General features: G+C 56.9%; 651 protein-coding genes, 11 tRNA genes, 6 rRNA genes, 1 other RNA gene and 5 pseudogenes. 393 read left to right on the forward strand and 281 right to left on the reverse strand.

Features of this window, described 5'->3' with window-relative positions; genetic code table 11:
• Nucleotides 1-374: 374 nt before the first annotated feature.
• Entirely contained in the window at nt 375-1,076 is a 702-nt protein-coding gene (locus CCHOA_RS02100; RefSeq protein ID WP_123926232.1) for a FadR/GntR family transcriptional regulator, read from the reverse strand.
• Between the two features lie 763 nt (nt 1,077-1,839).
• On the opposite strand from CCHOA_RS02100, the gene CCHOA_RS02105 reads away from it, so the two are divergent.
• Entirely contained in the window at nt 1,840-2,418 is a 579-nt protein-coding gene (locus tag CCHOA_RS02105) for a gluconokinase (RefSeq protein ID WP_245992171.1), read from the forward strand.
• Between the two features lie 417 nt (nt 2,419-2,835).
• Here the strand turns inward: CCHOA_RS02105 and CCHOA_RS02110 are convergent, their stop codons facing one another.
• The 6 genes from CCHOA_RS02110 to CCHOA_RS02135 form a co-directional block, all read right to left on the reverse strand.
• On the reverse strand, nt 2,836-3,570 hold the full coding sequence (locus tag CCHOA_RS02110; RefSeq protein WP_164472350.1) for a TetR/AcrR family transcriptional regulator: 735 nt from the start codon (nt 3,568-3,570) through the stop codon (nt 2,836-2,838).
• A gap of 78 nt (nt 3,571-3,648) precedes the next feature.
• Complete coding sequence (gene glpK, locus CCHOA_RS02115) at nt 3,649-5,157, reverse strand: glycerol kinase GlpK (RefSeq protein WP_123930655.1); 1,509 nt, start codon at nt 5,155-5,157, stop codon at nt 3,649-3,651.
• 452 nt (nt 5,158-5,609) lie between these two features.
• Nucleotides 5,610-6,011, reverse strand: a complete 402-nt coding sequence (locus CCHOA_RS02120; protein ID WP_123926240.1) for a hypothetical protein — start codon at nt 6,009-6,011, stop codon at nt 5,610-5,612.
• Nucleotides 6,012-6,206: 195 nt separating this feature from the next.
• Nucleotides 6,207-6,758 (reverse strand): DUF1707 SHOCT-like domain-containing protein, encoded by a 552-nt coding sequence (locus CCHOA_RS02125; RefSeq protein WP_123926243.1) that lies wholly within the window; start codon nt 6,756-6,758, stop codon nt 6,207-6,209.
• Between the two features lie 367 nt (nt 6,759-7,125).
• The gene (locus tag CCHOA_RS02130; RefSeq protein ID WP_123926246.1) at nt 7,126-8,904 is read right to left on the reverse strand and encodes an acetyl/propionyl/methylcrotonyl-CoA carboxylase subunit alpha; all 1,779 of its coding nucleotides are present in this window, start codon (nt 8,902-8,904) and stop codon (nt 7,126-7,128) included.
• A 491-nt stretch (nt 8,905-9,395) separates the two neighbouring features.
• Nucleotides 9,396-10,271: a sulfurtransferase gene (locus CCHOA_RS02135; RefSeq protein WP_123926249.1), complete on the reverse strand. Its 876-nt coding sequence runs from the start codon at nt 10,269-10,271 to the stop codon at nt 9,396-9,398.
• A 961-nt stretch (nt 10,272-11,232) separates the two neighbouring features.
• Between CCHOA_RS02135 and CCHOA_RS02140 the strand changes: the two genes are divergently transcribed.
• Complete coding sequence (locus CCHOA_RS02140; RefSeq protein WP_123926252.1) at nt 11,233-12,297, forward strand: Cj0069 family protein; 1,065 nt, start codon at nt 11,233-11,235, stop codon at nt 12,295-12,297.
• Nucleotides 12,298-12,618: 321 nt separating this feature from the next.
• On the opposite strand, the gene CCHOA_RS02145 is transcribed toward CCHOA_RS02140, so the two are convergent.
• The 5 genes from CCHOA_RS02145 to CCHOA_RS02165 form a co-directional block, all read right to left on the reverse strand.
• Nucleotides 12,619-13,242, reverse strand: coding sequence for a hypothetical protein (locus CCHOA_RS02145; protein ID WP_123926254.1), 624 nt, complete (start codon nt 13,240-13,242; stop codon nt 12,619-12,621).
• Nucleotides 13,243-13,403: 161 nt separating this feature from the next.
• The gene (locus CCHOA_RS02150; protein WP_123926257.1) at nt 13,404-14,015 is read right to left on the reverse strand and encodes a Maf family protein; all 612 of its coding nucleotides are present in this window, start codon (nt 14,013-14,015) and stop codon (nt 13,404-13,406) included.
• A gap of 518 nt (nt 14,016-14,533) precedes the next feature.
• Nucleotides 14,534-14,779, reverse strand: a complete 246-nt coding sequence (locus CCHOA_RS02155) for an acyl-CoA carboxylase subunit epsilon (protein WP_123926260.1) — start codon at nt 14,777-14,779, stop codon at nt 14,534-14,536.
• Between the two features lie 206 nt (nt 14,780-14,985).
• Nucleotides 14,986-16,617, reverse strand: a complete 1,632-nt coding sequence (locus CCHOA_RS02160) for an acyl-CoA carboxylase subunit beta (protein WP_123926263.1) — start codon at nt 16,615-16,617, stop codon at nt 14,986-14,988.
• Nucleotides 16,618-16,915: 298 nt separating this feature from the next.
• Nucleotides 16,916-18,550, reverse strand: a complete 1,635-nt coding sequence (locus tag CCHOA_RS02165; protein ID WP_123926266.1) for an acyl-CoA carboxylase subunit beta — start codon at nt 18,548-18,550, stop codon at nt 16,916-16,918.
• A gap of 637 nt (nt 18,551-19,187) precedes the next feature.
• On the opposite strand from CCHOA_RS02165, the gene CCHOA_RS02170 reads away from it, so the two are divergent.
• The 5 genes from CCHOA_RS02170 (at nt 19,188) to CCHOA_RS02190 (ending at nt 24,149) form a co-directional block, all read left to right on the forward strand.
• Entirely contained in the window at nt 19,188-20,240 is a 1,053-nt protein-coding gene (locus tag CCHOA_RS02170; protein ID WP_164472351.1) for a biotin--[acetyl-CoA-carboxylase] ligase, read from the forward strand.
• A 177-nt stretch (nt 20,241-20,417) separates the two neighbouring features.
• Complete coding sequence (locus tag CCHOA_RS02175; protein WP_123926273.1) at nt 20,418-21,257, forward strand: hypothetical protein; 840 nt, start codon at nt 20,418-20,420, stop codon at nt 21,255-21,257.
• 268 nt (nt 21,258-21,525) lie between these two features.
• Complete coding sequence (locus CCHOA_RS02180; protein WP_245992172.1) at nt 21,526-22,779, forward strand: 5-(carboxyamino)imidazole ribonucleotide synthase; 1,254 nt, start codon at nt 21,526-21,528, stop codon at nt 22,777-22,779.
• A gap of 135 nt (nt 22,780-22,914) precedes the next feature.
• Nucleotides 22,915-23,424, forward strand: coding sequence for a 5-(carboxyamino)imidazole ribonucleotide mutase (gene purE, locus CCHOA_RS02185; RefSeq protein ID WP_123926278.1), 510 nt, complete (start codon nt 22,915-22,917; stop codon nt 23,422-23,424).
• Between the two features lie 242 nt (nt 23,425-23,666).
• The gene (locus CCHOA_RS02190) at nt 23,667-24,149 is read left to right on the forward strand and encodes a YdcF family protein (protein WP_245992173.1); all 483 of its coding nucleotides are present in this window, start codon (nt 23,667-23,669) and stop codon (nt 24,147-24,149) included.
• A gap of 103 nt (nt 24,150-24,252) precedes the next feature.
• Here the strand turns inward: CCHOA_RS02190 and CCHOA_RS02195 are convergent, their stop codons facing one another.
• Nucleotides 24,253-24,504, reverse strand: a complete 252-nt coding sequence (locus CCHOA_RS02195) for a hypothetical protein (RefSeq protein ID WP_123926284.1) — start codon at nt 24,502-24,504, stop codon at nt 24,253-24,255.
• 85 nt (nt 24,505-24,589) lie between these two features.
• On the opposite strand from CCHOA_RS02195, the gene CCHOA_RS02200 reads away from it, so the two are divergent.
• Nucleotides 24,590-25,903, forward strand: a complete 1,314-nt coding sequence (locus CCHOA_RS02200) for a protein adenylyltransferase SelO family protein (RefSeq protein WP_123926287.1) — start codon at nt 24,590-24,592, stop codon at nt 25,901-25,903.
• A 264-nt stretch (nt 25,904-26,167) separates the two neighbouring features.
• On the opposite strand, the gene CCHOA_RS02205 is transcribed toward CCHOA_RS02200, so the two are convergent.
• From CCHOA_RS02205 to CCHOA_RS02225, 5 genes are all read right to left on the reverse strand, one after another.
• A complete protein-coding gene (locus CCHOA_RS02205; protein ID WP_123926290.1) occupies nt 26,168-26,992 on the reverse strand; it encodes a carbohydrate ABC transporter permease in 825 nt (274 codons plus the stop codon).
• A 6-nt stretch (nt 26,993-26,998) separates the two neighbouring features.
• Nucleotides 26,999-28,087: a carbohydrate ABC transporter permease gene (locus CCHOA_RS02210; RefSeq protein ID WP_123930658.1), complete on the reverse strand. Its 1,089-nt coding sequence runs from the start codon at nt 28,085-28,087 to the stop codon at nt 26,999-27,001.
• 873 nt (nt 28,088-28,960) lie between these two features.
• Nucleotides 28,961-30,280, reverse strand: a complete 1,320-nt coding sequence (locus CCHOA_RS02215) for an ABC transporter substrate-binding protein (protein ID WP_123926293.1) — start codon at nt 30,278-30,280, stop codon at nt 28,961-28,963.
• 858 nt (nt 30,281-31,138) lie between these two features.
• Nucleotides 31,139-31,846 carry a TIGR03089 family protein gene (locus CCHOA_RS02220; RefSeq protein ID WP_123926296.1) on the reverse strand — a complete coding sequence of 236 codons (708 nt, stop codon included), beginning with the start codon at nt 31,844-31,846 and terminating at the stop codon, nt 31,139-31,141.
• 329 nt (nt 31,847-32,175) lie between these two features.
• The gene (locus CCHOA_RS02225; RefSeq protein ID WP_206425813.1) at nt 32,176-33,762 is read right to left on the reverse strand and encodes an LCP family protein; all 1,587 of its coding nucleotides are present in this window, start codon (nt 33,760-33,762) and stop codon (nt 32,176-32,178) included.
• Nucleotides 33,763-34,017: 255 nt separating this feature from the next.
• Here CCHOA_RS02225 and CCHOA_RS02230 point away from each other — a divergent pair, with 255 nt between their 5' ends.
• From CCHOA_RS02230 to CCHOA_RS02245, 4 genes are all read left to right on the forward strand, one after another.
• A complete protein-coding gene (locus CCHOA_RS02230) occupies nt 34,018-35,295 on the forward strand; it encodes an SDR family oxidoreductase (protein ID WP_164472352.1) in 1,278 nt (425 codons plus the stop codon).
• A gap of 25 nt (nt 35,296-35,320) precedes the next feature.
• A complete protein-coding gene (locus tag CCHOA_RS02235) occupies nt 35,321-36,229 on the forward strand; it encodes a glycosyltransferase (protein ID WP_123926302.1) in 909 nt (302 codons plus the stop codon).
• A gap of 622 nt (nt 36,230-36,851) precedes the next feature.
• Complete coding sequence (gene manB, locus CCHOA_RS02240; RefSeq protein WP_123926305.1) at nt 36,852-37,946, forward strand: mannose-1-phosphate guanylyltransferase; 1,095 nt, start codon at nt 36,852-36,854, stop codon at nt 37,944-37,946.
• A 690-nt stretch (nt 37,947-38,636) separates the two neighbouring features.
• Entirely contained in the window at nt 38,637-38,903 is a 267-nt protein-coding gene (locus CCHOA_RS02245; RefSeq protein ID WP_245992222.1) for a WhiB family transcriptional regulator, read from the forward strand.
• 135 nt (nt 38,904-39,038) lie between these two features.
• Here CCHOA_RS02245 and CCHOA_RS02250 read toward each other — a convergent pair whose 3' ends face one another.
• Nucleotides 39,039-39,503, reverse strand: a complete 465-nt coding sequence (locus CCHOA_RS02250) for a hypothetical protein (RefSeq protein ID WP_123926308.1) — start codon at nt 39,501-39,503, stop codon at nt 39,039-39,041.
• Nucleotides 39,504-39,718: 215 nt separating this feature from the next.
• On the opposite strand from CCHOA_RS02250, the gene CCHOA_RS02255 reads away from it, so the two are divergent.
• The 11 genes from CCHOA_RS02255 to secA all read left to right on the forward strand — a co-directional run bounded on the left by CCHOA_RS02255 (nt 39,719) and on the right by secA (nt 56,546).
• Entirely contained in the window at nt 39,719-40,201 is a 483-nt protein-coding gene (locus CCHOA_RS02255) for a DUF3499 family protein (protein ID WP_123926311.1), read from the forward strand.
• 246 nt (nt 40,202-40,447) lie between these two features.
• On the forward strand, nt 40,448-41,863 hold the full coding sequence (locus CCHOA_RS02260; RefSeq protein ID WP_123926314.1) for a phosphomannomutase/phosphoglucomutase: 1,416 nt from the start codon (nt 40,448-40,450) through the stop codon (nt 41,861-41,863).
• Between the two features lie 109 nt (nt 41,864-41,972).
• Nucleotides 41,973-43,010: a hypothetical protein gene (locus CCHOA_RS02265; protein ID WP_123926317.1), complete on the forward strand. Its 1,038-nt coding sequence runs from the start codon at nt 41,973-41,975 to the stop codon at nt 43,008-43,010.
• Nucleotides 43,011-43,587: 577 nt separating this feature from the next.
• Entirely contained in the window at nt 43,588-44,829 is a 1,242-nt protein-coding gene (manA, locus tag CCHOA_RS02270; RefSeq protein WP_123926320.1) for a mannose-6-phosphate isomerase, class I, read from the forward strand.
• Between the two features lie 351 nt (nt 44,830-45,180).
• Entirely contained in the window at nt 45,181-45,573 is a 393-nt protein-coding gene (locus CCHOA_RS02275; protein ID WP_123926324.1) for a DUF4259 domain-containing protein, read from the forward strand.
• Between the two features lie 147 nt (nt 45,574-45,720).
• Nucleotides 45,721-46,350: a dTMP kinase gene (locus tag CCHOA_RS02280; RefSeq protein WP_123926327.1), complete on the forward strand. Its 630-nt coding sequence runs from the start codon at nt 45,721-45,723 to the stop codon at nt 46,348-46,350.
• A gap of 401 nt (nt 46,351-46,751) precedes the next feature.
• Nucleotides 46,752-47,426, forward strand: coding sequence for an MtrAB system response regulator MtrA (gene mtrA, locus CCHOA_RS02285; protein ID WP_123926330.1), 675 nt, complete (start codon nt 46,752-46,754; stop codon nt 47,424-47,426).
• 571 nt (nt 47,427-47,997) lie between these two features.
• Nucleotides 47,998-50,349: an MtrAB system histidine kinase MtrB gene (mtrB, locus tag CCHOA_RS11090; RefSeq protein WP_342769440.1), complete on the forward strand. Its 2,352-nt coding sequence runs from the start codon at nt 47,998-48,000 to the stop codon at nt 50,347-50,349.
• On the forward strand, nt 50,346-52,199 hold the full coding sequence (gene lpqB, locus CCHOA_RS02295; RefSeq protein WP_245992174.1) for an MtrAB system accessory lipoprotein LpqB: 1,854 nt from the start codon (nt 50,346-50,348) through the stop codon (nt 52,197-52,199). The genes mtrB and lpqB overlap by 4 nt, the downstream gene beginning before the upstream one ends.
• Before the next feature lie 547 nt (nt 52,200-52,746).
• Complete coding sequence (gene hpf / locus CCHOA_RS02300; protein WP_123926333.1) at nt 52,747-53,433, forward strand: ribosome hibernation-promoting factor, HPF/YfiA family; 687 nt, start codon at nt 52,747-52,749, stop codon at nt 53,431-53,433.
• 473 nt (nt 53,434-53,906) lie between these two features.
• Nucleotides 53,907-56,546: a preprotein translocase subunit SecA gene (gene secA, locus CCHOA_RS02305; protein WP_377739393.1), complete on the forward strand. Its 2,640-nt coding sequence runs from the start codon at nt 53,907-53,909 to the stop codon at nt 56,544-56,546.
• 216 nt (nt 56,547-56,762) lie between these two features.
• Here the strand turns inward: secA and CCHOA_RS02310 are convergent, their stop codons facing one another.
• A complete protein-coding gene (locus CCHOA_RS02310) occupies nt 56,763-57,713 on the reverse strand; it encodes a hypothetical protein (protein ID WP_123926336.1) in 951 nt (316 codons plus the stop codon).
• A 553-nt stretch (nt 57,714-58,266) separates the two neighbouring features.
• On the opposite strand from CCHOA_RS02310, the gene CCHOA_RS02315 reads away from it, so the two are divergent.
• Together CCHOA_RS02315 and CCHOA_RS02320 are read left to right on the forward strand one after the other, a co-directional pair.
• The gene (locus CCHOA_RS02315; RefSeq protein ID WP_123926339.1) at nt 58,267-58,683 is read left to right on the forward strand and encodes an HAD family hydrolase; all 417 of its coding nucleotides are present in this window, start codon (nt 58,267-58,269) and stop codon (nt 58,681-58,683) included.
• Between the two features lie 19 nt (nt 58,684-58,702).
• Nucleotides 58,703-59,218 carry a DUF6912 family protein gene (locus CCHOA_RS02320; protein ID WP_123930675.1) on the forward strand — a complete coding sequence of 172 codons (516 nt, stop codon included), beginning with the start codon at nt 58,703-58,705 and terminating at the stop codon, nt 59,216-59,218.
• Between the two features lie 323 nt (nt 59,219-59,541).
• Here the strand turns inward: CCHOA_RS02320 and CCHOA_RS02325 are convergent, their stop codons facing one another.
• The 3 genes from CCHOA_RS02325 to aroA all read right to left on the reverse strand — a co-directional run bounded on the left by CCHOA_RS02325 (nt 59,542) and on the right by aroA (nt 64,343).
• Entirely contained in the window at nt 59,542-61,488 is a 1,947-nt protein-coding gene (locus tag CCHOA_RS02325) for a chloride channel protein (protein ID WP_342769441.1), read from the reverse strand.
• 247 nt (nt 61,489-61,735) lie between these two features.
• The gene (gene rsgA / locus CCHOA_RS02330) at nt 61,736-62,743 is read right to left on the reverse strand and encodes a ribosome small subunit-dependent GTPase A (RefSeq protein WP_123926343.1); all 1,008 of its coding nucleotides are present in this window, start codon (nt 62,741-62,743) and stop codon (nt 61,736-61,738) included.
• A 199-nt stretch (nt 62,744-62,942) separates the two neighbouring features.
• Complete coding sequence (gene aroA, locus CCHOA_RS02335; RefSeq protein WP_123926347.1) at nt 62,943-64,343, reverse strand: 3-phosphoshikimate 1-carboxyvinyltransferase; 1,401 nt, start codon at nt 64,341-64,343, stop codon at nt 62,943-62,945.
• A 167-nt stretch (nt 64,344-64,510) separates the two neighbouring features.
• On the opposite strand from aroA, the gene CCHOA_RS02340 reads away from it, so the two are divergent.
• Nucleotides 64,511-65,296: an SOS response-associated peptidase gene (locus CCHOA_RS02340; RefSeq protein ID WP_123926350.1), complete on the forward strand. Its 786-nt coding sequence runs from the start codon at nt 64,511-64,513 to the stop codon at nt 65,294-65,296.
• A gap of 115 nt (nt 65,297-65,411) precedes the next feature.
• Here CCHOA_RS02340 and CCHOA_RS02345 read toward each other — a convergent pair whose 3' ends face one another.
• Nucleotides 65,412-65,930: a YbaK/EbsC family protein gene (locus CCHOA_RS02345; protein ID WP_123926352.1), complete on the reverse strand. Its 519-nt coding sequence runs from the start codon at nt 65,928-65,930 to the stop codon at nt 65,412-65,414.
• Between the two features lie 439 nt (nt 65,931-66,369).
• Here CCHOA_RS02345 and CCHOA_RS02350 point away from each other — a divergent pair, with 439 nt between their 5' ends.
• The 4 genes from CCHOA_RS02350 to CCHOA_RS10610 all read left to right on the forward strand — a co-directional run bounded on the left by CCHOA_RS02350 (nt 66,370) and on the right by CCHOA_RS10610 (nt 68,035).
• Nucleotides 66,370-66,978 carry a sigma-70 family RNA polymerase sigma factor gene (locus tag CCHOA_RS02350; protein WP_123926355.1) on the forward strand — a complete coding sequence of 203 codons (609 nt, stop codon included), beginning with the start codon at nt 66,370-66,372 and terminating at the stop codon, nt 66,976-66,978.
• Nucleotides 66,975-67,241 (forward strand): mycothiol system anti-sigma-R factor, encoded by a 267-nt coding sequence (rsrA, locus tag CCHOA_RS02355; protein WP_123926358.1) that lies wholly within the window; start codon nt 66,975-66,977, stop codon nt 67,239-67,241. The genes CCHOA_RS02350 and rsrA overlap by 4 nt, the downstream gene beginning before the upstream one ends.
• 308 nt (nt 67,242-67,549) lie before the next feature.
• Complete coding sequence (locus CCHOA_RS02360) at nt 67,550-67,744, forward strand: hypothetical protein (protein ID WP_123926361.1); 195 nt, start codon at nt 67,550-67,552, stop codon at nt 67,742-67,744.
• Nucleotides 67,745-67,867: 123 nt separating this feature from the next.
• The gene (locus tag CCHOA_RS10610; protein WP_164472353.1) at nt 67,868-68,035 is read left to right on the forward strand and encodes a hypothetical protein; all 168 of its coding nucleotides are present in this window, start codon (nt 67,868-67,870) and stop codon (nt 68,033-68,035) included.
• Here CCHOA_RS10610 and CCHOA_RS11175 read toward each other — a convergent pair.
• The 3 genes from CCHOA_RS11175 to CCHOA_RS02370 all read right to left on the reverse strand — a co-directional run bounded on the left by CCHOA_RS11175 (nt 68,011) and on the right by CCHOA_RS02370 (nt 70,180).
• On the reverse strand, nt 68,011-68,085 hold the full coding sequence (locus CCHOA_RS11175) for a 50S ribosomal protein bL37 (RefSeq protein WP_377739391.1): 75 nt from the start codon (nt 68,083-68,085) through the stop codon (nt 68,011-68,013). The genes CCHOA_RS10610 and CCHOA_RS11175 overlap by 25 nt on opposite strands.
• Before the next feature lie 124 nt (nt 68,086-68,209).
• The gene (locus tag CCHOA_RS02365) at nt 68,210-68,470 is read right to left on the reverse strand and encodes a WhiB family transcriptional regulator (RefSeq protein WP_123926364.1); all 261 of its coding nucleotides are present in this window, start codon (nt 68,468-68,470) and stop codon (nt 68,210-68,212) included.
• A gap of 729 nt (nt 68,471-69,199) precedes the next feature.
• Nucleotides 69,200-70,180 (reverse strand): diacylglycerol/lipid kinase family protein, encoded by a 981-nt coding sequence (locus tag CCHOA_RS02370; RefSeq protein WP_123926367.1) that lies wholly within the window; start codon nt 70,178-70,180, stop codon nt 69,200-69,202.
• Between the two features lie 247 nt (nt 70,181-70,427).
• Here CCHOA_RS02370 and CCHOA_RS02375 point away from each other — a divergent pair, with 247 nt between their 5' ends.
• Nucleotides 70,428-70,922 (forward strand): hypothetical protein, encoded by a 495-nt coding sequence (locus tag CCHOA_RS02375; protein ID WP_123926370.1) that lies wholly within the window; start codon nt 70,428-70,430, stop codon nt 70,920-70,922.
• 168 nt (nt 70,923-71,090) lie between these two features.
• Here CCHOA_RS02375 and CCHOA_RS02380 read toward each other — a convergent pair whose 3' ends face one another.
• Both CCHOA_RS02380 and CCHOA_RS02385 read right to left on the reverse strand, forming a co-directional pair.
• Nucleotides 71,091-72,614, reverse strand: a complete 1,524-nt coding sequence (locus tag CCHOA_RS02380) for an Rv3212 family protein (protein WP_123926373.1) — start codon at nt 72,612-72,614, stop codon at nt 71,091-71,093.
• Nucleotides 72,611-73,954 carry a DEAD/DEAH box helicase gene (locus CCHOA_RS02385; protein ID WP_123926377.1) on the reverse strand — a complete coding sequence of 448 codons (1,344 nt, stop codon included), beginning with the start codon at nt 73,952-73,954 and terminating at the stop codon, nt 72,611-72,613. Before CCHOA_RS02385 ends, CCHOA_RS02380 begins: the two co-directional genes overlap by 4 nt.
• Before the next feature lie 488 nt (nt 73,955-74,442).
• On the opposite strand from CCHOA_RS02385, the gene CCHOA_RS02390 reads away from it, so the two are divergent.
• The 8 genes from CCHOA_RS02390 (at nt 74,443) to CCHOA_RS02425 (ending at nt 89,265) form a co-directional block, all read left to right on the forward strand.
• The gene (locus CCHOA_RS02390) at nt 74,443-74,673 is read left to right on the forward strand and encodes a DUF3107 domain-containing protein (protein WP_123926380.1); all 231 of its coding nucleotides are present in this window, start codon (nt 74,443-74,445) and stop codon (nt 74,671-74,673) included.
• A gap of 240 nt (nt 74,674-74,913) precedes the next feature.
• Nucleotides 74,914-75,822: a DUF3152 domain-containing protein gene (locus CCHOA_RS02395; protein ID WP_245992175.1), complete on the forward strand. Its 909-nt coding sequence runs from the start codon at nt 74,914-74,916 to the stop codon at nt 75,820-75,822.
• A gap of 208 nt (nt 75,823-76,030) precedes the next feature.
• The gene (locus CCHOA_RS02400; RefSeq protein ID WP_123926383.1) at nt 76,031-76,882 is read left to right on the forward strand and encodes a TIGR02569 family protein; all 852 of its coding nucleotides are present in this window, start codon (nt 76,031-76,033) and stop codon (nt 76,880-76,882) included.
• 364 nt (nt 76,883-77,246) lie between these two features.
• Nucleotides 77,247-80,729, forward strand: a complete 3,483-nt coding sequence (locus tag CCHOA_RS02405; protein WP_123926386.1) for a UvrD-helicase domain-containing protein — start codon at nt 77,247-77,249, stop codon at nt 80,727-80,729.
• On the forward strand, nt 80,719-84,519 hold the full coding sequence (locus CCHOA_RS02410; protein WP_164472354.1) for an ATP-dependent helicase: 3,801 nt from the start codon (nt 80,719-80,721) through the stop codon (nt 84,517-84,519). The genes CCHOA_RS02405 and CCHOA_RS02410 overlap by 11 nt, the downstream gene beginning before the upstream one ends.
• Before the next feature lie 250 nt (nt 84,520-84,769).
• Nucleotides 84,770-85,795 (forward strand): potassium channel family protein, encoded by a 1,026-nt coding sequence (locus tag CCHOA_RS02415; protein ID WP_123930685.1) that lies wholly within the window; start codon nt 84,770-84,772, stop codon nt 85,793-85,795.
• Between the two features lie 55 nt (nt 85,796-85,850).
• Nucleotides 85,851-86,786, forward strand: a complete 936-nt coding sequence (locus CCHOA_RS02420) for an NAD(+) diphosphatase (protein ID WP_123926393.1) — start codon at nt 85,851-85,853, stop codon at nt 86,784-86,786.
• Between the two features lie 403 nt (nt 86,787-87,189).
• Nucleotides 87,190-89,265 (forward strand): ATP-dependent DNA helicase UvrD2, encoded by a 2,076-nt coding sequence (locus CCHOA_RS02425; RefSeq protein ID WP_123926396.1) that lies wholly within the window; start codon nt 87,190-87,192, stop codon nt 89,263-89,265.
• Between the two features lie 123 nt (nt 89,266-89,388).
• Here the strand turns inward: CCHOA_RS02425 and CCHOA_RS02430 are convergent, their stop codons facing one another.
• The gene (locus tag CCHOA_RS02430) at nt 89,389-90,459 is read right to left on the reverse strand and encodes a hypothetical protein (RefSeq protein ID WP_123926399.1); all 1,071 of its coding nucleotides are present in this window, start codon (nt 90,457-90,459) and stop codon (nt 89,389-89,391) included.
• Nucleotides 90,460-90,713: 254 nt separating this feature from the next.
• Here CCHOA_RS02430 and CCHOA_RS02435 point away from each other — a divergent pair, with 254 nt between their 5' ends.
• Nucleotides 90,714-91,241: a M48 metallopeptidase family protein gene (locus CCHOA_RS02435; RefSeq protein ID WP_123926402.1), complete on the forward strand. Its 528-nt coding sequence runs from the start codon at nt 90,714-90,716 to the stop codon at nt 91,239-91,241.
• 242 nt (nt 91,242-91,483) lie between these two features.
• Here CCHOA_RS02435 and CCHOA_RS02440 read toward each other — a convergent pair whose 3' ends face one another.
• Together CCHOA_RS02440 and CCHOA_RS02445 are read right to left on the reverse strand one after the other, a co-directional pair.
• Nucleotides 91,484-91,885: a hypothetical protein gene (locus CCHOA_RS02440; RefSeq protein WP_123926405.1), complete on the reverse strand. Its 402-nt coding sequence runs from the start codon at nt 91,883-91,885 to the stop codon at nt 91,484-91,486.
• Nucleotides 91,886-92,419: 534 nt separating this feature from the next.
• The gene (locus tag CCHOA_RS02445) at nt 92,420-93,940 is read right to left on the reverse strand and encodes a zinc-dependent metalloprotease (RefSeq protein ID WP_123926408.1); all 1,521 of its coding nucleotides are present in this window, start codon (nt 93,938-93,940) and stop codon (nt 92,420-92,422) included.
• 220 nt (nt 93,941-94,160) lie between these two features.
• On the opposite strand from CCHOA_RS02445, the gene CCHOA_RS02450 reads away from it, so the two are divergent.
• Nucleotides 94,161-95,222: a YlbL family protein gene (locus CCHOA_RS02450; RefSeq protein ID WP_123926411.1), complete on the forward strand. Its 1,062-nt coding sequence runs from the start codon at nt 94,161-94,163 to the stop codon at nt 95,220-95,222.
• 31 nt (nt 95,223-95,253) lie between these two features.
• Here the strand turns inward: CCHOA_RS02450 and CCHOA_RS02455 are convergent, their stop codons facing one another.
• Complete coding sequence (locus tag CCHOA_RS02455; protein ID WP_123926415.1) at nt 95,254-95,724, reverse strand: hypothetical protein; 471 nt, start codon at nt 95,722-95,724, stop codon at nt 95,254-95,256.
• 536 nt (nt 95,725-96,260) lie between these two features.
• On the opposite strand from CCHOA_RS02455, the gene CCHOA_RS02460 reads away from it, so the two are divergent.
• Nucleotides 96,261-99,302 carry a UPF0182 family protein gene (locus tag CCHOA_RS02460; RefSeq protein WP_123926418.1) on the forward strand — a complete coding sequence of 1,014 codons (3,042 nt, stop codon included), beginning with the start codon at nt 96,261-96,263 and terminating at the stop codon, nt 99,300-99,302.
• A 236-nt stretch (nt 99,303-99,538) separates the two neighbouring features.
• Nucleotides 99,539-99,612, forward strand: a tRNA-Met gene (locus CCHOA_RS02465).
• Nucleotides 99,613-99,783: 171 nt separating this feature from the next.
• On the opposite strand, the gene CCHOA_RS02470 is transcribed toward CCHOA_RS02465, so the two are convergent.
• From CCHOA_RS02470 to CCHOA_RS02485, 4 genes are all read right to left on the reverse strand, one after another.
• Nucleotides 99,784-100,338 carry a hypothetical protein gene (locus CCHOA_RS02470; RefSeq protein WP_123926421.1) on the reverse strand — a complete coding sequence of 185 codons (555 nt, stop codon included), beginning with the start codon at nt 100,336-100,338 and terminating at the stop codon, nt 99,784-99,786.
• A gap of 176 nt (nt 100,339-100,514) precedes the next feature.
• Nucleotides 100,515-101,300 (reverse strand): CE1759 family FMN reductase, encoded by a 786-nt coding sequence (locus CCHOA_RS02475; protein ID WP_123926424.1) that lies wholly within the window; start codon nt 101,298-101,300, stop codon nt 100,515-100,517.
• 302 nt (nt 101,301-101,602) lie between these two features.
• Nucleotides 101,603-102,787, reverse strand: a complete 1,185-nt coding sequence (locus CCHOA_RS02480) for a CE1758 family FMN-dependent luciferase-like monooxygenase (RefSeq protein WP_123926427.1) — start codon at nt 102,785-102,787, stop codon at nt 101,603-101,605.
• 127 nt (nt 102,788-102,914) lie between these two features.
• A complete protein-coding gene (locus tag CCHOA_RS02485) occupies nt 102,915-103,463 on the reverse strand; it encodes a MarR family winged helix-turn-helix transcriptional regulator (RefSeq protein WP_123926430.1) in 549 nt (182 codons plus the stop codon).
• Nucleotides 103,464-103,859: 396 nt separating this feature from the next.
• Here CCHOA_RS02485 and CCHOA_RS02490 point away from each other — a divergent pair, with 396 nt between their 5' ends.
• Entirely contained in the window at nt 103,860-104,741 is an 882-nt protein-coding gene (locus tag CCHOA_RS02490; protein WP_123926433.1) for a S1 family peptidase, read from the forward strand.
• Nucleotides 104,742-104,946: 205 nt separating this feature from the next.
• On the opposite strand, the gene CCHOA_RS02495 is transcribed toward CCHOA_RS02490, so the two are convergent.
• Nucleotides 104,947-105,999 (reverse strand): ABC transporter substrate-binding protein, encoded by a 1,053-nt coding sequence (locus tag CCHOA_RS02495; protein WP_123926436.1) that lies wholly within the window; start codon nt 105,997-105,999, stop codon nt 104,947-104,949.
• Between the two features lie 421 nt (nt 106,000-106,420).
• Between CCHOA_RS02495 and CCHOA_RS02500 the strand changes: the two genes are divergently transcribed.
• The 7 genes from CCHOA_RS02500 (at nt 106,421) to CCHOA_RS02530 (ending at nt 115,374) form a co-directional block, all read left to right on the forward strand.
• Complete coding sequence (locus tag CCHOA_RS02500; protein ID WP_123926439.1) at nt 106,421-107,827, forward strand: hypothetical protein; 1,407 nt, start codon at nt 106,421-106,423, stop codon at nt 107,825-107,827.
• A 181-nt stretch (nt 107,828-108,008) separates the two neighbouring features.
• Nucleotides 108,009-108,371 (forward strand): hypothetical protein, encoded by a 363-nt coding sequence (locus tag CCHOA_RS02505; protein ID WP_123926441.1) that lies wholly within the window; start codon nt 108,009-108,011, stop codon nt 108,369-108,371.
• Nucleotides 108,372-108,946: 575 nt separating this feature from the next.
• On the forward strand, nt 108,947-110,443 hold the full coding sequence (locus CCHOA_RS02510; RefSeq protein ID WP_123926443.1) for a methylmalonyl-CoA carboxytransferase subunit 5S: 1,497 nt from the start codon (nt 108,947-108,949) through the stop codon (nt 110,441-110,443).
• A 315-nt stretch (nt 110,444-110,758) separates the two neighbouring features.
• Nucleotides 110,759-112,330, forward strand: coding sequence for an acyl-CoA carboxylase subunit beta (locus CCHOA_RS02515; protein WP_123926445.1), 1,572 nt, complete (start codon nt 110,759-110,761; stop codon nt 112,328-112,330).
• 154 nt (nt 112,331-112,484) lie between these two features.
• Entirely contained in the window at nt 112,485-112,781 is a 297-nt protein-coding gene (locus CCHOA_RS02520) for a hypothetical protein (RefSeq protein ID WP_123926448.1), read from the forward strand.
• A gap of 128 nt (nt 112,782-112,909) precedes the next feature.
• The gene (locus CCHOA_RS02525; protein ID WP_123926451.1) at nt 112,910-113,269 is read left to right on the forward strand and encodes a biotin/lipoyl-containing protein; all 360 of its coding nucleotides are present in this window, start codon (nt 112,910-112,912) and stop codon (nt 113,267-113,269) included.
• A 776-nt stretch (nt 113,270-114,045) separates the two neighbouring features.
• Nucleotides 114,046-115,374: a S1 family peptidase gene (locus CCHOA_RS02530; RefSeq protein WP_123926454.1), complete on the forward strand. Its 1,329-nt coding sequence runs from the start codon at nt 114,046-114,048 to the stop codon at nt 115,372-115,374.
• 262 nt (nt 115,375-115,636) lie between these two features.
• On the opposite strand, the gene hisN is transcribed toward CCHOA_RS02530, so the two are convergent.
• Nucleotides 115,637-116,479: a histidinol-phosphatase gene (hisN, locus tag CCHOA_RS02535; protein ID WP_123926457.1), complete on the reverse strand. Its 843-nt coding sequence runs from the start codon at nt 116,477-116,479 to the stop codon at nt 115,637-115,639.
• 157 nt (nt 116,480-116,636) lie between these two features.
• Nucleotides 116,637-117,509, reverse strand: a complete 873-nt coding sequence (locus CCHOA_RS02540) for an inositol monophosphatase family protein (RefSeq protein ID WP_123926461.1) — start codon at nt 117,507-117,509, stop codon at nt 116,637-116,639.
• 38 nt (nt 117,510-117,547) lie between these two features.
• Here CCHOA_RS02540 and prfB point away from each other — a divergent pair, with 38 nt between their 5' ends.
• The 6 genes from prfB to ssrA all read left to right on the forward strand — a co-directional run bounded on the left by prfB (nt 117,548) and on the right by ssrA (nt 123,752).
• Nucleotides 117,548-118,657 (forward strand): peptide chain release factor 2, encoded by a 1,110-nt coding sequence (prfB, locus tag CCHOA_RS02545; protein WP_123926464.1) that lies wholly within the window; start codon nt 117,548-117,550, stop codon nt 118,655-118,657.
• A gap of 201 nt (nt 118,658-118,858) precedes the next feature.
• A complete protein-coding gene (gene ftsE, locus CCHOA_RS02550) occupies nt 118,859-119,578 on the forward strand; it encodes a cell division ATP-binding protein FtsE (RefSeq protein WP_123926468.1) in 720 nt (239 codons plus the stop codon).
• A gap of 267 nt (nt 119,579-119,845) precedes the next feature.
• Nucleotides 119,846-120,742 carry a permease-like cell division protein FtsX gene (gene ftsX / locus CCHOA_RS02555; RefSeq protein WP_123926471.1) on the forward strand — a complete coding sequence of 299 codons (897 nt, stop codon included), beginning with the start codon at nt 119,846-119,848 and terminating at the stop codon, nt 120,740-120,742.
• Between the two features lie 313 nt (nt 120,743-121,055).
• Nucleotides 121,056-121,547, forward strand: a complete 492-nt coding sequence (smpB, locus tag CCHOA_RS02560) for an SsrA-binding protein SmpB (RefSeq protein WP_123926474.1) — start codon at nt 121,056-121,058, stop codon at nt 121,545-121,547.
• Nucleotides 121,548-121,788: 241 nt separating this feature from the next.
• A complete protein-coding gene (locus CCHOA_RS02565) occupies nt 121,789-123,051 on the forward strand; it encodes an ECF transporter S component family protein (protein WP_123926477.1) in 1,263 nt (420 codons plus the stop codon).
• Nucleotides 123,052-123,377: 326 nt separating this feature from the next.
• Nucleotides 123,378-123,752: a transfer-messenger RNA gene (gene ssrA, locus CCHOA_RS02570) on the forward strand.
• Nucleotides 123,753-123,894: 142 nt separating this feature from the next.
• Here ssrA and CCHOA_RS02575 read toward each other — a convergent pair.
• Nucleotides 123,895-125,068, reverse strand: a pseudogene (locus CCHOA_RS02575) (IS1249 family transposase).
• A 267-nt stretch (nt 125,069-125,335) separates the two neighbouring features.
• Between CCHOA_RS02575 and CCHOA_RS10615 the strand changes: the two are divergent.
• The 5 genes from CCHOA_RS10615 to CCHOA_RS02590 all read left to right on the forward strand — a co-directional run bounded on the left by CCHOA_RS10615 (nt 125,336) and on the right by CCHOA_RS02590 (nt 133,288).
• The gene (locus CCHOA_RS10615; protein ID WP_164472355.1) at nt 125,336-125,491 is read left to right on the forward strand and encodes a hypothetical protein; all 156 of its coding nucleotides are present in this window, start codon (nt 125,336-125,338) and stop codon (nt 125,489-125,491) included.
• Between the two features lie 21 nt (nt 125,492-125,512).
• Nucleotides 125,513-125,818, forward strand: coding sequence for a hypothetical protein (locus tag CCHOA_RS10760; protein WP_206425814.1), 306 nt, complete (start codon nt 125,513-125,515; stop codon nt 125,816-125,818).
• Between the two features lie 66 nt (nt 125,819-125,884).
• Nucleotides 125,885-126,106 carry a hypothetical protein gene (locus CCHOA_RS02580; RefSeq protein WP_123926480.1) on the forward strand — a complete coding sequence of 74 codons (222 nt, stop codon included), beginning with the start codon at nt 125,885-125,887 and terminating at the stop codon, nt 126,104-126,106.
• A gap of 715 nt (nt 126,107-126,821) precedes the next feature.
• Nucleotides 126,822-129,965, forward strand: coding sequence for a PD-(D/E)XK nuclease family protein (locus tag CCHOA_RS02585; RefSeq protein ID WP_123926483.1), 3,144 nt, complete (start codon nt 126,822-126,824; stop codon nt 129,963-129,965).
• Nucleotides 129,962-133,288: a UvrD-helicase domain-containing protein gene (locus CCHOA_RS02590; protein ID WP_164472356.1), complete on the forward strand. Its 3,327-nt coding sequence runs from the start codon at nt 129,962-129,964 to the stop codon at nt 133,286-133,288. Before CCHOA_RS02585 ends, CCHOA_RS02590 begins: the two co-directional genes overlap by 4 nt.
• Nucleotides 133,289-133,718: 430 nt before the next feature.
• Here CCHOA_RS02590 and CCHOA_RS02595 read toward each other — a convergent pair whose 3' ends face one another.
• The gene (locus CCHOA_RS02595) at nt 133,719-134,372 is read right to left on the reverse strand and encodes a hypothetical protein (RefSeq protein ID WP_123926489.1); all 654 of its coding nucleotides are present in this window, start codon (nt 134,370-134,372) and stop codon (nt 133,719-133,721) included.
• A 68-nt stretch (nt 134,373-134,440) separates the two neighbouring features.
• Nucleotides 134,441-136,231, reverse strand: a complete 1,791-nt coding sequence (gene treZ / locus CCHOA_RS02600; protein WP_123926492.1) for a malto-oligosyltrehalose trehalohydrolase — start codon at nt 136,229-136,231, stop codon at nt 134,441-134,443.
• Nucleotides 136,232-136,518: 287 nt separating this feature from the next.
• Between treZ and CCHOA_RS02605 the strand changes: the two genes are divergently transcribed.
• The 3 genes from CCHOA_RS02605 (at nt 136,519) to CCHOA_RS02615 (ending at nt 138,142) form a co-directional block, all read left to right on the forward strand.
• Nucleotides 136,519-137,169, forward strand: a complete 651-nt coding sequence (locus CCHOA_RS02605) for a YigZ family protein (protein WP_377739400.1) — start codon at nt 136,519-136,521, stop codon at nt 137,167-137,169.
• A gap of 121 nt (nt 137,170-137,290) precedes the next feature.
• Nucleotides 137,291-137,521 carry a hypothetical protein gene (locus tag CCHOA_RS02610; RefSeq protein ID WP_123926498.1) on the forward strand — a complete coding sequence of 77 codons (231 nt, stop codon included), beginning with the start codon at nt 137,291-137,293 and terminating at the stop codon, nt 137,519-137,521.
• Nucleotides 137,522-137,740: 219 nt separating this feature from the next.
• Entirely contained in the window at nt 137,741-138,142 is a 402-nt protein-coding gene (locus CCHOA_RS02615; protein WP_123926501.1) for an RNA-binding S4 domain-containing protein, read from the forward strand.
• 86 nt (nt 138,143-138,228) lie between these two features.
• On the opposite strand, the gene CCHOA_RS02620 is transcribed toward CCHOA_RS02615, so the two are convergent.
• The 4 genes from CCHOA_RS02620 to CCHOA_RS02635 form a co-directional block, all read right to left on the reverse strand.
• Entirely contained in the window at nt 138,229-139,242 is a 1,014-nt protein-coding gene (locus CCHOA_RS02620; protein WP_245992176.1) for a GTP pyrophosphokinase, read from the reverse strand.
• Nucleotides 139,243-139,375: 133 nt separating this feature from the next.
• Nucleotides 139,376-141,937, reverse strand: coding sequence for a malto-oligosyltrehalose synthase (gene treY, locus CCHOA_RS02625; protein WP_123926504.1), 2,562 nt, complete (start codon nt 141,935-141,937; stop codon nt 139,376-139,378).
• Between the two features lie 358 nt (nt 141,938-142,295).
• On the reverse strand, nt 142,296-143,039 hold the full coding sequence (locus CCHOA_RS02630; protein WP_123926507.1) for a hypothetical protein: 744 nt from the start codon (nt 143,037-143,039) through the stop codon (nt 142,296-142,298).
• A gap of 673 nt (nt 143,040-143,712) precedes the next feature.
• Entirely contained in the window at nt 143,713-145,338 is a 1,626-nt protein-coding gene (locus CCHOA_RS02635) for a BRCT domain-containing protein (protein WP_123926510.1), read from the reverse strand.
• A 771-nt stretch (nt 145,339-146,109) separates the two neighbouring features.
• Between CCHOA_RS02635 and CCHOA_RS02640 the strand changes: the two genes are divergently transcribed.
• Nucleotides 146,110-146,838, forward strand: coding sequence for a hypothetical protein (locus CCHOA_RS02640; protein ID WP_123926513.1), 729 nt, complete (start codon nt 146,110-146,112; stop codon nt 146,836-146,838).
• A 355-nt stretch (nt 146,839-147,193) separates the two neighbouring features.
• Here CCHOA_RS02640 and glgX read toward each other — a convergent pair whose 3' ends face one another.
• Nucleotides 147,194-150,109, reverse strand: coding sequence for a glycogen debranching protein GlgX (gene glgX / locus CCHOA_RS02645; RefSeq protein ID WP_245992177.1), 2,916 nt, complete (start codon nt 150,107-150,109; stop codon nt 147,194-147,196).
• 636 nt (nt 150,110-150,745) lie between these two features.
• Complete coding sequence (locus CCHOA_RS02650) at nt 150,746-151,375, reverse strand: TetR/AcrR family transcriptional regulator (protein ID WP_123926516.1); 630 nt, start codon at nt 151,373-151,375, stop codon at nt 150,746-150,748.
• A 582-nt stretch (nt 151,376-151,957) separates the two neighbouring features.
• On the opposite strand from CCHOA_RS02650, the gene CCHOA_RS02655 reads away from it, so the two are divergent.
• The 17 genes from CCHOA_RS02655 to pyk all read left to right on the forward strand — a co-directional run bounded on the left by CCHOA_RS02655 (nt 151,958) and on the right by pyk (nt 170,338).
• On the forward strand, nt 151,958-152,644 hold the full coding sequence (locus CCHOA_RS02655) for a hypothetical protein (RefSeq protein WP_123926519.1): 687 nt from the start codon (nt 151,958-151,960) through the stop codon (nt 152,642-152,644).
• A 549-nt stretch (nt 152,645-153,193) separates the two neighbouring features.
• Nucleotides 153,194-154,213: a biotin synthase BioB gene (gene bioB / locus CCHOA_RS02660; RefSeq protein ID WP_123926522.1), complete on the forward strand. Its 1,020-nt coding sequence runs from the start codon at nt 153,194-153,196 to the stop codon at nt 154,211-154,213.
• 313 nt (nt 154,214-154,526) lie between these two features.
• The gene (bsaP, locus tag CCHOA_RS02665; RefSeq protein WP_123926525.1) at nt 154,527-154,784 is read left to right on the forward strand and encodes a biotin synthase auxiliary protein BsaP; all 258 of its coding nucleotides are present in this window, start codon (nt 154,527-154,529) and stop codon (nt 154,782-154,784) included.
• Between the two features lie 229 nt (nt 154,785-155,013).
• The gene (locus tag CCHOA_RS02670; protein WP_123926529.1) at nt 155,014-155,655 is read left to right on the forward strand and encodes a hypothetical protein; all 642 of its coding nucleotides are present in this window, start codon (nt 155,014-155,016) and stop codon (nt 155,653-155,655) included.
• Nucleotides 155,656-155,932: 277 nt separating this feature from the next.
• Nucleotides 155,933-157,246 (forward strand): histidinol dehydrogenase, encoded by a 1,314-nt coding sequence (hisD, locus tag CCHOA_RS02675; RefSeq protein ID WP_123926532.1) that lies wholly within the window; start codon nt 155,933-155,935, stop codon nt 157,244-157,246.
• Between the two features lie 74 nt (nt 157,247-157,320).
• Nucleotides 157,321-158,457 (forward strand): histidinol-phosphate transaminase, encoded by a 1,137-nt coding sequence (locus tag CCHOA_RS02680; RefSeq protein WP_123926535.1) that lies wholly within the window; start codon nt 157,321-157,323, stop codon nt 158,455-158,457.
• A gap of 377 nt (nt 158,458-158,834) precedes the next feature.
• On the forward strand, nt 158,835-159,449 hold the full coding sequence (gene hisB / locus CCHOA_RS02685; protein ID WP_123926538.1) for an imidazoleglycerol-phosphate dehydratase HisB: 615 nt from the start codon (nt 158,835-158,837) through the stop codon (nt 159,447-159,449).
• Nucleotides 159,450-159,647, forward strand: coding sequence for a hypothetical protein (locus CCHOA_RS02690; RefSeq protein WP_123926541.1), 198 nt, complete (start codon nt 159,450-159,452; stop codon nt 159,645-159,647).
• Between the two features lie 3 nt (nt 159,648-159,650).
• Nucleotides 159,651-161,330, forward strand: a complete 1,680-nt coding sequence (locus CCHOA_RS02695) for an MFS transporter (RefSeq protein WP_245992178.1) — start codon at nt 159,651-159,653, stop codon at nt 161,328-161,330.
• Nucleotides 161,331-161,607: 277 nt separating this feature from the next.
• Nucleotides 161,608-162,246 (forward strand): imidazole glycerol phosphate synthase subunit HisH, encoded by a 639-nt coding sequence (gene hisH / locus CCHOA_RS02700; protein WP_123926544.1) that lies wholly within the window; start codon nt 161,608-161,610, stop codon nt 162,244-162,246.
• A 120-nt stretch (nt 162,247-162,366) separates the two neighbouring features.
• Nucleotides 162,367-163,131 carry a bifunctional 1-(5-phosphoribosyl)-5-((5-phosphoribosylamino)methylideneamino)imidazole-4-carboxamide isomerase/phosphoribosylanthranilate isomerase PriA gene (gene priA / locus CCHOA_RS02705; protein ID WP_123926547.1) on the forward strand — a complete coding sequence of 255 codons (765 nt, stop codon included), beginning with the start codon at nt 162,367-162,369 and terminating at the stop codon, nt 163,129-163,131.
• A 238-nt stretch (nt 163,132-163,369) separates the two neighbouring features.
• Nucleotides 163,370-164,155: an imidazole glycerol phosphate synthase subunit HisF gene (gene hisF, locus CCHOA_RS02710; protein ID WP_123926556.1), complete on the forward strand. Its 786-nt coding sequence runs from the start codon at nt 163,370-163,372 to the stop codon at nt 164,153-164,155.
• A 161-nt stretch (nt 164,156-164,316) separates the two neighbouring features.
• Nucleotides 164,317-164,706, forward strand: a complete 390-nt coding sequence (gene hisI / locus CCHOA_RS02715; RefSeq protein WP_123926559.1) for a phosphoribosyl-AMP cyclohydrolase — start codon at nt 164,317-164,319, stop codon at nt 164,704-164,706.
• A gap of 460 nt (nt 164,707-165,166) precedes the next feature.
• The gene (locus tag CCHOA_RS02720; protein ID WP_123926562.1) at nt 165,167-165,853 is read left to right on the forward strand and encodes a TIGR02234 family membrane protein; all 687 of its coding nucleotides are present in this window, start codon (nt 165,167-165,169) and stop codon (nt 165,851-165,853) included.
• A 139-nt stretch (nt 165,854-165,992) separates the two neighbouring features.
• Nucleotides 165,993-166,814, forward strand: a complete 822-nt coding sequence (gene trpC, locus CCHOA_RS02725) for an indole-3-glycerol phosphate synthase TrpC (protein ID WP_123926564.1) — start codon at nt 165,993-165,995, stop codon at nt 166,812-166,814.
• 250 nt (nt 166,815-167,064) lie between these two features.
• Complete coding sequence (lgt, locus tag CCHOA_RS02730) at nt 167,065-168,033, forward strand: prolipoprotein diacylglyceryl transferase (RefSeq protein WP_206425835.1); 969 nt, start codon at nt 167,065-167,067, stop codon at nt 168,031-168,033.
• A gap of 670 nt (nt 168,034-168,703) precedes the next feature.
• On the forward strand, nt 168,704-170,338 hold the full coding sequence (pyk, locus tag CCHOA_RS02735) for a pyruvate kinase (protein WP_245992179.1): 1,635 nt from the start codon (nt 168,704-168,706) through the stop codon (nt 170,336-170,338).
• Nucleotides 170,339-170,776: 438 nt separating this feature from the next.
• Here pyk and CCHOA_RS02740 read toward each other — a convergent pair whose 3' ends face one another.
• From CCHOA_RS02740 to CCHOA_RS02750, 3 genes are all read right to left on the reverse strand, one after another.
• Nucleotides 170,777-172,048, reverse strand: coding sequence for an amidohydrolase (locus tag CCHOA_RS02740; RefSeq protein ID WP_123926570.1), 1,272 nt, complete (start codon nt 172,046-172,048; stop codon nt 170,777-170,779).
• A gap of 443 nt (nt 172,049-172,491) precedes the next feature.
• Nucleotides 172,492-173,910, reverse strand: a complete 1,419-nt coding sequence (locus CCHOA_RS02745) for a nucleobase:cation symporter-2 family protein (protein ID WP_206425815.1) — start codon at nt 173,908-173,910, stop codon at nt 172,492-172,494.
• Nucleotides 173,911-174,477: 567 nt separating this feature from the next.
• Nucleotides 174,478-174,987, reverse strand: a complete 510-nt coding sequence (locus CCHOA_RS02750; protein ID WP_123926576.1) for a type IIL restriction-modification enzyme MmeI — start codon at nt 174,985-174,987, stop codon at nt 174,478-174,480.
• A gap of 1,500 nt (nt 174,988-176,487) precedes the next feature.
• On the opposite strand from CCHOA_RS02750, the gene CCHOA_RS02755 reads away from it, so the two are divergent.
• The 3 genes from CCHOA_RS02755 to rrf (CCHOA_RS02765) all read left to right on the forward strand — a co-directional run bounded on the left by CCHOA_RS02755 (nt 176,488) and on the right by rrf (CCHOA_RS02765) (nt 181,905).
• Nucleotides 176,488-178,011, forward strand: a 16S ribosomal RNA gene (locus CCHOA_RS02755).
• Nucleotides 178,012-178,462: 451 nt separating this feature from the next.
• A 23S ribosomal RNA gene (locus tag CCHOA_RS02760) occupies nt 178,463-181,581 on the forward strand.
• Nucleotides 181,582-181,788: 207 nt separating this feature from the next.
• Nucleotides 181,789-181,905, forward strand: a 5S ribosomal RNA gene (gene rrf, locus CCHOA_RS02765).
• The 16S, 23S and 5S rRNA genes sit together here, the layout of an rRNA operon.
• 831 nt (nt 181,906-182,736) lie before the next feature.
• Here rrf (CCHOA_RS02765) and CCHOA_RS02770 read toward each other — a convergent pair.
• The 3 genes from CCHOA_RS02770 to CCHOA_RS02780 all read right to left on the reverse strand — a co-directional run bounded on the left by CCHOA_RS02770 (nt 182,737) and on the right by CCHOA_RS02780 (nt 188,270).
• Nucleotides 182,737-183,396, reverse strand: a complete 660-nt coding sequence (locus CCHOA_RS02770) for a DUF3239 domain-containing protein (protein ID WP_123926579.1) — start codon at nt 183,394-183,396, stop codon at nt 182,737-182,739.
• Nucleotides 183,397-183,503: 107 nt separating this feature from the next.
• Complete coding sequence (locus CCHOA_RS02775) at nt 183,504-185,153, reverse strand: DNA repair helicase XPB (RefSeq protein WP_245992180.1); 1,650 nt, start codon at nt 185,151-185,153, stop codon at nt 183,504-183,506.
• A gap of 342 nt (nt 185,154-185,495) precedes the next feature.
• Complete coding sequence (locus tag CCHOA_RS02780; RefSeq protein WP_164472357.1) at nt 185,496-188,270, reverse strand: helicase-associated domain-containing protein; 2,775 nt, start codon at nt 188,268-188,270, stop codon at nt 185,496-185,498.
• 54 nt (nt 188,271-188,324) lie between these two features.
• Here CCHOA_RS02780 and CCHOA_RS02785 point away from each other — a divergent pair, with 54 nt between their 5' ends.
• On the forward strand, nt 188,325-188,540 hold the full coding sequence (locus tag CCHOA_RS02785; protein ID WP_123926586.1) for a hypothetical protein: 216 nt from the start codon (nt 188,325-188,327) through the stop codon (nt 188,538-188,540).
• A gap of 599 nt (nt 188,541-189,139) precedes the next feature.
• Here CCHOA_RS02785 and CCHOA_RS11000 read toward each other — a convergent pair.
• Nucleotides 189,140-189,784, reverse strand: a complete 645-nt coding sequence (locus tag CCHOA_RS11000; protein ID WP_123926589.1) for a resuscitation-promoting factor Rpf1 domain-containing protein — start codon at nt 189,782-189,784, stop codon at nt 189,140-189,142.
• Between the two features lie 689 nt (nt 189,785-190,473).
• On the opposite strand from CCHOA_RS11000, the gene CCHOA_RS02795 reads away from it, so the two are divergent.
• Nucleotides 190,474-190,863, forward strand: a complete 390-nt coding sequence (locus tag CCHOA_RS02795) for a cold-shock protein (RefSeq protein ID WP_123926592.1) — start codon at nt 190,474-190,476, stop codon at nt 190,861-190,863.
• Nucleotides 190,864-191,527: 664 nt separating this feature from the next.
• Here CCHOA_RS02795 and CCHOA_RS02800 read toward each other — a convergent pair.
• On the reverse strand, nt 191,528-192,145 hold the full coding sequence (locus tag CCHOA_RS02800) for a DUF2771 family protein (protein ID WP_123926595.1): 618 nt from the start codon (nt 192,143-192,145) through the stop codon (nt 191,528-191,530).
• Between the two features lie 118 nt (nt 192,146-192,263).
• Nucleotides 192,264-193,151, reverse strand: coding sequence for a glutaminyl-peptide cyclotransferase (locus CCHOA_RS02805; RefSeq protein WP_245992181.1), 888 nt, complete (start codon nt 193,149-193,151; stop codon nt 192,264-192,266).
• Nucleotides 193,152-193,883: 732 nt separating this feature from the next.
• On the opposite strand from CCHOA_RS02805, the gene CCHOA_RS02810 reads away from it, so the two are divergent.
• Both CCHOA_RS02810 and CCHOA_RS02815 read left to right on the forward strand, forming a co-directional pair.
• Nucleotides 193,884-195,368, forward strand: coding sequence for an NCS2 family permease (locus CCHOA_RS02810; RefSeq protein WP_123926597.1), 1,485 nt, complete (start codon nt 193,884-193,886; stop codon nt 195,366-195,368).
• Nucleotides 195,369-195,791: 423 nt separating this feature from the next.
• Nucleotides 195,792-196,649 carry a TrmH family RNA methyltransferase gene (locus tag CCHOA_RS02815; RefSeq protein WP_245992182.1) on the forward strand — a complete coding sequence of 286 codons (858 nt, stop codon included), beginning with the start codon at nt 195,792-195,794 and terminating at the stop codon, nt 196,647-196,649.
• A 137-nt stretch (nt 196,650-196,786) separates the two neighbouring features.
• Here the strand turns inward: CCHOA_RS02815 and CCHOA_RS02820 are convergent, their stop codons facing one another.
• From CCHOA_RS02820 to serC, 3 genes are all read right to left on the reverse strand, one after another.
• Nucleotides 196,787-197,662: a DUF6928 family protein gene (locus tag CCHOA_RS02820; RefSeq protein WP_123926603.1), complete on the reverse strand. Its 876-nt coding sequence runs from the start codon at nt 197,660-197,662 to the stop codon at nt 196,787-196,789.
• A gap of 66 nt (nt 197,663-197,728) precedes the next feature.
• A complete protein-coding gene (gene sepH, locus CCHOA_RS02825) occupies nt 197,729-198,916 on the reverse strand; it encodes a septation protein SepH (protein ID WP_123926606.1) in 1,188 nt (395 codons plus the stop codon).
• Nucleotides 198,917-199,479: 563 nt separating this feature from the next.
• A complete protein-coding gene (gene serC, locus CCHOA_RS02830) occupies nt 199,480-200,622 on the reverse strand; it encodes a phosphoserine transaminase (protein ID WP_123926608.1) in 1,143 nt (380 codons plus the stop codon).
• A gap of 387 nt (nt 200,623-201,009) precedes the next feature.
• On the opposite strand from serC, the gene CCHOA_RS02835 reads away from it, so the two are divergent.
• The 3 genes from CCHOA_RS02835 (at nt 201,010) to CCHOA_RS02845 (ending at nt 204,788) form a co-directional block, all read left to right on the forward strand.
• Nucleotides 201,010-201,945 carry an aldose 1-epimerase family protein gene (locus CCHOA_RS02835; RefSeq protein ID WP_164472359.1) on the forward strand — a complete coding sequence of 312 codons (936 nt, stop codon included), beginning with the start codon at nt 201,010-201,012 and terminating at the stop codon, nt 201,943-201,945.
• 506 nt (nt 201,946-202,451) lie between these two features.
• On the forward strand, nt 202,452-203,750 hold the full coding sequence (locus tag CCHOA_RS02840) for a citrate synthase (RefSeq protein WP_164472360.1): 1,299 nt from the start codon (nt 202,452-202,454) through the stop codon (nt 203,748-203,750).
• 678 nt (nt 203,751-204,428) lie between these two features.
• A complete protein-coding gene (locus tag CCHOA_RS02845) occupies nt 204,429-204,788 on the forward strand; it encodes an FKBP-type peptidyl-prolyl cis-trans isomerase (RefSeq protein WP_123930697.1) in 360 nt (119 codons plus the stop codon).
• Nucleotides 204,789-204,966: 178 nt separating this feature from the next.
• Here CCHOA_RS02845 and CCHOA_RS02850 read toward each other — a convergent pair whose 3' ends face one another.
• The gene (locus CCHOA_RS02850) at nt 204,967-206,187 is read right to left on the reverse strand and encodes an NAD(P)-dependent malic enzyme (protein ID WP_123926618.1); all 1,221 of its coding nucleotides are present in this window, start codon (nt 206,185-206,187) and stop codon (nt 204,967-204,969) included.
• Nucleotides 206,188-206,465: 278 nt separating this feature from the next.
• Nucleotides 206,466-208,136: a carboxyl transferase domain-containing protein gene (locus CCHOA_RS02855; protein ID WP_123926621.1), complete on the reverse strand. Its 1,671-nt coding sequence runs from the start codon at nt 208,134-208,136 to the stop codon at nt 206,466-206,468.
• A gap of 248 nt (nt 208,137-208,384) precedes the next feature.
• Here CCHOA_RS02855 and CCHOA_RS02860 point away from each other — a divergent pair, with 248 nt between their 5' ends.
• Nucleotides 208,385-209,248 carry an aldo/keto reductase gene (locus tag CCHOA_RS02860; protein WP_123926624.1) on the forward strand — a complete coding sequence of 288 codons (864 nt, stop codon included), beginning with the start codon at nt 208,385-208,387 and terminating at the stop codon, nt 209,246-209,248.
• 251 nt (nt 209,249-209,499) lie between these two features.
• Here the strand turns inward: CCHOA_RS02860 and CCHOA_RS02865 are convergent, their stop codons facing one another.
• Nucleotides 209,500-209,649, reverse strand: a complete 150-nt coding sequence (locus CCHOA_RS02865) for a transposase (protein WP_164472361.1) — start codon at nt 209,647-209,649, stop codon at nt 209,500-209,502.
• A gap of 351 nt (nt 209,650-210,000) precedes the next feature.
• A complete protein-coding gene (locus tag CCHOA_RS11180; protein ID WP_377739264.1) occupies nt 210,001-210,408 on the reverse strand; it encodes a transposase in 408 nt (135 codons plus the stop codon).
• A gap of 374 nt (nt 210,409-210,782) precedes the next feature.
• On the opposite strand from CCHOA_RS11180, the gene CCHOA_RS02875 reads away from it, so the two are divergent.
• The 5 genes from CCHOA_RS02875 (at nt 210,783) to CCHOA_RS02895 (ending at nt 219,236) form a co-directional block, all read left to right on the forward strand.
• Nucleotides 210,783-213,416, forward strand: coding sequence for an HAD-IC family P-type ATPase (locus tag CCHOA_RS02875; RefSeq protein ID WP_123926630.1), 2,634 nt, complete (start codon nt 210,783-210,785; stop codon nt 213,414-213,416).
• 755 nt (nt 213,417-214,171) lie between these two features.
• Nucleotides 214,172-214,516, forward strand: a complete 345-nt coding sequence (locus tag CCHOA_RS02880) for a DUF485 domain-containing protein (protein WP_123926633.1) — start codon at nt 214,172-214,174, stop codon at nt 214,514-214,516.
• A 2-nt stretch (nt 214,517-214,518) separates the two neighbouring features.
• A complete protein-coding gene (locus CCHOA_RS02885; RefSeq protein ID WP_123926636.1) occupies nt 214,519-216,171 on the forward strand; it encodes a solute symporter family protein in 1,653 nt (550 codons plus the stop codon).
• Nucleotides 216,172-216,669: 498 nt separating this feature from the next.
• Complete coding sequence (locus CCHOA_RS02890; protein ID WP_123926638.1) at nt 216,670-217,443, forward strand: hypothetical protein; 774 nt, start codon at nt 216,670-216,672, stop codon at nt 217,441-217,443.
• Between the two features lie 389 nt (nt 217,444-217,832).
• Nucleotides 217,833-219,236, forward strand: coding sequence for a cation:proton antiporter (locus CCHOA_RS02895; protein WP_123926642.1), 1,404 nt, complete (start codon nt 217,833-217,835; stop codon nt 219,234-219,236).
• A 135-nt stretch (nt 219,237-219,371) separates the two neighbouring features.
• On the opposite strand, the gene CCHOA_RS02900 is transcribed toward CCHOA_RS02895, so the two are convergent.
• Entirely contained in the window at nt 219,372-219,644 is a 273-nt protein-coding gene (locus tag CCHOA_RS02900) for a hypothetical protein (protein ID WP_123926644.1), read from the reverse strand.
• 430 nt (nt 219,645-220,074) lie between these two features.
• Nucleotides 220,075-220,147, reverse strand: a tRNA-Arg gene (locus CCHOA_RS02905).
• Between the two features lie 311 nt (nt 220,148-220,458).
• Between CCHOA_RS02905 and CCHOA_RS02910 the strand changes: the two genes are divergently transcribed.
• From CCHOA_RS02910 to CCHOA_RS02920, 3 genes are all read left to right on the forward strand, one after another.
• Nucleotides 220,459-220,758, forward strand: a complete 300-nt coding sequence (locus CCHOA_RS02910) for a cg0963 family protein (protein WP_123926647.1) — start codon at nt 220,459-220,461, stop codon at nt 220,756-220,758.
• A gap of 254 nt (nt 220,759-221,012) precedes the next feature.
• Nucleotides 221,013-221,768 carry a precorrin-6A synthase (deacetylating) gene (cobF, locus tag CCHOA_RS02915; RefSeq protein WP_123926651.1) on the forward strand — a complete coding sequence of 252 codons (756 nt, stop codon included), beginning with the start codon at nt 221,013-221,015 and terminating at the stop codon, nt 221,766-221,768.
• 144 nt (nt 221,769-221,912) lie between these two features.
• Nucleotides 221,913-222,299, forward strand: coding sequence for a hypothetical protein (locus CCHOA_RS02920; protein ID WP_123926655.1), 387 nt, complete (start codon nt 221,913-221,915; stop codon nt 222,297-222,299).
• Nucleotides 222,300-222,520: 221 nt separating this feature from the next.
• Here CCHOA_RS02920 and CCHOA_RS02925 read toward each other — a convergent pair whose 3' ends face one another.
• The 3 genes from CCHOA_RS02925 to CCHOA_RS02935 all read right to left on the reverse strand — a co-directional run bounded on the left by CCHOA_RS02925 (nt 222,521) and on the right by CCHOA_RS02935 (nt 225,006).
• On the reverse strand, nt 222,521-223,030 hold the full coding sequence (locus CCHOA_RS02925) for a dihydrofolate reductase (RefSeq protein WP_123930703.1): 510 nt from the start codon (nt 223,028-223,030) through the stop codon (nt 222,521-222,523).
• A gap of 162 nt (nt 223,031-223,192) precedes the next feature.
• Nucleotides 223,193-224,005: a thymidylate synthase gene (locus CCHOA_RS02930; protein ID WP_123926658.1), complete on the reverse strand. Its 813-nt coding sequence runs from the start codon at nt 224,003-224,005 to the stop codon at nt 223,193-223,195.
• Nucleotides 224,006-224,235: 230 nt separating this feature from the next.
• Nucleotides 224,236-225,006, reverse strand: a complete 771-nt coding sequence (locus tag CCHOA_RS02935; RefSeq protein ID WP_123926661.1) for a 3'(2'),5'-bisphosphate nucleotidase CysQ — start codon at nt 225,004-225,006, stop codon at nt 224,236-224,238.
• A 199-nt stretch (nt 225,007-225,205) separates the two neighbouring features.
• On the opposite strand from CCHOA_RS02935, the gene CCHOA_RS10875 reads away from it, so the two are divergent.
• Together CCHOA_RS10875 and CCHOA_RS02945 are read left to right on the forward strand one after the other, a co-directional pair.
• The gene (locus CCHOA_RS10875; RefSeq protein WP_245992227.1) at nt 225,206-230,725 is read left to right on the forward strand and encodes an Lhr family ATP-dependent helicase; all 5,520 of its coding nucleotides are present in this window, start codon (nt 225,206-225,208) and stop codon (nt 230,723-230,725) included.
• A 162-nt stretch (nt 230,726-230,887) separates the two neighbouring features.
• Nucleotides 230,888-231,727 (forward strand): DNA-formamidopyrimidine glycosylase family protein, encoded by an 840-nt coding sequence (locus CCHOA_RS02945; RefSeq protein ID WP_123926664.1) that lies wholly within the window; start codon nt 230,888-230,890, stop codon nt 231,725-231,727.
• A gap of 88 nt (nt 231,728-231,815) precedes the next feature.
• Here the strand turns inward: CCHOA_RS02945 and CCHOA_RS02950 are convergent, their stop codons facing one another.
• The 3 genes from CCHOA_RS02950 to CCHOA_RS02960 form a co-directional block, all read right to left on the reverse strand.
• Nucleotides 231,816-232,340: a YdeI/OmpD-associated family protein gene (locus CCHOA_RS02950; protein ID WP_123926667.1), complete on the reverse strand. Its 525-nt coding sequence runs from the start codon at nt 232,338-232,340 to the stop codon at nt 231,816-231,818.
• Nucleotides 232,341-232,421: 81 nt separating this feature from the next.
• Nucleotides 232,422-232,892: a TM2 domain-containing protein gene (locus CCHOA_RS02955; RefSeq protein ID WP_164472362.1), complete on the reverse strand. Its 471-nt coding sequence runs from the start codon at nt 232,890-232,892 to the stop codon at nt 232,422-232,424.
• Nucleotides 232,893-233,217: 325 nt separating this feature from the next.
• On the reverse strand, nt 233,218-235,575 hold the full coding sequence (locus CCHOA_RS02960) for a glycogen/starch/alpha-glucan phosphorylase (RefSeq protein WP_281273278.1): 2,358 nt from the start codon (nt 235,573-235,575) through the stop codon (nt 233,218-233,220).
• A 728-nt stretch (nt 235,576-236,303) separates the two neighbouring features.
• Between CCHOA_RS02960 and CCHOA_RS02965 the strand changes: the two genes are divergently transcribed.
• The gene (locus CCHOA_RS02965) at nt 236,304-236,675 is read left to right on the forward strand and encodes a YccF domain-containing protein (protein WP_123926673.1); all 372 of its coding nucleotides are present in this window, start codon (nt 236,304-236,306) and stop codon (nt 236,673-236,675) included.
• A 405-nt stretch (nt 236,676-237,080) separates the two neighbouring features.
• Here the strand turns inward: CCHOA_RS02965 and pgi are convergent, their stop codons facing one another.
• On the reverse strand, nt 237,081-238,721 hold the full coding sequence (gene pgi / locus CCHOA_RS02970; protein WP_123926676.1) for a glucose-6-phosphate isomerase: 1,641 nt from the start codon (nt 238,719-238,721) through the stop codon (nt 237,081-237,083).
• Between the two features lie 620 nt (nt 238,722-239,341).
• On the opposite strand from pgi, the gene CCHOA_RS02975 reads away from it, so the two are divergent.
• Nucleotides 239,342-240,841, forward strand: coding sequence for an NAD-dependent succinate-semialdehyde dehydrogenase (locus CCHOA_RS02975; protein ID WP_123926679.1), 1,500 nt, complete (start codon nt 239,342-239,344; stop codon nt 240,839-240,841).
• Between the two features lie 495 nt (nt 240,842-241,336).
• Nucleotides 241,337-241,603, forward strand: coding sequence for a hypothetical protein (locus CCHOA_RS02980; protein WP_123926682.1), 267 nt, complete (start codon nt 241,337-241,339; stop codon nt 241,601-241,603).
• A 96-nt stretch (nt 241,604-241,699) separates the two neighbouring features.
• On the opposite strand, the gene CCHOA_RS02985 is transcribed toward CCHOA_RS02980, so the two are convergent.
• Entirely contained in the window at nt 241,700-242,002 is a 303-nt protein-coding gene (locus CCHOA_RS02985) for a chorismate mutase (RefSeq protein ID WP_123926685.1), read from the reverse strand.
• Between the two features lie 228 nt (nt 242,003-242,230).
• Here CCHOA_RS02985 and CCHOA_RS02990 point away from each other — a divergent pair, with 228 nt between their 5' ends.
• Entirely contained in the window at nt 242,231-244,876 is a 2,646-nt protein-coding gene (locus CCHOA_RS02990) for a UvrD-helicase domain-containing protein (protein ID WP_123926688.1), read from the forward strand.
• A 432-nt stretch (nt 244,877-245,308) separates the two neighbouring features.
• On the opposite strand, the gene CCHOA_RS02995 is transcribed toward CCHOA_RS02990, so the two are convergent.
• Complete coding sequence (locus CCHOA_RS02995) at nt 245,309-246,049, reverse strand: M23 family metallopeptidase (RefSeq protein WP_123926691.1); 741 nt, start codon at nt 246,047-246,049, stop codon at nt 245,309-245,311.
• A gap of 486 nt (nt 246,050-246,535) precedes the next feature.
• Between CCHOA_RS02995 and CCHOA_RS03000 the strand changes: the two genes are divergently transcribed.
• From CCHOA_RS03000 to CCHOA_RS03015, 4 genes are all read left to right on the forward strand, one after another.
• Entirely contained in the window at nt 246,536-248,479 is a 1,944-nt protein-coding gene (locus tag CCHOA_RS03000; RefSeq protein ID WP_123926694.1) for a cell division protein PerM, read from the forward strand.
• A 131-nt stretch (nt 248,480-248,610) separates the two neighbouring features.
• Nucleotides 248,611-249,195 carry a phosphoribosylglycinamide formyltransferase gene (gene purN, locus CCHOA_RS03005; protein WP_123926697.1) on the forward strand — a complete coding sequence of 195 codons (585 nt, stop codon included), beginning with the start codon at nt 248,611-248,613 and terminating at the stop codon, nt 249,193-249,195.
• Nucleotides 249,196-249,671: 476 nt separating this feature from the next.
• Nucleotides 249,672-251,231: a bifunctional phosphoribosylaminoimidazolecarboxamide formyltransferase/IMP cyclohydrolase gene (gene purH / locus CCHOA_RS03010; protein ID WP_123926701.1), complete on the forward strand. Its 1,560-nt coding sequence runs from the start codon at nt 249,672-249,674 to the stop codon at nt 251,229-251,231.
• A 576-nt stretch (nt 251,232-251,807) separates the two neighbouring features.
• On the forward strand, nt 251,808-252,656 hold the full coding sequence (locus CCHOA_RS03015) for an HpcH/HpaI aldolase/citrate lyase family protein (protein WP_123926704.1): 849 nt from the start codon (nt 251,808-251,810) through the stop codon (nt 252,654-252,656).
• Nucleotides 252,657-252,945: 289 nt separating this feature from the next.
• On the opposite strand, the gene CCHOA_RS03020 is transcribed toward CCHOA_RS03015, so the two are convergent.
• The 6 genes from CCHOA_RS03020 to rpmB form a co-directional block, all read right to left on the reverse strand.
• Nucleotides 252,946-253,617: a TetR/AcrR family transcriptional regulator gene (locus CCHOA_RS03020; RefSeq protein WP_123926707.1), complete on the reverse strand. Its 672-nt coding sequence runs from the start codon at nt 253,615-253,617 to the stop codon at nt 252,946-252,948.
• A gap of 261 nt (nt 253,618-253,878) precedes the next feature.
• Complete coding sequence (locus tag CCHOA_RS03025) at nt 253,879-254,829, reverse strand: putative nucleotidyltransferase substrate binding domain-containing protein (RefSeq protein WP_164472363.1); 951 nt, start codon at nt 254,827-254,829, stop codon at nt 253,879-253,881.
• Nucleotides 254,830-255,311: 482 nt separating this feature from the next.
• Complete coding sequence (gene rpsR, locus CCHOA_RS03030; protein WP_123926713.1) at nt 255,312-255,560, reverse strand: 30S ribosomal protein S18; 249 nt, start codon at nt 255,558-255,560, stop codon at nt 255,312-255,314.
• 15 nt (nt 255,561-255,575) lie between these two features.
• Nucleotides 255,576-255,881: a 30S ribosomal protein S14 gene (rpsN, locus tag CCHOA_RS03035; protein ID WP_123926715.1), complete on the reverse strand. Its 306-nt coding sequence runs from the start codon at nt 255,879-255,881 to the stop codon at nt 255,576-255,578.
• Nucleotides 255,882-255,884: 3 nt separating this feature from the next.
• Nucleotides 255,885-256,049: a 50S ribosomal protein L33 gene (gene rpmG, locus CCHOA_RS03040; RefSeq protein WP_006063179.1), complete on the reverse strand. Its 165-nt coding sequence runs from the start codon at nt 256,047-256,049 to the stop codon at nt 255,885-255,887.
• Nucleotides 256,050-256,052: 3 nt separating this feature from the next.
• Entirely contained in the window at nt 256,053-256,289 is a 237-nt protein-coding gene (gene rpmB, locus CCHOA_RS03045; RefSeq protein WP_123926718.1) for a 50S ribosomal protein L28, read from the reverse strand.
• A gap of 1,640 nt (nt 256,290-257,929) precedes the next feature.
• Here rpmB and CCHOA_RS03050 point away from each other — a divergent pair.
• From CCHOA_RS03050 to CCHOA_RS03075, 6 genes are all read left to right on the forward strand, one after another.
• Entirely contained in the window at nt 257,930-258,202 is a 273-nt protein-coding gene (locus CCHOA_RS03050; RefSeq protein WP_123926721.1) for a type B 50S ribosomal protein L31, read from the forward strand.
• A gap of 69 nt (nt 258,203-258,271) precedes the next feature.
• A complete protein-coding gene (gene rpmF / locus CCHOA_RS03055; protein WP_123926724.1) occupies nt 258,272-258,445 on the forward strand; it encodes a 50S ribosomal protein L32 in 174 nt (57 codons plus the stop codon).
• Between the two features lie 499 nt (nt 258,446-258,944).
• Entirely contained in the window at nt 258,945-259,637 is a 693-nt protein-coding gene (locus CCHOA_RS03060) for a response regulator transcription factor (protein WP_123926727.1), read from the forward strand.
• Nucleotides 259,637-261,166, forward strand: coding sequence for a HAMP domain-containing sensor histidine kinase (locus CCHOA_RS03065; protein WP_123926730.1), 1,530 nt, complete (start codon nt 259,637-259,639; stop codon nt 261,164-261,166). The genes CCHOA_RS03060 and CCHOA_RS03065 overlap by 1 nt, the downstream gene beginning before the upstream one ends.
• A gap of 886 nt (nt 261,167-262,052) precedes the next feature.
• Entirely contained in the window at nt 262,053-263,357 is a 1,305-nt protein-coding gene (locus CCHOA_RS03070; RefSeq protein ID WP_425453756.1) for a S1C family serine protease, read from the forward strand.
• 371 nt (nt 263,358-263,728) lie between these two features.
• The gene (locus CCHOA_RS03075) at nt 263,729-264,310 is read left to right on the forward strand and encodes a MogA/MoaB family molybdenum cofactor biosynthesis protein (protein ID WP_123926733.1); all 582 of its coding nucleotides are present in this window, start codon (nt 263,729-263,731) and stop codon (nt 264,308-264,310) included.
• 362 nt (nt 264,311-264,672) lie between these two features.
• On the opposite strand, the gene CCHOA_RS03080 is transcribed toward CCHOA_RS03075, so the two are convergent.
• Both CCHOA_RS03080 and CCHOA_RS03085 read right to left on the reverse strand, forming a co-directional pair.
• Nucleotides 264,673-265,395 (reverse strand): SAF domain-containing protein, encoded by a 723-nt coding sequence (locus CCHOA_RS03080; protein ID WP_123926736.1) that lies wholly within the window; start codon nt 265,393-265,395, stop codon nt 264,673-264,675.
• A 144-nt stretch (nt 265,396-265,539) separates the two neighbouring features.
• The gene (locus tag CCHOA_RS03085) at nt 265,540-266,136 is read right to left on the reverse strand and encodes a 5-formyltetrahydrofolate cyclo-ligase (protein WP_164472364.1); all 597 of its coding nucleotides are present in this window, start codon (nt 266,134-266,136) and stop codon (nt 265,540-265,542) included.
• Nucleotides 266,137-266,592: 456 nt separating this feature from the next.
• On the opposite strand from CCHOA_RS03085, the gene CCHOA_RS03090 reads away from it, so the two are divergent.
• From CCHOA_RS03090 to CCHOA_RS03110, 5 genes are all read left to right on the forward strand, one after another.
• Nucleotides 266,593-267,501 carry a UTP--glucose-1-phosphate uridylyltransferase gene (locus tag CCHOA_RS03090; RefSeq protein WP_123926742.1) on the forward strand — a complete coding sequence of 303 codons (909 nt, stop codon included), beginning with the start codon at nt 266,593-266,595 and terminating at the stop codon, nt 267,499-267,501.
• A 439-nt stretch (nt 267,502-267,940) separates the two neighbouring features.
• Nucleotides 267,941-269,206: a molybdotransferase-like divisome protein Glp gene (gene glp / locus CCHOA_RS03095; RefSeq protein WP_123930712.1), complete on the forward strand. Its 1,266-nt coding sequence runs from the start codon at nt 267,941-267,943 to the stop codon at nt 269,204-269,206.
• A gap of 41 nt (nt 269,207-269,247) precedes the next feature.
• Complete coding sequence (locus CCHOA_RS03100; protein ID WP_206425816.1) at nt 269,248-269,979, forward strand: GNAT family N-acetyltransferase; 732 nt, start codon at nt 269,248-269,250, stop codon at nt 269,977-269,979.
• A 259-nt stretch (nt 269,980-270,238) separates the two neighbouring features.
• Entirely contained in the window at nt 270,239-271,837 is a 1,599-nt protein-coding gene (sepX, locus tag CCHOA_RS03105; protein WP_123926747.1) for a divisome protein SepX/GlpR, read from the forward strand.
• Nucleotides 271,838-272,026: 189 nt separating this feature from the next.
• A tRNA-Ala gene (locus tag CCHOA_RS03110) sits at nt 272,027-272,102 on the forward strand.
• Between the two features lie 112 nt (nt 272,103-272,214).
• Here CCHOA_RS03110 and CCHOA_RS03115 read toward each other — a convergent pair.
• From CCHOA_RS03115 to CCHOA_RS03125, 3 genes and pseudogenes are all read right to left on the reverse strand, one after another.
• Nucleotides 272,215-273,390: an IS1249 family transposase gene (locus CCHOA_RS03115; RefSeq protein WP_123926750.1), complete on the reverse strand. Its 1,176-nt coding sequence runs from the start codon at nt 273,388-273,390 to the stop codon at nt 272,215-272,217.
• Between the two features lie 645 nt (nt 273,391-274,035).
• Nucleotides 274,036-275,093, reverse strand: a pseudogene (locus CCHOA_RS03120) (DUF3644 domain-containing protein).
• A gap of 179 nt (nt 275,094-275,272) precedes the next feature.
• Entirely contained in the window at nt 275,273-275,458 is a 186-nt protein-coding gene (locus CCHOA_RS03125) for a hypothetical protein (RefSeq protein WP_123926753.1), read from the reverse strand.
• A 518-nt stretch (nt 275,459-275,976) separates the two neighbouring features.
• Here CCHOA_RS03125 and CCHOA_RS10880 point away from each other — a divergent pair.
• Nucleotides 275,977-277,338 (forward strand): DNA polymerase, encoded by a 1,362-nt coding sequence (locus CCHOA_RS10880; RefSeq protein ID WP_245992184.1) that lies wholly within the window; start codon nt 275,977-275,979, stop codon nt 277,336-277,338.
• A 69-nt stretch (nt 277,339-277,407) separates the two neighbouring features.
• Here the strand turns inward: CCHOA_RS10880 and CCHOA_RS03135 are convergent, their stop codons facing one another.
• The 5 genes from CCHOA_RS03135 to CCHOA_RS03155 form a co-directional block, all read right to left on the reverse strand.
• Entirely contained in the window at nt 277,408-278,373 is a 966-nt protein-coding gene (locus CCHOA_RS03135; RefSeq protein ID WP_123930715.1) for an Abi family protein, read from the reverse strand.
• A 305-nt stretch (nt 278,374-278,678) separates the two neighbouring features.
• Nucleotides 278,679-278,918, reverse strand: a complete 240-nt coding sequence (locus CCHOA_RS11185; RefSeq protein WP_123926755.1) for an integrase core domain-containing protein — start codon at nt 278,916-278,918, stop codon at nt 278,679-278,681.
• A gap of 646 nt (nt 278,919-279,564) precedes the next feature.
• Nucleotides 279,565-279,735: a transposase gene (locus tag CCHOA_RS03145; RefSeq protein ID WP_281273297.1), complete on the reverse strand. Its 171-nt coding sequence runs from the start codon at nt 279,733-279,735 to the stop codon at nt 279,565-279,567.
• A 349-nt stretch (nt 279,736-280,084) separates the two neighbouring features.
• The gene (locus CCHOA_RS03150) at nt 280,085-281,527 is read right to left on the reverse strand and encodes a dynamin family protein (protein WP_123926761.1); all 1,443 of its coding nucleotides are present in this window, start codon (nt 281,525-281,527) and stop codon (nt 280,085-280,087) included.
• Entirely contained in the window at nt 281,524-283,425 is a 1,902-nt protein-coding gene (locus CCHOA_RS03155; RefSeq protein ID WP_123926764.1) for a dynamin family protein, read from the reverse strand. The genes CCHOA_RS03150 and CCHOA_RS03155 overlap by 4 nt, the downstream gene beginning before the upstream one ends.
• A 400-nt stretch (nt 283,426-283,825) precedes the next feature.
• Here CCHOA_RS03155 and CCHOA_RS03160 point away from each other — a divergent pair, with 400 nt between their 5' ends.
• From CCHOA_RS03160 to CCHOA_RS03185, 6 genes are all read left to right on the forward strand, one after another.
• Nucleotides 283,826-286,171 carry an Hsp70 family protein gene (locus tag CCHOA_RS03160; protein ID WP_123926766.1) on the forward strand — a complete coding sequence of 782 codons (2,346 nt, stop codon included), beginning with the start codon at nt 283,826-283,828 and terminating at the stop codon, nt 286,169-286,171.
• Between the two features lie 139 nt (nt 286,172-286,310).
• Nucleotides 286,311-287,621, forward strand: a complete 1,311-nt coding sequence (locus CCHOA_RS03165) for a hypothetical protein (RefSeq protein ID WP_123926768.1) — start codon at nt 286,311-286,313, stop codon at nt 287,619-287,621.
• A 44-nt stretch (nt 287,622-287,665) separates the two neighbouring features.
• Nucleotides 287,666-289,660, forward strand: a complete 1,995-nt coding sequence (locus tag CCHOA_RS03170) for an Hsp70 family protein (protein ID WP_123926771.1) — start codon at nt 287,666-287,668, stop codon at nt 289,658-289,660.
• A gap of 571 nt (nt 289,661-290,231) precedes the next feature.
• On the forward strand, nt 290,232-290,918 hold the full coding sequence (locus CCHOA_RS03175; RefSeq protein WP_123926774.1) for a hypothetical protein: 687 nt from the start codon (nt 290,232-290,234) through the stop codon (nt 290,916-290,918).
• Nucleotides 290,919-290,941: 23 nt separating this feature from the next.
• A complete protein-coding gene (locus tag CCHOA_RS03180; protein WP_123926777.1) occupies nt 290,942-291,610 on the forward strand; it encodes a hypothetical protein in 669 nt (222 codons plus the stop codon).
• Nucleotides 291,611-291,839: 229 nt separating this feature from the next.
• The gene (locus tag CCHOA_RS03185) at nt 291,840-292,382 is read left to right on the forward strand and encodes an RNA polymerase sigma factor (protein ID WP_164472366.1); all 543 of its coding nucleotides are present in this window, start codon (nt 291,840-291,842) and stop codon (nt 292,380-292,382) included.
• A gap of 108 nt (nt 292,383-292,490) precedes the next feature.
• Here CCHOA_RS03185 and CCHOA_RS03190 read toward each other — a convergent pair whose 3' ends face one another.
• Nucleotides 292,491-292,772, reverse strand: a complete 282-nt coding sequence (locus tag CCHOA_RS03190; protein ID WP_123926783.1) for a hypothetical protein — start codon at nt 292,770-292,772, stop codon at nt 292,491-292,493.
• 601 nt (nt 292,773-293,373) lie between these two features.
• Between CCHOA_RS03190 and CCHOA_RS03195 the strand changes: the two genes are divergently transcribed.
• From CCHOA_RS03195 to CCHOA_RS03210, 4 genes are all read left to right on the forward strand, one after another.
• On the forward strand, nt 293,374-294,435 hold the full coding sequence (locus CCHOA_RS03195; protein ID WP_123926786.1) for an ABC transporter substrate-binding protein: 1,062 nt from the start codon (nt 293,374-293,376) through the stop codon (nt 294,433-294,435).
• Between the two features lie 36 nt (nt 294,436-294,471).
• Nucleotides 294,472-296,205: an ABC transporter permease gene (locus CCHOA_RS03200; RefSeq protein WP_123926789.1), complete on the forward strand. Its 1,734-nt coding sequence runs from the start codon at nt 294,472-294,474 to the stop codon at nt 296,203-296,205.
• A gap of 26 nt (nt 296,206-296,231) precedes the next feature.
• Nucleotides 296,232-297,395 (forward strand): ABC transporter ATP-binding protein, encoded by a 1,164-nt coding sequence (locus CCHOA_RS03205; protein WP_123926792.1) that lies wholly within the window; start codon nt 296,232-296,234, stop codon nt 297,393-297,395.
• A gap of 677 nt (nt 297,396-298,072) precedes the next feature.
• Nucleotides 298,073-299,725 (forward strand): glycerophosphodiester phosphodiesterase, encoded by a 1,653-nt coding sequence (locus CCHOA_RS03210; protein WP_164472367.1) that lies wholly within the window; start codon nt 298,073-298,075, stop codon nt 299,723-299,725.
• Nucleotides 299,726-299,844: 119 nt separating this feature from the next.
• On the opposite strand, the gene CCHOA_RS03215 is transcribed toward CCHOA_RS03210, so the two are convergent.
• Together CCHOA_RS03215 and CCHOA_RS03220 are read right to left on the reverse strand one after the other, a co-directional pair.
• The gene (locus tag CCHOA_RS03215; RefSeq protein WP_123926798.1) at nt 299,845-300,450 is read right to left on the reverse strand and encodes a hypothetical protein; all 606 of its coding nucleotides are present in this window, start codon (nt 300,448-300,450) and stop codon (nt 299,845-299,847) included.
• Between the two features lie 565 nt (nt 300,451-301,015).
• The gene (locus CCHOA_RS03220) at nt 301,016-301,588 is read right to left on the reverse strand and encodes an NADPH-dependent FMN reductase (protein ID WP_123926801.1); all 573 of its coding nucleotides are present in this window, start codon (nt 301,586-301,588) and stop codon (nt 301,016-301,018) included.
• Nucleotides 301,589-301,747: 159 nt separating this feature from the next.
• Here CCHOA_RS03220 and galE point away from each other — a divergent pair, with 159 nt between their 5' ends.
• The 4 genes from galE (at nt 301,748) to CCHOA_RS03240 (ending at nt 305,729) form a co-directional block, all read left to right on the forward strand.
• Nucleotides 301,748-302,761 (forward strand): UDP-glucose 4-epimerase GalE, encoded by a 1,014-nt coding sequence (gene galE, locus CCHOA_RS03225; protein WP_123926804.1) that lies wholly within the window; start codon nt 301,748-301,750, stop codon nt 302,759-302,761.
• A gap of 155 nt (nt 302,762-302,916) precedes the next feature.
• A complete protein-coding gene (locus CCHOA_RS03230) occupies nt 302,917-303,333 on the forward strand; it encodes a DoxX family protein (protein WP_123926807.1) in 417 nt (138 codons plus the stop codon).
• Complete coding sequence (locus tag CCHOA_RS03235; protein WP_164472368.1) at nt 303,320-304,123, forward strand: zf-HC2 domain-containing protein; 804 nt, start codon at nt 303,320-303,322, stop codon at nt 304,121-304,123. The genes CCHOA_RS03230 and CCHOA_RS03235 overlap by 14 nt, the downstream gene beginning before the upstream one ends.
• Nucleotides 304,124-304,472: 349 nt before the next feature.
• On the forward strand, nt 304,473-305,729 hold the full coding sequence (locus CCHOA_RS03240) for an alpha-amylase family protein (RefSeq protein ID WP_123926811.1): 1,257 nt from the start codon (nt 304,473-304,475) through the stop codon (nt 305,727-305,729).
• A gap of 149 nt (nt 305,730-305,878) precedes the next feature.
• On the opposite strand, the gene CCHOA_RS03245 is transcribed toward CCHOA_RS03240, so the two are convergent.
• Nucleotides 305,879-307,450 carry a dolichyl-phosphate-mannose--protein mannosyltransferase gene (locus CCHOA_RS03245; protein WP_164472483.1) on the reverse strand — a complete coding sequence of 524 codons (1,572 nt, stop codon included), beginning with the start codon at nt 307,448-307,450 and terminating at the stop codon, nt 305,879-305,881.
• 95 nt (nt 307,451-307,545) lie between these two features.
• Here CCHOA_RS03245 and rsmI point away from each other — a divergent pair, with 95 nt between their 5' ends.
• From rsmI to metG, 3 genes are all read left to right on the forward strand, one after another.
• On the forward strand, nt 307,546-308,466 hold the full coding sequence (rsmI, locus tag CCHOA_RS03250) for a 16S rRNA (cytidine(1402)-2'-O)-methyltransferase (protein ID WP_123926814.1): 921 nt from the start codon (nt 307,546-307,548) through the stop codon (nt 308,464-308,466).
• A 172-nt stretch (nt 308,467-308,638) separates the two neighbouring features.
• Nucleotides 308,639-310,630, forward strand: a complete 1,992-nt coding sequence (locus CCHOA_RS03255; protein WP_123926817.1) for a BCCT family transporter — start codon at nt 308,639-308,641, stop codon at nt 310,628-310,630.
• Between the two features lie 570 nt (nt 310,631-311,200).
• A complete protein-coding gene (gene metG, locus CCHOA_RS03260) occupies nt 311,201-313,048 on the forward strand; it encodes a methionine--tRNA ligase (protein WP_123930721.1) in 1,848 nt (615 codons plus the stop codon).
• Nucleotides 313,049-313,268: 220 nt separating this feature from the next.
• On the opposite strand, the gene CCHOA_RS03265 is transcribed toward metG, so the two are convergent.
• Nucleotides 313,269-313,982 (reverse strand): TetR/AcrR family transcriptional regulator, encoded by a 714-nt coding sequence (locus CCHOA_RS03265; RefSeq protein ID WP_123926820.1) that lies wholly within the window; start codon nt 313,980-313,982, stop codon nt 313,269-313,271.
• A 483-nt stretch (nt 313,983-314,465) separates the two neighbouring features.
• On the opposite strand from CCHOA_RS03265, the gene CCHOA_RS03270 reads away from it, so the two are divergent.
• From CCHOA_RS03270 to CCHOA_RS03295, 6 genes are all read left to right on the forward strand, one after another.
• Entirely contained in the window at nt 314,466-315,311 is an 846-nt protein-coding gene (locus CCHOA_RS03270; RefSeq protein WP_123926823.1) for a TatD family hydrolase, read from the forward strand.
• Between the two features lie 702 nt (nt 315,312-316,013).
• On the forward strand, nt 316,014-316,940 hold the full coding sequence (locus CCHOA_RS03275) for a ubiquitin-like domain-containing protein (RefSeq protein WP_164472369.1): 927 nt from the start codon (nt 316,014-316,016) through the stop codon (nt 316,938-316,940).
• A 559-nt stretch (nt 316,941-317,499) separates the two neighbouring features.
• Entirely contained in the window at nt 317,500-318,630 is a 1,131-nt protein-coding gene (locus CCHOA_RS11005) for a resuscitation-promoting factor (RefSeq protein WP_123926829.1), read from the forward strand.
• Between the two features lie 155 nt (nt 318,631-318,785).
• A complete protein-coding gene (gene rsmA / locus CCHOA_RS03285; RefSeq protein WP_123926832.1) occupies nt 318,786-319,700 on the forward strand; it encodes a 16S rRNA (adenine(1518)-N(6)/adenine(1519)-N(6))-dimethyltransferase RsmA in 915 nt (304 codons plus the stop codon).
• 305 nt (nt 319,701-320,005) lie between these two features.
• A complete protein-coding gene (locus CCHOA_RS03290) occupies nt 320,006-321,007 on the forward strand; it encodes a 4-(cytidine 5'-diphospho)-2-C-methyl-D-erythritol kinase (protein ID WP_245992186.1) in 1,002 nt (333 codons plus the stop codon).
• 319 nt (nt 321,008-321,326) lie between these two features.
• Nucleotides 321,327-323,132 carry an ABC-F family ATP-binding cassette domain-containing protein gene (locus tag CCHOA_RS03295; protein WP_123930726.1) on the forward strand — a complete coding sequence of 602 codons (1,806 nt, stop codon included), beginning with the start codon at nt 321,327-321,329 and terminating at the stop codon, nt 323,130-323,132.
• Between the two features lie 291 nt (nt 323,133-323,423).
• Here CCHOA_RS03295 and CCHOA_RS03300 read toward each other — a convergent pair whose 3' ends face one another.
• The gene (locus CCHOA_RS03300; RefSeq protein WP_123926835.1) at nt 323,424-324,254 is read right to left on the reverse strand and encodes a CAP domain-containing protein; all 831 of its coding nucleotides are present in this window, start codon (nt 324,252-324,254) and stop codon (nt 323,424-323,426) included.
• Between the two features lie 770 nt (nt 324,255-325,024).
• On the opposite strand from CCHOA_RS03300, the gene ppk2 reads away from it, so the two are divergent.
• The 4 genes from ppk2 to CCHOA_RS03320 all read left to right on the forward strand — a co-directional run bounded on the left by ppk2 (nt 325,025) and on the right by CCHOA_RS03320 (nt 329,009).
• The gene (ppk2, locus tag CCHOA_RS03305) at nt 325,025-325,939 is read left to right on the forward strand and encodes a polyphosphate kinase 2 (protein ID WP_123926838.1); all 915 of its coding nucleotides are present in this window, start codon (nt 325,025-325,027) and stop codon (nt 325,937-325,939) included.
• Between the two features lie 362 nt (nt 325,940-326,301).
• Complete coding sequence (locus tag CCHOA_RS03310) at nt 326,302-327,357, forward strand: 3-hydroxyisobutyryl-CoA hydrolase (RefSeq protein WP_123926840.1); 1,056 nt, start codon at nt 326,302-326,304, stop codon at nt 327,355-327,357.
• Nucleotides 327,358-327,631: 274 nt separating this feature from the next.
• On the forward strand, nt 327,632-328,618 hold the full coding sequence (locus tag CCHOA_RS03315) for an acrylyl-CoA reductase family protein (protein ID WP_123926843.1): 987 nt from the start codon (nt 327,632-327,634) through the stop codon (nt 328,616-328,618).
• On the forward strand, nt 328,611-329,009 hold the full coding sequence (locus tag CCHOA_RS03320; RefSeq protein ID WP_206425819.1) for a GntR family transcriptional regulator: 399 nt from the start codon (nt 328,611-328,613) through the stop codon (nt 329,007-329,009). Before CCHOA_RS03315 ends, CCHOA_RS03320 begins: the two co-directional genes overlap by 8 nt.
• Before the next feature lie 320 nt (nt 329,010-329,329).
• Here CCHOA_RS03320 and CCHOA_RS03325 read toward each other — a convergent pair whose 3' ends face one another.
• Nucleotides 329,330-330,979, reverse strand: a complete 1,650-nt coding sequence (locus CCHOA_RS03325) for a peptide chain release factor 3 (protein ID WP_123926849.1) — start codon at nt 330,977-330,979, stop codon at nt 329,330-329,332.
• A gap of 985 nt (nt 330,980-331,964) precedes the next feature.
• Between CCHOA_RS03325 and CCHOA_RS03330 the strand changes: the two genes are divergently transcribed.
• Together CCHOA_RS03330 and CCHOA_RS03335 are read left to right on the forward strand one after the other, a co-directional pair.
• A complete protein-coding gene (locus tag CCHOA_RS03330; protein WP_123930729.1) occupies nt 331,965-333,392 on the forward strand; it encodes a glyceraldehyde-3-phosphate dehydrogenase in 1,428 nt (475 codons plus the stop codon).
• 228 nt (nt 333,393-333,620) lie between these two features.
• Nucleotides 333,621-333,824: a hypothetical protein gene (locus tag CCHOA_RS03335; RefSeq protein WP_123926852.1), complete on the forward strand. Its 204-nt coding sequence runs from the start codon at nt 333,621-333,623 to the stop codon at nt 333,822-333,824.
• A gap of 208 nt (nt 333,825-334,032) precedes the next feature.
• Here the strand turns inward: CCHOA_RS03335 and pth are convergent, their stop codons facing one another.
• Nucleotides 334,033-334,629, reverse strand: a complete 597-nt coding sequence (gene pth, locus CCHOA_RS03340; RefSeq protein ID WP_245992187.1) for an aminoacyl-tRNA hydrolase — start codon at nt 334,627-334,629, stop codon at nt 334,033-334,035.
• Nucleotides 334,630-335,175: 546 nt separating this feature from the next.
• Nucleotides 335,176-335,829: a 50S ribosomal protein L25/general stress protein Ctc gene (locus CCHOA_RS03345; protein WP_123926855.1), complete on the reverse strand. Its 654-nt coding sequence runs from the start codon at nt 335,827-335,829 to the stop codon at nt 335,176-335,178.
• A gap of 763 nt (nt 335,830-336,592) precedes the next feature.
• Here CCHOA_RS03345 and CCHOA_RS03350 point away from each other — a divergent pair.
• Complete coding sequence (locus tag CCHOA_RS03350; RefSeq protein WP_123930736.1) at nt 336,593-336,913, forward strand: hypothetical protein; 321 nt, start codon at nt 336,593-336,595, stop codon at nt 336,911-336,913.
• A gap of 471 nt (nt 336,914-337,384) precedes the next feature.
• On the opposite strand, the gene CCHOA_RS03355 is transcribed toward CCHOA_RS03350, so the two are convergent.
• The 3 genes from CCHOA_RS03355 to CCHOA_RS03365 form a co-directional block, all read right to left on the reverse strand.
• Nucleotides 337,385-338,362 carry a ribose-phosphate diphosphokinase gene (locus CCHOA_RS03355; protein ID WP_123926858.1) on the reverse strand — a complete coding sequence of 326 codons (978 nt, stop codon included), beginning with the start codon at nt 338,360-338,362 and terminating at the stop codon, nt 337,385-337,387.
• 245 nt (nt 338,363-338,607) lie between these two features.
• Nucleotides 338,608-340,101 (reverse strand): bifunctional UDP-N-acetylglucosamine diphosphorylase/glucosamine-1-phosphate N-acetyltransferase GlmU, encoded by a 1,494-nt coding sequence (gene glmU / locus CCHOA_RS03360; protein WP_123926861.1) that lies wholly within the window; start codon nt 340,099-340,101, stop codon nt 338,608-338,610.
• A 653-nt stretch (nt 340,102-340,754) separates the two neighbouring features.
• A tRNA-Gln gene (locus CCHOA_RS03365) sits at nt 340,755-340,826 on the reverse strand.
• 420 nt (nt 340,827-341,246) lie between these two features.
• Here CCHOA_RS03365 and mfd point away from each other — a divergent pair.
• Nucleotides 341,247-345,143, forward strand: a complete 3,897-nt coding sequence (gene mfd / locus CCHOA_RS03370; protein WP_164472371.1) for a transcription-repair coupling factor — start codon at nt 341,247-341,249, stop codon at nt 345,141-345,143.
• A 162-nt stretch (nt 345,144-345,305) separates the two neighbouring features.
• On the opposite strand, the gene CCHOA_RS03375 is transcribed toward mfd, so the two are convergent.
• Entirely contained in the window at nt 345,306-346,421 is a 1,116-nt protein-coding gene (locus CCHOA_RS03375) for a trypsin-like serine protease (RefSeq protein WP_123926864.1), read from the reverse strand.
• A 313-nt stretch (nt 346,422-346,734) separates the two neighbouring features.
• Here CCHOA_RS03375 and CCHOA_RS03380 point away from each other — a divergent pair, with 313 nt between their 5' ends.
• Nucleotides 346,735-347,532 (forward strand): MazG nucleotide pyrophosphohydrolase domain-containing protein, encoded by a 798-nt coding sequence (locus CCHOA_RS03380; protein WP_123926867.1) that lies wholly within the window; start codon nt 346,735-346,737, stop codon nt 347,530-347,532.
• A gap of 302 nt (nt 347,533-347,834) precedes the next feature.
• On the opposite strand, the gene CCHOA_RS03385 is transcribed toward CCHOA_RS03380, so the two are convergent.
• On the reverse strand, nt 347,835-348,236 hold the full coding sequence (locus CCHOA_RS03385; protein ID WP_123926870.1) for a hypothetical protein: 402 nt from the start codon (nt 348,234-348,236) through the stop codon (nt 347,835-347,837).
• Between the two features lie 537 nt (nt 348,237-348,773).
• On the opposite strand from CCHOA_RS03385, the gene CCHOA_RS03390 reads away from it, so the two are divergent.
• The 7 genes from CCHOA_RS03390 (at nt 348,774) to CCHOA_RS03420 (ending at nt 356,200) form a co-directional block, all read left to right on the forward strand.
• On the forward strand, nt 348,774-349,562 hold the full coding sequence (locus CCHOA_RS03390; protein WP_123926873.1) for a lytic transglycosylase domain-containing protein: 789 nt from the start codon (nt 348,774-348,776) through the stop codon (nt 349,560-349,562).
• A 594-nt stretch (nt 349,563-350,156) separates the two neighbouring features.
• On the forward strand, nt 350,157-351,434 hold the full coding sequence (eno, locus tag CCHOA_RS03395; RefSeq protein ID WP_123926876.1) for a phosphopyruvate hydratase: 1,278 nt from the start codon (nt 350,157-350,159) through the stop codon (nt 351,432-351,434).
• Nucleotides 351,435-352,060: 626 nt separating this feature from the next.
• Nucleotides 352,061-352,771, forward strand: coding sequence for an FtsB family cell division protein (locus CCHOA_RS03400; RefSeq protein WP_123926879.1), 711 nt, complete (start codon nt 352,061-352,063; stop codon nt 352,769-352,771).
• A 183-nt stretch (nt 352,772-352,954) separates the two neighbouring features.
• A complete protein-coding gene (locus tag CCHOA_RS03405) occupies nt 352,955-353,545 on the forward strand; it encodes a DUF501 domain-containing protein (RefSeq protein ID WP_123926882.1) in 591 nt (196 codons plus the stop codon).
• Nucleotides 353,542-354,522: a Ppx/GppA phosphatase family protein gene (locus CCHOA_RS03410; protein WP_123926885.1), complete on the forward strand. Its 981-nt coding sequence runs from the start codon at nt 353,542-353,544 to the stop codon at nt 354,520-354,522. The genes CCHOA_RS03405 and CCHOA_RS03410 overlap by 4 nt, the downstream gene beginning before the upstream one ends.
• Before the next feature lie 268 nt (nt 354,523-354,790).
• Nucleotides 354,791-354,867 (forward strand) — tRNA-Leu (locus CCHOA_RS03415).
• A gap of 166 nt (nt 354,868-355,033) precedes the next feature.
• Nucleotides 355,034-356,200, forward strand: coding sequence for a helix-turn-helix domain-containing protein (locus CCHOA_RS03420; protein ID WP_123926888.1), 1,167 nt, complete (start codon nt 355,034-355,036; stop codon nt 356,198-356,200).
• Between the two features lie 9 nt (nt 356,201-356,209).
• On the opposite strand, the gene CCHOA_RS03425 is transcribed toward CCHOA_RS03420, so the two are convergent.
• The gene (locus CCHOA_RS03425) at nt 356,210-356,440 is read right to left on the reverse strand and encodes a hypothetical protein (protein ID WP_123926891.1); all 231 of its coding nucleotides are present in this window, start codon (nt 356,438-356,440) and stop codon (nt 356,210-356,212) included.
• A gap of 148 nt (nt 356,441-356,588) precedes the next feature.
• On the opposite strand from CCHOA_RS03425, the gene CCHOA_RS03430 reads away from it, so the two are divergent.
• A complete protein-coding gene (locus CCHOA_RS03430) occupies nt 356,589-357,476 on the forward strand; it encodes a Bax inhibitor-1/YccA family protein (RefSeq protein ID WP_377739184.1) in 888 nt (295 codons plus the stop codon).
• A 777-nt stretch (nt 357,477-358,253) separates the two neighbouring features.
• Here the strand turns inward: CCHOA_RS03430 and CCHOA_RS03435 are convergent.
• The 3 genes from CCHOA_RS03435 to CCHOA_RS03445 all read right to left on the reverse strand — a co-directional run bounded on the left by CCHOA_RS03435 (nt 358,254) and on the right by CCHOA_RS03445 (nt 360,296).
• Entirely contained in the window at nt 358,254-358,745 is a 492-nt protein-coding gene (locus CCHOA_RS03435) for a hypothetical protein (RefSeq protein WP_123926894.1), read from the reverse strand.
• 126 nt (nt 358,746-358,871) lie between these two features.
• Complete coding sequence (gene greA, locus CCHOA_RS03440; protein WP_123926898.1) at nt 358,872-359,399, reverse strand: transcription elongation factor GreA; 528 nt, start codon at nt 359,397-359,399, stop codon at nt 358,872-358,874.
• Nucleotides 359,400-359,819: 420 nt separating this feature from the next.
• On the reverse strand, nt 359,820-360,296 hold the full coding sequence (locus tag CCHOA_RS03445; protein WP_123926902.1) for a DUF4307 domain-containing protein: 477 nt from the start codon (nt 360,294-360,296) through the stop codon (nt 359,820-359,822).
• Between the two features lie 404 nt (nt 360,297-360,700).
• On the opposite strand from CCHOA_RS03445, the gene mca reads away from it, so the two are divergent.
• The 4 genes from mca to CCHOA_RS03465 all read left to right on the forward strand — a co-directional run bounded on the left by mca (nt 360,701) and on the right by CCHOA_RS03465 (nt 364,037).
• The gene (gene mca / locus CCHOA_RS03450) at nt 360,701-361,591 is read left to right on the forward strand and encodes a mycothiol conjugate amidase Mca (protein ID WP_123926905.1); all 891 of its coding nucleotides are present in this window, start codon (nt 360,701-360,703) and stop codon (nt 361,589-361,591) included.
• Nucleotides 361,592-361,893: 302 nt separating this feature from the next.
• A complete protein-coding gene (locus CCHOA_RS03455) occupies nt 361,894-362,154 on the forward strand; it encodes a hypothetical protein (RefSeq protein ID WP_123930745.1) in 261 nt (86 codons plus the stop codon).
• 136 nt (nt 362,155-362,290) lie between these two features.
• On the forward strand, nt 362,291-363,061 hold the full coding sequence (locus CCHOA_RS03460; RefSeq protein WP_123926908.1) for an isoprenyl transferase: 771 nt from the start codon (nt 362,291-362,293) through the stop codon (nt 363,059-363,061).
• A 451-nt stretch (nt 363,062-363,512) separates the two neighbouring features.
• Nucleotides 363,513-364,037 (forward strand): flavodoxin domain-containing protein, encoded by a 525-nt coding sequence (locus CCHOA_RS03465; protein WP_123926911.1) that lies wholly within the window; start codon nt 363,513-363,515, stop codon nt 364,035-364,037.
• A gap of 468 nt (nt 364,038-364,505) precedes the next feature.
• Here CCHOA_RS03465 and coaA read toward each other — a convergent pair whose 3' ends face one another.
• Complete coding sequence (gene coaA / locus CCHOA_RS03470; RefSeq protein ID WP_123926914.1) at nt 364,506-365,453, reverse strand: type I pantothenate kinase; 948 nt, start codon at nt 365,451-365,453, stop codon at nt 364,506-364,508.
• Between the two features lie 389 nt (nt 365,454-365,842).
• On the opposite strand from coaA, the gene glyA reads away from it, so the two are divergent.
• Complete coding sequence (gene glyA, locus CCHOA_RS03475; protein ID WP_123926917.1) at nt 365,843-367,144, forward strand: serine hydroxymethyltransferase; 1,302 nt, start codon at nt 365,843-365,845, stop codon at nt 367,142-367,144.
• Nucleotides 367,145-367,451: 307 nt separating this feature from the next.
• Here the strand turns inward: glyA and CCHOA_RS03480 are convergent, their stop codons facing one another.
• Nucleotides 367,452-368,261, reverse strand: a complete 810-nt coding sequence (locus CCHOA_RS03480; RefSeq protein ID WP_123926920.1) for an alpha/beta fold hydrolase — start codon at nt 368,259-368,261, stop codon at nt 367,452-367,454.
• Nucleotides 368,262-368,786: 525 nt separating this feature from the next.
• Between CCHOA_RS03480 and CCHOA_RS03485 the strand changes: the two genes are divergently transcribed.
• Nucleotides 368,787-369,482, forward strand: a complete 696-nt coding sequence (locus CCHOA_RS03485) for an LGFP repeat-containing protein (protein ID WP_123926923.1) — start codon at nt 368,787-368,789, stop codon at nt 369,480-369,482.
• A 246-nt stretch (nt 369,483-369,728) separates the two neighbouring features.
• Nucleotides 369,729-370,262, forward strand: a complete 534-nt coding sequence (locus CCHOA_RS03490) for a GNAT family N-acetyltransferase (protein ID WP_123926926.1) — start codon at nt 369,729-369,731, stop codon at nt 370,260-370,262.
• Nucleotides 370,263-370,420: 158 nt separating this feature from the next.
• Here CCHOA_RS03490 and CCHOA_RS03495 read toward each other — a convergent pair whose 3' ends face one another.
• Nucleotides 370,421-372,001, reverse strand: coding sequence for an MDR family MFS transporter (locus CCHOA_RS03495; RefSeq protein WP_123926929.1), 1,581 nt, complete (start codon nt 371,999-372,001; stop codon nt 370,421-370,423).
• Nucleotides 372,002-373,187: 1,186 nt separating this feature from the next.
• On the opposite strand from CCHOA_RS03495, the gene CCHOA_RS03500 reads away from it, so the two are divergent.
• The 4 genes from CCHOA_RS03500 (at nt 373,188) to CCHOA_RS03515 (ending at nt 377,792) form a co-directional block, all read left to right on the forward strand.
• Nucleotides 373,188-373,964: a ZinT/AdcA family metal-binding protein gene (locus tag CCHOA_RS03500; RefSeq protein WP_164472372.1), complete on the forward strand. Its 777-nt coding sequence runs from the start codon at nt 373,188-373,190 to the stop codon at nt 373,962-373,964.
• Nucleotides 373,965-374,950: 986 nt separating this feature from the next.
• The gene (locus CCHOA_RS03505; RefSeq protein WP_245992189.1) at nt 374,951-376,144 is read left to right on the forward strand and encodes a metal ABC transporter solute-binding protein, Zn/Mn family; all 1,194 of its coding nucleotides are present in this window, start codon (nt 374,951-374,953) and stop codon (nt 376,142-376,144) included.
• A 162-nt stretch (nt 376,145-376,306) separates the two neighbouring features.
• Complete coding sequence (locus CCHOA_RS03510) at nt 376,307-376,996, forward strand: metal ABC transporter ATP-binding protein (protein WP_123926935.1); 690 nt, start codon at nt 376,307-376,309, stop codon at nt 376,994-376,996.
• On the forward strand, nt 376,977-377,792 hold the full coding sequence (locus tag CCHOA_RS03515) for a metal ABC transporter permease (RefSeq protein WP_123926938.1): 816 nt from the start codon (nt 376,977-376,979) through the stop codon (nt 377,790-377,792). The genes CCHOA_RS03510 and CCHOA_RS03515 overlap by 20 nt, the downstream gene beginning before the upstream one ends.
• Before the next feature lie 163 nt (nt 377,793-377,955).
• On the opposite strand, the gene CCHOA_RS03520 is transcribed toward CCHOA_RS03515, so the two are convergent.
• From CCHOA_RS03520 to glpX, 4 genes are all read right to left on the reverse strand, one after another.
• Nucleotides 377,956-378,975, reverse strand: coding sequence for a methylenetetrahydrofolate reductase (locus CCHOA_RS03520; protein ID WP_123926941.1), 1,020 nt, complete (start codon nt 378,973-378,975; stop codon nt 377,956-377,958).
• Between the two features lie 656 nt (nt 378,976-379,631).
• A complete protein-coding gene (locus tag CCHOA_RS03525) occupies nt 379,632-380,132 on the reverse strand; it encodes a hypothetical protein (RefSeq protein WP_123926944.1) in 501 nt (166 codons plus the stop codon).
• A 387-nt stretch (nt 380,133-380,519) separates the two neighbouring features.
• Complete coding sequence (locus CCHOA_RS03530; RefSeq protein ID WP_123926947.1) at nt 380,520-381,923, reverse strand: class II fumarate hydratase; 1,404 nt, start codon at nt 381,921-381,923, stop codon at nt 380,520-380,522.
• A gap of 562 nt (nt 381,924-382,485) precedes the next feature.
• Entirely contained in the window at nt 382,486-383,508 is a 1,023-nt protein-coding gene (glpX, locus tag CCHOA_RS03535; protein WP_123926950.1) for a class II fructose-bisphosphatase, read from the reverse strand.
• 656 nt (nt 383,509-384,164) lie between these two features.
• Here glpX and CCHOA_RS03540 point away from each other — a divergent pair.
• Nucleotides 384,165-384,800 carry a DUF4245 domain-containing protein gene (locus CCHOA_RS03540; protein ID WP_123926953.1) on the forward strand — a complete coding sequence of 212 codons (636 nt, stop codon included), beginning with the start codon at nt 384,165-384,167 and terminating at the stop codon, nt 384,798-384,800.
• Nucleotides 384,801-385,281: 481 nt separating this feature from the next.
• On the opposite strand, the gene CCHOA_RS03545 is transcribed toward CCHOA_RS03540, so the two are convergent.
• Nucleotides 385,282-385,560: an exodeoxyribonuclease VII small subunit gene (locus CCHOA_RS03545; protein WP_123926956.1), complete on the reverse strand. Its 279-nt coding sequence runs from the start codon at nt 385,558-385,560 to the stop codon at nt 385,282-385,284.
• A 34-nt stretch (nt 385,561-385,594) separates the two neighbouring features.
• Nucleotides 385,595-386,848 (reverse strand): exodeoxyribonuclease VII large subunit, encoded by a 1,254-nt coding sequence (xseA, locus tag CCHOA_RS03550; protein ID WP_123930751.1) that lies wholly within the window; start codon nt 386,846-386,848, stop codon nt 385,595-385,597.
• 457 nt (nt 386,849-387,305) lie between these two features.
• On the opposite strand from xseA, the gene CCHOA_RS03555 reads away from it, so the two are divergent.
• Nucleotides 387,306-388,280, forward strand: coding sequence for a 4-hydroxy-3-methylbut-2-enyl diphosphate reductase (locus CCHOA_RS03555; RefSeq protein WP_123926959.1), 975 nt, complete (start codon nt 387,306-387,308; stop codon nt 388,278-388,280).
• Between the two features lie 406 nt (nt 388,281-388,686).
• On the opposite strand, the gene CCHOA_RS03560 is transcribed toward CCHOA_RS03555, so the two are convergent.
• From CCHOA_RS03560 to CCHOA_RS03575, 4 genes are all read right to left on the reverse strand, one after another.
• The gene (locus tag CCHOA_RS03560; protein WP_206425820.1) at nt 388,687-389,955 is read right to left on the reverse strand and encodes a DUF6542 domain-containing protein; all 1,269 of its coding nucleotides are present in this window, start codon (nt 389,953-389,955) and stop codon (nt 388,687-388,689) included.
• Between the two features lie 316 nt (nt 389,956-390,271).
• Nucleotides 390,272-391,924, reverse strand: coding sequence for a DNA recombination protein RmuC (locus CCHOA_RS03565; RefSeq protein WP_123926964.1), 1,653 nt, complete (start codon nt 391,922-391,924; stop codon nt 390,272-390,274).
• 459 nt (nt 391,925-392,383) lie between these two features.
• Entirely contained in the window at nt 392,384-392,548 is a 165-nt protein-coding gene (gene metS / locus CCHOA_RS03570) for a methionine/alanine import NSS transporter subunit MetS (RefSeq protein WP_123926966.1), read from the reverse strand.
• Between the two features lie 90 nt (nt 392,549-392,638).
• Nucleotides 392,639-394,252: a sodium-dependent transporter gene (locus CCHOA_RS03575; protein WP_123926968.1), complete on the reverse strand. Its 1,614-nt coding sequence runs from the start codon at nt 394,250-394,252 to the stop codon at nt 392,639-392,641.
• A gap of 419 nt (nt 394,253-394,671) precedes the next feature.
• On the opposite strand from CCHOA_RS03575, the gene ychF reads away from it, so the two are divergent.
• On the forward strand, nt 394,672-395,751 hold the full coding sequence (ychF, locus tag CCHOA_RS03580) for a redox-regulated ATPase YchF (RefSeq protein ID WP_123926970.1): 1,080 nt from the start codon (nt 394,672-394,674) through the stop codon (nt 395,749-395,751).
• A gap of 240 nt (nt 395,752-395,991) precedes the next feature.
• Here the strand turns inward: ychF and CCHOA_RS03585 are convergent, their stop codons facing one another.
• A complete protein-coding gene (locus CCHOA_RS03585) occupies nt 395,992-396,810 on the reverse strand; it encodes a DNA alkylation repair protein (protein WP_164472373.1) in 819 nt (272 codons plus the stop codon).
• A gap of 731 nt (nt 396,811-397,541) precedes the next feature.
• On the opposite strand from CCHOA_RS03585, the gene ahpC reads away from it, so the two are divergent.
• The 3 genes from ahpC (at nt 397,542) to CCHOA_RS03600 (ending at nt 401,583) form a co-directional block, all read left to right on the forward strand.
• Complete coding sequence (gene ahpC / locus CCHOA_RS03590) at nt 397,542-398,105, forward strand: alkyl hydroperoxide reductase subunit C (RefSeq protein ID WP_123926974.1); 564 nt, start codon at nt 397,542-397,544, stop codon at nt 398,103-398,105.
• Between the two features lie 574 nt (nt 398,106-398,679).
• Complete coding sequence (ahpF, locus tag CCHOA_RS03595) at nt 398,680-400,233, forward strand: alkyl hydroperoxide reductase subunit F (protein ID WP_123930754.1); 1,554 nt, start codon at nt 398,680-398,682, stop codon at nt 400,231-400,233.
• A gap of 393 nt (nt 400,234-400,626) precedes the next feature.
• Nucleotides 400,627-401,583 (forward strand): S1 family peptidase, encoded by a 957-nt coding sequence (locus CCHOA_RS03600; RefSeq protein ID WP_123926976.1) that lies wholly within the window; start codon nt 400,627-400,629, stop codon nt 401,581-401,583.
• Between the two features lie 362 nt (nt 401,584-401,945).
• Here CCHOA_RS03600 and CCHOA_RS03605 read toward each other — a convergent pair whose 3' ends face one another.
• Both CCHOA_RS03605 and CCHOA_RS03610 read right to left on the reverse strand, forming a co-directional pair.
• Complete coding sequence (locus CCHOA_RS03605) at nt 401,946-402,878, reverse strand: DUF808 domain-containing protein (protein ID WP_123926978.1); 933 nt, start codon at nt 402,876-402,878, stop codon at nt 401,946-401,948.
• 395 nt (nt 402,879-403,273) lie between these two features.
• Nucleotides 403,274-403,996 (reverse strand): DUF4232 domain-containing protein, encoded by a 723-nt coding sequence (locus CCHOA_RS03610; RefSeq protein WP_123926980.1) that lies wholly within the window; start codon nt 403,994-403,996, stop codon nt 403,274-403,276.
• A gap of 112 nt (nt 403,997-404,108) precedes the next feature.
• On the opposite strand from CCHOA_RS03610, the gene CCHOA_RS03615 reads away from it, so the two are divergent.
• From CCHOA_RS03615 to CCHOA_RS03650, 8 genes are all read left to right on the forward strand, one after another.
• Entirely contained in the window at nt 404,109-404,750 is a 642-nt protein-coding gene (locus CCHOA_RS03615; RefSeq protein WP_245992190.1) for an NUDIX hydrolase, read from the forward strand.
• Nucleotides 404,751-405,329: 579 nt separating this feature from the next.
• Complete coding sequence (locus tag CCHOA_RS03620) at nt 405,330-406,940, forward strand: peptide ABC transporter substrate-binding protein (protein WP_123926982.1); 1,611 nt, start codon at nt 405,330-405,332, stop codon at nt 406,938-406,940.
• A gap of 744 nt (nt 406,941-407,684) precedes the next feature.
• Nucleotides 407,685-408,611, forward strand: coding sequence for an ABC transporter permease (locus tag CCHOA_RS03625; RefSeq protein ID WP_123926984.1), 927 nt, complete (start codon nt 407,685-407,687; stop codon nt 408,609-408,611).
• A gap of 70 nt (nt 408,612-408,681) precedes the next feature.
• The gene (locus tag CCHOA_RS03630) at nt 408,682-409,599 is read left to right on the forward strand and encodes an ABC transporter permease (RefSeq protein ID WP_245992234.1); all 918 of its coding nucleotides are present in this window, start codon (nt 408,682-408,684) and stop codon (nt 409,597-409,599) included.
• A 101-nt stretch (nt 409,600-409,700) separates the two neighbouring features.
• Nucleotides 409,701-411,359, forward strand: a complete 1,659-nt coding sequence (locus CCHOA_RS03635) for a dipeptide ABC transporter ATP-binding protein (protein ID WP_245992236.1) — start codon at nt 409,701-409,703, stop codon at nt 411,357-411,359.
• An 843-nt stretch (nt 411,360-412,202) separates the two neighbouring features.
• Nucleotides 412,203-412,841: an ECF transporter S component gene (locus CCHOA_RS03640; RefSeq protein WP_123926990.1), complete on the forward strand. Its 639-nt coding sequence runs from the start codon at nt 412,203-412,205 to the stop codon at nt 412,839-412,841.
• 762 nt (nt 412,842-413,603) lie between these two features.
• A complete protein-coding gene (locus CCHOA_RS03645) occupies nt 413,604-415,253 on the forward strand; it encodes an ABC transporter ATP-binding protein (protein WP_123926992.1) in 1,650 nt (549 codons plus the stop codon).
• Nucleotides 415,254-415,347: 94 nt separating this feature from the next.
• A complete protein-coding gene (locus tag CCHOA_RS03650; protein ID WP_245992191.1) occupies nt 415,348-416,241 on the forward strand; it encodes an energy-coupling factor transporter transmembrane component T family protein in 894 nt (297 codons plus the stop codon).
• A 405-nt stretch (nt 416,242-416,646) separates the two neighbouring features.
• Here the strand turns inward: CCHOA_RS03650 and CCHOA_RS03655 are convergent, their stop codons facing one another.
• Nucleotides 416,647-417,954, reverse strand: coding sequence for an MFS transporter (locus CCHOA_RS03655; RefSeq protein ID WP_245992237.1), 1,308 nt, complete (start codon nt 417,952-417,954; stop codon nt 416,647-416,649).
• A 375-nt stretch (nt 417,955-418,329) separates the two neighbouring features.
• Nucleotides 418,330-419,193 carry a trypsin-like serine protease gene (locus CCHOA_RS03660; protein WP_123926996.1) on the reverse strand — a complete coding sequence of 288 codons (864 nt, stop codon included), beginning with the start codon at nt 419,191-419,193 and terminating at the stop codon, nt 418,330-418,332.
• 244 nt (nt 419,194-419,437) lie between these two features.
• On the opposite strand from CCHOA_RS03660, the gene CCHOA_RS03665 reads away from it, so the two are divergent.
• Nucleotides 419,438-419,719 (forward strand): hypothetical protein, encoded by a 282-nt coding sequence (locus tag CCHOA_RS03665; RefSeq protein WP_123926998.1) that lies wholly within the window; start codon nt 419,438-419,440, stop codon nt 419,717-419,719.
• A gap of 14 nt (nt 419,720-419,733) precedes the next feature.
• Here CCHOA_RS03665 and CCHOA_RS03670 read toward each other — a convergent pair whose 3' ends face one another.
• The 3 genes from CCHOA_RS03670 to CCHOA_RS03680 all read right to left on the reverse strand — a co-directional run bounded on the left by CCHOA_RS03670 (nt 419,734) and on the right by CCHOA_RS03680 (nt 422,687).
• Nucleotides 419,734-420,582: a formate/nitrite transporter family protein gene (locus CCHOA_RS03670; protein WP_164472374.1), complete on the reverse strand. Its 849-nt coding sequence runs from the start codon at nt 420,580-420,582 to the stop codon at nt 419,734-419,736.
• 609 nt (nt 420,583-421,191) lie between these two features.
• On the reverse strand, nt 421,192-421,734 hold the full coding sequence (locus tag CCHOA_RS03675; RefSeq protein ID WP_123930763.1) for a ribonuclease FAU-1 family protein: 543 nt from the start codon (nt 421,732-421,734) through the stop codon (nt 421,192-421,194).
• A gap of 218 nt (nt 421,735-421,952) precedes the next feature.
• Nucleotides 421,953-422,687 (reverse strand): Rv1157c family protein, encoded by a 735-nt coding sequence (locus tag CCHOA_RS03680; protein ID WP_245992192.1) that lies wholly within the window; start codon nt 422,685-422,687, stop codon nt 421,953-421,955.
• 829 nt (nt 422,688-423,516) lie between these two features.
• Between CCHOA_RS03680 and CCHOA_RS10625 the strand changes: the two genes are divergently transcribed.
• The gene (locus CCHOA_RS10625; protein ID WP_164472375.1) at nt 423,517-423,669 is read left to right on the forward strand and encodes a hypothetical protein; all 153 of its coding nucleotides are present in this window, start codon (nt 423,517-423,519) and stop codon (nt 423,667-423,669) included.
• 610 nt (nt 423,670-424,279) lie between these two features.
• The gene (gene typA, locus CCHOA_RS03685; protein WP_123927002.1) at nt 424,280-426,196 is read left to right on the forward strand and encodes a translational GTPase TypA; all 1,917 of its coding nucleotides are present in this window, start codon (nt 424,280-424,282) and stop codon (nt 426,194-426,196) included.
• A gap of 553 nt (nt 426,197-426,749) precedes the next feature.
• Here typA and CCHOA_RS03690 read toward each other — a convergent pair.
• Nucleotides 426,750-428,786: an OPT family oligopeptide transporter gene (locus tag CCHOA_RS03690; RefSeq protein WP_123927004.1), complete on the reverse strand. Its 2,037-nt coding sequence runs from the start codon at nt 428,784-428,786 to the stop codon at nt 426,750-426,752.
• A gap of 902 nt (nt 428,787-429,688) precedes the next feature.
• Between CCHOA_RS03690 and CCHOA_RS03695 the strand changes: the two genes are divergently transcribed.
• The 16 genes from CCHOA_RS03695 to dapD all read left to right on the forward strand — a co-directional run bounded on the left by CCHOA_RS03695 (nt 429,689) and on the right by dapD (nt 451,832).
• Nucleotides 429,689-432,040, forward strand: a complete 2,352-nt coding sequence (locus tag CCHOA_RS03695) for an ABC transporter substrate-binding protein (protein ID WP_164472376.1) — start codon at nt 429,689-429,691, stop codon at nt 432,038-432,040.
• Nucleotides 432,041-432,588: 548 nt separating this feature from the next.
• Complete coding sequence (gene mshB / locus CCHOA_RS03700; RefSeq protein WP_123930769.1) at nt 432,589-433,569, forward strand: N-acetyl-1-D-myo-inositol-2-amino-2-deoxy-alpha-D-glucopyranoside deacetylase; 981 nt, start codon at nt 432,589-432,591, stop codon at nt 433,567-433,569.
• A 530-nt stretch (nt 433,570-434,099) separates the two neighbouring features.
• A complete protein-coding gene (locus tag CCHOA_RS03705; RefSeq protein ID WP_123927008.1) occupies nt 434,100-434,540 on the forward strand; it encodes a hypothetical protein in 441 nt (146 codons plus the stop codon).
• 362 nt (nt 434,541-434,902) lie between these two features.
• Nucleotides 434,903-435,226: a ferredoxin gene (gene fdxA, locus CCHOA_RS03710; RefSeq protein ID WP_123927009.1), complete on the forward strand. Its 324-nt coding sequence runs from the start codon at nt 434,903-434,905 to the stop codon at nt 435,224-435,226.
• 602 nt (nt 435,227-435,828) lie between these two features.
• Nucleotides 435,829-436,956, forward strand: a complete 1,128-nt coding sequence (gene dapC / locus CCHOA_RS03715) for a succinyldiaminopimelate transaminase (RefSeq protein WP_123927012.1) — start codon at nt 435,829-435,831, stop codon at nt 436,954-436,956.
• Between the two features lie 949 nt (nt 436,957-437,905).
• Nucleotides 437,906-438,826, forward strand: coding sequence for a pseudouridine synthase (locus tag CCHOA_RS03720; protein ID WP_123927015.1), 921 nt, complete (start codon nt 437,906-437,908; stop codon nt 438,824-438,826).
• A gap of 189 nt (nt 438,827-439,015) precedes the next feature.
• Nucleotides 439,016-439,531: a GtrA family protein gene (locus CCHOA_RS03725; RefSeq protein WP_123927018.1), complete on the forward strand. Its 516-nt coding sequence runs from the start codon at nt 439,016-439,018 to the stop codon at nt 439,529-439,531.
• Nucleotides 439,532-440,626: 1,095 nt separating this feature from the next.
• The gene (locus tag CCHOA_RS03730) at nt 440,627-441,649 is read left to right on the forward strand and encodes an autoinducer 2 ABC transporter substrate-binding protein (protein ID WP_123927021.1); all 1,023 of its coding nucleotides are present in this window, start codon (nt 440,627-440,629) and stop codon (nt 441,647-441,649) included.
• Between the two features lie 227 nt (nt 441,650-441,876).
• Complete coding sequence (locus CCHOA_RS03735; RefSeq protein ID WP_123927024.1) at nt 441,877-443,400, forward strand: sugar ABC transporter ATP-binding protein; 1,524 nt, start codon at nt 441,877-441,879, stop codon at nt 443,398-443,400.
• Complete coding sequence (locus tag CCHOA_RS03740) at nt 443,400-444,392, forward strand: ABC transporter permease (RefSeq protein WP_123927027.1); 993 nt, start codon at nt 443,400-443,402, stop codon at nt 444,390-444,392. Before CCHOA_RS03735 ends, CCHOA_RS03740 begins: the two co-directional genes overlap by 1 nt.
• A 146-nt stretch (nt 444,393-444,538) precedes the next feature.
• Nucleotides 444,539-445,510: an ABC transporter permease gene (locus CCHOA_RS03745; RefSeq protein WP_245992239.1), complete on the forward strand. Its 972-nt coding sequence runs from the start codon at nt 444,539-444,541 to the stop codon at nt 445,508-445,510.
• A 9-nt stretch (nt 445,511-445,519) separates the two neighbouring features.
• Complete coding sequence (locus CCHOA_RS03750) at nt 445,520-446,569, forward strand: LacI family DNA-binding transcriptional regulator (RefSeq protein ID WP_123927029.1); 1,050 nt, start codon at nt 445,520-445,522, stop codon at nt 446,567-446,569.
• Nucleotides 446,570-446,577: 8 nt separating this feature from the next.
• Nucleotides 446,578-447,540 (forward strand): sugar phosphate isomerase/epimerase family protein, encoded by a 963-nt coding sequence (locus tag CCHOA_RS03755; RefSeq protein ID WP_123927033.1) that lies wholly within the window; start codon nt 446,578-446,580, stop codon nt 447,538-447,540.
• 718 nt (nt 447,541-448,258) lie between these two features.
• Nucleotides 448,259-448,948: an L-ribulose-5-phosphate 4-epimerase gene (locus CCHOA_RS03760; protein WP_123927036.1), complete on the forward strand. Its 690-nt coding sequence runs from the start codon at nt 448,259-448,261 to the stop codon at nt 448,946-448,948.
• A gap of 37 nt (nt 448,949-448,985) precedes the next feature.
• Complete coding sequence (locus tag CCHOA_RS03765) at nt 448,986-450,716, forward strand: FGGY-family carbohydrate kinase (protein WP_123927039.1); 1,731 nt, start codon at nt 448,986-448,988, stop codon at nt 450,714-450,716.
• Nucleotides 450,717-450,851: 135 nt separating this feature from the next.
• Entirely contained in the window at nt 450,852-451,832 is a 981-nt protein-coding gene (gene dapD / locus CCHOA_RS03770; protein ID WP_123927043.1) for a 2,3,4,5-tetrahydropyridine-2,6-dicarboxylate N-succinyltransferase, read from the forward strand.
• 1,335 nt (nt 451,833-453,167) lie between these two features.
• On the opposite strand, the gene CCHOA_RS03775 is transcribed toward dapD, so the two are convergent.
• The 9 genes from CCHOA_RS03775 to wecC form a co-directional block, all read right to left on the reverse strand.
• A complete protein-coding gene (locus tag CCHOA_RS03775) occupies nt 453,168-455,171 on the reverse strand; it encodes a glycosyltransferase family protein (protein ID WP_164472377.1) in 2,004 nt (667 codons plus the stop codon).
• A gap of 173 nt (nt 455,172-455,344) precedes the next feature.
• A complete protein-coding gene (wecB, locus tag CCHOA_RS03780; RefSeq protein ID WP_206425823.1) occupies nt 455,345-456,559 on the reverse strand; it encodes a non-hydrolyzing UDP-N-acetylglucosamine 2-epimerase in 1,215 nt (404 codons plus the stop codon).
• Nucleotides 456,496-457,854 carry a UDP-glucose dehydrogenase family protein gene (locus tag CCHOA_RS03785; RefSeq protein WP_123927052.1) on the reverse strand — a complete coding sequence of 453 codons (1,359 nt, stop codon included), beginning with the start codon at nt 457,852-457,854 and terminating at the stop codon, nt 456,496-456,498. Before CCHOA_RS03785 ends, wecB begins: the two co-directional genes overlap by 64 nt.
• 49 nt (nt 457,855-457,903) lie before the next feature.
• Entirely contained in the window at nt 457,904-458,557 is a 654-nt protein-coding gene (locus tag CCHOA_RS03790) for a hypothetical protein (RefSeq protein ID WP_123927056.1), read from the reverse strand.
• Nucleotides 458,557-460,836, reverse strand: coding sequence for a glycosyltransferase family 2 protein (locus tag CCHOA_RS03795; RefSeq protein ID WP_123927059.1), 2,280 nt, complete (start codon nt 460,834-460,836; stop codon nt 458,557-458,559). Before CCHOA_RS03795 ends, CCHOA_RS03790 begins: the two co-directional genes overlap by 1 nt.
• A complete protein-coding gene (locus CCHOA_RS03800) occupies nt 460,829-461,137 on the reverse strand; it encodes a hypothetical protein (RefSeq protein ID WP_123927061.1) in 309 nt (102 codons plus the stop codon). Before CCHOA_RS03800 ends, CCHOA_RS03795 begins: the two co-directional genes overlap by 8 nt.
• A 151-nt stretch (nt 461,138-461,288) precedes the next feature.
• Entirely contained in the window at nt 461,289-463,484 is a 2,196-nt protein-coding gene (locus CCHOA_RS03805; RefSeq protein WP_206425824.1) for a glycosyltransferase, read from the reverse strand.
• Between the two features lie 2 nt (nt 463,485-463,486).
• Nucleotides 463,487-464,413 carry a hypothetical protein gene (locus CCHOA_RS03810; RefSeq protein WP_123927067.1) on the reverse strand — a complete coding sequence of 309 codons (927 nt, stop codon included), beginning with the start codon at nt 464,411-464,413 and terminating at the stop codon, nt 463,487-463,489.
• Entirely contained in the window at nt 464,413-465,675 is a 1,263-nt protein-coding gene (gene wecC, locus CCHOA_RS03815) for a UDP-N-acetyl-D-mannosamine dehydrogenase (protein WP_123927070.1), read from the reverse strand. Before wecC ends, CCHOA_RS03810 begins: the two co-directional genes overlap by 1 nt.
• A 675-nt stretch (nt 465,676-466,350) precedes the next feature.
• On the opposite strand from wecC, the gene CCHOA_RS03820 reads away from it, so the two are divergent.
• Together CCHOA_RS03820 and CCHOA_RS03825 are read left to right on the forward strand one after the other, a co-directional pair.
• The gene (locus CCHOA_RS03820; protein ID WP_164472379.1) at nt 466,351-467,127 is read left to right on the forward strand and encodes an ABC transporter permease; all 777 of its coding nucleotides are present in this window, start codon (nt 466,351-466,353) and stop codon (nt 467,125-467,127) included.
• Between the two features lie 14 nt (nt 467,128-467,141).
• Nucleotides 467,142-467,969 carry an ABC transporter ATP-binding protein gene (locus CCHOA_RS03825; protein WP_123927077.1) on the forward strand — a complete coding sequence of 276 codons (828 nt, stop codon included), beginning with the start codon at nt 467,142-467,144 and terminating at the stop codon, nt 467,967-467,969.
• Nucleotides 467,970-467,996: 27 nt separating this feature from the next.
• Here CCHOA_RS03825 and CCHOA_RS03830 read toward each other — a convergent pair whose 3' ends face one another.
• Nucleotides 467,997-469,793 carry a heparinase II/III domain-containing protein gene (locus tag CCHOA_RS03830; RefSeq protein ID WP_123927081.1) on the reverse strand — a complete coding sequence of 599 codons (1,797 nt, stop codon included), beginning with the start codon at nt 469,791-469,793 and terminating at the stop codon, nt 467,997-467,999.
• Nucleotides 469,794-470,171: 378 nt separating this feature from the next.
• On the opposite strand from CCHOA_RS03830, the gene CCHOA_RS03835 reads away from it, so the two are divergent.
• From CCHOA_RS03835 to CCHOA_RS10785, 4 genes are all read left to right on the forward strand, one after another.
• Nucleotides 470,172-471,821 carry a glycosyltransferase family 2 protein gene (locus tag CCHOA_RS03835; RefSeq protein ID WP_123927084.1) on the forward strand — a complete coding sequence of 550 codons (1,650 nt, stop codon included), beginning with the start codon at nt 470,172-470,174 and terminating at the stop codon, nt 471,819-471,821.
• A 2,202-nt stretch (nt 471,822-474,023) separates the two neighbouring features.
• Nucleotides 474,024-475,376, forward strand: coding sequence for an AAA family ATPase (locus tag CCHOA_RS03840; protein ID WP_123927087.1), 1,353 nt, complete (start codon nt 474,024-474,026; stop codon nt 475,374-475,376).
• A 155-nt stretch (nt 475,377-475,531) separates the two neighbouring features.
• A complete protein-coding gene (locus CCHOA_RS03845) occupies nt 475,532-475,987 on the forward strand; it encodes an RloB family protein (RefSeq protein ID WP_123927090.1) in 456 nt (151 codons plus the stop codon).
• A gap of 304 nt (nt 475,988-476,291) precedes the next feature.
• A complete protein-coding gene (locus tag CCHOA_RS10785; protein ID WP_123927093.1) occupies nt 476,292-480,743 on the forward strand; it encodes a hypothetical protein in 4,452 nt (1,483 codons plus the stop codon).
• A 673-nt stretch (nt 480,744-481,416) separates the two neighbouring features.
• Here CCHOA_RS10785 and CCHOA_RS03855 read toward each other — a convergent pair.
• Together CCHOA_RS03855 and CCHOA_RS03860 are read right to left on the reverse strand one after the other, a co-directional pair.
• Entirely contained in the window at nt 481,417-482,850 is a 1,434-nt protein-coding gene (locus CCHOA_RS03855) for an amino acid permease (RefSeq protein ID WP_123927096.1), read from the reverse strand.
• Between the two features lie 592 nt (nt 482,851-483,442).
• Entirely contained in the window at nt 483,443-484,372 is a 930-nt protein-coding gene (locus tag CCHOA_RS03860) for a DapH/DapD/GlmU-related protein (RefSeq protein ID WP_123927098.1), read from the reverse strand.
• Nucleotides 484,373-484,878: 506 nt separating this feature from the next.
• Between CCHOA_RS03860 and dapE the strand changes: the two genes are divergently transcribed.
• The 5 genes from dapE (at nt 484,879) to CCHOA_RS03885 (ending at nt 491,160) form a co-directional block, all read left to right on the forward strand.
• Nucleotides 484,879-486,051, forward strand: coding sequence for a succinyl-diaminopimelate desuccinylase (dapE, locus tag CCHOA_RS03865; protein ID WP_123930774.1), 1,173 nt, complete (start codon nt 484,879-484,881; stop codon nt 486,049-486,051).
• 842 nt (nt 486,052-486,893) lie between these two features.
• Nucleotides 486,894-487,670, forward strand: a complete 777-nt coding sequence (locus CCHOA_RS03870; protein ID WP_123930777.1) for an LOG family protein — start codon at nt 486,894-486,896, stop codon at nt 487,668-487,670.
• A gap of 324 nt (nt 487,671-487,994) precedes the next feature.
• A complete protein-coding gene (locus CCHOA_RS03875) occupies nt 487,995-488,480 on the forward strand; it encodes a hypothetical protein (protein WP_123927101.1) in 486 nt (161 codons plus the stop codon).
• A gap of 974 nt (nt 488,481-489,454) precedes the next feature.
• The gene (locus tag CCHOA_RS03880; protein WP_123927104.1) at nt 489,455-489,622 is read left to right on the forward strand and encodes a DUF3117 domain-containing protein; all 168 of its coding nucleotides are present in this window, start codon (nt 489,455-489,457) and stop codon (nt 489,620-489,622) included.
• 662 nt (nt 489,623-490,284) lie between these two features.
• Entirely contained in the window at nt 490,285-491,160 is an 876-nt protein-coding gene (locus CCHOA_RS03885) for a methyltransferase domain-containing protein (protein WP_123927107.1), read from the forward strand.
• A 338-nt stretch (nt 491,161-491,498) separates the two neighbouring features.
• On the opposite strand, the gene CCHOA_RS03890 is transcribed toward CCHOA_RS03885, so the two are convergent.
• The 3 genes from CCHOA_RS03890 to glgA all read right to left on the reverse strand — a co-directional run bounded on the left by CCHOA_RS03890 (nt 491,499) and on the right by glgA (nt 495,959).
• Entirely contained in the window at nt 491,499-492,998 is a 1,500-nt protein-coding gene (locus tag CCHOA_RS03890; protein WP_164472380.1) for a glycoside hydrolase family 32 protein, read from the reverse strand.
• Nucleotides 492,999-493,530: 532 nt separating this feature from the next.
• Nucleotides 493,531-494,289 (reverse strand): acetolactate decarboxylase, encoded by a 759-nt coding sequence (budA, locus tag CCHOA_RS03895; RefSeq protein ID WP_123927112.1) that lies wholly within the window; start codon nt 494,287-494,289, stop codon nt 493,531-493,533.
• A 485-nt stretch (nt 494,290-494,774) separates the two neighbouring features.
• On the reverse strand, nt 494,775-495,959 hold the full coding sequence (gene glgA, locus CCHOA_RS03900) for a glycogen synthase (RefSeq protein WP_123927115.1): 1,185 nt from the start codon (nt 495,957-495,959) through the stop codon (nt 494,775-494,777).
• A gap of 470 nt (nt 495,960-496,429) precedes the next feature.
• Between glgA and glgC the strand changes: the two genes are divergently transcribed.
• Complete coding sequence (glgC, locus tag CCHOA_RS03905) at nt 496,430-497,647, forward strand: glucose-1-phosphate adenylyltransferase (RefSeq protein ID WP_123927119.1); 1,218 nt, start codon at nt 496,430-496,432, stop codon at nt 497,645-497,647.
• Nucleotides 497,648-498,116: 469 nt separating this feature from the next.
• Here the strand turns inward: glgC and CCHOA_RS03910 are convergent, their stop codons facing one another.
• The gene (locus CCHOA_RS03910; RefSeq protein WP_123927122.1) at nt 498,117-498,767 is read right to left on the reverse strand and encodes an O-methyltransferase; all 651 of its coding nucleotides are present in this window, start codon (nt 498,765-498,767) and stop codon (nt 498,117-498,119) included.
• A gap of 283 nt (nt 498,768-499,050) precedes the next feature.
• On the opposite strand from CCHOA_RS03910, the gene sigE reads away from it, so the two are divergent.
• From sigE to tatB, 3 genes are all read left to right on the forward strand, one after another.
• Nucleotides 499,051-499,695, forward strand: a complete 645-nt coding sequence (gene sigE / locus CCHOA_RS03915) for an RNA polymerase sigma factor SigE (protein WP_123927125.1) — start codon at nt 499,051-499,053, stop codon at nt 499,693-499,695.
• Nucleotides 499,696-500,447: 752 nt separating this feature from the next.
• Nucleotides 500,448-500,894, forward strand: coding sequence for an anti-sigma factor family protein (locus CCHOA_RS03920; RefSeq protein WP_123927127.1), 447 nt, complete (start codon nt 500,448-500,450; stop codon nt 500,892-500,894).
• 331 nt (nt 500,895-501,225) lie between these two features.
• Nucleotides 501,226-501,927, forward strand: a complete 702-nt coding sequence (gene tatB, locus CCHOA_RS03925) for a Sec-independent protein translocase protein TatB (protein WP_123927129.1) — start codon at nt 501,226-501,228, stop codon at nt 501,925-501,927.
• A 320-nt stretch (nt 501,928-502,247) separates the two neighbouring features.
• Here the strand turns inward: tatB and CCHOA_RS03930 are convergent, their stop codons facing one another.
• The 3 genes from CCHOA_RS03930 to CCHOA_RS03940 all read right to left on the reverse strand — a co-directional run bounded on the left by CCHOA_RS03930 (nt 502,248) and on the right by CCHOA_RS03940 (nt 506,020).
• Nucleotides 502,248-503,384: a P-loop NTPase gene (locus CCHOA_RS03930; protein WP_123927132.1), complete on the reverse strand. Its 1,137-nt coding sequence runs from the start codon at nt 503,382-503,384 to the stop codon at nt 502,248-502,250.
• A 390-nt stretch (nt 503,385-503,774) separates the two neighbouring features.
• The gene (locus CCHOA_RS03935; protein ID WP_123927135.1) at nt 503,775-504,353 is read right to left on the reverse strand and encodes a DUF1003 domain-containing protein; all 579 of its coding nucleotides are present in this window, start codon (nt 504,351-504,353) and stop codon (nt 503,775-503,777) included.
• A gap of 389 nt (nt 504,354-504,742) precedes the next feature.
• Nucleotides 504,743-506,020, reverse strand: a complete 1,278-nt coding sequence (locus CCHOA_RS03940; RefSeq protein ID WP_123927138.1) for a magnesium transporter MgtE N-terminal domain-containing protein — start codon at nt 506,018-506,020, stop codon at nt 504,743-504,745.
• A gap of 860 nt (nt 506,021-506,880) precedes the next feature.
• Here CCHOA_RS03940 and CCHOA_RS03945 point away from each other — a divergent pair.
• Nucleotides 506,881-507,396 (forward strand): annotated as a pseudogene (locus CCHOA_RS03945) (YflT domain-containing protein); the annotation flags it as partial.
• A gap of 311 nt (nt 507,397-507,707) precedes the next feature.
• Here CCHOA_RS03945 and corA read toward each other — a convergent pair.
• The gene (gene corA, locus CCHOA_RS03950; protein ID WP_123927141.1) at nt 507,708-508,766 is read right to left on the reverse strand and encodes a magnesium/cobalt transporter CorA; all 1,059 of its coding nucleotides are present in this window, start codon (nt 508,764-508,766) and stop codon (nt 507,708-507,710) included.
• Between the two features lie 401 nt (nt 508,767-509,167).
• Here corA and CCHOA_RS03955 point away from each other — a divergent pair, with 401 nt between their 5' ends.
• On the forward strand, nt 509,168-509,878 hold the full coding sequence (locus CCHOA_RS03955) for a type 2 periplasmic-binding domain-containing protein (protein ID WP_123927144.1): 711 nt from the start codon (nt 509,168-509,170) through the stop codon (nt 509,876-509,878).
• Between the two features lie 39 nt (nt 509,879-509,917).
• Nucleotides 509,918-510,106: a hypothetical protein gene (locus CCHOA_RS03960; RefSeq protein ID WP_123927147.1), complete on the forward strand. Its 189-nt coding sequence runs from the start codon at nt 509,918-509,920 to the stop codon at nt 510,104-510,106.
• 530 nt (nt 510,107-510,636) lie between these two features.
• Here the strand turns inward: CCHOA_RS03960 and CCHOA_RS03965 are convergent.
• The 3 genes from CCHOA_RS03965 to CCHOA_RS03975 form a co-directional block, all read right to left on the reverse strand.
• Nucleotides 510,637-514,419 carry a multifunctional oxoglutarate decarboxylase/oxoglutarate dehydrogenase thiamine pyrophosphate-binding subunit/dihydrolipoyllysine-residue succinyltransferase subunit gene (locus tag CCHOA_RS03965; RefSeq protein WP_123927150.1) on the reverse strand — a complete coding sequence of 1,261 codons (3,783 nt, stop codon included), beginning with the start codon at nt 514,417-514,419 and terminating at the stop codon, nt 510,637-510,639.
• A gap of 599 nt (nt 514,420-515,018) precedes the next feature.
• Nucleotides 515,019-519,434 (reverse strand): ABC transporter ATP-binding protein, encoded by a 4,416-nt coding sequence (locus tag CCHOA_RS03970; RefSeq protein ID WP_123927153.1) that lies wholly within the window; start codon nt 519,432-519,434, stop codon nt 515,019-515,021.
• A gap of 588 nt (nt 519,435-520,022) precedes the next feature.
• The gene (locus tag CCHOA_RS03975) at nt 520,023-521,102 is read right to left on the reverse strand and encodes a hypothetical protein (protein ID WP_123927156.1); all 1,080 of its coding nucleotides are present in this window, start codon (nt 521,100-521,102) and stop codon (nt 520,023-520,025) included.
• Nucleotides 521,103-521,844: 742 nt separating this feature from the next.
• Here CCHOA_RS03975 and CCHOA_RS03980 point away from each other — a divergent pair.
• Nucleotides 521,845-522,711: a (2Fe-2S)-binding protein gene (locus tag CCHOA_RS03980; protein WP_123927159.1), complete on the forward strand. Its 867-nt coding sequence runs from the start codon at nt 521,845-521,847 to the stop codon at nt 522,709-522,711.
• Between the two features lie 294 nt (nt 522,712-523,005).
• The gene (locus tag CCHOA_RS03985; RefSeq protein WP_123927162.1) at nt 523,006-523,737 is read left to right on the forward strand and encodes a hypothetical protein; all 732 of its coding nucleotides are present in this window, start codon (nt 523,006-523,008) and stop codon (nt 523,735-523,737) included.
• Here the strand turns inward: CCHOA_RS03985 and CCHOA_RS11190 are convergent.
• The gene (locus CCHOA_RS11190; protein ID WP_123927165.1) at nt 523,734-523,994 is read right to left on the reverse strand and encodes a winged-helix domain-containing protein; all 261 of its coding nucleotides are present in this window, start codon (nt 523,992-523,994) and stop codon (nt 523,734-523,736) included. The genes CCHOA_RS03985 and CCHOA_RS11190 overlap by 4 nt on opposite strands.
• Nucleotides 523,973-524,464: a hypothetical protein gene (locus tag CCHOA_RS03995; RefSeq protein ID WP_123927168.1), complete on the reverse strand. Its 492-nt coding sequence runs from the start codon at nt 524,462-524,464 to the stop codon at nt 523,973-523,975. Before CCHOA_RS03995 ends, CCHOA_RS11190 begins: the two co-directional genes overlap by 22 nt.
• Nucleotides 524,465-524,793: 329 nt before the next feature.
• Between CCHOA_RS03995 and CCHOA_RS10635 the strand changes: the two genes are divergently transcribed.
• Together CCHOA_RS10635 and CCHOA_RS04000 are read left to right on the forward strand one after the other, a co-directional pair.
• Complete coding sequence (locus CCHOA_RS10635) at nt 524,794-524,964, forward strand: hypothetical protein (protein WP_164472383.1); 171 nt, start codon at nt 524,794-524,796, stop codon at nt 524,962-524,964.
• Nucleotides 524,965-525,598: 634 nt separating this feature from the next.
• Entirely contained in the window at nt 525,599-526,882 is a 1,284-nt protein-coding gene (locus CCHOA_RS04000; protein ID WP_123927171.1) for an MFS transporter, read from the forward strand.
• A gap of 128 nt (nt 526,883-527,010) precedes the next feature.
• On the opposite strand, the gene CCHOA_RS04005 is transcribed toward CCHOA_RS04000, so the two are convergent.
• Nucleotides 527,011-528,057 carry a hypothetical protein gene (locus CCHOA_RS04005; RefSeq protein ID WP_123927174.1) on the reverse strand — a complete coding sequence of 349 codons (1,047 nt, stop codon included), beginning with the start codon at nt 528,055-528,057 and terminating at the stop codon, nt 527,011-527,013.
• Between the two features lie 414 nt (nt 528,058-528,471).
• The gene (locus CCHOA_RS04010; RefSeq protein ID WP_123927177.1) at nt 528,472-529,536 is read right to left on the reverse strand and encodes a hypothetical protein; all 1,065 of its coding nucleotides are present in this window, start codon (nt 529,534-529,536) and stop codon (nt 528,472-528,474) included.
• A gap of 1,239 nt (nt 529,537-530,775) precedes the next feature.
• Here CCHOA_RS04010 and CCHOA_RS04015 point away from each other — a divergent pair.
• Complete coding sequence (locus tag CCHOA_RS04015; protein ID WP_123930783.1) at nt 530,776-532,977, forward strand: DEAD/DEAH box helicase; 2,202 nt, start codon at nt 530,776-530,778, stop codon at nt 532,975-532,977.
• Nucleotides 532,978-533,497: 520 nt separating this feature from the next.
• On the opposite strand, the gene CCHOA_RS04020 is transcribed toward CCHOA_RS04015, so the two are convergent.
• From CCHOA_RS04020 to putP, 3 genes are all read right to left on the reverse strand, one after another.
• Entirely contained in the window at nt 533,498-533,980 is a 483-nt protein-coding gene (locus tag CCHOA_RS04020; protein WP_123927180.1) for a DUF2269 domain-containing protein, read from the reverse strand.
• Nucleotides 533,981-534,230: 250 nt separating this feature from the next.
• Nucleotides 534,231-535,925, reverse strand: a complete 1,695-nt coding sequence (locus tag CCHOA_RS04025; protein WP_123927184.1) for an HNH endonuclease family protein — start codon at nt 535,923-535,925, stop codon at nt 534,231-534,233.
• A 258-nt stretch (nt 535,926-536,183) separates the two neighbouring features.
• Nucleotides 536,184-537,773, reverse strand: a complete 1,590-nt coding sequence (gene putP, locus CCHOA_RS04030) for a sodium/proline symporter PutP (RefSeq protein WP_123927187.1) — start codon at nt 537,771-537,773, stop codon at nt 536,184-536,186.
• Nucleotides 537,774-539,865: 2,092 nt separating this feature from the next.
• On the opposite strand from putP, the gene CCHOA_RS04035 reads away from it, so the two are divergent.
• The 3 genes from CCHOA_RS04035 to CCHOA_RS04045 all read left to right on the forward strand — a co-directional run bounded on the left by CCHOA_RS04035 (nt 539,866) and on the right by CCHOA_RS04045 (nt 545,616).
• Complete coding sequence (locus CCHOA_RS04035) at nt 539,866-544,236, forward strand: DEAD/DEAH box helicase (RefSeq protein ID WP_123927189.1); 4,371 nt, start codon at nt 539,866-539,868, stop codon at nt 544,234-544,236.
• The gene (locus CCHOA_RS04040; protein ID WP_123927192.1) at nt 544,233-545,132 is read left to right on the forward strand and encodes a hypothetical protein; all 900 of its coding nucleotides are present in this window, start codon (nt 544,233-544,235) and stop codon (nt 545,130-545,132) included. The genes CCHOA_RS04035 and CCHOA_RS04040 overlap by 4 nt, the downstream gene beginning before the upstream one ends.
• A gap of 289 nt (nt 545,133-545,421) precedes the next feature.
• Nucleotides 545,422-545,616 carry a PspC domain-containing protein gene (locus tag CCHOA_RS04045; RefSeq protein WP_123927196.1) on the forward strand — a complete coding sequence of 65 codons (195 nt, stop codon included), beginning with the start codon at nt 545,422-545,424 and terminating at the stop codon, nt 545,614-545,616.
• Nucleotides 545,617-545,704: 88 nt separating this feature from the next.
• Here the strand turns inward: CCHOA_RS04045 and CCHOA_RS04050 are convergent.
• The 3 genes from CCHOA_RS04050 to CCHOA_RS04060 form a co-directional block, all read right to left on the reverse strand.
• Nucleotides 545,705-546,941 (reverse strand): IS3 family transposase gene (locus CCHOA_RS04050; protein WP_425453751.1). Its coding sequence is split into 2 segments (ribosomal slippage): nt 545,705-546,586 and nt 546,588-546,941, totalling 1,236 coding nucleotides; the frame shifts between segments, so codons are not numbered across the junction.
• A gap of 268 nt (nt 546,942-547,209) precedes the next feature.
• Nucleotides 547,210-547,282, reverse strand: a tRNA-Arg gene (locus CCHOA_RS04055).
• A gap of 683 nt (nt 547,283-547,965) precedes the next feature.
• Entirely contained in the window at nt 547,966-549,519 is a 1,554-nt protein-coding gene (locus CCHOA_RS04060) for an alpha/beta fold hydrolase (RefSeq protein WP_123927199.1), read from the reverse strand.
• A gap of 569 nt (nt 549,520-550,088) precedes the next feature.
• Between CCHOA_RS04060 and trpB the strand changes: the two genes are divergently transcribed.
• Nucleotides 550,089-551,318: a tryptophan synthase subunit beta gene (gene trpB, locus CCHOA_RS04065; RefSeq protein ID WP_123927202.1), complete on the forward strand. Its 1,230-nt coding sequence runs from the start codon at nt 550,089-550,091 to the stop codon at nt 551,316-551,318.
• Nucleotides 551,319-551,656: 338 nt separating this feature from the next.
• Complete coding sequence (locus CCHOA_RS04070; RefSeq protein ID WP_123927205.1) at nt 551,657-552,229, forward strand: DJ-1/PfpI family protein; 573 nt, start codon at nt 551,657-551,659, stop codon at nt 552,227-552,229.
• Nucleotides 552,230-552,626: 397 nt separating this feature from the next.
• On the opposite strand, the gene CCHOA_RS04075 is transcribed toward CCHOA_RS04070, so the two are convergent.
• The 5 genes from CCHOA_RS04075 to CCHOA_RS04090 all read right to left on the reverse strand — a co-directional run bounded on the left by CCHOA_RS04075 (nt 552,627) and on the right by CCHOA_RS04090 (nt 558,190).
• On the reverse strand, nt 552,627-553,286 hold the full coding sequence (locus CCHOA_RS04075; protein WP_123927208.1) for a LutC/YkgG family protein: 660 nt from the start codon (nt 553,284-553,286) through the stop codon (nt 552,627-552,629).
• Nucleotides 553,287-553,289: 3 nt separating this feature from the next.
• Nucleotides 553,290-554,879 (reverse strand): lactate utilization protein B, encoded by a 1,590-nt coding sequence (locus CCHOA_RS04080; protein WP_377740087.1) that lies wholly within the window; start codon nt 554,877-554,879, stop codon nt 553,290-553,292.
• Nucleotides 554,880-554,902: 23 nt separating this feature from the next.
• The gene (locus tag CCHOA_RS04085) at nt 554,903-555,688 is read right to left on the reverse strand and encodes a (Fe-S)-binding protein (protein WP_123927215.1); all 786 of its coding nucleotides are present in this window, start codon (nt 555,686-555,688) and stop codon (nt 554,903-554,905) included.
• Nucleotides 555,689-556,123: 435 nt separating this feature from the next.
• On the reverse strand, nt 556,124-556,300 hold the full coding sequence (locus tag CCHOA_RS10790; protein WP_206425825.1) for a hypothetical protein: 177 nt from the start codon (nt 556,298-556,300) through the stop codon (nt 556,124-556,126).
• Between the two features lie 219 nt (nt 556,301-556,519).
• The gene (locus tag CCHOA_RS04090) at nt 556,520-558,190 is read right to left on the reverse strand and encodes an L-lactate permease (protein WP_123927218.1); all 1,671 of its coding nucleotides are present in this window, start codon (nt 558,188-558,190) and stop codon (nt 556,520-556,522) included.
• Between the two features lie 916 nt (nt 558,191-559,106).
• Between CCHOA_RS04090 and argS the strand changes: the two genes are divergently transcribed.
• The gene (gene argS / locus CCHOA_RS04095; RefSeq protein ID WP_123927221.1) at nt 559,107-560,759 is read left to right on the forward strand and encodes an arginine--tRNA ligase; all 1,653 of its coding nucleotides are present in this window, start codon (nt 559,107-559,109) and stop codon (nt 560,757-560,759) included.
• A gap of 141 nt (nt 560,760-560,900) precedes the next feature.
• A complete protein-coding gene (gene lysA, locus CCHOA_RS04100) occupies nt 560,901-562,370 on the forward strand; it encodes a diaminopimelate decarboxylase (RefSeq protein WP_123927224.1) in 1,470 nt (489 codons plus the stop codon).
• Between the two features lie 463 nt (nt 562,371-562,833).
• Here lysA and CCHOA_RS04105 read toward each other — a convergent pair whose 3' ends face one another.
• Nucleotides 562,834-563,211, reverse strand: a complete 378-nt coding sequence (locus CCHOA_RS04105; RefSeq protein WP_123927227.1) for a hypothetical protein — start codon at nt 563,209-563,211, stop codon at nt 562,834-562,836.
• 573 nt (nt 563,212-563,784) lie between these two features.
• On the opposite strand from CCHOA_RS04105, the gene CCHOA_RS04110 reads away from it, so the two are divergent.
• Together CCHOA_RS04110 and thrB are read left to right on the forward strand one after the other, a co-directional pair.
• On the forward strand, nt 563,785-565,110 hold the full coding sequence (locus CCHOA_RS04110) for a homoserine dehydrogenase (RefSeq protein ID WP_123927230.1): 1,326 nt from the start codon (nt 563,785-563,787) through the stop codon (nt 565,108-565,110).
• Between the two features lie 115 nt (nt 565,111-565,225).
• Nucleotides 565,226-566,149 (forward strand): homoserine kinase, encoded by a 924-nt coding sequence (gene thrB / locus CCHOA_RS04115; RefSeq protein WP_377740028.1) that lies wholly within the window; start codon nt 565,226-565,228, stop codon nt 566,147-566,149.
• 339 nt (nt 566,150-566,488) lie between these two features.
• Here the strand turns inward: thrB and nagA are convergent, their stop codons facing one another.
• The 4 genes from nagA to CCHOA_RS04135 form a co-directional block, all read right to left on the reverse strand.
• Nucleotides 566,489-567,661 (reverse strand): N-acetylglucosamine-6-phosphate deacetylase, encoded by a 1,173-nt coding sequence (gene nagA / locus CCHOA_RS04120; protein ID WP_123927236.1) that lies wholly within the window; start codon nt 567,659-567,661, stop codon nt 566,489-566,491.
• A 377-nt stretch (nt 567,662-568,038) separates the two neighbouring features.
• A complete protein-coding gene (locus CCHOA_RS04125) occupies nt 568,039-568,899 on the reverse strand; it encodes a class II fructose-bisphosphate aldolase (RefSeq protein ID WP_123927239.1) in 861 nt (286 codons plus the stop codon).
• Nucleotides 568,900-568,968: 69 nt separating this feature from the next.
• Nucleotides 568,969-569,982 (reverse strand): 1-phosphofructokinase family hexose kinase, encoded by a 1,014-nt coding sequence (locus CCHOA_RS04130; RefSeq protein WP_123927242.1) that lies wholly within the window; start codon nt 569,980-569,982, stop codon nt 568,969-568,971.
• 305 nt (nt 569,983-570,287) lie between these two features.
• A complete protein-coding gene (locus CCHOA_RS04135; protein WP_123927245.1) occupies nt 570,288-571,190 on the reverse strand; it encodes an SIS domain-containing protein in 903 nt (300 codons plus the stop codon).
• Nucleotides 571,191-572,037: 847 nt separating this feature from the next.
• Here CCHOA_RS04135 and CCHOA_RS04140 point away from each other — a divergent pair.
• Nucleotides 572,038-573,150 carry a LacI family DNA-binding transcriptional regulator gene (locus CCHOA_RS04140; RefSeq protein ID WP_123927248.1) on the forward strand — a complete coding sequence of 371 codons (1,113 nt, stop codon included), beginning with the start codon at nt 572,038-572,040 and terminating at the stop codon, nt 573,148-573,150.
• Nucleotides 573,151-573,273: 123 nt separating this feature from the next.
• On the opposite strand, the gene CCHOA_RS04145 is transcribed toward CCHOA_RS04140, so the two are convergent.
• Together CCHOA_RS04145 and CCHOA_RS04150 are read right to left on the reverse strand one after the other, a co-directional pair.
• Nucleotides 573,274-573,945: an SA1002 family membrane protein gene (locus CCHOA_RS04145; RefSeq protein WP_123927251.1), complete on the reverse strand. Its 672-nt coding sequence runs from the start codon at nt 573,943-573,945 to the stop codon at nt 573,274-573,276.
• A 138-nt stretch (nt 573,946-574,083) separates the two neighbouring features.
• Entirely contained in the window at nt 574,084-575,799 is a 1,716-nt protein-coding gene (locus CCHOA_RS04150) for a long-chain fatty-acid--CoA ligase (protein ID WP_123927254.1), read from the reverse strand.
• A 314-nt stretch (nt 575,800-576,113) separates the two neighbouring features.
• On the opposite strand from CCHOA_RS04150, the gene CCHOA_RS04155 reads away from it, so the two are divergent.
• From CCHOA_RS04155 to nucS, 18 genes are all read left to right on the forward strand, one after another.
• Nucleotides 576,114-577,118 carry an ROK family protein gene (locus CCHOA_RS04155; RefSeq protein WP_123927257.1) on the forward strand — a complete coding sequence of 335 codons (1,005 nt, stop codon included), beginning with the start codon at nt 576,114-576,116 and terminating at the stop codon, nt 577,116-577,118.
• 1,159 nt (nt 577,119-578,277) lie between these two features.
• Nucleotides 578,278-580,359: a transcription termination factor Rho gene (rho, locus tag CCHOA_RS04160; RefSeq protein WP_123927260.1), complete on the forward strand. Its 2,082-nt coding sequence runs from the start codon at nt 578,278-578,280 to the stop codon at nt 580,357-580,359.
• A gap of 5 nt (nt 580,360-580,364) precedes the next feature.
• On the forward strand, nt 580,365-581,438 hold the full coding sequence (gene prfA, locus CCHOA_RS04165) for a peptide chain release factor 1 (RefSeq protein WP_123927262.1): 1,074 nt from the start codon (nt 580,365-580,367) through the stop codon (nt 581,436-581,438).
• 178 nt (nt 581,439-581,616) lie between these two features.
• Nucleotides 581,617-582,540 carry a N5-glutamine methyltransferase family protein gene (locus tag CCHOA_RS04170; RefSeq protein WP_123927265.1) on the forward strand — a complete coding sequence of 308 codons (924 nt, stop codon included), beginning with the start codon at nt 581,617-581,619 and terminating at the stop codon, nt 582,538-582,540.
• Nucleotides 582,541-582,721: 181 nt separating this feature from the next.
• Entirely contained in the window at nt 582,722-583,372 is a 651-nt protein-coding gene (locus CCHOA_RS04175) for an L-threonylcarbamoyladenylate synthase (RefSeq protein ID WP_123927268.1), read from the forward strand.
• A 2-nt stretch (nt 583,373-583,374) separates the two neighbouring features.
• On the forward strand, nt 583,375-584,580 hold the full coding sequence (locus CCHOA_RS04180) for an MraY family glycosyltransferase (RefSeq protein WP_123927270.1): 1,206 nt from the start codon (nt 583,375-583,377) through the stop codon (nt 584,578-584,580).
• A gap of 173 nt (nt 584,581-584,753) precedes the next feature.
• Nucleotides 584,754-585,176 (forward strand): Cg1360 family ATP-synthase-associated protein, encoded by a 423-nt coding sequence (locus CCHOA_RS04185; protein WP_123927273.1) that lies wholly within the window; start codon nt 584,754-584,756, stop codon nt 585,174-585,176.
• A 1,116-nt stretch (nt 585,177-586,292) separates the two neighbouring features.
• A complete protein-coding gene (gene atpB, locus CCHOA_RS04190) occupies nt 586,293-587,102 on the forward strand; it encodes a F0F1 ATP synthase subunit A (RefSeq protein WP_484027555.1) in 810 nt (269 codons plus the stop codon).
• Nucleotides 587,103-587,493: 391 nt separating this feature from the next.
• Entirely contained in the window at nt 587,494-587,739 is a 246-nt protein-coding gene (locus CCHOA_RS04195) for an ATP synthase F0 subunit C (RefSeq protein ID WP_123927276.1), read from the forward strand.
• A gap of 152 nt (nt 587,740-587,891) precedes the next feature.
• Nucleotides 587,892-588,470 carry a F0F1 ATP synthase subunit B gene (locus CCHOA_RS04200; RefSeq protein WP_123927279.1) on the forward strand — a complete coding sequence of 193 codons (579 nt, stop codon included), beginning with the start codon at nt 587,892-587,894 and terminating at the stop codon, nt 588,468-588,470.
• Between the two features lie 5 nt (nt 588,471-588,475).
• Complete coding sequence (locus CCHOA_RS04205; RefSeq protein ID WP_123927283.1) at nt 588,476-589,294, forward strand: F0F1 ATP synthase subunit delta; 819 nt, start codon at nt 588,476-588,478, stop codon at nt 589,292-589,294.
• A gap of 536 nt (nt 589,295-589,830) precedes the next feature.
• Entirely contained in the window at nt 589,831-589,959 is a 129-nt protein-coding gene (locus CCHOA_RS11010) for a hypothetical protein (protein WP_281273280.1), read from the forward strand.
• A 53-nt stretch (nt 589,960-590,012) separates the two neighbouring features.
• The gene (gene atpA, locus CCHOA_RS04210; RefSeq protein WP_123927286.1) at nt 590,013-591,656 is read left to right on the forward strand and encodes a F0F1 ATP synthase subunit alpha; all 1,644 of its coding nucleotides are present in this window, start codon (nt 590,013-590,015) and stop codon (nt 591,654-591,656) included.
• Between the two features lie 59 nt (nt 591,657-591,715).
• On the forward strand, nt 591,716-592,693 hold the full coding sequence (locus tag CCHOA_RS04215) for a F0F1 ATP synthase subunit gamma (protein WP_123927289.1): 978 nt from the start codon (nt 591,716-591,718) through the stop codon (nt 592,691-592,693).
• 3 nt (nt 592,694-592,696) lie between these two features.
• Nucleotides 592,697-594,142, forward strand: coding sequence for a F0F1 ATP synthase subunit beta (gene atpD, locus CCHOA_RS04220; RefSeq protein ID WP_123927292.1), 1,446 nt, complete (start codon nt 592,697-592,699; stop codon nt 594,140-594,142).
• Between the two features lie 13 nt (nt 594,143-594,155).
• Nucleotides 594,156-594,530 carry a F0F1 ATP synthase subunit epsilon gene (locus CCHOA_RS04225; protein ID WP_123927295.1) on the forward strand — a complete coding sequence of 125 codons (375 nt, stop codon included), beginning with the start codon at nt 594,156-594,158 and terminating at the stop codon, nt 594,528-594,530.
• A 747-nt stretch (nt 594,531-595,277) separates the two neighbouring features.
• Nucleotides 595,278-595,736, forward strand: a complete 459-nt coding sequence (locus tag CCHOA_RS04230; protein WP_123927298.1) for a DUF2550 domain-containing protein — start codon at nt 595,278-595,280, stop codon at nt 595,734-595,736.
• A gap of 355 nt (nt 595,737-596,091) precedes the next feature.
• On the forward strand, nt 596,092-596,859 hold the full coding sequence (gene nucS / locus CCHOA_RS04235; protein ID WP_123927302.1) for an endonuclease NucS: 768 nt from the start codon (nt 596,092-596,094) through the stop codon (nt 596,857-596,859).
• 231 nt (nt 596,860-597,090) lie between these two features.
• Here the strand turns inward: nucS and mce are convergent, their stop codons facing one another.
• Nucleotides 597,091-597,549: a methylmalonyl-CoA epimerase gene (gene mce / locus CCHOA_RS04240; protein ID WP_123927305.1), complete on the reverse strand. Its 459-nt coding sequence runs from the start codon at nt 597,547-597,549 to the stop codon at nt 597,091-597,093.
• Nucleotides 597,550-597,703: 154 nt separating this feature from the next.
• Between mce and CCHOA_RS04245 the strand changes: the two genes are divergently transcribed.
• From CCHOA_RS04245 to CCHOA_RS04285, 9 genes are all read left to right on the forward strand, one after another.
• Nucleotides 597,704-598,024 (forward strand): thiamine-binding protein, encoded by a 321-nt coding sequence (locus CCHOA_RS04245; protein ID WP_123927308.1) that lies wholly within the window; start codon nt 597,704-597,706, stop codon nt 598,022-598,024.
• Between the two features lie 140 nt (nt 598,025-598,164).
• Complete coding sequence (locus CCHOA_RS04250; RefSeq protein WP_123927311.1) at nt 598,165-599,037, forward strand: tetratricopeptide repeat protein; 873 nt, start codon at nt 598,165-598,167, stop codon at nt 599,035-599,037.
• Between the two features lie 463 nt (nt 599,038-599,500).
• Entirely contained in the window at nt 599,501-600,856 is a 1,356-nt protein-coding gene (locus CCHOA_RS04255; RefSeq protein ID WP_123927314.1) for a Na+/H+ antiporter family protein, read from the forward strand.
• Nucleotides 600,857-601,225: 369 nt separating this feature from the next.
• A complete protein-coding gene (locus CCHOA_RS04260) occupies nt 601,226-603,148 on the forward strand; it encodes a TIGR03773 family transporter-associated surface protein (RefSeq protein WP_164472385.1) in 1,923 nt (640 codons plus the stop codon).
• Nucleotides 603,145-604,986: a metal ABC transporter solute-binding protein, Zn/Mn family gene (locus tag CCHOA_RS04265; RefSeq protein ID WP_123927321.1), complete on the forward strand. Its 1,842-nt coding sequence runs from the start codon at nt 603,145-603,147 to the stop codon at nt 604,984-604,986. Before CCHOA_RS04260 ends, CCHOA_RS04265 begins: the two co-directional genes overlap by 4 nt.
• Nucleotides 604,987-605,622: 636 nt before the next feature.
• Nucleotides 605,623-606,774 (forward strand): choice-of-anchor M domain-containing protein, encoded by a 1,152-nt coding sequence (locus tag CCHOA_RS04270; protein ID WP_164472386.1) that lies wholly within the window; start codon nt 605,623-605,625, stop codon nt 606,772-606,774.
• Between the two features lie 207 nt (nt 606,775-606,981).
• On the forward strand, nt 606,982-607,986 hold the full coding sequence (locus CCHOA_RS04275) for a metal ABC transporter ATP-binding protein (RefSeq protein WP_245992195.1): 1,005 nt from the start codon (nt 606,982-606,984) through the stop codon (nt 607,984-607,986).
• A complete protein-coding gene (locus tag CCHOA_RS04280) occupies nt 607,980-608,870 on the forward strand; it encodes an anchored repeat-type ABC transporter permease subunit (protein ID WP_123927327.1) in 891 nt (296 codons plus the stop codon). Before CCHOA_RS04275 ends, CCHOA_RS04280 begins: the two co-directional genes overlap by 7 nt.
• Before the next feature lie 283 nt (nt 608,871-609,153).
• On the forward strand, nt 609,154-612,801 hold the full coding sequence (locus CCHOA_RS04285; RefSeq protein ID WP_123927330.1) for a choice-of-anchor M domain-containing protein: 3,648 nt from the start codon (nt 609,154-609,156) through the stop codon (nt 612,799-612,801).
• A 175-nt stretch (nt 612,802-612,976) separates the two neighbouring features.
• On the opposite strand, the gene glgB is transcribed toward CCHOA_RS04285, so the two are convergent.
• From glgB to CCHOA_RS11015, 3 genes are all read right to left on the reverse strand, one after another.
• Nucleotides 612,977-615,193: a 1,4-alpha-glucan branching protein GlgB gene (gene glgB, locus CCHOA_RS04290; protein ID WP_123927333.1), complete on the reverse strand. Its 2,217-nt coding sequence runs from the start codon at nt 615,191-615,193 to the stop codon at nt 612,977-612,979.
• A gap of 265 nt (nt 615,194-615,458) precedes the next feature.
• Nucleotides 615,459-617,504, reverse strand: a complete 2,046-nt coding sequence (locus tag CCHOA_RS04295) for an alpha-1,4-glucan--maltose-1-phosphate maltosyltransferase (protein WP_123927336.1) — start codon at nt 617,502-617,504, stop codon at nt 615,459-615,461.
• A gap of 772 nt (nt 617,505-618,276) precedes the next feature.
• A complete protein-coding gene (locus tag CCHOA_RS11015; protein ID WP_281273282.1) occupies nt 618,277-618,411 on the reverse strand; it encodes a hypothetical protein in 135 nt (44 codons plus the stop codon).
• Nucleotides 618,412-618,487: 76 nt separating this feature from the next.
• Between CCHOA_RS11015 and CCHOA_RS04300 the strand changes: the two genes are divergently transcribed.
• From CCHOA_RS04300 to CCHOA_RS04330, 7 genes are all read left to right on the forward strand, one after another.
• Complete coding sequence (locus tag CCHOA_RS04300) at nt 618,488-619,330, forward strand: ABC transporter ATP-binding protein (protein WP_206425836.1); 843 nt, start codon at nt 618,488-618,490, stop codon at nt 619,328-619,330.
• Between the two features lie 107 nt (nt 619,331-619,437).
• Complete coding sequence (locus tag CCHOA_RS04305; protein WP_123927341.1) at nt 619,438-620,727, forward strand: class I SAM-dependent methyltransferase; 1,290 nt, start codon at nt 619,438-619,440, stop codon at nt 620,725-620,727.
• A 405-nt stretch (nt 620,728-621,132) separates the two neighbouring features.
• Nucleotides 621,133-621,927, forward strand: a complete 795-nt coding sequence (locus CCHOA_RS04310; protein ID WP_123930792.1) for an electron transfer flavoprotein subunit beta/FixA family protein — start codon at nt 621,133-621,135, stop codon at nt 621,925-621,927.
• Nucleotides 621,928-622,253: 326 nt separating this feature from the next.
• Nucleotides 622,254-623,216 carry an electron transfer flavoprotein subunit alpha/FixB family protein gene (locus CCHOA_RS04315; protein WP_123927344.1) on the forward strand — a complete coding sequence of 321 codons (963 nt, stop codon included), beginning with the start codon at nt 622,254-622,256 and terminating at the stop codon, nt 623,214-623,216.
• A 169-nt stretch (nt 623,217-623,385) separates the two neighbouring features.
• Nucleotides 623,386-624,576, forward strand: a complete 1,191-nt coding sequence (locus CCHOA_RS04320) for a cysteine desulfurase family protein (RefSeq protein WP_123927346.1) — start codon at nt 623,386-623,388, stop codon at nt 624,574-624,576.
• Nucleotides 624,577-624,929: 353 nt separating this feature from the next.
• Complete coding sequence (mnmA, locus tag CCHOA_RS04325; protein WP_123927349.1) at nt 624,930-626,048, forward strand: tRNA 2-thiouridine(34) synthase MnmA; 1,119 nt, start codon at nt 624,930-624,932, stop codon at nt 626,046-626,048.
• A gap of 319 nt (nt 626,049-626,367) precedes the next feature.
• Entirely contained in the window at nt 626,368-627,552 is a 1,185-nt protein-coding gene (locus CCHOA_RS04330) for a uroporphyrinogen decarboxylase/cobalamine-independent methonine synthase family protein (RefSeq protein ID WP_123927351.1), read from the forward strand.
• An 88-nt stretch (nt 627,553-627,640) separates the two neighbouring features.
• Here CCHOA_RS04330 and CCHOA_RS04335 read toward each other — a convergent pair whose 3' ends face one another.
• On the reverse strand, nt 627,641-628,324 hold the full coding sequence (locus tag CCHOA_RS04335) for a 3'-5' exonuclease (protein WP_123927354.1): 684 nt from the start codon (nt 628,322-628,324) through the stop codon (nt 627,641-627,643).
• Nucleotides 628,311-628,463, reverse strand: a complete 153-nt coding sequence (locus tag CCHOA_RS10645) for a hypothetical protein (protein ID WP_164472387.1) — start codon at nt 628,461-628,463, stop codon at nt 628,311-628,313. Before CCHOA_RS10645 ends, CCHOA_RS04335 begins: the two co-directional genes overlap by 14 nt.
• A gap of 174 nt (nt 628,464-628,637) precedes the next feature.
• Here CCHOA_RS10645 and ligA point away from each other — a divergent pair, with 174 nt between their 5' ends.
• Nucleotides 628,638-630,719: an NAD-dependent DNA ligase LigA gene (gene ligA, locus CCHOA_RS04340; protein ID WP_164472388.1), complete on the forward strand. Its 2,082-nt coding sequence runs from the start codon at nt 628,638-628,640 to the stop codon at nt 630,717-630,719.
• A gap of 64 nt (nt 630,720-630,783) precedes the next feature.
• Here ligA and CCHOA_RS04345 read toward each other — a convergent pair whose 3' ends face one another.
• On the reverse strand, nt 630,784-631,443 hold the full coding sequence (locus CCHOA_RS04345) for an ACT domain-containing protein (protein WP_123930798.1): 660 nt from the start codon (nt 631,441-631,443) through the stop codon (nt 630,784-630,786).
• Between the two features lie 818 nt (nt 631,444-632,261).
• Between CCHOA_RS04345 and gatC the strand changes: the two genes are divergently transcribed.
• From gatC to CCHOA_RS04390, 9 genes are all read left to right on the forward strand, one after another.
• Complete coding sequence (gatC, locus tag CCHOA_RS04350; RefSeq protein ID WP_123927357.1) at nt 632,262-632,564, forward strand: Asp-tRNA(Asn)/Glu-tRNA(Gln) amidotransferase subunit GatC; 303 nt, start codon at nt 632,262-632,264, stop codon at nt 632,562-632,564.
• Between the two features lie 252 nt (nt 632,565-632,816).
• On the forward strand, nt 632,817-634,334 hold the full coding sequence (gatA, locus tag CCHOA_RS04355) for an Asp-tRNA(Asn)/Glu-tRNA(Gln) amidotransferase subunit GatA (protein ID WP_123927361.1): 1,518 nt from the start codon (nt 632,817-632,819) through the stop codon (nt 634,332-634,334).
• Nucleotides 634,335-634,803: 469 nt separating this feature from the next.
• A complete protein-coding gene (locus CCHOA_RS04360) occupies nt 634,804-636,288 on the forward strand; it encodes an MFS transporter (protein WP_123927364.1) in 1,485 nt (494 codons plus the stop codon).
• A 68-nt stretch (nt 636,289-636,356) separates the two neighbouring features.
• Nucleotides 636,357-637,388, forward strand: coding sequence for a 6-phosphofructokinase (locus CCHOA_RS04365; RefSeq protein ID WP_123927367.1), 1,032 nt, complete (start codon nt 636,357-636,359; stop codon nt 637,386-637,388).
• A gap of 520 nt (nt 637,389-637,908) precedes the next feature.
• Nucleotides 637,909-638,406 (forward strand): META domain-containing protein, encoded by a 498-nt coding sequence (locus tag CCHOA_RS04370; protein ID WP_164472389.1) that lies wholly within the window; start codon nt 637,909-637,911, stop codon nt 638,404-638,406.
• Nucleotides 638,407-638,670: 264 nt separating this feature from the next.
• Nucleotides 638,671-639,489, forward strand: a complete 819-nt coding sequence (locus tag CCHOA_RS04375) for a VanZ family protein (RefSeq protein WP_123927373.1) — start codon at nt 638,671-638,673, stop codon at nt 639,487-639,489.
• Nucleotides 639,490-639,592: 103 nt separating this feature from the next.
• Nucleotides 639,593-641,098 carry an Asp-tRNA(Asn)/Glu-tRNA(Gln) amidotransferase subunit GatB gene (gatB, locus tag CCHOA_RS04380; RefSeq protein ID WP_123927376.1) on the forward strand — a complete coding sequence of 502 codons (1,506 nt, stop codon included), beginning with the start codon at nt 639,593-639,595 and terminating at the stop codon, nt 641,096-641,098.
• Between the two features lie 1,087 nt (nt 641,099-642,185).
• Nucleotides 642,186-643,463, forward strand: a complete 1,278-nt coding sequence (locus CCHOA_RS04385) for a YkvI family membrane protein (RefSeq protein ID WP_206425826.1) — start codon at nt 642,186-642,188, stop codon at nt 643,461-643,463.
• Nucleotides 643,464-643,749: 286 nt separating this feature from the next.
• Entirely contained in the window at nt 643,750-644,844 is a 1,095-nt protein-coding gene (locus tag CCHOA_RS04390; RefSeq protein ID WP_123927379.1) for an aldo/keto reductase, read from the forward strand.
• Nucleotides 644,845-644,977: 133 nt separating this feature from the next.
• Here the strand turns inward: CCHOA_RS04390 and CCHOA_RS04395 are convergent, their stop codons facing one another.
• On the reverse strand, nt 644,978-645,784 hold the full coding sequence (locus CCHOA_RS04395; RefSeq protein WP_123927382.1) for a LysE/ArgO family amino acid transporter: 807 nt from the start codon (nt 645,782-645,784) through the stop codon (nt 644,978-644,980).
• A 232-nt stretch (nt 645,785-646,016) separates the two neighbouring features.
• Between CCHOA_RS04395 and CCHOA_RS04400 the strand changes: the two genes are divergently transcribed.
• The 4 genes from CCHOA_RS04400 to CCHOA_RS04415 all read left to right on the forward strand — a co-directional run bounded on the left by CCHOA_RS04400 (nt 646,017) and on the right by CCHOA_RS04415 (nt 649,995).
• A complete protein-coding gene (locus CCHOA_RS04400) occupies nt 646,017-646,949 on the forward strand; it encodes a LysR family transcriptional regulator ArgP (protein WP_123927385.1) in 933 nt (310 codons plus the stop codon).
• 414 nt (nt 646,950-647,363) lie between these two features.
• The gene (locus tag CCHOA_RS04405) at nt 647,364-648,218 is read left to right on the forward strand and encodes a GmrSD restriction endonuclease domain-containing protein (protein WP_123927388.1); all 855 of its coding nucleotides are present in this window, start codon (nt 647,364-647,366) and stop codon (nt 648,216-648,218) included.
• Nucleotides 648,219-648,494: 276 nt separating this feature from the next.
• Nucleotides 648,495-649,310 carry a DoxX family membrane protein gene (locus CCHOA_RS04410; protein WP_164472390.1) on the forward strand — a complete coding sequence of 272 codons (816 nt, stop codon included), beginning with the start codon at nt 648,495-648,497 and terminating at the stop codon, nt 649,308-649,310.
• 214 nt (nt 649,311-649,524) lie between these two features.
• Entirely contained in the window at nt 649,525-649,995 is a 471-nt protein-coding gene (locus tag CCHOA_RS04415; RefSeq protein ID WP_123927394.1) for a hypothetical protein, read from the forward strand.
• Nucleotides 649,996-650,496: 501 nt separating this feature from the next.
• Here the strand turns inward: CCHOA_RS04415 and ilvD are convergent.
• The 3 genes from ilvD to CCHOA_RS04430 all read right to left on the reverse strand — a co-directional run bounded on the left by ilvD (nt 650,497) and on the right by CCHOA_RS04430 (nt 655,421).
• Complete coding sequence (gene ilvD / locus CCHOA_RS04420) at nt 650,497-652,347, reverse strand: dihydroxy-acid dehydratase (protein WP_123930801.1); 1,851 nt, start codon at nt 652,345-652,347, stop codon at nt 650,497-650,499.
• A 344-nt stretch (nt 652,348-652,691) separates the two neighbouring features.
• Nucleotides 652,692-653,255, reverse strand: coding sequence for a PH domain-containing protein (locus tag CCHOA_RS04425; RefSeq protein ID WP_123927397.1), 564 nt, complete (start codon nt 653,253-653,255; stop codon nt 652,692-652,694).
• A 213-nt stretch (nt 653,256-653,468) separates the two neighbouring features.
• Nucleotides 653,469-655,421, reverse strand: coding sequence for a mechanosensitive ion channel family protein (locus CCHOA_RS04430; RefSeq protein ID WP_123927399.1), 1,953 nt, complete (start codon nt 655,419-655,421; stop codon nt 653,469-653,471).
• A 1,065-nt stretch (nt 655,422-656,486) separates the two neighbouring features.
• Between CCHOA_RS04430 and CCHOA_RS04435 the strand changes: the two genes are divergently transcribed.
• The 13 genes from CCHOA_RS04435 to CCHOA_RS04495 all read left to right on the forward strand — a co-directional run bounded on the left by CCHOA_RS04435 (nt 656,487) and on the right by CCHOA_RS04495 (nt 677,459).
• Entirely contained in the window at nt 656,487-658,358 is a 1,872-nt protein-coding gene (locus CCHOA_RS04435) for an acetolactate synthase large subunit (protein ID WP_281273284.1), read from the forward strand.
• Nucleotides 658,359-658,371: 13 nt separating this feature from the next.
• On the forward strand, nt 658,372-658,914 hold the full coding sequence (gene ilvN, locus CCHOA_RS04440; protein ID WP_123927406.1) for an acetolactate synthase small subunit: 543 nt from the start codon (nt 658,372-658,374) through the stop codon (nt 658,912-658,914).
• A 570-nt stretch (nt 658,915-659,484) separates the two neighbouring features.
• Nucleotides 659,485-660,498, forward strand: coding sequence for a ketol-acid reductoisomerase (gene ilvC, locus CCHOA_RS04445; protein WP_123927409.1), 1,014 nt, complete (start codon nt 659,485-659,487; stop codon nt 660,496-660,498).
• Between the two features lie 707 nt (nt 660,499-661,205).
• Complete coding sequence (locus tag CCHOA_RS04450; protein ID WP_377740092.1) at nt 661,206-662,189, forward strand: cation diffusion facilitator family transporter; 984 nt, start codon at nt 661,206-661,208, stop codon at nt 662,187-662,189.
• A 90-nt stretch (nt 662,190-662,279) separates the two neighbouring features.
• Nucleotides 662,280-664,220, forward strand: a complete 1,941-nt coding sequence (locus tag CCHOA_RS04455; protein WP_123927415.1) for a GmrSD restriction endonuclease domain-containing protein — start codon at nt 662,280-662,282, stop codon at nt 664,218-664,220.
• Nucleotides 664,221-664,864: 644 nt separating this feature from the next.
• Nucleotides 664,865-666,700 carry an MBL fold metallo-hydrolase gene (locus CCHOA_RS04460; RefSeq protein WP_123927418.1) on the forward strand — a complete coding sequence of 612 codons (1,836 nt, stop codon included), beginning with the start codon at nt 664,865-664,867 and terminating at the stop codon, nt 666,698-666,700.
• Between the two features lie 371 nt (nt 666,701-667,071).
• On the forward strand, nt 667,072-668,664 hold the full coding sequence (gene serA / locus CCHOA_RS04465; RefSeq protein WP_123927421.1) for a phosphoglycerate dehydrogenase: 1,593 nt from the start codon (nt 667,072-667,074) through the stop codon (nt 668,662-668,664).
• A 291-nt stretch (nt 668,665-668,955) separates the two neighbouring features.
• Entirely contained in the window at nt 668,956-670,647 is a 1,692-nt protein-coding gene (locus CCHOA_RS04470; protein WP_123927424.1) for a hypothetical protein, read from the forward strand.
• A gap of 327 nt (nt 670,648-670,974) precedes the next feature.
• Nucleotides 670,975-671,922, forward strand: a complete 948-nt coding sequence (locus CCHOA_RS04475; protein ID WP_123927427.1) for a type III secretion system chaperone family protein — start codon at nt 670,975-670,977, stop codon at nt 671,920-671,922.
• Between the two features lie 68 nt (nt 671,923-671,990).
• Nucleotides 671,991-673,010 (forward strand): 3-isopropylmalate dehydrogenase, encoded by a 1,020-nt coding sequence (locus CCHOA_RS04480; protein ID WP_123927430.1) that lies wholly within the window; start codon nt 671,991-671,993, stop codon nt 673,008-673,010.
• Between the two features lie 511 nt (nt 673,011-673,521).
• Nucleotides 673,522-675,387, forward strand: coding sequence for a DUF294 nucleotidyltransferase-like domain-containing protein (locus CCHOA_RS04485; RefSeq protein WP_123927433.1), 1,866 nt, complete (start codon nt 673,522-673,524; stop codon nt 675,385-675,387).
• A gap of 186 nt (nt 675,388-675,573) precedes the next feature.
• The gene (locus tag CCHOA_RS04490) at nt 675,574-676,239 is read left to right on the forward strand and encodes an exonuclease domain-containing protein (RefSeq protein ID WP_123927436.1); all 666 of its coding nucleotides are present in this window, start codon (nt 675,574-675,576) and stop codon (nt 676,237-676,239) included.
• 422 nt (nt 676,240-676,661) lie between these two features.
• Entirely contained in the window at nt 676,662-677,459 is a 798-nt protein-coding gene (locus tag CCHOA_RS04495; RefSeq protein WP_123927438.1) for a fumarylacetoacetate hydrolase family protein, read from the forward strand.
• A 495-nt stretch (nt 677,460-677,954) separates the two neighbouring features.
• Here CCHOA_RS04495 and CCHOA_RS04500 read toward each other — a convergent pair whose 3' ends face one another.
• Nucleotides 677,955-679,094: an isochorismate synthase gene (locus tag CCHOA_RS04500; RefSeq protein ID WP_123927441.1), complete on the reverse strand. Its 1,140-nt coding sequence runs from the start codon at nt 679,092-679,094 to the stop codon at nt 677,955-677,957.
• A gap of 540 nt (nt 679,095-679,634) precedes the next feature.
• Between CCHOA_RS04500 and gltX the strand changes: the two genes are divergently transcribed.
• The 3 genes from gltX to CCHOA_RS04515 all read left to right on the forward strand — a co-directional run bounded on the left by gltX (nt 679,635) and on the right by CCHOA_RS04515 (nt 681,571).
• Nucleotides 679,635-681,107, forward strand: coding sequence for a glutamate--tRNA ligase (gene gltX, locus CCHOA_RS04505; RefSeq protein ID WP_123927444.1), 1,473 nt, complete (start codon nt 679,635-679,637; stop codon nt 681,105-681,107).
• A gap of 281 nt (nt 681,108-681,388) precedes the next feature.
• A tRNA-Gln gene (locus CCHOA_RS04510) sits at nt 681,389-681,460 on the forward strand.
• Nucleotides 681,461-681,498: 38 nt separating this feature from the next.
• Nucleotides 681,499-681,571: transfer RNA gene (locus tag CCHOA_RS04515), tRNA-Glu, on the forward strand.
• A 1,145-nt stretch (nt 681,572-682,716) separates the two neighbouring features.
• Here the strand turns inward: CCHOA_RS04515 and CCHOA_RS04520 are convergent.
• Nucleotides 682,717-683,448: an IclR family transcriptional regulator gene (locus tag CCHOA_RS04520; protein WP_123927447.1), complete on the reverse strand. Its 732-nt coding sequence runs from the start codon at nt 683,446-683,448 to the stop codon at nt 682,717-682,719.
• Between the two features lie 260 nt (nt 683,449-683,708).
• Between CCHOA_RS04520 and leuC the strand changes: the two genes are divergently transcribed.
• The 3 genes from leuC to CCHOA_RS04535 all read left to right on the forward strand — a co-directional run bounded on the left by leuC (nt 683,709) and on the right by CCHOA_RS04535 (nt 686,523).
• Nucleotides 683,709-685,115 (forward strand): 3-isopropylmalate dehydratase large subunit, encoded by a 1,407-nt coding sequence (gene leuC / locus CCHOA_RS04525; RefSeq protein WP_123930804.1) that lies wholly within the window; start codon nt 683,709-683,711, stop codon nt 685,113-685,115.
• 112 nt (nt 685,116-685,227) lie between these two features.
• Complete coding sequence (gene leuD / locus CCHOA_RS04530; RefSeq protein WP_123927450.1) at nt 685,228-685,824, forward strand: 3-isopropylmalate dehydratase small subunit; 597 nt, start codon at nt 685,228-685,230, stop codon at nt 685,822-685,824.
• A 267-nt stretch (nt 685,825-686,091) separates the two neighbouring features.
• Nucleotides 686,092-686,523: a hypothetical protein gene (locus CCHOA_RS04535; RefSeq protein WP_123927453.1), complete on the forward strand. Its 432-nt coding sequence runs from the start codon at nt 686,092-686,094 to the stop codon at nt 686,521-686,523.
• A 72-nt stretch (nt 686,524-686,595) separates the two neighbouring features.
• Here CCHOA_RS04535 and CCHOA_RS04540 read toward each other — a convergent pair whose 3' ends face one another.
• Nucleotides 686,596-687,600: an NUDIX hydrolase gene (locus CCHOA_RS04540; protein ID WP_123927456.1), complete on the reverse strand. Its 1,005-nt coding sequence runs from the start codon at nt 687,598-687,600 to the stop codon at nt 686,596-686,598.
• 512 nt (nt 687,601-688,112) lie between these two features.
• On the opposite strand from CCHOA_RS04540, the gene CCHOA_RS04545 reads away from it, so the two are divergent.
• Together CCHOA_RS04545 and CCHOA_RS04550 are read left to right on the forward strand one after the other, a co-directional pair.
• Entirely contained in the window at nt 688,113-689,117 is a 1,005-nt protein-coding gene (locus CCHOA_RS04545) for an NAD(P)H-dependent glycerol-3-phosphate dehydrogenase (protein ID WP_245992197.1), read from the forward strand.
• 42 nt (nt 689,118-689,159) lie between these two features.
• A complete protein-coding gene (locus CCHOA_RS04550; RefSeq protein ID WP_123927458.1) occupies nt 689,160-690,254 on the forward strand; it encodes a D-alanine--D-alanine ligase family protein in 1,095 nt (364 codons plus the stop codon).
• Nucleotides 690,255-690,447: 193 nt separating this feature from the next.
• On the opposite strand, the gene CCHOA_RS04555 is transcribed toward CCHOA_RS04550, so the two are convergent.
• The gene (locus tag CCHOA_RS04555) at nt 690,448-691,407 is read right to left on the reverse strand and encodes a DUF3515 family protein (protein WP_123927461.1); all 960 of its coding nucleotides are present in this window, start codon (nt 691,405-691,407) and stop codon (nt 690,448-690,450) included.
• Between the two features lie 179 nt (nt 691,408-691,586).
• Here CCHOA_RS04555 and CCHOA_RS04560 point away from each other — a divergent pair, with 179 nt between their 5' ends.
• From CCHOA_RS04560 to coaD, 7 genes are all read left to right on the forward strand, one after another.
• Complete coding sequence (locus tag CCHOA_RS04560) at nt 691,587-692,624, forward strand: thiamine-phosphate kinase (RefSeq protein WP_123927464.1); 1,038 nt, start codon at nt 691,587-691,589, stop codon at nt 692,622-692,624.
• Nucleotides 692,625-692,627: 3 nt separating this feature from the next.
• On the forward strand, nt 692,628-693,341 hold the full coding sequence (locus CCHOA_RS04565) for a uracil-DNA glycosylase (protein WP_123927467.1): 714 nt from the start codon (nt 692,628-692,630) through the stop codon (nt 693,339-693,341).
• A 108-nt stretch (nt 693,342-693,449) separates the two neighbouring features.
• Nucleotides 693,450-695,408, forward strand: coding sequence for a DAK2 domain-containing protein (locus CCHOA_RS04570; protein ID WP_123927470.1), 1,959 nt, complete (start codon nt 693,450-693,452; stop codon nt 695,406-695,408).
• A gap of 181 nt (nt 695,409-695,589) precedes the next feature.
• Nucleotides 695,590-697,719, forward strand: coding sequence for an ATP-dependent DNA helicase RecG (locus CCHOA_RS04575; RefSeq protein WP_123927473.1), 2,130 nt, complete (start codon nt 695,590-695,592; stop codon nt 697,717-697,719).
• 79 nt (nt 697,720-697,798) lie between these two features.
• Nucleotides 697,799-698,029 (forward strand): biotin/lipoyl-containing protein, encoded by a 231-nt coding sequence (locus CCHOA_RS04580; protein ID WP_123927477.1) that lies wholly within the window; start codon nt 697,799-697,801, stop codon nt 698,027-698,029.
• A 110-nt stretch (nt 698,030-698,139) separates the two neighbouring features.
• A complete protein-coding gene (locus CCHOA_RS04585) occupies nt 698,140-698,748 on the forward strand; it encodes an RsmD family RNA methyltransferase (protein WP_123930812.1) in 609 nt (202 codons plus the stop codon).
• Between the two features lie 29 nt (nt 698,749-698,777).
• Nucleotides 698,778-699,263 carry a pantetheine-phosphate adenylyltransferase gene (gene coaD / locus CCHOA_RS04590; protein ID WP_123927480.1) on the forward strand — a complete coding sequence of 162 codons (486 nt, stop codon included), beginning with the start codon at nt 698,778-698,780 and terminating at the stop codon, nt 699,261-699,263.
• Nucleotides 699,264-699,610: 347 nt separating this feature from the next.
• Here the strand turns inward: coaD and CCHOA_RS04595 are convergent, their stop codons facing one another.
• Together CCHOA_RS04595 and CCHOA_RS04600 are read right to left on the reverse strand one after the other, a co-directional pair.
• Nucleotides 699,611-700,537 (reverse strand): DUF368 domain-containing protein, encoded by a 927-nt coding sequence (locus CCHOA_RS04595; protein WP_123927484.1) that lies wholly within the window; start codon nt 700,535-700,537, stop codon nt 699,611-699,613.
• A gap of 188 nt (nt 700,538-700,725) precedes the next feature.
• Nucleotides 700,726-700,799, reverse strand: a tRNA-Leu gene (locus CCHOA_RS04600).
• 159 nt (nt 700,800-700,958) lie between these two features.
• Here CCHOA_RS04600 and polA point away from each other — a divergent pair.
• Nucleotides 700,959-703,739 carry a DNA polymerase I gene (gene polA, locus CCHOA_RS04605; RefSeq protein ID WP_425453753.1) on the forward strand — a complete coding sequence of 927 codons (2,781 nt, stop codon included), beginning with the start codon at nt 700,959-700,961 and terminating at the stop codon, nt 703,737-703,739.
• On the opposite strand, the gene CCHOA_RS11020 is transcribed toward polA, so the two are convergent.
• The 3 genes from CCHOA_RS11020 to CCHOA_RS11100 are packed head-to-tail and all read right to left on the reverse strand — an operon-like array spanning nt 703,736 to nt 706,152.
• Complete coding sequence (locus CCHOA_RS11020) at nt 703,736-703,870, reverse strand: hypothetical protein (protein WP_281273287.1); 135 nt, start codon at nt 703,868-703,870, stop codon at nt 703,736-703,738. The genes polA and CCHOA_RS11020 overlap by 4 nt on opposite strands.
• Before the next feature lie 33 nt (nt 703,871-703,903).
• On the reverse strand, nt 703,904-704,941 hold the full coding sequence (locus CCHOA_RS04610; RefSeq protein ID WP_123927488.1) for a ThiF family adenylyltransferase: 1,038 nt from the start codon (nt 704,939-704,941) through the stop codon (nt 703,904-703,906).
• A complete protein-coding gene (locus CCHOA_RS11100) occupies nt 704,938-706,152 on the reverse strand; it encodes a molybdenum cofactor biosynthesis protein MoaE (protein ID WP_342769447.1) in 1,215 nt (404 codons plus the stop codon). The genes CCHOA_RS04610 and CCHOA_RS11100 overlap by 4 nt, the downstream gene beginning before the upstream one ends.
• A gap of 268 nt (nt 706,153-706,420) precedes the next feature.
• Between CCHOA_RS11100 and CCHOA_RS04620 the strand changes: the two genes are divergently transcribed.
• On the forward strand, nt 706,421-706,687 hold the full coding sequence (locus CCHOA_RS04620) for a MoaD/ThiS family protein (RefSeq protein ID WP_123927491.1): 267 nt from the start codon (nt 706,421-706,423) through the stop codon (nt 706,685-706,687).
• A 47-nt stretch (nt 706,688-706,734) separates the two neighbouring features.
• Here CCHOA_RS04620 and CCHOA_RS04625 read toward each other — a convergent pair whose 3' ends face one another.
• The 9 genes from CCHOA_RS04625 to CCHOA_RS04660 all read right to left on the reverse strand — a co-directional run bounded on the left by CCHOA_RS04625 (nt 706,735) and on the right by CCHOA_RS04660 (nt 720,628).
• Nucleotides 706,735-708,771 carry an ATP-binding cassette domain-containing protein gene (locus tag CCHOA_RS04625; protein ID WP_123927494.1) on the reverse strand — a complete coding sequence of 679 codons (2,037 nt, stop codon included), beginning with the start codon at nt 708,769-708,771 and terminating at the stop codon, nt 706,735-706,737.
• 265 nt (nt 708,772-709,036) lie between these two features.
• Complete coding sequence (modA, locus tag CCHOA_RS04630; protein ID WP_245992198.1) at nt 709,037-709,870, reverse strand: molybdate ABC transporter substrate-binding protein; 834 nt, start codon at nt 709,868-709,870, stop codon at nt 709,037-709,039.
• 345 nt (nt 709,871-710,215) lie between these two features.
• On the reverse strand, nt 710,216-710,974 hold the full coding sequence (gene narI / locus CCHOA_RS04635; protein WP_123927500.1) for a respiratory nitrate reductase subunit gamma: 759 nt from the start codon (nt 710,972-710,974) through the stop codon (nt 710,216-710,218).
• A gap of 14 nt (nt 710,975-710,988) precedes the next feature.
• The gene (gene narJ / locus CCHOA_RS04640; RefSeq protein ID WP_206425827.1) at nt 710,989-711,669 is read right to left on the reverse strand and encodes a nitrate reductase molybdenum cofactor assembly chaperone; all 681 of its coding nucleotides are present in this window, start codon (nt 711,667-711,669) and stop codon (nt 710,989-710,991) included.
• A gap of 22 nt (nt 711,670-711,691) precedes the next feature.
• The gene (gene narH / locus CCHOA_RS04645; protein ID WP_123927503.1) at nt 711,692-713,290 is read right to left on the reverse strand and encodes a nitrate reductase subunit beta; all 1,599 of its coding nucleotides are present in this window, start codon (nt 713,288-713,290) and stop codon (nt 711,692-711,694) included.
• Entirely contained in the window at nt 713,290-717,015 is a 3,726-nt protein-coding gene (locus CCHOA_RS04650; protein ID WP_123927506.1) for a nitrate reductase subunit alpha, read from the reverse strand. Before CCHOA_RS04650 ends, narH begins: the two co-directional genes overlap by 1 nt.
• A 207-nt stretch (nt 717,016-717,222) precedes the next feature.
• Nucleotides 717,223-718,551, reverse strand: a complete 1,329-nt coding sequence (locus CCHOA_RS04655; RefSeq protein ID WP_123927509.1) for an MFS transporter — start codon at nt 718,549-718,551, stop codon at nt 717,223-717,225.
• Between the two features lie 593 nt (nt 718,552-719,144).
• Nucleotides 719,145-719,291, reverse strand: a complete 147-nt coding sequence (locus tag CCHOA_RS10650; RefSeq protein ID WP_164472391.1) for a hypothetical protein — start codon at nt 719,289-719,291, stop codon at nt 719,145-719,147.
• A gap of 83 nt (nt 719,292-719,374) precedes the next feature.
• On the reverse strand, nt 719,375-720,628 hold the full coding sequence (locus CCHOA_RS04660) for an MFS transporter (protein WP_123927512.1): 1,254 nt from the start codon (nt 720,626-720,628) through the stop codon (nt 719,375-719,377).
• 302 nt (nt 720,629-720,930) lie between these two features.
• On the opposite strand from CCHOA_RS04660, the gene CCHOA_RS04665 reads away from it, so the two are divergent.
• Entirely contained in the window at nt 720,931-721,425 is a 495-nt protein-coding gene (locus tag CCHOA_RS04665; RefSeq protein WP_123927515.1) for a molybdopterin-binding protein, read from the forward strand.
• Between the two features lie 45 nt (nt 721,426-721,470).
• On the opposite strand, the gene mobA is transcribed toward CCHOA_RS04665, so the two are convergent.
• The 4 genes from mobA to moaA form a co-directional block, all read right to left on the reverse strand.
• Nucleotides 721,471-722,055, reverse strand: coding sequence for a molybdenum cofactor guanylyltransferase (gene mobA / locus CCHOA_RS04670; protein ID WP_123927518.1), 585 nt, complete (start codon nt 722,053-722,055; stop codon nt 721,471-721,473).
• Nucleotides 722,052-722,531, reverse strand: coding sequence for a cyclic pyranopterin monophosphate synthase MoaC (moaC, locus tag CCHOA_RS04675; RefSeq protein ID WP_123927521.1), 480 nt, complete (start codon nt 722,529-722,531; stop codon nt 722,052-722,054). The genes mobA and moaC overlap by 4 nt, the downstream gene beginning before the upstream one ends.
• 340 nt (nt 722,532-722,871) lie before the next feature.
• Nucleotides 722,872-724,113, reverse strand: a complete 1,242-nt coding sequence (locus CCHOA_RS04680; protein WP_123927525.1) for a molybdopterin molybdotransferase MoeA — start codon at nt 724,111-724,113, stop codon at nt 722,872-722,874.
• 131 nt (nt 724,114-724,244) lie between these two features.
• A complete protein-coding gene (gene moaA / locus CCHOA_RS04685; protein WP_123927528.1) occupies nt 724,245-725,429 on the reverse strand; it encodes a GTP 3',8-cyclase MoaA in 1,185 nt (394 codons plus the stop codon).
• Between the two features lie 948 nt (nt 725,430-726,377).
• Between moaA and CCHOA_RS04690 the strand changes: the two genes are divergently transcribed.
• On the forward strand, nt 726,378-727,982 hold the full coding sequence (locus tag CCHOA_RS04690; RefSeq protein ID WP_123930825.1) for an aspartate:alanine exchanger family transporter: 1,605 nt from the start codon (nt 726,378-726,380) through the stop codon (nt 727,980-727,982).
• A 272-nt stretch (nt 727,983-728,254) separates the two neighbouring features.
• Here CCHOA_RS04690 and CCHOA_RS04695 read toward each other — a convergent pair whose 3' ends face one another.
• Nucleotides 728,255-729,100, reverse strand: coding sequence for a methyltransferase domain-containing protein (locus CCHOA_RS04695; RefSeq protein ID WP_123930828.1), 846 nt, complete (start codon nt 729,098-729,100; stop codon nt 728,255-728,257).
• 274 nt (nt 729,101-729,374) lie between these two features.
• Between CCHOA_RS04695 and rpsA the strand changes: the two genes are divergently transcribed.
• Nucleotides 729,375-730,838, forward strand: coding sequence for a 30S ribosomal protein S1 (gene rpsA / locus CCHOA_RS04700; RefSeq protein ID WP_123927531.1), 1,464 nt, complete (start codon nt 729,375-729,377; stop codon nt 730,836-730,838).
• Between the two features lie 608 nt (nt 730,839-731,446).
• Here the strand turns inward: rpsA and CCHOA_RS04705 are convergent.
• The 3 genes from CCHOA_RS04705 to CCHOA_RS04715 form a co-directional block, all read right to left on the reverse strand.
• Nucleotides 731,447-732,346: a DUF4862 family protein gene (locus tag CCHOA_RS04705; protein WP_123927535.1), complete on the reverse strand. Its 900-nt coding sequence runs from the start codon at nt 732,344-732,346 to the stop codon at nt 731,447-731,449.
• Between the two features lie 691 nt (nt 732,347-733,037).
• On the reverse strand, nt 733,038-734,528 hold the full coding sequence (locus CCHOA_RS04710; RefSeq protein WP_123927538.1) for an MFS transporter: 1,491 nt from the start codon (nt 734,526-734,528) through the stop codon (nt 733,038-733,040).
• A gap of 184 nt (nt 734,529-734,712) precedes the next feature.
• Complete coding sequence (locus CCHOA_RS04715; protein ID WP_123927541.1) at nt 734,713-737,007, reverse strand: sialidase family protein; 2,295 nt, start codon at nt 737,005-737,007, stop codon at nt 734,713-734,715.
• A 1,462-nt stretch (nt 737,008-738,469) separates the two neighbouring features.
• Here CCHOA_RS04715 and CCHOA_RS04720 point away from each other — a divergent pair.
• Nucleotides 738,470-740,536, forward strand: a complete 2,067-nt coding sequence (locus CCHOA_RS04720; protein ID WP_123927544.1) for a glucose PTS transporter subunit IIA — start codon at nt 738,470-738,472, stop codon at nt 740,534-740,536.
• 346 nt (nt 740,537-740,882) lie between these two features.
• Nucleotides 740,883-741,503, forward strand: coding sequence for a dephospho-CoA kinase (coaE, locus tag CCHOA_RS04725; RefSeq protein WP_123927547.1), 621 nt, complete (start codon nt 740,883-740,885; stop codon nt 741,501-741,503).
• Nucleotides 741,504-741,713: 210 nt separating this feature from the next.
• Here the strand turns inward: coaE and CCHOA_RS04730 are convergent, their stop codons facing one another.
• Nucleotides 741,714-743,339: a glycoside hydrolase family 183 protein gene (locus tag CCHOA_RS04730; RefSeq protein WP_123927550.1), complete on the reverse strand. Its 1,626-nt coding sequence runs from the start codon at nt 743,337-743,339 to the stop codon at nt 741,714-741,716.
• Nucleotides 743,340-743,530: 191 nt separating this feature from the next.
• Here CCHOA_RS04730 and uvrB point away from each other — a divergent pair, with 191 nt between their 5' ends.
• The 3 genes from uvrB to thrC all read left to right on the forward strand — a co-directional run bounded on the left by uvrB (nt 743,531) and on the right by thrC (nt 748,083).
• Complete coding sequence (gene uvrB / locus CCHOA_RS04735) at nt 743,531-745,636, forward strand: excinuclease ABC subunit UvrB (RefSeq protein ID WP_123927553.1); 2,106 nt, start codon at nt 743,531-743,533, stop codon at nt 745,634-745,636.
• A 259-nt stretch (nt 745,637-745,895) separates the two neighbouring features.
• Complete coding sequence (locus tag CCHOA_RS04740; RefSeq protein ID WP_123927556.1) at nt 745,896-746,336, forward strand: universal stress protein; 441 nt, start codon at nt 745,896-745,898, stop codon at nt 746,334-746,336.
• A 295-nt stretch (nt 746,337-746,631) separates the two neighbouring features.
• A complete protein-coding gene (thrC, locus tag CCHOA_RS04745) occupies nt 746,632-748,083 on the forward strand; it encodes a threonine synthase (protein WP_123927559.1) in 1,452 nt (483 codons plus the stop codon).
• A 145-nt stretch (nt 748,084-748,228) separates the two neighbouring features.
• On the opposite strand, the gene CCHOA_RS04750 is transcribed toward thrC, so the two are convergent.
• The 4 genes from CCHOA_RS04750 to CCHOA_RS04760 form a co-directional block, all read right to left on the reverse strand.
• Nucleotides 748,229-750,550, reverse strand: coding sequence for a HelD family protein (locus CCHOA_RS04750; protein ID WP_425453757.1), 2,322 nt, complete (start codon nt 750,548-750,550; stop codon nt 748,229-748,231).
• 390 nt (nt 750,551-750,940) lie between these two features.
• A complete protein-coding gene (locus tag CCHOA_RS04755) occupies nt 750,941-751,924 on the reverse strand; it encodes a DoxX family protein (RefSeq protein ID WP_123927565.1) in 984 nt (327 codons plus the stop codon).
• A gap of 12 nt (nt 751,925-751,936) precedes the next feature.
• On the reverse strand, nt 751,937-752,083 hold the full coding sequence (locus CCHOA_RS10655) for a hypothetical protein (RefSeq protein WP_164472392.1): 147 nt from the start codon (nt 752,081-752,083) through the stop codon (nt 751,937-751,939).
• Between the two features lie 440 nt (nt 752,084-752,523).
• Nucleotides 752,524-753,126, reverse strand: coding sequence for an MBL fold metallo-hydrolase (locus tag CCHOA_RS04760; protein WP_123927569.1), 603 nt, complete (start codon nt 753,124-753,126; stop codon nt 752,524-752,526).
• 303 nt (nt 753,127-753,429) lie between these two features.
• Here CCHOA_RS04760 and uvrA point away from each other — a divergent pair, with 303 nt between their 5' ends.
• Nucleotides 753,430-756,291, forward strand: coding sequence for an excinuclease ABC subunit UvrA (gene uvrA / locus CCHOA_RS04765; RefSeq protein WP_123927572.1), 2,862 nt, complete (start codon nt 753,430-753,432; stop codon nt 756,289-756,291).
• A 349-nt stretch (nt 756,292-756,640) separates the two neighbouring features.
• Here uvrA and CCHOA_RS04770 read toward each other — a convergent pair whose 3' ends face one another.
• Nucleotides 756,641-759,184 (reverse strand): hypothetical protein, encoded by a 2,544-nt coding sequence (locus tag CCHOA_RS04770; RefSeq protein ID WP_123927575.1) that lies wholly within the window; start codon nt 759,182-759,184, stop codon nt 756,641-756,643.
• Between the two features lie 368 nt (nt 759,185-759,552).
• Between CCHOA_RS04770 and CCHOA_RS04775 the strand changes: the two genes are divergently transcribed.
• The 8 genes from CCHOA_RS04775 (at nt 759,553) to CCHOA_RS04810 (ending at nt 769,005) form a co-directional block, all read left to right on the forward strand.
• Nucleotides 759,553-760,131, forward strand: coding sequence for a hypothetical protein (locus CCHOA_RS04775; protein WP_123927577.1), 579 nt, complete (start codon nt 759,553-759,555; stop codon nt 760,129-760,131).
• A 530-nt stretch (nt 760,132-760,661) separates the two neighbouring features.
• Nucleotides 760,662-761,240: a translation initiation factor IF-3 gene (gene infC, locus CCHOA_RS04780; protein WP_123930831.1), complete on the forward strand. Its 579-nt coding sequence runs from the start codon at nt 760,662-760,664 to the stop codon at nt 761,238-761,240.
• A 224-nt stretch (nt 761,241-761,464) separates the two neighbouring features.
• Nucleotides 761,465-761,659 (forward strand): 50S ribosomal protein L35, encoded by a 195-nt coding sequence (gene rpmI / locus CCHOA_RS04785; protein ID WP_123930834.1) that lies wholly within the window; start codon nt 761,465-761,467, stop codon nt 761,657-761,659.
• A 168-nt stretch (nt 761,660-761,827) separates the two neighbouring features.
• Entirely contained in the window at nt 761,828-762,211 is a 384-nt protein-coding gene (rplT, locus tag CCHOA_RS04790) for a 50S ribosomal protein L20 (RefSeq protein WP_123927580.1), read from the forward strand.
• Nucleotides 762,212-762,450: 239 nt separating this feature from the next.
• On the forward strand, nt 762,451-763,284 hold the full coding sequence (locus tag CCHOA_RS04795) for a TrmH family RNA methyltransferase (protein ID WP_245992200.1): 834 nt from the start codon (nt 762,451-762,453) through the stop codon (nt 763,282-763,284).
• 210 nt (nt 763,285-763,494) lie between these two features.
• Nucleotides 763,495-764,532, forward strand: coding sequence for a phenylalanine--tRNA ligase subunit alpha (gene pheS / locus CCHOA_RS04800; protein ID WP_123927583.1), 1,038 nt, complete (start codon nt 763,495-763,497; stop codon nt 764,530-764,532).
• A 112-nt stretch (nt 764,533-764,644) separates the two neighbouring features.
• The gene (pheT, locus tag CCHOA_RS04805; protein ID WP_123927586.1) at nt 764,645-767,164 is read left to right on the forward strand and encodes a phenylalanine--tRNA ligase subunit beta; all 2,520 of its coding nucleotides are present in this window, start codon (nt 764,645-764,647) and stop codon (nt 767,162-767,164) included.
• A 368-nt stretch (nt 767,165-767,532) separates the two neighbouring features.
• Entirely contained in the window at nt 767,533-769,005 is a 1,473-nt protein-coding gene (locus CCHOA_RS04810; RefSeq protein ID WP_123927590.1) for an LssY C-terminal domain-containing protein, read from the forward strand.
• Between the two features lie 368 nt (nt 769,006-769,373).
• Here the strand turns inward: CCHOA_RS04810 and CCHOA_RS04815 are convergent, their stop codons facing one another.
• On the reverse strand, nt 769,374-770,297 hold the full coding sequence (locus CCHOA_RS04815) for a sortase (protein ID WP_123927593.1): 924 nt from the start codon (nt 770,295-770,297) through the stop codon (nt 769,374-769,376).
• 320 nt (nt 770,298-770,617) lie between these two features.
• Here CCHOA_RS04815 and CCHOA_RS04820 point away from each other — a divergent pair, with 320 nt between their 5' ends.
• From CCHOA_RS04820 to rrf (CCHOA_RS04885), 14 genes are all read left to right on the forward strand, one after another.
• Nucleotides 770,618-771,235, forward strand: a complete 618-nt coding sequence (locus tag CCHOA_RS04820; RefSeq protein WP_123927596.1) for a hypothetical protein — start codon at nt 770,618-770,620, stop codon at nt 771,233-771,235.
• Nucleotides 771,236-771,403: 168 nt separating this feature from the next.
• Nucleotides 771,404-772,447 (forward strand): N-acetyl-gamma-glutamyl-phosphate reductase, encoded by a 1,044-nt coding sequence (gene argC / locus CCHOA_RS04825; protein WP_123927599.1) that lies wholly within the window; start codon nt 771,404-771,406, stop codon nt 772,445-772,447.
• Between the two features lie 246 nt (nt 772,448-772,693).
• A complete protein-coding gene (gene argJ / locus CCHOA_RS04830) occupies nt 772,694-773,854 on the forward strand; it encodes a bifunctional glutamate N-acetyltransferase/amino-acid acetyltransferase ArgJ (protein WP_123927602.1) in 1,161 nt (386 codons plus the stop codon).
• A 118-nt stretch (nt 773,855-773,972) separates the two neighbouring features.
• A complete protein-coding gene (gene argB, locus CCHOA_RS04835; protein ID WP_123927604.1) occupies nt 773,973-774,908 on the forward strand; it encodes an acetylglutamate kinase in 936 nt (311 codons plus the stop codon).
• Between the two features lie 127 nt (nt 774,909-775,035).
• Nucleotides 775,036-776,286, forward strand: coding sequence for an acetylornithine transaminase (locus CCHOA_RS04840; RefSeq protein WP_377740082.1), 1,251 nt, complete (start codon nt 775,036-775,038; stop codon nt 776,284-776,286).
• A gap of 49 nt (nt 776,287-776,335) precedes the next feature.
• A complete protein-coding gene (gene argF, locus CCHOA_RS04845; protein ID WP_123927607.1) occupies nt 776,336-777,319 on the forward strand; it encodes an ornithine carbamoyltransferase in 984 nt (327 codons plus the stop codon).
• Between the two features lie 85 nt (nt 777,320-777,404).
• A complete protein-coding gene (locus CCHOA_RS04850; RefSeq protein ID WP_123930843.1) occupies nt 777,405-777,911 on the forward strand; it encodes an arginine repressor in 507 nt (168 codons plus the stop codon).
• 433 nt (nt 777,912-778,344) lie between these two features.
• Nucleotides 778,345-779,544, forward strand: coding sequence for an argininosuccinate synthase (locus CCHOA_RS04855; protein ID WP_123927611.1), 1,200 nt, complete (start codon nt 778,345-778,347; stop codon nt 779,542-779,544).
• A 172-nt stretch (nt 779,545-779,716) separates the two neighbouring features.
• Nucleotides 779,717-781,159, forward strand: coding sequence for an argininosuccinate lyase (gene argH / locus CCHOA_RS04860; RefSeq protein WP_123927614.1), 1,443 nt, complete (start codon nt 779,717-779,719; stop codon nt 781,157-781,159).
• 191 nt (nt 781,160-781,350) lie between these two features.
• On the forward strand, nt 781,351-781,533 hold the full coding sequence (locus CCHOA_RS04865; protein ID WP_123927617.1) for a Trm112 family protein: 183 nt from the start codon (nt 781,351-781,353) through the stop codon (nt 781,531-781,533).
• A gap of 183 nt (nt 781,534-781,716) precedes the next feature.
• Entirely contained in the window at nt 781,717-782,982 is a 1,266-nt protein-coding gene (gene tyrS / locus CCHOA_RS04870) for a tyrosine--tRNA ligase (protein WP_123927620.1), read from the forward strand.
• Nucleotides 782,983-784,089: 1,107 nt separating this feature from the next.
• Nucleotides 784,090-785,613 (forward strand): 16S ribosomal RNA (locus CCHOA_RS04875).
• A 448-nt stretch (nt 785,614-786,061) separates the two neighbouring features.
• Nucleotides 786,062-789,180 (forward strand): 23S ribosomal RNA (locus CCHOA_RS04880).
• Nucleotides 789,181-789,387: 207 nt separating this feature from the next.
• Nucleotides 789,388-789,504: ribosomal RNA gene (gene rrf / locus CCHOA_RS04885) — 5S ribosomal RNA — on the forward strand.
• A gap of 156 nt (nt 789,505-789,660) precedes the next feature.
• Here rrf (CCHOA_RS04885) and CCHOA_RS04890 read toward each other — a convergent pair.
• Nucleotides 789,661-790,829 (reverse strand): annotated as a pseudogene (locus CCHOA_RS04890) (IS1249 family transposase).
• Between the two features lie 524 nt (nt 790,830-791,353).
• On the opposite strand from CCHOA_RS04890, the gene CCHOA_RS04895 reads away from it, so the two are divergent.
• From CCHOA_RS04895 to bioD, 14 genes are all read left to right on the forward strand, one after another.
• Nucleotides 791,354-792,625, forward strand: coding sequence for a tetratricopeptide repeat protein (locus tag CCHOA_RS04895; RefSeq protein WP_123927623.1), 1,272 nt, complete (start codon nt 791,354-791,356; stop codon nt 792,623-792,625).
• Nucleotides 792,626-792,775: 150 nt separating this feature from the next.
• Nucleotides 792,776-793,762, forward strand: a complete 987-nt coding sequence (locus CCHOA_RS04900; protein WP_123927626.1) for an HAD-IIA family hydrolase — start codon at nt 792,776-792,778, stop codon at nt 793,760-793,762.
• A 332-nt stretch (nt 793,763-794,094) separates the two neighbouring features.
• The gene (locus CCHOA_RS10660) at nt 794,095-794,268 is read left to right on the forward strand and encodes a hypothetical protein (RefSeq protein ID WP_164472393.1); all 174 of its coding nucleotides are present in this window, start codon (nt 794,095-794,097) and stop codon (nt 794,266-794,268) included.
• Between the two features lie 63 nt (nt 794,269-794,331).
• Complete coding sequence (locus tag CCHOA_RS04905; protein WP_123927629.1) at nt 794,332-795,156, forward strand: TlyA family RNA methyltransferase; 825 nt, start codon at nt 794,332-794,334, stop codon at nt 795,154-795,156.
• A 214-nt stretch (nt 795,157-795,370) separates the two neighbouring features.
• Complete coding sequence (locus tag CCHOA_RS04910) at nt 795,371-796,315, forward strand: NAD kinase (protein ID WP_245992248.1); 945 nt, start codon at nt 795,371-795,373, stop codon at nt 796,313-796,315.
• Between the two features lie 65 nt (nt 796,316-796,380).
• The gene (gene recN / locus CCHOA_RS04915; protein ID WP_123927635.1) at nt 796,381-798,096 is read left to right on the forward strand and encodes a DNA repair protein RecN; all 1,716 of its coding nucleotides are present in this window, start codon (nt 796,381-796,383) and stop codon (nt 798,094-798,096) included.
• Between the two features lie 57 nt (nt 798,097-798,153).
• On the forward strand, nt 798,154-799,347 hold the full coding sequence (steA, locus tag CCHOA_RS04920; RefSeq protein WP_123927638.1) for a putative cytokinetic ring protein SteA: 1,194 nt from the start codon (nt 798,154-798,156) through the stop codon (nt 799,345-799,347).
• A 5-nt stretch (nt 799,348-799,352) separates the two neighbouring features.
• A complete protein-coding gene (locus tag CCHOA_RS04925) occupies nt 799,353-800,348 on the forward strand; it encodes a copper transporter (RefSeq protein WP_123927641.1) in 996 nt (331 codons plus the stop codon).
• Nucleotides 800,349-800,385: 37 nt separating this feature from the next.
• Nucleotides 800,386-801,066, forward strand: a complete 681-nt coding sequence (locus tag CCHOA_RS04930; protein WP_123927644.1) for an NUDIX domain-containing protein — start codon at nt 800,386-800,388, stop codon at nt 801,064-801,066.
• A 166-nt stretch (nt 801,067-801,232) separates the two neighbouring features.
• Nucleotides 801,233-802,204 carry a tyrosine recombinase gene (locus tag CCHOA_RS04935; RefSeq protein ID WP_123927647.1) on the forward strand — a complete coding sequence of 324 codons (972 nt, stop codon included), beginning with the start codon at nt 801,233-801,235 and terminating at the stop codon, nt 802,202-802,204.
• Nucleotides 802,205-802,662: 458 nt separating this feature from the next.
• Nucleotides 802,663-803,535: a ParA family protein gene (locus tag CCHOA_RS04940; protein WP_123927650.1), complete on the forward strand. Its 873-nt coding sequence runs from the start codon at nt 802,663-802,665 to the stop codon at nt 803,533-803,535.
• Nucleotides 803,536-803,588: 53 nt separating this feature from the next.
• Nucleotides 803,589-804,407, forward strand: a complete 819-nt coding sequence (locus CCHOA_RS04945; RefSeq protein WP_245992249.1) for a segregation and condensation protein A — start codon at nt 803,589-803,591, stop codon at nt 804,405-804,407.
• Nucleotides 804,408-804,762: 355 nt separating this feature from the next.
• Nucleotides 804,763-806,208, forward strand: coding sequence for an adenosylmethionine--8-amino-7-oxononanoate transaminase (locus CCHOA_RS04950; RefSeq protein WP_123927652.1), 1,446 nt, complete (start codon nt 804,763-804,765; stop codon nt 806,206-806,208).
• A gap of 74 nt (nt 806,209-806,282) precedes the next feature.
• Complete coding sequence (gene bioD, locus CCHOA_RS04955) at nt 806,283-807,014, forward strand: dethiobiotin synthase (RefSeq protein ID WP_123927655.1); 732 nt, start codon at nt 806,283-806,285, stop codon at nt 807,012-807,014.
• Nucleotides 807,015-807,281: 267 nt separating this feature from the next.
• Here bioD and CCHOA_RS04960 read toward each other — a convergent pair whose 3' ends face one another.
• Entirely contained in the window at nt 807,282-808,781 is a 1,500-nt protein-coding gene (locus CCHOA_RS04960) for a peptide MFS transporter (RefSeq protein WP_123927658.1), read from the reverse strand.
• Between the two features lie 131 nt (nt 808,782-808,912).
• On the opposite strand from CCHOA_RS04960, the gene CCHOA_RS04965 reads away from it, so the two are divergent.
• Nucleotides 808,913-809,806, forward strand: a complete 894-nt coding sequence (locus CCHOA_RS04965) for a sulfurtransferase (protein WP_123927661.1) — start codon at nt 808,913-808,915, stop codon at nt 809,804-809,806.
• A 75-nt stretch (nt 809,807-809,881) separates the two neighbouring features.
• Nucleotides 809,882-810,514, forward strand: coding sequence for an SMC-Scp complex subunit ScpB (gene scpB / locus CCHOA_RS04970; protein WP_123927664.1), 633 nt, complete (start codon nt 809,882-809,884; stop codon nt 810,512-810,514).
• Between the two features lie 223 nt (nt 810,515-810,737).
• On the opposite strand, the gene CCHOA_RS04975 is transcribed toward scpB, so the two are convergent.
• Complete coding sequence (locus CCHOA_RS04975) at nt 810,738-811,916, reverse strand: low temperature requirement protein A (RefSeq protein WP_123927667.1); 1,179 nt, start codon at nt 811,914-811,916, stop codon at nt 810,738-810,740.
• A gap of 824 nt (nt 811,917-812,740) precedes the next feature.
• Here CCHOA_RS04975 and CCHOA_RS04980 point away from each other — a divergent pair.
• Together CCHOA_RS04980 and der are read left to right on the forward strand one after the other, a co-directional pair.
• A complete protein-coding gene (locus CCHOA_RS04980; RefSeq protein ID WP_123927669.1) occupies nt 812,741-813,652 on the forward strand; it encodes a pseudouridine synthase in 912 nt (303 codons plus the stop codon).
• Nucleotides 813,653-814,090: 438 nt separating this feature from the next.
• Complete coding sequence (der, locus tag CCHOA_RS04985) at nt 814,091-816,427, forward strand: bifunctional cytidylate kinase/GTPase Der (RefSeq protein ID WP_123927672.1); 2,337 nt, start codon at nt 814,091-814,093, stop codon at nt 816,425-816,427.
• Between the two features lie 163 nt (nt 816,428-816,590).
• Here the strand turns inward: der and CCHOA_RS04990 are convergent, their stop codons facing one another.
• The 4 genes from CCHOA_RS04990 to CCHOA_RS05005 form a co-directional block, all read right to left on the reverse strand.
• Nucleotides 816,591-816,956, reverse strand: coding sequence for a hypothetical protein (locus CCHOA_RS04990; protein WP_123927675.1), 366 nt, complete (start codon nt 816,954-816,956; stop codon nt 816,591-816,593).
• A 201-nt stretch (nt 816,957-817,157) separates the two neighbouring features.
• Nucleotides 817,158-817,231 (reverse strand) — tRNA-Pro (locus tag CCHOA_RS04995).
• Between the two features lie 311 nt (nt 817,232-817,542).
• Nucleotides 817,543-817,935, reverse strand: coding sequence for a YchJ family protein (locus CCHOA_RS05000; protein WP_245992201.1), 393 nt, complete (start codon nt 817,933-817,935; stop codon nt 817,543-817,545).
• Nucleotides 817,936-818,072: 137 nt separating this feature from the next.
• Entirely contained in the window at nt 818,073-819,257 is a 1,185-nt protein-coding gene (locus tag CCHOA_RS05005) for a bifunctional alpha/beta hydrolase/OsmC family protein (RefSeq protein WP_123927681.1), read from the reverse strand.
• A 494-nt stretch (nt 819,258-819,751) separates the two neighbouring features.
• On the opposite strand from CCHOA_RS05005, the gene secA2 reads away from it, so the two are divergent.
• The 5 genes from secA2 (at nt 819,752) to CCHOA_RS05030 (ending at nt 826,516) form a co-directional block, all read left to right on the forward strand.
• Nucleotides 819,752-822,061: an accessory Sec system translocase SecA2 gene (gene secA2, locus CCHOA_RS05010; protein ID WP_123927684.1), complete on the forward strand. Its 2,310-nt coding sequence runs from the start codon at nt 819,752-819,754 to the stop codon at nt 822,059-822,061.
• Nucleotides 822,062-822,340: 279 nt separating this feature from the next.
• The gene (gene odhI, locus CCHOA_RS05015) at nt 822,341-822,772 is read left to right on the forward strand and encodes an oxoglutarate dehydrogenase inhibitor Odhl (RefSeq protein ID WP_123927687.1); all 432 of its coding nucleotides are present in this window, start codon (nt 822,341-822,343) and stop codon (nt 822,770-822,772) included.
• Between the two features lie 512 nt (nt 822,773-823,284).
• Entirely contained in the window at nt 823,285-824,022 is a 738-nt protein-coding gene (gene ftsR / locus CCHOA_RS05020) for a transcriptional regulator FtsR (protein ID WP_123927690.1), read from the forward strand.
• Between the two features lie 481 nt (nt 824,023-824,503).
• Nucleotides 824,504-825,046, forward strand: coding sequence for a MerR family transcriptional regulator (locus CCHOA_RS05025; protein ID WP_377739711.1), 543 nt, complete (start codon nt 824,504-824,506; stop codon nt 825,044-825,046).
• A 558-nt stretch (nt 825,047-825,604) separates the two neighbouring features.
• Entirely contained in the window at nt 825,605-826,516 is a 912-nt protein-coding gene (locus tag CCHOA_RS05030) for a DUF4132 domain-containing protein (protein ID WP_164472394.1), read from the forward strand.
• 356 nt (nt 826,517-826,872) lie between these two features.
• Here CCHOA_RS05030 and CCHOA_RS05035 read toward each other — a convergent pair whose 3' ends face one another.
• The 5 genes from CCHOA_RS05035 to gndA form a co-directional block, all read right to left on the reverse strand.
• Nucleotides 826,873-827,787, reverse strand: a complete 915-nt coding sequence (locus tag CCHOA_RS05035) for a 3-methyladenine DNA glycosylase (RefSeq protein ID WP_123927699.1) — start codon at nt 827,785-827,787, stop codon at nt 826,873-826,875.
• A 135-nt stretch (nt 827,788-827,922) separates the two neighbouring features.
• A complete protein-coding gene (locus CCHOA_RS05040; protein WP_123927702.1) occupies nt 827,923-828,993 on the reverse strand; it encodes a hemolysin family protein in 1,071 nt (356 codons plus the stop codon).
• Complete coding sequence (locus CCHOA_RS05045; RefSeq protein ID WP_123927705.1) at nt 828,993-830,372, reverse strand: hemolysin family protein; 1,380 nt, start codon at nt 830,370-830,372, stop codon at nt 828,993-828,995. Before CCHOA_RS05045 ends, CCHOA_RS05040 begins: the two co-directional genes overlap by 1 nt.
• Before the next feature lie 410 nt (nt 830,373-830,782).
• Entirely contained in the window at nt 830,783-832,072 is a 1,290-nt protein-coding gene (locus CCHOA_RS05050; RefSeq protein WP_123930849.1) for a DEAD/DEAH box helicase, read from the reverse strand.
• A gap of 648 nt (nt 832,073-832,720) precedes the next feature.
• Complete coding sequence (gndA, locus tag CCHOA_RS05055; protein ID WP_123927709.1) at nt 832,721-834,172, reverse strand: NADP-dependent phosphogluconate dehydrogenase; 1,452 nt, start codon at nt 834,170-834,172, stop codon at nt 832,721-832,723.
• A 387-nt stretch (nt 834,173-834,559) separates the two neighbouring features.
• Between gndA and CCHOA_RS05060 the strand changes: the two genes are divergently transcribed.
• Complete coding sequence (locus CCHOA_RS05060; RefSeq protein ID WP_123927712.1) at nt 834,560-835,039, forward strand: PaaI family thioesterase; 480 nt, start codon at nt 834,560-834,562, stop codon at nt 835,037-835,039.
• Nucleotides 835,040-835,078: 39 nt separating this feature from the next.
• Here CCHOA_RS05060 and CCHOA_RS11025 read toward each other — a convergent pair whose 3' ends face one another.
• Nucleotides 835,079-835,213 carry a hypothetical protein gene (locus tag CCHOA_RS11025; protein WP_281273290.1) on the reverse strand — a complete coding sequence of 45 codons (135 nt, stop codon included), beginning with the start codon at nt 835,211-835,213 and terminating at the stop codon, nt 835,079-835,081.
• Between the two features lie 434 nt (nt 835,214-835,647).
• Here CCHOA_RS11025 and CCHOA_RS05065 point away from each other — a divergent pair, with 434 nt between their 5' ends.
• The gene (locus CCHOA_RS05065; RefSeq protein ID WP_123927715.1) at nt 835,648-836,280 is read left to right on the forward strand and encodes a class I SAM-dependent DNA methyltransferase; all 633 of its coding nucleotides are present in this window, start codon (nt 835,648-835,650) and stop codon (nt 836,278-836,280) included.
• A gap of 225 nt (nt 836,281-836,505) precedes the next feature.
• Here CCHOA_RS05065 and CCHOA_RS05070 read toward each other — a convergent pair whose 3' ends face one another.
• From CCHOA_RS05070 to CCHOA_RS05095, 6 genes are all read right to left on the reverse strand, one after another.
• Entirely contained in the window at nt 836,506-838,167 is a 1,662-nt protein-coding gene (locus CCHOA_RS05070) for a bifunctional hydroxymethylpyrimidine kinase/phosphomethylpyrimidine kinase (RefSeq protein WP_123927718.1), read from the reverse strand.
• A gap of 96 nt (nt 838,168-838,263) precedes the next feature.
• Nucleotides 838,264-838,914: a thiamine phosphate synthase gene (gene thiE / locus CCHOA_RS10905; protein ID WP_123927721.1), complete on the reverse strand. Its 651-nt coding sequence runs from the start codon at nt 838,912-838,914 to the stop codon at nt 838,264-838,266.
• A gap of 77 nt (nt 838,915-838,991) precedes the next feature.
• On the reverse strand, nt 838,992-839,819 hold the full coding sequence (gene thiM, locus CCHOA_RS05080) for a hydroxyethylthiazole kinase (protein ID WP_123927725.1): 828 nt from the start codon (nt 839,817-839,819) through the stop codon (nt 838,992-838,994).
• Nucleotides 839,820-840,313: 494 nt separating this feature from the next.
• Nucleotides 840,314-841,192: a pyruvate formate-lyase-activating protein gene (gene pflA / locus CCHOA_RS05085; protein ID WP_123927728.1), complete on the reverse strand. Its 879-nt coding sequence runs from the start codon at nt 841,190-841,192 to the stop codon at nt 840,314-840,316.
• Between the two features lie 178 nt (nt 841,193-841,370).
• Nucleotides 841,371-841,622, reverse strand: coding sequence for an autonomous glycyl radical cofactor GrcA2 (gene grcA2 / locus CCHOA_RS05090; RefSeq protein ID WP_123927731.1), 252 nt, complete (start codon nt 841,620-841,622; stop codon nt 841,371-841,373).
• A 236-nt stretch (nt 841,623-841,858) separates the two neighbouring features.
• Nucleotides 841,859-843,952 (reverse strand): pyruvate formate lyase family protein, encoded by a 2,094-nt coding sequence (locus CCHOA_RS05095; protein WP_123927734.1) that lies wholly within the window; start codon nt 843,950-843,952, stop codon nt 841,859-841,861.
• Nucleotides 843,953-844,268: 316 nt separating this feature from the next.
• Between CCHOA_RS05095 and CCHOA_RS11030 the strand changes: the two genes are divergently transcribed.
• Complete coding sequence (locus CCHOA_RS11030) at nt 844,269-844,397, forward strand: hypothetical protein (RefSeq protein ID WP_281273291.1); 129 nt, start codon at nt 844,269-844,271, stop codon at nt 844,395-844,397.
• Nucleotides 844,398-844,994: 597 nt separating this feature from the next.
• Here CCHOA_RS11030 and CCHOA_RS05100 read toward each other — a convergent pair.
• On the reverse strand, nt 844,995-846,425 hold the full coding sequence (locus CCHOA_RS05100) for an NAD(P)/FAD-dependent oxidoreductase (RefSeq protein WP_123927737.1): 1,431 nt from the start codon (nt 846,423-846,425) through the stop codon (nt 844,995-844,997).
• A gap of 1,962 nt (nt 846,426-848,387) precedes the next feature.
• On the opposite strand from CCHOA_RS05100, the gene CCHOA_RS05105 reads away from it, so the two are divergent.
• On the forward strand, nt 848,388-848,711 hold the full coding sequence (locus CCHOA_RS05105; protein WP_123927740.1) for a hypothetical protein: 324 nt from the start codon (nt 848,388-848,390) through the stop codon (nt 848,709-848,711).
• An 804-nt stretch (nt 848,712-849,515) separates the two neighbouring features.
• On the opposite strand, the gene CCHOA_RS05110 is transcribed toward CCHOA_RS05105, so the two are convergent.
• On the reverse strand, nt 849,516-849,746 hold the full coding sequence (locus CCHOA_RS05110; RefSeq protein WP_123927743.1) for a hypothetical protein: 231 nt from the start codon (nt 849,744-849,746) through the stop codon (nt 849,516-849,518).
• 57 nt (nt 849,747-849,803) lie between these two features.
• Here CCHOA_RS05110 and CCHOA_RS05115 point away from each other — a divergent pair, with 57 nt between their 5' ends.
• Nucleotides 849,804-850,196 carry a hypothetical protein gene (locus tag CCHOA_RS05115; RefSeq protein WP_123927746.1) on the forward strand — a complete coding sequence of 131 codons (393 nt, stop codon included), beginning with the start codon at nt 849,804-849,806 and terminating at the stop codon, nt 850,194-850,196.
• On the opposite strand, the gene CCHOA_RS11035 is transcribed toward CCHOA_RS05115, so the two are convergent.
• Nucleotides 850,193-850,327: a hypothetical protein gene (locus CCHOA_RS11035; RefSeq protein ID WP_281273292.1), complete on the reverse strand. Its 135-nt coding sequence runs from the start codon at nt 850,325-850,327 to the stop codon at nt 850,193-850,195. The two genes, CCHOA_RS05115 and CCHOA_RS11035, sit on opposite strands and share 4 nt — an antisense overlap.
• A 338-nt stretch (nt 850,328-850,665) precedes the next feature.
• Nucleotides 850,666-851,529, reverse strand: coding sequence for a replication initiation protein (locus CCHOA_RS11195; protein WP_377739722.1), 864 nt, complete (start codon nt 851,527-851,529; stop codon nt 850,666-850,668).
• 176 nt (nt 851,530-851,705) lie between these two features.
• Between CCHOA_RS11195 and CCHOA_RS05125 the strand changes: the two genes are divergently transcribed.
• Nucleotides 851,706-853,304 carry an SAM-dependent methyltransferase gene (locus CCHOA_RS05125; protein WP_164472395.1) on the forward strand — a complete coding sequence of 533 codons (1,599 nt, stop codon included), beginning with the start codon at nt 851,706-851,708 and terminating at the stop codon, nt 853,302-853,304.
• A 204-nt stretch (nt 853,305-853,508) separates the two neighbouring features.
• Here the strand turns inward: CCHOA_RS05125 and CCHOA_RS05130 are convergent, their stop codons facing one another.
• Nucleotides 853,509-854,258 carry a DedA family protein gene (locus tag CCHOA_RS05130; protein ID WP_123927752.1) on the reverse strand — a complete coding sequence of 250 codons (750 nt, stop codon included), beginning with the start codon at nt 854,256-854,258 and terminating at the stop codon, nt 853,509-853,511.
• A 160-nt stretch (nt 854,259-854,418) separates the two neighbouring features.
• Entirely contained in the window at nt 854,419-857,370 is a 2,952-nt protein-coding gene (locus CCHOA_RS05135) for an FAD-binding and (Fe-S)-binding domain-containing protein (RefSeq protein WP_123927755.1), read from the reverse strand.
• A gap of 430 nt (nt 857,371-857,800) precedes the next feature.
• On the opposite strand from CCHOA_RS05135, the gene CCHOA_RS11040 reads away from it, so the two are divergent.
• Entirely contained in the window at nt 857,801-857,932 is a 132-nt protein-coding gene (locus tag CCHOA_RS11040; RefSeq protein WP_281273293.1) for a hypothetical protein, read from the forward strand.
• A gap of 581 nt (nt 857,933-858,513) precedes the next feature.
• Here the strand turns inward: CCHOA_RS11040 and CCHOA_RS10665 are convergent.
• From CCHOA_RS10665 to CCHOA_RS05145, 3 genes are all read right to left on the reverse strand, one after another.
• Nucleotides 858,514-858,678, reverse strand: coding sequence for a hypothetical protein (locus CCHOA_RS10665; protein WP_164472396.1), 165 nt, complete (start codon nt 858,676-858,678; stop codon nt 858,514-858,516).
• 59 nt (nt 858,679-858,737) lie between these two features.
• A complete protein-coding gene (locus CCHOA_RS05140; protein ID WP_123927758.1) occupies nt 858,738-859,439 on the reverse strand; it encodes a YceI family protein in 702 nt (233 codons plus the stop codon).
• A 94-nt stretch (nt 859,440-859,533) separates the two neighbouring features.
• Complete coding sequence (locus CCHOA_RS05145; RefSeq protein WP_245992202.1) at nt 859,534-859,890, reverse strand: hypothetical protein; 357 nt, start codon at nt 859,888-859,890, stop codon at nt 859,534-859,536.
• Between the two features lie 306 nt (nt 859,891-860,196).
• Between CCHOA_RS05145 and CCHOA_RS05150 the strand changes: the two genes are divergently transcribed.
• The gene (locus tag CCHOA_RS05150) at nt 860,197-860,595 is read left to right on the forward strand and encodes an RNA polymerase-binding protein RbpA (RefSeq protein ID WP_123927761.1); all 399 of its coding nucleotides are present in this window, start codon (nt 860,197-860,199) and stop codon (nt 860,593-860,595) included.
• Nucleotides 860,596-860,761: 166 nt separating this feature from the next.
• Here the strand turns inward: CCHOA_RS05150 and CCHOA_RS05155 are convergent, their stop codons facing one another.
• From CCHOA_RS05155 to CCHOA_RS05175, 5 genes are all read right to left on the reverse strand, one after another.
• Entirely contained in the window at nt 860,762-861,583 is an 822-nt protein-coding gene (locus tag CCHOA_RS05155; protein WP_123927764.1) for a polyprenol monophosphomannose synthase, read from the reverse strand.
• A 123-nt stretch (nt 861,584-861,706) separates the two neighbouring features.
• Nucleotides 861,707-863,248 carry an apolipoprotein N-acyltransferase gene (gene lnt, locus CCHOA_RS05160; RefSeq protein WP_123927767.1) on the reverse strand — a complete coding sequence of 514 codons (1,542 nt, stop codon included), beginning with the start codon at nt 863,246-863,248 and terminating at the stop codon, nt 861,707-861,709.
• Between the two features lie 149 nt (nt 863,249-863,397).
• Entirely contained in the window at nt 863,398-863,988 is a 591-nt protein-coding gene (locus CCHOA_RS05165) for an FxsA family protein (RefSeq protein WP_245992203.1), read from the reverse strand.
• A gap of 89 nt (nt 863,989-864,077) precedes the next feature.
• Nucleotides 864,078-867,698: a cobaltochelatase subunit CobN gene (gene cobN / locus CCHOA_RS05170; protein WP_123927771.1), complete on the reverse strand. Its 3,621-nt coding sequence runs from the start codon at nt 867,696-867,698 to the stop codon at nt 864,078-864,080.
• A 269-nt stretch (nt 867,699-867,967) separates the two neighbouring features.
• Nucleotides 867,968-869,467, reverse strand: a complete 1,500-nt coding sequence (locus CCHOA_RS05175; RefSeq protein WP_123927774.1) for a lipase family protein — start codon at nt 869,465-869,467, stop codon at nt 867,968-867,970.
• A gap of 43 nt (nt 869,468-869,510) precedes the next feature.
• On the opposite strand from CCHOA_RS05175, the gene CCHOA_RS05180 reads away from it, so the two are divergent.
• From CCHOA_RS05180 to CCHOA_RS05195, 4 genes are all read left to right on the forward strand, one after another.
• Entirely contained in the window at nt 869,511-870,779 is a 1,269-nt protein-coding gene (locus tag CCHOA_RS05180) for a precorrin-3B synthase (RefSeq protein WP_123927777.1), read from the forward strand.
• 213 nt (nt 870,780-870,992) lie between these two features.
• Nucleotides 870,993-871,661, forward strand: a complete 669-nt coding sequence (locus tag CCHOA_RS05185; RefSeq protein ID WP_123927780.1) for a precorrin-8X methylmutase — start codon at nt 870,993-870,995, stop codon at nt 871,659-871,661.
• 113 nt (nt 871,662-871,774) lie between these two features.
• Nucleotides 871,775-873,358: a precorrin-3B C(17)-methyltransferase gene (gene cobJ / locus CCHOA_RS05190; protein ID WP_123927782.1), complete on the forward strand. Its 1,584-nt coding sequence runs from the start codon at nt 871,775-871,777 to the stop codon at nt 873,356-873,358.
• 336 nt (nt 873,359-873,694) lie between these two features.
• Nucleotides 873,695-874,096, forward strand: coding sequence for a hypothetical protein (locus CCHOA_RS05195; protein WP_123927785.1), 402 nt, complete (start codon nt 873,695-873,697; stop codon nt 874,094-874,096).
• Nucleotides 874,097-874,265: 169 nt separating this feature from the next.
• Here CCHOA_RS05195 and CCHOA_RS05200 read toward each other — a convergent pair whose 3' ends face one another.
• From CCHOA_RS05200 to CCHOA_RS05215, 4 genes are all read right to left on the reverse strand, one after another.
• Nucleotides 874,266-875,003 (reverse strand): cobalt-precorrin-6A reductase, encoded by a 738-nt coding sequence (locus CCHOA_RS05200; RefSeq protein WP_123927788.1) that lies wholly within the window; start codon nt 875,001-875,003, stop codon nt 874,266-874,268.
• Nucleotides 874,991-875,764 (reverse strand): precorrin-4 C(11)-methyltransferase, encoded by a 774-nt coding sequence (gene cobM, locus CCHOA_RS05205; RefSeq protein ID WP_123927791.1) that lies wholly within the window; start codon nt 875,762-875,764, stop codon nt 874,991-874,993. The genes CCHOA_RS05200 and cobM overlap by 13 nt, the downstream gene beginning before the upstream one ends.
• Nucleotides 875,765-875,953: 189 nt before the next feature.
• A complete protein-coding gene (gene cbiE / locus CCHOA_RS05210) occupies nt 875,954-877,258 on the reverse strand; it encodes a precorrin-6y C5,15-methyltransferase (decarboxylating) subunit CbiE (protein WP_123927794.1) in 1,305 nt (434 codons plus the stop codon).
• 31 nt (nt 877,259-877,289) lie between these two features.
• Entirely contained in the window at nt 877,290-878,462 is a 1,173-nt protein-coding gene (locus CCHOA_RS05215) for a M24 family metallopeptidase (protein ID WP_123927797.1), read from the reverse strand.
• Between the two features lie 129 nt (nt 878,463-878,591).
• Here CCHOA_RS05215 and CCHOA_RS05220 point away from each other — a divergent pair, with 129 nt between their 5' ends.
• Entirely contained in the window at nt 878,592-879,326 is a 735-nt protein-coding gene (locus tag CCHOA_RS05220) for a S1 family serine peptidase (RefSeq protein WP_123927800.1), read from the forward strand.
• 322 nt (nt 879,327-879,648) lie between these two features.
• Here the strand turns inward: CCHOA_RS05220 and CCHOA_RS05225 are convergent, their stop codons facing one another.
• From CCHOA_RS05225 to CCHOA_RS05255, 7 genes are all read right to left on the reverse strand, one after another.
• Nucleotides 879,649-882,522 carry a DEAD/DEAH box helicase gene (locus CCHOA_RS05225; protein WP_123927803.1) on the reverse strand — a complete coding sequence of 958 codons (2,874 nt, stop codon included), beginning with the start codon at nt 882,520-882,522 and terminating at the stop codon, nt 879,649-879,651.
• Nucleotides 882,523-882,604: 82 nt separating this feature from the next.
• Nucleotides 882,605-885,994 (reverse strand): DEAD/DEAH box helicase, encoded by a 3,390-nt coding sequence (locus CCHOA_RS05230; RefSeq protein WP_123927806.1) that lies wholly within the window; start codon nt 885,992-885,994, stop codon nt 882,605-882,607.
• Between the two features lie 157 nt (nt 885,995-886,151).
• Nucleotides 886,152-887,168 (reverse strand): twin-arginine translocase subunit TatC, encoded by a 1,017-nt coding sequence (gene tatC / locus CCHOA_RS05235; protein WP_245992204.1) that lies wholly within the window; start codon nt 887,166-887,168, stop codon nt 886,152-886,154.
• A gap of 212 nt (nt 887,169-887,380) precedes the next feature.
• Complete coding sequence (tatA, locus tag CCHOA_RS05240) at nt 887,381-887,665, reverse strand: Sec-independent protein translocase subunit TatA (RefSeq protein WP_123927809.1); 285 nt, start codon at nt 887,663-887,665, stop codon at nt 887,381-887,383.
• A gap of 380 nt (nt 887,666-888,045) precedes the next feature.
• Complete coding sequence (locus tag CCHOA_RS05245; protein ID WP_123927812.1) at nt 888,046-889,029, reverse strand: helix-turn-helix transcriptional regulator; 984 nt, start codon at nt 889,027-889,029, stop codon at nt 888,046-888,048.
• Nucleotides 889,026-890,114, reverse strand: coding sequence for a helix-turn-helix transcriptional regulator (locus CCHOA_RS05250; RefSeq protein WP_123927815.1), 1,089 nt, complete (start codon nt 890,112-890,114; stop codon nt 889,026-889,028). Before CCHOA_RS05250 ends, CCHOA_RS05245 begins: the two co-directional genes overlap by 4 nt.
• 238 nt (nt 890,115-890,352) lie before the next feature.
• Entirely contained in the window at nt 890,353-892,932 is a 2,580-nt protein-coding gene (locus tag CCHOA_RS05255) for a hypothetical protein (protein WP_164472397.1), read from the reverse strand.
• Here CCHOA_RS05255 and CCHOA_RS05260 point away from each other — a divergent pair.
• Entirely contained in the window at nt 892,886-893,500 is a 615-nt protein-coding gene (locus CCHOA_RS05260; RefSeq protein WP_123927821.1) for a hypothetical protein, read from the forward strand. The genes CCHOA_RS05255 and CCHOA_RS05260 overlap by 47 nt on opposite strands.
• Before the next feature lie 115 nt (nt 893,501-893,615).
• Here the strand turns inward: CCHOA_RS05260 and CCHOA_RS05265 are convergent, their stop codons facing one another.
• From CCHOA_RS05265 to CCHOA_RS05290, 6 genes are all read right to left on the reverse strand, one after another.
• A complete protein-coding gene (locus tag CCHOA_RS05265; RefSeq protein WP_123927824.1) occupies nt 893,616-895,067 on the reverse strand; it encodes a proteasome accessory factor PafA2 family protein in 1,452 nt (483 codons plus the stop codon).
• A 56-nt stretch (nt 895,068-895,123) separates the two neighbouring features.
• On the reverse strand, nt 895,124-895,291 hold the full coding sequence (locus CCHOA_RS11045) for a ubiquitin-like protein Pup (protein WP_123927827.1): 168 nt from the start codon (nt 895,289-895,291) through the stop codon (nt 895,124-895,126).
• Between the two features lie 91 nt (nt 895,292-895,382).
• Nucleotides 895,383-896,960 carry a depupylase/deamidase Dop gene (dop, locus tag CCHOA_RS05275; RefSeq protein ID WP_123927830.1) on the reverse strand — a complete coding sequence of 526 codons (1,578 nt, stop codon included), beginning with the start codon at nt 896,958-896,960 and terminating at the stop codon, nt 895,383-895,385.
• Between the two features lie 11 nt (nt 896,961-896,971).
• Entirely contained in the window at nt 896,972-898,654 is a 1,683-nt protein-coding gene (locus CCHOA_RS05280) for an AAA family ATPase (protein ID WP_123927833.1), read from the reverse strand.
• Between the two features lie 301 nt (nt 898,655-898,955).
• Entirely contained in the window at nt 898,956-899,792 is an 837-nt protein-coding gene (locus CCHOA_RS05285) for a tRNA (adenine-N1)-methyltransferase (protein ID WP_123927836.1), read from the reverse strand.
• A gap of 142 nt (nt 899,793-899,934) precedes the next feature.
• On the reverse strand, nt 899,935-901,314 hold the full coding sequence (locus tag CCHOA_RS05290) for a M18 family aminopeptidase (protein ID WP_123927840.1): 1,380 nt from the start codon (nt 901,312-901,314) through the stop codon (nt 899,935-899,937).
• A gap of 255 nt (nt 901,315-901,569) precedes the next feature.
• Here CCHOA_RS05290 and CCHOA_RS05295 point away from each other — a divergent pair, with 255 nt between their 5' ends.
• Both CCHOA_RS05295 and CCHOA_RS05300 read left to right on the forward strand, forming a co-directional pair.
• On the forward strand, nt 901,570-902,469 hold the full coding sequence (locus CCHOA_RS05295) for a RecB family exonuclease (protein ID WP_123927842.1): 900 nt from the start codon (nt 901,570-901,572) through the stop codon (nt 902,467-902,469).
• A gap of 444 nt (nt 902,470-902,913) precedes the next feature.
• The gene (locus CCHOA_RS05300) at nt 902,914-904,023 is read left to right on the forward strand and encodes an alcohol dehydrogenase catalytic domain-containing protein (RefSeq protein WP_377739751.1); all 1,110 of its coding nucleotides are present in this window, start codon (nt 902,914-902,916) and stop codon (nt 904,021-904,023) included.
• 200 nt (nt 904,024-904,223) lie between these two features.
• On the opposite strand, the gene aspA is transcribed toward CCHOA_RS05300, so the two are convergent.
• The 6 genes and pseudogenes from aspA to CCHOA_RS05330 form a co-directional block, all read right to left on the reverse strand.
• Entirely contained in the window at nt 904,224-905,780 is a 1,557-nt protein-coding gene (aspA, locus tag CCHOA_RS05305) for an aspartate ammonia-lyase (RefSeq protein WP_123927845.1), read from the reverse strand.
• A 504-nt stretch (nt 905,781-906,284) separates the two neighbouring features.
• Nucleotides 906,285-907,130 carry an ATP phosphoribosyltransferase gene (gene hisG, locus CCHOA_RS05310; RefSeq protein ID WP_123927848.1) on the reverse strand — a complete coding sequence of 282 codons (846 nt, stop codon included), beginning with the start codon at nt 907,128-907,130 and terminating at the stop codon, nt 906,285-906,287.
• A gap of 105 nt (nt 907,131-907,235) precedes the next feature.
• Complete coding sequence (locus CCHOA_RS05315) at nt 907,236-907,499, reverse strand: phosphoribosyl-ATP diphosphatase (protein WP_123927851.1); 264 nt, start codon at nt 907,497-907,499, stop codon at nt 907,236-907,238.
• A 246-nt stretch (nt 907,500-907,745) separates the two neighbouring features.
• Nucleotides 907,746-908,489 (reverse strand): HAD family hydrolase, encoded by a 744-nt coding sequence (locus tag CCHOA_RS05320; protein ID WP_206425829.1) that lies wholly within the window; start codon nt 908,487-908,489, stop codon nt 907,746-907,748.
• Between the two features lie 978 nt (nt 908,490-909,467).
• Nucleotides 909,468-910,637, reverse strand: a pseudogene (gene mshC / locus CCHOA_RS10915) (cysteine--1-D-myo-inosityl 2-amino-2-deoxy-alpha-D-glucopyranoside ligase); the annotation flags it as partial.
• A gap of 273 nt (nt 910,638-910,910) precedes the next feature.
• Nucleotides 910,911-911,738 (reverse strand): undecaprenyl-diphosphate phosphatase, encoded by an 828-nt coding sequence (locus CCHOA_RS05330; RefSeq protein ID WP_123930868.1) that lies wholly within the window; start codon nt 911,736-911,738, stop codon nt 910,911-910,913.
• A gap of 656 nt (nt 911,739-912,394) precedes the next feature.
• On the opposite strand from CCHOA_RS05330, the gene CCHOA_RS05335 reads away from it, so the two are divergent.
• Together CCHOA_RS05335 and CCHOA_RS05340 are read left to right on the forward strand one after the other, a co-directional pair.
• The gene (locus CCHOA_RS05335; RefSeq protein WP_123927857.1) at nt 912,395-913,513 is read left to right on the forward strand and encodes a hypothetical protein; all 1,119 of its coding nucleotides are present in this window, start codon (nt 912,395-912,397) and stop codon (nt 913,511-913,513) included.
• A 176-nt stretch (nt 913,514-913,689) separates the two neighbouring features.
• Complete coding sequence (locus CCHOA_RS05340; RefSeq protein ID WP_123927860.1) at nt 913,690-914,808, forward strand: quinone-dependent dihydroorotate dehydrogenase; 1,119 nt, start codon at nt 913,690-913,692, stop codon at nt 914,806-914,808.
• Nucleotides 914,809-914,960: 152 nt separating this feature from the next.
• On the opposite strand, the gene CCHOA_RS05345 is transcribed toward CCHOA_RS05340, so the two are convergent.
• The 4 genes from CCHOA_RS05345 to CCHOA_RS10920 all read right to left on the reverse strand — a co-directional run bounded on the left by CCHOA_RS05345 (nt 914,961) and on the right by CCHOA_RS10920 (nt 920,332).
• Entirely contained in the window at nt 914,961-915,365 is a 405-nt protein-coding gene (locus CCHOA_RS05345) for a hypothetical protein (protein ID WP_123927863.1), read from the reverse strand.
• Nucleotides 915,366-915,700: 335 nt separating this feature from the next.
• Nucleotides 915,701-916,249 (reverse strand): YbhB/YbcL family Raf kinase inhibitor-like protein, encoded by a 549-nt coding sequence (locus CCHOA_RS05350; protein ID WP_123927866.1) that lies wholly within the window; start codon nt 916,247-916,249, stop codon nt 915,701-915,703.
• Between the two features lie 113 nt (nt 916,250-916,362).
• Entirely contained in the window at nt 916,363-918,387 is a 2,025-nt protein-coding gene (locus tag CCHOA_RS05355; RefSeq protein ID WP_377739986.1) for an ABC transporter ATP-binding protein, read from the reverse strand.
• 40 nt (nt 918,388-918,427) lie between these two features.
• Nucleotides 918,428-920,332: an ABC transporter transmembrane domain-containing protein gene (locus CCHOA_RS10920; RefSeq protein WP_206425771.1), complete on the reverse strand. Its 1,905-nt coding sequence runs from the start codon at nt 920,330-920,332 to the stop codon at nt 918,428-918,430.
• A 343-nt stretch (nt 920,333-920,675) separates the two neighbouring features.
• Between CCHOA_RS10920 and CCHOA_RS05365 the strand changes: the two genes are divergently transcribed.
• Nucleotides 920,676-920,761, forward strand: a tRNA-Leu gene (locus CCHOA_RS05365).
• A gap of 260 nt (nt 920,762-921,021) precedes the next feature.
• On the forward strand, nt 921,022-922,608 hold the full coding sequence (locus CCHOA_RS05370; protein ID WP_123927872.1) for an SDR family NAD(P)-dependent oxidoreductase: 1,587 nt from the start codon (nt 921,022-921,024) through the stop codon (nt 922,606-922,608).
• The last annotated feature ends 138 nt before the right edge of the window (nt 922,609-922,746 follow it).

Here is a 922,746-nt window from a genome sequence, read left to right on the forward strand (position 1 = left end):
ACGCATCGCTGTGCTTACAGCTGGTGCCTGCACACCCAGCAGGGGATCCAGGCACCCTAGTTGTCACGGTGCTCCGCAGTGATCTCTTGGGAAACGAGGGAACACAATATTGGGCGGTGGCTGAAAAGAGGATGATGCTCTTTTCAGCCACCGCCCAATGACTTGGTTTGGCTTGTGTTGGTTGCTGAGTGCAAAGCCTTTTGTGCTGCGGCGATGTTGCCTGCTGTGGAAGGTGGCTGCTCAAGCTGTTGCCTTCCGCAGCATTGCTTTAGGACAGGACTAGATTTTCCTACAGGACTAGATTTTCCTGTGGCCGGTGCTTCCTAGCGGGGCAGCCGACAGGGGAAAACACCAGTTGGTTTTCTCGCAGCGGGCTACACGTCGGCAAGCGCCTGGGTGACTTCGGTGAGCAGGGCACGGGAGTGCATTTCTGCTGCTGCCCGATCGCCGCGTTGAATCGATTCTGCGACAGCATCATGCCGATCAAGGGCTTCTGCCGCAGGATGCGCCGGCTGCAGACCGAATTGGGTGCGGCCTTTTAACACTTCGGCGACTGCCGGTGCTAGCGCTGAAAACATCTCATTGCGGGAGCTGCGCAGGATAAGAATGTGGAATTCAATGTCGAGGGTTAAGAATTCGCGACTATCGCCGCGGCCTGTCTCCCCGAGGCGGCGCAGCTTCTTCGCGATCGTCAATAACTCTTCGCGTTCTTCTTCCGTGGCGTGATCAGCCATTGCCGCCGCAGCCACAGGCTCTACCGCGATTCGCAGTTCGGTGAGGCTGCGCAGCTGGTGAGGAAGTTCTTCCGCATTACCCAGCCGGTGGGCAATCACTCGTGGATCAAACACTGACCATTCTGATTGGGGAAGTACCGTAATCCCTACCCGCCGGGAGGATCGCACCATGTGGACTTGTTCGAGTGCCCGCATCGCTTCCCGGGCAACCGTCCGGGAGATCCCGAAGCGATCACAAATATCGTTGAGGGTAAATGTTGAACCCTCCATATAGGTGCCGCTGACGATATCTGACGCGAGCTGGTCGAAGACCCGGGTAAGCAGTGTGGAGTTTTCGGTCATGGTATCGCCTCGCAGGAATGTACATTGGGGGCAGCTATCGCACTGGGAATCTTCGTGGCGAGTCGCAGTGGTGCCTCACGTGTTGACGGTTGCGCGCGAGTCTGCTGCTGTGCTGCAGCGCAGAATCTGTGCTCAACAGGAGATTACCTTATCGGTGCGATCATTGACGATTATTCCAAGAAAGGTATGACGTTTTGACCTGTGCAAACGCCGGTGGGGGTGGAAACAGGGGCGCTGGTGCGAGCTTTGATATTACCAATGTGGACAAAGGCTGGTATCCTCAATTGTGGACATTCTTGGGTGATGGTTCATCGGCCGCTGCAGCCTGCAAGGTTAGTATGAGGCAACACGGCAGTTCCCGTCCGTCAGGTTCCAACCTTGCAACTTACAGCATGAGTGCTGCGGGCAGCTGCAGTAGGGCACTGGCATCCTGATATAGGTTCACCAACTCGTTGGTTCAAGCCAAGATATTCCTTGTGGCATCATCGGTGGGGATGTATTATTCCCGCAGCTACGAAGCTATCGACCAAGGTATTTCTTGGCGCCACGGTATGCTATTGCGCGCAGCCTGTTGGGCCAACAGTAAATCTTCACCAAAAATATCCGTCACTAGCAACATTTGTTGGTGGCGGGGAAGGATCCGGTTACCGCAACCGCGGATGCAGGAGTAGGGAACCACACCCACGACATGTCATATCGTGCTTGAGCGTTGCGTAACCCTATGATCGCGCATCCCCAACTCGGGAAGGAGGCGTCGATTCCCGTGACTGTGACTCAGCCACGGCGAGGACATTTGTCGCTTGCCTATTCCCAGCAACCCACCCACTATGTGTGCATGGGGATCTCCGGGTGCGGTAAATCCACCATCGGACAAGCCTTCGCCGACTCAATCAATGGAATATTTGTTGACGGCGACGATTTTCATCCGCGCGCCAACATTGCCAAAATGTCTGCCGGTATTCCGCTGACTGACCAAGACCGCTGGCCGTGGCTGGCCAGCATTGTTGACTATTTGGCCGCATCAACAGCCCAACAGCAGCAGGTAGTCGTCGCCTGTTCGGCGCTGAAACACGCCTATCGGGAACAGCTGCGGCAAGCCCCCGGCAATGTGGTGTTTATCCATCTGGAATTGCATAAAGATACGGTGCGGGAACGCATGAGTCAGCGCATGGGGCACTTTATGCCGGTGTCGCTGCTATCGAGCCAATTAGCAACCTTGGAACCGTTGCGCGATGACGAATGTGGCATCACTGTGTTCAATGATGCGGATCCATCAACAGTGGTACAAACCATCCATGAGCAGTGTGCTGCAGAGCTGGCCATTAATCCTCGGCTGACCTAGCTCGTCAGGTTCCGCCGCCGGGTACAGCGTGCATCGCCGCTGCCGCGGCACCAGGGCGACACATCATATGAGCCTGCCGCAAACGTTAAGGCGCATGGTATCAGCGGCGTGCCACCATCCCGCTGAGGCGCGATGAGCAGACAGGTACCCGTCGTGGGGTGTGTGAGCCAGCTCCCCGCCGAACAGCCTGTGCAGTGGGATGCAACACCGCGATAGGGCTAGCAACCGGTGTCGTCACCAGTGACGCAAACCTCACGGCCAATCCCAGACGTGCATGCCGCTGAATCCGGCCAGATCATTATTCGAAGCAGCACTGCTGGCAACCTGGCATCTTCGCCTGGGTCTGGCAGGCTGTAGCGCTAACGAAGACTACTGCTGTAGCGATGACGAAGACTACGGCTGCAGCGATAACGAAGACTACTGCTCGTCGGAAGGCTGTGACGGTTTTCGAAAACGCAGCGGATCCTGGCGAAGCTCCGGAGGAAGCCGATCGGCACAAAACGCCGCCAGCGACGGCAATTCCGGCCAGTGATGTTCCAGTGACGTGATGAGGAAATCAACCTTCCGCTGCAAAAACGTTCCATCCACCACCTCCGGCGGTAATTGGCGAGCCGGCTGATGGCCTTGTGCCACTAGCCGGGTCCGTGCCCGCCCCGTTTCCGCCGCGGCCCAAGACCGTTCCAACCCCTGCTTCCACCGGTGCGTGCCGAGCACCATATCACCCACCAAATCGGTTGCAAACCCTGCCTGCGCTGCTGAGATTCCACGTTTCGTCAGTAGATTCGCAAGATAGGCGGCGTTCGTATCAAAAGCGGCGAATGCCCCCGGAATATTCACCAACGCCTCATTAAATCCGGGATAGGTTTCGCACAGTCGCCAAGTCTGTGCGGCGAAACGGCGCAGCACATCCTGCCAGGTTCCCTCATCGGGCACCGGCACAATCGTCCGGGCAATCTGCTCAATGGCGAGCAACACCAGATCATCCTTACTAGAAACCAGCCGATACAGTGCAGACGACCGCACCCCAATATGTTTCGCAACCGCTGCAACGGTCACCTGCTGCAAACCAATCTCCAGGGCAGCAACCCCTAAAGATTCGTCATCAAACACCGGTTTCCGGCCAATTTTTCCTGATCGTTGTGAGATGTTCACACTGTGCTCCCAAGTGGTGATTTCGCGGCGTGCTCGCTGTGGCAGATAGGACGGACGTAAGCCCAAACCAGTGCCCCGCTACGGCTCCGCGGAACGTCCCTGCTCCACCCAGTCGAAACTTCGTGCAACCCCCTTCGACCAGCGTGCAAACGCACTATCCCGATCGGGTGCATCCTGTGGATAATAGGTTGTTGCTGCCCGCCACAAACCGCGGATCTCCGCGAGATCGGCATATACCCCAACCCCCAAACCCGCCGCATAGGCCGCACCTAGTGCGGTGGTTTCCGTTACCTGCGGCACAATCACCGGGCACTGCAACTGATCGGCTTGGAACTGCATCAGCAAACTATTGCCCACCATGCCACCATCAACCTTGAGCGCCTGCAATTCCACCCCCGCATCCTGATTCATCGCCGCAACCACCTCCCGGGTTTGAAACGCCACCGCCTCCAGTGCCGCCCGGGCAATATGTGCCTTACCATGAAAGCGGGTGAGACCGGCGATAATTCCACGCGCATCAGGTCGCCAATACGGTGCCAACAATCCAGAAAACGCCGGTACAATCACCATCCCGCCCGAATCGGGAACACTGCGAGCAAGCGCTTCGATCTCTGCGGCGGAATCAATAATCCCCAGATTATCTCGCAGCCACTGCACGAGGGAACCAGTCACCGCAATCGACCCTTCCAGGGCATACACTGCCGGTTTGCCGGCCACCTGATAACACACCGTGGTGATTAGCCCATGCCGGGAATGCTGAATCGACTCACCGGTGTTCAGCAGCAAAAAATTGCCGGTGCCATAGGTGTTTTTCGCCTCCCCCGGGCGCAGACACGCCTGCCCAAAAGTGGCAGCCTGCTGATCGCCCAAAATACCGGCAATCGGTACACCACGAAACGGGCCTTCCACCGTGACTTCCCCAATGATTCCCACCGACGGCACAATCGTCGGCAGCATTGCATCTGGAACACCCACTGCTGCGGTCAATGTCGAATCCCACGATAAGCTCGCCAAATCCATCAGCATGGTGCGGGATGCATTCGTCACATCGGTGACATGATGCTTGCCGCGGGTGAGTTTCCACACCAGCCAGCTGTCGATCGTTCCCGCTAACAGTTCACCGCGTTGCGCCCGCAGCCGTGCACCCGGCACCGAATCAAGAATCCAGCTCATCTTCGGCCCGGAAAAATAGGGGGACACTGGCAAACCGGTGTGCGCAAACATGGCACTGTCGAAATCGGTGATCCGTTCCGCAGTGCGTGTATCTTGCCACACAATCGCCGGATGGATTGGCTCCCCGGTGGTGGCATCCCACACCACCGTGGTTTCCCGCTGGTTAGTGATGCCCAGGGCGGCGATATCACCTGCCCCGAAATCGGTTTGCGCCAGCGCATCAGCCATGACCCGCTTCGTATTCGCCCAAATCTCTAAAGGATCATGTTCCACCCAGCCGGCTTTCGGCATGAGCTGGGCATGTTCCATCTGGGAGATAGCTGCTACTTCACCACTGCGGTGAAAGAGCATGCACCTGGTGGAGGTTGTGCCCTGATCAATAGCGGCGATGATCGGCGCATGGCTGCGAACCATCCGCTGCAGCCCTTGCGAAAACGACCTACCCAACCGTCCAGCCGCACCAGTGGGCTGATGCTTAGCCATAACCCCCACCTTTCACCAACATGTTTACTAACTCACACGCCACCGATTTATCAGTTCACCGACCTCGGTGGAACAACTGCTACCCCTCGTCTGTCCCTGCTCACCGACCTGATGAGGGGATCGCCAAAAGTAGCAAGCTGAGCAATGCGGCACTTCTGATATCTCTTAGTAGGTAGTACAAGCCTTACGGATCGCCTCGTCGTATCGGTGACATTATTGCCGATGAGGCTTTCCACGACCCGGCTACCAAGCCAGGGCACCAAGGTTTGTTCAGCAACGCCAACCTTTCAACCATCAAGCGGTGAAGCGATGCAGCAACGAAACAAGTGAAGCAAAGCCCCAAACGCTGCTGCGGCGAAGCACGTCACCCAGGCAACGTGGGGTTATCCAGTTTGGCCGTCAACTGCGGCGCGTTGCAGATATCCGGTGATCCACCGCAACACGGTGGCTTTCCCTTCGTCGGCAGCATCCTGATAAGTTTTTCGCTCCAGATCGTCTGGATTAGGCACAAGTGCGGTGGGATCACCAACCGGATAGCCGCACACTTTATAGCTGCCATCGGCCTGTTCTTCAGCAACAACCAATGCTGCCATGTCGATCCACGTCTGCTCACACACCGCCCAGGTCAGGCGGCTACCGGTGTGCCAATCCTCGGTCGCCTGGCGCACCGCATGGTGTTGATCGCCCCCCAACAACGTAGTCAGCAGTGGGCGATCGTCGATTCGATCATCATCGTGCAGCGGACGTAGGTAAAACCGTCCCCCATTGAGTTCTGCAGGTTCCATAACCACCAATTCTAGAAAACCCCGCCATTGAACGCAGGCCAATTGCTGTGATTGATACCTTCTACAGCGCAAACGTTGCGCTATTCAGCGCTGGCCTGAAGTGCCCCGCAGCCGGTTGGCAGGTTTACAACAGCTGATCAATAATCGCAGTTTCAGCAGCATGAGGCGTCTGATGCATCCGCAGACCTAGCCGGGTTACATTCGGTGGCCACCAGTGTTGAAAGGATCAAACGCGTCACGTGGCTGGATAAGCTGATTGAGCTGTTGTTGACCGCGTTCCAGTAGTCCAGGTGGTTTCTGATACCACGAGGCCGGTCCAATTTTTAAGATATAGAACATAATCCACAAGATTGGAATCAGTAAAATGGCCAGGCTGGCACCTGGAAAATTCAGACCGCCAATAGTGATAAGTCCAATGGTGCCAATAAGACAGATCCCAAGGCGCTTTGCACCCCCGGAAGCATTGGAACGGATCACAGTAGGGAAGGTGGCTGTCCCAGTTGCGGCCTGCACCGGGCTAGAAGAGTCCCGTTTCGCCACCGCCTTGGTGGAAAACGCCTGCCGGGGGATATCGGTAAACAAGCGGCTGATTTCACCGCGGGTGGTTGCCTGCCATGCAGCCGAGGTGCGTTCGTCATACTCGTCGAGCGTTAAGTAGCCCGCAAGTTGGAGTTCTTGCAAACATTCCAACGCTTTTTGCCGGTCTTCATCGCAAATTCGTAATTCATGATTACTTTGGGGCGTCATATCTTGACTCTACCATCAGCCCGCGGGGGTACAGCAGAGAAACATTATTGCTGTCGCTGCCCTGTGAACAAGCACCTTGCTCGCTCACCGGGGTGCTGTACAACCCTTCCAAAATTGATTGTGACATGGGGTTATTGGGTAGCGCTTGCGGGATAGTGAGCTATCAGTATCAGTGGCGCCGGTGCAACAAGGACACTGCCCCGCAGTCCGTGAGGTGTTGACCAGAGGACTGTGGGGCAGTGTTGCAATATTGTTCAGTTGTGATGGCCACCATGAATCGGCGCACTCGCCACTATTAGGCATCTCCACAGGTGAAGCCTGGAGCGGTGTGCCCCCAGCGCGTGGCGCGGGTGGCCGGTCAGAGGTGCTACTTGATCTCCATGAGGACAGCACCCTTGTTCACACCGTCGCCGGCGGTTGCCGCCAAATCAGTGACCGTACCGGACTTGTGTGCCTTCACCGGGTTTTCCATCTTCATTGCTTCCAGCACGACCACGGTGTCACCTTCGTTGACTTCCTGGCCTTCTTCCACGTTCACCTTGATGATGGTGCCCTGCATCGGTGCGGCAACTGCGTCACCGGAGACGGCTTTCTTCGCCCCGCCCCGCTTCTTGCGGGACTTCTTCTTTGCGCCACCTGCGCCGCCACCACCGAGTGCAAGATCGCCTGGCAGTGCAACCTCGACGCGACGACCATCGATTTCGACGACAACCTTCTGCGACGGGGTGGCTTCTTCGGCTTCCTCGTCCTCGTTCGGATCAACGTAGGCAGGAATTGGGTTTTCCCACTCTTCTTCAATCCACTTGGTGTACACCGAGAAGCCGTTTTCGTCACCGACGAAGGCCGGGTTTTCCACAATATGGCGGTGGAATGGGATAGCGGTTGGCATGCCTTCGACGATGTATTCATCCAGTGCCCGCTTTGCCCGCTGGAGGGCTTCTTCACGGGTTTCACCAAAGACAATAAGCTTGGCGAGCATCGAGTCGAACTGGCCGCCGATGACCGAGCCTTCCTTCACACCAGAGTCCATGCGAACACCCGGGCCGGACGGTTCGACATACTTGGTGATGGTGCCTGGTGCTGGCATGAAGTTCGAGCCGGCATCTTCACCGTTGATACGGAATTCGAACGCGTGGCCGCGTGGCTTCGGATCCTCCTTGATATGCAGTGGGCGACCCTCTGCGATGCGGAACTGTTCACGCACCAGATCAAGTCCGGTGGTGACTTCCGTCACCGGGTGCTCCACCTGCAGACGAGTATTCACTTCGAGGAAGGAGATCAGCCCGTCGTCGGAAACCATATATTCCACGGTGCCGGCACCATAGTAGCCAGCTTCGCGGCAGATCCGCTTGGCCGACTCGTGCAGCTTAGTGCGCTGTTCATCGGTGAGGTATGGGGCTGGTGCTTCCTCGACAAGCTTCTGGAAACGACGCTGCAACGAGCAGTCGCGGGTACCCGCGACCACCACATTGCCGTGCATATCTGCGACAACCTGGCACTCGACGTGGCGGGCCTTGTCAAGATAGCGTTCCACGAAGCATTCACCACGACCGAACGCGGCAACCGCTTCACGGGTAGCGGATTCGTACAGATCCTTTACCTCATCCATGGAGTGGGCGACCTTCATGCCGCGGCCACCGCCACCAAAGGCTGCCTTAATAGCAATCGGCAGACCGTGCTCTTTCGCGAAGGCCACCACTTCGTCGGCGTCTTTCACCGGCTCCTTCGTACCTGGAGCCATCGGTGCTTCAGCACGCAACGCGATGTGACGGGCGGTCACTTTGTCGCCAAGATCACGAATTGACTGCGGTGATGGGCCAATCCAAATCAGGCCAGCATCGATCACAGCCTGTGCAAAGTCCGCGTTCTCGGAGAGGAAACCATAGCCGGGGTGAATCGCGTCAGCACCAGACTTCTTTGCTGCATCAAGAATTTTGTCGAATACCAGGTAGGATTCGGCCGAATTCTGGCCACCTAAGGCAAACGCCTCATCAGCCATCGCAACAAACGGTGCGTCCTTATCCGGTTCGGCATACACCGCCACCGAGGCAATGCCCGCATCCTTTGCGGCACGGATCACGCGAACCGCAATTTCGCCGCGGTTGGCGACCAGTACCTTGCTAATTGTTTTGGTTTCGACGGTCACGAACGACCCCTCCTCGAGGTTGTGAACTTCTTCGTTTGGTTTTTACATGAACAAAAAACCACGCCGCTCACCTGCTAGGAATGGCAACGGTGATAGCCAACTGCCGAGTTGAGCCAAACCCGCCACTGCGGCGGGGTACCGGCTCAACCGGTGCGCTGGGGATCCAGCACTGAAGCAGCTACCAGCGTGCTGTTGCGGTGAGTTGTGCAATTTAGTGTAGGTGGGCAGGGAACCTACTGGTGGGCAATTGGCAAATCGCTGCGGTGAAGCAATACCAGCCGTTACCCCCATTCGCACTATGCGAGGGGTGCGAGCCAACCAGGAGTTTTGCGCACATGTTCCTCAACTATTTTGGCACAGTGCCGTGCAGGAATGGCGGTAAAAAGAAATTTTTGTGTCCGATACGGGGGTGTATCGGGTGGGAGGGGTGTCATTGTGGCCGATCACACCCCCTCTTGAACTACGTCCAAGAGGGGGTGTGAAGGGGGAGATTATTGTTCGACATCGATCGGCATGCGCACCATATTGCCCCACTCAGCCCATGCACCGTCATAGTTGCGGACATCTTCGCGGCCGAGCAAGTGGGTTAGTACAAACCAGGTCATCGAGGAACGTTCACCGTAGCGGCAGTACACCACTGGGGGCTTGGAATCCTCTAACAGTGGGCTGTACAGCTTTTCCAGTTCTGCGCGGGAACGGAAACGGCCATTGGGATGGGTGACCAACTGGGTTGGGACGTTGCCGGCCTGCGGAATATGGCCATGGCGCATCGTAATCAAGCCGTCGGTGTGAGCAAGATCAGCGGCGGGATCGCCGGCATATTCCTCCGGGGAACGCGTATCGACGAGCGAAAACTCGCCCAAATTATTTCGCAGTTCATCGACGAAGATACGGTGGGTGTGGTCGTCGCGTTCCGGCACTGGATATTCGGAGCGGGGGAATTCCGGAACAACATATGAGGTGTCCCGTTCTTCCGCCATCCAAGCATCCCGGCCGCCGTCCAGCAGTCGCACGTCGCGGTGGCCGAACAGTTGGAAAATCCAGACGGTAAACGCCGCCCACCAGTTGGTGCGATCCCCATAAACCACTACGGTGTCGTCGGGGCTGATGCCGCGTCGCATCATCAGCTCGGCGAATGCGGCGCCATCGATAAAATCGCGAGTCACCGGATCGTTGAGCTCTGTTCGCCAATCGATGCGCATAGCGCCTGGGATATGCCCGATGTCATACAGTAGTGCGTCAGCATCTGATTCGATGACCTTTAATCCAGGAGTGCCCAGTCGAGCGGACAGCCATGCTGCGCTGACCAGGCGTTCTGGATGGGCGTATTCCGCAAATGTCGGATGTGGATCAAAGGGGATAGGCATAGGGTTCTTTCTGCAAACGTTCAATTGCCTGTGAAACACGCCACGATGTGAATTGGGTGGGGTGATAGGCACAGCGACCCCAGGTTAGTTTATTGCGCCATAGCCGTGCGCCTTATGCCGCACGGATCACACTACTTCCTGGGCGCATAGCAGTTCACTTACCCCCGGTGAGGGGGTGCTAAGTCCATCGTCACACATCGGCGCAGGTGCAGGTAGTTGGCAATCTGATTCCGTCAAGTGTGAAGCAATCCCGCGGCTCGCGAAGGTGAGATGGGCTGTAGGGTCTAGGTCCGCCTGGGGCAGGGCAACGGTGTGGCTGTTCACTTTGCTGAGTAAACAGCGGCTGCGCGGCAGTAAGCGGGCTCGCCTGGTCGCAACAAGGTGGTTGGGGCGGGGAACCTGCAGCAGATGGGTAAAGGGGGTGAAAGTGTGTGCTGCGATGGCTTGCCTGGGGTTGAAAAGATTCGTGGTCAAGCGATGCTGACTTACCAGCACTGATAGGCATTGGGTATTGCAGTAGTTGGCGATTGCCCCCGTTAGGGGTGGGATGGTTGATGTCGAACCCACCGTTGTTCGACCTGGTAGTGATCGCCTGCCGCTCGATAGTCGAAATCGTGGCGATGTGCGCGGTGAGTTCGTTTCGTTGTTCTTGACCTGCGGCAACGGTGTTTTAACTGGGTTTTCCTCGATGTGCAGTTACCCCCATATCGGGTGTAATGGTGTTACTTTCGCCACTAACCAATGGAACAGGCGAAGAGATCACTTAGCCTAGTTGTGGGTGACCAACCGGGATCTGCCATCCAAGCCGTGTCAGAGCTCTGGTCACACCGAAGACGTAAAGGTGCTAGCCCGCGACAGGATATGCGTTGGCAGATGCTATTGCTGTTCCGATTGTGGTGGCACCTGGTGCATGAGATGCACACGAAAAAATCGACAATCCAATACCAAGGAGCACCACCGAATGAAGAAAGCCATCGTAGTTTTCGAGGTCGAAGGCGGCAGTGACAAGTATTTCGACGGCCACCGCAAAGACACCATGCCAATCGTCAACGCCATCAAAGACAAGGGCTGGCATGCGGAGGTCGTCTACTATCGCCCCGAGTGGAGCGAAGCCCTCTACGAGTATGTTTCGCAAAACTTTGACGCCTACATCTCGCGGGTTAACCCGGGCAACATTCCCGGTGGTGAAAAGGGCTACTTTGAGCTGCTGACCAAGCTCAGCGACGAAGGTGGTCTGGTCGGTATGTCCCGCCCCGACGAGATGATGTCCTACGGTGCGAAAGATGCACTGGTGAAGCTCGCTTCCACCGATCTCGTTCCGGAAGACACCTACGCCTACTATGAGGTGGAAGACTTCCACAAGACCTTCCCGAAGTCCATCTCCTACGGTGAGCGTGTGCTCAAGCAGAACCGTGGCTCCACCGGCTCCGGTATTTGGCGCGTCCAGCTCGTTGACAAGGAACTGGCTGCCTCCGTGGAACCAGGTACCGAACTGCCGCTCGATACCGAACTGAAATGCACCGAGGCAGTCGATAACCACACCGAGATCCGTAAGCTCGGCGAATTCATGGACTTCTGTGATCAGTACATTGTGGGCGACAACGGCATGCTCGTCGACATGCGCTTTATGCCACGCATCGTCGAAGGTGAAATCCGTATTCTGCTCGTCGGCCCGCACCCAGTGTTCGTGGTACACAAGAAGCCTGCCGCCGGCGGCGACAACTTCTCGGCAACCCTGTTCTCCGGTGCACAGTACACCTACGACAAGCCAGAGGCATGGCAGGATCTCGTGGACATGTTCGCCGAAGCACGTCCGGTCATCGCTGAGAAGCTCGGCGGCGACAACATTCCGCTGATCTGGACTGCTGACTTCATGCTTGACGATGCACCAGACGGTGGCGACACCTATGTGCTTGGCGAAATCAACTGCTCTTGCGTCGGGTTCACCTCTGAACTCGACATGGGAATCCAGCAGCTGGTGGCTGAAGAAGCCATCAAGCGGGTGGAAACCAAGCACGGCGCATAAAAAAATCTGCCAGGCCGGCATGATCTGCTGCTGACAGGTAACCGTAGCGTCAGCCACCATCTGGTCAGCAGCTTCACAACTTCACCTCACCAGTTACACCCTCGTAGACTGCGGCAAACAACCGTGCTGAAGGAAACGAGGGTGTACTGCGATGGGAGGGACAGGCAATACCGTCGGTGCGCACGGGAAACCACACAAACCACGGGAATATTGCTTGTCGTTGCTGCTTGCTGCAAACACAAAGCAGTACTTTCAACTGCCTGGCGTTGCCCAGCTGTGCGGCTGGCAAATGGGGATGTGCACAGTTGCTGTGTGTGGTTACTAACGGTGAAGGTGTAAAGCCTGCTCGATGGCTTTGGCCTGCTTCGCTTTTGCTGCATCGTCTAAATAGTCGTTGAGATTATTCGCCTGCCACAAGCTAGTGATCGCGCCGCTGCTGTAGTCGAACTCCACAATCCAGGCAGTGTTGTAGATGCTTGCTGCGGTAAATGCGGCGTAGTAGCGACCATTGCCGGACTTGTAGGCGTGCACCGGCGAGCCGTAGGTATTCGTCGCTTCGACAAAAGTCGATTCTGTCGAGATCCCCTCCGGGGTGCGCGGCAGCCGAATGCGGCACAGGACGTCACCATCGAAATAGTAGTAGGCCTGCCGGTATTCAAAGCGGGTGAGTACCCGCCCTGTTTCGTCGAGGATACGCTCGCCCTCAATGGGGAAGTTCAGTGCAATCGCCCGCGCCTGTGCCATAGACAAGTTCAAGGTGAGGCCATTGACAATCACTGAACCATCACCGGGAGCAACGATCATAGGCCACAAAGGGCTCGGGGTAGCCAACGGCGCGTGCACCGTTTCCCGGAGGGGAAACAGTGCCGGCACAGTGGAAACCAGATTAATAAGCAGCCCGAATGCGGTCATGAGACCGGCAATAATCGTTAACAGCTGCTGCATAGCAATTATCCTAGCAATCACTTACCCGTGTCATGGTGCCTAACGCGGCACTGGTATGTCTCCCGGCAAGCCACATCGGCAGGAGGGGGGCAGCAGGTGTGCAAAGTTTCTGACACAACCCGCTGGTTCGGGATTATTCGGGTGTGCGAACGGTGTAGCGGCTATTTGTCCGGTGTTGCTGGCGGAAGGAAATCAGCCACTGAATATCCCGCCGCGTAGAGCGCCTGCCGAATCAGCTGCAGGGAAAGACCAAGAGCCCCTGCATAATCGCCGATAATCTGGTCAATAAACCAGCCACCCATGGCCTCTAGGGTGAACGCCCCAGCACTGTTTAACGGCTCCCCAGAGGCAGCGTAGCGTTTAATATCGGCATCGCTCACCTGACCAAAGTGGATCTGGGTGCGTGAAGTGAATGTCTTCGTGGTTCCATCCGGTGTGCGGATGCAATGGCCACTGAGCAGGTCTGCTTTTCTTCCCCGCTGGAATTGCCAGCGCTTGACGGTCTCCTCGTAGGTGAGGGGTTTGCCTTGCAGTTCGCCGTCTATAAGCAGCATAGAGTCGCAGGCGATGACCACATCATCTGGATAGTCGTCAGCAACACTTGCAAGTTTCGCCTCCGCTAACGCTTCGACGACTTGTGCCGGAAGAAGGTCGGAAAGGGTAGCCAGCAGCGCATCCTCATCAACCTGGGGCGGGACGATGACTGGGTTTGCCCCGGCGGATTCCAATAGTGCTTTCCGCGAGGGAGATGTTGAAGCTAAAACGAGTCGCACAGCACCCTAGTCTAGTCGCTTCTCGTTAGGTGCTGTGGTGCAGCTCCGCGTGGGCGGGCGAACCGAGTCGCCCGCGTGAGGGAGTGTCGGGGACGGGCACCCGAGGAATGCGGATCCTGGTTTTGGGGCAGACCCGGTGGGAAATACGAACACCACCTCGGCTACCGCTTGTGTGGGCTGTGATGCGTCAATAGAAAACGCGGACGAATGCTGTGTCTTAATAGCCAAGCGATATGGGAGCCTGCTGCAATAAGGTGCAGGCATCCTGCCAAGGTGGTGTGAATTCAGTTGTGTTGCGCGCAACCTCCCCTGCCTGCTGCCAGCAGGGGATAGTAGCCCCCCGACCGGAAGTGAACCTGCAGCCAAACCGCTGCCGCATCACTAGCGCGTTGTTTGGCGAGGTTGCGGGGATTTTGGCTGGTTGCATGAGCAACTTAGCGACTCATCCCAGGAAATACGACGAGCCGGTCAGCGTATCGGGGCGATCTTCCCTGCTCACGCAGCGGTGAGAATGACGACTAGTAAAACTCGACATTCCTAAACGCAGACGGGTTGTAGGCAATATTGCTGTGGTGCTTTTCAGAGAAGTTGCCCCACATGTTGCGTTCTCGATTATCTTGTTCGGCTTGCGCTGCAGAGGCTGCCAGCGAAGCAAACAAAACAGTCAATGCCGCGACCTGCGTGTCGTCAGGGTTACCGGAAACCACAGTGAGCAGTGGAGGCGCAGGCTTCGTGGCCTCCGGGGTGGCGGTCGTGTCAGACATAAAAGAGTCCTTGCAGCTTTCTAGAAAACATATGAGGAAGAAACTTCAAAAAGAGCAGGCGTGAACAGTGTCGCTGTACTGCCCCCGCATACCAGCAGATAGCCAGTAGCTATCTCCGGAAAACACCACAGCGTGGGGCTCTCGCCGATATGCGGGGATCGCAGTGTTGTGCCTCGTTCAATAGGCGTTTCACACCGAGCGAAGCATTACAGCGGAATGTTGCCGTGCTTCTTGGCCGGTACATTGACCACCTTGCGGTCGAGCAGCCGCAGGCCTTCGATAATCTGGCCACGGGTCTCTGAAGGTGGAATAACCGCATCCACATAGCCGCGTTCGGCAGCCATATATGGATTGACGAGGGTTTCTTCGTATTCCTTCTGGTATTCCGCCAGCACCTCTGCCGGGTCTTTGCCCTGCATCGCAGCTTCCTTGATTTGCTTGCGGTAGATGAACCCGACAGCACCAGCGGCACCCATCACAGCAATCTGTGCGGTTGGCCATGCCAAGCAAATGTCAGCACCCATATCCTTCGAGCCCATCACGCAGTAGGCGCCACCATAAGACTTCCGGGTGATAACGGTGATCTTGCCGACTGTCGCTTCAGAGTAAGCAAACAGCAGCTTCGCGCCACGCCGGATAATGCCGTCATATTCTTGGCTGGTACCAGGCAGGAAGCCAGGCACGTCCACCAGTTCAACAATAGGAATGTTGAAGCAGTCACAGGTGCGGATAAAGCGGGCAGCCTTTTCCGAGGCACGGATGTCCAAACAGCCAGCAAACTGCATCGGCTGGTTGGCGACGAAGCCAACCGAGCGACCCTCAATACGGCCAAAGCCGATGATGATATTTTCCGCGTAGCCTTCTTGAATCTCGAAGAATTCGCCGTCGTCCACCAGCCGGTTGATGACTTCGTGCATGTCATACGGCAGGTTCGGGGAATCGGGGATGATCGTATCGAGTTCCAGATCAGATTCGGTGATGTTGTCCTGAATGGAGCCTTCCATGATGTCGGCTTCCATCCGAGGGGCTTCCGCCCGGTTGTTCTGCGGCAGGAAGCCGATCAGATCACGAACCCAGTCAAGTGCATCGGCATCATCGCTTGCCGTGTAATGCGAAGTACCCGACAGGCTCATGTGGGTGGATGCGCCACCAAGTTCTTCCTGGGTGACGTCTTCACCAGTGACAGTCTTAATCACATCAGGGCCGGTGATGAACATCTTCGAGGTCTTGTCGACCATGATGATGAAGTCAGTGAGTGCAGGGGAGTAGACGTGTCCACCAGCACAAGCGCCCATGATCAGGGAGATCTGTGGGATCACCCCGGATGCGAGGGTGTTGCGGTAGAAGATTTGCGAGTACAGACCAAGGGACACCACACCCTCTTGGATGCGGGCGCCGGCACCTTCATTGATACCAATCAGCGGAACACCGGTTTTCAGTGCCAGATCCATGATCTTGACGATTTTCTCGCCGTACACTTCACCAAGTGCGCCGCCAAAGACAGCGCCATCTTGGGAGAACACGCACACTTTGCGGCCATCGATGGTGCCGTAGCCGGTGACCACACCGTCGGTGACGGGGCGGCGGGCATCAAGTCCGAAGTTCTTCGAACGGTGCCGGGCGAGGGCATCGATTTCGACGAAGGAACCGTCGTCGAGCAGATACTCGATGCGTTCCCGCGCAGTTTTCTTGCCCGCATCGTGCACACGCTGCACAGATGCTTCACCCATTGGGGCGAGGGTTTCTTGAATGCGACTCCGCAGATCGGCAAGCTTGCCGGCGGTTGTCGACAGGTCTGGTTTTTCTGTCTCGGCAGAATTATTCACAGCAGTCGTCATGGAAACTAATTTTAGGGTCTTTCGCGCAGGATGTGCATGGGGTTTGCGGGAAAAGGTGGAAAAATTCCGCACAACCGGGGGAGTCCACCCCCCGAACGGGGCGTGAGAGGACTTTGTCAAGTTCAATAGCGCACCCCACGATCGCCCCTACTTGAGGGGAACGATGTGGGGTGTGGCGCCACAGTGGAGGAGCTGTCGTTGCTGGCAACACAGCCACATACCCACTTGCTGCCGCCGAGGTATTTGCTCCTGGTAGTGCGGATGCGGTGGTGTTGCGCTGCAGACCTCACAGGCTGGGTTACAGCGGAATATTGCCGTGTTTGCGGGCAGCGCGCGGAACCTTTTTATCTGCCAGGAGTCGTAGATTGCGGGCAATTTGTCCGCGGGTTTCGCAGGGGAGGATCACTGCATCGATCAGGCCGCGTTCGGCGGCAAGATACGGGTTGAGCATGTGATCTTCGTATTCCCGCTCGAATTGGGCGAACAGCGCCTCGGTGTCGTGTCCTTGATCGGCGGCTTTCTGTAAGGCTTTGCGATGGATAAACCCAACTGCACCCTTGGCGCCCATCACTGCGATCTGGGCAGTCGGCCAGGCGAGATTCACATCCGCACCCAATCCTTTCGACCCCATGACACAGTAGGCGCCACCATAGGATTTCCGCAGGATCACAGTAATTTTCGGAACGGTTGCTTCCGCGTAGGCGTAAAGCAGCTTTGCGCCGCGGCGCAAAATACCGCCGTATTCTTGGCCGGCACCTGGCAGGAATCCGGGCACATCGACCAGCATCACAATCGGGATGTTGAAAGCATCGCAGAAGCGAACAAAGCGGGCCGCTTTTTCTGAAGAGTCAATATCCAGACAGCCGGCATAGTGCATCGGCTGGTTGGCGACGAAACCTACGGATTGTCCTTCGACCCGTCCAAAAGCAATGACCACATTCGGCGCCCGGTCTTCTTGGATTTCTAAATATTCGCCGTCATCGGTAAGGCATTCGATAATTTCCCGCACATCGTAGGGCACCTGTGGTGAGTCGGGGATAATGCCGTCGAGGCGCAGATCGTCAGCGGTGAGATTGTCGTCAATGCTGCCGTCTTCTGGGTCAAATACCTCCCGTGGGGCGATGAGCCGATTGTTGGCGGGAAGGAATCCCAGCAGGTCTTGCACCCATTCGAGGGCTTCCTCTTCGCTGTCGGCGGTGTAGTGGCTGTTGCCAGCTGTCGACATGTGGGTGGAGGCGCCGCCAAGTTCTTCCTGGCTGATGATCTCACCGGTGACGGTTTTGATGACGTCAGGGCCGGTGACGAACATTTTCGAAGTGTTATTCACCATCACGGTGAAGTCGGTAAGTGCTGGGGAATAGGCGGAACCGCCAGCACATGGCCCCATAATCACCGAGATCTGCGGAATCACCCCGGAGGCGTTGACGTTGTGGCGGAAGGTTTGAGCAATATAGTCCAGGGATACGGCGCCGTCTTGGATGCGGGCACCCGCCCCCTCGTAGAGGCCAATAAGGGGACGTCCGGTGGTGAGGGCAAGCTCCATAAGCTTGGTCATTTTCTCGCCAAACACCTCCCCAAGGGCGCCCCCGAAAATGGTGCCGTCCTGGGAGAACACGCATACTTCCCGGCCGTCGATGGTGCCCCAGCCGGTGATAATTCCGTCGGTGGCCGGCCGGTTTGTGGACATGTTAAACGCCTGAGTCCGGTGCCGTACTAGCTGGTCGGTTTCCACAAAGCTGCCTTCGTCGAGCAAAAACAGCACGCGTTCCCGGGCAGTCATTTTTCCTGCGGCGTGGACTTTTTCAACCGCCGTCAAGCCTGCCGGGAAGTTTGCTTCCGCGCGGCGGGCTTTCAAATCAGCAATCTTGCCTGCCGTGGTAGCAATTGCCGGAAGTGCGGCGACATCGATCATTGTTTGTGTCGGTGGTGTCATGTCAGCGAACTGTAGCGGGCTATTTTTCCAACCGACAACATTTCGCTTATGTGAAATAAGTCACTTAATAAAAACTGGTTTATATGCAGTAACTATACGGTGATGCATCCATTAGTGCGACACCGTATCTGCAGCGTACAGGCATGTATCGGGTGAATACATAATTGTATGAAAAATGGGACGAAGGTGCTTGTGGTAGTGCAAAATGTCGGCGGTGTCGCGCAAATTATTATGCATACAAGAATGTATTGAACAGAATTTGGCATACCGGAAAATGCATTATTGTATTTACTCGTCTGTCGTTTTCCCGCCAAGTGGGTGTGGTGCGCACAGGCAAGCCTGTTTACTGAATCGTGCATCTGCCGGCGATCTCCGGTGTTGTTGCCTGCTGCCGGGATGCAGTGTGCTTGCGCCTTACCCACCTGCGGATTCTCGCAGGCGTTGTCACTATCCGGGGGAGGAACCGCAATGGGGAGAAACATTCGGTGGCAGGCCGCGCAACAGTGGCAAGGCCCCTACCAAGGTAAAGAGCAGGTTGCTGTGGTGTGGCACGCCGTACGGTACCTCGTTGGCGGAAGGTGGGCGGTACCGGATTCGATGCTTCATGCAATGCTGCGTCGCACTACAATGGGCTGCTATGACTTCCCGCAGTCCGCTTGATGCAACACGACTCCGCCAGCTTGCCGTCGATAAGGGGAAACTCGCCGATGTGGTGGTGACATCCGCAACGGGGTCGACAAACACTGATCTGGCCGCTGCCCTTGCTGGTGGCGCGAGCACCTGGACTGCCCACGTCACCGATCATCAAACAGCCGGCAAAGGACGTCACGGTCGTCCCTGGGTGGCACCCCGATACAGTCAAGCCACCCTGTCGCTGGCATTGCGTCCACCACAATCAGCACTCCACCGGCTAGGCCTACTGCCGCTGGCCGCCGGACTCGCAGTAATCGACGCTGTTCGGGACATGGTTGCCGCCACCACGGTGCTTGACCCTGGCGGGCAATCCCCAACCAGCGGACATTGGGCAATACCAACAGCCCACGACAAGGCCGAAACTAGTGCTGCAAGCAGTCAAGCTGCGGGGAGTACCCAGTCCCCGCGGCTGCCCGGCGATGATCTTCCCACCACCGGGCCCGCCAACGGAATATATGCCCCTGACACCACCGCCCCCGATGCGGCGCAATACGGCCCGTTAGGCAACCTCATCCCTGTACTGAAATGGCCAAATGATGCCCTCATCGGCGGCCGGAAAGTCTGCGGGATCCTCGCCGAAGCAGTCAGCCTCGGCCAACACCCTGCCATCGTCGTCGGTCTCGGCCTCAACGTCTCACTCACCGCCAACGAACTTCCGGTCGCCCACGCCACCTCCCTCGATATTGCTGCCGCCGAACTCGGCTACGAACTGCATGTTGACCGAACCATGCTGGTAGCCGGCATTTTGCAGCATCTTGTAGCGCGATGTGAACAATTCCAGTACGCCAACCCCACCCTGCTCGGGGACTATCGGCGCGCCTGCGGAACTATCGGCACCCGGGTACGAGTCCACCTCCCGGGGGAGCGAATCCTAGAAGGAATGGCCACCGGGGTTAACGACACCGGGGAGCTGATCGTCGTCGACGATCACGGTGCCGCTACTGCAGTCGCCGCCGGTGACGTCAGCCATCTGCGGCGCGCAAAGCACCCCAAATAGTTACCGAAAACATCCCGCGCGACCACCACAACTCGACTAAAAAAACAGCAGCTAGACAGCAGCACCACTGCAGATCGTCCAGCGAAGATCTGCTCACAAAAACTACGCACCACCACCCGCGCGGTAGGCCACATTCATTCCCATAGCTACACCTGGCAAGGGCACAGAAACACCACCATGCATCACCCCGCAGACCATCCTGAACACCCCCGGCGCTTACCCGCACACCGCTGGGAAGACGGCCTGTTCCCGGAATACGACCACCACAACACCTCCCAGCCAGCAGGCGGAACACCCCACCGCGACCACGCCCTTCCACCATCACCCCAAATCATTCCAAGACAGGCCGGGAAGCAGCCCAGCACACCCGACCGATACACCCCCGCCGACTATCCACCCAACAGCTCCACTACGGGCACCACACCCCACCACCGACAAGACCCAACCACTCGGGAAGTAACCCGGCAGATTCCGCGGCCAACCCCGCCGCCGCACTATGCTGCCGGCGCGCCGGGAACCCCAGTACCGCCGTCGGCAACAGCAATCAGCCGTCTTCCCGGGCAGCGGATGGTGTATGTCGATCTGTGTGCCCCGTTACACACGCTCACCTTCGATGTGTGCAAACTTATTGTCGTTACCGGGGTGGCTTGGATGGCTATCGGCGCAGTTGATCGGCAGCCGCCGCTGATCAATGTGCCGCCCTACACCCACAATCTGCTCGTGGTGCTGTGGCTGATCGGGGTGCTGTTCACGTTTATTATTCCGCTGATACGTTCCCGCCGGCGACGGCTGATGGTCACTGATGATCAGTTAATACTGCACAACTATGGGGGTGTGTCGGGTCGGGATGTGATTCAGCTGCGCGAAGTCAGCCAAATCTCCCGGCGGCGAAAGACTCTCTATCTGCAATTCGGTGTGGATGGGCGCACCGTCGCTATTGAGCAGGTCGCACAGGCGAAACAGGTGGCTGCTGTCCTCACTGACCGGATCACTGCTGTATCCCGGTGGGTGTATTAGTTGCAACCGCTGGTCACTACACCGTGAAAAGTTTAGGTACGACAGTTTCCTTGGGGTGCGCTGCAGCTGGTGGTGGACAGGGAAAATGAGCGTATCGGACGTATGAGTGTCGTGCCGGCACAGCCGATATCGCATGCTTTTACAACCCAATGCCACCCCCAACGATGAACTCGCCCCGGCAAGACTGTCGAAGGTGGGCGCGGTAATACTGGGCAAGGGGTGGAGAGAATACTCCCCCAAATGGTGTATGACCGATATAGTAGTGCCTGTGAATGCAGCGCAATCAGCACCATCAGCCACCACCCATAGGGCGCTTGACGTGCCCCCAGGAACCCCTATTGTGACCATTTTGGGCGACGGCCAACTTGCCCGCATGATGCAAACTGAGGCGATCGAACTTGGTATCGGGGTGCGGTTGCTCACCGCTAGTCGGGACGCTTCCGCGGCGCAAGTAGTTGCCAACCCTATTATTGGGGACTATCGCCAAGTCGATGATGTGCTGGCTGCGGCCGCTGGCAGCGACGTGGTCACCTTTGATCATGAGCATGTGCCTGTAGCAGTCATGGATGCGCTGATTGCAGCCGGTCATACGATTCACCCCAGCCCGCAAGCATTGCAATATGCGCAAGATAAAACGCTGATGCGTCGCAAACTCGCGGAGCTTGACCTTCCCGTTCCGGCGTTTACCATCATCGATGATCCAACCCAAGTAGCCCCGTTTTTCAACCAAGTCGCTGGCCGTCTGTGTATCAAAACAGCCCGGGGCGGTTATGACGGCCACGGGGTGTGGTTTCCTGCAACAGTGGATGACGCCACCGACCTGGTGCGCAAACTCTTAGCCGACGGCAACCAAGTGTTGGCGGAAGAACGGCTCACCCTCACCCGGGAATTATCGGTGCTTATTGCGCGCCGCCCAAGTGGTGAGATGGTGACTTGGCCGGTGATCGAGTCTGTGCAACGGGACGGGATTTGCCACTCGGCGATCGCTCCGGCACCACACCTTGCCCCGCAGCTTGCTGAACGTGCTGTGGAGATTGCCGAAACAATCGCCACCCAGCTTGGGGTGACTGGTGTGATGGCGGTGGAATTGTTTGCCTTCCTTGACCATAATGGCGCCGAGACCGTGAGTGTCAATGAGCTTGCAATGCGGCCGCACAACACCGGCCACTTCACCCAATTCGGTAGTGTCACCAGCCAGTTTGAGCAGCATCTGCGGGCCTGCCTTGATTTACCGCTGGGATCAACAGCGAAAACGCACGAAACAACCTGCATGGTCAACGTGCTTGGTGCGGACACTGCCCCGCACTGCAGTGTGAAGGATGCTTGCGCTGCTGTGTGGCAGCGTTATCCGGCCGCGAAAATCCACCTCTACGGCAAACAGTGGCGACCGGGTCGCAAACTTGGCCACGTCATCATGGCCAGCGACAGTGCCGATCCGCAACAGCTCTTGGCGGATGCGACCGCGGCGGCGCACTGTATCCGCACCGGTGAATGGAATACCACAACATCCGCGACGGGCTAACGAAAGCCCTGCCGGCAACATCAGGATCCTCACGCCAGTATCGCGCCGTGAATTGTCCACATATTGCCCCATGTGGCGCCTCTGGTGTCTGGGGTGACCACCGCACTTTTGCCCCGAAGAAAGGTTGACTCTGCTATGTCACAAACCCCGCTTGTTGGTCTCATTATGGGATCTGATTCCGACTGGCCAACTGTTGAACCGGCAGCCAAGCTGTTGGCGGAATTCGCTATCCCCTTCGAAGTTGGGGTGGTGAGCGCCCACCGCACCCCAGAGAAAATGATTGCCTACGCTCAAGGTGCTCACACCCGTGGCGTTGAATGCATCATTGCCTGTGCCGGTGGTGCGGCGCATCTTCCGGGGATGGTCGCAAGTGTCACCCCGCTGCCGGTGATTGGTATTCCGCGGGCGTTGAAGCACTTCGATGGACTGGATTCGCTGCTGTCAATTGTGCAGATGCCTGCCGGTGTCCCGGTAGCTACCGTCAGCGTTGATGGGGCACAAAACGCCGGACTGTTGGCTGCCCGCATGCTAGGTGGTTCCCATCCGGAAATTCGGCAACGCATGATCGACTATCAGGCTTCCCTGGCAGCAGCAGTGGAAGAAAAAGATGCTGCGCTGCGCCGCAAACTCGTCGGCGAACACTAATTCCCGCATCAACTGTGGTGCATCTGCCCTGGGTCTGTGGTGCATCTGTCCCCGAAGCGGTAGCGGAGCTGCTGTGAGCCACCGGGGTTGTCGGTGGGTTTCCGCCCCGGTCGCTGGATTGCGCTGCCACGGGGTAGTCACGCGGCAAGAACCCATCAGTTGTTGCATACAGTAGTATCAACAAGCAGCAAAGTGAGTTGTTGATGGGTGAAGTGACGCGCCCAAAGGAGCCTGATATCACCGTGCACACACCAACACAGCCCGCCGACACGGTAGTGATATTAGGGTGCCGGCTGGTCGATGGGGTTCCCGGTGCCGCGCTTGCTGCCCGGCTTGCCGCCGCCTTACCGCTCATCGGCCGGCAAACCTGTGTGGTGGTCTCCGGATCGGGGGAAGCACCCGCAATGGGGCGCTGGCTGCGCGACCACGGGGTGGATCCGCAGCAAATTATTGAAGAACCCAATGCGACTTCAACGAATGAAAATCTAGAATTCACCCGAGCATTGCTGGGCTGCTGCAACAAATGGACAGTTGTTACCAGCGATTTCCATGTGCCGCGGGTGAAAATGTGGGCGTGGCATCATGGCTATGACGTGCAACTCGTGTGTGCGAAAACGCCGCCGGCACGCATCCCCTACCTGTGGGGGAGGGAAGTGCTTGCCTTGATTCATTCGACGCTGCGGGTAGTATGGCGCCGCCTCATGCAGCAGCTTCGTGGCCGGTAACTTGCCCCCAAAAACCATGTTGGTCACCAACGGGGTCAGCCACAAAAATAGGGGCGTGTCCGCTGTTGCCGGCTTTGCCGACAAGCGCAGTGTTACGGGGCAGCTAGTTGTCTTCTGCTGGAGTGGGGGTTTCCACGGGTAGCTGGGTGCGCGGCGGTCGGGTGGCCCGGTACAACACTACGGTTGCAATAACCAACACCAGTGCCAGCAGCGCCGGCCACACCTGCGGTTCTGGGCGCAGCACATTGAACACCGCCTGCACAGAAGCAACCATGGCGAAGAAACTTACAAACCCCACCAAGGAGTCACGCAGCAACTGTCGACGGGTGCTGTGCGGATGCTCTTTGGGTGCCATACCAGCACATGGTAGCGCAAAGACCACCAGTACAGACATCGGCCGCCGCTCGCGTGAAACAGAGACTCGATTATGCTAGGCAGTTATGCTCGGACAAGGATTCGCCACCGACAATCCCCACCTGGTTGTCCCCACCACAGTGACGAGCTTTCCCCACCTGATGCCGGTGATTATCAACGACACCTTTAACCAATCCGTCGATACGATCACCCAGTGGCTCTCCCAGCCGGGGTATGCCACCGCCTATGCGGGACATCAGTTTGGGCATTTCGCACCACTGCTTGGGGACGGGCGGGCAGTCCTCCTCGGGGATATCGACACAGCAACCGGACGTCTGGAAGTACAAGCCAAAGGAGCTGGGCGTACCTATTTTTCCCGCCGGGGCGACGGGCGACTGCAGCTCGAACCGGCACTTCGCGAATATCTCTTCAGCGAATGGATGCACGCCCTCGGGGTACCCACCACCAGATCACTTGCCGTGTTGACCACCGGTGAAACAATCCATCGCGACACTGCCCAACCCGGTGCCTTGCTAATTCGCCTTGCCCAATCCCATGTGCGGATTGGCACAGTGGAATATGCTGCCCGTCACTCACCTACAGTGCTGGCTGATCTTGTGCAGCACACTGCAGACGTTTTAGGGCTCGACCCGCACACCTCGCCGGCAACAGTAGCCATCGACTTGTTGAGGGAAGTGTGCCGGCGGCAAGCAGCACTGCTGGCTGCCTGGATGCGCTACGGGTTTGTGCACGGGGTAATCAACACCGACAATGTTGCATTAAGCGGGGAAACCCTCGACTACGGGCCGTGTGCCCTCATTGACCGTTTCGACCCGCAGGCGGTGTTCTCCCGGATTGATACCGCCGGGCGATATCGATATGGGGCGCAGGCACACATAAACCAATGGAATCTCATGGTGTTAGCGCAGGCGTTGTCGCCGCTCGCCCCAATGGAACGCCTCACCGCGGTGCTTGCCGAGTTTGCCAGCCACTATCACGACTGCTACTTCGCCCAGATGCGACAAGCCCTTGGGCTTGCGGCAAGCAGCGAAGCTGACGAACTCGTCGCCGACTTTGTCACGTTGTTGAGCCATAAGCAACCGGACTATCACGAAACGCTGCAGCAGCTAGCCGCCACCCCGGAAGCGTTACCGTCGTGGCTTGCCCCCTGGGGTAAACGATGGCTGGCAGCAGACCCAAATCTTGCCCTTATGCGGAACAACTGTCCCCAGTTTATTCCTCGTCATTATGTGCTCGCGGAGATTATTGCTGCGGCAGTCGCAGGTGATTATGAACCCTTCCACAAGGCTGTTGCCCGTGCACAACACCCCTATACCGGTGCTGCAACGCCACCGCCGCCCCCAGGAGTGCCGCCGACGCAAACCGTTTGTGGCATCTAGTGCTGTGTCCCATCGCCTCCTGGGATGGTGGTGCTGCAAAGCAAAAAAACAGCACCAGGTGGGGAAGCGAACAACATCGTTCCCCAACGGGGTGCACACCACTGTTGCAACCGTGAAGAGCAAAACCACAAGCGCACTACCATCATCCATGCGCAGTATCACCAGGGTGCCGCGGCAAACGAAACCGGTTGACCCACACTTGGCGTCACCGGTCCGCTTTAGCCGCACCGCTGCTACCAGCCAACACAGGGTGGCGCTGTGTGGTTACTCTTTCACCCCGCCGGCGGTCAGCCCGGCAACAATTCGCCGCTGGAAAAGCAACACCATGATCACCAACGGCACCGTCACCAGTGCACCAGCCGCCATCACCGACGTGTAGGGATATTCAAACGAAGACGGGCCGTTAAAGCGGGCGATCGCCACAGTCACCGGCTCGGTCGCAGGATTCGACAGCTGCTTGGCGAGCATAAACTCATTCCACGAGGCGATAAAGGCCAAAATAGCGGTAGTAAACAAAGCTGGCGCCGCCAACGGCAGCAAAATCTTGCGGAACGCCTGCGACCGGGTCGCGCCGTCGACCCGTGCCGCCTCCTCCAGCTCCCAGGGGAGTTGACTGAAAAAACTTACTAATGTGTAAATCGTCAACGGCAACGCAAATGAAATATTTGGAATGATCAGCGCCCGATAGGTGCCAATCCATTCCAGATCAGTAAACAGTTGAAACAGTGGCGTGACCAGCGCAATACCCGGGAACATGGAAGCCGCCAGCACAATACCGGTCACAAACCCTTTCCCGCGAAAATCCAACCGGGCAAGCGCATAGGCGGTAAATACCCCCACCGCCACCGCAATCACTGTGGTGGCCGCACCAATGATCAGCGAGTTGATAATCGCCGAGAGAAAATCATTGCCTTCATCGGTGGCTAATGCTTTGTGAAAATTTTCCAGCGTCACATGGGTTGGCCACGGAGTGGTGTCGAACGTAAAGTCGGGATCCCGCAAGGCGGTGACCACCATCCAATAAAACGGGGCAAGCCCCCACACCAAAATCAGCAGCACACCAGCATAGGTTTTTATCGTTTTCAGCATCGCAGCTTAACTCCCCTGCACAGTGGTGGTCGATGAGGTGGTTTTATTTGCCGCTGACGAATGATCGGCGACAGCTGATGCAGCCGGTGCAGCTGAACCCCCAACGGTTGCCGCAGCCTGGCCTTTCTTGCCCCGGCTGGTGGGGGTGGCGGGTAGACGAGACGTTGCCCGCACATCAGCGCCGAGGAACCGGATCATGATGAACGCAACCGCGAAAATCATGAGGAAAATCAGGGTGGAAAGCGCCGACGCGGAATTAAAGTTGTTTTGTCGCATATCTTCCACCACCAGCATTGAGATCGTCGCAGTCGGCGAATTCGACGAGGAAGAGATCATAATCAGCGGCAGATCATACATGCGCAACGCATCCAAGGTGCGAAACAGCACAGCCACCATCAACGCTGGTTTCACCAACGGCAAGGTGATCTTGGTGAGGATCTGCCAGCGGTTTGCGCCATCAACCCTCGCAGCCTCGTACACATCCTGCGGAATCATCTGCAAACCGGCCAAAATCAGCAGCGCCATAAACGGCGTTGTCTTCCACACATCGGCGATAATCACCGCAGTACGTGCCGCCCACGGATCAGTAGTCCAAGCAATCTGGGTTCCCAACAGGGCGTTTATGATTCCCTGTGGGGCGAAAATAAACTGCCATAGTTTTGCAGTCACCGCGGTTGGGATCGCCCACGGCACCAGCACGGCAGCCCGCAGCAATGCCCGGCCGGCGAACTCTTTGTTCATCACCGTCGCCATCCAAAAACCCAAGAGGGTCTCGAGGGTGACGGTGACAATCGCGAAGAAGAATGTGATCCTTACAGCCGGCCAAAAGTCGGTCGACAGCACTCCGGGGGCGCAGTCAACATAAACTCCTGGATTGCCGGGCTGTTCGCAGGACTGGGTGAGCCAGTACACATAGTGGCGAAGGCCAGCAAAGCCGCCCTCCTCGAAGAAACCGGTAGTCGGATTGAACGCCATGTTCGATTGGAAGGACAAATAGATTGCCCGCACAATCGGATATCCGATGACGATTGCTAGCACGATCATTGCCGGGGCGATAAGCAGCATCGCGGCACGGGATTGTTTTGCTCGTTGCATCATGTTCCTGATTCGAATCAGGTGGTGGAAAATTCAGTTCACAGGTGGTGTCGCAGCAAAGCCTAGGATCATCACAACCAGACGTGCAGTCAACGGAAAAAAGCTTCCCGAATGGCACTGGTGTCTTGGATTGCTTGAGTTCGATGAACCCATTGAAGCGGCGGCCTTGCACCACCGCCTGGTGGTATCGCACCACCAAACGGTGGGCTGATATGACAGCTAGTGTAACTGGCTGTCTGATCGACTGGGGAATGCACCGGCAGCACTGTTGCCTATGTTTGCCAGTAGCACACCAAGGACTGCCCCTGCAGGTGTGACCCAGCATGAGCCAGGATCTAACTGGTGTGGCCGAAACCTGCGGCAGCCTACCTGCGCAAAAACCGGGCGACAGCGAATGCCAACACAAGGGGAGTACGTAGCAAGGTGGTGGGTACGCCGATAGCGACACCTGCGAAGTGGCACAGCACCTGCCAAATGCCAATTCAGCAGACAGACACAACCAGGTGGCTGTTGCAAAGTCGCCCGGAAGACGGCTAGGTGCACCGCCTACAGGGGTATCAAGCAGCAGGTTTTCATGAGGGGATAACAGTCGGTAAGCCGCCCCGCACGACAACACTCCAGCAGCAGTGCAGCGATCCATCGCCTGTGAGAAAACACTGTGCAGCTGTTGCCACACAGAGGACGTATCGAGCTACAGCAGCCTGCTGGAGTGAGAAGAAGAACACTTGTCCACCGGCCAGACCCGCAACAGGATTGATCCGCTGCGGATAACGACCGGCGCAAGCCAACAGCCGGTGACTGGCAGAGATAGCGACACTACCTCTTGTGAAACACGGTCACCGGCTGCGCAAGGACAGCGCTGTCACTGAAGGACTACATGCCAGCCTGTTGGATAGCAGCCTTCATGTCGTCGGCAGCTTCATCCACGGTCTTGGTACCCTGCAGCGCCGCATAGGCGTTATCCTGAATAGCCTTCGAGATCGCCGGGTAGAACGGGGAGACCGGACGTGGCACCGCGTTTTCTAGGGAAACCTTCAACGCCGGCAGATACGGGTATTCGGCAATCAGCTCAGGATCGTCATAGACCGATGCCAGCACTGGCGGGAAGGACTGTTCAGCGAACCACTTCTGGTTGTCTTCGTTGGTGATGAACTCAATGAAGTCGCGAGCAGTCTGCTTATGCTCCGAGTAGACGTTGATGCCATTGTTGTAGCCACCGAGGGTGGAAACACCAACACCGTCCTTTGCAACCAGTGGCTGCACCTCGAACTTGCCCTTCACCTGCGACGAGTCATTGGTTTCTGCCATCTCATACATGTATGGCCAGTTGATAGCGAATGCCACGTTGCCTTCCAAGAAGGACAGGTGCGTGGTTTCCTCATTAGCGCCGGTGGAAGCTTTGGCGATCACACCGTCGTTGTAGGCGTCAACCATGGCGTTGAGGCCGGCCTTTGCTGCATCGGAATCAACCTCTGGAGTCTTGCCGTCGCTGCCAACAATGTGGCCGCCCCAACCTTCGATGAAGCCTGCCGTGTTCACCGTCAAGCCTTCATACTGCTTGAGCTGGGTGAGCAAACAATCATCGCCTGCTGGAAGCGTGGCACAGGCTGCCGCAAGTTCGTCGAAGTTCTTTGGCTCTTCCGGAACCAGTTCGGTGTTGCGGAACAGCAGCTGGCCGTTGGTGTTCTGGGGAACGGCATACAGCTTGCCGGCGTAGGTTGCCGAATCAACAGTTGGCTTGAGCAGCTTAGAGGTGTCCACTGCCAGATCACCCTCGAGGGGGGCGAGCCACTTTTGCGCCGCGAACTCGGCAGTCCACACCACATCGAGTGCCATGACATCGTATTCGCCCGAGTTTGCCTGCAGCGACTGCACCAAGGTGGAACGCTGATCGTCGGCCTCACCAGCAAGTTCCTTTAAGGTCACTTCCTCGTCAGGATGTTCCTTATTCCATGCTTCGATGATCGGCTTGAGCTTGTCGGTGTCGTTTTTGCCCATAGCAAAGGTGATCGGGCCGCGACCTTCACCGGCAGCATCAGACTTCGCAGCCGAGCTTTCCGTCGACGAAGCGCTTGCCGCAGAGGTGCTGCTGGAGTCGGAAGAGCCAGAGTCGCCGCAGGCGGTAAGCAGTGCAGCGGTTGCCAGTGCGGTAGCACTCAAGGCGGTTAAGGTTTTGGCAGTGTGCTTGGTCATAAACAACACTTCTCTCTGAGTTGTAGAACAATGTATGAACATATCTGGTCGCCGTCCTGCATTTTTAGTAAGGACGTGGTGACGCACATACTTGTCACGCGGGTTTTCTTTCGCGGCCGATGTCCCCGCAGGAGTCTTTCCGCTTGTGCACACTATTAGCTCGTGGCACTGAACTGTCGGCCGTGTCACCGTGGTGGCCTGCACAACAGTGACAGGTGTCGCGTGACGTTCACCGCGATTCTACCGGGTGAGCACCAGTGAGATAAGACCTTTGCAGAAAAAGGCGCAACTGTCAGACAACCACTGGTTTGCCGGTATCTGCTGGTGCTTGCGGACACAATCACGATTGGGCAGGCGTATTGCTGGCTGGGCGGAGTTTCGGTCGGGCGGTGTGTGCGATCCGGTCGGGCTGTGTTTGCCGCTGGTAGGGGACCTTGAGAAACCCCGCTACACAGGGCAATCCAACCAGAGCAGCGGTGCGGTGTAGTCGCCTGTTTAGCGTCAGGGTGCTTAGCACCAGGAGAATGTTCCTCCAGGTTGGGCAGGGCAGCATCAGTGGGGAGAGCCCGTGGGGTTACCTGACGAGTCAATGTACTGCGTCCAACGAATAGCACGATTGATGGTCACAGTAGCTATTGATGTACGCAGGTTCCGCAGCCGGTGCTAGAGCAATCTTTGGGGGGTGGCTAGATCCTGCCCTTGAGAAAAACGCTCCCGTAATGACTGCGGCAGGTTCGATACCACGCGCCTGAAGGTCAGAACGATACTGCATCTGCCGGCTGCGCGAAGCTGCACAGGGTGTCGATTGGCGGTGAAATCACCCTGCAAGAGTTCCTAGCCTGGTTCGCAAGTGCAGGCTTATGGTGTCTTGCTGGGCGCGTCGCCGGTGCCGCGTAACACTGCGCGTTCTTTGCTTGCAATTGTTTCCATGCGGGCAATGCTAACTGGTGGAGTTACCAGTACGGCCGATCCGCCGACACTCAACGGTTCAAGTACTGCACTGTTGAGCGATGCAAGATCGGTAAATCCAGCGCTGATCAGCCGAATCCCGGTGGGAAGATCACTAGATACCAGGTCGGAAAGGCGTTGCGATGCTGCGGTGAAACTGTCCCCGTAGGGGCGGATTGCCGGTCCGAAATCAAGAAAATCCTCCGGCAGTTCGCCGCCGGTTTCTTCCACGCCCCGGCCGAGGGGATCATCGGTGACAATCACGATCTCTGGGGGAGCATCGTCGATGGTGATATCGGCATAGTTAGTGGCGCGCGCCAGATTGGTAAACACTACCGGGGTGGTGTTGACTTCCTCGTCGCCAGGGAAATGCAGTGTTACCCCTGCCGCCAGTGCACCGAGTGCGATCACAACGGGCTGCCAGCCAGAGGGAAGATCGATGACGATGCCATCGCCGGGGGTGAGATCGAATTCTTCCCGCAGCATATTGGCGACTTTCGCCGTCCAATTGTCGAGGGTGATTGCGGAAAATTCGACTCGCGTGTCGGCACTGTCGTTATACACGGTCAGTCGTGGAATTGCTGGATCGGTGTGAAGAAGATCGTCGAGCAGCTGCATAACATGTAAGCGTAACTGTAGCTACACACCTATGCCGACAGGTGGTAGCCCCTTGGGTGCCTTGTGGGCATCGGCGCCCGGCGGAAAACAGTGTGTGAGATCGCGACCGGGGTGTCGTTGTTATGTGCCAGGTTGTGCACCTGTCGCCGGGGGTTCAAGTTAGCCGGTTTTGCCAGAGGTATGAGATTGTCGGTTTCGCTTTGCTGGTGAGACACGTGGTCTACAACGAAAACAACCATCCCAGGCGCAGGCGCAGTGGGGTGGGTCACTTGCTCTGGTGCTGGGATGGTTGCTGGTGCAGTTCTTCTAGTGTTGCTTCGCCGGTGTGTCTAGTAGACGCATCGTGGCCCGTCGCCGCCAGCATCGATCACTGCAGGGGCGTCGTCGACGGCTTCTTCACCGGGCTGTCCGACGACAGCGGGGGGAAGCTCATATTCCGTGTCGGCTTTCGGACCGACATAGTCGCCGTGCACCACTACTACAGCCTCACCGGGTTCGAGGGAATCAGATTGGGTGATGGGCAGGGAACCTAACAGTTTGGCGAGCTGTTTCACTTCCCGATCATCCGGGTCGGCGGCCACAATCTGGCTGCGGTCGTAGAGACCTTCTGGGGCGTTGCTGATATCCCCGATCGGATAGTTGTCGTCGGCGAGATATTGCGCCACCCGCGCGGCTAACCCAGTTGCCAGCGATGCGTTGAGGGTGTGCACAATCAGTGGTTTCTTGCCGTCATCTGCAGCAGTGTCGGCGGGTTCTTCGGTTGCTTCCGGTGCGGCTGTTGCGGTGGAAAGCAGGGTGTCGAAGAAGTCGTGAACTTCCTTAGTGTCGACGGTAACCACCGATTCGCCATAGTCACCCACCCCGTCAATGGAGGTCACCGGAATGGTGGTGAACTTCACTCGACCGCCGGCCAAGTTTTGCAGCTGGTTAGCAAACGACATAATGTCCCAGCCTTCGTCGATAATCACCGAACGGCGGATCGCGTCGGCCAGCTGCGCGAGGGTGGCAGTATTCGTTAACGTGCCGTTGGACAGCATCTTGTTCACCAGGGACGCCATGTAGGCCTGCTGCCGGGTGATCCGGTCGAGGTCGCCGCGGGGCAGACCGTGCCGCTGCCGAACATAGGACAGCGCATCAGGACCATTGAGGGTTTGCCGTCCGGCAGGGAAGTTCGCCTGACTGAATTCGTCTTGGGTGGGTTCCAGCAGACACACTTCCACACCGCCGACCGCATCGGTGAGGAGCACGAATCCGAGCAAACCGATTTCGGCATAGTGGTCGACAGTCACCCCAGACAGTCGGGAGATCGCCCGAATCAGGGCGGCCCGTCCCGCTTCAGTGGATCGGGCGATGAGTTCTTTTTGGTCGGTGATGCCTTGTTCTAACAGCTGGGTTTGTTTCGCTGCTTTATATGCGGAGTAGACACCGTTGATTTTCATGTTGCCCATCTGCGGGTCGTGAATATAGGTGTCCCGCGGAATGGAGATAGCTGTTGCCGAGGAGCCATCATTTGGCACCCGGATGAGCATCAACGTGTCGGTGTTGTCGTTTTCTTCATCCCCGGCGCGCAGCATGGCGATTTCTTCGGGGGTGAGGGGGTTGCCTTGGGCGTCGGCTCGGGAATCGGATCCGACGAGGAGAATATCGGTGGCACCGTCGGTTGCTTGGCCGTGTTTGGCGACTTTTTTCTCACCTGAGGTGCCGGCAATAGCGTCGCCGAGGGCAAGTGATGAGGCGCTGGCGACGTCGTTGCCGATGCGGCCGACGGTGGCGTAGCCGACAGCGGAGAGGGTGATCATAAGCAGCGCGAGGACGGTGAGGATGACCAGGACGATGGTGGGTTGGGACTGGCGTGCCGGGTTGGCTGGCAGGGGGAGTGACTGCACCTGCCGAGCCTTGCGGGTTTGTGGGTCCACCAGTTTCTCCTCATTGTGGGCGGCGTTTGATATGTCTGCGGTTGCCCGCAGGTAGAGAACGGTTGTTAAGAGTACTCGGATTGTGGCGGTGTGTGCTATTGCCGTTGCGGTTTGGGTGGGTGGTGGCAGTGGATGGTTTGGGCTGTTGGTGGGAAACCGGTGCTTAGGGTTTGTTGGTGGTTGGGTTGTCCGGTGGAATGCGGATGGCAGGGTTTACGATGGTTGGCAGATGTGAGGCTGGAAGGTGGCGAAACTGTGACTGCGCAAGATGGTGCTGTGGCTGAGCGGGCGGCTGCGGGTGGGCGTCCGATTCGGGTGATGATTGTGGGGACTGGCCAGTTGTCGCAGGCGATGCAAGCGCTGGCGCCAACCGATGTGGTGGACCTTACTGTGCTTGGTCGGGCAGAGTTGGATCTTGCTGATGCGGCGGAGGTTGCTGCATATGGGGGGTTTGCGGCGGCGGATGTGGTGGTGTGTACGGCTGCGTTTACCCAGGTGGATGTGGCAGAAGATGCTGCGCAGCGGGAGCAGGTTTGGGCGGTGAATGCGTCGGCGCCGGGGTTGATTGCGCAGGCTTGTGCGGAGGCTGGTACGGCGCTGGTGCATGTGTCGACTGATTATGTGTTTGGTTCCCGGCCGCTGCCGGAGGAATTAGCCGCCCCGGTGGGGGTGGATTCGCCGCCCCCTTCGCCGCAGGATCCACAGGTGCGGCAAGTGGTGGATGGGTTGGCGTTTGCATCTGCTGATCCGGTTGATCCGGAGGCGGTGTATGGGATTTCGAAAGCCGCCGGTGAACAGCAGGTGTTGGCTGCTGATCCGTGGCATGTGGTGGTGCGGACGGCGTGGCTGCTTAGCGGGGAGATGCTGCCAGGGGTGCGGGATTTCGCGTCGACGATGTGTCGTCTTGCCCGGTCGGGGGTGTCTCCGAAGGTGGTGGCGGATCAGTGGGGTTCGCCGACGGTGGTGACCGATTTGGCGGTGGCATTGTGGCAGCTGGTTGGTCGGGTGGCGCTGGTGCGAGCCTGTGGGTTGCCGGATTTGATGGATGCACCGGTGTGTGCACCCGATGCTGGTCGTGGGATGCCAGTTGCAGATTGTTCGCAGGCGGAACATAAGCCGCGGATTGTTGCGGCGTTGGCGGCGATGCCGCCGCAGCGGCTGGCACGACTAGCGTGTCTGGTGGCACCGGGGATGGGCGACCGGGAAGCAGCACAGGTTGGGGATCAATGGGTGCGAACACAGTGCTTCGATGAGCTTGCTGAACAGCTCGCGGCAACAGGTGGAGTGTTGCATGCGGCGGGCAGTGAACCGGCGACTTGGTTTCATGTGGCTGCTGAACTGTTTGCGGCGTTGCCGGGGCATGCGGCAACGGTGGTGCCGTGCACCACTGCGGAATATCCGACGGCGGCGCCGCGGCCAGCGTTTTCAGTGCTTGATTCGGGCAAGTTGACCCAGCTTGGGATCACCCCACCGGGCGGCTACCGCGGACAAGTGTCGCACCTGGTGGGGGTCGCGCCTCGTCCGCTTGGCTGATCGTGCCCGCTACACTGTTGATCTTGTGAACACCCCAATTGCTGTTGCGACAGTCACTTTCCATCCCGGCCGGCATTTTCGTACGATGCTGCAATCGCTTGATGCTGCCACAACCGGGGAGACGGTTGCGGTGATTGCCGATAACGGGGGACAGGCAGCACAGCTCGCCGCCCAGCTGCAGGATGCCGTGGAGCAGGGGCTTGCGGTCGTCCTCGACTCGGGGGGCAATATTGGCTATGGGGCGGCTATGAACCGGGCGCTGGCGCAGGTGGTAGCCCTGGCTAAGCAGGGGAGTGTGCGCGGTGACTATTGTGTGCTCACCAACCCGGATGTCACCTTTGATCCTGGCTCGATCGATGCGCTACTTGACTGCGCTCGTCAGTGGCCTGATGCGGCGGCGATCGGTCCGGCGATTCGGGATGTGGATGGAAGCCGCTATCCGTCGGCGCGAACCATTCCAACCTTGCGGAACGGTATTGGTCACGCATTATTTGGGTCTGTGTGGCCGAATAATCCGTGTACCCGCGCCTATCAGGGACGTGATGTGCTGAGCGCCGTGGAGCCGGTGACGTGCGGATGGCTGTCCGGGTCGTGTTTGTTGGTGAATCTGGAGGCATTTACCCGAATTGGCGGATTCGATGAACGCTACTTCATGTATTTAGAAGACGTTGATTTGGGTGATCGTTTTCAGCGTGCCGGATATGTCAATGTGTTTTGTCCGGCGGCGACAGTGGCACACGATCGTGGCCATGTGGCGAAGAAATATCCGGCGGCGATGCTGCCGGCGCATCACCGGTCGGCCTACCGTTTCCAAGCTGACCGCCATTCGGGACTTGTGTATGCCCCGCTGCGGGCAGCGCTTGCCGCAGGCTTGGCGTTACGGTGCGGCATTGCGATTTTGGTGACGAAGCTTCGCCGCGGGCAACACCACTAATCGAGCAACACCCCAAATCGGGGAACATCACCAATACTGCCCGTTTCAAGTAACACTGCCAATACTGTGCATTCGCTGGGCGCTGCGCGCACTAGCAGCCCGGTAGGTTGCAGGCTGCGGTCCGCCCGCCGAGATGCGGCGACGGCGCCCAGATGGGTAAATGACGATGGAGGTGGCAGTGGGATCTTCTGTCAGGTCGGTGCTGGTTGGTGTTGATCGATACTGCAGGCTGCCGCTGGTAGCTGTGCTGGCAGCAGCAGTTTTGGTTTCTCTGCGGTGGTTGCACAGCATCGATTTGGCAGGGATTGTTTCTGTGAGATCGGCCACCAACCAGCGTGTGGATGGCGGTGTATGGGGCTGCGCTTTGCAACAATAGAGCGAATATTCCGCGCCATGATGATGCCGACACACAAGCTGAGCGGGGCAACACGCTTTCCTTCCTTCAGCTTGGGGAGCGTCGCCGCGCCGGGTTTCGCCGCCAGTTATTTATCAGGGTGGTGTTGCCTGCTGTGCGTGCGGGCACCGGTTGTTGGCGTTGTCGTCGACAGGACAGCGCGAGAAAACATATTGACGTTTGTGATGGTTTCGGGGGTTTCCGAAGCCTGTGGAAAAGTGAGTCGTTGTGAACCACACCTTCGCCGCCGAGCGGCGCGATATTGATGCAGTCATTCTTGTCGGTGGCAAAGGCACCCGGTTGCGGCCGTTGACCTGTCACACCCCAAAGCCGATGCTGCCGGTCGGCGGTGTGCCGTTTTTAACGCATCTGCTTGCACGGATTCGTGCAGCGGGGATCACCCATGTGGTGTTGGGAACAAGTTTTCAGCGGGAAGTGTTCGAAGAGCACTTTGGGGATGGTGCTGATCTTGGCCTGGAGATCGACTATGTCTTTGAGTCGAAACCGTTAGGCACCGGTGGTGCGATCGCGAATGTGGCCGAGAAGCTGCGGCACGACACGGTGGTGGTGTTTAACGGCGATGTGCTTGGCGGCACGGATTTGCAGTCGATCATTGCTCATCACCAGCACAGTGCTGCTGATGTGACGCTGCATCTGGTGCGGGTGACTGATCCGCGTGCCTATGGGTGTGTTCCAACTGACAGCGACGGGCGGGTGTTGGAGTTTTTGGAAAAAACCATGGATCCGCCGACTGATCAGATTAATGCTGGCTGTTATGTGTTCCGCCGGGAGATTATTGAACAGATTCCGCGTGGCCGGGTGGTGAGTGTGGAACGGGAAACCTTCCCAGGTTTGCTGGCTGCAGGAAAGCATCTGCAGGGGTTTGTGGATAATTCCTATTGGCGGGATATGGGCACACCGCATGATTTTGTGCGTGGATCCTCGGATCTGGTGCGCGGTATTGCACCATCGCCGGTATTGGCAGGCAAAACCGGGGAGTGTTTGGTTGATGACACCGCCGGGGTGAAAGATGGGGTGCTGCTGCTTGGCGGCACTGTTGTTGGGCGCGGATCAGAGATCGGTGCCGGCTGTCGACTCGATGACACCGCCGTGTTTGATGGGGTGACTATTGAACCGGGGGCGATTATTAAAAATTCGATTATTGCCTCCGGGGTGCATATTGGTGCCAATGCGCGGATCTATGACTGTCTGATCGGGGAGGGGGCACAGATCGGTGCCCGCTGTGAACTGCGCAAAGGTATGCGGGTGTGGCCAGGGGTGGTTATCCCCGATGGTGGCATTCGCTTCTCGACGGACGCCTAGCCAGACGGGGTGGGGCGATGGCCGCCGCTATGGGGGCGTGTGGCGCAATGATTGCTGCCCGGTCGTGGCGGTGACACGCCGCACAACGCCACACTTGGGGTAGGTGCCCCTTCCTAACACAAGATGTAGTACCCCCGTTAAATACACCCGCTTTGTGGTGTGTGTGACGGATGTGAAATCTGTGATTTCGTGTGAGCGGACGAAGTGGCGTGAACAGCAATTCTTCTGCAGGGCGCTTGACGGGAAATAGGTATTGCGTGTCTAATCACTTCAGTCAAGCCTTTCGCCGCACCCCAACACCTAGGGGTGTAGGCGTTGTTGCTAACACAAGCAGTGCAGGCGAGGTGGCCAAGGGTAGGTGACCGCCAACCTTTGGTCGGCGGGAAGGCGTATGGAAGGAACCTCTCGCCGCCCCACGGTCAGCAGGCCGCGGTGCACAGTTGCCTGCCGCGTATTCTCGCTGCTGGCGGATATGGCCCCAAGGTGCCTGTTCACCATGTGTACGGACGCCTGTAGCGCTGTTGCTGATGGCGACAGCGGCAAGCGCATCGCTATGCTGGCCGACACTTGTTGGCGTTGCCGCACTGATATTTTTTCAACCCGATCGTGATGAAAGGAGAGCCCGTGGAAGATCTCGCTGGCGATACTCCCCGCCGTGCAACCCGCGCCGAAGCCCCGGATGCTACTCCAGTGGCACTGCGTCAGCTGCCGATTGAAACGATCATTCACTCGGTTGAACATGAATGGCAAGAATATGCACTGTGTGCACAAACCGACCCGGAAGCCTTCTTCCCGGAAAAAGGCGGTTCCACCCGGGATGCGAAACGGATCTGCCAAAAATGCAGTGTGCGTGACGAATGTTTGGAATATGCCCTCGCCACCGAGCAGCGCTTCGGTATTTGGGGTGGCCGTTCTGAGCGGGAACGCCGCCGCGACCGGCAGCGCCTCTTAGGCTAGAACCTTCAACCTTCGAGCTTGCAGCTCGTCTGGCCTGCGTCTGTTGGTTGGAGGTGGAAGACCCCACCAAAGTGAGGACTTTGTAAACAGGATCAGCAGGGCAGCTTCAGCAGGGGAGCAGTCCGGGGAAAGGCGCTAATTCCACCACGGTTGAAAATCGGGCAAAATATCGCGCTCGTCCAGGTTTAAATAGGTGGCGATCAGTTGCGCCAACACCGGCTCTAGCAGCTCAACGAGCAGCTGCGGATCGCGGGCTCGTCGAACCAGCGGTGCCCGAAACACCACAATATAGGCGCCCACCGTATTGCCTTGCGCATCAATCGACGGCGGGATAAGTCGGGCAATGGGCACTGCCCCGTCGGCAACAATAGTGTCGGCGAAATACACCTCGTCCGGGTTTAACCGCATTCGCGGAATCCAATCCACTGCCACCGCTAAACCGGACACATTATCCCGATACGCTTCAGTGAGCGATAAATAGGTTTGCGCAACAAGCCGGTGAAACGCGGTTGCTCTGCTTACCGCGGCGGGAACCGCCGGCGGCAACAGCACGCCACGTTGGCCGCGGCCGTGCCGATCCCGAAACACTCTGTTACGCATAGATAGTCAGCTTAACGCGTTGCCTGCGGCAATCGGGGCAGGCATGCCCAGGCTTTTCCAGTAGGGGTTACCACGCTCTCAGTGCGGCATCGTGGGACAACAATCACCCGCCGCCTGCCCACCACCCCCAGGTGATCTGGCAGGGCAAGCCGATTGACCGGGTATCGGTTCGGCATGATCGGCATCTTGCCCAAGAGTCGGTATCATAACGCTTCGTGAGTCGTCCACGAATCTGTTGCCGTCCCGGGTGTGCGCAGCCCGCTGTTGCCACTTTGACCTATTCGCAACCCAAACAGATCGCTACCCTGCGCCAGCTTGTCAGCAGCAGCAACGGCCACAGCTGGGATCTCTGTATCGATCATGCAGCAGTAATTCGTGCCCCTATCGGTTGGACACTGCGGGATCCACACGGATTTGCCACCCCAACCCCGCCGCAGCAGCGAACAAACGCTGCCACTGGTGCCGCCACACCCGGGAGCACACTGCGCCCCGGGGGGCGGAAATCTTCCCTCAGCGACCCACTAACAGAGCTCGACGAGATCAGCTATTCGCAGCCAAAAGCAGGGCCGGTACCGCCGCCAAAAGGTCCCGGTGCCCCGCATCCCGCCCAGCGTCCCCGCACCCGGCGCGGCACCCAGCGTGGCCATTTATATGTGGTCGAACCACAGCCATCAGCCGCCGAGGAACCACTCGACTGACACCGTGAGCAGTGGCGTCGCGGCACCCTTGGCCACGGCCTGATCGGCACAGTCGAGTTCTGCTGCGGCAGGCGGCTGCGCAAAAAACACCCACCCCGGATTACACTGTGTGCAGGATGCAGTAAACAACCCGCCCCGGCGGGGGTTTCCGCGTACGCATCCGCCCCGCGCCGGTGACCGTTGAGGTGTACCCACCACCCCAGCTGTCGGCGACCCTTGTGTGAAGAAAGAACTGCTGAAGAACCTATGACCGCCCGCACCCGTGACCTCGTCGACAAGATGGTAAAAGCCTACGATATTCGTGGGCTGGTCGATACCCATCTTGATGCTGCTGTCGCCTATGAGGTCGGCAATACCTTTGCCACCATCATGGCCGATGAAGGCTGCACCACCATTGGTATCGGCTACGACATGCGGCCATCCTCGCCGGCATTGGCAGCCGCGTTCGCCGACGGGGTGACAGCAGCAGGCAGCGACGCTGTGATGTTCGGCCTGTGCGCCACCGACGAGCTGTATTTCGCCGCCGGCGCCTACCATATTGCCGGTGCCATGTTTACCGCCAGCCACAATCCGGCTGAATATAACGGCATCAAACTCTGCCGCCCAGGAGCGGTACCAGTATCCACCGACAGCGGATTAGCTACCATCGCCGAGCAGCTCGTCACCGGGGAAACCATCACCGCCCCGGTTCCCGGAACACGCACGACGCGCGATATTTTGCCGGACTATGTGGCCAAGCTACGCGAACTGGTCAACCTTGCCGACCTACCATCGATCAAGGTCGCAATCGATGCTGGCAACGGCATGGCCGGGCACACCGCCCACGCCGTGTTCGCCAACACCCCAGTGGAAGTGCTGCCATTGTACTTCGAATTAGACGGCACCTTCCCCAACCATGAGGCCAACCCACTTGATCCGATGAACCTGGTCGACTTGCAGCAATTTGTGCGCGACAGCGGCGCCGATATAGGGCTGGCCTTCGACGGCGACGCGGATCGCTGCTTTGTCGTCGACGAACAGGGACGCCCCGTCTCCCCGTCGGTCGTCACCGCGCTCGTCGCAGTGTCCTATCTAACGAAATATCCGCAAGCCGCAATCATTCACAATCTCATCTGTTCGCAAACCGTGCCGGAAACCATCGTTGAACATGGCGGCCGGCCGGTCCGCACCCGGGTTGGGCACTCCTATATTAAAGCGACAATGGCCGAAGAACAGGCAGTATTCGGCGGGGAACATTCGGCACACTACTATTTCACCGAATTCTTTAATGCCGACTCTGGCATGTTGGCGGCACTGCACGTGCTGAACGTGCTTGGTGCCAGCGGCGGCACCCTGTCGGCGCTGGTGGATCAATATCAACGCTATGTTGCCTCCGGGGAAATCAACACCCGGCTTGCTGATACCGCGCAGCGCGACGAAAAAATAGCGGCTGTACTGGACACATTCCATGATCGTATCGCCACCGTTGACCGGCTCGACGGGGTGACGGTTACTCTCACCGAACCAGGCTGCTGGTTTAATCTGCGCGGCTCGAATACTGAACCGCTGCTGCGCCTCAATGCGGAAACCCCCAGCCAAGCACAAACCGACACCCTAGTCGCCGAGATTTTCGCGATTATTCGCCCAAACAAGGACGATTCGACTGGAGCTGCGGCACCCTAGATCACTGCTGTACAAACCAAGGACTGCTGGTTGCACCCGCAGCGCGGTAGGGTGGGGGCAACATTCCCGTCGGGCACTTGTCAGCCCCGCAACAGAAAGTGAGCATCCGATGGACACTCCTGCCACGCAACCGACCGGCATTGCCGCCAGTATGGCTGCCGCCCTTGCCGCAGGATACGATCCACTCGCTGTGCACTTTTATGACCTTGCCCACGACGGGGCACGCATCCGCAGTTTGGCGCAGCAAGTAGCAGACGGCGAATTCAACAGCCTGTACAACACGCATCCCCGCAGTGTGGTGATTCTCACCGACACCCTCACCCATCGGCAGGCCGCACAGCTAGCTGCAGCATTGCGGGAACCTCATCCGTTGCCGATCGAAATCGTTGAGCAACTCCCTGAATATGTAGGCCCGCTCGACATTGTCTGCCTTGTGAGCAATAGTGATACGCCACAGCTCATCCAGGCGGCGCGTCGCGCCGGGGAAGTGTCTGCACAGCTCATCATTGCTGCCGCCGGGGAGACGATGCTTGCCCTTGAACCGCCGCGGGAAACAGTGAGCGTGGCGCTACCGCCAACCTCGTCAACTGTCACCCCGGTGTTTGTCGCAGCAGTAGTCGACACGGTGCTGGCCAGTATTCGGGAAGAATCAGCGCTTCTTGCCGCCCGCCTTGAGGACTGGGCGCAGCGAGTCGATGACGAAATCACCGCCTGCTCTCCTGACCGGGATCCACTGGTGAACCCTGCCTGCCAGCTATATGCCGCCATAGCGCAGCGCTGGTCACTGCACACCGCAACCAGCCACTGTGGACGCAGTGTTGCCCAACTTGCGGCGACACTGTGTACAGATGCGGGGCTTGCCGCCAGCTTTGGCGACGCCACGGTGATCGCCAACAATATCGCGCATCTTCCCGCACCGGCACGCGACATTTTCTATGATCCTGAGCTTGACGGTGACGACCAATCGCACAGCCTCCCCCAGCCGATCGTGATCGCCTGGGGTGACACGAAACCACCCGCCGCACCAATCACGGTGCGTGCGGAAACCATCGACGATCAGCAGCTGTCTCGCCTCGATGTTGCCTGTCGCCTGCTGATCCGGCTGCAAGCCGCCCTCATCGTCGGTCCGCCGAAAACAACCCGCTAGACACTGCGGTTGACCTGCCGCCCGCACCGCTTGCTGTGTGGCGGCCACCCCATCGAGTGTGCAAACCATCGCAGGTGCGCAAACCTTACGGCGTCTACACCCGCAAAAACGCAGCACAAGCCCCAGCACCCCCCCTGTCCTATCCTCACCAGCTGCTTCCCCGGTGCACCACCGAGGAAATGAGAACGAAAGTGGTGCGGGATACGCATGCTGTAGCGTGCCTTCACCTGGTGTTTTTTGATTTTAAACGCTGATGTGTCCCGGCAGGCCACACCGCTAGTTTGACCCAGTGTGGTGGCCAAACAGGCGGTGATCCTCTGCGGCGTCGCAGGTGGGCACATGGCCTTACAACACATTGTTCCTGGTCTGCATCGAAATGCTGGGGCAGTGGGGAAGTTGTCAGCAGGTTTTACGGTGGATGTTAGGTGCCTATTAGGGCAACTAGCTACCATGGTCGATATGGTTTTTTCCGCACCTGCCCGACAGCCGGTGGGTGCAACAATACTGTCGCTGCAAACCGACTGCGGGGACAGCCTCCAGACATCGATGAGTACCCCCAAGGAGCAGTGAGCGTTCAATGCGTGTTCTTACCCCAGCGTTGCGGTCCTATCCGTGGGGTTCAAAAACCCTGCTCGCAAACCTGCGCGGCAGTGCAGCATCGGCGGTGAAAGAAGCCGAGCTGTGGTACGGCGCCCACCCGCAGGCACCATCAACCCTGGTTGATACCCCGCTCGACGAGGTAATCGCCAGCGATCCGCAAGGACAACTCGGGGCGGATGTGGCGAAAATATTCACCAACGAACTGCCGTTTCTGTTGAAACTGCTCGCTGCCGACGAACCGCTTTCCCTGCAAGCCCACCCCACCAAAGCCCAAGCACAGGCCGGCTTCCAAGCAGAAACCGCAGCAGGGATTGCGATGACTGCCGCTGATCGGAACTATCGGGATCCCAACCATAAGCCGGAAACCATTATTGCCCTCACCGAATTTTCGGCGCTGGTAGGTTTTCGCCCCCTTGCCCGAACCCGTGAATTATTTGCCGAACTTCGCTGCCCCGCATTAGCCCACTATCTTCCGCTGGCCAGCGCTGATGATGCCAGTGCAGAAAGTGAAGCCAGTGCACTGCGGGCACTGTTTACCACCTGGATCACCATACCGACCGCAACCCGCCGGGAACTGGTGGCCGCAGTCATCCAAGCCTGTGAAACACTCGTCGAGCGGGCAGCTACCGGCGACACACCACCGGCCTGGATGGTTGAGGTTGCAGCAAGCCTCATCAGTATCAACGAACGCTACCCAGGTGATGTGGGGGTGCTGGGCGCGATGCTGCTCAACAAAGTCACCCTTGCCCCAGGTGAAGCGCTCTTTTTAGGGGCCGGTCAGCTGCACGCATATGTACACGGACTCGGGGTAGAGATCATGGCCAATAGTGACAATGTGCTGCGCGGCGGGCTGACTTCCAAACACGTCGACGTGCCCGAATTGGTGAAAGTCTTAGACTTCCATCCCTTAGCAGACCCCTATATTCATCCCACAGAAACTGCTGGCCTTACCACCTATCCGGTGCCAGTCGAAGAATTCACTATCAGCCACTGCCGGCCATCCGCCACCCCCACACAGCAACTCACTATTGCTGAGCCGGGTCCGCATGTGATGGTGTGCACAACCGGTGCGATCACTATCACCACCGCCGCGAATGAACGTGTCACACTTGCCCCAACTGAGGCAGTGTGGATTCCTGCCAGTGACGGTGAGTTTAGCGTCGCCGGCCACGGCGAAGGATTCCTGGCAGGGGTGCCAGCAGCCGCCGACCGGAGCTAGCAGATAGGGCAATGATTGATAGTGGCAATGCTTGAAAGTATTGCCCTGTCTATGGGAAACGAATGCGGCAGGATACCCACTACCGTGCCACTTTGAGATACGCGATGTGTCGCAACTCGTTTTTTCCCACAACTTCAGGCACAGTTATGGCCAGGTGGCCGCCGCTATGAGCGAATCATTCTGTAGACTACAACGTTGGATTCGCCGCCATCTCGTGTGCGGATCACATCGCCTAATCGCAGATGATCTGTGCTGCCAGCTGCACGAAGTGTCAGCTGACACGCAAGAACATGCTGCATGTCCAGTTTTGCCCTGCTGTGGCTCATGCCGCGCCGATCGAGGAGCACACCCATGGAACCCTGGGATGAGGAAATCTTCCAAGAAGAAGTCGTCGTCGATTTTCTTGACGAACTTTCCGATTTGGAAGAAGACGACATTGTGCAAGCAGTCGACGATGCGCTGGTCACCACGGTGAAAGATCCGCATGTCACTGCTGATGATCTGTTGGTGGGGCAGGCGGCAGCAACCATCACCGCTATCTGGTCAGGGGCACCCTATTCGGCCGGTGACGTGGTGGAAGAATATCCCTTTATTCGCAGTCTTACCGATCAGGCAACGGATGCAATGCAGCAGCTTGCGTTCACCATTTTGGAACAGGTCGACACCGACAGCGACCTGGATTCCTTCCTCGAAGCACTCACCGGTGCGGAGGTACTTAGCGACTCCACCGGCGACGACGCCTAGCATTCCGCCGAACAAGCAGGCACCTGCGGCATTGCCCACACTGAAGCGCACACCGCCCCTAGGATGAGATTGGGTGCAGGGTTTGCTGAGGCTGCCGCAGGTTTTGTGGCAGCCGCGGTGGACACACGATAGGAAAGAGATCTTGCGATGATTGTGGCGATTGAAGGGATCGACGGCGCTGGTAAACACACGTTGGTGACAGCTCTGCAGCAGCGAACCAACGCAACCGTGCTGAGCTTTCCCCGCTACAGCGAATCTGTTCCAGCGCAGCTTGCCCAACAAGCCCTCTATGGCGGTATGGGTGATCTGGTCGACTCGATCTATGGGATGGCCACCATGTTTGCCCTTGATCGGCATGGCGCCAAGTCACTGATCGAACCGTTTTGCACCGGCCAGTCCCGTGCCAATGAGGTGATTCTCCTTGACCGCTATGTCGCCTCGAACGCGGCCTATTCCTGGGCACGCGCTCAAGATGCTGCGCTGGTTGATTGGGTGGGGAACTTAGAGTTCACCACACTGGGGTTGCCGGTGCCAGATTTTCATATTCTGCTGGGTACACAAGCTGATGTTGCCCGGGAACGGGCCTTGCTGCGTGCCCAAGACGATAGCCACCGGCAGCTTGACGCATATGAGCAAGACAGCATGCTGCAGGAACGAACTTTTGCCGCCTATATGGCGCTTGCCGAGCAGCACTGGCAGTCACCGTGGGAGATTGTGCGCAGCGACGAGGATCCCGCGCAAGTCGCCGATCAGCTGGTCGCTGCATATCACCTGTAGCAGGGATGCCACCGACCCTCGGCGTCACTTTCAGGGGCAGTAGTAATTCGCCATTGTGCTGCAGAATCCCTGCAGTATGTGCAACCTTGGCGGTGGTGTGGTTACGGTGTTGCTTCCCACTAGGCGGTGCACGACCCGCGATCGGCTAGCAGGCGAGATCCCCTGGCGAGGTTGGGGCGGTAGATACGAAAGGGGAGGGCATGTAACATCCCCGGTCGCAGCGGTGATACTTCCTATAGTGCCCGGCATACCGACTATGATCAGGTGCAGCTAGTGTGCTGTGCAAAACAGCAGCCGGCAATGATGCACCTGCAGCTGCGGTAGGTTTAAGGCAGATTCGCTGCACCGGTAGAGGAAACTTTGCGCGGTGTGGTGCTCGGTTCAGTGGTAAAGGAAGACTAGTGGCCCACAAAATTCTCGTTGTCGATGACGATCCGGCGATCTCTGAGATGCTCACGTTGGTGCTGGAAGGCGAAGGGTTTTCCACTGTCGCCGTGCTTGACGGCGCGGAAGCGGTGAGCGTGTTTGAACGGGAAAACCCTGATTTGGTGTTGCTGGATGTCATGCTGCCGGGCATGAGCGGTATCGATATTTGCCGGACGATTCGGCGAACCTCCCCGGTGCCGATTGTGATGCTGACCGCCCGCACCGACACTGTTGATGTGGTGGTGGGGCTGGAATCTGGGGCGGATGACTACATCAACAAACCGTTTAAAGCCAAAGAACTCATCGCCCGGATTCGGGCATGTCTGCGGCGCCAGGATCCGCCACCGGCAGAAGTGCTCACTGTCGGTGACCTGGAGATCGACGTCCCCGGCCACCAGGTCAAGCGGGGCGATAAAGAGATTCCGCTCACCCCACTCGAGTTTGAATTGTTGCATGAGTTGGCGCGCAAACCCCGGCAGGTGTTTTCCCGCGAACAGCTGCTGGAAAAAGTGTGGGGCTATCGTCACGCAACCGACACCCGGCTGGTGAATGTGCATGTGCAGCGGCTGCGGGCAAAGATTGAGAAAGATCCGGAAAACCCGCAGATCGTGCAGACTGTGCGAGGCGTGGGGTATAAAACCGGCTACTAAACAGACAGGATTCTGGCGTGAAGCAAGCGCAATAATCGATACTTCTACCACCGTTGTGATGAATCGGCGGATCACCACCACAGTGTTAATCACTGCGTCAGCGTCGTGGCGCTAGCGTTTATTCTTCCTGATGCACGGGTGGTGCACCTGCCAGCGTCTTTGGTGATCGTTGCTTCCCCGGCAACAGTGTTTAGCTGTTGGCGGGGAAGACTGTTATTCGGCGCTAGTGTGTTGCAAACTCGTTCCACCTGAGTTTTGCCACCTGCTGTCGATAATGCAGCATCCGGAAAGCATGGGGCGGTTCCATGTCCTGGGGGGAACAATCATGCTGCGCTGTCTCGCGGGGAATCTTGGGACAGTTGTGATGCGCGTTGGGTGAATATACAGCGTGGCAGCAGCAAGGGAAGTCTGCGTGGAAGGCTGCGGATGTCTACACCAGCGCTGCAAAGAATCTGCTGCAGGCAGGTTGTGGAAAAAAATCGTTGCTTGCCTGCTGCCTTCGGTAGTATTCCATCCAGCAATTGGTGTGATGGAACGACAGTGAAGGCGAGAATCAAACACTGTGAACCGGGTGGCTCGAATTCTGCAAGTACAGCTGCAGCGAATACGGCATTTAAGCCGGACGTCTCTGCAATGGCGGGTGGTCGGTTCGGTGTTTACCACCTCATTGGTGATGATTGTTGGCCTCGGGCTGGTGCTGGTGTGGTTTGTTTCCCAGCAGCTCATCGACACGAAGCTGCAAATCGCCTCCAACGAAATTGAACGGGCACGTATCACCGTTGAACAGCAGGTGGAGGCCACCGACAGTTCCAATAGTTTGCAGGTGCGGCTTAATTCGGCACGGGCGGCATTGACTAATAAAACTTCCAGCAGTACCACGGGGGAGGCGGCGGCAGTCTATGAGCCGGTGGTGCAGGTCACCAACACTGATGGCAGTGTGGTGGCTTCCCCGGAGGGGTATCGTATCCCTGAAACGCTGCGGGAGGTGGTGGCGCAGCAACAGGTGGCCTACCAGTTTACGACTGTCACCCGCAACGATGGCAGCCTTGCCCGGTCGCTGATTATTGGCAGCCCCACCCAGTCAGACATTCCCGGGTTGGAAGTGTATTTGGTGCTTCCGCTGGAGAATGAAGAATCGACCTTGTCGCTGATTCGGCGACTGCTTGCAGTGGGGGGTTTGCTGCTGGTCGGATTGTTGTTGGCGATTACGTTTTTGCTGACTCGACAGATTATTCAACCGGTGCGTTCCGCCTCCCGGATTGCGCAGCGTCTCACCGCCGGGCATCGTAAAGAACGCATGCAGGTCAAGGGTGAAGATGAGATGGCCACCCTGGCGCGGAGTTTTAACACCATGGCCGAATCGTTGTCGCAACAGATTCAACAATTGGAAGAATATGGTGATTTGCAGCGGCAGTTCACCTCTGACGTGTCCCACGAGCTACGCACTCCGTTAACGACAGTGCGGATGGCTGCGGATGTGATTGCCGATAACAGGGAAGAGCTTGATCCGATCACTGCCCGCGCCTCAGAGTTGATGATTCGGGAATTGGATCGTTTCGAAGCTTTGCTGGGGGATTTGCTGGAGATTTCTCGCCACGATGCGGGGGTCGCTGACCTCAACGAGGAACAAGTCGATATCACTACTGCGATCGTCTCTGCGTTCTCGCAGGTGCAGCATTTAGCGAAAGAACTCGGTGTGCCGGTGTATTTTGCGCTGCCTTCAACCCCGACGGTGGTGCGCTGCGATATTCGCCGGATTGAACGGATTTTGCGGAATCTGTTAGCCAATGCGATTGACCAATCGGAAGGTCACCCAATTTTGGTGCGGCTCGCCGCCAATGATCAGGCCGCAGGTATCACGGTCAGCGACAACGGGGTGGGATTGAAACCTGGCCAGGAAGCACTGGTGTTTAATCGTTTCTGGCGGGCTGACGCTTCCCGGGTGCGGCATTCTGGCGGCACCGGTTTGGGATTGTCCATCGCACATAATGATGCGTTGCTGCACGGCGGCACTTTGGATGCGAAAGGTGAGATCGGGGTGGGATCCACCTTCCGGCTCATTGTGCCGCGGGAACCAGCCGGCCATGTGGATCGGGATCCGCTGCCGCTGACGTTGCTGCCAAGTTTCACCGATGACAGTGTTGAACATTATCGGGAAGGCCTGGAGGCGGGTCTGTTGACCACCGATCCGAGTTGGCGGATCCGAAACTATGGGGACACCACTGGAAACCCTGCACTCACGGCGGGAACCATCGCTGGGCAAGACGCCGATGTCACCGAGGATCTGCAGCTGGATAACCAGCCACCATCGGCAGCAAACACTATAGCTGACGAAGCAGAGCAGCTAATTGATGCTGCGGACAGTAACGCCGCAGCGCATGCTGAACGCAGTCGCACGAATGCCACTGCGGCTACAGCCAACAGTCCAGCCGAGGGTATCGCGTCAACTACGACAACAAGTGATACTGTGCCAACCACTCCAGCCGCCGCTGTAGTCAGCACAGCACCAGTGGAGGTTGCTGCGCCGCCAGAGCCCCCATCACAGCCCACATCTCACAACCGGGGCGGTGAGGATACCACGCAGACTCCTGTGGATCACCGCCAGTTGTACGAACAGTCACCGGCGGAAAACAGTGCCGAAAACCAGCACGGCTATCCGGCAGCATTCCCAACCCCGGCTGATTTAGCGACACCACAATCGGACAGCGGAACCACAGCACGGGAAGCGATGCGGCATATTCCCGAAGATGAACCGGTCACCGAAGAAGAACTCGCCGCCTTCGACGATTTCGACGACTTCGGCGATATCGCCGATGCCGACGATGCCGACATTATCGCTGAGCGAAGTGATCAACACCGCAGCCCGCAACAGGCAGCAGAGCAATCTACACCGGCAACACCACCGACAGGAGACCACCAATGAGCATGTCCCAACAGCGCAGCAACGGTGGCACCGGTGACGTAGCCGCAACAGTGCATACACCTCAACCAGCCTGGTTGCCTCAACCACGCCCCCGGCGGGAAACACGACCGCTTGCCATCGGCGCAATAGTAGCCACCCTGGCGCTCGGGATTAGCGGTTGCGGATCACTGCCCGGCGACTCCAATCCGCAGGTGCTGCGCACGTTTGAAGCATCCACCCCAACAGAAGTAGAACTCGCCCCCAAACCCGGTCAAGAACCCGACCTGCTGCTGCGGGATTTTTTCACTGCCAGCGCTAAACCAGCCCAAAAACATCAAGCTGCCCGCGCCTATCTCACCGACACGGCGGCTGCCGCTTGGGATGACACCACCGGCACCCTTATCGTCAACCGCATCGACCTGATCAGCGAACCCGGCGCCTCAGCAGACTCCATCACCTACAGTGTGCGCGGTGATGTCGTCGGACAGTTAGGCACCGGCGGGGTGTTCACCCCCCAAAAACTCGACTATGAGGCACAAATCGAACTCGTCAAAGCAAACGGCGAGTGGCGAATCTCCACCCTGCCCGCCGGGGTAGTGATGGAACGCAACGAGCTCCGCAACCGCTACACCCCCCGCGATCTGTTCTTTTTCAACCCCACCGGAAAATGGCTCGTCCCCGATCGGCGGTGGGTCTACGACGGCCAATCCAATCTCGACACCGCCTTGCTGTCTCTGCTCATGGAAGGACCTCAACGCCGGCTCGCGCCGGGGGTGCTCGATGATGTGCCGGCGGAAGCCGTGTTCGCCGGCTATGAACAGGGGGTGTACCGTTTCACCGGATTTGAAGACCTCGACGCTGATGCCCGCCACCGATTCTCGGCACAAGTGGTGTGGGTGCTGGCACGAGCTAATATTCCAGGGCCGTATCGCATCGAACTCGACGGTGCACCGGTTGTGCCCGGCCAACTGGGGCTCACTGTTGATGACGTCGCGGAATTTAACCCTACGGCAAAACAAGCCACCATCGCGCCGCTGTATGCGGTCGTCGAAGGAGCCCTCAACATTATTGAAGGGGAACAGCTCAGCCCAGTACCCGGACCGCTAGGTGGATCCAAACAAATCCAATCCGCTGATGTTTCAGCTACCGGCGGGGTGGTGGCAGCTGTGCTTGGTGACCCCGGCGATGCGCTCGCCCCGGTGCGGTTGGAACTAGGGCCGCTTGGGGATGCCACCCAAACTATTCAAACAGCCCGGTCGCTGACCCGGCCGTCATTTGAACGGGATGCTACAGCGTTGTGGACTGTGGTGGATTCCCGCACCATCACCCGCATTGCCCGCTCCACCGCCACCGGGGAAGTTTCCCAAATCGAAGTTGATACCACCGCCTTATTCGACCCGGCTGGCCAAACTCCTGCCGCAACGAGTGAACAGCCACCGATTACTGCCCTGCAGCTTGCGCCCTCTGGGGTGCGGGCGGCATTTATTCGTGACGGTCGGCTCTATGTGGCAACAGTCGCCCGCCCCCAGGTCGGGCAGCGGGCATTGATCGATGCGGTGGAAGTATCTGGGCCAAATATTGCCGGATCAGCGAAAAGTGTCGACTGGACCTCTGACGGCGCCCTGCTAGTTGGTACCGCCAATGCGCTGTCACCAGTGTGGATCGTTGCCATCGATGGTTCGGCGCAAACCCCTCTGCCAAGTGGCAACATCACCGCCCCGGTGGTTGATGTGGCCGCTAGTGTGTCCACCTACTATCTCACCGACGCGAACGCTATGCTGCAGCTTCCCACTCAAAGCAGTTCTGCTTCTTTCTGGCGGGAAGTTCCAGCAGTGCTCGGCAGAAGAGCAACCCCCATCATCGCTGAATAACCACTTCGAAAGCGACCACGGACTGCCCCCGGAAGACGACCATAACCTACACCGGAAACGTCGAATTATCCTGCTATGAACAGGATCAACAGTGGGATCTTGCCAGGTGTCGCAGCAGTGCTGCCAGCGCAGCTAGGAGCACTGCCAGCCCTTTTGCGCCAACACCGGTGGGGCGGGTGCGGTGAGCCGTGCACCAAAACCAGTCCTCAGACGTATGTGCACGGCACACCCACACCACGAAAAGCCCCTGAATAGGGGTGATGAGGGGGGTGATGACCTGCCTGATTCCCACAAATCAACGAAGAGCGGGTACCCCCACCTGCACGTTTAGAAAATCTGCCACGACCCCCTGCTACACGAGCCGGTCGCCCGCTAAACTTGTCAGTGGAAGTCCCCGCCACCACAACTCCATCACAATCCCCGCCGACATAGTTGTCGTCCGCGATAGCAGTCACAACGATCAGCGGTGATGATGGTGATGATGACCGCCGTGACAGAAATCCCTCTGTCGTTGGCGCTGGTGGCCAGTACCGGGAGGTAGAAGCACGTGACCACACCTGCTGAGAACACATCCGCCCTGCGTCCGGAAACCAAGGTTTCCATTACCGGCCGCAATGTCGAGGTTCCAGACCACTTCGCTGAGCGCGTTCACACGAAGCTGGCAAAAATTGAACGACTCGACCCGACGTTGACGTTCTTCCACGTGGAATTGCACCACGAACCAAACCCACGCCGCGGCGCCCAAACTGACAAGATTCAGATCACCGCCACCGGCAAAGGTCACATTGCTCGCGCAGAAGCGAAAGAAGATTCCTTCTATGCAGCGCTGGAGACTGCCCTCGACCGCATGGAACGCTCCCTGCGGAAGGTGAAGGTTCGCCGGAAGATTGCACGCTCCGGGCACCGCACCCCAAAGTCGTATGGCGAAATCGCTGCCGAAGTGCTGGCGCAAGAACGTGAAGCCGCACAGAAATACGATCAGCAACCAGAATCAGCTGATCCGTATGAGGCAACCATTGAAGAGCAAATGCCTGGGCAGATTGTTCGTCGCAAGGAACACAGCGCTATCCCGATGAGTGTGGATGATGCACTCTCTGAGATGGAACTGGTCGGCCACGACTTCTATCTCTTCGTCAACGAAGAAGATGGACGCCCCTCGGTGGTATACCGTCGTCACGCATTCGACTATGGTCTGATCACCTTGGCGGACGGTCCGGCAACTAACGAAAGCTAGCATTTGTGCCTGCTGCAGTATCGCACCAGTGCTTTGCTCAATATTTCGGAAGCACGCGACTACTGCATAGCCGCCGCAGCTGCTGAATCATTTCCCAACCCCGCACAGGGCACGGAAAAAACATTGACTGCTTACCAGTGTTTTCTTCACCTGTGCGGGGTTGCTGTTGTTGTGCTCGCTGCTTCTGGTTGTCTCCACATCACAACTGGCAGCGGGTAGTGATGTTGCTGGCTTGGCTAGTGGTAAAACCGGCGCCGACGCGTACAATGATGGGGTATGTTTACGCCGCCCACAGGGGTGGTGTGTACCCTGCATAACGATAATGTTTGTGATCATCTCCTCACACGTCTGCGAAAACGCCGCATTACAACGGTTGTTAGACGGTGACGCTGCAGCAAGGCTGCGCCGCAACGGAGGAGATTCGATCCAGCTTGCTAGCAACCGGTAAAAAAGGTGGACGTCTCGTGTTCCGTATGCTCAATGTTCTCAGAGTGGGTGAAGGCCGTGCTGTGAAACGGCTCGGCAAAATCGCCGACCAGGTGATCGCACTGGAGTCGGAGTATGCCGCCCTCACCGACGATGAACTCAAAGCAAAGACGGTGGAGTTTAAAGACCGGATCGCCAAAGGGGAAAGCGTCGACGATCTCCTGCTGGAGGCGTTCGCGGTTGCCCGGGAAGCTTCCTGGCGTGTCCTGGATCAAAAGCCCTACAAGGTGCAGATTATGGGTGGTGCCGCCCTGCACTTCGGCAGCGTTGCCGAAATGCGCACCGGTGAAGGGAAAACCCTGACCTGTGTGCTGCCGGCCTATCTCAACGCGCTGGAAGGCAAGGGTGTCCACGTTGTTACCGTCAACGACTATCTGGCGAAACGTGACTCGGAGTGGATGGGTCGTGTTCACCGCTTCCTAGGGTTGACCACTGACGTGATCCTGGGTGATATGACCCCGCCGCAGCGGCGGAAAGCCTACAACGCTGATATCACCTACGGGACGAACAATGAGCTCGGGTTCGATTATCTGCGTGACAACATGGCCAAGTCGCTTGACGACTTGGTGCAGCGCGAGCATTATTTTGCAATCGTCGACGAGGTCGACTCGATCCTGATCGATGAGGCGCGAACCCCACTGATTATTTCCGGACCTACCGACTCAAACTCGGAGTGGTATCACGCCTTCTCCGATATTGTGCCGCGGATGAAACCAGAGATTCACTACGATGTGGATCACCGTAAGCGTACTGTCGGTGTGCGGGAAGAAGGGGTGGAGTTTGTCGAGGCTCAACTGGGTATCGACAACCTGTACGCACCAGAGAACTCCCAGCTGGTGAGCTATCTCAACAACGCCATTAAAGCGAAAGAGCTGTTCACCCGCGACAAGGACTATATTGTCCGCAACGGGGAAGTGCTCATTGTTGACGAGTTCACCGGTCGTGTGCTGCCCGGTCGCCGCTACAACGAAGGTATGCACCAGGCGATTGAGGCAAAAGAAGACGTCGAGATCAAAAACGAAAACCAGACGTTGGCCACCATCACCCTGCAGAACTATTTCCGTCTCTACGACAAGCTGGCGGGTATGACTGGTACTGCAGAGACTGAAGCCTCCGAGCTGCACCAGATTTACAAACTTGATGTGGTGCAGATTCCAACAAACCGGCCGAATCAGCGGCAGGACTTGGATGATCTCATCTACAAGACGCAGGAAGCCAAGTTTGCAGCGGTTGCTGAAGACATTGCCGACTGTGTGGATCGTGGCCAGCCGGTGCTCGTTGGTACCACTTCGGTGGAACGCAGCGAATATCTTTCCCAGCTGCTGACCCGCAAGGGGATTAAGCACCATGTGCTCAACGCGAAGCATCACGAGGAAGAAGCTGAAATCGTTGCCCAGGCTGGTTTGCCGGGAGCAGTAACGGTGGCTACGAACATGGCCGGTCGTGGTACCGATATTGTGCTTGGTGGCAACCCGGATATTTTGGCTGATATCAACCTGCGCGAACGTGGCCTTGATCCGGTGGAAACCCCGGAAGAATATGAGGCTGCGTGGGATGAAGAAATCGCCAAGATGAAGGATCGTTCCCGCAAGCTTGCTGAAAAGGTGCGTGAAGCTGGCGGGTTGTATGTGCTCGGCACGGAGCGCCATGAGTCACGGCGTATCGATAACCAGCTGCGTGGTCGTTCCGGCCGGCAGGGTGATCCGGGTACTACTCGCTTCTATCTGTCGATGCGTGACGAGCTCATGGTGCGGTTCGTTGGCCAGTCCATGGAAAACATGATGAACCGGCTGAACGTGCCTGACGATGTGCCGATCGAAGCGAAAATGGTCACCAACGCGGTGAAGGGTGCACAAACCCAGGTTGAGCAGCAGAACTTCGAAATGCGTAAAAATGTGCTCAAGTATGACGAGGTCATGAATGAGCAGCGCAAGGTTATCTACCGGGAACGCAATGAGATCCTGCAGGGTGCCGATGTGGCTCCCCAGGTTCGCAACATGATCGATTCGACGATTACTGCCTATGTTGCTGCGGAAACCGCCGACGGCTATGTCGAAGATTGGGACATGGACAAATTGTGGCATGCCCTCGAGTCGCTCTATGGTCCGTCGAAGCCGTGGCAGGAACTTCTCGAATCCGACGAGGTGGGTTCCCGTGGTGAACTTCCGGCTCAGGCATTGCTCGATTGGCTGCTCGCTGATGCGAATGCGCAATACGATGAGCTGGAACAAGGGGTCACTACCTTAACTGGTGACGAAGAAAACATGCGCAATTTGGAGCGCACCACGATTTTGTCGGTGGTGGATACCAAGTGGCGTGAGCACCTCTATGAGATGGATTATCTGAAAGAGGGGATTGGGTTGCGTGCCATGGCGCAGCGCGATCCACTGGTGGAATACCAGAAAGAAGGCGGCGACATGTTCAATGCCATGAAAGACGCCATCATGGAAGAGACGGTGCGCAACCTGTTTACTGTCCGCAAGCAGATCCTGCCTGCGATCCAAGCCTCCGGTGAGCCGGATGTGAACCACGACGGGGTGGTTGACGATAAGGATCTCAACCCCACCGAACCTGATGAGGGGCCAGATCCTGACAAGTTGCGTTACAGCGCACCTGAGGAGGCCTAGGAACGCCCCTCAACGAGGAGTTGCTGCACAGATACAGCCGCGAAAACAATCCTTCGAAATACTCCTCGCTGTTTCCCTGCACCCCACAGGTGACGTGCTGCTGGAACCTTTTCCAGCTGGACATGCCTGTGGGGTTTGGTGTTTGTGTACAGGTAACGCAGCAGAGTATCTCCACGGTAGCCCGCGGTGGGATGCGGCTTGTCGGATAAGTGTTTATTAGGCTACAAGTCGCAGTCCTGGTGTTGAGGCCTTGGCCTGCGGCATTGTGTCGGCGGTGAATGTGGCCGGCTGTGCGGTGGAGGCGTAGGCGGAAGCTGCAAAGATCAGCTGCAGGTTCGTGATCATCCAATGTGTTCCCAGCCGGTGGGCTTGGATCATATCTGGGGTGAATTCCACCCCGGCATGGCTGTATGGTCTCATCGGCTGGTCGTCACTTTTGATCCGTCGGCGTGGTGACTTGTGCCGGTTCGCGCCGGTTTCGTTGTGTTGTGCTGGGAATGTATCTGGGTTGTTGGGTGGGCAATAGATTGCGGTGGCAGTGTAGCCGCCGCACCAATTCCCGGCTGATAGTGAGCCGACTATTTGGACAAGCTCAATGTGATGCTGTTGTTGCTGCTGTTCAATGTGCACGCTCCGCAGCCGGATAGGGCCTGACAGGTATTGGTGTTGCTGGTGACGGCGAGCAATATGGCTGCGAACTGTTGGAGCGATGAGGGTGCCGCGCAGCTGCGCTGGGGTGCGTAAACCGGCTGCTGCTTCACAAGCGATTATTAATTGTGCCGCGAGTTGTCGATACTCGGCCGCGGTGAGCACATCGTCAGTGTTCAGCGGGGAGCCTTGTGGTGCTGTCGCCTCGTCCTTGGCGCTGACAAGATGCAACCGGCTGGCAGAACCATCCTGGGCGTGGGTGGGTGGTGTGAAGGAAGTTGCTGATGGCAGATTGGTTGCAGCGAGCACCCGCGGCCGGGATCGATCCTGTGGGGAGGCGATCGGAATACGGGTTTGTAACAAGGCGCAGCCTGGAATTGGTTGCCACGCTGGAGTGTCGAATTCCTGCTTGTCAGGTAGCCGGGAATCGCTAACGATCGCAGGTGGCAGTAGGGACAATGGTGTTGTGCCGGAGCTGGCCGCGGAGGCGGTATCACGCTGCGGATGCGGGGTGGACATTGTTTCGGGATCAAGCGTGCTGACCCGTGCTGTTGCGGGGGTGAAGCGTTGGTGCCCCGGTGGGCACCGCAAGGTGTTTGCTGCTGTTGGTGGGGGAGGCAGTTTACTTGTTTGCTGCGGCGGAAATGGCTGTGGCCTGCGGGTTTTGGTTGGTGTCAGGGTGGGGTTTCCCGACTGCTTGCGGGATGTTTGCAAGGGGCAGGTTACTGGGGTGAACGTGTTGCTAGTCATAGTGTCTAGGACTGTGCCGCCGCCGAGCAGGGTTCCCGCTGCATTTTCTTCCTGCTTGCCACTACACTAGAGCGGGCAGCATTGGTGACCCGTTACCGTGTGCTTGCTGTGGGAATAGTGACAACCCACCACAGTGGCGCATAGAGCAATATGTTTACCCCGCCAAACGTGCCCTTTTCTCAAAAGCGGCTGGTTGCCGCGAAAAAGTGGGGTTCCACTTCGGTGTTTGACGCTCGTCGGGAAATGTTGTCACGATGCGGCCGGTACACATTGAGTTAACTTTTGATACAAGCGGATGATGAAAAAACCCAACACACAGCAAATGAAATTACGTGGCCTGATCGTCGACTATTGCGGCGTACTCGATATGAGCGAAGAGGATGCCCGCCGCTGGCGGGAGCTGTTGAAAGCACTGCAGCAGATCGGGGTGAAGGCAGCTATTTTGTCGAATGACCCAGGCGGCCCTGGTGCGGAACATATTCGCCTGTGGCAGGAACAAGGCTATGTGGAAGCTGTCCTGTTGTCCGGGGAGATCGGCGTTGAAAAACCTGCACCGGAGGCGTTTGAGCAGGCTGCGGCAGCAATCGATGTGCCGGCCAACGACTGTGTGCTCGTCGACGATTCGATTTTGAATGTGCGGGCTGCCGTCGACACTGGTCTGGTCGGGGTGTACTACCAGCAGTTTGACCGGGCAGTCGTCGAAATCACCGGCCTGTTCGGCTATGAAGGTGACCTGTAAAGCGATGGCAGGCCAAACAATGCGGGTGTATATTCCAGCCACCTTTAGCCGGCTGGCGACCTTGCACGACACCGGAATGTTGCCGGCTGCTGGCGGCTGGGGTTTCGCGGCCACCAAGGCGCTGCATGACTTCTTCACCTCTGGGGAGGATGAAGAGATCGAAATGGTTGCTATCGATGAGGCAGCCCGGGCAGTGTTCCGCCTGTTGCAAACCGAATCGGACTATGCACCGTTGCGGCGGGTGGTGATTGCCGCCGATTTGCCCGAATCCCAGGTTGTTCCCGCCCCGGAACACGGGGAGGCGGTAGTGCAGCTTTCCCCGGCAACGGTGTCATTGGATCAGATTGCGTGCATATTTATCGATCATGAGGCAAGCGAACCGCTGGTAGAAAAAGCGATTGCTGCTATTGATGCGGCTGATCTGGGCGACGAGGATGCCGAGCTGGTGGTCGGTGACGCCCTGGAGCTGCTGATGGGCTGGTATGTGCCAGCGGAACTTGATGATCTCATCGCCACCTATGTCACCGGTGCATAGCAGTTAGCTGTCGCGGTGCAGTGTTGCCGGTGCCGGGCAGGCGGTTCAATGCTGCCGGCGGTACCGCAGCGGCTGATGCTAGCCCCCGATTTGCACAGCTGCCGGTGAAACACCGGGTGCTGCCCAACCGGTGGCGCGGTATCCTTCTTGCCGCTTGTCAGCAATCACGCTACTGGTAGTGAGATGTTCCAGGTTATGCGGTTGATTGAGGATGGTCGTTGTTGCCGGATCGTTACTGCATCGAGACGATCTGTGCCGGCCGCCAGGCACCAATACCGGGTTCCTGTCGTTTTTCTGCTGTTTTCCTTTTGGCGGGGTGTGGTTTAGCTGGATGGGGTTGTTGGGGGCTGTTGGTGTTTGGCAGCAACTTCTTCCGGTGTCGGTGGTTGCGGATGCGCATCGGGGTGGCTTCCCAAGGGGGTACCGTCGGCGGCAGTCGTCGGATCCGTATCAATATCGTGATGTGCCACATCCGGATGAATCCGACCGTCGTCGCCGGTGTGGTGTGCGGTCACCGGCTCGTCACGGTGGAGTGTGCCAGTCCACGCCGCCGAGGTAAATGCCGGTAGGTGCAGGTCTTTATCTAAAATGATCCCTAAAATTCTTACTGCGAGGGCGGCGGCGATCACGGTGATAAACATCGCCAAATAGCCTTGGGCGGGCATGTCGGTAAATTCGACGGCGGCGAGCATTCCAAACATTGGTGCGGCCATCGTCGTTGAGAGAAACGCTGCCGCCCCCATGAGGGCAAACGCGGCAACCGGCACACTGGGGAGTAGTGGATGCAGCACCGTGCCAATAATGCCGCCACAGAGTGCCCCAAGAGAGAACGCGGGGATCAAGGTGCCGCCCACAGTGCCGGCACGAAAACACGCAATAATCGCTACTGCCCTGATAACAGCGAGAAATATCAGCATCCACAGCGCCATATGGTCTTGCAGGATTTGTTCGGCTGCCCACCGCCCAGAACCGGATACGCCCGGAACAAAGTGGGCTGCAACAGCCAGCCCAAGGAACACGATCGGCATTTCCCATAAAATATTTGCCCCTAAGGGGCGTGCCGCGGCGGCTTTGCGGGCCGCTAACCCAAAGCCGTGCCCTAATAGGCCGGCGACCATCCCAACGGTGACTGCGGCGATAAGCATCGGGGAGGATTCGTTTAACGCCACCCCGGTAAAAATGGGATGCGGTTGAAGTATCAGGCCGGCTGTTGCCACCGCCGTCGCGGAAGTCAACATGGTGGTGACAATGGTGCGGGTAGACATCTCTAGGAGGAGCAGTTCAAGCGCGAATAGGGCGCCGGCCAGGGGAAGATGGAAGCTGGCAGCAAGTCCTGCCCCGGCCGCAGACGCCACTAAAATACGGCGTGCCTGGGCGTCAAGATGGAAACTGTGCGCCAACCGACTGGCAGCCAACCCACCCAGGAGTCGGGGTGCGTTTTCCCGCCCCACCGGTGCACCTGCTGCCACGGTAATGACCTGGGTGAATGCCGATAGGAGTGTTTCGATAATCGGCATCGGGGTGCCTTGCATAGCACCTGGAACTGACACTGCTGGCCGGCCGAAGCGTTTGAGGAGATACCACACCCAGGAGCCGACCAGTCCGACCAGGAATAAGGTGACAGACAGTCGCATCGGCGAGACGTGGGAGCCTAAAAATATCGACGAATAATGTGTTGCCCCATAGAGGCGCTGCTCAACTGCCAGCACTGTCCAGTTCAAGGCGGCGGTAAGGAGCCCGGTGCAAATGCCAGCTAAAATCGCGAAAAACGAGAGCCGGTTTAAGGGGGTTTCCGCGATCGGGGTGCGGATCTGTGGGCCGCTTACCGGTGAAGCACCCGACATTGCTGCAGTATTCGATGCCGCAGTGGCATTGTTGGCGCCGGTTTGGCGACGATCGGTTGAGGTCGATGCTTGCGCGGTGCCTGTGGTGGGTTGCTTGGTCGCGGCAGCAGTGGTTGCCTCTGGTTGGTTGACCGCAGTGGTGGGGGAGCCTGCCGGTGGGGTTTTTGTCCAGGTGCCGGGCATACCGGGCACCCGTTGCCAGTGGGTGTGCTGCTTGTTGGATACGGTGGCACGGCGGGCTTTGCGGGCTTTCCGCCGTGCCCGCCGGCGGGCAATTCGTTTGATAACCGGCGCCCGCTGGTCAGGGGTGGCAATCCGCTCAAGGTGATCGTCGCCGATGCGGCGTTCACCCAGCGGTTGTGCTTGCTCATCGCCGGGCCGGACATGCCCTGTCCCAATCCACCAACCCACTGTGATTCCCACCACCTTGCGTGCTGTAAGCATTTGTTACCGATACTCAGGCTACTGCACCGCCGGGGTGTGGCGCTGGGAATCGTTTCCGGATGCCGGCAACTAGCAGCCCACTTGAAAATCAGCGTGCGGCAGCAATGAATGTGGGGCAACCTAAGGGTGAACGGGGAAGTTGCGCGAACAAGGCTGCAGGGGCGAACAGACACACTAGACCTGGCCGATGATCAGCAGACAGGTGGGCAAACACCGTTCGTCGGTGGGTTCACAGCTCCCAGTCGTCGGTGTTTCGCAACACGGTCAAAATGCGTCGGATAGCTTCCACCCGCTGCTGGGAGGCGCCGGTGAGTTCATCGAAGGCACATTCCGGATCGCTGGGCGGACCGAGATGGGTGCAGCCACGTGGACAATGTTCCGCTGCTTCACGCAGATCATCAAAGACTTGCACCACTACATCGGCATCAACCCCGGCTAGCCCAAAGGATCGAATTCCGGGGGTATCAATAATCCAGCCGCCGTCGGGAAGCGGCAACGCCACCGACTGGGTGGAGGTGTGGCGACCTTTGCCCACCCCGCTGACGGCACCGACAGCCCGTTTCGCATCAGGTACCAGCCGGTTAACCAAGGTGGATTTCCCCACCCCGGAATGGCCAATACATGCCGAGGTGCGGCCGGTGATAACTGGCAGCAGCGCCGCGAGGGATTCATCCCGGCCGGCAGTGACGGCACGCACCTGCAGGGCGGAAAAATAGTCAATAAATGATTGTGGATCCGCCAGATCGGTTTTGGTAATGACCAGAACCGGCTCGAGGCCGCCGACAAACGCTGCGACCAGTGCACGTTCCACAAAGCCGGTGCGGGGCGGGGGATCGGTGATTGCACACACAATCAACAATTGTTCGGCGTTCGCGATCACAATCCGCTCATAGGCGTCATTGTCGTCGGCGGTACGCCGCAGCACTGTTGACCGGGGCTGAAGTGTCACAATGCGCGCCAATGTTCCGGGAGCACCGGAAACATCACCAACAACCCCCACCCGGTCACCAACCACAATCGATTGGCGGCGTAAATCCTGTGCCCGAACACACATCACCACATCTTCGGGGGAGGTGGCATCATCTAACACCACCCCGTAGCGGCCGCGATCTTTCGTGACCACCATCGCCTGATGGGCATCATCATAGTTAGGGCGGCGTTTCGTTCGCGGCCGGGAGCGTTTCCCGGGGCGGATACGGACATCGGATTCGTCAAATTGGTGAATATTACGACCCATAGGATTAAAGCACTACACCTGTCTTGACCTGTCTGGAAGCAATTCTTGTTACCTGGTGGGATAAGGATACGTTCAATGTGGTTTTTTTAGTTGCGCCGCGGTGGGTTTTCCTGCAGTTGTGCCGCAGTGTTGCGGAGAAGCAGTTCAGCCACTGTGGCTGCACCGGGCTTGATGCAACATTGTTGCCGGCGGCAGCTGGTTACTTGCCGGAGATCATCGCCTGCCAGATCGCTGGGAAGTCAGCAATGGTTTTTGCAGTGGTGGCAATGTTGTAGATCTCAACGCCCTCCACAACAAGCCCAATGATCGCGGCAAAGGTGGCCATGCGATGATCCGCATAGGTGTGTAACGCGGCTGCATGGAGTGGCTGTGGGGTGATTGTCAACGAATCTGCGGTGGTGGTACATGATCCACCCAGGCGGACAATCTCATTGGAGAGGGCTTGCAGGCGGTCGGTTTCATGGCCGCGCAGATGCCCAATGCCGGACAGGGTTGATGGTGTGGACGCGAGGGTACACACCGCCGCCAGGGTGGGGGTGAGCTCACCTAAGTCGGATAGATCCACCGTGATACCGGTGAGATCCGACAACTTGGCCGGTCCGCTGAGCGCCAGCGAGCCGTGGCCACAGTGTGGGTGAGTGGATTGCAGTGCGGTTGCTAGTTCGGCTTGTGCCGCGATCGGCACCGGGCTGGTTGGATCTTCGGCGGGCAGAAACACGGCTGTGCCACCCATGCGGGTAAACAGCTCAATAAAAGCCGCACCCGGCTGGGTGGTGTGCACCGGCCACTGGTTGATGGTGACTGTTCCACCGGTGACCATAGCGGCGGCAAGAAACGGTCCAGCATTGGACAGATCCGGTTCCACGATCCAATCGTGTGGGTGAATTGGTTGCGGCTCCACCCGCCAGGTGGTGCCGTCAACTGCTACTTCACAACCGGCTTCGGCCAGCATGGACACGGTCATATCGATGTGGGGCTGGCTAGGCAGGTTCGCCCCCACATGGGTGATCGTTAACCCTGCTGGGAAGCGGGGTGCCGCCAGCAGCAAACCGGACACAAATTGGCTTGATGCTGATGCGTCAACGGTCAACCGGCCACCGGCTGGGATACCGGCACTCGTGTCGACCGTAAACGGTAGCGCATTGCCGGTGACGTGCGCCCCCAAATCCCGCAGTGCGTCACACATTGTTTGCATTGGCCGCAGCCGGGCAGACTCGTCGCCGTCAAAATGCACCACATCACCAGTTAGTGCGGCGATCGGCGGCACAAAACGCATCACGGTTCCAGCTAGTCCACACTCCACCGATCCGCCGCGCAGCGGGCCGCCGGTGACCCGCCACACTGGTGGCTCACCGGCATGAGTGGCCGGCTCTTCGTCGATGGTGGCCCCCAGCGTGCGCAGCGCATCCATCATCAGCTGAGTGTCGCGGGCAGCAAGCCCACCAGTGATCGTGGAGGTGCCGTCGGCTAGTGCAGCTAACACCAAAGCCCGGTTGGTGATTGATTTACTCCCCGGCAAATGCACGCTAGCCGTAATCGGCCGGGATGCATGGGGGGCAAGAAAGCGGGAACCGGTGTCGGCTGAGGCGTGCGCAGTCATACCGACTATCTTAAGCCACGTGGCACACCTGCCTGCACCGGTGGTAGCACACTTACCTGCACCGGTGGTATTGGTCGGTGCAAGCAATACCCACCGCATCGGGTGGCAGCCGGGAGGTGTACCAATCCTGGGTGGGAGCGTTCCCCCTGCGTACACTAGAGCTCATTATGTGTGGCCGATTTGTGTTATTTACTGTTGACGAACCGCTGCTTCGCGACGCTGGTTTTCTCCTCGGCGGCGGGGATCGTGTGGAATCTTGTCCGTCACCGCGGATCAGCGCCCCGCAGGGGCTGCCGCCAGCCCGCTACAATATAGCCCCCACGCAGGCGATTGCGGCAATAGTTCCCGCGGAAACCACTGTCCAAACACTGCTCGAAGGCGCTCCACTGGTGGCCGACACTGATGCTATGGCTGCGGAATATTATTGTGTGCCTGCCCGCTGGGGGCTGCTGCCCAGCTGGAAAAAGGACACCTCCCCGCCGGTGTTATTTAACGCCCGCGGCGAGACTGTCGCATCGAAACCCTCATTTCGGGCAGCGTTCGCCCGGCGCCGCTGTCTCATCCCGATGGACGGCTACTACGAATGGCAGAAAAAACAACCCTATTTCGTGCATCTGCCAGCTGCTGCACGGCCGCAGCGGCTTTTTGCGGCCGGCCTCTATGAAACCGGACTTGACCGATTGTCGGCGACAATTGTCACCACTGCAGCCGATACGAGTATCAGCTGGTTGCATGATCGGATGCCGGTGATGCTCACCGCCGAAACTGCCGCCGCATGGATCGCAGGCGACCCGGCAACCGCCCAAACAATCATCGACAATCCACCATCGCAATTGTATGAATCCTTACGTATTCGGCCGGTGGGTACTGCCGTGGGCAATGTTCGCAATCAAGGCGCGGAGCTGCTTGCACCAGTGCCCGATCCGCGTACAGGGCATGGTGCAGCTGACTGATTATCGCCAACCACGGGCAGGTTCCGTACTACAACGCCCACCCTGGTAGGAAGCGACTGGGAGTCCACGACGGTGACGAAAAGCCCCCACACAGCAAAGGGCGGGTGGGTGGGGGTTATCCTCCATGAACTGCAATATCGGCGATGGAACCACCGCTTGCCGCGACAAGATCCTGCGGGGCAAGCGCGACATCCATGCCCCGTTTCCCGGCGGAAACACACACGGTTGCAAATGAGCACGGCAACGTATCAAACACCACCGGCAGCTGCTGTTTCCCACCAAGTGGGGACACCCCACCGGGGATATATCCGGTAATTCGGGCGGTGGCATTCGCGGGCGCGAGCGCAGCCTTCGACCAGCCAAACACTTTTGCTGCAGCTTTCAATGACACTTTGTCGGTGACCGCGACACAACACAGCCCATATCGGGGATGTGGATCAGTGGTGACTTCCACGAGCAGCAGCGTTTTCATCACCTGTTGCGGCTGAAAACCAAGCCCGGCGAGCTGTTTGGCAGCTTGGGCGCCAAAATGATCATCGCCGGCAACAAATTTGTGAGTTGAATACTCCACATGAGCTGCGGTGAGGACGCTCAGTGCTGGAGTAGCTGCTGCTGTTTTGCGGGATTTCGCCACAATCCACCGACCTTCCCCTGGGGTGCTGCTGTTTGCCCGTTTCGGGCAAAAGCACAGTGTACCCCTCTCAGCCTGAACGCATCACTTCGCCCACATCACTGAGCAGACCCCCGCAACCGAACAGTGACACCTTGAACACACCACAACTGGGGTAATGCTGTTTTCACTGCCACCCGCTCCCTTTGCCGGCCTCGCCAGAAGTCGATCGTCGCAGCATGGTCTGTGCGTGAAATTGCCTCTGTTGTGTTGCCAACAAGCGACCAAGGTAGAAGGTTTCCCACCCCGCTGGGATAAGGTGGAAGCACTACCGTGTTGCTGCTGCAACCATCGGCAATGATGAAGGGGATGCTGTGCGTCCTGTCTACCAATCGCGAGCCGGTGGCATGCTGCTGCGTACACGAAAAAACCTATGCCCGTGCCGTCAAGGAGGTGACCGAATATGCCGAAGCCGCCCACCCCGGAGCAGCAGCGCACCTTTGAAGAGCAAGCACTTCCTTTGCTAGACCAGCTCTACAGCGGTGCGTTGCGAATGACCCGGAACCCCGCTGACGCGGAAGATTTGGTTCAAGACACGTATATGAAGGCGTTTCAAGCCTTCGATTCGTTCACGCCAGGAACCAACCTGAAAGCGTGGCTTTACCGGATTATGACGAACACCTTTATATCGTCCTACCGGAAAAAGAAACGCCGCCCCACCCAAACCAGTGCCGACGAAATCACCGATTCGCAGATGTTCTCTTCGTCGTCTCATCAGGCAGTGGGGTTGGAATCCGCAGAGATTGAAGCGCTAAAAAACCTGCCCGACCAGCAGATCGCTGCCGCGTTTAACGAGCTCAGCGAAGATAATCGGATGGTGGTGTGGTATTCCGACATTCAAGGATTGCCATATAAAGAAATCGCCGAAATCATGGATACACCGATCGGAACGGTGATGTCGCGCCTGCACCGGGGAAGAAAACAGCTCCGGGAATTGTTACGAGAAGTAGCACGTGACAAAGGAATCGCGGTTGATGACGACATCAGCGGTGGAAAGGGTGAGAAGCAGTGACGAATCCCGAATGTGGATGTAACTGTCAAGAAGTCTATGAAGCACTCTACGAGTTAGTGTATGAGTCCGTCAGTGAGACTCGGCGGGTGCAGCTGGTAGCCCATATCAACGACTGTCCGGGCTGTTTGGAAAAAATTGGTCTCGAGCAGGAAGTCGCCTCCCTGCTGCGGCGCTGCTGCTGCGAACCAGCGCCGCCAACATTGCGGGAAAAAGTGTTACTTCGACTGCAGATCGCCCGCAGTGAGATTACTTGGACTCACTAAGTCCGGTTTTGCCCTGCCACCGCAGTCTGCGATTTCGCGGGGCGGGTTGGTAAACATCATTGCCCACGAGTCGATGCCCGATGGGTTGGCTCTGGAATATGGTGACGGTGATTGATAGATATCCTGTCGCAAGACCAGTAGTCCCGCTTGAGTTCACCTCGTTGCGGTGTAGCGGAAACTAGCCCGCGGGGACTGACTGAGCGGGTCTGTGGGAATCGGGTCGTGTGAGCACACGGGGCGGAATATCCCGCCAGCGACGACCAGCGTAAGCGACAAGGCTTGCTGAATAGTTACGCATACTGTTAGCGATGAAGATCGCTGTGTCGGCAAGCTGGCTGAACAACCTTGGCGACTCGGCTTATTCGAACTTGACCAACTACTCCGGTGAGCTGCTGCCGTTATTACACACCGTGAACTTCCACGATCCTGTATTCACGTGGCGGCGGGAATCGGATGAGAGCCGCGGCGAAGTGGTGCAGGCGCAGGGAAGTGTTGCGCACTGATGAGTGAAGCTGAATCCTACTGCTGCAGCAGAGTGAACTGGCTGTCCAACGGGAATCCTGCGGGCAGCTAACCCGCGTTGAGCAAGATTGGTATGCATTGTGCGGGCAGCTCCATCGAACATCATGAGCATATTGCAACCCTGGGCGGAAACTGCCCTGGCAGGAAGGGCTGCAGGCACCACGAGAACCCTGTCTAAGGTAGTTGCCCCAAGCGAAAACCCCATCAACGACCAAAAAGTCGATGATGGGGTTTCCTCAATGATCACTTATGCGTTGGGGCGACGACCGTGATTAGCTTTGCCCTTGCGACGATCCTTGCGCTTGCGTCCACGCTTGCTCATGGCGACTCCTTGCTGTGAAAATTTGGGAATACAGTTTGTATAGGAAGTCTAGCGGGGCGAAGGGCGAACAACCAATTTGTGTTGCCAGTTGAGCACCGCACCGGCTTCGTTGCCGTCGACGGTATTAGACAGTGGTGGCTGTCCGGGTGCGGTTGCGGTTCTTGCGACGCTTCAGGGCGCGACGCTCATCCTCGCTCATACCGCCCCAAACGCCAGCATCTTGGCCGGACTCTAATGCCCAAGCAAGGCATTCGCTGGTCACTGGGCAACGGTTGCAGACCTTTTTCGCCGATGCGATCTGAGCTAAAGCCGGGCCGGAGTTACCGACCGGGAAGAACAGTTCTGGGTCTTCGTCGCGGCAAACTGCCTTATGGCGCCAATCCATGAGATCTCCTTGTAATGATTTGTGTGCCTGCACTGTGCAGTGCAGCGAATTGATATTGAATATTTTTGAAAAACAGGCAAGACAGTACATGCCCCACCGTGGCGGGGCGGCCGCTGACTACATGCGAGTAACACTCGCAGCAGAAAGCGACAACCGTGATGCCAGAGATAAGCAGCAATAAACGGATTTTCCACTGATTGCCAGCTCGTTGCGGTGGTGCCAGGCGGGCACACTGTGGACGATGTGTTCATCGCTGATGCGGTGATGTTCAGCGATGTCACTACAGCGCATGCTAAAGCTAACTCACTGCGGTGGATGCGAGTCGAAAACTGACGGAAAAAACTGCCAAATGTTCAACTCAAATGATCCGTGTGCGGGCGCCACCAGTTGTTGTCTGTAGTGAAACGGGTGTTTCGTCATATTTAGACAACGTGCAACAGGGGAGCCACTGCAGTGCGTCAAACAGCTTCAGGGCAACGAGTCGTTGGTTGCTTGATAATCCCGAGTGTCAATAACAACCAGATGGTCTTAATTGACACTCTCTTGTAGGAGATCAAGGGCTTTGGGTGTGATCGCAGGCGGGTAGCGAAACTGTAATGCAGCGAAGAAATCTGCAGTTAGGGCGCTATTTTCGCGGCTTCACACCGGGCAACCAGTGATCCAACAAGTAGATATGGTGACACGATTAACCTGAAATTGCTAGACCTTTTCGCGAAAAAGTGTCAAAGGTCACAGGTTGGTGTTGGATTTTGGAGAAATTACATCAATGACGTCGTGGTAAGACTGCACATCAAGTTTCTTCGCTTCCCCGCAGGCTTCCCCATCTACCTGCCATTTCAACGGTTCACTTGCTGTGAGTACGAGGGAATCAATATCGTCAACTCGAATTTCTCGCAGATCGATGCGGAGCAACTGCCAACGGCGCCGGCCGACGCCAAGAGCGTGAGCAAGTGCTGCCGCACCACCGGGGCCATCAATGTCGCGCAGCGCATACAACGACAATCCAGCCGCAACATTGGCACCCGGGTTGAGGATCACCGGCAGCGGACCGGCATACGTCCAAGGATTGGTATTCGAGACCATGACTACCGGAAGTTGCTGGCTAGTATGAGTTTTCCCATCGCTGTGGGCGGTAAACGAAATCGTTGGTTTATGCCGCCGCATCCGTAACCAGGCACCCACCGCAACGAGCAGATAGGCACCAGGTGTGGCCTTTAACTTCTTTTTCCGCAGCAGCTCCATGCGGTCGATGACCTCAGCGTCAATCCCAAACCCGGTGTTGACACAGAACCAATGATTTTCCACCCGGCCAAGCGGCAGGCGCCGATACTGGTTTTCGGCGATGAGTTCCGCGACCATGTTGGCGGCGGCTACTGGATCGTTAGGAAACCCGAGCGCCCGGGCAAACACATTCGCCGAACCGGTAGGGATTACTGCAATCGCGGGAAGCTCCTGAGGGGCGCGGCGCTGCTGGAGGCTCTCGCCTAACAAACCATTGATGACTTCGTTGACTGTGCCATCCCCGCCCACAGCCACAATAAGATCGAAATCATCACGGCTTAGTCCGCGACAAATATCTCGGGCATGTCCGGCATAGTGAGTGTGCTGTGAGTGCAGCTCGGTGACCTGCATGAGGGGAGCGATGATCGCTCGCATCACATCGTTGGTTAACGACGTCGAATTCGGATTGGACAGCATCAGGCAACGCACCCTATCGCAGTGTAGTCGATTTCCTGGCCGTAACAACGGTTGCGCAAGTTCCGTAACACAACGGTTGCTCAAGTTCAGGTCATCGACAGCAGCGTGAGCATTTGGCTGATCTGTTTGGAATACCAACGTGCTTCTGCTTGATAGTCGTTGGGGTACGGGCGTTGCAGCGCCTTTCCTGCAGCGGCATCACCGAGATGTTGGAGGTTCGCTCCGCGTAGGCCACAGCAGGCCGGTAGAATGCGGTGTTGTGACTGCAAAACGCGCCAATGAGCATCTATCACCTGGAGAGAATTCCACAGCATCCAGCCCTTGGGTTCCAGCCCCTGTGCGGATCGCTGGTCAAATAGCTGTCGGTGAATCTCTCGTGGTGATGATTTATGCGCTGGTATTGATCGTGCGTGATGTGCTCGGCTACCGGGATCCGGCGGCCGTCTTTGCCTCCGGATACGAATCACGGGCCGCCTGGTTGGGGATTGGCACTGCTATCTGTTTGTTGATCATGTTCGGGGCTGTCGCCTGGGCTGGCTGGGCGTATTGGCACGGCAAGCGAATCGGTCGCGGTCTCGTGTTCTTTGCCAATATTTTGTTCCTGCCAGTGGCCTACTATATTGCCCAGGCAGGTGCCTGGATTCCTGCCATTATCGTCGGCCTAATCGCGGTGATCACCATCGGATTGCTTGTCCACCCCGCCGCAGTGGGATGGATGCAAGCCCAATATCCAACGCGAAACTCGCAGACTTAAAAAAATTTCGCCACTGCACAGTCCACATCGGTTCCGCGTCATTGAAAAACCGGCAGGTGGACGCATCCGTCATTCGGCAACCCACCAGTACTGACCTCATCGCAGCAACGCTGATGATTGCGCAGCGGGCAGTACTGGTTTTGCTTTCTCTGCACGCCACCGGGGCGTCTAAAACTCGGCGATGAGACCAAAGAGTTCGTTGCCGCGGCGCTCCACCAGGGTGCGGCCAACTAATCCAAGATGCACATCGCCCTGATAGTCGCCCCGGTCAATCGCGATATGGCGAATCGCCTCATTGGAATAGCCGCGCAGCATCACGAGCCCATCCCTGGTGGGATACACCACAGAGCCGTCAATATCGATCGGATTGCCGATCGCATCGTCGACGCTAAACATCAACTCCAGCGTAGATGGCAGGAAAAAATTGAGATGCTTCCCGTCATATAACGTCATCGCATGGGCGATATCGTTTGCATCCGGGGAGTACACGCCACCAGGTGCATCGGCCGTGATGCTGGCATGAGCCAGCGGTGGGATGGCGGTCGTCGCCACCTGGTCACCATCTTGGGAGTAAATAGTCACCGGGGTAGTTTCGGTATTGCCGTTAGTAACTTCGGCAACCGCCACCCGATCTTCGGCAATAGCCACCACATGGCTTGGTTGTGCAAGCGGCACTGAACTGTAAAATTCCGGTTCCCGGGAATCTTCCGGATCACGCGCTACAAGGCGCAGCCACCAGCTGCGGCCATCCCTTCCGATTCGTGCCTCACCGGTGGGTTTCGTCGTTTCCTCATCCGCGGAAAAATCGGGACTGCACGACTCCACCACAGCGAGCAGATCCCCACGGGTGAGCGCCGAATCGATCGTGCAATCAGCGGTGGGTTGCATCCCCGGTTCCTGCGGGGCGATCGGATCACCATATTCCACCGTGCGCACCATATCTGACCGCCACAATTCCACCCGCTCAGCGTCAATACTGCCGATCGCAGCATGAGAGCGGATCAGTGCAGGATCGGCGGCGGCATTATCAAACCGGGTTGCCCGGTAGCGGCCGCTGTCGCTGCGCAGCGCGGTGATTTCGCTACACCCCGCGGCAGTGCGATAACCAGCGACAACCGAGTTGAAGCCGCTGATCCCCAGCAGGCACAGATCGTGATCCCGGTGGTAGGCATACACAGTGGACCCGTCGCGGGGATCCAATGCCCGAAACCCATGCTTGTCGGCAGCCACCACCACACCGGCGTCGGCATCCACCTGCGGAACTAGTGGGAAGGTCACCCCATCGATTGGGGTAGACCACGCTTCACTGAATGTTCGTGGCACAGTGGAAAGCTGTGCCACATCAGTCAGCGGGGCGGCGGCAGGTGCAACATCGGTATGCCGAATCGGAGCATATATGGCGGCAACAACAATGGTGGTGGCCGCCAAAACACTTAGCACGCCAGCAGCAATCCAGTCGCGGCGCGAAGTGGGACGCAGCGTCGCTGGGATGGATGGGCTTCGCGGGGTGGAGGCAAATTCACCTTCTTGAGGTGCCCCATGATCGTCACCGGGGGAGCGGCTGTGATCATCGACAATTCTGTCAGCTTGCTGCGGTGAGTCTGTTGGAGTTGCAAGGGGGTCGGTGAACTGATCCGCGGGGAAAACAGTTCGCTGTGGCAGATGGTCGTCAGCATCATCAGTTACGGTCATGAGCGGCGGGAACCCCGCTTTTGACCGGCACCTTCCCGCGCCCGGGAAGACGATCGATGTTTCCCGCTCACACCAGACTTCCCGCCAGACTTTCGCGGCATACCGCCGCTGAACACTGGCACCGGTTTGCCGACCTGACTTTGCACATGCTGCGGAATCTGCAGCGCCTCATGCAGCTCCGGGGAGGTTGAAAACCATTCGGGAAGCTCGTCAATTCCCAACTGCAGCTCATCATTAATCGACTGCCACAGGCGCACCTCGTCAAGACCCACCAAAGTTACGGCTGTACCGGAGTTCCCGGCCCGGCCAGTGCGGCCAATCCGGTGCACATATGTCATTGGATCCAGTGGCACCTCAAAATTGATGACATGGGTGACATCATCAATATCGATACCGCGGGCAGCGACATCGGTCGCGATTAAAATAGAAAATTCCCCCTGATGGAATCCGCGCAGCGACTTCTCCCGCGCCGATTGATCCATATCGCCATGCACCATACCAACCCGGAAACCCAGTTCGGCAAGATCATTGGCTAAATAGCCACAGCTGCGTTTCGTTTTCACGAAAATAATCGTCCGGCCTCGCTGTTTGGCCTGCAGCACCCGGGCAACCACCGCCAGCTTGTCCAGCTTATGTGCCTGAAACACCACCTGTTTGGTGGTTGCATGAACCTGGTCTGCCCCCTGATCCTCTGCGCGAATCTGGGTAGGTTGCTGCATAAAACCGCGGGCAAGCTGAATGATTGCCGGCGGCATCGTGGCCGAAAACAGCATGGTTTGATGCTCATGGGTGAGGGCTTCCATCAGCTTTTCCACATCAGGAAGAAAGCCCAAATCCAGCATTTCGTCGGCCTCATCAAGCACCAGCACCGCGACCTGGTCAAGCCGCAGATCGAAACGCTTGTAGAGGTCGAGCAGACGGCCGGGGGTGCCGACGATCACATCGACCCCTTTGGCCAACGCTTCAGTTTGTTCCTCATAGGGGCGGCCACCGAAGAAGGTGACAATCGTCAGCGGAGTGTATTTCGCCGCCATGGTGAGGTCGTTGCCAACCTGAATCGCTAACTCGCGGGTGGGGACTACTACGAGTGCGCGTGGTGTGCCATCGAGTTCCGCCACATCGGCGTCGTCAAACACGCGATCGATGAGCGGAATCCCGAACCCGAACGTTTTGCCCATACCTGTGCGAGCCTGGCCAATAAGATCCTGGCCGGTCAGTGCAATCGGCAAGGTGAGCTGTTGGATCGCGAAGGTTTCCACGATCGACTGTTCAGCAAGGGCGTCCACAATTTCTTGGGCGACACCGAGCTCGGCAAATGTGGGCTGACTGTTGTTCGGCACATCTCTATATTAGTCACAGGCCATCGGTGGCGTGTTCGACAGTGAAACTAGTGTGCATTTAGCGGGTGACTTGGTAGCAATAGTGCACCGGACATTCAGCTCGTTGGCGGGGTTTGTGCTGGGAGGGTTGCTTTCGGATTCCTGGCTCAGCCAAGGGCGTTATAGTGGCCGAAGCTGGGCTAATCGCGGTGAGTAAGCGGTGTGCGATAGCCTGGAGTGCGACTTGCACACGACACACCGTGGGCTTGGATGGTTTGCGGTGCATCCACACAGGCAGACTGCCCAACGTTAGCCTCCGGTAGTGCTGTGTGTGCTGGAGTCGTGTCCAAGGCCGGCCACGGCCACTAGCAGTGATGACCTGTGATGGCGACTGTTGGAAGGGGGCGACAGATCCCGTGTATTGGGAGGCTGTCGCTGGTGGTGCGACCTGGACAGGCAACACGATGTGTGCCAACGCTGTTTGGGATTGTTTGAGAAAGTAGGCAGTAATGATTGATATCAAGATTGGCTTTGTTGATTCGGCTCGCGATATTACGGTGACCACCAGCGATGACCGGGAAACTGTGTTGGCTAAGGTTCGTGAAGCGCTCGAGCGCAAAGAAGGACTGTTGGAGCTTGCGCAGGAAAAAGGCCAGCTGCTGCTGGTGCAGGCGCAGTCCATCGCTTATGTTCAGATCGGTGAATCCGCCCATGGGCGGGTTGGGTTTGCTGTGAACTAGGTTTCGTCGGCTGCCCGCTTTGCTTCCGGCTTGACCGGTGTGGCCGGGCAAGCACTCTATCCGCGCAGTGTGATGGGGTGTCGCGCAGCGATGCTGTCGGCAGGAAGAAAAGGGGCGCGGTGATGATGTGCCGGTGCTTCTATGGTTGGGTTTTTCGTGCACCGGACGCTGTGCGAGGGTAGGTTTACGTCGCCGCTGGGATGATCCTTGTTGGCGACGACAGCGGTGAGAGGTGGCAGGGTGAAAGACGTTTCGAATGAGCCGTTACTGGTGCGGTTTGCCCGCAGTTATGGGTGGCGTGCCTACGCAATTCCTGTGCTGCTGGTCATCACTGTGTGGGTGGTTGTTGATGTGGCCCGCGGTGGCATGGCCGAAGACAGCCCCCCGGCGGCAACGTCCCCGAGTTCTGCTGTGCAAGTGGAAACCACCGCCGCGCAGCCGGTGGATTCTGGCAGGGGGCCAGGGCCTGATCCGGCAACCTACGAGTCTCATATTTCCCGGGAAGTTGGGGAACTCCCACCGGGTGGACCCTACACGGAGCAGGGCACTGGCCGATATCATCTTGCCGGAAAGGCGGGGCCGAAAATTGGGGTGGGTGCGACGCAGACGTTCACCTACACCGTCGAAGTGGAAGAAGGAATTGCCGCCAGTGAATATGGTGGCGATGATGCGTTTGCCGCGCTGGTGGATGCCACATTAAATGATCCGCGGGGATGGACGCACGATGAACAGTTCGCCTTCCAACACGTTGACGGCACCCAGCCGGTAACCCCTGATTTACGAATCCAATTGTCTTCGATCGCCACCACCCATGCTGCCTGTGGCCATGACATTGCCATGGAAACGTCCTGTTTTACTGCGGTAGGCAATCGGGTGATTATCAATGAGGCCCGCTGGGTGCGGGGTGCGATCACGTTCGCCGGGGATTTGGGATCCTACCGGCGCTATCTCATCAATCATGAAGTTGGGCATGGAATCGGCTACGCCAACCATGTGCCCTGTGGTGGGGAAGGGGCATTGGCGCCGGTGATGATGCAGCAAACATTGTCATTGTCGAATTCTGTGCTGCACAGCATTGATCCGAATGAGGTGTACGACGACGATGACCGGCAGTGTCGATATAATCCGTGGCCTTTCCCGAATCCGTAACCTGCCAGCATAGGGAGGCGGGCTAAATGCTGATGCCGGCAGCTTTGCTGGCGGGCGGTGAGTAGCTGTAGTGCAGCGGTGTCTGTGCTTTGTTGTGAGGGACGAAAACTCTTGGAGCTAACGCACATCGGTGCGAGTCTTCGACCACTGCCCATCGACCATGGAATGCTAGCTGTGCGCTGCCCATTGCCGGTAGAATGAGCAGATTATGTCAGTCATTGTGCCGAGTGCAGTCGCCAGCGCTTTTCGGGTGGATCCCGCCCACCAGCGTCAACTGGGCATTGCCTGGGACTATGGGGTGCAGGCAGGGCCGGTTGTGGTGCAGCCGCTGCGTGATGATTCACGTGCCCTGATTGCTGCCCAAATTCGCGCCGAATTGGAATGTGATGCGCTGCGGATCTCTACACCGATCCGTGCAACCAATGGGCTCTATCATGTGGCTGGCTGGCGGGCATCCCGATATTTGCCGGGGGATGTACTGACTAATGTTGATGCGGTAGTGCAAGCCGCAATCCTGCTGGATAGCGCCCTCGGTGAGGTAGCTGGCGCGTTACCGAAAGGCACCGGCATTGATCGGAGCCGGGCGGATGCGGTGTTTTTAGTTGCTGACCAGCTTGCTTGGCGACTGGAACAGCAGCTCGACGCCAGGTTGCACACGTTCGCCGCTGTTTCTGAACAGCTGCCTGGCGAAACTGTTGCGCTGATTGACCAGTTAGCGGCTGCGATGCAGCCGATTGATCGTCCCGCTCAAATCGTGCACGGCGATATGCTGCACACCACCGTGTTTGCGCCGCGGCAGCGGCCAGGTATCACCACCATTTATCCGCTGTTCCACCCAGCTGGCTACAGTGCAGCGGTAGCGATAGTTGATGGACTGGTGCAAGGAATCGTCGATCCGGGCATTATTGATCGGTTTTCCACGATCCCAGACCTTGACAAACTCTTGGTGCGGGCGGTCGCCTATCGGCTCTTGATTAGTCAACTGTTGTCTATCACTGATGCACGAATCCGTGGTCGACTCACTGCGGCAGCGACCATCGTGTTGCAGCAGGTGGGGTAAATAAGCAAGAGCCTGGGCGGTGGGCAGTGCTGCTCGCTGGCGGGGTGTGGTGGTAAGCCGTGGAGTTACTCATGCTTGAGGCTGGGAAGCGACGAGTATCGTGGCTGGGGTGCGGCGGGAGAAAAAGCCTGCATTCAGTGGTGGTGGCGTGGTGTTGCATGTTCGATCTTTTTGCGCGGTTGACCAGTGCTGACGCTTGAATGAGGGGGTGCTCTTCGAGAGTGTTGTGGATGGGGTTCGCTAGGCTTTCGACACGAGAAGATTCCATCACCGACGGTGCGGGATCTACCCCGCATGGTGTGGGGGGTTTGGCTGATGGATCGATATTGCGGCGCGGTCAGGTGCACAGAAGGGACAGGTTCGTATGGCGATACGAAATAGCCAGCAGGAAGCAGGGCGCGGCACAGGGTCGGTGGTTGTGCGGTTACATCCGAGCACCCGTGCCCAGGCGGAGCAGGATGCTGCCAATGATGCCGCACAACCGGCGGCATCTGGTTATGTGTGGCCAAAGCCAGTGCAGGCTTTACTTGCGGGGGATACCGGCCGGATACAACTTAATGGGGTTGCTGGCAGTGGGAAAACCACACTGTTGGAGCAGATAGTTATCGCCCGTCTTCAGCAGGGGGTGCCTGCCAGCTCGATCACAGTGATTGCCGGAAGTAAACAGCAGGCGGCGGCGATGAAGCAGCGTCTGCATGCGGCAGTGCCAGATCACTATGTTGGTGGTGATCATCTCGTCCGGTCGGTGCATTCCTTGGCGTTTGCCATTGTGCGGGCGGCAGCTGCGAAAGCTGGCCGACCGTTACCCCGGTTGATGACCGGTGCCGAACATGATGATGCGCTGCGGCAGCTGCTGCAGGGGCAGCTGGCCGAGGGCGGCCAGCTGTGGCCGGAAAATCTGCGACCAGCATTGGCAGTCACCTCCTTTGCCCGCGGTCTGCGGGATTTGCTGCTCCGTGCCGCTGAACGTGGCATGAGCGCGCCACAGCTCGCCGAGCTGGGACGTGTTCACCACCGGCCGCTGTGGGAAGCCGCTGCTGCCACCTGGGAAGAATTTCATGGGGTACTCACCCTGGCAGATAAGCACCTCATGTCTGCGGCTGAACTCACCAGTAGTGCTGTTGCTGCCTTGCGTGCAGATGCGGATCTGCTCACCGACGTGGCGGCACAAGCAGAAATATTACTGGTTGACGATGTGCACAATATTGATCCAGCAAGCGCTACACTGCTGCGTCTGCTGGCGGCACACGCCCACACGGTCGTGTTCGCGGGGGATCCGCAGCAGGCAGTGTTTCGCTTCCGCGGCGGATCCGCGGAACTTTTGCGCTCCGATCCGGCGTTCACCACAGTTCAACTCGGTGAACCGCAACGCCAGCCGGCGCATACCCAGACCGTGATCGTGCCCGATGCGATGACGCATGCCAGTGTGATCGCACACGAACTACGCACCGCCCACTATGAACAAGGGGTGCCATTTTCCGAGATGGCAGTAATTGTTCGCTCCACCGCAGAAACTGCCGCGCTACGGCGTCGTCTCGCAGCTCTAGAGATCCCGCTGCAGCAAGACGCCACCGACATTACTATCGCCCACCAGCCGCTGACGGCAGCCCTGCTGTTGGTGATGGAAAGCCTGACGAAACCGCTCACCTTCCACGCCATCGAAACACTTGCGTTAGGGCCGCTTGCCCGCGGTGATGCGGTCAGTTGGCGGCGGCTCCAACGAGCCCTGGTTGCCCCTGCTCACCTCCACCATTGCAGCCCCCGACAGCTGCTGCTGACGCTTGTTGCGGGGGACACGGTTGCAAGTGATCACAGCACTGGAGGCACCCCACCGGCGGAGGCAGCAACTCGTGGCCCTGATCTGTTTTCCGCCGCGGCACCCCAATCCGCGACCGGCACAAGTGAACTACCACTGGCGCTCTCGGCGGCGAGCATCGATGCGATCATCGAGTCGTTTACCAGCAGTGAACAGCTTATTGTGCAGCGGCTGCGGCGCATCATGCAAGCCGGACACAATGCTTACCAGCGGGGAGAAAGCGTGGAGGCGATCCTGTGGGAGATTTGGGCTGCCGCCGATGTTGCCAATTCGCTGGCGGAACATGCGCTGCGCGGCGGCAGCCGTGGCGCGCGGGCACACCAAGACCTCGATGCGGTGATGACCCTATTTGATATGGCCGGTGACTTTAGTGAGCATCGCACCGGGGCGGGGCTGCAAAGCTTCGTTGAATGGATCTCCGGGCAAGACCTGCCAATCGCCGGCCGGGTGCGCCAATCTGCCGTCGACGCTGTACATCTCGTCAATGCCCACGCCACCGTTGGCCGGCAATGGGACACGGTGATCGTGGCACAAGTCCAAGAGGGAACCTGGCCTTCCTATGGGATTACCGGCACCCTCTTTGCCCAAGAAGAACTCGTTGACCTGCTCGACTTCGGCGTACCACCGGCACAATATATTGCCCGCAGTGCGGAACGCATCAAGGAAGAACGCCGCCTCTTTCATCTCGCCTGCACCCGCGCAACCCGCAGCCTTATTGTCACCGCAATTGATGCGCCAGAGTCTGATCCAGTCTATGAAGTGAGCCGCTTTATCGATGAGGCTGACGCACGTCGCATCACCCAACAAGACTTGCCCGGGCTTCGCACAGTCAGCCCGCCCACCCTGGTGGCGGAACTTCGGCGAACCCTTTGCGACGAGACGGCCCCGGATACACTTCGGCAAGCAGCAGCCTGCCAACTGCACCGGCTTCACAAGGCTGGGGTTGCCGGCAGCGACCCAACAACATGGTGGGGGCAGGCAAGCATCGACGACCCCACCCATGCTGCAGCAGTAGTGCAAGGCCAACTTGCCCTCGCCCACGCCACCGGGATGCCATTGAACCAACTTCCCACAGGCCTGGTGCAGCAAGCCACCACCAGCATGCCCCCTGCCGCACCCGACTATCTCACCACCCGGCTTTCCCCCTCACTGGTCGAAACAGCAGTCACTAATCCGCTTGCCGCCCGACTGCGCGGTATCGAAGACGACGACGCCGACCTGTATCACTTACGGAAAGGGAATTTTGTGCACGCGGTGGCGGAAATCGCCGCCGTCCAACCACTCACCGATGATGACATCGTCACCCTCAGTGAGCTGTTCACCACTTCGGTAAACCCACCAGCCTGGCGGATAGCAGCTGAACGAGCCGACATTCAAGGCCAGTTGTATGCGCTGCGCCGGGCACTCGCATCATTGGATGCTGTCACTGCTGCTGCCGCCCCCGAGGTGCACTGTAACGTCACCCTGCACCCCCACACGGTTGCCTCCCAACTGGCAGCACTTGCCCCACCGGAAGATCTTGCTCAAGCAGCCAACTCCCCGGCGGTTGTCGCACCCCAGGCAACCGCGATCACTATCACCGGGCGAATCGACCGGCTCATCCGCACCGACGCCGATGAATACATCATCATCGACTTCAAAACCGGACAGGCGGTCACCTATGAACAAGCCAGCAGACACCTGCAGCTTGCCACCTATCAGCTGGCACTCGTCAACGGTCAAGTACAGGCCACCGACCTTGCTGGCACAGCTCAGCCACAGTGGGCTATCACCTCCGCGAAACGGGTGCAGCCCCAGCAAATCGACGTTGCCAAACTCGTGTTTCTCACCGCGGGCAAAGACAATCCCGTAGCCCGTGAGCAGGCACGACTCGACCCAGCCCAACTCGGCGCTATCAACGATACGGTGACCGTCATCGCCTACGAGCAGGCGGCAAACTATGCACTGTGCACCGATGCAGGCAATGCTGGGCATTTCGAGCAGGTGTTCACCGACCTTGCGCAGCAGCGGAGCACCACCCATGTCCAATAAGCCTGTGCCGCTGACCACCCCCGATATCGCCGCCACCCCGCAGGAGACCGCCACCATGAACCAGCCGCAGGAATCGCCGCAGCCGGTGATCACACCGGAGCAACTCGCAGCACTACTTGGCCAACAGTATCCACCCACATCCCAGCAGGCTGCGATTATCGGCGCAGACACCGGTCCGTTGCTCGTCGTAGCTGGGGCGGGGGCTGGGAAAACCGAAACCATGGCTGCCAGAGTTGTGTGGCTTGTCGCCAACGGCATTGTTCATCCCGACGAAGTCCTCGGGCTTACCTTTACGAAAAAAGCAGCACAGCAGCTCTCCCGCCGTATCCGGCAACGGCTCGCACGTCTCCAAATCGCCCCGGGGCTGCGCACCATCGACCCGGCTGGCAAGATCGCAAAAGCCTTGGCAGCCAGCGCCCCGGAAGTGTCCACCTATGATGCGTTCGCCGGAAATATTGTCGGCGAATTTGGACTCCTTGCCGCCATTGAACCTGCCCGGCGACTTATCACCGACACCGAACAGGTCATGATCGCCCGCCAGGTTGTGCAAGACTTCACCGGAGAGCTCACCCAGTCGGTGAAAGCCGCAACACTGGCCGACACCGTCCGACAGCTCGCCAACGGACTTGATAGTCATCTCATCAGCGAAGCCAAACTCACCGAAGAAACCAGGGCGCTGATCGATCTTATCGAGCAGGCGCCGCGGGCACCCCGGCAACGGGAAGCGTTAAACAAGACGCTGCAAGAGATCATCGACCGGCAGCAGCAACGCCTCGAACTGTTGCCGCTGGTGCAACGCTACCGGCAGCGCCTCGACGATTTGGATGTCACCACGTTTTCCCAACAACTTGCCCAAGCAGCTCACCTGGCGGCAACCTATCCGCGTATCGGCGAACAACTTCGCCGCCGCTACCGGGTGATTATGCTTGACGAATATCAAGACACCTCCCACGCGCAACGAGTACTGCTTCGCAGCCTATTTGGAACCGGTGACAACAGCCTTACTGTGACCGCAGTCGGTGACCCGATGCAGGCCATCTACGGCTGGCGCGGAGCAACCGCAAGCAACCTGGCGAACTTCGTCTACGATTTTCCCAGCAGCAACAGCGACGGCACCACTTGCCCCGCCCCGAAAGCAGAACTCACCGTCTCCTGGCGAAACCCAAACACAGTCTTGGACTGTGCAAACCTGGTCAGCAATGAAATTTTAGGCAGCCCAACCAACCCCGCCCGGCCAGTACAGCCGCTCACACCACGACCCGACGCCCCCGCCGGCGATGTGGATATTCGTCTGCTGGCAGACGCCGAAGGTGAAGAACAAGCCATTGTTTCCTGGGTAGCATCCCGCTACCAGCAAGCATTGGACGAAGGCCATGCCGACGAATTTTCCTGTGCCATTCTTGTCCGCACCAACAAAGCCGCCCCACCCCTTGCCACAGCCCTTGCAGCTCACAACATTCCCTGCGAAATCGCTGGCCTGGCAGGGCTGCTGTTTGTTCCCGAAGTAGCCGATGTGGTGGCGTTTGCCACCATGCTTGTAGATCCCGGCATGGACAGTGCCACACTGCGCATCCTGCTAGGGCCTGCCGTCGAAATCGCCCTAGAGGATCTCACCGCACTGCTGCAACGCGCCCGGAATCTGCAGGGTCGCAGCCGCATCCCGGGCGAAGATACCCAAGCAGGTGACAGCCTCGAGGAGCTCGCCGACCACTGGTTGTTACATGCCCCGTGGCGTGATCGTACAGGCGCTGATCAACCCCATATTCAGCAGCTTGCCCGCCAGCTTGCTGCCGCGATTACACAGGAGCCTGCCCCGCGCGCCGGGTTAGCTGATGCGCTAGCCGATTTAGGGGAACGCGACCGCTACACCAGTGGTGGGGTGCAGCGTTTAGAGCGGATGAGTGCGATGCTGCGTCAACTTCGTGCCGTAGCGAGCCGTTCCACCATTGTTGACACCCTCGGGGAAATCATTCGACTCACCGGGCTGCGAGTAGAGATTTATGCCCGCAACCATCCAGGCGCACCAGGCTCTAGCGGTGCGGCACATGTGGATCAGCTGCTAGCTGAAGCAGCCCGATATCAGGAAATTCCTGGCGCAACCTTACGCGGCTTCTTGGAATATTTACGTCTTGCTGAAGAAGCCGAAGGTGGGCTGCGCAGCGGTGAAATCACCCCCGCACCGGGTCGCGTCCAAATCATGACTGCGCACAAAGCAAAAGGGTTGGAATTTGCGCATGTTGTGGTGGCGCAAGCCGACGGGAATAACTATCCCAGTGAATACTTTTTGACTAAGGCACACAACACGTGGCAGAAAACCGTCACCGAGTTTCCACCGAGCCTGCTGGGGGAAGACAGTCCAACACACCACGATGAAGCGTTACCGCAGCTGATACTCGATCCGGACATGAACCGGAAAGAAATCGAGCAAGCCTTAGAAGAGCATCAGCTGGAAATGAAACAGCATCTGGCGGAGGAAGCAGCCCGCTTGCTGTATGTGGCGATCACTCGGGCTGAACAGGATCTGCTGGTTACCGCGTATCGGCAAACGAAACGCAATAGGCCGCTGGGGTTTTCCACCCTGGTCGATACGATCACCAGCACCTATCCCGAGTTGTTGCGCTACGAGGCGCCAGTTGCCGGAAGCGACACTGCCACCAGTTGCACGGATGATCTCCACCATGAGGCCGAATCGGTGCAGCGAACTGCCGCAGAGCTGGAGTTATTCCAACGCTGGCTTGCCGCCCCGCTGCTTGGTACACCACCTGAACCGATTGCAGGAGTCCGCGACAGCGCGGCAGCCATGGGGGTGTATCCGGCGGATCATTTGCAGCAGCGGCGCGCCGGCATGGTGCAAGGCCGCGCAATCTATGATTCCCTCGCCGCAGCATGCCCGACTGCGTCGGAAGATCCAGTCGATGCTGAGCAATCAGCTACCACTGCTGCTCGGTTGGTATCTGATCCCGGGAACGCGGTAGCAGCGCCGCATGCTGCCCCGGAGGACGAATCACTGGTTGCCGGCGACGATGCGGCAGCACAGCTAGTGAACTTGTGGCAGCAGGAGGTTACTGCGCTCATCGCAGAACAGCAACGGCAACAACAAGCCACAGTTGAGTTGGAATTTCCGTCCGATGTCACAGCCTCAGACATGGTGGCGATGGCCAGCAACCCGGACGCGTATGCCCGGCGGTTAGCGCGTCCGGTGCCGTTTCAACCGAACCGGTTTGCCAAACGAGGCACCGCATTGCATCAATGGTTGGAGGAACGCTTCGACGGGCAAGGCATGTTAGATTTCGATGATCTGCCCGGTACCGGCGAGTTTGATCCACAAGGCGAAGAACTCGCCCAGTTAAAGGCTGCGTTTCAACACAGTCCTTGGGCAAGCCGGCAGCCCGCGTTTGTGGAGGAACCTTTTGCCGTGGTGATCGGTGACACGGTGGTCCGCGGCCGGATCGATGCGGTGTTCCACACCGGTGATGATCCCACGGCTGGATGGCAAGTTGTGGATTGGAAAACTGGCCGGGTGCCAACCGGTGCCAAACGCGAACAGGTGGCAATCCAGCTGGCGGTATATCGGGTGGCGTGGGCAAAGCTGGTATCGGAAAAATACGGGGTGGATATCCCTGCAGACAGCATTGATGCCGGTTTCTACTACATCGGCGCGAATGAGTTTGTAGCGCCGAGTACACTACCGAGTGAACACACACTGGCACAGCTGGTGGCACATACTGCATCGCGTGCAGTTGCTGCTATCGCGGCTAGCGATGCCGATGCTGCTGAAACGTTGGATTAGCCGGCAGCGGTGCTGCCCCAAGTTCTCGAGCAGGACGATGCAGCAGGTTTTCACCTGTCTGCTTGACTTAAGGAGCAGTATTGGTTGCATCGTGGGCTTGCTGCCGTCTTGGTGGAGCGGTGCGGTGTGTGCTGAGGGATGAAGCAGGATCGCTTAGCGATCATAACCGCCGCAGCAGGAGGTGAGCAGCTTGGCGAAACGGTCAAACACGTTCCGGCATCGGTTTGAAACTGAGCAGGAACTCAATGAAATGCCTGACCATGCGCTGCTCAATATTGTCTCAATTCCCGAGTCGCGCACCGCATCACCGTGGGTGTTGATTGCGCGACGGGTGGTCTATGCGCTGATTTTGATGGCGGCTGTCGCCTTATTGACCTATTCCGATGCCGATGGCTACACCGAGGATCTCACCTTCGTTGATGCGGTGTATTATTCGGCTGTTTCGCTGTCGACAACCGGATATGGCGACATCACCCCGGTGACACAGCATGCTCGTCTGATCAACATTATTATCATCACCCCGATTCGTATTGCTTTCCTTATTCTTTTGGTCGGTACCACATTGTCGGTGCTCACCGAGGAAACAAGAAAAGCATTACAGATTCAGCGTTGGAGGAAACGGATGCGCAACCACACGGTGGTGGTCGGCTTTGGCACCAAGGGACGTTCAGCGGTGGCGGCGTTGCTGGCAGATGGCACCCCAACTTCGCAAATTGTGGTGGTCGATACCGATAAAGAATCGCTGGCGCAAGCTTCCTCGCAGGGGTTAGTGACAGTGCATGGTTCGGCGACGAAAGCCGATGTGTTGAAACTTGCTGGGGTGACCCGGGCTCGTGCGGTGGTGGTGGCACCAAATATGGATGATACTGCCGTGTTGGTGACGTTGTCGGTGCGGGAAATCGCCCCGTCGGCGACGATTGTTGCCTCTGTGCGGGAGTCGGAAAATCTGCACTTGTTGAAACAGTCGGGCGCTGATTCGGTGGTGATTTCTTCGGAGACCGCTGGTCGCATGCTGGGTCTTGCCACTGTGACCCCATCGGTGGTGGAGATGATGGAGGATCTGCTCAGCCCCGATGAAGGTTTCTCAATTGCTGAGCGGCTTGTCGGCGAGGATGAAGTGGGGGCGAATCCACGACATTTGGCTGACATTGTGCTTGGTGTGGTGCGTTCCGGTGAGTTGTATCGGATCGATTCCGCGGAAGCGGAAACGGTGGAACCTGGTGACCGGTTGCTGTTTGTTCGCCGCGTATTTCGGGAAGATCTCCAAGGAAAATAGGTGACGCGTCAGGTCACAGTTCATTATTCATCGCAAAGGCAACACAAGATTTTCCATGGTGCAGTTTTCCCATTGCGCAATATTGTCCGATGCCCCGCAGCAGGCGGCGTTATTATGCGCCGGCACGCCTCCGGCTATTGACGATCCCCGCTGGCAGCATCGCGGCGTTGTCACCGACGGCGATCACGTTTGGATGGTGCCTTCCGATCGGCCGGTAGCACAGTTGACGGTAGCAGATCTGCCGATAGTAGATGCGCAATCAACTTACGGTGCCACCACATCCGGTATTGCGTTTGTACAGTTTGCGACGGATCCAGCCACAGTGGTGTGGACTTGTGCTGTGGATTCGACAAGGCCGCTGCCAGCTGCGCTTGCTACAGCGACTGCTGTTCCGGTGCGGTCACTGTTTACCGCTGCTGACAGTGGTTTGGTGTCGGCGATTGCTCGGGCGGTGGGGCAGGTTACTACCGTGCGGCGACAACTGTTCCATCCGCGCACAGGGGAGGAGCTGCGATGGGATGGCACCGGCTCGGTGGCGGTGACAGCTGCAGGGGTGGGGTACTATCCGCGCATTAATCCGGCGGTTATCGGGTTGGTGTTTCATCCCGACGGGAACCATATTCTGCTGGCGAAACACGCCCGCAGAGCGAGCTATTTTTCGACGATTGCCGGGTTCGTTGAACAGGGTGAGACTGTTGAGCAGGCCTTTGTACGTGAGGTTGCGGAAGAAGTTGGGCTGGTAATCGGTAGCCCACAATATCTTGGTTCGCAGCCATGGCCGATGACGAATTCGCTGATGTTGGCGATGCGGGCTCGGGCGGTGACCACCGGACCGATGCATTTTGCCGACGGGGAGATTGCTGCAGCACAGTGGGTGTCACGGGACATGCTGCGTGATGCTGTGTTGCCGATTGCTGCCCCGGGGTCGGTGGCGCGCACCATGATTGATGGTTTCCAGGATGGAACCATTACTGCACCTGCTGTGGACTAAACGCAGTAGCCGAATATCACCCACACCAGTTTGTGATGCTTGGCACAGGTGTTGCCGCTGTGGCAACCACGCCAATACCACAAGGCCGGTGATTGAGCGTGCTGCCTGCCAGGGATCGATGCGGAATAATCACCAGGGTGTTCGACCGATTGTGGTGGGTAAGAACACTGGTATGCCGTAGTGTTGGCGGGGATGTGCGGGGTGTTTTCTACAATGGCTGGCACTACCGGCAGCCGGATTTCGGCGGGATACACACCTTAGCAGGTGGCGCCGATTGCAGTGTTTGTGCTGGCGGGGCGTTCGCACAGCCTGGGCGTTACCTGCAGTGGTGTTCACGCTGTTACGGTGAGCTGCGGTGGGTGATCCGGTTGGGGATCAACAACAATGTGAGGAGCAGCCAAGCATGGCAATATCGCTGGAAGATCTGGATGCGGATCAGCGGATCGCAGCCGAAGCCCCCCGCGGGCCGGTGTGTATTTTAGCGGGTGCCGGCACCGGGAAAACCCGGACGATCACCTACCGGATTGCTTCGTTGATCGATAAAGGGATGGTGTCGCCGCAGCGCATGCTGGCTGTGACCTATACCCGGAAAGCCGCCCAAGAGATGCGCGATCGGCTGCAGTCGATGGGGATTCAGGGTGGGAATATTGCCACGTTTCACTCGGCAACGCTGCGCCAATTAACCTATTTTTGGCCGCAGATTTTTGGTGATTTGCCGTGGAAGCTGGAACCAAATCTGTATCCGCTGGTGCGGCAAGCCTGCGGCTATGCTGGTATCGCCCAGTCGCAGACAGCGGTGCGGGATGTGCAGGCGGAGATCGGGTGGGCTAAAGCCTCCCTGATTGGACCGGACGAATATGCCCGCAAAGTTAGCTCGTTTGGTCACACCCCGCCGGTGCCACCGGAACAGTTAGCGAAGGCCTACAAGTTTTATGAGGATCGGAAAACCCGTCCCGAGGGCATGATTCTTGACTATGACGATTTACTGATCCATACTGCGGCGGCATTGGAACATTCCCCGGCGGTGGCCGAAGAGTTCCGCAACCAGTATCGGTCGTTTACTGTCGACGAATATCAGGACGTTACCCCCCTGCAGCAGCGGGTGTTGCGTGGTTGGCTCGGGCAGCGGGATGATTTGACGGTGGTGGGGGATGCGAATCAGACAATTTATTCGTTTACTGGGGCTACCCCGGATTTTCTGCTGAATTTTGGGCGGGATTTTCCGCAAGCCACCATTGTGCGGCTACAGCGGGATTATCGTTCCACCCCGCAGATTACTGACTTGGCGAATTCGGTGATCGCCCAGGCGAAAGGTCGGGTTGCTGGAACCCGCTTGCAGCTGCAGGGGATGCGGCCATCAGGTAGTGAACCGGTGTTTTCGGCGCATGCCACACAGGCGCAAGAAGCTGAATATGTGGCAGCAACCATTGAGCAGTTGTTGGCGAAGTCGGTGAAACCGGAAGAAATCGCGGTGCTGTTTCGGACGAATGCCCAGTCAGAGGCCTACGAGTCGGCGTTGTCGCGGCGCAACATCACCTATCAGGTGCGGGGTGGGGATAGTTTTTATCAGCGCCCGGAGATTATCACTGCTATCAATGCGCTGATTGCGATGGCGAAAGATCGTCGCATCCCTGCCCAGCCGGATGCGGAGACGCTAACCCGGTTGGTGGATAAAACGTTGCGGGATGCCGGGTTGAGCCGGAAAGAACCAGACGGGTTTGGGGCAAAAGAACGCTGGCGGGCGTTGCAGGCATTGCATACATTGTGTCAACAGATTATTGATACGAAACCGGGAACAACCCCGTTTTCGTTGGTCACCGAGTTGAAGCGTCGCGCGGAGGCGCAAGCCCATCCCACTGGTGCGTTTGTGACCTTGGCAAGTATTCACTCGGCGAAAGGGCTCGAGTGGGATGTGGTTTTTCTGGTCGGATTGGTGGAAGGGAATCTGCCGATCCGGCAGGCAATCCAGGCTGGCGACTATCACATTGAGGAAGAACGACGACTGCTATATGTTGGTGTGACTCGTGCCCGGGAACAGTTGTATTTGTCGTGGGCGCTCGCCCGGGAAGAAGGTCAGCAGGCCAGCCGTAACCGTACGCGGTTTTTAGACAATATTGTCGATGAAGCCCCGCAGCGTGCCGGTGGCAAACAGTATGGGCGACGCCGAAAGAAGCTTACCCATTGCAAACAGTGTGGCCTGCAGTTAGCAACCCCTGCGGAACGGATTGTGGGGCGGTGTGAACAGTGCACCGGAGACACCACCACAGAGGTCATCGATGCGCTGCGAACATGGCGTCTCAACCTGTCGCGAGCTAATAATGTTCCTGCTTGGACAGTGTTTACCGATGCGACATTGCTTGCGTTGGCGGAAGCTTTACCATCGAGCGAATCGGATTTGCTGGCCATTAGCGGTATTGGGCCTATGAAGGTGGCCGAATTTGGCGAGGATTTGATTGCCTTGTTGCAGCAGTTCCGATAGCGGGGCTAAGACTGCATCATCTTGCTGATGTTTTGTTCGCCTGCACGCTTGCGGGGAAACCGGCAAGGTAAGCGGTGCTGACGGCAAGGTACCGGCCAGCAAGAGCATGACTACGATGGACTGCTAGTGCCTCGGATGGGTGTGGCCGGCGGCAATCCCTAAATCCCAAGCCGGTGGCGGGTAGCTTAAACAATAGGGGCAGCGGGGATGACGCTGCACGGTCGTGCCGGAGACATGCGGCCGCCTGAGCTGGACGGTGAAGCAGTCACCGGCAAAAAGCGGACTGCCATACAGCGGCACCTGTTGTTGGTCTTTCCACCCATAACCGCCACCGGCAGCCGGGTGGTGTTGCTGTTGGAGTGGTTCGGATTGGTGCCAAGCATCGCGCTGCAGTGTGGAAATGACCGCCGCCGCAGTAGTAGCTGCTGTGTGGGCGATAAGGATTGGATCGGGGGCTATCGCAGTGCGGTGATACTGCTGCACTGTTTGCGCCCACAGGGGATCTTGGTCGAGTTGGTGCAGCAGCACACAGGTGGGACATGGTCCAGCACCATGCATCATCACCGGGCCTATGATGCCGCAGTCATCGATCATGGCGACTGGGATCGTTGTGCCACCGCGCCGGGAAAGTGCAAAGCCACTGGTGACCACGTGATGCCAGGAGTCGATAAACAACAGTGGAATATGTGGTGAAATATGGCTAATAAATTGCCGCAGCCGCTGCCCCGGGCGGGGAGTGGTAACTTCCACTGCTTGTTCGTTGCACAGCTGCTCGATGGCGGTGGCAAGCGGTGAAGTGCCGACGAGCGCGACCTGCAGGGCAGCTGGGGGATGGTGAATCAACATTCCGCTGCGCTGCAGATCGCCCACTAAGGTGGTGGCTTGTTCCGTGGGAATGCCAGTGCTACCAAGATTGTCGATCAGCACAGTTAACCGTTGTGGCTGCTGGCAACGGCGAAACAGGGCGGCCACGTGTTTCGCCAACTGTGCACTGCCCACGTCAAGCACCACACACCCGCGGGGAGATATCCCAAATTGCACCAGTCCTGCTTCCCGCCAAAACACTGCCGTCCCTGGCCGCAGGGTGTACCAGTCTGCAGTTGATGCCGGTAGGGGATTGGGCTGCTGATTGGCTGTGTTTTCTCTCCCGCCCGCTGGATGGTCACTGGTGTTGTCGCCTCCAACCTCGACCATGAAACCTCCTCACACCGATCGGATACGTATGCATCAGTGTTCGACTGGGCAGGTGACCAGGTTGGTTCCACGTTGCATCACAGCCCCCGGTGTTGTCCCCGGCAGCAACACGTTGCTGCAGTCTTAGCGGCCAACAAGGGCCAGCAGTTGTTAGGATTTCACCCCACTGCCATGCAGTGTGCTGGACACCCTGTTTTCAAGGAATTTGGTTGACCCACATGACGGGGTGGGATGATGCATTACACTGCACCGTCATGGAATATGCGACACAGCCCGATGATCCGTTTTCGGCCATTGCGGTGATTCGATCCTCGAAACGGCGGAAAACTTCCGCCGCGCGGCTGGTCGGCGGACGGCTGGAGATCCGGATTCCAGCCCATCTATCCCATGTCGATGAGCAGCGTATTGTGCAGGAACTTGTCGGTAAAATGCGCCGCAAACTTGCCAGTCCGCTGCAATCTGATGAGCAGCTTTTCGCCCGTGCGCAATATCTCAACGATGCTGTGTTGGAAGGGCGCGCCCGGGTGGTGTCGCTGACCTGGGTGGATAATCAGCACAGTCGGTGGGGCAGTTGTTCGACTGCTTCGGGTAGGATTCGGATCTCTCGGCGGCTGGCTATTGTGCCGCAATATGTGCTCGACAGTGTTATCGTCCACGAGCTGGTGCACACGTTTATTCCCGATCATTCACCGGAATTTTGGCAGTGGGCCAACAGGGTTCCCCATGCTGAGCGTGCCCGGGGATTTTTAGAGGCTTATCAACGGTTTGGGCATGGCCAGTAGTCCTTCAAAACACTGCCCTGATGCAGTGCCAGCAGCAAGTATGAATAAGGCGACGATCTAGCTTGTGCAACCGCAAGCGATACCAGGTGCCCAGGGTGTGTGTATCCGCGGTATGTTTCGCCATCATTGCGTCAACCGGTGTGGGAGGAGTGCTGTTCTTCCTCCCCGCGGGGCGATGGTGCCCTACCGCAGCTTATTCCAGTTGGTGAGCGGTTTGACGCGAGACTAACGAGCCTCAGCCACTACTGCTTGTTCGTCGTGGTGGCTGTGGGATAGTGCAGCATGCGCACCAGCGGGGCACGACCATCGGCAAATTCCACTGGTTCGGCGGTTACAGTAATACGGTCGTCGCCTGTCAGATGGGTAAGTGCCACATTGCTGCCGGGCGGGCAGGCGCTAATTTCGTCAGGGGCAAACCACACTACTTCCGGGCTGCTGCCGTCGTCCGGGATCAAGCCTAGTGCGGTGTAGGTTTCCCATCGATGGACATTGTTGTTGATGCTGTAAAACTGTTTGCGGGAAAAACCCCTGGCAACCCCATCCTCCCAGTTGTTGTACTGGCAGAACACGTAGGCATCTTTCACTTTCTTGGAGAGCACCTCGTTGAGGGTGAGTTCGGAGGAGGTTTCGATGGCTGATTTCAACCGGTCCGCGTCGGTAGATTCAGATTCGGTGCTGCAGGTCGACAGCGATAGGCATCCCGAGAGTGAAAATACCAAGATGGATTGCAATATTGACATCGGCATTCATCCTCCAAAGACAATGCTGTGATCGTTGACTGTAGGTAATGGTTTATTTTATCGGGAAGCAATCTCTCCGACTGGCGGTTTCACCCCTGAGCATCCAGGTGGAGTCTGGCAGTGTGGTGGCTGGTTCCAGGTATCGCGGGATGCTGATCGTCGCATCCGGTGGGGGCAGGCGGCTGCTGAATACGCAGGTTGTGCCGCACAAAGAAGGACGCCCACCACCGATATTTGCCTCAAGGTCAGTGGGCTGACACTGCCTGGCAGGTATCGATGGTGGGTGATGGCTAGCGGGAAGCAAGAGTGTAAGGCAGCGACACTGCGTCCATAGTGTGCGAACTATTGGCTGCTCACGTGCGAGAAACGGGGTACCAGTGCACGTGGTGCGTCGCTGTGGTGGGATGCACGGTGTGTGGGGTGGCACCCCGCCTGGAGTTAGCGTTCGTCGGAGGTGTCGTCGATGTCGTCCTTGCCGGTATGGTCTTTGTCAGTGTCATCGTCGGCCGGTTGCGCCGTATCGCTGTCGGCTGCGGTGTTGTTTGTCGATCCGCCGTCGATGTCTTCGAGGGAGGCACCGCTGGCAAGCATCGCTTCAAGTTTGTTGATTTCTGCGATCGGATCGAATTCGTCGCCTTCAGCCGCGTCAAGGAGCTGGTCGATGAATGCGGCAGGCTTTTCGATATCGTCCGCATCAGGCAGAAAATCAGGATGATCCCACACTTGATCACGACGCTGACTGCCGACAGCAACCGTGATTCGCCGCCACAATTCGGTTGCCTGCTGGATCCGTGGTGTGCGGATTTCAATGCCGCCGATTGCTTCGAATGCCTTATCGGCTGAACCGCCGGTGGCGCGGCGGCGCTGCCAGGCTTCGATCACTACCCGTGTGGCGGGGATCCGATCGACGAGGGCATCTTCGACAACAAAGTCGACCCATCCTTCAACAAGGGCAAGCAGTGTTTCCAGGCGGGCGGTTGCCGCCGCGTTCCGGGACCGAATCTTTGGGGAAAGATCGATCGACTGGAAGGATTGCAGCGCTTCTTGAATATCTTGCGGATCGCCAGATTCCAGGTTGAGCGACCGAGCCGCATCTTCAATATGGGAGGTGTCGATGGTGAGACCTTGCGCATATTCCTCCACGGAGGAAACAATTTGTTCCACCAGCCAGGGCACATGGGTGAAGAGTCGTTGCCGGGCAGCTTCCCGGGCGGCGACATAGACCATGACGTCACGCCGGTCGAGGTGTAGCTGGTCGGCCGCTTGTAAAATATGTGCCGGCAATAGCGCCACCATGTGTTTCGGCGCGACCGGCAGCCCCATGTCATTGCCGGAGAGAACGGCTTGTCCGAGTTCGGCGAGGGCTTCGCCGACACGCAGCCCCGCGGAATGGCTCGACATGCGACCCATCATCGCCATGATGGGGCCTACAAATTCGCGAGCTTGTTCCGGCATTTGTTCCAGCTGGGCTTCGTTCATGCGCGCCTCAATCGGGGTGACGAGACGTTTCCAGGTGGGCAGGGTGCGTTCCATCCACTGGATTTCATTCCAGCATTCCACGACCGCCCCAGATGCGGGAATATCGGTGGTGCCGCTGAGCCACAGCTCCGCTAAATTCACCGCTTCTTGCGCTACTTTGACCTGTGCCGCTGGGATGGTTTGCTGCCGGCCGAAGGTTTGCCGGGCAACTTTTTCCGCGATCTCATAGTTTACCGGCTCGCCTGGTTCTTGCTGTTCCATGGCTTGCCCCATGCCGGTGAACATTTGCCCGAATTGGGAGAAAATATCGCCGAGCGAACCTGCTGGACCGCCGGCAGCGCCCGGCTGGAAACCGGCCGGGTTAAAACCTGGACCGCCGAAGAAAAACGAGGCAAACGGCGGCTGCTGGTTGGGGTCGAGATCGTCGTTGTCATCGTCATCATCGCGGGGTGGATGAAAGCCGAATCTATTACTAGCCATACCAAGTAATCTACCGAGCAGCCCGGTGACGCTGCCAGTATTTCCCGTGTGCTGTCAGCGAACACCGGATTGCGCGGGAACGCTGAGGCGGCTTGCGCGTCGCCGATTTGTGCATAACTGCCTGCTTGCAGCCGGGAAACACGGGGGTTGCTGGCAGGATGAGTGCTTGCCCGGTGAGCATGATGCGTCGACAGTTTTTCACTCCGGTATGGTGGTGGTCGTGAATCGACGTCTGCGAACTTTGTTTTTCGGGGCCATCCCGGTGATGGTCAGTGCCGCGTTAGTGGGGGCGGATACGTTGCCGGTGTTTGGTGACTCGCTGCGTGTTCCCTATGCGGCTGAAGGGCCAGGTCCGGTGTTTAACACCCTCGGCGATTATGACGGGGAGAAGATTATTGACATCTCCGGGTTGCCGGTGGATCCCACCGATGGGGCGCTTGATATGACGACTGTGTCAGTGGCGCACAATATGACGTTGCCGCAAGCCTTCACCCGTATGCTCACCACCGATGACACGTTCGTGCCGTTGGATGTCATTATTCCGCCTGGACAGACTGCTGAAGAGGTCCAAGAAACCAACGAGCGGGAGTTTTCCTCTTCCGAGTCGGCTGCCACGATGGCTGCGTTTCGCCACTTGGGGCTGCCGCTGACGACGGTGGTGGAAAAAACTGTGCCAGGCTCCGGTGCCTCCGGGGTGATTAACCCAGGGGATGAGATTGTGGCTGTTGCGGGGCAACAAGTGACCAGCCCTACTGCTGTGACTGAGCTGGTGCGTGCCCAGCAACCTGGGCAGCTGTTGACGGTGACGGTGAAACGCCACGACACCGGGGCAGTAGAGGATGTCCAATTCACGTTGGGCAAAGACACCAATCATGGGGACACACCCTTGGCGGGGATGATGCTGGTTGCGGAACCCGCCGATGGGGCACGGGTGAACTACAACCTTTCCGGGGTGGGGGGACCTTCCGCGGGGCTGATTTTCTCCTTGGCAGTGGTAGATAAACTTGAGCCCGGTTCGCTCACCGGAGGGCACAAGATAGCTGGCACTGGCACCATGTCACCAGATGGCACAGTCGGACCAATTGGGGGCATTGCCCATAAAGTGCAGGCGGCAAGCGACGCCGGGGCGGAATTGTTTTTAAGCCCGGCAGAAAACTGTGCGGAAGCCGTCTCCCGCTATGACGGGCCGATGACAGTGGTTCGGGTTAGCTCGTTAGAAGACGCAATCGGCGCTATTGATGCGTTCAAACGCGGCGATACGCTCGATACCTGCAGCCGGTAGCTGCACGTTGCTGCACGCGACATGGTGACAGTTAGCGGAATGTTGCCTGTAGCGCTTCGATCAGTTCCGGGGCAATCGACTGCCCACCGCGCAGCCGCTGCTCGGCGGGGACGCTGTCGTCCAGAATTTTCAACAAGGTTGTTGAATAGCCGTTGCGCAGCACTCCCACGATGAGAAGCGCCGGATGGGAAGCAAGCTCCCCCGGTTCGCTAAATCGGATTCGTTGCGCCAACAAGGCGCCGCCCACTAGCGGTGGCCAGACGATCTCCGCAATAAACTGCCCCGGATCGTTTGCTGCAGCAAAATCCTCGATCGGCGTGATTGTCAACGGATCGTTGTGTATCTTGTGCTGCTGCAGATTCTCTGGCAGATCAGCAGACGCGATCGCAGCAAACAGCATCCGCTCATCAGCGTCGGATGCCTGCTGGAAAAAATCTAATGCTTCAACGGCTGCGGCGTTGAGTGCTTGCTGCGTATATGCGTGACCTTCGACAGAACTCATAAGGTTGCAGTGTATGCGCACGGCTATGGGGCGTGGTAGCAGGTGGGAAAAACCCACCCCTTGGTGTGCTTGTTCCCGCCACGGTGATACACCCGATGCAACTGACAGCAGCACGCCTGCAGGGAACGATCCCGACCAGTGCATCGTTGAAGGCAACAGACCCTTGGGATTTCGGATATCCGGCTGGCACCCGCTGAAAAAATACTGGGCAACAGTACTTCAGGTGTCTGTTTTCTTCCGTGGCCGATACAGTAGGGGAAACGCCTGTGGAACGTGACACCAAAAAATGAGGCGGCACAGCAACGCTGAAGCACTGTCACTGCTGTGGCGACTGGCCGCATCATGCAACCGGTGTGCACATCAGACACACAGCGACCGTTCATCGTCGACGCGGACTGCACAATCAAACTTCCGCACCTGAACAACGGGAAAGAAGTTTGCCTGCACCCTGTCGCAGTTTTTCAAACCGCGATGCGTCGAAAGCCACTAATCATAGGCTTTGTCGCACAGCGAATGATAAGGAGTGAATATATCGCATGGCTGAACCAAACAGGCCGCCCATAGTGCCTGGCCTGCCGCAACGCCGCCCACCAGTCAAACTCGTATCCTTGCTGACTGTGCTTGCCGCAGTGGCATTCCTCACCCCAGTGCTTATCGGATTTATCACCGACTGGCAGTGGTTTAGCGCAGTCAACTATCAAGGGGTGTTCACCAAAGCACTGCTGCTGCGTTTGAGCACCTTCGTGGTGTTTGCGCTTGTCGCCTATCTGGTGGTTGGTGCCGCCGGTTGGCTTGCCTACCGGTCAAGGCCAGCGGATCGGCCAGGGTTTGAACCCGGTTCGCCGCTGCACGCCTACCGTGACTCCATCGATCAGTCACTCAAACGCATCCTGCTCGGGGTGCCGCTGGTAGTTGCTATCGGTGCTGGCCTTGTCGGCCAAGCAAACTGGACTCGCGTCGCAATGATGTTCAACGCGCAAGACTTCGGCGTCACCGATCCACAATTCGGGCGGGATCTCGGGTTTTACGCGTTTATTCTGCCATTTTTGCAGCTAGTTGCCGCCAGTTTCAGTCTGCTGCTGGGGGTTGCGTTTATTGTTTCGCTCCTCGGACACTATCTGTTAGGTGGGATTCGCGCCGGGTCGATCGGGCAAGGGAAACGGGGCACGTTGTCGAAGGCTGCCCGCACCCAGCTGGCGGTGATCGCCGGACTGTGGATGCTGGTGAAGGTGTTTACCTACTGGTTAGATCGGTACGCGCTGCTGTCGAATGAGCATCTTCTCGGCCGGGATCAGGCTTCGTTTACCGGCGGTAACTACACCGATATTAATGCTGTGCTTCCGGCGAAGATCCTGCTGATGGTTATTGGTGCTGTCGTGGCGGTGACCTTTTTTGCCACAGTAGTGTTGAAAGATTTACGAATCCCGGCACTGGCGACCGCCCTCATGGTGCTTTCTTCGCTGGTGATTGGGGCTGCCTGGCCGGCTGCGGTGGAACAATTCTCGGTGAAACCAAACCGGGCAGAAAAAGAAGCCGACTATATTGCGCGAAATATTGCCGCCACCCGGTTTGCCTACGGGCTCACCGATGAGAATGTGACCTATGAATTGGATTGGGGTGCCGGCGGGGCAAGTAACGAAGCAGTCGCCAACGATCGGGCGACCTTGTCCAATATTCGTCTGCTCGACCCGCAGGTGCTGGCAGCAACCTTCACCCAGCGGCAGCAGTTGAAAAACTTTTATGGGTTCCCGAAGAAACTCAACATTGACCGCTACACCGTCGATGGGGAATTGCGGGACTATGTGGTTGCAGCCCGGGAAATCGATCCGAATGCGCTCACCGATAATCAGCGCGACTGGATCAACCGGCACACGGTGTACACGCACGGCAATGGCCTGATTGCAGCCCCTGCCAATAAGGTTGACGAGGTTGCCCGCGATGTTGGATCAACCCGTGGTGGCTATCCGATCTTTATTGTCTCTGATTTGCAGACCCTTGAGCGGCAGGCGAAAGACCCGAAGGCTGAGAAGCTCGGCATTGATGTGGAACAGCCGCGGATTTACTACGGTCCGGTGATTTCTTCGGGTAACCCGGCGCAAGACTATGCCATTGTGGGCTCCAAATTGGACGGTAAATCGCTGGAGTATGACACCGATTCGACAACCTACACCTATGAGGGTGAAGGCGGAGTTGGTATCGGTAACCTGCTGCAACGTGCTATCTATGCCGGCCGCTATCAGGAGCTCAACATGCTGCTTAGCGACCGGATTGACGATAATTCCAAGATTATCTTCAACCGTGATCCCCGCTCCCGCGTGGAGAAAGTCGCCCCGTGGCTGACCACCGATTCGACCACGTATCCGACGGTAATCGACGGGAAAATCAAGTGGATTGTCGACGGTTACACCACCCTTGATTCGCTGCCCTATGTGAAGTCTGCGCAGTTGGAGAAGGTTACAGCGGATGCGTTGAATACTTCGGGACTGAATCAGAATGTGTTCACCCCAAAGATTGGCTACATCCGCAACTCAGTGAAGGCTGTGGTTGACGCCTATGACGGCACGGTGGAACTGTATGCCTTCGACGAAGATGATCCGGTGCTAAAGGCTTGGGAAGGGGTTTTCCCGGAGACGGTGAAGCCGCGCAGCGAAATCTCGCCTGCCCTGATGGATCATCTGCGCTATCCGGAAGACATGTTTAAGGTGCAGCGGGAAATGATCGCGAAGTATCACGTCGATGATGCCCGGGAATTCTTCACTTCGGATAAATTCTGGTCGGTGCCAACCGATCCGACTATGGAAGGCCAAAACTCGAATCTGGCGCAGCCGCCATACTATGTGGTTGCGGGCGCCCCGGAAACTGATGAGGCTTCCTTCCAGCTCATCACCCCATTCCGCGGGTTTGAACGGCAGTTCTTGGCGGCGCATATGACTGCTTCTTCGGATCCTGACACCTATGGCAAGATCACTGTCCGGGTGCTGCCGACTGATACGCAAACCTTCGGTCCTGCCCAGGCGCAAGATGCCATGATGTCTTCTGACCAGATTGCCCGTGACCGATCCTTGTGGCAGGCCACCAATGACATCACCAACGGGAACTTGTTGACGTTGCCAGTTGGTGGCGGTGAGATTCTCTACGTTGAGCCGATCTACACCAAGCGCAAGGGGCAAGAATCAGCGTTCCCGAAGCTGCTGCGGGTGCTTGTCTACTACAAGGGTTCGGTCGGCTATGCTCCGACGATCGCTGAGGCGCTCACACAGGTGGGTATTGATCCAAAGGCTGCAGCTGACTTGCAGGAGGCTGAGCAGTCAGCGGGCGACTTGTCGCCGGGAACGCCGCCTGCGGCAGCACCTGGTCCGGCAGCGGGTCTGGAAGCAGTGCCCAGCGGAAACGCTGAGGAAGCGTTCAAGCGTCTGCAGGACGCGTTGGCGAATCTGCGAGCCAAACAGGGTTCGTCTTTCGAGGAGTATGGACGTGCCCTCGACGAGTTGGATTCAGCGGTGCGCAACTACCAGCAGTTGACGGGCAATCCACAGCCGGCAGCGCCGGCTGAGCAGCCTGCCCCGGCCGCATCCTAGGGCGAGCCAGCTGCATCTCATCTCCTGTGTCTGGTGACTGAATGACTTAAGTTGCCGTGGCGTGGGTACGGCGGAGAGCCCCGATGTTCGGGGTTCTCCGCTTCTTCTGTGGTTGGGGTGGTGGCTCGGTACTCGGTGGATGAACAGGTGATTTGCATCGATGAGGGTGGGTCTATATAGTTATCGGAGTCAGTTCAGCTGTGAGGCTGATTTGATTTAAGTGCATATGCACCCATCGCGGGGTGGAGCAGCTCGGTAGCTCGCTGGGCTCATAACCCAGAGGTCGTAGGTTCGAATCCTGCCCCCGCTACTACATTTGGATTACCCCCTCTCATCTGAGAGGGGGTTTTCTTGTTTTCCTACGGCATGGCGGATTCTAGTGGTCGTTGCAACAGTCGTCTTGGATTAGTTTAGCCAGGCATCTTCATGCTGTCACGGGCAGCCTTGTGCGGCGGCACCGCTGATTGCTGGTGCAGGCGACCTAGTCATTGGGATAGGTGTCCTTACAGTGAAGAAACGCTTCGTCGCTCACCTGTCGGCGGGTCGAAGGGTAGTCGGCGCCTTCTGGTGCAATATAGCCGACGATCAGCTGGCCGGGTTCGGCGGCGTCAGCCTCAGCGTAGGTCAGCGCTATCTCGGGTACCCTTCCGGTTGCCGACTTCCTGGTTTCCGGGGAGATAATCATCAGCTCGTGGGGGGATTGTGCATCGGGAAGATTGAGGGGTTCATCGACGGTACTTCCCGCACCAAGGGTGTGCGGAGTGATCGTTGTTGGGGTGGCTATGGCGGGATCAAAGGAGATAACTCCGAGCTGCGGGTTGGGGGATCCATCACCAGGATTTGCGCCCACGAACCGGATCCCGGTGACGCTGAGTCCACAGGGATTGATGTGGATTTCCCAGTCGCCGTTTTCGGCGGTGCGCACACCCACGGCACCGAAAGAAGGCGGAGCATCTTTGAACGAGACACAACCGCCCAGTGCTGCTACAGCAGCCACAATAATTATTGCTTGGCGGATTGTTTGGAAAGCTCGCATAGTGGCCACCCTATCAGGGCTATGGGGTCGGCACCCGGTGCCATCTCCTTGCAGAAACGCTGATATCACTGCTGGGGTTTCCTTCCGGTGCTGTACGCGCATCGCTTCACCCCGGGAGATGGTGCCACTGATGTATTTGTCCTTGGCACAAGGGATGGTTTTCACCCCTGGTTTACTTATTTGAGCAAGTCGTCCATGGGAACAAAATCTTCCAAATCAGGTCGCAGTGTCCCTTTCGTGCCGTCGCTGCGCAGCAGTTTCACGGTGGAACCTTTCCCGGTGGTGTACCCGCCAACCCCGAAGTCATTCGTTGGGGTGGCTATGCCAACTTCCTCTTCGACAACTGCAATCTGCGCTAGATGGGCAGGCAAGGCAGGCGGGTTGGAACTTGCCGCAGTGGGGGCAAATTGGTGGTCGGCGATAGTGGGGAGTTTCCCGTGGTCGAGACTGTGGCGAAGCTGGGCGACGGCGAGATCGACACGGCTGGCCAGCACAGTGCCATGAGCATCATCGGAGGAGGCAAACACTGCCACTGGCAGGGTGAGTGCCCGCATGGCAGCAAAGAGTGGCCGCATGGCCATCTCGAGCATCATCGAGTGGCGACTCGAGCCACCGGTTGCCCCGAGGAGTACCGGGGTGCCCGCGATCCGGTCATTGCCTATCACATCAGCAAATGCTTTAAACAATCCTCCGTATGATCCGGCATAGGTGGGGGTGAGGGCGATAATCCCCGTGGCATCCGCCACGGTATCTAGTGCTGCCTCTAATGCTTGGGAGGGCACCCCGGTGAGATGCATGTCAGCGATATCATGCGCCAGATTGCGGATGCTGATTGTAGTAATGGTCGTTTCGGTGGTATCGAAACGTTGCGCAATAGCTTTCCGGTAGCGCTGCTCGAGCAGGGCAGTGCTGGAGGTTTCCGACATGCCGCCTTGGATGATGACAATGTGCTTGGTGCTCATAGTGTTCTACCGGTGCTTTCTGCGAAGTGTCTAAACAAATTTGGATAGTGTATCGCGCACGGTTTCGGGTGTGCGCTGGTGCTGATGTTGGGAAACGATACAGGGAACAACAGTAGATAGTCGGTGGCGGTGAGCCCTGCGATCAGAGGGAAGGGACGCGGGTGTGGTGTTGCAGCAATGCCACCGGTGACACGTGTGCTACCGGTGAGCAGGGTCATACGTTGGCGGTTACCAGGCCGCTTCCTGCAAGGAAAGAACAGGCTGCCAGGGCAGCGCCTGGCAGCAGTGGTTATTGCAATTCGTTAGCGCTTGGGTTGTTCTGCCTGGTCATATTCAGTTGGGCGGAGCCCCGTCCAGTTGTCACCAGTTTCAAAGCGGTAAGTATCCGAGTGCACTTTGCCATGGGCGGCCAGCTGCTCGTCGCGGGCTTCTACCAGTGCTGCATGGTGCGGGGCGGTTGTTGCCTCTTTGCCGAATTTCTCTGCCGCATATTCCTTCAATGCTGGTGCAACCGTGTTGCCGAGCATGTGAATCTGCTCGTTGACTGCTGCCGGTGGCAGACCGGCATGGTCAACCAGGAAGAGGATCCGCTGCAGCGGGCCGTAGGCGTCCATGAATCCGATATAGCGGTCGATGACATCCTGCGGGGTGCCGACGGTGAGTGGGGTTTCCCGCATGAACTGCTCGAGGGAAGGTCCGTGGCCATACACCGGAGCATTGTCAAAGTATGGGCGATATTCGTCCATTGCTTCCTGCTTGCTGTCACGCATCCACACTTGACCACCAACACCGACGATCGGGGTGGCGTCGCTCCCGTGATAGTGGGCGAAACGCTCCCGGTAGAAGTTGATCATCGACAGGGTGTGTTCCGGCTTCCAGAAAATATTGTTGTGGAAGAACCCGTCACCATAGTAGGCGGCCTGTTCGGCAGTTTGCGTCGAACGGATCGAGCCATGCCACACAAATGGTGCAACATCATCGAGGGGACGTGGGGTAGAGGTGAAGGACTGTAGTGGGGTGCGGAAGTTGCCTTCCCAGTCGACGACATCCTCGTGCCACAGCCGGTGCAGCAGATGATAGTTCTCCAGGGAGAGGTTGATGCCTTGGCGAATATCTTTGCCGAACCAGGGATAAACCGGGCCGGTATTGCCGCGACCGAGCATCAGGTCGACGCGGCCGCCGGCCAGATGCTGCAGCATGGCATAGTCTTCCGCGATTTTCACCGGATCATTGGTGGTGATCAGTGTGGTTGCGGTCGACAGCAGCAGGTTGCTGGTTTTTGCGGCGATAAACCCGAGCGTCGTTGTCGGCGACGAGGAAACAAATGGCGGATTGTGATGTTCCCCGAGGGCGAAGACATCGAGTCCAGCGGCTTCGGTTTGCTCGGCCATATCGACGATCTGTGCGAGGCGCTGTGCCTCGGTGGGGGTGGTGCCGGTGGTGGGGTCTTCGGTGATGTCGGAGACGGTGAAGATTCCTACGTCCATGGTTGTTGCCAAACCTTTCGCGATGAGGGGATGAAGTTGCGCTTGTGTACTGGTTGCTTTTCCGGGTTGTGCAACCACATAATTACTTGCGTGAGCAAATAATAACGCATATTGATTGCGTGCGCAACTATCTGGTTTGGGGCTTGGTCTCCGGGTTCTTTAACTGCTCCGCTAAATGTGCATTGACCTTGGCAAATGCAGTAATTTCGGCGGCGGGAAGGCAGTCGATGAGATATTGTTGCACCAAGGCGGAAAGTGTCGTGTGTAGCTGTGGAAGCAGCTTCGCGCCTGCGGCTGTCAACGTCAGCTGCACAGCGCGACGATCAGTCGGTGAAGGGGTCTTTACCACATAGGATTTCTGCTCCAGGCGGGCAACAGCCCGGGATAACCCTGATATCGACGTGGTGGATAAAGCCTGCACACAAGACATGGCTAACGACTGTTCGGAGGCGCGTGCCAAATTTTCCAACACATCGCACTCGCTCAAGGAGACACCATGTTCCCGTTGCAAGGTGGTATCGAGCATCGACTCCAGCAAACCGGCGCTAAATAAGAAATCACGCCACATGTCAGCGGGTGCTGCACATGCGAAAGCGTCCGGCGAGTCTGCCGTAGTCGGCACATCGGGCTGATTTGGCGATTGGGGAGTTGCAGGGGTAGGGGAAGCATCGCTCATAGTACGGGGTATTCCATTCGCTTCGGATAGCAGATCAACAACCGGTATGCGGCCGCAAAGCGGCAATCCGGCGCCCTTCACATTAGCGGATTAGTTGCTCCAGCAACGATTGTGTGGATCTGTGCTGTAGAGCACGGCTGTTGAACTGCACCCATCGCGCCGCTGGTGGGAACGGACAAAAATAGACGAAGCGGTGTGACGATGTTGGGGAATGGGAACCGCGGCAGTGCCGCCGACAGTCTTAACGCACACCGTGCGACAGCAACTACTACCTGTCGGCACTGTGCGTGAAGACCAGACAATGGGCGGCTCGTCGCACAAGATCATGTGAGCAGGGCTTGGACACTGTACTGGCCAAGTGGAAGGTCAGTGATGAAGTGAGGGGGAAACAATTCCATGGAGCAGCGCAAACCAAACGCCACCATACTGGTGCTCACCGTTATGGCGTTGTTGTTGTCGACTGGGGTGATCAGCACTACAACCTATACGGTGCGGGCAAGTATTCGCCTAGCAGCACCGATCGGGACACTGCCGCCCCCAGTCGACGAGGTAGAACCGCAGATCACCACAACAGCCGCACCAAGGCAGAGTGACGTCCCTCAACAGTGGGGTACGCACAAACCTGAACGCGATAAACGGATGACCTACCAAAACTCGAAAAAGTGGCAGCATCTGCTGCATCCTGAAACCATCACCCCTGGTGCCCGGCTGGTGACCGAACATGGTGCCTGTTCGGCGGGAATCTTCGCCCACGACACGAGCCGTGAATATATGATTTGGGCAGGTCACTGCGGTGAGCTGAACGAAACTGTCTATGTCGAAGACGGCGCCGGGCAGTGGCGAAGATTCGGTACAGTGGTGGAACGGGAATCAGACGGCCACCAGGTCGATTTTGGAATTGTGGACATCACCGACACGACCGTGCCGTGGTCATCACAGATCGGTTTGGAATATGAGGGTGCTGGCACCCTCACCGGCGAAGAACTCGACCGTCAACAGCCCTCAATTTGCCGGCTTGGTTACCGCACCGGATTAGCATGCGGCGACTTTGGGAAAATCCTCAACGAAAATATGTTTAGTGCCTACGCGTCAGCTGATCACGGGGATTCGGGCGGGGCTGTGTTTGCGGTCAACAACGACCGGATGTATCCCGTCGGAATGACAAGTTTCCGCATTGATGATCATCCCGATCAGGGGTTTTATCAACTGGTAGCCCCGGTATTGCAGCGCTACAACTTAGCGGTGTACTCCCTGGGCATCCCGGCCGGGCAGGAGTAAACATTACCGTCGGTATCGGCGTTCCATCCGCTTCACCGCCGACACCGACTGTGGCTGAGCTAACGCAAGGTGTGTATAGCCATTGGCAGGTGTGGTGAACCTTGCAGACGGCAGGTTTTCTCGCCGGTACACAAAACACCACCCCTGGCCGAGAGTGCCAGCAGACCATGAAGTCCAGTAGGCGATCAGGTGCGGCAGCGAAGAGCTATTGTGCGCCGAATTGTGCCGAGAGCTCTTCGAGCAGGCGCTGGCTAGAAAACAGGTTGGCGCCAATCGGGTCAACTGCAAGAGCCGCGATCGTTGGCCGTTCCTCCTCGTTGTCGACCGCATTCACTTCGTCACGCAGGGCAGCATCGACTTCACCATTCGGGGCAAGCAGGAGAATAGTGCCGTGTTTCGCAGTGTTGACCAGTGCCGCGGCATCCACAATACGGCCTTCGCCAGTGTTTTCAGGCAGCTCGAACTTCACATCCCGCAGCAGCGCAATCATCGGATCATCCTCCCCGAGCACAGTGAAGCCACCGGTGGTGGGAGCAACTGCCACAATTGGGGCTGCTGGAGACACTACGCCAGCAGCGGTGGTGCCAACGAGCTGATGAAAATCGGCGACAGCACTGGTCGCTTCGGTGATCTTTCCGGCCGGGTTAGCCACCGTCGTCATCAGGTTTTGCCAGGACGCCCCTTCTGCATCGGCGATAATCAAGGGGCGATCCCCGGCCACTTCTTCCACTAGTGGTGTGTTTGCGGCCGCAAACTGGGCGGTAGTGATCACCACATCGGCTGCAGTGTCAGCCGCAGCTTTTCCACGATCAGCAGCGGTAAGTATTTCCGTGTTTGCGGCAGCTGCTTGTTGTTCCACATCGCGGTTGAGCTGTTCACCTTCCCCGGTGACTATCGCCACCACTGGTGCGCCATCGGCAAGCAATGCAGCAAGTGTTTCCCCACCTAAGGCGATAATCCGGGTGGGCTGGGCGTCCAAGGTGACTTCGATCCGTTCACCAGTTGGGGATAAGGTGCCGATAGTGCGTGGCCAGGATTGGCCAAACCCTGACTCTTGACGACGCTGCTCTGATTTCACCCGGGCTTCTTCAGCTGCTGACTTCGCCGCCGCTTCCGCCTTGGAAGCTGCCACTGAGGCACGTTCTTCCACCGACGGGCCTTCGACAGTGTTTTGAGAACAGCTTGCTAGTAGTGCCGCAGTGGTGGCAGCAGCAACAACAGCAAAGCGATGGGAGCGAGTAAATCGTTTTTGATGCATTGTCTTATTGCACCATGTAAGTCCTGCATTACCAACCCCGCCGGCGGGAATGCAGCATCATTGATAGTCGGATCACCACTGAACGGTGATCCAATGATTTCCTCCGATGTGGAATGACCGCCACATTGCACGTTGCAAGAGGTCATTGAGCAGTGCGGTCTCTTCCAGCAGTCGTGCAGTAGTTAGGCAACAGGGGGGGGTGTGACACTGCTACCAGAGTTTGGCCAAGGTGATCTGCGGGCACACTGGTTGCCTAGCTGGTCGGATGGAACTTGCGTGGCGTAATGGCTAGGCAAGGGTAGTGGGGAACAAATAAGGTCAGGCAAGAGGAATGCGTCTGTTATTCACACCAGGTGTAACTACCGAAACATCGGGTAGGTGGGTGACAGCCACTGGAGGGAAATTCGCTAGATTGGCATATATGTTCCCCATCCGCGAGCCGCAGCCCACCGCCGCCGAACCATCATCTGGCAACACCCCGCCGAGGTTGGTGCTCCCGGAATGGACTGATGGGTCAACAAGTCGCTTTGTGGTACGCATGCTCAGCGATGCAGCATTCGACACCAAGGTTGATATCGGGTTGCCGGTTGCTCATTGGCGCCAAGATTTTCCGCGGGTGCTCACCGCTTTAGCGGCGCTGCCCTATGAATCCGAAGTGCCCTTTGCCACTGAGTTTTTACACTATATCCACACCACCAGTGCATTGCCGCGGCGAGAGGAAACCGATCCGTTCCAGCCGTATGTGCTTGGTGCCTATAACACTCCCACTGCCCGCTATGTGGCAGAGAAGTCACAGCCGGCAGTGTTGGAACGACTTGCCAACCTTGCCGCAGTCGACCTGTCACAGCAAACCGTGGCGGCGCAACAAGCCATGCAGACAGTGGTTGATCATCCTTCACTGCTTGCGATGGAAGGGGTGAACATTGTCGTTATTGGTGGTGACGCGGCATGTTCACCGGCTGCCGTGTTAGCCGCCTGCGGGGCCCGAGTGCATGTGGTGAGCCGCCATGCGGCACCCCGCATTGCCGGGGAATATGCGCGACTTGTTGCCGATGTGCTGCTTGATACCGACAGTATTGTCGAATATATTGCTGCCCTTCCAGGGCCGGTGCTGATCGTCTCTACGGTGTATGCACCCGGTTCGCAACATGTGCATCTGGCGGTAGCCCTCGACGCCATTATCGCCCACGTGGTTGGCCGCCGCAGTGATGTCACCGTGTGTATTCCCGGTTCACCAACTGAAAGCTACACCACCGTGGAAGGGAAACCGACCGGTGCTGTGCTGGTTGCCCAAGGGCCAAACTATGCAGTAGCCAAATTTATTGAACGTGCCCGCCTCTTGCTGCTCGCCGACGCACACTATCAAGCCACCTGTGAAACCCCATCGGGGAACGCATCAGGATATCCAGCGAACCTGGATGGGGTCGCAGGTAGGTTAGATCCGATTACTGGTGGTGCACCGGCTAAAAGGGGAGCACGTGTTATCCGCATGGTGTTGCCGCCGACGTTAAGTAGTTCTGTGCTTCGTGACCGAAGGATCGAAAAAGCACTGGCAGCCGCCCCACGGGTTGGTATTCATCCAACAACAGTTCCGGACACGCAATGTGCCGCGGCCGCATTGCTAGCCGTCGGCTGGTGGCAAGCAACCCAACACCCACGCCCAGCATTTCCGCCACGACTATCAGTCGCACCAGAATTCGCGATCCATGGTGGACTGTGGTTTAGCAGGTTGCCGGTGACCTGGCGGCTCGTGATCGGCATGGTGAAAGCAGCGTTGCCCACACCACGGAAAGTCAAGGGACGCAGCACAAAACGAAAAGTTTTTTGAGCAGGATCTCAACAGATAGGTGCTAAAGGGCGCTAGGCTGGAATACACCCGCTGAACACCTGTGCAGAGCATCACCCCAGTGGGCGCCTGACTTGTGGTTGGTCACCTGCGGTTTGCCCTGCACACCGTGGATCAGTCTGGTTTGACCTTGCTAGAAAAAAAGAAGAAAGAACGGTGCCTCATGAAGCACAAGCTTGCCCGTTTCACCGTGGCGGCCACTGCCGTCGCAGCCCTGACCACCGGTGCGATCACCCCAGCACACGCCGAAGATACCAACGCCTCGTCGTTGAACACCACCCTGTCTGGCGACAGTAACAGCAGCTCAGCTGCCTCCCCAGCGGAAGTTATCCTGCTGGTGCTGCTCGGCAGCGTCGGTGCGGCTGTCTTCGCTGAAGGGCTTGTCTCTATTTTGAATGCGCCATTTTGTGGTGCAAACCCTGACCGCTGCCCAAACAGTCTGGTAGCGGCGCTGTCCTCGGGTGCTTCCTCCCAAATCGATGAGGCTCGTGCCCGGGTTCCACAGGTAGCGATTCCGCGCCGCTAACCCTGTGGTTATGCTCCTTTACCGGTTGCCGCCGGCGGGGAGGTTTGCCGCACAGCACCCATATTGCACACCGCACGTAGCTGTCGTTGTTCACATTTCGTTGTCATCCCTTGGCAAAGAGTGCAACAACGTCCGCTGCGTGCGGTGTTGTTGTCTCAGACCTCCACCTGTCCCTGCTGTGATCGCCGTAAGTGGTAGGCCACGTGGGGCAAGGGGTTCTGCGGTAAGTTCCCTCATCCGCCGCACCGTTTCGCGTCCTTCCACAACCAGCCTTGGTGCCCTCACACAATTGAGTTGGATGCCGAATTGGTCACAACATTGCGCGATCGGGCATGAAACCACATTGATCGACGCAATGTTAAGTGCGATATTGTTCACTATTTTTCCCTGCCGCTGCAGGTTAGCAGCCCCTTAGTAGGGAATGTCCCCAGTTCTTGAACATTGTTTCTAGCTTGGGCTATGTCCGGCCGGGCGACAATGTGAGGTGGATTCGGGCAGAAGCGGAATGAATCGGAAGATACATTGTGTTGGTTTTTCGGATGCAATGCACGGTTGCACGGTATAGGTTGGAGTGCATGAGCCCGCGAACAATCGGAGTAACAGAAGTCGCGCTCCGCGACGCCCACCAGTCCCTGTTTGCCACCCGTATGGCAATGGAAGACATGGTCGGAATTTGTGAAGACATTGACAAAGCCGGATTCTGGAGTGTGGAGTGCTGGGGTGGCGCCACCTTTGACGCATGTATCCGCTTCCTTAACGAAGACCCGTGGAAGCGCCTGCGCACCTTCCGGGAATTGATGCCAAACTCCCGCCTGCAGATGCTGCTGCGTGGACAGAACCTGCTCGGCTACCGTCACTATGAGGACATGGTCGTCGACAAGTTCGTCGAAAAGTCCAAGGAAAACGGCATGGATGTGTTCCGCGTTTTTGACGCGTTGAATGATCCCCGCAACCTGGAGCACGCGATGGCCGCAGTGAAGAAGGTCGGCGGTCACGCCCAAGGCACGATCTGCTACACCACCTCCCCGCTGCACACCGTGGAAGGCTACATTGAGCAAGCCGGCCGCCTGCTGGATATGGGTGCTGACTCGATTGCCCTGAAAGACATGGCTGCCCTGCTGAAGCCGCAGCCTGCCTACGACATCGTCAAAGGCATTAAAGACAAGTACGGCCAAGACACCCAGATCAACGTGCACTGCCACTCCACCACAGGTGTGACCCTGGTGACGTTGATGAAAGCCATTGAAGCTGGCGCGGATGTGGTCGACACGGCAATCTCCTCGATGTCGCTTGGCCCTGGCCATAACCCCACCGAATCATTGGTGGAAATGCTCGAAGGCACCGGCTACACCACCGATCTCGACATGGATCGTCTCATCACGATTCGGGATCACTTCAAGCAGGTGCGGCCGAAGTATGCCGAGTTTGAATCCTCCACCCTGGTGGACACCAACATCTTCCTCTCCCAGATCCCAGGCGGCATGCTGTCGAATATGGAATCGCAGCTCAAAGCCCAAGGTGCTGGCGACCGGATCGACGAAGTGATGCGGGAAGTGCCAGTAGTTCGTAAGGATGCCGGCTATCCACCACTGGTCACCCCATCGTCCCAGATCGTCGGTACCCAAGCGGTGTTCAACGTGCTGATGGGTCGCTACAAGGTGCTCACCGCAGAGTTCGCTGACCTGATGCTTGGCTACTACGGCGAATGCATCGGTGAACGCAACGAAGAACTCATCGAGCAAGCCAAAGCACAGACGAAGAAGGAACCGATCTCGGTGCGTCCAGCGGATCTGCTCGAACCGGAATGGGATCATCTCGTCGAGCAGGCACAAGCCCTTGAAGGGTTCAACGGCACCGATGAAGATGTGCTCACCAATGCGCTCTTCCCTTCGGTGGCACCAGGATTCTTCCAAACCCGCGACGAAGGACCGAAGTCGGTGGGCAAGACTGCCGAGCAGCTTGCTGCTGAGAAGAGCGCTGCAGACTCCTCCTCGAAGGCTGTCCGCGAACCGATCACCTACAAGGTGACCGTCGGTGGCCGCAGCCAGCAAGTCAAGGTCGAGCCAGCCTAAACGGTTCGGCTCGGTTCGACCGAGTCACTACGACCCGCTATGTGGCAACCAAGGCGCCCCTGCTGATCACCGACGCTGTAGCTTCATCGGTTGGATGATTGGAAACGGTGGCACCCCATTCCCGCCAGGTGATGCCTGGCGGGAACCCGCCGCACACCAGGCATAGCGCTTGCGGACACCAGATGGCCGCAAGATTCCGCCACCAACGGGAAACTCCCCGCAGCAGCCCCCACCATATTGCTGAACGTCGTTGTGGCAGCAGATTTTTGACTTATCGCAACATATCCCTGATAGCAAGGAAGTTAAGGACAACTCATGGTAGCGACCCCGCCACCCCCACCTTCAATGGAAGAACGTCTCGAACAACTCGCCGAAGCACGCCACAAGGTTGAACTTGGCGGCGGCGAAGAAAAACTGCAGAAGCATCGCGACAAGGGCAAGCTCACCGCCCGGGAACGTGTCGCAGCACTGGTCGATGAAGGCACCTTCCAAGAAGTTGGTGCTTTCGCGAAAAATCGCACCACCCACTTTGGGATGGATAAAGCCGACCTGCCAGCCGACGGTGTCGTCACCGGCTCGGGTGCAGTGTTTGGCCGCCCCATCCATGTCGCCTCCCAGGACTTCACCGTCATGGGTGGATCTGCCGGTGAACGGCAAAGCCAAAAAGTCGCGGCAATGATGCAAGCCTCCGCCACCACCGGCACCCCGTTTGTGTTTATCAACGACTCCGGTGGAGCACGTGTGCAGGAAGGTATCGACTCACTGTCCGGCTACGGGCAGGTGTTCTACCAAAATGTGATGCTTTCCGGTTTGGTGCCGCAGATCTCGATTATTGCTGGCCCCTGTGCTGGTGGGGCTGCCTATTCACCAGCATTGACTGACTTTATTATTCAAACCCGGGCGGCGAAGATGTTCATCACCGGCCCTGGGGTGATCAAGTCGGTCACCGGTGAAGACGTCACCGCAGACCAACTCGGTGGCGCGGATGCACACATGGCGAAAGCCGGCAATATTCACTTCGTTGCCGACGATGATGAGCAGGCAATTCTCATCGCCCAGAAGCTGCTGAGCTTCCTCCCACAGAACAACACTGAAGAACCGCCGATCGTGGGGGACGCCGACGAGATCGTCGAACCCGATGTGAAGATGCGCGACATTGTGCCGGCCGAAGGCAAGAAGGGCTACGATGTCCGCGACGTGATCGAGCGCCTCGTTGACCACGGCGACTTCCTTGAAGTGCAGGCCGGCTACGCCCAAAACCTAGTGGTTGGGTTTGCCCGGATCACAGGTCGTACCGTTGGTGTGATCGCCAACCAGCCGGCAGTGATGTCTGGTGTGCTCGATATCAACTCTTCCGACAAGGGCAGCCAGTTCATTCGTTTCTGTAACGCCTTCAATATTCCGCTGCTCACCCTGGTGGATGTGCCCGGCTTCATGCCAGGTGTCGCCCAAGAGCACGGCGGTATTATTCGGCACGGCGCGAAGATGCTGTATGCCTACTCGGCGGCATCGGTGCCGAAGGTAACTGTGGTGCTGCGGAAAGCCTACGGTGGCGCCTATTTGGCAATGTGTTCGAAGGATCTTGGTGCCGATCGGGTCTTTGCTTGGCCAACCGCAGAGATCGCCGTCATGGGTGCCGAAGGTGCGGTGAACGTCGTGTTCAAGCGGGAGATCGACAATGCGGAAGACCCCGAGTCCCGCCGCAACGAGTTGATCACCGAATATCGGGAAACCTTCTCCACCCCATATATGGCTGCGTCCCGCGGCCTGGTTGATGACATCATCGACCCGGCGGAGACCCGCTTGAAGGTTGCCTACGCCCTGGAAGTGTTGGCGAATAAGCGTGTCGCCCGGCCGCACAAGAAGCACGGCTTGGGTCCGGTATAAGCCGAACGCGTGTTGCTCGTCGACCGCCCCGGTGCGGGGCAGGGCAGCAAACCTGCAACCATTTGCCTCTATCGGGGCTGGTCGACAATTCTGTTTGTTTGAAGTTTTTCACTTGCGCATGTTGCGTATTACAAGTCTGTTAAAGGAGACGGCTATGGGTGAGACCAACGAAGTGTCGGTCGATCTGCAATCGCTCGTCAAACAAGTGGAAGCTGACCGGGCCGCCCTTGCCAAACTACGTACTCAAGTATCTGCCCTGGAGCGTGAAGTCGCCGCCTTGAAAAAGCGCGCCGACGTCGAAATTCCGGAAGATGTGCTGTTGGCGATCTCCGCCGCAGTATCGGCATACTTGGGCAACAAAGGCAAGATTCGTGCCGTGCACTTCCATCGTCATCGTACTTGGGCAATGCAGGGTCGGCAGGCAGTGCAGTCCCGAACCAGCCCCCGCTAACGAACTGTTCTTTTATCGTTTCCAGTTACCTTTCCCGGCAACAGCCATGCATAGTAAGCCGCGAGCCGCCGGTGGTTATGTGGTAACTGAAACACCCGATCACACTCCAAGGAAACGAGTACACCCCTATGAAACTCAAAGTGACTGTCAACGGCGTTGCCTACTCCGTCGACGTCGAGGTCGAAGAGGAGCAGCGTTCCCTCGGCACCATCATCACTGGTTCCCGCTCCTCGAGCATGACCGAACCGGCTACCGCATCCGTGCAGGGTGTGGCAGCAAACGCGGTGGTGGCACCATTGGCAGGTTCCGTGTCGAAGGTGCTGGTGAGCGAAGGTGACGAAATCACCTCCGGCACAGTGCTGCTGGTTCTCGAAGCGATGAAGATGGAAACTGAGATCACCGCCCCATCCGACGGTGTTGTTTCGGCAATCAACGTCGCCCAAGGCGATTCGGTGCAAGCCGGCCAGTCTCTCGTCGAGATCGACTAGTCTGCCAGGTTCCGTTTTCCACCACTGCACGGTTTTTCGTAATCCTGTTTCCGGGTACCCCGGTGGTGTCGTGTCACACGATGCGCGACACCCCGGGGTAGTGGTGGTTGTGGGGAAGCCGTAAATCTGGCGTCGTCGTGCTAGCGAAGCTTGAATAGGCGGCGAAAAAATCGTTGCCGAGGTTTTCCTTGGGGCGGTGGCACAGGTGCGGCTGGGGGAGTGGTTGGCGCAGGGGTTTGCCGCCGGTGCACTTCGCAGCCAATAGTTGGCCGTTGCCACTGCGGGTGAGCAAGTATTCCCAAGGCATAGACCAGCTGCCCCATACGGGGGTGTATCCACTGATTGGTTGAGTGCACCAATCATGGGTGAGCAGGGACTTTTGTGGGCTGGTGGCGGGGAAAAGTCACAGGAATATTGCGATCGGTACAGCCGTGGCGCACCACAGTGGGGAAAGTGCAACAATAAAAGCTCTGCACTCCCACCAGTCACATCAGTCACGGATCGCAGCGCATTGGATTGTGCGCGAGCAGGCCGTGCGTGTGACCCGCGCTGGAACGGTAACCCCTGGTCCTGCTGCGGATGGGCCAGGGGGAGGCAAGGCCTCGGAGCCTATGCCGCGCAGACAATCCTTTTTCAGTCCTCCTGTCCGTCCCTGTCGCTGACCTGTATTCGGCAACGAACATGCACACTCCAAGCATTGTTTCTGGTAACACGTTCACCATCTGGTCAGTCGACAACCCAAGTTAAAAGAAGTGGTCGCCGCTACCGACATGTTCATGACCTTCCCGAAATCGTTGCGCCGGATATCCACTGTGCCGCTGCTCGCTGCCGCACTGTGTGTCACGCTGCCTGCCACGGCAACAGCAACCCCGGCCGCTGATCCGCCCCCACCCCCACCCCCAATGACTGCACCGGTTGGGATGATTGCCCCACTTGGTACTCCAGGTGTTGATCCAGTCCAACTGGCATACGATGCGCAGCAGCAATTCTTTGCCGGCCTCCAGCCGCACATCGATGCTGCAGTGCAACAGCTTGCAGCAGCCCAACACGCCATCGACAGTGTCGCCGCTGAGCTCACCCAGCCAGTTGTGACCCCTTATGGCGGGATTGGTCAAGGGATCCCGAAAACCGCCAGCCCACAGCCATCCAATCCGGGCAACATTACTGCCACCACTGATGCGAATGTAGCCCCTCAACGCCGTCTCGAGGAGTCAGCGAAACCAGCGGTGCCGCAGCCGGCAACCACCCCGGATAAGCCGCTGGTGGTGGATGGGGAAACCTTGGCGAATCTCCCAATTCGGCCCCGTATCGACGGGCCAAACCATCACTGGAAAACTGATCCCCTGTCGATGCTGCTTGCCGCACATCCAGGTCCGGTGCTGCAGCGGATCGCCGGATCCTATTTTCACGCCCCCGATGTGCCCCACGAAGCCTATGTTGCCGAAGGCAATGATCGGATCCTCATGGGGCCATCCACACCACTGTTTATCGACGATGCGGTGTGCACCTTGGGGGTGGCAGGCTATGACAGTGAAGGCAACAAAATCGGCATCACCGCCGGACACTGCGGCAAACCCGGCAGTGAAGTGGTCTCTGCGGACTCGTGGCCAATGGGCACCGCCGGCTATGTGGTTGCCCAATCAGCCAAGCATGACTATTCGGTGATTCGTTTCGAAGACAAGGTTGATGTGGCCAAAAGCTACAACGGGTTAACCATTGACACGCTTGGTTGGGACGACAAACCGCAAATGGTCTGTAAATACGGGGTCGCTACCGGCTGGACCTGCGGCCCGCAGTTCCTTGCCGACCAGCGCACTTCACTTGCTCAATACTGTGCGAACACCGGCGACTCCGGGGCGCCAGTATTTATCGGCAACAAACTCATCGGGGTGGTCTCTGGGGGGCTTGCACCAGGGAACAGTTTCGCCTGCGTCAGCCCGCTGCAAGGGCCACTCCACGCCCCGGCGATTACCCACTCCATTGATGCGATTGTCAACGACATTAATACCCATCACGGCTATGGTGCCGGTTTTACCCTGCCCACCGATGACGGATTAGATCCGCGAATTGTCACCCCTGACGCCGCTGATGACAACCGCAACTAAACAATGGTGAGCACAGGCCAAAAAAACACACAGGCCAGCACCTGAAACACCAGTGCTGTTAGCGATGCGACGACACGCTGGCCTGTGCTGCGTTACCCCCTGTGTATCGGTGCCAGCAGCCAAATAATTGAATGAAAAAGAAAAACCCATCATGGATCCGGGGAGCAGCTCCGAGTAGTTCAGAGCAGCTCAACAGCCGTGTCCATGATGGGTTTTGTCATGCTCACCGCCCAGCGGAGGCAGCCGGCTGTGTGCGGCACGATTAATTACCGGCAAAGCGGGCAAGCACCTGCTCGTGCAGCAGCCCATTGGTGGCCAACGCACTGCCGCCATGCGGGCCGGGTTTGCCTGCAATATTGCTAAACGTGCCGCCTGCTTCCCGAACAAGAATGTCTAACGCGGCTAGATCCCACAGGGAAACCTCTGGTTCCAATGCAATATCGACTGCCCCTTCGGCGAGCAGACAATAGGAGAAGAAATCCCCGAACCCCCGCAGCCGCCAAGTGTCGTTGCTTAACCCGACAAACGCCTCCCCAAGATCCCGGGCAAACCAGCCCTCCAGGGAGGAAAACGACACTGAGGCATCGCTTAACGCTGACACTTGTGAAGTGGTAATCTTCCGCGGTGCCTCGTGGGCGAACGTGGTGTACGCACCTGCACCAGCGCTGGCATACCAACGGCGGGCAAGAGCCGGTGCACTGACCACACCAACCTGTGGCACCCCGTCAACAAGCAGCGCAATCAACGTTGCCCACACCGGCACCCCACGGACATAGTTCTTTGTACCGTCGATGGGATCAATAACCCACTGCCGCCCGGCAACTATAGCTTCCCCACCGAACTCTTCCCCCAGAATCGGCTCATCCGGGCGATGTTCGGCCAGGATTTCCCGGAGTGCTGTTTCGCAGGCAGTATCCGCGTCACTGACCGGGGTCATGTCCGGTTTCGCAGACACCCGCAAATCACTCGCTAAAAACCGTTGCAGAGTAATTGTGTCAGCCGCGTCGGCCAGCGCTAGTGCGGTGGCTAGATCAGCAGCGAAGGGATGCCCGGGAAGAACACCTGCAGCAGGCTGACTGTGGTCGGCGGAATGTGAAGAGGTCATAGCGACAACAAGCTCCTAGCGGGAGAAGAAAACGATGAACAAAGCGGCACACAAATCAACAACACCACCATCAAGTATCCCAGTACAGTGCAACGGCTAAGAGGTTTGCGCCGGCAAAGCCGCAAGCCCGCTACCGGGAACGCAGTGACAGGTTCGCTCAGCTGACCTGTGCAGCGGCGGCCTGCAGCACGTGCACCATGGTGGCAACAGTCTGCTCATTCCCAGCAACCTTCCACGTCACCGGTCCTACTGTCACTTCACCGGTGGTGCCGCCCACACCTTCCACCAGTGCCCGACCTGGCAGCCAATCCCAGTCGTTGACCGAATGCTGCATCCAGCCCCCGAGGCGACCTTCGGCGATACCAGCCAAATCCACACTGGCAGCCCCGGCGATGCGTAAACATGCAAACTCGGCAACAACCTTCGACCAGGGGGTTAAAAACTCTGGACGTTGCATAAACGTCGGATGCAAATAGGTGCCGATTGAAACGGTGCCAGCCGCCGCGGCAGTCAACGCCGGCAACGGTTTTCCGTTTCGCAGGGTTGCCTTGCCGGGTGCTTTTACCCAGGTTTGTGACGGCACTGGGCGATGAACTGCACCGATGAGCAGATCAGTCGGATCGTGCGGATCACCCTCCACCAGAGCTAGGGCAGAACACCAATAGTCGGAAAAATTCGTGAAGTTATAGGTGCCATCGACTGGATCGATTACCCAGGTGCGTCCCGAATCGGCGGCAGCCTGTGCCCCTTCTTCCCCCAGCAGCCCATCGTTTGGCCGCAACGCCTGCAATGCGGTGGCGACAAAATATTCACTCGCCTTATCCGCTTCGGTGACCACATCAGAGATCGAAGTTTTATATTCCACGGTCAAACCCTGCTCGCGGAGGCGATGCGCCATCTGTCCGGCGGTGCGCACCAACCCTTCCGCCAAGGCCGCATCATCGCTTGAGCGATGTTCGGCAAGGAAAGAATCAAGCACCGTGCGTACCTGGTTGTGCAACGCTGGGGAGAATACTTCACGCGGGTCCATGTCACTATCATGCCCGGAAATCGGTAGCATTGACCACTGTGCACCCCGATGTTTTGGCAGATATTACCGACCTTGAGAAGACGCTAACCGCTATTGAACAGGTAAAAAACCCTGATCAGCTGGCTGAAACCATTCGCGAATTGGAAGAAAAAGCCAGCGACCCCTCATTGTGGGATGATCAGGAATACGCCCAATCCGTCACCAGTAAACTCTCGGCTGTCCAAAATGAGGCGCAGCGGCTGCGTGACTTTCGGCAGCGTCTCGAGGATCTACCGGTGATGTATGAGCTTGCCGCCGAAGAAGGTGAAGGCAGCGAACTCGCCGATGAGGAACGACGGGCACTGCGCCGGGAATTAGAGGCCTATGAGGTCAAAACGCTCCTTTCTGGCCCCTATGATGCCCGCGAAGCAGTGGTAAATATTCGCTCCGCCGCCGGTGGGGTGGATGCTGCTGACTGGGCAGAGATGCTGCTGCGCATGTACACCCGCTGGGCGGAACGCCAAGGACACAGCGTGGATCTCTATGACGTGTCCTATGCGGAAGAAGCCGGCATTAAATCTGCGACCTTCGTCGTCCACGGCGACTACACCTATGGCACCTTGTCAGTGGAGCAAGGTACCCACCGCCTGGTGCGGATCTCCCCATTCGACAATCAGGGGCGCCGCCAAACCTCCTTTGCGGAAGTTGAGGTGCTGCCAGTGGTGGAAACCGCCGACCATATCGACATCCCCGATAGCGATATTCGTATCGACACCTATCGTTCATCAGGTCCTGGCGGCCAGTCGGTGAACACCACCGACTCGGCGGTGCGCATCACCCACCTGCCCACCGGAACAGTGGTCACCTGTCAAAATGAAAAGTCCCAGCTGCAAAACCGGGCATCAGCAATGCGTGTCCTGCAGGCGAAACTCTTAGAGATCAAACGGCGGCAAGAACGCGCCGAAATGGATGCGCTCAAAGGCGACGGCTCAAACTCGTGGGGCAACCAGATGCGCTCCTATGTGCTGCACCCCTATCAGATGGTGAAAGATCTGCGCACCAACTATGAGGTCAACGATCCCCAGAAAGTTTTAGGTGGCGACTTGGATGGATTCATCGAAGCCGGCATCCGGTGGCGGGTGGCGGAAGAACAACAAGACAGCCGCTAACATACGCTGCTGCTAGCAGTGACGATCTGCGGCGATACCACACACCAGATTAGCCATCCCCCAGTTCTTTTTGCTGCTGTGCAGTAGTCGGCGGTGGCATCCGGTCACCGCATCACCTCCGCGCCGGTGGGGGAGTCGTGTCCGTCATGATGCGCAGCCGGATCGAACAATGTTCCCGGCGTTCTACTAGGGTTGACTACCGTGATCACCTTCGACCATGTAACGAAAACCTATAAAGCTGCCGCCAACCCGGCGCTTGATGATGTTTCGGTGACGATCGACAAAGGTGAGTTTGTGTTTCTCATCGGCCCGTCCGGGGCAGGGAAGTCCACCTTTCTCCAACTGCTGACCCAACAGCAGCGGCCATCGGCGGGAACGGTGACTGTGGCGGACTATACCGTCGGGAATCTTTCCGGTCGGGAAGTCAACCGGTTGCGGCGACTCATGGGGCTGGTCTTTCAAGATTTCCGGCTGCTGCCGAAGAAAACCGTCGCCGAGAATGTGGCATTCACTCTAGAAGTACTCGGCAAAAAACGCGCCGTTATTGACCGTGCAGTCCCAGAAACCCTGGAACTTGTCGGGTTGGCGGGCAAAGCAAACCGCTATCCGCAAGAGCTGTCCGGCGGGGAACAGCAGCGTGTCGCCGTCGCCCGCGCCTATGTCAATCGTCCACTGATTTTGCTGGCCGATGAACCAACCGGCAACCTCGACCCGGATATGGCCGACGAAATTTTGCAGCTACTGGCAGCAATCAATAAACAAGGCACCACGGTGGTGATGAGCACCCACAATGTGCAAGCAGTCGATGCGATGCAGCGGCGGGTTATCGCCTTGCACAACGGCAAGATTGTGCGTGATGATGCGGTTGGTGGATATCATGCGGCCACCACACCACCACCGCCAACAGGCGGCAACCTATAAACACCGACACCAATCAACATCGACACCGGTTTACCTGCCAAGACACCAGCAAAACGAGACGACATACCAAGCCAGCCCGGCACAACACTGCGCTGCAGCTCACGGGAGCTGAACAAGCATCAGTGAGCTTCAAACAAACGCACCGCCTCCAGCACCAGCCCCAAGGTGCCAACACCACGGCACAGCATAGCGTGCACATCCACAGCCACTACAGCATCAAATAGCATCCACACCAACCACCAACAACAGAAGCGAGACCACCAGCAGATGCGTTACGTCTTTCGGGAAGCGATCACCGGCCTGCGCCGCAATCTCACCATGACCATTGCCCTGGTGATCACCACGGCAATCTCGCTCGCATTGCTGGCGACCGGCATCCTGGTCACCCACATCACCGCCGACACCAAAGCGCTCTATCTCAGTCGCGTCGAAGTGATGATTGAACTCGACGAAACCATCTCCCGCGAAGATGAAGACTGCAGCTCACCTGCCTGTCGGGAAGTCTTCAACACCCTGCAGCAAACCCCCGGGGTTGAGACGGTAACCTTTGCAAACCAGCAGGAAACCTATCACCGTTTCGCGGAAGTGTTTGCCGACGCCAACCCTGCACTCGTCCAAGAAACCACCCCGGAGGCATTATTTGCCGCCATCCATGTTCGACTCGCCGACCCCCTCGACCCCAGCCCACTGGAAGCAGTCAAAGACCTGCCGCAAGTCGTGTCAGTGATCGATCAGGGCGCAGAAGTTGTGCATGCCACCACCAACCTTGATTCGATCCGCAACGCCACCTTTGTTGTGGCACTCTTTCAAGCAATCGCCGCATTGCTGCTCATTGTGAACATGGTGCAAATCGCGGTCGCGGCGCGCCGGGACGAAGTCACGATTATGCGAATGGTGGGCGCTTCGGCGGTCTACACCAACATGCCGTTTGTCCTGGAAGCTGTCGCTGCGAGTCTGTTGGGCACTCTTGTCGCAGTGGGCGGACTATTGGCGGGGAAAACATTCGTTGTTGATGCCGCCTTGCAACCGCTCTACGAGGCGCGCCTGGTTGCCCCGTTGACTACGAATGATATTTGGGCAGTCGCCCCGCTTATTGCCTTAATCGGCATTGGTTTTGCCGCGTTGACCGCACAACTTACGCTTGCTACGCGGGTGCGGTTGTAAACGCACAACATCTGCCAAGTACAAGACAGCAGGTGCACGAGTACAAGACAACAGGTGCAACAGTACGTACCTCCTTGATCAACGTGGTGTCTACCTGCGGGAACACTGTCTAAGCGATCCCTTGAACGATGTGAGCACCCACCTACAGGCACAACGCTAACCGAAGCTGCACCAAGCAAGGGGAGGGACGTGCGAAATGAGCGCTGGGACGTGGGCAGACTTTCGCACATCCCGCGGAGCAGGGCGTGGATCCTCCTGGCGGTTGCTGTAGCTTCCCCCAGCTGGGCATGTTGCACTACAGTGGTAAACCGTTATGGCGAAGAAAAAGAAGAACATTTCCGCGAACCCGGTCGTGGCAACAAACCGGAAGGCACGGCACAACTATCAGATCCTCGACACCGTCGAGGCTGGCATTGTGCTTGTCGGCACGGAGATCAAAGCAATTCGGGAAGGGCAGCTGTCCTTAGCCGATGCCTTCGCCAACATTGATCAGGGCGAAGTGTGGCTGCATAACCTCTATATTCCAGAATATTCCCACGGCTCGTGGACGAATCACCGGCCGCGTCGCACCCGCAAACTCCTGCTGCATCGCCGCGAGATCGACTCGCTGATGGGTAAAGTCCGGGACGGTAATCGGACACTCATCCCGCTGTCGGTGTATATGAAAAACGGTCGCGCCAAAGTGGAACTTGGGCTTGGTGCAGGTAAGCAGGACTACGATAAGCGGCAGGATATTAAACGCCGTACCGAGGAACGAGAGATCACCCGGGAGTTGGGGCGCAAGATCAAAGGTATTCGCGCATAGCACCTTCAACTTCATCCCTGCATCGGTGCACCCTGATGAGTGCGCCCTGTTGCCAGGGCAATGCCGGCATACTTGGCAGCACACATCCCTGGCAAGAGCAGCAAGCATCTTCCGATAATGGGCAGCGTCGCACTGCTTTTCTCCTGCACTGCGCGTGGCAGATCACTACACTGGGGCGCAACGATCACCGATCCCCCAGTGGTGGTTTGCCGCACAATTGCTTGCAAGGAGTGGTACGCAAATGGCTTTGCCGCACGAACACGAAAGATCAGAGGAACACGGTTCCCCGAGTGCCGCGGAGTCGAAGCAGCCGGGAAGACAACCAAATCCGGGCAATGAACTACAGCGTTTTGTCCTTGACCATCCGACCGTGGGGGAGATCTGTTTCTACTACGGCACCGATCAGGCTATTCGTGCCATCGATCGTGGTTGGCCGGTAACAGACGATGATCCTGCCAAGCCTGCCGCCGGAACAGGCGAAAACACACAGCACACCAGTGATCGGGCGCAATCTGCGGATCGTGCAGCTGGCACTGCACCGGCTGCGGAACAACCATGCCACGCCCTTGGGGAATCTGCAGCATTCCTCACAGCTGAGGGGCAAACCATCATTGATCGGGCACGTGCCGACGAGTTATGTGCAGCAGCCACCGCGTACCGGCAGCAGGAAGAAACCAAGAGCGACAATGCACACCGATCGTTGAAAACACGAATCAGCAGTCTCGACTGGCGACAAGTGCTTAGCGCCGGATACAGCAGCATCGTCACTATCAATAACCGGGTGGTGTATCGGGATCTCGGATCACCTACCAACCGCATCGTGGTCCATCCGTCCCTGCCGGCTGGGAAACTGCCGCTCGTCGCTGAACGGAAGCCGTCAGATCCAAAATATCGGATGCAAATCCACACAACTGTGCGCGGGCAGATCACCATGGTGCTCGTCCAAGTTGATCCGGCGGAAGGATGGCTCACACTCCAAGCACCACCGGCAAGCATATCCGCCAAACGTTTGAAAGCCATGGAAGAAAGCCCCGTCAAGGCGTTTGTGATTCCGGTCAGTCAAGGGATTGGGAAAGTCGGTTGGCTTTTGCTTGCCGCCGTCTTGGGGCCGCTTGTTGGCAAATTCCTGGCCTGGATTGGATCATTCCTTCCCGATATCGAAATTCCTTGGCCTGATATTCATTGGCCGCAGTGGAATGTTCATCTTCCTGACTGGCTGCATTGGGATATTCCCTTCCCGGAGTTCTCCCTCCCGGACTGGTGGCCAGCAATCACCCCGCCCGACTGGCTTGTTTGGCTGCTTGACCATGAAGATTATTTCAAGCCATTGATTATTGGGCTGATAGTGGGCGGATTGATGTTCCGCAACGTATACAAGTCCAGGAAGACTAAAGACCGATGGCAGCAGGCAACAACCGAAAGCCGGAGTCAAGCGAGTAGCCCAGGCGATCCGGAGGATAACTCAAGAAGAAACAATCCACATCCAGGTTCCACGGAGCAATAACTAGCAGATCGGTATAGCACGAACACACATCCATCTTTGATCGTTGGTGCCCGCTGATCCTTTTTTGGAAAAGGAATCACAGACCGTCACAGTTGTAGGTTCCAGCAGTGGAAACTGGCCGCAGCAACCCATCACGGTGGGGTGACGAGGGTTTCCTAGCGCGGCATCTTTCGTCCAACGCATATCAGTGATAGTATGAATATTCCTGTGGCAACCAGTGATCTATGCAGTTTTGGTAACTCGAGCAATTCGATCGACTGCATGAATACTGCTGGTTGCGGTGCACAACCGCCCACTACAGGAGCCCCACAATGTGGAGGCACAATGGGGTCGACATGGTTTCGACTTCGTTGATTGAGCCAGGGGAAGCGTGCCGGTGCAGGCTAGAGACCACCGTAAGCGTCGTAGCAACTTGATAAGCGCCGAGAAGACTCAGCGCGACTACGCCCTCGCTGCCTAATCAGCGACGCGTGTCTGTCGGTCCGGGTTCGTCCCTGACCCGGTAACCGGCATCGACTAAGGGACTTGCCGTGACGTTTGGCTTCAAGGGCGTTGCGGGACTTTCACTTGAAGCTGGGCTCATCATCCGGAACGTGTTCGACCGAGCCGGAGAGTCGAGTAGAGATCATGCGCGAACTGCGCACGGAGAAGCCCTGGCGAGGTAACGAAGGACCCGGGTTCAATCCCCGGCGGCTCCACTTTCACCCCCTACCTGAAACACCAGGTAGGGGGCTTTTTTATGCCCAAAAATTTAGTGTCCCCAGGGGGTTAAGGGACAAAATGTGTGTCTGGGGGGGGTTAAGGGACAAAATGTGTGTCTGGGGGTGGGGGTGGCTGTGGGGGTTAGATCGTTCCTTTTCTGATCCCGATGGAGTGCGTGTACTCGATGTCGATATGATTGTCGTACAGCGCGGGGCGTCCGGTTTGATGGTTTGCTTCGTTGTTGTTGACTGGGGTGAGGGTTTCTACTTTAGCGAGTGAGTCTTTGCCCCAGTTTTGTTGTTTCGCGATGATGTGGGGATCAAGCGGATCTCGGGTGCGAAAGTGGAGCCACCAGTCGATATTGGTTCGTTGACGTTCTCCTTTTCTACCGTGGTGTTGTCTGGCGATGAGTTTTAAAGGCCCGTTGATACCGCCTTCGAGGCAGTTGGTTGTGGAGGCGAACGCCTCAGGGTTCTTCGCGCTGGGATGGGGGGTGAGGTAAGCGAAGAGTTTGCCGTCTTTTGCCAGGTGGTAGAGCCTGTAGAACGCGCGTCGGGCGCGTTGATGGGTGAAGACTTTTTTTCTTTTTCCCGGTGAGGGGGTCGGTGATGGTGGTTTTTTCGTTCATCCAGCTGTTGCAGTCTTGTGAATTGGTGGAGGTAGTCGATCCATTGGTCAGCTTGTTCACGGTTGTGATGCGGGTGAGCTGGAGTGCGAGTTGGTAGATGATGGTGCCTTGGGGTGTGCGGGGTCGGCTGGTGATATCGCGTCGTGTGTTGCGTTGGACGTGTACGAGACAGCGTTGGATAGGGGTCTGTGGCCAGCATGAGGTCATCGCTGTGTAGGCGCCGTTTCCGCCGTCAATGACTGCCATAAGTGGCGGGGTGATATCACGGATGAGTTGTGTGTAGTCGTAGGTGGTTTCTTGCTTGCACCAGCGCCAGGCCAGGACGTAGTCACGGGTTGCTGCGATGAGGAGACAGCCGCCGTTGAGGTAGGTTCCGTCGAGAAAGATTTGATCGTAGACGGGGTGGTTGTGTGGTTGGGGCACGCTGATCAGCCACAGTGGCTGGAAGTGGCGGTGAACTGTTTTCGGGGATGTGCCACGAGCAGCGGCGATGTCGGCGATGCTTTTATTGCTCGTCAGGTGGGAGATGAACTCATTCATCCAGGTTCGAGCGGTGATATCGGGCCGGGTTTTACTTGTAGAGGCACCGCAGTGGATACAACGCCATCGTGTGGTGCCTTTTGTTGTTGTGCCGTTTTTCTTTGTGGGGTTACCGCAGATACTGCAGCGGGGACGATTGGTTGACATAACCCTGAAGCCAACAGGATCCATACCATGGGGTGGTGGTGCCGTCAAGGGTTATGGAGAAAAAAGAGGGGAATAAGCTTTCTAGGCTTATTATTTTGTTGTCATTGCTGTTCAGGTGGTAGAAATCGGCGGTTTGAGACACACTTTTTGACCCTTAAGCCCCCCCAGGAGGGATCATGTCAGAAAATACCCCGCCCTTAGAAGCTGATGACCGTGCGCTAGAAGCGCCCCCAGGAGGGCACACCCCAGGAGGGTGCTAGCGGCTCTATGACGGTTGATGACTATCGGGAAGCGTTGAACAAGGCCAACGCTGAAGCTGCCCGCTACCGCACCGAATGTAACGAGCTACGCAAGGACGCGGAAGCATACCGTGAGCTTAAGGAATCTGAGAAAACAGAGCTTGAGCGGGCGCAAGGCCGGTGAGATGAACTCGAGCAGCGGGCGGTGAAAGCAGCATGCGAGCTGAAACTAGCTCACGTGTTGCGCGCCTACGGGATCACCGACGAAAACGCGGACCTGTTCGGCGATGACCCAGAACGTTTCGAGGAACGGGCGGAAAAGATTGCTGTCTTGCAGGCGGCACACACTGAACAGGAGGGCGGGAAGCCGCCGAGGGAAATTCCGGTTGCTGATATGAAGCCAGGAGCATCACCCAGCAGGCAAGCTGGTTCACCTTACGATGTGCTGCCAGGCTGGCAACCGTCGAGGCCTATTGGCTGCAAGGTTCAGCACAAACAAGTAACCATCTAGATCACCCTTTTACCGTGCGACATGCCGACACGGTAAAAGGGGTTTTCGTTTTGTAGGAGAAGAACAATGAAAACAACGAAGGTGCATTTTAATCCTGCGCAATATATTACCGGGAAAGCGGCGGTCGATATTGAGGATGGCTCGGTGGTGATGATGGCGAAGGTGCTGGAAGATCGTAACCCGGTGATGAAGCCTGCTGTGGCGGGAGAGTTCCCTATTGGGGTCGTTGCCCAGGATGTGAAAAAGCCAAGGCGGAGTCTGTGGCCACCGATGCTGCGGGCAAGGTGAAGAAGTCAACAGACGGCGCTAATCCTTTTGTCGGTGTGGCGCTGACGGCTCACAAGAATGGTTTTGCGACGATTGTCCTGGCCTAGCGGCGGGATTGTGGAAGCAGTAATTGATTCTTGAAAGGACCAATGTTCATGAACGCATTAACGTTCCCGCTTGAACCGGCTGGGGTTCAGGATGGGCGTATGAGTTTTGATCTGCTGATGAAGCACCCCGAGTATGTGGCGCGTCTGGATCACGTGGTCGCCACCTACCAGGACTCCCAGCGCGGCACCGCACGGCTTTCGTCTAGTCGGAGCAGGCTACATGGCGGGCAAACGTGACAATGGTGCAGGCCAGGCGCGTCGGTGTTCGAACGGTTGCTGCGAAGCGCATCAGTGTTGTGCGAGCGGTTCGATACGGTGGGGTGGAAATGATTGAACGCGTTGACGCAGCATCCCGCAGGTAATCGGCATCGTTGCTCACCACCATTTGCCTTGAGAAAAACAAAAAATTGAACAGTGACGGTGCCACACTAGAAGGAATGAGCGTCAAACATGTTGGAAGCGATACCGCCCGGGTGGTAAACGCACATGCCAGACCTAACAAGTCCGAGTCGCGTTGCCGTAGTTACAGCTGTGGGTGAGAAGTCTTGCAGGCACGGTAGCATTCCGCACCCGGTGTGAGGTTGTACTTGTTGTTGCAGGTAGGTAGATCAAGTTTGTGAAGGACAGTGATGAAAGTATTTTTTTCTTACCATGCTGACGGGGCGCAGTGGTCGCAGACTCCGTCGCTTGAAACAGTGACTTTGGGACAGTTTGGTCTTGCTGATCTGCTGTGTACTCGCCTGGGGTGTCAGCGACCGTCGAATTCTATGGGGGTGCGCATTGCTGCACTGCGCCAGGCGATTGATCATGTGCTGAACACCTTGCCGCAGTCGACTGCGGCACAGTGGTGTGCTGACTCATTTCGGGTAGCCCCCTGGGCAGCAGCATCAAGTATTTTGCGACTCCGTGACTTGCTTGTTGAGGCTGGCTGGGATGCCACCGAGTGGCTTGCGGATAAGCAGAAATCAGGAGCCGATGAGCTGCAGCGTCTGACTGCTGTCGCCGAGATTGAAGTTGCAGCGAAGACGCTGGCTGATAAGCGGGTACCGCAGGCGGGGACGGACACGGTGGTCAGTCTGTATGGCTACCCGGATCAGCTGCAAACCATTGTCGGTCTGCTGCAGGACATTAGCCAGTCCGGTATGCCGTGGCCGCTGGGCATCGAGTCAATCCATGTGTTGCACGATAGACATCTTCTGCCGCCGACGTGGCTGAAGATCCTTGATCTTCTCTCCGAATTGGGTGTGACGGTCAGTGATGGCGGCACAACAGCTTCCGGTACACAGAATGGGTGTGACACCACCGGCAGCGACAGTGGGTTGCATGGAGGATCTTCGTCGGCCGCCTCGAAGCTGCTGGTTGTTAACACCGCCAACGAGTGGGATGCTGCGCAGGCGACTGCCGCAGTGATTGATTCTATTGCCAGCGAACACCAACCCTATCTGGTGTTAGCTGGACAGTCGACCAAAACCCTCGACTACTATCTTGCTCGGCGTGGCCTGCCGCAGGTGGGGGTCGGTAACAGCGATAGCCCTGCTGCGATTCAGCAGCTCATTACCACGTTTTTGGCCGCTTGTGTTTCCCCACGGCATATCCTTGACGTTGTTTCGTTGTGTAACCTGCCGATTGCGGATGGTCGGGTGCTGACTGCTGCACCAAGCGGTCAGCTTGAACGTGTCGACGCCGAGACCGCTGTGGGAGAGCAGCATCTCGACGAGACAGAAATCTTTGATTCGGCGATTACGGCTTCCTCTTCTGCAGCAGGGGATAGTAACACAGCAGAAGCCGATGAGCTATGGCGAAAGTATTACACCGACAGCATCTACCTGTTTCCGCCGAAGCTGCGCATCCTCATCACGCGGACATTGGCGAACACCCCTGGTTTTGGCGGCGCAGCATGGAACGAGGCATTAACACTTGCCCGGACACACTATGCCCAGAGTCCGCGTGCAGACGAGTATCACGAACTCATTGACACCTTTGATCGCTTTTTCAATACCGAACTGGTGAAGCCGGTCGATCAGGCAGCAGATCCTGCCGCCTACACGTATCCGGCAAATGACCTCATCGATCGGCTTTCCTGGTTGCGTAAACGGGTGCAGCGCTTTGTGTTCGCCAACAGTCAGCTGTTTGCTCTGCTGACTGCGGTTGACGATCTAATTGCTGTGCTCAACAGCGTGGGCGGTGACGTTTCGCTCAGTGAGCTCAACCAGATTATTGGCACACTCTCTAGCACGCTCGGGCGCGGCGGGGTGGCGGCGCAAGCAACCGAGGACGGTGGCTACGCCACTGATCCGGCGACAGCCGCCAGCAACACTGGCACGGTGATTTGGTGGCTGGCGCAGTCACCGCCAACCTCCACCCCGGCAGTCCTGCGCAGTGTCGAGAGAAAAGTGCTGGAAGAGCGTGGATTGTTTGCCACCGATGGGGAATTTCTGCAGCGCCTCACCCATGCGGCACGCCTTGCCGCACTCCAGCGTGCGAGCCGAATCATCGCTGTCACCAGCGACATTTACGATCTTCCACACACTAGCCCCGATCCGCTGCTCACCTTCCTGGCGTTAGCGAACACACCACACCCACAGCACGGTGACGATATTCTCAAGCCCTTCACCGTGCACTACAGTGACCTGTGCGCGGAGCGGAACACTGTTGACACCACCCCTGGCCAGCAGGACGATCCTTCCTCGAATCTGCCTGCTCATAACACCAAGCGTTGGGAAGCGCTCATCGACACCACCAACTGGCGGAAGCCGGAGGCACAAGTCTTCAGTAGCAATGTGGATGCTGAACAAATGAGCATCACACCACGTGGCTTCGTCCCCAACACCAAGCTTAGCCACTCGCAGATGGAAACCATTGCGAAAAATCCGCTTGAATGGCTCATCACCAAGCAGCTCAACGTGAGCCGTGGCAGTCTTCGCAACCTTGCCCACGAAAACACCTTTATCGGCACCGCACTGCATGCGATTGCCGAGAAGCTCGTGGTCGACCAGCTCTACCAGCCAGGTGAGGTAGTCGACAAACAAACAATCGAACGCGTCTTCGACACGGTTATCGCCGAACAACTCGCCGACTACACCCACCCCGATAAGACCCTCAGCCGCAACGCGCTGCGAACAGCAGCAGTCGAGAGCCTGCACAGTTTCTTCCATGACCTCGCCGAGATGAACATGGTCATCACCGATGTGGAAGAAGACTTCACGATGACACTGTCAGACAATGACGCCGACTACCCGCATCTTCAAGGACTCACCTTGGGGGGTCGCATCGACGTCACTATCCGCACCGCCGATGGGCGCCCAGGGGTCATTGACCTGAAATACTCAGGAAGTAAGACAAAGATCCCGAATCGCGTCAAGGCGGGTGCTCTGCAGACTGCAATCTATAAGTATGCACTCGCTGAGAAACACGACACGCACAACGAGACCATTGGAACACAGGACACCGGCACCACGAGCAAGTCGGCCACGCTCGATCCGGTGGACATTCCCAGTGCCTTTTTCGGGCTGAAACAAAACGAGTGGTGGTCAAGCAGTCAGGAATTCCCCGACACCCTTACCGTGGAGAAAACCGATCGAGAAATCATCGAAGCAGCACGCAACCTGGTCGACTATGTCGCAACATGTTTTGGACATGGTGTGGCACCGATCGCTATCACTGGGGAAACCAGCCACAACGGCAGGCCGGTGTTTTCCCTCAGCGAGAAAGACAACAAGCCCGAATATCAAGCAACCCGCCAGCTTCTGCGTTTAGAAGGAGATTTCTCATGAGCCGCGCCACCTTCACCGTTATCAACGCCTCTGCTGGGTCAGGCAAAACTCACAGCATCACCGACCTGATTGCTGACCGGCTCGCCGGAAAAAATGGCACAGCATTGAACCCCACAGAGCTCATCGCCACCACGTTCACCAAAGCAGCAGCAGCTGAACTCGTGGAACGCATCCGGCAGAAACTCCTCGACCAGGGTCTCTACGAGCAGGCTGCCGGATTAGAAACTGCCTTGATCGGCACTGTGCACTCAGTATCGGGGCGGTTGATCGAAAAGTATGCGATCGAGATGGGTTTGTCCGCGGATCTCACAGTGCTCGACGAGGCCGCTGCAGACCGTGTCATGACAGTCGCAACCAGCGATCTGGTCGCTAAGGCCTACAACGCCAACAAAAAACTGCTCGACAAATTCGAGATCCCCCTCGAGAAACAGACTAACAGCCACGGAGCCGAGTCGTTCCAAAAAACCATCGAAGACATCATCAAGTCAGCACGAAATAGTGCCCTGACACCTGAGGATCTCGAAGCATCGAGGAAAGCGTCGATCAAAGAATTTCACGAAATCCTCGACGACCTGGCGAAACATAGCGGCCAATCACCGGATGTCGACTTTCACACGCATTTCCGGAGGGTTCTCGAAGACGTTTCGCAGCAGCTGACAGAGGTCGCAAAGGAGATCGATCCGGCCAAGTCAACCTCTGATCGATTGGGTTTTACCTTTACCTCGCGTAATAGATCCACCGTCAGTGCACTGCGCGAAGACTTACAAAAATTTTTAGAAGAGCTTGACCCATGGTTGAGCACAGCCAGCTACCGGGCGCTGTTCGAACTGGCCACCAAGGGTAAAAGCTTGTTTTCCAAATTGAATGCCAAATGTATTCCTGATCTTCTGAAATACATGGATCTGGCACCAACGGTAGCAACGAGCAAGAATGCCCGCCGGGATACACAAGATCTCATCTCCGTGCTGTTCGATACTGCGTCCCGCTGCCTGGAAGCTTATGAAAACTACAAGCAGGCGATGGGCTTCCTCGACTTCAATGATCAGCAGATTCACGTACTAGAGCTGCTGCGCACATCGACGTCTGCGCGCCGCGACATCGCGGACACTTTCAGCCTGTTGGTTGTTGACGAATTCCAGGACACCTCCCCGATTCAGCTTGCCTTCTTCCTCGAGCTGTCGACACTGCTCGACGAAGTGATTTGGGTCGGCGACCCGAAACAAGCCATCTACGGTTTCCGTGGTTCAGAAGCAGAACTTATGGGCAATACGATCACTGCGCTTGAGGGTGTCACCAAGAAAACACTTACCGAGTCGTGGCGTTCCCGGCAGAATCTTGTCGACTTCAGCAATGCAGTGTTTTCGCGAGCATTCCCCGGCCAAGATGTCCGCCTGAGCGTTCCGGAAGCCCGCAAGGAACAATACGGCGATGATCACGGTGAGCTGTGTGTGTTAGAACTGCCCTCAAGAAACGCCAAACATCGCACCGCCGAGTATCTCAGCGAGCTCTACGCCCAGGAGGGTGACCTAGCTGAGCGCAGTGTCGCCATTCTTCGGCGATCTGATGACAAAGACGGCAGCTGGTCGCAAGCTGCGACCAATCACGGTTTCCGAGTGACGAATTCCAATACTGGATTGCATTCCCGCGAAGAGCGTCTACTGCTTGCTGCGTGTACTTTTGTTGCTGATCCGAGCGACAAGCTTGCCGCCCTGGAACTCATTGACTTGATGCATGATCATCCCGCACATAGTGACTGGTTAAAACAACTCACTGCTGTTGCCAGCAGCGATGAAGCCCGCGAACTTATCACCCAGTGGACTGTTGGTGCTGCGAGCGGTGCGATCAGTGAGCTGGTGAAGGTTCGCGCCCAGCAGGCCAGCAGCAACCTGGTTGATCTGGTCAAACACATCAGTGTTGTGGTGGGCCTTCCCGACCGGATCGCGGCTTGGACGCTACCGGAGCGGCGCTTCGAAAACGTGACCAAATTTGTTTCTCGTGCCCGCGAATTTGCTGAGCAGCAGCAGTCCCAAGGACAACCAGCAACGTTGGCAGGCTTTGTGCAAGCCGTCGCCAGTGATGAGGTAGCCCTCGGCGAGAAAACCCCACCCACTAAAGGGCTGCTCCATATCGGTACCGTGCACAGTGCGAAAGGTCTCGGCTGGGATGACGTGATCTATGTCGCGGAACAATCCGACAAATTCGACGGCAGCGGGCTGTTTACAACCAGCAGCGGCTTCGACATCGACAACGTTCTCGCAGGTAAGCAACTGCGCTACTATCCGCAGCTTAACCTGGACAAAGATGGCAAAGCATGGTTGTTAGCGCACGCCTACATCGCACCGCACTATGTTTCCGCGCAGGAGGAGGAACTTCGCCTCGCCTATGTGGCTGCAACCCGCGCGAAGCGGCGACTTGTTATTGCGTTGCCAACGCCGGGGAAGACTGCCTGCGCTGATGGCATCATGCTGGCGTCGAGCTTGCACAACGTAGATGCAACCGCTGCCGCACACACCACACTCAGAATCGATCCCGAGAATGGAGTTCTCGAAATATCGTCTCCTGCCGATAGTTCTGCGACTGCAGGCACGACAACTGACTCCATTCCTTGCCGACACGTTGTTAGGAAAGAGATGAACGAAGAAAAAGTCCTTCTCCCAGCTCCCGATAGCGGCAACAAGCCGTCAGCGTACATTGGAAAAACACCAATGAGTGACGTGTCGACGCGAGCGTTCAAACCGTACTCAGCCCAAGCCTCGGCAGTGGAAAGCTCGAAAGAGCTCAAAGCAACCACCGAGATCCGTATCATCGCCGACCTTGGTGCACCACTGGTTGACAAAGGTGGCCAACATTGGAATCTGGTCGGCGACACAGTCCACGGCTATCTCGCCTGCCCCTATCAGAAGCTAGACCATGCGCAACAGTGCACTGTGGCGCAGCGTCTTATCGATAACCATCAGGTGGGTCATATTCTCACCGCTGAGCAGGTTGTTCTTGCAGGGCAGCGCTGGCTGCAGTGGTTAGACAGCACCTATCCGGGTGCGAAGGTCGTGACGGAGGCGCCGTTTAGCTGGGTCAACGACGATCAGCAGCATATGCAGGGTTGGATCGATGAGCTGTTGTATCTCGCTGACGGATCGACGGTGTGCATCGACCACAAGACGTATCCGGGAGACGATCCCATCGGTCACGTGCGTCGGAAATATGTCGGCCAAATGCAGACCTATCGTCAGGCGCTCACTGCGCTCACTGGCACTGCGCCGCAGTCGATGCTGATCCATTTGCCGCTGCTTGGAAAAGTGATTGAATTGGTCTTCAAAGCATAGGTTTTTAACCAGCCATTTCAGCATCTTCGCTCTCGGTGCACATCTCCCGTTGTGACGTTTCCACTAGACGGTAGCGTCACAACGGGATTGTTGTTTGTGTAGCAAGCATGTTCACCTGATTGCTGCCTGCTATCTTCAGACAATGCGCAGCGGATGTCGATACTCAAGATCCCCACTGGTTGCAGCGGTACGCCGCTGGCATGAGGGGTCGTTTCCTCATGGCACAGTGATGTTTACTATTACCTGCGATCACCTAGTTGGCGACGAAAACCTTCCAGACACCAGGCAAAAAACACTGTCGGCGGGTGAGGGGATAGCAGCCGCATGTCTGGCTTCCTTTGGCGGATCTGCAGTCTGTGTGGTGCAGGACTTTCTTAGTGCCGGCGCCGATGGGAAGGGTGGCGCTGCCGCAACGGTGTGCGCAGGATATTTAGAGGAATTTGCCGTCACGGCGGGTGGTTTGACGTTGGTGTTTCCGTTGTTCCCGGCGGTTGCGGCGACGGCGCATCATTGCTTCTGCCCGATACTGGTTGGTGGTGGTTGTGGCGAAAAATCCGATCACCGCAATAATCAACATGGTCAGTCCACCGATGGGATAACACCAGCGCAGGGCAAAGCCGGCATGCAGGTCGAATAAGGTGAGGGCGATGACGGTGTCAATCGTCCACACCAGCCCCGCAGCAGCAGTGACAATGAGCCATTTTCGCACTGGTCGGATTGATAGTGAGCGGGCGACGAGGGTGAAAAGACCGAGGGTGGCGGCCGCACCGCAGTGCACGAGGGTTTGCGGCCAGCTCAGTGTGCTGTCGGTTTGGAAGGTTTTATACAGCAGCATAAACACGATCCAGGCGCCGGTGGCGAGCATGAGCAGGTTGAGTACCTTGTCGGCACCTTGTCTGCTGGAGCGGCGAAACAGCAGTGCCCCGCCGGCCAGCACAATCCCTGCCAGCAGATAGCCGGCAATCCACGGCCAGTTGACAGTGTGTGCGGACGCTGACTGGTCTTGGGCGATCGACACGCCAAGCATCAGCACACTCATTGCCACTGCAAGCACCGCACAGGCGGTGAGAAATTTCTCTCCCATAACAGCGCCTTAGTGTAGGCAGCAGTGGTGCAGTGTGCCGGGTGACGCGCGGAATCTCGGTGGGGATCTTAGGTCAGTGCAACACCAGGGGCTGGGGTGGCGGCGGTGTTCACACTGGTGTCTATGAGGGCGAATCCCCATCCGTCCAACAGGGTGGAGGCCTCTTCAACGGTCGGATTGGTGAAGGAATAGATGAGTTTTCCGCCGACCGGCACCCGGTGCGGGGTGGGCGAATAGTTGCCGACGAACGCAACATTGTCCCGTTCAATACTTACCCAGTCAGGTCCATGGTTGATGGTGACATCGCTGAGCCATGGCCGGGCAAGCTGATAGCTGCGCCGCAGGGAAAGGAGTTGTTGGTAGGCGGCAAACACTTGCTGTTGGGCGGGGGAGAAGTCCCAATCGAGTTTTGCTGAGGCAAAGGTTGCCGGATCGCTGGGGACGGGAACTTCAGCCGTGTCCCAGCCGAAGTGGCGGAATTCGCGGTGTCGTCCCTCGTCGGTGAGCTGGTTTAATCGTTCATCGCTGTGAGAGCAGAAGAAGGGGAATGGGGTGGTGGCGGCGAATTCTTCCCCTTGGAAGAGCATCGGGGTGTATGGGGAGCAGAAAATAGTTGCCGCTTTCAGAACGAGCTGTTCTTGCGTGAGATGCATCGATGGACGATCGCCTTGCGCCCGGTTGCCGGTTTGATCATGAGTGGTGGTGTAGGTGACAAACGCACTTGCCGGGGTGGCGGTGGTGTCCACAGGTGCGCCATGGGTGCGTCCCCGGAAGGTGGAATATCGCCCATTGTGGTAGAACACTTGCCGCAACGTGGTGGCGAGTACTTCCGCTGTGCCGAAGTCGGCATAGTAGGCGTGTCGTTCCCCGGAGACTAGCGTGTGCAGCGCATGGTGAATATCGTCATCCCACTGGCCAGCTAAACCGAAGCCGCCGCCGGCGCGCCCGTTGGTGAGGGTGGGATCGTTTTGATCAGATTCGGCGACGAGGAATTTGTGGCAGCCGGTGGTGGCTGTGATTTCGTCGGTGAGGCGCTGCATTTGTTTCAGCAGATGGTTTGCCCCCGGGTCGGCGTAGGTTTGCACGGCGTCGAGGCGTAGCCCGTCGATGTGATAGTCGGTAAGCCACATGTGGATGGCGTCGAGAATATAGCGGCGTACTTCGTCGGAGTGGGGTCCCCACAGGTTGACGACTTCGCCCCAGCCGGTGTTGCCGCCGCCGGTGTAGGGGCCGAATTGGCCGGTGTAGTTGCCGTCGGGGCCGAAATGGTTGTACACCACATCAAGCATGACGGCGATGCCTTTGTTGTGGGCGGCGTTGACGAGTTGTTTCAATCCGAGCGGTCCGCCGTAGCCGGCGTGGACGGCATGCCAGCTCACGCCGTCGTAGCCCCAGTTGCGTTGCCCGCCGAAGGGTTGCACCGGCATGAGCTCGATGACGGTGACGCCGAGGTCGGCGAGATAGTCGAGTTTGTCGATTATGCCGGCAAAGGTGCCTTCCGGGGTGAAGGTGCCAACGTGGAGTTCGTAAATCACCTGGCCGGGCAAACTGACGCCGCGCCAATGCTGGTCGGTGAAGGTAAATGCGTGCGGGTCGAGCACTTCACCGAGTCCGTGAACCCCGTCGGGAAGACTGTGGGCGCGGGGATCGGGAAGTGGTTCGGAGCGTTTTCCATCCCGCACGATCCGATACCCGTAGCGGTCGCCGGGGGTTTTCGTGGGTTCTGCGATCCACCAGTTGCCGGGGAGTTGCTGCATGGGCAGGTCGGTGCCGTTGAGGTGCAGTTCTACTTCGTCGGCGTAGGGTGCCCACACCCGGTAGGCGGTGTGATCGGGAATCGATGCGGGTTGCTCACTCATAACGTTCAAGGCTAGCGCGGTGGCAAGTACATCCCGACTGGTTGTGACCGGTACCACGACTGGTGTGGTGGTGTTGCACGACATCGATGGTGCGGACTTGGCGTTTTGGGTTGGGTTTTGGACTTGGGGCAGTGTTTGGTCCTGGGGCTAGTGTGGATGGCTCTGCAGCTCGTTTGCGATGTTGGTGTTGCTGTTGCTGGGGCTGGGTGGCAGCCACCTTGGCGGCTGGTGTGGAGTATCGGGTTGGGAAAGCGACCCGCTGAAAACGAACTAGACTGATGATTACTATGTATTTGCTTCCCGCCGATGAGGTTTGCCGCTTCGAGTTTGAGCGGAAAAAGTCGCGTTTTATCACCTATGCTGCGCGCGTCGAGGATGAGGCGAGCGCCCGGGCGTTTATCGATGAGATTAAACATCGCTACCCGGATGCCCGGCATCATTGCAGTGCGTATCGCTACCAGGTTGCGGATGCCCAACCGGTGGAGCGTTCCTCTGATGATGGGGAGCCTTCCGGTACAGCTGGGGCACCGATGCTGGAGGTGTTACGTGGGGCAGCGTTGTTTAATGTGGCGGCTGTGGTGGTTCGCTATTTTGGCGGGATCAAGCTGGGCACTGGGGGACTGGTGCGCGCCTATGGTGATGGGGTTATCGGGGTTTTAGCGCAGGTGAAACGGCAAAAACGGGTGTTGCAGCAGCTGGTGGCTGTTGATCTTGCCCACACTGTGGCCGGCAAAATTGAGGCGGATTTGCGGGCAGCAGGGTTTCATATTGCTGATGTCACCTATGGGGCAACAGTGACACTTGTCGTGGCATGCGATCCAGGCCGTGTTGCGGCGCTGATCGCGCAGCTTGCCGCCTGCACGCAAGGGGAGGCGGAACCGGAATTGATTGACACTACCTGGCTTGAACTTCCGGCTAGCGCTGCTGATTTGCCGTAACGGTGGGCAGGACGGTTTAAGCAAAACACAATACAACCGGATGGTTCCCGCCGTCTGCTGCTGCACAGTGGATAGGTGGCAAGGCTTCCGCCGTGGTGCTGCCCGGGTAGAATAGCGAACTATGACTTTGCAGCCTCGTCCCCATAATCCTATTGAGCAGCGCAAACAAGCCGTCCGCCGATATGCCCGTACCGGGGTGATCGGGGTTGGTGCCTCGCTGGTCGGTGGCGGGGTGTTGGCGCTTGCCGGCGGGTTGAGCTGGTTGCTCATCGGTCTGGTGTTTGCGCTAGTAATCGGCGGGGTAAATGCTTATCGCATTAACAAGATCATCAACCACGTCGACGAATACTAGGAACTTTTCATTCCAGTATGTGATGATTCTTCCCGCTTCGCGGACGGCACTGCAGTGTTTCTTGAGTGCCAAGTTTTCCATCACCAACCCCGCATCCCTGTTGTTTGCCGCAGATGACCCTCATCGGCGGCAGCGGTGCAGGGTTTCCTTCAAAAAAAAGGGGGCAACCCACCGCATTTTCGCCCCGTGGGCGGATGCGGCAAAGGGCTAGGAGCAGCAATGACCGATCCAACAACGACACCACCAGTGCCGGCGAAACCTGCCCGTATTGACCAGTGGGTGTGGGCGGTGCGGTTAGTGAAAACCCGCTCTGCTGCCAGTGACGCCTGCAAAGCTGGACATATCAAACTCAATGGGAAACCGGTGAAACCTTCCCAGCAGGTGAAAGCCGGTGACCAGGTGCGGGTGTGGGTTCATCACCGGGAACACCACGTCGAGGTGGTGCATCCGATTCTGAAACGTGTCGGTGCACCGGTTGCCCGCACCTGCTATATCGACCACACCCCGCCACCACCGCCCCGAGAAGTCTTTGCCAGCCTCCCGCAACGCGATCGTGGCTCCGGGCGGCCAACAAAGAAACAGCGGCGCGAAACCGATCGGCTGCTCGGCCGCCGCGGCTAGACGAACACACCGGCACCCCACAGCAGTAGGATCGTAAACACGTTTTGCCCACCGTGACAGGGCAGACCCCGCACCGCAGGGGAAAGCTACGCTTCGCCGGTTTCGACTGCATCTGCCTCGCGCAGCTGCGCCAACCTGTTCGGCAACCGGTCGGCGCGGGCTTTCGGCCGCATACCCGTGTGCGCTGTGCGATCAATATGGGCCTGCCCAAACATTTGCAACAGCAAATCGTCAATCAGTCGCACCTGGCCGGGCACGAACCGGTAGCCAAGTGCCTGCTGCACCTGATAAATCCGGCTATCGCTTAACAGCTCCCGCAGCCCCCCAACAGTAGTAATACCGTTGAGCGACAAAATCTCCTCCAGCCACGGATAATATTCCGACTTGGAACGAGGAAAACGATTCCCCAACAGCATCGCCAACACACCAGGAAGCGTCTCCGCAGACAACAGCACATCCTGGTTCGCGGAACTCGCCCCTTCTTGGATCGCCGCAATCTGGTCAAACTGCTGATCGGCAAGCTCAATAAGCCCCGCGGTGAGCGTAAATGCCCGATCGATCCGCGGATCCAGCGTGCCCTCCCCGCGCTTATAGCGAATATCATGCTCGAACTCTGCCCACGCATGCTGCAGCACCGTGCGAATCTGCACCTCAAACACTGCACCCTCGTAGGCGTCAAGCCCCTCCACCGGTTCATCAATGGAACAAATCAGATGATGACTGCCGTAGCCAAACCCGCCAGAAACCCGGGTTTGTGCAGTTTTATCAATCGATTTGATCACCGAAAACGTTTTCCGCAGCACCTCAATGACCTGCGGGATCTCTGTGGAGCAAAAGGTAGTGATCCGCACCCCAATAATGTCGTTGATCTCATTCCACGGATCGGTGTACATCGGCAGCCCCTGCGCGTCGACAGCTTTCGCCTTCGTGCGCAGCGACCGCCACGTTTTCACCCGACACGTCACCCGATCATAGGTAACCCCAGCATCAACCAACACATCCTCGATGGTGTCGGTGAAATCCTCCCGGGCACTGGGGTGGGCACGAATCCACTCATGGTACAAATTCGCCAACGTGGCAATAGCATGCGGTGTACTCACACCCACCTCCAAAAGCCTTCACATTTTCGACAGGACTTCCGCCGTGCAGCAGTGTAGAGGGTCAACCCCCACACCCGCCATAGCGCAGCACCAGCAGAGCGCCGAACCCTTCCTTTCTTATCCGCAGTATTGCTTACTCATCTGCGGTATCCAACCGCACCATGAGAGCCACCGGCAGCAGCTGAAATAGGATCGCACAGTCAATGGTGCCCTCATAGACAGTACCGGTGAGCTGATCACACCAGCGTCCGGCAGGAAGGCTCACTGTCGTGTTCCCCCATCCGCCGAGACGTGCCAACGCTTGTGGACGCCGCACACTACACGCAATCACCTGCGGTACCCCTGTGTCCACGGCGCAGCGGGCAAACCCAACCACTTGCGCATCTGCCGGTCCAATAGCAAACAACGGCTGATAGGCGCCTTGCATAAACACCGCCGGCAGGGCGCGTCTCACCTTTAGCGCGGCAAACGTCACCAACTGTTTCACCGCATCAGGTGCCTGCGTAAGAAGCGGCCACCGCCCATGCTCCGGGGTGGCTTGGAACCGAGCAACTACCGTTTCACAACAACCCTTGTCATCACCCTCGACCAGCTGCATGCCCACCCGGATCGCAGGCGCATCCTCTGGGGCGATGAGACCAGCAGCATCGATTCGGCAATCCTGCTCAACCACCGACAACGCAGCTGCCCGCTCGTCATAGTTGACCGGGCGCCGATTATCCGGATCGACAAGACTGTGATCAAAAAACTCGGTGCCCTGATAAATATCCGGCAACCCCGGGGCACACAGCTGCAGCAGCTTCCGGCCTACCGATATCATCTGCGCTGCAGGAACAAGCCCATCCACATAGTCGGCAATAACTTCAGTGACCGGACCGTGCAGCAACTGCCCCAACCAGTCAAGATGTGCCTGCTCAAAATCGGAATCCACCGCCGTCCACGTCGAATGCACCCCCGCTTCCCGGATCGCTTTGACCGCATAGGCGTTCATCCGTTCCGCAATATCTTGCACCGCTGTCCGATCAGCAGGCCACAGACCCAACAGATTCTGCAACAGAAAATAGCCGGTGGCCTTATCTGGTGGCGGCGACACCGCCATCACCGTCTCCACCATATTGATAAACGCCTCCGGATCATCCGTAAACGCCACAATCCGAGCCCGCACATCCTCACTACGCTTCGTGTCATGCGTCGACAAGGTGGTCATCGCCTGCGGCCACAGCCGCAACCGTTCCTTCTGCAACAAATGAAACTCTGCCGGACCTACCCCAAACCGTCCCGGAGCCCCACCAACCTCCTGCAACGCCACCAGCCGACAAGCCCGATAAAACGTGGTGTCCTCCACGCCTTTAGCCATGACCGCACCACACACCTGTGCAAACCGTACACTCGCCTCCCCGCCTGCGATGAGTGCTGCAGCGATAAGATCTAAAGCGTCGCGCCGGGAAGGAAACGCCCGAGTCATCTCGGCAATAACACTGGAACGCACCCGAGACAAAGAAATATAGTCCGCCCGATACACAGGCATCGCCGCCACCAGTTCGACAATGGTGTCTTTGAGCTGTTCGTCGCTGACCGACCGGCCGGCAGTTGAGAAATTATCCCGGCGACAAGCCCGGGCAAGCCGGGTAACTTCGGCAGCGAGCTCTTCCGCTGCAACTTCCCGTTTCAACGCCTGTTCGAGCGCCTGCACCGCGGCACCATCCCACGGGGAACCCGATAATGCCAGCGCCTGCATCGATAACGGCGACTCTGCTTCGCGGGAGATGAAAATACCATCAAATTCGCGCAGCGCATCATAGCCAGTTGTGCCGTCCACGTTGAGACGCGGATCCAATGGCTCATCGACAGATAAAATCTTTTCAATTACCAGCAGCCGCTCATCACCAATGACTTCCCGCAGCCGGCGCAAATACTCAAACGGATCGGCAAGCCCGTCGGGATGATCGACTCGTACCCCGTCGATGAGATCCCGGGCAACGAGTTCCCGCAGCAGTCGATGAGTATGTTCAAACACCTGCGGAAGTTCCTGACGAATACCGGCGAGATCATTCACAGAGAAAAAACGCCGATAGCCGATCGTGCCGGAGTCCCAATTCAACAGCTGATAGCTTTGCTGGTGCAACGTCGCCTGTGGACTTTCGGCTTTCGTGCCGGGGCGAATAGGAAACACATGTTCGTGATATCGCAACACCGGCTGGTCGGCGACCGTGTCGAAGGTGACCGCATCGATCCCGTCAGCGCCGAGCACTGGCAGCCCAAGTTTGCCACCTGCGCCGTTGTCTTCCCGCCAGTCAATATCAAAATACTGTTCGTATTCAGAGTCGGTTCCAAAGGTCAACACATCCCACCACCACTGGTTCCGCCATGGTTCGGCGACACCAACATGGTTAGGCACGATGTCAATAATCACCCCCAGGTTATGCTGCCGAGCGGTAGCCACCAGTGCGGTGAACCCTTCCATTCCCCCAAGCTCCGGATTGATCGTCGTCGGATCGACAACATCGTAGCCGTGGCTCGATGACGGGGGAGCGGTACAAATCGGCGACAAATAGATATGAGAAATCCCCAGCTTCGCCAAATAGGGGATTACCGCTTCGGCATCGGCAAAAGTAAACCGATCTGCCGGCGAACCAGCTGCCGGCCCGCGCAGCTGCAGACGATAGGTGGCAGTCAAAACTTGTTGTTGCTTCATGGCGAGCTACTCCCTTGCCCGGTGGTGTGTGGCGCGCCGTGGGGCATCTTGAACGACTCACAAATACCTACACAGCTGTGTGAGCTGGCGTACCGCAATCCTGCAGGAACTGGCAAAAGGTTGTGATCACACCACCGCAGATTGATTTGCTGTGACACACAGCGAAGCGGCACCCTTGCATGTTGATAGCCGAGTGCTTCCGGTTATCTGCCCCGCGCCTGGCTGGGTTTAAGCATAAAAGAAAACCATCACCCCGGCAGGGAAACCACAATGTTGCACACAGTCCTCAATTTGCCCACCATCGCTGTTGGCGGCTTGGCACTGGTTGGTAAGCGGCCGCCACCTATGGCGGATTCGGTTACCGTCTACCGTCGACGTGTTGCGGATGCCTACGTCGCAGCACCTGCGGTCCGCTGGTGGTTTGCCGACCACGAAGTTGTTGTACGACGTTTCCACCAGCAGGACACAACTGTGCAGGGAAACCAGACAAATATTTCATCGGCATACCGGTGATGGCAGCAGGGCCGGCTGAGTGTGCCAAGTGTGCAGCAAAATCCAACACTTCTTGATTGAGCTGTCCTGCGCCGACTGTAAACACCACGCCCTGTTGTGGGGCAAACCAGCGGGGCTCATCGTGTAGCACCTGCGCCAAATAGGTGTTCATGCGGTGAAACAGTCGTGGATGGGTAAGCCACTCAGAGGACATCCCGTTACTGCTGCGAACCTGGAGTCCTGGCAGTGCAGTGCCCGCCAAATAGTGCAGTGGGCGCACCTCAAAGGGCTGCTCATCGTCGGCAGTTGCAGCTGCTAACACTTCGGCGGCGACAATATTCCACAAATTTGCCACCCCACCGGCAAGTAGATCGCAAGAACTATAGGTGAGCAGTTGACCATTTTGGACAAACGCGCAGCGGACATGCATGTTTAATGCCAGTGAGGCTGCTGGTGCAACCTGTGCAGATCCCCCCTTTGCTTGCAATGCTTGCCGGGTGGTCAACAGCTTCGGGATGATCTCCCGGGCGGTGCACCCTGCAGTACTGATGGATGTTGAGGTGGCACTGCGGGTGTCGCTGGAATGGTGTTCTCTGGTGTGTGATGACATGATCGCTCACTGTCTTTCGCAACGAAGAAGCTCCACGGTCACTGGATAAACCCCGGCGGTATTTCCACACCGTTGGGGCTGTCGTCACAGGATGGCTCCCTGTGTTGACGGAACAGCAAAACCTTGCAAACCTGATGTGCTGTGGAGCTCCCAACGAGTACACCTTGCTACGGTTGAACGATCATCACCGGCCGCGGTGTTGGGGTGTGGCAGGCCGGGCACATTCCCACAACGCACCCGCCAAGTGTGATGCAACATCGATCCACACTGTGTACAACACTGCCGCCTACAAGCGATGAACCCCAATCGGCAAGGACATCAGGCGTTCCGTCGAATTCAGCACTATGTTGGGGTGCTTTCTTCCCAAGTGAAAGCCGCCACCAACTTGGCAAGTGCTGTTGACAGTGTGGTTAGACTAGCCCGCGCGATGAGATGGTTCCATGGAACGTTCCACAATTGTGTGTTAGTTCACCTGACAGGGGTATTGAAGTGCTACAAAACAGGGGTAGTAAAGGTGATACTAGTCGTGTGGCGGGGTGTATTGTTTGCGGCCTGCCGCATCGGCGACCCCAAGATGCAAGACTCACCCTGCGCCCGCGCCAGCCAGATGCGCTGCAAATATTTACAACCCTATGCGGCGCCTGGTGACTACGGCAATTGCCAATAATGCAGGCTAAAAAGGCGGCTCCAAATCGGCAGGGGTCGGCGGCTGACTTATCCCCAAGGCGGCATACAGCTGTTCATCCGTCCAGATCTCAATATGTTGCCCCTGGCTTTGATACTGCTCTGCTTTGGTGACTTTGGAAGTCTTGGATGGCCAAGGGCCTGCCACCAGCAGCGTGGTTTTCTTTGTCACATTCTGCTGGCCGACCGCGCCCCGCTTGGCAAGAGCCTGCATAATGTCGTTTTTCCCAATGAGCGCAAAATCGCCAGAGAGCACCACATGTTGTCCATAAAACACATCTTCCGGGTCGGCATCGGGGTTCGGCTCCGGGATAACCAGTTTTTCCCGGTTCCCCTTCCAGTAGGCACGCTTGCCGGCCTGCGCAGCAGTCGAGCTACCCCGGGAACGCGCCGCCGTGCCACCCTTTGGCGAAGAATTCTGCGAATCTTTTCCACTGGCTGTTGTCGCGGATGATTCCGTTGCCCCAGATGGTGATTTTGTAGTGGACGAAGCACCAGTGGTGGCTTGACGATTGCGGTCTTGTGGTGCGGTACTTGCCGCCACCTCTCCGTAGGCGACTTGGGCATCGGCAAGAGTGAGCATTGCGACCTGATTTTCGCCATGCAGACGACCTGGCAAAAAGCCTGCTGCCCGCACCATACTGGCTAAGTCCATCACTGGCGCATCAAGAGTCGTATCCTGTGGTGCGGCGGCAGTTGCAAGCACCGCCTGATCGTGTTGTTGCCGCATCCAACTTGCCGCGATATCAGCAATCGTATTGATCCTTTGTGCCGGATCGGTGTTGTTGCGTAGTCGCAATTCGACGAGCATATCGGCAATCGAATGGGGTGTTGCTTTTGTCGCTGTTGCGGCCGCATCGTTTTGTAACGCTGCTGCGGGCGGACGGTAGTCACCGGCCGGTCCGGCAGCAAGGCCACGTAAACACACACCTTCCATTGGGGCAATAGCGACCCGGAGCCGTTTTGCTGTCAGCTTCAACCGGCCACAGGTTTGATACAGCGAATCGGCGATGAGTAACCCTTGGCGGTGTTGAGAGTCAGCGTCGGAAGCAGCAGTAGCGGGGTGCTGTTCGCTGCCGACCCGTTGTGTTTCCTGCACGAGTAACTCCACTGCTTCAGTGAGCGTGCGTTTATCGACAGCATCATCGCCACGCAAACTAAACCGGTGAATAGTGCCTACCGTGCCGTCAATCATTGCAGCAAAGCTAATCGAGGTGGCATGCGCCCAATCCGCGGGCGGGGCCTGCACATCCAGAATCACCCCGGTGACTCCAGCTGTTTCGCCACCAGTGACCGAATCCACACTTTCCCCAGCGAGAATCCGTTGCATAGTGGCGGCAAACGCGGTCGCTTCCTCGGTTTGTTGAGGCGCAAATCGCACCAGCACGGTGGAGGAGGTCTCACCACCAGCTGCGGTGCCAGCTGATGATTGCTCAGTCGTCTGTGCATGCTGCGCAATGGTGAGTATCACCTGCTGTGGGAGCGGGTGTGCCGCTGGAACATAGCGAACAGCCGCAATATCAGGAAGCGGAATCAGCTGGTCGCATCGCCCTAAAGAGCGTCCCAACAGGTCGGGGGACAGCTGTAGGTGTTGTTGTGTCAATGTCAGATGCATTCCCAATGCGGACACCATGGACATCAGGCCTAACCCACTTTCTGTGACGACGTGTTGGAAAGCGAAGAACCAACCTTATCCGGCAGCAAGCGACACGATAGCGCTCACTGATCCCCGATCTCCTGGAAATGCTGCGCCCCAGCTGTGTTGGAGGAACCCATGACCGAAGATATACCGAATATGGCCGCTGCTGCCGATAGGTGAATCTAGCTTACCCGCTAGCTTGCCGAGACAGCAGGATATCCCGCTTGGGCAGGAAAAGGATGTACCGTATCGCTGCTGCTGGTTGTCGTTTCTGCAGGGTTGATTGCTAGACTGCACACACCGTATCCAACCCACCAAACCTGTCGATTGTTCGCCTGTGCGGCCGCAGCAGACGTGTTCATCTCGGAATGTTGGTCGGTGTCTGCCCCGGATGGTTGTTTACCTGCACTAGCAGACATCAAGTGCCACTGATTGACAATTGCGTGGGTTGGTCACCATGGATACCGTATTTGCGCAGTATGCAACCTATCAATGCGAATACCTGCCAGGCTCGCGCTGACCAGCTGGTAATGATGCTCCGGCAAGTCGGTGTGGGCGTGCAGGTGTGTAACACCGGTAGGGTGAACTGCGGATGGTACCCATGTCAGCACCATGCATGTCGCAGGGCTTCGCCAAGTCAGTATTATTTGGTCTCCTGTGGCTGTTGCTGATACCACTGCAATATGGCGTGCGGACCGATTCCGTGACGGCTAGTCACATATTGCTAACCCTAGGAGTGATGACCACTTGTATCGCCTGACCCGTTCGAAGAAGACGCTTGTTGCGGTTGCTGCTGTATTGCCATTGACGTTGGCTGCCTGCAGCGGTGGTGACAATGATGACAACGCAACTGATACTGCCACCTCTACCGCAACGTCGACGTCGACGACCACCTCGACGACGAAGACGAGCACCAAGTCTTCCTCTAGCACAACTGAAAAGGAAGACAAGGACAAGGATAAGAAGAAGGATCCGAAGCCGGAAGAGTCCACTGCTGCTGCAGAAGAAGTAACCGTGACGCAGACTGCGACAGCCACGGTTGTTGAAGAAGTTCCGTTGGACACGGCTAATCCGCTAGCCCCGCCACAGATCGAGCCTGCGCCGGTGCAGCCTTTGGGCGGCCCAAATGAGGCCACCCCGGAGATCGAAAATGATCTGCGTAACCTGCTGGCTAGCTCGCTGACCGGACCGGATATTCAAGCCGTGTTCATCAACACCTTCAACAACACCTGTGATGCTGCCCTGGCTGAAGTTGGTGGCCGGGATGCGATCACTAACAAGGTGCGTGCTGAAGTGCCGCCACTGCCGATCCCACCAAACATGGGTGCCCGCGTTGATGCGATCAACAACCTGGTTGTCAACGGCGATGAGGCGACCGCCGAGGTGACGGTGACTGCTAATGGTGAAACCCGCACCGATTCGCAGTACTTTGTGCGGCAAGGTGGCCGCTGGCTGCTGTGCGGACAAAACGCCTAGTTTGAACACTGCACAGGAAGCCGCAGGCGGGGTGCCGCCACAACGCACCCCGGTGCCATCGATGTGGTAGGACACATCAGGTTCGCTGATCGGCTCTGACTGACATATATAACCGCCAACTGACCCCTTCATCTGGAAGGGATGAGTTGGCGGTTGTTGTGTTTTGAGAAAGCCGGCAGTACTGCTGTTGGCTGCTGTGCCGATTATCGCAAAAACCGGAAGACGCCAACCTCGCCGTTCCAGGCTTTGGAGTCTTCCGGTTTTTCTATCACTTACCGAGCTTCACCAGTGGTGAATCTTTGACGATGTCGCTTGAAAAAAGTATTTACTACCGGTGTTTTTCCCGGATGTGGGTTTAATACTCGGGCTGCTGCTCATAGTCGTCGGTGAATTGCGACGGTGGCTGCGGAGTTGCGGCCGGCGGGTTTGGGGGACTATCCGGCGAATCAGCGGCAACACGTTCAGCGGCTGGTGCGGCCGGTTGCTGTGCTGCAGCGTGTTCGTCGGGTTTCGTGTCCTGGTTGATAAAAGGCTGCGGTGCAGTGCCGGCGGGCACTCCAGTAGTAGCGGGGAAGGTTACCGAATCTGACTGTGCACTATGCCACTGGTCAGTATCTGGTTCTGGATGATGAGCAGCGGTTTGCGCTGTCACATTCGCATTCACAGCACTGGTGGCGATCTCTGCGGAGGAGATCACCGGTGCTGCCGTATTGTCTTCCCCTTGGCCGGGAAGCACATGAGTTCCACCGGCAGACAACCCGGTGCGCTGCAATGGATCAGCGCTTCCTTGCAGTGCATCAGTAGCAGGGGTCGCTGCGCTGTCACGAGATTCTTCGCCGCTGGCGGCTTCTCCAGGGGAGGAAACCCCTGCATCTAATGTGGTGCTGTCTGCGGTGAGATCATCGGCGCCGGAAGCCATCGATCCTGGGGCAGCTGTCACTAGTTCTTCCTCGCGGGAAACTGTGCTGTGATCGTTGGCATCGCCAGCAGTTGCAGCAGAGACACCACTTGGATCGTCGCCGCTGACAGGAGTATCAGTAGTGGCGGGTGCAGCCTGCGCAGTGGATGAGTCAGTAGCAGTGGCATCATCGTGTGCTGCAGTTGCCGCTAGCGATGGTGGGGGAGCGATCTGCTTTAACAGCATTGTTGCCCGACCTGGCACCACCACATGGCCGCCAGCATCAATGATTGCCTCAGTCAAGGGGTACCCGGTTTCCTCGGTGGTGTCGACAATCACTCGCCACTTCGCGCCAAACTTCGCCTCCGGAAGTGTGAAGTCGATGGGATCATAGTGGGCGTTAAAACACATGAGGAAGGAATCGTCGACAATCCGCTGACCACGCTCATCTGGTTCGGCAATCGCATTGCCGTTGAGATAGACCATCAGCGACTTGCCGAAGGTGAAATCCCAGTCTGATTGGGTCATTAATTTGCCCGATGGCACCAGCCAGGCGATATCGCGCTTGACATGGTCATCGTCGCCGAGCGGACCGCCCGCCAGGAACCGCCGGCGGCGGAACACTGGATGGTTTGCCCGAATCTTCAACAGCCGCTTGGTGAAATTAATCAACGTCTGATTATCTGCGGCCTGTTCCCAGTCCATCCAGGCTAGCGGTGAATCCTGGCAGTAGACATTGTTGTTGCCATCTTGGGTGCGAGCCATCTCATCGCCGTGGGCAATCATCGGGGTGCCCTGGGAAAGTAGCAAGGTGGTGAGAAAGTTTCGCCGCTGCTGTGCCCGCAACTGGGCGATTGCCGGATCATCGGTGGGGCCTTCCACACCACAGTTCCAGGAACGGTTGTGCGATTCCCCGTCGCGGTTACCTTCCCCGTTCGCATCGTTGTGCTTTTCGTTGTAGGACACCAGATCGTTGAGGGTAAACCCGTCGTGTGCGGTGACAAAGTTAATACTTGCCGTTGGGCGGCGACCATTATTGGCATACAAATCGGAGGAACCGGTCAACCGGGAGGCGAATTCACCGAGCGTTGCTGGTTCACCCCGCCAAAAATCCCGAACCGTATCGCGATACTTCCCGTTCCATTCCGTCCACAGTGCTGGGAAGTTCCCAACCTGGTAGCCGCCTTCGCCAATATCCCAAGGTTCCGCAATGAGTTTCACCTGGGAGACGATCGGATCCTGCTGGACGAGATCGAAGAAGGCGCTGAGCCGGTCGACATCGTGAAGTTCGCGGGCAAGGGTGGATGCCAAGTCGAATCGGAAACCGTCAACATGCATCTCAGAAACCCAATACCGCAGCGAATCCATGATCAGCTGCAAGGTGTGTGGATGACGCACATTTAAGGAGTTACCGCAGCCGGTGTAGTCCATATAGTGCACTTTGTCGTCGTGGACGAGACGGTAGTAGGCGGCATTGTCGATACCGCGGAACGCAATAGTTGGCCCCATATGGTTGCCTTCGGCGGTGTGGTTGTACACCACATCCAAAATAACCTCGATGCCCGCCTCGTGGAACGTGCGCACCATCCCTTTGAATTCGCTGACTGCACCACCGGGTTTGGAGGATGCGGCATAGTCCTGGTGGGGTGCTAAAAAGCCAAAGGTGTTGTAGCCCCAATAGTTGCGTAAACCAAGTTCACGCAAGCGGTCATCCTGCAAGAATTGGTGTACCGGCATCAGCTCAATGGCGGTGACTCCAAGATCTTTCAGGTAGTCGATAATCACCGGATGTGCCAGCCCCGCATAGGTGCCGCGGAGTTTTTCTGGAATATCCGGATGCGTCATTGTCATGCCTTTGACATGCGCTTCATAGATGACGGTTTTGTCGTAGGGGATCTTCGGTGCGCGGTCATTCGCCCAGTCAAAGAACGGGTTAATAACCACGGAGGTCATGGTGTGTCCGAGGGAATCTTCCTCGTTGCGCTTCGACAAATCATAGGGATCGTTGATGTCGTAAGAAAACAGCGAAGGGTGTCCGTCGAATTCGCCGTCGAAGGCTTTCGCATACGGGTCAACCAGCAGTTTATTCGGGTCGCAGCGGTGTCCGTTTGCTGGATCATATGGCCCGTAGACTCGGTAGCCATAGCGTTGCCCCGGGGTGATCCCTGGCAGGTAGCAGTGCCACGTGTGGGCGTCGACTTCCTCGAGATTGATTCTGGTTTCGTTGTTGTCTTCATCAAGCAGGCACAGCTCTACTTTCTCGGCGATATCGGAGAAAATGGAAAAGTTGGTGCCCGCTCCGTCATAGGTGGAGCCCAATGGGTAGGCCGATCCTGGCCACACCTGTATGACATCAACGGCATCATTACTCATGACCAATACTCTAGCCTAAAACCTTCATTTTTACCCTGACGAAACATTTGCCGTCGGCGGCAGAAACATTGTATGACCTGCTAGTTTTGTGAGCAATAGTGGTGAGGAAAGTGGCCTTGTAATGGTATTACTTACCGGATGGTGTTGCGCAGAAAACCTTCACAGATAGGTGGAAAACTTAGTCACTGACTGAGGCGATGCTGGTCGGTTTTCCGTCCTGGTGAGGCGCGGTGTTGCATACTTTGCGCCCGTATCCTTGGCGTCTCAATACGTGGGATACAGCCCCGAACAGTCTGTCCCCAGTGAAACATTTTCTGGATGGGCTGTAGACGAACAATTCCGGTTGCGTAATCTGTGGAAAACTCGCGAGAGGAGCCATTGTGCCTGCAGCTTGGTCGAATTCGGCGGATCTGAGCCGCGGTGTCCCTCACCCCTGCATGAGGTGGGCAGCGCACTGCATCCCCTAGCGGCTGAACCGGGGTATAAGGAAGGAATCAATACAGCGCCGACCACTGCGCACCTCTGCGCTGTCGAGCGCCAGACTATGCCCCGGGTTGGTTCCAACGAGCAGAGGAGGCATACCTTAACCGGCTAGGACAGTTACCACAGTGCTTGGTTGCTGCAAGTCACCTGCTCCTACTGCAACGCGGCGGTGCCGGTAACAATCATCTTCACGCCTTGCGCAAACTGATCCTCGACACTTGCAGCATCAGTAGTATTCGGGGTGCTTTCACCCGTTGCCTTACAAAGCTGGGCAACCGCTTGCTCATGAGACACCGCCCCAAAGGCGAAATGCACCAGCGTTGCCGCACACATTCCTTGCAGTGCCGGATCGGAGGCAACCTTGTCTAACGTTGAGAGAAACGCCTGTTCCAAATCAGTTCGTAACTGTGGCTTCGATAATGCTGCAAGTACGAGCTCGGCACCATCACGGTGCGCCAACAATGTTGATCGCAACCGCAGGCTCAGTTCCAAGGGGTCGGTAGCAGAATGTAGCGGAATCGCAATTTGTGGATGATTCGTCTGCATTCGACGAACCAGCTGCTGTTTTTCTTCACTATCGGGCAGTTGCGGATAAATCACCGGGGCCAGCAAAATAAGGCCTAGTTCGGCAATAAGTTCCTGCTTGGAAGGGAAATGCCAGTAGAGTGCGCCGGGAGCGACGGAGAGCTGCTTGGCAAGACGTCGCATCGTCATGTCGCTGAGACCATAGGTGTCGAGAATCTCGATGGCGGCTTGTGAAATAATCTCCCGGGTTAATTGCACGATTTAACATTAGCTGAGTGGGTGACTATTAGGGCGAAGGTGTTGGAAAAACTTTCCCCACACTGCTGCAGCTGCTATCCATTGCGTGGCAAGCACGAACTTGACCCATCGGCAGGCAGCACTCTTGCTGTCCAGGGCGACAATCTACCCGCATTTGAGGGGGTCGAGCAGTGGGCTAACCGTGAGAAGCCGCTGAGATTTTGGTTGCTAAACGGTATCAATTCTTATGCCCCCAGTTGGCTGCCCACAGCTGGCAGAAGGGGCAATAACGGCTTGCATCAAGCGATACTGTTGCTAAGCAATACTGCAATGAGCAGCAGAAATGGTAACAAATGGGGCAAGGAATAGTGCCTAGTTGGGAATATCTAGGTGTGCCTACCGACTCGTTGCTTGTTGCGGATACGTGCTATTGCCAGCGAAATAAGCGCGCTAGAATACGTGTGCCTGCTGATTGCTGCCATGAAAACTTCGACATTGCCCGACAACTGTGGAAGTCAAGGCGCTGGCAGGTGACAACGTTTCCGTTTGCACGTTACAAACGATGGTGTGCGTTGCACCCATCCTGAAGGAGAATGTACATCCATGCGCACTTTCGGGTCTGTGAAGAAAGCCCTGGTTATCTCGGCGATGGCGGTGCCGCTGGTGCTCACCGCCTGCGGATCCGATGACGAGGCTGCAACCACCACCACAGCTTCGAGCACGTCAACGACCACCTCCACTGAGACGAAGTCCAAAGACAAGGACAAAACCACCAAGTCGGAGAAGACCTCCACTGCGGACAAAGACGATGATGTCACCGTCACCGAAACCGCCACCGAAACTGCCACCGAAACCTTGAGTCCGGAGGAACAAGAGCAGTACAGTGAAGAGCTCAAGCAGCAAATTGAAGCTGCAAAAGCAGCGGTGAAAACCGTCGAAAACGGTGCGCCGGCCGACCAAGCCCTGGTCGATGAACTTCTCGAGCTGGAACGCAACGTCAACTCGCTCGACCCGAATGTTGATATCCGCGAATACTTCTGTGCAGCGGATCGGGAAGCCCCAGAAACGCAGCAGGTTCTGGAGTCCCGCGTATTGCTGCTCAACGCAATCCGGAACACCGGTCAAGAAATTCCTGCACCAGAAATTGAACTCAACGACGTCAAGGTCGACGGCGATGTTGCTTCCGGTACTGTGACGGTTTCGGTGAACCAACCGAACTCCTACCCAGTGTCTACACCGCAGGCCTTCAAGAAGGAAGACGGCAAGTGGCGCGTATGCACCTTGAAGTAAGCACATTTGTGTGAACACTAGACTGCTAACAAGCTTCAACATAGTGGCGGGCTAGCAGCGTAACGACACAAGCAGGCCAGCGGACACCTCTTAAGCGGGGTAGCCGCTGGCCTGCTTTGAACTACCAAATTCATTACATCGATACGCAACACCACCAGCAGACGGTCGCTCACGGGCCGATCGCTGGTGGTGTTGTCGTATGGTGTGTCCCAGTGGAGCGATTGTGGTCTGCTACAGCAGACTGCTGAAAACCCAGGTGAGGGTGGTTACTGCTGGAACAAGTTTGCGGATCGATGGGTAGTCTGCATTTTTGTTCCACGGTGTTGTTGCAGAATATTGTTCACCGGGGTAGCAGGGGAACTGGAGCTGTAATGGCTGTGTCTGGTGGGGAGGAGCGGTGATTTTTCACTATTTCGGCGCATTTCCACAACACTGTTCAGTATTGGACTATATGCTGGTTGAACGATGGTCAGCATTGTGGTTGAACACTGCCCAGCCACGGATGCTGTTTTACAAACCACCTCACCTGCGAAGCTTTTAGGAGTATTGATGACGACTACCACTGGCGAAGACACTCCCGACATCCTCACCCGTGCCCGCGCGAAAGTGCTCGACCGTGGTGAAGGGCTGTCGAAGGATGGAGTCCTCGAAGTTCTGCAACTGCCAGATGACCGAATCGAAGAGCTCCTCGCTTTAGCCCATGAAGTACGGTTGAAGTGGTGTGGTGAAGAAGTCGAACTCGAAGGCATTATTTCGCTGAAAACTGGCGGCTGCCCCGAAGACTGCCACTTCTGTTCCCAATCTGGTTTATTCCAGTCACCGGTGCGCAACGCCTGGCTGGATATCCCGGCATTGGTCGATGCCGCGAAACAGACCGCGAAAACTGGGGCAACCGAATTTTGTATTGTGGCAGCGGTGAAAGGACCCGACGAGAAGCTGATGGATCAGCTCATCGAAGCAGTTGGGGCAATCCAACAGGAAGTCGACATCAACGTTGCTGCATCTGTTGGTATTTTGACGCAAGAGCAAGTTGATCGCTTAGCGGCAGCAGGGGTACATCGCTATAACCACAATCTGGAGACTGCCCGATCCTTCTTCCCAAATGTGGTGACTACCCACTCTTGGGAAACCCGTCGTGACACCCTGCAGATGGTGAAAGAAGCCGGAATGGAAGTCTGCTGCGGTGGCATTTTGGGGATGGGCGAAACCCCCGAACAACGCGCCGAGTTTGCTACCGAACTTGCCGAACTTGATCCTCACGAAGTGCCGATGAACTTCCTGGATCCCCGCCCCGGAACCCCGTTCGCCGACAAGGAAGTAATGCCAGCTGCAGAGGCATTGAAATGTATCGGCGCCTTCCGGTTGGCGCTGCCGAAGACAATTCTGCGCTTCGCCGGTGGTCGGGAACTCACCCTCGGCGACTTAGGTGCGGAGCAGGGCATGCTTGGCGGTATCAATGCGATTATTGTCGGCAACTACCTGACCACCTTGGGGCGTCCACAAGAACGTGACCTCGACATGGTGGGTAAGTTGCGGCTGCCAATCAAAGCTTTGAACTCGACGGTGTAACAACCGTAGCTGGATACCGTCGCCGCCGGTAGCATGCCGCCGAAGGCGACGGTTTCGGTAGGTTTTCCCCGCGCAGTCAACCCGTGCCGGGGAAGACCTGTTATTGGAAGAATGCATAGCTATCGGCTGCCGGGTCGCTGCCGTATTGCGCCTCGACTAGGCGATGTTTGCGGTGTGCAGTAGCTTTCGGGCAGCCTACACGCGATGTGCTGTGCAACCCTTGCATGTGTTGCAACCAAATACTGCAAAGCCCAGTTCATGATCCGCTGCTGGGCACACTACAACCCTGTTGGGAAAAGAAAAGGAAGTTGTTGTGAAGCGCACTGATTCCCAAGAATTAGCAGCTGCGCTGCTCACCGGGGAGCGGCCAGTATTTCACCCCAATACTGGCCAGGAAATCGCCAAGGGAGAAACTATCCACCTGTCGCCATCGGCGCGTGCAGGACTCGAGGCGCCACGGTATTGCCAAATATGTGGACGCAGAATGATCGTGCAGATCCGACCAGATGGGTGGCAAGCCTATTGTTCCCGCCATGGGGAAGTGGACTCCAGCTATCTCGACCAACGCTAAAACGTCTGTCCCGCATCGTCTTGCCCCTGCCGTCGGGTGGGTAAGCGGGTTGTAGCTGTGTCGTGCTAGGGGTGCGTCATGTGGCAGGGGTGCAGGTGGGGTGGCGGTGTGTCCGTGGTGTGGGCTGGCGTGCGCCCATCCTTGCGGACTTGGGCAACAGCGACCGCTGTACCGGGGAAACCCTGCCAAAGCCGCCAACTGTGGCAGGTATTTGTTAGATTGGCTAGCTATGACAAAGGCAGCAAACACCACCTCGTGGTGGTATCGGGCATGGCACACCGATCTCGGTGTTTGGCGAAGCACCATCATCGGCAGCGTTTTAGGTGCTGTGATCTTGGGGCTGATAGTCGGCTGGTTTCGGCCAACCTATCTCGTCACCCCAGGGGAACAGGGCGAATTTCGGGTAATCGATGATCCACTGACGCAGCCGGAATTCACCGCCACGGTGTGGTGTGTGCTGTTGGCGTCGATCTTGGCTGTGGCTATCGCCGGGCATTTGTGGTTTTGGGCGGCGGTCCGGCCAGTGATGCCATTGCGGATCGTGGTGTTAGGGCTGTTTGCAACGCTGCTGATTGTCACCTGTGCCCAGATTGGCAGTGAACTGCATTATCCACTGCCTGATATCACCGATCTTGCACCCACCGCAGAAGTTGCAGTTGCTGCTCCGTTCCAGATCGGTTTGGGTTCCTATTTTGTGGCCGGATCCATCGGTGGTCTGGTGTATTTGCTGCTCGTGGCACTCGTTGGCGAAAGCCCCCGGGTGGTGCGGCGCCATGCCGGAGAAGAATCAGCAACCCCGCCACAAATACTTGCCGAAACGTCGCCAGCAGCGACCAATGCAACGCCGCGAACGTCAGCAGTCCAGGGGTAGTGTTTTCGCCCCTCATAGGTGGCTGCGCTGCAAGCAGATTGCAAACCCTGCGCTAAGCCGTAACCCGTCATCGTCTTGCCTAGCAAGCCGCTGGCGGGTTTGTTGCTGTGGCACTGTGCTGTGCGGCTGTGAAATATACTGATTGTTTCATCAGGTGAGACGGATTTGTGGTGTTTCACCAGTTTTGTCTCACGGCGCGGTGAGCCACAGTACACTGGGGCAGGTTACTCACGGTGTGTTGCATGCGCAGCCCGGAAGGCACAGGAAAAAGATTGCAATGTTGTCGCTTGTAGATTTGACTGAGAAAACCCCAACCACCAGCGAACTGCGGCGGGTGTTACCGCGCGGCGAGGTGGATGTTGAGACCGTCACTGCGACTGTTGCCCCGATTGTGTCGGCGGTGCGGGAACGGGGCGCTGCAGCTGCGTTGGAATTTGGGGAACAATTCGACGGGGTACGTCCGGCCGCACTGCGGGTACCTGCAGAAGTTATCGCCGATGCGGCGGCATCACTTGATGAGGAAGTGCTGGCTGCCCTCACCGAGGCGATTGCCAGGGTTCGTCTTGTTCACGAGGCAACCAGGCCGCAAGGCACCACTGTCACAGTTGCCCCCGGTGCCACCGTGGAAGAACGGTTTATCCCCGTATCCCGGGTTGGGCTGTATGTGCCTGGTGGCAATGCAGTGTACCCATCGTCGGTGATTATGAATGTGGTGCCTGCCCAAGCAGCCGGGGTTGATTCGCTGGTGGTTGCCTCCCCACCGCAGGCAACACACGGCGGCTGGCCACATCCAACAATTCTTGCTGCCTGTCATCTGCTCGGGGTGGAAGAGGTGTGGGCTGTCGGTGGTGCACAAGCAGTGGCGCTGCTCGCCTATGGCGATGACACCGGCGAAGATGTGCTGGAGCCGGTGGATCTCATTACCGGACCTGGCAACATTTATGTCACCGCCGCGAAACGGCTATGCCGATCAGTGGTGGGCATCGACGCGGAAGCCGGCCCCACCGAGATTGCGATTCTCGCCGATGAAACCGCGGATCCAAAACATGTTGCCTATGATCTCATCAGCCAGGCGGAACACGATGTGCTTGCGGCAAGCGTGCTCATCACTACCAGCCGGGAACTGGCGGAAGCCGTCGACAGGGAAGTGGCTGATCGTTACCACATCACCCGCAACGCCGACCGGGTGAGTCAAGCGTTGACCGGCCCGCAATCTGGCATCGTGCTGGTGGGTGATCTAGCAACAGGGATCGCGGCAGCAAACGCCTATGCGGCGGAACATTTAGAGATCCATACGAAAGACCCGGAGACTGTTGCCCAACAAATCACCAATGCTGGTGCGATCTTTGTCGGCACCTATGCGCCAGTCCCATTGGGGGATTATGCGGCAGGCAGCAACCATGTGCTGCCCACATCCGGCTCGGCGCGGTTTAACTCCGGGCTGTCAACGCACACGTTTGTAAAAGCTGTGCATGTTGTCCAGTATGACCAGCAGGCTTTGCACGATATTGCCGATACTGTCACGACCTTAGCTGAAGCGGAAGCACTTCCCGCCCACGGCGAATCCATCACTATTCGTTTCGCACAGTAGCGGCTACCCTGCGTATCCAGCACAGCATGGTGCCCATCCCTTCAACCCAGCAGAAAGCGATAACAACGTCGACTATGGCAGCACAATCGTCCACCCCTGGTGCAGAGATTACGGTAGCGGATCTGCCGCTCCGGGAGGATCTGCGCGGCAGCCACGCCTACGGGGCACCACAATTAACCGTCCCGGTGCGGTTGAACACTAACGAAAATCCTTACCCGCCATCGGCCGCGCTAGTTGCAGACTTATGTGCTGCAGTAGAGCAGGCAAGTCATACGCTGAACCGTTATCCGGATCGGGACGCGGAGGCGTTGCGTGCCGCCCTAGCTGACTATGTGTCACAACAGACAGGATGCGCGGTGAGTGCGGCGAACCTGTGGGCAGCAAACGGCTCTAACGAAGTGTTGCAGCAATTGTTGCAGGCGTTCGGCGGGCCTGGCCGGAAAGTCGTAGGGTTTGTGCCGTCCTATTCGATGCATCCGATATTGTCGGCTGGAACCTTGACGGAATTTATCGGGATTCCGCGCAAGGAAGACGACTTCACCATCGATATGGATGCAGCGCTTGCCGCAATCGACGCCCACCAGCCAGCTGTGGTGTTTATTGCCACCCCAAATAATCCGACCGGGGTCGTCACGCCACTAGCCGACATTGCCCGCATTGTGGAGCGCACCCCTGGCATTGTGATTGTCGACGAAGCCTATATGGAGTTTTCCGATTCGCCGTCGGCGGTGGAACTTATCGCATCGTATCCGGCGAAACTTGTGGTGAGTCGCACAATGAGTAAGGCTTTCGACTTTGCGGGGGCGCGGCTGGGCTATTTTGTGGCGAGCCCCGCTTTTGTGGAGGCTGTCATGCTGGTGCGGCTGCCATATCATTTGTCGACGCTGACCCAAGCAGTTGCGTTAGCCGCCTTAACACACAGCAGCGAAACCTTGGCAACCGTGGCTACGATCGCCACCGAACGGGATCGGGTCATGGATGCGTTGGTTGCCCAGGGATATGTGGTGCATCCAAGCGAAGCGAATTTTGTGTTGTTTGGCGGCTTCCACGATCAGGCGGCGGTGTGGCAGCAATTCCTCGACGAGGGTGTGCTCATTCGGGATGTGGGTGTCGCCGGCCATCTGCGGGCAACAATCGGGTTGCCGGAAGAAAACGACGCACTGCTTGCGGCGGCAGCCGCCATCGCCCCAACGGTGCTCACCAAGGCGTAAATCGGCACAGCAGCGGGACGGGCACCCGCCCGTGAGGGTGCCAGTTGTTCACTCTGGTGTAGTTCGGTCTGGTTTGCCCCAGCACCTGGTGTGGGATGGCAGATGGCACGACGAGTCCTGCACCCAGTTATGCCGTAAACAATGCCTATCCGGGGCTATATGGTAGACGCGATAACCTGTTGCCCGGTAGGTTGAACCAATGCCCATGGTGCAACGATGCGGTATGCCGGTAGACACTGCACTGTGTGTGCGGTGAGTTGCAGATGATGCACTGTGCTGCCGCTTGCATGAGTTTCATTTTTTGATTTCCGGCTCCTGCGATGCTTTTCCTGCAAGGTGGTGTCGCCGGTGGTGGGGAGAGGATCACAACAACGATCATGGAATCGCACACAACAACCCGGGTTGGTGAGGTGCGCCGCACCACGGGCGAATCAGACATTACTGTGCGCATTGATCTGGACGGTTCGGGGCGCTGCGATATTGCCACCGGTTTGCCGTTTTTCGACCATATGCTGCACGCCTTCGGGGTGCATGGGTTATTCGATCTCACCGTGCAAGCCGCCGGTGATATTGCGGTCGATGCCCACCACACCGTCGAAGACACTGCGATTGTGCTCGGCCAAGCACTGCGCCAGGCGCTAGGGGACAAGGCAGGTATTCGCCGTTTTGGTTCCTGTCAGCTGCCCATGGATGAAACCTTAGTGGAGGCAGTCGTCGATGTTTCCGGTCGGCCGTACACAGTGTTTCGGGGGGAGCCCGATGCGATGCAAGTGGCGGTGATCGGTGGCCACTATGCGACGGTAATCAATCAGCATTTCTTCGAATCATTAAGTTTTCATGCGCAGCTGGCGCTGCATGTCATTGTGCATTCAGGTCGTGATCCGCACCATATCACCGAGGCTGAATATAAGGCGGTGGCGCGGGCAATCCGGGCGGCGGTGGAACCCGATCCGCGGGTAGTGGGAATTCCGTCAACGAAAGGGGTGCTGTAGATGGTTACTGCGGCTGCTGAGGCGACAAGTTCCGATAGTTGGTTGATTTATCTGCTGTTTATTGCGGCAGGGTTCCTGGTTGGTGGCGCGTGGGCTGCATGGCAGCAGCGCATCATCTGGTTGACGGTGGTCACCGCGGTGGTGGCTGCAATCGTCGCCGGGGTGGCGCTGACCTGGCTGATCGGGGAGGTTGCATAGCTCGTGGCCAAACCCTTGCACACCGTGGCTGCCGCCGGATCCCAGTCGTTGTTGAAAACCCCGGGGATGCTGAAAACACTGCTGGCGGTTGCTAGCGCCTTTGGTTCCTGGTCGCTGCTGCTGCCGGTGGTGCCGCTGGCCGTGATCCAAGCCGGCGGCTCGGAGACCCTGGCTGGTGGCACCACTGCGGCTTTTATGGCCACCACTGTGGTAACCCAATGGTTCACCCCGCAGCTGGTGCGCCGCTTCGGCTATATTGCGGTGATGGTAGCCAGTGCGTTCATTTTGGGCGGGCCGTCATTTCTTTATGCGTTTTCGGTCGATCCGCTGCCGGTGCTGCTGATCTCTGCGGTGCGGGGTGTGGGTTTTGGGGCGATCTGTGTGGCGCAGGCTGCGCTTATTGCGGAACTCGTTGTTCCAGCGCTGCTGGGGAAAGCCTCTGGCACATTAGGGTTCGTGATCGGTCTGGTGCAAATGATCATGCTGCCGGTGGGGCTGTATTTAGCCGAACATGTCGGCTTCACCTTCACCTATGTCACCGCGTCGGTGGTGGCACTTGCTGCAACTGCACTCTGTATCACCTTGCCGAAGGTGGCGCCGGCACCGAAACATGATGTGGCGAATGCTGGCGGGTTGCCGCCGGTAGCCACCTGGAAACTCATCACCATTCCCGCGTTGGCGGTCGGCACCTTCGCCATGGGATATGGGGCGGTGTCGTCCTTTGTGCCGGCAGCAATCGGCCAAGCTGATCCAGCGCGGGGCGCCACCATTGCCGGTATTGTGCTGGCGGTTGCCGCCGGTTCACAGATGCTGTGCCGCTATGCGGCAGGACTGATTGCTGACCGGCGCGGCATGGCTGGGGTCACCACCTTCCCGTCGCTGATTGCCGGGGTGGTTGGTTTGGCGTTGATGGCACTGATTTTGGGGTTTGGTATCTCCCCATGGTGGATGATTGTTGCGGCCGCCCTCTTCGGTGGCGGCTTCGGGGCGGTGCAAAACGAAGCACTATTGATGATGTTTGCTCGGCTGCCCCGTTCCCGGGTTACTGACGCATCAGCCCTGTGGAACATGTCCTATGACGGGGGCACCGGGATTGGGGCAGTCGCACTTGGGGTGGTTGCCGGATCGTTAGCCTATGCGGGAATGTTCGGGGTTGCCGCCGGCATTATCGCCTTCGGCCTATTTAGTGTGTGGATTGATCGGCAACTTGGTCGGCACCGTATCGCGGAACGCAATAACACCCGTGCCCGGCTGCGACAGGTTCCCGCCGCCCGGAAAGCCTACTATGGGGCGAAAGCTGTGGGTCGTGCCTCCAAGAAACCGGTGCATTTTGCCGGTGATCTGGCGCGAAGCACGAAACGTGTCGCCGAAACTGGGGTAAAACTCGTCCCCATCGGACACACCAGCAAACCCGGTCAGACTGGTGACACGGCCGACACCGGCACCGAAACAGTGGAAATCCGGAATGCGAAAAAAGCCAAAGCAAAACAGCAAGCATTCCGGCGCAAAGACCGCAAACTGCGGCAGCAAACAGGCAGCATCGGGCAAGGGGCAGCCACCGATTCCACGAGTAGCGGCGACGCCTCCCGGGCGGAACAATCGGCAGCCCGGCGTGCTGCCGGCCGCAGCGGCCGGGCGGAACGAAAATTCCTCCGCCGCTTCGACCACGGCGACAACCGCTAGAGTGCGCCTGGCTGCCGGTGCATCGCCGCCCAACCCCACATCGTTGCCAGTGATCACCCTCACACAATAGGAGGTATCCCCAAAAGACCAGGCATGTGCCGACCGGCTCGCCTACAATTTGGGCGAACCCTGAACGCTTCGCCCGCCGCAATGTTACTGTGGCCGACCCGTGATGATGTTGGCGCCGCCTGACATCCAGTCGCTTTAACCCAACGTGGCCGGCGCCGCATCGTAGGAATTCAGCAACCCGTGAACGTTTTCACTCAAAGGAATCTGGATGACGAAACCAACCGTTGCCCTGCTCGACTATGGGGCAGGCAACCTTCGATCCGCCTACCGGGCACTGGTGCGCACCGGTGCTGAGGTAACAGTCACCAGCGACCCGGATACAGTCCTGGGCGCCGACGGGCTTGTTGTTCCCGGGGTGGGGGCGTTTGCCGCCTGTATGCAAGGGCTGCAAGCTATTTATGGGCCACGGCTGATCGGCCAACGGCTGGCCGGTGGCCGGCCAGTACTTGGGATCTGTGTCGGCATGCAGGTGATGTTCACCACCGGTGATGAACATGGCATCACCGCTCGCGGCTGTGACCAGTGGCCCGGCCAAGTGGAACGGCTACACAGCGATCGGCTACCCCACATGGGTTGGAACACGGTAGAACAACCCGCCGACTCCACGATGTTCGCTGGAATCGACCACGATGCACGCTTCTATTTCGTGCACTCCTATGGGGTGCGGGAATTCCCTGCCGAAACCGACGACATTATCGCCCCACCGAAAGTCGCGTGGGCATCCCACGGCGGTGACCGATTCGTGGCCGCAGTCGACAACGATGCGCTGTGGGCATGCCAATTCCATCCGGAAAAATCTGGCGAAGTTGGCCTGCAGCTGCTCACCAACTGGGTTGGAATCCTGTAGCAACCACACCCAGCCCCTGCAATAAGAACACCCCGACGCTTTGCGCAGCATCACGTTCTTCGACACCATCCGCCCCACCAGGTGCATACCACCAGACCTGCACAGAGAGCGAACATTATCATGACGAGCGCATTTACCATCCTGCCGGCGGTCGACGTCGTCGGCGGTCAAGCCGTCCGCCTATCCCAGGGCGAAGCCGGCAGCGAAACCATCTACGGCACCCCGCTTGAGGCGGCGATCCGCTGGCAAGAAGCCGGCGCCACTTGGTTACACTTCGTCGATCTTGACGCCGCATTTGGCCGCGGCTCCAACCATGAACTCATGGCAGAAGTTGTCAACCAGCTCGACATTGCGGTGGAACTCACCGGCGGAATCCGCGACGATGCCAGCCTTGAAAGAGCATTAGCGACCGGCTGTGCACGAGTCAACATTGGCACCGCCGCCCTTACCAACCCGGATTGGACAGCCCACGCAATCCGCACCTACGGGGATCGGATCGCCATCGGTTTAGATGTAAAACTCATCGACGGACAATGGCGGGCGCGCGGCAACGGTTGGACCACCGACGGCGGCGACCTGTGGGAAGTGCTCGAACGTTTCGATTCCCAAGGGGTATCCCGGCTGGTCGTCACCGATGTGGGACGTGACGGTATGCTCACCGGACCAAATATTGCGCTCCTGCGTGATGTGGCAGCCGCAACCGATGCTCGCGTTACTGTCTCCGGGGGGATCGCCACCCTTGCCGATGTGGTTGAAAGCGCCCAATATTTGGACGAAGGAATCGACTCGGTGATTGTGGGCAAAGCGCTCTACGAAGAACAATTCACCCTGCAAGAAGCCCTTGCTGCAGTCAGCGGAATCCACAATCCGGCCGGACACTCCTAACTAGCAGGTGCAGCGCACAACAACCCCCAACCGGCACCTTAGCCGCCTGCTGTCAGTCGCACCACAACCGCTCAGCGGCACCCCACCACCAGCAACCACCCACCCTCTTCCACCTGACACCGATTGCCACCAACGGTGACAACCACTCCCACAGCCAACAGATGGACATACTCCATCCGCAACCTATCGGCTGCGGTGTGTAACCGGAAAAAACCAACAGAAACCCACATCAATCATCATGAGTCTTGCAGTGCGTGTCATCCCCTGTCTGGATGTTGACAATGGCCGAGTAGTCAAAGGCGTCAACTTTGCAAACCTCGCTGACGCCGGTGACCCGGTAGAGCTCGCCGCCCGCTACGGAACAAGCGGCGCGGATGAACTCACCTTTCTCGACGTATCCGCCTCCACCGCGGGACGCGGAACCATGCTCGAGGTGGTGCGGCGAACCGCCGACACAGTATTTATTCCCGTGACGGTCGGCGGCGGTGTGCGCAGCGTCGATGATGTGCGAACACTGCTGCGCGCCGGGGCGGATAAGGTGAGCGTCAATACGGCAGCAATCGCCGATCCGGGGGTGCTGCAAGCAATGGCACAGCAGTTTGGTTCCCAATGCATTGTGCTTTCCGTTGATGCACGGCGGGTACCAGCTGGGGGGAAGCCGCAACCATCTGGTTTTGAAGTCACCACCCATGGCGGCACCCGAAGCGCCGAAATAGATGCCCTGTGGTGGGCGAAAAAAGCTGCCTCACTTGGGGTGGGGGAGATCCTGTTGAATTCGATGGATGCTGACGGCACAAAACAAGGCTTCGACACGGAACTGATTACCGCCTGCCGGGCAGCAGTCGATGTGCCGATTATTGCCTCTGGTGGGGCCGGCGCTGCCACCGATTTTCCACCGGCGATTGCCGCCGGTGCGGATGCAGTACTTGCCGCATCAATATTCCACTTTGGGGAAGTTAGCATCGCCGAAGTCAAAACGTGCCTGCATGATGCCGGCTATCCGGTTCGTACCACTCTGGCATAGGTGGGTGCACCGGGCAGCCGCAACGAGTAGCGGCGCCTATTCACACCGCCAAGCCTCAGCCCCAGGCGGCCCAGGTGCAGTCGGTGCTGGAGTAACCATTGCGGCAGGATGGCCTGCAATGCCAATTGAAACTTTTTTACGCGAAGAAATGGTTGATAATCATGCCAGTATTCGACGGTGACCTACAGCCAGCTGATGCCCTTCTCGATCCGGCGATCGCCAACTTGGTGACCTTCAATGAGCAAGGTCTCGTGCCATGTGTGGTGCAAGATGCCACCAGCAAACGGGTACTCATGATGGCCTGGATGGATGATCATGCCTTGGCATACACCTTGGCGACGCGTCGCGGCACTTACTATTCCCGGTCGCGGCAAGAATATTGGGTGAAAGGTCTGACTTCAGGAAACACCCAATATGTGCGGCAGGTGGCTGTCGACTGTGACGGCGACACGGTGCTGTTGACCATCGACCAGCAAGGTGGGGCTTGCCATACTGGTGCCACATCTTGTTTTGACACCGCCACATTGCTCACCGACCCGGCTGGCCGCTAGCAGCCGATACCAGTGCCCAGCCGGTGGGTGGGCGAGTGGCTGCGCCCCTATAAAGTATGCACGTTGTACTACTACCTCAAGTCCCATTCCGAATTGTGAGATCGCAGCACTAACCAATCGTTGGAAGCGGCCGTGTGGGGCACCGGTATCAGCGATGGTGCACACACCTGGAGACCTGTATTGGGCATGAATTCTTGGTGGATCACTACTTTGTTGCCTTTTTGGCGCATCCAGCGTGGTTGCGCTGCTGCAGCTGCACGCCCACTGTGGTGGATACTATGGCTTTCTTCTTTGGCTGTTTGGGTTGCACGTCGCCGCCCTGGGAAGAAGCTCGAAGCCGGGCACTGGAAAGGCGGCGAAGTGCGCTTGGTTTTTGGAAGCCGTATAGAATTGATCCATTGTTGTTGATATCGCTAACCGGTATCGCACCCTGCCGGGTCTGTGTAAGGAGCGTCACGTCATGCAAGCATCTTCCTCATCATCATCGCGGCATCGGCTAGGGATTGTGATGTTGGCAGTCGGGGCGCTGCTGTTGTGGATTGCTTCACGCCTGCCGTGGGTGACAGTTACCGCATTTGACGATAAGGCTGGGGATGTCACCCGGGTACTTTCCGGTGGGGCGTGGGCAACAGAACTGACTGGTGTCGCACTCGGGCTTACCGCGGCATGTGTGGCGTTACTTGTGGTTCGCCCGGCTGCGAAACGTGTTGTTGCACTCTTTTCTGCGATACTCGCCGGCTGGATTTCCTGGCGGCCGATGTCCATGCTGGTTGCTGGGGCGGATCCGCAACGGGCAAAAGATCTCTTGGTGCACGGTCTTGCCACCCAGAAAACCACCGATCCACAGCTGCTCAATGCTTGGGCTGACCTGCAGACTGTGGAGACTCACCAGCTAGGGCCTGTAGTGGCGTTGCTCGGTGCTGCTGCGGCGCTGGTTGGCGCCGTGGTGTGTAGTCGACAACCGCGCACCCCGGCGGTAGTGACTGATCGTTTTGAGCAGCGCAGCGCGGAGCAAACAGTGTTGGATGATTTAGCGCAAGCACCCGATTCGCCCCGTTTGATGTGGGATGCGTTGGATCACGATGTTGACCCAACCACTGTGCACACCAGCGACGAGCAGTCGAATACAGCACCGAGAAACCCGTAAATAAGCTGGCGATTGCTAACATCGCTGGCATGGTGGTGGTGGACGGAAATTTTTATATCTCGTGCCCAGATCTTAAAGTAGGTGCTGTGCCACCACATGTGCCTTTTCAGACAGGTCGGTCCACCGAGGGGATGCCAAGATGATTGACGTGTTCTCACAGATCATCGCTGGGGTGAGTGCCGATGTGGCGGAACGGGAAGCGGCGATCAGTTTCGCCGATATGAAGGCGATGAGTAAAGCGGTCCCACCACCGCGGGATGTGGTTCGTGCTTTGGGGGCGCAAGGCTGCGGGGTGATCGCCGAGATTAAACGTGCCGATCCGCTGACTGGATTGTTGGCCGACATTGAACAGCCTTCCGCATTGGCTGAAGCCTATGTCGCCGGTGGGGCGCGGATGATTAGTTGTCACACTGAACGTCGCCGTTTTGCTGGTTCATTAGAAGATATGGCGGCAGTCCGGCAGGTCGTTGATGTGCCGATTATGTGCCGAGATTTTATTGTCGACCCGTATCAAATTCATGAGGCTCGCTATTTTGGTGCCGACATGGTTCCGTTGCTGGTGAGCGTGCTGGATGAGCCGCGGCTTTCTGCGTTGCTTGACCGGATTGAATCCTTAGGGATGACTGCCCTGGTGGAGATCCAAACTCCGGATGAGGCGAGTTTGGCGATTGCCTGCGGGGCGAAAGTGATCGGGATTAACGCCCGAAATTTGCGGACGAGGGAAGTCAACCGGGGGATTTTTGCTGATATTGCCCCCGGGTTGCCGGAGGAAGTCATCAAAATTGCACTTTCTGGGGTGCGCACCTCGCGGGATTTGATGAGCTATGCCGGGGCGGGTGCCGATGCGGTAGTCATCGGTGCGAATTTGGTGACCAGTGATGATCCTGCGGCGATGTGCCGTACTTTGGTTGCGGCTGGGATGCATCCATCCTGTCCTTCGGCGCGAAGTTTCCAACACTAGCCGTCGCGGCATATCCCTGGTTACCAGGCAAGCATGTGCGGGTTTTCCTCGTGATCTTTGCTTGTGGCCTTGGTCAGATGTTTCCCGATTTTCGGGGCGTTACCGTGGCGGTGTTTGCCCATGGTGCATACCCTGTGTGCCGGTGACGGTGCGGTGGTCGGTTGCTGGAGTGTCCGGGTTTGGCATGCTAGATGGTCCTGCTGTGTTTGATTGTGGCAGGGTGCATCTACAATGGCGCGTTATGGATTCTCTGCTACTTGCTGCGTTGCCATCCCCACCTCAGGGGGTGTGGTATTTCGGCCCTATTCCTATTCGCGCCTATGCGCTGTGCATTATTGTCGGGGTGATTATTGCCGCTGGGTTGACTAAGTATCGCTACCAGAAGCGGGGTGGATTGGGTGAGGTTGTTCTCGATGCGGTCATCGTCATTGTGCCTGCTGGCATTATTGGTGGGCGCGCCTATCATGTGGCCACAGATCATGAGAAATATTTTTGTGACGGCTGTAATCCGTGGGATGTGCTGAAAGTTACCAATGGGGGATTGGGGATTATTGGGGCGGTCGCTTTTGGGGTGTTGTGTGTGTGGATCATGATGCGGCGGAAGGGGTTGCCGCTTGCCCCGTTGGCTGATGCGGCTGCTCCGGGGATTGTGCTGGCGCAGGGTATTGGCCGGCTGGGGAACTGGTTTAACCAGGAACTTTATGGTCATCCGACGAATCTGCCGTGGGCGCTGGAGATTTATCAGCGGGTGCGTCCGGATGGTTCGTTATCCACCATGTATGGGCATTCCACCGGACAGGTGATTGCCACGGTGCATCCAACGTTTTTATATGAGCTGGTGTGCAATGTGCTGTGCTGCGTGGTGTTGATCGTGCTGGATCGACGACTCACCTTGGGGCATGGGCGCGTCTTTGCGCTGTATATGGCCGGCTATGGGCTGGGACGTTTTGTGGTGGAGTCGTTCCGCGCCGACCCAGCAACACTGGTGTTTGGTCTGCGGATTAACACAATCACCTCAGCGTTGCTGGTGGTGGCAGGTTTGCTGTTGTTTGCACTGTTGCGCCGCGGGCGGGAAACCCCGCTGGAGGTTACCCCACCGACGAGTCGGGCGGTGGTACAGCTGCGCAGCAGGGCGGAATCTGCTGCTGCAGCAGGTGCGGCGGCTGGTCGTCGGGAGGGGCGACCAAATGATGCAGGTATTGGTGATGGTACCCCATAAGGGGTAGCGCGGATCAGGGGTACTTGTTGTGGCCACCAGCCTTGCCGGTTGTTCCGGTTGTGCTGGTGGCCATTTTGTGTCGCCGGCAGGGCGGCGGGTGGGGCGGGGGTAGGAATAGCTGGCCGCAACCGGGGATGAGTGGCGCCCTGCGCGGATGGGTGGGCGTTTCACTATGCGGTGCGTTGCTGTGGGGGTGAAACCCTTGGGTAGCCGTTGGTGATCTGCTTGGCCACCGCTGCCGCATCGGTCGTTGTCCTGCCAATGTTTTATCGAGGATCTTCGTTGTGCAGGCGTTCCCTCAAGGGATGCGGAAGATGCCATACCCAGGGGGCATCTGGTCGGTATGTGGCGCGAACGATTGATGCCGGGGGCGGTGTGCGGCCGGAACATGCAACCCGGCGGGCTCCGATTGGGGAGCTGAGTTGGTGGCGGGGAAGGGTTGTTGGTCGGGTGTCTGGGGCTGATGTGGGAAATGTGACGAATACCGCCAATTGTGGTGTTGTTGCTCTTTCCCACAACAAAAATGTCCGATTTCTTTTGATTGTGCCTGCTCGGGCATATGTCTGATGGGTGTTGTTCGTCACGCTTTCTGCTGCGCAGCAGCATATGGTCGCACCTTTTCGGTGGGGTGTGTGGCAAAACCCAGGGTGATAGGTCTACATTGGAAATCGTGGAAAGACGAACGAAGATTGTATGTACGCTAGGTCCTGCGGTGGCAAGCAAAGAAGCCATCGTGGAACTAGTCGAATCGGGCATGGATGTTGCCCGTCTCAACATGTCGCATGGCGACTACAGCGACCATGAGCAGAACTATCAGTGGGTGCGGGAAGCCACCGACGAAACCGGACATGCGGTCGGTGTGTTGGCTGACCTGCAGGGCCCGAAAATTCGCCTGGGTCGGTTTACCGACGGGTCGACGTTCTGGGCGACCGGTGAACGGGTACGCATCACCGTAGATGACGTGCCAGGAACCCACGACCGGGTCTCCACCACCTACAAGGGATTGGCTAAGGATGCCAAACCAGGCGATCGCCTGCTCGTCGACGACGGCAAGGTTGGCCTGGTCTGTGTTGAGGTTGACGGCAACGATGTTGTGTGCGAAGTCACCGAAGGCGGTCCGGTCTCTAACAACAAGGGTGTATCCCTGCCGGGCATGGACATCTCTGTGCCGGCGTTGAGCGAAAAAGACAAAGAAGACCTCGAATTCGCACTGAATTTGGGCGTGGACTTCATCGCCCTGTCCTTTGTGCGTTCACCAGCCGATATTGATCTCGTCCATGAAGTGATGGATCGGGTTGGTCGCCGTGTTCCGGTGATTGCCAAGCTGGAGAAGCCAGAAGCCATCGACGCCCTCGAGTCGATCATTTTGTCCTTCGACGCGATCATGGTTGCCCGTGGCGACCTTGGTGTGGAAGTTCCCCTGGAGCAGGTGCCGTTGATGCAAAAACGCGCCATCCAGATTGCACGGGAAAACGCGAAGCCGGTGATTGTCGCCACGCAGATGCTGGATTCGATGATTGAGAACTCGCGTCCTACCCGTGCGGAAGCCTCCGACGTGGCAAACGCGGTGCTCGACGGCGCGGATGCGGTCATGCTTTCCGGGGAAACCTCGGTTGGCCAGTGGCCACATCTCACCGTGAAGACGATGGCTCGTATCGTGCAAACTGCCGAGTCTTCCGGTGAAATTCCGCCGCTGAATCACATGCCACGCACCCGCCGTGGGGTGATTTCCTACTCGGCACGCGATATTGCGGTGAACTTAAACGCCCGCGCACTGGTGGCGTTCACCTCCTCCGGTGACACCGCGAAGCGTCTTGCCCGTCTGCACTGCCATCTGCCGCTGCTCGTGTTCACCCCGGAACCGGCAGTCCGTTCACAGCTGGCACTCACCTGGGGCGCCGAAACCTTCCTCTGCCCAACGGTGGAAGACACCGACGACATGATGGAACAGGTCAACAAGGCACTGCTGACCATGCCCGAGTATGAAGAAGGCGATTTGATGGTCGTGGTTGCCGGTACCCCACCAGGAGTTCCCGGTAACACGAACATGATTCGTGTGCACCAGCTTGGTGAAGTGGTCAGCGCCCACTATCACGCCAAGAAATCGGAGGGCTGCTGTGGTGGTAAGAACCATGGCACCGACACCACCGCTGCGCCGGTAGCTGAGGACACTGCTGCGGCTGCACCAGCAGCAGCCAATGCGGAAGCTTCCGCGCCTTCCACCATCAGTGGCGATTTGGGCTTGAAAGACGCTGCTAAAGCCAAGCAGGGCGGCAGCTGCGGTTGCGGCTGCAAATCGAAGTAATAAGTCCTCAATCCGGATGCTGGCTGCGTCGGAAACGATGAGCAGCCAATAATGGCCAAGCCACGGTGATCCGCAGGACACAAGGATCATCGTGGTTGCACTTCGGCACCGGATGGTTTTGCTGTGATGCCACCGGCACCAACTTGGTTGCCGGTGGCATCACGCTATTGTGCAGCCTCCACTGCCCTCCCTAAGGCAACCTGGCGGACACAGGAACTCGCTGCGCGGCGGAATACTGTGCCCACTGTGCTGGGATTGCCGTGGTCACCAAGCTTCCCTGGCAGGATCGGATGAGACCGGCCAAAGCAAGACAACGCCATCGCTAGATGCCAAAGCGCCACCTGTCCGCAAAACGCTAAATCTTCACGACGGCATGAAAGTCCTCTGGGGGGGGGGACAACTGTGCGGCACATCGTTTCGCGAACGTAGTCTGTTGTGCTATTGCGGATTGGCGACATAGGTGAGGATGGCGGCTGCTGCCGCCTGGGTACAGGCCTGCACACTCGGCTCATAATCGGGTAAAAACGTTCCCATATGATTTCCCGGAATCACCTGCTCAAGCTGACCTTGGGCGGCCGCCGCATGCCACTGTGGCCGGGGGGTAACCCCCACCGTCCAAAACAGATACGGCGCCCCAAAAGCCTGCGGAATAAAGGGGAAATCTTCGCTGGCAGTCCACCGGGTCGCAGTTACCGAATCTTGGCCAAACAACGCATCAAATACCGGCCGAACCGCACTGAAGACGGTTTCATCATTGTCGGTAAGTTCCCCATGGGCGAACCAGGAAAACGTGGGCTCCTGCACACATCCAGAGGCGACACATTCCGCCCGCACCACCCGCTCAATAGCGGCATACACGGTGGCCTTGACCGCGTCATCGTAAAACCGACAGTTCAACGTCAACGTAGCCGTGCCGGGAATAGTGTTATTCGTGTGCCCCGACTGGAGGGTGCCGACACTGATGACAGCAAAATCTTCCGGGGAAATCTCCCGGGCAACGATAGTTTGCAGCCGCAGAATGATCATCGCCGCCACCACGGTCGGATCAATGGAATGATGCGGCATTGAACCATGCGCCGACTGGCCAAAAATCGTAATCGTCACCGAATCGCAGGCAGCCAACGCCGCCCCTGGCATGGTCATCACCTGACCGGCAGGTCCTGGCACAATATGTTGGCCAAGGCACACATCAGGGGCGGGGATGATGTCCTGCAAACCGTCGGCCACCATCGCTGCCGCCCCGGTAGAGTCCTCTTCGGCGGGTTGAAACAGCATGACCACTGTGCCATGCCAATCGGCGCGATGCTCGTCGAGGATAGCGCACGCCCCCAATGCCGCGGTGGTGTGCATGTCGTGGCCACAGGCATGCATCACTTTTGTGGGATTACCATCCTTGCCGATCGCCACTTCTTGGGAAGCAAACGGCACCCCGGTGATCTCTTCGACGGGCAGTCCATCAAAGTCGGCGCGAAACAGTACTGTTGGACCTTTACCGTTGCGGAACACTGCAACGAGACCGTGGCCGCCGATATTGCGGGTTATCTCGCAATCAAACCGTTCCAAATATTCCGCGATCGTTGCCGCTGTGTTTGCCTCCTGCCCGGAAAGCTCCGGATGGGCATGCAACCACTGATAGCAAGCCTGTTGGAACGACAGATCTGCCCGATGATGCTGCACCAGCTCTGCAACGTGTGTCCTGCGTGTGTGCACCTTGCACCGTCCCTCTTCTTTGACAACAATATGCTGCCCCGCATGCCGAGCAACAGCAAACAATGGGCAATAATCCCTCTGGCTAGAACACTTCTACCTACCAGCTAGACACCTCATCTGCGGCAAACAACTGGCGTATCAGGTATCTGCTGCACACCCCACAGGTGTGAGGGAGGCTAGTGTCGCCGAACAACCAGTGTAGTGGGGTGGCACACAATTCGGTGGCCTGCCGGCAAACTTTTCCGAACCTGCCAGGATGCGTGCTATTTCAAGCAGCGGGAAAAGCAACGACAGTGCGCGAAATATGCAAACACCTCAGGTGAGCGCCCAATATTGGGCACATGCCTGCAGGGGCACCTGAGGTGTAACAGTGTGGGTTGTCGATTGCCTGCTGCAAGCAAACACCCTATTGGGCAAATGGCAGCAGCAGCGGCTTGTTTCGGCTAGCTGCTGCGGGATGCTGGATCGTTCTTATACATCGAGGCATCCGCATAGGCAGTGTCGGCTGTTGCCAGCTCACGGCCAGCATTCGCCGGCACCCGACGGGTACCGAAGAAGAACAAGTTGAGCAAGATGGCAGCCAATGCACCGGTGGTAATACCGGAGTTGAACATAGTCGTAAACCAGCTTGGGAACTCCTGGAATAGGTCGGGATACATCACCGGCAGCAGACCGATCGTCACTGAAACGGCGATAACGATGAGCGAGTTTTCATTGATTTCCAGCTTCGACAAGGTTTTCATGCCACTGGCGGCAATCATGCCGAACAAGGCGCCGGTTGCCCCACCGAGCACAGGTGTGGGAATAGCGGCAATGACCGCCCCCAGCTTGGGCAGCAACCCTAAGAGAATCAAAATTGCGCCACATCCAGCGACAACATAGCGGGAACGCACCCGGCTCATCGCAAGCAGCCCAATATTTTGGGCAAACGCCGTGTAAGGGAAGGTATTAAACACTCCGCCGAGCATGGTAGAAAAACCATCCGCCCGTAGCCCATCAGCAATCTGCTGCGGGGTGGTTTTCTTCTCCACGATTTCCCCGGCGGCAAGGAAGTCACCGGTTGCCTCCACGAGGGTGACAAGAGCAACGAGAATCAGAGCAATCACCGCAGACGGCGGGAACTCTGGCAAACCGAAATGGAATGGGGTTGCCACACCCAGCCACTGTTCGTCAGCTACCCCGGACAAATCCACTTTGCCGGCGAACGCAGCCACAATCGTGCCCACCAGCAGTCCGATGAGCACCGAAGTTCGAGCCATCGCCGGTGGCGCGAACCGTTCCACAACCAACACCACTGCGAGCGTGAAAAATCCGAGCGCAATATTGCTCATCGAACCGGCATCGGGCGCGTTGCCGCCGGCAATATTCGAGGCAGCCACCGGGATGAGCGACAGCCCAACAATAGTGATCAAGGTGCCGGTGACCAGCGGTGGAAACATCCACAGAATCCGGGCAAAAATGGGGGCCATCAGCATCATGAACAACCCGCACGCAAGTACGGAGCCATAGATTGCTGCTGGCCCATAATTTTGGCCGATGATAATCATCGGCGGCACTGCCGTGAACGTACAGCCCTGCACAATTGGCAGGCGGGCTCCGAAACGCCAAAAGCCCACACATTGCAAAATAGTGGCGATACCTGCCACGAGAAGATCGGCGGTAATCAAATACGGCAAATCACTGGGCTGCATTTGACCGGCTTGAATCATAGCCCCGCCAAGAACTAGCGGCACAGCTACCGCACCTGCATACATGGCAAGCACATGCTGAAAGGCCATTGGCCATAACACTTTCCCGGGTGGAATCTGATCCACCGGGCTCACTGACGATTGATCGGCGCGTTGCGCGGTTGCTTCTGACACGATTTCCTTCACACGCGGCGGAGCCCCCACCGGGATCTCCGAAGAATCAATATTTTGGCTGGTAGAAAACTCTGGGAACCGCAAGGCGCCCCGATACTGCACCATCACTTCTGGTCGAGTGTCACCTCCCCGCAAGAAAGGGGGCGGGACTCACGGGCACACCCTTTGCGCCAACTTAGCGCTGCGGAATCAACCCACCACCTTGCAACATAACAATGATTTCAGCAGCAGTGCAGTACCACCCAAGAAGTATTGACCGGGGAACAGCGAAAAACCAATTCCGGCACCAGCAGTGCCACCCGTTCGGGCAAACAGCAAGCAATATTGCTCAAGCCACAGCTAAAAACAGCCGACTGTGCCCACCTGGCACAACGCTAAACAAGCAGCCGAACACACCAACCGCATAACCAAGTTATCCAGACTCGCCAGATTCCTTGCATGACGCAGCCCTCGCATAGCAAAACCCGGTGAACCGCTACACAAGGAGCGATTCACCGGGTCGGGATCGCGACCAACTAACTCAACGCCGTTGGTGAACCCAACGTCGAGTCGTTGAAGGAAGAAGTCTTACTCTTCTTCCTCGTCGTCTTCGTCTTCAACCTCAACTTCGGCGAACAGGAAGAAGTCCTCGACACGGTCGGGAAGCTCGGTAACCGGGAACGTTTCAGTCTCAGAGTCGTCAGCCAAAGACAGCTTGCAGATATTAGCGAAGTCAGTGACGACCACCAGGCTTGGGTTGTCGGCGCTTTCTGGAATATCTACGAGCAGGGAGTTCAACGATTCGACGAGATCGGTACCTGGTTCTACAGCACGGCCGATCACCTTTGCTGGCCAGAGAATATCTACCGGATTCTCCAGGCCGGAGGAATTTAACGATGCAGCTTCGTCAATAGCAGTTTGCAGATCTTCATCACTGACGTTGTAGCAGCTCAGCAGGCCGGTGAAGAACTGGCGACGATCAACTTCGGTGCTCTCGTTTTCAGCATCGAAGGTGTCTGCCCGTCCAGCCCACAATTGGGAGAAGTCCATCAGACGCAGTGCCGCAGCTTCTTTATCAGTGGTGTATTCAATACTCATGACCGCCAGTGTACCGATATTGCTCTTCGTATGTTGCTTGGCTCACATCGGCTGGTGGGTGCTCGGAGCTAAACAGTGTCTTGTTCGGGCAATTGAACTGGGGGAGTGGGCGCAACTGCTAGGAGAAACTGTGCGCATCCTAACAGTGGGTGACGGGGGCATGGGCTGCGAATAGCCAGGCGCACTGTACGGGTAAATCTCGAAATGCTTTATTCCTCTCACACGGTAAGAAGCCGCCGACATTGTGCAAACCCTGGTGCTGGCCCACCGAGCCTGGTCTCGTTGACAGACCAACAATCAACACGCCGATGGTAGAGACGCCGGGTCGTCGAATAATACGAGGGTCGTCAACAACACCAACTCGTAGAACAAGAAAATATTGCAAATCCTAGCCCGCCAATTGTCCGCTGAGACCGTCTCAAGAAGTTCGGGTGCCGGGGCTGTACCACCCTGTTGCGCTCCACGTCCCGGTGGAACCGCACTTACGCAGTCTTCACAAGCGAGGATTGCGCAGAGGCTATTCACGATCTGACCGAGCACGAATAAGGCAAGGAAATAACGCAAGATCCAGAGCCGAACGGTACCGGAGGTTGGCAACAGACGCTGCATGAGTTCTCGCAGCCCGCTACAAACCTCACCGCAATAGGCATGGAGAGGTGAGGGAGGTGCCTGGGGGCAAGGTTCCTACCAGCTTCCTACGCCTATATGATGCAAAGTGCACGCAAAGTATCGTCAAAAAATAGCCTTTTACCTGGCGATTTGTGAACGCTAGGTTACGTCTGTATCTTTATTTGAGTCAGCGCGACCGACAGCGCCCCTCAGAACGACAGGTTCTGATTGTGTGGCGATAGGAAAACGACCCTGACAATCAAGCCGATGACAATGATCCAACGAGTTGGTTGGTGAAGTTGCTTCGTGCGCATGATGTGTGAGAACTCGATAGTGTGCCAATGTACTTCTATGTTTTATAGTGCCAGTGGCCATGGTGTTCGGTGTTGTGCCGGACTGGTAATGGTTGTTGGTGTGATCATGGATGCTTTCTTTGCTTTGGTGATGATCATGCTGGTGTAGACCGGGGATTTGCTAGTCCCTGAGTGTTGTTGTTGGTTCGTGGTGGACGATCATAGTGTTCACGTGGGAGCAATGATGATTAGCTGGATGATTGTTTTTATCCAATGGCATGAAAGTGTTGTTTGGTTGAAACATGGTTATGGTTGATTGTCATGTTTGATGTGGTGTGGCCTTCCTCGTCGGGAACCTGCTGCAGAATCCTGCCTGTGTTGCATGCATGGTGTATGTGTGTGGCGTATGGGTGGGTGCGTGATGGTTGATTTTCATCTATTTTTATATATTTTTTTGCAACAATTGTTGTTGCCATGGCAGCTCTGCTTGTTGATCGGGTTGGGGTTGTTGTGGTGGCTGGTTGTTTGTTTTTGCTAGTTTTAGGCTTTCCAGCCTTTGTGCCTTGATGGTTCAGTGTTGTGCTGATTGTTTTGGTTTTTAATGGAGAGTTTGATCCTGGCTCAGGACGAACGCTGGCGGCGTGCTTAACACATGCAAGTCGAACGGAAAGGCCCTGCTTGCAGGGTACTCGAGTGGCGAACGGGTGAGTAACACGTGGGTGATCTGCCCCGCACTCCGGGATAAGCCTGGGAAACTGGGTCTAATACTGGATATTCACTGCCTTCTAGGTGGGTAGTGGAAAGTTTTTTCGGTGTGGGATGAGCCTGCGGCCTATCAGCTTGTTGGTGGGGTAATGGCCTACCAAGGCGGCGACGGGTAGCCGGCCTGAGAGGGTGTACGGCCACATTGGGACTGAGATACGGCCCAGACTCCTACGGGAGGCAGCAGTGGGGAATATTGCACAATGGGCGCAAGCCTGATGCAGCGACGCCGCGTGAGGGATGACGGCCTTCGGGTTGTAAACCTCTTTCGGCAGGGACGAAGCGTAAGTGACGGTACCTGCATAAGAAGCACCGGCTAACTACGTGCCAGCAGCCGCGGTAATACGTAGGGTGCGAGCGTTGTCCGGAATTACTGGGCGTAAAGAGCTCGTAGGTGGTTTGTCGCGTCGTCTGTGAAATTCCGGGGCTTAACTCCGGGCGTGCAGGCGATACGGGCATAACTTGAGTGCTGTAGGGGAGACTGGAATTCCTGGTGTAGCGGTGAAATGCGCAGATATCAGGAGGAACACCGATGGCGAAGGCAGGTCTCTGGGCAGTAACTGACGCTGAGGAGCGAAAGCATGGGTAGCGAACAGGATTAGATACCCTGGTAGTCCATGCTGTAAACGGTGGGCGCTAGGTGTGGGGGTCTTCCACGACTTCTGTGCCGTAGCTAACGCATTAAGCGCCCCGCCTGGGGAGTACGGCCGCAAGGCTAAAACTCAAAGGAATTGACGGGGGCCCGCACAAGCGGCGGAGCATGTGGATTAATTCGATGCAACGCGAAGAACCTTACCTGGGCTTGACATACACGAGATCGCTGCAGAGATGTAGTTTCCCTTGTGGTTCGTGTACAGGTGGTGCATGGTTGTCGTCAGCTCGTGTCGTGAGATGTTGGGTTAAGTCCCGCAACGAGCGCAACCCTTGTCTTATGTTGCCAGCACGTGATGGTGGGGACTCATGAGAGACTGCCGGGGTCAACTCGGAGGAAGGTGGGGATGACGTCAAATCATCATGCCCCTTATGTCCAGGGCTTCACACATGCTACAATGGTCGGTACAGCGCGCTGCGAGCCTGTGAGGGTAAGCGAATCGCTTTGAAAGCCGGCCTCAGTTCGGATTGGGGTCTGCAACTCGACCCCATGAAGTCGGAGTCGCTAGTAATCGCAGATCAGCAACGCTGCGGTGAATACGTTCCCGGGCCTTGTACACACCGCCCGTCACGTCATGAAAGTTGGTAACACCCGAAGCCAGTGGCCTAACCGTTTTTGCGGGGGGAGCTGTCGAAGGTGGGATCGGCGATTGGGACGAAGTCGTAACAAGGTAGCCGTACCGGAAGGTGCGGCTGGATCACCTCCTTTCTAAGGAGCTTATATTTTTTTTGTGTTTATTTGAATCGGTGTGGACTACCGCTGCAACTGTTATGTTGGGTTGTGGTGTTGGTGTGATGGTCACTGTGTTGAGGCTTGAAGAAAGCGGTTGATGATGCTGGTGTGCTGCTGCAAACCTCGTGTTTGCGGTGGTGGTAAACAGTGTTGTGGTTGATCGGGTATGTTGGTGCGCTGTTGGGTGTCTCGGGTGTTATGCCCGTGGCATTGTTGGCATGCTTATGTCTGCTGCAACAGGATGCTGGTCTTGGTGGCTGGTGGGTGTTGTGGTGTGGGTGAGTGTGTGTGTTGTGTGTGAACTGTATAGTGGACGTAGAGCATCTTTATTTTTTGCGTCTATCAGTGCCTTTGAGCCAGACCGCTGCTGTGTTTGTTGGTGGTGTGGTGTGGGTGCTGGTAGTGATTGTTGATTCTTGTTTGTTTGTGTTCTGGTTTTTTAGGGCACACGGTGGATGCCTTGGCATGCTGAGCCGATGAAGGACGTGGGAGGCTGCGTTAAGCCTCGGGGAGTTGTCAACCGAGCGTTGATCCGAGGATGTCCGAATGGGGAAACCCGGCCATGGTTATGTGTGGTCACCTGCAACTGAAGACTTGTGTATAGGTTGTGTGGAGGTAACGCGGGGAAGTGAAACATCTCAGTACCCGTAGGAGAAGAAAACAAGAGTGATTCCGCTAGTAGTGGCGAGCGAACGTGGATTTTTGGCTAAACCGTGATTGTGTGTGATACCCGGCAGGGGTTGCATGATCCGGGGTTGTGGGGTTTATAACGTCTGTTATCTGCCGGTGACGGGTCTGTTGTTGGTGCTGTTAGTGGAAGTGGTGTGGAAACGCCTGCCGTAGAGGGTGAGAGTCCCGTACATGAAAGCAGTTGCCTGATGGATGGTTATTTGTCCCCGAGTAGCAGCGGGCTCGTGGAATCTGCTGTGAATCTGCCGGGACCACCCGGTAAGCCTGAATACTCAGTGTGACCGATAGCGGATTGAGTACCGTGAGGGAATGGTGAAAAGTACCCCGGGAGGGGAGTGAAAGAGTACCTGAAACCGTGTGTCTACAATCCGTCAGAGCCCTTTTTTGGGGTGATGGCGTGCCTTTTGAAGAATGAGCCTGCGAGTCAGCGGCATGTCGCGAGGTTAACCCGGTTTGTGGGGTAGTCGTAGCGAAAGCGAATACTAACGAGTGTGTTGTAGTGGCATGTCCTGGACCCGAAGCGGAGTGATCTACCCATGGCCAGTGTGAAGCAGCGGTAAGACGCTGTGGAGGCGCGAACCCACTTAGGTTGAAAACTGAGGGGATGAGTTGTGGGTAGGGGTGAAAGGCCAATCAAACTTCGTGATAGCTGGTTCTCCCCGAAATGCATTTAGGTGCAGCGCTACGCGTGTTTGCCGGAGGTAGAGCTACTGGTTGGTTTAGCGGGACTATCATCTTAGCGACATCAGCTAAACTCCGAATGCCGGTGAAACGGTTCGTGTAGTAGTGAGACTGCGGGGGATAAGCTTCGTAGTCGAGAGGGAAACAGCCCAGATCGCCGGTTAAGGCCCCTAAGAGTGTGCTAAGTGGAAAAGGATGTGGGATCGCCCAGACAGCCAGGAGGTTGGCTTAGAAGCAGCCATCCTTGAAAGAGTGCGTAATAGCTCACTGGTCGAGTGGTTCCGCGCCGACAATGTAGTGGGGCTCAAGCACACCGCCGAAACCGCGGCAGCAGCATCTTATGTAAGGTGTTGTTGGGTAGGGGAGCGTCGTATGCTGCGTTGAAGCTGCCGGGTGACCGTGTGGTGGAGTGTATACGAGTGAGAATGCAGGCATGAGTAGCGAATGACGGGTGGAAAACCCGTCCGCCGGATGATCAAGGGTTCCTGGGTGAAGCTAATCTTCCCAGGGTGAGTCGGGACCTAAGGCGAGGCCGACAGGCGTAGTCGATGGATAACGGGTTGATATTCCCGTACCCGTGTGTATGCGAAAAGTGGTGACGCGATGATACTAACTGCCCGTCGCATCCTTCACGTCAGTCTTTTTAGGCTGGTGGTTGTGGTGTGTTCGCGTAGGACCTGAGTTGTTGGTAGCCAAGTGATGGGGTGACGCAGAGTGGTAGCCGAGCCAACGGTTGGAAGTGTTGGTGTAAGCGTGCAGCCCGTGGGATAGGGAAATCCGTTCCACATTATATGGGTGAGGCGTGATGCAGACCCACATGTTGTGGGGGAGTCGGTGTGCCTGTGCTGTCGAGAAAAGCCTCTAGCGAGTGTATGCATGGCCCGTACCCCAAACCGACACAGGTGATCAGGTAGAAGATACTAAGGCGATCGAGAGAACTGTGGTTAAGGAACTCGGCAAAATGCCCCCGTAACTTCGGGAGAAGGGGGGCCGCTACGGGTGCCACTGCCTTGCGTGGTGGTTGCGTGTGGTGGCCGCAGAGAATAGAGGGAAGCGACTGTTTACTAAAAACACAGGTCCGTGCGAAGACGATAAGTCGATGTATACGGACTGACGCCTGCCCGGTGCTGGAAGGTTAAGAGGACCTGTTAGATCTGTTTGGGTCGAAGCGGAGAATTTAAGCCCCAGTAAACGGCGGTGGTAACTATAACCATCCTAAGGTAGCGAAATTCCTTGTCGGGTAAGTTCCGACCTGCACGAATGGCGTAACGACTTCCCTGCTGTCTCAACCACAGACTCGGCGAAATTGCAGTACGAGTAAAGATGCTCGTTACGCGCGGCAGGACGAAAAGACCCCGGGACCTTTACTATAGCTTGGTATTGGTGCTTGCTACGGTTTGTGTAGGATAGGTGGGAGATGTTGATCGCATGACGCTAGTTGTGTGGGAGTCGTAATGTGAAATACCACTCTGATCGTAGTGGGTATCTAACTTCGGCCCGTGATCCGGGTCAGGGACAGTGCCTGGTGGGTAGTTTAACTGGGGCGGTTGCCTCCTAAAGAGTAACGGAGGCGCCCAAAGGTTTCCTCAGCCTGGTCTGTAATCAGGTGGTGAGTGTAAGTGCACAAGGGAGCTTGACTGTGAGACTGACAGGTCGAGCAGGTACGAAAGTAGGGACTAGTGATCCGGCACCGGCTTGTGGAAGCGGTGTCGCTCAACGGATAAAAGGTACCCCGGGGATAACAGGCTGATCTTCCCCAAGAGTCCATATCGACGGGATGGTTTGGCACCTCGATGTCGGCTCGTCGCATCCTGGGGCTGGAGTAGGTCCCAAGGGTTGGGCTGTTCGCCCATTAAAGCGGCACGCGAGCTGGGTTTAGAACGTCGTGAGACAGTTCGGTCTCTATCCGCCGCGCGCGTTGAAACGTGAGGAAGGCTGTCCCTAGTACGAGAGGACCGGGACGGACGTACCTCTGGTGTGCCAGTTGTTTCGCCAGGAGCATTGCTGGTTGGCTACGTACGGGAGGGATAACCGCTGAAAGCATCTAAGCGGGAAGCCTGTTTCGAGATAACGTTTCGTTTGAGGTGTCCGGGAGATGACCGGGTTGATAGGCCAGGGTTGTAAGCGCTGTGAGGTGTTGAGATGACTGGTACTAATTCACCGATACCAAACACAACCACCCTTTTCCGGTGTTGTTTCACTGTTGATGGTGATGGCCGGGTTAGGGTGTTGCGAGGGTTGATGATCAACAGCCGTAAAAAACATCCCAAGGTTTTGGGTTGATGAGTGTTCTACGTCCACTGTGCGGTGTCACACACAGCACGGTCGAGCCAGCCTATTGGGTTGGTTTGATGGCTGATAATGGTGTTTATAATAGAGTTTGTCGGTGGCGATAGCGGTGGGGAAACGCCCGGTCCCGTTCCGATCCCGGAAGCTAAGCCTACCTGCGCTGATGGTACTGCACACGGGAGTGTGTGGGAGAGTAAGACACTGCCGACTTGTTTCGTAGAAGGGGTGTGTGTGTTGTTTGCTGGAAAGCAGACAGCATACACACTCCTTTCTTTTTTATGTGTGGTGTGTGGGGTGCTGTGTGTGGGGGTTGGGGTTCTAGGTTTTTGCGGGGTCTATCTGTTGGGGGAGTCTGTCGGGATGCAGGGGTGAACACTCATTAAATAGGTTTGCACTCAACGGCAACGCTCGCAGTTACCAGACCTTGTTCTCTTTGATACTGGCAATATGCCGAAACTTCGGTAACGTTGCTCCGAATCTTTGCTGCCGGTGTGTGGCGTAAACGTTGGCTAATTTGTCCGGGTGTTTACCCCTCCCGGTGTTATGGCGCGTTTCTTGCGGTAGCTGGGAAGAACTTGAAATACGCAGTAGTGCAGCCAGCGATCTTTGCAAACCACAACAGGAATTGTGAGAATCGCCGTCATCGTTGCACTCTTTCGCCTCCTATCAAGTCGGTGATCCTGTGCGTTGCTTGGGGAAGGCAGTGGACTCTCCTCAGAAGCGCATTTGGCAGCTATCGCCTACCTACTACACTGTGCCTTTTTCATACTGTCAGATTGTCTGGCCGTGAGCAGTGCAGTCATGTGGCGCCTGTGCTACCGTCCTCGTTCTCATCTCGTAATGAGCAGAGGCATGTCAGTGCCGCTCGTTGGCATCCACCAAGTGCAGAGCGGATTACCTTGTGCTGCTGGATCCCAGGCCAATGTTTTGGCGCGATAAACGGGCAGTTTTCTGAATATCGCGATATAGCAAACGCCAGTGATCGAGAGTAATCATCGACCACTGGCGTTCGTTGTTTTCTAGGATGTGCGGTTGCGCCCGTTAGAGCACGCGCAAGGTTTCTTTGTGCTGCTTCATATCTTCGTAGTGACGAATACTTGATTTCAGCTTGCGCCATTTTGCTTCGCTGATCGCGCCTGCACAGCGGCGGATAACACCGTGTTCTGGTGTCGCCCAAGCAATAGGCATGAGGGTCATTTCTGCCCAATGATCGCGGTTTTTCAGCACTGCGCGCCGACCGGGTACAGCAACGACCGGCACCCGCTCACCGACTTGCAGCTGGTGGCCTGGCAAATGGCGCACAGTACGAGTCGCTAGTGCTATCCGGGGTGTGCCATGGGCAACATCAGTTGCTGCATCAACTAACCCTGCAATGGTTACCGTGTCATCGGCATGACATTCAACGATCACGGCCGGACACAGCGGATAAGTGTCATAGATATGTTGCGGGGAACCAACTTTTTTCGGAATAACCACGGCGATCGCCATAAATACCAGGCCAACAGCGGCGAAGGCGATCAGCGCCATAGTGCCGCCGGCGGTCTTCCCGGTCGACCACCAAAAGTAGGCGCCGACCGCGACAAAAAGTGCACCCAGACCAACTGCTGCATATTGCAGCTGTTTGGGATCACGATAGTATTCGTCGTATTTCCGGTTGTGTGCGTCGTTGACGGTAATCGTAGGGCGGGCTGGCTGATTCATAGGGTTATCGGTTTTCTTTCCTGGTTTGATAATCGTGCGCACGTGCTTGCCGTGGCAATGCAACAAGTCCTTGCTTGGCGGTTACCGCGTTGATCCGGGCTTGGCTGCTACAGCTCGTCGATGTCGACGTATCGGTAACTGTAACCCTGTTCGGCGAGAAATCGCTGCCGATTCGCGGCGAACTGTGCGTCCACGGTGTCCTCAGTGACAATGGTATAAAACTTTGCGGTGTTGTTGTTCCCGCTTTTTGGTCGCAAAATCCGGCCGAGACGTTGTGCTTCTTCTTGCCGGGAACCGAATGTTCCCGAGACTTGGATCGCGACGCTTGCTTCCGGCAAGTCGATGGAAAAGTTCGCCACCTTCGACACACACAGCGTGGTGATGGTACCGGCCCGGAATTCGGCGAAAAGTTGTTCGCGACGCTTGTTTGTGGTGCGCCCATCGACGAGGGGACAGTCAAGTTCGGCAGCTAGCTCTTCGAGCTGGTCCACGTAGGCGCCGATGATCAGCGTTGGTTCATTGGCGTGCAAGGCAAGAAGTTTCCGAAGGGCACGGGTTTTCTCAGCGGCACCGGCGGCGATCCGGTAACGGTCGCGGAGGTCGGCGTTGAGGTAAATGTCTTGTTCGTCGTCGAAGAAACTCACCCGGACTTCGCAGCAGTCGGCGGTGGCGATATAGCCTTGTGCCTCGATAGCTTTCCACGGTGCTTCATAGCGTTTGGGACCGATGAGTGAAAACACGTCGGATTCCAGTCCGTCTTCCCGAATAAGGGTGGCAGTCAGTCCGAGGCGTCGCCGGGACTGCAGATCGGTGGTGAGTCGGAAAATGGGGGCGGGCAGCAGATGGACTTCGTCGTAGATGATCAGCCCCCAGTCGCGGGCGCTAAACAGGTCGAGGGCACGGAATTCGCCCCGGGTTCGCCGGGTAATGACTTGATAGGTTGCAATAGTGACGGGTCGAATTTCTTTTTTGTCGCCGGAATATTCACCGATTTCGTCTTCGGTAAGGGTGGTTCGTCGCAGGAGTTCCGCCCGCCATTGGCGGCCGGCGACCGTGGTAGTCACCAGGATGAGTGTGGTTGCTTGTAGCTCGGCCATGGTGGCTGCCCCAACCATGGTTTTTCCTGCCCCGCAGGGCAAAACGACGACACCTGAACCGCCGTCGACGAAGTGTTTACAGGCTTGCACTTGATAGTCCCGCAGCTGCCAGCTGTTGGTGGTGGTGTCTAACGCCATCGGGTGGGCTTCGCCGTCAACATAGCCGGCTAAGTCTTCGACTGGCCATTCGATGGCGATCAGTGCCTGTTTGAGGCGTCCACGTTCGCTGGGATGCACCCGGCAGGTCACCTCGTCGATGCGGGTTCCCAGCATTGGGGTAATGGTGGGATCGGCGGTGACTTGTGCGAGCACGTCGGCGTCGCGACTGGTGAGGATGAGGCCATGCGCGGGATGTTGTTCGAGCTGCAAATGTCCGTAGCGGTCCATGATTGCTACGAGTCGGCGCAGCAGGTCTGCTTCGAGGGCGAAGCGCGAGTAGCGGTCGAGACAGTCCACGAGCTGTTCAGCGTCGTGGCCGGCGGCGCGGGCATTCCACAGTGCCAGTGGGGTGATTCGGTAGGTGTGGAAATATTCGGGGGCGCGTTCCAACTCGGCAAAGGGGCTCAGCGCGATTCTTGCGGCTTCGGCGGCGGGGGCGTTGATGTCCAGCAGCACGGTGAGATCCGGTTGGACAATCAACGGTGCAAGGTGTGGATCCACGACAGGCTCCTGGGGGTTGGTGTGCGGTAACAACTCTTTGCCGGCCACTGCAGGGTGAACTTGGTTGGGTATCCGATGGTGCTTTTGGTGCCCCAAAGTGCCCTGTGCTGTCCCTTTGATGCTGAGGGCAGTACAGAGTTGTGACCGAAACGGAAAAGCTCGTGCCACCGGCGGTAACAGCTGGCTGTGCAAAACATTCATTATTGCACGTTTCCCCTGTGCGCCGCGGTGCCGGGGATTTGCCCCATATCGCTTCGGTGAGGATTAGTGACGGTGCGGCCCCAAGGTGCGTGGAGCCGGTGGGTGACCGGCGGCAGCGGTGGGCATAAGTTCAAGGGGGTGTTACGGCAGAACGGTCACGTCCCGGATCCGGGAGAGCAGCACCGACAGGGAGGTGCCGTCGGGTGCATGGCCGGTGACTGCACCGTGTTGGATTTTTTCCACGATGAGGTGCTTGGTGTGGATGAGCCCTTGCCGGTTCGCGACCGTCAACACAATGGTTTTGCCGGTGTGCACATGTTCCCTGAGCAGCGCAGCGATCTCTATGAGACTGAGCTGTTCGCCGGTGTGGTTACCGCTGCTACCAGACAGCACATGGTCGAGACTGGACTGTTTGACCGTGTGCTCCCCTGGGCGGGAGGTGATGATATGCCGGTCGGGGGTGTTTGGGGTGGTTGCTGGTGACACCGGTGGGGTTGCGGCTGGTTGCGGCAGGTTTCGTGTCGGCGGGGTTGTGCTGGCCCCCGGGTTAGTGTGAGTGCGGCTGTGGGTCATCGATCCGCCTGGGGTGTCATCGTCGAGGATTTCCACCCAGGTGCGAATCGCTGCTGCGGTGAGGGTGGTTTCCGGTGACCAAAATATCGGGTCAGGTGCGTCCAGCTCATCATGGGCGGAAAGCGGCGGAGTGGTGAACCGGTGCTGGCGGTCGAGCGGATCAAGGTCACAGTGTTGGGGGCGGCTGCGGGGTGTTTGCTGCTGCAGACTGCGGGCAACATCGTGGAAGATGATCCGTACCGTATCCGGGATCGGGGTCATGCTGTGTTCAGTGAGCTGGCGCAACAGCAGCAGTGGATCGTGGCCATGCCGGGTAGCACGGGAAACGGAGGCGACAGTAATCCGATAGGTGGCTGCAATACCAAAGGTTTCCACCTCAGCTACGGTGGTGACCAGTTCGGCTGCAGACCCGGTGAGCGGCCCTGGGGCGATGATGCTGCGATCGCCTTGCACAATAAACTGGGTGATAGGGGTGGGCAGATGGGTGGCGAACGCGGCCGCAAGATCACCCCCTTCAGCCCAGGTGTAGAGTACGCTCGTGGCCGTGTTGTCGGCGATCAGGCCTACGGTTTCTCCCGCTGCCAATATGCCGCTGATCAGTGCGGGGGTAATCCAGGTGGCGGTGGGTTGGATTGCCCGCATCGTGCGGGCAAGCAGCACCGGATCAAGTGGGGTGCCTGGAGGGAACGTGGCGATAGTTGCCAGGAGTGCCGGCCGAAAAAAATGTGGAAGTTTCCACGGATGGGTGCGAGTGTCAGCGCCGGGAAAGGTTTGATACGTCTCCCGGGGATGGAAAGGCACCCACTGGGATTGCTGCTCCGCGGGGAGGTCTGCAAGCACCGTCGGCGAGGGCACATCAATTGTGGAGCTGCGCATCCAGCGTTGAATCAGGGTGGCGAGGCGTTGCGCCAAGGGCAGAGAACACACCGCGGCGGTGGCTTCGTTGCCGCCCAACAGTGGTTGTTTCGCGGTGCCGCCACAATCCCCAGTGCCCAAAATGAGACTGCCTTCAATGAGCGCCAGCCGCAGCAGTTCCTGGGTTTGCTCAGCAGACGATAATCCGGCAATGGTTTGCCGCAGCTGTTTGATGTTTTTCACCCCGAAGCCGGTGCGCTGCGTTTTGATTGGTTCGGCACGCAGCACCGCAGCAATACTGTTCACCCATTGGACAGTGCCCAACACGTGGGCAAATGCTTGCGCATCAACATGGCGCAACAGTTGATTCCTGGTTGCCGTGTCTCCAGATGCCTGCTGCTGCGTGGTGGCAGCAGTCGCCGGAAAGCCGTCGGACATGGTCGAAGGAGCAGGTAAAAACCGGTAGTCAAGGCGCATGCCCGCCGCCAGTGGCGGATCAGGATAGGTGGCCATCACCGTTGCGGTACCTGGTTCCAGGCGCACCGACTGTTCCCCGATACGCAGCAATAATCCGCTGTCGATTAATTGTTTGACCGGATGATCCGCCGGCGCATCCGGGCGGGCACCAGTTGATTTCCCATCGGATCCGCTGCTGCTCAGCGCGGTAAGAATCCGCTGCTGTTTAGCAGAAAGACCAGCCACCATGTCGGTGATCTCTGGCAGGGTCAACCCCGCGGAGGCGATCTGTCCGGCGGCGGCAGGCAGCGTCGACAAAATACCGGAATGCGTGCGCACCATGGCATCGTCGCAATGCGCAACCGTGACCGTCCCCATCAAAGTCGAAGGGGTATCGTCGGCTGTTTTCGCCAGTGCCCCGGGGGAAGTTTCTGCCGGGTGAAAAATGGTTACCTGTCGTGCCGTATCCACAGTCCAGGCCACTGCCGCAACCGGATCCGTCAGCGGCAGCTGAATCGGCTGCAGAGCGATGCGACGAATACTCAACTCGTCAAGTGGACGATCGACGCGGCGTGCCGGCGGTAGATCAAGCACACGGCCGGAACCATCATCGACTGGATACCATCCGCTAGTATCCGGACCCCACACCAGCCCGGTGCCGATCAGTGACCACAACCCATATCGGAACACTTCCCGGGACACTGGGCTCTCCGCGGGGCTTTGCGCCACAAGATAATCCAACACTGCCGCAACTGGCACATCCTCGAATTCGCCGCCGTGAAACACCACCGCCTGCAGCACAGCCAATTCCAGGGGGGAAAGCTGTTGAATATGTTGCTCAAACGAGGCGAAGTTCATGATCTCAAGCGCCAATGAACGCGGCCGGGTTGGCAACGGAAACCGGGCATTGTGTTGGTGAAAGCTACACATGCGTTGGCGGTGCCCGGTGTCGGTGGCACACACCCACGGTGTAAACGCTGCAACAGGATTCGGGTGAGGAGTGCGGGGGGAGGTAACCATGGTGATACTCATCTTAGTTCGCCAATAAAGGTGACTTTTCCCCGGTGTGTTTGAGACAATACGTTCATGTCGAAATCTGTGAGCAAAAATGGCTATGTTGATCCGGCTTGGCCGACCCATATCAGCGACAGTGACGGGCACTATGTGACCGAACTGGTCAATAAAACTACGGGTGCAAACTCGCCGTATGGTGACGATTTCCCCTTCCCCCTGCCAGCCGACCAGGTTGGCTATGTTCACCCCTATACTCGGGTGAATGGTCGTCCTGCTGTCGGCGGGTAACCCCCGCACCAGCCGGGTAGTGTGCCGGCATCGTTTTCCCGTATCCACGTCGCCCACATGGATCGATCAGTCCCCCGTAGCGTAAGGGGCACGGGAGGAAACGGCGACGGGACAGCTGATTGTTCCTGGATCGTTCCGGTCGAAAAAACTCTGCAATATGCACCCCGATAACAGCGCAGAACCACACGATGGTGTGTTCCGCTGTTGTCGGGGTGCAGTCCATTTCGGCCACCAGCCACCCCTCATTCCGGGAGCATGGCAGCCCGGTACGGCTAATCCACACCACCGGATTGCTGCAGGGCGGGAAAAGTCAGCATAAGTTCAGATGTGCCGCAGTAGCGTGGCAGCTAACAGGTGGAGTTGCGGGAAACCATGCTCACCGACACCACTTTCACAGCGCAGATCACCCGCAGCAGGTTCTAGCCGGCAGTAAAACGGGAAGACCGGTTTTCCACGTACTTGATGGCCGGTAATGCAGAAATGCGAAACGCCGCCACCGCGGATTACGGTGACGGCGGATGCTTCGTCGTGTTCGTATAACGTTCCCCGGGTAGCCGGGGACATTACGGAAGTACGTAAGACAGTTAGCTATTGGCTGTTTAGCGGGCGTTTTGGGCGGCGTCGCGGATAGCGTCACGGGCACCCGCGTAGAAGCTGACGAGCTGTTCCCGGTTGGCCTTGTACAAGGAGTGAACGTTCTCCGAGATGGGGGTGCCTTGATCCGCGAGATGCTGGCTGATGAGTTCATAGACGGCGTCGACTGCTTCACCATCGGCGTCAACAACAGGAGCCTCTACTTGCTGCGGGGCAGGAGCAGGAACCGGTGCCTGATCGCTCAATGCGGATGAACCTTGATCGGCTGCGGCAGGTGCAGGACGGGACTCGGCCGGTGCGGAAAGACCCAGGCGGCGGGAGCAGGCAGGCCATGCGCCCCAACCCTGACCGGCAAGCACCTTTTCGGCGATCTCAATCTGCTGCAGCCGGGTTGCCATATGTGCCTGGGGGGCATATTTGCCGCCACCATACGCTTGCCAGGTGCCCTGCGAGAACTGCAGGCCGCCATAGTAGCCGTTACCGGTGTTGATACCCCAGTTACCGCCAGCTTCACATTGGGCAAGACGATCCCAGTCGGACAGAGGAGCTGCACCTGCCTGTGGGGCGAGGGAAACAGCAGCGGCCACAGCAAGTGCAGAAGTGGCGATCTTTGGGGCGTGGGAACGTTGTTGGCGGGCGTGACGTGCCATAGGGGAATTCAGATCCTTTCGGGAGCCGAAGCGAAACTACCGGCAATCCAGTTAAACAATCTTGCAGATAACGGTGACCGGGGGTTTGATTCAACCATCATCAACACACCAACGACAGGTGGCAGTCTCCTTGTTCGGCGGCTGCCGCCAACCAATAATGGCAAGTGGTGTGTGTAGTACATGCTTGATGCATATGACTTAGGCGTGCAGAAGCCCGCCAAACCTGTTCACCAACATAGCCGTTGATAACGAAAGTGTCACGCGATGGTGACCAAAAAACAACAGCAACGCCAGCATGGCATGAAAAGCCGCAGGTCACATGGCTATGTCGGGCGATGATCTTATGTTGTTATCTATGTCACAAACGTTGGTGTGTGCTGGTGTTAGCCAGTGCACAGCCGTGGAATTTGCAAGGTTCGCTATAATAACAGTTTCGTTTTCCTGCCGCTGCGTGGCGATAGACAGCCTGTCGTAGCAGGTTTCGGTAGTAGGCCGGCAACAGTACAGGTTCCAGCCCACACTGCAGCAGGAATAGAACACTGCCCTGCGGAAGTTATATCCGGTGGGACGATCGCCGCCGCACCATTTCAAGCCTTGGCGCCGTGAAACAACAAGACGAGCGCTACGGCTTTAGCGGTGGCAAAGAACAACACATAAACAATCAGCATGATTAGATGCGGAGGATCACCATGCCAGTAGGAAAGGTACTGTGGTTCGACCAGGATAAAGGGTTCGGTTTCGTAACCAATCCTGGCGACGACGATGTATATGTCTCCCGGGATGTGCTCCCAGACGGGGTGCACGAACTCGTCCGGGGACAGAAAGTAGAATACGACTTCGTCGCTGGGCGACGCGGACCGCAAGCATTACGAGTAAGCCTGGTCGACACCCCTAAGATTGCTCGGAAAGCACTGCATAAACACGAACCCGAACAGCTAGCCAGCATGATCGGCGACGTAATACTTATCATGGAGAACAACATTCAGCCCGATCTGCGGGCGGGACGTTGGCCAGATAATAAACACGGCAAGAAAATCGCCGAAATTCTTAGAGCAGTCGCCGACGAACTCGAGATCTAACACCTCTACTGCACGCCAACATCCGGGAACTGCACCTCAACCAGGTCACCGGAAAAACCACGTGGCGCAGGCGGCGGTGTTTGATCCTCCCACCATTGCCGTCTGTACAGCGTTGAAGCAACCAAGCTGGAACGCGATTCTGCAGTCCACCGTGTACCACCTGTGGTGCACAACAATCACCCATCGCATCCGTAAACGGTGCGACACACGGTGGCGGCAGTGGTGGGGTGCAACGGCGCACCGTGTTACTTCGTGAAAAAAATTTTCACCAAGCGGGGCATCCCAACCGGTTGCCACAGTGTGAAACGCTAGGCGCGGACGACAGCCGCGAGCACAAAAAAATAACCTCCCACCGTGGCGCCGGCTAATACCGGCGCTCGCGCAAATTGTTGTTGCGGTGGGAGGTTTTTCGTTGCCGGCTACCCTGCGGCAGCAAGCAGTTAGGCGATATCAATGGGACAGCGCTTGCGAGGTCGTCTACCCGGTCGAATGAGAAGTGTGCTTTTTTTTTAATGGCGGCAAACAGCGCTGCGCGCCGCTGAGTGACGCACAGAGCAGCGTTCGAGCTGGCCTTGCAACCCGCCGGGCGTAGTTTTCCACGGGCGGGGTGAGAGCTGAAAGCCATCGGGAGTGTTGTGCGATGTGCCGCCAGAATCGCGATGAACTATTCCGACGAAGTGGCTGAGGAAGGCGTGGCAGATGCGGGTGTTCTATCCGTTTCCGGCGCCGGAGACGAGACTGCACCATCGAACTCGGGAAGTTCATCAACGGTGTGCAGCGCCCACGTCACCGAGTAGGGTGATTCTTCCCCTGCATCGTTAACTCCCACGATCACCGCAGTCACCTCGGCAACCAGCAGGGTTGGGCGGGCTTCATTGTCGGCAAGTGGTTCAACTGATCCAGGGATATTGACTGCAGCAATTTCGCCGGGAGCAAACACCTGCTCGGAAGAAGCAGCTGGATTGTCATAAAGCAACAACAGCTTCCACTCTGAATCCTTAACCTCCCGGGGAACCTTTAATGAGGCAGTTTCCTCCACTTTGATTGGCACAATAGTGGGATCCTGCACCGCACAGTCGGCGCCCAGCTCACACACTGCATAAGGGGACAACACGGTTTCCCCGTCATCGGTGGTGACTGTGACTTCCATGGCAGAAATATCAGTTGGGCGTGAATTCCACCAATGTTGGAATCCCACGGATGCAACCACCACCACAATGACTGCCACCAGCAAGATCATCAACTGGGTGAGGTTGTTGTTAGTTCGCTGCTTTGCCGCCATACACGCATCCTTGAGTTGGGTTGGGTCGATCAACGACTCACTAGAGTACTGCACACACAATAGCTGCAACACAGGCCGTCAACGGTTGGACAGTGTCATCATCGTTGACAACTGGTCATCACTCGTGGGCAGGCTCCTCGGTGAAACGCACACGATACAGTGTTGGCCAGAGCTTTCCTGTGACATAGAACTCGTCACTGCCGCTGATACTGGCGACCCCGTTTGCGACCGCGTTGTTATTGTGTTGCACCGACTCGGGGTAGAGGCTGCTGATGTCCGCCACCCCAGTGACTTCTCCGCTTGCTGGATCAATCGTCACCACATATGGGGTCAGCCACACATTGGCTCGCACTATGCCGTCGGTGCAGTCCAGTTCGTTGAGCTGATCGATCGGCTCACCGGCCAGGGTGACGGTGAAAGTACGCAGCTCGGCGAAGGTTTCCGCATCGCGGACAACCAGGGTCGATGTGCCATCCGAGGTCAGCAGTGTGTGTGAAGTCTCGTCATAACACACGCCCCAGCCTTCGCGGGGATTGTCCACCGTGGAGCGCACCGTTAAGGTTTCTAGGTCCCGCAGATAAGCAATATGGTTACGCCAGGTAAGTTGCCAAATCCCGGCTGGAGTAACTGCCACGCCTTCGCCGAACTCATCATCAGCTAACGCTACTTGCACCTGTGGCGCCGCACCGGGGGTGGTGCGTTGAATGGTGGATTTTTCATACAAGCCACTGCCAATGACAAGCATTTGCCCGTCAGTATCAAGTCCTTGTGTAAACAGCTCAGCGTCGAAGGGATAGCGTTGCACAACCTGCGGGTATTGATTGACATGCTGGGCTAAACGTTGCTCCTGGGTGGCTAAATCAGGTCGGCTTTCCTGCGCGGATGAGGAACTTGCTGCCGTGGGGAATTCAGCTACAGTCAGGGCGTTGGTACAGCCGGATGTTGCAGCGGCTATACCCGCCACAGTAAACAGTAGTGACGTCAATATTCGGCGAGTGTGCTTCACAAGATCCCTTCCCCATTACGGCGCGGAGGCAACAGCATGCACAGTGTAGCTGAGAGCATTGCACAGGTTTGTGCAAGGGTTTCTCACAGCCGCAACCTTGTGCGAGCATCATCGGTGGGATGGGGTGGCAGCGTGCAGCAGTGCACTAACCCCAACCGGGGCAACTTGTTGCCGGTCAAGTTGCAGATCGTATCCGACCAATGAGACAGTAGCCCTGCAACGTTCCATGCGTCATACCCGTCGAACGTGGTGCCTGCCATACGGGGAGATACCCTCGCCTGGTGTGAGGTTGTACCCCCGTGGAGCACGTCGAGCCCTTTGCAGTGTTATCAGTATTTTCACAGCATGTGTGCAGAGTGCTGAGGTTAAAGCAGATCCTGGTGGTCTCGGTTTCCGACAGGTGCTGCTTGGTTACGACGAGTTTTGACGCACGGGACACAGGCCAGCTTTTAAGGGGCGGCCTGTTGCAACGAGCAGTACTCCGTGTGCCACCATGCACCAGCATCTTTTTTCTGGCTACACAGAAACACTACTCGGGGAACAACATTTCAATAGTGATGCTGTTGCAAACGTCAGCAGACAACCACAGCTAACTGCGGTAAACAGAATCGACCCTCCCGTCGAAACCCTTGCGTATTTTTCTCATCGCCGGGTTTTCATTGGAGGAAACCCTGCCCCGCAGCTAGTCCCAACGCTGACCGGCAGCCGTTGAAGCAACAATATGTGAAGGCTATGAACGCGAAACAACGAAGTGGTTCGGCAACCGCCGCACCGGCTACACCAACCGGTGGACTGGATCGGTACTTTTCCATTACCCAACGAGGCTCCACAGTCGGCACCGAAATTCGTGCCGGCGTCGTGACCTTCTTCGCGATGGCCTACATCGTGATTTTGAACCCGCTCATTTTGGGCACCATCGCCGACGTGGATGGGAATTCCCTCGGCACCGCGCGGGTTGCTGCGGTCACCGCACTCGCCGCCGGTGTCATGACCATCGGATTCGGACTTATTGCCCGCTATCCTTTCGGTATCGCCACCGGGCTGGGGATTAACACCCTGGTGGCTGTCACCCTCGTCGCCACTAAAGGACTGACCTGGCCTGAAGCCATGGGCCTGGTGGTTATCGACGGTATTGTCATTGTTATTTTGGCCGCCTCCGGGTTCCGGGTGGCGGTCTTTAATGCTATTCCGCACGATTTGAAAACCGCTATGGGCGTCGGCATCGGCTTATTCATCGCGATGATTGGCCTGGTGGACGCCGGCTTTGTGCGCCGACTTCCAGACGCCGCAAACACCACCGTGCCGGTGGGGCTTGGTATTGGCGGCTCGATCGCCTCCTGGCCAACCTTTGTGTTCTGTGTGGGGCTGGTCCTGTGCGGCATCCTGGTGGTGAAACAAGTCCGCGGCGGGCTGTTTATCGCCATTGTTGCCAACACCATTTTGGCGATGATCGTCCAGGCACTTACCGGCGCCGGACCGTCGTTCGTCGACGGCAAACCAAATCCTGCCGGCTGGTCGCTGGCTGTGCCGGAGCTCCCGGACGGTTTAGGTTCGCTGCCGGATCTTTCCCTGGTTGGCCAAGTCGACCTGCTGGGCGCTTTTACCCGCATCGGGGTGCTGGCGGCTTCACTGCTGGTGTTTACCCTGGTGCTTGCGAACTTCTTCGACGCAATGGGCACCATGACCGCTCTTGGTCGGCAAGCGAACCTCACCGACGCTGAGGGGAATCTACCCGATATGAAACGCGCCCTGATCGTTGAAGGTGTCGGCGCAATCGTGGGTGGTTCTGCTTCCTCATCATCCAACACGGTGTACATCGACTCTGCGGCAGGTATCGCTGACGGTGCCCGCACCGGGTTGGCCAACGTAGTTACCGGTTTGCTGTTTTTGGTTGCGATGTTTTTCACCCCGCTCTATGAGATTGTTCCCATTGAGGCGGCCGCCCCAGTACTCGTCGTAGTCGGGGCGATGATGATGGCACAAATCAAAGACATCAACTTTGCCGACTTTTCCGTGGCACTGCCAGCATTCCTCACCATCGTGGTCATGCCGTTTACCTACTCGATTGCCAACGGTATCGGCATCGGCTTTATCGCCTGGGTGTTGATGGCAACCGCCGCCGGACGGGCGAAACAAGTCCACTGGCTGCTGTGGCTAATCAGTGCTCTGTTCCTGCTGTACTTTGCGATCGATCCAGTCTTGGGTGCGATCAGTTAACCAGTAGGTGTTGAGGGCAAAACATGAGATAGCATCTGCCCCCGTCTGAAGATAGTCGCTGCCTGAACGACACCGGCATGGTGACCTGCACACCCCTCTTACACAGGGATGGTGTGTGGTCATCATGCCGGTGTTTGTTTTTTCGGCAAGATAGATAAGGGACAGGGCGCCGTGCACACCACTTGGCGGCGCGCCGGGCATGGCAGGGGAAGCAGGCTAACCCCTGCACGTTGCGGATAGTGAAGTTGTGGCCGCACCGGTGGCGCGGTATGTTGTACCGCTCCAGTGTTGTCAACGACGCCAACGGGCATGCGTTTGGATTGTCGCTTGGCACAGTTGTGCGGTGCTTCGCCGGTGGATCCGCAGTGCAGCGATGCCTTGTGGCCTGTCGGCTTGGTGTGTGCGGTGGCATACAATAGCGTTGTGCTTGCCCCGATACCGATTGATGATCCGCTGGATCCTCGCCTGGATGATATTCGTTCACTCAACAGCTCTGACCGTCGCCCTGATCTTCCTGGCGGGAAAGGGCTCGTTATTGCGGAAGGAACCCTCGTTGGTGGCAGACTTCTGCAATCCCGCTGTGCGCTTAGCAGTGTGGTAGGTGTGCCGGGCAAACTTGAGCGGCTCCTGGCTGACCCTGTTGCCGCCGCGAAACTCACCGAAGCTACGGTGCCGGTGTATTCCGTGTCCCGGGAAGTGTTGGCGCAAGCTGTGGGCTTCGATGTGCACCGGGGTTTATTGATCACCGCGCACCGGCCGAAGGCACTTGATCCGGCCGACATTATTGCCACTGCCCGTACGGTGGTGGTGTGTGAAGGGGTGGGGGATCACGAAAATATTGGTGCAATTTTTCGGAATGCGGCAGGACTTGGGGTCGATGGGGTGCTATTTGGGGCGGGATGCGCCGATCCGTTGTATCGCCGTTCGGTGCGGGTTTCGATGGGGCATGTGCTAACTATTCCGTTTGCTCATTTTCATCCTCGTCCCACTACTTGGCAGCGGGACTTGGCCGGGTTGACTGCCGCCGGGTTTCGGATTGTGTCATTGACACCGAACCCGCAGATGCCGCTGCTGCGCGAGGCACTCGTCGATAGCGATGGGGCACCGTTTGCCAAGATTGCGCTGATGGTAGGGGCGGAAGGTCCGGGGTTGAGTGAACATGCGATGCGGGCATCAGATATTCGTGCCCGAATCCCGATGGCGGCAGGAACTGACTCGCTGAATGTCGCAACGGCTGCCGCTATTGCCTTGTATGAGCGGCAACGCAGTCTTCTTGGGTAACCAGGTAGTTGACACTCACCCCGAATACTGTGTGCAGGGGAATCGGCGTGATCGTGCGCAGAGGTGGGAAAACACGCTATCGCAGCGCCACGGGCTGCCACGTGCCTGCTGACAACCTTACGGGCGTTGGCTTGTTCCTACCGTTTGCGATGCTTCCAGGCCTGATACAGCGATCCGGCGATGCTTCCCACCACAGCTGATGCCTGTTTCACCCCGCTGACAAGTGTGTCTTTGATAGGCAGGGAAGTATTCGGGACTTCCTGCAGGGGACGTTCATAGTCGTCGTAGTCGCGGTCGGCGGGATGAAGCTGAAGTTTTTTCGCCGATGATTCGATAAGGTGTTCCATCGAATGTTTCGCGCGTGGGGCGGCAACTTTCGGTTCTGGCCGACCGTCGACGGCGAACGCGGACACAAACAGGGATGGCCCTTGGGCGTCGACGGTGAATCCGAGCCAATGCTGATGGGCGGCGGTGACAAAATCGGTTGGTGCAAATGGCAAATCGAGGGGATCATCCGACGGCGGGGAGACTTCACCGGCCCACAGTGGCTGTTCAAAAGGTTCGGGAAGGCCGACATCTTCATACACCCGGTTGCGTTTCGCGGCGAACAGTCGCTGGGGTTGAAGATCCCCGCCGGCGGCGGAAAAATGTGCACAGCCGGCATAGCCGGTGGTGGTGTTCACTGCGAAAATGTAGACGTCTTCCGCCGGTAGTGAATGCAACAGTCGTGGGTCGATCGTGGAAAGCTCAAGGATGTCGTCCCGGACGGTCTGCACCATGGTGACGTGCGGATAGCCGGCAATATAAAACTCGTCCGCGGAGGCTGGCACCGACCGGTTGAGGGGGAATTGGCCAATGGGGGTGATCGGCCAGCGGGGATTAAGCTGGGCGAGATATTTTCGCCCGAATCCGCGGTCAGCATGGGTGCCTGAGGTCACGGCTGCTAAGGGCTGGTCGGTGTTGACAAACCACAGGGTGACCACTGTGCCCGGGTTTGGCATCCGTGAGGTCATTGCTATCGTCAGCGCCTTTCTAAGGGAACACGTGCCAAGCAGGGAGGAACCCTGTGGCGAAAAACATTAGCGGCGGGGTGGTTTCTTCGGACGAACACCAAGAAGAATATCTTCCCAGTTTGGTGTTTCGGCACGCCGTTTGCGGCGTTGTTGTCCAGCGGACTCCCCGGTGTCGGGGATGAGAAGATCTTGGCCTTTCACCGTTTTGGTGGAGGTGTTGCGTGGCCGCAATTCGGTGACATTGGCGGGGGTGTCCGCAGCGGTTTGTTCAGCTGCAGCGCTATCGGTGGCTGCTGCATCGGGAGTGTGCAGGTGGGGCTCTGGTTGCCGCTGTTCGGTGGGACGTTGCATCAGCCGGGCAGCTTGCGGGGTGAGTTCCCCTAATATGATGGCGGCCTGTTCATCGCTGATCGGCTGGCTGGTGGTTGGGGGTTCGGTGATAGTGCGTGCCAGAGGATTATTTGGCAGGGCTGCAAGGGTGGCGCCTTCATGGTCTTGGAGCACCCATTGGGCAGGCTCGTCGGTGTTACCAGCCCAGGTAACTGTGGTGACCCAGCGTTGTTCCACATCGGTGAACGCATCCCAGTGGCCGTCTTCCGGGGTGAGGTGCAGCCCAACGAGATAGGTGTCAACGACTTCTTGGAGGGTGAGCCGAGCCGGGCCGTCGCCGCGCACCGGCAGGGCAAGTTTGGCTTTGCCGAGTTGGTTTTTCCGCTGGCGCAACACTGGTACAGCAAAAGCTTTGATCCGTTCCGGGGAGACCCCGGCACGTGCCGCCACATCGCTGACCCGTTCACCCCGCCGAATACGTAACTGGATTTCCCGCGGGCTGATATTTAACGGCATTCGCGGGTCGCGTGCGCGCCCCGTCCGGGGGGCTGGTGCAGGATTGGATGGTTCAGGGGTGGAACCAGCTGGTGCTGGAGCTGTTTCGCTGCTGTGTGCGGGAGTGTTCGGTGTAGGCGAAGTGTCCCCGCTAGCAGCGTCCGCCCCGGTGGCAGCAGGAGTGTCGGTGGTGCCTGCAGTGGGGTCAGGGTGACCGGCGGCAGTATCCACCGCCAGGAGTGTGCGAATCTCGTCGGTGATGGGCAGCACAAACTGCTGTGGTGGCGCCGCTGGTGGGGCATCATCACCGCTGTTATCACTGGTGTGTGGTGCGGCGGCGGTGTGTGAGGTGTCGTCATCAGCGGCGACAGGGGTGAGCACCAGCTGTTCCGCAGTCGACGACTCGGCGATAATTTTCAGCTCAACCATGGTCACTTCAGCTCCTATCAGCAGCGGGCGATAGTCACAAGCACGCCGTGCACACGAGTGCGTGCAACATGCGGTGACAGTGGTGTCATCGCCGAAGCGGGACGCAACTGCATGTCCAGGGCAGTGTTGCTGGCGGCTAGCTTTTTACTGTATCGCAATTTGGGCTACATGTACGCCGACGGCGCGCCACGGGGGCAATGTGTCCACCCGGATATTTCCCTGTTCCCGCCGGGATGCGGACTGGTTTGCGCCGGAACACTCTATTCGGTGGCAGGGAAGAGCCGTGATCTTGCGGTGCAGAGGCAGCCCAACACTGCTGCAGGTGAGATGGCGGCAGCAGTGCGAAAGAATAGCGCATTCGAAGCTGTGCTGAGTGTGGTGCACAACCTGCACAGCGCAGTATTTACCAGGTGATTGCAGCGAAACGGTGCACGTGCAGGGATGCCCCCGCACGTGCACCGGGATATGTTGCAGGATCAGCACTGTGATGGGTGCAGCACGCAGCCAGCAAAGTCACCTTGTACAGAAGGGATCATCGTCGGTGGCATTGCAGCAATCGGTGACTAGCTGCGGGTGGCCTGCGCGGCACCGGCCTCGATGACCGCATCGATGCATTTGGTCAGTGCAGCAATATCAGCCGGGTCGATTGCCGGGAACATGCCGACACGCAGCTGGTTGCGGCCAAGCTTGCGGTACGGTTCCACATCGACAATACCGTTTGCTCGCAGCACCTTCGCTAACTGTGCGGCATCGATTTCGTCGGCAAAGTCGATGGTGCCCACAACCAGTGAACGGTTGGCTGGATTGCTCACAAACGGGGAAGCGAGTGGATGCTGCTCCGCCCAGTTGTAGAGAATCGAGGAAGATTCCGTGGTGCGCTCCACCATGCCAGGCAGCCGACCGTGCGCATTCATCCACTGCACCTGGGCGTCCATCATGAGCAGGGTGCCCACCGCCGGGGTGTTGTAGGTTTGATTTTTGCGTGAGTTTTCCACCGCAGTCTGCAGGTTGAGGAACGCCGGAATAAACCGATCGCTGGCGTTGATGTGGGCGATGCGTTCAATCGCAGCCGGACTCATCGCCGCAAACCACAGGCCACCGTCGCTGGCGAAGCATTTTTGCGGCGAGAAATAGTAGACATCGGCTTCCCGCAGGTCGACCGGCAAACCGCCGGCACCTGAGGTGGCGTCGATCACCACGAGTTGATCGTCGGCGCCGGTTGGACGCTCCACCGGCACCATCGCCCCAGTGGAGGTTTCATTATGTGCCCAAGCAATCACATCGCAGCCCTCCATGGCCTGCGGGGCAGGGGCATGTCCAGGATCGGCGGCCACAACACACGGTTCCTCTAACCACGGGGCTTTCGCCGCAGCAGAGGCAAACTTTTGAGAAAACTCGCCGAAACTTAAATGCCCCGAGCGTTTTTCGATCAAACCAAAGGTTGCAGCATCCCAAAACGCGGTAGCACCACCCAAGGAAAGCACAATCTCGTAGCCTTCCGGCAGGGAGAACAATTCAGCCAGCCCTTCCCGCAGGGAGCCCACCACATTTTTTACTGCCGGCTGCCGGTGAGAGGTGCCCATGATGGTGCGGGCACCCTCATTGAGGGCAGTGAACTGTGCTTCCTGGGTTTTCGACGGCCCGCACCCGAATCGGCCATCGGCAGGCAACAAGGACGGATCAAGCTGCAACAATGCTTCACTCATGGATTTTTGGCTACCTTCTGTTAGTGGTGGCGATACAAACGACTATCCCCGCACGTTGTCAGCATCTGCATCCAAGAAAGCACATGTTCTGCTGGCCGCGACGGATAGTGACTAATACTCAACCACAACTTCGCTGTTGCTACCGGGAAATAGGCAGGTGGTTTTGCTGGAGATGCACTTTGAAAACGTGCCTGGATTCCCTCTCGAAACGGGCTGCGAAATAGCGATTGTCCAGCTGGAATATGGCCACGTTGGAGGCGGGGATGGGGCAATGGCTACAAGGAGTAGGCGCAGGGATTGACGTGTGCAAGGCCACAGTGATGTTTACCTACTCGCGGACGAAAGCCCTAGGCGATGCCCCCATCGGCGGGACTACTATCCAAGAGTATGAGCCATGAACAACCCAACCAGATCGCTGATATTGCTCTTACTGCCGGCGACTATGCTGCCAACATCAACCCCTGCGGGGCGGGGCTGCGCGCCTTGACCTATCAGGGGCGATCCCTAACCGAAACTTATCCGGTGGGGGCGAAACCGCCGATGAAAACAGGATGCGTGCTTGCCCCTTGGCCGAATCGCACCGCCGATGGGGTGTTTGATTTCCGCGGCACCCTCTATCAACTGCCTGTTAATGAGCCTGCCCGCAACAATGCGATTCACGGCTTGGTGTTTGCCAAGGACTTCACCGTAGTGGAGCACACCACTGATGCTGTTTCGCTTACTACCACTGTTGACGAACCGTGGCCGTGGCCAACTACGATCACCATGCGCTACCAACTCGCGGCGGAAACCGGGCTGACTATTACCGCGACCGCGACAAACACGGGCAACACCGCCGCCCCATATGGCATTGGTCTGCACACCTATCTCAACGCTCAAGGTGCCGCAGTAGACGACTGTGCGCTCACCATGCCTGTTCAAGCCCGCATTCCAATGGATCCAACACGCTGTTTGCCTTGCGGTCCGGCGATCCCGGTAGGCGAAGATCGCCTCGGATCGTTTGACGATCGGCTGCTGCGCGGAGTGTGGATGGACTATCCCTTCCATCCGCTGACCCCAAATGAGGCTGGTGAATATGTGTACACGCTGCATCATGAAGGCCGCGGTGTGCAGCTGATTTGTGACCACAACTATCGCTGGGTGCAAGTATTTACCGCCGATCCGGACCATGGCCAGGCGTTCCCTGATCGGGGCAGGGCGGTTGCAGTAGAGCCGATGACCTGTCCACCGAATGCGTTGCGCACCGGAGAAGATCTCATTGTGCTGGAACCCGGGGCGACGACGACTGCTGTCTGTCGAATGGTTGCCTACGAGCGGGGGTAGTGAGGAGGTGGCTGTCGGCTGCCTGTGGGGGAGGGTAAGTCCTGTGATGGCCACCCTGTCGGCGCTGAGAGTGCCTGCTATCACTTCTTGTTTTCACCAGGTAGTAGGCCTCATGGTGCGATCATTTCTGCGGCTGCCTGCCGGCTGGGGTGGGGCGGGCGGCGGGGGGAGGGAGCAGAAAAAAATGTGTACTTAAATATGTTTTCTCGGTCACAGGCTTTGCTATCATAAAACGCATGCATCACGGCCAGGCAGCTGGCACGACCTCGTGCCATACTGCAATGTATTGCCGATCTGCCTGAGGTTTATCGCCGTGCCGTATGACCCCTGACTGCTGTGTGGCTGCCTCATATCTGCTCATTGCAACATGAGGCCGGCCATGGTGGAAGTTTGCGCCAAGCAGCGCAACAGCAACCACTATCGAGCACTGCAGCTTTGCGCGAGACTTTATCTTCAGCCAGCGCAGGGGAAGTAAAACGAATACCCATTACTTGGAAAGGGACACCGTGGCTCACGAGAACAAGGACAAGGCCGTACTGCACTACCCTGGTGGCGAGTTCGAAATGGACATTATGCGCGCCACCGAAGGTAACGACGGTATTGTGCTCGGCAAACTGCTGAGCGAAACCGGCCTGGTCACCTACGACCCAGGCTATGTCAGCACCGGTTCCACCGAATCGAAAATCACCTTCATTGATGGCGACAAGGGCATTCTTCGCTACCGTGGCTATGCCATCGAAGACCTCGCTGAGCATGCCACCTTCAACGAAGTCACCTACCTGCTGATCAAGGGTGAACTCCCCACCCAGGAACAGCTGGAAAGCTTCAACTCGGAAATTCGGCACCACACCCTCATCGATGAGGACTTCAAACGCCAGTTCCGGGTGTTCCCCCGCGACGCCCACCCAATGGCTGTGCTCGCTTCGTCGCTGAATATCCTGTCAACCTATTACCAGGACACTCTGGATCCGCTGAACGAAGAAATGCGGGACAAGGCGACTGTGCGGCTCATGGCGAAGGTGCCGATGCTGGCGGCTATGGCGCACCGCGCCCGCCACGGGGAGCCATGGATGTACCCGGATAACAATCTCAACGCCCGGGAAAACTTCCTGCGCATGATGTTCGGCTTCCCGACGGAAGAATACGAAATCGATCCGGTGATGGTGCGTGCCCTCGACCAGCTGCTGATCCTGCATGCCGATCATGAGCAGAACTGCTCCACCTCGACGGTGCGTATGGTTGCTTCGGCACAGGCGAATATGTTCGTCTCGGTTGCAGCTGGTATTAATGCGCTGTCCGGTCCGCTGCACGGTGGCGCGAACCAGGCTGTGCTGGAGATGCTCGACGATATTAAGGCCAACGGCGGTGACGCTAGCGAATTCATGACCCGGGTGAAGAACAAGGAGCCTGGTGTTCGTCTCATGGGCTTCGGGCACCGCGTCTATAAGAACTACGATCCGCGTGCTGCAATTATTAAGAAGACTGCTCACGAAGTGCTCGAGCACTTAGGTGGTGACGAGCTGCTTGATATTGCGATGAACCTGGAAGAGATTGCGTTGGCCGATGATTACTTCATCTCCCGCAAGCTGTATCCGAACGTTGACTTCTACACCGGCCTCATCTACCGGGCTATGGGCTTCCCGACTGACTTCTTTACGGTGCTGTTTGCGATGGGTCGTCTGCCCGGCTGGATCGCACAATACCGGGAGCTTATCGAGAACCCGAAGTCGAAGATTTACCGTCCACGCCAGATTTACACCGGTGAAGCGCTGCGTCCTTTCGTACCGCGTTCCGAGCGTGGCTAATCCACGAATCGCCAAGCCTGTCAGTATGCCGAAAACGCATACGATAGCGCAGCGCTGAGGGGTTGTTCCTGCGGCGCCAAACATGCGCGCCGCGGGAACAATGCTCTTTTCAACCCCATCGCCCCTGCACTGGGAGGCAAACGACTGATGTTTGCCCGACAGCTGCTGGTGGTGATGGGGTTTTTGTTTCCCTGAACACTTGGCGAGCAGCCTGTACCGGTAGTAGGAAGCTGCACCACTGTCTGTATCTGACACGAAATGCACCACGAGACACCACCCGCACAGCATCCTGTGGCTGGGTCGCCGGCACCTCACCGTGCTTCGGTGTTGTGTTTGCTCGCCCGGTATCGACGGGTAGTGGAAAGCTCGAATGGCTTGCCTATCGACCCCAACACCCCGGATCAGACTGGGCGATTTGTTACACTGGCTCGTTGAAGCGTAGCTGTGGCAACCCTGGCAGCACGGTTGGAAACACCAAAAAACTTGGTGTAACTGCCTTGTCGTCTTGTTTCCTGCACCGCCGCCGGACGGCGGAAGGAGTGGTGGCAATCACGCCAGGATGGTGTGTTGTTTGAAAACAATTCACCGCCACAAACCTGCATCAGGATCTGCTGGTGGGGATTGTGGTTGATGGTCTGCAGCTACATGACAACAACCCAGGAAGTGGTGACACGACTAATGGAGATTCCCGCATACGAACCGCAGCAAGGCCCTGCCCCAGAAGATCTGGTGATTGAAGATATCGTCGTCGGCGACGGTGCTGAAGCTGCCCCGAGCGCGGTAGTGAACGTGCACTATGTTGGCTACGACTACGCCACCGGGGAGAAGTTTGATTCTTCCTATGATCGTGGACAGTCCATCGAATTCCCGCTGAGCAACCTTATTGCCGGCTGGCAGGAAGGCATCCCCGGTATGAAGGTGGGCGGACGTCGCAAGCTGGTTATCCCACCAGAGGCAGCCTATGGTCCGGCCGGCACCCCGCATCCGCTGGCCGGACGCACGTTGGTGTTCTTTATCGATTTGATCGGCACCCACTAACAACAACGCCCTGATCCCGGCTGCTGTGCAACGGCAGCCAGCCGGGAACACAACAACAACTCATCCCTGATTGTTCCTTTTGCTTGGCTGCGATATACCTTGCTTTGGGAACAATCAGGGATTGTTGCGTTTGCACGACGCGGTGGCAGCACTGTGCGGTGCAACCCCTTGAGCGAACCTATTTCGAGGCGAGGGCAGCTGCCCGCACAGCAGCAGATACTGCCGGGGCCACCCGCCCGTCGAGCGGGGAGGGCACAATGTGTTCCACATCTAATGCTTCGGCGGCCACATTGGCGATTGCCCGGGAAGCGGCAAGTTTCATCGCCGGGGTGATTTGTTTCGCGCCAGCAGCCAAAGCCCCGTGGAAAATACCGGGGAACGCCAGCACATTATTGATTTGGTTGGGCAGATCGCTGCGGCCGGTGGCAACAATTGCTCCATATTTGTAGGCCAGATCCGGGTCGATCTCCGGGTCGGGGTTAGCCAGGGAGAACAGGATCGGATCGGCTGCCATGGATTGCAGGGCAGCCTCCCCCACATGGCCGCGGGATAATCCGATAAACGTGTCCGCCCCGCGCAAGGCTTCAGCAACACCGCCGGTGATTCGCCGCGGGTTGGTGATCGCTGCCATCTCTTGTTTGATCTGAGTCAATGGGGTGCGATCCGGGTGAATGATGCCGCGGGAGTCAAGCATGATGACGTCGCGCACACCGGCATGGATCAGCATTTTCGCGCAGGCCACCCCGGCTGCACCCGCCCCGGAGATGACCACCTTTAAATCTTTCAACCGTCGATTCAGTAGCTGGCAGGCGTTGCGTAGCGCGGCGGTGATAACAATGGCAGTCCCATGCTGATCGTCGTGCATGACAGGAATATCGAGGGATTCGATAAGTCGTCGTTCAATCTCAAAGCAGCGTGGTGCAGAGATATCTTCTAAGTTGATTGCCCCAAACGAGGGCGCCATCGCCTCAATGGTGTGCACGAGATCATCCACATCGGTGGTGTCAAGCACAATGGGGATAGCGTTGAGCCCGGCGAAGCGGCCAAACAGTTGCGCTTTGCCTTCCATCACCGGCAGGGCAGCTTTCGCCCCAATATCACCCAGCCCCAACACTGCTGTTCCGTCGGAGATAATCGCCACGTTTCGTCCTGCCCAGGTGTATTCCCGGGCACGTTCGGGTTCTTCGTGGATTGCTTCACATACCCGGGCAACCCCCGGTGTGTAGGCGATCGACAGGTCCCGCACGGTCTCTAGGGGGCGGCGGGAGTGTGTTTCGATTTTGCCGCCTTCGTGGGCGGCGAAAATCTCCGCATCGTGCAAATCAGCGAAACTATGGCTGGGGCTGGTTGTTGTGTTGCTTGGTTTGCTGTTTGAGGTGTGTGGCTGCTTGTCAGTCATCGTCGCTTCTTTCCTCGCAGTTGCTGACATCCATGGTCAGATCCTGGATGCATTGCCGCCATAACACCACAACGATCCAGGCAATTGCTTAAAAAGCATAGAACCCTCGCATTCACCGGTCGGCAGGGTTAGCCAATAGTGTGTGCGACGTAACAGCGAAATATCGGCGTGTGTGGGCACCGTTTCACCCCGGTGGCGGCTGTGGCCAACACGCCGGAGAATGCGGTGAAAACGCGGGTGACGACGGCTGCTGCCAACCGGCTTGTAGGGGCTTATTGTTATACGGTGTCCTCCGGGGTGTCGGTGTGAAAACCAGCAAGCTGTTCGTAGCGTGCAAACCGTCTTGCCCGTCCAGCCGTTTCCGGGTGGGCGTGCAGTTCCACAAGCGTGTCGTGGATAACATCCAACACCCGGGCGATAAACGCATCTGGTTCGTCGCTGGCGGAAGGATATTCGGCAATAATCGCATCGGCTATGCCGGCTTGTTGTAATGCTGCCGCCCCAACCTGTTGGCGTTCCATCATTTCAGCGGCATGGTCAGTATCCCGATATAAGATCGCCGATGCACCTTCCGGGGGAAGGGGAGAAAGCCAGGAATGTTCACACACAAGTACTTTGTCAGCAGGCATCATTGCCAGTGCGGCACCACCACAGCCTTGGCCTAAAATAACTGACACTGTCGGCACATCGAGATACACCATCTCCCCGAGCGTTCGGGCAATAGAACCGGCCATGCCTTGTTCTTCAGCTTGGGCTGACATCTCCCCGCCGGGGGTGTCAATGATAGACACCAAAGGCAGGTTGAGTTCGTGGGCCAACTTGATACCCCGACGTGCCATCCGCAGCGCAGCAGGACCTAGCCAGTCGTCACCGACCGGCGGCTGGGTGGCACGATTTTGCCCGATGAGCACCACCGGTCGGCCACCGATACGGGTAAGCAGCACATTGACGGCGGTGGAACGGCGCCCATCCCCGGAGCCTGAAAGTGCTATGGATTGATCGGCGAGCGCAGCAATGATCTCTTGTAGGCCGGGACGATCATCGCGCCGGGTCTGCAGAATCGACTCCCAGGTTGTGTCGCTGCATTTGTTCACCAACGCTGGACGATCGCTGGTTGTTGCGGCCTGTTCAATGGTGTGAGCGGTACGCGGCAGTGCTGTTGCACCTGGATGGCCTTTAACGGCAACTTGTTCCACTGCTGTGTGCCGCCCAATCAGGTCAGTATCGATTGCTGCACAACCAATCGTGTCTTCCCGGGAGTCGCCGAACCCATCGTCGGCAGGAAGCAGCACATCGATGATTTTTTCCATGGCGGCGCGCAACATTTCCGGGGAGACGACCCCGTCGATCACACCGACGCGGGCAAGGTTTTCCCCTGATTGCACTCCTTGCTCGATGGATTCGCCAGTGACTAGCTCCACCACGCGCGGACCTAAGAAACCAAGGAGTGCATCTGGTTCGGCGAAGGTGAAATGCCCCGCCGACCCCCACGATGCCATCACCCCGCCAGTGGTGGGATTGCGCAGATACACCAAAAACGGCAGATGTTCATCCTTGTGCTTGTAGACCGCGGTGGTAATCGACACCATGAGGGTAAACCCGAGGGTGCCCTCTTGCATCCGGGTGCCACCGGATGCAGGGGCGATGAGCAGCGGTAGCTTATCGGCGGTTGCCCGGTGAATAGCAGCAATAATTCGGTGTGCAGTAGCTTTCCCGATGGATCCGCCGAGGAAGGAAAATTCGGAGACAATACACGCCACGCGACGCCCATCGATGGTGCCGCAGCCGGTCAACACTGCCTCATCACACCCGGATTTTTCCCGCGCCCGCGCTAAGATTGCAGCGTAGTCGGCGGAGATCTCCCCATAGTCCGGTGGGGTGTCCCATGAGATGAAACTGTCAGTGTCAAGGGTGCGTGCGATTAATTCCCGGGCATGTAAGTGACTCATATGTTTAACGTAGCCGCCAACAGTGTCCTCAGGTGCTGTTTTTCACGTTACCGCCCCCAAAGTGTGGCAGGACAAATGCAACCCGCTCAGGATGGTCAATACCTTTAAGTGCATTGCTTTCGCACATGCGTCACAGTGCACGGCGACCGTGAACCACACACAACATCTACGCGGAAGAACCCATGATCCAGTGGGGCGGGTCGGTGAAGATCTGACATGATCGCGAGGAAACGTGTTGAATAGGAGTCATGACTGAAAATAAGCAACTTCATGTGACATTGTCTGATGGCACTATCGTGCCGCAGCTCGGATTCGGCACCTACAAGATGCGCGGCGACGAGTGCTACAAGGCTGTTCGCCACGCCATCGAGGTGGGCTACCGGCACATCGATACCGCGTCGCTCTACAAGAACGAAGAAGAAGTCGGTCGTGCCATTGCTGATGCGATCAAGGCCGGTGACGTGGCGCGCGACGAGCTGTTCATCACGACGAAACTGTGGCATGACTCCCACGGTCGACACGAGGCCGAACAAGCCTTCCAGGTTTCGAAAGAAAAATTGGGACTGGACTATATTGACCTCTACCTGATCCACTGGCCGGTTCCGCATTTGGGCAAGTTTGTTGAAACCTGGGAAGGACTAATTAACCTCCTCGGCTTCGGCACTGTACAAACCATAGGTGTCTCCAACTTCTACCCGGAGGCAATCGACGAGCTGATTGCGAAAACAGGGCACACACCAACCGTCAACCAAGTCGAGCTACATCCTGGCTTCTCGCAGGCTGAGCTGCGGGACTATCACCGCCACCACAATATTGCGACCACCGCGTGGTCGCCGATTGTTCGCGGCTCGGTGTTTGATCATCCGACAGTGGAGAAGATCGCCGAGGCGACCGGGCGCACACCGGCACAGATTGTGCTGCGCTGGCATATGCAGCTGGGCAATATTGCGATTCCGAAGTCGGCTACCCCAGAGCGTATTGCAGAGAACTTTTCTATCTTCGACTTTGAACTCACCGATGAGCAGATGGCCGCGATCACCGCTCTCGACAGTGATGACACTGTTACTGGGCGTTTTGGCCCCGATCCTCGGGAATTCGGAAACGACTCATAGTTGGGTGCGATTGTTGCCAGCGCTGAGCGCGGAAAAGTCACTCCTTACTACGTTCCTCGGCTATTTGGGGTTATTAAAAAGCGATACGTACCACCAATCCACTAGTGCATGGTGATTGCAGTAGGCAATTGTGGTGGAACACGGAAAAATAGTGCCCCGAGGCTGTTGATGGCGATGAGAGTTTGCTGGATCTTCACTGTTTAGAGTGCGTCCAGCCATCCCCGGAGTTGTCCGGCATGGAGCAACGATCTTCAGATGTAGTGGACTAGGCTCTGGAACCCTAGGGCGGTACCCCGTAGGTGTTCCAGCCGGCCATTGATCGCTTCGACGGGACCGCTCGATAGCTCATGATTGAGGTACGCCAGAATATCCTCGCTGTACTTGTTCGTCGTCCTTCCCAATACCCGCAGCTCATCTCAAGCCTTTCGGTACCCCGGAGGCGATCGAGTCAATGACGTCTGCCATCAAATGCTTGTCGCGGTTGCGATCTCGCAAGCTTCTTTGCAGCCACAATCTTCCTCGTGACTGACCAGATGATCTCCACACATTGGTGACGCTCATCAACAAACAACCCCTCAAGCAGGGTGACCTGTTTTGCACTTGAGCAGTGGTGCCCGGGGCAGTAGTGGTCGCTGTTTACGATAGAGCACATCACCCTTCCGTCCCCTGTGCGCTGAACGTTTGCTGCTGCACGCGTTGCCTGGTTTTTGTTGATTTGTTCCCAGCGAGGTGTACCACCTGGAAGGGATCCATCACCTTAACAGTGTTACGGTAATTGTGTGTTGCAGGCATTGGCATAGCCTTCTGAATCCATCCATGGCCACGACCTCCACCTGGGTACGGAACTGCTCGCCGCGTGCTTGTAACCACTGGCCACTCACCTCGGTACTCCTGCCTGGCAGCATGTCCAACAGTCGTGCTGCTACCCAAGTGTGCTGGTCACTGATGGCCGCATCGGTGAGGGTTACCCCCAGGTCAAAGGATCGAACCAGGTTGTCCGCGATGTCGGATACTCGTTTCTGGTGTGTGTGAGGCTGCTTGTCGAGGAGGTCGACTGTGGGGATCTGCTCGTCGTGGTGATGGTCGGTGTAGACCAGCTGTGGATCCCCGTTGGAGATGGCGTCGACGGTAGCTGGGATGGTGATCGTAGTACCAGCGATCCAAGGTCCTTACTTCCTTGTGGTTGCTGGTCTTGCGATGTACATCCTGCCTGGAACAAGTACCGTCTTCGTGTCTCGTTGTGTTGGTGGTGGGGGCGCAGTAGACCTGGGGTTTTTCAGGGATCTGCTACTAGGTGTCGCACCCCAGGGTTGGGGTAGGTTTTGTACCCCCATGCACTCACTTTTGTGCAGAGCCACTTAAAGCTTGCCGGTTCGAATATCCAGAGCACCCCAGCGCGAGTAGGCGGTGGGGTACGGGGCACCTGCGAGGATGACAACTTTTCCGCATGCTCGTGCAGGGAACGCCCCTAAAAACCTCTTGCCACGATCAGGTAGCTTCAAGGGCACCATTTAAAATAGTCACCATGCCGGAGATGACAGTTCAGCAAGCTACTTTTACTACACCCCGCACTGGGCTGACCAAGCAGCAGGTGGCTTCCCGCACCAAGCAAGGCCACGTCAACGTTGCCGTAAGAAAAACCGGTCGCCGCACTGTCGATATTATCCGCAGCAATGTGTTCACCCGGATTAATGCGATCTTGGGCGTGCTGTTAATTATTGTCATCGCCACCGGCTCACTCATTAACGCAGCGTTCGGCTTGTTGATCGTGGCAAACTCGGCTATCGGTATTATTCAAGAAATACGGGCTAAGAAAACACTCGATAAATTAACCATTTTGGCCGAATCGAAGATCAGGGTAATCCGTGACGGGCGCGTCGACCAGATTGAGCGCGACGAAATTGTCATCGATGACCTGATCGATATCGGGCCTGGTGACCAACTCGTTGTTGATGGCTTTGTGACAGATGCTGATGGGTTGCGTATCGACGAGTCGCTGCTGACTGGCGAATCAGATTCCATTGTGAAAAACCCGGGCGATCCACTGTTGTCGGGTTCTTTTGTGAAGGCGGGCTCCGGCAGCTATCAGGCGACTGCTATCGGCTCAGATGCATATTCGGCCAAGTTGATTGCCGAAGCGGGGAGGTTCACGCTCACCGGCTCACAGTTGCAAGAGGGGATCAACAAGATCCTCTCCTATATTACTTGGCTGCTCATTCCCACTGGTGTTTTGACGATTTGGTCGCAGTTGTCCCGTTCCGGGGCGCCGCTGAAAGAGGCGGTGTTGTCGATGGTTGCAGCGTTGGTTCCGATGGTGCCTGAAGGCCTGGTCTTGATGACGTCGATCGCGTTCGCAGTGGGTGTGGTGCGCTTAGGGAAACATCAAGCACTCATCAATGAGCTTCCTGCTATCGAGGGACTTGCCCGCGTTGATACGGTGTGTGCCGATAAAACGGGAACACTGACCGAAAACACCATGGTGGTAGATCGGATTGTCAGTGTTGCTGATCCGCATCAGGCTCCTGTTGCACTGGTAGGTCCTGGGACAACTGAACTGCCAGTCGCTGAGATTATTGCGGCAATGGTGCTGGCCGATAGCCACCCCAATGACACGATGCAGGCCATTGCAGCGTTTACACATTCGTGGGTGGATTCGCCTGGCCTTGTGGTGGGGGAGACGAAAGAACAAGCTCCGTTTGATTCGTCGTTGAAATGGTCTGGTATTAGTACCGGTCTTGCCGGATCCTGGGTGTTAGGGGCACCAGATGTGCTGCTGCGCCGGGACGATGAGGTTGCGGCGATTGCTGAAGAAATTGGTGCGCAGGGGTTGCGGGTGCTGGTTGTCGGCTTTGTTCCGGATGGTTTGGCGGCGTTACGCGAGACGCCGGGGGATGCTGCCTGTGATTTGGTGTCGCCACAAGCACTGGTGGTGTTGGCGCAAAAGGTCCGTGATGATGCGGAAGCTACGTTGGACTTTTTCGCCCGCGAAGGGGTGGAGACGAAAATTATCTCCGGCGATAATGCGCGCTCAGTTGCGGCGGTTGCTCGCAGTGTGGGGTTTGGTAAGCCCCTGCGGCGGGTGGAACTTTCTAATTCTCCTGCACCGCACGTGGTGCCTCCTGCACACGACTTTGATCATGGTGCTGTTACTGCGCAATCGCAGGCTGGTCGATCCCGTGGCACGAAGACCTCATCCGAATACATACAACATTGTGCAGATAATCTTGGGGCAGCTGAGGATATCGCTGCGCTTGATGCGCGTGATCTGCCGGCGGCAAGCGATCCGCGTTTTGCAGATCTGGTTGAGCGTCATTGTGTGTTTGGTCGGGTGACGCCGCAACAAAAACGCGATATGGTGCTGGCCTTGCAGGAGCGCGGCAAACAGGTCGCAATGACTGGTGACGGGGTCAACGATGTGTTGGCGCTGAAAGAGGCGAATATTGGTGTTTCGATGGGCTCTGGTTCGCCGGCAACCCGGTCGGTGGCTCAGGTGGTGCTGCTCGATAACAGTTTCGCCACGTTGCCGTTGGTGGTCGCGGAGGGGCGGCGAGTTATCGGCAATATTGAGCGGGTCGCTAACCTGTTTTTGACGAAAACTATCTATTCGGTGGTTTTAGCGCTGGTTATTGGGGTGTTGGGGATGAGTTTTCCCTTCCAGCCGATTCATGTGACGATGGCGGGCTGGTTCACGATTGGGATTCCGGCGTTTGTGTTGTCGCTGGCTCCGAATCATGATCAGGCAAAACCAGGCTTTGTTTCGCGGGTGCTGCGGCTGTCACTGCCGGCAGGCATCACGATTGGGGTGCTCACTGTGGTGTTTTGGGTGATGCACAATCCGGGTGAAGGCGTAAATCCCCTTCTGGAGCGGCAGGCGGCAACCGCTACCTTGTCGGTGATGCTGGTGATGGCAGTGTGGGTGGTGGCTGTGGTGGCGCGGCCGTATCGACCGTGGAAAATTGGTCTGATTTTGGTGTCTATTGCGGCTTATGTGTCGATTTTCATTACTCCGTGGACGGCGAAGGTGTTGCTGCTGGATCCGTCGAATATGCCATTGATGTGGCAGGCGCTGCTGTTTGGCGGCTTCGGGGCGATCATTATTGAGGCGTCGTGGTGGATTGGTGCTCGTCGTTGGGGAAGGCCTGCAGTGTGGGATCGCGCCGCCGGGTAGCCATATAAGGAGGGTGGAGTGTTCGTACATAGAACTGGAGGGGCGCAATAGCTCTTCGCGACGCAGCCATACGGCGGGCAGTATCCCCGCCAGCGGGGAAGTGGGGTAAACCGGGGCTTGGGGGCTGGGTGTCGGATAGGTTGTAAGAGCGGGGAGCGGGGGAGGACACGGTTTCTTTTTTTAAGGATTGCGTCGTCGTCGCCGGTTTCGCAGGGGTGTGGGTGGGGGCGTTTAGGGGTGCTCGTCAGACGGGATTGCTGAGTTTTTTGGGCGGTTTTCGGAGGGCTGTGCGGGGTGGCATTGAGGGAAATATAAGTCCCCATTTACGGATCCGCAGTAGGGAAAGTAGCTGCCCAACTGGGATGAGTACTTACCTTGGGGGTGAAATGAGCAGACTTTTTGGCCCATACCCATCTGTATCCACACTGCAAAAGGGGGCGTGTGCCCGCTTATAGCCCTAATGTGGGGGTAATTTGATGCATTGTTGTCGCTGTGGTGCAAGCCACACTGTAGGGTAGTGATTTGTAGTTGTGAGGTGCGACACTCCCTGCGGTGATGCCGATCACTCTGTGTGATTGCTGTGGAACGCAGGGAAGTCGCACCCCCACATGCCACACCCCACCAATGAAAACGATCCCGACGATACGAGTCACCTGTAGCAAACACAGCAACCCATATCGCCGCCATCAGGTGGGGTACGAAACGACACACACCCGATGTGTTTCGATAAACCCCAATGCGAGAGGTGATGGACGATGAGTGCAGCTCCACCCCCCGGCGTCCGGCGGCGCCAACCCACCGCGGCCGAATTCCGCGAAATGCAACACGACCCCGAATTTTTGGATCTGAAAAAATCCTTCCGGTCATTCGTGTTCCCAATGAGTATCGCGTTCTTCCTGTGGTACGTGCTCTACATCCTGCTGGCGATCTACGCCACCGACTTCATGTCCAAGCCGCTATTTGGCCACGTGAATGTCGCTTTAATCATGGGGGTGCTGCAATTCGTCACCACGTTTGCGATCACCGCCATCTATATTCGCTTCGCCAACGCTTCGATTGAGCCGAAGTCCACCGCGATCCGTACCCGAATGGAGGGCTAGTGATGGCACCATCTACCGCAATCTTGTCGGCTGCTGCCACCAGCAACACCGGCAACCCGTTGTTGAATATCACAGTGTTTGCCGTCTTTATTATCGTCACCATGGCGGTGGTGATGCGCGCCGGGAAAACAACCTCCGAAGCCAGTGACTTCTACACTGGTGGGGCAAAGTTCTCCGGGCGGCAAAATGGTTTGGCTATTGCCGGTGACTACCTGTCGGCGGCGTCCTTCCTCGGCATTGTTGGTGCAGTTGCGCTGACCGGCTATGACGGATTCCTCTACTCGATTGGTTTCTTCGTCGCCTGGCTGGTTGCCCTGCTGCTCGTCGCCGAGCCACTGCGCAACACTGGTAAATTCACCATGGCTGACGTGCTGAGTTTCCGGCTCAAGCAGCGCCCAGTGCGGCTTGCTGCAGCGTTTGGCACCTTGGCTGTTTCACTGTTCTATCTCATCGCGCAGATGGCCGGCGCTGGTTCGCTGGTAGCGGTGCTGCTCGACATTCACGATGAAAAAGCCCAAGCAATCGTGGTCGTTGTCGTCGGTATCATTATGATCGCCTACGTGCTGCTTGGCGGCATGAAGGGCACCACCTATGTGCAGATGATCAAAGCTGTGCTGCTGGTCTCCGGTGTGGTCATTATGGCTGTGCTTATCTTCCTCAAGCTTGGCGCACTGAACTCCATCTTTGATGCGGCGATCGCAAACTTCGGCAGCTCCGAATATGCAGCAAAAAATGGGCTTGACGGTTCAGCGATCCTCGACCCAGGTCTGAAATATGGCAAGACAGCCACCACGAAGCTCGACTTCCTGTCCTTGGGGTTGGCGCTGGTGCTTGGTACTGCTGGTCTGCCGCACGTGCTTATGCGCTTCTACACGGTGCCGACTGCAAAGGAAGCTCGCCGCTCAGTGACCTGGGCGATCGTGCTCATCGGTTCCTTCTACCTCATCACCTTGATCCTCGGCTACGGTGCTGCTGCACTGGTAGGCCCGGATCGGATTCTTGCCGCCCCCGGTGGCGCGAACTCGGCAGCCCCACTGCTCGCCCTCGAGTTGGGTGGCTCCTGGTTCATGGCAATTATCTCCGCGGTGGCCTTTGCAACCGTGCTTGCCGTGGTCGCTGGCTTGGCGATTACCGCCTCCGCGTCGGTGGCCCACGATATTTACCACTCGATCATTCGCAACGGCCAATCCACCGAAGCCGAACAGGTGCGGGTTTCCCGAATCACTGTGGTGGTCATCGGTGTGCTGTCGATCATCCTGGGTATTTTGGCGATGAGCCAAAACGTTGCCTTCCTGGTGGCGTTGGCGTTCGCAATCGCCGCCTCGGCAAACCTGCCCACCATCTTGTACTCGCTGTATTGGAAGAAGTTCAACACCACTGGTGCGCTGTGTTCCATGTACACCGGTCTTGGTCTGGCACTGCTGCTGATCATCTTCTCCCCAGCAGTCTCCGGCGACGCATCCTCGATGTTCCCGAACCACGACTGGCACTTCTTCCCGCTGCGCAACCCGGGTCTGGTATCCATCCCAGGTGCATTCATTGCAGGCTTCATCGGCACCATGATCGGAAAGCCTGATAACTTCGACGATCTGCAGGCCGAAATGGAAGTTCGTTCCCTCACCGGTGTCGGTGTGGAAGCGGCAGTCGACCACTAATATTTGCTGCCAGACGGCGGCAGACCCGGCGGCAAGGCAAGTTCGATGATCCTTTCCCCGCAGGAACCCCGCCACTAGGCATCACTAAAAAAACTCACCGCCCGCGGCAGCTGGTATCCCACCAGCTGCCGCGGGCGAGCTATAACCGTTGGCTCAATCTGCTTGAAAAAACGAACCTTTCAGTTCCCAAGCCAAGATTGAGCCAACGGTTTTCTCTTGCTTCTTTCGGGCTTGAGTGCTCCAGCAAAGATCCAGCGTCAAAGTGATGCGGCCGCTGGCGATCATGTCACAGCTGGAAATCATTCCACCGGCACCGCTTGCGGATGTTGCAACCAGCAGACCAAATCCGATTAGTTGAAGAGATCACAGACGAAACTTTTTTTCAGGAAAAGTTGATGGTGCGTTCGGTCACCGGGGAGTCAACACAGTAATATGCACGGAGTGAACAGCAGCGTTGTTACGTCCTTCCCGCGTCGAAGGTTGCCCCACCAACTGCGGATGAGTGTGCTTACGGTTGGCTGTGTTGCTGTCCTCACCGGGTGCGGCAGCACCTCGGAAGCACAAGGGGAAGCCGAGAGCAGCGATGTGGTGGTCACCACCGACGGGCCGCGGGTTGCGGCAACCAGCCCAGCCCCAATCGCGAAAGGCTGGTTCGAAACAGTCGGCGACAACACCGGTGGTGCCCAAATGACCTATCTGCGACTTTCCGACGGATGGCATGTGGGGACCGCGAACGAGCGGCTGCCCCGGCCGGCACTGTCACTAGCAAAACTGTTTATCGCCGACTATGTATTTCAACACGGCAACGACGAGGAGATCGCCGCCGCCGTAGAGATGATCGAAACATCAAACGACGACATCGCCGACGAGCTGTATGTCACCTTCCCGAAAGCGATCGACGCGACCGCAAAACGCTACCAATTGCAGTCCACCAAAGGTGATTCCCGCTGGGGATATTCGCTGACCAGCACCTATGATGTGGTGCGGTTTATCGCCATCAAACTGCAAGACGATCCCGCTTCGCCGATTATTGATGCCATGCGGCATTCCGCCCCATATGCCGCTGACGGCTACCGGCAAAACTTTGGCACCGCCAACGTCGCCGGGGTGATCGGCACCAAGTGGGGCTGGTCAAATGATCGGGACTATCACGCTTCGGTGAGTTTCGGGGAAGACTTTGTTGTCGCCGCCTCCCAGCCGGGTGGACCGGCTGACTTAACCAAACTCGTCACCACTCAAATACAACGCATCGACGAGATGGAACCGCGCTAAGCCAGAACAATCCCTCGTTGACACGGCGAGTGTCGCCGATAGTTCACGCGGCAAACTATGAAAAGTCACGCGATGTCGCTGGTGGCAGTGCCGCTACCGCAAGCCCTGCGACCATGCAGGTGATCCTCGTTTGGTCTGGTACATTTCCCAGGTAAGTTTTCTGCTCCCAACCACACTGGGCTTAGCAACCCCTACTGCAACCTGGCAGGTGCACCCATGAGCTGTGGGAACCACGCTCAAGGCACATATCACGCAGGCTACAGACCGTGGCGGAACAGAAACAAGGGGTGGCTGTTGGTGCAGTGCACAGGGGAACACGAAACCTTGTTGCACCACCTGCACATGTTCCCCACAAACAACAATTCGGTGACTGGAACAGTTGGGAACATATGAATGACACGATGATATTGGCGGCAGGAGCCATCGAGGCAGATGTGATCGTCTCCCTGATGTGGATTACGATCGCTGCCCTCGCCTCCCCGCTGCTAAGCTTCGTCACCGGCAAACGCATCCCCGGTGTGGTGTTTATGCTGGTGCTTGGGGTAATTATTGGTCCGGAAGTGCTGGACCTTGCAGAGATGAACGCCTCCATTGGGCTGCTGCGTGACCTTGGCCTTGGAATGCTGTTCCTTCTTGCCGGCTGGGAGATCGAACCCGACAAAATGCGCGGCCGTTTCGGCACCTCCTCGCTGCTGACCTGGGTTATCTCCCTGGTTGCGGCGTTTGCTACTTCAGTTGCGGTCTACGGGCCTGACGAACTCCTGCGCAGTGTCGTTCTAGCGATTGCGGTGTCTTCCACCGCGATGGGTACCCTGCTGCCGGTGATTAAAAACGCCGGCCGGGATGGTACTGCAGTTGGCAAAGGTGTACTCGTGCACGGGGCGATCGGCGAACTCGGTCCTGTGTTCGCCATGACACTGCTGCTGTCTACCCGTGCGACGTGGATGACTCTCATTATTTTGCTGCTCTTCCAAGCAGGAGCGTTGCTCGTCGCCTTTGTTCCGAGAACCGTCTCCCGGCTGGTGCCGTGGGTGGGGCGGGCGGTTCGTGACGGGGCATCCCACACCAGTCAAACCGTCATGCGGGCAGTGATCGTACTGTTGACCACCCTGATGGCGATGGCTGCCGTGTTCGAGCTGGACGTGGTGCTCGGGGCGTTTGCGGCCGGCATTATTCTGCGGGCACTCGTCCCTGCCCGCGCCCGGAAAACAACGGAAGCCCGGCTAGATGTGATGGGGTACGGATTTTTCATCCCCGTGTTCTTTATCACCTCCGGGATGTCGATCAAGCTCGATGCCGTCTTCGACTATCTGTGGGCACCGTTTGTGGGCATTATCCTCATCGGTATTGCCCGCGGTTTGCCGATCTTCCTCATGGAGAAGTTCACCAACACCGGCTCCGGGCTGCAGTCCACCCGGGACAAACTTGAACTCGCCCTCTATTCGGCAACTGGCCTCCCAATCATTGTGGCTGTCACCGATATTGCAGTTTCCCGGAATCTGCTCAACGAAACCCAAGCATCCCTGCTGGTGTGCTCCGGGGTCGGCACAGTCCTGTTGTTCCCGCTGCTGGCTGCAGTGGTTCACGACCGCTTCCCCGGCGATGATGATGCGCAAGACTGCCCCGTGGAAACAGAAAAACAGGCGCAGCAAGACCATGTGTCCTATAAGCAGGAAGTCGTGCGGGAAAAAATCGCCGAAACAGTAAAGAAAATAGATGCCAGCCAAACCCCGCGGCAGCGGCCAAAATCCACTACTGTCACCGACGACGAAATCACTCTCGACAAGGATTAGTGTCCTGTAAAGATAGTGGTGTTTTTTTCCACCCCGGTATTGCCTGCCGTCTTGCAACACGCACGCGCCCTCAGCGAGGGGGCGAATGAGGTTGTGAGGCGGCATTATTCATGCCTGAAATTGGACTGTTATCCATCAGTCAACGGTGTCGACCGCCATCGCAGAAAGGTGGATAGGCAGATACCTGTGCAGATCGCTGGCACGCAGCGGGAATATGTCGCGCGGCTGCACGATGTTGTTCTTTTCCTGCACCCCAGATGCGCTAAAATCATGTCTTTCAGCTTGCCGCTCCAGGCGTTGAATTGCCTCGCCCCGTGTGGTGATGTGCACGAAGAGCCTTGCATTCCAAAGGGACTCATCGTGAATGAGACAACTACACTTCAGGATATCCTCGGCAATCCGGTGCACGACCCAGGGATCCCACAGCCGGGGCAATGCCGGTGGAAACCCTCCGCTTGATACTTACACCGCACAGGTCGATACAACGGTGTAACGCCGCTGCCGCTTTTGGGGTAGTGCAGATACTCGTTTTCTCGTTTGCTACGCCAGCCTTAGGCGCGGCGCGCTCTTCAGCCCATGTGTGGTGCACAGGCACATCCCCGACCATCCACGTCACACGCAGCCGCGACGCATCCGAGGCTAAACCTCCCTGGGGGATAAGGACACGCTGCTTGGAAGCGACGTGATCTGGGCGCGGAGACCGCTGTCCTGGCAGCAAATCGGTCTACTGCCTGAAAAACGACAACATCCCGGCCAAATCACTTGAAAAGGCCGGGATGTTGTGTGTTGGACTCGTTGCCTCAGCAGCCGCTGGACTGCTGAGGAACAGTTGCAAATGTGCCCCAGAGAGGAATCGAACCTCCGACACCGGCTTTAGGAGAGCCGTGCTCTATCCACTGAGCTACTAGGGCAACGGTTTACACAGATAATGCTGATACAAGGCTGCGGTACAGCGGCAAATATCCAGCTGCTTGCCCGCAACGCCGAGTGTCGGCAGTGAAACCGGACAACAGTCTACAGGATTACCTGCAGCAGGAGCCAACCTTATCGTGGGGGGATGGATGGCGGTGGGAAAACATGGATGAATCGGCGAATTCCCTGCGAAGCATCCCGCAGCGGCCTAGGCTGGAACCATCACCTGTGTTCACCGCGGTGTGCAGCATTGTCTCTTGGCGAACACAATCCCGGTGACTTTTGTACGCTTGCTGGAAGGACTCTTGCAATGGCACCACTAAAGCCCACGTTTACCGATGTTCATGGCCGTAAAGTTGCGGCGCAAATGACCCACGAGGGGCGCACGTCCCGGTTGACGATCAACGAGCTGGACGAAAATGGCGAGCCAACGTTGCTGCTGTGCCTCAACAGCTACGATGCAACGCTTTTGGCACGGGCCTGCAACCTGTTCGTGAAGCACAATTTCTCGGTGAACTTCACCGACGTCAACATGATGCTTTCCCCCGAGGATAAGGCGCAGATTCTCGGCGATGAGGAAGAACTGCCACGCGATAAAGATACGTGGTGATTTTCTAGCGAGGTGGGTTGAAACCCTGCTAGCTCTCAAGTCCCGCTGTTGTTGACTGTGTGCAGACAACATGGTTCGGGTGGGGCTGTTACGCCGTTGGATGCAACGAGATATTGTCGTTGTATCCGGCGGCGTAGTGTTGTTTTTGATCCTGGTTGCCAGCGGGTGTGGGGGACTGCCCCTGGGGAAGCTGGCAGCGTGGATGGTGTCGCAAGTGACACAGTTGAGTATTCGTCACATGGGAGGAACCGCAGATGCATTGTGAGCTTATAGGGATGGGGGCTGGTTCCCCCGGTCATATCACCCTCGACGGGGTGGCCTGTTTGCAGCAAGTCGATGGGATTATCGCCTTGGACAAAGGGGATACGAAACATGACCTATTAGCGGTGCGGGAAACGATTTTACAAACCCATGCCCCGCATGTGCCGTTAGTGACTGTTGCCGATCCGCCCCGTGACCGGCATCCGGAGAACTATGAGCAGGAAGTGATCCGGTGGCATCATGCCCGTGCTGAACTGCTATATCGCACTATTGTGCAGCGTTTTGGGGTGGAATCCCGGGTGGGTTTTCTAGTGTGGGGTGATCCGGCGCTCTACGATTCCACGTTGCGGATTATTGACCATATGCGGACGGTGGCCGATGCTGAGATCACGGTGACGGTGTATCCCGGTATTACAGCAATTGCGGCGTTGACCGCAGCCCATGCGATCGTGCTCAACCGAATTGGTGAGGCCATTCATGTCACAACCGGGCGGATGCTTCCTGCGACGAGTAAGGAAGATCGACGCAATTGTGTGGTCATGTTGGATGGTGGCACAGCCTTTACCGAGGTGGCAGGTCCTGATACCTATATTTATTGGGGAGCCTATCTTGGCACCCCACAGCAGGTGTTACGGCAAGGCTATGTGGCCGATGTCGGGGAGGAAATCACCGCATTAAAGGCGCAGCTGCGGGAAGAACACGGCTGGATCATGGACACCTATTTGCTGCGGGAAATTCCAGCCAGCTAGGCGTTTGCCGATTGTGCGCTGCTGGGTGCACGGGCGGGGGAGATGCGCCCTTGTCAGAGGAACTTGCAGGGCTGGTTGTGTTGCGGCTGCTAGTGTTGTTCGGATGCTTTTAGAAGGAAGTTTCCGGTTGGAAGAGGTGTTGTTGTGACATATCATGCCCGCGGGTCTCGTGGTCGTGCCCCGATTCGTGTGTTGCCCACTGTGGTGCAGTGGATAATTACCGTGCTGGCTATTGCGGCTGCGGTGGGGCTGTTTGTGCAAGCAACCCGCCCAGACGCCGCCCCAGAACTCATGTTGGGTGCGTGGGCTACTGCCAGTATTGCGGGATGTTGTCTGCTCACCGCAATCGGCATGGTATGTATTGACGGGATGCGTCGGCTTGCCTTATTGGCAAGTCCATTGGCGTTGATCACCGGTGGGCTGATTGGTTCAGCGTTTACCACGTTGGCGTGGATTGTTGTGCTGTTCGGTGCGTTGTGGCTGGCGGTGGCGTTAGTGCGGGAAGGTTCCACACCGTACTATCTGCGCTAAACCACCCCCTACTCTTCGGTGCAATCACACCGACTCCTATTCGCTTAAAACCGGTGGATGGTACTGCGAGCAGGCTGGACTGCAGGGCGCGGCCAACGATGCGGGGGATAGACACAATCCGCGGTGCGGCAGGTCTTACCCGGTTCTTTGTGTTGTGTGTCAGAAGGCGTCAAGCAGTAGCCTATCCCAAGCTTATTGTGTGGACAGGCGCGACGAGCATGCTAGCGGGGGAGTTGATAGTGCATGATCTGATAGCGCACACTTCGGGCAGGATCGTGGGAAAGCTGACCGGTGTCGCTGCTAAGCCACGGGGATTGCGCAACAAGCTCGGCAGCCGCCGGCACAGGTGGGGCAGTGACTGCGGTTGTGCCGAGTACTTCGCCAAGTTCGGTGTCGATCTTCGTAATCAGAACATGGGTGCACTGTGCCAAGAGTGCTGCATACACTTGACCGCCGCCAATGACCCACACAGTGTCACGGGACGGCAGTGCTGTGGTGACGGTTGCCCCAGTCGACCAGTCCCCGGCTGGGGTCGTGGAGAGGACAAAATTTTCCCTCCCGGGGAGGGGACGAAACCTCGCCGGTAATGATTCCCAGGTGCGTCGCCCCATCAGCACAGGATGACCAAGGGTGGCGTGTTTGAAATGTGCCAAGTCTTCCGGCACATTCCACGGCATGGTGGTGCCGTCACCGATCACCCCATCGCGGGACTGTGCCCAAATCGCATGCACACCAGGGGTGGCATTAATGGTGGCGTAGTCAATATGGTCGGCGGCGGCGACGGTCACCGGGATTCATCCTCACTTGTTCAAGGTGTACACCGATCGAGAAGCTACAGCTGAGCTGGTGCATCTGTTGTTGGGCAAGGAATATCCCAACAGCGGTGGTGGTTTTTACACCGCAACCTGGCCGCGGATCGGCGGATGCGGATCATAGCCGCTGATCACAATATCGGAAAAGTCGTAAGAAAACAGGTCAGCTGCTTTGTTGAGCTGCAGCTGAGGATAGGGGCGTGCCGTCCGGCTCAGCTGCAGGGTGACCTGGTTGCGATGATTATCGTAAATATGGCAGTCGCCGCCGGTCCAAATAAATTCACCGACTTGCAGACCGGCCTGCTGTGCCAACATGTGGGTCAGCAGCGAATAGGAAGCAATATTAAACGGCACCCCAAGGAACATGTCGGCGCTGCGCTGATACAACTGCAGCGACAATTTGCCGTCAGCAACATAGGTTTGAAACAGCAGATGGCATGGTGGCAATGCCATCGCATCAATAGCGGCCACATTCCAGGCGGAAACAATCTGTCGGCGGGAATCCGGCTGGTTGGTGATCTGCTCAAGTAACCCGGTGATCTGATCAATATGGGTGCCGTCCGGGGTCGGCCAGCTGCGCCACTGCACCCCATAGACGGGGCCTAGTTCGCCGTGTTCATCAGCCCACTCGTCCCAAATGGTGACGTTGTGGTCGTGCAGATATTTGATATTGGATTCGCCGCGTAAAAACCACAGCAGTTCACCGACAATGGAATGCATATGCACTTTTTTCGTGGTGATCAGCGGGAATCCGGCGGTTAAATCAAACCGCAGCTGCCGGCCAAACACACTGGTCGTGCCGGTGCCGGTGCGGTCTTGTTTATGAATCCCGTTGGCCATAATATCGGCGAGAAGATCCTCGTACGGGGTGGGGATTGCTGCAGGGGTAACCATAATGGTTTCTACCTTAACTGGTCTGTCAATTAAGCCCACCCCCAATACGCGTGTTTCCCGCAGGCGGAGCGGCGTCCGCTGGGGTGGTAAGGGGCGGCACGGTGTGCACGACAGGGATGCGAAAACCCGCCGCTGGAAGCACCTGGCGCGGCAGCGGCAGGAGGAAAGGTTTTCATTCACCAGCGGCGGGTGGTGCAACAGTGGTTGCGAAAAGAACTCCAGCAGCCGATCTAGTCGGTCAGCGCATAGGTGCCGTGTTCTTCTTTAAAGTCGGCGATGTGCTGCAAGATTTCTTCCGCCAGTTCAGGGCGGCAAATCAACAAATCAGGCAGATAGGGGTCGCGGTTGTTGTAGGTGATCTCTGAGCCGTCGAGGCGGGAACAGTGCAAGCCGGCTGCTTTGGCGACACCGACTGGTGCGGCGGAATCCCACTCGTATTGGCCGCCGGCGTGAATATAGGCGTCCGCATCACCGAGCAGCACATACATTGCTTTCGCCCCGGCGGAACCCATGAGCTCCGGGGTGAACCCCATCTGTTCACACACATGGTAGGCAACCTTTGGTGGCCGGTTGTGGGAAAGCACGATGCGTTTCGCCAACGGGCCGGTCACAGCTTTCGCCTCATCGGCGTGAAATACCACTCCAAGGTCGGGCAGTGCCACTGCGGCAGTTTTCGGTTTGCCGTCTTCGACCAAAGCGATGTGCACCGCCCAGTCCTGCCGGCCGGTGGCAAACTCTTTCGTCCCATCGAGCGGGTCAATGATCCACACCCGGGACTTCTCGAGGCGTTCAAGATTGTCGGCAGCTTCCTCAGAGAGGAATCCATCTTCTGGCCGGTGCTGCTCTAACACCCGGGCGATCCAGTTTTGTGCCAGCTCATCGCCGGCGTCCCCGAGGAAGCGTCCCCGCAGCACACCGACATCACGGACACCTTTCAAAATGTCGCCGGTTCCTTGCGCCAGGCGAGCGGTGAGATTGGCATCATCGACATGGTTGGTCATGGTTATATCATTGTAGTGACCGTTGGAAGGCACTTCCACCACATGCCCCGCTGCGGCGGCGGTGGCGACCCGGCGATGGGGGAAGCACGTCGCCCCCAAAACACAGGTTTTGTCACATAGTCACGACTGATTTTGCCGTCTGGTTTCCGCCCGCCGGGCAGGATTGTTGTCGATCCCTATTCATGGTTTTATGGAAGCCATGGCTGACGGCTCTCAGGTGCTTGAAAAGTTCACCCCAGCAGTACGAACCTGGTTTCGTGACGTATTCGATTCCCCCACAACAGTGCAGGTGGAAGCCTGGAATGCGGTGTCGCAGGGGGCGAATACTTTGCTGGTGGCGCCCACCGGGTCGGGCAAAACGTTAGCCGCGTTTTTGTGGGCACTCAACGAGCTCGTTGCAAAGCCTGCCCAGCAGGTGCTGCGGGATCCCTCCACCCCCGCGCAACCACTCCCCGCTGACGCACCTGGCGCCGGGGTGAAAGTGCTCTATATCTCACCGTTGAAAGCACTCGGTGTCGATGTGGAGCATAATTTACGTGCCCCACTGGTGGGGATCACCCATACTGCGGTACGGCTGGGGCAGCCGGCACCCAACATTTCGGTGGGGGTGCGCAGCGGCGACACCCCGGCGAAAGAACGCACCCGGCAGGTGAAATATCCGCCAGATATTCTCATCACCACCCCAGAGTCGCTCTATCTGATGCTCACCTCCAAAGCAGCTGCCAGCCTGGCAGGGGTGACCACTGTCATCATTGATGAGATTCATGCGGTGGCAGCCTCGAAACGGGGGGTGCATTTGGCGTTGTCACTTGAACGCCTCGAGCTGCTCGTCGGCAAACCAATCCAACGCATCGGCCTGTCGGCGACAGTGCAACCCCTCGAAGCGGTCGCCGGATTCCTCACCGGCGATAGGGAAGTGACGATTATTGCCCCACCGGCACACAAACAATGGGATGTGGCTGTCCGCGTCCCCGTCGCGGACATGGCTGACCTGCCAACCCCGGAACCGGCATCCACCATCGGCAATGCGGTCGTCGACGATCAGCTGACAGAGGTGGCCGGTAGTAATCCTGGTGATTTGCAACACCACTTAGCTCTGCAGCGGCAACAACCATCAGCAGACCCAGACGATCACCCGGCGCATACTGTCGAAGATGCAGGAAATGCTCCGCACCGATCTGATGCTGACGCCAGTTTCGACACTGCACCAGATGTGCCCCTGCATCCCCGCGCCCTGCAACCGGCCACCGACCAGCCGCAAACGAATCTCAGCGACCTGTTTACCTTCCCCAATGCAGAACCATCCGCCGGTGATGCTACCGACGCTGCTGCGGAACCCGCCGAAACAGCCGACAGCGATGTCACCCCGCTTGGGGAACTGCTGCACCAGCAGCTGGCAAATTTCACCACCTTCCCCCCAACCGGTGCCGCCACCTTTGGCAACACTGTGCCCCATGCCGGGGAACATGCGCTCACCAGCGCGGCCACTGCCACCAGCGCCGGCGGATCAATCTGGCCATTTATTGAAGAAAGTATTTTCGCAGAAATCATGGAGCAGCGTTCAACGCTGATTTTCGTGAATTCGCGGCGCACCGCTGAACGGCTCACCAGCCGAATCAACGAAATCTATGCGCAACACTATGATCCCGCCTCACTGCATCTGCCCGGTCGCCGACCACCAGCCCAAGTCATGGTTGCCGCCGACGAAATCGGCAAAGCCCCCACCGTGATTGCCCGTGCCCATCACGGCTCAGTCAGCAAAGACGAACGCGCCGAAATCGAAGCACAACTCAAAGCCGGCGAACTGCGCTGTGTTGTCGCCACCTCCTCCCTCGAACTGGGAATCGACATGGGCGCAGTCGATTTGGTGATTCAAGTGGAAGCACCCCCCAGTGTGGCTGCCGCACTGCAACGGGTAGGGCGCGCCGGGCACACCGTCGGGGCAGTATCTCGCGGTTCGGTATATCCCAAACATCGCGCCGACCTGGTGGCTACCACCGTCACCGTGGAACGGATGCTTCGCGGCGATATCGAGGCAATCCATATCCCCACCAATGCGCTGGATGTACTCTGCCAGCAGACTGTTGCCGCCGCCAGCCTAGGACCGCTCGACATTGACCAATGGTATGGGGTGGTGTGTCGCGCCTACCCTTACCGCACCCTTGCCCGGGAAGTGTTTGATGCCTGCATCGAACTGGTCACCGGCCAATATCCTTCCACTGATTTTCGCCAGCTGCGACCCCGGCTTATCCACGACGAAACCACCAACCAGCTCATTCCCCGCCCCGGCGCGCAGCGGCTTGCCGTCACCTCCGGGGGAACAATCCCCGACCGGGGCATGTTTGGGGTGTTTCTGCTGGGCACCGGCGAATCGGGGCGGCAGCCGCGACGGGTTGGCGAACTCGACGAAGAGATGGTGTATGAATCCCGGGTTGGTGACGTGTTCACGTTGGGGGCAAGCTCGTGGCGTATTGAAGACATCACTAAAGATCAGGTGATTGTTACCCCTGCACCGGGGCATACTGGGCGGCTACCGTTTTGGTCAGGGGAGCAGGCTTCTCGCCCCTATGAGTTGGGGTGTGCGGTTGGTGCGCTGCGGCGGGAAGTAGCCACCGATCCGCAGCGGCTTGCTGCGACACCGCTTGACTCGTGGGCGAAAGAAAACCTCACCCGATTTATCAGCGAACAGCAGGATGCGTGCGGCATGGTGCCCGATGAGCAAACCCTGCTTTTTGAGCGGTTCCGCGATGAGGTTGGCGATTGGCGGATCGTGTTTCATACCCCGTTTGGGCGGGGAGTGAACGCCGCCTGGGCGTTGCTGGTTGGTCAGCAGATTAGTGAAACCACTGGGATGGAGGCGTGGCCGCAGGCCGCCGATGACGGGATTGTGCTGCGCCTGCCCGATTCTGCGGAGCCACCGTCGGCGGAGTTGTTTGTGCTCGACCCGGAGACTATCGCCGATGCTATTACCGAACTGGTTGGTTCTTCGGCACTGTTTGCGTCCCGGTTCCGGGAGTGCGCTGCCCGGGCGTTACTGTTGCCGAAGAAGAATCCGGGTGCCCGTGCCCCGCTGTGGCAGCAGCGGCAACGCGCGGCACAACTGTTAGATGTGGCCCGCAAATATCCCACATTTCCGATTATTTTGGAAACAGTCCGTGAATGTGTGCACGACGTGTACGATGTGGATTCGCTGGTGGCGGTGCAGCAGCAGCTTGCGCAGCGCGCTATTCGGATTGTGGAAGTGACGGTAGAACAGCCCAGTCCGTTTGCCGCATCGCTGCTGTTTAACTACACCGGCGCCTTCATGTATGAGGGGGATTCGCCGCTCGCGGAGCGGCGGGCGGCTGCTCTTGCGCTTGATCCGACACTGTTGGCGAAACTGTTGGGGAAAAATCAGCTTGCCCAACTGTTGGATGAGCAGATCATCGACGAGATCGATGCCCAGCTGCGCCGGAAAAGTCCGGATCGGCGTGCCCGCACCCCGGAAGAATTCGCCGACACGTTGCGGCTGGTCGGACCGGTGCAATTGGATGATTTGCCGCAGATGGTGAGTTTTCGCGCCACCGAAACCAGTGCCGCCGACGGCCTGGTCGCCACTCCCGCGAATCCACATGCCGCTTCCATATCGTCTGATCCTGAACTCGACACGGCCGCAGCAGGCACCGATCATGCTGACTTTGATCAGTCCAATCGGGAAGACACCGCGCAGCGTCTAGCAACAGTGCTCACTACCACGCTGGGCTCCCGGGTGATGCGGGTACGCATCGGCGGCCGCTGGTATTTAGCGCAAAGCGCGGACGCCCCGCTGCTCCGCGACGGGCTGGGTGTTCCTGTTCCCCCGGGGGTGCCGTGTCAGCAGGCAATCATCCCCGATGCGCTGCAGCAGCTGCTGCGGCGGTTTGCGCAAACCCGCGGCCCGTTCACCCTTGCCGATGTCACCGCCAGTTTCGGGCTAGCGCCTGCGGCCGCCCACACGGTACTTGCCGGCCTGGTCGCCGCCGGGGATCTGCTGCAAATGCAGGTGCGGCAGTCGCAAACCGCGGAGGAATATATTGCCCCGCAAGTGTTACAGCTCATTCGGAAACGCTGCCTAGCGCACGCCCGCGCACAGATCGAACCTGTCTCTCAGGCTGCCTATACCCGTTTTCTCCTTGGCTGGCATGGGATTGAAGACATTAATCAACAGCCCACCGGGGTGGGGGTTGACGGGGTGTTTGCGGTGATTGAACAGCTTGCCGGGGTGCGGATTCCGGCGAGCTGTTGGGAAACCTGGATTTTCCCCTCCCGGGTGGTCGACTATGACCCTGCCATGCTTGACGAACTCACCCGCGCCGGGGAAGTGCTGGTGGTGGGGTGTGCCATGGCGGCAGCGAAAGATCCGTGGATTATGCTGCTGCCGGTGGATTATGCGGCCCAGTTGATTACTGAACCTGATTGGGAAGGGCTCACTGATCGACAGTTGGCGATTGTGAGCGTGCTCGCATCCGGTGGGGGATTCTATTTCCCGGCGATTCAACAAGCCCTCGAGCAGGGGGTGGTGGTGGATCATCGCACCATTGGTGCTCCCGCTAGCAGTAGTGTTGGCGATGAGCCGGTTGATTTGGATGCGCTGGTGGCTGTGCCGTATCCGGTTGATGATGCCAGTCTGCGGGATGATTTGTGGGTGCTGATCGGTCGGGGGATTGTCACCATTGACGGATTTGCCCCGTTGCGCGCCCATTTAGCTGGTGCCACGGGGGCGGCGGCCGCCCACCGGGCGAAACGAACACCGGCCCGCAGCCGGCTGCGGATGGGACGCACCCGGTTTAGTCAGCTGTCGCAAACTCGTCGCACTACCACCCCACCGGATGCGGTTGGCCGGTTTGCGCTGACCCCTGCCGCCGATCCGGATCCGACCGCCCGATCGGTGGCGCACGGCGAAGCCTGGCTTGACCGCTACGGGGTGGTCACCCGGGGCTCTGTCACCGCTGAGGAAGTCACCGGCGGTTTTGCGCTTGCCTACAAGGTGTTGGATCGTTTTGAAGCGGCCGGCAAAGCGATGCGGGGCATGTTCATCGACTCGTTGGGTGCCGCCCAATTCTCTACGCCGGCGATTATTGACCGGCTGCGGGCCGCCGGTGACAGCCCAGATGTGGCCGGATGGCCCTCAGGTGCTACCAACCCGGTGGTGTGTGTATTGGCGGCAAGCGATCCGGCAAACCCCTATGGGGCGGCGCTGCCCTGGCCGGAGACGGCACACCGTCCTAACCGGGCAGCTGGGGCAATAGTGGTGATCGCGGACGGCCTGCTTGCCGCCCACCTCACCCGGGGTGGAAAAACGTTGACCCTGTTCCCGGATCAGTTACCCATCACCCCTGCAGCGACTGCCACCCTGGTGGTGGAAGCATTAGTTACCGCAGTACACAAAGGGCATATGAAAAAATTTGCGGTAGAAAAAGTGGGTGAACATAGTGCGCTTTCCTCACCGCTGCTCGATGCGCTTCAAGCCGGCGGGGCAACACTGCATCCGAAAGGGGTGATCATCGGCGGCAGCAGAGGACACACCAGCACCGCCGACCATTCCACCGGGCCGCGCCGCGGAATTCGAGCCACCACCGTACTGCACACCTCCGACACCGACCCCAGCCTTGCGACGGATCCGCGGCTTGACCCAAACAGCCGTTATATTCCACCCGGTGGCGGATATCGGCGCGGCAGAAATGGTCCAAATCGTCGCTAACACCACCCCATCCAAACCTGCACCCACCGCCTGCTAAAGCAGCATGGGCACACCACTGGTGGTGTTTCCCCACTAGTCAAATCTTCGCAGCAATGCAGCAACCTGCAGCCCCCGCAACCCAGCTCGGGTAAGGGGGCTGCACTACCCGGGAAGGATCCACTCATGCCGGAAGGTGATTCCGTCTATCAGCTGGCAAAACGCCTCCACTTTTTAACCGGACGGCAAGTCACCCACACCAGCCTGCGGGTACCCCGCTATGCCACCACCTCGTTTACCGGCAGCACCTGCACGGAAGTGTGGCCACTTGGCAAACACCTGTTTATGGCTTTCGGGGAACACATTTTGCACACCCATCTGAAAATGGAAGGCACTTGGGCTATCCATCCGGCCGGCACCCGGTGGCGCAAACCTGGGCACACTGCCCGGGTGGTGCTGCGGGTCACTGGGGAACCGGATTATCCCAGCGACATTGAAATCGTCGGCCACAGCCTGGGGCTCGTTGATGTGTTTCCAACCGCTGAATATCGGGAAAAAATGGGCTATCTTGGCCCTGACTTGTTAAAAACAGCATGGCTCAACGGCGGCCGGGAAGAAGCCATTCGGCGTCTCGCGCTGCGCCCCGAGCGCAGCATCGGCGCCGCATTATTGGATCAGAAAAATCTTGCTGGTATCGGCAACGAATATCGGGCAGAGATCTGCTTTTTAGCAGGGGTGCATCCCACCGCCGCAGTCGGCACCGTGAATCTGCCACAGATCGTTGATCTTGCCCGGCGCCTCATGTGGGCGAATAAAGATTCCCCAAACAGGGTCACCACCGGGATCCGTGGTGCCGGCGAGTCGAGCTATGTGTTTGGCCGCTACAGCAAACCCTGCCGTCGCTGCGGAACCTTGATTGAAAAAGCCATGCTTGGCGGGGTTGATGCCGGTGGTGACGAAGGCGAATTAGAACGCGTCATCTGGTTTTGTCCACGCTGCCAGCCTTCACCGGAGACACCCCGCTAGCACACCCGTACTCCAAAGCTATCCGCGGGTTCGCCGCAGCCATGATCCGGGAAACGCCTAAGACTTCGGCGTTTTTTCCAAAGTGGCGCTACTGGCCTGCGTCAAGGCGCAGTTTGCCGCCGACCGCAATCGTCGGATCGGTGCACGAGGAACGGTCGAAACAACACGGACGACGGCTGCCTTTGCGCATTTTGTCGACAGCCACTGCAATGCGTTTTGCCCGGGTTGCCGCCACTTTCGTCGAAGAGATCCACCGCACCCACTCCCAGCGGGCGCGCGGTGTTATCGACTCCCAAGTCGCAGAAATCTCCTCGGCTGCCGCGAAAGCCGCAGCAATATCGGCGTCGAGTTCAGGTTCTGGCCAGGTGTCACTAACGACCACTGTGATCTGGGCAACATCACCCACCGAAAGCGTGACCGCCTCCGGGAGGAAGACAAAATGTCCACGTAACCCGTCTGGTTCAACGATCCCGTCCCAGGTGAGACCATCGACGGTAAACCGGGCCGCAACCTGTCCGCGTGTAGGCATGGCTGAAGAAAGCTCCTCGCTACATCGGCCTAAGCGCTTGCCTGCGGCTACCGCAACAGCAATGTTGCCAACGATCGAGTTCATAGCATCACCTGCCGCATCCTATTTCGATGTCATAGCAGGTAACCATGGCACGGACGCTCACGCAACGCCAACTGCAAGCGGTTAGACCAGATCCGGGGCCTGGATGATTTTCACCAAATCCACGACATTCCAGATAAACAGCGCGAGATACAGGAAAATACTGATGAACGCGCCCAGGATGGTGATTTCGAACAGCAGCGCGACGACAAGCAGTGCAAGTTTGCCAAAGCCAGCTGCAGTTTGCCCGAGGTAGAAGTTGTGCGCCCCGAATCCGCCAAGGAAAATCCACCACAACACAGCGTTGAGGCGTTTTTTAGGCTGCACCCCGTAGGCGTAGGCAGATCCTGGTACGCCAGGTGCTACAGCACCCGGTTGCGGCAGCTGCTGAGCATAAGGCTGCACCGCTGACTGCGGATAGGGATTTCCTGCAGGTTGTGCTGCAGCAGACCACTGTTGTGCCGGTTGCGGGGTAGTACCCGGCCACTGCTGGGCTGGCTGTTCTGCTGGCTGTTCCCAAGGAAACGCATCGGAATTATTTGCAGGCGAGGTCACGGAGTTCTCCAAAGAATGTCGGGGCTTGCAACACCACACCTGGAACCAGATGTTGGCGGGACTCACATGGCGGAGTTCGCACGAATCAGATAGTCGCACGGATGCTGGGTCCAAAATATCATAGTAGCTACCAGACACCTGTCAGGTATGAACGTTTCGAACACTTCGAACAACGGGTGCGGCGCTATCGCTGGTGGCATACAAAACAACAGGGGCAGGACGATACGTATTATCGTCCTGCCCCTATTCGGTGACCTCACCAAGCTAGCGAGTAGCCGCCTTCAGCGGGCGGTAAACAAAGCAGCGAGCGGGTGAAGTTTTCGCGTTACTTCTTCGGCTTGATTGGCGTCGGCTCAATCTTCCACACTTCCCGGGCATAGTCCGAGATCGTCCGGTCGGAAGAGAAACGACCAGAGTTGCAAATGTTTGTCCAGCACATCCGTGCCCACTGCAGACGATCAGCGAAGTAGTCTTCAGCCATGTTGTCGCGGGTTTCCCGATATGCAGCAAAATCGCCAAGCACATAGTACTGATCCGGCTTCTCCCAAGAATTCTGCTCCAGCAGGCTGGCGTGCAGATCGTGGAAAATACCGGTGCCATCGTCGGTGAACGTGCCATCGACCAGGCTGTCGAGTGCGCGCTTGAGCCCCGGGGTTTCCTGGTAGGTTGCCTGCGGATTGTAGTGTGCACGCAGCTCCGGGAGTTCCTCGACCTTGGCGCCGAAAATGTAGGCGTTGTCGTCGCCGACAGCTTCCAAAATCTCGACATTGGCACCGTCAAGTGTGCCCAAAGTCAGGGCACCATTCATCATGAACTTCATATTCGAAGTACCTGATGCTTCCTTGCCTGCGGTAGAGATCTGTTCGGAAACATCGGCGGCCGGAATAATATGCTCTGCCGGGGAGACGTTGTAGTTCTCCACGAAGACGACTCGCAGCGTCTTCGAAACCTCCGGGTCATTGTTCACCAATTCGCCAATGGCGTTGATGAACTTGATAATGGCTTTGGCTCGCACGTAACCCGGGGCAGCCTTCGCACCGAAGATAAAGGTCCGTGGGGGAACCTGTTCGCCTTCCTTCACCCGGTAGTACAGGTCGATGATGTAGAGCGCATTCATCAGCTGCCGCTTGTATTCGTGCAACCGTTTGATTTGCACATCGAAAATGGAGCTGGTGTCGATATCTTCGCCCAACCATTCGGCAAAGGCTTGCTTGTTCGCATCTTTAATCTCCAGCAGACGCTGCATGATTGCATCATCGTCGCGCAGATGCTCGAGTTTTTTCAGCTCATCAAGGTTGGTTACCCACGCATCGGATCCGGAAAGCTCGGTGAGCATAGCCGCCAGCTTCGGGTTACACATTGCCAGCCAGCGGCGCGGGGTGACACCGTTAGTTTTGTTGTTGAACTTCTCTGGCCACACATCGTGCCAGTCTTTCAACGTTTCCGCCTTAATGATCTCCGTGTGGAGGGCAGCCACACCGTTGATCGAATATGCGGCATAGCAGGCAATCCACGCCATATAGACGTTGCCGTCCTTGACTGGCGCCATATAGTCAATTTTGCCCTGGTCATAGCCAGCTTCAGCCATCTCCAGGCGGAAGCGACGATCAATCTCTTGGACAATCTCCCACACCCGGTGGAACAGCTGCTGGAAGATCGACACGTTCCACTGTTCGAGGGCTTCGGCAAGCACCGTGTGGTTGGTGTAGGCGAAGGTTTCCTGCACCACCTTCCAGGCTTGTTCCCAACCCAGGCCATGCTCGTCCATCAGTAGACGCATCAACTCTGGGATGGCGAGCACCGGGTGGGTGTCGTTGAGCTGGATACAGTTGAATTCGCCGAACTTCGTCAAATCATCGCCGTGATGCTCGATGAAGTTGTCAATCATCTCCTGCAGCGAGGCGGAGACGAAGAAGTACTGTTGGCGCACGCGCAGGACTTTCCCTGCATAGGTGGTGTCATTCGGGTAGAGCACCCGGGAGATGTCCATGACCGCTTCACGTTCGACGATCGCGTCGGTGAACCGCTGCGAGTTAAACGCGTCATAGTCGAATTCTTCGACCGGTTCTGCCTTCCACAGCCGCAGGGTGCCAACATTGTCGGTGCCATAGCCGGTGATTGGCATGTCATACGGCACTGCCCGCACCACCATGTCGTCGAAGGTGACTTTGCGCTGCCAAGTGGAACGACGAACGACGAAGGGGTAGCCGTTTTCCATCCACGCATCTGGGGATTCGGTTTGGTAGCCATTGTCGAAGATCTGCTTGAACAGCCCGTAGCGGTACAAAATACCGTAGCCGGTCACCGGCAGATCCTGGGTGGCACACGAATCAAGGAAGCAGGCAGCAAGACGCCCCAACCCGCCGTTGCCGAGGGCAGCATCGTTTTCTGCCTCCAGCACGTCGGTGAGGGTACGGTCGGCATCGTCGACGACGTTGGATACTTCGTCAACCAAGCCGAGGTTGGTGAGGTTATTCAGCAGGGCACGACCCATGAGGAACTCGGCCGAAAAATAGTGCTGTTGCCGGGTGGCGCGGTAAGCCTGCACGGTGGAATACCAGTTATCGGCAAGCTGCTCCATAACTGCGGTGGACAGTCCGGTCCAATATTTAAAGTCAGTAGCAGCATTCGGTGGCATACCGGCGGCAGCCCGAACATGCCCGGGGATGGAGTTTCCGATCACGAATATCTCTCCTGTGTAGACAATTGAAGTATCTCGGTCGCAGCTGTGACGACATCTGCGATAAGGGTATAGCTGGATTCTATACAGCTATGCTGGTGCGCTGCTGGATCCAACACCCGGCGTCCGGGTGGGATAAGCCTTGGCCGGTAACAGGCGCACAGTTTCGTTGCAGCTATACCGGATCTCTGCACAAACATCTTCCAAAGTACTATCTTTAGCTGCTGGTGTTCTAGTTATTGACACCGAATTTCGCTGGTGAATACCTGGCAACACCGCGTCGGTAACGCTAGCCCCAGAATGCTGGAAGGCGCCCTGTCTGCTCGTTTGGTTTGCTCACCCCCGACCACACCGTGACTCAACTGCACGCTGCCAGCACCACCCTTGTTGTGAGGTAACGACTCGGGATGCGGTCGTAACCGGGCAGCGATGATGATTCACTTGGCAAACAGCCCTATATTGACCCTGGATTCTTGGGTGCGGGGCAGGGCTGGGTAGCTGTCATTACGGGTCATCTGCAAGTACTAACCCCGGCGGGGAGCTGCTGACGCTGATGGGAACAATTTGCTCCTTGCGGGAAGAAGATGCACGCCCTGCCGGGGTAGTGGGGGTAGTGGGTGACAATGCTGGTGGGCGGGGTCGTTGTGGGAATAACCTGGTCGGCCAGGAGAACGTGATTCTGCCCACTAATACAGGGTGGGTGTCGGTCCGGTGGGGTTAGAGTCAAGGGTATGAAAACAATCCTTAATCTGTTGTGGCTGGTCACCGGTGGTCTGTGGTTGTCGTTGAGCTACGCGCTGTTCGGTCTGCTGGCTTGTATTCCTATTATTACCGCCCCGATTGGTGTCGCTTCGCTGCGAATGGCGCGCTATGCACTGTGGCCGTTTGGCCGGCGGATTGTGGAGCGGACTAGTGATAATCCGGTGACACTAATCGCTAATGTGATCTGGTTTCTGTGTGGTGGTATGTGGCTGGCTTTGGGGCATCTCACCACTGCCTGCGCACAGGCGGTGACAATTGTCGGTATCCCGTTGGCGATCGCGAATGTAAAGATGATTCCGGTGACGTGTTTCCCCTATGGCAAACAAGTCGCAGAGCAATAGTCCTGGGTGCGCGGGCAGCACCCTTACGCCCCGCGTGGTTTGGAAGATTCGCTGGAATGCTGCGAGGTCACCTTCCACAGTGGGGGCATCATTGCGTCGCCGTGGAGCGAGCGTCGCGGAAGGGATCTGCTCGGGGTGATAGCGGCAACAACTGTTGCTTGGGGTGCCGGGGCAGGGGGCACTGCAACAGTCGGGTGCACTGGTCGAAAAAGCCGAAACCATTGTCACCGGCTGCTGCCTCGGCTGCCTGCTGCAGCAGGTAATGGTGAGTATGGTGCCGCACGCTGTGTTGCTTGGCGTTGAACAATTTTCATAAGGGTTCTTCAACGACCACAACCCCGCGGCCATCCTCGAAACGAGGTCTGCCACGGGGTTGTAGTTCTCACCTGCTAGCGGAGGCGTAACTTAGCGGCGGGAACGATACAGTCGAATGAGATTATCGGTAGAGCTATCACCCGAAGCAACATCCTGGGCGCCAGTCACTGCCGGCAGCAGGTCGCCGGCCTGCTTCTTGCCAAGCTCCACACCCCACTGGTCGAAGGAGTTGATACCCCAGATAGCGCCTTGCACAAAGGTGATGTGCTCATAGAGGGCGATGAGCGAGCCGAGCACAAACGGGGTGAGTTCATCAGCCAAAATGGTGGTGGTTGGCCGGTTACCTGGCATCACCTTGTGGTTGATGAGTTCAACCGGAACCCCTTCAGCGGCGATCTCTTGCGCATTCTTGCCGAAGGCAAGCACCTTGGTTTGTGCAAAGAAGTTACTCATGAGCAGATCGTGCATGCTGCCGGTGCCGTCAGCAGTTGGCAGATCTTCCTTGGGACGAATAAAGCCGATAAAGTCCGCTGGAATCAGCCGGGTGCCCTGATGCATAAGCTGGAAGAAGGCATGCTGTCCGTTGGTGCCTGGTTCACCCCAATAGATTTCACCCGAATCGCAGGTTACTGCGGTACCGTCGTGGCGCACATGTTTGCCGTTGGATTCCATGGTGAGCTGTTGGAGATACGCCGGGAACCGGCCAAGATCCTGCGAATATGGCAGCACAGCGTGGGTTTCGGCACCGTAGAAGTTGGAATACCACACACCGAGCAGACCCATGAGGAGTGGAATATTTTCCTGCGGGGCGGCGGTTCGGAAATGTTCGTCCATGGCGTGGAAACCGTCGAGGAATCGCATAAAGTCCATCGGCCCGATCACTGCCATCAGGGAGAGACCGATTGCGGAATCCACCGAGTAGCGGCCACCAACCCAGTCCCAGAACCCGAACATGTTCTCCGGGTCGATACCGAACTCGGCAACCTTTTCCGCGTTCGTGCTCACTGCGACGAAATGCTTGGCAACTACCGATTCATCCCCGTCGAAGGCATCCACCAGCCAGCGTTTTGCGGCGTGCGCATTCGCGAGCGTTTCCTGGGTGGTAAACGTCTTTGATGCAACAATAAACAAGGTGGAAGCCGGATCGAGGCCGTCTAAGGCCGCAACCATGTCGGCAGGATCGACGTTGGAAACAAACTTGGCTGTGATCCCTGCGGTGGCATAGCTGCGCAGTGCTTTCACCGCCATCGCCGGTCCGAGATCGGAGCCGCCAATACCAATATTGACTACTGTTTTAATAGTGTGACCGGTTGCCCCCAGCCATTGGCCGCTGCGAAGAGCGTGACAGAAGTCCCGCATCCGGGAGAGCACATCATGCACATCGGCGGCAACATCTTGGCCGTCGCAGGTAAATTCTTGCTCCACAGGAAGCCGCAGAGCAGTGTGCAGCACAGCCCGATCTTCCGTGTTGTTAATGTGGCGGCCGCTGAGCATTGCCTCCCGCTGGGCTGGCAGATCAGCAGCCTCACTCAACGCGATGAGCTTGTCAACAGTGTCAGCGTCGAGCAGATTCTTCGACAGGTCGACGGTCAGTCCGGCTGCCTCATAGGTGAAGTGTTCAGCACGCCCCTCATCGGCGGCGAACAAATCCCGCAGAGTAGTGTCAGCGAGTTTGCCGTGCTGGTCTTTCAACGCTTGCCAAGCAGCAGTAGTGGTGATGTCGTCAGCCATGTGAGGTCTTTCAATCCTTTGAAGTGGACACGAGGTTGTCTACAGAGTGTGCATAGTCACCGCCCCACCGCCAAGGAACCAGATATTGCGGAGGTTTCGCAGTCGGTTGCTTAGGCGGTTGAGGTGACCAACACCAATGAGTTCAATAATGACGGTTGCGTCAGCGATCTTGGTTCGCGCCCCACCGCATACAAACCAACTGGGCACAAAGCACAGCAAGCCCGGTGGGGGAATCAGGATCAGCAAGACGAACCTGGTTGAAGTTGTTGAAGAAAAAATTGTGCAACGAAAACGCGGTGAGTCGCTGTTGTGAAGTTGGACAACGCCGCGCGCGTAGGGAATCAGTGGCTGACACATGCTGCACGACAACCTTAAACCGTGGAAGGAGCCTTCCGTGGCACAGGGGAGCAGCCGATGCTGTGTAAATCCCATGACTTCCAGTATGGATGTTGGGGAGGCAGCATGCATCCGGTCAAACCACTGTATTCAATCTAGCCTGTCGTGTTGCTCGGTGCCCGCCGGGAAACGTGTTCGGCTGCACGAATAGGAGGCTGATGCAAGAAATCTCACATTCAACTGCCCGCTGCACGAACACCGCATCCTCAGGCATAGTGGAAGTTATGACTGAACAAGCTTTGCCCAATTTTGACGACGATGCAGTGGCAGCGCTGCTGCAAGAAACCCCAACGGGGCTTTTTATCAATGGTGCATTCGTTGATTCCAGCACCGGCACCACATTTGCGGTCACCAACCCGTCTGATCGGTCAACAGTGGCGCAGGTTGCGGCGGCAAGTCTCGCGGACGCCCGCTCTGCCCTCGACGTGGCGGTGCAAGTGCAAGACCAGTGGGCTGCCACACCTGCCCAGGAGCGGGCAGATATTTTGCTTGCCGCCTACCGACTCTTACATGAGCATCTTGACGAATTAGCAGTGTTGCAATCGCTCGAATTGGGTCGGGCGTTGAAAGATTCCGTCGCGGAAGTTCGCTATGCCGCTGAGTTTTTCCGCTGGTTTGCCGGGGAAGCCACCCGTATCACCGGCGATTATCGCCATAATCCGGCGGGGAATGCGCGCATTGTGGTCACTCGGGCGCCAGTCGGTCCGACTTTGGCGATCACGCCCTGGAATTTCCCACTGGCCATGGGGGCACGAAAACTCGCCCCGGCACTGGCTGCTGGCTGCACCATGTTGATTAAGCCCGCGTCGAAAACTCCGCTGACAATGCTGTATTTAGCAAAGCTGATGCGGCAGGCGGGGCTGCCCGACGGGGTGTTGGCAGTCTTGCCAACTGATCATGCTGATCAAGTGTCCTCGCTGCTCGACGATGCGCGGCTGCGCAAGTTTACTTTTACCGGTTCCACCGCAGTCGGTCAGATGCTTGCTGCGAAAGCCGCGAACCACACGATCGCCACCTCGTTGGAACTTGGCGGTAACGCCCCCTTTGTGGTGTTTGCCGACGCTGATCTGGACACTGCAGTTGAGGCCGCGAAAGTGGCGAAGATGCGGGGTGCCGGACAGGTGTGTATTGCTGCGAACCGGTTTATTGTGCACGAATCAGTGGCGGAGGAATTCGCTGCCAAAATCACGGCGGTGATGGAGGCGATGACCGTTGGCCGGGGTACGGAACCGGATACCGATGTCGGCCCGCTGAGCGGCGATGACCAGCTGGAAACTGTTACTCGTCTCGTAAAGGATGCGAAAGCACACGGGGCGAAGGTGCATTGTGGCGGCGACCCACAGCAGCTTGGCGATCTTGCCCAGCTTGGGCCATATTATCCGCCGACAGTGTTGAGCAATATTGGTGATCACGCCGACATTGCGCAGGAAGAAATTTTCGGACCGGTCGTGGCGATCTACACCTTCAGTGATGATGAGCAGGCCATTGCTATGGCTAATGACACCCAGTTTGGGTTGGCTGCCTACGTGTTTAGTGAAAATCTCGAGCGGGCATTGTGGGCTGCTGAAAAGGTTGCGGCAGGAATGGTCGCAGTGAACAAAGGGGCACTGTCTGATCCTGCCGCCCCGTTTGGTGGGGTGAAAGAATCCGGGCTTGGCCGGGAAGGCGGTTTGGAAGGTATTGATGAATTCCTTGAGACTAAGTTCATCTCGTTGCCGCTCTAGGCGGTGCCGTATCCGCCCCAAGCAGGAGGGGGGAAGGTAGCCAACGGACACGGGGCGAAGTCCGGTTGGCACTTCTCAAATCTGCAAGTGCCAATCCACCACCATTGTTGGCGCAGCGTGTTCTGGCGAATTGATTTTCCCTGACGAAGGGAAGCTTTGGAAGGTGTATCCACAGTCCCCGTTAGACGTATATGGAGGTTGCCTCCAGCTGCACACGAGGTGCACAGCTGCACCGCTGCGTTGCTGGCCGGATATGGGTTCGACGAAACTCTGGACAGGGCACGGTGGTGATTCACCGTGCCTGCACCTGCTGATGTGGCGACGTTTGCTGGCAGTTTTGCCCTTGTGCCCACTTTGCTGCGGGGCATCAGGGCATGACGCTGCAGTACAAACGCTGTGGTGAGGTCAACGGGGGTGTGCTGATCTTGCCGCGGGAAGCAACGTGGCGCATATTCCGCCCGCCAACAGCGGTGCTGATATGCAACAATGCGAAGTATGACCGCATCACCGCTTCACGATTGGAAGATCCCTGCCGAGTTGGCGACACAGCTGGAAGAGAGCGCGCAACGGCACGGCACCACGCCAGGAGAACTCGTCGAACATGTATTAGCAGAGTTTATCCGTATCGAGCGGGTGGCACAGTTAGCGAAAACCCAGCACACGCAACCTTCGGCAGGCTTTACCACGTGGCGTGATGCGATCAGTTTCGAAACGTTAACGAGCCTCGATCCGGCGATAGTGGTTGAGGAAACCGGCCAGTAACCAGCGGTGCTGCGGCGATATTGCACAACGCTAGTGAAAACCGCCGCAAGTGTGGGCAAACTGGCGCGAAGCCGCGCCAACCGTGTTCCTCGACTGCTACAGCTTGCCCCGTCCTAGACGCAATAAGATCCCAGCGAGTGCTGGCCCTTCGTCGCCCAGGGCAGCCCGGTATTGGTTGATCACTGCTAATTCCCGGTTGTGCACCAGCCGGGTGCCACCAGAGCCCATGCGGGTTTTGCCGATAGCTTGGGACACCTTACTGCGGCGCTGTACGGCTTCGATGATGATGTTGTCGAGCCGGTCGATTTCCTCCCGGTAGCGGCGGATTTCCTGATCGGACAAGGGATCATCGGTGCCGGTGGGCATACGAATTTCTAGCTGTTCTTCCTGCTGGCTCATAGCCAGTATTGTGCCACTTTCGGCCGCTTATGGGTAAGCCTTTCGCCCGGCATTGTGGGAAGAGCCGCTCATTGGTGATGGAAGTCGGCAATGAGGCAATGCTGCTGTGCATAGCACGCGATAGTTCACCGCTGCTGGTGGGGTGCAATACAGCCGTTGTTGTTCGATCGATGTGCGGGGCGGTAAGGGGCAGGAGGTGCACAGCGTGAACTAGAGTGGATAGCCATCATGGCTGATTACAATTGCGCACCTTCCCCATTTGCCCGCCGACGCCGCGACAATGCTGAGCCGTCACGGTCACAGTCGCCGTTTGCTGGAACCACCCAGACGACAGGAGCTGATCCTGCCCAGTTACTTGACCATCTCAATCCGCAGCAGCAGGCTGCTGTCACCCACATCGGGGCACCACTGCTGATTGTGGCTGGCGCCGGTTCCGGGAAAACTGCTGTGCTTACCCGGCGGATTGCATATCTGCTGCAGGCACGCGGTGTGGCACCGTGGGAAATTTTAGCGATCACCTTCACCAATAAAGCCGCCGCCGAGATGCGGGAACGCGTCGAAGAATTGATTGGCCCTGCCGCCCAGCAGATGTGGGTAATGACGTTTCACTCGACCTGTGTACGGATTTTGCGGCAGCATGCGTCGCTGGTTCCCGGGTTGAACTCGAACTTCACGATCTATGACACTGATGATTCGAAGCGGCTGGTGACTATGATCGCGAAAGATCGCGGGGTCGATCTGAAAGCGCACACGCCGCGAGCCCTGTTGAGCATTATCAGTAACTGGAAAAATGAGCTCATCACCCCGGAGGGTGCAGCTGTTGCGGCCAGTGCCCAAGGCAGCAATGCGACAGAGCAGGTCGCCGCAGAATTGTATGCGGATTTTCAGCAGCAGCTTCGGGCGGCTAATGCTGTCGACTTTGATGATCTCATCATGTGTGTGTACACCATTTTTCGGGATCATCCGGAAGTTGCGGAATATTACAGGCGCCGATTCCGCCATGTGTTAATTGACGAATACCAAGACACGAACCATGCCCAATATCAGCTTGTTGCGGCATTGGTCGGTGATGAATCTTCGGCGGGTATTCTGCCGAGTGAGCTGTGTGTGGTCGGCGACGCCGATCAGTCGATTTATGCGTTTCGTGGTGCGACGATTCGCAATATTGAAGAGTTTGAGCAGGATTATCCGCATGCGACGACGATTGTCTTGGAACAGAATTATCGCTCTACGCAAACCATTTTGGATGCCGCGAATGCTGTGATTGCCCAGAATCCTGGTCGGCGGGACAAAAAATTGTGGACCGCTCTTGGCCAAGGCGAGCGGATTGTCGGCTGGGTTGCCGACAATGAGCATGACGAGGCACGTTTCGTGGCCGGGGAGATCGACAAACTTGTCGATCGGGGTGGCCGCTACGGCGATGTTGCGGTGATGTATCGGACGAATAATAATTCCCGTGCGTTAGAAGAGATCTTTATTCGCAGCGGGATTCCCTACACGGTGGTGGGGGGAACACGGTTTTATGAACGCAAAGAAATCCGGGACATTATTGCCTATTTGAAAGCTGTGTTAAATCCGGATGATACGGTGAGTTTGCAGCGGATCATTAACACTCCTCGGCGGGGGATCGGGGATAAAGCGCAAGAGGCGATTGCAGCCTATGCGGCAAGTCACCAGCTGAGTTTTGGGCAGGCGTTACGGACGGCAGCCGACGGCGGCATTGAGCTGCTGGGGACTCGGGCGGTCAAAGCTGTGTGGAAGTTTGTGTCTTTGCTCGATGAACTGCGGGAGTTTGCTGCGACAGCAACTGACGATGTGACCGGTTACCAGGATCTTGGCGGGCTGATTGAGGCGTGCTGTGAACAAAGTGGGTATCGTGCGGAATTGGCGAAGTCGAATGATCCGCAGAATCAGACCCGGTTGGAAAACCTCAACGAGCTGGTGTCTGTGGCACGAGAGTTCACTACCGAGCAGGCACTGTTGCAAGCCTATGAAGATATGGATGCAGCAAATCCCGCAGTAGATGACGCTGCAGCAGCTGATGTTTTCGCGCCCGATCTTGCCGATGATGATTCTGTGGCAGACGGCATGCAGCCACACCAAAGTGTTGGCGATGCTGCTGTGATCGGGTCAGAACTCGGCGGGGCAGATCCGGTGGCAGGACTCGATATTGGGACACCAGAGCCTGGCTCACTGCAAGCATTTTTGGAACGGATTTCCTTGGTTGCTGATGCTGATCAGATTCCTGATTCGGCAGAAGGCCAAGTGACGTTGATGACGTTGCACACTGCTAAAGGGTTGGAGTTTCCGGTGGTGTTTGTGGTCGGCTGGGAAGATGGCCAATTCCCGCATAGCCGTTCCCTTGGGGACCCGGTGGAGCTTGCAGAGGAACGACGTCTCGCCTATGTGGCGATTACTCGGGCGAAACAGCAGTTGTATCTCACCCGTGCGGCGGCGCGAAGTTCGTGGGGTGCCCCAACACATAATCCGCCTTCGCGTTTCTTGCAAGATATTCCAGAGGAGCTTATTAACTGGCGGCGAACCGGTCCGGTGCGTGGTTTTGGGGGTGCCTGGAGTGATCGGTCAGCAGGTTTTTATGGTGGTCAATCGCGTGGTAGTGCAGGAACAGGGCTGGGTTCCGATGGCTATGGCAGTGGCAGGTCACGGAATAGTTCAACAATCCCGCAGGCACAGAAAGGGCCGGCGTTGGTGTTGACTGTGGGCGATATGGTCAATCATCAAAAACACGGGCTTGGCAAGGTTGTTGAGGTGGAACAGATTGGTGCTTTGAAAGCGGCACAGATTGACTTCGGCAACGGCAATAAGCAAAAAATTGTGTTGATGCCGGGCATGGATTTCTTAGAGAAGCTGTAATTTCCCTCAATTAACCTTGACCAGACGGCGGCAGCTGTTTCGCATCGAATATGCCGTCACCGGTGTGGGGACACCGGTGACGGCATCAGGGCTGGGGTGATGATGGATCGTTCACTGGCGCCGATATGGCTTCGGGCTGCTATCTGCGGTGGACGAGCACGGGCATGATGGTTGGGGAGTCGTGAGGCGTGACACTGTGTTCGGGTGAAGCTTTCTTGCATGCCCTGAGGGGGGTGTTTGCGTGCCCTCCTGGGGGGTTGCTGGGGTTTTGCAAGAGGATTAGCAAAGCTGTGAGTACAACGAGAACGCCACAGCGGGCGGTTTGGAAGGCCTGCTGTGGCGTTGCTTCAAGCGTGGGTGGGGATAGCGCTAAAAGTATCCCTTGGTGTGGATCGCGTCAGTGAGAATCTGTGTGGCGCGATTGGAGCGGTATTACAGGTTGATGCCGCGTTCCGCGAGCCACGGAATCGGATCGATTGGGGCGCCTTGGGCGGGGTGTACCTCGAAGTGCAGGTGCACACCAGTGGAGAAACCTCGGGAGCCCATGCCGGCGATTTTTTGGCCGGCGGACACGTGCTGACCGACAGCGACGTCAATGGTTTCCATGTGGCCGTAGACGGTCACCGTGCCGTCTTCGTGCAGGATTCGCACCCACTGGCCGAAGCCTTGTGCCGGGCCGGCGTCGATGACGGTGCCGTCTTCGGCGGCAACAATTGGGGTGCCGAGAGCATTGGCAATATCGACACCGTTGTGCATCGCACCCCAGCGGGCGCCGAATCCGGAGGTGAATACCCCTTCAGCGGGTCGGACTGTGGCAGGCATGCGTGCCTGGAGGTCTTCGGCGACCTGCTCAGCGTGGGCGTCGACGGCTTTCTGCAGTTGCAGTGCAAGATCTTCGACTGGTTTGAATTCTGGGATGGCCAGAATCTGGGGGACAGCGGTGTCGGTGAACTGCTTGATTGCATCGAAGGCAGCGTCTTGGCTGGCCAGCTGCAGCTGCGGGGCGTTCGCCGGTGGGGTGGGTGCATTTTGTGCAGTAGCTACTGCTGCACCGCCGGCACCGGCACCAGTGACGGTACCGGTAGCGATCGCTACCAGTGCGACCCGGTTTTTCACCGGGGAAGTGTGCTTACGGTGAGCGCCGCCGCGTGCCCGCTGTCCATGTGCAGTCATCGTCCGCAAGAACCCTTTCGAAACGTCTGTAAATCGTTGTCTTATGTGTAACGTTGCCAACTGTTATATGTAGTGGTGCTGGTCAGGCGGTCAAACTGGGCAGTGTGTGTCAAGCTGGCGTGAAGCATTGCTGACAGGTTGCTGAACAATTGGGTACCGCGGCGCATTCGCTGTCATGTGGTGATGACCTCTGGTGCTGCTGACCTATTTACTTTTGCACTCAAACTGTAATCAGTTCGTAATGATACGAGGTATGAGACTAGCGGGCAGTGGGGACACGTGCAACAACTTCTGCAACCTGAGTTGGATATATAAGTAACCTGAAACGGATTGTTCCGTCACATCAGTCACATGGGTTTCGCCCTTGGGGTGGTGCAGTGGTTCCGTTTTCTTTTGGGGACGGGGGTGGGAAGTGTGCTCTGCAATTGATTGCATGCCGGTGTGGCAAGGTGGTGATTTTCCTGGTTTCTGGCAAGGTGGTGTGTCGTGAGTAGAAAGACAAGTCCGCAGGCACGAGCCAGCCATTCGACCCGTCCGGCACGTATTGGAAGGTCCGCGCGGCGGTCAGCCACGAAGCGGGGGCAGGCCCCTGCCGGCGGGGGTAAAGCGAAGGTTGAAGCTGCGGCGACGTTACCGTCCCGATTGTGGCGTTTAGCTCCAGCGTTACTTGCCCCTAGTGTGATTCTTGCCACACTTGTGGTGATGGTGTCGTTCGGCTTACTGCAAGTGATGCATCAGGGGTTTGTGCCACTGCCGGCAACCATTGGTCAATTGTGGCTTGCCGCGCATCTGGTGCCGGTCTCTTCTGATCGGGCAACGTTAGGGGTGTTGCCCATGCTGCCAGCGGTGATCCTGATGTGGTTTATCGCCCGCCAGGTGCGGCTTGTTACGAAAGACCGCATTGGGATGGGGGAATTGGTCATGCTGGCGGTTGGCACACCGGCTGTACCAGCGGTGCTGACTGCAATCGCCACATTTATGGTGTGGGATGCATCCCCAGTGTTTCCGGTCGTCCCACCAGCAGTGGTGCCGGCCGTGGGGCAGACCATTTTGGTCTACTTGGTGGGGTTGGTTTGCGGTATTAGTCCGCGTCTGGCGCGGGCATTGTGTCGCCGGTTGGGGATTGCGCAAGCAGTTCCACAAGCCGCCACGGTGGCCGCCGAATTTCTGCGTTATCTCCTCATTGCCGCAACCGTCGTATTAGGCATCACGATGGTCTGGCATCTACCGCAGATCGTTGAGCTTAGCGGGTCATTCCACAGCCGGTGGGCAATAGCCGGCATCGCGTTGCTTTCCCTGCTCTATGTGCCAAATGCGATTATCGCTACAGCAAGTGTGCTGCTTGGCTCCGGTCTCGAGTTCGGTGACGCGACGATTTCGCTGTTTGCGGTGACCTTGGTGCCGTTGCCGCCGTTGCCGCTGTTAGCAGGGCTGCCAGCCACCGCGCCCTGGTGGTTCCAATTCCTGCTTGTGCTCCCCGCAGTGGCAGCGGGTTTTGCTATTGCCCGCTATCTGCGCCGCGGCGGTGGATCTGTTGTGGTGTTGCTCGTGGCGAGTGCACTGGCAGCAATCGGATTAGGGGTGCTCATCGGTTTCGCCGGCGGCGAAGCCGGGGTGTACGGCTATGCCGGTGCAATGCAAGGTCTCTCGATGGGGCTTGCGGCACTGTGGATGGCGGCGGTGAGTATTGCCGCGTGGCTGGTGTACAAAGTCGCCGCCTGGTGGCGCAACCGGCGCAGTGGGGACAGCGATGAATCCACGGACACTCCGGGGGTGGAGCGGGAGGACAGCGAACCTGGTACATCCGCTGCGGCTTCTCACGATCCCGCAGCAGACGAGACAACCCCCACTGATGGTGCGGTAAGCGCTGCAGTAGCTGACACTGCCACGACAGATTCTGCTGCGGTCGCAGACACTCCTCCGACAGACACCGAAGCATCGACAGATTCCCCTGCGGCGTCAGCTGCGGCTTCAGACGCTGCTGAAAAACTAGAAACGCAGGCCGAAACGGAAAAAAGGCTCGCTAGCGACGCTGCAGCAACACCTGCACGACCCGCTGATGGTGCGAACACTGCATCTGAAGCTGCGGCTTCCACTGTGAATACCCCTGTTGAACCCGCCATGCACGCGAAGCAAACCGAGGATGAGCAGGCCTTGAACAAGGGGGACACCGCTGTTGCTATGGAAGCTGTATCGGATCTTGACACAGCCCCTACGCCTAGTAGTGATTTAGTACCTGAACCTCGTACCGATACAGCGGCACCCTTGCCACCCGTCGTCGAACAGGTTGTAGCCTCCGATCCGGCAATCCTGGAAGATGCTGCGGAAAACACCACCGCAGCAGGACAAGTTACACCACCGCAATCATCCCCAACCGACAGCGTCGACAGCAGCCAGGCAGCGTCGTCGAAGGAAGATCACCAGCAGTAACTGGCAACACGGTACTGTTGTTTCCGCTGAGCTACTGCCAGTGGAACGTGTCGGCAGCGCCGCCACGCGGCAGGTCACCCGGGTTGGGCACGCACCCCAGGTGCTGCACTGTAGTGGGTGCACCGCATACGATGACACTTGTGGAAGCACAATCAACACCAACACCAATTGTTGTTCTCGCATCGGGGGTCGGCTCCCTGCTGCAAGCCATTATCAATGCGCAGGGCGCCAGCTATCAGGTGGTTGCAGTGGTCTGTGATCGGCAATGCCCGGCAGTTGACATTGCCGCAGCGCACAATATTCCGGCACAGGTTCATCCCCTCGTCCCTGGCGCGGATCGGGATCGTTGGAATGAACAATTAGCCGATATGATCGCCGCATATTCACCACAGCTCGTGGTCTCTGCAGGGTTTATGAAAATCCTTGGGTCCGCGGTCATCAACAGGTTCCCCCGGTCGATTATCAACACGCACCCGGCACTGTTGCCTAAATTTCCCGGCGCCCACGCCGTACGCGACGCCCTGGAGGCGCAAGCCACCGAAACTGGTTGCACTGTGCACATCGTGGATGAAGGCGTCGATACCGGTCCGGTGATCGCCCAACGAGTCGTGCCCATTGTTCCCGGGGACACCGAAGCCAGTTTGCATGAACGCATCAAAACCGAAGAGCGTGCACTGATTGTAGAAGTGCTCAGCGGCGATATCTCCTGGCAGTAGCCATAACCAACCCTGGTGCACATCAACAAAAAACAGCAGCCTATTACTGAGGGCACTGCAGGTAAGCTACTGGCAATCGGGTAGGTGTGGTACTAGTTCGTTGCCGAAAAGAGCGACAACGCAGCCTGGTTGCTCTGCGGGATGGGTTGTTATCTCCAGGGGGTTATCCGCCAGGGTGGCTGTGCGCAATACCTGGTGTAAGCACAATGGTGCGCCGCGGGCTAGTACAGCGGAGTGTTGGATGTCCCCCTCACCTGTGGGGGATTTCGGTTGTATTCGGCGGGAAAACACACTGATCAGTGCCACGCTTTTCCTGGTTGGTCGCTACACTCAACCGGGAAGCGAACAACTGCTGTCAACTGGTTGATGTCAATCAACGTCTGCCGCCCAGTTGTCCTTCATTTAGCGTTTCTTGCGTCCCTGTTGCTTTTCGCAACGTTGCTGCTCAACGTCAACTGTGAGGTACTAAAACCACTATGAGTGATGAACTCAAGCCCATCTCCCGCGCGCTGGTGAGCGTGTACGACAAAACCGGCCTCGTGGGATTTGCCCAAGGTCTCGCGGACGCTGGCATTGAAATTGTGTCGACGGGTTCTACCGCTTCGACTATTGCCCAAGCCGGGATTCCGGTTACCGCTGTGGAATCGGTAACCAATTTCCCTGAATGCTTAGACGGCCGGGTAAAAACCCTCCATCCGCGGATCCACGCCGGTATTTTGGCTGACACCCGCCGCGCTGACCATGTGGAACAGCTCGCCGAGCTTGACGTTGCCGCATTCCAGCTTGTCGTCGTCAACCTGTATCCGTTTGCTGAAACGGTGGCTTCTGGTGCGGATGTGGACGACTGCGTGGAGCAGATCGACATCGGTGGACCGTCGATGGTTCGGGCGGCTGCGAAAAACCATCCCTCGGTGGCTGTGGTTGTGGAGCCTGGCCAATACGAGCAGGTGTTAACTGCGGTAGCTAACGGCGGCTTCTCCCTGGCGGAACGGCGCAAACTTGCGGCGAAAGCATTCCAACACACTGCCGCCTATGATGTGGCTGTTGCCAGCTGGTTTGTGGAACAAACCGACGATGACACCATGGTGCTGCCGCAGTGGCTAGGTGCTAGCCGGAACAAGATTCATGACCTTCGCTACGGGGAGAACCCGCATCAGCGGGCAGCACTGTATGCTGATCCGGCCGGCGGCGGGGTAGCTGGGGCATCCCAGCTGCACGGCAAAGCGATGTCGTACAACAACTATGTTGATGCCGACGCGGCGTGGCGTTCCTGTTGGGATCATGACAAGCCGTGTGTAGCGGTGATTAAACACGCCAATCCTTGCGGTATTGCTGTAGCCGATGAATCCATTGCTGCAGCACATGCAAAGGCACATGCCTGCGATCCGGTGAGCGCATTCGGTGGGGTGATTGCGGCAAACCGGGAAGTCACCGCGGAGATGGCCACCCAGGTTGCGGAGATCTTCACTGAGGTGATTATTGCCCCAAGCTTCAGCGAAGAAGCGTTGACGATTCTCACCGCGAAAAAGAATATCCGTATTCTGCAGGCCACCCCTCCTGCGGAACACGGCTATGACTATAAACATGTCTCCGGTGGGATGCTGGTGATGGATGAAGACGCCATCGACGCCGAAGGTGATGATCCTGCCGACTGGGAACTGGTGGCCGGCAATCCTGCGGATGGGGCGACGCTGGCAAATCTGAAGTTTGCCTGGCGGGCGGTGCGTGCAGTGAAATCGAACGCAATCCTGCTGGCGAAAGATGAAGCTACGGTCGGGGTAGGGATGGGACAGGTCAACCGGGTTGATTCGGCTCGTCTGGCAGTGACCCGGGCAGGTGCCGAACGTGCCGCCGGTGCCGTGGCCGCCTCTGATGCGTTCTTCCCATTTGCTGATGGCTTCGAAGTGCTCGCCGAAGCTGGGGTGACAGCTGTTGTACAGCCAGGTGGATCGATCCGCGACGAAGAAGTCGTTGAAGCAGCGAAACAGGCTGGTGTCACCATGTATTTCACCGGCACCCGCCATTTCTTCCACTAATCCACCCAGCACAGCCAAAGCGGGTCGTGTACCTGCGACGCGGCTGGGCGACGACTGAAAACATCGGCGGCAGTGAAAACAATCCATCACTGCCGCCGGTGTTTTGGTTTTTGCAAGCATGCGATAAGTATGCGGGCTGGGTATGGCCACACCGGAACGAAAAGGCTGGTTGCAATACATGCGGGAACTCAAAAAGGCTGGTTGCGGCAGCTGTGCACACCCGTGCCTCTTGCTAGGTCCACCAAGGGGCAGGTGGTTGCTCGTCAGGTATGTCACGGCGATACTTCACAGTCGCCATGGGGGTTTTCCTGCCAATTAGACAGCCCACACTGCCCCAGGTCGCACCAAACCTGCAGTAGTTGGCAGCATCGGGCAACACATGGTGTTGCTTCCGGTATGCAAGTAGCACACGCCCAAAGCGGATATGCCTTGCACAAACGCAGACCGAAGCAGTCCACGGTGGTGATATTTTGGTCTCTTCATGTGCAACCAGTCCTTGCACAGCGTGCAGTCTTTGATCGCCCAGTTTGCTGGTTTGCTGCTTTTGACTGCCTATTCGCACTAGACTTGGGCTCTATGACTGTTTCGCCTCTGCCACAGCTCCCACCGGGACCCGCCTGGCTATTTGCCCCTATCAACAGACCGGAACGCATCCCGAAAGCGGTTGAGCGTGCCGATACTGTCATCATCGACCTTGAGGACGGCGCCGGCGATCTAGATCGGGACGCTGCCCGGCAGCTGCTGATCGACACCGATTTGGATCCGGCAACCACCATTGTGCGGGTGGTCGGCCCCGATCATCCTGGGTTTGCCGGTGATGTGGCGGCACTGAAACAGACGAATTATCGCTATGTGATTGTCCCGAAAGTCATTGATCATATTCCAGCAGTACTTGACGACTATCAGGTCATTGCTCTTATTGAAACCCCGCAGGCAGTACTGCATGCCGCCACGATTGCGGCGCTGCCTAATGTGGTGGCGCTCTATTTAGGTGCCGAGGATCTCATCCAATTTTTGGGCGGCACCACCTCCCGGTTGTTGCGCGATGAAGGCTGGGAACATGACCGACCAGGTCCATATCGGGCGGTGATAGCCCACGCCCGGGCACACATGCATCTTGCCGCCGCAGCACACGGCAAAGCTTCTATTGACGCGGTGAAAGCAGACTTCCGTGACGAGCAGGGCAATTTTGAGGAAGCCGCCGACGCTGCCCGGAGTGGGTTTTATGCCACCTGTGTGATTCATCCAGCCCAGGTGCCAGTAGTGCGCCGGGCGTATCAGCCACATCCCGCGCAGCTGGACTGGGCGCGCCGAGTGGTAGCAGAGTCGCAACATCATCCCGGAGCATTCCGTCTTGATGGAGATATGGTGGACGCGCCGCTGATTGCGCAAGCTCATCGACTAGTTGCCCGCGCACACCGCTAACACCATGCTGGGTTAGCTGATCGCCTCCACCACAGCCATCCAACAGCCAGACAGCATCCCTATCAGCAACCATAAATCGCGTGATGTCCCCTGTGGGGTCCGGCCGATTGAAGATGCATCTGTGCTTATTCTGTGGTGATACCCAAGCCCGCCCGTGCAAAAGTGGGTCGGTGGGGAATTAGGTGGCAGGCAAGCAAAAAAAGAAGCAGCGCCTGCTTGAAGTAAGCCGAGTGTTGTGCAATGGTTGCCGCACACACTTAAGGTGCACGGCATCGAAGATGGCAGGGTTTTACGCTAAGGAGTTTGCTACTTCCGCAAGCATCGCCAAGGTGCGACTGACCCGATCCTTCGGTAATTCTGCATCGAGTGTCCGCAGCGCGGCGTCAGCCACGACCACAGCCACTTCGGGAATGCCGTCACCTTGATAGGGGGCTATCCCATTGTTCGGGCGCATCTCAGTGACGGACTGTGCCAAATAAAATGGCAAATCCAGCCGTGGATCACCGTCGCCGACAATCATCGCCGCAAGCTGACGAAATGAGGCTTGCAGCTGGGCGCGTGCATCCATATATGGTTGCAGCTCCTCGCTGTGTGCGACAGGAAGCTGAAAGAGTCGACCAACATTCCACCGGGTCGAATACAAAAGCCGTGATTCGGCGGCAACCAGCGCCCATAACCGCAGCGGTGCGGAGGCCTCGAGCGTGAATAATGCTTGAGCAAGTCGCTGCGCAGGATCGATCATCGATGACAGCAGTGTCACATAGATTTCTGTTTTCGACGGGAAATGATAGTAGAGACTGGCCTGTCGGATCCCTACTGCCTCGGCGATTTGATGCGTGGAAGTGGTAGCAAATCCTCGAACAGTAAACAGCTCAGCGGCAGCATCAAGAATCTCCTCGCGGGCGGTGTCACCGCGCCGGCGAGGGCTTTGTTTGCGTGGGCGTCCTACCGCTCCTGCCATAGTGTTCTTTCTGCTGTGAGATGGTCGCAACCGCCTGAGGTAATCCACCGCCGAGGGCTTTGTCATCACCGGTGCTGGTGGGTGATATCCGGCAAGCCGCTGTAGTGCTAACAAAACCGGCCGGCGGCTCGCCGTTGTGTCGTTGATTCTACCTGGCAGGCGGGTGCAAGTCCGCATCAGCAACGCAGTCCTGCAGTCCGTCGCAGCCAGTGGATCAAGGCGCGCGGGTGGCTTGCCGTGGTGGGGGATATCTTCACACAGCTAGCTACTGGTTTCGATGGATGGTGTCGATGGTGTGCTGGTGAGTACCGCAGCAATGATGGTGCTTAAATTTCGGCAGCTTGCCCCATACATGGATCGTTCCAGCTGCGGGACCATTGCATACGGTTCGGGGAGATCTGCCACCCCTTCCGCAAACCGGGAAAACACCAACTGCAAACCGGCAACAGTACACTGCTGCAGGCTTTCAGCTGTGGCGGCAGTAATCACGCCAGCCTGCACCCCGGCGTCAATACGTTCACTGTGCCGGGTGGTCGGGGATCCGGCGGCAGCAGCAATATAGCGGGCTAGGTCACTCAGTGGAGTGATGAGATGTCCGCGCACATCGACAATGGAATCACTCGCCGGCAGCAGATGGTGGGCTTTCAGCTGTGGCGGCCGAGAACGAAGCACTGCAGCTTGCAGCAGTGCCCTATCGTGTAAGGCAGCCAGCACGGCAGGGGTCATCCACGATCCTGCGTCAAGCATCATGCACAGCTGATCAATGTGTTTGTCAGCTACCGCCTGGGCAAGCCGACTCTGCCACGTTTCCCGGGTGCCGATTGTTGTCGCAGAAGAAGGAGAATGCACCGCAAAACCCGCCTCCCGGAACGTATCTGCTAGCAGATGATCGGCTGCTTCGGCCGCGGGAACCGTATCGGCGACATTCAGCCAACAGATCTCAGCGGTGGGTATTCCCAGCCCCTGCCCGAACAATCCGGTGACAATCCGCTGGCATTGCCCCTCGCCGGTGTAGCTTGCCTGGGCGGCAGGGGAGTGCACTAGGCCAGTGACCACCTCTGCGAGCCAACTGGCAAGCGGAACAGCTGGTTCATCATGTGCGATGGCGCGGCGCAGCAGAAGCAGCGACTCTGTGGCGATCTCGTGGAGCATGCCAGGGGTGGTTGCGTCATGTGCTTGCAACCGTAATTGCTCTAATGAGTCATGTAGCATGACATGTTTCTTCCAATGATGAGGCAGGGATACAACCACTTGCTCAGCGGTGGGGTGTGCACACCATAAGTGCAACGGTCGTGCACCCAGTTGGCTTGCAGGTGGCTGCTTGGGAAAAACCATCTTCAGTACTGTTGTTGCTATGCGAACCTCTTCGCGAGGACGTCTGACCCGCGCGCCGAGAAGCAAATGGTATCGGCATCTAGTGTAACTGCGTGCGGTAGGAGAACCTACCCATAGCGGCCACCCCTGGCTACCGCCGCCTGCAGGTGAGCGGATAAAAAACCACCACCCGGTGATCTTCCTTGCTGTCGCAATGACAACCGGGAAAACACCGGGTGGTGGTTATGCTGTGTTGTGCGCCTGCGGCGCACCTTGTGCGTCGATAGCACGTTAATGCCGAACCGGCGAAAACCTTCTGCCTCACCCCTCTTAGTTCCTCACGGAAAGTGGGGAACTAGGAGGAGGTGAAGAACAGTGATTTAGCGGCTGGTGAACGGCAGGAGTGCCATCTCGCGGGCGTTCTTCACCGCGGTGGCGACCTCGCGCTGCTGCTGCGGGGTCAGACCGGTGACCCGACGAGAGCGGATCTTGTGACGGTCAGAGATGAACAGGCGAAGAGTTTCGGTGTCCTTGTAGTCCACCTTTTCAATACCCTTTGCCTTCAATGGGTTTTTCTTTGGTCGGCGGGACTGCTCCATCCGCGCCTTACGATTAGGGGTGCGCTTCATTTGGGTACTCCTCGCTTACCAGCTGGACTTACGGACACCGGGCAGTTCGCCACGGTGAGCCATCTCACGAACACGAACACGGGACAGGCCGAACTTGCGGAGGTAACCGCGCGGACGACCATCGTGGGAGTCGCGGTTGCGGACACGAACCGGGGAGGCGTCGCGTGGCTGACGGTTCAGCTCATACTGTGCATCCAGACGATCCTCGTCAGAGGTTGCCGGATTCTTGATGATTGCCTTCAGCTCATTGCGGCGTTCAGCGTAGCGAGCGACGATTTCCTTGCGCTTCTCGTTCTTGGCGATCTTCGACTTCTTGGCCATGAATTAACGCTCCTCGCGGAATTCGACGTGCTTGCGGACTACCGGATCGTACTTCTTCAGCGTGATGCGATCAGGATTATTGCGCTTATTCTTGCGGGTGACGTAGGTGTAACCGGTGCCAGCCGTAGACTTCAGCTTGATGATTGGGCGAATATCGTTACGAGCCATGTGTTACACCTTCTCTCCACGTGCGCGGATCTGAGCAACAACGGACTCGATGCCGTCGCGGTCGATGACCTTCAGACCCTTGGTAGACACGTTCAACGTGACAGTCCGGCCCTCAGAGGGCAGGTAGAACTTGCGGCGCTGTACGTTGGGATTCCAACGACGGTTGGTGCGCCGGTGCGAGTGCGAGACGGACTTGCCGAAACCCGGCTTGCGTCCCGTGACCTGGCAAATAGCCGACATAGGTTTTCTTTCTCCTAGCCGCCCAGTCAAAGTGCACAATCAACACAGCGAAACGAGGGGGTGACATCCCCCTCGGGCATACCGTGGCATTTTCTTTTCCGTACTGCGCACTGGTTGACGGCCAGTGGTGACTTGCAGCAGGGTTCACGCTTGACGGGCGTGAAAACTTGGAAGAAAACGTACTGTTCAGACAGTAGTGATTGCATGTTGGTGGGCGATAACGAATGCTTTCGACAACAGCAAGGGGCTAGCATACCGTGGAATTCCTGGTTTGCCTAATCTTGGGGTGAGTGTTGGGCACCCGAGCGTCACACAAGTACGGCTTGCTGCTTTCGCAAAGAATCATCATTTGCCCATGCAATACCGGCGAGGTTTCTTCGTATCTCGCAGATCATACTGCAATCACGCACGCGTGCCGCGTCCCGCGTTAGGCGAAGCAACCAGCGGGCAAAAAGTTAGCAACTGCTGCATGGGTGCGAACAGTACTCATGCCGGCAGGGGTTCCTTGGCTCATGCTGACAGGGGTCTGCAGTATCGGCTGATCGTCACAGTTTTGTTGTTGTGCTTGCAGTGCAGGTTGGTTGTTGTGTGGGTGTGCGAAAACCAGTAAGGATCGCTTGCCACCAAGCGCTCGCCACTGGGCAAGGGGAGCAACAAATAACCGACGGGGTTAATAGATAACCGACGGGGTTAATAGATGAGGGAACCCTTTGCCGATGGTTGGCGAAACAGGACTTATCGGCAGTCTTTTAGCAAACGGTAGAGAGCCATGTGGATTTGAGAGAGCCATGTGGATGTGAAAGTGTCACCACAGGTGCAGGAATAGATTGGGATAGTTAAGGTCTCTCCCGCACTGTGTGCTGCGCTGTGCGGGCGTGCTGGAGTGTGGCAAGTTGTGTCGTGTCGCTGCCTGATTGTGGTGGATGTGCCCGGTATGCTCTACGGGACTGCAGTGCGCAGGCGATGACAGGCTCTTCAGTGGAACAACAGGTAATTCTGGTGGAGGATTACCGCAGGCACGAGTTCGATGGTTTGATGCGGGACTCCTGGGGGGGGGAGAGATCCGCAGGTGAATCAGTGAAAGTTGAATACTTTTGTGGCTAGTGGGGAATATAGTGGCCGAACTTTGCAATTTTCGCTGCGAAGTTCTAGGCTTGTTTGGTCTAAACCGTGAGGTCACTTTGCTGTGCCCACGAAGCCGCCAGGACTACACTGCTCGCGGCAGCGTGAAGTCAGCAGGTTGATTAACGGATTCGGATGTTTCCGCTGTAGGATTCAGCGATGCAATGGTGTGGCCGCGCCCACCCTGATCTAAATGCGAGCATTTAGAAAACGTTTGGCGGGCCTCGCGTTTGAAGATGGATCCTCGAACATAACGCCGCAAACTGCTTGAAAGAGTGGATTTGAGCGTTATGCGGACTCTTCTAGCTGCTGGGTTAGCTACCCCGCGGTGAACAGTTCCTAGACGTGAAGAATTCTGCTCCACAGAAGCCGGGTGCTTGGTGGGGTGGATTTTTCGTGACTGGCGAGCACTGAACACCGCAAGACTAGTCAGCATGCTGGGATTGTTTTAGCCGAGGAGTCCGGCAGCGCGCTAGCACGCCGTACAACACACAAAGCACCTGATGTAAGGGATGAAGATGAAGAAGGATATCCACCCTGACTACCACCCGGTAGTCTTCCAGGACGCGGGCACGGGCCACCAATTCCTCACCCGTTCCACCGCGACCTCCCAGCGCACCGTGGAGTGGGAAGACGGTAACGAATACCCGCTGATCGTCGTGGACGTTACCAGCGAATCGCACCCGTTCTGGACTGGCGCACAGCGCGTTATGGACACTGCCGGTCGCGTCGAGAAGTTCCAGCGTCGTTACGGCAACCGCGCTCGTCGCGCGAAGAAGGCCGACGCCTAATAACTCCCCGTTCGTCGAATCGTTTGTTCACCACAGTTGTGGTGACACCACAAGTCCAAGGAGACAATCATGGCAGTTCCAAAGCGTCGTATGTCGCGTGCCAATACCCACCACCGTCGCTCCCAGTGGAAGGCTGACAATGTCGCCCTGCAGGAAGTCACCATCGACGGTGTTGCTCACCGGATCCCTCGCCGCCTGGTCAAGGCTGCACAGATGGGTCTCGTAGAAGTTGAGCAGTTCTAACGCTTAATTACTGGTAAACGACCGCTAGCGGGAACTACCTGTTGGTAGCCCCTATTTGCTTGCGGTCGTTTTCCGTTGATAGGGAAGTTTGCCTATCGCCTCAGCGCCGCAGTATCGCCGAAATCCACCATGCTGGATCCACAGGCGGACTGCGGTTTTTTCGCTTTCATGATTGCCTACACGGGCAATTGCGCCAGTAAAGGAAGCCGGTGGCTTTTGAAAACCCAGTGCGTCAAACTGCTGTCTGGCTATCCGCAGGGTACGAACGTTGTGCACCGGAAGCATTGTTGCTGAAAATGTCCTCAATGCAGCATAGATACCCGGTGAGGTTTTTCCCCTGAATTGGTTCAAGGGGACAATGTGGGCAACTTGGGCGTTGTACTGTTGTGACAGCAAGCTATCGCGGCCGACTTTCAGGCGCAGAGGAGGGTTTTCTTTTGTGACTGCGGCTGGTCGATAGCGATATGACCCTTACACCCAAGGTAGGAATAGAACAGTGATGAAGATTCTTGTTGTCGACGATGAACAGGCGGTGCGTGAATCGCTGCGTCGTTCACTGTCGTTTAACGGCTACGAGGTCAGCCTCGCCGAAGATGGGCAGGCTGCTTTAGAAACCATCGAACGGGAACAACCCGATCTGGTGATTCTTGACGTAATGATGCCGAAGGTAGACGGCCTAGAAGTATGCCGAAAGCTGCGTTCTACCGGTGATGATCGGCCGATTCTTATTTTGACCGCCCGGGATAGTGTGTCCGAGCGAGTTGCCGGTTTAGATGCCGGCGCCGATGATTATCTGCCGAAACCCTTCGCCCTGGAAGAGTTGCTTGCCCGGGTTCGTTCACTGCTGCGGCGGGCAGCGGCAGAAGCTATGAGCTCCGGGGTGGCGCAAGAATTAGTGTTCCAAGATTTGCGTCTGAACCCTGACACGCGTGACGTGTATCGCGGGGAACGGAATATCTCGCTGACCCGCACCGAGTTTGCGCTGCTGGAACTGTTGATGTCGAATCCGCGGCGCGTCCTGTCGAGGACCGCCATTTTGGAGGAGGTGTGGGGCTATGACTTCCCAACTTCCGGTAACGCTTTGGAAGTCTATATCGGCTATCTGCGTCGCAAGACAGAACAAGATGGCGAATCCCGGCTGATTCACACCGTCCGCGGTGTTGGATATGTGCTCCGTGAGACTGCCCCGTGATGCTGCGCCAACCAGGGCAGGCGCGCAACCCGAAAGCAGCACCTGCACCTGCCGAGTCAACGGAGCAGCAGCGCCTTGATCAATTTGTGAGCGCGAATTCCCGGCGAACCACATTGCGGTGGCGGCTGATTAATGTCACCGCCTCGATGGTGGCGTTAAGTGTGCTGCTCATTACGGTGGTGGCATATTTCAATGTCACCAATTCGCTGGCGCAAGCGGTGGATCGGTCCCTGGATGAGAAGGCGACAAGTCTGCTGAACAATGCAGCAAATCCGGCGTTTCTTGCCAATCCTGCTCGGCAGATTGCCGAGTTTAAGGTCTACAACCCGGATTTGTTGGTGTCGTATTTCCCGCCCGGATCAGTGACCCCTATCGGAGATTCCTTTCCGCTGCTCGACGAAGTAGCAGTGCTGCATGGCTCGGAAGAGATGACGATCCGATCCGATACCGATGAGCGGATCCTTGCCAAACGCAACGATCTTGACGCGGTGGTGATCCTTTCCCAAGATATGCAACAAACCCATGCGTTGATTCATTCATTGGGGATTGTGCTGCTGCTCATGGGCTCACTTGGCATGTTGGTTGCTATTGCCGCCGGTTTGGCGGTGGCGACCGCTGGGTTGCGGCCGATTCACCGGTTGCGGCAGGCATTTGAATATGTGGCCGAAACTGATGATCTGAACCCGATCGAGGTGGTCGGTGACGATGAGATCGCCGATCTTGCCCGCTCGTTTAACACCATGCTGGAAGCGTTGGCGGCCTCCCGACGCAGGCAAACCGAGTTGGTGGCTGATGCCGGTCACGAGTTGAAAACTCCGCTCACTAGTTTGCGCACCAATGTTGAGCTGTTGATGATGGTTTCCCGCGATAGTGGGAACGATATTTCGGCGCAAGACCGGGCTGATCTTGAACGTGACCTCATGGCGCAAATTGAGGAGCTATCCCAGCTTATTGGCGACCTCGTGGATTTGGCGCGAGAAGACGGCAAACAGCAGCTCGAACACAAACCAGTCGATGTCACTGAGGTGGTTGACAACGCCCTGGAGAAGGTGCGGCGTCGAAGGTCCGATGTGGAATTTACTCATCGTCTTGAGCCGTGGTTTGTAGTCGGGGACGATTTTGGGCTTGGTCGGGCATTGCTCAACCTGATGGATAATGCGGCGAAATGGTCACCCTCTCAAGGGGTGGTGCGCATTGAGATGACCCGTATTGCCCTGGATCAGATGGAGATTACGGTTGCCGACTCCGGTCCGGGTATTCCCGTGGAGGAACGGGAGAAAATCTTTGAACGGTTCTATCGCGCGTTGCCGCACCGTTCCATGCCTGGCTCTGGGCTAGGGTTGGCGATTTGTCGGCAGGTGATTGACCGTCATGGGGGAACCGTGGTGGCAAAAGAATCTGATGATGGTGGCGCGTTGATGGTGGTGACGCTGCCGGGTGCGCCGACCTTGGAACAGTTGGATGATCCACCAAAACCTAGCGGTGAGCGGCGTACCCCGCTGCAGGTGCGACCCCAATTCGGACGATAATTTTCCTCACTTCTGCTGGTGTAGCTCTAACTGCAGCAACACACCGGGTTGTGTGGGGTGTTGCGGTATCCGGCACAGGGGGAAACCGGTATTGGCGCCGCTAGTGTGTAGCCCCGGGTAGGTGCAATGTTGCTGCCACCTCCCGGGGCTGCAGCGTGTCTGGGAGGTGCTTAGGCAGTGTGTGGCTGCTCATGATCACTGGGCTGGGGTGCTGATACGCTAAGCAATCGTGCCCAGCACCAAAGGTGTTTTTGCACCGTCTGTGCCCAGGACACCGGGTTGGCGCAGGCCAACCTGTGGCACCATGGTGGTGGCCGCCGGTTCACTGATCAACCCACACAGTGATGCAGTGCAGCGTCAAACCTTGGACTACAGTGCAGCGTCAAACCTTGGGCTGCTGCGCATCGTGGTGTGGGCAGGATTGGGCGTTGCCAGGAAACTTCCAGGGTGCTGTGGGCTAGTTTTAGGCTGATACGCGCAGACATCCCAGTTTTAGCGAGCAGACTATAGCGTTATGAACGAAAACATGAACTCACATTCCACTGATCCGCAGCGTCGCGCCGACACAACCGCCGGCAACCCGCTTCCCCCATCGTCGACTAGCCCCTATCAGGGAGTGCCAGCTGATTGGCAAACACCAGTCTATGGCGCATCCGCTGGTCGCCATGATGCTGCTGATGATCACACCCAAGAATTTGCGGCAGGCGTAGTGCATCCAGTAACTCCTGCCGGGGCGCAGCCGGGAGCAAATAGCGACTATTCACCGCACCGAAACAGCAGTGCCCCGGACGGTTTTGGCACCACCTATCAGGGGTCGGCCACGCAACACCTGGCAGACTCGCAGCAGGGTGCTCACCAATTGACGGATACGCACCCTACCGGTCGCATCCCCCAGCCGTCGCCGGCACCAGCGGCCGCAGTTCACGCTTGGGGTGACGATACACAAACACTACCGCAGCATCCGTTCACCAATGAGACACATACCGGCGCATCCCCGTTGGGGGCGGCAGGAAACTATGCCGCTGCCAAGCACGGATCTGATCTGCCGCCGGCAGGGGTGGCCGTAACCACACGTAAAGCACCAAAACAGGTTGGGCTTCGCTCCGCGCTGGCAATGATGCTCGTTGGTGCGGTTGCTGCCGGCACTATCACCGGTGTTGTCGTAGGGGAGATGACCCACACCGCAAACACCCCGGTGGTGTCTTCCTTGGCGACGAATAATCAGGCCGCACTACCGGCAGCAAACAGCCACAGCGGTGACACTTCGGTCGAACAAGTCGCCGATGCTGTGTTGCCGTCAGTGGTCTCTATTCGGGTGGCGACCCGGGACGCAATCGAGGAAGGATCTGGTTCGATCATCTCCTCTGACGGGCAGATTATGACCAATAACCATGTGGTGGGGGCAGCCGGCAGCGGCAATGCTCAAATCGCTGTCACCTTAAACGATGGACGCACCTATGCGGCTGATTTTGTTGCCGGCGACGCCGAGACCGACATTGCGGTGATCAAACTGCGGGATGCCACCGACCTTCCAGTGATCCAATTCGGCGATTCTGATGCGTTAAAAGTTGGGCAGGAAGTTGTGGCGATCGGCTCACCACTTGGCCTTTCGGCAACTGTCACCAGCGGTATTGTTTCCGCGCTGCATCGTCCCGTCCGGGCTGGATCATCCCGTGGCCAATCATCGCTGATCGACGCAATCCAAACCGATGCGGCAATCAACCCTGGTAACTCGGGCGGGCCGCTGGTTGATATGCAAGGCCGGCTCGTGGGCATGAACTCGGTGATCGCCTCGAACGCTGGACCTACCGGACAAGCCGGCTCCATCGGATTGGGGTTTGCTATCCCGGCGAACTATGCCCGCCGAATCGCGCAACAACTCATCGACACCGGCCGGGTGGAACAGCCCTTGATGAAAGTCCAACTTGATCCGCGTGCCACCCTGAAAGGTGCCGTGATTGCCGAAGTTGACCCCACCGGGCCTGCCGGTGAAGCCGGTGTGCAACCCGGTGAAGTTGTGGTCAAGGTTGACGATCGGGTCATTGACTCCACAGATGCACTCATTGCCGCGGTGCGATCCCACGACTTCGGTGACACCATTGTGCTGTCGCTGATCAACCCTGACACCGGTGAAGGCAGGGAAGTGTCTGTGACCCTCACCAAGGAAAACTCCTCCGATAATCCGGCCTAAGTGGCAGAGGGTTGCAACCAGCCGGCAACAAACAATAATTCCCGGCAAAGGCGACAATCAGATGATCCCAGCTGATTGTCGCCTTTTTGCTGTGCGCAGTTGCGCACCGTTGCTGCCACTTCCGCGATGGCTGCAGCTTTTGGTGATGGTTGCTGCCTGCGCACCAGATGTGCCGCATCAGACGACTTGTCCTAGCCACACCGCGTGGAATGCGGTAGGTGGTGCGAAACCAGGCCACAGAATTCCGCGTTCGTTAGTCACAGTGTGAGACGGTCGCATACACTTGCAAGCAACACCATCCGCGTTTTGAAGAATCATCCAATCCGGACGTGATCAGTACATGCTCAGCGCGAAGTGAAGGGATCAACACCATGGACATCGCCACGAATGCACGGCAGCTTGATTTAAATATTGGCGAACCGGATGCGGAATTTTTAAAAGCCCAAGAACAACAACAGCACCAGGTTGCCCCCACCCCTTCGGTCACACCGCGGCGCGCCATGGTTGTGCTGGTCAACGACGGGGTGCTTGTCCACGGCGATGATACACCCCGCCTGGTTACCGAACTCCTTCAAGAAGACAATTTTATTGTTGACGCGGTGGTGCGGGTAGACAGCAAAAAACGGGCAATCCGCCAAGCAATCGAAACCGCTGTGGTTGGGGGTGCTGATCTTGTCCTCACAATTGGCGGCACCGGCGTGGGGCCGCGGGATAAAACCCCTGACGCAACCCGGGCGGTACTCGATAAAATCATTCCCGGGATCGGGCAGGCGATACGTTCCTCCGGATTGGGCTGTGGCGCGATCGATGCTTGCTGCTCCCGGGGAATCGCTGGGGTGTCAGGGTCGACTGTGATCGTCAACCTTGCCTCGTCACGGGCTGCAATTCGCGACGGCATGGCCACCTTAGGTCCGCTCGTGCATCACACCGTCGACCAGTTGCAACAGTGGTAGCCCGAAAACGGCGGCGGGCAATCCGGCCGTGTGACAGCCCAAACTATGATCCCACCGCTGATCGAGACAGCTATCTTGTCCCACCCACCACGCCACGCATGGACCAGCACCAGGCTGACTTGCAGCACACCGCTAGACAGATGCCGGCGACTGCCGGTTCAGCGGAAACACCTCATGCAAGCAGATCCAAGGCTTGCCCATCCGGCAAAGGATCAGCTGACACGACCGCGGGCGGAGTGGGTTTTTCCGAGGAATTTTGGCTTGAACAGCTGCCCCCTCATTGGGGAAGCTACCGCAATCGTTAACCCTCAAGGGACATAGGTCGGGAAAACCCCTGAAATCACACACCCTACACAGGGGCATTACTGCTGGTCTTTCGGGGTGGCCTGTGACTGCACATCAGGTGCACCATGGGCACGCGGCCCGGTCACTAGCACCCCGAGTGGGCCTTCCACGTTCGCTGCCGCAATCGCCTGCGCCGCCGGCGCGTCAGCAACCACCACCGCAACCCCTTCCCGATTCGCTGTAGGCGACTGTTGCGCCAACAACACCCGAACTGCTGTGGCAATCACCGTCCCTGGCTGACTTGCCCCCACCCCAGTCACCACGGTCACCGTATCCCCGTGCTGCAGCAAACCGGTAACACCATCAGCCGAAAGCACAATCGGTACCATCGTCGGGGACTGCCAAGCAGGATCATGCAGCGCATTGACTGCCTCCATTCCCACCAGTCTGGTTTCCACAGGAATCTCCCGCGGTTGAAAAGCGGTCGCCGCAATTCGCCCCACCACCGCTGACTTTTGTCGAAATGCACCCGCCGGAACAAACGCCGGTGGCACCGGGGTAAGGGTGACCTGGTCTTCCTCGATTGTCTCCCCGGCGCGAATCGCCTCAGCCACCACCACTATTGCCGGATCAGTGTGTGTGACACGCGAAAACCACATCACCATTGAAATCACCACAAGAACTACGGCAAATAATCGCCGCACCGCCCGGCGGCGACGCCAAGAAGGCTGCAACACAAACAACACAACACGCCCAAGTGGCGTATCCGGTGACACAGAAGCAGGAAAAGACCAGTGCATAGCCTGTTAGTCTGAACGTGGGATACCACCGGTTCCCCAGCAAAAACCAGTCCCACATCCGCGGGAACCGTCCTCCATAGTCCGTGGTGTTCCAAATGCGCTGCAGTGCACTTGTTGGCTACAGAGTCGCCGTAGACAGAAACTCTAGGATTTCGTGAAAATATTCTGCGGGGTCACCACCACATCGACTGTAGCGTCATGTGAAGCTTGCGGCAGCGTCGGCAGTAACTCCTCGCTAAATACTGCCGCCACCGTGGTTACTGCAGCATCCAGCGCCACCAATGTGCGATCGTAGTAGCCCCCACCCCGGCCTAGTCGACCGCCAGCAGCAGTCGCCGCCAACGCAGGAACCAGCAACACTGTGCTGTGATCATGCAATCGTTCCGGGCAGATCGCAGGATGCTCAGGTGAAGGTTCCCGCAAACCATGCGCCCCAATAATCAGCTCGTCCGGCGATGTCACATAACAAAAATCCAGATGATGGTCTTCCCGACAGCGCGGCACAATCAGGGGACGCTCACCAAGCAGCAGTGCAAACCAATCCGCACCAGGTTCTTCCCTAGTAGGAACATACGCCCCAATAGCAGCACCCGGAGGCGCATACTGTGCCAACACGGTTTGGATATTCCCCCACAGCGCTTCTTGCTCTTGCCGATGTGCACCAAGTGCAGCGTTCACCCGCCGCTGCTGTAACAGCCGTCGGCGAAGACGCCATTTCTCATCGTCAAGACCAGTGATCATGTCAGCATTGTAGACAACCGCGGCGCACCAGGAATAGCAGTGCGTCACTTGTCGCGGGAAGCGCCTTGCTAAACCAGGTGGGGTGGAGCGAATGTGCGGTCGGTAGTGTTGGGTACACATCGGCGGTTGCAGAGTTCCTCCTCCATATCATCTGCTGCCCGGGGGGTCGATCCTGGATGTGGTTGCGCCTATTCTTGCAGCAGAAACCTGACAACGCCCTTGACCGGTGCAGTAACAGCCACAGACGGGAAACGGGAGTGTCATACCAACGGCAACGGCAACACGTTGCTGCACTAGGTTGCCGGTGGTGTGTGGTGATGCGTGCTTACTGTGCAGTTTTACTTCAGGAGTGCTGTGAGAACGGGTGTCCCCAGTCGGGTAAGGCAACCAACAATATTCCCGGTTGCGGATAAGGCAACCGGAACGATAAAAAACAGCAGTGTAGAGTTTTCAACTATGTCTCAAACGCGCGAAGTTTCTTGTCCGGTTCGCACGGTCATCGTGCCAGCAGCTGGCCTTGGTACCCGTTTTCTTCCGGCGACTAAATCCGTCCCTAAAGAACTCCTACCTGTTGTTGACACACCCGGTATTGAACTGATCGCGGAAGAAGCATCCGCCCTTGGGGCAAGTCGGCTAGCGATTGTGACCGCCGCCCGCAAAGCCGGTGTGTTGGGCTATTTCCATACCGACGAACAGCTCGAACATGCCCTGGAAAACAAAGGCGATAGTGCAACGCTTGCCCGGGTGCGGCGGGCGGCAAGCCTCGTCGAACCGGTGGCGATTATGCAAGACGAACCGTTAGGGCTTGGCCACGCTGTGGGGTTGGCTGAAGCAGTCCTCGACGATGATGAAGACGTCGTCGCCGTCATGCTGCCTGATGATCTTGTTTTGCCAATGGGAGTAATGGAGACCATGGCGCAGGTGCGTCGCGAATATGGCGGCAGTGTGCTGTGCGCTTTCGACGTCCCCCGCGATGAAGTGTCGAACTATGGCGTATTTGAAATTGCCGAAACAGACACCGGTTCGGTGAAACGAGTGCTGGGCATGGTTGAAAAACCGGTCGTAGAAGATGCACCATCGACGTTTGTGGCGGCAGGACGCTACCTTCTGGATCGTCAGATTTTTACAGCACTGAAAGAAATCACCCCTGGCAAAGGTGGGGAACTGCAGCTCACCGACGCAATTGAGCTGCTTATTGAGCAAGGTCATCCGGTGCACATTGTCGTGCACGATGGAAGCCGCCACGATCTGGGCAATCCTGGCGGATTCATTCGGGCTTGTGTGGATTTCGGTTTACAGCACCCTGACTATCAGCTAGGTTTGCGTCGCTATTTACGGCAACGACTCGCAGAAGAAAACGACTAACAACAAACACCTGCCTGGTTTTCTTATCGGTTGCGGCAAGTGCAGCGGCTAGCCGGCGGCACACTTCACCGTGGCAACCGTCTGCACATGGCGTTGCCCATTAAGCTAGGGGCATCAATCTCATCCAGCACAACTCCCCCGATCGGATCTCCTTGCCGTCGAAGGCTTGGGGGCTGACCGTCTTGCCTGCGGTGTGATTGGGGTGCAAGCAAGCTTGCGCAATGATGGTTCAGCCAACTTTCTGCCAAGCCGTGGCTTGGCAACCGTGTGTTGCTGCTGGTAGCTGCGAATAATCTTCGGTGGTGTGCCAGTGAAGACTGCACGGGTCAGTTAATGATCCACACGGCCACATGGCGAGCCCTGAGAGTGTTCCTGGTGCAGAGGGCGGCGCAAGAGAAAGAAGTTGGCGAAGCAACAACAGAAAGTGGGTGCACAGCAGATGCGCAGTGTTGATCATCAACGCGAACTGATTCGCCATGCGGTAGTCAATCCGGAACCTGTCCGCAGAGCGATCGGATCGGCACTTGGTCTGCTCTGCGCGGAAGAAGTTGTCGCCACCCGGCCGATGCCAGTGTTTACCCAGGCGGCGATTGACGGCTATGCGGTGCGGGCGGTGGATGTTGGTGGGGAACGCCCCCTGGCGGAAAACCCCACCGAACCAGTGGATCCGCAAACCGTGTCGCTGCCTGTTGTTGGCCAGGTTGCTGCTGGTTCAAGGGAACCGTTACGGCTTGCCCCAAAACAGGCAATCCGGGTAGCAACCGGTGCCCCGCTGCCAGCATTAGCTGATGCCGTGCTGCCGCTGGCTTGGTCTGATCAAGGCGTGCAGCGGGTCACCCCGACGCAACCGGTGAAAAGCGGGGAGTTTATTCGCCGGGTCGGTGACGATATTCAACCAGGGGATGTGGCGGTATCGGCGGGAAGCCTCATCGGTCCGGCGCAAATCGGGCTGCTTGCTGCTGTCGGGCGGTCGAAAGTGTTGGTGTATCCACGTCCACGGGTCACGATTTGTTCCGTTGGTCGGGAGCTTATTGACATTGATCGCACACCTGGTCTTGGGCAAATTCTTGACGTCAACTCGTATGCGCTTGCCGCGGCTGCCCAGGAAGCTGGCGCGGAAGTGTTTCGGCTAGGCATTGCTGCCGGTGAACCGGATCGGCTCAAAGAGATGCTGCTGGCTGCGGCACAAAACAGTGAAGTGATTGTGCTTGCCGGTGCTGTCGGTGGGGAAGGAGCAATTCAAATCCAGCAGGTGATTGCCGAAATCGGCAACCTTGACACCACCCGGGTGGCGATGCACCCAGGATCTGTGCAAGGTATCGGCATGATCACCAAGCCGCGGGTTCCCGTCTTTTTGCTCCCGAGTAACCCGGTGTCGGCACTGGTGGTGTTTGAAGTGTTTGTCCGCCCGCTGATCCGGCTAGCGTTAGGCAAACGCAACGCAGAGCGGCGTATTGTGCAAGCCCGCACCGTGACAGCGATCGATTCCCAGCCGGGGCGGCGCGGCTATCTGCGGGCCAGGCTTATGCGTGATGCCCAAACCGGTGACTATCTGGTGGAATGCCTGTCAGGGGTGGATGGTGCGCCAGCTCATCTGCTTGCCGGGATGGGGGAAGCCAACGCTCTCATCCGAATTCCGGAAGAGGTGACTAGTGTGAAACCGGGCGAAGAGGTGGACGTGTTATTTATTACTGAAGCCTGGTAGTTTGCCGACGGAGTAACTGGTGCAAGCTAGGAAGTTCGAAAGTGTGGGGTTGTGCTGTGGGATTATTTGGGCAATGGTTTTCCCGGCTGATTCCCCGGGCTGAGCATGTTGCTGGACGGATCGGGCCGGTTACTACTTCAACCGGCGATGTGATCAGTCTGCGGCCGCTGGCACTCAGTGACGCGAATTGGTGGTGCAGCACCCGGTTGCGGGAAGAACACCGCCTCCGCCCAGTTGAGCCGACCGCCCCGCAAGGTTGGGTTGCGGCACACACACCCCGGGCATTCTATGACCGTTTCGTTGCGGTACAGGCTGCGCGCCGGGATGGAATATGTAACGCACTAGTAATTGAACAAAACGGCACACCGGTCGGCGAGGTCACGCTCGGCGGTATTGAACGGGGTGCATTGCAGCGCTGTTGGATCGGCTATTGGGTGGCTGAACATGCTACTGGTTGTCATGTGGCAACGATCGCGGTAGCACTCGCGACCGATATTGCATTTCACCAGCTTGGGCTGCATCGCGTCACCGCAACCTATTTAGAGAACAATCCTGCCTCTGGGCGGGTGCTCACCCGGAACGGGTATCGGGAGGAAGGCTTCTTAGTCGCCAATATTCACATTAACGGCCAGTGGGAGGATCATTTTCTGATGGCGCTTACTGCCGACGAATTCGACACCACGGCGATTGCTCGCCTCCAGGAGGCGGGGATAGTCCTTCCCGGCGTGCCGTCACCGGGCGATGACGAAGAAACCGTTACAGTGGATCAATAATCTGTATCTGTCGTCTATAGCAGTAGGTTGTGCTTGTCGCGCAAGAGCGGGTGCATCGGGTATCGCATCACCGGTGCCGTCATGCACGGCTGGGGTCGTGTCGGGATACACCGCTAGTTGGGCACTTGTTGGCTCGGTTCGCCGTTGGATAGGTGGCGCTGCCGCTGCCGACGATATTGATGCAGCTTGCTTGCAAGCGAAAACCCTACTGTTTCGACACCGCAATAGTTTGTTGACCAGCAACCCAGGAGGATCCACTATGACCGGCACCATTGTTATCGGGCTCATCATTGTGTTGTGGATTTTCGTCCTCGCCCCGTTGGCGCTGCGCAGTCAACGGCCAGTGACCCGCACCGGCGATGCTCTGGAAGGTGCCACAATCGTTGTTGATGGTGGACAAACGACCTTGGCAACACCACGTCGGCCACGACTCCAGCAGGGGCAACCGCTACGCCGGTCAGCAGTAGACGCCACAACAGATTTAGACCTTGTCGACGGGGAACTTGTCGCGGCAGAGACCGCACCGTCTGCGACCCACGCCACCCACCAGACTGCCGCATCTACCTCCGCTGCAGCAACGAGCGACGATGACGTCTACCAGGCGCAGGGACGGGTACCGTTTGCGCGCCTATTCCGGCGCCGCAACGCAACCAGCGACGAAGCAGCCTATGTCGATACTGAGCTTGTTACACCTGACGAAGACACAGCCGATCCAAGTGACGTGGAACGGCTCGACGATCCAGCCGCAGCCCGGAAACGACTCGACGCGTTCACCGCGGAAAACCTTGACGACCTCAGTCAGCCTGACTTCCATCCACACGCCTTCCACGAAGATGGCCACACCTATAAGCTGGAGGAAAGCTATCTCACCCCGGCAGATTTGTTCCATCCCCGGGCACAATACGACACCGAAGTAGATGAGACCACCGCTCCAGCAGATACTGCAAGTACCGTTGCCGACAGTGCGGCAGCCAGTGCAACAGCACCGGTAAACCCACAAGATGCGGCAGATAGCCCCGGGGAGAAAACAGCTGCAGCAGAGGACAGTCCAGTACTTACCTTGGTAAACAGCAGCGTTGACGATGATGCTGCTGCTGCAAGCAACGATAACGACGACAATGCAGATGTCGCAGATGCAGATGTCGCAGAGACATCTGAAGAAGCGACCGCAGCGCTTGCGAACGCCGATACAGACACGCCCTCCGCGGTGCACGACGCGCATCGTGGTAAGGACACTGCAGTGTCGACAGCACCGGCAACTGTTGCCGACGACAGCGAAACTGACAGTGCACAGGGCGATCGATCCACCGCAGCACAATGGGGATTACGGGCCGAACCGGTCGACCTCACCGAGGAAGATTATGCATTCGCGGCACGCCGTCGCGGCCGCGGCACCTTCGACCCGGAGGCAGAAGCCGCCCGCAATGCGCTCATCTACAAGCGCCGCCAGCAAATGCTGATTGGACTCGTTACCTCGACGGTACTCGCACTATTGGTAGCGATCATCGCCGGCGGCTGGTGGTGGAGCCTGCCCGCAGCAGTAGTCGTGCTGACGATCAGTTACCTATTCGCTTTGCGGCGTACCGCCCGAGTAGAACACGCCAGATTACAACGTCGAATTGAACAAATTCGCCGTGCCCGACTCGGGGTGCGTGCGGCGGCACCCGAATATGCCGACCTCCCGGATCGACTCCGCCGCCCCGGTGCAATCGTCGTGGAAACAGACGACGAACATCCCGATTTTTACCAGCTTCCCACCATGCAAGCCCCCTGGGCTGAAGAGCAGGACGAAACTACCGACAACCAGGTTGCACCGGTGGTAGATATGCATCGCTGGCAAGAACGCCAAGTAAGCTAGCCCTCCAGGTTTTTGGTGTTGACTCCTACACTTGTGTTGCCCGCCGATGGCGGGACAACACCTATTTCAGCCACGAAAACTGTGGGCAACCGTCCTATTTGGTGGTCTATTCACGGCGGAGTAACATAACCACTCGTGCACAGATTTCGTGCCAATTGGAGAATTCGCGCCGGGTTCGGCGCCCATATTGGGGCTATAGCGCAGTTGGTAGCGCGCCTCGTTCGCATCGAGGAGGTCACGGGTTCGATTCCCGTTAGCTCCACCAACTAGATGCTGGTTTGGATACAATCCGAGCCAGCATCTTTTTTCATGCCCGAGGGAGGGTTTTCGGGTTAAGGGACAAAATGTGTGTCTGGGGGTGGGGGTGGCTGTGGGGGTTAGATCGTTCCTTTTCTGATCCCGATGGAGTGCGTGTACTCGATGTCGATATGATTGTCGTACAGCGCGGGGCGTCCGGTTTGATGGTTTGCTTCGTTGTTGTTGACTGGGGTGAGGGTTTCTACTTTAGCGAGTGAGTCTTTGCCCCAGTTTTGTTGTTTCGCGATGATGTGGGGATCAAGCGGATCTCGGGTGCGAAAGTGGAGCCACCAGTCGATATTGGTTCGTTGACGTTCTCCTTTTCTACCGTGGTGTTGTCTGGCGATGAGTTTTAAAGGCCCGTTGATACCGCCTTCGAGGCAGTTGGTTGTGGAGGCGAACGCCTCAGGGTTCTTCGCGCTGGGATGGGGAGTGAGGTAAGCGAAGAGTTTGCCGTCTTTTGCCAGGTGGTAGAGCCTGTAGAACGCGCGTCGGGCGCGTTGATGGGTGAAGACTTTTTTCTTTTTCCCGGTGAGGGGGTCGGTGATGGTGGTTTTTTCGTTCATCCAGCTGTTGCAGTCTTGTTTGCATTGGTGGAGGTAGTCGATCCATTGGTCGGCTTGTTCACGGGTTGTGATGCGGGTGAGCTGGAGTGCGAGTTGGTAGATGATGGTGCCTTGGGGTGTGCGGGGTCGGCTGGTGATATCGCGTCGTGTGTTGCGTTGGACGTGTACGAGACAGCGTTGGATAGGGGTCTGTGGCCAGCATGAGGTCATCGCTGTGTAGGCGCCGTTTCCGCCGTCAATGACTGCCATAAGTGGCGGGGTGATATCACGGATGAGTTGTGTGTAGTCGTAGGTGGTTTCTTGCTTGCACCAGCGCCAGGCAAGGACGTAGTCACGGGTTGCTGCGATGAGGAGACAGCCGCCGTTGAGGTAGGTTCCGTCGAGAAAGATTTGATCGTAGACGGGGTGGTTGTGTGGTTGGGGCACGCTGATCAGCCACAGTGGCTGGAAGTGGCGGTGAACTGTTTTCGGGGATGTGCCACGAGCAGCGGCGATGTCGGCGATGCTTTTATTGCTCGTCAGGTGGGAGATGAACTCATTCATCCAGGTTCGAGCGGTGATATCGGGCCGGGTTTTACTTGTAGAGGCACCGCAGTGGATACAACGCCATCGTGTGGTGCCTTTTGTTGTTGTGCCGTTTTTCTTTGTGGGGTTACCGCAGATACTGCAGCGGGGACGATTGGTTGACATAACCCTGAAGCCAACAGGATCCATACCATGGGGTGGTGGTGCCGTCAAGGGTTATGGAGAAAAAAGAGGGGAATAAGCTTTCTAGGCTTATTATTTTGTTGTCATTGCTGTTCAGGTGGTAGAAATCGGCGGTTTGAGACACACTTTTTGACCCTTAAGCCGGGTTTTCCCTTCTAAACGCAGGGGGTTGCGGGGGAGTGGAGTGGTGGGTGAGAGCGTTATAGCAGTGGCTTTGTGGGGCGTTTGGGGGGCCGTGGCGAGAGATCGGAAGCCGGATTTGGTAGATGCTCAGGGCAGCCGTCAAAAGGTTTGGTTGTAGCGTCAAAAGGTTCAGCCGGTGGCGTCGAAAAATTCTATTTATCAGGACTGCTAAGACCCAGTCGATAGAGTATGCGGGGAAGCATTGCTCCGCTCAGACGATACTCGATAACACACTGGGTGCATTTGCCCTGGCGACGTGAGTTTCCCGCGATAGCAAGCCAAATCTCTTTTCGCCCCTGTTTCCGTGCCTCGACTGTTGGTCGGGGTTTTCGTGTTTTCGGGCAGCCTTTCGCGGGTTGTGGCGGGGCTGCCGGACCGTGGTTGCGCCCAGTTATTGCTGCGCGAGTGGGGGCATCAAAAGATATGGGCAGGCGTCAAAAGGTGCTAATTGTCAGTCTCGTCTTCTTTGAGGAACGGTTCCTTACCCAAGAACGTCGTATATCCTTCCTCAGTACAAATCGCATCCACAATCTTGTCGAGCAGTTTTGGTGTATAAACAAATTGTTTGAATGCTGGAGAATAGAGACAAAACGTATCTGAGTTGGGCAGACCCTTCCTTTCTCCAGATTTTGCAGGGCCAAGTCCCCACTTTTTCCTCAGTTGTGTGAAATCGTTTAACATAAACCTAAAGGGGATACGCGCCTCCACTTCCTGTGCGATCTTTTTCGGGAGCATTTCGTCTCCATGCACAACGTTGCGGTACTTTTCAGCAATAATTACGCTTCTGTCCCCACCTAAGAGTTCAAGTTTTTCCTCTTCGTTTAAGTCGTGGGTGTTAACAAAAGTTAAAGCCATGTCAGCGCGAGTTTTGGGGCCTTTGACTGGTATGAGCGCAAGACGATAAGAAAATTTTTCATCGCTTGTCACTTCATCAGGGAGCTCGGCGATGAACTCGCTTATATAGTTTAGGGTGGCGCTGGGGATGCCGCGCCTCATCTCAGCCATAAAGTCATACTCGGCAGGTTGCAACGAATGAATAAAGATCGGAATCTTCAGTTCGCTCCCTAAAGTAAAATCGTTTCCAAAACGTCGTATGAGTTCATACTCGTAGTTAATGATGCATGCATGAGCCTCAGGTGCAGTGACCACTAGTCGGTTGTCTTCAAAATTGTGTTCAATCCTGTTGTGTAGCCCAATGAAGAATTCCAGATTCTGTCTGATGGGGCTGTTCTGGGTGTATTGCTCTTTTAGGCAACGGTTCAGATCCCATGTTTTTCGTGATCCGTCGGCATTCTTCTGATAGTGTCGATTTTTTGATAGTAAATCTGGCGGTCATTTTTCATTCGCGAGGCAAGAAGAAGGTTTTGCCATGCAAGATGCAGGTGGACTATGAAATCACTGTTACTGCGACGGTCTCCAGGGCGATTGTAAAAATCGATCGCAACCAAGGCCTGACGGCGAGATTCTTCAAGAAGACGACGCCATTTAGGAAGTCCGGGCATTTATTGAACCTCCGAGTTGATGGTGAATAGTTCGCACCGGCTGGTGTCTGCGTTGAGCGAGTCACGGGCGCTATCGAGATACGCGTCGAACTCATCGCGTAGCCGGTTACGCTCGATGCGGTATTGATCATCAGCCTCGTCGGCTTTGCGTCGCCACTGCCGGGCTTCCTGTTTGTTTTTTATTCTTGAGCGGTGCTGCTGGCTTTGCAGGCTGCTTTGATAGCAGTGGCTTTTTTGGCCTGGTATTCACGGATTTGCGCATCGAATGTGGCTTTGAGATCCAGACGGGCAGCCTCAATGAGGGCTTCTTGTTGCAGGAAGAAACTGGCGTTACGTTCCTGCACGTCAACCCCTAGCTCATCCATCTGCGCATCAAGGACATCTGCGAACCCGCGCAGGTCTACATGGGAGGCCGTGACGTTGACGCATTGCGGTCCAGCAGATCCCTGATCTGCTACTGGCCCATGTGGGCGCCGTCATCGAAGAACCCTGCGGTGAGCAGATAGGACTCTCGTAGAGCCTGTTTACCAGCCTTCATGCTGAAGGCAGCTTTTTTGATTCGTAGTCTGCCGCTCTTGTTGCGTAGGCGTTTAACGCTGCTTTCGAGCGCACTTGACTTTCCACATATTAGGGCCGGTAGTTGAAGCCTCATGGGTGGCGGTGTCACATGGTGTGGACTGCAGCCCTCGGCCTACCGTTGTCATTGGACGGTGTATCCAAGGCGTTGAAGTTGAACGCAAGGAAACTATCCACCGGTAAGGATTTGATTAATTTCTTCTCTGTTCCCGCTAAGTCCTCACTGCTTAACAACGGCCTGACCCGAAACCTCCCCGGCCACGCGCCAGACAAATGAGAACAGTTCAAGACCTAAAACGCAAGGGACGTGGAAGCAGAAGTAGCACTGCACGCCAAACTCTCACCATTCCCTCTGCCTGAGCTGGTGTGGCGCGAGTACTGGGACGGTCAAACCATTAACGACCGACGCATCCACCTGGATTTAGATTTGGCCAATGCGGCGATTGAGTTGAATAAGCAGGTGCGGGAGAAGAACCTTGCCCGCTCCAGCGAGCTGACGGGGTTGAATAATCCAAATTCGCCGTTGCAGCTCAAAGATTGGGTCAACCGACGCGGCATCACCATGGCCACTATGGGTAAGCAGGAAATCCAAGACACCCTCACCGCCACCACTGACTTCATCGTGGAAGAAGTGCTCGCGCTTCGGCTGGAGTTGTCGAAGTCTTCGGTGCGTAAGTACGAGGCGATGACCACCAGCGCTTCACCTGTTGATAGTCGGGCGCGGGGGTTGATGCAGTTTCACGGGGCAGCCCGCACTGGCCGCTGGGCAGGCAGGTTGATCCAAGTGCAAAACCTGCTGTGCACCTACCTTCCTGATCTTGATGCTGCACGCGCCCTTGTGAAGCAACGCAACCAGACCGCACTGGAAATGCTGTACGACTCCGTACCTTATGTCCTCAGCCAGCGCATCCGCACTGCATTCACTCCAAAAGACGGGTGCGAGTTCATTGTTGCCGAGTACTCGGCTATCGAAGCCCGCGTGATTGCCTGGCTCGCTGGTGAAGACTGGAGGCTGGATTTGTTTGGGCGGGGTGAGGATATTTACTGTCAGTCTGCTTCCCAGATGTTCGGTGTTCCTATGGAGAAACATGGGGTGAATGCGCATTTGCGGCAGAAGGGGAAGATCGCAGAACTCGCCTGTGGATACGGCGGCTCCATCGGCGCTTTAGAAAACATGAGAGCCCTCCGCATGGGCTTGAATGCTGAGGAGTTGCCGGGGTTGGTGAGTGCGTGGCGGGAAGCCAACCTCTCGATCGTGAAGTTCTGGTGGACCATAGACCAAGCAGCCCAGCAGACGCTGACTAGCGGACGTCCCGCCACGACTCATGGCATCACTTTCACCCGTGAGGCCGGAATCCTCTTCTGCGCACTCCCGTCAGGGCGTCGCTTGGCCTACCCCGGAGCCACCATCACCACTAGCAAATTCGGACGCGACGTCATCACCTACCAAGGGCAGAACACTGCTAAGCGCTGGGACTGGATCGAGACCTACGGACCCAAATTGGTGGAGAACATTGTCCAAGCAACCGCTCGGGATTTATTGGCCTATGCGATTCAGACCGTGGAGGCCAAGGGGTGGCCAGTGGTCATGCATGTTCACGATGAACTCATCATTGAGGTTCCCAAAAGCCACTGTGACGGTTGCGCAGGTCGCGTCGGCTTTGTGTGAGGTGCCGGCCTGGGCTGCTGGTTTGCCGTTGGATGCGGATGGTTACCGGTGCGACTACTACATGAAGGATTAGATAGTGAGGTTGAGGAAGTTGTTCTTCCAGTCATCGGGGAATCCCATTTCGTCGATGGTGTTCATCGGGAGTGGGGCGTAGGCAGTGTCGATCAGATCGATGACTTTGTGCATCCATGTGCTTCGTGGGGAAGTTGAGCGCAGTAAGAATCCCATTATGAGCAGTGTCCCGTAGAGTCGTTCACTTTGCCCTTTGGGTAAAGAAGACAATAGCGAGATGGTCTTCAAAGCGTTTGTTGAGGCTGGAGTGAAGTAACGATTCCAGAGTCTGGCGTGGTGTGCGCAGGTATTGCGTACTACTGTCAGTTGTTCGCACCACCTAGCTAGTGGGTCTTGAGAGTAGTAACTCTTTTTGTGTTTTGAAACGAGTTTGCCTGGGTCAACGATACAACCAAAAGATTCTGAGATGCGACGTTGATCTGCAATGAACAAACCGTCGAAGAGTTGAGATAGATCAGAAAAATCTAGAACATCGGCCAACACCCAAAATGGATAATCATCGTAATGCGTGCTGTAGTGAGCGATCGCATGGTTACGTTTCTTAGCTCGTTCAACACGCCTCATTGCGGTATCTAGCCTAGAAGTATGGTCGAAGGAATCTCGGAAAATAAGAGGATCTCGGTAAGAGAGCTCGCCTTTACTGAGGAGGAGTTCACCGATGCGTGCTCGTAAAGCAACTTCGATACGTTCCAGTCCATCATGGACGAGAGTGCGGAGTTTGCGGTCGAACTCGTAAAGAGCCACCACATCTGTAAACGAAGTACCTTCGATGAAGTCGTCTAGACGCTGTGGATTCTTAGGGTCAACGTCATCAGGCAATACCCGATAGCCGTACCAGTACCCGGATAGGCGGTAATAGCTGACATTTTTGAGCCACTGCCGAGCGGCAGGCTCATCCAGTGCCATCCCGCGCTCTGTGAGAATAGAAAGCTGCTCCTCGACTGTGCTAGCTCGTTTCATCATTCTCGACACGAGACGCTCCTGGATAGAAATCCAGCCCGTACTCACACCATAAGAGGTGAAGCCGGGCTGAACGATTGATTCAAAGTTAACTCGTGCTAGGCGTCTCGTCAAGTACTACGCCGGCTGAGGCGGAGTGAAGGGGAACGACTCTGAGGTAGAGAGACCACTCTAGTCAGTGCGTGAAGGCTCGTGGTGCAGATATTCGTGCGAGGGTTATAAACCGGCCCGCCTGGAATGAGGGGTCCCCGTTTTTAGGTCCACTACGTTTTAGAGGATCTCACTATTTTCAGCTAGCTTTGTTCATGCTAGCGAACTCCGCAGGGGTGCGATACCCCAGGGAAGAATGCCGGTGATAATTGTTGTGTTCCGCACGAAAATCCGCGATGAACACACGGTAGCTCCAACAGTGATCCGAAATCATGCCTGACCAGGCATTCGTAGCGTCTACGGCGATGAAACGACTCGACCACACCGTTATTCCACGGACTACCCGGAAGAGATGAATGCTTCTTCCCGCCCGGGTTCCACACAACTGTGTCAACCATGAAAAGATACACCCCAAGGCCCGTTATCCATACGCAGCACCTCGGGTGTGCCACGGTGAGCGAAAACTTTTAGGCTTACTCCTGGCATAACCGGTCAGCTGTAATACACCGCTAAAACCAGGTCACGCAGTGATTCACGGGTGAACTCACCTGTCATCGACGCGATTGTACAAGTCTTTCCATCGCTGGTTGTGTGGAACTTACAAATCGATACTCCACACCTGATTCGGTGCTGTGGGACGGCCTGGTACCGGGGTAATCCCTTGGCCTAGACGACGTCGGATCCAACACTGGGGCGGGTAAGTCCTTAACTAGCAACCACAGCCGCCTCAACTTTTTTGATGTTGATGGTCATACCGCAGTCGTGTTTTCAGCCTGAGCCTGAGCACGTTTGAACCCATGACACGGGTGCTTGAGTGAATAGTTTTCAAGGGTGGGGCGTAGCCCTTTATTTGGGTCATCAACGGTCTCTTTACGCTTGACCCGGCGAAACACGCTCCGTGAGATCCCGACAATACTGCAGGCCAGCCGCTGCGAATAGCCTTTTGCGTTGGTCAAGTGTTCTACTGCCCGGCGTTTGGAAGCCGGGGTTTAAGAATTTTTCCCTCCGCGATTTGCATGTTAAGCGTCGATCCGCAATATCTGTTCAGCGACGATACGCCCCAAGTGTTGCGTTTTCGTCGTTCAAGGGTCTTGAGCTCTTGTCATAGCCTTTCGTGTCCATGCCGTTGTATTTTTTGCGCCAGTTGTACAGGGTTGCTTCCGATACGCCCAATTCGGCGGCGATTTCAACAGTGCTCATCCCGGTAGAGGCGATCTTCGCCTGTGCGCTGTCGTTTGCGGACGATCTGTTTTACGGGGAACGGGTTTTACCGGTCGCGAGGTTCCCTTAGAGGGAGAGGGGTGATGAGGCTTTTCGGTGATTGTAGTGCCGAAAAACCGGATGGTTCCTATCAAGTTTCATGGCACCAAAAACGGGGTACCGGTCATCGGGATCTGATGGGTTGCGTGACACTGGGATTAGGGTCGAAACGTTGGCGAATACCAGCTGATCTGTGAGGATTGTCGGGGTGTAGGTGCAGCCGTTGTTTATGGGGGCTAACGTACTGTTGACAGCGGCCTTGCAAATATTAGCGCTGGAGGCTTTCGTGCAGGAAAATCCACTCTTACTCATGAGTCGATGAAAGAGACAGGAGCTGTTCGATGAGGAGTTCTTCCATAGGGGAGCAGAACCCTTGGCGCAGCTGGGAAAGTTCCCGATAGAGCACTGTGGTATCAGCGTCTGCGAAGTGCTGGGAGGTGTCAGGGGTGAACAGGTGCAGCTTGCTGCGCAGGATTGTGGTGGCCAGTGTAACTACTGGGGACGTGGGTTGTTGGCTGGCAAGGCTTTGATAGGTGTCGAAAATAGCCAGGGGCAGGGCTTCTGCACTGGATGTGAGCTGCCGTTGCAAGGTCTGAATGCTGCTGCGCTGGGCAGGGAATTGATAGGGAAGTTGGCGCAGCAGATCGCGGGCGCGTTGTGCGCGGTGGAGGCGTGCCACAGGTAAGAGCTGTGTTTCGATTGTGGCAGTAAGCCTGTCAAATTGGGATTGTTGACACAGCCAGGTGCTCAACGCTGCGGCACCCTGCGGGGCGATATGTCGGCCGCGAAGGAGTCCGTAAATGCCGAGCTTGTCGACGAGTGTGTGTAGCTGTTGTATCGAGCCGGCAGCTTGCTGTGCTGAGGTGGACGAGGTTGCCGGCTGGTGCGTGGCAGAATTGCCGAGTAGGTGTTCTAGCAGTTCAAGGTCGTCTCGTTGGGTGTAGGTGGCAAGCTGCTGGGTGATGTGTTCGGTCAAAGCGCCGGTGTGGCCGGTTTCAGCGAGCAGCCCGGCGACGGGAATGATGGTGGCTAGCTGGTGGGAAAGAGTGTGTGCAAGGCTGGTGGCACATTGTTGAGCTTGACTAATGGGGTCGATTTCGCCTAAGGCTGCCGTACCGATCATGTCGGCACGGGAAAGAATACCGAGGGTGGAAAGTGGGGTGAACGACAGGTCGGCAAGGAGCGCGAGTTCATCGGCGCGTTCGTTGACGTCCAACAGCAGCAGTGCCGCGTCGGCGTGGACGCTTGCCCGCCGTGATTGGGTGATGCCTCGTTCGATGGCTTCTTCGGTGCGGGTGTGGCTGGCCGAGTTGACGGTAAATAATCCGGGGGTGTCGATCAGTGTGTAGTCCCGCAGTGTGGCAATGGGCATAAAGCGTTCTACCCAGGTGATTTCGTGCGCCGGGTAGGGGATGGTGGTGCGGGTTATCGCGGTGGTTGGCAGGCTGTGTTGCTGCCCGTTATGTAAGGTGACCACTGCCCGATCGGGGGCACCATAGTGAAACATGCGCACCATGTTGGTCGTTTCCAGGACTCCTGTTTCAGATACTGGTGCGCCGATGAGTGCGTTGACAAGGGTGGATTTCCCGGATTTCACCCGGCCGAGCACCACGATGCGCGGTGGACTGTGCAGGATTTTCAGTGCTGGTCGGCAGGCGGCTGCGATGGTCGGCGAGAGCCCCATGAGGTCGGTGATGTAGCGTTCCACCCGGTGTTCAACCGCGGTGATGGCAGCATGGTCGGTCATGATGTGGGTTTCCTGGGGTGCTGCGCGGATTCGGCTGGGGTTAGTGTGGCTTCGTTGAGCTGTTGGAGCAGCGAGGAGGTAAGTTCCAGCTGCTGGTTGACAATGGATAGCCCTTGTTCATAGCGGGCTTGTTGCTGTGCCCGGGTGGTTTTGGTCTGGTGTTGCTGGTGGCGGAGTGTGATGATTGCTTGCTGTAGTTCGTCGGTGCGGGCTTGCAGCACATCCCGGTGGTGGAGCACGATTGCTGATCGGGCATGGGTGATGAGCAGTTCTTGAAGATGGTTGCCGAAGCGTTTTGCGGCGATTGCTGCTTCATGTAGCCACTGGTTGAGGGATTGTTTTCCTTTGCGGATAGCTTGAAATCCGAGATTGATTGCAATCCAGCTGGCGCCGGTGATCAGCCCCAAGCCGGTAAACGATACCGCGGTGCCGATCATCGCCCCGATTGCGGAGCCGCCGGTAAACCCCATCATGAGCAGCATCGGATCGAAGAGGCTGAGTTTTCGCGGCGGCAGTTCAGCGGTGGTGAGCTGCTGGTCGGCGATCTCTGCGGTGATGCGTTGGTTGAGTGCTGTTGCTTGGCCTGGTTCCGGGAAGCGGGTGGCAATAATGTTGGTGACCAGGGTGTGCTCCATGGTGGCAAGACTGGTGAGTACAGCCTGTTGAAAATCGGCTTCGATCCGGCTGGTGTAATACTGTGGGTTGGTACGTAAAACTGCCACCCCTTCCCGGTCGATGTGCTGCTGCCAGCGGCGGCGTACCGCATCGACTGCTGCGGCTAGTTGCTGATCAGAGGTGGTACGAAGCTGGCTTAAGTCACGTTGCAGCACATGGTCAAAGCTGGCAGCGGTGCGGGTTGCTTGGGCAAGTTCAGCTTGCAGGGCTGTTTCCTGTGCAGGGGTGGAGTCATTGGCGGCAAGCTCTGCGAGCTGCTGTTGATATCGGTCGGCGACCAGTGCAAGGGCACTGTGGCCGATCCGCAGCGCCCGCCGGGCGCTGAGTAGGGCTCCTTGGGCAAGCTGGGCATTGATGATTTCGCGGAGCGTATCGATTCGGCTGAGCCGATGGTAGGTTGCGGCTGTTTCCGGGTCGGTCGCGGTTAGGGCTTGTATTGCGAGCATCCCTGATACCCCGACGACGGGAAGGTCACGGCCGATGGTGCGGCGCACAATGGCAGCGTTTTCTTCCACGATTGTCTGCCATCCGGTGGGGTTGCGGTCGATGCCGGTGACAGCCACGATCACTGCATCGTTTTCTGCACTGGCTTTGGTGATCAGTTCTAGTTCAGGGGCGGTGATCGGAGTATCTGATTGGCAGACGATCACCAGAACAGTTGCGCGGTCGGCGGTGCTTGTTGCGACGAGCCCAGGTTGGGTGGCTACCCCACCGATTCCTGGCGTGTCGATCACTGCCACCTGTGGGAGGGCGTGGTGTTCGACTGCCACGGTGGCGCGCAGCGGCAACGTGGCTGTGGTGGGCGGCGCTGCTTCAGGTTGGTCAAACGCCGGGGCGACGAGCAGTGGTTGTGTTTGAGCAGTGGGGGCGATGTGCGAACCGGTGGCGGTGATGAGCCGGGTGTGTTCAGCGCGTAGCGCGGGACTGGCGGCAACCACCGCGATCGGAATGGTGGTGTGGGTAGTAACTGTGGCGGGGGTCGCGGCAACACTGCCGACTAGCGCATTGACTAGGGTGGATTTTCCGCGGCCGATCTCCCCGGCGACTACCACCAGCTGCTGTTGGGGACGGGCTTCGAGCTGTGTGCGCATTGCAGTGATGGTTGCGCTAAACGCCCCGAACGCTGCTAGCAGGCGGGTGATGTGGGCAACCCGGGTTTCGACCGCCTGTTCAAGGGCGGCGATGGTTGCCGTTGGTGCAGGGTTCACCTGTGGTGTGTTCACGACAACCTTTCTTTGCGCTAGCGAATGTGTTGCCCACTGATCTTAGCGGTCACAGTCCATCGGCGGGTGACGTTGTATTCTTGCCGGTGATCCGGCTGGTTTTGGTGCCGGTGGCGGTAACCGTTGCCGGTGTTGTTGCCGTCTAACCCCCGCAGAGGCGGCAAATGGGTGTCGCTGGCACCGGCTGTGGATCGGCAACGATATGCGTTTGAAACAACTCTGGGCATCAACCCTGCTGGCATTATCCGAGGTGAGCCCCCCAATGGTGGATGCTTGCAGTAGGTGGTGAGAGCTTTCTCCAGCAGCTGGCAGGAGTGATGCTCGGGTTTACAATGGCGTGCAACGATACACGAGTGTTGTCGTAACGCTCAGGCTTGGTGTTGGTTTCCCGGGGAGGTGAATGGTGTTGTCGCAATGGGAGCTGGCGATTGATATTGGTGCTGCAACGGTTGCGGCGGCACACACAACCGCCCCTGGTGTGGTGCAGGTGTTGCCGCTGGGGCATGCCAGTGACACGATGCCTGCCGGGGTGATGCACACCGACACTGGTATCGAGGTGGGGTTTGCTGCCCAACACAACGCATTGGCCAATCCGGATCGCTATGTGGCAGATCCTATTCGGTGGATGCCGCATGGCAGCTACCCGATAGGGGATTGTTCTTATCCTCTTGCCCCGGCGTTGGAGCAGATTATCGCCGCGGTTGTTGCTGCCGGGCAACGCCATCACAATGGGCAGCTGCCCGCCCGCATTGTGGTGACCCACCCGGTGGAATGGGCGGATGATGAGGTGCTTCGGCTCGTTGCTGCGACCCGTCAGGTGGTGCCAGAGGAAGTAGCGGTCGATACAGTCGCCGAACCGGTTGCGGCCTGTGCCAAATATTGTGCCGACCATTCTTGTGTGGTCGGCACCACCTTGGCGATTTTCGACTGTGGTGCGGGCAGTCTTGATGTGGCAGTGGTGAAGATTACAGATTCCGGTACTAGTGTGCTGGCTGCCCGCGGTGATCGCAGCTTGGGTGGGCGAAGCTTTGATGCGCTGCTGGCCGCCTGGGTGCACAATCAGCTTGCCGCCGATGTCGTTGACGCATCCGCGTCTTCCCCGATGGCGGCGCCGCGGTTGCAACAGGAGATAACCAACGCCAAAGAGCTGTTATCGACAACCGCAGAAACCACGCTCACGCTTGCCCGGGTGCCGACGAACACACCACTGCAGCTTTCCCGGGAAGAGCTCGAGACGGTTCTTGCGCCGGCTGTGCGGCGGGCTGGTCGACTGCTGCAGGAAACACTCGACGATGCACAGCCTGGTGGGGATGCGGTGGTGGATGCGGTGCTGCTAGTGGGTGGTTCCACATTGATACCGTTAGTGCGCAACCATGTGGAACAGCTGCAGCCAGTAGTCCGGTTCGATGATCCGATGAGTGTGGGAGTCTGCGGAGCGCTACAACGTTCTGCCGCACAGCAGCCACCGCCAGCCACCACGGCTGCATTTGCTGATGTACCACTGTTGCAGTACGAATCAACCAACCCAGGAGACCAGCAGCGGGAGGATGATCAAGCAGAAGATCAACGCCTGCGAGAAGGTACTGCAGCCCAATGTTCCCAGGCATCGGCGACAGCAGTGCACACCAAGACACCGGGGCTGTCGCCAAATCCTGTGCCGCCACCTGCCGTGGCTTATCACACAGGTGATGGGCTTGGATCCGCCCCAGCTGAGCCGTTGACACACCACATGCCGGGGTCGGCGTCCACCTCCCAGCTCTCTGGGCAATCGTCGCCACCTGCTGGGCAAACCCCGGCAGCGGGGCTATCTTTCGGTGCTGCCGCCTCGTCGCAAACGTTGCACACCCCGTCCCCCCGTGCCGCTACTGCACGACCGGGGCCGTCGACTCCCTTGCGGACAATGGTCGATCAGCTGCGCATCGCGCAACAGCAGGAGGCTACCACCACTTCCCGAAACTGGTTTGTGGCCTCCAGTGTGGTGTTGCTGCTCTGTGTGCTGCTGGCCATCGCTGTGGTGGGATATCAGCATGCCCAAGACCGTGCAGAATCTGCGGCTAGCCCGCCGGCACCTTTGTCCACCCCCAATCCACTGCTGGCAGGCCTTGTGCCCCTCTGGGATCCCGCAGCGCTCCACGATGTGGTGGTTTCCCGCATTGATCAACGCTATCTCGCGAATCCGGCGCAGTTTGCAGCCTTGGAGGAAACATTTAGTCATCTTCCACCAGGTTTCGCCTATCGGCTTGGGGGATGTCTCACCTTGGCTGATGTTGATCCAGCCAACCCTATCGTGCACACCACCGCAGGGATTTTCGCCCTTGACCCGGCACCCCTTTCTCACCTGCCGGCAGCATCGGAAGCCGCAATACCTGCCGAGCGGCAGCTGCTGTGCCGGATGAACCTTGCCGGGTTTGCTAGCGAAACTGTGACTATCACCGTCGACCGGGTCACCATGCTGGAGGCGCTGGTTGCTGCTGAACAATCCGCTGAACGGTTCGCGATCCGCCGCGGCGGCCACACGAGTCGGCCGGTAGCCGATCCAACGAATCTTCACCAGTCGGCACAAACCATTGATGTTGACACCGCGCGACTTACCGGTCCGCTGCCGCCGGATGCATCGATTCTGTTTTTTGCACATCAGCGCTGGCAGGTGGTGCTTCCCGTCACTGACACCGTCATTTTTCCAGCCTGGTTACAGGATGAATCCCCGCAAGATCAGCTGAAAACACTTCGCAGTATTGGCCTGTAATCCGAGCAAACTGCAGCACCGTTGATCTGCTGCCGGCAGCAGCACTTCCCTCTTTCATCACACCAGCTATTCGATAAATATCAATCTAAGATAAGGGTTTGTGTAAAGTGCGCTAAAAGTCGCATGGAATAATACTGGTATGCATGTTCACGTAACCCGCCATCATCTTGCTCGCGCCACCGCTGTGGTAGCCGCATCGGCGCTGCTGATGGCTGGTTGTTCCACCGGCGATTCAGTCTCCACACCGGCTGCAAGCAGCCCGGTAGCCGCCTCCCAGGAGCAACTCACTCCCGCCCAGCATGCCTTCGTTGATTTGCTCACCACCGATGATCTCACTGCGGCGGATGAGCAGGCCTATGCGGCAATGCAACAGGTGGTGTTGCTCTCTGATGTTGATGACAACATCACCACGCAACTGTTTGCCCCGATCGTCGGTGGCGCAGAGATTGCCGACTTGGGCTGGTTTTTCGACGGCGCTTCGTTGACGCCGGTCGCCGATGACATCACCTTGGTGACTATCAATCAGGGCGTCGGGTCGGTGGAGCCTGCCCTCGACGGGGATCCCAACTATCGTGGTGTCAACCTTGAAACGCTGCATTTCACCTCTGAAGCGGCAGCAACCCGTGCAATGGAGCTGCTGCAACCTGCCGCCATCAATCTCAGCCGGCCGATGGAAGGTGCCATAGAGCAGCCGATCAATCCGCGGCTGGAAGGCTACGATAAAGCTTTGCAAATTAGGCTTGGGGATCAGTATTGGACAGCAGTGTTTGTGCAAGTTGGTCGGGTGATCAACATCATCAACATGGGGACGAAATCGACAGCAGACTTCGCTGACTTGATCAACGCCGATATTGCGGCGATCACCGCCGGCTCCAGGGCGGCACAGCAGCGTCCACTGCTGGCACCGCAAGAACCACGACTGGGCAAACTGACCGGTACCCGATCGACGATGCCGTATTCCCAAGGGGTGCTGCAGGCGTTGTTGACATTGCCGTTTGTGGACGCGTCCGCTGCGGCAGCAGCATTCGACGATGTGGCGCTGGTGCAAGCTGAAGGTAATCGCACCGGGGGGATTGTGCTGCGTTTCGCCAGCGCTGATCAGGCACGTATCTTTGCCGACCGAATCAACCAGCCGCGGGAAGAGCTTGTGCGTCCCTTGACGGTGCCGAATGCGGATGCAGACGATCGCTGCATTGTGGCCCAGGTCAGCAAATATTATCGGGTGATTTGCACCAGCGTGTTCGACGAGATGGTGGTGATCAACGACGCCGAATCCCCAGCCTTGGAAACTTTGACTGAACCACCAACGGATGCGCAGCTCAGCGACATTGCGCAGGAGCGCATTGCCCAAGCGAAAGATTTGCGGCAGGCTGTTGCAGTCACTGGCTATCTTGCCGAGTTGCAAAACACCTCACCTGCTGGGGTGATCGATAACCGCTGGCCACGCTAGTGACAAGACAGCAGTAAACGGTGTTGGCAGGAGCAGACGCGAGCATGGCGCAGCCTTGGGGTGTAAGCATCGATATTGGTTCAACTAACACTGCCGGCGCCTATTGGGATGCGGATTCGGCGGAAGTGCGCCCACTGCGGCTTTCTCAACACGCACAAACAATGCCTTCGCTGGTGGTGTGCACCAACACTGGTCAATGGTTGTGTGGTGCGGCTGCCGTAGCAGCCCAATTCGATCCCACGGCAACCGTGGTCACCAGCCCTAAACTCCTGCTTGATACTGCGCATCTTCGCCGCGATCCTACCGGTTATCCACCGCATTCCGCTGGCGAACCAGGCCTTGGGCTGCAACGCTTCCAACCAGATGCTGCTCTGTCACCGGCGACAATTGCGAAAAAGGCCACAGCTGCACTGCTGCGCCACATTCTTCACATTGCCGCCCAGGCGCATGGGGGAATAGCCCCATCAGTGCTCATCCTCACCCATCCCATGAGCTGGCCTGATGAGCTCATCAACGACTATGTGCATATTGCAGCCTCTGTGACCAGTGCGCTAGTGGTTCCGGTTGCAGAACCCATTGCCGCCGCCTACCACTATCAGACCACCCAGGTTGCTGCCGCACCCCGCCGCTGTGCGGTGGTTGATATCGGCGGCGGCACGCTTGATGTGGCAGTCATCGACCGTGATCCCCAAAGCGGTGTGATGACGGTGATCGCCACCGGTGGGGAAGCGATCGGTGGCCGGCGCATCGATCAGCAAGTGTTTACCTGGCTGGAATCAACCCTGCTACGACAAGGCCACCCGACCGCGGATCTGGGCAGGACACCGTCGCCGGCACAACACGAGGGAGTGGTGGCGCAGTCGGATACTGCAGCGCATAATTCGGCCGACTCGCTTGCCCTATGGGCAGCAATCACAACCGCGAAAGAAGTGCTCTCTGATGCGGCGCAAGCCCATATTGCCGTGCCGGGGGATCAGCCACGGACCGTGCAGCTCACCCGCGACGAGTTCAGTGCATTAATCACTCCGACAGTGCAGCGAATGGTTGAGCTCACCGGGCAGGTGCTGCAAGACGCGAATGATCTCCGCCCGGTAGATCCTGCGGGTGAAACCGATTTTCAACTGTTCCTTACCGGCGGCGTGTCGCGTATCCCTGCCGTGCAGCGGCAGCTGGCATCAATCGCCCCGATAGCCACCCTGGATGATCCGAAAACTGTTGTGGCCCGAGGTGCGCTTCCCTACGTGTTGGAACAAGTGTTGCCACAGCAGCTAGCCACCAGCGACCACGCGGTAGATTCTGCACTGGCGCAGGTTGTCACCCGGTGGCATGCGGCAACATCACCGGCAAACACCACCGTCGCTGCCACTTCGGCGTCAACTCCCGCAGCGGCGGCCACAGCAGCCTTGGCGCCGCATGGATTTTCTGTGCGACGGCGACCGCGTATGCTTCGGCGACGGCGGCTAGTCGGTTATTTGGGAGGTATCGCATTATTGTGTGGGGCAGGCCTGTTGGCCTGGGGTATAGCCGCCGAAAAACCGCCAATATCGACAACTGCTAATAACGATTGGCGAAAATCCGCCACGCAGGAAGCCCAACCGACCGGCGACCCTAGCCCGGACTATCGTTCCGTGGCACAACTTCGCGCAGTGTTTCCGCCCGCTTTTGCACAACGTTTGCAAGACTGTGCCCCAGTGGCGAACACGGACAACTATGCGACGGCGGTGATGCTGCACTGTGACTATCACACAATCGATGACCAGTTGATTGCGGTCGAAATTATTGGCGATGCTGCCACCCGGAATCGGATCGCCAGCAGTACCCGAGCAATCCGCGGTGGGCTAGGCACCCATGCCTCCCCGTTGCCGGATTTGGGGCGAGATATTCGCGTACTCGGGGTGGAAGGCGACATTATTGAATCACTGCCGTTAGGGATCATGGTCGATATGGATCGACCCCAACCCCTTGCAGTGATGGAGGACATCGCGGCAATGCTCACCGCGGATACGGCGTCTTCATCGCTTTCGCCGGAGCATCACTAAACAACAGGCACTTAAGTTCCCGCGTCCTGCCTGCACCCTAGCCGACGAAGCGACATCGCTTTATTGCCTGGTAGCTGCAATAGTTTCCGGCGCAACACCCAATTGCTGTCGCCGCATTTTTTCACGGAAGCCCCCCGACCGATGCTCCTTCCGACACAGACCTTCCGGCACAGACACTCCGGCACAGATACTGCGTAACACTGCTGCAGCGGTCGGCGCCATCCAACCATGCCCCCGGCTGCCGCGATATGCCATCGGCCAACAAGGAGCCGGCCAGTCGTTCATTCGGCAACGAAGCCCAAGTATCGAAAGTCTTGGTGTAACCACTTGGGTGGGTGGTTGCGTCCAACCCTGCAGACGTATTCCGCTGCTTTTCCGAACAGCAACGGCAACTCGGTGGCAAGGCACCACCAGCAATACCAGTCGAAACTATCGGATGCAGCCGTTGCCCGGTGAGACGTTGCCGTTTCGGAATACCACCACTTGGTTCGGTGCTGTCGTTAGACCATGCCACAGCCGTGGAATTGTTGTTTCATTTTGCCGTCACACAGATCGCCGGAAGGGGTGCGCTATGACATTGCAGATACCAACGCTGTCACCGACTCCTCCCCGCATCAATCTTGATGTGACCTTGCCGGGTGACCTGCCTGCGGTAGAAGGCATATTCCACAATAGTTTCCCCTGGGATTTGCAATGGTGGCGGCCACGGGCAGGACAACCGAGCCGCCTGCAAAGTGTGGTTGCGGCTTTACACGAACACGCCACATCGTTGCGAATTCGCCATCCGCACACCACTGCCCGAATCCTGCAAGCCGCCGCCTTATCACCTCAAGTCAGCCCACACAGCTGTGCACACAGCGATATCAGCAGTGAACGGGCTTGTGCTGATCTGATCTATCAATTCGACTGTGGACACGGGGTGATTGCGTGCACCGCCACACCACTGCTACCAGGACAAGTGCGTTTCGCCCAAGCCACGTTACGGCTGCCACCGGCAGTGGTAGTGACCGAAGTGAATACGTTCACCAACACGGTGCAGCTCACAGCAGTCGATGATCCGTTTGGGCAACAACATCGGGTGGAACTGTCAACTTTTCTCCACAGCTGGCAGGCCACCCGTTTCACCATGATCATTATCGCCGCGAATACTTTCGATTCCGTACACTGCGAAGGTGAACAACCTCTCTGGGGGCATCATCGACGGTGGCCGGTAGCTGGGTATCGTCCGGTGTGTTTTCCAGGAGAGGTAGGTGCGTGATGAGTGAAGGAGCAGTGCTCGATATGACAGAGTTATCCAAACTCTTTGCACAAATCAATCTTGAATCTGCAACATTTCAACGGCTGCTTGACGCAGCCGTAGCCGCAGATGCGCCAATCGACGACGATTTGGTGCCCGATCCAAATGAAATCATCGAGGTCGACGAATCCGACGATTTTGACCTGTTGGCTTCGCTCGCCGAGGACATTCCCAGCGAAGAGCGCACCGCAAGTGATGATCAGGTGTACTCCGGCAGTGAAGCTCCTGTGGAAACCACCGGTGACCATGCCTCTGATCCGGATCAGTGTGATATTGATACCGACCCATTAGCCGGGGCTGCACCACAGTCAGCACTCCCGGAAGCCGGCTCAACCTGGCCGATAGCTGAAGTGGATTTATCTTATGCGGCAGCAGATTCATCATTTGCCGCCGATCCGGGAGCACAATTTCGTGAAACCCTCCCCGAGTTCCAAGACTCTTCACCTGCTGCGGGCACCATTCACACACCAGACGCCGCGGCAGATCCGTCGTATTACTCGGCCACGCTCATGCCATCTTCAGACATCTTCGACGATGGTTCCATACACACCGACACCGCCTTCTTTGACGGTGAGATAGCACCTAGCTTTGAACGTGAACCCTTTGCATGGGATCACGACAGCGGGGGCGAAGGTTTACCGCCGATGTCATAAGCAGTGCACACTTTTTACTGCATATTAGCCCCCAAGAAGTTGTGACTACTGTAAAAAATCTTTCACCTTTTCCTGTTGATTTTGTCTCCCTCAGGCAAGCCGGTGACCGCTGGCAATCCCTAGGCGGAGAAAACCACAACCTGCGAATGCAACAGCATCGATGGTTGCGATAACGGGCGGGAAAGAAGGAAGCTTGGCAGTTGAGCACATGTTCCAAGATTGCGAGCCCATGACCGACAAAGAGCTGATCGAGCGAGCTGCCGCCGGCGACGAGCGTGCTTTTACTGCGCTTATTCAGGCGTACCGCGACATCATCTGGCGTATCTGTTTGGCACATATCCAAGACCAACATGATGCCGAAGATGTTTTTATGGCAGCGATTACCAAGGTTTGGGCTAACCTGCACCAGTTCCAAGGACGCTCGTCGTTTTCTACTTGGGTGTATCGCATCACTTCGAATTGTGCGATTGATCATCATCGGAAATTCTCGAAGCAGCGAGAACAAAGTCTTGATGAGGCAGTGTTCAACGATCCGCTGTTACAGGATCGCGGCTCGAGTACGGAAGCGCGGGTGGAAGATTTAGAGCTTGCAAACCGGGCATTGTCGCTGCTGAGTCCCGCCAGCCGGGAAGCAATCATCCTTTTTGAGGTGGCGGGGCTGAAAGTGAAAGAAATCGCAGTCCATCAAGGAATTTCTGTCACAGCATGCAAGCAGCGTTTGCGGCGGGCGCGGTTGAAGATGGCGACGGTACTCGACGAGATTGAGGATTAGCGCACCTAAAAAATTGCAATGCTCAAGGTTGTTGACTCGGGGGTTGCGGGGTAACGGCACGTCAATGTGGAACCGAGGGGAGCGGTTTTCGTCGCTTGCACGATGCGTTCATTTTGGATTGTGGAAAATCGCAGCCGGCCGATAACTGCGCGGTGTTGCAGCGTTTTTGGTATTCGACCAAGAGCGAGCAAAATAAGCAATATCTTTTTGCAATGCGATGGTGATGCCGTTTTCGGAAATCTCGCACAGGACAAATATGCAGTAGAAGCCTGGAATGTCTGATGGTCGAATGCTGGTGCTGTCGGCTTGCAGGAATCGAATTCGACTCACCGTAAACGTCCACGACTTCGAATAAACCTCCCAATGACGAGTGAGCACCCGATTAGTCACTCACTGGATAGGTTATTGACTGGTGTGTTGAGCGCGGATAAACGGTTTCGTAGGGCTCTGCCGGATGGGTTTACCAGTAAAGCTGGTGTGTTGTGCGCCACTGGGTGTTAGCTACTCCACGACCGCTGTGAGCTGTGATTGTGCCTGTTGCGCTGCATAAATTAGTTTGGCCTAGCCATGAGAGTGGAATAGCTGCAGGGTATGTCAAGGGTGTAGTGAAGTGTAGTTCCGGTGAGAATTGGAGAAAACAAACGCTGCCAATCACGGGTGAGTAGCGCGTGCGTGGGGGTACCTGTCAGGGGGCTAAACCGGCAGCTCACAGCCGCCTCAAGGGGGAGTTTTCCAAGATAGTCGGGGGTAGTTGAGGGGGTTCAAGTTTTTATGAATATTATCTCAGTGTTCGGCAGGGTGAAGCGCTCCACGGGGCAGCGTTACGATTCGTGCAACAATAGATGACCAGTGGTTTTCCGATATTTTATTAGATTGTTGCCGGCCGTAATTTTCTCCAGCATTCTATTGACCGCCTTCTGACAGGACAGTTACGCTTGTCGCGCAGGAATAATCCTGTGGTCTACAACACGACAGCACAGAGGTGTCGAATATGAAAAAGCTTTCTCTCCTGGTTACATCACTCGGCGCTTGCGCCCTGGCCTTGGGTGCTTGTTCAGCGCCAGAGGGGTCACAGGATGCAGCTGGTGGTGCAGCAGCTGGTAGCGCCGACAAACTGACGATCGCTTGCTCCCAGCAGGAAGACTTCTGCCAAAAGATGACCAGCGCTTTCCAGGAAGCCTCCGGCATCAACACCACCTATGTTCGTCTCGGCGCGGGTGAAGTGCTTGCCCGTCTCGGCGCCACCCAGGGCGAATTCGATGTTTGGTCTGGCGGCCAAGCTGAAAACCACCTGATCGCCGCAGATAACGGATGGGTTGAAAACTATGTTTCCCCGAACGCTGCAGCATTGCCTGAAAAATACAACAATGCCGCGGGCGTCTGGTCTGGTTTCTACACTGATTCGATTTCCTTCTGCTACAACAAGGAAGAACTTGACCGGCTCGGCGTTGATGCACCGAAGTCTTGGGAAGATCTCCTTAATCCAAAGCTGCAGGGACAGGTCGCAATGCCGCACCCAGCAACTGCAGGGGTTGGCTACATGGTGCTCTACACCGTCAACCAGGTCAATGGTGGCGACAATGCAAAGACCCTTGACTATCTCAAGTCGCTGAACAGCAATATTCTGCAGTACTCGAAGTCGTCGGCAACCTCCACCGAGATGGCTGGCCGGGGCGAAATTGCAGTCGGCTTGGCACTGGATTCCGACTGTGCAAAGGCCAAGGATGCAGGGTTCGACAATCTTGAATACTCCTACCCGGCAGAGGGAACCGGTTATGAAGTCGGATCGGTTTCCGTACTCAGCGGTGGCAAGAACAAGGAAGCAGCCAAGCAGTACATGGATTGGATCTTGAGCACCGACGCACAAGATCTCTACTCGGATGTTCCTTCCTTCGCTGCCCCAACCAACCCTGATGCGAAACTCGGCGACAATGTGCCGCCACAGTCCGACATTAAGACGGTGAACTGGGACGTGAAAGAAGCAGCCGCAAACCGGGAAGGGCTGATTGGCGACTTCGAAAAGGAAATCTCGAACCGCTCTTCCGCCAAGTAACTAACCCCGTCAATTCTGGTCAAGGTGAGGACAACTATGTCTGTAGCGACACAAGCAGCGACCGCCCCGCAGACCACACCACCCCCGAAAAAAGGCGGCAAGCAGAAGAAAGTGGCAAAGGATCCAAAGCTGGCGATCCTTGCTACTGTTGTGCTGCTGGCGCTGGTGATGGTGGTTGGTCTGCCGACGGTGAAAATTATTACCGCCGGGCTTAGCCCGGTTGGGGTGCAGGCCTTTCTCGACACGTTCAGCTTAAGTGGTGGCGCGTTTTTTAACTCCATCATTTTAGGGACGCTCGTCGGCCTGCTCGGCACGTTTATCGGTTTCATCACCGCTTTCGCGCAGGTGCGCCTCGAGTTCCCTGGCAAAAAAATTGTGCACTGGATTTCTTTGCTGCCGGTGATCTCACCGCCGTTTGCAATTGCCACGGCAATTGTGACGCTGTTTGGTCGACGGGGCATTATCACCCACCAGCTGTTCGGCCTTGATTTCGATATCTATGGCCTGCACGGTCTGGTTATTGTGCTCACCATGACCTTCACTCCGGTTGCCTATATGAACATTCGGGGTATGTTGGCCAACCTGGATCCTAGTCACGACGAAGCAGCGGAATCTCTCGGCTACTCCGGGTTGGGGATTCTTTTTAAGGTGACCATCCCTATGGTGCTGCCGGCTCTGCTGACCTCCTTCCTTATTCTGTTCGTGGAAGGACTCGCCGATTTGGCGAACCCGCTGGTGCTTGGCGGTAACTATAAGGTGCTAGCCAGCCAAATCTATTTTGCTGTTGCCGGTGAAGGAAACGTCGCGAAAGCCGCAGGTATCTCGGTATCACTGCTGCTTCCATCGTTGGTGGTGTTCTTTATTCAACGGTATTGGGTTGGTCGTAAATCCGTGGTCACAGTCACTGGTAAACCAGCTGGCCGGCCACGGATGGTCACTGACAAAGCAGTGAAAATCCCGGTGCTGATCTTCATGTTCGCCTGGGTCGGTCTCATTGTGCTGATGTACCTGTCAGTATTTATTGGTGGATTCACCAAGATCCTCGGGGTGAATAACACCTTCAGCCTGGAGCACTACGAATTTGTGTTTAACCTCGGCTCGTCGGCAATTGTCACCACCTTGTGGATGTCGCTGATTGCTGCTCCGATCGCCGCACTGCTGGGTTTGCTCATTGCATGGCTGGTAGTTCGCTACTTCAAGCGTTTCGCCGGACTTGTTGACCTGTTCGGTATGCTCGGCAGCGCCATCCCCGGCACTGTGCTTGGTCTTGGTTTTGCGCTGGCCTACTCGGTACCAACCTGGTTCTTAGGGCATCAAATTCTGCCTCCTCTGGCGGGCGGTACCGCTGTTGGCGCCGGTGCGATCGCAATTATCATGGTGTTTATTGCCCGTGGTATTCCAACCGGTCAACAGGCCAACATTGCAGCTCTGCGGCAGATTAATCCGCAGATTGAAGAAGCAGCCGTATCTCTTGGTGCCTCGCAGACAACCATGATTCGGAAAGTCACCTTCCCGCTGCTGGTGCCCTCCATGGTCAGTGCCATCACCTTCGCTATCACCAAGTCGATGACGGTGATTACTGCGATTATCTTCATTACCACCCCGCAAACCAAGGTGATGACCGCCCAGATCCTCGACGAAGTGGATGCTGGTCGGCTGGGTAACGCGTTTGCATACTGTACGTTGCTGATTGTGCTGGTGCTTATTGTCCTTGGTATCACTTCGCTGTTTATCAAGTTCTTCACCAAGAATCTCGCTAACACCAAATAATTCGGGAAAGTCGGTGCTTTTTCATCATGTCTCTTACTTCTCACGCCACCCAGCAGCCGGCAAGCCTTGAGCTGCGCAATATCTCTAAGGTGTATCCCACGAAAAAAGGCAATGTCACTGCAGTCAGTGATGCCAATTTGGTGATGGAACCTGGCGAATTTGTGACGTTGCTTGGCCCTTCCGGCTGCGGGAAAACCACCAATCTGCGGATGATTGCAGGCTTCGAATCGCCAACTACCGGTGAGATCCTGCTCGACGGCGTCGATATTGTGAGCGTCCCGCCGGCGAAACGTCCGATGTCGATGGTGTTTCAGTCGTACGCGCTGTTTCCCCACCTGTCGGTGCGGGAAAACGTAGCGTTTGGCTTGCAGCTTGATCGGAAGTTGTCAAAGGCTGAAATTTCCAGCCGGGTTGATTCGGCAATGGAAGCGATGGGCATCCTCGAGTATGCCGACCGCGGTCCGCATGAGCTTTCCGGTGGTCAGCAGCAGCGTGTTGCGCTTGCTCGCGCACTTGTGATGGAACCTCGGGTGCTGCTGTTTGACGAGCCGTTGTCGAACCTCGACGCGAAGTTGCGCGATCAAATGCGCTTCGAGATTCGCCGGATCCAGCAAGAACTGGGGATCACTTCGGTGTTTGTGACCCACGATCAGGACGAGGCCATGACCATGTCCGACAAGATCGTGGTGATGTCCCGTGGTCGTGTTGAACAGGTCGGCACCCCGCAGCAGGTGTACCGTCAACCACGCAGTAAATTCGTGGCCGAATTCCTCGGCTCGGCGAACTTTTTACCAGTGCAGGTCAGCGCTCCCGAGGCTGTCACGACACCGGCAGGAAACCCGGGATTCCGCTGTGCAGTGACCTTACGGGATCGTACTTTTGCAGTCGCTGCTGCTGATACGGTCACCGGACCTGCCGCTGAGTTGATGATTCGTGCCGAGGATCTGCGGCTGGCTGACCAAACCGGGGAGCATGATGAAGCACACTGGTATATCGACGGTCTGGTTGCTTCCTCAGCATTCCACGGCGATGCAATCAACTATGTTGTTGACACGGTTGACTACGGTCAGTTGAAAGTAAAGGTTTCCGGCACTGCCGACATGGTGCCTACCGGTAAGGCAGTCACGGTGGTTGTGGATCCTGCTCGAAGCTGGATCATTCCACCAGCCCCGGCTGCCGCCACCAGCTAGGTGTTGGTTGCCGCACAGTACCGCATAAGGTTTTCCGCTGGTGGGGTCTAGTTCCTGCTGGTGGCAGAGGTGAAGCATAATCCAGCCGCAGGTGGGCGATAGTTCGACGTAGCCGTGCCGCCCCCCTGCACTCTGGGCAGCCATTTGCGAACACCAACAAACCCGTCGATACGTTTCGTATCGGCGGGTTTTGCATTGTAATGCTAAACCCAGCTCTGTGCAGCTACTTGTGGAACACGGTGATTTTTGTGTTTTGGCAATATCGGAAATTGCAACCCCTCAGATGCTGGGATGCTGGAGTATAGCGAAAAAACTAGCGCGGCCTCAAGGAGTGTTGGTCGTGCACGCAGCAAGTACTGATCAGTGTGGTATTTCATGGCAAAATTTGCTGCGCATCCACGTGCAGCGGTGTATAACAACAATATTGTGAGGGGGTATTGTTATTCTTTCTTCACTACGGAATTTACGGTAGTGGGGAAGCATCGTCGAGAGGAAATGTGGTGATACCACGAACCATAATTCATCGGCTGCGAACAGTGATGATTGGCGGACTTCTCGCCGCCGTTCTATGTATCGCACCTGCCGCTGTAATTCCTGCCACCGCAGCAGCAAGCTGCCCCAGTTATCATGCAATGCACGATTCACTGGTCAACGCATTGCCAGCACACAATACAGTGATGACGATCCGTCATCGTGGCTACTATGACGACACTGTTGCCGAAAACAGTTTGCAAGGATTTCGGGAAACCTTTGCGCAATGTTTGCCTGGCTTGGAAACCGATGTCCAACTCACGAAAGACCGACAGCTTGTCTTATTTCACGACAACCACATAGGACGGATGTTGGAGGCCAACTTCGATCCGGAGGCGCGCACCGGCCCGAATCCGGCAGTGGCTGATCTCACCCTCGCTGAGCTACGTGCTAACACGCTCCTCACCACCGCTGGAACCCGTTCGAACCAGGTCGTGCCGACCCTTGATGAGCTTATCCAAACAGCGATCGACACCAACGGCCCGTCACTGATGTTTCTTGATCTCAAATCAAAAGACACCGTGGCGCCGGTGCTTGACCGGCTGAAGTATTTTTCCACGCTGCATCCTGATGCGCATTTGGAAAAACGAATCGTGCTCAAACTGCACACCGAATGGTTTCCCCGCTACTCCGACTGGATTTCGGTGGTAGACGGCGCTGGTTTGAGCTATCACCCGATGGCGAATCCGGTGATGACGCCACTGGCAGCGGCACAGATCAACACAGGCAGCTATGTGGATTATCCCGATAAGGAATACACCACCAATGCTGCCCGCTCATGGGCATTGTGGTCGGAAGCGCCACGCGAAGAAGTCCCACTGGTAGAAGTGCTGTTGAAGGATTCCCAGGATTTTAAACATACAACAGCGAAATCATCCCTGATGGGCAGCTACAATGCCCCGACCTCGTTGGAGGAAGGCAACGGGGTGGAAGGCACCATGGCGGAGATGATCACCATCGCCCACGCTCGTGGCAAAACCCTGGGATTGTTTTCCCCTGTGCCGGACTATGTAGCGTGGCGTCATGGTCCTGTTGCTGGCTACACCGTCCCGAATGTGAAAACAGATCGCCCAGCAATTGATGTGCAACACGCGTTTTCAAATGCTGATGGCTCGTGCTGCTATCAGCTGAAGGATTTGTTAAGCAACCGCCCTGAGGCACATGAAGCAGCTGATCTGCGGAGCAACCTGGACTGGGCATACGACGCCGGCGTACGAGTGTTTACCAGCGACGACACCGATTCGATTGATACCCACTTTCACAGTCGTGGCCTGCTGGAATCCGAAGCTCGTCCGGTAACACATACCGCCCCAGAGGGGATGCATTCAGCGCTTGCTGCGGCCATTGAAGGGGCAACCCCACTGGACTATTCCGATGTGAAATTGAAAGCGTGGAATGGTGGATCATCACCAACCTGGCAAGGGCAGGTGTGTATCTGGTCGAATGAAAACAACGGGGCCTGGGCGATCGCATGCAACTACACGTCGTCGGGATACACCGCCACGTTACGCATCACCACTTCGCCGACGGTACCCGGAGCGATGCGTATCCAAGACACCCGGAATTTTCAATGCCTCACAGCTGGTAAACCTGGGCAAACAGCAGTAACTTGGACCGATCTTTGCGATGATCGTCGTGCCCAATGGTTCCGCACGAAAGACAATCAATATAAAGATTATCGCGGAACATATCTCACCCTGTCCTGGCAAAATCTGTACTCGCAAGGTAAACCCTATGCGTGGCTGTTTACCAGTAACACTCCTTCCGGCTCGTGGTCGGCTTGGAATTTCCGGCGCTAACACAGTCAACAAATACTCCTGCCGTGCACACCTACCGTGTTGGACACTTCAGGTATGCACGGCAGTGCTCTGTGCACTGGCGCACTGTGTTCTTGGGGAATTTGTCGTAAGGAGCCGTATTATTTGCGCAGTGTAAAGCGTGCGAGTTGATCGAATTCAAACACCCCAGCTGCACGATTCTGCGTAACGCTCACCAGATGCAGATCATCGATGGTGTGTGACACAGGGAATCCGCTGGGTGTCATTGCTTGGTCGATGGCACTATCTGGTCCTTCCGCGATGCCGTATGCCAAGGACATGTGGGCGCCATAAGGGGCGGCGGGCAGTACACAGCCCACTGCGGTGCAGGCATTGCGAACAGTGGTGACAAGCTGATCCCACTGCCTGGTCACGGTTGCCACTGTCTCCACAGCGTAGGGGCGAATCACTGGTGCTGCGAAGGTGAGATCCAGCGCCGCTACCGTGGCAGTTGCCTGATGGAGCGTATCGATTAATGTATCCACCTGCGATTGGCTGACGGTGTGTAAATTCCAGTCGAGCAATTGAATAGTCGCATGGAAATAGGGCACCGGTTGGATCGCAATAGAGTCGATGGCGGCTAGTTGGGCTGCGGTGTCTGCCATTGCCCGGCTCAACGGGCTGTCAGCGGCGGGAACATGGTAGACGTGTAACTGCCCATCGAGATGATCCCATTCGGTTGATGGTGTGCCAAAGAAACGCTGCATGAAAACCTCACACTGGAAACTGGAATACGGAGTAGTACAACCGTCAAAGGCCTATCGTGATGCCGCCATCGAAGAATGCGGCCCTGTGGGTAACCTGCGCTCGAAGGGGTAGCCGCAGTTAGCGTGACCGTTGATTGTGGTTGCGGGGTTGTTGCTGGCCGCCAGGTGTCAACACTGCATCCTGGGTAAGCCTGCGGTGATTGACTGGTAGCGACAGCTGATGAGTATTACTGCTCCAATATGCTATCTGGCATGGCACCGAAGTGTTGCTATCGGCTGTATTTGGCGCAAGTTAGCCGGTGAATTTTTTGGCTGCTAGCAGCGCCTTAAGAAGGAAACGAGGGGGTGCGTTGTTCACACATCTTCTTCGATCGTGGATTTTTCGGTCGGTGGTCTGCTGGCTGTTCCGCGTGGTGTGGGCCGAGTATTTTCTGATCATCACAGGCGAATGGTCGCTGTTGATCACATGGCACCATGCGGCAGGCCTGTGGCCGCCCTTGAAACAGGGCAACCACAGGCCTGCCGGTTGCAGATCTTACCCGCGAGTTAGATCAAAGTATTGGGGCTATTTTGCTGCTTGTGCAGCGGCAACCAGCGCCCGAAGCTGGGCTGTGAGTGTTTGGCGCTGGCTGTCGCGTGGCGCAGGCTTATGGTCGGCGAAATCATCAGCGAAGGTGAGCAGCACATCTTCGCCGGTGTGCGCCATCCCGACCCGGTTGACCACATCATGCCAGTGCTTCAGTGCGGTGGAAGCACCGGTGGAACCGAAGCCAACAAAACTTACTGGCTTTTCCTGCCATTCCACATAGATGGAATCGAAAGCATTTTTCATGGTGCCCGGGATCGACGCATTATATTCCGGGGAGATAAAAACGAATCCGTCAAATGCTTTGACGGTTTCCGCCCAGCGGGCAACCTGCGGATCAGGATATTGGCCGTCGCGTGCCTTCGGTGGCAGTTCATCAGTCAGCGGTGGCACCGGGTGGTCTTGCAGATCCACAATGGCGAAAGTAGCCGACAGTGAATCCGTATCAACAAGATCGCTTGCAACTTGGTGTACCCATTGGCCAATTGCCGGGGAGGTGCGCTTATCGCGGATGGATCCCACGAAAATACCAATATGTGGTGTTGTAGTCATAGCGCCACTGTAACGGAGACTTGCGCAATCTTCTCTATCTAGGGGTGCCGGGTAGCTATACTGGTCACGGTGTCCGCAGCGTGCTGGCACTGATTAAAGCAGGTGGTCGGGGTTGCGGTACCGACAGCACGAATAGAACTGATTGGTGGAATACACACTATGAGCAAAGTACTCATCACTGGTGGCTGTGGGTTTATCGGCTCGACGATTGGTTCGGCGTTAACCGACGCGGGTCATTCGGTGGTGGTGCTCGACAATTTCTCTACCGGGCGGAAAGAATTTGCCTTGGATCGTCCCTGCTATGAGGGGGACATTGCGGATCCTGTGATACTTGATCAAATCTGTGCAGATCATCCTGATATTGATGTGGTGGTGCACTGTGCGGCTTCGATTGTGGTGCCGGAGTCCGTTGCAGATCCGATCGGTTACTACAACAACAATGTGCTTGGAACGCTGCGCCTGGTGGAACATTTGCTGCAGCATGGGATTACTCGGATGCTGTTTTCTTCATCGGCGTCGTTTTACGGCCCAGCCCCAGATGGGGAGGTTACAGAGACTTCCCCGATTGCGCCGAGTTCACCCTATGCCCGGACGAAAGCACATGTGGAAGCAATGCTTGCCGATGTCTGTCAGGGCACTGATTTCCGTCTTATTTCGCTGCGATATTTCAACCCCATCGGAGCGGATCCGCAGCTGCGAACCGGATTGGCGTTAGCCAACCCGTCGCATGCGTTGGGCATGCTGATTACCAAAGATCGGCTCGGGGAGCCGTTTACGGTGACTGGTACTGCTTGGCCGACGCGGGATGGGTCCGGGGTGCGGGATTATGTGCATGTGTGGGATTTGGCGCAAGCCCATGTCAAAGCAGTGGAACAGTTTGACACTGTCGTCACCGGCCCAGATGGTGCTGCCCGGTCGCGGGCAATCAATTTGGGGACAGGGGCTGGCACAACAGTGTTTGAACTCGTTGATGCGTATCGATCGGTGACCGGATCTGCGATTGCGGTTCAGTCCGGTCCAGCCCGGCCAGGTGATGTGGCTGGTGCTTATGCCTCAACACAGCGGGCAGCTGCGGAGCTTGGTTGGCGTGCTCAGCATTCGATTGAAGATGGTATTCGAGATACGTTGGCTTGGTTTGCGCATCGTGGCAGGGTGTTGCCGGAATTCGCCTAGTGTGGCTGGCTGCCGGCGAGGTGGTTGTTTTTCGTGGTTGCATTAGGTGTTGTTGACGGTGTTTTCCGACAACGGCTCGCTGCAGCTATTGCCTGTCAGGGTTGCTTTGCCAAGCTGATAGGGGCTGTGCTTGCTGCTTGCTAGGATTGGTGACCATGGATACACCGGCTGTGCGCGATGGGGCGCTCTTACTGTTTCGCGCCATCCTTGGGGTGGTGTTTTGCGCCCATGGTTTTGAAAAACTGTTTATTGTCGGTCCTGCTGCGACGACGCAATATTTTCAAGGGTTAGGCATTCCTCAGCCGGGTCTGATTGCTTGGTGTACTGGGGCGGTTGAACTGCTCGGTGGGGCGCTGCTGGTGATTGGGCTGCTGTCGACAGTGGTGGCCGGTTTGTTGTGTGTCATTGTGTTGGGGGCGTTATGGTTCCAACATGCTGAGCACGGGTTTTTTATTGCCAGCGGCGGGTTTGAATATGTGCTGGTGCTAGCAGCCGGGCTGATCATGATTGTGGTGTTTGGCCCTGGCCGTGTTTCCGTAGACGGATTGGTGTATTCCCGTGATCGACTGTGATGCGGTGCAGGTTGCACTGTCGGCGCGGTTGGATGGGGAACCCTACCAGCCGCATGATGATGTGCTTGACGCGCACGTCTCCGGGTGTGCGGCTTGTCGTGAATTCCTTGATCAGGCAGCTCATTTTAAACGACTGTTGGCGTTGCAACAGTGGCAGCAACACCACACTGATCAATCCCCTGCGCGGGCCGGGGAAACGCTTGGAGCCGGTGCCGGTGAGCAGGCAGCGTTTTCCCCGATCACCCCGGCCGCAATGTATCCTGCCCCGGATTTGTCGCAGGCAATTTTAGCTGGGGTGGATGAGGTTGCCCGCGCCAGAGCTTCCCGGGCCACGCTGTGGCTGGCCTTGGGGCGTATAGGGCTGCTGATCATTGGCTGTATTTGTGTGACTTGGGCGGTGCTGATCCTTGGGTCGACGGTGCACACTGTGGAGGGGATTGAGGTGGTCGATCCTGCCCGAGTTGACGCCACTACCCGCGGGCAATTAGCAGCCTCCTTGTTGGTGGATGCGGCAGCGGTGCGACTAGCGATGGCATGTGGCTGCTGGTTTACCGCCTGGCGGCCGTCGTTAGCATTCGGGGTGCTTACTGTGGTTGCCCCGTTGACCGCGTTTAGTTTTGGGTTCACTACCCGGGATGTGGTGTTAGGGTTTGCCGGTTCGCAGGATGTTGCTGGGTTGTTGCTGCTGCTGTGTACCACCATTCTGTTGGGACTAGTGGGCATGTATGCCAATAGTGGGCATGGGGTGTGGCGCCGCTGGTGGCGGGCAGCAAATGCCCAACCTGAATAAGTGCCGAGCCGGGGAAGTGGCTTGGTTTGCGCCGCTTTAGCTTTGCTTTTTTCTTGCAAAAGAAAACGCCCGTTTGGGGGTTGGTTTGTGGCGTATTGACCGTTGCCAGGAAACTGTTGCCAAGGTGAATGCTGCCTGGCGGTACTATCGAAGCTGTGTGAAAGCACGTGGCTGCTTTTGCTGCTTGCTGCCGGCACGTGGCTGGAAGCTAACAGGTTGTTTGCGGCAGGCAGGATAGGTCACATCGGCCAGGAAGATCAACAGCAAAAGATGCTGTTTCGCCCTTTTAGTGCTGGCCGGTGCTGCGGTGACACTACACAACAATGAAAGCTGGTGGCTGAGAAAAACTATGAGTGACGTGGGACGCACACCAATTGCCTGGCAGGTGTATCCGCTGGGATTTACCGGAGCCCCGGTGCGGCCAAACGGTCCGGAGGAACGTCAATGTGTTCACCGGCTTGGCCACCTGAATGAGTGGCTTGACTATGTCGTCGAGATGGGCTGCAACATGCTGATTTTGGGTCCTATCTTTAGCGCCGATACCCACGGCTATGACACCCTGGATTTCTTTGCAATCGATCCGCGCCTAGGCGATGAGCAAGATTTCGACGCGTTGGCGCAAGGCTGTTCCGAGCGCGGTATTCAGCTGGTGCTTGACGGGGTGTTTAACCATGTGGCGGCCAGTCATGAGCTGGTACAAACCGCGTTAGCACACGGGCAGAACTCGTCGGAAAGTGAGCTTTTTCGTATCGATTTTGCCGCGGATCCTCCCCGCCCGGCGGTGTTTGAAGGCCATGAATCATTGGTGAGTTTCAACCACGACAGTGCCGCGGTTGCTGATCTGGTGGTGGAGGTGATGTGCTATTGGGCGGCGAAAGGTGTGGCCGGCTGGCGCCTCGACGCGGTGTATGCCATCGATCCGGATTTTTGGCCGGGCGTGTTGGAACGGGTGCGGGATCAGTATCCGGATGTGTTCATCTTCGGGGAGATGATTCACGGTGACTATGTTGACTATGTGCAGCGTTCCACCATTGACAGTGTCACCCAATATGAACTGTGGAAAGCCTGCTGGTCGGCGTTGCGGGATGAAAACTTCTTCGAGCTGCAGTGGACGTTGCAGCGGCATAATGCGCTGCTGGAGACCTTTGTGCCCATCACCTTTGTGGGCAACCATGACACGTCCCGAATCGCCAGCCAGGTAGGTGATAGTAAAGCGGTGCTAGCGGCCACCCTGCTGTTTACGCTGCCTGGTCATCCGGTGGTGTATTACGGCGATGAACTGGGTTGGCATGCGCACAAGGAAGAAAAGCTGGGCGGCGACGATGCTGTGCGGCCAATGTTTCCGGCGAATCCGGCACAGATCGAAGAACACAACCAGTGGATGTTGTCGTTGTATCGGGAGCTTATTGCGTTGCGCCGGAATTTTCCGCAGGTCACCAACGGGCGAGTGTATGACGACGAGGTGAGCAATACCCGCCTGGTGTATCACGTGGACGATGCGCACGGGCAGCGGGTGTTCGATGTGGAACTTGATGTCACTGAGCGTCCCACCGCCCGGGTGTGGGTGGACGGTGAACAGCGTTTTTCCTGGGAAGCTGCCTGCTGATCGCGTCCACATTGGTGTTATCGACCACGTTGTTGCCCCGGTGATGGCTGTACCTGTCAGGGGGTGGGGGTGCGGCCATCACCAGGCCGGTCGTTTGTGGCAGCGTTCTTGCCGATGATTGCCCGGGGTGGGGCTCGCTGCTGCGGCGGCTAGCGCCAGGTTGGCAGGAACATCAGCACGTCGAAGAGCTCATCGGGGATGAGGATTGCGTAGAAGATCGGCACATAGACGATAAAACACCATATGACGAGGGCAAGATAGCTGGCGGCAAGGAGTTTGCCGACGGATTTACCGCGAATCTGGTAGGTGTCCCAGCTGGCGACCCGGGTGGTGACTTGGGCGAGCAGCATAATAGTAAACAGCACCATCGGTCCGGCATAGAAGAAATACATTTGCCGGTCGTAGACCATCACCCAGGGCAGAAATGATGCTGCCCAGCCCACAAGCGGGAGAACCAGTTGGGTGTCGTGGCGGCGCCACAGCAGGTAGCAGGCAATGAGCACCACAGGAACTGTCATCCACCAGATGCCGGGGGTGCCGAAGAGATAGATCATTTTACGGCAGGTGCCTTGTGCACAGTCGATATCGGTATCGGAGTAGTAGAGCACGGGGCGGGCGGCGACGAGCCAGGAAAATGGTTTCGAATCCCACGGGTGGTGATGCCCAGAGGAGCTGGTGATGGAACTGTGGAAACTTAAAACTTGCCGGTGGTAGTCAAGAAACGAGGCCACCGGTTCGGGCAGCCACCGCAGCACGCTGGTGTCGTCGATGGCGCCGGCATTGATTTGATGCCGATAGACGGTGGTTTCGCCGGCAAACCAGGCGCGAAATGACCACAGATAGACCAGGACGGGCACGATCACCAGGCTGATAAATGATTTCCAGGAATCTTTCACCAAGGTGGTGACTACTGGGCGGGGTTCCCCAGCCTGGAAGCGGAGCACCATATCGGCGGCAACAATGTAGATGCCGAAAAAGGCCATATAGTACAGCCCCGACCATTTCACGCTGAGTGCACAGCCCAGGGCGATACCGCAGGCAAACCGCCACCAGCGCCACCCAAAATTCGGTCCGAGCTGCCCGGCCGGTACCATCGGCAACCCGGTTATCGTGCCGCCGGTGCCGGTAGGGTCGGCGGCGGTGACTGGGGTGTGGAGGATGGTCTGGTAGCGGTCGGTGACCGCCTGCCGGTCGCGCAGGAGACAATAGGTGGCCACGATCACTGCGGTGACAAGGAAAATATCGAGCAGTGCAAACCGGGATTCGATGAGCAGCACCCCGTCGCAGCAGGCCAGAACACCGGTGATGATGCCGGCGAGGCGTTGCCCGGTGAGTCGGCGCACGAGCAGCATCAGCAGCGCCACCGTGATAATGCCGGCGATAGCCCCACTGATTCGCCAGCCGAATGCGGTGTAGCCGAAGAGTGCCTGCCCGATCGCCATGAGCTGTTTCGACAATGGTGGATGCACCACCAGTCCAAACCCGGGATTGAGTTCCACCCCGCCGGTGAGGAAATCCTGCGCGGAGGTCACCATATTCCAGGCCTGTGGCACATAGTGTTTCTCGTCGAAAATTGGGGTGCCATAGTCGGTGACGCGCCCTAACGCGACAAGCCGGGTAAACGACACTATCGCCAGGATCAGCACATAGGCGAGCGTTTCCCGCCGATTGGCGGTGACCGGCGGCAGGGTGCGGCGTGGTTTCGCTAACGCTGTCGCGATGCTACGGGCAAGGGGTGCCGGTGCATTATCGGGGGCGGGGGCAGTGGTGTGGCTGGTCACAAACGAACATTCTAGGGTGTGCCACACTAAAGAGTATGAACACCACCACCGATGCTGCTGTTTGCCCCGCCAATCCGATCTTCACCCCGTCGGCTCTTGCCGCGGTAGCGCTGCCCGCCACCGGGGTGGCGGTTGTGGGTACACCGCTTGGCAATAAATATGATGTCACCCTGCGACAGGCGGCAGTACTTGGCCGTGCCCAAGTCATTGCCGCGGAAGACACGCGCCGGGTGCGGTCGTTGGCCGCGGCGATCGGGGTGAGCATTACCGGGACGGTGATCTCGAATTTTGACCACAATGAAGATCAGCGTAAAGCGCAACTGTTAGCGTTGGCGCGCACAAACCTTGTTGCAGTAGTCACCGATGCCGGGATGCCGGTGGTTGCCGACCCTGGGTACACGTTGGTGGCTGCCGCCCACGATGCTGGGATTCCGGTTACAGTGATCCCCGGTCCCTCCGCGGTCACCACTGCATTAGCCGGGGCGGGTCTTCCCGCCGGGGGGTTTCGTTTCGTCGGGTTTGCACCCCGCAAACCCGCGGCCCGCACCGCCCTGTTTCAGAGTCATATCGGTGCCGGTGATGCGTTGGTGGTGTTTGAATCACCCCATCGGATCGCCGCTACCCTCGCAGTAGCCCGGGAAGTATTCGGCGACCAGCAGCCGGCGGCAGTGTGCCGGGAGCTGACGAAAACCTATGAAGAATATCGACGCGGCAGTCTCGCAGAGCTGTGCCAGTGGGCTGCCGCCGGGGTGAAAGGGGAAATCACCCTGATTATCGGCCCTGCTGCAGCAGTTGATGAGGAAGATCCGGCAAGCCTGGTGGCGCAAGCTGAGTCGCTTGTCGCGGAAGGAATGAAACTCAAAGCCGCCTGCCGACAAGTGACCGAGGGCACAACTGTGTCAAAAAATGATTTGTATGACGCTGTGCTCGCAGCCCGTAATGAAATCGTTACATAACTGTGATCGGTAGGGGAGGCGGACATGCCGCGGCTTACGGTGTTGCCTGCTGAAACTTCCCGCAGCGCACAGCCTTACACCTTCGTTACCTGACGGGGGTTCACAGGGGGTAGCGTGTCAAACCGGTTACCTGCTAGTTGCACTTAGCCATCATTGTTGCCACGTTGGAACTATGGCAGATTCTCAACAACCGCAAGATCCACAGTCGCCGCCGGGACAGTATCCCCCGGCGGCTTCCACTGATCCGACCGATACGCTGCACACCGCTGCAGCAGCAACCCCGGCAGGAACAACCACCGCCGAGGCGGAAAACGGTGACAGCGAGACGGTACACGTTTTCGCCGATCCGGAAGTCACCGCCACTGAGGCGCTGGCCACCATGCTGGCCAACCCCAATGCGGTCGCCGCATCCTCGGGGGCGGAAGAAGAACCTATTGAACTGGCTGGTGAACAATCCAACCTGCCGATCGCTTGGGCAGTGGTCGGACCGGCCATGGCAGTCGTCGTAGCGATTGTCGCCTGGGGACTGTTTGCCCCCACGAATTTCTCCGATTTCGCCTCCGGCGCACTCACCGGCGTCATCGATAACTTAGGCTGGGCATTCACCCTGTTTGGCACCGTATTTGTGGTGTTCATGTTGGCGGTGGCTTTCTCCCGCTTCGGCTCCATCAAACTGGGCCGCGACGATGAAGCCCCCGAATTTAGTAACGTGTCCTGGTTTGCGATGATGTTTGCCGCCGGTATGGGCATCGGTTTGATGTTCTACGGCACCTCCGAGCCGCTGTCGCACTATCGTGCCGGAGTACCAGGTATTGGTGAACAATCCGTTGGCGGCGCCATGGCAACCACCCTATTTCACTGGACACTGCATCCTTGGTGCATGTATGCCCTCGTGGGGCTGGCGATTGCCTACTCCACCTTCCGCATGGGACGCAAACAGCTCCTGTCGAGCTGTTTCGTGCCGCTGATCGGGGAGCGTCGCGCAAACGGTCTCGTTGGGGCGATTATCGACATTTTGGCGATTGTTGCCACCATGTTCGGCACCGCCTGCTCGCTCGGCATTGGCGCCACCCAGATTCGCGCCGGGTTGGCGAAAGTCGGGCTCATTGAAATCCAGCAAGACAGCTTCACCCCTGGTCTTTCCAACCCGAATAATGTGTGGCTGCTGGTCATCATTGCGGTGCTCACCATCTGCTTTGTGATCTCTGCAGTCACCGGTGTGTCCAAGGGTATTCAATACATCTCAAACGCCAATATGGTGTTGGCAACCCTGCTTGCGGTGTTTGTCTTCGTCCTTGGCCCAAGCGTCTATATTCTCAACATGATCCCCACGTCGCTGGGGAACTATCTTGCCTCCTTCTTCGAAATGACTGCCCGCACCGCGGACTCTGCTAACGGGGAAGCCGGACCATGGCTCAGCGGTTGGACAATCTTCTACTGGGCGTGGTGGATCTCCTGGTCACCATTTGTGGGCATGTTCTTAGCGCGCATCTCCCGGGGACGAACCATCCGCGAATTCATTGTGGCTATTGTCATCGTGCCGTCAGCGGTTTCGGTGGTATGGTTTTCCATCTTCGGTGGCACTGCGATCTTCCTTGAGTCCCACGGCGGCTCCATCTACGGTGATGGCGACGCGAAACGTCAACTCTTTGATCTGCTCTACACCCTGCCTGGTGGCACGATTGCTGCGTTTGTGGCAATGATTTTGCTCGCCACGTTCTTTATCACCTCAGCCGATTCGGCTTCGACAGTGATGGGTTCTATGAGCCAAAACGGGGCACTTACCGCCAACCGGTTCATCACCGCCCTGTGGGGTATCGGGGCTGCCGCAATCGGAATTGTGCTGCTGTTTACCGGTGGCGCTGACACGTTATCGAATCTGCAAAACGTCACCATTATCGCCGCCAGCCCATTCCTCTTCCTGCTGGTAGTGCTTATCGTGGCTGTTGTGAAGGATCTCTCTAATGATCCGCTCTACTTAGATCACAAGGCACAGCAGCGCTTTGCGATGAAACTCGCCCGGGAGGCACGCATCCACCAAGAACACCTGGCGCGGCAGCAGCAGCTCGCCCAGCTTCGCCGTGGACTGAAGAAGCTTCGCCACCCCGGTGAGCTTCGCCTGCACGGGCCGCTGCGGCAGGATCATCCAGAGCATCACAGCTAATCCCAGCGGCAGCAAGGAATATCCTTCCTGTATTGGAAGCGCACGCTTGCTGCACTGCGAGTAATACTGCACCCGCGGTGCGCAAGCACAAGCACAACGCGGCTTTTCGCCTCACCTCGCTTCAGCGATGAGCTTTGCTCCCCTTGCTACAGCAGCGAAACACTGCGCCGCCGTCGTCTAAACCACAAGGTGAAGACGACGGCGGCGCAGTGTTGTGGATAGCGGACGGGCAGTCGATCCACACCAGAACCCAACAACCCTGCGTGCAAACCGTCAATAGAGTTCACTGGCCACGTTGCTGCGGCTACCGGTTTTGCCCCGGTACCATTGCGCGCCGCCAGTGCTGCGATGCCAGGATTGCCCTCATGGCAGGGTTGCCGCACCGCCCACCGATCAGCGCACGCGGCAAGCCCCCGCAGGGGCTGGCGAATCCGGGGCGCCCAGAATAACTCTGCCGTTTACAAGTGACCTGCGGGAATAGTCGGTGCGGTGGTGTAAATTCCAGGCAACACGGTGACCCATTGGGGCCGCATGTCGAAACAACAGCCGGTATTAATTATGCTGGAAGCCATGTCTAACCCTGTGCTTACCGCTGTTGCCTGGCCATACGCTAATGGACCCCGTCATATCGGCCACGTTGCCGGATTTGGGGTGCCATCTGATGTGTTCGCACGGTTCCGGCGAATGTGCGGTGAACAGGTGTTGATGATCTCCGGGACCGATGAGCACGGCACCCCGCTGCTGGTGCAGGCAGAGAAAGAAGGCGTAGCGGTACAAACCCTGGCTGACCGCTACAATCGGCAGATCGTCGAAGACTTAGCAGGGCTGGGACTGTCCTATGACCTGTTTACTCGCACCACCACCCGGAATCATTACGCGGTAGTACAAGAGCTGTTTCGCGGACTGTACGAAAACGGGTACATGAAAAAAGAAACCACGATGGGGGCGATCTCCCCGTCGTCGGGACGAACCTTACCTGATCGCTATATTGAAGGAACCTGCCCGATTTGTGGGGCTGACGGTGCCCGCGGCGACCAGTGCGACAATTGCGGCAATCAGCTTGACCCGGCTGACTTGATTGATCCGGTGTCGAAAATCAATGGGGAAACCCCGGAATTCCGCCGCACCGAACATTTCCTGCTCGACCTTCCAGCCCTTGCTGATGAACTGAAATCTTGGCTAGAAACCCGCCAAGACTGGCGTCCCAATGTGTTGAAGTTTTCCCTCAACCTGCTTGCTGATCTGCGGCCACGGGCGATGACTCGCGATATTGACTGGGGTGTCCCGGTGCCGATCGACGGCTGGCAGGACAATGAGGCAAAGAAACTCTATGTCTGGTTTGATGCGGTGGTCGGCTATTTGTCGGCGTCGATGGAATGGGCGTGGCGCTCCGGAAATCCGGATGCGTGGAAAGATTTTTGGACGAACCCGGATGCGTTGTCGTTCTACTTTATGGGCAAAGACAACATCACCTTCCACTCCCAGATTTGGCCGGCCGAACTACTCGGATATCAGGGCAAGGGTGCCCATGGCGGTGCTGCTGGTGAATTCGGTGAACTTCAGCTGCCAACCGAAGTGGTGTCGAGTGAATATCTGACGATGTCCGGATCGAAGTTTTCCTCATCCAAAGGCATTGTGATCTATGTCAAGGATTTCTTGGCCGAATTTGGTCCTGATCCGCTGCGCTACTTTATCTCGGTGGCCGGACCGGAAAACACCGACACGGACTTCACCTGGGAAGAGTTCGTTCGCCGGGTGAACAATGAGCTGGCCAACGGCTGGGGCAACCTAGTCAATCGCACCGTGTCGATGGCACACAAAAACTTTCAGCAGGTACCAACACCAGGAACGTTCACCGAAAGTGATCGTCGTCTTCTGCAGCTTGCCGAAGACGCCTACCGCATCGTTGGCGACAATTTGCGAGCCAGCAAGTTCAAAGCCGGAATCACCCACGCGATGCATGTGGTGGGAGAGGCGAACGCCTATATCGCTGAGCAGGAACCGTGGAAGTTGGCGAAAGACCCCGATCAGCAGGAGCGTCTCGCTACGGTGCTCTATGTGGCGCTGCAGGTCGTCAGCGACTGTAACACGCTACTCACCCCGTATCTGCCGCATATTGCCCAGCAAGTACACGAAACCTTAGGCCGTGACGGGGTGTGGGCTGCGAAACCAGAGATTCGCGAAGTCACCGACGACATGCCATGTCACCCGGTTGGCGTTGGGCTGCCAGAAGCTGGTCGCAGCTATCCGATTATTACCGGTGATTACACCAACCAGCAGGCGGTGTGGCGGCGCACTGAAATGGTGCCGGGTACCCCGTTGGCGAAGCCGCAGCCGTTGATCGCAAAACTCGATCCAAGCCTGGCCGAAACAGGAACTACTTGGGCGCCGGTAATCGCCGACGATGAAGATGACTAGCATAGCGCGAGCACCAGTGTGCTAGCGGCGGGAACACCCCCCCAAGCACCGGCACTGATTGTGGTCAGTTGGCCGGTGCTTGCTGTTCGATGCAGGGGGTGTTGAGCAGCCAACTGTGTGACTTTCCCCTGTGGTCGCAGCGTGCTGCGAAAATCGCCGCCGCCATCGGCCGGGCGCTGGTTAGAAGCACCAACCAGTGCCGCAGCGACGCTGGTACCAGCTAGCTACCAGAGCTGCCCTGGGATGACTGGGCAGCAGTGATTGCCTGCGAGTTTGCTAAACCTTGTTCGCTTAAATGCCGAGGAAACACGGTGTCGGCGAGGCCACTGATGACAAACTCGACTTCTTCTTTGACTAGCGCATAGCCGTTCGCCGGGGACAAATGGGGAAATAGCTTCAACAGGTAGCTGTCATCGATGCGGGTGCCACCAGGGGTTTCCGACTCGCCGGACTTCTTCAACCCTTCCGTCACCACCGAACCCATGACGGTGATTTTGCTGATGAGATCCACAGCAAATTGGAAACGGGGCAGGGGCACATCGTCGGCCACTGCGGCGAGTTGGGTGAGGAGCTGTTCAAAATAGTGGCGCACGGCAAGATGTGTGGTGGGGACAGTGATGAGCGCCTGCGCGAGCCCGCTGTGCCGGTCGCACATTGTCCAAAAATGTTCCGCAAACTGTGACAGCTGCGCACTCCAGGGCAGTGCCGCATCAGGCAATGGCATCGATGCGACCGCCCTTTCGACACACAGATATGCCAGATGTTCATGGGATTCAACTACCCGGTAAATACTTGGTGCGCGCACCCCCAGATTCCTGGCAACACCGCTAATCGAGAACTGATCCAAACCTAAGGCGAAGGCTTCTTGAATGACGTCTTCAAGGGTGAACCGTTTCCGCGGACCTGGGTGGGGCGTGTCAAAAGTATCAGGCACGAGTTACAGCAGCTTTCACTTCATCGAGGAACACGGGGCAAGAAGGTGGGGGCATGGTATGTGCAGCAGCGACGCCACAGCCAGCAGGGCAACACTGTTATCGCTGCACCACAGCCCAGCAACGATCACCAGTATGGCAGGCGATTGTTGCTGCAACTTATTGTTGGCAACCCTTTCCGCTGATGGTAGCAATCTTTTTCATTAACAGGCGAACAATCGGATGCTTCCCCCACACCGACAACCCACGAAGCAGGGCAAACCACCTGTTGGTAGGCGATATTTCGCAGATAAGTGGAGATGGAACCCCGCAGGGACATATCAACCCTGCCCAAGACGACACCCGCTGCGGAGAGATGCAACGTCTGTCAGCGCCCTTGGGCCACGGGGTGCTAGCGGCGGGTACACCGGGGAGGCTTGCTGGGCCGGTCGGCACAGGTGGGCACTATTTCTGCTCTGCGAACGTTTCCGCCTAGGATTACCGGTATGTGTGCTGCTCGAAAAAAGCGGGAACCTGCGCAACCTGCCCGCAAGCTACCTGGCCTTATCGATGCGCATACGCATCTGACTTCCTGCGGGGCGTGGGAGCCGGAAGCGGCGAAACCATTGCTGGAGCGGGCCGCAGACGCAGGTGTCACCAATATTTGTACTGTCGGTGACGGATTCGACGAATGTGTTGCGGCAGTTAACCTGGCTCGCCAATTCGATGAACTTGTTGCGGCGGTCGCTATTCACCCCACCCGGGCAAAGGAACTTACCGACGAGGTGAAAGCAGCGCTTGCAACATTGGCTAAGGATCCCAACGTGGTGGCCATCGGGGAAACAGGCCTAGACACGTATTGGATCGACAAATCCGAAGACTGTGCAGATATTGACACCCAGCAGCAAGCCTTGGCCTGGCACAATGAGTTGGCGATAGCAACTGGTAAAACCTTGATGATTCACAATCGGGAAGCTGACGAGCTCCTGCTTGATGCACTCGCTGATCTGCCCCGTGCCCGGGAAGTGATGCTGCACTGTTTTTCCTCCCCGTTGGAAGTTGCAACTGAAGCAATTGCGCGCGGCTATGTGCTGTCATTTACCGGCAATGTCACCTTTGCCGCCAATGATGAGCTGCGGGAAGTAGCAAAACGCGTGCCGCCAGGACAGCTGCTGGTGGAAACCGATGCACCATATATGACCCCGGTGCCGCATCGTGGTTTCCGCAACGAACCGGCAATCATTGGACACACCGCATTATGTTTAGCTGAAGTGCGGCAGGAACCTGTTGAAACACTCATCGGGCATGTGCGGGAAACCTATGCGCGAGTATTTAACCTCACCCTTCAGTAACCCTAGGTGGGGGTAAAAACAGGATAGTGCAGAGCCCTTTGCGAAATGGAGCAAAACTGCAGCATCGTCGACTGTGGTGCTGCACATTTGCACCCTAATGGAATGCTGGACAAGCTGGTGTTTTGTCCCCCAAAACCATCGACAGTTGGCAGTAGTGTGCCCTAGCATTGCGGATGGAAAAACATTGTTGACAACAGTGCGCATCGAGCTGGGTGTGTCACAACATCGTCGCTTCCATGCCGAAGTCGGTCACTGTGGGCGCATGTTCCGAACAGTAGCCACGATGGGCAGATGGAGCGGTTGTAAGTGAGTGAACGCTGTGGGAGCGTTCCCGCGAACGGCCGGTCATTTGGCGAATAGCTATGAGTCACCTGGCTCACTGCTCTTGGTGGAGACACCTTCGGTAGGCACGTCGATACCTCCCTTGGTCACCGAAGCGGTATGCGGCTGCTGCACAGATCCGGGCTGCGGATGGCAGTAGCTGGCTGGTTGCTGGAGCTGGTGTGGCAGGTGATGCGTCGATGTGACACACACTGGCACATCGTTTGTCCACTGACAGATTCGGGACACATTGGTAGCTGCGCCCAACCTGGCAGTGGTCACCGCTGCGCGCCTGGCTGCGCACCATGAGCCGTGAGCTGTCCACTATTGGGCATGCATGTTGTTGTCAAAAAGAGCGACATACTCTGGAGGAACTCGATCGTGACTGGACGACACAGCCAGGCGCACTGGCGTCAGCTCAACGGCACGACGAGTATGCCGCTACGAGTTGGTACCGGTGGAATGCTCGTCACTCTTGCGCTAAGCGGGATGATGGTGCTCACCGAGAAAAAAGAGATCGAACTCGTACAAGACGGTCACACCCGGCGGATTGTCACCATCGGTAATACTGTGCATCGGGCACTTGCCCAGTCGGGGGTTAAACTCACTGGCCAAGATGTGGTCTCCCCGGCGTTGGATCATCGGATCCACAACGGTATGCGGGTCACAATTGAGCGGATCCCGGCAAGTTTCCAACAGTTACACTCCCCAGCGCGTGCCGGGCATGCTCCCCAGTCGCAGGTGTTAGCTGCCGGCAGCGGTCAAGCGTTGCAGGTTTCCCAACAAGCAGTGACCCCAGAGTCATGGCGTGATGTGCGAGCTTCGTTGCTGCGCCAGTTACCAAGTGCGGTGATAGTGGCGCAAGAGCTAGCCCCAGAGTCGCTGATTGCCCAGTCGGAAGTGCATGAGCCTGCTACAAGCAATGATGCCGACACCGTTGCAACAACCCCTGCTGCACCGCAGGATGAAACCACACCGGTAAACCCGGCACAGGGACAGATTGTGGCAGAGGTGCATCCTGTCACCTCCCCGGCACCTGCCGAAGAAGCTTCCCCGCCGGGAACAGCTGTACCTGCGCCGGAACCGGAACCTGCTCCACAACCGGTTGAAGTTGCACCACCGGCTCCCGCTGCAGTCCCTGCACCTGATCCGGCGCCGGCTGTAGTAGCAGCTGTTCCGGCGGGGAATTGCCAGTCAGGTGTGACAGTGGTGACCTTCGGGGAAAATGGCGGCAACGCTGCTGAAGCTGCTGCAGCGCATGCAGCTGCCGCGCAGCAGGCGGCACTGAATCAGCTTTACTGTCGCTAGACCATTGGTGGCAGCTGGCACCTCGAATCTCAAGTCAGTTGCGGTGACGGGAAGGTGGACGGCTGATGCTGCGTTGCAGTATCAGTCGTGCGCAACCTATTTACCACAGCTGCCAGCACACCTGGCACAGGTCATCATGCTGTGAAGGCCGCTGTGTCCTGGAGCGTATCGACTGTGCACTGCGCACTTGCACTGCTGGTGTAACACACAATCAGTACCCCCACTTGAGGGCTTTTTCCGGGGTGGATGCGACACCGCAATACTGATGTGGCCGCTGTGAACAATGAAGTGATCGTGGCACTGTCACAAACCGGTAACAAACCGGTAGTGTCAGGTGGTTGGAGGACTCGATTCCGACGCAACCGAGCAACCGGTTGCGCCGCTGTGAGTCTTTCACGGTGAACGCCGCAGGCTACTTGACCTAGCCGCACAGTGGTCGACACCGCACATCGCACCGGTTGTGATTGCTGGCTGGCGCTGTGCACTATCAAATGCTGTGAGAAGCCACTGTTGTCGTCGCTTTCCCACTCGCTGTTGTTTTTAAGGAGTATCCCAGCCTATGGGCACCAACCACCCCTTGAGTCTGCATCGTCTCAACAACACCAGTAGCGTGCCGCTGCGGGTGGCGACCTCATCCATGCTGGTGACGCTGTTAATCGGTGGTGGACTGACCATCGCTGAGAAAAAAGACGTTGATATCGACATCAACGGCCAGATACTGCACACCACAGCGCTGCGGCAAACTGTGCGGGAAGTCCTTGCAGCCAACGGCATCGAGCCAGGGCCAGGCTATCTCATCACCCCGCCACTCGACACTGTTGTGCACGACGGTGACAACATTGTGGTTCGGGCAACCCGAACCGTCGGCCTGGAGGTTGACGGCACCGAGCAGACGATCGCCACAACCGCTCTAACCGTGGGTGAGCTGGTCAATGAACTTCAACTCGACGCTGTAGATACAGTGTCCTATCCCGATTCGGCAGCGATCCCCGTATCCGGGCTTACGGTGAAAGTCACTACCCCGAAACCTGTGACGATCATCGTCGATGGGGTGCCACAAACCGTGCAGGTTGCCGGTTCTACTGTGGCTGAAGTGCTCGCCGGTGCGGGGATAGCCATCGATGGTGATGATCTGGTAACTCCTGCACGAAACGCTGAAGTCACCGCTGAGACGGTCATTGAGGTGGTGCACCGCACTGTTGATTTAGTGGAAACCACCACTGTGATCCCGGCACCTGTCGTCATCGTGGAAGATCCCACGCTTGACGAGGGGGAGGAAATCACCGAAGCGGCTGGAAAACCAGGCACTCGCCGCCAGGTCACGCAAACCGTGACCGAGTCAGGCCGCCAAGTGGGATCCACCGTGCTCAGCGATGAAGAGATCTCTGCGCCACAGCCCACCACTATTCGGCGGGGAACCAAAGTTGCTGCGCCGAGTGTGCCTTACGGACGCTGGGATCAGCTCGCTGAATGTGAAGCAAGCGGCAATTGGTCGATTAACACCGGCAACGGTTTTTCCGGTGGTCTCCAGTTCACCCCGTCGACGTGGCTCGCTTACGGTGGTGGCGCCTACGCCCCAGAGGCATGGATGGCTAGCCGCGAGGCGCAGATCGAAGTCGCCGAAAAGGTACTGGCCGGGCAAGGCTGGGGTGCATGGCCAGCATGTACCGCGAAGTTTGGCTGGCGGTAGCTGCAAGGTTGCACAATTCCCGGTGGAGGGATGCGCAACCAGTGTTTCGCTCCAATGTGGTGTGGTGAACTATCCCTGATGTTGTCGGCCGCTATTTGGTGACGGTGCTGCGCTCACCAATGTGGTGTGGTGTTGCCAGCGGACTACACTAGGCGATTGTGAATAACCATTCGGTGTCGTATCTAGGTCCTGCAGAGATCCGCCAGCTTGCGCAGCAGCTGGACAAAACTCCTACGAAAAAATGGGGTCAAAACTTTCTGCACGACCCGAATACGATTCGGCGTATTGTCGCTGCTGCTGAACTTGACCCATGCATGCATGTACTGGAAGTGGGACCTGGTTTAGGATCACTCACCCTGGGTCTCCTTGATGCGGTGGAACACGTCACCGCAGTAGAGATTGATCCAGTCTTGCAACAGCAGCTACCAGCAACGGCCGCGCAATTTGCCCCCGCACAAGCCGATCATCTCACGGTAATCGGCTGCGACGCATTGCAGCTCACCCCGCAGGATCTTGCCGCGGCAGGAATACATCGCTCACCGGATGCGCTGGTCGCCAATTTGCCCTACAACGTGGCGGTTCCGGTTATTCTGCATCTGCTTGCCACCTTCCCCAGTATTTCGCGGGTGCTGGTGATGGTGCAAAAAGAGGTCGCTGACAGGCTTGCTGCGAGTCCTGGTTCGAAAATCTATGGGGTGCCCAGTGTAAAAGCGAGCTTTTATGGCAAAGTGACGCGGGCAGGGGTGATCGGGCGAAGCGTATTCTGGCCGGAACCAAATGTTGACTCCGCGCTGGTGCGTATTGACTGTTTTGAGCCAGCAGCGCAGCCTTGGCCGATTGACGAAGCGCATCGTAGCGCAGTGTTTCCGCTGGTTGACGCAGCGTTTGCGCAACGTCGCAAAATGCTGCGGGCTGCCCTGAAACCCATGTTTGGCTCTGCTGATGCGGCTGCAGCGGTGCTTGAACGCGCCGGGGTTGATCCGGCGAGTCGGGGTGAGGACATTCCGGTGGAAGGCTTTGTGGCGATTGCTGCCGCGATGGCAGATCATAAGCCAGCCAACAATTCGTAGCCTCATCTCGGCCAAAACGCAAGAGTAGCGGCTGAGAACGTTGGATGTGTTACGCAGCAACAGTGTTGCTGTGCGTCTTTGGGCTGGTGGTGGCTCGTGGCCACCTCATAGCTGTGTCATCTTCTCGTCACTGCTGTTCATGCTGCTTACTACTTTTGATGCTGCTAGTGGAATGCTTGGGGCGGCGGGGTCAGGTGTACTGCGGTCGCTGTTTAGGGGTGGCGCCGGTGGACGGTTCCGATAACACCGGTGGCACTGCGGCAGTGGGCGGGTGGCAAGTATAGTGTTCGGATGTGGACCTAGATGTGAAGGATCTTGAAACTCGGCACACGCCGGTGGCGCGGATTGCTGCGAGAGCACAAGCAAAAACAAATCTGCTCCTGGCTGTGGGGGCGCTTGGTGCTGATGGTTATCATCCTTTGACTACGGTGTTTCATGCGGTTGAATTGGCGAACACGGTGACGCTGACCGCCTATTCGCCGCGGCAGGTGCCTTGGCATCGGGGTGATTCCCGGGTGCTGGGGTTGCGCGTGCGCGGGTTGCACGCGCATAAGGTTCCTAACGATTCGTCGAATCTGGCATGGCGGGCAGTGGATCTGGTTACCGCGGAGCTTGTGCAGCGGGGATATGATCCGTCCACGTTGCCAGCTGTGGTCATCGAAATCACTAAACAGGTGCCTACTGCTGGGGGTATGGCTGGTGGATCAGCCGATGGGGCAGCGGCGATCAAAGCTGCGGCACAGTTGTTTGCTGACGGTCTGCTTGCTGAGGAACGCTCTACGTTGTTGGCGATGTGTGCCATCCTCGGGGCGGATGTGCCGTTTTCTTTTGTGGGACGCACTCAGTTGGGTACTGGGCGGGGTGATGAGCTTGTGGAGATGATGGTGCGGGGACGTTATCACTGGGTGATGGCTGCCCAGTCTGATGGGTTGTCCACTCCGGCGGTGTTTCGTCGTTTCGATGAAATGACCCCACCCCGTGATTCGCTGGCGAGCGTGGATGTGACAGCGATGGCGCAGGCGTTACGCAGTGGTGATCCTGCCGCACTTGCCCCGCTGTTGCACAATGATTTGCAGCCGGCGGCGTTATCTTTGATGCCAAAGTTGCATAGTGTGCTGGATGCTGGGCGCAGCGCTGGTGCATTGGCCGGTATTGTGTCCGGTTCGGGTCCTACTTGCGTATTTTTATGTCGTGATGCCCAGCACGCCCAGGATGTTGCCGAAGAGCTGCACGATACGGGCAAAGCAATGGTGGCGGTGGCAACTTCGGGACCGGCCGCCGGGGCAACACTCGTCACAGAGGAATAATCGCGCTGTTTCCTTTGCAGGTTTGCATCGGTATCTGGCAGCACAACGATGGTTCCTTCCTCCTGCTGGTTCTTCCTGTCCACTCGAAAACTTAGCGAGTGAAGCTGTTGTTGCCGCTTATTGTGGCGCCGATTAGCGGCGGCGACTCAATTTTTGTAGATCCTGTGCGTTCTTGCGGTGATGCTGCTGGCCGCCCTGCAGGGGTGTGCTGTTTTATTCCACCGGGCGGCAGGGGTCGGTTGCGGCTGCTCACCAGCAGATTGGGTGCTGTTGCGCTGCTGTGGGGCAAGTGTTGCTTTCCACCCACTATCATGGTGGGGTGGTCAATTATGTCAACCTGGAACAGGTCAGCAAATCTTACGGGTTACAAACCCTGCTGGATTCCGTCTCTCTTGGGGTGCAATCGGGGGATCGAATCGGGGTGGTGGGGTTAAACGGCGGTGGAAAAACCACGTTGTTGAAGCTCCTCACCGGTGAGGACACTCCTGATAGTGGAAGGATTTCCTTTGCCAGCGGGCTCGCTATGGCTTATGTGACCCAGGGCGCTGAGCTCGCCCCAACGGCAACGATCGCTGAAGTTGTGCTCGCCCCGCTGGGGGTAGCAACCTATGAGTGGGCGTCGAATGCGAAGATTCGGGCAGTGTTGCATGGCCTTGGGGTGGCAAACCTTGGCCTGGAAACCCCGGTTGGTTCGTTGTCCGGTGGGGAACGTCGCCGAGTGAATTTGGCGGCCGCACTGGTGCAAGACATTGATTTGCTGATTTTGGATGAGCCGACCAACCACCTGGACGTCGAAGGGGTGCAATGGCTAGCTGATCATCTGCTGCAGCGCAATTTGGCGCTGGTCGTGGTCACCCACGACCGCTGGTTTTTAGATACTGTCGCTACCCGCACCTGGGAAGTACACGATGGGCAGGTCGACACCTATGAGGGGGGCTACAATGATTGGATTTTCGCCCGTGCGGAACGTGCCCGACAGGCTGATGCGGCGGAACAGCGGCGTCGTAATCTAGCCCGGAAAGAACTTGCCTGGCTGCGGCGTGGGGCACCGGCCCGCACCAGTAAACCCCGCTACCGGATTGAGGCTGCCGAAGCGCTTATTAGTGATGTGCCGCCGCCGCGTAACGCTGTCGAGTTGATGCAGTTTTCCAAGTCGCGGCAGGGCAATGTGGTCGTGGAGCTAGAGGATGCCACAGTCACCTCCCCGGATGGGCGGCTGCTGTTAAACAATCAAACGTTTCGTCTTGCCCCAGGGCAGCGTATCGGCCTGGTGGGGGTCAACGGGTCGGGGAAAACCACATTGTTAAAAACGCTTGCCGGCGAATATCCGCTCGATAGTGGCAAACGCATCGAAGGCCGAACTGTGAAACTTGGGTGGCTGCGTCAGGAATTGGATGATCTTGATCCGGAACGTCGCCTGCTTGATGCGGTGGAGGATGTGGCCAGCTATGTGACGATCGGGAAGAAAGAGATCTCGGCATCCCAATTGGCTGAACGTCTCGGGTTTAGTGCGAAACGGCAGCGCACCCCGATTGGTGATCTTTCCGGTGGGGAGCGGCGCCGCCTGCAGCTGACCCGGGTGATGATGGCGGAGCCGAATCTGCTGCTGTTGGATGAGCCGACAAACGATCTAGATATTGATACGCTGCAGGAATTAGAGTCGCTGTTGGACGGCTGGCCGGGCACTTTGGTGGTGATCTCCCACGACCGGTATCTCATTGAACGCTGCTGTGATGACACTTATGCACTGTTCGGGGATGGGAAACTGACCCATTTGCCGCAGGGGATTGAGGAGTATTTGCAGCGTCGCGCCGCCACTGCTGAAGTGTCGGCAAAACATCGCATTGCGGTTGCTGACGCGCCGGAGGCTGGTTCAGCGGAGAAGAAGCAGCATGCTGCGAAGCGGCGCAGTTTGCAGAAACAACTGACTTCGCTGGAGCGGAAAATCAGCAAATTGCAGACGCAGGAAACCGAGTTGCATGAGCAGATGGCTGCAGCAAGCGCCGAGATGGACACCGATCGGTTAACTGATCTGAACCGCGAGTTGCTGGCGCTTGGTGATCAACGCGATTCTTTAGAGATGGAGTGGATGGAGATCGGCGAAGAACTCGATGCGCTTCAATAATCTGCTCTCCTGGTGGATAGTACCCTGCCCACTGGTAGATAGTTTTCTGCGCGAGAGCCGGTTTGTGCTTCTAGCTGGTAGCGCCCCAGCAGCCGCACGGTGCAACCCCCAGCAGTCTGTGCAAAGGATCCATTGCAGGTAGGCAGCTAAGTAGACAGCCCACCCCAGCAGTTTGGGGTGGGCTTTGCCACATCTACATCAATATCTGCGTGCTCAACGGGGCAACCAGAGTCCTTGAGGGGGACGAGGGGAGCTTTCTGATGCTGATGTGCAGCCAAGGGGTGTGGCAGGCTATCCGCGCAGGCGAATATCGAAGAACCATTCCCCGCTGAGCGGATCACGATACACCCCGATGCCGGCATGGGTGAAGTCGTCGGAGAGTAGCTGTTGGCGAATATTGCTGGAGTCACGCAGCCATCGCTCAAACTGCAGCTGGGGGGCGTGGCGGGAGGTGTCCCGGGCAACAAATTCGTAACCGTGCCGGGAGCCGTCCCGGTTACCACCGGTGGGGCGAACATTCCATGCTTCTGGACCTTCCCGGTGGAAGGAGTCAGCATCCAGCGAGCCTTGTTCGGCGACTGCTTGCCCTATTTGGGTTGCCCACTCGGTGGCGCTTGTTGCCAGATAGGTATCTTCAGCTAGCGCTGGACGGTCGAGCTGTTGGCGGGCTTCGTTGATCTCCTGGAGAATGTGCTCGGCTGCTTGCTGTTCGCTTAAGCCTTCTAATCCGGCAGTTGGGGTATCCCGCAGCCCGTCATTGTTGCCAAGTTCAATCTCAATGACGGAAGGGCCGGTCTGTGCTGGTGTCCCGGCAAGCACTCCAGCATTCGAGGGGGTGGATGGATGGTTTGCACGTGGAACCGTCCCACTGGTTTCCCCGGTGGTGGGGGAGGATTGTTGCAACACCACTGCCAGTACGGCGGCGAGTCCTACCGCAGCACCGAGCCCCAAAATAATGGGGGATATGGGTTGTGGTTGGGCGGCTGCATAGGCGGCCGGTTGCGCAGGTTGCGCATGCGCCTGATGGGCAGTAGTAGTGAGCGACGTTGACGCCAGCGCTAACGCGAGCAGCGTTGCCCGACGGGAGCGGCGAGAGTTACGACGAATCTTCAACGTGATCACCTATCTGTCGAATCCTTCCACCTGGTGGTGCATTTCCTTGGACTGCGCAATCCACCCGGCTACCCGGAACCTTTCAAGTCCCGGTGGGGCGGACAAGCACCGCAGTGAAGGTAAAATTCACCTGTACTAAATTGCAGTGTACCTGGGGTAAGCCTGACCTTTTGTAGGAAAATGCAGCGGAGTTATCGCAAGAGGGCAGCAGTGGCGGGGCAAGGCAGTAAGTTTCAGGCCTTGCACCGCGTGCAGCCCCTTTTTGTCACAGCCTCCTGGGGGTGGTAGCCAAGTAGTGAAGCAGGAAAGGTGATACGTTCGCGCCTTTCGGGTGTGAGTGTTCTCACCAGCAGGTTTATCTATTGCTATGACGGGGAAGTCGATAAACATACTGGTGGTTAGAGTCGTTGACTGCCGTTGGGGCGGCCCCGCATTCCGTGACTGTGGATGACGATATGATGCTACCAATGTGACCCAGCTTGCAAAGTAGCAAATATGTGTGTTCCGTTACGAAATGGGGGAATGTGGCGGTAGCTGACGCCAAATAGGGGGAGTGCACCCGCCACAAAGGAAGCGCTGTGTTTACCTGGTACTGCAAGCAATCCTTACCTTGGTAGGCGATCGCGATCGCCGCCAGCTGCCGGAACGTATGGTGATTACCGGGGTGATGGAGTGGTGCCGAGTGGTCGGTCTGTCCGCAGCCGTGGGGAGCTGGCGGGGGCAAAGCCGGACATTCATTGTTGCTCTGACAGCCGGTCGTGGGGGTAGGGTGAGAATCTATGGGTAAACACCAAGAAACCACACCGCCAGTATCACCCACCGCCCAGCCTAAGCTGGATAAGAAGGCCTACGAGAAAGAACTCAAACGCCTCCAGGCCGAGCTGGTCGACATGCAACAGTGGGTGGTTGAAACCGGCGCCCGTTTGGTCATCGTGATGGAAGGCCGCGACGCCGCGGGGAAGGGTTCCGCTATTAAGCGCATCACCCAATATCTCAACCCGCGTACTTGTCGCATTGAGGCGCTTCCGGCACCGAACTCGCGGGAAAAAGGCCAATGGTATTTCCAACGCTATGTAGAACGGCTGCCCACCGCCGGTGAGATCGTCATTTTCGACCGCTCCTGGTATAACCGGGCAGGTGTCGAGCGTGTGATGGGATTTTGTACCTCCCAGGAATATCGTCGCTTCCTACATCAGGCCCCAATCTTTGAACGTCTCCTCGTGGAAGACGGCATTATGCTGCGGAAATACTGGTTCTCGGTGTCGGATGAGGAACAGGTCAAACGCTTTACGTCCCGGCGGGAAGATCCGCTCCGCCGGTGGAAGCTGTCCCCGATGGATCTGCAGTCCATCACCCGCTGGGAGGACTATTCCCGGGCAAAAGATGAGATGTTTATTCACACCGACATCCCCTCAGCGCCGTGGTACACCGTGGAGTCTGAGGACAAAAAACGATCCCGGATCAATGTGATCTCGCATCTCCTTTCGACCGTGCCGTATGAAAAGATTGATCGGCCGATGCCAGAGATTCCGGAACGTCCAGACTCGCAAAATGACTACGAACGACCACCGCGGGAAGACTTCCGCTATGTTCCAGATGTTGCCGCCGATTTAGAGCGCAAGCCACAAAACGCGAAAGCAAAGACGAAGAAAAAGTCGAAGCACAGCGCAAAGAAGTCGCAGCGCAGCAAGTAGGTCGCACCGCGATCTGGCCGGAAGCTGCCTATCAGCATGCTTTGCGTATCGCTAGCCGGCAGTGTCGGGCAGCATTCGTGTAACCAGGGTGTTTGGCAACGCACTTGCTGCCTGGTTTTCCCAGCTGCGCCTATCGTAGTTGGCGTCCTGTGAGTCACAGCAGGGTAACTGCTGTGCGATCACACTTATTCGCGATCACACTTTTTACAGCAATGCGCTACCCACGATGCTCGGGTAGCGCATTGCTGCGCTTTCAGGGCGACACCAGTGCTGCGATAGGTCATTGTGGCAGTGGCTAGCACCAGGGGGGATTTTTCACCATTGCCCGCCGGTTGTGGTCGAGATATGTCACACTGTGAAGTATGAGGCACGCAACACACGATCATCTGGTTTATGTTTCCACACTCAACACCACCGGTATTTTGGCGGTCAATCGCCCCAAGGCACTCAATAGCCTCAACCTGGCGATGGTTGAGACCATTACTAACGCCCTTGACGCGTGGCGGGACGACGACTCGATTCACCGGGTAGTGATTACCTCCACGAGTGAAAAAGCATTCTGTGCGGGTGGGGATGTGCGTGCTGCACGAGAAGGTATCCTGGCCGGCAATAGTGATGCGGTGGATCAATACTTCAACGAAGAATATGAGATGAACGCAGCGCTTAGCGCCTTTCCGAAACCTATTGTGGCGGTGATCGACGGCATTGTGATGGGCGGCGGGTTAGGGATCTCGATGCACGGCTCCCACCGGGTGATCACTGAGCATGCAACTGCCGCCATGCCGGAGATGCTCATCGGGTTTATACCCGATGTGGGATCGACCTATATGCTGCCGCGAATGGCTGGCCCCGGTGGCACACCATCGCTGGCAGTCGCCCAATTTATTACGTTGACCGGTTATCGCATGTCGGCCGCTGACATGCTCTACAGCGGGCTTGCCACCGACTTTGTGGCAAGCAGTGACGTGATGGCGTTTATTGACATGGTGGTGGCTGAATCGCTTGATGAAGCATTAGAACATTATGCCGGGCCTCGCCCCACTGACTCGTGGATGAAAACCCACCGTGACGCCATCGAGGAAGTTTTCGGCGAACAAGAGTTTGCCACGATCATCGACAATCTCAACCGATGCGACGATCATGAATTTGTCACCACCGTCCGGGAGCTCATCGAATCGGCAAACCCAACCTCGCTGGTTGCCGCAACACTACTAACCGCCGCCAACGCCACAGTGTCTTCGGTGCGGCACGCGTTAGATAATGAGTTTGTTGTCGCTGCGACCCTTATTCGCAGCCCGAACTTTGCCGAAGGGGTGCGGGCAGTGTTGGTGGATAAAACCAGGGATGCCACATTTAGCCCTGCCACAGTGGCTGAGGTTGATCCAGCACCCTTCCATGAACTGCTGTCGACCAATTAATACTTTGCCGCCACACTGCTTGGCTGCTGTGTATTGTCGCCCCCGGCGATCATTACGCATGCGGCTACCACGCCTCGACTGTGCGTATCGCCGCAGCGAGCGGCTACCTGCTCCAACTTGTCAACGCTAGAGCACAGCTGGCTGGTCGGTGACCATCAACGTCAGCGAACACGACATAGTTTGCAAACAAGATTGCAAACAATCTGGGGGTAACCACCCTGCTCGGTTCCCCCTTGCCGGGGTAGCAGGCGGTAAGTCGGCTACATTTATGGCTATGGGTCAATCAATTCTTGTGGCACGCGATGACAACGGGCAAGCACACGCGACAACGGTGTCGACACCGGAAGATGGCTGGGGCGACGACGGTGTGTTGCTGCGGGTCAAGTATTCATCCCTGAACTACAAGGATGCGCTAGCGCTTGCCGGCAACCCAGGGGTGATTCGCCAGTGGCCACTCGTGCCCGGAATTGATGCTGTCGGCGAAGTCGTGGAAGATCCCACCGGACGGTTCACTCCAGGGGAGATGATCACCGTCAACGGTGGCGGTTTAGGCGAACGTCGCCACGGCGGATACACCGATCTTGTGCGCATCCCGGCCGAAGCCGCAGTACGGTTAGGCGATATTAGTCCGCTCACTGCCGCCCAACTTGGCACCGCCGGCTATACCGCCGCACTGGCAGTACTTGCACTGCAAGAATCAGGCGCTTTAGCGCTACAGCTCCCAATTGCAGTCACCGGTGCCACCGGTGGGGTTGGTTCTATTGCCTGTGTGTTGCTTGCCGGATTAGGGGTCAAAGTGCATGCGCTCACCCGCCGCCCCGAGCAATACGGCGACTATCTTCGCGAACTGGGGGTTGCTGAGGTGATTGACAGTGCCACCCTGCCGACAACACCAAAACCACTCGAACGTGCCCGCTTTGCGGGGGCAGTTGATAGCGTAGGTGATACTCAGTTAAGTTATCTCCTAGCCGCAACTGCCGACAATGGAACAGTGAGCGCCTGCGGATTAGCGCAAGGAGCTACACTGCACACCACGGTAATGCCGTTTATTCTGCGCGGTGTACGACTGCAGGGGATCAACTCGGTCACCCAACCGCTGCACCGTCGCGAACAGGCCTGGCAGTTGTTGGCATCCTCAGGCGCGGCAGCAAACGTTGCCAGCTTCAGCGAAACAATCCCGCTGTTAGCGGTACACAAAGCCGGTGAACAGCTGCTCGCCGGCACCCGACATGGTCGACTGGTGGTGGATATTCATGGCTAATCGCAGCAGACGTGCTGGGGTGGAAAATTTTCACATGAAAATTAACCCCCTCGCCGAGACCGCAATCTTTCAGCAAATCCACGATGCTGTGGTTGACGGGGTCGCCACCGGGGCACTCGGCGCCGATGACCCACTGCCGTCAGTGCGCTATGTGTCGCAACAATTCAACGTCAACCCGGCGACGGTGAAAAAAGCCTATGATCTGCTCGCCGAAGAAGGGATTACGGTCACCGAACCCCGCTCCGGAACCCGAATCGCCCGCAGTCGTCCCGCGAATCGACGTCACGAAGTCGCTGAACAATTGCAGCGTGCCATTTACTATGGGCGGGCAATCGGATTAGACGCAGACACCCTAACTGACATGTTCAACGAGGCTCTGACAACACCCTAGCCCGATACTTGCGCGCGGCACAGCGCATCACCTGGCCGCTGCACCAAACACCTCCGGACGGCACAGGCGCGCTGGGATGATCCCCACATCAAGTGGGATGTCCGAACCGCACGACCGCCACGAGCGGTGGATAGCAAATTCACTGCAACACACGCGGGCGGCGACCTGGACTGTCGCGTGCATCAGTGCGGTCACCCTTGCAAACTGGTCGCGCCAGCCTGGTGAGAACCCCGGTCGGTGGATAGCTCCACACCAATGCTCCCCCTGGTGTATCCCGGCTGTGAACCAGGCAAACAGGGGGAGCAGTCTCGTCGTTGAGCCTAGTTGTCGGCGACCAGCGGCTCCAACGTGAACTCGGGATGTTCCTTCTCAATAAACGCTAAACGCCACTTATCGCCAAACAGTGCGATAAGCTCCCCGTCGCTGCGGGTAAACACCTCGACGCCGCGTTGCTTCGACAATGCCGGCACTGTTTCGGCGTCGGTGCGACGCGCCACCGAATACGGCACCGGATCAGTGACGGTTTGCACATTGTATTCATTCGCCATACGGGCTTGCATCACTTCGAACTGCATCGGGCCTACTGCAGCCATCACCGGATTCGCATCACCACGCGCATCATTGCGCAGCACCTGCACCACACCTTCCGCGGCCAGCTGCTCAAGGGCCTTGCGGAACTGCTTGTATTTACCCAACGATTCTGCCCGTAACGTGCGAAAATGCTCCGGGGCGAATTGTGGCATCGGTGGATATTGCACTTTCCGGCCAGCATAAATCGTATCGCCCGGGGCTAACGAACCGGCATTAACCAAACCGACAATATCGCCCGGATAGGCGGTCTCCACGGTGGAACGGGTACGCCCAAACACGGTGAGCGCATATTTTGTGGAGAAACTCCGTCCCGACTGGGCGTGGGTTACTTGCATGCCGCGATCGAACTCGCCGGAAACAATCCGCATAAATGCCAGCGAGTCACGATGGTTTTTATCCATCCCCGCCTGCACCTTAAACACGACACCAGAAAACTCCCCGGTAACGGCACGTTCCTCGTCAATTGCGGTGGTTGCTGCAGCCACCACCGCTTCGTCAGCAGTGCGCGGGCCGGGGGCAGGGGCAAGTGTGCATAAGGTATCTAGAATCTGGTGCACGCCAAAGTTCAACATGGCGGAAGCGAAAATCACTGGTGAAGTTGTGCATTCAAGGAAGAGTTCCTGATCATGCACCGCACCATCCATGGCCAATAGTTCAGTTTCTTCCGCTGCTACCGCAAACGCCTCGGGTTCTTCACTGGCTGCCTGCTCCGGGGTGAAGTGTTCCTCCGGGGCGATCGTGGAACCACCAGCGGTACGAATGAAGTGAATATATTCGTCAATCGTTCCCTCGTCGTCGAGCCGCACCAACCCCTTAAAATCGCCGGCCTCGCCGACCGGCCAAAACAGGGGAGTGGGTTGCAGCCCAATCTCGGCAACAATCTCATCCATCAGCTCCAGTGGGGCTTTGCCTGGCCGGTCCCACTTGTTGATCACTGTCACAATCGGCAAACCCCGGGCTTTACACACGCGGAAGAGTTTTAATGTTTGCGGCTCGAGACCTTTCGCACCATCAATAAGCATCACAGCGGCATCCACCGCGGTAAGTACCCGATAGGTGTCTTCGGAGAAATCAGAGTGGCCAGGGGTGTCGACGAGATTGATCACATAAGGTTCGCCCTCGTGGCCTGCTGGGGCATATTCGAATTGCAGCGCTGACGATGCAATCGAGATGCCGCGATCCTTTTCCATTTCCATCCAGTCGGACACTGTTGCTTTGCGACCAGCTTTCCCGTGCACCGCACCAGCTTCAGTAATGACATGTGCATGCAACGCTAGCGCTTCAGTCAGGGTGGACTTACCAGCATCGGGGTGGGCAATCACCGCAAATGTGCGGCGACGGGATGCCTGCGCGGCGGTGTCTTGGGAAGTGGTTTGCATCAAACTATCCAACTCATTGCTCGGTTTATTCTTCGAGTGCCGCCGGCCCTTCCACATCCGATCACGGTTCAAGTTGCTGAGCGGCCAGGTGAACTGGTGTACCGACAGGTGATCCGATGCGCCGGGAGGGGTGGCGGGTTGCCGATCCGGAAATAAGAAAAGGATTCGGGGGCAACGTTTATGTCCCGCTACAGCGACAAGCAAGGAAGCCCACAACAGCCACACAGCATTATCGGCCCGCTTTACACAGCCGCAGGAGACACAAAATCCGGCCTTTATCTTTGCAGGAACCAACGCAAAAGAGAATTCTTACCTGTGCAGCATCGAAAATCTGAGTGAGTGTTCTGCCAGGTTTGCGACAGCTACACCAGGTTGTGCTCTGCTGGCCGGCGTTGCGGAGCATGATCGTGCGCGGCCAACCACCAGTGAGGGCAATGGTTGTTACTCCACAAGGTGCGCATGTACCGGGATGCACCGTGTGGTGTTGCGAGGGGAACCCTCAACACCGGACAGCGCCGGCAAACCCAGCCCACCGGTTTGAAGCGTCGCGGTTTGGTGGAATACTGCATCACCCCGCAGCTGGCGTTCCACAGTGTTGATACTATCTTTTCATCTTCCCGCAGACGGGGGTAGGCAAGAGATGTTTCGATACTGGGTTGAGTAGGGATAAAACAAATGGTTAGCAGCCGGAAAATCCGGATGCTTGCAATTGTTGGGGAATTGTTTCGATCACACATCGCACACGCAAAAGATTACCGACTAACCATGGTTGGGGGTAATGCGGGCAAGGCGGCCACGCAGAACAGATTCGGCCGTTATGTTAAGTAACGGTGCCGTGCTTGCAAGCCCCCACAGCACGCAATCGGTGGTGGTGTTCGGCGCGACAAAAACCAATCCGGCACAGGGAAGCCACACCATCGGCAACACTTGTGCAACATCGCGAAACACAGTGAAGGAATCATCCGTGAGCGAACCAACTGACCCAATGGGAAACTTTCACGACAAAATCGATCTGGCAGAACAGATGCTGCCACTGCTCGGGCAACTTCACCGGGAGAAGAATGTTGTCACTTCCATCTTTGGGCGCCTGCTAGAAAACGTCACCGCGATCGACATCATCAAATCGCATCGATTTGCCCGTCGACTGCTCGATGAACCGTTGCCGTTGAAAGAAACTCTGCCGATTGTGCAGGCGTTGACTGCAATGGATATCTCCACCGCCAGCATCGACATTGCCCGCCTGGCACAACGCTATCGCGGGGTGGACGAACCACTGGAACGCTTCTTGGAACAAGAACTTGCTGACATTATCGGGGTGAAACCGGAACAAAGCTCCACCGATGTAGTGCTTTACGGGTTTGGTCGTATCGGCCGACTCCTTGCCCGCATCCTGATCGGCCGGGAAGGCCGCGGACTTGGGGTGCATCTGCGGGCAATCGTGGTGCGGAAAAAGTCTGCAGACGATATCGACAAACGTGCATCGCTGCTGCGCCGCGACAGTGTGCACGGGCCTTTCAACGGCACCATCACTATCGATTACGACAATGACATCATTTGGGCAAACGGCACCCCAATTCAGATGATCTACTCTGATGATCCGGCCAGCATTGACTACACCGCCTACGGAATCAACGATGCTGTTGTGGTCGATAACACTGGCCGCTGGCGTGACGAAGCAGGGTTGCGCCAACACTTGCAGTCCACCGGGGTTGCGAAAGTCGTGCTCACTGCACCGGGCAAAGGCAATCTGAAAAATGTGGTGTATGGCATCAACCACGACATCATTGATGATGACGATGAAATCATCACTGCCGCATCCTGCACCACTAACGCCATCACCCCAGTGTTGAAGGTCGTCAATGATCGCTACGGTGTGCAATATGGGCACGTAGAGACCGTTCATTCATTTACCAACGACCAGAACCTGATCGATAACTTCCATAAAGGCCCTCGGCGCGGCCGTGGTGCCACTTTAAACATGGTTCTCACCGAGACAGGGGCTGCGAAAGCCGTGTCGAAGGCGCTGCCGGAGTTGGAAGGCAAACTTACCGGTAACGCGATCCGGGTGCCCACCCCGGATGTGTCCATGGCGGTGTTGAACCTGACCCTGGATAAGCCTTGCGATGCGGAAGAGATTAACACGTATCTGCGGAATGTGTCGCTGCAGAGTGATCTGCGGCAGCAAATCGGTTATATCAAATCCCCTGAGGTGGTTTCCACGGATTTTGTGGGAACCACTAACGCCGGGATCGTCGACGGGCTGGCAACGATCACCCAAGGCAACCATGTGGTGCTCTACGTTTGGTATGACAACGAGTTTGGCTATTCAAATCAGGTTATTCGGATCGTGGAGCATATTGCTGGCGCCCGGCCGGTGGTTGTGCCGAAGCGGGAGTCGATCGAAAACCTGTAAGTGATCTGCTGCGGCGTCGTGTGTGCAGCTGATTGGCTACAACAGCCAGGTGTGTTCATGGTGAACATGCCTGGCTGTTGTCGTGGTGGTTGAGCGTGCCGCAGTGGGGTGCAGTCGGTTGTGTGGTCGACTGTTGGTGGCAACGCCGGGCAGGCTGCGGGTATGAGCAGCGCTTTCAAGTGTAAAGGCAAGCCCAATATTTGCTAGGTAATGCTACACTTACTGCTCGTGGGTAAGAAGAAGGATGCCGCGAAAAAGGTCGCGAAAGCACGAAAAAAGCTTGCCAGCGGGCGCTGCAAGGGGAAGTGCTGTAAATCTGCCCCACGCTGCCTCGGATGCCCAGTAGTAGTGCATCGCTTGCAGAAATGGGATGCGAGCACGTTGAGCGATAAACAATTCGCGAAAGTCCTTGCAGCAGCCCGGAAGAAATAAGGCGCACGATCAACGATCTGCGCCCATCAACGACGAGTATCGCCGCCGGTATGAAACGTTATGTGCAGCCAGCGTGAAACACGGTTTACCGCCACGCAAGACACAGTCATATACGAGGATGATTGTGAGCAGCTATCTGCACCAGCTACTAACAAGACGGCGAGCGCCCCGCCGATGCGGCGTTGACCAGACGGGGACTGCAGCACGCTTAGCGGGCGTGAATCTCGTTTTGAGCGACCTGCAGGCCTTGCGTAATCAACAACTCCACTGCATCAGCAGCATCGGCAACAGTCACGCTGAGTTCTGCAGCAGCAGCGCTCGGAAATGGCCGCAGTACATAGTCTGCTGGATCCTGGCGTCCCGGTGGTCGCGAAATCCCCACCCGAACCCGGTAATAGTCCCGTGTGCTGAGCGACTGGCTAATCGATTTCAAACCATTATGGCCGCCGTCGCCGCCCCCACATTTGAGTTTGATGCTGCCAAACTCTACATCGAGTTCATCGTGCACCACGATCACATGATCGGCTGGGATTTTGAAAAACTGGCAAAGGCTCGCCACCGGCTGCCCGGAGCGGTTCATAAAACTCATCGGTTTTGCAACTACTACTTTGTGCACACCGATCCGGATCTCGGCAACCTCCGCGCCGGCACGTTTTTGCAGTTTAAACGTTCCCGGCATGGGGACAGCCTGGTCGACGAGTTCGTCGGCAACCATGAAACCAATGTTGTGCCGTGTTGTCGCGTAACGTTCGCCAGGATTACCTAATCCCACCACCAAAATTGGTGCCTCTGCATCAAAACTCACGCCCGCTATTGTCGCACACACCTGCCTGTACTGCTAGCAAGCCCTAGGTTTGGCAACAGCATGCGGATGTGTCCGAGTCCTGCTGCCAGCACAGGGGGATCCGTGAGCCAGCAATAGCTGCTACTAAGGGATGCCACTGCCGTAGTTGTTTTCGAAGCATTGACGCACTAGATACGGTGTCCGTGTTGCAAGTGTGTTCATGGGGGAACGTGCACAGACGAGGGCTGCTACCGGAAGCAGGAGGCAGCATTGTCGTGACAGCTCTGGAGGGGTGAGCTTTGCGATGGAGTTGATGAGCTGCCAGAGAAATGCCAAACACCACCTACTGATTCGCAGCCACCACGATAGAAAACATACGCCGCGGCGCAGTAATGGAGTGGGGATGGAAGGTAGGTGGTGCAGCAACTACTGACGCCTCACCGATGGCCGTGGCCTGCTGTGGCAGGACACGGCGACGGTGCAGTTGGTCGGGCAAGAACCTGCCACAGGTGGCAAGTTCTGCCGGTCAACCACATCGGATCAGGCTTCCAGTGTAAGGGGGCGGAATTACTCTTCGTCAGCGGATTCTTCAGCGGCTTCAGCTTCGCCTTCAGCTGCTTCGCCTTCGCCCTCTTCGCCTTCTTCACCGGAGTCTGGTTCAGGCAGTTCTTCTTCAACCGGCTCAACAACGTTGATGATGAGGGTTTCCGGATCGGAGACCAGGGTGCACTCTTCCGGCAGCTCGATGTCGGCGGCGGTGATCTGAGCACCGATCTCCAGGCCTTCAACGTTGACCACGAGCTCTTCCGGAATGGAGAGCACGTCAGCCTCAACGAGGATGGTGTCTGCATCCTGCATGAGCATAGCGCCGGCTGCGATTTCGCCTTCGTAGGTGACCGGAATGTCAACCTCAACCTTTTCGCCGCGCTTAATAGCGAGCAGGTCGGCGTGGTCGATTTCGAAGGTGATGACGTTTTGATCAAGGTTCTTGATCATGGCGAGCTGCTTGTCGCCTTCGATGTCAACCTCAACAACAGCGTTGACACCATGGTTACGAACCACAGCAGTGAACTCGAGGCGATCAACGAGGATGTGAACAGGTTCGAATTCGTTGGCGTAGATCACCACAGGAACCAGGCCGGCACGACGAGCGCGACGGGCGGCACCTTTACCGAATTCATTGCGGGGCTGGGCAGCAAGCGCCAGAGCTTTGTTCGACATAGCTGTCTCTTTTCTTTGTACAGGTTTCATGCATCATCCACGTTGTAGCGTTGCATCACCAAGTGGTGAGGCGGCTGGCGGCGTGATGCGGTCTACAGGCTCAAGTGGTGCACTAATCCACCACTGGGGGTGCGATCCGAACAGTCACCGGCTGACGAACGAAGGAATGCGGCGTTTTTTCGGGTAAACATGAAAAAATCCTGCGATCCTCGACCGGCAGTGGTGCAGTATCGCATCTCGTCGAGTCTTCGCAGGCTTGTCGTCCAGGCCACACAGTGTGCGGCTGGAATAGCTACACAATAAGAGTTTTGCAAAAACGAATCGCGTCGATAACGGCGCAATCTTGTACCCTTCCTACGTTTCGCTTTGCAGCTTGACGTGTGGGGGAAGATTTCGCCCTCGCCGAGACTTGGGAAAGTATAGCGTATTCGGCGGTTGCGCTACTAATCAGATGGTGGTGCCGGGAGGAGCACTACTTATCAATTGGATTGACAGCCCCAGTGAGGGAGTCGGGCTTCGGCGGCTTTCGGCGGCACTGCTTCGAGCATTTTTTGGCGATCGCTCGCACACAATCGCTGTCCCCACTTCGTGGGGGTGTAGAGCGCAGCTGCCGGCATGTGTGAAAAACACGCCGAGGCTGCGGTTTTGAGAGTAGATTAAAAGTCTTAGAGTCAGTCGCTGCAGTGGGCTGCCAAACCACGGCGTTTCGGCAGGGTCTGCGGCGGACAAGGTAAAAACAAGGAGTGAATGCCTTATGGGTGATATGCGAACAACGGTGAAAAAAGCTGATGAGGTGTCGACAGCTTCCATGGTGATCACCGGACTGGTCGGCGGCTGGTTGGTGGCACGTGAAACCGGGATTCGTCCACTTGGCGGGGCCGTGTTGGCGGCATGTGGCGCATATTCCGCCCGCAGCTGGTTGGCAAAAACAGATATTCCAACCACTGCAGCGCTAGTTGGCACATATGTTGGCGCCTTTGGTTTGTCACATCCACTGGCAAAGAAAATCGGACCGTGGCCGGCGGTAGCCTTGGTCACCACAGTTGCCTCTGGTGCAGCTTGCGTGCTCAGCGATATTAAGTAGTATCGCAAAGCTCCGCTGACAGCAGGTTTCGCCTCGGTTATCTGCGGGAGTGGAATAGCGACAGCCCGGTTGGCAACGTTGGGTGTGCCGCCGCTGCAGGCAAGAGTAGATCGATTCTCATCGACCCGGATCATTATCTGCAATCATGCAGACATTGATCCGGGTCGATGGTTTTTTCTTGTGGTGGTGTGTGCAATGACTTGTTGGCAGACTGCCTGCGGAGTTGTTGCAGTAAAGAGTTGCAGCGGTCGGTCGAGTCACGGCGTGCTGTTGTGGCGCGGACCTGGTTGTGTGGTGGAAAGAACTGGTCGGTACACCAAGCTGTAGCGCAACGGTGTGCAACGCAACGATCCATGGCAGGGAAAAGGCTTAGCGCTAGGGGCTATCCCGGCCATGGATCGGTGTGTATTGCGGCGAACAATCTTTGCTGTCAGTTCATGTGTTTTCCAACAGCTGGTGCAACCCGGTCTGCTAGGCGGAACCTTCAAACAGGGTGGTTACAGAACCGTTTTCGAAAATTTCGTGAATTGTCTTCGCCAGCAGCGGGGCAATCGACAGCACTGTGAGATTGTCCCAGCCTTCCTTCGACTGCGGCAGCGTGTCGGTGGTGATTACTTCTTTCGCACCACATTGGGAGAGTCGTTCCCGGGCAGGTCCGGAGAACACCCCGTGGGTGGTGGCAATAATGACGTCGACCGCACCAGCTTTGCGCAGCACACCGACTGCACCAGCAATGGTGCCACCGGTGTCGATCATGTCGTCCAGCAGCACACAGGTGCGTCCCGCAACATCACCAACTACCCGGTTCGAGGTCACCTGATTGGCAACATCGACACTGCGTGTCTTATGCACGAACGCCATGGGGGCGCCACCGAGGGCGTTTGCCCATTTTTCGGCGACCTTCACGCGGCCGGCATCCGGGGAGACCACACACACGTTATCAAGGCTGTAGTTGGCCTTAATGTGCTCCACCAGAATCGGCATGGCATGCATGTGGTCGACCGGGCCGTCGAAGAAGCCTTGAATCTGGTCGGTGTGCAAATCCACGGAAACAATCCGGTCCGCACCAGCAGTTTTTAGCAGATCAGCGACCAGTCGGGCAGAGATCGGCTCACGGCCGCGGTGCTTCTTATCCTGCCGAGCATAGGGATAGAACGGCAAAATAGCGGTGATTCGTTTCGCGGAACCACGCTTGAGCGCATCAATCATGATGAGCTGTTCCATGAGCCATTTGTTCAGCGGCTGCGGATGTGATTGCAGCACGAAGGCATCCGATCCACGCACCGACTCTTCGAAGCGAACAAAAATTTCACCGTTGGCGAAGTCACGGGCTGTCGTTGGGGTGATTTCGACGCCAAGCTCTTGTGCCACGGCCTCGGCGAGCTCCGGGTGGGCGCGACCGGTAAAGAGCATCAAATTCTTCTGATTCTCAATCCAATGAGCAGTCATGTTCTGCTGGGATCCTAACTGTGTGGGGCAACAATAATGTATGGGGTGTGTGTCGCGCTGCACCTGCTTCTCTACAGTCGACCACCGGCCGATAGGTTGATGCTGTTGCAGCGCTGACATGCGGGAAAAGGAACCTATTGCGCGGCGTTGCAGCAGAGCCGAGAACGCATCTGCGGGTGGGGATTGGGGTGCCCCACCGATGATGCTGGTTTTTCACCTCGTTGCAGCCGCGGCGGAACAGGGGATTATTCAGTTGCGGGAGGGGGTGTGCCGGTCGCATCACAGGCGGCGGCAGCTTCCGCGGCAGGAGTGCCGGGACGATTATTCTTCACCCAATCTTCGATGATGCGCTGTTTACCGGCGGAGACCACCAGTGCCCCCGGTGGGACATCATGTTTGATGACCGTGCCGGCACCGGAATAGGCACCGTCACCGACCGTCACAGGTGCGATAAACATCGTGTCCGAACCGGTGCGGACATGGGACCCGATGGTGGTGTGATGCTTATTGACACCGTCATAGTTGACGAACACCGACGATGCACCAATGTTGGAATGCTCCCCGATGGTGGCATCCCCGACATAGGTGAGATGGGGAACTTTGGTGCCTTGGCCAATCGTGGCGTTTTTCGTTTCCACGAATCCGCCGAGTTTGCCGTCGGCGGCAAGCTTGGTGCCGGGACGGAGATAGGTGTAGGGGCCGACCTGGGCGCGGGCACCAATCGTGGAGTCGGTTGCCGTGGTGCGAATCACTGCCGCGTCGTTATCGACGGTGACATTGGTCAGGGTGGTATCCGGGCCGATGACACATCCAGTGGCAATCGTGGTGTTGCCGCGAAGCTGACAGTTCGGGGCGATAACGACGTCTTGCTCGATGTGCACATCAACGTCGATAAACACACTGTCGGGATCGACCATGGTCACACCTGCTCGCATGTGGTGTTCGCGGAGTCGACGGTTGAATTCTTTGTTCATTGCGGCCAGCTGTACCCGGTCGTTGACCCCGGAGACTATGGCGGCGTCGTCGATGCGATGGGCGCGAACAAGTTTGTTGAGGTCGCGGGCGATGCCAACGACGTCTGTTAAATAGAATTCGCCTTGCGCATTGTTGGTGTCGAGTTGGTTGACTGCGGCGCCGAGGAGTTCAGCGTCGAAGGCATAGACGCCGGAGTTGATTTCGTTGATGGATTTGATTGCAGTGTCTGCATCTTTTTCTTCAACGATTTTGGTGACTTCGCCGTCGTGGGTGCGCACGATGCGTCCATAGCCGGTGGGATTGTCGACGGTGGTAGTCAAAATAGTGACTGCTGCTTGTGGTCGGGTGGTGTGTTCAGCGACCAGTGAAGTGAGCGTGGCGGCGTCGATCAGTGGCACATCGGAGGTGGTGACGATAATGGTGCCGCGGAAGTCGCGGAGTGCTGGTGCGGCGAGTGCGGTTGCTACCGCGTCACCGGTGCCGTTTTGTTCTTTTTGTACGACGGTTTGAATGCCGGCCACCCCGTAGTCGTCGACGAGGCGTTGGTTGACACTGTCGATTGTTGCTTGCACCTGTTGCCGGCAGTGGCCGGTGACCACCACAACATGATCGGGGTGGGTGCCGCAGGCGGCGTGTAGCGCATGCTCAAGCATGGTTCGGCCGGCTACTTCGTGCAGCATTTTTGGTGTTTGTGAGCGCATGCGGGTTCCAGCCCCGGCCGCCAAGATGACGACGGCAAGGTTGGACTGCGAGGGATTCGTCATAAGTGTTTTCGCGTCTTTGTGTGTGACAACAAGCGGACGGTTACGCCCTTTCATGGTGAGGTTGGGTTTTCATGTCGCCGGCCGGGATGTGATGATCGCGGTCGTCGGTGGTAATACCAACTCGTATGGAAGGGTGAACTGTCAATTAAACTACCGCACTCGCGGGTGTCATGGTGTGCACTGGGCACACAACATGGGGGTGACCCATGATGGGGAAGCGGTTTGTTCAGGTGTGGTGTTTGGTGGTGGGTTTCTTGCGGGGAGGCGCACGCTGGTGCGGCGACCGAAGGTTGTTGCAGGCAGGTTGGTGGCTGTGGGTGGGGCTGGCAGAAGGTGGGTGTGCAGGAGACGATGGTGTGATGGTGGTTTCGGTTGCTGGTGGGGTGCGGGGTGTGGTTGTACCCAGCGGTGGGGGTTGCTGCCACCAGATGGGGGTAGCGCGGGGGTTTGGCTGGGCTCGTTTCGGGCTTGCCAGGTTGGGTGCATCCCACTGGGGTGGTCAGTAGGGTGGGGCGGCCGGCCGGGTGAGGTTTTGTGCTGCTGGTTGGGAAGGGGGGGTAACTGTTGATTCCAGCGGAGCAAAGAAATATAACTACAGCCCAAGGCTGCGGTGTGGCGCTGCCTTGGGCTGTAGTTGCTTGTATAGTGTGTTGCTTCCCCGCCAGGACTCGAACCTAGAAAGCTGGTACCAAAAACCAGAGTGTTGCCAATTACACCACGGGGAATTGTTCGCAGTTCACGACATTTGTGGTGCCGTGTGTTGCGTAACGATCGATAATCATAGCCGACGATTCGCAGGGTGCAAAACACTTCCTGTTGCGGTTGGAGATTGCCTTTCGGTGGGGTGGGGCTAGGAGGCGGTTAACGGTGCGTATTGCAGGGGTGTGGTTGCCGCAGGTGGGTGAGTGGTTGATGGGTGTTGGTGCCGATGGTTTTCGGGGGTTGCTGGCTGTGTGTGCACGGTGGGCGCTAGGGTGGGGGGTTGTGCATTGATGGTGGTGCATGAAATGTTGCCCCTGTGATCGCAGGCTGCGGACGCCGGCATTGTTGGTGGATCGATGCCGCGGTTGGGATGGGGTTTTTCGCGTGTTGTTTTCTCCGCCGCAGGCGGGGTAATTGTGTGGTTGGGGAGTTGAAGATCAGTGATGGCGCAACAGGTGCAGCAACCAGGTTCGGCGACGGCTGTAAAAGGACCGTTGGCGGGGGTGGCGAGCATGTTGGCGCGCACCCCGGCGATGACAGCAGTGTTGTCGCAGGTGGCGGCGGGGGATGCGCATGTCGCCTGTGTGGAGTCGGCGCGCCCCTGGCTGGTGGCGGGGCTGGCGACGGCAGGGCCGGTGTTGGCGGTGGTGCCAACCGGTCGGCAGGCGGAGGATTTCTGTGCTGAACTGCAGGCGATCATTGGTGATTCGGTAGCGGTGTTCCCTGCCTGGGAAACCTTGCCCCATGAGCGGATGAGTCCGTCGAAGGAAATTGTGGCGCAGCGGGCAAAAGTGTTGCACCATTTGGCGGACTTGTCGGTGGTGGTTGCCCCGGCGCGGGCATTCTGCCAGCCGCTGTTAGCAACAGTGGAAGGCCGGGAACCAGTGACGATCACCGTGGGTGAGGAGCCAGGGTTGGAGCCGCTGGTTGCAGCATTGGTGTTGCGTGGCTATCGGCGTGCCGACCAGGTCACCGAACGCGGTGATGTCGCGGTTCGGGGTGGCCTTGTGGATGTGTGGTCGCCGGTCGATGAATCCCCGGTGCGGGTGGAGCTGTTTGGTGACGAAATCGAATCCATTACCCCGTTTAGCCCAGCTGATCAACGCACGTTTACCGACGGGGAAGCGATCACCACCGTGGAGTGTTATCCCTGCCGGGAGCTGCCGGTTACCGAATCGGTGCAGCAGGCGGCAGCCGCGTTGCAGGAAACGTTTACCGGCAATCCGGCTCTGCTGGAATTGACGAGTAAACTTGCCGCCGGCCAGCCGGCTGATGGTATGGAGGCGTTACTGCCGGTGCTCACCGATGCGCCGCTGGTGACGCTGCCGGCGCTTTTGCCGGAAGGATCAATTATTGCCACCATCGATCCGGCGCGGATTGTCACCCGGGTCAATGATTTAGCGGCAACCGATGAAGAGTTTCTCGCTGCCGGCTGGGAGGCGGCCGCGATGGGGGCGACCGGTCCGCTGGCAGCCGACGGTCTCGATGTGGCGGCATCTTCGTATGTGTCGGCGGCAGCGCTGGTGGCCGCCGCGAAACAACACCAGTGCCGGCTCGTCGCAGTGAATCCGGTGGGGATGAGCGCCCAAGCCTTCGTCAGCGGTGTCGATCAACTCACCTTGCCGGCGGTGGCTGCCCCCACCCGGCAACAGCCCACCGATATCGGCAACGCAGCGCTACAAGCGGTCAGTAAACAGCTTGCCGGCGGTGGCATGGCCGCCCTGATCACCCCCAACCGGGCAGTTGCGAACCGGCTGCGCAGCCACCTGTTAGACCACGGGGTGGCCGCGAAACGAGTAAGTAACCGGGCGGCGCCAAAACCTGGGGAAGTCGCCATCTATACAGCGCTGACCCACCACGGTCTGGTGTGGCCGCTTTCCGCCACAGCTACGGTCACCAGCCTTGAGGCGGCCGACACTGAACACCTCGTCACCGGCTTGCAACCCACGCACACACCCCAGGCGACCGCCGATCCTGACCTATTCGAAGCTGAGGCACCCCAACCCGGTGACCAGCCAAGGCAACAACCTGCGGCAACAACAGCAGACTCTGCCGCCGATACCGCTGCGCAACCAGGCTCCGCTACCGCCAACAGTGTGCTGCTGCTTACCGAAACTGATCTCACCGGCAACCGGGTTGGTGACATTGCGGGACGCCGCCGACGGCGGGCGAAAAAACGCAACAAAGTCGACCCGTTGGCGCTCCAGCCCGGCGACTATGTGGTGCACGATGCCCACGGCATCGGTCGTTTCATCGAACTCACCGAACGAACCATCACCACCGGTGAACAAACCTCCCGGCGCGAATATGTTGTTCTTGAATACGCCTCCAGTCGACGAGGCGCCCCACCAGACAAGCTTTTCGTCCCCATGGATCAGCTCGACATGCTTTCCCGCTATGTCGGCGGCGAAACTCCACACCTGTCGAAAATGGGTGGTGCCGACTGGAAAAACACGAAGAAAAAAGCTCGTGCCGCGGTGCGAGAAATCGCCCACGAACTCATCGAACTCTACGCTAAACGACAAGCCGCCCCCGGCCATGCCTTCGCCCCCGACAGCCCATGGCAGCGGGAACTCGAAGACAACTTCCCCTACCTGGAAACCGAAGACCAGCTCACCGCCATCGAAGACGTGAAACACGACATGGAGCAGCCCACCCCCATGGATCGGGTTATCGTCGGCGACGTTGGCTACGGCAAAACCGAAGTGGCGGTGCGGGCTGCGTTTAAATGCGTGCAAGACGGTCGCCAAGTCGCCGTCCTGGTGCCCACCACGCTGCTCGCCCAGCAACATGGCGCCACATTTACCAGCCGCATGGCCGGATTCCCAGTCAATATTGCTGTGCTATCCCGGTTTACCTCCACAGCAGAAGCCAAACGCATCAAACAAGGACTCCACGATGGCAGCATTGACATTGTGGTCGGCACCCATCGACTCCTGCAGACCGGTATCTCGTGGAAAAACCTAGGATTGGTCATCGTCGACGAGGAACAACGCTTCGGTGTTGAGCACAAAGAACACATCAAAGCATTGCGCAGCCATGTTGATGTGCTTACCATGTCCGCCACCCCAATCCCTCGTACCCTCGAGATGTCTATGGCGGGAATCCGTGAAATGTCCACTATTCTCACCCCGCCACAAGACCGCTACCCGGTGCTCACCTATGTTGGGGCGCAAGAAGACAAACACGTTGCCGCGGCGATTCGTCGCGAACTACTGCGCGACGGACAAGTGTTCTATATTCACAACAAAGTGAAATCCATCGACGCCCAAGCGGCGAAACTTCGCCAACTGGTTCCGGAAGCACGTATCGTCGTCGCCCACGGCCAAATGGGGGAAGACGTGTTAGAAAACACGGTGCAAGGATTCTTCGACCGGGAATATGACGTGTTGGTGTGCACCACCATTGTTGAGACCGGCCTCGATATTGCCAACGCCAACACCCTCATCGTGGAAAACGCCCACCACATGGGGTTATCTCAGCTTCACCAGTTGCGTGGTCGGGTCGGCCGCGGACGGGAACGGGCATACGCCTACTTCCTCTACCCGAAAGGTCAAGTCCTCTCCGAAGCGTCCTATGATCGGCTTGCGACCATCGCTCAACATTCCGATTTGGGGGCAGGTATGGCTGTGGCGATGAAAGACCTAGAGATGCGCGGTGCCGGCAATGTGCTTGGCGCGGAACAATCCGGACATATCGCCGGGGTCGGATTCGACCTGTATATCCGCCTAGTTGGTGAAGCCGTCGAAGCGTTGAAAGCCGTTGTCGCCGGCAAACCGGTTGATGCGACCGTACAGGGGCCGAAAGAAATCCGGGTAGATCTTCCCGTTGACGCCCATATTCCGGAATCCTATATCGGTGCCGAACGGCTCCGCCTGGAAATCTATCGGGCATTGGCGGAATCCCACGACGATACTGCTATTACTGCAGTCATCGAAGAGATGGTTGACCGATTCGGTGCTTATCCGGACGAAGTTGACCGGATGCTTGCCCTTGCCCGGCTTCGGAACCATGTGCGACGTGCCGGCGTGGCCGATGTCCTTGTGCAAGGCAGCCGGGTGAAAATGCATCCAGTGCAGCTTGCCGACTCGAAACAGGTGCGCCTTGCCCGGCTGTATCCGGGGGCAACATATCGTGCCGCCGCGCAGGCGATCAATATTCCACTGCCGAAAACGGGTCGCAATGTGCTCGATCCGATGATGCGGGATGTTGCCCTAGTCCAGTGGGTAGCAGATGTAGTTTCTCAATTGTTTGATCTGCCAGCCATTAATGTTTCCGGCGGGGCGACACCACCACCAGCGCCACCAGCTGGCAAATCCCGGGAGATTAGCGTCGGCTAAGCCACCAGCAACGCCCCCAATAACCACAATTAGCACAAACCAGTTTGTTAACACCCCAAAGAAAAGACCCCGCTGCCACAATACCGTTGTGGCAGCGGGGCCTATGCATGAGGAATGTACGTCGATCCGGCGTCGGCGATATTGCCGAGCGGGATCGGCAGGCTATTGGCTAAACCGCAGATTCTTCCAGTCTTTCAACACCCCGGTGAGGGTTTGCACCTGCAGCTGCCGCACACCAGTCGCATCTCTTTGCCCAGTCGATAAAATGCCCACTGGATAAATATGGTTGTTATCTACCGCAAATACCGGTCCGCCCGAGTCGCCGGGGGCAGCATCAGCGTTAAACAGCACCATGCCGGCACGATTGAATCCCACAAACTTCCCACAGGCCAGCCCGCTGGCACGACCAAGGTGACACAACCAGGTTTCCCCGGCTACGAGCATATCCGGGTTGAGTGGACGATCAATTTGGGTGAGGCCGTGCAGAACCGGGCCGCGGGTGGGAACAGTTGGCAGCACATTATCGACCGGTTGGCCTTCTTGATTGGTGGCCGACAAAAAATCGTCACTTAATTGGATCAGGGCATAGTCGACCACACTATTGGTGTAGCGCTGTGTTTCCTGCACCCCGATGCGGCGGGTGAGCACCCCGGCACCACGTTCCAGTGCATAAATATTGGGGGTGGTGGGGTGATCGTTGTTGCCGGCCGGCCCTAGTCCGCAGTGACCGGCAGTTAATGCATACAGCAATTCTTGCCCGGTGCTGCCGGTGGCGTGCAGCAGCCAACCCGCGGAACAGGCACGAGTTTCCGTGGAGGTGTTGATAATGCCGACACCTGGCCCTAGCTGGGGTGCGGACTGCAACCATCGCCAGTCGGTGAAATTTTCATAGTGGCCAAGCTTGTCGCGTTCCGCGAGAAACTCCGGTGCAGCACCGAGCGGCTGATCATAGGTGGGGATCCGTACCGGAATACTGGCGCCTGCATCCGATGGGGTCGATGGGGCATAGGTGCCACTTTGTGACGATCCAGCGGAAAAACTGTCAAAAATCCCTGCCCCGGCAGTGGGGGCGGCGGCGGTGGTGAGCAGTGTGGCGGTGCACACAGCGGCCATGACCGCCCGTCGCTGCTGACGGATACGTTGCAGATAGGAAACCATGATGCTCCGATCGGGGAGAAGGGCGAACCACACTACCGGTGACAGGCCGCCACTACCAGCAGCATTGCCTGTGACACCGTCACCGGTGAGCAGACAGAACAACGCCCACAGATTCGACAACGGTGCAGTCCGTATTCATCCAGCATTGTACTTGCCCAACGCCCTGATACCCCCGGCATGTGACTGGAAGCATGCACCCGCGCGGCATGTCTGGCGTGTGGTGATCAGCACAGGGCTGCCTGACGAGGCGTGATCTACCTGGGGTCGCGGCGCTAACTGCTCAATATTCCATGCATCGGTTGCAGGCTGACCTCATATAGTCCTAGCGCAGGAGGCACCAGCATGCGCACCCGCAACCTTGCGACCATCAGCGGCGACTGGTGTACAACTCACCTGGTTTGCCCGCATCCTTGCGATACACTCACACAATATTATGCCGATGTTGTTTACCATTGCCGAAGATGAAACCACCCTGCCTATCGCATGCCTGGAAGCCTGCCTGGGGCGTTCGGTGATCCTTGACCAGCGGCTCAGTCGGCTAGCGCCGCTTGTTACCCCGTTGGCTGACAACCTGGTAATCAGCCCCTCAGCAGCACTCACCCCACTAGCGGCTGCCCCAGCCACCGAATCTGCAGTCGCAGCAGACACGGTCATCATTTGTGGAGAGTCAACCGGGACCCGTGCTTCTACTGCTAACAACACCCCTCAGCAGGCGGTAGCCGCGAGCCCCTCCAGCAGCAGGGGATCCACATTTCAGCAACAAGTAAGCCACCATATGGTTTGTGATTATCGGGACGCCGCCACTGCGGGGGAAGATCCCAGCTGTGAGGTGGGAGATCCACAGCATTGGTGTTGTCCAGCAGCGCAAGCAGTCGCCGTCATGGCTCGTGCCCACACCATCGGCGGCTGGGAACAACAACAAACCCACCGCAGTCTCATCCCTTATCTGCAGGAAGAAACCGGTGAGCTGATCGCCGCCATCACGCAACTTGTCGAACAGGATCCAGCAACGGAACAAGACCTCGCCGGGGAACTCGCAGATCTGCTCCTGCAGGTGCTGTTTCACGCCGAAATCACGCGGCGACGCGGTGAGGCAAACTTCTTCACGCTGTGCGAACTCTTTATTGAAAAACTCCGCACACGGGCGCCGTATCTATTTGATGGCACCAGCCACCGTGTTGATCCGGACATTCAGGACGCAATCTGGCAGGAGGCGAAGCAGCGCCGCTGACATTGTGCACCCGCTACAACTGGGCAACAGAAAAGCTGGACAATGCGATTTGAAACACCTTCATATACTGCTGGAGCAAGCGGTGTGCCAGGAAGGAGATCTGTATCCGCAAGTGGCTCTAATTTACGAGGCGGTGCAGGAGCCCCGGCGGTGAAACGTTGCCGATGCTAGCCGGGGCGATGAACACAACACCCCACCGCGTCGAAAGATAGCGCGGCTTAGGAAAGTAATAGCCCTGGGGCGCTTCAGTAACGGGTGGGGTGAGCAACCTGTGCTCACAGGTATCAAAGCAGAAGCGCCTACTAGGATGAGAACGCCAGCTGCAGTGGGCGGATGTATTCCTCTAATCCCGATGAACCAAACAGTGGGGCAGGTTCTTTCTTCACGAGACCACAAGCTTTCAGTTCGTCAATTGCTTCATTGCTGAGCCGGTCGGTGAGGACAGCCCCGGTGAACTTGTCACCGAGTAAGGACTGTACTGAGTTCAGTGCAGAATTCGCGATCATCTTCCGGAATGCTGATTCGGTGACCAGCGGTGCACCTGTGTTATCGCGGAGCGGGCTACCGTAGGCCGCTTGGGTAACAACCTCAATTGCTTGGCAGCGTTCCGGCGACGGTGCGGTTGGAGTTTCGGCAGCCTGCGCCGGTGCAGCAAGCGTGAAAGCGAGCGTGGCGGCAAGCCCAAGGGAGGCAAGATGCTTCATGGGAGATGATCAACTTTCTGGAGAACAATATGCGGGGGTCGGGAACGGGTCATACTCCCGCCCATAAACGTTATAGTGTAGCGAAAAACCGAAACTATTGGGACAGGAGTGAAGAATGTGGCAAGAGGGGCAAGTAGTGTTCGCCCTTCATCGCCCCGGAATCCAAGAGAAGCAACCCATGGGGGCAACCCTGCTGCCTCGCCATTGCTGCCGCAACACTCGAAAACTACTACTGATACAGCAGGTCGCGCCGGGTGGTTCGCGGCTACCTTGTCAGCAGAGCGCGCGGCGGCGCCACAACAGGAAGGAGACCGGGGGAAAGGCCGGTGGTGGACGGTTCAACAGTGCTACCGGGGCTAGGCAGTCGAAGAAGGGTTCGCAGGTTCAGCGCTCGGCTGTGGCGCAGCGCTTTCGGGGGAAAGATGGAGCACTGCTGAACTCCCCGACATCGGTTTTGGAACGACCCGAGTGGGGCTTGCCAGGACGCATTTGCACGGAAACTTTCCTGCCGCAGCTAAGTCTGTAACATGGACGTCCATGGCGGGCAGGATAACGAAAACCTTGGGCGGTTGTGCAGTGATATCAGTTGCGGCAATCGTCTGCGTAGTGGCGCTCGTCGGCTGGATGGTCACCGCGAACTATGTTGAGGCGCCGGTGGTAAGTCGCAAACCTATTCCTGCAGATGTGCCACCAGCAGCCGGCGCCCCATTACCGCCTGTTAATGTGGAAGCGCCTGGTCGAACCGCTGACCAGTTCACGTTTTGGAGTGAGCCGATAGCCGCGGCAACCCATATTCCGGTTCCGGCGCTAAATGCCTATGCCAATGCGACCACGATTGCTGCTGCAGCGTGGCCAGCCTGTCATCTCAATTGGACAACACTTGCCGGCCTTGGCTACGTGGAAACCCGACACGGCAGTTACACCGGCAACTTGTTGAAACCTGCCCATATTGACGAGTTTGGGCAAGTCACCCCGCCGATCATCGGGGTGCCTCTCGATGGATCACCAGGATTTGCCCGCATTGAAGACACCGACGGTGGGGAATATGACGGCGATGTCGAGTTCGACCGGGCGGTAGGGCCGATGCAATTTATTCCTAGTTCGTGGCGACTCTATGGTCGTGACGCGAACGGGGATTTTGTTGCCGATCCCAACAATATCGATGACGCTGCCCTGAGTGCGGCGAATCTGCTCTGCGCCAAAGGGCATGATTTGGCCACCCCGGAAGGATGGTCAGCCGCGATTCGCTCCTACAACAATTCCGTGGAGTATCTCATCGACGTGCGCAATGCTGCCGCGAACTACGCCATCGGTCAGCGAGCTTAAGGAAACGCAAACGCCCGGTACGCGACGTTCCTCTGAGGTGGTGGGAATGTTCGGGTGAGGTGGTGGGGAAGGTTGGGGCTTTCCGGTCGGACTTGTCATAGTGGCAGGCGAGCCGGGGATATGAACCGATGATAGTTGGTGCGGAATGTCAAGCGGTCATTCTTTTTCGTAGAACGCGGTGATGCTGGCCGGAGTGTGTCTCGCCACGTGGAGTCAAGCCACGCCCGGATATGTCCGATTTTGTGCCCAATCGGGCATTGGAGGCCGGATTTTTTCCGTTCGGAAATGTGGGATTGTTTACACTTTTTTGTTTGCGACGCGGCCAGGGTGGCTGTAGATGATCCAAGAAATACTCCTTGAGCAGGCATTTTGCTGGGAACTTCTCGGGATGGTCATTTCTTTGCATCGTCCGATCGGAAATCTGTCACCGCTAGCCCCTGCCATAGCGGGCCGAAACGTGGAACAATGGTGCCTAACGATGTGCTGCGCGACCGCCGCCGGTGGTTAGTGTGGCGCATACAACCCCCGTTGTGACGTGATGGCAGTTATCACGCCGCAACACCATAAACGTCTTGACGTTATAAGGAGACTCCTGTGGCAGATATCAATGCCGTTTTCGCTCGTGAAATCCTCGACTCCCGCGGTAACCCCACTGTGGAATGTGGTGTTTACCTCGACGATGGATGTGACGGCCGCGCTGGTGTTCCTTCGGGCGCATCGACTGGTGTTCACGAAGCACACGAGCTGCGCGACGGTGGCGACCGCTACCTCGGCAAGGGCGTGCTCAAGGCTGTGGAAAATGTCAACGAAACCATTTGCGACGCCATTGTCGGAATGGAAGCTGACGACCAGCGTGCAATCGACCTGGCCATGATTGAACTTGACGGTACCCCGAACAAGTCCAAGCTGGGTGCGAACGCCATCCTCGGTGTTTCCATGGCAGTTGCTCGCGCAGCTGCTGAATCCGCAAACCTGCCACTGTTCCGCTACATTGGTGGCCCAAATGCGCACGTCCTGCCAGTTCCGATGATGAACATCGTCAACGGTGGTGCACACGCCGATTCTGGTGTTGACTGCCAGGAATTCATGATCGCCCCCATCGGTGCTCCAAGCTTCGCAGAAGCACTGCGCATGGGTGCAGAGGTCTACCACTCCCTGAAGTCTGTGATCAAGGCGCAGGGTCTGTCCACCGGTCTCGGTGACGAAGGTGGCTTCGCTCCTTCGGTTGACTCCACGGCAGCTGCGATCGATCTCATCATCGAAGCCATCGAAAAGGCTGGCTTCAAGCCGGGTGAAGATGTTGCGATCGCGCTCGACGTTGCTTCTTCTGAGTTCCACGAAGATGGTGTGTACCGCTTCGAGGGCAAGGAACTGTCCAGCGAAGAGATGGCCAAGGTTTACGAAGAACTCGTTGCTAAGTATCCGATCGTCTCCATCGAGGATCCACTGGATGAGGATGACTGGGAAGGCTGGGCAAAGCTCACCGAAATGATCGGTGACAAGGTACAGCTCGTCGGCGATGACCTGTTTGTGACCAACCCAGAGCGTCTCGCCCGCGGTATCAAGGAAGGCGTTGCCAACGCTCTGCTGGTGAAGGTCAACCAGATCGGTACCCTGACCGAGACCTTCGATGCTGTCGAACTTGCTCACCGCAACGGCTACCGCTGCATGATGAGCCACCGTTCCGGCGAAACCGAAGACACCACCATTGCTGATCTGGCTGTGGCACTGTCTTGTGGTCAGATCAAGACCGGTGCTCCTGCCCGCTCCGAGCGTGTTGCCAAGTACAACCAGCTGCTGCGCATTGAGCAGATCCTTGGCGATGCTGCTGTCTACGCTGGCCGTGACGCATTCCCACGTTTCCAGGGCTAGTTTGCACTGCAGCTAGCATCGGCTCTGTCCATCGCCTGGTGTGACAGACAGTTGTTAGCCTTTTGGATGTAACCATAAGTTTCGCCGCCATTCGCTTGGAATGGCGGCGAAACTGTTGTTGTCTCTGCGGTATCCACTGGCGCAGTAGTGATGCGACCTGCATGATGCCGCCGAAAGTACGTACCCCACGGTATGGAGTAGCTTCCCATTCCGGTGGGGTGTTTTGCGTCGGTACCTCCGGTGGCCGCTGGCTTCAATGCCTATGGGGACAGACGTTGAACTGCACGTCTCTTCACGGTATCAATCCTGAAAAAAGCTGCACGCCTTGCGCTAACTGGGGAAATTTAATGGTCCCCTACGAGACCCGGGGCTTACACAGGGCATGTCGACCCAACACCGGGGGCAGAACCGTCTCCCGCACGAATCTTCTCCGGTGCCTGGCTTTGGCATAACGCTGCTGCTGCCAGGTGAGTTGGCCACTTCAAGTAGTAGCCGTTTACCTGGCTTTCACGGTGGAGTGAAGGTGGTGAAACTGCAATAGTGAGCTGCGCGATGAGCAGGTGTAACGATGTGGCAGGGTGTCACTACTGTGGCAGATGGGGTGTTTGCAGTAGAATCTGTCTACCATGGCAGCACTTCCCGGATCCCGTCCACGACGTCAAGTACCCGTGGCGCACAGGCGAGTGGAAGCAGCGCCGCAACGACCGAAAAATGGGAAAACTGCGCAACGGCAAGGATTCAACGGGCTGCACATCGCCGTGCTGATGGTCTGCCTATTGGTGATCGTCCTGATGCTGAATAATCCGTTGCAAAATTATTTCGAGCAACGCGCCGAAATCCAACGGTTGACCGCGGAAAAAGTGCGGAAAATCGAGCAGAAAGAACAATGGCTCGCCGATATTGAACGCTACAAGGACGAGCACTATGTGCAGGAGCAGGCGCGGCTGCGGCTAGGGGTCATTGCCCCCGGCGAGCGGGCGTATCGCATCATTGCACCACCTGTGGCAGCACCACCAGCCGGGCCGGTCACCCCCAATGGCACACCAACTGATGAGCTTGGCCCATGGTGGCAGGTGATGTGGGATTCGATCGCCGATCCGGAAAGTGCACCAGTACTGCCACAAGAACAAGCAGATACTGCCCCAGACTCGGAAACTACTGGTAAGCAGCCTGGCGAGCAAGCAGGAGTTCCCGCAGATCAACCCCCGGTAGAAGATCTGCAAGACGGCTTGCCAGCAGTGACCATCCCAGATCCTGCAGAACAAAGCATCGATGAACCGCTGCCACCGGAACCACTGCCCGCCGGTGATGATCAGTCCCCGGCGGCGGAAGGATAACACTGTGTTCACCTGGTTTGGCTGTATCGCGTCACGCAGTTGACGGATATGTGTATCCCAGTAGAGGTTGCACTCCGGTAGCAGGCGGCCGACGCTCGGCGAGTACAGCACGCTACCATGAGAAGCCAAGACACACGGTGAATAGGTGTGCCGTACCCACTTCAAAGGAAATAGGAAACTTCGGTGACTCAACCACAGCCCCGCCCAAAAAGTCAGCCCGCCAGCCCGGAAGATCTAGCTCTCGTTGCCGATCAGCTCGGCCGTGAACCCCGTGGTGTAATCGGCATCGCCTATCGCACACCCGACGGGGTACCTGCGGTAGTGACTACCGCCCCGAAACTTGCCGATGGCACCCCGTTTCCGACGCTGTACTATCTCACCGACCCGCGGCTGACAGCAGAAGCAAGCCGGCTGGAAGTCGCTGGTGTGATGAAGGTGATGACTGCCCGGCTGGCAGATGACCTTGAGCTTGCCGCCGACTATCAAAAAGCACACGAATATTTCCTTGCCGCGCGCAATAGTGTGCACGATTTGGGAACCACGTTTTCTGGCGGCGGTATGCCTGATCGGGTGAAATGCCTGCACGTATTAATCGCCTACGCGTTAGCTGAAGGCGCTGGGCATTTCCGACTCGGCGATGAAGCGGTGGCGTTGGCTGCAGACCACGGCGGGCTACGGGGGACTGCAGTGCCTAATGACTGGCCAACCATCGACGATTTGGGAATTGATCTAGCGCAATTCGACTTCACCCATGCTGAAGGTGGTGCGCGATGACCCGGTTGGCGGCTGTCGATTGCGGCACCAACGCGATTCGACTGTTAGTGAGTGAATACTCCGGTGGCAAAGTACGCGATATTCACCGTGCACTGTCTATCGTGCGGCTGGGGGAAGGGGTTGATGCAACCGGCCGTTTCACACCAGAGGCGATTGCTCGCACCCGGCAGGCGCTGGAACGATATGTCGAAATTATGCGTATCGAACGGGTTGAGCATGTGGTGATGGTGGCCACTTCGGCAACGCGTGATGCGCAAAACCGTGCCGAGTTTTTTGCAATGACCAGTGAACTCCTTGGTCAGATCCAACCGGGTGCCCAGGCAGAGGTCATCACCGGGGAACGCGAAGCAGCGCTGTCGTTTGCCGGCGCGGTCGCTGATTTGCAGCAGGCACAGGCGCCGTATTGTGTGATTGATCTGGGGGGAGGATCGACGGAGTTCGTCGTCGGGGAAGCAACTGGCCAGATCCTTGGTGCCTATTCCGCCAACATGGGTTGTGTGCGGCTAACTGAACGTATCCTGCGCGATAATCCGCCAACCAAACAGCAGCAGGATGCCGCCCGGCGCTATGTGCAGTCCTGTTTGGACGAGGTTGAGGCGAAAGTTGATATTGCCAAGGCGAAAACCTTTGTTGGGTGTGCCGGCACGTTCACCACGTTGTCGGCGATTGCCCAAGGGTTGGAAAGCTATGAGACTGCGGCAATTCATGGATCCGTGCTTCGCTTCCCGGCTTTAGATGTGTTGGCTCAGCGAGTGATTGAAGAAACCAGCGAAAAGCGGGCTACGAATCCAGTGGTGCATCCCGGTCGGGCTGATGTGCTGGGTGGCGGCTCGGTGGTGGTGCAAGAGATTTTGCACCGCATCGAGGCCTTAACTGGGGTGCAGGAGATTATTGTCAGCGAAAAGGACATTTTGGATGGGCTGATCCTCGAGCTTGTCGCCTCCTTGCAAGATCGTGAGGCGACTTCTGCTGAGTAAGTCACACACGCTGCTGTGACTGCCAGGAGTCATATCTAGGCGGTATGGTCTGTTTGCTAGCGGTTGTCACCTGTCGATGGGTTAGGACTATATCGCGGTGATCTTTTCGGGTGCTGAGGTGCGCCTAGTGGATTATGCTGGTTGAACGTTGGGATCAGCGCGGTGGGCAGGGCTGTACCGGATTGTTGGGTCTGGGGCGGTAAAACCAAGGGGGATTTTCCTTGAAGTTTGCTCCATCATCGACGCACCGCGTAGAATGACCTTTCGCGCCCCTATAGCCCAATTGGCAGAGGCAGCAGACTTAAAATCTGCCAAGTGTCAGTTCGAGTCTGACTGGGGGCACCACAATTCCATGAAGATCAACCCTCCCTGGGGCAGGTTTGGTGCTGTAGCGGCATCCACTACCTATCCCGGGGAGGGTTTGTGGTTTATATCAGGGGTGGCACCACCGACACGTTTCGCTTAGGCTATCATTACTAAAGTTAGTGTGCCCTCATGATGTGGAGTTGTTGTGGTGGAATATCAACGGTCATTACTGTTGTACTGCTTTGCCGGCCAGGCCTGTGTCACTGTTGGCGATCAACGCTATCAGCTCTCCAGCGGGCAACTTTGCGTCACCAGCGGGCCTGCGGTGCAAACCGGGGATGGGCTAATTCTTCCAATCTGGTATGACACACTTCCGGAAATCCCTACGACTCGAGTGATGACACTGCCGGCCGCTTGGCGATATGTGATGGTTGCCGAATTTGCTGCCAGTTTGCAGGCACCAATCGGCGCTGCCAGTTTATCGGCACCTATTGAACGGCTTCTCGTTGATCCGGCGGTTGCACCACCAATGCCGACAGCTGCTGCTGCCCAATCAGTGGCCGCGCAGCTTCTAGATAATCCTGCCTGCCAGTTGAGTCTGTCAGATTTCGCTGATCAGCACGGACTTTCCCCACGAACGCTACAGCGCCAATTTCTCCAGTCCACAAACCTTTCCTTTAGTCAATGGCGCACCGCTGCCCGAGTGGCAAGCGCGGCAGCATTACTCAGCCACGGATTTTCAGTGGCGGTTACAGCCGATATGGTTGGCTTCCAAGCTACCTCTTCACTCACCCGGGCTTTCCACCGGCAGACCGGTTGCGCCCCTTCACTGTATTGTGCCGGCAGTAGTGTCACCTTTGAGCACATTCCGCAGATTCCGGCGACGGCCGTGTGCGCCCAGCAGGCGAAAATGGATGAAACCTGGTGGATCTATCGCGGATCGGCAACCTTAACCAGTGGAGACTATTGCCGTTTCCTCACCCGAGGCGATCTCGTCACGCTACCGGCGGAAAGTGATGCCCACCTTGAAGTAGCGGCAGGTTCCATTGCCCTGCCGCTAGGTGGGGTCGCAGCTGTTGACGAAACACCTGATTTAGCAGCGGTAGTGGCCAGGTTCACCCCGGCGCTGGCGGTAGCAGCCCTCCAAGGAGCAACCGGTGGCAGTGTGCTATCAATCGCGCAACGGTTGAACTCTGCCCGGCAGATGCTGCGCGCCGGGCAAGCCCCCGCACAGGTTGGCCAAGCACTCGATTTTCCTTCGGTGCACGCCTTTGCCCGGGCATTTCGACTGGTACACGGAACCACCCCACGCGGCTATCAGCAGCACCATCAGTTCGTTGCGGCGACCAGCCAGTCAGTAGCAGCAGGATAGATTGTCCCGTTACAGCGCCAATCCGGCAGCTCCGGTGAAAACGCGCTGCAGAACACCGCTTCCGGTGGCCAGTCGGCCTCCTGCCACCAACATTCGTGGTGCGTCTTCGGTGCCGTACACCGTTGACTTTGCTGCCGAAGAGTGTGCCCGTCGGTGCAGATTGGTGCCCCACTCTTCAAGATCTGCAGCAGGGGCGGTGGTTTGCGGAACAATTTGTCTAGCCTGGTCGTTATACTCCATGAGGTCGCGCATTAAGTGTCCCCGACAGCAACAGACGCACATGTCGTGTTGCAGACGAGGTTGCTCGCATCGGGCAGCATAATCGCGACGGTTTCTTGCGTAAGAGAACCATTCTTGCGCAGTAATGATGAAAGGATCGCGACTACCTGTGCGTAGTAGTAACCCAGTTTTTAGTTCTTTGACCACTGACGCTCGTCAGCACGGCACTGCCGCATGGCCAGTGAACACCACCCCGAGTGCCACGACTTGGCAGTCCGGGGCGCAGGCTGTTGCTGCCGGACAGGCAGCCAACTGGGGGCAGCAGATGCCACCACAGCAGCCGATGGTGTCACCCGCCGAGCAGGCCAGCCGACCCATCACGGTCGACGATATTATTACCAAAACCGGTATCACCCTTGCAGTGATTGTGGCCATGGCTGTGGTGAACTTCGGTATCACCTTGTTTGTTTCTGCTGGGCTCGGGATGATCCTCACCGGGGTTGGTGCCATCGGCGGTTTGATTACCGTGATGGTGTCGGCGTTCGGCAAGAAATACGGTTCCGCCGCCGTTACGTTGATCTATGCGCTCTTTGAAGGCTTGTTTGTTGGCGGTATCTCCTTCATGTTCGCCAACATTGAGGTTTCCGGTTCGAACGGATTCTCCATCATCTTCCAGGCTGTGCTGGGAACCCTCGGCGTGTTCGCCGGCATGCTATACGCCTACAAGTCAGGTGCCATCAAGGTCACCAATAAGATGCGCCGGTTTATCACTGGTGCTCTGATCGGTGTGCTGGTGCTGGCTATCGGCAACCTGTTGAGCTCGCTGCTCATCGGATTTAATCCGCTGACCAACGGCGGTCCGCTGGCCATCGTGTTCTCGCTGGTGTGCATCGGTTTGGCTTCGCTGAGCTTCCTCACCGACTTTGATACCGCTGATCGGCTGGTTCGCGCCGGTGCCCCCGCCCAATACGCTTGGGGCGTGGCATTAGGTTTGGCAGTCACCCTGGTGTGGCTCTACACCGAGATTCTGCGTCTGCTCAGCTATCTGCGCAACTAACCGCCGTTGTTGGCCGCGTGAACCCTGCCCTAGAAGGCATGAAGGTTCACCCCAACCGTCAAGGGGAACCTTGGCATAAAGAGGCATACACAACTGCATATATTGTTCAACACCACCGTTGGTTGATTTTTGCACTGCTGTGCGGCAACAACCGACGGTGGTGTTTGTTATGGGGCGAAAGTGTTGTTGGCGCTCAACATCTCATATGCAACAACCGCCGGGCACCTGTCAGTAGGGGAGGGCTCTGTGCGCCCTGTCCGGGGGCGGCTGAGGGGCTAAAAAAGATCGATACATCGCAGGCCAGGCGTTTCGCGCTTGGAGTTGCAGGGCCAAGATGCGTTGCAGCGGGGGAGTTTATTAGCTAGCGGCAACGGGAAGATTGCACGATTACGGAATTGTGGTGCATTTACAGCCGGCAACAGCAGCAGGGGAGCACCATCCAAGTCAGCACGCTGCTGTATGGACAGCGGCCTGCTTTATCTGGTTTGCAGCCAGGCGTGCGAAGAGAAGACTAGCCTGGGGAACAAACAGCGACAGGCAGAAAAAATCAGCGATGCGCAGTAGCCGATGCGGTGGTGAAATAGCTGTGAGCCCGGCGGGTAAGAAAACATCTGTTTTCCTGCCCTCCGGGCTCACGGATTCTGGTGGCGCTGGCGGCACGGCTGTGGAGCGAACACGACCAGAATGGTTTACTACATCCTGTCCGCGGCCAACCTGCTGGGTTGCGGCACCGAAAAAATGTCGTATTCCACCGGTGGTTGAACTACCAGGGGTGTTTTAAGGCTGCACGACCTGACCGTCAACCATCACGGTCTGGAACAGCAGCTGGCTGGACTGTGGATCCACATCAGGCTGAGCCAACACAACAGCGACATTTTCAGTGCGAACAATTTCACCAGAGGCGCAGTCTGGTTCACAGGTGTTCGTCACCCGGGTGCCGGTGCCGCGCGCATTGAGCTGATCAAGGCTCGTCCAGGTGATGTTCTCCAGGCGATCGTTATTGTCAGCACAAGCCAGCGACAGTGAGGTCGGCGGATCGGTGGGCTTGCCAACACAGTCGATGTACTTCGGGGTTCCCAGCGAGGTGGAGTCCGCCTCAACCGCAGTTGCTGTGGTTGTGGTGGTTGCGGTAGCCGTTGGGGCATCCACCAAGGTGGCGGTCTTGACCCGCTCAGCGGCCGGTGCATCATTCTCATGGGGTGGTGAGCAAGCAGTCAGCGCGGCCGCAGCAATCGCAGCAGCAGCGGTGAACGAGACGATCTTTTTCATCAGAGTGCGTTCCTTGAAAGGGGGTAACAAAGGGATACAACAAATCGTCGCGAACGGAAGCACAACCAACACAACGTAGTGGGCTGTTGCAGTGAGCAACGATGCATGCGTTCGGCAGGCGGAGTATTAACTCTGCTGTGCCCGCATTGTAGCATACTTCTGCGAATCATACGGTTCAGCAGAAACAATTGTGACGGTAATAACGTTGCCATTTGGTGCGGTGTATTCGCAGGTGTCGCCCTCCCGGGCGCCGAGCACCGCTGCACCAAGCGGGGACTGTTCCGAATAGGTTTCCAGATCCTTGTTGTCGCTAGCCGCGGCACGGGTACCGATGAGGAAGGTTTCCTTATTGGATTCGTCGTTGTTGTAGTAGACGTGGACGACTGAACCGACGTGGGCTACGCCCTCTTCGGCGGCGGCACGTTCAGTGGTGGAGTTGGTGAGGATCTTCGTGATCTGAGCGATCCGAGCTTCCTCTTCCACCTGCATTTCGCGGGCTGCATCGTAGCCGGCGTTTTCTTTCAGGTCGCCTTCTTCGCGGCGTTCGTTAATTTCGGCTGCCACCACTGGCCGGTGCGCGATCAGCGCATTCAGCTCTTCTTCCAGCTTGCGCTTGGTTTCCGGGGTGATGTACTGCTTCTGCGGCTCAGTCATGATGAAAGGGTTTCGTCCTTATTCGATATGTGTTGTTTTCGCGAATGTGACACGGTAGTGGCGCCTGATGGAAGTTATCGACCATGATCTGTGGCGTCCACACCCCCGACACAGGGGTGACGGGCGGCAGCATCCATGATGCAACCGGTGCCGACAAGTGATCGTGTGTGTTAGCAATCTCCTGGATGTCCGCAAGTCCAACCCACCTGGAAGGGAATTCTTCTGGCGGTACAGGACACGGATCTGCGGCGAACAGATCACCGCAGTGAGCACGCACGACACCTGGCACAATAATGGTGGAATAGTAGCATAACCCGGTCAAGCAGCACCGTGTCCTACGCCTCAGCCTGTCGCCAGCCACCGCTTGGTAGCCGGCGGGAGCAACGATGCATAAAGGTCGGGAACTTGCGCCGGTGGTTGCTATTGGTGGGCGACACCGTTGGTAGGTTCGGTGAGATAGCTGGGAATAGTCGACGAACAGCCATACATTTTTGCGGCAACCGCAGGCTTTCTGGTCGGAATAATAATCTCAAAACGTTCGAGGGACGCGTCAGATGCCCCAATGAGAAACTCCCGTCGGCCGACCTCATCCTTGTCATAGGACAAGGCGGTAACAATGCAATAGGCCGGCAGTGACGGATCTTTCCGAGACACGTCAACGGCGACTCGCATCTCATCATCGGCTACCCGCTCAAATTCGGCCAATGTCGGGGTGACATTGATTTGGGAGGATTGATAAAAATATCGGCCGATAACTACCACTGCGACGATGGCAATAACCACCGCGCCGATCGCCACCATTTTGCTGCCCCAGTTGCCACCTTCTGGCACCCCCACCCGTCGGGCACTGCTGGATTTCGAGGAGTAGCGGGCGCGCCGTGTTGGTTGTTCGCTCATCACGCTTGGGGCTCTTTCAATCGAAGGTGGTGTTGCAACTCAAGGAATTGTTCTCATTGTGGCAAAACTGCTCCGAGAACAAAAGCACACAACTGGCAAAGGATCTGTGCAGCAGGTGCCGTGTGAGCCAACCTTAGCAAGGCTGATGCGTCCAGAGACAGTATGCTGCGGGTGCGCTGGTACACGTCTTGCCGGTGCTTGCATGCTGGTCTGGTTGTTGCTCACATGATGATTGGGAGCAGGATGGTGGCATAACTTACACTTGGGCAGATATCAGCACCTGGTAGTGCAGAGGCGGGGACAGCAGTATTGCGACATCGTTGCAACAGTGTTGCTGCTGGTACACCCTGCCAGGATCACTGCTGTGTGGTCGCATCCCCCGATGGAGAGTGAAGGAATCGTTCATGGCCGGATACCGAATCTTAGCTGTGCATGCCCACCCCGATGATGAATCATCGAAGGGCGCAGCCACCATGGCTCGCTATGTTGCGGAAGGCCATCGAGTGATGGTTGCCACCATGACCGGTGGGGAGGCAGGTTCGATCCTCAACCCGGCGATGGATCGACCTGGCGTGTTGGAAAACATTACAGCTATTCGCCGGGAAGAAATGGCGAATGCGGCCAAAGCGTTGGGCATCGAGCATCGGTGGATGGGATTTATCGACTCTGGTTTGCCGGAAGGTGACCCGCTCCCAGAGCTTGCGGAGGGCACGTTTGCCACGTTGCCGGTTGCGGAAGCAGCAGCCCCATTGGTGGCGCTGGTGCGGGAATTCCGTCCACACATCATCATCACCTATGACGAGCATGGTGGATATCCGCACCCGGATCATATCCAAACCCACAAGGTGAGCATGTTTGCCTTTGATGCTGCCGCCGATCCGGACTATCACGATCCTGCCGGGGCAGATATTGGTGCGCCTTGGGAGGTTTCGAAAATGTATTACACCCATGGGTTCGTCCCGGAGCGGCTCAAAGCCTTCCATGAAGGACTGCTTGAGGCAGGGTTGGAATCCCCATTTGCTGCCTGGTTACAGCGATTTGCTGACAATCAGCGGGAGGATGTAGGTGCCCGGGTGACGACCAAGGTTCGCTGTGGCGCCTATTTCCCGCAGCGTGACGATGCGCTGCGGGCACACGCCACCCAGATTGATCCGCATGGATTCTTTTTCGCAGTGCCTTTGTTGGTGCAGCAACAGCTGTGGGATACCGAAGAGTTCGAACTTGCCCGGTGGCGTGGCCGAGAGTTTCCGCTGCCGGAGGATGAACTGTATGCCGGCCTGCCGGAGGCTAAGTAGCTGTCGCTACTGTGACGCTGCAGCTGACGAGGAGATATCTTGCTTCCTGAAGCCGCACACAGCTGCTTGCAGTTGCAGCCTCATTTGCACCTGTTGCGGCACGTTACAGGTGCGTGGGGTGTGTGAGACGGTGGATGTGTGGGGCTGCGGCAGCGTGCTGCGAGCAGCAGGAATGTGGCGAGTCCCAGCGGTGTCGCACCTGCGGTGAACCAGCGGCAGTACAGTGATTGGGAAGAACACCACTCGTCTCCGAGTGGGAAAAACGGTTAGGGTGATCTGTTGTGGTCAATGATCTTGTATTTATGGTGCTAGCCCAAGGCGATCCGGGTGTGCCATCGGGTTCCGAGTTCGGTAAAGCCTCCCCGGTAGGGCTGTTTGTGCTGGTTGTGCTGATTGTCGCGGTTGGATATCTCGCGTTTGCACTGACCCGGCGGATGCGGCGAATGAATCGTCGCCGCGCATTTGCTGAGGCAAACGGGCTGGATGTGTTTGATGAGCAGGCACTCGACCAAGCAATGCGGGAGGCAGGATTAGCCGACGTCGACAAGAAACGGTGGCTGTAATCTTCCCTCAGCGGTTCGTGATTTGACCGTTTTCAGCGTTACTGGCCGGTTTCCTTGCGTGGCCGCTGCCAGCTAGGGACGATGATTTCTTTCCAAGCCTGTCAGACCGGGCGGAAGTTAGCTACACTTTTTACCCGTGGACTTGTTGCCTAAACTCGCCTATCCGGCCTATGAGAACGCCCTTCGCCGCCAGTTGCGGGGGCGAAAGATCCCGAAGCATGTCGCGGTGATGTGTGACGGTAATCGGCGCTGGGCAAAAGAGGCAGGGTTTACTGACACCAGCCATGGGCATCGGGTGGGGGCGAAGAAAATCGCCGAGATGGTTGGCTGGTGTGAAGAAGCCGGTGTCGAACTTGTCACCGTGTATTTGTTGTCGACTGAGAATCTGCAGCGCAGCGAACATGAACTGCAGCTTTTGCTCGACATTATCTGTGATGTGGTTGATGAGTTAGCTGACGGTGAACTGCAGTGCACGGTGCGACTTGTCGGCCATCTTGATTTGTTGCCGCCGGGTATTGCTCGCCGCCTGGCGGATGCTGCCGCATCGACTGAAAACCATGCTGGGCTCGTGGTGAATGTGGCTGTCGGCTATGGGGGTCGCCAGGAAATTGTCGACGCGGTGAAAGATCTTGTTGCCGCGGAGATTGCAGCCGGAACTTCCGGTGAGGCGTTGGTTGATGCGATTACTGTTGAGGCGATCGCCAGTCATCTCTACACCTCTGGGCAGCCTGATCCCGATTTGGTGATTCGCACCTCCGGAGAACAGCGGCTGTCAGGATTTCTGCTGTGGCAGGCAGCCTATTCGGAGATTTGGTTTACCGACACCTACTGGCCGGCGTTTCGGCGGATTGATTTTTTGCGTGCGCTGCGATCCTATGCGTCGCGGAGTCGCCGCTTCGGGAAATAGCCGGCTGCAACCCCTCAACTCCCCGGATGCGCCAGGGGATGGGGCTCCAAGCGGGGTCTGCCGGGGGTTTCCACACAGAGTCCGCCGGGGTTGCTCGCCGGCTGTTGCTATAGCTGTCACATTGATGCGATTGGAAGACCTCGCAGCTGCTGGTGCGCAGGATGGTGCCGTTGGTGACCTGAAGGTGAAATCGACGGGGTGATAAGTGCAGCATTATCACGAAACACAGACTTTTCACCTGCAGGTTTGGAAAGTTGCCTGGGGCGATGGAAGCATGGTCTTCGCAGCGGGATCTCAGGTCACACCATTCGGGGGTGGCATCTGGTGTGCCGCCACACTTGCGATGGTCACGCACAGTTTTCGGGTGGATTGTTCACAAACGAGGATTGTCCATAGTTGATCATCTGCTGCCGGTTACCTGTTCATCACACACAGATAGGTCGTATTCCTCATGGCAGTTACGGTGCTGTATGACAGCAACTATGGTTCATCGCAACGCTATGCGCAGCAGTTGGCGCAAATGCTGCACACCACCGCCCAGCGTCTCGCCGATGTTGACGCTGCAGCTGTTGCTGCGACTGGTGAACCGATTGTGGTTGTCTCCCCGAACTATGCTGGGCAAATCGCTGGTGCGCAGTGGTTGCAGCGCCATGCTGACCTGGCAGTGCCGCGGGCGTTGTGTGTGGTGGGGATGAGCAAACCTGCGGAAGCAGCCGCCCATGATCCGGCGCGGAAAGCGCTCGGAGCGGTTGCCGATCAGGTGCACCGGTTTTATCTGCCGGGGGCGCTTGCCTGGTCGAAACTGTCCTTGTTGCACCGTGGGGCGTTGACGACGCTGTCGACCATGCTGAAGGCCAAACCCGGCCGGAGTGATGCCGAACAGCACATTATTGACTCGGTCGGTCATGATAGTGACGCGGTGGACTTCGCCGAGTTGGAGGCGGTGCTTGATTGGGTAACCACCCAGTCGCGCTAGGTCACTAAAGCTGATCGCTAATAATCGCGTTTCTTGCCACATCGCAGGTAACAGGGAAAACGACACCAAGTGCACCTGTTGCACCAGCTGCTGCTGGCGGATCCTGTCTGCTGTAACCTCAGTTTTTTTTCGGGGAAGCGCTGCGAGTCACCACGGTGGGGACTGTTATTTGCACCTGCCAGCAGTGTTTTCCTCGCAGATGCCTCGTTGCCGCGCAAGTACTGGTGACGCGGAACAGTACACAGTGCACCAGCAGTTGTCATCAGCTGTAGCGGCTTGCTACTTTGCTGCAACTGTTGCTTGCAACGCAATCGTTGCAACGCATCCAGCGAAAAACGAAAACCTGAAAAAATCGCAACGACAAGCAGGGGTTTTCCCCTTCGGGCAATGGATGCTCGTTGCTTGTCTGTCTGCATACGGCTTTGTTGACCGCGGAACCAGCGGGGCGAAACAGCGGCGAAAAGCCGCTTACATTTTGCGCAGTAACACCCGGGATACAGCATGGTTTTTGCCTTTTTGCAGAATCAACGACGCCCGCGGCCGGGTCGGCAAAATATTGTCGACCAAATTGGGAAGGTTGACCTCCTGCCAGATACGACGGCCCTCCGCTTCCAATTCACTATCGGTGAGATCCGCATAAGCTGCAAAGTGGGAGTTGGGATTTTTAAATGCGGTAGCTCGCAGTTTCCGCATCCGGGTTAAAAACCAGCCTTCAATATCGGCCACGTCAGCGTCGACATAGATAGAGAAGTCAAACAGGTCGCTGACCATCAGCGTGGAACCGGTTTGCAACACATTTAACCCTTCAACAATGACGATGTCTGGATTGTTGACGGTGACAAACTCATCTGGCACCCGGTCGTAGATGAGGTGTGAATAGACCGGGGCGTGAATTGGGGCAACGCCGGCTTTCACCCCGGAGAGGAATCGCAGTAGCGCTTTGCGATCATAGGATTCGGGGAATCCTTTACGCTGCAAAATACCCCGGGCTTGGAGTTCTGCTGTGGGGTAGAGAAACCCGTCGGTGGTGATGAGATCCACTTTGGGATGGCTTTCCCACCGCGACAGTAGCTGTTGCAACAGGCGGGCAGTGGTGGATTTTCCAACAGCAACAGAGCCGGCAATGCCGATGACGAATGGGGTGTGTGGCAATGCTGTTCCCAGGAAGGTGCTGGTGGCCTGCTCGAGGGCTTGATGTGCTTCAATCCGCAGATGCAGCAACCGGGACAGTGGCAGATAAATATCGTCGACTTCGTCTATGTCGATCTCATCGCCGATGGCACGCAGCGCTAACACTTCTTGACGGGTGAGCACCTGCGGCATGTTGTTGCGCAAGCCACGCCACGTTGTGCGGTCGAACGTGAAATATGACGAGGGTTTTCTCCGGGACGATCCGGCAGCGGGGATCGGATGCATACTTCTATTGTCGCCCGTGTGGTTTGCTTGGCTTGCAGCGGGGTCGACTTCCCTCCCACAGTCGGTGGGCAGCACCCTTTCGTCGCTGCACACCGGTGCTAGTTTCCGGTGACCTGGCGGCGAAGAATGAACCACCGGTTGGCGCTGCAGCGTGGCTGTGTCAGTAAATGCGCAACGATGCGGGCAAGAAGTGCGGGCAGGATAGCTGGCGTGGTTGCGTGGGATCCTCATTGCCTGCTGCGGGGCGCGGGAACGCCAGCTGTGTGACGGCGTTCAGGGGTAGTTTTGGGGGCGACTGGTGTCACTGGAAGGTACTGTTACTAGCGAACAATCATCATGTGCTGTTCATTGTCGTTGTTTTTCTTCCCTTAGCCAGGAGCATGACATCTATGAGTATCGAGTCTTCCCGATCGGTAGCAACCCAGCCATTGCACGAGTTTGATCCAGAAGTTGCCGCCGCAATTGCCGGCGAACTTTCCCGTCAACGGGACACCCTGGAGATGATCGCGAGTGAAAACTTTGTGCCTCGCGCAGTGCTGCAAGCGCAAGGTTCGGTGCTGACGAATAAATATGCGGAAGGCTATCCGGGGCGTCGCTACTATGGCGGCTGCGAACATGTAGACATTGTTGAAGATCTTGCACGTGATCGTGCATGTCAAGTATTCGGTGCTGATTTCGCCAATGTGCAACCGCATGCCGGTGCACAAGCGAATGCTGCGGTGCTGATGGCATTGGCTAACCCGGGCGATAAAATCATGGGGTTGTCGCTTGCCCACGGTGGACATTTAACCCACGGGATGAAGCTGAACTTCTCTGGGAAGCTTTACGACGTGGTTGCCTACGAGGTTGATCCGGATACCTTCCGCTTGGATATGGATAAGATCCGTGAGCAGGCGTTGGCCGAACGCCCGCAGGTGCTGATTGCTGGCTGGTCGGCGTATCCGCGGCATCAGGATTTCGCAGCGTTCCGGTCGATCGCCGATGAGATCGGCGCAAAATTATGGGTGGATATGGCACACTTTGCGGGTCTGGTGGCTGCAGGGTTGCATCCTTCCCCGGTGCCGCATGCCGATATTGTTTCCACGACTGTGCATAAAACCTTGGGCGGTCCTCGTTCCGGCATGATTTTAGGTCGGCAGGAATATGCCAAGGCGATCAACTCGGCCGTGTTCCCCGGTCAGCAGGGTGGCCCGTTGATGCATGCGGTGGCGGCGAAGGCTGTCGCCATGAAGATGGCTATGACTGACGAATTTGTCGATCGGCAGCAGCGTACCTTGGATGGGGCCGCTATTTTGGCTGAACGGCTCACCGCTGCGGACTGTGTCGATGCTGGTGTGTCGGTGCTCACCGGTGGTACCGATGTGCACCTGGTGTTGGTGGATCTGCGAAACTCTGATCTCAACGGCCAGCAGGCGGAAGATCTGCTTCACGAGGTTGGGATTACCGTCAACCGAAATGCGGTGCCTTTTGATCCACGTCCTCCAATGGTGACCTCTGGGCTGCGGATCGGCACTCCGGCATTGGCTACCCGTGGTTTTGATTCCACCGCGTTTAGTGAAGTTGCCGATATTATTGCTACCGCTTTGGCCGCTGGATCCAACGCTGATGTTGATGCGCTGCGGCAGCGAGTATCGAAGCTGGCTGGGCAGTATCCGCTCTATGACGGCTTGGAAGATTGGAAGATGGTCTAAAAGGCTTCCTTTTTCCCTGCACACCCCCGACGACGCTTGGGTGCCCCTGCTTCCGGAATGGGAGCAGGGGCATTGGTGTTGAGGTGGCGTTGATCCTTAGGTGTGCGTGGTGTATCGCTTGCACCAAACCACCCACCCCGCGCGCGCTGTTGGGGGTGGATGATAGTAGGGCTGCTCTGCAGGATCGGTGCTGCGGCTCGACTATCCCGCGGGGAAGCGCGCACCTGAGAAAACCAGCTACACCCCAGGTTGAGTGCGTAGCGTGCGCAGCACTTGCCGTGCCAGCTGGGGGCAGTGGGTACGGTGATTACTGCTGTTCGGCGGCTGCCTGGTCGGCGGCGTGGAGATGGGTCAGCACAAGATGATTGAACTGTTCAGCTTGCTCAATATTGCACAAATGTGCTGCCGGTTCCAGGGAGGCAAAGGTTGATCCCGCAATAGCTGCGTGAACCTGCCGAACCACTGCTGGGGTGGTGCCGGGATCTTGGGCACCGCTGATAACCAATGTGGGAGCGGTGACTTGCGCCAAATCTGCGGCGGAATCAAATTCGGCAAGCGCTTCGCATGAGCCGGCATAGCCTTCATCCGGGCAGGCGGACACCATGGCATAGAACTCATCCCGTTTGCCGGAGGAAATTCCATAGTCGGGGGTAAACCAGCGGGTCGCTGAATCCATGGCGATCGCGGCGGTGGATTCGGCGCGAACCTTGGCTGCTTTTTCCAACCAGGTTGGTCGGTCACCGAATTTGGTGGCAGTCGATACAAGTGTCAAACTCACCACCCGCTCCGGGGCGGTGATAGCAACCATTTGTGCGACAGCCCCGCCGAGCGACAACCCCACAATATGGGCTTTTGCCCAGTTGTTTGCATCCATGACCGCGGTAATATCAGCGGCCATTGCCGCCACACTGTAGGGGCCGGCGGGAACAGGGGAGGCGCCGTGGCCGCGCTTATCGCAGTAGCAGGCGGTGAATTCGGCGCTGATTGCTTCGTGTTGGGCAAGCCACATTGACTTATTGGATCCGAGCGCGCCGATGAAAATCACCGGGAATTGATGTGTAGCAGGACTAGGTCCGGCAATGATTTCATAGGACAATTCGACTGGTTGTGCAGTCATAGTCGGTCACCTTCTTTACTGTGTTGTGCTGTGTGTACACGTTCGTCCGGTCAACGCTGCGCGGCGGCTCGTCGAGACAACCGTGGGTGAGGGTATTGGTGCCCCAGCGCCCTCAGTGGGCATGGTGGGCAGAGCCACTGGTGCCCAGCGTAGCGAAAACCCTAGAGCACAGCTGGCAGGCAAGGGGAGTAGACCGTGTGTTGTTAGGATAGCGTTACCGTTGTCTTATAGGTCACATTGATAGGTCTGCTGGGAACTATATGACTTGGATGATAACTGTATGGACACAATCAGGTTGCAGACCCCACCTTGAGGTTGTTTACGGCGGCAGGGTATGCATAATGGGTGAAGGACACGTTCGTCATACCATTGTTGGTGGCGGCCGTTCCCGGGAGATCACTGTTTATCCGTGAACCGCTGAGATGCCCGCCATATCGATTGTGGAGTTCTGCTGCAGTGTGCAGCTATCGCACTAATCGATGTGGGAAATACCATTCGATACAGATTTGGATAGTTAATACCTTGATGATTGCAAACACTCGTGCCCGTCTGGTCGCTGCTGCTTGTGCACTTGGCCTCGTCGCCACCGGCGCTGTTGCTTGCGCTAACACCGAAAACGATGTGAAGGACGCTGGCGCAACCGTCTCGAAGGGCGTTTCGGAGGCTGCTTCGTCGGCTAGCTCCGCCGCCTCTGAGGCTGCAACTGACGCCAAGGATGCTGCAAAGGACGCAGCCGACAAGGCTGAAGCTGCTGCGGAAGACGCCAAGGACGCTGCCAAGGATGCAGCTGACAAGGCTGAAGCTGCTGCCAAGGATGCCGCTGCTGATGCATCTGTCGCCCTCGACGACGACATGGTGAAGGTTCCAAATGCTGCTGGTGACGAAGTTGCCATCCCTGCAGCTATCGAAAACGCATACCAGGAGATGGGTGGCATCTCCGGCCCGGCTGGCAAGCTGGTCAATGTAACCCACAAGGGTGACGCTTGGGTTGCTTCCTACGCTGACGGCTGGCACATCGCCTACTCCAAGGACACCGGTGCCTATGTTGTGAAGGGCCTGATCGGCAAGTTCTGGTTCGAAAACGGCGCCCTTGAGCATGAAGCAGGTCTGCCGCTCAACGACGAGCAGCCAGATCGTGTCAACGGCGGCTGGACCCAGAACTTCACCAACGGTGTGATCTGGGCAAAGGAAAACGGCGACGCCGGCTTCGACCCGAAGTAAACCACCACATCACAGCGGCGAAAAGACGCCCTGCTGGCAGGAGCATACCCTTGCAACACTGCCCGGCAGCCCCCCTGTGACACCACAACTCACCACCGCACGGGAGTACTGATTACCTCAATCAATACTCATCGCCGCGCGGTGGTGAGTTTTTTCATACTGAGAATACCGTTACACCAACCGATGCCGGCGGCTACCTGGCGTTGCTGTTGCCAAGGCCGCGGTTGCCCTTTAAGGTGAGAACACATGACGAGCCCGAACTTCCTTATTCGCCCGTTAACTAAAGCTGATTATCCGCAAGTCGTTGAGATCTATGAACATGGCCTCGACACCGGTCATGCCACCTATGAGCGGCATGCGCCCACCTGGCAAAAATTCTCCTCGGTGAAAATCATGGAAACCGCATTTGTGGCGGTCGAAGCCAGCGACAACACCACGGTGCTTGGCTGGGTGACAGCAGCCCCGGTCTCGCAGCGGGCAGTGTTTCACGGCGTCGTGGAGGATTCGATCTATATTCATCCGGATGCCCGCGGCCGCGGCGTTGCCGGTGCGCTCCTCGACAAGCTCATCGAAGTCTGTATCGAACTGGAAAAATGGGCAATCCACTCGTGGATCTTCCCCGAAAACGAAGGATCGAAGAAACTTCACCAGTCGCGCGGGTTTGAAAAAGCCGGCACCCTCACCCACATGGCGAAAATGCCCTATGGGGAATTGAAGGGACATTGGCGTGACACCGATATTTGGGAAAAACTCCTGCCAAAACCTGACATTCCGGTGTAGTTGCCCTGGCTACTGCGAAAAACAGTTGGGTTGGGGGAGTGTCTCGGCCGCAGCGTGAAAAAAAGAAAACACCGGCCTTCTTCGGTAGTGTGCAGCGGAGCCACTGCCGAAGAAGGCCGGTGCTTTTTTAAAAACACAATGCTTGCTGTGCAAGCGGATTATTCGATGGTGTCTTTGAGTTTGTCTTCCCGCACAAAGAACAACAAGATGAGCGCTAACACTGCCAGCGGGCTGAGCCACAAAAATACTGGGGTGAGTGCGTCGTTATAGCTCAACGCAATTGCATCTTGGATGACTGCCGGCAACAGATTCACCGAGTCAGGGGTGATTGAAGAAGTGGCGTTGCCCTGCGACATGACAGCACCGATTTTTGCGGCCTGTTCTGGGGGCAAGGTGGTGATTGCCTGCGGCACGGTCACCGCAAGATGCTCTTTTAAGTTAGCGACAAATAAGCCACCCACCAGTGCGGAACCAAGCGAGGCGCCGATTTGGCGCACAAAGTTATTGGTTGCTGTTGCGGTACCAACCACAGCGATCGGGAAGGTATTTTGCACGATAAGCACCAGAATCTGCATCGCCATCCCCAAACCAAAACCAAGCGTTGCCAAGTAGCTGGAGACTTCAACAAGGGAAGAATCAGCATGCAGCCGCGAAAGCAGGATAAGGGCGATAAACACCACAGCTAACCCGGCGATGGGGAACCAGCGGTAGCGGCCGGTACGGGTCACAATCATGCCGACGACGATGGAGGTTACCGTGAGAGTAAACATCATAGGCAACAGCATCAACCCGGCATTGGTAGGCGAGAGATGATGCACCATCTGCAGATAGGTTGGCATATATCCCAGGGCACCAAACATGAAAATGCCCATGGTCAGGCCGGCAAGGGTGGTCAGCACAAAGTTTCGTTTGGCAAAGAGCCACAGCGGAATCAGCGGGTCGGCTACTTTCGATTCGACAATGATCAGCGCAATGGTTGCCACCACACAGATAGCGATGAGGGAGAGGATCATCGGAGAGGTCCACGCATAATCCCGGCCACCCCAGGTGACAAACAAAATAAGTGAAGTGGTCGCTACGGCCATGGTGAGCATGCCCAACCAGTCGAGTTTGCCGGGGCTGCGGCGGGCCGGCAACTGCAAAAATCGCCACGTAGCGGCAAGTGCAACCACGCCGAGCGGAATGTTGAACCACAAACCCCAGCGCCAGCCAGGGCCGTCGGTAAACCAGCCACCAGCAATAGGGCCTACCACTGAGGCGAAGGCGAACGCGCCACCCATGATGCCCATATATTTGCCACGTTGCCGGGCGGGCACCACATCGGCAGTGATCGCCTGGGAGAGAACCATCATGCCGCCGCCGGCCATACCTTGAATAACGCGCGCAATGATGAGTGCTGTCATGGAATGGGCGAAGCCGCCGATGATAGATCCGCCGACGAATGCGGCAATCGCAAAGAGGAAGAGTCCTTTGCGTCCTATCTGGTCGCCAAGTTTGCCGAACACTGGCAGGGCAATGGTTTGTGCCAACAGATAGGCAGTAATCACCCAAGCCATATGTTCAACACCGTGCAGCTCACCGACAATAGTGGGAAGTGCTGTGGCGAAAATCATTTGCCCCAGCGAGGACATGAGCATCGCACAGATCAGTGCGGTGAAAATCAGTCCAAGATGATTGCCGTTAGTTGGCTGCGGGGCGGGTTTGGCCTGCCGGGCAGGCGGAGAAACGTCAGTGGTCATAGCGAAAAAAACACCTAAGAACGAATAATAGAAGCCGCACCACTACCTGGCTCGGCAGGAAAGTGGAGTGACCAAAACCTAGAAGTATGCCCGGTTAGACCTGTATAGGCAGGCTATCGGGCAGCAAGCCTTGGAGCTGTCACCAAAACCGACGGTTGTATAAACCATGGTGGCAGCTGAGGCAACGAAATAGTGCGAAAGGCAGCCACCCTGCAGGGTGGGATATCTGCTGCGCACAACAACAGGGAAAAACAATCCATCCCCGGCGCACATGTCGTGGCTGGATTGCGCAAACCGCAACAATGCGGGATCACTGCGGTCACCGATTGTGTGACCATGTTGAGGTTTGCCTGCTCCCCACGGTCTTGGGCGACTGCATGCCGTCACGCGACCAAGTGGTGGGAACCAAACAATTGTAGAGCAATGATCGCCACAATACATTTTCGCAGCACTCCCAGTGAAACCTAGGCAACCAATATCCATAGCTGAACGTAACTGTGGAAGTGGCTGTTGTTGGGTATTTGCGGCAACTGATTTGTTAACGCGAAACAGGCACCCTGTATTCCATGCTGCTGGTGCAAACCCTTCCCTGGCCGCAACTAGCGATACGCAGGAGGAATAGCGGTGTATCCGGCCGGTGGTCTATCGCATCATCCGGGGCGATCGCTCGAGCTGGTGTCGAGATTTTCTGCGCTGCGGTAATTTATCGGATGCAATATGTGCAGCTTTTAGGAATTAGCTTGGAACGCCTTCCAGTTTTTATGCGTTACGCTGCAAGATCAATAACAGCTAATGAAACCGTTAATACTGCTTCATTGGTGTCCTGGTGGGAGACTTGCTGCGCTCAGCATTGTGGTGTCCGGATGGAAGCTATGCCAATGGCGGTGAGAGATTGGGCGTTGCAAGTTGTTGTTCATTGCGTTGTGGGGGAGATGCATGTTGCAGGGGTTGAAGACTGTGTAGTGGTGGTGCGCGGGCGAATTGCGGCCTTATGAGGCCGGTTTGCAGGCTCCCCTGCGGCAGGATCTTTGCTGGTGTTGAAGATCACAAATGGCCCCTGGTCTGGGGATTTTTGCACTCCACCCCTTTATTGGTATTTACTTTCAATAGTAGTGTAGGTAAGGTAACCGTAACTTCCGCTGATCTGGGTGCCGCCGGGGATGGGGAGAGTGTTCAATCACATCGTGTGAGTAATCGTTATCTCAACGGAAAACGGAGACCAAATATGCGTATCACCATGCACCCAACTATGAAGATCGCTGCAGTTTCGATCACTGCAGCCTTGACCCTTGCAGGCTGCTCAAACGCAGCACAAGATGATCTCAGCAAGGCCGCCGACAATGTGGAAAGCGCTGCGAAAACCGCTAGCTCGAACGCCTCAACTGAAGCTTCGAAAGCAGCTGAAGCAGTTTCCTCCCAAGCCTCGAAAGCAAGTGACGCTGCAAAGCAAGCCGCCACGAAAGCAACCCTGGCCGACTGGGATGGCACCTGGGTTTCCCTCGCCACCTATGTTGATGATCCAGACCTAGCCCCAGCGTTTGAGCATGAAGCCCAAGAACACGGCGAATCCGTCGATGCGCTGCAAGCAGAGCTGCGCGACAAATACGCCGCTCCGGTGGAGGGGCTGGTCATCAACGAAGATGAGATCACCTTCGTCACCAAGCGGGCTGATGTCGATAACCCGACGGAGCAGCCGGTGAAATATGTCTTCGACGATGCGATCGAAGACTCGCACGGCGCGAAAACCTTCACCTGGTTTGTGTTCAAAGCTGAAGGCGACGCACCGTATCCGTATGTGTTCCTCCTGCCTCGCCATGGGGAAGAGACCCTCGAGCACTTCCATGCACGCTTCGGCAGCGACAAAGATGCGCTGAAAAATGCGGACAACTTCCCAACATTCGTGGATCCGCAGCGCGCAACCGCAGCCCAGTTGGAAGAGGAACTGGTACACCACGGGCACTAGTCAAGTGGTCTCGCACATGACCTGATTCCTTCAACAATCAGCTCGCGGCGCAGCGGGGGCGGGCAGAAGCTGGGGTTGCATGCGGGCTTGGAGCAGACAAGCCCCACCCCGGCTCCAAGCATTACTGCATCCCAGGTGACATAAATTAGCCGGTAGCCAGTGTGGATGCGCAGCACAGCAGTGCACAAGTATTTGGCGCTGGAGCCACTACAAAGTGGTGATTTGCGCAAGCTTGCTGCGCTGCAGCTGTGGCCGTGGTAGAGGCATCGTCCCGAAGCCTGGAGCAAGGCCGAATGGTGTCTCTATCGGCTTTTCACCCCAGTGGGTGTATCGGCAGTTTTCACCTTCCGGGTTCAGCGAAAAGTTGGCACGGAAGCCGGGTGGACGTCAGCAGATCATGTGGTGCTGCTTTTGCACGATGAGCAAGCAATCCCTAATCCTGCTGGGGCTTGTCAGCTGTGCAATGTTAACTGTTGGCGCAAGGCTGTGGCGCAGCAGGCTATGCACCGCCGAAGCGCCATGCAAAATCTGCGGTGGGAGAGCCAGAATGGACTGGTTCTTCACCAGATAGTTCCGCAGCGGCTTTCCCTGGTTTTCCCAGGGGCTACAACCGTGCACCCTGCTGTGATAACACCACCTATGTCAGGTACTACGGGGTGTCGTCGCGATCGACGAGGCGCGAAACAGGTGTGCAACTGCGCCAACGACGATGACCGCACCACGCCAATCGCGATGACCACACCATGCCACCATTGGTGTTAGCAGAAGCATCCGCACCGGGGACAAGACACAAACGAACAACCATGATCGCAAGAATAAACCCGCGACTACATCTCTGGTCGCAGCAGCCAGATCGAGGAAGCAACCCTTCACCCATCAGCAGGTTGCACACGCTCTGCGCGCTGCTCGCATTGTTGTGTGTGCTCACCTTCGTGATGGCAGGATGCAGCGCACCCACCCAATCGCAACAACCACACAAGCCGGTGGTGTACGCCTCATTTTTTCCGATCTATTCCCTCACCCAGCGAATCGCAGGTGATGAGGTCGAAGTGCGGTCGTTTATGCCAGAAGGCCAAGACCCGCATCTGTGGGAGCCAACACCGAAACATATGGCTGACCTTGCCCGGGCAGATCTCCTCGTGGTCAATGGTGCGAATATGGAACCTTGGCTTCCACTAGTGCAGGCCGCGTTGCCGGATCTGCCAATCCTCAACCTTTCCGACTATGTAGAGCTCATCACCTACAAAGGTGCTGCCGCCCGCGGGGAATTCCAATTCCTGGGCGAAACAACCATTTCCAGCAATAAGAGCTACTCCATTGTTTTCGGACATACCCATGAATCATCAATGCGGGTAGCATTTTTCCCGAAACCAGAAGCTGCAACGACTGCACAGCTGGTGCAGCGTGGCCGGGAGATTATGCTCAGCGACGGACAGGACACCCGGCAACACACCACCATCGAGGTCAGCCCAGGTCAGGTGTATAACCTGACGATGGGGCACGAGTCAGGGGAAGTAGCATTCCGTTTCCCTACAGCAGGCCAATGGCTCATCGTCAGTGATCGGGCAAGCGAAGAAATCCTGCCCTATATTTTCACCGATGACCAAGGCAACACCGTTGCAACCCCGCCGGTAATCGAGGGCGGTTCAGCGAAAACGGATCATTCCACCTTCGACCCGCACTCCTGGCTGAGTATCGTCAACGGCAAACGCTACGCCAATGCCATCAACGTCGAGCTGAAAGACCGCTTCCCGGAATACGCCGATACGTTTCAACGCAACAAAGTGGAGTTGGTGAGTGAACTGACCACGCTGCAGGCGCAATTCGTGGAACGTCTCCAAGACGCACCCCGAAAAGAGTTCTTAACCGCACACAATGCGTTTGCCTATCTTGCCCGGGACTTTGGGCTCAAACAGTATCCACTGCAAGGGCTCACCACGAATGCGGCGCCGAAACTTGGTGTGTTAATTGAATCGATTCGGCTCGCGCACCGCAGCGGTATACCGGTGGTGTTTTATGAAGACGGCGAAGATCCCAAAATGGCAGAGGTGATTGCCGACGAGATTGGTGGCACTGCCCGGCCTTTGATCTCTATGGAACATGGCGACGCGCATACTGGCCAAGACTATGTGGGAATTACTCGTCGGAACTTGGAAATACTCTATGAGGCGTTGCGCTAATCAGACAGCAGCGATGGTCTGGTGCCCCAATGCGACGGTGAATCTCGGGTTTGCTGGCAAGGGTTGCAAAGTATCCTGGCTAGGCGAGGAGCCCCATGGGAGGCGCCGTTACACACCCCTAAAGATGAGCAATCAACGACAGAACCTCAAGGCAAAAAATCGATGACAACAACCCCCATTCTTGCCCGCGACCTCGGGTTTGCCTATGGTCGCCACGAAGTATTGCAGGGGATCACCCTTACGGTTGATCCCGGTGCGGTGGTGTGTATTACTGGTGAAAACGGCAGCGGCAAGTCAACTTTGTTGAAGCTGTGTACCGGTGCACTGACCCCCACCACCGGTGAGCTGACACTTTTTGGTGAACCGGCGACAAAACGTTCCGCGCTGCGCCATGTGGGCTATGTGCCGCAGGCAACCTCGGTGGAAAAACTTGCGTTCCCGATCACCTCCCGGGAATTGGTGGTGCAAGGTTTAGCACGCCACTTTGGGTTGCTCCACATCCCGAAAAACACCCACTATGAGCAGGCAGATGCGCTGCTAGAGACCATGGGGCTTGCTCCTGTTGCCACGGTGCCTTTTCCAGAACTTTCCGGTGGTCAACAGCAGCGGGTGCTCATTACTCGGGCGTTGATCGATAACCCGAAATTGTTAGTGCTAGACGAACCAACCTCCGGGGTGGATCGGGAAAGCCGCCGCCAATTCCTGGGGCTGATCGATGAACTGCACACTACCCGGGATCTCACCATCATGATCGTCACCCACACCATTGATGAGGTGGTGGCTTCGGTGGCTGTTTCACACCATTACCGCATTGAGCAGGGGAGGCTTCACCATGTGGCAACTCTTCGTTGAGTTTGAGTTTGTGCGCCGCACCATCGCGGTTGGGTTGATGTTGGCGGTCGCCATCCCACTACTCGGCATTGTCATGGTGGGGCGGCGGACATCTATGATGGCCGATGCGTTGTCGCACACCTCTTTGGCAGGGGTGGCTGTAGGATTAATTGCCGGATTTACCCCGGTAGCAGGAGCTGTCATAGTGGCAGTGATCGGTGCGTTTATTATCGAACTGTTGCGGAAGCGATTCCCACAATATGGTGATCTTGCCACTGCTGTGACGTTGTCCGCGGGGCTCGGGGTGGCGGTGATTTTGGCTGATCTTGCCCCCAGCGGGCGAAGCTTCGAGTCGTATCTGTTTGGCAGTATTACCGCGGTGACCCGTAGTGATGTGTGGTTTACCGCTATTGCCACCGGCCTGGTGGTGGTAGCAAGTTTGGTGTTTTACGGCGACGTGAAAGATATTGCGGTCGATCCAATATTGGCGAAAATCGCCGGCACCCGAGTCACAGTGATCAACGCACTGTTTACTGCTCTTGCTGCAGTCACTGTGGCATTGTCGGCGAAAGTGATCGGCGCGCTGCTGGTGGTATCGCTTATGGTGCTGCCTGTTGCTACCGCGTTGACAGTTGCCCGCTCCTATCGGGCAACCGTGTGGTGGTCGGTGGCTATGGGGGTGGCATACACCTTTATTGGGATCTCTGCTTCCTACGAGTTTGATCTTCGTCCCGGCGGGGCAATTGTGGTCACCGCCGTCCTGGGGCTACTCGCAGTGACTTGTTTCCGAATGATTCGCAAAGCCGGAAGAACCTAGCTCGGCTACATGACGTAACCTGCGGCCAAGTTTTCTGCATCATCTGTGCACATGCTTGGCCAGCCGCCAGGGTTGTGCCGACAGCGCAACAAGATGCTTTCGTCGCGGATTGTCGATGACTGCGTGATTGCAGAGCAGCGAAACACTCAAGGAGAGAGATGCGCTAGTTTTCGGTGAGCAATTCGGTTGCCCGATCAAGGGTGCGCAGCGCAGGTTCAGCCTGATTAAAGGTGTACAGGTGAATACCTGGGGCGCCCTCCGCGATAAGATCGACGATCAGCTTGCCGGCGAAGTTGTAGCCTACTGTAGCTGCGGCGGCGCTATCAGGTGCCGCGGATAAATCGGCGAGCAACCTTTCGGGGATTGGTACCCCGGTCAACTCATGTACCCGGTGCAGACGCCGTGCCTCAACAGGCGGCAAAATCCCTGGAATGATCGGAATTGTCACCCCTTTGGCACGTGCCTCGCGCACAAAGGTCGCATAGGTGTCAGCTGACCACACTGTTTGGGTGATGGCGAAATCAGCTCCAGCGACTTGTTTATGAACCAGCCGTTCCACTTCTTGAGCGACAGTGGTGCCTGCCGCCGGATTGCCATCGGGGAAGGCTGCCACCCCGATCCGCAGTGGACGCAGCGATGCGCGCAGCGCCTGGGAGGGGTGTTCCGCGCAGCGGGAAAATTCTTCCTGGCGGATAAGTCGTACGAGATCAGCAGCACAGGTGAGCGCATCATCGGCAGGCTGCCAGTCGGGGCGATTTGCCGGCGGATCGCCCCGGAGCGCCAAAAATGTTCGCACCCCGCTGTCCAGATAGTCATTGGTGATTTGGCGGACTTCATCAACGCTGGTTCCCACACAAGTAAAGTGCGCAATCGGTACGGTTGGTGAATCAAAAGCAATCGAATGCGTGACCTCCCGCGCGCCACGCCGGTCTTGGCCAGCAGCCCCATATGTCACCGAGATAAAGTCTGGTCGGCTGGCCACTAACTGCTCGAGTGTTGCCCAAAACTTTGGCGCTGCAGTCAGGTCGCGTGGCGGCATAACCTCAAAGGAGAACGCAACTTTTCCTTGCAGTAATGATTGCGGGGGATGCACACAAGTGTCATCCGTTTCGGCAGCAGCTGATCCTCCGGGAGCAGTGTCAGCAAAGGTGCGTGCCGGGCAGTATTGATGTGCGCGCAACATATGGTGAACCTTTCGCCGGGGGAATCAAAACGAATTGGGGGACTAGGGGGCTTGCTCCGGTTGCTGCACTGGTTCCTGCAGTGTGCCGTCTTAGGGGGATGGAATCCAGCTTCCTGTAGTCGCTACACGACTGTAATGCAGACCAAGCGGTACGGCAAGGATATTCACCAGTGAGTCAGGTGTGTTCGGGGGTGAAATGCAGGCTTGGTTGAAGCCTGCTTAAGTCCCGAAGGTCTAGAGTAGTCCCAGTTCGGATGCTAAGTTATTGCAACCTTCGGGGATGGGTCTTTTCCGGCTGGGCGGGGGTGGGAAGCGGTGGCAATTCCCACATTGACGGTGCGGTACTTAGTGAAAATAGACCGCTTGTTCTGTTGTTGGGTCGAGGGTGCCAGCAGGATCACAGTGGCAGCCTCACCATCCCGGTTGTGGGTTCCGCTGCTGAAGTCTTGGCAACGGGTATGCCGCAGATCAGCATATTTGTCATTCGCCGTCGTTGGTCTGCCCTGGATAACGCCATAGTGCAGCGAACATGCACATTGCATGTGGGGTCACGAGGCTGTGCGCGCATCCGTGCTCTGCGGAGTGAACCAACCTGAACACAGCAACGCCACACGCCCAGGTAGGGTGCCGGGAGTGTGGCGAGAGCAGATGCGGATTTATTGTGGACCAGGACGGCCGAGCGCATTGGCAACAGTGCCAGTAAGTTGGCTGGACCCAGTTTGCACATTCGAAGAAAAGCCAGTGAGCTGGTCGATAACCCCTTGGATTTGCGGTGGGTACATGACGCGACCGTCGGGATAGACCAGGCCACGCGACCGGGCAGCAGACTCGTAGGCTTGGGCAATGGTGGCAAGCACCATGACCGTGATGAGGATGCCTTTGTATCCGCCGATCGGGTTGACAATGCGAGAGGATAAACCGCGAATATGCCAGCCGAGACCAGGATCATTACTCGACGGCGCCGATGACAGACCAGGCTGTGCATAGTCGGGCACATTCGGGGTGAGGTTGCCGGTGGTCTCAGTGGTTTGGGTGGCAACCACTGGATCCTCAGTGGCCACAGTTTCAGCATGGGCGGGAGTAGTACCGGTGAACACTAATGTGGTCACCAACCCGGCGACATAGATTGCCTGGCGGCGACGACGAAAAACAGCCACGAAAACTCCTCTTGCGTTGGTTCGAACGTTGGCGACATGTCCAGTGGATCAACAAATGATGATGAGCTACCGATCAACGCGCCATGTGTAAGTGTATGTCATCGATGAGCAACAGCGTGTTTCATTCCCCAGGCAGTGACCAGATTCTTTATGCCTTCGGCAACCAGCCCGGCAGCGCATAGACGTCGTGTCACGCAGGGATGAACACAGGATTGTTTGGCTACCGGAAGTGCTGTGCACTTGTCCGCGCAGTGACTTTGGCACAGCAAGGCAAACCCCCCTTTTTCGTGTCTAGCCGCTGCACACGTCAAAGGCGGCTGACAACGAAAAAAGGGGGGTATCCAAGCATTGCCTACTGCAACGCGGTGGTTGCGCAGGTAACCAGGGCTACTTGTCGCGATCCGTGTTGCACATATCCAGCACGTTGAGTCGACGATCAAGCTCTTCTTCAGTGAGTTTGTCGCCATCGACGAAGCCGAGATCAATCACCGTCTGGCGGATGGTCTTGCCTTCTTTCAGGGCAGTCTTGGCAACCTTAGCCGCATTCTCATAGCCGATAGCAGAGTTCAGCGGGGTGACGATCGATGGGGAGGATTCGGCCAGGGTCTTCATCCGTTCGGTGTTCGGCTCAATGCCGTCGACGAGACGTTCCGCGAACACCCGTGCCGTGTTGGCGAGCAGGCGTGCCGATTCGAGTACATTGCGTGCCATCATCGGGATGAACACGTTGAGCTCAAAAGCTCCTTGCGCGCCGCCGAATGCCACGGCAGCATCGTTACCGATGACCTGGCAGGCAACCTGGGTTGCGGTTTCGCACAGTACCGGGTTGACCTTGCCGGGCATGATCGACGAACCTGGCTGCAGATCAGGGAGGTGGATTTCGCCGAGACCGGTGAGCGGGCCTGAACCCATCCAGCGGATATCGTTGGCGATCTTGGTCAGGGATACTGCGATACCACGCATCGCACCGGAGAACTCTACGAGCCCGTCACGGTTGGCCTGAGCCTCGAAGTGGTTGACGCATTCGCGCAGTTCTTCAACCCCGGTGAGTTTGACGAGTTCTGCGGTTACTTTCTCACCGAAGTCTGCTGGGGTGTTGAGACCGGTGCCGACTGCGGTACCGCCGATAGGCAGTTCACCCAGCCGTGGCAGCGTTGCTTCCACACGTTCGATACCAGCTTCGATCTGGCGAGCATAGCCGGAGAATTCCTGACCCAAGGTCACCGGAACAGCATCCATCAAGTGGGTACGGCCGGATTTGACGACCTGCTCCCACTCTTTGGCTTTCTTCTCCAGGGAAGCCTGCAGTACCTTCAGCCCTGGAATCAGGTCTTTCACAGCTGCTTCCGTCGCAGCCACATGGGTTGCGGTGGGGAAGGTGTCGTTGGAGGACTGCCCCATATTGACGTGGTCATTGGGGTGCACATCGACACCATTGTTCTTTGCGATCGAGGCGATCACTTCGTTGGTGTTCATGTTCGACGAGGTACCAGAACCGGTCTGGAACACGTCGATCGGGAATTCCTTATCGTGCAGCCCTTCAGCCACTTCCTTGGCGGCGCTAATAATTGCATCGGCTTGCTCGGCGTCAAGCAGGCCACGATCCTTGTTCACCTGGGCGCAAGCTGCTTTTAACAGACCCATTGCGCGGATCTGTGCAGATTCAAGACCGCGCCCAGAGATTGGGAAGTTTTCCACAGCACGCTGGGTTTGGGCACGCCACAGGGCATCCTTGGGTACCTTCACTTCACCCATCGTGTCGTGTTCGATGCGGTATTCCTGCTCACTCATATGGTTTTCTCCGATGGTTGATGATCATGGTGTAGTGCTGTTGCCTGTGTCGCAACAGTGGTGTGTTGCTGCACAGACATATGACAAGCACAAGTGTTTAGTTGGGTGCTATCCCACTGTTGGCCTGTTGCGGAATCAACCCTGTGTCAACGGCTTCCGTGGTACATGGGGCGGCCGAAGCGGTTGTTTCCGCATTGGGCGCGGGGACATACCTAGTAGCCATTATTGCGGAAAATCGGCCGTTTTGGGGTGAGCTTGTCGCAGAATTTTCCGCACAGTGAGCTAGCTCGCAGCAAGTGAGTGCCCCCGGCTTCCGCCAATTTCGGGTGTCTGCTGGGTCATGAAGGCAAAAAACAGGGGTATTCAGATCAGGGAGCAGGACTCGTGGTGGATTCCTCTGTAGCTTTTGCCTTCGAACAACCCGTGGGACGCCGACACCGCCTGGTAGTGGCATACCGGGCGGTGTCAGTAAAGAAGGGGCAATGCTGTAGCGCTTCCGTCGCAGTATCCCTGCACTGCGGCCTTGCTCGAGGGGTAAGAGCATGGACGCTGGCGCCGCAGGTTAGACGTTGGCGTTTTTCATCTGCTCAAAATTGTCGACTTCATAATCTTGCAGCTTGGAAAGCTGATGGATCGACTCGATAAACCGAATAGTGCCTGAACGGGAACGCATGACCAGTGACCGGGTGGTCGCTGAGGAGTCACGATAGGACACGCCCCGCAACATGTCGCCGTTGGTGACACCGGTGGCGACGAAGTAGCAGTCGTCGGACGACACCAGGTCGTTGGTGCCGAGCACCGTGTCGAGATCCAGTCCCGCATCGATGGCTTTTTGGCGTTCAGCTTCGCTGGTGGGATGTAAAATGCCTTGGATCTCGCCGCCCATACACTTCATTGCGCAGGCAGTGATAATTCCCTCCGGGGTGCCGCCGATACCCATCATGATGTCGACGGAGTTTGTCGACTGGGCAGCTGCAACAGCACCGGCGACGTCACCGTCACGAATCATCCGGATCTTCGCGCCAGCTTCCCGAATCTCGGTAATGAGTTCTTCGTGGCGGGGGCGGTCAAGCACCACCACAGTCACGTCATGAACCGGGATACCTTTTGCTTTCGCGACCACTTGAATGTTGTGGGCAACAGGAGCTTCAATATCGATTTTGCCGGCTGCTTCCGGGCCGACCGCGATTTTTTTCATGTAGAACACCGCCGACGGGTCATACATGGCGCCGCGTGCGGAAGCTGCCAGTACAGAGATCGCATTCGGGCGGCCTTCGGCCATCAGGGTGGTGCCATCGACCGGGTCGACTGCAATATCCACATCGTTGCCATATCCGGAGCCGACAGTTTCGCCGTTGAACAGCATCGGTGCTTCGTCTTTTTCACCTTCGCCGATCACAACCACGCCGCGCATGTTCACCGAGTTGATCAGCCGACGCATTGCATCAACAGCAGCCCCGTCGCCTTCGTTTTTCTTGCCGCGCCCAACCCACCGGCCGGCGGCAAGTGCGCCAGCTTCGGTAACCCGGACTAATTCCAGTGCAAGGTTTCGGTCGGGCAGTTGCAAGGTTTTAAATTCGGTCATCGAATATCCTTCGTAAGTTTTTATTGTCCGCCTGGCGGCAAGGGCGATGATTCGATTCCGGTGCGAGTGACATTCGGCAGCCGCCCACCCTTCGGCGGCGGTGGGGTAATCCACGGCGCCACAGGGGAGAGTGCTGGCAAAGCATTGCACGTGTGTGTTTGTCGATACATCGGACGGAATCGCCGCTATTCATTGTTACACCCTGTGCGGACTACCGGGGAAGGTTTTAGGTGCACCTGCCCAGTATTTACCCTCATTTGGGCGGGGGCGGCGTGGCAACATTCACCCCGTCGATGAGAAGCCTGCCGTAATTGGTATGCCCTTTGGGGGTAGTGTCTGCCTGCTGCTACGCGCCGGGATAGCCGTGCGCAACACGCAAGCTGTGCTCGTGCAGCAGCGGGTCGATGCCGGTAAACACTTGTGCAAGGACGAGTTGATCAAGCCGTACAACTACGCTGTGCTTCCATTCGTTGCAACCGGCATCGCGGCGGCTTGTCCACCTACAAGGAGCTGCGCATCCTGCTCATATCGGTTGCATCGGTGCAGGAAGTCAGGTCGCACCCGGTGGAAAGGTTCGCTTCTTGTCTGCAAGCCTGAATGCGTCAGCTTCACCCGCCGCACCGCTGACAAGGGGGCGATATGTCATACTAGGCAGCGTGTCGGAAGCGAAACCAAGAATCTTTCAAGACAGTCGAGATATGCTGCTCTCCCTCGGGGTGTGCTTTGTAGTGATCCTGCTGGCGATCTCGTTTACCGGGTTGTGCAGCTTCAATCCGGGAACCCCGGAGTCTGGGCCGGTGCGGGAAGTTGATGCGGAAACCATTTTCGATCTGGAAGCACGAGCAATGCCATTTCCAGTGATTTTGCCGGAAACCCCTAAAGGGTGGGTGGCAAACGCTGCCAGGCGCACGAATGTGCATCGGCATCCGGCACCGATTGTCGGCTGGGTGACTAAAGACATGGCATATTTGCAGCTGCTGCAAACAGATCAGCCTGCCGATGTCACCGTCGACGACTTTGACGAGATTCCGCGGGAACATACCGACACCGTGGACATTGCTGGGCACACCTGGAAAAAACTAGAACCCACCCATGATCGGGGTAAAGACACGTTGTGGATCACCGATGCCGGGCAGGTTCGCTGGTTAGTAACCGGCACGGCAGGCGATGCAGAATTCCGTGAGCTTGCCACCAATATTGCTGCGGCTACACCGTTGCGTGCCCCAGCAGATCCCCTCCCGGAAAATCCCGATCAGCAGGCACCTGCGGTGGAACAACAAGCAGCCGGTTAAACTGCCCGAAACAACAGCGCGATGCAGGAAAACAGCAGGTCTGCGGGATAACGCTTGTAAACAACCAAGTGTTCATGCCAGCTGCGGAAAAAACAGGGTGATAGATAGGTGCAAGTCGCGGCCGACTGGGGCACCTAACTGCAAGACAGCAGCGTTACGGCTTGGCAACAACACCGTAATTGGGGCCTGCAACCAGATCCTTGCTGGCTGGGCGATCTGCTGTGGTGGCGCGCCGGGGCGTAGCCAAAGGGGCGTTGTGGGGTGAAGTGCGCATCCGTAAACCGCTGAAACCGCCCCCAACCCTGCCGTGTTGTACCAGTTCTCCTTGCCGAAGGGCGAAACACTGCCGTGCTCACGTGTTGCGGTTGCCATCGTGGAGAGCAGGCGACAAGACGAGGAGTGCTCAAGCTGTACAGCAGGTGGCCGAACACACCTGCGGATGCACAGGTGTTGTGTTGATTGCGGCGTGTTGCCTGGGGGACTATTCGGCTGGCTGCGTATCGGTGGATTGATCCGGCCGAGAAGCCGCAAGTGCCTGCTCGACCCGCTGTTTTGCACCGGCAAGATGCTCTTCGCAGCGGGCAGCTAATGCTTCGCCCCGCTCCCAATAACGTAAGGCTTCATCGAGATTCATCTCGCCGCGTTCCAAAATCGATACTGTTTCTAAAAGTTCGTCACGGGCCTGTTCATAGTTGAGCTCTTCCACCGGGGTGATCGCATCGTCCCGAACTTCGCCATTGCCAATGACATCACGGTTCATTGAAAAACGTCCTTTACTGGTTGTGGTGGCTTGGCTATTTCGCTGGTTCGCGGTGAATACCCGCCGCCGAGATTGACCCGTCACTGACCCGGATGCGCAGCTGTGCACCCGGTGGTGCCTGCTCGATAGAAGTCACCACCTTGGCTTGTTTTGTTTCCCGGTCAATTACCTGCACCACACTATAGCCCCGGGCTAGGGTCGCAGCCGGACCTAGTGCTTCTACCCGGGCACGCAATGCTAAGGTTTCCGCCGACGCGGCAGCAATGCGCGCCGCAATTGCCCGCCGGGCACGCTGCTGCTGTTCACTGACGAGTTCACGTTGCTGTTCCACAATCGTCAATGGTCGAGCTAACACCGGTCGGGAACGAATAGCGGTGATCAAGGATGATTGTTGATCCACCCAGCCGCGCAGTGCCGCAGCAGATCGCTGTCGCATATCGGCAAGCATCGCCCGTTCCTGAAACGCATCGGGGGCGACAGTTTTCGCCGCATCTGTTGGAGTGGCAGCCCGCACATCAGCGACCTCATCCAAAATTGGCCGGTCAGGTTCATGGCCGATTGCAGAAACCACCGGTGTTTCTGTCAGATACACTGCCCGAATCAGGGACTCTTCAGAAAAAGGCAGCAGATCCTCCACCGAGCCGCCGCCCCGCGCAATCACAATCACGTCCACGTCAGGATTTTCATCGAGCTGTCCTAATGCCCGAATAATCGCCGGTGCCGCCGCCGCCCCCTGCACTGGGGTGTTAATTATCGTGAAATGCACTTCTGGCCAGCGGCGGGTCGCAACTTCAATCACGTCACGCATCGCATGCGAATTATCGCCAGTAATTAGCCCAATACTCTTGGGCACCATAGGAAGTCGTTGTTTTCGCGACTGGTCAAACAGCCCCTCGCGGGCAAGCTGACCCCGCAACAGATCGATGCGGGCTTGCAGATCACCGGCGCCCAAATGATGCACCTGCTCCACCCACAGCGAGAGTTCGCCCCGTTTGACGAAAAACTCTGGTTTCGCCAACACCACCACCCGCATACCGTCGGTGAGCGGCACCGGCGACTGCGTATAGGCGCGGGTATCGATCCGCAAACGGATGGATGCTTCCGCACCACTATCGCGCAACACCGCAAATGCTGAAGCCCAATTGGGTTGGTAGCGAATCTCGGTGAGTTCACCCTCGACCCACACTTTGCCGAGTTTGGCGATCCACAACCGTATTTTCTGGTTGACGGTCTCTACCGCCCACGGACGCTCGAGTGAAGTCGGCGCTGAGGCAGCCACCATGATCATCCCCTTCTCCCTGAACAACTGCAGCGTGCCAAGGTCTTCCGGCGCCGCGGCAACGCCACCACATGCTATACCGCCAACGACATCAACAGCCATCTCACCACCAGCAGCACAGCATCGACAGACCACTGTACTGCAGGAAGATGCATCACATCTCACCGGGTTACACCGGGTGACTGCTGCAGGGTGCCCCTTACAACTTAGCGGATCTATCCACAACGGTCCCTTTTTTGACCTGTTGCGCCGGGCAGCTGGTTCCACCTTTACACTGATTCCATCGCACCCACATCATCTTCCACCACAGGTTGCCTGCCTAAGCGGCACCTAATTGATGCAGCGACGAAACATCCAGCCAAGCAGGCTTTTTCGCAGCCTATTTTCTCAGATACCCCCGAGCTACGACACTGATCAGGCAGGTGGCTGTTCACGGTCACGCACGAAGTGGGTTAGGGTAGTGGCCATGACCAGCAGTGCAGAACAACAGTGTGACCGCATCGTCTACCTTGCCGCCCCTCGCGGATATTGCGCCGGTGTTGACCGCGCCGTCGAAACAGTAGAACGGGCGCTCGCCCAATATGGTGCACCAGTATATGTCCGCAAAGAAATCGTGCACAACAAATATGTTGTCGATACGCTGGCCAAACGCGGTGCCATCTTTGTTGATGAAACCACCGAAGTTCCCGCCGGTGCGCACTGTGTGTTTTCTGCACACGGTGTCTCCCCGCAAGTTCATGCGGAAGCACGACAGTTGCAGCTTCACACCCTTGACGCGACCTGTCCGCTGGTGACGAAAGTGCACAACGAAGTGAAACGCTTCGTCAAACAGGGCTACAAGATTCTCTTTATCGGTCACGAAGGCCATGAGGAAGTCGAAGGCACCATGGGCGAGGCGCCGATGGATGTGTTCCTTGTCGACAAACCCGCCGACATTGACAAGCTCAGCTTCCCAGCAGATCAGAAACTCATTTGGCTCTCCCAAACCACCCTGTCCGTCGATGAAACCATGACGATGGTGAATCTGCTGCACGAACGCTTCCCCAACCTGGAAAATCCCCCCAGCGACGACATCTGCTACGCCACCCAAAACCGGCAGGTCGCAGTCAAAGCGATCGCCCCAAAATGCCAGTTGATGATTGTGGTGGGGTCGCAGAACTCGTCGAACTCGAAACGACTCGTTGAAGTTGCCCTGCAGCATGGGGCTGATGCTGCCTACCTGGTGGATTATGCCCACCAAATTGATCTCAGCTGGCTCGATGGTGTTTCGGCGGTGGGGCTCACCTCGGGGGCGTCTGTCCCAGAGATCCTTGTCCGGGAAGTATTGGAACTGCTCGACAATCATGGCTTCCACCGGGTGGAAGAAGTCACCACAGCAGTAGAAAAGCTGTCCTTTGCGCTGCCCCGGGAAGTTCGGGCTGCTCGCAACACCAGCAGCTAGCACCGTGTTTGCCTGGGCAGTTTGCCTGCTAGCGTTGCCCACAACTGTTAGGCGACCACAGCCTGTCCTTGCAGCACGACTAGGTGTGTGCATACTGCTGCCGGCAGCCGGCTGCCTGTGACCTGTCATGGTTCTTGGTGCTGCGCATGCCTGGCGCTATCTGGGTTGCTTGCGGTCTTGCGAACACAAGACGGGGATTGCCCATTTCCACCGTTGTTGCACAGGCAGCAAGCCAAGCAGCAGGCTTTTTGGTTTATTAACCTTGGCCTGTGGCAGGTTCCAAGTATTGACGCAGTACTGGAGTGACCCGTGCTTGGACGGGAATGGAAAAACTACGAGCGTGAGCAATCGTTGGAAGAACACCAAGGGTTGCTCACGCTCTCGGCGTTATGCTGTTGCATCGTCGCTATTCGTCGTCGTACAGATTGTCATCCAACCAGGTATGCCGAGCCGGGCGTCGGGTCGCCGGTGGGGTAGTCGCAGACGGTTGCGAGGGAGGGACTTGTCGGGTCGGATATTCCACCGGTGGCACCGGTCGGGCTGGTGGGCGCGCCGGAGTGTGTGACGGTGCCGCTGGCCGTCCAGCTGCGGTGTGCTGCTGGTATTGGTGGGCTGCCCGCTGGCGGCGTTGTGCAATATCTTGCTCGTCGAGTCGGCGAACCGGTTTGATCGGATAGGGGCCTGCTGTGCGGCCAGGTTTGGCGGCAGCAGGTGCCGAATGCGCGGAGGGCGATGCATAGGGCTGGGCTTGGGGCGGCTGCTGCGGTCGGACGATGGGACGTCGCCTCGTTGCTGCTGCCTGCTGTGGATCATTCGCCGTTTCCACCGGGTGCGGTGTTGCCGGGTTGATGTGTGGGTGGAAGGGCTGCGGCGCCGCCGGTGGTACAACCGGGGTGCGTGGCCGTGCCCGTCCCGGCACTGCTGGTTGTGGGGTAGCGCTGCTGCGCCGCGCCACACTGCGGGTGGGAAGCGGTACCGGGTCACTGCCGGGAGTTGTCGATTGGGGTGAGTTTGCAGCGACTGCAGTGGTCGGTGTGGAGCGCTGCTGCAGGCGGGCACGCCGTTCCCGCCGTTCCCGGCTGAGCTGATCGACAGTGACTGCTGACGCATCGCCTGGGCGGGGGCGGCGGGCGGCTCGCCGTGCTGTACGGGCAGTGGAGACGTTGTCCTTATCGGCTGCCCGATCTACTGCATGAGCCCGCCGGGCACGCACCACAGCATCTTTGTAGCGGCGGTGGGCAAGCCACCATCGCAGCACGGCAATAGCTGTTGCAATTCCGGTGATTGCCAGCAGCGAAGGGAAATGTTGGGCGAGGGGATACAGCGAGGTGAGGATATCTGTTTTGGAGATCCGGGAATCATCCGCACTGGCCATCGAGGAGCCGATATAGCCGGCAGTTAGCGGCACAACCAGACCAAAGATGATAGGGATCAAGGTGGTTTGGAGATACACCGCAGAAGTTTTCACCATACTCACCGATAGCACTGCCCCGATCCCAAACAGCATGACAAAAATCATGGTGATGCGGGTGGCATCAATAGCCTGCCAGGCGGCTAAACCAGTTCCGGTGAAAAGCACTAAGGTAGCGATAGCCGGCGAAACACCAACGTCACGCACGGTGACTGCAGGTCCGGCTGGTGCACTAACTTGAGGGCGCTGATTCACGACTGTCATGCTACCGAACGTTGCGAATAAACCGAACCAACCACACGCAAAACTCGGCTATCACCCACCCATGCGGGTTTATTGTGCCCGCCGCACCACTAAGGGGCTGGTGGGCATCGGGGTGACCATGGGGATGCGCGGACTGCCTTGTGGATTCAACTGCGGGAAACGCATGCTGCGCACGGTGCAACGATCCCTTGGCCTGCAGGGGCGGAAAAATACTCCAACTCAGCGACACTTTGTGCAGAGTTGCTGCACTGAGACACATCTGCGGGCTTCTTGGGCGGCTGGGGGAACGGGTTGTTCATCCAGCTTGGGTGCGCGGTTATCCAACCTGTCCATCGGGCAGCTGCCCTTCGGCAACCTGAGGTGGGGTGTTGCCAGTATCTTCCCGTGCATGACCAGTCTCATCCGCATACCGGCTACTGTGCTGTGGATCAGTGGCAGAAGGCAGCGGTGAGTCTGCTGTGTGCGGGAGTTTTGGTCCTTGTTGCAGCAACACTTCCTGCGGGTCAGCAGTATCGTCGAATCGTCGGTCACGGTCACTATTTGGCGGATTGGGCACCACTGTAAGCGGCGCGGTGCCGTGTTGCTCATCAGCTCCCGCTGATCCGTGATGCTGGTGGTGATCATTGCTGGTGGTGTGCGGTGATTGCGTTGTTGCGCTGGTTCTATGAGCCAAGCCTGGTTTCGGATCAGAGGCGAACATATCACCACTCAATCCCGCAGGGGAGGGTTGCCGAGTTGGTGGCTGTGCCGGCGTGGGTGGTGTTGATGCGCCGCTAGGCGTGGATGGTGTTGATGCGCTGCTTTGCGTGGGGTGTGCCGGTGGGACTTGTTGGGCGTGAGCTGTTTGCATCAACCGCACCGGCTGGCTAATGGTGGCAAGTGGGGCGTCAGTAGCGGTATTGCTTTCCACGACCTGTAGTTCTGCAAGTGATCGGGCGGTGACGGTGAGGCGTGAATCCAAACTGGCAGTTGTGGCATTAAAGGTTTCTACGGTTTTGGTGAGCTGTTGCCCAAGTTTGTTGACATGGTCGCTGACCACACCGAGTCGGTGATAGAGCTGTGCGCCGAGTTGTTCGACTTTGCGTGCCCGCTGCGAGACTGCTTCTTGTCTCCATCCCAGCGACACTGTTCGCAGCAGCGCCAACAAGGTGGTTGGGGTGGCCAACACAATGTTGTTGCCAAAGGCATATTCCATCAAATCGGGATCGACCCGGAATGCTGCATCCAAAAATGGATCAGCTGGCACAAACATGATGGTGAAATCCGGGGCGGGTTGAAAATATTTGGGATAGTTTTTGTTTTTCAACGCCTGAATATGGCCACGGACATGATTGGCGTGGCGAACCAATAGTGCCCGTTGTTCAGCCTCATCGGTGGCATCCTGGGCTTCCTGCCATGCCCGTAGCGGTACTTTTGCGTCCACGACAATGGTTCGATCCCCCGCGAGACGAATCACCATATCTGGCCGATGAGAGATGCCATCTTCACTGCGGTGGACTTGGGTATCAAAGTCACAATGTTGCTGCATTCCGGCGAGTTCTACGACGCGTTGAAGCTGCATTTCGCCCCAGCGGCCGCGCACTGTTGGATTGCTTAACGCGGATGCCAGACGCAGCGTCGCATCGCCGAGCCGAGTCGATAATTCCCCGACATGGTGCACCTGATGAACCAGCTGGGTAGATGATTGGGCGTGTTCGACCTCGAGGGCGCGAACCTGTTTCCCTAATTCCCGTAAGGCTTGCTGGAGCGGAGCCACCGACACACCCACTGCCTGGGTGATGGTGTGCTGTTGATCGCGCGCCAACTCGGCTCGGTCGGCCCGCATCGTCGCGGCAAGCATCGCGGCTTCATCCTGTTGCCGCTGCGAATCGGTGGAGCTACGAGTGAGTTGCACCCGCACACCAATGAGCAACCCGATAGCAACACCAATAGCGAGCATGGCCAGTGCCAGAACCACTTGAGAACCCATAGCAGCACACTGTGTCAGATAGCGTGCACAACTGCGCCACAACCGGAAAGGAAAATACCCCAGACTTGTTCGAAAAAAGAGCCGAACACCCACTTTCTAGGGATTATTTTCGCAGCTGAGATGCTGAACAGTGGCAAGCATGCGTTGTTCGAATACCGTGTGGTGTTGGGATCGGTTGAAAAGGGCCAGTGCTGTTCTAAAAACTAGCAGCCCCCAAGGAGGCGACCTGATATCTTAGCGATCCCCACCCCAGGCTCTGCTGCACCCTTGCCTGACAGTGCCCCGCCAGACTTGAGGGGCAACTAAGTGGTCAGCGGCATACGGTGGTGATAGCAACAGCAGCACTGCCCGCACGAAAAGGCGAGTAGTGCTGCTGGGAGGCGAGATCCTGATTTTTTTCAACAAACCTGTGTCAAACCAGGTAAACGGTGAGGTTGGTTGAACTGCGGATTGCGATGCTTACTGCTGATAGCTGCTTAAAACCTCATCGGTGGCGTATTGGGATTCACCCAGGACACCGGATTTTTCGTCTGGATGCCGACGCAGTGCCAGCACGCTGACTAGCAGTCCGCCCCAGATCACGACCATAAACAGCACCATCATCATGATTGCGATACCACTCATGTTGTTTGCTCTTTCCTTGTTGTTCGCACCCTAAGCGTATGGCGGTGTGAGGATGCGAAGACGGTTGGTTGTGCGTTGCCGGAACTCGGGTTAGTGCTGTTCGACAGCGAACCCGGCGTGGCGACGACGTGGCTGATATTTCTGCGGAATATCAATCGTGCGAACGAGATCGGAGTCCACCCCGAAGTCGGAGCCAGGAGGGCCTTCCAGCGCCAGGTTGCCTCGCCAAGGAATGACCGACAATACGAATGCGCTAACGATGATGAATCCGAGAACGCCCCAGCCAAACATGTTGATCTGGGCGGGGGCGTAGCCGCCGTAGGGTTCTTTGATGAGCGTGATGAGTTCTTGGATGAGGCTGTAGCCCAACACGATGGTGGTCAAGTTGGTGACGCAGATGCGCCACACGGTGCCAACCTGGAAGGAAGAAACAGCGTTGAGGTGCAGCGCCATTTCGTTGATGCGGCGCAATACCCAGTCGATAGCAACGATGGCAATCAGAGCGATGGCAACAATGCCGACGTTGTTGGTGAACTTGTCCATGACATCCAAAGTGGCCAGTCCGGAGGTGGTGGTAAAGCAAGCTAACGAGATCAATGCCATGGCCACACCGACACCAATTGCGGTGGGTTTCCGGGAAAGATTGAACTTATCTTTCACCCCTGAGACCACCACTTCCAGCAGGGAGAACATCGAGGTAAATCCGGCAATGGTCAGTGAACCGAAGAACAGCACCCCGAAGATGGAACCAAATGGCATCTGGGAGATGATGGTGGGGAAGGCGATAAACGCCAGGCCGATACCCGAAGTTGCAACCTCGTCGACGGCCATGTTTTGCTGCTGTGCCATAAAGCCCAATGCGGAGAACACACCAATGCCGGCCAGCACTTCAAAGGAAGAGTTGGCAAATGCGGTCACCAGACCGGTGCCGGTTAAGTTGGTGCGCGGCTTCAAGTAAGAGGCGTAGGTCAGCATGATGCCGAAGCAGATCGACAAGCTGAAGAAGATTTGTCCATAGGCGGCAATCCACACGCCCGGGTCTTTCAGTGCCTCCCAGTTGGGGGTGAAGAAAGCGTCAAGGCCTGTAGCAGCCCCTGGCAGCATGACCGCGGCGATGACAACAGTGATAAACAGCACCGTCAAAATCGGCATAAAAATCTTCGAGATTTTCCCGATACCTTCGTCGACGCCCATAGCCAACACGATGATGCAGACGATCCAGACGACAGCAACAGCGATCGCGATTGGTGCGACGATGTTAAAGGAGAAGGTTTGCTCCGGGTCGAACTGGAGGAAATCGGTCATGAAATATTCATCCGGTGATTCACCCCAGGCTTGTGTGAAGGACTTGATGGTGTACAGCCCAGACCAGCCGATGATCGCCGCATAATAGATGGTGATAAAGAAGCAGATACCAACTTGGATCCAGCCAATTGGTTCTGTCCAGGCGCGAATACGACGGAAGGTCAGCGGCGGGGAGCCGTTGAATCGGTGTCCGATCGCATAGTCCAAAAACAGCAGGGGGATGCCTGCGGTAATCAGCGCCACCATGTAGGGGATGAGGAAGGCGCCGCCGCCATTTTCATATGCAACATAGGGGAAACGCCAAATGTTGCCCAAGCCGACTGCTGAGCCGATGGCGGCCAGCAGGAAGGCGATTCGGGTGGAGAATACCTCGCGTTTCACGGGGGTTTCTGTAGCCATGAGCCGACCTTTCGCATGGATTCGTTGACTGGTCTGTGTCGGTATCCGGGGGTGTTCGTGTGTCGCTTAGGGACACTCGCTTGATGACGGACACCTGAGTGTGTGCTTAAAAGATAGCAAAGACTTCCCACAATATGGAATTGATCGTTCATATAATGGAACTCCGCTGCGGGGTCGTGGGTCGCGGCCTGTAAATAAGCCCTGCTTATCTAGCATTTCTGCGATTTGTGTTAGCTAGGTCACGGCTTTGCGGTGGGTTACCCCCACCCGGTGCCCGCCCACAGGGTGGGAGTGCAGGTGGCTGCGCGGTTTGTCAGGCGTTGCGGCTGGTTTTTGGGTGCTGGTTCGCGGCTTGCTCCTTGATTGCTGGACCGCCCAGGCCGTGGCGGTGATTGGGCTGGTTGCTAGGATGATCTGTTGTGAGCCTGACACTTGGAATTGTGGGACTGCCCAACGTTGGCAAGTCGACCCTGTTTAATGCCCTGACCCGTTCGGAAGTTCTGGCGGCGAACTATCCATTCGCCACCATTGAGCCCAATGTGGGCTTGGTGGAACTGCCCGATGCGCGGCTGACCCGTCTCGCTGAGATTTTCGGCTCGGAGCGCATCTTGCCTGCAACGGTCTCCTTCGTCGATATCGCCGGTCTGGTCAAAGGGGCCTCGAAAGGGGAAGGTAAGGGCAATAAATTCCTGGCAAACATTCGTGACACAGATGCGATCTGCCAGGTGGTTCGAGCTTTTAGCGACGACAATGTGATCCACGTTGATGGCAAAGTTGATCCAGCTACCGATATGGCAGTCATTGAGTCGGAACTGATTTTCGCCGACTTAGAAACGCTGGAAAAAGCCCTCCCAAGGCTGGAAAAAGAAGGCAAGAAAGATAAAGACAAAGCTGCATTGGCAGCCCTTGCCAAGCAGGCGCAAAGCATCTTGGAAGACTCCCGGACGCTGTTTAGCGCTAAAGATGAGCTGGATCTCGCCGGGCTGTGGGAGCTGCATCTGCTTACTGCGAAGCCATTTTTGTATGTGTTCAACTCTGACGAAGCGGTGCTCACCGATGAGGCGAAGAAGCAAGAGCTTCGCGATCTCGTAAGCCCTGCACAGGCGGTGTTTTTGGATGCGAAAACCGAAACGGATCTGCTAGAGCTCGACGAGGAAGAAAAAGCTGAGCTGCTCGAATCGGTCGGACAGCATGAACCTGGTTTGCATTCGCTTGCGAAAGCCGGTTTCGCCACCCTGGGGCTGCAAACGTATCTCACAGCAGGTCCGAAGGAAGCGCGGGCGTGGACGATCCATCAAGGTGACACTGCCCCGAAGGCTGCCGGGGTTATTCACTCCGATTTTGAGCGCGGTTTTATCAAGGCCGAGGTGGTCTCGTTTGATGATCTCGACGAGCATGGTTCGATGGCCGAAGCCCGCGCCCACGGCAAGGTTCGGCAAGAAGGTAAAGCCTATGTGATGCAAGACGGCGACGTTGTCGAGTTTAAATTCAACGTCTAGCTTGCAGGCAGCTTCCTAGCGGCACGCGGTGTACGGCTACTGCTGGCAACTGGCAGGCTGTACCTGCTGCTAGCTGCCAGTGGCTGCTGCGATCGGCAGTAGGCTGTTGCACCCGTGTTCCGGCCAGTTAGCTTGCTGGTGGCGCCGCGCTGGGCAAGGCGAAAACTTCGCACGTTGCCGATGATCTTCGAATTCACCCCAATGACACCCGTTGCGGCGCACACCGGTTGCAATGCTTGCCTAGCTTGGCTGTCGTTGGGGTTTTGCGGGTAACCGCTGCACGCCTGCTGTTTTTAACCGTTCGCGTTGCGACTTCGCCCACTGGCGCTGGTCGTCGGTGGTGATGCGTGATTCGCAGATTTTCCGCAATCCCAACTGCACACTTCCGGCGTCGTAGTGATGTTCACCGGCGACAATCCTGTCGATTATTGAAGTCAGTGTAGTAGTCGTCGCTGCAGGATATTTGGCAAATACCGTGGCGGTGTACCAGCCGGCGGCCATGGCGACGTAGTAGTCTTGCGCGTCCAGCTGCAGGATGGTGTGCAACGTTTTTGCTGGAAACTCGTCGCTCGTTGCAATGTCTTGCAGGTAGCAGATGATTCCCAAGCGGATAGTAAGCGCAGCGTGCTCGCTGATGAGGCGGGCCGCTTCGGCGAGGAGCTCGGGGCGTTGGTCGGGCTTGCGCAGTAAGGGTTTCGGATCGTAGCAGTCGGTTATTTGCCAACAGTTGATCTGTGGGAGGAATGCGCGAAGCTCGCGAATAGCTTCGCTAGCCGAGGATGCTTGATTAATGAGCAGCATGTGCACGAGCCGGGTTTCTACCGTTGGATGGTTGCGGGTTGCCTGATAGGCCTCCCGCAGGTCAGGCTGGGCGCCTATATTGCGGGCAAGTTGCCGCAACACCGGCATGGGGGTGCCGGTAAACCAATGTGGATCCAGGGTGGGGGTGAGTTTTGCGCTAAACGCTGCCCGTGACGGTGATCCGGCGTGTGCTATCGCTTCATAGACTGCTGTAACACTAGGGAAGTGGCTGGAACCTGAAGTTGTTTGCGAAGACATAAGGTGCATGCTCCAAGGAGTTGTTGGATGAATTCCCGTCACAGTCGGAAAATGAGGGCAGTGCATACCAGCGGAGGTGCGCAACTGGGTGCATAGCGGTGAGCAACCCTGCGAGTCGAGCGAAATATACTGGTTGCGCTGTGCACAAGCAGCTCTGGCCAGTTGTGGATCTGCTGTCGTTATGAGCTGTTTGCCAACTTCCCAGTGCTGGATTGATCACCGCCACTGCATCGTCCGCGCGGCTTCGGTGAAGCTGTCACAGTGGCGCTGGAATGTGCCGCAGGCGGGACACGGGGAAGTGGTGTCTAGCCTAGTGGCACCCCTCTCGTGTCGGGAGTTGGCACATCGACAAGGAGATGATGCTATGGCCGCGGGCATTTGCGTATTGAGTGCGCAAATTGGGGTAGGGGAGGCAACTCGTGGTGCGCTGTTAGGGACTTTTGTCTCGCCGGGTTGGGCAGCAGCAGGCGGGAGTGCAGGTAGTACCCCAAATTACTGTGTTATTGATAAAACTAATCGCTCGGTCTGGCATAGATAGGTTGCGATTAAGTATCGGTGTCGTTACAGTAGTGGACAGGCCGCCGCCGCGGGTTGCTGATCATTATCGATCACCCCCAGGCAACTGCCGTACCACTGTGGCTTGTGCTGCAGCATGGCACGGATGACGGTCGAGAAAAACTTCTGCTCACCTCTGACATTTTGGTCAGTTACGAAAGGTCACTTCGTTTCTCATGGCGATTATTAACACTGAAGCCCCAGCTTGGTCTGCGACTGCGTTCCACAACGGCGATTTCGTCGACGTTTCCAGCGAAGACTACAAGGGCAAGTGGGCCATTGTGTTCTTCTACCCGGCCGACTTCACCTTTGTGTGCCCGACCGAACTCGAAGACCTCGCTGAGCACTACAGCGAACTGAAAGACATGGGTGTTGAGGTGTACTCTGTGTCCACCGACAAGCACTTCACCCACAAGGCTTGGCACGCCTCCTCCGAGAAGATCGCCAAGATCAACTTCCCGATGGTTGGCGATCCAACCACCGAAATCTCTGCTGCCTTCGGTGTGCTGCGTGAAGGCGAAGGCGCTGCTGACCGTGGCACCTTCCTTATCGATCCGGATGGAATCATCCAATTCGTAGAAATCACCTCCGAAGGTGTTGGCCGCAACGCTGCCGAACTGGTCCGCAAGGTCAAGGCTGCCCAGTATGTGCGCAACCACCCAGGTGAGGTGTGCCCAGCGAAGTGGGAAGAAGGCGAAGACACCCTCGAGCCAAGCTTCGATCTTTCCGGCAAGCTGTAAATCGACTGCTTCGTTAGTCGTTCACTCTTACCGCATTTGCTCTTGAGCCTTGTTGCACGTGCTAAGTCCACAGCAACAACTTCAAGAGTTAACACACCAAGGGTGAAGATTCACCAACTCGGTGTGCATGACACCGCCGAAGCATCAAATGATTCCTGGTGTGCAAGCTTTCCTCCGCGGGAGCAAAAACACGCACACCATTGATGTTCTGCGGTGCCATTGCTGTTGCTTATCCCCGCTGATGCCGGCACCCTCAAGTTTTCCGCCCCGGATAGCAGTGCTCAGCGGCCGTTTGTGCCACTCTCACAGCACTGCACTTGGTCATTCCAGCACCAAGCATTCGCGAATCCTGGTGGCAGCGAGCAAACATCAGCACGCAATACTGTGCAAGACGCGAGGGGCTTGCCAATGGTTTCAACAATGCTTTTCCCTCGCTGGCTTTCCACCCTGCGGGCTTGCTACGAGGCCGGTTCCGGGTCATTCGACCACCGTGCCAACAAGCACAGGCTTGTTGCGCTACCTTAATCCCTTTTTCAATTTTCATTACCGTAAGTGAGTTCAATTCGTCGTGGCTGTGTTATCCGAAGCTTTACAACAACAGGTGCAATCGCTAACCAAGCTCATCAAACGACCAGTGGTGCTGCAAGCATCGCTGGGCGATGATGACCGTTCCGCGAAAATGCGGACACTACTGGAGGAAGTCGCTGCAGTTTCCTCAGCTATCACCGTTGAAGAAGTCGCCGATGAGCGCACCCCATCGTTTGCCGTCACCACCCCGGAAGCGGAAATCTCCATTCGGTTCGCCGGACTGCCGATGGGACACGAGTTTGAATCCTTCATGCTGGCTTTGGTGCAGGTAGGTGGCCATCCGCCAAAGCTTGACGATGAAGTAAAAGCTGCAATCCAGTCGCTGGATGGTACGTACAACTTTGTCACCTACATGTCACTGACCTGCCAGAATTGTCCGGAAGTGGTGCAGTCGCTCAATATGATGGCTGTGCTCAATCCGAACATCACCCACGTGGCAGTTGAAGGTGGCGCCTTTGAAGACGAGGTCAAAGACCGTGGTGTGATGAGTGTTCCCGCCGTGTTCTTAAATGGTGAAGCCTTCGGCCAAGGGCGGATGAGCGTGGGCGATATTTTGCCGAAACTCGACCATGGTCAAGCCGCTAAACAGGCAGAGAAGTGGCGCAGCGAAGAACCTTTCGACATTCTTGTGTGCGGTGCAGGTCCGGCCGGTGTTGCTGCAGCAGTCTATGCCGCACGCAAGGGGCTGCGCACCGGTATGGTGGCAGAACGGGTTGGTGGTCAGGTGCTCGACACCATGGCGATCGAAAACTTGATTGCGATCCCGCACACTGAAGGGCCAAAACTTGGCAGCTCGCTGAAACAGTCCGCGACCGGTGCTGGTGTTGTGGTCATGGAGCCGCTCAGTGTCTCCGGATTGAGCCCGAAGGGCGACGATGGTCTGCTGACCGTTTACTGCCAAGACGAGGTTGATCTCAAGGCTAAGGCTGTGATCGTGGCAACCGGCGCCGCCTATCGCACACTTGGGGTTCCCGGGGAGGACGAATACCGCAACAAGGGTGTCACGTTCTGTCCCCACTGTGATGGCCCGCTATTTAAAGGCCAGCCCGTCGCAGTTGTCGGCGGCGGTAACTCCGGTGTGGAAGCCGCCATCGATTTGGCAAATATCTGCCCTGAGGTGCATGTTGTCGAGTTCTTGAGCGAATGCCGTGCCGATAAGGTGCTGCTTGATGCCGCAGAAAAAACCGGGAAGATCACCTTCCACACCAATTCGGCGGTGCAAGAGATTACCGGTAACGCAAACGCTGTCACCGGACTTACCTATGTCGAACGGGACTCGGACACCGCCACCACCTTGCAGGTACAGGGCGTCTTTATCCAAGTTGGTCTGATTCCGCGAACCGACTGGTTGCAGGGTAGCGGCCTGGAGATCACCGATCGTGGGGAGGTCACCATTGATGCCCGCGGTGTAACTAATATCGAAGGGGTGTTTGCCGCTGGCGACTGTGCTACCACCCCGTATAAGCAGATTGTCACCGCATTTGGTTCTGGGGCGAACGCCTCATTGTCTGCTTTTGAATACATCGCGATGGGGCGGTAACCCTTCCCGCACCGATTCCGGGTGAACCGATAATCGGTTGCGCCACCGGTGCCACGAAGCCGCGACAAGGACAGTCAACACTGTGCTTTGTCGCGGCTATTGCTATTTTCTGGTGTGGTTTGCGGCGTTGCAGCCTGCCATAAGATGCAATGGTTGATGCTTCGGTGCCGAGCTGTGTCTTTGGGGAACCATACACACACGAACGGGGCTGCAGTTTCGATATTGTGGACGGGGATGTGGTAACCGTCGATGCGCTGGTGACGTCCAACCGAAGGGACATCAGCGACTTTTGGCCATAATTCCCACTCTGGGCTTATCAATTATCGCCTGAGCGTTGGCTGTCACGATCCCCGCTAATTTTCACCAAAACATCCCTGGTAGAACGAGGAAACTATGCCCAATCGACTGGCGAAACAAGCGTTATTAGCAGCTGCTGCTGTGGTATGTGCTGGATCTGTCGCTGCCTGCAGCAGTGATAACAATGCTGCTGATCGACAAGCCACTGCGACGGTGACCGCAACTTCGGTGACAACGAAAACCACGACCAGTCGAGCTTCCTCAACGGCGCAAACTGCGTCGCGGGCAACGATGAGCGCCACCACGAAAGCACGGCCACAGCCAAACAATGCGCCGCACAGCAGTGCAGATTCTGCTGGTGGTGGGCGAGTGACCGATGTGCAGCAGCCGGCTGTCACGGTACCGACACAACGCGAACGGCGTGAACGCTATCACGATAGTTCACAATGGCTGTGGCTACAGTCGTCGGAAGTGGTAGTTCCGGGGGTCAAGCTTTCAATTGAAGGAGCCGATGGAAAAATCGGTAATTGCTCGGCAGGATTTTTCGCACATGGTGGCGGCCGGGACTTTATGGTGTGGGCAGGCCACTGTGCGCATGTAGGGGATAACGTCTACTTCGTTGATCCCGCCGGCAATACGCTTTGGCTGGGACAGGCGGTCGAAAGCCAATTCTCTCTTGGCGAGCAGGATTGGGCACTTGTTGACATCAGCAACTCGCAAGCGCCTTGGTCATCGCAACTCCCCCTTGATATGCGCAATGCTGGTGCTATCACTGCTGCCGATATTGCAACATATGACCTGCAAATTTGTCACCTAGGTTTTCGCACAGGAATGGCCTGTGGCGATACCGGTGAAGTGCTCAATGCAATGACGTTTGAAGCCTATGCGCCGGGTGACCATGGCGATTCGGGCGGGCCGGTGTTTGCCTACTATGAGGATCACTTCTATCCCGCGGGAATGGTGTCATATGGAAGTGGCTTCGCCCCCGACCGCGGCTATTACCAGCTGCTGGCACCGGTGCTGGAGGGGTTTGGTCTCACCTTGTATGCCTAGTATTACTTCCGCTTCGCGGCCAGTTGGCAGCGCATCACGCTGTGGGCAGCAGCGGTTGGGGAACCCGATCTTCACCCGCACTGTTAGCTCGCTGTCGCGAGCCGATTCATTGTTAGAGTGTGCAAGTGTGGGGCATAATTTCGCACTCTAGCTGGAGATACGTCGCCGGGCCATCTTCCCTGAAATGCTGCTCACAACTGGGGACAGTGAGGTGCCGGCAATGGTGTTCTGGTGACAGAGGCCTGCAAGCAGTGCATGGTTCGGCCTAGTAGCCCCTGCACAGGATTAAGGCGTGCGGGCGGGTGGTGTTGGATTGTGGCGGAGCTGTTGCCCTGTGCATTTTGGCTGCTGCACGGGATTGATTAGTGGTGTTGTTTGCCCCACGGCAGCAGTTTCACAATTCCCAACACCACACATCCCAACAGCACCCCAAAGATCATGGAGGCGACGGTTTCAATCGTCCAGGCGAGTGCGCCACCAATATGGGCAATATGGTGGACGCTTTCTGCTAAATGATGAATTGCCTCATAGGGGGCTGCCCACAGCAGATCATGAATGCCGACCAGCACAATGTGGCCGCCCACCCACAACATGGCGAAGGTGCCAATCACCGAGATCGCCGTCAAAATCTTCGGCATGGCCGCAACCATCCCGCGTCCAAAGCGCTGGCTTGCGGGATTGTCACGTTGGGTAAGGCGCAGACCGATGTCGTCTAATTTTACCAGCACGCCGACTGCGCCATACACGCCGAAGGTGATGCCCAGTGCAACGATGAGCAAAATAGATAACCGTTGCAGGAACGGTTCATGGGCGACTTCGTTGAGGGAGATGACCATGATTTCCGCGGAGAGAATAAGGTCCGTGGTCACCGCCCCTTTGACGAGCTGATCTTCGCTTTCATTGCCTTGTTCGGCTGCGGCCTGCTGCTCATGATGGGCAAGGCCGACCATCTCGAGGAATTTCTCCGCACCCTCAAAACAAAGATAGGTGCCACCGATCATCAGGATTGGGGTGAGTGCCCAAGGTGCCAGCCAGCTGAGCAGCAGTGCTATCGGCAAAATAATGAGGATCTTATTGATCAAGGATCCTTTGGTGATTCGCCAAATAATTGGCAATTCCCGCTGCGGGGTGACACCTTGCACAAATTGGGGGGTGACTGCAGCATCATCGACCACCACCCCGGCTGCTTTCGCACTGGTGCGACCGGCGGCCGCAGCGACATCATCGGCGGCGGCAGCCGCCTTTTTTGCTATCAGCGCAACATCATCTAACAGTGCTGCAAGTCCACCAGCCACTTCAAGCAACCACCTTTACCCAGTTGTTTTCCCTGATCCGCGAGCGAGCCTGCCGTGGTCACCGCAAATATCGGCGGCAGTGCGGGGCAGGTTGTCGGGTCATGAGCTCTCTTGGTCAAAACCCTACCGTCCTGGGCAGGGGTTGGAAGAATCGGCGCTGGGGTGTACCGCTGCTTTAAGAGCCGTCATAGGGAGTACTCGACCGTGGCAACTCACAAGCTGCTGCTATCCCAGTTGATTGCTAGCCTCAGCGTAAAGATCCCTGCCGGGGTTTGTCGCCTAGTGCGGATAGTACTGTGCACCGGTGGCAGGACAGTTCCGGGCAGTAAAACCGGCTATCAACACCGGGCCTGTGGATTGCTCCTGAGTCTGCTGACAGGGAGATAGTGCCCGGTTTACCGTGGGGTGACTGCTGTCGTCTGCATGAGATTTACCGCCGGATTATCACATCCCGCTGCGATGTAGGGGATGGTGAAGGCATCAAAGGCGCCGGGCGGATACACCTTGAGGAATTGCACCTGATCGTTGGGTTGGCACACCGCAGGATCGGTGATGAGCGCATTAGAGATCCGCAAGGAAAATGTGGCTTCCGCCCCGGTGGGCAGTGGTACCTGTTGGCGCGGGGATCCTTGCTCACGGGCGGCGGCTTGGCCGATTTGGGTGCCGAGGTGGTCGACAAATGACACCCCAGGATAGCCGTACATGGCACAACTAGGGCCGGTATTGCGCATCACAATGGTGACGATGAGTCCGCCAGCTGTGTGGGAGGTGGAACTGATGGTTGGGCGAATATTGCCAGCGCTGCAAGCCCCCGGGGTATTTGGGTTGCCGCGTACTGCCCTGGATTTTTCCTGGTTTGACTGTTGGGTAGCCGGTGGGGTTGGGTAACTGTCCGGCTGCGCCGTCGTGGTATCTGGTTGATTATTGGCTGTCTGTGGGACAGTCGTTGGCGGGGATGTTTCAGCTACAGCAGTGTTGAGTGTGGCTGTGGGCGGGGGACTTGCAGCAAGACGCGCTGGGGAAGGATCACTGCTGCAGCCGGCGAGCAGCAAAACAGTGGTAGCGACGATGGTCGCGGTAGTGCGCAGCTTCCGGGAAGAGTTCGACAAGATCCGCATAGTGGCTAAGCCTAATCATCTTTGCCTAAGGAGGTGAGGACGGTGGGCAGCCGGTGCACCTTAGGTAGGCTGGTGGATCGGCCACAACACCCTAAATGCCTACACTGGGGATGTGGATCCAGACAACGTTGAGCACGCAGAAAACAACGCACCAGTAGCAGTCAAGAACCATCACCAGGTGGACACCGGCCATGCTGGAGTAGGTCACTGGCGAGCGGATGAAAATGATGCTGGTCAGACTGTCGGCAGTCGGGCGGTGAACACCGATGTTGCAGGGGCTGGTTCTACACCGCCAATTGTGGTGGCTGCGGTAGCGATGCTGCGACAAGCAGACGGGCATATGCTGCAGGTTCGAAAATCGGGGACAGATTTCTTTCTTCTTCCCGGGGGCAAGATCGAACCGGGTGAAGCGCCGATCGCGGCAGCGGTACGGGAAGTTGCGGAGGAGACCGGATTCCAGCCGACGGCGGGGGTGGCCGCATTGGAAGCAGTGGGCGTGTTTACCGCCCCGGCGGCTAATGAACAAGGCCGCGAGGTGCACTGTCACCTGTTTTTGCTCAACGAGCCTGTGGATCCTGACACAGTGCATCCTGCGGCAGAGATCGCCGAGCTTCGCTATTTCCCTCTGACTGCCCAGGATGCATCGCTTGCGCCGCTGTCTCGCGATGTGGTGTTTCCGGCGGTTGCCCAAGTGTTGGCTGCACGACCTGCAAATGATGATTCACCAGGTGGGACGCCGCGCGTGCTGGGCTAGTCACTACCGTCGTTCTGTTTGTTGAGGTGCTAGATAAGTGAGCTGGCACAGCGATAAGCAAGCCGCCACTACCCACCACAGGAGGGAGCGTGTGGCTCGCATCTTTTGACTGGTTGATAACAGTGTGAGCGCCGATATGCGGGGGAGTTATGCCGGCTCCCTGGTGGGGTGTGCCGTATGCACTGGGGGAGATTCAAGCGATGTGGGGAAGATCGAAGCCTCCCAACGGGTGTGTTTGGCGCCACATTTTGTGCCGTTGGCAGTGCGGAATGTGTCAAATTTTATTACGGAACGGTAACAGTTTTGGGTTGTGACGTAATGGGGATACCAATAATGCTGCTGGTCACAGGTTTGTGAGCAACTATTGCCTGAAATGGTGATATTAATCTAGGCTAATGTCGCTTAAGTTTGCCTTTATGAACCGTTATGCTCATGCTCAACAACCGGCAATCTGCATCTGCGGATCGGTGAAGTGTGAGAAAACAACAACTATCGACCCGGGGTCACCACACGCATGCTGCATACAGGCAGTGCTGCGACGCTACGTGCCTTGCGTCGATAGAGTAAGGATCCAACACGATGAAGAACACCTTAAAGAAGTCCCTCATCGCAGTGAGTGCGGCAACCCTCATGGTGAGCATGGCTGCTTGCAGCTCGGACTCGTCTACTGACTCCGCCAGCGAGGGCAGCACCACCGCAGCATCTGGCGACATTGTGACCGCCTGGGGTGGGGAGCCACAAAACCCGCTCCTTCCGCAAAACACCAACGAAGCATCCGGCGGCAGAATCATCGACCTAGTATTTGCCGGCCTCGTCTCCTATGACGCTGACGGTGCCGTGCACAACGAGATGGCCGAGTCGATTGAGCCAAGCGAAGGCAACAAGGTTTACACCATCAAAATCAAAGATGGCATGAAGTTTGCCGACGGCACCCCAGTCAACGCCGACTCGTTTATCGACGCCTGGAACTATGCAGTAGAAAACGCGCTGCTGTCGATCTACTTCTTCGAGCCGATTGAAGGCTACACCGAAGATGGCGGCCAAAAGCTCAGCGGCCTAGAGAAGGTTGACGATCTCACCTTTAAGGTCACGCTCAAGCAGCCAGAGGCTGACTTCCCGCTGCGGCTTGGCTACTCGGCGTTCTATCCGCTGCCAAAGGTCGCCTTTGACGACATGGACGCCTTCGGACAAAACCCGGTCGGCAACGGCATGTATCAGGTGGCGAATTGGGAGCACAACAAGTCGCTCACCGTCACCCCGAACCCTGAGTACACCGGTCCGCGGAGTGTAGAAAACAACGGCGTAGAGTTTGTGTTCTATGCCACCCCGGATGCGGCCTACACTGCCTTGCAATCAGGCAACCTTGACATTTTGGATGCGATTCCGGATTCGGCTATGGCCACCTTCACCGATGAACTCGGTGACCGGGCAGTCAACCAGCCATCGGCGGTGTTCCAGTCATTTACCATTCCTGACCGCAACGAACACTTCGCTGGGGAGGAGGGCAACCTGCGGCGCCAAGCGCTGTCGATGGCGATCAACCGCGAACTGATCTGCGACAAGATCTTCGAAGGTACCCGCAGCCCAGCGACCGACTTCACCTCGCCAGTGATTGACGGCCACTCGGATTCGCTCAACGGCGCAGATGTGCTGGAATACAATCCTGAAAAAGCCAAGGAATTATGGGCGAAAGCTGATGCAATCAGCCAGTGGGAAGGTGACTTCACCATCGCCTACAACGCAGACGGTGGCCACCAGGGTTGGGTCGATGCGGTAACCAACGACATTAAGAACACCCTCGGTATTGATGCGCACGGCCAGCCATATCCTGACTTTAAGTCGCTGCGTGACGATGTCACCTCCCGCAGCATCAAGGGTGGGTTCCGTACCGGTTGGCAAGCAGATTATCCATCGCTGGCGAACTTCTTAGGGCCACTGTACGGCACCGGTGCAGGTTCCAACGATGGTGACTACTCCAACCCGGCATTCGATGCCAAGCTCACCGAAGCAGCATCGGCTGATCCAGCAGCCGCACCTAAGCTGTACAACGAGGCACAAGAAATCCTGCTCGTTGATCTGCCAGCTATCCCATTGTGGTATTCCAACGTCACCGGTGGGTATAGCGACCAGGTTTCCAACGTGAAGTTCGGTTGGGATTCCAAGCCGCTGTACAACGAAGTGAAAAAGTAACGCCGAACACGCCAAGTTCAGCAACGCCGTAATACTGCGGCAAGTGACCCCGGCATGGTGGTAGCTCGCTTGATCGCACACACCGTTAAGTAGCTTTTCCTCGCCCCGCTGCACCACCCGATACCAGTGGTGGACAAGCGGTGGGGCACAGGTGTCCCTGCACGAGAGGCACACCCTGCCGGGGCGGCAGCAGCACATGGGGGAGTAGTCCTGAGTACAACGTCCTTTTAGAAAAGGGGGTCAGGGCTACTCCCCGCCTGCTGTGCCAACCAATAGTTCGGTGACTTAGACAGCAATATCCACAAACAACCAGGGGAACCTTTCAGTGGCTGGGCGATTGTTGCCACGGGCAGCAGTTGACCTGCTGTGTGGGGTTTTTCGCGCTTGCACGATCGAGGTTTGGCGGTATTTGCTTTGCCTGTTTTGGGGTTGATTGCCCTTTTTGCAGCGTCGCTATCGAAGATGTGAGCGCGGTGAAAAACTCGCAGTTTTCGCACTCGTGCCCGGCCGGCATGCACAAACAGACAGGGACACTACTGCATAGACCAGCATCTGGCAGCGAACTATTGCGCCGCGCTTGGACCTCCTCTTGCACCTGGGTAGCACGGGGTCACCTGTGGTTGCTGCATTGCACGCTGTTGTGACAACCAAAACGGTGGTGACCATTCTGTTTCGCGTGATGCGCACAGGCTGGCGGCGGGTTGCGGTTGGTGAACCTTGGCACTATCAGGAAACGAGACAACCATGTTGCGCTATGTTGGGCGACGGGTGCTGCAGATGATCCCTGTGTTCTTCGGCGCCACCCTGCTGATTTACGCCCTCGTGTTTTTAATGCCCGGCGATCCGGTGCAGGCTCTCGGCGGCGACCGGGGCCTCACTGAGGCTGCTGCCGCAAAGATCCGTGAACAATACAATCTGGATAAACCATTCCTTGTCCAATATCTCCTGTATCTAAAGGGGATTGCCACCCTTGACTTTGGCACCACCTTCTCCCATCAGCCGGTTCGCGATGTGATGGCAGCCGCCTTTCCCGTCACCGTGAAACTCGCGGTAATGGCGCTGATTTTCGAAGCCGTATTCGGGGTGATCTTCGGGGTGATCGCAGGTATTCGCCGGGGCGGTATCTTCGACTCCACCGTGCTGCTGGTGTCACTGTTTGTGATTGCTGTGCCCAGTTTTGTGATCGGTTTCGTGTTCCAATATTTTGTGGGGCTGAAATGGCAGCTGCTGCCGGCGACAGTCGGGCCTCATGAAACCTTCCAAAAACTGCTCATGCCAGCGATCGTGTTGGGGGCGGTGTCGTTTGCCTATGTGCTGCGGCTGACCCGCCAGTCGGTGAGTGAAAACCTTTCCGCCGACTATGTGCGCACCGCCCGCGCCAAAGGCCTTTCCGGGATGTCGGTGATGACCCGACATGTGTTGCGTAATTCGCTGATCCCAGTCACTACGTTTTTAGGTGCCGACTTGGGAGGTCTGATGACCGGGGCGATTGTCACCGAAGGGATCTTCGGGATCAACGGCGTTGGCGGCACCATGTATCAGGCCATTATCAAAGGTGAACCGGCGACCGTGGTGTCGTTTACTACCGTGCTGGTGATCGTCTATATCGTCGCCAACCTGCTCGTTGACTTGCTGTATGCCGTGCTCGACCCGAGGATTCGCTATGTCTAACTCACTTCCTGCCGGACACACTCCGCCGCAGAACCCTTCTCGCCTGCCAATCCTGCCCGGTCAGCAGCGCATGGTTGCCGACACCGACGAAACAGGACTTGGTGCTGTTGATGCTGTCGCTGACGAGTCCGCACCAGTAGGGGTGTGGGGCGAGGCGTGGCGCACGCTACGCCGTCGCCCACTATTTTGGGTGGCCGGGGCGATGATTGTGTTAGCCGTTCTGCTTGCAGTCGTGCCAGGATTGTTCACCTCCACAGACCCGAATTTTTGCCAGCTGCAAGATTCTTTGGAACCGCCACGTGCCGGGCATCCATTCGGCTTTGATCGGCAAGGCTGCGATATTTACGCCCGCGTGATTTTCGGTGCACGTGCCTCGGTCACGGTTGGTGTGTTAGCAACCGCATTGGCCACGCTGATTGGCGCGATTATCGGTGCACTGTCAGGATTTTTCGGCGGCTGGATCGACGCGATCGGTTCCCGGTTTACTGATATTTTCTTCGCCATCCCGCTGGTGCTGGCCGCAATCGTGGTCATGCAAATGTTTAAAGAACACCGCAATACGCTCACCGTGGTGGTGGTGCTTGGTATTTTCGGCTGGACCTCTATTGCCCGCATCACCCGCGGTGCAGTGTTAGCGGTGAAAAACGAAGAATATGTCACTGCCGCGAAAGCAGTCGGCGCCTCGAATTGGCGGATGCTGGTGTCTCATATTCTGCCGAATGCGGCAGCCCCCATCATTGTGTACGCCACGGTGGCTCTGGGGACGTTTATTGTGGCGGAAGCAACGCTGAGCTTCTTAGGCATTGGGTTACCGCCAACAATCGTGTCGTGGGGTGGGGATATTGCTAAGGCGCAGGCTTCTCTGCGCACCCAACCCATGGTGCTGTTTTATCCGGCATTCGCCCTGGCATTAACCGTGCTGTCATTCATCATGATGGGTGATGTGGTGCGTGACGCCCTCGATCCGAAAGCAAGGAGCCGGTCATGAGCGAGAATCCAACACAACCAACCGGGATCGACGCGCCGACAACACAGCCCGCTGCGGCATCACCAACAGGATCCCCCACAGCGCAGGAACCACTGGTTGTCATGCGCGACGTTAATGTGGAATTCACCTCCTCGACGGGGACGGTGCATGCTGTCCGCGACGTCAACCTCACCATCTATCCTGGCCAGTCGGTGGCTATTGTTGGCGAATCCGGTTCCGGGAAATCCACCACTGCAATGGCGTTGATCGGACTCTTGCCTGGTACCGGGAAGGTCACCTCCGGGTCGATCAAGTTCCAGGGCCAAGAGATCGCCGGTGCCGATGAACGCACCATGGTGAAATTGCGGGGTGCTGAAATCGGTCTCGTGCCGCAAGACCCGATGAGTAACCTCAACCCGGTGTGGCGTATCGGCACCCAGATCGCAGAATCCTTACGTGCCAACAATATTGACACCAGCGGCAATACCGATGCGGCAGTTGCTGAACTGCTTGGCCATGCGGGTCTTCCCGATGCCAAGCGGCGGGCGAAACAGTATCCGCACGAGTTTTCCGGCGGTATGCGCCAGCGGGCATTGATCGCCATGGGATTGGCTGCGAAACCATCGCTGCTCATCGCCGACGAGCCGACCAGTGCCCTTGATGTGACCGTGCAAAAACAGATCCTTGATCATCTTGGTGATCTCACCAAGGAGCTGGGCACTGCAGTGCTGTTTATCACCCACGATCTGGGGTTGGCTGCGGAACGCGCCGAACATCTCATTGTCATGCACCGCGGCCGCATCGTCGAATCTGGTCCTTCCCTGGAGATTCTTCGCGACCCGCAGCATCCATACACGAAACGACTCGTGCAGGCTGCGCCATCGCTGGCAAGTGCCCGGATCACCACAGCCCTGCGGGAGGGGAAAACCACCGAGGATGTGTTCACCCACCATGACGGGCTGGACAGCCGTGAGGATGTGATTCGGGTCGAGCATTTAACCAAACAGTTCCCCATTCGTGGGGCGAAAGGCGCCAAATCGCAGGTCACCGCCGTCGACGATGTGTCGTTTTCACTGGTGCAAGGCACCACCTTGGCGCTGGTTGGCGAATCCGGGTCGGGGAAGTCCACTGTCGCCAATATGGTGCTCAACCTGTTGGAACCCACCAGCGGCAACATTTTCTACAAGGGCACCGATTTAACGACCCTTGGCCGGGAAGAACTCTTCGCGATGCGACGCAACCTGCAGGTTGTTTTCCAAAACCCGTATGGTTCCCTCGATCCGATGTATTCGATCTATCGCTGTATCGAAGAACCATTAGCGGTGCACCGGATTGGCAACAAAAAATCCCGGCAGACCCGGGTTGCTGAACTGCTCGATATGGTGGCGATGCCCCGCTCGGCGATGCGTCGCTATCCCAATGAGCTTTCCGGCGGACAGCGGCAGCGCATCGCTATCGCCCGGGCGTTGGCGCTCAACCCGGAAGTGTTAGTCCTCGACGAGGCGGTCAGCGCGTTGGATGTGCTGGTGCAGCATCAGATCCTGCAGCTCCTAGCCGAGCTTCAGGACGAACTTGACCTGTCGTATCTGTTTATCACCCATGATTTAGCGGTGGTGCGGCAAACCGCCGACGAGGTCATTGTTATGCAGCAGGGCAAACTGGTTGAACGCGGCACAACTGCTGAGCTGTTTGATCATCCACAACAGGAATACACCGCCAACCTGATTAACTCGGTTCCTGGTTTGGGTATTGATTTGTGGTCAGCTGACTCCAGCGTTTAGCAGCCATCGCGACTGTTCCCGCGGCAAACTAGCATAACCTTTCAAAACCGCATCCCATGGTCAGCCTGGGATGCGGTTTTGCTGTGTTTTTTGACCTATCTGCGGGTGAGACTTGTATTGGGGTGGAGAACGCGACACCGATTACCACCCCCGGATTGCTAGCGGATTGCCCAGGACAAAGAACAACAGCCGAATGAAAAAGGTGGGAAGCAGACCGCTGGCACTTGGGATCTCCTCCGGTGCGGCAGACAGCGAGACACCACAGCCCACGTGTTGGGTGAGCCATCAACCTGACAAAACGGACGCGTACGTGGTGTACTTCGATGCCGAGTTGGCTGCAGCTGCAACACCATAAACCAAGGGATGCAGCAGCATGACTCTGATAATTGTCGACGGCGGTGCCTGGCGCGGTAGGGAGCACACCACCGAGGGAGCAGACCCAAAAAAGGGCAGCAGCGTGCGAATGTGAGGAGGAAAACCTCCCAAATGCTGCAAAGGTTTGATGTATAGTTCAACTGTCCCACGGGAGCTTGGAGCTTAACCGCAGTGCAGCTTCGCCAATCCTTGGATTCCCCGCCGACCAGCAGCGTCAATGCGGGGCATACATCTTAGGACTGCAAGCGTGAACACATCATCGCGGTTACCACCAGGCTGAGACACTGCAGTGGCATCACCACATTGCAGCAAACCTGCTCACCTGCAGCACCTCTTTGCAGCGTTGCCCAGCAACGGTTGCATCGTGTGGCGGGGAAGCAGCACAAGCGCAATATCACCGATGAGTCGCAGTGACCGTAACCACCTGATCCGGGTAATACCGGCGAGAGGGAGAGAGTCTCACCACCCATGTCTACACCCACCTATTCATCATCATCCGCGGCAACGCCAACTGTTTCCCGTACTCCAGCATTACGCTGGACTGTTGCCGATATTCTCATCGCTACCGTGCTCGGTATCGCCGCAGGACTGATTTTCTGGGTTTATAACGGTCCTGGATATGCCTGGTATGAAGCATTCAACGCCATCACCCCAGGACTCGGTGGGCTGGCCACCGGGCCGTGGCTCTTTGCTGCTGTGCTCGGCGCGTTAGCAATCCGCAAACCAGGGGCAGCGATCTACTGTGAAGTCGTCGCCGCAAGTGTTTCCGCAGGTCTTGGTAACAACTGGGGTATTGCCACCCTATACTCGGGGATTGCCCAAGGCATTGGTGCCGAACTCATCATCTTGGCGTTCCTGTATCGCCGCTTTGGGTTGGCAGTGGCAGCACTAGCCGGTGCTGGTGCCGGCTTGGGGGCTTGGACCCTCGAGTTCTTTATGGGTAACGCTGCGAAAACCGTGCAGTTCAACGTCACCTATCTGGTGTGCAACCTGATTAGCGGCCTGCTGATTGCCGGTGTGCTCACCTTCTTTATTACCCGGGCATTGGTTGCCGCTGGTGCACTCGACCGGGTGCGTGCTGGCCGCGATAACACGGTGCGAGTCTAACCTGGCAGCCGGTTGAGCCTCATCGGCGCTGGTTGGCAACCACCTTGTGCTATATCGACCCAGTGGGGTGTTGCCGGATGCGGCGCAATTCTTCCGCTGGTGACGTGAGAAAAGCGCTGAAGCTGCCACACAAATAGCAGTAACGTGCAGCACGAATCGCAGATGGGCGCCACGTGAAAAGCCGCTTCGGATAATGGCGAAATGCGCCTAGAGCAGTGACCATCGTTGCAAGATTGCATATTGCAGCCTGTACTAGGTGCAACGCAACCACCCGAGCAGCTTGCGCCGCACTAAACAGCCCCCTTGCCGCGGTCAGTCAGATCATCGCCTGCTCACCGCTGAAATCCCACCATTTCCCACCGCTGATATCGCACCAATTGCCACGATTGCCATGACTTCTGCTATTCGGCGAGCATTCGCCCCACACTGGCGGGCGCGCCGGGGAACTGCTGAGGGCACCTTATGGCTGTGGGTTCCACTTGCCGGGTGCCTGTAGTTGTTGGCGGCGCAAAGCAAGTGTTGCCCGGTAGTTACGCGGTGGATTCGCCCCCTGCCACCAACGCTTACCGATCCATAGTGAACAATGTGATGCTAGTGGTTCGGTGGGCCTCGGTGTGTATGGGTTGCTGTTCCGGGTGATTGTGTTGTTGTTTTTTTCAACAAGGTTCGGCTTTCGGCCGGCTGCACACTTGTTCTGCGCGGCGGGATGGAGGCTGTTTCCCTGTTCGTTCTCGTCTGCTGCTGACATTTTGTAAGGATCCGATGTTGCATCAAACCCACGCCACTGGCGGTGCCAGTATTGTTGCCCGCGACTTGTATTTTCGGCATGCCAGCAGGAAAGACCCTACCTTTGCGGGGGTGAATCTGGATATTGCGGCAGGCAGTCGGGTGATGCTCCTTGGGGCAAGCGGTGCCGGGAAATCGACCCTGCTTGCTGCTTTAGCGGGCCTTGTCGGTGATGACGATGCCGGCGAATTGCGGGGGGAGGTGCTGATCGAAGGTGTCGATCCGCGGGTCGAAAAAGGTCGTGTCGGCATGGTGCTGCAGGATCCCGATTCGCAGGTGATTGCCCACCGGGTGGGTGATGATGTCATCTTCGGATTAGAGAATCTGCAGGTGCCCCGCGAACACATGTGGCAGCGTGCCCGGTGGGCGCTGGATGTGGTCGGGTTGGATTTGCCGCTTGATCATCCCACGGCGAAGCTCTCTGGGGGGCAAAAACAGCGCCTAGCCCTGGCTGGGGTGTTAGCGATGGGGGCACAGGTAATTTTGCTTGATGAACCCACCGCCAATGTGGATCCGGCCGGTGTCGTCGAGATCAAAGCAGCCGTGGAACATGCAATTGCTGCAACTGGTGCCACATTGATCGTTGTTGAGCATCGAGTGGATACATGGATTGATGTTATCGACCAGGTGGTGGTGGTTGGCTTGGATGACACTGCTAACCAAGGAAGACCGGCACCGCCCTGCCCGGTTGTGCAAGGCCCGCCGGAGGAAATCTTTCACCGCTATGGGGCGGCGTTACTAGCTGCTGGAGTGTGGCTGCCGCAGGCGATGGTCAACCCTGATCACTGCACCGCCGATACGCCACCGCCGGCAAGTGTGCAACAGCCCGCCCAGCCCGTTCACCGGGGTGGCGCTCCCCAGGGCGATGCTGCAATTGATGCTGGTGTTGCTGTTGATCAGTGGGCGATCCGCACCGATGATCTGTTGGTGGGTTGGGATAGTGATACACCAATCGGGATGCCGCATAATCTGTTGATCCCGGCCGGGCAATCGACCGTGATCACCGGGAACAATGGCAGCGGAAAAACGACGCTGATGCTCACCTTGGCGGGGCTGCTGCCACCACTTGCCGGGCGGGTGGAATATCACTCGGCGATCGCTGATGATTCCCACCGTGCGCCGCACACGTGGGATTCGGCCACCCTTGCCCGCCGGGTTGGTTATGTGTTTCAGGATCCTGAGCAGCAGTTTATGGCACGCACTGTGGCTGACGAACTCGCCTTGTCGGCGAAAATTATTGGTCGCAGCACCCGGTCGCTGCTAGACCGGATCACCGGCCGGTATCGCAGTGTTTCTTTAACCGAGCAGGAACAGCATCGGGTAAACACCTTGTTGACCGGGTTGCGGCTTGACCATTTAGCCAAGGCAAACCCGTTTACCCTCTCCGGCGGACAGAAACGTCGCCTTTCGGTGGCTTCTGCGCTGGTCAACACCCCGGCAGTGCTGTTTTTAGATGAGCCAACGTTCGGTCAAGATCGCACCACCTTTTACGAACTAGTGCAGCTTATTGAACAGCTCGTGGCCACAGGGTGCACGGTAGTGTCGATTACCCACGATGAACAGTATGTTGACCGGTTGGGGCAGCATCATGTCCATCTTCCTGACCGGTCGGGGCAACAATCATGACCTGCCAAAGAGAAGCCGAGATTCAGGGGCTGCTGCGGGGCACGCTTGCTGGGGTGCAGACAAAGAAACCATGGTTCGGGTGGAAGGAAAACCAGTGAGTGACAATCACGATGAGCACAGCTTTGCTGCGGCAATACCGCCGTTTGCGTTACCGGCCAAGCAGCGCATGCTGCTGCTTGATCGCGATGTGGCGGGGCTTGATCGGGCGCAACTAGGGGCACCGAATCCGCCCGGATCATGGCTCAATGTGGTGCAGCCAGTCAGCCGTATTGCGGCGTTAGCCGTGGTGACGACCCCATTGTTTCTCTCAGTGGATGTGGTTTCGGCGGCTGTTGGGGTGCTCAATGTGGTGCTATTGGCACTGGTGTGCCGGTATTCATTGCGGCGACTTCTGCAACAGTCTTGGCCGGTGTTGGTTGCGATCCCGTTTTCGGCGATCTCTATGGCACTGTATGGCAAACCGGAAGGGCACGCCTATTTCACCTGGGGGTGGATTCATATCACCGACAATTCGCTGCAGCTTGCATTAGCGATTAGTTTGCGTATTTTGGCGGTGGCGCTGCCAGCAGTGTTGCTTATTCGGGATATTAACCCCACCGAGCTGGGGGACGGGTTAGCGCAATGCTGGAAACTTCCTGCCCGGTTTGTTCTAGGGGCGGTTGCCGGGTTCCGGTTGGCCAGCCTTTTTGCTAAAGATTGGCAGGGGTTAGCACGCTCCCGGCGGGCACGCGGCCTCGGGGAGAATAACAAGATTGCCAAATTTTTCACCATGCTGTTTGCACTGTTGGTGATTGCGTTGCGTCGCGGTGGGAAACTTGCAACAGCGATGGAAGCTCGTGGCTTTGGGGCGTATCCGCAGCGCACCTGGGGTCGGCAAGCCACCCTGACTTGGCGGGATTGGCGGCTAATCGGGTTGTGTGCGGCCATGTCCACCGGTGCGATCCTGGTTGCTGTTTTCACCGGCTCCTTCCGGTTCCTTGGCGCATAGCGAGCGGAACGTATTCTTCGTTCCTGTAGCTCAAACTCGGCAGCCGGTGGATGAGGTCATCACGACGGTGATGGTTTCACGCCTGCCAGCCGGTTCGCCAACCCAGCCCTCGGCAGCAAAGGGTATGCCGATCCATGGAACCAACGTTTGGCGCCGTAGAGCCTGCCGAGGACACCGGGGTGTATCCGCCCGATGGTGTAGTTGTCGCTTGCCGTGTCATCGCAGTGGCAGGAAGACACCCGCTGCGGAGGTATTGCCTGCAGTGATTATTACGTTGACTTGTCGGTGATACCTGGTTGGGCAGTGGCACTGGTGTTGCTGCAGTGGCACTGGTGTGTGCAGTAGCGCTGATGCCACAGCTTAGCTGTTTCAAGCGGTCTGCCTGAGTGTTTGCAGTGCTGGCTGTTAGGCGATGGTTTTTCCGCGCTGTTCAGGAAGCAGTAGCGCAGCCACACTGGCAATCACAAAGGCGGCGGCGAACACGACAAACAGCCCACCGCGGGGGATGAGCGGCACTGCCAGTGGTGCAATAATTGAGGCGATGCGCCCCACAGCAGCGGCTTGACCGGTTCCGGTGGATCGTAAATGGGTGGGATACAACTCTGGCCCAATCGCGTAGAGTGCACCCCAGGCGCCAAGATTACACAGTGACAGCAGCGAACCCGCGGCGATAATCTGCCAGTCGGCGCTGGATAGGGCGAACAGTCCGGCGGCGATCGCCGATCCGATAAGCATTGCGGCAAGGGTTGGCCGCCGCCCCCACCGTTCAATCGCAAACGCCGCAAGAGCGTAGCCAGGAAGCTGCGCGAAGGTCATAATCAGGGTGAAGCTAAACGACTTCACTAAGGTAAACCCGTCCGCGTGCAGCAGCGCTGGCAGCCACAAAAAGGCACCATAGTAGGCAAAGTTGAGACAAAGCCACACGGTCCACAGCGCTATGGTGCGGCGGCGTAAAGCCGGGGCAAAAATGGAAGCCGCACCGGCCACAGTGCTGTCGGTGTCCACCGCAATAGTGGTTTTCGGCTGACTGCTGATGCGCGACAAGGGTGGGGATTTCTCCAGTTGGCGAACAACTCCCTCCGCGGCCGCATGGTTGCCGGTGGTTTCTAAGAAACGAACCGACTCCGGGAGGGTGCGGCGCACCACTACGGCATATACTGCCGGGATACAGCCGATGACAAAAGCCCACCGCCAGCCGGAGTCGAAGGTGCCCACCACAAAGCGTCCAATGAGTGCGGCCGCAATCCAGCCGAGAGCCCAAAACGCTTCGAGCAGAACTACCATGCGGCCGCGGAAGCGTAGCGGGGCAAATTCGGACACATAGGTAGACGCCACCGGCAACTCAGCGCCAAGCCCAAGACCCACAATAAAACGCAGCACAATAAGGACTGCAAGACCACCGGCGGCAGCCGATGCGCCAGTGGCGATCCCGTAAACCAGCAGGGTGGCCGCGAAAATAGTGCGCCGACCGTATTTGTCGGCAAGTAACCCACCAAGAGAAGCCCCAATGGCCATCCCCACAAAACCGATAGCAGCCAGCCACGAAGTTTCAGTAGGGCTTAATCCCCAATGGGCGATCAGGGCGGCCATGATAAAACTCATCAGGCCAATGTCCATGGCGTCCATTGCCCAGCCCAGCCCGGAGGTCACCACAATTTTTGCATGTGCTTTAGTAACTGGCAGTTCGTCGAGTCGTGCAGTTCTCGTCGACACGGTAGTTTCCCCTTCGTTGCCGCTGGTAGCCAAGCTCACCAAACCTGTTGCGGCCAAAGTAATATACGTTTCACCAACGACGCGGCCACCACAGCACCACTCACAAGTGGCAGTGGCGATCACGCGGTGACAGTGCACCATAGTGTAGGGGGTCACTGAAATCGCCGGGCGAGTTTTCCAGCAATGCCATGTGCACCGTGGAAGCTACCACGGGTCACCCCACCCTAGTTGAGGGGTAGTACACATGATTGGGTGCATAGCAAGCAGCACCCCGGCCTGGTGTCACACAATGACAGCGATCAGGCGCAAGGGTGCTGTGTTGGCGGTTGCACACTAGGTTCGCCGCCTCACGTTGTAATCCGGCAGGTGTACGAATTAGCTCGACAACCCTGGGATTGGGAAATATGGCAATTGCGGGAAGAAGCCGCGCACCATATCCCCGAGCGTTGGAGCCGGTGGCGGTGGGGCATAGGTGGGGGAGACATTATTGTCGATCAACGGCGATGGGGCGCCTTGTTCCGCCCACACCACTGCATCCGAGTTCCGGCGAATCCAGTCAAGATGCTCCGCGACAGGGGTGTACCAGCCGATGGTGCCTTCCACCGAGTTACCCGCACCGGCATTCGACATCGACAACACACCGGCAAGACCGCCGCCGACAAACAGCGGACCGCCCGAGTCACCGCGCTGAATCCGGCCCCGATCCATAAACGTTTCAATCAGGATGAGATCGGGTTCCGGGGAAGGAACATGGAACACGCGACGCTGCACCGACACGGTGGATGCTTGGACGGGCAGCAGCGGATTATTACCACTGACACCCCAGCCCACAATGTCGCCGCGCATACCGGAGCCAAGATGCAGCCCGGAAACCGGCACCGGGGGACGGCTGGAGGGCTCGTTGAGTCGCACTAGGGCAAGATCAGCCGACGGATGCAGAATCACATCACGGGCATAGCGCAATTCCCCATCATGCTCACGCCCAATCGAGATACGGGAATATCGCCCATGGCCGATGCAATGTTTCGCAGTAAGCAGCGTGGTCGGGGAGATCAAAGTGGCGGTACATGCCATGTCCCCGATCTGTGTGCGCGCCGAAGATGCGGAAGTGGCGGTAAACGGTGCATCATAGGCGTTGATTAACGCGTCTGCAGTTGGCGTGGACATTGCCAACGTCCCCGCTGTGAGCAGTGCTGCAGCGGATCGGACTATGCGGGAAGAGGAAAGCTTCAAGGTCACGGGGCTTTCTTGAACACAATAAGGGGAAGGGACAAAAGCTCACCCCACGGCTGCTGGGATGTCACCGTGAAAGAATCAAGGTAGGGCTGCACCCTACCGTTGCACATATTGCTCATCGGTGGAAATGATGACCATCAGCGGGGTGATGAACTGTTGTCCAATCTACCTCACCAGTCACAGCAATTGCGAACACCCAGGGACTTTCCAGTATTTGTTCAGCAAGTAAATCCAAAGTATCGACACTGTGCCTGTAGTCCGCAGCCGCCCGATGCTTGCCGTCTTTCCCGGCACCCCTGGTAGGACACATCGCCAGCCGGTGTTAGCGGTGTGCATCGCGAAGGGTGTTGAACATTTGATCTCATGTTTGCGCGGTGGGGCAGCAGTCACCAACCGCCAGGAGACCGATGCGGCCAACAAGGACACCTGCAGTGGTGTTGGAAAGTCGCTGTCCTGGTCAGCGCCCCGACTTATCGGTGATGATCTTCAGCCGCTGGTTTCGGCACTGCTTGTGGTGTGGTGGGGGTAGAAGATGCGGCCTTGTTACAACTGATCGGCGGTTTCAGATTCCACCTTCGCGCCATCCGCGGAGTCGCGATGGCGAATCGACTGGGAGCGCTGGAGCGATTTAAAACGGATAAACCGGAAGGAACTGACCAGCAGCAGCCCGCCGACCAGGTTCGCTAACGCCACCCACCACACAAATGCTGCCCAGGCGCCGAGGGTGATCCCTGGTGCATCCACCATCAAGCCGCCGAAGATAAACAGGGTATCCAAAATGGAGTGGATAATACCGGTGGCTGACAGCAAGAAGCCGCCGACTGCACTGGCAAGCACCTTTGGCATGGTTTCTTCGGAATGTTGATGCATCCGGGTGACCAAGGTGAGGATCATTCCGCCGAGTGCTGCCCGCACAAAATGCTCACCGTCGAGTGGCATCTCTGCATAGTGGAGCGCTTTCTCCATGAGATAGTTGTGCATATTTGGATAGCCGATCGCCAGCAGCCACATAATGATCGCGGCGCCAATAATGTTGCCGATAAACGTCATCGACCAGAACTTCAGCAGAGACCAAATCGACTTCTTACCGGCAACCACCGCAGAAACAGGAACGAGGAAGCCTTCGGTAAACAGCTCAGAGTGGGCAAGAAAAATAATGATCAAACCGATGGCGAAGGCGAGCGAGCCAAGCATTTTGCTGCCGGTGGCTTCATAGACGGAAAACTCCGCGAGCAAACCAATACCGATCTCGAGGGAACCCATAATGCCCGTGATTGCAAGCACGAGTGGTGACCGGGAGAGGCGGGTAATTCCTTCATTGATTTGATTAGCTGTCGCTTCTGAGATCTCATCGTCGATCACTGGGCTGTGATCAAGCTGGGATGAAGACACTGGTTGGGCTCCTCGTACTAGCAAATGGTGTGATGATTGAGGGGGAAAGTAACCTGTGAGCGTACTGGAGAAAGCCCAAACGAGCCACTTGGTCAGTGCGCTGTAGCAATTCCCCTCGGCGTGTCCTGCAGCACCAAGGTGAATACAGCACCTTGCCTACGGCGATGACAGCAACCATTTCTGGTATCGACAAAATGCTTGCCTTGTTATCGACAGATATTTGTCTGCGGTGGTTCTTTCACCGCCTGTATCGGTGTGGTGAGGGCGTAGCTCCAGTGGGACGATCCCACGTCGGCGGTGTTTACCACCGGCATTATGTGTGCCTCGACAGCTATAATCAGCTGCGCCAATTATCTGCAATGCCTGGTACAGGGGTAGTTGACCAGTGTGCACACACAAAGCTGCCGCCGCAGGGGTGCAGCTGCCGGTGAACAGTCTTGCGCAAGGGTGGATGGGGAGACGACACGTTGTAGGCAGCAGCGTTGGCTGCCTGCTTCCTGGTGGTGATTGATCGGCCGAACCAGGAGTTATTGCTTGGTCGCAGGATTGATACACCATTTCCCGCTGGGGAATGTGAGACCCGGGGTGGGCAGAGAAATAAAGGGCGGGTTAGACGCCGACTTCGGCAAAGTCGAGTGAATCGGGATCAGCCCATTCGAGGGCAACTCCGCGGGTCGCTAACCATTTCATTGCATCGTCCCCGTGGCGGGTGATGCCTTCGACAGCTGCCAGGGTGGTTTCGATCGCATGTTCTGCATCTTCAGCGCTGATATACCCGGCAGAGGTGGCGGCGGAAAGCTCATCGATGTCGAGTACTTCAATGGGCTGCCCGGTGGTAGAGACCAGATCAACGTAGAGGTCGCGGGTTTTCCACACCCCGTCTTCGTTGGTGATGTCTACCACATCAAAGTAGAAGTCTTGGGATACCTCGACACCGTCGCGGAAGTGGAAAATATTGGCGCGAATCCCGAGTGCAGGAAGGAGCCAGGATTCGAGGTAACCAAACTTTGGGTGGGTTGCTTTGCGCGCCATATAAAGCCCAAAGTCGGTGGTTTTGAATACATCGACGAGACGCCGGTAACCCTTGGGATCGACATTGGTGCCGTCGATAGGGTGAAAGGTTTCTTCTTTGACTGGATGCAGATCAGTCATCGGGACTTCTTTCTCTGGAGGGTTTCGTCGGGCGGTGATCTCACGAGAGAGTGGCAACGAGTTGCCAGCATTGTTTGCGTTAGCAACGCCGTACAGGAGGTGCACAGTTTTGGTTGCCTGCGAGATACACCTTTCGTATCGGGATGGTTACGAATTTGTTACACAAGGTTGCTAGGTGCAGCGCTGTGGGTTTTGCTATCTGGACGGTTGGGATGAAGTTATGGAACGGTCACCATGCCTATGCTGGGGAAGTAGTGGCAGCGGGTGGTTTGCTGGCCGTCTTGGGTGATCACCGGTCCATCAACGATTGCAATGACCCGGCCTGATCCGGTGGCGGCATCGGCCACAACAGTGGCCGGACCTTGCGGATTCACGCCGGTGTTGCGCAGCGGTGTTGAGCCGATCTTGCCGGTGTTGAGATTGATCCAATGCACCCGCATGCCACCGGTTTGATCGGTGGCTGCGGCGGCGGTTCCCAAGGCGGTAAACACAAATGCGGTATGCCCCGGTGCTACTCCGGGAAGGGGAAGTGAGGCAGGTCCTGGAACCGCAATAGCGGTACCAATGCTGGTTAATTCCCCACCGATGCACCGATCAGCTGCAGTGGGCCAGCCAAATTGGGTGAATTGTGGAGCGTTTTCTGGCAGTGGTGGACCGCCTTCACCGGTTCCGGCAAAGAAGTCAGCAGCTGCCAGGAGTTTGGTACGAGTGGACTGTGGCACTCCTGGTAGTGCGGCGGCGGCACGGATTTGTGCCAATACTTCCGGCGTGGGGCGACCAAGTGGATCTAGCAGTGGTTGACCAGCTAATGGGGCAACCACTGAGGATAGGGCCGGAAATAGTTCGCTGGAGGTGGCAGCAGCCGGCTGTGGGGCGGCTGCTACCGGGCCGAACGAAGCGGTGAATGCCGCTGTTGCCGCCAGGATTGCGGTGATCACTCGTCGTCGTTGCACGTTGTTCCTTTGCGCCAAATTGACTGCACACGCTGTAGTGCGGCTGTGCTGTTGATAGCTGTCAGCAGCATCCCATCATCATGAACATCTGCGCCTGCCGGATGGTGTGGCGAAGTGTTGATCCTGGCTAATTGCCGGTGCTTTGCGATATCTGCAACAGCGGTCAATGTGCGCGGAACAACACTGGGTGTGTCATGGGTGGAATGCCTGCGGGTATATCTGCAGCACTGCCTGGTGTGTTACCCAGCAGCTGTTGCCGGTGGAGCTACTACAACTCGTCAAGAACAACAGTCAGTACTCGTCGCATCGCTACCGTTGAGCACCGTGCCGGGCTGGGAGACCGTGGCAGAAACTGCCACATCTGACACAATAGTGCGTCTGAACCTCAGAAGAAAACAAATTTCTCTAATAACACTTACGTAACTTTCGTAACTTTGGAGTGTGCTGCACTAGTGGGGGGGACTGGTGCTAGGTCCAAGATTGGGAAAGGGCATCCGCATCTTCATAGGCGAACAATCGCATAGTGACCGCAGCGTGCCTCGGAGCAGCGAGCTTGGGTGCCCCGGCTGAGCAGCCACTTCCCTCCGGTCAGCTAGGCGGGCGATATTCGCGGTAGAGGCCTTCCTCGGCGGGGGATCGGTAATCTGGTAAAAATGGTTCGTTTTCCCGGCACGAGCTGTGGATTTGGGGGTGTTCCGTCAAAGGGTTGCCCGCGCAGGACAACAAGAGGGCACAACATGCTGTGCGGCGAGTACTGAATAGGCCTCGCTGCAACCACGGCGGACAAACTCGGTAGGGAACGCACAGACGATATGGGTGATATGGAGGCATGTCTCAACCCGCCCGCGGGATGGGTGCGATGCTGCTGCGGGTGTGGTTTACGTTGGCTGAAGTAGGTGCCGCGGGCATGGGGAAAAACCGTGCCCAAGATGGCAAAAATACCGGTGCCGCGCCACAAAATTCGCTTAGCCGTTCACACTGATCGGTACACCGCCGAGATGCGGCGGAGGAGCTGTATCGAGTTGAGGTGACCCCCAGGGGATAGTGCTTGTCATCAGGGCTGCGCATCTGGTGTCGAGAGGTGCGTTCGTTGCGCACTTGTGGACTCATGCGGCAGGTTGCACTGGTACAGCTAGCTGCGGATATTGGGGGTGAAATCGTCGTCAGCGGCACGATAGGGGTACGCTTAGCCGGTGGATCCACCCACCCTGCACCCTGTTGCAGGGCAATTCCGTTGCCTAAAATACCGCCACCTGGCAAAACAAAGACCGGATTACTTTGGCTGCGTCTTGCCACCACGGTATGGCTTCGCACCTGTTTCACCCTTGTTGGCAGACTGTTGATCGTTGCATCGGGTTTCCAAGGCGCAAGCTGATCATCTCACGCGAACCCGGGTATCCCGCCGCTTTGACGAGTTGGCGGGCATTGAACTGGAAGTTCGCTGTAAACACCATCAGGTGTCAGCGTGCGTCGTTATATATCCGGAAGTTTGCTAAAAGGTCAGTTGCCTGCAAGACCAGGCGAAGCTGGCGGTGGGCCTACGGTTTTCGTTCGTATTTCTTTATCTTTTCACCAGGAGTTGTGAAAGCACTGTGACTCATCCTGAATTTCGTAACGTCGCGATTGTCGCCCACGTTGACCATGGCAAAACCACCCTTGTTGACGCTATGCTGCGCCAGTCAGGGGCGTTTGATGACCATGCGGAACTGGTCGACCGCGTCATGGACTCTGGTGATTTGGAAAAGGAAAAAGGCATCACCATCCTGGCGAAGAACACCGCCATTCACCGCAAAGGTGCCGGCAAAGATGGCCGCGATTTGGTGATCAACGTCATCGACACCCCGGGTCACGCTGACTTCGGTGGTGAGGTGGAACGTGCCTTGTCGATGGTTGACGGGGTCGTGCTGCTCGTTGATGCTTCCGAAGGTCCCCTTCCGCAGACCCGTTTCGTGCTGGGCAAGGCACTGGCTGCGAAAATGCCGGTGATCATTGTGGTCAACAAGACTGACCGTCCCGATGCCCGCATTGAGGAAGTGGTTGATGAATCCCATGATCTGCTGCTCGAGCTAGCCTCCACGCTGGAGGATGAAGAAGCAGCCGCTGCTGCTGAAAACCTCCTTGATCTGCCGGTGCTATACGCCTCCGGCCGGGAAGGGAAAGCGTCGACGGAAAATCCCGGCAATGGCAATGTGCCGGCGGCGGAAGATCTGCAGGCACTCTTTGATGTGCTCTACGATGTGCTGCCGGAGCCTTCCGTGGAACTCGACGCGCCGCTGCAGGCACATGTCACCAACTTGGACTCGTCGTCCTTCCTGGGACGTATCGGCCTGGTGCGGGTCCATGCTGGCACCTTGAAAAAGGGTCAGCAGGTTGCTTGGATTCACTACGACGAAGATGGCAATCAGCATATAAAAAATGTCAAGATTGCGGAATTGCTGCGCACGGTCGGGGTTGATCGGCAACCAGCACAGGAAGTCATCGCCGGCGATATTGCGGCTATCAGCGGTATTGACGAAGTGATGATTGGCGACACGTTGGCAGATGTCAACGATCCTCGGCCACTGCCGCGAATCACCGTCGACGAGCCGGCGATCGCCATGACCATTGGGGTGAATACTTCCCCGATGGCCGGTCGCGGTGGTGGCAAGAAACTTACTGCCCGCCTGGTCAAGGCACGTCTGGATCAGGAACTGATCGGTAACGTCTCGATTAAGGTGTTGCCCACCGAACGCCCTGATGCGTGGGAGGTGCAAGGCCGCGGCGAGATGGCGCTGTCGGTGTTGGTGGAAACCATGCGTCGGGAAGGTTTCGAGCTCACTGTGGGTAAGCCACAGGTGGTGACGAAAACTATCGACGGGAAAGTGCATGAGCCTTTCGAGCACATGGTGATCGACATCCCAGCGGAGCATCAGGGTGCTGTCACCCAGCTGATGGCTGCCCGGCAGGGACGGATGCTGAGCATGGACAACACCGGCACCGACTGGGTGCGAATGGAATACCGGGTTCCTGCCCGCGGGTTGATCGGTTTCCGGACCACCTTTATGACGGAGACCCGCGGCACTGGTATCGCCAACCATTATTCCGATGGCTACGACCTGTGGGCCGGGGAGATCAAGGATCGGGCGACCGGCTCGTTGGTTGCTGACCGTACCGGCCAAATCACTGCCTACGCCTTGCAGCAGCTTGCTGATCGTGGTTCCTTCTTCGTGGAACCTGGTTTCCAGGCCTATGAAGGCATGGTGGTTGGTGCGAACAACCGCGATGAAGACATGGACATCAACATCACCCGGGAAAAGAAACTCACCAACATGCGCTCGGCAACGGCCGATGCCACGGTGACCTTGGCGAAGGCAAAGGTGCTTTCGTTGGAAGAAGCCATGGAGTTCTGTGGCGCTGACGAGTGTGTGGAAGTCACCCCAGATGTGATCCGGGTACGCAAAGTGATCTTGTCTGCCACTGAACGTGGACGTGCCCGTTCCCGTGAAAAGCAGCGCAACAAGAACGCGTAAGCAACGTTTCCATCTGCTTGGAGGCATGCTCGCCGGGATCAGGCACTGATCCGGCGGGCAACCGTTGCGCCTGCCAGCACGGTAGGAGAGCAAGCGGGATGATCTCCTCTGCAGCCTGCTAACCGCCAATACAGAAGCCTTCCACCGGCAACGTCGATGTTTTTCCATCGTGCCTGCCGCCAGTGGAAGGCTTTTGTGTTGCAATGCTGGGAATCCCTCAACCCCATTATCTGAAGTGCTCGTTGTCGACGCAGAGGCAGCTGCTGGCGCGCAAACCCCTGAGAAACCACACCCCCTGATACACCACTGTGGGCTACACAGTGCTGCACCAGGGGGTGAAGTCATTCCCGGCCAACTTCTCACCAGCCGCGGCAGTGTTCTACGCGCCGAGTTGGTGCGTACTGGCTACCGTCGATGATTCCGGTTATTGTCGGGGAGTTGACCTGGTGTCCCCGCCGCGTATGGTGTGCAAGCAACACTGCCTTGCAGCGGGGGATCACAACCGGGTGTTGGTGGGGTGAGTCACTACCAGTTGGTGGTGACTGTTGATGGTTTACAGGCCGGCGGCTTGTTCCCGTTGTGCCGGGGGTGGAGTGGCAGCTGCTGTGCGCACTGCCAAGTTTTTCACCCACAGGTAGCAGCCGATGATCAGCCCGGCAAACAGGATAAAGCCTGCCCAGTTGGCGATGGTGGCCGGATAGGAGTCGCCGACGACGGCCAGTGGATCACCATTACCGGTGGCGGCAATGATCCCGGCGTAGAGCACACCAAAAAGCGATTCACCAACGATCAAACCAGTGGCCATGAGCACGCCGAGGCGTTTCATCAGCTCCGGATGGGTGCCTTTCGCTGCCCACTTGTCATAGAACACACCGATCGTCGCACCAATCGGCACAATCAGCGTCAACGACACCGGCAGATACATCCCCATGCCGACGGCAAGAGGTGGCAGCTGCTTCGACTTGGTGGTTTTCCGCAACACTTCATCGATCACAATGATGACAGCACCGATTGCTGCCCCCATGCCGATCAGTGACCAGTCCAGTGAATCAGAGAAAATACCTTGTGCCACAGACGACAGCAGTGCCGCCTGTGGGGCGGCGAGGGCGTCCGCACCGGCACCTTCCATACCCACGAAACCGAACCCGGTGTACATCAGCTGCAGGACAGGGGGAATAATCGCCGCCCCAAAGAGCACACCGAGCATCAACGCAACCTGCTGTTTCCACGGGGTAGCCCCGACCAGTTGACCAGTTTTCAAGTCTTGCAAGTTGTCGTTCGAGATCGTGGCAATACCGAATACCACCGCCGAGGTAAACAGTGTGTAGGCGATCAGGCCGTCAGCATTGTCGGCATTTCCGCCGCCGGTGACGACTTTGATCAACAGGGCGGCGGAAATCACGACAATAATGCCCACCCCAGAGATGGGGGAGTTCGACGCCCCGATAAGACCGGCCATGTAGCCGCAAATTGCAGCCACCAGCAGTCCGACAAGAAGTACATACACAATCGACAGGGCAATCAGCGCACCGGTGTGGTGTACCAGCGGGGTGTCTTTGACAAATAGCCACAGCAGCAGGCCGATTGGCAGCATGGAGGCGATAGTTACCCCCACAACGACTGTGAACGGCAGGTCGCGTTCTTGCAAAGGCACCGTCGAACCAGCTTGCCGTGACCGGGAGGATGCTAAGGATTCCCGCATTCCGGAGACGATAGGGCCGATAATTTTCACCAAGGTCCACACGGCAGCAATAGCCATTGTGCCGGCACCAATAAACCGCACATCCGAGGAGAAGGTGGATCCGACAATATCGGAAACATCTGCACCGGCGGACAGGCTGGAGACTTCATCGGCGGTAAAGATCGGCAGCAGCACCCCGTAGGAGATGAGCAAACCAACAATCATCGCCGCACCAACGCCTAAGCCCACCAGGTGACCGACACCGATGAGTGCCAGCGACAGGGAGGAGCCGATCATAGTGGCACCACCGCCGAAGCGGAATGCATTCGAAAGCGAACCGGCAGCGAGTTTCATCGCGGCGATAAGCCCCATTCCGGCGGAGGCTAAAGCGCCCACGATAATGGTGTGCAGTCCTGCTTTGTTCTCTGCGACGGAACCTTGCGCGTCACCAACTTTGAGTACTTCTGCTGCCGCAACACCTTCCGGATAGGGCAGGTCAGAGCCGGTGACCAGCGCCCGGCGCAAAGGAATGGAATAGGTGACGCCGAGAATGCCGCCGATCGCGCAGACAAACGCGGTTTCCCAATAGGAGAAACCTGTCCACCAGCCGATCATCACCAAACCGGGCAGCACGAAAATAATTGCCGAAAGGGTACCTGCCGCCGAAGCGATGGTCTGCACAATGTTGTTCTCCATAATGGAGTGGTTTTTAAACCGGCGCAGCACCGCCATGGAAATCACAGCAGCAGGAATAGAGGTGGCAAACGTTAAGCCCACTTTCAGGCCAAGATAAATATTTGCGGCGGTAAACACCAGGGTGATCAGTCCGCCGAGCAGCACACCGCGGAGGGTGAGCTCTTTAAGAGCGGAATTCGCCTGCTGGGGTGCCGCAGGAGTCGTAGTAGTCATGAGGGGAGTAGAGCCCGTCCTTTTCGGTTGTACATCCATGCCATGGCGCATGCGAATGCGTCCACTGACTGTGTGCACCAAACTGGGGAAGCGTAAGCCCTGCGTATTGCGGTGCGGTGTCGAACAACCATCGCAGTACCTAGACCTGGATGTCGCTGCCACAATTTGGCCATGCCGGGCTGTCGTGTCCAAGCATCGCTGCAGCAGAGTGGAATGGTGATCCCAGGTTGCGCTCTACGTTTCTTTTGCCGGTGCACAAGATAACTGCAACATTGTTCCCCGGTGTTGCAGGACAAATCAAATAGTAGGCACAGGAAATTGCAGGTAGTCGTTGCAATGTGGCCGGTACTCTCACCGTAGATGAAGCAATAGTTATCCCGGATAAGCTGCGCAAAAGCAGGTGGGAAAGTATTGCGATTCGCCCCTCCCATTGCCCATTATGATCGCCGTCACACCCATGGGTTGGTCTTCTGAACCCGCTGCAGGACATAGCTGTCACAGCTTTGTTTACTCTGTATCTGAAAGCCACTCCCGGTGAAGAATGCCGGTGTCTCCCGCCGGAGCGGGGGTTCGTCGCCGGAACGAGGGTTCGCCGCCGCGTGCAGGGCACGGCTGCATCTGGTTACACCTTGTTGCGGCGAGACCAGCTACTGCGCTGTTTGGATATTCCGTATTTCATGGAAGATAGGCTGTGTGTAGTCGGTGCCCGGTGCAGTGATTGCACGGTGCAGTGATTGTCCTTGGTGCAACGTCGGTTCCATCAAAGCAGCCCGTGGTCGGCTGTGGGCATGGTGCCGGGTTGTGTGCTTACAGGTGGATCGGCAGTGAGCAACGATTGGGGGATTACCAACCCCCCGCACTGGCGTGCCGAAGCAGTGGCTGTGCCGGTACGCTTTGTGATCGTGGGTACAACCAAGCAAGTGTTTACTATCGACTCCCATCGACGAGAGCAACAGCAGCACTGGTTTGCACGCCGCCGCTGGTGGCAGCGGGCGCTGACCGTGCTCAGCGTCAGTGTGCTGGTTGCAAGCTGTGCTATGCCGGAGCCGGAACTTGTCGACGAAGCCGAACCAACAACCCCAACATCCACAGTCTCTACGGTGCCAGTGGTGCCGCGCGGCACACTGGTTGTTGGTATTGATCCGATCACTAGCGGGCTCAATCCCCACCTGGCTAGTGATCGCAATGATTTTGTTGTTACTTTGAGCGATCTGGTGCTGCCCAGCGCCTTTGTGCATGGCAAGCTCAATGAAGATTTCATTGTCGCGTTTTCTGCTGACACGTACCCCACAGCAGCGGCACCTGGTACAACACAAGCCACTGCCGCGCCGAATGACGCTGCACAATCCGATAGTCAAACCTTGCCAGCAGACCCGCCCGGTGGCGGACAAACCACAGCAGAAAACCAAGCTGCTCCTGACCCGGCACACAATGATGCATCCTCCACCGAGGCGGCGGCAGATACCGCTGCGGAAGCCGTGCAGGTAGCGCAGCGTCTGCACTATGAGATTGATCCGCGGGCGCAATGGTCTGATGGCACCCCGATTACTGGTAATGATTTCGTCTACTTGTGGCAGTCGATCATCAACACCCCTGACGCGCTTGATTATGCCGCCTATTCGCGGATTGCTGATATTGCGGTCAGTGACGGCGGCACTTCGGTGGATGTGACGCTGCGTGCCCCACTTGCTGACCCTTCCGTTTTATTTACCCATTTGCTGCCGTCGCATCTGCTCACCCCACGAGAGGTGAGTTTTCATGATGCGCTCCAAAACGAGATTCCCGCTTCGGCGGGGAAATTCCTCGTTTCCCATATTGACCAGTTCCGTGGTGCAGTCGAGTTGCATCGCAATGACCGGTATTGGGGTCCACATCCTTCCCCGTTGGATCGACTCGATTTCGTCGAGGTTGATCATCCCACCCAGGTGGGTTCCATGCTGCGGTCGAAGCAACTTGCCGCAATTGATCTCACCGCGGCGCCGACGATGATTGAGCAGCTTGCTTTACTCCCTGATGTGACAGTGACCCCAGCGTTTGGGGTAGTCGCTGATCTGCAGCTTTCGCTTTCGGTTTCTTCGCCGATTTTGTACACCAGTGAGATTCGCGGGGAGCTTGCTGGCCTTTTAGATTATGACCAAATCGGCAGGATTGTGTCCCGGGGGATTGCGGGATCTTTGCGGGAACGACCGTCACTGGTGGCACCGTTGATTGACCAGTTAGCTGACGTCTCGTTACCGGAAGAATTTGTGAGCGCCAACTTCTATGATCAACAAGGTCGTGCCCTTGCCGAGGTGCCGTTTAGGAACACTCAGACTGCGGCAACTACGACCACCCACGGTGGAACACAGTCCTCAGCAGCTGATCCTGAGTCTGCCAGTGATACACAGTCAACACCGCCGAAAAAAGCGTTGGCTACTGCGGTACGTCAAGCAGGGCGGGCGGTGGTTATCGGCGCTGACGCCGATGATGAGCAAGCGGTCACTGCCGCTGAGGTGATCGCTGACCAATTAAGCCGGGTGGGGATTCCGGCAAAAACGTATCGTGCCACGGTCGCTGAAGCGACCGGGGTGTTACTTCCGGCCGGCACCATTGATGCGTTTGTCGCCTGGCAGCAGCCAACCACGAATCCGGTGCTGCTCGCTGACCGGTATAGTTGTCCGGCTGTAGCGCACAGTGCGATGGTCGACGATGCGTTATTGCCACCATCGATAAGCGACGAAGAAGCTGCTGCAGGATCACGCCTACAGCAGGAGGCCACCACCACCTCGCCTTCGCCTCGAAGCGCTTCAGATGGTGAACCAGTGGGGCAAGATCAGGCGGATAACGCTGTCCCTGATGGATCGATGGATAACGCCCTGGCGGGGGATGCTGCTGCACACGATAACGAGGCTGCTGCACACGATAACTCCGTTACGGCAACAACCGACGACAGTGGTGCACGTGCTGAGGGAACCCTGCCGCCGGAAGGCTCAGCGGCAGGAAGCGTGTTGATTGCCCGGCATAGCAATTTCAGTGGTTTGTGTGACCCGGGTCTTGACGGTGATATTCATCGCCTGCTGGCTGGGGAAGTTGCGTTTGATGAGGTCGCCCAAGCAGCTGCTGATGTCGCCAACCGGGAACATGCGATCATTCCGCTGCTGCGGCGTCCACGGGTGTGGGTGACTGGCAGTGCGCTTGATCTTATTAATCCGATTCCGACTGCGTTTCGTCCACTTATCGACGATCGCACAGTGCTGCGGCCTACGAATCGATAAGTGTTCTACGCCTGCAGCAAGCTGGCAGGTGGTTCCGATCGAAGCAGTAACAATGAGGGCGCCAGCATTGACGCAACATTGTCAGCACTGGCATACCCAAGCCTGCTCCGACAGCATGGAGGCGACAGCGAATCAACTCGTTGTAGCGCTGCCAGCGCGGTAGCTACCACCCACAGGACACTCACGATGGGGTTGGGTCGCGTTACTAGTGGTGCATCCCTGAAGCGGTGGCCAAGGTGCTGTTGTCCGATGTGTTTCAAGTTCCGCAATACTGCACGTCGCAGAGCTATACAGCATGTTGCACAGCTGCGGAGGGGGTTGCCTTGTGCCACCAATTGTTTGCCGTGCGGCTGGCAGTGCACGATCACTGTAGTGTTCCATATTGGCCAGTTGCGAGCGGTCGCCACATGCCAAGGGCGCGAGTTCGCGAGATTCATCAGTGTGGTAGAACAGGGTTTGTGCAACAACAATCCGCTGACCATATGCCAACCACTTCACAATCATCTGCGATCTTGCAACCAGATTCACATCCAGTCGATGCCTGTAGCGTGCGTGATCTCACGGGGCAATCGATCATTGCTGTGCATGCACATCCGGATGACGAGGCGATTTGGACAGGTGGCTTGCTGGCGCAACTTGCCCGCCGCGGAGCCGATGTCACGGTGGTGACCTGTACGCTCGGGGAGCAGGGGGAAGTGATCAGCGACCCGTTGCAAGGCTTGGTCGCCGATCATGCGGATCAACTCGGCGGATATCGGCACACTGAACTGCAGCAGTCGCTGGCCGCATTGCAGGTTCGTGGCTGCTATCTCGGAGGGATTGGCACCTATCGGGACTCGGGAATGGTAGGGGATGCGGCCAATAGCCATCCGCGGGCGTTTATTCACAGTGGTGAGCAGGCAGTCGAGGATCTTGTCGCGATTATCGACCGGTTACGACCGTCACTGTTGGTGACCTACGGTCCCGATGGTGGCTATGGTCATCCGGATCATATTCGTGCCCATGAAATCACTCACGCCGCGGTTGCTCAACTTCTTGCATCGTCGGCACATACCGGCGACGACTCGCTGCACACGTATGCGCAATCGATTCGGATTTTGTGGGCGGTGACTTGGCAGCCAGCATTGGAAACAGGAAGTCGTGCTATTGCTGCAGCCCCTGATGGGTGGCGCATCCCACAACCAGAGGAGATCGCCTGCGTTGCGGATGCTGATATCGCTATCGCGTTGGATGAGGCGGATTGTGCGGCAAAAATCGCGGCGATGAAAGCCCATGCCACACAGTTGTGGATTGCTGACGGTACCACTGCAGTCACCCGCCCGGCGCCGGCATATGCGACAGTGACAGATTTCTCCACCGTGTGTGGCGTGTTTGCATTATCAAACTTGATCACCCAGCCACTATTGCGGCGGGAATATTATCAACTCGGGGCAGGTCCTGCCCTGTCACACAGTGGCTCAACACCGCTTAGCCCTGCGTCAGGACAACCTCCACACCTGGTAGATTCAGCGGATCTTTTCTTGCGCTAGCGGGTATGCTGCAAAAACGGGGTCAAGGTTCGCGACCTCTTGTATTCTTGCAGCGGAAGACGCAGAGCTTTCAAGACTTGCTGCACCAAGTTTTGCTGCACCTTGCAAGACGCTATGACCTAGAGGTTGTCTATGGTGTTTCCCTGCAGCATCGGCTGCTGGGTGCCATGACCTGCAGTATCTCCTTCGGCGGGTTGAATTCCGCAGCGAACGCAGTGCCTGATGCCGATTGCGTTTACTGCAGCTGCCCGGCGGATTGTCCCTGGGTGTCGCCGGTGCCTGGTTTCATTGCCGGATTGGGGATACCGCGGAAAATTTATCATTCGGATGCCCGTCGTAGGTGCCTTACAGTGATAGAAGTTCCTTGCGTGTTGTTCCTTGCTCTGTGCTGTCCCTGGTTCGTTGCAGGAGTAGATTGCTTGTTTGCACAGCAAATGTGCTCGGTGGAAGGTGGATGCACACAAGGTGCAAGGATCAACTCCTTGTTGCCGTGGCGCAAAATGGAAGCACAACCCGTTGGAAGGTAAACCATGACAGATCGTGCTGAGCAATCATCCGATAATCGGTTGCATCGGCTAGTTCGTAAACCTGCTTCCCGTGGGGAGATTGTGCTGGCTTTGCTGTGGCTTTGTGCCGCAGCGGCGATCAGCGGACTCATGGAGATCGTGTATCTCACCTGGCGGCTTCCGCTTCCCGGTGGTCATTCAATCGCGTTTCCGCTATCGATCGTGTTTGCCGCAATATTGAACTATGTGTTGTGCAGTACTGCGCGGTTGTGGTCACGCTCTTTCCTGGTGACGGCCGCACCGCTGGTGGTGTGGCTGCTAGTCGTGGTGTCCTTAGTGATCAATCCGGCTTTCGGTGGACGCTTTATTGTGGCACCAGATCTTCGATCAGTATTGCTGGTTATGGCAGGCATTGTTGGTGGGATGCTGGTGGTGCGAAATCCGGCGCCGCGCTACGGCGTGTAAAGGTTTTACCAACGCGCGCCGTCCCAACAGCCAGCATGGTTCGCAGGCAACAAGGCCTGTGCAGCACACGGTGGCGTGGGGTGTGTGAATCTGTCTGCGGTGAGCACTGCTGGGGAGTGTTGCAGTGGAACGAATGCGGCTGCAAATCTGACAAGTAAGCCGAACCTATCTTTCGTATCTGCGGCCTGGCCGAGTACGCTGTGGTGGCAGATATCACCATCGGCTCGGGATACCGCACTTGTTGGAGGACTTCACACAGTGAATCGTCGACCAACCTGGTGCGGATCACTAGCTACCACCCCAAGGCGGTAGCCAGCCGTGGACCGACCGGATGAACCGAAACCTCAAGAGAAGTAGCAATAATGACTTACGTGATTGCGCAGCCTTGCGTCGACGTCATGGACAAGGCGTGCGTGGAAGAATGCCCCGTCGACTGCATTTACGAGGGGAAGCGGACCCTTTATATCCATCCGGACGAATGTGTGGACTGTGGCGCCTGTGAACCGGTTTGCCCGGTTGAAGCTATCTTCTACGAAGATGATGTCCCTGATGAATGGATTGATTATATCGACGCTAACGTGGCGTTTTTCGATGATCTTGGTTCCCCCGGTGGGGCTGAAGCAATCGGTCCGCAAGACTTCGATGTCCCGTGGATTAGCGAACTGCCGCCACAAAACCAGGAATAGATGCCTTGGCTTGCTCACTGGTTAAAGCAACGTTCTAGCTGGTTCGAGCAACGCTTACCACCGCTGTGCCCCGTGTATTTTGGGGCATGCGGTGGTTTTCTTCGTATCCCATCCGGGCGGCCGGTTTCATGCACGCCAGTGACACCAGCACCTGGCGCTGGGCACGGATGTGCTGCCGGTATAGGGAGGAAAGTGTAAACCACATGTTGCGACGTCGCGGCCTTTCCACCTAACGGTTCCTCTGCCCGGACAAAGCCGAACAATGCCTGGTTTCCTGATCAACGCCAGCTGTCACTGTGATGAGGAAGTCTGCGTAGCTGTGCTGTTGCGTCGCCGGGTTGCAGTAGGTCGCAGGAGCTGAAGGATAACCAACCCCGTACGCAACATCAGCCTCGTGCGCATCATCGGCCTGATGGGGTATTGCCAATCTCCTGCCTTGTTGGGGGCATCGCGTTCCGGGTGGACACAATCTATTCCTTCACTACCAGTGCGGCAAATATCGACCTGGATAGCTTGGGATTATTAATATTTCGCTGCTCATCGCCGTTGATGTTGCATGGCTGTCACTGGGCTGCAATGGACGGCTGCTAGATTAGATGACTATGAGTCATCCGCCACGCCAGCCACGGGGAGCAGTACTTCCCGATTTCCCTTGGGACACTATTGCTGCTGAGAAAACACGGGCCGCAAACCATCCAGCAGGCCTGATTAATCTTTCTGTCGGCGCCCCAGTTGATCCGGTTGCCCCTTCGATTCAACTTGCGCTCGCCGAGAACGGCCACGATGGCGGATATCCCACTACACACGGCACACCGGCGCTGCGGGAAGCGCTCGCCAAGCACATGGCGACCCGGTACAACATGACCGGGATTGCCCCGGATAATATTCTGCCCTGCATCGGCACAAAGGAACTGATTGCCGGGCTTCCCACACTTCTTGGTGTTGGGGAAGGGCATACTGTTGTCATCCCAGAGATCGCCTACCCCACCTATGAGGTGGCGGCACTGTTATCAGGTGCTCGGATCGCCCGGGCTGATTCGTTGCTGAAACTCGGACCGTCCTCGCCGACGCTGATGTTTATCAACACTCCCGGTAATCCCACCGGCAAAGTGCTGGGACAGGCCCATTTGCAAAAAGTTGTGGAATTTTCCCGTAGCCGCGACTGTATTGTGGCATCGGATGAATGCTATCTGGGATTAGGCTACGACCCTGACAATCCGCCGGTATCTATTTTGGATGAGCGCGTCAGTGGGGGTGATCACCGTAACCTGTTGGCGATCCATTCGCTGTCGAAGACGTCGAATATGGCCGGCTACCGGGCAGGCTGGATTACCGGCGACCCTGCGCTGATCGCGGAGCTGTTAGCGATTAGGAAACACACCGGGTTTATGGTGCCAACCCCTATTCAGGCAGCGATGATTGCAGCAGTTGAAGATGCTGATCAAGAATGGTTGCAACACCAGCGCTACGCGCAGCGTCGCGAAGTGCTTATCCCGGCGCTTACCCAAGCCGGGTTTACCATCGACAATTCGGAAGCTGGTCTGTATCTGTGGATCACCCGTGGGGAATCCTCCCGGGACACACTTGCTTGGTTTGCGGAGCGCGGCATTCTGGTAGCCCCAGGGGACTTCTACGGTCCACGCGGCAAAGACCACGTCCGTGTCGCACTCACCGGCACCTTGGAGCAAATGCACGCGGCTGCCGATCGTATTGTCGCAACCGACAGGTAACTGTGCACTGCCGCCACCAGCGGGCAAGGGGCATTCACCCGGATTGGTGAGTTGTCCCGCCCCCGCTTCACTGCCCTGCAGCAGTTCTCTTCCCGAACTAGTAGCTGTGCACAGCTGTTGCTGTTGTCACCTTTTTCGTGTGTTTTTCAGCACTGGTGATCGGTGCGGCATTGCGCAACTGATCTGTGTGGCATTGTGCAACTGATTAGGGTGGCTTTTCCTCGTCGTGCAGCTTTCACCCCAAGGGGCTGGCGACCATAGTTGCGTATCCGATGTGTGCATCCCTTGCCGCGGCGAGTGTGACCATGCGCATGCCGCGCAGCAAGCACCATACATGGGAAGGTCACCGTGAGGAATGGACGGTACACAGACTTCTGCACCGCATCCTGTTGCGCCGAAGATTTGTTTTCGCAGATGAAATACTGCAGCCCGGTCGGCCAAAATGACCACACTGACTACGTCCAGGGTTGGACGTGTGCCCAATCCGGTGGGAAGCCGCGACACCTTTATGCGGGACGAACCCCCGCAGCTGGCATGCAACACCCGCGCCGCCGGCAAATACGGATCCACGGTGAGCGTAAAACCATCACCAGCACCACACACAGCACCCACCACTGAACACAGCACTGTAAAGCAGCAAGTATCAGCATCCGGCGCACCGCCAAATTGCCCACTTGCCAGCACCGAGTGGCGATCACAGACCAACGCAAAGCACCGATCACCGACAACAAATCAGCACCGAACACAGACACTCGACCAGCTGCACTGCACTTACACCGGCTCGCGGACTCCACCCACCCCGGATAGCAGCCACGATGCACGGAACACCTTCGCGCAGAATCAGCTGAGGCATTGTTCCGTGCAACAGCAGCCACAACGATCCACAACAGGGGAGAATGCGGCATAAGCGAAACAGCAGACCCAACGAGCAAACAAGACGAGCAGCAACATGAACCACAGTCACAGCACACCACCTGCGACAAACCCGGTAGCGGGTGATCCGGTAACCGGCCGACCAGCGCCCCGGGCGGGAATTTCGGCCCGTCGGGTAGTACTTCGAGGAAGCGTTCCAATCGATGGGATTGACTATGTTGCAGCTGCAGCAGGTGACAGTCCCTATGCGCCGGGCACCGTATTGACCCCTGGAACACTGCTTGCCAAACCGCAGCCAGCGTGGATGTTTCCGCCGCTGTCCCCAGAGCCGGATATTCCCCTGAACTATACGGTCATTGCTCGCCATCGCCGGTTTATGGTGGTCGACAAACCTCATTTCCTGCCGACGAGTTCCAACGGGCGCCTGGTGCGCAACACCGTGCAAACTCGGCTTCGCGTCGCTGAAGACAATCCCAATATTGTGCCGCTGCATCGGCTCGATCGGCTCACCGCCGGTCTGGTGATGTGTAGTACTGATCCCGCCACGAGGCGGGACTATCATGAACTCTTCGCGCGCCGGGCAGTCACCAAAACTTATCAGGCGCGCCTAGTGCGTCCACTACCCCAACTGGATACCACGTTTACTGAACTTGTACTTCCCATGGTGAAACAGCCCGGTTCACGACAAGTCACTGTGCAAGACACAGCGCAGGCAACCTTGACCACAACCAGGCTGCGGCTGATAAGCAGGGACGATCCAACGTTGGTGGAGATGCAGCCAGTGACCGGTTTCACCCATCAGCTGCGGGTGGTCTGCCATCATCTCGGAGCCCCGATCATCGGTGACGACACCTATCCCATTGACAAGGGCCTCAATCTTGCTGACTTCACCCATCCGTTACAGCTGCTTGCTGCCACGATGGCTTTTACCGACCCTCTGGATGGCCACAAGTATTGCTTTGCAACGCTGCAGTCCTTGCAGTCGGCCGCCAGCTAGCCATGGTGCTTAGTGACCCAAGTGCCGCGGCAGCAGGCGTTATCACTTCCAGGGCTTGCCTCGGTAGCATATGTCGAAGGCCAACTGTGCATCGTTTTCAACACGCGAGCTAACAACTAGTCCCTGTGCTTGTTTGTGGTGCAGGGTCGGTGGCAATGGATTCAAAAAAGCAACTTAGTTGAGGCAACAATGGCAGTTTCGCGAACAGATCTCGCCCAATTCTTGCGTTTTGGGATAGTCGGCGGATCAGGCACTGTGGTCAATGCTGCCGTTGTGGTGCTGCTCAACAAACTCACCTATGCCGTGTTGCATGTCACCGAGCATGACACGTTTGTTAACCTGCTCGGCACCCGGTTCAACATTCGCTGGTATCACGTCTTCTTTACCATCGCGTTTCTTGTGGCTAACACTTGGAATTACCAGCTTAACCGCATGTGGACATTCCGCAGCGGCCAACGGCGTGGCTGGTGGCGGGAGTTTTTCCCTTTTCTTACCACCGGCATTGGGGCGCTGATTGTCAGCCTTATCGTGATGACGCTACTGATGAATCCGCACAGCCCATTGTCCCTTCCCTCAGATGTGTTCGATGACTCCACTGGTTTGCGCACCAAGCTGTATTGGGCGACGTTGATCTCTATTGTTGTGTCGATGCCGATCAACTTTGTCGTCAACAAACTATGGACGTTTAGAGGAATCAAATCTTAAAGGCCAAAACGCTTGGGGAAGCCCCCAGGTGGCGCATTATCAAACAGGTTATGTACGGGCATCCGAAGGTTTTCCTTACGCGACGACTAATTGTTCTGCAACCTGATCAGAATGGTTTTCTCAAGGCGGTGCGCTGACACTCATTAATAGACCTTGCGATTTACCTCAAATGGCTGTGAAAGCAACACTATCTTGGATTGCTGTGGGTAGCGAAGTTTTTCGGAGATTTGTAGTTCTCCGGCTACTGCTATCGATTAGTTAAAGCGCAGAACACATGTAAGTTGGTGATACTGTGCCGCCGGTTCATGACATGATGCACTTCGTGTATCAGTCAGAAAAGCATCTACTGCACTGCGGATCCGGCACCTTCCAGAGCTGGCTGTTTGCGTCGTCACTCAGAGCCTGAGACTTTTAAATGATTTCCAATCTTATTCCAAGCGCTATGCGAACAGTTTACCCCGCGCTTTATTTTGGACATTGTCATCAGGCAGCGTTGCTGATCTAGTTATTTATCGATCAGAGTCAATTGTATTAAAATTGAGATCACTATTGAACGGACTGCCTTAGTTGGGGTTTGGAATTACAATAATTCACCGTACGAGCGTGGTTGTCGACAGTGTATTTATGCGGCGATCGGCTCAACGTTCGTAGGGAGGGTTGTTCTAATCGGTTCAACCTTATCCGGGGTGCGAACCTTCTTGGAATTTCGCCTTTGATCCCTCGCGTAGCGCTCATTTGTGAAGGCGAAACCGCTATGCCTGGTGGGGTTTGGTTGCGTTACTGGTCGTTCTTGGCGATGGTGAGCGGGCAAGAGGGGGGATCTGGGGTGGAATCCCACCCCCGGATCGGGGAATTTTCAAACTACTTTTTCTGCGATTCTTGCCGGGGTGGGTGAGGCTGCAATCTATCGGATCTTCCCTGATCAACGGCTAGGTATCACAGCTGCGCTCAGGCTGTGAGTCGGATTACAGGGGTCGTTTGGTGTGATCTAAACCCCTTGTTTCTTTCCCCGTGGATTGGTTACGTTGAAACCTGTCAATTGAACCGTTTCAAAACGCTGTGAACAGCGAAGGGATAGGTGAGTGCACCATGGGTATGTTGCGCAAAACTGCAGCCGCTTTGGCCTGCGTCGGGTTGCTGACAGGCATGACTGCCTGTGCTGGCGGCAACGGTGGAAACACCGCTGCCGATGGCGACACCACGGCCACCGGCGACATGAAAGTAGCGTTCGTGCCAAAGATCCAAGGGATCCCGTTCTTCGAAGCGATGAACACTGGTGGTCAACAGGCCGCAAAAGACTTCGGTTTCACCTGGATCTACAGTGGCCCGACCACTGCTGACCCGGCCGCCCAAAGTGATGTGGTTCGTTCACTGATGCAGCAGCGGGTCAATGCACTGATGGTCGCCCCTAACGACCCGGACTCGATCGCGCCGCTGATGAAAGAAGCTGCGGACAAAGGAATTCGAGTTGGTACAACGGACACCGACGCAACAAGTAGCGTGCGTGAAGTGTTCGTGAACCAAGCCACCGCCGAAGGGATTGGTGGGGCACTGCTCGACGAGGTTGCGAAACCGATTGACGGGAAAGGCAAAATTGCCATCGTTTCCTGCGGTCAGACTGCCGCGAATCTGAATTCCTGGATTGATGTCATCAAAAAGAAGCAGAAGAGCGACTATCCCGATATTGACATTGTCGATGTGGTTTATGCCGATGAAGATCAGCCCAAAGCTGTGACGATGGCAAAGAATTTGATGAATGCTAATCCTGATCTCAAAGGGCTAATCGGGCCGTGCACTACCGCTGCCCCGGGGATCGCCCAAGCCGTACAAGAAACCGGAAACATCGGGAAAGTATTCACTGTCGGCGTTGGTACCCCACAGGCAATGCTGCCATATCTCAAAGACGGGTCATCGACAGCTTCCGTGCTGTGGGATGTCAACAACCAGGGCTATCTCACTGCTTGGGCAGGATGGATGCTGGCCAAGGGTGAGCAATTCCAGCCGACCCAGGACGTAGGGCCAATCAAGGGAGTCACCTACAACGATGCAGATAAAACCCTGCTCATGGGTGATCCACTTATCCTCACCGCTGATAACGCCGGTAACTATAACTACTAAAAACCGGCTGTCAGCAACGACGTCAACGGCTCCCACATCTAGGGATTGCCCAGGTGTCTCACCGTTTCCCGGATCGAAAGATCGCACCTGCAATGAGCTGCCATCAAGGACAAAGGTGAGCGACATCGAAAGGCAACCAGAATGCTCCTACCAGCGCCGGTTTTCTTCACCCCTGCGCTGGTGGGTTGGGGAAGTTGGCGCAGTGAGCAAGGAAGGGAGGATTAGCGATGAATCAACAGCAGCCCTTGCTGAAAGTTGCAGGTGTCGATAAACGCTATGGCGGTGTCCACGCACTGCGCGATGTGCACTGGTCAGTACTTCCCGGCGAAGTACATGCACTAGTTGGCGAAAACGGCGCCGGAAAATCGACACTAATCAAAATGATCAGTGGCGCGGAGAAACCCGATAGTGGCACGATCACAATCGATGGTGAAACGCTGCCGCTGGGAAATACACAAGCCGCGATGAGTTGTGGAATCTCTGCAGTTTATCAAGAGCCACAGCTATTTGCGGATCTCACCGTAGCTGAGAACATTTTCCTGGGACGGGAAATCGCAAAAGCTGGCAAAGTACAGTGGAACACCCAACTTGAGGACGTCGGCGACCTACTTGGGCAGTTAGAGCTCGACCCGGAATTAGCGAATACGCGGGTTGGTGATCTACCGGTCGGCGAACAGCAACTGGTTTCAATAGCGAAAGCCTTCGCAACACCTGTAAAGCTGCTGATTCTTGATGAGCCAAGCGCAATTTTGGCAGATAAAGACATCGATACCCTCTTCCGCTTGATCCGCTCGCTGACTTCTCGGGGTATTAGCGTGATTTATATCTCACACCGGTTGGATGAGATTGGAAAAATTACCGATCGAGTGACGGTGATGCGTGATGGTGCAGTGGTGGAAACTCGCGAAACTCAAGGCTTTTCCTCCCGAGCTATAGCAGAGTCAATGGTGGGGGAGAAGTTTCAAGTACTTGATAAGCAGCAAAAAAACTTCGCTGCTGACACCCCGGTGCTTCTCGATGTCCAGCATCTTGCTACAGGATCCAAACTGCATGATGCGTCACTGAGTATTCGACAAGGAGAAATCGTCGGCTTATATGGGCTTATCGGATCGGGTACTGCCGAATTTGTTCGACTGCTCTACGGGATTGGCTCTCCACAGGCGGGCACGATCACAGTGGACGGCAAGAAAGTCACCTTCCGATCACCGAAGGACGCACTTGCTCACCGGGTGACCATGTTGCCAGGCAACCGCAAACTTCAAGGCGTGTTTTTGCCGAAGAGCCTTGCATTTAACATCTCTTGTTCTCACCTGGGCTATTTCTCTTCCAAAGGTTGGTTCCAATATGCCAAGGAACGAAAAGCCACTGCAGATGCTATTGCTGCACTGCGGGTGAAAGCCCCTGGACCAGATACGTTGATTTCGAATCTATCCGGTGGCAATCAGCAAAAGATCGTGATGGCTCGTCAGCTTGTTGAGAATCCCTTGGTGTTGCTTGCAGAAGAACCCACCCAGGGTGTTGACGTTGGTGCGAAGGCTGATATTCACTCCCTCATCGTCGACCATGTTGATCAAGGCAACGCTGCGTTAATCGTGTCAACTGATTTGGAGGAGATTCGACTTTTAAGTGATCGCATCATTGTGATGCGAAAAGGTCGAACCGTGTGCGAACTCCCAGGTGATGTTTCGGCAGCGGAGCTGCTCGACGCAGCCTCCGGCAATGATGGTGAAACTCTGGAAGGAGGAAAGTGATGCGAGACTCACAGATTCGCTCGCCGCGTCTACGCCGTTTCCGTGGCCATATTGAAGGTCAGGAACTTGTACTGATTGGCGTCATCATCGTGCTTTGGCTGTTGATGTCAGTGGTAACAGATACGTTTTTCACGACTGGAAGCTTGTTTGCGATCCTGTATGGTGTAGCGCCGATTGCCATCATGGCAATCGCTATGACTGCGGTAATGGTCACGGGTGGCATTGATGTCAGTGTCGGCTCCACCATGGCAGTGGTGATGGTGGTTGTCGGCAAACTCCTTCGTGATTTTGCAGTTCCGGCAGTCGTCGCGGTACTGATAGCTGTTGTTGTGGGTGCGGTGTTGGGGGCGATTAATGGTTTGCTGATCTCGGTGGGCAAGATCCCTGCAATGGTATGCACCTTCGGCACGTTAAACGTGTTTCGTTACGTTGCACTACAGATATTTGGTGACAATCAGGTTGCTGGTGTCCCCGGCACCCTGTCGGGGATCGGCGGTGACGTGTCAGCGTCACTCTTCGGAATCCCAAACGCCTTTTGGCTCACCATCGGATTAGGGATCGTTGCTTGGGTGTATATGCGTCACTGGGCAACTGGACGGCACCTGTATGCGATCGGCAACGATCCGCAGGCCGCCCGATTGGCCGGTGTGCGGGTCAATTGGCGAATATTTCTTGTTTATGTAGCCTCCGGGATTGCTGTTGGCATCGCTGCCTGTGTGTCAATTGGTGCAGGTGGACTGATCCAGCAAAACGCGGGTTTTGGCGTTGAGATGTCGGTGATTGCCGCCTGTGTGATCGGCGGAACATCAGTGATGGGTGGCCGTGGCACTGTGCTGGGCAGCATTTTGGGCGCAATGTTGGTCGGCAGTGTGCAAGCCGCCGTCATTCACCTCCACCTGCCCAACACGCTCACGTTGCTGTTTGTTGGCGTCATCATCATTATCGCAGTCGGTGTCGATCTATTCCGCCAATCAAGGAGGGAAGTGCGATGAGGACACGAAACCAATCCCACGCTGCAAACACGGTGTCGTCATCACCTGGGACGATGCAGCAAAATACTAGACCTGGACGTCCGGCGATGCCGGTATCGCGCAAGATTCAGCAATTGTTACTTCAGGAACGCGCAGCAAGCTTGAGTGTGCTTACACTGCTTCTGGTCGTCTTGTTTTGGCTCCTTGGTCGTGGTGGATATCTCTTCGCCCCGTTTGATTTGCCGTACATGGCATCGTCGTTGCAGGCGTTTGTGCCGCTGGTGATTCTGGGGCTCGCGGAAATGTTTGTCATTACATCGGGTCGTGGCGGTATTGACTTATCGGTCGGTGCAATGGTTTCCCTGGCAGGTGTGGTCTTTGGTCACTGTGTACAAACCTGGGAATTACCGCTTGCGCTATCTGCGTTGATTGCGATCATCGCTGGTGCATTGTTCGGCGGATGTAACGGGCTGCTCATTGGGTATTTTCGTTTCCCGGCGCTCATTGCGACACTTGCTACCTCCTACATTTATGCATCGTTGGCGATGGTGGCTAGCCATCAGGCGCCAATCTCCGGGGCGAAGGTCGCCGCAACGAACGCACTGACTGCAAATATCCCACTTGGCGGAGGGATTCTCCTGCCGCTGCAAGCCTTGACCTTCTTCATTCCAACCATGGTGGTTTGCTGGCTTCTGCTGGAAAAAACAAGTTGGGGACGATCATTGCTGGCAGTGGGCACCAATGATGTTGCTGCAACTTATGCAGCACACAATGTCAATGGGGTTCGGGCAAGTGCATATCTTCTGTCGGGAACGTTATGTGGTTTAGCAGCGGTCGTAAACGTTGCCCAATTCGCTAGTGCCCGCCCCGATGCGGGAACTGCCGGAAACGGCATGGTGCTGCCGGCGATCACTATCGCGGTGTTAGGTGGAGTGCTAATCCAAGGCGGATTCGGTCGGGTGAGTGGTGTTGTCGTCGGTGCACTACTGATCACATGGTTAAACGCCGGCCTGCTTATTGGCCTGCAAGGATCTGCTGGACCTCGCACACAACTCCTGGCACTCGGCGCGGTGTTATTGGCTTCGATTATCGTAAACAATATCGCCATTGCAAAAGCTCGGCGAATACCCGACAAGTAGAGGTAAGACGTGACTCCCGCCGCCACTCCATCCAGCAAACGTCCCGGCATCGCGCAAGTAGCAAAACTTGCTGGCGTGGCGGTAGGAACCGTGTCCAATGTGCTCAATCATCCAGATCGGGTGTCACCCCGTACACGAACAAAAGTAGAACAGATCATCAAAGAGCTTGGCTATGTGCCCAATGCGAGTGCGCGAGCGTTAAACAAAGGCCGTTCGACCCTCATTGGCGCGATCTTCTTTGACATCTCGAATCCGTTCTTCGCTGATTCTTCGCACGCGATCGACCAAGTCGCACGGAGTCGAGGTGCAACGATGATCTACACCGGCACCGAACAACTCCCCGAGGTGGAACGTGCCGCCCTCAAACGTTTCGTTGATCTTGGCGTCGACGCCATCGTGGTGTGTTCCACCGGCGGTAATGACGACGCCTTGGAGCAACTCGTTGATCTAGGTATTCCGGTATTGGCTTTTGCGCAGCGCAGCGAATCGGCGAAAATCCCAGCCGTTTGTATTGACGATCAGCGGGGAATGGAACTTATCGCAGCACATTTGTTGGGGCTGGGACATGAGAGCTTCTGCTTTATCAGTGAACATCGGCAAGCCATCCAACACCGAGACCGACTTGCTGGTTTTCACCGGGCACTGGCCGCCCAAGGGAGCGCGGACGGTTGCCTTCAACTGAATATCGCATCAGGGCCGACCTGGATGGAAGGCTACCGCGAGGTGCAGCAGTTCATCGCCACCAATCAACAGTTACCGGATTGTTTTGTGTGTTTGAACGATTACACCGCCTTCGGTGCAAGTAAAGCGCTGACTGAAGCAGGGTTAGTTCCCGGGATCGATGTTGCCGTCACTGGATATGACGATCTTACTTTCACCGAACTGCTTGCCACCCCGCTGACCACTATCCATCAGCCGATCACGGCTATGGCCGACTATGCCGCAAACGCCTTACTCGACGTTGTCGAGGGGCGGGCAACCGATCTGGTCGGCAAGGTTTTCGCTCCTGAACTCATCGTGCGGCAATCGACCGTACCGATATTGCACGACAACGAATAGGAACTGTCATGACCAGGGAACATCATCAACTGCAACCATTTGAACAACAGCGTGTAACGATTCGTGAAAACTTTCAGCGGTTTAAAGAGCAACATCCTGAAGCGCTTTGTGCTCCGTTAAATCTTTCCTGGTCGAATTGGGGATTTGGGTTGGAATCCCTGGCACAATCCGCCAAGCGCTTGGCCGACGCTGGATTGCAGTTCATTGAGCTGCACGGAAACCATTACGGCGATCGTATCGGCTACCAGCCACAGGAAACCCTAAGGATTCTTGCTGATCATGGGCTTACAGTGTCGGGTGTGTGCGGCATGTTCTCCGCCGATAATGATTTGTCCTCGAACAATCCTTTCGCCCGGCAGCAGGCTCTCGACTATATAGCGCGTGAATTAGATTTCCTTGGTGAAGTCGGCGGCGACTATCTTCTTGTCGTGCCGGCTGCAGTTGGTCGCCCGCAACCATACGATCAATATGAACAACAGCGAAGCACACAAACTTTGGCGCTGGCGCTTGAGTGGTTTGACCGTCAACACGTTGTTGCTGCGATCGAACCGATTCGCTCCGCCGAAGTGTCCATCGTGCACACCGTCGATGAGGCACTTGCCTATATCGGGGAGTTAGGCAACCATGAGATGCTTGGGATTAACGGCGACCTCTACCATATGCTCACCGAGGAAGATTCCATCCCGGATGCACTGTTGCGGGCCGGTGATCGGCTTACAAATCTCCATTTAGCCGACACTAATAGGCGGGCGCTTGGCACTGGATTCCTCGACATCGACAGCATCATTATGACGCTGTACATGATGGGATATAACCGGCCAGGTAAATATGTCACACCGGAACCGCTAGGCCCCGCAGCTGATCCTTATGTCGCCCGCAATGGAGTGACTGATTGCAAACAGCTCGATGAGCTGGTGCAGCAAACTGTGAGCTACTTCCGACAGCGGGAAGCGATTGTGCGGGAAGGCTAGATCGACAGCAGGGCACTTGTGAATAGCTGTGCAGCAACGCTAGCGCAAAGGGGAGTCAGTGGACACGAAGGCAACGACATTGTTTCCACCCTTTTCATGCGGTACGGCTCGTAGGGCATATTGTCGCGGGAACCAGTGCATGTGTCAGGGATAGGTAGGTCGTTCGAAACCGTGAACTAGCTCACAATGTTTCAACCGCTAGGACGCTCGATCAGTGAAAAAATACCGCGGAACTTCCGGGGTATGGCTCGATTGGCGTTCGGCCACAGCCGAGCCTGTGAAGATCGTTGTCGCTGGTAGTACTTGAAAACCGCTCTTGTTGTCCTGTGGTTCACAGTTTTCTATCTGTACTGCATTAAATATAACTATTCAGTTGTTGGCACCTCATAGAGGTGTCCCCGGCTGGTGCAAATCGGCCGAGCCGAGTAGCTGGAGTTGTTCGATGACCATCGGCAGTCCGCCTGCTTCTTTGTGGCAGCCAGCCAACCCTGTTCACGAAATCATGACAGGGAAATTTGCGGGTGAGGCGAGCTTACGCTGGTCACATTGCGCGACTTGCTTACTGGTGACAAGCGCCACTGCCGAAGTATTCCGCTACACGATCCAGTACTAACCGACACAGAAAAAACGCTGTGCGCTCACAATGCGCAGTAGACCCCGGCTGTGCACTACCAGTGAGTGCAGCGCAACAGAACTCAACCCAACAAAAGGAAAGATCATGACCTCGACACCGAAGGATCTACTCGAAGCGATCGTTGAGATCCGGAAACAGCTTTGTGTGCTTCATCAACAGCTTGTAACCAATTCGCTGGTGGTGTGGACAGCTGGAAATGTTTCACAGCGCGTCCCCGATGCCGAATTGTTTGTCATCAAAGCCTCAGGCGTGCGCTACGAAACGATGACCGATGATGACATGGTTGTCTGTGATTTAGACGGCAACCCTGTTGACCAATTCAATACGGTAGATCGAAAGCCATCGTCTGACACTGCAGCACATGCTTATGTGTATCGACACATGGCTGATGTTGGCGGAGTAGTGCACACGCATTCGCCTTATGCCACCGCGTTTGCGGCCGCCCGCAAACCTATTCCTTGCGTCTTAACGATGACCGGCGACGAATTTGGCGGGGAAATCCCTATCGGCCCCTTGGCGCTAATCGGTGATGATGCAATCGGTCGCGGCATCGTGGACACGTTGAGCAACAGCAAATCTCCTGCAGTGCTGATGGCTAATCACGGCCCGTTTACCATCGGTGAAGACGCGACTGCTGCTGTCAAAGCTGCAGTGATGGTAGAAGAAGTTGCCAAAACTACGTTGTTTGCGGATGTTTTAGGGCCGCTGCAGCCGTTGGAACCTGCTGTTATCGATCGCCTCCACGACCGCTATCAGCACGTATATGGACAGTAGTGAATTCATATCTTCACACAGTTAGGAGTGACTGATCATGGTTTCCTCAACAGCAGTTACCGCGCAAAGCCCCGATTTGCAACGATGCCATCTGGGTGTGGAATTTGGCTCCACCCGCATCAAAGCGATACTGATTGACGAGCGCGGCGGCGTATTGGCACACGGATCCTACCGGTGGCAACCGCACCAAGAGCAAGGCTTATTCAGCTATCACTATGATGAGGCTTTTACCGGCCTTCGCCAGGCATATAGTGCAGTCAAGCAGCACATCGTTGCCGAATATGGGGTGACGATTCGCACCTTGGGCAGTATCACTATTTCCGGGATGATGCACGGCTACATCCCACTTGGCGAGGATTTCACTCCAGTAGCAGCATTTCGCACGTGGCAAAATACCAATACTGGGGACGCAGCGGCACAGCTTTCAGCCGCACTGGAAAAACACATTCCACTGCGGTGGAGCTGTGCCCACTATTTTCAAGCGCTGCTCGACAGTGAACCGCACATATCTCAAACTCGCTATCTTACGACGCTTGCCGGGTATATCCATGTTCACCTTTGCGGGGAATTTGTTCTTGGACTTGGCGATGCGGCAGGAATGTTTCCTTTGGCAGCAGACGGCCACCGGTATGATCCGGCAGCAATCAAACGTTTTGATGATTTGACTGAGCCGCTCGGAGCTACTGGGAGTATGAGCGACCTATTGCCCCGACCACTTCCGGCAGGAGCTTTTGCTGGACGGTTGACGGAAAAGGGTGCACAGCTGCTTGACCCCGCAGGGGATCTCCAGGCGGGCATTGTTCTTGCCCCACCAGAAGCCGATGCCGCTACAAGCCTGGTTACTACGAATGTCGTCACGCCTGGATTGGGCGGAATATCCGCGGGAACCAGCATTTTCGCCATGGTGGTATTGGACAAGCCGCTTGCAGCACCGCTTGAGGAAGTTGATATTGTTGCTACCCCGGATGGACATCACGTTGCGATGGTCCACTGTAATAACTGTGCGCAAGAAATTGATGCGTGGGCAGATTTTGTTCGCTCAGTAATAACCTTAACTGGGCAAAAATGCGACGATGCGACGCTCTACCGCCTGCTTTTTACCGCTGCTGGACTTTCGGTCGGTGACAGTAATAGCTATGCAGCGATCAATTATCACGTGGGTGAACATTCCACCCAAGTGACGCACGGGATTCCCATTATGGCGCGGCACCCAGATGCGGTCTTTGCGTTGGGGCCGGTGATGCGCAGCGTTATCATGTCGTCTTTTGTTACCCTCCGATTCGGTTTGGAGCGGCTGAGCAATAAGGCATCAATGACGATCTCTCACCTTGTTGCACAGGGCGGAGTATTTACAGTCCCTGAAGTTGCACAGCGAATTCTTTCGGGAATGCTCGGGGTGCCCATCGGGGTTCCTAACGAGTCCGCACAAGGAGGTGCGTATGGTGCAGCGCTGCTTGGTTTATATCTAGCAACCATCACCGAGCGCCATGAACAAGCGGGCACTCCAGGAGATTCCTTGGACTCGGTTGCGTCAGATACTGCAGGCGGTGAAATCGCGTCATCTGTTCAAGCTGCTGCACCTGCAGCACAGCAATATTCCACGGCATCACCGCAGTCTTTGAGTAGTTTTCTGCAGCAAATTCTGGAGAACTCGCTGACTGTATCGACTGTGGAGCCAGACCCGGCCACGCAGGAAGAATGCGATCGTTTCGCTGCACGATATGAGCTGTTGCTTCCGATCGAACGCAAACTCGGGGAGATCTTCTGAGCAGGACTCGCACAGCAAGTGAGAGCTTGCACTTGCGTTAAGCTTGCTAGTTTTCCTAGTATTTGCAGAACCGGCTGCTGCCGCAGGGCATTGTGAGCATCGCAACAGGTGAGAGTTTGGTACTCTTTTACAACTATGACTGCTGCACACGCTTTAGGCCTGGCCACTATCCACAACGACGGCACTTTGCTTGATTGCTGGTTCCCGGAACCGATGTTGAGTGATTCCGGCGTAGAAGAAAATCAAGCTGATTACCGGATTGATACCGCTGAGCTTCCAGAATATTTGCAAGCACTGGCTATCGCTGACGATGCACGCGACGTCAATCGGGTTGCCGTGTCGGTGAGTATCGCTGATCTCAGTGCTGCTCCTGCTGATGCCTACGATGCGTGGCTTCGTCTTCACCTGTTATCCCATCGTCTCGTGAAGCCTCATAGTGTGAATTTGGATGGCGTGTTTGGTCTGCTCACCAATGTGGTGTGGACAAATTTTGGGCCGTGTGCCGTAAAAGACTTCGCGATCACGAAGGCGAAGCTTTCCCAGCGTGGTCCGGTGACCGTACATTTGATTGATAAATTCCCGCGCATGGTCGACTATGTCGTGCCGACCGGGGTGCGCATTGGTGACGCGGATCGGGTGCGGCTTGGTGCTCACCTGGCTGAGGGCACCACTGTGATGCATGAAGGGTTCGTCAATTTCAACGCCGGCACCTTAGGCAACTCCATGGTGGAAGGTCGAATCAGTGCTGGTGTTGTTGTCGATGATGGCACCGATATTGGTGGTGGCGCCTCGATTATGGGAACGCTTTCCGGCGGCGGCAAGCAAGTCATCTCCTTAGGCAAGCGGTGCCTGCTCGGGGCGAATGCCGGCTGCGGTATCTCCCTGGGTGATGACTGTGTTATTGAAGCCGGCCTCTATGTGACTGCTGGTTCAAAGGTGAAGGTTTTCGGTACTGTTGCAGAGCAGCTCAGCAAACAAGACGGCGCCGAGGCTAAGGCCTTGGAACTGTCGGGGAAGAACAACATTTTGTTCCGCCGCAATTCTCTTACCGGTGCGATCGAAGCCGTGCCGTGGAAGAGCGCTGTCGAGCTCAACGAGGCACTGCACAGCAACTAGCTCACGGTACGGGTTGGTGCTTTGCTACCCGAGATGACAAATGAATCTCTCGGGAAACGAGGACAGTACACCGCTCCAATTCGATGAGAACTGGAGCGGTGTTGTCAATCTCAAGCTTCCGATTGTGCAACTGCCTTGGTCACTTCGTGTTGAAACGGAGCATGCTTCTCACCGGTGTTCTCTACAGACCTGGGAAGTTGAGATAGCACGTCCTAGGAAAACGCACGAAGAACGATAAATGATTGAGCTACCAGGTTAACTCCCCGTCGTCGTTTTCTGCGAAATGTGCCAGGTCTGATTGAGTATATCCCTGGAGGAGGGTATCCGACATTGTGGTATCTTGGTTGCCGAGCATGCACGGATTCGCATGAATTTGCCACGTGAGTTCCAAATTGTCTTCTGGCGCAAAGCGATACCATCCGGGTATCTGATAAGTGGATGTAAATTCAACTGTGATACTGGAAGGTTCAAACCGCAGTTTTTCGAGTTTCGGCAAACACAAATCGATTTGCAGTTCTGTTTCTTCCCACCGTAGATAGCATCACTTTTTCACGAACTTTTCCGATCACTTGCTGACGAGGCTTTCCAATGAGATTGGACTGTTCTTGGGGGAAGTGCTGAGCCGCGGAAAGTCCGGTAGTCGAGAAAATCAACGGCATCACCGATGACAATCCTCCGTAACCGGCGAGTCGAAGATGCCGACCCCCGCCTGTGGGCGCCGGTTTGCGGGTGAAATGCCACACACTGATACCGGCAATCGTTGCCGAATGCTAACCAGCGGCAGTTGAATGTTCGGCGCAACAGGATTGCACCGTAACCAATATGTCTTCATGGGGACACCAGCCGCCGATTGTCGATCGCAACTTCAAGCGTCAGGAATCGGTTATAAGACATTCGCTCCCGAGAGAAAAATCCCACCAAATTCAGTGGATATGAGTTTTGTGTGATCGCCTCGCCGCACCCAAGTAGGCGAGTGAATCGATGCCACCGGAAAAGGATAACGCTACCGGTGAGGAATCTTCGGCAACGAAATCCTCATCCTGTTCATACCAGAGGGGTATGCCTGGTTATGTTGGTGTCCTGTACAATTGCGGATCGTGTCGCGTTATGTAGTGGTCCATGCCAAAAGTTTTTCTCATAGGCCGAAACAGTGAGTGTTACGGCCACTAATGCCAGTTCGGTAAATGTAACAGGTTATGCAGTTTCCAGGAACTGGATGTGTACCGGTGTTGCTGGTTCAGTGTTTTTCTGCAAAACGGAATGAGATCACCCAGGATCGATCGTGGTATCACTGAACTGGACGACGTTTGGCACAGACTATCCTTCCAAATACGGCTAGCAGTCGGCTATCTGCGAATCGAAGTGCAAAAGTTGCACAATACCAGTGGTTAAAAATTCGTCCTCGGTCGCTGCCCATGTGTGATGAATACCATTCGGATCTGCTACGGGTGAGCGACGCATTTGAATGAAGTTAAATCGGTCAGCAGCATAGATGCGTTTCCCGGCGGAAAGCAGTGCTGCAAGTAGCGCGCTGTCTTCCCCACAGTTCACTTCGGCAAATGGGAATTGCCGAAACAAGCTAGTGCGAGCAAGGAAGGTCGGGCCTGCGACAAAATTGCTAAACGTATGTTCCCGATCCGGGAACCTTGTCAGCATGATGTTGCTGCCACCGAGATACATATAGACCGCTCGTTTACCGACGAGATCAGCAGCGGAGTAGCGCAGCGCATTGACTTGGTCACCAAGGTAGTGGTCGCCGTAGATGTCGTCGTCGTCGAATTTGGCACACAACTGTTCAGTGTTTCGGGCTACAAGATAGTTGAGGTTTTGGCCAAGCGTCCAGCTGGCATCAGTGGTAAAACAGCTGATTTCTTCACGCGGCAGTCCCGCGTCCGCGCACGCCGTATCTAGTTCGGCTTCGGAGAGCGTAAAACCATGTGTCGCGAGATAGAGATGTTTGTGGGGGTACTGTTGGCGAGCTACCTGCGTGAGCAGATGATGTATCTGCCCGGGACGGTTAGTCGAGCTAATAATCCCCACTGTTGGTTTCAAGCACATTTGTGCCTGTGCTCGTGCGGTGTACAGCCGTGAATTAGCGTTGTCGCCGGCGGCTTGAATTAGCGTGTCCAAGATGGTGGTGAGACGATGGGTGTAAGTGTGGTGTGACCAGATACGTCGCTGCGCTTTGTGTACCATCCTCTCCCGCAATTCCGGTGATCGTACGAGTCCGCGTATTGCCAGGGCTGTTGTTTCGGAGGTATCGGTGAGCACCACCTCCTCAGGGGGGAAAAATTCCCGCACCGCGGCTGATGGGCTGGATACCACAGCTGCTCCGGAGGCCAGCAGCTCAAATATTCTTCGCGAACACATCGACGGGGAACTGGTTACAGTGTTGACGTTCAAGAACACTTTGAATGCTCGATAGGCGGTGAGCATTTGCTCATAAGGCAGTGAGCCGACCACGAAACGGGCGAACGGTTGCGGAAATTGGTAGCGGGGATCTTTACCGTGGAAACGAGAATAGATTGTCAATCCTTGGGGGAGCGAAGGTGCCGCTTCGACAGCGCCCCCGAGAATATAATCGAGTTGCTTTCTCCGTTCCGGATATTTGTGGGTGAAGTACATACCAGCAAAGGCAACATCACCTGTGCGTTCAACGCCGATCATTCGAACCGGGTTATGGACGCTGGGTTGTGCCGCAAACGGCAGACAATACACACGATTGTGGCTGAGCGCTTGCAAATATTTATTAATAACTGTTTCGTCAGTGGTGAATACGACATCGACGAGTTGTGCAAGTGGCAAAAAATCCTGAAAATGCGGAGGATCTTCCTTATTCCACAGCAAGGTAGGAATACCGGCTTTCTTTGCAGCTGCAATAAGAGCAGAAAGCTCATTGCTTGGCCCGCTTTCACTGGCGCAGTGGCCGCGCCATGCACCGTGATTGCCATTCCATGACGACTCGATGAAAACCAGATCAAGCTGCGGAGAATCAGTCGTAATGAGTTTGCGCCAGTTCGCCGGCAATAATTCGATGAGTTGAAATTCGGTAGCCCAAGCCGACAGCGAAAAGTCGTCCATAATCACACCGACCCGCAGCTCAGGGCAGGTGAGGGGATGTGGCAGTGGTCGATATTTTCGCATACGCAGTGGATCGAATCCACTGCTGCGTCCTGGAAGCCACGATAATCGTGGTGCAGGGAGGCGCAGTGTAGCGTTGAGTTTAGCTGCTAAAAGGGGAACCGACCATGTGAGGAGTTCTTCGATACCTCCTTGGTGGAAATGCATGCGGATATTTGCCGCAATTCGAGCAAGGTTGCGGGTTCGTTTCGTGCGCACAGCTGCTCCTCTTGTAGGGAAGTTGTTACACCAGCTAAGGTCGGAATGCTGCCAAATCAGCAAGCACGTGAACCGCGCAGTGACCCACAGTTGTGGGATACCTCGTTGTCTGGTGACTGACGATGGCGACCTGCCCATTTTACTATGGCAACGGCAGGTAAACTCTTGCCGCTTTAAGCGGATGCGTTGAAGTCTGGGAGGCGACTTCCCACATTAAAGTAGTCTGCAATCGCGGCCAAGCAACGTTGCGCGGCATGACCATCCCCATAGGGATTCATTGCATTCGCCATCGCTTTATAGGCAACCGCATCAGTGAGAAGTTCGTTGACGCCGGTCACGATATGATCTGTGGCCGTGCCCACCAGCCGGACGGTTCCGGCTTGAATCGCCTCCGGGCGTTCAGTGTTTTCTCGCATTACCAATACTGGCTTCCCAAGCGATGGTGCTTCCTCCTGCACACCACCGGAATCAGTAAGCACAATTTCGCTGCGATCCATCAGCTGGACGAACTCCAGATACGGCAATGGCTCCGTAACGAGGACATTGTCACTTCCTGCGATTTCCGGCAGCATCGCTGCCCGTACAGCAGGATTCAGGTGAGCTGGTAACACAAACGACACCGCCGGATGCTGTTGTGCTAGCTTACGAATTGCGCGACCGATATTTGCCATCGGGGCCAGGTTTTCCCGTCGATGGGTGGTCACCAACACAATGCGACGATCACTATCGTAAAGCTGCTGCAGAGCAGAATCTGTAAACTGCGTCGAAATTTGGCGCACGGTAAACAGTGCATCGATAACTGTATTGCCTGTCACCGCAATCGAGGCGGGATCGAATTTTTCTACTAGCAAATTTGTTCGCGATTGCGGTGTTGGTGACAAGTGCAGTGACGTCACTTGCGCAATCAGTTTTCGGTTAGCTTCTTCCGGGAACGGCGAACGAATGTTGCCGGTGCGCAGCCCAGCTTCCAAATGGGCCACGGGAATCTCGCGGTGAAACGCCCCAAGCGCCGCGGCAAGGGCAGTGGAAGTATCTCCTTGCGAGATCACCATAGCCGGGGCTTCCTGATCCAGGATCGGATCGAGGGACTGCAGCACTTTCCCAAGCAGCATATTGAGCGGCTGTCGGTGTGTCATTACGGACAATTCATAGTTTGGGGATATCCCAAACATGCTATTGACCTGATCTACCATTTCTTTGTGTTGTCCTGTTGATACAGTGACAATTTCGAACCGTTCATCTGTGGCTGCAAGCGCTACCAAGGGAGCGATTTTGATGGCTTCTGGGCGGGTGCCGTAAACAACTAGCAGCTTGCAAGGCGTAGTCACTGCTGTCTCTCTTCTACCGATCGCCCTAGCGAAACAATCCGCCAACCTGCATCTATCCATTGTTGCCGAGGAAGACAATTTCGGGCGTCGATGATAGTAGGAGAAGCGGTGCGCACCTTCGCTTTTGCCCACACGGGGTCCATTTGGCGGAATTCTTCCCATTCGGTGCCGATGATGACCAGATCACATCCGTCGAGCGCATCACTCAAGTTCAGCTTGTACGACAGACGGGGATAGACTTTTGCGGCATTTTCTACAGCGACTGGATCATAGACGTTGGTAGTAAAGCCGCGGGTGTGCAACATTGCGGCGACATCCAATGCTGGGGAGTCCCGCACATCGTCGCTGTTGGGTTTAAACGCCGCCCCGAGCACCGTTACCGTGGTGTGTTCCGGCTTATCGTCAGCGAGCTGCAACGCCAGCTGAATCACTTTTTCGCGACGGCGCGTATTGATGCGATCAATTTCTTCCAGGAATCGGAGGGACTTACCGACACCGAGTTCGTTGGCTCGGGCAACAAAAGCACGAATATCTTTCGGTAGACAGCCGCCACCAAAACCAAGGCCGGCACCGAGGAATTTTGGGCCAATCCAGTCATCTAATCCGATCGCGTGAGCAATTTGGGTGACATCCGCATCTGCTGCTTCGCAGACTTCACTCACCGCATTGATAAAACTAATTTTGGTGGCAAGAAATGCGTTGGCACTAATTTTGACCAGTTCTGCGGTTTGTCGATCCATTACTAAGAATGGACAGCCTGCGGCGAGCGGCTTGGCATAGACCTTTTCCGCAAGGGAAGTTGCCAGTTCGGCATGGCTATCTTCGACACCAAGAACAATGCGATCTGGGCGAAGGGTGTCATCGACTGCGTGACCTTCGCGCAGAAACTCCGGATTCCAAGCCACAATCACTTCAGCGGATTGATCTGGATGCGCTTCAATGAGGCGCTTTGCCCGCTGTGCTAGCCGGCGGGCTGTACCGACCGGAACGGTAGATTTACCGAAAAAAACATGTTGGCCGTGAAGATGCGGCACTAGTGAATCGATCACTGCATCGACATATTGAGTATCAGCCGCACCAGATCCAGCTTTTTGAGGGGTACCCACTCCGATAAAGTGAACCTGTGCAAAGTCGGCTGCTACCTTATAGTCGGTCGTAAACGAAAGGTTCCCCGCCGCGAGGTTTCGCTGCAGCAGTTCATCGAGTTCAGGCTCGAAAAACGGCGTTTCACCGCTGGAGAGCTGGTCGATTTTCACTGGATCAACATCGACTCCGAGCACCTCGTGGCCGAGCTCGGCCATACAAGCTGCATGGGTTGCGCCGAGATATCCGGTTCCAATCACTGTAAGTTTCATCGCATCACTTTCGTTGTGGCCAACAACATTACGTTATCGCTTTCGAGCATTAATTGTTGGAAAATTCCAGGCAGAGACTAGCCGCTTCGAGAAGGTCGAGTAGATCAGTGGTGACAGGAAGCTCTTGTTTTGCAGATGCCGGAAGCACCAACACGTTGCATTCCATTTGTTCAGCAGCTAAGGCCGCGATCGCCAGATAGGGGTACCAAGGACTGATAGCGTGGGTGCCTGCAAAGATATTTGCGTTTGCTGCGATAACCAATGTCGACAAGGTGCGCAGTGAACCATTGGTCTGATCGACAGGCACGATCACCAAACGCCGTTCGTTTGTCGCAGGGCTTGATGCATCCCACAGTTGGCCGGCATCTGCGAGATCTTCGATAGGCTGTACGATCAGCCGGCCGACACCTTCTGGCAATGCCTTGGCGTAATACTCTATAGGGGTGGGCTCCACATCAAGCGGTGCTGCTGCACGGGCAATCGCGTGCGCCATTGCTGGAGTCATCGGTTGAGGACTTTGCAGTCGACCGCCGATATAGTCACCAAACGCGAGATAGCACGCCAAAGCGAATCGATCTCGATGGACGTTTTTATGGCTCAAGGTGCTATAAAACTCATCGATTAGTGGGATTCCATCGTAATCTTCGGCAACCGCAGTAATTCCGGAGAGGCCAGTGAGTCCTTTACGGTGGTGAAAAATCATTACACTGCCTCCGTGAATTCTTGTACCTTCATTGTGGTGTCAAACATAGCCTTTGGCGTATCGGACGTCATCAACAAAATCGCAGTTGCTGGAAGATTCACTGCAGCGAGAATATCACCCAAACGCGTTCCGCTTGCAGTGACAAGTTTGACGCCTAATTCGCGGTGTTTTGCCTGATAGCCAATGACTTCATCAACGATAACTGGGGCTCCTGGTTTGCCGAGTTCTTCATTTTTCAATGCGACTTCCCACTGCGGATCAGCGGCAAACGTAACAAGGAGCCCATGCGTGGTATTACGGTGAACGGTCTGCTCCACGTGGTGTAGCAGCGTTGTGCGAACATAGTTTGCAACTTCGTCCGTAGAGACGTTCCCATGGGATTGTTCTGACTGATCGAGTAAGCGATAGGAATCCACACGGGTACATTCGAGTTCGTCACCGTTTGCTTGCATGGCATGATCGAGTAGCGTGGTTTCCTCTGCAGCGGTAACCGCACTGGTTGCTTCGAAAGCCCGAGGTTCCAGCACAGCAGACAGGGAATCGAAGAGTCCCGCCTGTGTGTACGGAGCGAGTTCGGCAAATCTTAATTCGGATTGCTCGTGGAGCACAAAGGTGTCTTTACCGCGTTCGATGATCAACACATCATCGGGGAAATTGTTCACATTTTCACGCGATATCTGCAGGAGCGCGTTATTGACTCGGCGGCGGACCAAATGGTCGGGAAGATAGGGAAGGAGTTTGTTCGGCTCATCTGCTAGCCGAACCGGGGTCCAATCACTTCCACCAACTTGACCGGCAAGTTTTTCCCGATCGGCGTTTTCAATGGCGAATTCATACATAGCTCGCGTTTGCCGTGCGGCAGTTTTTTGATGCTGCTCGTTTGTGACAGTAATTTGCCCACCATGCATCCGCCGGAGCATGACAATTTCTCCACAATGTTTCAACTTGAAACCAGCTCTAGTAAGCCGCAGCGCAACGTTATTATCAATACCGCTATCAAGTAGCTCGTCGTATTGCACGATTTCCAGGGCGCGACGATCAACAAGCCAAGTACCGTGACCTGGGGCACCCCCATTGTCCGCGATCGTGTGCGGTGCTAAGGCGCGCGATCGAATAATGTGCAGATCGCCAGTTTCGTTATCAAAGTTGGCGAACGCGCCGAAGCTACCGTGATAACCTTGCTCGATCACTGCGAGCTGCGACTCGAGTCGCCACGGTGTCATGAGATCGTCATCGTCTTGAACAGCGATATAGGAACCGGTGCAATATCGAGTGGCAGTATTGCGGGCAACAGCCACTCCTTGTGCCTCTTGATATATGTAATGAATGCGTTCATCGTTAAACGAAGACACCACCGCCTGGGTGTGGTCGGTCGAACCGTCATCGACGACAATTATTTCGAAGTCCTGTACCGACTGGGCGAGCACCGACTGGATACATTCACGCAGCAGTTCCGCACGGTCTTGAGTAGCGATTGCGACAGAAACCAGCGGCGGTGCGGTCGGTGACGGATGACGCCAAATGCGCAAATTTCTTACAAAAGTTTTGTCGTTACGCATAATCGATTTATTGTTTTCAACCGCCAACCGGCTGGCTTCAGACTGATCCATAACTGCTGCGGTTGACGGATGCCACATATGGTACATCCGTACCGTGGGATCTTCGATCCACAGCAGTGCACAACCTGCGCGCCGCGCACGGGTAACGAAGTCAATATCTTCGCCACCGTAGGTATGCATCCGTTCATCGAGGCCGCGAATCCGGTTATACACGTCACGATGGACTGCCATCATGCCCCCCATGCCCCAGCGCGGGCGCAACCTGGATTCTTTCGCGAACGCCTCCCACTGGAAACCCTGTTCGGCCACAGCAGAATCGTCCCAATGCTGAGGCAAATCACGGCACTGGACAAGTAGGCAACTATTTGGTCGTTGCTTCAGTGTGTTGCCAATAAAAGAAAACGATCCCGGGGAGAAAATCATATCGGCGTCGGTAGAGCACAACACTTCACCTCGAGCTACCGCAAACCCAGCGTTTAGTGCACGCGACCTCGACCATGTACCGTCTGTTTCGGTGTAAATGTAGGTAGCGCCAGCAGCCTCCAATACTTCCTTGCGAACACTACCGGAAGTGGAGCCGTAGTCCGAGACAATTACTTCGCCGTTAAGTTCACCGAAGGAAGCCAGAATTGATTCGACAGCAAGACGCAGTCGCTGCTCGCCCCAATCTTTGAATCCGATAACAACAGATATGTCGACTGGTTGTGATTGTTTAGGCATGTCGACCGCACTCCTCAACTTTCGTCAATCGGGCTCGCTGCGTACCAGGAGCTGCGGGAGAAAAATTCATTAGTCCCTGCACATGTTCCGCCTCGGTGAACGCTCCGCCTGGCCACGAACGAAGCTCAAAAACCATGGTGCATGGCTGATCTACAATGAAAGATTTACCGGCCTTCAGCTGAATTCCCTCCACGTCATCCGACTCGGGAAGATAACAAAAATACGAATTCATAGCCTCCGACCAGGGCAAACTGCAAGTAAGTTCATCTTCCCGTGGGGCGTCGGTAATAAACGAAGCCAAGGCAATGGTGGAATGTATTGATGTACCCGAGCGATGCTCGAGCAGCCAAGTTGGGCTTATAGAAAAGCCTCCACTGGGAATGTTAATTTCGAATCTCCGCATAATTGCTAAAAACTTTCTTTATAAAATTCAATCTATGGACAATTGGGAACTAGACACCGAACAGCTCAAACCAAGTGCTGGTGGTGTTCTCAATAGACCAGCGGGAGGCGGTAGTTTTGCATTCTTGTGCCACTCGTTCACGGGAGTCGTGCGAAGCCTGCGCCAAACTATTGATGCGGCTGGCAGCTTCTTCTGTGCTATCAACAATATATTGCTCCCCGAAGATATCGCTACTGCCGAGTCGGCGCCAGACAATCGGAAGTGCCCCGGAAGCTGCGCCTTCAGCTGGTGCAAGATGAAATGATTCAGTATCCGACGGGGACAGCACATATCCTACTCCCCGCAGCCAGTTAGCGATATCAGGGGAGAATTGATCGAAACTAATGCGGTTGCGTAGATCAGTATCCTTTCGAATTCTGTCGAAGAATTCGAGGTAGCGAATCCGCTGCAATGGATCTGTCCAGATATATTCATATTCCCAAGGCATCCGCGATTTAATCCGTAGCCTGAATCGATCATCCAATGATCGCAGAGCTCTTAAGGTTTCGACCGCTAAATCTGGACGCTTTAAGTATGGAACGATCCCAACAATCCCAACGGTGAATCTCGCCTGCGGAGTTTTTGGTCGATCCATATCCGCTGCGTCGATCATGTTGGCAATGACATGAGTCTGTTCGGGGCGAATTGGGTAGCGATTCAGGAACAGCTGCCGATAGTGTTCGGAGACTACTACGACACCATCAATTTTTTCCCAGTCAAGCTCTTCGAGCCAATTTGCACCAAATTCAAAACCGTGCATGCGGACGAAAAGCTTCGCGCCGTTTCGCTTCTTCTTTGCGTGCCACACCACTGCAGGGCCGCCGAATTCACAAAGGATAATGTCAGCTTCTTTGGCTGCTTTGCTCGATAACTCGGGAGTATTGACGTGTAAGGATTTCCAAGGATCGTGCGACAACTTTACATTTGGGTGCGCACTCAACGCAGCTGAAAGCTCCCCCATGAACTTAAAATCGTGCGACGCAATACAGATGCGAGTTGTCGCAGTGGTCTTCGACTTAGTTGCAGGGCTTGCGTTGAAGGGGGAGCCTGGTCGATGCTTGGCCTGTTGGCCGGCACGAAGAAGGGCTGTCGCCTGTTTGAGTCGTTCTTCGGCGGCAGTCATTGAAAACTGTTGCGCCACCGCTAATGCCCGGTGCGTGGCTTTGTTTAGCTGAGGTAACAGGTCAGCAATCGTTGCCGCCATGTCGCCTGTGGAAGCGGTACTAGTTACAAATCCCGGATAGTCAGAACCGTAAAGATCAATGTGATCAGCCGTAACGTTGATAACCGGGGCAGTGCCGGCTGCCCCATACTCCAGTGCTTTCGTTGAAATCTCCAAACTCGAGTCGAGTTCTTCGGTACGCCACCCAAGACCAATATCAGCCTGTTGAATGACAGCAATAGATTCTTCGCGCGACAGGGCGCCAAGCCATGTTACGCCAGAATCAGGATCGGCAGCTGCTTCTCGCAATGCCTGCTGCATGCGAGGTACCCAACTCGGATCACTGGCGCAGCGGTTGAACTTTTCACCGACTACGGTGAGCGTTGCAGAAATGCCGTGAGCCGATAATTCTTTCGGCAATGTGAGCATCTCGAGGGTCTTCCAATCTCTGGCGAGTTTCCCGGAATACACGATTGATAACGGTTGCCCAATTTGACGCTGTTTATTTTGTTCTACGAACGCCATCTCTGGGATCATCGGCGGCATGAGAACCGTTTTGCCAGCAGCAAAGGGTGCAATAGCTTCGAGATAGCTTCGCGAGCTCTGTGTCTGTGAAAACATGCGAGCTGCATTCTGTGCGATGGTATTAAGGCGAATGCGGTTTCTGTCAGATAATTTCTCCGGTGGGAAAGGGAGATCGGTGACATAAGCCCACAGTGTGGGGGATACCGTATCATTCAAGCTCATCTCGTAGCATACGTCGAACCCCCGAACTACAGTGCACTGAATATCATGGTTTTCGATCAACCTCGCCGCGGCATCTGCAGCGGCTTTAGCTTTCAGTTCCGACTTCGGTGCATGAATCACAACGTTGGAAATTTTTCTCAACGGACCGAGCAATAGATCTGATGTCGCTGGCATCTTGAGCTGTAGATGCACTTCGTCGGCGATCCGGCTGAGTACCTCAGTAATGGAAATGAGCCAGATCGAAGATCCGTCGATAACATTCGGGCTCACATCGCCATAGATTGCGGCTTTAAACATCGTTACCCCTTCACTTGATCGGACGTAGCAGTTGGATCGGGTAGTGAAGCGATGATAGAGGAAACTGTGGTAAATCCTGTTCCCGAATCTCGGAGCTTTTCGCATGGTAGGAGCTGGGAATTAACCACTTTGAGGTGGCAAAGATTTCGCATAGTTGCGGTGAAATGGTCGTTGTGAACGGGTTCGATGAAAACAAGTAAGCAGCCACCTTGCTTCAAACGAACGATAAGTTCCATGAGAGCAACGAACTCTAGGGTTCGTTGTGAATTGAGGAGATTCTGCCAGAGTCCGGTGAGTGCTAGTCCGTCGACAATGCAAATTTCCGGTTCGGCATCTTGCCCGTTAGCGATTTCTAGACCGGGAGCTAGGCTTTCTACGGTGACAGGCAAATCATGGTTTCTGGCGACCTCGAGCAGGGCACTAAATCGCGGAGCTGTCTGATCGCCAACGTAAAGTATGTGAATATCCCAAGGATCACAGCTTTCCTGAGTTGCCACGTTGCTGTCATCGCCTAGCATTGCTGCAAGGTATCGCCCAGAAAGCTGGGAACTGCTGTTGAGTGCGGCTGCGTATCGACCGGCGCTATGCGGATTGGTGCTTTGGCTTGGCAGGGGTGGAAAGTCGACAAGACTATGAAGGCGCTGTGATCGCTGCCGCGGATTGGGTGGAATGCTTTCAATCGTATCCACTGGGGAAGCAGGTGTGGGGAGCGTGAGTTTTTCCGCCCTTGTCAGCCGTTGGCGAATTCGTGAACTTTCCTGCCTGCTCCAAATAATTTGCAAGGCCACAGCGGCGGAAAACAGCAATACACCGATGCCGACGAAGGCGCCGAGGTGAAACAGTGCACCTATGGCGACGAGCACAGCTCCGCTTCCCACGAGTCCAATAAGCGAGCGCAGCTGGGTAAGTTTCGAAAGCAGTGCCTTCATTATCGCCAAACTCCACGGGTGTCGATGACAACAGCATTCGGGGCAAGTTGCTTCGCAGTAGTCGCCCGGAATTGCTCGTGGTCAACAAGCAATACCAGCACATCAGTGTGAGCAGGAATTGCAGACAACTCGACCAACGCAACATGGTCGAAAGATGCCAACTGGGGCGGCAGTTTATTGATATTTGGTTCAACAACTGCAATGGATCCATGAGAGACTGCGGTAGCTACCGCTTTGCTAATTTCCACTGCAGGAGATTCGCGCAGATCGTCAATATCGGCCTTAAAAGCCAGACCGAGTAGTGCGATGGTTGGATTGTCAATGTGTTCTATAGCGTCCAAGATTTTGCCGAGTACCCACTGTGGTTTCGCATTATTGACTTCCCGTGCCGTCCGGATTAGCTGTGCTTCTGTTGGTGCTGAGGCAACGATAAACCAAGGATCCACCGCGATGCAGTGCCCTCCAACACCCGGGCCTGGTTGCAGAATATTGACCCGGGGATGGTGATTCGCCAGATCAATGAGTTCCCAAACGTCGATATCGAGGGACGCAGCGATACGTGAGAGTTCGTTTGCAAAGGCGATGTTAACATCGCGGAATGAATTCTCAGTGAGCTTGGCCATCTCTGCGGTTCGGTCGTCGGTTGCAAGCAGTTCGCCGTGGCAGAAGCTTGCATAAATTTCCGATGCACGTCGAGTGGCCTCTGGGCTTGCACCACCGATGATTCGATCGTTGGAGCGTAATTCCTCCATTGCTTTCCCGGGCAGAATTCGCTCTGGGCAGTGCGCAAAATATAGAGTTTTGCCTGGATTTTCGTTTGCTCCTGGTGACCCATCACGGAACAAGTCTGGTCGCAGCTCAAGCAGATAATCCGCCATTCGACGGGTGGTAAGCGGTGGGGAAGTAGATTCCAGAACCACTAACTGATCGCCGTCCAAGACCGGAGCAATCGCTTCGGCTGCCGACAAAATGAACTTCATGTCTACGCTGTGGTCATCGTTGAAAGGGGTAGGAACTGCAATAATGTAAGCGTCCGCTGATACGGGGGTTGTCGTGGCCCTGAACCGACCCGAATCGAGGGCTTTGCGGAGCTCAGTTTCTAGGCCAGGTTCCAGTATGGTGACTTCGCCTCGATTGATCTTTTCGACGTTGTCGGCGTTGATGTCGAAGCCGATGACTTGCATCCCGTGGTTGGCCATTACTACTGCGGTCGGTAAACCGATATATCCGAGTCCGACAAAACACACAGACGGTGCACTCATGAAGTAGCTTCCTATTGGCAATTGTTAATGATAAGAACGATGGCCTCGTTGACCACTGCCGACGTGTTGACAGTGGATCACTGCCGACGGGTAGGAACTGGAGAAATGCTAAAAACACACTTGCTCCCGGGAAAGAGGCACAGCGCTTTCAGCTTAGCAGCAAAATGCTTTCATATCCCCCAAAGGGGCGAGGTGTACCCGAGTGGTTTCTGTCGTGAAAAGTCGACCTGCGCTGTTCCGGATGAGTTTTAACTCCCCTGAAAGCACCTGGAAATTAAAACCTGCCTGCAATCGTAAGTAGAACACATACGCTGGTAGCGCAGTCCCTTCGCAACAATGCAGTGGGCAGCCCTGTCGTAACAATGCAGTGGACAGTCTACAACCTGAGGTCAGCGCTTGGCATGGTTGGTATTTGTTCGGGCGAAGTTGAGGGTGGTGGCTCCAGGTACTCGCCTAGCGACAACGGTAGTTAGATGTGGTGTTATTCTTGACCCGACAGTGTGTAAAACCTCCAAGGCTCTTTCAACGCGCCGCTGGAACTGAGCACATCTTCGGAAGAAAGCCAACGATAGATTGATGAAAACCTCAGGTGTTCAGAGCTTAGATGCCAGTCACGCCTATTCTGCGCTAAAGCCGGTGACGGGCAGGCCTCCGCTAGGTTTATACCTTCAACGTTTGTTTCAGAGACGCTATTTTATCCGTGCTGAAGCTCGTGCCAAGGTGGCAACGAGTAACCAAAATTTGTTGCTAGGACGAGCCTGGCTCATTCTTGGTCCGTTGCTGGATGCCGGGGTTTATGGCTTGATCTTTGGAGTGTTGTTGAAAACCTCCCGTGGTATTGAGCACTTCATTCCTTTTCTTCTCATTGGGGTTACGTTCTTTGGGTTTTCTAGTAAAGCACTCAATGCTGGCTCTGGGCTGATTTCTGCGAGGAAAAACTTCATCAAAGCGTTTGCCTTCCCGCGAGCAGCACTAGTTCTATCGCAGTCACTCAAACTGATCTACGACTCCATCCCTATGGTACTGGTGGCCTTAGCTGTGACATTATGGTTTCCGCAAGGCATTGGATGGCCATTCTGGACATGGTTGTTGCTGCCAGTAGTGTGGGGTCTGCAAGCGATTTTCAATACTGGATTAATCTTTGTTGGGGCAACGCTCACCGACGCTCTTCCCGACCTAAAAAGGGTCATAAGTTATGCAACACGGATTTGGTTCTATTCCTCTGGGGTGTTTTTTTCCGTCGACGCCGTCGTCAGCGGTAATCCGATATTGCGGCAACTGGTGAACTTGAATCCCGCATATTGGATTCTCGATATGGCGAGAGACTTGGTGGTGTATGGAGAAATTCCAACACTAGCTGCTTGGTTGCGTCTCGTAGCCTGGGCGCTCGGAACGTTGCTGTTTGGGTTCTTACTGTTTTGGGCGCGTGAAGAATCCTATGGGAAAGGTTGAGAGGAGTCGAGGTTATGCAAGACGAAGTTACTAGCAAAGACCAGGTAGCGGTGCACGTCGAACATCTCAGCGTCCATTACAAGGTGGATGTGTTGCCGTCACCGAAACAATCGCGGGAGCAGAAATCTCGTTCATTGTTGGGCTCTTTCCAACGGACAAGAAAGCGATTAGTAAAAGCCTTAGATGACATCCATCTCACAGTCAATGATGGTGAATCGGTGGCCTTGGTTGGTCTCAATGGATCTGGAAAATCGACCCTATTGCGGGCAATCGGTGGTCTTGAAACGCCAACATCCGGATTTGTGTTAGCGAAAGAGCAGCCAATTTTGCTTGGCGTCTCCGCCGCCCTTGAATCAGGCATTTCGGGGTACGAGAACATTCGTCTGGGCTGCCTCGCAATGGGGTTGTCGCCAGCAGAGATTGACGAGCAGATCGATGAGATTCGCTCCTTTATCGACATCGGCGATGCCATCTTCAACCCGATGAAAACCTACTCTTCCGGGATGCAGGCGCGATTGCGATTCGCAATCACCACAATGGTCGAACCGAAAATTATGATGATCGATGAAGCGTTGGCTACCGGAGACTCCTCATTTGTCGAGCGCTCGCGAAAAAAAATGCGGGGCCTTACAGAACGTGCAGGAACTTTGTTTTTGGTCTCTCACGATCGGAAAACTGTGCGCCAGATGTGTGACCGGGCAATTTGGCTACATCAAGGTCAGCTCATCGCTGATGGCGAAACACGGCCACTGCTGGATCTATACAACACTTTCATTGGCATGCTAAATGAGGGAAAGCAGCAGGAGGCCGCCGAGTTTGCGGTTTCGGTTCGACAACAATAGCTCGGCACGCCCGTTAGATCTCAGCAGCTAGTTGTGGTTGAAGCATTCCGAGCGCAAAGGATCCACCTCGATGATGTGAGCAGGTGCCTTAGGACGGAACGCGATATGCAACAGATCCTGATTCTCGTGCCGGAGCTGAACGGTGATTGTGTCGCGTGAAGTCGCTGCATTCGCTTGCAAAGCGTTGTCGAGGCTGAATACCGTAACACTGACAGGTTTTTTGCCGGTCGTGGTTTTCCTAACAGCTAGTGACGGTACGCTTGTACCGTTTGCAGTTGCGATCCACCCCAGCCGCGGCTCGTGCGATCCATAAAATGCTTCGATCTTACTCGTGGGGGTTACTTGGATCATGCGAAGGACACGATTGTTCACGTTGATACGTACGACGTCTGTGGAACCAGTAAGTGAATCGAGACTAGTGCCTTGAGTAAATAACCAAGTGGAGGCGAGCGAAACCTCGGCTTTGCTGTCGTCCGGATGAAGCCAATCGGCAATTACCAGTGTTTTCGCCTCTGGAACAAACACCACTTGACGTTCCCTTGCGCCGTGCTCGTAAGCGCGATGAGCGATGCCAAAAGAGTACAAGGGGACGGCTGAAGCACCTACAAAGCTCGTTGAGGCATAGTTTAGTTTAGCTCCGTGTTCCCATTTGAAATGGCCCAATCCTGTAGCAATAGGTCCGTTGTGTCCATGCTCAAGTTGCTCGTAGGATCGAACGACTTTGTCGTTATATCCGGAGAATCCTGGATCGCATAACACCTGATCGGTTCCGTCAGTCCAGACAACACTGAGATGATCACGATGACCGTGAATTCTCCGGAATGTGCCATACCTTGTTGCTAGATGTGAACGATGAGAAGCATCTGTGTGCTCATAGCCGTCGCGGATAAATAACCAACCGTCGCGATACACTTTGATTCCCGAGACCAGCGGGCTCGCCGGCACATCAATCGTTGGACGTGCCTCGGGCTTCCATGAGCCAGGCATCGTGTCGCCGAACGCAACAGGAAACCCAATAGAATTGGTAGCCCATGCGGTGAAATCGGGGATGAGATGGATCCGATCAAAGTCCTTTGGCACACTACCGGTGAGGGATTGAATCTTGTCCTCTGCGGTTTTTAGACGTCGATACATGTAACCGGCATAATGGGTGGCCTGTTCGGAGATAACCCCTTGCTCGTCGGCATATTCTTTGATCGCATCACAAATACGTCGAGAACCTAAAGTAATAGCATCGTCGCTCTGCAACAAATTACCCAAGTCAAGGAGGGCGATAGACTGATCAAGTCCATGATTCCAAGCTCCATCATAATGCTCGTTTGCACCTAACCACATGAGATGTTGCTGCAACAGTGCAACATGTGGCTCCAGATCCACTAGACCTAAACCAATAGCGTTACAAAGATTTATCGCCCGAAGCGCAGTCTGATGTGCGCCCCAGGCAGGTTCATCAGCTTCAGTTGCGAACGAAGAACACCATGAGTTAATAACTGAGCTGGCGAGCTCTTTGATTGAGGGATCGCCCTCTTTGAGGAACTTGCCTTGCAGGGGATTCAAGAAACCGAAAGAGTGGAGACGGAAGAAGTCCGTAGGGTTGGCATTGTTCGGCTGCCAACTATCCTCACCCTTCCAAAAGGCAAAGTTGTCCCCTCGAATTCCTATCTTTCCCTTTCTGAGGTCGTCAATGTAAGACTCAGTAAACGCAAAGTGATCCTGCCAGTAGGACGAAGCTGTCATGGAGGCAACGTTAGCATGTCCGACGGATTTGGTCGTGTAGTGAAAATTTTCGCATCGTTTGCTATCTGAAGTTAAGCTGATGGTCATTAGGGTTTGTGTTGTGCAAACTTAAAGGTGCCATGCGGATATGTAACGCTAAGGACATTCATCGTGCTCGCGATAGGGAAGGCCGATCCGGCAAGGAATGGCCTGGGTTGGCTGCAGGTTTGAGGCACTGGTTTCAATTGACCGAACAGGAAAACAGGTAGGATCAAGTCAGTGGCGGCTTGCGCGCTCGGTTAACGGCTGTCTCCAGCGACTCACTCACAGGAAGATCGCCTGCGAAACTAATTGTTTCATCTGAAGGTTTGCCTGCTAGGCGTCGTCAATCATGACATGGAGTAGCACGCTCCCGCGACCACTGACAAGAAAAATATTAAGTTCTTGTATTTTCAACTGCTGGGCCATCGAATTTGAGGAATAAAAATGAAAGCTGTTGAGCATGTTATCGTCACCATGAGCAGGGGTGACGAAGGGAGGTTGGAAGACTGGCTTGACTACCATTCGAACCTCGGTTTCGACCGATTCATCATCATTCTGGACAATCCAATTGACGATTCTGAGCAAGTGCTACATGAGCTACAACAGCGAGGCCTGAATATTGAAATAATCATCAAAGAGCCCTTTGGTGAATACTTTGATAATATCGCCCCCACCCAATTTAATGCGGTTCGTGCGAAGTGGGTGAAGGAAAATCAAGAACTCATTGCTTCTATGGATCGTGAGTATCCAATCGTCGATCCTCTATCGTGGCGTCAGTATCTCTACTTTCCGCCGTTGTTGAAGCAGCTTTCTGAAAGCGGGAAGGATGGGTGGGTATCGGTGCTTGATGTTGACGAATATATAGTGTTGCCGCAGGGCACAAAAATCGACCAGCTGACCGATTCCACAAAACTAGATCGGCTCTCGTTTCTCAACTTCAATGTTGATATGAGTGGCTGGGATGGTGTCGAGTGTGTGCGGCGCTTCGCTAATCGCTGGGCTTTTGAAGATGTAAAGGCATACGGGAAAGGTTGGGATCGACGTGTTAAATCGCTGGTGCGATTTAGTGCCAGTTACCCCATGGTTTCCGTGCATGGTATTTCGAGGTCTAACGGGGAGGTGTTGGACTGGCAAAATTTCTACCTGATGCACTATAAGTATCCCACGATGGACGCTCTGCCTTATAGCGTATTGGATCTCTCTTTGGCCAAAGACTTGTCGAAAGTTTATGTCAAACCAGATTCTTTGGGCGGCAGGAAAGAGGTATTGAAGAGCCGTGCGAACCAGGCGGTACACCTAGATTTTCGTGACATAGATGCCTACCTTGATCAATGTGAAACCAAGCGTGTTATACATATACCAAGATCGGGAAATTATCGATCCGCAGTAGCTAATTGTGGGCTGAACACTTACCTTGAAGGTCGTGGTATTGAGGTAGTGGCTATTTTTCAGAAAAAATTAGCGGGTCTCGCTGAACTCCCAGCTGAGTATTTGGGAGAATTGGTAGTGCTGCATGTGGCACGGGTTAATGACGCTGCCCCGCTACTTGATCACTATGGAAATCTTTTCGCGACTGCCCAGTCAAAGCTCGTGGTCGTTACTGATGAGGAATTGAGTGAAAAATCTGCCGAATCGCTACTTGAATCATTCCCAATAGTCGACCATATTTTTATTCAACAAGCTGAGCTCGCAAACCATCCTAAAATAAGCTCGATGGCGCCCGCAGCGAGTGCCATTCGAGCCGATATGGAATCGGGTACGCGGCTTTGGCGCATCGCAACGTTTGCTAATATGCCGGAGGATATTGTCCAATACCGTAACAACCCTCGTTTGTGGGAGTTGGAACGTCTTGGCGATGGTACGTACCAATCTGTGGAGCCGCTCCAGAATATCATACGCAGTTTTGACATCGTCTACTGTGATAATTTGGAGATGGTATTTGTTTGTAAATCCGTAGGGACAAAGGCTATGTTTGTTTGCCCCCCAGGAAATAGCGGTACCGAGATTTTGAAGCAGCTTCATGGAGCCGATGACTCTTGCAAGATTTTGCTGAGTTATAATGAAGCTCTGCGTGATCTTGGTATCATTGAGTAAATTCCGCTGTATTCCAAGCTTTAATCGTTTTTGCATTTTAGAATGCTCACCCTGTCGCAATGCCTAGCAGTTGCCCTGATGTCCAACAGGCATCCTGTTTCAGTCACCCCACAGTCATATGTCGCTGTTCAGGGATCGACGGATCAGTGTGACACAAATAAAAACGGTCTCCGACTGGGTATTGCGGCCATCGCCAAATAAACCATCTCACCAGAATCGTTGGATCTGGCAATGTAGTGTGACCTGCAGCATCCCCATCGGTGTAGCAGACCTCTTCGAAACCCAGGTCCATCATGTTGTGGGCATGCTGTTTCGATCCGTTGAGCTGGAAGTTCTTGTTGTTCGTGCCGGAGAGATGGGTGATCACACAGTAATCTTCGTCGCGGTGACAACGCTGAAACCTGCGTGCCCAGAATGTTGCGAACGAGGGCGTTTACGGGATCATATGACCCGTGGACTTAACTGACCTCTCACTCGACGGATTCCTCACGAAATTCGTAGTCAAAGTCCCTCGTTTTGGACACTTTAACCCGGTGTATAGAAACATCATCTATCGACAGCATTATGATTGTGTCGCAGCTGATGTCTTCGTCACTTTTAGTGCTGCTATCCGTATGTTCTAACGTATGGTGCTCGATACGAGGAGCGTCTCGGCTGTCGCAGGCTGATGATTATCTGCTTGCACACCATGAACGGAATCGGTCTTAACCTGTATAAAACGTAGACCATCGACAACCCCGACTTAATGGCAGGGCTAAAGAAAAGCAGGATCGATGAACATGTGGGGAATCACTTGAGGTGTTCCCGTTTTTAGGTCTACTACGCTGTAGTGGAAAAAGAACAGGTGGCCTAAGTCGCCCTGGTGGTGGCAATGCTGCGTTCAAACCCTTGCAGCAGAAGATTGATGCAGGCTCGCAGATTCAGCTGAATGGTGTGGGCATGCCAGTGAAACTGCTGGTAGAGCATCGTTGAACAGATCTGGTAAGGTCGCGCCACTGAAATTGGTACGCTACTGTCAAACAATAAGCTCGAAAATAGGTTGACCAATTGCAGTGACTGACCTCCAGTTATTTCTCGATTTCCACCATGTTCTCACCTGCTTGGAGTAGTCCGTTGCGGCACTGGCCATAGAGGCGGCATTGTTAGAACGTCTGTGCGGAGGATGAGGGCGTGGCTGATTAACAGCGCAGTCCTTGTTGAAAAGTTTTGTGGCGGTCAGGCGTTGGGAGATTCCGTCGTGGCCGCTAATCTAGGGACTTGCTTTCGTCCTATTGCAAGGTTTGATCATATCTGATGATGACAAGCCGTTGCTCACCCCTAATATGGTTGTAAAACTCCTCGCAAAAGGTAGGGCACAGGTGTCAATAGCCAACGAGTACGACGTTACCCGCGCGTGCAGCAGTGAACTTGCATGAAGCGGCAGTCGAAAACCTCGCGCAACGAGACCGGTTGCAGAATATCTTCCTTGGGACATTGACTGCGGAAAACGCAAAAAATAACGCGATATACCACGCCTTTAGGGCGCATCTGAAAGCCCAACTTGTCGGGTTAATAGCGTGATAAAAGGTGAGTGTGTGGAGCAGCTAACATGATGTCGAGAACTTGTTCGATTCAAACTTGTGGTTGACTTTGATCCGCAGCAGGAACCGCTGCCTGGGCAAACCAGTGCCGGCGGTATTTGACATATGTCTCGGAAACTGGAAGATGACGGTTGGGTAATGCGCATTAGGCCCGGTGTAAAGATAACGGATCTCGGGAAGAAAATGTGGGCTATGTCGGGCAGTCTTTCTGTGTGGAGGGAATCCTTAAATGTGCAGAGTTGGTATCGATGGGGTTGTTCCAGTGCTTAAGGCGCTTGAGTGACGAGATGGCCCAAGTATAGAAAACGCCATGACACAACGAAGGTTTGTCTCGCGCAAAATAGGACGTGTCTAGGTGCGCATTGGAACAGTGCAAAAACCTGGCCTGATGGTGAGAATCCCGCCGGGGTTGAAAGTCTTTAAAGATCACCGGTGCCTCTGTATTGTTGACATCTGCGCTGTGGCGGACGCTGTGTGAGGACGGAAGTTGCGCTAGTGCCTCATCTTACGGTTCCTATGTGCACGGCGGCGAGCTGCCGAAGCGAGCCTTCTTTCTTCGATTAAAAGTGCTTTTTCGCACAAAAAGTGCAGATTCGTTGCTAAACATGAAAATTTTCTAGCCATGTTGCTCCTTTGGACGATCTCCAACTTTGGCTCCTTCCACGGAGAAGTGACGCTTGATCTGCGCGCTCCTGGTTTCAGCCGCAATCTGCCGAGGGATGGGGACTGGTACTCCAACACCAACCGGGTGATTGCTCTCTACGGCGCTAACGCATCAGGCAAGTCCACAGCGCTCTTATCATTAGCCCAAGCAGCACTGGCAATACGTACCTCGATTCGCTGGGGCGGCTATGTGGAAAAACTTCGCAACCCGCACATGCTCAACCAGTCCGAACCATCTTCTTTTGAGGCAGAATACGCCTCAGCGGGAATCCGCTACCGTTGGCGCGTCTCGCTCACCGATGCGGGAATCGCTGAGGAATCGCTTGAAGCTAACGATAAAGGCCGATGGAAACTCATCTTTACCCGCACCGACGATAGGATCGACTTCGGAACTGCCTCGGGGATCGGCCGAGCCGACCGACACATTGTGAGGAATTACCTGCACAATTGGTGTCTTGCGCTGAGCGCATGGGAGACTCTGAAAAATCCTGGCGCATATGCGGAAGCCTCGAGCTGGTGGCTGACGGTCAGCATGGTAGGAGTTCTGCCTGAAGTACCCGATCATGTGATTTTAGAACGAATATTCTCCCACAAAAATCTTGCCAAACTCGCACCGGCAGCAATGCAAGCGGCTGACCTTGGCATTTCGCGGATAGAATTGGCCGAAGAAGAAGCGCCCGCAGAGATTGCTGCAGCGGTTCGAGCTCTGAACAAAGTGTTCCTCAATCAGATGGAGACATCAGGTGCCGAGGGGGAGGAAACGGACGCGGTCGACATCGATGAGATTGACTCGGACAATCAGGGAGAACGAATTCTACGAAAGTACCTACGCTTCAATCACGACGTTGCCGGCGGAGATAGCTTCCAGCTTGCGGAAGATCGGGAGTCGGCAGGAACGAGAACATGGTTCCACCTGATACATGCTGCGATTTTGCGTCTCCTTCTTGGAGGGGTGTTCATTGTAGACGAGCTGGATTCGAGTTTGCATCCGTACCTCACAGACTATCTCGTTAGCCTGTTTCAGGATCCGGAGGTAAACAGATCCGGTGCTCAGTTGTTGTTTACGACGCACGATACAACGCTTCTCGCTGGGACTCGTGCAGTCGACTTCCACCCTTCGTCAGTTTGGTTTGTAGAGAAGCTGAATTCCATCTCTTCTCTCTACTGTCTCGCCGACTTTGAAGTTCGCAAGAATCACAATATCGAGCGCCGTTATCTACAGGGCCGATTTGGAGCTGTACCCTTCTTGAATTCTGATATTCGTCAAGCTCTTATCGATCTGCCTATTGAAGTAAACGATGAGCGCAGGTGAAAAATGGTAAGGAAGAACGGTCGAAATCGGCGTCCGAACCGAAAAGCGCGACAAGCTCGGGTTCGGTGTTGATTTACCGTCAGGGAACCTCTACGGAGCCCGGTTACTTCAACAAGCTGAAGGCGTTGACACGCGCCTCAGCAATAACCTAAGCCGTGCAAAAAGAAGCGCTATCCCCCGTAAAACTTGTCGAGTGTGCAATAAGTAAGAATCGGTGCCAGGGGTTGGGTAATGCGTTTGATGCAGTCTATGCTGTGGTCGACCGTGATCAGACAACAAATGCCGATTTCACGGAAGCTTTTGCCTTGGCAAAGCGCGCCTCAACGAAGACAACCAAATTCTATGTCGTGGTAACCGACATATGTTTTAAAGCATGGCTTTTGGCTCATTACGGGCCGGTTCCACCTGTAGATACTCCTTCGGCGTTGGTGGACAAGGCCGTCACTGTAAAAATTCTCTCTGACAAACGAAGCAAGAAGGTTCTCGAAAGCTTCCCCTATTTGGATTTTGCTACTGCCTTGAACAATATGTCGATTATCCAACCTAATACCCTTGGTAGTCATCCCTCATCCGCCCTGCCTGAACTAATGAAAGAGTTCCAACAAGGGTAGTATGCGGCTCTGCAATATGCACGGTGCGCAAGTCACGTGCAGCAGCTTTGGGGCGATCTGCCGGAAAACCGTGACATCGGCGACGCCTTGTGGTGTGGGCTGTGGGGAAGGGGTTGAATTGGCGACGGCGGGATGATAGACCTTGGTGTCCCACCTCGGGGTAGCTCGCACTGGTTTCAAAGTTGATTGACGGACGGGTTTATGGCCAACTCTTGCCACACTCGGGGTCCCTGCGGGTGCACCGCCCGGTGATTTCCTGCACACCCCTTACATGTCAGACAGCAGGGGCGTAGAATTCGTTTCTGTGAAACGCTTGCATATTCGGAGACTAATCGCCTTATCTGCTGCTTGTAGCCTCATAATGACGGCCGTAAATGTGTCAATAGGGATTTCAGCTGAAGGGTCGCCTATCGGATCAGTTGGGGCAACGGTAGGGTTTGCGCCCGCAGTTGCGGCAGCTGATGAACTCAGCGATTCGGTGGAATTGGATGAAGATATTCCGCTGATGATCACCGACACGGACACTGGTGGCAGGCCATCGCCATCTATTGTGTACCGGTGGGATCGGCGATTCCCCACCCCGGGGAAGGGGACAACCGGGGCACCGACACCTGCTAAAGAGGTGTATATCTCCGGCAAAGGCAACATCACGCTCGCGTCAGATGCAGAAGATTTTTCGCCGATTGATGCGTCAATCACTTTCGCCCCAGATTTCGTCGGCGAAGTGACCCTCAACCATGTGCACCTGCAGCCTTCCAACCCGATGAGTTCCCCGCTGCGGCTGCGCCCGGGTGCCAACGTGACGTTGATCCTCAAAGGCCAAAACAAGCTAGAGTCTGCCGGGGACTATCCAGGTATTTGGGTGCAAGGTGTGGACCACTTTGATCGAGCGCACTACAAAACACACTACGGTACTTTGAAGGTTGTTGCTGCTAAGGATCGCGACCCTTCCTCGCCTGGTGGTATGCCGTGGCCGTTCCAACGCGACGGGCTGGTAGTGACGTCGAAAGGTGGGGCAGCCATTGGTGGTGCCCGCAGTAATGATCTCGGGAAACAGGCGGGACTTGTTGACGATACCGGTATGGGAATCGGGGATGCACATGCCGGACACATCGAACTCAACGGGGGTGTGATTGTTGCCCGGAATGAACAAGCTGGGGCAGCGACGATCGGTTCCGGGATGGGAGGACATGCGGATGCGATAGCGATGCGTGATGGGGTGGTGACCGTGCGTGGATCAGCACAACCCGGTCAACCCTCCGGCGCTGCGATTGGGGCTGGGGCCTATGGTGAAGTGCGCACGATTGATATCGGTGAAGTGGAGCTGATGGCTTGCCATCAAGGTGATAGCGCGTCGACGTATATCACCGGATCATGTAGCCCAACAGGCCACTCTGGGGCGGCGGTTATTGGCGGGGGAACCAATGCAAAAAGTGAAAGTATTTTCCTTGACACTCGCGATAAGCTCGCAACACTATTGGGCGGCGACTATCCGATTCTCGGCAGCGGCGGGGATATCGATGGCACCTTGCCGGAACCCTTCGGGGAGGTGGTGGGCTATTCCGGTACTTTCACCTTGATTCAACCAAGTGGTACACCGGGGATTGCGCCGGCAAACAAAGTAGAAAATACAGGCGCTGCAATCTATATCGATGACCCCAGCCAGTTGCTGTCTAGTTCACCTGCGTCAATGGTGGATCAGCAGGGGCATCCGCTGGCGCTGTTGAAAGCACCGTTTCCACGACCAGTGCTTACTGTGGCAGTTGATGGGGTATCCCAACATGCCCCGCGGCCGCATGAGTTGTACCGTTTCGCCCCGGAAAAGCCTGGTCTGATGGGGCTTCGCACAAAAACACTGGTGGAACGCTATTTTTGGGTGCGTGAGCAAGACGCCAATCTCGATATGCAGGTGGAACCATTAATTCGCAACGTGCACCATTATCGGTGGGATAGTCAGCAGCGCGAATTTATTCTAGACACCGATCTTGCCCATCCGGAGTTTCTCTCCGGACCTACCTTAGACAGCTGGAACTATGGCGACGCCGAAGCGTCGCCGCAGGTCAGTGTCACCAACGGTAATGTTTCCTTCGAATATCGGTTACAAGGCACCGAAGAATGGCAGCCATACCGGAAAACCCCTGGCCGAATCCCGCCTGGGGCCTATGAACTTCGCGGAATCATCACCGGGCAAGACATCGAAGATCCGGTGTACAGCGAACCTGTTGATTTCACGGTTGCCGATGGGGCGCCGCCACCACCGCCGGTGTTCACGCTCACTGAATATGAGTGGAAAGAGTATTACACCGACGAGGATCTTCCCCAAGTCCCTGGCGGCCATTTGCAATTCCCGCAGGGACAATCGGAGCCAAGGACCTTTGGTCGGCAACTGTTTTGGGTTGACTTCATCTCTGATAAGAATCCCGCCTACAACCACTATCTGCTGGCCATGCCGGTCAACATTGTCCAAATCAAAAACCGCTGGTTGGCGGATCAACCTGCTGCAATCCCTGATATCGCCGAAGGGGAGCAGCTCGTGGTGAAAGGCAAAGCACTCTACGGGGAGCAGGACGAATATATTCTTCGACTGCGCCACGACACCGACGGGCAAGGCAATCTCCTGCCGGATGCAACCTTTGAGCGTTACGACTTTCTTGATCCGCAGGCGCCACCACTTGCACCCGGCCAATGGTCAGCACAACTGGGTGTTGAAGGCAACTATGTTCGTGCCGATCTGGTCACCGATCTTGTGTTTAGGGTGCAGCCAAAAACTAACACGTGGACAACCCGGCCACAGGTAGCCGATGTGATCGCAGGCGAACAGCCGGTGGTCACTGCGGCAGCAGACTTTGGTGAAATCGTCACCCGCTACAGCAGCAGCCCGGATGGGCCTTGGCAGGAGCACTTCGATACGAATGCAACACCTGGGGTGTATTACGCGCAAGTTCAGGCAACGAGCAGCGGTCATGCGCCGCTGACTGAAGTGGTCACCTTCAAAGTCCTTCCCGTCCCGAAACCTACCCCGGTGCAGAAAGCAAATGCGTGGACTATCGCACCACATATTGACGGCTGGCAATATGGGCAGCCGGCACAGCATCCGACAGTTGCTGCGAAGTTCGGGAAAGTAAAACTGGGCTATTCCCGGGACAAGGACGGCACCTTCGGTGATCTTCCAGCTCATCCTGTTGCCGGAACCTGGTATCTGCGTGCGGCCGTTGCAGCTACCGACACCTACACCGGGTTAGACCAAGTAATCCCATTTACGATCACCCGTGCACCAGCACAACCGCCACAGGTGCAGCCGTTGGAAGTAGCCGCCGGGGAGGACATACCGGTGACCCTGTTGCCGCAGTCCGCAACCGGTACGTGGTCGTGGGTCAAGCCAGGCCCGCAAGCCTCATCAGTAGGGAAACACACGGCAACAGCGCTGTTCACCCCGCAGGATACCGAAAACTATCAGCCGCAAACTGTGACTGTTCCCTACACAGTCTTGCCCGCAGAAAACAGGTGGGTGGAAACACCATCGATAGCTGATGGAATCTATGGCGACCCAGTGCCCCATCCGCAAGGCAAGGCCGCATTCGGAACGGTGGATTTCCGCTTCGCACAGCATGAGGATGGGCCATTTGGCGCACTCCCAGAAAACCCGCAGGCTGGAACCTGGTGGATGCAGGCCACCACGGAAGGTGATCAACTCCACCGTGGATTGTCCACTCTGGTGCGGTTCACGATAGAGAAACGCACAGCCAGCAAGAACGAGATTCCACCGATCACCGTTGCTGCCGGTGACACCATCGATGACACACTATTGCCTGCGGATCCTGCCGGCACCTGGCAGTTCCAGCAACCCGTTCCCGAGCAGGTTGAACCCCCGTCGGTGACTGTAACCGCAGTGTTTACCCCACATGATTCCACCAACTACACACCGGTGGAACAAGAGGTCACGATTACCGTGAAACCCCACGACAACCAATGGGACACACCGCTGACCTTGCAAGGATGGACGTATGGGCAAACCCCAAATACGCCACAAGCACAGCCACGCTATGGGCAAGTGCAGTTCAGCTACTCGCAACAGCAAGACGGTCCGTTCGGACCATTGCCGGAAAACCCGCAGGCTGGAACCTGGTTTGTGCAGGCGACAGTGCCGGCCAGTGCAACAGCAACGGCATTATCGGCAGTCACCTCCTTTGTGATCAGTCCACAACACGCAACCGCCCCTGAAGTACCGGCAATAGTGCACACGTTGCCTGCCGGTGACAGCGGAATCTCTCTTGCAGATCTCACACTGCCTGCCGGATTCTGGTGGGTGCACCCCGATCAGCGGTTAGCTCCCGGTGTGCATCAGGTTGTTGCGCGCTTCAGTCCGGATTGGGATGACGAATATATCGTGCCGGCGGAGGTGACGATTCCGGTCACGATTGACAGCCCCGAGGTGATCCCTCCCACGGTGGATCCCGATCCGGAACCGACACCTGATCCGGAACCGACACCTGATCCGGAACCGACACCTGATCCGGAGCCGACACCTGGACCGGGAGAGGAGCCGGGAACGACAGAAACGGATGAGCCACATGGGGTGAATCCCAGTGAGCCGAAGCATCCCACCACTGGGGATAGCACGAGTAATTCCTCTTCCTTGTCAGGAAGCTCCGCGGGATTGCCGATCGTGTTGCTGCTTCTGCTCAGTCTGCTGGCCGGTGCAGCAGGATTGGTCGCCCAAGGGATTGTGCCGATACCTGGGTTTGATCAGCGATAAACGATGAACGGTGTGGCATTGCTGCATCAACAATCATGGGTCGCACTGGTGCCCTGGTAGGGCTTGAACGGTGCGCAGATCCTTTTGCTTGCAGGACTCCTCTTGTGGCGGCATAGCAGTGTCGCCCAAGGGGAGTCGTTGCGTTCACCGTGGATGAGGTGGTGCAAGCACACCGGTGATGACGAATTCGTTGCTGCTCCTGCCACCGGTCAGGATGATGGTTTTGTAGACGCGCACCCATCTGGGGAGCAGCGGTTGTTTGACAGCAATATTGGTGCGCGCTGGGCAAACTGCGACGGTGATACAGCACAGCGGTGGGCTGCAGGGCAGTGACGCTTAAAGACAGATCAAGCAGATGGGGGAAGCGGTGGCACTGCGCTTGGTGTCAGCCTGCGCCAATTTGTTGCTGGACACTATTTTTTCCTGGCAGCTAATGGATATTGGTGCCAAGAGCATATCGCCGGTGTGCTGTGTTTTGATGCTCCTCTGCTGGCCTCCACAGACGTGGCATGGTGCTTGCAGAATGCACCGGTTGCTGGGGTGACTAACGAAAAACAGCGCTGCCTGCGACCAAGGGCAAGGAAAGCCCTCAGGTACAACAAGCAGCACTGTCAGCAATACTGAGTCATCCTACGATGGATGCGATGTGCGGCGCGGTGAAGGGGAAAAGTTCCTATTTCACCCGCCGGGTAGCGGCTTCATAGGCACGTTTATTTGCAGCAGTCATCTCCCGGCCACGCTTGGCGGTAAATGACAGGGCAACCAGCAGCGCCACGGCCACGATCACCGCAATAACTTGGCCTTGTGCATTCGGATCGGAAAGCATCAAACCGGTCAAAATTACCAGCATGGCCAGGGTGATCCACGCCAGCCACGGATAGCCCCACATGCGAACCTCAGTGATCTCTCCGTTGCGTTCCAGCTGTGGATGCAGCTTGATGTAGGAGGCGATAATAAAGCCCCACACCACCAGCAGCGAACCGCCCACGGCGTTAAACAGAATCTGCAGCAGGGTCTGGTTATTCCAGAATTGCAGCCCGACCGAAGCGAACGCGAAGAACATGGACAGCATCACAGCTTTTGTGGGCACACCATCACGGTTGGTTTCGGCGAACATCTTCGGTGCATTGCCACGATTTGCCAGCGAATAAACAAAACGGGAGGTGCCATAGATCTGCGCGTTAAACGCCGAGAGCAGCGCGAGCACGATAACGACTTCCATTACGGTGGTGATAGCCGGAACACCTGCCTGCGCCAGAATGACGGTAAATGGCGAGTCGGCGATGTCTTTCTTATCACCGATCTCGTCATAGGGCAGCAGCATGGTGATCACCAGCACGGCGCCAAGATAGAACACGGCAATACGGGTGATTGTGGAGCGCACAGCCACACCCACATTGTGGGCGGGATTGTCGGATTCGGCAGCAGCAATCGTGACAATTTCAATACCGCCGAAGGCGAACGCAACAGCGAGCAGACCGGCGGCAACCCCAGAGATCCCATTCGGCATAAAGCCCTTCTCGCCGAGGAAGTTTGAAAGTCCGACCGGCTCGTGGCCTGGCAGCAGACCGAAGATGAGCAGAACACCGATGATTAGGAACACAATGATGACGCCGACTTTGATGAAGGCAAACCAGAATTCGAATTCGCCAAAGCCGCGGACTTTTGCCAGGTTAATAACCGCGAAAATCACCACACAGACAAGTGCAGGGATCCACGGTGGTACACCGAACCAATTCGACATGAACCCGGCGGCGCCAGTCATCTCCGCACCCATGACCATCACCAGCATGAACCAGTACAGCCAGCCGAGCGTGAACCCTGCCCAGTGGCCAAAGGCTTGTTCCGCATACGCACTAAACGAGCCAGACAGTGGGCGGGCAGCAGCCATCTCCCCGAGCATCTGCATCACGAACACAATCATGATGCCGGCGAAAATATAGGCAAGCAGAATCGCAGGTCCGGCAATTTTAATGCCAACACCTGTTCCGAGGAACAAACCGGCGCCGATCGCGGAGCCGAGTCCCATCATTGTTAAGTGTCGGCTTTTCAACCCTGAACCCAGTGATTCAGGGGTGCTGCCGACTTGGGAAGTCGCAGTAGTCATGCCGGGGAGTATAGCTGAAAATAGCCTTAATACGGAATGAATGGGTCGCGGAACCTAGAAAGAGTGGTGAGGCGATGTTTAGACCGCTTGGTCTATATAGAAAGGATGGTGTAGGCCGGATGTGGCGGACGACTCAGTTAGTATCGTCCTTCCTGGCGTGGTGCCTGAGCGACGGTAAAGAGCATCAAAATCGCACCGCGAACCCCGCAACACTATGATCTTCCGGTGCAACTGGCGAACCTGGCGAGCCTCCGTTGCACTTGGGGACAAGAGCCCGCCCGACAATGCTGGTTGGAAGGCGTGAAGTGTTATCGCAGCATGCTTGAACAGCAGGATGTTGCGGGCAGGAAAGGCGCTTGAACTGTGATCGTGCAAGCCCGGGGCAAAACAGCCCGCATCTTCGCCCACAGTGCAAACGGTGCAAGGTATTTGTGGCGGGTGGGTTGGGTGTAGTAATTCGCTGAAGCGTGACGTGAACTGTGTGATTGCAGCAAACAGTGCTGTGGGCTCGATTTAACTGCCGCTTCGCGGCTTCAGAGAAAGCCTAGTCGTGGTGGGGTGATTCCCGGTAGTACCGCGAAGGTCGCGTAGGTTATGGCTGCTGTTGGAAGGCAACCAGGGTAGCACCATCGGTTGCCCGTTCAACATGCCAAAAGTCTTGGCCGGCAAGGGTATCCATGGTCACTGATTGGCCGGTGTCGCGAAGTGTCACAGGGGTATGCGGCCGCAACGTCACCCCATCACCGATCACACAATGCGAACCGAGCTCCACACCGAGTACTGCAGCATTCACACCGAAACGACAATCCGAACCGATATGCAGTGGTGGACGGGTGCCCTCCGGGGAGTCCGGTCCCATAATCGCAGCCGACAACCCGACATCGGCACCAGCGCCAAGCACCACACCGGAAGAAATACGCCCCTCGATCACACTATGTCCCAGTGTTCCGGCGTTAAATGAGACAAATCCTTCCCGGCGCACATAGGTGCCAGGGCCTAGGAAAGCGCCGAGCCGCACACGTTCCGCGAGCGCAATATAGACACCGGTGGGGACGACATAGTCGACCATGCGGGGGAGTACGTCGACTCCGTAGACGTGAATGAGGCCGCGCGACCGCAGTGAGGTGCGAACAAACTCAAAATTGTCCGGCAGACACGGTCCTTTATTGGTCCACACCACGTTCGCAAGATGATCAAATAAGCCATCCAAATTGATCTGGTTCGGTCGCACCATACGGTGGGAGAGCAGATGGAGACGCAAATATGCGTCATGCGTGTCAATCGGCGGTGAAGATAAATCCTCAATCGTGGTTCGTACCGCAACCTGCTCGACCATGCGATCTTCGTCAAGCTTGACCAAAGACAACATCTTCGGCGACAGATGCTGCGCGCCAAGACGGTGCGTTCCTGACGGTCCGGGTGGTGCGGTAGCAAGTTCAGGGTGCGGGAACCAAGTGTCCAGAATCGTCCCGTCCATGGCGATGTTTGCGATACCAGTCCCGGTCGCGCCAGTAGTTGTCATACAGGCTATTGTAGTGGGCGTTAAATACCGGTCAAACGATCGCTACAACGCTTGGGGGTGGGGAAGGAATAGCCCGGGCAACCATACCCGAAATTCGTGGTATGAGACTTCGCCAAGGGCTTGCCTAGGTGGTATAAGACTTCGTCAAGGGCAAGTTGAGATTGTGTGGTATTGCCCGTTGATGCTGGCAACTCGCGCACCACGAGGGCGGGGGATAGAAATCGGCCTTTGCGGTCTTCACACTGTACCCAAGAGCTTGCCTAGGGGCTGTTTTGTTTTCCCTATTGCTGCAACACCGCGTTGGCTGTGAACAATCCAACAGTGTGATTGTTGTTGTTTTTCCTCACGTAGGTAAACATCAGCGCTGCAGCTACAGTGCGCAACCCGCTAATGCGCCACCCCATAGCGACCCACCGGTGCACGAGCTTCGCAAAACTCGCCAATACGAACCGCCCTACTATGGACAACAACACGCATCAACCATCACCTGGAAAGTGAAGAGTACCTTGCTTGATCTTTTTGCCGATCCCATCACGCTCACGCGCCAACTTGTCGACATAGCTTCCCCATCCCACGAGGAACAAGCGCTTTGTGACGCCCTGGAGGAGGCTCTTACAGCCACAATCGCCAGCGGTGCACTGCAACAACCACTAACAATGGAACGAATTGCCAACAACCTCATTGTGCGAACCGATCTGGGATTCGACCAACGTGTCATCCTTGCCGGGCATCTTGACACTGTTCCGGTAGCTGACAATGTGCCCAGTGCATTCATCACCGATGATCAAGGTCAACAAGCGCTGTTTGGGTGCGGTACCGTTGATATGAAATCAGGTGACGCGGTTTTCCTGCATACGTTGCTACAGGCCTGTCGCGCCGGGACTCTCGCAGTCGACGTCACGCTGATTTTGTACGAAGCGGAAGAAGTGGCGGAACGCTTCAATGGTTTGAAACACCTTGCGGAAACTCGTCCGGAACTTCTGCAAGGTGATGTAGCAATCCTTGGGGAACCTACTGCGGCCACTATTGAGGCGGGTTGTCAAGGTTCAATCCGGTTGAAAATTACCGCCCACGGCACCCGGGCTCATTCGGCACGATCGTGGATGGGGCACAATGCTATGCATGATCTTGCGGCGGTCATCAGCCGTGTTGCCCGGTACACGGCGCGCAATATAGTGATTGATGGCTGCGAATATCGGGAAGGACTCAATGTCACCTGGTGTGAATCAGGGGTTGCGACAAACACCATCCCTGACCAGGCGTGGATGTTTGTCAACTTCCGTTTCGCCCCGGATCGCAGCGTAGAGCAGGCGCTGACACATCTGCTCGAAGTACTTGAACTTTCTCCTGAGCAGCGCGTCGCACCTGATGCTGCACCGCAGCTGCCGGATGGGACGATCACATACGTAATCGATGATGCTTGCGCTGGTGCACTCCCAGGATTGGATCAGTCTGCTGCCGCAGAGCTTGTTGCCGCTACAGGGGAAACCCCGCGGGCGAAATATGGCTGGACAGATGTTTCCCGCTTTGCAGCGTTAGGGATTCCCGCAGTGAACTTCGGGCCAGGTGATCCATCGTTTGCTCATAAACGCGATGAGCAATGTCCCCTGTGGATGATCACTCGGGTGAGCGAAGTGTTGCATGACTATCTCACCGGTAACAGCGTGACAAACGCTTAACATCCCATTCGGTGCAACGGTTGCACTGGGGAACTGTCGGTCATGCAACAAGTTCGCTGAGCGCTTCGACGCGTGCTACTCAACGCAATGGTTGTACCACCAACAACACACAAGAGGTAGCACAGGTAGACGCGCTGCAGTCAGTAGTGTGAAAAAGACGGTGGAACACCTGGGTGTGCTTTGCGTGGAGATCCTTCTGGCCACTGTGCACAACCACGCACAGTTCGCGGTGGTTGCTGCCGGCGTACAGGCTGTTTGGCTACAGTGGGTAACGTCGTTGCAATCCCGGGTGTTAGCAAACAGTCCACAATAGGGTGTGCGCAGGCAAGCGCGAGATTCGTGGCCTTTGTGTTAGCTCCCTGTGTAGGGCTGAGTATTTACTCAACTGCAGCAGGATAACTCCCTGGTGACTCGCCCTATCGAAAGTTGTCACCTGGTGAAAGGGCCTCTTAGTGCGGCATAGTAGATGGTGCGGCAGCAGATCGTCGCACAGTGAGCGTGTTTTTCATGGCTTGCTTGCAGCTGTGCAATCGTTGCCGACGGGATAGTTGGTGTCGCATGGTCGATCGAGTGACTGGTGCGGTGTTTTCGGCCGCTCATGGTCGGGTTGTCAGGTACACACTGGCAAATATCAGCACCAGCGACAAGCAGGGTAGATGTGCCGGTACGAGTGCTCTGCGGCTCTACTAGCTGCTGGCCACACCAACAGTGCAACCGTGGTTCAGCCCTGCAGCAACAACACGCAAAAACCAGATAGATTTCAACGACACACAAGCGTTTTTTCACACAATAGTTTGAAAAGGTATCTCCACATTATGTCTTCTCCGTCACAACAGGCTTCCATGACCGAAAACCTCACCGGGGTGGCAGGATCACCTAGCAAACGCGTGCTGCGCGGACCGGTTCTGATTCGTGAGACCGGAAAACAAACCTCAACTACTGATTCACGCCTACTCGATGAACAACCCAACACCGACTGGCTCCACCAGGATCCTTGGCGGGTTTTGCGCATCCAGTCAGAGTTCGTCAACGGGTTCGGTGCTCTTGCCGAATTGCCGCCAGCTGTAACGGTGTTTGGATCTGCCCGCACGAAACCGGATCATCCTTTCTACCAGCTAGGAGAAGATACTGGGCGTGCCCTATCAGAAGCAGGCTATGCGGTGATCACCGGTGGTGGGCCCGGGCTGATGGAAGCAGCGAATAAGGGGTGTCACGAAGCTGGTGGCGTATCGGTTGGTTTAGGGATTGAACTGCCCCATGAAGAACGACTCAACGACTATGTGGATTTGGGGGTGCATTTTCGCTACTTCTTTGTACGGAAGACTTGCTTCCTGAAATATAGTCAGGCGTTCGTCTGCTTGCCTGGCGGTCTTGGCACCCTAGATGAGCTTTTTGAATCGTTGTGTCTCGTGCAAACCGGGAAAATCACCCACTATCCGATTGTGCTGTTGGGTACAGATTTCTGGGGTGGTTTGGTCGATTGGATTCGCACCACGATGCTTGACCAAGGCATGATTTCACCGGAAGATCCGGATCTGATGCTGGTCACCGACAGCGTGGACGAAGCAGTCGCTCATATTCGCGCAGCCCACGTCAACCTGTTCGGCGCCCGCGAATAACCGGGGGCATTCACCAATGCTGCACCGGAATGGGAAAAGGTGGCCACCACCGCAACGTGGCAGCGGTGTTCGATGATGACCGGTCGCGTCCCTGGATACCTTCCCCACCTGGGGTGAAGGTATTCTGGGCGAGTTTCTCAGGTGCTAGTAGTACCAAGGTGCACAGCCTGGCTGTTGCATGCTTTCTCGCTGCCTGCTTGGCTGTATCCTGCAGGCTGCGTTGTAGGGCAAGCATTTTATCTTTGCCCGTCCGCTTTGCCTTTGTGGTGTTTGCGGCCAGCGAAAACACATCACTACACCAGGAAAGGATCAGGTGGCATCCCGATGGGGTTAACGCTGTACACGGTTGTCGTTGTCGCCGGTTTGCTTTTTGCATTGCTGTTATGTGGTTGCGCTACCTGGTGGTTGCTGCGGATGGTTCCGATTACTGCACCCTATAGCACCAAAGATGAACACGCTTCGGTGATCGCCGCTAGAACGGTCGCGAACCTGTATGCAGTGGGCGACGGCGATCCAACCCAGGTCACGTTTCACCGGCAATGGCGTGGCTATGAACCTGAAGCAGTAGGTCAACTAGTAACAGCTCTTTGTACGTGTCCGGTGCATGGACAGTCGGTAGGTGACACTGTTCCGGCACCTGCTCTCACAGCTGCTGCACCAGAAGCGTGCGTGTGTTGTGACGAACATTGGAAGCCTTCGAAACTTCCGCGCGCCGCGGTAGGGGTAAACACTGCCGAAGTGGCAGCACTGGTAGACCGGGTTGCCGAAACAGCGTCGCGCAATCTATCCACTAAGCCACCGCTTTCGTAAGTTACAAAGCAAGAGGAGCTCACTGGTGAGCAAGGCGATGCAACCTCCCGCACCGTCACTACGGCAAAAGGTGCCATATTGTCGCATCACTTTTTTCTGGCCTTGCCAGGTGTAAGCGAGTCTTTGCATGACAGTGACATTCGCCTCCTGGGTATACCCGGCCAGGGAGGTGTCCTATGCAGTGCAACACCTGATTTGTTCCGACATTGCCAGAATCCGCCGCGATGCGCATTTCCGGTATTGCATCCAGGCGATTAGCGCGGTTAGCAGCGTGAGCGCATATGCCCCTAGTGGCGATTTTTCAGGGCAAGTGATCCACCCCGTCACATCGGCGCAGGCGCCGCCGGTTTCGGAACAACCGTAATTGGCGGATCTGGTGTGGCAAGTGCCGATATCTCACTCAGACCCCTCGTTGGTCGAAGTAGCTTCTTGCTGATGGCCGTCGCAGCGGAAGGAAAACAGCTTTTCTCGTCTGCACAGCGTGTCTTCAATCTCGGGTCGCCTTGGATGGTTGGTAGATAATGCACAGCAACCGCGGCAAGGATCACAGGATGCCGGGGTGGGCGGTGTGTAAGGTAATGGCCGTACCTACTGGGGTGAGGAGGTGTCATTGAGAACTCATCGGAGTGCCCCAATTTCTGCGTATATCTGCGCAAAATCTGCAGGAATGCGCGCCGAGACGGGCAAAATGGCGAAACTGCGACTAGACTGGATGAGCGAACGTGACATTCCTTAGCCGGTGGCCATCGACTAGTGGAATGCTCGCTGTGAACTAGTGTGCAGACGCAACACTGCAGTTTTGTACAAAACAGACAGCGGCTTGTCGTGTTCTTGGTGCATCCAGTTGGAGGAGTTGCCACCGCCCCGCTGCCCGTCGGTGTTTCGTGGGCGTGTGCCTCACCGGCGGAACCAACGAAATCCTGCACTAATTGTCCAGATAGACATTGACGTTTTTTCAAGGAGCATGGGTAACTATGGCAGCAATGAAGCCAAGGACTGGCAATGGGCCGATGGAAGCAGCTGAAGAAGGCCGCAAGATCGTGATGCGTATCCCCACCGATGGTGGCGGACGTTTGGTTGTAGAACTCAACAAGGAAGAAGCCGCCGAACTTGGTGCGCTGCTCGTTGAAGCTTCTGCCTAGCCTATAGCGCATCGATAAGTCCGCTGAGCGTTGATCCTCTGTTTGGAAGTGATCAGCAGTCAGCGGACTTTTTGCTTTCTTATTGCCACCGGCGGGCACCACGCCATGGTTTGGCTGGATGCTGGTAGAGCACGGTGCCAAGCGTTGATGTGCGTTGGCATCACTGGTGTTAAAGAACAACCGATGCGTGGGATGGCTGGTTGGCAGCGTGGTGCATGCCGCGGCGCGGCATGCCACTGGAGTAAACCCGGGCGGAGAGGCGTCTGTTACAGCTGTAGGCTTGTACCTGTTGGTTCTGTCACCTTGAGCAGGCTGTGTTTCGGGAACTGCTGGGGCAGGGAAGTGATCACTACCTTTTCCGCGTGAGGGCGGTAGGGATCGGGTCGCTTATTGGGACGGTGCTGTTATTTGAACGGGGCATGTATCACCGCGGTTGTACAGGGCACAGCGAAGCTGTCCTGCCTGCAGCATCAGAGTAGATTGTCGGCCACACCCGATGTTGCAGGCCTTGCAGACCCTTTCACCGGTGACCTGCTGATGAATGACGGATCGACTATGGTCTATTGTTGTTGCAGCGAGTTCCCAGCCTTCCCGCTGAACCAAACGCAAATCGTGATGCGCTACCCTAACTCGTTTTACACTGTGTGCAGGAGAACAACGCTGTGCTTGATCATGTGCTGACTACCATCATTAATCCCGCTACTGGTGCCCGTATTATTGGCCGCACCGTCAGCGGTGACCTCGCTGATCAAGCCGGCGGCACACTGCCGGTAACCGATGCCGGTTTTGTCGATGCTAGAGCCGCCGATGCCCCAGTCGGTGACGATGCGGCCATGGTGGCGGCACGGGAAACGTTTCTTTCCACGGGACAATTCGCGCCCTTTGTGGAAGCCGTCACCGAAGAAGTCTTAGCCGGTATCACCGCTATGCCGATCGCGGACACGGCAACAGCAGTGATCGCTGATCTGGGGGCGGGCACCGGATACTATCTGGCGCACACCCTGGATGCGGGCAATAATCTGGTTGGAATCGGTATAGATGTTGCCGAGCCGGCAGCAGAAAAACTTGTGCACGCCCATCGCGGTATCACCAGTGTCTGCGCGGACGCAACGACGAACCTGCCGCTTGCCGACGACTCTGTAGAGATCGTCACTGCGATCTTCGCCCCGTGCAATCCACAGGAAGTGGCGCGGGTGTTGCACCCATATGGCCAACTTATTGTGGTGGTCGCATTGCCCGGCCATTTAGATGAGCTGCGCCAACCATTAGGTACTGCAGCTGTGACTCACGATGAGGTAGCAGAGATTCTAGAGGAGTTTTCCACCCATTTTGTGCCGGCAGCCGCGCCGACCATTGTGGAATTCCCAATGGATTTAGATGCCACCGCAATTGCTACGCAGATTGCGATGTCTCCAGCGGCGCGACATATCGATCCGGAGGTGCTTGCGGATCGTGCCGCGCAGCTACCAGCGAAGATGACAGTGCATGCCCGGGCAGGGGTGTACCGTTTTGGTCGTCGGCCGCAACAAGACGGCTAACTGCCGCACCAACCTCAATAAGCAAAACGCGCCGTCACTACCCAGGTGAACAGGCGCGTTTGGTCTTTGCATAGCACCGGTGGGGTGCCAGAGCACACAGCAGGGAAGCCGCGTTATATCCCATCCGGGTGCGGGGTGTGGAGCTGCCCGCAGCGCATGGGGTTCCTACAGATCCAAAATGGGGTAAGTATTGCTGATTCTGTTGCCGTGTACGACAGCAGCTACCGGACACGACAGCCAACACCGGTAGCCAAAAATGGGCAGGTACATCCGCCCTTTGGGGCAGCGGTTGGGCAGGCTGTTTTCGGGCATGGGATTAGCGGTTGTGGCACCGTCGCTTAGCGAAGGTTCTCTGGTGACAAGGATGCTTCCACGCTGGGATCAAACTGGCGATCATCGATTGCATCGATGCTCGCATCGTCGATGAACTCCTCCTCATATGGCCGCCACTGGAACACTTCCCCCACTTCCGCGGTCTCCCCGCGGGTAGTGACTACAGCTTGCACGAGACGAGCAGTGGACTCTACGCGGGAAGCGAGCGCGGCAGCACCACTATCGGCATACACCTCCAAGGTTGCCCCGTCCACTAGCAGGGTCAGCGATGGATCTTCCCGCCGCTGCAGCGGGGCAATCGCCGGCAGATCATGCTCATAGAGCGGATTGATAGACCGGTCGATCATCACCGAATCGCCAGTGTGGGTGATTACCACCTGCGGGGTGCCGGTGGCATCAACAATGGTCACCTCCATCGCATCCCCGTCATGGAGCCGGGGCAGTGCGGTGAGACCAAACGCATGCTGTGACGAACGGATTTGCTCCACAAATGAAGCACTAGGACGACTATAGAGTCGACCACCCTCCAAGGTTGTCAGGCGTGCCAATGTCAACGGATTCGCAAACCCTTGCGTGCGGAAACTCAAACACTCGCCGGCCGCATCCCCCCGCGACACACTATTGAGCAGACCAAGCAGCAAAATCTCCCGAGGTGCCGGCACCCACGAATTACTATCCACCGGGGTGGCACGCGGACGGGTGAAATCGTGGCCAAAATCGAGCCGGGTAAACGGCCGACTGGCATGAAACGTCGTAGCAGACAATGTGCCCACCACATAGCCTGAAATATCTGGCTCATTATCGTTTTCCACGGTCAGCAGCAGCACATCGCTGGGTTGGCCGTCGATCTCGTCGCGCAACCGCACCAGCTTCGGCGAAACAATTCGCCCCGGTGGAATCGCTGGATCGCCGGCAAATTCCATCGCCCCTTCGATGCTAAACGCGGTGGGATCTGTTGGAGCATGAGCAAGCACAATTCGTGGATCACTCATAGCACCGGCCACACACAGCATCAATAGGCCATTGGTGTGGGTGCTGTCGCGCCAATCAGGCACCACCCACGGGGAGCGCAGAGAGGTGAATTCGTCCCGCTCGTTCACCACCCGGCCTTCCCGGCGCACCGTCGGATCCACGGCACCAGGATCATCGGACAGTTGTGCACCACTGGCTGCTAAATCACTGATTGTGGCGGAATGGATTTCGGCCCGGTCACCGAACACTGCAGTGAAATACAGTCGAGTCACTAACCCGTCCGCAAGAGCGCAGCCCGCCCGAACATCAGTTTCGTCCCCCACAGGTGCGAGCACATCATCACACATCTCCCAGGCGGTGTTAATCCCTGCCGGGCGAATGTTATGCGCCCAGCGGGCGCCCGCCTGTGGGGTGGGGCGATATTGGGTGAACACATGCCAGCTGCCCTGGTCGCTCACCACCCCGGCAGGCGCATTACAGATTCCCTGCTCAACGGTGACGTGGAGTTCTGGTCGAAGATGATCATGTGACATGGTGACAACGCTTCCCATACCCGGTTTTTCACAACACCCGGTACATCCATCAAGGTTTTCTGGGTTTTTTCAGGCTCCTGCCCCAAGAGTCGTGCTGCGAACCCGCCATAGCGGTGATCACGGTCTCCCTACCCCAGCGGGAGGTTCCCATCTCCACAGCAGGGTAGCCACGGCAGGTTGAGGTGCCCATGCTGCCCAAGCGTAAGAGTTTTTTCCCCATCGTGACGGTTCCGTGCACACCATGGGTGGGGCGAGGTGACCTGTTGTGCGTGCTGCTTGACTGGTAAACATGCTGGACAGCCCCGTGATTGCTGCATGACTCTGGGAATAGAGGGAAAGGAGAAATGGGGGAAGTATCGGAGCGAAAAACCCGACCCTACAGCGAGTCGGGTGTCGCCGACAGCGCAGCACACAGCGTCAGGGTGTAGCCGCAACTTGCGCTGCAAGGCTGAAAATTCCGGCTGTGCTGTGCGGTCAATGGGGAGTCACAGTGGTGGCCGGGGAAATGGTTACCGCATGGTTTTGATGATCGTTACGCTTTTTTGTTTTCCACGGCCTCAATTTGGGCGTCAGCATTATCTGGGGCAAGATCTGCCTGCTGGAATTCGCTGGTGGTTGGCAGCCGCAGTGCCAAATCAGTTGCCGGACAGATCTCCACATGGCCGTGGCTGAGGTGAAAATCAAGAATGTGACCACCAGTGGTGTGATCGTCGGAAACATAATGCACATGACAGCCGGGAACAGAGATACCCCGCTCATACACCGGGGTGCGGAAACCGGCGACAGTGCCGGTCGAATCAGTGATCTCCACATGCTTGTCGTCACCAGTGGCGTCAAGCATTGGGCGATAAGGTTTTTCTTGCTTGGTGACGGTTCGCACGGTGACTTTGTTGAAGTGTCCTGTGACCTTTACCGCATACATATAGTTTTCGCTGGGCAGCAGGCCGTCGATAAACGACGACAGTTCGCTGCGTGCCAGATTCTTAGGTGCCGGCACCGAGATCCGCGGCACAAAGTTAGTGACCACCGCATAAGGGGAGCGGTAAGACAGTGGTGCTTGATGTGCCTGCCCGTCGGCGGTGAGCTGCCAACAGACCCCGTCTAAAATCACCATCTCCCCGTCAAGACCATCGAAAGTACCGATGCCGAAATTGCCGTGGCCAAGCAGTTCACTGATGGTCATTTGACCATCGTAGATGCCGTCAAGAAGGGCAGTCATCAGCGAGTTTTGAAAAATGGTGTGTCGTTCGAAGGGAAACGCGGGATGTGGATCAGTCGATTGGGTGTGCATAGCCTTTAAGCATAAGCTGCCGTCAACGACACAGCCGCATAGCTCCCCGGTTAGGTGTCACCATTGTGTGTTGCGGGGATACGATACTGGTAGCGCACACCTTCCCGAAAAAGCGGCGCCCATGCGGTGAGCAGGGGGCGACCCCGTAGGTGAGACGATTGTGTGTGGTTGTTGACCTGGCGCCAGCTGTCACATCAGGGGTGTATTGCCGGGCGCAATAGCAGTGGATTGCTTCTGCAGGCACCTGGGGTGTCGGCGGTGACGGACACTGCTGCGCGAGCAGTGCAGTGAATCTGTTGTGAACAGTGCCGGCGATAAGGTGTGTCCGATTGACCCGGGACTCGTGCCGAAAACACTGTACAAGCCGCCGGCGAGCATCGCACCTGTATGGTGCATCGTTGGGATTGACAACCAGCGCACCCCAGCATGCTGCAGGATTTGATGCGGCATACTGGGGTGTCGTGGGGACGAAATGGAAGTGGGGATCACATAAGCGAGCGGTACACGTCAAGGGTCTGTTGCGCGATCGTCGCCCAGGAGAACTCCTCAACGGCACGTTTGCGTCCAAGCTCGCCAACTTTTCGGGCATGCGCCCGGTCGGCAACCATCTTGTTGACAGCTTCCGCGATACCGTGTTCGAAGGCTTGCGGATCGGTTTCGTCATAGTGCACCAAGGTGCCGGTTTCACCGTCGACGACCACCTCTGGGATACCGCCCACATCCGAGGCAACCACAGCTGTACCACAGGCCATCGCTTCAAGATTGACAATGCCTAGTGGTTCATAGATCGACGGGCAGGCAAACACATCGGCCGCGGTGAGGATCTCTTGGATCTTTGGCTTCGGCAAGAATTCCTGCACCCAAAACACGCCGTCGCGCTGTGCCTGTAATTCGTTGACCAATGCTTCGGTTTCTGTGGCGATCTCCGGGGTATCCGGTGCACCAGCACACAGCACCAGCTGCACACCTTCGTCGAAGTGCTTTGCCGCCTTCACGAGATGGCCGACACCTTTTTGCCGGGTGATACGACCAACAAACGCAACAATTGGGCGATCCGGATCAACACCAAGTTCTTCCAACACTGACGCCCCGTTGGTTTCGACTGCCTCCCCAAAGGTCGGGCGAGGCTGCCACAATTGTGTATCGACACCATTGAGCACCACATGGATACGGGACTCATCGATGCGTGGATACGCCTCGAGAATGGCCTCTTTCATTTTTGCTGACACAGCGATTACGCCGTCAGCATATTCCATGGTGTTTTTTTCACTCCAGGAAGACACCTCATAGCCGCCACCGAGTTGCTCCCGTTTCCAGGGGCGATGCGGCTCTAAGGAGTGGGCAGTCGCAACATGGGGAATGCCATAGAGTTTGCCCGCTATATGACCGCCGAACCCGGAATACCAGGTGTGAGAGTGCACTACGGCACAGTCAGTGACCGCATTGGCCATCCGTAACCCGGTGGACAAGGTTTGCACCGCTGGATTGGCCTGTGCCAATTCCGGGTCAACCCCGTGGACATACACATTCGCCTCATCACGGGGTTTGCCCATACAGTGCACATCCACGTCCACCAGCTGACGCATATAGCGCACCAGCTCGGCGACATGCACCCCGGCGCCGCCGTAAATCTCTGGGGGATATTCTTTGGTCATCATCGCAACTCGCATACCAAGTAAGGGTAGTCAGTAAATCTCACTTTGGTGGCACTATTGCGACAGGAGTCACGTTTAGCGGCCAATCCGGCACAAGACATATCAAGGGGCACGCAGCTGCGTGACAACCCGCAGTCGATATGTTGGTCGTGGGGAAGGATTAGCGCTGGTGGCAGTGGGTGCGACGGTTCTTCTGTCGAGGCACATGCTTTCCCTTGCAGCCCGCTGAATGGGGAAGCCGGCCGAAAAGTCAAGTGTGATAATTCTTTCGTTGCGAGTTTTCGGGGGTGTGTCGGGTTGAAGCAGCCATCTTCAGTTGCGGAAACAACTGCAGAAAGGGGCACCCACCTGGTGGTTTGTAGTCACGGATGTTTGTTGTGAGGGATTGTGGTGATGGACCGCAGCATGTGGTGTGACTAATACCGCGTGAGGAATTTGGGTTAAATCACGGAAAAACCAGGGGGTTTTCTCTAAGTTGGATAACTGTGAGGAACCAACCACATGTCTTAGCAATTGTCCTAGCTGGCGGCGAGGGGAAGCGTCTTGCCCCATTGACTGAGGATCGTGCCAAGCCGGCCGTTCCTTTTGGTGGCACCTATCGACTTATCGATTTTGTGTTGTCCAACCTGGTCAATGCCGGATATATGAAAATTTGCGTCCTGACGCAATACAAGTCGCATTCCCTTGACCGTCACATCGCCCAATCGTGGCAGCCCTCGGGGCTCACCGGAAACTACATCGCCCCGGTCCCTGCCCAGCAGCGTGACGGCAAACGCTGGTACACCGGCAGTGCCGACGCTATTTTGCAGTCCCGGAATCTCATTGACGACGAAGATCCAGACTATGTCATCGTCTTCGGTGCGGATCACGTGTATCGCATGGATCCGGAACAGATGGTCAACGAGCACATCAAGTCCGGCAAAGCAGTGACGGTTGCAGGTATTCGTGTGCCACGTTCGGAGGCCACCGCTTTTGGCTGCATCCAAGCCGACGATGAAGGCAACATCACCGAATTTTTGGAAAAGCCGGAAAATCCGCCGGCCACTCCAGACGACCCAGAGATGACCTATGCGTCGATGGGGAACTATGTGTTCACCGCCAGTGAACTGGTGAAAGCCATCGAGCTGGACGGCGAAAATGACAAGTCCACCCACGACATGGGCGGCGACATTATTCCTTACTTCGTTGCCCAGAACCAGGCGCACGTCTACGACTTCTCCACCAACGAAGTGCCCGGTGAAACCGAGCGGGATCGTGGCTATTGGCGCGACGTTGGTACCATCGACGCCTTCTACGAGGCACACATGGATCTCATCAGCGTGCATCCGGTATTTAACCTATACAACCGGCGTTGGCCGATTCACTGCACTGACTTGGGGAACTATCCGCCGGCGAAGTTCGTCCAAGGCGGTATCGCCCAGTCGTCGATGGTAGCTACCGGTTCGATTATCTCCGGCGGTACAGTCCGCAACTCGGTGCTGTCGAATAATGTCATTGTTGAAGAGGGCGCCACGGTTGAGGGTTCGGTGCTCATGCCCGGCGTTCGAGTGGAAAAGGGTGCAGTGGTTCGCCACGCAATCCTGGATAAGAACGTTGTGGTGTCGGAAGGTGAATTTATTGGCGTTGACCACAAGCGTGACCGGAAACGGTTCGTAGTTTCCGACGGCGGTGTGGTGGTCGTCGGCAAGGGGATCCGCGTCTAACCCGCCTGGGTGTTTCACCCACCGCACATCAGCAGTGCTTGAGGCACTGGGTGACATGACAGCAATGCCCGTACGGTGTATCCGTGCGGGCATTGCTGCGGTTATACCCCGTATGTGGTGTGATGTTGCCGCACTGCAATATGTCTTTGGTGTGTGTGCCTTGCGATGATGCCCAGGCGGTATTAGCAGGTGTACCCAGGATGCGAGGTTTGGGGCAAGCAGCTGGAAGCCGCTTCGTCGCCAAAGGAACGTCCCGCAGGACACAAAACTGCCGCCAACGCAGTTTTGCAGTTCAACGGCATTTGAGGCACGACGGGTCGCTGGCAAGACGTTCCGCATCGCCGACTACGGATCTAGGGATTCGCTTTGCCGTCAAAGAATCCAGCAAAGTGCAGGCTTGCCCCCGGAGTGGGGAAGTGGTTCCCGCTTGTGGAATGCGGGGTTACGACTCGTTGCCGGCAGTGTGACCCTACTCGTGTGCAAGCGTGGCAACCACCATGCCGCTGCCGAAAGGAAGGCGGGCAAGGAACATATCATCCATGGCGGCGAGCATCTCTTGGGCTTCCCGGGCACCGACTGTGTCGCGATCAGTCCGGGTGGGATCAGTGATCGTGCCATCAAGTAAACAGTCCAACAACACCAGCACCCCGCCGGGTGCCAAAATATTGCGGGCGAGTTCAATAAACCGCGGCAGGTCTTTACCAGCAACATCGCCGATCACCATGCTGTAGCTGGATTTGGCTAAACGACCCATCACCTGTACAGGTTGGGCAGTCATCAACCGAACAGTTGATGATGGGCGCCCCAGTGACAGCAGCGCTTTTTGGGCTGCTTGTTGATGCTCGATATCGGGTTCAATGCAGGAAATTCTCGTATCTTCCGCAACAGCGCGCGCCACATAGGTGCCGATTACTGCCGCCGCATTCGCCGCAACCACCACCCCAGAGCTGCCCAACGGATAGGTGAGCGCGGCAAGTGTGGCAAGAAGCTGACCGGTGGATGCATCAGGATAGGCGATGCCGAACTCTTGGGCATGTTCTACCGCATTAGCAAGAACATCGTCAGGGCTGGTTTGGTCGTCGATATAGCGCAGCAGGCTAGCGGAAGCAGGTTCACTCACAAGCCAATACTGTAGTGCCTAGCACATCGCTGTGGGGTGTACCTCGCCGCTGATCCGTGGAGACGACCGCAGCCGAGACGATTGCCAGATAGGTTGCATCAACAAGCAAGTGCAGGCAACCAGGCTGGGAGGTGGTGCTTGCTGGTAGCCGCCGCGCGTGAGGACCGGGTTGCCGGGCAATCACAGGTAAGGTGCACAATTGCCCGAAGATGTCCCGTTACCAAATTGTGACCAACCTTTCAGCTGTCTTTTATCGACCTATGCGGTGTACACTAACTGCACGATGCACACTGCTTCCATGACCGAACACACCGACCGCGACACGGCAATCAATACGCAAGACACGACTGTGCTTGCCGGAACGAAAGCCTTCGACGCCGGGGTCGCAGACATGCCAAGTTGGGGCGAACTCGTCGAAGAACACGCCGATTCTGTCTACCGGCTCGCATTCCGCCTCAGCGGGAATCAGCACGACGCGGAAGACCTCACCCAAGAAACTTTTATGCGGGTGTTTCGGTCGTTGAAAAACTATCGCCCAGGCACCTTCGAAGGATGGTTGCATCGCATCACCACCAATCTGTTTTTAGATATGGTGCGGCATCGGGCAAAAATCCGGATGGAAGCACTGCCGGAAGACTACGAGCGGGTGCCGGGGAAAGAACCCACCCCGGAACAGGTGTGGCAGGCCACCAATTTAGATCCGACGCTGCAGGCGGCACTTGATTCCTTAAGCCCCGAATTCCGGGTTGCAGTGATTTTGTGTGATGTGCTCGGCATGTCGTATGACGAGATCGCAGACACCCTAGGGGTGAAGATGGGAACTGTACGTTCGCGGATTCACCGTGGCCGCAGCCAACTACGCGCCTATTTGGAGCAGGCCGCCGAAACCGATGAGTCGGTCAAATTGTTGATGCCGGCAACGGTGTAACGTGTTGCTGCTGCTGGCGTGAGCGCTCCACCAGTACTGCAAATCAATACTGGCACTTATCAATACTGGCACTTATCGGCTAGCGGGCTGCCCCGTCGTGTGCGGCCGCCGCCCGCAGCTGGGCAACGCACAAGTATTCACCCTGGTTAGCTTTGTGTCGGCCGGCGTGAGTGGAAGCAGTTGTATTGTTGCTGCGCGCCAGGGGAGAGCACCTGCCACAGGCGATTGCCCCACAGCGTGCTTTCCCCGCTTTGCCACAAGTCTGCTGGCTCTTCGTGACCGTGCTAGCGGCAATATCTTGGCCTGTCACCAACCACTGCGCGGAATCTGGTGCTGGGGGTGGGGAACGTGAACCTGTGTTGCTGATGGAATAGGCGAAGTTGCATAAAGGCTGCTGTCTGTTTGGCTGGGAACTTCCCCGTCTTACCCGTCGTTGGGTCAATAGAAGCCGGCAAGCACAGTGTCGCGCACCAGGGTTTGCACGGCCAACAGCTATCACCGACACATGATCCTGCCGACCTCCCTGCACCTGCCGCGGCTGACTTGGGATAAGCAACGGGTCTGCAGATGGACTGTTCCCCAACGGCCTTGCAGTCAGCAAGTGTGGGGGTGCAGTGATCGTGGCCGGCCGATGACAGTGCGGAAACAACAGCGTGAAAGGAGGACATCCGCGCACACAGCATAGTGTCAATAGGATGGATGTGACCCACCACTGATTGGCCACAGTGTTTTCGCGGAATACACCGATCACCATGCAAGCACCAAAAAACCCTGCGCAACCAACGACACCCGCGGAGCCGAAACGAAACAAGCCACGTTATCCGCGGCAGAAAACCTTCGCCTCCTATGAGCATCTTTCCGCCGAAGCAGTCGCCGCATTTGTTGACAACGAACTCGACGAAAAAGCAGCCCACCGGGCGCGGGTACATTTAGTGCACTGTGCTGACTGTCGGCAGGAAGTCGAAGCCCATCGGCAAGCATCGCAACGCTTAAAACAAGCCGCCAGTGCCATTCACGCCCCCAGCGCACTGCTCGACAAACTCCAATCGATTGCGCAAAGCTGCCCGGCAGGACCTACTGCTGAAGAAACCCCGCAGCACAGCCCGCAAACCTTACTCGACAAAGTAGATTTCTACTATCGTGCCCTGGTCAAACATCGCGACACCACCCACCAATCGGCACGCGACGAGAAACACTAAGGTGCCGCCATCGGCTGGGCGACACGTATCCCCCAAGAAACGCTGCCCTCCAGGTTTTCCGGTTTGACACCGCAGCTTTTCTGCTTGAAGCATCAGAATGCATCTTGAAGCATCACCCAGCAGGTTGCCGCAACAGTCACGCAGGTTGTCGCACAACACCCCAGCATGGTGGAGTGCAATCCGGATCGATGCTGTCTGCTGCGCCGACGGCGGTGGAGGTGAAAATCGCTGCCGCTACCTGACATCGCATCGTGCGGCGGATGGGTCGCACCGGACGGTCTGCAATGGAAAGAAGTTTCACCGACGCCCATCCCCTTATAGACTGTTGGTTGTGTTTAGTTCACTCGGCTGGGGCGAAATCTTTGTGGTACTCATCGCCGGATTGATCATTATCGGTCCGGAACGACTTCCTGCTGTGGTCACCGATGTGAAAGCCGCCATTATTGCTGCCCGGCGGGCGATTAATAATGTGAAACAAGAACTCGACTCTGAGCTCGGCTCAGAATTCCAAGAATTCGTCCAACCCATCGGGGAGCTCGCGAAACTGCGGGCAATGGGGCCAAAAGCAGCAATCACAAAAACACTGCTGGATGGAGATGACTCGATTTTTGCCGCCTTCGATCCGAAAACGGTGATGAATGAGCAGCCTACCGCCGGGCAAGCCCAGCGGCAGCGGGCACAACAAACCGGCAAGCCGATCGAAACAGCAGCGGTGGAAACCACCCGGGTACAGCGACAGTCCACTACGGCACAACTAGCCAGCCAACCAACCAATGCAACACCACAGCAACCCTCCCTGCCGCAAACCGGCACGGGACAGAATCTTCCTGCTGCACCTGCGACAGGCACACGCAACAGCGACGAGCAGGCCACCACAGTAGCCGCCCTGAATCAGCAGCTTTCCGGTTTTCCAGCTGGTTCAAGCACAACCAGCCAGGATCAGCGACCAGCCCCCCAACCCGTGAAGCCGGCACAGGAATCAAATCCTTCACAGCCGCCACAGTCGGCGCAGCGCTTTGACGACGTCATCTAACCCGCATCCGATCAACACTGCCCGCACCGGCCTGCGGGGTGAATTCACCGCAACAGGCTTAGCCACGGCGGAGAGGTTTGCTTCCGGCTCATCTACTTGCCGGCTTCCAGTGTTCTAGCCGCTGCTGCTGGACGTATGCTGGGCGGCTGTTCACCGTGCCGCACCGCTGGCTGCTCGGGTGTCGAAACACAGGAGACAACCCTGCCGAACTGTCAGTGACTGTGCTGCATTCACCAACAGTTCGACTGAAAACCACGCAATAGTGACTGGTAGCAGGTGTCATGCCGGTGGTGTGCCCTGCAAACCACCGCGGGACGAACCTACGAATTGGTCACCGACAACCCTAACGGCTGCCCCTTCAATGAGTTGCCACGGTGCATCAGCTGCTTTGCAATAGCAGTGATCGCTTTCGCCGCCGGGGAATCTGGGGCAGCCACCACAATCGGGGTACCGTTATCCCCACCAACCCGCAGCTGTGGATCCAATGGCACTTCCCCCAGCAGCGAAATGGTTTGCCCAGTCAATGTGGACAGCCGTTCGGCGACAACAGCGCCGCCACCAGCCCCAAACACATCAATGACTTGACCATCGTCGAGCACCATTGCAGCCATGTTCTCGATGACGCCACGGACTTGTTGATGAGTTTGCAGCGACAACGAACCAGCCCGCTCAGCAACCTCTGCGGCGGCCGCCTGCGGGGTGGTTACAATGAGCAGCTCAGCATGGGGTAACAGTTGGGCGACGGTGATCGCCACATCCCCGGTACCGGGTGGTAAGTCGAGCAGCAGCACATCGAGATCGCCCCAAAAAACGTCCGTCAAAAACTGGTTGATAGCCCGGTGCAGCATCGGGCCACGCCACACGATAGGCGAGTTCCCTTCCACAAAATGCCCGATAGAGATCAGTTTCACGCCGTGCGCAATCGGGGGCATGATCATATCATCAACCTGGTTGACATCCTGATGTGATCCAAGCAGCTGCGGAACACTATGTCCGTAAATATCAGCATCCAAAATGCCGACCTTCAACCCCTGCTGCGCCAATGCCACACCTAAATTCACGGTCATCGACGATTTGCCGACGCCCCCCTTGCCGGAAGCAACCGCAAACACTTGGGTAGTGTTGCCGGGCTGAGTAAACGGATTGACTCCCTCTGGTGCGCCCTGGCCGCGCAATTTCCCCTTAAGTTCGCGACGCTGCTCATCACTCATCACATCGGTGGTGACCGTGATGTTGCCGATCCCCGGGATTTCTTGCAGCACCGCTTCTGAGTTGCTGACCAGGGTTGACTTGAGCGGGCAGCCGGCAATGGTTAAGTTGATGACCACCTGCACGTCATTACCGGTGATGGTGACACTTTTCACCATGCCTAATTCGGTGATGGGGCGTCCGATCTCCGGGTCATCCACTCGTGATAAGGCATTGATGACATCTGCTTGCTGAAGTTGTTCACTCACATCGGTTCAGTCTAGTCCCATCGGGGCCAGCACAGCAGCATCGGGTGTTCGCAGTGATACATCTTTAGGCACTGCAGCAGACAGGTTTTCCCTCCCACCCATTTAGACGGGTCTGCCGTGGGAAGATCCATGGCATCGATAGTTCGCCGATCACCAGCGAGCAGGCAAGAAAGATAGCGGTGCGCACGCTGCCTCGAGTAACATCGCCACCAATATGGCGAAGGCTAGTCGAAGTGCCCGAAGCTTATGGTGCTGTTGCGGAACATGGCCGCTTGCCGTGGCTGCGTCGTAATGAGGTTATTGCTGCGTCGTAATTGGGGTATGGCTGTGTTGTGATTGCGCTGGGGCTGTGCTTATGGTGCGCAGCCTAGTGCTCGTGAAAACCCGCAGCTATTCCGCATCTTGGCTGGCACCGTGGCGGGGAGTGGTCAACGGGTTTTCCTTCAACTCGCTGGCCTGTTCCTGGCGACGGTTAGCCCACTCATCTTCAATTTTGGCATCCAACCGTTCAATGAGTTCCCGAATGCTATCGAGTTCGTGGCGAAGATAGTCACGGGTTGCGGTATCGCCCACAGCCAGCCGCACACTAGCAAGCTCCCGGGCAAGGAACTCGGTGTCGGCTTTGGTTTGTTCACTACGGCGACGATCCTCAGCAACGATGACCCGATCCCGGTCTTCTTGCCGGTTCTGGGCAAGCAGGATGAGCGGCGCGGCATAGGCGGCCTGGGTGGAAAACGCCAGGTTCAGCAAAATAAACGGATACGGATCCCATTTGTAGTCCCAGCCGATAATGTTGAGCACCACCCACACAAACACAAATACGGTCTGCCAGAACAGGTACTCGCCAGTGCCGAAAAAGCGGGCGACCTTCTCTGCGAACGCCCCCACTTTGTCACCGTCGATATTGATGAGCTTGCGGCGTTGCCCGGCGACAGGAGTATCCAGTTCGGTGCGGTTGTACTCGGCCATACATGCTCCTTGGGATCGATAACACTTACATATGGGGGAAGAAGGGAAACAGGTGAAGCAAATTAGCCCCTGCCACACACCGGCAGCACATCACCGGTCGCCACCGCTCACCGGCACGACGAACGGTGACAGTATCCACACCTGCACCACCGTCACAGGGTACACGGTGATACGACTAGCAGTGAAGCGCAGCCAATCGGGCACGGATCCAACCTGCCAAGGCAACTATCAGCAAGACTGCAAGCTCACGTCAGCTGGAAAGTGGCAGCAGGATACGAGCCAAAACACTGCGCGGGCACAACCTGCTTGCATCGCCGGGATCCGGGTACCGCAGCCCGGCGCGAATGCCCCAGCGCCACATCAGCGACAAAAAGGGCTGAAAAAAAATTTTACGGGGATTCGGGACGTAGCCCCTGATCACGCCAATCATCCGGCAGCAGGTGATCGAGCAGATCGTCGACCGCCACCGCCCCGAGCAGATGCTTATCCTCATCCAGCACCGGGCCGCATACCAGGTTATAGGTGGCAAAAAATCGGGCGGCTGTTTCTTGATCATCATCGGCTAACAGTGCCGGCACATCCTGATCCAACACCCCGCCAACCAGCTGTGAAGGAGGTTCTCGCAGCAGCCGCTGTAAATGCACACACCCCAAATAGCGGCCGGTTGGGGTAGCAGTTGGTGGGCGTACCACAAACACCATCGACGACAAGGAAGTGGGCACATCCGGATCGCGGGCAATAGCTAATGCTTCAGCCACCGTAGTCTGCGGTGTCACCACCAGCGGCTCCGGGGTCATCAGCGCACCGACCGTGTTGTCATTAAACGTCATCAACCGGCGAACCGGTGCGGACTCCACTGGATCCATCAGCTCCAGGAGCACATCAGCTTTATCATCAGGCAGCTCCCCCAGCAGGTCTGCTGCGTCGTCCGGATCCATCTCCTCGAGCACGTCTGCTGCACGTTCAATATCGAACGCTTCCAACAGTTCAGCCTGCCGCTCCTCGGAAAGCTCCTGCATAATATCGGCAAGACGCTCATCATCAAGCTCGTTGGCGATCTGCTCCCGCTGCCGGGCAGTCAACGAGGTGAGCTTCGCAGCAATATCAGCCGGCCGCATATCTTCAAAGGAGGCAATCAGCTCGGCGGTCGCATCTGGGGCACCCGCACCACCGGCACCTAAACCGTGCACATGATGCCAGCCAAGAATCGCCAGCTTTGGACGCCGCCCAAACTTCGGCTTATCTTCAAATAACGCCACCCGGGAGATCACCCAATCCCGGCTACGGGTACGTTCCAACTCCACGTCGGCAATCTCTAAGGCACGCCCCTTGAGATGATCAAACTCTGGATCATCCACATGCACCCGGGAACCAACAATATCTCCCAGCACCGTCAATTCGCCGGCGCGGGAGGAATATGCCCGCATCGACACCGAACCGGTAACCAACACAATTTCTTGCGGATCGATAGCCGCAATCCGCAGCATCGGCACGAAAATCTTTTTACTGCCCACCATCTCCACGACAAGCCCCAACGCTCTTGTCGGATTTGGGGAAGGACGCACCGCCACCGCAACATCCCGGACACGTCCAATCACATCCATGTCAGGGCCGCGAACCACCATCCCCGATAGCCGGCCGGCATAGACTTTCGTGTTTTCGCTCATAGCCACCCATCTTAGCGGTCCTGTAGAAAAATCCCTTCCCCAAGGCGATTGCCAACCACGACCACCACCGGCTTGTTGCAGCAAACACCGCATACGACATTCCTGCTACACGCCACTGCTCAACCCTGCACACTTACGCACCTGCGGCAACAGCGATCCGCAGCGCCAATCGTCAAAACCAAGACCGGGGAACCACACCCCGCCGCAGATCGTCACTGCGGCACGTTCCCCGCCATCCAAAACAGTGCTTTACCGAATTGTGTCCATACCCATGGAACTTCCCCACAGGTTCCTGACGTTACTACTACAGCAAACCCCCGCAGGGTGAACTTCTTATTCCACACCAGGGAGCAACAGCAGCACCCAACCTGCTGCACAACCACTGGGAAAACCCCGCATCCGATCAGGAAACCATTGAACAACCAACCCCGAGGAACACACTCATCATGACCGACCCCCACACCCCGCAACAGCCTGCTAAAGAAACCACCCCCACCCAACCTCGGCATCAAGACACAGCCGAAGGGGCGCCATCACCAACCCCGCCACAGTCCACCGAACAGCAGCCACAAATCGGCTTCCACTACGGCTACGTTTCCGAACAAACTCCACCTGTTAGCCCACAAACCGCAGAACAACCCACTACACCACACCACCACGAAACCGCCCCACCTGCCACCTCCGCCGGCGCCGCCCCAACACCACAACAGCCAGCTGCCACCACACAGCCACAAACCCCCGGCAATGCACTCTGGAATCAGCCAGGGATTCAACAAAAACCTGCCAACTTCGGACGCGTCGCCCCACAACAGCAACACCCATCACAGCAATCCGCACCACAACACCCCCACAACACAACCGGTGATCGGGGCACAACAACGAAAACGAAAAAAACTGCAGGCCGCGGAGTCGTCGACAACCTCAAACAACTTCCCGAAGGATGGCCAGTCGGATCTTTTGACACCTACAGCGGTGCACAAGCCGCAGTCGACATGCTCAGCGACACCGGCGACTTCCCCGTCAAAGACCTCACCATCGTCGGCCTTGACCTCATGGAAGTGGAAAAAGTCACCGACCGGCTCACCACTGGCAAAGTCATCATGCAAGGTGCTGCCGCAGGCGCCTGGATGGGTCTCTTCTTCGGCCTACTGGTCTCCTTCTTCCAACCAACCTTCGCCCCAATCATCGCCGGACTACTCATGGGCATCGTCTTCGGTGTGATCTCTGCCGTAGTGCCATATCTCATGACCCGCGGCCACCGCGACTTCGCCTCCACCAGAGAATTCGTTGCCCGCCGCTACGATGTGATCTGCAAACCTGACAGTGCGCGCCGGGCACGCGACCTCATCGCCCAATGGTCGACAAGCCACAGGTAGGTTCACCACCTCCAGCACACCAGTGGGCTGCAGTACAGACACACAGGTGAACAGCAACTGGGGGCATGTTCACCGATGAGCTAGCCATCTGAAACATTCGGCAACGCGAACAACACAAAGCCGCAGGGTCGCAGGAAAGCACACTCCTGCGGCCCTGCGGCTTTATTGCAAAACTAGACCTCTACAACAGGGAAACGGAACAACCGTTCACCTCACTGCGCGCCTTATGCGTCACCCAAAGACAGCAACAAGCAGTCAAGCAGTCCGGTGGGCGGTTACCCTCTCCACCGGTAGGCGGCGACTCTCGCACATTACAGCCACTTAGCGCGTCGCATGAGCAGCCACATCACCAGCACTGCCACAGCCATAACCCCCAAAATAAGGAAGTAGCCGTAACGCATCGAAAGCTCCGGCATATAGTCGAAGTTCATGCCGTAAATACCGGCGATCATCGTCGGTGGTGCCACCATTCCTACCAACGCAGAAATCTTGCGCATATCCTCGTTCTGCTGGAGGGAAATCATTGCCACGCCAGCATTGATCAGGGCAGAAAGACGCTCATCATATGAGGCGACCATATCGATTGCGATCAGTTCATGGTCGAGCACATCCCGCAAATACGAGCTCAACTCTTTATCGAAAATATCGTCATGGTAGCGGATGAGGCTACGCAACGCCCCGGCAAGCGGTTCGATGGAATGCCGCATTTCAAGGATCTCTCGTTTTAAGGTGTAGATCTGTTCAATGTCGAAAGATTCATCAGGTGCAAACACCTCATCTTCCAAATCATCGACATCGGTTTGCAGCACTCCGGCGATCCGCACATACTCGTCAACCAAACGGTCGGCAATCATCCACGCCACCACAGCCGGGCCAAGCTTGCACTGTTCAGGGCTGGTGTTCATCACATTGCGTACCCCACGGACAGTCGACGATTTCCCATGGCGGATGGTGATAATGAAATCCTGGCCGACAATCATTTGCACTTCGCCAGTTTCAATCACTTCTTTGGTGTCAGCAACTGACTCGTGTTCCTTGTAGGCGACTGATCGAACCACGAAAAACAATTGATCGTCGTAGCGTTCAACTTTGGGACGTTGATGCGCGGAAACAGCATCCTCGGTGATCAGTTCGTGCACGGAATACGCCCGAGCAATATCAACCATTTGGCTTTCCGCCGGCTCCAGCAGCCCAAGCCACACCCAGCCGCCGTGACTGCGGGCATAGGCCAGGGCGGAATCGTGGGTGAAGTCGCCCTCGACGGGAGCCCCATCGACATACACCGAAACCCGTTCGACGGCGTCTTCCAACGTGTCAGGTGCTGCGAGACGAACCGGGGTTGTGCGGCGTTTCCGTTGTGTGTCAGTCATCGCATCCACCATTTCTATTTCAGGTTGCAAGCTTCGTCGACGAAGATAATCTCCAGCCATCTGCGATCCCATGCCGCAACGCAGCAGCGTGGGACGCAAAGCTCCCTGCTATCTTTGCAGGGCGATCATTTATGGTACCGGCCGTGGACCCGCAACGTCATGTCAGCCTCCACAACCATCCACCGTGCAGGTCACCGATTAGGCACTTGGCTCCTTCCCGCAACCACAATGGCTCAACACAATGGGTGTACGACTATCCTGTAATGCATGCAACCCGTATAGGCGTGTTACTGGTGCATAAGTCTGCAGGCGGCGGTGGCACTCTATACACTGGGCACATTGCAACATGGTGTTGCGCGGAACAACTGTGCAACAAACCAGGGGTGAAGGATGGTTTGACAATGAGGGCATCACGCGAAAGTGGGGCGCGACGAAGTGGAGTGCTCAGTGCGCTGGGTGTGGCAGCGTTGATGCTGACAGGATGTGTCGAGGAACCAGGTCCCAACCCGATCGACTCAGACTATCGGCCGATTTGGATCACCGTCGACGCAAGCTCCCCTGAGCAGCGTGTACTCGGTGAACTCTACGGGATTTCGCTGAATAATCGCTCTGCTGATCCTTCCCACGCCCACGTTTCACTCGATCGCCCCACCGCTGACGGTCGTCAATTGGGGCGGCTGCAAAACCGGTCGGGGGATCTCATAATCGGCTGCACCGGTTCGCTGCTTTATGAGCTCAACCCGTCGTTGGCGTTGGAACTCTCCGAACAATATCAGGCGGAACAAGCCGCTGGTGAAACCGCGCAAGAACAAAACACAGGCAATTGGCGGGAAGAAGTCTATGACGCGATGGTTGGTTCCTTGCCAGGGAATTTAGCTGCCGGTGATCCGTCAAATGTGCAAGCGTGCGACAACTATGACGGACCACCGCTGCCACAAAATCTTGTGGCGGTATATCGCAAACCGATGCTTGACCGACTCGACCATGTGGCGCTGAACCGGGTCGGTGGAACCTTGACGAATGAGGATCTGGCCAAACTGGTCGAAGAAACCAGCAACGGTAATGACCCTATTCGGGTGGCCAGACAATACGCTCAAGGCCACGACATCTAGCTCTTCTGGTTACACGAGCGACTGTTCAATAACTTTTCCATGTCGAGGTTGCCTGCCCGATCCCTGGCAGCGTTGTGCTTGGTGCAAGAGCTGTCTTCAACGCTAAACACTAGCCAAGTATCTCGTATCCACGATGGCGAGGGATTGGTGGTGGCTGGTGGATCTGAAACCGTGATTGACGTGTTGTTCACGGTGTTTGCCAGGTTCCATCACCCCATCACCGAATAGGATTCTGCAGCGCCGTGTTGAGGATCCCACAGCCCCGCCAGTCGGCAGAAGCGTGTTGGCGAAAGCGCACGTTGCAGGCGACAAGTATCGGCTGCTATTCACCAAGTCCCAATCAGCGGTAGATGGTTTCTTGGCATCGGATGCGATTGGAAGCTCGGGTATAGGGGGAGTTACCTGGACGAATTACTCCCCGCCGGTGGTGCCCGTTGTTGCTAATCATTGACATTTGTCGACTGTGACAACCCCTGTGAATGGGCGCCAGCCCAAAACAGCTACGGTGAACGCAACCCCATTCGCCGAAAGGGACTATACATCCCGGCGATCCAAGCAGGAGGGCCGCCAGCTTGCTGGCTGCTGCGTTTGCGGCGGTGTCGATGGCGATGCTGCTGAGGCAGGGTTGGGCTACCGGTCGGAGGTAAAAAACACCAATCCCCATCGCAGTGTTGTGTTTGCGATGGGGATTGGGAAGATGTGTGTCTACGCTACTGCCGTTATGTTCGGCGGCAGGCTAGGGGATAGCCTCGGTAAACCTATTTGGCGAACGCTTCGTCAATAAGCTGTGCCTGCTCAAATTGGTGAACCTTCGCCAAACCGGTGGCAGTGGAAGACTGTGCACGGCGCGATACCCGCTTCAGCTTCGGCATATCAGGCAGCACCTCAGGGAAGTGCATCACCAGGAATGGCCATGCGCCCTGGTTTGCGGGCTCTTCCTGGCACCAGCGCACTTCCTTCGCATTCGGGAAGCAGTCGAAGGCTTCCTTAAGCCGGTTGTGCGGAATTGGATGCAGCATCTCTTGGCGGATAATCGCAACATCGTCGCGGCCATCCTTTTTGCGTCGCTTCTCCAGCTCGTAGTAGAGCTTGCCGGAAGTCAGCAAAATGGTGGTGACCTTGTCGCAGTCGCCGATCTTCTTACCGTTGATGTCGACCAGATTTGGATCGTTGATCACGCTGCGGAACTTGGTGACTTCGGTGAAATCTTCCACACTGGAGACGGCATCTTTGTTGCGCAGCATCGACTTCGGAGTGAAGACCACCAGTGGTCGTTTCAGATCCCCGAGGGCGTGGCGGCGCAGCAGATGGAAGTGGTTGGCCGGTGTCGACGGGTGAGCGACTGTCATCGAACCTTCTGCACACAGTTGCAGATACCGTTCGATACGAGCCGAGGAGTGGTCAGGCCCCATGCCTTCATAACCGTGTGGCAGCAGCAGGATCACCTTCGATAGCTGGCCCCACTTCGCTTCACCAGAGCACAAGTATTCGTCGATGATGGTTTGCGCACCATTGGCGAAGTCACCGAACTGTGCTTCCCAAGCGACCACGGCATCAAGGTTGCCCACCGAATAGCCGTATTCGAAGCCCATACCGGCGTATTCGGTCAGCGCCGAGTTGTACACCAGGAATTTGCCGTCGCCCTTGGTGCGGGCAAGTTCGTCGAGCGGATTGTGCTCCTGGGAGGTTTCCGAGTCGATGAGTACGGCATGCCGCTGGGTGAAGGTGCCGCGGCGGGAATCTTCACCGGCGAGACGCACAAGCTTGCCGGCGTTGGCCAGCGAACCGAAGGCGATAAGCTCACCCCAACCCCAGTCAATGCCACCTTCCCGGGCGGAAGCTGCACGCTTATCAGCCACCGGCTTGACACGTGGATGCACATGGAAGTCGTCCGGCAGCTGCCCGTAGGCTTCGCCGATCTCGACGAGTTCTTCCCGGGTGATGGAGGTGTCCAACCCGTGTGGAAGCTGTTGAGCTGCTTGAATGCCTTCTTGTGCCTTAGCTTTTTGCTTTTCGGCTTTCTTCACCTCATTGAACACGGCTTCCATTTGATCGTGGAAGTCGCGGGCAACCGCATCGGCATCTGCCTCGGAGAGGTCACCGCGGCCAAGCAGATCGGCACAGTACTTTTCCCGCACCGAGTCGCGGTTGTCGATGATCTCATACATTTGCGGCTGGGTCATTGATGGATCATCGGCTTCGTTGTGGCCACGCTTGCGGTAGCACACCAGGTCGATGAACACATCCTTGCCGAAGCGGCGACGGTATTCGGTCGCCATCCGACCAACCCACACGACTGCTTCTGGATCATCCCCATTGACGTGGAAGACTGGGCAGCCGAAGGCTTTCGCAATATCGGTGGCGTAGTGCATTGAGCGGCCGGAATCCGGGGTGGTGGTAAAGCCGATCTGGTTATTCACCACAATGTGGATGGTGCCACCGACGGTGTAGCCGCGCAGCTGGGCTAAGTTGATGGTCTCAGGGACGATACCCAACCCGGCAAAGGCAGCGTCGCCGTGCAACAGGATCGGCACCACAGAGAATCCGTCTTCGCCCTTGTCGAGCAGATCCTGCTTTGCCCGTGCGATACCTTCCATCACCGGGTTGACTGCTTCTAGGTGGGAGGGGTTCGCAGTCAGCGAGACTTTAATCTCACCGTCGCCAAACATTTGAATATGTTGGCCCTCTGCACCAAGGTGATATTTCACGTCACCAGAGCCACCGGCTTGGGCAGGATCAATATTGCCTTCAAACTCGTTGAACAGGGTGTGCAGCGGCTTGCCAACAATATTGGCCAGCACATTGAGACGGCCACGGTGCGGCATGGCGATGACTACTTCGTCCAAGCCTTGGCCGGCCGCAGTGTCAATAGCGGCATCCATCAGCGGAATAAGCGATTCGGCACCCTCGAGGGAGAACCGCTTCTGGCCAACATATTTGGTTTGCAGGAAGTTTTCGAAAGCTTCTGCAGCGTTGAGTTTTTGCAGAATGTACTTTTGTTCCGCATTCGTTGGCTTGTTGATGCCCGCCTCGAGGCGATCCTGCAGCCAGGTGCGCTCATCGCGGTCAAGAATATGGGTGTATTCGCTGCCCACCTTCAAAGTGTAGGCGTTGCGAAGTTTCTTTAAGACTTCGCGCAGCGTCATGGTTTCTTTGCCCGCGAACCCGCCGACGTGGAAGGTACGATCCAAATCCCACAGGGTGAGTCCATGTGTGGCGATATCCAAATCGCGGTGATCTGGGATTGGCATGCCCGGCTGCTGATAGTGCAGCGGATTAGTGTCGGCGATGAGATGGCCGCGGGAACGGTAGGCCTCAATGAGCTGCATAACCCGGGTGTTTTTATCGACACCGGTGTTTGGCAGATCCTGCGACCAGCGCATCGGGGTATATGGCACCCGCATGTCGGCGAAAATATCATCCCAGAATGCATCATCGACGAGCAGACGGCTCATCGTGCGCAAGAACTCGCCTGACTCGGCACCCTGGATCACCCGGTGGTCATAGGTAGAGGTGATAGTCACCAGTTTGCCGACACCAAGTTCGGCGAGACGATCCTCGGAAGCGCCAGCAAATTCGGCCGGGTAATCCATCGAACCGACACCGATGATGGCACCTTGCCCCTTGGTCAGGCGCGGCACCGAATGGCGGGTTCCGATACCACCAGGGTTCGTCAAGGTGATGGTGACACCGGCAAAGTCTTTCCCGGTGAGCTTGCCCTTACGGCCGCGGGCGACAATATCCTCATAGGCGGTAACGAATTCACCAAAGGACAGTGTTTCGCATTCTTTGATCGCTGCCACCACCAGCGCCCGGGCGCCATCTTTCTGCGGCAGGTCGATAGCCAACCCAAGATTGATGTGTTCAGGAACAACCAGGGTCGGTTTACCGTCGACAATGTCGTAGGCATTGTTCATATCCGGATGCACCATCACTGCTTTGATGAGCGCATACCCCAAGATATGGGTAAACGAGATTTTCCCGCCGCGGGTTCGTGCCAGCTGCTCGTTGATCATCGAGCGGTTTTCGAACATCAACCGTGCCGGCATGTCGCGCACACTGGTAGCCGTTGGCACCTCCAGCGACAGATCCATGTTCTTCGCGATTGCCTTCGCAATCCCTGCCAGCGGGGTTTTCCCAGCTTCCGGCATCGGCTTGGTGTCCGCTAACGGGGAAGCTGGCCGCTGAGGCTTTTTCACCTGCGGATCAGGAACGTTGGCGGCCTGTGGTTTGGCCGCCTGCGGGGCAATATTGCCGGCATTTTTATTCGGGTGAACCCCGTCAGCGGTGCCAGTGTGTTGCGCTTTTTCAGCAACCTTGCGCGGCTGCGGGGTGGGTTCTTGCAACCCTAACCCTTGCTTTGGAGTTGCCGGGGCTGGTTGCTTGGCCTGCGACGCTGCCGGTGGTGTACCGGCAGCCCCTGCATTGTTAGCGAAATAGTTGCGCCATTCCTGGTCCACCGAGTTGGGATCCTCGGTGTACTGCTGGAACATCACATCTACCAGCCACTGATTCTGGCCGAAAGTACTGTCGCTGCTCACGGCAGGTGCTCGCCTCGTTTCTTGGGTCACTGTTACAAAGCAAAATTGTTGGTGAAAATATCCAAATATTCAGTGGTACAACTTCCCTGAAAAACCCACGCTTTCCACCGTCTGTGCCGGTGCATGTGATGCGATAAGCGCAGTGTGGCTGCCACACTATTGATCCAGTCGCACCGGCCAACCAACGAACATATGGTGCCCACATGTTGCCGAGCGTTCGGCGGTGCATATTGTGGCAAGAAAAGCATGGGTGAAAAGTTGCCCGTCTTGTCAGTCTAGTCATGATCGCAGTCGCTGTTAGGGATGAGGGAAACGATGTCCGCACGGCGTTGCGATCAACGGTTGGTTTGCCCTGGTAGGGCAGTTAGCACAGCGTTACTTCACCCCCTGCCGCTACCCCCATATTCAGGGCTTGGCTGTTGCCGGATGTGGCAACCGTGTGGAACGTATTCGAAAGCAGGCACCAACACACGTCGTACCGCGCAAGCATCGAGTAATCCCCCTATGTGACAAACAGCCCCCGCAGCCGCAGCAACGAAGTATCGCCTATCGGGAGCGCTATTGGCGTGTGGCTGGAACAGGTTGCGCTGAAACAAGGGTCATGATTGTTTACCAGGAGTTTCCACGGTGTTGTCGTGGGCACTGGCTTGCAGCATGGCCGCAAATCGACCACCCGCGGCGCGAAGTTGCTGCGGCGTGCCATCTTCCACGATGCGACCTTGATGGAACACAATCACTCGATCAGCATGCATGGCAGTGTGCAATCGATGCGCAATCATTATCGCAGTCCGGCCGGCAGCAACATCTCGTTGAGCTGCGACAATATGCTGCTCAGTGGCGGGATCCACCACTGCTGTCGCCTCGTCATAGATGACAAGTTTGGGGTTGATCAGTTCGGCACGAGCAAGTGCTATGAGCTGCCGCGTCCCAGAGGACACACCACTGCCACCGTCGCCGAGCATGGTGTACATGCCGCAAGGTAAATCAGCAATAATGCTCAGCGCCCCCACGCGGGCTGCGGCGCGCATAATTTCCTGTGCTGTGGCATCAGGTTTTCCATAGGCGATTGCCTCGGCGATGGTGCCTGCGAAAATATGCGGATCCTGCGGCACAATACCTAACTGTCGCCGCCAAATCGGGGAGGCAAACGTCGTGATATCGACGCCACCTGCGGTAATTATCCCTGTTTGGGGGCGGTACAGACCCGCTATGAGTTGGGCAAAGGTTGATTTGCCGGCCCCTGTTGCCCCAACAATCGCAACGGTCTGGCCGGGAATCAACGTCAGCGAGACGTTGCGGAGCACCCACGGCTGCTCCAGCTGCGCTGGTGCATCGGCGGATGCTGTGGTGGATACCACCGGCGGGGTAGGGTTCCTGCGCTGGGGTGCAGATTCTGCTGGTTCTGCCTGGTTCATACCCGTATTCGTGTAAACGGGTGAGCTGCTCTGCGGCCTGGTGCGATAGGCAAATGAGACATCGTCGACAACAATGCGCCCAGTTGCGGCAGCGGCAGCCACCTGCTCGGCATCGCGCAGTGCTGCTTCATCCAATTCCAGCGGATCCAAATTACGAAAAGTGGGAGTATCAGCAAGGAGCTGCTCAATCCGTCCGAGCCCCACCCGGGCTTGGCTATATGAATCAAACAGCTGACTCAACATCCGAACAGGGCCAAACAGCCGCGACATATACAGCACAAACGCCACCAACACACCGGCACTGATCGTCGACTGCTGCACCCACCAGGCACCAACACCAACAACAGTAGCGGTGGCTAACTCCCCGAGGGCAATAATCCCTGGGAAATAGAGGGCAATTGCTACTTGCCCCCGGTTGCGAAGATGGCGATACCGGCCGGTGCGCTGCGAAAACTGGTTGGCAACATACGTTTCTGCCTGCAGCGACTGCAAGACTCGCACCCCGCCGACCGCTTCCAAAAAATAAGTATTCACCTCGGTGATCGCCGAGCGTGCTTGGGCATAGTTTTTCTTCGTCACCCGGCGAAATGCGAACGTTGCCAGCACCACAAACGGCAGTTGGGCAAGGGCGACTGCGGCAAGCGGCAAACTCGTTGCCCCCAACATCACCGCCACCCCAACCAGCGTGGTGATCGCCACAATGGTTTCGGCGAGTGCCACCTGCAAAAAGGTGGACAAGCTTTCCACATCGGCGGTCAATCGGGTCAGCAATGCACCGGTCCGGTAGCGAAGAAAGAAATCCGTCGTCTGATTATGGATATGAGCAAAGAGTCGAACGCGAAGCGAATACAACAGCCGCTCACCGGTACGGGCTGTGGTCAGTGTTGAGGCGACTTCACACGCCCAGGCCACAACCAATAGCACGACAGCAACACCACACAACTGCTGCAACCGTGTGGTCGAACCGGTCGTAATTGGCCCATCGATGGTAAACCGAACAAGATACGGAAACGCCAAATCACAGGCCACTGATGCGAACAGCAGCACCGTTGTGGCAAGCAGCAACCAACGTGCTCTGCTTAGCAGCAGCGGCAGTGAAAACCGTCCAACATCGGTGACATCAGCAAGCTCGGCGGCAGGTGACAGGCGGGGGATCGCACGTGCTGGGGGAAGGTGTTCCACTTGGTGCAACAGATCATCCGTCGCGGGAGTCATCGCCGCGCCGGGCGGACGGTGCCCGCCCATCCCGCCCCCAGTGCGCGTCACCGCCGCCCGGGTTTGCGCCTTGTTCATGCGGTGAGCGTTGCGTGTATCTTTTGAGGGCGCGTGTTGTGGTGGCCACAACTGTTGCCACAGTAGATCGCTCGCGTCGGTGGGAATCTGGGCAGGATGCAGCAGCTGCCGCGGACGATCCGTCAGGGGTTGGTGCGGCAGTGATGGTGACGGGTTCGCATAAGGAACTGCTGCAGCCTTCGATTCTGGCTGCTCGGAGGCTAGACGGGGTTGACTGCGGCGAACGTTGGTGTGGGTGTGCTGTTCTTCAGCGGTCGCCATGACGGCGAGAAACCGCGGATGGTTGATGACTTCGGCGGTAGGGCCTGTTGCAACCACCCGTCCTTGATCCATCACTACGACGGCGTCAGCAAGCGCCACCGTCGAATGACGATGCGTGATTGCCAGGACGGTCGTCTCCGGGAGGGCGCTGCGCAGCTGCTGATAGATCGACGCTTCAGTAATCGCATCAATAGCACTGGTCGCATCGTCGAGCACAATGAGCGCCGGTCGGGTGACAAGCGTGCGTGCTAATGCCAGACGCTGCCGCTGCCCACCAGATAAGGTGCGGCCTTTCTCCCCGAGGAGTGTGTCGAAGCCTTCAGGAAGCTCCGCAATAAACTCCATGGCACCAGCAATGGTGGCAGCCCACCGAATTGCCTCGTCATCAACGGGGCGACCCATAGCGATATTGTCTCGCACTGATCCTGAAAACACCTGCGGATCATCAAACATAAACGCCACATGGCGGCGCACCCCTTGCGAACCGATAGCAAGGTAGGGATAGGTTTTGCGATTCGGGGAATCGTTTTGCCCTACGGTCAGCGCGATGCGGCCACTCGTTGGATCATAGAGGCGACTTAACAGGGCAACGAGCATGGTTTTGCCTGCTTGGGCAGGTCCCACCATCACTGTGAACGTACCAGGATCAAGCGTGAAAGAAACTTCATCGAGCAATAACTGCTGCGTGCTCCCCGATCCATAGGCTGCGTGTGGCATTGCAGCACGGTGCCTGGGTGCCGGTGCACTGTCACCGGGTTGGGTTTGTTGTTGCCTCCGCCTTGCCTGGTCGCTGATCGTGGTTTTTCCGTCATCCGGTGACGGGGTGGACACCGTTGCCGCAGGGGCGAGCGTTTGCGCTGTGTCAGTGGTTGCGTGATCGCGAGTACGGTTCAGCTCGTGATAGGAGACCCGGTCTACTACCAGCCCTAATGGTTGATCGGGATCGATGCTGGCAGGGGCCGCCGGTTGTGGCAGGCTCGGTCGAAGTGCGAGCACTTCCATAATTCGGCTCACTGAGGCCAGCGACTGATTAATGCGCACAGCGGTCGCGGCCACCATCCGCGTCGAAGAGGCAAGGGTGGTCATATACGCGGCAAACGCGACAAATGTCCCGATATCGAGCCGTCCGGTCATCACCAGATAGCCGCCAACGGCAAGATTTGCGATATGCATCAGCTGGGGGAGGTTACTCACCAGCGGCTGAATACGGGCACTGATCGTTGCTGCTCGGATTTTCTCGGCAAACACCGTTCTTGCCAAGTCGCGTGCTGCATGCACTTCCCGGGTTTCGGCGGCAAAGGCTTTCACCACGTGAAAACCAGTGATGGTGTTTTCTACTTTCGTCGCGAAATCAGCGACCGCCTGCTGTGCTGACCAGTTGGCGGCAAAAAGTTTGCCGCTGCGGCGCACAGCAAACAGGGTAATCAACGGTAAAAATGCTATCGCGACCAGGGCGAGTGGTGGCGATAAATACAGCATGATGGACGCGGTGACGATGAGCGTGAGTCCGTTTTCCACCGACAGCGGCAGCATCGCTACTAGCCCTTGCACACTGGAGATATCAGAGATCGACCGGCTGGCCAATTGACCAGTGCGGACGGTTGCTAAGGCGCGGCCATCTAAGTGCATGATCCGCTTAAGCATCTCTTGGCGGACTTGGTGTTGCACCGTAATCGACAGCCGACCGGCACTGACTCGGCGGAGAAAAGAAAACCCGAAGCGGATCACACTTGCGACGATGAGTAAGGTCATCACCGCAAAGATCGGCTGGGTAAACCCCATCATTTCAACCAGCCGGGACGGCTCAGCGGCACCGATCGCGATATTGACGGCATCCTTGGTAAGCAGTGGTATTACGGCCGTCATCACAGTGGTGACAACGGTGGTGGCAAGTGCCAAGAGTGCACTGCCCTTTGCTGCGAGTAACAGATGGGATAGCGCCCGCAGCGCCGCAGTTGTGTGGGTGGGCGCCGATCCGGATGTGGCCGTCTTGTGGGGTGCAGCGCTGGCACCAGATGGGGTTGTGGTGTCGGCAGTGTGTGGCACGAAAGTCCGCCCTTTCCAAGGTTGTCGCGCGAGCGAAAAAACCGTGCAATGGTCATTCCTATTCCACCATACGGTGTGCCGAGACGATCAGGAGGTTTCTCCATTGCCTGGCCGTGACATCACCGCAAGTGACAATATCGGTGACACCCCCAGTAGGTCCATTGCGAGTTGGGCGAAATGACCGACAGCTGCTGCGAATCGTGCGTGCTGTCGGTCGAAGCTTTGCACAAACCTGCGTGACTATTAGACAACAAGCATTGCCGTTGCCAAGGACAAGAAAAGCTGAAGCGGAGCGCGTTGCGTGAACCAGCACTTCCCGTTGTGTGAAGCAGCAGTGCCCAATACGCCGGTTGCGATATGCGACCAGACGCCCCACTGAGCAGCGAGCGCCTTACTCGAGCCTCATTCGAGCGTCACTAGAACCTACTTTGTAGCTCGCCATGTGCTGCCACGGGTTGCACTAATGGGACGAAGACCGTTGTCCACCCCGTAGTCCACCTGTCACGCCGCCAAGGGGATGCGTTGTCACCTGCCCACCGGCTCAATAATGGATCCACCGGTAGGGCAGGTGCGGTCAACGCGAGCCTGTTAGGACTCGTCAGCTACCTTTTTACGAGCTTTCTCGAACTGTTTCACAATCTCCGGGGTGTCCGGAACCGACGTTGGTGCCGGGGTAGGGAACTGTGCTGGCAACGTCCCGAGCGCCTGATCGGTGTGCTTGATGACATTCGAAGACAGTTTCCACGAAGCACCAGCACCAATAGCTGCACCCAGGCCAAAGGGCAGCAACTTGCCAATAGATGCGGGCAGCAATTTTTTCAGGCCGACCTTTCCGATGGTCTGCACGAGCTTGTTGTTCATGCTGCCCGCTTTTGCCGCATTCATCTTCGAGATCCCGGTCACAACCGACATTGCCGAACGGGTACCATCGCCGCCCACAATGTCACCAACTGCCGCGTCAACAATTGCGGTGCCTTGCGTGCCCGCCAAAGTCAACAGCACAAACGCCTGCCGCCGTTCTGGAATGGATAGATCTGCGCCCCGCAGATAGGCAGACCCCAAGGTGTATAGGGTGGCAAGGTCGAGGAATAGCACCGATTCGGCAGCGATCGCAGCAGTACCGGTTGCCAGACCAATACCTGGTACCGCGGAGGCCATACCTGCGGCACCACCAGAGGTCACCGACAAACCCTGGAACCAGTTGTCCAACTTGTCCTGCAGTTCTTCCGGAGTGGCGGTGGGGTTTTTCGCCCGCAGCCAATCAATAGTTTGTTCCACCGCTGACTGCTGAATTTCAGCAGCCTTCGTCAGAATATGAATCACAAAGCGGCCACCCACCCCGGCACGCTTCTTGAGGTGCCGCGCATCGGTGCCGAGTGCTTCGGCAACATTGCGCTGGATTTCATTGGACATCTCTGCGCGCTCGTTTGCATCAAGCGCCGCATAGATTTTCCGGTTCATTTCATTGTCGGTGGTGTCATCGTCCTTGGTGAAAATACCGGTCACCTGGTCTTTGACCTGCTCTGCTGTGGCGCCAATCGCGGAGCTAACCTTGCCGAGCAAGGAAGACTTCTTCGATTTTTCGGTGTCCTGGGCAGTGGCGGTGTGTTCGTTGTCGTCGTCGAATTTGGCGATATTGTCGGCGCCGAGTTCGTGGCTATTTGTCATGGATAGTCCTTGCGTGGTTGCTTCTTTACGTTGCTGGAAGTAAAACTACAGTTTGTTTTTCGCGAATGTTCCTGTGGTTTGCTGGCGCGGATCACTGTTCCCGCCAGGGGAGATGCTCATCGGTGCTGCCCTGGGGAAAGACACGGCAGGCACAGGTCACGATGTCATAGGTCATAGTACCGGCCGGGCGCATGAGAGCAACTTCACAACCGAAGGTCGCACCACAAAAAACCTTGGTATGCAAGCCGCTATAGCAATAAGAGAGCCGTGTATCTACTGCCGCACCACTGTCGCCAGTTTGGTGCAGTTCGGATCGGTTTTTTCACCGTTGCCCAAGGCACGCGTCCACGAGATTGAAGCAAGCGCAAGCAGCGCAACCTGTGCTGCAATCGGTGGGGTAGCCGTATCCAGCTGGACGTTGAACTGTTATGAAACCGTGTTCGCGGCGTTGAGTGGCGCTCGAAGTGCAGGGTCAAAACCGAATCAAAGGCGCGGCACTGTTGTCGCACCAGTGGTTTATCACACCGTGTGCCGGGAGGTGTTAGGCGTTTCGAAGGAAAACGACAGCAAGCAAATAACGATTAGCGATCTCGGGCAGGGGAAAACTGTGGCTTGGCAGCAAAAGGGTCGAATCGTATCGAGTTTGACCGCACACCTTGGTTGCTTACCTTTAAGAGCCAACCTTGGGTCACTTGAACTGTACTGCCACCGGTGTGTTGAGTAACAGATAAGCTATGAAAGTATGTCACCACAATCAGCCACCCCTTCATCGTTGCCGGGCGCCTATCGTCGGCTGCTGAGTGAAAGTCCGTGGCTTGCGGAGTCGTTGATTCCAGGGGAATCCGCGGAATTCACCACCCCACAAGCCATGGCCGAGCGTGCTGTCATGGATCGCATCGTGGCTGCGGCAGGACGCCGATTCCCGATGGGCAACATCACCTTTGAGATGCACATGTGGTGGTTTACTCTGCTGGCCGCGGTGTGCAAGCCCGCGATTGCTGTCATGGTCGAAGAGGAAGTCGTCTGTGATCTTGACTTGTCGCAGGGTCGGCTCTTTTTTCAATCCGCCGACGACGATGATGCACAAGCTGATGCACCGTGGTTTTGGTGTGGGCTGGTTCCCACTGAGCCAACCCATCCTGCCTCGCACGAGGAGTGGCTGACAGCCTTGCGCCATCAAGGGCAAGTATTTGCCACTTCACTGTCACCACTGGTGACAGCACTCGGGGAGGGCGCTGGACTCAAACCTGCACCACTGTGGGCACATGTCACCGATGCGATTGCCGATGCAGCAGCAGGTGCTGCAAATAACAGTTTCGCAGTACCTACCGGAATAGCGCTGGCGCAGGCCTTGCTGGCGGGGGTGAAAGCCGAAGTTGGGGAGAAGCTGGTGCGCGATCCACGCTTTATCAATGTCACCGATGACGAGATACTTGCCGTCGATTTGGCACACGATGATCTAGACGCCATTGAGCATCTTGCGGTGCGACGCATGTCCTGCTGCATGATCTATCACCATGCGGGGACGAATAAGTGTGTGAGCTGCCCGCACAAAACGCCGGCGGAAAAAGATGAGGATCTGCTGCGCTACCGGGCGCAACTGTTTTAACCAGCAGCATCAAATGCTTCCTTTCCTCCTCATATTTTGGTTGGTGCGGGAGATGTCGCCGGGTTCCCATAGTGGCTCGATTAGGGAGCTGTAGATTGCTTTCGGTGAGGCTCCTGGTCGGCTGCGGCGGCATTGTTGTGGGGTTACCAGCAGCAGAGAAGGATCGCGCAAAGCAGTGTGATACCACTACGATGCCAACTAGCGGGGTTGGAAGATACGTGGCAGGTGCCGCGATACCGTGCAATACACCTTTGCGCCACTACCGCACAACGTGTGAAGGAACCTTTTTCAGGCATGAGTTTCTATGAAGATCTAGCCAGCGCTCTTGACGAGAACCGGATTGAGCAGCGCATTGTCGACGGGGCGATGTATATTCCCACCCCAAGTGGCATTGATTTAAAAATTCTCGTCGACAATGAGGTGCTTCCCGCAGCAAGTATTTATCTGCTCGACTATGGGGATTCCACCAGCGAGCTCGAGTCATCGACGTTGCTTGAGGTTGCCTTCTCGGTGGCGGGTGCAACTGCTGCTATTCGCACCTTTTTAGAGACCTCGCAGGCACTTAGCTTTATCGACGACTTGGTTGATGATCCGCTGGGGCGTTTCCCCGAGTTGGCGTTCGCCAGCCCGGAGACGGGGGTGCCGATCGCGTACGCACCATGTGGTAATCAAGGGCTCCTCGTCGTCGAGATTACAACGATTGGCAGCATGCAGCAGGCGGCAGTGAGTTTGTTGCTTGCCCCTGAGTCACTGCTTGAGATGCTCAGCCAACAACAAACACCCAGTGGAGCTACTGACGATGCGGTGTATGCCGTGTTTGATGAGCTCACTGCGCCTGGATCACACACGTATAGCGCCTACGTCTCATTGGGGTCGTTTGAAGACTTTGGCCGGTTAAGCACTGTATTGCCGTTTATGGCCACCCAAGCGCGACATTGGGAACAGCAGCTCGCCGTCTCGTTGGCACGAGGCGATGCAGCAGCTATCCCGGAGGATATGGTCGCGGCACTGCTTGGATTGGCTTAACACCAGCCGCCAATCAGTATCGGTACGAAACGTATCCCTTGGAAAACGCGCTTCGCGCAGCGTGCAGGTGGCAGTGTGTCGGTGAGGTGTGGAGTTGATGCCGCGGCTGCGGAGGTTCGCAATGCCATCATCTGGAGCGAGTACCGTATCGCTCGCTCACCGATGGCATATTCGCTGTCCTGCAGCAACCTGTCACTGGCCTTGGTTGGTGGTGTTAACCGTATTGGCACCTTCCTTACGCAGCCTGTGTAGTCCATCCGTAGAGTGACGCTGGGCTTGGTACTGGCTGGAAGCGGGCACCAACCACCATGGCGTAGGTGGGTTGCACCTCGTCAATAAGTTGATGAACCGTGCCCGCAGGTGGATGCTGTGCAATAGCAGTCATCCAAGCGTCACTGACTGCTTGCGGCACTGGAAGGCCTTGGCGGTTGGTGATTCGGATGATCACAACGTATGCGCCGTGATAGCCAAATGCCTGTAGCTCGTCCCGATCTTTGGTGCTGAGCCGGTAGCGGGTGACACACACTTGAAGTGCTGGGGCGGACGCGATCGCCGGTAGGCCTATTGAGGGTGGTCGCCACGCGGGATCGGGTCGCGCCAAGGAGCGGGGATGCGCGATGAGGGATGCTACGTTGCGAAGCGTGGTTGCTGCGGTGGCTGTAATCTTCCCGGCGAGCTGATCTGGACTTTCGTGATTGTGGCGGTGACGTCGAAGAAGTGAATGCATGAGGGGGATAGTAGCGAGGCCGGCGCACAGCGACCCCACCGTGTTCGAACAATTGTTCTATTGCTTCATGCTTTGCCTGATGAACCCGTGTTGTCTGGCGGTTGCCCCGTGTGCAATGCAGTGCTGCGTTGGCGTTATTTTCCCGTTCATTTGGTGGGGTCTTCACGCCTATTTCAGCGTTGTGCAGCGTATGCAGCTTGCCGCACAGAGCGTGCTGTAGCAATGTTTCGGAATGTAGAGGTGAGCCAAGTTGCTAAGTCTATGTAAGCCATGTAGTCCTGGCCGGTCTGTCCCCAGGACTACCTCATCAGGGCATGTTTTCAACTTCGATGACTCACCATATAGCGGCACGATCCGCCCGTGGTGAAAAACCCGGTGATCCGCCTGCGGCAGAACAGGCGCAGACTGTGCTCGCCCAACGCACAGTCTTCCCATTGCCACACTTCGGTTGCGATGACGCGAAACGAAGCCTCGTTTATCTACGCGATCGAAGTATCTAGCGATGCTACCTGTCCCACAGGGTGGCGATCCGTTATATCTGATCTCGTCCGCGGCGCCTGCTTGGGGGATAACGCCTCTTGGCCGAATGATGATCAATACAGATCCCCTGCAAGCTCGTCGCACCAAAGTGAGGGCGCTTCGGGCACACCGGACGCTCGTGGGTGCAACACGCAGGCCGCGACGGTATCGTCACCCGAGCCGAAGTAGACGTCAGTGCAGACAACGCCAAGCTTACGGGGAAAACACCGAAGAACTGCTGGACACCAACGAGTTGTTGCAGGCCGCGTCAGCGTGTTTTGTCCTTGGAACTCGGGCCAAAACCTCGGACATGGTTCGGTTCATTGTTGCGTACCGGGATCGTTTCTTGAAGCGAGCTTATCTGCCAGCGGTTCAATGCGGCGCTACCCGCCAGTGAAGGTGAAGACCAAGTTTTGGCAACCATCACCCAAACCACGAAATACTGGGAAACATGGCCAAGACTTAGGGACAACACCCGGGGTGCCGGCTACCGGTGGTGACTGCACCGCGGTGGATCAAGGTTGTGGGACTGGTGTTCCAGCCGCGTGCATTGCGTTGCCAGCTGGGCAGCTGGCGGTTTGGTCACCGCGCCCCCTTCGACGAAGATGAGTGATCATGACCAAAGAGCATCGTCGCCGTCCACAGCAGCTTCCCCAAGAGATCTGGGTGTTGGTGACTGCAGCGTTTATTATCGCGCTCGGGTTTGGTCTTATCGCGCCGATTATTCCGCAGTTCGCGTTAAGCTTTGACGTCTCAGTTACCCTTGCCGGACTGGTGGTGAGTATTTTTGCTTTTTCGCGGCTAATATTTGCGCCAACGGCCGGCAAGCTTGTTGAGGTTATCGGTTCGCGCAAGGTGTATCTCACCGGGCTGCTCACCGTTGCGGTGGCAACTGGACTCATCGCCTGGGCGCAAACTTACTGGCAGATGCTGCTGCTACGGGGAATAGCGGGCATTGGGTCGACCATGTTTACCGTCTCGGCGGTGGGATTGATTGTGCGGATCTCCCCGCCAGCGATTCGCGGCTATGCTTCTTCGACCTATGGCACCGCATTTCTGGTCGGTTCCGTGATCGGCCCGGTGGTGGGCGCAGCGTTGGCGCCGCTGGGTATGCGGTGGCCCTTTGCGATCTATGCTACCGCATTGTTCCTTGCTGCTGCGGTGGTGGGCTGGAAGTTGTCGAGTCAGCGACTCTACGACTTAGAACACAACACTGTGGTTGCGCCGATGACTATTCGTCAAGCGCTGCAGCATCGCGCCTATCGGGCAAGTTTGCTCAGCGGGTTTGCTAATGGGTGGACAAACTTTGGGGTGCGTATCGCGTTGCTTCCCCTGCTTGCGGCCGCGACATTTTCCCAAGGTGCAGCCCTTGCCGGGGTGGCACTGGCAGTGTTTGCGGCCGGCAATGCGCTTGCCCTGCAAGTGGCTGGTCGTGGGGCGGACAAGTGGGGCAGAAAACCGCTGATGCTGATCGGTCTTCTGGTCAATGGTTTGATGACGATTACCCTCGGCTGGGTTGGTAATCCTTTGTGGTTTGTGCTGGCAACTGCTGGTGCCGGGGTAGGGGCGGGGCTGTTTGTCCCGGCACAGCAGGCCACTGTGGCGGATGTGATTGGCAATGAGCGTTCCGGTGCACGGGTGTTGTCCCGTTTTCAGATGGTGCAGGATTTCGGCAGTCTGATCGGCCCTATTGCGGTTGGTCTTATTGTTGACCATGGCGGCTATTCGCTCGCGTTTGCCGTCTCCGGGGCGATGATGTTCCTGGCAGCATTAGGGTGGTTGTTGGCGCCGGAGACGATGCCTTCTCCACAGCCGGCAATGCTGTTGCCGCAAGTTGGTGCTGCCCAGCCGCAACCCCGGCAAACCATGCAACCGGGCAGTGGACACCAGCAGAAGTGATCGGTGCGGCGCCGATGGTTTCCTGCTTTGGCTACCTGGCAGGGGATTGCTGCCTGGGGATCGCTGGAGTTGTCGGCCTTGGGGGTAGTGGTTTGGCACCAGATCGGGCTAATGGTCAGGCCGAGCAATTAGCAGCCGCAGGATAACCAGCGGCGGCATACGTGTTGCGGCAGGGGGTGGGTTACCTGCACAGTGTAGATTGCGTCATCTACGCTGCCCGATTCGACCAGGGTAATTGTTCCTAGCATTTCATATTCCGCCGAGGGGGTTTCCACAGTTCCGGGTTTGCCTGCGGCAAGCAGCAAAGTTGGGGCAGTGGTCAGGTCGTCTGCCAGGGCACGGCCAAGGCGTGTATCTGCGGTGACACATTGGCCAAGGTCGAGGGAGCATTGGTGTTGGCTGATAGCGGTGGCAACACGGCCGTTGCCGGCAAGCTGCCCTGCTTCCGGATCAATGGTGGTCACAATCATTCCGACAGTGGATTGTTCATGTTCGAAATAGTTGATCGTCTCCGGCCAGTGAGCAAGTGACACCTGCGGGGTGCTGCTGATTGCGGAATAGAGTTCAGCCGCAGTGTAGTGGGCGTGCAGCGTCAACCCACACCAGCTTGGTGCAGCGGCGACTGGGGCAGGTTCAGTGGTTTCGGGTTGCGCGTTCATCACCGGAAGGAGACTCAGCAGGCTTGTCGCTTCAGCGACAACATCCGGTTGTGAACGCAGCATCGCCAGCGCGGCATCGATCGTGCCCGGATAGGCGACATTGTCGTATTCGTGGGGTTCTTCGGAGAAGATGAGTCCTACCAGCATCGCAGCGGCGCGCATCTGGGATTGGGACAAGCTCGCTGCGAGCTGTGTGGAACCAAGCAGGGAAGCATACATTGCTGCCCGCTGCCCATCGTCGATATGCAGCAGGCGGCGTAGTCGTCGAAGCAGAAATGTTTGGGTCACCATGTCGGCGTCAACTGGGCTGGCAAGTCCGCAGCGGTAGCGCCAGCTCGTAAACGAATCTGGATATTCCTCCGGGGTTGCGGTAGGAGCAATCACTCCAGGTGCACGGTAAAGATCGGCCAGGGTGATGGATGTGTGCTGCACAAAGGTGGAAAGATCCGCGGTGGGATGATGGGTGAGCAGATCAGCAGGTGACTGTTGGCGCTGAGGAAGAGAAAAATCGAACATTATCGAGTCGCTATGTTGCGTGCTTCTTGTGCACGGTCATACAGGAAGAAAACCCTACAGAGTTGCATGCAGCCAGTGCCGACTATCGCCGCCAGCAAACAATGGTGGCGGGTGCCGGGCACACACCCGTCATGCACCTGACTGGTAGCGAACTTCGACCCGCTGGTACTGCGGTAGTGTGCTAGTGCTGCTGTTGATTCATTCTACGGCGCCACCACTGCAGATGGGAGCAGATTTTCTACCCTATGGACGAGTAGTGGGTCACATCCCAGTCGCTGCCGGAAGAGGTGATGCTACACAAAAACAACACAGTGTCGCCGAGGCTTATCGGCTCACGCTGTTGGCTGAAACTTGCGGTGCCAGCGTTGCTGTTGCGGATGGAAAAGCAGGCGATGGTGGTCACTGCAGTGTTCTCTAGCAGCCGCAGGAAAGCCAATCGGACACCAGCGAGGTGGGCATCGGTTTTTCCAAGGCGAAATGCAACTCGGGAACCTCGCCCTCGTGAAAAGAGCGATAGCGCATCGGGCCTAACATGAGATAGCCAGAGGTGGTAAGATTCGGCGGCCGAACTGCACCAATAATCGCCAGGCCGGCAGCAGTATGGGCTTGAACCCGGGCCAGCAGTGATTCCCAATCTTCTGTTTCAGGGGGAGCCCAGCTCAACATCAACGGGGTGATTGCCCGGGTTGGTTTCGCAGCTTGGCTCGCAGGGCTGTTGGCACCTACCTGGCGGGTTTGTAAATCCGCCACACCTAAACACACCTGCCCATGGTTGAGCAATGTTGGCACCGCGCTAATCGTGGTGGAAAGCGCCGTGCTCAGGGGGGATTCATCGAGCGCAACAACCAGCTCAATCGGCTGATAGGTGGCGTGATAGCGCAGCATGCCGTGGCCGAAGGGTTCATCAATTGCCGCATAATGATATTTGTGCTGCAGCGTCGACGCCGCAAACAGATTCGTCAGCTCACGATGGAACTGTGGATAGGAGCGAATCACCGCCAACAGCCCGTCAATATCGTCCACATCACAACGGGCATCAAGATCCCCTGGTGCACGATCATAAATCGGTGACGGGGTCAGCAGCAGGCCAAGCATCATGCGAGTGGCGCATTGCAGCATGGGATCCATGTCGTCATAGGCCAGGCCGTGCGGATCAGCAACCATCTCATAGGCTTGGGCACGAACCATATCCCCCACATGCATGAGACGATGCGCCCGCAAGAGGAGGGAAGTTTCAGTCGGATCAGGGGTTTCCGGGGCGTCAATCAGCCCTGCCTCCCGGAGGCGATGAGTCCACGACGTTGGCCACAGATTTCCGCCAACAGTAGGGTTATCGTCGCTAAACGCCCCAAAAGAGCGGTACACCATCGCCAACGGATACGAACTGCGTTTTAAGAAGTCACTAAGGTCGGTGGTGCCGTGCTGCGCGACCCGATCGCGCACATGAGCATCAGACAGCTCATCAAAGATCATCGGCATGAAGCTTCACGACACTTTCGTAACATGGTGGCAGCGGCGCAACAGGCCGGCCGTTAGCCACCGGAGTCAACATCGCCCGGCGAAGACGTTGCCACCACTGTAACACTGGGCAAACAGCAAACGATAATCCTTTATTTTGTTGCTCAACCCGTGGTGATGTGGTGGTTTGTTACAGTGCAGGCTCGCTGATCACCGCAACGCAACCGGTGGGGAGGACAAATGTGGTCTTGTGCCACGATTCGGCCTGCTGTTTAGCAAGTCGGTGCGGCGACAACGGTGGGGGTAGTGACAATTTGGGCAGGTAGCCCCGGAATCTGCAGTGACGGAAACATAGTTGTGCCACGCGGTGTCGGCAAGGTAGTCTCACTGACGCACCTCGAAACAGGTCAACCCGTCTGCTTGTGATAAGCGGCAGTAGGCAATGTTTGGGTGCATGTTGATTCTCACAATATTGACAAGACGGTGTAGTTGCCCGTCTGCAATGGAATTCATACAAGATTCATCCTTGTGCTTCCCTAGAACAGTGCCGCCGATGCGGCTGCACTCAGCGCCGGCGTCAGTACGCCCCGCGAAACGTTGGTTTTCACAACAGCCCTCAAAAGGAAGCAGTATCGCAGCAACCACTACAGGTATTGCACCTGGTGACGAGTTGCTGCACCGGCACGGATGGCAGCGTATGCGAACCGTGTAGATAGTCAAACCCACAGCACTGCTGTGGTCACCTTGTACACCACCCCCAGCACCACAGCGTGCCGCGGGTGTTGCGACAGCGTCGGTCGGTGAAGAATCATCAACAGCTACCGCACACTGGAAATTGTTGCGCACATTGCAGCAACAACACAGCGTACAAGCGGTGACCATCGGGAACGTCGACAACACCATGTTGTCACCTGGCGCCCCGATGCATGAGATGTGGATTGAGTGCCGAATAGCAATGGGTTTTCCGGCACGCTGCTCACCACCCAACACCCCAACCTCGTATCATCCCGCATGTCTGCGGCGCGACCTGCTCGGATTCTAGAGCAGGCTCGAAGATGCCACGAGCAAAACCGCACACTGTGGTAACTCAGGTGCACCGGTGTTGAGAAGGCAACAGCACTACTGTGGAAAGTTTTCCCCGCAGCGCCAAGCCAGAGCAGTAACTGAGCAAAAGATTTTTGAATGAGGGACGCGCGTATGGACGCCGATAACCAGCAGGGTTTACAAGACAATACAAACACCAACGAGAACGACGGTGTGATGAAGCTGGAAGATGTACTGGGTACCACTGCAGCAGCATTATCTTCGGAAGAAGGTGCACTGCTAGCAGAAGACAACACCATCAGCAGTGACGACAACGCTGAACAAGCACACGACACGGACGAAGCAGCGGTGGACGAGACCAGCACCGAAGAACCGGGTATTGCTGAAGAAACCGAAACCGCAGCAACCGTAGACACCGCCGCCGCTGAATCCGGCGATGCACAGACAAACGAAGACAACGATGACAACGCCGACGATTCCGCCGACGAACACGGCTTCGCCGGGCTGGGGTTGCCCGAGCAGCTCCTCGCAGCAATTAAAAAAGTAGGTTTCGAACAGCCTTCCGCAATCCAAGCGGCCACCATCCCGCTGCTTACCGCCGGTGAAGATGTTGTCGGCTTGGCACAAACCGGTACCGGCAAAACCGCTGCATTCGCGCTACCTATCCTCGCCGGAATTGACCCCCAGCAGAAAAAACCACAAGCCCTCGTGCTTGCCCCCACCCGCGAACTTGCCCTCCAGGTAGCCGACTCCTTCCAGTCGTTTGCCGACCATCTTGGGCGAATCAACGTGCTGCCAATCTACGGTGGGCAAGCCTACGGCAACCAGCTTGCCGGATTGCGCCGCGGCGCCCACATTGTGGTCGGTACCCCAGGGCGTGTCATTGACCACCTGAAAAAGGGCTCCCTCGACATCTCTGAACTGCGCTACATGGTGCTCGACGAAGCCGACGAGATGCTCAACATGGGCTTCCAAGAAGACGTCGAAACCATTCTCGCGGAAACCCCCGAAACCAAACAGGTTGCACTCTTCTCAGCCACCATGCCACAAGGCATCCGGCGGATCGCAAAAACCTATCTTAACGATCCACAAGAAGTTACGGTCAAAGCAACCACCCGCACCGCAACCAACATCACACAGCGCTACCTGCACGTTGCCCACCGCAACAAGCTCGACGCGCTCACCCGGATCCTCGAAGTCACCGAGATGGACGGCATGATCATGTTCGTCCGCACCAAGCATGAAACAGAAGAACTCGCCGAGAAACTGCGTGCCCGCGGATTCTCCGCCGCCGCAATCAATGGCGACATTCCGCAGAACCTGCGGGAACGCACCGTCGAACAACTCAAAGACGGCCGTCTCGACATTCTTGTCGCAACCGATGTTGCCGCCCGCGGCCTCGACGTGGAACGCATCTCGCACGTCTTCAACTTTGACATCCCCAACGATGTCGAATCCTATGTGCACCGCATCGGCCGCACCGGGCGCGCCGGGCGCACCGGTGAAGCGATCCTGTTTGTTACTCCTCGTGAGAAGCGCATGCTGCGCTCTATTGAGCGGGCAACCAAAGCAACCCTCGAAGAGATGGATTTGCCGACCATCGATGAAGTAAACGAATCGCGGGCTGGCCGGTTTAAAGATCAAATCACCGAAGCGCTCGAAGATGAGCGGGTGGCACTTTTCCGCAAACTGGTGAAATCCTACGCGGATGAACACGACGTGCCGCTGGAAGATGTGGCTGCAGCATTAGCCGTGCAGTCCCAGTCTGAGGGTGACTTCTTTATGAAACCGGAACCGAAGCGGGAACGCCGCGACCGGGATCGTGATTTTGATGATCGCGGCGGACGTGATCGTGGCTTCGGTGGCCGTGACCGTGACCGTGATCGTGGTCCGCGTCGTGGCGGCCGCCCTGATCGTGATGATCTCACCGTGTACCGGATTCGGGTTGGTAAACGGCAAGGTGTCGGTCCGGGTGCCATTGTGGGTGCCCTGGCCAACGAAGGTGGTCTGTCGAATAAAGACTTCGGCCGCATCACGATCAACGGTGATCATTCCCTCGTGGAACTGCCCGTCGATCTGGGTAAAGAGGTGTTTGATCGTCTCAGCGACACCCGGATCTCTGGTCAGCTCATTGAGATTGAACACGCACCACATGCCAACATTGAGGATCGGGAATTTGGCGGTCGCGGTGGTAATCGTGGCGGCCGGGGACGCTTCGGTGGTGGCCGGGGACGCTTCGATCGGGATGATCGCGACGACCGGGGTGGCCGGGGCGGTCGGGGTGGCCGTGGTGGCCGCTTCGAGCGCGACGACCGTGGTGGACGTGGCCGGTTCGACCGTGATGACCGGGGTGGTCGCGGTGGTCGCGGACGTTTCGACCGGGATGATCGCGGTGGCCGGGGCGGCTGGCGCGACTAACCTCCATAAACCAGCGCACTGGTAAGTCTCACATTGTTAAGTAGATGCCGGTTGGTTTTTCAGTCAGCAACTGAGAACTTGACCGGCATTTCCAGTAGCTGCTTTGACGCAGCAATCCCTGGGCAGGATGCTTGCTGCTGAACACGCCTGCGGGGCGCACCTTGAATAAGGTGCGCCCCTTTTGGTGTCCCTCCGGTGGGGTTTGCGGCTTGGGACTTGGGTTTTTGGTGACACCGAATGTGCCCCACAGCATCACCGGGGTGGTAGCTGAAGCTGCCCCAAGTGGAATCCTGAACCGTGGTCGACTGTTGATTCCTAGCAGCGGGTAAATCTGCTGGAACCTAACCATGAGTAAACCCGCTGTGCACTGCAATAACTGCACAGCGGGCAAGGGGGAATAGTGTGTTTGATCTTGGATGCTGGTGCGACATGCACCATGTGGCTACTGGAAGGTGTCAACCAGTGCAGCCGCGGGTTGGTGTTCCATGCCGCATCCAGGCCAGAAAACCACCGAATACGCCTAGTGGATGACCATCAACACGGCGCTGATAAGCCACAGCAGGTTGAACACGCCACCACCGATGGTGACTTTTTTCAGCAGAGCAGTGGTGTTGACGGTTGCGTCAGCCGCAGTGACTGGATCCATGTCTGGATCACCGGCGCCAATAGCCTGCGCAAACTTTCGCTGCGCTGGAACAACCAGCAGCAGCAAAACCAGCCAGGCCACAACAGACAGCGCAATCGCCGCATGGAATCGCGGCTGCTGGAAATAGGCTGGTTCGATAAACATGATCCCCAAACCTAATGCGGGCACCAACAGTGACAGCAGGGCGTAGGTGCGGCTGATTGCTAGCAGCACTTGTAGGCCGCCGTGGCTCGGGGAGGCGGGAGTTGCGGCCAGCGCAGCTTTACCGATGCGGGGGAACAGCGACACTGCCACCGTCACCGGGCCGATAAATAGCAGTGCGGTGACAACGTGCAGGATAAGCACAAGATTATTCATAAAGTAGGAATTCTTTTTCTTCGATGCAAACACGACCGCTGGAAGCACACCAACAACAGGCCAGCGTCAGGGTGATGCTGCCTAGGCATATGCTGCAGCGCTGCCGGATTTGCACTACGAGGTCAGGATGGAAAACACGACGGTCGGGCGTCAGCGTGGACAGATCCAATGCTTGCCCGCCTGCAAGAGCAGCACAGCTTTTTCAAAGACGACACTTCGAATAAGCGTTGTCCTTGCCGCTGTGATCTGGTCACTTGCAGCCTTTCACCCTAACCGGTATCCGGCGACTAGTCACATCATTGCCGTGCCCGGCGCCGGTGAGTGGTGCTGTTACCCGGCCTGCAGCCTGCACGTGAAGTGGTGTGTTTGTGGCGTGCTGCCTGTTCCCATAGGGGGTGTGTCGCGAATCGGCAGGGTGAGCAACGAGCCGGGTAACAAATCCTTGGGCTAAACCCAGCCAGTCGGTGGGGCATGCCGCCAGCATGGTGATCCGATCATTCCTTGTCAACGGCAGATCATAGGTGGCGGCAACGGCGGCCACCCGTCTGGCATACCAGCAGCGGCGACGGCGCTGTGGTGGCATCCAGTCACCGGGAAGCGCATCGGATTTTTCTCGGTTGGCTTGCTTTGCTACTGCCACAACATTGATGGGATCGTTGGCAAATTGGATGCGTCGGGTTCGTTCCCATGTTGCCGCCCCCATATCCCAGGCGGCAGCTAACGGATAAATATGGTCAATCTCTACATGGTTTGCCCGGGTGAGCAGGCTGCCGCTGTACGGGTCTGGGGTTGGGGCAAATAGGATACGGCAACGGCCGTTGGCAGGATCGATTCGGGCGTGCCGTAATCCTGATAATAATTCCCGGGATCGGGTGGTGCAGCCGCTGCCGAGGATGGCGTCTGCTGCCCATGAGCCGAATTGAATACGCTGATAGTCGTCGCGTGCCGGCCGGTGCTGCACTATTGCAACTTGGGGCAGTGTTTCCTGCAAAGGACGTGCCAGCGGGTCGGTGATCGGCGCAAACCCGGGAATTAGCCACAACAACAAACAACACCAGGTTGCAGCGAGGACCCCTAAGCGCAACAATCGTGGCGGGGTGTGTTCGGCTAACTGATGGTTCCTCAAGTGGCCGGCTACAGGCGGTGCCGCAGCAGTTCCTGCTGGGCTTGGCTTTCCGGTCACAGGGGCGGATGCTGACTGCTGTGTCGCAGGTAGCTTCGTCCCCGATTCCCGGTGCCCCGGTGGAGGAGTGGCTAATTGGGTGGATGCAGTATCCGCTGCTGTCTGGCGTTCGTGGCTTGGCGCTGTGCGGGGTGTTGGTAATCTTCGCTGGTGCTTTCCGCGATTCGGCCGCAGCATTGTGTAGTCCACCACTGGATATCGCCTGGTGGTGATCGTCTCCGCAACGCCTTGCTGCTGTGCACGATGAGCTGGCGTGGCGGGGTTACCCCCAGGATCCGTGGTTGTTTGTGGCGTTGGTGTTGCCAGTAATTGTGCCGTTGGGTTTGCCTGATCGGAATTACCGGTTAGGGAAGGTTTGATGCCGCCCGGCTGTGATTTGTTCTCCGGGTGCGGCTTGTCCGCTTGATGCTGTGTTACCTGGTGCGGTGGATGATCTTTGTACCGTGTCGTTGGTGGATGAAAGACAGGACTGCTGGCAACGTATCGTTCATCGTCCCCCACAGATCCGTCGACCGCCCAGTGCGCATCCTCGGCAGAGACAGCCGCTTCGGCCATATCAATTGGCCTGTCGCTGTCCAACGCTGCTGCATTGGTTTGCGGTTTGTCGCCAGCCAACGCTGGTGGATCAACAATCTGCCCTGCTGCCGCGTCCTCTGCGAGGTGCACTGCAATGACCAACCACGCTGTGGTGGGTATTTCTGCGGCATTATCCTCGTCAACCCACCGCGTTTCGTCTGGTGATGACTCCTCATTTGCTGTCACACAACGGTTGGACTGTTGGCAGCAAATAGGCAGTTCCCTGTTTGGATACAGCAAGCCCAATCGCTTGCCATCGTGGATCCGGGCAGCGCAGCTGCACCAGTGCAGAGCCGCTAAAAACACACACCGCACCACCCCTAGACAGCACAGCACCCCGGTGTGGTTATCCTCCACATGCCGGGGTGTGTGAGCGAACAGCTTAATGTGTTTGCATCTTAGAAACGCACAGCTTTTGGGCAGTGCAGCAGCCGATCGATGCGGCTATTTCGGTGCTTGAGCAGCTGGTTCGATCCGATTGTGCAGTTGGCTAAACGGCAATTCGGGATGCTTGTCAGCTTCTGCAATCAACCGTACCGATTCGTCGAATTGACGAATCGTTGCTCGATCTGGGGTACGGGTCAGCAAGGAAACCACCACAATCGCAATCGCCGAGGCGATGAAGCCAGGCACAATCTCGTAGAGTGCAGCGTGCAGTGCCGGGGTTTGACCCCATACGAAGCTCACCAGCGCACCGGTAATCATGCCGGCAATTGCACCAGGGGCGTTGAGACGCCGCCAATACAGTGAAGCAATCACCAGCGGACCAAACGCCGACCCGAAGCCGGCCCAGGCGAAACCAACAAGCGCCAAAATCGAATCAGATGGGTTGATTGCCAAAATACCGGCAACCACCGCCACCGCAACGACGGCGGTCCGTGACAGGTTGATGAGAACCTGGTTCGACGGCTTGGTTTTCACCACAATCTTGTACAAGTCTTCCACCAATGCCGATGAGGTGACCAGCAGCTGCGAAGAAATCGTCGACATAATTGCGGCCAGCACCGCGGTGAGCACCAGTCCGGCGATCAGCGGATGGAAGAGAATTCGCGCCATGTCGAGGAAGATCGTCTCAAACTTGTTGCGGTCGGTGATCGCAATTGACGGATCCTGGCCGAAGAAAACAGTACCGATAATGGCGACCATGGTGGCGCCGATGATGCACAGCAGCATCCAGAAAATCCCGATATAGCGGCCGGTGCGGCATTCGCGCGGGCCTTTAATTGCCATAAACCGGACGATAATGTGCGGCTGCCCAAAATAGCCCAAGCCCCAGGCAAGATTAGAGATGATCGCGGCAATCGACACCCCAGAAAACAGCTTGAAGTAGGTGGGGTTACCGATCCCGTCAGTGTAGGGGCCATAGTCGTGGCTGGCAGCCCACGACCAAATATCGCCAGGATTGTCCAGCGACAGCAGTGCCATAATCGGCACGAGAATCAGCGCTAAGAACATGATCATGCCCTGCACCGCATCGGTGTAAGACACTGCCAAAAATCCACCAACGAAGGTGTAGCCTACGGTCACTGCAGCGATAATGAGCATGCCGTTGAGGTAGGAAGAGTCGAAGGTTGCTTCGAAATATTTACCACCGGCTACCATGCCGGAGGACACATAGAAGGTGAAGAATACCAAGATCACGATGGAAGAGGTGATGCGCAGGATACGGCTCTTATCGTGAACCCGGTTTTCCACAAATGATGGGATGGTGATGGAGTTTTCGGCTACCTCGGAGTAGCTGCGCAGACGTGGGGCAACAAAATACCAGTTCGCCCAGCAGCCGATCAGCAGACCGACGGCGATCCACAGTTCTGACATGCCAGTGACGAACAATGCGCCAGGTAGGCCCATGAGCAGCCATCCGGACATGTCAGATGCCCCAGCGGATAGTGCGGCCACAAATGGGTTCAAGCCGCGGCCGGCCAGCATATAGTCGTCATATTCGTCGGTTTGTCGATACGACCAGTATCCGATGGCAAGCATCACTGCCATATAGATAATGATCGCGAGGATAAACCATGTTTGTTCGGTCATGGCTTAACATCTCCTTCGCGGGGTCGTGGGGGATAGGGGGTGGGCAACCCGGGTGCGGTCGCATAGGAGCTGCTCACTGTTGACAGACCATTTCAGCGAGGGACTTGTACGGGTAGTCCTTGCACGCTTCGCTGTCGCCACACTGCAATGGTGGTCAAGGCAGCGCGGGGGATGAAGTTGTGACCATTGGCGCGTCCTTACGATGCATGGCCATGCACGGAAGCACCAGGGATGGTGTTGCCCGATTGTCGGTAGGTTTCCCTTTGTGCAACAGGGCGATCGCTGTGCCCTCCAGCCGCAAAGCGGATGGGGGCAGGTTACTGCAATGCGTACCAGCGGTCGGGTGGAAACGACGATAGCCGAAGCACGCAGTTGATCTGGTGTGTTTGCGACAGGTTGTTACGCAACAGTAATCACCAACAGTTCCGGTGTCTGCCGGCGACTACTCTGAAAAACTGCTGTTGTTGGCTGTAGTTCGGCGATCCGTGGCAAGCTTGCGTGGGAGGCGGCTGGCAGGGTTTGCCCGACACCAGTCCAACCACCCCCAACCTTGCGACGTAACACGGTGAAAACGCTGATATCTTCGGGGGTGACAGGGGGCTAGTGTGCGATGCTTTCCGCACCCCAACACTCAGTAATGTAACACAGGTCACTGGCCAGTATCACATGTGCGGGCAAATTCGGCAGTGGATACGGGCAATAGTGGCAATGGTGTTGTCCAGTGGGTGGGGGTTTGCTTTCCCCCTATTTTTAGCGGCTATATCGCGCCTGTCCGGTCGGTGGCCGCTATCCAGCCACCCGCAAGTATCTGGAAACCAAAACGATGATTTTCACAGTCCGCGAAGTGGATACGAATAGATGCGGTGACTACGGCTGTTCCGTGGCATAGCCGAGCTGTCATGGCACCGCTCACCTCGTCGCTACACCCGGAGGCAACCGGGTGTACACCGTGTTCAGTGCTGCAGAAAAGCCATCCAAGTCATCGGGAACATGAAAGCGTTGAAGACACTTCTGTGGGTCAACACCTTGTCAGTGAGCGAATAATTTTGTGCTCCGATCGTCTGGCAGCACTGTGCGAATTTCCGCCGCGACCCCTGCCAGCAATTGAATCTTTACGCACCTCCATAATGGTTGTCGGCGGGGCATGACTACACCACCCATGCGCAGAGTAGGGAATATGAGTCAGGCGAAAGCCATAGAGGCCTGTTAGGTCGGTATTCCCTTAAGGATCGCGGAGTGCTACGCCAAGAATTTTCGATCCCCCACGAATTTGGCTCTGAGAGCTTGTGAAGGCTCAAAATCCGGAAATCACCTTGTGAAGCTCTAGGCTTAATCAATTGTCTTCCCGATCCACTGGGGGTGAATCGGAAAAGCTCAGACCTGCAGTAGCAAGGCTTGGCGCCGCCATCATCAAATTCCAGTGTTACTACGGAAACCGCCTGATGAACGGTTGCACGCAAAAAACGCTGCAAACGCACGAAAGTGATTTTTTCAATAGTTACAGCATGATCTCGATCTTCCACCGGTGGCTCGTAGCTGAACAAACCCGTTATGGGTGCTAAAAAGGTCAAACTCATCTTGCCTGGTGGAAGGAATAGTCTCCACCAATTCGCCCTCACTAATGGCCTGTATTTTGTATTCGCCATCACAGGGCTTACAAAAGAACAACGATTCTCATGCAGAATCACCCATAAAAATTGATTCGACGAGCCTCAAACACTGGGCAGTGCGGTGCTAATCTTTTGTGCGCATGGTAGCAAGATTACTACTATGCCGTTCGTGGATAATGCCCGCCACATGGCACGATCGGAGGGCCTACCTAGAACGTAATGGGCAGTGATTGTTCAGCGTCACGGGCAGACACGATGTGCTGCCGGTACGCACTGTTGCTGTAAACACTGTCATCGGTTCCCTGCACCCCACTGCTGTGTACTGAGTTGTCCTTCGCAGGGCGCGGCGGTGGCTGGAGGAGGGCGTGGGCGGTAAGGTGCCGCTGCGGCTCCGGATTGTGGGGGCTTATTCAGCGGTTGTGAGGTGCGAGGAAGTGTCTTGGCGGCGCTCGTGTGCTAACGGTAGTCCATAATGGAACATTATGAGTCACACGAGTTTCCATCTGCGACTGCACGACAGGGAAGGCATTGTCGCTTTCGCGTCGGTCAATGGGCGAGTGTTGTCTGTGAAGCAGATGCGGAATCTGCCGGAGTTTGCCGAGCTGCTGGCGGAATGGGGGGTTGATGTTGCTAAGGCGCGTACCGTCAGTGTGCTGTCCCTTGCCGATAATGGGGAAATTGATCGGCGGAGCATTGTTGGTTTCCGCCTAGGGGCTGCGACGAGTTGGCCGGTGTTTCAGCGGTTAGCTGCAGATATTGATGTGCTCACCCCGGAGTTGGAGCTGGTTCCGATTGCGGTGGGGAGTTTGCAGGGTTCGTTTGATTTTGCTCGTTCGACGCTGCGTCATCATCCAGCGCTCACCGCAGCGACGTTGTTTCCTTCTGACTTGGCTGATGACACCAGGGCGTATCAGTGTGCTGATCGTGACGAACCTGCTGCTAGCTCGAGAATGTTCCCGGGTTTGTCCGATGACTCTTCTGCACCAGCGGCTGTAGTCACTGACCTGGAGCTTCAGCAACTTTCTCAGCAGTTGGGGACTGTTCGGCAAGCTATTGCAGCAGGGTCGCCGCTGCTGGTGAGCACAGAAAAGACACAACGCAGCCAGCAGGATGTACTCCCGCAGATAGCGGTGGTTGCTGCGGATAGTCCGGCGCTTGTTGGCCGTGATGATGATGATTTTTTCTGGGCGGCGGAAACTGTTTGGCTTGCCCGGCTAATGTTTGCTGTGCTGCGGTGGGTGAGTGCTGGCCATGTGCAGCTTGCTATCCGTCCAGATCCGGAAGATCAACAGTCTTGGGTTGCTGGTTTACAACTTATCGAAGATCCGAGCTTTTCGGATTTTTTCGACGCGATGGTTGCAGCACTTCCGGTAGGGGTGGCGATTCCTGATCAGTCGTGTCTGCAGTGGCTTGCCAATGATTGTGTGCAGGCGCCGCTTGCACAGAGTATTGAAGCGCAGCCGCGAATATCGCCACTGGTGGAGTCGTTGGTGACTCATACGCCGCTGACACAGGGACAGCCAGCGCAGCTTGCCCGCAATATGAAAGCCTGGTTTGCTGGGGCGGAATTTGAAGCACCAGAGCTGGTGATGCGGATCGCGGAGCGGCCAATTGCGGTGCAGCCTGTTGCTGATGTGGTGTTTGATCATATTTTCTGGGCGTACGCCGAGTTGCTGCGGCGATGGGATCGGCAGCATTCAGCGAGTCAGTGGGATGCGGCGGTAGCCCGTCGTCTCCTTGATCAGCCAAGTATCGGCGACATGGTGGGCACGTTGTTTGCGGAAGGGGAGTTCTCCCGGGATGGCTGGCTCGATCCGGTGGCGGTGGCGGATCTTTTTACATCTGCTGCACCGTCCCGTGGGCGGGCTGCAACGGTAACCTTGGGCGATAGTGATGCCCCACAGTATCTGGTGCCGACTAGCAATCAACACGACTATGAGGAACTCTTTGGGCCGGTGTATGCGGTGGAGCTACTGTTTCGCACCCCCTCAGATCAGCGTCTGCGGGCGGTCTCTGCGGTTGATCCCACCTCCGCGATCGGCCAAGCAGTAGCTGATGCGTTGCAGCTGTTGCGCCGCGAATGCGCCACGCTCGGCGATGAAGCTGGAGTGATCGCTACGCTGCAGTCGCAGCGCCTCGTTACGGTGACCTACGACGCTGATCCGCTTGCCGCCGATAGCAATACGCCACCAGATGCGGGTGTCGCCCCAGCGGCGATTTCCCAGTTGTCTTCCGGTGCAGGTAGCGGTGTGTTGCCGTATCAGCAAGGTTCACCACAGCAGGCTGGATGGGTGAAGCTGCTGCCGGAGGTTGACGCACTCGCGCTCGTTGACTGGTATGCCAATAAGGGGCAGCAGTATTGCACACTGCTTGCCCCGAAGGCGTGGACGCAGCCACAGTCGCTCTCCCTGCGGGTGAAAGCGGCGGATTCTTATTCATATGGGTTTGTCTCAGCATCGAATTTGTGCAAATTCAATTGGCAGGCCGCCTTGGATGGGCAGCCGTTAACTGATGCAGAATTTGCTGCCCTGCTCGCAGCCAATAGCGACATGGTGCGTATCCGTGGCCGCTATGTGCGGGTTGAAAAGCATACGCTCACCCGGGTTCGGCAATCAATCGGATCGGCACTTGTGGATCCGCGGCACACCCCTAGCCGGTCAACACGGCAGGACATTGATGAACTGTTAGACATGTCGCCACAACAGTTCATGCACCATCTTCAAGCTGGGGTGACGACCGGGGTTGCCGAGTTTGCTCATCTGCTAGCAGATTTCGCCGATCTGGGGATCAACGTTGATCCCGCTGGTGACCCGGCCGAATGGATGAATCAAGTAACCCGTATGCGCAGCTTGCTGCAGTGGACTCGGCAGACACTCGCTAATGACGACGACGAGACGCTGGATGAGCAGCGGAATCACCATATTGGTGGTTTGGCGGCCAGTGCAGCCTCGGCGGTTGGACAGACCAATACTGTGGACTTCTATGTGCCACCATCGATTACTGCCACGTTGCGGGACTATCAGCTGCAGGGCAGCCAGTGGATGGCGAATCTCAGCTCGCTAGGTGTGGGCTGTTTGCTGGCAGACGACATGGGGTTGGGGAAAACCCTGCAATTGTTGGCGCTCTACGCCTGGGAGCAACACGAGGGTGCAACACCGGCGATGCAACGCCGCACGTGGCAAACCTTACAGGCTGCTGCCGCTGATATTGCGCACTATGCCAACCTCGCAATCGATGAGCGTGAACAGGCGTTGGAGGTACTCGGCCCACAGTTTGGGGTGGGTGCCCACCCGGTGCGGTGCGGCATACTCCTGGCAGAACAGTGGAAGCTACCAGCCGCCGATGTGGCCAGTGGTCAATACCGCCCAGGAATGGTCACTGACGCGGACAGCCCGCCGGCGCCGATCCCCTCCTTACCGATGCTGGTGGTGGCGCCGAAAACAGTGCAGCAGGCGTGGGAAGAACAACTCGCCACGTTTTTCCCCACCGCCCGTTGCTATGTGCATCACGGTGCCAATCGGCTACACGGGATCGACTTGCTGCAACAACTCGGCAGGGTCGATGTGGTGATCACCACCTATGAGACGCTTCGCCGCGACCAAGCGGAACTGGTTGGCCCGCTGTTTTCCCGGGTGGTGTTCGATGAGGCGCAGGCTATCAAAAATGCCCATTCACGGAATTTCCGTGCCGCCGAACGAGTGTGCCGGCAACACACTGTGATAGCCACCGGCACCCCGGTGGAAAATAGTTTGCAAGAACTGTGGGCACATTTCCGGCAGCTCAACCCTGGTGTCCTTGGCGGCGAGAAACAATTTCGCGCATCGTTTGTCACCCCGATTCAGCACGCCTACGCCGCCCCGGTCGAAGTTGATTCGCTTTCCGGCCCTGCCACACCCCCGGTGAGCCTTGCTGGCAATCCAGAAGACTATGACCTTGACGTGTCTGGTCGCCGCCACACCGCCCGCCAACACATGGAACGTCTCCGCGGGCTCATCGAACCCTATGTGCTGCGGCGAACGAAAAATCAGCTAGATCTCGGATTGAAAAACAAAACCATCGAAGTCGTAGAGGTGCCGCTGACCCCGGAACAAATCGCCCTCTACCACCAGGTGGTCACCGATTTTCAAACCAAAGCCGATCAGGCAACCACCCCGCGGCAACGCAACGCCAGAATTTTCGCCCTGCTCAGCGAGCTGCGACAAATCTGTAATCATCCAGCGATTTTCCTGCCCGATGATCCACATATCAGTGCACACGGCCACTATCGCAGCAATAAACTTGCAGCCATTGAACAGCTTGCTCAACGATGCGCAAAGCAGGGGCGCCGCATGCTGGTATTTACCTCGTCGGTGCCGTTCGGCACCATGCTCGCAGAGCTATTAACAGCAGTGTTTGGCGAACCGATCGCGTTTTTCCACGGCCAACTGTCCGCCCAGGAACGACGCAAGATCATTCGCACCTTTCAATCCCCCAACGGGCCTGCCGCGCTGGTGCTCACCCCGAAAACCGGTGGCAGCGGTATTACCCTCACCAACGCCACCATGGTGATTCACGCCGACCTGTGGTGGAATCCTGCAGTGCTGGAACAAGCCAACGACCGCGCCTACCGGATCGGACAACACCATGATGTGGAAGTGTTCTATGTGGTTGCGAACTTCGGCATCGAGCAATATATGCTGCAACTGCTCGATTCGAAACGAGACCTTGCCGACTTTACCCTGCAACAATCTGCCGCATCCCAACTCAGCGCTATGAACCGCCAAGAGCTTGCAGCTGTGCTGCATCAACAGTCAGCAAACCACCACCAGCACTCCACAGACACCACCGAATCGGGACAGGGGCAACGCCGGTGACAGACAACCTCGAAAATATCATCAACCTTGACGAATATCGGCGAAAGCGCCGCCGCCGCAACCAGCCCCGCCGGTTAGCGGATCCGCCAGCTGACACCATGGTTGGTTGGATGAAGGATTGGCTTGCACAGCACACCGATACTGGACGGATCAACCGCGGCCTCCAATATTTGGGTGATGGACGACTCATTAGCTTGCAGGTTGCTCACGATAGGATCCAGGCGGCGATCAAAGGCACTGCGCTGCAGCCCTTTGTCGTTGACATTGTGCTGCCCGCAATCAGCCTCACCGTACAACGTCGACTCCACCAGCAGCTCCACGACACCAACCGTCTCCGGCAGCCTGATATCGAAACGATCAGCCAACTCTTGTTGCCTGGCAAGCAACCGGAATACTCCCACTGCAACTGCCCCGATTATGATCGCGGAAATCTGTGCAAACATCTTGTTTGTGTGTGGATACAGCTCGCCCAACAACTTGACGCCCAACCTGACCTGATCTACCAGTGGCGCGACTTGAACTGGCTTGCCGCCGGAACCCCGACCACCACTGCCGCGGAAACGGCAGCGATCGTGAAAACCACCCAAACCCGGACGCGACTTCCTGCCGTTGTGGATCGGATTCCTGTCAACCCGATCAAGTCAGCGGCCGACAACCAGCCAAAACACTATAACAATCTGCTTTCTGCACTCACTGCAATAACCTATGTGCCGACGCTGATCGAAGAAACTGCGCAGCAGCTCCAACACATCTGGGTGACCCTGCACCAATTTGGGCTTCAGCACGGGCTGCTGCTTGAGCAAACCCAGCGAGACCTTGCACGGCAACTCGTCGAATACACTCCCCAGCCAGCTCCACCGGCACACTCAACCAATCCGCCAAAACCACCCCACTAGAGCGGTGTGCTATGCAGCAATCGGAAACCGGCTGCACTGCAACAGCTGCCCGCCTACCGGGGGCGCTTGGCGCAAGCTTCCACCTCTTCGTGGATTGCGCCGCGGGAAAAGTTGAGCCCTGCACAGTCTGGATAGGAAAGCGTCATGGGCAGTGTTGAGCAGGGCAGGGGATATGCCAATAATCGGTGGGCAAGATTGTCAACCGCGGCTGCGTCCGTATTCTGCACGCCTTGTTGGCCGGGGCTTGCCAGTGTGCACAGGTGTGGCATTTCATGCGATAATAGCCGGTATGTCGAAATATCTTCAGCAACCGTTGCATCGTAGCGCTACTCAGAAAATGATTGCCGGTGTCTGCGGTGGCCTGGCCGAATCCTTCGGTGTCGATGTCAACTTAGTTCGTCTGCTATTTATCTTGTCGCTGTTTTTACCTGGCACCCAGGTGATTATCTATCTTGTACTGTGGGTGCTTTTCCCGGTGCAATAGTCTGCATGAACCTGTGGCCACCCCAAGTGGCTGTGCAGTGTGTTGCACTGCGACGGCTTGTGCTACTGAAGTGCCCCGGGTTTTGTTCCTAGGCATTTGCCTTGATTTTTATTTTTCCTTGTGGCCGGTTCTGATTCCAAAATTCGGTTTCCACCTCGGTGGGGGTTCGGTAGCCCAAGCTTTGGTGGAGCCTATTCTCGTTCCACCACGACACCCACTCAAACGTGGCAATTTCCACCTCGACAACATCATTCCACCTGCGAGTATGGATGAGCTCGTTCTTATAAGAGCCGTTAACGTTTTCAGCCAGTGCATTATCGTAGGAATCCCCGACAGATCCAGTAGAAGCGGCAATCCCGTGTTGGGCAAGTCGCTCGTTATAGACAACGCTGACATATTGTGAGCCGTGATCTAAATGGTGGATGAGCCCTGTTGTTTTTTCAGCACACACGATCGCCTGGTTGAGTGCTTGCAGTGGCAACGCTTCAGTGCGCATCGAGTCCGATAGCGCCCACCCCACTATCCGTCGGGAGTAAACGTCGGTGACAAATGCCGCGTACACAAAGCCTTTCTGTGTGCGTACGTAGGTAATGTCTGCCACCCATAGTTTGTTTGGTCCTGGGGCTTTGAATTCACGCTCGACCAAGTCCGGGCGCAGATCAGGCACACCAGGCTTACGGGTTGTGATAGGTGATCTACCTTTGCCTTTGCCAGACACACCGGCCAGGCGCATCAACCGCGCAGTTTGTTCACGACCGATATCAATTCCGTCACGGCGAAGAGCATGCCACATCTTCCGCACACCGTAGACACTGTAATTATCCCGATGAACAGTGCTAATGCGTTCAACCAGCACAGTATCGCGAAGGCAACGAGGACTTAATCCACGAGCCTTAGCCTGGCGATACCCACGCGAGGTGATAAACCCACCAGCTCGGTTATTTTTCAACGTCTGACAGATGAACTCGACTCAAGAAACGACTCCGGTATTCATCGATGAACCGGATCATTTCCTTTCGTTGTGGGTCGAGTTCCGACGCGAAAAAAGCTGAGGCAGCTTTTAAAAGTTCGTTGGTGTCGCGTAGCTTTTGAATTTCACGGCGTAGCCTGGCGTTTTCGGCGGCCAAATCTTCAGGCACGGGTTCTGGGATGTTTCCTGCACGGCGGGCCTGCTGAGTCCATTGACGAGCTGTGTGCCATGAAACCCCCAGCTTTGGGGCTACCGCCTGGCACGCGGCTTGCAGAGACATATTTTCCGCCACGATGCGGTCTTCCACGAGACGAACCACACGATCCTTCGCATCCTGGTCAAATTTTCTTGGCATGTTCTAGATTTTCCCATCTACTCAGACGGAACAAAACCTGGGACACTTCAAATTGTGCTATCGCTGCGCTTTAAGCCAGTAACCTTCGGCGGGAGATATTTGAGGATTACGCCGACTTAGAAACCCCTGCAAGCCCAGCAATGTTGGATGAGCGGCCCGTGCTGAACCTCGGTTTGGAGTAGCTGTTGCGTATCGGGGCAACAGTGGTGAACGGTCGCTTCGTTGCAAGCTGTTTGATGCTAGCTAGCCAGATTTGGGCATAAAAAAGTGCCCCCGACACGATTCGAACGTGCGACCTTTGGTACCGGAAACCAATGCTCTATCCACTGAGCTACGGAGGCAATGTTGGTATTGTGCACCGGGAACATCTGCACTGTGGCAAGGAAGTCACAGCGATGTGGTTTGCACAACATGCAACGATGGATGATTTTAGCACGCCTGGTGGCTGAACCCAACTGACTGCCAGTAGAAGTGGGAAAAACCTGTTTTGAACTGCGGTAATATGTCGGCCAAGTGGCTGTGTTGGATCTTTGGAGCACCCGTTAGATGGTGTGGTTTTCACTAGCGCTGTGGATCGCGGCAAGGTCAGATCACCGTTGCAACCGGCAAAGGAAAAAGGTCGTGATCCTATGAGAAGTCGCCACAGGAAGCCAGTCGTGTCACAGCGAAGTTGCACTGTGTTCGAACACTCGCCGGCCAGGCTGAATCACATATCAGTTGTTTCGCTGATTGCCGCTGTAAGTTGGTTGGCCGTCCACTGTGCTGTGCAGAGCTTGCGGTGACACTCGTCAAATCACACTCGCATAGGTGGCAGGCAGTAACTAGAGCCGTGCGGTGAAGGTGCGGTTTCCTCCAAGCGAGCTTGTGCAGCGCATGATTTTCGGGGCTTTTCGTGTTTTCCGCTAGGGCAGTGTTGAGGGAAAAAACACCACGGTGTTGGCGTCACCGTTATGGTGACACCGACACCGTGGCGGAGTGTTGCCGGTGGGGCAACACTATTCGCAATTGCCGAGGAGGCAGCTAGTTACTTAATCGCTAGAGGCGGGCCGTCGATCGTTTGTTCTTCGGCTTTGCCGGTGAGCAGGTAGTCTGCGGCGATCGCTGCAGCTTTCGCATTGCCGGTGGTGACGTGACCGTGATTGCCGTTATTAACGGTGACAAGTGTGGTGTTGTAGCGATCGTGAATAATCATTGCCTGATCCCACGGGGTTTGCGGATCCCATATCGATTGGAACTGCAGTGGACGGGTTGGCAGCCGGTCGGGATCGACAGCAACAGGTTTCGTCACTGGGCGGAGGCCGTTGCAGCTGTGCCCAGATCGGGCGAGCAGCGGCGGGGAATCCAACACATCTTGGGCAAACCAGTTCGTCCAAATCGCTGCCGGGTAGGCGGTGACATCACCGGCTACCTGGTTTTCGTTGCAGAGAATAAAGGTCTGCATGACCTGGGCGGAGACGTTGAGCTTATTGGTGTAGTCGGTGAAGGTTTTCGCCAGCTCCACCTGCTGAATCTCTGCTGGGGTTGGCTCCGGCGGTGTGGCCAGGCCGAGATTGACCTGTAAATATGTTGCAACATCCGGCCACAGTTGTTCTTGTGGGATTGCGGCACGCACCACTTGGGACGCCGGTGCGACTACTGCCTGCAGTGGGGCGCCTTTGGCGACGTTACCGGCAGCCGAAGCAAGCTGCGCCCGGGATGCCTGGGTAGCGTTGAGCATTGGCAGGATTGCCCGGCTAGCAGGATCGACGTCTGCTTCCTGGAGTGGTGGTGGGGTTGCTGCCGGCGGCACACCGGTTTGCCGGGTGACCACCTGCACCCATTTGTCATACACCTGGTGTGGGGTGGTGCCAAGGTGATAGTCGGCATCATGTTCGGCGATCCAGCCAAACATTCGATGCATGCCGGTGACATAGGGCTGCTGCTGATCAGCAAGAATACCGTTCCAGGCACGGTCGGGATTCATAGCACTATCTAGCACGATGCGACCGGTGTGTTCGGGGAAGAGGCTGGCATAGGCACTCATCAAATAAGTGCCGTAGGAAAGCCCGTACAGATTGATGGTTTCCACCCCGAGGGCACGCCGCACCGCCTCCATATCGCGGGCAGCATTTTCAGTGGTGAGCGAGGAAAGAAATGGTTCACCCATTTGTGCGCAGGCGGTTCGTAAAAACCCGGCCGGCTCGATCGCAACTTGAATCGGGTCAGGTTGCAGGGTTTCATCGCATGCAATGCCGGTGGAACCGACCATGCCGCGCGGCTGCACACCAACAATGTCGAAGTGTTCGTTCAACACACGAGGAATGTGCACCTCTTCAGCAAAGGTGCCATCGACGAAGGTGTAAGCATCGCCGCCTGGGCCGCCAGCGTTGACAAACAGGGTGCCCTGCTTCGTGCCGGTGGCCGGAGAAACAATAAATCCGATGGTGGTGGTTGCACCTTCTGGCTGTGTTCCGCCGGAAAGTGGAGCGGCAACTTCACCACACCAGCGGTGAGCGCCAACTACCGTTGGTGGACAGTCGACTCGGGTGAATTGCGCGTCCGCGGTAGCTGTCGCCGGTGAGGCGACCACACCGGTCACAAGTGCCGTGGCACACAGTAGTGCATGGAGCGGACGCTTCCATCGTTGTTTTGGGGCAGGCTTGATTGGCTATCCTCCTAAGTTTTTCGCCACACCGTTGACCACCAGGCCTTTTGTTGTTAACCAGCCCCGTTTGAACTACAAGCCTGGGAATTCCGCTAGTTCGACACCGTTGCGCTGTGTCACTTGTAGCGAGGCGGCGACACCGTCCGGGGTTTCTTCCAGTGACCGGGTGCGGCGTAGCTGTTGTATAACAGCGGTCTGGCTTGGTGGTGGTCAACCATGTGTAGTGGTTGATCCCAATCTAATGGAAGCGATCGTGCTATGTGAGGCTTTGCACAATTTGCTTTGCACACGTCGCGAATTGATGCTGTGAACTGCACTTGACGGATTGCCGGTAGCGGAATTGTGTGCCTTTGGGGTATGCCTCAAGTGGCGAAAATCGGGCAACGATGACGGTGCAGAGCAAGTACGCTAAAGGTTGCTATACGCCAGGCCAGCAGCCTTCGGTGGGTCTGCTAGGTGTTCGTGCAACCGTTTCCCTTTGCTGTGAGGAGCTTTTCATCGTTATGTCTCAATCAACTGATCTACGCCAGGCCAATAGTGACGGTTTCTTCGGTGCATATGGTGGTGCGCTGCTGCCACCACAGTTAGTGGAGCCAATCGCTGAAGTGCGGCAGGCTTATGCGCAGGCACGGCAGGATCCACAATTCCAAGAAGAACTGGCATCGCTGCTTGCCATCTTTGCCGGTCGGCCTTCGGTGTTGTTCCCTGCTGAGCGTCTCACCGCCGATGTTGGTGGGGCGAAGATTTATCTGAAACGTGAAGACCTCAACCACACCGGGGCGCACAAGATTAATCACTGCCTCGGGGAGGCGTTGCTCGCCAAACGGATGGGGAAGAAGAAACTGATCGCCGAAACCGGTGCCGGCCAGCATGGCGTCGCATTGGCGACAGCCGCTGCCTATCTTGGCCTTGAATGTGAGATTCACATGGGGGCGATCGATGTCGCCAAACAGCATCCGAATGTGGTGCGCATGCAGCTGCTGGGGGCGAAAGTTGTCGCCGTTGAGGAAGGTGGTCGATCCTTAAAAGAAGCGGTCGATTCGGCGTTTGCGACCTATGCCCGGGACTATCAGGATGTGTTCTTTGGTATCGGATCGGTTGTCGGTCCTGATCCTTATCCGTCGATGGTGCGTGATTTCCAGTCGGTGGTGGGGCGGGAAGCCCGGGAGCAGATTCTGCAAGCCGCTGGCCGTCTACCTGATGCGCTGGTTGCGTGTGTCGGCGGTGGTTCGAATGCGATGGGGCTGTTTGATGCGTTCCTCGATGATTCGGAGGTGGCAATGTATGGTGTGGAACCGGCTGGCCGTGGGGTGGATAAGGCTGGGCAGCATGCGGCCACGATGACCACGGGATCACCAGGGGATTTGCACGGTATGCACACCCTGGTTATTCAAGATGAAGACGGGGATCCGGCGGCGGTCCACTCGATTGCCTCCGGCTTGGACTATCCGGGGGTCGGGCCGCAGCACGCCTTCCTGCACGAGGTGGGACGGGTGAACTATGTGACCGCTGATGATGAGGCTACGTTGGACGCTTTCCAACGACTGTGTCGTTTCGAGGGCATTATTCCTGCCTTGGAGTCGTCACATGCGTTGGCGTACACCATTGAACTGGCAGGTCAAATGGGTAAGGATGAGATTGTGATCTGTAACCTTTCCGGGCGTGGTGATAAAGATATCGACTATGTTGCTGAGGTGCTTGCCAAGCGCAACGGTGACAATAGGCCTTTGTGATTGATGAAGTCGTAGCCGCATCGGTACGTCTTGGTTGGACTTCCCACGGCGACAGTTGGCGGACTCGCCGACCAGCTGCTGCGGCGGCTGGCAGTGCAAGCGCTGCAGTTGGCTGCTTTGTCTCAACGCCTACCACAAACACCCCACCGCCCTTGTGAGTTTCGTCACAAGGGTGGTGGGGTGTTGTCTTTAGGGAAAAACCCTTGTCAGGGGGGCGTTGGTGATGGTTCAATGGCGAACAGATCGGTCACGGTTTGCCAAAGTCTTGTTGGCCCTGCCGGAGTGATTTGTTCAATAGTTGACTTTTTCGCAACAACGAAACGTGGTGAGTGGTTCCTATGACGAAACGGGTCTTGATCATTACCGGTGACGGTGGAGAAACTTTGGAAGTGCTCTACCCTTATGAGCGGCTTCGCGAAGCAGGTTACACGCCAGTGATCGCCGCCCAGCACACTGATCGTCCAGTGCAACTGGTGGTGCATGACTTTGTGGACACGTTCGACACCTACACTGAAAAGCTTGGGCACCGATGGCCGGCAGATATTGCCATCGCCGAGGTCAACCCTGACGATTATGCGGCGTTGGTGATTCCCGGCGGTCGCGCACCTGAGTATTTACGGATGAATGAAGATGTATTGCGGGTGGTGCGAACCTTCCACGAGCAGCGCAAGCCTATTGCGGCAACCTGTCACGGGCCGTTGATTTTGGCTGCTGCAGGCATCTTGGAAGGGGCTCGATGTGCAGGTTTTGCCATGGTCAGCCCGGATATTCGGGCTGCCGGTGGCCGGTATGAGGACAGTGAAGCGGTCACCGATGGCAATCTTGTTACTGCTCGAGCCTGGAATGACAACGGCCCGTGGATGCGGGCGTTTCTTGCGTTGTTGGAAGCAACCGCTACCGCGACAAAATAGCCGAAGCTCAAGCGTTTTTGGTTTATTCCCGCTCGGGCGTGACGTGCCGCGGCAGCAACAGAATGCTTGCGCGTCGGCACCATTGATACATACTGCAGGGCAGGTCATTTGACGGTGACCTGCCCTTGATTGTTGTCGCTGCATTGCCGTGCGTAGGAGGCGAGAAGTGTTCACCACCGTTGCGGTACTTGCAGCGCAGGATAGCCGGGGGAGCGTTGGCATCTTTTCGTGTGACAACTCATCGCCGGTAGGGGCTGCTGCGGGGTGGTTGCGGGTGTGGCTGCACAACGAGAGTGAGCTGCGCCTGCGACAACGAAAAAGGCCGCTGCAACACCAGTGGTTACAGCGGCCGTTTGCGGTTGTGTACTTGTCTGCACAGGGTGCAGGCTAGTGCGAGCTAGTCGTTATCGACAATAAAGACGATGAGGGTACGCGGCCCGTGGACCCCTTCGACACGGTTGAGCTCAATGTCGGAGGTAGCCGACGGACCCGAGATCATCGTGATTGGGCGAACCCGGTCGAGCCGGTCGATCATCTCCGGAACCCCATAGACGACACTATCTTGTCGCACAATACATAGGTGGCAGTCGGGAACGAGGGTGAGTGCCCGGCGGCCGTCGCTCGGCTTGGATTCAAGGCAAATCGTGCCGGTTTGCGCAGAGGTCACTGTCGAGTCGGTGACAACCGCATCCACATCGTTGAGCAGACGCGGATCCGAGCTGCGATCATCCGGGGTGGCTTTGCCACTGAAGTCAGCAAACAGGCTGGCGTCGAGTCCTTCGGCGTAGCGCACATCGGTGGCGCCCCGCTTGCTCAGTACCTCTACGACGGCGCTGGCCAGTTTGGATTCACTGGTTTGCACTACATCGGCTTTGTAATCTTCCAACCGGTCGATGAGGATTTCTTTCAGCTCCGGCCACGCATAGTTGTGGGTGCGTTCATAGTCGCGGGGAACCACCACCGGCGCATCGGTCACGCCGGCGATTGCGTTGGCGTTGCGAATACGCTCCAGGATGGCGGCTTTGGCCTGCTGGTTTCGACTGGTATCTACACTCATCGTCTACCCTTCCTGGTGTGATGGGAAGTTGGTGTCGCCAGGTTCGCCGTGCCCGATAGTAAAGGCGTCGGGGGTTTTGGCGTCGGCTGGGTTTGGCCGGGTGTGGCCAGGGATACCCTTGGCGCGTTCTTGTGCGAGCAGGGTTTGCGCCTCGTCGGTGGTAAACCACTGTCGGAAGGCTTTCTTCGGCGGTACAGCGGTGTCGCGCACATCTGTCCAGCCGGCCAGGAAACTTGGCAGGTGGGTGATTTTGTGGTTGAACCCGCCCAGCAGACGTCCAGCAGCAACCAGGGAAGTTGCAGTGTTCCACAGTTTCCAATTGTTAAACGCCAGGCCGACTGCCCCAAGCAGCATGCCTTCCACCTTCGGCTTGTGGGCTTCAACTTTTTGATGCCGCAGTTCCAGCAGGGCAGAGGGGATATCAATGCGAACCGGGCAGGCCTCATAGCAGGCGCCGCACAGCGAAGAGGCAAACGGCAGGGACTGGTTCGGGTCGTGGGCTTCGGCATCCATGCCAGCTAGCTGCGGGGTGAGAATTGCCCCGATCGGTCCAGGATAGGTGGAGCCGTAGGCGTGGCCGCCGGCCCGTTCATAAACTGGACACACATTCAAACATGCCGAGCAGCGAATGCACTTCAAGGCTTCGCGACCGATCTCATTGGCCAGGGTGGCGGTGCGGCCATTGTCGATGAGCACAATGTGATAGTTTTCCGGACCATCCCCTGGGGTGACCCCTGACCAGAGAGAGGTGTATGGGTTCATCCGCTCCCCGGTGGAAGACCGCGGCAGCAGCTGCAGGAACACTTCAAAGTCTTGGAAGGTTGGCAGCAGCTTCTCAATACCCATCACCGAGATGAGGGTTTCCGGGAGGGTGAGGCACATCCGGCCGTTGCCTTCGGATTCCACAATGGCTACCGTACCGGTTTCGGCAATACCAAAGTTCGCCCCGGAGATTGCCGTCTTAGCAACCATAAACTGTTGCCGCAGGAAGGTGCGGGAGGCTTCCGCGAGCTCTGCCGGTTCGCTCGAGAGCGAATCATCGGTATGCGGCATCTCTTTGATGAAAATATCCCGGATTTCCGCGCGGTTACGGTGAATCGCTGGCACGAGAATATGCGACGGGGTGTCGTGACCCAGCTGCACAATGAGTTCAGCAAGGTCGGTCTCTCGTGCTGAGATACCGGCTGCCCGCAGCTGATCGTTAAGGGCGATCTCCATGGTGGCCATCGACTTGATTTTCACCACATTGGTTTCCCCAGTGGCTTTCACCAATTCGGTGACGATCTCGCCGGCTTCTTTCGCATCTCGTGCCCAGTGCACGTGGCCGCCGCGGGCAGTCACGGCTGCTTCGAACTGTTCCAGCAGTTCTGGCATGCGTGCCATGACGTCGCGTTTAATCGCCGAACCGGCGTGGCGCAGCGCTTCCCAGTCGTCGATTTCCGAGATCACTGCCGCCCGCTTATTGCGGATGGTGTGGGTGGCGTTATGCAGGTTGCGGCGCTGTGTGGAGTTGTACAGTTCCACATGGGCGGCCTGCTGAAAGGTCTTATCCCCGCGCAGATGACCCACTTCTTTCGGGGCGCGCGGCGGCATTTTCGGGTTGCCAAGTAGCGTCGTCACAGCATGAACTCCTTGGAGTAGACAGCGGAAGTGGGGGTCCAGGGATGTTCCTTGGTGGAGGCGAGAATCTCCGCCATGTGGACTGCCCGCACACCAGCATGCTGGCGGGCAAGCGCACCCCCAATATTCATCAGGCAGGAAGCGTCGCCGGCGGTGACATATTCGGCGGCAGTCGATTTAATATTGCGGCATTTATCCGAGACCATCGCCGCAGAGGTTTCTGCGTTCTTCACCGAGAACGTGCCACCGAAGCCGCAGCATTCATCGGCATGCGGCAAATCAACGAGGTCGATAGATTCCACATTGCGCAGCAGCTGCAGGGGACGATCACCGATCTTGAGTGGACGCAGCGAGTGACAAGAAGAGTGGTAGGTCACCCGGTGGGGGAAGAATGCCCCCAGCTGGTCGGTGCCGCACACGTCAATGATGAACTCGGAGAGATCATAGGTTTTCTTTGCTGCGGTGCGTGCCCCATCGACGAGTGCTGTGGTGCCGTAGCGGGAAGCAACATGCACATGCTGTTCACGCACTGCACCGGTGCATGACCCGGAAGGGGCAACCACACAGTCGATCGACGGATCGGCGAAGGCCTCCACATAATTTTCAATCTGGCCGATAGCTTCACGCTGATAGCCGGTATTGACATGCATCTGGCCGCAACAGGTTTGCTGTTTTGGGAAAACCACTTCGTGGCCAAGACGGGAAATAATCACTGCGGTGGCTTTCGCCACGTCGGGGAACATGGCGTCCCCGATGCAGGTCGAAAAGAGGGCGACTTTCATCGATGCTCCTTAGCTGTAAACAGGCGTTGATGAATCGAACAAGGTGATTTGCCAGTTGGTTGAACAACCAACACACCACCGAACCTAAAACCAGGATCGCAACCGCCAGTGCTTGACGATTGCTTGCGATGCAGCAAATGCCGTTGCGCTGTGTGTGAACACGGCGGAAGGTTTGCGCTTCTCCTACCGAACCTGCTGCTTGCAGCCTGTTGCTGCAGGCAGATGCCGGTGTGAGTGACGGCGGTCTCCCGATGCGCATGCTGATGTCGTGTCACGCACGGTAGCTTGCGTGGTTGTTCCCCCACAACGGGGGTTATCTGTGGGAAATCCTAGTCGGTGAACCGGTCAATCACGAGCACGAACAGCCTTACCTAACTTTCCAAAACCTGATGAGTTGCGGTAGCGCAACCGGGGTTGCTCGTGCGACCTGCCCGCTTAGATGAATGCCATATCACCGCTGGCTGTGGTTGTGATGCAAATAACAGTGAAACGGGTGTCTGTGCTGTCGGTGGCTGGGTCAGGTTGTGCTGCCTTCTCGTCGCTGAACTTCAGCGAAGGCGCGCCGGTTGCTGGCGCAGCATCGCCGTGCCCATTGGTGAGATTTGCGCGCATGATGCACGGACAGCAAGAAGGCAATACTGTGCCCGATTGCATGCTGGAACACTGCATGGTTCGGACATAGTCTCTGCCGGTTGGACGATTTCGGATGATGAGCAACAAACAGCCGCCCCGGCACAACCATGTGGATGAGCCGGGGCGGACAGTGACGATATACGGTGCAAGGCAAGGCGCTGGCGTTAGGGGAGCAGCGCTGCACACCTTCCGGTGGGTCTATGGAACGACCGGCACCATAAAGTCGAAGACGTTGGTTTGCAGGAAGATCAAGCAGCACACCACAAACAGCATGCCGATCGTCCACGGGAAGACAGCCTTGAAGATTTCGTTTTCTTTGCCTTCCATCTTCACTGCGGTGGCGGCAATAGCTAGCGACTGCGGGGAGATCATCTTGCCAACCACACCACCGGTGGTGTTACCAGCAAGCATGAGATCCGGATTGAGTCCAGCAGTCTGTGCGGCGGTGACTTGCAGCTTGCCGAACAGGGCGTTGGCGGAGGTGTCAGAACCAGTCACCGCTGTACCAATCCAGCCCAACGTCGGAGCAAGGAAGGCATACACAGGGCCTAGGGAGGCAATAAATTCACCCAAGGACACCGTCTGGCCGGAGTAGTTCATTACATAGGCCAATGCCAGCACCGCGGCGATGGTCAGCGCTGCCCACCGCATGCGGTACATGCATGCACCAATCTCTTTGACTGCTTGACCCATGGTGATCTTGTAGCGGCCAGCATCGTCGAACATTGAGTAGATAAACGCAACCACCAAACCAGAGATCAACAGCAGGGTGCCTGGGTTTGCCAGCCAGTCAAACTTGTAGGCCGAATTCACCGGGGTGCCGTCGGCGGTTAAGAGATGGTTTTTGAGAATAGGCCACGGAATCTTTACTGCCTGACCGGCGAGGAAGTTGTGGATTGGATCAACCAGGTTCGCTACCCCGAAGATGAAGGTCACCACGGCATAAGGCATCAGTGCCATCCAGATGCGACGGCCAGGAAGCTTATCAGCCTGCCGGTAGGCAGGAAGCTCGAGGCGGGCACGCATTGCATCGACGCCGCGCGGCTTCCACACCTGCAAGAAGGCGATTGCAACACCAAGGGAAACAATGCAGGCGACAATATCGGTGAGCTGGTAGACAAAGAAGTTTGAGGTCAACCACTGTGCCAAACCAAAGGCGAAACCGATGATGACTGCCGGAACCCACGCATCTTTCAAACCGCGGACACCGTCGATGATAAACAGCAAAATACAAGGAACGAAGAATGCGAGAATCGGCGCTTGGTGGCCAACAATTGCGGCAATATTTTCAGTCTGCTCGGTGGTACGACCGGCAACATCACCCGCGGTGGTAATTGGAATAGCCACGGCACCGAAGGCCACAGGCGCAGTATTGGCCAAAAGCACCACCACAGCGGCACGCAGTGGTTTGATACCCAGCGCCATAATCATTGTGGCAGTAATGGCTACCGGTGCACCGAACCCGGCAAGCGCTTCAAGCAGGCCACCGAAACAAAACGCGATCAAAATCGCCTGAATACGAACGTCGCCATTGCCGAGTCGGTCGAAGAAGCGGCGAAGATCCTCGAAGCGACCAGAAACTACGGTCACCTCGTAGAACCAGATCGCCATCACGATCACCCAGGCGATAGGGAATAGGCCGAATATGCCACCGCGGAACGCGGAAGATACAGCCAAGCCGACTGGCATGTGGAAACCGATCACCGCTACAAGCAATGATGCAAGCAGCGCGACCAGGGCCGACCAGTGGGCCCGCATTTTTAAGCCAATGAGGCAGGCGAAGAAGGTGAGCAACGGAATTGTTGCCACGAGTGCAGACAGCCCAAGGCTGCCGCCCACCGCATCGGTCTGTGCGATGAAATCTTGCATAGGAACTCCCAAATAGATGCTCATCCAAGCCATCTGCGACCTTGCTGTACACAACACACCAATGTTGGTAGCTGTCCAGTTTCTCGCCTCGGCAGAGGTGAGAACGCGACGGGTCAAGTGCTGAACCAAATCCGGTGGCGGTCTGCTCCGGTGGTGACCGCTGCACTCGGTGTTCTGCGGACTTTGGTGCTATCGCTGACTGGATGCAATGGACGGTTTGGGCTATCGCCACCCCAATTACCCAACAAACGTGGCGGGTAAGGCGGCTTGGCCACCGCTGTGTCGCATCAGCGCAGCATCGCTATGGCAAAAGATATGACCTGCCCTTGGAAGAAATGTGTTGTTTCCCGCCGGGAGGTCGTGGGAAAAATGAACCCCCTTACTGTAAATGATGGGTGTTTCCTTCCCCTCATTGACCGGTCAAGTGTGGTTGGTGTCACGTCTTGTCGATCGGTGCCGCTCAGGAAGTAAGGTGCCAGCTATCAGCATCTCAACATGGAAAACGCTGCCGTGTACCGGGCGCGAAGCCACCCGTAAGTAACCCCAGATAGGGGGTATGGGAACTTCAGGTACCGACACCGTTCATGTCTGCTCTGTGGCTACCGCGCTACCCCTGTCAAACGTCAGTGACTCACCCAGTCTTGCATCCTCACCTATTGCCGCAACGGGCTTGGTGTGTATCGGTGATGCCACATCGCATACTGTGCCCGAGGATGGTCCTCCGCGTTGATCATCCCCGTCGAAATTGCATGCCACAGTGCGGCGAGGCTCAACCGTGTTTCCGCGTGGTGTCGCAAACAACGATCCCTTACCAAACAGTGCCCAGGCTGCGTGGAACGCTACTGCGTTTACGGCGCACCCGCGCTGATGGTTGTACCTGCCGGATTTTGCAGAGCTAGTGCTAGCATTACTGGTCATGACTCCAAGCGATCTTGCAGAACTCATTGCCCAGACCGCCAAACAGGTGGCAGCAGACCATAATCTTGAAGCCGACCGGATCGGCGACAAGGTCACCGTGGAACGCCCCCGCAACCCTGAACATGGCGACTATGCAACAAACGTGGCGCTCGTTCATGCAAAACAGCTCGGAGTATCGCCTAGGGACTTTGCCACTTGGCTGGTCGTCGCACTGGAAAAAACCAGCGCAATTGACACCGCTGATGTGGCAGGACCTGGCTTTGTCAACATCACCCTCGCCGCCGATGCGCAAGGACAAATCGCAGCCAATGTGCTCGCCCAAGGGGAAAAATACGGTTCCAACAATCGCTACAGCGACCAGAAAGTCAATCTGGAATTCGTCTCTGCAAACCCAACCGGACCGATTCACCTCGGTGGCACCCGGTGGGCAGCAGTCGGGGACTCCCTGGGAAGAATTCTCAGCTTCAGCGGTGCGGCAGTCACCCGGGAATATTATTTCAACGATCACGGCAACCAGATCAACAACTTTGTTGACTCTCTGATCGCTGCCGCTCACGGCAAACCCACCCCAGAAAATGGCTATGGCGGTGCCTATATTCACGATATTGCTACCGCTATCGTCGCCGAGCAGCCGGAAATCACCAGCCTGCCGGACGAGCAACAGCGCGAAGCCTTCCGCGATCGTGGCACCACCATGATGTTTGACCACATCAAACGAACTCTGCACCAGTTTGGCACCGACTTTGACGTCTTCTTCCACGAAAATTCCCTGTTTGAATCCGGGGCGGTCGACGAAGTCATTGCAACGCTTAAAGCCAACGAAAAGCTGTACAACGCCGACGGCGCATGGTGGCTGCGGTCCACCGACTATGGCGATGACAAAGATCGCGTCGTGCTGAAATCTAATGGCGAAGCAGCCTATATCGCCGGTGATATCGCCTATGTTGTGAATAAATTTGAACGCGGCCACACCCTGTGCATCTACATGTTAGGTGCTGACCACCACGGCTATATTGCTCGTCTGCGCGCTGCCGCAGCCGCGCTCGGCTACGATCCGCAACAGGTTGAGGTGCTGATCGGCCAGATGGTGAACCTGGTCAAAGATGGCGAAATCAAAAAGATGTCGAAGCGGGCTGGCACCGTAATCACCCTCGATGATCTTGTTGAAGCAATCGGGGTGGATGCTGCCCGCTATGCGCTGATTCGCTCGAGTGTTGACCAGTCCCTCGACATTGATATGGATCTGTGGGCAAGCCAGTCAAACGATAACCCGGTTTACTATGTGCAGTATGCCCACGCCCGGCTGTGTTCGCTTGCCCGCCGCGCAGCTGAAGCCGGCGTCGATGTCACAGCCGCCGACTATGCCTTGGCCACCCACGAAAAAGAAGGCGACTTGATCCGCACCCTTGGGGAATTCCCACAGGTGGTGTTGGCGGCTGCGGAACTGCGTGAACCACATCGCATTGCCCGCTACGCCGAAATGTTGGCTGGCCGATTCCATCGCTTCTACGATTCCTGCCAGATCTTGCCGAAAGCAGGGGAGGAAGCGACACCATTGCATGCCACCCGGTTTGCTTTGGCGCTAGCCACCCGGCAGGTATTAGCCAATGCGCTACGGCTGGTAGGGGTCACTGCCCCTGAACGCATGTAGCGTGCCAGGTGGTTCCACCATCTTATTTCGGTGGCGCTGCCGCAGGCTGTGGCAGCGCCACCTCGCGTGCACTGTCCCCGATACAGCTGTGTGCAGCAACTTGTTTCCCTCCTCGTTGAGAAAGTTTGAGAATCTTCCACAATGACCCCTGCCCGATTTAATTCCCCCGAGCTTAGGGCCAACACTGGACTGACCAGCGGCACATTTGACAGTGTGGAAAAACGCGCATTTCAAGGTGCGCACCAATCCATCACCCCCGCAGTTGCTACCCAGTTCAACGAGTTGCCGGCACATGTGTGGCCGGCTACCGCCACCCGTGACGAAGACGGTGTAGTGGCAATCGGTGGGGTGAAGCTCACCGATCTGGTCGCCGAATACGCAACCCCGCTGTTCGTCGTCGACGAGGAAGACTTCCGCAGCCGATGCCAGGCCATGGCCGCCGCCTTCGGTGGCGCACACCATGTGCACTATGCCTCGAAAGCCATGCTTACTAAACGCATCGCCCGGTGGGTAAACGAAGAAGGACTCAGCCTCGATGTAGCATCACTGGGCGAACTCCAAATCGCGCTGGCCGCAAATTTTCCTGCTGAACGAATTACCGCGCATGGCAACAATAAGTCGGAGGCCTTTCTCACCCTGTGTGTTACCGCCGGGGTAGGGCACGTGGTGCTCGATGCTCCTCAAGAAATCGGTCAGCTCAACGCGATTGCCCGGGCACACAACAGCCAGCAGGAAGTGCTAGTGCGGGTAAAACCTGGTATTGAGGCGCACACTCATGAGTTCATCGCTACTTCTCACGAGGATCAAAAATTCGGGTTTTCCCTCGCCAGCGGTGCGGCGAAGGCTGCCTGTTTGGAAGCAGTTGCAGCGTCGAATCTGGAATTGGTGGGGTTGCACTGCCACGTCGGCTCGCAAGTATTTGATGCGCAAGGCTTCTCCCTTGCCGCGCAACGACTCCTGCACCTGATGCGGGATGTGCGTCAAGAAATCCGCCCTGCGGATGCTGACCGACTGACCCTGCTCGACTTGGGTGGCGGCTACGGTATTGCTTATGTTGCCGATCAGCAGCCGCTTGATGTGTCACAGGTTGCGCACACCTTGCTCAACGAAGTTGCCCGGCAAAGCGCTGAGCTGGAAATGGAACAACCAACCGTGTTGGTGGAACCTGGCCGTGCAATTGCCGGTCCTGCCGCGGTGACAGTCTATACCGTGGGGAATGTGAAAGATGTGCACACTGCTGCCGATCGAACTCGACGATATTTAGCCATCGACGGCGGGATGAGCGACAATATTCGCCCTGCGCTATATGCCGCGGACTATGAGGCGCGAGTCGCCAACCGCAACACATCTGGTTCCGCGGTTTCATCCCGGCTGGTTGGATCGCACTGTGAATCTGGGGATATTCTCATCAGCGAAGCGCTATGGCCGGACGACATTGCAACCGGTGATCTGCTCGCAGTCGCAGCAACCGGAGCCTACTGCTATGCGATGAGTTCGCGCTACAACATGATGCTGCGGCCGGCGATCGTCTCGGTGCGCGACGGTAAAGCGTCACTCATGATGCGCCGGGAAACCTTGGATGATGTCCTCGCCCTTGACTGTGACAAGTAAACTGTTGCCGATCCAAGCCTGCACAGCAAAGAATTGTCGCCCGCAATATAGTGCGGCCACACGCGGCAGACTTCAGCGGAATGTGGCTCCTTTGGCAGCCAGGAGCCTGCCGCAGATCCTCACTTCGGGATAGTCGGCACCACCACTGCCAACAACCAATGCCACAGCGAAGACGGAATTTGATGCCATCGAGCATCGTCTTCGCTGTGGCTTTCCCCTTTGTTGTCTACAAATAACCGCTGCTCACGCAATCTACACCATTGCCAGGCAATGGAAATACCAGTTGTTGCCTTCGCCGGATCGAAACCGCAGCATCAGGAGGGAAGAAAAAACTCCAGCGGCAGCAATCGAAGTGTGCATTGTGCACCATTGTCTACCACTGGAGTGTCGCTAGCGCTCCTGCTATCCCGCTTTTACCAGCGATGGTCAAACGATGACAGCAGGAACCGGCATCCTGTCCGAATTATCGGGGCAGCATGCCACCGACAACAGCATAGTTATAGCCGGCAACGAAAATAGCAGCGACCGCGAGTACGGTAACCAGCGTCTTGATCGTCGAATCGCTGGACAAGTCGTCATTCTTGCTCTGCTGCTGCTTCGCGGCTTGTTCACCAGTCGCATTGGACGAAGTGAAACCATCACGCGAAGAGTTCACCTGGTTGGCATGCTCCTCACCGCGAACATCCTTGCCGGAAGAGTTGAAGTTGAAACCACTCGAACCATCGCGGCTCACTTCCACCTTCGTGCCCTCCACAGCCTGAGCTGCGGGAACCCCGGCAATAGCGACAGTCAACGCTGTAGCAGCGGCAACAACCGACATTTGCATACGACGAATAGCCATAGAAAAAACCACCTTATATTGTCATCGTTGAACTCAGAGACCGTGCACCACAACCCACCCAGCTTTCGACGATGCGTTGCAACCAGCTGGGTGCAGTGTCGAAGGATCTACACGGTGCAGTCAAGGTGAGTATCGTACAGTTTTGTATCCGGCGTTACATTGACCACCTGAACTGCACAGAAGTTTGGTAGACGCGCCCCGCTAGGGGTGCGCACGCCTGAGCGTTCTCCAGCACCGCCCACCTCACCCAGTGTGCCTCCCAATTGGGTTAGCTACCTCGCAAAACAAGCGCGAATAGGGCAGGAAGCCGTCCCTTTTCCAGCTCATGGCCAAACCCGTCAATACCGGCCGGGTGCACCCACTGAGGACGTACCTCAACCGGGGACACAGCCAACCCCATGCACTCGGGGGCACACACACCGACAAGCCGACACTAGGGTGCGTGGACTCGACAGGTTAAGATGTTCAGGGAGTATTGCACAATTACTGCAACACCGAGGTGGTGCGACGAACTTGCCCACCACACCAGACATATACCCGTATTTTTATTGAATAGACGTCCTTGGGAGTCCAATGACTGCGACGAATACTGCTCACACTGCACCTGCGACACCGGTTGTCGGTGTCGCCCTGCTCGGGCACGGCACTGTCGGCCGTTCTGTCCTGCAGTTTATTGGTGAGTCTGCGAATGATCTGACACACCGCATCGGGGGACGAATTGAAGTCCGCGGCGTGGCAGTGTCCAATCCGGACAAACACCCCGATCTTGATCCGCAACTGGTGACTACCGATGCGAAAGCTCTCATCGAACGCGACGATGTTGACATTGTTGTGGAAGTTATTGGCGGCATCGAATATCCCAAGGAACTCGTCCTCGCCGCTCTCAACGCCGGCAAATCGGTAGTGACTGCCAATAAGGCGCTGGTCGCAGCGTGTTCTGCCGAACTTGGTGAGGCTGCTGATCGCGCCGGGGTTGATCTGTATTTTGAAGCTGCTGTTGCGGCGGCAATTCCTGTTGTAGGGCCGCTTCGTCGATCGCTTGCCGGCGACAAAGTCGATACCGTGATGGGGATTGTCAACGGCACCACAAACTTCATTTTGGATGCCATGGATAAAACTGGCGCATCCTATGATGTGATGCTGCAGGAGGCCATGGATCTGGGCTATGCCGAAGCGGATCCAACTGCCGATGTTGAGGGCCATGATGCGGCTTCGAAGGCTGCTATTTTAGCGTCGTTGGCTTTCCATACCCGGGTGAACTTCTCGGACGTGCACTGTGAAGGCATCTCGAATGTGAGCGCTGAGGATGTGGCTGCTGCGAAGGCTGCCGGCTACACCATCAAGCTGTTGGCGATTTGTGAACGCATCACCACTGATCAGGGGGAGGAGAAGGTCTCTGCCCGGGTGCATCCGACGTTGGTTCCTATCTCGCATCCGCTTGCTAGCGTGTCAAAGTCGTTTAATGCGGTGTTCGTCGAAGCGGAAGCTGCTGGCAAGTTGATGTTCTACGGTAATGGTGCCGGCGGCGCACCGACCGCTTCGGCTGTGTTGGGTGACTTGGTGGGTGCTGCCCGCAACAAGGTGCATGGGGGGCGTGCCCCAGGGGAGTCCACCTATGCGAATCTGCCAATCGCAGATTTCGGGGAAGTCACCACCCGCTACCACGTCGATATGAATGTTGCCGACCAGGTTGGTGTGCTCGCAGAGATTGCGAAAGTGTTTGCTGACCATGGGGTTTCGTTGCGGACAGTCCGGCAGGAGGAACACGACGGTGCTGCCCGGCTGATTGTGGTCACCCACGCAGCATTAGAGCGTGATCTGCAAGCAACTGTTGCAGCGTTGCAGGATCTGTCTGCGGTGCGCAGTGTCAATTCGGTATTGCGTTTGCACAACGACTAACACCCGGACTACTTCGGCTCCTCGCAGACGGTTCATACAGGCGGGGTGCGGGGTCGGTGTGTGTCGATGGTTTCTTGTGTGTAGATGACGAACAATTATGAGGTGGTGAATACTTGTGACTCTGCTTCCCGTGGGGCGAACAGCACAGGTGAAAGTTCCAGCATCGTCAGCAAATCTTGGACCGGGGTTTGACACCCTGGGTATTGCTGTCACCCTCTACGATGACGTGACTGTTGAGGTAACCGAGAGCGGTTTAGCTGTGGAGGTCACCGGTGAGGGTGCCGGTGAAGTGCCACTCGATGAACGGCATTTGGTGGTTCGTGCGATTCGTTCAGGGCTGGCAGCCGCAGGTGTGCAAGCACCAGGGCTGAAAGTGACGTGCCATAACCGTATTCCACAGTCGCGTGGACTGGGGTCTTCCGCGTCAGCTGCTGTAGCAGGTGTTGCAGCAGCCAATGGCTTGGCGGGATTTGTGCTTGACGATGCACAGATAGTGCAGTTGGCCAGCGAATTTGAAGGTCATCCAGATAATGCTGCGGCCAGTGTGCTCGGTGGGGCGGTCGTTGGGTGGACAGAGATCCCGGTCGATGGCGAAACCCAACCACAGTATCGTGCCTACCGGGTGCCGATCGATGAACGTATCCGCTCCACTGCCTTGGTGCCGAATTTTAAAGCGTCTACGCAAGCAGTGCGTCAAGTGTTGCCCGACACGGTCAAACATGTTGATGCCCGGTTTAACGTTTCTCGTTGTGCGGTGATGCTGGTTGCGTTGTCGCAGAACCCAGAGTTGTTGTGGGAAGGAACCCGGGATCGGTTGCATCAGCCGTATCGTGCCGATGTGCTGCCGGTGACTGCTGAGTGGGTCAACCGGTTGCGGAATTTGGGGTATCCGGCGTTTCTTTCCGGTGCAGGTCCGACCGCCATGGTGTTGTCGATCGAACCTGTTGCTCCCGAGCTGTTAGAGGAGGCTCGCAGTCGTGGTTTGACTGTGCATGAGCTCGACATTGCAGGACCTGTAGCGGTGACGGTGACCGGCTAATTCAAGGCGGTGGAATAGGTGCTCCTGCTGGCCGCAGGATCTCCTCCCTGCGCACCTGGTGCCCTTGAGTGGCCGCTGGGTTGGTTCACTGTGGCGTTTCGCCCAAGGAGAACACTGCGCACTATTGCAGCATATATTCAGACACCCCAGCACGGATTTCGCGTGTTGGGGTGTCTTTGTTTCAAGTTGCACACTACGAGGACTCAAGCACAGTGCTGTGCCCCAGGGAGACGGTGTCTTGGGTAGGACGGTGCAGAGTTGCTGACCAGTTGGGCACAGCTTAGCGGCTTATCGTCAACCACAGTTGGTTGGATGGTTTTCGCGCGTATGCCGCAAAGGTTACCGGGCAGCCGCTGGGGTGATCTGTGTGTCGTCGGTGTAGATCATGGTCGGCAGGAAGGTCTCTGGATCAAGGAGTAGCAAATCCCCTGGATAGCCGGGGCGAAGATAGCCGTATTGGTCGTCCATACCGATGGCCTGCGCCGGATGGCTGGTCGCGGCAGCGATAGCCACCGCAGGATCGACGTGAACTTTAGTGATTGCGTTAGCTACGGCACAGTCCATGGTCAAGGTTGATCCGGCGAGTGATCCACCCTCTTGGAGCCGGGCGACACCATCGGTGACGGTGACCGCAAGCTGCCCTAACATATAGTCGCCGTCCGGGTTGCAGGTGGCCGACATTGCATCAGTTACCAGGACGACTCGCTGTGGTGCTTCGGCAAACAGGGTAGCGACAACTTCTGGGTGGACATGAATGGTGTCGTTAATGACTTCGAGGAACACTCGCTGATCCCGCAGGGCGGCAATAACTGGACCTGGTGCGCGGTGATGGATACCATTCATGGCGTTAAACGCGTGGGTGAGTATTCGGGCGCCCCGCGCAAAGGCTTCATTGGCCTGTTCATATGAGCAGGTGGTGTGTCCGACTGCAGGGACAATTCCGTGGCTGCGCAAAGTGGTGACCGCCTCCATTCCGCCGGTTTTTTCTGGGGCGAGGGTGATTTGCACCATGGTGCCGGCGGCAGCGTCAATGAGCTGGTGCAGATATTCCGGGAGTGGATCTTTCAGCTCTTGGAGGGGATGGGCGCCTTTATGCCCAGGGTCAAGGAATGGTCCTTCCGGATGGATACCTAACAGATGTGGGTTGGTGCGCACTATTTGTGCGGCGGCCGCGATCCGTTTGGTCATGGTCGCAAAGTCGTCGGTGACAAAGGACATGACGCAACGAGTCGTACCGTGGGCAAGGTGGGCGGCCATAATGTGGTCGATCGCTGCAGGACCATCGTCGTAGGCCATTCCGCCGCCGCCGTGGTGGTGAATATCTATATAGCCGGGGCAAAGCGGTGCACCGTGGGCATCAATGGTGGTGGTGGATGCTGGCCAATGTGTGGCTTCACTCGTGGAACCTACATGGGTGATAACACCGTCGCTGACTCGTACAGCAGCATTGGACAGGGGGGTGTTGCCGCTGCCGTCATAGACGAGAGCGTTCAGACAAGTGAGGGAAGTCATCGTTGCGGACCGCTTACCTTTCTTTGGTGTGGGAAGTGTTGAGCTGATCAGATCGGCGGGATGCCGCGCCGGAGATTGCTGCCTCGGCGCCGAGGCTGCTAACTGGGTTTGCGCACCTTGTAGGCGAAATGGTGGCGTGTAGCGGCGCCGGTGAGCGGCTGGGGTTATCTCGTGCTTGCAACCGTGGCTAGTGTTATTCCCTGCTGCCACCAGCAGGCAAGGCGAGGCAACTGATCTGATCACTGACAACAGTGTTCCAGTCGATGCTTCTAATCTAGGCCCTGAGATGGGGTGGGCGGTGGCGAATGCTTGCAGTCTGGTCTTTGATGCTGCTCACAGTCGCCTACCTGCCCACCCTAGGTGTGGTGATGGTTGTGTTATTCCTGCGGTGAGCTGGCGAGGGTGGGATCGTGCAGTACACGTTGCAGGCGGGCAGCTTCGGCTTGGAGGGCGGCGCGGCCGGCGGCGAGATATTTGCGGGAGTCAACTACCTGCGGATGATTGGTAAGATAGTCACGGATGCCGCGGGTGAAATGGCTGTTGAGATGGGTGGAAACATTGATTTTGGTCATGCCGGCGGTGATTGCCCGTTGGATCTCATCATCGGGTACACCGGATGATCCGTGCAGTACTAGAGGGACTCCTGCGGCGTGGTGAAGTTCGCTGATGAGCGCCATGTCGAGGCGGGCAGTTCGCTGCACCATGGCATGTTCGGAGCCGACCGCAACAGCGAGCAGATCGACACCGGTGTCGGCGACGAATTGTTTCGCCTCGGCGGGATTGGTGCGCACCCCTGGGGTGTGGGCACCTTTGCCCCCGATTTCACCGAGTTCAGCTTCCACGCTCACACCGGCGGCGTGGGCATATTCGACGACCTGGATGGTGTTGGCAATATTGTCAGCTACGGGAAGTACTGATCCGTCGTACATCACCGAATCGAATCCGAGGTCGATGGCAGCTTTGGCGAGTTCGACTGATTCGCAGTGGTCAAGGTGAACAGCAATCGGGGCTGTGGCGGCGGCAGCAATATCGATCATTGCTTGCCCGATGGGGGCGAGTTGATCGTTGTGGAAGCGGACACAGTTGTGGCTTAGCTGCATGATCAGCGGTAGCCCGGTTTCGTCGGCGGCTGCCGCGAGTGCTTCGGCTGTTTCCAAATGGATGACGTTGAACGCGGCGACACCGTGGCCGCCTTGGACAGCGTCGTCGACGATGCGGGCGGATCGAATGCGGGTCATGGCAGGCTCCTGGGTTGAAAAAAGGATTGTGGCATCGGTGGGATGTGCAGAAGGAAGACGCGTTATCTGCTAGGTAGGGCAAGCCCTGGTGTGGGGCGGCGGGCTGGCAGGTGGTGGCGTGTGGGGCACTGCGGTGAGTTGCACTTGGTGAAGCAGTGCTTCCCACTGTGGATCAATTGCCCCGGCATAGGCAACGAGTACTGCGCTTGCTGACCAGGCGACCGCAGTGCGGATTATTGTCTGAAGTGGTGCTTTGTCGGCGTGTCCGGTAGCTAGTGCAGCAACGAGTGCATCCCCGCAGCCGGTGGGATTGCCATCGAGGGGATAGGGGAGTTTCGCAGTGATGGTGTGGCTGGGGTAGGCAGCGATGAGTCCGTCTTCACCACAGGAGACAATTACTGCGGCGGCCCCGCGGCCGAGGAGGGCGTGGGCGCCGTCGATGGGATTGGTGTGGCCGGTGGTTTCGGTGAGTTCCGCGAGGTTTGGTTTGACAATGGCACCGTGTTCACAAGCAGCGGTTAATGGTTCCCCAGCACAGTCGACGATGAGTGCGGCACAGCCCGGATGGGTGCTGACTGCTTGGTAGAGGTCGGTGATGGTTGCAAGCGGGGTGGCTGGTGGCCATGATCCAGAGATCACCACCACAATCGGATGATCGGTGGCGGCTGCCTGGTCAAGGCAATCGGTGGTGGCCTCCGAGAGTTGTGTCCACACTTCCGACGGCTGGGCAGATCCAGTTTCGGTGACCATGGTGGTGGTGTTGGCCACGCTTTGGTGGAGGGCATAGGTGTGCCGCAGCTGGCAGGGGGTGGTGATCCAATGTGCTGCAGGTTGGGTTGGGATACTGTCGGGATAGTGTCGTAGGAAGTCAAGGGCGGAAGCCGAGACAGGTGCCATCATGGTGGTGGCATAGCCGGCTGATGCGGCAACAGCTGCGACATTGATACCTTTGCCGCCGAGCCGATAACTACCGGTGGGGATCCGTACCGTCGCCCCGGGCGGCAGTGTGTCGGTGGTGAGGGTGACATCGAGGGCCGGGTTGGGGGTGATGGTGAGGATCTGCGGGGGATGTGAGCAGACCATGGGGCACCTTTTTCAAATCTGTACCAGCTGTGCGGTTGCGTGTGCTTCGTCCCACCACCAGCTGCGGTGCGCCTGTGGTTGCGGGGGTGACCGCATCGTGAACGTCCACCTGCGAAAGCCAACCGGTGCGCTTATCCATGTTCCACGATCTGTCGGAACACTCTTTGGACCAGTGATCCATGAGACAGCACGCATTGGTCACTGTGCGCAATTGCAGGTAAGGCGAAGTACGCCGCGTTGCCGCCTGGTGGTTATAGGTATGAGGATCAATACCGTGTGGTGAGGCGGGAGTGCCGGTGGGGCGGTTATTGCAAAATCACCGATCGGGTAAGGTTGCGCGGATGATCTGGGTCAAGGTTGCGTGCCCGGGCAGTGGCCAGTGCAATGCGGTGAATTGCCACCAGATCCGCAAGCGGATCATGGTCGGTGTGGATAAATGTTGCACCGGTTTGGGCAACCTGGTCGGCCAATCCTGTAGGTACTGGACCTAATGCCCACGTCACCCGTCCCGGTGCGGCGATTGCAATTGGCCCATGCCGGTATTCCATCGACGAGTAGGATTCCGTCCACGCTTGGCAGGCTTCCCGCATTTTCAATGCTGCTTCGGTGGCCAGCCCGAGCCGCCAGTCGGTGCCGAGGAACGTATATTGTTCCTGGTTGACTAGGGTGTCATCGAGTGGAGTGGACAGTACTGTTTCAGCATCACTGATTGCCTTGTGCAGGGTTTCCGTCTCGTGTAGGGAGGCACGCAGGAACATCAGAGCGGTGGTTGCAAAGCGGGTTTGCACTACTGACTGTTCATCGGCAAACGATAAATCGACCACCGTGTCGGCAAGCTCAGCGACCGGGGAATCGGTATCGCCGAGCAGGGCAATGGTGCGCAACTGTCCACGGTGCTGCTGCAGTAGGTCAATGATTTCACTGGTGGTGCCTGAGCGGGTGATTACGAGCAGGACGTCATAGTCCCGTTCGGTGGTGATGCGCGCCTCTGTGGCGGTGTAGGCGTCGGTGACACCTGCCCCGGCAGTTTCGCGCATCGCCGCATAGGCTTGCGACATAAACCAGGATGTGCCACAGCCGACTACGGCGACTCGCTCACCCGGCTTGGGCAGCACCGCCTGGGCGTCAGTCAACGCGATTGCCTTGCGCCAACACGCTGGCTGACTGGAAAGTTCATGCTCCATATGTGTACCTACGGTGTGCGCCATTTCGGTTCCCTGGTTCCTTTCATCGGCGGTGCGGGGTGTCGTTGCCAGCAATGTCGATCCAAATAGTGTGTCTGTTGGCGACCGCTGTGCCACCTCGGGGTGCCGCAGCGGGCCGAAATGGTGCTGCGGCAACCTACCGTCGATGATTACATATGATTGAAAGAAGCTCAAGCAATCACTTCCGATCTGTGAGGTGGATCATAAAATCCTCAGCTCCGGGGCAAAAATGCTGGTCGTGGCCACAACGTCGAATCTAGAGCGGTCGGTCTGCGGCGCAGGGGTGGTGAGTCTGCACGACCTGCTTTATGGCGGTCTAATCCAAGGTGTGCTCGGCGTTGCAACTGCTGGTGTACACAACGTGCATTCTTTTTTCTGCACGGGCACTTTTTTTCTGCACTGGCATAACCTGCAGGCTGGCTTCCGGTCCATGATTGTCTGCCCAGCTATGGTGCGGCAGCTTTCCTTAAGGTGCTGGGAATTAGCACCAGCAAAGGGTGAGGCGGCGTGACACAATATCGTGCCGCAATCAGCGCTGGGCTCGAAGGGCAATGGGGATATGTGCGGCATCATGGTCGAACTATGGAGTAGATCCGCTGTGGGGAGGGTGCCAGAAAGCAAAGATTTTTTTAGAAAATCCCCCGTACGTTACGCCTTGTCCTGCTAAGGTAATACCAGCTTGCGATAGTAGTTTGCGAACGGCATTGACCTGCGAATACATCGGCTTCCCCCAGGGTGGGTGACCGCCCCTTGGGCATGCAGTGAACTGCGTTTACTGCAAGTGACGAACCCGTGCCGGTGACAGTCGAGGTTGGTCGCGCATGAACAACACAGTAACGGGGATCCAACCATGAAACGAGCAACTCGAGCAGATGTGGCACGCCTTGCAGGAGTTTCCCCAGCCACCGTATCGCATGTGTTAAATGGCCGCGCCGAAGAGCTCAAGTTTTCCGCGGCAACCGCGCAACGGGTTCGCGATGCGGCGCTCGAATTAGGCTATATTCCCCGGGCGGCGGCGCGAGCATTTCGCTACCAGACGTCACAAATTATTGCGCTGATCACCGGCCGTGATCCTGCCACCTTAAAACTTCCAGTGTTCTCCGAGGTGTTGGTTGCAGCGATTGCCACCGCCCGTGATGCAGACTATTTTGTGCTGCCAATCGTGGTGCCGCCAACGATTGACGATCCGGTGACCATGGTTCGCGAAGCGATTGCCAACGTAGAGATCGCCGGGGTGTTGTGTGACGGCGAACCTCATCTGCATGTGCTTGGGGAATTGTTTGCCGCCGCCGATATTCCTGTCGCCTGGATCGCTCCGGAAACCCCTGCTGAGCAGGTGCTTGGCACAATTTCGTTGGGAGTGGATACGGCGGCAGGTATTCATACCCTGCTTGACCGGATCGTCATCGATCAGGTGAATAATCCACTGTTTATCGCAGGTCCTGATAATTTCAACGACTTCACCGACCTACTAGAGCAACGCTTCGGTCGGTGCACCAGACAGCGCTCCGCGTCGTGGCTATCGCATGCCGGCTATGAGATCGCCCGGGAGCATTTGCAGCGCTATGCACAAGGCGTGGGGGTGCTCTACGACTTTGTGCTGTGCGGCAATGATCTGTTAGCCAGTGGCTATCTCACCGCGTTGGAACAAGCAGACATCGCAGTCCCCGAAACGGTGCAAGTAATTGGCTTTGGGGGGCATGATCGGGATATGCAAGGCGGCCGGCTGACCACTGTGCACTGGCCACTAGCTACCGTGGCACGAATGGCAACCACCACCGTTATCGATGCCATCGCTTCCCGCCGTCAGGCGGATGCTGACAGCCAATCGCAGCAACCCGGGCGACAGTTCCCATCCCCGTTGGCGAAAGTCAGCTTGGTGCCGGCGCAACCAGTGCTTGCCCGCACTACCATGCCGCGCAACTATCAATATCTCACCACGAAACAGCCAACCACCAGCTAGCACTCACCGGTAATTTCGTCGCCGATCCAACACTTGGGCTGGCTGACAGATGGTGACACCTCACATACACCGCCCGGTAGTGTACGGTGGTGCAACCTTTTAGTGCCGGGGGGAACATCGTTGCTACCGATCATCAGACAACACTTGCGGAGCTGCCCACTGTTGATGCACCCCAAGACGGTGCCGGTGACGAAGTTTTTCCATCACCAACGAAATCCACGAACACATGAGCAGCGGTTGTACCGTGAGATTCATATTATTTGGGTTCAACACAGCAGCGAGCACCTGTTGGGAAGATTCAACATGCAGCAATTCGCTGGCAGCCTCAGAAAGCCCTTGAAACACCACCTGATACACGGCCAAGAAAATCGTCGACCATTGGATTAAATATTCGCTCAAGGCATAGTCGTCGTCAGAGAATCGAAACAGCATATGCCAGCGGTGCAACTGTTCCCGCAGTAAAAACTGCAGTATCGCAGCGGACGTGATTAGGAGGAAAATCACCAGCAGCACCACAGGTCCAGTGATTACTGCATAAATTGTTTCCTCGTCAAGCTTTGGCACGACAGCAGCAGTGCCGGCAATCAGTGCCACGATCACCAAACCTGTGGCACCTACGGTGAGTGCAGAACCGCACAACATCACCACAAAATTCACTGTCACCTTCAGAAAAATCAGGGGACTGACATCGGTGTCGCCGCGATGCACCAGCATGCCGATGAGGAAAAACATGCCGGCCACGACGCCGATACCAGTTACAGCGATAGCCACGGTGATTTTGAAGTCCTCTCTCATTGGTCGCCCAGCTCACCAGCATGTTTGCTGCAGCATGGTGCTGTGCCTGCGGCTGCCGGGCACGGCAGCCGGACAGACAAAAAGCACAACGGTACGACACGGTGAAGCAGTGGGGCAGTGGGGTACAGTCCGGCCGGTTTAGCGTTGGCCAGGACCTTTTAACTTCACAATGGAAAACTCGCCTTCGGCAAGATGCTGGCGCAGATCCTTTTTGTCGAATTTATCCACCGACGTTTTATCAATCATCGGCACAAACGTCCAATATTCTGGCAGCATCCAGCCTGGCAGATGCTCTTGCAAATGTTGCCGCAATAATGCAGCGGTTTCCTTACTTGCCTGGTTTGGATCCGCTAACACAGTCACTGCCAGGGGGCGCTCACCCCACTTTGCATCCGGATAGCCAATCACGGCGGCTTCCACCACTAGCGGATGCGCCATAATCAGGTTTTCCAACTGCACAGAATAAATCCACTCCCCACCGGAGCGGATCACATCTCGTTTCCGATCCTCAATGGTTAAAAACCCATCGCGGGTAATCGAACCCACATCGCCAGTTTTCAGCCACCCATCCTCGGTGAATTTATCCTGCGCATCATCGACCGGTTGACCCCGGAACAACTCCGCTGTTCCACCAGCATCTTGCGCTGGAGGATGATAGTAGGAGGCAGTGACCCAATTGCCACGCACCTGAATCTCCCCCTGGTTGCGATCGGTACCGGTGACTTCTTCCCCGTCAGAGACCACCCGATATTCCATCGAGGCGGGAAAACGCCCCTGGGAGATACGATATGCCCAGCGGGCAGGGCCTGACACCCCTGATGGTGGACGAGCAACCGTACCAATCGGGGAGGTTTCCGTCATTCCCCAAATATGGATGACATCAACACCATAGCGTGCCTCCCATTCTTTAATGAGCACCGGCGGGGCAGGGGAGCCGCCAACGAAAATCTCCTGCAAACTCATCCGCCGCGGCGGATGCTCCTGATAGTGATGCATCAACGAAATCCACAACGTTGGCACCCCGTTCGCAACCCGCGGATGGGTTTGCTCAATAATCCACGCTAACCGTGCCGGGCTCACATCTTCCCCCGGCAACACCAGTGGTGCCCCACACATCAGCGCAGCCAGTGGTACGCCCCAGCTAAGGACATGATAGATCGGCACACAACACAAAAACGGTTCACCGTGGGACACCGCAAACGAATCCGATGACCGCAACCCCATCGCATGGAGATACAGCGAACGATGGGAATAAGCCACCCCTTTCGGGGCGCCGGTCGTCCCCGTGGAATAGCACAGACAACATGCCAAGGTTTCATCAAGTTCTGGCCAGTCATAACGAATCGGTCGTTCGTTGAGCAGCGCCTCATAGGAATAGATCGGCACCGGCAACGCAATATAGGGCTGGCGGGTACCTTCCGGCAGTTGATCGATCACCACCAGTGCCGTGATCGTTGGGCATTGCGGCACCACCTGCTCCACGAGATCGCACAGGCGCGGATCGACAATAAGCACCTTAGATTCCGAATGGTTGAGAATATGCACAATCTGATCGATCATCAGCTGCTTATTCACCGGCACAAACACCAGCCCCGAGCAGGCCGCAGCAAACAACACCTCCAACTGTTCGGTGCAGTTCCACAACAATGTCGCCACCCGATCATCGCCGGACAGACCCAGCTCATCATGTAATGCGTGGGCGAACGCGGCGGCACGAGCCCCCATTTCACCAAATGAGGTCACCGCCAACTCGCCGTTACTCACCGAAGTGATCTGGGTATCCCGGTGAACACGAGTCCCATAGCGCAAAATCTGGGACACGTTGAGCGGTATATGAGGCATCGTGGCACGCATACCCATAGATAGTAGCCAGCAAAAGACCACCATGAGAGCGACACTGCCCAATCATCACCGGCACCGCAGGTGGTCTACCGGCACCGCAGGAGGTGTACCCACCTCCCACATCCCCACGTGCAGCCGTTGCCGCACACCCCGCTAGCGCTACACCAGTATCACCCACCGCAGAATGCGTGACCTTTTCTATGCAGCGATATGCAGCGAAAGGAACACCACCACCGCGGCAGCACCCGTGAACACCCAACAAGGCCAAAGATAATAATCAGCCAATAGGCCGTACTCGCGCCTGCCTGGGGTCTACAGTGCCAAGTATGAGCAACCACAGCGACACAACACCCACCACCGCCTCATCCCCGCACCACACAACAGGACAACCACCAACCCGTCACCAGCCCACACAGTCGCTGATCCTCGGGATTGATGTCGGCGGCACCAACATCAAACGGGTCATTGCCACCGCTGTCGGCGAAATACTCCACGAATCAAGCACACCCACTCCGCAGGGCGGCCCAAACACCATTGAAACCGCCATTGTGGCCGCTGTTGGCGACCTAGAAACCATCGCCCACCGGGACGGCCTCCTCACCGGTGAGGCAACCATCCATCCCACCATCGGCGTCTGTGTCCCAGGAATCGTCGACGAATCCACCGGGGTCGCAATCCACAGCGCAAACCTCCACTGGGACAACCTTCCCCTGCAGGCACGGCTCACCGACACGCTTGCCCGACCCGTTCGACTAGGCCACGATGTTCGCACCGGAGCCCGTGGCGAATTCCGCTTCGGCGCTGGCAAACACCGAGAACACGGCTGCTACATTGCCATCGGTACCGGAATATACCTCGTCACTGTGATCGCCGGCACCCCGCTGGCTTTCCATCCATGGACAGGAGAGATCGGACAACTCCCAGTTCCCGACCCCGACGCACCAACCCACACCCGGACTGTGGAAACCCTCTGCTCGGCAGCCGGCATGGCGCGCCGGGTACGAGCCTTGGATCCCCAGCTGCTCCCACCACAGGCAGGTGCTAAGGAAGTATTTGCGTTAGCTGCGGCCGGCAACCCGGTCGCACAGCACTGTGTCGACGATGCAATCGACTATTTAGCCACCATCATCGCCCACGCGGCCGCAATTTTAGGGCCGGTGCCGATGGTTATCGGCGGTGGATTACGGCTTGCCGGCAGTCAACTGTTTTCCCCACTGCAAGCAGCACTAGCGGCGCGGTGTACCGCCGGTGGAGTGCCGGAACTTATTCCCGCTGAACTGGGCAATCTTTCCCAGGCGCTCGGATGCGTGGCGTTAGCCACCACCGCATAAGCTGCCAAACACTTGCGGCGATCTTGACAGGGCAGTGGCTGGCAGACACCGAACCAGCCACTGCAGCGCCAAGGGGGTAAGCAAACCATGTCGGACAGCTATTGCTGCAGTAAGGACGGGTGATATGCCACGGCTTGCCGCCGGGCGTTGGCAGACAACAATTGGGGTAGTGGAGCCAACAATTCAGGCAAGCATTTGGTTTTCGTAACCTAGTGTGCGATAGACTGGTTCCCGAGCATAGGGAGCCCGCCCTGCCCGATGGCACGATTTGCCTTTTGTCACCGGCTCGGTGCAGCAGTTGCTGTAAGCTCCTTTCAGCCGTCGTATTCGATTGGGTTGCCACGTCAACCATCGTTTGGGGATATTCAACAGACACTGTCACTGACCACTTGCTGCCAAGTGGGCTGTTGTACTGCGTGCAACAACACCGCCGCTGTTGCAACGATTCCCCAATGTTGCTGATCGCAGCGACACAAAAAATTTTGGCATTCTCTCAAGCGCTGCAGCGTTTCGTGCGCTGGCTGCGCAACACCTTAGGGATCCATTAACACCCGCGACACAGCTTGTGTTGGCAGGAAAGCAATTCGGAGTTCACCAGAACAACGTCCAGCCTCCAGCCGGGCGGAATCGATGCACGTTGGTGTACCGAGCAGCGTATCGGTTGTCCGGCACGGTGGATGTTCCTTTTCCCGGTGAGCTCACCGTTGCTGACGGGTGAAGCTGCCGGCTAGGTGTGTGGATGACCGGGCAGGGTGCCAGTACAGCACCGCCGATCCCCTGCGGGCAGCGCAGCCTGGCGGTTGATCAAGCAAACTAAACAACGTTTCCCAGCATGTTGCACCTTCGGGTGAGCCGGCAAGCTGCCGATTTGCGCAAACTGTATGTGTCACAGCCGGATCCAATCACTGCGACATGGCGAATTGGCCTGTCGTGTTCTTACCGAATCCGCGGCAAGAACATCCTGGCCGCCGGCCGGCAGCACCCCGGTGCGAAGGTTGTTACAGAACGCGCCGTGGTAATTATCACCAGTTGCGAAGAGGTGACTGGCCACCAGGTGGCTGACCAACACTGGGTGCTGCTATCCAGCGACGTGCTGGTTTTTTGAAAAAACACAAGAGCTTTACACATGTATTGACGGTGACGCGATGAAAGGACATTCGTGACAACCACTCAAGCCCAAGATTTGGCGAAACTAACTATTCCTGCGCTTCGGGCACTCGCCCAGGAGCGGGGAATTCGTGGTACTTCCGGTAAACGGAAGGGCGAACTTATCGCCATGTTGTCGGGTCAAACCCCGGCTGTAGGCGACAGCTCGCCACGGCGCAGCACCCGCCGGCGGGCAAGCGCGGAGAGCGCAGAAGCAGAGCAGGCTGCACCGGCTACGAACCGATCACGCCGCCGGGCAGGAGCAGATGAACAAGCTGAATCTGCTGCGCCTTCGGCTGGTTCGGAATCTGCCGACAACAGTGGTGAACAGCAGCGTGGTCCGCGGACACGTCGTCGGGTTCGGCGTGACGACAACGATCGTCGCGGCACCGCGAAAGATGACAACGCCACTGGTGATGATCGGAAGGCAGAGGCTGGCGATGCAGCCCGCCCAGAACAAGACCAGTCCCGCGGCGACAGCAATGATCGCGACAACCAAGACCGTGGCGGCCGTACCCGGCGCCGCTCTTCCCGCAGCCGCGACGACCAGACTGATCGGGAAGATAACGCTAACTCTCGGGAGCAGGATAACGACCGCTCTGAAGAGCAAGACGGCGATGATTCGCAGCGCTTCGAATCACGATCTGCTGCACGCCGGGCTCGTCGGAACCGGCAGCGGGGACAAGGCAATAACCGTCGCCGTGACAACGATCAGGACAACGACAATCGGTCACGCAACAACCGTGACCGTGACCGTGATCGGGATCGTGACCGCGACGATGATTCCCGGGATCGGCGGGGTCGCCGCAATCGGGATCGCGACGAAGATCGTCGATCCCGCCGTGGCCGCCGTGATCGCCGAGGCCGCAATCGTGACAACGCATCGAATCCCACCGAGATTCGGGAAGATGACGTGTTGCAGGCAGTCGGCGGCATCGTCGACATTATTGACGGCAACGTGGCATTCTTGCGTACCGCCGGTTACCATGCCGGCCCGTCGGATGTGTTCATCCCGAACCAACTGATCAAAAAATCGGGGCTGCGTTCCGGTGATGCGGTAACCGGTCAGGTGAAAGCGCCACGCGAAGGCCAATCGCTGCAAACCTACGGCACCGGCCGCAACCGCGGAAAATACAATTCGCTTGTCCGGGTGGACACCATCAACGGTCAAACCCCAGAGGAAGTCGCCGATCGGCCGCAATTCGCGAAGCTCACCCCGCTGTATCCAAATCAGCGGCTTCGCCTAGAAACCGATGCCAAGGTGCTCACCACCCGCGTGATCGATCTGATCATGCCTATCGGTAAGGGGCAGCGTGCATTGATCGTTTCCCCACCGAAGGCTGGTAAGACGACAATCCTGCAGAACATTGCCAACGCTATCGCGACCAACAACCCTGAGTGCTATCTCATGGTGGTGCTGGTGGATGAACGTCCCGAAGAAGTCACTGACATGGAACGTTCGGTGCGCGGCGAAGTGATTGCCTCCACCTTCGACCGGCCGCCAAGCGAACACACGGCTGTTGCTGAACTGGCCATTGAGCGTGCAAAACGTCTCGTCGAACAGGGCAAAGATGTCGTTGTGCTGCTCGACTCGATCACCCGTCTGGGTCGTGCCTACAACAACTCGTCTCCTGCGTCAGGGCGTATTCTCTCCGGTGGTGTTGACTCTAATGCGCTCTACCCACCGAAGCGCTTCTTGGGCGCTGCCCGCAATATTGAAAATGGTGGATCATTAACCATTATCGCCACCGCCATGGTCGAAACCGGGTCTGCCGGCGACACTGTGATCTTCGAAGAGTTCAAGGGCACCGGTAACGCTGAACTGAAACTCGACCGGAAGATCTCCGAGCGTCGCGTCTTCCCTGCAGTGGATGTGAATCCTTCCGGCACCCGGAAAGATGAACTGCTGCTCGTGCCGGAAGAAGCCCGGATTATGCACAAGCTGCGCCGGATCCTGTCGGCACTCGACAGTCAGCAGGCCATTGATTTGCTCATCAAACAGCTGAAGAAAACCAAGTCGAACAGTGAGTTTATGATGCAGATCGCGTCATCGGCGACGATGGCAGCCGTCGAAAGTGAAGAGGACTACTCGTAAAGCCTATGGAAGCCCAAGTATCAGCAGTAGACGATATTCTTGCTGAATATCAAGGTCTGGAAATGCAGCTGTCCGATCCGGAGCTGCACAATGATCAAGCCGCTGCCCGGAAAGTGGGGAAACGCTTCGCCGAGCTGCAGCCGATCGTCAACGTGCACAAAGAGCTTGTGCAAACCCGGGAAGACTGCGAAACAGCTAAAGAGATGGGTCGGGAAGACAGCGAATTCGCCGCCGAGGCGGAACGGCTGGCTGAGCGCGTCGTCGAATTAGAGGAGCAGCTCGCCGATCTGCTCGCACCGCGTGATCCGCATGATGGGGAAGACATCATCATGGAGATCAAATCTGGTGCCGGTGGGGAAGAGGCAGCCCTGTTCGCTGGTGAGCTGGCGCGCATGTATCAGCGCTACGCTGAGCGACACGGATTTGCCTATGAAGTGTTGGGTGTCAGCGAATCTGATCTTGGTGGCGTGAAAGACCTCACCATGTCGATTCGTTCCAAGCAGCCTTCCCGTGACGGGGCCTGGTCGGTATTCAAATTTGAAGGTGGCGTGCACCGTGTGCAGCGCGTCCCTGTCACCGAATCCCAGGGGCGCATTCAAACTTCGGCGGCTGGTGTGCTGGTGTATCCAGAACCTGACGAAGTTGAAGAAGTCACCATTGACGAAAAAGATATCCGAGTCGATGTGTACCGGTCATCCGGCAAGGGCGGCCAGGGAGTGAACACCACCGACTCGGCGGTGCGTATTACCCACCTGCCGTCGGGAATTGTGGTGACCTGTCAAAAGGAACGCTCACAGATTCAAAACAAGGCTCGTGCCATGCAGGTGTTGGCAGCCCGGCTGCAACAGTTAGCGGAAGAAGAAGCCGATCGGGAAGCCGCCGAAGGGCGTGCTGCTCAGATCCGGACTATTGACCGCTCCGAGCGAATCCGCACCTATAACTGGCCAGAAAACCGGATTAGCGATCACCGCATCGGATATAAAGCCAACAATCTTGACACCGTCCTCAACGGTGGCATGGAGGATCTGTTTACCGCGCTACAGACCGCTGAGCGTAATGCTCGTCTGGAAGCCGAATAGGCCTGCACTTTTTCGGTTGTCGCGGATCTTTTTAGGCAGTGACCAGAAACGCCAAGCGCATGCTGCAGGCTTCTGGTCACTGCCTTTGCATCGGTTATGCCGGCAATAGTCGCACACCTGCCATATCTGGTGGTGATTGCGCCTGGGAGCAGCATTGCCGCAATGAGTTGGGAAATCTATGGAACACAAGCTTTGCCGGACGCTCACATCTGGTGAACTTACCCGCCTGCAACAGCTCGCTGACCCGACATTGACTGTCAACCAGGCACGCATGGTGCTTACCGCGTTATTTACCGATGCCGGGATTGCATCGCCTGCAGTTGATGCCCGCCTACTGTTGGCACATTTACTCGACATTGCCCCGTTGGAGCTGGTGTTTGTCGGCGATCAGCCTGCACCAGCGGGTCTGGTGGAAGCCGCCCGCCTGCGAGCCAGCCGTATTCCCTTGCAGCATATTGTTGGGACTGCGGATTTTGCCGGGTTACTACTTGCCGTCGGAGATGGCGCGTTTATTCCCCGCCCCGAGACTGAATTGGTCGTCGATTGGGTGGTCCGTGACTGTCAGGAGCATCATCTCGCCAACCCGATCATTGTGGATTTGTGCACCGGTCCTGCGACGATTTTGTGCGCACTGCAGCAGGCACTCCCTGCGGAAACGCTGATTGGGGTGGAGCAGTCGGCTGCAGCGCTAGGCTATGCGCGTCAAAATGTTGCCACCTATGCGCCCCAGGCCACACTGATACACGGCGATGTCACTCGTGGCTCTTTGCTCGATACACTTGCTGATGTCGTGGGACGGGTCGATGTAGTGGTGAGCAATCCACCATATGTGCCGCTGGCAACAGCCGTTGATTTTGAGGTAACCCACGATCCGACCACCGCGGTGTTTGCGGAAGATTCCGGTATGTCGGTTATTGCCGGCATGATGCCGCAAATAGAGGCGCTGCTTCGCCCAGCTGGGCGGGTAAGTATTGAACACGATGACAGTCATCGCGAAGCGATGCACCGTCTGCTGGAGCAACGAGGGTGCTTCGAAGCTATTTGCACCCATCGCGACCTGGCAGATCGTGATCGATTCACCACTGCGAGCAAACACCAATAAAACCGCCGGCGGTTATCCTTCCACTGCTGCCGCTGCGCTGTGCCGAGTTGCACACTGCAATGGTGGACTTCATGGGACATCCAAATCTGTTTCGGTCTTCTGCAAGAGGCCGTGAGCACCTGTGTAGGGTGGGGTATGCTTCAGGCAGTAGTTTTGATGGAGGCGAGGAGTAGCTATACAGATGAGCAGGCTTTTTTCATGTGCTAACCCGGATGATCGGGAAGCTGGCATCACCATTGCTGCTGAATCGGTCAAAGACGGTGGACTGGTAGTGCTGCCCACCGATACGCTCTACGGCCTGGGTGTTGATGCGTTCAACAATGAAGCTGTAAGCAAGCTACTGGCCACTAAACGTCGCGGACCGGATATGCCGGTGCCAGTGCTCGTCGGATCCTGGTCGACCATCCGGGGACTGGTGCGGGAATATTCCACCTATACCCGACTGCTGGTGGAAGCATTTTGGCCAGGTGGACTGTCTATCGTGGTACCCCAAGCACCATCGCTGCCGTGGAATCTTGGTAACACCCAAGGAACGGTGATGCTCCGCATGCCGCTGCATCCGGTGGCGATTAGCCTGCTGCAAAAAACCGGCCCGATGGCCGTGTCGAGCGCCAACATTTCCGGGGAACCGCCAGCGACAAATATTGCCGCCGCCCAGGCGCAGCTGGGGGAGGCGGTAGATGTGTATCTTGACGGTGGGGAATGCCCTGTTGGCACTCCTTCCACTATCGTTGATGTCTCCACAGGACAGGTTCGTATTTTGCGGGAAGGTGCAGTGCCCCGAGAGCGGATTGCTGCTGCGTTGAGTCTGCAACCCGACCAGATCGGATAGGGATGGGTACCGGCGCGGTCGGGGTGCCCCTGCGTGAGCTTGGCATTGTGCTGCTCGTTGGGGTGATAACGACCTATTTGACCACTGGCCTGATCAGGGCGGCAATTATCCGATCCGGATGGATCGATAATCCGCGACAGCGCGACGTGCACCATACCCCCATGCCGCGACTGGGTGGGGTGGCGATGTTTTCCGGATTTCTGGTGAGCGTCTATGTGGCACATCAACTGCCAGCACTTACCCGGGCGTTTCAGCCGATCACCCCGGAGATGGATGCGGTGGTCATTGGCGGATTTATTATTGTGCTGGTCGGAGTTATTGACGATCTGTGGGATTTGGATGCTGTCACCAAGCTGCTCGGCCAGTTTCTCGGTGCGCTGGTGATGAGCTCAATGGGGTTAAGCTGGACAATCAGCTATTGGCCAGGGCAATCCCTGATCATTCTCGACCGGGCAAGTTCGATGCTGGTGACCGCTCTTGTGACAGTCACGTTGATTAACGCCATCAACTTCGTGGATGGACTTGATGGGTTAGCGGCCGGTATTGCCGGTATAGCTGGCTTTTCACTGTTTTGTTTAGCACTGGTAGCTCTGCATGACCAGGGTGGGGCAGTGGCAGGCTATCCGCCAGCTATTATTGCTGCCGCATTGGTGGGAATATGTGCCGGGTTTTTACCGCATAATTTTCATCCCTCTCGGATTTTTATGGGGGATTCTGGGGCGATGCTGCTGGGTTTTCTGCTTGCCGCAACAGCAACCTCCCTCACTGGCAAAATTAATCAGGGCATGTATGGTCCGGCCGACACGAAGGCAATGATCGGTCCGGTGATCGCAGTGTTGGTGATTTTGTGCATTCCAATCGCCGATTTGGTGTTAGCGGTGCTTCGCCGCACACTGAAAGGCCAGTCGCCATTCCAAGCGGATTCGATGCATTTACATCACCGCCTCTTGCGTATTGGCCACTCCCATCGGCGGGTGGTGGTGGTGATCTACTGTTGGGCGATACTCTTCGGATCGGGTGCGGTGCTTTATCCGCTGCTGCCATTTGCTGGTTTCTGCGTGGTGATGCTCATCGGTGCTGCAGGGGCGATCTTTGTCACATTTGAAACTGTGGTTCGTGACTGGCCTGCATCCCGCCGCCGGCAGCGGCCGCCTCGCCCGTCGCCCACCCGCAGCGGGATCGGCCGTTTCGCGCCGCCGAATAAGTAGCAGCGTGAGATCTCACCGTAGTGGGACAAGCCTGGCATTCCTTGGGATTGGTGTCGTGCGCCGTAGCGGGTTGGTGTGAATTGGCGCCCGGGTTGTTTGATGTGATTGGCTTTTGCGAGGACGAAGAGCGCTTGGCGTCGACGTCTCATATTCGGTGGAAAGGGTAGTTTGGCGTGTTGGATAATTTTGCGGTTCCCACGAGTACAGCTGGTGGGTTGCGCCGGGCGATGATTTTTGGCGCTGGCGCCTTAGTGCTGGTGACGATAGTTCTTGGTGGGATTTGGTTTGCTATTGCGGGCAGGAGTGGCCTGTGGGGTGTGTTGATTGGATCAGGAATTGGTGGCGCGTTTATCCTCACCACCTTGCTGCTGACCCTGGTCACTATCAATTCCACTCCGGAGATTACTGCGGCCGTCAACCTTGGGGGATGGTTGCTCAAGGTCGTGGTGTTGATGGTGGTTATCTATTTCATTCGTGATTTGGATTTCTATCATCGCGGTGCGTTGATGACAACGATCGTCGGTGTTTTAGTGTGCGTGTTGGGGGCGGAAACGTTGGCGATTGTAAAGTCCAAAACACCCTATATTGGCAACTAGGCTCGTTCACCTTGCAGTTGTGGGTGGTGTGAGAGCAGGGGGGATCACTACCGCGGGGTTGGCTACTTATCCGAACTGCCTTGCCATGGTGTGCGAAGCTGGCCATGATGTGGCGCGGATTCGTTGCGAAACAATGAGGTCTGCGCCGGTGGGGCAGTAATGCCGTCAGGGCTTTTGTGGGGGCTGAAGGATCTGTGTCGCGTTGCAAGCTTGATATGTCCCCTGGTTTGCGATTGCTGTTGCCTGGTTCCTGGTTATCGGTGCCACTGACTACGGTTTTGCTGTGTACGGAATGAACGCCCGGAACTGTGTTGTGGTTCAATCCGGGTAGATGGGCGCCAGTGGCACGTCACTGCTGCCGGGATTCGCAGGGTGAGTCCGCAAGTAGGGTGGATCATTTTCTTGCTGCACAAGTGCCGTCTTGGGGGTGAACGTGGGGGCAAAAGTGGCAAAGCTACCGGGACAGTCGTTCAATCGCGGGCGGCAAAGGTGCGACCATCCGCAATTTTGCTCCCCCTATTCGGGCGGTACCGGCGGGTGTGATTAGTCTAACAGCTTAAGTGTTCCTGCAGTTCACAGCGCTTATTAAGGTAGCTCTGCGGAATAAGGGCAGAGTTAGTCGGGGCTTCCTGCAATAAATCCGGGCGCCCCTGATAATCTTCTAGTGGATCCTGCTGATCTCACGGGGCATCCCACAGCTGTGGCGACGCCAAGGGGGATCACCCCGCAACCTGGTTTTCCAAGCTGCGGTGGGCAATTGTGGTTGTTCTATTCCCCAACAATTGGGGTAGTGGAAGACCAATCGCTGTCCGGTGGCCGTTGCGGCTGCTCGAGGTAGCACACAGGGTCTGCTGAATTATCCGTTAACGTGCGACGGAGTTGCGGATCGTTCAGGAGAAGTATTCAGACGTCCATCGCACCGTAGTTGGTGAATTCTTCACTGCTTCATAGTTGACATGCTCGCGGCAAGCAGCAGGTTTTTCGGCTGGTAGTCGGAAGTATTGTTGCTCTCCACGTTGCGAGCAGCTGCAGGAGTCAACCTATGACGGTGATGAATTACTGCACACCACTTCGGTCCAAACACGGGAGAGAACGCTGAGCGTTGTAACACTGGCTTTGAAAGGCCACTTTCACGAGCCTGATCTGGACAAAGAATTTTTCCCGGGTTTCATCAAAGATGGCCTCCCGCACAATCTGTTCTTTTCAGATTTCGCAAATGGCTACTTTGCTATCGACCGTCTGATGTTTGTTCGCATCTTGATGACGGTGCTGCTTGCGCTGTTCTTCGTGCTTGCCATGAGGAAGCCGCAAATCGTACCAAAGGGGCTGCAGAATGTTGGAGAGATCGCTCTCGACTTTGTGCGGCTCCATGTCGCTGAGGAAATTCTCGGCAAGAAGGAAGGCCGCCGGTTCCTGCCGGTGCTTGCCACCATCTTCTTCTTGGTGTTGGCAGGTAACCTTCCCTCGGTTATTCCTGGATTAAACGTCTCGCCAAACGCCCGTGTCGGTATGCCACTGACACTGGCGATTTTGTCGTATGTGGTCTTTATTTATGCAGGTGCGAAGAAGCATGGCTTCTTCCACTTCGTGAAGGCTTCGGTCGTGATTCCTGGTTTGCCGGGCTGGCTGTACCCATTGGTGATCCTCATTGAAGCGTTTTCCACCTTCGTGCTGCGTCCCGTCACGCTGACCATCCGTTTGATGGCCAATATGCTGGCTGGCCACTTGATTTTGGTGCTGCTGTTTGCGGCGACCAACTTCTTTGTGTGGCAGCTCAATGCGTGGACTCTGCTCGGTGGGGCAACCCTGATCGCCGGTATGGCATTCAGCTTGTTCGAGCTGCTGGTGATTTTCCTGCAGGCCTATATTTTCGCACTGCTGACTGCAGTGTATATCGAACTGTCCCTGCACGCGGACGAACATTAATTCAATAGCGCAGAGTCCTTCGACGTGGAGGTAGGCCGCAAGGCCTGGCCTTGTTGAAGTTCTCCATTGTGTCAATCGGAAGCAACGCGCAGCACTGCACTGCAGACGTTGTTCGGTGTGGATTTGTACCAAGTCCCCACTGCAGGCTGGCACAACGAAGCGATCATGACGCTGGCTATTGAGCTGGTCACAATTGAAAACCCAATAACACAACATAAGAACCGTCTGATTTGCTGCAAGCTGGTTCCTTGCAGCGGAGCAGTACCAGGCACATCACAATCTGCGTGGCTGTGGCTGCTCGGAACGGACTGCGAAGTTGACACCTCGGCTGCCTGATGCAGTGAGGTGCTCGGAGTTCGGATTAGACGTAAAAGAAAGGGAACGAAAACCAATGACTGAATTGATTCTTGCGCAAGCTGCCGAGACCGCTACCACCTACTCGGGTCTCGGGGCTATCGGTTACGGCCTCGCTGCTATCGGCCCTGGTATCGGTATCGGCATCCTCGTTGGTAAGACCCTCGAGGGTATGGCACGTCAGCCGGAGATGGCTGGCCAGCTGCGTACCGTGATGTTCCTCGGTATCGCCTTCGTTGAAGCCCTCGCCCTGCTGGGTCTGGTCGCTGGCTACCTGTTCTAATCGTTGGTCGATGTGGCGGACGACCACTTGATAACCCGGTCAATCAAGGAACATTCCTTGACGTTCGGGTTGTGGTTCACCTGCTAGACATTGACCACAACAGATGAACAGATGAAGTTTTGTTAGCGAAAAACGACGAAAGCTGAGGACTCATGACTGAGGTCTTTACCTACTTGGCGGAGGGCGCCGAGGGAGCTTCGACTCTGCCATTGGAACATGGCAACTCCCCGCTGCTGCCCATGCCTTACGACATGGTCTGGTCCGCGATCTGCATGCTCGTTATTCTGCTGCTCTTCTGGAAGTATGTGCTTCCGAAGTTCAATGCAGTACTCGATCAGCGCGAAGAGTCGATTGCTGGCTCTATCGCCCGTGCAGAAGCAGCTCAGGCAGAAGCAAAGGCTGCGCTGGAGAAGTACAACGCGCAGCTTGCTGAAGGCCGTGCCGAAGCCAATGCAATCCGTGAGGATGCACGCGCTCGTGGCAAGCAGATTATCGAGGAAGCTAAGGTGCAAGCAGCGGAAGAACAAAACCGCATCATTGCACTGGGTGAAAAGCAGCTGCACGCTGAGCGTGAGCGCGTGGTCGCCGAACTCCGCAAGGAGATGGGTACCAATTCGATCAGCCTCGCCGAGCGGCTGCTCGGTGCCGAACTTGACGATAGCGTCAAGCGTGGCGGCACGATCGATCGCTTCCTTGCCGATCTCGATTACGTGGCCCCGGCCGGAAAGTGAGCGACATGCACGCAGCAAGCCGCGATGCACTAGGACGTGCCATCAGCCAGCTGGAAGGAATGCTCGGGCGTTCCTCGAAGCCGGTGGTGGACGCAGCCGAATGCGGCATCGAATTATTTGATTGTGTCGGTGTTTTGGATTCCGATCGCGCGTTGCGCGTGGCGGTTGCTGAAGCGTCGACCTCCGGCCCGCAGCGTGCGCAGCTTGTACGGGATGTGTTTGAACCCCACGTGTCAGCCTCCACGCTGTCCGTGTTGGTGCAAGTTGCATCTGACGTGTGGTCTACTCCGAAAGAATTGCGAACCGGGCTTGTTGAGCTTGGCCGCCGCTCGCTGCTGCATGCAGCAAAGCTGGAAGGTCAACTCGAGCGGGTGGAAGGGGAGCTGTATCAGCTCTCTCGCATTCTCGAACGGGAAGGCCGCTTGACACAGCTGCTCATCGATCGCACCGCAACCCCGCGGGCAAAGCGGTCGCTGTTAGCATCCGTGCTCTATGGCAAAGTGTCGGCAATTACTGAGGCTCTTGCGCTGCAGGCGGTTGCCCGCCCGCAGGAAGGTCCAATTGAAGACATTGCCCGTTTAAGCGAACTTGCCGCAGCCATCCGTGGGATGAAGGTGGCTCGAGTCACCGCTGCAGCACCACTGACGGATGAGCAACAGCGCACACTTTCCGAACAACTTGGCCGAATCTATGGCGAAAAGATGGTGATCCACACTGAGGTCGACACCAGCCTCCTCGGTGGGATGGTTATCCGCGTAGGCGATGAGATTATTGACGGCTCGACTGCCGGTAAACTCGCCCGTCTCCGCGCCGCCATGGCATAGCCCTTGGTGTTTGCTACTACGTTCCTTCTCCATTGATGCTGTGCAACACACAGTGTCTGCATTGTGCGCCGCTGGCGTGTACGAACTCCAGCGCGGCACCTAACCTTGTTCGGTGCAAAGCCGCGCAATGACAGCGCAGGAGAATAAGAACAACAAAACTCCATATGTTGCCTTTGGAAGGAGCACGTTGCCCGTTTGCTGCTGCTATCGCAGGAGTGCCGTGCAACACTTCATCTTCATCTGTTTCGTTTCCTTTCAACATGTTCATACCCTGCCAGTGCGGGTCCGCCTGGGGCTTGCCCACCATGGTTCGCGCCCGCGGTACCGCACCTGGCAGTGGACGACGATGCAACACCAGTTGTGGTGTTGTTCGTTGCCTGCCGGGTACGTGATCGTGACCAACGAAATAGCCACTGCATGGTTGTTCGTTTGGCGCTGTAGATGCGTACTGGCCGGGCGAGAAACTGTTGAGCGCCTGAACCTTCTCGGTCGGTGAAACAACAACGGATGAAACTATCCAATATCGAAGGTGGTCGATGAGCCAGACACCACAGCTTTGTGACGTGTTAACAAAACTTGTCACTACCGGTAACACCATGGTGCAGCGAACACTTGGCATGTGGCTGACTGTTGGGCAAGCTGCCAAAAGCTTTGCAATCAAATAAATTCAAGTACTGAACAATAATTGCTGGAAGACACAACCGAGAGCAGGAAGAACATGGCGGAGCTGACGATCTCCTCCGATGAGATCCGTAGCGCGATCGCGAACTACACCTCGAGCTACTCCCCGGAGGCCTCCCGTGAGGAGGTCGGCGTGGTTATTTCCGCGGCGGACGGTATCGCCCAGGTTTCGGGCCTCCCGTCTACCATGGCTAACGAGCTGCTGGAGTTTCCAGGTGGCGTGATTGGCGTCGCGCAGAACCTCGACACCGACAAGATCGGCGTCGTGGTGCTGGGTAACTACGAGACCCTCAAAGAAGGCGATGAAGTTAAGCGGACAGGCGAAGTGCTGTCCATTCCGGTCGGGGATGCGTTCCTTGGCCGCGTAATCGATCCCCTGGGTGCGCCGATTGACGGCCTGGGTGAGATTGCAAAAGAAGAGGATCGTGTCCTCGAGCTGCAGGCACCATCGGTGCTGCAGCGTAAGCCAGTTGACGAACCGCTCCAGACGGGTATTAAGGCTATTGACGCCATGACCCCGATTGGGCGCGGTCAGCGTCAGCTCATTATTGGTGACCGTAAGACCGGTAAGACCGCGGTCTGCCTGGACACCATTTTGAACCAGAAGGGGAACTGGGAATCCGGCGACCCGACGAAGCAGGTGCGGTGTATCTACGTCGCTATCGGCCAAAAGGGTTCGACCATTGCGGCTATCCGCAAGACGCTGGAAGATCACGGTGCCCTGGAGTACACCACCATTGTGGCAGCTCCAGCATCCGATTCGGCCGGTTTTAAGTGGCTGGCACCATTTGCCGGTGCAGCGTTAGGCCAGCACTGGATGTACCAGGGCAAGCATGTGTTGGTGATTTACGATGATCTCACCAAGCAGGCTGAAGCTTATCGTGCGATCTCCCTGTTGCTGCGTCGCCCGCCAGGCCGTGAAGCCTATCCTGGTGACGTCTTCTACCTGCACTCCCGTCTGCTCGAGCGTGCGGCAAAGCTCAGCGACGACATGGGTGCCGGTTCGATGACCGCTCTGCCAATTATCGAAACCAAGGCCAATGACGTCTCCGCGTTCATCCCGACCAACGTGATCTCCATCACCGACGGTCAGGTGTTCCTCGAGTCCGACCTGTTCAACCAGGGTGTCCGACCGGCTATTAACGTCGGTGTGTCGGTGTCTCGTGTTGGTGGTGCCGCCCAGACCAAGGGCATGAAGAAGGTCTCCGGTAGCTTGCGTCTGGATCTTGCGGCCTACCGTGACCTGGAAGCGTTCGCTGCGTTCGCCTCTGACCTCGATGCTGCATCGAAGGCACAGCTGGAACGCGGCCAGCGTCTCGTGGAACTGCTCAAGCAGCCAGAAAACCAGCCAATGGCTGTGGAAGATCAGATGGTCAGCATCTGGCTGGCTTCCGAAGGCCACTTCGACAACGTTCCCGTCGAAGATGTCCGTCGCTTCGAAGCTGAGCTGCACGACTATCTGCATGACAAGGCACGTGGTGTCTACGATCAGATCGCTGGTGGTCAAGCCTTCAGCGACGAGTCCAAGCAGATTCTGGTCAAGCAAACCGAGGCATTTGCCCGGAACTTCCAGACCACTGACGGCACCCCGGTGATCAACGAACCTGACGTTGATCCGCTGGCCGAGCGTGACCTGAAGAAGTCCAAGATCACGGTTACCCGTAAGTCTGCCAAGAAGTAGGCGAGACACCTTGGATATTGCTTCAGTGACTAGGATGTTTGAAAGGAGGCGACGAGCTCATGGCTAATCTTCGTGAACTACGCGACCGCATCAAGTCGGTGAATTCGACGAAGAAAATCACCAAAGCGCAGGAGTTGATTGCAACTTCCCGCATCACCAAGGCGCAAGCCCGGGTGGATGCATCGCAGCCGTACGCCAACGAGATCCACGACGTCATCGAACGTCTCGCTGCGGCGAGCAAGCTCGATCACCCGATGCTCCGGGAACGGGAGGGTGGCAATCGGGCCGCAATCCTGGTGGTCAGCTCTGACCGCGGTATGTGCGGTGGCTACAACTACAACGTCTTTAAAAAGACTGTTGAGTTGCGCAATCTACTCGAGTCGAAAGGCTACGAAGTAGTGCTGTATGTCGCCGGCAACAAAGGTGTTGGCTACTACAAGTTCCGTGGTGAAGAGTTCGCTGGTGCGTGGACTGGGTTCTCCCAGGATCCAGGCTATGCGGAAACCCACGATCTGCGCCGTCACCTCATCGACGGTTTCGTTGCCGGTTCTCATGGCACCACCAAATGGCGCGAAGGCCTCACCCTGCCGGAAGGTCAACACCCACAAGGGTTTGACCAGGTGCATGTGGTCTACACCGAATTTGAGTCGATGCTGTCGCAGACCGCTCGGGCACACCAACTGTTGCCGATCGAGCCGGTCTATGAAGATGAAGAGATCAAGCAAGGTGAAGACCTGCTGGGATCTTCCGGCGAGGGTGCCCCAGACTACGAGTTCGAACCGGATGCGGAAGCACTGCTTGAAGCGCTGCTGCCACAGTATGTGTCCCGTGCTTTGTACGCCATGCTGCTTGAGGCGGCGGCTTCCGAGTCGGCGTCCCGCCGGAACGCGATGAAGTCTGCAACTGATAACGCTACCGCCCTGGTGAAAGATCTTTCCCGGGTGGCGAACCAGGCACGTCAGGCACAGATTACCCAGGAAATCACAGAGATCGTCGGTGGCGCTGGCGCGCTCGCCGAAAGCGGAGAAAGTGACTAGATTATGACTACTGCTCTCAATGAGCACGATGTGGCCCAGAAAACTGTGGGTCGAGTCGTGCGCGTCATTGGACCGGTCGTCGACGTGGAATTCCCGCGCGGCGAGCTTCCGGCCCTGTTTAACGCCCTGACGGTGGAGGTAACCCTTGAAGCGGTTGCCAAGACCATTGTGCTGGAAACTGCTCAGCACCTCGGCGACAATATTGTTCGTACCGTGTCGATGGCTCCAACCGACGGCCTGATTCGTGGTGCGGAAGTGACCGACACCGGCAAGCCAATCTCTGTGCCAGTTGGTGACGTTGTCAAGGGTCACGTGTTCAACGCCCTCGGTGACTGCCTCGATGAGCCAGGTCTTGGCCGTGACGGTGAACAGTGGGGTATCCACCGTGATCCGCCACCATTCGACCAGCTCGAAGGTAAGACCGAAATCCTCGAAACCGGTATTAAGGTTATCGACCTGCTCACCCCGTATGTGAAGGGTGGCAAGATCGGCCTGTTCGGTGGCGCTGGTGTGGGTAAGACCGTGCTCATCCAGGAGATGATCACCCGTATTGCCCGCGAGTTCTCCGGTACCTCGGTGTTCGCCGGTGTTGGTGAACGTACCCGTGAAGGTACAGACCTCTTCTTGGAAATGGAAGAGATGGGCGTGCTGCAAGACACCGCCCTGGTGTTCGGCCAAATGGACGAGCCACCAGGAGTTCGTATGCGTGTGGCGCTTTCTGGTCTGACCATGGCGGAATACTTCCGTGACGTGCAGCACCAGGACGTGCTGCTGTTCATCGACAACATTTTCCGTTTCACCCAGGCTGGTTCGGAGGTGTCGACCCTGCTCGGTCGTATGCCTTCGGCTGTGGGTTATCAGCCAACCTTGGCTGACGAAATGGGTGTGCTGCAGGAACGTATTACCTCCACCAAGGGTCGTTCGATTACCTCGCTGCAGGCCGTGTACGTCCCTGCTGACGACTACACCGACCCGGCGCCGGCTACCACCTTCGCCCACCTCGATGCGACTACCGAACTTGACCGTTCGATCGCCTCGAAGGGTATCTACCCGGCTGTGAACCCGCTGACCTCGACTTCTCGTATCTTGGAGCCTTCAATTGTTGGTGAACGGCACTACGAAGTTGCGCAGCGCGTGATTCACATTCTGCAGAAGAACAAGGAACTGCAGGATATTATCGCCATCCTGGGTATGGATGAGCTTTCTGAAGAAGACAAGATCACCGTGCAGCGGGCTCGTCGCCTGGAGCGCTTCTTGGGTCAGAACTTCTTCGTGGCTGAAAAGTTCACCGGCATCCCAGGCTCCTATGTGCCGCTTGAGCACACCATTGAAGCCTTTGAAAAGATCTGCAACGGTGACTTCGATCACTACCCAGAGCAGGCGTTCAATGGCCTTGGTGGTCTCGACGATGTCGAGAAGGCCTACAAGAAGATGACCGAGAAGAAGTAGAAGGGTTTTCCCGATGGCTGAAATCACCACAGAACTGGTGGCTGTCGAGCGGATGCTGTGGACTGGCCAAGCAACGCTGGTCACCGCCCAGACCACCGAAGGTGAGATCGGCGTGCTTCCCGGTCACCAGCCGATGCTCGGCCAACTGGTCGAGGACTGTGTTGTCACCATCACCCCGGTTGACGGGGAGAAAATGGTGGCCGCAGTCAACGGCGGGTTTATCTCGGTGAGTAGTAAGAAGATCACCATTTTGGCTGACTCTGCTGTGTGGGCGACTGAGGTCGACACTGCGGAAGCGCAGGCAGGATCTTCCGCGGAAGATGTTGCTGTGGCGCGACGCAACCAGGGTCTGTTGAAGGCTCAGCAGCGCGCTGAGCATCCGATCTAGGTCTGCTGTAACTGCACGCCGTATGTTCAAATAAACAACGCAAGTGTCTGCGGGGCTGTTGCCTGGGCACTTGCGTTGTTGTTATTTCCGTAGGTGTTGAACTGGCAACGTTGGTCATACACCCGGTGTGGCACCACCGCGCCGTGCAGGGTTGTACTTTTTCGGGTCACCCCCAACCTGTAGGGGCAAATACCCAGCTCAAAGGTGTGACTTTTGCGAGGGGTCAGGGTGCTTTTGCTGCGGGCAGCTGCCGCAAGCAGGCCTGTCAGACAACACTTCATTGCGATTGTTGCACCGCTGTGGATCCTCAAGCGGGGAAGGGGAGTGGTTTTTGTGCCCAAGTGGGTGTATTGCTGGCAACCCCCCACGTCACACAATGCTTTTCCTGTGCGCGCAAACGGGTGTAGTATCGTTCAATAATTCCCGGTGTGTACAGCGGAAACGTCCACCAGCCAAGGGATGGGAACGATCTTGTGGCAGTGAGTGTCACCGCCTGCTCTGTCGCATCCCGCGTGCGTCGGAGCGTCACTGCAGTATCCTCTGTGCGGGATGCTTCCAATAGTCACATCAACAGATCAATGCGACAATCGTAGTCTTGTTCCTAGGATGCGCCAGCAAGTAAGCCGCAGGACAGGTGAAAACCCGGGGAATCGCTACGGCACTGTCTACGGTGCACGATGTGTTTAGCACCAATACGCCGATAGCCAAGATCGCGTATAAACCAAGGTGAAAGGATCGGTTGAAGCAATGCCTTCAGTAATACTGCTGGGATGTGGGCTTTCGATCGCGGTGGTCGGCGCGCTTGCCCTCAACCGATATTTACGATTGCGGTCAATTGGAAATCTCGTCGTGGTGCGACGTGCCGGTTTGCAGGGCAATGCCGGTTGGCGCCACGGCGTTGTGCATTTCAACAACGCTGAGATGCGTTACTACAAGTTGCGCTCTTTGCGTCTGCAACCTGATCGGCGGATCGATCGACGCAGCATCACCGTAAGTGGCCACCGTGAGCTCAGTGAAGTTGAACGGACTTTCATCGACGAGGATATGCGCGTTGTCTACTGTGAAGTCTCAGGGGTCACCTATGAGGTAGCGATGAATACGCGCTGTGAGACTGCGCTGACTTCTTGGTTGGAAAGTGCTCCCTCGTCGCGGCGTAAATTTGTCTACACTCCTCAGTCTGGTCCCCTGCAGAAAAAGCTTCGCTAATCCACCGCTTACAGCTTCAGTGCAGGCAGCCAAGGGGAATTGGCAGCCCCTGTGCCGATGCTTACAGTTCGATCTTTTGGCATCGTGTGGATCGTACAGCGCATTGCTGGGCGGAAAATCTAGCGGATCAATACGAGTCATCTCAGTTGCGCTGCCTGCTGCCGCTGTCGTGCAGCGTTGCGGTTAAAAGTCCGCGGTGTTTGGGGGTTCGATGGGCGGTCGTTTTGTCTACCATCCCATGGCGCGCCCTAGTTTGCGGGAGAAGGGGGCTGGCACACCATGATCTGTTTTTTCGGCGGCCTATACGGGGCCGTGTTTGAATCACCACACCCTTGAGCGACTACAGTAGTTGGCTATGCGTGTCGTGTTTGCCCGGTGTAGCGTCGATTACGATGGTCGACTTTCCGCCCACCTGCCAATGGCTGATCGGTTACTGATGATCAAAGCCGATGGATCGATCTCTATTCACGCCGATGATCGCGCCTATAAGCCGTTGAATTGGATGTCGCCACCGTGCCAGATCACCGAGATTCGGCCGCTCGTCGATCGGGGCGATGAACCAGCACTGCTTGATGTGAAACAGGATGAAGCAGCGATACCGGCGGTTGTTGTGCGCGACATTGCCGGTGACGACACTGGACCGCGAGTGTGGAAAGTGACGAATGCGAAACGAGAAACACTAACTATCACCATCGAAGCGATCCACCATGATACGTCCTATGCGCTGGGGCGCGATCCCGGCTTGGAAAAGGACGGTGTAGAGGCTCATCTGCAGCGGCTGCTTGCAGAACAGATTGAAACCCTCGGCGACGGCTACGACCTCATTCGCCGGGAATACCCAACCCCGATCGGACCGGTAGATATTCTGTGCACCGCGGAAGATGGTGCAACGGTGGCGGTTGAGATTAAACGACGCGGCGAAATCGACGGTGTCGAGCAGCTCACCCGCTATCTTGAGTTTTTAAACCGCGACAGCACCCTGGCGCCGGTTAGTGGTGTATTTGCTGCGCAACAAATCAAACCCCAGGCAAGGGTGCTGGCGGAAGATCGTGGAATCCGGTGCGTGGTACTCGACTATGATGAGCTGCGGGGGAAAAACACCAACGAGCTGCGGCTGTTTTAACTGTTGCCCAGGGGCATCCGAATAGTCCCGATATGCAATGTGGGTTGCTAGCCGGCCGCGAGAACATATCGTCTCGCAGCTACCGTGTGGTTTTGGCCGGAGTTTGCACAAAAAAACTCCCCGTTGCCACTGTGCACACAGTACCTGCAAACAGTGTAACGGGGAGTGCAGTGTTACTCGCTTAGCAGACAATCCAGGCTTGCACCGGGTCTGCCTGTGATGAGCTGGAAGCTATTGAGCTGGTTCCGTCAGCTCGAGCAGCACACCGCCGGCATCCTTCGGGTGGCAGAAGTTGATCCGCGATCCGCCGGTGCCGATCTTTGGCTCCGGGTAGAGCAGGCGGGTGCCTTGGGCGCGCAGGTGTTCGCTGAGGGCGTCAAGGTTGTTGGTGCGCAGGCACATCTGCTGCAGGCCTGGGCCTTTTTTGTCGATGAACTTGGCGATGGTGGATTCCTCGTTCAGCGGGGCGAGCAGTTGGATTTGGCCATCGGTGGTGCCGATATTTTTCGGACCGACCATAGCTTCTTCCACGCCTTGCTCTTCGTTGGTTTCGCGGTGCAAGCAAACCCAGCCGAAGTTTGCCCGGTAGAACTCGAGTGCGTCGTCCAGGTTCGGCACAGCGATCCCGACGTGGTCGAGGCAAATCACATACTCGTGCGGAATTTCGATTGATGCAATGTCATGACTCATGCTTTGTAAGTGTAGTCCGCTGCAACCTGGTGTGACAGGGGTTTGCCCGCCACACAATCGTGAAAACGGACACAATCGGGCGTCAATGTCGGACTATCAATGCCCAAATTGCGGATTTCTTCTGTTGACCCGGGAGTTTCCCTACAATGGCGCTATGATTGTCGCGTTCTCTGTTGCCCCAACTGTCGTCCCGAATGCGGAAGCTGAGATGGCTGATGCTGTCAGCGCAGCCGTCCGCGTGGTTCGGGAGTCGGGACTTCCGAATGAAACGAATGCCATGTTCACACTTGTCGAAGGTGAGTGGGATGTAGTAATGGCAGTGGTGAAACAAGCCACCGAAGCCGTATTGGCGGTGAGCCCGCGCGTGGGGCTGGTGCTGAAAGCCGATATTCGCCCCGGTTATACCGGACAACTTGCAGCCAAAGTGGATGCGGTCAATGCAAGGATCGGCGATCCGGAAACCTTTGGAGCATAGGTCGCAGATTTCGCCATTGGCGAACAGCCTGGTTGCTGGCCGGGGAAAACTGCTGTGAATACTGCACTGCCCGCTATGCTAGTGGCGAGCAACGATACACCGACGCGTTGCGCCCTGCTAGGAAAGGTGGCTGTACCGCTATGACCACTCCTGACCGTTTCGCCCGTGGGGCGATTGATCTTTCCGCTGTGAACACTCAGGCGCAAACCCCGCAGCAGGAAACTGCCGGATCTGTCGCACCTGTCGTAATGGTAGATCACACCAACATTGAGCAGGCAGTCGTGCAGCGCTCCGCGCAGGTGCCGGTGGTTGTGCACATCGGCACTGAGCGTTCACCGGATTCCCAGTCGCTGCACAGCAACTTCACGGAATTGGCGCAAGCCCAGTCGCCTATTCGGTGGATTTACGCCTATGTTGATGCCGATACGCAGCCGCAGCTAGCACAAATGCTTGGGGTGCAAGGGCTGCCCACGGTGTTAGTGCTTGCCGGTGGCCAACCGATCACGTCCTTTCAAGGTGGACAGCCGGCAGAAGCGCTTAGCGGTTGGATTGATGCGATTTTGCAAGCAGTAGACGGTAAACTTTCCGGGCTGCCGGCGGCAGATGAACCGTCCGCACAACCACCAGTCGATCCCCGCATTGCAGCGATTGAGGCACAGCGCGATGCCGGCGAATTTACCGAGGCGCTTGCTGCCATTGATGCGCTACAGGCTAGCGAACCCGCCCACAAGGAACTTGAACGGCTTCGCGCCGATGTGCGATTTGCGCAACGGCTAGCGGCTGCCGCGCCGGCGGAAGACGAACTCGACGAACAGATGCTGCAAGCCGATACGCTGATTGCTGGTGGCGATCCGGCCGCGGGATTTGATCATCTGCTCAACCTGCTTGCCACCCGGCACGGGGAGGAAAAGCAGCGGGTACGCACTCGGCTGGTGGAAATTTTGGCGCTCTTCGAGCCAACCCAAGCATTGGTGATTGACGTGCGGCGACGCATGGCTAGCGCCCTGTTTTAATTGCTAGCACTTAAGTTGTAAACCTCATCCGGGACATCCCCGACTGTTGGAGCACCGCAGATTTGCTGCGTATCCGCCCGCGTGCGGACGGATTGCTGCCTGAGCAGAGCTTGCTCGTGTGATGCTATTCCAAGCTATTGGACATGCCGGTTTTTCTTTGCGCCGCTGTGTGTTGGTCGACCGTAATCGACTTGAAACAGCGGCGTTTCGCTTTGCCTGCAACAATCAACAGCGCAGCTGGTCGCGCTGAGATTGGCAGGAAAACCTATGGTTGTCGCACAGGGTCTGGGCAAGCTCGCCGCTGGGGGATGCGGTGAGGTTCCACCTGCTGCTGTGGTGCTGGCTACCGTTGCGAGGTTGGCGTGGGTGCACGCGATACAAGGTGTGAAGCAGCTGAATTTTTGCCCCCGCTTGAGCTGAGCTAGTTGTTTAATAAACCTTCATCTGGTTAAGCTTTCCTGTTGTGAATGCTGTCTTAACTGCTGTGATCGTGGTCTTGCTCTTAGCCGTCCTACGGGTACACGTCGTACTTGCGCTGCTTGTGGGGGCGGTAATCGGTGGCCTGCTGGGAGGATTAGGTCTTACCGGAACAATGGTTGCCTTCCAAGAAGGCCTCGGCGGGGGAGCGACGATTGCCCTGTCGTATGCACTGCTTGGAGCGTTCGCCATGGCGGTTGCAAGTGCTGGGTTGCCGAAACTGTTGGCACAGTGGTTGGTTGCCCGAATCGCCCACGGGGAGAAAACCGGCTCGATGAAAGCGGTAAAAATCACCGAATATGGGCTGATTGCGGGAATTTTGGCGATGGCAGTAATGTCGCAAAACCTCATTCCGGTGCATATTGCCTTTATTCCGCTGCTCATTCCGCCACTGCTTGGGGTGATGAATACCTTGCAGTTGGATCGGCGCTTGGTGGCCTGTGTGTTGACCTTTGGTCTGGTGACCACCTACATGTATTTGCCGGTGGGCTTCGGCCGGATCTTCCTGCATACGATTCTGCTCGGCAATATTGAACAGGCCGGCATGGATACCAGCGGCATCTCAGTGATGCACGCTATGGGCATTCCTGCCCTTGGCATGGTGGTGGGGCTGCTAATTGCGGTGTTTGTCAGCTACCGAAAACCACGGGTGTATGAGCCGCGGCCTATTGCGGTTACCGCCGGCGATGCCGAGCCGGAGATAAAAACCTACAACATTGTGGTTTCGGTGATTGCTATTGCTGCATGTTTCGGTGTGCAGCTGTACCTCAATGCACTTGACACTGACGCGGACTCGTTGCTGGTAGGTGCGCTGCTTGGGTTGGGGATTTTCATGGCCACCGGGGCGGTGAAGTGGAATCAGGCTGATGATGTCTTTAGTGCAGGTATGCGCATGATGGCCTTGATTGGCTTTATCATGATCACTGCCCAAGGATTTGCTGCGGTGATGCAGGAGACTGGAGCAATTCCGTCACTGGTGGAAGCGGCAGCGCAGCTATTCCAAGGCAACCGAGCTCTGGCTGCATTGGCAATTTTGATTGTTGGTTTGATTGTGACGATGGGGATTGGTTCATCGTTTTCAACATTGCCGATTATTACCGCCATCTATGTGCCACTGTGTGCAACACTCGGGTTTTCACCGTTGGCAACGGTTGCAATCATCGGCACCGCTGGTGCTCTTGGTGATGCTGGTTCCCCGGCTTCCGATTCGACCCTAGGCCCTACTTCGGGGCTCAATGCCGACGGGCAGCATGATCATATTCGGGATTCGGTCATTCCGACTTTCTTGCACTTCAACCTGCCGCTGCTTGCTGCAGGATGGCTTGCCGCAATGGTGCTCTAATGCCGAGCTGATTGCCTCCTCCGGCTCACTGACTTTCCCGTGGCAGGGACAACCTTCTTGGTGTCCCTGCCACGTTGGTGTTGTTCAGGGGGGGGCACATGCTCAATGTATCCGTGGCGGGGAGGGTGCGGTGGGCGGGGCGCGTAGGGGGAAAGAGGTGGGGCAGTGCGCAGAAGCTGGCAGCAACCCGCCTTATTGAAAACAATTTCAGAAACGGGTAGCTTAAAGGCAAAGATTTTCATTTAGAGGTTTGGGTCGTACCTCCCTCCTGGGCAGCGCTGTGCGGTCGATTACTGCTCCTAGTGAATCCGCGCTGTGGTGGGGATGTGTGCAGGCTACGACGCATGCCGGGAAGGAACTGTGCCGATTATGCGGGCAACCCGGGGCAGGGAAGTCGTCGCGCGAAGGAGCAGCATTGTTGCCAGCATCCTCGCCATACTGTGCTTTACTATCGGGCCGGTACATGCGCAAGAGCGTCTCATTTTGGACGAGGGGCATACCGATATTTTCTCCGTATCCGCCCCGGCAGGTCAGCTTGCCTTGGATTTGCGGGAAGATGTCACCGGCCATGGCGTGGTGCATGATCCAGCCCAGGTAGAACTGCACGTCAGTGATGCCGCACTGCTTGCGCCGCTGCCAGGTCCTTTGGCGACTTTTGGCGACGCGGGATATGTGCTGCCATTGGTGCAACGACCCGGTATCTTGTGGCCTGGTTGGGATACCAGTGCGGTTGCGGCGGCGGGTTTATCTGCGGTGACTTTGCGCTTTGTGCAGGTCACCGGGCCTGGAGTGGTGTCGCTGGCAACCACCGCTGGGGCGCTTGCCGCAGAACTTGCACCACTGCTGGCCGATGGTGGTTATACGGTGGCAAGTGGTGCCGAGTTGGTGCAACCCCGCCCAGGTCATGTGCACGCCTATTGGGTGTTTTCCGCCCCGGGGGTCTACACCCTTACCGTCGAGGCGCAAGCCGGGGCGCTGCATACAGCACCGAAAACCTACACATTTACAGTGGGCGATGAGTATCGGGGTGCTGGTGCATCCGCAGGGATGGTACCGACTGGGGAGTCGGCATCTGGGGCCAGTGCCCGGTTGACTGGCGGGGAAGAGCCGCAACACACTGTTTCGTCACCGTCGAGCACCGCCGCTGCGGCTGATGCGACAACGGCAACCCGCCCACCGATTCGCGGTGGATTCCCTGGACTCGGTGGTTTTAATCCGCTCACCGACCGGTGGCTTACCACCCCGGGGAAGTCGGTGTGGGTGGCAAGTCCCCACTCTTTATTAGCGAAACCTGAATCGCCGTCGCTCGCTGGTGCACCAGGAAACGATGCTGCGTCTTCCCCGGCTGCATCGATGCCGCGCGGCACAGCAAGCGATAATGTTGCTAGTTCCGCTGCTGCGGCCAAACCATCAGCGGCAGCACAGGATTTACCTGCTGCGGAATGCCTCCCGGTGACTGCCCCAGTTGAGGGGATGACACTGATTCCGGTGATTCACGACGATACGCAGTCGCCACCAGTGGCGGTCGCCCCGGAACAGCTTCGCTTTGGTGTCTCTTCGGCGGCAGCGGTGGTCACCCCGACGGCAATCGGCAATATTGCCGCAGGCACGCCGGGATATATGATCGGCTCCACACAGGTGCAAGGGGTGCCCTGGCTGGGGGCAAATACCATGGATCCGGCATTATTGGCGGCGACGGACTCGCCGGTGCAGTGGCGGTTGGTGGGTATGGAAGGACCCGGCAATGTGGAAGTGTTTACCTCCGGGAATTTCGGCACCATCGTCGGTGAACAGTGGTTTTCGGCAACCCCTGGCAATCCCAGCGGATCAGTGACGCTACCGCGCAACACCCATGTACATCCCAACTGGCTGTTTAGTGCCCCCGGTGACTACCACCTCACCATTGAGCAACGAGTCCAGGCCACCACCGGGGAGACCCTCACCGGCTATGCTGAAGTGTTCTTTGCTGTCGGGCAGACAACAACTGCAAGTGATGGCCATTACGATTTGGGTTCAACGATAGGAACTGGTGTGACAACGACAACACAGTATCGTCGTGCTGATGGATCTCCCTGCTCCCCAGAAGGCGGCGCGCAGACTGCGGTGACGGCGGCAGGAGCATCCTTCGATGGGGACGGTACTGCTACTAATGCCGTCAATGCGGCAGCACTTGGCGCCGGCGCAACGTTGCCAGGCACCGGAGTCTCACCGATCGTTGGCGCAGTGGGGTTCAGCGCCTGCGGAATTGCGCTTTATGGGGCGGCCTTGGTGCTGCGGGGGCGCCGTCTATGAGTGACAGGAGACGATGTAGTACAGCCCTTCAGCGGATCGCTGCAGTGTTAAGCGTCGCACTGCTGGCAGCAGGCTGTACAAGTGCGCCACAGCCGCAGGCCGATGATGGGGTATTAGATGTTATTACTACCACCCCGATTCTGGCGGATATCGCCCGGAATGTGGCCGGTGACCGGGCGCGGGTGACTTCCCTGGTGCCCAACGGTGCTGATCCACACACCTTTGAGCCAACCTTGCGCAGCATTCGGGCTGTCGCCAACGCCGATGTGGCATTTTCCAATCATCTGCTGCTGGAACAGCAATCCTTGATCGATACGGTCACCGCGAATCTTCGACCGTCCGCGACACATGTGGAGGTGGCCGAAACCGCCGGCGCCTACGATCTTTCCCTCATCCCCTTGGTGGAAGATTTAGCCCTTGATACGGTGTGGCTGGGAGTGGCGGTTGCTGGTCGCGGCGGCGACACCAGCCACGGGGCTAGTGCCCAGGTGGCGATCACCGCAACAGCAATGACCGGTCCTGGGGATGCGGCGGCGTTTGTCACCGGCACCTTCGGGGAACCAACAGTGTTTTTCAATTCCCGTGACGGTTTTGATACCCGCAACGACACCTTGCTGCTGCCCACCCAGGCGCACACCCACATGTCTTGGCTGTTTACACAACCGGGGATCTACACCTTGTCCTTTACCGCGGCACTTGTTGGCGGTGATATCCCGGACACCCCACTTGGCGGTGACACGGTCACCTTCGCAGTCGGGGTGGATCCGCATACTGCCACCGCAGCTGACGGCAGCCCGCTGGCCATTATCGACCACGGCCATGTTGACCTAGCCGTTGATTTGCAGCAGCACCAGTTAAGTCTGCACCGGGAAAGTGATGATCCCGCATGTCAGCAGGCAGGATTTGGCCACACCCACACCCCTGATCAGACACCAGATCTAGCTAGTCACCGTGAGTCCACTGATCACGACCACACCACCGAGCATGGAGATGACCAGCCAGGCGCGCATAGAGAAGATCAGATAAACAGTCAGGCTGCAGGCGCGGTCGCCACACCGTCTGACAATGCCGCACTGGCGGCGCGCTGTGCAGCTGACGCCGAACTTCCCGTGGAATCGGTAGTTATCGACGTGCCGGCGAAAACCCTGCAACTGGTCCCCGGGGATGCCCGCTATCGGGCAGTTGGTCGACCCGGTTCGGAAGCCTATATGCTGCGCCAAGCAGTAATCGGGAAACATGTCCACGGTGAGATCGACCCCCATGTGTGGCAGAACGTGCAAAACGTCAGTGCATTTGCCCAACGCATCCGTGACGAACTCATCCGTCTTGACCCGGCCGGGGCTGCTGCATACACCCAATCGACCAGTGACTATCTCAACCGCCTCGCCGGTGTCGATCAAACCGTGCGCCAGCTTATTGACACCATCGAACCGGCGAATCGGCACCTTGTGACGACCCATGACGCCTATGGCTACTTCGGTAAAGCGTATGGGGTGAGTATTTCTGGGTTTGTCAGCCCCAACCCGGGGGTTGATCCCACCCCCCGCGACCTGCAGGCGCTAACAGCCACGTTGTCGTCGCTGCAACTGCCGGCAGTATTTATCGAACCGTCGCTCAGCGCAACCTCGAAGGATCTGCGGCGGGTGGCGGAGGCGCAACAGGTGGCGATCTGTCCGATTTGGGGTGATGTGTTCGATGATGAAGTCCACCATGTTGACGACATGATTATCGCCAATGCGCGTTGGTTAGCAGCTTGTTTAGGTGGGGATGACACCCTTGCCGGGGAGATTGCGGCGCCCCTGCCAGGCCAGGCATACGCCCATCGGCCGGGGCAGTAGGCAGGCTTGGCAGGCTGGATGAGTGTTCTCACAACACAGTTGTTTTTGACAAAGCTTTTCATTTAGAATGGGTTGGGTGACAGCCAACCCGGCGGCCTTGCGATGCAGTTTTCACTTCGTTTCACCGGTGAACGCAACCTGTGGCGAACCTCCCGACTCGCGAGCGAACCGGTTGTTGTTCCGGCCGCAAGGAGTGGGAAGTGCAACCCCAGGGTGGTCGGCCGCGGGATCTTGTCAACGACGCACACCGTTGCGTAGTGACAACGCTGCGGTGAAACACCTTGGACTCGTGTCCTGCGATACCAGCGTTCACCAAACACTATTGCTGCAAGCAGGGCAGCAGGTTGCAGATGCTACAACAACGACTAGCAACAACACCTTGCAAACAGCAGGACTGGCTGGACTTGGGAGCAATCAACATAGCCCCAGCACAGCCCCTGGAAACCCGTGGGGATGGTTGACTGTTTTCTCACAGAGGCGACAGTCAGCATGCGTTCTCAAGTGTTCAGCGGCGACAAGCAAGCAACCAATCGGCCTGCACAACACGTGAGGCAGGCACCTGGCACCGGTTGGCGAATTATGACGAGTGAAAAAGAAAATACACATCACGATCAGCAACAGCGGAAAAGGATGACTATGCGATCACTACCACAGCGACGAGCACAGTGGATGCGCACCATCGTTGGACTATGCGGGGCCACCGGATTGGCATTATCTGTGGCGGTCGGTGGATTGTCCCCAGTCGGGGCGCAAAGTGCCCACAGTGATTTGGCGCAAACCGTCACCGCCGATGAAACAATCGCTCCGCCGTCGACGCCGGTGGTAATTGACGCTGGCCATATCGATATCGGGCCGGTGATCGTTGATGACGACATGCGTCTGTTGTTTCGGGACGATACTGCAACCCCACCCGTGTGGCGGTATTTCTCTGACGCGGTGTTTGTCCTTAACGACCAGGCAGCGATCACCGTGCCCGATGATCCGGCTTATGACTTTGTTGGCGCCCCCGCAGGTGCCACAGTGTGGGCGGTACCCCAAAATCAGGTCGCGGGGGTGCCGTGGTTGGGCTGGTCAACCCAATCACCGGCGGTGACGCAGCAGTTCGAGCGGGGGATCACCTTTGAATTTGGGGAACATCACGGCCCAGGTGTTGCCAGTATTTTCGTTCAATCTGGGGGATTCGGCGGCCCGCAGGTGATCTACACGTCTGCAAATAACGAACCACAGTCGATGTTTGTGCCGCTGCACTCGCATGCCCATGTGAATTGGGTATTTAGTGAACCTGGGGTGCATACGGTCGATGTCACCATTATTGGTAGCACAACTGCAGGGGAAGAAAAAGCCGCTAAAGCTGTGCTGACCTTTGCTGTTGGCGATGCTGATGTGCAGGCAGCCGCCGCGTCGGCACAGCAGGCAAACGTGGGGCTGTTGGATGGGTCAGCAAGTTTTACCCACGATCACGATCATGGCGGATCGGTCACTACCGTCGAAGGACATCATCACCATGACGGCGAGGACGACCATGATCACGACCATTCCCATGGTGATCACGACCATGCCCACGATCATGATCATGGTGAGGATGCGGATCACGACCACGACCATGGGCAGACCCACGATCATGATGCTGCAACCGCTACAGCGGCGACTGCAGCAGATAGCAGCAGTAGTGCACAGCGAACCCCGCTTATTGGTATCGCAGTTGGTCTGCTTGTGGTTGCCGGTATTGTGGCAGCTGTGGCAGCGGTGCTTAACGCGAAACGGCGCCGCCAAGCACTCGAGGACTAAGCCCGTAGAGTCAAGGCACACATCCCGCAGTGCAAAACACAGTTGGTGGGGTAGAGCTGCAGGTGTTTTCCTGTTTCACCGGCGGGCATGATGTCTCGAACTATCGCTAGATTTGGCAACATGCGCCGGTGGTGGGCAGCACCCAGGTCGGCGGCAGTGAGCGCATCAGCAGTGTTGCATGGTGCCCAAGGTGCCCAGCAAACGAAGATGAATATGAGGAACACGATGGCAGTGGAATCCGCCCTAGAGATCGAAGATCTCACGGTGCACTTCGGTTCGCGAACCGTACTCGATCAGGTTTCTGTGGCGTTTCCTGCCGGGCAGTTTATTGCGATTGTCGGCCCTAACGGTGCGGGGAAAACCACATTACTTCGGGCAATACTCAATATGGTGGATTATCGCGGCGAGATTCGGGTCGATGGGATAGCCTCCGCGCACCGGCGCAACGTTATCGGCTATGTGCCGCAGCGACACAATATTGACTGGGAATTTCCTTTAAATGTGTCAACAATGGTGGCGACTGGTCTGGTGCGGGGGCGCCGTCCATGGCATCGCACGACTGCTGAGCAGTGGCGACAGGTTGGTGCAGCGCTTGACCAGGTAGGGATGAAAGCATTACATGATCGACCGATTGCGGCGCTGTCTGGGGGGCAGCGGCAACGGGTGCTGCTTGCGCGAGCATTGGTGAAACAGCCGCGGGTGCTCCTGCTTGATGAGCCAAATACTGGATTAGATATGCCAGGGGAGGCTGCCATGCTGCAGACCTGCCGCAACCTGGTGAAGGAAGGCACGACGGTGATCATGACCACCCACGAGTTGGGAAGTGCGATGGATGGCTGCGACTGGATGCTGATTCTAAAGCAATCTGTGCAAGCCTTTGGTCGCCCTGCCGACCTGAAAGACCCACAAGTGTGGATGCAGGCCTTTGCGGTTCCCGAGGATCATCATCTGTTGCGCACAGTTGGTGCAGTCCCCACCGCATCGGTCATGCAGCAACAGCCTCCTGACTACAATCCACCAACGGCATCGGTGAGCGGGCATGCAGCATCGATTGCTGCCGGCCACCAGGGTGGGCAGCATCCCGGGCAGCCTTCTCATCAGACAGCTGGCTGTCCGGGGTATGGAACCCCTGACCAGGATCGAAACGCTCATTCGGCGTCGGCTGGCCGCGCCGGCAGTGGGGGCTTTGCGGGGAAGGAGGGCACATGGTAAGCCTGCTGGATTTTTTCGCTGACATCACTAATCCGAGTTTGCCCTTTCTGCCGCGGGCAATCATGGTGGCGATGCTTGCTGCGGTGGTGTGTGGGATTGTCGGTGTGCATGTAGTGCTGCGGGGCATGGCCTTTATCGGGGACTGTGTCAGTCACGCTGTGTTTCCCGGTATTGCGTTGGCGTTCCTCTTCGGGGGTTCGTTACTGCTTGGCGGTGCGATTGCCGGGATCGCGGTTGCTGTGTTGGTGGCAATGTTCGCGGCGAAACAACAGATCAAGGAAGATTCCCTCATTGGGATGTTGATGGCGGCCGCTTTCGCTGTCGGTGTGGTGATTGTTAGTCGGGTCAATGGCTATACCGCCCAGTTGTCGACGTTTTTATTCGGTTCGATCACTGGGGTGTCCACCGTGGATGTGTTGGTTGTTGCCGCCACCGCAGTGGCAGTCATTGTGGTGTGTGTGGTGATGCATCACTGGTTTGTGGTGGTGGCAGTTGATCGGGAATCCGCCCGCAGTCTCGGGGTGCCAGTGGCTTTCGTGGATGTGGTGCTCTATGTGGTGGTGGCGATCGCAGTGGTGGTAAGTGTGCAAACAGTAGGCAATATTTTAGTACTTGCTCTGCTGATCACCCCGGCTGCGACGGCACGACTGGTGAGCAATTCCGTGGCAGCAATGTTGGTGATTGCCCCAGTGATCGGGGCAGTGGGGTCGTTCTTTGGGGTGTATTTCGCCTGGAGTATCGATGTGCCCACTGGGGCTGCGATTGTGCTTTCGCTGACTGCCGTGTTTTTCCTGGTGTGGCTTGTGGGGCCGCGTGGGCTCATCGGCCGCCGGCTCGTCCGCTTTCAACCTTGGCGCCGGCGGCAGCAATCCGCAGCCGCATAAACCCGTTGCGCCGGTGCGGCGTGATGTGGTGCAACCACTGTCATGGATTGTTCTATGACAGTGGTTGTTTGCTATTCGGGGAGGATTGTCGTCACCGGCAGCAGGCCGCGACGGCCATGCCCGTGAGCAAACGAGGAAATATCGCGCCAGCGACAGGGGCTAGCAACCACCCATTGTTAATTGAACTGGTTTTCATTATCATTTGTGGGGTGATGGGTGTTGTGGCCCGCCGCCACATAACCCAAGTAGCCAACCCAGTGGAGCGAAAGAGAACACCACCCCGATGACCATCCCACCCCTAATTCGGCGTATTGCGGCACTCGTGACCGCAAGCCTGATCATCGCCGCCCCCACCCTCACCATCCCCGCCGCACCTGCAGTTGCGGAACCCTCTACCAACACCGTGGAACATCGTCCCGCCCACCGTCCGGGCCTGGGCAGTTCACCGGTGACCCTTCCCGCCGATACTGTGGACACCACCACCGGCAGCACCCATGTCTGCTCGGGCCGCAAATTGCTCTACCACGGCCATGTTGATGCCGCCTACATCACCCGGGACAGCCGTGGCGAACTCACCATTGCCGCCGTCGATGGGGCAGAAGTCCTGCCCAGCGACCAGGTCTGCATGCGCCTTGGGCCAGACTCTTTCGCCGGCCGGGAAGTCTCCCGGATGGTAGTTCCCGACGATCCGAAACTTCGTTTCCTCGGCGCCCCCGGAACAATCCTGTGGCATGCCCCATTCGAACTCACCGACGGCTGGCGACCCATCTGGGCAGGATTCGGTGCCTTCGACCCCACCCACGAATGGGCTGTCCCCACCGACTTTGTTGGCAACACCATCGAGCTGAGCATCACCGACTTTTCCGGCCCCGGCGACATGGAAGTCTTTAACTATCTTCCCGGCTGGGATCGAGCAATCCGCCTGCTGTCCAGCAGCGACATCCGCCGCCGCACCGTCGAAGTTGGCGGACACGGCCACATGAACTGGACATTTAGCAAACCAGGGATCTATACCATCACCTGGCAAGCCCGCGGCCGCCATTTTGACGGAAGCATCGAACAATCCGCCCCCATCACCCAATATTGGCTCGTCGGTAGCGACGGCGACGTTCATCTCCCGGCGGGCACCAGTATTGGTCTAGGCTCTACCGGCACCACGGCCGAATCCATTCGCGAATCCATGGGACTTGCTGCCCCAACTACCACCGGCCGGCAAACCCCCACCATCACCAGCACCCAACCCCTGATCGCTGAGACCACCCTCGCCCAACAATATACGGCCGCCTGGCCACCAGACACGCTTGCAACCACCATCACCACCGGGGCTGTCACCAACCATCTGGCCTACGATGAAGACGACTATCTCGAACCCTATTTCACCACCGACCACGGCGACAAACTCGGCAGCACCGTCTGGCTTGAAATCCCAGACGATCAACTTGTTTGCGCCGACGAACACGACCCGTATCTGCGGGAACTCATCACCCGGGCAGGCACGAACAGTTTCTTCACCACCGCCGCCACCGCCGGGGAATCCGCAGCCCAACTCATCTTCGACACCACCGGAATCGACTACACCAAACTCAACGAACAAAAACTCATCTATTCACCCGATGCGGCAACCGGTGCCGCAGGACTCATCGCTATCGGTGTAAACACACAAGGCACCTTCACCCCGGTCTACACCACCGGTGGGGCGAACACGAAACCCCTCCAACTGTTCACCGCTGACACCCATCCCGTGCAAGCACTCATCAGCGCACCAGGTATCTATCAACAAACCATCACCGTCCGCGGCCAAACCCCTGGCGGCGACTACACCTCCGGCTGGGTTAACCTTCGATTCATTGTCGGCAACGAAACCATCAACTATTGGCGCAGCAAACATGGCGCAACGAACCTGCTGCCCACCAACCCCAACCGGCAATGCAGCCGCACCATCACCACCGCCGACCCCTTCGACTATCCAATCCTGCCCACCACTGCCACCATCAACCCGTCCAACCCCACCGACCCCGACAAACCTGCAACACACACCGATCACCCAACTGACCACAGCAACCCCCACACACCAACCACCCCGGCAGCCACCCACCCGACAACCCCTGCGGAGCAACCTGCGAACGAGCCGGGTGATACCAGCGCCACAACAGCGGATGCCAATAGTGACACAGCGGCTACCGCAGACGGTGACAATGCAGCAACCATCGCACCGCCCACTACTGCACCCGCTGCAGCAGACAGCACGAACACCCCAACACCCGCCGACCAACCAGACACCCCACCAGCTAGCAAGCCGATTAGCCGAAGCGAACGCAAACAGCTGATTGGGCGCACCTGGGGGCCTGCCGCGAAAGCACTAATCACCCAAGGTCATCTCGATTTCGCACTCGTCGGATCAACCAGTGCCCCGCAGGCTCTCCTGCATGACGCTGCCGATCCAGTGCGACCGGTCTACCGTCCATCCGGCAGTTTTGCGGTGGCAGTCGCCGACAGCACCCTGCTTTCCGTACCGCCGGCATTACAACAACAGCTAGGGTTTGCCCGTGAGGTCTACACCCTTCCACAGGTACAGCTTCCCGATCAACCGTGGGTCGGTTTCTCTACCGATCAGCTGCGGGAGCAACCAACCAATGGGGTGACTGTGTCACTACAACACTTCACCGGCCCTGGCCGCATGGTCACCGGCCATGTACTGCTCACCGGGGAAGTAGCGGTCGGATTAGATTCTGCCGACCCAACAGCGACGGTGCACTATCCGCGCGGTTCCCACGACCATCAAGCGTTGTGGTTCGCCGAACCTGGGCTATATAAGGCAACATTTGCCTACACATTCACCGACACTGCCGGGGTGGATCACACCACCACCTTAGATGCCCACTTTGTTGTGGGCGACGATTGGATTCAGGCAGCTGCAAGTCATCTCAAGTCGCTGGATACACCTGCACCCGTGGTAACCCTGGACGAATCAACTCCGGTCCCTGATTCATCAGCGACTACACCGCCAACCGAAACAGCATCCGAAGAAAATCCCACTGCCGCGCCGGGCGAAGCCCACCCTGAAGACACCGCTGCAGACCCGGCAATAGCAGACACGTCAGCTATTAATACACCACCCAGTGGGGCAGGGGATACAGCAAACACTGCGGATGCAGATCAACCTTCTCCTAGTGCAAACTCCAAGCCGAAACAGCGAACCGGGCAGACCTCCACTGGCACAACTGATTCGTGGCTCACTGCTGCCGCAACCTCAGGTGCTGTGTTAGCCCCCGCGATTGTGGCGACCGGGAAACAAGCAGAAACTGCGGCAAAAGCGCTTGCCCACTCGTACTATTTACGTCTCCCACAACAACAACCAGCAGGGCAGCAATCCACACCTGCTTTGCCCACCGCCCAACCACCGGGTGGTAGCAGCCACACCAGTGCCCCCGGATCAGGCTCACCTGAAGCATCCGGCGGTACACAACCAGACCGGTCACCAACCGCGGCCAGCCATCCTACAGGGGCGGTGGCGGCAGCCCGTAATTCGGCAACGAGCCAGCAGGTATCCCCTCCACCGCAGCAGACTGCTAATGCAACTGCATCTTCCGGCCGGCCGGTTGCGTTGCGGGGCAAACCCGCTTCGTCGCAACCACACGGTGCCACCACTGCGGGACAATCCACTGCGGACAACTCCGCGACAAGATCGGCGGTGGCAAACCGGGCGACCACCTCCACCCAGTCGGCACGCGCCACCGGCGGTGGGGACTTCCACTCGTTCGATGCTGCCAGGAAAGAACAGCCGACTCATCTTGCCAGCACTGGAAACCTGGAAGATACGGTTGCCGGTGGATTGATCGGTTTTGGATTGGCTGCCATGCTCGCAGCGTTTGGCCTGCTCATCAGCGTTTTACGTCCCCGTAACACCACTACAGCCACACCGAAGCCGTAGCCCGGAATGCAACGGTGGGTGCAGCCAGCGGGAAAACTGTGCTGGCATCCCAGGCTGCACCCAGCGGCGAATGCATGTAAACCTCCACAACCACTAAGCCCACCTGCACGATCGTGAGATTCATGCAGGTGGGCTTTGCGGCGCTCGACGACAGCAGCTAGCTTACGCAGGTGATCTAGTCAACGCGCAGATACCATTGCACACTCATCGCCGGAATATGCAGCGTCAACGAGTCGGCCATCCCGTCCCACGGGAAGGTGAGCGTAGAGACTTCCTCTTTCAAATCATTGCCGGCACCTTCAAACTGTGCATCGTCGGTGTTGAGCACCAGTTTCCACTTCGACGCCTGCGGCATACCAACGGTGTATTCCTGATGCGACGCACCACCAAAGTTACAGACACACAGCAGCTGCTCACCGCCGGCGCCTTGCCGGGTAAACGCCAGCACATTCGACTGGGCATCATCGGCTTTCACCCAGGTAAACCCGGCCGGATCACTATCAAGGGTGTACAGGGCAGGATTGTTGCGATAGGTGTCGTTCAACGTTGCAACGAGTTGGTGAATACCGCGGTGATATTCGCCTTCCCAGCCTTCCATATCGCCCCAGTCAAGCGACCGTGCCTCTGACCATTCTTGGCGTTGCGCAAATTCTTGCCCTTGGAATAACAGCTGCTTACCAGGATGCGCCCACATATAGCCGAGCAGGGCACGCACCCCGGCGGCCTTATTCCAAGCATCGCCTGGCATACGGGTCCATAGCGACCCCTTGCCGTGCACCACTTCATCGTGGGAGATTGGCAAAATAAACCGCTCCGAATAGGCGTACACCATCGAGAACGTGATCATGCCATGATGCCACGAGCGATTGATGGGATCTTCCTTGAAATAGGCGAGGGTGTCATTCATCCAGCCCATATTCCACTTCATGGAAAAGCCGAGCCCATTGTGCTCTGTTTGGGCGGTAACCCCCGGCCAGGAGGTGGATTCTTCCGCAACTGTGAGCACCCCTGGATAGGTTTTATGCACAGTGGCATTCATCTCCTGGAGGAACTGCACGGCCTCCAGATGTTCGCGGCCACCATATTGGTTCGGTGCCCATTCGCCTTCTTTACGGGAATAGTCCAAATACAGCATCGAGGCCACCGCGTCGACCCGCAAGCCATCAACGTGGAACTCGTCGATCCAGTACAAGGCATTAGCCACGAGGAAGTTTCGCACTTCGTTGCGGCCAAAGTCGAACACATAGGTGCCCCAGTCGGTTTGTTCCCCGCGACGCCAGTCGGGATGCTCATAGAGGGCAGGGCCGTCAAACCGGGCAAGCGCCCAGTCATCCTTTGGGAAGTGGGCGGGCACCCAGTCGACAAGCACACCGATGCCACGCTGGTGGAACTTGTCGATGAGATAGCGCAGACCATCCGGGTCACCCCAGCGCGAGGTGGGAGCATAGTAGCCGGAAACCTGATAGCCCCAAGAGCCGCCGAATGGATGTTCGGCAACCGGCATAAACTCCACGTGGGTGTAGCCCAAATCGGCAACATAGTTCACAAGATCGTCGGCAAGTTCCTTATAATCCTCACCGATCTTCCACGATCCGAGATGCACCTCATAGACGCTCATCGCTTCATGCTGCCAGTCGGTGGCTGCCCGCTTGTCAAGCCACTGCTGGTCATTCCACTCATAGTGGGAGGCGGTGACGATTGAGCCAGTTGCTGGTGGGATTTCTGCGCGGCGCGCCATCGGATCTGCTTTATCACGGCGGGAATCCGGGGTGTGGATGGCATATTTATACACCGACCCTTCCGTCACACCCGGGATGAAAATCTCCCAAATGCCGCTTGATCCCAGCGAACGCATCGGATGCTGGGTGCAGTTCCAGCCGTTGAAGTCACCGATGACGGCAACGCCTTTTGCGTTTGGTGCCCACACAGCAAAGGAGCAGCCAGTGACCGTCCCCTGCGGAGATTCAAAGGATCGCAAGTGGGCGCCGAGTACCGTCCACAATTTTTCATGTCGTCCTTCGGCAATAAGATGCAAATCCATCTCGCCGAGTGTGGGCAGAAAGTTGTAAGGGTCAGCCAGGGTGGTTTCCACCCCGCCAGACCAGGTGATGCGGAATTGGTAGGCGTGAGGATCTGGGGTAGGTAACCCGCCGACGAAGAAATCGTCACCGGTTGGGGTGAGCGGAAACTCGCCCAGCCCATCAACGATGGCAACCACGGATTCGGCACCAACCTGGCGGGTGCGAATCACCGACAGATAATCATCAGCTGCGTCTTCCCCAACTCGATGCCAGCCGAGCACCGCATGCGGATTGTGGTGGCGACAAATACGCAACAGGTACATGTCCTCGTCGGAGATCAAAAGACGTGGGAAGAGTTCGGCTTGGTTCATGAGGTGGGAAACACCATCCTTCGTATTATCACAGGACATCCTGCGAAAAGTGGGGGCGAAACTGCAAGCATGTGGTAGCTGACAGCACCAGGTGTTTGCGATTCGCCAACAAAGTGTGAAAGCAAATTCGGCAACGCCGCATCCCAGTCCGGCGCGTCATCCAGTGTTGCTGGCGACGCTCCGGGCGGGTGGGGCAGTAGCGGTGAACGCCACCACAGCTGCTGGTTATGTACCGAAGGCACAGTGTGGTGGCGTCACAGAAGCATTAGTCTTGGTAACGGTCAATGCGGCGGAAGGCGATTGCTGCTCGACGCTCTGCTGGGACTAGCGGCAGACGGAAAATGTGGGCTACGTTGCTCCACGGTTCGAGGCGCACATAGTTGTGTTCGCCCCAGCTGTAGGTGTGACCGGTGAGTTCATCGTGCACGTCGAATTGGCTACCTGGGGTTTGGCCGATTCGGGCGAGGTCAAGGTGCACGGTGGTTTCGCGGGCGTTGTAGGGATCTAAGTTCACAACGACGAGTACCGCGTTGCCGGTTGCCGCATCGACCTTCGAGTAGGCGAGGATCTCTTCCGACTCGGTGTGGTGGAAGGTGATCTCTCGCAGCTGCTGTAGTGCCGGATTGTTCTTGCGAATCTCGTTGAGCGAGGTGATAAACAGCTCGAGGGAGTCGCCACGATCATCGGCACCTTGGAAGTCACGCGGCCGCAGCTCATATTTTTCGCTGTTGAGATATTCTTCGCTGCCCGGTGCTACCGCCTCATGCTCGAAGAGCTCGTAGCCGGAATACATGCCCCACAGTGGCGACATGGTGGCAGCGAGTGCTGCGCGGATGGCAAACATGCCACGGCCGCCATATTGCAGGGAGGCGTGCAAAATATCTGGGGTGTTGACGAACAGGTTTGGACGGCAGATATCGGCTCGGTAGGCGATCTCTTCGGCAAACTTGGTGAGGTCATATTTGCTGGTTTGCCAGGTGAAGTAGGTGTACGACTGGTCGAAGCCAGCTTTCGCCAATCCGTAGAGGCGTGCCTGGCGGGTGAACGCTTCGGCAAGGAAGATGACTTCCGGATGCTGTTCGTGGACGCGGGCGATGAGCCATTCCCAGAAGTTCGCTGGTTTCGTGTGCGGGTTATCAACGCGGAAGGTGTGTACCCCGTGGCTGATCCAGAATTCGACGACTCGCAGCACCTCGCGGTAGAGGCCTTCGGGATCGTTATCGAAGTTCAGTGGATAGATATCTTGGTATTTCTTCGGCGGGTTTTCCGCATATGCGATGGTGCCGTCGGGAAGTACCGTAAACCAGTTTGGATGTTCGGCCGCCCACGGATGGTCAGGGGCACATTGCAATGCCAGGTCGAGGGCAACTTCAAGGTTGAGTGATTCTGCTTTGGCAATGAGCGCATCAAAATCTTCGATGGTGCCCAGCTGTGGATGGATTGCGTCGTGGCCGCCGTCTTTCGAGCCGATTGCCCACGGCGAACCAACATCGCCAGGTTCAGGGGTAAGGGTGTTGTTGCGACCTTTGCGGTTGATTTCTCCGATGGGGTGAATCGGTGGGAAGTAGACGGTGTCGAAGCCCATTGCAGCAACCCGGTCGAGGGCATCGGCGGTGGTTGCTAACGTGCCGTGGTTGATGCTGCCGTCTTCGTTGACGGTTCCTGTGGAGCGGGGGAAGAGCTCATACCAGGAGCTAAACAGAGCTTTGCGGCGCTGCACTTCAATTTTGAAGGTTTTCGATCGGGTGGTGAGATCTTTCAACGGCTTTGCCGCCAGCATCTGTTCAACTTCGGGGGCGAATGCTGGGGCGACTCGTGCCCGCAGATCAGGGTCGTCGCCGCGCAACGATGCCACGACATCGGTCAGTTGTTGTTTTTGTTCTTTGCTTCGGCCGCGGCAGGCACGTTCAAAAAGTCGTGCACCCCACTCGAGATCGTTCGCTAACTCGACAGGTCCTTGTCCGGCGTTGATTTTTGCTGTGACCGCATGGCGCCAGGTGGCTACCGGATCTGAGTAGGCTTCAATTTTGAAGGTGTAGGTGCCTTCGACATCGGGAACAAACAAGGCATGGAATTCATCCGGATTCATCGGATTAGGGCGCATTGCAATGCTGGTTTTCCCGGTTGCATGATCGGCGTTTTTCGGCCAAGTCATCACGACCGCGGCAGCTAGCGCATCGTGGCCTTCCCGCCAGCACAGTGCAGACAACGGAATAACCTCTCCGACCACCGCCTTGGCTGGCAGCGATCCGCAAGAGACCCGGGGACGAACATCATCGATGCCGAGCCGTCCAGTTACTGTTGCTTCCACGTGTCTTTCCCGCTTTCTTCAATCACACTAGGAGGATGGTCAGCCTGCTGGGTTGCTTTTCGCCGGTGCAGGTGGCCGCAAGCGTTACTGGTGGATAGGCACCTGGTGTGCTGTTGGCTGTGAAAGGTTGTTACCAACGGCTTTAGTGACCTGGTGTGGTACCAGTAACCCTGCTGTAGCGATGAGCTGTGGTGGGTTGACCATGTCATCGGTACGCATGTTTGTTGAGTTTGTCGTTATCGTTGTTACTTCCTGTCGTAACTGTCCCTGCAAGACGAGGAGCTGGGGCAGGAAGTAGATGCGATGTGGTGCTTCTTATCCGCCGGGTGGCGGTGGATAAGAAGCTGCAGTGCTGCGGCCAGCCGGTGGGGGTGAATCATTCCCCGTCAGCGGTGCATGCCCTGCTCTGCCAACAAACTTTATCGGCAAAGCTGCGTCACGTCAGCCGGTGTTGAAAAAAATATTGTTTGCACGCTGGGAAAAGGTGATGAATCTCGCAGCAAAAGGGAGTGCTGGCAACCTTGGCACAGCTGCCTCGTTGGCCGGGTTTTGCCTGTATCGGCAGGGAATTGGGCGTTGTCTGATCTGTTGGTGGCGCAAGAAAACCGGCGGTTTGTGACCATAGTTACAATTTGGGTAACAATATGGCTACGGTCGCTTGTTGCTGCAATTTCCGGTAAATGTCATACCATTCGGTGTGTTGGTGAAAGTCTGCGTTGCCAGGGCAAAAACCCGCACAGCAGTAGGCTTCGCGGCCTGCAAATGTCCCTTGCTAGAAGTTCAATCCTTCCCCGGCTGCGGATCCGCCAACCGTCCCGGCGGTGTTGTGACGGGCAAACTTCACTCCCGATCCACGCACTCCACCAGATGCCTCAGCCGCAATTACTGGCAGGCCGGTAAACACCACGTCGGATCACTCCTGGCGATGAACGCTGAAACACTTCGGGCGTGGCAGTAGCGAAACACCATAGACGGCAGTCACAATAGGTGGCGTGAGCGAATCAGAAGTGTTTGATCCTGACACCCTCTTGGATTTCCGTGATGTCACCGTTGTACGTGGCGGCACCACCCTCGTCGGTCCGGTGACCTGGCAAGTCGAACTTGACGAACGATGGGTCATCATCGGCCCCAACGGGGCAGGAAAAACCACGCTGCTGAATTTGGCCGCGGCACAAAGCTTCCCCACCGCAGGGTCTGTGGTCATCCTGGGCGAGAAAGTCGGCAAAACCGACATGCGTGATCTCCGCGCAATGATCGGTATCTCCTCCTCCGCGCTGGCAGCTCGCGTCCCAGCCGACGAAATCGTCGCCGATCTTGTCATCAGTGCCGGCTATGCGATCATGGGTCGGTGGCGGGAAACCTACGAAGAAACCGACTATGAGCAAGCAATCTCAATACTTGAGCTACTCGGCGCCCTCCACCTGAAAGACCGCACCTTCGGCACCCTCAGCGAAGGGGAGAAAAAACGGGTGCTGATTGCCCGTGCACTTATGATCAATCCGGAATTACTCCTCCTCGACGAACCAGGAGCCGGGCTGGATCTTGGCGGCCGCGAAGACCTCGTCGGCTATCTCACGGAACTCGCCGCTGACCCGGATGCCCCCGCCACTGTAATGATCACTCACCATGTGGAAGAAATCCCTCCAGGATTCACCCATGCCCTCTTGCTGGACGAAGGAGAAGTCGTCGCCCAAGGCTTCATCGACGACGTGCTCACCAGCGAAAACCTGTCAAAAACCTTCCACCAACCCATTGAACTTAGCAAACTCGACGGCCGCTATTTCGCCCGCCGACTCCGAGTTGGTGGCCGCCACAAACGACAGTAGCCAGCAGCAGGGGAACAACAGCGAAAGGGAAGGTGCAACCTCACCACACACCCTTGCACTTCATCCCGCCTGAGTGCGCAAGCAGATCGAAGAAACAGAGGACTGCCGTGGCATTGACCGCCGACGAAGCTTCCTGGCTGGTGGCACACACCGAAGAAGTCTGGCAAGCCCGGACCGAGCTTCTGCTCAGCACCACCGATCCGGTAAAACGTGCTGTCACCGCAAAACACCACTTCGGTGAGGCTGGACGAATCGCCCTAGAATGCCTCGTCGCTGCCGCAAAAGCCGGACCCAAACTCCCACCCCGCATGCTGATGGACGCGGCAAGCGCCCAGCAAGCAACAGATATTCGTCTCGCCGAATATCGAATGCAACAGCTCGCATCACACGATCCCGATGCAACAGTCGTCGACGTCACCTGCTCTATCGGCACTGAAGTGCGCGCCGCACAACACAGCGGCTTGACCGCCATCGGTAGCGATCTCGATCCCGCACGGGCACGCCTTGCTCGCGCCAACACTGCCGCACCCATTGTGGTTGCTGATGCGCTTGCACCCGCGATCAACCTGGCCGAAGTCACCCACATCATCGCCGATCCAGCCCGCCGCGGCAGCAGCGGCCGAATTCACGACCCGGAAGCGTTATCACCCCCGCTGAGCAAACTCCTCAACACCTACCTTGGCGAGCAAATTTCCCCAAACCCCACGCCACAACGAAACCGCACACCTGCACCATCAACTGGTTCGCGGCAAGTCGCCAGCCTAGCGCGAACAACACCAACACCAGACCCGGTTGCGTTCGCGGTGAAATGCGCACCCGGATTGGACTATCACGCCATCCCGCTTCATGCCCAAATCACCTCCATAGACGGGGCAGTCAAAGAAATATTCCTCGCCACCGACGGCTTTGGTTTCACCGGCCGCCAAGCAGTTGTCCTTAACACAAAAACCCGTCCCGGGACAGTGACAGCAACCATCGTCGCGGCAAGCGAAACCCCTATTGACGATGCGGCAATCGTCGGCGAGATTGACCAATTCATGATTGAACCCGACGGTGCGATTGTGCGCGCCGGGGTGGTGCGCGAATGGGCAATGCAGCATGGCTGCCATCTCATTGATCCGCGGATCGCGCATGTGACAGGGCCGGTGTTACCACCCGGTCAAGCCGGCTATCGAGTGATTGAAACCTGCACGATAAAAACAGTGAAACAGCGACTGCGGGCACTGGATTGCGGATCGGTTGAGATTTTTGTGCGCGGCGTCAACGTCAGCCCCGACAGCCTACGAAAACAATGGAAGCTTGCCGGAGACACCCCGCTGGCGGTGTTTATTACACGCATTGGCAGTGCGGGGGTGGCAATTATTTGTACAGCCCGGGAATACGGTGACGCTCCATAAGTGCTGTTTTTAGGCTCCCTGGCGCCTCGACGTTGCACCCTGCAATATGTGGGGTGGCCGCGATCAGGCACTGCAGCCTCTTTCCTGCGCTGCTTGAACAGCCGGTGTGGCAGAGTTTTTCAAGCCGTGAAACCTTCCTGTTTGCGCATGCTGCGAGCGGCAGCGGCTGCAAGCAGTTGCCGCAACCTGATGCGGACCATGTTCGCCCAGTCAGTGAACTGGTAAGGGTGAACTGTGTTGTGGCAAGATTGGGCGGTAACCCACTGCACGCCCAGGATGTTGGCGCAGCAGCCCGGGCAAAGGCCGAATCATTGCGTTGTTGACCACACGATTGTCGACAACCTATGAGTGCCTGCCGTCTCGGGATACAAGACCAATGAACATAAGGATGTGGCCGAAAAACTTATGCCTTGCATGGTGGTTTTAGTGAAATATGTTCCCGACTCCTGGTCGAAGCGAATCCTCACCGAGGACTTCACCTTGGATCGGGAAAACGTCGACGCAGTGATGGACGAAATCAACGAATTTGCCGTTGAGCAGGCACTTCGAATCAAGGAAGCCCATCCGGAGGAAGGCTGGGAGGTTGTCGCACTCACCGTCGGCCCGGCCGGCAGTGATCAGGCTGTTCGTAAAGCTATCGCCATGGGTGCTGATCGTGGCGTAGTAGTCACCGATGATGCCATTGCGGGATCAGATGTGTTGGCGACTGCTTGGGCGCTGAATAACGCAATCAACACTATTGACGATGTGCGGCTGGTGCTCACCGGTGATGCTTCAACCGATGGGAAGATGGGTGCGCTTCCTGCAGTGTTATCAGAATATCGGCAGTGGCCGGCGGTGACCTCGGTGAAGTCGCTGCAGCTCACCGACGATACTGTGCAAGCCGAACGAATCACCCATGATGGGGTGTGGGAGCTTCAGGCATCGCTGCCGGCTATTGTCAGTGTCTCCGAGCAGGCTGATAAGGCACGATTCCCGAATTTCAAGGGTCTCATGGCTGCAAAGAAAGCTGATGTGCCCACCTTGAGCGCGGCGGATTGCGGTATTGATCCGGCAACTGTCGGCCTGGCACATGCCGCCACTGCTGTTACTGCGGCAACTGCCCGGGCGGAACGCTCCCGCGGAACCGTGGTGCACGACAGTGGTGATGGGGCAGCGCAAATCGTTGCATTCCTGAAAACCGAAGGGTTTATCGACTAATCCCAGCAGGCCAACAACACTGTTGGTGAAGTGTTGCTACTCCATCCACCCAGGCAATTGGATGAGACTGATCCCAAGCGCTAAGTGGCGGTGTTGAGGGTGGCGCGACTGCCCCGTGACGCATTTAGTCACTAGTGGATGGCGTGAAACTAAGCAACGCTGATTGAAAAAATAATGAGATATCCAGTAATGCTTCCTGCAGCGCCTGCTGCGGACGCTGCCATTGTCAAGGGGAGTGTGGTGCAACGCCAACTTACCCGGTGCAATGGTGAAATCGGTGCGAAGATATGCTTCGCAGCCCAATTCTTGTGAGGCGAATCAGTTTTATGTCTTGTGTGTATGTTGTGCTTCCCCACCACCAGGGGCAGCTTGATGCAGTGTCGTTTGAACTTATTGCCGCCGCCCGCCCGTTAGGGGATGTGCATGCTGTTGTGGTGAGCGACAATCATCTTGGGGAGCAGCTGTTTTCGACCTTGTCGCAGGCAGGGGTAAGCCGCACAATCGATGTGCATTGTCCTGATTATGCAGCCCGGGTGATCCTCCCTGAGGTGGATGCTGTCAGCCAGCTTGCTGCAGCAACTCCGGGCCCTATTGTTACCGCCGCAACAGTTGACGGCAACGAAATTGCTGGTCGTCTCGCAGCCCGGCTGGGATCGGGTGTGCTGTGCGATGTTACCGCCATCGGACCTGATGGTACGGCGACGATGAGCATTTTGGGTGACTCGTATCAGGTGTCGGCGGCGGTCGGCGGCGCCTGCCCGATCTATACTGTGCGCCCTGGTGTGACGGTGATTGATGATGCCGCCACCGACGGTGAGCTAGTAGCTGTTGAGATTGGCGCTCGTGGTGGGTTGGATGTGGCAGTTACCGGCTTTACTCCCGCCGCCCCGCTTGAGCGTCCTGATCTTACCCAGGCAAAGGTCGTGGTTGCCGGCGGCCGTGGGGTGGGTTCCCGGGAAGGGTTTACCACGTTGTGTGAGCCTCTTGCCGACGTGTTTGGTGGGGCAGTGGGGGCCACCCGGGATGCTGCCGATGACGACTTTTACGACCGGACCTATCAGATTGGGCAAACCGGGGTGACCTGTGCACCGGATCTGTATATCGGATTGGGGATCTCTGGGGCTATTCAGCACAAGGCTGGTATGCAAACCTCCCGCACCATTGTGGCTATCAACAATGATGAGGAAGCCCCCATTTTTGATATTTGCGATTTTGGTGTGGTCGGTGACGTGCACACTGTTGTGCCACAGCTCATTGAACAGTTGCAAGCCGCGAAGGGTACCTCGTAAAAGGGGAAGCCGTCAGGGATTGCTCATCGCTGGTAGGCAGTGGGCAACCATTGTTCCCTGCAACCAGCACCCATCTTCAATCAGTCCCCATCTTCGGCGGCGTTGCCCCTCCAACATTTTCCTGGTTTGCAGATGGGGGATGTTTCGTACCGGCACAGTGTAAGGATTCATGGAACACGCAGCTCACTGGTATTTTGACCATGCCGCCACCTCCCCGCTGCGGGAGGTCGCGAAACAGGCGTGGCTTGCTCATGCTGGCCTACTCAACCCGGGCGGGCAATATGCGGCTGGGCGGGCGGCTCGAGCGGCACTCGAATCTGCCCGGGAGCAGGTTGCTGCGTTGTTAGGCTGTGCCCCGATCGAAGTGATTTTCACCAGCTCCGGAACCGAGTCGAACAATATTGCCTTGCGCGGTATAGCGGCAACGGTTGCGGCACAACATGCTGATAGGCCGCCGCACATTGCTTCGGCGGCGATTGAACATCCTGCAGTAGCTGAAACAGTCAAAGCACTGTGCACCCCTGCGGCCAAGAGCCGCGGCGGGGCGGTGTGCACCCATGTGCCGCTGGTGGTTGATCCTGACGGGATCGTCCGGGATACCGTTTCAACGAAATCCCCAGTTGATATTGCCACGTTGATGTGGGCAAATAATGAAACCGGCGCTATTCAGCCGGTGGCCGAATTTGCGGCCGCGGCCGCGGCCGCCGGTGCAGCTGTCCACATTGACGCCACGCAGGCGGTGGGCAAGATTCCTCTTGATTTGGGAAGTCTGCCGTGGACAACAGTGGCGTTGAGTGCCCACAAATTCGGCGGTCCCCGCGGCGTGGGGGTGTTGTGTGCGAAAAAATCCCCACCTCTTGCCCCGGTGCTCACCGGCGGCGGCCAGCAGCGGGGGATTCGCCCCGGTACTGTCGATGTGGCTGGGGCGGTTGCCACCGCGGCAGCGTTAGCTGAAGCCGTGGCAGAGATTCCGACGGTTGAACCACGGGTGCGGGCGCTGCGTGACCGGCTGGCCCGCGGAATTATGGAACAAATCCCGGATACGGTGATCCACACCCCACTCGATGATCCGCAAGCGGCACTTGCTGGGCATCTGCACCTGTCGTTTCCGGGTGCGGAAGCCGATTCGCTGTTGTTTATCGCCGATATGCGACAGATTGCGGTATCTTCTGGTTCGGCATGTCACGCCGGGGTAAACCGGCCAAGTGACACCCTGCTTGCGATGGGGGTCAGTGAGCCGGTGGCCCGCAGTGCGATGCGGTTTACCCTCGGCCATGACACCACTGATCAGGCTGTGGATTATGTGTTGGACAATATTGCGGCAATCGTGGCAACTGCCCGCACCGCCGGTATGGCCTAGATCCATGCTAAGGTTATCCACCCTGGTGGGATCCCAGCAGCGCTGCCGCTAATCCTTACGATTCTTACGTTGCCGCCGGCTAGCAGCCAGCCACAGACCCAGCAGCTGCGCGACGGTTAGGGATGCTCAAACATCGGACACTTCTGCGTCTGGAACACCAGCACCGGTGGGGCGCAGCCTAGCAGGTGCAGTTGGCGCAGACACTGACTTTTACCCAGCTTGGATCGCAGGGCACACAGTGTGGTGCAGCGCAGCGCAGCGCAACCCTGGTGTGACTGCTAGGGTGTTGGCTTTGTGCCACAGTGGTGATTACATCTTGGTTTTACAGCACAGCAAAGAGGATAAAGAGAGTTATGCGAGTATTAGCCGCCATGAGCGGGGGCGTAGATTCCGCAGTCGCAGCTGCTCGGGCTGTTGCTGCCGGTCACGAGGTCACCGGTATTCACCTTGCCCTGTCCAAAGATCCGCAGGCGGTGCGGGAATCCTCCCGGGGTTGCTGCTCTATCGAGGATTCGGCCGATGCGCGTCGCGTCTGCGACAAACTCGGCATTCCGTTTTATGTGTGGGATTTCTCCGACCGGTTTGCCAGCGAAGTCATCGACGACTTTGTCGCCTCTTATCAGATTGGGCAAACCCCGAATCCGTGTTTGCGGTGTAACGAAAAAATCAAATTCCGGGCGCTGCTGCAGCGCGGGGTTGCCCTCGGATTTGATGCGGTGGCTACCGGCCACTATGCCCGGCTTACCCATGTCGCTGACGGCGGCGATGGCTATTTGCGGCGGGCTGTTGATCCGTTGAAAGACCAATCCTATGTGCTGGGGGTGCTCAGTGAAGCAGAAATCTCCCGCTGCATGTTCCCGGTTGGTGACACTGTGAAACCGGAGATCCGCCAGGAAGCCGCCGACCTGGGGTTCAGCGTGGCAAAGAAACCAGACTCCTACGATATTTGTTTTATCCCCGATGGCGACACCAAAGGGTTTCTCAATCGGACGATCGGTACCCAACCCGGTGAGATCGTCGACGAGGCCGGCAACCGGTTAAAAACCACCGACGACATGTTCGGCTTTACCATTGGTCAACGCAAAGGCCTTGATCTTCGGCAGCCGGCGGCGGACGGTAAACCACGCTATGTAACCGGTATTCATCCTGCTAGAAAGCAGGTCGTTGTCGGTCCGCGCGGCCATCTATCAGTGGGCACTATCGTGGCTGACCGGTTGAAAAAACTGCATCCCGATATGGCTGGGGAAGTGGACTGTCAAGTGCAGGTTCGTGCCCACGGTGGGATCACGGACTGTACCGCCCGAATCGATTGGGACACCGATACCATGGAGCTGCAGCTGCATGAGCCACTCTTGGGGGTTGCCCCCGGACAGGCGGCTGTGCTGTACGCCCCGCAGCCTGATGGTGCCGATATTGTGCTGGGGTCGGGAACAATCACCGCCACCCGTCGTTTTCTGCAAAACACCGACTAGCGCTGCGCGACACACCCACAGATCGCTCAGGAAGGGCACGCGGCGCACAGTGGTGACTGCCTGTGGCGGGCATTCCATCATCCGTGGGGCAAGTTGGCGGCTTTGCCAGCTGTTTGCAGTCAGTGGTTGCCGGGGCAACCTTGAGATAGGTTCGGGTTGCCAGAAAAACACAGTAGTTTCACCATCAGCTGTGCTTGAGTGTCTCGTCGCCGCCGCGGAGTATTAGCGAACGCACTCGGTTGAGCGGTGAAGCATTCTTCTTTCACAGGGTGCCGCCCCAATCAACCCGTGATTTTTTGTTTTCCCAAGGAGTGGCCACATGGAATCTGCTGCCAACTGCGACCCGGCAGTCACCAACTACACCAGCAGCACTTCACCGCTACCTGGAACATCGTCAAACGATGTGCAGCCTGCCGCAACCTTGGACCGGGACGGGCACCCGCAGCGGATCGCCGGCGGCGATGAAACCGCCGCATCCGCGCTCAGAAAACCTTGCGGCTTTTCCTGCGGACTGGTTCCTGGGCGCGACTTTGCGCAAGCATGCGAAGTCGTATTGCACGAAACAGGAACAATGCCCACCGTGCCGCTGCCCATCGCCCGGCCACGGATCGGCGACGAGATTGGCCGCACCAGTGCGCAATTGGAAGGTATTGTTCTCGACCCCCAGGTGCGCGCCTGGACTATGCAGGCACGCCCAACGATCGCCAGTCGCCGGACCCAGGACCTGTGGCAGCGTGACCTTGATAGTTTGCAGGCGGTAGTCGATGACGCACACCAACCTCCACCACTTATCAATCTAGCTGTCCGCGGCCCGGTGAGTCTGGCAGCAGCAGTCGAACTCCCAAACGGCCACCGGGTCATGACCGATCCGCGAGCCACCAGTGACCTTGCCGAATCGCTGATCGTGGGGTTGCATCACACCAGCGCCGAATTAGCTTCCCGCATTGGGGCGCCGGTTGCAATCCAATTCAACGAACCAGCACTCGGTGCGATTATTGCTGGCACCGTGCAAGGAACCAGCGATTTTGACACAATCGCCGCCCGTCACCCGGAGCGGATCGCCAGCTTTCTGCAACGCTGCATCAGCCTGCTCAAGCAAGCCCCAGCAATCGCCCAGATCAGTATCAATGCGGTGCACAGCCCACCTGAGCCCATTATCGCCGCCGCATTGCAGCCCCACAATGTTGTTCATATTTTGCGTCTGCCCGACACAGATTCCGCCCCGGAACTCCTGGACCGCTACGCCAACCTCATCGATGTGGGAGCGCAAGTAGCTTGGGCTTTACCACTGCAAGCCTGCGACAATCCCCGGGATACGGCAATCACTATTGCCCGGCTGGTGCGCAAGCTAGGAGTCAGCGACCAGCGGCAGGCACAAGGATGGTGGTGTACCGACCACAGCGATATTGCCGCACAGCTGTCCAGCCCAGCTGAACTTGCCCCTATCCTGCACAATGTGGATACCACTGCCGCTATCCTGCTGCGCGACGCCACCGACCTGTGACAAGCCACCGCCAGCAGCAAACGCACAAGCCCAAAAGATGCGGCACCCAACAACCCATACGACTCACCTGATCCTCGGTGGTGCAACCTTAGGTAAGCGCGGAATGCAGCGGCCAACCCGTATCAAAATTCGTCGTATCCTGGCCTTTTGAAGCAAAATATTGTTGTAACTTCGTCACCGACTGCTGATGCCACACAGCCTGGTTGGTCATCAAATCGTCGCTATCGACACCCACCAGCTCCTGGGGGAAACATTTCGCCTGCTTCCAGGCGATCCGCGCCGATGCCAACGCGTCAGCGGTAGCCTCATGGGCGTTATCAATCCGCACCCCGTAGTGCTCACACATCGAAGACAAATTACGGCGCCCCTTCCGGTAGGGGTCTAAGGCTTTATCGATGACAAAGGGATCAACAACCGGGCCTTCCACCACAAAATCACCGGAAAGCTTCCGCAGCACGGTGAGATCATACGCTGCGTTAAACACAATAAGCGTCAACCCTGCCTCCCAGCCGGCATAGATTTTCTCAATGGTTTCCCGCAGCACCGACTCGTGATCCCGCCCATGTTCCCGGGCATATTCGGTGGTAATGCCGTGCACCTCGCTGGCCTGTTCGGGAATCTCTACCCCAGGATCAGCCAGCATCTCATAGGCTTGCGACGTACCACCGCTGATCGTTACCAGCGCAGAGGTGACAATTCGTGCCTCTAACGGATTGGCGGAAGTAGTTTCCAAATCGAAGGACAGCATGGCGCCGGGATCAAAACGGTTCATGGTATCCAAGCATAAGCCAGGCGGCACACAATGTCCCCCAGACCACATCCACCTGTTCGAACGCCCACGCCAGCAGGCCACCGACTCCCCGACAATCAGCAAACACCCCACCGGCTGCAGTAGTTGCCTGTTTTTCCAAAGCCAACACTTGTGGTGCCAGGCAGACGGCCTGGCATGTGGCATACCCTCAGTCACCGCTGTGAACACCAGCGCACCGTCTACCACAGGCAAAAGTTATACCGCCCACTCGTGGAGCCAAGGCACTGTGCCGGGTACGGCCAGGAGTGAGCGCGGTTAGCTACACTAGGCGATCGTGGAACCACAAGACGTACAAGGCAGCACCACGGATCCTGCAATTGTTGCTCAATGGCAGCAGCTCGCCGAAGAAATCCAACATCATCGGCAGCTGTATTACAGCGGCAACCCAATTATTGACGACGCCACCTTCGACCAGCGCTACCAGCAGCTCTTGGCGTTAGAACAACAATATCCGCAACTTGCCGGCGACGACAGTCCCACCCGTCAAGTCGGTGCGATCCCCACTGCTTCACCTTTTGCAAACGTCACCCATTTAGAGCGGATGCTCAGCCTTGACAATGTGTTCAACATTGCCGAGCTTTCCGCCTGGCTCGCCCGCACCCCCGGCGAACGCTACCTCACCGAGCTGAAAATTGACGGCCTATCCATCGACCTTATCTATGAACACGGCACGCTTGTTCGTGCCGCCACCCGCGGCGACGGCCGCATCGGTGAGGACGTCACCAACAATGCCCGGGTTATCGACGACATCGTCCCGAAGCTGCAACCCCATCCCGACTATCCCATCCCAGATCTGCTCGAAGTCCGCGGCGAAGTCTATATTCGCGTCGACGACTTTCCAGCGGTGAACACCCGCCGCATCGCCGAAGGTGGTGCGCCCTTTGCCAACCCGCGCAACGCGGCCGCTGGATCGTTACGGATGAAAAACGCCGAAAGTGTCAAACATCGCAAACTCCACATGATTTGCCACGGCATCGGCAAAATCGACGGCTACACCCCAGCTTCCCTGCACGACGCTTACGCAGCCCTCGCCGCATGGGGGCTGCGTGTATCGCCATACACCAAACAGGTGACCAGTGCGGAAGAAGTCATCAACCAGGTCAACTACTTCGCCACCCACCGGCACGACGCCGACCATGAAACCGACGGAGTGGTCATCAAAATCGACGACCGCGCCGCCCAGCAAGCACTCGGCGAAACATCCCGCGCACCCCGCTGGGCGATCGCCTACAAATATCCGCCCGAAGAAGTCAACACCACCCTGCGCGATATTTGGGTCGGCGTTGGTCGCACCGGCCGGGTCACCCCATTTGCAGTCATGGAACCGGTAACAGTGGCAGGATCCGTCGTACAAATGGCCACCCTGCACAACCAGTTTGAAGCCCGCCGGAAAGGCGTACTCATTGGCGATACAGTCACCATCCGGAAAGCTGGCGAAGTCATCCCCGAGGTGTTAGGACCGTTGGCGCATAGCCGTAACGGCAGTGAGCGGCAGTTTATTTTCCCGCAACTCTGTCCCGAATGCGGCACCCGACTCGGTCCTGCCAAAGCAGGCGATGTCGATTACCGCTGCCCCAACACCCGCTACTGTCCCGGCCAACTGCAAGGACGCATCAGCTATCTGGCGTCCCGCGCCGCCTTCGATATTGAAGCCCTCGGGGAGCGCGGCAGTGCCGAACTCATCCGCCGCGGAATTTTGCGCGACGAAGGCGATGTGTTTGACCTCACCGAAGAAAAACTTGCCGACAGTGTCACCTTCACCAATGAGCAAGGTGGACTCAACGAGCAAGGGAAAAAACTGTTGAAAAATCTTGCCGCTGCAAAACACGCCGACCTGTGGCGGATATTAGTGGCACTGTCTATTCGGCATGTTGGCCCGACTGCCGCCCGGGCATTGGCTGAACACTTTGCCAGCGTGGACGATATCGCGCAGGCCGATGCGGCCACCCTCGCCGCAATCGACGGAGTAGGCCCCATTATCGGCGAATCCATCAACCAATGGTTCACCGTCGATTGGCATCAAGAAATTGTGCGACGCTGGCGCGAAGCAGGCGTCGTCATGGAACGATCTGCCACAGCAGACACCCCGGAAAACGAGCAAATCCTAGCCGGATTAACCATTGTTGCAACCGGATCGCTGCAGGAATTCACCCGTGACGGGGTGAAAGAAGCGATCATCAGCCGGGGCGGGAAAGCCGCATCGTCCGTCTCGAAGAACACCACCGTCGTAGTGGCTGGTGACAAGGCCGGCTCCAAGCTTGCCAAAGCCGAACAACTCGGCGTGCCCATTATCGACGAAACACAATTTATCGCCCTGCTAGGGGGCGACCGGAGTGTTATCCCAGACGGCGACTAGCGGCGGGGCACCTGCGACACTATCGAAGTAGCGTTGTCCCCGCAGGCGATGCTACAGCGACGTGTTAGGTCAAAATCGACCCGATAATCACGCCCAAGTCGCCCAGGTGCTGCACCTCCGATTCGAGAAATTCCGGACCTCCCGGGCGCCCAATCACCAGCACCAGGGAGGTACCCACGATTGGAGTCGCTGCCAACGTCGAATCAAGCAACGTCCACCGGTGCGGAATCCACGATTCGGTTTCCGGATCGATAACACGTGGAGCGTCAATGACCACAGCGGGATGCGTGTCATCATCACTTGGCGCCGCCTGAGAGGCCGCAACCCGGGTCATATGCGGCTGCATATCCAGCACAATGCCCCACCCAGAAGTCATAGAACGCGGAATGACCTCCACCAATTCTTCCATGGCGCGCCGGGGATTCTGACGATGCTGAGCCACCGTAGACAGCATCTGAATCTGGCCGCGGCGATCAACTGTCCCAGAAAACGGCCGGAGTGAATCGACTTCAACCCCGGGTACTTCCCGAGTAGCGGTGATAATAGTATCCGGCAGAGCCCCCTTCGGCAGGGTGACAACAATATCGTCGACTGCCCGACCATCAACTGCGGAACTCACCACATCGACGGACTGAATATTCGCATCAACCAGCCCTAACGAGTCAGCAAGCTGCCCCAAACTGCCCGGGGTATCCGGCAGCAGTACGCGGATAAGATACGACATCATGTTCATCCTCGCTCACACGACAGTGGGGGACTAGCTTAGGTCAGCTTGTCACCACTGTCGGGATAGATAGTTAAAACTTAGGTCCTAGAAGCACGGGTGAGGCGAAAGCGGTGTTCACTTGCCTCTGTTTGCTTGCGGTAAGCAATACCCCTGTGTCTCACCGACCGGCGCCACCCGAAGAGATAACCGGTGAAGCCAGCATTGCCGATTGTCGACAATGGACAAGACAAGGGGTGGCTTCCATGATAGGGGACATCAATCACAGATGGCCCAACGGGTTTCGCCCTGCACTCAACACGCTGCGACTGTGACCGTATAGTCGCCCGGCCGCTGCACACAGTGTTGCGTCGGATTTTGTCTCTGCCGCTTGGCGGGAAGAAGCTGCTGTGCCAGGAAGAATTGAACCGCTGTGTCAGTAACAATTGGAACAGCCGCACAATCTGCAAAGGTCGGAATATTTCCTGTTGCAGCCAGTCTGGTGACCGGGTTCTCGTGTGCTCACGGTTTGCCGCTGGGGTATCGCACAGAGTTAATGCTCGAGGATAAAACTTGGAAAATGGCAGGCGTCAACAAGGTTGTGAGCGGGGTGCGATACCCTTAAAGCGAACTTCTATCAACGGTGGTAGATACCGTGCAGGAACCGGTGGTGATTGCCGCTGCTGTGATTGCTCTCTGCCACCCCGTATGATTGTGGCGATAACCGGTGCGTTTTTTAGCGTTGCAACAGGGGACTTGATTGTCATGCCCTGCAGCCACGCGCACATCTCCACAGCATGCACCACACCTGGTCAATACAAGGAAGCGGTTGAACTAACGTGTCAGAAATTTCGCGTGACGAGGTCAAACACCTCGCAAATCTTGCCCGTTTGGCGCTCACTGACGAGGAACTCGATCAGTTCGCAGAACAGATTGACGGCATTATTGAAAACGTGTCAAAGGTGCGCAGCGTCGACGCGGCGGGTGTGGAACCGATGAGCCATCCCCATTCCATCGAGACTGTCATGCGGGAAGACCGTATTGGCACCATGCTGACCCCAGAGCAGGCGTTAGACCAGGCTCCTGCCCAGGCACAGCAGCGATTCAAAGTGCCACAGATCCTCAACGAAGGCGACGAATAGTCGTTGCGGGTCTTTCCCCGGTAGTCGGGTTGAACACCGGTGGAACAGTTGTACCACCTGCAAGGTGAGCAATGCCGCCATGGTTTGGACGTGACATGTGACCTGTTGCCTGGACATCGAGGATTGCTGACAGCGATCAGGGCAACTCGCTGTTGTGCTGAACCAACCCAGGGCTTCTACCACCGGTGATTACCCTTTTTAGCCCCGCAGAATGCAACAACACCAAACTTTTTAAGTAGAGCGAAGAACATCATGACTGATAGTGCGTATTTAGCAGGCCACGGCGCCAGTGAACTCACCGCGATGACTGCCGCCGCCTTGGCGGAGAAAATTCATGCTGGGGAGCTTTCCTCCCGTGAGGTTACTCAGGCACATCTTGACCGCATCACTGAGATCGACGGTGACGTCCATGCCTTTTTGCATGTTGCCGGTGAACAAGCGCTGCAAGCAGCAGATGAAGTGGACGCCTCAATTGCGCGCGGTGACAAACCGGCAAGCGCACTAGCTGGTGTGCCACTGGCGTTGAAGGACGTCTTTACTACCACAGATATGCCAACCACCTGTGGCTCGAAGATGCTCGAAGGTTATCTTTCGCCGTATGACGCCACCGTCACAACCAAGATTCGCAATGCTGGTATTCCGATTATCGGCAAGACGAATATGGATGAATTTGCCATGGGCTCATCCACTGAAAACTCCGCTTACGGACCGACGAAGAATCCGTGGGATCTTGCGCGTACTGCGGGTGGTTCCGGTGGTGGATCTTCTGCGGCACTCGCTGCAGGGTTAGCACCTTTGGCGATTGGTACTGATACTGGTGGTTCTATTCGGCAGCCTGCCGCGTTGACGGCAACTGTTGGGGTCAAGCCCACCTATGGCACCGTGTCTCGCTACGGGCTGGTGGCGTGTGCATCGTCCCTTGACCAGGGCGGTCCAACGGCTCGTACCGTGTTGGACACTGCGCTGCTCCACGAGGTGATTGCCGGTCACGATCATTTTGACGCAACGAGCGTGGATCGGCCAGTTGCCGATGTTGTTGCTGCTGCCCGCAAGGGTGCCGACGGTGATTTAACAGGCATGAAGATCGGTGTCGTCAAGCAGTTTGACCGTGACGGCTATCAAGACGGTGTGCTCACTAGCTTCCATGCGGCTGTCGCTCAGCTCACTGAGCAAGGTGCGGAAGTAGTGGAAGTGGATTGTCCGCACTTCGATGACGCACTTGCGGCCTACTATCTCATCTTGCCGTGTGAAGTCTCATCCAACCTGGCTCGGTTTGATGGTATGCGCTATGGCCTGCGAGAGGGCGATGATGGTCGCCACTCGGCTGAAGAAGTCATGGCAATCTCGCGGGCGCAGGGCTTTGGTCCAGAGGTCAAGCGCCGCATTATTCTTGGCACTTACGCACTGTCGGTGGGTTACTACGACGCCTACTATCTGCAGGCGCAGCGGGTGCGCACCTTGATTGCGCAGGACTTCGCCCAAGCGTTTGCCAAGTGTGATGTGCTGGTTTCGCCGACCACTCCGACCACCGCTTTCAAGTTGGGTGAAAAGGTGAACGATCCGCTGGCGATGTATAACTTCGACCTGTGCACCCTGCCGTTGAACCTGGCAGGTGTGTGTGGCATGTCGCTGCCATCTGGTTTGGCGGAGGATACTCAGCTGCCGGTTGGTTTGCAGATTATGGCGCCAGCTTTTGCGGACGATCGCCTTTACCATGTGGGTGCCGCGTTTGAAGCTGCCCGCGAGCCGTTGTTGCCACATCGCGGCTAAACGTCAGCGTTGTCGCTGATAGCGCCTTGCTTGGCAACAATGTATTGGGTCTTAAAGAACGCTTACTAAACCCTGCCGGTACAAAGTCTGTGCAGCACTATGCACATGCAACGTTACCGGCCGGGTTTTCCCATAGTTTCCCCACAGTTTTATGGTCTCGCCGAATACCGAGATGCTGCAAGCTGTGATCAGCAGGCAGAGGCTCTATGCAGTGACCGGCAGGCGGTTATCTCCGTGTGGTTGGCGCCCAGTGTGCTGCTTATATCGTCCAGTGTGCTGCTGCTGTCAAAGAGCAGGGTATTGCGAATGATCCGTGGTCGGAATATTGCTTACGTGCACTGAGCTGTGCTGCCCTCCCAACAGGTTGCTGCAAGGGAGGAGCAGGATGCGGGTGTTAAGCAGGAGGGGACGACGCAACACTTCTGTGGGTTTTGTCACAATCCCGTGTCCGGCGCTATCGTTGACGGTTATGCCCACTCGCCCAACATCAGACAGCACCAGAATTTCTGCCCGCGGCCAAGCCGGGTCGGACACTGTGCCTCCTGCTTCCACCGGTCACGTTCTTCCCGCCGGGGAAGTCCCGCCACTGCGACAGGCCTGGCTGGCGTTAGCTGCACTGTGCATCGGGTTTTTTATGATCCTGCTCGATCAAACGGTGGTCGCTGTGGCCACCCCGGATTTTGAGCAGCAGTTAGGTGCCAGTCTCAACCAGGTGGTGTGGGTCACGAGTATTTATCTCGTGTTTTTCGCTGTTCCGCTGCTAGTGACTGGGCGTATGGGGGACCGGTTTGGACAACGATCGGTTTATATCGCTGGGGTGGCGATTTTTACTCTTGCTTCGCTCGGATGTGGGCTGGCACCCACTGTCGAGTGGTTGATTGTTATCCGTGCCGTCCAAGGAATTGGGGCATCGCTGCTTGCACCACAGTCGATGAGTGTCATCAATCGGGTATTCCCCCGAGAGAAGCGTGGTGCCGCTATGGGTATTTGGGGTGCAGTCGGTGGTCTTGCTACCCTCATCGGTCCTTTGGTTGGTGGCTTTATCGTCGGAACTATCGGCTGGCAGTGGGTGTTTTTCATCAACGTTCCAATCGGTATCGTCAGTATCGTTTTGGTGTATAAATATGTGCCGATCATGGAAAAGACTGCCCGGCGCATGGGGTTGACGAGTGTACTGGTTTCCATGGTGAGTGTGAGCGCCATTGTGTATGCCCTGCAGGATGGGCCAAAGCTGCACTGGCCGTGGTGGGTTTTTGTCATGTTGTTCCTAGGTATCGGGCTCTTTGGTGTGTTTGTGGTGATGCAACGTCGCCTGGAAGCGCGTGGCGACGATGCATTGGTGCCACCCTCGATTTTTCACAATCACAACTTCACTATTGGCACGGTGTCAGTGGCCACTATCGGATTTTGTGTCGGTTCGGTGAATTTGCCGATGATGCTGCATCTGCAAAACGGGGCGGGGCTATCCGCGGAACAGGCCGGGTTGATGTTGGTGCCAATGGCGGTGATCTCTGGTGGGCTTGCCCCAGTTGCGGGGCGGCTCGCTGACCGGGTTCATCCCAAACGGCTTTCCATGTTGGGGTTCGGGTCGATGACGCTGGGGGTGGCGGCCTGTTCCTTGGTGATGCGTGATGGAACGGCTGCGTGGTGGATGCTGCCTGGTATCTGTTTGATGGGTGTCGGACACGCATTTATTTGGTCGCCGAATGCCGCAACTGCGATGCGCGATGTCGAAATGCGGGTGATCGGGGCGGCAAGTGGCGTATATAACACCACTCGTCAGGTGGGCAGCGTGTTGGGTGCTGCCGTTATTGGTGCGGTGATGCAGATTCAGGCAGCTGGCCACGATGTTTCCACTGCAATGGGCAATTCGCTGGTGGTGATTGTGGCGGTGTTGGCGATTGGTTTTGTGGCGGTGACACGGTTTACCGACGGGCAAACCAACCGGAAATAATCCCACAGGGTTGTGATTTCCGATCGGGCGCAACCAAAAACAAACACACCTGGGTTAGTATGAATGGTATGCGTATTGCGACTTTGACCTCGGGCGGTGACTGCCCCGGCCTCAATGCAGTTATCCGCGGTATCGTGCGAACAGCTAGCTCGGACTATGGATCAACGGTGGTGGGCTACCAAGACGGCTGGGTGGGCTTGATGGAAGACCGCCGTGTTCAGCTGTATGACGATGAATCCATCGACCGAATCCTGCTGCGTGGCGGCACCATTTTGGGTACCGGCCGGCTGCATCCAGATCGGTTTAAAAACGGTCTGGAAACTATCAAAGCCAACCTTGCTGATGCGGGTGTCGATGCTCTGATCCCTATCGGTGGTGAAGGTACTCTCAAAGGTGCCAAGTGGCTTTCCGATAACGGTATTCCGGTGGTTGGTGTGCCAAAGACCATTGACAATGACGTCAACGGCACCGACTACACCTTCGGCTTTGATACTGCGGTATCTGTTGCCACCGATGCGATCGACCGGTTGCATACCACCGCCGAATCCCACAATCGCGTCATGATTGTGGAAGTGATGGGGCGCCATGTCGGCTGGATTGCGCTGCACGCTGGTATGGCCGGTGGTGCACACTACATCGTGATTCCGGAGCAGCCTTTTGACATCGCTGAGATCTGTAAGGCGATGGAGCGCCGCTTCCAGATGGGGGAGAAGTACGGCATTATCGTCGTCGCCGAAGGTGCTATGCCGAAGGAAGGCACCATGGAGCTGAAGTCCGGCGGTGTTGACCAGTTCGGTCACGAGATCTTTACCGGTATCGGCCAGCAGATTGGTGACGAAATCAAGGCACGTCTCGGCCACGATGTGCGTACCACAACGCTGGGGCATATTCAGCGTGGTGGTACTCCGACGGCCTATGACCGTGTGCTGGCTACCCGCTATGGGGTGCATGCGGCTCGTGCCTGCCATGAAGGTCAGTTTGGGACGACGGTGGCGCTGCGCGGTGAGCATATTGTGCAGATTCCACTTGCCGATGCTGTCGGCACGTTGAAGTGTGTGCCGGAAGGCCGCTATAAGACTGCCCGCGCCTTGTTCGGCTAGCCCAACGCCTGGCGCTTGCGGCGCCGGCTGGCCGGAGTTGTGTGTGAACTGTGCATCGCCATGCGAGGTGCACAGCCATGTGGCTTTGACAGATAGTTCCAACACCATCGGTGAACCTCACCGGTGGTGTTGGCTGTTTCATCCCCCGAAAAGGTATTACCAACTTCGGTGGGTGGGGTGTGCTTTGGGCTGATTTGCAATCATGTTGTCGCAATACCTGGCGCGAATCTCAGCGGAGCTACACCTTGTGATTTCAGAGGTCACCGACTTGCCACAACCCTGGATGTTGGCGTGAGGACACTTTACGTTTTCACAGGCCCCTTGTCCGCTTCGCGGACGATAGGTGTGCTACCAACGGAGTTTCCCCTCGAACACCGAGCAGCAGGTGGAAACTGCCGTGCGGTGTCATGTCCGTCGCTGACACCACACTGCACTATGGGCAGCGGCTCGTTGGTGCGCCGGTGTGATAGCGTAAGTGCACTTTTATCTAATGTTTCACCCACAAGGATGGTTGGTGTTCATGGCTCATCCATTGGCCGCAGCGATTGCGGCGATGACGGCGTTTTCTTCAGGTTTCACTGCGAATATTGATGCGAATATGCCTATTCCGGCGTTTTCATCGTTTGGGGATGTCACGGGCCATATCGTCTCCCAGATGCCTGCCGGTGCGCAGCGGGTTTCCGACCGTGGTCGGATTATTGAGCTGTTGCAGGGCAAGAATCAGGCGGCATCGAATCGGGCTGTAACACTCGACGTGGGGGTTCTACCTTCCGCAACTGGCACCTACGCGGTCTCTGGTGTTGATGGCTGCAACCCGTATTCGGCGCAGCTTGTTGTTACCGACAATGGTGGCATTGCGTTGGGCAACGCGGTGCGCGGATTAAAAGCATGCGACACACCAACCGATGACGAATTCTGGGATGTGTTCGCAGCACAGGTGATTTTGTTCGTCACCCCGAACAACGTGCTGTATCTCACGAACGGGGTGCAAGGCATCGCGTTTCGTAAAGTGGGCTAGGAGATTTGCCGGTTTGCTTCAGCGGGACTGCGAAGCCGGCCCGGCCATGGGAAGCACCGGATCACTGCGATGATCGTTCATCTACTCTGCCGGTGAGATCACCGGCAGAGAAGGTGCAAGGAAGCGTCATTCGGGTAGCGGTACTGGGATGAGGTGCAGTGCAACCAGCTGCCTCGTGCAACCGTTCAATGGGGGGTGCGGTGAACGCAGGATGTCCGGTAGAAGTGTCGAGGATGAGCACTGCCCGGTGAAGAAAAGGCTGTTATGAGGAATCCAAGCCCACTTGCCGATACTGATTCGGCTGCAGCTGGCGGTCAACAGGGCTTGAAATTGTGGCAATGGTTGCAGTGGTTTCTTTGGCCATTGCGGGGGTGTGCCGCGCGGATAGTCGCTGATCTGCGGCATTTTGGTCTCCTCATTGACACCCCAGCAGGGCCGGTTTTGCTGCCTTCGGTTCGTGCGGGAATCCTCCTATCCCAGCTCGTTGTCACCCTTGGGTTCACCTTGGGAAAACGGGTGTTTTTTATCGGCGGCGTGTGGCTGACGGCAAATCAAGGGCGCCGAGAACTCCGCCTCACACCATTTGCTGGACTAGTGCACACCCGTTCGCTGTATGCGCTGATGTTGAATGTGGCCGGCAATCTGTGGCTGTTTTGCATGCTGGCCTTCGTGATCACGCTGCTGGTCCGACAGTCTGCGAGTTGTCCCGCGCGGCCACAGTGGCTTCCCGCCGGGCTGGTTCGTCTTGTGCACTGGTGGTGGGGACGTCCGGTATGGGCGGCAGTACCTGCCAGGCCTGATATGCCCGATGATGGAGTGGTTTCTTCGCACCGGCTGCGGCACCTGGTGTATCGGACGGCGATCGTTACAGGTATTGCAGCTTTCGCTATTGAGACTCTCCAGTTTGTGTTTGCGTGGGGCTATAGTGACGTTGACGATGTGATCTATGACGTGATTGGCGCCACGGTTGGGGTGATAGTGGCGATGCATTGGCCGTTTCGTCATTCCACGCTGGCATTGCTGGCGGCAGCAATTGCCGCGGTGGTTCTGCTGGCGTTTATGGCTGCTTCCCTCATGGTGTGACGCACCACGGTGGGGGATGTGTGTTTGCTCGTTTTAGGGTTTCCGCGGCGCAACCTTGCCCCGGGGTGTACCTTCCTTCCAGCGGGCGATAAACTACTATGCCATGACTGCCAGTTATGACTTGATGGACTATGACGAAGTGCTGGAGCGCTTCGATCCGGTAATGGGGTTGGAGGTTCACGTCGAACTTGCCACCGAAACGAAAATGTTCTCCGCATCCTCTGCGGAATTCGGTGGTGAACCGAATAGCCACGTTGATCCGGTGAGCCTGGGGCTGCCGGGGGCGTTGCCGGTCGTAAACGCCAAGGGGGTTGAGTGGGCGATCAAGATCGGACTGGCACTCAACTGTAAGATCGCGGAATCTTCCCGTTTCGCGCGGAAGAACTATTTTTATCCTGATCAGCCGAAAAACTATCAGATTTCGCAATACGATGAACCGATCGCCTATGACGGGTACCTGGATGTGGTGCTGGACGATGGGGAAACGTGGCGGGTAGAGATCGAGCGCGCCCACATGGAGGAAGACACCGGAAAACTCACCCACCTCGGTGGTGCGGATGGTCGCCTGCAGGGGGCCACTTCGTCGCTGGTGGACTGTAACCGTGCTGGTGTGCCGCTTATTGAGATTGTCACCAAACCGATTGAGGGAGCCGGTGCGAGGGCTCCTGAGGTTGCTCGCTGCTATGTGGCGGCCTTGCGGGAATTGGTGAAGGCACTCGGGGTGTCTGATGCGCGGATGGATCAGGGGTCGATGCGAGTCGATTCAAACTTGTCGCTGCGTCCGGTGGGCACCGAAGAATTCGGTACCCGTACTGAGACGAAGAATATTAACTCGCTGCGCAGTGTGGAGCAGGCTGTGCGTTTCGAAATGCAGCGGCAGGCGCGGGTGATTACTGACGGTGGTTCGATTCGCCAGGAAACCCGTCACTATCAGGAAACTGATGGCTCTACAACCGCAGGCCGTATCAAAGAGACCGCGGAGGATTATCGCTATTTCAATGATCCTGATCTGCCACCGGTAATCGCCCCGAAGGCGTGGGTGGAAGAGATTCGGGTAACGCTCCCGGAGCTGCCGTGGGTGCGGAAAGCGCGGCTGCAGCAGGAATGGGGTGTCTCCGATGAAGCGATGCGCGATTTGGTGAACGCTGGTGCTCTTGAGCTGATTATTGCCACGATTGAACAGGGCGCATCTTCCGCGGAGGCGCGTTCGTGGTGGGTTGCGTATCTCACGCAGAAAGCCAACGAACGTGATGTAGCGTTGGCTGATTTGTCGATCACACCAGCCCAGGTGGCAGAGGTTTGTCAGCTGGTCAAAGAGGGCAAACTGACAAACAAGTTGGCTCGTCAAGCCGTCGATGGTGTATTGGACGGCGAAGGCACGGTGAGCGAAGTGGTGGCTGCCCGCGGCCTGGAAGTGGTGCGCGATGATGGGGCTATTGAACAGGCCGTGGATGAGGCATTGGCGGCGAATCCGGATATTGTCGCCAAGATCCAAGGCGGCAATAACAAGGCCGCTGGGGCAATTGTTGGTGCGGTGATGAAAGCAACCCGGGGGAAAGCTGATCCTGCATTGGTCAACAAACTCATTGCCGAAAAGTGCGCCCAGTAAGATGCGACGCCGGCATTGCCACACGAGCCCGGTAATAAGGCTGACTACCGGCTGGTGGTAACCGGTGGCGTGCTGCATGGGCAGCCGTGTCAGCCGTGGTATCGATCATCCCCTGTTTCGTCGGAGTCTGACGGGGCAGGGGATGGTTGCATCTTGGGGCAACAAGCCACGAATCCTCTGCTGTGGTCAATGACACAGTAGTTGCCCGGTGTAAGGTAGCGCACGAAGTTGGCGGTGCGTACTTGCCCTTGTTGCGCCGCAGATCACAGGACGGATCATGGAGTTGGTCGGGGCTGCGGAAAGTTGGGGCTTGCAGGGTGTTTGCTTCACCTTCGGGGATGGCTTGGTATGGGGTGCAAGGAAGGCAAGCGCAAACTAGTAAGCCGACCCTATAAATGGGGTGCATGACGGCGATGAAAGGAGCGTAGTTGTCTGACAACCGGTTGTTTGCTGCCACATCTGGCGCCAAGACGATACACTATGACGAAGGCGCGCCCAGCCGGGCGTGACGCAATTTGTGCTGTGCACATCCGTTTAGCTGGGCAATTCTGTCCGATCGGTGGTGTGTGCAAGGTAGCGTGCTGCCTGCTGTCACGGCAGACAACCGCAACCACAAGCCCCTAGGGTAGGTGCAGCCTGCTTCCGGCAGGAGACTCTGCCTTTGCCGGGTACACCCCGGTGGAATGCGTAGCCAGGCCGACTGTTGCAAGGATCGCAACACCTTGGATTCGTGACACCGGTGCGTGGTTTCATCCCGTGTGGAGCACCACTGGCAGGTGAATCGCCAAATGAGGTATCCGAGTCGATCAGCACCACGGGCTGTTGTACAGCGCCGATTCTGATCCCCTGAAAAACGGATCATCGGTGACTCGATCGCGTCGGCGATGGTTGCGCTTATGCCCCTGGAGGCTTTTTGTCGGCGTTGCCAGCACAATGCGCCGGTAGCGGTCTTCTACCGGCCAAAATGGTTTTGCACACACCGGGCAGACCCGTTCGATACCGGTAGACGAGTGTGTACACACCATCCACCCCTGTTGATGGGGCGGCCGATTTTTGTGAACAACAACATTGGGAGTTGACTTTCATCATGATGCGAAACCGCGTCATATCTATCGCCATGGCCTTTATTGGCCTTGCTGTCGGGGCGGGGTTTGCGTCCGGGCAGGAAGTGATGCAGTTTTTCGTCCACTTCGGTCAAGCCGGTATTTGGGGTGCGGTTGCAGTTGCAATCTTTATGACCCTCGCCGGCATGATCATCCTGCAGCTGGGTTCCTACTATCAGGCAAACGAACACACTGCAGTCCTCGACGAGGTAACTCATCCGCTGCTGGCCAAAGTGCTCGACTGGTCAGTGATGCTCACCAGTTTCTCGCTGGGGTTCGTGATGTTCGCTGGCGGTGGGGCAAACCTTAATCAAGCCTTCGGAATCGACAAGCTGTGGGGTTCGCTCATCCTGCTGGTGGTCGTCCTTATTATTGGGCGTTTCGACGTCGATAAGGTTTCCAACGCTATTGCGATCACCACCCCGCTGATCATTGTCATGCTCATTATCGTGTTCATTTTCTGTCTAGCGACGGCGAACACCCCCACTGAGCAGCTTGATCTCGCCGCCTCACAGATCCACTCGACCCTGCCGAATATTGTGGTGGCAACGTTAAACTATGCCGGCTTTAACCTCATTGTGGTGGTGTCGATGTCGATTGTTATCGGCGGATACTATCTCAACCCGCGAGTAGCTGGCTTAGGCGGTTTGCTCGGCGGTGGCCTGTTCGGTGCCATGCTGGTAATGACCGCAATCGCGTTGTATGTGAAGATCGACAAGGTGTACGACTCGCCGCTGCCGATGCTGCAGATCGTGCAAGATATTCACCCGGCAATGGGCTATGTGATGTCCATTGCGATCTACGGCATGATCTTCAACTCGGCTGTGGGCATGCTGTATTCGCTCACCCGCCGGCTGACCAGCAATAAACCAGCCAAAGCATTCTACCCAACCTATGTGGTGGTGGTGTTGGTGGCCTTCGCAATCTCCTTCTTCGGGTTCCGAAATCTGGTGACCTACGTCTATCCAGCACTCGGCTATGTGGGCGTGGTGCTGTCGATTGTGTTGGTCATCAACTGGATGAAAGACCTGACTGAAATTCGCAAGGAAACTCGTCGCCGCAAGAAGATTCGCGACTTGATGATGATTAAGCTACATCCACGTCGCCAATTCACCCCCGCCCAGCAGCGTCGTCTCGACTATCACCTGGGGGAGTCGAATATTGACGACAGCGAGCTGCACGAAACCTTTGAAGAAAAAGTCACTGAGGCGATTGTGGAAGAGGAAGAAAACCGCGATCCCCAGGCAAGAAATCTGCAATAGCGGGACAGCGTTCGCATTGTTGCCGCGCTTAAAGCTCAACTGTGTAGCAGTAGTCGGCTGCAGCTTGCGATAGTGCGAGCAAACGCGTGGAGAAGTCTCCTCTTCGCAGCAGCATCAGCTCTGGTTTCCAACCGCAGGATCGTATTCCTGGCGCGGGACACGAGGGTGATGCTGCTGCGTTGCTCTTTGGGGCAGTTGGCGGCGAAGTGGCTGGGGGTTTGGTCGTGGGGTGGTGCAGTGCAACAATCTGGCAACCCTGGATGCGGGATTGATGCACAATGGGCATATGGATGAAAATAATTCACAGTATCAACCGCATCCGCAGCGCTACGAGTCCATGCAGTATCGGCGGCTTGGGAACTCCGGGCTGCAGGTGTCGGCTATTGCACTGGGCATGTGGCACAACTTTGGTCACGACAAGCCATTTGCTGACCAGCGAGCAATAGTGCTTGGCGCCTTTGATCGAGGGATCACCCATTTTGATTTAGCGAATAATTACGGCCCACCCTCCGGGTCGGCAGAAACCGCGTTCGGGATGCTGCTTGATTCGGATTTACATGCCTATCGCGACGAACTCGTGATTGCAACCAAGGCTGGCTGGCGGGGTTGGGATGGTCCTTACGGCTTCGGTGGAAGTCGCAAATATTTGATGGCTTCCCTGGATCGTTCGCTGCAGCGCCTGGGAGTGGACTATGTCGATATTTTCTATCATCATCGACCTGATCCAGATACCCCGTTAGAAGAAACAATGGGGGCGCTGCGCGATATTGTCGCCAGCGGCAAAGCGCTCTATGCCGGGGTGTCTTCCTATTCGCCGGAGCTGTTGCGGCAGGCTGCAGAGATTATGGACGATGAAGGATGCCCGCTGGTATGTCACCAGCCCAGCTATTCGATGTTGAATCGGTGGGTGGAGGAACCCACTGACACCGACGGCACCGAATCGTTGCTCGAGGCGGCCGCCGATACCGGGGTGGGGATTATTGCGTTTAGTCCGCTTGCACAGGGTTTGTTGACTGACCGGTATTTGCATGGGGTGCCAGAGGATTCCCGGGCTGCCGCCGGCAAGTCGCTGGCTTCGTCGATGTTAAGCGAGTCGAACTTGGAGATGGTGCGACGCCTCAACGATATTGCGCAGGAGCGTGGTCAAACCCTGGCGCAAATGGCGTTGTCATGGGTGCTGCGCCGGCAGGGCGAGTTCGGGGAGCAGACGGTCGCCTCAGCGGTCATTGGTGCTTCGTCGCTTGCCCAGCTGGATCAAAATATTGGCGCCCTGGAGCAGGTGGAGTTTAGCGCCCAAGAGTTGGCGGCAATTGATGATATTGCCCGGGATGCTGGGATTAATATTTGGGCTGCTGCCACCCGTTCGAAGCTCAGCGAATAGCTGCCAATCCGCACCAGCAGCAGCGCCGTCGACCGCGTTGCTGTTGGTGCGTGGATGGTTCGTGGAGTGCTGCTGTTGGCGGTGGGGTGGTTGAGAATATCGCTGGTAAGGTGTGCGGCTTTTCGCAGGCTCGTTAGATGACGTGCAGCAGCAGACGGGCGGCAATGGCCAACATGGTGATGCCGATTCCAATGTTCATCACCCGCAGCACCTTCGGATTCGATAAGGGGCCGGCGAGGGCTTGTGCCCCGTAGCCGATTGTGGGGAACCACAGTAGGGAAGCCGCGAAAGCGCCGATGGCAAACACCCACCGGCCGGTGTCGCCGTATTGGTTCGCCATCCCGCCGAGCATGACCACAATGTCGACATAGGTGCCCGGATTGAGCCAGGTCATAATCAGGGCAGCGGAAATCGGTGCCCACAGTGCGTCGCGCTGCGAAGGGTGTGCCGTGGCGGGGACTGCAGCTGGTTTTGCTTTGGTTGCCAGCTGGCCGCGATGATGGTGTGCCGGGGCAAGGGGAGCGGAGTGTTGATGGTTGCCGAATTTGATGCCCGCTGCAGTTGAGGGATCAGGCTCATTGTTGAGCAATGCGGCAGCAACCTCGTGTGTATCCAGCGGCGCTGTGTCAGGAAGCTGTGGATCGTCGACAGTGACGGTGGTTTGGGTGATGGCATCCCGGAAACAGGTCATTGCGAAATAGCACAGATAGGCCACCCCAAGCCAGGTGAGGATCGTCAACACGATCGGCGCCTTATCGATGATTACTCCCACCCCGGCAGTGCCGGCAGCAATAAGGATCATGTCGGAGAGAATGCAGACTGCGACAATTGCAGTAACACCGCTGCGGCGAATACCCTGCTTGAGCAGTAAGGCGTTTTGCGGCCCGATTGCAATAATCAGCGACAATCCCATAAGAAACCCGTTGAGCATGACCATCATAGTGACGAGCGTAACGCCCCCTTTAGGTGAAGTAAAAATTACGCAATCTTTATAATCTTAAGTATCGGTTAATTGGCGCTTGTTTGCTTGTTTGCTGGTGGGTTAGCGGGCGCGGGTCGAAATACCCCCAAGTCACAGATCCACGAGCAGGGATTCGCCGGTTGCGGGTGCTGGCTCATCCACACCCGCCAACAATATGGGGCACCCGTTTCGGGGTGTATTCTTGTAAGTTGTGAATCCTGTACATCTGGAAACGCTGCTCGCAGTCCTTGATGAAGGCTCTTTTGAAGCAGCAGCTGATCATCTTGCTGTTACTCCATCCGCAGTCAGCCAGCGCATGAAAGCCCTGGAACAGGCCGCTGGCCGGGTGCTGGTGCGCCGCGTCCAGCCGGTCACCGCCACCGAAGCCGGGGAGATTTTGGCGCAAGCCGCCCGGCGGATGCGGCTCCTGCAAGCGGAAACAGACGCCCAGATGTCCGATCGTCTCGCCCGGGTGCCACTCAACGTTGCAGTCAACGCCGACTCGCTGGCCTCCTGGTTTCGGGATGTGATCGCCGAGGTTTCCAGCTGGGATGGATCGTGTCTGCGGCTGCGCCTCGAGGACGAAGCCCACTCGCTCACCCTGCTGCGGCGCGGGGACTGTGTCGGCGCTGTCACCCGGGAAGCTGCCCCGGTATCAGGATGCGACACCACCCCGCTTGGTGTGATGCGCTACCGGGCTTTGGCCTGTCCGGTGATGAAAGAAAAATACACCCTCAGCGACGGCACCCTGGACTGGTCGGCGATGCCCGCCCTACGGTTCGGTCCGAAAGATGCCATCCAAGACGCCGATCTGCAAGGCCGCCTCGACTACACCCCACCAAATCGTCGTATTAGTGAAATCCCCTCCTCAGAGGCGTTTCTTGACGCGGTTCGTTTAGGCCTGGGCTGGGGGCTGATCCCCGACCAGCAATCAGCACCACTGATTGCCTCCGGGGAACTCGTCACCCTCGACGAGCGGGTTTTAGTTGTCCCACTCTATTGGCAGCATTGGCGCCTCGAATCCCCCCTGCTGCAGCAGCTCACCGACACTGTAGTGACAGCTGCGCGCCACCATCTTGACCCCTTCGATGACACCGAAGTCACCCCAGGGGTAAATGTGCTGCAGGAACCATCCGGCCGCTGATGGCGTACTGCCCGGGCGCGGCAGCGTCGGGTCTGCTCCCTTAGCCGGGCAGCGTTGCGGGCAACCAATATTGCGCCGCGCCCGGTGCTGGTCGTGGTGCTCGTCGATAATGGTCGCAGTGGTTGCTTTACATGGACTGCCCGTCGCGATAACCACAGCAGCCAACCGACGAGCTGGCCGGTGCCACCGGCGCACACACTAAAGTCTGGTGTGTTTACACGCGTTTGGTTGACGATGCTGCCGACCATGGTGCACAGCCCGGGTGCAACAGACCGTGGGAATTGGCCATCACGAACAGCAGAAGGCTGCAGGATCATGCCCTGGAACTCACCCCTGGAAAACCCAGCAATACCACGTCCCGGCGCCCGAGTATTGGGAGCCCTATTCGCCCTACCCCTGATTACTAGCTGCAGCATGGGAGATACCCCGCCACCGGTCATTCCTCCACCGCTGGTTACCGAAGATGCTGCCCAAACCCAGCAGCAGTCCGCATCATCCCCGACCGGGACACCACCGTCCGCATCGCCTGATCCTGCCCAGCCCAGCACTGTTGGCCGCCCGGACTTTACCGCCGACACCAACAATTCCGCACCACCGGGCAACGACAGCGAACTGGCCGGTGTGGATGTCACAGTGCAACTCCCGGCTGACTACGATCCCACCCAGTGGCCAAACTATCAGCTCATCGCCAGCCCTGTGGAAGCCACACAGCTCTTAGCTACCCTTCCGATCCGCGGCCGCAGCCCAAAAACCGGCTATAGTCGGCAAGCCTTCGGGGATCGGTGGACTGACGATGTCACCGTCGAATTTGGGCACAATGGGTGCGATACCCGCAACGATATTTTGCGCCGCGATCTTTCGCAGGTGGTGACGAAACCAGGAACCCGTGACTGTGTTGTACTCAGCGGGGATTTTCTCGAACCCTACACTGGCACCCCACTGCATTTTCAACGCGGCAAAGACACCAGTCCACTGGTGCAAATTGATCATGTGGTCGCTCTTGGGGACGCGTGGCAAAAAGGCGCCCAACAGCTTGCCCCCGAACAGCGGCAAAACTTTGCCAATGACCCGGACAATCTCCTCGCGGTGATGGGACGGGTCAACACCCAAAAATCAGCTTCCGACGCCGCATCCTGGCAGCCACCCAACACCGCTTTTCGCTGCGCCTATGCGATACGACAAATCGTGGTAAAACACCGCTACGCCCTGTGGGTGACCCAGGCGGAACACGACGCACTTGCTGCATCACTTCAGCGCTGCCCCAGCTAGCAGCCCTGTGGTGCGCAACATGGCAGTGGTTTGAGCTGACCACACTGAGTACAACGCAAACAACAGCACCCCGCAGCACAACAGATTCGCATCGATCACCATCAATGACGCGGCCTCGTTGAACAATCATGCGACGATCTGCTGCCATGTCACCGCTTGTTGCCGTCAAGCCCTTGAAAAACAGGTGTTTTTCCTGCATCGTCCCACTCGAGAATTTTTGCTTCCTCTCGGTGTGGCGAGCGGTTCAACAGGCAAATTGCTTTTATGGTAGTGGCTATGACTGACCCCAAGCCAACCCCAAAACCTGGCCGGTTTAGCTCCGGCGAACCGATCAATCAAGGGGAGCTGCCGCCCGTATCGAACGGATATTCAGCAGCTGGACGAGTAGAACCCCAACGCATCGATCCGATTGCTGACGCCCCCACCACGGTGTTTGCTGCTAACACCACCCCGCCGGTTGCAACAGTCGCCACCGATCACACCCCAACCACCACCATGCCGGTGGTCACCGATGCGACCGTTGAGAGTGAAACTGCGCTGCCTACAGCCGTCGATCCTGCTGCAGGCAAACGCGGCACCATGGACTTTGGGCTCCTATTGCTGCGCCTATTCTTCGGCGGCTATCTGCTGCTGACCGCCACCTTGGTGCTTTTTGGGCAAGGTGGTCGTTCACTCGCTGGTCTGCGGGATTCGTTCAGCGGCTACGCCCAGCCGGAGATCCTCGTATTGCTCATGCCAATTCTTGCATTGGCTGCCGGATTATTCCTGCTCCTCGGCCTCCTCACCCCGTTTGCTGCCGCCCTCGGCGTGATCACAACCGGCTTTTTCGCAATGCACGCCATTGCTATCTCCGACCATTCCGGGAATCTGCTCTACTGGGAAGATACTGTGTGGCTCCAGCTTGCCCTGTTTGCCATGGCAGTAGCCTTACAATTCACCGGCCCTGGACGGGTGAGTGCTGACTTCTCCCGCGGCTGGGCGAAGCGGCCGCTTGCCTCATCCTGGTTATTCTTTGTGATCGGTGTCGCCGCCGCAGTAGCACTGTGGTGGTTTACCGCCGGTGTCAATCCTCTCCAAGGGATCGCCGGATAACCTCCTTGCTGTGCGGGCTACCGCACAGTGTTTTCCGCCAGTGCTGTGCAGCGACAGCAGCCAACCATCAGGTTCGGCTACACAGTACTGGCATAGCTATGCTGGTGGGGTCATTCGCCCCACCTGGCCATCTTCAACCGATGAGATTCGTGGAGTATCGTTGCACCCTCACCAGCCCCATTCAGCTTCATCGCGACCAACCCGCCGGCCTGCTTTGCTGCGATTCGTCATCAGTGTCATCATTGGCGCCGCAATCGGTGCCGGCACTTTTTTCGGCTTCTTCGGTGGGCATATTGTCGAAGTTGGGGTGGCAAAATTCTTCGCTGCCTTAGCAGTAATGACTCTGGCCATAGGGGTTGCTACCTGGCTGTGGAGTTGGGCTGGCGGGGCAGGGATGGTAGTAGGTCTTGCCTTCGGCTACACCCCGGTATTTGGATTGTGGGCTGCTGATCACGTCAATGGCCTGTGGGCAACCTGGATGATTATGGCGCTCGGCGGCATGCTGATCTATGGGCTCACCATCATTACCGTGGTCTATGCCATCGATATGAAAATTCGGGGCTATCATCCCGATGACACCGCAGCCGGATTGGATCTTCCCACCAGGGTAGCCACTGCCCGCCGCGCCTCCGGCAGCAGTGATGCCGACGATGAGCTGCCGCCGAGTGAAACCGAACGCTTCTAAACCATCCCCCCCGGGGGCAAACAACCTCTCTCGCACATTGTGCGGCGACCCGCATCCGACCCCAGAAAAACCATACGGCCTGTGTTACCGGTTGCGCAGACACCCCCAGGTCGTCTCAGCATTGCTGCTTAACAAGGTTGCATTCCTTGTAGCCTGTGACAACAACTTCTACGGGTATTCGTTGCGTGTGGCTGCGGGCATCAAACAGTGCGGGCGGTTGGGTTGTTTCCTTGCCATTGACACTGGTTGCAGCACGCATCACGCATTGCGCACAAGGCTTACAGAGTGCACCCTGGCAAGCAAAAACCCTAGCAACAAATCACAAAATCCCGCTGCCGTAATCTGCTTCGGCAGCGGGATGTTCGCGGGTGCACGGCGCCCTACATGTCGCCTGGAAACCCATCTATCCAGGGACTGAAAACCCAGTGAACTGCAAGGGGCAAGGGACCCCTGTGATGTTGCGATTGTTCTTCGATGTTGGGCGACTACGTGCAGGGTTTGTTAGTGATCGTCGGCAAGGCGTCGCACCGCGCCTTTATCTGCCGAAGTAGCCAATTGGGCATAAGCCCGCAAGGCTCGGGTTACTGGCCGGTTGCGATCCCGCGGGGTAAACGGCCGCGGACGGGCAAGTTCTGCTTCTCTCCGTTTCGCTAATTCTTCGGCAGACACGTCAACGGTAAGAGCCCGGGTATGCACATTGATCGTGATCATGTCCCCATCGCGAACCAGCCCGATGACGCCGCCGTGGGCTGCCTCCGGCGAAATATGACCCACCGACAAACCGGACGACCCACCAGAGAAACGACCATCAGTAACCAGCGCACACTGCTTACCCAAACCGGCACCTTTCAAAAATGCGGTCGGATGCAGCATCTCTTGCATACCAGGACCACCAGAGGGGCCTTCATAGCGAACCACCAGCACTTCACCCGGCTGAATTTCACGTTTCAAAATAACACTTACCGCCTCCTCCTGGGATTCCACCACTCGGGCAGGGCCGGTGAACTCCCACAGAGACTCATCGATACCTGCGGCTTTAATAATTGCCCCATGTTCCGCGAGATTACCGGTGAGCACCGCCAATCCGCCGTCGGCGGTGTATGCATGTTCCACGTCACGGATACAGCCCCCCACCGCGTCGGTATCGAGACTGTCCCACCGATTCTCCGTCGAAAATGGAGTGGTGGTGCGCACCCCACCCGGTGCCGCATGGAAGAGTTCAAGTGCAGCGTCCGACGGCTGGTCCCCGCGGATATCCCAGGCGGCGAGCCACTGCTCCAGAGAGTCCGCGTGCACCGCATGAACATCAGTGTGCAGCAAACCGGCACGGTACAGCTCCCCAAGAATCGCCGGAATACCACCGGCACGGTGCACATCTTCCATGTGATAGTCCGAGTTCGGGGACACCTTAGCCAAACAGCCCACTTTTCGGGACAGTGCATCAATATCGGCCAAGGTAAAGTCCACTTCCGCCTCTTGTGCGGCAGCTAAAATATGCAGCACTGTATTGGTGGAACCACCCATAGCCATGTCGAGTGCCATGGCATTGTCGAATGCTTCCCGGGTAGCAATATTGCGCGGCAGCACCGACTCATCACCGCTGCCATAGTAGCGGCGACACAACTCGACGATAGTGCTGCCAGCCTGGGAGAATAATGCTTTTCGGGCAGCATGGGTGGCCAACGTCGAACCGTTACCGGGAAGCGAAAGCCCCAGCGCCTCAGTGAGGCAGTTCATCGAATTCGCGGTAAACATCCCAGAGCAGGAACCACAGGTGGGACAGGCAGAAGCTTCCACCTGGGCAAGCCCAGTATCGTCGACTTCCTCAGAGGCAGACGCAGAAATCGCAGTCACAAGATCGGTGGGGGCGTGGGCAACCCCGTCAACCACCACCGCTTTGCCCGCTTCCATCGGTCCGCCCGAGACAAACACCGTGGGGATGTTGAGCCGCAGGGCAGCATTTAGCATTCCGGGGGTGATCTTGTCGCAGTTTGAGATACACACCAGGGCGTCAGCGGTGTGTGCATTGACCATATATTCCACACTGTCAGCAATGATTTCCCTGGACGGCAGCGAATACAACATGCCGCCATGCCCCATCGCAATTCCATCATCAACAGCGATGGTGTGGAATTCTTTCGCCACCCCACCGGCGGCGCGAATCGCCTCGGCGACGATTTCACCCACATCCTTGAGATGCACATGCCCGGGAACGAACTGGGTGTAGGAGTTCGCGATCGCAATAATCGGTTTGCCGAAGTCGTCATCGGTCATGCCGGTTGCCCGCCACAGGGCACGTGCCCCAGCCGCCTGCCGGCCAGCAGTAGTGGTTTTTGATCGCAGCGGAATCATGGAAGCTCCCAGGAAAGACATGGATGAACAGGTAAGACATGAATGAACATGGCGGCGGAAGTGCCGTCGAACACACGACAGTGCCGGGCGCGAAAGCAACCCGGCAACTGCACTCTAGCCATGATAAAGCGCCGACTAGGCGATTGTCAGCGCAATCCCATCAGGTGGACCACTCAGTGGTATGGCGGGGTTAGCTGTGTGGTGAAGCCAAGGACAACCACTACCAGGAATTGTGTCTTAGCACATCCCGGCAGCGGTGTTCCTGCCCTGCAGCAGCACCACAAGAGCATATCGATGAGCTGGTTGACTTGCGGAGTGCCGACGGGGTGGAAGGTTGCGCCCAGCTACTGCTGCGCGCTGTGCTGTGCGGCCTGCTGACGGGCTTCATATTCTTCGCGCGACACAATGATTTGGCGGCCGTCTTTCCGCATGATGACGACCTTATTGGTGGCCGCCGCGTAGCCTTCATTGATGACATCAGGGATACGCCCATTTGAGGCTGCGGCAAGCTTCGTTAAGGAATTAAATGTCACCCCTGGCAGTGGGAAAGGTTCCTGATCGCTGACTTGGAGGAGTGCCTTCGACTTGCGGAATTGGATACCTTCGATCTGTTCCCAGGAAGCAGTGTGGCCGGCAGCAAACGCGGGACGGGTGGTGATGCCCGTGGCGGTGACTCGCGTACGAGCACGCAGCACCCAGTAGACAAACAGCGCAGGTCCTACCAGGAGCAACAGCAGCCACCGAGAATCGAACCCTAAACCTGCTGTTTCTTCCGGGCGAACCCCAATAACCAGCAACAAAATACAGGTCATCACGAATGCGGACAGCAAATGGGTGCGGTCGGGATGAAAGTCCACCGGAAAGGTTGGTGCATCATGTACCGGCAGTGACGATTGGGCAGCAGACATGACCGCTACCTTAGCGGGTTTCCCACAAGGGGGAAACTTTGTTGAACCAGCCCGACAGGTAAACGCCTGGCCGACTACTGGGGCAGCAAAGAGGCGTTGTCCCAGCTGTGCGCAACAGTGGGGCCAAACCACCCAACCCCGGCCACAACACACAGGTGCTGGGGCCGGGGTTGTGCATGATACCTTCGGTGATGTGCGCCACTATGCAGTGGGCTACTCGGCGGCGTTGTCCGACTGGGGTGCTGCCGCCTCTGGTGGCGCAGACTCTGCTGCGGGGGCAACAGGTGCACCGTCGTCCACGGTGGTTGTGCCAGTATCACTGCCACTTGTTGTCCCAGTATCAGTGGATGGTTCCTCCGGGGTCGCCGGTTGCGCCGAGGTAGTGCTGCTGGTTGTACTTGCCGCCTCGCCGGGTTGGGGCTGATTTGCCTCTGCCGGATTATCTCCAGCGGCGGGATTATTCGGGTCGCGGGTGGAAGATCCCTGCGTGTCTTTTTCGCCGTCGCCAGCGTTTGCTCCGTCTGTTGCAGGGGTAGTGCTTGCAGTTGACGAGACACTCGACCCATCAGCAGGTTCTGATTCTTGCCCATCTTGCCCAGATACTGGTGCTGGTTGGCTTGTGGTGGTGCGCTGCGGCTGATAGGCAGCCGGCGGTGGTGCAAGCACACCACGCACCTCCTCATTTTCCGACTGATAGGTCAATCCGTCGAGCAGCAGCAAACCAATCAACATCGCCACCAGCACCGTCGTGGAGTTCCGGACTCGGCCACCCAGCGACAACAACCCAGTACCGGCCTGTTTCTTTTTTCCACCGATGGAAAGCCACGTCGTCTCCCCAACATCTTCCGGGGTGCCATCAGGGTTGAACCGTTCTGGTCGAATCAGCGCAATTCCGGCACCCGGACCCATATCGGGTGGGGTGTCGCGGGGTTTGCGTGACCCGCCGCCCGGGCCCATCGGTGATTTATCAGGGGAATGTTTGCCCGCTGCCGCTTTCAACGCCGCCCGGGCGGAACGCACCCGATGGCGGGGAATATGTGACGCCCCGTGCAGTTCATCACGACCAGCGGCGTCACGCTGTGCACCATCTGCTGTCGACGAGACCTGGTCGGTCATAGCACTTCCAGCAGCCAGGGTGTCTTCCTCTGCTGCAGTGAGGCGGTGATGTGCACCAGTCATCCCGTGGCGCAGCACGGTGGTCTGCGGATCAGTGCTAGAGGCTGGTGCTACTGGTGTCTCACCATTGGTACCGAATACCCCCGGCAGTGAGGCGATCGGTTCTGGGGCTTCCTCCAGCGTGGGACGGATAAGCCCTTCGGCGGTAGTAGCTGAACCATAGTCCGCCCAAAACTCGTCCACCACATAGGTGCGAATAGTTCGCTCAACTGCCCACTGGCACAGCGGATAGGTGCGCACCAAAAAACGCATATTGACCATCCATGGCTGGCCGACAGCCGTAGGCTGGGTGAGTCCCAACGGTGGATGCACTTCCAATTCGCCGGTGATGTCCTCAGCAATGACCGGATCGGCGAGCGCCCGCTTGCCGGCGGCAACACAACGCTCCACCACCTCAGCCATCGACTCTGATCCGAGCAGTGGAACAGGGATTACCACCACCGCGCGTGCCCAGTTATTGGAATGGTTGATACACACCCGGGCAGTCGAGTTCGGAATAATGACTGTTTCCCCGGCGAGGGTGCGCATATGCACGGCGCGCATCGTAATTTTCATCACGTCGCCTTGCACGTCGATTCCGTTGCCTTGGAAACGAACCCAGTCACCTAAACCGAATTGGCGCTCGGTGAGGATGAAAAAACCAGCGAGGAAGTCCGCGATGATTGACTGGGCGCCGAAACCTAACGCTGCTGAAAGTACAGTGGCTGGGATCGCAATACCGGTGGTGGAAAATCCGAGGATCTGCAACGCCAAAATGAGCAGAAACACATAGATGATGATCTGCGCGAGATACACAGCGGTACCGACGAGCGCAAGATGGCTCTTGGCTTCGTTCGAGCGAAAATCAATAAGACGGTTTTCAATGAGACGGATCGCAAACCGGCCGATGCGTGGCACCAGCAGTGCGATGATCACCACGATGGCCAGTGGAATGCCGGTATCGGCCGCCCACCGCCACAGATTGTCGAGCAAATATCCAACAGGAGGCATGGCCACTAGGGTAACAAACTCAAAAAAGCTGCCCCGGCCGCCAAAATACATCCTTAAGCAGAAGGTAAGAACGAGAGGTTATCCTCGCTGTGCATCGGAGCGAGGGGCACCCAAGCCACCGGTATGCCGGAGGGGAGCAAGGCGCGGTGAGCGCCCTGTTGCACACCAACAATGGGCACAGCACAACCGGTGTGGGTAGAAGGGAGTCTCACACACTCTGCGGGGCTGATCTGCTGGAAAGAGGGAGATGCGCTGTTTTGGCAGGTGATCTTGTTAGCCGCTGTGAGCTGCTGAGCAGTATGACTGTTCGGCGGAACACCGGCAACAATGACCAGGGGTGCTAGTAGTGCAACCTGATGCCCGCCCGCCACGACGAGCGTGGTGTTGCCGGTGGCAACGCCTGGTGAAAGGTGGGAATGGGTCTTGTCGGGAAGTGCAACAGTGGGCAACCGGTGCCGGTTGTGAACCTCAACCCAACATTGCCACCCCTGTAAGGGGGTATTTTCTGTGGCGGTGAGCAACTGGTAGACTCGGCAAATTTTCAGCCATACTTGCAGTTCACCATGGCATCCCCACAGCAACTGCACACCACTGTGCTGACAGCAACGGATACGGAATGATCCGCCATGGCCAATACGGACGTGTACGCTACTCACCTATGACAAACCTTCAGCTAGTCGTAGTGATTATGTGCCGGCGTTAGCCGCGACACAGCTAGCTGTCGTCACGACTTTCGCCCTCGTTGCTGCCACGGACAATCCCGGCAAACCGACGAGGGTTTTACTGTATCTGGTGGCACACCCTAGTGAAGCTAGCGTCACGCAACGGCTGATTGATGAGTTTGGAATGTTTTTACTCACACCATCTGTTGATCGCACCGACAACCATGAGCTGTCGGGTGGTACCACGACACTGGTTACTCAGTGTTCGCATCGTAACCTCCCCGGTGCAGCGACCTCTTGGCGAAGGCTGCTTGCTTGCCAGCAACGCCAATTTGGATAGTTATCGGCTGCGATCACAGATAAGTCAACAGCCAAGCGTGACAAGAAGTAGGTGAACAACGTCGTGACAGCGGCATCACAAGGCCAGCCCGCCGAGGCGGGTGCAACAAATCCGAAGCCACAACGAATGACCGGTGCGGCTGCGATCGTAAAAAGTCTCGAACATCTTGGGGTAACCGACGTGTTTGGGCTTCCCGGTGGGGCAGTACTGCCGCTATATGACGCACTCTACGAGTCGACAGCGTTACGCCATGTGCTGGTTCGACACGAACAAGGTGCGGGACACGCCGCCGAAGGCTATGCGCAGGCATCCGGCAAAGTTGGAGTGTGTATTGCCACCTCCGGGCCGGGGGCGACCAATCTCGTCACCCCAATTGCTGACGCCTATCTGGATTCGGTGCCGATGGTCGCAATCACCGGCCAGGTCGGATTTGACCTTCTCGGCACTGACGCGTTTCAGGAAGCCGATATTCGCGGTATCACTATGCCGGTGACAAAACACAACTTTATGGTCACCGACGCCAATGATATTCCGCAGATCATGACTGAAGCCTTCCATCTTGCGTCCACCGGACGGCCAGGGCCGGTGCTGGTGGATATTCCGAAAAACGTGCAAAACCAGATGGTGGACTTCCATTGGGATCCGGTCATTGACCTGCCCGGTTATCGGCCAACATTGACGCCTCATCGGCGGCAAATTGAAGAAGCCGTTGCCTGGATCGCGAAGTCTCACCGACCAGTGCTATATGTCGGCGGTGGGGTGATTAAGGCTGAAGCGCATGAGGCGCTGCGGGCATTCGCGGAATATACCGGCATTCCTGTGATCACCACCCTGATGGCGTTGGGATCCTTCCCCGACACACATCCGCAACACATGGGTATGCCCGGAATGCATGGCACTGTGGCTGCTAATGGGGCTATGCAAAAATCGGATCTGCTCATTGCCATTGGTGCCCGATTCGACGACCGGGTCACTGGGGATCTGGATGCCTTCGCGCCCGATGCCGCTGTGATTCACGCTGATATTGATCCTGCCGAGATCTCAAAAATTCGATTTGCTGACGTGCCGATCGTCGGTGATGCCAACCAAGTGCTGCAGGCACTGCTGGCCGCATATCAAACAAGTGACTGTGACAAGCCGGCCATCGAAGAGTGGATGGAATATCTCAACGGATTGAAAACCACCTACAGCCGTGGCTATGACTGGCCAGACGACGGTAAACTCGCGCCGCAATATGTTATCAATACGCTCTCTGAGATCGCCGGCCCGGAAGCGATTTATGTTGCAGGTGTTGGCCAGCATCAAATGTGGTCTGCGCAATTTGTGGACTTTGCCCATCCGCGTACCTGGCTCAACTCTGGTGGGTTGGGCACCATGGGCTATTCGATCCCCGCGGCAATGGGGGCAAAAGCTGGTTGCCCCGACAAGGAAGTGTGGGCAATTGATGGTGATGGTTGCTTCCAAATGACCAACCAAGAGCTGGTCACCGCCTTGGTGGAAGGATTCCCCATCAAAGTTTGTCTTATCAACAACGGGAATCTCGGCATGGTGCGGCAGTGGCAGTCGCTGTTTTATGACGGTCACTATTCCCACACCAAGCTGCGGGAAGAACACCAATACACTCCCGACTTTGTGAAACTTGCCGATGCCTACGGCTGCGCAGCATTCCGGGTCACCAAGAAGGAAGACGTTGCCCCAACAATTGAGCAAGCCCGGCAGATCAATGATCGACCAGTGGTGATCGACTTCATTGTCGGGGAAGACGCGCAAGTCTGGCCAATGGTCGATGCAGGCATGTCGAATAGTCAAGTACAGTATGCGCGCGGTTTGCGACCACTATTCGACGATGATTCGGCAGCCACCAGCTTCGCCGACCTTGACGAAGCCACCCAAGGCGACCCACAACACGCCCAATTCAAGCAGTCCGGAAAGTAAACAGGGGGCACAAATGAGTACTGAACACACGATTCACCGACACACCCTGTCCGTGCTGGTTCAAGACAGCGAAGGCGTGATCTCACGCATCTCGCAGCTGTTTACCTCGCGTGGATTTTCTATCGAGTCGATCATCTCGGCTGCGACCGCCACAGAGGGGATCAACCGTATTACGGTCGTTGCTGTGTGTGACGATCATGTTATTGAGCAGATCGTCAAACAGCTCAATAAGAAAATTCCGGTGCTGAGGGTAGTTCGGCTAGAAGATGAGCAAACTATTGCGCGTGCGCTCATGCTGGTGAAGGTGAAAGCCGATGCGACCACCCGTCCACAAATTGTCGATTCGGCGGCGATCTTCCGTGCCCGGGTGATTGATGTTGCCCCGGAATCGATGGTGATTGAGGCCACCGGTGGTCACTCGAAACTCCGCGCATTATTGGATGTCTTGGAGCCATTCGGAGTGCTGGAGGTGCTGGAATCAGGCCAGATGGCTTTGACTCGTGGACCGAAAACGTTGACCTTTAACGGGGCCACGAAACGCCGTATCAACAGCTAGTCTTTTTCGACTCGATGGTTTGCACGTTAGCCGTGTCTGATGATTCGTCTCAGACACGGCTAACGTGTATCTCCACCAATGTGCGGCATCGTCAGTGGCTCCTTTATTCAGGAGCGTCCGGGAATCTTGCTCAATGTCCTGGTTGGTGCATCGCGTGCCTCATGGGTGTGCGCAAATATCAGGCCACGTCTCGCCAGGTTTTCCGCTGCATGCAGCCGATTGCAACAAGCGCGAAAAAAGATGGTGTCATAGGGAAATATTGGTCAGTTGCGCCCCGGATGGGGCTATCGTTTCCCCAATCACTTCCCATATTGTGGTACAAGTAGTATCGTTATGTGAGACAACTTAATGAATAGTGGCAAATCAACTGGCGCGATCTGCTTTACTGCAACACAGCAGGAAATGACTTGCAGCGGCTACCTCAAGTCCAACAGTGCCCGCGACACTATTCCATCACGGTGGAAATCACAGGCTGCGGCACTGCCGGTGAGGGTAAGCGCCGCTGATCGGCTGCAATTCGCAAGACAAAGTTGCAACAATCGAGTTTTTACACGCAAGGAGAACATCCCTATGGCAATTGAAGTGCTATACGACAACGACGCAGATCTGTCGATTATTCAAGGGCGCAAAGTGGCCATCATTGGTTACGGCTCCCAGGGGCACGCTCATGCCCAGTGTCTGCGGGATTCTGGGGTGGAAGTTGTTGTCGGCCTGCGGGAAGGCTCCAAGTCGGCTGAAAAGGCCACCGAAGCAGGCTTTACCGTCAAATCCAATGCTGATGCGGCTGCATGGGCAGACCTCATTATGTTGCTTGCTCCAGATACTTCGCAGAAGCAGATCTTCGAAGAAGATATTGCTCCGCATCTGCAGGCAGGCGACGCGATCTTCTTCGGGCATGGCCTGAACATTCACTTTGATCTCATCAAGCCAGATCCGTCAATCGTGGTTGGCATGGTCGCGCCGAAGGGGCCAGGTCACCTGGTGCGTCGGCAGTTTGTTGACGGCAAGGGTGTGCCTTGCCTCATCGCCGTCGACCAAGACCCGGAAGGCAACGGTCGGGATCTGGCGCTGTCCTATGCGGCTGCAATTGGTGGTGCCCGTGCCGGCGTGATTCCCACCACCTTCAAAGAAGAGGTGGAAACTGACCTGTTCGGCGAACAGGTGGTGCTCTGTGGTGGCTTGGAAACCCTGATGATGCAGGGCTTCGAAGTGCTTACCGAAGCCGGTTACGCCCCAGAGATGGCCTACTTTGAGGTGCTCCACGAGATGAAGCTCATCGTCGACCTGATCTGGGAAGGCGGACTGCAAAATATGAACTACTCAATCTCTGACACCGCAGAGTTTGGTGGCTATATTGCAGGTCCTCGCATTATCGATGCGGACACGAAAAAGCGGATGCAAGAAGTGCTGGCGGATATTCAAGACGGCACCTTTGTTAAGCGTCTCATCGCCAATGTTGAAGGTGGCAACAAGGAACTGGAAAGCCTGCGAGCAAATGTGGCCGCGCATCCGATTGAAGAAACCGGTGCGAAGCTGCGTGACCTCATGAGCTGGGTGAAAAACCCGTTGAATGAAACCGCCTAGTGGCGAGCTTTAGTTGCCACTGCGGCTCCTGATGTGCAGTGGCTAAAATACGGACACCGCGAAGCGGGAACGGTGAGCCGTAGCGCTTCGCTTGCGGTGGAGCAAACAGCAGTCATGCTGTCTTTGATTGTGGAGGATTCCTACTGTGTGTTTCCGTCACAAAAGGAGACGGGTGTGGCTGCTGTTTTGTTGTGGCGCAGTGCGGTGAAGGGGCTGGTGGGCAGTCGTTTGACCAGGTGGCGTTGCTGGGGTGGGTTACAAGAGCGTTGCGTGAAACGGTGCTGTGGGAAGGCTAAGGGATAGGGCTGCGGGGGTGGTCACCCCACACTCGTTTTCATTAAGTTTTCAATAAGTGCAATGTGGGGTACAGTCCCTGATACCGGCGGCTGTGTTTCCCGGCCGTTTCCGAACTCATCGCTGGCACATAGACTGTAGCGAACAATCTGCGACCTGCATTCGCCCGTGCTGGTGTGCGATCGCTGCTCGAGTGGGGCAACAGTCCCGCATCGGTGGATCTGTGGCGTGCAGCCTCGGCAACACCGAGGCATCTCACGCGAATGATGCAGCACGCGCTTACCACTGCGCTCTGGGAAGGATCCGCTGGAGAATGCTAGCCCGCCGTGGCGGGGGAGCGCGTCGGCAACGAATACCCTTGGGAGGTCAACATGGCAGGCTGTGAACACACCGCTTCAGGAGCAACGGTGCCTATCCCTGCAGGATCCACCTCCGGGCAGCACCGTCACGCTGTAGCCGACAGCGGCCGGTCGGCGAACCACGCTGGGCATCGCCACGAGCAAGGGCATGGGCACAGCCACCAACCCACGACACTGCGCAGCCTCCTGGTGGTGCTTGGGGTCACCAGTGTGGTGTTTGTCGGTGAAATCATTGCTGGAATTTTCTCTGGATCACTGGCGCTGCTCGCCGACGCTGCCCATATGCTCTTCGATTCTGCGGGGCTGATTTTGGCGCTGTGCGCCATGTTCATCGGGCGCAAACACCCCTCCGGGCAGGCAACCTTCGGCTATCGGCGTGTCGAAGTGCTTGCAGCAGCACTCAACGCGGCAGCAGTCTTTGTCGTCACCATTTGGATTGCCATGAGTGCGATTGCCCGCATCGGCAGTCAGCCTGAAATTGAAACCGGCTGGATGCTGATTGTGGCCATCATCGGACTGGTGGCAAATGTGACCTCTGCACTGGTACTTGTTCGACGCCAACACGAATCGTTGAATCTGCGCGGCGCCTATCTGCATGTACTCTCCGACGCGGTCGGATCTGTAGCTGTCATCATTGCCGGTGTCATAATCCGCACCACCGGATGGATGTATGCCGACACTATTGCCAGCGTCATTATCGCGCTGCTGATTATTCCTCGATCCTGGCAGCTGCTGACCCAATCAGTTGGGGTGCTTCTAGAACAAGCTCCCAAACACAGCGACCCGGAAGCAGTTCGGGCAGCCCTGGCAGCTATCCCTGGGGTGACAGCCGTCCATGATCTGCACATCTGGTCAACTGACGGCACTAACAGTATTGTCACCGCCCACCTGGTGGTCGATACTGCAGCAGCATCGAATGCCCGCTGCACTGTACTTGACCAAGCCCACGATGTGGTGTGTGCCATGGGGGCAGGACACACCACCTTCCAGCTGGAGCCTGCCGGTCACGTCAGCCACGAGTTCGAGATTCACCGCTAACCCCTTTTCAGCGGCGTTGTGGGATATCCCACCGCCAATTTCCCTCCCTGGTGCTGCCAGATTCCATCGGCCAGCTACTAGGGTGGTGGTATGGCTTTTACCACTCCTAGTTATGACCTTATCGATCTGTTTTCCCGGGTCGACCGGGGAGACCTGCAGCTGCCAGATTTCCAGCGGGACTATTCCTGGGATATTGATCGAATCCGTGGACTGCTCATCAGCTGCCTGCGGGGCTATCCGATCGGCTCCTTTATGGCATTGGATGTGCGCAACGAGCCTTCCCGCTTTGCGTACCGGGTGGTGCAAGGCGCACCCGACCAAGGTGTTGATCCGGGGCTGCTGCTACTCGACGGGCAGCAGCGGCTCACCACGCTCTACCATTCGCTGCACGGCGACGGGGTGGTTGACACCGTAGATTTTCGCAATAAGAACATTCAGCGGAAGTTTTATGTCGACGTCGATCGGGCAGTGTCCCGCACGATTTTGCCTGACGATGCGATTTTTGCCGTCGATGAACAAGGACAGGTTCGTTCCCACTATGGGCCGGTTATTGAGGGCGGTATTACCGATCGCAACAGTGCTATTGCCCACGGGGTGATTCCACTCTCGGAACTGCTCAGCGACGACGGCACCGACATGCTCTTTGATATCGCTGAACAGCGCGATGAACGCGCCCTTGACCGAATCAAGCAATTCCACAATCAGGTGCTCAAGCCGTTGGTGCGCTACCAGATTCCAATGATCCGCCTGGATCGTGAAACCTCCCGGGGTGGGGTGGGCTCTATTTTTGCGCAAGCCAATTCCGCCGGGCTGCAGATGGATATTTTCGATCTGCTCACCGCCGTGTTTGCCGCCGAAGATGAACAATTCCATCTCGCGGCAGTGTGGGAGGAGATCGCGGCCGAACTTGCCGAGTATCCGGTACTGCGGGATGTCACCCGGGTGGATTATCTCACTGCGTTGACGATGTATCTTACGGCGAAAAGCCGGGGTTGGGCCTCTGGTGCGCGGGAAGATATTTTGCGTATTGATTTGCAGCAGTTCCTGGCAGCCCGCCCAGTGGTCACTGCCGGGTTTGTGCAAGCCGCAGAGTTTTTAGCGAAGCGTTGCATGTACACCGCAGACATGGTGCCCTACACTTCGCAGATCATTCCGCTGGCAGTGATTTTGGCGCTGCTTGAGCAACGTGATCCGCATCTGCTAGATAAACAAGGTCCACAAGACCGGCTGAATCGCTGGTTCTGGTCAGGGGTGTTCGGTGAACTCTACGGTTCAGCGGCAGTGATTTCTCGTGCCGGCCGGGATGTTACTGAGGTCACCGAATGGATTCAGGATGCGGCAGCTATCGAAGATGCCCTAGCAGCGCAGTCGCAAACCACACGGGCAGCAAGAAACACGTCGGCAGCTGACGGTGACACCGATACAGCAGCTGATGCTGATCCGCGGACGGCAATCGCATTGGGCTCCGAGACTGATCGGGTGCCGGCCCCGGCATCGGTGCGCAGTGCCACTTTTGTGGAGTCACGGCTGCTGTCAGTGAAAGCCGACTCGGCAGTATTTAAGGGGATCTTTGCGCTGATCATGGGACGTGGCGCGAAAGAGTGGCGATACAACGAGGCGATCAACGCCCGCAATTTCCACACCATGGAAATTGGGTTCCAACATATTTTCCCCACCGCATACTGTTTCAACCATGGCATCGACGAGGTGCTGTCCACCTCGGTGTTAAACCGCACCCCAATGTCAGCGAAAACCGACACCCTCATCGGGGAGACCGCGCCGCAGCGTTATCTGCCGCGGCTGCAAGGCAAATCACTACTCGATGACGCAGAGTTCGACGAGGTGCTCTCCGGGCATCTGCTCGATCCGAAGCTGCTGTTTGCCCAAGATGCTCAAGCATTCTTCATTGATCGTCGCAAACGACTGCTAAAAATGGTGCAGGAAGCCATGGGTCGTGAAGCGATTCGCGACGTCGACGAGCAAGATCTCACCGGCGGTGAGGAAGGTCCGAGCGCGTTTCGCACCCGCTAGGTGCAATACCGCTGCTGGCCGCAGATAGTGGACGTAAAAGCCGATGGAGCCACTGGCAGTGCCGCTATTTTGTCTTCGTCGGCTTCCCAATAGTGGCTTTCGGTGGAAACCAGGCCGCAGTGCACCTTTGCTGGCAACTGGTGCACAGCGGCCTGGTTTTGCGCACGCGGGAGGGGGGTTTCGCGGCGCTTCTCACCTGTGACTGATAACGCCTGCGCAACGCTTTGCTGTGCTGTTCTTTGCACCGGGCAGCGCTGGTGACAAGCATGACAGCTGCCACCCACTCCCAGGCCGCGGTCTGGCCGCACAGGCGAAGATCCACCGGTTGGCCGACTCGTTGGTGTGGCAGGCGACGTCCATCGTTGCATCGCTATCTGCCCGACTTGGCTCGTGAAGTAACCGTGCGGCTACGGCTGCGGTGGGGAAGTGTTGATAGATGTGGGAGGTGTCGGCTACCCTCATCAACCGACATGCCAGCAGCATAAGCATCGATGACGACTGCGCAAATCCCGGCAACAGCCAACCCTTGCAGGGGCATGCTTTGCAGGTCAGCCGGGTGATTGGCGCTCCGATAAAGCCGCGAAGCCTGTATGTTGCTGCTGGTCAATAGCCTGTAATCATTGTCAAGTGAAAGACTGCTGCTTGTGACTTTCGTATCAACCAACTGCCGACATCGCTGGGGACGGCAGCTCACCGTTGCCGCAGTGGCATCGCTGCTGCTTGCCGGGTGTGCAACCACCGAAGAGGAGTCAACACGCGCACAATCGTCGACGACTAGCACCGAGACCAGCCAAGCAGCATCGCCACGGGAGGCCGCGAAAGCTGCCAACCGGGCAATAAAAGCAGCACCTCGGTTTCAGCCCACCCCGGAGGTACTTCCCGACAGGGACTATTCCGGAATTGATGCGTCAGCAGCACTGTTCGAAACATCAGAGACGGTGATTATTAGCGGCCCGAGTGTCCCTGAACAGTTACGTGCCGCCTCCCTGGCAGTTCCTTCCCACGCCCCAATGCTGCGGTTTACCGGTGTCAATGCGGCAGCAATCAACCAAGAAATTGCTCGGCTGAAAGCGAGCACCGTGCTGATTGTGGGCAATGCGCCGGATCCTACCGGCACTGAGCTCACTATTTTGCGGGACACTGGAACCTTTAAAGCTGTCGGCGAGCTTACCGCGTTAGAATTCCACCGCCACGAAGTGGGCACCCTCGAGCAGGCGGTACGGGCGGTAGCCGCCTTAGACCCAGCTGATCCGCAGCTGCTGCAGGCAGGTTTCGCAGCCATGCCAGTATTTACCAATCAGCCTGGTGTGGAATCGCAAGTCGATGCGGCCGTGTCCCCGCAGGGACGGGCAGCTATCACCGGAAATAATGGGTCAGCACCGGCGCGGGCGAACGATACTGTCGATTTCTCCGAGGTCACATTGGATGCGTTCCCAGCCCAGTCGGCAACCGACGGTGGGGTAGCGCCGGTGATTGTCGCATCCCCCGCCAGTGGGATTCCTGCGCTGGCAACCATTCGCGCCTATGGTGCGGATATTCGAATGATGGATTATCACGATCCGCGGATCAACGAAGCAACCCTGCTGCAAGTCATCGGTTTACAAGAAGCCCCAGTGCTGGCAGTCGGGCAACAGTTCGGAACAGGGCAGTCTTTTGCGCAAAGCATCGATTTAGCGGAAGCAACCGACTACAGTCTGCCCGGTGGGCGGGCACTGGTGCTGCCCGGGCAGCGGATGATCGCCTATTATGGGCATCCCTCCGGGCCTGCCCTGGGGGTGATGGGAGAATATCCACCGGCGGAAGCAGTCGCCCATTTGCAGGAGCTCACCGCACAATATCAGCCGTTTTCTGCGGAGCCGGTGGTGCCAGCATTTGAAATTATTGCCACTGTTGCTTCCGCCGGTCCTGGCGACGGGGACTACTCTAATGAAACCGATCCAGCAGAGCTCATCCCATATATTGATGCGATCACGGCCGCTGGTGGATATGCGGTACTCGACCTGCAGCCAGGTCGGGCAAGCCTTCTGGAGCAGGCGAAACGCTACGAGTCGTTGCTGCTGCGCCCAAATGTTTCCCTTGCTCTTGACCCGGAATGGAAACTTGGACCAGACGAGGTGCCGCTGACCCAAGTGGGGCACGTTGATGCTGCCGAGATCAACGACGTATCCCAGTGGCTTGCACAATTGACCCGGGAACATCATTTGCCGCAGAAAATGCTGGTGTTGCATCAGTTCCAATTGCAGATGATTCGCAATCGGGAACAGCTCGACTTGGATCATCCCGAGCTAGCATTTGTGTTGCATGCCGATGGGCATGGGGTGCCGGCCGAAAAGTTCGCCACCTTTGATGCGCTGCTTACTGATCTTGATCCGCGAATCTTTATTGCGTGGAAGAACTTTATTGACGAAGACACCCCGACGTTCACCCCGCAAGAAACCTTCGCAATCGAGCCGAAGCCGTATTTTGTCAGCTACCAATAAGGTCATCGCAACAAGGACAACCGGGAGGCGTTTGCGGCGTTGCTGCATCCTGCGGCAGGGGATGCACGCGAGGGTTGAGTGCCAGCAGCGACCCGGTGGCGTGGTCTAGCTTATGGTTTGTGCAGGATGTGGGTTGTCCCACAGTGGTGCTGTGTTTGCTTAATGCTGCTTTAGACTCTGTAAATAAGTCTGATTATTCGCCGAGTTCTAAGAAGCATCACCTACCACTCGGGAAGGTGCTGCGGATCAAGCTTGCGACTTGGGCTTTGATACATGATGCTGTTTGGGTGTCGCCTGGGAGAAGCGTGGAACGCTCAGCAGGGGCATCCGGCAGCTGACACGACACACGCTGAAGCGAAACGGAGAGCTACGTGAGCCCACAAGGCCGCCCGGTTGTACTGATTGCCGATAAATTGTCCCAGTCCACTGTTGATGCACTTGGCGATGCTGTTGAGGTTCGCTGGGTGGACGGTCCTGACCGTCCTGCCCTGCTAGCTGCCGTAGCAGAAGCTGATGCGCTGCTGGTGCGTTCTGCTACCACGGTTGATGCTGAGGTGCTCGCACATGCCCCGCAGCTGAAAATTGTTGGCCGTGCCGGTGTTGGGTTGGACAATGTTGATATTGCTGCCGCCACCGCCCAAGGGGTGATGGTGGTCAACGCCCCCACGTCAAATATTCACTCGGCATGTGAACATGCCATCGCGTTGCTGCTGTCAACTGCCCGCCAAATTGCTGCAGCTGATGCCTCACTAAAAGGTGGCCAGTGGAAGCGGTCTTCATTTAGCGGTGTCGAGATTTTCGGCAAAACTGTCGGCGTGGTCGGTTTTGGCCACATCGGTCAGCTGTTTGCCCAACGGTTGCAGGCTTTCGGTACGACGGTGATCGCCTATGATCCGTATGCGAATCCGGCACGTGCTGCCTCGATGGGGGTTGAGCTGGTAGAGCTTGACGAGTTGATGGCTCGGGCTGATTTCGTCACCATTCACCTGCCGAAAACCAAAGAAACCGCAGGCATGTTTGATGCGGAGTTGCTGGCAAAAGCTAAACCCGGTCAGATCATTATCAACGCAGCCCGAGGCGGGTTGGTAGATGAGCAGGCGCTTCATGATGCCATTGTGTCCGGGCATATTCGCGGTGCCGGGTTTGACGTGTTCGCTACCGAGCCGTGCACAGATTCGCCATTGTTTGCACTGGATGCGGTCACCGTCACTCCACACTTGGGAGCATCGACTGTTGAGGCGCAGGATCGTGCCGGCACCGATGTTGCGGCAAGTGTGCTGGCTTGTCTCAACGGGGAATTTGTGGCCGATGCGGTCAACGTCTCTGGTGGTCGAGTTGGGGAAGAAGTTGCGTTGTGGCTTGATCTGGTGCGCAAACTTGGGTTGGTTGCCGGCCGGTTGCTTTCCAGTGCACCGGATAAGCTGCTTGTGCAAGCCCGCGGGGAGCTTGCTGGGGAACAGGTTGATGCATTAGGGCTGTCTGCGTTGCGTGGCCTGTTCCAAGCCACCTTGGACGAACCAGTGACCTTCGTAAACGCGCCGCGTATCGCGGAGGAACGTGGGGTTGATGTGTCGGTGACGACCGCGCAGGAATCGGTGACTCACCGCAGTGTGGTTGAGGTGAAAGCAGTCGGTGCCGATGGTGCCTCGGCCACTGTGGTTGGTGCACTGACTGGCTTGGAGCGGGTAGAGAAAATCACCCGGATCAATAATCGGGGTCTTGACATGCGTGCCCAAGGCCACAATTTGTTTCTGCATTACACCGATCAGCCGGGGGCGTTGGGTGCGGTGGGTACGCATTTGGGCAATGCCGGGATCAATATTGTTGCAGCAGCACTGTCGCAGGATGCCACCGGTGATGGGGCAACTTTGGTGCTGCGGGTTGATAGCGCCATCCCAGAGGCCACCGTGGACGCGATTACCGCGCAACTCGGTGGCTCGGCAGTGCAGCTTGATCTTGACTAGCGAAAGTTGGTCAATGCTTGGCCGGGCAACTGGTCAATAGCAACAGGCTGCTCAAGGCTTTGCAATAGCGGTGACGGTGACTCTCTAGTCGGCGTCACCGCTATTTTTCCGCTACTGCTTGCGACCGGCTGCCCCAACATGCAGAGTGTCGCTAGGTATGCTTTCGCTTCGCGCCCGGGTTGAAAATCGTTGCTGTGCCGGGAAGGGAAGAGCGGGGTTGTGGTGGATATGACTGTCTGATGTGCGTGTCGCAGCAGATACCTGTTGGGAAGGCCTTGGATAATACAACGTATGGATATCCAGGGGCGTGCCCATCAGGTGCCGGTTGCTCAACTGCCAACTGCGGCACTGCCAGCTGTGCTGCGCCTGGGTGGGGTGCTGTGGATAAGCGTCATGCTGGTCACCCCGTTGCTGCTCGGATATCGGGCAGTGGTGCATCATCACCGTCCGCTGAGTGCCGCTGGTTTACTGCTTGGATGTTGGGTAGTCGCTGCGGTAACCGGTGTGGTTGGCAGTCGACTGCGGTCGGCGACAGTATTGGTGTCCTTAGGTGGCAGTCTGCTGGTGGCGATGATCGCAATCGCGGCAGTTCATGTGGAGGCGAATCTGTGGGGCACCGGATTGTGGTGGCTGGTGGTGGCTGCTGCGACTGGTATGTGCAGCGGGGTGCTGCGGCAGCTTGCCACCGCCTCCCCGGTGACACCGGCACCAGGGGTGTTGCCGCTGTGGGAAGCGGTGATGTGGGCGCTGGGGGCGGTGATTCCGGCGGTGATAGCAGGTGCCACGCTCCTGCCTTTGGGGGTGGTAACCACGATCGTGGTGGTGCTGGAAATATTGTGCGGGGCAGAACTGCTGCTGGTATTTGTCCACTTTTCCGGCCGCACCCAGCTTGATGACCTGGCAAAGACTGCTGCCAGCAGCCATACTGTTGCGAATCCGGGTGGGCAGTCCCCGCTGGCGCCGGGCACTCGCCCCGCCGGCACGGTGCAGTCGTATCGCGCAGGAACTACACAACCACCCTCGACAGGCGCAACACCTGGCCGCATCCGGGTATCCCGGCTGTCGGCTCGTCGATCCGCCAAGCGGGGATCCGATACGCCCCCTGCTTCGTCGCTTTCGGCAGCCGGTCGGGACTGGCACAGCAGGCCGTTTGTCACACAGCGAGCTTCCGCCGCAGCTCCCCACAGTCGGGATGAGGCTGCTCGCAGGCACATGGGCAAAACAGCACCGACAAGCAGCCTGCAGCGCACTGTGCAACACTTGCCCGCCAATATTCGGTGGTTCGTCATCGGCTACGGGCTGCTTGCGGTGGCCAATATTGCAGCCCTTGGAGTCACCCCGATCGCGGTGTTTGCGACCGCTGATACGTTTGCAGCAGTCGCTGCCCGCGGCAGCCTATTGGGAATCGGTGCGTTAGCAGTGGTCATCGTGTGGTGTGTCCTGCGGTTGATCAACGATCCATCCCCAACCGATCCACGCATCGCGGTGACCACCAATCGGCCCCAACCCAGCGCAGTGCCCGCCCACCGGATGCTCGACTTGCTGCTCTATCCGGCAGGAACCCGGCAGCTGCACAAAACCTGGTGGCGGTGGTGGTGTTGCGCCGCCGGCACCGCCGGGGCGGTGCTAGCCGCCGGTGCCCACCAGCCACTGGTGATCCAACAAATCGCTGCCGTCATCGCCGGATCCGGTTGGGCTTTAGTGATCAACGCGCTGCGCTGGTACACCCACCCCCACAGTGCGATACTGCAAACCTGGTACCAGCCGGCCGTCGCAACCGTGCTACCACGGTGGGGTCTACTTGCTGCCGCTATCACTGCGGCTGTGGTTGTTGCCGGTGCACTCGCTGTCACCCACACCCTGCCACTGATGTTTTTCGGTGCCGTCACTGCCGGGCACCTTGTCGCCAGTGCACTGCTGTGGCAGCTCTACCGGCTCAACAATTCGCCCCGGGAACCCGCTGCTGCGGTAACCACCCCTTAGCAGCCCACAATCGGCACGGTGAATCCACCGCCTACATGGCAGCATCTCGACCACTGATCAAGCATTAGATGACTAAGGAAAAACCACTAAAACTCCTGTTGGCGGAGTGATTTGTAATCTGCCTTATCACTCGCGGTACGGTGGAATACACCCCATCCTGCCGGCCGCCCACGACCCCGCCCGCCACACCGCCGGGCGCGCCGGGAACCAAAAACACCACTATGCCGCGCCGCCCAACGGCAATATCGCAACCACCATCCGCTACCACCGGCACATCACCACAGATACTGCTCAACCAATCCCAAACCTTGAAGGACAACACCACTGATGACTCAAGCAGCCCAGCCAACCGACAACCTGGACACACTGCGCACCATCTGCACCGACGCCGGCTTGCAAGTCACCACCGGCGAAGACAACTATCTGCAGGTCACCCTGCGCGACGGGGTCGACTGCCGCATCATCCCCGGGGAGATCATCACCATCCAACGCATCCTCCCCGATGAGTTTCCCGCCGCCGACTATGTGGCCTTAGCCGTGGTGATGAATAACGCCAACGCCAACCTGCACACTCCCCATCTGGCACTGGGCACCGACCAGCGCGAACTCACCACCCTCCTGCGGGACGACCACGGCCGGCTCACCCTCACCGTCAGCTGGCATATCCCCGCCGCGGCAAGCCCCGCCCAACTCTTAGCCACCCTCGACCACATCACCACCCTTCACCCGGCAATCACCCAATTCGCCACCGACGTCACCAACCAACTCGCCACCGACACGGCCGACACCACCACCGCTGTCGCCACCTTCGCTGCAGCCGCGGCCGCCAACCCCATGCCAGCCGCCCATCCCACAACCGACCAACTCCCAGTAACCCGGGAACGCATTTGCACCTGGTTTGCAACCCGCGGCATCACCGACCTGCCATTTGATCCCGCCACCAACACTTTCGCACTTTCCTTCGATGGCACCCCGATCGACATCCATCTCCAACCACACACCTTGGCCATGGTCATCGCCGCCCCCATTCCTGCCACCAGCGAACCCGACCTCACCGCAGTCATGCACACCACTGCCACCGCCACCAGCCAACACCCAGCAACACTGACCGCACTCAACGACCAACAACACGGTTGGCGGCTCCTTGCCAGCATGCAACTCCACCACGGGGGAGTAGCCACCGACACACAACTGACCACCATGCTCCGGCAACTCATCGTGCAACCCGCCGCCCAACTCAAAGCCGCCCTCGCACATCTGCGCGAACACCACTAACCACTCCTGCCAAAGTGCTACACTGCCACCAAAAGCAACTCACAATGTGAGAAGGGAAATATCACATTATGAAACTGGCGGTTATTGGTGGCGACGGCATCGGGCCAGAAGTCACCCACGAAGCACTCCGCGTCCTCACCACCGTCCGCGACGACATCACCGTCACCGACTTCGACCTCGGCGCTGGACGCTACCAACGCACCGGCGAACTGCTCACCGACGACGACATCACCGCGCTCCACGAACACGACGCCATCCTGCTTGGTGCCGTCGGCGCGCCGGGGCAGGTCCCGCCCGGTGTGTTGGAACGTGGCCTACTGTTACGGCTACGTTTCGACTTTGATCATCATGTGAATCTGCGCCCCGTAACGCTCTATCCGGGGGCAACTTCGCCGCTTGCCGACCCAGGGGCGATAGATTTTGTGGTAGTTCGCGAAGGCACCGAAGGGCTCTACTGCGGCAACGGGGGAACTGTGCGGGGTGGCACCGCCCACGAAATTGCCAGCGAAGTAAGTCAAAACACCCGCTTTGGTATCGAACGAGTGGTTCGTGACGCGTTTGCCCGCGCCGCGGCGCGCCGCGGCAAACTCACCCTGGTGCACAAAACTAATGTGCTGGTACACGCCGGTTGTTTGTGGGAGCGCACGGTGGCTGCTGTCGCCCCTGAATTCCCGGATGTTACCTGGGACTATTGTCATATTGATGCGGCCACCATCTATATGGTGACCGATCCGGGACGGTTCGATGTGATCGTCACCGACAATCTCTTCGGTGACATTTTGACCGATCTTGCCGGGGCGATAACCGGGGGCATTGGGCTCGCTGCCTCCGGCAACATTGACACCACCGGCACACATCCGTCAATGTTTGAACCCGTCCACGGCTCAGCACCGGACATTGCCGGTCAAGGGATCGCCGACCCGCGGGCAGCAATTATCTCTGCGGCACTGCTGCTTGAACATCTTGGCGATACGACCAACGCACAACGCATAATCCAAGCAGTAGCCAACGACGTCAGTGCCCATGCCGGGCAACCAGTGCGCACCAGTGACGTCGGCGATCGTATTGTGGCTGCACTTTCTGCTTAACCACCGCATCCGAATCGCAAAAAACTAGAGAAAATCATCGCCTTTGCACTGGGACGTGTTCCCTGCCGCGGCGCCTTTTGCCGAAACTACTCGATCAACCAGTGCTAGGGGGAGAAGCAATGCCCACCTGCCCCAGTGGTGTTTTGATTGAAACCAAAACACCACTGGGGCAGGCGTAGTTTTCCGGTCTTCCCCCCTGTGAGCGGTCGCACACCGCCGCCATCGGTACTCAACAAACGTGTCGAACATGCCACATCCCTCGGCAATGAGCGCATCCAACCAACGACCCCGCCAAGCCAAGACGGTACGACCTGTCCCATCATTTTTGGAAGGTGCAGCCCACTTCAGCGCATGCCACCAATGCATCGTGCTGCCGTGTTCCATTCGCTGCGCCACCGCCCCTGAGTAACCACACCTGTGCGATGTGCAAACGTGGGAATCAGGGGTGATTTGTGGGGGTGTCCTCGACAAACCCTGCACAGTAACGCAGATCACAGGCTAGTGTGTGCCTATGTCTACCGTGGAACTTGAGGAAGTCGCCCGATTCCTTGCCGAACATGAGCCGTTTAGTGACCTACATCCGGCTGCTATTGCCGAACTCACGGCAACGATCACGATTCGTTATGTCCGGCGCGACACCCCGATTGTGGCTGCCGGCGCCAGCAATGACGAACTCTATGTGATTCGGGCGGGGGCAGTGGATATTCGTGCCGCCGACGGTGTGTTGCTTGACCGGCGGGATGCTGGACGAGCCTTCGGGCATTCCACCCTGGGCACCACAGAACCTTCGCTCTATGACATGGTGGCGGTCGAAGACAGTCTGCTGCTGTGCATCCCTGAGACGGTGTTTGTTAGCCTGTGCGCCCAATATCCTGCGATTGGTCAATATTTCGATTCCCAATCCGGGCGGGTCGCTCATGCTGCTCAACAATTACGCGAAACTGCCGCATCAACACTGCTGTCCACCGCACTTGATGAGATTATGGTCACCGACCCGGTAGTCATTGAGCACACAGTCACGATTGCGGATGCCGCTCAACGCATGGTAGAACACCGCATTTCCTGTTTACCAATTGTTAGCGCCACCACGGAAGACACCCTTGCTGGCATTATCACCGACAAGGATCTGCGCCGGGTTGTTGGTGAACGAATCGCCCCGGATAACCCGGTGACTGCGATCATGACCGCGGATGTGCTCACCGCCACCCCAGATACTCCGGCGTTCGCGGCGATGCTCACCATGGCGGAGCGGCATATTCACCATTTGCCAATTGTTGATCGTGGTCGACTCGTCGGCATTGTCGCCACCGGGGATTTGCTGCGGCTGACCCAGCAGGATCCAATGTTTGTCATCGGTGATATTTCGCGGGCAACTGATACGTCTGCGTTAGCAACCAGCTATCACGGGGCGAAAGCGGTGGCCTGTTCCCTGATTGAGCGTTCCGGGAAAGCAAGCGATGTCGCGCACATGATGACTACTGCGACTGACACGCTGACTCGCCGGGCGGTTGCAATCGCAGTGGAGGAACTCGGTGCACCCCCGGTTGATTTTGCTTTTGTCACCGTCGGCTCCCAGGCGCGGCAAGAAATGGGTCTTGCCAGTGATCAAGACAATGCCCTGATTCTGTCCGACAACTTCGACCCTGCTGCTGACGACGCCTATTTTGCAGCGCTCGGTGAACGGGTCACTCGCATGCTTGCTGCTGCCGGTCAGCCGCTGTGTCCAGGAAATATGATGGCCAGTAACCCGCAGTGGCGGCTCACCACCGCCCAGTGGAAACAGCACTTTGCGACTTGGACGACCGATCCACAACCGGATGCGCTGCTTAACGCGCAAATCTTTTTTGATATGCGGCCCATCGCCGGGGTGCCAGCGTTGGCCACTGAGGTGCACGAATTTGCCGTCGATCAGGCAGCCGGTGCCCGGCGTTTCCAGGCGCATCTGGCGGCGTTGGCGACCCGCCGTGAACCACCGCTTGGGGTGTTTCGGGGACTGGTGGTCGACCGTAGTGGCGAATATGCCAACACGCTTGATATTAAAAAAGGCGGTATTGCGGCGGTGGTGCAAATGGCTCGCCTGTACGGGCTGGTCGCCGGCAGCTATGCGATTGGTACGACCGCCCGGCTGGCGGATGCCTCCGAAGCAGGAGTGATTTCGGCGGCGGGGGCACATCAGCTCATTGATGCGTTTGATCTGCTCACCACGTTCGCCCAGCAAGCCCAGGTCACCGCGTTTCGTGCCGAGGAACAGCCGCATTATCATCTCAACCCGAAATTGTTGAGCAAAATGCAACGGGAAACCCTCCGGGATGCATTCGCCTGTATTAAATCGATGCAGCAGGCGCTAGCGAATAAATATCCAGTCCATCAGGTGTAGCCGAGCCCGGCCAGCGAACATCGGCGGGCACCACCGGATTGCAAAAAAACTAGAATGTGCCACCGGTCAGCAGCCGGGTCGCATACCCGCCACCCAAGTCCTACCACTGCCAGCAACACCGCACTAGATGTTTGCCAACTGGTGCGGGTGGACACTGTATTTTCGACGAAAGTAACACCACCGTTTATGTTTGGACTTTCTGCAAAAGCACGGGCTGCACGCGCGGCAACCGGCGCCTTAGCTGAGTTTTACCGCACCGCCCCGGTTGATAAACGCGCCCCGCTGCACAGCCTGCCGCTGCTTGCCGTCGATGTGGAAACCACTGGGTTATCCCCGAAAACCGATCGGCTGCTCTCTATTGGTTGGGTGGCGGTCAACGGGGCCAGTATCGACGCTGGCAGCGCCTACCACGCTATTGTGCAGCAGCCTGATCATGCACCGTCTGTGGGACAGTCAGCAACCGTGCACGGGGTTACCGACGATATGCTCGCCGGTGGTGTTCCACTCGGCCAGGTATTAGATGATTTGCTGGTAGCGCTGCGCGGCCGGGTGATGCTGTGCCACTATGCGGCAATGGAACAACAATTTTTAAGCAGCGCCACCCAGCAGCTTTACCACGCATCGCTTCATGTGCCGATAGTAGACACCTTCGCCCTCGAGCGACGTCATATGGAACGAATGGGAACCTATCCCCGTGGGGAGGATCTGCGGCTTCCGCGGGTTCGGCGACGCTACGGGTTACCCGCTTATCACAACCATCATGCAACCACAGACGCCTTGGCCTGCGCGGAACTGTATTTAGCACAGTGCGCAAATTCCACCTGGTCAACCTTGCAGCATGTGCAGCCATAACAATGCACCCGCACACCCACACCGCCACAAAGCCACCCAGACCCGCAGCCACACACCCACACAGCAGCTTGGTATCACTTCGTGGATCTGCTGTCCCGCAACCATTGAGATACCCCTAGATCATGCCCCGCCCAGGGGTATCCCGTGGAGGCAACCACACCACGGCCACCTCAGGCGTTGATGTGGCATTCAGGTGGGGAAGTGGGCTTGGGTTGCATCCCCCGAATCGCGGTGGATTCGCTACAATGACAACGGCGAATCTCACCTAAGACCCCAACTGTGGCCGGTAGCGCACGTTCCGTGAACCGGTGGGGTGTACAAAAAGGTCAGCAGATCCGTGCCACACCTTCCGATGAGGGAATGGTTTGGTGACCACGCCACTCTTGTTCCCTTCCAACCAGCAACCAAAGTGAGAACGAATTATGCGTTTTGCCAGAGTAGCCACCCCCGAAGGACTGACCTTCGCCACCGTCGACGGATCTGTCGGGCAAGAGGTTATTCGGGTTATCGACGGGCATCCCTTCGAAGAACCGAAGTACACCGGCAAACAATGGCCAATTGCTGAAGTTCGGCTGCTCTCCCCGGTGCTGCCCAGCAAAATTGTGGCTATCGGCCGCAACTATGCCGACCACGTCGCAGAAGTGTTCAAACAGTCCGCTGAAACACTGCCACCGACGCTGTTTATCAAACCGCCAACAGCAGTGATCGGCCCGGAAGCTGCCATTAAGATCCCCGAATTTGCCCACGATGTCGAATTCGAAGGGGAACTGGCCATGATCGTTGGCAAGCCGTGTAAAAACGTCAACCGTGAAGATTGGAAAACAGTCATTCGTGGTTTCACCATCGTCAATGATGTGTCGTCCCGCGCACTGCAATTCGCGGACGGCCAGTGGGCGCGCGCAAAAGGTATTGACACGTTCTGCCCGCTCGGGCCGTGGATGGAAACCGATATTGACGCCTTCGACTTCTCTGATTTGCCAATCAAGGCACATCTCACCCGCGACGGTGAAACGGAAACAAAACAGGACTCCAATTCCAATCAGATGATCATGTCGCCTGGTGAGATTGTTGAATTCATCACCGCCTCGATGACGCTGCTGCCTGGTGATGTGATTTGTACCGGCTCGCCGGCGGGCACGGCACCGATGTTCCCTGGGGACACCATCGAGATCGAGGTGCAGGGCATTGGTCGTCTGCGCAACCCAGTGGAACGGGCATAACCGAAGACAATCACATCGTAAACGACAGATAACGCAACGAACCCCATCCCAAACCGTCACACACCACCCACTCCTGACAGAATCCGGGGTGGCCGGCTGCTTATCGACTGCGCCAACACCCGTATTCCCACGGTTGTTGGCGCGGTAAGCTACCTCCAGCACCAGACGGTGGGGTGGGGTGAGTTGGGAAGTGCTGCGTTGCACACCCCCTCGGAAGTTTCCAACTATTCCAGCAGCGGTGCTTGCCGCAGTGTACAGCCGTGTTGCTGGTTGATTACCCGGTGCCAACTCTGTGACATATCAGCGGCCATGCTTCCAATAAAACCCGTGGCGTATTCGTCATCCCTTACTCGGCAGTAAAGCACGCATTCGGACTGTCTATCCTCCTGCTTGTTTGTGGCTAGGCTCTCGCATCAATGCCGCGGCATTATCACCACACTCGACCACACTGAGTGTCGCTGAAATCCTGTGCTCATCGGTTCGCCGGTCTACCGATTAGCTGGTGGTCGGACCGACATCAATCTGCAGTGCGCGGGCGATAGTGCGAAGTTTCGCACTGGTTTCTTGTACTTCGTCGGCGGCATGGGACTCGGCAACAATCCCACCACCAGCCCACGCCCGTGCACTGTTCCCGTCTGCGGCAACCTCAGCACAGCGAATCGCGACCATAAACTCGCCGTTGCCGTCCTTATCTGACCAGCCGACTGCACCGCCGTAAAAGTTGCGGGGCTGTTCAATGGTATTGATCAAGTCATAGGCTAATGCTTGCGGAGTGCCGCACACCGCTGGTGTTGGATGGCAACGCACCGCAAGATCTAATGCGGTGATATCAGCACTTCGCAAGGTCGCAGTGATTGGGGTTGCTAAATGCCACATCTCTGCGGTTGCTGTGATCTCCGGGCGTTGCGGATAGTCTATCTGTTCGCACAGCGGCCCTAGCGTGTCTACGAGTGCATCGACTACGAAACGATGCTCCGCAATATCTTTAGCACTATTGTGCAGTGCTTCTTTATTCGCTGCATCCTCCTCCGGTGTGCGTCCGCGGGGCAGAGACCCAGCTAACGGAAACGCAGTCACTGTCGCCCCTTGTTTCTTTAACAACACCTCAGGGGATGATCCGACCAACATTGATCCTGCAAAGCGTTCACCAGCAGGGGTGAGATCCACCGCGAATCCGTCGAGGGAAGCGGAAAGATCAATGAGTTTCGCCGCCACTGTCAACGGGTCGACCGGCGGATCAAAAGCGATATCAATCGCCCGGGCAAGCACCACTTTCTCCACGGCAGTGTTGGCGATCGTCCGAATTAAGGCCGCAACCCGTTCCTCGTGGACTGCCACCGATGGAACTTCCCGCAGAACCTGTGCTGAAAGTTTCGATCCTTCGCCGGTGCGGTAGTAGGCGTGCGGTTCTAGTGGACCTGCTGAAAAAATGGCGTGCTTGGGCACGGTAAGGGCGGCAGGATCATCGAAACGAAACGGCAAAGCGCCAACCACAAGGTCGACCTTGGCATGCGCTAACGCCCACATCGCTTCGTCAACATCGCTAAAGGTGGATGCGGATCCTTGGGTACGAAGAGATCCCGATGCCCGGGAAAGGAGAAAATCCGGGGCACTTGCCGGCCGTGAATCAGTCATAGTGGTGGTAAGTGTAATAACCACCTGGCAGTCACACATAGCAGGGGAGGTGGTGCTGCTTGAGTAGCCAACCACAGCCCCCAGCACCCTTAGCGCTGCGTCGGTACGCCCACCAGTGCGACCATCCCACGCTGATTCCTTCACCCTTACCTTTTCGTATCGGTCATTCTCAGCAGCGCCTCGGATCGGTCATGCTCACCACCAGCATGTGTTCGCTATCTCGCCAGAACCTTCGCCTCGGCCATGTTGCTTGCTGCCTTGTATCGGTGAACCGACACGCTGAACTTTCCTGCCACGTCTAGTGCTGTGCAAACGGTTTCCACCCGGTCACCCGTGGCACAGGTATCCATATAGCCAGCAACTCCAACGAACCACACACGCACCCGCGACATTGCCAATCCAGCGGGGAACGAATAGGAAACTCACCCACCTAACAGAAAGGTGTTGGTCACTTTAGACGGCGCCACGCAGGACACTGCATGCCACCGTGTTCCCCCACGAAATATCACTTGCTCGGGGATATAGGTAGCATGAGAGACCATGTCTGATATTCGTGTCCGCTTCTGTCCTTCGCCCACTGGCACCCCGCACGTCGGAATGGTGCGCACTGCTTTGTTTAACTGGGCTTATGCCCGTCACACGGGTGGCAAACTCGTCTTCCGAATCGAAGACACCGACCAAGCCCGTGACTCGGAAGAGTCCTATCAGGCAATTATCGATTCTTTGACCTGGTTGAACATGAACTGGGACGAAGGAGTAGTCGTGGGCGGTCCGCACGAGCCATACCGCCAATCGCAGCGCATGGATATTTATGCTGACGTGCTCGAAAAACTCAAAGCTGCCGGCGAGATTTATCCTGCCTACTCCACGAATGAAGAAGTCCAGGAGCGCCACCGACAAGCCGGTCGCGACCCGCAGCTTGGCTACGACAACTTCGATCGTGATTTAACCGAAGAGCAGATTGCTGCTTTCGAGGCGGAAGGCCGCAAACCAGTATGGCGGCTGCGGATGCCAAATAAAACCTGGAAGTTCACCGACCTGGTGCGCGGTGAGATCGAATTCGCTGCTGAAACCCAGCCAGATTATGTGGTGGCTCGGTCAAACGGCCAGCCGCTCTACACGTTGGTCAACCCCGTCGACGACGCTCTGATGGGGATCACCCATGTTCTGCGTGGGGAAGATCTGCTGCCATCCACCCCGCGTCAGCTGGCGCTCTACGAGGCGCTCGTGCGCATCGGTGTTGCAAAACAGGTTCCCCAGTTTGGTCACCTTCCCTTCGTTATGGGGGAGGGGAACAAGAAACTGTCCAAGCGTGACCCGCAATCGAACCTCTTCCATCACCGCGATGCTGGCATCATTCCGGAAGGCATGATCAACTATCTGGCGCTGCTCGGCTGGTCAATGAAGGGCGACAGCGACATTTTCACCGTTGACGAGTTGGTCGCCAACTTCGATGTTCACGATGTGCTCAGCAACCCCGCTCGCTTCGATCAGAAGAAGTTAGAAGCAATCAACGCCGACCATATTCGCCTGCTCGAGCTTGACGACTTTACTGCGCGACTGCGGGACTATCTCACGGAATATCACAATTTCCCGGCTGATTATCCGGCCGACAAGTTCCGTTTCGCGGCAGAACTCGTCCAAACCCGCATCAAAACCTTGGGCGAGGCCTACGGTCTGCTCGAGTTCCTGGTGACCGACGATGCTGATCTTGTGTTGGATGAAAAGGCGGCCCGCAAGAATTTGAAAGCGGATGCGAAAGCTACGCTGGAAGCAGCTGTTAGCGCACTGCAAGGAGTCGATGAGTTCACTACCGAACACATTGAAGCAGCGCTCAAAGCTGTCCTGATTGAGCAGATGCAACTCAAACCCCGGCAGGCTTTCGGTCCGCTGCGGGTGGCAATCTCTGGACAGCAGATTTCCCCGCCACTGTTTGAGTCGATGGAACTGCTTGGCAAAGATTCCACCCTCCATCGCCTCCAAGCCGCACAAAGCCACGTGGCTGCCGAGTAATCACTTCTGGTGTTCACATCCAGCTGCAACCCTTCAGCTTCGATGGCACTACCAGCTTCCCGGTTGCGGCGACATTTGCAGGCCGTCGTAACCGGGTGTCGGTCAAACCCCAAATAACGATCAGCAGAGCACCACCATGCTTCCGCTGGAAGCACCTTTGTAGGCCGCAGATTTTCGGTCCATAAGCTGGTGATTTGCACTGTACTGTCGGAACCATATATAGTTTCTTCTCGTTGCACGGCAGGAAGCGCCCAGCGCGGATGGCTTAAGTAACACAACAATGGCCTATGGTGTAATTGGCAACACTACGGTTTCTGGTACCGTCATTCTAGGTTCGAGTCCTGGTAGGCCAGCTGCACAGCAGCGAAGTTAACTTCACATAATGTGCCTTGCCCCGTTCGTCTAGCGGCCTAGGACACCGCCCTCTCACGGCGGCGACACGGGTTCAAATCCCGTACGGGGTACAATTGCCCCCTACCTGAAACGCCAGGTAGGGGGCTTTTTCGTGCCCAAAACCCAAGGGCGGATTCTAGTGGTGTCCGCAACCACCACAAGAAATCGCCGCCAGTAAGTTTTAGTATTGGTACGCCAAAAAATATTGCACTACCGCCCCGGAGTTTCGCTGCCTATCGGTTTAAGTACTTGGGGATCGACGGGGCAACGTGCGACCGCTTCCGCCGGCATTGAAACAGTGCAAACGGCCAGCGGGCTGTCCGGTTCAAAGCAACGATGAGCATCCGCCCGTTTTTCTTGCCCGACTATGACAGCGAAACATGTTGGCTCCTCGCGACCGATGAGCATTACCACTGAACCCTTGATGAGGATTCGTCGGGCCTGCGTGCAGGTCCGCCACTTTGAGCGCTAAGAGCAGAGGCTGGAAGGTCGAGGTTAGGCCAGTTACCAGAGGTATCGCAGCCACCCTGCCTTAGCCGTGAGCTACCTCATCACCGCGTGGTTCCACTGTGCCCGGTGCCGGAACAGTGCAGTGAAGACAAACGCGGGCACCGGTAACAAAATCCCAAGCAAAGTAGTGATTGACCCTTTGCGCGAGTGTGCGGGAAGGAATCCATGCAAATTGTGATCACCGCCACGAAAGTCCAGATTGGTCCAGGGAAAACCGAAGCCCACCAGGTTTCCGTCAGGAACTGGATCGACAATTCGCGGGCAGCTCCGTGGCGACTACCACGAGCAGACCCGTCCTTGCCGGACGATGCGGGTATGACCAAGGTCATGGACACCGGAGTGAGGCCTCCAGGGCGGTGAGAAAACCGCTGCGGCTGATTTTCGTAACCTCAGATATGGGTAAAGTTCGGATTTCTTCAGATCTTCCTGCCTGCAGCTACCGGACTTAGGCAGCGCGATCCCGCTTTCTTCAGTATGCACCCACAGGTGATTGGGTTTCTACGATCTTAGATGCGGGATCGACGGCTTCATTTCAGGCCGCTCGCGAATAATGGCAGTTCATGCCTACTCCAAGTGATGGATGGGAAGTTGTACTGAGCACTTGGAGCAGGGTCGTTTCGTCTTCTAGAAACGCGAGAGTGAAAGTGCTGCATGCTGTCGAGGGGGGGGATTCGCACGCTGCGCTTCCAGGTTTGGCCCTGTCGCTTTAGGTGCGTTTGCTGACGGTCTGGGAGAGCTGTGCTGCAGCCTGGGTTAGTCGTTCTGCCCAAAGTGCACCAGGTGAGGGGGCGAGTCGTTCAGCTGGGCCTGATATCGACAGTGCGGCTACCATTTGCTGATGTTGAAACACTGGTGCCGAGAGGGAAGCGAGGCCTTTTTCGCGTTCAGCAACAGATTCAGCCCAACCTCGTTTGCGTACCTCAGCGAGATCTTGAACGGTATAGTTCGCTTCCGGCAGGATGAGATCCTGCAGTGCTGGTGTTGCCCAGGCGAGAAACACTTTCGCGGCTGAGCCAGCGGTGAGCTCCATGCGGGCTCCTACAGGGACAGTGTTCTGCAGACCTGATGGTGGTTCGAGTGAGGCGATGCAGGTGCGCATATTGCCGGTGAGTCGGTAGAGCTGCACTGATTCGCCGGTAGATTCCATGAGCGCAGACATTATCGGCGAGGCAGAATCGATGAGTGAATCGCCTGCTTGCGTGCCGAGTGCAGCAAGCGCTTGGCCGACTCGCCATTTGCCATCATTGGTGCGGGAAAGGAATTGATGCACCTCGAGGGCGGTGGCAATCCGGTGCGCGGTCGCACGAGGTAGGCCAGTGGTTTGGCAGAGTTCGGTCAACGACAATGGTTCCTGCGCCACGGTGGTGAGGATCGTCACGGCTCGGTCAAGAACCTGGATCCCGCTCGATGGAGTTTCCTCTCCGCTATACTTTCCCATATTGCGATACTATCATTCCAGAATGTGGGAAACATAGTGGGGTGTACCCGTCCCCGTTTTTCCTCATTCGTTTCACCGCATCGCGGCTTCGCTCCGGCTCTTCTTATTGTCGGCGCAACCCGTGATACCGGCGGTACCACCGCAGTGCTGTGCCAGCAGCCCGGTGATCAGCAACGGGGAGAAGGAGTTTGTGAGATCTCGTGGGTGAACAGCAGACCAGCCACACTAGCGTCCAACCGTCAGCTGCGCATCGCCAGCCGATGACGCTGGCAGAAAAAATCTGGCAGCGTCACCTGGTTCGTGCAGCAGGTGAAGGCCAACCCGATCACCTATTTATCGACCTGCATCTGCTCCACGAAGTGACGTCACCGCAAGCCTTTGATGGTCTGCGCCTCCAGGGGCGCGTGGTGCGTCACCCAGAGCTCACGCTCGCAACAGAAGATCACAATGTGCCCACCGAGGGGATTACCACCGGTGCCGTGTCAGAGATCGCTGATCCTATCTCCCGGCAGCAGGTGGAAGTATTGCGTCGCAATTGTGCCGAATTCGGCATTCCACTGTATCCGATGGGATCCAAACGCCAAGGGATTGTGCATGTGGTCGGTCCGGAACTTGGGCTCACCCAGCCGGGGATGACGATTGTTTGTGGCGATTCGCATACCTCGACCCACGGGGCATTCGGGGCGATTGCGTTTGGTATCGGCACTTCGGTCGTCGAACATGTGCTTGCAACCCAAACCATTGTCATGGAGCGGCCACAAACACTCGCGGTAAACGTCGTCGGCACCCGACAGCCCGGGGTCAGCGCGAAGGACATTATTTTGGCCATTATTGGACGTCTCGGAACGGGTGGCGGACAGGGGTACATTATCGAATACCGGGGGAACGTGATTGCTGATTGCAGCATGGAAGAGCGGATGACTATCTGCAATATGTCCATTGAGGCCGGCGCCCGAGCAGGGCTCATCGCCCCCGATGAGACGACCTTTAAGTATCTGCAAGGCCGCCCGTTTGCGCCGCAGGGTGAGCTGTTTGCACAGGCCGTTGCTGATTGGTCGACGCTGCGCACCGATGAGGGGGCGCGTTTTGATAAGGAAGTGACTGTTGATATCTCAACGCTTTCGCCACAAGTAACGTGGGGGACGAATCCGGCTCAATCCGTAAGTATCGACGAGTGTGTTCCCGATCCGTCTCGTTTTACCAGTGTGGATGACCGGCGCAGTGCCACCCGAGCGTTGGAATATATGGGGCTTACCCCGGGAACACCCATGTCGGCCATTGCGGTCGATACGGTGTTTATTGGTTCCTGCACCAATGGGCGGATTGAAGATCTGCGGATAGCAGCTGAAATTCTGCGCGGTCGTCGCGTCGCTGATGGCGTGCGGGTGCTAGTGGTGCCAGGGTCGACCACAGTTGCCGCCGCCGCAGAAGCAGAAGGTTTGGCAGCGATTTTCAAGCAGGCTGGCGCGCAGTGGCGGCAGGCTGGGTGCTCGATGTGTTTGGCGATGAATCCAGACAAATTATCCCCCGGGCAGCGGGCAGCATCAACGTCGAATCGAAACTTTGAATCGCGTCAAGGACCAAAGGGACGAACCCACTTGGTGAGCCCCGCGGTTGCAGCCGCTACCGCAATTACCGGCAAGCTCACCAATCCAGCCAAGCTGTAGTGCAGCAGTGGTGGAATGCCACGAAATGCGAGCGCCCGAGCTGTGAGTAACCCCACTAGCTGCTGGCACTGATGGCTATGTTGAAAGAATTGAGAAAGCGAACGAAACCTTCATGGAAGCGATAACTACCGTGACCGGCCGCGCCGTACCGCTGCCGCGAAGCAACATTGATACCGATCAGATTCTGCCCGGCGCATATCTTAAGCGGGTGACCCGCACCGGGTTTGCTGATGTGTTATTTGAGCAGTGGCGTACCGAGCCAGACTTTGTGCTCAACGATCCAGCCAACCACGGCGCACCGATTCTGGTCGCGGGGGAGGACTTCGGTATCGGATCGTCCCGGGAGCATGCGGTGTGGGCACTGCGTGACTTCGGTTTTCGGGTGGTGATCTCATCGAGGTTTGCCGATATTTTCCGCAATAACGCTGGCAATAATGGGCTGCTCACCGCAGAAGTCACCGAAGAGGTGGCAGAGCAACTCTTTGCGTTGCTTGCTACGCAACCTGATTGTGCTGTCAGTGTTGATCTCACTAGCCTGACGATCACAGCAGGGAATGCGACATATCCGTTTACGATTGACGAATACACCCGTTATCGCCTGCTCAATGGTCTCGACGACATTGGCATCACGCTTGAAGCTGCTGATGCTATTGCGGCCTATGCGGCACAGCGTCCACCGTGGATGCCGGTGACAACAACCGGCCAGTAACCCGTCTCACGCGCCACGCGTGGGTTGTGTCAGTTAGGTGCCGTTTCGGTTAGGTGCCTTGTCAGTTAGGCGACGGCAGTGGGGAAGCTCACGCGGTCGTGTTCGCCCTCTGATTGATACCACGTCGCCTCCTGCTTGCTACAGGTAAAGTTCTTTACGTGACCGCTTCACCGCCTGGTGGCGATCCCAGCATGTGGGAAGCGTACCTCTGGACGTCGAGGCAGTCTGCTGTCTTGCTCAAGCCCCTGTTGGAAAACGGATGCCCCCATGATGATTAGTGCCCTGTTGTTTGCGGTGTTGTTCGCCGTGTTGTGCGTGTTTTACCTGGTGATTTATCGAAAAAGTGTGACCGGTGGCTTGTCGGTGGGACGGTTCGGTGGACCGGTGAATCCTGATACCACCGCCAGTGAGCAGGTGTGGCAAGACACGGTACGGCGCACAGCTCGTTTTCCGTTATGGCTTGCGCTCATCTCCGGGGTGGTTGCCGTCGGTGAAGTGCTGTTGAGTATGACCGATACGGTCATGCCAATGTTTCTCGTGGCGGCACTGGCGATTGCGGTGATGTTTTTTATGCTCGTGCGCTATAACCTCACCGCGAGTGCAATCGCCCGTGAGCAATTAGGTTTGGCGGCGCGGCACCGGCCGGTGTTTCGGGAAAGCGACACCGACGACGGCGCCGCCGCGCCGCAAGGCGGGTAGCACACCGTTTCTGCTCGTACGACCCGCTATTCGAGTGTTGCATGGCGGGTTGGTTGCAGTATTGGTACGCCGTTACTTTACTGGCAATGCTGAGGCAAGATAGTCAGCGCCGCACAATCGCCCTTGAGAGAAGGTCAGCAACCAGGCGGATCCTTTTTTGCAGACCAGTTCCTCGTCAGGAATTGGCAGGCTGCCGCGGACACTTGCTGAGGCAAGATACTCCGGGATGGTTAACCCTTGCGACACCACCACCGGGATACCATCGGTGGTTTCCAGGGCGATAAACTTCGCGAGCGATCCTTTCGGATCGGTTGTCCAGCCTTCGTCGCCGTAGCTTGTATCGACGGTGACAGGCACGCCGAGGGCTTCCGCAAGCGGGGCGGCTGTGTCCTGGCACCGGTCGGGGGCTGCCGAATACACCGCGGTCGGTCCAAAGGGGGTAAGCATCGCCACGAGCGCTTCGGCTTGCTTCACACCTTTTTTATCGAGCGGTCGTTTATTATCATCACCTGCCCAATTATGGCGGGCGAACGCGTGCGCGTGCCGCACCACAATCAACCGGGTTTGTTCAGGTAACGCAAGTCGTTTCGCTGCTTTAGTAAGCACTAGCGCATCCACCTCATAGGTGGCGCGGGCGATGGCTTGTTCGAGCGGCAGCCAGGCGATCGTATCGACTTCATCGTTGGCGACAAAGTCGCCGCCGGTGACTTCCGCAGTGAAATAGTAGACCGCCTTTTCCCGGGAGCCGACCGGATAGGTAATCAGTCCTAACAGTTTTCCTAACCGCACCGTATAGCCGGTTTCTTCCAAAATTTCCCGGGCAGCGGTGGCAGGGATTGATTCACCAGGATCGAGTTTGCCTTTCGCCAGTGACCAGTCGTCGTAGCGGGGACGGTGAATCATGGCATATTCGACGGTGCCATTGTCGCTGGTGCGATACACCACTGCACCGGCGGCGATCACTCGCCGATTGCCTTCCCGCGCCGGATGCGGGCCGATCATCTGCAGGCGTCCTGCAAGTGACGACGCCGCTGCAGCGGCTACTGCATGGTGTGGACCTGACTGTTGTGTTCCCATGGGGCTGCTCCTAGAACAATGGTGTTCGCAACATCTCCGCGTCGCTGCAAGAAATACGTCAGCTCTAGCGTACGGGAAGTGATGCGAAAAGTTTGTGGAACCACCTGCACGCAGCAAAAATCTGCACCACCTCGTTGTGCTTGGTGTGGCGCGGGCGCAGCGCACAATGTTCGCAGCTACCTCAATCCTTGACACTTCACCATTGTCGGGTGGTAACAGCAGTGTTGCCGTGGGGAGCAACAGCTTCCCCTTGACCCTGTTTTTCCGCCGTTGCTGTGTCACATCGCTAGGATTGTCGGTAGCACTGTGCCGAACAAGCAAGAAGCGAAGCACAATCACCATGCGGGCAAACGCTGTGCACTTGACAACGACGGCCAGCTGGCAATGATCAAGTCAGCCTCAGCCGATTGTGGAGAAACCAGCTGTTTTGACTAGGCCAGGTTCGGCGGGCAGTGCCACCGAGCTCACCGTAGAAAGCAACGCTGTTGCGCAAGGAGTTTGTAAAAGAAACCATGTCATTACCTCAAGTTGCAGTGATGGGTGCCGGTTCGTGGGGCACAACACTGGCGAAAGTTTTTGCTGATGCCGGCAACGAAGTGCGGCTGTGGGCGCGGCGCGAAGCAGCAGCAAAAGCCATTCAGATCACTCGGGAAAATGCTGACTATCTGCCAGGTTTAACCCTGCCACGCACGATTACTGCCACCGCCTCCGCGAAGCTTGCCCTAGACGGCGCCGAAATTGTGGTGCTAGCAGTGCCGTCGCAAACGTTGCGGGATAATCTTGCCCGGTGGGCGGAAGATATCGAATCTGATTCGACTATCGTGTCGTTAGCGAAAGGTATTGAACAGTCCACCGGTTTGCGGATGAGCCAAGTCATTGAGGCGGTCACCGGCTGTGACCCTTCCCGGATTGCAGTGCTGTCAGGGCCTAACCTTGCCCGCGAAATTGCCCTTGGGCAGCCGGCGGCGACAGTGATCGCCTGCAGCGACGAAACCCGTGCAGAGGCGGTGCAGCGGGCAGTGGGTGCGCCCTATTTTCGTCCCTACACCAACACCGATGTGATCGGCTGCGAGATCGGTGGGGCATGTAAAAATGTGGTGGCACTTGCCTGCGGTATGGCGCACGGCCGCGGCCTGGGGGAAAACTCCCAAGCATCATTGATTACCCGTGGCCTCGCAGAGATCGCCCGCCTCGGGGTGTCGCTGGGGGCAGATGCGGCAACGTTTTCCGGTTTGGCCGGGCTCGGTGACCTGGTTGCCACCTGTTCCTCCCCGCTGTCGCGCAATCGCACCTTTGGCTATCATCTCGGCAAAGGGGACACGGTAGCCGAAGCATCAAAATCTACCCACGGGCAGGTCGCTGAAGGGGTGGTGAGTGCGCAATCAATCTATGCGCTCGCCCAAAGCTGCAATGTAGAGATGCCAATTACTAGGGCAGTGTACCAAGTGTGCCATGAGGATATGGCAGTAGATGAAATGATTTTGGCACTGATGGGGCGGCGTCGGAAGTCGGAATAGTTGGCGTCGGCACCCCACCTCAGCCGGTGTAGGATGACCTGCATGACAGATCAGCAAAACCTTATTCGGGTAGCCGTCATCTATGGTGGGCAAAGCTCAGAGCATTCCGTTGCCTGCGTCACCGGGCATGCCATTTTGCACAATATGGACACCACCCGGTTTACCCCAATCCCGGTCGGTATCACCCGGGATGGCACCTGGGTGGTGGGAACCACCGACAGTGCCGAACTGACGATGCGGCCGGATTATCAACCGGAAGTTCGCCCCCGGGAAGAGCTGCGCCTGGCAGTCTCTCCACAGCACAAAGGCCAGTTTTATTATGTGTCCGGGGAACATGCCGGTGAGCTGTATGCGGAAGTGGATGTGATTTTTCCCGCGCTGCATGGTCACCGCGGCGAAGACGGCACCATCCAAGGGCTGTTTGAACTTTCTGGGATTGCCTATGTTGGCTGTGGGGTGTTAGCCAGCGCTGCCGGCATGGATAAGACAGCAACCAAACTGCTCCTGCAGGCAGCTGGGTTGTCGGTTGCCCCGCAGGTGGTGGTCACCGGTTCGCTGGACGAGGTAGTCGATGATATTGCTGCGTTAGGTTTGCCGGTGTATGTGAAACCGGCCAGTGGCGGCTCCTCTATTGGGGTGTCGAAAGTCACCCACCTCGATGATCTTGCCGCTGCGGTCGCAGCTGCTCGCAAAGAAGATCACAAAGTGCTTGTCGAACGGGAAATGGTGGGGCCTGAAGTCGAGGTTGCCATTGTGGAATATCCCGACGGTCGGCTGCGGGCCGCCACCCCAGCCCAGTTGCAGGGCACCACCGATTCTGCACAAGGGTTCTACGATTTCGACACCAAATATTTAGCCAATACGGTGCAAGCTGCGATCCCTGCCCCGATCGGGGAGGAAGCCATCGCCGAAATCCAGCAGCTCGCCCTGCGGGCATTCCAAGCTCTGGGGGCGCGTGGCCTGTCGCGGGTAGATTTCTTCCTCACCGATGACGGCCCGGTGGTCAACGAAATCAACACCATGCCCGGGTTCACCCCGATCTCCATGTATCCGCAAGAATTCGCCTATGACGGCGTAAGCTATCCGGAACTCCTCGGCATCCTTATTGAGCAAGCCCTGCACAGCAGCCGCACCTAGCTGTGCGGCGTCGGCACGCCACAGACAACCGATCCTGTGTGCGCCGTCGCAGCAAACCAGGGATTTCAGGATGGTTGCGGTGGCGCAGCGGGCGCAAGCATGCTGCGCTGCTCCTCGTTTTTTTAGAAAATGCACACCAGCGTGTTCACGCGTACACCAGCGTTTCCTGCCGGACAAGCATGCCGCGGACTGCTTACAGATCGCGGCTGGTGATGAGACCGGCAATCGTCACCAGCACCGGTTGGGCTATCTGTTGGGGTGCTGAGATCGCAAACTGCTGCCGGGTGCCTTGCGGATAATACACGGCACTGGTGGTGCCCTGCGCAAGAGTAGTGTCGGTGAAAAATGGTACCGAATCCACCTGATCCAATATCGCGGTGGGCGCATAGTTTGCCGAATTCTCCACCCCGCAGCGCACAACAACCGGCTCATAGCCGGTAGCAATCCATGCCCGGGTGGTAGCCGGATCAAACCCGGCGCCTTCCAGCTGATCTGTAGTGGCCGGCACATAGTCCTCATCGTCGGCAAGCACCGTCGAAAAAGCCTCCAGCGACCTGCTGCAAACTGCCGTATCAGCAGAAGCTGCCATTGGTAGCTCGGCAAGCGGTGCGGCAGCAGGAGTAGCCCGGGAAGTTTTCAACGGATCAGCAAGCGCGGTGAAATCATGCAACACTGATTCGGTTAATGCTGCCCGCGGCCCGGTTACGGCAATCGTCGCCGCCGTATTAATCGTGTAAAACGACGCCAAATCAACCCCTGGAGTGGTGTCGACGACCAGAATCCAATCAACATCGTCAACGGTAAGCACCTTGGACAGGCGGTCGTATTGGGCGGGCAAATCAACCCCACAGCGGCTCACAATCCGCTGGGTGGAATCCTTCACCCACGCAACCACCCCAGCAGGCGCCGGATCAACCAGCGGCACCTGCACAAACTCATCCAACTCGGTGGGGGCTTGCGCCACCATGGTTGCACACGCCGGCGAATCAGCCGCCGGGGCAGGAAAATTCGCCACCGACACCGGCTGATAGCGTGCCTGGTCATAGACGTAGCGTGCCCCCCACAATGCGGCGATCACAAACACAATCGCCAACGCTAACGCAAGAAGAAGCGGACGACGACGAAACGAAATACCCGGCTGCTGCACTGTCATAGTTGCATTAGTCTAGATACCTGGCCGGTGAAGTCCAACGCGGCAACCAGGTACAACGACAACAGTCAATCCTGGATTCGACGCCAACCCGGCCAGCACCCTGCGCCGGTAGGGTAGAACACACCAAAAGCCCCACCAGCGGCAGCAACACCGCCCCCACCATCTGACTGCGAGAACCTATGAACCCCGCGACACCGCACCATGCAGGGATACCACCCATCCCGGACTATCCGGCCACACCAACCGTCGGTGACTTCGCAGAACACGAACTTATCGCCACCATCACCGACATCGCACCATCCGCCCGCAATGGTGACGATGCAGCAGTCATCGACCTGCCAAACCCGGCCGCCCGCAGCGTCATCACCACCGACACCTTGGTCTGTGGACGCCATTTCCGTCACGACTTTTCCACCGCCTACGAAGTCGGCCACAAAGCAGTAGTACAAAACGTTGCCGACATTGTTGCCATGGGCGCCACCCCACAAGCACTCCTGCTTGCCCTGGCACTACCCCGCACCCTACCAATCGCCTGGATCACCGACTTCGCCAGCGGGATAGCCGCCATGCTCGACCACTATGCCATCGAACTCGTCGGCGGCGACATCACCATCAGCGACACCCTCGTAATCGGAGTAACCGCAACCGGCACCATCACCGGACCCAAACCACCCCTGACCGTCACCGGGGCACGCGCCGGTCAACACCTCCTCGCCTCCGGGGCAATCGGACACTCCGCTGCCGGCCTCGACCTCCTCAGCCACTTCGGACGCAACCACATTCCCCCCGCACTCGCCCCACTCGTTACCCACCACTGTGCACCCCGACCAGCCCCCGGACGCGGCGCAGTAGCCAGAGCCACCGGCGCCAGCGCCATGACCGACAACTCCGACGGGCTAATCCGCGACCTCACCGTCATCGCCACCCGCTCCGGAATCACCATAGAACTCTATCCCGACGCACTCCAGCCCGATCCGCTGCTCCAACACGCCGCAACCCTGCTCGGCAAAGACCCCCAAACCTGGACACTACACGGCGGCGAAGACCACACCCTCCTGGCAGTAAGCCCCACCGAACAAACCCACGGCTTCCGAGTCATCGGCAAAACCCTGCCCAAAGGCCAGCATCCAATCCTGCTGAACGGCAAACCACCCGCCAGCACCGGCGGCTGGGACTCCATCCGCTCCACCTCACACACCCAAACACCACACCGATAACCCATGACCACACCTCCACACCTACTCGCCACCATCGACCCCACCTGGGTAACCGCACTTGCCCCAGTAGCCGACCAACTCGCCACCATCGAAACCACCCTCGCCACCCGCCGCGCCGCCGGAGAAATCATCCTGCCGGCACCACACCACACCCTGCGCGCCCTGACCCACCCGATACACCACACCCGAGTACTCATCGTCGGGCAAGACCCCTATCCCACCCCCGGACATCCCATCGGCTGGTCGTTCGCCGTCGACCGAACAGTACAACCCCTGCCTAAATCACTCGCCAACATCTACACCGAACTGCACAGCGACCTCCACATCACCCCACCACACCACGGCGACCTCACCGCCTGGGTCGACCAAGGCGTCATGCTGCTCAACAGAGTACTCACCGTCACCGCCGGCGCAGCTGGCAGCCACCAAAACCTAGGCTGGCAAACCATCACCAACCACATCATCGACACCCTCGTCGCCCGACACCAGCCACTCGTCGCCATCCTGTGGGGCAAACAAGCCCAAACACTAACCCACCGACTCGGCGACACCCCCTTAGTCACCAGCGCCCACCCATCACCCCTGTCGGCATACCGAGGATTCTTCGGCAGCAAACCATTTAGCACCACCAACACCCTGCTCACCCAACAAGGAGCCGACCCCATCGACTGGCAACTACCCGACTACACCGAGCCAAACAACCCAACCCTCTGGTAACACCCCGCAGACACCGCAAAACCACAACAATCACAACAGTCACAACGTGATAGGGAAGTAGTGTCGATAAAGATCATTACCCCACCAGCTGCACTAGACTAGACGGTTATGGCACAGGCGGAACTCTTCGGTTCGGACGCATACGTTCGGTGGGCGCGCTATGCCTGCACACAACTCGATGCGCGCCGGGAAGAGATCAACGCCTTGAATGTGTTTCCGGTACCGGATGCCGACACCGGATCAAATATGGCGTTCACAATGAAAGCTGCAGTTGCCGCAATGGATCGACTGCTCGCCGAGGAGCCTCACGCGTCGATGCGGCAAATTGCCGAAACACTCGCGCACGGTGCGGTGCGGGGTGCACGCGGTAATTCCGGAGTGGTGTTGAGCCAAATTTTAGCCTCACTTGCTGCAGCTGCTGCCCGTGCCGGCCACATCGATGGGCCGGCGATTATCGACGCACTTACTCGCGCCGAAACAATGGTGACATCGGCGATCACCGAGCCGGTAGAAGGCACAGTCATCACCGTGATTCGAGCAACTGCGCGAGCAGTTGCTGAACTCACCGACCAGCGACTTGCCACCGTCGCAGCAGTTGCCCGACAGGCCGCCCGCACCGCGTTACATCACACACCGTCCCAGCTGGAAGTATTGCGCGAAGCAGGGGTGGTCGATGCGGGCGGCCAAGGATTCGTCCTGTTACTAGAAACACTGTGCGAGATCGTCGGTCTGCATGGTCAACGAGGCACCCCCACCCAATCGGTGCCATCACCTGGGGATGATCCTCAGGCTGCTCCCACAGTCGATGACTTCTCTCGGCTATCGGATACGGTGCAAACAGCCGAACCAGGTACAGATCAGGTTGCCGATTCGGAAGATAGCCTGCGTCCTGTGCCTTCGACACGCCCAAATTCGAGCCAGGCAGCAGCACAGCCTGAAAACAAGCCACACTCACCAACCAGACCGCACCCTGACACAACAGCCCCACTTGCCGCCGGCAGTGGGGAACAAATCGGTGCTACACCAGGTGAAACCCTTGCAATACACACAGACACCGAGCAGGGAACACAACGTGATGGCACCCCATTACCGCCGGCTGCCAGCGCAGAAGGGGAAGGGCACGGCACCGCCAACCCTCACCTTGAAGTCATGGGGTTTGTGACCTGCCACCAACCCCACACCCTCGACGATGTGCAGCAAGCCTTGCGGACTCTCGGCGACAGTTTAGTGATTGCACGGGCCACTGCCGCCACCGGCACAGTGCACATTCACACTCGGGAAGCTGGCCGGGTGGTAGAAACACTGACCGGGTTTGGCAGCATCAGCGACCTTCGCTTCGAGCTCTTACCCGACGGGCCGCACACCCGCCCTATTCCGCGGGCGGTGATCGCAATTGTTCCCCCCGGCCGGTTAGCAGAACTCTATCGCAGCGCCGGGGCAGTGGTGGTGCATCCGATTGATCCTGATTCACCGGTGTTTGTTGGCGGCGGCATTACCCGGCCAAGTGATACGGTTTCGGCAATTGTTGCGGCAGCCCGCACGAGTAAAGCCAAAGAGATCATTTTGCTGCCGAATGGTTTGCTGTCGAAACGGGAACTTATCTCGGCGGAATTGACCAGTCATGCTAGCGAAAAAAACTTAACCATTTTGCCGACTGCACGGCTCGTGTCGGGGATCGCTGCCTTGGCGGTACACGACCCCAGTCAACCTATCGCCGTAGATGCTTACGCCATGGCGGAGGCGGCCGGTGCCATGACCACCGCGGTGATCACTCGGGTGTATCATGCAGACACTTGCGACTCCGGTCCGCTGCAGCCAGGTGATCTCGTTGCCACCTCAGCAGGCGCCACCATCACCATCACCCGGAATCTCACCGAAGCTATCACCGACACCTGTGACACACTGCTCAACCGCGGCGGTGAACTTGTCACGTTGCTGCTCACCGCGGAGGCACATGCGGCGGTCGATGTGGCAACCATCGGGCAGCATCTGGCTGAAGTGGGGGTAGACCTCACAGTCTATCCGGCCGACGGAATGGACCATCCGGTCGAAATCGGCGTCGAATAGTGTGCGCCTTGCGGTATCAACCGGTTCAGTCTTCCTCTGCTGCGGCAGCTGGACGCCTGAACTGGTAGGAGATCTGACGATATAGCACACGCTCAGACCGCAGACAGCTGCGAAACCACCCCGCCTGCGGCAGGCTGCCCCGTTGCACGCAAGGCTGCACAAACACGGTGAAAGGATCGACATGCTTGGTTGGCAGGACAACACCCGGTTGGATGCATTGCTGCCGAAAAAACCAGCCCGTCGCCTCGCCGCGGCACTTGGCGGGGACACTGTCACCGATCTTCTGCTGCACTATCCGCGAGCCTATTCCCACCACGGCTCGATGGTAGATATTGAACAAGCCCAAGAAGGTGACACAGTCACCTGTATTGGGCAGATCACCCACGCCACCCGCACCACCACCGCCCGGGGCCAGCAACTGTTCACCATCACGGTGGCCAGCGATCACAATTCGATGAAAGCAACGTTCTTCGGGGCGAAATATCTGCCCCGCCAACTCCCTGTTGGTACCCGGGTGATGCTGTGCGGCAAGGTAAAGTTTTGGCGCGGCAGCGCCCAACTATCTCATCCAGCCTATGTGGTGATCCCCGATCCGGGCCGCAAACGCGTTGCCACCGGTGGCCTGCAACAGCTCACCGCCTATGGCGACGAAGACCATATTGAGCAGCTTCTTGCCGGGTTAGAGTATGTGGCGATCTATCCCACGAAAAAAGGCACCACCTCCTGGGAAGTGCTTGGCGCCGTCGACGCAGTCCTGCGGCAGCTTGCCCCCATCGCTGAACCCCTCGACGAGGTTCCCGCCGGAATGCTGCAGTTTGATGCTGCACTTCGCCAAATTCATCAGCCGGTAGGGGATGGTCCGCAGGCGGCGATTCGCCGCATCAAATACAACGAAGCGCTTTCTTTGGCGTTGGTGATGGCACTGCGCCGGGCGGATGCGGCCACCGACAATGCCCCTGCCATGTTCGTTGATCCTGCCAGCTCCGACTATGTGGAAACCCTGGTCGCATCGCTGCCGTTTGCACTAACCCAAGGACAGCAGCAAGTCATTGCCCAACTGCGTGCCGCATTACGCTGCACCACCCCGATGATGCGTCTGCTGCAAGGCGATGTAGGCAGCGGAAAAACGCTCGTTGCTCTTGCCGCAATGCTGCATGCCGCTGCTGCCGGCTTCCAAAGTGTGCTCCTCGCCCCAACGGAAGTACTTGCCAGCCAACATGCCGCCACAATTGCAGAGCAGCTGGCCGCGGCAGGGCTTCGCAACGAGGTTGCTGTCACCTTGCTCACCGGTTCGCTTGCCACCAAAGCGAAACAGCAGGCGCTTCTTGCTGCGATGACTGGCCAAGCACAAATCATTGTTGCCACCCATGCGGTGCTCAGTGACGGAGTAGTGTTCGACAATCTTGGACTTGTTGTCGTCGACGAACAACACCGCTTCGGGGTAGAGCAACGTGACCGGCTCCGGCAGCGGCGCGACGACGGTCGCCGCCCCCATCTGCTGGTGATGACCGCCACCCCTATTCCGCGAACCATCGCCATGACGCTGTTTGGCGACTTGGATGTTTCCACATTGCATGAACTGCCCGCTGGACGCACCCCGATTTCCACCGCCGTCGTCCCAGAGCAGCGACCTACCTGGGTGGCGCGCGCCTGGCAGCGAATCGACGAAGAAATCACCAAAGGACATCAAGCGTTTGTGGTGTGCCACAGCATCGACGGTGAAAATGGAGTGACCGCCACCGCCGAGCTGCTGCAACACACCCTGTATCCGCATCGCCGCATCGGTATTGTGCACGGCCGACTTTCGGCCGAAGAGAAAGCCGAAGTGATGGCCGCAGTCGCTGCCGGCACCATCGACATTCTGGTCGCAACCACCGTTATCGAAGTTGGCATTGACATCCCCAACGCCACCGTCATCTACATCCGCAACGCGGAACACTTCGGCGTATCGCAACTGCATCAGCTGCGCGGCCGGGTTGGCCGCGGCACTGCCGCATCGCTGTGCCTGCTGCACACCACCCAGCCTGAGGATTCACCCGCCATGGCACGACTCCAGGCGGTGGCCAGCACCGTCGATGGATTCACCCTTGCCGAACTTGATTTACAAACCCGCCGGGAAGGTGACATTTTCGGCACCGCACAATCCGGCGGCAAACGTCGAGTCACCCTCCTTGATCTTGTCGCCGACACTGCCCTGATCACCCAAGCGGTCACCGATGCCAACAAGCTTGTTGCCCGTAACCCGCAGCTTGCCGAGGAACTCATCAAAGATGTGGCCGACACGGAACGGGAATTCATCGAAAAAACGTAGCAACACTTCCCACCGGGGTGAGGCGGTGGAAACAGCTGAAAATGTCACAGGTCGACAAGTGATCGTTTACAGTTGCCCTATGAACATCTGTGCCCCATTCGGCGGCATCGTGCGGTTTCATGTCGCTGCCGGTGACACTGTGGCCGCCGGTGATCCACTGGCCACCATAGAAACAGTGAAACTCGAAGCAACAGTACCCGCCCCAGGACCTGGCATAGTCACCAGTATTCTGGTGGCCGACTATGCCGATATTGACGGCGGCGACGTGGTGATCACGGTTGACCCACATGCACCAGATACTCGCAGCTAGCCAACTACACCACCGGTGTATTGCCCGGCCTGCACAGTACCGTCTTCGTTGACACAATCAGCACCTGTACCCTTTGGCTCCTGTCACCTACGGAAGAAATATCGATGCCACTGACCAGAATCATCGCCGGTGAAGCACGCGGACGAAAAATACGCGTCCCCGAACACGGCACCCGCCCAACCAGCGACCGTGCCCGGGAAGGACTGTGTTCGTCGCTGAATGTGCGCTGGGGATTTGGCGGCGCACAAGTGCTCGACTTATATGCCGGCTCCGGGGCAGTCGGCTTAGAAGCAGCCTCCCGCGGTGCCGCCTCGGTAGTCCTTGTCGAACACCAATCGCAGGCTGTTGCCACCATTCGACACAATGCGACAGTGGTTGGCCATCGCGATGTCACCATCGTGGAGGCAAACGTCACCACCTATTTGGCGACTGCCCCAGCCAACTACTTCGACATGGTGTTTGCTGACCCGCCCTACGACATGGCCCCGGAGAAAGTGAACGAAGTAGTAGCCGCCCTGGTGCCAGCCTTACAAGATGATGCCATCGTGGTTGTCGAACGGCATCGTGACTCCCCAGAGGTCAGCTGGCCGGCCGGGTTTACTCCGACAGGGCAAAAACTCAAAAAACGCACCTTTGGCATTGCACGGATGGATATGGCGATCTTCGACCGTGACAGCATCACCCCTGCCGAAGCGGAATCGGCTGCAACCACCAACTAACCCTTCAAGAGACGAAAAGAGTGTCCACTGTGCGTCACGTCGTATGTCCTGGATCCTTCGACCCGTGCACCAATGGCCATATTGATATTTTTCAGCGGGCTGCAGCAACCTTCGACAAGGTTACCGTGCTGGTGAGTTTCAACTCGAAAAAAGCTGGCCTGTTTACCGCCGCGGAACGGGTAGCGCTTATTGAAGAATCCACCAGCCATATCACCAATCTCATCGTGGACACGTGGGATGGTTTGCTTGTGGATTACACCACAAAACATGGCATTGACACGCTGGTCAAAGGGCTGCGCTCCGGGATCGACTATGAATATGAGCTCCCTATGGCGCAAATCAACCGGCGCCTTACTGGGGTGGACACATTCTTTCTGCTCACCGATCCGAAATATGGATATATTTCCTCGTCGCTGTGTAAGGAAGTAGCCCGGCATGGTGGTGATGTTTCTAGTTTGCTGCCACCGCCAGTGATTCGCGCCCTCGAAGCGAAATTTGCTGATCTTACTTCCTAACCGCAGGAAGCAGGAATACGGCATCTCGAGCGGGGTTGCCGGCAGCCCCAGTCGGCCACCGCTTTTCACCCACCAGCAGCACCATGCACGCGTCCTAGTGGGCATAGGATGGGGTAGTTTCTCGAAATTGCATCGAGTGCTACTACAATTCGTGGATGGGAAGGATAACGGAGGGCGGCTTGTGAACCAAGTCGTCCTCCTTTTCACCTGTTGCCGGTATCCCTGTCCCGCCAGTGCCGCGGCGCAGCCACGTCACTGTGGGTTACTAGGATTCGCACAGCCGTTGTTTTTTCCAACAGATCGGCCTGGTGTAAACCGCGTGCAGCAGGTGCATATCGTGCCGCGTTTTAACTCTCGTGGGATTGCCGCCGAGTACTGATCCGGGCGACGAGCAGCACTGCAAGTGCACTAAGCGCAATCGCCAACCAGAGCAGCCACGATGCCGGGAACTCCGTCACTGGAATGTCCCCGGCCAGGGGAGTGGTTTGCCACGGCCACAGTGCCCGCAACGAACCTGCCATAAGCCCGGTCATAGCGGCTAAGGTCAACACACGCTGATGCGTCAACAACCACATCACCAGTCGCACAATTGTGACTAATCCGATGATCGCTCCAAGCAGAAACCAGCCAACGCGCGGCACATTCCGATGCGCGACAGCCGTCAACATTGGGCTGTACAAACCGAGCGCCAACAGCACAAACGAACCGCTCACCCCTGGTAGAACCAACGCACTAACTGCGAGCGCCGCCCCAATCACCAGCATCCACCAGCTGGGAGAAGAATGTGTCACACCGGTGTTCCCGGTCGCCAACCAGGCAAGCAGCGCCGCAACAGCGGTGGTGCCGAGTACTGGCCAACTGTGCCGGGCTTGCCGCGGAAGCAACGCAAATGGCACCGTCAATGAGGCAAGCACCATGCCGAAAAAGATTGCCCGCGAAAGTGCCGGATGCTCAGCCACAAAGGACTCCATCATCCCGGCAGCCACCAGCAACGTCACCACCATTCCACACACCAGTGGAAGCACAAACCACCAGTCGAAGCGTTGCAATTGGGTGCGAACCGCGGGACGGTCACGTTTTAGCAGTGCTGCGCCAATACTTGTTGCCCGATGTGCATGGATTAGTGCCTGCTCATAGCAGCCAGTCACCAGCGCTATAGTGCCGCCTGAGACCCCTGGAACAAGTTCGGCTAACGCAATCGCGGCACCTTGCGCACTGTGTGTTATCAGCTTGGTGAAGGAAAACGAACGTGCTGTGGCGGACTTGTGCAGCATCGGGATAAGGTTCACGTCCTAACAGGTGGCGAAAACCGCAGGAGCAACATGCGGGCAAAGAAAACGACGAAAGGAGAGTGCACCGGTTGCTCTCCCCAGACCCGGTGGCTGTGGAAACAAACCAGCGATGATAACAACACCCCTGTTTTGTTTACCGCATCGAGTAAACAAAACAGGGGTGTTAATCGTGCCCCAGGTGAGACTCGAACTCACACTGGACGGGTTTTGAATCCGTTGCCTCTGCCAATTGGGCTACTGGGGCGAAGATGTGCAATTGTTGCAGCGAAATCCAGCAGATCCTACCCGCCTTGAGACGGGGGCTGCTGTTTCGTGCTAGCAACACTATAGCCCACTGGATCATGATGCGCCATTTATCCCCGCTACCGGCACAAAGCTGCCACTGCCGGTACACTAGGTCAGCGTGAATGCGACCTCCACTACCGCACCAGGCGACACTGCAAACTCTAAGACCCTTATGCTGATCGACGGGCATTCGATGGCGTTTCGGGCGTTTTACGCGCTTCCAGCAGAAAAGTTTGCCACCTCGGCGGGACAGCACACCAATGCGGTGTACGGATTTTGTTCCATGTTGTCCGCATTGCTCAGCCAGGAACAACCCACCCATGTGGTGGTTGCGTTCGACATTGGACGGAAAACCTTCCGCACCGATATGTTTCCGGAATATAAAGCACAGCGGGAAGCCACCCCGGAAGCGTTCAAAGGCCAAGTAGAAATCCTGCAAGAACTACTGCCGGCGTTGGGGATCACCTGTGTGACGAAGGAAAACTTCGAAGCCGACGACATTATTGCCACGCTCGCAACGCAGGCTGGCGCCGCCGATTTTTCTACGGTGATTGTTACCGGTGACCGGGATTCCTTCCAGCTTGTCAACGATGCCACGACTGTGCTGTATCCGGTCAAAGGGGTCTCCGAGATGCGACGGTTTACCCCGGCTGCGATTGAAGAAAAGTATGGGTTGACACCAGCCCAATATCCCGATTTTGCTGCGCTGCGCGGCGACCCTTCTGACAATCTGCCAAATATTCCCGGTGTCGGTGAGAAAACCGCCACCAAGTGGATAGTGCAATATGGGACGTTGCACAATCTGCTTGATCATGCCGACGAAATCGGCGGCAAAGTGGGGCAGTCCCTGCGCGATCGCATCGACCAGGTGCGGCTTAACCGACAGCTCACCGCCATGATTCGCGATGTTCAATTGCCGATCACTGTCGATGATGGGCAGCGTCGGGCAGCTGATCCAGCGTTGGTCCACCAAATTTTTCAAGCCCTCGAGTTCGGTTCGACACTGCGCAATAAACTTGCCACAACCTTCGATTTTGCAGACGACAATGCGACTCAGACTGCAAGCCCCGAGCAGCCAGCTGTAACGGTGCACTTAGATACTGATGTGTCGCTAGCCTCCTGGTTGACCGAGGAGCGGATGGCAGCCGGTATTGCTGTGGTTGCCGCAGGCGACGCCCAGCCATCGCAAGGCACCTGCACAATGGTGGCGCTTGCCGCAGCAGACGGGCATTGTTTCGTGTTTGATCCAAGTGAGTTGGACTGTGAACAAGAGCAGATATTTGCCGAGTTTGTCCAGAATTCGCAGGCACCGAAGTTCACTGATGATGCGAAATCGTTGTGGCATCAGCTCCAAGGTCACGGCTACACCCTGCAAGGTCTTGCCCACGACACGGGAATTGCGGCCTATCTTGTCGATCCTGATGCCCGACTAAAAGATCTTGACTCGGTGGTATCGCAGCATTTACCGATGTCTTTGCAAGATCTTGAGCACCTGTTGTCCGGCGGTAAACCGCAGAAGTCGGATGCTGATCAAGGCCAGCAGACATTAGTTGATCTTCCCAGCGACCCGGCGATGATCCACAAGCTTGCCGCCCGCGCTGCTGCAGTGGTGCAGCTTGCCGACGTGTTGACTGGGCAGCTGGTTGCTCGCGACTGCTATGAGCTGTTTGTGGATATGGAATTGCCGCTGGCAATGATCCTTGCCCGCATGGAGCACACCGGTATCGCCGTCGACCGTGCAGTGCTGCTGGAGCAGCGGGATACCTTTATTGAACTGGTCGACGCGGAAGTGGCTGCAGCCCGCGCAATTGCCGGCGACGAGGAGTTAAACCTCTCGAGCCCGAAACAGCTGCAGACCGTACTGTTTGACACGTTGCAACTGCCGAAAACGAAAAAAATCAAAACCGGCTATTCTACCGCTGCGAAAGAATTAGAGGCGCTTGCGGCGAAAACTTCGCACCCATTTCTTGCCCATCTCATGGCGCACCGGGAATATCTCAAAATGAAAACAACCCTTGACGGGTTGCTGAAAGCTATTGGCGATGATGGCCGGATTCACACAACGTTTAAACAGACTGCCGCAGCCACTGGCCGGTTGTCCTCGACGGAACCGAATCTGCAAAACATTCCTGTTCGCACGGCGCAAGGCCGCGAAATTCGGTCGGCGTTTATAGCCTCGGGTAGCCAGCCTGAAGGAAACTTCACTGCGCTGCTCACGGCGGACTATTCCCAGATTGAGATGCGGGTGATGACCCATCTTTCCCAGGATGCTGGCCTCATCGAGGCATATCAGCAGGGCGAAGATTTACACAACTATGTGGGGTCGAAGGTGTTTAATGTACCTGTTGCTGAAGTCACCCCAGAGATTCGCCGTAAGGTGAAAGCCATGTCCTACGGGTTGGCCTATGGGCTGACCGCATTTGGTCTTGCCGCCCAGTTGGGTACCTCAACCGGGGAAGCCTCAACGATTATGGAATCCTATTTTCAACGCTTCGGTGGGGTGAAACGCTATCTGGAGACGGTTGTTGCCCAGGCGCGTGATGATGGATACACCACCACTGTGTTTGGTCGGCGCCGATATTTGCCGGAGCTGGTGTCGACGAATCGGCTCGCCCGAGAAAACGCTGAGCGGGCTGCGTTGAATTCGCCGATTCAAGGTACAGCCGCCGACATTATTAAAGTTGCGATGATTCGGGTGGATGAGGCGCTGCGCGGCCAGCAGCTTGCGTCCCGGGTGTTGCTGCAAGTCCATGACGAGCTTGTCGTCGAAGTGGCCGATGGGGAGCTTGAGACTGTTCGCGAGTTGGTGCAACACCACATGGATCAAGCTATTGCTTTGCGAGTTCCCCTGGAGGTGTCCACTGGGGTGGGGCCTAACTGGGATGCGGCCGCCCACTAGCCGGTAGCTGCAGCGACGATGATCGCTGCAGCCGCGGGAGCTAGTTGGTTTTGCAACACCACTGGATGCCACTGTTTTTCGCGAGGATCCTGCCGCGGCAGCGGCAAGTTGTCGCCTTGCGGCTGCCGCACCGCCGCTGCGTCTGCTGCGCGGCAGCCGCAGTGTCACTGGTTTTCGGATTGGGTGTATCGGTGAATGCCACCTGCGAGGCTGCGCAACTGTTGTACCCCTGCGAGGGTGAGTAATACGCCCGCCCGCTGGGAGCGAATCCCGTGGGCGCAGTAGAGCACACTGCCATCGGGGATGTTGGCACTGGCGGCGGCAGGATCGTGTTCAATACTTGCTAAGGGCACATGGATGGCACCGGGAAGATGATGGTGGGTGAACTCTTCGCTGTTGCGCACATCGATGAGCGCAGCACAGTTGTCAATGTCGAACACTTCCGGGATTCCGGCCGATGATCGGGGCGGCTGTGTGGCTACCTGCTGGTGACGGGACGGATCCCCGCACAGTGGAATCGTCTCCCAGGTGTGGTCCAGTGACGAAAATACGGCGAGTTTGCCGATGAGTGGGGTGCCGATACCGGTGATGAGTTTGATGGTTTCTAACGCCATCGCCGAGCCGATGATCCCCACTACCGGGCCTAACACACCAGCCTGGGAGCAGCTGGGAACATCACCGGGCAGCGGTGGTTGCGCAAACACATCCTCATAGATCACCTGACCGAAGCGAAATACCGAAAGTTGCGCTTCATATCCTAAAATCGCTGCCCACACATGCGGTATTTGGCGGCGCGCTGCGATTGCGGAAACAACATAGCGGGTATCAGTGTTATCGGAGCCGTCGACGATCACATCAGCATCTTCTGTCCACTGCATCCCTTCCGGGAAGGTGAATCGGGCGTTGACGATCCGCACCTCACAGTGCGGATTTATCTTGGCGATGCTCGCCTTTGCTGAAGCCACTTTTGACAAGCCGACACTGTCATCATGGTGAATGATTTGTCGCTGCAGATTTGTTTCGTCGACCACGTCATCGTCGATTACCGTAAGTCGGCCAACCCCGGCGGCGGCAAGATACATCAGCACCGGCGACCCAAGACCGCCCGCACCGATAACCACCACATGCGCCTGTGCTAAGGCTTGCTGGCCGGCAACCCCAAAACCGGGCAATAACTCTTGCCGAATATAGCGCTGACTCATTCGATCCCTACCCATTGGGTTGTGCCGTCAGCAAGCTGTTGATGTTTCCAAATTGGTACCTCGGATTTCACCCGATGCGCCAGTGTTTCTGCGGCGTGAAACGCGGCCTGCCGGTGGGCGGATGCGGCAAGCACCACAAACGCTGATTCGCCAATGGCTAATTTGCCGGTGCGATGCGCCACCCACAGCCGCACCGGATAATCGGCGGCAACTTCCGCGGCAATTGACGCTAGCTGATCGGCGGCTTGTGGATGGGCACTATAGTCCAACCAGTCGACACTGTTGCCCTCATCGTGATCCCGCACAATCCCATCGAAGGTCACCAAGGCCCCCATCGCAGCAGTCATGGTTTGTGCCTTGGCGGCGGCAATCAGCGGCTCTAACGGCTCATCGGTGATGCGTGCATCCACCACTTTGCCAACCTGTGCCTGCACATAGCTGGGATCTGCCGGCACTTGCACATCCCGACTGCATCCGTTTGCACCCGGTTGTGCATTCCTCGCGTCCACGGCGGCAGCAACATCATCAGGTCTTTCCGCAGTATTTTGCATCGAACAGGTTTCGTGTTGCACATGACGTGTTTCTGATGCGGGTACCGGCACCGTAGGGTCTGCGGATGCGGGTTGCGCGAAACCGTGATCCACCGCTGCACCGTGGTGTGCTGCCACCAACTTAAGCAAATGATCAATCACCGGATCCAGCACAGCAATCCCATCGTTGACTGCACCCAGCGAACCCGGTAACGCCATCACAAAGGTGCGCCCTGCAAGGCCGGCCACTGCCCGCGACAACATAGCCTGCGGCAGGTTAACCAATCCACGCGCAAACCAGGCATGCTCAATCCCGTGCAGTGGACGATCCATCCACGGAACAATCGCCTCCACGGTGCGATCATCGTCAGTCACCCCGGTGCCACCGGTAGTGATCAACACCGCTGGTGGACAATCCCCGAGAATTGCTGTCACAGCTGCCGCAACATCGCTATCGGCAACGATGCGCCGCGTGGTGGAAAATCCGCGGGAATCAAGCCATCGCACTAACACCGGTCCGGTTGCATCTTCCTGCGTCCCGGCCGCCGCCCGGGTGGAGACCACCAACACCACCGCCCGCTGCGACCTATCACTATCGCCAGGTGGGACAGACGTAACATGTGCTGCCGGCGACACCGAATGGGTGTCTCCAGCAGGCGACGACGAAGAACATGAAACCATGGGGCTAACAGCTCCTAATCAAACACGGGAACACTGGCAGAAACAACAAGGAAGCACCAACAGTGGGGCAGGTGACGGTGCAGGCAACATCCTACGGTGAAATCCGCAGCATTGAGCAACACAACCATTCTTGCCTGAGCAACGCAACCACCGGCTTCCGTCCCTAAGCACACACCAAGAAAACACTGACACCGCAGCCGACTAACACTCAACCACCATCCAGGTCCTGCTCGCACACCAAAACTAGCGCCGAAGTAGAAAATTCGGCATGCTGACACTTGTGGAAATTCACTATTATGCGGCCGCCCGCAATGCCCGCGGCCTTGCTACGGAAACCATTGACAACCCACCGGCAACCCTGGGCGAACTCGTTGAGCTTCTCGCCCAACACCCCGGCACCACCGATGCCGGTATGCCGCTAGCAGACGTGCTCCAACGCTGCAGCTTCCTCGTTGACGGTGCACATGCCACCCCCACCACCAATCTGGCAACCGCGGGGCGCGTCGACGTCCTTCCGCCTTTTGCTGGTGGATAAACCGTCACTGCGACAATCAACACCGAATCGACTACCAGCAGTCGCACCTATTCCCGCGGCCATATCCGCACCTGCTTGGAATCCACTGCGAGAGCAACCCTTCCACCAATAGCCGGCAACGACCCACCAAACTGCGCCAGCGGCACCGCCACTTCCACTGCGTGTCCTGCAAACATCACAACGATCACGCACACCGCCCCCACACTGCGCACCGCCACCACCGGGCAATCCACTGTCGATACAGCCTCACCGATATCACCCCGTGCCGGAACCTGCCGATTAGCAGCACTGCCAACCACAGTCAGCGCCCCTGGCGGGATCACCACACACACATCGCCAACCTCTTCGGCGGGTGGGGCGGCCGTACCCATCCACACACCGGCAAGCACCAACTGTTGATTGCCGTAGCCACTTCCCGCATCTCCAACAACATCATCACCGACCAGCACCGACACCTGCTGCTGCACCCCCTTGCCAAGTTCGCTGTCGCGGTTTTGCTCACAGCCCACATCAGCAGCCAACACCCCAGGAAATACCTGCAAACCAAACAACTCAGCCACAAACGATGAAGGCCGGGCTGTACACAGTGCAGCAAAGCTCACCGGCGGCTGCACTACCCCCGCATCAACCACCACCACAGCATCAGCAAGCCGCCGAATCGCACCAGGATCGTGGCTCACCAGCACAATGGTCCGATCCTTGGCACAGCGGGCAATCACATCCAGCCACTGACTGGCTAAGGTGACATCAAAACCGGCAAACGGCTCATCTAACAACACCATCTCCCCGTCGGCGGCCAACGCCCGCAGCAGGGCAACAAGCCGAGCCTGCCCACCAGAGAGCCGACCACACTTTACCGAAGCCCATGACGCACAGCCCGCGGCATCCAATAACCTCATAGTGTGCTGCGCATCACCGGTAACCATGGTGATCGCTGCAGCTACACTGAGCCGCGGCGGTAATGCCGCCTGTTGGGTCAACAACACCACCCCAGGGTGTTTCCTTAACCGATTGGGAGTGTTACCAAGTCCGGCGACAGTTACCCCGCTGATCAAACCGGAAATCTGCTGCAACAAGGTGGTTTTCCCTGCCCCATTGTTGCCAACTACCACCGTAATCCCGGGGCTTGGCAACGAAAACGTAGCCGTAGACGTCGTCAATGTGGCCCGTCGACCATGCAATGCTGTCTCTGGGGATGGCTGATGCTGCGGCCGGCACAGCTCCACCAATGCATCGATGTGCATCGTTTCGCGCTGCAACACCACCGGAGGATTCGACCGTGTAATCAACACACTCGAAGACAGCAGCAGTGCCGCTACCGCCACACACATCAACACCGCAGCGAGCTGATAGGCCGCTCCTTGATCAATTTCTCGAGCTAAATATATCCCGACCGGTAGCGTGCGGGTAACACCCGGAAGCGAACCGGCAAATGTCAACGTTGCCCCAAACTCGCCGAGGCTTCGCGCAAAAGCCAATCCTGCACCAGCTACCACCGCTGGGGATAAGGTGGGAACAATAATGCGCCACCAAATCGTAGAAGGCGCCAATCCCACCCCGTAGGCGGCAACCACCATAGACCGGTCAATCTGTCGAAACGCAGCCTCCACTGCAACAATGACAAACGGTAAACAAATAAAAACATGCGCAGCAACTACACCGCTAAACCGAAACGCGAACTGTAACCCCACCGCGTCAAGGATCGGTGCCAGCATGCCACGTCGACCAATCATCGCCGTCAGAGCCAGTCCTGCCACCACTGGAGGTAACGCAAGCGGCAGCATCACCAACAAACGAGCAATCCACGCACCACGCCCTAAATGCCCAACCGCCACCCCACACGGCACCCCAATAAGCAAACACATCAAGGTGGCAAGCAGCGCAGCACCCAGCGAAATACGCAACATCGACCACGTTTCCGGCGCGGCAAACACCCCTGGCAACCCAGTGAAATCAACCCGTGACCACAGTGCCACAATCGGCGCAAGCACCACCAGCACCGCCAAAACGGCACACACCCACACAAACCAGGGCAGTGGTAGCCGCACGGAAGCAAGATCCCGGTCAGGTTGTTGTGCTGTCACGGTGTCTCCCAACAATCGTTACAGTGCTGCAGGATCCAACATGATCCAGCTGCGCGGTCACTATATGCATGCAGCAGTGCCAGGTTCATCCCGCAAACTCCCTTCCATGACAAATACCGGCAGCATCGCGGTACGGAAAGCCTCAGCCAATGCCCAGCTTTGGGTGCCGTCTCGTAAACCCTCACAACAGTGATCGCTGCGCAGCCAAAAACAGCATCGCGTCACGCAGCAACCCGACTAGCCCGCGAAGTGTGTGCTCTTACTGCTAGGGGGTTGCAGCTGCCGTGGCGGTGGGGTTTACCGGAATAAACCCAAATTCGGCCCAAACATCGGCAAACGCAGTATCACCAAGCAACTGCACCAGCTGGGATGCGGCTTGCTGGTTGACAGCAGTGGTCGTTACCGCAGCCATTATCGTATTGGCGAACGTCGCTGCATGAGGAATCGGAATAACGCGAAGTGGCTTTCCCGACTTGGCGGCTGCGGCAGCATCAGTCGCATACACAATGCCCGCATCAGCCTCCCCGGTGATGACTTTGCCAACGACGTCACTCACCGATTGTTCAAGTGACACTGGCTGCAGGGCAACATTATTCGCCGCAGCAAGCTTTGCAGCCACCGCACCACACGGCACCTCCGGGGCACACACCACCAACTGTGCCTGGTCGATATCGGAAAAGTCGCGAATCCCTGCAGGATTATCTGGCGGGGTTACAAGCACCATAGTGTTGTTCGCGACAGCTTCCCCATGTGTGACAAGACCTTCTGCTTCGGCCTGTCGCATATGGGACTCATCAGCAACAATGAGCACATCGGCAGGTGCACCGTCTCGCAGCTGTTGCAGCAAGGTGGTTGATCCGGCATTACTGACACGGACTGTAAACGGATCCGGTAGCGTCTGTGTAACCGCGCCAAGCTTGTCAGTAATCACCCGAGTGGACGCAGCCGCAAACACCGTCACTTCGCTGGCACGAGTCGACTCCTGACCACCTGCCGTTTGACCGGTGGAACGGCCCGCCGGGGATGCATCAGTGGAATTGTGGCAGCCGGTGATCAGTGCTGCGGCACACAGCAGGCATGCAAGAAAGCGACGATGCACAGGAACCCTCCTTGTTGAATACGACGACAACAGCACCCCCATTCCTTAAGCGACACCACCACAGCTCACCCCACCCGCCGCAGCGGTAGTCTTCTGCAGTATGTGAGTTTAATGGGCTTTGCAGACAGCATCGAAACCACAGTCGAGCACGTTGTGGCGATGGGGGTTTGAAGCATAAAGAACACCTGTGCAGCCAAGCACGCAAGTGCTGTGAACTGGTCACAGCGCGCGCTTGAAACTGCACAGGTGCACCACAACCTGAATACGGGCAACACACCTGCTGCGGGTTGCAGGGTTGGGCAAGTCCAACTCCTCAACCCAAAGGCCAGCTAGCCCAGCGGCACCCTAGTGCTGCTCGGTGGTTTCCCAGGTGCGCTGGCCGGAATCCCACGCAATGTGCTGGCTGGGTTTCGTGGTTGCTTCGCGTGACCGGTACACCACGTAGGGGCGGGTGAGATAGCCCACCGGTGCCGAAAACGCATGCACCAGACGGGTAAATGGCCACACTGCAAGCAGCGTAAAACCAGACAGAATATGCAGTTTAAACTGCCATGGCACATCAGCCATGAGCTCGGGTTGAGGGTTGAAAATAAACAGTTGACGAATCCATGGGCTGATAGTTTCGCGGTAATCATAGCCGTGCGGGCCGCCAAACACCTGGGTTGCGACGGTGGCGATAAAACCGGTGAGAATCGCCAAAGTGAGCAGTACATACATGGTTTTATCCATCTTGGTGGTGGATAAGAACACAATGTGGTTGAGGCGGCGGCGATAAATCAGCCCCAGCAATCCGAGGACGGCCGCGATACCAGCGATCGTGCCTGGAATTGTCGCAATAAGGTGATAAGCATGATCGCTAATGCCCACACTGCGAGTCCAAGATTTTGGAATAGCCAACCCCATGAGATGACCGATGATGACGAACATCATCCCGTAGTGGAACAGTGGCGAAGACAGGCGCAAGAGTTTTGATTCATAGATCTGCGACGAATGGGTGGTCCAACCGAACTGGTCGGTGCGCCAGCGCCAAAACACGCCGATCGCAAAAGCGGCGATGGCCAGCCAGGGGAAGGCCACCCAGAAAAATAATTCATAAGCGTACATGGTCGGTCCTTCCATCAGGCATCCGAATAGGTGGGAAATGGCAGGGGAGAGCCGATGCCAACGAGTTCGGCAGGCGGTCCTTGCCGAATCAGGTGAACAAAATTATCCCGGGTTTGCGGATCAATCGCAGGTAACACAGCGCATACTGCAGCAACAACATCAGCGAAAAAGCTGCCCAGCTGCTCGAGGGCGACCCGTAACACTTCCAGTCCGTCGCGGTGGGCGGCAATCATGTCACAGGCGATGCGATGATTTTCACCTTCCGCTTGGGCGGCAACCTCGAGCAGCACACATAGATGATCGGCGAGTTCTTCTCGCTGTTGCACAAACCCGAGTGTCGCGATGGATTCCTGGAATGCCAGCAGGGCAGCGCCCCGCTGCCGCGTGTCACCGACCGCATAGTAGGACAGAAACAGTGAACAACGTCGCCGCTGGTCGAAGGTGGTGACATAGTGTTCTTCTGCGGGGCGCAGCTGCATCATTGCCAGCGTTGAGATCGCCCGATCCAGTCGCCCACCAATAGCTGGTGGCAGGGTGGCAACCTGCTCGGCGATCAGTGGAAGTGCGGCAAATAATGATTCGGTCGGATAGTCGAGCAGCAGGGCTGCAGCCATCATGGTGGTGCGGCGGGCATCATCGGTAACAGCAACAGCCTCAGTCGGCGGGGGAACCTGCCCAATATGGGTGGTAGCCATAGCGTTTCTCGCTTTCCGTAGCCTATTTCCTGGTGGGGAACATCGAGGCGGGACGTTCCCCCTTCTTCCAGGATGTCAGCGACACCTTGCCGCCGGCGGCATTGTTTGCCTCCTCGTGGCAGGCACTTGGGGCGCCAATACCTAAGGAGTGGAATTGTTCGACGGAACTTGCCGGCGACTGCCCATTGTGGTCTGGTAGCGAAGCGATACCACGGGGTGTTTCCGGTGAAGTCGTCGGAATCACATAGCGGTCATCGTATTTCGCAATCGCCAACAGGCGATACATTGCCTCCAGGTCGGCGCCGGTCATGCCTACAGCTCGCGCAATATCCTCATTTGGTTGTTGACCAAGGTTGATATCGCGCATATACGACCGCATTGCCGCCAGCCGGCGCAGCACCTTTTCTACTGGCACAGGATCACCGGCGGTAAACAGCCCCGCTAAATATTCCAGCGGAATGCGCATGTTGGAGATCGCTGACAGCAGCACTTTATGGTCTTCACCATCGTTGCCGGTGGCGGTCACCTGTTCGACCACCGGTGACAACGGCGGGATGTACCACACCATTGGCAGGGTGCGATATTCCGGGTGCAGCGGTACTGCAAGCTCATAGCGGAAAATCAAATCCCAAATAGGGGACTGCTGTGCCGCCTCAATCCAAGCATTGGGAATGTTTTCGGCACGGGCTGCCGCGATGACCGCAGGATCGTGCGGGTCAAGCAGTAAATCCTTTTGAGCGGCAAAAAGATCCTGCTCGTTTGGGGTTGCGGCAGCAGCTGCAACCTTATCCGCGTCATAGAACAGCACACCAAGATAGCGCAGCCGGCCGACACAGGTTTCCGAGCACACCGTCGGCTGTCCAACTTCGATTCGCGGATAGCACAGTGTACATTTTTCGGCTTTGCCTGTTTTGTGGTTGAAGTAGACCTTCTTATACGGGCAGCCAGAGACACACATCCGCCAGCCGCGGCAGCGATCCTGGTCAACCAACACAATGCCGTCTTCCGCGCGCTTATACATCGCCCCTGATGGACAGGAGGATACACAGGTCGGGTTGAGGCAGTGTTCGCAAATACGTGGCAGATAGAACATGAACGCGTCTTCAATTTCGCGTTGTACTTGCATGTTCATCTTCTTCAGCACCGGATCATCGTCCATGGTTTCCCCGGCGCCACCAAGGTTGTCATCCCAGTTCGATGACCATTTGATGGTGTCGATTGGGCGACCGTCAAGGGCGGATACTGGACGGGCTGTGGGCTGGGTGCGCTGTCCTGCGGGGGTGGACAGCAGCTTTTCATATTCGTAAGTCCACGGCTCGTAATAGTCCTCGATGGTGGGCAGCTTCGGGTTGTGGAACAAGGTGGCGAGCTTTTTGAGCCGGCCGCCGGAGCGCGGGGTGAGCTTGCCACGGCTGTTGAGTTTCCAGCCACCTTCCCACTTGTCTTGGTCTTCCCACCCGTAGGGGTAGCCGACACCAGGTCGGGTTTCAACATTGTTGAACCAGATATATTCGGTGCCCTCCCGGTTTGTCCAAGCCTGTTTACAGGTCACCGAACAGGTGTGGCAGCCAATGCACTTATCCAGGTTCATGATCATTGCGATCTGCGCCATGACCTTCATTAGTAGGTTACCTCCTGCGAGCGGCGACGGATGCGGGTGACTTCGTCGCGGTTGTTACCGGTCGGACCGATGTAGTTGAAGTGGTAGGTGAGTTGCCCGTAGCCGCCGGCAATATGCACCGGTTTGATGGTGATACGGGTGAGCGAATTGTGGGTGCCGCCGCGACGACCGGTGCGCTCGTTGAGCGGGGTACCGGCGGTGCGCTCCTGGGCGTGGTTCATAATGACCGTGCCCTCCGGGATGCGGTGGGAGACGATCGCCCGAGCAGAGACCACACCGTTGCGGTTGTAGGCTTCGACCCATTCGTTGTCTTTCACCCCGATTTTCGCGGCGTCTTTGTCAGACATCCAGATCACCTGGCCGCCGCGGGAAACAGACAGCACGTGCAGGTTGTCGAAATATTGGGAGTGAATCGACCACTTGTTGTGGGTGGTGAGATAGCGGACGGTGACCTCCGGGTTGCCGTCTTCATGCAAGAGTTCACCAGGCCGGGTTTCGCCGTTTAAGTGAAGCCGGTCGAGTGGTGGACGGAAGATGGGTAACGCTTCGCCATAGTCCATAAACCAGTCGTGGTCGATGTAGTAGTGCATGCGACCGGTGAGGGTATGGAATGGTTTGTCGTGTTCGATGTTGATGGAGAACGCGGTGTAGCGGCGGCCGTCGCGTTTGTCGGCGGTCCACTCTGGTGAGGTGATCACCTCGGTGGGGCGTTCTTTGATGGTGTCCCAAGTGATCCGGGTGTTGCGGGTGTCTGCCCCGAGCACGGTGAGGTCCTTACCGGTTCGCTTGGAGAGGAATTCGAAACCTTGGTAGGCGACTTCACCGTTGGAAACACCGGACAGACGCAGGATCATTTCGATGACTTTGATGGCTGTGTCGAGTTTGGGTCGCACACCGAGGGAGGTTTCAGCTACCCCGTTGATGCGTTCGAGTTCTTCGACTTGTTTGCTGACATCGAATTTGGTGCCGTGCACGGCGGTGCCTGCACCGGCGGTAAGCGGTCCTAAGTGCATCCACTTTTCGTAGATCTTGGAGTAGTCACGTTCCACCACAGCCAGCTTCGGCATGGTGACCCCTGGCACATAACCGGTGGTGGCCAGATCCGGCACGATACCGTGCGGCATTCCCAGTTCGTCGGGGGAGTCGTGGTGGCTGGGGGCTGCTACCACATCGTGTTGCACACCGAGCCATTCGGCTGCCAGTTCCGAGAAGCGTTTCGACAGGTCGCGGAATACTTCGAAGTCGCTGCGGGCTTCCCACGGTGGGTTGATTGCCGCATTGAACGGGTGCAGGTAGGGGTGCATGTCGGTGGAGGACATGTCATTTTTCTCGTACCAGGTGGCTGCCGGCAGGATGATGTCGGAGACCAGTGTGGTGGAGGTGTTACGGAAGTCGGTGGTGAGCATCAAGTCGAGTTTGCCGTGTGGGGCGTCCCGCCAAGTGATGGTGTGTGGACGTTCACCTTCGGCAAGTTCTGGGGCTGATGCGTCTGAGTCGACGCCGAGCAGGTGGCGGAGGAAGAACTCGGTGCCTTTCGCCGAGGATCCCATCAGGTTGGTGCGCCAGTTCAGCAAGATACGCGGCCAGTTTTCTTCCGCGGAGGGATCCTCGTAGGCGAACTTCATGTCGCCGTCGTTGAGGAGTTTCGCACAGTAGTCGGCAACGGGCATGCCTGCCTGATCGGCTTCGTCTTTGAGCAGCAGCGGGTTGCGGTTGAACTGTGGATAGGATGGCATCCAGCCGCGTTTCATCGATTCGACCATGGTGTCGGCGAGCATTTTGTCGCCGACACTGTCCCGGTTGGCTAGTGGGCTGGCCAACCGGGAGGCGTGCGAGTTGTCGTAGCGCCACTGTTCGGTGCCGAAGTAGAAGAATCCGGTGGTGATCATCTGCCGGGGCGGACGCACCCAGTCGGTGGCCATTGCATATTGCATCCAGCCGTTCATGGGGCGGAGTTTTTCCTGGCCCACATAGTGCGCCCAACCGCCACCGTTGACCCCTTGGGTGCCGCACATGTTGGTCAGTGCCAGGAAGGTGCGATAGATCGAGTCGGCGTGGAAATAGTGGTTGACACCGGCGCCCATGATGATTTGTGAGCGGCCACGGGTGGCGGCTGCGGTGGCCGCGAATTCGCGGGCAACCCGGGCACATCCCGCCATCGGCACACCGGTGATCCCTTCCTGCCAGGCCGGGGTGCCCACCGCGGTGGCATCGTCGTAGCCGGTTGGCCACACCCCGGGCAGGTTGAGCTCGGCGCGGTTGACGCCGTAGTGGGCGAGCAGAATATCGAAGACGGTGGTAACCAGGCGATTGCCGAGTTTTCGCACCGGCACACCGCGGGAGACCACACCGGCACCGATCGGTCCGGAGCCGGCAATATCGGCCGGGTCGGCATCCAAATCGAAGCGGGGGAAGAGCACTTCTGCCGTGTCGAAGGCATCGGTATCGGCCACGGTGAGTACTGGATCCACCCCGTCGAGGGAAAGATTCCATTTGCCGACACCTGCTTCACCCCAGTGGTCGGCGACGGTGCCGCCCGGATCCACTACCCGGCCGTCAGCTTCCATCATCACATACCGGTGGGTGGCGTTTTCAGTTTCTGCGAGCGGATCGCCGACTAGATCGGAGGCGGTCACAAATTTCCCTGGTGTAAAGGTGCCGTCGTCGCGCGGATCAAGAGTGACTAGGAACCCGGAGTCGGTGTATTTGCGCATGTATTCCAAGAAATACGGTTCGCGCTTGGCAACATGGAATTCGGATAGGATCACATGCCCCATCGCAAATGCGAGTGCGGCATCGGTGCCAGGTTCGACGCGCAGCCATTCGTCGGCGAACTTCGTGTTGTCGGCAAAGTCCGGGGAGACTGTCACCACTTTGGTGCCCTTGTAGCGCACCTCAGCCATAAAGTGCGCATCCGGGGTGCGGGTAACCGGGATATTAGAACCCCACATCAAAAGATAGGCCGCATTAAACCAGTCGCCGGATTCTGGGACGTCAGTTTGATCGCCGAAGGTTTGCGGCGAAGCTGGCGGCAGGTCGGCATACCAGTCGTAGAACGACAGGGCGACACCGCCAATGTTTTGCAGGAATCGGGTACCGGCACCGTAGGACACCTGCGACATGGCAGGGATGACGGTAAAACCAGCGATCCGGTCTGGTCCATGCTGGCGAATGGTGTACACGTGGGCGGCGGCAGCCATCTCGATGGCTTCTTCGTAGGAGATCCGAATGAGGCCACCTTTGCCGCGTTGGGAAATATAGGCCTGCCGTTTGGTGGGATCTTCCTGAATGGCGCGCCATGCCAGCACCGGGTCGCCGGTTTCGGCTTTCGCCGCCCGATACATATCCACAAGCACCCCGCGGGCATAGGGGTAGCGAATCCGGGTCGGGGAGTAGGTGTACCAGCTAAACGAGGCACCACGCGGGCAGCCGCGTGGCTCATATTCGGGCATATCGGGGCCGGTGGTGGGATAGTCGACCGCCTGGGATTCCCAGGTGATCACCCCATCTTTGACATACACCTTCCAGGAGCAGGAGCCGGTGCAGTTCACCCCATGGGTGGAACGCACCATTTTGTCGAATGCCCACCGGTTGCGGTAGAACACGTCAGCCTGCCGTCCCCCTTTGAGGAAGATTTGCTGGCCTTCTTTCCCGGTCTCCCCCTTTCGGACATAGCTCCCCAACGAAAATAATGGATTGGTGGACGACTGCGAAGACGAACTCATTCGGGGTCCTTAAAACGAACGTGAATATGGGCGATGAGCTGCCGCTGCGCTACACAGCGGGGCGGTGGTGGAAGGAATATGCAAGGTGGGACTCACGCCACACCTTGGGTGCAGTGCATGTGGAGGTGCGATTTTGCTCCATCCACCAGCCTGATGAGATGACACTGTGCGCACCCCGCGAATCAGCGGGGGCGCAGCAGCTGCGAATTATCCCGGGAATGGGGCGCGTGGTCGGGCGTAGAACACCCAGGTCAATGCGGCACAGATCGCAAAGAACACGACACAACCCCAGTAGAATGCAACCGGTCCGACTGAAGAGACCAGCACACCGACGACAAATGGGCCGAAGGCCGCAATTGCAGCAGTCCAACCGATCACGCCACCGGCCTGGCGACGGTCGAAAATCATCGGCATCTGTTTGAAGGTGCCGGCGTTACCCAAACCGGTGAAGAAGAACATCACCAGCATCGCGCCGAGGAACCACCAGAAATCCGATGGATCATCAGGGTTGAGGAACAGCGCGGCAACAGCGGTGGAAACCGCCATCCCGGCACAGGAAACAAACGTCCAGATCGCGCCACCGAACTTGTCGCAGAGCGGACCCCAGGCGGCGCGCATTGCGGCCGAGATCAACGGGCCTAAGAATGCGAAGGCGGCACCTTTGGGTAGATCTTCCGCTGGGAAGGTCGCGGCAAGGTCAGAATCAGCGCCGAAAATGTTGTTCACCATCAAGGCGAATTGCGCCGCGAATCCGGAGAATGCGCCGAAGGTTGCCAGATAGATCAGGGTCATCACCCAGGTGTTTGTGTTGCCGAAGATGTCCATTTGCTGGCGGAAGTTTGCTTTCACCGGCACGTCTTTGAGATATACCCAAGCCAGTACGCCTGCCAGAATTGTCCACGGCACCATGAAAATAGCTGGGGTATGCACCCAGATTTCGGAACCGTCTGGTTTGATTTGTGGGGCAGCTTTCACCCCGAACAGGGAAAGCCCCATCAGCAGCGGGGCAACAAGCTGGATAAAGGAAACACCAAAGTTACCGATACCTGCCTGCAGGCCGAGTGCGGTGCCCGATTTTGCCTTCGGGAAGAAGTAGCCCGTCGATGGCATATATCCGGAGAAGATACCGCCGCCGATGCCGCCGGCAACCGACAGCACCAGCATCCACCAGTAGGGGGTTTCCGGGTTGAGGACGGCGAAGAACCAGCCGATCATTGGCAGCGCCAGAATAAATGACGAGATGGTCACCATTTTCCGGGTGCCGATGATGGGCGGCAGGAACATAAACAGCAGCCGGGAGAAACCAGCGGACAGGCCTGATGCCGACGACAACCAGTACAGCTGGGTTTTGCTGAAGCTAAATCCGATCTGGTTGAGTTGCGGGGCAATCGCGGAAACCAGATACCAGGTGGTAAAGCCGATGAACAGCGAATAAGTGGTGATGATGAGGGTGCGCCAGGCGATCTTTGCGTCCCATGATTCAGGCTGTTCCGGATTCCAGCCTTGCAGCACACGTCCGGAGGTATCCAACGTCACAGCTGCTCCTTCCAAGTCGTAGGGGGTGCCGTTGTTGCAACCGTGGTTCACAACAACGCCGCGGGGGTAACAAGGTTCCCTTTCGGTCAAGTGCGATCCACCCCTGGTGTTTTTGGGGTAGGAAGTGCAACAAGCTGGGATTCCTTGATATGCGAAGTTGTGTTCATCGTCTCATAGTCACTAGGTGATACCTAACACCACACTGTGCAGCTTGAGGTGTCAGATCCCGCACTGGGCAGGGGTGTTCCCTAATCGTGCAGGTAGCCCTATCACGGGTGAGCTGGCGAGTGGGAGAAAATTCCTTTTGTGAAACTTGTCACTCGGTAGGCTGGCGGCGATGAAATGTGGTTACACGCGATAATTCACGCCGTTGTAGCTGGTCTGCTTTTCCGTAGTATGGGTTATTTGTCTGACAAATCCGTCGGGGGTGTATGTCGGATCGGACATGCCGTAGCTGCGGATAATGCCAACCATTTCGGGTATTGCGAATCTCCCCTTGGTGAGGGCAACAAACGACAATCCCGCAGGCATCTCGCAACGGTCGCCTGGGGCAGGTAACGAGCAACAACCGCACCGCACACCGCCAAGCGTGCTTAGACCTTCGCATGCATTGCCCGGGGTTGGCTGCGGGTCGATGCTTGGTACTTGTCGCGGCGGAGAGTCGGCGGTGGTGACGACCGTCGTTGAGTGCTGCCCAATATTGCGAGGAAAAAGAAGAACAACGCCTGGAAACCACGCATAACTCGGGTTTCCAGGCGCTGTTGTACTCTCGCCTGCGCTGTGCCGTCCCTGAGGAACCAAACGCGGGGATTGCAGAGGGGAGTTAGACCACGTTGTGATGATCCACCGTGGTTGCTTTGATGCTGATGTGCATCCACACGGCGGTTGCCAGCACCAGCACAAACAGCACCGCAAACGGGGCAGTGGTTAATCCAGTCCACGCCTTGACATAGGCAAACATCGGTGGCAGGAAGAACCCGCCGAGCCCGCCAAGCATGCCAACCAACCCACCCACGGCGCCCACGTCATGCGGGAAATATTCTGGAATATGCTTATACACCGCAGCTTTACCGATACCCATGGCAGACCCCAGCACGAACACAATCGTGGTAAACGCGGCGAGTGGGAGGAAATTGCCTGGCAGGCTTAACACCAGCGACGAGATCAACATGACTGCAAAGGTGCCGTACATTGCGCGGCGTGCCCCGAACTTATCGGAAAACCAACCACCCACCGGGCGCAGGAGTGAAGCTGGGAAAATAAACGTCGCAGTCAAAAGCCCAGCTTTTGCAAGAGAGACATCAAAATTAGTGATGTAGTACTTCGGCAGAATTGACGACAAGGCCACATAGGCGCCGAAGACGACAACGTAGTACAGGCTAAAACGCCAAACCCGAACTTGCCGAAGGGGTCGCAGCATCGCCCCAAGACTCCGGGAATTGCCGCTGGTTCGGTCGGTAGCAGGAGTCAACACTGCCATTGCCACCGCAATAATGAGCAACAGCACCGTGTAGACCAGCGGAATAAGTCGCCAGCCGCCGGGGATGACGCCAAAATAGGTTGCCCCAGCAGTGGCGGTGATGAGCACCGGGCCGATGAACTTTGTCACCGAGGCGCCAACATTGCCGGCCCCGAACACGCCGAGTGCTAAGCCTTGTCGATGCTTCGGAAACCAGGCAGCATTCCATGTAGTGCCCGCGGTAAACGAGTTGCCGGCAAAGCCGACGAGGAAAGCAAGAATCAAGATGGCGGTATAGCTTTGCGCAAATGCAACAGCAAAGGATGCAATAGCTGAAAATATGGTGATAACCAGCATCACCTTCCGGCCACCGAAGCGGTCAGCCAGCAGACCTGCCGGTAGGCGCCACAGGGAGCCGTTCAAAATCGCCACAGCGAGCACCCAGGACAGTTGGGTGTCACTGAAACCGAATTCTTCCTGAATGGGGGTGCCAAGGATGCCGAACATCAGCCACACCGCAAACATCAAGGTGAAAGCGGCAGTGGACAGGGTAAGGACGGCGTTGGCGCCTTTGGGAGTGGTGGTAGTAGCCGGCCCGAGAAGGGGTCGAGTGCCCATGGCGGAGCTCTTTCTTCGCGTGTGCCACCCTCGGCGACAGTCAACCAATAATGGATATTGGACATGCGCGAACACAGCGGGGCTGTGGCGGGTATGAGCCGGGCGGCGGGAACAAGGGGCAAAACTGAGGAGTCGACTGCATATCGATCGGGGAGTCGACCCGAAGTTGTCTGATAAACAACGTCACTTGCATGGTAGAGCAGATCAATGGTGTGACCAACTTATGCGGCCTGCTGACGCTGTGATCTTGATAACTGTTATCACGGGTGAAGGACAAGGCCATGGGTGTAGACTGCTACCCCATGAGTGAATCACTTACCGCAGCCATCGTCGTAGTCTCTGACCGGATCGTTGCTGGGCAGCGTGACAACACGGTCACGCCCTTGCTGCAGGACTTACTAGCGGCTGAAAACATCACCGTTATTGACGCGCGGGTAATCGAAGAGGGCTTTGATCCTATCGCCACCACCCTGGACGAATTGTTGCGCGAGCAACCGTCGCTCATTATCACCGCCGGCGGCACCGGTATTGGTCGACGCAACATGGTGCCGGAAGCTACAGCACTCGTGCTTGCCACCCGATTGGCCGGTATTGAACATCAGGTGCTGCGCAAAGGGCTAGATTCCACACCCTTAGCCGGGCTCTCCCGGGGCATGATCGGAGTCACTGGTCGCGATAGCTCGGCGACGATTATCGCGAATGCCCCCAGCTCAACCGGCGGTGTCAAAGATCTCGCAGCGGTGCTCTTGCCATTGCTGCCCAATATTCGGGAAGGACTGACCCGCGAAGAGCGCTAACGACCCGGAGCAACAATGGTTGGGTGTGCTGGATGACTGCGGGGATTAACTGGGAGGATTATCTACCGGCCCGAATTTAGCGATTTCGGCAAGCGTGTCATAGTCGCGGCCGCGGGAATCGACGGGAACCACCACCGGATCAATATCGCGGAGCAAGGCCTTTGCTGGTTTGTTGTGTGGTTCACCAAGTTGCACCAATGCCTGCGCCAACACTGTGACCGGCCAACAGCTCAACAACGGTTGAAGGTGGTCATCGAGGGTCGCCACCGCCGCACTGTTGGTTGCTTGCGTGAGGAGCTCAGGAAGTACGGCAGGGCTTTCTGGCGCATCAACACTGATGACTGCGATTGTGGAACAGGTAGTTCGCCGCAACGAAAAACCTGCCGCAATCCCTGCCGCAGGTCCGCCAAACGGTGGTGATTCTTGGGTGAATGCAATCTCAAACGGATAGTCGGCGGTGGGAATAGGTAACGCCGGCCCTACAAGGATCACCCGTCCGGGAAGCTCGGGTAGTGCTGCAACATGTTCTAAGACATGGTCAATAAGCCGTTTGCCGGCAACCCGCAGTTGCGCTTTATCGCATCCCATCCGACGGCTCGTCCCCCCGTGGAGCACAATAATGTCGATCATACGGCAGGCAACTCTCGTTCCCAGTCACCTGATCGACCACCGGATTTAGCAACAATCCCACACTGGGCGATATAGGCGCTGCGATCCACACCTTTGACCATATCGATGAGGGTCAGTGCGCTGACAGTTACCGCGGTGAGCGCCTCCATTTCCACCCCGGTACGATCGGCGGTCTTTACTGTGGCACTGATCTTGACCCCATCGTCGACGATGGACAGATCGACGGCACAACCATGCACCCCGATGGTGTGGGCTAGTGGGAGTAAATCAGGGACTTTTTTCGCCGCTGCAATACCTGCCACTCGGGCAACTGCCAGCACATCACCTTTTGGCACTGTCCCGTTGCGCAATGCTTCGACAACGACGCCGGAGCAGCGCACAAATCCTTCCGCAGTGGCGCTGCGGCGAGTGGGTTGTTTCTCTGTGACATCAACCATGTAGGCGTCGCCGGCGGTGGTGAGGTGAGTGAACTTCATCGGTGGTCTTTCTGTGAAAGGAAGAGGTGGTCAAATAGGGGACATCTGCTGGTTGCACCAGTTGCAAGACTGTTGGCACTGGGTTGTATGTGGCACGACGCTTGCGGTTGTCTTTTCCTGCTCCTGCCGCAGGTGTAGCCGAAAATAGCAGCGAAAGACAAGGGATAAAGCTTGATTGTCGCGAGTTGTGTTGTGGTTGTGGCCGTTGCGGCTGTCGCCAATTTCAGCCTCGCGCGCTATCACGCTGCGACATGGCTGCCGATCGACAATAGCGAAGGCGTAGCTGTTTTCGTACCGGTGTGATGTCAGCGGTGTGAATGCTTCAAGGGGGAGACACCGCTTAGGTGGCGTATTGGTCAAGGAGCAGCACTTGCACATGTGTAGATGGGGTTGCTTGCGGTGGCAGCACAATAAGCGCCTGTGCGCCAGCCATGGCGGTGGCGAAATGGGAACCAAACCCACGCTGTGTCGGACATACAGTGTCACCACTGTGGCACACTGCCGGAATGATCCGCACCCGACTTTTGTGAGCCTGGACGTCACCGTCAAGTTTCCGCTCGACGAACTGCAGCGGCGGGGCGGGTTGGCCGCCAAGTACCTGCAGAACTGGGGCAACGAAAAGATGAAAGGACACCCATGCACTAACTGGGTTTCCCGGCAGCGCCACAACGACTGCATCCCCAATGCGACCAAGGCCTTGCGGCTTCCCTGGTTGCATGGCGACTTGGGTAAAGGTGAGCTGCTCGCCGAAGGCTGCTTTCACAGGATCAAACGCCCCTGCGGAAACCCCGCCGGTTGTAATGATGAGGTCGTGGGTTGCGGCCAGCTGAGTCATCTGCTGGCTGAAGGTGTCAGGATCATCCCCAAGGTGAACCTGGTCTATGTGGTCACTATAAGCAGCAGCGAGTGCCTGTAGCATCGGTCCGTTACTGTCCGGTATTTGACCAGGGGCAAGGGCACAACCTGGGGGAAGTAGTTCATCTCCTGAACTGACGACCGCCACCCGCGGTTTGACGAAGGTTGGCACGGTGCTATGTCCAGTACTTGCCAAGGCGGCGATGACACCGGCATCAATTCGACTACCTTGTGCTACGACTCGATCGCCTGGTTGCAGGTGTTCCCCGGCGCGGCGAATATGTGCCCCGAGCGTTGGTGCGGCTTCGATGGTGACGGTCGCTGGGAGCGGCTGAGGACCTGGGGCGATATTGGTGTATTCGACAGGTATAACCGTGCAAGTGTCCTCGTCACCGGGTGCTATTGGGGCGCCGGTAAAAATTCGTAGTAGGTGTCCGGCGGGAACCGGCTGTGGGGCGCTACCAGCGGGAATATCGCCAGCAACAGGCAGGGTGCAAGGGAATTGTGCAGGGAGATCAGTATTGCGGATGATGAACCCGTCCATTGCGGAGTTAGTCCATGGGGGAATAGCTACCTGGGCGGTGACATCACTTGCAGCAATCTTGTTGTGCGCCTGCGCAAGCGGCAGGGTTGCCACCGGTGGGCGATAGTCTTCGGCCATGGTGAGGCACTGCTGGCGGTATTGCGCAATGGTGGCAAGTGGTTGTTTATGGAACGTGTGGTTCATAGATAACTGGATCGTTTCCTGGTGTTGCCGGGTTGTGTGCTGTTGGGTAAGTGGTGGATGCAGCCTCTTGGGATGAGGTGGCAGGGCGACTACGCGCTGCTAGGTGTGTTGGGTGCCCTGCCATTTTTCGGCTAGCCGCCGATTGCGCTCATGGTTCGATCGGGCTGTAAGAATCCTGGGTCGTTGATGCCATGTCCGGGGAGTTTGCCCCACATGGCCTGTGCCCATGCGGTGGCGATGGCGGTGTCATCAGCGCCTTGCCGGAGCAGATCGCGTAGCGAGGTTTCTTCGTGACTGAACAAACAGTTGCGGATAGCGCCGTCGGTAGTAAGCCGGGTGCGATCGCAAGCCCCACAAAATGGTCGGGTGACACTGGCGATGATTCCAATGTGGCCAGTCTCACCGTTGTCTAGGGTGTAGCGCCACAGGTCAGCAGGTGCACTGCCACGCTCGAGTTGGGCAGGGGTGAGTTCCCCGCCGGTGCGCAGGGTGTGCATAATCTCGGCGGCGGTGACCATGCCGCTGCGGTCCCATTTGCCTGCAGGCCCTAGTGGCATCTGCTCGATAAATCGCAGATGGTAGCCGTTGGTGATTGCCCAGCGTGCCATCGGTAGGATATCGACTTCGTTGATTCCAGGCATGATGACCGTATTGATTTTTACCGGGGTGAGACCAGCGTCATGGGCTGCGGCAATTCCGGCGAGCACATCGTCGAGACGGTCCCGGCGGGAGAGTTGGTGATATCGGGTGCGGTCGAGGGAATCGAGGGAGATATTGACTCGGTTCAGGCCGGCTGCCGCGAGTCGTTTCGCCTGTTTATCAAGGCCGAGTCCGTTGGTGGTCAGTGCCGTGTGAACCGGCGCGCCGCTGGCGGTGGTCAGCGCACTGGTCGCGGCAATAATCTTGGCAAGGGATTTGCGCAGTAGCGGCTCCCCGCCAGTAAACCGGACTTGGGATATGTGTAAACGCTCAACGCCGATCGTGATGAGCCGAATGACTTCTTCGTCGGTGAGGCATTCCTCGGTGGGGATCCAGGGCAGGCCGTCGGCGGGCATGCAGTACGTGCAGCGTAGATTACAGCGGTCAGTGAGCGATACGCGCAGATCGTGCGCTACCCGGCCGTATTGGTCGCGCAACTGGCCAGGTTTGCCTGCGGTAATTGCCGGATCAATCGTAACTGGTGGGGTAGTGGATGTGGCCTGCGTTGTGGGCAGAGTCGATACGACAGGATGGTCGTGTGTGCCGTGCGTGCCCCGGGCAGTGGTGGCGCGGGGTATCGATGGCGTGTGCAGTGTCAACGGTTTTGGTGCAGGCATAACACTGCCCAGCGTACTGGGATTATCACGGGTGAACCAACCTGGCCGGATAATTCCCCAGATGGGGATGAATTGGTGATGGTGTGGGGCCGACGCTTGCCGGATGGGCAGTGGTGGTTGTTGCCCCGGGTTGTGGGGCAACCCAGTGTCGATATGGTTGCCACTGCCGTGGGAATCTGCGCGGTGGAACGCTTTGGTGGCGGGACCTATCCGCAATGTGGGATTATCGCAACCACATGTGGGGCATGAAAGTGGGATTATGCACAATTTGGGGCGCGCATACCTGACAGATCTTGCCCGGTGATGGCGGTACTGTCATTGGAAAAAACGCTGTTCAGCCGGCTATTAACCCCCAAAAGTGGGCATCATGGAAGCAAAGAGTCGACTGTCTGATCGGGCAGTGGACGGTTGGAAATTTTGCCGAAAAAGGCGTTTGATCAGTGGGAGCGTTCCGGTACCACAGCAGCACACCACACAGATCGGTGGTGTGACGCACCACGATGGTTCCGGGACACCGTGGTGCAGTTGTGTACAACACTGAGTCAATCTTCTTGCTGAGCTTCTTGTGGTCCAGCAACAAGACCGGCGCGGGGCGTGCTGGCTGGCAACTGGATCACCCTGTCCCCACCGAAAGGCGCGGACGAAAAAACAGCGTCTAGCGCTGTTGCTCTTTATGTGTTGTCGACTACTTACCGCAAGGTGAATCACCCTGTATGAGCAAATAGTCGATATCTCCGGGTGGGCATGTCCAACTTCCCCGATGTGGTGTGCAACGGGGCAGGTGTCGTTGACTACCCGCAGCACAGCTGGGCTGCATTTGCTCGTCGCTGCAATACGCGGCGGGCGGGGAATCACCCGGTACACAACCATGTCCTGGTTTTCCTACCAGTCTGCGAAAACCACCAAATTTCAACCGTCATCCGAGACGTCAGGAGTTCAGTGTTGGCTATATTGGAATACTTAGCAACACAACCGCTACTCGCACTCTTTCTCATTATGGGAGTGGGGTTAGCCCTTGGAAAGGTGCGAGTGTTTGGCATCTCGCTCGGTGCTGCGGCAGTGCTCTTTGTGGCTGTCGGGGTTTCGACGGTCTATCCCGAACTGACATTTCCGCCGCTGCTGTTCCAATTCGGGCTGGCAGTATTCGTCTATGCGATTGGTCTGTCAGCGGGACGCGCATTCTTTGCCGAATTTCGATATCGCGGCTGGAAACTCACAGTGTTCGCCATCGTGCTCCTCACCGTGATGACTGGGGTGGCCTACCTTTTTATCGGCTTATTCGGCCTCAATGAGCGTATCGGTGCTGGCATGTATGCCGGCTCGCTGACCTCTACACCAGGTATGGCTGCAGTGGTAGCCCTCTTGGAGAAAATCGATCCCAGCGTCGCCTCCGAACCGGTGGTGGGCTATTCACTGGCCTATCCCGGGGCGGTACTTGGAACGATCGTGGTAGCCGTCATTGGTGCTGCCGTATTGAAAGTGGATCACCACCAAGATGCAGTGGATGAAGGGATGTTTACCTCCCCTCTGGAATGGACAGGGGTGCGGCTTCGCCCAGGCATTACCGGCCAAGTACGTGATCTGGCGACTATCGCCGGTGAAGAAATCCTCGCCACTCGCGTCATTATCGATAATCAACGCCACGAACTCGCAGAACCATTTGTGCGTCTCGAACCAGGCATGGTGCTGCTGATCCACGGTGACGGAGCAGCACTGCAGCGAGCAATCGCCAAATTGGGCGAAGAAGTCGTCATCGAGCTGTCCCATTCAGATTTGGACTACCGGGTGGTGACCGTATCCAACGAAGCGATTACCGGCCGGCCACTAGGCGAACTCGACACAGTGCAAAACGGATTTATGCTCGCCCGGATTCGCCGCGGCGATCAGGAACTTGTGGCAGAGCCCGAAGAAACCCTCGAGCTTTCTGACCGGGTGCGAGTTATTGCCCCGTCGACTCGGATGAACGAGGCGTATAAATTCTTGGGTAACTCTGAGCGGCAGCTAGCCGATGTTGATTTGTTGCCGCTGGCCATGGGGCTCGTTGCCGGTATGCTCATTGGTATTATTCCAATCCCGCTGCCGGGGGGAAATGTGTTGCAGCTCGGATTTGGTGGCGGCCCTATTGTTGCCGGGCTGATTCTTGGTGCGCTGGGTCGCACCGGCCGATTCAACTGGCAGCTGCCATATCACGCCAATCGCACCATTGGCTCGCTGGGCTTGGTGATCTTCTTAGCCGGGGTGGGTACTTCCGCGGGGAAAGGATTCAAAGCCGCCCTTACCGACCCTTCTTCGCTGAAAGTCGTCGCCGCAGGGTTTATCATCACCGTGATCACCATGACGATTTGTGGTGTGGTGTGCACCCGGCTGCTGAAGTTGAAGTGGGATGAGGCAATGGGGGTTGCGGCAGGTATCACCACCAACCCGGCTGTGATCTCATTTTTGAACGTGCAAACCAAAACCGAGCTTGCCACCCGCGGCTATGCCACCGTGTATCCGGCGGCGATGATCGGCAAAATTGTGGCCTGTCAGCTGTTGATGATGGCGTTTTTGTAACAACCGGACCCAAACCCTGACTGGCCAGCGCCGGCTGTGCCGGGCAGGCGGGGTTTGCTCACAGTGGGGCGGCTGCTTGTTGACCGCAGTTTCGCCACAGCTTGCATGACACGACAACGAAGCCCAACACCAACCGATTCATGCGGTGGCGTTGGGCTTTGTCTGGTGTTGGGGGATAGTGCAAAAGCAGACACCGAGCCGCTTCGCTGCAGGGCAATGTAGCCGGCGGCAGGGGACCATACCGCCGATCCTGTTGTTTTAGTGAGGCCAGGCTAGCTCGCCAAATGGGCGACAAAAATCGCTGTACCAGGAATAATGCGGCCACGCAGGGGAGAGAATTGGTTAAAAGACTCTTCCAAATCTTCCGGCCACTCCGGCTCAATGAGGTCGTCGAGGACAAATCCGGCATGCAACAATTCCCGGATCCGATCCCCCATGGTGCGGTGATGCTCGGCATAGGTCATCGTGCGGCTGTGCGGATCCCGCTCGACATACGGTGTGCGGTCGAAATAGCTGAGATAGGCGGTAAGCCCATCTTCGCCAGGATCGTCAGCAAAGACCCACCGAAACGGATGCAACACAGAAAATACCAGTTTCCCACCGGGGCGAAGCACCCGGGCAATCTCCTGCATAAGCCCTTGCGAATCGGCAACAAAACCAATTGCCCCATAGGCGGTAAACGCCACATCGAAACTATTGTCGGCAAATGGCATTCGGCAAGCATCGGCTTGCACCAGTGGAATACTGGGCTCCTTGGTGGTGGGATCGATTCCGTGCCGCAACATGCCCAGCGAAATATCTAGTCCCACAATGGAGCCAACTCCGTCGCGGGCGAGCCATCGTCCACAGGGGGCAGACCCGCACCCAAATTCGAGCACATCCTTATCACTTACGTCGCCGAGCAGCCGATGCTCTGCTTCGTCATAAAACTCTGGCGACCATAAGAAACGGCCGTCATGGTGAAGTCCTAAAAAGTTGGCGTGTTCGACATGGTAATTGTCGGCGTCAAAATCCCACCAAATGCGGTTGGCACGAACGGACTCGTCACCGGTTGCATCACCGAAACCGCCAGGGGCTGTCGATGGTTGAGGCTGTGGGTTGCCCGGTTGAGGTTGCATGGTCACGCTAAATTTGCTTCCTACCTTGCGCTTTGACTACTGTTTATGGAGTATGTCTGCGCACGCTCTCGCGTGGCTATTTTTATAGGAGAATAACCACCCGGTACGTGCGCGTGCCACGACCCATCATAACCAGCGGGTATAGCTTCAAACTATAGCCCGCAAGTGAGCGGGATAAGAACTTTGCAGGATTGTTGGCAAAGTGCACATTCCTTTGGCGGCATACACACCCTGTCCGTTTACGATTCCTATACTTTTTTGGAGCACATACCTTATGCCCACCAATAACACCCCTCAGGTGGCCGTCAACGATATCGGATCCACCGAGGACTTCCTCGCTGCTGTCGACGCCACCATCAAGTACTTCAATGACGGCGACATCGTCGAGGGCACGGTCGTCAAGGTCGACCGTGACGAAGTTCTTCTTGACATCGGATACAAGACCGAAGGTGTCATCCTTGCCCGCGAGCTGTCGATCAAGCACGACATTGACCCTGATGAAGTGGTCTCTGTTGGCGACCAGATCGATGCGCTGGTGTTGACCAAGGAAGACAAAGAAGGACGCTTGATGCTGTCGAAGAAGCGTGCTCAGTACGAGCGTGCTTGGGGCAACATCGAAGAGCTGAAAGAAAAGGACGAGCCGGTTACCGGTAAGGTCATCGAGGTCGTCAAGGGTGGTCTTATCCTCGACATCGGCCTGCGTGGCTTCCTCCCAGCATCGCTGGTGGAAATGCGTCGCGTCCGCGATCTGGATCCGTACATCGGCCAGGAGATCGAAGCGAAGATCATTGAGCTCGACAAGAACCGCAACAATGTGGTGCTGTCCCGTCGGGCATGGCTCGAGCAGACCCAGTCTGAGGTTCGCTCCGAATTCCTGCACCAGCTGCAAAAGGGTCAGGTTCGCAAGGGCATGGTGTCCTCCATCGTCAACTTCGGCGCATTCGTCGATCTCGGCGGTGTCGACGGCCTGGTTCACGTCTCCGAACTGTCCTGGAAGCACATCGATCACCCGAACGAAGTTGTTGCCGTCGGCGACGAAGTTACCGTTGAGGTGCTCGACGTTGATCTCGACCGGGAGCGTGTATCCCTGTCGCTGAAGGCCACCATGGAAGACCCATGGCGCGTATTCGCCCGCACTCATGCGGTCGGCCAGATCGTGCCAGGCAAGGTCACCAAGCTGGTTCCATTCGGTGCGTTCGTCCGCGTCGAAGAGGGCATCGAAGGCCTCGTGCACATCTCTGAGCTGGCTCAGCGCCACGTTGAGGTGCCGGATCAGGTTGTCAACGTCGGTGAAGAAGCCATGGTTAAGGTCATCGACATCGACCTGGAACGTCGCCGGATCTCCCTGTCGCTGAAGCAGGCTGACGAAGACTACCAGGAAGAGTTCGACCCGTCGAAGTACGGCATGGCCGACTCCTACGACGAGCAGGGCAACTACATCTTCCCAGAAGGTTTCGACCCAGAGACCAACGAATGGCTCGAAGGCTTCGAAGAGCAGCGCCAGGATTGGGAAGCTCGCTACGCCGAGTCGGAGCGTCGCCACCAGCTGCACACTGCGCAAATCGAGCGCAACCGTGCCGCCGCAGAGAAGGCTACCGAAGCACAGCTGAGCAACTACTCGTCTGAAGCTCCAGCTAACGATGCGCCGGCTGCTGCAGCCTCCAGCCAGGAAGCTGGCGGATCGCTGGCTTCCGATGAGCAGCTCGCTGCACTGCGCGAAAAGCTTGCCGGCAGCTAAACCCACTTTAGGCAGGCCGCTGATGTCGGCTAGCCAGTAGGTTGATCGCTAACAACATAGGGACGCCGACTCCACCGAAGCTGAACAAGCTGCGGAGGAGTTGGCGTCTTTTTCTGCTACCTCACCGGATACCACTTGCACCCGCAGGCGTCGCTGGCGGGTAGGTGGATGCGAGCCGCTGAAAAGCTGTCACAAGCACTTCGCCGGTGAGACCCACAAAATATCGTCTGCTGTCGTTGCAGCTGAGCGAATATCGTCAGGCTGCAGGGCTTGCTGGTTGCCCCGCGTACACCCCTACACCAAGTGTTGCTGTGAAGCAGCTGACCTTCTCGCTGCGGCGGTCACCATAGGAGCGACATCTCAGCAGTGCCAAAGGGCTAGTCGAAGCTTGCGTTGCCTGTGCACCTTCCGCCCTCCGAAGATAAACAGCTATGGGCACCAGCTGAACAGCAGCGTTGCAGCACAAGGTTGGGGAAGATAAAAAATAGCGCCTGAGCGGGACCGAAGTTGGCCACGCTCAGGCTTGCCCCTTACCGGAATGTGATGCACACACCCTGCGCGGCGAGGAGAAAAACAATGATCGCTGTTGCGGGAAAACCCTGCGCCGGCTATCTGTTGCCGCAGACCGCCTGGTGGATATTGCCGATCATCGCGATGCGTTGCTCGATGGATGCATCCTTTGGCACACAGCATTTCGCGCCAAGATAGGCCAGCTCAACATCCCCGAGTGCCGCCACCGATTCGGCAACCTTGTCAGGAGTCATCAGGGAAGCTGGTTCATCGGTCGACAGCGGCAAATGCCCATCAATCCACACCGGTCCATAGATGGTTTCCTCCGGTGACGCCCCAGAAAACAGCATGCCAGCCAGCAACCCTGATTCGGCAGCAATTCGGGCATGTTCAGCTGGGGCAACATCACCTCGGGATCCCACCGCAGAGCGACCCCAGTTGAGCGAGACATGCAACCCCAACTCGTTGGCGACAGCTAGTTCTTCCTCTAACAGGAGGAACCCTTTTTCCGGGGTGTGGGTGGTGGAACGTTCATCGCAATGCTCGATAACAATTTTCGTGTCCCCCCAATCCCAGCTGGCAACTTCTGCCAGGGAGTCTCGGAAGATCGCCGGGACCGCAATACTTGTCGGTGCCGAATGCAGTGCCACCCAATCAAACACATGGCCGGCGGAGGTGTGCATCTGCTCAATCCGGTTGCGAATCTTAGCGGTGAAATCGAGGGCTGCCTTGCGCCCATCCGCATCCGGAGATCCGAGGCCGAAGTTTGGGTTATCCCACACACTGACCATCGTCCCAGGAATGGCGGTGAGCACACTGTGGGTGAACCGATCCTTGAGCAGCGGGGTGAGAATATCTGGCTGCTCTAGCAGCTGTCCGGGGAAGGGCACTTCAAGCCCGTCCACCCAGCCAGTGTCAGCGAGCGCTGCGTAAAACTCGGTTTGGCCGGGAAGATCTGCCGGCTGGGCGGCATAAGCGCCAACGACAAAATTCGTCATGGCTTACACACTCCTTCAAATCGTGTGGTGTGAATATCGTTATTGTCAGCTTGTACTTGGCGCACCCGTGGTGGAATGCACTAGCTGGGCAAGACTGCAGGTTTCCTACGTCTTACCTACTGGGTTGCTACCTGCGGCGAGCGTAAGCGAGAGTGTCGCAAACGACACCCCGCTTCGGCCACAACTCCATGTTGTCTGACAAATAGATCTGCTGATTAGTGTACTCCCAAGGCGATAGGTTGCTGGGAGCTTTCCTGCAAAGCGGCCGCTGCATACTGGTGGTATTGGCCACAATTGCTACCGGCGGGCGATGTCGCCAAGTGTTGTTCTACCGGGCAGGTACAAGGTGGCGGTTTGCCGGCGTGGCAGCTGTTGTCTGAGAGGTGTGTTGTTCTGAAAAAGGAGTTGCCTGCTCGGCATTGACCACCAGGATTCGGTCCTATTGCAGGGAACAAGCAGCACCCCGCCATCACACCGGTCAAGCTCGACGATTGCGCGTGCTTCGGGTGTCGCCACGATCGGTGGCAAGAAACGGCGGGGTGCGGCAGATGTGGCAGCGTTTGTGCACTGCCGACGGTGATGCGATCGCTACTGGTGTGACGTGGTGTCCACTGAAGGCGCGGCACGCCACAGGGTTTCCCTGTTGTTGCGTCACATCACCGAATAGTGATGTCTGGCAAGACCCAGTGGTTTAGGCTTTGGCGATGATCTCGTCGTTGCCGTCTTCTGGACGAACCGCGTCGGCGTTGACCATCTTTTGGAACACACGTGGCAGGTTCAGGCCAATGGACAGGACAACAATACCGGCGAAGCCAACTGAGAGCACTGCCAGGGCGCCACCGAAGCCGAGCGAGGAGCCAGCAAGTGCAGCACCCAGGATCGGGCCGACAGCACCACCGAGGGCACCAACGTTGTAGCAGAAGCCCAGGCCGGCGGCACGGCGCTCGATCGGGAAGTAGGAGGCCACCCACTTCGGCAACAGACCAGAGATGCCCTGACCAAACATTTGGTTGATAAACAGCAGGGCAGCAACCAGTGCAACCAGTTCACCGTTTTGCATAAAGAGCGGGAACACGATGGTCTGCGAGATGATAATCGAGATTGCGTACCATTTGCGCATACCGAACTTGTCACCAGCGAAACCAGCAAGAATATAGCCGGCTGCGTTACCGAATCCGGCAAAAGTAATCACGTTGGCGACGGTGTCAGGATCCATGCCAACATCCTTGAGATAGGTCGGCAGCAGACCCTGGATCGGCCAGGTGTACATAAACGAAGCGAAGATGGTGAGCATGATAGCCACACCGATCACCCAGCGCTGTGGATCGAATTGGTAGATGAAGAAGATAAAGATCGCTGCACAGATGATGGCCAATGGCACAATCAGTGTGGCACCAATCGTGCGCGAGAAGATCAGCAGCAGGAATGCGGCGGCAGCTACCACGAGAATGATGTTGAGGATCTTCTTGTTGCCACCGAAGAGTACGGTGAGCATGTCGTGGTCTTTCGCCTGTGCACCGGCAGCTTTCTTATCCTCCCAGTCGTCTGCTTCCGGCAGGGAACGACGCATATAGATAGCGACAACAATCGGGATGATGCCAGTTAAGAACAGGGCACGCCAACCCCAACCAGCGTGGATGGAGTTATCAACCCATTGCACAAGATACTTGTCAACCTGAGCGGCAAGGATCACACCAAAGGCGAAACCGGAAAGCAAGAAGCCGGAGGCCTTGTTGCGCATATGCTTCGGCCAGGATTCGATGATGTAGGTGGCCGACGAGGAGTATTCACCGGCCATGGCGAAGCCGATCACCAAGCGGCAGATAAACAGTACCCAGAAGCCGGGGGCGAAAGCCATGAGAATGGAACCAGCGGCGAAGAGGAAGATCGACAGGATCATCGCTGGTTTGCGGCCGAGCTTGTCGGCTAATGCGCCCAGGATCAGTCCGCCAAACCAGCGAGAGACGAAGGCGGCCGAGACCAATGCTGCCGACTGCACGAGTGAAAGATCGAAGGCTTCTTTAATTGCTGGCAGTGCGAAGGAGATGAGCACAAAGTCGTAGCCGTCAAGCAGGACGCCAAGCCATGCGGCAAAGAATGCCTTCCACTTTTCCTTGGAAAGTTGCTTATACCAGGGGAGATGGAGGTTGTTGGCGGATTCGCCAACGGTTGTAGATTGCATATTGCATCAACCTTTCGAGAATCTGTAGTAATAAAGCTAAGTCAGATAATGGTTTTGGGGGTGCCTGGCGGATCGACACTCCGGCGGCGACATGCCCCGGTAGCGCCGACCCGCTAACAGGCAAGCCCACATGCCGCGAAGCTTCGTCTTGCCCCAAGGGGGAGAGCTAGCCTCGCAGGAATAGTTAGCTCATGGTGTTTTGGGAAGCTGTCAACCAACGCAGCGGAACCCGCGTGAAGTACAGGCCTTGGGTTTCCCGCTCCCAGAGCAGACCAATATCGCCATTGGCAAGCTGCGTCATGCACTGATAGACGTAATGGCGTGGGTTGAATACCCGGTTATGTGGCCAGGTCTTGCCATCATCAAGGCTGAGGCGCAACACACCACAGCCACGGAAGGGCAGCATCTGGGAGGCATTCGCGAATACGATGCCGGGTTCTCCGTCAACATCGACCGCAATCGCATTAGGTTGGGAGAAGATTTCGGTGAGCTGCTCGGCATACTCCATGTCTTCCCAGGTCTGACCACCGTCGTAGGAGATCGCGTGGCCTACTCGCCCAGAAGGATGCTGGTTGCGCATAAAGACGTGTACTGCCCCGGTGGAATCCTCGACGAGCACCGATTCGTGCAGCGAACCACGATCGTCGGTGAGACGTCGGGAAGTGAGCGTTTCGCCGAACAGCTCTCGTCCGTCATTAGGTGAGTCGGACAGTGTCCAATGTTCACCTGCGTCATCGGTGTAGATGACAGCGCAAGAGAAGGTTCGTCCTTCTTCATGGTTGTAATAGACCGGCACGAGAATGCGTCCCGCGAATTTCCCCTTCTTCAGTTGAATACCGTTGCCCGGGGAGGTGCCAAAAAAGCGCATCCAAGGCAGCTTTACCTGGGAGGTGATATCGATTGGCGCGGAGAACGTTTCTCCATCGTCATCGCTGGTGATCATCTGCAGATACGAAGTGCGGTGGGTAAACAGCGTTTCGTTGGTATCGACCCCATAGGCCAGGTAGATATTGCCGCCGGGTTGACCATTTGCGGTGACGTCACCTGACTGGCTGACGACATAGTCGGTGGCATCACCGGCAATCGTTGTCACACTTCCATCGGACTGAAGGAGGAATTCTTCCCCTGCTCGATTGTGCAGAATCATCCGGCCGTTGTCGTCATAGCCGGTGCCCGTGGCGCAGTTTGGCTGGCCGATACCGCCAGGGAAGTGGTCGATCACGACCAGGACTTTGCCGGAGGCTTCATCTTGGACGAGTACCGAGTCAATGACTGATGCTCCTTCGCGGCCTTCCCCCGGGTATTCGATGAGCGTTTGCATCTCTTCCCAGGTTTCACCATCGTCGAGACTGCGACGCATCACGAAGTCAATATCGTTAGGCGAGTCGTTGGCAATGCTGACGCGACGATCCGCGCCGGCTAAGATCACCCCAGAGTTGAGTCGGAGCAGCGAGGGAATCCGGTAGCTGATTGATCCGTGAAACCCGGTATCAAACAGCGCCCGTGTCTCTAATGGGGCAACACCTGCTAACCGCTTCACCTGGGCATCGCTGAGTACGGTGTCATAGATCGCAGCGGTTTGTGCTTCGCCGAACAGTCGAGAGTTCTCCAAGTCCATTCCGACGGTCACCCGGGTCAGTGGGGCGATATCGGCAAAGAATGCAGCCCCTGGTGCAAGTCCAATTTGGAATCCATCGACGTAGAGTATGAGCGCACCCCGCCCGGAAGTGAGCACGACATCGTGCCAGTCACCATCGTCATAGTGTCCATTGCCCGTAACTTCGGCGATGAGCGTGTTTGATTCAAACACGCGGAAGACGAGATCGCCCTCTTCAACACAGAGTTCGAGGCGACCGCGCTCACCACTGGCGCCGATTATGGTTCCGCCTTGACCGATACCGCGGCAGCGGAAGCGGGCACGGATGCTCCCGCGGGTGAGTTCGCCACAGCGTTTTGCATCACGTGTGGAAAGTTCCGCTGCAGCAAATTCAACGAACGGGCTAGCCGCAACTGCGTGTGCCACCATCATCTGATTTGTTTCGGGCTCGGGGAATACGCGAAGCCGCTGAACATCGGTAACTCCTTGTGGATCAAGAACGATGCGCGGCTGGTCAAGTTCAGCCAGCCAGCCAACCGGAGTGGTGGAGAACGCTTCGTAACCATCGACGTAGAGATGTAGCCCGGTCTCATTTGCGGTCAAGCCAAGGGTGTGGATGCTTCCATCGTCGATACCGAGGGTATCCTCCGCATCAATATGGCGGTGTTGGTCGCCGATTGTGATTGAACCGTCGATGCGACCGCCGCTGATGGCGAGATCAATTGAACCGTTTTCGCCTGAGATGGAAAGTAACGGGGCATCGATGGTGGTGGCGAACTGCACCACAATTGAACCCAGCGCGGTGGCTAACGAATCCAGCTTTATCGGGCTATGGATTGGTGCAGATAGGTCGAGCACTTCCGGTGCATTGTGCGTTGACATAATTTCGCGACTCCTTAGAAGTTCTGCGAGAAGTGGCTGAGATTTGTATGTTGCTCAGCAATATGATGACTGACATGTCTTACAAGTATTTTCTAGCACCTGTCGGATGACTTGTGTTCACAATCAACTATGAACTAGCAAGTGAGATAAGTCACAAGCATTTAGAATTGATGGGAATTGTTGACAAAAATAGACTTTGAGCAGGAGATTCCTTAAGCCTTTCATCTTTCGGCAATGTCGAGTGGGTGGCTCTGCCTTTAAGTTTCGTATGACCAATGGGGGTAAATCTGCGGGTACCCTCCTGTTGAAATATGGGAAGCGGTATCCCACCTGTCCGATCATTAGGGTTAAAGATACTGTCGGCCGATCGGGGCTGTCGAAGGCATTCTGCGATCGAGGTCTGTTTGTTGAAGTGGCCGGATCGTGTGAATGTGTTTGGCTGCGGTTGCGTACTCCATCCCTTGGGATTTGTCACTGCTGGATGTGGGTTTTCTTCTTTGTGGCGTGAGGGGCCTGAGATTTTTGTCATTCGGCGATGTGGCAATTCAGTGTCCTGTTATGTATCTGCTGGAATGCCCCGCACTGCAGCTTTGGTTACGGGTAGGTCTTGATCGGATTGTGAACCGAGTGGGAGGTGCCTTAGATCTTGGATTTCCCTTACCTTTTCGCGGCTCTGTGAGCAATCACACACCGTGAAAAAGGTTGGGGGTGATGGGGGAGGAAAATGCATAGGTAGCCGGGGGTATATGTGGGTAATGCGGTGCTGCATTGAATGATTGCAACTGATTGAAACCGCGCATTACCTATCAAAAGCACTGCATTGTAGGGGTGGGGGTGGGGGCGGCGAGGGGAAGGCGGGGAAATGGTGCGGTCGTGGATTGCTGGCGGAATTGGGGGTGTGTTCAGATGTCATGCAATTGGCAAAAACCGACAATTCTGTGCAAAAGGTATGACGATTGGGTATTGCCGCTGCGCGCATCTGGTTACTGCATCGACCTGTGTTTATCTGCATTATGCTGGGAAAATAGGCTTTCCATGGATGCCATGCCGGAAGAGAGGAGTCTTTGTAAAAAGGTGAAATGAGCTTATTATTTAGCTGAGCTCACTTCCTTTGCATGACCTCATACAGGGCGTCAATGGGAGGTGAACACAGCTCCTTGTATCGTGCGGTGCACCCCGTCCTGTGGCCTGCTTACAACAACATCAACACCATGTGTGTCCTACACCATGGTTGTGGTGTCGTGTTAGCACAAGTCACGACTGGACGACGTTGCACCGATCCAGGTCGGAAATGACTGAGACCTGGCAGCGCTGGGAGCTGATGACAAGCAGCAGCTCAACGGATACCTGGCGGAAGAGTGTTTCCGCCCAGGGTCGAAGTCGCCCTAGAGTGGTTTCGTTTTTCTTCGGTTGGGTGCTGCGCCAATGACGAAAGTCTCGGAAAGAAAGGGTCTTCACAGCAATGGCGTCATCCATTTCGACGACCTCAGAATTTATTCTCGACAAGATTGGTGGGGCGAGTAACGTCAAGTCGTTGACGCACTGCGCTACCCGCCTCCGTTTCCAGCTCAACGAATCCTCGTTAGCTGATCAGGATGCGCTGGATAACCACCCAGACGTGCTCGGTGTGGTGCCGCAGGGCTCCAACGGTTTGCAGGTCATCATGGGTGGTGGCGTTGCTGACTATTACAAGGCGCTGCAGGCGCTGCCAGGTATGGGCGAAGATGCTCGTCCGGCTGCTGCAAGCTCCGGGAAGAAGGAATATGGCGGTGTCCGCGCCAAGTATGGCTGGGTGGACTACTGCTTCGAGTTCCTCTCTGATACATTCCGCCCCATCTTGTGGGCGCTGCTCGGTGCGTCGCTCATCATCACCTTGATGGTGCTGTTCGACACCTTCGGTATCAACGACTTCCGTGCGGAACAACAGCCACCAACCTTCGGGTTCATGATGGCTATGTGGCGTTCGGTGTTCTACTTCCTGCCGATCATGGTTGGTGCTACCGCCGCCCGTAAGCTTGGTGCAAACGAGTGGGTTGGTGCAGCGATTCCAGCTGCCTTGCTTACCCCAGAGTTCAAAGCACTCGGTGATGTCGGAGAGACGATTCACGTCTTCGGTCTGCCAATGGTGCTCAACGACTACGGCGGACAGGTGTTCCCGCCGCTGATCTCTGCGATCGCCCTTTACTGGGTGGAGAAGCTGCTCAAGGCCATCATTCCGCAGTCCGTGCAGATGGTGTTCGTGCCATTCTTCTCGATGCTCATCGTGATCCCAGCGACCGCCTTCCTGCTTGGCCCATTCGGTATCGGTGTCGGTAACGGCATCTCCTCGGTGCTGGAAGCCATCAACAACTTCTCGCCGATCATCCTCGCGATTGTTATCCCGCTGCTGTACCCATTCCTGGTGCCGCTGGGTCTGCACTGGCCGCTGAACGCCATCATGATTCAGAACATCGCCACCTTGGGCTACGACTTCATCCAAGGCCCAATGGGTGCCTGGAACTTCGCCTGCTTCGGCACCATCACCGGTGTGTTCATCGTTGCCCTGCGTGACCGTGACCGCAACGTTCGCCAGATTTCGCTTGGTGCGATGATGGCAGGTCTGCTGGGTGGTATCTCCGAGCCTTCGCTCTACGGTGTGCTGCTGCGCTACCGCAAGAGCTATCTGCGCCTGCTGCCTGGCTGTTTCGTCGGTGGTGCCGTCATGGGTCTGCTGCCTTACGCCTTCGGCCAGGATTCGGTGACCACCAACGCATTCGTGTTCACTTCACTGCTGACCACTGTGGCCTTCAAGCCACTGCCGGTGTATGTCATCGGTATCGCCGCCGCCTACTTCACCTCCCTGCTGCTGGTGGTCTTCTTCGACTACCGCACCAAGGAAGAACGAGACAAGGCTCGCGCTGCAGCTCAAGAATTCGAAGCCAAGCAAGCTGCTGAACTCGCTGCTGCTTCTCCTGCTGCTCCCGCACCAGCGGCAGCTGCCGCACCGGTAGCGGCAGCACCAGCCGCAGCTGCTGCCCCGGCCGCTGTTGCTGTTGCTGAAAAGCCGGTGAAAACTGCCATGCAGCCAGGTGCCATCACCATTTTGGAGGCACCACTGGAAGGCAACGTGGTTCCACTGACTGAGGTTCCGGATCCTATCTTCTCCGCCGGTAAACTCGGCCACGGTGTAGCTATTCAGCCCACCGGCGACACCGTCTACGCACCAGCTGATGGTGTGGTGATGGTCAAGCAGGATCACGCTGTGGCGCTGCGTCTCGACAACGGTATTGAACTGCTCGTTCACGTCGGTCTCGACACCGTCGAGATGGAAGGCCGTGGCTTTACTGCCCACGTTCAGCAGAAAGACCGCGTCAAAGCCGGCGATCCGTTGCTGAGCTTCGACAAGGCAGCCATCGATGCCGCTGGTAAGCCTTCGATCACCCCGGTGGTGGTCACCAACCGCAAGAAGTTCGCTTCTGTGGAAGGACGCACCAACTACCCGGTTGCTGTTGGTGGCGATCTGCTCACCATCACCGCAAAAAGCGAGTAGTCCCCCGCAAATCTTGCGGGAACGCTACAGCATGGCGCACCAGTGGCCTGCAGCGCCGGGTAAACCCGGCGATAGGCCACTAGCACCATAAACCTTTCACAAAACACCACACTCCCGATTCCGGATCGCCGTTGCGAATCGGTGGGAGTGTGGTGTTTTTTATTTACCGACAACGGCTGGTTGCCAGTGGCGGCTGATATTCCCGCATGCGACCGGGCGGCGAACACGATGCAACCTGGTTGCACCGCTCTTTGCTGTACAGCCTTGTAGCGCTATGCGCTGGAAAGCCGGTTCCAACAGCTGGGCAGATAGCCGCCGAGCAGCAGCCGCGGGTTAGCATAGGGGCATGGACATTGTTGGACTCACTGGCGGTATCGGTTCCGGGAAAACCACCGTCGCGGCTCTGTTTGCCGACCACGGATTTGCCATAGTTGACGCCGACGAACTTGCCCGGGCAGCAGTTGCCACCGGATCACCCGCGCTGCCGCTATTAGCAGAAACCTTCGGCGCTGACATTCTTAATCCTGACGGTAGCCTTCATCGCGGCGCCCTTGCAGCTAGAGCATTTCGCGACAGTGCAGCGACTGCCAAACTCAACGCCATCGTGCACCCCATGGTGGCTGCCGCCGCCAAACAGCGTTTCCAGGCATTAGCTCAAGACCCCGCCACTGTGGGGATTATCTATGATGTGCCGCTGCTGCTGGAGAACCGACGAGAAGACGAATTCGCCAAAATTGTCGTCGTTCACTGTCCCGAAGCGCTTCGCCTCACCCGGTTGACCACTCAACGCGGCATGACGAAAGCTGATGCGCAACGGCGCATGAAAGCACAAGTCACCGACGAACAACGCCTCGCCGCAGCCGACATTGTGATCGATAATTCTGGCAGTCTGGAACACACCCGCCAGCAAGTCGCAGCCGCAGCAGCCCAGCTCAAAAGCTATCTACAACCCAGCTCGTCGGCATAGCAGTTCCCCCTGCAGGCCGCGACTGCTCATGGTTTACTGCACGTGGCAGCGGTTATTCCCGGCCCAGGACAGCGGCTGCCCAATTGCACGCCACGGATCTTAGGTGCACCGTTGATCGGGCTGCCGCACCGCAGCCAACCATGGTGGGCAAGCGTGATCTGCCATCAGCAATGCGTTCGCTCGCTGCGAAGGTGCGGGCAGCAGTGTCGCCTAGCGGAGCTCCTCTTCGGGTCGAATGGCCTGCGGCGCCGCATCCTCCTCAACAGGAATAAATGGCGGTGTATCGCCGGTACGGTAATCGTAGAAGCCCGTAACCACCACACCATCACCGTCGGTGTCATGCGGCAGCGGGGTCACAGCTGGGGGAAGCGACCTGCTACCAGCCGGCGAATTCAGCCGCAGCTGGGAAAGATCCGTGCGCATCACCATCGCGTTATAGTTCGACCAGGTCGTCGCCACATAATATAAATATTTCCCATCGCTGCCCGGCAGCACATAGGTGCCATACAAATCCGGAATCGTCGCCGCCGAAATCACCGTCGTCGGCCTGCTCCACGGGCCTTCCAACCGGTCAGCGGTGGCGATCTGCAGACCGTTATACAGTGCAATCCACTGTCCCAAATATTCGTTGAAGCTCACCGACACTTCACTCACCGGCGCCGGCAGCACCGGTGCTGCTAGCGCCGGGGTCACCGCTACATCGTGGTCTTCATCGGGTTCAAGCCAGCGTTGCCCATCCCACCAGGAAAATCGTTGCTCATCGGGGAAATCATCCGCAGGAATCCGTGACAAATACGCGGCACCGCTGCGGCCCGCAGGAGTAGAGAACCGATACACATAGCCGTCCTCCGACTCGCCACGGCCATCGCCCAGCACAAAAGCAGTCATCTGAGTGCGATTATCACCCGGCCGATACGCATCAAACCAGCCCAAACCCGGATGGCTGACAGCGGTGATTGCATTTCGGCGCACAGAACTATCAACCACTGTCCAATGCGTCATATCGGTGGACTTCACCGTCGCAGCATAGTTGGTATCCCAATTGCCTGGCGTACCCCACTCGCGCACCGACATATAGTCCACATAATAGGTGTCGCCAATCCGGATAGCGCCAGTTGGAATAGTGGTTCGCTCCTTGCCATCCAGCTTGAGCGAAGGAATAAATTCGGTAGCAAACCCCTGCGACGCCCAACCATTAGCAGTCAACGCCGAATCGACATACACCCCATCGGCATACACCGTGTCGTTCGAATGTAACGCCACATTCGACCGCCACTGGGCAAGACCACCACAATTGGTAGTGTCACCAAAAATGAGATAATAACCGCCCCGTCCATCATCGAGCACGATCCCCAAATCAGTGCCACCAACCCCAAAACGGGTATCGGTACGCCCCGGAGAACCAGGTCCGGTCACCAATCCAATCGCCTGCGTATGTCCCGCTAGCACCGGTAACTTTCCTGGGGCATCAGTCAGCCACGGTGGGGCAAACGATGACGAAGTCTCCCCAGAGTCACGTTGAGAAGCCGATGCAGGAACGAGATCTGCTGATCCAACTTCTGCGGAAAGCACCGAAGAACCAGCAGAACCAAACAAGGTCGCCAACACACCTTGCGGAGTAGAGGATTGGCTCGACAACTTCTCCGAAGATGTACCGTGATAGGCGATACGGGTCTGCTCATAGCCTTCACACCCAAACGCGCCTGCAACCGGCGACAACCCTGGGGCGGTAAAGGAAGCAATCGCGGAGATCGCTGCCACCAGCAGTACACGGGGACGCCTGTAGGGAACAACACCTTGACCGCGGGACAAGATCTGGGGGGCTGTGAAATCCATGCTCGCTATTATGCTGGATCATCGCCTCGAACCCGCAACCGGCCAGGATCAACCACCACCGGTCAAGTGGCACACCGCAAACAGCAGCACCCACCCCGATTGGCGCTTCTGCACCGCAGCAAGCAGCGGGAAACACCACCAACCCGTTCCCGTATTGCTGTTGCCCCACTGCAGGCAACTATGGTGGAGCTATGGCTTTTGCAGCAGAACACCCAGTGTTGTCATATTCGGAACATCGACCAGTCGGTGAAATCGAACGAACCAAAGGCAAGTTCGTTGTCGAATCTGACTTCCAACCCGCCGGGGACCAGCCCAAAGCCATAGCCGAGCTCACCGAACGAATCAACCGCGGCGAGCGAGACATTGTCCTGCTAGGTGCAACCGGCACCGGTAAATCTGCCACCGCAGCCTGGCTTATCGAACAAATCCAGCGCCCCACGCTGGTGATGGCACCGAATAAAACCCTAGCCGCGCAGCTTGCTAACGAACTGCGCCAACTTTTACCAAACAATGCGGTGGAATATTTCGTTTCCTACTACGACTACTATCAGCCGGAAGCCTATATTGCCCAAACCGACACCTACATTGAAAAAGACTCTTCCATCAACGAAGACGTGGAACGGCTTCGACATTCGGCAACCTCGGCACTGCTGTCCCGCCGTGACGTTGTAGTGGTCTCCTCAGTGTCATGTATCTACGGTTTGGGAACCCCACAGTCCTATCTAGACCGTTCAGTCGTTGTAGCAGTCGGCGACGAAGTTGAACGCGACAAATTCCTGCGGCTACTTGTCGATATTCAATATGGTCGCAACGATGTCGCGTTCACCCGCGGCACCTTCCGGGTCAAAGGTGACACCGTCGACATTATCCCCGCATATGAGGAAAAAGCCGTGCGGGTAGAGTTCTTCGGCGACGAGATCGACTCGCTCTACTATGTGCATCCCCTCACCGGTAATGTGCTGGAACAAGTCGACGAAATTCGAATCTTTCCTGCCACCCACTATGTTGCAGGGCCAGAGCGTATGCAGCAGGCAGTTGAAGCGATCAAAGAAGAACTTGGAATGCGTCTTGCTGACCTGGAAAATCGCGGCAAACTGCTGGAGGCACAGCGCCTGCGGATGCGCACCGAATACGACCTGGAAATGATTGAGCAAGTTGGATTCTGCTCTGGAATCGAAAACTATTCCCGCCACATTGATGGTCGCCCCGCGGGCAGTGCCCCGGCCACCCTCGTCGACTATTTCCCAGAAGACTTTGTCACAATCATCGACGAATCCCATGTCACCGTCCCGCAGATCGGTGGCATGTATGAAGGCGACGCATCACGAAAACGCAATCTTGTCGATTTCGGATTCCGGCTACCTAGTGCACTCGACAATCGTCCTTTGACCTGGGATGAGTTCGCTGCCCGCAAAGGACAAACCGTCTACATGTCGGCAACCCCAGGTGACTTCGAACTCGCCGCCGCCAGCGGTGAATATGTTGAACAGGTTATTCGCCCAACCGGACTCCTCGACCCGAAAATCGTCGTCAAACCGACCAAAGGACAAATCGACGATCTCATCGAAAATATTCGGGTGCGGGAGGAACGTGGCGAACGCGTCCTGGTAACAACATTGACCAAGAAAATGGCGGAGGATCTCACCGCATACTTTACCGAGCATGGAATCCGGGTTCGCTATCTGCACTCGGACATTGACACGTTGCAACGCGTCGAATTGCTACGCCAGCTTCGGTTGGGTGAATATGACGTACTCGTAGGTATCAACCTGCTGCGGGAAGGCCTCGACCTGCCAGAGGTGTCGCTAGTGGCAATTTTGGACGCCGATAAGGAAGGGTTCTTGCGTTCCACCCGGTCACTTATCCAAACGATAGGTCGTGCAGCCCGCAACGTTGACGGGGAAGTACACATGTATGCCGACACCATCACCGACTCGATGCAGTTCGCGATCGACGAAACTGAACGTCGCCGTGCAAAGCAGATCGCCTACAACAACGAGCACGGGATTGATCCGCAGCCGTTGCGGAAGAAAATCGCCGATATTCTTGACCAGGTCTACGACATGGAATCCGACGATGCGGCGAAAACCAGCGACGCTACCGCGGATGCAGCGGTCGCCGGACAGCGTGATCTCGGTGACATGCCAGTAGAGAAGCTCCGTGCACTCATCGACGATCTCACCTTGCAGATGAAGGCAGCTGCCGAAGCCTTAAAGTTCGAGCTAGCTGGCCGCTTGCGGGATGAAATCTTGGACTTGAAAAAAGAGTTACGCGGCATGGAAGAAGCAGGGGTGTGAGCCACGAGACTTTTCCAACCCGAAGGTAATTTCGGTTGAGTTTCGTTCCCAACCGACAGCTAGCGGCCTACAATGGTCACAGAAGCGCTTGCTTTGGATCTACGAACAGCTGCCACACGCCCCTGTGGTAGATGAACAACCGCAGCGGTAGTCACCGTGATGTGTCAATTCATCATCCGGTACACCCACAGGTTGGAACAATGTGAGAAGCTCCTGTTGAAGAAAGCACGCTTTGCACAGAAACGATGAAAGGTCTCTTATGAGCCAGTATTCCACCATTGTTGTCGGTACCGACGGTTCGAAGTCTTCGATGCTCGCTGTCCAGCGTGCTGCCGCAATCGCAGCCGCATTCGACGCCACTCTCGTCATTGGGTGCGCATTTTATGAGTCGAAGGAAGCTGCTTCGAAGACCCTGCGGCAGGATTCGATCACCGTGCTTGGTGACGATCCGGCAGCGGAAAACTTGAAGAAAGCAGCCAAGGCCGCCCGCGAAGTTGGCGCCCACGATATCAAGACCACGCAAAAGCCTGGCACCCCTGTTGAGGCGTTGATGGCGATTGTCAACGAGGCGAAGGCTGATTTGTTGGTGGTTGGTAACCGGGGAATCAACTCGCTTACTGGTCGTCTGCTGGGTAGCGTTCCCGCTGATGTTGCCCGCCAGTCACAGTGTGACGTGATGATTGTGCACACAGTCAGCTAACTGTTGCTACGAAAAGAGTAGAAACATTCGTTGTTCCACCGGCGCGCCGGGGGTGTTTGCACCCTCGCGCACTAGGAACAAGCCCGTATCACCATGCACAGTTTCGTGCACTGATGCGGGCTTTTTGCATGCGTATCGTTGCTTGCTATCCGACATCGGCAACGACCTTGTGCGGTGAAAGGCCAGCTTATTGCTTGCGAAACAGATGTATCTGGCACGATCGGGGGCGCCCGAAGATTGTTTCCTGCGGTGGCGTTTTCTGGGCTATCAACCGTGATTTAGTACAGTGTGACAGGTGGACTACATCTCAACGCGCGACGCACGTCGTCAACGGCATACTTTCAGCGATATTCTGCTCGGCGGGCTTGCTGCCGACGGTGGGCTTTATCTGCCCGCGGAATACCCACAACTCAACGATAGCGACCTCACCCGGCTGCGAACCATCCTCAATGAGGAAGGCTATGCGGCGTTAGCGGGGGAGGTGTTGACGTTGTTTATCGACGACGCTGACATTCCTGCCGACGATGTTCGCCGTCTTGCAGCAAACGCCTACCACACCCCAACGTTTAGCGATGAGGCGATTGTGCCGGTCGCGCATCTTGACAACAACCTATATCTAGGCCGGTTGTCGATGGGGCCGACCGCGGCGTTTAAAGATATGGCGATGCAACTGCTCGGCGAGCTTTTCGAATACGAATTGGATCGTCGCGGGGAGACGCTCAATATTCTCGGTGCAACCAGTGGCGACACTGGCTCAGCTGCCGAATATGCCATGCGTGGCCGGCACGGCATCACAGTGTTTATGCTGACCCCCCGCGGTCGGATGACACCATTCCAGCAAGCCCAAATGTTTGGGCTGCTCGACGACAATGTGTTCAACATTGCGCTTGATGGGGTGTTTGATGATTGCCAAGATGTAGTCAAGGCTGTCGCGCAAGATGCCGAATTTAAACGCCGCTGGCGTATCGGGGCGGTGAACTCTATCAACTGGGCGCGGCTTCTTGCCCAGGTGGTGTACTACATTTCTTGCTGGATCCGAATCACCAACAGCAACGATGAAAAGGTCTCGTTTTCGGTTCCAACTGGGAATTTTGGCGATATTTGTGCCGGCCACATTGCCCGCCAAATGGGGTTGCCCATCGATAAGCTCATTGTGGCAACCAACGAAAACTCGGTGCTCGAAGAATTCTTCCGCACTGGCCGCTACCAGGTAGATCGGGAGGCGCTGCAAACCTCCTCACCGTCGATGGACATCTCCAAGGCTTCGAATTTTGAACGGTTTGTGTTCGATCTTCTCGATCGGGACGCAAGTCGTATTGCAGAGCTGTTCGGCGAACAGGTTCCTGCCGGTGGTTTCGATCTGCACGAAGATCCAGCATTCCCGCAGATCGCTGCAACCTTTGGATTCTATGCCGGCACATCGACGCATGCGGATCGTCTCACAACGATTGCTGATTTGCATCGTCGACTCGATGTGCTGGTCGATCCGCACACAGCCGACGGGATTCATGTGGCGAAAACAGTTGCGCAAGCCCAGCACATCACCACCCCAATTGTGTGCCTCGAGACTGCGTTGCCGGTGAAATTTGCCGACACGATTGCTGAGGCGATTGGGGAAGCACCTGCCCCAACCGGTCGATTTGCCGGCATCATGGATGCTGATCGAAAAGTTGTGGATTTGCCTAATGATGCAGCAGTAGTGAAAGCGTTTATTGCCGAACAGTTAGCTGCCCGGGTGGACGCTTAGCCACACAGCATTGGCGCCCGCGGCTCCGGTGTAACCGGTGGATGCTGGTGCCTAGTCTGGCCGCCACAGTGACGGGAATCCAAGGTTGCGTTGTTGGGTTCCTAAAACACCTGTGGCGGCCTGTTGCCTATAGACAACCCCGGTTTCAGTCGGCCGGGTGAGGATGATATCGCTGCACCGGCCCGGCTGGATGTGGAATGTCACCAACAACAGCAAGTGACTGGGTTGCCCGGGTGTAGGCGACGTAGAGATCATTCCATCCTTGGCTGGACTGCTGAGCTATAGCCGTGGGATCAACCACGACCACATGGTCATACTCCAACCCTTTTACCGCATCAACCTGGCACACCACAGTGCGTGCTCGCGCTGCCGGCGACAACGTCGACTGTGCACCGGTGAGGGTTTCAGTAATGCTTGCGAAATCCTTATCGGGCACGATGACAGCGACCTGCCGGTGAGGATCGTCTTGTAGCCGGGTGGTGATCCACGAGGGGATTTGGTGTGCATCACCAATACGGGTGACCGGATAGCGGCCCTCCCGGATCGCGGTGGCCGGCGGTTCGTCGGTGAGTTCTGCCGCCAGGGGTGCTGCAAAGTCAACAATGCTCTGCGGGGTGCGGTAGTTCACAGTTAAGCCAAGCACAGTCAACCGGTTACCCATGGCCGGGCCGAGAGTTTCCGCCCAGTCGTCGATACCTGCGGGATGCGAGGTTTGTGCCGTATCACCCACAATGGTCATCCAGCGGCTGGGGCAGCGCCGCAGAATCATGCGCCATTCCATCGGGGTGATCTCTTGCGCCTCGTCAACAACCACATGCCCATATGCCCAGGTGTAGTCGGCTTGGGCACGTTCAGCGGTGGTGCGATGGTCTTGGGTTTGTTGCCGCATCGCCAAGGTTTCCGCATCGATAATGTCGTGGGCGGATAGGATTTCCGCTTCTGACTCGTCATCCAAGTCGGTGTTTTGCGAGGACTGCAAAATATCGAGGGCATCCTCCGCATCGGCGATCTGCTGGCGCCAAGCCTGCTGTTGTGCCTGTTGCAGCTGGTAAGGATCCGGTGCCCCGATACGGTGTGCCACCTCGTCGATCAGAGCAGTATCAGAAGTACTCACCACCTGGCGGTCGGCCCGATATAGCGCTGACCGGGTTTCCTGATCATAGGCACGGGCAGCATGCGCAATCGCGGTGGTGCTGGTGAGGAGATCGTCTACCACCTGCACCGGGTCAAGGATCGGCCACAGCGCATCAATATGCTGTTGCGTGGTGGGATGTTCGGCGATTTCGTCGAAGAGTTCCGCAATATCACCTTCCCCTAGAAGGTCTGGCCCGCCGAGCGGATCAGCAGAAAGACGATGCGCGACATCCCGGGCGGCCGCTTCGATGAGTTGATCGGCGAAAATTGCACGAGCCGCATTGTGTGGTTTTCGGGAACGACGTGCCCGGGTGCGGGCGGCTTTAATCATTGCCGGGGTCAACGACACCTGCAGGCTGTCGGCGAGAAAGGAGATAGTGTCTTCGGGGATTCGCTGATAGGAGCGAATATGTTCGGTGAGAATGGTGACCATCTCTGCGGAGCCTTTGATCTCCCGGGTGAGGCGGGGATCTTGACAAGTGGCTTCCACCCCGGGGTAGAGCTGCCCAACGGTGGACAGCACTACACCGGTTTCCCCAAGTTCAGGCAGCACACGGGCGATATAGTGCAAAAATGTTGCATTCGGGCCGATAATAAGGACACCTGTTTTCGCGAGCTGTTCCCGCCAGGTGTATAGCAGATATGCGACACGGTGCAATGCAACCGCGGTTTTCCCTGTGCCAGGGCCGCCGGTGACAACAAGTGCACCACGGGACTGGTGGCGAATAATCGCATCCTGTTCGGCTTGAATGGTTTGCACAATCGAAACCATGTGTCCGCTTCTGGCGGCTTCGACGGCTGCCAGCAGCGGTGATTCGTCGCCGACTCCTTGGTCAGTCGTGGCAAGAGGATGATCGTCGCCGGCAAGATATTCGTCGGTAACCCCTTGCACCACGGTACCTTTGGTGCGGATGTGGCGGCGGGCACGCACCCCTTCCGGTTGGGCGGTTGTCGCTAGATAGTAGGGTCGCGCCATGGGGGCACGCCAGTCCAGAAGGAGGGTTTCATAGTCCCGTTCGCGGTCGTGTAACCCAAGCCGACCAATGTAGCGCCGATCATGGTCAGGATGGTCAGGAACTGGATGTTCCGGGCCTTGTTCGGTTTCGTCGCGCACATCGATGCGTCCAAACACTAGACCAAGATGGGCAATATTGAGCCGGTCGAGGCGGGCGTTGAGCGCATGATATTCGGTTTCCCGTTGTACGAGGGCTTCCGGGTCAGGATTAGCCGGATCAACATCGAGCATGACCGCATCAAGACGGGCGCGGGCACGTTGGACTTCGTCGTCAAGATAGCGAAACAGCGTATCAAGATGGGTTTGTTCGCTGGCGATACGCGGATCTTCGTCGTGAGGGGATTGCGACGCGGTGATGATAACGAACCTTCCACAAGGGTGAAGAAAATGAACGATGAGAAAAAGGGCGGTTCGCCGATATAGGCCGTGAACTGCCTATATCGGTGGCGAACCGGAGCCACAAGCGCGGCGGTGTAACCCGGTACTGCAGGCAAGTCGGTGCAGTGGTAGACGGACACCGGCGACAGTGGTGAAAACCCCAGTTTGCTGCAGCATTATGGTCATCCGGGGTGTGACAGGTTTAAGTCGCAGCCGCCGGAACACCCACCACAGCGTTGCCGGTTGGGGCCAAAGATGAGCACACCCGGCAGTGCCAGTGATCAAGGACTGCCGGGTGATGCTGCGGAAAATCGGTGCGGTGCTGCGCTGCTAGAAGTTGTATTTCTTCTCGAGGCGCTTCATCGCTTTCTTAGCCGCTTTATCGGCTTTTTTATTGGCTTTCTTGCTGACTTTCCGGGCTTTCTTCGAAGCTGCACCGTATTCGTTCGCAACAACTTTCGCAGCCTGATCGGCACGAGCCTGCGCTTTCTCGGCGGCTTTTACGGTTCGATCTTTCGCGGCTTTCGCATTTGATGCAGCAAATGCTCGCCAATCGTCCTTGTTGTCATCGAAATAGTCTTGGGCTTGTTCGACCAGTTCCTTTGCTTTGCTGCGGGACTGGTCGAACACGTCGGCGGCAGTGTCGGTGAAGTCGTCAAAGAACGAGTGGGTTTTCTCCGAAGCCTGCTCGAAGAGATCTTTGCCTTTGTCGTCCCAGAATTCGGTGGCGGCACCGGCTGCGGTAGCGGCACCTGCGGCGGCGAAGGATTTCGCATTTCCGGCGAGCTCGCCAGCTTTTTCCTTCCCAGCCTCCATATAGCGTTCAGTGTCCGACTTGCCAGGCAGTGCCTGCTGCACCTTGCGGTTCGTTACCTTGGCAGCATGCTTGGTTCGCCAAGCCAGATCTGGTTTCCCCTGCGTGTCAGACACGGTGATGAGCAGTCCGCCCAGCAGTGCGGTTTGGGTAAGGAACCCAGAACGCATCGTTTCTTTTTCACTGTCGGAGCTGGCAGTCCAAAACGCGTGCCGAGTCAACAGTCCTGGCAGGGAAGTAATCGCTAGCAGGGCAGCGGACAGGCGCTGGAATTTACCTAAAGCCAGCAGCGATCCTGCCGTCACTTTCGTTCCGCCGAGTGCACGATTGACCAGGCTGCTGTCAGCCGGAATAACTGCCGCATACTGTGGGGCGACAGTCTTTACTGCCTGCAGTACAGCAGCGCCTTCATCCGGGTGCTTATCCGGGTGGAGCGTCTGATCGACGCCGTCAGCGATATAGACACTCGCCAACATTGGACGGGCAATTTTACGGAACATGGTGATGTTCACCTAGCTTTCCACAATGAGGTACATATGGGTTGGTTGCAGAATACCGGAAGAAACACGGTAAGCGGGAACTCCTGGAGGCACGACGAGCCACAACACTGCCGGAAACACACCAACAGCCCGCTGGTGCAGGGTAGTTTTTAGCAACACTTCATGGTTTGTGATGTTCGCCAATCCGCGGCGGGATAGAACTTCTTGATCGGCGAGCTGTCACCGATCGCATTGTCTGGGTCGGCAACAGCGCACAGTCGTTTAGTCACACGAACAGCAACCGGCGACAACCAACGGCGTGTGCTGTAGCGGCAGCGAAAATCCAACAATCGATGTTTGCAAATAACCCCAACAGTCACCGCTTGCAACGCGAACCATCCCACACCTATTCCCAATCCACGAACCCGGTGAGGCTTGAGGGGCTAACAAGCAGGGCGAAACAGCTATTGCGACAAGGCTGCAGCACTCGCCACACACCCTAAAAGCGTAGCGATCGAACCAGCGGATGCGTTGGCACGTTCGGGTGATTCGGTCAAGCCAGCGGAAAGTATTGCTCCAATGCGATAGGCGTCATGTGCTGCCACAACAGCTGCCTGGTTTTACCAGCCGCGCGCCCGCCACTGATCAAGCTGACCACGCTCCGCACCCAAGGTGGTATCGGCACCATGACCCGGATGGACAACAGTACTGTCGGGATAGCGCTGGAAAATTTTTTCAATCACATCGGCAAGCAACTGGTGAAAATCCGCTGCCGAATTGGTTTTGCCCACCCCGCCAGGAAACAGACTATCGCCCACAAAAAGATGATCGACCCCGTCGATCGTCGCGGCAACAACCAGGCCGCCAGGGGTGTGTCCGCGCACCACAAACATGGTGAGATCATGGCCAAACCACGACACAGTTTCCCCATCGGCCACCATACGATCGGCGGGCACTGGAATCCCAGGAGCATCTTGGGCCGAAGTCCAATGTTGCGGATGGTACAGCTCACAGATCGCCTCCAAGGCGCGCACATGATCCCAATGCTGATGGGTTGTCACCAAATCGGTTACTGTCACCCCGGTTTGGTCAATGAGCGCAGTAATCGCTGGCGCATCGTCGGCCGCGTCAATAAGCAATCCATGGGTGCCGTCATGTAGCAGATAAACATTATTGTCCATCTCGGAGACAGCGATACGGGCAAGTTGTAGCGGTGCAGTCATAGGTTTCACTGTAGTAGAACAATCCTTCCGGGTCGGTCACAGTACAGCAAGAACACTGTTGCTCCGCCGCTTTCGACACTGCGGATGTGACAGCATCCGCGACAGCCGAACCTTTGGGTGAACAGCACACCATACGGTAGGTTGGCAACAGCACAGCCATACTGTTGCCAGCACCAACCAGTCCGCGAAAACCTTACCGTGCCGGATGAGGCATTCGAACCGGAGATGGATCCGCTGGCATCAGCTTTTCTAGCGGCTGTACCCGTAGCAAACTGCTGACACAGCAAGGATGGAATCCACAAGGTGGCTGACCGGTTAATAGTGCGTGGCGCTCGTGAACACAATCTCAAAGGGGTCGATATTGATCTGCCCCGGGAGAAAATGGTCGTCTTTACCGGCCTGTCCGGGTCGGGGAAATCATCGCTGGCTTTCGACACCATTTTCGCCGAGGGCCAACGCCGCTATGTTGAATCGTTATCGTCGTATGCACGCCAATTCCTCGGGCAGATGGACAAGCCAGATGTCGACTTTATTGAGGGGCTGTCGCCGGCGGTATCGATCGATCAAAAATCGACGAACCGAAACCCACGATCCACCGTCGGCACGATCACGGAAGTCTACGACTATCTGCGTCTGCTGTATGCGCGGGCAGGCACCGCGCACTGCCCGGAATGTGACGCCACCATCGAGCGGCAAACTCCGCAGCAGATCGTCGACCAGATCCTTGCCCTTGCAGAGGGAACTCGTTTTCAAGTGCTGGCACCGGTGGTGCGGACCCGTAAAGGGGAATTCGTCGAACTGTTTTCCTCACTTGCAGCACAAGGCTATGTGCGGGCGATTGTTGATGGTGAACAGATTCAACTCACCGATCCGCCAGTGTTAGAAAAACAAGTGAAACACGATATTGACGTGGTCATTGACCGGTTGAAGGTGAAACCTTCTGCGCAAGGCCGGTTGACGGATTCGGTTGAAACTGCCCTCCAGTTAGCTGACGGGGTGGTGGTGATTGACTTTGTTGATTTAGCAGCTGACGATCCGCAACGGCAACGGCGATTCTCGGAGAAAATGTCGTGCCCAAACGGGCATCCGTTAGCTATTGACGAATTAGAGCCGCGTTCTTTTTCCTTCAACAGCCCCTACGGAGCCTGCCCTGCCTGCGACGGGCTCGGCACAAAACTGGAGGTCGACGTTGATTTAGTGGTGCCTGATCCGGCGGCGCCGCTGCTGAGCGCTATCGCTCCTTGGAACACGGGTTTTAACCAAACCTATTTCCAAAACCTGCTAAAAGGCTTGGCAGCTGCTATGGAGTTTTCGCCGGAAACCCCATTCGAAAAGCTGACGAAACCACAGCGCAAAGCAGTGCTGCATGGTTCACGGCATAAAGTCGCGGTGAGTTTTAAAAACCGTTATGGCCGGATGCGGCACTACAATGCCGCATTTGAAGGGGTCATCGGCTATATCACTCGCAAGTTGGAAAATTCCGACTCGCCAACAACCAAAGACCGCATGCTGTCATATATGGCCGAAGTACCCTGCCCCACCTGTCAAGGTGCACGGCTGAAACCAGAGATTCTCGCGGTGCGACTGGCAAGCCATCAGCATGGGGAAAAATCGATCGCCGAAGTCACTGATCTGGCGGTGGCCGATGCGGCCGAGTTTTTGCAGGATCTCAAACTCGGTGAGCGGGAGCGGATGATCGCTGGCGCAGTGCTTAAAGAGGTCGATGCGCGGCTGCAATTTTTGATCGATGTCGGGTTGACCTATCTGTCGCTCAACCGGTCGGCCGGTACCCTTTCCGGCGGGGAAGCGCAGCGTATCCGCCTTGCAACCCAGATCGGTTCCGGTCTTGCCGGTGTGCTCTATGTGCTTGATGAACCCTCGATTGGTCTGCATCAACGTGATAACACTCGGCTAATTGCAACCTTGGAACATCTTCGGGACATCGGCAACACGCTGATCGTGGTGGAACACGATGAAGAAACGATCCGCAGCGCGGATTGGCTTGTTGATATCGGACCGAAAGCCGGCGAATATGGCGGTGAGGTGGTGTATCAAGGTCCCCCTTCCGGGATTACTGACTGTGCCGCCTCTATTACTGGTGCTTATTTGTCGGGCAAGAAACAGCTTGCGGTTCCCGCAGCCCGCAGAGTAGTCGATCCTGATCGGCAGCTGCGTATCCTCGGTGCGCGGGAAAACAATCTCCGGGAAGTGGATGTCAACATTCCCCTCGGTGTGCTGTGTTGTGTCACCGGCGTGTCCGGTTCGGGAAAGTCAACGTTGATCAACCAGATTTTGGCGAAAGTGTTGGCGAATAATCTCAACGGTGCTCGGCAAGTTCCCGGCAAGGTAACCCGGGTCGAAGGGCTGGAACATCTTGACAAGTTGGTGCAAGTCGACCAGTCACCAATTGGGCGCACCCCGCGTTCGAATCCGGCCACCTACACAGGCGTGTTCGATAAGATTCGTACCCTGTTTGCGGAGACGACGGAGGCGAAAGTTCGCGGATACAAGCCGGGACGTTTTTCTTTCAACGTCAAGGGTGGGCGTTGTGAAGCATGCCGTGGCGACGGCACCCTAAAAATCGAGATGAACTTCCTTCCCGATGTGTATGTGCCCTGTGAAGTGTGTGGTGGTGCCCGCTATAACCGGGAAACGTTGGAGATTCACTACAAGGGCAAGACAATCGCAGAAGTGCTGGACATGCCGATTAGTGAAGCTGCCGAATTTTTTGCCCCAATCACTGCTATTGCCCGCTATCTCAACACGCTTGTTGAGGTGGGGCTGGGGTATGTGCGGCTTGGCCAGTCGGCGACAACACTGTCTGGTGGGGAAGCGCAACGTGTGAAGCTTGCAGCTGAGCTGCAGAAACGCTCGAATGGGCGGACGATCTATATTCTTGACGAGCCAACCACCGGGCTGCATTTTGAAGATATCGCCAAACTGATGAAGGTGATTCAGGGGCTGGTGGATAAAGGCAATAGTGTGCTGGTGATTGAACACAATCTGGATGTGATCAAGGCCAGTGACTGGATTGTCGATATGGGGCCTGAAGGTGGTGCTGGCGGCGGCACTGTGGTGGCTACCGGCACCCCGGAGCAGGTTGCTGCAGTGGAAGGTTCCCACACCGGGATGTATCTTCGTCCGCTGCTGCCTTCGTTGGCTTAAACCCGGCAATGACCCGACCAGCGGGCATCCCATGAGCGCGTCGGTCTCCTGGGTTCCTTAGCGGAAGTAGGTGGGGTGCGAAATCTTCCTTGGTTTGTGCCGCGTCGGCGTCACATGCGTGCGCTGGGCGGCACAGTTAGGTGACTGGTTTTGCTGTGATGCACTTCGGGTTCTTCGGTCCACCGTTGGTGCACCGTGGGCTGTAACTTTTCCTTGATGCACCTTGGTGGTTACTTGTTGCGTGATGGGCGAGTTGGTCGCAGTGTGGCTCGTCAGCTGCAGTTATGCTGCTTTTGCTCACCGGCTTTGGGAGGTTCTGCGACCGGGCTCTGACAGCGGCGCCAAAAGTCTATGATCGGCTGTTGTTTGTGTCCTCTGTGCTGCCAGGTGCGGTGGTTGATGCTGCCCCAGCAGAGTGCAGGCCGGCAGTATCCGCCAACGGTGCGGGAGAATGATCGCCCATACCCGCTGCAGCACGGGTGCCAGCCGGAGCACCGGTGGCCGAGGTTTTGCGTCGCCGATCGACACTCCATCGGCGGGTGCCGATTGTCAGCAGGGCGATGCCACACAGCAAGAAGGCCACCACCCGAACCAGTGAGGATTCCTGGCTCAGCTCAATGAGCAGGAGTTTGCCCATAGCTAGCAAGGCGATCCCAAATCCGACACCGCTGCTGTAGGCAATAGTTTGGGCTTTGCGAGAGAGCAACAGCCAGCTAGCTACCAGCAGCAGCCAACTGTCAATGACATACCCGCCGGTATTCACTGCCGGGTCGACCCCCAACAGATTTTGGAAGCAATAGGCAACAGTGGTGACGATGCCGAACCAGGAAGCGTAGCCTGCCGCCACACCGGCGAACACCACAGCGGTCACAGCTGGTTGACGTCCAACAGCCCAACTGCGATATAACACCAGCATGATGATGATCGTTGCGGCAATCATGCAAATACCAAGGATAAAATAATCAATCCCTCTTAGCGGACCGGGAAATTGGTGATGGAGCACTGCGGAATACCACTGCAGGGAAAACCTTCCCGAAAACACCAGCCCCATGAGTACCGTGCCGACTCCAAGGAGCTGCCAGCGGCGCCACCACAGCGCAATGCAGCACAGTGCAGTGGCTATGGCAATACTGCACATTGCGTGGGTTAACCGTGGCCAGCCAAGCATCGGTAGTGGGGAAGTGTGTGCGGCCGGAAGAAGGAAACGAATTTCTTCAAACATGAGTAATGCACAAGCAGTCGCCACAAGCACAGTGATATAGGCACGCCCCAGCTGGGTGTGTGCCGTCGATGGCGATACGCGCCGAAGCGAACTGGTCGTTGTATCGCCAAACCTGCGGCCATACCGTGCCGGAGTGGCTGGCCGTATTGCTGCTGGGTGCGGTGTATTTGCGGGTTCATCATCGGGTTGTTCACCCGGCGGATTGTGCAATGTGTCAGCTGTCGGACTGGTTGCCTGTGCGGTGGACTGCCGCGTAACGGGACTGCCCGCGGCGGCAATATCCCGATACAGCAACACTGCCGCGCACAGATATGCGCAAGCCCCAATAAGTCCAAGCCAAATGTACTGAGTACTACCAAACAAGCGCAGTATCGCTAGCACTTCAGCGGGAAACACACACAGCAACACCAGATCCACTCGGGTGTGGTTGCCACGAACCACCGCCACAGCAAAGCCGACACCTGCCAGAAGCAGCAGCACCGCTGCAGCGAGTGTTTCGCCAACTCGGCTCAATTGCCAGAACTGTGCCGGCATCCACACCACAGTGAGGATGATGAGTCCTATCCGCAGCTTGGCATCAAAGACCTGCCAGCGGCCCACAATGACCACCATCATCCACAGCGCCGGCAGCATCAGCGCAAATATCACCATCGCCACCAGTGAACCAGTGATGCGCTGTGCGTCGATAGTGACAATAAACCCACACAGGATTGACGCCACAAACCAGTACAGACACTGCAGCAAATCGGTGGCGTGACGCCACGTGTACAGGGTGAGCGCCACCATTGCCACCAGACACAGCACAAGGGCTGCCAACGGAATCAGTGCGGGCCTGTCGGTGACAAGATTCCACATTGCGGCATAAAGCCATCCGGCAAGGGCAATCGTTATACACGCCGATACTGCAGGTTTCGACCATCCTCCCTGTTGGCCGACAAGCCCAACGCCGGCAAACCCTGCACTGAGCACGAGACAAATAATGTCCAGCGACTGCGGGGTAAGCCAACCATTTTGGTACGACAACCACACCAACCCCCACAATCCGGCAATCGTAATCAGCGAACCACCGATGATGAGGGATAATGAGGCAAACGAGATAAAAGAACGCGGTTTTTGCCGGGGCGGATGGAAATATTCGGCAGGAAACGATCCCGGGTTGCGGGTCTTTTGCTGCGGCAAACCGTGACCAGCCACCGGAGACGATTGCAGGTCACCTTGTTGTCTAACACCGGCCGGATAACCAGAGTTGCCTGCTAACCCGGGTGAAGCAATGGCCTGGTGGCCGGCAGGATCGTGAGCATTACTAGGTGGGTTTGCGGCGGGGAGATTAGGAACGGCTGACCTGCCCGCCTGAGGCTCGATCGATACACCATGGGCATTTGCCGCTGTGGATTTCTGTATTTCCCGTTGAAACAACTCTGGACGTGGCTGCACGGAAGCAGGAGGACAACCAGCCCCCGGCTGGTTTGGCGATGGTTGCGGCACTGCTGCATGCGATGCAGCAGACTGCGATGATGCGGTCGCGGTCTGTTCCATCTCACTTAGTAGTACGGCAAGTCGCTCGGACTGTTGGGAGAGAAAACGCAATTGGCGGTTCATCTCTGCAAGCTGCTGCACTATAGCTGCATGCTGCGACGGGATAGGTCGTAGCGGGTGGGAAGGCTCATTCATGAACCCAATATAGATAGGTCCAGGGTCGTTGTAAGCCGGTTTAGACAATGATTGGCCGCTACTGGGTGCACCTATCATTAACCTGATAGTGGAATTGCTGCACTACTGTGGCGTGTACGGGTAGTGGCCACGGCCGGAAGGAAGCCGCCGACTTCCCCCTGGGGTCTGTGATAGCTGGAGCGGCCGGAAAATTTTTTACCCGCCGAAGACGATCGCCACACTATAGTGAGCCTTTAAGAACATTTGATCGACACCTGCCCCCGCGGTGGCGAGACAAGCTGGCTTATTGTCGCGCAGTTAACAACCAGTTTTGTTACCCGCAGAGGTAAGCAACTACCTTCGGCACACCGGGTTTTCTCAGGAGGATTGTGATGCAACAAACCCGCATGACCCCACTTGCAACCATTATTGGGTTACTGCTGCTTGTGCTCATCTTGCTGTTTGCGGCAGGATACTTCCTCCTGGGCTGGGGAACATCCCGCAGTGATGCACCTGCGGTCAGCAATGTTGCAACTAAGACTGCAAACTCAACCCCAGATACGACCTCTCTTCCCTCGACAACCTCGTCGTCACCAACTGTGGTGACGAAAACCGTCACCTCTCCGTTCTCCCCGTCACCCACCGCCCCACATACGACACCACCAGTCGAGCCGCGGGAAGATCCCGTACCGATGCCGCCGGACACCCCACCCGCCCCGCAGCCTAGTGGGCGTGACTGCGGTGAACACACCTATGCGCTGACCGATGTCACATCTTGTCCCTTCGCACGATCAACAGGCTACACCCTCGGGAACCCGCCGCCAGAGATCGGCTATGTCACCATCGCGGTGTATTCCCCGGTTACAGACGAATTCTATGACATGGCCTGCCAGCGCATAGCAGACCCCAATACCTGGGACTGTTTAGGAGGAAGCAATGCGAAAGTACGGATTCACGGTTCTGCCTAGCGCAGTCGCCCCCAATAGCCAAAGCGTAGCGACATTGTGGCTATGCGGGGGTGCATCACAGGGAACCAGTCGTATTTGATGCGTCGATCCTTGCTGTGGTAGCGTAGTGCGCACTACCGCCGAAGCGGGTATGCAATCATGCCCGTGAAGGTAACAAGCGGAGATCCCTCCCACCAGATGCCGCAACATCAGTTTCTGATGTTGATGGATAACGGTCACCATTTAGCGGCAGTCGCGAGCATGTATCGGCGAAAGACTTCGAGGAACCTCAGGTCTTGTCAATAGCACCTGTAATAGTGTGCGTCTCGTGGCCGCCTGTTAAAAGGTAGAAACAGGATCTCCCGTGCCGGAACACCCGGTACGGGATTTTTTGTGGGGTCTAGACGCGAAGGAAGCGAGAATGCACAATTACCACGCTTCCTAGCGCCTCCGGTTGGCGGTAGGACGCACACCGAGGGTGTGTTGCCGACAATTCACCGCATACCATTTAGTTGCACTAGCGACTCATCGTATGCGAGACGGTGATTCGGCTGCACCCTTCACTCAAGTTTGCGCACCATCACAGTTTTTCGACTCTAGGAGTTCCCATCAGCGCTGAAGCTCGCATTAATGAGCGTATCCGAGTACCCGAGGTTCGACTGGTCGGACCTGACGGAGAGCAGGTGGGCATCGTTCGTATTGAGGACGCCCGCAAAATCGCTTATGAGGCCGACCTTGATCTCGTAGAACTTGCCCCAAATGCGAAACCGCCGGTTTGCAAGATCATGGACTATGGCAAGTTCAAATATGAACAAGCCCAAAAAGCCCGTGAATCGCGTCGTAACCAGCAGCAAACTGTTGTCAAAGAACAGAAGCTGCGGCCGAAGATTGACGACCACGACTACGAGACCAAAAAAGGCAACGTTATTCGTTTCCTTGAAAAAGGTTCCAAGGTTAAGGTCACCATTATGTTCCGTGGCCGTGAACAGTCACGCCCGGAACTGGGGTTCCGACTCCTCGACCGACTGGCGAACGACGTTGCCGAATATGGTGTCGTCGAAACGAAGCCAAAGCAAGATGGTCGCAACATGACGATGGTGTTGGGGCCGATTCGCAAAGCGAAGAAGTAATCCATCCCTCGGGCGTGTTCAACCCCCACGCTGTTGGTTTCCGCGCTCTTGCCGGCGCTGTACACTCTCGCAGCTTGTGAGTAGTAGATGAGGTCATGCCAGACGGTGTTTTCCGCACTGCTGTCACTGTGACTAGTCCGGCACATTCAGCGGTGGTCACCCCGGGACTCGGGGAAACCCACCAACAGCAACCGAACAGACAACTCGATCCGAAAGAAAAGATCATGAAGCAGAAGACCCACAAGGGCACCGCCAAGCGCGTGAAGATCACCGGTTCCGGCAAACTTCGTCGTGAACAGGCCAACCGTCGCCACCTGCTGGAAGGTAAGCCTTCCACCCGCACCCGTCGCCTGAAGGGCACCACGGATGTTGACAAGGCTGACACCCGCCGCGTGAAGCGTCTGCTGGGCAAGGCATAGCCAACCCGATTTGGCAACTATTGCCTTTTCCCGCCGCACTATAACGACCAGCACCACAAAGATAAGCTGGCAACCAGATAGCGGCCGGTGTGAGCCCAACTCAAACGGTAGGGAAGACACACCAATCTTTGACAACATTCTACCCCACAACTGTTAGGAAGTTTTACCGTGGCACGTGTTAAGCGGTCAGTCAACGCGAAGAAGAAGCGTCGCGAAATTCTGAAGTCTGCCAAGGGTTACCGTGGCCAGCGTTCCCGCCTGTACCGGAAGGCGAAGGAACAGTGGCTGCACTCCATGACCTACGCCTACCGCGATCGTCGTAAGCGTAAGGGTCAGTTCCGTCGCCTGTGGATCACCCGTATTAATGCGGCTGCTCGCATGAACGACATCACCTACAACCGGCTGATCCAGGGTCTCAAGCTGGCCGGTATCGAAGTTGACCGGAAGATGCTCGCCGAGCTCGCTGTTTCCGACTTTGCCGCCTTCACCGCAATTTGCGAAGCTGCGAAAGCTGCGCTGCCAGAAGATGTGAACGCGCCAAAGGCTGCATAAGTTTTTCCCTTTCGCTGAAGGCGAAGGAACCATCCGCTGACAGTGTGCAATGCACCCTTACAGCGGATCGCACAAACCCTGTACCACGTCGAGTCAGAAAGTAACCACCAGTTTTCGGTGCACTTCTGGCGAGTCTTGGTGCAGGGTTTTCCTGTCTTAGCACTCCTTGACTTCAGTGTCTCCAGACTTGTCAACGCTTGGAAGTGCATAGCTGCCGTTGAGACGGTAGATTGTGTGAGGTGAAAGACAGCGCACCGATGCACTACACCAAACGCACCCCCCGGGTCGTGAAAGCAGCCAAATTGAAAAAGGCCGCCGAACGAAAACGGCGGGGACAGATGCTGGTGGAAGGCTCGAATGCTCTCCAGGCAGCCACCGATCAAGGAGAAATCCTTGATCTTTTCGCAACGGATGAAGCATTTATCGAATATCGCGAGCTCATTGAGCAAGCAGCTCGCGCCGGTGCCTATGTGCATCGCATCGATGACTCGGCCAAGCATGCCCTAGCCGACACTGTCACTTCACCTGGTTTGTTTGGGGTGTGTCGGACGATTCTGCAGCCGGTCGATGCGATTCTCGACGAAGATCCACAACTGCTTGTGGTGGGGGTGGACACACAAGAACCCGGAAACTGTGGAACCCTGATTCGGCTGGCTGCCGCGCTCGGCGCAGATGCCATCATTTTCGCCGGGGACAGTGCAGATCCCCAAGGTGGCAAAGCAGTGCGTTCCAGTGCGGGAAGTATCTTTACCATTCCTGTTGCCCGGGTGGAAGATCCCAGCGAACTAGTAGAAGAGCTGCATCGACGCAACATCAACACCGTAGCGACAACCCTGCACGCGCCCCACAGCCTGCACGATCCAAAAATATCGGCCTCCTTAGCCTCACCGACTGCCTGGCTATTCGGAAACGAAGCCCACGGACTGCGGGACAAGGTAGCAAATTCGGCAACCTTGCAAGTACGGCTACCAATGAGTCCGAGAGTGGAATCGCTCAACGTCGCCGCGGCGGCGGCAATTTGTGTCTGGGAATCCGCCCGTGCGTTAGGCACGGTTACCGACAAGCAGCCGTAACGCTTGCCGAAGCAACGCATAGACAGCCAGAAGCAGGTAAACCCAAGGTAGTCTGCAGCTGTTAGCGGCGGGGCGAACTGCCACTTGGTGCCACGGGGTTGGTAGCATGTAGCAGCAGCAACGGTGGCATGCGCCGCACCTACCGCACTACACCGAATTTGCGCCCAACCAACTATCTGCAAATCAATAAGAAACAAGAAAGTACTGCTTGTGAGTGACATTGCGCTGACTGAAGCGAATCTAACCGAGCTGGCCCGCAAGGCGTGCGCTGCATTCGACAATGCGAAGGATCTTGAGGAGCTTCAGCAGCTTCGTCGGGATCACCTGGGAGACGATGCGCCCCTGTCGCTGGCACGTCGCTCGTTGGGTTTTCTCCCGAAAGAAGAACGCAAAGAAGCTGGCCGCCTGGTCAATATTGCCCGTGGCCAAGCTGAACGACGCTACGGCGAAGTGAACGTGGTGCTCACTGAACAGCGTGACGCGCAGCGTCTCATCGACGAACGAGTAGATGTTACGGTTGCCACTCCCAGGCGGCGCCGCGGTGCAATGCATCCGATCACCGCACTTTCGGAACAAGTTGCGGATATTTTCCTGGCCATGGGCTGGGAGATTGCCGACGGTCCGGAAGTCGAAGCAGAATACTTCAACTTTGACGCACTGAACTTCCTGCCGGATCACCCGGCACGAACACTGCAAGACACCTTCCATATCGCCCCGCACGGTTCCGGCAAAGTGCTGCGCACCCACACCTCACCGGTGCAGATGCGCACCATGCTCGCGCGTGAAGTACCGATCTATATCGCCTGCCCGGGTCGCGTATTTCGCACCGATGAGCTCGATGCCACCCACACTCCAGTGTTCCACCAGGTAGAAGGTCTCGCCGTGGATAAAGGGCTGACTATGGCCCATTTGAAGGGCACTCTCGACCATCTGGCGCGCACCCTGTTTGGGGAAGGCACCACCACACGGATGCGCACCAACTATTTCCCCTTCACTGAACCCTCCGCTGAAGTCGACGTGTGGTTCCCAAATAAAAAGGGAGGACCCGGCTGGATTGAATGGGGCGGCTGCGGCATGGTGAATCCGAATGTGCTGCGCGCAGCAGGCATTGATCCTGAAGAGTACAACGGCTTCGCGTTCGGCATGGGGTTGGAACGCACCCTGCAATTTATGAACGGTTTATCCGATATGCGCGACATGGTTGAAGGCGATATTCGTTTCACTAGCCCATTTGGGGTGCAGGCTTAGATCGTTGGTCAGCCACATGTTGAGCAACAACAGTTGTAACCACCAAGCAGTTACGACACCTGCCACGCTCCCTTGACCGTTCCCTCCCTTCTTGTATTGAAACTGTGAGATTATGCTGATTTCCAAGCGTTGGATCCTGTCCCTACTCCAGGGCGCTGGGGTGGCCCCAGCCGACTTTGCCCCTACTGATGAAGAATTTGACCAGGCTTTTGTGCGGGTCGGATTCGAAACGGAGGGCTATGCACCGATTCCCCAAACCACCGGCCCGTTGGTAGTTGGTGTGGTTGAACATATTGAGGAGCTCACTGGCTTTAAAAAACCAATCCGGCACTGCCAGGTGAATGTTGGCCAAGCTAATGGCACCGGCGAGCTGCAGTCAATTGTGTGTGGTGCCCGGAATTTCCAGGAAGGTGACACAGTGGTGGTTGCCTTGCCGGGTACCGTGTTGCCGGGTGATTTTGCCATCGCCACCCGGAAAACCTACGGCAAAATCTCTGACGGCATGATCTGTTCGGCCGCCGAGCTCGGAATGACTGACAAGCAGAATTCCGGAATTATGGTGCTGCCGGCAGCAATCGCCGAACCGGGGGCGTCTGCCTATGAATTGTTAGGGCTTGACGACACCGTATTCGATGTCAATATCACCCCGGATCGCGGCTACGCCCTCTCGTTGCGTGGGCTCGCTCGTGAAATTGCCTCAGCCTATGATTTGCCGTACGTCGATGTGGCAGCTGATCCATCGATCGCAGGAATTACTTGTGCACCTATCGACTGGCAGCCAGGAGAAGTAGCAGTCTCGTTGGATCCTGCGACGAAAGCCCGCCGGTTTGGTTTGGTGACTGTGGCTGGTATCGATCCGACTGTGGAATCACCGTTGTGGATGCAGCGGGAATTAATGCTGTGCGGACAGCGGCCGGTCAACGCCGCAACCGACATCACTAACTATGTGATGATGCTGCTCGGGCAGCCGATGCATGCCTTTGACGCTGCGAAAATCCACGGTGATCTGGTGGTTCGAAACGCGCAACCGGGGGAGCGGTTGACCACGCTGGATGAAAAAGAGCGGGAACTGTCCGCTGAAGATGTGGTGATCTGCGACGATGCAGGGGTGCAGTCTCTTGCCGGTGTCATGGGTGGTGCCACGTCGGAGATTTCTGCAACTACTACCGATGTGCATTTCGAGGCAGCTTCCTGGGATCCGATCACCGTTGCCCGTACCTGCCGACGGCACAAGCTCACTTCGGAAGCGTCCCGCCGCTTCGAACGGGGTGTTGATCCTGCGATTATCGAAGTCGCGTTGGATATTGCTGCATCACTGCTGGTGCAAATCGCAGGTGGATCAATCACCGGCAAACGCACCTTGGTTGGGGAAGTTCCAGCGATGCCGGTGATCACTATGGATGCGCTGCGGCCGCAACGTATCGCGGGGAAGGAAATTCCGGCGTCGGCAGCAATTGGCCGCTTGCAGGAGGTGGGCTGTGCGATCAGCGAAACTGACGGTGAGCTTACCGTCACTCCACCAACTTGGCGGGGCGATATCACGATGCCCGCCGATTTGGTTGAAGAGGTACTTCGTTTGGAAGGGCTCGACGACATTCCGTCGATTACACCAACCTCCCCATCGGGTCGTGGTTTGTCGATGGCACAGCGTCGCCGACGTGCAGTCGGCCATGCCCTCGCCTACAACGGCTATGTGGAGATTATTCCGACACCGTTTATCGCCAATAACGTGTTTGATCTGTGGGATCTCGCAGCCGACGATCCGCGGCGAAACACCGTCAAAGTAGCAAACCCCCTCGAGTCTGACTATGGCCAATTGGCTACCACCTTGCTGCCAAGCCTGTGTGAGGTCGTTGCCCGAAATGTTGCTCGCGGCAATACTGATGTAGCACTCTACGGCGTAGCGCAGGTGGCACATGCCGCAAGTGTTGAACGCACCCCAATGTTGGCAACTGATCATCGTCCAACCGACGATGAGGTCAAGGAGCTGCTGCACACACTGCCGCAGCAACCATTGCATGTGGCTGCAATGGGTACGGGTTTGCTTGCTCCGGTTGGACCTGCACAGTCAACAACACAGTACAGCTGGAGTGATGCCATCGAAGCAGCCCGCATTGTGGCTGGCGCCTGCGGTGTGCAGATCACGGTCGAACAAGCGGAGATGCTGCCATGGCATCCTGGCCGCTGTGCAGCGATCACCTTTGGTGACGACGTGCTCGGCTATGCAGGCGAGCTGCATCCGAAGGTGATTGAGGCGCTGCATCTGCCGGAGCGAACCTGTGCCATGGAGCTGGATCTTTCCCCAGTGCTTACTGCGCCGGTGAGCTTGCCTGCGCCGGAGTTGAGCCCATATCCGGCACTGTTACAGGATGTTGCGTTAGTTGTTGATGAAGCACTGCCTGCCGAGTCGGTGCGCCAGGTTCTTGCTGAGAACGCCGGCCCACTGCTGGAACAGGTCGAATTGTTTGATGTCTACACTTCGGAACGGCTCGGCGCGGGCAAGAAGTCACTGGCGTTTAATCTTCGCTTCCGCGCAGCTGATCGGACATTAACCGATGAGGAGTGCAATGAAGCCAAACAGCAGGCGGTGGCTGCTGCCGAGGCTGCATTTGGGGCGCAACAGCGTGCCTAGCCAGGCTGGTTCTCTGAGAGCCAAGGTAAGCGCTGACACCAGATGATTCCGAACGCTTCGGATTCGGCTTGGACGACCGTGTTTTGGGAGCAAACGTCCACCCCCTGATGCGGGGCGTGGTGCAATATCGCTACCCGGTGCTCGTCGCGTTGTGCGATGAACACCGGGTTTTGCGTTTTCGCAGTACACCTCGTTGCAGCGGGGCTGCCGGAAACACTGCACCCTTACCTTTTATGGCGGAAACGATATTTCGGTGGCGCACTGCTCTAAGGGAAGCAGTGGAGCAATCTTCATCGTGAGACAGTGGTTGCTCGTGGTGTGAGGCAGGTAAATAGCTATAAACACGACATGTTATAAAATTTTGTACCATGGCCGAGCAAACCCCGGGAACCCCTGCGGATATTCAGCATTTGTACAACAAACCAGCGAAAATTCGCTATGACCAAACCCAGGCTGGTTTGCTCGGACAGCTGATCGATATTGGATTTTTTCTCTTAGCCACTGTCGCGACGATAGCCTTCGCTTTCGACGTACTCTTTGACGCGTTCTCCGTCGAATGGTCCCATCTGGTGTTGCTGATACCGTTTTGGGTTATCATCGCCTACTTGGTGATGCCCAGGATTCATTCGCTGTTGACGAGCATCTATGTGCCGGACTATTTCTTCGGCCGTGCTCGCACTAGTGATGGTCTGCTTGGTGATCCAATCAACCTGGCAGTCGATGGCACTGCCCGGGATATTCATACCGCGATGACTCGTGCCGGTTGGTCGCTGGCAGACGACATTACCTTGAAGTCATCGTTGGGCATTGTAGCCTCGTCGGTGTTGCGCCGATCCTATCCGCAGGCACCGGTAAGCCCGCTGCTGGTGTTTGGCCGCCGCCAGTGTCTGGCATATCAGCAAGAAATCGACGGCAATGCGTCGCAACGACACCATGTTCGATTTTGGCGCTGCCCCGACGGATGGTACCTCCCCGGTGGTGAACAGGTTGCTTGGGTTGGTGCTGGCACCTACGACCGGGCAGTAGGCTTTTCCCTATTTACGCTGCAAATCACCCATAAAATTGACGCTGATATCGATATTGAGCGGGATTTCATCATTCATAGTGTGGAGTCAGCGAATCCGGAGGCTCGGCATCGGATTATTGAGAACTTTTCCACCGGCTACCACTCTCGTAACGGCGGTGGCGATCTTGTTCGAACAGACGGTAACTTGCCAGTCTTGGATGTTCGTGCTGTACCGCATGACAGCGATCCGGCAACATTGCCATACCAAGTCGTGCGTGCTGCGGCTGGCTATCATGCACCATCCCCGGAACAGGTTCCAGGACTTGGCGGAGTTGTTAGCCCTGATGACGATATTCCGGTGGCAACGATGCAGCCGTTTATTGAGCAAGCCACACGGAAACGCCGCCCGTGGACGTTAACCCTTGGATGCGTGATGGCGTGGCTGATCGTCGCTTTGGAGGTGATGAATCTGCTGCAGTTTGATTTGGGGGAGATCATTGCGGCTGATTATGCGCCCGGGGTGCTCGCCGCGCAGGTGGTGCTGTGGATTGGTCTGGTGCTTGCGGCATACCACACCCTTATGGGTTCGCTCTTTGGACGTATCACCACCATGGCCTTAGCAACTATCAATCCGTTGCTAGGTATCGCGGTGAGTGAGTTGACCGAAGCACATCTGATCGGCTCATGGTCGGTGATTGTGCCAATGTTGAACTTGATTGTGCTGCTGACTTTGTCCGGCGATGTGGCACGACGCTGGTCGCGCATCATGACTTGGCGGCGCTACGAACATGCGAAACGCAGTGCCCGTGCCCGGGAGTTGGCAAGTCAGCTGTAAAAGAATCCGCCACAAAAGTTTGCTTGGGAATGTCGGAACTTGATGCAATTTTTTTGTGTGTTGAGTTTTGGGCAGTTGCAAGCTGACTTCAGGCGCCCCGGTTCGGGGTGGGCGGTGCGGTGTCAGCAGATAGCTCACTATGGGACACAACAGTAAACACCACCGTTCATCCACAGATTGTGGCGACGGTGGTGTTTGCAGATTGATGCTTGTTACCCCGTGTGTAGCGGGTGGTGTTGGCAGGGAGCACTACCAGCAGAAAACCACGACATAGATGATTTCTGAGGCGGCGTTCACACGGAAATACCCGGATTGTTCAGCTCTGCTGGGATGGGTTGTGTGGTGGCCCGTACCCGGTGTGAGCTGGTTTAAGCGAGATGGCCGGTGACGATTACGTTGAATGGTAGATCACGGCCTTCGCCAACAGCACAGGCGATAAGCACAATGCGACCTGGAATGTGGGCGTTGTTGAGTTCAACGTCGTTGATGGAGTCTGTTTTCCGGATCAAATACGCGTTATCAATAATCCATTCGCGACGTACCCCGTTGGTCCCTGTCATGGTGATTCGGGTGCCGTTGAGTACGCCTGTTTGCCAGCGGGGAACCTGTCCGCCGCCATAGGCCGGAACCATGGTGGCAGGGCCGTTGGTATTCACGCTGGCGGCGACTTTTTCTGCAAAGCCGTTAAACACGAGTCGTTGCTGTGCCCAGGCATGACCGAGCACGTACAGTGTGCCATGTTGGGCATGCTCTGGTGCAACACCCCAACCGTCGACCCAACGCACCATGGTGGCCTGTGGACCTGGCGGATTCAGCGGCAACTGGTAGGCCATTGGCGCAAAGTCAGCACGACCAACACCAAACGGCCCATCCATGTGGAACGATCCGGTGTGGGTAAGCGAACCGATAAGGTTCAGCGGGTTGGCAACTTGTACGGCGGTCACCGGCTGCGGTGCAGTTGCTGCATCCTCGGGGGCGTGCGGTACAGGTGCGTAGACATCCTGATCGACTTCGATTTCGGCAACCTCGTCATCGGCGAGGGTAAAATCTTCGTCTTCTGCTACCACTTCCTCATCCACACTGGGTGCTTCCGCAACCGGTTCGGTCGGTGGCGGCGGTGTGGTGGTAGAGGCCGCAGGGGCAGCTACTGTGGTGGACTGTGCCGTTGCAGCGGCTTCAGTCGTGGTTGTTGTATCAGTATTGAAATGCGCAACAACAGGGGTAGCGACGGCAACAAGGGCAGCGGCGGCAGCAACAGCCAGCACCGCTGTAGAGCGTGGTTTCCGGGTCATAACCTTATATTGTATTGCTTTGTTGCTCCTTCCCCTAACGATTCATCTGACCTGTGCTGTACTGCCTGTTCAGCGGGGTGATAGTGGACGGTTCGCTGGAAAAATACGGTGAACCGCCACGTTGTTTGACTTGGATTGCATGACATTTTGGCAACAATGGTTGTCGATCCAAGAGTGTGCACTAGCGAGGTGTGCGCCGTGCGGGTGGTGTTGGTGGGGTGCTAGATGATTGTGGTGGGAACTTGCCTGAGGGTTGTGCCCTCATGGCAGGATATGGGGCAGAGGTGTTCGGCGGTGTGAAGGTAAGGATGGAGGGCGCTATGCGGACTACCAGGCACGAGTCAGTTGGGGGAGCACGTCGTCGAGGCCATGCATCAGGGTTGGCTACAGTGCTGCACGGCCTGAGTCTTGGCAGTATTGGAATTGCGGTAGTTTGGGCGCTTTTCACTGTGGATGCTGAACCGTGGTGGCAGCGGGCAACACTAATTATTGGGATTGCTGTTGCCGGCTTTGCGGTGATTTGTTGGCTGCTGCTGCGTAGTCGCCGTGACGGTGAGCAATATGTGGTGTGTGGCCTGCAAGGGTGGGGTCGGCTTCCAGCCTTGACAGTTGCGGTGGCGCTTATTGTTGTTGGGGTGATGGTGGGGATCGCCGGTTTTCCCGGAGCCGCTGGACTATTGCTGCTTGTAGCGCTTGCAGCTTGGACGGGTTTAGGTTCGGCTCCGGCACGTGAACGCATGATCACTTGGAGTGATCCCACCCCGCTGACGAACACTGACCTGGCCGCAATACTGAATCCGACAAGCGGCACATCGCACCAGCAGGAAGCCGCGACCAGCCGGGTTGCCATGTTCGGCAGTTTTCATGATGCGCTTGCAGCCCTGCCGGATACGGAGACTGCCGCCGGAAACGAACCTCGCCAGCAGCTCGAACCGTAACCCAAGCGCGGTGGCAACCCCCTAGGTAACCATCTTTCATGCAAATTATTCACTATTATGGGGCGTGCAAGAGGATATTTATCCATTTTATCGCCCCATCTTTCGTGACATACACCACCCTTGCAGTGTATAACTTGCACTCTGTTGCATAAATGATACGATGGCTGCATGACTGTTTCTGTTGCTGTTGCCGGCGCATCTGGGTATGCGGGTGCGGAAATCCTTCGGCTGCTGCTATCCCACCCCAGCTACCATTCGGGCGAGCTCACTATCGGCGCGCTCACCGCCCACGCATCCGCCGGTCAACGGATGGCAGAGGTTGCGCCGCACCTTGTGCCACTTGCTGATCGCCGAATCGAAGAGACTACCGCAACAGTTCTTGCTGGACATGACGTGGTCTTCTTGGCGTTACCGCACGGTCACTCGGCGCAGATCGCAGCACAACTCGCCGATGATGTCGTGATCATTGACTGTGGAGCGGACTTCCGCCTGCGGGATAGCCAAGCCTGGGAGCAGTTCTACGACACCGACTATGCGGGCAGTTGGCCATATGGGATTCCCGAAATGCCTGGGCATCGAGAGCAACTGCGTACCACTCGGCGTGTGGCGGTTCCTGGCTGTTTCCCGACAGGTGCCACGCTCGCCCTATGGCCAGCTGTCAACGCTTCGTTGATCACTGCAGATATTCAGATAGTTAGCATTACTGGTGTGTCGGGGGCGGGAAAGAAAGCTTCTGTTCCAATGTTAGGTGCAGAAACGATGGGATCCCTCAAGGCCTACAACACGGCCGGGAAACATCGACACACCCCGGAGATGGTGCAAAATCTGCAAGAATTTACCGATCAGCCTGTGGTTGTCTCCTTCACCCCGGTGCTAGCGCCCCTCGCACGCGGCATTCTCACTACAGCGCAGGCGCCATTGGCTGCAGGTGTCACACCTGACCAGGTTCGGCAAACCTATGCCCAAGCCTATGCCGACGAGCCGTTTGTGCACCTATTGCCAGCAGGAGAGCAACCGCAAACTCAGCATGTTGTGGGCTCGAACATGTGTCACCTGCAAGTAGAAGTCAATACGCAAACAAACCGGTTGCTGGTGACTTCTGCCATCGATAACTTGTGTAAAGGCACCGCTGGCGCCGCCGTGCAGTGTATGAACCTGGCCCTGGGGATGCCTGAAACAGCAGGATTACCGCTCGTTGGTGTGGCTCCGTAAATTCTGCCGAAAACCGCTGCTCTGCTTAGCTATTGCAGGTAACTGATTTCAAGTTGCAGGCTGGTGTTCGGAGCAAACCCTACTCAAGCTCACCGCTAAGTGAACTACCATAAGTAGGCAGGCTAGCGCAGGAGATAGCCGTCGTATCGTGTCCGCAGACATTATTCGACAGCTCACCAGGTTCTGCTCAAAGCTGCTACTGCAACCATTTTTCCTCGTTTACCGCAAGGAGCGCGTGAAACAACTATGACAGTTACCGGAATTACCACCCCTGCAGGATTTGTTGCTGCTGCTGGCACTGCCGGCATTAAACCCTCCGGCAAACCGGATATGGCACTGGTAGTAAACCGGGGGCCAAAGTACGTGGCTGCCGCGGTAACTACCCGAAATAAAGTGATTGCTGCACCAGTGAAAATCACCCGGTCGGCGGTGAAAGATCACGAGCTGAAAGCCGTCCTATATAACTCCGGCAATGCCAACGCGTGTAATGGCGCACAGGGCGATGCAGATGCACAAGCACTGGTTGCCGCCTACAGTGCACAGCTTGGTATTCCCGCCAACACTATGGCGATGTGCTCTACTGGCATTATTGGTGAACCACTTCCCGTAGAGAAAATGCTGGCAGTTTCCGATGAACTCATTGACGGCCTTGGGGATCATGGCAACCGGGCAGCGGAGGCGATTCTTACCACGGACACCTCCCGTAAACAGACAATGATCAAGGGGGAAGGCTACACCATCGGCGGCATGGCCAAAGGTGTAGGAATGATTGCCCCTTCAATGGCCACCATGCTGGTCTGTGTTACTACAGACGCTGATATCGACAGCGCTACTGCGCAAGCAACACTGAGCCGGGTGGTGGAGCAAACGTTTAACCGCCTCGATGTTGACGGCTCGACGTCCACGAACGACACCGTTATTTTGCTGGCAAACGGTGCCAGCGGCGTCACCCCGGATGCGCATACGTTCGAAAAAGATCTCCTGGGTGCTTGCGAAGATCTGCTATACCAGTTGCAAGCAGACGCCGAAGGGGTGACTAAGCGCATTGCTATTACTGTCACCGGTGCCCGCGCCGACGATGAAGCGTTGCGTGCCGCCCGCACCATTGGGCGTGACACACTCACCAAATGCGCACTATTCGGTTCTGATCCGAACTGGGGAAGGGTGCTCGCAGCAGTTGGTATGGCTGATGCCGAGATGAACCCTGATGATATTTCGGTCTACTTCAACGAGCATGCAGTGTGTTTGCACTCTGCTGGTACCGATGACGCTAGGGAAGTTGATCTTTCCGGCGAAGATATTGCCGTAGTTGTTGACTTGGGCACCGGCGGAAATGGGCAGGCCACTGTCTATACCACTGATCTTTCCCACGCCTATGTGGAAATTAACTCTGCGTATTCCACCTAATCTTTTCCCACCTTGAGCTAGGGGCGGCTATGCGTTGTAGCGCAGCCCCTGTCAGCACCCTCACTGCCGACGAATGTTCGGTGCAGCCGGTAGTAACTGAAAGATGCGGTTCAACACCATGAACGATGAACTACTTGAGCAACTGACCCCCGCGCAACGCGCACACGTACTCAGTGAAGCATTGCCGTGGCTTATGCACTATCGGGGCAAAATTGTTGTCATCAAATATGGTGGCAACGCGATGACCGACGAGCACTTGAAGGCAGCCTTCGCCAAAGACATGGTGTTTTTGCGGACAGTTGGCGTGAAACCGGTGGTTGTGCACGGTGGCGGACCGCAAATCAACGAAATGCTCGCCCGGCTGGGCATCAAAGGCGAATTCGCCGGCGGCTTCCGAGTCACCACTCCGGAAGTCATGGACGTGGTTCGCATGGTGCTCTTTGGTCAGGTGGGTCGCGATCTGGTTGGCAAAATCAACTCCTATGGGCCTTTCGCGGTTGGATGCTCAGGGGAAGATGGCGGGTTATTTACTGCTAGCAAACGGCTGGTGGAAGTAGCCGGAGAACAAACCGACATCGGTCAAGTGGGAACCATTACCCACGTCGATCCGTCATCGTTGATGGATATTATCGATGCCGGCCGGATTCCGGTGGTCTCCACTATCGCGCCAGGTGAAAATGGTGAAGTGTATAACATCAACGCTGATGTCGCAGCGGGTGAACTTGCTGCAGCCATCGGTGCCGAGCGCCTCGTCATCTTGACCAATGTTCGAGGACTGTACACTGACTGGCCAGATCAAAGCTCGCTGGTGAGCAGAATCGATCTTGGGGAGCTCAACGATGTGTTACCGACGTTGGACTCGGGCATGATTCCAAAAATGGAATCCTGTTATAACGCAGTTGCGCAAGGCGTGCACGCGGCACACGTGATCGACGGCCGGATTGCGCATTCAGTGCTATTGGAACTGCTTACCGAAGGCGGTATCGGCACGATGGTGAAAACCCGGTTAGAAGATTTCGACAACGAACCTGGCACCGTGTACCGCACACACTAACCTTTGCAGGAAACAGCCAACGTTCAGCAGCTTGATGACGTGGGCTTATCGACATATTTGTCGATGAGTCGAAAACAACGACGCCGGATGCCGCAACGATGAGGCCGGAAGGCTTGAGGGAAAAATAATGACACAACAGCCAGCAAGCAATAGTCAGATGCCGCAATCGACACTTGTGGATTCTTGGCCAACGCTCATGATGGACAACTACGGCCAGCCGCCGCTGGGAATCACCCACGGCAGCGGTGCGACGCTCTACGGGGAAGATGGTCGAGACTATGTTGACCTGTTAGCTGGTATTGCCGTGTGTTCTCTAGGCCACGCCCATCCAGGTGTGCAGGAAGCAGTAAACAAGCAACTTGGGAAAGTTGCTCACGTATCGAATCTGTTTGCTACCGAACCTGCAGAAACCGTTGCTCGCAAGCTTATTGACAGGTTCAGCCAGGGCGATTCTCAGCTGGCAAACCAATCTCGGGTGCTGTTTTGCAATTCAGGTGCGGAAGCAAATGAGGCTGCACTCAAGCTTGCACGGCTCACTGGTAAACGGCGAATTTTTGCTGCTCATCACGGCTTTCACGGGCGGACAATGGGTGCGTTGTCGTTGACCGGTCAGCCCGGTAAGCGTGATATTTTTGGCCCGCTCGTCGGTGGGGTCGAATATTATCCTTTTGGTGACATTGAATATTTGCGGAAGTTAGCTGCAATGAATCCGCACGATGTGGCAGCGATTTTCCTTGAACCGATCCAAGGGGAAACCGGTGTGATTCCTGCTCCGGAGGGTTTCCTGGAACAGTTACGGATCCTTTGCAACGAGCTCGATGCGCTGCTCATTGTTGATGAGGTACAAACCGGTATCGGGCGAACCGGAACGTTTTTTGCACATCAATATCACGGTGTGGTGCCGGACGTGGTGACGATGGCCAAAGGCCTTGGCGCAGGTCTACCAATTGGTTGCTGTCTTGCACAAGGACGGGCAGCAGCGCTGTTCACCCCGGGCAGCCACGGAACCACGTTTGGAGGAAATCCGGTGGTGTGTGCCGCGGCGAATGTAGTGCTTGACTCGGTCGACGACCAGCTACTGGCTCGAGTATCTTCCTTGGGTGAGCGCATCGTTGAGCGTCTTTCACAACATTCAGCTGTGGTACATGTGCGCGGTCGTGGTTTGATGCTCGGCGTACAGCTTGAGGAACCGATCGCCAAATCTGTTGTCACCGCCTGTTTTCAAGAAGGGGTGATTGTCAATGCGCCGAATGAGACAACGATCCGCCTCACTCCGCCGTTGACCATTGATGACTCCACTTTGGAACTTGGACTGTCCCGTTTGGAAGCCGCACTCACCAAATCGGTGTGGGCGAAACCCACACTGCCAGCCAACTAACCCATTGCATTATCGACGTCAACCCTCTCATTGCCCTTTGGAGACCACCATGTCCAGTGCTGCACCTCGTACACAGTTGCGTCATTTTCTTGCTGACGATTCCATTACTCCCGAAGAACAAGCCGAGATTCTTCAACTTGCATTAGAACTCAAAGTAGACCCGTATCGGGACCAGCCGCTAACCGGTCCAAAGTCGGTGGCGGTTCTATTCGATAAAACCTCCACCCGAACTCGGTTTTCTTTCCATGCCGGTATTGCGGAACTTGGCGGTAACGCAATCGTAGTAGACGCTGGATCCTCCCAGCTTGGTAAAGGTGAAACGTTAGAAGATACGGCGGCGGTGCTGAGTCGAATGGTGTCAATGATTGTGTGGCGGACGTTTGCACAGTCGAACCTGGATCAGATGGCAGCAACCGCAACGGTTCCCATCGTCAACGCGCTCACTGATGAGACCCATCCCTGCCAAATTTTGGCTGACCTGGTGACCTGTATCGAGCACCTTTGCCCTGGCCAGGGACCTGCCGGTTTGCGGGGGAAACGTGCCTGCTATATCGGCGACGGAGCAAATAATATGGCGAACTCCTATTTGCTGGGATTCCCAATGGCTGGGGTCGATATGACCATTATTGCGCCAGAAGGATTCCATCCCGATTCCCGTTATGTTGAGCGGGCGCAAACCATTGCAGCGAAAACTGGTGCATCAATCTCGATCACAACCGATATTGCTGCAGTTGCTGGCGCTGATGTGGTGATTACCGATACATGGGTATCTATGGGGCAGGAAAATGATGGCATTGATCGGCACACAGTCTTTGCCCCGTACCAGGTCAATGACGCTGTTATGCAACAGGCCGGAGAGGATGCGATTTTCTTGCACTGTTTGCCCGCGTATCGGGGCAGCGAGGTGTCTGCAAGCGTGATCGACGGTCCGCAATCGGTGGTTTTTGATGAAGCTGAAAACCGTCTCCATGCGCAAAAAGCATTGATGGTGTGGCTCCTGGCGCAGGCGAATTCGTCCCCGGTGGGTAGCTAGCAGCCGGCTCGCCGCTCAACGACCAGGAACGGCACGGTGGTGAACCTGGAAAAGCAACGTGACCAACCCCAAGGAGTTAACCTCATTGACTGATTCGGACAGTTCACTAGTAGAACAGGCTGTAAGCAAGGTAACCAGGCATGACCGGATTGTGCAGCTACTACAAACTCATCAAATTCATTCGCAGGTAGCCCTCGCCGAATTATTGCTTGATGAAGGCATCGATATTACGCAGGCGACTCTCTCCCGTGATCTTGATGAACTTGGGGCGAAAAAGCGGCGTATCGGGGCGGGGCGCGCCTATTACACCCTGGGTGATGGGGATGTACAAGCCACTGACGCGATTCGCGGTCCACTTGAGAAACTTTGTCGCGTCTTGGACGACATTCTTGTCAGCGTGGATGCGTCGGGTCAGCTCGCAGTCTTGCGCACACCGCCGGGGGCTGCACAGTATTTGGCAAGTTTTATTGATCGGGCTGCATTGAAAGATGTCGTCGGTTCTATCGCTGGTGATGACACGATTTTCGTGTTGGCACGGGAACCCCTTTCCGGTCAGCAACTCGCGGAAAAGTTTGATCGACGATTCCAATAGCGGCAGCGGCTCGCCCCGATGTTAGTGCAGCTGTGGAGGAGCATGGCGGCGCTCAGCTTGGTTGCCAATGCAGGGGACGGGGCGCTGCAACCCGAACCTGATGTATAAATTGCAAAACACTGCATAAAACACTACAGTGATTGCCAGAAACCGAACTGAACGTTGCCACCTGAGTAATTGGATGGTGGTCGCCAGGTAGCATTGCTGAGGAACAGGAGACTTACTCCCACTGCTGTTGTGGTATGACATCTTCGTTCCTTGGCAGGTTGCAGCCCCACTGCCGCTTTCCCGGCGCTGCCTGGCTAGACAGCTCAGGGGCTGCGGCAGTGCGTGACACCTGTGGCTGGGGCAAAAGTTGTACCCCATGCGCCTGGGCAAATTTCATTTTATTAATCGTTTCTCTCTACCTTTCACATTCTCAAGGAGATCCTTCATGACTGATCGCGTTGTACTTGCATACTCCGGTGGCCTCGACACTTCTGTAGCTATTCCGTACCTGGCGAAAATGACCGGTGGCGAAGTCGTTGCAGTGTCCATCGACCTGGGGCAGGGCGGCGAAGACATGGAATCGGTGCGCCAGCGTGCCCTTGACTGCGGTGCCGTTGAGTCAGTGGTGGTTGACGCAAAGGATGAATTCGCCGAAGAGTATTGCTTGCCAACCATTAAAGCCAATGGCTTATACATGAAGCAGTATCCGCTCGTCTCGGCAATCTCGCGTCCGCTGATTGTCAAGCATCTGGTGGAAGCAGCTGAAGAATTCGGCGGTACCCATGTTGCCCACGGCTGCACCGGCAAAGGCAACGACCAGGTGCGCTTCGAAGTCGGATTTATGGATAAGAATCCAGATTTGAAGATCATTGCGCCAGCACGTGACTATGCCTGGACGCGAGATAAGGCTATTGCCTTTGCAGAAGAGATCAATCTGCCGATTGAGCAGTCGAAGAAATCCCCCTTCTCCATTGACCAAAATGTGTGGGGTCGAGCCATTGAAACAGGGTTCTTGGAAGATCTGTGGAATCCGCCGACCAAGGATCTGTACTCCTACACCGAAGACCCGGCACTGGGTAACGCCCCGGATGAGTTAATTATCTCCTTCAAAGCTGGCTCGCCGGTGGCAATTGACGGCAAGCCAGTTACCGTTTTGGAAGCTATCGAAGAACTCAACAAACGCGGTGGCGCACAGGGCGTTGGTCGTTTAGACATGGTGGAAGACCGTCTGGTTGGTATCAAGTCTCGGGAAGTCTATGAAGCTCCGGGTGCGATGGTGCTCATCACGGCACACCAGGCGTTGGAAGACATCACCTTGGAGCGGGAACTCGCACGCTATAAGCGGTTGGTTGATGCCCGCTGGTCGGAGGAAGTCTACGACGGCCTTTGGTTCGCTCCACTGAAGCGCTCCCTCGATGCGTTCATCAATTCCACCCAGGAACATGTCACCGGTGATATCCGTCTGGTGCTCCATCAAGGGCGGGTGACAGTCAATGGTCGCCGTAGCGACCACTCGCTCTATGACTTCAATTTGGCGACCTACGATACTGGTGACACCTTCGATCAAACCCTTGCGAAGGGGTTTGTTGAACTCCACGGTTTGTCAAGCAAGATTGCCTGCCGCCGTGATCGGGATGCCCAGTAAGCGGAGCTGTTCCCCAGATACGGTGAGAACAGCAGCGGCTGCCTTTGCAACCTGCAGTGTTGCTCTAGGGCAGCCAATGCGGGCATAGCTTTGTTCTCGCAGTAGCTAACACCAAGCAACGACACTCCAGCCGACAACAGGTTCTGGAAAAGCTTTAGTAAAGGATTTTTTCGTGGAACAACACAAAACCAATACCGGCGCGCTTTGGGGTGGTCGTTTCTCCGGTGGCCCCGACGAGGCCATGTTTGCGCTGTCGGTATCCACCCACTTCGATTGGGTGCTCGCCCCGTATGACGTGCTTGCCTCCAAGGCTCATGCGCGCGTTTTACATCAGGCTGGTCTGCTCAGTGATGAAGACTTCGAGACGATGATCGCTGGGTTGGAGACCCTGCACGAACGTGTTGTCGACGGCAGTTTTGCCCCTGCTCCCACAGATGAGGATGTTCACGGTGCATTAGAGCGTGGACTGATCGAGATCGTGGGGCCAACCGTCGGTGGCCGCCTTCGTGCGGGACGATCCCGCAATGATCAGGTTGCATGTTTGTTCCGGATGTGGGTGCGAGACGCAATCCGCGACATTGCCGCCGACGTGACGGATCTTGTCGCTGCTCTTGTAGCGCAGGCAAAGGCCTATCCGGAAGCGATCATGCCCGGAAAAACTCATTCGCAGGCAGCGCAGCCAGTGCTGCTTGCCCATCAACTCTTAGCGCACACCCATCCATTGTTGCGCGATATTCAACGACTTGAAGATCTTGATGGGCGCTTGGCGGAAAGCCCATATGGCTCTGGTGCCTTGGCAGGATCAACCCTGGCATTAGATCCAGAGGCCATTGCTGTTGAGCTCGGCTTCGATCGGGCCTGCGAAAACAGCCTCGATGCGACTGCAAGCCGTGACTTTGCTGCTGAGACAGCATATGTTTTGGCCCAGATTGCTGTCGACATGTCGCGGCTGGCAGAGGAAATCATTTACTGGGCAACACCCGAATACGGCTATATCACCTTGCACGATGCCTGGTCGACAGGTTCGTCGATTATGCCGCAGAAGAAAAATCCTGATGTGGCTGAATTGACCCGCGGGAAAACAGGGCGCCTTATCGGCAATCTCAGCGGGCTGCTGGCCACCCTCAAGGCTCAGCCACTGGCATACAACCGAGATTTGCAAGAGGATAAGGAACCGATTGTCGATTCCGTAAATCAACTCAAACTGTTGTTGCCGGCCATGACCGGATTAGTGGAAACCTTGGTATTCCATCCTGAACGGATGCGAGAGCTCGCACCAAAGGGGTACACCTTAGCGACTGACCTTGCCGAATGGATGGTGCGCCAAGGGGTGCCGTTCCGAGAAGCCCATGAAGCTTCAGGAGCTTGTGTGCGGATAGCTGAAGCGGCCGGAATCGAATTGGACGAACTCACCGATGAGCAGCTCGCCAGTGTAGATCCCCGGCTCACCGGTGAAGTGCGCCAGTATCTCACCCTTGACGGCGCTGTGAATGCACGCCTCACCTATGGTGGTACCGCGCCGCAACGAGTAGCGGAACAATGTCACCGGGTAGAACAACGTAACGCTGCTGCTCGGGAATGGGCACAACAACCAGTCCGAACCCAAAAGCCATAGCAGCATTATGTGACTTCCGGCGTCTTGTGCGATCAGTGAGTTTGGCAATTCACCTCAGCAGGAGGAACCTCGGTTCCACTGCTGAGGTTTTTGCACGACTCTGCCCAGTTAGTCAACGCCACGACCTTGTCTCGTAAACTTGCGGAGGGTTCAAACCCAAATGTGGTTGAAACCCGGTAGAGTTACCCGCTATGAGCCTTGATCCGAAATTGTTGAGCATTCTGGTATGTCCGCAAGACAAAGGTCCGCTGGAGTATCACGAAGCAGAGCAATTATTGGTCAATCCTCGGTTGTCGCTGGCCTATCCCATCGAAGATGACATTCCAGTCATGCTGGCCGATGATGCCATCGCTTATCCGGCCGAAGGTAAGTAAATCCTGGCGAAGCGTCGCAAGGGTGCTCCAGTAGGCGTGCCCTGTGCAAAGCAACCTCGCCAACCTGGTTGGGCTTCGGTCACTTCGCGGGAAACACAGTGCAACTCATTGCCCAGTAATCTTCCACCACCGGCAGCAACCATTGCCACCGGTACCCCACATTTCTACACAACAGGTGAGTACATGACCCACAGCATCATCGACGAACTGTCCTGGCGTGGACTAATTAACCAGTCCACCGATCTTGACGCATTGCGCGAAGCTACCGACGGCCAGTCAATCACGGTGTATTGCGGCTTCGACCCGACCGGCCCATCACTGCATGCTGGACATCTTGTGCCCATGTTGATGCTGCGCAGGTTCCAGCTGTTGGGGCATAAGCCCATTATTCTGGCCGGTGGTGCCACCGGAATGATCGGCGACCCGCGTGACGTGGGAGAGCGCAGTATGCTCGCTGACGATCAGGTGGCAGCGTGGGCACAGTCCATCACCGGACAACTGGAAAAGTTCGTTACCTTCGATGGCGACCAGGCTGCTCGGTTCGTAAATAACCGAGACTGGATCGAAAAAATGTCCGTTATCGAATTTCTCCGCGATGTGGGCAAAAACTTCTCGCTGAACACCATGCTGGCTCGCGATACGGTGAAACGCCGCCTGGAAAGTGACGGGATTTCCTACACCGAATTTTCCTACATGCTCCTGCAGGCAAACGACTATGTGCACCTGCATAACAACTTTGACGTGTCACTGCAGATCGGCGGCGGCGATCAATGGGGCAACATTGTTTCTGGTGTTGATCTGGTGCGTCGAATCACCGGGGATCAGGTGCACGGTCTTACGTTGCCGCTAGTTACCGATGCGCAAGGTAATAAGATCGGCAAGTCGCAGGGCGGCGGTAAACTCTGGCTGAATCCCGAAATGACCAGCCCATACTCCTGGTATCAGTATTTCTTCAACGCGGCTGATGCTGATGTTATCCGTTACCTCAAGTGGCTCACCTTCGTATCACAAGCTGAAATTGAAAGCCTTGAACAGCAGGTGCAAGAGGAACCACACAAGCGTGCCGCTCAGTTGCGTCTTGCGCGGGAACTCACCACTTTGGTTCATGGCGAAGCAGCCACCCAAGCGGTTGAACTTGCAGCACAAGCCCTCTTCGGTCGGGCAGAACTGGCGGAGCTTGATGAGCAAACTCTGGCTGGTGCATTGAGCGAAACAACCGTCGCAGAGATCACCACGGCTGATCCGAACATTATCGATTTGCTTGTCGCGACCGGTCTTGCAGATTCGAAAGCTGCTGCCCGCCGGACTGTGAAGGAAGGTGGCGCCTATATCAACAACCAGCGCATCACCGAAGAAGATCACGTCCCTGCAGCAAGCGACTATCTGCACGGCAGTTGGCTGGTCTTGCGCCGCGGAAAGAAAAACTTCGCAGGTGCCAAGCGCGTCTAGCAACCGCAAGCATCAACGGGGTTGCTCCTACAGCCCGGAACATCCGGCCAAATAAGCAATTGATCCCAACACCCGCCTCACGCAGTACTGCTCTCAAGTACCGGCAAGGCGGGTGTTGGCCTATTTCCGCAGCTACTTGCGCCCTGCGCAGCACGTGAAGCGATGCTCAGGGCTACCCTTGTTTGACACTGGTAGGTGCTTCTTGCGGTGTGTGGTGTCGTTTGTGTGGTTTGACCTGGTGTTTTGTGTTTATGTGTGGGGTGTGTGTAAATTCTTCCAGGCAAGCACGGCGCAGCCTGCTGGAGTTTCTTGAAGTGTTTCGTCTTGGACGGGATGTTTTTTCAGAAGGGTTCTGGTGGTTGTGGGTGTGGGAAGGCTGTGTTTCAACGCTGTTGGTTTTCCCTGATGTTGCTGGGTGTTGTTCCAGGATTGTGATGCTGGGTTGACATTCTGGTGGCGGGTTGTGTAGGTTGGAACAACGTTGCCAATGCGGCTGTCAGTTTTGTGTGATGGTTGCGTGGTGGACGCATGATATGTGAGAACTCGATAGTGTGCCAATGTACTTCTATGTTTTATAGTGCCAGTGGCCATGGTGTTCGGTGTTGTGCCGGACTGGTAATGGTTGTTGGTGTGATCATGGATGCTTTCTTTGCTTTGGTGATGATCATGCTGGTGTAGACCGGGGATTTGCTAGTCCCTGAGTGTTGTTGTTGGTTCGTGGTGGACGTTCATAGTGTTCACGTGGGAGCAATGATGATTAGCTGGATGATTGTTTTTATCCAATGGCATGGAAGTGTTGTTTGGTTGAAACATGGTTATGGTTGATTGTCATGTTTGATGTGGTGTGGCCTTCCTCGTCGGGAACCTGCTGCAGAATTCTGCCTGTGTTGCATGCATGGTTTATGTGTGTGGCGTGTGGGTGGGTGCGTGATGGTTGATTTTCATCTATTTTTTTCTATTTTTTTGCAACAATTGTTGTTGCCATGGCAGCTCTGCTTGTTGATCGGGTCGGGGTTGTTGTGGTGGCTGGTTGTTTGTTTTTGCTAGTTTTAGGCTTTCCAGCCTTTGTGCCTTGATGTTTCAGTGTTTTACTGATTGTTTTGGTTTTTAATGGAGAGTTTGATCCTGGCTCAGGACGAACGCTGGCGGCGTGCTTAACACATGCAAGTCGAACGGAAAGGCCCTGCTTGCAGGGTACTCGAGTGGCGAACGGGTGAGTAACACGTGGGTGATCTGCCCCGCACTCCGGGATAAGCCTGGGAAACTGGGTCTAATACTGGATATTCACTGCCTTCTAGGTGGGTAGTGGAAAGTTTTTTCGGTGTGGGATGAGCCTGCGGCCTATCAGCTTGTTGGTGGGGTAATGGCCTACCAAGGCGGCGACGGGTAGCCGGCCTGAGAGGGTGTACGGCCACATTGGGACTGAGATACGGCCCAGACTCCTACGGGAGGCAGCAGTGGGGAATATTGCACAATGGGCGCAAGCCTGATGCAGCGACGCCGCGTGAGGGATGACGGCCTTCGGGTTGTAAACCTCTTTCGGCAGGGACGAAGCGTAAGTGACGGTACCTGCATAAGAAGCACCGGCTAACTACGTGCCAGCAGCCGCGGTAATACGTAGGGTGCGAGCGTTGTCCGGAATTACTGGGCGTAAAGAGCTCGTAGGTGGTTTGTCGCGTCGTCTGTGAAATTCCGGGGCTTAACTCCGGGCGTGCAGGCGATACGGGCATAACTTGAGTGCTGTAGGGGAGACTGGAATTCCTGGTGTAGCGGTGAAATGCGCAGATATCAGGAGGAACACCGATGGCGAAGGCAGGTCTCTGGGCAGTAACTGACGCTGAGGAGCGAAAGCATGGGTAGCGAACAGGATTAGATACCCTGGTAGTCCATGCTGTAAACGGTGGGCGCTAGGTGTGGGGGTCTTCCACGACTTCTGTGCCGTAGCTAACGCATTAAGCGCCCCGCCTGGGGAGTACGGCCGCAAGGCTAAAACTCAAAGGAATTGACGGGGGCCCGCACAAGCGGCGGAGCATGTGGATTAATTCGATGCAACGCGAAGAACCTTACCTGGGCTTGACATACACGAGATCGCTGCAGAGATGTAGTTTCCCTTGTGGTTCGTGTACAGGTGGTGCATGGTTGTCGTCAGCTCGTGTCGTGAGATGTTGGGTTAAGTCCCGCAACGAGCGCAACCCTTGTCTTATGTTGCCAGCACGTGATGGTGGGGACTCATGAGAGACTGCCGGGGTCAACTCGGAGGAAGGTGGGGATGACGTCAAATCATCATGCCCCTTATGTCCAGGGCTTCACACATGCTACAATGGTCGGTACAGCGCGCTGCGAGCCTGTGAGGGTAAGCGAATCGCTTTGAAAGCCGGCCTCAGTTCGGATTGGGGTCTGCAACTCGACCCCATGAAGTCGGAGTCGCTAGTAATCGCAGATCAGCAACGCTGCGGTGAATACGTTCCCGGGCCTTGTACACACCGCCCGTCACGTCATGAAAGTTGGTAACACCCGAAGCCAGTGGCCTAACCGTTTTTGCGGGGGGAGCTGTCGAAGGTGGGATCGGCGATTGGGACGAAGTCGTAACAAGGTAGCCGTACCGGAAGGTGCGGCTGGATCACCTCCTTTCTAAGGAGCTTATATTTTTTTTGTGTTTATTTGAATCGGTGTGGACTACCGCTGCAACTGTTATGTTGGGTTGTGGTGTTGGTGTGATGGTCACTGTGTTGAGGCTTGAAGAAAGCGGTTGATGATGCTGGTGTGCTGCTGTAAACCTTGTGTTTGTGGTAGTGAACAGTGTTGTGGTTGATCGGGTATGTTGGTGCGCTGTTGGGTGTCTCGGGTGTTATGCCCGTGGCATTGTTGGCATGCTTATGTCTGCTGCAACAGGATGCTGGTCTTGGTGGCTGGTGGGTGTTGTGGTGTGGGTGAGTGTGTGTGTTGTGTGTGAACTGTATAGTGGACGTAGAGCATCTTTATTTTTTGCGTCTATCAGTGCCTTTGAGCCAGACCGCTGCTGTGTTTGTTGGTGGTGTGGTGTGGGTGCTGGTAGTGATTGTTGATTCTTGTTTGTTTGTGTTCTGGTTTTTTAGGGCACACGGTGGATGCCTTGGCATGCTGAGCCGATGAAGGACGTGGGAGGCTGCGTTAAGCCTCGGGGAGTTGTCAACCGAGCGTTGATCCGAGGATGTCCGAATGGGGAAACCCGGCCATGGTTATGTGTGGTCACCTGCAACTGAAGACTTGTGTATAGGTTGTGTGGAGGTAACGCGGGGAAGTGAAACATCTCAGTACCCGTAGGAGAAGAAAACAAGAGTGATTCCGCTAGTAGTGGCGAGCGAACGTGGATTTTTGGCTAAACCGTGATTGTGTGTGATACCCGGCAGGGGTTGCATGATCCGGGGTTGTGGGGTTTATAACGTCTGTTATCTGCCGGTGACGGGTCTGTTGTTGGTGCTGTTAGTGGAAGTGGTGTGGAAACGCCTGCCGTAGAGGGTGAGAGTCCCGTACATGAAAGCAGTTGCCTGATGGATGGTTATTTGTCCCCGAGTAGCAGCGGGCTCGTGGAATCTGCTGTGAATCTGCCGGGACCACCCGGTAAGCCTGAATACTCAGTGTGACCGATAGCGGATTGAGTACCGTGAGGGAATGGTGAAAAGTACCCCGGGAGGGGAGTGAAAGAGTACCTGAAACCGTGTGTCTACAATCCGTCAGAGCCCTTTTTTGGGGTGATGGCGTGCCTTTTGAAGAATGAGCCTGCGAGTCAGCGGCATGTCGCGAGGTTAACCCGGTTTGTGGGGTAGTCGTAGCGAAAGCGAATACTAACGAGTGTGTTGTAGTGGCATGTCCTGGACCCGAAGCGGAGTGATCTACCCATGGCCAGTGTGAAGCAGCGGTAAGACGCTGTGGAGGCGCGAACCCACTTAGGTTGAAAACTGAGGGGATGAGTTGTGGGTAGGGGTGAAAGGCCAATCAAACTTCGTGATAGCTGGTTCTCCCCGAAATGCATTTAGGTGCAGCGCTACGCGTGTTTGCCGGAGGTAGAGCTACTGGTTGGTTTAGCGGGACTATCATCTTAGCGACATCAGCTAAACTCCGAATGCCGGTGAAACGGTTCGTGTAGTAGTGAGACTGCGGGGGATAAGCTTCGTAGTCGAGAGGGAAACAGCCCAGATCGCCGGTTAAGGCCCCTAAGGGTGTGCTAAGTGGAAAAGGATGTGGGATCGCCCAGACAGCCAGGAGGTTGGCTTAGAAGCAGCCATCCTTGAAAGAGTGCGTAATAGCTCACTGGTCGAGTGGTTCCGCGCCGACAATGTAGTGGGGCTCAAGCACACCGCCGAAACCGCGGCAGCAGCATCTTGTTTAGGGTGTTGTTGGGTAGGGGAGCGTCGTATGCTGCGTTGAAGCTGCCGGGTGACCGTGTGGTGGAGTGTATACGAGTGAGAATGCAGGCATGAGTAGCGAATGACGGGTGGAAAACCCGTCCGCCGGATGATCAAGGGTTCCTGGGTGAAGCTAATCTTCCCAGGGTGAGTCGGGACCTAAGGCGAGGCCGACAGGCGTAGTCGATGGATAACGGGTTGATATTCCCGTACCCGTGTGTATGCGAAAAGTGGTGACGCGATGATACTAACTGCCCGTCGCATCCTTCACGTCAGTCTTTTTAGGCTGGTGGTTGTGGTGTGTTCGCGTAGGACCTGAGTTGTTGGTAGCCAAGTGATGGGGTGACGCAGAGTGGTAGCCGAGCCAACGGTTGGAAGTGTTGGTGTAAGCGTGCAGCCCGTGGGATAGGGAAATCCGTTCCGCATTGTATGGGTGAGGCGTGATGCAGACCCACATGTTGTGGGGGAGTCGGTGTGCCTGTGCTGTCGAGAAAAGCCTCTAGCGAGTGTATGCATGGCCCGTACCCCAAACCGACACAGGTGATCAGGTAGAAGATACTAAGGCGATCGAGAGAACTGTGGTTAAGGAACTCGGCAAAATGCCCCCGTAACTTCGGGAGAAGGGGGGCCGCTACGGGTGCCACTGCCTTGCGTGGTGGTTGCGTGTGGTGGCCGCAGAGAATAGAGGGAAGCGACTGTTTACTAAAAACACAGGTCCGTGCGAAGACGATAAGTCGATGTATACGGACTGACGCCTGCCCGGTGCTGGAAGGTTAAGAGGACCTGTTAGATCTGTTTGGGTCGAAGCGGAGAATTTAAGCCCCAGTAAACGGCGGTGGTAACTATAACCATCCTAAGGTAGCGAAATTCCTTGTCGGGTAAGTTCCGACCTGCACGAATGGCGTAACGACTTCCCTGCTGTCTCAACCACAGACTCGGCGAAATTGCAGTACGAGTAAAGATGCTCGTTACGCGCGGCAGGACGAAAAGACCCCGGGACCTTTACTATAGCTTGGTATTGGTGCTTGCTACGGTTTGTGTAGGATAGGTGGGAGATGTTGATCGCATGACGCTAGTTGTGTGGGAGTCGTAATGTGAAATACCACTCTGATCGTAGTGGGTATCTAACTTCGGCCCGTGATCCGGGTCAGGGACAGTGCCTGGTGGGTAGTTTAACTGGGGCGGTTGCCTCCTAAAGAGTAACGGAGGCGCCCAAAGGTTTCCTCAGCCTGGTCTGTAATCAGGTGGTGAGTGTAAGTGCACAAGGGAGCTTGACTGTGAGACTGACAGGTCGAGCAGGTACGAAAGTAGGGACTAGTGATCCGGCACCGGCTTGTGGAAGCGGTGTCGCTCAACGGATAAAAGGTACCCCGGGGATAACAGGCTGATCTTCCCCAAGAGTCCATATCGACGGGATGGTTTGGCACCTCGATGGCGGCTCGTCGCATCCTGGGGCTGGAGTAGGTCCCAAGGGTTGGGCTGTTCGCCCATTAAAGCGGCACGCGAGCTGGGTTTAGAACGTCGTGAGACAGTTCGGTCTCTATCCGCCGCGCGCGTTGAAACGTGAGGAAGGCTGTCCCTAGTACGAGAGGACCGGGACGGACGTACCTCTGGTGTGCCAGTTGTTTCGCCAGGAGCATTGCTGGTTGGCTACGTACGGGAGGGATAACCGCTGAAAGCATCTAAGCGGGAAGCCTGTTTCGAGATAACGTTTCGTTTGAGGTGTCCGGGAGATGACCGGGTTGATAGGCCAGGGTTGTAAGCGCTGTGAGGTGTTGAGATGACTGGTACTAATTCACCGATACCAAACACAACCACCCTTTTCCGGTGTTGTTTCACCGTATGGTGATGGCCAGGTTAGGGTGTGTGGCGAGGGTTGATGATCAACAGCCGTAAAAAAATTCCCAATGTTTTGGGTTGATGAGTGTTCTACGTCCACTGTGCGGTGTCACACACAGCACGGTCGAGCCAGCCTATTGGGGTGGTTTGATGGCTGATAATGGTGTTCATAATAGAGTTTGTCGGTGGCGATAGCGGTGGGGAAACGCCCGGTCCCGTTCCGATCCCGGAAGCTAAGCCTACCTGCGCTGATGGTACTGCACACGGGAGTGTGTGGGAGAGTAAGAGACTGCCGACTTGTTTCTTAGAAGGGGTGTGTGTGTTGTTTGCTGGAAAGCAGACAGCATACACACCTCTTTCTTTTTGTGTTTAGTGGTGTGTGGGGTGCTGTGCGTGGGGGTTTGAGGGTTAAGGGACAAAATGTGTGTCTGGGGGTGGGGGTGGCTGTGGGGGTTTAGATCGTTCCTTTTCTGATCCCGATGGAGTGTGTGTACTCGATGTCGATATGATTGTCGTACAGCGCGGGGCGTCCGGTTTGATGGTTTGCTTCGTTGTTGTTGACTGGGGTGAGGGTTTCTACTTTAGCGAGTGAGTCTTTGCCCCAGTTTTGTTGTTTCGCGATGATGTGGGGATCAAGCGGATCTCGGGTGCGAAAGTGGAGCCACCAGTCGATATTGGTTCGTTGACGTTCTCCTTTTCTACCGTGGTGTTGTCTGGCGATGAGTTTTAAAGGCCCGTTGATACCGCCTTCGAGGCAGTTGGTTGTGGAGGCGAACGCCTCAGGGTTCTTCGCGCTGGGATGGGGGGTGAGGTAAGCGAAGAGTTTGCCGTCTTTTGCCAGGTGGTAGAGCCTGTAGAACGCGCGTCGGGCGCGTTGATGGGTGAAGACTTTTTTCTTTTTCCCGGTGAGGGGGTCGGTGATGGTGGTTTTTTCGTTCATCCAGCTGTTGCAGTCTTGTTTGAATTGGTGGAGGTAGTCGATCCATTGGTCGGCTTGTTCACGGGTTGTGATGCGGGTGAGCTGAAGTGCGAGTTGGTAGATGATGGTGCCTTGGGGTGTGCGGGGTCGGCTGGTGATATCGCGTCGTGTGTTGCGTTGGACGTGTACGAGACAGCGTTGGATAGGGTCTGTGGCCAGCATGAGGTCATCGCTGTGTAGGCGCCTCCGTCAATGACTGCCATAAGTGGCGGGGTGATATCACGGATGAGTTGTGTGTAGTCGTAGGTGGTTTCTTGCTTGCACCAGCGCCAGGCAAGGACGTAGTCACGGGTTGCTGCGATGAGGAGACAGCCGCCGTTGAGGTAGGTTCCGTCGAGAAAGATTTGATCGTAGACGGGGTGGTTGTGTGGTTGGGGCACGCTGATCAGCCACAGTGGCTGGAAGTGGCGGTGAACTGTTTTCGGGGATGTGCCACGAGCAGCGGCGATGTCGGCGATGCTTTTATTGCTCGTCAGGTGGGAGATGAACTCATTCATCCAGGTTCGAGCGGTGATATCGGGCCGGGTTTTACTTGTAGAGGCACCGCAGTGGATACAACGCCATCGTGTGGTGCCTTTTGTTGTTGTGCCGTTTTTCTTTGTGGGGTTACCGCAGATACTGCAGCGGGGACGATTGGTTGACATAACCCTGAAGCCAACAGGATCTATACCATGGGGTGGTGGTGCCGTCAAGGGTTATGGAGAAAAAAGAGGGGAATAAGCTTTCTAGGCTTATTATTTTGTTGTCATTGCTGTTCAGGTGGTAGAAATCGGCGGTTTGAGACACACTTTTTGACCCTTAAGCCTGCTGTGCGTGGGGTTGGGGTTCTAGGTTTTTGCGGGGTCTATCTGTTGGGGGAGACTGTCGGGATGCAGGGGTGAACACCCATTTCGGTGACAATGAGGTGTAGATAGTCATCCTGGGGCGTGGTGATAGTTCACCTGTGTCTAGCAGTCGTCCGCATCTATGCAGCGTGCTCACCGATCAAAGATTTTCGAAGTTTTGCTGCTAGGATGACTTGCAGATATTTTGCCTTGCTTCAGTGTGCAATCGAACTGTTACGGGGATACCTGACAGCGGCTGATCTTGGCGTTTTTTTCGGTTCCTGACTTGGCTTTGCTCTCGTCTAAGAAATTCCCAATGCTCTACATAAGGACTACGCACTTTTATGGCTGAACGCTACACTCGCAACGATCAAGGATCTGGTCATCACCGCGGCGGACATGACCGTCCCCAGCGAGACCACGGTCGAAACCGTCACCAATCGGACGGTCGGCGGAATAATCGTCGGGACGATTACAGCAACGAACGCGAGCGTTTCCGTTCTGAACGATCTGAACACGGCGCTGATCGTCGGAGTGATTCGCGTGAATATGGTCGTAGCCGGGACGACCGGGGCTATCGAGGTCGTGACGACCGCCACCATGATGGTCGCGGTCGCGACGACCGTGCCGGTGGTCGTGGCTACGGTTCCCGCGATGACCGGCGGGACAGCCGAGGCTATCGCGATCGAGACGATCGACGCAGCGATCGTCATGATGATCGCGGCTACCGGGATCGCGATGGGCGCCGCAGCGGTGGACGAGACCGTGATGATCGCCGTGACAATCGGAACTACCGGGATCGGGAGAACACCCGCGACGATCGACGCGGCAATCGACGCAACCGCAACGATGATCGATCCGGTAACACCACCCATGCGTTTGCTGACGGCCGGAGGACGTCGACCGGGCCGAAACGTCACGGCTTTAACCAGGAACGACGCGACCAGAAACGCGCTGAGCCACCATTGCCAGCAGATCTGTCCACCAGTGACCTTGACAGCACTGTGATGCAGGATTTACGTTCCCTGTCGAAAGACAATGCGAACATTGTTGCGCGGCAGTTAGTGATGACCGCCATGCTGCTGGAAGAAGAACCCGCTAAAGCGCTCGAATATGCGCGCGCCGCGAAAAATCGTGCAGGACGGGTAGCTGTTGTACGGGAAACCCTCGGTATCGCCGCTTATCATGCCGGCGAATGGAAAGAAGCCGCGTCTGAGCTGCGGGCAGCACGACGTATGAGCGGCGGCCCTGGGATGCTGTGGTTGATTGCTGACTGTGAACGCGGGCTAGGTCGGCCGGAAAAGGCAATCGAGATTGGTCGGAGTCCGGAAGCGGAAACTTTGGATCGTACCGGTGCTATCGAATTAGCCATTGTGCTAGCCGGTGCCCATCGGGATATGTCCGATCCGGATCGTGCAGTAGTCGAATTGGCTCGGCTGCAGCCGAACCGGGACGCCACCGATGTTGAAGGGCTTCGGCTGAACTACGCGTACGCGGATGCGTTGCTAGCTGCTGACCGTGACGATGAAGCGCTCGGCTGGTTCCAGCAGGTCGCAAGTCATGACGAAGCAGGATACTTCGATGCAGCGGAGCGGGTCGCAGAAATCCAAAGCTAACTTGCGAGTATTCGCACGCAGTGTGTGCAGCAATATCAGGCTGCTAACCAGTCGAGATGGTGGAACACCTCGAGCCGGCTTGTTGCACGGCTATGGTTAGCAGCCTTCATCGTTAGGGGATGATTGTTGCTGTGCCTTAGAATGCAAGCTATGACTGTGGCTGAATACTATGATGGCTTTCTATTTGATCTTGATGGAACGGTCTATGAAGGCGCCCAGCCGATTGCTTCTGCACAGCAGGCGATTGCATCACTACATGCGCCGATCATGTATGTCACCAATAATGCTTCCCGGCATGCGGATACGGTGTGCGAGCAACTTGCCGGGATGGGGCTTGAAGTCACCGCAGAGATGATTATGACCTCGGCCATGGCTGGTGCAGCACTGTTGTCTACAGTGTGCCAGCCAGGGGCGACCGTGTTGGTGTTAGGGACTGTAACACTAGCCGAAGTAGTGGCAGACGCGGGCTATGTGGTGACTCGCACAGCCAACGACAATCCGGCAGCGGTGATTCACGGTCACAATCCGGAAACAGGCTGGGCAGAGCTGTCTGAGGCAGCGTTAGCGATCCGCGCCGGCGCCGCCTATGTGGCAACGAACCGGGATGCTACTCTTCCGGCTGAACGTGGGTTGATGGTTGGAAATGGTTCGATGATTCAGGCGGTGGTTAATGCGACAGGTGTCGAGCCGATTGCCGCCGGTAAACCGGAACCGGCTATGTTTACCATTGCCGCTGAAAAACTTGGGGCAAGCAGACCGCTGAGCATTGGTGACCGTTTGGACACCGACATTTTAGGTGGGAATGCTGCCGGGCAAGACACGTTGCTCGTGTTTACCGGGGTGTCTGGTCCGCTGGCTGCTCTTGCAGCCCCACAAGAGCAACGGCCAACGCTTGTTGCCGATGATCTGTCGTGTCTGCACAGTGATCGGGAAGCGCTTGTGCCGCAACCCCGGGGAGGATTCCAGGCTGCGGTCGAAGACAGTGGGGTACTTACCCTCACCGGTGGCAGCGTCGATGCCCCTGCACTTGCCGGTGTGCATACGCTGCTTGCTGCGGCGTGGGAATCCGCCACCCCGGTGCAGGAAATCGTCGCTGAAGGTTCGATTGCGCAGCAGGTTGTTGACGCATTGTGGTGAGTTTTCGCCCTCGGCGGTTGTGGGCGGCACCGATCTCCAGTCCGGCTGCGCGGCTGCGTTGCGCAGCTAACCGCAAACCACTCGTTGGGGTGTTGGTGACGGCGTTGCTTTGCGAGGAGTAGTAGCGCCCATGCGGGTTTGCGCAGGGTGTCACCAGGCGATGGTGTGTGCAGGTCACTGGCGGTTAGCCGGCCGTGCAACAATGTCATGGTGACTATGGGCGTCGAACCAGCAACCAGGGTGTTTCTGCTACGGTGTTGCTGTTGTTTGCCAGGTGTAGTCCACCGATGCGACCGTTGAGTGTTGAAACGAGGAAAGGAGTTGTGTCTTTGATGAATGAACCTGTAGCCACCCCTGTTCCGCGGGATCCACGGCAACCGGTCATCGATGTGGCAGCGCTCGCCGCGGCGGTGCAGCCGTTGTTGGCGGCTGAGCCTGCATCGTTGCGGGAAGCCCACGAGCTGTATTCGCAGGCACACGATATTTTGCAGGCGGCGCTGCGATAATGTTCGTATATTTAGGCAAATCCGCATTGGGGGTCTGCGCAGCACAGCAATGGATAAGGCACAGTGAGTAAACACGGTTTAAATAGGCTCGATAAAGAGCTAGTACGGCGCAAGATTGCTCGTTCGCGGGAAGAAGCTCGCGTCCTCATCGAGCAGGGGGCGGTGACTGTTGCCGGGATGCAGGCGAAAAAACCCGCCACCCAGGTCACCGCCGATGTTTCTATTGCTATCAGTGAGCAGGGGCCGCAGTGGGCTTCCCGCGGTGCACATAAACTTCTCGGTGCCCTGGAAGCTTTCAGCGACCAAGGGCTTAGTGTGTCTGGCTGTAAGGTGCTGGATGCGGGTGCTTCCACAGGCGGGTTTACCGATGTGTTGCTTGCTCACGATGCGCGGGAAGTCGTTGCCGTCGATGTGGGCTATGGTCAACTGCTGCAACGGTTAGCGAACGATCCACGGGTAACTGTGCTCGATCGAACCAATGTGCGCACCCTGACCCCGCAACAGTGCGGCGGGCCGTGCGACATGATGGTCGGTGACCTGTCGTTTATTTCTTTAACACTGGTTCTGCCAGCGATTATTGCTTGTTTACGGGACGGTGCCCATTTGCTGCCAATGGTGAAACCCCAGTTTGAGGTAGGTAAGCAGGATCTGCCGAAAGGTGCCGTGGTCAGCGATCCGGCGATGCGTGCCCGGGTGGTGACCGATGTGGCCTATCAGGCCTGCGCTTTAGGATTGACGTTCCATGGATGTGTGGCGTCCCCGCTGCCAGGCCCTGCCGGCAATGTCGAATATTTCCTCTGGTTGGAACATACCAAGCCAAAGCAACCAGTTGATCGTGCAACGATCGCCCAGGCGGTAGAGGCTGCTGTTGCGGCAGGACCTAAGTAGTCATCCCAGCAGATGCTTGCCGCACCCGCGAAGGTCACCGGCTTGACGCAGCTGCGGTAGAATGCGGTCGTCTTTGCTTTTAGGCTGCCACTGCTGTGCCTGGTGGCGGCCGGACAGTCACCTGTCTTCGCCCAACGTATCGACGTGCAGGCTGGTGACTGTGTTGGTCACAGCCCCGAGTTTGGATTTGTTCACCCGCAACGAAAGTATCATTGTGCTTGCTCAACCTCCTTGTCTCCCGGAAGATCGGGAAATCCTCCTGGTGCCGCACACTGGACGAACCTCCAATATTGAGGCGTGTGCCCAGGCAGCTACCCGACTGATGGAACACGGGGTAGGGGTTCGGTTGCTGTTAAGCAGTACCGGTGACGGGGAATCGTTGCGTGCCCACCCGGTGCTGCGGGAACTTCCCCATTGCGCCCACACTGCGGAGGCGGCGTGCGGCACCGAACTCATTTTGGTGCTTGGCGGCGACGGCACATTCCTGCGCGCAGCAGATCTTGCCCACGGTGTTGATTTGCCGGTGCTGGGGGTCAATCTGGGGCATGTCGGGTTTCTTGCCGAATGGGAGCAAGATTCCCTCGACATGGCGGTTGATCGGGTGATCTCTGGTCAGTATCGGGTCACTGATCGGATGACCCTTGATGTGACAATCACCGATGCGGAGGGACAGCTGCTGCACTCCGGTTGGGCGCTCAACGAAGTGAGTATTGAAAACAGCAACCGGCGTGGGGTGCTGGATGCAATTTTAGAAATCGATAATCATCCGGTGAGTTCATTTGGCTGCGACGGGGTGATAGTGTCTTCGCCTACTGGGTCAACCGCCTATGCGTTTTCAGCCGGCGGCCCGGTGTTGTGGCCTGAACTTGATGCGATCGTGGTGGTTCCTAATAATGCGCACGCATTGTTTACCAAACCACTGGTCGTGTCGCCGAAGTCGCAGGTTGTGGTGGAGACCACGCTTACCACTCAGGCTGGTATTGCGGTGATGGATGGGTTCCGAACCGCGGCAGTGCCCCCTGGTGCCCGGGTGCAGGTGACCCGTGGGCATCGCCCGGTGCGGTGGGTACGGTTGGATGATTCAACGTTTACTGATCGGCTGGTGACGAAGTTTCGGCTGCCGGTTGCCGGGTGGCGGGGACCGAAACCCGCATCCTAGGTTTTTGCGTCTGCTTGAGGTGGTTGTGGCATGCAACTGGGGAAGAACTTGCTACAGTCTATGGCATGCTGGTTGAGCTTTCGATCACCAATGTTGGGGTGATTCCCCACACCACCGTGGAATTTGCGCCCGGGTTTACCTGTCTCACAGGGGAGACAGGTGCTGGTAAAACAATGATTATTACCGGGTTGAAAATGATTTGCGGGCAGCGCAGTGAACCAGCGAAAATTCGGGCTGGGGCGAATCAAGCCGTCGTCGAGGGGGTGTTTTCGTTAGCCGATGTGGAGCCGCAGGCGCGCCAGCAGGCTGAGTTTGCTGCCAGCGAAGCTGGTGCGCAAGCCGATGAAAACAACGAATATGTGGTGGTGCGAACCATGGCGCGGCAGGGGCGTTCCAAAGCACACCTGTCGGGGCGTACCGTTCCGGCGGCAACATTGGCACAATTCACGAGTCCCCATATTTCTCTTCACGGGCAGATGGATCAGATTGCAATGCTTGACCCGCAGCAGCAGCGGGCAGTTGTTGACAGCAGCAATCCGACTGTCGCCCAATGCTGGAAAGACTATCGCGCAGCCTACCGGCGGTGGCGGGAACTTGACCGGCAACTCACCACGGTAAGTTCCACGACGCGGGAAGCTGCCCAAGAAGTGGATCGGCTACAGTTCGCGATTCATGAAATCGAGTCGTTGAACCCGCAGCCCGGCGAAGACGAAGAGCTCCGCCGGCAAATTCAACGATTGCAAGATGTCGATATGCTGCGCCAGGCAGCATCCACAGCTGTGGCAGCAATCGATGGGGATCCGGAAAGTTTCGATGACCACCAAGCGGCAAATGCACTGCTTGCCCAGGCAGAACACGCACTTGCTGCTAGCGAAGACCCGGTGCTGCAGGCCGCCGCCACCAGGCTTGCCGCGCTGCTGAACGAGCTTGGTGACATCGCCGGGGAGTTAACACAATTCCATGCCCAGCTTGATGCCGATCCGGCGACCCTGGAACAGCTATTGTCAAGGTCGCAGGCTCTCAAACAGCTCACCCGCAAATACGCCCCTGATATTGACGGCGTGTTGCAGTGGAAGGCAAAAGCCGAAAAGAAACTCGCCGCAATCGACGTATCCCCAGCAGCGCTGCAAGCACTCCGGGAACAAACCACCCAAGCCGCGAAGGTACGCGACACTGCAGCGAAAGCCTTAACACAAGCACGCCAAGCAGCGGCAGCGACGCTCAGCAAAGCAGTTACCCAAGAGCTTGCCGGCTTAGCGATGGCAGGTGCCCGCCTCGAGGTAGTGCTGCTGCCGCAGCAGGGCGGACCTTATGGTGCGGAAGAGATCGAATTCCGGCTGGCAGGCGCCCCCGGGGAGCCGGCCCGTCCCATCGGGCAGGCAGCCAGCGGCGGTGAACTCTCCCGGGTGATGCTCGCATTGGAGCTGCATGTTGCCGGCAGTGGCGGGAAAACCTTGATTTTCGACGAAGTCGATGCCGGGGTGGGCGGCCAGGCAGCAGTGGAAATCGGGAAACGACTCGCCCAGCTTGCCCGCCACAACCAAGTGATCGTCGTAACCCACCTGGCACAGGTTGCCGCCTTCGCCGACCGGCATATCACCATCGCCAAATCCATCAGCGAAGATCAGCGGGCTGTCAGCGCAGTCACCCCGCTGGAAGACAAAGCACGCGTCGACGAACTTGCCCGCATGCTGGCCGGTCTAGGGGACACCGACACCGGTCGTGCCCACGCCGCAGAACTCCTGGCGGTCGCCCACCGCAGCCGGGGCAGCAAAACCTAACCGCACGCTACGCGCGCCTCCACCACCGGACAGGGACGTCCGGACACACTAGTTCACATGAGTCCTTTCGGCCGCCACCCTGACCCGTCCGCCCTTGCCGGACCAACCCGGGTCGTGAACTTTACCGACAAACCCCCGACCCGCATACGGACGGGGGATATTGTGCTGCTCGACCTTCCCGACATGGATCGACGCGCCGCCCAGGCAATCCTGCGCCGCCAACCAGCAGCGATAGTGAACGTCGCCCCAATGGCCAGCGGGACACTGCCCGCATACGGGCCGCAACTCCTTGCCGACGCCAACATTGTGCTCGTCGAAGCAGTCGGCGCCGAACTGTGGCGGCTCGCCAAAGACGGACGAAAAGCAACCCTCGACACCACCGGCGCACTGCGCTACGGCAACACCCTCGTTGCCACCGGACGACCAGTAGACCCTGCACAACTAGCAGCCACCTACACCACAGCCACACACACCCTGGCAGCCACCGCCGACCAGCTAGGGCAAGGATTCGCAACACTACTCACCGACGAGGCGCCGCTCTATATCGACGGCTTCGGCATCCCCGACACCCGCGTCCATCTCACCGGGAAAAAAGTCATCATCGTCAGCGACACACCAACGGCCGCCACCCAACTCAAAGGACTCCGAAACTTCATCCGCGAATATGATCCAGTCATCATCGGCGCCGGCTTCGGCGCCCAACACGTGACCAACGCCGGCTACCAACCCGACATCATTCTCGGCGACCCCACCAACCTTTCAGAAACACTCCTCACCTCCGGGGCAGTGCTCCTCATCCCTGCCACCCCACAAGGCGATGCCACAGGAATCGACCGCGTCCACGATCTAGCAGTCGCCGCCATGACCTTCCCCGCAGAAACCAGCGACCCCACCGACCTCGCCATCCTGTTCGCCCACTACCACCACGCCGCAGTCATCGTCCACGTCGGCGACCCACTCACCGTCGACACCGCCCTACGCAGCACCCCAACCACCGTCGCCAGCACCCAACTCGCCCGCCTCTACGCTGCACACGAACTCGTCCCAGCAGCCGCCATCATCGCCCTCTACACCGTCGACAAACCACTCAACCTCAGCTGGCTCTACACACTCCTCGGCCTCCTCGCCGTCACCGCAACACTACTGCTCCTCGTCGCACTCCTCGGCGACGGCAGCCCACTAGCCAACCTCACCGGCACCGCCAACCAGCTCGGCAACCAACTGCGACAACTCACCAACCAGGGAAGGTGAACCCCATGCAACCCCAACGCAACACCTCCCACGGACTTGCAACAAGCATCGGCATAATCATCGGACTCGTCGCCGGCACCGCAGTGCTCGCCCCAGCCATCCCCGGATTCACCACCTTCGCCCAACGCGCCACCGCCACCCAAGACGCCCAACAACAACGCGCCACCGCCCTCCAAGCCCGCATCGACCATGCCGAAGCCGCCGCCGCCAACGCCTGGATCACCGACATCGCCCTCGCCCACGTCACCGGCACCCTCACCGGAGTAGAAATCGTCATACTCGCCACAGCCGACGCCAGCGACAACAACATCACCGCAATCCGCGGACTCATCGAACAAGCCGGCGGACGCATCAGCGGCGAACTCACACTCACCGCCCAAATACACGACGAAACCACCAACACACAGCTCACCACCCTCCTCAACCGACTCACCCCACCAACCAACCCCAACACCCCACCAACCAACCCCAACACCCCACCCGGCCAACCCACGACACAACTCGGCGCCACACTCGGCGCCGCCCTCCAACAACAACCCGCCACCGGCGAAACCACCCTCAACGAACCCGACCGAACCCTCCTCTTCGAAGGCCTCCGACAAGCCGGCCTCATCACCTACAACGAACCACCACAACCCGGACGAGCAGCCATCCTCATCACCGGCGACACCCCACAAGACCCAACCACCCCCACCGAACAACGACAACCACGCCCAATCGTCGAGATCGCCCAAGGATTCGTCACCACCGCACCAGCCCTCGTAGTCGCCGGCGGCATCCGCGCCGCCGCCGACACCGGCATCATCGGCATGCTCCGCACCAGCAACACCCCCGGACTCACCACCGTCGACTCAATCTCCTACGCATACGCCCAAATCGCCGCAATCTTCGCCCTCCGCCAAGAACTCGCCGGCCAAAGCGGCGCCTACGGAGCCGCAGCAAACGCTCAAGCAGCAGCACCAACACAACCAATAGGACCACCACCACAACCAGACAAATAACCCCACACAACCACCCCCCCACAGAAAGACCAACCCAATGACCACCCCACCCGCCGCACACCACTTCACCCAACAATCCACAACAATCCTCGTCGACGCACCAATCATCGCCCTCCGCCGCGACCAAATTCACATGCCCGGCGGACACACCAGCCCCCGCGAAATCATCGAACACTTCGGAGCAGTCGCCATAGTGGCAGTCAACGAACACAACGAAATCGGACTGGTCTACCAATGGCGCCAAGCCGTAGGCCGACGCCTCTGGGAACTGCCCGCAGGGCTGCTCGACATCGCCGGAGAAGACCCTGCCACCTGTGCGCGCCGGGAACTCGCCGAGGAACTCGGCTGCACCGCAAACCGCCTTGAACTCCTCGGCGATATTGTTTCGTCCCCCGGATTTTGCGACGAAGCTGTGCGACTCTATCTCGCCCGTGACCTTACGGCAGTCAGCAAACCTATCGGCGAAGATGAAGAAGCCGACCTGACAGTTGAGTTTTTCCCAGTCGACACGGTGCACCGCATGCTGACGGATGGAACGATCGTCAACGGAATTGCTACGGCCGGACTCTATCGGGCACTCGATGTGCTCGCCGGACGAGCCTCCACATTGCCTGCCGACACCCCATTTGATTTGCGACCAACAGCATTAAGTCACCGTCGTGGCGCGATCGTCGGCCCCGGTGGTGACATGAAACAACCCGGCCGGGAAAACCGGTAAACAGGTAGCCATTTCGCACAACCTAGCAATCCAGCCACCGTAGGATAGGTGACCTGGCAACTGCACTCTGCCACCAAACAGTGCCACTATGGAACACCTGGCATGATCGACACCAGCACTGTCCACCTACCGGGCGGTATGCCGCACAGCATGAGCACCATCCAATATGACTTCTTCGGCTGAATCCTCGACGCAACTTCACCAACTTATCGACCTGTGGTTGCGCCATTTGACGATTGAACGCGATGCCTCTCCGCACACTGTCGACAGCTATCGCCGTGACCTGCTGCGCTATCGGCGCTTTCTGCAACAACGCAACATCGACTCGCTTGCTGTAGTAACGAGCACTGACTGTGAAGCATATTTGCAGTATCTTGCAACCGGCGATCCGGCAAGTGGCGTGGTGCCCTTAGCGAAATCTAGCCAGGCTCGAGCATGGGTCGTAGCCCGTGGACTGCACCGCTTTGCCTGTGCAGAAGGGCTCGTCAATGACGATGTTGCCCACGAGATTCAAACCCCAAAACCGCGGCAGGTGTTTCCCGCGACCCTCACCCGTGAGGAGATGGAACACCTACTTGCAGTTGTGAACGATCCCCAGCGTCCAACCCAGCACCGGCTGCGGGATCGAGTCCTGGTAGAGATGTTGTATTCCACCGGTTGTCGTATCAGTGAACTGTTGCAACTAGCAGTCGACGATGTCACCGGAAGCCGGCGCACATTACGGGTAACCGGGAAAGGGATGAAACAGCGCTTAGTGCCCTACGGTGCCTACGCACAGCAAGCCGTAGCGGACTATCTCACTGCCGAACGCCCCCGCTGGTCACAAGGTCTCAGCCATCAACTTTTGCTCAATGAACGCGGAAAAGGGTTGTCACGGCAATCGGCCTGTGCTGCACTCAAACAGCTCGGGGAAGAAGCCAAATTGCCATATTCGCTCACCCCCCACACGTTGCGGCACACTTTCGCCACTCACTTGCTGCTTGGCGGCGCAGATATTCGAAGTGTGCAGGAACTGCTCGGGCATTCGAGTGTGACCACCACAGAGTTGTACACCCACATCACCAATCAGCAGGTGCAATCGATGTATGAGCAACATCATCCCCGCGCCCAGCTGTCACTGCCACACCAGAACAGCTAACCTGCTGCCCACGGTTGCAACAACCTGTCCATGCTGCTGCCTTGACAGCCCTCTGACCAGCGTAGAGTCCACTATTCTTTGGTGTGGTGTCAGCCATAGCAGGGGTGTGAGTAAGCTACAATACTTGCGAACGACACCTTGAGTGGTGCCCACTAGGTGGCTTTGCTGCAGCTCGAAAGACAACGCAGCAATTCACTATTGCCATCTCGTCCACAACGTACGCATGTATCACCGGAGCAACACAGCAGCATTGTGCAGTGTTCAGCCCCGGGCTGAAGAGTTTCGACGAGAATCTTGCCGGCTTGTGCGCGACAGCGGTGAACACTGCGATAGGGTGCTCATCGGTTCGTGTTTCCGCGAGCGGTGACTGCCCAGGTGAACCTCAAGGTGTATCGGAGAACATTTCAGCGGGCAAGGTGTTGGATGTGTCAGCAGGCAACGGAGGATCTGTAAGTAACGTGAGTGGCTCACTAATCGACAATCCAGAACCGGAATTCTCCCTCACCGGACGGAAGCGACGTCCCATCCCCGAACCACCTCAGTTAGATCGGCATGGCCCTGCAACCATCATCGCCATGTGCAATCAAAAAGGCGGGGTTGGGAAAACCACCTCGACGATCAACCTAGGTGCCTGCTTGGCCGAAGCTGGACGTCGTGTCCTGCTCGTTGATCTCGACCCGCAAGGCGCACTGTCCGCAGGTCTTGGTGTCGACCATGACGAGCTTGATCTCACCGTCTACAACCTTCTGGTGGATTCCAACCAGTCGGTGCGGGATGCGATCTTGCCAACCCGGGTGACAGGCCTTGATTTGGTGCCTGCCAATATTGATCTATCCGCAGCCGAAATTCAGCTGGTCAACGAGGTTGGTCGGGAACATACGTTGGCTCGAGCATTGCGTCCTGTCAGGCGAGAATATGACTTCATTATTCTTGACTGTCAGCCATCGCTCGGGTTACTTACCGTCAACGCTTTGGCCTGTGCCCACGGCGTGGTGATCCCTATGGAGTGTGAATATTTTTCCCTCCGCGGTTTAGCGTTGCTCACCGACACCGTTGAAAAAGTGCGGGATCGATTGAACTTCGATCTGGAGATTCTTGGCATTTTGGTTACCATGTTTGACCGCCGCACCACCCATGCGCGTGAAGTAATGGAACGTGTCGTTGAAGTGTTTGACGATCGGGTATTTGACACAGTGATTACCCGTACCGTTCGTTTCCCTGAGACTTCTGTTGCTGGTGAACCTATTATCACCTGGGCGCCGAGTTCCCAAGGAGCAGCTCAGTATCGGCAATTGGCGTGGGAAGTTATCGACCGCGCCCAGCACTTGTAGAGGATCGCCAGGTGGTATCGCAGCCGTCGCCTCGTCGACGGATCGAATCGTCAATTACGGTGCCTGATCCCGGCGCGGTGCAACCCGAGCTGCCCGGGTTTCGCGTGGTGTTAGCAAACTTTACCGGCCCATTTGACTTGCTGTTGCAGCTCATCGGTAAAAAGAAACTCGATGTCACCGAAGTTGCGTTGGCACAGGTAACTGATGACTTTATTGCCTACACAAGGCAGCTTGGAGAGACTGCCGATTTAAGCGAAATCACCGAATTTTTGGTTATCGCTGCAACCCTGCTCGACTTGAAAACGGCCCGGTTGCTGCCGCGGGGTGAGGTGGACAGCGAAGAAGATCTCGCTCTGTTGGAAAGCCGTGACTTGTTGTTTGCGCGTCTGCTGCAGTATCGGGCTTATGCGGAAGTTGCGACGATGATGGGGCAGTGGGCGCTGCATGCGCCTCGACGCTATCCACGCAGTGTCAGTATGGAACCGGCGTTTGTGGATTTGATGCCACCGGTAACGCTTGGGGTTGATGCTGCTGGTTTCGCGGAGCTTGCAGCTGCCGCCTTTCGACCAAAACCTGCCGCAGTGGTGGGAGTGGATCATATTCACGCTCCGGCCGTGTCAGTTCCTGAACAGGCCGGTATCTTGTTGCGTAGTCTGCAAGCGGCTGGCAGCGATGCGTGGCTGTCGTTTGTCACGCTAGCGCAGTCATGTGACCACGTCTTGCAGGTGGTTGGCAGGTTTTTGGCGGTGCTCGAATTAGTTAAAGCTGGCGCGATTGAGTTTGCACAGGAAGACACATTGGGGGAGTTGTCTTTGCGGTGGACTGGATTGGATGTTGATCCGGCGGTTGTGGCCGCCGGTACCTGGGAGTAGCTGTTCCTAGTTTCCCCGCAAAATCCTCACCAGTTAAACGCTGTATAAGTTTTTGGCGGATTCTCTCGTGAGGAGAGTTTTCAAAGAGTAGGATGACACGGTGTTCTGTTGGAATGCGTCAACAGATTGGCAAGGTGTTTTTGACTTCTGTTTCGCTACCGTAGCTTGAGCGCCTTTCCAAAGTGGTGGCCGGGACGTTTCGAATCTCACCAAGGCGCCACCGCTATTGCACGATAGTTAGTGATTACCGGTTCCAGGTTTGCATGCCTCAAAGGCGCTGTTTGCTGGTGTTTTCTGCTGCCTTTATTGATCTGCAGGTGGTGGGATGCGGTGTGCCACGTTAGAAAGAACGCTCATGTGTGATTCATCTGTAGGGTCTGCGTTGTCTCCACTTGATACACCTGTCCCACTGCACGGCATTAAACCTGCAAGTCCTCGCGAGATCAGGGATGAGATCAGCGCGGCGGCGACAGTCGCGTTTGACCAGGCTCATATTTGGCACCCTTATGCGCCTTCTCCAGCCGCTGTGGATCCGTTAGTGGTGACAGCTGCAACAGGCTGTTGGCTCACCTTTGCGGACGGTAGCACAGCAATCGATGCGATGAGTTCATGGTGGTGTGCCGCCCACGGTCACCGCCATCCAGCCTTGGTGGAGGCCGCCCATCAGCAGCTGGATTCGTTGAGTCATGTCATGTTTGGTGGTTTAACGCATCATCCGGCAGTGGATTTGGCAGAGCGGCTGCTTGCAGTGGCTCCTGCCGGCTTGGAGAAGGTGTTCTTTGCCGACTCAGGATCGGTTGCGGTCGAAGTAGCGCACAAAATGGCGTTGCAATACCAACGCGGGGTGGGAGCTGCCAAACGCAAAAGATTGTTGACGTGGAGGGGTGGCTATCACGGTGACACCGTCGCCCCGATGAGTGTGTGCGATCCGGAAGGGGGAATGCATACATTATGGCGGGGTGTGTTGCCGGAGCAGGAATTTTTACCTATCCCGCCGCCGCAAGGATCATCAGATGCCACCATCGCAACCTATGTAGCGGCGGCCTCTGCGGCGATGACTGACGATATTGCGGCGTTTATTTTTGAACCGCTTGTGCAAGGCGCTGGCGGGATGCGATTCCATGATGCGCGACTGGTTACTGCGATGGTTCAGGCGTGTCATGCACGAGGCATTGTGGTGATCGCTGATGAGATCGCTACCGGATTTGGACGTACCGGATCGATGTTTGCCTGCGATGCCGCACAGGTAACCCCGGATATTTTATGTGTTGGTAAAGCATTAACTGGGGGGATGATGACGCTTTCGGCTGTGTTAGCAACCAGCAAGATTGCTGCCGCGATTGATACTCCGGCTGGTGGTGGGGCGTTGATGCATGGACCGACTTTTATGGCTAATCCGTTGGCTTGTCGGGTTGCGGCAGCAAGCGTTGATCTTTTTGCTACTGGCTATTGGCGGCCACGAATCGGCGCTATTGAGCAGCAGCTGCGCGAGGGGCTTGCCGATCTTGCAGCGCTTGCTGGTGTGGCCGATGTGCGAGTATGTGGTGCTATTGGGGTGGTGGAGATGCGCCAACCGGTGGATCAGCAAATCACCCAGCAGGCCGCATTGTCTGAACAGGTGTGGGTGCGACCCTTCGGCAAATTGATCTATACAATGCCGCCTTTTGTGGTAACCAGCGACGAGTTGGCACAGATTATTCGTGGCGTTCGGGCTGCCGTGATCGCGGCCGATAATCATGAAAAGAAAGCACTGTTAGCGGGCGCGAATGCTCCTAACCAAGGGAGTCGAAGTCGGCTATAGCCAATAATCGGGCAACAACTGTCACTAGAGCAGCTGCTCATTTCACGAAGAAGAACGCAGATTTGGAGCAAATCATGGCCTTGTGCATTGTTACTGGCACCAACACTGATGTGGGGAAAACCATAGCGGTTGCGGCACTGTCCGCAGTGCTCACTGAGCTGGGACATCCGGTGACGGTGATTAAACCGGTGCAAACTGGGGAACCGGACGGTGCCGGGGATATCTATACCGCCAAACAGTTCATCCCAACCATATCGACCGCAGAGTTTATTCGTTATCCCGAGCCGCTCGCCCCGAATATCGCCGCTCATCGGGCAAATATGGAGCAGCTGGACTGTGCCGAGGTGGTCACCAAGATTCGTGATATTCACCAGCAATGTCTCCAGCAGGCGAACCGGGAGGGAACTGCTGAACCGGTGGTGCTGGTTGAAGGTGCCGGTGGGCTGCTCGTGCGGTTGGGTGATACGTGGACTATCGCCGATGTTGCTGCTGGCTTGTCGGCACCTGTGGTGGTGGTTACCTCGACGGGGCTGGGATCGTTGAATCTTGCCGAGTTAACAGTGGAAGCTGCCAGGCGCCGCGGATTGTCGATTGCCGCAGTGCTGGGGGGCAGTGTGCCGGCAAAACCAGATCTTGCTACCCGGTTGAATCTTCAGCTGTTTAGTGAGATCACTCAGGCACCGTGGCTTGGCGCACTGCCGGAACATCTTGGGGGAAGGAGTAAAGAGGCGTTTGCCGCTGCTGCGTTTGCGGCACTCGATTGTGACCAGCTTCGTGCAGCGCTCAACTTGTCTGCGGCACAGTAGCCCCGCACGTACTGCGAGCACATCGCCCTTGTTGCTCATTGACAACGTCATATCGGTGTGGATCAAGATACAGCACGCGTTTGTAGCTGGGCTGTTGCTCAGTCATGGCAACAGCTGTGGGGTGCGGCAAGTAGTGCAGGTGTGGCTAGTGTGCTGCAGGTGGGTATAGATAAGAAGATCGCCCGGCAGGGGGTTGGCCTTGCCGGGTTGAGTCGTCAAACTTTTTCGCGGGTTTCCGTAGCCGGCTCCTGCCCCGGGTACGGGATGCTAGCTTGTGGCTGCTGTAAGCCGCCGGGAACAGATCAGCAGCATTGTCCCGATAGCTAACACAATGCCGGAGCAGCAGGTGAAATACAGTAGTTCCCGGGTGCTGTCGGTGGGATCATAGTATTGACTGATGACACCGGCTGTGGCGGTACCTGCAGACATGGTGAGAAAGTACAGTGCTGAGAATCGTCCGCCGAATCCTGATGGTGCTAGGGCTGTCGTGGTGGACATGCCGATAGGGCCTACGAGGAGTTCTCCAGTGGTGATAATTCCGACGGTGACTACCAGCGCGAGGAAAGGGACTTCGTTTGGTCCAGCGCCAGCAAAGGGGGCGAGCACCAACAATCCCAACCCGGAGATCATCACCCCAACCGCCATTTTTGTCATGGAGGATACTTCCCGGTTGAGATGCGCCCACAGATAACTCATAGGGAAGGTGAGCAGCAAAATAAACAGCGGATTAATCGCCTGGGTGAAGGAGGGGGAGATTTCATAGCCGAACATGCTGCGGTTGAGTCGCACATCGGAAAATACTGCTAACACCCCATAGGTCTGGTTGAGCACCGACCAAAATGCGGTAGAGGCAAAAAACACTGGAATGAATTGCCAAACTTGGAGTCGTTGTGGATCACGACGATCAAGGGTGTGCAAGCATGTTGCCAGCATGATTGCTGCCGCACTTAGCGAGCCGATAAGGAGCACAGTAGCCGCCCGGCCGGCGGTGAGAATACCTTGGTTTAACAGCCAAAACAGCAGAGCAATGAGCAGTGCACTGCCGAGAATAATGAGGTAAGTGTGCCGGCGGTGAATCGGTCGCAGCGGGCTGGTGATTTCTGCTTGGGTTTGGGGTGAAAGTTCAGTGAGGAAGCGGCGGCGAATCAGTAAATAGTGGATAAGCCCAATGGCCATCAGGATTGCGGCTGCGCCAAATCCGGCGGCAAACCCGTAGCGCGCATGGAGTGCTGCGACAATGATCGGACCGAAGAATGCACCGATGTTGATGCCGAGATAAAAATATTGGAAGGCTGTGTCGCGAATGGCTGGTGCGTGCGCATACACCCGTCCCAAGATTGTGACGGCGCAGCTTTTGAGCAGTCCGGAGCCGCAGGCAATGCTGACTAGACCAACAGCTACTCCGTGCACCCCGCTGGCAGTGGACAGCATGATGTGGCCAAGCATCACAATGCTGGCACCGGTAAGAAGAGTGGTTTCCGCGCCGGCAATTCGGTCAGCGATCCATCCGCCGGCGATTGTCATCACATAGACGAGTGCACCGTATGCCCCCATCCAAGCGGTTGCCGCGCCGCGATCTAGTCCTAAACCACCTTCGGTGGCACTCCAATACAGGTAGTAGACAACAATTGCCTGCATACCGTAATAGGAGAATCGTTCCCACATCTCCAAACCGGCAATTGCCCGGGAAGTGTGGGAGAACGCTGGCGGCGTTTGCCCGCTCGCGGACTGCGACGTCGCCTCAATACGCTGTTCAATTCTGGTCATCGTTGAAAAATACTCACTCTTTTCTTAAACGCTGTGCAAGTGTGAGTTTATTATCCCCCGTTCGGGTGCTATGCTCAGTTCAATGTGTTCTAGGGCACACACTGGTGGCGGGGGTCGGCTACACTGCGGCCATGCAGCAAAACATCCTGTGTTCAGTTCATGATCTGGCAAAACAGCTCGGATATGTCGAAGGATCCGGTGGGGATACTGCGACCGGGAAGGTGGTGGTGTTGTGCGCATCGATGGGCAATCCCGCCAAACACCAGGCGATGATTCCCGGCGCGCTGTTGTGCGATATTGACGATGATTTTTCCCGTCACGATGGCGGTGTGCATACTGCCCCTTCGGTGACGCAGTTGCGGCGACTGTTTGCCGCCCGTGGCGTGTCGCCCTCGACGCCAGTGGTGATCTATGACCGGCATGGCATGATGGTGGCGCCGCGCGTGTTTTGGCTTGCACGCGTGGCTGGTTATCAGCAGGTGCAGCTCTTAGATGGGGGTCTTCCTGCCTGGTTGGAGGCAGGATTGCCAACGGTGACAACGTTTGCTCATCCTGTCGATGAGCAGACTGCGCAGGAACTTTTCGCTGCCGCCGAGCAGGAGCTTGCCGCGCGAGTTGACTTGCTGGTGGACATTGACGAAGTTGAGCAGGCGTTGAGCGATGATCAGGTGCAGGTTATTGATGCTCGGAGCCGTGGACGGTTCACCGGTGAAGATCCGGAGCCGCGGCCGGGAATGGAGTCAGGTCACATGCCGGGAAGTTGGAATATTGCGTTCCAAACTGTTTTTCCGCAAGGCCGATTTGTTGGGATTCCCGCTACGTTAGCGCTGCTGGAAGGTGCCGGTGATATTGACGATCGCAAGATTTTCAGCTGTGGCTCGGGTGTGACTGCCTGTGTTGTGGCAGTGGCTGCCTTGGTGGCGGGGGCACGAAACGTCACCGTGTTTGATGGATCGTGGTCGCAGTGGGCTACGGAAGGCAAACCTATTGCCACTGGTGATGATGGCACGCTTTCCCTCAGCTAGGGCAGGGTTTTCCTGCTACGCCGTGGGCTGGATGCGTGGTCGAGTCTTTGGTGTGCGGTTGCCTGATGGCAGGTGATGTACCGGGTTTTATACTGGTTTGCTGTGACTACTTCCACGCCACCGCCAGGGTCGGGCGGATTGACTGCTGCTGGTGCAGAGCAGCTAAGCCCCATTAGTCGTACACGGGCAATGGTGGAAGCCTTGCTGTTGGTGATTGATGAGCCGACTTCCGCCGACACCATGGCGGCGGCGATTGGTGAACAATCCGGTGTTGTGCTGGAGATTCTGCAGCAGATTGCTGCCGAGTATGCGGCCCGGGGGAGCGGATTTTCCCTTCGGGAGACTGCCGCTGGCTGGCGGCTGTATACCGCTGCGGAGTGTGCCCCAGCTGTTGAACGGCTGCTGCTTGCCGGTACACAAACACGATTGTCGAAGGCTGCGTTGGAAACATTGTCGGTGGTGGCCTATAAACAGCCGTGTACGCGTTCCCAAGTAGCTGCTATCCGTGGGGTGAATGTTGACGGGGTGATGCGCACCTTGACGTTACGGGGGCTGATTCGGGAGGTTGGCACTGAGGAAACAACCGGCGCCCACCGATATGTCACTACCGAATTGTTTTTAGAGCTCCTGGGTCTCAGTAGCCTTGATGAGCTTCCGCCGCTGGCACCGCTGCTGCCCGATATTGAAACGATCGACGAGCCCTTATAACGATGCTGAAATAGTTTGGTTGACGCAGCGCTGGTTGCAGTTGCTGCGCTACAGCCTGCAGCGGTGCTGCCGATCATGGCTAAAGGGGATGGGCACCCGTACAACGCCTGGTCTGCTGCGCATATTGCGGGCGACCAGGCGTTGCTATTGGATGTGTTTTGTGCACACGGTGCGTGTTGTTCTTGCCGCAAGCTAGGCAGCCGCTCAAATCCACAGCACTGTGTTACTGGTCTTCTGGTGCAGGGTTGCGGATAAGCACTGGAATACATGCAAACAGCAGGATTGGCAGTGTCCACAGCGGTGCTCCGAAAAGGCCAAGGAGTACAACGATCACCGCAACAGCGATAGTGGTGATGAGTACGGTTGGCTGACCGGCTTGTCGAATCGACGTGGCAACTATCCCAAGGAGAAAGACTGCAATTGGCATGGCGACTGTCAATACTGCCTGTCGGGAAGTAAGCGCGGAATTGCCGGTGAGCACATCAATATTGGCTTCCATGCCGGCGCTGAGCATTGCTGCTGCGCCGAACACAAAATAGTGCACATAGCCGAAGAAGAATATGCTGCCCAAGGTGTGCATGGCTTTGTGATGCGGAGTCCAGAAATACCACCACCACAGGGCGGCGGTAATTCCTAGTGCGGTGAGCGCGAACACACCGAGGGGCAGGAGATGGTCGCCGTGTTCGCGGGCATCAACCAGCGCATTGACACTGGCCAGCAACGATTCGCCGAGCAAAATAATAGTAAATAGCCCATATCGCTCCGCGATGTGATGCATATGCCAGGAAGTGGCGCCACGGCGTTCGGCGATGGTGGGTACCAGGATCTCGGCGAAGATCAGCACCCCAAGCAGTGCGTTGGTGAGGGATCCGGCGGGCAGGAAGGTCCACAGAATCCACAGCATTTGGACACACGCGATGCCGATCGCATAAGTTTTTGCCCCGCGACCAGCATCCCCGCCGCACTGCGATGCGCGCCACCATTGCACCACCATAGACAGGCGCATGATGACATAGCCTGCGATGACAATGCGAAAGTCGCCGCTGGTGTAGGCCGGCTCAATACCGACAGCAAACACCATCACACCAGCCATCTGATTAAAGGTGAGCAGCCGGTAGAACCAGTCATCGGTATCGAAGGCGCTGGCAAACCAGGTGAAGTTCATCCAGGCCCACCAAGTGCCAAAGAAGCAGATTGCAAACGAAAGCAGACCATGGCTGAGGTGACCTTCGGTGAGTGCATGATGCAGTTGGCTGCCGTTGATCGCGACAGTGATCACAAACACCAGGTCGAAGAACAGTTCAAGGACTGTTGCGGTACGGCCGGGTTCGTGTCGGTCGCGGGGCACCATAGCAGGCAGATGCCAGCGGCGCCGATTGTGCGCCGTCGATAATCCAGTCATGTTGGGGAAGTCTAAATGCCATAACCCAAAGGTGGAAGTTCTGACAAGCTGACCTGCACAATTGCCCGGCTAGAGGGGAAGTGGTGCAACGATGTTGCACACTTTATGGTGTTACCAAACAAGGCGCTGCTGTGCTGGAGCCATGACCCATATAGCGCCCGGGATGCAGTCTCATTCGTGTTATCCCCACAGCATCACATGCTGCCTGGCATGAGCATGATCGCCCGGGGGTGGGGACTGCAGTAGGAAAAAGAGGGCAGTACATCGGCGAATCTGCGCTTGAGCTACGCCCTGGAGACAGGCAGTAGCAGAAGGCCGCATCATCGTACTGCCGGGATGAATTGTCCCAGTGGAGCGCGGTGTTTGAATCAGTCAAGCAGCATGCTGGCGGCTGCATAACGGGGCGCTGCAGCACATCACAGTCTTGTATTTTTTTCAACGACGTGTTGCCCACCCGCAGTAGCCCCGCACCGGTGTGTGCCATCTATCTGTCGCGCAGCTACTTCACAGTTCATCATTTCCCCAGTACACTTGTGCGAGATGCTGCCGTATAACGCTGCGCATGTCGACCTGGTTGATACCTTCGAGATCGGTGACCCGCCGTCTTGTTGCACGACACCTCCCAGGTGGAGCTTGCGCTGCATGCGGTATCACCTCCCGCGGGGCGCCTCGATGCTTCTGCGAACTATTCGCTGAACTCACCCGTACTTTCCCGTACCGTCGCCGGGAAATACTGTTTGAAACATTCCGGCGAGTTTGCGGTGTGCACCCAATATGTTGCACATCGTTGCTGTATTTTCCCTTGAAAGAATCGAATATCTGTGATGACACCTCCCGCTCGCCGCGATGGCACACCGGAATCCCGCCGTGCTGCCCAATCGCGTCAAACTCGTGCAAAACAACGCGCCACCGAACTGTTCGTTCCGTCCGCAACAACAACCAAACGGCAGCATGTGCCCGCTGATCGGGCAAACCAAGCCGCAGATCAGCCGCTGCACCAGTCCGGTGGGGTGCGGTTGCAAAAAGTGCTCGCCCAAGCAGGTGTTGCCTCCCGGCGAATGGCTGAAAAACTTATCGATGAAGGCCGGGTGGAAGTCAACGGCCAAATCGTGATCACCCAAGGGCTGCGCGTCGACCCAAACACCGCCATCATTCGGGTGGATGGTGTTCGTATCCGGGTCGACGAAGACCTTGTCTATTTTGCGTTTAACAAGCCGCGCGGACTGCAATCGACCATGTCTGATGATTTAGGACGCCCCTGCATTGGGGACATTGTTGGCGAGAAAATTGCCGCCGGTCAGCGCCTGTTCCATGTGGGTCGTCTTGATGCTGACACGGAAGGGCTGCTGCTGCTGACCAACGATGGGGAGCTTGCCAATCGGCTGATGCATCCCCGCTATGAGGTGACGAAAACCTATATGGCTACCGTCATGGGGGAGGCTGACAATCGGCTCGTGAAAGCACTCACCCGCGGTATCGAATTGGATGACGGGCCGGCGAAGGCTGATGCGGTAAAAATCATCGACGTGTTCCAAGGACGTTCACTGTTGGTGGTGACGCTGCATGAGGGGCGGAAACATATTGTTCGCCGCATGCTGAAAACCGCTGGTTTCCCGGTGGAGCGTCTTGTTCGCACCAAAATTCATACCGTCCAGCTGGGGGAGCAAACACCCGGCACCCTGCGGGCACTCAACGACTCTGAGCTGCGCAGTTTGTACAAAGTAGTCGAAATGTAGGCACTGTGCACCCAGTGTTGTCAGCCTGCCAACACAAACGACCGCCGATTGCTTGGGCAGTTGACCTTCCCTCAATCTCGCCGGTACCAGGCTCACAGCTTCACCGGGCAGCACCTTACTGCGTGGAAACCGACCACCGGCCAGGGAGAACAGCGACCACTTGGCAATCATTGACTGGTTGGCGTGGGTGGAGCCGGTATTGCACGGGCAAAGGCTAGTGAGCCGCCGGTTGGCGGCTTGACACCGAGTAGCTCCTCCGGGCAGCGGTGGCGCTTGGGAAGCCCTGCTTTTCATACATACCCCCTGGCCGATCGAAGCTGGGGTGTATGAATGGATCGCGCCGACTAGCTGTACCGCACCTGACGTTTCGCCGCAACGAATCACATGGCGACAATAACTTTTTTCACGTTTCATCCAACAGATCACGATTGAAAGACCATGACACACTCCACAAATCCGGGATATTCACCGCAAGATTATGCCGGCTACGACCAGATCAATAACCAACCAAACAATGGGCTGCTGCTTGCCATCGACGGACCATCCGGCACCGGCAAATCAACCGTTGCCCGGGCACTTGCACAGATCCTTGGCGCGCAATATCTCGACACCGGGGCGATGTATCGGGTGGCAACCTTATATTGCCAACAGCAAGGCATTGATCTTGCCGACGAAGCGGCAGTTGTTGCCGCCACCGCCGACCTGCCGTTGGTGATCAGCGATGATCCGCAATCCACCGCTGTCCTGTTAGGTGGCAAAGATGTGCAAACCGCTATCCGCGAAGCTGACGTCACCAACAACGTATCCCAGGTTGCGGCCTATCAAGGGGTTCGCAGCAATCTCGTGGCGCTGCAGCAACAACTCGCCCACGACGCTGGCCGCTGTGTGGTTGAAGGTCGTGACATTGGCACCGTGGTGCTTCCTGAAGCCCCTGCAAAGGTGTTTCTCACCGCTTCTGCTGAACAACGCGCCAATCGTCGCTACCAGCAGGATAAAGCCGCCGGCCGCAACGTCACCCTTGATGAGGTGCTGCAAGCGGTCATTGCCCGCGACGAATACGACTCCACCCGGGCGGTGAGTCCACTGCAACCAGCTGACGACGCGGACATTATCGACACCAGCGATTACGATCAGCAGACCGTGATCGACATTGTGCTGGACGTCGTTCTCGACTCTGCGGTGCAACAGGGCTATCTTGATCCGTCACTCATCGAAGACGACGACGAACAAGATCTCGACGATGACACCACCGCAGTTGATGCGCAGCCCCAATCAGACGATGAGCTCTCGGTCACCTATGTCACCGCCGAGGACTATCTCGCCACGGATGGCAGCTTCGACGACACCGATTTTGCGATCGACCTGGACAATCCCGACTTCACCAAAGAGCTTGACGATGAGCAGTGGGCAGCCATTGAAGCGAACTTTGGTCTGGAAAACGCAGCCCAGCAGCACACGGAAGAAGCGCTGCCCACAGTCGCTATTGTCGGACGCCCCAACGTCGGGAAATCTACGCTCGTCAACCGTTTTCTCGGTCGTCGTGAAGCAGTTGTCGAAGACTTCCCAGGTGTCACCCGTGACCGGGTAAGCTACGTCGCCGAATGGAACGGTCGCCGCTACTTTGTGCAAGACACCGGCGGTTGGGATCCCGACGCCAAAGGCATCCACGCCTCGATCGCCCGGCAAGCCGAAATTGCGATGGCCGAAGCGGACGTCATCGTCATGGTTGTCGACACGAAAGTTGGCATCACCGAAACCGATGCTGTCATGGCGAAAAAACTGCAACGCTCGCAAGTGCCGGTACTGCTGGTTGCCAACAAATTCGACTCTGACAACCAATACGGTGACGTGGCCGAATTTTGGGGTCTCGGCCTGGGCTACCCGTGGCCAGTGTCTGCCCAACACGGCCGCGGCGGTGCCGACGTCCTCGATGAGGTGATCAACCTTTTCCCCGAAGTACCCCGCAACACCACCATCACCGAAGGACCGCGTCGTGTAGCACTCGTCGGGAAACCTAACGTGGGCAAATCTTCACTGTTGAACAAAATCACCGGCGACGACCGTTCCGTGGTCGACAATGTGGCCGGCACCACCGTCGACCCGGTCGACTCGTTGGTGCAACTCGATCAACACCTGTGGCGTTTCGTCGACACTGCCGGTTTGCGGAAAAAAGTCAAAACCGCATCCGGCCACGAATACTATGCCTATCTGCGCACCAAAGCAGCTATTGACGCCGCTGAAGTGTGTGTCTTCCTCATTGACGCTTCATCGCCGATCAGCGAACAAGATCAAAAAATCCTCAACCTGGTGGTGGAATCGGGGCGCGCCCTGGTTATCGCCTACAACAAGTGGGATCTGGTTGACGAAGATCGCCGCTACGAGCTTGAACGGGAAATCGAACGGCAGCTTGCCTATATTCCGTGGGCACGGCGGGTGAACATTTCTGCGAAAACCGGGCGGGCACTGCAAAAAATCGAACCGTTCCTGTTAGAAGCGCTAGAGTCCTGGGATCAGCGTATCTCTACGGGTCGCTTGAATAACTGGCTGCGCACCGTGATTGCCGCAAACCCGCCGGCAATGCGCGGCGGACGGCTGCCTCGCGTCCTGTTTGCCACGCAGGCAGCCTCCCGGCCACCAGTGATAGTGCTGTTTACCACCGGGTTCCTCGATCACGGCTATCGACGCTTCCTGGAACGACGACTGCGTGAAGAATTCGGATTCCCCGGCTCACCGATTCGGATTGCTGTGCGGGTGCGGGAAAAACGATCCCGCTAAGCTGCCAGACCTCTGCCGTGAACACAGCAGAACACCGCCACCTGGCCGGGTAGCGACCAAATGAATACAAACCACCGACACCCCCAATAATCCTGCCTGGGGGTGTCGGTGTTTCGATGATACGAAGGCGAAGTTTCCTTCCTAGCAGTCGACCGGGTTGCAACTAGCGCCAATGGTGATTGTCGGTGAGTGCTTTCACCTCCCCGGCGAGCCGCTCAGGCATATGCATGGGCAGTTGACGCGGCCCTGGTGTGACGGTGCCAAGGACTGCATGGGGGCCAAATAATGTGCGGGGTGGCACCGCATCGGCCGGCACGGCAACTACGGTTAACGACTCGCCCCACCATTGGCGCCCACCGGAGTCAACCGAAAATTCAAACTCGCGGCTGTCGAATGTGTGAAAGACCTCTGTGAAACTGTCCGGCTGGGCAGTGACAATCAACGCCACGGGAACATCATCGACAGTGGCGAAGGTGCCGTCGCTGGTGAAGTGAAATATTGGCTGCGGGGCAGAAGATGCGTCAGACATGCCTACCACAGTGGCATACCTGGGATGTGCCGTGGTGACGCCACACACAGCAAGAAGGAAGCATCGCTGAAAAATGCACAAGCTCCACCGTCGGAACAACACGTAACCGGTAGCAACACAACGAAAAGAGCTTGTATCCCGAGCAGGGGTGAAAATAACAGTAGCCCACCGGATGTCTCATCACCGGTGGGCTACTTTTTGTCGGACTGACAGGATTTGAACCTGCGACCCCTTGACCCCCAGTCAAGTGCGCTACCAAGCTGCGCCACAGTCCGCCGCAATCGGCGTTGCCGAATGTGCGTTGGATAGCTTACACCACTGTAACGATGAGGGGAAATCTGCCATCAAATATTGCGGTGTTCCAGCCGGTTTCATCCGGTTCAGCCGTGGTGTTCCAAGCCGATGGAGGATGAACCCATCCTCGTTGAAAGTCGGGTGTTGTTACGTTTGCCAACACCCTGGTATCTGGCGCCGATAGAGCTCAGCCCACGCGATAAGCGCAGTCTGCCGCTTGTGTGAGAGGAATTCGCCCGTGCATCGAACAGCCGAAACAACCAAGGCAACCCCTGCACACAATCAGCGGCATCTATGCCAGTGGGAGCGGCTCCACATAGCACCAATTGCCGGCAATCTTGGTAAACAGTGACCGTTCCTGCATGACACCTGGCTGACCATCCTGGCGGTAGGCGGCGCTGAAAGTGACCGTCGGCGGAAACAGTGTGACATGTTCAACTGTGAGGGATTCCCACTTCAGACCCGGCGGAGGGGAAAGATCTTCAGGACAAGTATCGGGATGCCAGGTGCGCCGCACATAGGATTCATCACCAACCACATAGGCGGTAAAACGACTGCGCATCAGCGCCTCCGGGGTGGGGGCGTTGCGGCCTGCGAGATATTGGCCACAACACGACTGAAAGTCGGTAGCACTACCGCAGGGGCATTCCGTTGGGAAGCGGTCACTGTCGGTGGAAGCAAGCACGAAAACCATCCTTAAGCGAAAAGGAAACACACAACAACTGGGCAGGCCAGCACGAGAGACAAATGAGTAAAACTCAAGCTTCAAGGATGCTCGCGACACCGACGCACACCCCCACGGTCGTTCACCCTTGCGGGATGTTAGCGATCGCGATCTTCGATGGTGGCCGCACCGGTAATAATTTGTTCAATGCACGAATCGCCAGCGGACTCGAGAAGGAATTTCCGTTCCTGATCGGTGAGATCACCATGCAGCGAGATACGGCGTCGCAGCTGCATCGCAAACTCTGGTGCGCCAATGACCCGCGAAACTTCGACATCCACATTGTCTAGACCGCGGATGCGCTGATCCTTCGCCGCGATCCGAATAGCCTGGCTGGTTGCGGCTGCCAATGCAGAAAGCAGCAAACTCGTTGGGGAGAGCCCCAACCCCTTACCACCTAACGAACGCTCCCGATCAGTGGTGATCGTGGTGTCATCGAAGCGGACAAGATCGGTAAACCGACCCGCCGGAATAGACGTCGACGATGCCACCCCCTCCGGCATTCGGTCAGCCAGCTCGTCGGCATCGGTGAAGTATTCATCAGCCCACGCCCGAATAATGTCAGCAGCCCGGTGCGCAGCACCAGGTTTCGTCAACAGATGATCAACTTTTTCCAGGGCGACCAGTGATTTCGGATAACGTGCGGTGAGGAAAATATTTTGCGCATTATCAATACCAACCGTTTGATCGATAGGAGAATGAAGAATCAATAACGGTTTCCGAAGCTTTGGAATGTGTTGTTCAGGGTTGATCTCGGCGAGATCCTCTAAAAATGGTCGACTAATGGTCACGTCCCTCCCGCCGAGCGACAATGTCACCGCACCACGCTCATCAACCTCAGAGATCCGATCAGCAAAATGCAACACCGCATGGGCAGGATCAAAAGGCGCACCAATGGTGGCAACAGCTTTCAATTTCGGCATCAGGGTGGCAGCTTTCAGCGATGCTGCGCCACCGAGTGAATGACCAATAAGCAATTTCGGTGCTTCGTAGGTTTCTTCCAGCCAGTGGTAGGCGCTCACTAAATCCAACACATTCGAACTAAATGAGGTTTCCGCAAAGTCACCTTCTGATTGCCCCAGACCAGGGAAATCAAAGCGAAGACATGCCACCCCTTGGGCGGCCAGCCGTTTACAAACCCGGGAAGCAGCGGGAGTGAACCGCGATCCGGTGAAACAGTGCGCAAACACCGCCCAAGCCACCGGCTGTTGATCTGGCATATCAATGGTGCCAGCCATATTGGTTCCTGCATGAGCTGGGATCGCGACAGAAAACGAATGCATAACGGTGAGAAAGGCTCCTTGGTGAATCAGCAATTGGCCGCACAGTGTGTAGTTGGGAAGAACACCAGCGCGTACCGAATTCAACTACTTGTTGGGGACACACGGCGCGATGAACGTGCTTACTTGCTACGTCAGTTTGCCAATTCGCTTAAAAAACAGAGGGGTGGTGGACAGTTGCAGAACACTCTTGCCAAATTCCCAACCTAGAGCACGTCCCTGAGAAGAAAATACCAGTCACACTGTGAAAGTAGTAAGAGTTCTGCACCGATGCTGCCGCTAGTTCACTGTTGGGGCGTTGAATCGCTCTGTGCGGTAGACGCCTAGGTGTCCCACAACCGTGCGACGTACTAAAGTTTGCAGTTGAGACAAACGGCAATACCCCCCAAGCAGACACCTCCGATGCTTCAGATACCCTTGGCTGCATAGCGCCCTGTACACCGCGTAGGAGTGTTGACGGGTGAGCCAAGAATTCGAAAAACGTGGAGTGATGACAAGTGGCAGGCTTTGACTGGTTTTGGAAAGCAATGGGGCAGGGGTCTTCGAGAAACCAGAAACGAAGCCACAAGATTGTGGCAGCCGCCGCTGATCACACGGAACGATTCCGGCAGTGCAGTGATGATGAATTACGTGCTGCGGTAGCCACCACGATTGGCCCTACAGGATTGCAGGATCCGGCAGGATTCCTCGCAATTCTTGGTATTGCTGCTGAACGAACACTCGGATTTACTCCCTATCCGCCGCAGGCCCAAGGAACATTGCGGCTCCTCGAAGGAGACGTCATCCACATGGCCACCGGGGAGGGGAAAACATTGGTCGGTGCGATGGCTGCAACCGGATATGCGTTGATGGGAAAACGGGTGCATGCCATTACCGTCAATGATTATCTGGCGCAGCGTGACGCAGCGTGGATGCGTCCATTGGTCGAATTTTTCGGCCTCACAGTCGGTGCAATCGCAGAGAAACTCACCCCTGCCGAGCGACGCGAAGTGTATCGGTGCAATATTGTGTACGGTCCGGTTAATGAAATCGGCTTCGACGTCCTGCGTGACCAGCTAATTGTGCGTCGCGAAGACACGGTGCAAACCCCTGCTGATGTGGCAATTGTTGACGAGGCTGACAGTGTGCTCGTCGACGAAGCACTGGTGCCGTTGGTGCTTGCAGGAAGCCAGCCGGGGCGTGCCCCCCAAGGGAAAATCACGCAGCTGGTAAAAAAACTCAAGCTGGGTGAAGATTTCACTACCGACGATGAGCGGCGCAACGTGTTTCTCACCGAACAGGGGGCGAACAAGGTTGAACAAGCACTCGGAATTGAGTCGCTGTATAACGACGAACATGTTGGCACCACGCTGGTACAGGTGAATTTGGCGTTACACGCCCAAGAGCTCCTGCTGCGCGATGTGCATTATTTGGTACGTGATGGGAAAGTCGCTCTCATCGATGCGTCGAAGGGGCGGGTCGCTGATCTGCAGCGATGGCCTGATGGCTTGCAAGCCGCAGTGGAGGCGAAAGAGGGGATCGCCGTCACGGAAGGCGGCCGGATTTTGGACACGATCACGTTGCAAGCATTACTTGGTCGATATCCGGTTGTTTGCGGTATGACTGGCACGGCAAAAGAAGCAACTGATCAGCTGCGGGAATTTTATAATCTGCAGGTTTCTGTAATTGAGCGTAATCATCCATTGCAGCGCTTCGATGAGCAGGATCGGGTGTACGCCACCATGGACGCTAAAAAGCTGGCGATTATCGATGAGATTCGGCGGGTTCATGCCACCGGCCAGCCGGTGTTGGTTGGCACCCAAGATGTTGCCGAATCAGAAGAGTTGGCTGCCGCATTAGCTGAGTATGACATTGCTGTCAATGTGTTGAATGCGAAAAACGATGCGGAAGAAGCGCGCATTATTGCCGAAGCAGGTGATGTTGGCCGGGTGACTGTGTCAACACAGATGGCCGGTCGGGGTACTGACATCAAGCTCGGTGGCGCTGACGAAGCTGATCACGACCAGGTGGCTGCTGTCGGTGGGCTGTGTGTTATTGGTACTGGACGGCATCGTTCGTCGCGACTTGATAACCAGTTGCGGGGACGTGCCGGCCGGCAGGGCGATCCGGGCAAAAGTGTGTTTTTCGTCTCCCTGGAAGATGACATGGTTGCTGCTGGTGGCGCCGGGGAGGAAGTGAATGCAACACCAGACCAGTTTGGGTTTATCGATTCAAAACGCATCCGTGACTTTATTGAACACTGCCAGCGGGTCACCGAAGGGCAACTGCTAGAAATCCACTCCCAAACATGGAAGTACAACAAACTCATCTCGGATCAGCGGGTGATTATTGATAAGCGAAGGGCAGAAATTCTCGACACCGATGCTGCACTAACGGCACTTGGGGCACGTGCCCCGCAGCGTCTAGCGCAGTTGGAAGAAACCGTTGCACCCGAAGTTTTAGCGCAGGCCGCTCGGGAAATCTTGTTGTATCACCTCGACCAGGGATGGAGCGACCATCTCGCGTTGCTTGATGATGTGCGGGAATCCATTCACCTGCGAGCAATCGCGCGGGAAACACCACTTGATGAATTCCACCGGATCGCTGTGACCGAATTTAAAGCATTGGCCGATACAGCGATGGAAGCTGCTGTGGATACGTTTAGCACTGTACTTATCGACAATGATGGTGCACATCTCGACGAGGCAGGCTTGGCGCGCCCATCGGCGACGTGGACGTATATGGTCAACGACAATCCATTGTCGTCGAACGGGAACTTTGTGAAAAAAGCAGTCCGGGTGATGTTTGGCAGGAACAACGAAAACTAGCGAGCTGAAGGGCTGAAGATGTTGGTCTGCCAGGTGGCGTGCTGACACTATTGCAGGTTGTTGCCATGGTTGCTGAGTGTTACTGCCGGCCAGATCCCAGCATTGCTGACAGTGTCACAGGTGGCGGCGGCCAAGTTAGCACCCACGAGTGACAAACGTGGCCTACAATGGTCGCGTATGACTGTGCGGCGCGGATAGGCTGTGGCGTGGCGCCGTCACTGAGCAGTGTTTTGTTCTGAAATTTTGAGCAGTTTACAGCTAGACGCGAAAGGAACCACTATGAGCGAGCAGCAGGGTAGTTATGAATCGCAGGTTGAAACCACCTCGGTGTTCCGAGCTGAGTTACTCAAAGACATGGAGCAGTCTGCTCCCGCTCCGGCTGCCGCTAGCCAGGCAAGTGCAATTCCGGCCGGTGCCGGGTTGCTAGTGGTCAAGCGTGGCCCCAATAGTGGTGCGCGTTTCCTGCTCGATCAGGAAGTGACCAGTGTTGGTCGGAGCCCAGAGTCGGATATTTTCCTAGACGATGTTACGGTCTCTCGCCGCCATGCAGAGTTCCGCATGGCTGATGGTGAGTTCCGGGTGTGTGATCTGGGGTCGCTCAACGGTACTTATGTCAACCGTGAACCGAAAGATGAGCAGACGGTGCACGATGGTGACGAGATTCAGATTGGTAAGTTCCGGCTGGTCTTTGTTGCCGGCCGCAGCGCTTAAGCCATAGTACCGCTGAGGTACCCTCCGTCTGCTGGCGAACAGTGTTGTTCCGGTCACAACCGGGGCTTGACAGTGCGGTGGGGCCGGCGGTGACATATACACAACAACGGGTGAGTAGGTCTTCTCGCAGGATTGGTTTATACCGCCGGCGGGCAGTGTCCTGCTCGCCCGTATGTTTTTTCGGCTGGTGCATCACTGTGGTGATGGGCGCGTCTTCTACAGCGTTTAGGCGCATGTATCTTTTTTTTTCGCGGGATCTGCGGCGTGGTGAGTGTAGCCAGTAGGCAATCGGCAGTGGATAGCTGCAGAAGCCAAGTGGTGGCGACACGCCGCCCCCTGCGCTAAGGGTGAGCCTGAGGGTGTAGAAAGTCAAGGAATTTTCCTTGATATATCCCTCGCGGTGGACTTTCGTTGTAAAGTTTCTTCCAGAACATGATCGACACGCCGGCAGACAGCTGCTAAATCCGTGGTGATTGCCGTGAAGTGGTGGCCTTGGAAGGAAAATCGGAAATATGAATGCGTTGCGTGCTGTGAACTCCGCCGACCAAGGTGCTCACAAAACACTGGGTAACAATCAGAAGACGATGAGCATCGGTGAGGTGCATCAGCAGTTGCAGGCGGAATTTTCGGATGTGACTTTGTCCCGGATCCGCTATTACGAGCAAGAGGGATTAGTTTCGCCTCGGCGGACGGCCAGCGGTTATCGCCGTTACACCGAATCTGATGTGGAACGCATTCGCTATGTCCTCACCCAGCAGCGTGATAATTTTCTACCGCTGAAAGTGATTAAGGAACATCTCGACGCACTTGATGATGGCACTGTGGTGGCCATGATGGCGACGAAGTCGACCAAGCCACTGGATATGCGCCAGCCACTTGCTACAACTCAGCAGCGGTACACGGTGAAAACACTGAGTGAAGCGGCAGGGGTGCCGGTTCAGGCGGTGAAACGGTTGACTGAGGCGGGGATTTTGCAGCCAGGTCGGGAGGGTCTGTACGACGCCGATGATGTCACTATTGCGAAGGCTGCGTTTGCACTCAACGGTTTTGGGCTGGGCATTCGGCAGCTCGATCAGCTCAAGAAGCAGGCTGATCGACAGTCGGCGCTGATTGCTCAGGTTGCGGTGCGTTCTACTGAACATTTCACGGCGGAACGCTCCTTGCATCAAGAAGAGGTGAGCTTGCAAGTGGCCTCCCTGATGCAGAATCTGCATGGAGTGCTGGTCCGCAAAGGTATTCACCGCCCATAACTGTTTTTCTGCTGCACATCGCACCGCATTCCCCCTATTTGGGTGGGATGCGGTGCGGTGCTCGTGCTGCGGTTGGTGACCTTGGAGAAAGCAGGGGTGTGATGGGTGTGACCTGTGTGTTTGTGGTGTTTTTCGCAGAGCTGGCACACGTTATGCCGCAACACTGATACTGCTGTGAACAATGTGAAAATAAATAATTAAAGAAAACGGTGTGTCATGAGATGACACCCCGGTAATTTGGCCTTACACTCATGGGAGTTACACCTCAACACTGCAGGTAAAGCCCCGTTGCTGCAACAGGTTCCGCGCAGCAACACCGGTAACCCGCCTTCGATTGTCGGATTTCAGTCACGCCTTGCAGGCTTGGCTATCACAGCGGAGATGCGAACAACCCAAGCAGGGGCCGGGCGGTGATATGTGCAGGTGTTGTGCGCTAGCAATGTTGAGCTGCGCCGCAACCATACTTCCAAGGAAAACCAACGTGAATGCTAAGCCCCCAATTCAAGAAGCACTCTTTGATTTAGGACCCGATGAAGAAGTCGGCTACCGGGTACCAATCGCCTGTCAGGTGGCCAACATCTCCTACCGGCAGCTCGATTATTGGGCACGCACCAAACTCGTAGTGCCCTCCATTCGTGGCGCCCGCGGATCCGGTTCACAGCGGTTGTATTCGTTTAAAGATATTTTGGTGCTCAAGATCGTCAAACGGCTGCTTGACACCGGGATTTCGCTGCAAAATATCCGCCTTGCGGTGGCGAAACTTCATGAGCTTGGGGTGGATGATATTGCCACAATCACGCTGGTATCTGACGGCAAGACAGTCTACGAATGTCGCTCCAATGATGAAGTCATCGACCTGCTCTCCGGCGGGCAGGGTGTATTCGGGATCGCTATTCCAGGCATCATGAGAGAGCTTTCTGGCACTATTCAAGCCTTCCCAAGCGAACGGGTGGGGGATGCCAAACCGAAAGCCGATGGGCTACCAGATGATTTGGCGGCGCGTCGCGAAGCACGGCACGCCTAACTGTCACGGAACTCATGATTTCCACGCCGGCTAATTCCTGCATGAGGGGCTGCAGGGATGAGCCGGCTTCGTCGTTGTTTCCATCAGCATTAGCGCAAGACATGCCTGCTGCGAAGCGCCGGGAGTGGGGTCGCATCGGCGCAGAAAAACCGTAGCAATAAATCCTTTGAGGGGCGGCTAAAAAGGCTGCACAGACCCTGGCAAAACCCCGCATGAGAAAACTGGTGGGTCGACCATTACCCCCCAGTAGGTCAAGGATAAATACTTGACCAGCGCCACGGTGTGGGGAGGCGTTCGGCAAGTTGGACTACTGCGAGATGGCACCGTGGAGTGTTATTACACCTGCTACAACGCGGCCAATACCCGCCAGATGGCCTGTGCAGACCGGGATTTTTTGCTATCTCGCCGCACAATCCGCCCGCCTCGTGTGATAATAAGCGGTGGAAGGCCAGGGACACACCGCCCATCCTCGTTGCACCGACAGGCAACCATTTCCTGTCATCGAAAACGGGCGGTGTTCTATCCGGTGCACCCGCGAAACATCAAGGAGCACAATCCGTGTCAATCAATGACCTGTTATGGGTTTCGAGCGGCGACTATTCCTACGCGTTTTCCAGCGAAGGCACCATCGTGGTTCGTAAACGATCCCACAACACCATTTTGGAAGAAATTCCGAAACGCGCTAAGCGCAACGATGTCTACAAGCGGATGAAGCAAGCCATCAAAATCAACAAAGAGCTCGCCGAAGCCGACGCCGATCACAAGCCGCTTGTTCCAGAAATCAACCGGAGTCTGCGCAGCTGGATGACCGGCGACACTAGTTGGACAGCGGCCACGTTAATCGAGCGTTGGGCTGATAAACACTGGCGAAAAGCACTCAGCAACCTGGTGATCGAAGTTGGTGGGAAGAAAGGATTCCTCACCGATATTCAAGACAAAACGGTGATGATTACCCGGCGCAGTGGCCGGGTGCGGAAAATCTCGGTGAAGAAAAACGATCCGATTTTGCTGCCCCACCCAACCACGATGAAACGCTTAACACAATGGCAGGATGCCGCCGAGCGGATGGGAATCCAACAGGGCTACCGGCAACTTGAACGGCCCGTATTCCGCAATGAGCCAGATATTGAAGCCATGGAGCAGCGCCTGCAGGCGCATGCCGGCGGTCGCTGGTATCGCCAAGGACCTGATTCCCGACTGGACGCACTGTGTGCCCGGGAAGGCATGGAGATCCACGACGGGCAGATTGAGACAAAATATGAAACCAAAAACGGTGGCGTGGTGAAATTCGTCGCCGAATGTCTCACCACGAAACCCGGTGAATTAACCACGATGTTCTTCTTCTTCACCGACGGCGACGGGCAGCCACTCGACCAGGTAAGTCACGCGATCTACTCGGAGTCGATTCGTACCGCAATGATTTTGAAAGCACAGGCCGACGTGCAGCTTGATGCGCTGCCAAAAATGTAGCGCAACTCAAAGACGGCCTCCGGTGGGGCAATAGTGTTCAGTACAGGTAAACACCGAGAAACTTTTGCCCCATCTGTTTGCCGAAACCACCCTGCGGTCGGTACAAGTTTGCCAACCTCTTTTCGGCCGCAGGGATTCAGAGAGCCTCCTCTTCAGCGGGCGGAAACCAAGCCAGGTATCGGCCACTCTTGTTTAATGAGCCAGCCGACCGCGATGTGGGATCCAGGGAAACGTCCATCTCGAGCGTGCTCGACGGTGGGGAATAGGTGCATTACCCCCGCCGCTTCAGCCCTACATCCACAGGGACTACCTCCCGGGCAGCGCCGGGTAAAAACCAGGGTTACCAAATACAGCGCCTAGTGGGCAGCAATACTTTTGCGGGCTGCAAGTGCGAGATCGATATGCTCGACGAGCTGTTGGCGAAGGCGGCTGCCAGCTGCGGCAAGCTCACGTTGACGGCGAACATATTCCGCCCGACCAGCAGCTGTTTCAATCGGCACCACCTGGAAACCCAATGATCGGCAATCATATGGGCTCGCCTCCATATCCAAGATGCGTGCCCGGCAGGCAAGTGCAAAACATCGATGCAGCAATTCACCGGGAATAATCGCCCCGAGTTTCCCAGCCCACTTATACAAATCCATCGTCGCATGCACACAGCCAGCTTGTTCAAACTCAGCTTGGGTGTCCCGGGCAGGATGGTAGGCATTGCGTGGAAGGGCGGCCGGGGTGAAAAACCGCACCGCATCAACATGGGTGCAGCACAGTGCACTGCGCTCCACCACCGTATCAGTGGCCTGTTGGCCGATACGCAGGGGCAGATCATGACGATGCTGAGGTTGCTGATACACCATCGCCCATTCGTGGAGCCCGAAACAGTGAAACACGGGCTTTGCGGCGGCAGTCGCAACGAGCAATTTCCGGACACTGCGCCAGGAAGCAACCGTTGCAGCTGAAAAACCCGCCACATCCACCCCGATCGTCGCCGATTCCGCATCACTGTGATAATCCCGCCACGATTGATGCTCCGCATCCCCGGCAAGCCGGTAGCGGATACCCGGATGCCAGCGGCGCAACGCGGCCGGGCTGATCATGTAGTAGTCGAACAGAAAATCCCACACCGGATGCTGTACACCGCGGCTAGCACGGGCTAGACGTTCAGCAGTAAACACTGTGGCACGTGCAAGGTGATCGGCTGCCGCGGCCTGCCACACGTCAACTGGCAGTACCTGATACGGATAGTTGAGCGAACCGGCAAGCACTCCCGCCATTATTTTTCTCTTTCCCACAACACCAATAGCGAGCCAATCAGGCAATCCGGATGAACCGGTGCCTATAAGTAGAAAAAACCAAACGCTCCCAGTACAGCATCGGCAACAACGATGCTTCGAACACCTGCGGCGAAGCTAGGTTGCGTCGTGTTGCTCATGGGTCCAGTCGCGAACCGTCCCCACAAACTCTTCAATCAAATCTTCCAACGTCACAATACCGCGTACCTCGCCGTGGTCGATGACCTGTGCCATATGTGCTGACTGGCGACGCATCAACCGCATCGTAGAATCCAACGTTGAATTCGCATCCACCGAGATCAGCGGACGAATAGTACGCCGCCCCACGAAATCAGTGGGTGCGGCCGTCGCTGCCACAAGCCGATCCAGCACATCTTTGATATGGATATATCCCAAATAGGCACCATCGGCAGCAGTCACCGGGAAACGGGAAAACCCAGTATCGTTCACGATCGCTTCCAGCTGCCCTAAAGTAGGCCCATGGGAACCAAACGGTAAACAGCGCACCTGCGCCTTTGGAATGGTCACCTCGGTGACGAGACGTTTGTCGGAAGTCAATGCCTTATTCAGTCGCACGGTTTCCTCCGCATCCAGCAGCCCCTCCGACCGGGATTCGGTGATCATGGTCGCCAACTGCTGCGGATCAATACTGGAATCGAGCTCGTCTTTCTGCTCGATACCAAACATTCGCAAGGTTAAACCTGCGATCTTATTTAACAGCACCAAAATCGGGCGAGTGAACTTTACAAACACCTGATGTGCCGGGATCAGTGCCATCGCCACCGTTTCCGGACCGGCCAGCGCAATATTTTTTGGCACCATCTCGCCCAAAATAATATGCAGCATCGTCACAATCGCTAGCGCGATCGCAAACGAGATCGGGTGCAGCCATCCATCAGGAATCCCTAAATATTGGGCTGGAACTTCCAACAGGTGGGCAATAGCTGGTTCACCAACTTTGCCCAGCAGCAGTGAGGCAATCGTAATCCCGAACTGGGCACCTGCCAGCTGCTCCGAGAGATGTTCACTGGCCCGCAGCACAATTTTCGCCCGTGAATTGCCGGCGGCAATCAACGAATCCAGCCGATCCCGGCGGGAAGAAATCAGCGAAAACTCGGCGCCAACAAAAAAGGCGTTCACTGCCAGCAGCAGCACGGAAAGCACAACGGCAAACAGTCCATGATCCATTAGCGGGAACCTACCTTTGCTGCTTCTTCTTCCGTAACCGGTGTGAGATACGCCCGTTCAATACGACGCTCATCCATAACTGTGACTCGTGCAATCCACCGTCCACTAATACCGGAGGTGAACTCGTCAAGCGTGTCGCGTTCGGTTTGTGGCAGCACCACCGTGTCACCGACCTCAGGGATTCGTCCAAGCTGGCACATAATCAGCCCGCCTAAGGTTTCATATGGTCCATCCGGGGCAACATAGCCGGTACGTTCCGGCAGCTCATCGATGCGGACAAGCCCTGCAACATCCCAAGAAGCACCCGAGGAGATGAAATCCTGTTCGGTTTCCTTATCGTCGTGTTCGTCATACACCGGTCCTAAGATTTCTTCGACCACATCCTCAATGGTCACCATGCCTGCGGTGCCGCCATATTCGTCCGCCACCAACACCACTTGGGAACCAGCCGAACGTACCGCATTGAGCACCGCGTCACCGTCGAGGGTTTCCGGCACTAGCGGCACCGGACGGGCAAAACTCACACACAACGTGGAGGCTCGCTCCGCTTGCGCGATCGCAATCGCATCTTTGACATGGACGACGCCGATGGTGGCATCTAAATCGCCGTCAATCACCGGGAATCGTGAATGGCCGGTAGCCAGCGCCAGCGACAACAAATCAGCAGCCGTCGCATCCTGATCCAATGTTGCAATAGTCGAACGGGGTGTCATGAAATCATCGGCAGTCGATTCGCCAAACTTCAACGACTTGTCCAACATCACCGCTTTTGACTGCTCCATTGAGCCATGTTTGGCCGAGTTTCGCACCAGCGCACCCAATTCTTGTGCTGATCGTGCCGACGCTAATTCGTCAGCCGGCTCAATGCCCATTTTGCGCACGAGTGCGTTAGCAATCGCATTGAGCCCACGGATAGCAGGTGAAAAAATAGTGTTAAACAGCCGAACAGGACGAACAGTGATCCGGGCGGCGGAGAGGGGAGCAGTAATCGCCATATTTTTCGGCACCAACTCCCCGTAGACCATCGACAACATCGTGGCAATGATCAACGCAATGATTAACGCGGTCGCGTGGGAGAGCGAATCCGGCAGCCCTATCGCGTCAAGCAGTGGAGCGATAAAACGTGCCAGCACCGGTTCCGCGAGAAAACCGGTGGCTAATGTGGTGATGGTGATGCCAAGCTGGGCACCGGAAAGTTCAAAGGAAAGATTCTGATGGGCGTGCTGGATGGCACGGGCTGTGGCGTCGTCGGCCGTATTGGCATGCTCATCGATCGCGGACCGTTCCAGTCCGGTGAGCGCAAATTCGATAGCGACAAAAAACCCGGTGCCAATCGTCAAGGCGATAAACCCGATGAGAGCCACGATGGAAACTAGCATGGGAACGTAAGCGCACGCATCCTTCTCAAGTAGGCAGTAACAAACATTCGCCCCGGCTGCATTCAGCCGAGCATGGGGCGCATTGGCAATAAGCGCTGCTCAACGCTAACACAGATCGTGACCATGTCGATCCCGGCGATGGGATAATGAGAAAATTCGCCACCGCCAGCATTGCGATAACTATTACCACAGCATGCTTGAAGGATCGCTATCAGCATAGCCCCGGTGGGTGGACACCACCCGGTCCCGCCAGCAGTGGGAAGGACAACCATTCCAGCATCGTCGATTGCTGCGAGTTGTGCGCCTTCTTCCTGCACCGGGCGACACAGCCACCTGCTGAAATGGTGCTGATAGCAAAAGTCCATCCCATCTGCTGGCAATAGAATCGACCAATGCAATGCTGGTTATGACTACCGGTTGCGTCCTTGGCCGCGGCGTTTCGTATCATCACCGGTGCTGGTTCGTCCTTTTCGGGTTCTGGTGCGTGGCGACGGCTGTTTCGCACCAGTTTTTGCCGGTGGCGATCCGGGTGTAACCACTTTGCCTAACCGCTGACCGGAGGGTTGTCGCGCCCCGGTGATGCGAGCAAGTTCCGCCGAACCAGGTGTAACTGCGATTGCTGGCGCATCAACCCCGGCAGAAGCCAAAAGTTTTGCTACATTCTCCCGTTGGGGATCAGTCACCAGGGTGACCACAGTTCCTGTTGCCCCGCCGCGGGCGGTACGGCCAGCCCTGTGGACATAGGCTTTCGCCTCAGCAGGTGGCTCCACATGGACGACAAGCGAAACGTCGGCAATATCAATTCCGCGGGCAGCAATATCGGTGGCGACTAACACAGGAATATCGCCTTGTGTAAACGAGGTGATTGCATGGGTGCGGGCACCTTGGCCTTTATCACCGTGAATACCGACCGCATTGACCCCAACACGGCGAAGTTTCCGCACCTGGGATTCGACATTGTAGCGGGTGCGCATAAACATGATGGTGCGCCCGGGACGGGCACCGATCCACTGGGATACCTCGGTGCGTTCCGCATTCGTCGGGCCGACCAGCAGCTGATAGTGCGACATTGTATCCACCGCAGCTTGTACCGGAGCGGTTTCGTGCACCACCGGATTGTGCATAAATCGTTGCACCAGGGTTTGCACATCGTTGTCGAGTGTTGCTGAAAACAGCAGCCGCTGCCCATCCGGGTCAGTGAACTGCAGTAGCCGGGTGACCTGGGGCAGGAACCCCATATCCGCCATCTGGTCCGCTTCGTCAAGGCAGGTGATTGCTACGTCGTCGAAAAACAGTTCGCCCTGATTGATGAGGTCTTGCGCCCGGCCAGGTGTCGCAATAAGCAAGTCCACAGGCCGAGCAAGCTGGGTTTTATGGCGGCTGATCGCCACACCCCCATAGACTGCCAATACTCGCAGCCCAACCGCGGCAGCTACGTCAGTTAACCGTTCGGCGACCTGGGCAGCTAACTCCCGCGTGGGCAACAGCACCAGTCCACGGGGATGGCGAACTTGAGATGCCCCGGTGTCTGCGAGTCGTTGCAGCATCGGCAGTCCAAAGGTGAATGTTTTCCCAGATCCGGTAGGGCCGCGCCCTAACACGTCTTTACCAGCGAGTACGGCAGGTATTGCGGCAGCTTGAATGGGGAAGGGGGTGTAAATGCCTGCTTGAGACAGTTGCTGCACGATGGGTGCCGCCAGACCAAGATCGGCAAAACTTTGTGCTTGGTTGTGGTGCGATTGAGTGCGCTGTCCTGCCGCAGCTCCTAAAGCACCGGTGGAACCCGAAGTATTGGTTCGACTGTGTGTAGCAGTCTGTTTGCGTGCCGATTGGGCGGTGGGGCGCGATTGTCCGCCACCATTGCCGTCGCGGCGCGTAGATGCTACCTGGTTGCGTCCCGCACGAGCAGAGGAACCTTCCGAATGGCTTGCCGCCCGCCGCCGTTGCTTCGGTTTGCGGGCGCTCGATTCCTGTCCTTGTTCTTCGGCCGGAACCCACCGACGACGCGGCGGTTTTTTCCGCGGATCAACTTGCGGACGTGATGCATCCGGATGGGCACCACGAGAGGACCTGCGGCGGCGAGGAGAAGAAGACACGAAACAAACAACCTAACGAAACAACATGGAAAACAAAACAATAAATAAGCAAAACTACAACCTACCCTGCAACGTATCGAAGCAAGGCAGCTGCCCCGGGACACCGAAGAGCAGGCTGATGCGGCCGCTGTGACACGATACGGGGTACGTTGCCCGTAAACTACACCGGGGTGGTTCGGAACATGCGCCGAACCACCCCGATAGAGATACCGTGCACGAAGCGGACCGTAAACCCTACCCCCGAGATGTGCTTTATGCTTCAACCTCGGAACGGTCACCACTCCACAGCGTGTGGAAGCTACCTTCCCGATCGACACGGCGATAGGTGTGGGCACCGAAATAATCCCGCTGACCCTGGATCAGTGCAGCTGGGAGACGCTCGGCGCGCAGCGCATCGTAGTAAGACAGGGAAGAAGCAAACACCGGCACCGGCAGACCCAGTTCGGTGGCAGTGACCACAATGTGGCGCCAAGCATCGACGAGCCCTTCCATCTCGTTGAGGAAATACGGGTCGAGCAGGAGACAGCGAAGATCAGGGTTGGCGGTGTACGCTTCCGTGATCCGGTTGAGGAAGTCAGCCCGGATAATGCAGCCGCCACGCCAGATAGTCGCCAGGTCGCGCGGATCAATATTCCAATCGTATTCGTCGCTGCCGGCGCGGATCTCGTCAAAGCCTTGAGAATACGCCACCAGCTTCGAGGCGTAGAGTGCGCGACGAACAGCCTCAACAAAGGTTTCCCGATCAGCCGGGTCAATCGGGGAGGCAAGCTTGCCCGAGGGCAGCGTCCCGGCGGTTTGTTCCCGTTGCGCCACCGACGACGACAGCGCCCGGGCGAACACAGCTTCACCGATGCCGGTAACTGGAATCCCGAGATCCAGTGCGGCCTTCACCGTCCACCGACCGGTACCTTTCTGACCAGCCTGATCAACAATGACATCTACTAGCGGTTTGCCGGTGGCGGCATCAACCTGGGCTAATACTTCTGCAGTGATCTCCACGAGGTAGGAGTTCAAATCACCGGTGTTCCATTTGCGGAAGGTTTCAGCGATCTCTGCACAATCCAGACCTGCAGCGTAGCGCAGCAGATGATAGGCCTCACCGATAACTTGCATATCGGCGTATTCGATACCGTTGTGCACCATTTTCACAAAATGACCTGCACCATTAGGTCCGATGTGGGTGCAGCAAGGAGTGTTATCGACAACAGCCGCAACCGACTCCAGCAACGGTCCGATGTGCTCGTAGGATTCTGCGGGGCCACCAGGCATAATCGACGGGCCGTGTAAGGCGCCTTCCTCACCACCGGAAATACCAGCACCAACGAAGTGCAAACCGCGGGCACGCATCGCCGCTTCTCGACGCATGGTGTCGGTGTAGAGCGCATTTCCACCATCGATGATGATGTCGCCTTCTTCCATAGCGTCGGCCAGCTGCTCGATTACCGCGTCGGTTGCCGCACCTGCCTGCACCATGATCAGTGCGCGACGTGGCCGTTGCAGCGAAGCGACGAACTCTTCAATGGTGGCGGCAGGAACAAATGTGCCTTCATTGCCATGATCCGCCACCAGGCGTTCCGTTTTGTCGTAGGAGCGGTTATATACCGCGACCGTATGGCCATTCCGGGCAAAGTTCCGGGCAATATTCGAGCCCATGACGGCCAAACCAACCACACCAATGTGTGCCATACCTGCAGAAGAAGTCATATCCGTCAATATACCTGGCAGCACAGTGGTGCTACTAATTGATTCGCAGGAAGCAGCGTCGGCGGAAGCAAAATGATCAAGCCGACAAGCGGGCTGATGCGCCGGTTGGTGACAGTCCCGGCGAATCGTGGGATCCGTCTGCTGAAGCCCAGGTTTCGGCAATGATTGCTGACAACGTCCGGTTTTTGTTGTCGAAGTGCAAGCAGGTTGCCGGTGTCAACCGATGGCACTGATTGTGTATGGTGCGACTGCAACAGCGTTGCATGATGATTCGTCATTGGCACATCCTGCTTTGGTTACTGTGCCGAAGCTGTAAGTTCCTGCTACCAAACTGATCGAATATACGACAGCCAACCCTGCACAACGCGCACGATATACTGGGCGTTTATGACAGCAGCACATCCGGCAGCTACCACCATTATGAACATGCTCACAAACGCGAGTAAGCAACCAGTAACGGCAGATGAGCTTCTTCGTTTTCATGCCGCACTCGCTGAGCGTGGACTAGAAGGCCAGCTCGGCATCACCTATCAGCAGATTAGTGCGGAGGCGGTGGTCGCCGCGATGAAGGTTACCGATTCGGTCATCCAACCCTTCGGATTATTGCACGGTGGGGCAATCGCAGCCCTGGTCGAATCAGTCGCCAGCGTGGCAGGCATCGTAGCCTCCGGCAGCGCAGTTGCTGGCCTGAACAATCACACCGAATTTATACGACCGGCGACCAGCGGTGTGGTCACCGCAACAGCCACTGTGCAACATTGCGGCGCGACCACACAAAGCATTGCAGTGCATATTGTCGACGAACAGCAGCGACTAATCGCCACCGGGCATGTGCGCACCATGGTGCTTGCCCCGCAGGTTCAATGAAATAACCACTGACCTGCGGTCGCCTATGTTGACTCATTCCTAATTTGGTTCCTGCGGATCCTGTGTGTGCGTTGCCGAGGATCCATCGTCTTGCAGACGCTGCTTAGCCAATGCCTTCAATTTGGCAATCTCTTTGGCGATGGGATCCTCATCGTCCATGATTTTTTCCAACATGCCGTTCCTCCAAAGAGACGCTGATATTCCTGCAGTTGACTGTCAATCATACGTGGGATGCCAGCGACCGTGTGCAACATTGTGGATCATCGATACACGGCAATAGGCAGCCTCTGGTGTCCGAGAAGATGAAAAGCTGCGGGGAAGACCGCAGACGCCGGGCAACAGTGCTGTACACAATGGGGATTGACTCCTTGCAGCAGCGGCTTTCACAAGGGTTGCTGCGAATGCGTCGGCAAGTGCGGTCGAGTTTTATAAAAGGACGCATTGGGGCGATGCGGATCATCTCCGATGACCGGGATCATTGATTCTGCAGGACAACACCAGAACACCGCACCAAAGTTATCGCGAGATAATGCCGGATATCCTCGTGTTTTATCGGTTAACCAGTGCCGCTTCGAGCAAGCGTCATGGCCGCCTTAGAATAGGAAGCTATGCGAACTTGGAACGAGATTGTTGCCGCGAACCCAGACCATTCGGAACAGTATGCTGCCCGCTGGCGGCAGTTCCAGGTGGAAGGAAAAGACATCGACGGGGAAGCGCGTTTCATTGACGCGATGGCAGCCCGCGGTAGTCGTATTTTCGACGCCGGTTGTGGAACCGGAAGAATCGGCGGCTATCTCTCCGACCGTGGCCATGAAGTATATGGGGTTGATCTTGATCCGACACTCATCAGCTACGCCCAGCAAGACTTTCCAGCAGCAACATGGGCAGTTGGGGATCTTGCCGCCGGTGACCGTCCCGCGGGCGAATTCGACATCACTGTCTGCGGCGGCAACGTGTTTTGGTTTATCGCCGAACAAGGACGAGTCCCTGCCTTGCAGACTATTGCCGCCTCGCTCACCGATACCGGTCGTGCAGTAATCGCCTTCGGGGCTGGCAGGGGATATCTGTTCAGCCAATTTTTCCGCGACTGTGAGCAGGCTGGGTTGACGCCGGTGATGAACTTCGCCGGATGGGATATCACCCCATTCCATGATCGAGCCGACTATTTAGTGAGCATGTTGGCAAAGACTGGCAGCGCTGTGTTGCCGCCCCAACCGTTGCCTCGATTCACCGCAAAATAAGCATCTAGCTATCACCGTTGCCCCGGGATTTAGTGAACAGCACGGCAACTGCGTAGCAGCAAGCCGGCTGAACTGAAGAGGAGAGCCAACCAGGGCTTAAACAATAGAGCCCTGCTTGACTTGTGACCTAGCGCCTCGCACAAGCATCACAAGCAGGGGAGACACAGGACAACCCCAGCTGGCGACAGGTTGTGTCCGCAGATCCAGCTGGGGTGAAAACCAGAGCTACCGTTTGCTTATTTCAAGGCCAGTGCGCAGCGCCTGGTCGAAAAACTCGTATTCGTGTCGGCAAGCCACTAAAAACGCCTGAATCGCCGCTGCACGGGTGGCGGGGCTGGCCGCAGCAAACGCGCGTTCCACCCGTTCTAAAGCTGCTTGAGTTGCCGTACGAAACTCTGGCGAGCCATATTCGGAAAGCCACGCATGATACGGATGATTTTCATGATCATGCGGCAACATGCGCAGCCCCACCTCAAGATACAACCAATAGCAGGGCAGTACCGCAGCTGCTGCCACACAATAGTCGCTGTGGGCTGCAGTGGCGGTGAGGAAATTCGTGTAGGCGGCTGTCACCCCAGATGGCGCCGGTAAGTCGGCTTCCGAACCTAAATAGGTTTCGTGCACGGCCAATTCGGCCACATGGGTACCGTGCGCATCAGCAATCCACGCTGCAGCGTCGGCAGCATCAGCAGACTTTCCACCAATCGCTGCCAAGACGCGCGCATACTGCCCCAAATAGACGGCATCCTGCGCAATGTAGGTGAGAAAATCCTGCTGGTTGAGTGAACCGGTTGCCAAAGCAACCACAAACGGGTTACGCAAAATAGCTGCCAAATAGGGTTGGGCAAGCCGGCCAAGTTCCGCGGTGAACGACCCAACCGGGGGCATGTGCAACGCCGCCGGATCATCGTCTACATGTGCCATCTCACCGAGGGTGCTTGCAGCAACACCTAAGGACGCATCAGGCGGGCTGGGCAGATCGTCACCTGCTCTAAAGTGGTATTCCGGCCAAGGCAGTGCCGTCCCAGCTAAAGCAAGGCGCCGCAGCTGGTGGCTATGATCAACCGGTCCGTGACCATGCCCGACGCCAAGCGCATCACCATAGTTGATCGCCTCATGCAGCCAACGCGTCGACCAAGACAAGGCGGCAAGCGGCGACTCCCCGGCGCCGAGGCGAGTAGCTAAAGCAGCCGAAAGACTACATCCGGTGCCGTGGGTGGACAGAGTCGCAATACGGGCAGAGGGCACATTATCTACAGTGGTCGCGGTCACCAGCGCATTGCCAGCATCACCGGTGTCGAAATGCCCACGTTTCATCACAACAGCCACATTGCATCTCGCAGCCAACGACGTGGCAAGCTCGAGCGCTGCAGCATCATCTTTTGGCTCAGGTGCTTCACACAGCAGCGCCAACTCCGGAAGATTCGGTGTTACCACATCAACCAGCGGCAACAGCTCCCGCAAAGCAGTTTCAGCAGCAGTGGCCAACAATCGATCACCGGAAGTAGCAACCATCACCGGATCCAGCACCACTTGAGCTAACTGCTGCTGTTCAAGGAATTCCCGAACCACCTCAATGGTGGCTACATCGCCAAGCATGCCAATTTTTACCGCATCAATAGTGACATCGTCACTGACTGCCGCTAGTTGCTCACGGATCATCGCCGGCTCCAGCTGCAGGATGCGGCGCACCCCTTGCGTATTTTGCGCAACTACCGCTGTGGTGACATGCATCGCATAGCCGCCGGCGGCAGTAATCGATTTGATATCCGCTAAGGATCCAGCCCCACCGGAAGGATCAGTGCCAGAAATCGCTAATACCCGCGCCGGCCTAGCAGCTGGCGAGGAGCCGACCGTTGAAGCTTTGAATAGGGAAGCTGTAGTCATTGGAAAATATTCGCCTTTCACCAATCAACATGAAAAACACTGCACCGGTAGCGCCAGTAACCGGGTCACTACGCTCGACATCGCGGCAGGATGCAGCTAGCGCCAGCGTTGCCGCAAAGTGTGCGCTGCGGCCTGTGGGTCGGTGGCACCCATAATCGCCGAAACCACACAGATTCCGTCCACTGGAACTTCACGCAGCAGTTCGGCATTGGCAGCGTGCACACCACCAATCGCCACACTCCGAACCCCTATAGCGCGGGCACGCTCGGCAATCGCAGCTACCCCTGCCGGTCCTAGCGGTGCAGCGTGATCCTGCTTTGTGGCAGTTGCCCACACCGGTCCAATCCCAATCACATCAGGCAGTGGCACCCGCGCCGCAGCACACTTGGCAACCAACTGTTCAAGCTGCTCGCCAGTTTCAATTGACAACCCGATGGCCTGCTGTGTCGGCAGCAAACGCCGGGCTTCCACATACGGCATATCATTTTGGCCAATATGCAAATGCACACCGAGCTGTTTCGCAACGTCAAAACGGTCGTTGACAAAAACAGGAACACCCGGGTGGGAATTGACCAATGCTTTAGCCCGTTGCAGGAACTCTTCGTCGCTTGCATGTTTATCGCGCAACTGGACTACCGTCACTCCACCCTGCACCGCATTCGCCACAATGTCCGCAACCCGCTGCGCACCGCCAGCAATATCTGGATCGGTAACCAGATACAACGAATAATCAATAGCTACAGTCATAGTTTGCACCTTTCACACTGCAGAACAGCGTCAGCGAACCGCTGCAGCCGAACAACAGCCCAATAGCAATGAGGAACCTAGGGTTGATCAATGGTGACAGTCTTGCCGAACCCATCCCGGGCAACCACATACAATCCATCGAGATATGCGGCGGCAAACGACCCCGGCAGTGTCGTCTGCTCGGCTGCATAAGCACCAGCAGCTTTTGCATGTGCATGCGCTGCAACAACGGCACTCAAATCACTACATCCTGCCCGACGGGCTGCCCCAAGATAGGACGCCACCAACGCACCAAGTGAACATCCGGTACCAACAACCAGCGTCATCAGAGGATGCCCACCGCTGACAGTGATGGTGGTATCCCTTGACACAATCACATCCACTGCACCAGATGCGGCAACAATCCCACCGGTGATAGCTGCCAACTGTCGGGCAGCGTCAATGGCGTCGAGGGATGAATCTGTTGAATCAACACCCCGTCCACCGGCACCCACCCCAGCAAGCGCACTGATTTCTGAAGCATTACCCCGAATAGCAGTCGGAGCAAAGCGCAACAGATCTTTTGCAAATTTTGTCCGATAGCTCAACACCCCCACAGCCACCGGATCCATCACCCAAGGGCTGTGAGCTGCCGCGGCACATTCCGCCACAATGTTCATCGCCTCGAGCTGATCACCTGTAGGGTTACCCAAATTCACCAATGCGGCATCAGCGATCGCACAAAACTCGGCAGCCTCATGGGTGTTATCGCACATCGCTGGTGACGCCCCAGCTGCCAGCAGCACGTTAGCGGTAAATTGGGGCACCACCGGATTGGTTAAACATTGCACCAGGCTGCCTTGTTGACGATGAGCCGCACAAACAGTGTCGACTTCCTTTAGAAGCTCATCTCGTGAAACACTCATCAAATACTTCCGCCCCGCTCCTTAATCGATAACGGTTCCTGGCAGGAGAAGTCCCCAAACAGCAAACCGACACCTGCGGAACCAGTGCTGTGTTTGCAATGCTGCACCGAAGAAAACGAAACTGTTCCGCAGACTCAGCAACACACGTCACTGGAAGTAGAACGGTTTGCGCGAGGTGGACATCTTCCCAGGAAAATACTGTGAATTGCTGCAAGCGTAGCGAAGATAGCGGTCAGTTGGCAGTACCTAGCACCCGTGCGGGGGTAGGGTAGCGGGGGCGACGACAGCACCTGAACCAGACACGGTTCAGGGTCAGAACTGTGTTATTCCTCGCGTGGTTGGCACCCCCAACAGTATGTTCCCGCCAGGCGGACATGCTCCACAGCCGGAAAACAGGAGCACACCAGGGATCTGAAAAGGAAACAACGTGTCACCGCCAAATAAGGTGGTGGTGACACGTTGCACAAGATGGCACGCTGCAAGCAGAGTCGCCGTTAAAAGACGGTTAACCCGCGGGAACGGAAAATCTCCTTGGTGGCCCGAACCGACTCAGGTGACGGTGGTCGAACCCCCTCCAAGGTGTAATGCATATCCAACTCATGCCATTTATCCGCACCCATATTGTGGAAAGGCAGCACCTCTACGCGCTCCACACTGCTCGACCAACGCGCCACAATATCAGCGACCTGGTTGATATTGTGCTCATCGTCGGTGAGACCAGGAACGAGAACAAACCGGATCCAAATCTTTTTCCCCAGCCGAGTTAGCCGTTCCCCGAAGTCAATTGTTGGCTGCAGTTGTCTGCCAGTGACCCGCTGATAGGTTTCCTCATTGCCGCTTTTCACATCTAGCAAAAACAGATCAATATTGGCGATATCTTCATCCGACAGCCGGGAACCTAGATAGCCGGAAGTATCGATGGCGATATGGATACCAGCATCGTGGACAGCGTTGATTACCCGGCGGGTAAACGCGATTTGAAACAGCGGTTCGCCCCCGGAGATCGTCAATCCGCCGCCGGTGCGTTGGAAAATGCGTCGATATCGCAGTACTTTCGCAATAATGTCTTCAACCCGCTCTAGGGTGCCCTCTTTCATACCCATCGTGTCCGGGTTGTGACAGTATTGGCAGCGCAGCGGACAGCCAGACATAAACAAGGTCATCCGGGTGCCCGGACCGTCGACTGCAGTGACAAGTTCCCAGGAATGAACCAAGCCAACATCGCCCGTGCGTCGTGCAGCAAACAGTTCGGCGCGCTGTGCGGGATCATCAGGTTCGGCCACACTCACACCACCAATGCCGCTGGCCGCACCACGAACTTTCCGACCAACCTCGGGGGTTAGAGAAACAACGCCACTAATGCCATCGCTCATGGGTTTGGAAGCCTCCACCTAGGGAAAAGAATCTGTAAAAAAATCCTTGCCACCTCGGGTTGCAAGTGAAAGCGGCATGGATGGTTGACGAGGTGCAGCGACTTCGCCACCGCAAGCGATCCCACAGAAAAGACAACCGATGCGGTGGCGAAAATGCTACTGATTTACAGCGAGAGGGTTATGCGCCGTAGTGGAAGGTACGCGACAGCACATCTTTTTGCTGTTCCTTGGTGAGCTTGACAAAGTTCACAGCGTAGCCGGAGACACGAACAGTCAAGTTCGGGTACTTTTCCGGATTTTCCATGGCGTCTTCCAGCGTTTTGCGGTCGAGCACGTTGATGTTGGCATGGTACAACCCGGCATCCTGGTTTGATGCGGAACGCTGTGCCTTCATCGCTGCCAAACGCTCTTCGAAAGTCTTCGCGGACATGTGTTCTCCTTACAAGATAACGATTTTGTGGATGGTGATGTGATGGTTCTGCTGCAGGATACTGAATGCTTTCATCACCGAAAAGCAGTGCAGCAAGCTTGAAAATTCGCCGCCAACCAGCGCCGGGTTACTTCCTTTCTATCCCGCGGCTAGGAGGCACAAGCCTTCCTAGCCGGCACGTTGTGTGGGGGTAACCCGGCGTGGCTACAGGCGAGGCGAGGATTACAGCGAAAAACTTAGCTTTCCTCGTTCATCATAAACCCGGCGTCGAGGATTCCGACGAGGTTTTTCACCTGTTCGTCCTTTGTCCGTCCAAGACCTTCCGGGGTGATGGTGTTGGTTAGCGAGATACCGTCGAGTGCATCGTTGTAGTCGAGCTTCCCGACCGACATCATGGAAGCAACCATGCCGTGGGAGTCCATGGCGTTTTCCGGGTTCGCACCTGGGGCGAACGGGGTGCCAGCTTCGTGCCCGGAGGGGAAGGAGCCGGTGGCTTTGCCGTAGACCACATTCGAAGTGATGGTGAGCACCGATTGAGTCGGAATAGCATCCCGGTAGAGCGGAATCTGCTTGATCTTATCCATCACGGTGTGCACCACCGTGGCGGCAATATCATCGGCACGGTCATCATCGTTGCCGTAGATCGGGAAGTCACCTTCGGTGATGTAGTCGGTGATCAAGCCAGTTTCGTCACGAACTGGGGTGACCTTGGCGTACTTGATGGCGGCCAGCGAGTCGGCCACGATGGACAATCCGGCGATTCCGCAGCCCATGGTGCGAACAATCTCAGAGTCGTGCAGCGCCATCTCGACGGATTCGTAGGCATATCGGTCGTGGCAGTAGTGGATGATGTTCAGTGCCTCGACATAGGTGCCGATCACCCAGTCCAGCATGTGTTCATATTTTTCCCACACATCATCGAAGTCCAACGGGCCGTCACCGGTGACAGGCTCGTAGCCTTCCACGATCTGCTTGCCGGAAACTTCGTCCCGGCCCCCGTTAATTGCGTAGAGCAGGGCTTTTGCGGCGTTTACGCGGGCTCCGAAGAACTGCATCTGTTTACCGACTGCCATAGGGGACACACAGCAGGCAATGGCCGCATCGTCACCCCAGCGGCACCGGATTTGCGGATCGGATTCGTATTGAATCGAAGACGTTTCAATGGAGATTGCTGCACAGAACTCTTTGTATCCTTCTGGAAGTTCCGGATCCCAGAAGATGGTGATATTCGGCTCTGGTGCAGGTCCTAGATTCCGGAGGGTTTGCAGTAGACGGAACGCAGTTTTCGTCACCAGTGGGCGGCCGTCTTCGCCGAAGCCAGCATCTGACCAGGTTGCCCAGTAGGGGTCGCCAGAGAAGATCTGATCGTAGTCGATGGTGCGCAGGAACCGGACGATCCGCAATTTAATGACGAGATGGTCGATGATTTCCTGGGCGTCCGATTCGGTGATGGTACCGTTTGCCAGATCCCGCTCGAAGTAAATATCGAAAAATGGGGAGAGGCGGCCGATCGACATCGCTGCGCCGTCCTGGCTTTTCACCGATGCGAGATAGCCGAAGTATGTCCATTGGACGGCTTCTTTCGCGGTGCGGGCAGGGCCGGAGATATCAAAACCGTAACTCTGAGCCATGGCTTTGAGTTTCTTCAAGGCTTTGATCTGTTCGGAGTGCTCTTCACGGTAGCGGCACCAATGCTCGGAGAAGCCTTGGGCACCTACTGCGTGCTTAGCGGCTTCTTTGTCGGCAATGAGTTTGTCAACACCGTAGAGGGCGACGCGACGGTAGTCGCCGATAATGCGGCCACGGCCGTAGGCATCGGGCAGGCCGGTAATAATGTGGGAGGAACGTGCCGCGCGAATCCGTGGAGTGTAAATGTCAAACACGGCGTCGTTGTGGGTTTTGCGATAGCGGGTGAAGATTTTCTTGATGTCTTCGTTGACTTCTTTGCCCGCTTCGTGGATCGCGGTTTCCACCATGCGCCAGCCGCCATTGGGCATCATTGCCCGTTTCAGCGGTGTGTCGGTTTGCAGACCAACGATGACATCGTCGTCGTCGGAGATATATCCGGCCGGGAACGCATCAATGTCTGCTGGGGTGTCGGTATCGACGTCGTAGACGCGGCGACGGCGTTCTTCGGAGAGATAATGTTCTTCGAGATAATCCCACAGGTGCAGGGTTTTCTCGGTGGGGCCTGCGAGAAATGAGGCATCGCCGAGATAAGGCGTGTAGTTGCGTTGGATAAAGTCACGAACGTCAATCGTGTCGCACCATGGGCCGGGAGTGAACCCATCCCATGCTTGATCGACTGCTGGTTGCGCAATCTGAGTCATAACCGTGTATCCCTTCTTCCACCGGTGGTGACCGTGCCTTGCTGCCAAATGGTTGTTGGTGAGGCGTTGGCGGTGTGAAAGAGCTTCCTGCTGTGACGGGTCGGTGCACACGGTGAAGGGTTTCCTCTTCGATCGTGTCCCGATGAGGAGCGGCGGCGCGGCAGGGAGTTCAGTGACATCGTGGTGAGCGCCAGTCTTTTCAATGTGGCTGGCGATCCGGCGGATGAACGTGTTTGAGTTTCGTTTGTGAGTGCTGCTGCATGGATGCTGTGGAAGGGGCACCAATCACATCATTTCCAACTGGCGTGGATTGGCGATGGTGCGGCCACAAGCGGTGCAGCGCAATATCGAATTGTGTTTGTTGCGTCGCAAGCGTTATCCCACTGTGGGCATGAAAAAGCCCGCCCACCACGGTGATGCCGCTCGCGGACGCGATATCTCGTAGTGTACGCCTGACGGTGATGGGGCGTGGCATATTGCGTCCTGAAACGCGCATTGTTGTCAGACAGGTGAGTGGGGCTAGTAAGCGGCGCAATGCCCTCTGGCCTGGGAAATTAATAGGAATTTTAGGCTTCACCATGGATTATCACGGGTGTGGTTGTGATGAATTCCATATCTGTAACTCGCCTGGGGCGGGACAGATCCCCCCAATGGTGGGCAGTTTCCTGTCGTCATCAAGCGATCACAACGGAAAATTCGTTGTAATGCCCTCTATTGTGACCGGGTGTTGTCGCGACGGGTACACGGTAGGGAACTAAGCATGGCGAAGGAGGTGTCTTTGCGATGGGCGGAGGAAATCCTAGTTGTCTGATAAGTCAGGGTGTCCTGGTGAAAGTGTTCTCATAGCTGGGGGGTGCACCGGTAGTTGCAGACCCGCCCCTGCGGTAGCCGCCGCAGCCGCCAAGTTGTGCAACGTAACAAAGCACGCACCCACTACATAGTGGGCTCAGTGCCACTATGTTGTGGGTGCGTGTGGGGGTGTACAGCAGCTATGTTTCGTCCGCAGACGGACAGATCGCTGCTAATAGCATTGGGTGAACAATTATTGCTGCTTCTTCGATTCCCGTCGATCGGGCAGTGCAAACTGGGTATTGTCTTTCAGCTCGATGATGGCATCGGGTTGATCAGCGATCTCTTCCAGCTTCTCCAGTGCAGTGCGGGCATGGAGCTGCTGACGGGTCGTGGTGAGCTGCCACCGCTTTGAGGAGAGCACATTGAGACCCCAGGAGGCGATTGCGGTGACCCGGTTGCGGAAACCGACAATAAACATCAGGTGCACAGCGAGCCACAGCACCCAACCAATAAAGCCGGTGACTTCAATCTTGCCCATTTTCACTACGGCGCTAAACCGAGACACGGTCGCCATGGATCCCTTGTCATAGTAGGAGAATGGCTTGCGCTGTTCAGGGGTTTGACCATTGTTGTGCTCATCAAGGATAGCCTGTGCCGCGTAGCGACCACCTTGAATAGCAACCTGCGCCACACCGGGCAGATTTTGGTAGCTCATCATGTCGCCGATGACGAAAATTTCTGGGTGATCGCCGACAGTGAGATCCGGGTTGACAGGAACCCGCCCTGCCCGGTCGACTTCAACGCCACACTGGTCGGCAATGAGCTTGCCCAGTGGGGAAGCTGCCACACCCGCAGACCAAATCTTGCAATAACTTGGCAGGGTTTCTTCGGTGTCGTCCACGGTCGACTTGTAGGTGACGCCATGTTCGTTGACATCGGTGACGATCGCGTTGAGTTTTACGGTGACACCAATTTTCTCGAGCTGCTTTTGCGCATTTTTGCCCAACCGTTTGCCGAATGGGGGAAGCACCTGTGGGGCGCCGTCTAACAGGACGATCCGCGCAGATGACGGATCGATATGCGAGTATTCCCCTTGCAGGGTGCGGTGTGCCATTTCGGCGAGCTGCCCGGCCAGTTCCACACCGGTGGGGCCGGCGCCAACAACGACGAAAGTAAGCAGTCGTTTGAGCTCTTCAGGATCGTCGCAAAGCTCGGCGCGTTCGAAGGCGCCGATAATTCGCGCCCGCAATTCGAGGGCGTCGTCGATGGTTTTCATCCCCGGCGCGTACCGGGCGAAGTGATCATTGCCGAAGTAGGACTGTCCAGCGCCGGCAGCCACGATGAGATGATCGTAGGTGTAGGTGCGGACAAAGTCGCCAAGCTCGGTGGTGACGGTACGGGCGTCGACATCGATGTCGCGTACTTCACCTTTGACTACATGTACATTGTCTTCACCTTTAAGGATCTGCCGGGTTGCCGGGGCGATTTCCCCGCTAGAAAGCAGACCGGTTGCTACTTGGTAGAGCAGCGGCTGGAAGAGGTGATGGTTGGTGCGGTCGATGAGGGTGACATCCACATCATCATCTTTTAAGGCGTTGACGGCGAATAGGCCGCCAAATCCGGCACCGATCACGACGACATGTGGGCGGGTTCCGGTGGGCCTAAAGGGTTTATCAACCATGACTGGTCTTTGCTCCTAGCGTTGATGCGGACAGTCGTTTGCGGCCTGAATATTGGCAGTGTGCCGCTCACCCTGAAAGAGTAAGCGGTGTCTGGTAAGTCCGGCTGGAATGACCATCTGCGAACTACTACACTGCGGTGGCCGGTGTGGGTGCTTATTGTAATAAACAGTTGTATAGATCACTAAATGTGTTGATCCGGCTGCCGAATTCGGTGCGGGTGATGAGTTCAGACAGCGCCCAGACGGCCTGTGCGTGGCCGTTGGCGCGGGTTTCAACCACACAGTTCGGCAGCGTGTCACGCCTGCCCCCACTGTGCCCGCAAGAGGGCGTCTGAGTGGTCGATATCGACCACCAGCAGATTCGACAACGCCGGTGGGGTGGCTTCGAGGTAGCGGCGAGTCGGTGCCGATTCGCGCTACATGCGGTAGATGCCCTTGATGAGTGCATCGGTCGGCAGCGGGCGTTCGGGAAGCTAGATCGAGTCGAATTGCTCGAGAGTCGGTGGCGTTGGCTGCATGAACGAAACACACCACGATTTTTCAATCTACGGCGCGAAGCCAAGCCAGATGTTTCCCTGATTTCTCCGGGAATCAGGGGGGTAAATAAACACTTCTGCGACCGCGTAGCGGTCTCCTTTACGCCCGCCCCCTGCCCTCCGAACCGGCCCATGACCGACAGTAAAACCCCAGGACGGCAGCTCTAGTGCAAGAGGTGTGTTCAAGATTCCTGGCCAGCACTGACCGTAGGAAGAAACGCAGGTGAGGGGGCATGACTGGCAAAGTTTTTGGGCGCTCGCTCCAGAAGTTTCTCCCCCCAGTACCTTTACGGCTCTCGACCGGGCTTCAGGACGCTTGCCGGGTGCGCTCGTGCGGGTGGCTGGTGTAGCGCGTTGCGCTCGCGTTCGGGGCGCGTGGTGCGTGCGGAAATTTTTTTGCTCCGTGGGCGTGTCGGCGTGTGCCAGTTCTGCGTGGCGCGTGGTCGGTGCGCTCGTGTCCGGTTGGTCGGGTGCTTTGCTTTCACTCACAGCCCCGAAAAATCGGGCTTGCACGATCCACGCAACGCGCGTGGCGCGTTCCGCGGGGAAAACGGGAGGGGTTGGGTGCTCTTAAAGCGTCAGAGGGGCTACGGATGCGGCGTGCGGGTGCTGCGGCTTCGTGGTCGATGTGTGGGCGGGAAAAATCGCCCACTGTGGGGCACCTCTAGCGGTCGGGGGTTGCTCCCCGCGACCGCGTGAAAAATCGGGGGTTTGGCTACACACAGTAGGCATTATTAATGAAAACCGTTGAAAACGGTGTTTGGACGGCGCACCACGCGGTGCCGTGCGGGCACTGTGTGGGGGTTGGTTGGTGCGAGAAAAACGGCTGCGTTTTTACCCGCAGACGTGGCGCTTATCGGGTGTGCTTTGTGTGCGTGTGGGTGGGTTGTTTGTGGGGTGGAAAACGCGGCGGTTGTGCTGTGGTTGTGGAGTGGATTCGAGCGTCCAGAAGCGGGGTCGCACTAAGAGTGCATACTGTGTATGTCCTAGCGTTACGTTACGTTTGGTTTCGTTTGTTCGTTGCCGGTCGGTTTCGTGGGAGAGGTTGGTGTGTGCTGTGGTGTTGGGTGAGCGTGTGGTGTGTGGAGGGCAGGTGCCTGCTCCGGTGCGTGCCGGTGGCAGGCGGCGGATGTAGTGCTCGGATGCGTGTCGGCAAAAGGCGTACCGGCAACGCAGGCAGGTGTACGTCGATGCGTTAGAGCGCGGCGAGCCAGCACCCGTGCCGGCATCGCGGGTGGGGGTTGCGAGCAGATCGCTGCGCGCACGTCAGAACGATGCGCAGCAACGGTTCCGCGCAACAGTCGCAGCAGCAACCGCAGGCGGCGCTGACAGTGTCGCAGGACCCACGGAAGGGCGCACAGACGCCCAAGGGGCACAGGAGGGCGCACGCGCGCCCGCAGGGGCGTGTAGCGCGTGTTGGGAGCGTGTGCGGGAGGTTGAGCAACTGCAGCGGCGCGTGGGGGTGCAGCAGGTGCGTATCAGACAGTTGGAGGGGTTTCTGGATGCGTTGCGTGTGCCTGCGGATGCGGACATCGATGATGTGCTGTGGGCGCGCGAGATCATCGCGCATGGGATGGTGATCGCGCTGAAGCAGGCAATCGAGATGGGCATGCAGGTGCGGCCTGACGATCCGTTTCTTGTGGATGTTGTGTCGTTGGCGGACATGGTCAAGCCCACGCGCCAACACGGGGTTGGGCGTGGGCTATTCGGCGGCGGGCAACGCAAACGCAAGAAGAAACGCAAGCGGTAAAGGCAGAAGTTTATTTCACTCTTCCCTTGAGGAAATCGTTTCTAACCTTGAATGCGTATGCCAACATTACTGCTAGCGCTATGAGCGCTGTGATGATGTTTCCGGTAGGGCTATGCGCGCCATAGGCAATAAGGAAGAACCCAATCGCAAAAGCCACGGTCTTTATCAGAAATCCTTTGCCTAGCCTTTGGGTGGCATAGATGGCGCAGAAGACTAGCAAGAGGAGACTGATGGCCATTCCGAAAATGCTTGAGAAATCATGCACCGTTATGGATTCTTGTCCCGTTGCGACCTTAGCTCCCGATATTGATAGATTGGTGACGAGAGACAAGGAAAACATGAGGGATAGCTGAAGCTTCCCTAGGGATTCCGTTTGTTTTCGATTCATGTCTATCTGCTAGCAGTAGCCGTAGGTGAGCGGTGGGTAGTCCTTCTGGAGCCCGATGCGAACTCCGCGGTTGGTCGCAACTGCGGAGATGATGTATCCAGCCGTGACTCCAAGTGAAGCGGCACCGGCAACCGACAGGATAAATCCCAGGACGGTGTAATTTCCGAACTGTCGAAAGTTACCGTGCGCTCGTCCTGCTGGGTCGGGAGTGCGTTGGCGGCGGGGATGGAGAAGCCGCCAACGAAAGTCGCAAGTGCCACTGCGGCAGCAGCTACTTTCTTCATGTGGTGGATCCTTCCTCTAGTAGAAGAAGTCTTACGTCACATGCTGGCATGTCGCACGTCACATGTCAGGCGCCTACTGAAAGGAAGGTGATTTTCACCCCATTAAGGGTTGGGTTTGCCTTACATGTTCCGTTAGGCGGCTTGTTCTGCTTGGAGGTAGCGGTTGAGTGCTTCGCGGATGATTTCGAGGATGCTGCGGTTTTCGCGGAGTGCTTGGGCTTCGAGGGCTTCGGGGGCGTCGATGATGTGGAGGACCCATGCGTATGCGCCTGGGGTGCCGCTTGTGAGATCGAGGTTTTCTACGGGGTAGCCGTGCTCGTAGGTGGCTGCGAGTGCTTCGAGTTGTTCGTCTGTATATTCCATTGGGTTAGATCCTTCCCTGTCGTCGTGCGCGGTTGATGAGTTGCTTGCTTTCATAGCGTGGAAGATGGCGGTCTCGCCGGCGAGTTTGTCCTGGGTGTAGATGATTTCGATGTACGGGATGCTGCTGCCGAGTCCTACGAGGATGACCTTGAGGGGGCTGTTGCGTTCGGTGAACTCGTAGATGGGGTGCGCGAAGGCTTTCGTGATCTCTTAACTGCTGAGTCCGTGTTTGAGTGCGGAGTTGAGGATGCGCATGAAGCTACGTCCTGCCCTCTAGCTGTCGGCGATGTCAGTGAGGTGGTTGGTGAGTGCTTGGGTGACGATGTCTTGGACTTTGAGACCGTTCTCAAAGGCGTAGGTCTTGACCTGTCGGTGCATCTGCTCGGGGATGCGAGCGTTCAAGGGTTTGAGTGCCGGTGGGGTGGCTTCGGCACGCTTGCGTTCGTCTAGTAGTGCTGTGAGAAGATCGGCGCGTGATGCGGAGGGGGTAGCTCGCCGAGGAGATCGTGGTGAGCTTCGAGGAGTTGGGCGAACTCGTCGCCGTTTTTGCGGGTGCGTTTCGGGGTCTGATTAGTAGCCATGTCGCCATGCTCGCACATGGACACACCGCTAAAAAGATATGCAGCTACAAGGAAACGTAGACAGCGTGACACGTTGCAAGGTTGCTAGCAAGCTAGCGTGATAGGTGTAGAAAAACGTCACCATGCAACACAGTGACGTTAGGGTGTAGAGGGTTGTTTAGCTGGCTTTTTTCTTTGGTCGGCCGCGTTTTCGGTTGTCGACCTCTGGGGGGAGTTACCCGGCTTGGCGGGCTTCTTTGACGTAGCAGTGGACGGTGCCAACGCTGCCTTCTAGCTCGTCTGCAATGGCGGTCATGGTCATGCCTTGAAGGAGTAAACGCTTGACTGCAGCCCGTTTCTCATCGGCGCGTGCGAGGAAAACTTCTCTGGGTGCACAGGTCCATCTTTGGGCGGTGCGAGGGTGCATACCTAGCTTTTCTGCTAGCTCTCGTGCAGTGCGTCCGTGTCTGGGATATCGGGCGTAAACGGTTTTGGGGAGTTCGTGTTCGGTGCTCATGCTTCGCTCCAGATCTGCTCTGTTTGTGCTCGATGGCTTTCGCCGGATGCGCGTCCGCCTTTGCGTCCGCGTGCGGATTGGATGTTGATGAAGTTGGCTTCGTAGACGGCTGCGCCGTCACGCCACATGCGGAACTTGGTGATGATCCACCGCGTGATTGAGCGGGCGATCTGCTCTGCTTCGGCAACGGGGAGGGGTCGGCAAAGCCTGCGTTGAGTTCGTGGAGATGGCAGGAGATCGCACACGCTAGTTCTTCGGGATCGTCGAAGTGGTGGCGGATTTCCCGGTATGCCCAGGTGCGTGCGGTTTCGAAGATGTAGCAGTTTCGTCCCAGCCGGACTGGGTTTTTCCGTCGTGTGCGTCGCCAGGACTTGGGCGGCAGCACGCCGATACTGTCCAGCCATGCTGCTAGTTCATCGAGGGTGTGCAGCTCGTCGGTGATCCAGTGCGCGTCCCAGTCGGTGTGGAGTGGATTGTTCGTCATCAGCCCGGAATAGGACTTATCGCCGTCTACTGACCGGCGTAGTCCCTCGGCCACAGACGCGGCATAGGCGACTGCTGTGCCGGTCACACTAGCCACCCCCGGGTGGGAGGGGATGAGGGTGGGGGAAGCTGCTGGCTGTGGCTCGTGTGCCGCGGTGTTTGGGTGGTGGCTGCCCAATTGATCAGTGGGGAAGAAGCATAGTGGGGGCGCATGTTTTTGCATCGTTAGCTGCGTGGCAGCACCATGTGTGGGCTTGACGCCGCTACAGTACGGACAGTTTGATGCTGCCGTGTGCAGGTGACGATATGGCTGTTGTGGTCAGGAGTGTTTGGCCATGTAGTCCGTGGTGTCGATGCCTGGGATGGCGTGGTGAGGTTCAGCAATGTTTTGGAGGTGTCGTGGTGGATCGTCAAATACCTGCGCATGTGCGCCATCTTGATCCGCTGCAATGGCCAGCGTTGGTAACTGTTCCGGCGACACCGCGGATTGCTGCAGCCGCCCGGCGGGAAGAGTCAAAATTTGCTGACTTGTGTGATTTGGCAGCGATTGCTCTAGTTACCGCCCCACCTGTGGTTTCGGATCCGGTGTCGCCTGTGGGCAGTGCCACAGCGGTGAGTGTGGCGCAGTATCTTCGCCTTGCCGGGCAGAATACTGTGGCAGCGGAGGTGTCGAATCCTGGTGAGTCATTGGAACACAGTGTTGACTGGTCGACCGGCGATGGGATAGCCGAGCGGCATGCGGGTTCTCGTCGTGGCCAGTCATGGTTTCACCGGCTGCGCCGGTCGCCGAAACCGCGACCGGCGACACCAACGAATTCGGTGAAGGCGCTGTTGTCGGGCAAACAGCCGACCAATGAACGTGGCGAACCGGTGGAACTGTTTCCACTGACAGTGCATGTTGCCTATGAGGAATTGTTTTACCGGTTGGCGGATGCCGGCTGGGTGGGTCTCGGGGAGGCCTACGCGGCGGGCGAGTTTTACGTCGATAATGTGGCCGAGTTTCTCGCCCGGTTGATTGCGCTGCAATATGCCCCCGGCAAAGGGTCAAAGGTGGCAAAGGCGCCGGCTGGCTCGTGGGATGGTGCCGAACTGCCGGTGGCTGTTGCTGCTGCCTGTAGCGGCGGCGGTGGCATGGTTGCCCCGATTTATTCCTCCGGGGTGCCGACCACAGTGCGGGCGCCGCTGCCGACCGCTCGCCGCAGGGCAGGGCAAGCCCGGTTTATTGATCGAACCACTATTACCGCACCGGTGGCTGTAGAGGCCGATGATGTGCGGTTTGCTAGCCGGCGTGGGGCGCAGGCACTTGCCCGCCTGGCCGGGGTGCATCCCGGATCGGATGTGCTTGACTGGCCAGCGATCGCCCCAACTATGGCACAGGTGTTGCTCGACTTGGGGGCGACGGTGGATGCCATCACCGCTGATCCGCTGATGGCCGATTGGCTGGAACGTGCTGTTGGCACAGCACACTTGTCTGGGCGTTTCCAAGTTATCACCGCAGACGAGCCTTATCCATCCAACCAAGGCCGCTATGATCATCTCATCTCAGTTGGACGACTGGAGCGGCTTAGTACGGGCGAACAGCGCACCATGGCACAGACTATGGCGAAACTGCTCAGCCCCAGCGGAACGGCCGCAATCCAGGCACAAGTGGTTACTGACACGTTTAGCAGCACAGCACAGCAGGCACAGCGGCTGCTGCACTATTATCTGTATCCGAATTCTTCGCCGCTCACAGTCGGCGGACTCGTGGACACCATCGAATCTGTGACTGATCTACGCACCCGGGCGATCACCCACATCGGCAGCCATTTAGAAACCACAGCGGCAATTTATCGCAGTAACCTGCTTGCCCAAGCAGACATGTTGGCCGCACACGGTATCGATGAAGTAACGCGTCGCATGATGGACTATGTGCTTGCCCTGCAGCAGGCGCTCGCCGCCTTGGAAATGCTGGATGTGGTACAACTGCAGCTCACCCACCAGCGGCAACCCCGCTAATTTTCCCTGCCCAATGGCCACCGGGCAGCTGTGACGAAGCGGTGGGCGCGAATTGTAGGGGATCCGGCAATTCGGCACTGATTCTTGAAACACCCACACCTGTAGATCTTCCCGGCTGTGCGGGACAGCCAACGCCCATCATCAACTCCCAGTTGAACTAGTTGGTCACGGTCACCACAGCGAGGCTCCCAGGCCCACCAGCTATTAAGTATCCTGTCGGGGGCTGCTGTGTGCGGCCTTGTCGGCCGCCGACACCGCTCGCTGACGGGCTGCGGCCGACCGTGGATGGGCGCTGTGGCGATCAATATGGCGGCGTTGATATTCGCGGGTTTTCTTCGTCGCCGCCTTCTTCTTCACCAACATGTAGCGATAGGTGGCCGCACCGAGCTTCAACCCCAGCGGCAACAACACGGTGAGCATCCCGGCAAGAATGAACACGTGGAGAAATTCCTGCACAATCGGGATTTCGCCCACCATATATCCCAGCAAGACAAACCCGGCACCCCACAAAATAGAACCAATAATCGAATACACCGTAAACAATCGATGATTCATGTGTGCAATGCCCGCCGTTAGAGGTGTTAATGTGCGCACCACCCCAACAAATCGGGCAAACAACACCGTCACCGGTCCGTAGCGGGCGAAAAATTCATTCGTCCGTTGCACCGCATCCGGCCCCATCCAGCCGACCGCCTTCGCCGACAATATCCGCCGCCCCACCCGGCGGCCAAGCAGATACCCCACCTGATCACCGGCAGCTGCGGCGGCCGGAATCACCACCAGCAGCGCCCACAGGGGAGCGATCGGCGGCTCATTATGCGCCATAATCCCAGCAGTAAACAGCAGCGTGTCACCGGGAAAAATAAACCCAATCAACACCCCGGTTTCCATGAAAATAATCGCGCAAATTCCCAGCAGTCCAAACGATGTCAACAAAGTATCGACGTCAAACATCGACGGGCTCCTTACAAGCGTGAACATGGCGATCAATACTGGCTTGGCGCAATAGCACATCCGTTACCGGGGAAGTGATCCACTTCACCTTCCCCGGTGCCAGTCACCAGTCTAGCGTGTGCATGCACACCGTGAACGCACCGCCAACGAAAGCTGCATATTACGAGCTCATCAGCGGTCGTGAGGCGCGTTCAAGCAGACAGGCAATCGACTGATATGGTTTGCCGGCAATCATCTCCAAACCCATCTCGCAGGTTCGGTTATCAGACACAAAATACTCAAACCCATCATTGAGGCTGTCACGCTCCTCCCGGGTTGCGGACTCCACCAACTCCGGATGCAGCAGCACCCGGTCGCCAGCAGTACCACAACACCGCGCCCCATCCGGAATCACCGCTGAGGTAGTGACCCGCTGTGCGAGCCGCAGCAGGGCATCGTCAATGCCCATATGCATCGTCGAACAGGTTGGATGCACGACAGTGTTGCCAAGCGTCGTCGTAATCGGCAGATGATCAATGACTTCCCGCTCCAGCCATTGCACCACATCCAACACTTCCACCTTGGCAAACCTGGCTGCCAGCTGCGGATCATAGTTGTGCAGTTTCGTTCGCACCTGACCGACCAGCCCGTGCGTACAGCTGGCCGCATCGATAATCACCGGCAGCTCGCCTTCATTGGTGAACTCCAGCAGGGCAGTGACCATCTTCGAGGCTGCATGATAAAACCCATCCGTATAGCCCTTTGACGACCACGGTGTGCCACAACACAGTCCGGTGAGATGGTCTGGAATCCACACCGGTGCCCCGGAACGTCGACCAAGCTCCACAATGGCCTGCGGCACCGTCAACTGGTCACGCGCCGCCCCGTGAGGATTACCAAAAATACGGTTAATACATGCCGGCACATAGACGGCAGTAGCACCCTCTCGGGTAGTGGATGGTAACTGGGCAGGAGCAGCCTGCGGCAATGGTCCTGGCACCGTCGGCAGCAAATCTTTACTAATAACCGTTCGACCAGCATCGGCGGCAGCCTGCAGCAGGCCAAATCCAACCGTGGAACCCACCCGCGAGGCTGCCATCATCGACGCCCGGGCAGCTTTCTCCACGAGGTCATAATGTTTCGCAGTATGTAACGCTGCAGACTGGGTGGCCTGATTATGCTGCTTTTCTCGCAGCTTTTTCATCAGCGCACCGGTATCGATCGACACCGGACAGGCAATAGCGCAGGATGCATCCGCCGCACACAACTGCACCGCATCATAGTCGTATTCCTCCTGCAGCTGCCGCAAAACCGGGCTGCCCTCCGGCTGGCGGGACATTTCCCGCCGCAAAGCGATACGATGCCGCGGCGTGACCGACACATGTCGTGAAGGGCACACCGGTTCACACATGCCGCATTCCACACAGTCAGCGATTTCCTCCTCAACAATGGGGAAGGACTTTAACCCTTGCAAATGAATCTGTTGATTCCGCGTCAGCTTCACATCTGGCGCGAGCAGCAGCGCCGGATCGATGAGCTCTTTCACCCGCCAAAACAGTTCGTAGGCCTGCGATCCCCATTCATATTCCACGAACGGCGCCATATTCACCCCGGTGCCGTGTTCGGCTTTCAGGGAACCGCCAAAGTCTTCGATAACGAGCTTGGCTAGCGCCTCGATAAACTTTGCATAATTTTCTTTCTCTGCTGGCACATCGAGCTTTGGGGCGATAAAGAAGTGCAGATTTCCGAATGTCGCATGCCCCATCACGGTTGCATCAAACCCATATTCGCGCAGCAAATCCACCAACGCCGCGGATCCTTCGCCAACCTTCGCCGGAGGGAAACACACATCCTCAGTGATCATCGTTGACCCTTGCCGGCGTAATTTACCGACAAGGCCAAACAACCCGGAGCGGATCTGCCATGCACCCCGCATCGCCTGGGGATCGGTGAAAAACGATAACGGTTCAAGCAGCGTCGCTGCAGCAAGCACCTCGTGCACCTTATCGATTTGTGCAGCCAGCCCCTCTTGCGTGGTAGCGCCGAGCTCCAAAAGCAGAGCACCTGCCTCGTCGGGCATGTCAGCCCACGATTCGCGAGCATCACGGAAGTTGCCGATGGCTTCTTTCATCATCGGTGCCACCAGCAGCTCACAAGCGGTGGCGCCAGCAGCTACCAGTGGTGCCACATAGTTTGCGGCCGCTTTCACATCTGGGAGGATCAGCCAAGCGCAAGCCTTATATTTTGGCACCGGTACTGTGCGCATTACCACCTCGGTGAGGCAGCCGAAAATACCTTCTGAACCGACAAGCAGTTTCAACAGGATTCGTTCGGGGGAGTCCTCGTCCAAAAACGCGTCTAGCCGCAGCCCATTCGTGTTACGGATAGCGAATTTTTCCCGCAGCATTGTCACCAGCGCTGCATCGCTGCGAATCTCATCGCGCAACTGCAACAATCCGGCAACGAGTCTGGGTTCTGCTGTGGTCAATTTCGCCGCCGCTTGAGGATCACGAGTGTCGACAATTGTGCCGCTTGGCAATACAAAGACAGCATCTTCTAAGCAGTGATAGGAGTCTTGTTCGACCGTACAGCGCATCCCACCGGAATTATCTGCCACGATGCCACCTAAACATGCCACCGTGGTTGATCCCGGGTCAGGTCCTAGCATGTATCCGTGTCGGCCTAGGACTGCCTGCGCATCCCCAAGCACCACCCCTGGTCGGCTCCACAGTCGTTTCCCGCCATCTAACACCTTCATGCCGGTGAAATGGGTTTTTACATCCACCATGACATCCTTCGCCATGGCTTGACCGTTCAGTGATGAACCACCAGCCCGGAATACCAGCTTGCGATCATTGCGTTTCGCCCAGCGCATGATGGCAGATAAGTCTTGCGCATTGCGTGGTTTCACGACCACCTGGGGGACTGCCCGATAGGGGGATCCATCCGAGGCGTAGCGAACAACGTCAGAGATTCGTCCGGCAACATTGCATTGACCAACAATAGCCGCCAAATCGGCGATGGTTTGCGGATCGGCGCCGGATGCGCGGTCATCAGCCACACGATCAGGTTGAGCAGTCGCACCAGCTGGGCGACCATATTGTTCAGGGGTTGCACTTGCAATTTTTTTCATAAACCGATCGTACGACCGTGGCGATACCGGGAATGCCAACCTGTCGTGACTACCCCCAGATGTGGGACGCAGAGGACGCTGCGTTCCCGTCGAAGCCCCAGGATCGCATAGTTGAAAATCGTAGAGTTAATGCTTGCAAAAAATTCGAAAACCGTTGCTTTACCTGCTGTAACAGTTAAATTTTCCGGCCTTCCAAAAGGTTAGTGAAAGCTTATTTTATTTCTTGCAATCGAAGGGGAGTGGCGTAAATAGTTCAAAACGGTATGCCAAGATCCAGGCTGGCAAGAACGCACAAAGCGACACTGATCAGCCCGCTGCGGTTCGGCTTGCAGCTCATCTGTCAAGTGGCGCGAGCACATGGTCGAATCCGTCCAGGATAGTCGACGCTCAGACCATCACAGTGGCATGTCGAACTCGCGGCTGATGATTCGTGAGCAAGTTCGATATTGATGATGTGGACTGGTTTGTCGGCGCAAAGCTGAAAGATCCTTGCCCGCTTGAGCAATGCAAGCATCGCACCGGCATCGTCGTGGGCAGTCGTGTCAGTGTGCGCCAAGAGTAGCGGAATATGGGGATGTGTTTGGATCACGAACGTTGAGGTAGGTGAGATGACTCATCCGCAGAATGTCATAATGTACATTATCGGACACTAAGATATATGGGCTGTGTACCGCGCTGCTCGCGCCGACGGCGATTAGCCACTTAGACCTGGGTGCTATGAACGAACATTGTGGATGCACTAACCTTCCGCTGTATAGGTGTCGCATCTCCCGGCTCCGCGTAATCTGGGTTGGTCAGCGTTTGGATGCTGCCTCCAAATTGGATCTTGCTTATTCGCCATCCCTTGGGTTGGCGACACCATCGCCGCTGATCTCGCCTCGGCGATGCATCTGAGACTGCTTGTGTGCCATGTTGACGCGACGGTCAGTCTGTGGGTTTGAAAACACAGATGAGCGAATGGTTGCCTCTTGTCGGGAAATTCACATAGCCACTTCTGGCTCCGGTGGCGGCCCTAGCGTGAAGTGTGCGCATAATGACAGAGCACCCCATTTACGTCACCTGTGACGTAAATGGGGTGGAAAATGGGATCGACAGCAGCTACCTGAAACGGCCAAACTCTGGAATAAAGCCGCACGATCCGCACTAGCGGGTTTGCTTCCAAGCAGTCCACAACTGAAACGCAGTCAGGAAGAAAAAGACAACAGCTACACCAACAAGCAGCCACATGTGGTGATATGCCACAATCGCTGCAAACACCAACAGCACCACAAGACGCAGTACCAAATACGGCATCATCTTCTCAGTCATAGAATTCCCAATCCTGCGTGCGGCAACGGGTGTACCGTGTGTTGCTGACCCGCCACCAACTATTGTGCAACTTTCTCCATGTCGAGGCGAATATTGAGCTCGCCTTCCTCAGCAATAGTTGCTGCCACAAACTCAGGAGTTTTCACATTGTAATCGAGCCGGTTGACCGGCAATGTCGAATACATCAACACCCGCTTGCCGGTGCGCACTACAGTAAACACAGGTTCAACAGTGTGCGTCACGCCATGCAACGTCAGCTCACCAGGAATAGTGACCTCAGCCGGTGTGCCATCCTCTGGCAGTGCGGAAAGATCAACAGGCTCAGTCGTGTGGAACTCTGCGGTCGGATAAGTGTCAGTGTGCAGAATCTTCATTGCCACATTGATATCGCGTTTTTTCACATCGGTGCGCAATGAGGTCGCATCAACCACTAAGTCTGCACTTTGGAGCCGCTCATTGGCCACAACAACTGTCCCGTCGACAGCATAAGTTGAACCCGATGTAGCCTTCCTTGTACCCGGAAGTACCTCGTGGAACGTAAAACCCACCTGGGTGGAATTCCGGCCAGAACCAGGCACGATTTTCCAGGTGCCATCCAAATCGGTGGATGCTGGGCGGGCGTCATCGATATCTAACGCTTCAGCTTTTACCCCGGTGGAGGTTGCCAGGGTATATACCGTAGGTCCTACGCTTACCAACGCGATAACGACAATCGCGATGACCATGAGGATCACAAAAGGTTTATTGATTGTTGACCGCATAAGTTTCCACAGTAGGTGAAAAACTTCCCCGTGTCGCATTCCCCCACCGTCGTCTGCCCCCGAGATATGGGCAAAGCGCGTTGGCTGGACTCCCTTACACGTCGGTATCCCGGATCCGCAGGCGCTCAATGTTTTCAGCTAAAACCACAAGCTCAGCACACATTTCTGCAATCTCAGCATACGGTGCCCGTTCAGCGGCGGCGGTGTGAATATCTTCTGCTGCGCAGCGCAGCTGAAACAACTGATCGCTGAAAATACTCGCCCGTTCTTGGGTAATGATGACAGCGTCACTAGGTATTTGGGTGCCGGTCACATTGACCCGCTGCTCGTAGGCGCGTTGCCGACACGAGTGCGAACAGTATTTTCGGGGTCGACCACGCCCGCCGGCGATAATTGGCTTTGCACACCAAGCGCACTGCGCCTGTTGTTGCCCATGCTTCCGAGTGATCACATCATTATTGTTCCAACTTCTTGCCTCATCTACCAGTTACTGTCTGTTACTTACCCCACTTAAAGGCCTTTAGCGGATGCTGTGTTCGGCGCAACGTGACGCTTCAATGCTGCTGACTTCTTCTTCCCATAGTGCAAATGGGAAGGCTCTGTACACGGTGGTGGGAACAAAACACGGTCTCTTGGACGTTAACTTGAGTGCGAGAGCTATACTTACACGTTACGTTGTTGACGATGGGTTAGCTCCAGCACCATCTGTGCTGGAGCAAATGAAAGAATCTACTGATTGAGTTAAGGATTATTCACTATGGCAGATCGCGTATTGCGCGGTAGTCGCATGGGTGCTGTGAGCTACGAAACTGACCGTGACCATGATTTGGCGCCACGGAAGTTCATGAAGTATCGCACGGAAGCAGGCGAAATCTTCGAAGTGCCGTTCGCCCACGAGGCTGAGATTCCTGGCGAGTGGATGTGTAAAAACGGCCAGATGGGTATCCTCGTCGAGGGTGAAGGGACTGAAGCAAAACCGGTAAAACCGCCACGAACCCACTGGGATATGTTGTGTGAACGACGCTCCATGGAAGAGTTGGAAGAACTCTTGGAGGAACGCATCGAGTTACTGCGGAAACGGCGTCGCAACGCTACCCGCTTGCTGAAGCAGCAGCAGGAAGAAGAAGCTGCGAAAAAAGCTGCCGAACAGCAGTAACGGCAACAGCACCAAAAAACTTATAGCGTGAACAACCACTGGGGTCGACACGGAACGTGTCGACCCCAGTGGTTGTTGTGTTGTTGATCAATTTTTTATGTAGCGGGGTGTCTGCTGCACACTGTGGACGTGCTTTGACACCGTGGGTTGGGAAGATACGTTGCCGCTACTGCGCTTTGCGGCGACGCTGACGGCGTTTTTTCGCAACAAACGACGATGCCTCGTGTTTGACCAGGTCAGCACTGACTGCTGTGAATTCTTTCAGCTGCTCGAAGCGATGCTGCAACCCCCACACGGTGACTTCTTTGAGCGATGAGGTGACAAAGGATCCGTCGAGTTTCGATTCGCCATGGACACGCTCAACGAAGGTGATTGGCACTTCACGGACGTCGAATCCGGCAGCTACTGCCTGGCGGGCTAAATCAACCTGGAAAATATAGCCGGCTCGGGAAAGACTATCGAGGTCGATGCTGGCGAGCACTTCGCGACGATAGGCACGATAACCTGCGGTGATGTCGGCAATTTCTGCGCCAAGCATCATACTTGCATAAATATTGCCTGCTTTTGAGAGCAGAAAGCGCTGCTTTGGCCAGTTTCGGACTTGTCCACCGGGCACATAGCGGCTTCCGATCACCACATCGGCTCCTTCCGCGATCCGATGCAGCAATTTGGGGAGTTCTTCTGGGGAGTGGGAGCCGTCCGCATCCATCTCACAGATCACGGCATAGTCACGCGCTAACGCCCACCGAAACCCTGCCACATAGGCGGCACATAGTCCTTCTTTGCCTTGCCGGTGCAAGACATGGACTTGGTCATGCTTGGCTGCATAGTCGTCGGCAAGTTCACCAGTGCCGTCAGGACTATTGTCGTCAACAATCAACACGTCGACATCTGTTGCGGCAAGTACACGATCGAGGAGAGATTCGATGTTGTCGCGTTCATTGTAGGTGGGGATGATCACGCAAGTGGGTGTCACAGAGGTAGCCATGTCCCTATTGTCCCCTACCCTGTGCCGGGTTGCCTAATGCTGTTGTCGCCGATGCTGTCAGCAGGTTTATCCGGCAATGCTGTTTCTCCCGGCGACGGTGCCGTAGCAACTACAGTCAACGGGTTAGTTCTGTGCCCGTTTCCGCCGCTTGGTGCGCACAGGACGAGGACAGCGATGCCAGGCAAATGCTGTAATGCCAAGTGCCCCGGCAACAATGAGCAGTTCAATGGCTTGCCCATAGCGCACCGCGGTGGTGATTTGTGTTGAGAGGCCAACTTCGGCGATAAGATGGCGGGCTTGGAAAATATTCGTCTCCTGCATCACCTCGCCTGTAGGTGACACGATCGCCGACACCCCAGAGGTGGCAGCAATGACCACATATCGGTGTGTTTCAACCGCCCGCAGTCGGCTCATCGCCAACTGTTGATAGGTCATATCGGAAAAGCCGAAGGTGGCATTATTGGTTGGTATTGCCAGGATTTCGGCGCCGCCTTGAATCGCATCAGCAATTGCCTGATCGAACAATACTTCGTAGCAGGTGGCGATACCGATTGCTACCGGGTTGTGTGATAAGGCCTGCTCAACGGTGATCACCCCATTACCGTTGCCGGGTACAAAATCGTTGGCTAAATCCACGAGATCTGTCACATGGCGCAGTAGCTGCCGGTAGGGCATCCATTCGCCAAAGGGCTGTAAATATTTTTTGTCGTGTCGTTGACCTGTGGTGCCATCCGGGTTGATCGCAATCACTGTGTTGTGCGGGCCGGTTTCATCCCGGGTGATCGTACCGACTAGCACAGGAGCCCCAGCATGTTTGGCGCTCGCCACAATGTCGGCAAACGCTTGCTGGTCGGTGAGCGGATTGATATCTGAGGCGTTTTCTGGCCAGAGCACAACATCGACCGGTTGATCGATCCGCATAGTCTCCGTGACATGGTTGGCTAACACGGCACGACGTTGGGTGTTAAAGTCCAGGCCGAGACGTGGCACATTCCCTTGCACGGCAGCGATGGTCATGTTGCCGTTGTCGGCACTAAACCTAGGATTGATGCCGACGGTGACGGCTGCGAGTAGCACCGGAAGCAGCAGATAGCAGATATTGGTGTAAATGCCGCGTTTGGTAAGGGCGAAGAAAAGGTTCGCCAGGGTTGCGCCGATGAGCACGACCATACAACTCACCAGGGCAGGTCCGGCAAGGGTTGCCAGGATCACTAACGGGGATTCAACTTGTCCCCAAGCCAGCCTTCCCCACGCGAATCCGCCGAACGGCCAGCTGGCACGAGCCCATTCCCCGGCCGTCCAGGTGGCAGCCACCCCAAGTGGTGCAAGCAGTCGATGACGGGCAGCAATCCCGGCGAACATGCCGACAATAATGCCGTAGAGCGACTCGGTAACCGCAAGAGCAACAAAGGGCATGGTGCCCACGAGCTCCCCGATCCAGGGCAGTAACAGCAGATACATCACCAGCGACTGCATCACACCGACAGCGGCAAAGATACGCCATCCTGGATAAAGCTGCCCCCACGGCAGCAGCGCGACGGTAAACAGCAGCATGCCCACAATAGCGAACAGCCATTGCCCGGCGGGAGCAAACGCGCCATAACACAACAACCCGGAGGCGGCACTCAACCCCAGCCGGAGACTCCCCTCAGCGAAACCACGCACTTCCAGTGTTCTCTTTCTCGTAGTGAAAATTAGCGCGCCGCATAGGCGATGCTCATCCGGCGTGTTCCCAGCCCGCAGTTTAGTGCTATTGCATGACGGTGTTCGTCGCTGCAAAAAACCACAGCGCGAACCGGCGCAAAAAGACGAGCCTACTTATTGCTGCCAGGAGTGTGACCGCCTGCCTCAGCGCTGCCCGGCTCGTCACCGGTGAAGTCCTCTGGTTGCACCGAGTCGCTAAATTTACGCAGCGCTTCTTCCTCTTCCCGGGTTGGGTGATGTTCCACTGGTTCATCGTGCACGTCGGTGGCTTCCACAGTAAACGTGCCATAGCGGTTAGTGGGTCGACCACTAGTGTTCATCATGCGGGATCGGCTGACGGCACGAACCCCGAATTCGTCGAGTCGCTTGCGCAAGGTGCGAGCAAGACTGCGCCGCACCAGCGCCCGAGTCGGCGGAATAATCAGCAGTAGGCCGGCAACACTAGTCACAAACCCGGGCACCACACAGCCAGCCACACCAACCGTGACCAGACCTGAATCCCCCATCGACCGGCCAGGACTGATCTGACCGGTGCTGGCTTTCTTCGCGATAGCAGTCAGTTCGAAGGAGGCCAGCAGCAATCCGAAGATAAACACCGCACCGAGGGCAACCAGCGCCCAGCCAGTACCGATGAGTTTCGCAACCCCATAAAACGCGAGGGACTCAGCAATGAGATACAAAAGGAAATATACGAAAGGCACAGCTTTGTAGTGTAATGAACAAACCGCGGCAGGCGCGCTCCCCGCGCCCACCGCAGCCAACGTTTGCCTGGCCACCGAACGGTGCAACACTATTGCTGTGGGGTACCGCGATCTTCCAAATCGCCTTCCATCTGCAAATAGGTGTCCCGCAGCAGCTCCAATTCGGCAGGGTCAGGCTGCTCCCACAAGCCGCGTTCAGCAGCTTCTAGTAGCCGTTCGGCAATGTCGCGTAACGCCCACGGATTAGACTGCTGGAAAAATTCCCGGTTGGTGGGGTCTTGCACATATACCTCGGTGAGCGTGGAATACATCCAATCATCCATCAGCCCCGTGGTGGCATCGTAGCCAAAGAGATAGTCGACCGTTGCAGCCATCTCAAAGGCACCTTTGTAGCCGTGACGGCGCATCGCATCAAGCCACCGAGGATTTACCACCCGGGCACGGAATACGCGCCTGGACTCCTCGTGTAACGTGCGGGTTTTCACCGTTTCTTGCCGGCGGGAATCCCCAATATAGGATGCTGGATCCTCCCCAGTGAGAGCCCGCACCGTGGCAATCATGCCGCCGTGATATTGGAAATAGTCGTCGCTGTCGGCAATATCATGCTCAGCGGAATCCATGTTTTTCGCCGCTACCGCGATCCGCCGATATGCCCGTGACATGGCTTCTTCGGCTTTCACCCCGGTGATCCCGCGGCCGTAGGCATAGCCACCCCAGGTGGTGTACACCGCAGCAAGATCCTGGTCAGTACGCCAGTTCCCGGAGTCTAGAAGCTCCAGCAGCCCGGCACCATAGGTGCCCGGCTTAGAACCGAAAATCCGTAGCACATGGCCGTCGCCGTGGGAGGCGTCAGCTGCTGCATGGGCTTTAACATAGTTCATCTCGTCGGGTTCGTCGAGCCCTGCCACCAACTGGACAGCATCATCAAGCAGGGCGAGGACATGCGGGAAGGCGTCCCGGAAAAAACCGGAGATCCGCACCGTCGTATCAATCCGCGGCCGACCTAACTCTTCCAAGTCAATCACTTGCAAATCCACCACTCGGCGGGAGGCTTCATCCCACACCGGTCGCACACCGAGCAGCGCAAACACCTCGGCAATATCGTCGCCGGAAGTGCGCATAGCAGAAGTTCCCCACACACTTAAGCCCACCGATTTTGGATAGGCACCATTGTGGTCGGCTTGATAGCGTTCGATAAGGGAATCCGCCAGCAGCTGACCGGTTTCCCACGCCAGCCTGCTCGGCAATGCTTTCGGATCGACGGAATAAAAATTCCGACCGGTAGGCAGCACGTTAATCAGGCCGCGCATCGGGGAACCAGACGGGCCGGCTTCAATAAATTCGCCTTGTAAAGCGCGCAGAATCTGGGTGATTTCCCGCGGGGTTTGGGTCAGTCGCGGAATGACAGTCGTGGTAGCAAATTCCAGCATGGCCACCACCGCTTCGGGATCTGCTTTTTCTGGCAGAGGGGTCGCGGCAACAACCGATTTCACAGCTGCTGGTTGAAAGTCGTGCTCACTCAGCGCTGTCAGCAAAGCGGTCGCGCAGGCTTCGGCCTCATCGGTTGCTTGGCGTGATTCGCTGCCATCTTCGTGCAACCCTAACGCTTCGCGTAAACCGACCACCTGGGTTTGGCCACCCCACAATTGGCGGGCGCGCAGCATAGCAACGACTAAATCGATGAGCAGCTGGCGTTCGATGGGTTGGCCGAGCACATGCAGCCCCCCACGGATAGCAACATCTTTAATCTCACACAGCCAACCATCGATATGCATGAGCATATCGTCAAAGACATCTTCGGCGGGACGTTCTTCCCAGCCGAGATCTTGATCCATTTTCGCAGCCTGCAGCAATGTCCAAATCTCTTGCCGGATCGCGGGAAGCTTCGCCGGATCCATCGCGGAGATATTTTGGTGTTCGTCGAGCAGCTGCTCGAGACGGGTGATATCACCATAAGATTCGGCGCGTGCCATTGGCGGAATCATATGGTCGATGAGGGTAGCGTGGGCACGTCGCTTCGCTTGCGTGCCTTCGCCTGGATCGTTGACCAAAAATGGGTAAATCAGTGGCAGATCGGCAATGGCCTGATCCGGATAGCAGCTGTGAGAAAGCCCGGCGGTTTTCCCAGGCAACCATTCCATATTGCCGTGTTTGCCCATGTGGACGATAGCGTCGGCGCCAAAATGGTGCCGCAGCCAATAGTAGGTGCCCATATAGTGGTGGTTAGCTGGCAACTCCGGATCGTGATAGATACCGACAGGGTTTTCCCCGAAGCCGCGAGGCGGTTGAATCATGATGACCACATTGCCGAACTGCAGCCCGGCGATATAGATATCACCGGTATCCGGATGGGTGTAATGCGTCCCTGGGGCAGCTCCCCATTGGGCTTCCATCTCCTCCTGCATTGCTGCAGGGAGCGTGCGGAAATAGTGCAAATAGTCCGCTTTGCTCAACCGGAGCGGATTCGTGGCGAGAACCTCATCGGTTAACCATTCGGGATCATAGCCGCCAGCATCGATGATGGCGTGCATGAGTGCATCGCCGTCGCCGGTGTCGTAGCCAGGAATTTGACTGGTTTCCCCAAGATCGTAGCCGGCATCTGCCAGCGCATGCAGCAGCGCCAACGTTGATGCTGGGGTATCCAACCCGACCGCATTCCCGATGCGGGCATGCTTCGTCGGATATGCCGACAGCATAATGACCAGTTTTTTCTTCTCGGCAGGACTATGCGCCAACCGGGCATGCCGCACCGCAATCGCAGCCAGCCGCGCGCACCGTTCCGCATCCGGAACATAAGAGATAAGACCCTGGTCGTCATATTCTTTAAACGAAAACGGCACCGTAATCAGGCGGCCGTCAAATTCGGGAACAGCAATCTGGGTAGCAACATCAAGCGGTGACAGTCCGTCATCGCTGGCCTCCCAGGTTGCCCGCGGTGAGGTGAGGGCAAGACCCTGCAAAATTGGCACATTAAGCCCTGCGAGCTGCTCGACATTCCAAGCCTCATCGTCGCCGCCGGCTGATGCGGAAGCAGGGGTAGTTCCACCAGCAGCAAGCACCGTGGTAATGATGGCATCCATGTGCCCAAGTTCTTCGATTAATGCCGCCTCTGGTTGCCGCAACGACGCTGAATAAATCGCAACAGCATGACCGCCGGCGGCATCAATCGCATCCGCGAGCGCATGCACATACTCGGTATTACCGGCAATATGTTGCGCCCGATAATAGATAACCGCCACCTTCGGAGCACCTGGTTGCGCCTGCGAGCTGCGCTGGAGAACACCCCACAAAGGCAGCCGCTGCGGCGGCTGGAACCCCAAACCGGTCAGCAGCACCGTATCGGAGACAAACCGGTACAGCTGCACAAAATTCTCCCGGCCACCTTCGGCCATATAGGTGTGCACTTCTGTGGCTGTACCAGCAGCAACCGTCGACAACTCTGTTAATTCGGCATCGACCGCAAGCTCCCCGGAAACGAAAATCAGCGGCAGCGTCGACTTGCGTAAATAATCCACCCCATCTTCCCACGCCCGACGCCCACCAAGCAGACGACAAATCACCACACTGGCCCCATCGATGAGCGCATCAATCTGCGCGTGACTTAGCCCATTTGGGTTAGCGAAACGAAATGAGACATCCGCAGCTTCGTTGGCTGCTTTCGCACTCAACAGATCAGTATCGGAAGTGGAGAGAACAACAATGACAGACACGCGGCAGCTACGCCTTTCCTTGGGGGCAACAAACAGTGGCAATTTTTTTTACCAGCAACCCGCTGAACAACACCCGATCACTCAGACAGCTTGCCGGTATCGCAAACTGCGCCCATTGTAGCCGACCCTAACCGGATTGCTTTACGGTGGAAAACAACCGGCGCAAAAACCAGCCCCCCAAGGTGCGTTGCACCAGTGCCCGTACACCAGCCCAGCTCTCCACAAGCCCAAATCCCCCAGTAATCAGCCGTCACCTCGCCTACTGCACCTCACCACCGATCGGGGCGGTGCGGCCACCGATCCAACTCGGCAAACAACCAATCAATCAAATCCGGCATCGCTAAAAAATACGGCAAAAAATGATTCGAACCGGTCTGGAAAGGAAAACGCACCAGCGGGTGCTCAGTAAACGCCACCGGTGCGCCGCCTTCCCGCCACTTCCGATGCAACCGGTGCACCTGCGCTGCCGGAATCACATCGTCATGCACAGCAGTAACCACATGACAAGGCCACCTAGGGCTCGCCGATGCCAACGCCAGCGACGCCAACGCTTCCCGCACCACCGGCAACACCATCGCTAACTCTGCAAGGCTCTCCCCTGTCGTCGTCCACGATGTGGTCGAACGCCACCCCGACTGAAACACCGTGCCGGTAGCACACGTCGACATCAACTGTCGCAACGCCTGCAAACCAGTAGGTGAAAGCTTCGGTAACAACACCGCCCGCACCGCATCATTGGTAACAATGAGCTGCGCCATGCAATAAACCAGCACACCACTGATCCCCCCACCATCAATATGTTGGGCAACCTCGAGTAAATCCACCGGTGGTGCAGCCACCACTGCCGCAGCAATATGCAGATTCTCGGCAATCTCTGGATGCTCACACACCCAACCGACAGCCCCACCACCCTGGCTAAACCCCCACAAACCAACCGGCGCGGCAGCTGAAACACCCAGCTCGTTACAGGCCACAATCGCATCAATTAACGCATGTCCCGCCGCCGCATGATTCCCATACAGTTGAATACCAGTAGCCGGATCGCGCGGATAATCAATACACACCACATCAGCGCCCTGCTGCAGGCAAGCAAGCAGCGCCGGCAACTCATAGGCGACCACCGCATCCCCCGGACTTTGTGCCAACCGCACACCCACCTGCGCTGAACGAGACGGATCACAATGCGGTGCAACCCCTTGCGTCGACGGCGCAATGCCCACCACCGGCCGCAGCCGGCCAACGGCCGGCTTAGCATGCATGATCACCATAGCCGCCGCCGGGACCAACTGCCCGTCACCGGTGACAGTCACATAGCTCAAACGTTTCGCCACAGTCGACTGCAGCACTGTCGAAGCCCCTAATACACGCACCGGCTCTGCCCCAAGCAGCATCCCCGGTCGTGCATCTTCCGGCAACGCCGGCAACGGTGCCGTAAGATCTGCCACCCCAAAAATTTCCGCCAACTCAGCCGGTGACAGTGCCGCCGCCGACCGTGCATCAAACGGCCCAAACCCCCATCCAGCGCCAACACCACTTTGAGATTTCTCACAGTCCTGGTCGAGCCCGACAACCGCCGCACCCCACCGTTTCACCCGCTGCAGCGGATGCGACTGGCTGTGCAACACACTGGCACTCACCGACTCTTTTACGATCTCAGCGAAAAAATCATAAGCCACCGGCACCCCAATCTCAGTCCAATAGCGCATAAGGCGCGCCGGGGCAGTAATTGTCCGTAGTTGGGGCGGCCGAGGCAGTGGGATTCGTCGCAAAGCGGGTTCCTTTCCGTGGGAAGGTGACTACACTTAGCCAACCGTGACCGACAATACGTGTTCTTCAGCAGCGAGCAGCATTAAAGAGTCTTTCGCCCTGGGTGATCGTCAGCGAAGCGACGCCTGTCCTGGGGTGCGTGCCATGCATGAGGCAACCGACGGCTATATCGGCCGTATGCGGTTTGCTGGCGGCCATGTGACCGCCGACCAATGGCGCAACCTTGCCCAGCTTGCCACAACCTTCGGCGACGGTGATATTCACCTGACCACCCGCGGAAACATTCAGATTCGTGGAATCAGCAGCGCTGACCAAACGGGATTCGCCGAGCAGGTTGTGCACTATGCGATGAGCCCGTCCCTGGCACACGACCGGATGCGCAACATTATTTGTTCACCGCGGACACCGTGGCTGCATCCGCTAGCCCATGCACTTGACGATGCGCTGCTGGCCACACCGGCTACGGCAACATTGGCGGGACGCACCTTATTCGCACTCGACGACGGACGCGGAGACATGCTGCACCGCACCCCGGACATGGCAGCGATCGCCACCACAGCACTTGTCAATGCTGACAGCTGGCGAGACACCGAATTTCGGATTGTGCTCGGTGGAAACCTTACCGATTACATCGCCACTGGGGAAGAAATCCCTCAGGTAATCACCGCAGTCGCCACCCGGTGGGCTGCTATCCGGGATGCACTGTGGCGTATCGGCGAAGACACCAGCGGCGAGAAATATCAACAGCTCGTCGAAGTAGTCGCCGATCATGCAGCAACCACCACCAAAGCAATCGGCAACGACCACCAATGGGCAAACGCAACCGACGCGAACACCCCGAGTCGGGAAAACGACATTATTGACCGGTTCGTCGGTTGGCATGATGAACCCGATGGCACGGTCACCCTTGGCGCGGGTCTTCCCTTCGGTAAGTTGACAGCCACCGCCGCGGAGCTCCTTGCAACCGCAGAATGCACCACCACAGCAACCTGCTGGCACACAGTCATGCTCTACGGGTTAGATGAGGCTGTTGCTGAAGCAGTTGTGAAAGCCGGCAGTCTGCACGGACTGGTGTTTGACCGCCACTCCCCGCGTCTGTCGATCACCGCTTGTACGGGTTTGCCCGGCTGTGAAAAGTCGCTGTCAGATGTGCGACGAGACGCCATTACCCTCATGCAACAAGGGGATCCTGGCGAATATCCTGTGCATTTCTCAGGATGCCAACGACGGTGCGGTCATCCTGCCGGTAAATATGTTGACTATTTAGCAACCAGTGACGGTGAATATGAGGTCACCGAACCTGCACCGCAGTAGTCTGACAACAGCAACACTGCGACCAGACCTCCTGAGATTGGCAGTCGCGCAACGGTAGGCTCAATAACGCGACCATACCGGGAGGAAGGTTCCGCAAAGAATGCGAACATCCGCTAAGAGGGCCTTCCGGTTCTGCTCCCATTTCCTTCCGTCTCTTGCCCGAATAGGCCGATTTAGACGCTTCGTCCACTATCAAGGAACACCGATTACACGATGACAACCCGTCCTGGACATTACGAATACATCACCGACGGCAACGAGATTTACCGGCAATCCTTTGCCACAATCCGGGCAGAAACCGATCTTTCCCACCTCAGCGACGATGAGGCGACGGTGGCGGTGCGAATGATTCACGCCGCCGGTCAAACGTCGCTTATCGACGACATCGAATTCTCGCCGCACTGTGTGACAAAAGCGCGGGCAGCCCTCGACGCTGGTGCCCCAATCATCACCGACGTCACCATGGTTGCCACTGGTATTACCGCCTCTCGACTACCAGGAAACAACGCGGTGATGTGTCTGCTTGGCCACGAAAATACCCGTGACCTGGCCGCGAAGCTTGCAACCACCCGTTCTGCTGCAGCAGTAGAGCTTTGGCGCGAACACTGCGCCAATGCAGTCATCGCGATTGGAAATGCCCCAACCGCGCTCTTCCATCTGCTGCAAAAACTCGCCGATGATCCGGACTATCCGCGACCGGCTGCGATTATCGGCTGCCCGGTCGGATTTATCGGCGCAGCAGAATCCAAACAAGCGTTAAGTCAGGATGCAGCAGCCCTCGGCGTAGAATTTGTGACCGTGCACGGTAGGCGCGGCGGCTCGGCAATCACCTCTGCGGCGGTGAACGCCTTAGCGAACCGTCGTGAAATCATGCCTCGATAACATTTCACTGCCGCATACTTTGCAGCCTGTTCGGCTGATTTATCCTCCACGCAATCGGCTCGTGCACCCCACCACCGGCGCATCCTGCAACCCATGGCTACCTGGAGTATCCGATGAACACCCCCCAGTCTGATCAACAACTACCAGCAGGCACCCTCTACGGCATCGGTGTAGGTCCTGGTAGCAAGCAATATCTCACCGTCGCCGCTATCGATGCGCTGCAATCGGCGGATGTCATCGCCTACCACTGCAAACATGCAGGATCTTCCGCTGCGTTTCGCGTGGTTGAAGACTATGTTGACGCCCATCAGATGATTGAAGAGCTGGTGTATCCGGTCACTTCCGGCAACACGGACCACCCTGGTGGCTATGCCGGGGCGATGGCTGATTTTTATCGGGATGCAGTTACCAGGCTTTCCGCTCATTTGCAGGCAGGTCGTAGTGTTGCGGTCATCGCTTTAGGTGACCCCATGTTGCATTCCTCCCAGCAGCATCTCTTCCGGGAACTGCGGGATGTGGCCGCAAAGACCACCATTATTCCCGGTATTTCTTCAGTTTCTGCGGCTTGTGCATTAACCGAGCAGCCGCTGGCAGAGGATCACCAAATCGCTTCGATTATCCCCGCTACCTGCCCTTATGATCGGCTCGTTGCCGCCCTTGGTGCTTGTGACACTGCGGTGGTTATTAAACTCGGGCGCACCTTTGACAAGGTGCGTGCCGCCGCGGAAGAAGCGGGTGTACTGCACCGGGCAACGGTAGTCACCAGGATCGGAATGTCCGGTCAGCGGCTGATTCCATTAGCGACAGCGACCAGTGACGATGCCCCCTATTTCTCAGTGGTACAAATCCATGCGGCGGAACAGTACACCGATGCGCAAGGGAAACCGGATTCGCAAGATGTTGATCGTGCCCGGAAATTCGCGGCGGACAATGACCACACTGACGCCACCAATACTGGCGGTGTGGTGGTAGTCGGTTTAGGTCCTGGCAATCCGCAATGGACCACCCCGGAAACATCTGCGGCCTTAGCTGAAGCCGACACCATCATCGGCTACGACACCTATGTGCGGCGAGTGCAATTACGACCAGGGCAGCGTGCACTTCCGTCAGACAACATGGTGGAAATTGAACGCGCTGTCATGGCATTGGATTTCGCCAAACAGGGACACCGAGTGGCCGTGGTCTCCAGCGGTGATCCAGGTGTTTTCGCGATGGCGACTGCGGTGATGGAAGCTGCGGATGATCCAGCGTTTGCGGAGGTGCCAGTAACAGTGTTGCCTGGTATGACAGCAGCGCAAGCTGTGGCTTCCCGGGTTGGTGCACCACTTGGTCACGATTTTGGGATGATCTCTTTATCGAACCGGCTCAAGCCGTGGAGTATTATCGCCCGTCGAATCCACGCTTTGGCTGGTGCCGATATGGCGTTTGCAGTCTATAATCCCGCCTCGAAAACGCGTCGTGAACAGCTGGTGGAGATGTTTGCAATTGTGTCGGAATATCGCAGTGGTGATACTCCGGTGATTATTGCTCGCGCTGTGGGAAGCGACAGTGAACAGGTAACTGTCACAACGTTGGCCAAGGTTGATCCGTCGATTGTCGATATGCGCACAATGGTTATTGTTGGTGCGTCGACTACCACCAGCTATGAGACCGCTTTTGGTACGCGTGTGTACACCAGTCGTTCCTATCCGAGTTAGATTTCTACCGTCACCTATACGGGATTTGTTTTCGCAGCGTCGCTCCCCCATCTGGTCTGCTACACTGCATCATGCCTGGATACCTGTGGCAAATTAGTATTACTGTGACTTATGTGATTGCTGGTGTATCAGATGCTGGCAGCGTTCACCAGTTGGCATGGCAATGGCTTACCTGCATTGACGGTGTAAGCTAAAAGCTTGAAATTGGGAACCTTCCAACACCTGCTGGAATGTAACACTGGGCAAACAGTTTTCGACACATCAGCAGAACCAACTCAACGATTGCTGTTTTTACCTCTTCACGCTGTGAATGACTTGGACAAAAGGATGCGACTTATGAACTTCTCCCGCCGCTTGCCTCGTTATCTGGTGACCGCTGCAACAGCGGCCAGCCTCGTCTTCGGCGCTGTCGCACCGGCGACCGCCGACACGGCCGAAAAAAATCCGGGTCTTTCTGCCGAAGTTCCAGTAACGGTCGTTACCAAAGATGAAAACGGCAAGCCGAAACAAGAAGAACTCACTCTCCCTGGCTACACACAGCTTTCCGACCGGGTTGGATCCTCTGAACTGCAGGATTGGTACAACGCTTCCCCGTCTTGGGCACAAACCCTGCTCGGCGTGTTAGCTGTGCTCGCAGCGCTCGATATTGTCGGCACCCTGCTTGGACCTGTACGCTCGATGATCTTCAACGTTATTCGGGATGCAAATATCCCACTGCCTGTGCCACCACGACCCTAACCATGACAGCTGCGCGACAACTGAGCAGCAGGGCAAACCAGCAGTAACGAGCGGCCACAACATCAGCCATTGTTCGACCGCAACTGGAAACCAAGTAAAGACAAACCAAACCCCAGAGCGGTTCGATGCAGTAGTCATCCAATCACCCTGGGGTTTGTCGTGGGCGGTCCTACAACCGTTTGATCAGTTTCCACGCTTCCTCTGGAGTTGTAGCTGCAAAAATATTCGATTGCTGCGGTAACGGTGGACGCTCAATCATCACCACGGCCACACCTAAATGCCGCGCAGCATCAAGTTTTGCCGCAGTCATGGTGCCGCCAGAGTTCTTAGTCACTAGCGCATCAATCTGGTTGCCTTTCATCAGCCGAATCTCGTCATCCAACTGAAACGGGCCGCGGTCAAGAATAATCCGATGACGCGCCGGCAATGGTTTACTGGGCTGTTCCACACAGCGAATCACATACAAATTGTCTGGATCACCGGCAAACTCGGCAACATGCTGGCGGCCAATCGTCAACAGAATATGGTGATATTCCCGTGCCACCAGCCTCGCCGCATCCGCAAATGACGCAACCGAGATCCATCGATCTTTTGCACCTGGCTCCCAAGCAGGACGGTGTAACGCAATCAACGGCACATCGGTGACTAGCGTAGCCTGCGCAGCAGACGCCGAAATACGTTCCGCAAACGGATGCGTCGCATCGATGACAATGTCGATTTCGTGTTGTAGCAGCCACTGCGCTAACCCGGCAGGGCCACCGAATCCACCAATCCGCACTGCACCTACGGGTAGTTTCGGATTGCGGACTCGTCCCGCCAATGAGCTGGTGACGTCATAGCCTCGTGTAGTTAACAGGGAGGCAAGCTCGCGGGCTTCTCCCGTACCGCCCAAAATTAGCGCACGCACGGGATCGTCCTTCCATGCTCGTCACGGGGTCGCCCATCCGAATACAGGTAAGAATCAGGAAAACCGTCAGCGGCAAGCACTTCACCCACAAAGATGACCGCTGTGCGAGTGATCCCTGATTCGGCAAGTGCGGCAGCGAGATGATCAAGCCGGGTGCGAACCAGTTGCTCCTCTTGTCGGCTGGCGTACGCAACAATCGCCACAGGGGTCTGCGGAGGCAGATGGGTCAGCAGTTCCTGTTGCACCCGCTGCCCATCGTGAGCCGCTAAATGAATCGCCATCGTGGCACCAAGAGCGGCAAAGTTTTCCAGGGTTTCCCGTTCCGGCATGGCACTCGCCCGCCCCGAGATCCGGGTAATCACCAAAGACTGTCCCACCGTTGGCACCGTGAGCTCGTGGCCAAGAGCCGCGGCAGCGGCAGCATAAGCGGGCACCCCAGGGACAATCTCGTAGGGAATCTCGAGTGCGACAAGGCGGCGGGCTTGTTCAGCAAGCGCCGAATAGATTGATGGATCACCTGACTGTAACCGTGCCACATCGTGACCGGCAGCATGTGCCTGCGCAATATGGTCGATGATGGTGTCTAATGGCATTCGCGCAGTATTGATAAGCGTTGCATCACTCCGACAATCTTCAAGCACCGCATCTGGCACGATCGACCCTGCATAAAGCACGGTTTGGCAGGTGGTGATAAGTCGATGGGCACGAAGCGTCAACAGATCAGGGGCGCCCGGGCCGGCGCCGATAAAGTACACAGTCACGGTATTGGTGAAATTCTTTCGTCAGGATGGTTGAAATCGTGGGAAGCGTCGCAAGAGTTATGCTCCTGCTAGCAAGTCTAGATTCAGTGATCTTCACCGCGTCGCTGGATCGCCGCAACCAGTGCAAAACATTACCCAACCTTGCACTGGTGGATGACTACAGCTATGAATCGGCCTTAGCACCCTGCGCTATGCGGCTGGTTTGACGTAACGCCACTGTTGTAGCGGCAGCTGTGGTCGAAGTGTGCCAAACGAGCCCACCGGATGATAGTCGCTGACCTGCAGACCAACCAGTTCACCACCATGGTTTGCATGCAGCTCACGCAATAATGCCTGCGTTTCCAACGTCACTGCGTTGGCAACCAAAACACCACCTGGGGTGAGCGCCGCTAAGGCAATATCCACCACGCCGGGGTGGGTCAATCCCCCACCGATGAAAATTTTTGTTGGCAACCTGCCTGTGCCGTTGTGTGCCGCGGCAAGGGTTTTTTCGCAGGCATCAGGTGCGGCACCAGAAAGCTCGATACGGGATCCTACAAGCTGTTCCACATTAGCGGTGATTGTTGCTTGGCGTTGTAGGTTGGATTCGAAAATAGTTGCTGTCGTCTTCGGGGTACTGCGGCAAAATTCGATTGCGACAGAACCCGAACCGCCACCAATATCCCACAGATGATCCCCTGGCATGGGGCGTAATGCACAGACGGTTACACTGCGGGCGATTCGCTTCGTAATTTGGCCGTCATGCTGATATTCCTGCTCGTCGAGACCAGGTAGCACACTGCGAATCGGCGACGCCGGGTGCACAGCAGCAATAACCAAATCGCTGTCAGGGGCGACGAGGTCGGCAGCACATGCAGCAACAATGCGTTGGGTGCGGCTGCCTAAATCCGAAAGCACTGTCACAGTGATCTCCGGGGTGCCGCGGCTGCACAATAAATCCCGCAGATCGGTGACGGTGTCACGGTTGCGGCACAACACCATCACTGGTTGGCCTTGATCGAGCAGCGGCTGCAGGACGGAAACTGGCTGTGTGAGGACGCTGACCACCGGTGTGGTGGCAGTCGACCAACCAAGTGCCGCGCAGGCCAGCTGGAATGAGGAAACATTGCTGATGATCTGTACCTGGTCGCGACCATAGCGGTTGATAAGCGTGGTGCCGATGCCGTAAAAGAGCGGATCACCGGAAGCTAACACAACCCGTCGCTTGCCGTCTGTGATGTCCCCAATGGTGGTGGCTAGGTGTGGCAGCAGCGGGCTTGGCCATTGCTGCTGCAAGGCTGTACAACATGCTGGATCTGCGGCGAGTAACCCGAGTTGCCGCGCTGATCCATAAACAATGTCCGCACAGCGCAGGGCGGCTATAGCCTGCTGATTGAGTGTGGCAAGGCCTGCCGCCCCGATGCCGATCACCACCAGTGGCGCAGCGGGAGGCTCAACTTGGGGATTGATTTCGGCATCTGCCAGTAAAGGCTGCTGCGGCCTGGAGTTACGCATAGTTGATCAGTCTACCCGTCAACACCTCGGTCTAACGCAGCATCCGCGGCTGGTTGTTGCACACAATGTGGCCATCGTCGGAGATGATCACGATGTCTTCAATGCGGGCACCGAAACGGCCGGGAAGATAAATCCCAGGTTCGATGGAAAACGCCATCCCCGGTTCGAGAACTAATTCGTTGGTGCTGGTAATAAAGGGTTCTTCGTGGGTCGACAGGCCAATGCCATGACCCGTCCGGTGCACAAAAAATTGCCCATATCCAGCATCACTAATCACCCGGCGCGCAGCATCGTCGACGTCTTTTGCCCGTGCACCGGGTACTGCTGCTTGGCGTGCGGCGGCTTGCGCTGAGACTAATACTTCGTACATGGTGTCCATCTCTGGGTCGATGCGCGCAGCGTCAGCACCGCCGACGATATAGGTGCGCGTGCAGTCTGACCTGTAGCCTTCGCTATCGGCGCCCCCGATATCAACGACGACCATCTCCCCGGTTTGGAGTGTCCGGTTGCTGTGCTCGTGGTGTGGGTTGGCGCCGTTTGGACCGGAGCCGACAATAACGAAGTCCACAGCAGTGTGGCCGTGGTTGAGGATCTCTGTGTGGAGGGCGGCGGCAACTTCTGCTTCGGTGCGACCGGGTTGCAGCAGCTGAGGTACTAATGCATGAACTTCGTCGATAGCTGCCCCAACAGTTTGCAAATGGGTAATTTCTGCTGGATCTTTCAGCATGGTGAGTTGGGAAACAATCGGGGTTGCAGCAACAATGCATTGCGGACGGTTGCCGAGGATGTTTTGCAATGTGAGTAAGTGACTGGCGGGCATGTGGCCGTCGACGGCGAGTCGCATATGGTGCGGATCGTGGCCTTCCCCTTGAACAAGTGAAATCACGGTTGCATGGGGATGGTCATCATCGGTGTAGCCAATGATGTTGATATCTGCTGTTCCCGGTAGCGCGGCGAGAGTTCCCGCATCGACCGCGGGTGTAATCAATTGACAGTGCACAGGACGTTGTTCATCGCTACTTTGAGGAATGATCAGCGCACTGAGTCGTTCGTGGGTGTCGGCTTCGTCTCCGAGGAAATAGCGCATGGTTGCCCCAGGAGTGACGATGAGTGCATCGGCGATATTTGTTTGTGCAAGCAATTGTGCTGCCCGCTGTTGCCTGGATTGGTAGGTTTGCGATGATATTGAAGCGGTTGTTGTCATAGCCGCCATCCTACGACGGAATCCTTTTTCGAGACGGTGCCGATACGACAGTTTGGGTGGCAGCGTTTTGGAAATATCTTCGTAGGGATGTGTTGGCGCCGGTTGGAGCTTCCACCTAGGGTGGCTGTCATGAGTAGATCTGCTGATTTGTCGTCGTTTCGGAAACCCGTACCTGACTGGGTGCGTCCTTGGGCGACTGCAGCATCTCCTAGTGTGGTGAAACTGCGGTATCGCGATCGATACGCTACCGGTTTTCTTACCTCACGTGCAGCGTTGGAAGCAGGCGAGCTGGGGCATACTCCCCCACGTCCAGTGTCGACTCCTGCAACGCATGTTATTTGTGCTGCTCACAGTGTTCATGCGGCGCAGCGATCGCCGATTGACTTGCTCACCGAAGATGGTTCAAGGCGACGTGTTGAGGCGGGAACTTTCTGTGTGCTGCCGCTTTCGGATATTGCCGTTGCGCCGTTACCTATGTCGCTTGCATGTGACCATTTGCCGCTTGCTATGGGGGGAAGTTTTCTCGGTTCTCCGATTGTCAATCTTGGATTTGGTGGCAGTCGGGGTGCGAGTAGTCGACGAAGTGCTGCTGTCGGCTACGGTCGCCTGGCGGCTTATGGGCGTTGGGCTCGGAGTTTTGATGGGCGGATTGCACTTCGCCACCCGATGTTTGTGTGGCTGTCCCGGGGTGCGACCATGTTGCCTGGTGATTCGGGTGGGCCGCTTATTGTTCGGCAGCAAATTTTGGGGGTGCAGTCGATGCTTTTTTCGGTTCCTGGTTTTCGGTGGTCTATCGCAGATAGTTTGTTGCCGCAGCGGAATGTGCTGCGCGAAATATTGCGTACTACCGGTCCGGTGGAATAGATTCTGGCCAGGTTGTGTTGCAGGCTGCCTGCCAGTGATCTGCTCTGGTGTGCTTTGGTGGTGAGTCCCTTTTCCGGGGATCAGGATGTCACCGGAATACTAGTTGCACGCAAAGATGCTGGTAGGTCTGTTGTCCCTGAGGTTGTGGCGAGCCGTTTTAGTGTGCCGCCGGATGGAATGTGCGGGGTTTGCCAACGGTGATGTCGCAAATGTGACAGCCGACGGTGGGATCTCTTTGTTCCCCACCGTGGGCTGTGCAATTCTGCGGTTCGAATATGGGATGTGCGGGGGCGGTAGCTATCCGTAATCCAGTCTGCAGGTTTTACAGTCCGATCGCTACCACCCCGCGGCGGATGGCGTTGATGGCAAGCCGTGTTTTCGCCGCCAGGTCAGCATCTGGGGTCGCGTTCGCAACTTGATTCATCAGGTCAAGAAGCTGCCGGCACCAGCGGACAAAATCACCGGGAGCAAGTTCAATACCAGAGGCTTGCGCGGCGGCAAGGGCATATTCGAGCGGTGCGCCGGCAGTCCACTGATGGGCGGCGCCAACAAAACCTGGATCGGGCACCTTCGATGGTGGAATAGCATTGTCGGCTTCTTCCCATTGGAGTTCTTCGAAAATGCGCTGCAGTTTCGCTGCGGCAAGCCGTATCGGATCGGTGGGGGCAAGCAGCTTACCTGGGGTGTCGCGGCGATTTTGGAAGCAGAGGATCGATAATACTCCGGCGATCTCTGCGGGATCGAGATCTGCAAATACCCCGCGGCGGATACATTGGGCAAGCAGCAAATCAGCCTCACTGTGCAAATGGCTAAGCATTGTTCCCGCAGCGGTGAGCTGATAGACCGGTGGAGCGGTTTCCTGCTGTTCTGCGTTTTCGTCGTTGACGCTGTGCAGCTGATATTTCACTGCAACAGTGGATTCTGGTTGCAGGTTGTCTTTCCCGGCAGTCTCTGCAGCCGGCTGTTCGGTCATTGTTGTCTTGTCGGCTGAGGCGGTGTCGGGAACCTGTTCGAGATAGTCGAGCCTGGTCAATAGCTCGACAATCCGCGTGAACTGGCTTACTAGCGAATCGCCCTGGTTGTTCATTGCCCGCTGGAGATGGTCAAGGGTTCGTTCCGCTTTGAGGACTGCTTCGGCAAGGCGCGCCAGACGTTCCCGATCGGGGAAACTGTGTCCGACATGGTGCTCAATGCGGCGACGTAACCGTACCGATTTGCTATCTGGGGTGATTCTGGGGGCGCTGAGACGACGCGGTTTGGTGAGGTTTGCCCGGTGAAGATAGCGCACCACATCTTCGCGAACACGCCGCGGTGGTTTTTTCAAATTCGGCAGTTGCATCGTGCCGAGTGTGACAGGCGCAACCGACAGCATGGTGTGCGGCATGCGGCCTTGCCAGCCTTCTTCGTTGATGATCTCAGGGGTAAGCGATCCGTTTTTGCTGCCTGGGCGAATCACCACAGCAGTGTGAATAGCGCGTCGCCCTTTATAGGCGATGACTGCACCTGGTTGAAGCTTGCCAATAGCTGCAACCACAAGCCGTTCGACATGGTTTTTCCGCTGCTGTTTTACTTTCTTTTCACGCTGGCTTAGTTCGTAACGCAGCCGCATATAGGCAAGAAACGCGGCTGCTGGAGTGGTTTTTGCGACTGCTCGTTGCAGCGCTACCGGCAGTTCAACAAGGGACATTTGTTCCTCGAACTCTGCCTTGAGCCGGGCAAGGTTTGCTTTCGCCCGGTCAATGGTGGCATAGTCGTGCACCACTTTTCCGTCGATTTGGAATTGGGCGAAAGATTTATTCAGCAGCGCCGTGGTGTGCGCAAATCCAATGGTGTTAATCAGGTTCACCGCCATGTTGTAGCCGGGGGTGAACGTTGAATTCAACGGATAGGTGCGGGTGGATGCCAGCTGGGCGACACTGTCCACATCAAGCTGCGGCTCCCACACGATCACCGCATGTCCTTGCACATCGATGCCGCGGCGCCCGGCGCGCCCTGTGAGCTGGGTGTATTGACCGGGGGTGAGTGGTACGTGGGCTTCGCCGTCGTATTTGATGAGTCGTTCCAGGATGACGGTACGGGCGGGCATGTTGATGCCCAGGGCGAGGGTTTCGGTGGCGAAGACTACTTTGAGAAGTCCTTGGGCGAAGAGGTCTTCGACGATGTGTCGGAAGGCTGGCAACATGCCAGCGTGGTGGGCGGCGAAGCCGCGGATGCAGCCGGTGCGGAAAGCAGCAAAGTTGAGGATGCGGAGTTCTTGTTCGTCGATGTCGGCAACGCCAGCGTCGACGATACGGGCGATGGCGGCTTGTTCGTATTCGCTGGTGAGGGTGAGTTTTGAGGTGCGGAGGTGGTAGGCGGCGTCGTCGCAGCCGACGCGGGAGAAGATGAAGTAGATGGCAGGGAGAAGGTCTTGGGTTTGGAGGGTTCGGATGACGTCGACGCGGCGTTGCCGGAGTTGTTTGCGGCGTTGATGTGGTGGGGTGTTGTCGTGTTCGTGCTGGAGGGCTCTGCTGGTGCGGTCGATAGCCCGGTGCAGGTTGGGGTTGACTCCCCCGTCATTGGTGTTCAGTAGTGGGTGGAGGGTGTGTCCGACGAGCATCCACTGGTTGAGGGGGACGGGCCGGTGTTCGGAGATGACGGTGGTGAATGCGCCGCGGACGGTTTCCAGCCAGCGGCCGAATTCTTCGGCGTTGCTGACGGTTGCAGACAGGCCGACGATGGTGGTGTATTCGCTGACGTTGAGGATGACTTCTTCCCACACGGAGCCGCGGGATCGGTCGGCAAGGTAGTGGATTTCGTCCATGACGACGTGGGAAAGGTCGACGAGTTGGGGTGCTTCGGCGTAGATCATGTTGCGGAGCACTTCGGTGGTCATGACCACCACATCGCCGTCGGGGTTGATGGATCGGTCGCCGGTGAGTAGCCCTACTCGTTGTTCGCCGTAGCGGGCGACAAGGTCGTGATATTTTTGGTTTGAGAGGGCTTTGATGGGGGTGGTGTAGTAGCAGCGTGCGCCTTTGCTGAGGGCGAGATGGATGGCGTATTCGCCGACGATGGTTTTCCCTGAGCCGGTTGGGGCGCAGACCAGAACGCCGTGGCCGTTGTCGAGGGCGTCCATGGCTTCTTGTTGGAATGGGTCGAAGTCGAAGTCGAACAGGTCGGTAAACGCCGCCCGGGTTTCGGCGTTGGCTGCCATCACTGTGTGTTTACTCCTTTAAACGTGGTGGGTTGGTGTTGAGTGTATTCGGTGTGGGGGTTGGGGGCGGCCGGTGGTGTGGTTAGTTGCCCCAGGTGACGATTCCGCGGCGGATTGCGGTGGCTGCGAGTTGTGCAGTTTCGGCGATGACGGGACGTTCGGGGTAGGCGGCGATGGCGGTGAGCAGGTCGGCGGTGCGGGCTGCCCATTGCACGAATTCGCCGGGGCTGAGGCTGATGTTTTGGGTGTGCAGGATAGTGCGGATTGTGGCGAAGCTGGCACCGTCAGCCCACAGATACAGCGCCCCGGTGGCGCGTTCGTCGGGTTCGTCGGGGCTGATGTGGTCGACGGGTATGCCGTGCGGGTGTCCTATGTCCATCCAGGTCATGCGGGTAGCAGTCATGGCGTAGGTCATTGCCCGGGTGGGTGGTTCGGTGGCGTGTCCGCCTTGGCCGATAAATCCGGTACACATGCTGGCAACGCCGGCGAGTTCGGCGGGGTTGAGATTGTCCCAAAGCCCGCGGCGCAAGCATTCGCTGGCGACTAGTGACCACGGTCCGGTGATGGTGGCGAGGAGTTCGCCGGCGGTGGTGAGTTGGATGGTTTGGCTGCCCGGGAGTTGCTGGACTGCGGTGGGGTGGTCGTATTGTTCGGCTGGTTGTGGTGGTGGGCTGGTGAGATAGCCGCGGGCGGCGAGTTCGGTGCAGACTTCGGTGAATTGGGCGGATAGGGCGAGTTGACGGACGGCGAATTCGTCATCGAGTTGGTCGAGTCGGTGCCGGGATTGGACGTAGCGGATAGCAAGTTGCCGCAGCAGAGCCTCGTTGGGGTGGTGGGAAACGATATGGGTGGCAATGGTGTTATCGAGGGCTTCGAGAGCTGGGTCGGTGGGGATTGGGTCGACGGTGTCGGGGATGCTAAAGGTGTGGCGGGCGAGTCCGGCGATGACCTGCGAACGATAGTCGGGCATGTGCAGCCCGGTGATGCGGCGGCGACGGTTGCGGCGGTTGCCGGCGCGTTTGGCTTTCATTCGGCCACGGAATGTGGCTGGGCGTACTTCGAGATGAAGCCGGCCAACGATTTCTGGTGGATACGCCAGCGAGCCGGGGGTGAGCCAGCGGTCGGCGCCGGTGCCAAGATAAATGTGGACGCCGCGGTGGGCATCCGCCCGTTCCCCGTCGTTGACGACCACTGCCAGAGTGTGTCCCCGCCGGTGGCGCAGCGCAATAACCTGCCCGTGCCGAAGCTCGGCGAGGCGTTGCCGAACACTGTCTTCATTGCGACGCATCGCCTGTTCGTTGACGATGTCTTCTTCTTGGCCACGTTTGAGATGCAGACGGCCATAGTTGATCACTGCATCAACCCGGTTAGCGGTGGGGGCTTGCAGAAAAGCTGCCAGCTCCGCGGGGGCGGTGGATGATGCTGGGGCTGCCTTGTTGCTGCCTACGGCGGGGTTGCCGGTGGATGCAGATTGCTTGGCGCTGAGCGGATCGTTGGTGGAGTGAAGATGGGAGTCAGTGGAGGTGTGACCGTTTCGTTCTGCGGCTGCTGGGTGAGCAGTAGCATCCGATGAAGCAATTGGTGTGTCTGCGGTGGCGGAGTGTTCCGCCATCGCATCAACCAGCAGTGACAACGTGTGCTGCAACTGCTGTTTTGTTGCTTCATAGTCTTTGAGCTGTAGCCGATGCCGCCGCTCCCCGAACGAGTGCAGGAGCAGCCGCCGTGCCTCCTCATATCCGTATTCGTGAATCAGCCGTGCAGCCATCGCCGCGGTGGGCTGCAACGCTGATGACAGCTTTGGCACACTACCGTGGGTCAGTTTGATTAACTGTTCGGCATCAACTGAATCGTCAGGCACAACTACCGCATGGCCGGCAGTGTCAATCCCGGCGCGGCCTGCCCGAGAGGTGAGCTCTTCCCACCGGTCGGCAGTCATCAACGAGTCGGTGGCAGGGGTGGTATGGCGCATCGTCGACAACACCACGGTGCGGGCCTGTGGGGAAAAGACGGTATCTGGTTCAGCTGCGGTAAACACTGCTTTTAACAGTCCGCGGGTAAAAAGCTCTTCCACGATCCGGCGCACCAGCGGCAGCACATCGCTGTGGAAAGGAGCAAATCCGCGCAGGAGCTGCTTTTTCACCCCAGAGATCCGTAATTCGTCGATATCGTGCGCAGGAATATGGGCGATGCTCGCGGCCACAATCCGGGAGATTGCAGCCGCCTCATCGGGGCTGGTTAAACAAATGCCGTGGGCAACGCACGATTCAGCGATTTGGTCACAGCGCAGTTTGCCGGCAACCACCACCACTGCCGGGAGCATCGCCTGATCGGCAAGCAGCTGTAATTGGCGATGATACGGGGTTTGCGCACCGCTGGTCAGTGCCCGCTGACCGAAGACAACAGGGGGGACTTTCTGCCCTTTGGGGCGATGCGGCCCCCACCGGTCAAATGCGGGGCGAACATTGCCGTTGCGTGCCAGCTGCAACAAGTCATCAAAGAGTTCGGCCCGCGATTTTTGGGCGATCTCTGACTGCAACTGTTTTCGCGCCGCTTGACTGGTTTGCTGCTGTTTTTCCCGGCCGCGTTTGGCCACATCCATCGGTGATACTGCAGCTTTTTCACTCCCCGGCGACGTGTGAGCCAGCACACCAGGTGACCGGGTTGAATCATCACCGCCCCCAGCATCGGTAACCACCTGGGTGACGTGAAACTGGTCAGTGCCGGCGCCAGTCGACTCCGCGGCGGAAGGTTCACCAGATTCGGCAGCCGGTGCCTGGAAAAATTCTGCGTCATCGCCTGGTTCAGCGGCATCCTCGTATAACGGCAGCAGCGCATCAGCGACCAGCACCCAATGCTGCAACGGCACCGGTCGATCGGCGAGCTCAATGAGCGACCAGTTGCGACCAAAATCGCCCAACCATTCCACACAATCTTGCGCATTCGACAAATGCCTTGCGATCGCAATCATTCGGAACGGTCCGGCGAGCGCCATCACGGTTTCTTCCCAGGCCGTGCCAGTGCCCCGGTCAGCCATATGATGCACCCCGTCTAACACCACCAGCTTCAGCTGCGCCCACCGATCCGGATAGCGCTGCATACGAGAACGCACATTTGTAATCACCGTGACCACAATTGGCGCATCAGGGGCCACCTCGTGGCCATCGATCGCAACGCCCACCTTCACTGCGGGAAACATTTCGGTGAGCTGCCGCCGCCGATGCATAGCCTGCGACATCGAATCAGCAACCCACACCACCCGGTGCGACTCCCCCACTGTCGCATAAATCGCGGTCGCCGCCAATTGGCGGGCACCAGTTCCTGGCATCGCAGAGATAAATACCGACTGCGACGAAGCTAACACATCAACCGCACGTTCATGTTCACCAGTCATCGGTGCACCTAGCTGCGCTAAAAATGCATGCAACTGTGCGGTCGACGGTTGGTGCGACGAATTGTCCGGCTGCGAACTCATAGCGATCTAGTCTAGTTCACCAAACCACACCCTGCAGGAACCCTTCCCCAGTGACCCGCAACTGGCAGAACCTGTCACCGGTAGACAGCGATCTGGCCGCCAGCGCTGACCACACCTTGCACCCAACTCCTGCCTAGCCATGAAACGACCTGCGTCGTTACAGCACATCGTCAAACGACTGCGGGATGTGGGTTTGCGGCCGTTGTGGCTGTTCAAGCGGCTGCGGGGTGGGGCGGGATGAAGGCACCACAGGCTCTGGTCGGCCAATCCCGCCAGGGCCGTCACCAAGCGGCGACGCAGCCTCATCGGAAACATCCAACCACTCCGGACGGGACACGGTTCTCCGCTTATCGTTGAGGCGGCAAAATTGGAACGCCCCCTCCACCAGAATGATGAGCGCCACCGCCAACACCACCATCGAAAACGGATCCTGGGTAGGGGTGGCAACGGCGGCGAACACAAACAACCCAACAATAATGTAGCGGCGCTTATCTTTGACTACCTCATAGCTCAATACTCCGGCAATATTGAGCATCACCACCAGCAGTGGCAGTTCAAAAGAGACCCCGAAAATCACCAACAACGCCAACAGGAAGTTGTAGTAGCGCAAGCCGGACAATGCAGCGGTTTGGGTTTCATCGCCGATCGACAGCAGAAACGACAAACCAATACTGATCAAATAGTAGGCAAGCACCGCACCGATGGTGAATAACACCACAGCAAGCGAAACGAACACCCTAGTGTAGAGCTTTTCGTTCTTTTTCAACCCTGGGGTGATAAAGCCCCACAGTTGGCCGAGCCACACCGGCGACGAAAACACCGCCCCAGCTAGCGCCCCCACCTTCAACCGCAGCATAAACATTTCAAACGGGCCGGTTGCCAACAATTTACAGCTGCCATCAGCGGAAAAATCTGCCCGGTTCTCTGGCGGAATTGCACAATAAGGACCGCGCAAAATATCGCCCAAGGTGGGAATCGTCAGGGTGGATCCACCAATACGCAACGAGAGCCCATGCTGATACCAGATAAACCCGACAAGAGTCCCGGCCGCAAGCGCGATCAGCGCAACGATGACCCGCCGCCGCAATTCCTGCAGATGCTCCACCAGCGTCATATCACCAGTAGCTGGCAAGCCACGACGAAGCCGTCGCATCCCGAGTCGTTGTTTGCTCATCTTCATCCTTCGCCTTCACACAGCCGATGCCACCGCCAGCTCACCACTATCGCAGCCAATTTCACCATTCGGATACTTGACAGTGCACCGTGACAGTGGGTGTGGCGGAACGCTTTTCCCGGCACAGACCAACCCCAGATATCCGCATGGACAATAAGCCTGCCCCCCGATGCCGGGAAGTTGCCCTACCAAGGAGCAACTGTGCAGAAAACCTACTGGGGCTGCTGGGTGTTCGGTGGCTGCTGTGTCGGGTCAACCGGATTCGGGTTCACCACCGGCGGGGTCTGCTGCACGGCAGTAGGCTGCTGCACGGCAGTGGGTTGCTGAATCGGCGTAGCCTGCGGCGCATCATCATTGGACAATTCCTTGACTTCAGATTTGAAAATCCGCAAGGAACGACCAAGCGAACGAGCAGCGTCCGGAAGACGCTTCGCCCCAAACAGCAGCACCACAATCAGCACAATGAAAATAATCTCGGGCAAACCAAGCGTAGGCACAGTACAGCTCTCCTCTTTCACTGCCAATAGTTGCAACAGCCAGCTACAGGATCATCGAAACACTTCAATCCAATGCCGGCAGCTGCTCCACATCGGCAACCGATCCACACACCAACACAGTGCTGGAATTAGGCACCTTCCCTGCCGCGACCATACCCACCTGCAAGAGGGCAAAGTACCAGCGGCAAGCAATGATGCCACAAACAATGGGTGGCACACGCTCCGGCCTCACCACATCGGCAACACCGTCACCAGCCAACCACTAGCTCTCACCCATCCTAGGACACTGCACGGTAAGGCGTGTAACACCTTGACGAAAACCATCGAAAAACTCGTTCAACCACCGCCACCTCCCAGGTATAACCCGGCTCAGCATACTGTTAGCGTGTCTCCTGCTGCACATAGTGCGTCAAGCCGGCTTTTGCCTGCTCAATAACCTGCTGGGCGACCAGCGGATCCAAGGCCACAATGTTGCCGGCATGACCGACAATGAAATTCACCAGCCACGACATCGAGTGATATCGGATCGTCGCGTCATAGAACTGTTCATCGTGTTGCGACAAAATTTCTACCGGCTCCGTACGACTAATCCACAGCAGCGACTGGTGGATTCTCACCCTCACCGAAGCCGCGTCATTGAGGGAAAAAGGATCCTGCGGATTTAACTCAATCGAGGCGGCACGTGGATCAATAGCCACATCACTGACCGCAATATCGTCAATGCGATCGAACCGAAAAATTCGCGGCTGCTGGGCGTCATGGTCAAAACCGGCGAGATACCAAAACAGGTCATGGGTAAACCGGTAGGCGACACTCACCGTTCGCGAAGTGCCTGCAGCACTGCCTGGTTTGCGGTAGGTAAACTTCACCGCCCGCTGCCGTGTCAGCGCCTCATCAATTGTGGCACTGGCCTGCACTTGGGATTCGTCTTCCTCCCCGAGGATCCCTGCGAAGCCACCGGTATAGTTTTTTGTCGCGTGTTGTAACTTTTCCAACGCCCCGGTGATCGCTGCAGCATCAGCGTTATGCGGAATTGATTGCAGCTGCTGCAGCAGCAAAATAAGACTGGTGGCCTCTTCCCGCGACAGGCGAAGCGGCCGATCCAATCCTAGCGATTGCTGAACAGTCACCGCCGACGAGCCTGGTTCATAGTTAAATTGCAGCGAGCGATGCCACTGTGGATCGACACCACCTTCAGCTAAACCGCAGAATTTTAGCCGTTCCAAATCCTCCCGCAACACCTGTTGGGACACGTCAAGCTGCTGACTGACCGCGAGTAAAGCCACATCTTCATGCTTTGTCCGGGCAAGCTGACACACCAGTGCTGCTTGCCGGGTTAACGTCGCCAAAATGGACTGATTCATGCCAGACTCGCTCCCCCATCAACTACCTGACCCGACTCCGATGTAACTTCCGCAAGAACCTGCTCGTGCGCGGCAATCAGTTTCTTGTAGCCGCGAGCCACCTCAGCAACAACATCTGTCGGGCTGGTGACCACCATCTGTCCACCCTCCCGTAACGCAACTTCGACAAGATTCCGGCGATCAATATTGGGCAACGTCACCGAAGCAGTGTCCGAAACCGGAGGCTCCACACCACCGGCTGCAAGCACTTCCTGCACCGCCACATTCGGTGCTGCACCTACCGTTACTGTCGCGTCGACTGTCACCCGCATCGAACGCAAAGCTTGAGCAACCAATTCGGTAAGTGAAACATCATCCGGTGGCAGTTGCGGCGATGGTTGGCGAAGCAGTTTCACCTCGGTGATGTTCACTATCCGGAAGGTGCGAACAGCTTCACGACCAAGGTCAAAACCGACACAGTAGCGGCGGCCGTGCACGTTCACAATGCCCCACGGGGCAAACCGACGCTGCTCCGGGACAGCAGCTGCATGGGAACTGTAGGAAAACTTCACCTGAAAATTACCGGCAATCGCCTGAGATAGTTTGGCAAACGTTTCCAACTGTTGAATTTCTTGCCCGGTAGCTGCAGACCAGGTGGCGACCTCGGCAGGATCAATATCCATACCGTCAACTAGTTCTGCTGCACGCAGCTTCAACAATGCATTATTGCTTAAAAGCTGCAGCTCCCCCGAACTGATAACACTGCCGACCATTGCCAAGACCCGCTGTTCTGCAGGGGTGAAATCGATGTGCGGCAATTCGTAGCTGGAATGCTCCACTTTGTACCGCGACGACTCTTTTTGGGTATTGCGCGAAGGAATTTTCTTCAGCGGCAGCCCTTGCCGAATCAGCAGCAGCGTGTCACGTTCAAGGCGCATCCGTGCCTTGGAATCAATATCTTGTCGGGCATGATCCAAATAGCCGGGAATATTGCGAATCAGCCAATCAACCTGCAACCCTTCGGGTGGGCCTTGCAGCAACGTCAGCCACAGGTTGGTGAGCCGTTCTACCCGCTGCGCTTGCTTCTGCTGCTTTGTTGCGCTCAATGCTGACCTCCTTGCTGGCGGAAGAACTCCCACCGTCGCCGGGCGCTGGATAAGAAGTCTACGGCAGAAATCGACTCGTCCGGAAAGTTACACGCCAGCAAAAGCCCCCGCTTTCGGTGATGGTGAAAAAACACCCGTCTTCGTGCTTCCATGTTCATGGAAACAGTGAAGACGGGTGGGAAAATACAGCTGCTAGACGCGGTATTCAAGCGCGACCAGTACTACTGGTTGCAACATCCTACTTGTCGGTTGCCCAATAGAGATCTGTGAGGCTCTTCTCAACGCCGTACCGGGAACCGGTGTTGACGACTTCCTTCAGGCCGACGAATGCGCCGTACATCTTCGTGGCCGGTACTGAACCACTGTTGAGCACCGGAACTCCGACGAGCGTGGTGAGGTGACCAGTGGTGCCTTTACCGTAAAGGAACGCCGTGTTCTCGGTCATAATGTTGAGGAACCAGGAGTCTGCGACCTCTTCCGGATAAATATCATTCGCACCATAGTCGTGGGTCGAATTTGGCCACAGGTTTTCACCCGAACCGATTGCACCAACTTCCTTGTACAGATCAACGGACATCTGGGTGGATTGGTGGAAGTTTGCCACACTTTCGGCAACAGCATGCGCAATGACCATCGCTTTTTGCCTATCAGTCAACGGCATGACTTCCATAGCAGGCTGATGCATCTCGTTACGGAATTCGCTGATGTTTTTCGCCATCTGAGCGTTGTAGCGGTCATTGAAGTCAATCAAACCGCGTAGGTTTTCAACATCCTGATCCGTAATCTCCGGAGCTGTCCAAACATCGGCAATGTCACCCTTGGTGGCTTTCTCGGCGCGGAAATGCTCCAAGAACTTCTTTAGGGTGGGGTTGCTTTCCCCGTAGCTGCCGCCGGTGAGTTCCCGGAGTCCAGTGCCGTACTGGGATTTGTAATCGGTCATTGCTGAACGCTTCCACACCGACTTGCGGGCAGCTTCAGCGGCAGCAGCGCGCTCCACCTGGGTAAAGTCTTCCGCACGCTTACCTGCAGGTGCCTTGTGGTTGTAGACATCCACAACATCAAGATAGACCGTCAGCGACTGTGGAGTGGTGACGTTTTTCAGCTTATCCAGCTCTTGCTGCGTGGTGTATTGGAAACCCGTTGCGTGGTCGAAGATGATATTGCTTTGCTTCGTCTTGATCGCAAACGCTCCTACCTCGGTTTTCGGCAAGGTGAGCTGAGCATCGGTACCCTTTGGTACCTGAATGGTTTCAGTTTCCAATTTGGTGCCGCGGTAGATGTATTGCACATCGACCTGCACCGTTTCCACCGGAGTCGATTCGGCAACGACCGGGACAGTAATAGTCTTGGCTTGCTGAATGTTCTGCAACACTGCGTTATCGAAAGAGTCGGCAACCTTGTAGGCAGGACCGGATGGATTGGTTGGCAAGTTCAGGGTGGCCGCCTTGCCATGCTGAACCTGCTGCTGTTCAGTCTTCAGCGGAGCTGATCCTTCTGGAGCCTGCGAATCGACATAATTGAGGGTCACCGTGTAGATCGCCTGATCAGCGCTGATCGTCGCAGGTGGCGTGCTGCTCTTCAACAGCACTGGAATGACCACAGGATCACTAGAGCTGATCTGTTCCCAAGGCTGCTTAGTGCCGGTGCCACCAGTATTGACGGCAGGATCAAGTACATACACCTTGTCACCGACGGTTGGTGCAACAGGCGTGATCGACTCACCTTCAACAACCTCTACGGTGTCGCTGGATACCACCGTATCGTGATGGTTATAGGACACAGGTACCGTGAACACCTTCTCCAGTGGAATCTCCACTTCGGTGTCCTTATTGATCTTCTGCAGTGCTGAAGTGTCAGTGCCCGGCTTAATCCGGTAGGTAGCCCCCGACTCGGCGGTCGGTAGCGTGACCGTCGCATCACCTTCGGCAGCAACCGTCTGCTTATCGCTGGAAACCGGCTCACCCTTGTAGGTGTACTTCACCGTCACTTCGTAGTTTGCCGGTTTTGCAGGCTCAACTGGAGTTTCTGCTTCTACCGGTTTGAGGTTGACGGTGATAGTCGTGTTGGCCTGGATGTTTTCCAGTACCGCCGAGTCGAAGGAGTCGGCGACTTCCCGGTCGGAGCCGTCTTGTGCCTGCGGCAGATTTAGGGTGGCATTCTTCCCGGCAGCTACGGTTTGCTGTTCGGTTTTGACCACCTGGCCGTCGTTGTCCACATAGTTGATGGTGACGGTGTATTGCTGCGGGGTTGGTGGTTGTACTGGTTTGGACTGCTCCACCAACGGAACACGTACGGTCTGCCCATCGGCAGCATCCCTCAGCGCAGCAAGATCAAAGGTCGGATCAACAATGTAGGTGCCCTCAGAGCCGGTCGGAGGGGTCAATTCGATGTTCTTGCCATCCGAAACCGTAACCGCTTCGGTCCCTACGACCGTGTCGCCAAGAACATACTCCACCGTCACTTCCTTGTCTGTGGTGCTTCCCGCAGAGGGAACGAATTGCACAGGGACATGGATCGTGCCGGATTCGGTTACATTGCTAAACGCGTTCCAGCCAAAACCTGGAGCAACCCGGTAGATTCCCCCATCGACTGTTGGCAGCGTGGGCAGCACGAGTCCGCCGCGGACGACTTCACGTTCTTCGGTGCCGACAACCTTGCCGTCAAGCTCGTAGGACAGTGTCACCTTAACGACATCAACACTAGGGTCGGTTGGATTGGTTGCCGCAGCCGAGGATCCAGAGCTCAACGCGTCGCCACTAAAGAGGGCGAGGATGACAGCAATTGGAATGCCGACACGGAGCAACCCGCCGATAAGCATCTGCCCCGGATTGGGGAGTGCTACCGCGCTGGTGGTGCTGGTTTTTTTGCTCGAAGATGAGGACTTGCTGCTTGCTGTGGTTTTACTGCTTGCAGCGCTGCTCTTGGAGGTTTTGCTGATCGAGTTGCCAGCAGGACGTTTCGCTGTCGAGGTTTTCGTCCGGGTGACCTTCACAGTTCGGGTGACCTTGACAGTCTTCTTTGCCTTCTTCGTCACCGTCTTGGTCTTCTTCGAGGAGCTTGAAGTCTTCGACGAACTTGCCGACGAGCTGCTGGACTTTGCAGATTTGCTGGAGTCCTTTTCCGCAGCGTTTTGGCTGGCCTTCGACGAAGCTGTCGACGAAACAGAGGATGAAACTGAAGAAGAAACACTACTCGAAGAGGAGGAAGCGCTCGACTGCGAAGCGCTCACATCACCTTGTTCGTCCGCAGGGGTAGAACAGCTCGCAAGACCGAGGGATGCAGTGGTGAGTGATGCGATGATGGCGATGCGCCAATCGCGACGATTGAGGGCTGACAAGGAAATTCTCCTCAAGCAAAAGATTCCGGGTATAAATGATCGTTCCTAGCTTAGCCGTCTGACAGGCGAGTTTCGACTTTTCGTCGGGGCGAGTCGCAACCTGTCACCCAACTGTGCTGTTTTCCACCCCAACCGGGGTGTGTGGACAAGGAATGTTCCTTGACTTACGAGTGGGATTCGTGTTGCTGCCAAGCTGCTATGAGAGCCGCTGCTTCCCCACTGCTGGTTGCCAGCGGATCGGGCAATGACACCGTGGTGGATGTGGGATAGTTAGTTCGCAGCAGTGACCAGTCGGCTTGCAGCGCAATATCGTTGGCGCGCGCGTGGTCTAGTAACTCGGCGCGAATGGTTGCCCGGGTGGTGGCTGGCGCGGTGTGTATCGCCGCTTGGATGGTTGCTTCGTCGATGACGGTTGCTAACGCCGACGAGCGGGTCAGCATGGAACCAATGGTGGGGGTGGAAGCAATATCGTGATAGGCAAAGTCAAGCTGGTTGAGTCGCGGATCGTAGGCATCTGGGGCGATGTCCCATCGCCTGCGATAGGCGGCAAGCAGTGTGCGTTTGGCAATCCAGTCGACGAGATGGCTAACTGTTTCCGGTTTGTGGTGTTCAAGTGCGGTAATGATGCTCTGCCACCAGGAGACGACTTGGGTGAGTTCGGCGTTGGTTGGCGCCTGCTGGTCGGCGGGGTCGGGGCGATTGTTTAGCCAGCTGCTGGCTGCCTGACACCATTGCTGTTGGACTTCTAACGCGGTCAGCTGTGTGCCGTCGTCGAAGGTAAGCACTGTCGAACCTGTAGGGTCGCGGGCGATGTCGCCGAGCAGGTTCACCGGGCCGTGATACAGCATCCCATGTGGTGCAAGATCGTGTTCAATAAGTTCCAAGGCCAAAATCATGATGCCGACTTTGAGCACAGTAGATATTTCGCTGATGTTGGAATCGCCGACGATGACGTGCAAGCGGCGCCACCTGCCACCGTCGCAATGCGGTTCATCCCGGGTGTTGATTATCGGCCGCGACCTGGTTGTTGCAGAGGATACCGATTCCCACACATGGTCGGCTCGTTGCGAGACAAGCCATGAAGAGCTGGTTGGTTGCGGGCGGCCGAGGGGTATCGCCGACGAGTCAAGCATCCCTGCCCCGCAGATTAGTTGCCGGGTCAGCAGCAGCGGGGTGAGCGTGGCTGAGAGTTGTTTCAACACGGTTTCACGGCTGACGAGGTAGTTTTCGTGACAGCCGTAAGAATTGCCGCGCGCGTCGATATTGTTTTTCAATATCGCCAGTTTGCCGCCGGTAATACAACTGTCGGGGCGCTGGCGAAGACGGGCAGCTAAATCGGCAAGGATCCGATCGCCGGCTTGATCAATCGCAAGAAGCTGAGTGAGTGTTGAACATTCGGCGGTCGCCCATTCGGGATGGTCGCCGACATCGATATAGAGCCGGGAACCGTTGTGGTGAAAAATGTTAGCGGCCCCGAACTCTTCAACAATGGGTTGAAATAGTTCGCGGGCGGCAATACCGGGGTCGATGGTGTGCCCGGTGGCGTCGGTGGCGTGGATGCCGTATTCGGTTTCGATTCCAAACACCCGCCCCGCAAGCGGCTCGTGTCGGCTCATCGCTGAATTCACCTTGTGTTGTTGTGGCAATGGGATTGTGGTGGCTGCGGACGGTGCTACTGGCCGCCTTTTTGCACATAATTGTGCACGAATTCTTGGGCATTTTCGTCAAGCAACGCGTCGATTTCGTCGAGCAGTGAGTCATTGGCTAACGGCTCGGCGGCGACTGTTTCGTCAACGGTGCGGCTGCGGATAGGTTCTGTTTGTCGATGGATGCGTTCCATGGTTGCGGCGGCTGCTTTCTGTGCGAAATAGAGTGAGGAGTTTTTTAGCCAAGGTGAACGGAGTTGGCGGTGCCAAGTGCTCTTGCGAGCCTTAGTGTCCGCTGTTGCTGTGTTCAACGATAACCCCTGGCAGTGTAGAGATGTGAGCGATTGCGGCAGACAGAGTTGCGGTCTGGTTGGCGATAAGCGGAGCCAAGTCGGCGCCTGTGGGTTGGGTGGGATCCGGCATTGCCACAGTGACCTGTTGTCCATCATGCTGCAAGGTGAGCCGATCCCAGTTCACCGCGGTGACAGCTGCTGGGAAGCGGCTGCACAATAGGCTTCGTACCGCCGCCCGGGTGGTGGCTGGAGCCAAAGTTGCCGCAGCAGCAATGGTGGCGTCGTCGAGAATGGTGTGCATTACACCACGTCGCACGAGCGCATGATAAATGGAGCGTTGCGGATCAATATCGGCGTATTGCAGGTCAAGTGCTGCAAGTTTGGCATCCGCAAAGCTTGCTCCTTGATGCAAATACCGTTGGCAGAGATGCAGTTTCGTCGACCAGTCAAGCAGGCCGATTGTGCTGCGCGGATCGTCGGCCAGCTGGTCAAGGATTGCATCCCACCGCTGAACAATATCGGTGTGACTCTCAGTGGTGGCCACCGCCGCGGCACGCTGCAAATATTGCCGCTGAATTTCAATCGCAGTCAGCGGGGCGCCACTGGTGCGTGCCAACGGTGTGGTGAGCTGCAGATCACGGGAAACGGTGTGCAGTGCTGCAACCGGGTCGGCGAGGGTGAGATCAGAAAAATCGATACCGGCTTCGATCGCATCCAAAATCAGTGCGGTGGTGCCAAGTTTGAGCAGGGTGGCAAGCTGCGACTGGTTGGCGTCGCCAACAATCACATGCAGCCGTCCCCACTTGTCCGGGTCGGCATGTGGTTCGTCGCGGGTGTTGATAATGCCCCGGTTGAGGGTGGTTTCTAAGGAGATAACTTGCTCAATATAGTCTGCCCGCTGGCTGAGCTGGAATCCGGCGCGTTCGCTGCGTACCCCTAACCCGACCCGGCCGGCACCTGCATAAATCGGGCGGGTGACAAAATGGGGGATGAGGTTGGCGGCAAGGTCAGCAAAGTTGGTGCTGCGCCGATAGGTGTAGTTTTCGTGGTAGCCAAATGATGCGCCTTTGCCGTCCACATTATGGCGATAGCAGCGCACCGGCGGACATGGCTGTTGGTGGGCAACAAATGAATGCCCGGCGGCGGTTGCTGCGTTGAGCGCCGTGATTGCAGCAGCCACAACGTGGTCACCGGCGAGATCGTAGCGCAGCGCATCATGGGCGGTGGTGGTTTCCGGGGAGGAATATTCCGGGTGGGCATGATCGACATACAGCCGTGCCCCAGCCGGGGTGATGGTTTGCGCCACCCCAATAGCATTCGGATCCACAATCGGTGGCTGATGATAGCGTTTCAACGAAAAACCGCGGGCATCATCGAGCGGGCTCTCCCCCGCATAATCCCAGCGGGCGCGCCCCTGTGTTGGGGTTTGTGGCACACCGGTTAACGGATCTTTAGCAGCATAGGCCAGCACCAGATGGGTGGAGGTCATAATAGGTGATAGTGTCGGCGCCGACGGGGTGCTGATACCGTATTCGGTTTCCGTACCGATACTGCGAGATTGATCACTCATCGGGCAAGCTCCTAGCAACAGGCTGGCGGGGACGGAAAACGGGTGATCGAGGTGAAGGTTGCCTGCTCAAACAGGTGAATATGTGCCCACGCCTGGAGCTGCTCCGGGTTGGGCAGCAACGTTGGGTCTGCGAACTCGGTGGTAACTGCCTGGATGAGCATGTCCCTAGTGATCAGCCCCGGTGCCCCATCTAGCCGCTGGGTTAGCCCGGCAAGTTTCGCCCGGTTGACAATACTGACCAGCAGCGCACCGCTGAGCAGATCCCGGGCGTGAATGACGAGTTTCTCCCCGCTTGCGGTGGTGAGTTCGGCCAGCGGATAGTCGCGAAAAATCGTTGTCGCAACCTCTTCCGCCAACAGATCCGCCGGCTCAGCAAGCAGCGCTCGAGTAGGCAGTGCACGGCGAACAATAGCGGTAGCATCCACTTGTGTTGGGCGGGGAACAGCGATTTTTACATCAAAGCGGCCGGGACGCACAATTGCTGGATCAAGCAGATCCTCCCGATTAGTCGCGCCGATAACAATCACGTTGGTTAATGCTTCTACCCCATCGAGTTCGGCAAGCAGCTGGGGGACGACAGTAGTTTCCACATCGCTAGAAATCCCGGAGCCGCGTGCCCGAAACGTCGCTTCCATCTCGTCGAAGAAGATAATGACCGGATCCCCACTGCGGGCAAGTCTGCGAGCCCGGGCAAAAATGAGGCGAATCAGCCGTTCAGTTTCCCCAACATATTTATTGAGCAACTCTGGTCCGCGAATATTGAGAAATACCGCTTGGCCGTGATTACTTGCCGCCAACTGGTGGGCGACGGCTTTGGCCAGCATGGTTTTCCCGCAGCCGGGCGGCCCGTAGAGCAGCACACCTTGACAGGGGGTGAGCTGATAGTCGGCGACAAGCTGCGGATGGGTGACTGGAAGCTCGACAGCTTGTCGAAGCTGCTGTTGCGCAGCCGCCAATCCCCCAATGTGGTCATAGGAGACCTCGGGGATGTCAGTTAGCTGCCAGGTGGCAATGTCGCTGCGCGCATGAACCTTCAGTGCAACCAGCGCACGGATATCGGCAATCACCGTATCCCCCGGCTCAACAGGCCGCAGGGGATGCTGCGTAGCGTCTCCCGCTGAGGGAGCATCCCAGGTGTCCACCGAATCTGAATGGTGGCCGCGCAGCGGTAGCGCTAACGTCACAACATGGCTTGTTCCAGTTTTGTCGCTGATGACTGCGTGGCAACGATCCAACAGTGCATCTACGGTAAAGAGCTCGCCCGTGTCGGGCAGTCCACAGGTTGCAACAATCGCTGATTTGTCCCCGAGACGCACCAAGGTGCCGGCAGTAACAGTGACCGGATCCACCCCAGGATCGATACTTAACTCCTGCCGCCGCGACGAGGTGTACACATCAACCCGGCGGGTGGTAGGGCAAGCATCAGTCATCACGATACCGTATAGCGAAGGTGCTGAAACAGTGCCGTTCTCTAGCGTGTTTGCCCCTGTTTCCAGGCGGTATTGTCCACCGCTGTTGGGGGTGGATGCTGCGGATCCAGTACTGGTGTGTGAACCATTGTTGCCGGCGAGCTCGGCGCGGCTTGCCCGCAACAGCTCAACGAGTTTCTGGTTTTGTCGACTCAGCCGCTGAATCTCAGCAGATAGTTGCGCGGTCGAACCACCAGCATCGAATACATCATCACGGTAAGCCATGGTGCAGTGCGCCTCCACGATCGTGGTGTTGACGGTCTCCTCGCAGAGCAGACCTGGAAACAAACAAAAAGCAAAAACAACGAAGCGGAAAAAACCACAAAGACAATGCTGTTTCAGTTATTGGAAAAGGTGATCCCGTGTACGCTCACAGCTGCTCCATGCGAAGCCACAGCGCACCGATCGAGTACTTATTTCACCTTGCCGAGAATGTCTCGCACCTGACCTGGTGTGGCCACCAGACCAGAAGGGGGAACCCAAAGTGGTGTGGAGACAAGCGCTTGGTTGGGGCAACCAATGTTGCTTATTTGCGGGCACGGCGTTGAGGACGTGGGGCGACAGTCCCGTCGGCAAGGCGGCGGGCGAAGACCAAAAATGCGGTGTGGGCGTTCATACGATGTTCCGGACGGACAGCCAACCCTTCCACCTTCCACTCCCGCAGCAATGTCTCCCAGGAACGAGGCTCGGTAAAACAGCGCTGTGCCCGCAATCCTTCCACCACGTTCATCAGCTGTGGCACTGTTGCCACATAGGTCATGATCACCCCACCTGGAATGAGCAGTTTGGTCACCTGGTCGAGATAATTCCACGGATCTACCATGTCCAAAATAATTCGGTCAACCGGGCCACCTAAATCCTCTGGGGTGACCTCCCCGAGATCGCCCAAGCGCAGCGACCACCAGTTGGGTTCTTCCCCGAAATATTCCACCACATTGTCACGGGCAAATCCGATATGGTCATCCCGAATCTCATAGGAGTACACATGGCCGGTAGGGCCTACTGCCCTTAGCAGCGCCATTGACAACGCCCCTGATCCGGCCCCAGCTTCCAACACACGGGCACCTTGGAAAATATCGCCTTCGATCAAGATTTGTCCGGCATCTTTGGGATAGATCACCGCTGCGCCGCGGGGCATCGACAGCACATGGTCAACCATGAGATGCCGGAAGCAGAGATATTGTCCGCCTTGCGCAGAGGTCACCACAGTTCCCTCGTGAGCTCCGATAATATCGTCATGTTTGATCTCACCCTTGTGGGTGAAATAGCTGCCGCCGGCGGCAAGCACAATGGTGTGATGGCGACGTTTCGCGTCGGTGAGCTGTACCCGGTCGCCGGGCTGGAACGGTCCTGAATAGGCCATGGCGGATGTATTGCACCTTCGTTGTGGTGGATGATAAAAACACACTCGGTAGCACGCCAACCGGCGCGCACACAGTGGTCGTGGTGCACCAGATGCACCTTGGTTGTTGTGCGCAGCCGTTTACGGATACCGGTTGATGAGCTTAGCGCAGCGTGGCACCAGCTGTGTATGCTGCCAAGATTTTCGTCATTGAGACAAGATCATCCCGGTGGGCAAGTTCCCGGGTGGAATGCATTGACAACAGCGGCACGCCCACATCAACAGTTGGGATCCCGAGGCGCACCGAAGTCAACGGTCCGATGGTTGTGCCGCACGGCATATTGTTGCGTCCCACAAATCCTTGCACCGGCTCGCCGATGCGTTCCGCGATTCGGCGATACAGTGCTGTCGTGTGCACATCGGTGGCGTAGCGGTGATTGGCGTTGAATTTCACCACCGAACCCCGGCCGAGGACAGGGAAATTGCGTGCGTCATGATGCTGCGCATAGTTCGGATGGACACTGTGGGCAGCATCCGCTGAGATACAACTCGACCGGCTAAGCTGGCTGGCTAGGGTTTCCGCATTACCGCCAAGCGCATGGGTGGTGCGGGTAAGCACATCTTGCAGCAGCGGACCGGAAGCACCGGTGCGGGTACCCGATCCGATCTCTTCATGGTCGAAGCAAGCCAAAATGGCGATGTCACGACTTGCCGGAGCGCCGATATTGTCGGTTGTTACACCAAAACCTGCAATGTCGCAGCCGGCGGCATGCAAAATAGCAAGCAGCCCCGGATATACGCTGGAGAGATTATCGAGCCGGGAACTGGCAATCATGGCGTGATCGATGCCGAGCCGCCCAATTTCCGCGGCAGGCGTGAGAAACAGTTCATGGGCAACAATATCGTCTACTGCAACCCCGGCAAGCTCAGCGCAATAGGCCATGACATTGTCGTAGTCTCCATCGACAGCCAACACGGGTTGCATATGGTCTTGGACTTGCGGGGCGAAGGATTTGTTTTTCTCCCGATCTAAATGGACTGCAAGATGTGGCAAACGTGCCACCGCTGGGGAGGCCACCAAATGTTCTTCACCATCGCTGGTGATGATGCTGCCGGCGATCCGCAGATCGGTGTCGAACCAAGACGCCAAAATCGGGCCGCCATAAATTTCAACATTGCATTGTAAAAACCCGTTGTTCGACAGGGTCGGATTGTCTTTGAGCTGTAATGCCGGCGAGTCGGTGTGCGCACCGATAATCCGGTAGGCCGACGACGATGAGGCCCCCTCTGGGATAACGATTGCAACTACTGCTCCGTCGCGGACAAGTACATAGTTGCCCGGGCTATTTGGCCAACCCCCGTCTTCGGTTTCATCAATAACGGTAAAACCGTGCTCTACCAGCAGTGCAGCGGCTTGAACTGCCGCGAAACGGGCAGTGGGGCTGCGGTGCAAATATTCACCGAATCCGGCAACAAACGGATCATTGGGCAGTGCCGCAGCAGGGGTGTGCACGTGAAGATGGTCAGCCTGATATGCAGTCATACTTAACCGTTCTACCATCATCACTATGTTCGGTTTGCATCCCCACCCCACAAAGGTGAATTCCAGCCACACCAGCTGTCCGGTGGAGAGCAGCGCCCCTGCAATTGCCTTACGCAAGCGCTAGCAGGTGAGGCGCAATGGCTGGTTGATGACCGGCAAACAAGGTTTGCAATACACCTGCACCGCGGAGACGGTTAGCCACGCCACAGCTGTGGTGCACCCGCACGCCGCCGGCGATCGCTAGAGTGGCACGATGTGGAGCAACTTAGCCGTAAACCATCTCGTCCAGTCGCCCTGTCGCCGTCGGCGATGGCAACCTTTCACCGCTGCCCGTTAAAATTTCGTCTCTACCGGCTCGACGGATATCAAGAGCCAGCGACACTCGCCCAACTGGTCGGCACCACAGTGCATCATGTGCTCGAAGCACTGCTCACCCCTGCCCCACAGCAGCGATCATTTCACGATATACCAACGTTGTTGACAGCCGCCGAACAAGCGATCGCCGGCGGCAACGATCAGCAAGCAATCCTGCTGCAATCATTGCAAGACAGTGGTCGGGAAGCCTACCGGCAGCAATGCTTGGAACATTTACGGAACTATTACAACACCGAACAGCCGCAAACCTTCACCTTCACCAGCAGCACCGAGGTTCGGGTCAGCGGAATGCTTGCCGAGCAGGTGCCAATCGTCGGGTTTATCGACCGGGTTGATATCTTGCCGCAGCAAACACTAGTCAGAATTGTTGACTATAAAACAGGTAAGCAACCCGCTGTTGCGCGTTTCCGGGAAGATGCGCTGCGCCAACTTCGTTTTTACGCGCTCGCCTATTGGCGCCAAACTGGAATACTCCCCGACACCCTCACTCTCATGTATTTGCGGGAACGTCCCCGCAGCCACGGCAGCAATCTGCTCACGGAACATCCCACCGAATCCCAACTATGTTGCGAAGAAGAGCAGATCGCTACGGTCTGGTCGCAGATCCTTCACGCCGGCGAACACGGTGACTTTCCGGCGCGGGAAAATGCGTTATGTAAAAACTATTGTGCATTTCATTCGATGTGCCCAGTTTTTGGTGGCACCACCCCGGACTATCCTGGCTGGCCGGGAACTGTGGCGGCTGTACCATCACCATTGCCTACCCCTGAGCAGAGTTAACACTACTGCGCAGATACCCGGCCGCAAGCAGGTCTGTTGCTTGTCCCGATATGCAACATGCCAATCTTTGCCAATATTTTCCGGCGGCTCCAGGGTTGCTCCATCAATCCGTTTGGTTTCCCGCCTTGTGGTAACGACAAGCTCGTTTTTCGTCCCCGTGATTCCAGGGTTGCGTTACTGGCTTGCTTGTTCTTGGACTGCTCGGGCAGTGCACCACTTGCCGTAGTCGCCGCCGGGACACTTTCAGGAAGTGTTTGCGGTGACATCTGCTCTAGCGGATAACACACACTGTCCATGCTGTACCAACGTCGTCGGCGACGGATGGCATACCGTTGGTGTTGCCTGCTCCCTCCTGTGTTTGCTTGTCTTAAGAGTTGTCTGTCAGCGATTATCGACTACGATCACTGCAACGCAGCAATCCATTGCCTACGCCGAAGGAGCATCATGTCCACTGCAACACCGCATTTGCCGCACACTGTTACCGCCACCATGCAGGCCGCGGTTTTTCACGGTGCCGGCGATATTCGAGTAGAAACTGTGGCCCGCCCAACGGTGACGGAACCCACTGACGCGGTTATTCGTCTCGTGGCGACCTGCGTTTGCGGCTCTGATCTGTGGTATTACCGGGGGGAAAGCGATCATGATGTCTCAGGCATCGGCCATGAGGCGCTTGGGGTTATCACCGAGGTCGGCGATACGGCCGCTGGTAGCTTGCAACCTGGGCAACTGGTCATTGTTCCTTTCGCCTACAGCGACAACACTTGTCCACACTGCGAAGTTGGGATGCACACAGCCTGCCGCAATGGCGGCTATTTTGGGCGGGGTGCGCTTGGCTGCCAAGCTGAATATGTGCGGGTGCCCCAAGCTGCAGGCACCTGTGTGCCGGTACCGCCCGGCCACTATTGCATGTCGAAGATAAAGGATTTACTTGCCTTGTCGGATGTGATGGGAACCGGCTATCACGCTATCGATGCGGCACTGGTGAAACCAGGAAATACTGTTGCGGTCATCGGTGACGGGGCGGTCGGATTATCGGCGGTGTTGGCAGCGAAGATGCGGGGTGCCGCCACGATCATCATGTTGGGTTCGCGCACAGCTGCCCGGCAGCAGTTGGCGATCGACTGTGGCGCCACCACTGTCATTAGTGCCCGTGGTCAGGAAGCAATCGATGAGGTACTGCAGATTACTGCGGGAATTGGTGTTGATGGGGTTGCTGAATGTGTGGGAACCGGTGCGGCAATGACAACCGCGATCCGTATCGCCCGCCCGGGGGCGGTGATCGGCCGGGTCGGATTGCCGCATGATGCCCCAATCGATGAGCTGTACACCTTTGGGCACAATATTGGGGTTCGAGGCGGTCCGGCGCCGGTGCGCGCCTATCTCGATGAGCTACTTGCGGCAGTACTTGACGGTGATCTGCAGCCGGGCAAAGTATTCGACTATACAACTACTCTGGACAATATTGCGGCAGCCTATGCGGCGATGGACACCCGCCAAGCAACGAAGACACTCATCGATTTCACCGCCGGCAATGGCATCACTACCACCGTCTAGTAGCAGGCTAGAGGCAACTCTGCTCCGCTGGCAGGTAGCCGACTAGAAACAGATCACCCGTCGCAACGCGCCGTGAAAAACAACCACCCGCCCCCAACGGGTGGACAGCTGTAACAAACCCAGAAGGTTGAGCAGCTCAAGTCCACATGATGGGTGCGGGTGGTGTGGCGGGTGTTGTGTCTCAGTTGAAAAGCCCTAACCTAGTCTTCCAGGTAGAGCTTGCCGCGGAACACCGGATGCATGAGGTTTTCTTTACTTAGCACTTGATCAAGGGTTTTCTCATCCATGAGTTTGTGCTTCAACACCAGTTCACGCACGGTTTTGCCGGTTTCGGCGGCTTCTTTGCCGATGACATCGCCCCAGTGGTGGCCAATAAACGGATTCAGGTAGGTGACGATACCGATCGAATTTTCCACATAAGCCCGGCACACTTCCGGATTCGCAGTGATACCGGTAACGCACTTTTCCCGCAGGGTGTTCGCCGCATTCGACAGAATACGGATCGACTGGAACAAGGCTTCCCCGATCACCGGCTCCATCACGTTGAGCTGCAGCTGCCCTGCTTCAGCGGCCATCGTCACGGTGAGATCATTGCCGAACACTTTAAAACACACCTGGTTGACAACCTCAGGGATCACCGGGTTGACCTTTGCTGGCATAATCGACGACCCTGCCTGGCGCGGTGGCAGATTAATCTCGTTCAACCCTGCCCGTGGCCCAGACGACAGCAGACGCAGGTCGTTACAGATTTTCGACAGTTTCATTGCGGCGCGCTTCACCGCACCGTGGGCAAGCACATAGGCGCCGGTGTCGGAGGTTGCCTCGATAAGATCCCGAGCAGTTTTCATCTCCAGCCCGGTGACTTCTGACAATGCGGCAACCACCTGGTGACGGTAACCAGCCGGGGTGTTCACCCCTGTGCCGATAGCTGTAGCCCCCAGGTTAATCTCGAGCAGACGCTGCGCGGCGTCTTTGAGCACTGCTTGTTCTTCGGCCAGATTGTGGGCAAAAGCTTGGAACTCCTCCCCTAAGGTCATCGGCACCGCATCCTGCAGCTGGGTGCGCCCCATTTTCAGAATGTCAATGAACTCATGACCTTTTTCTTGGAAGGCATCTTGCAGCTGATCGAAGGCGGTGATGAGGTCGCCGATCGCGTAATACACCCCCAGCCGGAACCCGGTGGGATAGGCGTCGTTGGTCGACTGGCTCATATTGACATCATCGTTCGGGTTGATGATGTCATATGAGCCTTTCGGATGGCCTAAATATTCCAAGGCAAGATTGGCCACCACTTCATTGGTGTTCATGTTTAGGCTGGTACCAGCACCGCCTTGGAACACATCCAACGGGAACTGATCCATGCAGCGGCCTTCGTCCAAAATCTGGTCGCAAGCCCATACGATCGCCTCCGATTTTTCCCCGGATAGCGTGTGCAGTCGCCGGTTCGCTAAAGCGGTGGCCTTTTTCACCTGCACCATGCCGCGGATGAATTCCGGAACATGGTTGATGGTGGTGCGGGAGATTTGGAAGTTTTCCATTGCGCGTAACGTATGCACCCCGTAGTAGGCGTCGTCGGGGACTTCCATCTCGCCGAGGAGATCAACTTCGATCCGGTAGCCGTCGCGGGCTGTCCGTTTCACATCATCATGCTGAATTGGGGTGGCAGCAGCAGGGTTGTCACCGGTGTCGGTGGGTTGCGTCGACTCGGTGGCCTCGGTTTGCGAGTCGGTGGAAGTTGCCTTGGATTTACGCGCCATCACTAGCCTATCTGTGGTTGCTCATCTCAGCAGTGGCATGGTTGACCACTGCCTGATATATCGCGGAATATGCCAACATATTGGTGGTTCAATAGGTGGCAGCTGTGCTTGAACCAGATTGGCAGGACTTGGTGGCCGCAGGTGTGCCGCGGTGATGCCTGTGATGCCGCCGAAGCAGCGTGGCGATAGTGTAACGCGGCTGCTTCAGCGTTGCTTGGTTCCAAGCAGCAAGCCGAATCCAAGTGTACTGGGGGCGATAAGCCAGTGAAGCCTGCTGCAGGTGTTTGACGGTTTTCCTGCGTCAAAGACCCCTAACCTGCCCACTTTCAGGGGTGGCAAAGCCAGATTCTTGATCTGACATATTGCCGAACATTGGTGAGCGGGAGCAGGTATCGAGCTGTAAGCCGGCGGGCATCTCTAGATTCGGTAATGCTGGCTGTGAAAAACCGTCACCGGATGGGCAGTATTCGTTGCGTGGGTGCAGGTGTTGTGCGGCGGCAACGCTTAGAGCCGGGCGATGCTGATTTCGGTGGCAAGAATTGCTTCGCCACCAAGCGCAGACAGCTCATCCATAATCGCGTTGGCATCTCGGCGCGGTACGAGTGCCCGCACAGCCACCCATCCTTGCCTGGTGAGCGGAGAGACCGTAGGACCAGATACACCCGGGGTGATTGCTTGTGCCTGCGGCAGATTTGCTGCGGCCACATTGTAGTCCAGCATGAGATAGTCGCGGGCATGCAAGATGCCTTCGATGCGGCTAAGGAGCCGCTGGCGGGTGGAGGAATCTTCCGCCCCGGGCCGGGCGATCACTACTGCCTCTGAGGCAAGCAGGGGTTCCCCAAAGGGGGCAAGGCCGTGTTTGCGCAACGTGCCGCCGGTTGAGACCACATCGGCGATAAAGTCTGCTACACCGAGTTTGATGGAGATTTCAACAGCCCCGTCGAGGCGAATCACCTCCGCGTTGTAGCCGCGTTCCGCGAGATCCGCGCGCACCAGATTTGGGTAAGAGGTGGCGATGCGTGCCCCGTTGAGCTGTCGCACATCTAGCGCTGCGTCGGCCGGTCCTGCATAGCGGAAAGTGGAAGCACCAAAGCCGAGACTGAGGAGTTCTTCCACCTCAACTGCGGCATCTTTCGCCAGGTCGCGGCCGGTGATGCCGACATCAAGTTGGCCGCCGGCAACATAGATGGCGATATCTTTCGGGCGGAGGAAAAACAGTTCCACTTCGTTGCGTTCGTCCAGCACTGACAGTGTTTTGGTGTCTTTTCGTCCGCGATATCCGGCTTGGGTGAGGATTTCTACGGCAGTCTCAGAGAGGGAGCCTTTATTGGGCAGGGCAACTTTCAACATGGGAATCGTGTTTTTCTGTGTGGGGGTGCCTACAACTGTGCTTTTCGCAACGTTTGGCAGGTCACTGTGGTCACGCCAGGTGGCGGTGATCGGCGACGGGGAAGGTTAAAGATGACGATAGATGTCGCTTGGGCTAAGACCTTTGGCAATCATCATGACTTGAGTCCAATACAGCAGCTGGCTGACTTCTTCGGCGAATTCTTCTGCAGACTGGTATTCGGCTGCCATCCACACTTCGGCAGCTTCCTCAACAATTTTTTTGCCGATCGTGTGCGGGCCTGCGGCAAGCGCTGCTACTGTCGCGGATCCGGCTGGCTGTTCGGCTGCTCGTTTTGATAATTCGGCAAACAACTCGTCAAAGGTTTTCACGGCTAGTCATTGTTCCACATTTTGGTTGCATGGTGGGCATCATCAGCAGGATCGTTCCACCAGATGGAATGCCAGGTGTGCGCTGTGGGGGCAACAACAACCTCTCACCCCCGAACCTGTTTCCCGATCGGCGGAGTCATCCTAACGACAGCACCCATAGAGCAGACGAGGCGCAGCGCAGACGGAGGTGAAATCGATGTCTGCCCGAAATATGGTTGCCCGCCTCCCTAGCAGGACGGGTCCGTGTTATCGCCGGAGCGAAGGGGATCGCTGTTGCAGCCACTGCCACAGGTGCGCAATCCCTGTCGCACCCAATTCGTAGAGCACCTCAGCATGGGAGGTCTCCCCGCCCGTAAACTCGGCCAACGCAATCGCCCCCGCAGGAACCTGGGGCGCCTGGCTGCCAGGCAACCCCACCACGGTCATACCTGCCGCGACACCGGCAGCCATGCCGGTCGGGGAATCTTCAAACACCAAACAGTCAACCGGATTGACCCCCAAAGCTGCTGCGGCAGTGAGATACATTTCCGGATCGGGTTTGCCGCGGTCAACCTCATCACCACAAATCGTGGTCACAAATGGGGCTGTACCAATAACTTGCAACGGCGGATCAGCTAATATCCGGGGCGTATTCGTCGCCACCGCCATCGCCACACCCGCCTCGGCGAGATGCTGCAACATGGTACGCACCCGCGGATCAACGCTGAGCCGCTCGGCAAACAGCTCAGTCATCCGGGCAACCATCCACCGATACCAGTGCGCCTGCCCCTCTGGGGTGACCGGAATCCCTGCATGGGTTGCCGCCACCCGATACGTGTTCGCAAACGATCCGCCGATCGTAGTTGCCCGCAACGCTGGGGTGAGCCGGCGACCAAGCTGTTCGGACAGCTCATAGGTGGCAATAGTCCAAATTGGTTCGGAATCCACCAAGGTGCCATCCATATCCCAAATAATCGCTGGCGGCAGGCCAGCCTGTGGCGGCAAAGACAAAGGATGTGTGCTGGTCGAAGAGGCCAAATCAAACACTCGTTTCAACGGTTATGCACCAGCAACGTGGCTGCACAATCAGATATTCGGGAATACGATGAGAAAAAAAGCAAGCAACCGTAAGCTTAGCACCGGCAATGCCACCGACACTTGGCTGCGATACATCTGTGGTAAACAGCAGACACCTCTCCCGAAGGCAGGGAGCAGTTTCTCCTGAAACCCGGGAGCGGTTTAACGCACACCAAGTTCTTGACGCACTGCTGCAAGCTCTGCCGCGTCACGGGTTTGCACAATCTGCCGTGCCAAGGTCACCGGAATGCCACCGGCTGCTGCCAGTTGAGCAGAAATCGCTGCGATACGCACCGCATCAGCTGGATCATCAAATAATTCACCGGCAGCCTGCTCGTTGACCAACAGAACTTCACCCCACCATGCGGCAAACGCTGAAACGCGCGCATCACCCGTGCAGGCAGCAAGCCGCCCCGGCAGCACATCCCACAGTTTGGCGAGCGCATCAATAACAGCAGCATCTAGCAGCGGATCAAAGCATGCTTTTTCCTCCGGGGAAAGATGCTGCCCTTGATGATACGAGCGCAGCTCATCAATAAACCCCGCTGCGGAGTCAGCATCATCGCAAACAAATTCATCATCCGCCTGCTGCGTAGTCGACTGTGCAACCTGACCCGCAGGAGCGGGCGCCGCGGCATCGCTTCGATTGCTTGGATCACCAGCAGACACCGGTGCACAGGCCTGCCCGGTTACAGAATCTGAACCAACAGAGGTCTCAAGCAGTGCTACCCCGAGCAGATTTGCCACCGTATGCGCAATGTATTCCCCCGGATGATCAATCGCTGCCAGGGTGTCTGCATGCTGCGAAGCAACGAACTCCATCATTGCGGCAAGTACAAGTTCAACAGCAGAATGCTCATCGGCGGGAAGGAACGGATCGACGTATCCACCAGCACCCAACACCAGACGACAAGCTGCATCAACCACAGCCAGCGCGCCGGGTGTGTCAAGATCATCAGCTAGGCGCTGTCGAAGCGCAACCGTTACCGCCACAGCCAGCGCCGGATCCACCTCGTGGGTAACCAGCTGCTGCCAGCTTTCCAAACGACGCTGCTGCTCAGCTAACAGGGTCGCGGAGAAATCCCGATCAGTTCGATAGTGGCCTGCAAGCAGCGACAAGCGGATAGCAGCTGGATGATGCCCTTGCGTAAGCAGCTTGTGCACAAACACAAGATTGCCGAGTGACTTCGACATTTTTGTGCCATCAAGCCCAATCATTCCGGCATGGGTGTACCAGCGAGCCATCCGTTTAATCCCGTGGGCGGCCTCGACATGGGCGGCGGTGTATTCATGATGCGGGAACACCAAATCGCTGCCACCGCCCTGGATAAGAAATGAAGAGCCAGGGTCTAACCTATTAGCAGCAATTGCTGCACATTCGATATGCCACCCTGGTCGCCCCCGACCGAAGGGTGAATCCCAAGCCGGTTCACCGGGTCGCTCCGCACGCCAGATCAGCGCATCCAGCGGGTCACGTTTGCCTTCACGTTCCGGATCACCACCGCGTTCTGCAAACAAGGCGAGCATCGTTTCCCGATCAGCATTGGACACATACCCAAATTGATCCGTGGCAGACACCGACACGTAGAGATCTGATCGCCCCTCGTCGTCGGTAACGCTATAGGTAACCCCTCCCTCGACCAGCCGTGCAATGAGAGCAATAACCTCATCGATAGAGTCAGTGACCGCCACATAGTCCTGCGGCGGGATCACCGACAGCGCTTCCATGTCGCTGCGGAACAAATCAATCTGTTCGTTACCAAGCGCCTTCCAATCGACACCGTCACGATCAGCTCGCTCAAAAAGCGGGTCGTCAATATCGGTGACGTTTTGCACAAACCGCACCTGATATCCCATGTCGAGGAGGAAACGGTGGATCACATCGAACGCAACATAGGTGGCCGCATGACCCAGATGAGTGGCGTCGTACGGGGTGATGCCACACACGTAGAGACCGGCTAGTTCACCAGGTTTCGCCGGCAGCGGTATTGGGGTGACCGCATCTGCTGCAGCATCAAATAACTGCAGCTGTACCGGGGTTTTCGACAGTGGATAAAGTTTCGGCTGTGGCCACGAACGCATGCCCCATACAATACGTCCCATTCGTCCCAGGCGCGAAAAAAACCACCACAACCAACCAGGTACATCGGACACGCAGCATCTTCAGCCACGGTGCCCAAGCGAACTTGTGCACCGTAGTTCTTTTGCAAGGAGCTCAGTTGCGTGCTTAAACAACATACTCGGCGAATTGGTGGTGGTTGAAGAAGATGGCAGCGTAGCTCTTCGCGCCGATGCCTTGCTGACTGCTCCCCGCCGTCGAGCCGCAAGCAGGTAAGGCTTTTTTCTGGCCAGCAGCTACATTGGATGTAATACGCCTGCTGCAAGCAGTCCCATCACCACTACACCGACCGGGATACGGTAGGCCGCAAACCAAGCAAACGAGTGGTGGGCAACAAACTTCAACAGCCACGCAATTGACGCATAGCCCACCGCGAATGCGATCAACGTGCCAACAGCGAGCTGGCTTGCCGAAGCAGCTTGCCCCGCCTCGGGGTTAAAGGCATCAGGCAGACTAAACAATCCGGAGGCGAGCACGGCTGGAATGGCAAGCAAGAAGGAAAACCTGGCCGCTGCTTCCCGCTCAAGGCCAAGCAACAGCCCCGCACTAATCGTGCCACCAGAGCGCGACACCCCTGGAATAAGTGCAAGACACTGCGCAAACCCCATGACGAGAGCGTCTTTCATGGTTAATGTGTCCATCGTTCGACGCTTGTTGCCGTAGCGTTCGGCTGCAATGAACACCAGCGAGAACCCGATCAGTACGGCTGCGGTAATCCACATGTTGCGCAGGTTTTCCCGGATGAGATCTTTACCTAAATAGCCCAACACACCCACCGGGATGGTCCCGGCGATGACCATCCAACCCATGCGATAGTCCAGGCCGCGCGCCGCCTTATTCGTTAGCCCCCGAACCCAGCCCTTGATGATGCGCCAAATATCGCTTGCAAAATAGACCAGTACTGCAGCTTCGGTCCCCAGCTGGATCACAGCAGTAAACGAAGCGCCGGCATCCTCGCCGAACAGCAGATCAGAGATAATGCGCAGGTGACCAGAGGAGGAAACAGGCAAAAACTCGGTTAGCCCTTGCACTACAGACAGCACAATCGTCTGCGGCCAGGTCATGTCGCTTGCTTGGGTGGCTTGCGTAAGACTGTCTTTCGCCGCAGAGAAAAACTGTGTGACAGGGGCAACCGCAGTCGCTAAAGAAGAAAGTGAGATCACGGCCTCAAAGGCTACACCACATCACCACATGGAGTATTGCTCGCACGCTTCCACGCTCCCCTTTCGGCAAGCTTGTGAGGTGCTTCGGGGTAGCCGAGCTGGTGTTGTGTGCTGCAGCTGCGTTTTGGCTCGCACAAGCGCCGATTCTGATCGACAGGTGCGCTTGCCCGCACAACACACCGCAAGCGTCGGCATACTTCGTTGTTAAATATTTCCGGTGACCCCAACCGGAAGCACAACCGGGGTCGGCATGGAAAGAAAAATAGAAAGTGGAATACACAAAGAAGCAGAATCTGGCCTTGTGTTCCACTAGGACTTGGCGGCCGGTCGGTACCGGTACGTATCTGCTGCAATGTTCATCCGATCTCTGACTGAGTCAGCAAGGATAACGCGGCGTACCGTTACGACGACGAGGTTGTGTGTCGTCATAGCGTGATCCAACGTTGATCAATACCCGCAGTCGTGTCGCGGCGGTGCTCCGTTCATCGGTGTTCCTGGAGCGTGCGCAGGGAAGAAACGTTCTGGCCTTCAGGACGTGCAATGGTAGGGTAAACCCCGTGAGCACACCAAAGGTACGCCGAACAATGCTGGTTTCGCTGCTTGTTGTCAGCGGTCTTCTTGCTGGTTGTTCCAGTGATTCGCCGCAAGAACAACGAGTCGATGAGCAAGCGCTTCTCTTCGGCAATGCGACTCCAGCTGATTCCCCGGCAGCCCCAGCTGCGAATCCGGTGCAGCTCAACTCCAGCTTGACTACCGCGCTTGGCGGCAGCCCAGTTGCGCTCCATTCAGTCAAGAACACGCTTATTGTGCAAGGTCCACGTGGCATAGCAGTCGGTGACCTTGCCGCAATCACCGATGGCACCGCTGACGTTGTTGCAATAAGTCAAAGCTGCGGACCGATCGCTGTTGCTCCCACCACGACTGCTTTTCCAGCAGGTGCTGTGACGATTTCATGTCCAACCGACGATGCTGCCGCTTCGGCAACAGTCACGATTTATCCACTCGATAAGCTGGACTCCCCTCTGACTGCAACCGTCGCCTCAGCAATCAATCGTGCAACCCTCACCAGTGAGGATTCGCTTGTCGTCGGATCTGATGCTGATACGCAGCTTACTGTGTATCCGGTGGCAAGCAGCGGCATTGCTGTGGACGACGGGAAGACGATCAAACTCGACCAAGTATCCGATAGTCTTGTAGCAGTTCCCGCCGCCGACTATTTGGACGGTGTTGTCAGCGTCAACGATGAGAAATCAAAAATCGGCGGCGTGTCATTGGCGGAACATGATGCCGCATATCTGCGGGGTGGCCGTGGCATCGCCCAACTTATCGCTGCCGGCGACAACACGATCGCTGCAACAGACCAGCGCAACAACCAACTAATGGTGTTTACCTCAAGTCCGCTGATTATGTTGCATCAAACCCAAACCACAGGTAAATCCCCGTGGGCTGTCGCCTGGGATGAACAAGCACAGTTGATCTACGTCTCAACGACTGCTGACAACATGTTGAGTTCCTACGATATTCACCAGGGTGTGCCAAGTCTCGTCGGGCAAGTCCCAACGGCTGCTGATATTCGCTCAGTAGTCGTCGTCGGCGACAACGTGGTGACGTTAAGCGCTAACGGCACCTTGGATGTTCTGTCGGCTGACGCGCTCGCAACGCTGCGGGGCGAATAGTTTTTCTTCTTTTACGTTGATCGATGCTGCCGCTTCCTGCTGTTGACAGTGTGTTGCGCGGCAACCAGCAATAACCGCGCCTACACCTTTTATGGCTTTTCGGTGGTTCAATCGCACCGGGTAGCTGCTGAAGTTGCGGTGTGACCACACGATTGGATCAGGTGTTAACCGTTATCATGTCTGCTTTACGCCATCCGCTCTATGACCGAATCTATCCGATTGCGCTCAAAGCGATGTTTCGGCTTGACCCGGAAACCATCCACCACCTCATGATTGGGGCGTTAAACCAATACGCAAAGCTCAAGCCGTTGCATCCAGTTGTGGCCGGAGCATTTGTCGAACGTGATCCGCTGCTTGCAGTTTCAGCCTTTGGGGTGGACTTCCCTGCCCCACTCGGGTTGGCTGCAGGATTCGATAAAAATGCCACAGCAGCAAACGCCTGGCGATCACTGGGTTTTGGCTACGCTGAGCTCGGCACGATTACCGCCTATCCGCAGCCGGGCAACCCTACCCCCCGCCTTTTCCGGTTACCTGCAGATAAAGCAATTATCAACCGGATGGGTTTTAACAATGTGGGCGCCGAGGCTGCCGCGGATCATCTCCGCCGCCGGGACACCGATCATGTGATCGGGATTAACATTGGCAAAACGAAAGTGGTGGATGCCGCTCATGCTGCCGATGATTATGCGATGTCAGCGCAATTGTTGGGTGATTTAGCTGACTTTGTGACAGTCAATGTCTCTTCGCCGAACACACCCGGATTGCGTGATTTGCAGGCAGTCAGCTCGCTGCGGCCAATCTTATCGGCGGTGACCGCGCACACTTCATCGCCGGTGTTGGTCAAAATTGCACCTGATCTGAGTGACGAGGATATTGATGCGGTCTGTGATCTTGCCGTGGATCTTCGTCTGGCTGGGATTGTGGCGACAAACACCACCATTGCCCGCGACGGTTTGATAACCCCAGCAGACGAAGTAGCAGCGATGGGTGCCGGTGGGTTATCTGGGGCACCGGTAGCGCAACGATCACTTGAGGTTATTCGCCGCGTATATGATCGGGTTGGCGACAAGCTTGTCGTTGTGGGCGTGGGCGGAATTACGACTGCGGAACAAGCCTGGGAGCGAATTCAAGCTGGCGCTACCCTGCTGCAGGGCTACACGCCATTCATCTATGGCGGGCCGATGTGGGTGCGCGATATCCATCACGGGATTGCGCAACAGCTGCGCGCATACGGTTTCCGCAATTTGCAGGAAGCAGTAGGCCAGCACAAACCGTGGATTGATGTGGACGCCTGACCCGAATCCCCTTTGCGTCTTGGATCAAGTCGTAGCTTGCACAATGACCAGGTTCGCTCCCGCAAATGCGGAAGCGAACCTGGTCTCGTTGTATGTGCGGGCATGCGCGCCTGCGAGTAGTGCTTATTGCAATGCCAAGGACACTAAAGGCACTATGGTGTGCTTGCGACTGCCGCATGCTTTTGCCGCAGGATCAAGCCTGCCAAGAGGGCGACTATTCCGTAGCCGACAAGCCAGGCGGGGGCGATCACGGTGAGTACATAGGGTGGGATCAGCACTGAAGCGATAATGATTGCTACCACAACCACAAGTACGATGGTGCGTCGTTTGGGGTCGGTGTGACGCTGTCCGACGGAACCAAACAACGCCCACACCACCGCGGCGATTAGCAGCAGTGGCAGGCGAACCGTGACTGGAAACGGGGTGGTGAATCCTTGGGTGACAATGTGCAGGACAAACGTCAAAAACAAGACGAATGCCAGCACAATAAATGCACCCCCGGCGCGCAATGCCGGGGAGATGAGAGTTGCTTCACGGTGAGCTTGTTGAGCAGCCATTGCATCAGTGTACCTAAGGTCATAGCACCATTGGCGGGATTTTCGCGTCTTTGCGCTAACACTGTGGTCGCGTCATGGTGGTGCAGCTGCTGGGCTCGTCGGTACCGCAGGGTTTGTGCTTACTGTGGTTGCAGTAGTGCTGAGTCGAGGTTCGCTGTGGTGCGATTGGTGTTGTTTCCGGTGGTTGCCAATCAGCGGCGCAACAGGAACACACTGGGGGTGGCCGCATAGAGCGGCTGCAGCGCCAAAGTGATGTGGTTTGGCGCTGCAGGGTGCGCTATGTGGCGGGTGTTTTTGTTCGGGTGTGAAAATCCTCGCGGTGGCTGTATGTGCTGTTATTCTGCGTGGTTTTCGTGCCAACCCCAGGTGATACCACGGGCAATGCTGTGGAAGTAGAGATTGAATCCAAGCACCGTCGGGGTGGTGTTTTCGTCGAGGTCAAGCTTTTCGGTGTCGAGTGCATGAACGGCGAACAGGTATCGGTGGGGACCGTGTCCCGCTGGTGGTTGCGGACCGTAGTAGCCTTGTTTGCCACCATCGCCGTGCAAAACTAGCGCCCCTGGGGTGTTGCCGAACGTGGCGTCGCCGTGGCCGGTGGGAATTTCAGTCATGTCGGCGGGAATGTTGCATACTGCCCAATGCCAGAATCCGGCAGCGGTTGGCGCATCCGGGTCAAAGCAGGTAATTGCTAGTGATTTGGTGCCTTCCGGAAGGTTGGTGATTGTCAGCTGTGGGGAAACATCGTTGCCGCCAAGCTGTGCTTGGGCAAATTGACCACCGCGCTCAAAATCGGTTGAGGTTACGGTGATGCTGTTGGGAATGCTGTCCAGTGCCGCATACGGGTCTGGACCTGGGAATCGGGGATCAACATAGTCTGCGGTCATACTTTCCAGTTATACCGAAACTTGCCTTTCTGTGACGGGATGGTTTCGGTGGTTGGTAAGCGGCAGGTGACTTGCCGCAGGTGGGTGTTTTCACCGGTTGTCTTGTTCGGGCTTTAGGTGGGGTCGGGGTGGTTGGTTGGATGGTGGCTGGTGGGTGATGGTTCTGCGATAGCTGGTTGATTTGCTTGGTTTTGGGTGCCGAGCCAGCGTTGATAGAGCTGCGCATAGGCGCCACCGGCGGCGAGTAGCTGTTGTGGGCTGCCATCTTCAATGACTGTGCCGTTGTCGATAAACACGATGCGATCGGCGGCTTGGGCCTGCTGCAGGTGATGTGCGACCACAATCGAGGTTCTACTATTTGCTACGGTCGTCGCTGCACGGGTGAGCGCCGCACCTGCGGCGGAGTTCGCCTCTGAGGTGGCTTCATCCATGATGACGATGGGCGGATCAGCAAGCAGGGTGCGCGCCAGGGTGATTTGTTGGATGACTAGTGGATCAAGATCATCGTGGCCGGCACCGATTAATGTATCTAGGCCGTCTGGCAGTGAGCGCTGCCAGGCGAGGGTATCTGGGGTGAGTCCAACTTCGGCTAAGGCTTTGTATAGTTGCGCATCATCGGCCGCGGGGTGGGCAAAGTGTAAATCTTGTCGCAGTGTCCCGGAGAATACGTGCATCTCCTGGGTGATGAGCTGCACTTGCGCGGCAAGCCAAGTGTCGCTCACGGCGGCGGTGTCCACCCCACCGATGAGGATTCGTCCGCTGGTGGGGCGAAGGAGACCCGCAATGACTTGGGCGATGGTTGATTTGCCTGCCCCAGATGCACCCACTAGGGCGGTGGAAGTACCACCGTGAAAGGTGAGATGGCAGTTATCGATTACTGGGGCACCGTCGTGATAGGCGACCGTAACCCCGTCGAGCACAATATCGGCTTGGCGAATCTCGTCGCTTCCCGGCAGTGGCCTCCCCTGCATCGTTGCTGTCTCCGGCGGGGTGAGCTGTGCTAGTGCTACTGCTCGTCCAAAAGCGGTACCAGCTTGCTGGATGGAGCCGGCAAACATCATGAGATTGAAAATATGGATCTCAAGGCGGCTAATGAGCAGTACTGCTGCGGTTGCCTGGCCGACGGTCATCGCCCCGGTGTGAGTTCCCCACACGCCGAGAATAATGCCTGCGATCTCCAGGAGGAAGAAGAGGATTGAGGCGACTATGAGGAGCTTATTGAGCAGTAGCTGTTGCCGCATCGCTGCCCGGACACTGCCCCATGATGCTTGGCTCATGCGCCTGATTGCCCACTGTTCAAGCGACAAGGCACGCAGTGTTGGTTCGCTGCGAATGGTGTCAAGCAACGTGGCGTTGCGATGCGCATCGGCCACACTGTGCCGGTTGACGATCGTTGGCACCTCTTTGATGGCGTAGCGCAGAGCGGGAACACTGATCACAATGACCGCGACGGTAAGGATTGCATAGTGCCAGTGGATCAATGACAGTGCCACCAGCGACAGCGGCAGCATCACCATGGTCGTAAGCGCCCGGGAACCGATATTGCGAACAACGTTAACTGCCTTGTCAATATCGGAAGTCAACCGGGTGATGACGTTGCCGGTGCCAAGCTCCATGATCGTCGGGATTTCGGTGGCAAGCACACTACTTACACAGCGCGCACGTAATTCGACGGCAATATGGCGGCTACGCACGGCCAGCTGGTAGGCAAGCAGGGGGCGCAGTATTACTTCCCCAGTCATACATATCCCGCAGGCAATGAGCATCCAGAGAAAACCATTGGTGGTGGCAGGAAACGGTCCTACTGCTTGGCCGCGCAGCAGGTCGACGAGCCTGCCCCACAGGGTACTGGTTGCGATAATCGTGGCGACAAGCAACACCGTGGTCGATACGATCGTCAGGATGCGGCCAGTGGTTAACCCACCTTCGAGACTGCGCAGCATTGCCCAACTCTCAGCCCCGGAGGCCGGCAAGAGTGCGTCATCAGCTTCTCCGTCTTGCTGGGATTCCGGCTGCGCATCAGCAGGATTATGCCGCGTGGTTGGCGTGGCCGCAGCAGGGTGTGTGTCAGGTACTGCGTTTTCGTCAGTGGTTCCTAGCGTGTGTTCGGCGGCAAGGGGGTGCCGATGGTGGTGCATCGGGTGCGCAGGCGACGGCTCATGATTTGCGTTGGTGTTGTCACTGTTCACGACGTACTCCTTCGCCGGTGGTTCCTCGCTTCCAGTCGGTTTCTGGTGTGGTGTTTTCGATATGTGCCAGGCGTAGTACTGTGGTGTCAGTGGTCGAATCGGTGGTAGCCGCGTTGGTATCGCCGGAAACAATTGCCCACTTGGCGAATAGTTCTTGGGCGGCTGCAGCACCGCTGACGGTTGCAGTGGCGACCGCCCGCCATGCCCGATCGGCTGAAAAAATAATCGTCAACTGATGTTTCCGTAGTTGGGCAGTTCGGTTGGCTACCCGATCGAGGGTGACCGCATCAAGCCCGGAGGTGGGCTCATCCAGGATGAGCAGGAAAGGATTCGTGGCGAGCACCCGGGCAAGGGCGACCCGCTGCCGCTGACCCCCGGAGAGGTTGAGCCCTGATTCCCCAATCCGAGTCGTCGGCAGAGGATCATCAATCCCATCGCCACCAAGCCGGATAATAATGTCTTCGCAGCTTGCCGCATAAAGTACAGCTGATTGTGACGCTTGCGCGATGGTGCGCTGGGGATTGACATTGTCGGCAAGATCCCCTTCCCACAAATGCACCGCATGCGGAGCAACCACCGCCGATTCGGGACAAACAGCAGACAGCTGCTGCGCCAATAGCGTACGTTCGTCGACGTTGGTATCGGTCACCACTACCAGCCCGGCAGGTAAGGCTTCTATCCGTTGACTGGTAGCAGAAGCAGCAGACGTGGTATCCGTGGCATTTGCTGCAGTAATAGATCGGGATTCCATCGCCCGGGTGCCAGGTTGCAAGGGATACTGCATGTCAGCGACGTTTGGTTTGTTGACAGTTGCAGAATCCGTCTGCAACTTACGACCTGCCTCATGCCGCAGCTGTAAAATCCGTTCAGCAGATGCCAGTGCACGGGAATAAACATCGACGAGAAACCCGATCGCATGCCCACTGACGATCAGCGTTGTCGGGATGAGCAGGGCTGCGGTAACGAAATCCGGCTGCTGCATTTGTCCAGCTAATGTGGCAAAACCACACCAGCCCACCAGGACAAACGCCCCTACCGCCGGGATAATTCCCCGCAAGGCAAACATCACCGAATCAATTTTCGTTTCTCGCAGCATGGCTGCAAGCGCCTCACCATTAGCCGTCCCAAACCGTGTTGTTGCAGCGCTCGTCGCCCCCAGGCCCTTTACCACTCGCACCCCTGAGGCGTAATCGGTTGCTAACGCCACCGCGTGTGCTTCCTTAGCGCGGCGTGCGGCCGCAGCCTTTGCCACTGGTTTTCCGGACTGGAGACCGACTATCACTGTGAGCACAATAAACACCCCCAACCAGAGGCTGATCCAAGGTGAGATGGTGACAAACAGCAGCGCGGTAAACAGTGCACTGGCGGCCATGCCCAAAGGGAAAACCAAAAGCATTTTCATACCTGCCACTGCGGTGACATCTTCATCGATGGTGTTCATCACCCAGCCCGGGGCGCGGGCGGGCATTCCTTCATCCATGAGGCGCTGCACAAGTTCCAGGCGCAACGTGTGTTGGCTGCGCAACTCAGTGGCCGTTAATGCTGTATCACTGATGACTTCCGCGATTGTTCGGAAGGCTTCAAGAGCCATGAATACGCACAGCAAGATAGCGACCTGCGTCATCGTCGCAGCAACGAAAATGGTGGAGGTGGCTTCTCCAAGTAGCCGCGAAAGTACGACGCCCCCGAGGTTCAACAGCAAGACAAATATCACCCCGCCGAGGGTGACTGCTGGTTGATGTTTGACGATCCGCCACGCTAGTCGACGTGGGGTGATTGTCGGATTGGCGGCAACGATTGCCCCATAGGTTTGCGGGCTGGGCGGGGTGAGCCAACCAAACCACCGACTGATATTCGCCTTTGCGGGAACTTGTTGCGCAGCCGTAACCGTCATGGCTCACATAATACAGAACCTGGCGCAGTAGCCTCCCAGGACAAGGGCGTGTTTGCTGTGTTGTCGGCGCGTTCGTCACACAGAAAATTGTGCGACCGTCACGGGGGATATCACTGGTTGTTGCCGTCCGCGGTGCGCAGGGCGGCCAACACCCCTCACACCAGCCAAGCCTGCCGCACCCAACGCTGCTGCCGAGGGGTTTCCACAGGTGCGTGAGCCAACTTGCGGACCGTGCCGGATAGCGTTGCAGAAAAACAGATTGTATGCAGGCAATTTGTGGATTCCACAGTGGAGGTTTAAAGTAGTTAACGCCCAGCCGGAAGGCAGCGGGCAAAAGACCACTGTCCGGGTGGCGGAATGGTAGACGCGCTAGCTTGAGGTGCTAGTGTCCTATTAACGGACGTGGGGGTTCAAGTCCCCCTCCGGACACTTGAAGAAGCGGCGATGCAACGGTAGACACCAGCGCATCGCCGCTTCGTTGTATATCACCAGGAGATATTCGCAAGTCTCCCCGATTCCCTTCGCCGCAGCGCGGGTGTCGCGAACGCTACACTGACGATCGCTGCCCGCACCGGCTATTGTGATGACACAGTTGGCCACCACAATTCCGGGATAAACAGCGTCCCTCAGATTTGCTCGATATCCTCGCGCACCAAGTCCACTGTTACTCGCTACCAGCAAGAGGTTTCATGTCACAGGATGCAATCGACCCCACTGAACTTGCTTGCGCGCTGCGGGTGCTTGAGCAAGCAGGCGCACTCGATCCCACCCACCCCGACTCAGTTACACTGCAGCACGCGGTAAGCAAATTGTTTAAAGCAGTGAAGCGTTCCCGCCGCAATGCGGCCAAACAGCGCATACGGCAAGCAGATCGGCAAGTACTCGCCGCCACCGCAACTGCCCATCCGCGGCGGATTGATGATGAAACAGCCGGGCTACTCATCAGCCCAAATAAGGCGCTGGCAAACAGTCACACCCCTGGTGCGGTGGCAACCCCGTACGGTTTCGCCGGAAAACTGCACCGTCCACAAAACTGTTATATCTGCAAACAGCCCTACACCCTGGTTGACTCTTTTCATCATCAGCTCTGCCCTACCTGTGCCGCAGATAATCATGCCCGGCGGGAAGCCCGCGTCGACTTAACCGGAAGGCGCGCATTGCTCACCGGTGGGCGGGCAAAAATTGGGATGTATATTGCCTTAAAACTGCTGCGCGACGGCTGCGATGTCACAATCACCACCAGGTTCCCACGCGACGCTGTGCGCCGATTCACTGCAATAGCAGACGCCGACACCTTCCTTGATCGTCTGCATGTCATCGGGGTGGATCTGCGGGATCCCCGACAAGTCGTAGCCGTTGCACGCAAAGTCGCCAGTGCCGGACCGCTCGATATTTTAATCAACAATGCGGCACAAACCGTTCGCCGACTGCCCGGCGCCTATTCGGGACTTGTCGACGCGGAACAAGCCCCCCTCGCAGGCAAAGAGAGCGAAGTAGACCTCACGATTTTCGGATCAACATCCCATTTGCATCCCCACCATCTAGTGGGTGACGGCACCCCTGGGCAAGCGCTCACCGCCGGGACACCATCAGAGACAGCAGCACAAGCAGGCCACGAACTCAGCGTCGAAACAGGCAATGAGGAAGCGGCAAATTCGACTACACGGAGAGCCCAGGAACAGATTCAGGCCTCCCGATTGGCGGCCTTAGCAATGACCGGCGGTGCTGCGGATCTTGCCCGAGTAGACAACGGCACAGCAATTGACGCAGGTGGCCTGATACCCGATCTTGTCGATCACAACTCGTGGGTGGCAACCATCGGGCAAGTCGATGCAGTAGAGATGCTCGAAGTGCAGCTGTGTAATGCGACCGCGCCGTTTATTCTCATCGATCAGCTCCGCCCCGCCCTGGAAGCCTCCCCCGCGCGGCGGAAATATATTGTCAACGTCTCCGCCATGGAAGGAGTATTCTCCCGGGGCTACAAGGGGCCTGGGCATCCGCACACCAACATGGCAAAAGCTGCACTCAATATGCTCACCCGCACCAGTGCACAAGAACTCTTTGAGCACGGCATCTTAATGACCGCAGTCGACACCGGATGGATCACCGATGAGCGCCCACACACCACCAAAGCGCGCCTAGCCCAAGAAGGCTTCCATGCGCCGCTGGATTTAGTCGATGGCGCCGCGCGGGTGTATGACCCGATCGTCCAAGGTGAAAACGGTGTTGACCTCTACGGATGCTTCTTAAAAGACTATAAACCGTCACCCTGGTAGACCGAACCGCATCACAGAAAAACACCAGATCCTGCAGCTCATGGTTGCTCGATGCTGCTCTTCCCTACTCCCCTGTGCATGCTACCGGTGATAGCAAGTCGCAAATGCTGCTTGGTGCCGGGTCGCCAACCTACAAGT

It is taken from the genome of Corynebacterium choanae, from assembly GCF_003813965.1.
Classification (GTDB): Bacteria; Actinomycetota; Actinomycetes; order Mycobacteriales; family Mycobacteriaceae; genus Corynebacterium; species Corynebacterium choanae.

Coding starts and splice junctions, on each gene's coding strand:
- CCHOA_RS03795 (WP_123927059.1), bottom strand. CDS start 460,836: ATGCCTAAACAATCACAACCAGTCGACATATCTGTTGTTATCGGATTC.
- CCHOA_RS02580 (WP_123926480.1), top strand. CDS start 125,885: ATGAAAACAACGAAGGTGCATTTTAATCCTGCGCAATATATTACCGGG.
- CCHOA_RS05185 (WP_123927780.1), top strand. CDS start 870,993: ATGACAACCCGTCCTGGACATTACGAATACATCACCGACGGCAACGAG.
- metG (WP_123930721.1), top strand. CDS start 311,201: ATGTCTAACCCTGTGCTTACCGCTGTTGCCTGGCCATACGCTAATGGA.
- CCHOA_RS03620 (WP_123926982.1), top strand. CDS start 405,330: ATGAAGAACACCTTAAAGAAGTCCCTCATCGCAGTGAGTGCGGCAACC.
- CCHOA_RS04265 (WP_123927321.1), top strand. CDS start 603,145: ATGAGTGACAGGAGACGATGTAGTACAGCCCTTCAGCGGATCGCTGCA.
- atpD (WP_123927292.1), top strand. CDS start 592,697: ATGACTACTGCTCTCAATGAGCACGATGTGGCCCAGAAAACTGTGGGT.
- CCHOA_RS04075 (WP_123927208.1), bottom strand. CDS start 553,286: ATGAGTGTAGATACCAGTCGAAACCAGCAGGCCAAAGCCGCCATCCTG.
- CCHOA_RS03830 (WP_123927081.1), bottom strand. CDS start 469,793: ATGACCATCAGCTTAACTTCAGATAGCAAACGATGCGAAAATTTTCAC.
- CCHOA_RS02400 (WP_123926383.1), top strand. CDS start 76,031: ATGTCAGTCATTGTGCCGAGTGCAGTCGCCAGCGCTTTTCGGGTGGAT.
- CCHOA_RS03020 (WP_123926707.1), bottom strand. CDS start 253,617: ATGGCAGGAGCGGTAGGACGCCCACGCAAACAAAGCCCTCGCCGGCGC.
- CCHOA_RS02820 (WP_123926603.1), bottom strand. CDS start 197,662: ATGACCTCACGGATGCCAAACCCGGGCACAGTGGTCACCCTGTGGTTT.
- cobF (WP_123926651.1), top strand. CDS start 221,013: ATGCATTGTGAGCTTATAGGGATGGGGGCTGGTTCCCCCGGTCATATC.
- cbiE (WP_123927794.1), bottom strand. CDS start 877,258: ATGCGTAACTCCAGGCCGCAGCAGCCTTTACTGGCAGATGCCGAAATC.
- CCHOA_RS02540 (WP_123926461.1), bottom strand. CDS start 117,509: ATGGACCCGCGTGAAGTATTCTCCCCAGCGTTGCACAACCAGGTACGC.
- CCHOA_RS03400 (WP_123926879.1), top strand. CDS start 352,061: ATGGCAGCACTTCCCGGATCCCGTCCACGACGTCAAGTACCCGTGGCG.
- CCHOA_RS04370 (WP_164472389.1), top strand. CDS start 637,909: ATGGCTCATCCATTGGCCGCAGCGATTGCGGCGATGACGGCGTTTTCT.
- CCHOA_RS04035 (WP_123927189.1), top strand. CDS start 539,866: ATGAGTCACACGAGTTTCCATCTGCGACTGCACGACAGGGAAGGCATT.
- CCHOA_RS04710 (WP_123927538.1), bottom strand. CDS start 734,528: ATGCAATCTACAACCGTTGGCGAATCCGCCAACAACCTCCATCTCCCC.
- CCHOA_RS03545 (WP_123926956.1), bottom strand. CDS start 385,560: ATGAACCGTGATGTCATTGGCAATGGCGAAGTTCGGGACGATGCGATC.
- CCHOA_RS03625 (WP_123926984.1), top strand. CDS start 407,685: ATGTTGCGCTATGTTGGGCGACGGGTGCTGCAGATGATCCCTGTGTTC.
- CCHOA_RS02875 (WP_123926630.1), top strand. CDS start 210,783: ATGACAGTTCAGCAAGCTACTTTTACTACACCCCGCACTGGGCTGACC.
- CCHOA_RS04375 (WP_123927373.1), top strand. CDS start 638,671: ATGAGGAATCCAAGCCCACTTGCCGATACTGATTCGGCTGCAGCTGGC.
- CCHOA_RS03510 (WP_123926935.1), top strand. CDS start 376,307: ATGACAACAACCCCCATTCTTGCCCGCGACCTCGGGTTTGCCTATGGT.
- CCHOA_RS02690 (WP_123926541.1), top strand. CDS start 159,450: ATGGTTACTGCGGCTGCTGAGGCGACAAGTTCCGATAGTTGGTTGATT.
- CCHOA_RS04470 (WP_123927424.1), top strand. CDS start 668,956: ATGGATATCCAGGGGCGTGCCCATCAGGTGCCGGTTGCTCAACTGCCA.
- rpmB (WP_123926718.1), bottom strand. CDS start 256,289: ATGTCGGCTATTTGCCAGGTCACGGGACGCAAGCCGGGTTTCGGCAAG.
- CCHOA_RS02935 (WP_123926661.1), bottom strand. CDS start 225,006: ATGACCAACCATGTCGATGATGCCAATCTCACCGCTCGCCTGGCGCAA.
- CCHOA_RS05370 (WP_123927872.1), top strand. CDS start 921,022: ATGTCACAGGATGCAATCGACCCCACTGAACTTGCTTGCGCGCTGCGG.
- glp (WP_123930712.1), top strand. CDS start 267,941: ATGCGCAGTGTTGATCATCAACGCGAACTGATTCGCCATGCGGTAGTC.
- CCHOA_RS02780 (WP_164472357.1), bottom strand. CDS start 188,270: ATGAGTATCACCATGGTTACCTCCCCCCGCACTCCTCACCCGAATCCT.
- glmU (WP_123926861.1), bottom strand. CDS start 340,101: ATGACGAATCCCTCGCAGTCCAACCTTGCCGTCGTCATCTTGGCGGCC.
- CCHOA_RS10635 (WP_164472383.1), top strand. CDS start 524,794: ATGACTCACCATATAGCGGCACGATCCGCCCGTGGTGAAAAACCCGGT.
- CCHOA_RS02205 (WP_123926290.1), bottom strand. CDS start 26,992: ATGCTGAAAACGATAAAAACCTATGCTGGTGTGCTGCTGATTTTGGTG.
- CCHOA_RS02585 (WP_123926483.1), top strand. CDS start 126,822: ATGAAAGTATTTTTTTCTTACCATGCTGACGGGGCGCAGTGGTCGCAG.
- CCHOA_RS04925 (WP_123927641.1), top strand. CDS start 799,353: ATGCAACCCCAACGCAACACCTCCCACGGACTTGCAACAAGCATCGGC.
- CCHOA_RS05300 (WP_377739751.1), top strand. CDS start 902,914: ATGTCCACTGCAACACCGCATTTGCCGCACACTGTTACCGCCACCATG.
- dapD (WP_123927043.1), top strand. CDS start 450,852: ATGACTGCTGCACACGCTTTAGGCCTGGCCACTATCCACAACGACGGC.
- CCHOA_RS02720 (WP_123926562.1), top strand. CDS start 165,167: ATGCAAGCATCTTCCTCATCATCATCGCGGCATCGGCTAGGGATTGTG.
- CCHOA_RS02280 (WP_123926327.1), top strand. CDS start 45,721: ATGATTGTGGCGATTGAAGGGATCGACGGCGCTGGTAAACACACGTTG.
- CCHOA_RS02220 (WP_123926296.1), bottom strand. CDS start 31,846: ATGCAGCTGCTCGACGATCTTCTTCACACCGATCCAGCAATTCCACGA.
- CCHOA_RS02965 (WP_123926673.1), top strand. CDS start 236,304: ATGAAAACAATCCTTAATCTGTTGTGGCTGGTCACCGGTGGTCTGTGG.
- CCHOA_RS02380 (WP_123926373.1), bottom strand. CDS start 72,614: ATGACCGTAACTGATGATGCTGACGACCATCTGCCACAGCGAACTGTT.
- CCHOA_RS02590 (WP_164472356.1), top strand. CDS start 129,962: ATGAGCCGCGCCACCTTCACCGTTATCAACGCCTCTGCTGGGTCAGGC.
- CCHOA_RS05040 (WP_123927702.1), bottom strand. CDS start 828,993: ATGGATCATGGACTGTTTGCCGTTGTGCTTTCCGTGCTGCTGCTGGCA.
- CCHOA_RS05140 (WP_123927758.1), bottom strand. CDS start 859,439: ATGCGGTCAACAATCAATAAACCTTTTGTGATCCTCATGGTCATCGCG.
- CCHOA_RS04815 (WP_123927593.1), bottom strand. CDS start 770,297: ATGACCCGGAAACCACGCTCTACAGCGGTGCTGGCTGTTGCTGCCGCC.
- CCHOA_RS02530 (WP_123926454.1), top strand. CDS start 114,046: ATGACCTTCCCGAAATCGTTGCGCCGGATATCCACTGTGCCGCTGCTC.
- CCHOA_RS05035 (WP_123927699.1), bottom strand. CDS start 827,787: ATGGCGGGAGTGCTTGCCGGTTCGCTCAACTATCCGTATCAGGTACTG.
- CCHOA_RS02215 (WP_123926293.1), bottom strand. CDS start 30,280: ATGACCAAGCACACTGCCAAAACCTTAACCGCCTTGAGTGCTACCGCA.
- CCHOA_RS03860 (WP_123927098.1), bottom strand. CDS start 484,372: ATGACAACTACTGGCGCGACCGGGACTGGTATCGCAAACATCGCCATG.
- CCHOA_RS03425 (WP_123926891.1), bottom strand. CDS start 356,440: ATGGAGTATAACGACCAGGCTAGACAAATTGTTCCGCAAACCACCGCC.
- CCHOA_RS02360 (WP_123926361.1), top strand. CDS start 67,550: ATGAAGATCGCTGTGTCGGCAAGCTGGCTGAACAACCTTGGCGACTCG.
- priA (WP_123926547.1), top strand. CDS start 162,367: ATGACGAGCGCATTTACCATCCTGCCGGCGGTCGACGTCGTCGGCGGT.
- CCHOA_RS04395 (WP_123927382.1), bottom strand. CDS start 645,784: ATGATGGTCATGCTCAACGGGTTTCTTATGGGATTGTCGCTGATTATT.
- CCHOA_RS02120 (WP_123926240.1), bottom strand. CDS start 6,011: ATGGAACCTGCAGAACTCAATGGGGGACGGTTTTACCTACGTCCGCTG.
- purN (WP_123926697.1), top strand. CDS start 248,611: ATGACACTTGTGGAAGCACAATCAACACCAACACCAATTGTTGTTCTC.
- CCHOA_RS02165 (WP_123926266.1), bottom strand. CDS start 18,550: ATGACACCACCGACACAAACAATGATCGATGTCGCCGCACTTCCGGCA.
- CCHOA_RS03150 (WP_123926761.1), bottom strand. CDS start 281,527: ATGACCGACCATGCTGCCATCACCGCGGTTGAACACCGGGTGGAACGC.
- CCHOA_RS02405 (WP_123926386.1), top strand. CDS start 77,247: ATGGCGATACGAAATAGCCAGCAGGAAGCAGGGCGCGGCACAGGGTCG.
- dop (WP_123927830.1), bottom strand. CDS start 896,960: ATGAGTGATCAATCTCGCAGTATCGGTACGGAAACCGAATACGGTATC.
- CCHOA_RS04570 (WP_123927470.1), top strand. CDS start 693,450: ATGGCACAGGCGGAACTCTTCGGTTCGGACGCATACGTTCGGTGGGCG.
- CCHOA_RS04140 (WP_123927248.1), top strand. CDS start 572,038: ATGAAACGAGCAACTCGAGCAGATGTGGCACGCCTTGCAGGAGTTTCC.
- CCHOA_RS03840 (WP_123927087.1), top strand. CDS start 474,024: ATGTTGCTCCTTTGGACGATCTCCAACTTTGGCTCCTTCCACGGAGAA.
- CCHOA_RS03215 (WP_123926798.1), bottom strand. CDS start 300,450: ATGCAGCGTTTCTTTGGCACACCATCAACCGAATGGGATCATCTCGAT.
- sepH (WP_123926606.1), bottom strand. CDS start 198,916: ATGGTTGAGCTGAAAATTATCGCCGAGTCGTCGACTGCGGAACAGCTG.
- CCHOA_RS04770 (WP_123927575.1), bottom strand. CDS start 759,184: ATGAATGAGCCTTCCCACCCGCTACGACCTATCCCGTCGCAGCATGCA.
- CCHOA_RS02610 (WP_123926498.1), top strand. CDS start 137,291: ATGACTTTGCAGCCTCGTCCCCATAATCCTATTGAGCAGCGCAAACAA.
- CCHOA_RS03785 (WP_123927052.1), bottom strand. CDS start 457,854: ATGAAACTTACAGTGATTGGAACCGGATATCTCGGCGCAACCCATGCA.
- CCHOA_RS04275 (WP_245992195.1), top strand. CDS start 606,982: ATGAATATGAGGAACACGATGGCAGTGGAATCCGCCCTAGAGATCGAA.
- hisF (WP_123926556.1), top strand. CDS start 163,370: ATGAGTCTTGCAGTGCGTGTCATCCCCTGTCTGGATGTTGACAATGGC.
- CCHOA_RS04495 (WP_123927438.1), top strand. CDS start 676,662: ATGCGTTTTGCCAGAGTAGCCACCCCCGAAGGACTGACCTTCGCCACC.
- CCHOA_RS02275 (WP_123926324.1), top strand. CDS start 45,181: ATGGAACCCTGGGATGAGGAAATCTTCCAAGAAGAAGTCGTCGTCGAT.
- CCHOA_RS03025 (WP_164472363.1), bottom strand. CDS start 254,829: ATGCTACATGACTCATTAGAGCAATTACGGTTGCAAGCACATGACGCA.
- CCHOA_RS04310 (WP_123930792.1), top strand. CDS start 621,133: ATGCCTTGCATGGTGGTTTTAGTGAAATATGTTCCCGACTCCTGGTCG.
- CCHOA_RS04155 (WP_123927257.1), top strand. CDS start 576,114: ATGAGCAACCACAGCGACACAACACCCACCACCGCCTCATCCCCGCAC.
- CCHOA_RS04320 (WP_123927346.1), top strand. CDS start 623,386: ATGGAACACGCAGCTCACTGGTATTTTGACCATGCCGCCACCTCCCCG.
- CCHOA_RS03175 (WP_123926774.1), top strand. CDS start 290,232: ATGACATTGCAGATACCAACGCTGTCACCGACTCCTCCCCGCATCAAT.
- CCHOA_RS03565 (WP_123926964.1), bottom strand. CDS start 391,924: ATGGGTTCTCAAGTGGTTCTGGCACTGGCCATGCTCGCTATTGGTGTT.
- CCHOA_RS02365 (WP_123926364.1), bottom strand. CDS start 68,470: ATGGATTGGCGCCATAAGGCAGTTTGCCGCGACGAAGACCCAGAACTG.
- CCHOA_RS03810 (WP_123927067.1), bottom strand. CDS start 464,413: ATGAAGGCACTGCTTTCGAAACTTACCCAGCTGCGCTCGCTTATTGGA.
- CCHOA_RS02655 (WP_123926519.1), top strand. CDS start 151,958: ATGCGCACTTTCGGGTCTGTGAAGAAAGCCCTGGTTATCTCGGCGATG.
- CCHOA_RS03730 (WP_123927021.1), top strand. CDS start 440,627: ATGTTGCGCAAAACTGCAGCCGCTTTGGCCTGCGTCGGGTTGCTGACA.
- CCHOA_RS02170 (WP_164472351.1), top strand. CDS start 19,188: ATGACTTCCCGCAGTCCGCTTGATGCAACACGACTCCGCCAGCTTGCC.
- CCHOA_RS02880 (WP_123926633.1), top strand. CDS start 214,172: ATGAGTGCAGCTCCACCCCCCGGCGTCCGGCGGCGCCAACCCACCGCG.
- CCHOA_RS03165 (WP_123926768.1), top strand. CDS start 286,311: ATGCATGTTCACGTAACCCGCCATCATCTTGCTCGCGCCACCGCTGTG.
- CCHOA_RS04125 (WP_123927239.1), bottom strand. CDS start 568,899: ATGACCCGCATTCGATCCGCCCGCATCGTCGACGACGCTGTCCAAGGC.
- CCHOA_RS03355 (WP_123926858.1), bottom strand. CDS start 338,362: ATGACTGCTCATTGGATTGAGAATCAGAAGAATTTGATGCTCTTTACC.
- CCHOA_RS04250 (WP_123927311.1), top strand. CDS start 598,165: ATGACCACTCCTGACCGTTTCGCCCGTGGGGCGATTGATCTTTCCGCT.
- CCHOA_RS05155 (WP_123927764.1), bottom strand. CDS start 861,583: ATGGCTACCTCTGTGACACCCACTTGCGTGATCATCCCCACCTACAAT.
- CCHOA_RS03390 (WP_123926873.1), top strand. CDS start 348,774: ATGGCGGGCAGGATAACGAAAACCTTGGGCGGTTGTGCAGTGATATCA.
- CCHOA_RS03310 (WP_123926840.1), top strand. CDS start 326,302: ATGAGGCACGCAACACACGATCATCTGGTTTATGTTTCCACACTCAAC.
- thiE (WP_123927721.1), bottom strand. CDS start 838,914: ATGACTGTAGCTATTGATTATTCGTTGTATCTGGTTACCGATCCAGAT.
- CCHOA_RS02990 (WP_123926688.1), top strand. CDS start 242,231: ATGGCTGATTACAATTGCGCACCTTCCCCATTTGCCCGCCGACGCCGC.
- CCHOA_RS03490 (WP_123926926.1), top strand. CDS start 369,729: ATGACGAGCCCGAACTTCCTTATTCGCCCGTTAACTAAAGCTGATTAT.
- CCHOA_RS11100 (WP_342769447.1), bottom strand. CDS start 706,152: ATGGTTTCATGTTCTTCGTCGTCGCCTGCTGGAGACACCCATTCGGTG.
- CCHOA_RS04230 (WP_123927298.1), top strand. CDS start 595,278: ATGCCTTCAGTAATACTGCTGGGATGTGGGCTTTCGATCGCGGTGGTC.
- CCHOA_RS02315 (WP_123926339.1), top strand. CDS start 58,267: ATGAAATTACGTGGCCTGATCGTCGACTATTGCGGCGTACTCGATATG.
- CCHOA_RS04410 (WP_164472390.1), top strand. CDS start 648,495: ATGACTGACCCCAAGCCAACCCCAAAACCTGGCCGGTTTAGCTCCGGC.
- argC (WP_123927599.1), top strand. CDS start 771,404: ATGACTGTTTCTGTTGCTGTTGCCGGCGCATCTGGGTATGCGGGTGCG.
- CCHOA_RS02265 (WP_123926317.1), top strand. CDS start 41,973: ATGGACACTCCTGCCACGCAACCGACCGGCATTGCCGCCAGTATGGCT.
- CCHOA_RS03805 (WP_206425824.1), bottom strand. CDS start 463,484: ATGTTTAAAGCCGCAATCTATGGCGATGTGAGCCCGAATGTTATCGAC.
- CCHOA_RS04935 (WP_123927647.1), top strand. CDS start 801,233: ATGACTTCTTCGGCTGAATCCTCGACGCAACTTCACCAACTTATCGAC.
- CCHOA_RS02520 (WP_123926448.1), top strand. CDS start 112,485: ATGGGTGAGACCAACGAAGTGTCGGTCGATCTGCAATCGCTCGTCAAA.
- CCHOA_RS02470 (WP_123926421.1), bottom strand. CDS start 100,338: ATGCGAGCTTTCCAAACAATCCGCCAAGCAATAATTATTGTGGCTGCT.
- CCHOA_RS04650 (WP_123927506.1), bottom strand. CDS start 717,015: ATGAGTTCGTCTTCGCAGTCGTCCACCAATCCATTATTTTCGTTGGGG.
- CCHOA_RS03980 (WP_123927159.1), top strand. CDS start 521,845: ATGTCACCACAATCAGCCACCCCTTCATCGTTGCCGGGCGCCTATCGT.
- CCHOA_RS03640 (WP_123926990.1), top strand. CDS start 412,203: ATGTCTACACCCACCTATTCATCATCATCCGCGGCAACGCCAACTGTT.
- CCHOA_RS04015 (WP_123930783.1), top strand. CDS start 530,776: ATGAAGCTGGAAGATGTACTGGGTACCACTGCAGCAGCATTATCTTCG.
- CCHOA_RS05340 (WP_123927860.1), top strand. CDS start 913,690: ATGTCTGCTTTACGCCATCCGCTCTATGACCGAATCTATCCGATTGCG.
- CCHOA_RS04520 (WP_123927447.1), bottom strand. CDS start 683,448: ATGGGAAAGTATAGCGGAGAGGAAACTCCATCGAGCGGGATCCAGGTT.
- CCHOA_RS03495 (WP_123926929.1), bottom strand. CDS start 372,001: ATGACCACTGACGTTTCTCCGCCTGCCCGGCAGGCCAAACCCGCCCCG.
- CCHOA_RS04345 (WP_123930798.1), bottom strand. CDS start 631,443: ATGTCGTATCTTATCCGCGTACTGCTGCCGGATACCCCGGGCAGTTTG.
- CCHOA_RS02195 (WP_123926284.1), bottom strand. CDS start 24,504: ATGGCACCCAAAGAGCATCCGCACAGCACCCGTCGACAGTTGCTGCGT.
- CCHOA_RS02175 (WP_123926273.1), top strand. CDS start 20,418: ATGCATCACCCCGCAGACCATCCTGAACACCCCCGGCGCTTACCCGCA.
- CCHOA_RS11025 (WP_281273290.1), bottom strand. CDS start 835,213: ATGTTGGAAAAAATCATGGACGATGAGGATCCCATCGCCAAAGAGATT.
- CCHOA_RS02565 (WP_123926477.1), top strand. CDS start 121,789: ATGGCTTTGCCGCACGAACACGAAAGATCAGAGGAACACGGTTCCCCG.
- CCHOA_RS11030 (WP_281273291.1), top strand. CDS start 844,269: ATGGTGCGGCCACAAGCGGTGCAGCGCAATATCGAATTGTGTTTGTTG.
- CCHOA_RS02510 (WP_123926443.1), top strand. CDS start 108,947: ATGAGCCCGCGAACAATCGGAGTAACAGAAGTCGCGCTCCGCGACGCC.
- rpsN (WP_123926715.1), bottom strand. CDS start 255,881: ATGGCCAAGAAGTCGAAGATCGCCAAGAACGAGAAGCGCAAGGAAATC.
- CCHOA_RS04810 (WP_123927590.1), top strand. CDS start 767,533: ATGGCCGAGCAAACCCCGGGAACCCCTGCGGATATTCAGCATTTGTAC.
- budA (WP_123927112.1), bottom strand. CDS start 494,289: ATGCACACCCAATCGACTGATCCACATCCCGCGTTTCCCTTCGAACGA.
- CCHOA_RS03515 (WP_123926938.1), top strand. CDS start 376,977: ATGTGGCAACTCTTCGTTGAGTTTGAGTTTGTGCGCCGCACCATCGCG.
- CCHOA_RS04205 (WP_123927283.1), top strand. CDS start 588,476: ATGCACGCAGCAAGCCGCGATGCACTAGGACGTGCCATCAGCCAGCTG.
- CCHOA_RS04665 (WP_123927515.1), top strand. CDS start 720,931: ATGAGTGAATCACTTACCGCAGCCATCGTCGTAGTCTCTGACCGGATC.
- CCHOA_RS02615 (WP_123926501.1), top strand. CDS start 137,741: ATGACCGATCCAACAACGACACCACCAGTGCCGGCGAAACCTGCCCGT.
- CCHOA_RS03445 (WP_123926902.1), bottom strand. CDS start 360,296: ATGAGCGAACAACCAACACGGCGCGCCCGCTACTCCTCGAAATCCAGC.
- ilvD (WP_123930801.1), bottom strand. CDS start 652,347: ATGATTCCGCTGCGATCAAAAACCACTACTGCTGGCCGGCAGGCGGCT.
- CCHOA_RS04285 (WP_123927330.1), top strand. CDS start 609,154: ATGACCATCCCACCCCTAATTCGGCGTATTGCGGCACTCGTGACCGCA.
- CCHOA_RS02310 (WP_123926336.1), bottom strand. CDS start 57,713: ATGTCCACCCCGCATCCGCAGCGTGATACCGCCTCCGCGGCCAGCTCC.
- CCHOA_RS02320 (WP_123930675.1), top strand. CDS start 58,703: ATGCGGGTGTATATTCCAGCCACCTTTAGCCGGCTGGCGACCTTGCAC.
- CCHOA_RS04195 (WP_123927276.1), top strand. CDS start 587,494: ATGACTGAATTGATTCTTGCGCAAGCTGCCGAGACCGCTACCACCTAC.
- CCHOA_RS02605 (WP_377739400.1), top strand. CDS start 136,519: ATGTATTTGCTTCCCGCCGATGAGGTTTGCCGCTTCGAGTTTGAGCGG.
- CCHOA_RS04225 (WP_123927295.1), top strand. CDS start 594,156: ATGGCTGAAATCACCACAGAACTGGTGGCTGTCGAGCGGATGCTGTGG.
- CCHOA_RS04555 (WP_123927461.1), bottom strand. CDS start 691,407: ATGACAGTGCAGCAGCCGGGTATTTCGTTTCGTCGTCGTCCGCTTCTT.
- CCHOA_RS10875 (WP_245992227.1), top strand. CDS start 225,206: ATGGCTGACGGCTCTCAGGTGCTTGAAAAGTTCACCCCAGCAGTACGA.
- CCHOA_RS04595 (WP_123927484.1), bottom strand. CDS start 700,537: ATGCTGCACAAGTCCGCCACAGCACGTTCGTTTTCCTTCACCAAGCTG.
- CCHOA_RS05135 (WP_123927755.1), bottom strand. CDS start 857,370: ATGAAAAAAATTGCAAGTGCAACCCCTGAACAATATGGTCGCCCAGCT.
- CCHOA_RS04975 (WP_123927667.1), bottom strand. CDS start 811,916: ATGACTGGATTATCGACGGCGCACAATCGGCGCCGCTGGCATCTGCCT.
- glpK (WP_123930655.1), bottom strand. CDS start 5,157: ATGGTTCGCAGCCATGCGCCGATCATCGCCGCTATTGATCAGGGCACA.
- CCHOA_RS03635 (WP_245992236.1), top strand. CDS start 409,701: ATGCGCGACGTTAATGTGGAATTCACCTCCTCGACGGGGACGGTGCAT.
- hisD (WP_123926532.1), top strand. CDS start 155,933: ATGTTGTCGCTTGTAGATTTGACTGAGAAAACCCCAACCACCAGCGAA.
- CCHOA_RS04315 (WP_123927344.1), top strand. CDS start 622,254: ATGTCTTGTGTGTATGTTGTGCTTCCCCACCACCAGGGGCAGCTTGAT.
- CCHOA_RS10610 (WP_164472353.1), top strand. CDS start 67,868: ATGAGCATATTGCAACCCTGGGCGGAAACTGCCCTGGCAGGAAGGGCT.
- CCHOA_RS04085 (WP_123927215.1), bottom strand. CDS start 555,688: ATGAAAGTCGCCCTCTTTTCGACCTGCATCGGGGACGCCATGTTCCCC.
- CCHOA_RS05215 (WP_123927797.1), bottom strand. CDS start 878,462: ATGACAACAACCGCTTCAATATCATCGCAAACCTACCAATCCAGGCAA.
- CCHOA_RS04960 (WP_123927658.1), bottom strand. CDS start 808,781: ATGACCAGAATTGAACAGCGTATTGAGGCGACGTCGCAGTCCGCGAGC.
- CCHOA_RS04010 (WP_123927177.1), bottom strand. CDS start 529,536: ATGCCGATGATCTTTGATGAGCTGTCTGATGCTCATGTGCGCGATCGG.
- hisB (WP_123926538.1), top strand. CDS start 158,835: ATGGAATCGCACACAACAACCCGGGTTGGTGAGGTGCGCCGCACCACG.
- glgA (WP_123927115.1), bottom strand. CDS start 495,959: ATGCGAGTTGCGATGATGACCAAAGAATATCCCCCAGAGATTTACGGC.
- lpqB (WP_245992174.1), top strand. CDS start 50,346: ATGAGCATGTCCCAACAGCGCAGCAACGGTGGCACCGGTGACGTAGCC.
- CCHOA_RS03410 (WP_123926885.1), top strand. CDS start 353,542: ATGACCCGGTTGGCGGCTGTCGATTGCGGCACCAACGCGATTCGACTG.
- recN (WP_123927635.1), top strand. CDS start 796,381: ATGCTGGTTGAGCTTTCGATCACCAATGTTGGGGTGATTCCCCACACC.
- CCHOA_RS04500 (WP_123927441.1), bottom strand. CDS start 679,094: ATGACTGATTCACGGCCGGCAAGTGCCCCGGATTTTCTCCTTTCCCGG.
- CCHOA_RS03065 (WP_123926730.1), top strand. CDS start 259,637: ATGCTGCGCCAACCAGGGCAGGCGCGCAACCCGAAAGCAGCACCTGCA.
- CCHOA_RS03325 (WP_123926849.1), bottom strand. CDS start 330,979: ATGCAAACCACTTCCCAAGACACCGCCGCGCAGGCATCCCGTCGCCGC.
- tatC (WP_245992204.1), bottom strand. CDS start 887,168: ATGAGCAAACAACGACTCGGGATGCGACGGCTTCGTCGTGGCTTGCCA.
- mce (WP_123927305.1), bottom strand. CDS start 597,549: ATGAGTCATGACATTGCATCAATCGAAATTCCGCACGAGTATGTGATT.
- CCHOA_RS05060 (WP_123927712.1), top strand. CDS start 834,560: ATGACAGCAGCACATCCGGCAGCTACCACCATTATGAACATGCTCACA.
- CCHOA_RS03160 (WP_123926766.1), top strand. CDS start 283,826: ATGGTGTTGTCGCAATGGGAGCTGGCGATTGATATTGGTGCTGCAACG.
- gltX (WP_123927444.1), top strand. CDS start 679,635: ATGTCTGATATTCGTGTCCGCTTCTGTCCTTCGCCCACTGGCACCCCG.
- argF (WP_123927607.1), top strand. CDS start 776,336: ATGTCCAGTGCTGCACCTCGTACACAGTTGCGTCATTTTCTTGCTGAC.
- CCHOA_RS03555 (WP_123926959.1), top strand. CDS start 387,306: ATGACCAGCAGTGCAGAACAACAGTGTGACCGCATCGTCTACCTTGCC.
- CCHOA_RS04965 (WP_123927661.1), top strand. CDS start 808,913: ATGCAGCAAAACATCCTGTGTTCAGTTCATGATCTGGCAAAACAGCTC.
- der (WP_123927672.1), top strand. CDS start 814,091: ATGACACACTCCACAAATCCGGGATATTCACCGCAAGATTATGCCGGC.
- CCHOA_RS04180 (WP_123927270.1), top strand. CDS start 583,375: ATGGGTACCGGCGCGGTCGGGGTGCCCCTGCGTGAGCTTGGCATTGTG.
- mnmA (WP_123927349.1), top strand. CDS start 624,930: ATGCGAGTATTAGCCGCCATGAGCGGGGGCGTAGATTCCGCAGTCGCA.
- CCHOA_RS04080 (WP_377740087.1), bottom strand. CDS start 554,879: ATGCCGCCGCGCGCCCCGAAAGAAGTGGGTCATCTGCGCGGGGATAAG.
- CCHOA_RS03075 (WP_123926733.1), top strand. CDS start 263,729: ATGGACATCGCCACGAATGCACGGCAGCTTGATTTAAATATTGGCGAA.
- CCHOA_RS03200 (WP_123926789.1), top strand. CDS start 294,472: ATGTCTGTAGCGACACAAGCAGCGACCGCCCCGCAGACCACACCACCC.
- thiM (WP_123927725.1), bottom strand. CDS start 839,819: ATGAGTGTTTCACGAGATGAGCTTCTAAAGGAAGTCGACACTGTTTGT.
- glgX (WP_245992177.1), bottom strand. CDS start 150,109: ATGAGTAATGATGCCGTTGATGTCATACAGGTGTGGCCAGGATCGGCC.
- CCHOA_RS02135 (WP_123926249.1), bottom strand. CDS start 10,271: ATGCCTATCCCCTTTGATCCACATCCGACATTTGCGGAATACGCCCAT.
- CCHOA_RS03050 (WP_123926721.1), top strand. CDS start 257,930: ATGAAGAAGGATATCCACCCTGACTACCACCCGGTAGTCTTCCAGGAC.
- CCHOA_RS04865 (WP_123927617.1), top strand. CDS start 781,351: ATGAGCCTTGATCCGAAATTGTTGAGCATTCTGGTATGTCCGCAAGAC.
- CCHOA_RS03210 (WP_164472367.1), top strand. CDS start 298,073: ATGACGATCCGTCATCGTGGCTACTATGACGACACTGTTGCCGAAAAC.
- argJ (WP_123927602.1), top strand. CDS start 772,694: ATGACAGTTACCGGAATTACCACCCCTGCAGGATTTGTTGCTGCTGCT.
- aspA (WP_123927845.1), bottom strand. CDS start 905,780: ATGGCGCGTAAATCCAAGGCAACTTCCACCGACTCGCAAACCGAGGCC.
- ftsX (WP_123926471.1), top strand. CDS start 119,846: ATGCGTTACGTCTTTCGGGAAGCGATCACCGGCCTGCGCCGCAATCTC.
- CCHOA_RS03240 (WP_123926811.1), top strand. CDS start 304,473: ATGAGTGACGTGGGACGCACACCAATTGCCTGGCAGGTGTATCCGCTG.
- CCHOA_RS04475 (WP_123927427.1), top strand. CDS start 670,975: ATGACTCAAGCAGCCCAGCCAACCGACAACCTGGACACACTGCGCACC.
- CCHOA_RS04365 (WP_123927367.1), top strand. CDS start 636,357: ATGCGTATTGCGACTTTGACCTCGGGCGGTGACTGCCCCGGCCTCAAT.
- CCHOA_RS03480 (WP_123926920.1), bottom strand. CDS start 368,261: ATGACTGCACAACCAGTCGAATTGTCCTATGAAATCATTGCCGGACCT.
- CCHOA_RS11035 (WP_281273292.1), bottom strand. CDS start 850,327: ATGGCTACTAATCAGACCCCGAAACGCACCCGCAAAAACGGCGACGAG.
- galE (WP_123926804.1), top strand. CDS start 301,748: ATGAGCAAAGTACTCATCACTGGTGGCTGTGGGTTTATCGGCTCGACG.
- CCHOA_RS04000 (WP_123927171.1), top strand. CDS start 525,599: ATGACCAAAGAGCATCGTCGCCGTCCACAGCAGCTTCCCCAAGAGATC.
- CCHOA_RS03600 (WP_123926976.1), top strand. CDS start 400,627: ATGCCCAATCGACTGGCGAAACAAGCGTTATTAGCAGCTGCTGCTGTG.
- CCHOA_RS04175 (WP_123927268.1), top strand. CDS start 582,722: ATGAGCAGGCTTTTTTCATGTGCTAACCCGGATGATCGGGAAGCTGGC.
- CCHOA_RS02410 (WP_164472354.1), top strand. CDS start 80,719: ATGTCCAATAAGCCTGTGCCGCTGACCACCCCCGATATCGCCGCCACC.
- secA (WP_377739393.1), top strand. CDS start 53,907: ATGCTCAATGTTCTCAGAGTGGGTGAAGGCCGTGCTGTGAAACGGCTC.
- CCHOA_RS04820 (WP_123927596.1), top strand. CDS start 770,618: ATGCGGACTACCAGGCACGAGTCAGTTGGGGGAGCACGTCGTCGAGGC.
- ahpC (WP_123926974.1), top strand. CDS start 397,542: ATGGCGATTATTAACACTGAAGCCCCAGCTTGGTCTGCGACTGCGTTC.
- CCHOA_RS02985 (WP_123926685.1), bottom strand. CDS start 242,002: ATGAGCCAGCAGGAAGAACAGCTAGAAATTCGTATGCCCACCGGCACC.
- CCHOA_RS04900 (WP_123927626.1), top strand. CDS start 792,776: ATGACTGTGGCTGAATACTATGATGGCTTTCTATTTGATCTTGATGGA.
- scpB (WP_123927664.1), top strand. CDS start 809,882: ATGTACCGGGTTTTATACTGGTTTGCTGTGACTACTTCCACGCCACCG.
- tyrS (WP_123927620.1), top strand. CDS start 781,717: ATGACCCACAGCATCATCGACGAACTGTCCTGGCGTGGACTAATTAAC.
- CCHOA_RS04005 (WP_123927174.1), bottom strand. CDS start 528,057: ATGTTCGATTTTTCTCTTCCTCAGCGCCAACAGTCACCTGCTGATCTG.
- CCHOA_RS04335 (WP_123927354.1), bottom strand. CDS start 628,324: ATGAACCGTTTTGATCCCGGCGCCATGCTGTCCTTCGATTTGGAAACT.
- CCHOA_RS04990 (WP_123927675.1), bottom strand. CDS start 816,956: ATGTCTGACGCATCTTCTGCCCCGCAGCCAATATTTCACTTCACCAGC.
- CCHOA_RS02455 (WP_123926415.1), bottom strand. CDS start 95,724: ATGAGTTCTGTCGAAGGTCACGCATATACGCAGCAAGCACTCAACGCC.
- CCHOA_RS04715 (WP_123927541.1), bottom strand. CDS start 737,007: ATGTCAACGCACAATGCACCGGAAGTGCTCGACCTATCTGCACCAATC.
- CCHOA_RS04575 (WP_123927473.1), top strand. CDS start 695,590: ATGCTTGGTTGGCAGGACAACACCCGGTTGGATGCATTGCTGCCGAAA.
- CCHOA_RS04855 (WP_123927611.1), top strand. CDS start 778,345: ATGACTGATCGCGTTGTACTTGCATACTCCGGTGGCCTCGACACTTCT.
- CCHOA_RS04045 (WP_123927196.1), top strand. CDS start 545,422: ATGTCGAAATATCTTCAGCAACCGTTGCATCGTAGCGCTACTCAGAAA.
- CCHOA_RS10665 (WP_164472396.1), bottom strand. CDS start 858,678: ATGACTGAGAAGATGATGCCGTATTTGGTACTGCGTCTTGTGGTGCTG.
- narJ (WP_206425827.1), bottom strand. CDS start 711,669: ATGGCTACCACCCATATTGGGCAGGTTCCCCCGCCGACTGAGGCTGTT.
- CCHOA_RS11045 (WP_123927827.1), bottom strand. CDS start 895,291: ATGGAACGCATCCATCGACAAACAGAACCTATCCGCAGCCGCACCGTT.
- CCHOA_RS03790 (WP_123927056.1), bottom strand. CDS start 458,557: ATGATTTTTCACCACCGTAAAGGACTCACTGGCCTCTCCGGAATTACT.
- CCHOA_RS11000 (WP_123926589.1), bottom strand. CDS start 189,784: ATGGCACGTCACGCCCGCCAACAACGTTCCCACGCCCCAAAGATCGCC.
- CCHOA_RS02415 (WP_123930685.1), top strand. CDS start 84,770: ATGCCTGACCATGCGCTGCTCAATATTGTCTCAATTCCCGAGTCGCGC.
- CCHOA_RS03255 (WP_123926817.1), top strand. CDS start 308,639: ATGGCAGATTCTCAACAACCGCAAGATCCACAGTCGCCGCCGGGACAG.
- CCHOA_RS04480 (WP_123927430.1), top strand. CDS start 671,991: ATGAAACTGGCGGTTATTGGTGGCGACGGCATCGGGCCAGAAGTCACC.
- CCHOA_RS04170 (WP_123927265.1), top strand. CDS start 581,617: ATGGAACACAAGCTTTGCCGGACGCTCACATCTGGTGAACTTACCCGC.
- CCHOA_RS03960 (WP_123927147.1), top strand. CDS start 509,918: ATGTCGAGGTTGCCTGCCCGATCCCTGGCAGCGTTGTGCTTGGTGCAA.
- CCHOA_RS02795 (WP_123926592.1), top strand. CDS start 190,474: ATGCCAGTAGGAAAGGTACTGTGGTTCGACCAGGATAAAGGGTTCGGT.
- ftsR (WP_123927690.1), top strand. CDS start 823,285: ATGAATGCGTTGCGTGCTGTGAACTCCGCCGACCAAGGTGCTCACAAA.
- CCHOA_RS02435 (WP_123926402.1), top strand. CDS start 90,714: ATGGAATATGCGACACAGCCCGATGATCCGTTTTCGGCCATTGCGGTG.
- CCHOA_RS03485 (WP_123926923.1), top strand. CDS start 368,787: ATGATTGCAAACACTCGTGCCCGTCTGGTCGCTGCTGCTTGTGCACTT.
- CCHOA_RS03920 (WP_123927127.1), top strand. CDS start 500,448: ATGCAAGCACCAAAAAACCCTGCGCAACCAACGACACCCGCGGAGCCG.
- CCHOA_RS04405 (WP_123927388.1), top strand. CDS start 647,364: ATGGGAGATACCCCGCCACCGGTCATTCCTCCACCGCTGGTTACCGAA.
- CCHOA_RS05225 (WP_123927803.1), bottom strand. CDS start 882,522: ATGGCAGCCAACGCCGAAACCCGGGCGGCGTTTACCGACCTGTTCGAC.
- CCHOA_RS03995 (WP_123927168.1), bottom strand. CDS start 524,464: ATGCATTCACTTCTTCGACGTCACCGCCACAATCACGAAAGTCCAGAT.
- CCHOA_RS02460 (WP_123926418.1), top strand. CDS start 96,261: ATGGCTGAACCAAACAGGCCGCCCATAGTGCCTGGCCTGCCGCAACGC.
- CCHOA_RS03740 (WP_123927027.1), top strand. CDS start 443,400: ATGCGAGACTCACAGATTCGCTCGCCGCGTCTACGCCGTTTCCGTGGC.
- CCHOA_RS04680 (WP_123927525.1), bottom strand. CDS start 724,113: ATGAACCACACGTTCCATAAACAACCACTTGCCACCATTGCGCAATAC.
- CCHOA_RS04430 (WP_123927399.1), bottom strand. CDS start 655,421: ATGCCTCCTGTTGGATATTTGCTCGACAATCTGTGGCGGTGGGCGGCC.
- CCHOA_RS02260 (WP_123926314.1), top strand. CDS start 40,448: ATGACCGCCCGCACCCGTGACCTCGTCGACAAGATGGTAAAAGCCTAC.
- CCHOA_RS04760 (WP_123927569.1), bottom strand. CDS start 753,126: ATGACTGCACCGCTACAACTTGCCCGTATCGCTGTCTCCGAGATGGAC.
- CCHOA_RS05095 (WP_123927734.1), bottom strand. CDS start 843,952: ATGACTCAGATTGCGCAACCAGCAGTCGATCAAGCATGGGATGGGTTC.
- rpsA (WP_123927531.1), top strand. CDS start 729,375: ATGCCCACCAATAACACCCCTCAGGTGGCCGTCAACGATATCGGATCC.
- glyA (WP_123926917.1), top strand. CDS start 365,843: ATGAGTATCGAGTCTTCCCGATCGGTAGCAACCCAGCCATTGCACGAG.
- CCHOA_RS04200 (WP_123927279.1), top strand. CDS start 587,892: ATGACTGAGGTCTTTACCTACTTGGCGGAGGGCGCCGAGGGAGCTTCG.
- CCHOA_RS03520 (WP_123926941.1), bottom strand. CDS start 378,975: ATGTTGCGCGCACATCAATACTGCCCGGCACGCACCTTTGCTGACACT.
- rpmI (WP_123930834.1), top strand. CDS start 761,465: ATGAAGCAGAAGACCCACAAGGGCACCGCCAAGCGCGTGAAGATCACC.
- CCHOA_RS02770 (WP_123926579.1), bottom strand. CDS start 183,396: ATGAATCAGCCAGCCCGCCCTACGATTACCGTCAACGACGCACACAAC.
- fdxA (WP_123927009.1), top strand. CDS start 434,903: ATGACTTACGTGATTGCGCAGCCTTGCGTCGACGTCATGGACAAGGCG.
- CCHOA_RS02420 (WP_123926393.1), top strand. CDS start 85,851: ATGGTGCAGTTTTCCCATTGCGCAATATTGTCCGATGCCCCGCAGCAG.
- pheT (WP_123927586.1), top strand. CDS start 764,645: ATGCTGATTTCCAAGCGTTGGATCCTGTCCCTACTCCAGGGCGCTGGG.
- CCHOA_RS02505 (WP_123926441.1), top strand. CDS start 108,009: ATGAAGCACAAGCTTGCCCGTTTCACCGTGGCGGCCACTGCCGTCGCA.
- CCHOA_RS03085 (WP_164472364.1), bottom strand. CDS start 266,136: ATGATCACTGGTCTTGACGATGAGAAATGGCGTCTTCGCCGACGGCTG.
- CCHOA_RS03630 (WP_245992234.1), top strand. CDS start 408,682: ATGGTTGCCGACACCGACGAAACAGGACTTGGTGCTGTTGATGCTGTC.
- CCHOA_RS05005 (WP_123927681.1), bottom strand. CDS start 819,257: ATGCATTCGTTTTCTGTCGCGATCCCAGCTCATGCAGGAACCAATATG.
- aroA (WP_123926347.1), bottom strand. CDS start 64,343: ATGACTGCGCACGCCTCAGCCGACACCGGTTCCCGCTTTCTTGCCCCC.
- trpC (WP_123926564.1), top strand. CDS start 165,993: ATGATTGACGTGTTCTCACAGATCATCGCTGGGGTGAGTGCCGATGTG.
- purH (WP_123926701.1), top strand. CDS start 249,672: ATGAGTGATGAACTCAAGCCCATCTCCCGCGCGCTGGTGAGCGTGTAC.
- mca (WP_123926905.1), top strand. CDS start 360,701: ATGGCCGGATACCGAATCTTAGCTGTGCATGCCCACCCCGATGATGAA.
- CCHOA_RS02595 (WP_123926489.1), bottom strand. CDS start 134,372: ATGGGAGAGAAATTTCTCACCGCCTGTGCGGTGCTTGCAGTGGCAATG.
- CCHOA_RS05290 (WP_123927840.1), bottom strand. CDS start 901,314: ATGACTGCATATCAGGCTGACCATCTTCACGTGCACACCCCTGCTGCG.
- CCHOA_RS04425 (WP_123927397.1), bottom strand. CDS start 653,255: ATGTCTGCTGCCCAATCGTCACTGCCGGTACATGATGCACCAACCTTT.
- CCHOA_RS03940 (WP_123927138.1), bottom strand. CDS start 506,020: ATGAGCGAAAACACGAAAGTCTATGCCGGCCGGCTATCGGGGATGGTG.
- rpmG (WP_006063179.1), bottom strand. CDS start 256,049: ATGGCTCGTAACGATATTCGCCCAATCATCAAGCTGAAGTCTACGGCT.
- CCHOA_RS04540 (WP_123927456.1), bottom strand. CDS start 687,600: ATGGGAACACAACAGTCAGGTCCACACCATGCAGTAGCCGCTGCAGCG.
- hisI (WP_123926559.1), top strand. CDS start 164,317: ATGCCAGTATTCGACGGTGACCTACAGCCAGCTGATGCCCTTCTCGAT.
- CCHOA_RS05350 (WP_123927866.1), bottom strand. CDS start 916,249: ATGACCGCAGACTATGTTGATCCCCGATTCCCAGGTCCAGACCCGTAT.
- CCHOA_RS03080 (WP_123926736.1), bottom strand. CDS start 265,395: ATGCACTGGTCTTTTCCTGCTTCTGTGTCACCGGATACGCCACTTGGG.
- CCHOA_RS05065 (WP_123927715.1), top strand. CDS start 835,648: ATGCGAACTTGGAACGAGATTGTTGCCGCGAACCCAGACCATTCGGAA.
- CCHOA_RS10790 (WP_206425825.1), bottom strand. CDS start 556,300: ATGCGCGCAAATCTCACCAATGGGCACGGCGATGCTGCGCCAGCAACC.
- CCHOA_RS02155 (WP_123926260.1), bottom strand. CDS start 14,779: ATGTCTGACACGACCGCCACCCCGGAGGCCACGAAGCCTGCGCCTCCA.
- CCHOA_RS03985 (WP_123927162.1), top strand. CDS start 523,006: ATGAGTTTCTATGAAGATCTAGCCAGCGCTCTTGACGAGAACCGGATT.
- glpX (WP_123926950.1), bottom strand. CDS start 383,508: ATGACCGAATTTAAAACCTTGCAACTGCCCGACCGAAACCTTGCACTG.
- CCHOA_RS05070 (WP_123927718.1), bottom strand. CDS start 838,167: ATGACTACAGCTTCCCTATTCAAAGCTTCAACGGTCGGCTCCTCGCCA.
- CCHOA_RS03560 (WP_206425820.1), bottom strand. CDS start 389,955: ATGACAGTCGTGAATCAGCGCCCTCAAGTTAGTGCACCAGCCGGACCT.
- argB (WP_123927604.1), top strand. CDS start 773,973: ATGAACGATGAACTACTTGAGCAACTGACCCCCGCGCAACGCGCACAC.
- CCHOA_RS02680 (WP_123926535.1), top strand. CDS start 157,321: ATGGCAGCACAATCGTCCACCCCTGGTGCAGAGATTACGGTAGCGGAT.
- CCHOA_RS03725 (WP_123927018.1), top strand. CDS start 439,016: ATGGCAGTTTCGCGAACAGATCTCGCCCAATTCTTGCGTTTTGGGATA.
- CCHOA_RS02250 (WP_123926308.1), bottom strand. CDS start 39,503: ATGCGTAACAGAGTGTTTCGGGATCGGCACGGCCGCGGCCAACGTGGC.
- CCHOA_RS04535 (WP_123927453.1), top strand. CDS start 686,092: ATGATGATTAGTGCCCTGTTGTTTGCGGTGTTGTTCGCCGTGTTGTGC.
- CCHOA_RS03220 (WP_123926801.1), bottom strand. CDS start 301,588: ATGACTACAACACCACATATTGGTATTTTCGTGGGATCCATCCGCGAT.
- CCHOA_RS02430 (WP_123926399.1), bottom strand. CDS start 90,459: ATGGTCGAGGTTGGAGGCGACAACACCAGTGACCATCCAGCGGGCGGG.
- rsmI (WP_123926814.1), top strand. CDS start 307,546: ATGAACACCACCACCGATGCTGCTGTTTGCCCCGCCAATCCGATCTTC.
- CCHOA_RS02200 (WP_123926287.1), top strand. CDS start 24,590: ATGCTCGGACAAGGATTCGCCACCGACAATCCCCACCTGGTTGTCCCC.
- CCHOA_RS04490 (WP_123927436.1), top strand. CDS start 675,574: ATGTTTGGACTTTCTGCAAAAGCACGGGCTGCACGCGCGGCAACCGGC.
- CCHOA_RS05045 (WP_123927705.1), bottom strand. CDS start 830,372: ATGCTAGTTTCCATCGTGGCTCTCATCGGGTTTATCGCCTTGACGATT.
- bioB (WP_123926522.1), top strand. CDS start 153,194: ATGACGACTACCACTGGCGAAGACACTCCCGACATCCTCACCCGTGCC.
- CCHOA_RS03880 (WP_123927104.1), top strand. CDS start 489,455: ATGGCAGCAATGAAGCCAAGGACTGGCAATGGGCCGATGGAAGCAGCT.
- wecC (WP_123927070.1), bottom strand. CDS start 465,675: ATGAGTGCACCGTCTGTGTGTTTTGTCGGACTCGGATATATCGGTTTA.
- rpmF (WP_123926724.1), top strand. CDS start 258,272: ATGGCAGTTCCAAAGCGTCGTATGTCGCGTGCCAATACCCACCACCGT.
- CCHOA_RS04580 (WP_123927477.1), top strand. CDS start 697,799: ATGAACATCTGTGCCCCATTCGGCGGCATCGTGCGGTTTCATGTCGCT.
- CCHOA_RS02490 (WP_123926433.1), top strand. CDS start 103,860: ATGGAGCAGCGCAAACCAAACGCCACCATACTGGTGCTCACCGTTATG.
- CCHOA_RS03015 (WP_123926704.1), top strand. CDS start 251,808: ATGACTGTTTCGCCTCTGCCACAGCTCCCACCGGGACCCGCCTGGCTA.
- CCHOA_RS04270 (WP_164472386.1), top strand. CDS start 605,623: ATGCGATCACTACCACAGCGACGAGCACAGTGGATGCGCACCATCGTT.
- CCHOA_RS02480 (WP_123926427.1), bottom strand. CDS start 102,787: ATGGACGTAGGAATCTTCACCGTCTCCGACATCACCGAAGACCCCACC.
- CCHOA_RS03230 (WP_123926807.1), top strand. CDS start 302,917: ATGGATACACCGGCTGTGCGCGATGGGGCGCTCTTACTGTTTCGCGCC.
- CCHOA_RS05280 (WP_123927833.1), bottom strand. CDS start 898,654: ATGGCTTACCGTGATGATGTATTCGATGCTGGTGGTTCGACCGCGCAA.
- CCHOA_RS04070 (WP_123927205.1), top strand. CDS start 551,657: ATGACGAAACGGGTCTTGATCATTACCGGTGACGGTGGAGAAACTTTG.
- CCHOA_RS02860 (WP_123926624.1), top strand. CDS start 208,385: ATGACTGAAAATAAGCAACTTCATGTGACATTGTCTGATGGCACTATC.
- CCHOA_RS10920 (WP_206425771.1), bottom strand. CDS start 920,332: ATGACGGTTACGGCTGCGCAACAAGTTCCCGCAAAGGCGAATATCAGT.
- coaA (WP_123926914.1), bottom strand. CDS start 365,453: ATGCATCCGATCCCCGCTGCCGGATCGTCCCGGAGAAAACCCTCGTCA.
- CCHOA_RS04455 (WP_123927415.1), top strand. CDS start 662,280: ATGGCTTTTACCACTCCTAGTTATGACCTTATCGATCTGTTTTCCCGG.
- bioD (WP_123927655.1), top strand. CDS start 806,283: ATGGCCTTGTGCATTGTTACTGGCACCAACACTGATGTGGGGAAAACC.
- odhI (WP_123927687.1), top strand. CDS start 822,341: ATGAGCGAGCAGCAGGGTAGTTATGAATCGCAGGTTGAAACCACCTCG.
- CCHOA_RS03690 (WP_123927004.1), bottom strand. CDS start 428,786: ATGACTACTACGACTCCTGCGGCACCCCAGCAGGCGAATTCCGCTCTT.
- CCHOA_RS02895 (WP_123926642.1), top strand. CDS start 217,833: ATGAATGACACGATGATATTGGCGGCAGGAGCCATCGAGGCAGATGTG.
- CCHOA_RS02885 (WP_123926636.1), top strand. CDS start 214,519: ATGGCACCATCTACCGCAATCTTGTCGGCTGCTGCCACCAGCAACACC.
- CCHOA_RS03125 (WP_123926753.1), bottom strand. CDS start 275,458: ATGGATGAGCTAGGGGTTGACGTGCAGGAACGTAACGCCAGTTTCTTC.
- CCHOA_RS04705 (WP_123927535.1), bottom strand. CDS start 732,346: ATGACGAATTTTGTCGTTGGCGCTTATGCCGCCCAGCCGGCAGATCTT.
- treY (WP_123926504.1), bottom strand. CDS start 141,937: ATGAAGCAACAACAAGTTTTGACTGCCACCTATCGTCTGCAGCTGCGC.
- narI (WP_123927500.1), bottom strand. CDS start 710,974: ATGTACGCTTATGAATTATTTTTCTGGGTGGCCTTCCCCTGGCTGGCC.
- CCHOA_RS04550 (WP_123927458.1), top strand. CDS start 689,160: ATGACAGATCAGCAAAACCTTATTCGGGTAGCCGTCATCTATGGTGGG.
- CCHOA_RS03935 (WP_123927135.1), bottom strand. CDS start 504,353: ATGGCCGAGTACAACCGCACCGAACTGGATACTCCTGTCGCCGGGCAA.
- metS (WP_123926966.1), bottom strand. CDS start 392,548: ATGAGTGGTATCGCAATCATGATGATGGTGCTGTTTATGGTCGTGATC.
- CCHOA_RS04105 (WP_123927227.1), bottom strand. CDS start 563,211: ATGGCTATTCGTCGTATGCAAATGTCGGTTGTTGCCGCTGCTACAGCG.
- CCHOA_RS04130 (WP_123927242.1), bottom strand. CDS start 569,982: ATGGTCTGCTCACATCCCCCGCAGATCCTCACCATCACCCCCAACCCG.
- argS (WP_123927221.1), top strand. CDS start 559,107: ATGACTCCAAGCGATCTTGCAGAACTCATTGCCCAGACCGCCAAACAG.
- CCHOA_RS03090 (WP_123926742.1), top strand. CDS start 266,593: ATGTCTCAAACGCGCGAAGTTTCTTGTCCGGTTCGCACGGTCATCGTG.
- CCHOA_RS03530 (WP_123926947.1), bottom strand. CDS start 381,923: ATGAGTGAGCAGGAATACCGCATCGAACACGACACGATGGGTGAAGTG.
- CCHOA_RS05220 (WP_123927800.1), top strand. CDS start 878,592: ATGAGTAGATCTGCTGATTTGTCGTCGTTTCGGAAACCCGTACCTGAC.
- CCHOA_RS02475 (WP_123926424.1), bottom strand. CDS start 101,300: ATGAGCACCAAGCACATTGTCATCATCCAAGGCGGCATGTCGGAAACC.
- CCHOA_RS04485 (WP_123927433.1), top strand. CDS start 673,522: ATGTCTACCGTGGAACTTGAGGAAGTCGCCCGATTCCTTGCCGAACAT.
- sepX (WP_123926747.1), top strand. CDS start 270,239: ATGACCGGCACCATTGTTATCGGGCTCATCATTGTGTTGTGGATTTTC.
- CCHOA_RS04610 (WP_123927488.1), bottom strand. CDS start 704,941: ATGAGTCAGCGCTATATTCGGCAAGAGTTATTGCCCGGTTTTGGGGTT.
- CCHOA_RS03835 (WP_123927084.1), top strand. CDS start 470,172: ATGAAAGCTGTTGAGCATGTTATCGTCACCATGAGCAGGGGTGACGAA.
- CCHOA_RS03330 (WP_123930729.1), top strand. CDS start 331,965: ATGGGAAACTTTCACGACAAAATCGATCTGGCAGAACAGATGCTGCCA.
- CCHOA_RS10650 (WP_164472391.1), bottom strand. CDS start 719,291: ATGCGTGGTTTCCAGGCGTTGTTCTTCTTTTTCCTCGCAATATTGGGC.
- CCHOA_RS02525 (WP_123926451.1), top strand. CDS start 112,910: ATGAAACTCAAAGTGACTGTCAACGGCGTTGCCTACTCCGTCGACGTC.
- CCHOA_RS10615 (WP_164472355.1), top strand. CDS start 125,336: ATGACGGTTGATGACTATCGGGAAGCGTTGAACAAGGCCAACGCTGAA.
- CCHOA_RS02850 (WP_123926618.1), bottom strand. CDS start 206,187: ATGACTGACAAGCAGCCACACACCTCAAACAGCAAACCAAGCAACACA.
- CCHOA_RS03435 (WP_123926894.1), bottom strand. CDS start 358,745: ATGAAAAAGATCGTCTCGTTCACCGCTGCTGCTGCGATTGCTGCGGCC.
- CCHOA_RS03675 (WP_123930763.1), bottom strand. CDS start 421,734: ATGACTGATCTGCATCCAGTCAAAGAAGAAACCTTTCACCCTATCGAC.
- uvrB (WP_123927553.1), top strand. CDS start 743,531: ATGGCTTTTGCAGCAGAACACCCAGTGTTGTCATATTCGGAACATCGA.
- leuD (WP_123927450.1), top strand. CDS start 685,228: ATGGAAGCGATAACTACCGTGACCGGCCGCGCCGTACCGCTGCCGCGA.
- CCHOA_RS11190 (WP_123927165.1), bottom strand. CDS start 523,994: ATGGACTACACAGGCTGCGTAAGGAAGGTGCCAATACGGTTAACACCA.
- CCHOA_RS04545 (WP_245992197.1), top strand. CDS start 688,113: ATGTCATTACCTCAAGTTGCAGTGATGGGTGCCGGTTCGTGGGGCACA.
- CCHOA_RS02145 (WP_123926254.1), bottom strand. CDS start 13,242: ATGCAGCAGCTGTTAACGATTATTGCCGGTCTCATGACCGCATTCGGG.
- hisN (WP_123926457.1), bottom strand. CDS start 116,479: ATGACCTCTTCACATTCCGCCGACCACAGTCAGCCTGCTGCAGGTGTT.
- CCHOA_RS05100 (WP_123927737.1), bottom strand. CDS start 846,425: ATGGTTGATAAACCCTTTAGGCCCACCGGAACCCGCCCACATGTCGTC.
- moaA (WP_123927528.1), bottom strand. CDS start 725,429: ATGCCTGCACCAAAACCGTTGACACTGCACACGCCATCGATACCCCGC.
- CCHOA_RS11195 (WP_377739722.1), bottom strand. CDS start 851,529: ATGCAAAAACATGCGCCCCCACTATGCTTCTTCCCCACTGATCAATTG.
- CCHOA_RS04110 (WP_123927230.1), top strand. CDS start 563,785: ATGACTGCGACGAATACTGCTCACACTGCACCTGCGACACCGGTTGTC.
- coaE (WP_123927547.1), top strand. CDS start 740,883: ATGGACATTGTTGGACTCACTGGCGGTATCGGTTCCGGGAAAACCACC.
- CCHOA_RS03755 (WP_123927033.1), top strand. CDS start 446,578: ATGACCAGGGAACATCATCAACTGCAACCATTTGAACAACAGCGTGTA.
- CCHOA_RS03760 (WP_123927036.1), top strand. CDS start 448,259: ATGACCTCGACACCGAAGGATCTACTCGAAGCGATCGTTGAGATCCGG.
- purE (WP_123926278.1), top strand. CDS start 22,915: ATGTCACAAACCCCGCTTGTTGGTCTCATTATGGGATCTGATTCCGAC.
- atpA (WP_123927286.1), top strand. CDS start 590,013: ATGGCGGAGCTGACGATCTCCTCCGATGAGATCCGTAGCGCGATCGCG.
- serC (WP_123926608.1), bottom strand. CDS start 200,622: ATGAGTGAAGCATTGTTGCAGCTTGATCCGTCCTTGTTGCCTGCCGAT.
- CCHOA_RS03855 (WP_123927096.1), bottom strand. CDS start 482,850: ATGACTACTGCGACTTCCCAAGTCGGCAGCACCCCTGAATCACTGGGT.
- CCHOA_RS02340 (WP_123926350.1), top strand. CDS start 64,511: ATGTGTGGCCGATTTGTGTTATTTACTGTTGACGAACCGCTGCTTCGC.
- CCHOA_RS03195 (WP_123926786.1), top strand. CDS start 293,374: ATGAAAAAGCTTTCTCTCCTGGTTACATCACTCGGCGCTTGCGCCCTG.
- CCHOA_RS02210 (WP_123930658.1), bottom strand. CDS start 28,087: ATGCAACGAGCAAAACAATCCCGTGCCGCGATGCTGCTTATCGCCCCG.
- mobA (WP_123927518.1), bottom strand. CDS start 722,055: ATGATCGACATTATTGTGCTCCACGGGGGGACGAGCCGTCGGATGGGA.
- CCHOA_RS05345 (WP_123927863.1), bottom strand. CDS start 915,365: ATGGCTGCTCAACAAGCTCACCGTGAAGCAACTCTCATCTCCCCGGCA.
- CCHOA_RS04150 (WP_123927254.1), bottom strand. CDS start 575,799: ATGCGTGCCACGATGCCTCATATACCGCTCAACGTGTCCCAGATTTTG.
- CCHOA_RS02630 (WP_123926507.1), bottom strand. CDS start 143,039: ATGTCATCACACACCAGAGAACACCATTCCAGCGACACCCGCAGTGCC.
- CCHOA_RS02125 (WP_123926243.1), bottom strand. CDS start 6,758: ATGACGCCCCAAAGTAATCATGAATTACGAATTTGCGATGAAGACCGG.
- CCHOA_RS10625 (WP_164472375.1), top strand. CDS start 423,517: ATGTCTCAACCCGCCCGCGGGATGGGTGCGATGCTGCTGCGGGTGTGG.
- ilvC (WP_123927409.1), top strand. CDS start 659,485: ATGGCAATTGAAGTGCTATACGACAACGACGCAGATCTGTCGATTATT.
- CCHOA_RS04215 (WP_123927289.1), top strand. CDS start 591,716: ATGGCTAATCTTCGTGAACTACGCGACCGCATCAAGTCGGTGAATTCG.
- CCHOA_RS04980 (WP_123927669.1), top strand. CDS start 812,741: ATGACACCTCCCGCTCGCCGCGATGGCACACCGGAATCCCGCCGTGCT.
- CCHOA_RS04950 (WP_123927652.1), top strand. CDS start 804,763: ATGTGTGATTCATCTGTAGGGTCTGCGTTGTCTCCACTTGATACACCT.
- CCHOA_RS03455 (WP_123930745.1), top strand. CDS start 361,894: ATGGTGCTAGCCCAAGGCGATCCGGGTGTGCCATCGGGTTCCGAGTTC.
- mfd (WP_164472371.1), top strand. CDS start 341,247: ATGGCGCAACAGGTGCAGCAACCAGGTTCGGCGACGGCTGTAAAAGGA.
- CCHOA_RS02445 (WP_123926408.1), bottom strand. CDS start 93,940: ATGGCTAGTAATAGATTCGGCTTTCATCCACCCCGCGATGATGACGAT.
- CCHOA_RS04565 (WP_123927467.1), top strand. CDS start 692,628: ATGACCACACCTCCACACCTACTCGCCACCATCGACCCCACCTGGGTA.
- moaC (WP_123927521.1), bottom strand. CDS start 722,531: ATGAAGTTCACTCACCTCACCACCGCCGGCGACGCCTACATGGTTGAT.
- CCHOA_RS02950 (WP_123926667.1), bottom strand. CDS start 232,340: ATGAACTCGATCGTTGGCAACATTGCTGTTGCGGTAGCCGCAGGCAAG.
- CCHOA_RS04330 (WP_123927351.1), top strand. CDS start 626,368: ATGGAATCTGCTGCCAACTGCGACCCGGCAGTCACCAACTACACCAGC.
- pgi (WP_123926676.1), bottom strand. CDS start 238,721: ATGGCTGACGACATCACCACTACTGCTGCTTGGCAAGCGTTGAAAGAC.
- greA (WP_123926898.1), bottom strand. CDS start 359,399: ATGACTGAGCCGCAGAAGCAGTACATCACCCCGGAAACCAAGCGCAAG.
- CCHOA_RS05130 (WP_123927752.1), bottom strand. CDS start 854,258: ATGTTTGACGTCGATACTTTGTTGACATCGTTTGGACTGCTGGGAATT.
- CCHOA_RS02495 (WP_123926436.1), bottom strand. CDS start 105,999: ATGCATCAAAAACGATTTACTCGCTCCCATCGCTTTGCTGTTGTTGCT.
- manA (WP_123926320.1), top strand. CDS start 43,588: ATGCGTGTTCTTACCCCAGCGTTGCGGTCCTATCCGTGGGGTTCAAAA.
- CCHOA_RS02160 (WP_123926263.1), bottom strand. CDS start 16,617: ATGACGACTGCTGTGAATAATTCTGCCGAGACAGAAAAACCAGACCTG.
- CCHOA_RS03315 (WP_123926843.1), top strand. CDS start 327,632: ATGGGTCAATCAATTCTTGTGGCACGCGATGACAACGGGCAAGCACAC.
- rpsR (WP_123926713.1), bottom strand. CDS start 255,560: ATGAAGCGCACCCCTAATCGTAAGGCGCGGATGGAGCAGTCCCGCCGA.
- nucS (WP_123927302.1), top strand. CDS start 596,092: ATGCGTGTCGTGTTTGCCCGGTGTAGCGTCGATTACGATGGTCGACTT.
- CCHOA_RS03765 (WP_123927039.1), top strand. CDS start 448,986: ATGGTTTCCTCAACAGCAGTTACCGCGCAAAGCCCCGATTTGCAACGA.
- CCHOA_RS02635 (WP_123926510.1), bottom strand. CDS start 145,338: ATGCATCTGACATTGACACAACAACACCTACAGCTGTCCCCCGACCTG.
- CCHOA_RS02750 (WP_123926576.1), bottom strand. CDS start 174,987: ATGAGTATTGAATACACCACTGATAAAGAAGCTGCGGCACTGCGTCTG.
- CCHOA_RS03350 (WP_123930736.1), top strand. CDS start 336,593: ATGCGAACAACGGTGAAAAAAGCTGATGAGGTGTCGACAGCTTCCATG.
- CCHOA_RS11005 (WP_123926829.1), top strand. CDS start 317,500: ATGGGCACCAACCACCCCTTGAGTCTGCATCGTCTCAACAACACCAGT.
- CCHOA_RS04730 (WP_123927550.1), bottom strand. CDS start 743,339: ATGGATTTCACAGCCCCCCAGATCTTGTCCCGCGGTCAAGGTGTTGTT.
- CCHOA_RS03170 (WP_123926771.1), top strand. CDS start 287,666: ATGGCGCAGCCTTGGGGTGTAAGCATCGATATTGGTTCAACTAACACT.
- CCHOA_RS04245 (WP_123927308.1), top strand. CDS start 597,704: ATGATTGTCGCGTTCTCTGTTGCCCCAACTGTCGTCCCGAATGCGGAA.
- CCHOA_RS04895 (WP_123927623.1), top strand. CDS start 791,354: ATGGCTGAACGCTACACTCGCAACGATCAAGGATCTGGTCATCACCGC.
- CCHOA_RS03575 (WP_123926968.1), bottom strand. CDS start 394,252: ATGGCTACAGAAACCCCCGTGAAACGCGAGGTATTCTCCACCCGAATC.
- CCHOA_RS05150 (WP_123927761.1), top strand. CDS start 860,197: ATGGCAGATCGCGTATTGCGCGGTAGTCGCATGGGTGCTGTGAGCTAC.
- CCHOA_RS04620 (WP_123927491.1), top strand. CDS start 706,421: ATGCTGACACTTGTGGAAATTCACTATTATGCGGCCGCCCGCAATGCC.
- CCHOA_RS03320 (WP_206425819.1), top strand. CDS start 328,611: ATGGCTAATCGCAGCAGACGTGCTGGGGTGGAAAATTTTCACATGAAA.
- ilvN (WP_123927406.1), top strand. CDS start 658,372: ATGAGTACTGAACACACGATTCACCGACACACCCTGTCCGTGCTGGTT.
- CCHOA_RS03890 (WP_164472380.1), bottom strand. CDS start 492,998: ATGTCACATGATCATCTTCGACCAGAACTCCACGTCACCGTTGAGCAG.
- CCHOA_RS03180 (WP_123926777.1), top strand. CDS start 290,942: ATGACAGAGTTATCCAAACTCTTTGCACAAATCAATCTTGAATCTGCA.
- CCHOA_RS04930 (WP_123927644.1), top strand. CDS start 800,386: ATGACCACCCCACCCGCCGCACACCACTTCACCCAACAATCCACAACA.
- CCHOA_RS04840 (WP_377740082.1), top strand. CDS start 775,036: ATGACACAACAGCCAGCAAGCAATAGTCAGATGCCGCAATCGACACTT.
- CCHOA_RS03975 (WP_123927156.1), bottom strand. CDS start 521,102: ATGACAAATAGCCACGAACTCGGCGCCGACAATATCGCCAAATTCGAC.
- CCHOA_RS05260 (WP_123927821.1), top strand. CDS start 892,886: ATGACAGCAATTGGAATGCCGACACGGAGCAACCCGCCGATAAGCATC.
- CCHOA_RS02980 (WP_123926682.1), top strand. CDS start 241,337: ATGACCGCATCACCGCTTCACGATTGGAAGATCCCTGCCGAGTTGGCG.
- CCHOA_RS05330 (WP_123930868.1), bottom strand. CDS start 911,738: ATGACCTGGCCGCAGACGATTGTGCTGTCTGTAGTGCAAGGGCTAACC.
- leuC (WP_123930804.1), top strand. CDS start 683,709: ATGACGCTGGCAGAAAAAATCTGGCAGCGTCACCTGGTTCGTGCAGCA.
- CCHOA_RS03185 (WP_164472366.1), top strand. CDS start 291,840: ATGACCGACAAAGAGCTGATCGAGCGAGCTGCCGCCGGCGACGAGCGT.
- CCHOA_RS02810 (WP_123926597.1), top strand. CDS start 193,884: ATGAACGCGAAACAACGAAGTGGTTCGGCAACCGCCGCACCGGCTACA.
- steA (WP_123927638.1), top strand. CDS start 798,154: ATGAGTCCTTTCGGCCGCCACCCTGACCCGTCCGCCCTTGCCGGACCA.
- wecB (WP_206425823.1), bottom strand. CDS start 456,559: ATGGATAGATGCAGGTTGGCGGATTGTTTCGCTAGGGCGATCGGTAGA.
- gndA (WP_123927709.1), bottom strand. CDS start 834,172: ATGACTTCTTCTGCAGGTATGGCACACATTGGTGTGGTTGGTTTGGCC.
- CCHOA_RS03645 (WP_123926992.1), top strand. CDS start 413,604: ATGTTGCATCAAACCCACGCCACTGGCGGTGCCAGTATTGTTGCCCGC.
- CCHOA_RS03825 (WP_123927077.1), top strand. CDS start 467,142: ATGCAAGACGAAGTTACTAGCAAAGACCAGGTAGCGGTGCACGTCGAA.
- CCHOA_RS02890 (WP_123926638.1), top strand. CDS start 216,670: ATGAGTGTGCTTACGGTTGGCTGTGTTGCTGTCCTCACCGGGTGCGGC.
- xseA (WP_123930751.1), bottom strand. CDS start 386,848: ATGATCATGGTGGCTGCCTCAGCGCCGACTTCACTCGAGCGTCCGTGG.
- CCHOA_RS02845 (WP_123930697.1), top strand. CDS start 204,429: ATGGAGATTCCCGCATACGAACCGCAGCAAGGCCCTGCCCCAGAAGAT.
- CCHOA_RS04660 (WP_123927512.1), bottom strand. CDS start 720,628: ATGGGCACTCGACCCCTTCTCGGGCCGGCTACTACCACCACTCCCAAA.
- CCHOA_RS04720 (WP_123927544.1), top strand. CDS start 738,470: ATGGCGTCATCCATTTCGACGACCTCAGAATTTATTCTCGACAAGATT.
- CCHOA_RS02800 (WP_123926595.1), bottom strand. CDS start 192,145: ATGGCGGCAAAGCAGCGAACTAACAACAACCTCACCCAGTTGATGATC.
- glgB (WP_123927333.1), bottom strand. CDS start 615,193: ATGAACCAAGCCGAACTCTTCCCACGTCTTTTGATCTCCGACGAGGAC.
- CCHOA_RS04390 (WP_123927379.1), top strand. CDS start 643,750: ATGGATGAAAATAATTCACAGTATCAACCGCATCCGCAGCGCTACGAG.
- CCHOA_RS04695 (WP_123930828.1), bottom strand. CDS start 729,100: ATGCAACCTCAACCGGGCAACCCACAGCCTCAACCATCGACAGCCCCT.
- CCHOA_RS02785 (WP_123926586.1), top strand. CDS start 188,325: ATGTCGAAATCTGTGAGCAAAAATGGCTATGTTGATCCGGCTTGGCCG.
- CCHOA_RS03345 (WP_123926855.1), bottom strand. CDS start 335,829: ATGTCGAACAAAGCTCTGGCGCTTGCTGCCCAGCCCCGCAATGAATTC.
- hisH (WP_123926544.1), top strand. CDS start 161,608: ATGACGAAACCAACCGTTGCCCTGCTCGACTATGGGGCAGGCAACCTT.
- CCHOA_RS11010 (WP_281273280.1), top strand. CDS start 589,831: ATGAGCCAGACACCACAGCTTTGTGACGTGTTAACAAAACTTGTCACT.
- CCHOA_RS03955 (WP_123927144.1), top strand. CDS start 509,168: ATGAGGGCATCACGCGAAAGTGGGGCGCGACGAAGTGGAGTGCTCAGT.
- CCHOA_RS03720 (WP_123927015.1), top strand. CDS start 437,906: ATGAACCACAGTCACAGCACACCACCTGCGACAAACCCGGTAGCGGGT.
- CCHOA_RS02975 (WP_123926679.1), top strand. CDS start 239,342: ATGACTGAACAAGCTTTGCCCAATTTTGACGACGATGCAGTGGCAGCG.
- CCHOA_RS05245 (WP_123927812.1), bottom strand. CDS start 889,029: ATGAATCAGTCCATTTTGGCGACGTTAACCCGGCAAGCAGCACTGGTG.
- corA (WP_123927141.1), bottom strand. CDS start 508,766: ATGACTGACACACAACGGAAACGCCGCACAACCCCGGTTCGTCTCGCA.
- CCHOA_RS03135 (WP_123930715.1), bottom strand. CDS start 278,373: ATGATGAAACGAGCTAGCACAGTCGAGGAGCAGCTTTCTATTCTCACA.
- CCHOA_RS04260 (WP_164472385.1), top strand. CDS start 601,226: ATGCGGGCAACCCGGGGCAGGGAAGTCGTCGCGCGAAGGAGCAGCATT.
- sigE (WP_123927125.1), top strand. CDS start 499,051: ATGCACACTGCTTCCATGACCGAACACACCGACCGCGACACGGCAATC.
- CCHOA_RS03115 (WP_123926750.1), bottom strand. CDS start 273,390: ATGTCAACCAATCGTCCCCGCTGCAGTATCTGCGGTAACCCCACAAAG.
- gatA (WP_123927361.1), top strand. CDS start 632,817: ATGACTGATAGTGCGTATTTAGCAGGCCACGGCGCCAGTGAACTCACC.
- CCHOA_RS02100 (WP_123926232.1), bottom strand. CDS start 1,076: ATGACCGAAAACTCCACACTGCTTACCCGGGTCTTCGACCAGCTCGCG.
- CCHOA_RS02485 (WP_123926430.1), bottom strand. CDS start 103,463: ATGAGCGATGCTTCCCCTACCCCTGCAACTCCCCAATCGCCAAATCAG.
- CCHOA_RS04135 (WP_123927245.1), bottom strand. CDS start 571,190: ATGGCGCACACCGTAGGTACACATATGGAGCATGAACTTTCCAGTCAG.
- CCHOA_RS03385 (WP_123926870.1), bottom strand. CDS start 348,236: ATGAAGCATCTTGCCTCCCTTGGGCTTGCCGCCACGCTCGCTTTCACG.
- CCHOA_RS02855 (WP_123926621.1), bottom strand. CDS start 208,136: ATGAGTCACTTACATGCCCGGGAATTAATCGCACGCACCCTTGACACT.
- CCHOA_RS03585 (WP_164472373.1), bottom strand. CDS start 396,810: ATGTCTTCGCAAACAACTTCAGGTTCCAGCCACTTCCCTAGTGTTACA.
- CCHOA_RS03060 (WP_123926727.1), top strand. CDS start 258,945: ATGAAGATTCTTGTTGTCGACGATGAACAGGCGGTGCGTGAATCGCTG.
- CCHOA_RS04145 (WP_123927251.1), bottom strand. CDS start 573,945: ATGAGAGAGGACTTCAAAATCACCGTGGCTATCGCTGTAACTGGTATC.
- gatB (WP_123927376.1), top strand. CDS start 639,593: ATGACTGCCAGTTATGACTTGATGGACTATGACGAAGTGCTGGAGCGC.
- CCHOA_RS02140 (WP_123926252.1), top strand. CDS start 11,233: ATGAAGAAAGCCATCGTAGTTTTCGAGGTCGAAGGCGGCAGTGACAAG.
- CCHOA_RS03465 (WP_123926911.1), top strand. CDS start 363,513: ATGGCAGTTACGGTGCTGTATGACAGCAACTATGGTTCATCGCAACGC.
- rsgA (WP_123926343.1), bottom strand. CDS start 62,743: ATGGGTCGTAATATTCACCAATTTGACGAATCCGATGTCCGTATCCGC.
- CCHOA_RS11185 (WP_123926755.1), bottom strand. CDS start 278,918: ATGGTTGACACAGTTGTGTGGAACCCGGGCGGGAAGAAGCATTCATCT.
- CCHOA_RS04360 (WP_123927364.1), top strand. CDS start 634,804: ATGCCCACTCGCCCAACATCAGACAGCACCAGAATTTCTGCCCGCGGC.
- CCHOA_RS03610 (WP_123926980.1), bottom strand. CDS start 403,996: ATGCGGATCTTGTCGAACTCTTCCCGGAAGCTGCGCACTACCGCGACC.
- CCHOA_RS02995 (WP_123926691.1), bottom strand. CDS start 246,049: ATGACTGCACATGGACAGCGGGCACGCGGCGGCGCTCACCGTAAGCAC.
- trpB (WP_123927202.1), top strand. CDS start 550,089: ATGTCTCAATCAACTGATCTACGCCAGGCCAATAGTGACGGTTTCTTC.
- dapC (WP_123927012.1), top strand. CDS start 435,829: ATGAGTCATCCGCCACGCCAGCCACGGGGAGCAGTACTTCCCGATTTC.
- CCHOA_RS03735 (WP_123927024.1), top strand. CDS start 441,877: ATGAATCAACAGCAGCCCTTGCTGAAAGTTGCAGGTGTCGATAAACGC.
- CCHOA_RS10660 (WP_164472393.1), top strand. CDS start 794,095: ATGAATGAACCTGTAGCCACCCCTGTTCCGCGGGATCCACGGCAACCG.
- CCHOA_RS05265 (WP_123927824.1), bottom strand. CDS start 895,067: ATGAGCCGACACGAGCCGCTTGCGGGGCGGGTGTTTGGAATCGAAACC.
- CCHOA_RS03875 (WP_123927101.1), top strand. CDS start 487,995: ATGGGGTTAACGCTGTACACGGTTGTCGTTGTCGCCGGTTTGCTTTTT.
- CCHOA_RS02350 (WP_123926355.1), top strand. CDS start 66,370: ATGCCGAAGCCGCCCACCCCGGAGCAGCAGCGCACCTTTGAAGAGCAA.
- hisG (WP_123927848.1), bottom strand. CDS start 907,130: ATGTTGAAAGTTGCCCTGCCCAATAAAGGCTCCCTCTCTGAGACTGCC.
- CCHOA_RS05230 (WP_123927806.1), bottom strand. CDS start 885,994: ATGAGTTCGCAGCCGGACAATTCGTCGCACCAACCGTCGACCGCACAG.
- CCHOA_RS02515 (WP_123926445.1), top strand. CDS start 110,759: ATGGTAGCGACCCCGCCACCCCCACCTTCAATGGAAGAACGTCTCGAA.
- prfA (WP_123927262.1), top strand. CDS start 580,365: ATGGAAGCCCAAGTATCAGCAGTAGACGATATTCTTGCTGAATATCAA.
- CCHOA_RS05110 (WP_123927743.1), bottom strand. CDS start 849,746: ATGGAATATACAGACGAACAACTCGAAGCACTCGCAGCCACCTACGAG.
- CCHOA_RS03705 (WP_123927008.1), top strand. CDS start 434,100: ATGACAGATCGTGCTGAGCAATCATCCGATAATCGGTTGCATCGGCTA.
- CCHOA_RS04755 (WP_123927565.1), bottom strand. CDS start 751,924: ATGTTCCGTAAAATTGCCCGTCCAATGTTGGCGAGTGTCTATATCGCT.
- CCHOA_RS03205 (WP_123926792.1), top strand. CDS start 296,232: ATGTCTCTTACTTCTCACGCCACCCAGCAGCCGGCAAGCCTTGAGCTG.
- treZ (WP_123926492.1), bottom strand. CDS start 136,231: ATGAGTGAGCAACCCGCATCGATTCCCGATCACACCGCCTACCGGGTG.
- CCHOA_RS02945 (WP_123926664.1), top strand. CDS start 230,888: ATGCCGGAAGGTGATTCCGTCTATCAGCTGGCAAAACGCCTCCACTTT.
- CCHOA_RS04740 (WP_123927556.1), top strand. CDS start 745,896: ATGAGCCAGTATTCCACCATTGTTGTCGGTACCGACGGTTCGAAGTCT.
- putP (WP_123927187.1), bottom strand. CDS start 537,773: ATGACCGAACAAACATGGTTTATCCTCGCGATCATTATCTATATGGCA.
- CCHOA_RS03270 (WP_123926823.1), top strand. CDS start 314,466: ATGTGTGCTGCTCGAAAAAAGCGGGAACCTGCGCAACCTGCCCGCAAG.
- CCHOA_RS04090 (WP_123927218.1), bottom strand. CDS start 558,190: ATGCAAGATTTCATCGCACAGACCGATGCGGTGGGCGGCAGCCTTGGG.
- CCHOA_RS05255 (WP_164472397.1), bottom strand. CDS start 892,932: ATGCTTATCGGCGGGTTGCTCCGTGTCGGCATTCCAATTGCTGTCATC.
- CCHOA_RS04560 (WP_123927464.1), top strand. CDS start 691,587: ATGAACCCCGCGACACCGCACCATGCAGGGATACCACCCATCCCGGAC.
- pflA (WP_123927728.1), bottom strand. CDS start 841,192: ATGAGCGATGGCATTAGTGGCGTTGTTTCTCTAACCCCCGAGGTTGGT.
- CCHOA_RS02425 (WP_123926396.1), top strand. CDS start 87,190: ATGGCAATATCGCTGGAAGATCTGGATGCGGATCAGCGGATCGCAGCC.
- CCHOA_RS05355 (WP_377739986.1), bottom strand. CDS start 918,387: ATGCACCACCATCGGCACCCCCTTGCCGCCGAACACACGCTAGGAACC.
- ppk2 (WP_123926838.1), top strand. CDS start 325,025: ATGGGTAAACACCAAGAAACCACACCGCCAGTATCACCCACCGCCCAG.
- CCHOA_RS04020 (WP_123927180.1), bottom strand. CDS start 533,980: ATGAATAATCTTGTGCTTATCCTGCACGTTGTCACCGCACTGCTATTT.
- CCHOA_RS02910 (WP_123926647.1), top strand. CDS start 220,459: ATGGCACCACTAAAGCCCACGTTTACCGATGTTCATGGCCGTAAAGTT.
- CCHOA_RS05195 (WP_123927785.1), top strand. CDS start 873,695: ATGAACTTCTCCCGCCGCTTGCCTCGTTATCTGGTGACCGCTGCAACA.
- grcA2 (WP_123927731.1), bottom strand. CDS start 841,622: ATGTCCGCGAAGACTTTCGAAGAGCGTTTGGCAGCGATGAAGGCACAG.
- cobJ (WP_123927782.1), top strand. CDS start 871,775: ATGAACACCCCCCAGTCTGATCAACAACTACCAGCAGGCACCCTCTAC.
- smpB (WP_123926474.1), top strand. CDS start 121,056: ATGGCGAAGAAAAAGAAGAACATTTCCGCGAACCCGGTCGTGGCAACA.
- CCHOA_RS02835 (WP_164472359.1), top strand. CDS start 201,010: ATGAGCCATGAACAACCCAACCAGATCGCTGATATTGCTCTTACTGCC.
- narH (WP_123927503.1), bottom strand. CDS start 713,290: ATGAAGGTCATGGCGCAGATCGCAATGATCATGAACCTGGATAAGTGC.
- CCHOA_RS03870 (WP_123930777.1), top strand. CDS start 486,894: ATGACCGAAAACCTCACCGGGGTGGCAGGATCACCTAGCAAACGCGTG.
- CCHOA_RS05285 (WP_123927836.1), bottom strand. CDS start 899,792: ATGGCCTATTCAGGACCGTTCCAGCCCGGCGACCGGGTACAGCTCACC.
- CCHOA_RS02670 (WP_123926529.1), top strand. CDS start 155,014: ATGACAAAGGCAGCAAACACCACCTCGTGGTGGTATCGGGCATGGCAC.
- nagA (WP_123927236.1), bottom strand. CDS start 567,661: ATGACTTCCCTCACTTGTCTGAACGCTCTCGTCTATGACGGCAGCGGC.
- CCHOA_RS04385 (WP_206425826.1), top strand. CDS start 642,186: ATGATGCGAAACCGCGTCATATCTATCGCCATGGCCTTTATTGGCCTT.
- CCHOA_RS02500 (WP_123926439.1), top strand. CDS start 106,421: ATGTTCCCCATCCGCGAGCCGCAGCCCACCGCCGCCGAACCATCATCT.
- CCHOA_RS02390 (WP_123926380.1), top strand. CDS start 74,443: ATGATTGATATCAAGATTGGCTTTGTTGATTCGGCTCGCGATATTACG.
- CCHOA_RS04280 (WP_123927327.1), top strand. CDS start 607,980: ATGGTAAGCCTGCTGGATTTTTTCGCTGACATCACTAATCCGAGTTTG.
- lysA (WP_123927224.1), top strand. CDS start 560,901: ATGACCCCTGCCCGATTTAATTCCCCCGAGCTTAGGGCCAACACTGGA.
- CCHOA_RS02930 (WP_123926658.1), bottom strand. CDS start 224,005: ATGGTTACCCCTGCAGCAATCCCCACCCCGTACGAGGATCTTCTCGCC.
- CCHOA_RS03380 (WP_123926867.1), top strand. CDS start 346,735: ATGCCGATGTTGTTTACCATTGCCGAAGATGAAACCACCCTGCCTATC.